The organism is Leptospira sp. GIMC2001 (assembly GCF_028462125.1).
GTDB lineage: Bacteria > Spirochaetota > Leptospiria > Leptospirales > Leptospiraceae.
This window is the reverse complement of record NZ_CP115468.1, coordinates 2,646,573-3,569,318: the sequence shown is the minus strand read 5'-3', so window position 1 is coordinate 3,569,318 and position 922,746 is coordinate 2,646,573. Positions and strand designations below refer to the sequence as shown.

807 protein-coding genes, 3 tRNA genes, 2 rRNA genes, 7 pseudogenes, 1 CRISPR repeat array and 1 riboswitch (1 of these 821 cut by a window edge) are annotated in these 922,746 nt (G+C 36.7%); of the genes and pseudogenes, 475 read left to right on the top strand and 344 right to left on the bottom strand.

Annotation, left to right across the window (positions count from 1 at the left end; translation table 11 throughout):
• Positions 1–109: 109 nt before the first annotated feature.
• From O4O04_RS17830 to O4O04_RS17800, 7 genes are all read right to left on the bottom strand, one after another.
• Entirely contained in the window at positions 110–1,531 is a 1,422-nt protein-coding gene (locus O4O04_RS17830; RefSeq protein ID WP_272533157.1) for an MATE family efflux transporter, read from the bottom strand.
• Positions 1,528–1,926, bottom strand: a complete 399-nt coding sequence (locus O4O04_RS17825) for a DoxX family protein (RefSeq protein WP_272533156.1) — start codon at positions 1,924–1,926, stop codon at positions 1,528–1,530. The genes O4O04_RS17830 and O4O04_RS17825 overlap by 4 nt, the downstream gene beginning before the upstream one ends.
• Before the next feature lie 74 nt (positions 1,927–2,000).
• Entirely contained in the window at positions 2,001–2,597 is a 597-nt protein-coding gene (locus tag O4O04_RS17820) for a hypothetical protein (RefSeq protein WP_272533155.1), read from the bottom strand.
• 93 nt (positions 2,598–2,690) lie between these two features.
• Positions 2,691–3,167 (bottom strand): SRPBCC family protein, encoded by a 477-nt coding sequence (locus O4O04_RS17815; RefSeq protein WP_272533154.1) that lies wholly within the window; start codon positions 3,165–3,167, stop codon positions 2,691–2,693.
• 73 nt (positions 3,168–3,240) lie between these two features.
• Entirely contained in the window at positions 3,241–3,717 is a 477-nt protein-coding gene (locus O4O04_RS17810) for an SRPBCC domain-containing protein (protein ID WP_272533152.1), read from the bottom strand.
• A complete protein-coding gene (locus tag O4O04_RS17805) occupies positions 3,714–4,208 on the bottom strand; it encodes an SRPBCC family protein (protein ID WP_272533151.1) in 495 nt (164 codons plus the stop codon). The genes O4O04_RS17810 and O4O04_RS17805 overlap by 4 nt, the downstream gene beginning before the upstream one ends.
• Positions 4,205–4,597 (bottom strand): ArsR/SmtB family transcription factor, encoded by a 393-nt coding sequence (locus tag O4O04_RS17800; protein ID WP_272533149.1) that lies wholly within the window; start codon positions 4,595–4,597, stop codon positions 4,205–4,207. The genes O4O04_RS17805 and O4O04_RS17800 overlap by 4 nt, the downstream gene beginning before the upstream one ends.
• Before the next feature lie 176 nt (positions 4,598–4,773).
• Between O4O04_RS17800 and O4O04_RS17795 the strand changes: the two genes are divergently transcribed.
• Positions 4,774–5,124 (top strand): hypothetical protein, encoded by a 351-nt coding sequence (locus O4O04_RS17795; protein ID WP_272533148.1) that lies wholly within the window; start codon positions 4,774–4,776, stop codon positions 5,122–5,124.
• On the opposite strand, the gene O4O04_RS17790 is transcribed toward O4O04_RS17795, so the two are convergent.
• The 4 genes from O4O04_RS17790 to O4O04_RS17775 form a co-directional block, all read right to left on the bottom strand.
• Entirely contained in the window at positions 5,121–7,604 is a 2,484-nt protein-coding gene (locus O4O04_RS17790; protein ID WP_272533147.1) for a hybrid sensor histidine kinase/response regulator, read from the bottom strand. The two genes, O4O04_RS17795 and O4O04_RS17790, sit on opposite strands and share 4 nt — an antisense overlap.
• Positions 7,605–7,711: 107 nt before the next feature.
• On the bottom strand, positions 7,712–10,111 hold the full coding sequence (locus O4O04_RS17785; RefSeq protein WP_272533146.1) for a TonB-dependent receptor plug domain-containing protein: 2,400 nt from the start codon (positions 10,109–10,111) through the stop codon (positions 7,712–7,714).
• Between the two features lie 83 nt (positions 10,112–10,194).
• Positions 10,195–10,833: an HmuY family protein gene (locus tag O4O04_RS17780; protein ID WP_272533145.1), complete on the bottom strand. Its 639-nt coding sequence runs from the start codon at positions 10,831–10,833 to the stop codon at positions 10,195–10,197.
• Positions 10,834–10,899: 66 nt separating this feature from the next.
• Positions 10,900–11,724: a hypothetical protein gene (locus tag O4O04_RS17775; protein ID WP_272533144.1), complete on the bottom strand. Its 825-nt coding sequence runs from the start codon at positions 11,722–11,724 to the stop codon at positions 10,900–10,902.
• Positions 11,725–11,871: 147 nt separating this feature from the next.
• Here O4O04_RS17775 and O4O04_RS17770 point away from each other — a divergent pair, with 147 nt between their 5' ends.
• The 6 genes from O4O04_RS17770 (at position 11,872) to O4O04_RS17745 (ending at position 18,117) form a co-directional block, all read left to right on the top strand.
• Positions 11,872–12,756: a heme/hemin ABC transporter substrate-binding protein gene (locus tag O4O04_RS17770; protein ID WP_272533142.1), complete on the top strand. Its 885-nt coding sequence runs from the start codon at positions 11,872–11,874 to the stop codon at positions 12,754–12,756.
• Entirely contained in the window at positions 12,753–13,736 is a 984-nt protein-coding gene (locus tag O4O04_RS17765; RefSeq protein ID WP_272533141.1) for a FecCD family ABC transporter permease, read from the top strand. The genes O4O04_RS17770 and O4O04_RS17765 overlap by 4 nt, the downstream gene beginning before the upstream one ends.
• Positions 13,700–14,569, top strand: coding sequence for a heme ABC transporter ATP-binding protein (locus tag O4O04_RS17760; protein WP_272533140.1), 870 nt, complete (start codon positions 13,700–13,702; stop codon positions 14,567–14,569). Before O4O04_RS17765 ends, O4O04_RS17760 begins: the two co-directional genes overlap by 37 nt.
• Complete coding sequence (locus tag O4O04_RS17755; protein ID WP_272533139.1) at positions 14,556–15,626, top strand: hemin-degrading factor; 1,071 nt, start codon at positions 14,556–14,558, stop codon at positions 15,624–15,626. Before O4O04_RS17760 ends, O4O04_RS17755 begins: the two co-directional genes overlap by 14 nt.
• A gap of 28 nt (positions 15,627–15,654) precedes the next feature.
• Positions 15,655–16,878: a DUF418 domain-containing protein gene (locus O4O04_RS17750; protein WP_272533138.1), complete on the top strand. Its 1,224-nt coding sequence runs from the start codon at positions 15,655–15,657 to the stop codon at positions 16,876–16,878.
• 69 nt (positions 16,879–16,947) lie between these two features.
• Positions 16,948–18,117 (top strand): HEAT repeat domain-containing protein, encoded by a 1,170-nt coding sequence (locus O4O04_RS17745; protein ID WP_272533137.1) that lies wholly within the window; start codon positions 16,948–16,950, stop codon positions 18,115–18,117.
• Positions 18,118–18,153: 36 nt separating this feature from the next.
• Here O4O04_RS17745 and O4O04_RS17740 read toward each other — a convergent pair whose 3' ends face one another.
• The 4 genes from O4O04_RS17740 to O4O04_RS17725 form a co-directional block, all read right to left on the bottom strand.
• Positions 18,154–19,473: a WG repeat-containing protein gene (locus tag O4O04_RS17740; protein WP_272533136.1), complete on the bottom strand. Its 1,320-nt coding sequence runs from the start codon at positions 19,471–19,473 to the stop codon at positions 18,154–18,156.
• Positions 19,474–19,540: 67 nt separating this feature from the next.
• Positions 19,541–20,146 (bottom strand): hypothetical protein, encoded by a 606-nt coding sequence (locus tag O4O04_RS17735; RefSeq protein ID WP_272533135.1) that lies wholly within the window; start codon positions 20,144–20,146, stop codon positions 19,541–19,543.
• Between the two features lie 86 nt (positions 20,147–20,232).
• Positions 20,233–20,994, bottom strand: a complete 762-nt coding sequence (gene trhA, locus O4O04_RS17730; RefSeq protein WP_272533134.1) for a PAQR family membrane homeostasis protein TrhA — start codon at positions 20,992–20,994, stop codon at positions 20,233–20,235.
• A 71-nt stretch (positions 20,995–21,065) separates the two neighbouring features.
• On the bottom strand, positions 21,066–22,298 hold the full coding sequence (locus O4O04_RS17725) for a M14 family metallopeptidase (RefSeq protein ID WP_272533131.1): 1,233 nt from the start codon (positions 22,296–22,298) through the stop codon (positions 21,066–21,068).
• Positions 22,299–22,580: 282 nt separating this feature from the next.
• On the opposite strand from O4O04_RS17725, the gene O4O04_RS17720 reads away from it, so the two are divergent.
• The 7 genes from O4O04_RS17720 to O4O04_RS17690 all read left to right on the top strand — a co-directional run bounded on the left by O4O04_RS17720 (position 22,581) and on the right by O4O04_RS17690 (position 30,798).
• Positions 22,581–24,035 (top strand): high affinity choline transporter 1, encoded by a 1,455-nt coding sequence (locus O4O04_RS17720; RefSeq protein ID WP_272533130.1) that lies wholly within the window; start codon positions 22,581–22,583, stop codon positions 24,033–24,035.
• A gap of 126 nt (positions 24,036–24,161) precedes the next feature.
• Entirely contained in the window at positions 24,162–24,743 is a 582-nt protein-coding gene (locus O4O04_RS17715) for a hypothetical protein (RefSeq protein ID WP_272533129.1), read from the top strand.
• A 62-nt stretch (positions 24,744–24,805) separates the two neighbouring features.
• On the top strand, positions 24,806–26,269 hold the full coding sequence (gene betB, locus O4O04_RS17710; protein ID WP_272533128.1) for a betaine-aldehyde dehydrogenase: 1,464 nt from the start codon (positions 24,806–24,808) through the stop codon (positions 26,267–26,269).
• Positions 26,270–26,365: 96 nt separating this feature from the next.
• A complete protein-coding gene (gene betA, locus O4O04_RS17705; RefSeq protein WP_272533126.1) occupies positions 26,366–28,018 on the top strand; it encodes a choline dehydrogenase in 1,653 nt (550 codons plus the stop codon).
• A 60-nt stretch (positions 28,019–28,078) separates the two neighbouring features.
• Positions 28,079–28,960, top strand: a complete 882-nt coding sequence (locus O4O04_RS17700; RefSeq protein WP_272533125.1) for an alpha/beta fold hydrolase — start codon at positions 28,079–28,081, stop codon at positions 28,958–28,960.
• Positions 28,961–29,031: 71 nt separating this feature from the next.
• Positions 29,032–30,291, top strand: a complete 1,260-nt coding sequence (locus tag O4O04_RS17695; protein WP_272533123.1) for a DEAD/DEAH box helicase — start codon at positions 29,032–29,034, stop codon at positions 30,289–30,291.
• A 36-nt stretch (positions 30,292–30,327) separates the two neighbouring features.
• Positions 30,328–30,798, top strand: coding sequence for an ankyrin repeat domain-containing protein (locus O4O04_RS17690; protein WP_272533121.1), 471 nt, complete (start codon positions 30,328–30,330; stop codon positions 30,796–30,798).
• A 96-nt stretch (positions 30,799–30,894) separates the two neighbouring features.
• On the opposite strand, the gene O4O04_RS17685 is transcribed toward O4O04_RS17690, so the two are convergent.
• Together O4O04_RS17685 and O4O04_RS17680 are read right to left on the bottom strand one after the other, a co-directional pair.
• On the bottom strand, positions 30,895–31,551 hold the full coding sequence (locus tag O4O04_RS17685) for a response regulator transcription factor (RefSeq protein WP_272533120.1): 657 nt from the start codon (positions 31,549–31,551) through the stop codon (positions 30,895–30,897).
• 5 nt (positions 31,552–31,556) lie between these two features.
• Entirely contained in the window at positions 31,557–32,762 is a 1,206-nt protein-coding gene (locus O4O04_RS17680; protein ID WP_272533119.1) for a sensor histidine kinase, read from the bottom strand.
• Positions 32,763–33,202: 440 nt separating this feature from the next.
• Between O4O04_RS17680 and O4O04_RS17675 the strand changes: the two genes are divergently transcribed.
• Positions 33,203–33,988 carry a mechanosensitive ion channel family protein gene (locus O4O04_RS17675; RefSeq protein ID WP_272533118.1) on the top strand — a complete coding sequence of 262 codons (786 nt, stop codon included), beginning with the start codon at positions 33,203–33,205 and terminating at the stop codon, positions 33,986–33,988.
• On the opposite strand, the gene O4O04_RS17670 is transcribed toward O4O04_RS17675, so the two are convergent.
• The 6 genes from O4O04_RS17670 to cas9 all read right to left on the bottom strand — a co-directional run bounded on the left by O4O04_RS17670 (position 33,985) and on the right by cas9 (position 45,237).
• Positions 33,985–34,236, bottom strand: a complete 252-nt coding sequence (locus tag O4O04_RS17670) for a hypothetical protein (protein WP_272533116.1) — start codon at positions 34,234–34,236, stop codon at positions 33,985–33,987. The two genes, O4O04_RS17675 and O4O04_RS17670, sit on opposite strands and share 4 nt — an antisense overlap.
• A 130-nt stretch (positions 34,237–34,366) precedes the next feature.
• Positions 34,367–37,431: a CRISPR direct-repeat array (repeat unit 37 nt; unit sequence GTTTCAGTTGATCGAATCTCAAGACTGAATATGATTG).
• Between the two features lie 195 nt (positions 37,432–37,626).
• Positions 37,627–38,004, bottom strand: coding sequence for a CRISPR-associated protein Cas4 (cas4, locus tag O4O04_RS20495; RefSeq protein WP_442915911.1), 378 nt, complete (start codon positions 38,002–38,004; stop codon positions 37,627–37,629).
• A gap of 73 nt (positions 38,005–38,077) precedes the next feature.
• A complete protein-coding gene (locus O4O04_RS17665; RefSeq protein ID WP_272532316.1) occupies positions 38,078–39,334 on the bottom strand; it encodes an IS256 family transposase in 1,257 nt (418 codons plus the stop codon).
• Positions 39,335–39,584: 250 nt separating this feature from the next.
• Positions 39,585–39,881 (bottom strand): CRISPR-associated endonuclease Cas2, encoded by a 297-nt coding sequence (cas2, locus tag O4O04_RS17660; RefSeq protein ID WP_272533115.1) that lies wholly within the window; start codon positions 39,879–39,881, stop codon positions 39,585–39,587.
• Between the two features lie 6 nt (positions 39,882–39,887).
• Positions 39,888–40,880, bottom strand: coding sequence for a CRISPR-associated endonuclease Cas1 (cas1, locus tag O4O04_RS17655; RefSeq protein WP_272533113.1), 993 nt, complete (start codon positions 40,878–40,880; stop codon positions 39,888–39,890).
• A complete protein-coding gene (cas9, locus tag O4O04_RS17650; RefSeq protein WP_272533111.1) occupies positions 40,858–45,237 on the bottom strand; it encodes a type II-B CRISPR-associated RNA-guided endonuclease Cas9/Csx12 in 4,380 nt (1,459 codons plus the stop codon). The genes cas1 and cas9 overlap by 23 nt, the downstream gene beginning before the upstream one ends.
• A gap of 491 nt (positions 45,238–45,728) precedes the next feature.
• Here cas9 and O4O04_RS17645 point away from each other — a divergent pair, with 491 nt between their 5' ends.
• Positions 45,729–45,989: a hypothetical protein gene (locus tag O4O04_RS17645; RefSeq protein WP_272533110.1), complete on the top strand. Its 261-nt coding sequence runs from the start codon at positions 45,729–45,731 to the stop codon at positions 45,987–45,989.
• Positions 45,990–46,117: 128 nt separating this feature from the next.
• Here O4O04_RS17645 and O4O04_RS17640 read toward each other — a convergent pair whose 3' ends face one another.
• Together O4O04_RS17640 and O4O04_RS17635 are read right to left on the bottom strand one after the other, a co-directional pair.
• Positions 46,118–46,579: a hypothetical protein gene (locus O4O04_RS17640; RefSeq protein WP_272533109.1), complete on the bottom strand. Its 462-nt coding sequence runs from the start codon at positions 46,577–46,579 to the stop codon at positions 46,118–46,120.
• 144 nt (positions 46,580–46,723) lie between these two features.
• Positions 46,724–47,212 carry a HEAT repeat domain-containing protein gene (locus O4O04_RS17635; protein WP_272533108.1) on the bottom strand — a complete coding sequence of 163 codons (489 nt, stop codon included), beginning with the start codon at positions 47,210–47,212 and terminating at the stop codon, positions 46,724–46,726.
• A 170-nt stretch (positions 47,213–47,382) separates the two neighbouring features.
• Here O4O04_RS17635 and O4O04_RS17630 point away from each other — a divergent pair, with 170 nt between their 5' ends.
• On the top strand, positions 47,383–48,441 hold the full coding sequence (locus O4O04_RS17630) for an LptF/LptG family permease (RefSeq protein ID WP_272533106.1): 1,059 nt from the start codon (positions 47,383–47,385) through the stop codon (positions 48,439–48,441).
• 13 nt (positions 48,442–48,454) lie between these two features.
• On the opposite strand, the gene O4O04_RS17625 is transcribed toward O4O04_RS17630, so the two are convergent.
• Positions 48,455–49,978, bottom strand: a complete 1,524-nt coding sequence (locus O4O04_RS17625) for an FAD-binding oxidoreductase (RefSeq protein ID WP_272533105.1) — start codon at positions 49,976–49,978, stop codon at positions 48,455–48,457.
• Position 49,979: 1 nt separating this feature from the next.
• On the bottom strand, positions 49,980–50,738 hold the full coding sequence (locus O4O04_RS17620) for an SDR family NAD(P)-dependent oxidoreductase (RefSeq protein WP_272533102.1): 759 nt from the start codon (positions 50,736–50,738) through the stop codon (positions 49,980–49,982).
• 64 nt (positions 50,739–50,802) lie between these two features.
• Between O4O04_RS17620 and O4O04_RS17615 the strand changes: the two genes are divergently transcribed.
• Entirely contained in the window at positions 50,803–51,303 is a 501-nt protein-coding gene (locus O4O04_RS17615) for an NYN domain-containing protein (RefSeq protein WP_272533101.1), read from the top strand.
• 103 nt (positions 51,304–51,406) lie between these two features.
• On the opposite strand, the gene O4O04_RS17610 is transcribed toward O4O04_RS17615, so the two are convergent.
• From O4O04_RS17610 to O4O04_RS17595, 4 genes are all read right to left on the bottom strand, one after another.
• Positions 51,407–52,123, bottom strand: coding sequence for a hypothetical protein (locus O4O04_RS17610; RefSeq protein WP_272533100.1), 717 nt, complete (start codon positions 52,121–52,123; stop codon positions 51,407–51,409).
• Positions 52,124–52,241: 118 nt separating this feature from the next.
• Positions 52,242–52,736 carry a hypothetical protein gene (locus tag O4O04_RS17605; RefSeq protein WP_272533098.1) on the bottom strand — a complete coding sequence of 165 codons (495 nt, stop codon included), beginning with the start codon at positions 52,734–52,736 and terminating at the stop codon, positions 52,242–52,244.
• Positions 52,724–54,052 carry an MATE family efflux transporter gene (locus tag O4O04_RS17600; protein ID WP_272533097.1) on the bottom strand — a complete coding sequence of 443 codons (1,329 nt, stop codon included), beginning with the start codon at positions 54,050–54,052 and terminating at the stop codon, positions 52,724–52,726. Before O4O04_RS17600 ends, O4O04_RS17605 begins: the two co-directional genes overlap by 13 nt.
• Entirely contained in the window at positions 54,030–54,293 is a 264-nt protein-coding gene (locus O4O04_RS17595) for a BPTI/Kunitz-type proteinase inhibitor domain-containing protein (protein ID WP_272533096.1), read from the bottom strand. The genes O4O04_RS17600 and O4O04_RS17595 overlap by 23 nt, the downstream gene beginning before the upstream one ends.
• 91 nt (positions 54,294–54,384) lie before the next feature.
• Here O4O04_RS17595 and O4O04_RS17590 point away from each other — a divergent pair, with 91 nt between their 5' ends.
• Positions 54,385–56,352 (top strand): PP2C family protein-serine/threonine phosphatase, encoded by a 1,968-nt coding sequence (locus O4O04_RS17590; protein WP_272533095.1) that lies wholly within the window; start codon positions 54,385–54,387, stop codon positions 56,350–56,352.
• A gap of 85 nt (positions 56,353–56,437) precedes the next feature.
• Here the strand turns inward: O4O04_RS17590 and O4O04_RS17585 are convergent, their stop codons facing one another.
• Positions 56,438–56,587 carry a hypothetical protein gene (locus O4O04_RS17585; RefSeq protein WP_272533094.1) on the bottom strand — a complete coding sequence of 50 codons (150 nt, stop codon included), beginning with the start codon at positions 56,585–56,587 and terminating at the stop codon, positions 56,438–56,440.
• Between the two features lie 104 nt (positions 56,588–56,691).
• Between O4O04_RS17585 and O4O04_RS17580 the strand changes: the two genes are divergently transcribed.
• The 5 genes from O4O04_RS17580 to O4O04_RS17560 all read left to right on the top strand — a co-directional run bounded on the left by O4O04_RS17580 (position 56,692) and on the right by O4O04_RS17560 (position 63,319).
• Positions 56,692–59,430 carry a valine--tRNA ligase gene (locus O4O04_RS17580; protein WP_272533093.1) on the top strand — a complete coding sequence of 913 codons (2,739 nt, stop codon included), beginning with the start codon at positions 56,692–56,694 and terminating at the stop codon, positions 59,428–59,430.
• A gap of 5 nt (positions 59,431–59,435) precedes the next feature.
• Positions 59,436–60,719 (top strand): phosphoribosylamine--glycine ligase, encoded by a 1,284-nt coding sequence (gene purD / locus O4O04_RS17575; protein ID WP_272533092.1) that lies wholly within the window; start codon positions 59,436–59,438, stop codon positions 60,717–60,719.
• Position 60,720: 1 nt separating this feature from the next.
• Complete coding sequence (locus tag O4O04_RS17570; RefSeq protein WP_272533091.1) at positions 60,721–61,560, top strand: hypothetical protein; 840 nt, start codon at positions 60,721–60,723, stop codon at positions 61,558–61,560.
• A 176-nt stretch (positions 61,561–61,736) separates the two neighbouring features.
• Positions 61,737–62,912, top strand: a complete 1,176-nt coding sequence (locus O4O04_RS17565; RefSeq protein WP_442915910.1) for an acyltransferase family protein — start codon at positions 61,737–61,739, stop codon at positions 62,910–62,912.
• Between the two features lie 188 nt (positions 62,913–63,100).
• Positions 63,101–63,319, top strand: a complete 219-nt coding sequence (locus O4O04_RS17560) for a hypothetical protein (RefSeq protein WP_272533089.1) — start codon at positions 63,101–63,103, stop codon at positions 63,317–63,319.
• A 58-nt stretch (positions 63,320–63,377) separates the two neighbouring features.
• Here O4O04_RS17560 and O4O04_RS17555 read toward each other — a convergent pair whose 3' ends face one another.
• From O4O04_RS17555 to metG, 9 genes are all read right to left on the bottom strand, one after another.
• The gene (locus O4O04_RS17555) at positions 63,378–63,815 is read right to left on the bottom strand and encodes an ATPase (protein ID WP_272533088.1); all 438 of its coding nucleotides are present in this window, start codon (positions 63,813–63,815) and stop codon (positions 63,378–63,380) included.
• An 8-nt stretch (positions 63,816–63,823) separates the two neighbouring features.
• Positions 63,824–65,713 (bottom strand): V-type ATP synthase subunit I, encoded by a 1,890-nt coding sequence (locus O4O04_RS17550; protein WP_272533086.1) that lies wholly within the window; start codon positions 65,711–65,713, stop codon positions 63,824–63,826.
• An 8-nt stretch (positions 65,714–65,721) separates the two neighbouring features.
• Entirely contained in the window at positions 65,722–66,393 is a 672-nt protein-coding gene (locus tag O4O04_RS17545; RefSeq protein WP_272533085.1) for a V-type ATP synthase subunit D, read from the bottom strand.
• Between the two features lies 1 nt (position 66,394).
• Complete coding sequence (locus O4O04_RS17540; protein WP_272533084.1) at positions 66,395–67,714, bottom strand: V-type ATP synthase subunit B; 1,320 nt, start codon at positions 67,712–67,714, stop codon at positions 66,395–66,397.
• Positions 67,711–69,513 (bottom strand): V-type ATP synthase subunit A, encoded by a 1,803-nt coding sequence (locus O4O04_RS17535; RefSeq protein WP_272533083.1) that lies wholly within the window; start codon positions 69,511–69,513, stop codon positions 67,711–67,713. The genes O4O04_RS17540 and O4O04_RS17535 overlap by 4 nt, the downstream gene beginning before the upstream one ends.
• Positions 69,510–70,355 carry a DUF2764 family protein gene (locus O4O04_RS17530; RefSeq protein WP_272533082.1) on the bottom strand — a complete coding sequence of 282 codons (846 nt, stop codon included), beginning with the start codon at positions 70,353–70,355 and terminating at the stop codon, positions 69,510–69,512. The genes O4O04_RS17535 and O4O04_RS17530 overlap by 4 nt, the downstream gene beginning before the upstream one ends.
• Positions 70,356–70,361: 6 nt before the next feature.
• Positions 70,362–70,973, bottom strand: a complete 612-nt coding sequence (locus tag O4O04_RS17525) for a hypothetical protein (protein ID WP_272533081.1) — start codon at positions 70,971–70,973, stop codon at positions 70,362–70,364.
• Between the two features lie 101 nt (positions 70,974–71,074).
• Positions 71,075–72,001: a hypothetical protein gene (locus O4O04_RS17520; protein ID WP_272533080.1), complete on the bottom strand. Its 927-nt coding sequence runs from the start codon at positions 71,999–72,001 to the stop codon at positions 71,075–71,077.
• 15 nt (positions 72,002–72,016) lie between these two features.
• The gene (metG, locus tag O4O04_RS17515; protein WP_272533079.1) at positions 72,017–74,098 is read right to left on the bottom strand and encodes a methionine--tRNA ligase; all 2,082 of its coding nucleotides are present in this window, start codon (positions 74,096–74,098) and stop codon (positions 72,017–72,019) included.
• A gap of 88 nt (positions 74,099–74,186) precedes the next feature.
• Here metG and O4O04_RS17510 point away from each other — a divergent pair, with 88 nt between their 5' ends.
• From O4O04_RS17510 to O4O04_RS17480, 7 genes are all read left to right on the top strand, one after another.
• Positions 74,187–74,687, top strand: a complete 501-nt coding sequence (locus O4O04_RS17510; RefSeq protein ID WP_272533077.1) for a tellurite resistance TerB family protein — start codon at positions 74,187–74,189, stop codon at positions 74,685–74,687.
• 23 nt (positions 74,688–74,710) lie between these two features.
• On the top strand, positions 74,711–75,703 hold the full coding sequence (locus O4O04_RS17505; RefSeq protein ID WP_272533076.1) for a hypothetical protein: 993 nt from the start codon (positions 74,711–74,713) through the stop codon (positions 75,701–75,703).
• A 166-nt stretch (positions 75,704–75,869) separates the two neighbouring features.
• On the top strand, positions 75,870–79,025 hold the full coding sequence (locus O4O04_RS17500) for a choice-of-anchor D domain-containing protein (protein WP_272533075.1): 3,156 nt from the start codon (positions 75,870–75,872) through the stop codon (positions 79,023–79,025).
• A 209-nt stretch (positions 79,026–79,234) separates the two neighbouring features.
• Complete coding sequence (locus O4O04_RS17495) at positions 79,235–79,441, top strand: hypothetical protein (RefSeq protein ID WP_272533073.1); 207 nt, start codon at positions 79,235–79,237, stop codon at positions 79,439–79,441.
• Positions 79,442–79,511: 70 nt separating this feature from the next.
• The gene (locus O4O04_RS17490; RefSeq protein WP_272533072.1) at positions 79,512–81,116 is read left to right on the top strand and encodes a hypothetical protein; all 1,605 of its coding nucleotides are present in this window, start codon (positions 79,512–79,514) and stop codon (positions 81,114–81,116) included.
• Between the two features lie 154 nt (positions 81,117–81,270).
• Complete coding sequence (locus O4O04_RS17485) at positions 81,271–82,761, top strand: lactonase family protein (protein ID WP_272533071.1); 1,491 nt, start codon at positions 81,271–81,273, stop codon at positions 82,759–82,761.
• A gap of 195 nt (positions 82,762–82,956) precedes the next feature.
• Positions 82,957–84,285 (top strand): hypothetical protein, encoded by a 1,329-nt coding sequence (locus tag O4O04_RS17480; RefSeq protein ID WP_272533069.1) that lies wholly within the window; start codon positions 82,957–82,959, stop codon positions 84,283–84,285.
• On the opposite strand, the gene O4O04_RS17475 is transcribed toward O4O04_RS17480, so the two are convergent.
• Positions 84,230–86,476 carry a hypothetical protein gene (locus O4O04_RS17475; RefSeq protein ID WP_272533068.1) on the bottom strand — a complete coding sequence of 749 codons (2,247 nt, stop codon included), beginning with the start codon at positions 86,474–86,476 and terminating at the stop codon, positions 84,230–84,232. The two genes, O4O04_RS17480 and O4O04_RS17475, sit on opposite strands and share 56 nt — an antisense overlap.
• A gap of 186 nt (positions 86,477–86,662) precedes the next feature.
• Between O4O04_RS17475 and O4O04_RS17470 the strand changes: the two genes are divergently transcribed.
• The 3 genes from O4O04_RS17470 (at position 86,663) to O4O04_RS17460 (ending at position 90,682) form a co-directional block, all read left to right on the top strand.
• Positions 86,663–88,231, top strand: a complete 1,569-nt coding sequence (locus O4O04_RS17470; protein WP_272533067.1) for a SpoIIE family protein phosphatase — start codon at positions 86,663–86,665, stop codon at positions 88,229–88,231.
• Positions 88,232–88,325: 94 nt separating this feature from the next.
• Positions 88,326–90,287 carry an ATP-binding protein gene (locus O4O04_RS17465; RefSeq protein WP_272533066.1) on the top strand — a complete coding sequence of 654 codons (1,962 nt, stop codon included), beginning with the start codon at positions 88,326–88,328 and terminating at the stop codon, positions 90,285–90,287.
• Entirely contained in the window at positions 90,284–90,682 is a 399-nt protein-coding gene (locus O4O04_RS17460; protein WP_272533065.1) for a response regulator, read from the top strand. The genes O4O04_RS17465 and O4O04_RS17460 overlap by 4 nt, the downstream gene beginning before the upstream one ends.
• 353 nt (positions 90,683–91,035) lie before the next feature.
• Here O4O04_RS17460 and O4O04_RS17455 read toward each other — a convergent pair.
• Positions 91,036–92,643, bottom strand: a pseudogene (locus O4O04_RS17455) (acyl-CoA dehydrogenase family protein); the annotation flags it as partial.
• Between the two features lie 194 nt (positions 92,644–92,837).
• Here O4O04_RS17455 and O4O04_RS17450 point away from each other — a divergent pair.
• Complete coding sequence (locus O4O04_RS17450) at positions 92,838–92,978, top strand: hypothetical protein (protein ID WP_272533062.1); 141 nt, start codon at positions 92,838–92,840, stop codon at positions 92,976–92,978.
• Positions 92,979–94,107: 1,129 nt separating this feature from the next.
• On the opposite strand, the gene O4O04_RS17445 is transcribed toward O4O04_RS17450, so the two are convergent.
• From O4O04_RS17445 to O4O04_RS17425, 5 genes are all read right to left on the bottom strand, one after another.
• The gene (locus O4O04_RS17445) at positions 94,108–95,028 is read right to left on the bottom strand and encodes an NAD(P)/FAD-dependent oxidoreductase (RefSeq protein ID WP_272533061.1); all 921 of its coding nucleotides are present in this window, start codon (positions 95,026–95,028) and stop codon (positions 94,108–94,110) included.
• 172 nt (positions 95,029–95,200) lie between these two features.
• A complete protein-coding gene (locus O4O04_RS17440) occupies positions 95,201–96,580 on the bottom strand; it encodes an adenylate/guanylate cyclase domain-containing protein (RefSeq protein ID WP_272533060.1) in 1,380 nt (459 codons plus the stop codon).
• 76 nt (positions 96,581–96,656) lie between these two features.
• The gene (locus tag O4O04_RS17435; RefSeq protein WP_272533059.1) at positions 96,657–97,826 is read right to left on the bottom strand and encodes a PilZ domain-containing protein; all 1,170 of its coding nucleotides are present in this window, start codon (positions 97,824–97,826) and stop codon (positions 96,657–96,659) included.
• Positions 97,813–99,009, bottom strand: coding sequence for an MFS transporter (locus O4O04_RS17430; protein WP_272533058.1), 1,197 nt, complete (start codon positions 99,007–99,009; stop codon positions 97,813–97,815). Before O4O04_RS17430 ends, O4O04_RS17435 begins: the two co-directional genes overlap by 14 nt.
• A 63-nt stretch (positions 99,010–99,072) precedes the next feature.
• Entirely contained in the window at positions 99,073–100,560 is a 1,488-nt protein-coding gene (locus O4O04_RS17425; RefSeq protein ID WP_272536142.1) for a RecQ family ATP-dependent DNA helicase, read from the bottom strand.
• Between the two features lie 250 nt (positions 100,561–100,810).
• Here O4O04_RS17425 and O4O04_RS17420 point away from each other — a divergent pair, with 250 nt between their 5' ends.
• The gene (locus O4O04_RS17420) at positions 100,811–101,770 is read left to right on the top strand and encodes a hypothetical protein (RefSeq protein WP_272533057.1); all 960 of its coding nucleotides are present in this window, start codon (positions 100,811–100,813) and stop codon (positions 101,768–101,770) included.
• A 5-nt stretch (positions 101,771–101,775) separates the two neighbouring features.
• On the opposite strand, the gene O4O04_RS17415 is transcribed toward O4O04_RS17420, so the two are convergent.
• Positions 101,776–103,935, bottom strand: a complete 2,160-nt coding sequence (locus O4O04_RS17415; protein WP_336297486.1) for a PAS domain S-box protein — start codon at positions 103,933–103,935, stop codon at positions 101,776–101,778.
• Positions 103,936–104,290: 355 nt separating this feature from the next.
• Here O4O04_RS17415 and O4O04_RS17410 point away from each other — a divergent pair, with 355 nt between their 5' ends.
• Positions 104,291–105,100 (top strand): hypothetical protein, encoded by an 810-nt coding sequence (locus O4O04_RS17410; RefSeq protein WP_272533054.1) that lies wholly within the window; start codon positions 104,291–104,293, stop codon positions 105,098–105,100.
• A gap of 155 nt (positions 105,101–105,255) precedes the next feature.
• On the top strand, positions 105,256–107,466 hold the full coding sequence (locus O4O04_RS17405) for a hypothetical protein (RefSeq protein ID WP_272533053.1): 2,211 nt from the start codon (positions 105,256–105,258) through the stop codon (positions 107,464–107,466).
• 86 nt (positions 107,467–107,552) lie between these two features.
• Here the strand turns inward: O4O04_RS17405 and O4O04_RS17400 are convergent, their stop codons facing one another.
• The 3 genes from O4O04_RS17400 to O4O04_RS17390 all read right to left on the bottom strand — a co-directional run bounded on the left by O4O04_RS17400 (position 107,553) and on the right by O4O04_RS17390 (position 109,675).
• Positions 107,553–107,822, bottom strand: coding sequence for a hypothetical protein (locus O4O04_RS17400; protein ID WP_272533051.1), 270 nt, complete (start codon positions 107,820–107,822; stop codon positions 107,553–107,555).
• A 125-nt stretch (positions 107,823–107,947) separates the two neighbouring features.
• Positions 107,948–108,994, bottom strand: a complete 1,047-nt coding sequence (mltG, locus tag O4O04_RS17395) for an endolytic transglycosylase MltG (protein ID WP_442915909.1) — start codon at positions 108,992–108,994, stop codon at positions 107,948–107,950.
• 21 nt (positions 108,995–109,015) lie between these two features.
• Positions 109,016–109,675, bottom strand: a complete 660-nt coding sequence (locus tag O4O04_RS17390) for a DUF6989 domain-containing protein (RefSeq protein ID WP_272533050.1) — start codon at positions 109,673–109,675, stop codon at positions 109,016–109,018.
• Positions 109,676–109,766: 91 nt separating this feature from the next.
• On the opposite strand from O4O04_RS17390, the gene O4O04_RS17385 reads away from it, so the two are divergent.
• The 3 genes from O4O04_RS17385 (at position 109,767) to O4O04_RS17375 (ending at position 111,526) form a co-directional block, all read left to right on the top strand.
• Positions 109,767–110,246: a MarR family winged helix-turn-helix transcriptional regulator gene (locus tag O4O04_RS17385; RefSeq protein WP_272536140.1), complete on the top strand. Its 480-nt coding sequence runs from the start codon at positions 109,767–109,769 to the stop codon at positions 110,244–110,246.
• A 59-nt stretch (positions 110,247–110,305) separates the two neighbouring features.
• Positions 110,306–110,665, top strand: a complete 360-nt coding sequence (locus O4O04_RS17380) for a DoxX family protein (RefSeq protein ID WP_272533049.1) — start codon at positions 110,306–110,308, stop codon at positions 110,663–110,665.
• A 99-nt stretch (positions 110,666–110,764) separates the two neighbouring features.
• A complete protein-coding gene (locus O4O04_RS17375; RefSeq protein ID WP_272533048.1) occupies positions 110,765–111,526 on the top strand; it encodes a helix-turn-helix transcriptional regulator in 762 nt (253 codons plus the stop codon).
• Positions 111,527–111,584: 58 nt separating this feature from the next.
• Here O4O04_RS17375 and O4O04_RS17370 read toward each other — a convergent pair whose 3' ends face one another.
• Entirely contained in the window at positions 111,585–112,541 is a 957-nt protein-coding gene (locus tag O4O04_RS17370; RefSeq protein WP_272533047.1) for an MBL fold metallo-hydrolase, read from the bottom strand.
• Positions 112,542–112,791: 250 nt separating this feature from the next.
• Here O4O04_RS17370 and O4O04_RS17365 point away from each other — a divergent pair, with 250 nt between their 5' ends.
• Both O4O04_RS17365 and O4O04_RS17360 read left to right on the top strand, forming a co-directional pair.
• On the top strand, positions 112,792–114,582 hold the full coding sequence (locus tag O4O04_RS17365) for a putative bifunctional diguanylate cyclase/phosphodiesterase (protein ID WP_272533046.1): 1,791 nt from the start codon (positions 112,792–112,794) through the stop codon (positions 114,580–114,582).
• 19 nt (positions 114,583–114,601) lie between these two features.
• The gene (locus O4O04_RS17360; protein WP_272533044.1) at positions 114,602–114,931 is read left to right on the top strand and encodes an STAS domain-containing protein; all 330 of its coding nucleotides are present in this window, start codon (positions 114,602–114,604) and stop codon (positions 114,929–114,931) included.
• A 30-nt stretch (positions 114,932–114,961) separates the two neighbouring features.
• Here the strand turns inward: O4O04_RS17360 and O4O04_RS17355 are convergent, their stop codons facing one another.
• Complete coding sequence (locus O4O04_RS17355) at positions 114,962–116,014, bottom strand: helix-turn-helix transcriptional regulator (protein WP_272533043.1); 1,053 nt, start codon at positions 116,012–116,014, stop codon at positions 114,962–114,964.
• Positions 116,015–116,384: 370 nt separating this feature from the next.
• On the opposite strand from O4O04_RS17355, the gene O4O04_RS17350 reads away from it, so the two are divergent.
• The 5 genes from O4O04_RS17350 to O4O04_RS17330 all read left to right on the top strand — a co-directional run bounded on the left by O4O04_RS17350 (position 116,385) and on the right by O4O04_RS17330 (position 123,484).
• Positions 116,385–117,920, top strand: coding sequence for a SpoIIE family protein phosphatase (locus O4O04_RS17350; protein WP_272533042.1), 1,536 nt, complete (start codon positions 116,385–116,387; stop codon positions 117,918–117,920).
• Positions 117,910–119,436, top strand: coding sequence for a tetratricopeptide repeat protein (locus tag O4O04_RS17345; RefSeq protein ID WP_272533041.1), 1,527 nt, complete (start codon positions 117,910–117,912; stop codon positions 119,434–119,436). The genes O4O04_RS17350 and O4O04_RS17345 overlap by 11 nt, the downstream gene beginning before the upstream one ends.
• Positions 119,433–120,587 carry an LSm family protein gene (locus O4O04_RS17340; RefSeq protein ID WP_272533040.1) on the top strand — a complete coding sequence of 385 codons (1,155 nt, stop codon included), beginning with the start codon at positions 119,433–119,435 and terminating at the stop codon, positions 120,585–120,587. The genes O4O04_RS17345 and O4O04_RS17340 overlap by 4 nt, the downstream gene beginning before the upstream one ends.
• Before the next feature lie 8 nt (positions 120,588–120,595).
• The gene (locus tag O4O04_RS17335; protein ID WP_272533039.1) at positions 120,596–121,213 is read left to right on the top strand and encodes a hypothetical protein; all 618 of its coding nucleotides are present in this window, start codon (positions 120,596–120,598) and stop codon (positions 121,211–121,213) included.
• A 102-nt stretch (positions 121,214–121,315) separates the two neighbouring features.
• Complete coding sequence (locus tag O4O04_RS17330) at positions 121,316–123,484, top strand: cyclic nucleotide-binding domain-containing protein (protein ID WP_272533038.1); 2,169 nt, start codon at positions 121,316–121,318, stop codon at positions 123,482–123,484.
• A gap of 60 nt (positions 123,485–123,544) precedes the next feature.
• Here the strand turns inward: O4O04_RS17330 and O4O04_RS17325 are convergent, their stop codons facing one another.
• A complete protein-coding gene (locus O4O04_RS17325) occupies positions 123,545–125,503 on the bottom strand; it encodes an LTA synthase family protein (RefSeq protein WP_272533037.1) in 1,959 nt (652 codons plus the stop codon).
• Positions 125,504–125,593: 90 nt separating this feature from the next.
• Between O4O04_RS17325 and O4O04_RS17320 the strand changes: the two genes are divergently transcribed.
• A complete protein-coding gene (locus O4O04_RS17320) occupies positions 125,594–127,201 on the top strand; it encodes a mechanosensitive ion channel family protein (protein WP_272533036.1) in 1,608 nt (535 codons plus the stop codon).
• A gap of 119 nt (positions 127,202–127,320) precedes the next feature.
• Positions 127,321–128,073 (top strand): lipoprotein LenA, encoded by a 753-nt coding sequence (gene lenA / locus O4O04_RS17315; protein ID WP_272533035.1) that lies wholly within the window; start codon positions 127,321–127,323, stop codon positions 128,071–128,073.
• 72 nt (positions 128,074–128,145) lie between these two features.
• Here lenA and O4O04_RS17310 read toward each other — a convergent pair whose 3' ends face one another.
• Complete coding sequence (locus tag O4O04_RS17310) at positions 128,146–129,678, bottom strand: hypothetical protein (RefSeq protein ID WP_272533033.1); 1,533 nt, start codon at positions 129,676–129,678, stop codon at positions 128,146–128,148.
• Between the two features lie 37 nt (positions 129,679–129,715).
• Between O4O04_RS17310 and O4O04_RS17305 the strand changes: the two genes are divergently transcribed.
• From O4O04_RS17305 to O4O04_RS17285, 5 genes are all read left to right on the top strand, one after another.
• The gene (locus tag O4O04_RS17305) at positions 129,716–131,188 is read left to right on the top strand and encodes an acetyl-CoA carboxylase biotin carboxylase subunit (protein WP_272533031.1); all 1,473 of its coding nucleotides are present in this window, start codon (positions 129,716–129,718) and stop codon (positions 131,186–131,188) included.
• A complete protein-coding gene (locus O4O04_RS17300) occupies positions 131,172–131,675 on the top strand; it encodes an acyl-CoA carboxylase biotin carboxyl carrier protein subunit (RefSeq protein ID WP_272533029.1) in 504 nt (167 codons plus the stop codon). The genes O4O04_RS17305 and O4O04_RS17300 overlap by 17 nt, the downstream gene beginning before the upstream one ends.
• A 114-nt stretch (positions 131,676–131,789) precedes the next feature.
• Positions 131,790–133,259 (top strand): Omp85 family outer membrane protein, encoded by a 1,470-nt coding sequence (omp85, locus tag O4O04_RS17295; protein ID WP_272536139.1) that lies wholly within the window; start codon positions 131,790–131,792, stop codon positions 133,257–133,259.
• Positions 133,260–133,273: 14 nt separating this feature from the next.
• The gene (locus tag O4O04_RS17290; RefSeq protein ID WP_272533027.1) at positions 133,274–133,999 is read left to right on the top strand and encodes an Lcl domain-containing protein; all 726 of its coding nucleotides are present in this window, start codon (positions 133,274–133,276) and stop codon (positions 133,997–133,999) included.
• 162 nt (positions 134,000–134,161) lie between these two features.
• Positions 134,162–134,941: a hypothetical protein gene (locus O4O04_RS17285; RefSeq protein WP_272533025.1), complete on the top strand. Its 780-nt coding sequence runs from the start codon at positions 134,162–134,164 to the stop codon at positions 134,939–134,941.
• On the opposite strand, the gene yihA is transcribed toward O4O04_RS17285, so the two are convergent.
• The 3 genes from yihA to O4O04_RS17270 are packed head-to-tail and all read right to left on the bottom strand — an operon-like array spanning position 134,921 to position 138,693.
• A complete protein-coding gene (yihA, locus tag O4O04_RS17280) occupies positions 134,921–135,520 on the bottom strand; it encodes a ribosome biogenesis GTP-binding protein YihA/YsxC (protein ID WP_272533023.1) in 600 nt (199 codons plus the stop codon). The genes O4O04_RS17285 and yihA overlap by 21 nt on opposite strands.
• Before the next feature lie 10 nt (positions 135,521–135,530).
• Positions 135,531–136,817 carry a tRNA lysidine(34) synthetase TilS gene (gene tilS / locus O4O04_RS17275; protein ID WP_272533022.1) on the bottom strand — a complete coding sequence of 429 codons (1,287 nt, stop codon included), beginning with the start codon at positions 136,815–136,817 and terminating at the stop codon, positions 135,531–135,533.
• Positions 136,801–138,693 carry a GAF domain-containing SpoIIE family protein phosphatase gene (locus O4O04_RS17270; RefSeq protein ID WP_272533021.1) on the bottom strand — a complete coding sequence of 631 codons (1,893 nt, stop codon included), beginning with the start codon at positions 138,691–138,693 and terminating at the stop codon, positions 136,801–136,803. Before O4O04_RS17270 ends, tilS begins: the two co-directional genes overlap by 17 nt.
• 269 nt (positions 138,694–138,962) lie before the next feature.
• Between O4O04_RS17270 and O4O04_RS17265 the strand changes: the two genes are divergently transcribed.
• The gene (locus O4O04_RS17265; RefSeq protein ID WP_272536138.1) at positions 138,963–141,011 is read left to right on the top strand and encodes a sigma-54-dependent Fis family transcriptional regulator; all 2,049 of its coding nucleotides are present in this window, start codon (positions 138,963–138,965) and stop codon (positions 141,009–141,011) included.
• A 168-nt stretch (positions 141,012–141,179) separates the two neighbouring features.
• On the opposite strand, the gene O4O04_RS17260 is transcribed toward O4O04_RS17265, so the two are convergent.
• The 10 genes from O4O04_RS17260 to O4O04_RS17215 all read right to left on the bottom strand — a co-directional run bounded on the left by O4O04_RS17260 (position 141,180) and on the right by O4O04_RS17215 (position 153,006).
• Positions 141,180–141,377, bottom strand: coding sequence for a DoxX family protein (locus O4O04_RS17260; RefSeq protein ID WP_272533019.1), 198 nt, complete (start codon positions 141,375–141,377; stop codon positions 141,180–141,182).
• Between the two features lie 15 nt (positions 141,378–141,392).
• Positions 141,393–142,682 carry an adenylate/guanylate cyclase domain-containing protein gene (locus O4O04_RS17255; protein ID WP_272533018.1) on the bottom strand — a complete coding sequence of 430 codons (1,290 nt, stop codon included), beginning with the start codon at positions 142,680–142,682 and terminating at the stop codon, positions 141,393–141,395.
• Between the two features lie 40 nt (positions 142,683–142,722).
• Positions 142,723–143,055, bottom strand: coding sequence for a hypothetical protein (locus O4O04_RS17250; RefSeq protein ID WP_272533016.1), 333 nt, complete (start codon positions 143,053–143,055; stop codon positions 142,723–142,725).
• 94 nt (positions 143,056–143,149) lie between these two features.
• Positions 143,150–143,581, bottom strand: a complete 432-nt coding sequence (locus O4O04_RS17245) for a c-type cytochrome (protein WP_272533015.1) — start codon at positions 143,579–143,581, stop codon at positions 143,150–143,152.
• Between the two features lie 52 nt (positions 143,582–143,633).
• The gene (locus tag O4O04_RS17240; RefSeq protein WP_272533014.1) at positions 143,634–145,634 is read right to left on the bottom strand and encodes an ABC transporter permease; all 2,001 of its coding nucleotides are present in this window, start codon (positions 145,632–145,634) and stop codon (positions 143,634–143,636) included.
• 11 nt (positions 145,635–145,645) lie between these two features.
• Complete coding sequence (locus O4O04_RS17235) at positions 145,646–146,620, bottom strand: efflux RND transporter periplasmic adaptor subunit (RefSeq protein ID WP_272533013.1); 975 nt, start codon at positions 146,618–146,620, stop codon at positions 145,646–145,648.
• Positions 146,617–148,005 carry a TolC family protein gene (locus O4O04_RS17230; protein WP_272533011.1) on the bottom strand — a complete coding sequence of 463 codons (1,389 nt, stop codon included), beginning with the start codon at positions 148,003–148,005 and terminating at the stop codon, positions 146,617–146,619. The genes O4O04_RS17235 and O4O04_RS17230 overlap by 4 nt, the downstream gene beginning before the upstream one ends.
• A 138-nt stretch (positions 148,006–148,143) precedes the next feature.
• Entirely contained in the window at positions 148,144–149,394 is a 1,251-nt protein-coding gene (locus O4O04_RS17225) for a hypothetical protein (protein ID WP_272533010.1), read from the bottom strand.
• Between the two features lie 34 nt (positions 149,395–149,428).
• Positions 149,429–151,216: a hypothetical protein gene (locus O4O04_RS17220; protein WP_272533009.1), complete on the bottom strand. Its 1,788-nt coding sequence runs from the start codon at positions 151,214–151,216 to the stop codon at positions 149,429–149,431.
• 50 nt (positions 151,217–151,266) lie between these two features.
• Positions 151,267–153,006 carry a hypothetical protein gene (locus tag O4O04_RS17215; RefSeq protein WP_272533008.1) on the bottom strand — a complete coding sequence of 580 codons (1,740 nt, stop codon included), beginning with the start codon at positions 153,004–153,006 and terminating at the stop codon, positions 151,267–151,269.
• Between the two features lie 323 nt (positions 153,007–153,329).
• Here O4O04_RS17215 and rpmH point away from each other — a divergent pair, with 323 nt between their 5' ends.
• From rpmH to mnmE, 6 genes are read left to right on the top strand one after another with little or no spacing between them, the layout of a single operon-like run.
• Positions 153,330–153,491, top strand: coding sequence for a 50S ribosomal protein L34 (gene rpmH, locus O4O04_RS17210; RefSeq protein WP_272533006.1), 162 nt, complete (start codon positions 153,330–153,332; stop codon positions 153,489–153,491).
• Between the two features lie 21 nt (positions 153,492–153,512).
• Positions 153,513–153,842 (top strand): ribonuclease P protein component, encoded by a 330-nt coding sequence (gene rnpA / locus O4O04_RS17205; RefSeq protein ID WP_336297511.1) that lies wholly within the window; start codon positions 153,513–153,515, stop codon positions 153,840–153,842.
• Complete coding sequence (gene yidD, locus O4O04_RS17200; protein WP_272533005.1) at positions 153,839–154,066, top strand: membrane protein insertion efficiency factor YidD; 228 nt, start codon at positions 153,839–153,841, stop codon at positions 154,064–154,066. The genes rnpA and yidD overlap by 4 nt, the downstream gene beginning before the upstream one ends.
• 3 nt (positions 154,067–154,069) lie before the next feature.
• Positions 154,070–156,034, top strand: coding sequence for a membrane protein insertase YidC (yidC, locus tag O4O04_RS17195; protein ID WP_272533004.1), 1,965 nt, complete (start codon positions 154,070–154,072; stop codon positions 156,032–156,034).
• Between the two features lie 17 nt (positions 156,035–156,051).
• Entirely contained in the window at positions 156,052–156,774 is a 723-nt protein-coding gene (jag, locus tag O4O04_RS17190; protein WP_272533003.1) for an RNA-binding cell elongation regulator Jag/EloR, read from the top strand.
• A gap of 2 nt (positions 156,775–156,776) precedes the next feature.
• Complete coding sequence (mnmE, locus tag O4O04_RS17185; RefSeq protein ID WP_272536136.1) at positions 156,777–158,180, top strand: tRNA uridine-5-carboxymethylaminomethyl(34) synthesis GTPase MnmE; 1,404 nt, start codon at positions 156,777–156,779, stop codon at positions 158,178–158,180.
• 88 nt (positions 158,181–158,268) lie between these two features.
• Here the strand turns inward: mnmE and O4O04_RS17180 are convergent, their stop codons facing one another.
• Genes O4O04_RS17180 through O4O04_RS17170 form a run of 3 tightly spaced genes read right to left on the bottom strand, consistent with a single transcriptional unit; the run spans position 158,269 to position 161,807 of the window.
• Complete coding sequence (locus O4O04_RS17180) at positions 158,269–160,077, bottom strand: PP2C family protein-serine/threonine phosphatase (RefSeq protein WP_272533002.1); 1,809 nt, start codon at positions 160,075–160,077, stop codon at positions 158,269–158,271.
• Positions 160,078–160,089: 12 nt separating this feature from the next.
• On the bottom strand, positions 160,090–161,004 hold the full coding sequence (locus tag O4O04_RS17175; protein WP_272533001.1) for an LBF_2017 N-terminal domain-containing protein: 915 nt from the start codon (positions 161,002–161,004) through the stop codon (positions 160,090–160,092).
• The gene (locus O4O04_RS17170; protein ID WP_272533000.1) at positions 161,004–161,807 is read right to left on the bottom strand and encodes a FecR family protein; all 804 of its coding nucleotides are present in this window, start codon (positions 161,805–161,807) and stop codon (positions 161,004–161,006) included. The genes O4O04_RS17175 and O4O04_RS17170 overlap by 1 nt, the downstream gene beginning before the upstream one ends.
• A 102-nt stretch (positions 161,808–161,909) precedes the next feature.
• On the opposite strand from O4O04_RS17170, the gene O4O04_RS17165 reads away from it, so the two are divergent.
• Genes O4O04_RS17165 through O4O04_RS17155 form a run of 3 tightly spaced genes read left to right on the top strand, consistent with a single transcriptional unit; the run spans position 161,910 to position 164,911 of the window.
• Positions 161,910–163,391 carry an MBOAT family O-acyltransferase gene (locus tag O4O04_RS17165; protein ID WP_272532999.1) on the top strand — a complete coding sequence of 494 codons (1,482 nt, stop codon included), beginning with the start codon at positions 161,910–161,912 and terminating at the stop codon, positions 163,389–163,391.
• A 2-nt stretch (positions 163,392–163,393) separates the two neighbouring features.
• Positions 163,394–164,488, top strand: a complete 1,095-nt coding sequence (locus O4O04_RS17160; RefSeq protein ID WP_272532998.1) for a DUF1574 domain-containing protein — start codon at positions 163,394–163,396, stop codon at positions 164,486–164,488.
• A 24-nt stretch (positions 164,489–164,512) separates the two neighbouring features.
• Positions 164,513–164,911 carry a rhodanese-like domain-containing protein gene (locus O4O04_RS17155; RefSeq protein WP_272532997.1) on the top strand — a complete coding sequence of 133 codons (399 nt, stop codon included), beginning with the start codon at positions 164,513–164,515 and terminating at the stop codon, positions 164,909–164,911.
• A 6-nt stretch (positions 164,912–164,917) separates the two neighbouring features.
• Here O4O04_RS17155 and O4O04_RS17150 read toward each other — a convergent pair whose 3' ends face one another.
• Positions 164,918–165,286 carry a cupin domain-containing protein gene (locus O4O04_RS17150; RefSeq protein ID WP_272532996.1) on the bottom strand — a complete coding sequence of 123 codons (369 nt, stop codon included), beginning with the start codon at positions 165,284–165,286 and terminating at the stop codon, positions 164,918–164,920.
• Positions 165,287–165,316: 30 nt separating this feature from the next.
• Here O4O04_RS17150 and eat point away from each other — a divergent pair, with 30 nt between their 5' ends.
• Positions 165,317–166,735, top strand: coding sequence for an ethanolamine permease (gene eat, locus O4O04_RS17145; protein WP_272532995.1), 1,419 nt, complete (start codon positions 165,317–165,319; stop codon positions 166,733–166,735).
• Positions 166,736–166,828: 93 nt separating this feature from the next.
• Here eat and O4O04_RS17140 read toward each other — a convergent pair whose 3' ends face one another.
• The gene (locus O4O04_RS17140) at positions 166,829–168,829 is read right to left on the bottom strand and encodes a methyltransferase domain-containing protein (protein WP_272532994.1); all 2,001 of its coding nucleotides are present in this window, start codon (positions 168,827–168,829) and stop codon (positions 166,829–166,831) included.
• 139 nt (positions 168,830–168,968) lie between these two features.
• On the opposite strand from O4O04_RS17140, the gene O4O04_RS17135 reads away from it, so the two are divergent.
• Positions 168,969–170,504, top strand: a complete 1,536-nt coding sequence (locus tag O4O04_RS17135) for a PP2C family protein-serine/threonine phosphatase (protein ID WP_272532993.1) — start codon at positions 168,969–168,971, stop codon at positions 170,502–170,504.
• On the opposite strand, the gene O4O04_RS17130 is transcribed toward O4O04_RS17135, so the two are convergent.
• From O4O04_RS17130 to O4O04_RS17120, 3 genes are read right to left on the bottom strand one after another with little or no spacing between them, the layout of a single operon-like run.
• Positions 170,501–172,780, bottom strand: coding sequence for an ATP-binding protein (locus O4O04_RS17130; protein ID WP_272532992.1), 2,280 nt, complete (start codon positions 172,778–172,780; stop codon positions 170,501–170,503). The two genes, O4O04_RS17135 and O4O04_RS17130, sit on opposite strands and share 4 nt — an antisense overlap.
• Positions 172,777–173,859, bottom strand: coding sequence for a metallophosphoesterase family protein (locus O4O04_RS17125; RefSeq protein WP_272532991.1), 1,083 nt, complete (start codon positions 173,857–173,859; stop codon positions 172,777–172,779). Before O4O04_RS17125 ends, O4O04_RS17130 begins: the two co-directional genes overlap by 4 nt.
• 51 nt (positions 173,860–173,910) lie before the next feature.
• Positions 173,911–174,663, bottom strand: coding sequence for a pyridoxine 5'-phosphate synthase (locus tag O4O04_RS17120; protein ID WP_272532990.1), 753 nt, complete (start codon positions 174,661–174,663; stop codon positions 173,911–173,913).
• A gap of 162 nt (positions 174,664–174,825) precedes the next feature.
• On the opposite strand from O4O04_RS17120, the gene O4O04_RS17115 reads away from it, so the two are divergent.
• From O4O04_RS17115 to O4O04_RS17080, 8 genes are all read left to right on the top strand, one after another.
• Positions 174,826–175,263: an FYDLN acid domain-containing protein gene (locus O4O04_RS17115; protein WP_272536135.1), complete on the top strand. Its 438-nt coding sequence runs from the start codon at positions 174,826–174,828 to the stop codon at positions 175,261–175,263.
• Positions 175,264–175,273: 10 nt separating this feature from the next.
• Complete coding sequence (miaA, locus tag O4O04_RS17110; protein WP_272532989.1) at positions 175,274–176,203, top strand: tRNA (adenosine(37)-N6)-dimethylallyltransferase MiaA; 930 nt, start codon at positions 175,274–175,276, stop codon at positions 176,201–176,203.
• Between the two features lie 15 nt (positions 176,204–176,218).
• Complete coding sequence (gene hfq, locus O4O04_RS17105) at positions 176,219–176,470, top strand: RNA chaperone Hfq (protein ID WP_272532988.1); 252 nt, start codon at positions 176,219–176,221, stop codon at positions 176,468–176,470.
• Positions 176,471–176,499: 29 nt separating this feature from the next.
• A complete protein-coding gene (locus O4O04_RS17100) occupies positions 176,500–177,531 on the top strand; it encodes a mannose-1-phosphate guanylyltransferase (protein ID WP_272536134.1) in 1,032 nt (343 codons plus the stop codon).
• A 167-nt stretch (positions 177,532–177,698) separates the two neighbouring features.
• Positions 177,699–178,481 carry a hypothetical protein gene (locus tag O4O04_RS17095; protein ID WP_272532987.1) on the top strand — a complete coding sequence of 261 codons (783 nt, stop codon included), beginning with the start codon at positions 177,699–177,701 and terminating at the stop codon, positions 178,479–178,481.
• Between the two features lie 2 nt (positions 178,482–178,483).
• Positions 178,484–178,954, top strand: a complete 471-nt coding sequence (locus O4O04_RS17090; RefSeq protein WP_272532986.1) for a chemotaxis protein CheW — start codon at positions 178,484–178,486, stop codon at positions 178,952–178,954.
• 3 nt (positions 178,955–178,957) lie between these two features.
• On the top strand, positions 178,958–179,668 hold the full coding sequence (locus O4O04_RS17085; protein ID WP_272532985.1) for a phosphate signaling complex PhoU family protein: 711 nt from the start codon (positions 178,958–178,960) through the stop codon (positions 179,666–179,668).
• A 74-nt stretch (positions 179,669–179,742) separates the two neighbouring features.
• Entirely contained in the window at positions 179,743–179,880 is a 138-nt protein-coding gene (locus O4O04_RS17080) for a hypothetical protein (protein WP_272532984.1), read from the top strand.
• 36 nt (positions 179,881–179,916) lie between these two features.
• Here the strand turns inward: O4O04_RS17080 and O4O04_RS17075 are convergent, their stop codons facing one another.
• The 4 genes from O4O04_RS17075 to O4O04_RS17060 form a co-directional block, all read right to left on the bottom strand.
• Positions 179,917–180,969, bottom strand: coding sequence for a CNNM domain-containing protein (locus tag O4O04_RS17075; protein WP_272532983.1), 1,053 nt, complete (start codon positions 180,967–180,969; stop codon positions 179,917–179,919).
• A 116-nt stretch (positions 180,970–181,085) separates the two neighbouring features.
• Complete coding sequence (locus O4O04_RS17070) at positions 181,086–181,589, bottom strand: DUF2147 domain-containing protein (RefSeq protein WP_272532982.1); 504 nt, start codon at positions 181,587–181,589, stop codon at positions 181,086–181,088.
• A gap of 64 nt (positions 181,590–181,653) precedes the next feature.
• Positions 181,654–184,899 carry a SpoIIE family protein phosphatase gene (locus O4O04_RS17065; RefSeq protein ID WP_272532981.1) on the bottom strand — a complete coding sequence of 1,082 codons (3,246 nt, stop codon included), beginning with the start codon at positions 184,897–184,899 and terminating at the stop codon, positions 181,654–181,656.
• Between the two features lie 213 nt (positions 184,900–185,112).
• Positions 185,113–185,994: a septal ring lytic transglycosylase RlpA family protein gene (locus O4O04_RS17060; protein WP_272532980.1), complete on the bottom strand. Its 882-nt coding sequence runs from the start codon at positions 185,992–185,994 to the stop codon at positions 185,113–185,115.
• 98 nt (positions 185,995–186,092) lie between these two features.
• Here O4O04_RS17060 and O4O04_RS17055 point away from each other — a divergent pair, with 98 nt between their 5' ends.
• The 4 genes from O4O04_RS17055 to O4O04_RS17040 are packed head-to-tail and all read left to right on the top strand — an operon-like array spanning position 186,093 to position 190,833.
• The gene (locus O4O04_RS17055; protein WP_272532979.1) at positions 186,093–186,896 is read left to right on the top strand and encodes a tetratricopeptide repeat protein; all 804 of its coding nucleotides are present in this window, start codon (positions 186,093–186,095) and stop codon (positions 186,894–186,896) included.
• Positions 186,893–187,918, top strand: coding sequence for a tetratricopeptide repeat protein (locus tag O4O04_RS17050; RefSeq protein ID WP_272532978.1), 1,026 nt, complete (start codon positions 186,893–186,895; stop codon positions 187,916–187,918). The genes O4O04_RS17055 and O4O04_RS17050 overlap by 4 nt, the downstream gene beginning before the upstream one ends.
• Positions 187,915–189,645 (top strand): acyl-CoA dehydrogenase family protein, encoded by a 1,731-nt coding sequence (locus tag O4O04_RS17045; RefSeq protein WP_272532977.1) that lies wholly within the window; start codon positions 187,915–187,917, stop codon positions 189,643–189,645. The genes O4O04_RS17050 and O4O04_RS17045 overlap by 4 nt, the downstream gene beginning before the upstream one ends.
• 12 nt (positions 189,646–189,657) lie before the next feature.
• A complete protein-coding gene (locus tag O4O04_RS17040) occupies positions 189,658–190,833 on the top strand; it encodes an acyl-CoA dehydrogenase family protein (RefSeq protein WP_272532976.1) in 1,176 nt (391 codons plus the stop codon).
• Here O4O04_RS17040 and O4O04_RS17035 read toward each other — a convergent pair.
• Entirely contained in the window at positions 190,830–191,426 is a 597-nt protein-coding gene (locus tag O4O04_RS17035) for a YceI family protein (RefSeq protein WP_272532975.1), read from the bottom strand. The genes O4O04_RS17040 and O4O04_RS17035 overlap by 4 nt on opposite strands.
• Positions 191,427–191,537: 111 nt before the next feature.
• On the opposite strand from O4O04_RS17035, the gene O4O04_RS17030 reads away from it, so the two are divergent.
• The 4 genes from O4O04_RS17030 (at position 191,538) to O4O04_RS17015 (ending at position 195,261) form a co-directional block, all read left to right on the top strand.
• Positions 191,538–193,028: an adenylate/guanylate cyclase domain-containing protein gene (locus O4O04_RS17030; RefSeq protein WP_272532974.1), complete on the top strand. Its 1,491-nt coding sequence runs from the start codon at positions 191,538–191,540 to the stop codon at positions 193,026–193,028.
• A 99-nt stretch (positions 193,029–193,127) separates the two neighbouring features.
• Positions 193,128–193,628 (top strand): acyl-CoA thioesterase, encoded by a 501-nt coding sequence (locus tag O4O04_RS17025; RefSeq protein ID WP_272532973.1) that lies wholly within the window; start codon positions 193,128–193,130, stop codon positions 193,626–193,628.
• A 116-nt stretch (positions 193,629–193,744) separates the two neighbouring features.
• Complete coding sequence (locus tag O4O04_RS17020; RefSeq protein ID WP_272532972.1) at positions 193,745–194,533, top strand: pirin family protein; 789 nt, start codon at positions 193,745–193,747, stop codon at positions 194,531–194,533.
• A 20-nt stretch (positions 194,534–194,553) separates the two neighbouring features.
• Positions 194,554–195,261: a hypothetical protein gene (locus O4O04_RS17015; protein ID WP_272532971.1), complete on the top strand. Its 708-nt coding sequence runs from the start codon at positions 194,554–194,556 to the stop codon at positions 195,259–195,261.
• A gap of 99 nt (positions 195,262–195,360) precedes the next feature.
• Here O4O04_RS17015 and O4O04_RS17010 read toward each other — a convergent pair.
• Positions 195,361–195,624: pseudogene (locus O4O04_RS17010) on the bottom strand (OmpA family protein); the annotation flags it as partial.
• Between the two features lie 114 nt (positions 195,625–195,738).
• Entirely contained in the window at positions 195,739–196,596 is an 858-nt protein-coding gene (gene folP / locus O4O04_RS17005) for a dihydropteroate synthase (RefSeq protein ID WP_272532970.1), read from the bottom strand.
• A gap of 63 nt (positions 196,597–196,659) precedes the next feature.
• Here folP and O4O04_RS17000 point away from each other — a divergent pair, with 63 nt between their 5' ends.
• From O4O04_RS17000 to O4O04_RS16985, 4 genes are read left to right on the top strand one after another with little or no spacing between them, the layout of a single operon-like run.
• The gene (locus O4O04_RS17000; RefSeq protein WP_272532969.1) at positions 196,660–198,657 is read left to right on the top strand and encodes an OmpA family protein; all 1,998 of its coding nucleotides are present in this window, start codon (positions 196,660–196,662) and stop codon (positions 198,655–198,657) included.
• A gap of 42 nt (positions 198,658–198,699) precedes the next feature.
• Positions 198,700–199,824, top strand: coding sequence for a DUF1577 domain-containing protein (locus O4O04_RS16995; RefSeq protein ID WP_272532968.1), 1,125 nt, complete (start codon positions 198,700–198,702; stop codon positions 199,822–199,824).
• A gap of 45 nt (positions 199,825–199,869) precedes the next feature.
• Entirely contained in the window at positions 199,870–201,192 is a 1,323-nt protein-coding gene (hisS, locus tag O4O04_RS16990; RefSeq protein WP_272532967.1) for a histidine--tRNA ligase, read from the top strand.
• The gene (locus O4O04_RS16985) at positions 201,183–201,710 is read left to right on the top strand and encodes a phosphatase PAP2 family protein (RefSeq protein ID WP_442915973.1); all 528 of its coding nucleotides are present in this window, start codon (positions 201,183–201,185) and stop codon (positions 201,708–201,710) included. The genes hisS and O4O04_RS16985 overlap by 10 nt, the downstream gene beginning before the upstream one ends.
• Positions 201,711–201,932: 222 nt before the next feature.
• On the opposite strand, the gene O4O04_RS16980 is transcribed toward O4O04_RS16985, so the two are convergent.
• Positions 201,933–202,922, bottom strand: a complete 990-nt coding sequence (locus O4O04_RS16980; protein WP_272532966.1) for a polysaccharide deacetylase family protein — start codon at positions 202,920–202,922, stop codon at positions 201,933–201,935.
• Positions 202,923–203,367: 445 nt separating this feature from the next.
• Here O4O04_RS16980 and O4O04_RS16975 point away from each other — a divergent pair, with 445 nt between their 5' ends.
• Positions 203,368–203,583, top strand: a complete 216-nt coding sequence (locus tag O4O04_RS16975) for a hypothetical protein (RefSeq protein WP_272532965.1) — start codon at positions 203,368–203,370, stop codon at positions 203,581–203,583.
• A gap of 80 nt (positions 203,584–203,663) precedes the next feature.
• Here the strand turns inward: O4O04_RS16975 and O4O04_RS16970 are convergent, their stop codons facing one another.
• The 13 genes from O4O04_RS16970 to O4O04_RS16910 all read right to left on the bottom strand — a co-directional run bounded on the left by O4O04_RS16970 (position 203,664) and on the right by O4O04_RS16910 (position 216,473).
• Positions 203,664–204,788, bottom strand: coding sequence for a Re/Si-specific NAD(P)(+) transhydrogenase subunit alpha (locus O4O04_RS16970; RefSeq protein ID WP_272532964.1), 1,125 nt, complete (start codon positions 204,786–204,788; stop codon positions 203,664–203,666).
• 14 nt (positions 204,789–204,802) lie between these two features.
• On the bottom strand, positions 204,803–205,738 hold the full coding sequence (locus tag O4O04_RS16965) for a UDP-glucuronic acid decarboxylase family protein (RefSeq protein ID WP_272532963.1): 936 nt from the start codon (positions 205,736–205,738) through the stop codon (positions 204,803–204,805).
• Positions 205,739–205,743: 5 nt separating this feature from the next.
• Positions 205,744–206,637 (bottom strand): M50 family metallopeptidase, encoded by an 894-nt coding sequence (locus O4O04_RS16960; RefSeq protein ID WP_272532962.1) that lies wholly within the window; start codon positions 206,635–206,637, stop codon positions 205,744–205,746.
• 5 nt (positions 206,638–206,642) lie between these two features.
• On the bottom strand, positions 206,643–209,033 hold the full coding sequence (locus O4O04_RS16955; RefSeq protein ID WP_272532961.1) for a PP2C family protein-serine/threonine phosphatase: 2,391 nt from the start codon (positions 209,031–209,033) through the stop codon (positions 206,643–206,645).
• Positions 209,030–210,295, bottom strand: a complete 1,266-nt coding sequence (locus tag O4O04_RS16950) for a hypothetical protein (RefSeq protein WP_272532960.1) — start codon at positions 210,293–210,295, stop codon at positions 209,030–209,032. The genes O4O04_RS16955 and O4O04_RS16950 overlap by 4 nt, the downstream gene beginning before the upstream one ends.
• Positions 210,292–211,443: a bifunctional glutamate N-acetyltransferase/amino-acid acetyltransferase ArgJ gene (gene argJ, locus O4O04_RS16945; protein ID WP_272532959.1), complete on the bottom strand. Its 1,152-nt coding sequence runs from the start codon at positions 211,441–211,443 to the stop codon at positions 210,292–210,294. The genes O4O04_RS16950 and argJ overlap by 4 nt, the downstream gene beginning before the upstream one ends.
• 46 nt (positions 211,444–211,489) lie before the next feature.
• Positions 211,490–212,851: a HAMP domain-containing sensor histidine kinase gene (locus O4O04_RS16940; RefSeq protein WP_272532958.1), complete on the bottom strand. Its 1,362-nt coding sequence runs from the start codon at positions 212,849–212,851 to the stop codon at positions 211,490–211,492.
• Positions 212,844–213,542: a response regulator gene (locus O4O04_RS16935; RefSeq protein WP_272532957.1), complete on the bottom strand. Its 699-nt coding sequence runs from the start codon at positions 213,540–213,542 to the stop codon at positions 212,844–212,846. The genes O4O04_RS16940 and O4O04_RS16935 overlap by 8 nt, the downstream gene beginning before the upstream one ends.
• 71 nt (positions 213,543–213,613) lie before the next feature.
• Positions 213,614–214,051 carry a hypothetical protein gene (locus O4O04_RS16930; protein WP_272532956.1) on the bottom strand — a complete coding sequence of 146 codons (438 nt, stop codon included), beginning with the start codon at positions 214,049–214,051 and terminating at the stop codon, positions 213,614–213,616.
• Positions 214,048–214,374 carry a hypothetical protein gene (locus tag O4O04_RS16925; protein WP_272532955.1) on the bottom strand — a complete coding sequence of 109 codons (327 nt, stop codon included), beginning with the start codon at positions 214,372–214,374 and terminating at the stop codon, positions 214,048–214,050. Before O4O04_RS16925 ends, O4O04_RS16930 begins: the two co-directional genes overlap by 4 nt.
• Positions 214,361–214,924 (bottom strand): RNA polymerase sigma factor, encoded by a 564-nt coding sequence (locus O4O04_RS16920; RefSeq protein WP_272532954.1) that lies wholly within the window; start codon positions 214,922–214,924, stop codon positions 214,361–214,363. The genes O4O04_RS16925 and O4O04_RS16920 overlap by 14 nt, the downstream gene beginning before the upstream one ends.
• 35 nt (positions 214,925–214,959) lie before the next feature.
• Positions 214,960–215,298 (bottom strand): DUF6249 domain-containing protein, encoded by a 339-nt coding sequence (locus O4O04_RS16915; protein WP_272536132.1) that lies wholly within the window; start codon positions 215,296–215,298, stop codon positions 214,960–214,962.
• A complete protein-coding gene (locus O4O04_RS16910) occupies positions 215,295–216,473 on the bottom strand; it encodes a hypothetical protein (RefSeq protein ID WP_272532953.1) in 1,179 nt (392 codons plus the stop codon). The genes O4O04_RS16915 and O4O04_RS16910 overlap by 4 nt, the downstream gene beginning before the upstream one ends.
• A gap of 70 nt (positions 216,474–216,543) precedes the next feature.
• On the opposite strand from O4O04_RS16910, the gene aat reads away from it, so the two are divergent.
• The gene (aat, locus tag O4O04_RS16905) at positions 216,544–217,218 is read left to right on the top strand and encodes a leucyl/phenylalanyl-tRNA--protein transferase (RefSeq protein ID WP_272532952.1); all 675 of its coding nucleotides are present in this window, start codon (positions 216,544–216,546) and stop codon (positions 217,216–217,218) included.
• On the opposite strand, the gene O4O04_RS16900 is transcribed toward aat, so the two are convergent.
• Together O4O04_RS16900 and O4O04_RS16895 are read right to left on the bottom strand one after the other, a co-directional pair.
• Positions 217,187–217,780, bottom strand: a complete 594-nt coding sequence (locus tag O4O04_RS16900; RefSeq protein ID WP_272532951.1) for a hypothetical protein — start codon at positions 217,778–217,780, stop codon at positions 217,187–217,189. The genes aat and O4O04_RS16900 overlap by 32 nt on opposite strands.
• A gap of 4 nt (positions 217,781–217,784) precedes the next feature.
• Positions 217,785–218,105: an Mpo1-like protein gene (locus O4O04_RS16895; RefSeq protein WP_272532950.1), complete on the bottom strand. Its 321-nt coding sequence runs from the start codon at positions 218,103–218,105 to the stop codon at positions 217,785–217,787.
• A 180-nt stretch (positions 218,106–218,285) separates the two neighbouring features.
• Between O4O04_RS16895 and O4O04_RS16890 the strand changes: the two genes are divergently transcribed.
• Complete coding sequence (locus O4O04_RS16890) at positions 218,286–218,570, top strand: profilin domain protein (RefSeq protein WP_272532949.1); 285 nt, start codon at positions 218,286–218,288, stop codon at positions 218,568–218,570.
• A 57-nt stretch (positions 218,571–218,627) separates the two neighbouring features.
• Here O4O04_RS16890 and O4O04_RS16885 read toward each other — a convergent pair whose 3' ends face one another.
• The 3 genes from O4O04_RS16885 to O4O04_RS16875 are packed head-to-tail and all read right to left on the bottom strand — an operon-like array spanning position 218,628 to position 220,542.
• Positions 218,628–218,810 carry a DUF1289 domain-containing protein gene (locus O4O04_RS16885; RefSeq protein ID WP_272532948.1) on the bottom strand — a complete coding sequence of 61 codons (183 nt, stop codon included), beginning with the start codon at positions 218,808–218,810 and terminating at the stop codon, positions 218,628–218,630.
• Positions 218,811–218,863: 53 nt separating this feature from the next.
• Positions 218,864–219,847: an alpha/beta hydrolase gene (locus O4O04_RS16880; RefSeq protein ID WP_272532947.1), complete on the bottom strand. Its 984-nt coding sequence runs from the start codon at positions 219,845–219,847 to the stop codon at positions 218,864–218,866.
• A complete protein-coding gene (locus O4O04_RS16875; RefSeq protein ID WP_272532946.1) occupies positions 219,844–220,542 on the bottom strand; it encodes a sulfite exporter TauE/SafE family protein in 699 nt (232 codons plus the stop codon). Before O4O04_RS16875 ends, O4O04_RS16880 begins: the two co-directional genes overlap by 4 nt.
• A 56-nt stretch (positions 220,543–220,598) precedes the next feature.
• Between O4O04_RS16875 and O4O04_RS16870 the strand changes: the two genes are divergently transcribed.
• The 5 genes from O4O04_RS16870 to O4O04_RS16850 all read left to right on the top strand — a co-directional run bounded on the left by O4O04_RS16870 (position 220,599) and on the right by O4O04_RS16850 (position 224,841).
• Positions 220,599–221,102, top strand: a complete 504-nt coding sequence (locus tag O4O04_RS16870) for a copper chaperone PCu(A)C (protein ID WP_272532945.1) — start codon at positions 220,599–220,601, stop codon at positions 221,100–221,102.
• Positions 221,099–221,716 (top strand): SCO family protein, encoded by a 618-nt coding sequence (locus tag O4O04_RS16865; protein ID WP_272532944.1) that lies wholly within the window; start codon positions 221,099–221,101, stop codon positions 221,714–221,716. Before O4O04_RS16870 ends, O4O04_RS16865 begins: the two co-directional genes overlap by 4 nt.
• 1 nt (position 221,717) lies before the next feature.
• Positions 221,718–222,656, top strand: a complete 939-nt coding sequence (locus tag O4O04_RS16860; RefSeq protein WP_272532943.1) for a DMT family transporter — start codon at positions 221,718–221,720, stop codon at positions 222,654–222,656.
• A gap of 5 nt (positions 222,657–222,661) precedes the next feature.
• Complete coding sequence (locus O4O04_RS16855; RefSeq protein ID WP_272532942.1) at positions 222,662–223,504, top strand: sulfite exporter TauE/SafE family protein; 843 nt, start codon at positions 222,662–222,664, stop codon at positions 223,502–223,504.
• A 428-nt stretch (positions 223,505–223,932) separates the two neighbouring features.
• Entirely contained in the window at positions 223,933–224,841 is a 909-nt protein-coding gene (locus O4O04_RS16850) for an SH3 domain-containing protein (RefSeq protein ID WP_272532941.1), read from the top strand.
• Between the two features lie 81 nt (positions 224,842–224,922).
• Here O4O04_RS16850 and O4O04_RS16845 read toward each other — a convergent pair whose 3' ends face one another.
• A complete protein-coding gene (locus tag O4O04_RS16845; protein ID WP_272532940.1) occupies positions 224,923–225,291 on the bottom strand; it encodes a hypothetical protein in 369 nt (122 codons plus the stop codon).
• Between the two features lie 13 nt (positions 225,292–225,304).
• Here O4O04_RS16845 and O4O04_RS16840 point away from each other — a divergent pair, with 13 nt between their 5' ends.
• Together O4O04_RS16840 and O4O04_RS16835 are read left to right on the top strand one after the other, a co-directional pair.
• On the top strand, positions 225,305–226,594 hold the full coding sequence (locus tag O4O04_RS16840) for a voltage-gated chloride channel family protein (protein WP_272532939.1): 1,290 nt from the start codon (positions 225,305–225,307) through the stop codon (positions 226,592–226,594).
• The gene (locus O4O04_RS16835; protein WP_272532938.1) at positions 226,591–227,811 is read left to right on the top strand and encodes a BaiN/RdsA family NAD(P)/FAD-dependent oxidoreductase; all 1,221 of its coding nucleotides are present in this window, start codon (positions 226,591–226,593) and stop codon (positions 227,809–227,811) included. The genes O4O04_RS16840 and O4O04_RS16835 overlap by 4 nt, the downstream gene beginning before the upstream one ends.
• 16 nt (positions 227,812–227,827) lie before the next feature.
• Here O4O04_RS16835 and O4O04_RS16830 read toward each other — a convergent pair whose 3' ends face one another.
• From O4O04_RS16830 to O4O04_RS16815, 4 genes are all read right to left on the bottom strand, one after another.
• A complete protein-coding gene (locus O4O04_RS16830) occupies positions 227,828–228,154 on the bottom strand; it encodes an LIC_10421 family protein (protein WP_272532937.1) in 327 nt (108 codons plus the stop codon).
• A 134-nt stretch (positions 228,155–228,288) separates the two neighbouring features.
• Complete coding sequence (locus tag O4O04_RS16825; RefSeq protein ID WP_272532936.1) at positions 228,289–229,020, bottom strand: MIP/aquaporin family protein; 732 nt, start codon at positions 229,018–229,020, stop codon at positions 228,289–228,291.
• 93 nt (positions 229,021–229,113) lie between these two features.
• Positions 229,114–231,945 (bottom strand): TonB-dependent receptor plug domain-containing protein, encoded by a 2,832-nt coding sequence (locus tag O4O04_RS16820; protein ID WP_272532935.1) that lies wholly within the window; start codon positions 231,943–231,945, stop codon positions 229,114–229,116.
• Between the two features lie 2 nt (positions 231,946–231,947).
• A complete protein-coding gene (locus O4O04_RS16815) occupies positions 231,948–232,301 on the bottom strand; it encodes a hypothetical protein (protein WP_272532934.1) in 354 nt (117 codons plus the stop codon).
• Between the two features lie 295 nt (positions 232,302–232,596).
• Between O4O04_RS16815 and O4O04_RS16810 the strand changes: the two genes are divergently transcribed.
• Together O4O04_RS16810 and O4O04_RS16805 are read left to right on the top strand one after the other, a co-directional pair.
• A complete protein-coding gene (locus tag O4O04_RS16810) occupies positions 232,597–233,328 on the top strand; it encodes a LytR/AlgR family response regulator transcription factor (RefSeq protein WP_272532933.1) in 732 nt (243 codons plus the stop codon).
• Between the two features lie 3 nt (positions 233,329–233,331).
• A complete protein-coding gene (locus O4O04_RS16805; protein WP_272532932.1) occupies positions 233,332–235,224 on the top strand; it encodes a sensor histidine kinase in 1,893 nt (630 codons plus the stop codon).
• Positions 235,225–235,247: 23 nt separating this feature from the next.
• Here O4O04_RS16805 and O4O04_RS16800 read toward each other — a convergent pair whose 3' ends face one another.
• Together O4O04_RS16800 and O4O04_RS16795 are read right to left on the bottom strand one after the other, a co-directional pair.
• The gene (locus O4O04_RS16800) at positions 235,248–237,005 is read right to left on the bottom strand and encodes a DUF2079 domain-containing protein (RefSeq protein ID WP_272532931.1); all 1,758 of its coding nucleotides are present in this window, start codon (positions 237,003–237,005) and stop codon (positions 235,248–235,250) included.
• A complete protein-coding gene (locus O4O04_RS16795; RefSeq protein ID WP_272536131.1) occupies positions 237,002–237,769 on the bottom strand; it encodes an aldolase/citrate lyase family protein in 768 nt (255 codons plus the stop codon). The genes O4O04_RS16800 and O4O04_RS16795 overlap by 4 nt, the downstream gene beginning before the upstream one ends.
• 109 nt (positions 237,770–237,878) lie before the next feature.
• Between O4O04_RS16795 and lepB the strand changes: the two genes are divergently transcribed.
• The 15 genes from lepB (at position 237,879) to O4O04_RS16720 (ending at position 253,708) form a co-directional block, all read left to right on the top strand.
• Positions 237,879–238,901: a signal peptidase I gene (gene lepB, locus O4O04_RS16790; RefSeq protein WP_272532930.1), complete on the top strand. Its 1,023-nt coding sequence runs from the start codon at positions 237,879–237,881 to the stop codon at positions 238,899–238,901.
• Complete coding sequence (locus O4O04_RS16785; protein WP_272532929.1) at positions 238,871–239,083, top strand: AtpZ/AtpI family protein; 213 nt, start codon at positions 238,871–238,873, stop codon at positions 239,081–239,083. The genes lepB and O4O04_RS16785 overlap by 31 nt, the downstream gene beginning before the upstream one ends.
• Entirely contained in the window at positions 239,080–239,478 is a 399-nt protein-coding gene (locus O4O04_RS16780; protein WP_272532928.1) for a hypothetical protein, read from the top strand. The genes O4O04_RS16785 and O4O04_RS16780 overlap by 4 nt, the downstream gene beginning before the upstream one ends.
• 32 nt (positions 239,479–239,510) lie before the next feature.
• Positions 239,511–240,533 carry a F0F1 ATP synthase subunit A gene (atpB, locus tag O4O04_RS16775; RefSeq protein WP_442915972.1) on the top strand — a complete coding sequence of 341 codons (1,023 nt, stop codon included), beginning with the start codon at positions 239,511–239,513 and terminating at the stop codon, positions 240,531–240,533.
• A 49-nt stretch (positions 240,534–240,582) separates the two neighbouring features.
• A complete protein-coding gene (atpE, locus tag O4O04_RS16770) occupies positions 240,583–240,867 on the top strand; it encodes an ATP synthase F0 subunit C (protein WP_272532926.1) in 285 nt (94 codons plus the stop codon).
• An 8-nt stretch (positions 240,868–240,875) separates the two neighbouring features.
• Positions 240,876–241,394: a F0F1 ATP synthase subunit B gene (locus O4O04_RS16765; RefSeq protein WP_272532925.1), complete on the top strand. Its 519-nt coding sequence runs from the start codon at positions 240,876–240,878 to the stop codon at positions 241,392–241,394.
• A gap of 9 nt (positions 241,395–241,403) precedes the next feature.
• Positions 241,404–241,973 carry an ATP synthase F1 subunit delta gene (gene atpH, locus O4O04_RS16760; protein WP_272532924.1) on the top strand — a complete coding sequence of 190 codons (570 nt, stop codon included), beginning with the start codon at positions 241,404–241,406 and terminating at the stop codon, positions 241,971–241,973.
• Positions 241,963–243,483, top strand: a complete 1,521-nt coding sequence (gene atpA / locus O4O04_RS16755; protein WP_272532923.1) for a F0F1 ATP synthase subunit alpha — start codon at positions 241,963–241,965, stop codon at positions 243,481–243,483. The genes atpH and atpA overlap by 11 nt, the downstream gene beginning before the upstream one ends.
• An 11-nt stretch (positions 243,484–243,494) precedes the next feature.
• Complete coding sequence (atpG, locus tag O4O04_RS16750; protein WP_272532922.1) at positions 243,495–244,367, top strand: ATP synthase F1 subunit gamma; 873 nt, start codon at positions 243,495–243,497, stop codon at positions 244,365–244,367.
• 16 nt (positions 244,368–244,383) lie between these two features.
• A complete protein-coding gene (atpD, locus tag O4O04_RS16745; RefSeq protein WP_272532921.1) occupies positions 244,384–245,793 on the top strand; it encodes a F0F1 ATP synthase subunit beta in 1,410 nt (469 codons plus the stop codon).
• Between the two features lie 4 nt (positions 245,794–245,797).
• Positions 245,798–246,196: an ATP synthase F1 subunit epsilon gene (atpC, locus tag O4O04_RS16740; protein WP_272532920.1), complete on the top strand. Its 399-nt coding sequence runs from the start codon at positions 245,798–245,800 to the stop codon at positions 246,194–246,196.
• 211 nt (positions 246,197–246,407) lie between these two features.
• A complete protein-coding gene (locus O4O04_RS16735; protein ID WP_272532919.1) occupies positions 246,408–249,389 on the top strand; it encodes a midas domain-containing protein in 2,982 nt (993 codons plus the stop codon).
• Positions 249,390–249,391: 2 nt separating this feature from the next.
• Positions 249,392–251,233 carry a GAF domain-containing protein gene (locus tag O4O04_RS16730; protein ID WP_272532918.1) on the top strand — a complete coding sequence of 614 codons (1,842 nt, stop codon included), beginning with the start codon at positions 249,392–249,394 and terminating at the stop codon, positions 251,231–251,233.
• Positions 251,233–252,639, top strand: coding sequence for an MBOAT family O-acyltransferase (locus O4O04_RS16725; RefSeq protein ID WP_272532917.1), 1,407 nt, complete (start codon positions 251,233–251,235; stop codon positions 252,637–252,639). The genes O4O04_RS16730 and O4O04_RS16725 overlap by 1 nt, the downstream gene beginning before the upstream one ends.
• 19 nt (positions 252,640–252,658) lie before the next feature.
• Positions 252,659–253,708 (top strand): hypothetical protein, encoded by a 1,050-nt coding sequence (locus O4O04_RS16720; RefSeq protein WP_272532916.1) that lies wholly within the window; start codon positions 252,659–252,661, stop codon positions 253,706–253,708.
• Positions 253,709–253,731: 23 nt separating this feature from the next.
• Here O4O04_RS16720 and O4O04_RS16715 read toward each other — a convergent pair whose 3' ends face one another.
• The 6 genes from O4O04_RS16715 to O4O04_RS16690 all read right to left on the bottom strand — a co-directional run bounded on the left by O4O04_RS16715 (position 253,732) and on the right by O4O04_RS16690 (position 261,427).
• Positions 253,732–254,364: an NAD(P)H-dependent oxidoreductase gene (locus O4O04_RS16715; protein ID WP_272532915.1), complete on the bottom strand. Its 633-nt coding sequence runs from the start codon at positions 254,362–254,364 to the stop codon at positions 253,732–253,734.
• Positions 254,365–254,447: 83 nt separating this feature from the next.
• Positions 254,448–257,540, bottom strand: a complete 3,093-nt coding sequence (locus O4O04_RS16710) for an efflux RND transporter permease subunit (RefSeq protein WP_272532914.1) — start codon at positions 257,538–257,540, stop codon at positions 254,448–254,450.
• 50 nt (positions 257,541–257,590) lie between these two features.
• A complete protein-coding gene (locus O4O04_RS16705; protein WP_336297484.1) occupies positions 257,591–259,459 on the bottom strand; it encodes an adenylate/guanylate cyclase domain-containing protein in 1,869 nt (622 codons plus the stop codon).
• 34 nt (positions 259,460–259,493) lie between these two features.
• On the bottom strand, positions 259,494–259,673 hold the full coding sequence (locus O4O04_RS16700) for a hypothetical protein (protein ID WP_272532912.1): 180 nt from the start codon (positions 259,671–259,673) through the stop codon (positions 259,494–259,496).
• Positions 259,674–259,682: 9 nt separating this feature from the next.
• Positions 259,683–260,771, bottom strand: coding sequence for a glutamine-hydrolyzing carbamoyl-phosphate synthase small subunit (carA, locus tag O4O04_RS16695; RefSeq protein ID WP_272532911.1), 1,089 nt, complete (start codon positions 260,769–260,771; stop codon positions 259,683–259,685).
• 32 nt (positions 260,772–260,803) lie between these two features.
• The gene (locus O4O04_RS16690; protein ID WP_272532910.1) at positions 260,804–261,427 is read right to left on the bottom strand and encodes a hypothetical protein; all 624 of its coding nucleotides are present in this window, start codon (positions 261,425–261,427) and stop codon (positions 260,804–260,806) included.
• Between the two features lie 299 nt (positions 261,428–261,726).
• Between O4O04_RS16690 and O4O04_RS16685 the strand changes: the two genes are divergently transcribed.
• A complete protein-coding gene (locus O4O04_RS16685) occupies positions 261,727–263,049 on the top strand; it encodes an ammonium transporter (RefSeq protein WP_272532909.1) in 1,323 nt (440 codons plus the stop codon).
• Between the two features lie 32 nt (positions 263,050–263,081).
• The gene (locus O4O04_RS16680; RefSeq protein WP_272532908.1) at positions 263,082–263,426 is read left to right on the top strand and encodes a P-II family nitrogen regulator; all 345 of its coding nucleotides are present in this window, start codon (positions 263,082–263,084) and stop codon (positions 263,424–263,426) included.
• 171 nt (positions 263,427–263,597) lie between these two features.
• On the opposite strand, the gene O4O04_RS16675 is transcribed toward O4O04_RS16680, so the two are convergent.
• Positions 263,598–265,043: a putative Ig domain-containing protein gene (locus O4O04_RS16675; RefSeq protein ID WP_272532907.1), complete on the bottom strand. Its 1,446-nt coding sequence runs from the start codon at positions 265,041–265,043 to the stop codon at positions 263,598–263,600.
• 326 nt (positions 265,044–265,369) lie between these two features.
• Between O4O04_RS16675 and thrS the strand changes: the two genes are divergently transcribed.
• From thrS to O4O04_RS16585, 17 genes and pseudogenes are all read left to right on the top strand, one after another.
• The gene (thrS, locus tag O4O04_RS16670; protein ID WP_272536130.1) at positions 265,370–267,277 is read left to right on the top strand and encodes a threonine--tRNA ligase; all 1,908 of its coding nucleotides are present in this window, start codon (positions 265,370–265,372) and stop codon (positions 267,275–267,277) included.
• Between the two features lie 59 nt (positions 267,278–267,336).
• Positions 267,337–267,882: a translation initiation factor IF-3 gene (gene infC / locus O4O04_RS16665; RefSeq protein ID WP_272532906.1), complete on the top strand. Its 546-nt coding sequence runs from the start codon at positions 267,337–267,339 to the stop codon at positions 267,880–267,882.
• Between the two features lie 23 nt (positions 267,883–267,905).
• Positions 267,906–268,112 carry a 50S ribosomal protein L35 gene (gene rpmI, locus O4O04_RS16660; protein WP_272536129.1) on the top strand — a complete coding sequence of 69 codons (207 nt, stop codon included), beginning with the start codon at positions 267,906–267,908 and terminating at the stop codon, positions 268,110–268,112.
• Between the two features lie 3 nt (positions 268,113–268,115).
• Entirely contained in the window at positions 268,116–268,469 is a 354-nt protein-coding gene (gene rplT / locus O4O04_RS16655) for a 50S ribosomal protein L20 (protein ID WP_272532905.1), read from the top strand.
• Positions 268,470–268,530: 61 nt separating this feature from the next.
• Positions 268,531–269,217 carry a hypothetical protein gene (locus tag O4O04_RS16650; RefSeq protein ID WP_272532904.1) on the top strand — a complete coding sequence of 229 codons (687 nt, stop codon included), beginning with the start codon at positions 268,531–268,533 and terminating at the stop codon, positions 269,215–269,217.
• A 6-nt stretch (positions 269,218–269,223) separates the two neighbouring features.
• Positions 269,224–269,538, top strand: coding sequence for a cell division protein ZapA (locus O4O04_RS16645; RefSeq protein WP_272532903.1), 315 nt, complete (start codon positions 269,224–269,226; stop codon positions 269,536–269,538).
• A complete protein-coding gene (locus O4O04_RS16640) occupies positions 269,519–270,094 on the top strand; it encodes a 5-formyltetrahydrofolate cyclo-ligase (RefSeq protein WP_272532902.1) in 576 nt (191 codons plus the stop codon). The genes O4O04_RS16645 and O4O04_RS16640 overlap by 20 nt, the downstream gene beginning before the upstream one ends.
• Before the next feature lie 50 nt (positions 270,095–270,144).
• Positions 270,145–270,630, top strand: coding sequence for a chemotaxis protein CheW (locus O4O04_RS16635; RefSeq protein ID WP_272532901.1), 486 nt, complete (start codon positions 270,145–270,147; stop codon positions 270,628–270,630).
• A gap of 9 nt (positions 270,631–270,639) precedes the next feature.
• Positions 270,640–274,075 (top strand): annotated as a pseudogene (locus O4O04_RS16630) (chemotaxis protein CheW).
• A gap of 1 nt (position 274,076) precedes the next feature.
• Positions 274,077–275,183 (top strand): protein-glutamate methylesterase/protein-glutamine glutaminase, encoded by a 1,107-nt coding sequence (locus tag O4O04_RS16620; protein ID WP_272532899.1) that lies wholly within the window; start codon positions 274,077–274,079, stop codon positions 275,181–275,183.
• Between the two features lie 3 nt (positions 275,184–275,186).
• Positions 275,187–275,549: a response regulator gene (locus O4O04_RS16615; RefSeq protein WP_272532898.1), complete on the top strand. Its 363-nt coding sequence runs from the start codon at positions 275,187–275,189 to the stop codon at positions 275,547–275,549.
• On the top strand, positions 275,549–276,322 hold the full coding sequence (locus O4O04_RS16610; protein ID WP_272532897.1) for a segregation and condensation protein A: 774 nt from the start codon (positions 275,549–275,551) through the stop codon (positions 276,320–276,322). Before O4O04_RS16615 ends, O4O04_RS16610 begins: the two co-directional genes overlap by 1 nt.
• Positions 276,298–276,858 (top strand): annotated as a pseudogene (scpB, locus tag O4O04_RS16605) (SMC-Scp complex subunit ScpB); the annotation flags it as partial. The gene O4O04_RS16610 and the pseudogene scpB, both read left to right, overlap by 25 nt.
• Positions 276,859–277,042: 184 nt before the next feature.
• Positions 277,043–278,131 (top strand): prephenate dehydratase, encoded by a 1,089-nt coding sequence (gene pheA / locus O4O04_RS16600; protein ID WP_272532896.1) that lies wholly within the window; start codon positions 277,043–277,045, stop codon positions 278,129–278,131.
• Positions 278,128–279,012 (top strand): prephenate dehydrogenase, encoded by an 885-nt coding sequence (locus O4O04_RS16595; protein ID WP_272532895.1) that lies wholly within the window; start codon positions 278,128–278,130, stop codon positions 279,010–279,012. The genes pheA and O4O04_RS16595 overlap by 4 nt, the downstream gene beginning before the upstream one ends.
• Positions 279,013–279,124: 112 nt before the next feature.
• The gene (locus tag O4O04_RS16590) at positions 279,125–280,303 is read left to right on the top strand and encodes a DUF1343 domain-containing protein (RefSeq protein ID WP_272532894.1); all 1,179 of its coding nucleotides are present in this window, start codon (positions 279,125–279,127) and stop codon (positions 280,301–280,303) included.
• 32 nt (positions 280,304–280,335) lie between these two features.
• Positions 280,336–280,944 (top strand): LemA family protein, encoded by a 609-nt coding sequence (locus O4O04_RS16585; protein ID WP_442915908.1) that lies wholly within the window; start codon positions 280,336–280,338, stop codon positions 280,942–280,944.
• Here the strand turns inward: O4O04_RS16585 and O4O04_RS16580 are convergent.
• Entirely contained in the window at positions 280,931–284,044 is a 3,114-nt protein-coding gene (locus tag O4O04_RS16580) for an adenylate/guanylate cyclase domain-containing protein (protein WP_272532893.1), read from the bottom strand. The two genes, O4O04_RS16585 and O4O04_RS16580, sit on opposite strands and share 14 nt — an antisense overlap.
• 253 nt (positions 284,045–284,297) lie before the next feature.
• On the opposite strand from O4O04_RS16580, the gene O4O04_RS16575 reads away from it, so the two are divergent.
• Complete coding sequence (locus O4O04_RS16575; protein ID WP_272532892.1) at positions 284,298–285,446, top strand: hypothetical protein; 1,149 nt, start codon at positions 284,298–284,300, stop codon at positions 285,444–285,446.
• 65 nt (positions 285,447–285,511) lie between these two features.
• Here O4O04_RS16575 and O4O04_RS16570 read toward each other — a convergent pair whose 3' ends face one another.
• Genes O4O04_RS16570 through O4O04_RS16555 form a run of 4 tightly spaced genes read right to left on the bottom strand, consistent with a single transcriptional unit; the run spans position 285,512 to position 290,095 of the window.
• Positions 285,512–286,939, bottom strand: coding sequence for an MBOAT family O-acyltransferase (locus tag O4O04_RS16570; RefSeq protein ID WP_272532891.1), 1,428 nt, complete (start codon positions 286,937–286,939; stop codon positions 285,512–285,514).
• Entirely contained in the window at positions 286,929–288,227 is a 1,299-nt protein-coding gene (locus O4O04_RS16565; protein ID WP_272532890.1) for an alginate O-acetyltransferase AlgX-related protein, read from the bottom strand. The genes O4O04_RS16570 and O4O04_RS16565 overlap by 11 nt, the downstream gene beginning before the upstream one ends.
• Positions 288,228–288,263: 36 nt before the next feature.
• A complete protein-coding gene (locus O4O04_RS16560) occupies positions 288,264–289,187 on the bottom strand; it encodes a patatin-like phospholipase family protein (RefSeq protein WP_272532889.1) in 924 nt (307 codons plus the stop codon).
• Positions 289,187–290,095, bottom strand: a complete 909-nt coding sequence (locus O4O04_RS16555; RefSeq protein ID WP_272532888.1) for a FecR family protein — start codon at positions 290,093–290,095, stop codon at positions 289,187–289,189. Before O4O04_RS16555 ends, O4O04_RS16560 begins: the two co-directional genes overlap by 1 nt.
• A 279-nt stretch (positions 290,096–290,374) precedes the next feature.
• Here O4O04_RS16555 and O4O04_RS16550 point away from each other — a divergent pair, with 279 nt between their 5' ends.
• From O4O04_RS16550 to ftsZ, 3 genes and pseudogenes are all read left to right on the top strand, one after another.
• Positions 290,375–291,061, top strand: a complete 687-nt coding sequence (locus tag O4O04_RS16550) for a cell division protein FtsQ/DivIB (protein WP_272532887.1) — start codon at positions 290,375–290,377, stop codon at positions 291,059–291,061.
• Positions 291,061–292,293, top strand: a complete 1,233-nt coding sequence (ftsA, locus tag O4O04_RS16545; protein WP_272532886.1) for a cell division protein FtsA — start codon at positions 291,061–291,063, stop codon at positions 292,291–292,293. Before O4O04_RS16550 ends, ftsA begins: the two co-directional genes overlap by 1 nt.
• Before the next feature lie 17 nt (positions 292,294–292,310).
• Positions 292,311–293,271 (top strand): annotated as a pseudogene (gene ftsZ, locus O4O04_RS16540) (cell division protein FtsZ); the annotation flags it as partial.
• 312 nt (positions 293,272–293,583) lie between these two features.
• On the opposite strand, the gene O4O04_RS16535 reads toward ftsZ, so the two are convergent.
• The gene (locus O4O04_RS16535; RefSeq protein WP_272532884.1) at positions 293,584–293,934 is read right to left on the bottom strand and encodes an Hpt domain-containing protein; all 351 of its coding nucleotides are present in this window, start codon (positions 293,932–293,934) and stop codon (positions 293,584–293,586) included.
• Between the two features lie 111 nt (positions 293,935–294,045).
• Here O4O04_RS16535 and lpxA point away from each other — a divergent pair, with 111 nt between their 5' ends.
• Both lpxA and galE read left to right on the top strand, forming a co-directional pair.
• A complete protein-coding gene (gene lpxA / locus O4O04_RS16530) occupies positions 294,046–294,858 on the top strand; it encodes an acyl-ACP--UDP-N-acetylglucosamine O-acyltransferase (protein ID WP_272536127.1) in 813 nt (270 codons plus the stop codon).
• A gap of 1 nt (position 294,859) precedes the next feature.
• Positions 294,860–295,840 carry a UDP-glucose 4-epimerase GalE gene (gene galE, locus O4O04_RS16525; protein WP_272536126.1) on the top strand — a complete coding sequence of 327 codons (981 nt, stop codon included), beginning with the start codon at positions 294,860–294,862 and terminating at the stop codon, positions 295,838–295,840.
• A 25-nt stretch (positions 295,841–295,865) separates the two neighbouring features.
• On the opposite strand, the gene O4O04_RS16520 is transcribed toward galE, so the two are convergent.
• Genes O4O04_RS16520 through O4O04_RS16510 form a run of 3 tightly spaced genes read right to left on the bottom strand, consistent with a single transcriptional unit; the run spans position 295,866 to position 298,892 of the window.
• A complete protein-coding gene (locus tag O4O04_RS16520; protein WP_272532883.1) occupies positions 295,866–296,684 on the bottom strand; it encodes a hypothetical protein in 819 nt (272 codons plus the stop codon).
• 32 nt (positions 296,685–296,716) lie between these two features.
• Positions 296,717–297,643 carry an agmatine deiminase family protein gene (locus tag O4O04_RS16515; RefSeq protein ID WP_272532882.1) on the bottom strand — a complete coding sequence of 309 codons (927 nt, stop codon included), beginning with the start codon at positions 297,641–297,643 and terminating at the stop codon, positions 296,717–296,719.
• Complete coding sequence (locus O4O04_RS16510) at positions 297,633–298,892, bottom strand: MBL fold metallo-hydrolase (protein ID WP_272532881.1); 1,260 nt, start codon at positions 298,890–298,892, stop codon at positions 297,633–297,635. Before O4O04_RS16510 ends, O4O04_RS16515 begins: the two co-directional genes overlap by 11 nt.
• Before the next feature lie 212 nt (positions 298,893–299,104).
• Here O4O04_RS16510 and O4O04_RS16505 point away from each other — a divergent pair, with 212 nt between their 5' ends.
• The 3 genes from O4O04_RS16505 (at position 299,105) to O4O04_RS16495 (ending at position 303,667) form a co-directional block, all read left to right on the top strand.
• On the top strand, positions 299,105–299,839 hold the full coding sequence (locus O4O04_RS16505) for a hypothetical protein (protein WP_272532880.1): 735 nt from the start codon (positions 299,105–299,107) through the stop codon (positions 299,837–299,839).
• Between the two features lie 143 nt (positions 299,840–299,982).
• Positions 299,983–300,336 (top strand): hypothetical protein, encoded by a 354-nt coding sequence (locus tag O4O04_RS16500; protein WP_272532879.1) that lies wholly within the window; start codon positions 299,983–299,985, stop codon positions 300,334–300,336.
• A 1,066-nt stretch (positions 300,337–301,402) separates the two neighbouring features.
• Positions 301,403–303,667, top strand: a complete 2,265-nt coding sequence (locus O4O04_RS16495; protein WP_272532878.1) for a beta strand repeat-containing protein — start codon at positions 301,403–301,405, stop codon at positions 303,665–303,667.
• Between the two features lie 94 nt (positions 303,668–303,761).
• Here O4O04_RS16495 and O4O04_RS16490 read toward each other — a convergent pair whose 3' ends face one another.
• Positions 303,762–304,463, bottom strand: coding sequence for a M15 family metallopeptidase (locus tag O4O04_RS16490; RefSeq protein ID WP_442915971.1), 702 nt, complete (start codon positions 304,461–304,463; stop codon positions 303,762–303,764).
• Positions 304,464–304,660: 197 nt separating this feature from the next.
• On the opposite strand from O4O04_RS16490, the gene O4O04_RS16485 reads away from it, so the two are divergent.
• Positions 304,661–305,020, top strand: a complete 360-nt coding sequence (locus O4O04_RS16485) for a TIGR04452 family lipoprotein (protein WP_272532876.1) — start codon at positions 304,661–304,663, stop codon at positions 305,018–305,020.
• Here O4O04_RS16485 and recG read toward each other — a convergent pair.
• Genes recG through O4O04_RS16465 form a run of 4 tightly spaced genes read right to left on the bottom strand, consistent with a single transcriptional unit; the run spans position 305,017 to position 309,138 of the window.
• Positions 305,017–307,092, bottom strand: a complete 2,076-nt coding sequence (gene recG / locus O4O04_RS16480) for an ATP-dependent DNA helicase RecG (RefSeq protein WP_272532875.1) — start codon at positions 307,090–307,092, stop codon at positions 305,017–305,019. The genes O4O04_RS16485 and recG overlap by 4 nt on opposite strands.
• A gap of 2 nt (positions 307,093–307,094) precedes the next feature.
• A complete protein-coding gene (locus O4O04_RS16475; protein WP_272532874.1) occupies positions 307,095–307,466 on the bottom strand; it encodes a hypothetical protein in 372 nt (123 codons plus the stop codon).
• Positions 307,466–308,467 carry a metallophosphoesterase family protein gene (locus O4O04_RS16470; RefSeq protein ID WP_336297483.1) on the bottom strand — a complete coding sequence of 334 codons (1,002 nt, stop codon included), beginning with the start codon at positions 308,465–308,467 and terminating at the stop codon, positions 307,466–307,468. Before O4O04_RS16470 ends, O4O04_RS16475 begins: the two co-directional genes overlap by 1 nt.
• Positions 308,464–309,138, bottom strand: a complete 675-nt coding sequence (locus tag O4O04_RS16465; protein ID WP_272532873.1) for a hypothetical protein — start codon at positions 309,136–309,138, stop codon at positions 308,464–308,466. Before O4O04_RS16465 ends, O4O04_RS16470 begins: the two co-directional genes overlap by 4 nt.
• A gap of 59 nt (positions 309,139–309,197) precedes the next feature.
• Between O4O04_RS16465 and O4O04_RS16460 the strand changes: the two genes are divergently transcribed.
• The 6 genes from O4O04_RS16460 to O4O04_RS16435 are packed head-to-tail and all read left to right on the top strand — an operon-like array spanning position 309,198 to position 316,241.
• Complete coding sequence (locus O4O04_RS16460) at positions 309,198–310,202, top strand: NAD(P)H-dependent glycerol-3-phosphate dehydrogenase (protein WP_272532872.1); 1,005 nt, start codon at positions 309,198–309,200, stop codon at positions 310,200–310,202.
• A complete protein-coding gene (locus tag O4O04_RS16455) occupies positions 310,199–312,790 on the top strand; it encodes a hypothetical protein (protein ID WP_272532871.1) in 2,592 nt (863 codons plus the stop codon). Before O4O04_RS16460 ends, O4O04_RS16455 begins: the two co-directional genes overlap by 4 nt.
• Positions 312,787–313,635, top strand: coding sequence for a hypothetical protein (locus O4O04_RS16450; protein WP_272532870.1), 849 nt, complete (start codon positions 312,787–312,789; stop codon positions 313,633–313,635). Before O4O04_RS16455 ends, O4O04_RS16450 begins: the two co-directional genes overlap by 4 nt.
• Before the next feature lie 19 nt (positions 313,636–313,654).
• On the top strand, positions 313,655–315,001 hold the full coding sequence (locus O4O04_RS16445; protein ID WP_272532869.1) for a hemolysin family protein: 1,347 nt from the start codon (positions 313,655–313,657) through the stop codon (positions 314,999–315,001).
• Positions 314,998–315,540, top strand: coding sequence for a flavoprotein (locus O4O04_RS16440; protein ID WP_272532868.1), 543 nt, complete (start codon positions 314,998–315,000; stop codon positions 315,538–315,540). The genes O4O04_RS16445 and O4O04_RS16440 overlap by 4 nt, the downstream gene beginning before the upstream one ends.
• Positions 315,541–315,566: 26 nt before the next feature.
• On the top strand, positions 315,567–316,241 hold the full coding sequence (locus O4O04_RS16435) for a phosphopantothenoylcysteine decarboxylase domain-containing protein (protein WP_272536125.1): 675 nt from the start codon (positions 315,567–315,569) through the stop codon (positions 316,239–316,241).
• Here O4O04_RS16435 and O4O04_RS16430 read toward each other — a convergent pair.
• Together O4O04_RS16430 and O4O04_RS16425 are read right to left on the bottom strand one after the other, a co-directional pair.
• The gene (locus tag O4O04_RS16430; protein WP_272532867.1) at positions 316,228–316,581 is read right to left on the bottom strand and encodes a DMT family protein; all 354 of its coding nucleotides are present in this window, start codon (positions 316,579–316,581) and stop codon (positions 316,228–316,230) included. The two genes, O4O04_RS16435 and O4O04_RS16430, sit on opposite strands and share 14 nt — an antisense overlap.
• 16 nt (positions 316,582–316,597) lie before the next feature.
• On the bottom strand, positions 316,598–317,368 hold the full coding sequence (locus O4O04_RS16425) for an SIR2 family NAD-dependent protein deacylase (protein ID WP_442915970.1): 771 nt from the start codon (positions 317,366–317,368) through the stop codon (positions 316,598–316,600).
• 49 nt (positions 317,369–317,417) lie between these two features.
• Here O4O04_RS16425 and O4O04_RS16420 point away from each other — a divergent pair, with 49 nt between their 5' ends.
• Both O4O04_RS16420 and O4O04_RS16415 read left to right on the top strand, forming a co-directional pair.
• Complete coding sequence (locus O4O04_RS16420; RefSeq protein WP_272532866.1) at positions 317,418–318,542, top strand: aminotransferase class I/II-fold pyridoxal phosphate-dependent enzyme; 1,125 nt, start codon at positions 317,418–317,420, stop codon at positions 318,540–318,542.
• A gap of 45 nt (positions 318,543–318,587) precedes the next feature.
• Positions 318,588–319,589, top strand: coding sequence for a type I phosphomannose isomerase catalytic subunit (locus O4O04_RS16415; RefSeq protein WP_272536123.1), 1,002 nt, complete (start codon positions 318,588–318,590; stop codon positions 319,587–319,589).
• On the opposite strand, the gene O4O04_RS16410 is transcribed toward O4O04_RS16415, so the two are convergent.
• The 5 genes from O4O04_RS16410 to O4O04_RS16390 all read right to left on the bottom strand — a co-directional run bounded on the left by O4O04_RS16410 (position 319,586) and on the right by O4O04_RS16390 (position 323,319).
• Positions 319,586–319,993, bottom strand: a complete 408-nt coding sequence (locus O4O04_RS16410) for a hypothetical protein (protein ID WP_272532865.1) — start codon at positions 319,991–319,993, stop codon at positions 319,586–319,588. The genes O4O04_RS16415 and O4O04_RS16410 overlap by 4 nt on opposite strands.
• Complete coding sequence (locus O4O04_RS16405; RefSeq protein WP_272532864.1) at positions 319,983–320,741, bottom strand: class I SAM-dependent methyltransferase; 759 nt, start codon at positions 320,739–320,741, stop codon at positions 319,983–319,985. Before O4O04_RS16405 ends, O4O04_RS16410 begins: the two co-directional genes overlap by 11 nt.
• Entirely contained in the window at positions 320,735–321,529 is a 795-nt protein-coding gene (locus O4O04_RS16400) for a DUF2071 domain-containing protein (protein ID WP_272532863.1), read from the bottom strand. The genes O4O04_RS16405 and O4O04_RS16400 overlap by 7 nt, the downstream gene beginning before the upstream one ends.
• A 3-nt stretch (positions 321,530–321,532) precedes the next feature.
• Positions 321,533–321,868 (bottom strand): DoxX-like family protein, encoded by a 336-nt coding sequence (locus tag O4O04_RS20490; protein ID WP_442915969.1) that lies wholly within the window; start codon positions 321,866–321,868, stop codon positions 321,533–321,535.
• Positions 321,869–321,960: 92 nt separating this feature from the next.
• Positions 321,961–323,319, bottom strand: coding sequence for an MFS transporter (locus O4O04_RS16390; RefSeq protein WP_272532861.1), 1,359 nt, complete (start codon positions 323,317–323,319; stop codon positions 321,961–321,963).
• 93 nt (positions 323,320–323,412) lie between these two features.
• On the opposite strand from O4O04_RS16390, the gene O4O04_RS16385 reads away from it, so the two are divergent.
• Positions 323,413–324,567 carry a tetratricopeptide repeat protein gene (locus O4O04_RS16385; RefSeq protein WP_272532860.1) on the top strand — a complete coding sequence of 385 codons (1,155 nt, stop codon included), beginning with the start codon at positions 323,413–323,415 and terminating at the stop codon, positions 324,565–324,567.
• Between the two features lie 41 nt (positions 324,568–324,608).
• Here O4O04_RS16385 and O4O04_RS16380 read toward each other — a convergent pair whose 3' ends face one another.
• Complete coding sequence (locus tag O4O04_RS16380; protein ID WP_272532859.1) at positions 324,609–325,898, bottom strand: PilZ domain-containing protein; 1,290 nt, start codon at positions 325,896–325,898, stop codon at positions 324,609–324,611.
• 93 nt (positions 325,899–325,991) lie between these two features.
• Between O4O04_RS16380 and O4O04_RS16375 the strand changes: the two genes are divergently transcribed.
• Together O4O04_RS16375 and O4O04_RS16370 are read left to right on the top strand one after the other, a co-directional pair.
• Complete coding sequence (locus tag O4O04_RS16375; protein ID WP_272532858.1) at positions 325,992–326,528, top strand: hypothetical protein; 537 nt, start codon at positions 325,992–325,994, stop codon at positions 326,526–326,528.
• Positions 326,528–327,319: an enoyl-CoA hydratase/isomerase family protein gene (locus tag O4O04_RS16370; RefSeq protein ID WP_272532857.1), complete on the top strand. Its 792-nt coding sequence runs from the start codon at positions 326,528–326,530 to the stop codon at positions 327,317–327,319. Before O4O04_RS16375 ends, O4O04_RS16370 begins: the two co-directional genes overlap by 1 nt.
• A 43-nt stretch (positions 327,320–327,362) precedes the next feature.
• Here O4O04_RS16370 and O4O04_RS16365 read toward each other — a convergent pair whose 3' ends face one another.
• Positions 327,363–327,827, bottom strand: a complete 465-nt coding sequence (locus O4O04_RS16365; protein ID WP_272532856.1) for a hypothetical protein — start codon at positions 327,825–327,827, stop codon at positions 327,363–327,365.
• A gap of 240 nt (positions 327,828–328,067) precedes the next feature.
• Between O4O04_RS16365 and O4O04_RS16360 the strand changes: the two genes are divergently transcribed.
• From O4O04_RS16360 to O4O04_RS16345, 4 genes are all read left to right on the top strand, one after another.
• Positions 328,068–328,790, top strand: coding sequence for a Crp/Fnr family transcriptional regulator (locus tag O4O04_RS16360; protein WP_272532855.1), 723 nt, complete (start codon positions 328,068–328,070; stop codon positions 328,788–328,790).
• Between the two features lie 190 nt (positions 328,791–328,980).
• Positions 328,981–329,985, top strand: a complete 1,005-nt coding sequence (locus O4O04_RS16355) for a rhomboid family intramembrane serine protease (protein WP_272532854.1) — start codon at positions 328,981–328,983, stop codon at positions 329,983–329,985.
• A gap of 43 nt (positions 329,986–330,028) precedes the next feature.
• Positions 330,029–330,505 (top strand): hypothetical protein, encoded by a 477-nt coding sequence (locus O4O04_RS16350; RefSeq protein ID WP_272532853.1) that lies wholly within the window; start codon positions 330,029–330,031, stop codon positions 330,503–330,505.
• A gap of 24 nt (positions 330,506–330,529) precedes the next feature.
• Positions 330,530–330,964 carry an RrF2 family transcriptional regulator gene (locus tag O4O04_RS16345; RefSeq protein ID WP_272532852.1) on the top strand — a complete coding sequence of 145 codons (435 nt, stop codon included), beginning with the start codon at positions 330,530–330,532 and terminating at the stop codon, positions 330,962–330,964.
• Positions 330,965–331,120: 156 nt separating this feature from the next.
• On the opposite strand, the gene O4O04_RS16340 is transcribed toward O4O04_RS16345, so the two are convergent.
• The 5 genes from O4O04_RS16340 to O4O04_RS16320 all read right to left on the bottom strand — a co-directional run bounded on the left by O4O04_RS16340 (position 331,121) and on the right by O4O04_RS16320 (position 336,286).
• Positions 331,121–332,113, bottom strand: coding sequence for an HpcH/HpaI aldolase/citrate lyase family protein (locus O4O04_RS16340; protein WP_272532851.1), 993 nt, complete (start codon positions 332,111–332,113; stop codon positions 331,121–331,123).
• 491 nt (positions 332,114–332,604) lie between these two features.
• Positions 332,605–333,099 (bottom strand): hypothetical protein, encoded by a 495-nt coding sequence (locus tag O4O04_RS16335; RefSeq protein WP_272532850.1) that lies wholly within the window; start codon positions 333,097–333,099, stop codon positions 332,605–332,607.
• A 218-nt stretch (positions 333,100–333,317) separates the two neighbouring features.
• Positions 333,318–334,691, bottom strand: a complete 1,374-nt coding sequence (locus O4O04_RS16330; protein ID WP_272532849.1) for a hypothetical protein — start codon at positions 334,689–334,691, stop codon at positions 333,318–333,320.
• 221 nt (positions 334,692–334,912) lie between these two features.
• Entirely contained in the window at positions 334,913–335,842 is a 930-nt protein-coding gene (locus O4O04_RS16325; protein WP_442915907.1) for an ornithine carbamoyltransferase, read from the bottom strand.
• A 102-nt stretch (positions 335,843–335,944) separates the two neighbouring features.
• Positions 335,945–336,286 carry a PilZ domain-containing protein gene (locus tag O4O04_RS16320; RefSeq protein WP_272532848.1) on the bottom strand — a complete coding sequence of 114 codons (342 nt, stop codon included), beginning with the start codon at positions 336,284–336,286 and terminating at the stop codon, positions 335,945–335,947.
• Between the two features lie 228 nt (positions 336,287–336,514).
• Between O4O04_RS16320 and O4O04_RS16315 the strand changes: the two genes are divergently transcribed.
• From O4O04_RS16315 to O4O04_RS16300, 4 genes are read left to right on the top strand one after another with little or no spacing between them, the layout of a single operon-like run.
• On the top strand, positions 336,515–337,495 hold the full coding sequence (locus O4O04_RS16315; protein WP_272536121.1) for a cytochrome-c peroxidase: 981 nt from the start codon (positions 336,515–336,517) through the stop codon (positions 337,493–337,495).
• Positions 337,496–337,538: 43 nt separating this feature from the next.
• Complete coding sequence (locus tag O4O04_RS16310) at positions 337,539–338,534, top strand: GGDEF domain-containing response regulator (RefSeq protein ID WP_272532847.1); 996 nt, start codon at positions 337,539–337,541, stop codon at positions 338,532–338,534.
• Positions 338,518–339,093: an orotate phosphoribosyltransferase gene (gene pyrE / locus O4O04_RS16305; protein ID WP_272532846.1), complete on the top strand. Its 576-nt coding sequence runs from the start codon at positions 338,518–338,520 to the stop codon at positions 339,091–339,093. Before O4O04_RS16310 ends, pyrE begins: the two co-directional genes overlap by 17 nt.
• A 1-nt stretch (position 339,094) precedes the next feature.
• Positions 339,095–339,850 (top strand): hypothetical protein, encoded by a 756-nt coding sequence (locus tag O4O04_RS16300; RefSeq protein ID WP_272532845.1) that lies wholly within the window; start codon positions 339,095–339,097, stop codon positions 339,848–339,850.
• Here the strand turns inward: O4O04_RS16300 and O4O04_RS16295 are convergent.
• The 3 genes from O4O04_RS16295 to O4O04_RS16285 are packed head-to-tail and all read right to left on the bottom strand — an operon-like array spanning position 339,816 to position 343,880.
• Positions 339,816–340,700 carry a hypothetical protein gene (locus O4O04_RS16295; protein ID WP_272532844.1) on the bottom strand — a complete coding sequence of 295 codons (885 nt, stop codon included), beginning with the start codon at positions 340,698–340,700 and terminating at the stop codon, positions 339,816–339,818. The two genes, O4O04_RS16300 and O4O04_RS16295, sit on opposite strands and share 35 nt — an antisense overlap.
• Positions 340,701–340,744: 44 nt before the next feature.
• A complete protein-coding gene (locus O4O04_RS16290; RefSeq protein ID WP_272532843.1) occupies positions 340,745–343,210 on the bottom strand; it encodes an ABC transporter permease in 2,466 nt (821 codons plus the stop codon).
• Positions 343,203–343,880, bottom strand: coding sequence for an ABC transporter ATP-binding protein (locus O4O04_RS16285; RefSeq protein ID WP_272532842.1), 678 nt, complete (start codon positions 343,878–343,880; stop codon positions 343,203–343,205). The genes O4O04_RS16290 and O4O04_RS16285 overlap by 8 nt, the downstream gene beginning before the upstream one ends.
• Positions 343,881–343,931: 51 nt before the next feature.
• On the opposite strand from O4O04_RS16285, the gene O4O04_RS16280 reads away from it, so the two are divergent.
• From O4O04_RS16280 to O4O04_RS16240, 9 genes are all read left to right on the top strand, one after another.
• Positions 343,932–344,249: a hypothetical protein gene (locus O4O04_RS16280; protein ID WP_272532841.1), complete on the top strand. Its 318-nt coding sequence runs from the start codon at positions 343,932–343,934 to the stop codon at positions 344,247–344,249.
• A 43-nt stretch (positions 344,250–344,292) separates the two neighbouring features.
• A complete protein-coding gene (locus O4O04_RS16275) occupies positions 344,293–345,903 on the top strand; it encodes a proton-conducting transporter transmembrane domain-containing protein (protein ID WP_272532840.1) in 1,611 nt (536 codons plus the stop codon).
• On the top strand, positions 345,900–346,772 hold the full coding sequence (locus tag O4O04_RS16270; protein ID WP_272532839.1) for a respiratory chain complex I subunit 1 family protein: 873 nt from the start codon (positions 345,900–345,902) through the stop codon (positions 346,770–346,772). Before O4O04_RS16275 ends, O4O04_RS16270 begins: the two co-directional genes overlap by 4 nt.
• Positions 346,762–347,370 carry a formate hydrogenase gene (locus O4O04_RS16265; protein ID WP_272532838.1) on the top strand — a complete coding sequence of 203 codons (609 nt, stop codon included), beginning with the start codon at positions 346,762–346,764 and terminating at the stop codon, positions 347,368–347,370. The genes O4O04_RS16270 and O4O04_RS16265 overlap by 11 nt, the downstream gene beginning before the upstream one ends.
• Positions 347,367–348,599 (top strand): proton-conducting transporter transmembrane domain-containing protein, encoded by a 1,233-nt coding sequence (locus O4O04_RS16260; protein WP_272532837.1) that lies wholly within the window; start codon positions 347,367–347,369, stop codon positions 348,597–348,599. Before O4O04_RS16265 ends, O4O04_RS16260 begins: the two co-directional genes overlap by 4 nt.
• A gap of 6 nt (positions 348,600–348,605) precedes the next feature.
• Positions 348,606–350,033 carry a hydrogenase large subunit gene (locus tag O4O04_RS16255; RefSeq protein ID WP_272532836.1) on the top strand — a complete coding sequence of 476 codons (1,428 nt, stop codon included), beginning with the start codon at positions 348,606–348,608 and terminating at the stop codon, positions 350,031–350,033.
• A complete protein-coding gene (locus tag O4O04_RS16250; protein WP_272532835.1) occupies positions 350,030–350,980 on the top strand; it encodes a 4Fe-4S binding protein in 951 nt (316 codons plus the stop codon). The genes O4O04_RS16255 and O4O04_RS16250 overlap by 4 nt, the downstream gene beginning before the upstream one ends.
• Positions 350,977–352,569: a SulP family inorganic anion transporter gene (locus tag O4O04_RS16245; protein ID WP_272532834.1), complete on the top strand. Its 1,593-nt coding sequence runs from the start codon at positions 350,977–350,979 to the stop codon at positions 352,567–352,569. Before O4O04_RS16250 ends, O4O04_RS16245 begins: the two co-directional genes overlap by 4 nt.
• 67 nt (positions 352,570–352,636) lie before the next feature.
• Positions 352,637–353,875, top strand: coding sequence for an adenylate/guanylate cyclase domain-containing protein (locus O4O04_RS16240; RefSeq protein ID WP_272532833.1), 1,239 nt, complete (start codon positions 352,637–352,639; stop codon positions 353,873–353,875).
• A 45-nt stretch (positions 353,876–353,920) separates the two neighbouring features.
• Here the strand turns inward: O4O04_RS16240 and O4O04_RS16235 are convergent, their stop codons facing one another.
• Together O4O04_RS16235 and O4O04_RS16230 are read right to left on the bottom strand one after the other, a co-directional pair.
• Positions 353,921–354,763 carry an HDOD domain-containing protein gene (locus tag O4O04_RS16235; RefSeq protein WP_272532832.1) on the bottom strand — a complete coding sequence of 281 codons (843 nt, stop codon included), beginning with the start codon at positions 354,761–354,763 and terminating at the stop codon, positions 353,921–353,923.
• A 46-nt stretch (positions 354,764–354,809) separates the two neighbouring features.
• On the bottom strand, positions 354,810–355,931 hold the full coding sequence (locus tag O4O04_RS16230) for a SpoIID/LytB domain-containing protein (protein ID WP_272532831.1): 1,122 nt from the start codon (positions 355,929–355,931) through the stop codon (positions 354,810–354,812).
• A gap of 71 nt (positions 355,932–356,002) precedes the next feature.
• On the opposite strand from O4O04_RS16230, the gene O4O04_RS16225 reads away from it, so the two are divergent.
• Positions 356,003–357,457, top strand: coding sequence for an HDOD domain-containing protein (locus O4O04_RS16225; protein WP_272532830.1), 1,455 nt, complete (start codon positions 356,003–356,005; stop codon positions 357,455–357,457).
• Here O4O04_RS16225 and O4O04_RS16220 read toward each other — a convergent pair.
• Both O4O04_RS16220 and O4O04_RS16215 read right to left on the bottom strand, forming a co-directional pair.
• Positions 357,440–359,962 (bottom strand): TonB-dependent receptor family protein, encoded by a 2,523-nt coding sequence (locus tag O4O04_RS16220; protein WP_272532829.1) that lies wholly within the window; start codon positions 359,960–359,962, stop codon positions 357,440–357,442. The genes O4O04_RS16225 and O4O04_RS16220 overlap by 18 nt on opposite strands.
• A 131-nt stretch (positions 359,963–360,093) precedes the next feature.
• Positions 360,094–361,464 carry a class I SAM-dependent RNA methyltransferase gene (locus O4O04_RS16215; protein ID WP_272532828.1) on the bottom strand — a complete coding sequence of 457 codons (1,371 nt, stop codon included), beginning with the start codon at positions 361,462–361,464 and terminating at the stop codon, positions 360,094–360,096.
• Positions 361,465–361,509: 45 nt separating this feature from the next.
• Here O4O04_RS16215 and O4O04_RS16210 point away from each other — a divergent pair, with 45 nt between their 5' ends.
• The 4 genes from O4O04_RS16210 (at position 361,510) to O4O04_RS16195 (ending at position 369,929) form a co-directional block, all read left to right on the top strand.
• Positions 361,510–362,340 (top strand): ABC transporter ATP-binding protein, encoded by an 831-nt coding sequence (locus O4O04_RS16210; protein ID WP_272532827.1) that lies wholly within the window; start codon positions 361,510–361,512, stop codon positions 362,338–362,340.
• A gap of 23 nt (positions 362,341–362,363) precedes the next feature.
• Positions 362,364–363,128 carry an ABC transporter permease gene (locus tag O4O04_RS16205; RefSeq protein WP_272532826.1) on the top strand — a complete coding sequence of 255 codons (765 nt, stop codon included), beginning with the start codon at positions 362,364–362,366 and terminating at the stop codon, positions 363,126–363,128.
• A gap of 81 nt (positions 363,129–363,209) precedes the next feature.
• Positions 363,210–363,326 (top strand): 5S ribosomal RNA (gene rrf, locus O4O04_RS16200).
• A gap of 1,245 nt (positions 363,327–364,571) precedes the next feature.
• Positions 364,572–369,929, top strand: a complete 5,358-nt coding sequence (locus tag O4O04_RS16195; protein WP_272532825.1) for an LA_1737 family protein — start codon at positions 364,572–364,574, stop codon at positions 369,927–369,929.
• Positions 369,930–369,935: 6 nt separating this feature from the next.
• On the opposite strand, the gene O4O04_RS16190 is transcribed toward O4O04_RS16195, so the two are convergent.
• Positions 369,936–370,289, bottom strand: a complete 354-nt coding sequence (locus O4O04_RS16190) for a PilZ domain-containing protein (protein ID WP_272532824.1) — start codon at positions 370,287–370,289, stop codon at positions 369,936–369,938.
• Positions 370,290–370,349: 60 nt separating this feature from the next.
• Positions 370,350–371,807, bottom strand: coding sequence for an MBOAT family O-acyltransferase (locus O4O04_RS16185; RefSeq protein ID WP_272532823.1), 1,458 nt, complete (start codon positions 371,805–371,807; stop codon positions 370,350–370,352).
• Positions 371,808–371,919: 112 nt separating this feature from the next.
• Between O4O04_RS16185 and O4O04_RS16180 the strand changes: the two genes are divergently transcribed.
• The 4 genes from O4O04_RS16180 (at position 371,920) to O4O04_RS16165 (ending at position 376,434) form a co-directional block, all read left to right on the top strand.
• The gene (locus O4O04_RS16180) at positions 371,920–372,519 is read left to right on the top strand and encodes a DUF3332 family protein (RefSeq protein WP_272532822.1); all 600 of its coding nucleotides are present in this window, start codon (positions 371,920–371,922) and stop codon (positions 372,517–372,519) included.
• 114 nt (positions 372,520–372,633) lie between these two features.
• Positions 372,634–373,356 carry a hypothetical protein gene (locus tag O4O04_RS16175; RefSeq protein ID WP_272532821.1) on the top strand — a complete coding sequence of 241 codons (723 nt, stop codon included), beginning with the start codon at positions 372,634–372,636 and terminating at the stop codon, positions 373,354–373,356.
• Positions 373,357–373,634: 278 nt separating this feature from the next.
• The gene (locus O4O04_RS16170; RefSeq protein ID WP_272532820.1) at positions 373,635–374,153 is read left to right on the top strand and encodes a hypothetical protein; all 519 of its coding nucleotides are present in this window, start codon (positions 373,635–373,637) and stop codon (positions 374,151–374,153) included.
• A gap of 301 nt (positions 374,154–374,454) precedes the next feature.
• Positions 374,455–376,434: a response regulator gene (locus O4O04_RS16165; protein WP_272532819.1), complete on the top strand. Its 1,980-nt coding sequence runs from the start codon at positions 374,455–374,457 to the stop codon at positions 376,432–376,434.
• Positions 376,435–376,441: 7 nt separating this feature from the next.
• Here the strand turns inward: O4O04_RS16165 and O4O04_RS16160 are convergent, their stop codons facing one another.
• From O4O04_RS16160 to O4O04_RS16150, 3 genes are read right to left on the bottom strand one after another with little or no spacing between them, the layout of a single operon-like run.
• A complete protein-coding gene (locus O4O04_RS16160) occupies positions 376,442–379,189 on the bottom strand; it encodes a UPF0182 family membrane protein (protein WP_272532818.1) in 2,748 nt (915 codons plus the stop codon).
• Complete coding sequence (locus O4O04_RS16155) at positions 379,186–380,064, bottom strand: cation diffusion facilitator family transporter (RefSeq protein ID WP_272532817.1); 879 nt, start codon at positions 380,062–380,064, stop codon at positions 379,186–379,188. The genes O4O04_RS16160 and O4O04_RS16155 overlap by 4 nt, the downstream gene beginning before the upstream one ends.
• Before the next feature lie 13 nt (positions 380,065–380,077).
• Positions 380,078–381,802: a caspase family protein gene (locus tag O4O04_RS16150; RefSeq protein ID WP_272532816.1), complete on the bottom strand. Its 1,725-nt coding sequence runs from the start codon at positions 381,800–381,802 to the stop codon at positions 380,078–380,080.
• Between the two features lie 67 nt (positions 381,803–381,869).
• Between O4O04_RS16150 and O4O04_RS16145 the strand changes: the two genes are divergently transcribed.
• Positions 381,870–383,468 carry a helicase HerA-like domain-containing protein gene (locus tag O4O04_RS16145; protein ID WP_272532815.1) on the top strand — a complete coding sequence of 533 codons (1,599 nt, stop codon included), beginning with the start codon at positions 381,870–381,872 and terminating at the stop codon, positions 383,466–383,468.
• A 6-nt stretch (positions 383,469–383,474) separates the two neighbouring features.
• The gene (locus O4O04_RS16140; RefSeq protein WP_272532814.1) at positions 383,475–385,298 is read left to right on the top strand and encodes a RecQ family ATP-dependent DNA helicase; all 1,824 of its coding nucleotides are present in this window, start codon (positions 383,475–383,477) and stop codon (positions 385,296–385,298) included.
• A gap of 45 nt (positions 385,299–385,343) precedes the next feature.
• On the opposite strand, the gene O4O04_RS16135 is transcribed toward O4O04_RS16140, so the two are convergent.
• Positions 385,344–386,135 (bottom strand): Lp29 family lipoprotein, encoded by a 792-nt coding sequence (locus O4O04_RS16135; protein ID WP_272532813.1) that lies wholly within the window; start codon positions 386,133–386,135, stop codon positions 385,344–385,346.
• 259 nt (positions 386,136–386,394) lie between these two features.
• On the opposite strand from O4O04_RS16135, the gene O4O04_RS16130 reads away from it, so the two are divergent.
• From O4O04_RS16130 to O4O04_RS16120, 3 genes are read left to right on the top strand one after another with little or no spacing between them, the layout of a single operon-like run.
• The gene (locus O4O04_RS16130; RefSeq protein WP_272532812.1) at positions 386,395–388,479 is read left to right on the top strand and encodes a sensor domain-containing protein; all 2,085 of its coding nucleotides are present in this window, start codon (positions 386,395–386,397) and stop codon (positions 388,477–388,479) included.
• 44 nt (positions 388,480–388,523) lie between these two features.
• Complete coding sequence (pheT, locus tag O4O04_RS16125) at positions 388,524–391,073, top strand: phenylalanine--tRNA ligase subunit beta (RefSeq protein ID WP_272532811.1); 2,550 nt, start codon at positions 388,524–388,526, stop codon at positions 391,071–391,073.
• Positions 391,074–391,132: 59 nt separating this feature from the next.
• Entirely contained in the window at positions 391,133–391,696 is a 564-nt protein-coding gene (locus O4O04_RS16120; RefSeq protein ID WP_272532810.1) for a gamma carbonic anhydrase family protein, read from the top strand.
• 118 nt (positions 391,697–391,814) lie between these two features.
• Here O4O04_RS16120 and O4O04_RS16115 read toward each other — a convergent pair whose 3' ends face one another.
• From O4O04_RS16115 to O4O04_RS16105, 3 genes are read right to left on the bottom strand one after another with little or no spacing between them, the layout of a single operon-like run.
• Positions 391,815–392,816, bottom strand: a complete 1,002-nt coding sequence (locus O4O04_RS16115; RefSeq protein ID WP_272532809.1) for a patatin-like phospholipase family protein — start codon at positions 392,814–392,816, stop codon at positions 391,815–391,817.
• Positions 392,817–392,862: 46 nt separating this feature from the next.
• Positions 392,863–394,560: an acyl-CoA dehydrogenase family protein gene (locus O4O04_RS16110; RefSeq protein WP_442915906.1), complete on the bottom strand. Its 1,698-nt coding sequence runs from the start codon at positions 394,558–394,560 to the stop codon at positions 392,863–392,865.
• Between the two features lie 53 nt (positions 394,561–394,613).
• On the bottom strand, positions 394,614–394,928 hold the full coding sequence (locus O4O04_RS16105) for an MGMT family protein (RefSeq protein WP_272532807.1): 315 nt from the start codon (positions 394,926–394,928) through the stop codon (positions 394,614–394,616).
• Positions 394,929–395,010: 82 nt separating this feature from the next.
• Between O4O04_RS16105 and O4O04_RS16100 the strand changes: the two genes are divergently transcribed.
• Together O4O04_RS16100 and O4O04_RS16095 are read left to right on the top strand one after the other, a co-directional pair.
• Positions 395,011–395,853 carry a DUF455 family protein gene (locus O4O04_RS16100; protein WP_272532806.1) on the top strand — a complete coding sequence of 281 codons (843 nt, stop codon included), beginning with the start codon at positions 395,011–395,013 and terminating at the stop codon, positions 395,851–395,853.
• A gap of 54 nt (positions 395,854–395,907) precedes the next feature.
• Positions 395,908–396,324 carry a hypothetical protein gene (locus O4O04_RS16095; RefSeq protein WP_272532805.1) on the top strand — a complete coding sequence of 139 codons (417 nt, stop codon included), beginning with the start codon at positions 395,908–395,910 and terminating at the stop codon, positions 396,322–396,324.
• Positions 396,325–396,330: 6 nt separating this feature from the next.
• Here O4O04_RS16095 and O4O04_RS16090 read toward each other — a convergent pair whose 3' ends face one another.
• The 6 genes from O4O04_RS16090 to ppk1 form a co-directional block, all read right to left on the bottom strand.
• Positions 396,331–396,765 (bottom strand): response regulator, encoded by a 435-nt coding sequence (locus tag O4O04_RS16090; protein WP_272532804.1) that lies wholly within the window; start codon positions 396,763–396,765, stop codon positions 396,331–396,333.
• A 10-nt stretch (positions 396,766–396,775) separates the two neighbouring features.
• Positions 396,776–398,383, bottom strand: a complete 1,608-nt coding sequence (locus tag O4O04_RS16085; protein ID WP_272532803.1) for an ATP-binding protein — start codon at positions 398,381–398,383, stop codon at positions 396,776–396,778.
• Between the two features lies 1 nt (position 398,384).
• Positions 398,385–403,415 (bottom strand): PAS domain-containing protein, encoded by a 5,031-nt coding sequence (locus O4O04_RS16080; RefSeq protein WP_272532802.1) that lies wholly within the window; start codon positions 403,413–403,415, stop codon positions 398,385–398,387.
• 118 nt (positions 403,416–403,533) lie between these two features.
• Positions 403,534–405,135, bottom strand: coding sequence for a carbon-nitrogen hydrolase family protein (locus O4O04_RS16075; protein ID WP_442915905.1), 1,602 nt, complete (start codon positions 405,133–405,135; stop codon positions 403,534–403,536).
• A 12-nt stretch (positions 405,136–405,147) separates the two neighbouring features.
• On the bottom strand, positions 405,148–406,563 hold the full coding sequence (locus tag O4O04_RS16070) for an FAD-binding oxidoreductase (protein WP_272532801.1): 1,416 nt from the start codon (positions 406,561–406,563) through the stop codon (positions 405,148–405,150).
• Complete coding sequence (gene ppk1, locus O4O04_RS16065; RefSeq protein ID WP_272532800.1) at positions 406,560–408,617, bottom strand: polyphosphate kinase 1; 2,058 nt, start codon at positions 408,615–408,617, stop codon at positions 406,560–406,562. The genes O4O04_RS16070 and ppk1 overlap by 4 nt, the downstream gene beginning before the upstream one ends.
• Positions 408,618–408,713: 96 nt before the next feature.
• On the opposite strand from ppk1, the gene fliD reads away from it, so the two are divergent.
• Positions 408,714–410,633 (top strand): flagellar filament capping protein FliD, encoded by a 1,920-nt coding sequence (gene fliD / locus O4O04_RS16060; protein WP_272532799.1) that lies wholly within the window; start codon positions 408,714–408,716, stop codon positions 410,631–410,633.
• Between the two features lie 22 nt (positions 410,634–410,655).
• A complete protein-coding gene (locus tag O4O04_RS16055; RefSeq protein WP_272532798.1) occupies positions 410,656–411,624 on the top strand; it encodes a hypothetical protein in 969 nt (322 codons plus the stop codon).
• Between the two features lie 34 nt (positions 411,625–411,658).
• Here O4O04_RS16055 and ribF read toward each other — a convergent pair whose 3' ends face one another.
• Positions 411,659–412,534, bottom strand: coding sequence for a riboflavin biosynthesis protein RibF (gene ribF, locus O4O04_RS16050; RefSeq protein ID WP_272532797.1), 876 nt, complete (start codon positions 412,532–412,534; stop codon positions 411,659–411,661).
• Positions 412,535–412,575: 41 nt separating this feature from the next.
• Between ribF and O4O04_RS16045 the strand changes: the two genes are divergently transcribed.
• Entirely contained in the window at positions 412,576–413,121 is a 546-nt protein-coding gene (locus O4O04_RS16045) for an LIC10729 family protein (protein WP_442915904.1), read from the top strand.
• Positions 413,122–413,139: 18 nt separating this feature from the next.
• Here O4O04_RS16045 and O4O04_RS16040 read toward each other — a convergent pair whose 3' ends face one another.
• Positions 413,140–413,481 (bottom strand): STAS domain-containing protein, encoded by a 342-nt coding sequence (locus O4O04_RS16040; RefSeq protein WP_272532795.1) that lies wholly within the window; start codon positions 413,479–413,481, stop codon positions 413,140–413,142.
• Positions 413,482–413,603: 122 nt separating this feature from the next.
• Between O4O04_RS16040 and O4O04_RS16035 the strand changes: the two genes are divergently transcribed.
• Together O4O04_RS16035 and O4O04_RS16030 are read left to right on the top strand one after the other, a co-directional pair.
• Positions 413,604–414,293 (top strand): hypothetical protein, encoded by a 690-nt coding sequence (locus O4O04_RS16035; protein ID WP_272532794.1) that lies wholly within the window; start codon positions 413,604–413,606, stop codon positions 414,291–414,293.
• A complete protein-coding gene (locus O4O04_RS16030; protein WP_272532793.1) occupies positions 414,293–414,979 on the top strand; it encodes a J domain-containing protein in 687 nt (228 codons plus the stop codon). Before O4O04_RS16035 ends, O4O04_RS16030 begins: the two co-directional genes overlap by 1 nt.
• Here O4O04_RS16030 and O4O04_RS16025 read toward each other — a convergent pair.
• The 5 genes from O4O04_RS16025 to O4O04_RS16005 form a co-directional block, all read right to left on the bottom strand.
• Positions 414,962–415,345 (bottom strand): DUF2237 family protein, encoded by a 384-nt coding sequence (locus O4O04_RS16025; protein ID WP_272532792.1) that lies wholly within the window; start codon positions 415,343–415,345, stop codon positions 414,962–414,964. The two genes, O4O04_RS16030 and O4O04_RS16025, sit on opposite strands and share 18 nt — an antisense overlap.
• 9 nt (positions 415,346–415,354) lie before the next feature.
• Positions 415,355–415,921 (bottom strand): cytochrome c-type biogenesis protein, encoded by a 567-nt coding sequence (locus tag O4O04_RS16020; protein WP_272532791.1) that lies wholly within the window; start codon positions 415,919–415,921, stop codon positions 415,355–415,357.
• A gap of 51 nt (positions 415,922–415,972) precedes the next feature.
• Positions 415,973–416,869 (bottom strand): TIGR04452 family lipoprotein, encoded by an 897-nt coding sequence (locus O4O04_RS16015; RefSeq protein WP_272532790.1) that lies wholly within the window; start codon positions 416,867–416,869, stop codon positions 415,973–415,975.
• Between the two features lie 337 nt (positions 416,870–417,206).
• Positions 417,207–418,151 carry a hypothetical protein gene (locus tag O4O04_RS16010; RefSeq protein WP_272532789.1) on the bottom strand — a complete coding sequence of 315 codons (945 nt, stop codon included), beginning with the start codon at positions 418,149–418,151 and terminating at the stop codon, positions 417,207–417,209.
• A 128-nt stretch (positions 418,152–418,279) separates the two neighbouring features.
• Positions 418,280–419,221, bottom strand: a complete 942-nt coding sequence (locus O4O04_RS16005; RefSeq protein WP_272532788.1) for a TPM domain-containing protein — start codon at positions 419,219–419,221, stop codon at positions 418,280–418,282.
• A 169-nt stretch (positions 419,222–419,390) separates the two neighbouring features.
• On the opposite strand from O4O04_RS16005, the gene rrf (O4O04_RS16000) reads away from it, so the two are divergent.
• Positions 419,391–419,507 (top strand): 5S ribosomal RNA (gene rrf, locus O4O04_RS16000).
• A gap of 120 nt (positions 419,508–419,627) precedes the next feature.
• Here the strand turns inward: rrf (O4O04_RS16000) and O4O04_RS15995 are convergent.
• Positions 419,628–420,485 carry an IS3 family transposase gene (locus O4O04_RS15995; RefSeq protein WP_272536045.1) on the bottom strand — a complete coding sequence of 286 codons (858 nt, stop codon included), beginning with the start codon at positions 420,483–420,485 and terminating at the stop codon, positions 419,628–419,630.
• A 14-nt stretch (positions 420,486–420,499) separates the two neighbouring features.
• The gene (locus O4O04_RS15990) at positions 420,500–420,805 is read right to left on the bottom strand and encodes a transposase (RefSeq protein ID WP_272532654.1); all 306 of its coding nucleotides are present in this window, start codon (positions 420,803–420,805) and stop codon (positions 420,500–420,502) included.
• 535 nt (positions 420,806–421,340) lie between these two features.
• On the opposite strand from O4O04_RS15990, the gene O4O04_RS15985 reads away from it, so the two are divergent.
• Together O4O04_RS15985 and O4O04_RS15980 are read left to right on the top strand one after the other, a co-directional pair.
• Positions 421,341–422,033, top strand: a complete 693-nt coding sequence (locus tag O4O04_RS15985) for an LIC_13076 family protein (RefSeq protein WP_272532787.1) — start codon at positions 421,341–421,343, stop codon at positions 422,031–422,033.
• Between the two features lie 3 nt (positions 422,034–422,036).
• Positions 422,037–422,720, top strand: coding sequence for an Ig domain-containing protein (locus tag O4O04_RS15980; RefSeq protein WP_272532786.1), 684 nt, complete (start codon positions 422,037–422,039; stop codon positions 422,718–422,720).
• A gap of 161 nt (positions 422,721–422,881) precedes the next feature.
• Here O4O04_RS15980 and O4O04_RS15975 read toward each other — a convergent pair whose 3' ends face one another.
• Positions 422,882–424,855 (bottom strand): sensor histidine kinase, encoded by a 1,974-nt coding sequence (locus O4O04_RS15975; protein ID WP_272532785.1) that lies wholly within the window; start codon positions 424,853–424,855, stop codon positions 422,882–422,884.
• 261 nt (positions 424,856–425,116) lie between these two features.
• On the opposite strand from O4O04_RS15975, the gene O4O04_RS15970 reads away from it, so the two are divergent.
• Together O4O04_RS15970 and O4O04_RS15965 are read left to right on the top strand one after the other, a co-directional pair.
• On the top strand, positions 425,117–425,914 hold the full coding sequence (locus O4O04_RS15970; protein ID WP_272532784.1) for a hypothetical protein: 798 nt from the start codon (positions 425,117–425,119) through the stop codon (positions 425,912–425,914).
• 113 nt (positions 425,915–426,027) lie between these two features.
• Entirely contained in the window at positions 426,028–426,801 is a 774-nt protein-coding gene (locus tag O4O04_RS15965) for an enoyl-CoA hydratase/isomerase family protein (protein WP_272532783.1), read from the top strand.
• On the opposite strand, the gene O4O04_RS15960 is transcribed toward O4O04_RS15965, so the two are convergent.
• Positions 426,796–427,236: a MarR family winged helix-turn-helix transcriptional regulator gene (locus tag O4O04_RS15960; RefSeq protein WP_272532782.1), complete on the bottom strand. Its 441-nt coding sequence runs from the start codon at positions 427,234–427,236 to the stop codon at positions 426,796–426,798. The two genes, O4O04_RS15965 and O4O04_RS15960, sit on opposite strands and share 6 nt — an antisense overlap.
• Positions 427,237–427,316: 80 nt before the next feature.
• A complete protein-coding gene (locus tag O4O04_RS15955) occupies positions 427,317–428,159 on the bottom strand; it encodes a lysophospholipid acyltransferase family protein (RefSeq protein WP_272532781.1) in 843 nt (280 codons plus the stop codon).
• Positions 428,160–428,254: 95 nt separating this feature from the next.
• On the opposite strand from O4O04_RS15955, the gene O4O04_RS15950 reads away from it, so the two are divergent.
• The 3 genes from O4O04_RS15950 to O4O04_RS15940 are packed head-to-tail and all read left to right on the top strand — an operon-like array spanning position 428,255 to position 432,153.
• Positions 428,255–429,280 carry a phosphatase PAP2 family protein gene (locus tag O4O04_RS15950; protein ID WP_272532780.1) on the top strand — a complete coding sequence of 342 codons (1,026 nt, stop codon included), beginning with the start codon at positions 428,255–428,257 and terminating at the stop codon, positions 429,278–429,280.
• Positions 429,273–430,565 (top strand): oligosaccharide flippase family protein, encoded by a 1,293-nt coding sequence (locus O4O04_RS15945; RefSeq protein ID WP_272532779.1) that lies wholly within the window; start codon positions 429,273–429,275, stop codon positions 430,563–430,565. Before O4O04_RS15950 ends, O4O04_RS15945 begins: the two co-directional genes overlap by 8 nt.
• Positions 430,549–432,153, top strand: a complete 1,605-nt coding sequence (locus O4O04_RS15940; protein WP_272532778.1) for a hypothetical protein — start codon at positions 430,549–430,551, stop codon at positions 432,151–432,153. Before O4O04_RS15945 ends, O4O04_RS15940 begins: the two co-directional genes overlap by 17 nt.
• Positions 432,154–432,161: 8 nt before the next feature.
• Here the strand turns inward: O4O04_RS15940 and O4O04_RS15935 are convergent, their stop codons facing one another.
• The 4 genes from O4O04_RS15935 to O4O04_RS15920 are packed head-to-tail and all read right to left on the bottom strand — an operon-like array spanning position 432,162 to position 436,718.
• On the bottom strand, positions 432,162–433,046 hold the full coding sequence (locus tag O4O04_RS15935) for an ATP-binding response regulator (protein ID WP_272532777.1): 885 nt from the start codon (positions 433,044–433,046) through the stop codon (positions 432,162–432,164).
• Positions 433,047–433,062: 16 nt separating this feature from the next.
• Complete coding sequence (locus tag O4O04_RS15930) at positions 433,063–434,466, bottom strand: PDZ domain-containing protein (RefSeq protein ID WP_272532776.1); 1,404 nt, start codon at positions 434,464–434,466, stop codon at positions 433,063–433,065.
• The gene (locus O4O04_RS15925; RefSeq protein WP_272532775.1) at positions 434,453–435,931 is read right to left on the bottom strand and encodes a S1C family serine protease; all 1,479 of its coding nucleotides are present in this window, start codon (positions 435,929–435,931) and stop codon (positions 434,453–434,455) included. Before O4O04_RS15925 ends, O4O04_RS15930 begins: the two co-directional genes overlap by 14 nt.
• The gene (locus O4O04_RS15920) at positions 435,918–436,718 is read right to left on the bottom strand and encodes a hypothetical protein (RefSeq protein ID WP_272532774.1); all 801 of its coding nucleotides are present in this window, start codon (positions 436,716–436,718) and stop codon (positions 435,918–435,920) included. Before O4O04_RS15920 ends, O4O04_RS15925 begins: the two co-directional genes overlap by 14 nt.
• A gap of 167 nt (positions 436,719–436,885) precedes the next feature.
• Between O4O04_RS15920 and O4O04_RS15915 the strand changes: the two genes are divergently transcribed.
• The 3 genes from O4O04_RS15915 to O4O04_RS15905 all read left to right on the top strand — a co-directional run bounded on the left by O4O04_RS15915 (position 436,886) and on the right by O4O04_RS15905 (position 442,306).
• A complete protein-coding gene (locus O4O04_RS15915) occupies positions 436,886–437,734 on the top strand; it encodes a rhodanese-like domain-containing protein (protein ID WP_272532773.1) in 849 nt (282 codons plus the stop codon).
• Between the two features lie 135 nt (positions 437,735–437,869).
• Positions 437,870–440,125 (top strand): alpha-glucosidase, encoded by a 2,256-nt coding sequence (locus O4O04_RS15910; RefSeq protein ID WP_272532772.1) that lies wholly within the window; start codon positions 437,870–437,872, stop codon positions 440,123–440,125.
• A gap of 24 nt (positions 440,126–440,149) precedes the next feature.
• Positions 440,150–442,306: an AsmA family protein gene (locus O4O04_RS15905; protein ID WP_272532771.1), complete on the top strand. Its 2,157-nt coding sequence runs from the start codon at positions 440,150–440,152 to the stop codon at positions 442,304–442,306.
• A gap of 87 nt (positions 442,307–442,393) precedes the next feature.
• On the opposite strand, the gene O4O04_RS15900 is transcribed toward O4O04_RS15905, so the two are convergent.
• Both O4O04_RS15900 and O4O04_RS15895 read right to left on the bottom strand, forming a co-directional pair.
• Positions 442,394–442,993 carry a hypothetical protein gene (locus O4O04_RS15900; protein ID WP_272532770.1) on the bottom strand — a complete coding sequence of 200 codons (600 nt, stop codon included), beginning with the start codon at positions 442,991–442,993 and terminating at the stop codon, positions 442,394–442,396.
• A gap of 1 nt (position 442,994) precedes the next feature.
• A complete protein-coding gene (locus O4O04_RS15895) occupies positions 442,995–443,870 on the bottom strand; it encodes a molecular chaperone DnaJ (RefSeq protein WP_272532769.1) in 876 nt (291 codons plus the stop codon).
• Positions 443,871–443,942: 72 nt separating this feature from the next.
• Between O4O04_RS15895 and O4O04_RS15890 the strand changes: the two genes are divergently transcribed.
• The 5 genes from O4O04_RS15890 to O4O04_RS15870 all read left to right on the top strand — a co-directional run bounded on the left by O4O04_RS15890 (position 443,943) and on the right by O4O04_RS15870 (position 449,410).
• A complete protein-coding gene (locus tag O4O04_RS15890) occupies positions 443,943–445,676 on the top strand; it encodes an acyl-CoA dehydrogenase family protein (RefSeq protein ID WP_272532768.1) in 1,734 nt (577 codons plus the stop codon).
• Between the two features lie 41 nt (positions 445,677–445,717).
• Positions 445,718–446,614 (top strand): AEC family transporter, encoded by an 897-nt coding sequence (locus tag O4O04_RS15885; RefSeq protein ID WP_272532767.1) that lies wholly within the window; start codon positions 445,718–445,720, stop codon positions 446,612–446,614.
• Positions 446,592–447,509 carry a DMT family transporter gene (locus tag O4O04_RS15880; RefSeq protein ID WP_272532766.1) on the top strand — a complete coding sequence of 306 codons (918 nt, stop codon included), beginning with the start codon at positions 446,592–446,594 and terminating at the stop codon, positions 447,507–447,509. Before O4O04_RS15885 ends, O4O04_RS15880 begins: the two co-directional genes overlap by 23 nt.
• 143 nt (positions 447,510–447,652) lie before the next feature.
• Positions 447,653–448,828 (top strand): outer membrane beta-barrel protein, encoded by a 1,176-nt coding sequence (locus tag O4O04_RS15875; protein ID WP_272532765.1) that lies wholly within the window; start codon positions 447,653–447,655, stop codon positions 448,826–448,828.
• A gap of 159 nt (positions 448,829–448,987) precedes the next feature.
• A complete protein-coding gene (locus O4O04_RS15870; RefSeq protein WP_336297510.1) occupies positions 448,988–449,410 on the top strand; it encodes a PaaI family thioesterase in 423 nt (140 codons plus the stop codon).
• 74 nt (positions 449,411–449,484) lie between these two features.
• On the opposite strand, the gene O4O04_RS15865 is transcribed toward O4O04_RS15870, so the two are convergent.
• From O4O04_RS15865 to O4O04_RS15855, 3 genes are all read right to left on the bottom strand, one after another.
• A complete protein-coding gene (locus tag O4O04_RS15865; RefSeq protein WP_272532763.1) occupies positions 449,485–451,170 on the bottom strand; it encodes a SpoIIE family protein phosphatase in 1,686 nt (561 codons plus the stop codon).
• Positions 451,171–451,240: 70 nt separating this feature from the next.
• Positions 451,241–451,786 (bottom strand): SRPBCC family protein, encoded by a 546-nt coding sequence (locus O4O04_RS15860; RefSeq protein ID WP_272532762.1) that lies wholly within the window; start codon positions 451,784–451,786, stop codon positions 451,241–451,243.
• 73 nt (positions 451,787–451,859) lie between these two features.
• On the bottom strand, positions 451,860–454,280 hold the full coding sequence (locus O4O04_RS15855; RefSeq protein WP_272532761.1) for a 1-acyl-sn-glycerol-3-phosphate acyltransferase: 2,421 nt from the start codon (positions 454,278–454,280) through the stop codon (positions 451,860–451,862).
• Positions 454,281–454,364: 84 nt separating this feature from the next.
• Between O4O04_RS15855 and O4O04_RS15850 the strand changes: the two genes are divergently transcribed.
• The 8 genes from O4O04_RS15850 to O4O04_RS15815 all read left to right on the top strand — a co-directional run bounded on the left by O4O04_RS15850 (position 454,365) and on the right by O4O04_RS15815 (position 464,671).
• Positions 454,365–455,690: an SLC13 family permease gene (locus O4O04_RS15850; RefSeq protein WP_272532760.1), complete on the top strand. Its 1,326-nt coding sequence runs from the start codon at positions 454,365–454,367 to the stop codon at positions 455,688–455,690.
• Entirely contained in the window at positions 455,687–456,268 is a 582-nt protein-coding gene (locus O4O04_RS15845) for a hypothetical protein (protein ID WP_272532759.1), read from the top strand. Before O4O04_RS15850 ends, O4O04_RS15845 begins: the two co-directional genes overlap by 4 nt.
• A gap of 3 nt (positions 456,269–456,271) precedes the next feature.
• Entirely contained in the window at positions 456,272–457,084 is an 813-nt protein-coding gene (locus O4O04_RS15840; protein ID WP_272532758.1) for a CAP domain-containing protein, read from the top strand.
• A gap of 36 nt (positions 457,085–457,120) precedes the next feature.
• Positions 457,121–459,349 carry a histidine kinase dimerization/phosphoacceptor domain -containing protein gene (locus tag O4O04_RS15835; RefSeq protein WP_272532757.1) on the top strand — a complete coding sequence of 743 codons (2,229 nt, stop codon included), beginning with the start codon at positions 457,121–457,123 and terminating at the stop codon, positions 459,347–459,349.
• Positions 459,350–459,430: 81 nt separating this feature from the next.
• Complete coding sequence (gene ilvC / locus O4O04_RS15830; RefSeq protein ID WP_272532756.1) at positions 459,431–460,432, top strand: ketol-acid reductoisomerase; 1,002 nt, start codon at positions 459,431–459,433, stop codon at positions 460,430–460,432.
• 244 nt (positions 460,433–460,676) lie between these two features.
• Positions 460,677–462,449 carry a S8 family serine peptidase gene (locus O4O04_RS15825; protein ID WP_272532755.1) on the top strand — a complete coding sequence of 591 codons (1,773 nt, stop codon included), beginning with the start codon at positions 460,677–460,679 and terminating at the stop codon, positions 462,447–462,449.
• 27 nt (positions 462,450–462,476) lie between these two features.
• The gene (locus O4O04_RS15820) at positions 462,477–463,109 is read left to right on the top strand and encodes a hypothetical protein (protein WP_272532754.1); all 633 of its coding nucleotides are present in this window, start codon (positions 462,477–462,479) and stop codon (positions 463,107–463,109) included.
• Between the two features lie 86 nt (positions 463,110–463,195).
• Positions 463,196–464,671 carry a beta-propeller fold lactonase family protein gene (locus O4O04_RS15815; RefSeq protein ID WP_272532753.1) on the top strand — a complete coding sequence of 492 codons (1,476 nt, stop codon included), beginning with the start codon at positions 463,196–463,198 and terminating at the stop codon, positions 464,669–464,671.
• A 4-nt stretch (positions 464,672–464,675) separates the two neighbouring features.
• Here O4O04_RS15815 and O4O04_RS15810 read toward each other — a convergent pair whose 3' ends face one another.
• Complete coding sequence (locus tag O4O04_RS15810; protein WP_272532752.1) at positions 464,676–466,487, bottom strand: ATP-binding protein; 1,812 nt, start codon at positions 466,485–466,487, stop codon at positions 464,676–464,678.
• A gap of 93 nt (positions 466,488–466,580) precedes the next feature.
• Here O4O04_RS15810 and rsgA point away from each other — a divergent pair, with 93 nt between their 5' ends.
• Complete coding sequence (gene rsgA / locus O4O04_RS15805) at positions 466,581–467,528, top strand: ribosome small subunit-dependent GTPase A (RefSeq protein WP_272532751.1); 948 nt, start codon at positions 466,581–466,583, stop codon at positions 467,526–467,528.
• 108 nt (positions 467,529–467,636) lie between these two features.
• Positions 467,637–468,116, top strand: coding sequence for a nuclear transport factor 2 family protein (locus O4O04_RS15800; protein WP_272532750.1), 480 nt, complete (start codon positions 467,637–467,639; stop codon positions 468,114–468,116).
• A gap of 35 nt (positions 468,117–468,151) precedes the next feature.
• On the opposite strand, the gene O4O04_RS15795 is transcribed toward O4O04_RS15800, so the two are convergent.
• Positions 468,152–470,263 (bottom strand): hypothetical protein, encoded by a 2,112-nt coding sequence (locus O4O04_RS15795; protein ID WP_272532749.1) that lies wholly within the window; start codon positions 470,261–470,263, stop codon positions 468,152–468,154.
• Between the two features lie 205 nt (positions 470,264–470,468).
• Here O4O04_RS15795 and O4O04_RS15790 point away from each other — a divergent pair, with 205 nt between their 5' ends.
• The 29 genes from O4O04_RS15790 to O4O04_RS15645 all read left to right on the top strand — a co-directional run bounded on the left by O4O04_RS15790 (position 470,469) and on the right by O4O04_RS15645 (position 499,127).
• The gene (locus O4O04_RS15790) at positions 470,469–472,016 is read left to right on the top strand and encodes a cellulose synthase family protein (protein ID WP_272532748.1); all 1,548 of its coding nucleotides are present in this window, start codon (positions 470,469–470,471) and stop codon (positions 472,014–472,016) included.
• Positions 472,017–472,072: 56 nt separating this feature from the next.
• On the top strand, positions 472,073–472,354 hold the full coding sequence (locus O4O04_RS15785; protein WP_272532747.1) for a hypothetical protein: 282 nt from the start codon (positions 472,073–472,075) through the stop codon (positions 472,352–472,354).
• Between the two features lie 142 nt (positions 472,355–472,496).
• Positions 472,497–473,525 carry a 4Fe-4S dicluster domain-containing protein gene (locus O4O04_RS15780; RefSeq protein ID WP_272532746.1) on the top strand — a complete coding sequence of 343 codons (1,029 nt, stop codon included), beginning with the start codon at positions 472,497–472,499 and terminating at the stop codon, positions 473,523–473,525.
• On the top strand, positions 473,518–474,393 hold the full coding sequence (locus tag O4O04_RS15775) for a hypothetical protein (protein ID WP_272532745.1): 876 nt from the start codon (positions 473,518–473,520) through the stop codon (positions 474,391–474,393). Before O4O04_RS15780 ends, O4O04_RS15775 begins: the two co-directional genes overlap by 8 nt.
• A gap of 9 nt (positions 474,394–474,402) precedes the next feature.
• Complete coding sequence (locus O4O04_RS15770; RefSeq protein WP_272532744.1) at positions 474,403–474,861, top strand: PTS sugar transporter subunit IIA; 459 nt, start codon at positions 474,403–474,405, stop codon at positions 474,859–474,861.
• 43 nt (positions 474,862–474,904) lie between these two features.
• Entirely contained in the window at positions 474,905–475,753 is an 849-nt protein-coding gene (locus O4O04_RS15765) for an ABC transporter permease subunit (RefSeq protein WP_272532743.1), read from the top strand.
• 5 nt (positions 475,754–475,758) lie between these two features.
• Positions 475,759–476,511, top strand: a complete 753-nt coding sequence (locus O4O04_RS15760) for an ABC transporter permease subunit (protein WP_272536119.1) — start codon at positions 475,759–475,761, stop codon at positions 476,509–476,511.
• Positions 476,508–478,178: a PEGA domain-containing protein gene (locus tag O4O04_RS15755; RefSeq protein WP_272532742.1), complete on the top strand. Its 1,671-nt coding sequence runs from the start codon at positions 476,508–476,510 to the stop codon at positions 478,176–478,178. The genes O4O04_RS15760 and O4O04_RS15755 overlap by 4 nt, the downstream gene beginning before the upstream one ends.
• Before the next feature lie 48 nt (positions 478,179–478,226).
• Positions 478,227–479,111: a 4-hydroxy-tetrahydrodipicolinate synthase gene (dapA, locus tag O4O04_RS15750; RefSeq protein WP_272532741.1), complete on the top strand. Its 885-nt coding sequence runs from the start codon at positions 478,227–478,229 to the stop codon at positions 479,109–479,111.
• Positions 479,104–479,901: a 4-hydroxy-tetrahydrodipicolinate reductase gene (dapB, locus tag O4O04_RS15745; RefSeq protein WP_272532740.1), complete on the top strand. Its 798-nt coding sequence runs from the start codon at positions 479,104–479,106 to the stop codon at positions 479,899–479,901. Before dapA ends, dapB begins: the two co-directional genes overlap by 8 nt.
• 9 nt (positions 479,902–479,910) lie before the next feature.
• Positions 479,911–480,717 (top strand): diadenylate cyclase CdaA, encoded by an 807-nt coding sequence (cdaA, locus tag O4O04_RS15740; RefSeq protein WP_442915903.1) that lies wholly within the window; start codon positions 479,911–479,913, stop codon positions 480,715–480,717.
• Positions 480,714–481,820: a CdaR family protein gene (locus O4O04_RS15735; RefSeq protein WP_272532739.1), complete on the top strand. Its 1,107-nt coding sequence runs from the start codon at positions 480,714–480,716 to the stop codon at positions 481,818–481,820. The genes cdaA and O4O04_RS15735 overlap by 4 nt, the downstream gene beginning before the upstream one ends.
• A complete protein-coding gene (gene acpS, locus O4O04_RS15730; protein WP_272532738.1) occupies positions 481,817–482,191 on the top strand; it encodes a holo-ACP synthase in 375 nt (124 codons plus the stop codon). Before O4O04_RS15735 ends, acpS begins: the two co-directional genes overlap by 4 nt.
• Positions 482,192–482,199: 8 nt before the next feature.
• A complete protein-coding gene (locus tag O4O04_RS15725; RefSeq protein WP_272532737.1) occupies positions 482,200–482,424 on the top strand; it encodes a tetratricopeptide repeat protein in 225 nt (74 codons plus the stop codon).
• A 2-nt stretch (positions 482,425–482,426) separates the two neighbouring features.
• A complete protein-coding gene (locus tag O4O04_RS15720) occupies positions 482,427–482,804 on the top strand; it encodes a bactofilin family protein (protein ID WP_272532736.1) in 378 nt (125 codons plus the stop codon).
• Positions 482,805–483,084: 280 nt separating this feature from the next.
• Positions 483,085–484,041 carry a 30S ribosomal protein S2 gene (gene rpsB, locus O4O04_RS15710; RefSeq protein WP_272532734.1) on the top strand — a complete coding sequence of 319 codons (957 nt, stop codon included), beginning with the start codon at positions 483,085–483,087 and terminating at the stop codon, positions 484,039–484,041.
• Positions 484,042–484,056: 15 nt separating this feature from the next.
• The gene (gene tsf, locus O4O04_RS15705; RefSeq protein ID WP_272532733.1) at positions 484,057–484,644 is read left to right on the top strand and encodes a translation elongation factor Ts; all 588 of its coding nucleotides are present in this window, start codon (positions 484,057–484,059) and stop codon (positions 484,642–484,644) included.
• Positions 484,645–484,678: 34 nt separating this feature from the next.
• On the top strand, positions 484,679–485,392 hold the full coding sequence (gene pyrH / locus O4O04_RS15700) for a UMP kinase (RefSeq protein ID WP_272532732.1): 714 nt from the start codon (positions 484,679–484,681) through the stop codon (positions 485,390–485,392).
• On the top strand, positions 485,385–485,933 hold the full coding sequence (gene frr, locus O4O04_RS15695) for a ribosome recycling factor (RefSeq protein ID WP_272532731.1): 549 nt from the start codon (positions 485,385–485,387) through the stop codon (positions 485,931–485,933). The genes pyrH and frr overlap by 8 nt, the downstream gene beginning before the upstream one ends.
• A gap of 28 nt (positions 485,934–485,961) precedes the next feature.
• On the top strand, positions 485,962–486,666 hold the full coding sequence (locus O4O04_RS15690; protein WP_272536117.1) for an isoprenyl transferase: 705 nt from the start codon (positions 485,962–485,964) through the stop codon (positions 486,664–486,666).
• A complete protein-coding gene (locus tag O4O04_RS15685; RefSeq protein ID WP_272532730.1) occupies positions 486,666–487,580 on the top strand; it encodes a phosphatidate cytidylyltransferase in 915 nt (304 codons plus the stop codon). Before O4O04_RS15690 ends, O4O04_RS15685 begins: the two co-directional genes overlap by 1 nt.
• 12 nt (positions 487,581–487,592) lie before the next feature.
• A complete protein-coding gene (gene dxr / locus O4O04_RS15680) occupies positions 487,593–488,756 on the top strand; it encodes a 1-deoxy-D-xylulose-5-phosphate reductoisomerase (protein ID WP_272532729.1) in 1,164 nt (387 codons plus the stop codon).
• Entirely contained in the window at positions 488,750–490,465 is a 1,716-nt protein-coding gene (locus tag O4O04_RS15675) for a site-2 protease family protein (protein WP_272532728.1), read from the top strand. The genes dxr and O4O04_RS15675 overlap by 7 nt, the downstream gene beginning before the upstream one ends.
• 17 nt (positions 490,466–490,482) lie before the next feature.
• Positions 490,483–492,237: a proline--tRNA ligase gene (locus O4O04_RS15670; protein WP_272532727.1), complete on the top strand. Its 1,755-nt coding sequence runs from the start codon at positions 490,483–490,485 to the stop codon at positions 492,235–492,237.
• Positions 492,230–493,429, top strand: coding sequence for a tryptophan synthase subunit beta (trpB, locus tag O4O04_RS15665; protein WP_272532726.1), 1,200 nt, complete (start codon positions 492,230–492,232; stop codon positions 493,427–493,429). Before O4O04_RS15670 ends, trpB begins: the two co-directional genes overlap by 8 nt.
• A gap of 7 nt (positions 493,430–493,436) precedes the next feature.
• Positions 493,437–494,237, top strand: a complete 801-nt coding sequence (trpA, locus tag O4O04_RS15660) for a tryptophan synthase subunit alpha (protein ID WP_272532725.1) — start codon at positions 493,437–493,439, stop codon at positions 494,235–494,237.
• 109 nt (positions 494,238–494,346) lie between these two features.
• Positions 494,347–496,683: an adenylate/guanylate cyclase domain-containing protein gene (locus O4O04_RS15655; RefSeq protein ID WP_272532724.1), complete on the top strand. Its 2,337-nt coding sequence runs from the start codon at positions 494,347–494,349 to the stop codon at positions 496,681–496,683.
• A gap of 12 nt (positions 496,684–496,695) precedes the next feature.
• Positions 496,696–498,576, top strand: a complete 1,881-nt coding sequence (gene dxs, locus O4O04_RS15650; RefSeq protein WP_272532723.1) for a 1-deoxy-D-xylulose-5-phosphate synthase — start codon at positions 496,696–496,698, stop codon at positions 498,574–498,576.
• Positions 498,577–498,671: 95 nt separating this feature from the next.
• Positions 498,672–499,127, top strand: coding sequence for a tetratricopeptide repeat protein (locus O4O04_RS15645; RefSeq protein WP_272532722.1), 456 nt, complete (start codon positions 498,672–498,674; stop codon positions 499,125–499,127).
• A 68-nt stretch (positions 499,128–499,195) separates the two neighbouring features.
• Here the strand turns inward: O4O04_RS15645 and O4O04_RS15640 are convergent, their stop codons facing one another.
• Complete coding sequence (locus tag O4O04_RS15640) at positions 499,196–499,690, bottom strand: hypothetical protein (protein ID WP_272532721.1); 495 nt, start codon at positions 499,688–499,690, stop codon at positions 499,196–499,198.
• Between the two features lie 2 nt (positions 499,691–499,692).
• Entirely contained in the window at positions 499,693–500,121 is a 429-nt protein-coding gene (locus tag O4O04_RS15635) for a hypothetical protein (protein ID WP_272532720.1), read from the bottom strand.
• Positions 500,122–500,180: 59 nt separating this feature from the next.
• On the opposite strand from O4O04_RS15635, the gene O4O04_RS15630 reads away from it, so the two are divergent.
• Positions 500,181–500,867, top strand: coding sequence for a hypothetical protein (locus tag O4O04_RS15630; protein WP_272532719.1), 687 nt, complete (start codon positions 500,181–500,183; stop codon positions 500,865–500,867).
• Between the two features lie 77 nt (positions 500,868–500,944).
• Here the strand turns inward: O4O04_RS15630 and O4O04_RS15625 are convergent, their stop codons facing one another.
• On the bottom strand, positions 500,945–503,470 hold the full coding sequence (locus O4O04_RS15625; RefSeq protein WP_272536116.1) for a cyclic nucleotide-binding domain-containing protein: 2,526 nt from the start codon (positions 503,468–503,470) through the stop codon (positions 500,945–500,947).
• 72 nt (positions 503,471–503,542) lie between these two features.
• Between O4O04_RS15625 and aroA the strand changes: the two genes are divergently transcribed.
• The 14 genes from aroA (at position 503,543) to O4O04_RS15555 (ending at position 515,088) form a co-directional block, all read left to right on the top strand.
• On the top strand, positions 503,543–504,838 hold the full coding sequence (gene aroA, locus O4O04_RS15620) for a 3-phosphoshikimate 1-carboxyvinyltransferase (protein ID WP_442915968.1): 1,296 nt from the start codon (positions 503,543–503,545) through the stop codon (positions 504,836–504,838).
• Between the two features lie 2 nt (positions 504,839–504,840).
• On the top strand, positions 504,841–505,545 hold the full coding sequence (cmk, locus tag O4O04_RS15615) for a (d)CMP kinase (protein ID WP_272532717.1): 705 nt from the start codon (positions 504,841–504,843) through the stop codon (positions 505,543–505,545).
• Between the two features lie 50 nt (positions 505,546–505,595).
• Positions 505,596–507,275, top strand: a complete 1,680-nt coding sequence (locus tag O4O04_RS15610; RefSeq protein ID WP_272532716.1) for a 30S ribosomal protein S1 — start codon at positions 505,596–505,598, stop codon at positions 507,273–507,275.
• Between the two features lie 2 nt (positions 507,276–507,277).
• Positions 507,278–508,048 carry a tetratricopeptide repeat protein gene (locus O4O04_RS15605; protein ID WP_272532715.1) on the top strand — a complete coding sequence of 257 codons (771 nt, stop codon included), beginning with the start codon at positions 507,278–507,280 and terminating at the stop codon, positions 508,046–508,048.
• A complete protein-coding gene (gene hisG, locus O4O04_RS15600) occupies positions 508,048–508,662 on the top strand; it encodes an ATP phosphoribosyltransferase (protein WP_272532714.1) in 615 nt (204 codons plus the stop codon). The genes O4O04_RS15605 and hisG overlap by 1 nt, the downstream gene beginning before the upstream one ends.
• 71 nt (positions 508,663–508,733) lie before the next feature.
• A complete protein-coding gene (gene rpmF / locus O4O04_RS15595) occupies positions 508,734–508,934 on the top strand; it encodes a 50S ribosomal protein L32 (RefSeq protein ID WP_272532713.1) in 201 nt (66 codons plus the stop codon).
• Positions 508,935–508,940: 6 nt separating this feature from the next.
• A complete protein-coding gene (gene plsX, locus O4O04_RS15590; RefSeq protein WP_272532712.1) occupies positions 508,941–509,948 on the top strand; it encodes a phosphate acyltransferase PlsX in 1,008 nt (335 codons plus the stop codon).
• Positions 509,949–509,983: 35 nt separating this feature from the next.
• On the top strand, positions 509,984–510,742 hold the full coding sequence (gene fabG / locus O4O04_RS15585) for a 3-oxoacyl-[acyl-carrier-protein] reductase (RefSeq protein WP_272532711.1): 759 nt from the start codon (positions 509,984–509,986) through the stop codon (positions 510,740–510,742).
• A 165-nt stretch (positions 510,743–510,907) separates the two neighbouring features.
• A complete protein-coding gene (locus O4O04_RS15580) occupies positions 510,908–511,141 on the top strand; it encodes an acyl carrier protein (protein ID WP_272532710.1) in 234 nt (77 codons plus the stop codon).
• A 61-nt stretch (positions 511,142–511,202) separates the two neighbouring features.
• Positions 511,203–511,946 (top strand): ribonuclease III, encoded by a 744-nt coding sequence (rnc, locus tag O4O04_RS15575; protein WP_272532709.1) that lies wholly within the window; start codon positions 511,203–511,205, stop codon positions 511,944–511,946.
• A complete protein-coding gene (locus tag O4O04_RS15570; RefSeq protein ID WP_272532708.1) occupies positions 511,943–512,413 on the top strand; it encodes an NUDIX domain-containing protein in 471 nt (156 codons plus the stop codon). The genes rnc and O4O04_RS15570 overlap by 4 nt, the downstream gene beginning before the upstream one ends.
• A complete protein-coding gene (gene aroB, locus O4O04_RS15565) occupies positions 512,410–513,498 on the top strand; it encodes a 3-dehydroquinate synthase (protein ID WP_272532707.1) in 1,089 nt (362 codons plus the stop codon). Before O4O04_RS15570 ends, aroB begins: the two co-directional genes overlap by 4 nt.
• 1 nt (position 513,499) lies before the next feature.
• On the top strand, positions 513,500–514,387 hold the full coding sequence (locus tag O4O04_RS15560) for a mechanosensitive ion channel family protein (protein WP_272532706.1): 888 nt from the start codon (positions 513,500–513,502) through the stop codon (positions 514,385–514,387).
• The gene (locus O4O04_RS15555; protein ID WP_272532705.1) at positions 514,384–515,088 is read left to right on the top strand and encodes a toxin-antitoxin system YwqK family antitoxin; all 705 of its coding nucleotides are present in this window, start codon (positions 514,384–514,386) and stop codon (positions 515,086–515,088) included. Before O4O04_RS15560 ends, O4O04_RS15555 begins: the two co-directional genes overlap by 4 nt.
• Positions 515,089–515,310: 222 nt before the next feature.
• Here O4O04_RS15555 and O4O04_RS15550 read toward each other — a convergent pair whose 3' ends face one another.
• Entirely contained in the window at positions 515,311–516,342 is a 1,032-nt protein-coding gene (locus O4O04_RS15550; RefSeq protein WP_272532704.1) for an LIC_10230 family protein, read from the bottom strand.
• Positions 516,343–516,353: 11 nt separating this feature from the next.
• On the bottom strand, positions 516,354–517,325 hold the full coding sequence (locus O4O04_RS15545) for a hypothetical protein (RefSeq protein ID WP_272532703.1): 972 nt from the start codon (positions 517,323–517,325) through the stop codon (positions 516,354–516,356).
• Positions 517,326–517,440: 115 nt separating this feature from the next.
• Between O4O04_RS15545 and O4O04_RS15540 the strand changes: the two genes are divergently transcribed.
• From O4O04_RS15540 to mtaB, 7 genes are all read left to right on the top strand, one after another.
• Complete coding sequence (locus O4O04_RS15540) at positions 517,441–518,793, top strand: ABC transporter permease (protein ID WP_272532702.1); 1,353 nt, start codon at positions 517,441–517,443, stop codon at positions 518,791–518,793.
• Positions 518,786–519,493 carry an ABC transporter ATP-binding protein gene (locus O4O04_RS15535; protein WP_272532701.1) on the top strand — a complete coding sequence of 236 codons (708 nt, stop codon included), beginning with the start codon at positions 518,786–518,788 and terminating at the stop codon, positions 519,491–519,493. Before O4O04_RS15540 ends, O4O04_RS15535 begins: the two co-directional genes overlap by 8 nt.
• Complete coding sequence (locus tag O4O04_RS15530; RefSeq protein ID WP_272532700.1) at positions 519,471–520,400, top strand: ATP--guanido phosphotransferase; 930 nt, start codon at positions 519,471–519,473, stop codon at positions 520,398–520,400. Before O4O04_RS15535 ends, O4O04_RS15530 begins: the two co-directional genes overlap by 23 nt.
• A gap of 66 nt (positions 520,401–520,466) precedes the next feature.
• Positions 520,467–523,016, top strand: a complete 2,550-nt coding sequence (locus O4O04_RS15525) for an ATP-dependent Clp protease ATP-binding subunit (protein ID WP_272532699.1) — start codon at positions 520,467–520,469, stop codon at positions 523,014–523,016.
• Between the two features lies 1 nt (position 523,017).
• Positions 523,018–523,446, top strand: a complete 429-nt coding sequence (locus O4O04_RS15520) for a hypothetical protein (RefSeq protein ID WP_272532698.1) — start codon at positions 523,018–523,020, stop codon at positions 523,444–523,446.
• Between the two features lie 28 nt (positions 523,447–523,474).
• Positions 523,475–524,242 (top strand): tetratricopeptide repeat protein, encoded by a 768-nt coding sequence (locus tag O4O04_RS15515; RefSeq protein ID WP_272532697.1) that lies wholly within the window; start codon positions 523,475–523,477, stop codon positions 524,240–524,242.
• Positions 524,184–525,662: a tRNA (N(6)-L-threonylcarbamoyladenosine(37)-C(2))-methylthiotransferase MtaB gene (mtaB, locus tag O4O04_RS15510; RefSeq protein WP_272532696.1), complete on the top strand. Its 1,479-nt coding sequence runs from the start codon at positions 524,184–524,186 to the stop codon at positions 525,660–525,662. Before O4O04_RS15515 ends, mtaB begins: the two co-directional genes overlap by 59 nt.
• 145 nt (positions 525,663–525,807) lie before the next feature.
• Here the strand turns inward: mtaB and O4O04_RS15505 are convergent, their stop codons facing one another.
• The 3 genes from O4O04_RS15505 to murA all read right to left on the bottom strand — a co-directional run bounded on the left by O4O04_RS15505 (position 525,808) and on the right by murA (position 528,223).
• Positions 525,808–526,131, bottom strand: a complete 324-nt coding sequence (locus O4O04_RS15505; protein ID WP_272532695.1) for an LIC10235 family protein — start codon at positions 526,129–526,131, stop codon at positions 525,808–525,810.
• A 92-nt stretch (positions 526,132–526,223) separates the two neighbouring features.
• Positions 526,224–526,922: a 4Fe-4S dicluster domain-containing protein gene (locus tag O4O04_RS15500; protein ID WP_272532694.1), complete on the bottom strand. Its 699-nt coding sequence runs from the start codon at positions 526,920–526,922 to the stop codon at positions 526,224–526,226.
• The gene (gene murA, locus O4O04_RS15495; protein WP_272532693.1) at positions 526,919–528,223 is read right to left on the bottom strand and encodes a UDP-N-acetylglucosamine 1-carboxyvinyltransferase; all 1,305 of its coding nucleotides are present in this window, start codon (positions 528,221–528,223) and stop codon (positions 526,919–526,921) included. Before murA ends, O4O04_RS15500 begins: the two co-directional genes overlap by 4 nt.
• A gap of 74 nt (positions 528,224–528,297) precedes the next feature.
• On the opposite strand from murA, the gene O4O04_RS15490 reads away from it, so the two are divergent.
• Positions 528,298–529,485: a hypothetical protein gene (locus O4O04_RS15490; RefSeq protein WP_272532692.1), complete on the top strand. Its 1,188-nt coding sequence runs from the start codon at positions 528,298–528,300 to the stop codon at positions 529,483–529,485.
• A 60-nt stretch (positions 529,486–529,545) separates the two neighbouring features.
• Positions 529,546–530,679, top strand: coding sequence for an adenylate/guanylate cyclase domain-containing protein (locus tag O4O04_RS15485; RefSeq protein ID WP_272532691.1), 1,134 nt, complete (start codon positions 529,546–529,548; stop codon positions 530,677–530,679).
• Between the two features lie 12 nt (positions 530,680–530,691).
• On the opposite strand, the gene O4O04_RS15480 is transcribed toward O4O04_RS15485, so the two are convergent.
• Entirely contained in the window at positions 530,692–531,228 is a 537-nt protein-coding gene (locus O4O04_RS15480) for an SET domain-containing protein (RefSeq protein WP_272532690.1), read from the bottom strand.
• Positions 531,229–531,378: 150 nt separating this feature from the next.
• On the opposite strand from O4O04_RS15480, the gene O4O04_RS15475 reads away from it, so the two are divergent.
• Complete coding sequence (locus O4O04_RS15475; protein ID WP_272532689.1) at positions 531,379–532,974, top strand: sodium:solute symporter family protein; 1,596 nt, start codon at positions 531,379–531,381, stop codon at positions 532,972–532,974.
• Here O4O04_RS15475 and creD read toward each other — a convergent pair.
• From creD to O4O04_RS15460, 3 genes are all read right to left on the bottom strand, one after another.
• On the bottom strand, positions 532,955–534,343 hold the full coding sequence (gene creD, locus O4O04_RS15470; protein WP_272532688.1) for a cell envelope integrity protein CreD: 1,389 nt from the start codon (positions 534,341–534,343) through the stop codon (positions 532,955–532,957). The two genes, O4O04_RS15475 and creD, sit on opposite strands and share 20 nt — an antisense overlap.
• A gap of 122 nt (positions 534,344–534,465) precedes the next feature.
• Complete coding sequence (gene creC / locus O4O04_RS15465) at positions 534,466–535,878, bottom strand: two-component system sensor histidine kinase CreC (protein WP_272536115.1); 1,413 nt, start codon at positions 535,876–535,878, stop codon at positions 534,466–534,468.
• A gap of 34 nt (positions 535,879–535,912) precedes the next feature.
• Positions 535,913–536,590, bottom strand: a complete 678-nt coding sequence (locus tag O4O04_RS15460; RefSeq protein ID WP_272532687.1) for a response regulator — start codon at positions 536,588–536,590, stop codon at positions 535,913–535,915.
• A gap of 154 nt (positions 536,591–536,744) precedes the next feature.
• On the opposite strand from O4O04_RS15460, the gene O4O04_RS15455 reads away from it, so the two are divergent.
• From O4O04_RS15455 to O4O04_RS15410, 10 genes are all read left to right on the top strand, one after another.
• Positions 536,745–538,013 (top strand): adenylate/guanylate cyclase domain-containing protein, encoded by a 1,269-nt coding sequence (locus O4O04_RS15455; RefSeq protein ID WP_272532686.1) that lies wholly within the window; start codon positions 536,745–536,747, stop codon positions 538,011–538,013.
• A gap of 137 nt (positions 538,014–538,150) precedes the next feature.
• A complete protein-coding gene (locus O4O04_RS15450; RefSeq protein WP_272532685.1) occupies positions 538,151–538,309 on the top strand; it encodes a hypothetical protein in 159 nt (52 codons plus the stop codon).
• A 10-nt stretch (positions 538,310–538,319) separates the two neighbouring features.
• Positions 538,320–538,697 carry an LIC20211 family lipoprotein gene (locus O4O04_RS15445; RefSeq protein WP_272532684.1) on the top strand — a complete coding sequence of 126 codons (378 nt, stop codon included), beginning with the start codon at positions 538,320–538,322 and terminating at the stop codon, positions 538,695–538,697.
• A 3-nt stretch (positions 538,698–538,700) separates the two neighbouring features.
• Positions 538,701–539,129: a hypothetical protein gene (locus tag O4O04_RS15440; RefSeq protein ID WP_272532683.1), complete on the top strand. Its 429-nt coding sequence runs from the start codon at positions 538,701–538,703 to the stop codon at positions 539,127–539,129.
• Entirely contained in the window at positions 539,126–539,494 is a 369-nt protein-coding gene (locus tag O4O04_RS15435; RefSeq protein WP_272532682.1) for a hypothetical protein, read from the top strand. The genes O4O04_RS15440 and O4O04_RS15435 overlap by 4 nt, the downstream gene beginning before the upstream one ends.
• Positions 539,491–541,986: a TonB-dependent receptor plug domain-containing protein gene (locus O4O04_RS15430; protein ID WP_272532681.1), complete on the top strand. Its 2,496-nt coding sequence runs from the start codon at positions 539,491–539,493 to the stop codon at positions 541,984–541,986. The genes O4O04_RS15435 and O4O04_RS15430 overlap by 4 nt, the downstream gene beginning before the upstream one ends.
• 1 nt (position 541,987) lies before the next feature.
• Positions 541,988–542,566, top strand: a complete 579-nt coding sequence (locus tag O4O04_RS15425) for a hypothetical protein (RefSeq protein ID WP_272532680.1) — start codon at positions 541,988–541,990, stop codon at positions 542,564–542,566.
• 13 nt (positions 542,567–542,579) lie between these two features.
• Positions 542,580–543,191 carry a MotA/TolQ/ExbB proton channel family protein gene (locus O4O04_RS15420; protein ID WP_272532679.1) on the top strand — a complete coding sequence of 204 codons (612 nt, stop codon included), beginning with the start codon at positions 542,580–542,582 and terminating at the stop codon, positions 543,189–543,191.
• 10 nt (positions 543,192–543,201) lie between these two features.
• Positions 543,202–543,603, top strand: a complete 402-nt coding sequence (locus O4O04_RS15415) for an ExbD/TolR family protein (protein WP_272532678.1) — start codon at positions 543,202–543,204, stop codon at positions 543,601–543,603.
• A complete protein-coding gene (locus tag O4O04_RS15410; RefSeq protein WP_272532677.1) occupies positions 543,600–544,199 on the top strand; it encodes an energy transducer TonB in 600 nt (199 codons plus the stop codon). The genes O4O04_RS15415 and O4O04_RS15410 overlap by 4 nt, the downstream gene beginning before the upstream one ends.
• A 55-nt stretch (positions 544,200–544,254) precedes the next feature.
• On the opposite strand, the gene O4O04_RS15405 is transcribed toward O4O04_RS15410, so the two are convergent.
• Together O4O04_RS15405 and O4O04_RS15400 are read right to left on the bottom strand one after the other, a co-directional pair.
• Positions 544,255–545,172 (bottom strand): lipoate--protein ligase family protein, encoded by a 918-nt coding sequence (locus O4O04_RS15405; protein ID WP_272532676.1) that lies wholly within the window; start codon positions 545,170–545,172, stop codon positions 544,255–544,257.
• Between the two features lie 7 nt (positions 545,173–545,179).
• Positions 545,180–545,992, bottom strand: a complete 813-nt coding sequence (locus tag O4O04_RS15400; RefSeq protein WP_272532675.1) for a rhomboid family intramembrane serine protease — start codon at positions 545,990–545,992, stop codon at positions 545,180–545,182.
• An 84-nt stretch (positions 545,993–546,076) separates the two neighbouring features.
• On the opposite strand from O4O04_RS15400, the gene O4O04_RS15395 reads away from it, so the two are divergent.
• The 3 genes from O4O04_RS15395 (at position 546,077) to O4O04_RS15385 (ending at position 550,149) form a co-directional block, all read left to right on the top strand.
• On the top strand, positions 546,077–547,036 hold the full coding sequence (locus O4O04_RS15395; RefSeq protein ID WP_272532674.1) for an MBL fold metallo-hydrolase: 960 nt from the start codon (positions 546,077–546,079) through the stop codon (positions 547,034–547,036).
• 4 nt (positions 547,037–547,040) lie between these two features.
• Entirely contained in the window at positions 547,041–549,470 is a 2,430-nt protein-coding gene (locus O4O04_RS15390; protein ID WP_272532673.1) for a penicillin-binding protein 1A, read from the top strand.
• Positions 549,471–549,687: 217 nt separating this feature from the next.
• On the top strand, positions 549,688–550,149 hold the full coding sequence (locus O4O04_RS15385; protein WP_272532672.1) for a tetratricopeptide repeat protein: 462 nt from the start codon (positions 549,688–549,690) through the stop codon (positions 550,147–550,149).
• A gap of 118 nt (positions 550,150–550,267) precedes the next feature.
• Here O4O04_RS15385 and O4O04_RS15380 read toward each other — a convergent pair whose 3' ends face one another.
• From O4O04_RS15380 to sppA, 3 genes are read right to left on the bottom strand one after another with little or no spacing between them, the layout of a single operon-like run.
• On the bottom strand, positions 550,268–550,969 hold the full coding sequence (locus O4O04_RS15380; protein ID WP_272532671.1) for a hypothetical protein: 702 nt from the start codon (positions 550,967–550,969) through the stop codon (positions 550,268–550,270).
• The gene (locus O4O04_RS15375) at positions 550,944–552,365 is read right to left on the bottom strand and encodes an MBOAT family O-acyltransferase (protein WP_272532670.1); all 1,422 of its coding nucleotides are present in this window, start codon (positions 552,363–552,365) and stop codon (positions 550,944–550,946) included. Before O4O04_RS15375 ends, O4O04_RS15380 begins: the two co-directional genes overlap by 26 nt.
• The gene (sppA, locus tag O4O04_RS15370) at positions 552,366–553,349 is read right to left on the bottom strand and encodes a signal peptide peptidase SppA (RefSeq protein WP_272532669.1); all 984 of its coding nucleotides are present in this window, start codon (positions 553,347–553,349) and stop codon (positions 552,366–552,368) included. It lies immediately after the preceding gene.
• Between the two features lie 94 nt (positions 553,350–553,443).
• On the opposite strand from sppA, the gene O4O04_RS15365 reads away from it, so the two are divergent.
• Positions 553,444–554,571 carry an aldose epimerase family protein gene (locus tag O4O04_RS15365; protein WP_272532668.1) on the top strand — a complete coding sequence of 376 codons (1,128 nt, stop codon included), beginning with the start codon at positions 553,444–553,446 and terminating at the stop codon, positions 554,569–554,571.
• Between the two features lie 34 nt (positions 554,572–554,605).
• A complete protein-coding gene (locus tag O4O04_RS15360) occupies positions 554,606–554,827 on the top strand; it encodes a hypothetical protein (RefSeq protein WP_272532667.1) in 222 nt (73 codons plus the stop codon).
• Here O4O04_RS15360 and O4O04_RS15355 read toward each other — a convergent pair.
• On the bottom strand, positions 554,824–555,627 hold the full coding sequence (locus O4O04_RS15355; RefSeq protein WP_272532666.1) for a hypothetical protein: 804 nt from the start codon (positions 555,625–555,627) through the stop codon (positions 554,824–554,826). The genes O4O04_RS15360 and O4O04_RS15355 overlap by 4 nt on opposite strands.
• A gap of 389 nt (positions 555,628–556,016) precedes the next feature.
• On the opposite strand from O4O04_RS15355, the gene O4O04_RS15350 reads away from it, so the two are divergent.
• From O4O04_RS15350 to O4O04_RS15320, 7 genes are all read left to right on the top strand, one after another.
• Positions 556,017–556,793, top strand: coding sequence for an LOG family protein (locus O4O04_RS15350; RefSeq protein ID WP_272532665.1), 777 nt, complete (start codon positions 556,017–556,019; stop codon positions 556,791–556,793).
• A 46-nt stretch (positions 556,794–556,839) separates the two neighbouring features.
• Positions 556,840–557,124 carry a 50S ribosomal protein L28 gene (rpmB, locus tag O4O04_RS15345; protein WP_272532664.1) on the top strand — a complete coding sequence of 95 codons (285 nt, stop codon included), beginning with the start codon at positions 556,840–556,842 and terminating at the stop codon, positions 557,122–557,124.
• Positions 557,125–557,171: 47 nt separating this feature from the next.
• Positions 557,172–557,834, top strand: coding sequence for an endonuclease III (gene nth / locus O4O04_RS15340; RefSeq protein WP_442915902.1), 663 nt, complete (start codon positions 557,172–557,174; stop codon positions 557,832–557,834).
• Between the two features lie 689 nt (positions 557,835–558,523).
• On the top strand, positions 558,524–559,402 hold the full coding sequence (locus O4O04_RS15335; RefSeq protein WP_272536114.1) for an Rpn family recombination-promoting nuclease/putative transposase: 879 nt from the start codon (positions 558,524–558,526) through the stop codon (positions 559,400–559,402).
• 913 nt (positions 559,403–560,315) lie between these two features.
• On the top strand, positions 560,316–563,780 hold the full coding sequence (locus tag O4O04_RS15330; protein ID WP_272532663.1) for a hypothetical protein: 3,465 nt from the start codon (positions 560,316–560,318) through the stop codon (positions 563,778–563,780).
• Positions 563,781–563,835: 55 nt separating this feature from the next.
• Positions 563,836–564,783, top strand: coding sequence for a patatin-like phospholipase family protein (locus O4O04_RS15325; RefSeq protein ID WP_272532662.1), 948 nt, complete (start codon positions 563,836–563,838; stop codon positions 564,781–564,783).
• Positions 564,784–564,788: 5 nt separating this feature from the next.
• The gene (locus O4O04_RS15320) at positions 564,789–566,393 is read left to right on the top strand and encodes an AarF/UbiB family protein (protein ID WP_272532661.1); all 1,605 of its coding nucleotides are present in this window, start codon (positions 564,789–564,791) and stop codon (positions 566,391–566,393) included.
• Between the two features lie 153 nt (positions 566,394–566,546).
• Here the strand turns inward: O4O04_RS15320 and O4O04_RS15315 are convergent, their stop codons facing one another.
• On the bottom strand, positions 566,547–566,951 hold the full coding sequence (locus O4O04_RS15315; protein ID WP_272532660.1) for an ArsR/SmtB family transcription factor: 405 nt from the start codon (positions 566,949–566,951) through the stop codon (positions 566,547–566,549).
• 83 nt (positions 566,952–567,034) lie between these two features.
• Here O4O04_RS15315 and O4O04_RS15310 point away from each other — a divergent pair, with 83 nt between their 5' ends.
• The gene (locus tag O4O04_RS15310) at positions 567,035–567,994 is read left to right on the top strand and encodes an NAD-dependent epimerase/dehydratase family protein (protein ID WP_272532659.1); all 960 of its coding nucleotides are present in this window, start codon (positions 567,035–567,037) and stop codon (positions 567,992–567,994) included.
• A gap of 576 nt (positions 567,995–568,570) precedes the next feature.
• Positions 568,571–569,023, top strand: coding sequence for a hypothetical protein (locus O4O04_RS15305; protein WP_272532658.1), 453 nt, complete (start codon positions 568,571–568,573; stop codon positions 569,021–569,023).
• Between the two features lie 257 nt (positions 569,024–569,280).
• Here O4O04_RS15305 and O4O04_RS15300 read toward each other — a convergent pair whose 3' ends face one another.
• From O4O04_RS15300 to O4O04_RS15265, 8 genes are all read right to left on the bottom strand, one after another.
• Positions 569,281–569,781: a hypothetical protein gene (locus O4O04_RS15300; RefSeq protein ID WP_272532657.1), complete on the bottom strand. Its 501-nt coding sequence runs from the start codon at positions 569,779–569,781 to the stop codon at positions 569,281–569,283.
• 579 nt (positions 569,782–570,360) lie between these two features.
• Complete coding sequence (locus tag O4O04_RS15295; protein WP_272532656.1) at positions 570,361–570,687, bottom strand: DUF5615 family PIN-like protein; 327 nt, start codon at positions 570,685–570,687, stop codon at positions 570,361–570,363.
• Positions 570,688–570,690: 3 nt separating this feature from the next.
• Positions 570,691–570,912, bottom strand: coding sequence for a DUF433 domain-containing protein (locus O4O04_RS15290; RefSeq protein WP_272532655.1), 222 nt, complete (start codon positions 570,910–570,912; stop codon positions 570,691–570,693).
• 260 nt (positions 570,913–571,172) lie between these two features.
• Positions 571,173–572,030, bottom strand: coding sequence for an IS3 family transposase (locus O4O04_RS15285; protein WP_272536045.1), 858 nt, complete (start codon positions 572,028–572,030; stop codon positions 571,173–571,175).
• A 14-nt stretch (positions 572,031–572,044) separates the two neighbouring features.
• On the bottom strand, positions 572,045–572,350 hold the full coding sequence (locus tag O4O04_RS15280; RefSeq protein WP_272532654.1) for a transposase: 306 nt from the start codon (positions 572,348–572,350) through the stop codon (positions 572,045–572,047).
• A 1,243-nt stretch (positions 572,351–573,593) separates the two neighbouring features.
• The gene (groL, locus tag O4O04_RS15275) at positions 573,594–575,246 is read right to left on the bottom strand and encodes a chaperonin GroEL (RefSeq protein ID WP_272532653.1); all 1,653 of its coding nucleotides are present in this window, start codon (positions 575,244–575,246) and stop codon (positions 573,594–573,596) included.
• Positions 575,247–575,270: 24 nt separating this feature from the next.
• Complete coding sequence (groES, locus tag O4O04_RS15270) at positions 575,271–575,555, bottom strand: co-chaperone GroES (protein WP_272532652.1); 285 nt, start codon at positions 575,553–575,555, stop codon at positions 575,271–575,273.
• 184 nt (positions 575,556–575,739) lie between these two features.
• Positions 575,740–576,531, bottom strand: a complete 792-nt coding sequence (locus O4O04_RS15265) for a sensor histidine kinase (RefSeq protein ID WP_272532651.1) — start codon at positions 576,529–576,531, stop codon at positions 575,740–575,742.
• A 218-nt stretch (positions 576,532–576,749) separates the two neighbouring features.
• Between O4O04_RS15265 and O4O04_RS15260 the strand changes: the two genes are divergently transcribed.
• From O4O04_RS15260 to greA, 4 genes are all read left to right on the top strand, one after another.
• Positions 576,750–576,974 (top strand): DNA-binding protein, encoded by a 225-nt coding sequence (locus tag O4O04_RS15260; protein WP_272532650.1) that lies wholly within the window; start codon positions 576,750–576,752, stop codon positions 576,972–576,974.
• Positions 576,975–576,989: 15 nt separating this feature from the next.
• On the top strand, positions 576,990–577,712 hold the full coding sequence (gene flaA2 / locus O4O04_RS15255; RefSeq protein ID WP_272532649.1) for a flagellar filament outer layer protein FlaA2: 723 nt from the start codon (positions 576,990–576,992) through the stop codon (positions 577,710–577,712).
• Between the two features lie 10 nt (positions 577,713–577,722).
• Positions 577,723–578,724 (top strand): flagellar filament outer layer protein FlaA1, encoded by a 1,002-nt coding sequence (gene flaA1 / locus O4O04_RS15250; RefSeq protein ID WP_272532648.1) that lies wholly within the window; start codon positions 577,723–577,725, stop codon positions 578,722–578,724.
• A gap of 224 nt (positions 578,725–578,948) precedes the next feature.
• Positions 578,949–581,777 carry a transcription elongation factor GreA gene (greA, locus tag O4O04_RS15245; RefSeq protein WP_272532647.1) on the top strand — a complete coding sequence of 943 codons (2,829 nt, stop codon included), beginning with the start codon at positions 578,949–578,951 and terminating at the stop codon, positions 581,775–581,777.
• A 384-nt stretch (positions 581,778–582,161) separates the two neighbouring features.
• Here greA and O4O04_RS15240 read toward each other — a convergent pair whose 3' ends face one another.
• Positions 582,162–583,952: a M23 family metallopeptidase gene (locus O4O04_RS15240; protein ID WP_272532646.1), complete on the bottom strand. Its 1,791-nt coding sequence runs from the start codon at positions 583,950–583,952 to the stop codon at positions 582,162–582,164.
• 100 nt (positions 583,953–584,052) lie between these two features.
• Between O4O04_RS15240 and lptE the strand changes: the two genes are divergently transcribed.
• The 7 genes from lptE (at position 584,053) to O4O04_RS15205 (ending at position 591,316) form a co-directional block, all read left to right on the top strand.
• On the top strand, positions 584,053–584,622 hold the full coding sequence (lptE, locus tag O4O04_RS15235) for an LPS assembly lipoprotein LptE (protein ID WP_272532645.1): 570 nt from the start codon (positions 584,053–584,055) through the stop codon (positions 584,620–584,622).
• Positions 584,623–584,640: 18 nt separating this feature from the next.
• Positions 584,641–585,138 carry a Fur family transcriptional regulator gene (locus O4O04_RS15230; RefSeq protein ID WP_272532644.1) on the top strand — a complete coding sequence of 166 codons (498 nt, stop codon included), beginning with the start codon at positions 584,641–584,643 and terminating at the stop codon, positions 585,136–585,138.
• Complete coding sequence (gene tgt / locus O4O04_RS15225) at positions 585,135–586,250, top strand: tRNA guanosine(34) transglycosylase Tgt (RefSeq protein WP_272532643.1); 1,116 nt, start codon at positions 585,135–585,137, stop codon at positions 586,248–586,250. Before O4O04_RS15230 ends, tgt begins: the two co-directional genes overlap by 4 nt.
• 87 nt (positions 586,251–586,337) lie before the next feature.
• A complete protein-coding gene (locus tag O4O04_RS15220; RefSeq protein WP_272532642.1) occupies positions 586,338–586,673 on the top strand; it encodes an STAS domain-containing protein in 336 nt (111 codons plus the stop codon).
• 50 nt (positions 586,674–586,723) lie between these two features.
• Complete coding sequence (locus O4O04_RS15215; protein WP_272532641.1) at positions 586,724–588,313, top strand: DUF4398 domain-containing protein; 1,590 nt, start codon at positions 586,724–586,726, stop codon at positions 588,311–588,313.
• 49 nt (positions 588,314–588,362) lie between these two features.
• Complete coding sequence (gene nadC, locus O4O04_RS15210; protein WP_272532640.1) at positions 588,363–589,238, top strand: carboxylating nicotinate-nucleotide diphosphorylase; 876 nt, start codon at positions 588,363–588,365, stop codon at positions 589,236–589,238.
• Entirely contained in the window at positions 589,238–591,316 is a 2,079-nt protein-coding gene (locus O4O04_RS15205) for a RelA/SpoT family protein (RefSeq protein WP_272532639.1), read from the top strand. Before nadC ends, O4O04_RS15205 begins: the two co-directional genes overlap by 1 nt.
• 2 nt (positions 591,317–591,318) lie before the next feature.
• Here the strand turns inward: O4O04_RS15205 and O4O04_RS15200 are convergent, their stop codons facing one another.
• Positions 591,319–592,872, bottom strand: coding sequence for an alpha-amylase family glycosyl hydrolase (locus O4O04_RS15200; protein WP_272532638.1), 1,554 nt, complete (start codon positions 592,870–592,872; stop codon positions 591,319–591,321).
• Between O4O04_RS15200 and O4O04_RS15195 the strand changes: the two genes are divergently transcribed.
• Genes O4O04_RS15195 through O4O04_RS15180 form a run of 4 tightly spaced genes read left to right on the top strand, consistent with a single transcriptional unit; the run spans position 592,861 to position 598,125 of the window.
• Positions 592,861–594,711: an extracellular solute-binding protein gene (locus O4O04_RS15195; protein ID WP_272532637.1), complete on the top strand. Its 1,851-nt coding sequence runs from the start codon at positions 592,861–592,863 to the stop codon at positions 594,709–594,711. The genes O4O04_RS15200 and O4O04_RS15195 overlap by 12 nt on opposite strands.
• Before the next feature lie 59 nt (positions 594,712–594,770).
• Positions 594,771–595,865: a hypothetical protein gene (locus tag O4O04_RS15190; RefSeq protein WP_336297482.1), complete on the top strand. Its 1,095-nt coding sequence runs from the start codon at positions 594,771–594,773 to the stop codon at positions 595,863–595,865.
• The gene (locus tag O4O04_RS15185) at positions 595,862–597,412 is read left to right on the top strand and encodes a hypothetical protein (protein WP_272532636.1); all 1,551 of its coding nucleotides are present in this window, start codon (positions 595,862–595,864) and stop codon (positions 597,410–597,412) included. Before O4O04_RS15190 ends, O4O04_RS15185 begins: the two co-directional genes overlap by 4 nt.
• Complete coding sequence (locus O4O04_RS15180) at positions 597,409–598,125, top strand: purine nucleoside phosphorylase YfiH/LACC1 family protein (protein ID WP_272532635.1); 717 nt, start codon at positions 597,409–597,411, stop codon at positions 598,123–598,125. The genes O4O04_RS15185 and O4O04_RS15180 overlap by 4 nt, the downstream gene beginning before the upstream one ends.
• Positions 598,126–598,185: 60 nt before the next feature.
• Here O4O04_RS15180 and O4O04_RS15175 read toward each other — a convergent pair whose 3' ends face one another.
• Genes O4O04_RS15175 through O4O04_RS15160 form a run of 4 tightly spaced genes read right to left on the bottom strand, consistent with a single transcriptional unit; the run spans position 598,186 to position 602,672 of the window.
• Complete coding sequence (locus O4O04_RS15175) at positions 598,186–598,593, bottom strand: response regulator (RefSeq protein WP_272532634.1); 408 nt, start codon at positions 598,591–598,593, stop codon at positions 598,186–598,188.
• Positions 598,594–598,607: 14 nt separating this feature from the next.
• Positions 598,608–599,684, bottom strand: a complete 1,077-nt coding sequence (gene leuB / locus O4O04_RS15170) for a 3-isopropylmalate dehydrogenase (protein ID WP_272532633.1) — start codon at positions 599,682–599,684, stop codon at positions 598,608–598,610.
• Positions 599,685–599,694: 10 nt separating this feature from the next.
• On the bottom strand, positions 599,695–600,909 hold the full coding sequence (locus tag O4O04_RS15165) for an aspartate aminotransferase family protein (protein WP_272532632.1): 1,215 nt from the start codon (positions 600,907–600,909) through the stop codon (positions 599,695–599,697).
• A complete protein-coding gene (locus O4O04_RS15160) occupies positions 600,906–602,672 on the bottom strand; it encodes a phospho-sugar mutase (protein ID WP_272532631.1) in 1,767 nt (588 codons plus the stop codon). Before O4O04_RS15160 ends, O4O04_RS15165 begins: the two co-directional genes overlap by 4 nt.
• An 82-nt stretch (positions 602,673–602,754) precedes the next feature.
• Between O4O04_RS15160 and O4O04_RS15155 the strand changes: the two genes are divergently transcribed.
• The 4 genes from O4O04_RS15155 to O4O04_RS15140 are packed head-to-tail and all read left to right on the top strand — an operon-like array spanning position 602,755 to position 606,525.
• The gene (locus tag O4O04_RS15155) at positions 602,755–603,990 is read left to right on the top strand and encodes a pyridoxal phosphate-dependent aminotransferase (RefSeq protein ID WP_272532630.1); all 1,236 of its coding nucleotides are present in this window, start codon (positions 602,755–602,757) and stop codon (positions 603,988–603,990) included.
• 39 nt (positions 603,991–604,029) lie between these two features.
• Positions 604,030–604,809: a ribonuclease H-like domain-containing protein gene (locus tag O4O04_RS15150; RefSeq protein ID WP_272532629.1), complete on the top strand. Its 780-nt coding sequence runs from the start codon at positions 604,030–604,032 to the stop codon at positions 604,807–604,809.
• 20 nt (positions 604,810–604,829) lie between these two features.
• The gene (locus O4O04_RS15145; RefSeq protein ID WP_272532628.1) at positions 604,830–605,645 is read left to right on the top strand and encodes a hypothetical protein; all 816 of its coding nucleotides are present in this window, start codon (positions 604,830–604,832) and stop codon (positions 605,643–605,645) included.
• Entirely contained in the window at positions 605,635–606,525 is an 891-nt protein-coding gene (locus O4O04_RS15140) for a lysophospholipid acyltransferase family protein (protein WP_272532627.1), read from the top strand. The genes O4O04_RS15145 and O4O04_RS15140 overlap by 11 nt, the downstream gene beginning before the upstream one ends.
• Positions 606,526–606,670: 145 nt before the next feature.
• On the opposite strand, the gene O4O04_RS15135 is transcribed toward O4O04_RS15140, so the two are convergent.
• Both O4O04_RS15135 and O4O04_RS15130 read right to left on the bottom strand, forming a co-directional pair.
• Positions 606,671–607,963, bottom strand: coding sequence for an acetyl-CoA hydrolase/transferase family protein (locus tag O4O04_RS15135; RefSeq protein ID WP_272532626.1), 1,293 nt, complete (start codon positions 607,961–607,963; stop codon positions 606,671–606,673).
• Between the two features lie 21 nt (positions 607,964–607,984).
• A complete protein-coding gene (locus tag O4O04_RS15130) occupies positions 607,985–608,413 on the bottom strand; it encodes a CBS domain-containing protein (RefSeq protein WP_272532625.1) in 429 nt (142 codons plus the stop codon).
• Between the two features lie 192 nt (positions 608,414–608,605).
• Between O4O04_RS15130 and O4O04_RS15125 the strand changes: the two genes are divergently transcribed.
• The 3 genes from O4O04_RS15125 to O4O04_RS15115 are packed head-to-tail and all read left to right on the top strand — an operon-like array spanning position 608,606 to position 613,169.
• Complete coding sequence (locus tag O4O04_RS15125) at positions 608,606–609,508, top strand: LysR substrate-binding domain-containing protein (protein ID WP_272532624.1); 903 nt, start codon at positions 608,606–608,608, stop codon at positions 609,506–609,508.
• A gap of 55 nt (positions 609,509–609,563) precedes the next feature.
• Positions 609,564–609,947, top strand: coding sequence for an HIT family protein (locus O4O04_RS15120; protein ID WP_272532623.1), 384 nt, complete (start codon positions 609,564–609,566; stop codon positions 609,945–609,947).
• Between the two features lie 57 nt (positions 609,948–610,004).
• Positions 610,005–613,169, top strand: coding sequence for a SpoIIE family protein phosphatase (locus O4O04_RS15115; protein ID WP_272532622.1), 3,165 nt, complete (start codon positions 610,005–610,007; stop codon positions 613,167–613,169).
• A 29-nt stretch (positions 613,170–613,198) separates the two neighbouring features.
• Here O4O04_RS15115 and O4O04_RS15110 read toward each other — a convergent pair whose 3' ends face one another.
• On the bottom strand, positions 613,199–615,697 hold the full coding sequence (locus tag O4O04_RS15110; RefSeq protein ID WP_272532621.1) for a SpoIIE family protein phosphatase: 2,499 nt from the start codon (positions 615,695–615,697) through the stop codon (positions 613,199–613,201).
• 254 nt (positions 615,698–615,951) lie between these two features.
• Between O4O04_RS15110 and hisB the strand changes: the two genes are divergently transcribed.
• From hisB to O4O04_RS15090, 4 genes are all read left to right on the top strand, one after another.
• Entirely contained in the window at positions 615,952–616,533 is a 582-nt protein-coding gene (hisB, locus tag O4O04_RS15105) for an imidazoleglycerol-phosphate dehydratase HisB (RefSeq protein WP_272532620.1), read from the top strand.
• Positions 616,530–617,159, top strand: coding sequence for an imidazole glycerol phosphate synthase subunit HisH (gene hisH / locus O4O04_RS15100; protein WP_272532619.1), 630 nt, complete (start codon positions 616,530–616,532; stop codon positions 617,157–617,159). The genes hisB and hisH overlap by 4 nt, the downstream gene beginning before the upstream one ends.
• A gap of 3 nt (positions 617,160–617,162) precedes the next feature.
• Positions 617,163–617,894, top strand: a complete 732-nt coding sequence (gene hisA, locus O4O04_RS15095) for a 1-(5-phosphoribosyl)-5-[(5-phosphoribosylamino)methylideneamino]imidazole-4-carboxamide isomerase (RefSeq protein WP_272532618.1) — start codon at positions 617,163–617,165, stop codon at positions 617,892–617,894.
• 63 nt (positions 617,895–617,957) lie between these two features.
• Complete coding sequence (locus O4O04_RS15090; RefSeq protein WP_272532617.1) at positions 617,958–619,184, top strand: vitamin K epoxide reductase/DsbA family protein; 1,227 nt, start codon at positions 617,958–617,960, stop codon at positions 619,182–619,184.
• 5 nt (positions 619,185–619,189) lie between these two features.
• On the opposite strand, the gene O4O04_RS15085 is transcribed toward O4O04_RS15090, so the two are convergent.
• Genes O4O04_RS15085 through O4O04_RS15065 form a run of 5 tightly spaced genes read right to left on the bottom strand, consistent with a single transcriptional unit; the run spans position 619,190 to position 625,066 of the window.
• Positions 619,190–620,425 carry a M23 family metallopeptidase gene (locus O4O04_RS15085; RefSeq protein ID WP_272532616.1) on the bottom strand — a complete coding sequence of 412 codons (1,236 nt, stop codon included), beginning with the start codon at positions 620,423–620,425 and terminating at the stop codon, positions 619,190–619,192.
• Entirely contained in the window at positions 620,352–621,377 is a 1,026-nt protein-coding gene (locus O4O04_RS15080; protein WP_272532615.1) for an N-acetylneuraminate synthase family protein, read from the bottom strand. Before O4O04_RS15080 ends, O4O04_RS15085 begins: the two co-directional genes overlap by 74 nt.
• 14 nt (positions 621,378–621,391) lie before the next feature.
• The gene (feoB, locus tag O4O04_RS15075; RefSeq protein ID WP_272532614.1) at positions 621,392–623,509 is read right to left on the bottom strand and encodes a ferrous iron transport protein B; all 2,118 of its coding nucleotides are present in this window, start codon (positions 623,507–623,509) and stop codon (positions 621,392–621,394) included.
• Positions 623,493–623,768 carry a FeoA family protein gene (locus tag O4O04_RS15070; protein ID WP_272532613.1) on the bottom strand — a complete coding sequence of 92 codons (276 nt, stop codon included), beginning with the start codon at positions 623,766–623,768 and terminating at the stop codon, positions 623,493–623,495. The genes feoB and O4O04_RS15070 overlap by 17 nt, the downstream gene beginning before the upstream one ends.
• A 14-nt stretch (positions 623,769–623,782) precedes the next feature.
• On the bottom strand, positions 623,783–625,066 hold the full coding sequence (locus O4O04_RS15065; RefSeq protein ID WP_272532612.1) for an ABC1 kinase family protein: 1,284 nt from the start codon (positions 625,064–625,066) through the stop codon (positions 623,783–623,785).
• A 94-nt stretch (positions 625,067–625,160) separates the two neighbouring features.
• Here O4O04_RS15065 and O4O04_RS15060 point away from each other — a divergent pair, with 94 nt between their 5' ends.
• Positions 625,161–627,155: a helicase gene (locus O4O04_RS15060; RefSeq protein ID WP_272532610.1), complete on the top strand. Its 1,995-nt coding sequence runs from the start codon at positions 625,161–625,163 to the stop codon at positions 627,153–627,155.
• A gap of 241 nt (positions 627,156–627,396) precedes the next feature.
• On the opposite strand, the gene O4O04_RS15055 is transcribed toward O4O04_RS15060, so the two are convergent.
• From O4O04_RS15055 to O4O04_RS15045, 3 genes are read right to left on the bottom strand one after another with little or no spacing between them, the layout of a single operon-like run.
• Positions 627,397–627,675 (bottom strand): hypothetical protein, encoded by a 279-nt coding sequence (locus O4O04_RS15055; protein WP_272532609.1) that lies wholly within the window; start codon positions 627,673–627,675, stop codon positions 627,397–627,399.
• A gap of 52 nt (positions 627,676–627,727) precedes the next feature.
• Positions 627,728–628,207: a GNAT family N-acetyltransferase gene (locus O4O04_RS15050; protein WP_272532608.1), complete on the bottom strand. Its 480-nt coding sequence runs from the start codon at positions 628,205–628,207 to the stop codon at positions 627,728–627,730.
• Between the two features lie 45 nt (positions 628,208–628,252).
• Positions 628,253–629,650 (bottom strand): glycine--tRNA ligase, encoded by a 1,398-nt coding sequence (locus O4O04_RS15045; RefSeq protein ID WP_272532607.1) that lies wholly within the window; start codon positions 629,648–629,650, stop codon positions 628,253–628,255.
• Between the two features lie 14 nt (positions 629,651–629,664).
• On the opposite strand from O4O04_RS15045, the gene O4O04_RS15040 reads away from it, so the two are divergent.
• Together O4O04_RS15040 and O4O04_RS15035 are read left to right on the top strand one after the other, a co-directional pair.
• Positions 629,665–631,425, top strand: a complete 1,761-nt coding sequence (locus O4O04_RS15040) for an energy transducer TonB (protein ID WP_272532606.1) — start codon at positions 629,665–629,667, stop codon at positions 631,423–631,425.
• Positions 631,422–632,204: a PrsW family glutamic-type intramembrane protease gene (locus O4O04_RS15035; protein ID WP_272532605.1), complete on the top strand. Its 783-nt coding sequence runs from the start codon at positions 631,422–631,424 to the stop codon at positions 632,202–632,204. The genes O4O04_RS15040 and O4O04_RS15035 overlap by 4 nt, the downstream gene beginning before the upstream one ends.
• Before the next feature lie 145 nt (positions 632,205–632,349).
• Here O4O04_RS15035 and O4O04_RS15030 read toward each other — a convergent pair whose 3' ends face one another.
• The gene (locus O4O04_RS15030) at positions 632,350–633,549 is read right to left on the bottom strand and encodes a FecR family protein (RefSeq protein WP_272532604.1); all 1,200 of its coding nucleotides are present in this window, start codon (positions 633,547–633,549) and stop codon (positions 632,350–632,352) included.
• Between the two features lie 243 nt (positions 633,550–633,792).
• On the bottom strand, positions 633,793–634,149 hold the full coding sequence (locus O4O04_RS15025) for an ArsR/SmtB family transcription factor (protein ID WP_272532603.1): 357 nt from the start codon (positions 634,147–634,149) through the stop codon (positions 633,793–633,795).
• A 121-nt stretch (positions 634,150–634,270) separates the two neighbouring features.
• Between O4O04_RS15025 and O4O04_RS15020 the strand changes: the two genes are divergently transcribed.
• Positions 634,271–634,861 carry a hypothetical protein gene (locus tag O4O04_RS15020; RefSeq protein WP_272532602.1) on the top strand — a complete coding sequence of 197 codons (591 nt, stop codon included), beginning with the start codon at positions 634,271–634,273 and terminating at the stop codon, positions 634,859–634,861.
• Between the two features lie 58 nt (positions 634,862–634,919).
• Here O4O04_RS15020 and O4O04_RS15015 read toward each other — a convergent pair whose 3' ends face one another.
• A complete protein-coding gene (locus O4O04_RS15015; protein WP_272532601.1) occupies positions 634,920–635,489 on the bottom strand; it encodes a TetR/AcrR family transcriptional regulator in 570 nt (189 codons plus the stop codon).
• A gap of 203 nt (positions 635,490–635,692) precedes the next feature.
• On the opposite strand from O4O04_RS15015, the gene O4O04_RS15010 reads away from it, so the two are divergent.
• Together O4O04_RS15010 and O4O04_RS15005 are read left to right on the top strand one after the other, a co-directional pair.
• Positions 635,693–636,715 (top strand): zinc-dependent alcohol dehydrogenase, encoded by a 1,023-nt coding sequence (locus O4O04_RS15010; protein ID WP_272532599.1) that lies wholly within the window; start codon positions 635,693–635,695, stop codon positions 636,713–636,715.
• Positions 636,716–636,866: 151 nt separating this feature from the next.
• Complete coding sequence (locus O4O04_RS15005) at positions 636,867–637,457, top strand: hypothetical protein (protein ID WP_272532598.1); 591 nt, start codon at positions 636,867–636,869, stop codon at positions 637,455–637,457.
• A gap of 148 nt (positions 637,458–637,605) precedes the next feature.
• On the opposite strand, the gene O4O04_RS15000 is transcribed toward O4O04_RS15005, so the two are convergent.
• The gene (locus O4O04_RS15000) at positions 637,606–639,195 is read right to left on the bottom strand and encodes a fibronectin type III domain-containing protein (RefSeq protein ID WP_272532597.1); all 1,590 of its coding nucleotides are present in this window, start codon (positions 639,193–639,195) and stop codon (positions 637,606–637,608) included.
• A gap of 206 nt (positions 639,196–639,401) precedes the next feature.
• On the opposite strand from O4O04_RS15000, the gene O4O04_RS14995 reads away from it, so the two are divergent.
• On the top strand, positions 639,402–639,947 hold the full coding sequence (locus tag O4O04_RS14995; protein WP_272532596.1) for a hypothetical protein: 546 nt from the start codon (positions 639,402–639,404) through the stop codon (positions 639,945–639,947).
• Between the two features lie 29 nt (positions 639,948–639,976).
• Entirely contained in the window at positions 639,977–640,399 is a 423-nt protein-coding gene (locus O4O04_RS14990; RefSeq protein WP_272532595.1) for a hypothetical protein, read from the top strand.
• 2 nt (positions 640,400–640,401) lie between these two features.
• Here the strand turns inward: O4O04_RS14990 and O4O04_RS14985 are convergent, their stop codons facing one another.
• The 4 genes from O4O04_RS14985 to O4O04_RS14970 all read right to left on the bottom strand — a co-directional run bounded on the left by O4O04_RS14985 (position 640,402) and on the right by O4O04_RS14970 (position 645,370).
• Complete coding sequence (locus O4O04_RS14985) at positions 640,402–642,186, bottom strand: AIPR family protein (protein ID WP_272532593.1); 1,785 nt, start codon at positions 642,184–642,186, stop codon at positions 640,402–640,404.
• Between the two features lie 119 nt (positions 642,187–642,305).
• Positions 642,306–642,575: an ATP-dependent Clp protease adaptor ClpS gene (locus O4O04_RS14980; RefSeq protein ID WP_272532592.1), complete on the bottom strand. Its 270-nt coding sequence runs from the start codon at positions 642,573–642,575 to the stop codon at positions 642,306–642,308.
• Positions 642,572–644,080 carry a cryptochrome/DNA photolyase family protein gene (locus tag O4O04_RS14975; protein ID WP_272532591.1) on the bottom strand — a complete coding sequence of 503 codons (1,509 nt, stop codon included), beginning with the start codon at positions 644,078–644,080 and terminating at the stop codon, positions 642,572–642,574. The genes O4O04_RS14980 and O4O04_RS14975 overlap by 4 nt, the downstream gene beginning before the upstream one ends.
• A 42-nt stretch (positions 644,081–644,122) precedes the next feature.
• Entirely contained in the window at positions 644,123–645,370 is a 1,248-nt protein-coding gene (locus O4O04_RS14970; RefSeq protein ID WP_272532589.1) for a lysophospholipid acyltransferase family protein, read from the bottom strand.
• A 322-nt stretch (positions 645,371–645,692) separates the two neighbouring features.
• Between O4O04_RS14970 and O4O04_RS14965 the strand changes: the two genes are divergently transcribed.
• The 4 genes from O4O04_RS14965 (at position 645,693) to O4O04_RS14950 (ending at position 649,864) form a co-directional block, all read left to right on the top strand.
• The gene (locus O4O04_RS14965; RefSeq protein ID WP_272532588.1) at positions 645,693–646,601 is read left to right on the top strand and encodes a lipase family alpha/beta hydrolase; all 909 of its coding nucleotides are present in this window, start codon (positions 645,693–645,695) and stop codon (positions 646,599–646,601) included.
• An 80-nt stretch (positions 646,602–646,681) separates the two neighbouring features.
• A complete protein-coding gene (locus O4O04_RS14960) occupies positions 646,682–647,725 on the top strand; it encodes a lipase secretion chaperone (RefSeq protein WP_272532587.1) in 1,044 nt (347 codons plus the stop codon).
• A 130-nt stretch (positions 647,726–647,855) separates the two neighbouring features.
• Positions 647,856–648,377 carry a hypothetical protein gene (locus tag O4O04_RS14955; protein ID WP_272532586.1) on the top strand — a complete coding sequence of 174 codons (522 nt, stop codon included), beginning with the start codon at positions 647,856–647,858 and terminating at the stop codon, positions 648,375–648,377.
• A 368-nt stretch (positions 648,378–648,745) separates the two neighbouring features.
• Entirely contained in the window at positions 648,746–649,864 is a 1,119-nt protein-coding gene (locus tag O4O04_RS14950) for an MBL fold metallo-hydrolase (protein ID WP_272532585.1), read from the top strand.
• Between the two features lie 13 nt (positions 649,865–649,877).
• On the opposite strand, the gene O4O04_RS14945 is transcribed toward O4O04_RS14950, so the two are convergent.
• On the bottom strand, positions 649,878–652,313 hold the full coding sequence (locus O4O04_RS14945; RefSeq protein ID WP_272532584.1) for a sulfatase family protein: 2,436 nt from the start codon (positions 652,311–652,313) through the stop codon (positions 649,878–649,880).
• A 208-nt stretch (positions 652,314–652,521) separates the two neighbouring features.
• Here O4O04_RS14945 and O4O04_RS14940 point away from each other — a divergent pair, with 208 nt between their 5' ends.
• The 5 genes from O4O04_RS14940 (at position 652,522) to O4O04_RS14920 (ending at position 656,373) form a co-directional block, all read left to right on the top strand.
• Entirely contained in the window at positions 652,522–653,388 is an 867-nt protein-coding gene (locus O4O04_RS14940; RefSeq protein WP_272532583.1) for an alpha/beta hydrolase, read from the top strand.
• Positions 653,389–653,396: 8 nt separating this feature from the next.
• Entirely contained in the window at positions 653,397–653,846 is a 450-nt protein-coding gene (locus tag O4O04_RS14935; RefSeq protein WP_272532582.1) for an FAS1-like dehydratase domain-containing protein, read from the top strand.
• Between the two features lie 10 nt (positions 653,847–653,856).
• Positions 653,857–654,273 carry a MaoC family dehydratase gene (locus O4O04_RS14930; RefSeq protein ID WP_272532581.1) on the top strand — a complete coding sequence of 139 codons (417 nt, stop codon included), beginning with the start codon at positions 653,857–653,859 and terminating at the stop codon, positions 654,271–654,273.
• A gap of 85 nt (positions 654,274–654,358) precedes the next feature.
• On the top strand, positions 654,359–655,399 hold the full coding sequence (locus O4O04_RS14925; protein WP_272532580.1) for a zinc-binding dehydrogenase: 1,041 nt from the start codon (positions 654,359–654,361) through the stop codon (positions 655,397–655,399).
• Positions 655,400–655,737: 338 nt separating this feature from the next.
• A complete protein-coding gene (locus tag O4O04_RS14920) occupies positions 655,738–656,373 on the top strand; it encodes an FMN-binding negative transcriptional regulator (protein ID WP_272532579.1) in 636 nt (211 codons plus the stop codon).
• 39 nt (positions 656,374–656,412) lie between these two features.
• Here O4O04_RS14920 and O4O04_RS14915 read toward each other — a convergent pair whose 3' ends face one another.
• The gene (locus O4O04_RS14915) at positions 656,413–656,994 is read right to left on the bottom strand and encodes a hypothetical protein (RefSeq protein ID WP_272532578.1); all 582 of its coding nucleotides are present in this window, start codon (positions 656,992–656,994) and stop codon (positions 656,413–656,415) included.
• A 79-nt stretch (positions 656,995–657,073) separates the two neighbouring features.
• Here O4O04_RS14915 and O4O04_RS14910 point away from each other — a divergent pair, with 79 nt between their 5' ends.
• The 4 genes from O4O04_RS14910 (at position 657,074) to O4O04_RS14895 (ending at position 660,239) form a co-directional block, all read left to right on the top strand.
• Positions 657,074–657,991 carry a TIGR01777 family oxidoreductase gene (locus tag O4O04_RS14910; RefSeq protein WP_272532577.1) on the top strand — a complete coding sequence of 306 codons (918 nt, stop codon included), beginning with the start codon at positions 657,074–657,076 and terminating at the stop codon, positions 657,989–657,991.
• Between the two features lie 75 nt (positions 657,992–658,066).
• The gene (locus O4O04_RS14905; RefSeq protein WP_272532576.1) at positions 658,067–658,474 is read left to right on the top strand and encodes a c-type cytochrome; all 408 of its coding nucleotides are present in this window, start codon (positions 658,067–658,069) and stop codon (positions 658,472–658,474) included.
• Positions 658,475–658,594: 120 nt separating this feature from the next.
• Entirely contained in the window at positions 658,595–658,939 is a 345-nt protein-coding gene (locus tag O4O04_RS14900; RefSeq protein ID WP_272532574.1) for an STAS domain-containing protein, read from the top strand.
• A gap of 10 nt (positions 658,940–658,949) precedes the next feature.
• Entirely contained in the window at positions 658,950–660,239 is a 1,290-nt protein-coding gene (locus tag O4O04_RS14895; RefSeq protein WP_272532573.1) for a citrate/2-methylcitrate synthase, read from the top strand.
• On the opposite strand, the gene O4O04_RS14890 is transcribed toward O4O04_RS14895, so the two are convergent.
• A complete protein-coding gene (locus O4O04_RS14890) occupies positions 660,236–661,099 on the bottom strand; it encodes a thioredoxin family protein (protein ID WP_272532572.1) in 864 nt (287 codons plus the stop codon). The two genes, O4O04_RS14895 and O4O04_RS14890, sit on opposite strands and share 4 nt — an antisense overlap.
• A 176-nt stretch (positions 661,100–661,275) precedes the next feature.
• Here O4O04_RS14890 and hisE point away from each other — a divergent pair, with 176 nt between their 5' ends.
• Positions 661,276–661,554 carry a phosphoribosyl-ATP diphosphatase gene (gene hisE / locus O4O04_RS14885; RefSeq protein WP_272532571.1) on the top strand — a complete coding sequence of 93 codons (279 nt, stop codon included), beginning with the start codon at positions 661,276–661,278 and terminating at the stop codon, positions 661,552–661,554.
• 6 nt (positions 661,555–661,560) lie between these two features.
• Here hisE and O4O04_RS14880 read toward each other — a convergent pair whose 3' ends face one another.
• Both O4O04_RS14880 and O4O04_RS14875 read right to left on the bottom strand, forming a co-directional pair.
• On the bottom strand, positions 661,561–662,700 hold the full coding sequence (locus O4O04_RS14880; RefSeq protein ID WP_272532570.1) for a multiheme c-type cytochrome: 1,140 nt from the start codon (positions 662,698–662,700) through the stop codon (positions 661,561–661,563).
• The gene (locus O4O04_RS14875; RefSeq protein WP_272532569.1) at positions 662,684–663,316 is read right to left on the bottom strand and encodes a hypothetical protein; all 633 of its coding nucleotides are present in this window, start codon (positions 663,314–663,316) and stop codon (positions 662,684–662,686) included. Before O4O04_RS14875 ends, O4O04_RS14880 begins: the two co-directional genes overlap by 17 nt.
• Position 663,317: 1 nt before the next feature.
• Here O4O04_RS14875 and lpxK point away from each other — a divergent pair, with 1 nt between their 5' ends.
• Positions 663,318–664,451, top strand: a complete 1,134-nt coding sequence (gene lpxK / locus O4O04_RS14870; RefSeq protein ID WP_272532568.1) for a tetraacyldisaccharide 4'-kinase — start codon at positions 663,318–663,320, stop codon at positions 664,449–664,451.
• Here lpxK and mnmD read toward each other — a convergent pair.
• The 6 genes and pseudogenes from mnmD to O4O04_RS14835 form a co-directional block, all read right to left on the bottom strand.
• Entirely contained in the window at positions 664,420–666,387 is a 1,968-nt protein-coding gene (mnmD, locus tag O4O04_RS14865; RefSeq protein ID WP_272532567.1) for a tRNA (5-methylaminomethyl-2-thiouridine)(34)-methyltransferase MnmC2, read from the bottom strand. The genes lpxK and mnmD overlap by 32 nt on opposite strands.
• A 7-nt stretch (positions 666,388–666,394) precedes the next feature.
• A complete protein-coding gene (locus O4O04_RS14860; RefSeq protein WP_272532566.1) occupies positions 666,395–666,634 on the bottom strand; it encodes a hypothetical protein in 240 nt (79 codons plus the stop codon).
• Positions 666,635–666,642: 8 nt separating this feature from the next.
• Entirely contained in the window at positions 666,643–667,809 is a 1,167-nt protein-coding gene (locus O4O04_RS14855; RefSeq protein WP_272532565.1) for an iron-containing alcohol dehydrogenase, read from the bottom strand.
• A 39-nt stretch (positions 667,810–667,848) separates the two neighbouring features.
• Complete coding sequence (locus O4O04_RS14850) at positions 667,849–668,169, bottom strand: flagellar biosynthesis anti-sigma factor FlgM (RefSeq protein WP_272532564.1); 321 nt, start codon at positions 668,167–668,169, stop codon at positions 667,849–667,851.
• A 20-nt stretch (positions 668,170–668,189) separates the two neighbouring features.
• Positions 668,190–668,913 (bottom strand): annotated as a pseudogene (rsmI, locus tag O4O04_RS14840) (16S rRNA (cytidine(1402)-2'-O)-methyltransferase).
• 24 nt (positions 668,914–668,937) lie between these two features.
• Positions 668,938–669,651, bottom strand: a complete 714-nt coding sequence (locus O4O04_RS14835) for an LIC11073 family putative lipoprotein (RefSeq protein ID WP_272532559.1) — start codon at positions 669,649–669,651, stop codon at positions 668,938–668,940.
• Positions 669,652–669,701: 50 nt separating this feature from the next.
• Between O4O04_RS14835 and O4O04_RS14830 the strand changes: the two genes are divergently transcribed.
• The 3 genes from O4O04_RS14830 to O4O04_RS14820 all read left to right on the top strand — a co-directional run bounded on the left by O4O04_RS14830 (position 669,702) and on the right by O4O04_RS14820 (position 672,133).
• Positions 669,702–670,394, top strand: a complete 693-nt coding sequence (locus tag O4O04_RS14830; protein ID WP_272532558.1) for an LIC_20245 family lipoprotein — start codon at positions 669,702–669,704, stop codon at positions 670,392–670,394.
• Positions 670,395–670,484: 90 nt separating this feature from the next.
• A complete protein-coding gene (locus O4O04_RS14825; protein WP_272532557.1) occupies positions 670,485–671,414 on the top strand; it encodes an alpha/beta hydrolase in 930 nt (309 codons plus the stop codon).
• Between the two features lie 5 nt (positions 671,415–671,419).
• Complete coding sequence (locus tag O4O04_RS14820) at positions 671,420–672,133, top strand: hypothetical protein (RefSeq protein ID WP_272532556.1); 714 nt, start codon at positions 671,420–671,422, stop codon at positions 672,131–672,133.
• An 8-nt stretch (positions 672,134–672,141) separates the two neighbouring features.
• On the opposite strand, the gene O4O04_RS14815 is transcribed toward O4O04_RS14820, so the two are convergent.
• From O4O04_RS14815 to O4O04_RS14770, 10 genes are all read right to left on the bottom strand, one after another.
• Positions 672,142–672,903, bottom strand: coding sequence for a slipin family protein (locus tag O4O04_RS14815; RefSeq protein WP_272532554.1), 762 nt, complete (start codon positions 672,901–672,903; stop codon positions 672,142–672,144).
• 18 nt (positions 672,904–672,921) lie between these two features.
• A complete protein-coding gene (locus tag O4O04_RS14810; protein WP_272532553.1) occupies positions 672,922–674,322 on the bottom strand; it encodes an NfeD family protein in 1,401 nt (466 codons plus the stop codon).
• Positions 674,323–674,379: 57 nt separating this feature from the next.
• Complete coding sequence (locus O4O04_RS14805; protein WP_272532552.1) at positions 674,380–675,015, bottom strand: Crp/Fnr family transcriptional regulator; 636 nt, start codon at positions 675,013–675,015, stop codon at positions 674,380–674,382.
• A 78-nt stretch (positions 675,016–675,093) separates the two neighbouring features.
• Entirely contained in the window at positions 675,094–675,414 is a 321-nt protein-coding gene (locus O4O04_RS14800) for an ATP-dependent Clp protease adaptor ClpS (RefSeq protein ID WP_272532551.1), read from the bottom strand.
• 31 nt (positions 675,415–675,445) lie between these two features.
• Positions 675,446–676,417 carry a transketolase family protein gene (locus O4O04_RS14795; protein ID WP_272532550.1) on the bottom strand — a complete coding sequence of 324 codons (972 nt, stop codon included), beginning with the start codon at positions 676,415–676,417 and terminating at the stop codon, positions 675,446–675,448.
• Positions 676,418–676,600: 183 nt separating this feature from the next.
• On the bottom strand, positions 676,601–677,764 hold the full coding sequence (gene metK / locus O4O04_RS14790) for a methionine adenosyltransferase (protein ID WP_272532549.1): 1,164 nt from the start codon (positions 677,762–677,764) through the stop codon (positions 676,601–676,603).
• A gap of 87 nt (positions 677,765–677,851) precedes the next feature.
• Positions 677,852–678,532: a lysophospholipid acyltransferase family protein gene (locus O4O04_RS14785; RefSeq protein ID WP_272532548.1), complete on the bottom strand. Its 681-nt coding sequence runs from the start codon at positions 678,530–678,532 to the stop codon at positions 677,852–677,854.
• 21 nt (positions 678,533–678,553) lie between these two features.
• Entirely contained in the window at positions 678,554–679,252 is a 699-nt protein-coding gene (locus O4O04_RS14780) for a Rossmann-fold NAD(P)-binding domain-containing protein (protein WP_272532546.1), read from the bottom strand.
• Positions 679,249–680,685: a COG3014 family protein gene (locus O4O04_RS14775; protein ID WP_272532545.1), complete on the bottom strand. Its 1,437-nt coding sequence runs from the start codon at positions 680,683–680,685 to the stop codon at positions 679,249–679,251. Before O4O04_RS14775 ends, O4O04_RS14780 begins: the two co-directional genes overlap by 4 nt.
• Entirely contained in the window at positions 680,675–681,256 is a 582-nt protein-coding gene (locus O4O04_RS14770) for a penicillin-binding protein activator LpoB (RefSeq protein ID WP_272532544.1), read from the bottom strand. The genes O4O04_RS14775 and O4O04_RS14770 overlap by 11 nt, the downstream gene beginning before the upstream one ends.
• A 114-nt stretch (positions 681,257–681,370) precedes the next feature.
• On the opposite strand from O4O04_RS14770, the gene O4O04_RS14765 reads away from it, so the two are divergent.
• From O4O04_RS14765 to ispF, 3 genes are read left to right on the top strand one after another with little or no spacing between them, the layout of a single operon-like run.
• Positions 681,371–681,928, top strand: coding sequence for a hypothetical protein (locus O4O04_RS14765; RefSeq protein WP_272532543.1), 558 nt, complete (start codon positions 681,371–681,373; stop codon positions 681,926–681,928).
• A gap of 2 nt (positions 681,929–681,930) precedes the next feature.
• A complete protein-coding gene (gene nadA / locus O4O04_RS14760; RefSeq protein ID WP_272532542.1) occupies positions 681,931–682,920 on the top strand; it encodes a quinolinate synthase NadA in 990 nt (329 codons plus the stop codon).
• A gap of 15 nt (positions 682,921–682,935) precedes the next feature.
• Positions 682,936–683,421 carry a 2-C-methyl-D-erythritol 2,4-cyclodiphosphate synthase gene (gene ispF, locus O4O04_RS14755; RefSeq protein ID WP_272532541.1) on the top strand — a complete coding sequence of 162 codons (486 nt, stop codon included), beginning with the start codon at positions 682,936–682,938 and terminating at the stop codon, positions 683,419–683,421.
• A 1-nt stretch (position 683,422) separates the two neighbouring features.
• Here the strand turns inward: ispF and O4O04_RS14750 are convergent, their stop codons facing one another.
• Both O4O04_RS14750 and O4O04_RS14745 read right to left on the bottom strand, forming a co-directional pair.
• Complete coding sequence (locus tag O4O04_RS14750; protein WP_272532540.1) at positions 683,423–684,826, bottom strand: PP2C family protein-serine/threonine phosphatase; 1,404 nt, start codon at positions 684,824–684,826, stop codon at positions 683,423–683,425.
• A 208-nt stretch (positions 684,827–685,034) separates the two neighbouring features.
• Positions 685,035–686,687, bottom strand: coding sequence for a hypothetical protein (locus O4O04_RS14745; RefSeq protein ID WP_272532539.1), 1,653 nt, complete (start codon positions 686,685–686,687; stop codon positions 685,035–685,037).
• 250 nt (positions 686,688–686,937) lie between these two features.
• Here O4O04_RS14745 and O4O04_RS14740 point away from each other — a divergent pair, with 250 nt between their 5' ends.
• Genes O4O04_RS14740 through O4O04_RS14730 form a run of 3 tightly spaced genes read left to right on the top strand, consistent with a single transcriptional unit; the run spans position 686,938 to position 695,595 of the window.
• Complete coding sequence (locus tag O4O04_RS14740; RefSeq protein WP_272532538.1) at positions 686,938–690,441, top strand: exodeoxyribonuclease V subunit gamma; 3,504 nt, start codon at positions 686,938–686,940, stop codon at positions 690,439–690,441.
• Complete coding sequence (locus O4O04_RS14735) at positions 690,438–693,716, top strand: UvrD-helicase domain-containing protein (protein WP_272532537.1); 3,279 nt, start codon at positions 690,438–690,440, stop codon at positions 693,714–693,716. Before O4O04_RS14740 ends, O4O04_RS14735 begins: the two co-directional genes overlap by 4 nt.
• A complete protein-coding gene (locus tag O4O04_RS14730; RefSeq protein ID WP_272532536.1) occupies positions 693,706–695,595 on the top strand; it encodes an ATP-dependent DNA helicase in 1,890 nt (629 codons plus the stop codon). The genes O4O04_RS14735 and O4O04_RS14730 overlap by 11 nt, the downstream gene beginning before the upstream one ends.
• On the opposite strand, the gene O4O04_RS14725 is transcribed toward O4O04_RS14730, so the two are convergent.
• Complete coding sequence (locus O4O04_RS14725; protein ID WP_272532535.1) at positions 695,587–697,419, bottom strand: hypothetical protein; 1,833 nt, start codon at positions 697,417–697,419, stop codon at positions 695,587–695,589. The two genes, O4O04_RS14730 and O4O04_RS14725, sit on opposite strands and share 9 nt — an antisense overlap.
• Positions 697,382–697,846: a hypothetical protein gene (locus tag O4O04_RS14720; protein WP_272532534.1), complete on the bottom strand. Its 465-nt coding sequence runs from the start codon at positions 697,844–697,846 to the stop codon at positions 697,382–697,384. The genes O4O04_RS14725 and O4O04_RS14720 overlap by 38 nt, the downstream gene beginning before the upstream one ends.
• 34 nt (positions 697,847–697,880) lie before the next feature.
• Here O4O04_RS14720 and O4O04_RS14715 point away from each other — a divergent pair, with 34 nt between their 5' ends.
• Genes O4O04_RS14715 through O4O04_RS14685 form a run of 7 tightly spaced genes read left to right on the top strand, consistent with a single transcriptional unit; the run spans position 697,881 to position 707,103 of the window.
• Positions 697,881–699,944 carry a SpoIIE family protein phosphatase gene (locus O4O04_RS14715; RefSeq protein ID WP_272532533.1) on the top strand — a complete coding sequence of 688 codons (2,064 nt, stop codon included), beginning with the start codon at positions 697,881–697,883 and terminating at the stop codon, positions 699,942–699,944.
• Between the two features lie 12 nt (positions 699,945–699,956).
• Positions 699,957–701,042: a lipocalin-like domain-containing protein gene (locus O4O04_RS14710; RefSeq protein ID WP_272532532.1), complete on the top strand. Its 1,086-nt coding sequence runs from the start codon at positions 699,957–699,959 to the stop codon at positions 701,040–701,042.
• Positions 701,043–702,053, top strand: a complete 1,011-nt coding sequence (locus O4O04_RS14705; RefSeq protein ID WP_272532531.1) for an ABC transporter permease subunit — start codon at positions 701,043–701,045, stop codon at positions 702,051–702,053.
• Positions 702,054–702,064: 11 nt separating this feature from the next.
• The gene (locus tag O4O04_RS14700; RefSeq protein WP_272532530.1) at positions 702,065–703,102 is read left to right on the top strand and encodes an ABC transporter permease; all 1,038 of its coding nucleotides are present in this window, start codon (positions 702,065–702,067) and stop codon (positions 703,100–703,102) included.
• Positions 703,095–704,096 (top strand): ABC transporter ATP-binding protein, encoded by a 1,002-nt coding sequence (locus O4O04_RS14695; protein ID WP_272532529.1) that lies wholly within the window; start codon positions 703,095–703,097, stop codon positions 704,094–704,096. Before O4O04_RS14700 ends, O4O04_RS14695 begins: the two co-directional genes overlap by 8 nt.
• Positions 704,089–705,045 carry an ABC transporter ATP-binding protein gene (locus O4O04_RS14690; RefSeq protein WP_272532527.1) on the top strand — a complete coding sequence of 319 codons (957 nt, stop codon included), beginning with the start codon at positions 704,089–704,091 and terminating at the stop codon, positions 705,043–705,045. The genes O4O04_RS14695 and O4O04_RS14690 overlap by 8 nt, the downstream gene beginning before the upstream one ends.
• A 60-nt stretch (positions 705,046–705,105) precedes the next feature.
• The gene (locus O4O04_RS14685; protein WP_272532525.1) at positions 705,106–707,103 is read left to right on the top strand and encodes an AsmA family protein; all 1,998 of its coding nucleotides are present in this window, start codon (positions 705,106–705,108) and stop codon (positions 707,101–707,103) included.
• Between the two features lies 1 nt (position 707,104).
• Here O4O04_RS14685 and O4O04_RS14680 read toward each other — a convergent pair whose 3' ends face one another.
• A complete protein-coding gene (locus O4O04_RS14680; protein WP_272532524.1) occupies positions 707,105–707,992 on the bottom strand; it encodes a glycogen-binding domain-containing protein in 888 nt (295 codons plus the stop codon).
• A gap of 117 nt (positions 707,993–708,109) precedes the next feature.
• Here O4O04_RS14680 and O4O04_RS14675 point away from each other — a divergent pair, with 117 nt between their 5' ends.
• Positions 708,110–711,898 (top strand): hypothetical protein, encoded by a 3,789-nt coding sequence (locus O4O04_RS14675; RefSeq protein ID WP_272532523.1) that lies wholly within the window; start codon positions 708,110–708,112, stop codon positions 711,896–711,898.
• 23 nt (positions 711,899–711,921) lie between these two features.
• Here the strand turns inward: O4O04_RS14675 and O4O04_RS14670 are convergent, their stop codons facing one another.
• Positions 711,922–712,749, bottom strand: coding sequence for a WecB/TagA/CpsF family glycosyltransferase (locus O4O04_RS14670; RefSeq protein WP_272532522.1), 828 nt, complete (start codon positions 712,747–712,749; stop codon positions 711,922–711,924).
• A gap of 108 nt (positions 712,750–712,857) precedes the next feature.
• On the opposite strand from O4O04_RS14670, the gene O4O04_RS14665 reads away from it, so the two are divergent.
• From O4O04_RS14665 to mtnC, 3 genes are read left to right on the top strand one after another with little or no spacing between them, the layout of a single operon-like run.
• Positions 712,858–713,880, top strand: a complete 1,023-nt coding sequence (locus O4O04_RS14665; RefSeq protein ID WP_272532521.1) for a hypothetical protein — start codon at positions 712,858–712,860, stop codon at positions 713,878–713,880.
• Positions 713,864–715,222: an MFS transporter gene (locus O4O04_RS14660; protein WP_442915967.1), complete on the top strand. Its 1,359-nt coding sequence runs from the start codon at positions 713,864–713,866 to the stop codon at positions 715,220–715,222. Before O4O04_RS14665 ends, O4O04_RS14660 begins: the two co-directional genes overlap by 17 nt.
• Positions 715,215–715,973 (top strand): acireductone synthase, encoded by a 759-nt coding sequence (gene mtnC / locus O4O04_RS14655; protein ID WP_272532519.1) that lies wholly within the window; start codon positions 715,215–715,217, stop codon positions 715,971–715,973. The genes O4O04_RS14660 and mtnC overlap by 8 nt, the downstream gene beginning before the upstream one ends.
• Here the strand turns inward: mtnC and O4O04_RS14650 are convergent.
• The 6 genes from O4O04_RS14650 to O4O04_RS14625 all read right to left on the bottom strand — a co-directional run bounded on the left by O4O04_RS14650 (position 715,944) and on the right by O4O04_RS14625 (position 724,398).
• Positions 715,944–717,890 carry a 7TM diverse intracellular signaling domain-containing protein gene (locus O4O04_RS14650; protein WP_272532518.1) on the bottom strand — a complete coding sequence of 649 codons (1,947 nt, stop codon included), beginning with the start codon at positions 717,888–717,890 and terminating at the stop codon, positions 715,944–715,946. The two genes, mtnC and O4O04_RS14650, sit on opposite strands and share 30 nt — an antisense overlap.
• The gene (locus O4O04_RS14645) at positions 717,887–719,800 is read right to left on the bottom strand and encodes a sensor histidine kinase (protein ID WP_272532517.1); all 1,914 of its coding nucleotides are present in this window, start codon (positions 719,798–719,800) and stop codon (positions 717,887–717,889) included. Before O4O04_RS14645 ends, O4O04_RS14650 begins: the two co-directional genes overlap by 4 nt.
• Positions 719,797–720,720, bottom strand: coding sequence for a flagellar assembly protein FliH (gene fliH / locus O4O04_RS14640; protein ID WP_272532516.1), 924 nt, complete (start codon positions 720,718–720,720; stop codon positions 719,797–719,799). Before fliH ends, O4O04_RS14645 begins: the two co-directional genes overlap by 4 nt.
• A 6-nt stretch (positions 720,721–720,726) precedes the next feature.
• Positions 720,727–721,806 (bottom strand): FliG C-terminal domain-containing protein, encoded by a 1,080-nt coding sequence (locus O4O04_RS14635; RefSeq protein WP_272532515.1) that lies wholly within the window; start codon positions 721,804–721,806, stop codon positions 720,727–720,729.
• The gene (gene fliF / locus O4O04_RS14630) at positions 721,806–723,506 is read right to left on the bottom strand and encodes a flagellar basal-body MS-ring/collar protein FliF (RefSeq protein ID WP_272532514.1); all 1,701 of its coding nucleotides are present in this window, start codon (positions 723,504–723,506) and stop codon (positions 721,806–721,808) included. Before fliF ends, O4O04_RS14635 begins: the two co-directional genes overlap by 1 nt.
• Before the next feature lie 88 nt (positions 723,507–723,594).
• Complete coding sequence (locus tag O4O04_RS14625) at positions 723,595–724,398, bottom strand: SDR family oxidoreductase (RefSeq protein WP_272532513.1); 804 nt, start codon at positions 724,396–724,398, stop codon at positions 723,595–723,597.
• A gap of 106 nt (positions 724,399–724,504) precedes the next feature.
• Here O4O04_RS14625 and O4O04_RS14620 point away from each other — a divergent pair, with 106 nt between their 5' ends.
• From O4O04_RS14620 to O4O04_RS14605, 4 genes are read left to right on the top strand one after another with little or no spacing between them, the layout of a single operon-like run.
• Positions 724,505–725,254 carry a response regulator gene (locus O4O04_RS14620; protein ID WP_272532512.1) on the top strand — a complete coding sequence of 250 codons (750 nt, stop codon included), beginning with the start codon at positions 724,505–724,507 and terminating at the stop codon, positions 725,252–725,254.
• Between the two features lie 28 nt (positions 725,255–725,282).
• Positions 725,283–726,959, top strand: coding sequence for an ATP-binding protein (locus O4O04_RS14615; protein WP_272532511.1), 1,677 nt, complete (start codon positions 725,283–725,285; stop codon positions 726,957–726,959).
• A gap of 37 nt (positions 726,960–726,996) precedes the next feature.
• Complete coding sequence (locus O4O04_RS14610) at positions 726,997–727,383, top strand: response regulator (protein WP_272532510.1); 387 nt, start codon at positions 726,997–726,999, stop codon at positions 727,381–727,383.
• A 7-nt stretch (positions 727,384–727,390) separates the two neighbouring features.
• The gene (locus tag O4O04_RS14605) at positions 727,391–727,723 is read left to right on the top strand and encodes an Hpt domain-containing protein (RefSeq protein WP_272532509.1); all 333 of its coding nucleotides are present in this window, start codon (positions 727,391–727,393) and stop codon (positions 727,721–727,723) included.
• A gap of 44 nt (positions 727,724–727,767) precedes the next feature.
• Here O4O04_RS14605 and O4O04_RS14600 read toward each other — a convergent pair whose 3' ends face one another.
• The 4 genes from O4O04_RS14600 to O4O04_RS14585 all read right to left on the bottom strand — a co-directional run bounded on the left by O4O04_RS14600 (position 727,768) and on the right by O4O04_RS14585 (position 733,382).
• Positions 727,768–728,553: a hypothetical protein gene (locus tag O4O04_RS14600; protein WP_272532508.1), complete on the bottom strand. Its 786-nt coding sequence runs from the start codon at positions 728,551–728,553 to the stop codon at positions 727,768–727,770.
• Positions 728,554–728,585: 32 nt separating this feature from the next.
• Complete coding sequence (locus O4O04_RS14595; RefSeq protein WP_272532506.1) at positions 728,586–730,283, bottom strand: glycoside hydrolase family 3 protein; 1,698 nt, start codon at positions 730,281–730,283, stop codon at positions 728,586–728,588.
• Positions 730,284–730,432: 149 nt separating this feature from the next.
• Positions 730,433–731,122, bottom strand: coding sequence for a fatty acid desaturase CarF family protein (locus O4O04_RS14590; protein WP_272532504.1), 690 nt, complete (start codon positions 731,120–731,122; stop codon positions 730,433–730,435).
• A 49-nt stretch (positions 731,123–731,171) separates the two neighbouring features.
• Entirely contained in the window at positions 731,172–733,382 is a 2,211-nt protein-coding gene (locus tag O4O04_RS14585; protein ID WP_272532503.1) for an adenylate/guanylate cyclase domain-containing protein, read from the bottom strand.
• Between the two features lie 158 nt (positions 733,383–733,540).
• Here O4O04_RS14585 and O4O04_RS14580 point away from each other — a divergent pair, with 158 nt between their 5' ends.
• From O4O04_RS14580 to clpX, 11 genes are all read left to right on the top strand, one after another.
• The gene (locus tag O4O04_RS14580; RefSeq protein ID WP_272532502.1) at positions 733,541–734,695 is read left to right on the top strand and encodes an AraC family transcriptional regulator; all 1,155 of its coding nucleotides are present in this window, start codon (positions 733,541–733,543) and stop codon (positions 734,693–734,695) included.
• A 159-nt stretch (positions 734,696–734,854) separates the two neighbouring features.
• A complete protein-coding gene (locus O4O04_RS14575; protein ID WP_272532501.1) occupies positions 734,855–736,729 on the top strand; it encodes an AMP-dependent synthetase/ligase in 1,875 nt (624 codons plus the stop codon).
• A 519-nt stretch (positions 736,730–737,248) separates the two neighbouring features.
• On the top strand, positions 737,249–739,006 hold the full coding sequence (locus O4O04_RS14570; RefSeq protein WP_272532500.1) for a methyl-accepting chemotaxis protein: 1,758 nt from the start codon (positions 737,249–737,251) through the stop codon (positions 739,004–739,006).
• 180 nt (positions 739,007–739,186) lie between these two features.
• Entirely contained in the window at positions 739,187–740,992 is a 1,806-nt protein-coding gene (locus O4O04_RS14565) for a hypothetical protein (protein WP_272532498.1), read from the top strand.
• Positions 740,993–741,248: 256 nt separating this feature from the next.
• Positions 741,249–743,045, top strand: coding sequence for a methyl-accepting chemotaxis protein (locus tag O4O04_RS14560; protein ID WP_272532497.1), 1,797 nt, complete (start codon positions 741,249–741,251; stop codon positions 743,043–743,045).
• A gap of 135 nt (positions 743,046–743,180) precedes the next feature.
• The gene (gene lsa26, locus O4O04_RS14555; RefSeq protein ID WP_272532496.1) at positions 743,181–743,915 is read left to right on the top strand and encodes a surface adhesion protein Lsa26; all 735 of its coding nucleotides are present in this window, start codon (positions 743,181–743,183) and stop codon (positions 743,913–743,915) included.
• A gap of 225 nt (positions 743,916–744,140) precedes the next feature.
• Positions 744,141–744,746, top strand: coding sequence for an arylesterase (locus O4O04_RS14550; protein WP_442915966.1), 606 nt, complete (start codon positions 744,141–744,143; stop codon positions 744,744–744,746).
• A gap of 80 nt (positions 744,747–744,826) precedes the next feature.
• Positions 744,827–744,898 (top strand) — tRNA-Gly (locus O4O04_RS14545).
• 15 nt (positions 744,899–744,913) lie between these two features.
• Complete coding sequence (gene tig / locus O4O04_RS14540; protein WP_272532495.1) at positions 744,914–746,266, top strand: trigger factor; 1,353 nt, start codon at positions 744,914–744,916, stop codon at positions 746,264–746,266.
• Entirely contained in the window at positions 746,263–746,853 is a 591-nt protein-coding gene (gene clpP / locus O4O04_RS14535) for an ATP-dependent Clp endopeptidase proteolytic subunit ClpP (RefSeq protein ID WP_272532494.1), read from the top strand. The genes tig and clpP overlap by 4 nt, the downstream gene beginning before the upstream one ends.
• A gap of 38 nt (positions 746,854–746,891) precedes the next feature.
• Positions 746,892–748,157, top strand: coding sequence for an ATP-dependent Clp protease ATP-binding subunit ClpX (gene clpX, locus O4O04_RS14530; protein WP_272532493.1), 1,266 nt, complete (start codon positions 746,892–746,894; stop codon positions 748,155–748,157).
• A gap of 68 nt (positions 748,158–748,225) precedes the next feature.
• On the opposite strand, the gene rktP is transcribed toward clpX, so the two are convergent.
• The 4 genes from rktP to O4O04_RS14510 all read right to left on the bottom strand — a co-directional run bounded on the left by rktP (position 748,226) and on the right by O4O04_RS14510 (position 751,960).
• On the bottom strand, positions 748,226–749,347 hold the full coding sequence (rktP, locus tag O4O04_RS14525) for an Arg-Lys translocation region protein phosphatase RktP (RefSeq protein WP_272532492.1): 1,122 nt from the start codon (positions 749,345–749,347) through the stop codon (positions 748,226–748,228).
• Complete coding sequence (gene tatC, locus O4O04_RS14520) at positions 749,344–750,120, bottom strand: twin-arginine translocase subunit TatC (protein WP_272532491.1); 777 nt, start codon at positions 750,118–750,120, stop codon at positions 749,344–749,346. Before tatC ends, rktP begins: the two co-directional genes overlap by 4 nt.
• Positions 750,121–750,249: 129 nt before the next feature.
• On the bottom strand, positions 750,250–750,534 hold the full coding sequence (locus O4O04_RS14515) for a Sec-independent protein translocase subunit TatA/TatB (RefSeq protein ID WP_442915901.1): 285 nt from the start codon (positions 750,532–750,534) through the stop codon (positions 750,250–750,252).
• A gap of 70 nt (positions 750,535–750,604) precedes the next feature.
• Positions 750,605–751,960, bottom strand: a complete 1,356-nt coding sequence (locus tag O4O04_RS14510) for an APC family permease (protein ID WP_272532489.1) — start codon at positions 751,958–751,960, stop codon at positions 750,605–750,607.
• A gap of 61 nt (positions 751,961–752,021) precedes the next feature.
• Between O4O04_RS14510 and nhaA the strand changes: the two genes are divergently transcribed.
• On the top strand, positions 752,022–753,365 hold the full coding sequence (nhaA, locus tag O4O04_RS14505; RefSeq protein ID WP_272532488.1) for a Na+/H+ antiporter NhaA: 1,344 nt from the start codon (positions 752,022–752,024) through the stop codon (positions 753,363–753,365).
• A 96-nt stretch (positions 753,366–753,461) separates the two neighbouring features.
• Here nhaA and O4O04_RS14500 read toward each other — a convergent pair whose 3' ends face one another.
• The 4 genes from O4O04_RS14500 to O4O04_RS14485 form a co-directional block, all read right to left on the bottom strand.
• Entirely contained in the window at positions 753,462–754,619 is a 1,158-nt protein-coding gene (locus O4O04_RS14500) for a P-II family nitrogen regulator (protein WP_272532487.1), read from the bottom strand.
• Positions 754,616–756,577, bottom strand: a complete 1,962-nt coding sequence (locus tag O4O04_RS14495; protein ID WP_272532486.1) for a DUF1538 domain-containing protein — start codon at positions 756,575–756,577, stop codon at positions 754,616–754,618. Before O4O04_RS14495 ends, O4O04_RS14500 begins: the two co-directional genes overlap by 4 nt.
• A 73-nt stretch (positions 756,578–756,650) precedes the next feature.
• Complete coding sequence (cyoE, locus tag O4O04_RS14490; protein WP_272532485.1) at positions 756,651–757,517, bottom strand: heme o synthase; 867 nt, start codon at positions 757,515–757,517, stop codon at positions 756,651–756,653.
• Positions 757,517–758,425, bottom strand: a complete 909-nt coding sequence (locus tag O4O04_RS14485; RefSeq protein ID WP_272532484.1) for a COX15/CtaA family protein — start codon at positions 758,423–758,425, stop codon at positions 757,517–757,519. The genes cyoE and O4O04_RS14485 overlap by 1 nt, the downstream gene beginning before the upstream one ends.
• Positions 758,426–758,564: 139 nt before the next feature.
• Here O4O04_RS14485 and O4O04_RS14480 point away from each other — a divergent pair, with 139 nt between their 5' ends.
• The 6 genes from O4O04_RS14480 (at position 758,565) to O4O04_RS14455 (ending at position 763,362) form a co-directional block, all read left to right on the top strand.
• On the top strand, positions 758,565–758,717 hold the full coding sequence (locus O4O04_RS14480) for a hypothetical protein (protein WP_272532483.1): 153 nt from the start codon (positions 758,565–758,567) through the stop codon (positions 758,715–758,717).
• Between the two features lie 22 nt (positions 758,718–758,739).
• On the top strand, positions 758,740–759,585 hold the full coding sequence (locus tag O4O04_RS14475; protein WP_272532482.1) for an SCO family protein: 846 nt from the start codon (positions 758,740–758,742) through the stop codon (positions 759,583–759,585).
• Positions 759,585–760,550, top strand: a complete 966-nt coding sequence (gene coxB / locus O4O04_RS14470; protein WP_442915900.1) for a cytochrome c oxidase subunit II — start codon at positions 759,585–759,587, stop codon at positions 760,548–760,550. The genes O4O04_RS14475 and coxB overlap by 1 nt, the downstream gene beginning before the upstream one ends.
• 9 nt (positions 760,551–760,559) lie before the next feature.
• Positions 760,560–762,158, top strand: a complete 1,599-nt coding sequence (gene ctaD, locus O4O04_RS14465; RefSeq protein WP_272532481.1) for a cytochrome c oxidase subunit I — start codon at positions 760,560–760,562, stop codon at positions 762,156–762,158.
• Positions 762,159–762,264: 106 nt separating this feature from the next.
• On the top strand, positions 762,265–762,801 hold the full coding sequence (locus O4O04_RS14460) for a cytochrome c oxidase subunit 3 family protein (protein WP_442915965.1): 537 nt from the start codon (positions 762,265–762,267) through the stop codon (positions 762,799–762,801).
• Positions 762,802–762,807: 6 nt separating this feature from the next.
• The gene (locus O4O04_RS14455) at positions 762,808–763,362 is read left to right on the top strand and encodes a cytochrome C oxidase subunit IV family protein (protein WP_272532479.1); all 555 of its coding nucleotides are present in this window, start codon (positions 762,808–762,810) and stop codon (positions 763,360–763,362) included.
• 129 nt (positions 763,363–763,491) lie between these two features.
• On the opposite strand, the gene O4O04_RS14450 is transcribed toward O4O04_RS14455, so the two are convergent.
• From O4O04_RS14450 to O4O04_RS14420, 7 genes are all read right to left on the bottom strand, one after another.
• On the bottom strand, positions 763,492–764,517 hold the full coding sequence (locus O4O04_RS14450) for a hypothetical protein (protein ID WP_272532478.1): 1,026 nt from the start codon (positions 764,515–764,517) through the stop codon (positions 763,492–763,494).
• A gap of 195 nt (positions 764,518–764,712) precedes the next feature.
• Entirely contained in the window at positions 764,713–765,264 is a 552-nt protein-coding gene (locus O4O04_RS14445; RefSeq protein ID WP_272532477.1) for a WG repeat-containing protein, read from the bottom strand.
• Positions 765,265–765,267: 3 nt separating this feature from the next.
• Positions 765,268–765,696, bottom strand: a complete 429-nt coding sequence (locus tag O4O04_RS14440; protein ID WP_272532476.1) for a hypothetical protein — start codon at positions 765,694–765,696, stop codon at positions 765,268–765,270.
• A 177-nt stretch (positions 765,697–765,873) separates the two neighbouring features.
• Positions 765,874–766,779: a 50S ribosomal protein L11 methyltransferase gene (locus O4O04_RS14435; RefSeq protein ID WP_272532475.1), complete on the bottom strand. Its 906-nt coding sequence runs from the start codon at positions 766,777–766,779 to the stop codon at positions 765,874–765,876.
• Between the two features lie 8 nt (positions 766,780–766,787).
• Complete coding sequence (locus O4O04_RS14430) at positions 766,788–767,408, bottom strand: helix-turn-helix domain-containing protein (RefSeq protein WP_272536110.1); 621 nt, start codon at positions 767,406–767,408, stop codon at positions 766,788–766,790.
• A gap of 46 nt (positions 767,409–767,454) precedes the next feature.
• On the bottom strand, positions 767,455–768,291 hold the full coding sequence (locus O4O04_RS14425) for an HAD family hydrolase (protein ID WP_272532474.1): 837 nt from the start codon (positions 768,289–768,291) through the stop codon (positions 767,455–767,457).
• Entirely contained in the window at positions 768,275–769,051 is a 777-nt protein-coding gene (locus tag O4O04_RS14420) for a M23 family metallopeptidase (RefSeq protein WP_272532472.1), read from the bottom strand. The genes O4O04_RS14425 and O4O04_RS14420 overlap by 17 nt, the downstream gene beginning before the upstream one ends.
• Positions 769,052–769,279: 228 nt before the next feature.
• Between O4O04_RS14420 and O4O04_RS14415 the strand changes: the two genes are divergently transcribed.
• Positions 769,280–769,960, top strand: coding sequence for an EAL domain-containing protein (locus O4O04_RS14415; protein ID WP_272532470.1), 681 nt, complete (start codon positions 769,280–769,282; stop codon positions 769,958–769,960).
• Between the two features lie 44 nt (positions 769,961–770,004).
• On the opposite strand, the gene O4O04_RS14410 is transcribed toward O4O04_RS14415, so the two are convergent.
• Positions 770,005–770,484, bottom strand: coding sequence for a hypothetical protein (locus tag O4O04_RS14410; RefSeq protein ID WP_272532469.1), 480 nt, complete (start codon positions 770,482–770,484; stop codon positions 770,005–770,007).
• A 186-nt stretch (positions 770,485–770,670) separates the two neighbouring features.
• Between O4O04_RS14410 and O4O04_RS14405 the strand changes: the two genes are divergently transcribed.
• The 5 genes from O4O04_RS14405 (at position 770,671) to O4O04_RS14385 (ending at position 776,355) form a co-directional block, all read left to right on the top strand.
• On the top strand, positions 770,671–772,362 hold the full coding sequence (locus tag O4O04_RS14405; protein WP_272532468.1) for an Ig-like domain-containing domain: 1,692 nt from the start codon (positions 770,671–770,673) through the stop codon (positions 772,360–772,362).
• Positions 772,362–773,726: a hypothetical protein gene (locus O4O04_RS14400; RefSeq protein WP_272532467.1), complete on the top strand. Its 1,365-nt coding sequence runs from the start codon at positions 772,362–772,364 to the stop codon at positions 773,724–773,726. The genes O4O04_RS14405 and O4O04_RS14400 overlap by 1 nt, the downstream gene beginning before the upstream one ends.
• 22 nt (positions 773,727–773,748) lie before the next feature.
• Positions 773,749–775,095 (top strand): hypothetical protein, encoded by a 1,347-nt coding sequence (locus O4O04_RS14395; protein ID WP_272532466.1) that lies wholly within the window; start codon positions 773,749–773,751, stop codon positions 775,093–775,095.
• A gap of 43 nt (positions 775,096–775,138) precedes the next feature.
• On the top strand, positions 775,139–775,873 hold the full coding sequence (locus O4O04_RS14390; protein ID WP_272532465.1) for an OmpA family protein: 735 nt from the start codon (positions 775,139–775,141) through the stop codon (positions 775,871–775,873).
• A gap of 68 nt (positions 775,874–775,941) precedes the next feature.
• Positions 775,942–776,355 carry a hypothetical protein gene (locus O4O04_RS14385; protein WP_272532464.1) on the top strand — a complete coding sequence of 138 codons (414 nt, stop codon included), beginning with the start codon at positions 775,942–775,944 and terminating at the stop codon, positions 776,353–776,355.
• Between the two features lie 6 nt (positions 776,356–776,361).
• Here O4O04_RS14385 and O4O04_RS14380 read toward each other — a convergent pair whose 3' ends face one another.
• Positions 776,362–777,012 carry a TetR/AcrR family transcriptional regulator gene (locus O4O04_RS14380; RefSeq protein ID WP_272532463.1) on the bottom strand — a complete coding sequence of 217 codons (651 nt, stop codon included), beginning with the start codon at positions 777,010–777,012 and terminating at the stop codon, positions 776,362–776,364.
• A 142-nt stretch (positions 777,013–777,154) separates the two neighbouring features.
• Here O4O04_RS14380 and O4O04_RS14375 point away from each other — a divergent pair, with 142 nt between their 5' ends.
• Both O4O04_RS14375 and O4O04_RS14370 read left to right on the top strand, forming a co-directional pair.
• A complete protein-coding gene (locus O4O04_RS14375) occupies positions 777,155–779,161 on the top strand; it encodes an oxidoreductase (protein ID WP_272532462.1) in 2,007 nt (668 codons plus the stop codon).
• Positions 779,158–780,906, top strand: a complete 1,749-nt coding sequence (locus O4O04_RS14370; protein ID WP_272532461.1) for an acyl-CoA dehydrogenase family protein — start codon at positions 779,158–779,160, stop codon at positions 780,904–780,906. Before O4O04_RS14375 ends, O4O04_RS14370 begins: the two co-directional genes overlap by 4 nt.
• Positions 780,907–781,571: 665 nt before the next feature.
• Here the strand turns inward: O4O04_RS14370 and O4O04_RS14365 are convergent.
• From O4O04_RS14365 to O4O04_RS14355, 3 genes are read right to left on the bottom strand one after another with little or no spacing between them, the layout of a single operon-like run.
• Complete coding sequence (locus O4O04_RS14365; RefSeq protein ID WP_272532460.1) at positions 781,572–781,955, bottom strand: hypothetical protein; 384 nt, start codon at positions 781,953–781,955, stop codon at positions 781,572–781,574.
• Between the two features lie 36 nt (positions 781,956–781,991).
• Positions 781,992–783,983, bottom strand: coding sequence for a S8 family serine peptidase (locus O4O04_RS14360; RefSeq protein ID WP_272532459.1), 1,992 nt, complete (start codon positions 783,981–783,983; stop codon positions 781,992–781,994).
• A gap of 20 nt (positions 783,984–784,003) precedes the next feature.
• Positions 784,004–785,536 carry a choice-of-anchor D domain-containing protein gene (locus tag O4O04_RS14355; RefSeq protein ID WP_272532458.1) on the bottom strand — a complete coding sequence of 511 codons (1,533 nt, stop codon included), beginning with the start codon at positions 785,534–785,536 and terminating at the stop codon, positions 784,004–784,006.
• Positions 785,537–786,064: 528 nt separating this feature from the next.
• Here O4O04_RS14355 and O4O04_RS14350 point away from each other — a divergent pair.
• The 11 genes from O4O04_RS14350 (at position 786,065) to O4O04_RS14300 (ending at position 793,538) form a co-directional block, all read left to right on the top strand.
• Positions 786,065–786,211, top strand: a complete 147-nt coding sequence (locus tag O4O04_RS14350; protein WP_272536157.1) for an IS3 family transposase — start codon at positions 786,065–786,067, stop codon at positions 786,209–786,211.
• 292 nt (positions 786,212–786,503) lie between these two features.
• Positions 786,504–786,635, top strand: a complete 132-nt coding sequence (locus O4O04_RS14345; protein WP_272532457.1) for a hypothetical protein — start codon at positions 786,504–786,506, stop codon at positions 786,633–786,635.
• A gap of 12 nt (positions 786,636–786,647) precedes the next feature.
• Entirely contained in the window at positions 786,648–786,905 is a 258-nt protein-coding gene (locus tag O4O04_RS14340; RefSeq protein ID WP_272532456.1) for an Imm32 family immunity protein, read from the top strand.
• 19 nt (positions 786,906–786,924) lie between these two features.
• Positions 786,925–787,101, top strand: coding sequence for a hypothetical protein (locus O4O04_RS14335; protein WP_272532455.1), 177 nt, complete (start codon positions 786,925–786,927; stop codon positions 787,099–787,101).
• Positions 787,094–787,459 (top strand): hypothetical protein, encoded by a 366-nt coding sequence (locus O4O04_RS14330; protein WP_272532454.1) that lies wholly within the window; start codon positions 787,094–787,096, stop codon positions 787,457–787,459. Before O4O04_RS14335 ends, O4O04_RS14330 begins: the two co-directional genes overlap by 8 nt.
• A 116-nt stretch (positions 787,460–787,575) precedes the next feature.
• Entirely contained in the window at positions 787,576–788,343 is a 768-nt protein-coding gene (locus O4O04_RS14325) for a M23 family metallopeptidase (protein ID WP_272532453.1), read from the top strand.
• 2 nt (positions 788,344–788,345) lie between these two features.
• Complete coding sequence (locus tag O4O04_RS14320) at positions 788,346–789,095, top strand: hypothetical protein (protein WP_272532452.1); 750 nt, start codon at positions 788,346–788,348, stop codon at positions 789,093–789,095.
• Between the two features lie 140 nt (positions 789,096–789,235).
• A complete protein-coding gene (locus O4O04_RS14315) occupies positions 789,236–789,691 on the top strand; it encodes a hypothetical protein (protein ID WP_272532451.1) in 456 nt (151 codons plus the stop codon).
• Between the two features lie 215 nt (positions 789,692–789,906).
• Positions 789,907–790,317, top strand: a complete 411-nt coding sequence (locus O4O04_RS14310) for a hypothetical protein (RefSeq protein ID WP_272532450.1) — start codon at positions 789,907–789,909, stop codon at positions 790,315–790,317.
• A 58-nt stretch (positions 790,318–790,375) separates the two neighbouring features.
• Positions 790,376–791,509 (top strand): hypothetical protein, encoded by a 1,134-nt coding sequence (locus O4O04_RS14305; RefSeq protein WP_272532449.1) that lies wholly within the window; start codon positions 790,376–790,378, stop codon positions 791,507–791,509.
• 448 nt (positions 791,510–791,957) lie between these two features.
• A complete protein-coding gene (locus tag O4O04_RS14300) occupies positions 791,958–793,538 on the top strand; it encodes an adenylate/guanylate cyclase domain-containing protein (protein WP_272532448.1) in 1,581 nt (526 codons plus the stop codon).
• A 133-nt stretch (positions 793,539–793,671) separates the two neighbouring features.
• On the opposite strand, the gene O4O04_RS14295 is transcribed toward O4O04_RS14300, so the two are convergent.
• The gene (locus O4O04_RS14295; protein ID WP_272532447.1) at positions 793,672–794,019 is read right to left on the bottom strand and encodes a MarR family winged helix-turn-helix transcriptional regulator; all 348 of its coding nucleotides are present in this window, start codon (positions 794,017–794,019) and stop codon (positions 793,672–793,674) included.
• A gap of 172 nt (positions 794,020–794,191) precedes the next feature.
• Here O4O04_RS14295 and O4O04_RS14290 point away from each other — a divergent pair, with 172 nt between their 5' ends.
• The 3 genes from O4O04_RS14290 to O4O04_RS14280 all read left to right on the top strand — a co-directional run bounded on the left by O4O04_RS14290 (position 794,192) and on the right by O4O04_RS14280 (position 796,660).
• Positions 794,192–795,310 carry a maleate cis-trans isomerase family protein gene (locus tag O4O04_RS14290; protein ID WP_272532446.1) on the top strand — a complete coding sequence of 373 codons (1,119 nt, stop codon included), beginning with the start codon at positions 794,192–794,194 and terminating at the stop codon, positions 795,308–795,310.
• A 77-nt stretch (positions 795,311–795,387) separates the two neighbouring features.
• Positions 795,388–796,242, top strand: a complete 855-nt coding sequence (locus O4O04_RS14285) for a DMT family transporter (protein WP_272532445.1) — start codon at positions 795,388–795,390, stop codon at positions 796,240–796,242.
• A gap of 19 nt (positions 796,243–796,261) precedes the next feature.
• Positions 796,262–796,660 (top strand): Rid family hydrolase, encoded by a 399-nt coding sequence (locus O4O04_RS14280; RefSeq protein WP_272532444.1) that lies wholly within the window; start codon positions 796,262–796,264, stop codon positions 796,658–796,660.
• Positions 796,661–796,719: 59 nt separating this feature from the next.
• Here the strand turns inward: O4O04_RS14280 and O4O04_RS14275 are convergent, their stop codons facing one another.
• A complete protein-coding gene (locus tag O4O04_RS14275) occupies positions 796,720–797,337 on the bottom strand; it encodes a TetR/AcrR family transcriptional regulator (RefSeq protein WP_272532443.1) in 618 nt (205 codons plus the stop codon).
• A gap of 81 nt (positions 797,338–797,418) precedes the next feature.
• On the opposite strand from O4O04_RS14275, the gene O4O04_RS14270 reads away from it, so the two are divergent.
• On the top strand, positions 797,419–799,005 hold the full coding sequence (locus tag O4O04_RS14270) for a phytoene desaturase family protein (protein ID WP_272532442.1): 1,587 nt from the start codon (positions 797,419–797,421) through the stop codon (positions 799,003–799,005).
• Positions 799,006–799,013: 8 nt separating this feature from the next.
• Here the strand turns inward: O4O04_RS14270 and O4O04_RS14265 are convergent, their stop codons facing one another.
• The gene (locus O4O04_RS14265) at positions 799,014–799,508 is read right to left on the bottom strand and encodes a DUF4442 domain-containing protein (RefSeq protein WP_272532441.1); all 495 of its coding nucleotides are present in this window, start codon (positions 799,506–799,508) and stop codon (positions 799,014–799,016) included.
• Entirely contained in the window at positions 799,505–800,623 is a 1,119-nt protein-coding gene (locus O4O04_RS14260; protein ID WP_272532440.1) for an FAD-dependent oxidoreductase, read from the bottom strand. Before O4O04_RS14260 ends, O4O04_RS14265 begins: the two co-directional genes overlap by 4 nt.
• A 239-nt stretch (positions 800,624–800,862) precedes the next feature.
• Here O4O04_RS14260 and O4O04_RS14255 point away from each other — a divergent pair, with 239 nt between their 5' ends.
• The 8 genes from O4O04_RS14255 (at position 800,863) to O4O04_RS14220 (ending at position 810,184) form a co-directional block, all read left to right on the top strand.
• Positions 800,863–801,375, top strand: a complete 513-nt coding sequence (locus O4O04_RS14255) for a cytochrome c3 family protein (protein ID WP_272532439.1) — start codon at positions 800,863–800,865, stop codon at positions 801,373–801,375.
• Positions 801,376–801,393: 18 nt separating this feature from the next.
• Positions 801,394–804,486, top strand: coding sequence for a TAT-variant-translocated molybdopterin oxidoreductase (locus tag O4O04_RS14250; protein ID WP_272532438.1), 3,093 nt, complete (start codon positions 801,394–801,396; stop codon positions 804,484–804,486).
• Positions 804,487–804,507: 21 nt separating this feature from the next.
• Complete coding sequence (nrfD, locus tag O4O04_RS14245; RefSeq protein WP_442915899.1) at positions 804,508–805,881, top strand: NrfD/PsrC family molybdoenzyme membrane anchor subunit; 1,374 nt, start codon at positions 804,508–804,510, stop codon at positions 805,879–805,881.
• Between the two features lies 1 nt (position 805,882).
• On the top strand, positions 805,883–806,440 hold the full coding sequence (locus O4O04_RS14240; protein WP_272532437.1) for a DUF3341 domain-containing protein: 558 nt from the start codon (positions 805,883–805,885) through the stop codon (positions 806,438–806,440).
• Positions 806,441–806,442: 2 nt separating this feature from the next.
• The gene (locus tag O4O04_RS14235; protein ID WP_272532435.1) at positions 806,443–807,036 is read left to right on the top strand and encodes a c-type cytochrome; all 594 of its coding nucleotides are present in this window, start codon (positions 806,443–806,445) and stop codon (positions 807,034–807,036) included.
• A 9-nt stretch (positions 807,037–807,045) separates the two neighbouring features.
• Positions 807,046–808,284 carry a hypothetical protein gene (locus O4O04_RS14230; RefSeq protein ID WP_272532434.1) on the top strand — a complete coding sequence of 413 codons (1,239 nt, stop codon included), beginning with the start codon at positions 807,046–807,048 and terminating at the stop codon, positions 808,282–808,284.
• Between the two features lie 12 nt (positions 808,285–808,296).
• Positions 808,297–808,773, top strand: coding sequence for an Lsa16 family lipoprotein adhesin (locus tag O4O04_RS14225; protein WP_272532433.1), 477 nt, complete (start codon positions 808,297–808,299; stop codon positions 808,771–808,773).
• Between the two features lie 70 nt (positions 808,774–808,843).
• Entirely contained in the window at positions 808,844–810,184 is a 1,341-nt protein-coding gene (locus O4O04_RS14220) for a C69 family dipeptidase (RefSeq protein ID WP_272532432.1), read from the top strand.
• 153 nt (positions 810,185–810,337) lie between these two features.
• On the opposite strand, the gene O4O04_RS14215 is transcribed toward O4O04_RS14220, so the two are convergent.
• From O4O04_RS14215 to O4O04_RS14200, 4 genes are all read right to left on the bottom strand, one after another.
• The gene (locus tag O4O04_RS14215; RefSeq protein ID WP_272532431.1) at positions 810,338–812,230 is read right to left on the bottom strand and encodes an AAA domain-containing protein; all 1,893 of its coding nucleotides are present in this window, start codon (positions 812,228–812,230) and stop codon (positions 810,338–810,340) included.
• 112 nt (positions 812,231–812,342) lie between these two features.
• Entirely contained in the window at positions 812,343–813,356 is a 1,014-nt protein-coding gene (locus tag O4O04_RS14210; RefSeq protein WP_272532430.1) for an SMP-30/gluconolactonase/LRE family protein, read from the bottom strand.
• A gap of 220 nt (positions 813,357–813,576) precedes the next feature.
• Positions 813,577–818,184, bottom strand: coding sequence for a chitobiase/beta-hexosaminidase C-terminal domain-containing protein (locus O4O04_RS14205; protein WP_272532429.1), 4,608 nt, complete (start codon positions 818,182–818,184; stop codon positions 813,577–813,579).
• 321 nt (positions 818,185–818,505) lie between these two features.
• A complete protein-coding gene (locus O4O04_RS14200) occupies positions 818,506–819,168 on the bottom strand; it encodes a class I SAM-dependent methyltransferase (protein WP_272532428.1) in 663 nt (220 codons plus the stop codon).
• A gap of 94 nt (positions 819,169–819,262) precedes the next feature.
• Between O4O04_RS14200 and O4O04_RS14195 the strand changes: the two genes are divergently transcribed.
• Together O4O04_RS14195 and O4O04_RS14190 are read left to right on the top strand one after the other, a co-directional pair.
• Complete coding sequence (locus O4O04_RS14195) at positions 819,263–820,945, top strand: tetratricopeptide repeat protein (protein WP_272532427.1); 1,683 nt, start codon at positions 819,263–819,265, stop codon at positions 820,943–820,945.
• The gene (locus tag O4O04_RS14190) at positions 820,945–822,087 is read left to right on the top strand and encodes a tetratricopeptide repeat protein (RefSeq protein ID WP_272532426.1); all 1,143 of its coding nucleotides are present in this window, start codon (positions 820,945–820,947) and stop codon (positions 822,085–822,087) included. The genes O4O04_RS14195 and O4O04_RS14190 overlap by 1 nt, the downstream gene beginning before the upstream one ends.
• 48 nt (positions 822,088–822,135) lie before the next feature.
• On the opposite strand, the gene O4O04_RS14185 is transcribed toward O4O04_RS14190, so the two are convergent.
• Entirely contained in the window at positions 822,136–823,098 is a 963-nt protein-coding gene (locus tag O4O04_RS14185) for a metalloenzyme (protein ID WP_272532425.1), read from the bottom strand.
• A 113-nt stretch (positions 823,099–823,211) separates the two neighbouring features.
• Between O4O04_RS14185 and O4O04_RS14180 the strand changes: the two genes are divergently transcribed.
• The 4 genes from O4O04_RS14180 to O4O04_RS14165 are packed head-to-tail and all read left to right on the top strand — an operon-like array spanning position 823,212 to position 825,709.
• A complete protein-coding gene (locus O4O04_RS14180; RefSeq protein WP_272532424.1) occupies positions 823,212–824,519 on the top strand; it encodes a hypothetical protein in 1,308 nt (435 codons plus the stop codon).
• Complete coding sequence (locus tag O4O04_RS14175) at positions 824,491–825,087, top strand: hypothetical protein (RefSeq protein ID WP_272532423.1); 597 nt, start codon at positions 824,491–824,493, stop codon at positions 825,085–825,087. The genes O4O04_RS14180 and O4O04_RS14175 overlap by 29 nt, the downstream gene beginning before the upstream one ends.
• Positions 825,084–825,308 carry a plasmid mobilization protein gene (locus tag O4O04_RS14170; protein ID WP_442915898.1) on the top strand — a complete coding sequence of 75 codons (225 nt, stop codon included), beginning with the start codon at positions 825,084–825,086 and terminating at the stop codon, positions 825,306–825,308. The genes O4O04_RS14175 and O4O04_RS14170 overlap by 4 nt, the downstream gene beginning before the upstream one ends.
• Entirely contained in the window at positions 825,305–825,709 is a 405-nt protein-coding gene (locus tag O4O04_RS14165; protein ID WP_272532421.1) for a hypothetical protein, read from the top strand. Before O4O04_RS14170 ends, O4O04_RS14165 begins: the two co-directional genes overlap by 4 nt.
• On the opposite strand, the gene O4O04_RS14160 is transcribed toward O4O04_RS14165, so the two are convergent.
• From O4O04_RS14160 to serC, 4 genes are all read right to left on the bottom strand, one after another.
• Positions 825,684–827,333: a LamG-like jellyroll fold domain-containing protein gene (locus tag O4O04_RS14160; protein WP_272532420.1), complete on the bottom strand. Its 1,650-nt coding sequence runs from the start codon at positions 827,331–827,333 to the stop codon at positions 825,684–825,686. The genes O4O04_RS14165 and O4O04_RS14160 overlap by 26 nt on opposite strands.
• 76 nt (positions 827,334–827,409) lie before the next feature.
• Positions 827,410–827,853, bottom strand: a complete 444-nt coding sequence (rpiB, locus tag O4O04_RS14155; protein ID WP_272532419.1) for a ribose 5-phosphate isomerase B — start codon at positions 827,851–827,853, stop codon at positions 827,410–827,412.
• Positions 827,854–827,856: 3 nt separating this feature from the next.
• The gene (locus O4O04_RS14150) at positions 827,857–828,582 is read right to left on the bottom strand and encodes a hypothetical protein (protein WP_272532418.1); all 726 of its coding nucleotides are present in this window, start codon (positions 828,580–828,582) and stop codon (positions 827,857–827,859) included.
• Positions 828,573–829,667, bottom strand: coding sequence for a 3-phosphoserine/phosphohydroxythreonine transaminase (serC, locus tag O4O04_RS14145; protein ID WP_272532417.1), 1,095 nt, complete (start codon positions 829,665–829,667; stop codon positions 828,573–828,575). Before serC ends, O4O04_RS14150 begins: the two co-directional genes overlap by 10 nt.
• A gap of 107 nt (positions 829,668–829,774) precedes the next feature.
• Here serC and O4O04_RS14140 point away from each other — a divergent pair, with 107 nt between their 5' ends.
• From O4O04_RS14140 to O4O04_RS14130, 3 genes are all read left to right on the top strand, one after another.
• Complete coding sequence (locus O4O04_RS14140; RefSeq protein ID WP_272532416.1) at positions 829,775–831,499, top strand: P83/100 family protein; 1,725 nt, start codon at positions 829,775–829,777, stop codon at positions 831,497–831,499.
• Between the two features lie 110 nt (positions 831,500–831,609).
• Entirely contained in the window at positions 831,610–832,218 is a 609-nt protein-coding gene (locus O4O04_RS14135) for a rhomboid family intramembrane serine protease (protein WP_272532415.1), read from the top strand.
• 103 nt (positions 832,219–832,321) lie between these two features.
• Positions 832,322–833,890: an NAD(P)/FAD-dependent oxidoreductase gene (locus O4O04_RS14130; protein WP_272532413.1), complete on the top strand. Its 1,569-nt coding sequence runs from the start codon at positions 832,322–832,324 to the stop codon at positions 833,888–833,890.
• A 296-nt stretch (positions 833,891–834,186) separates the two neighbouring features.
• Here the strand turns inward: O4O04_RS14130 and nadE are convergent, their stop codons facing one another.
• The 6 genes from nadE to O4O04_RS14100 form a co-directional block, all read right to left on the bottom strand.
• On the bottom strand, positions 834,187–836,127 hold the full coding sequence (gene nadE / locus O4O04_RS14125; RefSeq protein WP_272532412.1) for an NAD(+) synthase: 1,941 nt from the start codon (positions 836,125–836,127) through the stop codon (positions 834,187–834,189).
• A complete protein-coding gene (locus O4O04_RS14120; RefSeq protein WP_272532411.1) occupies positions 836,124–837,443 on the bottom strand; it encodes a 3-deoxy-D-manno-octulosonic acid transferase in 1,320 nt (439 codons plus the stop codon). Before O4O04_RS14120 ends, nadE begins: the two co-directional genes overlap by 4 nt.
• Before the next feature lie 110 nt (positions 837,444–837,553).
• Entirely contained in the window at positions 837,554–838,144 is a 591-nt protein-coding gene (locus tag O4O04_RS14115; RefSeq protein WP_272532410.1) for an SCO family protein, read from the bottom strand.
• 29 nt (positions 838,145–838,173) lie between these two features.
• Complete coding sequence (gene map, locus O4O04_RS14110; protein ID WP_272532409.1) at positions 838,174–838,932, bottom strand: type I methionyl aminopeptidase; 759 nt, start codon at positions 838,930–838,932, stop codon at positions 838,174–838,176.
• A gap of 39 nt (positions 838,933–838,971) precedes the next feature.
• Positions 838,972–839,175 carry a hypothetical protein gene (locus O4O04_RS14105; RefSeq protein WP_272532408.1) on the bottom strand — a complete coding sequence of 68 codons (204 nt, stop codon included), beginning with the start codon at positions 839,173–839,175 and terminating at the stop codon, positions 838,972–838,974.
• Between the two features lie 63 nt (positions 839,176–839,238).
• Complete coding sequence (locus O4O04_RS14100) at positions 839,239–842,322, bottom strand: SpiroCoCo family coiled-coil protein (protein WP_272532407.1); 3,084 nt, start codon at positions 842,320–842,322, stop codon at positions 839,239–839,241.
• A gap of 73 nt (positions 842,323–842,395) precedes the next feature.
• Here O4O04_RS14100 and O4O04_RS14095 point away from each other — a divergent pair, with 73 nt between their 5' ends.
• From O4O04_RS14095 to O4O04_RS14075, 5 genes are read left to right on the top strand one after another with little or no spacing between them, the layout of a single operon-like run.
• The gene (locus tag O4O04_RS14095) at positions 842,396–843,130 is read left to right on the top strand and encodes a class I SAM-dependent DNA methyltransferase (RefSeq protein WP_272532406.1); all 735 of its coding nucleotides are present in this window, start codon (positions 842,396–842,398) and stop codon (positions 843,128–843,130) included.
• 2 nt (positions 843,131–843,132) lie between these two features.
• A complete protein-coding gene (locus O4O04_RS14090) occupies positions 843,133–844,056 on the top strand; it encodes an ABC transporter ATP-binding protein (RefSeq protein WP_272532405.1) in 924 nt (307 codons plus the stop codon).
• Between the two features lie 3 nt (positions 844,057–844,059).
• A complete protein-coding gene (locus tag O4O04_RS14085; RefSeq protein ID WP_272532404.1) occupies positions 844,060–844,791 on the top strand; it encodes an ABC transporter permease subunit in 732 nt (243 codons plus the stop codon).
• Positions 844,788–846,479, top strand: coding sequence for a GldG family protein (locus tag O4O04_RS14080; RefSeq protein WP_272532403.1), 1,692 nt, complete (start codon positions 844,788–844,790; stop codon positions 846,477–846,479). Before O4O04_RS14085 ends, O4O04_RS14080 begins: the two co-directional genes overlap by 4 nt.
• Before the next feature lies 1 nt (position 846,480).
• Positions 846,481–847,557: a DUF4340 domain-containing protein gene (locus tag O4O04_RS14075; protein ID WP_272532402.1), complete on the top strand. Its 1,077-nt coding sequence runs from the start codon at positions 846,481–846,483 to the stop codon at positions 847,555–847,557.
• Between the two features lie 5 nt (positions 847,558–847,562).
• Here the strand turns inward: O4O04_RS14075 and O4O04_RS14070 are convergent, their stop codons facing one another.
• Positions 847,563–848,180, bottom strand: a complete 618-nt coding sequence (locus O4O04_RS14070) for a hypothetical protein (protein ID WP_272532401.1) — start codon at positions 848,178–848,180, stop codon at positions 847,563–847,565.
• Positions 848,173–849,429, bottom strand: a complete 1,257-nt coding sequence (locus O4O04_RS14065) for a lysophospholipid acyltransferase family protein (RefSeq protein WP_272532400.1) — start codon at positions 849,427–849,429, stop codon at positions 848,173–848,175. The genes O4O04_RS14070 and O4O04_RS14065 overlap by 8 nt, the downstream gene beginning before the upstream one ends.
• Positions 849,430–849,483: 54 nt before the next feature.
• On the opposite strand from O4O04_RS14065, the gene lmtA reads away from it, so the two are divergent.
• Positions 849,484–850,245: a lipid A Kdo2 1-phosphate O-methyltransferase gene (gene lmtA / locus O4O04_RS14060; RefSeq protein WP_272532399.1), complete on the top strand. Its 762-nt coding sequence runs from the start codon at positions 849,484–849,486 to the stop codon at positions 850,243–850,245.
• Positions 850,229–851,176: a DUF1853 family protein gene (locus O4O04_RS14055; RefSeq protein WP_272532397.1), complete on the top strand. Its 948-nt coding sequence runs from the start codon at positions 850,229–850,231 to the stop codon at positions 851,174–851,176. Before lmtA ends, O4O04_RS14055 begins: the two co-directional genes overlap by 17 nt.
• Here O4O04_RS14055 and mtnA read toward each other — a convergent pair.
• Positions 851,127–852,197, bottom strand: a complete 1,071-nt coding sequence (gene mtnA, locus O4O04_RS14050) for an S-methyl-5-thioribose-1-phosphate isomerase (protein ID WP_272532396.1) — start codon at positions 852,195–852,197, stop codon at positions 851,127–851,129. The two genes, O4O04_RS14055 and mtnA, sit on opposite strands and share 50 nt — an antisense overlap.
• Positions 852,198–852,338: 141 nt before the next feature.
• On the opposite strand from mtnA, the gene O4O04_RS14045 reads away from it, so the two are divergent.
• Positions 852,339–852,557, top strand: coding sequence for a phasin-related domain-containing protein (locus tag O4O04_RS14045; protein WP_272532395.1), 219 nt, complete (start codon positions 852,339–852,341; stop codon positions 852,555–852,557).
• A 287-nt stretch (positions 852,558–852,844) separates the two neighbouring features.
• Complete coding sequence (locus O4O04_RS14040) at positions 852,845–853,294, top strand: hypothetical protein (protein WP_272532394.1); 450 nt, start codon at positions 852,845–852,847, stop codon at positions 853,292–853,294.
• 55 nt (positions 853,295–853,349) lie between these two features.
• Here O4O04_RS14040 and O4O04_RS14035 read toward each other — a convergent pair whose 3' ends face one another.
• Genes O4O04_RS14035 through O4O04_RS14020 form a run of 4 tightly spaced genes read right to left on the bottom strand, consistent with a single transcriptional unit; the run spans position 853,350 to position 857,628 of the window.
• Positions 853,350–854,045, bottom strand: coding sequence for a hypothetical protein (locus tag O4O04_RS14035; RefSeq protein ID WP_272532393.1), 696 nt, complete (start codon positions 854,043–854,045; stop codon positions 853,350–853,352).
• A gap of 7 nt (positions 854,046–854,052) precedes the next feature.
• Positions 854,053–855,888 carry a CHAT domain-containing protein gene (locus O4O04_RS14030; protein ID WP_272532392.1) on the bottom strand — a complete coding sequence of 612 codons (1,836 nt, stop codon included), beginning with the start codon at positions 855,886–855,888 and terminating at the stop codon, positions 854,053–854,055.
• Between the two features lie 10 nt (positions 855,889–855,898).
• Positions 855,899–856,657, bottom strand: a complete 759-nt coding sequence (locus O4O04_RS14025; protein ID WP_272532391.1) for a hypothetical protein — start codon at positions 856,655–856,657, stop codon at positions 855,899–855,901.
• Positions 856,658–856,698: 41 nt separating this feature from the next.
• Positions 856,699–857,628 carry an RNA polymerase sigma factor gene (locus O4O04_RS14020; protein ID WP_442915897.1) on the bottom strand — a complete coding sequence of 310 codons (930 nt, stop codon included), beginning with the start codon at positions 857,626–857,628 and terminating at the stop codon, positions 856,699–856,701.
• 71 nt (positions 857,629–857,699) lie between these two features.
• Between O4O04_RS14020 and O4O04_RS14015 the strand changes: the two genes are divergently transcribed.
• On the top strand, positions 857,700–858,572 hold the full coding sequence (locus O4O04_RS14015; protein WP_272536107.1) for a M23 family metallopeptidase: 873 nt from the start codon (positions 857,700–857,702) through the stop codon (positions 858,570–858,572).
• A gap of 1 nt (position 858,573) precedes the next feature.
• On the opposite strand, the gene O4O04_RS14010 is transcribed toward O4O04_RS14015, so the two are convergent.
• The 3 genes and pseudogenes from O4O04_RS14010 to O4O04_RS20485 form a co-directional block, all read right to left on the bottom strand.
• Positions 858,574–858,649 (bottom strand) — tRNA-Ala (locus O4O04_RS14010).
• A 91-nt stretch (positions 858,650–858,740) separates the two neighbouring features.
• Positions 858,741–858,814: transfer RNA gene (locus tag O4O04_RS14005), tRNA-Ile, on the bottom strand.
• Positions 858,815–858,890: 76 nt separating this feature from the next.
• A pseudogene (locus O4O04_RS20485) lies at positions 858,891–859,121 on the bottom strand (SOS response-associated peptidase family protein); the annotation flags it as partial.
• A gap of 274 nt (positions 859,122–859,395) precedes the next feature.
• On the opposite strand from O4O04_RS20485, the gene O4O04_RS14000 reads away from it, so the two are divergent.
• Both O4O04_RS14000 and O4O04_RS13995 read left to right on the top strand, forming a co-directional pair.
• A complete protein-coding gene (locus O4O04_RS14000) occupies positions 859,396–860,181 on the top strand; it encodes an LA_0442/LA_0875 N-terminal domain-containing protein (protein WP_272532390.1) in 786 nt (261 codons plus the stop codon).
• A gap of 14 nt (positions 860,182–860,195) precedes the next feature.
• The gene (locus tag O4O04_RS13995; protein WP_272532389.1) at positions 860,196–861,653 is read left to right on the top strand and encodes a beta-propeller fold lactonase family protein; all 1,458 of its coding nucleotides are present in this window, start codon (positions 860,196–860,198) and stop codon (positions 861,651–861,653) included.
• 256 nt (positions 861,654–861,909) lie between these two features.
• Here O4O04_RS13995 and O4O04_RS13990 read toward each other — a convergent pair whose 3' ends face one another.
• A complete protein-coding gene (locus O4O04_RS13990) occupies positions 861,910–862,611 on the bottom strand; it encodes an SOS response-associated peptidase (protein ID WP_272532388.1) in 702 nt (233 codons plus the stop codon).
• A 247-nt stretch (positions 862,612–862,858) separates the two neighbouring features.
• On the opposite strand from O4O04_RS13990, the gene O4O04_RS13985 reads away from it, so the two are divergent.
• From O4O04_RS13985 to O4O04_RS13970, 4 genes are all read left to right on the top strand, one after another.
• Positions 862,859–863,944: a DegT/DnrJ/EryC1/StrS aminotransferase family protein gene (locus O4O04_RS13985; RefSeq protein WP_272532387.1), complete on the top strand. Its 1,086-nt coding sequence runs from the start codon at positions 862,859–862,861 to the stop codon at positions 863,942–863,944.
• Positions 863,937–864,851 carry a formyltransferase family protein gene (locus tag O4O04_RS13980; protein WP_272532386.1) on the top strand — a complete coding sequence of 305 codons (915 nt, stop codon included), beginning with the start codon at positions 863,937–863,939 and terminating at the stop codon, positions 864,849–864,851. The genes O4O04_RS13985 and O4O04_RS13980 overlap by 8 nt, the downstream gene beginning before the upstream one ends.
• Positions 864,852–865,197: 346 nt before the next feature.
• Complete coding sequence (locus O4O04_RS13975; protein WP_272532385.1) at positions 865,198–866,664, top strand: c-di-GMP phosphodiesterase; 1,467 nt, start codon at positions 865,198–865,200, stop codon at positions 866,662–866,664.
• 176 nt (positions 866,665–866,840) lie between these two features.
• Positions 866,841–868,577, top strand: coding sequence for an acyl-CoA dehydrogenase family protein (locus O4O04_RS13970; RefSeq protein ID WP_272532384.1), 1,737 nt, complete (start codon positions 866,841–866,843; stop codon positions 868,575–868,577).
• A gap of 257 nt (positions 868,578–868,834) precedes the next feature.
• On the opposite strand, the gene O4O04_RS13965 is transcribed toward O4O04_RS13970, so the two are convergent.
• The 6 genes from O4O04_RS13965 to O4O04_RS13940 form a co-directional block, all read right to left on the bottom strand.
• Positions 868,835–869,557, bottom strand: a complete 723-nt coding sequence (locus tag O4O04_RS13965; protein WP_272532383.1) for a hypothetical protein — start codon at positions 869,555–869,557, stop codon at positions 868,835–868,837.
• Positions 869,554–870,261 (bottom strand): hypothetical protein, encoded by a 708-nt coding sequence (locus tag O4O04_RS13960; protein ID WP_272532382.1) that lies wholly within the window; start codon positions 870,259–870,261, stop codon positions 869,554–869,556. Before O4O04_RS13960 ends, O4O04_RS13965 begins: the two co-directional genes overlap by 4 nt.
• A 3-nt stretch (positions 870,262–870,264) precedes the next feature.
• Positions 870,265–870,933: a hypothetical protein gene (locus O4O04_RS13955; RefSeq protein ID WP_272532381.1), complete on the bottom strand. Its 669-nt coding sequence runs from the start codon at positions 870,931–870,933 to the stop codon at positions 870,265–870,267.
• Between the two features lie 108 nt (positions 870,934–871,041).
• The gene (msrA, locus tag O4O04_RS13950) at positions 871,042–871,566 is read right to left on the bottom strand and encodes a peptide-methionine (S)-S-oxide reductase MsrA (protein WP_272532380.1); all 525 of its coding nucleotides are present in this window, start codon (positions 871,564–871,566) and stop codon (positions 871,042–871,044) included.
• A 60-nt stretch (positions 871,567–871,626) separates the two neighbouring features.
• Positions 871,627–872,712, bottom strand: coding sequence for a fatty acid desaturase (locus tag O4O04_RS13945; RefSeq protein WP_272532379.1), 1,086 nt, complete (start codon positions 872,710–872,712; stop codon positions 871,627–871,629).
• 156 nt (positions 872,713–872,868) lie between these two features.
• Positions 872,869–874,272 (bottom strand): hypothetical protein, encoded by a 1,404-nt coding sequence (locus O4O04_RS13940; protein ID WP_272532378.1) that lies wholly within the window; start codon positions 874,270–874,272, stop codon positions 872,869–872,871.
• 96 nt (positions 874,273–874,368) lie between these two features.
• Between O4O04_RS13940 and O4O04_RS13935 the strand changes: the two genes are divergently transcribed.
• From O4O04_RS13935 to O4O04_RS13870, 14 genes are all read left to right on the top strand, one after another.
• A complete protein-coding gene (locus O4O04_RS13935) occupies positions 874,369–875,175 on the top strand; it encodes a hypothetical protein (protein WP_272532377.1) in 807 nt (268 codons plus the stop codon).
• Positions 875,176–875,248: 73 nt separating this feature from the next.
• Positions 875,249–875,740: a YajQ family cyclic di-GMP-binding protein gene (locus O4O04_RS13930; RefSeq protein ID WP_272532376.1), complete on the top strand. Its 492-nt coding sequence runs from the start codon at positions 875,249–875,251 to the stop codon at positions 875,738–875,740.
• Positions 875,741–875,786: 46 nt separating this feature from the next.
• Positions 875,787–878,681, top strand: a complete 2,895-nt coding sequence (locus tag O4O04_RS13925; protein ID WP_272532375.1) for an FtsK/SpoIIIE family DNA translocase — start codon at positions 875,787–875,789, stop codon at positions 878,679–878,681.
• A gap of 6 nt (positions 878,682–878,687) precedes the next feature.
• Positions 878,688–879,482, top strand: coding sequence for a LolA family protein (locus O4O04_RS13920; RefSeq protein WP_442915964.1), 795 nt, complete (start codon positions 878,688–878,690; stop codon positions 879,480–879,482).
• Positions 879,483–879,507: 25 nt separating this feature from the next.
• A complete protein-coding gene (locus O4O04_RS13915; protein WP_272532373.1) occupies positions 879,508–880,614 on the top strand; it encodes a helix-turn-helix domain-containing protein in 1,107 nt (368 codons plus the stop codon).
• Between the two features lie 3 nt (positions 880,615–880,617).
• Positions 880,618–881,949 (top strand): MiaB/RimO family radical SAM methylthiotransferase, encoded by a 1,332-nt coding sequence (locus tag O4O04_RS13910; protein WP_272532372.1) that lies wholly within the window; start codon positions 880,618–880,620, stop codon positions 881,947–881,949.
• Between the two features lies 1 nt (position 881,950).
• Positions 881,951–882,712 carry a CDP-diacylglycerol--glycerol-3-phosphate 3-phosphatidyltransferase gene (pgsA, locus tag O4O04_RS13905; protein WP_272532371.1) on the top strand — a complete coding sequence of 254 codons (762 nt, stop codon included), beginning with the start codon at positions 881,951–881,953 and terminating at the stop codon, positions 882,710–882,712.
• The gene (gene trpD, locus O4O04_RS13900; protein ID WP_272532370.1) at positions 882,687–883,703 is read left to right on the top strand and encodes an anthranilate phosphoribosyltransferase; all 1,017 of its coding nucleotides are present in this window, start codon (positions 882,687–882,689) and stop codon (positions 883,701–883,703) included. The genes pgsA and trpD overlap by 26 nt, the downstream gene beginning before the upstream one ends.
• Before the next feature lie 2 nt (positions 883,704–883,705).
• A complete protein-coding gene (gene yajC, locus O4O04_RS13895) occupies positions 883,706–884,029 on the top strand; it encodes a preprotein translocase subunit YajC (RefSeq protein WP_272532369.1) in 324 nt (107 codons plus the stop codon).
• 6 nt (positions 884,030–884,035) lie between these two features.
• Positions 884,036–884,761 carry an SRP-less Sec system protein gene (locus O4O04_RS13890; protein WP_272532368.1) on the top strand — a complete coding sequence of 242 codons (726 nt, stop codon included), beginning with the start codon at positions 884,036–884,038 and terminating at the stop codon, positions 884,759–884,761.
• 28 nt (positions 884,762–884,789) lie between these two features.
• Positions 884,790–886,721: a protein translocase subunit SecD gene (gene secD, locus O4O04_RS13885; RefSeq protein WP_272532367.1), complete on the top strand. Its 1,932-nt coding sequence runs from the start codon at positions 884,790–884,792 to the stop codon at positions 886,719–886,721.
• Positions 886,721–887,656 carry a protein translocase subunit SecF gene (gene secF, locus O4O04_RS13880; RefSeq protein ID WP_272532366.1) on the top strand — a complete coding sequence of 312 codons (936 nt, stop codon included), beginning with the start codon at positions 886,721–886,723 and terminating at the stop codon, positions 887,654–887,656. Before secD ends, secF begins: the two co-directional genes overlap by 1 nt.
• Positions 887,657–887,667: 11 nt before the next feature.
• Positions 887,668–889,191 (top strand): bifunctional diaminohydroxyphosphoribosylaminopyrimidine deaminase/5-amino-6-(5-phosphoribosylamino)uracil reductase RibD, encoded by a 1,524-nt coding sequence (locus tag O4O04_RS13875; RefSeq protein ID WP_272532365.1) that lies wholly within the window; start codon positions 887,668–887,670, stop codon positions 889,189–889,191.
• 2 nt (positions 889,192–889,193) lie between these two features.
• Positions 889,194–889,799, top strand: a complete 606-nt coding sequence (locus O4O04_RS13870) for a riboflavin synthase (RefSeq protein WP_272532364.1) — start codon at positions 889,194–889,196, stop codon at positions 889,797–889,799.
• Between the two features lie 73 nt (positions 889,800–889,872).
• Here O4O04_RS13870 and O4O04_RS13865 read toward each other — a convergent pair whose 3' ends face one another.
• On the bottom strand, positions 889,873–890,277 hold the full coding sequence (locus O4O04_RS13865; protein ID WP_272532363.1) for an STAS domain-containing protein: 405 nt from the start codon (positions 890,275–890,277) through the stop codon (positions 889,873–889,875).
• 91 nt (positions 890,278–890,368) lie between these two features.
• On the opposite strand from O4O04_RS13865, the gene O4O04_RS13860 reads away from it, so the two are divergent.
• Positions 890,369–891,604: a bifunctional 3,4-dihydroxy-2-butanone-4-phosphate synthase/GTP cyclohydrolase II gene (locus O4O04_RS13860; protein WP_272532362.1), complete on the top strand. Its 1,236-nt coding sequence runs from the start codon at positions 890,369–890,371 to the stop codon at positions 891,602–891,604.
• 26 nt (positions 891,605–891,630) lie between these two features.
• On the opposite strand, the gene pdxH is transcribed toward O4O04_RS13860, so the two are convergent.
• Genes pdxH through O4O04_RS13845 form a run of 3 tightly spaced genes read right to left on the bottom strand, consistent with a single transcriptional unit; the run spans position 891,631 to position 894,189 of the window.
• Positions 891,631–892,278, bottom strand: a complete 648-nt coding sequence (pdxH, locus tag O4O04_RS13855) for a pyridoxamine 5'-phosphate oxidase (protein WP_272532360.1) — start codon at positions 892,276–892,278, stop codon at positions 891,631–891,633.
• Positions 892,271–893,098 carry a prepilin peptidase gene (locus O4O04_RS13850; protein ID WP_272532359.1) on the bottom strand — a complete coding sequence of 276 codons (828 nt, stop codon included), beginning with the start codon at positions 893,096–893,098 and terminating at the stop codon, positions 892,271–892,273. Before O4O04_RS13850 ends, pdxH begins: the two co-directional genes overlap by 8 nt.
• Positions 893,098–894,189 carry a pyridoxal phosphate-dependent aminotransferase gene (locus O4O04_RS13845; RefSeq protein WP_272532358.1) on the bottom strand — a complete coding sequence of 364 codons (1,092 nt, stop codon included), beginning with the start codon at positions 894,187–894,189 and terminating at the stop codon, positions 893,098–893,100. The genes O4O04_RS13850 and O4O04_RS13845 overlap by 1 nt, the downstream gene beginning before the upstream one ends.
• A gap of 78 nt (positions 894,190–894,267) precedes the next feature.
• Between O4O04_RS13845 and O4O04_RS13840 the strand changes: the two genes are divergently transcribed.
• The 5 genes from O4O04_RS13840 to O4O04_RS13820 are packed head-to-tail and all read left to right on the top strand — an operon-like array spanning position 894,268 to position 900,386.
• On the top strand, positions 894,268–897,279 hold the full coding sequence (locus O4O04_RS13840; RefSeq protein WP_272532357.1) for an AAA family ATPase: 3,012 nt from the start codon (positions 894,268–894,270) through the stop codon (positions 897,277–897,279).
• 2 nt (positions 897,280–897,281) lie between these two features.
• Positions 897,282–897,767, top strand: coding sequence for an SsrA-binding protein SmpB (gene smpB / locus O4O04_RS13835; RefSeq protein ID WP_272532356.1), 486 nt, complete (start codon positions 897,282–897,284; stop codon positions 897,765–897,767).
• The gene (der, locus tag O4O04_RS13830) at positions 897,764–899,104 is read left to right on the top strand and encodes a ribosome biogenesis GTPase Der (RefSeq protein ID WP_272532355.1); all 1,341 of its coding nucleotides are present in this window, start codon (positions 897,764–897,766) and stop codon (positions 899,102–899,104) included. Before smpB ends, der begins: the two co-directional genes overlap by 4 nt.
• Positions 899,101–899,760, top strand: a complete 660-nt coding sequence (gene plsY / locus O4O04_RS13825) for a glycerol-3-phosphate 1-O-acyltransferase PlsY (RefSeq protein WP_272532354.1) — start codon at positions 899,101–899,103, stop codon at positions 899,758–899,760. The genes der and plsY overlap by 4 nt, the downstream gene beginning before the upstream one ends.
• A complete protein-coding gene (locus O4O04_RS13820) occupies positions 899,757–900,386 on the top strand; it encodes a hypothetical protein (RefSeq protein ID WP_272532353.1) in 630 nt (209 codons plus the stop codon). Before plsY ends, O4O04_RS13820 begins: the two co-directional genes overlap by 4 nt.
• Here O4O04_RS13820 and O4O04_RS13815 read toward each other — a convergent pair.
• Complete coding sequence (locus O4O04_RS13815) at positions 900,332–902,764, bottom strand: 6-hydroxymethylpterin diphosphokinase MptE-like protein (RefSeq protein WP_272532352.1); 2,433 nt, start codon at positions 902,762–902,764, stop codon at positions 900,332–900,334. The genes O4O04_RS13820 and O4O04_RS13815 overlap by 55 nt on opposite strands.
• An 88-nt stretch (positions 902,765–902,852) precedes the next feature.
• On the opposite strand from O4O04_RS13815, the gene O4O04_RS13810 reads away from it, so the two are divergent.
• On the top strand, positions 902,853–905,630 hold the full coding sequence (locus tag O4O04_RS13810) for a chromosome segregation SMC family protein (protein WP_272532350.1): 2,778 nt from the start codon (positions 902,853–902,855) through the stop codon (positions 905,628–905,630).
• Between the two features lie 104 nt (positions 905,631–905,734).
• Entirely contained in the window at positions 905,735–906,007 is a 273-nt protein-coding gene (locus O4O04_RS13805) for an RNA recognition motif domain-containing protein (protein WP_272532349.1), read from the top strand.
• Positions 906,008–906,264: 257 nt separating this feature from the next.
• On the opposite strand, the gene O4O04_RS13800 is transcribed toward O4O04_RS13805, so the two are convergent.
• Positions 906,265–907,404, bottom strand: a complete 1,140-nt coding sequence (locus tag O4O04_RS13800) for a tetratricopeptide repeat protein (protein ID WP_272532347.1) — start codon at positions 907,402–907,404, stop codon at positions 906,265–906,267.
• A 282-nt stretch (positions 907,405–907,686) separates the two neighbouring features.
• Here O4O04_RS13800 and ilvB point away from each other — a divergent pair, with 282 nt between their 5' ends.
• The 5 genes from ilvB to O4O04_RS13775 all read left to right on the top strand — a co-directional run bounded on the left by ilvB (position 907,687) and on the right by O4O04_RS13775 (position 915,868).
• Positions 907,687–909,387, top strand: a complete 1,701-nt coding sequence (ilvB, locus tag O4O04_RS13795) for a biosynthetic-type acetolactate synthase large subunit (RefSeq protein WP_272536105.1) — start codon at positions 907,687–907,689, stop codon at positions 909,385–909,387.
• Positions 909,384–909,863, top strand: a complete 480-nt coding sequence (gene ilvN, locus O4O04_RS13790; protein WP_272532345.1) for an acetolactate synthase small subunit — start codon at positions 909,384–909,386, stop codon at positions 909,861–909,863. The genes ilvB and ilvN overlap by 4 nt, the downstream gene beginning before the upstream one ends.
• 63 nt (positions 909,864–909,926) lie before the next feature.
• Positions 909,927–911,120, top strand: coding sequence for an outer membrane protein assembly factor BamB family protein (locus tag O4O04_RS13785; protein WP_272532343.1), 1,194 nt, complete (start codon positions 909,927–909,929; stop codon positions 911,118–911,120).
• Positions 911,121–911,132: 12 nt separating this feature from the next.
• Positions 911,133–912,047 carry a hypothetical protein gene (locus O4O04_RS13780; protein ID WP_272532342.1) on the top strand — a complete coding sequence of 305 codons (915 nt, stop codon included), beginning with the start codon at positions 911,133–911,135 and terminating at the stop codon, positions 912,045–912,047.
• On the top strand, positions 912,044–915,868 hold the full coding sequence (locus O4O04_RS13775) for a tubulin-like doman-containing protein (protein ID WP_272532341.1): 3,825 nt from the start codon (positions 912,044–912,046) through the stop codon (positions 915,866–915,868). The genes O4O04_RS13780 and O4O04_RS13775 overlap by 4 nt, the downstream gene beginning before the upstream one ends.
• Before the next feature lie 94 nt (positions 915,869–915,962).
• On the opposite strand, the gene trxB is transcribed toward O4O04_RS13775, so the two are convergent.
• Positions 915,963–916,907 (bottom strand): thioredoxin-disulfide reductase, encoded by a 945-nt coding sequence (trxB, locus tag O4O04_RS13770; protein ID WP_272532340.1) that lies wholly within the window; start codon positions 916,905–916,907, stop codon positions 915,963–915,965.
• Between the two features lie 12 nt (positions 916,908–916,919).
• A complete protein-coding gene (locus O4O04_RS13765) occupies positions 916,920–917,465 on the bottom strand; it encodes a hypothetical protein (protein WP_272532339.1) in 546 nt (181 codons plus the stop codon).
• 69 nt (positions 917,466–917,534) lie between these two features.
• Between O4O04_RS13765 and xerD the strand changes: the two genes are divergently transcribed.
• The 5 genes from xerD (at position 917,535) to tenA (ending at position 922,161) form a co-directional block, all read left to right on the top strand.
• A complete protein-coding gene (gene xerD / locus O4O04_RS13760) occupies positions 917,535–918,443 on the top strand; it encodes a site-specific tyrosine recombinase XerD (RefSeq protein ID WP_442915896.1) in 909 nt (302 codons plus the stop codon).
• On the top strand, positions 918,440–918,877 hold the full coding sequence (locus O4O04_RS13755) for an ATP-binding protein (protein WP_272532337.1): 438 nt from the start codon (positions 918,440–918,442) through the stop codon (positions 918,875–918,877). Before xerD ends, O4O04_RS13755 begins: the two co-directional genes overlap by 4 nt.
• A gap of 121 nt (positions 918,878–918,998) precedes the next feature.
• Complete coding sequence (locus O4O04_RS13750; protein ID WP_272532336.1) at positions 918,999–920,525, top strand: hypothetical protein; 1,527 nt, start codon at positions 918,999–919,001, stop codon at positions 920,523–920,525.
• Positions 920,526–920,541: 16 nt separating this feature from the next.
• On the top strand, positions 920,542–921,270 hold the full coding sequence (locus tag O4O04_RS13745; protein ID WP_272532335.1) for a FecR family protein: 729 nt from the start codon (positions 920,542–920,544) through the stop codon (positions 921,268–921,270).
• A gap of 59 nt (positions 921,271–921,329) precedes the next feature.
• Positions 921,330–921,438, top strand: a riboswitch (TPP riboswitch).
• A 30-nt stretch (positions 921,439–921,468) separates the two neighbouring features.
• A complete protein-coding gene (gene tenA, locus O4O04_RS13740) occupies positions 921,469–922,161 on the top strand; it encodes a thiaminase II (protein WP_272532334.1) in 693 nt (230 codons plus the stop codon).
• Between the two features lie 80 nt (positions 922,162–922,241).
• Here the strand turns inward: tenA and thiL are convergent, their stop codons facing one another.
• Positions 922,242–922,746 carry the final stretch of a thiamine-phosphate kinase gene (gene thiL, locus O4O04_RS13735; protein WP_272532333.1) on the bottom strand. The gene runs 653 nt beyond the window's last position, so 505 of the gene's 1,158 nt are visible here — the last part of the coding sequence; its start codon lies off the right edge, out of view — the gene reads right to left on this strand; it ends in the stop codon at positions 922,242–922,244.

Sequence of the window (922,746 nt, the reverse complement as noted above, 5' to 3'; positions counted from 1 at the left end):
TTAGGAACGACAGTATTTAAAACAACTTGTAGCCTGATTGCTTTTTCAAAATTTTAAAAATAAAAATAGACTAACCTCCCTGCATGGGAGGTTAGATTTCAAAATTTTTCTATACTTTCATAGTTTTCCAGCCACCGCGGGAAAATAGCCATAGAGTAAAAAGCCCAACCGAAGTTTCAGTGGACATCATTGCCCAAAAAACACCCGTATGACCAAAATTAGTATGCTGTGACATATAGTACGCTAGTGGAATCTGAAATATCCAGAAAAAAACGATATTGATTTTGGTTGGTGTCATTGTATCACCTGCGCCATTGAATGCCTGGGTTGCAACCATCCACCAAGCATATACGAAATATGAGTAGGAAACTATTCTGAGCCATGTCATACCAACTTCAATCACCTTTGGATCATCAGTAAAAATGCCTATTAAAGAATCACTATATAAGAAGTAGAAAATTGAAACGCCCACCAAGAATCCCATGTTCCAAAATCCAGTTACCCAAACCGAACGTTCTGCACGATCAGGTTGATTGGCACCTAGATTTTGACCAACGAGAGTGGCTGCTGCATTGGACATTCCCCAGGCTGGCATCATCGTGAACATCATTACTCTCAAAGCTATAGTCGCTCCAGCAACAGTTGCACTTCCAAATTCGGCAAGTATTCGCATTATAAAAATCCAAGATGCCATTGCAACAATCATCTGGGCGATTCCCCCAACAGATGTTTTAAGAATTCCAAAAATTATTTCCCAGTCAATTTTCAAATGTTCTCGCAAGACTCGAATATGTTTTCCACCTTGAAATAGAACCCAAAGTTGGACAATAACACCAATGCCTCTTCCAATATTGGTCGCAATGGCTGCTCCTTCAATTCCCATTGCAGGAATTGGACCCCATCCAAAAATCAGTAAGGGATCTAAAATAAGATTCAAAGCATTCGAAATTGTTAGAACTCGCATCGCGATTGCTGCATCTCCAGCTCCACGAAAAATTGCATTAATAACAAATAATAAAACTATAACAGAATTGCCACCTAACATCCATTGAGCGTATACATAACCATGGTTGATGGTCCATTCATCACCGCCCATTAGTGCCAGAAGTTCTTTTGCAAAGAATAGCCCACCAATAGTAAAGGGAAGAGATGCAGCCATAGCTACAATAATTGACTGCACACCAGACGCACCGGCATTAGATCTATCACCTTCACCTATTCTTCGAGCGACGATGGCAGTTACTGCCATCGACAAGCCCATTGCAATAGAATAAAGAAGAAAGAGATAGGTTTCGGTTAACCCGACAGTTGCAACTGCAGAAGCTCCCAAGTGACCAACGAAATAAATGTCAGCTACTGCGAAAACCGATTCCAAAACGAGTTCAAGGATCATTGGAATAGATAACAAAAAAATCGCCTTACGGATGCTAATTTTTGTATAATCTGCCTCTGATCCTCGTATCGCCTCTTTTAGAGCGCTCCAGATAGATTGTGGAGGTGGCTTAATATCTTTATTCTCTAATTCATTCATTTTGAGTCAAATAAACCTTTGTATTTTTCACGATAAACATATGCTAGAAATAAGTTACCAAGAGTAAGTAGAACTGCAATAGGTAATCCTTCAGTATCAATAAAGATATGAACCATTAGAATATTAACAGTCACAGGAGCTATTACTATCAAAGATAATGGAACGAATCTACCAACTAGCAGTGATATTCCGCAGACTAACTCTGTTATCTTGACTAAAGGCATGAGATAGCCAGAGGCCTTGATACCATCATTGAATGTTTTCATAGTTCCTGTGAGTTCTGGTTGTGGAACAAGATCAAATAATACAACAATTGATGATGCTGTAAATATGAAACCTAGAAGTATTCTCACAACCAAGGTTGCGATTTTGAGGGGTTTTGTAAAATTTTCCATAAATTTTCTCCAATATTATGTGATCATTTCAATCTATATATATATTTGTTAAATCCGATTTACGCTTATATTTTTTAGAGTTCGAAGGCATCTATCAGAGGTTTAAATATTTCTATTGAAACTCCAATAGGCATATAGAAATAAATTGTTTCAATCTGACTTGTTGAGTTGCCATAAACTTCAATAGAGACACTAGTCTCAAGACTTTCATTTTTTATGATTTCTGCGAATTTAGGATAAACCTTTGTCGGCCCAACAAAGAAGGACAAAACGTTCTTAAATGGAAATTCACTTTGTAAAACTTCCATTTTTGGAATCACGAAGGTTTTAAAATGTTTTTTTAGTTCCGATTTCTTTTCCTCACTCAACATTCCTATTTCACAACCCAAAATGGATCTCAATTTTTCATCCTCAGTTCCAGGGGGATCAAGATAAATTCCAAGGCTTGCACATTCTTTTAATCCAGCTTTTTCCCAATCCTTTTGGAATAGATCCCAACTTTCACTTAAGTTTTCGTAGGCGCCTCGATGCAGATAGAAAATGATTTCTTTGGACTCGAAAATTCCTTTGGAAGCGGTTACAGTTTGAAATCCACCCAAATAAGCATAAAAAATTGTACCCAATAGGATAAAAATACCTAGAACCAAACCGAGAATTTTGACAGCTTTCATATAAATCTCCTTATGTGAATCTAATAAAAATTAATCGAACATCTGTATTGGAATGACAGCACAGAATGTACGGATATGTAAATGGAATCACGTTCAGCTTTTACTGTTTTCGGGTACCATCCGAATTTTCAATTCATTTTCTATAAAATGAGATAGGTTATCAAGGGTTTCCAACCAACCTTGTCTATGTCCTTCTTTAGATCCTTCCGATGCGAAATTTTCTTGCAATAGAGTCAATATTGTCCGATCACCGTCTTTTGCAAATGTAACAGTGACAAGAGTCTCGTGTTTATGCTCTTGGCTCTCATCATCCCAAATATGAGTAAATACAATCTTTTTGTTAGCCTCAATTTCTAAGTATTTGCCGCTTAGCCAAAATTCATCATCATGTGGAGATTTCATGCAAGTCCGGTAATTCCCATTTATTACAACTTCGCCTTCAGAAAATGGAATGGAAAATCCTTTCGGGCAACTCCACAATTTAATCTGTTCGGTATCAGTCCAAGCTTTGAATACGAGCTCAATCGGAGCCGCGAATTCTCGCGTAATTAATAATCTATTATCATTCATTTTGAGTATTCTCCTTAAAATTTTGCTTCACTTAGTCGAAATCAATTGAATCTAATGCAAAAATTTAACTTTCTTATGTTTTCAATTCTGAATCGACGAATAGATTCAATTTAGCTAATGTTTGGTTAGCGCCTTCGACTGCTCCGAATTTGACAGCTGTATCTTTTGCTTCCTTGCTTGGTAAAGTCATTGTCATTGAGATGCGAGTTCCCTTTTCAGATTTTTCAAATTTAACTACCACTTGAAAGTCTTCAGGCGATATTTCTTCTTCAGACCCATGATTATATCTGATCAATTGATTGGGAATAATCTCAGTATACGTAATACAGTTAGGATAAATCGTACCATCGGGAGCAAGCATTGTATAGATCCATTTTCCTCCGAGTTTAAAATCCATCGATTTAGTTGAATTTTTGAATCCGTTTGGACCCCACCAAATATCCAGTGATCCTGAATTCGTCCAAGAATTGAATACCATCTCAATTGGAGCATCATATTCTCGAATAACGGATATTTGTCTATCAAATGTTTCCTTAGAATTCTCGTTCATTGATTATTGCTCTTTATAAATTCTACGAGTTGATTCAGAGCTGTTCCCCATCCCTCAACAAATCCCATCTCCGCATGTTTTTTGCAATCTTCGATAGATTTATGTTTGGCGATTGCTGTATATTTTGTACCATTTGTTGTCTTTTCTAGGATTATGATTCCAGTAAAAAACCCTTCAGTCGATGGTCTAAAGCCTGGTTGCAAAGCATCAGTCCAAACTAATAGTTGTTCGTTTATGATTTCTAAATAGCATCCTGAATTATCAAACTTTTCACCTTCTGGAGATTGCATAATCGTTCGAAATTCTCCTCCTGGTCGAAGATCAATAAAGCAATCAGTAGTTTTCCAAGGCTTCGGAGTAAACCATTCCACCAAATGTTTTGGATCGGTCCATGCCTTCCAAACCAATTCGCATGGAACATCAACATTTCTTTCGAACATTAGATCGAGTTCAGGATTAATTTTTAAAAATTCATTTATTATTTTGTTCATATCTTATTTCCTTTTGATAATTTATTCTTAGTAATTTGCTCTTTTTGAAGTTTTTGTAAATAATCATCCAATTGATCCAATCGATCTTCCCACATGTTTCTGTATTGATCCATCCAATTGTCCGCTTTTTGAAGTGGTTCTAGTCTTAATTTGCACGGCCTGTATTGTGCAGATCGTCCGCGTTCAATGAGTCCTGCTTTTTCTAATACTTTGAGATGCTTAGAAATACCAGGTATGCTCATTTCAAACGGTTCAGCTAGTTCAAGGACAGTTGCTTCACCGCTCACCAAATGCATCAATATCTTTCGGCGAGTTGGGTCAGCCAAAGCTGAGAAAGTTGCATTCAATACTGATTCGTTGGTTTTATCTTTGGAATTGTATTTAACCATTTAGTTAATTAACCTTCTGGTTAAACAGAAAACACTGAGCGATTTTTGTCAATGTTTTTTAAGAAAAAAGTCTATTGAAGGGTGAGCTTTTTTTATAGTTGTTTGGGCTTTGCAATAATGCGAATATGTAAAAAAGTTATTAATCCTAGCATATCGCAGGATTCGGAGTAATTATAATGTCAATTATCAATAGAAGCGCACTTTTAGTATTTCACAAAAAACCATTAATTGATTGGCAAAATGAAATTTACCCAACAGATCTTATGGAATATGAAGATACAATGAAATCTCACGATCATGCTCATGTGTATCTAACTCCGGAGTTTGATTTTGAAGATGAGTTCAATAAATGGCTTCAGAAAAATTATAAAATTGTTTTTGAAGATATTCTATCTGACTGGTGTACGGATGATAAATTATGGCCGAAGAATTTGAGTTTCAAATTGTTTGGAGAATGGTTTCATTTTATCTATCAGTCGATGGTTATCGATACCTTAGAAAGTGAGATTGAAAGAGACGAAGATTAATGAGAAGATAAATTCATAAAATCATAGAGAACTTTTTTTATTTCCATTGGGTCCATCGACTTGGATAAAACTAAATCAACTCCGATTTCTTTTGCCTTTAATTCCACTTCTTCGAATCGACCTGGTTCCAGAGATGAATAGGATGTAATCATAGCAATTTTTGGATGATGCACCTTTTCAGAATTCAAGGCTCTGAAGGAAAAATCCAATCCATTCATTCCAGGCATTTGGTAATCTGTGAGTATATAATCGACTTCGATTTTCTCGATTTGCTGAAGAGCTGAATTCCCATCATTCTTTTCAACTATCAAAATATCATTCCAGTATTTTCTAAATATTTCCCTAAGCAATGTTCTATAATTGTGATCATCATCTAATATTAGAATAGTCTTATTGCTTTTCGGAAAAGTAATTCGGAAAACTGATCCTTTGTTTAATCCCGTGTTCACTGAGATTGTTGCATGCAAAGAATCCAGAATCTCCTTTGAAAATGGCAATCCGAATCCGGTGCCTTTCTCGCCAGAAGTTCCTTCTGTTGAGTGGTTCTTGTCATAATCAAATAGCATCGGAGTTTTAGAATTATCCATTCCAATTCCATTGTCTTCTACTTCTAAGAAATAATTATTTTCTGCGATTCCGAAACTTATATTGATTTTGCCATTTACTTTACAATATTTGATAGCATTAGAAATCAAATTTGTAATCACTATTCCAAAAAGTTTTGGATCTGTTATTGTGGATAGTTCCGAATCTCCTTTGATTTCCATTGTCAGTTGTTTCTCTATGAGCAAGCCTTGTAGCTTAATGGAAGATAGATTGATAAGCTGAGAAAAATTGACAGATTCATAATCAGGAAGAATTCGTATCGATTGCTCTTTTGCAAAATTTAAAATATCCGATGTCATAGATAGCAAATTATCCAGTGACTTTTTTGAAGAGTCTAAAATACTTTTTTGCTGATTTGCATCAATATCCGTATCATTAATTAGGATTTTTATTAATCCTATAACACCAGAGAGAGGAGATTTTATGTCATGAGAAACAATAGATAGGAATCTATCTTTTAATTTATTTGTATTGTGCACTTGCTCCATTGCATCTTGTAAAGCTCGAGTTCTCTCATCAACGCGGATCTCTAAATTCTCAGTATTTCTTTGAAGAGTTTCTGTCAAAAGTTCATTCTCAAAATGAATTTTTCTTAACCGAAACACGAGAGCTGATGAGTGAGCAAAAAACATACCCGTAACTCCATAGAGTGCTAAATGTCCAGATTCAATCAATCCTAACTCAACTAGCGAGTCATTAACGAAGCATGCAGTGACAATTCCAAATCCAAATAGCATTAGCTTTGCTTGAGGCCGTTTGCGAATGACAGCCAAAATCATAATAAAATATGTATAAAGATTTAGGACAACATCAGCTAAGATAACATAAGAAATCATATAGAACATAATATCTTTGTTTGAAAAGGAAATGGCAAGTATCGTTATTTTATACAGGCTATAATAATACACAAATGATCGCTTAAGATCCTTTGGAAATATATAGCTTAGAAAAAGAAGATAAAAAGGCATTATACAATAAACACTAAAAATTTCAATTTTGACCAATGTGAAATAATCTAAGTTTGGAAATATATCCCAGATAATGCGATCCGTTGATGAGCTAAAGGGCACATTTATCATCACCATTCCTAAAAGGCAGGTGTAAAGAATGGAACCTTTATCCTTCGTGTTGGACAGATACATTCCAATATTTATTACTACCAAAATCGCCATAAATAGTAGAAGGACTATGTCATGAAATTTATTAGAATAGAAAATATAAGATACATTATTGGATCCACCTAGGATGGGAGCTTCAAGAATTCCTTGTTCTTCAAAAGCAAAATTTGAAATTTGAATCAAGATTCTTAATTTATCACTATATGGAAAAATTCCAATAGCTGGTTTAATTTTTGTTATATGAAATTCTGGATTGTTTGAAACGGATCCTAATTCAAATAACATCCTGTTATTGATAAATATTTTATGAGCAGTCCAAACTTTCTTGGTAGCAAGTCCCAAAAGTTCTGGTACATATTCTGACTTGGGAAAATCTATCTCAGTATAAATTGTAACTGTTCTTCTGTTCTCCAATCCTGCAAACTGCGATCCTGTTGAAGGAATAGAAATTGGGAATGTACTATCTAATTTCTTAAAGAATTCTTCTTGGCTGTGAATTCCTGGAAGGGCAAGCCAAGTACCGGAAAGTGCGACTGCTTCCCCTTTCCAATTCTCGGGCATAACTAATTTACCGTTTTCAATTGCCAATTCCCGTTGGATTGGTGAGCAGTCAGAAACTGCAAATAAAAATACGATAGTAAATAGAAATCTAATAGTAAACTTTATATGTTCAATCGCTTTACAAAGTAAAAAAATTATAAACTGATAAAAGGAAGATAAATTCCAGAAATCCGATGGATTAATATTTTTTATCATATTTAAGTACTAAAGCTCATAGTTAAAAAATCTTAAACTATGTTAACTTTACTAAGATTGAAGTGGAATCTTTATTGTAAATCGATTAAGTTGGTAAAGTTTTAAAATTAATTATTGGAATGCGCAATACTTTCTTCTTGTTTGGATGCAACAAAACTTCCGCTCACACCAAAGTAGAAAAAACGAGGACGTTGCGGATTATAAATCAAATCATATTCCTCGAGTAGATTGTCTATTCCTGCAAACAGTTCTAAATGGTTTCCAATTTTCTTGAATACTCGAAGATTGATATTTGTAAATGAATTGACCATCCGATGTCCATACACAGGCTCATCGTTACAGAAACCGATATTATTTGCCGTACAGTATTTTTGTAAAGGCAATGGAATATTGGATCTCCATTGATTTAACTCCTCGGGATTGGAGATCGCAGCATAGATCTGAGAATTTACACTTCCAACTTCCGGCTTACAATGAAGTCCATCCAACTCACAGTATATTGGTTGTTTGCCGAATGCTATCATGAAAATTGAGAAACCAAATTTATTATTTTCATTATAATATCTTATACTTCCATTGATTCGATTTCTTACAACGGATTCAATGGGAAGATTAGTCAAACGATTTCGTGAATTTGTGAATGTATAGCCAAGAGATGCTGTGAATCGATTGCTCAGTTTATAATTCAAGGATGTTTCTATTCCGTTTGTCTCTACTTTTTCAAAATTTGTTGTTTGATAGATTTGCAATCCAGCAGTATCTCGATTTGGTTGTAGTCTGGTTCCTATTAGGTTGTCGATATTGTTGTAGAATAAATTCCAAGAAAACCAGAATTTTTTATTAGGTTCCCACTCTCCTCCAAGATTATAACTTCGTGAAATTTCGGGCTTGAGATCTGGGTTTCCTGTGACTCTGTAGCCCACACCTGGATTCTGAAAATCATAATAGAGTTCAACAAAGTTTGGTGCTCGATAACCCAACCCAGCACTCGCTCGAAAGATATATTCTTTTGTTGCATCCCATCTAGCCGAAAGTTTCGGCATTGTCTGATTGCCAAATTGGCTATCATTCTCATAACGAATTCCAGGAATTACGGAAAAATTTTTTTTATCAGAAACCTTCCATTCATCTTGAATGAAAACTGCATTTCTTTGCCGAGCTGCACTTCCACTGTCTTCTGCAGGTGGAAGATCAAACAAAGTATTTGGACAGAAGTTGGGAAAGTTTTTGAGACAATCGGCTTCAATTCTGGGTGATCGAATATTTTCTGCCAGAGCTTCAGCGCCAAGTGAGAAAGTGTGATTCTCAATCTGACTAAGATCAAGCCTTGAACGGAATTCATAAACATTGTTCAGTAGACCTTCATTTTTATTCAGTTCATCTGAGTTCCGTTGATCTAAAGTAAAGCGATCCTCGAACCTTGAATAATTCGTATTTAAACTTAGATGTGTCTTTTCATTGATTGCAGATTCTAACCCAACAGCTCCCATGAAGTCATGCGTCTGATTGCGCCTATCAAAGACTCTGCGAGGTTCACTAGAATCAACTCCTTCTTGATCTAAATATCGATATACTCCATTTAATAGGAGATCAGTATTATCTGTTAGGTGAAAGACGGAGCGATTCGATACATTCAAATCTTGAAATTTATTGGATGTGGTATTCTCAAGGGGAGGTTGGTATCGAGTATTGGTTCTCAGAAGGATAAGCTTATTCAGGTCCGACATATTTTCTGGAGTTGGATCGTATCCATCTTTTTGTGATTGGAATCTATTGTTTTTTGACCCAGGACTCGCATCAGGTGTTAAGTCATAACCATTTCCTCGATGCCAGCCTGCCGTAAATTGAGTAGAATAGAAATCTTCTCGGATGCCAACCGATCCTGAATTTCGAAATTCACCACCACTTCCATAGAATAGTTTTCGTCCAGTTCCATATAATGATCGGAAGTCTGCTTGGTAGTCTTCGGTTGCTTCTCTCATGATGATATTGATCACTCCAGCGATTGCATCCGAGCCATACAAAGATGACGATGCACCTTTGACAATTTCTATTCTTTCAATATCTTCTACTTTGAATCTTGTCAAGTCGATAGATCCGTTGAATCTTCCAGTTACACGCTGTCCATCAATTAGGATCAGGACATTTTGTGCGCTAAGACCTTGAAGCCTAACTGACTCACCCCTCTGTCCCGCTTCTGCTGGACGCACTTCGATTCCTGGAACATTGCCCAGAGTGTCCGCAACAGTTCTTGCACCCATTGATTCTATGTCCTTGCGCGTGATCACTTCTGTTTTGACTATACTGTCCTTGAGTAATTTCTTGCGTCTTGTCCCTGTTACTGTTATCTGGCTCTTGTCTAGATTCCATGGATCGGATACTTCCTTTTTTTCTGAATTTTCAGTCTCAATTTTATTTTCTTCGCCATTCAATTTTGAAAAGAAGAGAATTGTGAATATTACTGAAGCATAAATGATAAAGATTACTTTTTTAGAATGAACTAACATATTTTTAGATTTTTTATTTAAATATTGAAGTGATTATATTTATTAATTCATTTATATTTTTTTTACAAAATATATGAATGGTGTCAATTGATCCGTGACCAACGAAATTTTGGATAACCAGATGTTCCTGACGAACTATAATAATCCATCATTTGCAATTTGAAAACTGACGTTCCATTTGTTCCCCTAATGAGATAAACGTTGTTCTTTGCTGTTAGGATTGTATTGTTGTAGCTGTACCAATTGAATAGTGCAGGATTTGCGCTATCATTTACATCTGCAAACCCTCCGCCATCTTGCGACTGCAAGCTGTCTACCTGAATTGTACAATTCAACGAAGACACAGAATTAAAGGCAACAGATCCAGAGTCACATGCTCCCGCACTTCCTGAACCAGACGTTCCACTATTCGTTCCAATCAGAAATCTTCGGATTCGAATATCCCAAGCCCCTGTAGATAATACTTGCGTTCCACCAGACTGAAGGCTAATAAAGACCCAATTTTTTGTAGATGAAGCATTAACATTTGAGACAAATACATTTGAAGATTCTTGAGTTGTAGTTACTTTATCTAAAGCAGTATCTTCTCCCGATTGATTCGAGCTAGTTGATAGAATGTCTAGAGCGACTAGACTTACGAGGGCATCATCCTCTTCCTGTTTTTGTTCAAAAGAACATTGTATAAGCAATAGTATGATAATTGTATTGAATAGAAGTTTCATTTTTCTCTCCTGAAAAATGGGGATAGAATTGAATGCTATCCCCGAATATATTCTCTATAGTCTCTGTTAGTCTGTAATTGCTGTCTCTGATCTTACGACTACTTTATTAAGTGAGGTTCCATCATTGCTACGATAGATAAAATTTCTATCATCGCGTGTCTCAACTAGACTAGGCCAGTCCTTCTTTTCATAGATTGAATTTGTTGAAGTTAAGGTAGAAAGATTTGAACAATCTGCACCATTCAATCCGGTCGCCCAGATTGTGACTCTAGGTGAATTTCCATTCGATCCTTTTGTAACATCTAGACAGATAGTGGAAGGTCCGTGGATTCCTGTTGCTTGGTTTGCTCCACCTGGGCAAGAACCGGCAGAAAAACTTGGTGTCGCTATAGCTTGAGTTGTAAATAGATCTTGGGTTGTGAGATTTGTTGATCCGTTAGTTCCACTGAATGTGGACACGATCCAAGATCTATTACAGCTTGAACTTGTTCCCGCAAAAATTCTCCATCTACCGTCACCAGAGTTCGTAGTAGGAGATTGACTTCCACCAAATCCAGTAGCCACTGGAAAATTACTAGTATCTGTTCTTAGTCCATAACCAATCAAAAGATTGAGATAACCATTATTAGTTGTCATACCGACATTTTCAAATCTAAAATGTCTTCCAGCGCCTGCACTCGGCTTACACAATTCAATTAGATTGTCGAAATCATTTGTCGCATTATTGTTGTAAGTGGTCTCGCATTGCTTAGCTGCTTGCGCTGCTGCTTTACTCTGTTGATCTAAAGCAAGTAAGGTAAAAAGTGTCGACTCTTCATCGGAATCAGATGTTTCATTGCAAGCCCAGACAAGGCTCATGATTAAAAGGCTGAATATTATTTTTTTGTTCAAAGTATGTTTCTCCAAAAAGCTTAGTTGAGAATTAGTCTCAATATGACCATGGAAAAATTATTGTATTTTCGTCAAGAAATAATTGAAAATGAGAGTAAGTCTCAATATAGTTTTGACATTTGGTTCAGGCCTTTGCAGTTTGTCAATATGAAGGAAATTTTTACAAAACAAAGAGTTATTGGCTGTCTGGTCGGCGTCCTTATTGCAGGATTTTGCTCGTCTCTGCTTTCTCAGGCTACCAGTCCGCCTGAACTCAGAGTGGTTTCTCTGAATGGATCCTTGACGGAAATCATTTACGCCTTGGGGCGAGGTGACCATTTGGTCGGTTCTGATACAACTTCTATGTATCCAGAAAAAGCACTCAGTTTGCCAAAAGTAGGATACCAAAGAGCTCTGTCACTGGAAGGAATCATTGGATTGAAACCAACCTTGGTCATTGGAACGGAAGATGCTGGTCCGCCATCCGTAATCGACCAATTATCCAAATTGGGAATCAAAACCAAAATTCTGAGTGGAGAACCAAGTCTTGAGAATTGCTTAGAACGCATAAAATTCGTGGGCAATTTACTCTCAGCTCAGGATGAAGCAAAAATTCTTATAGATCGGATTCGCAATCGAGTTCAGAAATTAACAACTAATTTACCATGGAAAAAAAAGCCCGTTGTGATGATGGTATTTTCTCCTGCTCGAGGCGCGGTTCTTGTGGCTGGCAAAAAAACCAGTGCATCATCGATCATAGAGTTAGCTGGAGCCGAAAATTATATCTCTGAATATGAAGGATACAAACCTTTATCTGCGGAAGTAATTCTACAGAAAAAGGCTGATATAATATTGATTACGGATCATACTCTTCAATCCTTAGGCGGACGAGAAGCGATCTGGAAACTATCAGGTCTGGAAGAGATCAAATTGAATCAGAGACCAAGAATTGTATCAATGGATGATCTTCTCTTACTTGGATTCTCATCTCGCTTAGACGTTGCCATTGAAGAGCTACAATCCAAAATCCAGAATGAAAGTTCTCGAAAATGAGAAATGGTTTAATCTATACATTTCTTTTTATGATATTCGCTGCATTGAGTCCCATTTATTTATTTCAAGGTTCAGTCGATATCAGTTGGCGGGACATTTTGTCCGCCGAAGAAAGTATTGAAAAAACTGTATTTTATAATATTAGAATGCCACGTTTTATTCTTGCGATTGTATCTGGAGCAGGACTTGCAGTTTCTGGTGCGATCATCCAAGGGATATTCCGCAATCCTCTAGTAGAACCTTCCTTGATTGGGATTGCTTCTGGGAGTGCGGTTTTTGCTTCCATTGCGATTGTCTTCTTCACGCAAATAGTCGGAATTCTATTTTTTCTCCAGGGCTTTGCTTTTCTAGGAGCCGTTTCTGTGTCGGCACTTGTATACTTTATGTCTGTGCGAAATGGTCAAGTATCAGTTCTCAAATTACTGCTCATGGGAATTGGAATGAATGCTATCTGTGGATCGATTCTCGGACTGCTTCATTTCTTAGCCTCTGACTCTCAACTAAGAGAGATTACATTTTGGTCTTTGGGTTCTCTTGGTGGAGCCAATTGGTTTGCCGTACTAAGTGTGATGCCTTTTGCTCTATTGCCAGTGTTTAGCATTCCATTTTTTGCCGGACCATTGAATGCTCTAATCATTGGTGACAAGGAAGCTTTGCATATTGGCTATTCCATCGAAAAGTTCAAAATGTTCGCCCTATTGATCATTTGTTTATCTGTCGGAGCGATCGTGTCGATAACAGGAATCATTGGTTTTATAGGATTGGTTGTTCCACATATAATAAGATTATTTGGCCGAGCGAATCACAATTTTCTTTTGCCTGCATCCGCTCTACTCGGAATGATTCTCATGGTAACAAGTGATTGGATATCCCGAATACTTATTCCTCCAACCGAAATTCCAATTGGAATCCTAACCGCAGGAATTGGTGCACCTGTTTTTATATGGATATTATCGAAAAAGGATCAACTAACAAAATGATTCGAGCAGCAAAGATTAATAAGAGATTTGGATCTAGGGAAATTCTCAAAGACATTGATATCCAAATCGAATCCAGCGAGTTAGTTACACTTCTCGGACGCAATGGGGAAGGGAAGTCCACACTTTTTCGAATCTTGACTGGAGAATCGAGACCAGATGGCGGTGAAGTTTTTTTAAATGAACAATCAATAGCTGACTTGAGTTGGAGACAAATGGCTAAAATTCGTTCGGTATTGCCACAAGATTCTCATATTAGTTTTCCAATGCGGGTTTCAGAAATTGTCGAGCTTGGTAGATCTTCATATACGAGTGATCGGGAGAGGACTTTTCGATATGTTGACAAAGCAATGGGTTTGACTGAGGTCGACCATCTTCGAAATCGATTCTATGATGAACTCTCCGGAGGAGAAAAGAAAAGAGTTCAGATAGCAAGAGTTTTGTGTCAATTGGAATCTGATGAACCAACTAAAGGATTGATTCTTCTTGATGAACCTGTCAATTCATTAGATGTTTTGCTTCAGCATCGTATAATGGAAATATTACGGCATCTAGCTAATATAGGATATGCGATATTTGTTATATTGCATGATTGGAATCTTGCTGGGATCTATTCTGATAGGATTTTGATTTTGGATAATGGTAAAATCATCAAGGATGGTAGCCCAAACCAAGTGATTTCGTCCGACCTCTTAGAAAATAATTTTGGAGTATCAGCCCAGATTTATGAATTAGGAAAATCTAGAATTGGTGGTTTCTCAGAATCAGCAATAAAGCCATTGATTAGAAATAATAGTATAAATATAAGGAAAAGTGAACAGAATGAACGAAACTAAAGAATTAAACCCAAGAGAAGAATTGAAATCCAAATGGATTCAATTAAAGAATGAAAATGAAAAATTGAGAATTCGTGACGGTGCCGAAATGTTAAACGTTTCAGAACTTGAACTTTTGCTAACTGATATCGGGAGTGAAAATCCAATAATCACAATTCTCAATATTAGTCCCGCAGATATTTTATCCAGAGTCAAAGATCTTGGCTATGTAATGGCTTTGACTCGTAATGAACATTGTGTCCATGAAAGAAAAGGAATTTATGGAGAATTCCAAAAGAACAATCAAATGGGACTTTTTACCGGTCAAGACATAGACTTAAGAATTTTCTTGAGTCATTGGAAGTATGTAGTTGCAGTTCAAGACGAGAAACAAACTGGAGATATAAGTCGTAGCATACAATTTTTTGATAAATTTGGAACTGCCGTACATAAAATTCATTTGAATCAACAGAGCGATCACGAAGAATTCTCTAAAATCGTTGCTGATTATGGAAATAATGATGCCGATACAATTATCAAACTTGAAACAAAAATCCAGAAAGCTCCAATACAAAAATCGGAATTGGATGATGATCAGAAGAAACTATTTCTAGATGAATGGAGCGGATTGCAAGATACGCATGATTTTTTTGGATTGTTGAATCGATATTCTGTGTCAAGAATCCAAGCGATGTCCATAGCTGAAGGTAAATTCTGTAATAAACTAGATAAAGATTCAGTTAACAAAATGTTAGAAAAAGCATCCGCCAATGAAATACCTATAATGGTTTTTGTATACAATCCAGGTATTGTACAAATACATACAGGGACAGTACAAAATATCAAAAGAATGGGTCCATGGTTGAATGTATTTGACAAAGAATTCAATTTGCATTTGCGAGAAGATCGTATAAGTAATGTTTGGCTAGTTAGAAAACCAACTGCCGATGGTGATGTACAATCTATTGAAGTCTATGATGATCAAGATGAACTCATAGTGCAGTTTTTTGGTGAGAGAAAACCTGGAAAAGCTGAGAGGTCGGATTGGAAAAACTTATGCAAGGATTTTATTGACTAATTTCAGATGATTCGTGCTATATGAATCCATGCATGGTTCAAACAATTTAAATCCAAGAATTTTGTATTTGGATTTTCTGCGTGGCTTTGCTTTGTTTGGAATTTTGATTGCGAATCTTCCTTATTTGGCTGAGCCCATGTATGGCTTCTCAGAATTTAATTCTCAGATTTCGAATTGGGCTCGAGCAATTGTAAGTTTCTTTGTCGTAGGCAAATTTTTTATCATCTTTTCGTTTCTATTCGGATATGGCTTCGGAATCCAAATTGAAACGAAAAACTCGACAAAGGATTCCGATCAATCGTCAAGACGGAAATTCTATAGAAGATTGATTGGTTTATTATTTTTCGGAATTATCCATGCAGCATTTCTATATGACGGAGATATTCTCGTCACCTATGCAATATTAGGTTTTATCCTATATCAATTTAGGAATATTTCCTTTTTTGAATGGAAGTTAGCAGTAGTATTGTTTTGGTTATTATCTCTAGTTTGCTATTTTTTATTGGGTTTATTAACTTATATGGATTCGACCAATGAGACTATCCTGCAAGCTCTTTCTCAAGATTCTATAAAAGCGCATCTTGCTGATTTTCCCACAACTGCAATTCAGAAAATTTATGAACTTTTCTATTCATTTCCCTACTTAGTTCTCTACAATTGGCCTTCTGCATTCATGATGTTTCTTATTGGGATCTGGGCTCACAAAAATAGAATTATCGATAAAGACTTGAGTGAGATTCTAAGCATTCTCCGAATGAACAGAATGCGAGTTTATACAATTGTCATTATTGCAATTGTATCAAATTTATGTTATACGATTAGTTATTTTCTAAATCATGATTTTGTGTATGGAGCGATATTTTCTTCATTTCTTGCTTTCGGAGGATTGAGTCTATCGCTTTTGTATTGCCTAGGTTGGAAATATTTCATCGAGGCAGCTGAATTGAATTCGGAGAAAAATTACACTGTTAACTCGTTAACTTTATTCCTTCGGAAAATTCGATTCGGATTTATAAATTTGGTCGCTGGATCTGGAAGAATGTCGCTAACGAATTATCTATCACAGTCATTTATTTGTAATTTTATTTTTAATGGATGGGGACTAGGGTTCTATGGGCAATTGCCTCCAGAAATTTATTTCTTCCTTTCCGTTCCCATATATATTTTCAATTTGATTTTTAGCAATATTTGGTTAAGATATTTTGCACAAGGACCACTAGAATATGTCCTCAGAAAATGGACAAAAATCTAATTAAATTTTCTAGAAATAGGGGATATTCTCCTATTGACTAATTTATTGAATATTCTATAATTACACGCTATGAGATCGAATAAATTAGTACACAATGCCCGCGCTTTCCTAAATATTTTTACAATCGCAATTATCTTCACAATGGCAGGAATAGATTTCGAGCTTCAAGCGCAAGAATCAGTCTATAATTCAATTTTGAAAACGGGAGGATTGTTCGAAAAGAAAAATCTCGGAGTCAAATTATCAACTTACAAATCGAAATCTCTTCCATTTATCAAGTTATTATTGAATGATAAAAGCTACTGGAATCGAATTTCCGGAATCGAAGCAGCTAAAGGATTCGCAGATGCTGAAGTCGATGAGAAAATTCTCAATATGTTCCGTGATGATCATATGACGACTTCGGAAACTAAGCAATACATCCAAGATCGCTACTCAAAATTCGAATCCAAATTTATTGAACTCTACCGCAATGAATTCGACACTAGAAAAAAGCAAGATTTACTGAGACTCATCATGTATCCAATACCCAGTAAGACTCAAAAAATGTTAAAAGAGGAAATAGAGCAAAAAAATGAAAAAAATCGAGAAATAGCTTTTGGTGTCTTCACAAATAATGCGAACAAAATCAAAAATATAAATCCATATGATTCTTATATTCGAAATTACTTACAGGATCCTACATTAAGAGTTTTGGTGATCGATTATATTCAAGCAAATGGTAGTAAACAAGACCTTCCTATTTTTCTAGAAATTCTTGATTCGGAAAAGAGTTCTTTTAAAGAAAAATCGGTCGCGCTTAGAGCGCTTAGAGATTGGGCTTCAATCAACGAACAAAGAAAATACTATGAAGAAATCCTTACGGAAAATTCTCCGAATGATTCTCTTAAGTATATTGTGATTCAAGTTTTACCATATATTAAATCGGAAAAAATTAGAACAAATTTATGTGAATTATCTCAGCGAAATTCAAGTCAGGAAATTCGAATCACCGCAGCTTTGGCTCTAATCTCCTATGATAATGCATTGAATATTCCTTGCTTAGAAAAAATAGCTATTGAAAAAATTGATCCTAAACCACCCGCTAATCTAGGTGATGCGATAATTGTTATTATGACTTTTGGAATATCTGGGTTTAAAAATGCTAGAGATGAACAAGTTCGAAGACAGAATTTTACATCCAACCAGACCAAAATTCGTGAGCATTTAAACTATCTTAAGAAAACGTTAGAAGAATAAACCCAGAGTTATCTATCGATAACTTGATTTGATCGTCTATTCCGCTTTTGAGATAAGAAGAAATCCAGATTTCATGTAAGGTTTAGAATATGTAAGTTTTTCTTTATCAAAGTAAAAAAGAATTTTTCCTGATCTATCTATGTAGGCAGAATAATTGATGCTTTTTTCTGATTCTGGATCATAAAATCTCACATAACTTACATTCTCCGAGAAAGATTCTGCATCAATGAAAATATATTTACCATCAATTCGATCTAAGACTTTTCGGAAATTGTCATCATAGTAAGCTCCAATACCAATTTTGTTCCCTTTATATTCCTTATATTCAGTCGCAGGAACCCATTTATCATCCCATAGTAAATTTCTAAATGAAACCACAACTGAGAATTCACTTTTTTTATTTGTTCTCCAATTGTATAAATAGCTCTTACCGAAAGATTCACCCGGTGCTGGCATGAATGACAAAATGCCAAGTCCATTTTGTATAGGTGCTTGAATGTTTCTAAAGGTATGATTGGGAAATAAATTATCTCCTTTTGCGTTTATTAAAATATACTGAGAATCAATAATCATTTTGTAGGATTCTACAGTTTGAACAAAGGCTTTGCCAAAATAAAAAGGTTCTACAGAAAAGTATTTTGCCGGAATGACCCATTCACCTTTAAAATTTCGATAGCCCCATTTAATATTTTTTTCTTCATCCAAGCTTGGACAAGGAATCATTCCTTCACGGATCGTTAGCTTGGGATTCTGGCTACTTTCAAGAATTGATGGCTCACGAAAATCTAAGATTTCACCTGATTTGGACAGCCATGCCCATTCATATTTTGGCGTTCGATCGTAGGCTTCACCATTCATTCTTAATGCAACTCTCGCATATCCAAAGTTAAATTTACCTGCTCTTAGGAATTTTTTATCCGTGAAGGCAAATTTGCCAGTTTTGTCAATATATTTATAGCTATAAGTGTTTGGATCGTAAAGAATTGCGAATCCTTCCTGGAAAGCAGAAGGTCTATAAGTCCATTGAGGTGGAATGACCCATTGGAATTTATCATTCTGGAATCCATATTTACAATTTTTATTATTTTCATCACATTTAGCGGACGCACTTAAACCTTCAGAGAAATGATCTCTCCAATTTTCTGATAAATTTTCCACAATCTTACCTTCACGCGAGATCAATCCATAGTATGCAGTTGCTGATGGATAACTGGGAAAGACAATTTTTGAGGCTTCGACAACAATTGTTGCTGCTTCAATTTCCCTGTGGAAAATATTTCCAAATACAAATTGAACAGTACTGCAGCCATATGTAACAAATAGTAGTGGAAATAGATAAAAAAGTTTTCTATGCATTCAATAGATTCCTAGAATAAAAGTATCATCATAAAAGGATTTGGAAAAGTATAGGAAGCTTTTCGTACTAAATGTCCACTTGCTCATACTTATCATTGTATTTGGTTACTTTTTCTTTTGAGTGAATATTGATAGTCACACCTGGATCAATTTGTTTGCCCTTTATTTTGTATGCAACTGGACAATTTACCTGAATTTCGCTCACAGTATATTCTTTCTGATTGCCCATAGTCATAATCATATTCGCTGTAGTTAGTTCGCAACTTGCGGGAATCGTGTGACCAAATATTTTATGCTCTGACATGAGAATTATCTTTTTGGGAATCTCTGGCATTTGTCTTTCTTTGAATAAGCTAGCATAGTAAAAAACGGTTCCTTTCTTCCAAATATGTGGAAACGTTTTAATAAAAGTTTTATCTGTGATAGCTTGGTCAGAACCTAGAATAACTTTTGCAATTTGCCCTTCATCACTTAGGAATATCTCTGTTCCGGATTTAAAGGTTGTTCCTTGAAATATTGCATCCTTCTCAAGAGTAAAATTAGCAACGTAGTTTTCTTCATCTGCAAAGATTCCCATATTCAATAATAATATGGATAGAATTGATATTCTTGCAATTTTTGATACTGTTGTGACTAACGATTTCATCATATTTCCTCGAATTATAGTTTTCATTTAAAATGATTCATTCCAATTCCGAATATATCACATATATAATTTATTGACAATAGGTGATTTTACCCTATGACAGTATAACATGATTATTTAACATAATTATATATTGCGATAAAATGAAAAATGGAACCAGCCATTACAAATAAATGCCAGACCAAATGATGATAAGGCATTCTTTCCATGGAATAAAAAATTGTTCCAAATGTATAGGAGAGTCCACCTGCGACCAATAGCCATAGGCCAGCGGGTTCCATTGCAGAAAGCATTGGTTTAATCGCAAATACGATCATCCATCCCATGAGGATGTACAATGATAGGGAAATATATTCTCTTCCATTGATAAAGAAGCTTTTGTAAAAAATTCCAGCAATTGCTAATAACCAAACAATTCCGAATAGAAGCCAACCTAATGATCCATTTAAGCTAACGAGAGTTATTGGAGAATAGGATCCAGCTATTGCTAAAAATATAGAAGCATGATCAATTCTTCGGAATATTTTTTTAGCATTGGGTGAAGGAAGAGCATGATAGAAAGTTGAAGCCAAATATAAAATTGTTATTGATGATCCGTATAAGATGAATGAAAATATTTTTAGAGAATATGAATCTTCCATTCCTTTCAAGATTAGAAAAATTGTTCCAGCAATTGCCATACCAGCACCTATTCCATGAGATACCAAATTCGCTAGTTCATGGCGAAAACTACGACTGAGTCTTCTGCGATGGTGTGCAACTCTGGTTCTCGATCTTTTCGTCTGCGATGGCAAAGATGTCGGTGCTTGAGATAGTTTTCGCTTTTGTTTGGGTTTTGATTTAGTAGAGACTTTTTTTTTGGCAATTTTTTTCAACTTAGATGAATCCTTAGAAGGGTGCTTTTCACATTATATTATTCTGATCCATTTTTGTTGTAGTAAAATATTCAGAATTCCTTCAATAAATCTTTCCAGATTTTTTCTGTATCTAGTAATATTTTTGTTTTCCATCTTTTGGAAGAAGGGTAAAACATTTCGCGATATTTCTCTTGAATTGATAATTTCTCTTCTTCGTCTTCATATCCATTCCAATAGCCTTGATTTTCCAATATAGTTCGATGAATTGATTCAATTGCACCAGAGGTTGTATGTGAATTTAGAGTTCCGTATTCAAATACCATAGGAACACAAATTTTTATATTAGGAATGAGTTCGCATATATGAGTTGATAGTTCTCCAGTTACCGAATAGAAATCTTCATTGGATGCCCAATCAATCTGATATCCCTGAAAGATTTTTTCTGTTTCTTCCTTAACAGTAACATCTTTGGGATCACTAGGAAACAAATGCAATACCCCCCGTTCTCCGTATCCTGTATGTAAGTCGATAAATAATACTTTATTGGAATTTCCAATTGATTCAATAATAAGTTTATCTAAAGGTTTACGTAAGGGTTCAAAATCCTGTCCACCAAAATAGATTCCGCGTGGAAATTCATACTGACCTTGTAGTATGGACTGTCTGAGAGTTGCCATTCCTTTCATTAGTATATTATAAATGGCTCGAATGGGAAAAAATATATTGGCTATACTTCTTGTATTTGCTTTTCCATCTGGATTCAAAAGGTCGTAGAGAAGTGGATACCCATCATTTTTAGTTTTGAAAAGTGATGTTGAATTGCCAAAGTTTCTATTGAGATCAACATTATTCTCTGTTCCACGGCGAACATTATGAAAGCCCCAAGGATTAATGGAATGTATGATAAGAATTCCAGTGTTCTTAGAATCGACATAAGCAGGGTAAATTTCTTCTAGAAAATGCCTCTGCATTGCAGCACCAACAAACGCTTCCGCTCCATGAATTCCCGAAGATAGTATTAAAGTTTTCTCGTTTTTTAGTCTGGCGGGAATGTAAAGATAATCAATAGTATAATTAAAATTTATATCATCCTTCGTTGGAATCACAATGGAAGAAATTTTACAATCAGGAAATTTATTCTTAATTTTTCGAGCAGAGATTAAGAAAGAGTTTCGACTTGATAAGTAATCTTCTTCAAAATACAATTCAACTCTTGAATCAACCTCATTTGGAAGTGTCTCATCCAATTCGGACTCTGGATTTCCACAAGTTATGAAAAATGAGGCTGCGATAGTGATGATATAAATTAATATATATTTCATTGGCAAAATTTAAGTTGCATAATATTTCTGTCAACGCTTTGAGTTTATCATAAAAAAACCCAATACTATCAATATAATGCAAATTACTAAGTTTCTAAATGTAGGGGAAAATTTAAAAATTAAATAATATACTGATTATCTTATATAAATTGATTTTTTAAATTTTTCACTTGTTCTATTTGCACAACCATTCAAATTGGTACGCATTCTTAGGGGGACGGAATTATCGCTCTTCAATTAAGTGCCATCGCAATATTTTATTTCTCAATCTTCATAGTTGGAATGTATGCATCAAGAAAAGATGAAATCGACAGTTCGAGCGATCTAATTCTTGCTGGAAGAAAAATTCCTTTCTTTGTAGGAATATTCACAATGACGGCTACCTGGGTCGGAGGTGGTTATATCAATGGGACTGCTGAGGCTGTTGCAGATCCTGAGCAAGGATTGGTATGGGTAATCGCTCCCTGGGGATATGCAATCAGCCTCGTGTTAGGTGGAATATTCTTCGCTGGAAAAATGAGGTCGTTGGGCTATACAACTATGCTTGATCCTTTTGAGCAGAGATATGGTAAGAAGATTGCAGCTTTATTGTTTATTCCAGCATTAATCGGGGAAATTTTCTGGAGCTCAGCAATTCTTACGGCATTGGGAACGACCTTTGGAGTTGTACTCGGATATGATTTCCAATCATCAATTTTAATTTCTTCAATCGTTGCAATCGGATATACTGTATTAGGTGGCTTAATGGCAGTCGCTTATACAGATGTTCTTCAACTTTTTTGTATATTAATTGGACTTGCAATTGCTATTCCTTATGTTACCGATTCGCAAGGTGGCTTAATTGCATCTTGGAATTTATATGGAGAAAGAATGGGAGACGCAGGCAAAATATTTCCGGATTGGAAATTTTTCTTCGGTAGTTCGGGTCTTACCTGGATAGATTCTGTTTTTCTTTTAGCGCTAGGAGGAATTCCTTGGCAAGTTTACTTTCAAAGGGTTCTATCTGCACAGTCCCCTAAACAAGCAAGGCAACTATCTTATATTGCAGCAATAGGATGCATTCTGATGGCAATACCATCCATTATAATTGGAATAGCTGGAGCTACTGCAGATTGGGACTCTTTAAATATAGAAGCCCCGCCCAGTTATTCTTTAATTCTTCCTTATGTTTTGCAGCACCTAACGCCTCCACTGATTGCAACCGTTGGGCTCGCAGCCGTTGCAGCAGCAGTGATGTCATCTATTGACTCTTCCATACTTTCTGCGAGTTCTATGTTTTATTGGAATATCTATAAGCCGTTTACGGACTATCGTAAAAAAAATCCTACAGATAAACAGGAGAATCCGAAAGAAGTAAAAAGGGTAGTGCAAATTGGCATCGTAGTGATTGGTGCAATCGCTACTGCGATTTCTCTCCAAGTTCAAAGTGTCTATGCGCTTTGGTTTCTATGTGCTGATCTTGTCTATGTTGTGCTTTTTCCTCAGCTAACTATGGCTTTATTTTATAAAGGTGCGAATCGTATTGGTGCTGTGGCAGGATTCGTAGTATCTTTTTTTCTGAGAATTGGAGGCGGAGAGGAAACTTTTGGATTCGATCCATTCCTTCCTTATCCAGACGAGAATTTTCCATTGCGAAGTTTTTCTATGGTAATGGGATTGTTAACAATTTATTTCGTCTCTTTAATCACTCAGAAATGGTCGAAGTCAATAGATCTAAAGAGCAAATTCAATACTTAATTATGCTTGATCAGTTTTCATGATTTATCAATTTATCGTCCTATGATTCGATTAGAAAAATTTATCCAATACGATGCCTTACTAAGTTCGAAAGAGCTACAATCTGCTAAAAAGGAAATTATATTTATGTATATTTTCTTTAATTTTATGATATTTTTTATGATTTATCTATCTTTTACTTTTGCAATTCCAGAATTAATTGAGAAGAAGAATTATTGGGTAATTCTATATTTTTTAGTATTTACGGTAAACTTATTTGTTCCGTTCATTCTATACGCAAAAATTAAGAAAATGAGAGAAACTATCAATAATAGAAAAGGTTTCCATTGGGAAGGCACAGTGCTTTCTAAATATAAAAAAGGAAAAGATGGATTCAACATAATAATAGTAATGGGAGATCGCGAATTTACTGTCCCTGTATTCTGGAGTGATAAAATAAATTTAGGAGAGCGGATCAATCTCGTGACAATGACTGATATGGAATCCAACAATCCAACTGTTTTAGCTTTCTATCCGGTGAACCAAAATACAAATTTACACAAGACATTTAGCGAAGGCGAGCGCCTAGGCGCGATTTACACAATGGAAGAAGAAAGCAGTGAAGTTCTTACTCATCTTTTGAAGGTAAGTAGTTTTCGATTGAAACAGAAAGGTTTTGATAAGAATCCAAGTTCCGTTCAGGAATTTTTGGAAATTATTAGACAATAGATCGAAAGATTTTTTTTAGAAAAGAAGGTGGATAGTAAATCTTATTATATTATAATGGGGTTATGAATAATAGACCAAAAGTTGCATATTCTTATATTAATGGTAAAAAAGTTCAAGGTAGATCCACTAATGAGTTTGATGTATATTTTCCTGGAAATGGAGAGAAGTTATTTTCAACTTTCGAATCTAGTGTAAACCAAATAGACGAAGCAGTTGATGTTGCAACGATTGCGCAGAAGAGTTGGAAGAATTTTTCGACTAGGGATCGAGGACGCATTTTAATCCAAGCTGCATTTTTAATTCGCAAATACAAACAAGAATTAGCCGAGATGGAAGTTTGGGATACGGGAAAGCCTCTTTCAGAAGCGTTAGAGGTTGATATTATCACAGCCGCTGATGCATTAGAATATTATGGTAATCTTGCAATTACTCTTCATGGAGATTACTACTCTCTGCCTGATGCTGATATCTTCACTAAGGTTGAACCTATTGGTATCTGTGCTGGTATTGGAGCATGGAACTATCCTTTTCAAATTGCTTCCTGGAAGTCCGCTCCAGCACTAGCCTGTGGCAATGCGTTTCTATTCAAACCATCTGAACTAACGCCATTGTCTGCGGTAAGACTTGCAGAAATTTATGAAGAGGCTGGTCTACCTAAGGGTTTGTTCCAAGTTCTGCAAGGTGGTGCTAATGTTGGTCAAGCTCTCACTAAACATCAAGGAATTCAGAAAATTTCTTTTACTGGAGAGGCGGGAACCGGCAGAAAAATTATGTCAGACTCTTCTGGAAATCTCAAGACTTTAACAATGGAGTTAGGTGGTAAATCTCCATTGATACTTTTTAGTGATGTCGATCCCAATGTTGCTGCAAAAGCTGCACTTTCCGCAAATTTCTATACCCAAGGAGAAGTGTGTACGAATGGTACTCGTGTCTTTGTGGAAGAGAGCTTTCTTGCATCTTTCAAAAAATCAATTTTGGAATTTTCAAATTCTATTCGGATTGGAAATCCCTTTGATTTAAAAACAAATGTAGGTGCATTGATAAGCAAACAGCATCTTTCTAAAGTTAGAGACTATGTTAAGTCGGGGATTGATCAAGGTGCTAATCCAATTGAATTTGGCGAGCTTCCAAGTGATCCATGGACAAATGGTTATTTTATGAAACCTGTGATTTTTTATGACTGTCAAGATAGTATGAAAATTGTTCAAGAAGAGATATTCGGACCTGTGATGTCTGTGCTAAGTTTTAAGTCTGAGAATGAAGTGATTGAGAGAGCCAATTCCACAGAATTTGGATTAGGTGCTGGCATCTTCACAAAGGATATAAATCGAATTCAAAAATTTTGTGATGAGATTGAATCAGGTATGATCTGGATCAACAATTATAATTTGACGCCAATGGAGATGCCTTTCGGTGGAACCAAGCAATCGGGTTTTGGAAAGGAAAATGGTTTAGATGCTCTCCAATTTTATACAAAGAGGAAAAGTATATACTACTCGAAGTCCGAAGTATTTAGTCCGTTCTAATAAATTTATGATAATTGGTCTATTTTAATTAGAAGAATATTATTTAATTGGAATAAATATTTTATTGAATTAGGAAAATCATGAGAGGTTAGGGAATTGAAAAAGGAAATATTTGATTTTATAATAATCGGTGGAGGATCAGCAGGTTCTTGTCTAGGAGCTCGTTTGAGCGAAAATCCTGCGAATAAGGTTTTGGTTTTGGAAGCTGGGAGAAATGATTCTATCTGGGATATCTTTATTCATATGCCAGCAGGACTTGCAACTCCAATTGGTAATCGTTTCTATGATTGGAAATATGAATCGGATCCAGAGCCATATATGAATGGAAGAAAAATTTATCATGCAAGAGGTAAGGTGTTAGGTGGATCAAGTAGTATAAATGGAATGATATTTCAAAGAGGCAATCCGCTTGACTATGAGAAATGGGGATCTAATCCAGGAATGGACAATTGGAACTATGCACATTGTCTTCCTTATTTCAAAAGAATGGAAAACTGTCTTGCGTCTACGATTGATGATGACCCATTTCGAGGTCGTTCTGGTCCTTTAAAATTGGAGCGTGGACCAGGAATGACGCCATTGTTCAAAGCATTTTTTGATTCAGTTCAGCAAGCTGGATTCCCTTTAACGGACGATGTGAACGGTTATAAACAAGAAGGATTTGCTTTATTCGATAGAAATATTTATCGGGGAAGAAGACTCAGTGCTGCGCGAGCTTATCTCCATCCTAATAAATCTAGAAAAAATTTACGAATCCGAACTCGAGCTTTTGTATCAAAAATAATTCTTGAAGGTAAGAAAGCAGTCGGTGTTGAATGCTCATTTGGATTCGGAAAACCTGAGATTATATACGGTAAAAATATTATTTCCTGTGGAGGTGCATTTGCATCTCCACAGCTATTGCAATTATCCGGTATAGGCAATCCGGAACACCTGGAATCTGTTGGAGTTCCAGTCTCACATGAACTTGTTGGTGTAGGAGAAAACTTACAAGATCATTTGGAGGTATATATTCAATACGCATGTAAGAAGCCAGTCTCAATGGCTCCAGCTTTAAAATGGTACAACAAACCATGGATTGGATTCCAATGGTTGTTTATGAGAAAAGGTCCTGCAGCAACTAACCATTTCGAGGCGGGAGGATTTATTCGGAGCAATGAAGAGGTTAAATACCCCAATCTCATGTTCCATTTTCTTCCGCTTGCTATACGTTATGATGGGACTTCTATCTCAAACGATCATGGATATCAAGTTCATGTGGGTCCTATGTATGCTGATACAATCGGAAGAGTTCGAATCAAATCGGCTGATCCATATACAAAGCCTTCGATTCAATTCAATTATCTATCAACTCCTCGTGATCGTAAAGAATGGATTGAAGCTGTTCGGTTAGCACGCAAAATTTTGACACAACCTGGTTTCGATGAATTCAACGATTCAGAAATCTCGCCCGGTCCGAATGTCGAGTCAGATTCTGAAATCCTTGATTGGGTTGCAAAAGATGCAGAAACAGCTCTTCACCCTTCTTGCACATGCAAGATGGGAATAGATTCGATGTCGGTGGTTGATCCGAATACAATGAAAGTGCACGGTATGGACGGATTGTACGTTGTAGATGCCTCAACAATGCCATCTATAACGAACGGAAATATCTATGCGCCCGTAATGATGGTAGCAGAAAAAGCAAGCGATATAATTCTGGGCAATAGTTCATTGAAGCCGCTAAACCATGATTTCTATAAATTGTAAAATCTTCAGGCAATAAAACTGACAAAGCGGATAGTTCAGAATGGATTGGAGTTTCACAGAATGTTTCGATCCATTTATTTTATACTATTGATTCTCGCGGTGACTTTCTGCAAAGACCAAACACAAAAATCGAATATGCAAAACAACGCAAGTGAAAGATTGAATTTTGAAAGCGGTTATTCAAATGTGAACGGTCTCAAAATGTATTATGAAATTTATGGGAAAGGAAAACCAATTGTATTAATTCATGGTGGTGGATCTACTATTCAGACAAGTTTTGAAAAAATCATACCATTACTTGCCAAGAACAGAAAGGTAATAGCGGTTGAATTACAGGCTCATGGACGGACAAGTGATCGCGATGCTGATCTTTCATTTGAGCAAGATGCTGTCGATGTATTTACACTTCTCAATAATTTGAAAATTGAAAAATCTGATTTTTTAGGTTTTAGCAATGGAGGAACTACTAGTCTACAAATCGCGATCAAACATCCGAATATAGTTAATAAATTAATTCTATGTTCAGCTCTCGCCAAACGCAATGGTGTTCCAGATTGGTTTTGGGGATTTATGCAAAAAGCAAAGCTAGAAAATATGCCAAAGCAATTGAAAGAAGGCTACGAAAAAGTTGCCCAAGACAAAAGCGGTATGCAAACCATGCATGATAAAGATGCAAAGAGAATGTTGAATTTTAAAGATATTTCAGATGATAAAATTCAGACGATAAAAGTTCCAACCTTAATAATCATTGGCGATAAAGATATCATCACTCCTGAACATGCTATTGAATTACATAGGCAGATTTCTAATTCTCGATTATCAATTATTCCAGGCGGTCATGGTGAATATATTGGAGAAGTTACCACAATATCTTCTGATTTTAAAGAAGAGAATCTAGTTGTTCCCATGATTGAGAAATTTCTAAATGCAGAAATTAATTAACTGCAAATTAGCTCAAAATTTGACTTATTAATCCATTGTCACCAAGGCCAGCTCAGGAATTCTATACCTAGATGACCTCATTTAATGATTTAGAACTTATTGACCCGATCTTGAAAGCACTCCAATCCGAGGGCTACACAACACCCACTCCGATCCAAGCACAAGCTATACCACTTGTCCTCAAGAAAAAAGACATCTTGGGTTGCGCTCAAACAGGCACTGGCAAAACTGCAGCTTTTGCTATCCCAATTATTCAATTTCTGTATGAAGATCGAGCGACCAATCAAGAAAGGAAGAAAATCCGTGCCTTAATCTTAACACCGACGAGAGAACTAGCAATTCAGATTGGTGAGAGTTTTGCAAGTTATGGACAATTTACCAACTTAAAGTATCGAGTGATCTACGGTGGTGTGAAACAACATAAGCAAGTCGAGGCTTTACGTGCAGGAATTGATGTGCTAATTGCAACTCCAGGAAGACTACTTGATCTTATGGATCAAGGTCATGCAGATATAAAACATATCAAATACTTCGTGTTAGATGAAGCAGATAGAATGTTAGATATGGGTTTTGTGCATGATGTCAAAAGAATTATAACAAAGTTACCAACGAATAAGCAATCGCTCTTTTTCTCAGCCACCATGCCACCAATAATCCTAAAGCTTGCAGGATCTATACTAGTGAATCCAGCGAAAGTGGAAGTGACTCCAGTATCGAGCACTGCCAATACAATAAATCAAGTGGTCTACTTTGTTGATAAAGAAAACAAAAATAAATTGTTGATTGATTTACTAAAGAATAAAGAAATAGAACGAGTATTAGTATTTACTCGTACTAAGCATGGGGCTGATAAAGTTACAAAAGCATTAATTCAATCCAAGATACCAACACTCGCAATCCATGGTAATAAATCTCAGAATGCAAGACAAGATGCACTGAACAAATTCAAGTCTAAAACGATTCGAGTTTTGGTAGCGACTGATATTGCTGCACGTGGTATTGATATCGACGAACTATCGCATGTGATCAACTACGAACTACCAAATATTCCGGAATCCTATGTTCATCGCATTGGAAGAACTGGACGAGCTGGTGCAAGTGGCATTGCTATTGGATTTTGTGATGCAGAAGAAAAAGAATATCTAAAAGATATTCAGAAATTAATTGGTAAATCAATTCCAGTCGTTGAAGGACATGCTTATCCTTTGATGAATCATAATGTTGTGAAGGCGTCACCAAGACCTCAGAGACCACCTCGAGCATCTAGACCAGCGTCTAAGAAAAATTCTGGATCTGCATCTGGAAAGAAGTTCTATCCAAGGAAAAAGTGATCGACATTTATAAAAACTTTTTGAACAATCAACCTGATGTTAGCAAGCTTAGTTTCTTCAATCAATCGTTTAAAGATAAATAGTCGAATAAGGGAATTAGTTTCTTCCATTGAGAATCATAACTATAATAAATTCCAAACTCTTCTAGTCAGATTATTAAACGAATCTGATTTTCTAGAATCAAGTCATACTTTACTTAAGATTGCTGCAACCGAACAAAATGACCTAGTTTTTCTTGAGACGCTGCTTTCTAGCGGACTCAATCCAAACCAAAGTGATGAAGATGGAATTTATCCTCTGCATTTTGCTGTTGAATCTGGCAATATCAATGCAGTTAAGCTACTAATCTGGAAAGGTGCAGATCCGAACTGCGCCGATAATAGAGGAATAACTCCAATTCATATTGCGAATAGTTATGACGGACTTGGAGATATTTCGGATTTTCTGTTAAGTGCAGGCGCTGATCCCAATCTTCGTGATAATCTTGGCAAAAGATATTTGATGTAGAATCACCCTGAATTGCAATCGATCAACTCAGAATAAAAAACATTTGATTATTGAAATATAGATTCTTTAAAGTAAATTGCAATCTAGAGGATTCAACTAAAACATTCCAAGGTCACGGGCTTTTCTCATAAGCTCAACTCGTGAATTGACCTGCAATTTTTTGTATATATTCTTTATCTGCTGACGGACTGTCCCATCGGTTGTTCCAAAAAGTTCTGCAATTTTGATCGCAGAAAGACCATTGATGATTTCTTCAAGAATTTGTTTCTCTCGTTTCGAAAGGGTTTCAACACTAACAGGTTCAATCAATTTTTCGGAATTCTCGGTGGATTCATTTTGAATCGGATTTCTAAATTGATGAAGAACACGAGCAGCAATGGATGGAGAAATTGTTGCGCCACCATTTGCCACTGTATCGAGTGTCTCACATAAAGAAGATAGTTCTGATTTTAGAATGTAACCCGAAGTTCCCAATCTGATTGCGCCAAAAATTGTATCATCACCTTGCATCGATGATATGACAATGCTTTTTCGTCCTTCTTTTTCATGGTAGAGTTTCAAAAGCTCTATTCCATCCATGCCAGGCAGTCCGATGTCAACGAGCAGGATATCGATTTCTTCCTTGGTTGGATCTCTCCAGAAAGATTCAGCAGATTTCCAAGTTTTTATTTTATGACTATCATTGCATTTTATGATTTCTTCTATGAGATACTCAGCAAATAATATTTCGTTTTCGACGATTCCAATATTCATATGGATTACTGACTATTGACCGATTCCTTAATATATAAATCACTGCTAAGCGGAAGCGATATTCTAATAGTAAAATCATAATCTGGATTATCTAGATTAGAATCGCTTGTTGTTTTTTTGTTATATGAAGCTTTGTACTTATTCAATCGTGAAATAATATTTTTCTCTCCAATTCCAGAAACTTCTCGAAGCATATTTTCCATAGTCTTGGAAAATACAACAAGATCCACTGAATTTTGATTCGATGCAAAACGCCAAATTGTAGATCCCGAGCCGTATCTAAGGTCATTCGATGAAATTTCATTAACCACGGATTTTAAGTCGTCCACAAATTCTGATATAAATGGTGCCGATAATTTGGACTTCGAATTCTCATCAATTTGGAAACGAACATTTCGTCCACTTTCGGAATACCTTCTCAAAAGGATGATTCGAATTCCATCTAGAAACGACTTTTTAAGAATTTCTTCCTCATCTCGTTCATGAACTTGTCTTCTGAGGTTTGCAAGTGCTTTATCAGCATAAATTTGTATTTTGATTATTTTATCTGAACTGATTCCGTCTTTTTCCTTCAATTGCTTGCAGTATAAACTTAGATCTGTTAGTTGAGATCCAACATTATCATGAATATCCCTAAGAAAATTTAGATTTTTTTCCTCTAGTAGGATTCCTCGGTAAGCCGCAAGGTAACCCATTCCAAACCACCAATTATTTATAAAAAAGAAAAATACAAATAGTGGAAAGATTGTACTCATATCTTTCAGGGTATTTATAGGAAGCGTCATATCATGTTCTATAATGATTCTAATTAGATAATATAATAATATTGCAGTCCAGATAAGAACAAATCTCGAAACTTTACCAGGATACGTGAAACTCCAAACGCCCAAAAGAGCAATGATAGCAAGCCAATTTCTTGCATCATTGAAAGAGAATTCAGGATCATGGAATCCACTTTCGATTTCGAGAAGAGCGATTCCAATCATAACGATATGAATACCAATAATAGATACAGAAAGGTTCTTTTTATAAAAGAAGGAAATACAGACCAGTCCAATGCTTAGAATCAATTGCAGAAGTGAGATAGTAAAATTTGGCGAACTTTGGTTACCCCATTCGAGGAAAACACTTTGAAGATAGGCAAGTATAAAAACCACTCCAGGGTATACGATTCTACTAGCAGAATCATAATATACGGATAGCAAAGCCATTTTATCAAGAGGCTTCGAATTCGAGAGGTTATGAAATAAATTAATTATCAGATAGAACTCCAATGATGGATAATCTATATATGATTTTAAAATTAAGAATCCGTCAAATTAAATAAATTGTTGCATGTATGGGCGAAAGGCGTCAGAATTTATAGTATCGAATTCAATAGGAGGAAAATCCGATAAAACTAATTAATTCTATAGATTGGCTGTATCTACAAAATATTTCATACTTAATTATAGTTGTTTTCTTAGGAGGTTATGTTCTCCCATTAATAATTGCTTATCCAATGCAATGGGCAGGATTGCGAATTACATACTTCTGGACAAATTTCCGAGGGCCAATTCGCTTTTTTATCTCTGTTCTTATCCTCAATTTATCCAAAGTCTATCTAGATATTGCCGATCCCGAAACGGAAAATGTTATAAACCACTTTAGGATGATATTATTAATTTTGGGTGTAACTTGGTTTGTTATCAGATCCGTTTCTGTGGGTCGGGATGTTTTACTTAAGAAATATGATATAGCAGCTGAAGATAATTTGAATGCAAGAAAGATCGTAACGCAGATTCGATTGTTCCGGCAAGTTGTCAATGTCGTGATATTGATTGTTTCGTTTTCTACAATTCTAATGACATTTGATTCCATTCGTCAAATCGGTGTTTCACTACTTGCATCTGCTGGAGTGGCAGGAATCATCATGGGTTTTGCTGCACAGAAAAGTATCGCCAATATATTTGCTGGATTGCAGATTGCTATCACTCAACCGATTCGTTTAGATGATGTTGTGATTATAGAAGGTGAATGGGGTAAGATCGAGGAGATCACTCTTACTTATGTTGTTGTAAAAATATGGGATGAGCGAAGGTTGATCGTTCCCATTGCACAGTTTATCGAGAAGCCATTTCAGAATTGGACCAGAGTATCTTCCGATATTTTAGGAACTGTATTTTTATACTTGGATTATTCTGTGTCAGTTGATGAGATACGAACAGAATTGCAGAAAATCGTAAAAGATCATCCACTCTGGGATGGGCGAGTATGCGGAATCCAGGTTACAAATTGTACCAATACATCCATGGAAATACGAGCACTTGTTAGCGCAAAGAATGCTTCTCATGCTTGGGATCTACGTTGTGATATTCGAGAGAAATTGATTGGATTTTTGCAAAAAAATTATCCTAGTTCTCTACCAAAATTTCGTATTGAAATGGAAAAGATTTAGAGATGAGGATTGTATTGTGGAGGTTGTAGTTTGGATCGGATTTCTTGATCTGTTCTCATTTGATCAAGCTGCGAATTCTCATAGTCGACTATTGCTTTCGCAGTTTTCAAATCGATATTTTTAAATTTCATATAAGAAGCCACAGTAAGATTATAGTCGAAGTCATCTCCAAAAAAATTATAGATATTCGATTCAGCTTCCTCCATTGTAATTGTTTTCAGAATATTTAGTATTTTCTTTTTTTGCATTTTACTGTATATTATAATGGCCCGACTAATAATCAAATTATTTTTTAGAATTATTTTTGTTATAATAAAGATTATGTGCAATTGGTCTAAAAAATGTCTTTTAATTCTGCATCGAGAGTTCGCATCTTTAAATTTAATTGATCGAATCTCAAGACTGAATATGATTGTTCCAGGCAGCAATTAATTCGTAATCTGCTTTACCAGGGTTTCAGTTGATCGAATCTCAAGACTGAATATGATTGATAGAGCATCGGGATTCGGTTTTGAAAATGTTATTTGTTTCAGTTGATCGAATCTCAAGACTGAATATGATTGCCTCTCTCATATCCGTAAAAATGGCTTTCCGCCAGTTTCAGTTGATCGAATCTCAAGACTGAATATGATTGAAAAGAATGACCCTAATTTCAAAACCGATCTAGAAGTTTCAGTTGATCGAATCTCAAGACTGAATATGATTGACTAACTGACGATGAGATTGAGCTTGCGAGAATCGGTTTCAGTTGATCGAATCTCAAGACTGAATATGATTGACAAAGGCGCAAGTAAGCGAGAGTTCGACGGGTTATGTTTCAGTTGATCGAATCTCAAGACTGAATATGATTGAATTTAATTGCCTGGTAAAGGAATATAAAATGATGTTTCAGTTGATCGAATCTCAAGACTGAATATGATTGATTGCGATAGTGATTTATTTTAAATCAACTAAAAGTTTCAGTTGATCGAATCTCAAGACTGAATATGATTGCAGATCTTGGCGGTTATTGGGCTATTCCATCCGTAGAGTTTCAGTTGATCGAATCTCAAGACTGAATATGATTGTCTCAGGACTCTGGTATGACATGGCTTGCAGCCGCGTTTCAGTTGATCGAATCTCAAGACTGAATATGATTGGAAATCAGAGAACGCAAAGAATGAAGACAAAGCCGGTTTCAGTTGATCGAATCTCAAGACTGAATATGATTGTGAAATTTGTCGCAAACGCTTATGAGCTAGAAATCTGTTTCAGTTGATCGAATCTCAAGACTGAATATGATTGAACGCAACCGACTTTTTTGACTTATCCAAGATCCTGTTTCAGTTGATCGAATCTCAAGACTGAATATGATTGTTAGTCGGTTCTATGAAGCATCGGAGACTAAGTTTCAGTTGATCGAATCTCAAGACTGAATATGATTGTTTAAATGTTTGATGCAACCCATCGGGTTATCTTCAGTTTCAGTTGATCGAATCTCAAGACTGAATATGATTGGGATTTCGCCCATTTTCGTCCAAAATCCCCCTTTCGTTTCAGTTGATCGAATCTCAAGACTGAATATGATTGAGAGCATCGTGATTCGGTTTTGAAGCGGTTATTTGTTTCAGTTGATCGAATCTCAAGACTGAATATGATTGTGTAAATAGCTTTGTGATTTCATCAATATAGGTTGTTTCAGTTGATCGAATCTCAAGACTGAATATGATTGTAATGATTTCAGCCAAAATATAATCATCACACCGACGTTTCAGTTGATCGAATCTCAAGACTGAATATGATTGACAAAGCAGCGGATTATTCCGGATGGCTTAATCGAGTTTCAGTTGATCGAATCTCAAGACTGAATATGATTGCCGATTAGCTGGATTCGTGAATGAGTCGGTCGCAACGTTTCAGTTGATCGAATCTCAAGACTGAATATGATTGCGAGAGAGACATTCTCGAGGAGGCAACGAACAATAGTTTCAGTTGATCGAATCTCAAGACTGAATATGATTGTCGATCCGTAGTTGTTAAGAAAGTAATTGATCGGTTTCAGTTGATCGAATCTCAAGACTGAATATGATTGCTAATAAAAGCAGAAGGTGCGATCCTTTGCGATCGTTTCAGTTGATCGAATCTCAAGACTGAATATGATTGGTAATAAGTTCGCCAATCCCATAGGGTAGGTAACAGTTTCAGTTGATCGAATCTCAAGACTGAATATGATTGGTAATAAGTTCGCCAATCCCATAGGGTAGGTAACAGTTTCAGTTGATCGAATCTCAAGACTGAATATGATTGGATAGCCATTTGATTGGATTCAGTAGCTTTGATGTATGTTTCAGTTGATCGAATCTCAAGACTGAATATGATTGGATAGCCATTTGATTGGATTCAGTAGCTTTGATGTATGTTTCAGTTGATCGAATCTCAAGACTGAATATGATTGCACCGAACAGCAGGTTGATGTTCTGATCTTATACTACGTTTCAGTTGATCGAATCTCAAGACTGAATATGATTGGAAATGCCATAAGCGAATATATAGATCGATGATAGTTTCAGTTGATCGAATCTCAAGACTGAATATGATTGTTTTGGTGTAGTCGATGATAAAGGGAAAAAGATGTTTCAGTTGATCGAATCTCAAGACTGAATATGATTGTGAACCTGCCAAAGAAGAAAAACCGAAAAACCCAAAGTTTCAGTTGATCGAATCTCAAGACTGAATATGATTGCCAACAGGAAAAGGAACTCCTCGCGATAAACTTTCGTTTCAGTTGATCGAATCTCAAGACTGAATATGATTGTTCTAGGCTTGGATCTTATGAAAGCGACATTACGGTTTCAGTTGATCGAATCTCAAGACTGAATATGATTGCTATCCGCATCAAAAGGAATTCGTTACGAACTATGGTTTCAGTTGATCGAATCTCAAGACTGAATATGATTGCAATCAAACTTGAAGAACAAAGAAAACTCAAAGGTTTCAGTTGATCGAATCTCAAGACTGAATATGATTGACACCAACCACCAACTATTATCATCAACCCATCTGTTTCAGTTGATCGAATCTCAAGACTGAATATGATTGTCGGCTTAAGGGAGATAAAGAAAAGCTGGTTTTATGGTTTCAGTTGATCGAATCTCAAGACTGAATATGATTGCTTGCTTTAAATCGCTTTGCGGAGCGGAGAGAGATACAGTTTCAGTTGATCGAATCTCAAGACTGAATATGATTGGGTTTGGAAAGTCTTGAAGCTCGATGCCATAGATATTGTTTCAGTTGATCGAATCTCAAGACTGAATATGATTGGCCATTTGTCGCACTCTCAAAGTTTGCGTATGGAAGTTTCAGTTGATCGAATCTCAAGACTGAATATGATTGGGATCTAGAATTCTTATACGAATGCGCTATAAAAGTTTCAGTTGATCGAATCTCAAGACTGAATATGATTGAGCCCTCCCAAAGCCCTCAAACAGCGGATTGGGAGGGTTTTCTTTTTTTCCAATTCGCAAATTGTTATTATGCAAAAAAAGATAGACATTTTGCGAAAACAAGTCATATTGTAATTGAGATTCGTACAACTGAAATCAATCAAATGTAAGATTGGCTGACCCTCTACAGCGCGTATGGTCAGTAAGTTACTTTTTTTAAAAATTCCTATCATTGCAAAGATTTAGAAATTCGCATTGAGAGCATTTTTCAATCGATGCTGCAGAATCTGGCAGCAACATCGTTATTTGATCATTTCTGATTTGACTTACGATTCTTTTAATATCTTTCCTTTTTTCTTCACTCGGAAATACAGAATAAGGCTTTTTGTTATTGCCGAAAAGAAAATACCCCCTTTCAAATTTCAAATTTTTCATTTCCGAAAGAGCATACCCATACGCGAGCAATTGAAGTTCTTGCCCACGAGTAGGTTTATTTCCGGATATTTTAAATTCGATCGGGATTATGTATTCTTCATTATAAAAAGTATAGTCTACTATCCCATGAAGATTCAGTTCAAGGGAAACAACATTCATCCTTTTTTCGAATCTTGGATTAGCTAGGCCGAATTTTGAAGGCGAGATTGTCCCAAAAACCGTTAGAAATCAATTAGGCGGATAAAGATATATTCATCTCTGTAAAGTTTTCTTCAATTACTTTTTTATTGGCTAAATAATTGGATAGAAATTTTTCTATTTCTTTGTATCCTTTTACTTTTCTGAAATGAAGCTCTTGTGCATATAGGAGAGCTGCTGTCCATCGTGTTGTCATGTCTCGATTTTTACGCCACCTTTTTACTCGGTTCATTTGAAATCTTGGATGTGAAAAGGCTGAATCAATGGGATTCGTTGATTGAAATGTTTTTCGAATTTCGATTGGTAATTGGATTCTATGACAAGTCAATAGATTGTCTTGACCTTCTAACAGACTCATCTTAGCTGTTTCACTGATATTCCCTAACCAATGTTCCATTGCTTTCAAAGATTCTTTAGCCTTCGAGTATTCATTCAAATTGAAAATTGCTTTATATTCAATTTGAAATTCATCATGATATTCTTTGGGCAAGCACGCTTTTATATTTCTCATTTTATGTAAAATACACCTTTGGTGATCATAGTTTTCACCAAAGTATTGCTTAATGCCTTTCTCAATTCCTTTTGAACCATCTGAGACAACCAAAACCCGTTCAGTAAGTGAAATTTCACGATCTTGTAGTTTCCTTAAAGCAGATAATACTATTTCAGAATGTTCACTTGAGCCTTGTACCACCGACAAAAAATGCTTGTGTCCTTCTTTATCTACACCTAATACAACTACTATCACTTCATCCGCTACATGAATACCATCAATGAAAATGGAAAAGAATTCTTTGCCTGGAAATTTTCTCGTATTCAGTTTGTTAAAATGTGCTCTAGAAGCATTTACAAATTCTCTGGATATCTTTGATTTTGAAACTCCAAGTTGCTCAGATACATCTTTCAAGCATTCTCTAAATCGCCGTGTCGTTAGACCAGATACCATCAGTTTGAAAACAATTTCTCCAAGATCTGCTTCGGATTTTAAATTTGCATAGCTTTCTAGTAAAACTTCTTGTCCAGATTTTCTGACTCTTGGTTTTTTGATTTTATGTTTCTGACCCAATATTGGAACAAAAACATTCTCTGAACCTGCACGATATGCTAGACTTTCTTCTACTTTACGGCTAAATCTTTTTCCGCATAGGGCTTCGATTTCCTCTTCCATGATCTCTTGGATAAATTCTAAGGATTTTTTTCGGATTTCAGTTTCTATGTTTGATTTTAAAAAAGATCGAAAACTATCAATATTCGATTGACTATTCGATGTGGTTGTGTTTTTATTTTTCATTGGTGGAACCCCTTTATGATTTTGTTGTCCAAAACTATATTATGGACGGGTTCCGCTTTTTTCAATTCCTAACGGTTTTTGAGTCTAGCTCTTTGAAGGCAATCTTCTTTTTATTAGTGATTCAATGTCCGAATGAAATTTTTGCCCTTGCTCAGTCCACAATGGTTCATTTGAATTAAAACCGAGTAGTTCCGAATAGTATGGTATCCTGGGACAAAATATATATTGTCTCAATAAGCTGATTGGTAAGCTATGCAATGTAGTATAGTTCTTCATCGAATTGACTACCATCTCCATAACCGAATCCGGATAACTTAATTTGTGCCGAGAGTCTAGTCTCGAGTATAAATGCCTTATCGGTTTCTTTATCTAAATGTTCTTTGAATAATCTTTGAATTGATCTTTTTTCTGCTTCATTTACTCGTCCCCAGAAAACTGAATTTTGAATATTCTGAAGACCAATATTTTTTAATTCTTTGAATAACTTGGTTCTTGGTTTGTTCTTTGATATGTCATAAATAACAACAATTTCTTTTAATAAATTCAATTTGTATTACCATTTAAAAATGTAAGGTTTGTATTCTTTGTCAAAAAAAGAACCAGCTAAACGATACGCTTGTTTCTGGAGAATCGATTCAAGTTTTAATTTTTGCTTTTTGTAATGATATTTTTTTAGAAATGTTTTGTGGATTTCTTGAATTAGAGATTTTTTTAATGAATCATCGAGCTGCTTTTTTTTATTTAATTCAGCCCTTAATTTCATAACAGATCGATCTACTACCCAAGGTCTATATTCTTCCATAAAATCCACAACCAAGGACGGCTTACCTGGTCTGTCCGTGTGCAAAAATCCAGCATATATTTCCATGCCAGTATTAGAAAGAGCATTCCAAACATAAGACTCAAGGATCGCATATCCCAAGTTCAGTGCTTGATTTGTAATTTCTATAGCTCCTCGTCCTGTTCGAGATTTGAAGCTATTTCCACCGAGATCTGTGTTAGAAATAGTCTTCCAATAAATAGCGGCTCCTCTTCCTTCGTAACCTAGGATCCGATTTCTCCAATCTGGCTCGTTAGAATTTGAGGATTCAATTAATCGATTCGATAGTACTAATAATTCTTCCGAAGTATTTTTTAATTCTTCATACTTCTCAGTTTTTTCAGTTTGGAAATATTTTGAGAAATATGAAAGTACCGCTCTTTGGTTCCTCAACTTTCCGTAAATAATTGAACTCGCAATCGTTTCAGATTTGGATTCTATCATCTCAAATTGCTTCTTGCGAATTGCCACCACTGCATGCTGATGAGTTCCAGAGATACAAGCAGTATGCCTCTTTCTGAAATCCTGAATAAAAAGACGAATCCCCCTATCTGAAAAACTTTGCACTAAATTACTTGTCAGAGAAACTCCTCGATTAAGTACAGTGACAGATTTAACTCGATTGAGAGGGACTTCTTTGATAAGATCAGAGCCTTCCATGATCAACAGAAGACCACCGTCCAATTTTAAATGTGATCCAGCGTTAATTACTGTCAGGTGTCTCATAAGGGGATCCTATCGGTTTGCCAGAATTGTAGAGTTCGCTAATTGTTTTATCTGTGGATTGAATGATAAATTCAATGCCTATAATCCCTTTGGGGGAATCAATTAATTTCGCGCGAATGTCTCCCCTAGGTTCCTTTAAAATTTTAAAATTATCTGATATTTTAATGCCATCTTTAAGTTTTAAAACTTGCGGTATTTTATATATGCTTAGAGAGTCTATGTTTTCACAGACCTTTTTAAAGTCCTTAATATCCACCTCAGCGTAAATCCTAGCACGTGGTAATGAGTTAGGTTGTATGCAGAGTCTCATTACATTTTCAATTCCTGAAACATCAATTTCTCTCCAATCATCCATGAACACAAATTCATCTGAAGGATTATTTTTATTTTGCAATGTTGAAATGCTTTCTACTTTTTCTAAACCTGGTAAAGCTATCCCAATTTTACTATTATGGATTTCCACATTTCCATCAATGGCAGGAAATCCCGCAGCATACCCGTCATCAGCAGTTGCTACTTGATAAATCTCCGTTCCATCATAATTTTTCCTTTTTATTCTAAATCCACCTGACGGATTGTCAATAACTGGAAGACTGAATATCTTTCTCACTTTTTGGTGTTGTTTATTTTGCTTAGATATTTTGAAGTATTCCCGACAAAACTTGTCGTAGATTTCGAGGTTCAGTTTTTCGCCTGTCTTAATTTCCTTGTGTTTATAGAATTCTTTTAGGAAGGCATCCCAATCTTTAATACCTGGATATTCAAATACACCCTTGAGAGATTCACCCGTTAGTTCCAGTTTTGATACTTCGACCTTTATATTTTTTTGTGCATCTTTTAAAATCTCATCTTTATTTTGAATCTTGCTATTCTTATCAACTATTTGTGAAGCTATATCTTTTTTAGAAACTGTATATCTTAAACCTTGTAAAATGTCTGAAACATCGTTCCATATATTTTGTTTTACTGATTCGAAAAGATATCTAACTGCTTTATTTCGATCGATAGGGAATCGAACGGTAGATTTCTTTGATGACTCCAAAGCTTGCTTATAAGAAATATTGTGAATCATAAAATACGGTTTCAATGATTCGAATACTTTTTCGGGATTTTTCTTGATTTCTAATCCTGATTTCATTTGAGAATCGAATCCTATAAATAGCTTTTCATTCTGAAAATACAGAGGAACAAATCTCTCACCAAAGATTCCGTCCTTGAATAGTGACTTACTTCCTAGATTTTTCTTTCTATACTTAGGCAAACTATCAATTTTATGAATTATTATCTGAGTTGGGAGGCAAGCTTCAATCGACTTTGCTTGATCTTCCTTGGACATATCATCCTTTTCTTCAGAAAAAATATCTGTCTTTAATATAGTTTGTATCTTCGGATTACCAAGGCTTCCAACTAGGACTGAGACCGCATCCAAAATATGACTCCCAGGTGCTTGATCTTTGCTTGGTTTCGCAAACTCTGATTTAAATTCTCCTAGTAACTTTCGAATATCTGAGATTTCTTCGGACCTCATATGAAAGATTGAAAATTCCAATTCTTTAAAACCATCTTTTTCTAAAATATTCTTAAGCTTATTTTGTAGACTTCTTGCCAAATAAGCTTGGGTTCCATTCGCCTTTGCCATGATTCCTTCACCTAATAAAGGAATAACTAAGGGAAACAATTCTGGAACAAACAAGCTATGTCTCAAAATTTTTTGTTCTTCTGGTCTATACGACCGAAAGACTTTTCTTTTCATTCTAAGAATAGATTCGATTCCTTCCGTTATTTGTTTTTGAACTTGTTCTTTTTCGTTAGTTCCAAACTGAGCTTGGAGATAATTCGGATGAAGGTCATTAATTGAATAAAACTTTGCTCCCTTTTTAACATTTCCCCCTGTTGAGAGATAAATTAGATTCATTTCTGTATTGAAGATGGTTGCGTTCGACTTCTTTGAGTAGCTTCGCGGAATAATATGATCAATCTGTCCGTTATCTCCAATCGCTCTACCTGTAATTGCGCAAATATTGAGAGATGCTTCTTTGATTCTATCTTTCTTACTTACTTCAAATGATTCTAATCTTTCTAACGCTTGTTCGTTTTTTTGATTTCCCTTTTTCTGCATAGGGGAAGCAATTCTCGCTTCTTGCTTGTAATGACCTAGGTCAAGATTGAATTCAAAACGATTCATTTCTGTGATTATCGGAATCAGGATTTTAGAATTCCGGTTGATATCTTTGAGTTCTTCTTTCTTTTTATAAGCAATTTCGAATGCCAATCGTTCTGTCATTCTTCGAAGAACACCATCAAATTGCCTAATTGTGTCACTATTCAGTCGACTTGCTATCGCACCTTGGTCTAGATTGGAACCTGATCGAACTATTGTCCCTCTCCATTTATTTTCTAACATACATTGATTGCATATTTTTGAAAAACCTCTTGTGTCTCCTTCTAAAATATTGAATATCTGAGCTAGGCTAAATAGGTTAGCAAAAGGAAGATGATTGTAATCTTTATCTTCCCAATCTCTCTCCATTCTTTTGGAGCTTATTTCTTGGATTTCCGGAAATGCTTCACAGATTTTCTTCACTGCAAGATTCAAATTATCCAGAAGACCTGAAACTTTTTTTTCATGGTCATCAGTAATATTTATATTGAGTTTCTTTTTCTTCTTCACGCTCGATACGGTAATTATGAATGCTGTTCCATCTTTTTTACGTAATTCTTCGCATGAATTGCAATAGGATCTGAGAGTCGTGTTTCCATAAAGTCTTTCTTTCCAGACAGTATCTAAAATAGTTTCCAATCTTTCATTGCTTATATTATTTATTCCAATTATTGTTCGAATGCTTTCTGTTTGGTTATTTCCTTTCTTTTTTGTCTTTTCCTCGCAAGTGTGGAATAGAGATAAATCTTCAGATAATTCAATCCCCTGGCGTACGGTTTTTACCTGATCGTAGTAGTCTTTTGCCATTTCAATGAAGGCATCACTATCTTTACCTAGTAGTTTATCCAATCTATCTTTAGCCCCTGCTAATTCAGATTTTTCTTTTTTGGTCAGACCTTTTTTAGTCTCAACAGATTGGGATCGGATACTATATGGATCTACTTTTTTGGAAAGATCCAATACCCTCTGAAGTAATCTAGCTTGTTTCCTATCTTGAATTTCTTTATTCGATTCACCAACTTTTTGCAGAATAATCAGCTCTGAATCCAATCGAAAATCATCAAAACCGGCATCTGCGATCAACTCTTTTCCGTCTGTTAAATCCTTAACTAACTTCTCCGTCCATATCTTCCATTGTGGATAGAGTTGGTTTAGTGCAGGAGTATGGAGATACTGGGTTTGACAAGATGGAATCCTTCGATTGTTCATGTCCTCATACGGGGGTATGGAGAGTTCAGGATTGGTTGATAACAGTATCCCAATTACTTTGGTTTCATTGCCTTTTATTTTTTTTAATAATGTGTTTATTTTTTCTTTATCTTTTTCTTCTGAGGGTCTCAAGGACTTTAGCCATTTTCGAATAATAGTTCCCAATCTTTCTTCGTCCCAATAATCATTTCCTTCAGCCATTTGAGGATCGTTGAAATATTTTCTTAGCGGTTTAAGTTGTAGATTGGAAAGATGTCCTAAAAGATTTGAAAAATCTAAAGGCTTCATTTTAAGATTACTAAATTCCTGAATAGTTTTCCACTTAGCTTCTATGTCTTTAGAAATATTTTTTATATAATCTCTTCGATGTTTATGTCCATCTATATCCGACTTTATTATAGTTTCTAAATAACTTTTCGTAGAATCAATTTGATCCAGAAGATCATCGTTAACTTCAATCTCTTGGGTTTTAAGAAAAGACTTAATATCCTTTTTATTTTTTTGAAATATTTCGCAATCAAGTATGCTTTGAGCATCGTAAAGATTTTGAGAAATATCAAACAACTGATTCAATAAAGACGATTTCTTAGTGATTTTTCCTTGGGTAAATTGTTCGAAAAATTCTAAATCAGCCGATTTTAAAACATCCTCATTTATATTCTCCGCGATATATGAAAAACCTCTTCGTTTTAAAAGTCCTTGCAAAAATTCTGATGTGGATCTCGAAAACTCGTTAATTCCGAATTTCTCCTTCAGAATTAGAAAAAGCAATCTTCGAACTAACTTTTTTCTTCGATTTCCTCTCAATTGGTGCCTTTTAACAGTTCTACCTGCTTGTGAGAGTTGAATGTCCCCCATTTGAAAGAGATATCCATTTTTTTTTACATCAGAGTTTGATATGAAATCGCCTGGAATATAAGTGGAAGTAAACACTCCTGTGTTCTTGGCGCCCAAATCAATGGCAATTGGTGATATTAGTTTATTCATATTTTTATCCATAATCTATTTAATGAATAAAAGATATCAAGCCATTTACTAAAATATTACCTTTGCTAGTTTAAATTAAAATCACCAATTTTTACACTAACTTTATGAGTAGCGGACAAAAATTAATATTTAATTGAAAATTATTTTTAATTTCAGAAAAATTTAAAATTGTATCAAATAAATCAACAAATTGTATCAATTAACGTTGCGATAATTTGAATCATCCAAATAAAAAAGTTCTAATTGATATTAGTACTTCAAATTTTATAGAATATATTATATTCAATTTTAGCCAATTTTTTTAGGATGCTTAGCTCTCCAATTGAATATGTATTTTCTGACCTGTTAAGTATTTACAAGTGGGGATGAAAAGAATAGATAAGGTTTATCAGATTAAAAATTATAATCTAAGGAATCCAAGAAACAAAGTATGCGATTGCAGTTTGGCTTAGGTTTGCACTAGGCGCGACCACTGACATTGGATTACACCAGTGGATGCATCAGAAATAGAGAATTATTTTGCCCCAGCTGCTTTCAATACATCAGCAGTAGAATTGCTTCCAGCAAAATCAAGAGCTGACTTTCCAGCATTGTCTTTCATATTAACATCTGCATTAGCTTTAATCAGGATTTCGACAATCTCAAGAATATTAATATATTTAAATTTTTCATTATCAAATTTCCTTTTAGGAATATTTTATTATATAATACTAAGCCTATATAAAATAAATAATCAGTTTTTAAAGAAATAAAAATAATTTACTGAATCAGGGAAGATTTATAAGATAAGTTGTAGATTGTAAAAATTTTACATTAAAATTGAATGATATAGATCCGTAATTTCCGTACGGATCTATATAAATTTGAATCAAATCCTAAATTACATACCTGGCAATTTAGAAGGGATTTCTTTTGGAATATCCTTAGGAATCTCTTTTTTGATATCAGGAGCAGAAATTTTAGTGTTTGCAGCAGAAGCTACACAAGCAGTTCCTTTTTTAGTTGCTGCGTCAATTTTTGATTTTTGAGCATCAGAAGTTTCTGCTTTCAATTTATCAAGATCCGAAGTCATAGTCTTAAGAGTTGAAGATTGGTTAGCGAAATCTTTAGCAAGTTGAATTGATTCAGTTGCCGATGCAGTTTTCATTTTATCAGTTAGAGCGCAAAGTTTAGTTACGAAATCTTCGTAAGCTTTGATTTTTGCATCATTTCCACCGCCACCGCCAGACTTAGCAGTTTCTTCTGTCATCTCTTCGGTTGTTTCGGTTTCTTCTTTTTTACAATTGGATGAAGTGATAGCGAGAGCTAAAACTAGTGAAATTGTCAGAAATAATTTATTCATTTTCCCTCCAAGGATCGAATTTCGTCAATTTGGATCTTTATTTTGAAATCAGTCAATAAATTTATGGGAAAAAATTGGATCTTTGAGAAGTGGAATCTGCGACCATAGGCCGCAGATCAAAAAATGGGAAAAAGGTAGCGCGAACTACGATTCAGTTGCTGTAATACTGAATTTTGCATCCAATTTCTTGAGAATATCGGCTATGAAAACATCTTTGCTTCGAAATTGGTTCGCAAATGAAAGAGCTTCCTTGGCGACAGGATCAACATCCTCATCTTTTTTATGGATATTGAAAATAGCAAGAATGCAAGCATAATTAACTGCCGGATTTTCGTCGTTTCTAATCTTGTCTTTGAGTGCGATTGTTGAGCCACCTTTTTCCCCGATTCTACCAAGAGTAATTGCAGCCTTTTGTGCAACTTTTGGACTGTCGGTTTCTCTCAAGACTTCAATGATTGCAGGAATCTGAGATTTGTCTTTTTCTTGAGCAAAGAATTCTAGGGCTTCGATTCTTTCCAAATCTGTTCCGGAACCCAATAAGGTTTTGTATTCGTCTGCAGATTTCTTTTCCTGCGCAAAAACTGGGACACTGAATAAAAGGATGGCAATTGCCAGCGCGATGGATTTTTTCATTTTGCTAACTCCTGCTGAAATTTTTCTCCGAGTCGTTCATAACGTCAACCAAAATTGTTCTTTTCGATGATGGCACATTGCATATTTTAGTGATAGTGAATCTTCCACAATTATTCCGTAATCTGAAGCGAGAATATTTCCCTATTCGAATACTAGATCGATATCTATTTATGGAATTTTTCCAAACTTTTATTGGAACACTTCTTATGCTCACCGCAATGATTCTAGTTTATGAAATCACGAACAATATGAAATATTTTGTTGAGAACAAAGAAAATCCAATCTACGCATATCTTTATATTGCTTTCTCGGTTCCAAATATGGTTGTTCAAGTAATTTCTCCGAGCTTGATGTTTAGTGTGTGCTTTGTTGTTGGACAGTTTAGCGCGAATAAAGAATTAGTTTCCATCATGGTAGCCGGCGTTTCTTTTATGAGGATCGTTACGCCCATTTTAGTTTTTGGTTTCTTAATGTGGATATTCGTTGCTTTTTTTACTCAATTTGTTGCAATTCCATCGAATAAAAAAGCACAGGATAACTATTCTTATATGGTAAAAGGTGCCGGTCGTTTAACTGATCTTGTCTATCAATATCATGTCAAAGGCAAAGAAGGATTCTATTATGTATATTGGTATGATGACAAGGCAAGCGCTATCAAAGGTGGATTCAATTACATAAAAGTAGATCCGGGAGGTTTACCAGAATATGTGATCTCTGCACAAAGGGCTGACTATTCGGTAGAAAAGCATGAATGGAAACTTACAGACGTTGAAGAGATAAATTTTACGGAAGAGCTTGGTGTTAAAAAATATGAAAAATTTCCAGAGAAAATTTATATTTTTCCGGAAGCAATTGATTACTTTTCGAAACCAACACGTAATCCTGACGGACTGAATTTTTGGGAGTTAGGTGAAGAGATAGAGAATCGCCAAGCAAAAGGAATTCCATTTCGAGATCTTATAGTGCAAAGGCATGCTGTCTTTGCGATGCCGTTGATGTCATTTATAGTAGTGGCAATTGGGGCCTTGGCTGGAGCTCTGACCAATAAATCTGCTGGAGTTGCATCACTTGGTATTACAATCGCAGTTGTCTTGTTATATTATATTTTCTATTCAACTGGTAAATCGATTGGAGAGAGTGGTGGTATACCAGCTTGGGTTGCCATCTGGTATACTCCTGCACTTTTTATCGGTGGTGCCTATTTCTTATATAAGAAAATGAATGTCTAGCGACAATTAGACTTTAATTCTTAAAAATTCTTCTATATAAATCAGTTTGAAGTATTTCTTTAGGATCGTATTTCTTCTTTAGCGTTCGAAATTTTGCAATATTGGATTTAGGAAAAAATCGATCCGCCATACCAGGACGAAGAGTTGCATCTTTGGCAAAATAGAATCTTCCACCGTATTTTAAAACAATCTCATCCATCTCATAAGACATTTCCCAGACTTTGGATCTTGTTTTATTGGAAACGGGAAAGTCCATCGCCATTGAATAACCATCCACCGCATGCGTTAAAAGAAAGGGGTCCTGTCTATGCTTTTTAAAAACTGCAAGCCAGGTGACAATTTTCCTTTTCTGGCAGAGCTGAAATACTTCCTCGAAAGCAGATTTTGCATTTTCCTTGGGAATAAAGATCTGATATTGGATCATGTATCCTGGTTTGTACATTAATTTCCAATTAGGAACGTAATCTAGAAGAAATGCATATTCAGCATGTCCTTGAAGATAAGGCTTGTTATGTGAGAGATATCCACTTAAGTATTTTGCATAATTGATCAGTCGCATACCTAAAGGAAAGCTGAATGGCTTCATGAGAATCCACATCCAGGATTTAGGAATAATGCCAAATAACCGAGTCGGGAGATTTTGGTTTTCTAGTTTGCAATTGTCAGGATAGTCTTTATCTTCACCTGGTTCTAAGTGAACGGATTTATGAATCTGACCGCGACCTAAAGCTTTGCCACTTCCGAATGCATCGATCCAACCAACAAGGTAGTCGGCATGTTGGTATTCCGCTTCAAAATAATCGAACATTTCTTGGAAATTTTTTGTGAGTACAGGCCAGACTCGCATTTTTCCTGCATGAATGGGTTTCATCTTCAAAGATACTTCTAGAAAGCAACCTAACATTCCGAAGCCGGAAATTGCCGAATAATAAAGATCTGAATTTTTCTTAGGTGAACAGGTCAATAATTTGCCGGAAGCTGTTAAGAATGTAAATTCCTTTACATGTTCTCCAATAGTTCCAACGGCAAAATTGTTCTTCCCGTGAATATTCATGGACAAGGCTCCACCAAGTGTTGGATACATTGTTCCGCTCACAACAGGTGGCCAGAAACCTCGCTCAATTCCAAACTCCCAGAGTTGCTTGATCGTAACTCCAGATTGTGCCCGAATGATTCCTGTTTTCTCATCGAAGGATTGAATCTTATTGAAATTACTAAGATCCATAACAATTCCATTTGTATTGATTGCTGCATCACCGTAGCTGCAACCACCACCTCGCATAGCGATTGTTTTGGATTTTGCATTCGCATAATTGAATATATCAATGATCTCTTTCTCGCTGGTAGGTCGAAAAACAGAACTTATAGATGAAGCATTCATGCCCCATGCTTCAACCTTTTCTGGATGAGGCAATTCTAGGTTTAGAGAATTTGACTTGCTCGCATTGACATTTTTTAAAGACGAAGTCTTCGGCTTTGAAGATTTCTTTTTGACAATTGATTTCTTAGAGATGGTGGATTTTTTTTTGACTGCCATATTAAATATTCAATTTTCTAAATATAAAAGAAGGAATGTTTTTTATAATCAATCCAACCAGCGCCCATTTGGCCGGGACATAGAAATTTTCGCTTCCAGAATTGATCCTTCTTATAATCGTTGCTGCAGCTTCCTCTGCCGTGATTGGCTTGAGGAATCCCTTGTCAGGAACTTTTACTCCCGCTAACATATCTGTTGAAACAAAACCCGGCTTGATTGTTACGATTTGTACACCTTTTACTGCGAGCCTATTACGCAAAGCTTCAAGATAAGTATTGAGTCCAGCTTTGGAAGTGTTATAAACAGGGTTCCCACGTCTTCCACGATCGCCTGCAATCGACGAGATCCCCGCGATAAATCCAGATCCTTTCTTGCCAAAATATTCAGCAGCTGGATTGAGAATCGCAATGGCTCCAAGCAAATTCGTATTCAGCATTTGTAAATCCTTTTCGGTATTGTATTCATCGACTCCGACAGCTGGCATAACTCCGGATGCATAGATGATTCCATCTAAATCACCACCGAGCTCTTTCACAATTTTATTAAAAATAGTTCCTGACTTATCGAATTGGTTGGAGTCATACTTGATTGTGATGGCATTCCTATTTTTAGAATCAGTATTAAACTCATCTGCAAATTGTTTTAGAATTTTATCTCTTCTTGCGAGCAGGGCAACCTGGTTGCCTTCTCTCAAAAGTTGTTCGGCAATCGCTTTGCCGATTCCGCTGGATGCTCCAACGACGATGTATTTTTTTCCCATACTACCTTTTTTTCCTTGGAATGTTGTTTAGCAAGCTGTATTCTTAACGGAAGCGACAGCTTCTATGAAGATTTTAATCGATGCTTTCAATTTAATCTATAAATTTCCTGAATTAGAAATTTGTATGTATGATGACCGGCTGGATGAGGCGAAATTGGGACTCATCAAATTGCTCGCCCAAGTTCAAAATGTACAGAAATTTGATGTTGAGTTTCTCATTTTTGTAGATGGGCAAAAAACAAAAGGTGATTACGATACTTATCAGGAAACCATCGACGGGATGGAAATATTTTATAGCCAAGAGAAAGAGGCCGATGATCTTATCCGGGAATTTATAAAATCAAATCCATTTCCAAATCATCTAATTCTTGTTACATCAGATAAAAAAATTAGACAATTTGCAAGGCAGTTTAAAGTTAAATGTCTTACTTCGGAAGAGTATAGCGATCAAATAAGATTGCTTTTTGATAAACCTGCTGATCCTGATGATAAACCTGTATTGTCAGAAGAAAGCAGGCATGAGTCTGATCCATTATGGGCAATGTTTTTAGAAAAGGAAAAGTGATTTGGTTGATGATCAGGATCTTTGGCTCAAGGCTCCCGCTTCCGCCGCAACACCAGTCAAAGGCTTAAGCTAAATAAATAATATATAAATGGAATTTGAGTTTCTAGTCCTTTAAAATAGATCGATCAACTTGATCTCTAGTTATGAAACGGCGACCAGATGCAGTAATGCTCGGAAAGAATATTGAATCAATTGATGGATGGATCAATTCTTCGTTCAATGAATTCGAATCAAGTTCGGAATGTTCTGCGACCGACAACTCTTTTGAACCCTGATTGAAAATCTCAGATTCCCTTTCACTTGCGAGTTTCTTGGTATCCTGAATCTGCTTGTAGCATGGATCTAGAAAAAGCTGATGCCCGCAACCCAATAGATGATATCCTTCGTGAACTAAAGTAGATTTGGGACTTGTAAAAATCAATTGAAGTAAAGATATATATTTTGCTTTTATATATCCTCGAGTATTGGTTTTGGCTTCTACAGCACCTTGGATTTCTAATTTAATTCCTGCTAAAGCAAAAACTCCTAAACTTGTAATTTCGAAAACGATATCTTTCCAATTCCTTCCCTTCAGGTATAGATATCTATCACAATTTTCGGACATAGGCAATGTATAGAGAAATTCTAATATTGATGCCCCAGTTAGTCCTGGTCTTTCTATTTCTTGTTGATTGATAGCTACAACAGCTAGAGAATACAATTTGAGTTCATCATTCCAATGTACAAAAAGTTCTTGGATCTCTTCAGAACTGATTCCAGGTTCATAGAATGTACAAACTTTTATAGTTCGATTCTTACCCCATTCCATTGAATCTCTCATTTGTGAATTGTGAAATCCAATCGTAGTGCAACCATTTAATAAAAATACTATTACTATATTTAAATGAAATATTTTTTTTATGAAAGGATTTAACATTTCTAATGAATTTTTATTAAAATTACAGTCCAATTTTTTTTAGTGGAGTTGGGAACGAACTATAGCCAAGTTTATTGCCATCAGGATCTGAAAAATAGATTGAATATTCTGATCGTGATTCTTCCAATTCTAGAATCTTATTTGAGGTTTTACTGTCTAGGTCCAATTCTTTCAAAGCAAACACTAAAGCATGACTTCCTTTTTTGAAGTTTTCCTTTTCTATCATAATCAATAGGGGATTGTTTACGAAGGAAAACCATACACTTCGAATTAAGTTTTCGTCCCAATCTATTTTCTGAATTGTTGAAGTAAAATTCTGATCTTGAAATTGATTTTGACTCGGCACGTGTTTTTGATTATCAACTTGTGAATTACCAGGAGCTTGACTGGTTCCTGAAGTCTCATCGCTTATTTCAATTTTTCTTCGATTGATTTGTTTCAATTCTAAACCTGGTAGAACTGAATAAAATTCAAACATAGCTTGGAGATTGTTTGTGGCTATAGCTATATGATGCATAGAATTTTCCTCGAGGCATAATACAATGTGATAGCGCGAGATCCCATATACAAGCTAAGTGAAATCCACAATACAATATTGGATTCTATATAAAGAGCTAAGATTGCGCAAGGTAGAAAAAATAGAAAGCTGCTGATCGCCATGGAATTGCGTAGAATAGAACCTTTTGCAAGTCCAAGAAATAGTCCATCTAAACTAAATGCGTATGCTCCGAGAATTAAAACCGGAAAGAACCAGATAAGTACATCTTGAACGGATTGAATGATCTGAATTTTGGTGATCAGCAATCCAATAATTTGATTGGAAAACAAACTTAGAGTGGCAACAAAAATCAAAGAAATAGCAACTGAAAATGCTATTGCGATTCTCAAAATCGTTTTGAGCTCTCTAATTTTGCCCTGACCGTACAAATCGCCCGCTAAAGTCTCCGTTGCAAATGCAGATCCATCTGCGAGAAATGCATAGACTAACATAAATTGAAAGAGTATAGAATTGATTATTAACACGTCACTCCCTAAAGAGGAAGAAAAATTGCGGAACAAAGTGAAAGTAACAATGAGAAATAAAGTTCTAAGAAATATATCCTTATTGAAAATCAGCAATTGATAGAATTCAAGTTTGCGAAAAATAAGAGAAAATAAATGATTTCCTAAAATACTCAAATATTTTCTCTGCGTATAAAAAATCAGAATTAAACCAATGCAGAATTGAAAAACTTGAGAATAAGCTGTAGCCATTCCAACTCCGCTCGCCCCTTGATTATAAAATACAACAAATACATAATCCAATCCAACATTGAGTAAATTGGATGATAGAGTAAGTATCAAAACTAAACCACTTCTTGACCTACCCAGTAACCAACCTATTATTGCAAAATTCATTAAAGTAAATGGCGCATCCCATATTCGATGATCATAATAATCTCTTCCAATTTTTTTGATTGAATCATCACCCATTAAGAATCCGAAACCAAAATTTCCAATATAATAGGAAAAGGCATAAATCGTACATCCAATGCATGCAGCTAAGATGAGAGATCGAATCAGTACTAAGAACGCACCTTCTTCATCACCTTGGCCTGTTTTGATTGCGGTTGTTCCCGTTGTTCCCATACGAAGGAAACCCATTCCCCAATATAAATAATCAAACATAATAGTTCCGATTGAAACACCAGAAATTGAGATTGGATCAGTATAGTGTCCAAGTACTGCCGTATCAACGATTCCAGTCAATGGAACCGTGATATTAGAAAGGATATTAAGAGATGTAAGAGTTAAAAAACGTTTATATAAATCAGCGGATGCAATTTTGTTCACAGTCTGACTTCATTTTAAAAGGAAGTGAACCTTTGCAACCACCATAATTGAATTCGAGACAAGAATTATTCGCCGCATCATAATAATAGCCAGGTATCAATGCTCGACAAGGACCACCATCTGGTGCCAATGAACAGCGTTCTTTCATGTCAATTGATGTACTGGCTGTATTCCCTTTGGAATTTCCGTTGCAAAGCATTACTGTAAATATAATTAACAAAAGCAAAAGAAAATGTTTCATAACAATATATTTTTTTGTATCTACAATTCGTCTAGTCGCTTTTTCACTTGCCGATTCGTGAGTTCATTGTAATATTTCCCTCTGGTGAAATATGAATCTATCTCGTAGTTTTATAATTTTAGCATTAGGAGTTATGGGTATAGGGATTGTTTTCTCTGCTCAATTTTATATTACACTAGATGAATCGCGTTTTTCCAATTCAAAATCATGGCCGGCTTGGAAGAATTCAATCAATCTGTATGAAACCAAAAATTGGTGGATCAAAAGTTCTGTAGACACCGACTGGAAACCATATACCAAATATGATACTCCAATCAAAATTGATTCACCAGAAACAATAGATTTAAAAGTTATTTTAGAAAAAGATGATTCTAATTTCATGCCGATTGGGAATCGGTATTTATTTCTAACTGGACTCTACGGAGTATTTCGCTGTTATGCGGATGGTGACGAAATTTATCGTTTTGGTGATTGGTCTGTTGAAGCACATAGAAACCTATTTTACGGATTGCCATGGCATATTATTTATTTACCTGGCTCTACTTCGGAAGTTCATTTTGAGATCTATTCCAATCAAGAGAAAATCGGATTATTTGGCAAATCTTACCAAGCAAATCTTGCCTCGCTGTTTTGGTTTATCTTTTCACAAAGTTCAGATCGTTTGATCCTTGGAGTATTGTTTGTTTTTATTGGACTCTTTTCTTCAATTTTTATTCTAGATAAATCTTCGACGAAAAGTTTTTTCTTATTTGGATTATTTTGTTTAGTTACTGGGTTATATACTATCTCAAGATCTCCAGCACGATTATTCTTTTACGACAATCATATAATTTGGACCTGGATTAATTTGCTCAGTGTTTATTCTATTCCATTGTTGATGTATATTTTCTTGGAAAGAATTTTTCCAAGTAACATTATTCAGGTCTATCGATTGATTCGGATTTGTTGGATCAGTCATTTTCTATTCTTAATGTTCTCGATTCTGATTGGATATTTTGGAATGCATGCCTTGTTGAATACTTTGCAAATCTTCCAAGTAATTGTTCTTATAACTGGACCTATCGTAATTTCTTGTTTGATATACACTACTTATAAAACTCCAAATATTGATAATTTTGTTGTAATCGCAGGTCTAAGTATATTTTTCTTATTTGGAATTCATGAATCACTTGTGGCAATCGGACTACTTGTTTTCCAGTTTACCAATGCATATCTAGGCCTCTTAGTTCTAATATTTAGCTTTAGTTATGTGCTAGTTCGAAGATTTATTTTAGTAAATGTAAAATTAGAAGAGAACAATCGAAATTTAGCACAATTGATACATATTCAGCAAGAGCTTGACGCTGCTCGCAAAATACAATTTTCTTTATTACCTGCAACTTTTCCCAAGAGTGAACATTGGGAACTGAGCTCAGTATATATTCCTATGGAGAAAGTTGGCGGAGATTTCTATGATTTACAATGGGAGAATGGCAATTATCTGGGAATATTTCTTGCGGATGTATCTGGGCATGGGTTGTCCACAGCTTTACTTGCCTCTATGGTCAAGATTGCTTTTTCTCAACAAAAATACAATTCTGATTCCCCGAAAAAATTGCTAACAGACATTAATCGAATTATGCATGGCAAATGTGGAAGGCAATTTTTAACAGCTAGTTATATTTATCTTAATTGTGACATGCGAAAATTTAGAATTGCCAATGCGGGTCATCCAAGTTTATTTCACTATTCGAAAGTAGATGATTGCGTGCATTTACATAGGCCTCCAGGACGAATCATTGGGGTTTGGGATGACGCAAGAATCGAAGAAGAAGAATATAGCTTTGATCCTGGCGATGTTTTCTTAGTATATTCGGATGGACTAATGGAAGTTCCTAACTTAGATCGAGAATTTCCAGATGAGGACTATCTTGAGAAAATATTTATGCAGTTTTGTAGATTGGGAGATTCCGTACCAATAGAAACATTTCAAATTCGAGTTTTGGAATATCTAGAACAATGGAAATCAGGTAAAGATTATGAAGACGACATCAGCTTCGTAATTCTTAGATGTAAATAAAAAGTTTTTTTGTAGGATTGTATAAGTAAAAAAGGTTTTGAACGAACTAAAGAAGTTCAAGCTAAGAAACAGGCGAGGCTGCTTCTTAGGCTTTTGTAAGTTCCTTCACCATTTCTTGTTTTTTCTTGTCTTTCTCATTTTGAGATTTGCCAAGCCATTCTCTCTTGATTTGTTTATCAGAGATTCCCTTCAGGGCAGCGTATTTTTTTAGAATTTTTACAGTCTTTGCGTTCATGAAAACAGGGTTTCGAAATAGCTTTTTTACGTCAACGTACTTATACTCACTTGACCCCAGGTTCACTTGGGTTTTCATGTAAGAACAAGAAAACCATCAATTCTATGAAGAAAGAAATCAGCGACCGCTACGAACCCGAATCAGTTGAGAGAAAGTGGAGAGAAAATTGGGAAAAGAACCCGTATTTTGAACCCATTGAAGATTCATCGAATGGAAATTTTTCCATCACAATTCCACCTCCTAATGTTACGGGATTTCTCCATATTGGACACGCGCTAAATCATACGATCCAAGATATTATCATCCGCCTTGAAAGAAAGAAAGGCAAATCTACCGTTTGGGTTCCAGGAATGGACCACGCAGGAATTGCGACTCAGATGGTTGTGGAAAGAGAGCTTGCGAAAGAAGGCAAGAAGCGTACAGATTATACGCGAGAAGAATTTATTGACAAAGTATGGGAATGGAAAGCTCACTCCGGTGGACAGATTACCAATCAACAGAGACTTCTTGGAGAATCAGTAGATTGGAGTCGGTCAAGATTTACGTTTGATGATGGATTATCAAAAGCTGTAATCAAAGTATTTCGCAGTCTCTATGATGAAGGATTGATCTATCGCGGTGCGAGAATCATCAATTGGTGCCCTGTATCCAAGACTGCAATCTCAGATATTGAAGTTGAATACAAAGAGAAACAAGGCAAATTATACCATATCAGATACCCATTTGCTGACCCCAACGATACAGCAGATAACAAGAATTATATTATAGTTGCGACGACTCGTCCAGAAACAATGTTAGGCGACGTTGCTGTCTGTGCCAATCCAGAAGATCCTCGCTATAAGAGCCTGCAAGGCAAGAGCCTAAAACTTCCCCTAACAGATCGGGAGATTCCTCTTCTGTATGATGGATTTGTGGATCAAGGATTTGGATCGGGACTCGTAAAAATCACTCCAGCCCACGACCCCAATGACTTTGAAGCGGGTCAACGTTTAGGACTTACTCCTATTCTGATCATGAATCTAGATGGGACCATGAATGAATTATGTGGTAAGTATGCTGGACTCGATCGGTTTGCGGCTCGTAAACAAATTGTTGATGATCTTGAATCTCAAGGACTTATTGAGAAAATTGAAAATCATACACATTCAGTAGGCCATAACCAACGTGGTGGCGCAGTTATTGAACCCATTCTATCAACTCAATGGTTTGTGAAAATTGAACCACTCGCCAAACCAGCAATTGATGCTGTTCGTACAGGCAAAGTAGAATTTATTCCCAAGATGTGGGAGAAGACCTATTTCGAGTGGATGGAAAATATTCGCGATTGGTGTATTTCGCGTCAATTGTGGTGGGGACATCGAATTCCCGCCTACTACCTGTCAGATGGAACTATGGTTGTTGCCGAATCTATGGAAGAGGCAATTGCACTTTTTGGAAAGCTTGGACGGAATGTATCTGCTTCGGATATCACTCAGGATGAGGATGTTCTGGACACTTGGTTCTCATCTGGCTTGTGGGCTTTCACAGTTCATGGATGGCCAGAGAAGACGATTGATCTAGCAAAATTTTATCCGAATTCGATACTCGTTACAGGTTTTGATATTATTTTCTTCTGGGTTGCTCGAATGATCATGATGGGGCTTAAGTTTATGGGTGATGTTCCTTTCCATAAGGTTCTCATTCATGGATTGGTTCGCGACAAAGACGGCAAGAAATTTAGTAAATCCATGGGCAATGTTGTTGATCCATTGGATATGATGGCGAAATACGGAACAGATTCTTTCCGATTTTTTCTTGCTGCAGTTCTTCCCGAAGGTAAGGACATTTTGTTCGACGAGAGTCGGTTAGATGGTTACCGTTCATTCTGTAACAAAATCTGGAACTCAACACGTTTTATTCTTATGAATCTTCCGGATGATTTCGAAGTTATCGAGCCAAGCCCGTCTAAGCTTGAGGCAAATGACGAATGGATCATGAGTCGATTTGACTTAACTCTAGCTCGATACGAAAAAGCATACTCAAATTATCACTTCTTTGAAATGGCTTCCGTAATCTATGAATTTATCTGGGGTGATCTCTGCGATTGGTACATTGAATTGGTCAAACCAAGGATGTACAGCAAGACTGAGAATGACTCAGCCTTAGTTGCTCGCCAAGTTTTGGTTAGTATTCTCAAGAAATCATTAGGGCTTCTCAATCCAATCATGCCTTTTATAACAGAGGAGATTTATTCTTTGTTTAATGATAAAGCACTTTGCGTTACGGAATTCCCAGAATCTTATGCTGATCAATTTAAGAAAGTGAACACAGACCTTAAATCAGCACAAGAAAAATTGAATATTCTTGAATCTTATTGGAAGACATCGAAGGGTGTTCGCAGAACAGACGTATTGATTGAACTCGTAAATAAAGTTCGTGCCATGCGTGCTGAACTCGGTGTTAAGCCCGACAAAAAATGTAAAATTATCGTTAAGTCCGCAGATTCAATTCTGCAAGATATTGTTAATCTAGAGGGATCTTACATATTGCAAATGGCTCGAGCTGAGTCTTGTGACTTGATTCCCGACTACAATCCAGATAAAACGGATGCGATCGGTGCCTTTTCCCTTGGTGAAATTGCTCTCCCATTATCTGGAATCCTAGATTTAGAAAAAGAAAAGATTCGTCTCGAAAAAGAAGTTCTTCAATTGAGCACGGAGATGGATAAGATTAATAATAAATTGAGTAATCCAGGTTTCATTGAAAAAGCCAAACCTGAAGTTATTGATAAAGAAAAGGAAAAATTTCGAATTCTCTCGGAGAAGAAAGAAATTGTTTCTAAAGCACTAGAAAGATTAGGATAGAATTTATGAACAAGGCTCTAAGAGTTCTTCTTCTTGGAAGTGGAGGAAGAGAACACGCAATCGCAGATTCGCTGTTACAGTCACCATTGTTAGCAGATCTAAAAGTTTATCCAGGGAACGGTGGGTTTGATCCAGAAATCATCTTACCAGCTGGAACTCTTGATTGGAAGGATAAAGAAAAATTCCAGAATGCTTGCCGAGGTAAATATGATTTTGTTTTTGTCGGACCTGAAGATCCACTCGTCGCCGGTGTAAGTGATTGGTTGCAGGAGATTGGAATTCCATGCTTTGGTCCATCCGCTTATTGCGCACAGATTGAAGGCTCCAAAGATTTTGCCAAAAAGCTTATGATGGAAGCAAATGTTCCAACTGCTAAACATAAAACTTTTTATGAACATTTAGAATCAGTAGAATATGTAAGAAGCCACGGTTGCCCAATCGTGATAAAAGCTGACGGACTCGCTGCTGGCAAGGGTGTTACTGTTTGTTTAAAATTGGATGAAGCAGAACAAGCTCTCAATGAAATATTTCTAGACAAGAAATTTGGAGCCAGTGGATCAAAAGTAGTAATTGAAGATTTTCTTGAAGGCGAAGAAGCGAGTATTTTTGCAATCTGTGATGGAAAAGATTTCCTATTACTTCCTGCAGCACAAGATCATAAGCGAGCCTATGATAATGATGAAGGTCCAAACACTGGAGGAATGGGTGCATATTGTCCAGCTCCCATTGCTACATCCAGTGTGATTCAGATTGTAGAAAAAGATATTGTGGCACCGATTTTGCAAGTCTTGAAAGATAAAGGCAAGCCTTATGTTGGAATTCTATATGTTGGATTGATGATCAATGCTAAAGGTTTACCGAGTGTCGTTGAATTCAATTGTAGATTTGGAGATCCAGAAACCCAAGCAGTATTGCAATTATTGGAGGATGATTTGTTAGAGTTAACTTGGAAGGCAGCAAATGGTCAATTGAGCTCACAACAATCTCTGCGTATCAGCGAGGGTTCTTCTAGTATTGTGGTTCTCGCCGCGGAAGGATATCCCAATGATTATAAAAAAGACATAACACTTAATATTCCAATTCCTGAATACTCTGGAACAAAAGTTTTTCATGCCGGTACAAAACGTTCATCCAATGGGAACATAACTTCAACGGGTGGAAGGATACTAGGTATAACAACAAAATCAAAAACTTTAAAGGATTCGATTGACAAAACTTACTCATTTTTAAATACTTTCTCCATCCCATTTACTTTTTATAGAAAAGATATCGGCAGGAGAGCTCTATAATATGCCATTTGCAATCGCAGGGAATGTAGAACGATTTGATCAAGGGTCACTTCGTAAGATAGAAAAATCATTAGGTATAATTCTTTCTAACAATCAGCCTGCTCTTCAGCAAAAGAAAATGATCTATCGTGGTTTGATCCAAAAAGGTGGTGTTCACCATATCCTGGAGACTCTAAGCCGAAAAGAATTATTATCTTTAATTTTTATTATCACTCAGTTTGGTGATACGACATTACATGAAACTCCAAGTGAATATACAGAATTGCAAAACATACCTTATGTAGTGGAATGGAAGAAGCATCATTATACAATCCCGCTTGAGATAATGGAGATGTTTTCATCTGAGAGATTGTTCAAGGAACAAGGATATCTTTTTGCAATGATTCCTAGTTTATCCAAAGATGAGAAGAAGGCTTGGATCAAATGGATGGGAATCGATTTCGAGCCCGGACGCGAGAGAAATCTTGATTTCGAAATTTATTATCAATGTCGTTATTTGCAGAAACCTTTCCAAGGTAAATCATTGATTCAGGATTCTGAATTTTTGGTTCAAGATCTATGGCCCGTCGGTAAATGTGAAGAGCTCGATTGGTTTTATAAAGGATTAACAACATTCTACTACGCTCTTCAAGAACTCTCTCGTCGCGAAAGAGATCCGTTCAAGAAACATGTGTTAGATGTTGTAAAATCCGGTAAATTTGTTCTCAAAAGGCAGGATCGGTATAGACCAGTATCTGAGTCTGCACTGGTTGCAACTGTTGAAGGTTCAACTCCACAACTCCGAGAAACTGTTTTTCAGTGGGAACGCGAAGAAAAAGACGTACGGTCTGGACTTTTCTAAGCAGATTTTGTTTTTCAATTCTTACTCCATGTATTTTTCTTACAAATTTGGATCGTATATTTTTTTCAATCATTGTGTATTGAGGACTGAATCCTAGTTCCAAAATTACTATGACTAGCTTGGATACAAAAAGAAATCTGGGTTTAGATCTATTCCGTGGAATTACTGTTATATGGATGATCATAGTAAATAATCCCGGAAGCTGGAGCGCAATCTATCCATTATTGAAACATCCAGAGTGGAATGGTCTAAGTTCTGCAGATTTAGTTTTTCCTTTTTTTCTGATCGCAGTAGGTATGAGTATTCCTTTTTCGTATGCAAGGCGAAAGGAACAGGATTCTTTGAAGTCTGTAAAAAATTCCAGAAAAGCAATTTTGCTAAGAAAATTTCTCTTGTACCAACATATTTTCGTACGTGGAGCGATTCTTATAGGATCTGGATTGCTTATAAATGCTTTTCCCAGTTTCGAATGGAATGGCTTAAGGATTCCTGGAGTTTTACAAAGAATCGGAGTAGTTTATATTTGTTGTTATATGGTATTTATTCATGTAAATCCTCGAATAATTTTTCTTTTATTTCTATCAATATTGCTTGGTTATTTATATTTAATTGTTTTCATACCCCCACCCGATTGGAATGGATTTCGATCTATCTTGGGTTATAATGCTGGATGGGGTTTGTTTGATTATGAATACTGGAAGAACGCTCTCAGTATTAAAGAATTTAATTTCACTGCTTACTACAATCTTTCCGCATATGTCGATCGATCTCTGTTATATGGACATTTATGGAAATTTACGAAAACTTGGGATCCTGAAGGAATTTTGAGCACGATCCCATCCATCGCAACTTCGATGATTGGGTTGTGGATTGGCTCGATAAAAATTCGCAATAGCGATTCGCAGTCCATTCATGAAAAAAGTATTTCTAAAATTTCGTTGTGGTTAGGTGGATTTGCAATGATTGCAGCTGGTTTAATTCTGGATGAATATTTCCCAATCAATAAATCTATCTGGTCTTCAAGTTTTGTTTTAATCACTGGTGGTATCGCATCTGTCTTTATTGCTGTCTTAGATTCAGTTCCATCTATTTGGAGGCAGCATTTTGAGCCAATTCTACTTTTCGGACGATATGCACTTTTTGTTTTTATTTTCTCCGCAATCTTTTCTAGACTCCTAATTTTGAATATCAATGGAATTGTTCCAAAGTCTTGGTTAGTTACGAAATTTTTTACTTGGGAGAATTCTCATCTTAGCTCTTTAGTATATTCTGTTGCTATGCTTCTATTTATTTGGATCGTCACATATTTTAGATCTAAAATTGTCATTAAGATTCCGCATTTTAATAAATAGCAGCAGAAATCAGCTTCTGAAAATGATCTAGAAATAGACTAAAAAATTGCGATCTTTAGTTCTTCAATGAATCTATAAATTATTGATTGATTTTGTATCAAAAATATTTTTTACGTTTAAAATTAAGTTGATCTTATTTTATTAGAAATAGGATTATTCAATATTCAATTAAAACTATGGAGGATTTTATGAAATACTATCTACTAACTATTATGATCGTGTTATCAATTTCTTGTGCGTCTGCTGAACCCAAAGAGGGCGAAGAAAGTGGTGATGGACTATTTGGTAAAGTGATTGATTTTGCAGAGTCAGAACAAGGACAGAAAGCTATTCAGACAGCAAAAGAGAAGATGCAAGACAAAGAAACACAAGATAAGGTAAAAGGAATCATTAATAAAGATAAGTGAACGGATTTACATTCAATTTGTAATCCGTTCTTTAATTTACGTCTAAACTGTGTTAGGTTTACTGGGAGAGTAAAATCGACCCAGTAAGTGCTAAGATCGCATAGAATTCAGGAAAGGCTGCGAGTATCATAGTCCGACCAAAAGCATCCACTCCATTGCCTATCGCATTGATCCCATTGGCACATACTTTTCCTTGGTGCACGGCGGAGAAGAATCCAGCAATTCCTAGAGCAATTCCTGCTGCCAAAATCGTTCCCGCTTTAAGTGCTGTAAGATCTGCGTTCATTTCACTTGAGAACAAAATGAACCCTACGAAGCCGTATAGCCCTTGAGTCGCAGGAAGTCCCGATAGGACAAGTCCTACTCCGAAAGCTTCGGGTTTCTTTTGTATCATCCCGAGTACTGCTGCTCCACCTGTTGCCAAACCAATTGCTGATCCTGCACCTGCAAGTCCCAACATTAGCGCCAATCCAATTCCTGCGATTAAATGTTCCATATTGATTCCTATTTTTGAAGTGCAAAGGGTTTGAATTCTTTGCCTCCTCCTGTAAAATTCATGCTTTTATAAAACTCAACAAATGTAAGACGAAGTGGATGGACGAAAGAACCGAGAATTCCTAAACCCAAATTTAAGCAATGTCCAAGTATCAATATAATAATTGTTAAAACAAATAAAGGAGTATTTATATCTCCATTAGGCAAGATCATAAAGGCAACTTGGTTAAAGGCATTTCCTAAAAGCCCACTTGCAAGTCCTAAAGCAAATAGTCTTATGTAAGAAAGAAAATCTCCGAGAAAACCAGTTACCAATTGATAAGCTTCCCAGATTCCAAATACAGGTCGTTTGACCCAGGAAAGTCTTGGATCATGGAAAAGAAAAAAACTTATCAGTCCGATCCAGAAAGTGAACATTCCAAATTCTGATGGGATTGAAGTTAACCAACTTCCAATCGCTATATTGCCAATTTTGAATGAACCATTGAATCCAAGATCCAAAATATCATTATGTACAGCCCAGATCATCCCACCCCATAAAATCATTATGACAGAAATTGGCTTCATACCGTAAATGAATCTGTTAGAATCAAGAATGCGATTGACAGACTGCAACATTAAACCTAATGAAAGTTGGATAAATCCTAGCATCAAAGCTAAGCTCATGATAGGATATGTAATACTTGAGCCATTTATGATCGGAGCAAAAATAGCAAATTCAGCCCCTTTATCCAATAAGTAGGAATCGGATCCATTCATTCGAAATAGCATCGCACCGAACACACTGTTCACAAAAACTCCACAGACCATTGTAGATATTGATAGTATGATTGATAAAGCTGCAATTTTTTTCCATTCTAAAGAAGCACGAAAATAAAATAGAACTGAAGCAATAGTTAGTAGAGCTCCATATCCAACATCACCCAGACTCAGTCCAAAGAAAATTGTGAAAAATGGTGCGAAAAAAACGGTTGGATCGATCTCAGTATATTTTGGAAGAGAAAAGATCTTAGTGATAGGCTCGAAGAATCTTGCTATCATATTATTGGAGAGAAGAATAGGGATATCATCGTCTATTGTCGTATCAGTGAAAAGATAGGCAATTTTTTCAGAATTTAAATTAAGAATAAAAACGTCTCGTAGCTTTGTTGGAACCCATCCAGTTACACCAAACAACAAACCATTCGTTGAATTAAACATGCTTGATTTAGCTAATTCAAAATCCATTCGATTTTCAATTGTTATGATTTCATGCTGTAACTTTTCAATGAAAAAATGAAAACTGGAAAGATATTCTTTATCATCAAATATGGATTTTATTATTATATCAATATCAGTTCTCAATTCACTCAATTTATTTCTAGAAAGTTGTATTTCCTCGAAACCATAATCTTCTGGTTCTTTTTTATAATCGAAAGCGATGAGATAAACTTTTTTAGAATCAGAATGAACAATAAAATATGCTTCATCAAGATTCTTCTGCGTTAGTATATTTTGCGTCGTAACTAAAAATCGAATATGAATTCCATGTGCTCTCAATTGATCAATTCGATTCCAATCGATATCACCCCAGGGTTCCATAGTTTTCAAATTCATTTTCATTTCATCTAATGCGAGAATTTTCTCATCGAGTAACGAAATTCTTTTTTCTAAATACAATATTCTTTGATGTTTTGTTGTGACATCGTTAGGGAATGATGATTGCTTTTTGGAAGATTTACTGAGTTCTGAGATCTTGGTAATTATATTCAAAAATCTCTTTTTCTTTCTTTCAAGAATTGATAATTTAGGAGTGTTTTTCAATTCAGATGTTTCGATATGAACCAATCCAAGATTCTGTAATTTTGCTAGATTTCTCTTTTTGTTCCCAGTATGAAGAACAAAATGAATTTTGGACATTGGCTCAATCATGCAATGAACCCACTGCTGGATGTATTCTTCGATCTGTTTTTCGGATTAGAAATATTTGTAAGAGTAAAATTCGTTGCAAAAGATTCTTTTTCTTTTTTGGCTTTAATGATTTTCTGAGCTGATCTTGTTAGATTCTCTTCATCTTCTAAATATCTTTTGATTTTTTGTATAGCTTCATTAAAGCCTGGAATCTGTACTTTTTCGTAAAGGTTTACTTTCTGAGTTGTTTTCTTTCGCGCAATATTGAGGATTTCTAGTTCTTTTTTTATTAAGTCTATTCTTATAGATTCAGTTGATAACTCTTCAAGAATTTTTGTTGCCGATGGAATCCATGCTCGATTACAGAAAAGAGAATAGTCTCGGATATGAAAATCGATATTCGAAAGTCTAGGAACTTTTACTCCTGCTATATTTTTGGTTTCAATATTTATATTCTGAATAGTTAGAACAGAAGGATACTCCATCCAGATTTTCGAATGGGTTTCTTGAGATTTAATCATCTCGTTAAAAGTGGATTGTGATTTCTCCAAAAGATCTTTTACTTTTCCTATCTCTGAACGAAGGGCAGTTTCTTTAGCTTTTAATGTTGGAAGCGCAGTAACTCGAACAGCAAGATCCTTTTTCAATTTCTGCATACTTGTTTTGTTCAATTGATACCGAATAGACATTCTAATTATTCCAGAATTTTTTGACTAAATCTTCTTTGATTCCGATCTCATTCTTTTCGAAATATTTTTTGAATAAATCCCAGCCAGTATTGAGCATTTCCTCAATTCCTGTGTTTACATCTATTGCAAGTAATTTTTCTGAGTAATCACGAGCAAACTCTAATGTTCTCTTGTCATAGTTGGTTAAATCAAATCCATTTTCACGTTTTGTTCTAGAATTTGCAGCATCAGAAAATAATCGAACGAGTGCGTTCATTACTTGCGGATGATCTTCTCTTGTTTTCTTGCCGATAACAATTTGTTTTAGCCTAGATAGAGATCGGAAAGGATCCACAATTACTTTTCCTATATCCGTATCTCTTCTAAGAAAAATCTGACCTTCTGTGATATAACCTGTGTTATCTGGTATTGAATGAGTAATGTCCCCATCGTTCAGCGTTGTAACTGCAATAATTGTAATAGAACCACCACTCGGGAGCTGAGCTGCCTTCTCATAGATTCTAGCAAGATCCGAATAGAGTGAACCGGGCATGGAGTCCTTTGATGGAATCTGATCCATTTTGTTTGAGACAATTGCAAGAGCATCCGCATAGAGAGTCATATCTGTTAGCAGAACAAGGACTTTTTCATTCTTTTCGATTGCAAAATATTCTGCTGCTGTAAGACACATGTCGGGAATAAGAAGTCTCTCAACTGGAGGTGAATCATTCGTATTGATGAAGGACACAATTTTATGCGACGTACCTGCGTTCTCGAATACATTTTTGAAATAGAGATAATCATCATTTGATAAACCCATTCCACCTAGAATAATTTTGTCAGCTTCTGCACGGAGAGCTACCATCGACAAAACTTGGTTATACGGTTGATCAGCGTCCGCAAAGAAAGGAATCTTTTGCCCGCCAACTAAAGTATTGTTTAAATCAATGCCTGCAATTCCCGTTGCAATTAATTCGGAAGGCTGCTTTCTTCGAACCGGATTGATAGTTGGTCCACCAATCTCTACTTCTTGGCCTGTCAATTTTGGGCCGCCATCTATTGGTTCGCCATAAGCATTCAAATATCTGCCAGCCAGATCTTCACCAATTCTCAATGTTGGAGGCTTACCCAGAAAAACTATTTCAGCAGTTGTTGCAATGCCTTCGGTTCCTTCAAATATTTGCAAGGTGACTTCATCATTCATGATACGAACAACTTGTGCGAATCTCCCATTCACCATTGCCATTTCTTCGTTACCAACATTCTCTGCATGAAGCGAAACAGTTGCTTTTGTAATCTTAGTTAACTTTGTATAAATTTTTTGGTAGGATTGCGTTTTCATTGAGCGACCGCATTTTGGATTGATTCAATTTTATGATGTTGGTTGCTTAAGAAAGATTTCTTGTCTAATTCAGTTATTACTTGACTGCGATATGATCTGAATTCTGTTCCTTCATATTCTTGGTAATTCATTTGTTTCAATAAATAAATAATTGATTTAAAAAATCCTGCAATTTCTTCAAAGTCATTGAATTGATAGATTCGGTCACATATTTCCAAGATAAAATCCAACATATACTTTTGTCTTTGAATTGGAGTATTGCTATCTATTGAATCAAATGCATCTTGTTGAAGAATGATAAAGTCAATCAATTCGCTCTTCCAGAAAGATATATGATACTCTATTGGTACAGAATCATCTCCTAATATGTTAATTTGGTCATATGCTTCTTGTCCTTTTCTTAGGATATTTCTTGCCAATTCTACTTTCTCAATCCATCGATTACCCATGGACATTTCAATATCTTCCTGGAATTCCAAATACTCAATATATTTAGAATAGGAATCTAATGGATCAATTGCAGGGTATCTTTTGGAATCCGCTCTTTTCTGTGAAAGAGCATAGAAGCATCGTGCAGCCTTCTTGGTTGATTCTGCAACTGGCTCTTTCAAATTCCCGCCCGCCGGTGATACAGTACCAACAAAAGTTATCGAACCCGTCTGATCATTGTTAAGTGTTACATATCCAGCTCTAGCATAGAAACTTGAAATGATTGAAGATAGATCCATTGGAAATGCATCTTGGCCTGGTAATTCTTCCAATCGATTAGACATTTCCCGAAGAGCTTGAGCCCAACGCGATGTAGAGTCAGCAAGCAAAAGTACGCGCAGACCCATTGATCGATAGTATTCTGCAAGAGTCATTCCTGTATAAACACTGGCTTCTCTTGCAGCAACTGGCATATTAGATGTATTGCATATAATAGTGGTACGTTCCATTAGTTTGCGTCCAGTCCTTGGATCGTCCAGCTCAGGAAATTCTTTGAAGATCTCGACAACTTCATTTGCTCTCTCACCGCATGCAGTAAGTATAATTAAATCCGCCATTGCATTCTTGCTCATTGCATGTTGAAGAACGGTCTTACCGCAGCCAAAAGGGCCTGGTATAAATCCTGTCCCTCCTTCAGGCATCGGATTGAGCGTATCAATTGCACGAATTCCCATTTCCATGATTTTAAATGGACGCATTTTATTCTTATAGGAAGTGATGGGAATTTTAATTGGCCATTTTTGTCTCATGCTAACATTAATTATTTGCCCATCTGAATTTGAAAGAACAGCAATTGTATCATCAACTTTGTATTGACCTGCACTTACAATACTATCTATTTTCCAACGGCCTTCAATCGAGAATGGAACCATGATTTTATGATCTATCCAATTTTCCTTAACATTCCCTAGCCAGTCTCCTGCGACAACATTATCGTTAGCAGAAGAGATTGGGGTAAAATCGAACAAATTGTCCGCATCTAATGGATCAGTTTTGTCGCCACGTTTAAGGAAGACACCACTCAGCTTATCGAGATCGTTCAATAGGCCATCATATTTTTTGGAAAGCAATCCTGGACCAAGATCAATCTCAAGCATTTTACCAGTAAACTCAACTAGGGTTCCCATCTTAATTCCGCGAGTTGATTCAAAAACTTGCGCAGATGCAACATTACCATTGATTTTTATAACTTCTGCCATAAGTTTTAAATCATTATGAAGTATATAACAAATTTCGTTCTGACCTACGGATCCGTTGGCTTCAACATAAACCAAATTGGATACTATCCCGATAATTTTACCCTTAGTCATGTTATACTCTTCATAGAATAATTAGATGGAATCGATGCTGACTTAATAACCCAATCTAAGGATCGTAACATCTCTTCATTCCCCTTTGAAGCATCAAGGTCGCTCCATCTTTTTGATAATGATAATTTCAAAAAATACATATAAACTGCGTCAGCCGAAAAAGTGTTCACCCAAGGATAAGAATCGATAAATTGAATAATTATCTTATCAATAAATTTCTCGAGTTCAGTCAATTTTCCTTCACTAAGCAATCTATCTAAATCTTCTATAAAAGCATAGATTCCACTACCAAGACCAAAATCTCGGCTACTCACATTTCGAAGAGTTTCATTGATTCTTCCGCCGTCCAAAAGATATTTATCAATATCATAGCCGTACTTTCTTGCATTAATGGAGGATATAATATTTTTGAGATCTCGTTTGAAATGAAAATAATCACTTAGAAAACCATTTTGAGTAGAGGTGGCTTCCTTGTAAAATAGATGGATTAGAAGATTTTCCGTTTGACTTCCGTTATATTCATCTTTTGATAACTGTAAAAATTCAAACATATAATTGGGCAATTCAAATAAACCCAAAATTCCTTCCTCTAATTCTTGATAGGTGAATAGGGCAGGTGTATGAAAGGTGAATAAAGGATCTTCTTTGATTTTGAATTTTCGTCTTAAAACATAAAGAAGATTCTTATTATCGTTCTTATAGATTAAATATTTAAAATTCTCCGCATCCTCTATACTTAATTCATTCAGAATTCTATTCTGGATATCATTGATTTGAGATTCTGCAAACTGATCTATACTTCCCACAGAAGGGAGTGAAGAAACTAGATAGAAATATTCCATAAATTATTAACTATCAAACAGCCATTCTTTGGATTTATTGCGTAAATAGTTACGAAAGAAGGATTCCATTGCATCCATTGTAAAATCCAATTGATATCCTTTGTCTTTTCTTTCGATTTTGAATCCAGATTTAATATTAGAGTGAGCAAAAATTTGCATACCTTGTAATTCTCGGTGCAAATCATTCTTCAATGCGGCTTCCAGTTTTATAAGTTGTGATGATGGTAAATGTATATCAATATGATCTGGGTTTGTGCCATCTTCCATCCAATTTTTCGTGATTATAAGAATGATTTCTCGTAAAAAATCAACTTCAACCGATAGAGATTCAATGGGTTTCTCAATAATTTTTATTGAGATTAATTCTAAAATTTCATTCTTTAAGGAGCTTAAGGTTTGATTCTTTGCTTTAATTAAATCTGCAATTGTACTTTCATGGAAGATTTTAGAATCATTCTCGGACTGCGAAAGAATTTTCTTTGCTTTTAATTCAGCTGCTTCAATGATTTGGGATGCTTCGGCTTCAGCTTTCGATATGATATCTGATGCTTCAATTTTCGCTTTCTCAATTCCATCTAGATATATTTTGTCCAATAATCCTTGAATATTTGCTTCCATAGTCAACTCCAACCTAGGTTCAAAGCAAACTTATGCAAGAAAAATATTCACCCTTCAGTTATCCGTGTATAAGAAAACTGGACGGTAGTCTTAAGTAGAACCTAACTAGTTTGTATATCTTTCCAAATATTTTCAAGTTCATCAGCATAAATTGAATTTGTAGCATTTGCTTGAACAATGGCCTTTGCAAATTGTTCAGAAAGAGTCGTTTTAAAGTGATTATAATTATTATCGCTATCGAAAAAGACTTTTGATAGAGGCGAGTCTCCATATTGTTTTATAAGAATTGCATAGAAACTACGATAGAGTTCGTATGATTTTTCTAGCGCTTTTTTATCATTTAGCAAACTCTGAAACGCTTTATATATTGCTTTTCTTGAATTCTCAAGCTCGTTTTCAGGTGGCATTTGGAAATCTTTCAAAGACAATTGCATTGCAATGGCTATTGAATTTTTCATTACAATCAATAGATCTTGATCTGATGTGACGTCTGTTAATTTGCCTAAAATAGATTCTTGAATTTTAGGTAAAAAAGATTTAATCACATTTCTTACTTGTGTATCCACCGTTGAATTTTTCATGAACGAAGATAGTGGATTGAGTTTCTGGTTGATCTCTGCAAATATTTTTTGGAGTGCATCCACAATCCATTCGCTTACTTCATCTTGCATTAAGAATGATTTATATACTTCAATTTTAGGTTGAGGTCCAGGTTGAATCAGAGCTTCAATCCATAGTTTTTTTGTCTCATCGCTTGCAAAGTCTTGGAATGAAATTTCTGTCAAAGTGTTTATAATTTCTTGGGGAACAGAAGGTAAGTTTACAGAATTCAAAAACTTTGCATTCAGATCAAAATGTGGTGGTTCAGATGGAAGAACGTTAGTCCATTTCGTTAAGAATACAATGTCTATTTGTCGATTGATCGTTTTCTGAATCAGAGTAGGGTTCTTAAGATACGAATCAATTTTTACTCTCAGATCTTGAGGTTTTCGGCGAAATAAGTTTTTGATTTTTTGAAAAAATGTCATTAGGTTTCCTGAATATTATTTTAGTAGATCGCCTGGATTGGCATCGCGATGAGGAATGAATAGCGATAGAGTTTCTCCATTCCCAGAAGCAAGCAACATTGCTTCGCTCATACCAAATTTCATTTTTCTAGGTTTGAGATTGGCAACTACTACAACTTTTAGTCCGACTAAGTCTTCAGGTTTATAAGCTGACTTAATTCCAGCAAAAACATTTTTTGATCCATGTTCACCCAAATCTACAGTAACTTGTAACAATTTGTCCGCACCTTCCACGTGATTGGCATCTTTGATATGTCCAACCCGAAGCTCAACTTTTGATAAATCTTCAATCGAGATATATCCATCATTTGTCACTGTATCAGTTGAATTCCCTTTGGATTCAGATTTTCCAGTTTGATCTGGCTGATTGGAAGCTATGCTAGGATTGTTTTTACCTGCCAATAGTTGAGCTTTATCGTATTCATTTTTTGTTTCTTCGATCATGTCTTGAATTCCTTTTTCATTAGCTCTCTGCGTTATATGCTCGTAAGCTGGTAGTTGAATATTTTCGATTTTTTGAGATATTATAGAGAAGTCAGGAACTCCTTCAATACCAAGAAAGTTAATAACTTTCTGAGTCGTCTTGGGAATGACTGGATATAAATAGAGGAACAAAATTTTTGCACAATTTAATGCTGTCGTTACAACCTTTCTCGCTTTCTCAGGATCATTCTTCACTAGAACCCAAGGTGCATTGTCATTCACATATTTATTAACTTGATCTCCAAGAGAAGCAACCTCGCGCATCACTCGATGATAATTTCTTTCTTCATAATTTTTCCGAATATTTTCTTCGGATGCAAGAAGTTTATCGAACAAACTTTTTCCTTCATCTTGTAGTGTTCCAAGTCTTCGATCCAATTTATCAAGAATAGAAGTTGATACTCTGGACACAATGTTCACTAGATTGCCAATAAGATCCGAATTGACTCTAGATAGATAATCATCAAAAGAGATATCAACATCATCCATTCCAGAGCCAAGTCTTGCAGCCATATAGAAGCGAAAATGCTCTGTGTCTAGATGCTTCGCAAAAGTAGAAGCATTTACAAATGTTCCTCTCGACTTAGACATTTTCTCGCCACCTACAGTCATAAATCCATGGACATAGAGTTTGTTAGGCGTCGTGAATTCAGCTCCCATCAACATAGCTGGCCAAAATAGTCCATGAAAATACAAAATGTCCTTTCCAATAAAGTGAACAATCTGTCCTTCACCTTTGCGCCAGATAGAATTAAATTCTTCCTCGTTTGTTTCAAAGAATTTTCTAGACGCTGCCATATAGCCAACAGGAGCATCTAACCAAACATAAAAAAATTTATTGACTTCACCTGGAATCTCAAAACCAAAATACGGTCCGTCTCTTGAAATATCCCATTCTTGCAATCCAGTTTCGAACCATTCTAATAATTTCTTTTTAGCACCTTCTTGCAATCGTCCGGGTGTCGAAAGCCAGTTTTCTAGAGGAGCTTGGTAGTCTTGTAAGCGAAAGAATAAGTGTTTGGATTCTTTTAGAACGGGAACATTACCGCAGATAGCGCAGTGAGGATCCAATAAATCGGTTGGTGAGTAGGTTGCTCCGCATACTTCGCAACTGTCTCCATATTGATCTTTCGCACCACATTTGGGACAAGTTCCTTTGATGAACCGATCGGGAAGAAACATTTTATCATGTTCGCAATAGGTTTGTTGAATATTGCGATCAGAAATATTTCCTTTTTCTTTTAGTCGCAAATAAATCTCTTCTGCTAGTTTTTTATTCTCTTCCGAATTTGTTGTATAATACAAGTCATAAGAAATTCCAAAAGATGTTAGATCTTTATAATGTTCATCATGAACTTTTTTGATATATTCATCAGGTGTCTTGTTTGCTTTCTTTGCTGCAAGCATGATCGGAGTTCCATGCGTATCATCCGCACAGAAGAAATAACATTTATTTCCAATTGCACGATTGTAACGAACCCAAATATCAGCCTGTATACCTTCTAAAACATGACCTAAATGAATAGATCCGTTCGCATACGGGAGAGCTGTGGTAACCAGAATTTTCTCAGACATAGACCTATATTTTTTTCATTCGAAAAGTAAAATACAAAAATTTTCTGGCTTGCTATTCTCAAAGGCTTCTTTATTCTGAAAAGTCAAGATGCCAACCAAAAGGATAATTACAGGACTTTCTTCTAGAAATTTCGGGAACTACCCAGACACTTCACTTACAGATCATCCATATCTTAAGAACGGAAGAGATATTCGATTGGAATATGCAAAGATCCTAGTAAGTCTATGGTCCTATGCTTGTATGGCGGATGGAGCTTTCCACGATAAGGAAGGCAATCTTGTCGGCGAGATGGTGAAGGCATTGTTTGAATCAGGAAGTATACTTGCTGATTATCAGGAGACTCGCTCCGAGATCATAGAAGTTTTGTCCGATACTTTTGACAATCCTCTTCCAATGAAAACAATTTGTAAGGTTGTTGAAGGCAATGATCAATATGCATTGAATTTTTATGAAGATGCGGTGTGCATTGTGTCCGCTGACGGTAAGCTCAAGAAAGATGAAAGAAGTTTTCTCGATGAACTCGCCCTTGAATTTCAATTGAGCAATATGGATAAGCACCAAGTAGAGAAGAGATACGATCTCGTTTGATAGTTTAATTCATAAACCCAGTTATGGTTTTTTTCCTAACTTCTGTTCTTACAATTCTTCTAATTTTAATATTTGTATCTTTTCAATTTTTTCTATCTGGTAAATTTCTACTATGGTTCTTCAATAAAGTATCGAAAGGAAGATATAGAATTCATTGGGAAGGTGGCGGACTACATTTTCCATGGTTGTATTTTCGAATCCATAAATTTAGGATTTTTTTCCCTGGAATAAACAATACCGATATTATTGAGATAACTGCGAAAGAGATTCGAGGTCGTGTATCATTTCGAAATATGATAATGGGTAGAATTCTAGTTCGACAATGTGATATTATAGAACTCAAAAGTTCCTATATCAATAGGCAACCTTCAGAACAAAAGGTGGAACTTCTCCCGAAACGGAAACTTGTCGTTTTGAATAATACCAATATTGAGAAAGGTGAACTCTATATTGAAGATCACAATCTCACACCCATTTATAAAATATTGCTTTCGGAAATTTTTGTTACTAATTTGAATATGGATTGTGGATGTCCTATGTCATTTTTATTCCAATCAGAATATGGAAGATGCAAACTAGGTGAAAAGGGTAGACTTTTCGTTGAAAAATCTAGTGATTCTAAAGGAAATATTACTTTAACTGGCGCTACTTGGACAGATCTTGCAGGACTAAAGGTAATCCCTGTTCCCATTCTCAATGATCGAATTGATCTACAAGCAAAATTTGAAAACGACTACTTAAACGATGTAGTCAATGTTCGGGGAACTCTTAAAAATTCGGAATCGGGTGATCAGTATGCTCAAGAGCTTTTGACGTCTGTCGAAAGTGAAGATACGAAAGCGAAAGCAAGTTCTTTTCAATTGCAGATCAATTGGACAGAATACGCGCTTCCTTTTGATCTAGCCTTAAAGAAGTTGCTTCTGGAAATATTTGATAAATTGAAAATTAAAGGTGTTGTTGGTTTTACAATTCATACTGTTACGAAAGGTATAGTTAATATATTTACTAGAAGTTGATAAATAAGAAAAAAATTTTTTTTGGAATTTGCTAACATTAACAATCTTATTTAAGCTTACTTTCTACTATGAAAAACTAAAGTTTTTTGTCTATTGAGATATTATATTTCCTCTTGACAGATTTGTGTTAAATTCTAGTGTAACGGAAATTGAAAAGGATCCCCAAATGAAAAAATATTTGATTGTTTTATTACTTTCTTTTTTCCAGTTCTGCATTCCAGGAATCGATAATCCTTTAGAAAATAATGATTCTAGTAAAGGTAGTTCAGCCTTCGCAATGCTGGCATTGTTTTTAGGTGGAGCTGTAGCCCAGGCAACAGACCGACCGACAGTCAGTTTACCGAATGGGATGGGTTCGCCTTCTATTGTTCGGTCGGATATGACACCACCTGAGCATTTTGGTGGAGCTTTTCGGGCGATTGGGGACGTGTATGAAATTGGAGATCCGAACAATCCTGTAAAATTTCAAAACGGATTTGCCGAAATAGAGTATAAAATTGACAAAGACAGAATTCTCAGCTCAGGATTAATGTTAGAATTCCAGGTATTTTGGTATGATAGAGCGAGTCAAGAATGGAAACCTGTAGATAAACTTCGTTATGATGAATCAAGGGAAGTTCTGATTGCATATACAAGCCATTTGACTCCCTTTGTTCCAGCTGCGACGATTGCAAGTTCGGGAGACACAACAGCTCCACCAGCTTGTATTGCAGAAGATTATCCGACTAACATCGGTGGAAGCAATGCAAGTAGTGCAGGATTTATGGTTGTAGGTGAAGGCTTTCAATACTACAAAGACAGAACATACACAATAGTTCCAACATCGGTATCTTCAATTAACCAGACTAGCTTTGCAGCTTATGGTTTTAGCAATGCAGTAGGTGTTGCAACGTGTAATGGAAATGGTGTTGGAACAGCAGGTTGCGGACAAAATGCACAGGAAAAGGCATATTCTGGCAATGACTATATAGTATTTACAGCTCAGAGCAATATCGACTTATACTTGATGTATGACACTAGGGGTGGTGTTAATTTAAATGATGCTTCCAAGGATGCTTCTTGGATACAATCGAGCGGATTTGTCAGCACAGGGAATTTCGTTGAGACAACAGATCCCATGAGATTCTACAGAATCTATAAGAAGGCATTTAGTGTCGGGCAGGAGGTTCGGCTCCATGGAAATAAAAATGGAGTGGGTAGCCCAGCCATTGATACAAATTATTGGCTAATCATGAAACCGCAAGGTAATACTACACCAGCACCTTCAACCAGTTTATGTGTCACAGCTGCACCAGCAACCCCAGGATCTGCTTCTATATTAATTAGGCAAGGGGGAACCAACATAGATCATGGGGGCAATTACAATTTTGGAAATGTAACACCTGGCGGTAGCACCGGACCTATCGGTTTCTCAATTCATAATTTCGGTGATAGTAATCTAGAGTTACCGGGAACTCCAGTAGTTTCTATCACTGGAGCAGATGCGGCATACTTCAATGTGGTACAACCGACATTCCCTATTGCTAGTGGTCAATCTGCGAATTTTTCTGTTAGTTTTAATCCAATTACAGCAGGTTTTAAAACAGCTACAATGGTTGTTGAAAGTAATGATCCAAGTAAACCGACATATTCAGTTGGATTGCAGGGTCATGCTGGCTCTTCGAACAAATCAATTACCAGTTTCACCATCAATTCACCAACAACTATTGGAACCATCGTCGGACATGATATATCTTTGAGTGTTCCTTTTGGAACCAATGTCACTAATCTTGTAACAAGCTTTACATTCACTGGAGTCCAGGTCCGCGTAGGAGGAATCACCCAAACGAGTGGAGTGACAATTAACAATTTCACCAATCCTATAGTATATTCAGTGCAAGCACAAGATGGGACGACGCAAAATTATACTGTGAGTGTGACGGTGCTACCTGAACCAACTCCAGAAACTCCACATATATCTCAAGTCTTAGCTAGCGGTACAAAAGCATTTGTAGAATGGTACCCATCGGTTGGAGCCACCACCTACACCGTTTACTATGGAAGCTCGCCAGGAATCACTACGGGCTCTGCATTCAATCCACCAACCTCGCAGCATTTTGCTGAGATCACAGGACTGACCCCCGGAATTCTGTATTATTTTCGAGTAGTTGCGACAAATTCAGGAGGAAATTCTGCTCTTTCACCTGAGTCATCGGCAATAACAACTTCAATTCCATTCGGGACGGCGAGTGCAGGTGCTCATGTTGATATTTCTGCAGGGCAAGGAAATGGTTCAGCTGGTCAGCGCCTTTCACCGCTTTTTGATCTAGTCAACCATAAAATTCTTGTTGTAGCTGAGAATCAGGCCAACGGAAGTCGACCTGGTCTTTTCCATTGCAATATGGACGGAAGTAATTGTTTATACAAAGATATTTCAGCTGACCAAGGTATTGGTTCAGGAATAGAACCATCAGCAGTGATTGATCCATTCAATCATAAAATTCTCGTAGTGGCAAACAATCAATCCAATGGAAACCTTCCTGGTCTTTTTCGTTGCGATCTGGACGGAAATAATTGTACTTACAAAAATATTTCAGAGGGTCAGGGGCTAGCTTCTGCATGGTGGTCAAGATTACTCCTTGATTTGTTCAATAAAAAACTATTGCTCGTTACGGTTGATCATTCAAACAACGATTTCGTCTTGCTTCGTTGCGATTTAGAAGGAAATTCTTGTACAAACTCGAGGATTTCAGCTGGATTATCCGGCGGATGGCTAGCAGCTGTAATAGACTATAGCAACAAGAAACTATTGGTGGCCACAACGAATTATTTAAATGAAGATAAACCGTCTTTATTTCGATGCAATCTTGACGGAAGTGCCTGCTCGCATACGGATATCTCATCCGGGCAGGGTTTTGAATCAGGAGCCTATCCAACTATAGTTTTAGATATTCTTAATGGCAAAATTTTAGTCGTTACGACAAATATTGACAACGGAGCACGGCTCGGTCTTTTTCGATGTAATCTTGATGGAAGTGCCTGCACCCATACTGACATTTCAGCAAATCAAGGCGACAGTAATGGCAATATGAAGTCTACTTTCCTTGACTCAGTTAATGGGAAGCTATTAGTTGTTATTGAACAGTACACCAATGAGTTTAAGCCTTCACTCTTTCGCTGCAATGTAGATGGAACGAATTGTAATCAAACAGATATTTCATCTGGACAAGGATTCAATTCAGGAAGATTCCCATCCGTATTGATAGATCCTGTGAGCGGTAAACTTTTGGTGGTAACAACAAATTATTCAAATAACGGCAAACCTTCCATTTTCCTATGGTGAAGAAATTAATCCGTGTTCATTGGAAGTTCCAGAAAGAATGCATTTGTATTCTTTTGCTAAATGAATAAAAATAGGTAATCCCTGTTCCCATTCTGAATGATCGAATTGATCTACAAGCAAAATTTGAAAACGACTACTTAAACGATGTAGTCAATGTTTGGGGAACTCTTAAAAATTCGGAATCGGGTGATCAGTATGCTCAAGAACTTTTGACTTCAGTCGAAAGTGAAGATACGAAAGCGAAAGCAAGTTCTTTTCAATTGCAGATCAACTGGACAGAATACGCACTTCCTTTTGATCTAGCCTTAAAGAAATTGCTTCTGGAAATATTTGATAAATTGAAAATTAAAGGGGTTGTTGGTTTTACAATTCATACTGTTACGAAAGGTATCGTAAATATATTTACAAGAAGTTGATAAATTGGAAAAAAATTCTTGATAAATCAGGAACAATCCCAGATTATTAGAGAAAGGTCGAATAATCCAAATGAAAAATAAAATAATTTATTTTTTTTTGATTTTATTTGGATTTTCTAGCTGTCAATTTCCATCTCTTGATCAACCGATTACCTACTACGCATTGATAGCGCTAATTCGGGGCAATAATAGTAATAGTTCGGCGGAAGTGGACTATCGACTATCGGTAATTTATAACGGAAGACAATACAACCCTGGCGAAACGATAGATCTTGGAATGGGCGATGCCTTCGAGCCAAGAGTTCTGCCTGCAACAATTAAGAATACAGGAACGAAAGAATTTTCCTTAAGCTCCGAAGCTTCTCCTATCATCACATCGAATTCTGACGGTGTTCTTAGTCTGGAATCTAGTTCCCAAGTGCCAACGATTTGGCAGCCAGGATCAGAGCATCCGATTGAAATTCATGTTAGCCCAGGATCTGATGAGAATAACTCTTGGAGTGTATCCATAGATGCTGTTTCTCCGGTTGCGAATCGATTCAATTTTAATCTTTCCATGCTAGGAATTGTTGTCCGACCTAAAAAGATTTTCTTTGGAGTTCATGACCCAATGGCAGAGAAAGGATTGTATTCTGTGGATTGGGATTCTGAAACAAATACACTTAGCAATGTAGTTCAGAGATCCAATGCTGACCAAGCAACTTTCTCTGGATCAAGATTCACTTCAGCTAACACAAGTAAATTTATCTATTACTATTCTACATCAACAACATTAGATGGATTCCAATTGGACTCCAATAGCAATCTTATTGCTCTCCCGCAATATACCAATGGAACGGCATATTTTAAAATGTATAGTATTGAAGCAGTCAAAAGACTTGCACTTGTTCAGAATGTTGGAGGTTTCTCAACTGCATCATATGATTTAGTCAGTGGTTCGGTCAATGCACCTTCTGCAGCACTAGGAATGCTTTGTAGTTCTAGCTATCTCATTCCTTCTCCAAAAGGAGACTTCATATTTGAGAATTATTATTATTACAATATCGGTCCGGGACAAATTAATGTTAAGAGACTTGCTAGTGATGGCAACCTAACCGAAGTTTATCCTTCTCCATTCTATTATGTTGATACCACCCTCGCTAATAATTTGTCTATGTCATTTAAAACACGGGGCAATAACTATATCTACTCTGTTTCAAGAACTGGATCTCCAGTCCCAAGTAGCTTTAAAGTTGACTCAATTTTGCGTCGGACTGTAGACTCTGATGGAATGATATCATCTGTTGACAAAGAGTATACTTTGAACGCTTACGGTGCTTCCTACGACAGAGTCATTCGTCATCCAAATGATAAATTTATTTATCTGGTTGGACTAAGTGCAGGAACTCAAGGAATCATTCATGTTCTTAATCATGATGCAAGAACAGGTGATATTACTCGAATCAATACTCTAACAAAAGCAAGTGCGCAGAATGCTTACGATGGTGCAGTTAGTCCAGACGGGAAATTTCTTGCGGTTTTGTTCAGAGTGAACACTTCAGGTTGTCCAACCTGTCAAGAGAATATACATATTTATTCCATCGATCCGATTACAGGTGATTTGACAGAAAAGCATTCAATTATTCGAAATCAAAAATTCAATGGAATCTATTGGTTGGGAAAAGTATCCCAGTAAATAAATTATTTTTTTTGCTTTCCATGAGAAAAAAATAACATACAATTGTTTATAGAATTGTATGACGAGGCAGAGAATTACATACTATTTGTTGATGGCTACACTGACAATGATGCTCTTCACTGTTTGTCAACTGCCGGAGAATCAATCTCCATTGAATTATGTCTTATTAAGCCGGCTACTTCGACCTGAACCAATTCCAGACTATCGGCTTTCTCTATTTTATGATGGTCAGGAATATAGACCAGGCGAGAGAATCGAGCTTGGTTCGAGTCGAGCATTTACCAAGAAAACAATTGCCGTAATTGCAAGAAATACTGGAAAATTTGGTTTTGTTTTAAACCCGAACGGTCCGCCGTTGATCACTTCTTCAACATCAGGTCATCTTCAAATCGAAGCTGTTTCAGAACCACCAACTCCTTGGGAACCCGGTGAAGAAATTACCTTACAGATTCAAGTCGCGCCAGATGGAATTGCAGAAAATTTTTGGAAACTAACCATACAAGCAACGGAACCTTCAGCAATTGACTTTAGTTTTGATTTATCCATGCTTAGTTTAACTACAAAACCTCGGAAATTGTTTTTCAGTGCCGGAAGTCCTGTTTCAGGACTTTTTTCTATGGATTGGAATCCTACGACAAGAACATTGGAATCTGAGGTTCAACATATTTCAGGAAGTGCCTACTTAATTGCTCAGGCACAGAGAAATAAATTTATTTACTATAAAGACTCAGCAACGGGAAGTCTTATCGGCAGAACCCTGGACTCATCAGGAAACCTTCAAAATATTCTTAGTGTTGCAGTCCCATCAAATTTCGTACAATTTCAAGAAATAGAAACTAAAAACAGACTGCTTGCTTTAAGCACGAACAGTGATTTGGCAACTATGACTTTTGATCCTGATACCGGCGGTGTAAGCAGCATAGGTCCAACAATTGGAACTTCTTGTTATTCTTCTAATATCTTCGCTTCGCCTAAGGGTGATTTTGTGTTACAGCCTTTTCCAAGTACGGGCGTTGGTCGTGTTCAAGCGAGTCGTGTAGAATCAAATGGGTCTTTGACAAATCCTCAACCTTACTACCAGGATGCCAATCAATCGAATCGTTTGGATAGATGGTTCAAAACTTTCAATAACGACTTTCTGTATGCATTCACAGCAATAAATAATCCGACCCCCCCGGTCAATTTTAAAATTGATAGTGTTCTACGCAGAACTCTAAATTCGGATGGAAGTATTTCGAATGTTAATGCTGAATATACTCTAAATTCTTTTGGTGCTAGGTATATAAAATCTGTTCGCCATCCGAATGATAAATTCATTTATTTACTTGGGTATAGTCCTAACGGTTCTAATCCAGGTTTTATAAAAGTATTAAATCACAATATTGAGACCGGTGAAATAACTGTAGTTCAGGATGTTGAGAAAGGGTCTACTTTCAGTGCGAGCGAAGGTGCAGTAAGCCCAGACGGAACACTTCTGGCAACTATTTTTTGGATCAATAACAATGGAATTTGTCCTGCTACTTGTTTAAGAATGTTTGTCATTTATGAAATCAATCCTTCCAATGGCTCATTGACGGAAATATATTCGTTACAGCAAAGTAGAACTCTTATTGGACTTGAATGGCTTGGATCAAGCAATTGAGCTGAATTTTTATTTACTTTCGGGATAATAAATCAATGCCGATCATCTATTGCATGTCAAATGTCTGATTTTAAATTTTTATTTAAGTCTCCAATAATCCGTTCAATTTTATCTTGTTCGATTATTTCATTTTTCTTCATTTTATTCCTCTTTCAAAATATCGATGGTCTTCTCGACAATGACATCTTCTTCCATTTGGCAGTAGCTAGAGAATACAATAGCTTAGGAGTTGTGTCGCAAATTTCTTGGGCAAATGATTCTATATGGAAAAATGAATATGGTGATACTCATCTCATTTACCATCAGTTATTGCGGATGGTAGACTTTGTTGATGTGGATATTTGGATCTCTTTTTGGATAGCTTTGATACTTTTTACTTATTTAATCTGTTCCAAATTAAAATCGAATCTCGAAGTAGTTTATTTTTCTCTAATATTCTTATTTTCTTCTGTTCCCTTTATTGGTCGACTGATGTTTGGAAAGGGTTTGCTTATATTTCTAGTTATTTTCTTTTTATTTATACATAGATGGAAGAAAAAAGATGGGAAATGGGTTTTTTTATTATCATTCTTGGCGATTTGGACTTACCCACTTGCTCCACTCCTTCTCGTCTTTGCAATGATGGTTTGGATATGTGAAAGATATTTTTTCCCTCGATTTATAACAGAAATGGAATCGCCAGATTTGGGTTGGTCGAAGAAGGGAATAGTTCTCACTCTATCTGGTTTGCTTTTCGGTATTCTTATACATCCCTCCTTTCCAAATCAATTTCTTGCATTCTATCTAGAATGGTGGGCTCAGATAATAAAACCATCAGACATAGAACCCATTGCCGAATGGAATCCACCAGGATTCTTACTATTTCTAAAAACATATTATATTTTAATAATATTATTCTTTCTTACTCGATTCAAAGAGAATATCGCCTTGGGATTGATTGCTATAATAGGAATTTTCGTTTCCTGTTTTAATACAAAAACCTTAGAATGGACGGTCCCCATTCTACTAATTTACTTGAGCACATCGATTGAACTTAGAAAGTTAATCAAAAATAAAATATTTCTAGCGATTAGCTTTTTTGTTTTAGTAATTCAATTGTTGTATTTGGGTTCTGATCTCAGTACTCATTCAAAATTTGTTTCTGCTGATCAAGCTCGCAATATTGCAAAATCATCTTGCATCAATTCTCAGATTCCTAATAAATCTAAAATTTTCATTCGCTGGGACGATTTTCCAGTTTTTTCGTATGAATGCCCAGAACATATTTATCCATTCGGAATGAATCCAATTTATTCATATTACCACAATCGACAAAGGTATTTAATGATTAGGCGGTTTTGGGAAGATAAAACAATAGATCCTTCAGCGATTCCGATTTATTTGGGTTATGATTATCTTGTAATAAATTCAAAGCGTGATGGAGAATTTTTAAGTCAAAATATTTCACAAAGTGGAAAATGGAATTTGCTTATAGAATTCGAGAATTATTTTTTATTTGAAAAAGTAAAGATCGAAGGTAGATAGAAATATTTTGAATAACTAAACCAATCCATAATATAGTTATAAGAATCATAACCATAATCTTGATTCTACCAACCGTTTTTGGAAGGTTGATAACTGAATTCTTCAGCCCTGTACTATTATATAGGATTTGATTGAAATTTGTTCTATACATTTCAACCTTTTCTCCAGAGATATGTATGTCAGAAAAATAAGATTTACTGTGCAATGAAAGCGCTTCAATGTTCGAAGATTCGGAATTGGTCAAGGGAAGTCTTTTTGGATCATAGTCCTTAGGAAGAATAGTTTCAATTACGGAATAATTGGTTGGATCATAGACATAGATCTTGTTTACAAATTTGAATTTGTCTGAAAATTTTTGTGCTTTCCAATTAGGATTCATATCAATATAAATTGGATCTGGATTTTTGATAGACATTAGATATGAAGTTATAAAAAATTCTTTGGGAGAGACAGGCTTTGTTTTCTTAAGGTAGACGTTCTTGGATACCAATCCAATTATTATGGGATTAGAATTTAGATCAACGATGGATTGATTATGACGATAGGCATTTAAATCTTTTGTATCTGTGATTAAATTGTGTATTGGATAAACAAAAATATTAGAGTCTAAAGGAATTGGATCTCCTAAAAATTTAAAGTTCTCATTGAAACTTTCTGTTTTTGCAATTAAATAATCAATTTTTCTAGATTTTAAAAATTGAATCGAAATTTCATTTTTTGCTTGGGGTAGAGAATAAAGTTTTATAGGATCAGAAAATGCCCAAATGAAATCATTTCGGTTTTGGATTGGAAGGTAGAGTCTATGAACATAGCCCGTCCAGCTTGACTCTAACATCAAACCATTGTCTGATGATATTTTATTTTTATATAGCCATGCTAGTGAATGATGGGGTGATAGATTCCAATAATCTGATGCTGTCGTTTCTATAAAAACTTTTGAATTTGATTTTTCATTTCTAAGGAAATTTTCTATCGATTTTTCTTTTGATAACAAATTATTATTTTTATAATCGAATGTAAAATTCGCTGACATAAAGTAAAGAATTGAGATTGCAAAAATTAAATAATGAATGGCTTTATCTTTACAATAATTGGCAAAACCAATAGATCCGAGCAGAAAGAACAATCCCAACATAACATCCCAGGCTCGATAGAAATGAACCTTGGACTCAGGAAACATACGAGTCATAGATATATCCTGAATCATAAATAGGAATAGAAACCAGCTAAAAACTAAGAACCAAATAGTACTTCTAGCTTTTTTTGTATGACGAATTGAAATGACGATTCCAATTAAGAAAAAAATTGGAAGAAGGCTCAAAGGATCTAATAGTATTTTTTGGTTGAGTGAGGTATTTTTTAATCCACCAATGATTGTCTCGATAAAGGGATAGTAGGCAAATTGATTCTCACCTGAACTGTCATTGCTTTGGAATAGAATCCCATAGAATGACGGAATCGCAATTAGAATAGGTAATGTTGTTGATAGAATAAGATTTTTATTTTTAAAAATATTGAATACAGTAAAATTGAATATATAATAGAAGAATATTATAATATAACAAAACAAGAATCCTAAATAGTGGGTATAGGCGAGCAAACTCAATGTAAGGAATAGAAATAGATAGTTTCTTCTGATCATGCTGCCTAAGGCGAAATATATTAATCCTGAACCTAAGATCGAAGGATAATTTCCGCCCCAGAAACCAACGATTGATACTCCAAGTTGAGGAAGACCAGCAAACCCTAAATAAAACAATAAACTAGTCATTGCAAGAGTTGAATTTAAATAAAATCTAATGAAGTAATAATATCCGAAAGTAAATATTATGAAGCAAATTATAATCGCGATTGATAGAGAATTATCAAGACTTATACCAATCCAGACTGGAATTGATCCGAGAAATGCAAAGAAGATAGGATAGAACCGAAATGCAGGGAATCCTCCAAACCAATCATCAACATATCCTTCAGCCAAGAAGTCTCTACCCAGTTCAGAGAAAATGCCAACTAGGACAAGATGTCCGGAACCATCCCAAGTTTTTCCTGGATCAATCGACCAGAGCGGATAAAGTTTTGCACAGATTATCAGTCCGATAAGAGCATAAATCAATATTGATATACTGTAGTTGTAATTACTTAACCGATTGCTTAAGCCTGAAACCCAATAATGAATCTTACCTTTCACCATTTATCCTAACCATCTATTTGCCATTTTTTTATTTCAAATTACTTCAATCTATCAGGAAAATCATCGAATCAAATTGACTGTCACAGCTATCTTGATCATTCTGATTATGTGAGTAAGAATTTGGAACTTGAGAACCAGTTTCTCAGTTTAGCCAGCACCCTACATCGAATTTTAAATTGCAATTGGTTGCAACTTTTAATACCAAACTCAATTACAGAAAAGTCCTTATATTCAGCTAATGATAACTCTAAAGAAGAAATTCCCCAAGGAATCCGGAATTCAATTCAAGAAATTATTTCCAATTCGGGTAATGGCTTTTTTAGAATTGACTCCATTTCATTAGAAATCAGCCAGCAGTTTGACAAAACTCATCCAAGCATAGAGAATCAGAAAATTGTATATGGATTTAAGTTTGGGTCAGAACTACTGAAATCACCGGGACTCATTCTTTTAGATTTTACGAACCAATCTATGGAAAAATCTTTATTGATCTCAGACATAGATTTTATCCAGGACAAAATGGTATTTATAAAAGACCAAGTCCTCTTGTTGCTTTCAAATTTTGTACTTCAAATTCAAAATAGTGAGAAAGATTTTAAAATTCTTAATCAATATATCGAATCAGATGATCTATACAATAATTCTCCTATTGGTTATATAACTGTAAATTCGATCGGTGATATTTTGAAGGCGAACATAACATTTCTTGATTGGATCAAGTTGCCGAAGAAAAAAATCGTCGGACACAATTTGATCGATAATTTCATTCTTCCTGAATATAGAGAAGCAATGCGCGATCTTATCTTGAATGTAATTCAAGGAATCAATGTCAATGAGTTAGAAGTTGAAATTAAAAGTTCCAAATCAAACAAACTATTTTGTCTTGTATCAGGTAGAAATTACTTTGATAAGGAAAAATTTGCTCGACTTTCATTCTTCGATATGACAGAGAAAGCAATTATTAAGAAGATGTTGGATGAAGAAATGGAGAAAGTGATTCACAATAATTCCATTTTGAATCGAGACTTGGAGATGGCGGCTAAGATCCAAACCCGACTTCTTCCATCCAATAACTTATTTCCTTTTGTGGAATATATTTATAAACCATTGGATCAATTGGGTGGAGATTTTTGCGACTTGTTTCGTGTTGGTGAATCAATCGGAATTTTTATTAGTGATGTTGCGGGTCACGGAGTTCCATCTGCTTTTGTTACAGCAATTTTAAAGAGCAGTATAGAAAAATCCTCTGATGAACTAAAAAATGATCCAGCTAAATTTCTAGCTTATCTAAATGAGTCGATAATTGATTTTTGTGATGGACGGTTTGTAACAGCAATCTATTGCCTCTATAATGAGAATACAAAGATGATTAAGTTTTCATGTGCTGGTCATCCAAGTCCTTATTATTTGCGTGATAATTCTGTTTCCAGTCTCAGCCTTAGTTTATCTGGTAGGCCTTTGGGAATTTTTCCAATGATTGAGAGCCATCCTAAATATAAAATGTATCAAAATGAAGAATTGCAGCTTATTTCTGGTGATAGATTGATTTTTTATACGGATGGGCTTTTGGAAGCTGGAATAGTTGATTCCAATCAGGAAGTATTTTTTGAAGATTTATTATTAGATAAATTGATTCTACATTCTAAACTTCCACTTCGCCAATATCTTAATAAAATAATATACGAATTAGATATGTTTCTTGGAGATCACCCTTTGGAGGATGATATATGTATGATAGGGTTAGATATCAGTTGAATTATTTTATTTCATTATAATTGAAATGCGTAATTTTACTATAAACACTTCATTGAATTTTTGAGATAGATTTATCTGACTGCATGGAGAAAACATGAGCATAAGAAAATTGTTTCTAGCTATTTTTATAATCAATGTAATACTTATATTAAGTCTTTTGATTTCGATAATCTATTTGTTGAATGAACAGAAAAGTTTAACAAAAAGTCGGCAGTATAGATTTGAAGCCGTTAAATTAGCAGAAGAGCTACGCCAGAGCTCAGATGATTTGACTCGATTTGCAAGAACTTACGTAGTCACGGGTGATACATTTTTTAAAGATTCTTATTGGGAAATAGTTGGCATTCGAGATGGATTGATAGAAATTCCAATTGGCTACGATGGTGTGTTCTGGGATCTAATTGTCTCATCTAAAGATAAACCAGAATCATCTGGAGTAAAAAAATCTCTGCTTAGCCGAATGGAATATTTGGGATTTGAAGATTACGAAATGTGGGAACTGGCAACTGCCAAAGCAAATTCCGACGGATTGATTAGTACAGAAGAAATTGCAATGAATGCAGTTGAGGGTAGATTCAAAGATTCTGAAGGTGGATTTACCATTCGCAGAAAGCCTAATCCAGATTATGCGAGAAAAATTCTCTATGACAAAAAATATCATAGTGATAAGAAATCTATCATGGCACCAATTGGAAGATTTATTCGCTCAGTTGAGAAACGCAGTTTAAGAGAAATAAGTGCTTTAGAGTCAAGTATTCAGAACATTTTGTACTTTATTTCAGGTCTTTTAGTACTAATGATTATTTCATTCATAATTTCCATTTATTCGATTCAGAAAAAAGTGAATGAGCCAATTAAAATTTTACAAGATTACGCCATCAAAATAGGCAATCAAGAATGGAATTCTTCCATCAATCTTAAATCTAAGGACGAAATGGGGACTCTCGCAAGAGCCTTCACGGAAACAAAGATAAAAATTCTAAAGCTTGTTCGAGAATTGAATCATAACTATACAGAATTAGATTCCAAAAAGATGGAACTTGAGAATACTTTAGAAGAATTGAAATCGACCCAAGCTCAGCTCATTCAGTCCGAGAAAATGTCGACACTTGGTCAACTAGTAGCTGGTATAGCCCACGAAATCAATACTCCATTAGGCGCAATTCGTGGTTCAGCTGAGAATTTAAAACATGAGTCAGAAGCATTGCTTCTGGATGCAGCGGACTATTGGAACGGACTTGACGCAACAAGTAGATTTCAATTTCAAAAATTGATTCAATTGTCTGAGAAAAATAAAATATTAAATTCGCGTGATAAAAGAAAATATCGAGCTTCAATAGAGAATAAACTGCGCGATTTAGGATGTGAAAAGTCAGAATATCTCGCAGACCTTTATACTGATATGGGCGTCCCAGACGAAGAAACTCAGGATGTGTGGGATCAATTCTTATTAAATAATTATCCGGAGAAATCCATTCCAATTATTTACAAATTAACGCGACAGAGAAAGAATACAGAAAATATCTTGCTATCTGTAAATAGAGCTTCCAAAATCGTTTTTGCTTTGAAGAAGTATTCTCATTCAGATGTGCTTGAGGATAAAGTAAAATTTGAACTTACCGATTCGATTGATACAGTTCTAACAATTTATCATAATATTTTAAAATATGGAATTGATGTTAAGAGACATTTGCACGATCAGATTTCTATTCTTGGGTTCCCCGATGAATTGGGACAAGTTTGGACTAACCTTATCTACAACGCAATTCAAGCTATGGATTCAAAAGGAACACTGACTATAACCACAAAGCTTGAGTCCAATCTTAACGGCGATTTTGTAATTGTGGCAATCCGTGACACTGGCAAAGGCATTCCAGAAGAGAATCGAAAAAAAATATTTGATCCTTTCTTTACAACGAAAGGTCGAGGTGAAGGAACTGGATTAGGATTGGATATAGTAAAAAGAATCATTGACAAACATGATGGAAAAATTGACTTTGAAAGTATTGTAGGAGAAGGCACGACATTTTTTGTGACGTTGCCAGTTACCAAATGAAGAAGCCAATTTTTTTATGTGTTGATGATGAAGAAAGTATCTTAGACACTCTCAAAGAACAATTGAGAGCTGGTTTTGGTGAAGAGTTTACTTATGAAACTGCAGAATCTGCTGACGAAGCTCAAGAAATTATTGCCGAAATAGAAAATCCCAATGAGAGAGTGGTATTGATTGTAAGTGATTGGTTGATGCCTGGTATGAAAGGTGATGAATTCCTTGTAAATATACAAAAAGATTACCCCAATATCAAGAAAGTACTTTTGACAGGGCAAGCTGATCCTGCATCCATTGAGCGAGCTAAAACTGAGGGACAGATTCAAGCAGTCATGGCAAAACCTTGGACCAAGGACGGACTCATAAGCTCAATAAAAGAAATCCTTGCTGGTGCCGCTTAATTTTTTTCTTCACTGATTACTGATTTAAACTATTTAGTTTTACGCGTAGTCACACCGTCCCAGTGTCATTTGCCGGAGGGTTTGACAAATATTCATTACACCTTTCGATCAGTAACTCTGCAGATATGTCTTCACATCCTTTCGCCGAAATGGACAAAATTTCAATTTTCAAAACTTTTGATTTCCTATTTTTATAAAAAAGATATGTTTCCCGTACAGAATTGTATCGATTACATAATTCAAAAATTCAGTTATAGATTGCGATAATTGCTTAATGGGAGAGGTTGGGGATTGAGCGAATGAGAACAACACACTAGCCATGGGCTTAAGCCCACGGCTAAATTGTTAATAATCTATCCTTTCAGAGCTTGTTCCAGCAAATCCTTCGCGATAACTCGCAAAGCCATTACTTCTTCAGCACCTTCAAAAATTGAGAAAACTCGTGCATCAACAAAGTATCGAGATACAGCATATTCTTCAGCATATCCCATTCCACCATGAATCTGCATTGCTTCTCTTGTAACCCATTCAGCAATTTTGGATGCGTAAAACTTGATAAGAGTCGCTTCCATTTGACCTTTGTGATCATCGAGAAGTTTCGCAACATAGTTTGTGTATTGACGAGAAGCTTGAATGATCATAGCCATTTTTGCTATCTTATACTTTGTTAGGTTATAGTCATAGATAGGCTTGGAGAAAACTTTTCTTTCTTGAGCATATCGGTAAGCTGCTTCCATCGCTGCTTGCATAACGCCATTCGCACGTGCAGCAGTTTGAATTCTTCCGCCAGCAAAACCTTCCATTTGATAATAGAAACCTTTTCCTCGGCCTTCATCGCCACCCAAAAGATTTTCCTTCGGAACGAAGAAATCTTCAAATGATACTTCGAAAGAGTGCATACCACGATAACCAATTGTTCCGATAGCTTTTCCTTGAATGGTTCCGCCACCATCTTGTTTGAAGGAAAATTCATGACCATCAAAACTAGGTTTCTCAGCAAGTAGAATGGATAGACCTCTATGTTTTAGAGAAGGGTCTGCTTCAGTTCTGCAAAGTATAAGAAGAAGATTTGCATAACCAGCAAATGTACACCATGTCTTTACGCCGTTGATAACAAATCCGCCATCAACTTCCTTCGCAGTAACAGCAACGCCAGCAACATCTGAACCAAAATTCGGTTCAGTTACCATAATTCCACCCATTAACTCGCCTGATGCGATTCGAGGAAGAAAACGATCTTTTTGTTCTTGAGTTCCACCTTTTAACAGTGCTTTAGAAAGAATCTCAGGGCGAGTGATAAGAGATCCTGCTGCTCCTAATGAACCTCGAGACAATTCTTCTGTAACAACTAACATAGATATGTTGTCTGGTTTATCGTTGGGTTGGATCCCACCGAACGATTCTGGTATACAAAGACCAAAACAACCCATATCGCGAAGACCTTGGATAATTTCTTCTGGGATTCGATCATCATGACGATGAACATGCTCTGCATGAGGTGCGACTTGATTTTTTGCAAAATCTTCAAACGCTTCACGGAAAGATTCATGATCTTCCGACAAACCATAGACGCCGAAATGTCCTTTTTCTTGGATTTTATCAGTAATTTCTGAGTAGTTATCGATAGCGATAGCCGACTCAATAAAACCGTTCACTTTGTCCGAGAAAAGATGATTCTCTAGCTCTTCCATTGTGAGTTGGTATTCTTTTGGTCTCTGACTGATTTCGGATCTTATATGAGCAACAGTTTCCGCTGCGAAAACGACAGCCATTTTCTGTTCAAGATCACTTGTTCCGAGTGCATTGTCCCATGCATATTTGACAAAATGTTGAGCAATTTCTTGTTCCGCTTTCATCCAAGCGAGTTGGTAGAAAACGAGTTGATTTTGATCCATTTTCGCAACAGAAACTTTGCCATTGTCAGAGTTTTTATCTGCAAGACGTTTTGTTATTTCTGAAATGAGTTTGGAGGAGGCAGAAAGGACTTCTTCTGCGAGAGATTTATCGAGTCCGATGGTTGCTTGAGTCATGGCCTATCCTTGGATTCTAGTAGTTATTCCCATTTTCTGAAGGCAATTTCCCCTGTCATTTGAAAAATTGACTGATTGCCCAAGGTCAATTGTTGGTTCTTAGACTTAAAAATTGGATTATTCTGATGAAATTTCTGGATGGCAAATTCATCAGAAAAAAGCTAGATGGCGAGGGCAGATTGGCAGATCATAAGTCTAGGGCAGGCACTAAGAGTTTTACCGCAAAGATCACTAAGTTCACACAGAGACACGAAGAGCTGTATTAAGTTTGGAAGCTGGTTGTGCTGATTAGATATTGTTTTGGTAGGTTTAGGTAAAATTTTAGTATAGCGAAACCTTAGTGAGCCATTGCCGTCTCTCGCAGCACCCCAAGGACGGGGTGCGTCGGGATTTTGGATCAGGATGTCCAACTCCCGACGAGAGAAGGTAAGGCGAATATCTCTTAAAACTGTGCGGAGTGCCTACCTCCGCAGCGACTTTGGCACATCCAAACTTGCCAGTGGGCGCGAGGAAGGTAGGTACGAAGAATTTTACCACAAAGATCACTAAGTTCACAAAGAGACACGAAGAGCTGTATTAAGTTAGGAAGCTGGTTGTGCTGATTAGATATTGTTTTGGTAGGTTTTGGTAAAATTTTAGCATAGCGAAACCTTAGTGAGCCATTGCCGTCTCTCGCAGCACCTCAAGGACGGGGTGCTTCGGGATTTTGGATCAGGATGTCCAACTCCCGACGAAAGATGGTAAGGCGAATATCTCTTAAACCTGTACGAAGTGCCTACCTCCGCAGCGACTTTGGCGCATCCAAGCTTGCCACCGGGCGCGAGGAAGGCAGGCACGAAGAATTTTACCACAAAGATCACTAAGTTCACAAAGAGACACGAAGAGCTGTATTAAGTTAGGAAGCTGGTTGTGCTGATTAGATATTGTTTTGGTAGGTTTTGGTAAAATTTTAGCATAGCGAAACCTTAGTGAGCCATTGCCGTCTCTCGCAGCACCTCAAGGACGGGGTGCTTCGGGATTTTGGATCAGGATGTCCAACTCCCGACGAAAGATGGTAAGGCGAATATCTCTTAAACCTGTACGAAGTGCCTACCTCCGCAGCGACTTTGGCGCATCCAAGCTTGCCACCGGGCGCGAGGAAGGCAGGCACGAAGAATTTTACCACAAAGATCACTAAGTTCACACAGAGACACGAAGAGCTGTATTAAGTTTGGAAGCTGGTTGTGTAGATTTGGGTTTTGTTCAAGTTAAGGCTATTTATTTATCTTCTCGTCTTCCTCTGTGTCTTTGTGTGAGCAGTATTTCTTTCTGACGGAAAGTGTTGTCGTTAAAAAATAAGAAGATGCTAATCCGATAACAATGAAATCGTTCCCGTCAGTATTGCTATTGGGTAAATTAAAATTTTTCCCCAGCCAAATCTTTATTTGCCATTGCGCCCGCTAAATTACCCATCGCTACTGCATTGGACACAGATCGCATCATGGTCGTGTTATCACCGCAAGCATAGACACCATCAATACTAGTTTTGGAAAATGCATCGATCTTCAAATAACCCATTTCGCCAAGTTCACATCCTAAGCTTTCTGGGATATTGGTTTTGTGTTCAAAATCTGGTCTAAAATACAAAGCATCGATTGGAATTTTAGAATTGTCAGCAAGTTCAATCAATTGAAGCATACCATCATGGTATTTTAATTCTTTTATTTCACTTTCAAATATTTCTATATTGCGATTCGATAATTTAGATTTTTCTTCAGCAGAGAATAAACTCTCGCCATTTGTAAAAATTCTCAGGTCTTTTGTCAAATTGTATATCATCTTCGTGAATTCAAAAGTGATTCCACCATTTCCAAGAATTCCCGTGGATTGATTTTTAAATTCATAACCGTGACAATAAGGGCAATGGATAATAGACTTGCCCCAGCAATCTGCAAAACCTTGAAGGTCTGGAAGAATATCTTTTACACCTGTGGCAAAAATTAATTTAGAAGCTTGGAAGATTTTGCCAGATTTAGTTTTGATTTCGAATCCTTCTGATTTTTGATCCGAAATTTTTTTCCCACTCACAGCTAAATCCAATTCCATTCGAACCGTATTATATCTTGATAGATCATTCTTTGCTAGTCGCAGAATTTCTCCAGGGCTCTGACCATCATGGGTCAAAAAGTTATGGGAATGAGCAGTAAATCGATTGCAAGGCTCTCCGCCATCCAATATCAGAACTTTGCGTACGGATCGTCCCAATGCCAATCCCGCTGAGAGTCCCGCAAAACTTCCACCTATTATAATAACGTCGTAAGAATCTGATTGGGTCATTTATTAATTTCCTTTTGCTCCAGGTTTTCATGAATGCAACCGAGTTGCAATTAAAAAAAGGAGATTTCAATGAATTTTTCGAAAATAAAGGAGCGGATGACATTGTTCGACGATCGAACAGGTTTGGAATTACTAAATTGGAGTCAGATACTTAGGATTAAATGAAATACTTTTACAACTCGGACATCTTTTGGAAAAAATGCTTATTGGGAACTTCGCCCATTCCGCCTACGCTAAATTCAGGTTCAATCGCCAAAACAAAATACATTTCAATATCACCCTTATTCTTTGCTTTGACAAGTCCCCGGTATTCACATGTAAAAAAATCTTTAACGAGTCTGAAAGTCTCTCCTGAAATATTCACTTTTCCTACAGCTCCAGAAGATTCCAATCGAGATGCAGTGTTAACAGTATCACCCCATATATCGTAAGCAAATTTTTTCTTTCCTGCAACTCCCGCGACAAGCGGCCCTGTGTGAATACCTAGCCTCAGTTCCCAGTAGTCTTCACCTAATGATCGTTTAATGTCTCGAGTTTGTTCCATGAACTTTTGGATTTCTAGGGCTGCAAGAACTGCTTCTACAGGGTTCGAACGATTCGCGATTGGAAGTCCACCTGCGCACATATATGAATCACCGATCGTTTTTATTTTTTCTAGATTGTATCTTCCTATTACTTCATCAAAATACGTGAAGCAACGATCTAGTTCATTGATCAGTTCTTCGGGCTCTAATTTCTCAGCAACATTTGTGAAACCTTTTAGATCTGTAAATAAAACACTAACTTGCTCGTATCGTTTTGGCGGAGAAAATCCTTTTGATTTTAGTTCATCCGCAACTTGAATCGGTAAAATATTTAGAAGCAATTCGTCTGATTTTTTCTTAGCTTCATCTAAATCTCGAGTTCTTTCGATCACTCTGGATTCAAGCAAATCTCTCTCATTTTGAAGTTCTTCATATGCTTTCGCATTTGCTAAAGAGATGCCTGCGAGTGACGCAAAAGCGCCTAACAACTGTTCGTCACCATTTGAGAATTCACTTCCATCTAATTTATTCAGAACCTGAATTGCACCAATGATTTCTGCTTGAGGATTGTAGACTGGGCAGCAGAGAATTGTTTTGGTTTTGTAGCCTGTTTTCTGATCACTAGCTGGATTGAAACGGGGATCATTGTATGCGTCCGGAATGTTAACAACTTCTCCAGTTTCTGCAACAAAACCTGAGATTCCCTCACCCAAACGAATTCGAATTTCTTGGGATCCTTGTGCAACGCGAGACCAGAGTTCTTGAGTGTCATTGTCCAATAAAAACAGAGTGGATCGATCAGCCTCCATGACATTTGTCACGGCAACTAGAATTTTTTCTAGGAGAAGGTCTAAGTTTCGTTCTGCCATTATGGATCGTGAAGAATCCACAAGCATTCCTAGATTTTTAGCTTGGCGAGAAAGAGAATCCAATGTGCTGAATAGAACCGCTTTGGTGCCATCATCTCGCACAATAATTTCTTTATAAATATCGGTTTTTCTTCTACCGTAAGAACTCACTTCACTCATCAAATATATTATCGTCTTTCCAATTTACTAATTTCAGTTTATTTGGAACGAAATTTCTGAATTCAAGAAATTGTTTCTAAACTACATAATTTTTTTCTAGCCATTCGGAGAATTCTTTTTGTTTTGAGGAAATTTCTGCCTCAGCTTTTATAATGTCATTTGCAAAAAATAGATCATAGTTTTTAGAATATGTAAAAAAGTAACTATTCATGTTAAGTTCTATAAATTCATTTAAAATTCTATCAACAGAGATCAGAATCGAATCTCTTTGTGTCATTTTTAGTGTCCAAAATAGCTGGCTCAAAATATCGCCTTGGTAACTCTCTGTAAACTTAGGATCAAATCCTGCGTCCAAATACAATGCCGATGATTGCTTTTCTAATAGTTGGCTTCGCATTCTTAATAGTCGCAATAAAATTTCGGTTGGATTTACAAAAAAACCTACAGCCCCATCAGCATAATTTTTTGTTAATCCAAAAATCACTGGAACGGAAATAGATTTATGAAGCGCATCTACCAAATTAAAATTATTTTTTTGATATAACAGTGATTCATAATTTCCTGTTTTATAATCTCTATATTGAAGACATAAAATATGTTCTGAATTAGGTAAAATACAATCGAATTCTTGATGTATAAACTTTTTCAAAAAAGTCATATTTAAAATTGAATAAAATGGAATTAAATTGAAGAGGATCGGAGTCTTAAGTTTCTCTAATATATTAGAAACGATTTTTAATTCTCGATACTTTAAAAGTAGTGATAGTATTAGTCCGCCTGAAGAAACTCCAACTAAAACGTTAAAGCAATCCAATAATTTTTTACCAAGATGATCTTCTAGTTGGGTAAGCATTTTTAGTTGAGCAAGAATCTTACCTCCTCCTGCACCAACAACCAAAATTCTGCATTGATCTTGTTCAACTATAACATCTCTATCTAATGATATGGGGATTTTCTGATTCAATATCTTATCTAGATTCATTTTACTGGATTTATCCAGACCCAAGATTGATACTCCGATTTCATTATCTAATTGATTAATTACACTTCCAATCAAAGTTAATACCATTCCAAATTCGGAATGAACTATGATGTCAAGTATGAGACCATTCATAGATTTAAATTTATCAAGTTTTATGCGAATACCGCCATCACTTAAAGATACTACTTCGCCGCTTATATGCTTTTTTTGAGCAATTATCTTGCATTTATAATTGACTTTGATTCTGCTATTATCTTTTCTCAAAAGAGTTTCCCGAAATGAAAATTATCGAAACTGGAATGATGCATAGAAGCCAAAATAATGGAATAATTTTAAATGAGAAAGCTATATCGGAATTCGAATAAATCAATCCTCCAACAACCAGTGGTCCAAATCCTTTTCCTATCGATTCAAGAAAATTTTCTATAGAGAATATTTTTTGAACGTCTTCTTTACTCGAATTCAGGAAGAGTAGTCCTTTAATATACGTACCTGGAACTGAAAGAATTAAACCCAATAAAAATAATAATATAATTAAAGTTAGTTCTGAAAAAATAAAATAGAATGCAATAAAATATTCGAAGTAGAAAACACTCAAAAGTAAAAAAAGTATAATTCCCCAAAGCATTGACTTTCTTTTTGCGTTTTTAAATCTGTCGGCAATATAGCCAGCAATCAATGAACCAACCAGCATACCAATAGAGAATATCGTCATATATAAAACAACTAATGAACTCGATGATTTTCTTACTTCATATGAAAAAGGATAAATAAAAACTGTAATTGCTCCCCAGGGGATTGATCCTGGTAGATATTGAATCAATAATAAAAACGTATCCCGATTAATGGAAAAGTTCTCTAAATTTCTTTTTAAAGAGTTTTTCAGATCAATCCTGTAAACTTTATCGATTGAATGAGAAATAAAATAATTTCCAAAAAATAATACTAGTATTACTAGAAAAGCGGAATTCCAAGGAAAAAGCATATCTATGAGAACCGCTGATATGAATTGACCAATTAAAATTCCAAACCCTAACATAATATTTAGAAAAACAACCGATTGCACGGCGATGGATTCATCAGTATTCTCTTTTAGAAATCTAAAAATTGTGGGAATTATAACTCCAATTATAGATCCAATAAAAAAATTTGATATAAAAAAAATATAAATATTGATGTTTAGAAAGATTAGAAAGTTCAATAGTATTAGAAGTAAATTGCATATACGAACAGAAACCTTTCCGGAATAAAAGGAAAATAAGAAAGAGCTTACAGCCATAGAACCGAACAATAGCAGATTATTTAATCCACCAAAAATTAATAGTCCACTATTTAATTCAATATTATAAGCTAATGACACTTCTTTTATTAGTGGCGTTAGAACAGACAAGTTAATTGAAAAAATCAATGCCTGGAAAAGTATTTTGAAAGTATTTATTGAATACATTTTAAGGTAATTGGCTATAAGGTGAATAACCCACCTAAAAAGTAAAGTTATATGTTATTTTCTTTATAGCGATTTGCAATAGTCGCAATTTCCACAAAATACTGAATCTTCACCAAAATAATTGTAAAGGAAATCCCTACGACATTTTTCAGATTTTGTATACATTAGCATTTCATAAAGTCTTTTGAGCGAATTCTTTTTTTTATCTTCGAGTTTAACTTGTGATGTCAATTCATGAGGAAGTTCACCAATAAGTTTTAAGTTATGGTTTTCAACATCTCCCGAAGTAACTCCAAACCGATCGAATAAATTCAGCACTGTCTGTAAGCGATGATCTCCTCGATTTCGATAAACTACTTTTGCTTGAATTTCTTTATAGTCCCAAGATGCGAGATTTTCCCCTGCATGTCGAAATGTATCGTACACTTTTTTGATGAAATAGGAATCAGGATTTTGCCACTCGATAAAATCCATGAGAACAGCAAGATCACTTTCAACATAAAAAAGATAACAATGTGAATCCAATCCATCTCGCCCAGCTCTACCAATTTCTTGATAATAGGATTCGATAGATATTGGCAATTCTGCATGAATGATTTTTCGAATATCCGGTTTGTCAACACCCATACCAAATGCATTTGTCGCTAGCAGGATTTCTGTTTTGTTTTCTAGGAAATTTTTCTGTATTCGATTCCGATCTTTTGCACCCAATCGTCCATGATAGATGGAATGTTCGATTCGATTCGTAGATAAATAGTCAGAAAATTTTTCTAATTTATCGATTAGATTGAAATAGATCAAAGTAGAAGGGTGAGTATTTTTAACCTGATTTTCTTGAGGATTCTGTGAATCCTCTAAGTCTTGATTTACACGAATCAAATCCAATATAGATTTCCATTTCATTGGTTCATCTACATTTTTCTCTACATGCAGGTAGAGATTGGGTCGAGCAATTCCAGAATGGAAAAGTTTGATATCTTGCGAATTAAAACCGAGCTGATGAATGATATCAGTTTGTACATGTTTCGTTGCTGTTGCTGTTAGTGCAATGGTCGTGGGTGTTCCTAAGATAGAACGAATCTCAGCAATTCGAGAATAGTCCGGTCTAAAATCATGACCCCATTGACTGATGCAATGAGCTTCATCGATTGCAAGTAAGGAAATTTTTTGACCTTTAATTACATCTAGGAAAAACTTACTTCTAAATCTTTCAGGTGTGATATAGAGTATTTTATATTTTCCTTTTGAGACTCCTTCAAGTCGATAAATTCTATCTTCTTTGTTTAATGATGAATTGATAAAGGTTACATCGGGAGTTATTTTTTTGAGTGCACTGACTTGATCATACATTAACGCAATCAATGGCGAGATCACAATAGTCATTCCATCTAGAATTAAAGCTGGAATCTGATAACAAAGAGATTTCCCCATACCAGTTGGCATGATTACAAAACAATGTTTATGGTCTAGAATACGTGTTATGATTTCTTCTTGGTTGGATCGAAATTCGGATATTTGGAATAAATTTTTGACGGATTCTAGCGATTGCAAATGATTTTGTCCAAAAATGGGAGCAATCTCAACACTGTAATAGTTGATTTTTTTGTCAATTCGCACTTGAAAGCCTTACGTAATTGAATATCTCAATACTATCACACAGAATATTGAATTGGAGCATATATGTTGATGGATTCGTGTTTAAATCAGAAAAAATATTATTGACTAAGTCTCTGCTATAGTGCTTAATTATAACTATACTTTGCAATTTAGCAAATAATTATAGTTAGGTGAGTAAATAAAGATGGATAAAATGATTATAGTCCTAGGTCGAGTTGTTTTTGCAGTATTGAATTTTATTATCTTATTTGCATTTATAGTTCCGTACATATTGACAGATTCGGAAGAAGGGCAAGGTATTGCTGCTCATTTCTGGCAGCATCCATTTACTTGGATATTGCTTATAATGTTTTTAATCACATTTCCTTTAAAATTCTATATAATACGTAGTATCAGAAAGAAAAATTTACAATTTAGATTTGAATTTGGCTCTCAATGTTTCTGGCTTCTTGTTCGAGGATTCATAACAGGCTTATGGATAACTTGGATTTTGAATGGTGCAATTTACAATAATGACATCCTGGGTGGTACAATATTTAGTGTTAGTTTCTTTGCTCTAATATTCTATTTTTACTGGTTGTATTCAGCTAAAAAAATGAGAACAGAAAATACGAAACGTTTTATGGAAGCTCTAATAAAGATTGTCGAAATTTTCCCAAAGCCAAGTCTAGAGGAAGATTCTCGGCTCAATTCTATGTTGACTAGTAGCGAACTTTATAATGATAAATTTGAACATTATAAAGAAGCAGTTGTCGGTTCACCTGGTCGGAGTTTTACTGTTCGAATAAAAAGGGAGGAGGTTAGTTCAGCAGATTATAAAAGTGGAACGATGGCTGAACCAGATAGGATCTACCAAAGATTTGATTTTATTGAATGGATTTTCTATTTCTGTGTTATAACGGATTCTTTTAGTTCAAGAAAACCAGGAATTTATTCTAAGTCCGAATTCATTACTTTATTCGATAAGAGTAGAGCTGAATTGTATAAAAAAGCTTTGTCAGATTTTAATGTTTCTGCAATTGAAATAACTGAGATTGGTTATATAATTTCAGTGTCGCCTTCGTTCGATATAGCATCTTTAGGAATCGCAGTTCCTTCGGAAAAAGCATTGATGGAATTATTTAGAGCTTTTGAGATGCGCTAGAACAATCATCTTTCTAATGTAAATTCAATAAAGAAATTGGCACCGTCGCTATTCTCATAACGAATGCTTCCATTGATTTGCTCAACTAGCATAGAAATGAGCTGAAGTCCAAAACCTTTTGCTTTATCCATAGAATTTTGTTCTGGAATTCCAACACCATTGTCTCGATATGTGATGAGGACTTTGTCGTTTGTCTGGCTAACTGAAAAATAAATTTTTGATTCTTGATTTGGTTTGAATCCATGCTTAATTGAGTTTGTAATTAACTCGTTGATAATGATTCCAATCGAAGAAAGCAGGCGTGCATTCAAGACGATTGATTTATCGATGTTGAGATCTAACTTAATAGAATTTGGAAAAATACTTAATATTTCTTGAAATAGGGAAGGAAAGTATTCATGAATGGAAACTGTATTATTTGAGTCCGACTCGTAGAGTTTATCATACAATACAATCATACTTTTGACTCTTCCGGCTGCATCATTGAGTAGTGATTTGACAGCCGGATCACTCTGAGAATCAGACTGTAGAGTAAGCAATGTAAAAATAACATTCATATTATTCTTAACGCGATGGTGAATTTCTTTTAGAAAATTGTCTTTCTCCGATAAAAGCTTTTTGATCTTATTCTCTGAGGTATTTCGAATCGTAACATCTCGAAGAATTACCGTGAATATCTTTTCACCATTCAAATTGATCTGAGATATCGAAGCTTCAATTGGAAATTGCTCCCCATTAGCACGCAGACCTTTGATCTGGCCAAGTTCACCCATTGCCCTTCGACTGGTTCCAGTCTTTGCAAAAGTATCTATATGGGTATCATGTTGGTTTCGAAAATCCATTGGAATGAGTAAGTCCAATTTTTTACCGAAAATATCTGCAGATTTATGACCAAACATACGTTCGGCTGCTTCATTGAATAGTATTATTTCTTTGTTTTTATCAATGCTGATGATTGCATCCATAGCTGATTCAATCGTTTCTATCAATCGCATTTCAGAATCTTTTAGAGCCTGAAGGTTATGCATTTTTTCTGTAACATCTCGATTAACGCTAATTATTCCAATGAAATTTCCATTTCGATCATTTTGTTTGATCGCGTTGGTTTCGATATTGATCAATGTTCCATCTTTTCGCTTTTGAATAATGTCTGCAGAGTATCTTCCGTCATTCATGAGATTTTCTATCACTTGATTCCGGTTTGTTCCAATATATTCCGATTCTAGAACGTCCGTGACAACTTTACCAATTACTTCTTCGGATTTCCATCCGTATATTTTTTCTGCTGCCTTGTTCCAAAATTTTATAACAAAATTTTTATCCTTTGCGATGATTGCATCTGCGACATTGTCCAACATCTCAGCTTGCTCTGCGATTTTTGATTGAACTAAATACTCTTGCGTAACATCACGAAATACCAATACAACGCCTTGCGTATTTCCTTTTAGATCTTTGATTGGCGAGCCAGAGTCCGCGATTTGAAAATTACTTCCATTCTTAGCAGTAAGGATTGTATGATTAGCAAGTCCTACGACTTGATCGGTCTCCAATACTTTATCAACAGGATTCAATATTGGACGTCCGGTTTCTGAATCCGTTATTATGAAAAATTCATTTAACTTTCTACCCTGAACTTCAGAAAATTTCCAACCAGTCAGTATTTCTGCAACCACATTCATATGCATAACTTTGCTTTCTTTGTCCGTAGCAATCACAGCATCCCCAATAGAACGCAAAACAATCTCTAGGTGTTCTTTTTTGCTTTTAGTAATTTCGTTTGCTTCAAAAAGCTTAAAAGCCATTTTGATTGATGCATCTAGCACCGTAATGCCGGAGTTTTTGACAACATAACCATAGGAAGTGATGGTTTCGGTTTTTTGGACTACTTCTTTTTCGGTATGAGAGGAGAGAAAAACGATGGGAATTAGATGATTTTTTAGAATTTCAACGGCAGTTTGCGTTCCATCTAATCCTTTACCCAAATCAATATCCATAAGAATTAGATCAAAATTCGGATCACCACTTGTAATAATTGATAAAGCTTTCTCTCCATTCAGGGCATGGTACACTTTGTACCCTTCCTTTTCCAATTGGCCTTTTTGCATCATTGCAAGAATGGCTTCATCTTCAACTAATAGAATGGTTTTTTCTTCTGATGAAATCATTGTCAATCAACCGTTTTACTTATACGGATAAGGAGTATAAATAGATATTTGAGGATATTATTTTAATTAAAAAAGTCAATTCAAAATTTAGAATAATTGTAATTTCGAAAGTCGCTGAAATGGAATAGGAATATCTTCAATTCCAGAAAAAACTCTCCGTCTTGTTTTGTAGTAAACTATGTCATTTTGAAGACCACCAATTCATCAATAATCCTAGATCATTCTAGAAATTGTTCTGTAAACAAAACTGATTCGAAAATGAATTCCTAACTTAGTAGTGACCATACTTTATCAAAAAAAAGGTTTTCAAATTTGCATGAATTTAGCATATTACAAGAATATGGTGGGAGTTTTTATGTGTATTAGCAATCGTATTTTTAAGAATTTTGCTTATTTAATAGTCATTTTCAGTTTGGTTACTGAGTGTTCTGTTCTCAATGATGTACCAATATTAGGTGATATCGCTGGAACGAAGGATGAGGAGCAGCGGGAAGAAGATGAAAGGAATCTATTGATCCTTTTGGCGGCTGCGGCTTCTGGGGGTGGCAGCACAGCGGGTGGGGTGACTTCTTGTGCAAATCTACAACCGGTTTCTCCCGGTGGCACTGTAAATTCTTTGGCATCTGGGGATACCAGTTTTAGAACGGGATATGCACAAGTTACGAGCAACAATCAGGATGCATTCGTTCAAAGATTGGAAGGTGGAAGTCCCATTTGGTGCTATTACTATGATAGGTCAGCTGCCGATACTCGTGGTGAGCGAATTCTATATTCAAATAATGAATTATTTGTAGCATTCACAACAGATGGTGGTAACGCAGATTTTCGCACAACAGCAAATGCCGTTCAGAATAGTTATGGCCGAGGTGGTGGACCGAAAGTAATTTATCTTGCACGATTGAACTTAGAGACGGGAGCCATTGTAAATGCAACTTATTTGGGCGCAAGGTTGAATGACGGTCGAACCAATACGACCAGTCCTCAATTTTTAGAAATTGTCAATTCTAGAATTCGAATCACATTGAATACGGCTTATGATGCAGGAGCTGCAAGTGATAGCTTAGATCCAGGAAAAATTTGCGATTCTGGATCTTCAAGGACGATCGAGTTACCATTCACTTTAGATTCCATCACTTCCATAAACTGTTCTAAGTATATCAATTGATAAAGTAAGAATGGATAGCTAATCTAATATAAGGATTCATTTTCATTGATCTGAATCCTTATACGAACTATTTGCATAAGAGTTAGTAAATTAGGTAAATAGTTTGTTGATTGTGGGCGAATCTATCCGATTTTTATCAATAGAGACCTGATAGAATGATTCCTTCTGAAGAACCCGCGTCCGAACAATTGCAACGAGACACCCAAACCAATTCTCTAGCAAATGAAGATTCTCAAGAATCACATTTTCCTGATTCTACAAAAACTGGTTCAGAGGATGCGAATGAATCATCCTCATCGAAAAATTTTGCCACATTCAATGATGGAAACCAATTTACAGATGAAGATTTAGTAACAGAGCCAGAACTCAAAACTCTGATTCTCCAATACAATCCCAATGTCATGAAAGACATTATCAAAATTGAGAAGGGTGTAGAGAATTTTTTCCTATTCAATGGTGCTGTCTATGCACTCTCTAAAGCAGAAGAGTTGGTTTATCTCAATAACGAGACGCTAGACATCCTTGCATCGAAAAAAGCAATCGTAAGATTTCAATATATTGACTATTCAGACGAGATCCAAGATTTAATTCTCCGCAATGTTGTGATACGACCTGTCGGTCTCAAAGCTGATATGATAAAAAAGGTCAAAATAGCTTGTATGAGAGCAAGTGCTCTGTCTCTTATAATGCATATTTCCAAACGAGATCAAATCATTGCAGACCGGATTAAATCGAATGACTTAAGTCATTGGATTATGAATCAATATTTTATTTCTGAATCGGGAACAGTTATGGATGTGAACAATCCAAAGCAGCTTCCCGCGATAATAAAAAAAATTGATAATCTATCTTTTGAAAGCTTCCTTGAATCTCGATTCAAATTATTTCCTGAATTATTTGTTGGAATACTCAATATTCTTGGTAAAAGATCAGGCGAACCTTATATTGAGACATTTTCCTCTATGGAAGTTAAGGAACCTGCTCATAAAGTAATACAAGCTCGAGGTGGTCTATCTATATTAGTAGAAGCAGCACCTTACTTCAGTTTTATAAGAACTGCTATCCATGAACTCGCATCAACAGAGACGGATTCACATGCACCGAAACCCGTTCGATCCGAATTAGAAACGATCGTTGATCTATTTGGCTTGATCGCTAGAAATATTTTGATCGATATACTTCCACCAGAGCAGAACCAATCCATAGATAGAAATTCTGCGAATAATTTCCCTTCATACTTAGAAGAACTGGAGAAGCATCCTTCATTTTCATCCAGTGGTGGTTGGGATGGTGCTGAGACTTTTCTTACAATTTTTCGTTCAATCATACAGAAATCGACAACTCTGTCTGAGGCAAGAAACGAATATTTGATCGAATTTATTTTGAAAGAAAATTTAAAATCTTTGAATATGAAATTTGAGCCTGTACTAATTCGCTATGATGAATTCAATGTTGACTTGACTCTTCAAGAAATTCTAGGCATAGAAAAGAAGACACTTTTTTCAAAATTTTTGGATCGCTGTAAGACCAATCCCGAACTGATTTATAAATTGGAGAGAAGAGCAAATCATGGGATCTATGGAATTCAACTTCTTTTTCGAGAAAATCTTCCAAACGGTTTTATTGAGAATCGTAAAAAGCGAAACTTATTGCATTCCATGGCTCGCGAGTCTGGAATAAAAAATGGAATCTATGAATTTCTTGCAGAGGTTCCCCTCAATCACCCAGATCGAGTTCGTTTGGTTCAAGAACAACTGAAGTTGTCTAAATCCATTTCTGAATGGGAGAAAGATCAAGAGGAAGAGAGAATCCGAAAGGAGAATGAAGCCAAAGGACTTATCAAAAGATTCTTAGAATGGCTATTATCGCTGTTTGGAATTGCAGCATCAGTATCTGCAAGGCGTGATGATGATCGAAGTGATGACAACTCATCCAATGGATCAAAAGATAAAACATACAATCGAAATCCAAAATCAGATAAATCCAATGAAACTGTCGCACAGAAGAAATCTGTTGGTGTTTATGGCGGCCCGAAAGAAAGAGAGATTTCAATTCCGACCGCAGTGCAGAAAGCCATTGACTTTGTTGATCGAAGCAATCGGGGTATAATATGGCTTGATGATGTAGTCTCCGCTATGCGATCTTCACAGTACACTCTTACTAAAGTAAGTGATATGATGTTTTATGATAAGCAGCGAAGATATATAGAAATTCGAGCTTTAAATGATATCAGACATGTTTTTATCCGTAAGGAACTTGAATCTGATATAGATTGGATAAACAACTCAATTGATTATTTGGACAATTCTACTTCGCGGAATCCAGAATTTCAAGCTCTCAGTCAACAATTGAAGAAATTACTCTAGAGTAATCTATTCATCAAACGATTTCCAGTTTCTTGAATGTTTTCCAGTAAATTTAAAAGATAAACAAATTTACTAAGGCGATATGTTTAGTTAGAATTGCCTTTCATCTTCTGAAGAATTTTCATTAGATTACTCTTAATTTTTCGTTTTTGGTCTTCGGTTAGTGCTAGAGTTCCTTGTTCTGCTCGTTCGATCACCAACTCAGCTTTTGTTACAAAATCTAGAGCCTTCTCATCAATTCTATCTTGATTCTTTCTATACTCATCGAGTGCTTTCTGTACATCTAATAATTCTTTAGAAATGGTTCCGATAGTCACGTTCAGATTGATTATATTTTCGTCATTTGAAGCTTGCATGAATTTCTCCTATTCTGTAAAAATTGAGATTATTGGCAATCTTTAGTATTTGAATATACTTGAATTGGAATGCAATTGATAGATTCAGATTGCATTTATACTTCGCTTGTATTCAAATATTTCAATCAGTTTTTATATAGCACGTCTATGTATTTTTTCTTAGCTTCAAGATGCTCTTTGAAAGTCTCCGAGAAATAATGGGAACCATCTGGCTTCAATAAGAAGAATAATTTATTCGATTTCTGTGGTCTAAAAGCCGCTTCCAATGCGGGAAATCCTGGATTGGAAATCGGACCAGGCGGCCAGCCAGGATTGATATAGGTATTGTAAGGACTATCAATCTTAATGTCCTTTTCAAAAAGTCTTTTCTTGGGTTTGTCAAAAAGATATTGAACTGTTGCACAGCTTTCCAGTGGCATGTCTTTGTCGATTCGAGTTTCAAAAACGCCAGCCATCATCGGTCGTTCATTCGGTCGAACAGCTTCTCTCTCTACAATGGATGCTAGAATAACTTTGGTATGAAGATCTGCAGGACTCAAATTTTTTGATTCTTCAATTTTTTCTAATTTAACATAGAATCTTCGAATCATCATTTCAAGAATACGATCTAAAGGAAAATTGATAGGAACCGAATAAGTCTCAGGAAACAAATATCCTTCTAGACTGTTGCCCGGAATCTTATACTTATCTAATAACTTTTTGTCTTGAGCTGCAAGAAGGAACTCTTGTCTTGTTTTGACCAAATTTTTCTTAACTAGGATATCTCCAATCTGGCGATTGTTGTATCCTTCGGGAATTGTGAAATGAACCAATTTGACTTTGCCATCTACGAGAACCTGCAAGATCTTGCGCGAGGTCATTCCATCATTGATTTCGTAAACTCCCGATTTAATTTTCGATTCACTTCTTGTAAACCGCAATAGATACTTGAAATAGACAGATGATTTGATCAAACCGTTTGTACTCAATTCTTGGGTTACCTTAGAAGAGCTCATTCCCGGATCGATGATTAGATCGTACTTGACTTGTCCGTCTCCTACCGCTCCACCCTTCATCTCATCGATAATCGCAAGACTAGAAATCACTCCCAATACAATGACAATAAATCCAACGATCAGATATCGAAATAATTTAGTTTGAAGAATATTCACTGATTTTATTTTTTTACCCATAATCCCATTGTAAACGAAAATTTATCCCTGGATCATAAGATAAAAGAATGATAGCGCACCTGTATAGAAAATCGATACACTAAAAGCCAGAACAACTCTCGATGTAAATTTCGCAAATTTTGCCTGCTGCAATATATAACTGAAAAATACTCCGAGCATAAATTCAGCCGGTAGAACATAAATAGCTGCACTTCCAATCAATTCAACATCCTTTGCGATCCAAACTGGAATCATATGCATTGTCTCTTCCGAGATCCAAAAAATCGCGAGAGCTATAAATCCTGTAATTATATGGAGATTGCCTCCAAGCTTTTCATGGACATATTGTGCGCTAACTACCGAAATAAAAAGTGGAATCGTCCATAGACCTGCCATATAAGCAGATACAGTTCCAATCTTGGGGAATCCATCATCAGGAAAAATCAAAACTCCGAGGACTTGGGATAAAAACCAATCAGGTAAAACTTGAAATATGCTGACCAAAAGGCTGAATCCAAAAAGAAATCGCCATGAATAAATATTTGCATATTTGATCAGAAGAGGTGTTGAGATAATGAAAACGACTACGAGAAAGAACATTCTGAATCCAGTAGGAACGTCATTTGGTGCAAATAGAACCAAACCACAGAGAATTGAAAAACTAATAAGATAAACGATAAAAATTTTTATTTCTCGAGACATGGGCTAAATCTCTATACCACAAAAAGGCTGTAAAGTCCGAAAACAGGGATTTTTGCTTGCTATAAAATGGTTTGATCTTAAACTAATCTTGATGGGAACTAAATTCAAAGGAACCAAGAGAGAGATTCAATCCCTCAACGCATTCATTAAATTAAAAAGAGCAAGCGAGTCATTATCTGCAAAATTGAATCATAGTATGCAGGAATTCAATCTTACTGAATCACAATTCGGAATCATGGAAGCTTTATATCACTTAGGGCCGCTATGCCAGAAAGAATTAGGTATGAAAATTTTAAAGTCGACAGGGAATATAACTCTTGTTATCGACAATTTAGAAAAAAGAAAACTAGTTCTTCGGAATCGAACTTTTGAAGATCGAAGATATATATCTATAACGCTTACTGAGGAAGGACATGAACTCATAAGTCGTTTTCTACCTCATCATGTAACTGCGATCACATCAGAATTTTCCGTTCTTTCTGTTCAAGAAATGGACACACTTGGTAAGATCTGTAAGAAATTAGGACTTTCGATCACAAATAGTCCTGAATGCATTAAAGCTCATGAATGATATTACCATAGCAAAAGATTTAATTATGTTCAGACAATTTATAACGAAAGGGGTTTAGGATGGAATTAACAACAATCTTAATGTATGTGATGTCAATTTTTTATTTCACAGCTGGTGTTACACATTTTACGCATACTAAATTTTTTCTGCGAATTGTTCCAGCCTTTCTTCCATATCATAAGGCAATTGTCTATATAAGCGGAGTCGCAGAAATCGTTCTTGCGATTGGACTGATTCCTGAGATGACCCGAATCTATGCAGCTTGGGGAATTATACTTCTCTTGATTGCAGTTTTTCCAGCAAATATTTATCAACTCGTTTCTGATAAAGCTCGGATGAAGATTCCGAAGTGGAGTCTTGTTTTGAGACTGCCTATGCAGTTTGTTCTGATCTATTGGGCTTGGATATATACTCATTGATTTTTTCATTTGAAATCCAATTGTTTATACATCAATAAACTGAATTATCTATTTGTACAAGAGATTTGATTTCATTGGGTGAGCAGAAAATTCTAGAAGATGATTCCTACTAGATCCAAATATGCGTTAATTGGTAAGACTTATATCAAGTCTCAAGACTCTGGATTCCACAAACACAATCTCAATCAAATTCTGTTAGTCAAAAAAGGTTTAATTGTTCTTGAGGATGATTGTAGTAAAAAGCCTTTGCATGGCAATCTATCCGCATTTATTCCTAAATCGATTCTACATAGAGTTATCTCTTTAGGTGATGATGTAGAATTTGCTTCTATTTATATATCAGATAGTAAAAATTTGAATGCGAATATTTCTAATATAAAAATATTCAATTCATCTAATCTGTTTAGAGAGTTAATTCTTGAGTCAAGTCGTATAAAAAAGGATAAGGATATTAAAACTAAAATGATAGACTTGGCAACAGAGTTGATCGAGGTCGAAGTTGAAAAAAATTCAATGCCAGGACTTGAACTTCCGTTAACTAAAGATTCTAAAGTAAAACCCTTCATTGATCACATAGAAAAAAAATATCAAGAAAAAACTGTTTTATCAAGTCTGACAGGAACATTGCCTTATTCTTCGCGGCAGATTCATCGACTTTTTACACAAGCACTGAAAATAAGTCCAAGTCAATATCTTAAAATAAAAAGAATTCAAACGGCATGTATCTTACTTGCTACAACAGATCGATCGATTGTTGAAATCTCTGAAGATTGCGGATATGAATCAATTTCGTCGTTCTATTCAAATTTTGAGGAATTGGTCGGAGTCCCACCTAAGAAATTTCGATTGATACAAGGTTAGAATTGCGAGCTAACCTTGTAATTAGATTGATACTCTGAATTTCTTCAGAATCCCATTTCTAAATCTTTGAATTTACAAGACCGTATATTCCGTACCCAATCATGTATTTTAACTCATAGGTTGGAAACTTTTCAGATATCAATTCTTGTAACTTGTCATAGTGGCTTTGAGCCTTATCGGACTTTAGCTCAGATTTTTTAGAACCCAGTGTTTCGATATAATCTTTTGTTATAGAATCCGCAGCTTTCAGATAAGCTATTTGTTCTGGAATCGCGGAGCCTATTGTCGATTCTTTTCCACGACCAGCTAAAACTTTTGATTTAGAATCTGCAATTTCTTGCAACTTAGTCAATGATTGAATCCAAGAATTTATATCGGGTTTCGCATTCCCACCTACAATTCCACCTTCCAGCCAAGCATGAGCATTAGGGTGAATAAGGTCACCAACGACATAGCTATCTGTAGTTGGAATATAAGCAACTGTTTGGTTTGAACTTACACCAGCCGATCCTAACTCTATCAGATTTACTTTGTCTCCACTACCTAGATCTATTTCATATTTATCATTGAAAGTTATATCGATCGGTTCTAGTTTTGGATAATTTTCTTCTGTGAAAGCTTTTGCAATTTTTACCCAGAAATACTTTTTGTATTCATGTACCTCTTTCATAGATTGTGCTGTTTTTTCACTCGCAATGATTTTGGCACCAAGTTTTCTATATTCAGATATCCCATTGAATTTGTCAGGATTCGGATGTGTGATAACTACATAAAGAATAGGAGTTTTGGATTGGGATTGGAAGGCTTCAATGCTTTGCTTCGCATAACTAGGAGTAAACTGAGTATCGAAAGCAACCGCCGCAGATCCATTATCATAGTAATAATTTTTTGTATCAAATCCGTTAGCATCTGTTTTGAATGTAAACATAGTTCCTTTTTTGCTGCAATTAGCAGTAGTTAAAATCGTGAATCCGATCAGTCCGAGCAGGCTTAATTTTTTGAAATTTTCAAGCATAATTTGTCTCCTTTTATCTCATAGAATAAACTAAAATTTAGAATCTGTCTTCCGATTCAGAGACATTGTTTTCCAGAATTCGGACTTTTTATCTGCAAGGTCCCTATCTAAAATTAAAAAATCTGCTTCATTCGCATATTAATTCCTGGTAGGAGTAGATTCTTTTCTAAATAAGATGATAGACTTGGTTCTAGTAGCTTGGGATCTCATTCCATCCTCATATCGTTCTAACCTCGAGGATTATTCATTTATGCTTTTTTCTAATACAAATGATACTATTGCAGAATTCCTTCTTGAGAATTCGAAGAAGAATATTTTTTCATCCGAACAGATTCATGCTTTTTATATTTCATACAATGGACTATGTTTATTGGATTCTTACGGAATTATTATTAACGTTAACAGAAGTTTTTATGATATTATGCAGATCAATATTCATGAGTCCATTGTCGGTAAAAGTTGGAGTGCAGTTTTGACTCAATGCGGCCTAGAATTTCCTTCTTCTATGGAAACCTCAGGCTTTGATAAGATGCAAGGCTTCAAGACTCATCTTATTCATAAGAAAAAATCAAATTCTGGAACACAGCCTATTTTACTTTCCATATATTTTAGACAAGATGGAAGTATATTATTGGTATTGAATGAGATTAGCGATAGAAATTTTGAAGTTGAAAATTTTCTGGAGCCAGCAGAGCTTTCAAGATCTCGAGATTATCAAAGTATTTCCGAAAAAGAAAGAGGTTATCTGAGTCAAGATATTTTGACCAAAATTCCCAATCGACATCAATTCTATTCTTTTATTAAAGAAGAACTAAATCGATTCAGTCACGGCAGGGATATCAATTCAGAGATCGCTGTCATTCTGATTGATATAGATAGATTTTCTTTGATCAATGAATTAAAAGGGATCGAGGAAGGGAATCGAATACTTATTGAATTTGCAGACAAGTTACTCTCAGAGATGGCAATAGATCCCAATTTATTTTGTTCCAGATTAGAGGGAGATGAATTTGGACTTGTGATCCGCGGGCTCTTAACTGAGAAGAGTTTAAATGATCGCTTGGAGAATCTAATTGACAAATTAAGGTTTACTTTAGAATTTTCTGGATCGTCCTCGGTTTATCTTACTTTGAGTGCGGGAGTTAGCTTTCTCAATCGAAAATATACCATAGTCGAAGAGGTGGTTCGAGATGCAGAGATAGCTCTGATGGAAGTAAGAAAAAGGGGAGGAAATGGATACAATATATTTCGAAATGAAATGTATAAGAGAAAGCTTAACAATCATTCTTTAGAGAATGATTTGCACTTTGCTTTAAAGAATCAAGAATTGGAATTGCATTTCCAACCTATTTATTCAGCTCAACAAAAGAAAATTATCAGTTTTGAAAGCTTAATTCGATGGAACCATCCTAGACTAGGATATTTACCGCCTCTAGAATTTATTTATATTGCGGAATCATCAGGTCAGATTTTAAAATTAGGAGAGTTTGTTATAGATCGTGCTGTGCAGGTATTGCACAATTTTAATAAGAATTCAATAGATTGCGAAGTAAGTGTCAATATTTCTCCGATTCAATTTTACAATCAAGATATTCGAGATTTGATTCAAGTGGCTCTAACCAAATATTCTGTGAGTCCGTCTAAACTGCATATTGAGATTACAGAAAGTACGCCTTTTACTGACATCACCTCGAGCTTGAACAAAATCCATGAATTGTCTCAACTCGGAATCAAGATATTTCTGGATGACTTTGGAACTGGTTATAGTTCGCTTAGTTTACTCAATCGTTTTCCAATTCATGCATTGAAAGTGGATAGGTCGTTCATTGTTGGAATGAAAGAAAAGAAGGTAATCGAAATTTTAAAAATTATTCAATTACTTGGCAGTAGAATGAATTTTAAAGTTGTAGTGGAAGGTATTGAGATTCAACAAAATTTCAAGATCTTGAAAGATATAGGTTTTGATCTCATGCAAGGATTTCTGATTAGCAGACCGATGCCTGAGAAAAATATTTACAAATTAAAAAGAATGATAAAATAAAAAGGTAGAAAACAAAAGAATGAAAATCGAGTTCTCAACGAAAGATAATTACGTAATTGCAAAAATTTCCGAGGCTATTACATTGTACAATGCCGAACAAACCAAAAATGATTTAGAACAATCTGTTGAACGAAATGAAAAAAAGAATTTGGTTATAGATTTAAAAGAAACTCCATATCTTGATTCGTCTGGAATCGTTGCTCTGCATAAGCTTCAAAAAACTTTGGAGGCCAAGGACTTAATTCTGTATTTGATTCAAATCAATGCGAGTATTCTCGCTGCTCTAAAGTTATCTGGTCTGAATGTGCAGTTCAATATTCTTGAGAACTATGAACAGTTGCCTGGATAGCAACTGTTTCATATTGGCTATTTGAGTCGGTTATTTTCTAGAAAGTATTTTACTTGGATTGTTACCGAATTTCTTTTTAAACGCTGAACTAAATTTACTAAAATTAGAATATCCGATTGTTATAGCAACTTCTGTAACCGATTTATTGCCTGATTCCAGTAACATTTTTGCAACTTCAAGTTTATGGTCTTGAAGAAATGAATAAGGTGGAACTCCAAAGACTTTTTTGAAACCGACTTTTAGCTTGTATTCATTAAGTCCAGTCAGCTTTGCTAATTCACTCAATGGTGGTGGATTGTCCATCTTTGTTAGAAGAATTTCTTTTGCTTTGTGTAGCTTTTCATAATCGCGCTTCGACAAGCGTAAAAGTTTTTTATCTTTATTTGGTTCATTACTCCATTGCCAAAAACTCACCCATATAACTTCGAGAAATTTTAATTGAATAAATTCTCTACGATGCTTCTTGTCAAATGGCATTCTCTGAATTTGGCTAAGAATAGAAATAATTGTCTGATTGATATGCTTAGTATCTACAAGAATTCCGTCATCGATCTCTGCAAATTTTGCAAGAAAGCTATCTATTTGTTCTTTAGAAAATATACTTTTATCAAGGAAATTCAATAAAACATTTGGATCAAAATTCACAATCATAGAAATTGCATTTTGATTTTCTTGGAAATCTAAAGTAGTTTGTACAGGATACGAAACGTAATAAATGTTACTTGGATTGATCAAGAGATCTGCTTTATCCTTGCTAGACTTCATCAAAATAGTTCCGTTGATCGTATAGTGAAAAGTATGAGAATAATTCAATAGATCTTTCTCTATTGTGAAATTTTGGGTACGATTCGAGTCAAAAAAATACACTTCGAGCCCTTCCATTATTTGAAGATGCCAAGTAAATCTCTCAAATGGTTCCGGTTGGGAAAGTTTGGATTCGAGGCGACTCATCTCATGAAAGAAAAAATCTTTCGCGTTGAAATCATCTTTATAGGTCAGTTCGTATAAAAAGGATTTAATTGTGGATATGCTATCTTTATAATATTCCTGATTTAAGTCTGTTCCTGCTTCAAAAAAATACATATTATTTCCTAAAATTAATTTATAATATCATACTAATGAAAAAAGCAAAAATATTTCATTACTTTTTATTACAAAATTAATTCACTTTAGATTTTTTTTCAATAAACGAATGATAGTGTGCTGAGAATCAAAAAATACATCTTATGGGAGTATTCAGGCATACCAATGGAGCATTAACAGTGATATATCTGCTAAATATATTTAAGTAAAAATTTACTATTCAACAATTTTTTTCTAAAATCAATTGATAAAAGTTTTTGAATGGCTTAGCGCAATACCTATAAATTTAATTGGCAATATAATCTTATTAGTAAAGGTAATTTTTACATTCATTGTTAAGGATTGTGAACTAATTCCAGGAATCATAAATTTGCAGTTTCGATTTATATCTTTTTTTAAAAAAATAAAAAATTCAAATAGCCTACAGATTAAGATAGGTTTACTCTACCTTCTTCTTGCGACGGTCAACACAATCTATTTTTCTGTTATGATTTTTGAGAACCAGATGGATCTCATTGTCAATAATTTCTCTTTTCAATCAGATAAGTTACTGAATTCCTTATCTATAGAATTAGAAAATGTTGGGGAAGTAAAAGATAAAAAAGAGCTTTACCGAAATATCAATGCAATTCTGCGTTCGAATGGTGTTGATCAGTTTGCCATTCTCGATTCAAATGGAAATTCAATTTATGTTCATCCAGATGATTTATCCAGCCATTTAATTCTACCTTCAAATCTCAAAGACAGAATTTCAGACTTGAATTCCAAGGTGATCTATATGCGCTCAAGGTATCATTTTGAATTGGACAAGGATAATTTTGTTGTACAATTTTTATTTCCAATTGAGAAAGCAGAGATTCACGAATCGTATTTGTATGCACAATTGAGTGTTAAAATGATTCAAGACCGCCTAATTCTTTTGTACATTCAAATATTTATGGCAATCGGTTGGGGATTGATTTTTCATACTGCTTTCGGTTATTATGTATATCGTAAATTTTTTAAAAGGATGGATATACTTAGTTATGCAAGTCAAATGATGGCGAGCGGAAGACTTGAAACTAGAGTTAGTTGGGATGAATCCAATGTAGATGAATTGGATCGATTGGGAATGAACTTTAATAGAATGGCAGAAAATATTGAAGATTCAGTTAAGAAAATTCTTCAAATCAATCGAGATATCTACAAAGAATTGTCGATAGGCAAGCAGGTTCAGGCTATGACTCTTCCAGTACATTCATTAATTCAAGAGTACTCCCCTGCTATTCACTATAGAGCAATGCGTGAAGTGAATGGAGATATTTATAATTTTTTTCGAATCAATGATAAGACCCAGATCATTTTTATCGCTGATGCAACTGGTCATGGTATCTCAGCTGGACTTGTCACAATCGCAATACAAATGTCTCTGAATGCGATCATTGACAAAACACACGAACCTAAGGACATTATGGATCATTTGTCCAAAATACTACTGGATGTATTTGATTCATACTTTATGGCTTCGGGAGTATGTATTCTTATTGAAGATTATCGTAGGATAACTTTCGTAAATGCGGCTCACAACCCGCCAATTTTGTACAGTAAGAATGAATCTAAACTTTACGATCTTACACCTAATCGAAATCTATTGGGGATGTCAAAATCATCCTTCACAGAAACTACGATTATGTCAGTGAATTCTGGAGACAAACTTCTTTTGTATACTGATGGTTTGATTGAATCGACGGATAAAAACGGAAAGATGTATGGTTCGGAAAGGCTTCAGGAAATTTTTATGAATAATATTGCAAGTTCAAATGAAGAGATTTCTAATCTTATACAGAAAGATTATAACGAATTTATAAATGTTCAGACCGATGATGTAACATTTATCATTTTGGAGATTCCAGCCAATGTCCAATAGGCAAATTATCATTGGATCTATAATTGTAGTTTTATTATTTCTCATGATTTCGAAGTCAATTATTAGCATAAAGTTGTTCGAGATGAGAACAGAACTTACCCATTCTCAAATGATGAACTATGAATTTTCTTCTCAGGCACTCAGAAAAAGATACAAGGAACTACTGTTTGATTCAGATAATTTCGACAATGAGATTCGAAATACTATCCTAGACTCATTGATTCTAAACGAAGAGTTTACCGATAGTTCTACATTTTTGAATAGAACAGAATGGATTGGTATGGGTTTGGTAAATATAATTCGATTTCTTTCTTTCAAAAAATTTTTAGATATTGAGGTGGATAGATGGCTGATTATGCATTTGCAATATGCATTTCAATTAGAGAAAGATCAAAAATTTAAATCGGCAGCAAAGCACTATGATATACTTGAGAAAGAATCTATTAAATTAAGGAAAGATGATCAATCATTTATCTTGCTTCATAATGCATACTGTTATGCGATGATGGGTCGACTCACGAAGGCTATGGAGAAATTAGAATATATTTTGGAAAATAATCCAGGAACTCATTTTTCCGATAATGCCTTGATTCTAAATAGTATCCTTAAAGAGAAGCATCTGGAATCTTATCGAATCAACTCGAAGTTGCTTAATCACGAGGAAAAAGTAAAATCTCTTTATGAATCTGGACTCTACTCTCAAGTATTAGAAGAATTAAAAAATAGAAACGATTTGAATGATGAGGAAGCCTTCATGCAAGCTCGTTCATTCGAAAAAACTGGCGAAGACCATGAGGCGATCAAGGCTTACTTAAAACTTATAGAAAGAACTGATAATTTGCCAATAGCGAAGAAGTCCAACAGGAGATTGCTTATTATGGGCAATTTCTATTCTGGCGGAAGAACATTAACTAGAATAGCCGAATCAGTCGCTATTAAATTATCTGATGAGAGAATGGTAAACAATATTAAGAGTTGTGTGGCATTGAAGAAAGAGTCTTTACTTTTGAATAATCTTAATTACTTACGAATCAACAATTCCATCACAAAAGAAAATGCCGAAAATATCATTCAATCGATTGAAAATCTGCAAAGTTCGATTTCTCAAGAAAACGAGAGCTTCTTGTTACCGAATGTAAATAAAAAGAAATTTATCAAAAGTTCTACTAAACCGCTACTCCTAAACACTAATAGGAATGGAGCCGAGCAAGTTTTATTTCAGATTCTGCTGATAGATCAAAGAAGCTACAATGGCTATTCTTTGGTTCGAGAATTGGATAATTTTAAAATACTAACAACGAAGTATCCGATTGTATTTCCTATAGATCTACTTGAGTCTATAGAATTGCAAAAAGTGAATTTTGATAAAAATAGAATTATTGAAATCACAACCATTTCCAATCAAAAATTTGCTGCTAAATCGATTAAATTCTTCAGTGGAATTGCAAAGTTTAACCAAAACGGAACTGAGCAGAAATTAGATCAGGAATCAATCCAATCAATTAGAATAAAATGAAAAACTATAGTTTCAAGAATTTACAGGATTGTGTTGATTCATTTCTAGTTATTAGTTTATCAGTTTTTATTTTTGTTTTCCCTAAAAGTATTTATTCAGATAGAATTGCTTTTAAGTCGGGTGCTACTATTGAAGGTGAGATTATCGAAAAAAATGACAATTATCTTATCATTAATGTAAAAAGTGAATTAGATAATTATAATATCGATAATAATGATTATTCAATTGACGATGTAAATTCGGATGGGGAAGGGAACAATTTTGGAAAATATTTAAGAATAGAATCTGAAAAAATATCTTCTGTCCAACTTGCTTTCCGGGGATATTCATTATGTTATAAATCTTGGTCTTCCATAGAAACAAAATGTGGTTACATATTGATTCGATGGAGTAAAGATAGAATTGTTATTGCTTCTCAATTAGACCCATATAAGTCGATTAGCCTAAGCTTAGAAGCTTTGCATTTTATAGAAATTGAAGTAGATAAAAAGCATCCAATGAAAAATTGCATTTCTGAAGGTATTAAGTTGGAAGTTTTAATGAGATCAGGTCAGAAGATTCAAGGAGAATTGATTCAAATTTATGAAGATAAGATCCTAATTGAAATAACAGAAAACCTCGAAAGAGAAATTGGCATCAGTGAAATGAAAAGTTTGATATACACAAACAAGAGTAATACGGGTATATCAATGAGTAATCATGCAGTTGATAGTCATGATTCCAGTACAGATATTTATGATTATCTGCTGCCTGGCTTGAACCAATTCAAAAATCGAGATTCATGGGATCGATATACGTATTTAGGAATACTGTCCCTAACCATTGCAGGTATTGTTTTAGAGTATTCTAGCTCACGCATTGAGCTAAAAAAACAGCAATCTAACATAATACCTGTTCGTGTAGGTGATAATTTTATTCTGTTAGATTATTCGGACTACTCGAAATTTGAAGAACATAAACGAAAAAGTAATTTATTATTTTTAGGACTTGCCACAATCTACGTTTTTAATTTTCACTATGTTTATAATTATAAATATGATGCAAATTTACAATTTGGTTTTGGTTTTCATTTGAATCCTTCAAGTTCAGGATTTTTACGAACCTTGAATGATTTTAATACTTATGAACTGTTTTTAACAATAAGGTTTTAGAGGTCTGTATGCAGCTTGAAAAAGACTTAAAAGAGCGGATTCAATCGGGTGAAATAATACATTTTTCTATCCAAGATATTGGAAGCATGAATTCTATAATTGAGAAATTATCTATCAATTTGAGCGATGTTCCTATTTTCTCGTTATTGAAAACAGCGATCATTGAATTTGTACTCAATGCATTCAAAGCTTCCCAGAAAAGAAGATTTTTTATCGATCATGGTTATAGCATTATCAATGACTATAAAGCGGGACTTGAGGCCTTTCGACGAGCAATTAATGATGGAAAGATCAAAGGGAATATTTTAGACAAAAACATCAAACCAGTTCATATGATATTGAAGCGAGAGAATGAATTTTTCAAATTAACTGTAAGTAACGCAGTTACGATGACAGAAGAAGAATTTCGTATTGTACAAAAAATATTTCTGCAAGGCAGAGAAATTTCTGGTATTGAAGATCATTTAAGCGGAAATAATGAAGCAGAAGGGGCTGGTCTTGGTTTGCTGTTGATCTTTTCCATGCTTAAGAATGCAAATTTGCCACCTTCTTATATTCTTTTTGACACAGATAGAGATGAAACTAAATTCGAATTGTTGATACCTTTGGCCTGTTTTACCAGCTGATATGAGATTTCGCACTAGAGCTCTCTTTGTATAATCACAAAATATTCATATACAGTTATTTTAAAACTTGATGGTATAAAGAGATTGATTTGAATCAGTCTCATGCAAAATATTTCTGTCACTCCCGGCGTATCAGTCGTTATCAGGGAAGAAAGTACAATTCTATTTGGTTGTCCGCCTGAAGTAATTAAACATCTTATCAACAAAGGAATTCCGAGTCCTGATATCATTGTTCTTCCGGATACGCCATATCGATTCGATGTTTTGCAAAATTGTACGGAATTCCCGCTTTATTCATTTTTGTTTGTTGATGGTAATTTTTTTAAAGGCAAGAAATTAACTATCATCGGAACACCGCTTCATCTCAAAGCCAATCGTAAGCTACTTCGTCTGACTTTGCTTGGTCCAACCCCGAAAGAATATCGAGATCTAGGTGATAATCCCTGGTTTGAAGAATTGCACAGAGAATCCAGAGCAATGGCAATCAAAGATAAAAATGGAAAAGAACTTACTATCGATGATTTCATTGATTTTGTACCTTTTGAAAAAGGAAAAGCGAGACTCTCCAATGGCATCGTGATTGAACATATTGGGACTGATCGATTCTCTATTGATAACGAGAAGATAGACATTAGTTTTAATGAACCACAGGAACCTCCTTACGATCTTCGCAATGAATTCGTTAGTATGACTCCCATTCATTTCGGTACCACAGTTCTCGGTGGAGCTTCAGGATTTATTGCAGATAAACCTTGTTCATCTATACTTTTGCACTACAATGCTGAGCATATGCTAGTCGATTGTCCGCCTTATCTTAAGCAGGCTCTTAATGCACGAGGTTTGTCAAATACGGAAATTCGTTCCCTCTATTTAACACATATCCATGATGATCATTGCAATATTTTTCCTCTTCTGAGACTCTCGAATAAGATCAAGCTCCTCTCAACCAAAGAAATATTTTGGATGGCGATGATGAAGCTTTCATTGCAGACATTGATGCCAATAGAAGACATATCCGAAATGTTTGACTTTGTTGAAGTAAAGCCTTATGGGATTACGGAATTTTATGGTCTCTCGATTGAGACTCATTATACAGTGCATTCGATTCCAACCATCGGTGCGACTTTTAGAATGTCTGAGCGAGGTAAATCTCATAGCATAGTTTTTATCGGAGATAATAAATCTTTTCCAGATATCAATGATATGGTGAACAAAGGAATTGTTCGGAAAGAAAAATTTGATATCTTGCGTTCAAAGTATACGGATCAATTCGATTTACTTTTTGCTGATGGAGGAAAAGGAATACTCCATGGTGATCCAAGAGATGCACTTGGATCAAAAGCTGATCGAATTGTATTTATGCATTTGGAAAAATTGCCACCAGAGTTTGATGCGACTTTCTCCCATGCAGTTGCGGGTAAACGATATACCATAATTCCTGCAAATCAAGATTCATATCTGATAAAAACCATGCAGATTCTCAATGATTCTTTTCCTAAGATGTCTCATCATTGGGGATCGGCTCTAATGAATAATTTTCATATAGTTACAGCGAACTCAGGAGATGTTGTTTTTAAACAAAATGAAATATCCAACGGTCAAATTTATATCCTACTTGCTGGAAGCTGTAGTGTCATGTATCACGATGGCGAAAAGTTAACTGAACGCGCGCGAAAAGAGGCAGGAGACTTTGTTGGCGAAATGGCTGTGTTAGACGAGAATAAAGTCAGGTCAGCTTCGATTGTTGCTTCAACTCCAGTTGTTTTATGTGCAATTGATGAGAAATTATTTCATGAATTTATTATTTCAGAGAATCGAACGGAAGAAATGCGCCATCTTTGGAAAGCAAGATCAGAAATAGAAAAATTTCTTCCGTTTAGTGAATTCCATGACAATGTAAATGATAGAATAGCGAGACATTCGAAAAGATTGTTTATACCTGCCGGAGAAACAGTAGTCGCCCAGGGAAGCAAAGATCAAGATTTTTATATAGTTATCTCTGGTGAATTCAGTGTTCGGCATAATGATATAAAAGTAAAAGAATTGAGAACAGGTGATATGTTTGGAGAGTATGCTTCAATCGACGATGCTGTTCGAAATGCAACAGTTACCTCAACACAGACTAGCACTGTCCTTAAGATTGGTAAAGATGATATAAGAAAAATTGTTGAATCAGCTCCGATCTTCCATTTTAGTATTCGAGAAATCATGATTCGCCGCAGTCGTGAATTGAAGAAACTTGCTAAGATGAAAGCCAATGGCTCCGATTGAGGTAGAATCTATTTTAAAATAAAAAACTTGAATGATTGCAATTGGATGTTGAGGAATAAATTATTTTACATCCAGTTTTGGAAATATCTTATCATTATTTAGAAGATCCATTCCAAGATTGAAGAAGGCTCGCGCTTTAGTTTTATGGATTTCGCATTCAACTGGATTGATTTTGCAAATCGGTGAATCGATATGTGGAGGAAGCACTGTGAATTGGAGATTCTGAGGACCATCTGAGAATTGATAATAAAACAAATTGTTCTCAATCCATCCAAAAGTATTTCCATAAGCGAAATATGCGGAATCAACCTTAGAAGTCGGATTCAGAAGGTCCCTACCCATAGCTGAGAAATACACAGACTTCCCAACTAGTCCAAGAATTGTTGGAATCAAATCAAGCTGTCCCGCAATCCGATCATCTATTTTTGGTTTGACGAGCTGTGGTGCATAGATTAAGCAAGGGACATTCCTATCTTCATAATAATTTAAATATCGATGATGCGTATGGTCTCCTACGAATACAAAGATTGTATTGTCGAATGTTGGTAATTTGCGCATCCGCTCCATAAAATGATGAATCGCCCAATCTCCATAGTGATAAGTATTTAGATAGTCAAAGTCTTGATAATCATTGCTGAATATCTCAAATTTCTTATCGGGAACTTTATAGGGGTAGTGCGTTGACATTGTTAAAGCAACAGCTAAGAAAGGTTGCCCAGATTTAGTGCTTTTGATTTCATTCTCTAGAACTTCCAATAGATCCTGATCGTCATAGCCCCATGCTCCAATTTTGTAACGGCCAGTGCTTGCCATAAATTCTTTGCCCAACACGGTTTCGAATCCCCATCTCGGCATTATGCTTTTTACATTATCAAATGATAGATCATCTCCTGTAACAAACATAGTTTTATAACCTAAGGTTTTGGTAATATTCCCTATGGAAGAAAAATTCGATAGTATCTGATGCGTTCTAACAGCTGTTAATCCAGGACGATCAGGAATTCCCGTAAGAACGGATAGCATACCATTCGTAGTTCGTCCACCTGTAGCAAAGAATCTTTTGAAAAAATGTCCTTCCCGAACTAATTTATTAAAATATGGAGTGAGTTCTTTCCCATTCACGATTCCGTCTGAGATTGGATTAATAAATTTGCCAGTCCAACTTTCTAACATAATGATTACCACATTCGGTGGTGCATTTGGATTGGTTTCTTTAGTTTTTCGAAGAATCGGATATGATGGAAGATTTACCCAATCGGCGCCGTTGTATTCAATTTCTTTGCGTACTATGAGCGCAGCTTGGTCGGTATTCATTTTGAGGCTTGCTGGAATTTTTTGACTCTTTATATCCATAATGGATGTGAATACACCATTGAGGGCAATATTGTTGATTAGGTTATCATCTCCAACTATTGAGTCGCTTGAACGAAGCGGACTGTCTTGGACACCGCCGCGAATGAGTATGACCGCTATTGCTATGACAACTGCTATTTGTAATATAGTTTTATACCAAGACTCAAAATGGTATTCGCTTCGCCATTTCTTTCTATACAATTTCAATGAAATGGTGAGATAGGACAGTGTGAAAAAGGCAGCCACAGAAAAAATTATGGGATCATTAATCAATAATGAGAATATTATAAATAGTAGATCTGGACCAATAAATACAAATGCTTCATAACCAATATGTTTATTAGCATTTTCAAAATATATAATATCTCCTATTAGATGTCCAATGATCCAAGCAAACAATGGGATCGGTAAATACGACCAGATAAATTGATAGAATTGAAATCTATTGAGAGGTTGTAGAGTTGATAGAAGCCAGAATATTCCTTGGGTCATAGCAAGGACTGAGAGATCAAATCGGATTCCAATGATGAAGGCTTGAACAAGTTCCCAATAGTTAAGAGATTCAATACGATACGAGTAGTTGAAATAAAAAATAAATCGAAATAATGAAAATACTATTAGAAAAAAACATGAAAAAACTAAAAAATACTTTAATCGATGATTCATATATCTGCTTCTTTACTTTTTCTTGAGATTCACACAATCAGTCAATTCTTTGTTTGACATATATTTTCTATGAGGTCTCATGGAAGCGAAATGTGGAGATATGTTTTATTTATATTGCTCGCTACTCCGATTTTTTCGGAAAATATTCTTGACCATGTAAAGACGGATTCTCCTAGAGAGTCAATCCAATCATTCATGGAAGCAATGGACGATTATCGAATCGGTGTTCTTACGAAAGATTCCCAAAAGCAATTGAGAATTGATGATGCAGTTAGAACTTTAAATTTAAGCGACGTTCCTCTTATTCTACGAAAAGAAAAAGGGCAGGAGACTGCAATTCTTCTAAAGGAAGTATTTGACAGACTATTTGTTTTGGATTATGAAAAATATCCTGATACATCTGAAATCGATGGCAAACGAATTCAAAGGTGGCGAATAGAGAATACTGAAATCACGCTCGTTCGGATCAACGAAGGCGAAAGAGAAGGGGAGTATCTTTTTTCTAAGGAAACCATTGATATGACAATGGAATTCTATGATAAAGTAAAACACCTTCCATACATAAATCCCAAGACAGGGGGAGCATTGTATCAAGAGCCATGGATAGAAAATTATATCTGGCCTTGGATGAGAAAGAAATATCTAAACATTTTTATCTGGCAATGGATAGGTCTATCTATTTCTATCCTACTTGGTCTTACGCTGCGAACCATTGCAAAATTTCTATTAGAAAAATTATTTGTAATTCTCAAGAATCGAAAAACCTATTGGGATCATCGCATTGTAGAAGAAATAAAAAGCCCTTTCACATTACTCCTTGCGACTTTAGTTTGGTATCTTTCATTGCGTATCCTAAGGTTTCATGGAGATGTATTGGGATTCTTTCATTCAATGCTCAAATTAACATTGAGCATAGGTGTAGTCTGGATAATTTACGGACTTATGGAAGTCATTTCGGACTATCTAAAATCTCTGGCAGCAAAAACTGCATCAACATTGGATGATCAATTGGTACCCCTAATCTCTAAATCACTCAAAGTACTTGTTGTGATTTTTGGAACTTTAGTTGCAATCCAGAACCTTGGTGTAAACGTCATGGGAGTGTTAGCTGGATTGGGAATTGGAGGTTTGGCTTTTGCTTTGGCGGCAAAAGACGGAGTTGCTAATTTTTTTGGTTCACTAATGATTTTATTTGATAAACCTTTTCAAGTCGGCGATTGGATTGTTGTGAATGGATCCGAAGGCGTAGTCGAGGAAGTAGGATTCAGATCTACTCGTATTCGAACATTTTACAATTCCGTTGTATCTATCCCAAATGCAGAAATGATGAATGCAAAAATTGACAATATGGGAAGAAGGCAGTATCGTAGGCTTTTCACCAAATTGGGATTAACTTATGATACTCCTCCAGCAAAAATCCAAGAATTTGTTGATGGTATTAAAACGATAATTGGGAATAATCCAACCACATGGAAAGAGAATGTTCATGTGTATTTCAATGACTTCGGTGCTGACAGTTTAGTCATCATGGTTTATTTTTTCTTCGAAGTCTCAATTTGGAAAGAAGAGCTTCAAAATAGAGAAGATATATTGATGAAGATAAAAATATTGGCAAGTGAAATTGGAGTCGAATTTGCTTTTCCTACGCAGACTCTGCATATCGAATCGATTCCAGATTCTTGGAAAAAAATTGATTGATATTTTTAAGTTAGGATAATAAAAATTGTAAAACAAAGATTTCTGGAATTAAACAGATCTAAGTACTAATAAAAATGAATTAATGGAGTTGATGAACTAAAATGAGAAATTTGGAATATATGAATAAAATAGTTATTACGAGCTTAATGTTAGCTTTACTTGTTATATGCAAACCTTCTGAGTCTTTACCAGAACAGATACAAGGTGTTCGTTATGCTTCGTATACGCAATGGATTTATAAAACTCCAGGAACAACGAAAAAAGAAGATCAAGTTGCCTTGGTCTATGGATTCGAAGAGGTTACAGCTCTAGGTGCTGAGACTATTGAAGTAGAAGAAGGAAAAACGAAAAAATCAGTAGATTACTTAAAAGTGAAAACCGTTGATCAAAAAGAAGGTTATGCAGCAGCGTCAGGATTCGCAGAAGGAATTTTCTTTGTATCAGCGCCAGGTTTGGATGCATTTCTAAAACCAACTTTTACTGCAGGAACCAAAGGCAAAGTGTCCCGAGGGTCTTATTGCTTAATGAAAGAAACAATCGGTGAGTTCTCCAAAGTTGATTGTAAAGAAACCATTTTACAACCTGATTCATTGAAATTGGAAGATTTATACAATGTATGGATCACTGCATCTCCTGAATATGTGAATAACGATCCTCTGTTAGGTGAGACAACAAAATTGTTAAGACAGGCATCCACAGATTATATTAAGTTGAAAGACATAGCTCCCGAAGAGGCTGAAAAGTTAAAAAAGAGTATACTAGCAAGTCTCGAAAAAGCTGAAGAAAAAGAAGATTTGTTTTTTGATGACGTTCGAGCACTCAAGCAAAGATTTGAAGCTAGTATGTACTGGAACCAAAACCAAAATCAATAAAATCAATCGTAGATTATCATTAGAAATAATCTATATTTTGCAATCCTCGACTAACAATAAGTCGAGGATCTGCTATTCTTGAATCAAGACAATCCATTGTGCTCGTAAGAAAGATTCATTTTCTATTGCAGAAATGGAATCTATGACTTTAAGATCCAATACATATCTTTTATCTTCTCTGATTCTATCAATCCAATTGAGCACAGTACCATCTTTACGGATGGCGGTTATTCCCAGCTGATTTATTTTTGCTGAATAAAACCTAAGCGGCCTTGCTTGCCAATAGTTTGCAGTAATTTTATAGTCAGGATAGAAATCAATTGTTTCTTCGAGAATGGTTTGTGATTTTATTGGTTTTTTGAAGTCCACATATTCCTTGCTAGATAATAAATAATTGATAAATACAGAATAAAACAATAAACCGAACCATAAAATGGATAGAATTTTCCATCGAAAGACATTTAATAAAAGGATAAATGGAAGAAAAGTAAAAATCGGAAGATATCGAAGTGGTAGAAATAAGCTAAAACAAGAATAGATCAGAGCCACGCACAGGTTAATGATACCGATCATTTTGAAATCAAGCAAAATTGATGAGTTCTGAATCCGATATTTTTCTAAACCAAATTTTGTTAATCGAATTCCAATCGAAGAATTGGTTCGTTTTTTCTGAAGCGAGTATGAATAAAGATAACAAAAAAATATAAAAATATTCCAACCGATATTTTGAAAGAATTGATATTTCCACAACATTATAGTTCTCAGCCATCGCGAATCACTTGAAGTTAGAGAATCAATGGAAATTGAATCCCAAAATTTTGCATAATCGATATCTGAAAGAAATTTAAGATAATACTGTTGTCCAAGATGTATCCAACCAATCCATTGAAGGCAATGGATGAATAATATTCCCAATACACTCATGGATGTAAACGCGATGATCAATTTTCTTTTGAGTGGATATTGAAATACTGCAAAAAAATAAAAAACAATGAGAACGGATGGAACGAAGCTGTCAGAAATCGCTGCCAGAAAATTACAGATCAGTCCAATTGACCAATAATTTCTGAGAAAGCAATAGTAGATCACACAGAATAGTAGAAGAGAACCAGAGTGATTTGTTAATAAAGTTAGATCCAGAAATCGATCTGTGATTAGATTTATAATATTTAAAATTGCAAAGACGAGAAACATTTTTGAAAGTAAAACTTCATTAAATCTATTGATTTTCTTTTTTTGAATATTTTGTTCGAAAATCTTGATGAGCATCCAGACTAGCAATATTTGGTGAATGAAGATTGTAAAAATGAAATGAATATCCGTTCGAAATGTCCAAGAAAAGCATACTTCCAATAATTTGAGAAGAAAAAATGCAATAAAAGAGATGAATAGATCTGGAATCAAATAAATAGCAGGTGGGAAAGTCCAATTAGAGAGTTGCCCACCCTCATAGAGAAAGAGTAAAAAATCATAAGAATACAAAAGGTCTGCATTGCCCAAAACCAACTGCCATCTTTCGACTCTATATAAGCTATGAGCAAAACCAAGAAATGAAAATAAATACAATAAGATCGAAAAAGGAATTCTTAGAAAACCTTTTGACAAAAAATTTCCAATCTTTCTCATAGATCATACTAACCTTATGCCTAAAATAACTAAACTATTAATTGCGAATCGAGGCGAGATAAGCTTAAGAATTCAGAGAACTTGCAACAGGCTCGGAATTGCAACTGTAGCTGTTTATTCGAATGCTGATCAATCATCTCCATTTGTTGAATCAGCTGACGAATCTTTTCTTTTGGGTGAATCCGAACCTCATTTATCCTATTTGAATCAAGAAAAGATAATAGAAATCTGCAAAAAATCTGGAGCTACGGCAGTTCATCCAGGATATGGATTTTTGTCGGAGAACGCTAGTTTTGCGAAGAAATTGAGCGAGAATGGGATAATATTTTTGGGGCCTAGCCCAGAATCGATAGATTTGATGGGTGATAAAATAAGATCTCGAGAGGTTATGGCTAAGGCGGGAGTTCCTGTTGTACCAGGCTTTTCTTCGGATTCGATTGATGTTCAAGTCTATTTAGTGGAAGCGAAGAAAATTGGCTTCCCAATAATGATTAAGGCTACAGCAGGTGGCGGTGGTAAGGGTATGCGCATGGTTGAGAAAGAAGAAGATTTTCAACCTGCATTTGAATCTGCCGTCAGAGAAGCTGAGAAAGCTTTCGGCAATGGCATAGTATTTATCGAGAAATATATTTCTAATCCAAGGCATGTTGAATTCCAGATATTTGGAGATAGGTTCGGACATGTTGTACATTTTCATGAAAGAGATTGTTCGATCCAAAGGCGACATCAAAAGGTTGTAGAAGAAACACCTGCTCCTAATTATCCAAAAGATTTAAAGGATGCAATGGCAGAAACTGCGATTTTGGCTGGATCATCCATCGGATATATGGGTGCCGGGACAGTAGAATTTATATTAGGTGATAAGGGTGAATTCTATTTCCTTGAAATGAATACAAGGCTTCAAGTAGAGCATCCTGTTACAGAAATGGTCACAGGACTCGATCTAGTTGAATTGCAAATAAGAATTGCTGAAGGTGAATCAATTCCAGAGCCATTACTTGAGCAAGGATCAGTTCCGCAAAACGGACATTCAATGGAAGTTAGAATCTATGCCGAAGATCCACAGAATGGGTTTCTGCCGTCGATTGGTAAGATTGAATGGATGAAAGTTCCAATGAAAGCGGGAATTCGTTTTGATACTGGAGTTACATCAGGTTCCGATGTATCAATTTTTTATGATCCAATGATAGGTAAGCTAATAGCGCATGCAGATACTAGAGAGAAGTGTAGATTGAAATTATTGAATGCTCTAGAGTCGCTCGTGATTTTTGGTCCAGTAACAAATATTGGTTTTTTGATTAATATATTGAATGAAGAGGATTTTATTATAGGGAAAGTATCTACTCATTTTTTGAACGGTAAAGATTCGTTGGTGAATACTGATGAATCGTCACGAATGCGGGCGATTGGAGTTATGGCAGATTTAATGAGTGAGTCAATCAAGTCCAATTCAGTATGGGAGGCTGTTTCACATGCGCTTCAAGTTTGACAACAAAGAAGATTTTTATACTGTCTATCCGATCAATTCAACTCAAATAAGAGTGCGTAATCCAAAAGGAATCATTTCAGATTATTATTTAAATGAAATATGTGAAAAAGATTATATACTTCCAGGTCCAATTGTTGAATTCGAAGACGAGGCAGGAACAAAAGGGTACTTCCTTCGAAAAAAGGACAAAATGTATCTTCATCATCAAGGAAAAACATTTATCGCGAAGATTGAGGATGTCACTCTTGGAGATTCAGAACTCATCTCCAATGAGATACGAAGTCCAATGCCTGGTAAATTGATCAAATTGTTCAAAAAAGCCGGTGATAGTTTTCTGAAATCGGATGTCTTGGGCATTCTAGAAGCTATGAAAATGGAAAATCAGCTAAAAGCTGGCTTCGATGGCAAGATCCTTAATGTTCTAAAAAAGGAAGGCGATTTGGTCGGACAAGACGAGATTATCATCTTGTTGGAACCTTTGACATAGTATTGAAATTTTTTTTTTAAAAATTGACAGAAAAATGCCCATCCGTAGGGTAATACTGCTAATTCTATATAAAAACTTTCGATAAGGTATTCCATGAAATTTAGATTCTCCACTCTGACAAAGTTGGTCTTGCTTGTGGTGTTTTTACTCTCACTTCCGTTGTTTGCGCAACCTACGCCAGACGATGATGATGAAGACAAAAGAGCACCTAGAGCGGATCTTCCATTCGAAATAAAGAAAGAAAAACGACTCAGTGAACGCGACTTCAATAATAAGAAGCAGGGCGGATATTTTACTGGTCTACCTCTTATAAACTCTGACCCCAACGTTGGAGTTGGTTATGGAGCTCGGGTTCTATATTTTGAAAATGGAACTAGGGAAGATCCTTTCTTTGAGTATACTCCTTATAGATACAGAGTGTTCGCTCAGTATTTTAACACAACACGTAACGCTCCATACCACTGGTTCAGTGTAGACGCTCCATACATTTTTGATACAGAATGGAGATTGAGATTAGATCTTATATATGGACGAAACCCAAACCTTTTATTCTTTGGAATTGGTGAAGAATCGCTCAGACCTTTAAGTTATAGGGATCGTAATGATCCAAGACAACCATTGATTCGGAATGCAACTTTTTCTGATTATGAAGAGGCTAATTCTTACCGTAGAGCAGGGAATGCTGGAGAAGCTCCTTACGTAACAGATAGAATGCGAAATCGTTACGACAACGAAAACCCGAACATCCAACTTTCTGGTGAGCGTTCTTTCTTTGGCGGAACTGTACGATTGGTTGGTGGAACAAGACTTTCGCGACAAATCATCCGAACATACGATGGACAAGTTTTTAAATCGAAAGACGCTTTCTTCGGTGATACAGATTTCAATTTTGTAAACGTTGATATCCCAACCCCAAATGGACGGACATTGGTTACGGAGCAAGCTGAATCTGGCAAAATCATTGGATTGAATGGTGGATACATCAATACTCTGAGAGCAGGAATTGTTTACGATACGAGAGATTTTGAACCTGACCCTAACAGAGGTTTGTTCCTAGAAGCAACTCATGAAAAGTCTGTAAAAGCTATCGGATCTGATTATGACTTCAATCGTAATCATGCTCAAGCGAGATTTTTCTATTCTCCATTTAGAAAGACTTTTGAAAAACTAGTGCTTGCAGGTCGGGCTTCCGTGATTCAATCAAATGGTAATGTTCCATTTTTTGAATATACGAATTTCTGGGGAACAGAAACCAACCAAGCAGGTCTTGGTGGAAGAACAACTCTTCGTGGATTCAAGCAAGACCGATTCCTTGGTCCTGCAATGGCTTATGCTAACATAGAATTGCGATGGAAATTTGCATCTATTGACATCTGGGGACAGCATTTTGACTTCCAGTTGGTTCCATTCTATGATGTGGGAAGAGTTTGGGACGAAACAAGATTCATGAACTTAAAAGGATACAAACATTCAAGAGGTTTGGGATTTCGAATTCCTTGGAACCAAGCGACCATTATCTATTTTGATTATGGTATTTCGGATGAAGACCGTCAATTGTTTGTAAACTTCAATCATATATTCTAAGGAGGAATGCAGATATGAAAAAACTAAAAAAATTATACACTATCCTCCTCTGCGTATCAGTTCTGATTGTGGTTGGCTGCAAAGCAGAACCAGAGACAGATACATTTGGATTAGGAGATGAGGAATTTTCTACAGTACTAACTGGATTGCTACTCAACACAGGGTTTACCGATTTGCAAGATGGAACCGTTCTTGACAAACCAGCTAACTTAATCTGGCAAAAATGTTCAGCCGGTCAAGTTTATAGATCGGCTGAGAATGATTGTCGCGGCAAGCAATCTCCAAGTTTATTTACAGCTGTTGATGCAACCAAATGGGGAGCAGCACAACTAGCGTATTGTAATAGTAATACTTACGCTTGTAATGCGCTAAGTGCCCCACCAGAGCTAATTCCGAATGGATCGATCAATCCAGGTATTCAGGTTAATGGAACCAGTGAAGCTTATGAGTATTGTAAAAGTTTGAACAATGCTTCTGGTTTTCCAGGATATAGAGTTCCAAATCCTTATGAATTACAAAGGTTAACATTTGGTGGAAGAACGGCAATGCTTGCACTTTTCCCAGATACACAAGAAGCATTGTATTGGTCATCTTGGTCTAGACTCGATGATCTTACGGGAGAAACGGCAGTCGCTGTTGATTTCGATAGATCTGGTCTAGGAGAAGAAAAAGCGATCGTAAAAGTGGATAGAAATTACGTACGATGTGTACGCCCATCTGTGCCAGTTTCGAATCCTTAAAAGAAGTTAATATCCCAATTTGTTGGGACATAATCTAACAAAAAAAGCCGGCTTTGTCCGGCTTTTTTTTATTTCGATGAATTTTTAAATTTTTTATTAATTCCTTCCAAAAAAAACTAATCCATTCTCATAACCGTCCGAATTGTACTATAGGTAAGAAAAATGAGTTCCATTGGATACATAGGACACGGTAAATTAGAAAGCGCACCTGAGAATTTCTCAATTCTTCATGTAGTTTCTCATGAGCTTGGGCATGTACAGGAATTTAAAAACCAAGCCTTCCGAGACAATTCCGATATCACAGAGATACGTGTGAAAATCGATATGGAGATGAAGGAAAATGGCAAACTCGTTGCTGTGAGTGGAGAGACTTCTGCAACAACCAGATCAAAGCCAGAAAAATCCAATTCCGATTCTCTATTCGAACCTTACAAAAATCAAAAGCCTAATATTAATAAAGCTGAGAAGAAAGAAGAATCCGACCTTTCCGAAAAAACAAAAAATGAATCCGATTCCAAAAAAGATATAAAGGAATGGAATCTTATATCAAGAAGAGATTCTTTGGAATCACGATTGAAACAACTGGATACAGAAATTATTTCCTTAGAAGCAGAAAGTCTTCCAAAATTTTCAAATAATTCAAATTATGCGATGAATCTAAGCAATTCCGTGAACGATAGCTATCGGAGTTCTGGATCAACTGAATCTCAATCCTCTAAAGAATCTAATGGCGATGTTCAAGTATCTAGTCATCGTAAAGAAAACTTGATTCGAGAAAGAAGAAGATTGGAAGAAGAAGTTCGACTACTTAAAATGGAAGAAGATACTAAAAAGAATTTTCAACTTCTGATTCAATCTCAAAGAGATAATATTGAGTCAGCTTTTCGGATCGGTGTTTCTAATGGTTATAAGCCTGGAAGCCTATTGGACGCTCAGTCTTAGTATTTCTCTCAATTCAACGATTCCATTTCCAGTCAAAGATGATACATACATATAATTTCTCGTATGTTTTTCTGTGTCTTTGACTGATTGAATTTTCTCTTTTTGGTTTAACTTATCCGCTTTTGTTCGAATCAATGTATAGTTGATCCCTTTCTTCTTAGCAGTTTCTAGCATTATCACTTCTTCTTCTGGAATCTCACGCCTAGCATCAAGAAGAAGAAATAAATGCCGAAGTTGATCAGATTGATTGAGGTAACTTTCCAATAGCTTCATCATCTCCTTGTGTTCTTTATGCGATGTTTTTGAGTATCCAAACCCTGGTAGATCGACCAAACAAAATTGATTCGCTATTGCAAATACATTGATCAATTTAGTTTTACCAGGAGTCCTAGAAGTTTTAGCTAATCCCTTTTTTACTAATATTGAATTGATCAATGTTGATTTACCGGAATTGGATCTACCTATGAAAGCTATCTCAGGAGTGTTAGAATCTTTCTTCCATAAACTAACATCAGCATACGATTTAAAGTAAAAGGCCTTCTGTAATACTTTTAAAAATTCTTGTTCTATGGTTTGCAATATTTCTGCCTTATACAATTTTGGGTTGATTCTTTCTTGAATTTTCAAATAAATCAAATAGAAACTGAATGGGTATGCCCTGGTTTCTTAGAATCGGAAGGAATGGCCTTACTTGTTTTGGAATTCCAAGAGCACGATATATCTCCGCTATTTCCTTATTCATGCCATCGAGAAAGATCTTCTCTCCAGGATTAACACCAGAAATTGAGAAGTTCTCGCTATAAGGGGATTTAGTTTCAATTCTCTTCTGAATTCCATTCCAATTTACAATCAACTCCCCGTCAATGATTTGGTATCTTGGAGATTCCAATACTTTCGATCTAGTAGGAATGATGTATAGATCACCTGAATTGACACTGGACAGAATGAACTCATTAGTTTGCAATTGGCAATTTTTTTGTTCCTGGATATAGAGAAAAGTCTGCTCAATAGATGATTTTTTTGCGGGGTGACAATGGAGAAGACGCAGATGCAAATCCAATAGAATTTTCCAATCAAGAATTGAAGTCAATGAATCCAAAGTTTGCTTGGGAATTTTTAGAAATTGCAAATTATTAGAATTTTCTTTTTTTTTCGATTGGTAGTCTTCATGAAAATTGCAAAAAAATTTATTAAAATTGAAATCTTCATTCTCCAGAAATTGAATCACATGGGAGCGAATTCGATTTCTTAAATAAGTAGTATCGCTATTGCTCTCATCTTCCCAGATTTTGAGGTTAGATAATTTGTTATGGATTGATTCGTCGATAGATTTCCATTCTGAATCTTGAATTTTCATAAGTGGGCGAAAATTTCTTCCGTCCCATATAGGCATTGTGTCTAGAGACTTTTTGCCTCCTCCTCGAATCCAGTGAATCAAAACCGATTCCATATAATCTTTGTTATGATGTCCAGTTGCTATATATCCTCGATGTTTATTCGCGATTCGATTGAGATCTCGATAACGTATGAGTCTTCCAGTTTCTTCCAAACTTTTTTTAATTTTCTTTGCAATTCTCGGGATTTTTTTTGAATAACAAAAAATCCTGATATTTGGATGTATTTTGGTGATTGATTCGAGGAAATTTTTTATTTCTAGTTCTTGCTTGAGATTATCTCTAATTTGGTGATCTAGATGATAGATTATGGGAGGCTTGCAAAAACCGATTTGATATAGATGGATGTAGTAATCCAAGAGAATACTTGAATCCCTGCCACCCGAAAATGCAACGATCGCAGAACCAGATTTTAGTATTTCATGATATGGCGATAGTCTATTCGTGAGATTATTATAAATTTCTCTATTGATTAGAGCCATACCTTTTAATAGATATCATCGTGATATCATCATGTTGTTCTTTTGTTCCAGCAAATTGTTTTAGTTCTTTGTAAATTTCAGTTAGTATAGATTTACAATCTAGATTTATATTCTTAATGAAAGAAGCATAGACTCTCTCATCTTCGAATGATTCGCCTTTTTCATTCATAGATTCAGTGACTCCATCAGTGATCAAAAGCATGGTATCTCCAGGATTCAATAGGATTTCTCCATTGTTTTGAAAGCTTTGGATATCGGGTTGAATACCCAATATTATACCTTTGGTCTCTATAAATTCCAGAGTATTGGTTTTGTTTCTATGAACTAGTATTGAACCATGACCGGCTCCAGAATAGTGGAAGATTCCAGTTTCTGGATCCCAGGAAATGATTGTCATTGTCATGAATCTAGGGGTAGGTGAATCCCTATAATTATAATATAAGTATGTATTAATATTTGTTAATATTTCATCTGGAGATGGTTTCTTGCGAACTAGACTATGAAGAATCGTACGAACAGTTGCCATTACCATTCCTGCTCCGACTCCTTTTCCACTTACATCACCGATACAGATCACGACTTCACTATTGTCTGGTGAGGTGATAAAGTCATAGTAGTCACCGCCGACTCCTCTTGCCGCTTCCATAAATCCACCAAATTCATAACCTGGAAAGTTCGGAGTATTTCTTGGGAGAAGATTCAATTGTATTTCACGTGCAATTTCAATCTCTCTTTCTATTTTTTTCTGGTCACTCATTGAGCGATAGAGTCTTGTATTATCGATCGTTATTTTAGCAAGTGCTACATAAGCATTCAAAACTTCAAAATCATCCATCGAGAAATTCGAATCTTCTCTTGATAGATGGAAATAAAATTCCGTTCCGTCTTCCAAAGTAAATGGCAAATAGAAATCTTGTCCTTGCCTGATTGGTTCCTTGATTTTTAGTATATCGTCAACTTTTTCTCGCGGAATCTCACGGATGGATGTATTCATACCAGGGCTTCCCGCACTGCGGTTCAATTCATAAATTCTCACATGGGATACATCAAAATCATTCTCATACAAAATATTTTTAGTGGTATCGAGAAATCCTGATGCAGTAAGTAGAATCATTCTCATCATTTCATCATGGTTATCCAAATACAATTTACTTAATGTGAGCGCAGAAAGATGCAGATTCTGAAAATGAGTACTTTGTGATTTAGATCTATCATACAGCATTGCATTTCGTAAAGCTACAGCGAACTGTCCAGTGAGAAGTTCCATAATTTCTTGTTCATCTCTTAATTTTGATCCATCGTCATGAGAATAGTCCATTGTAACTAAGCCGATTGGATGATTGCCATATATGATAGGAACAACTAACTGAGATTTGGTGCCTGTAAGATCTGAATAGTATTTATAGAATGGATGTTTCTCTGAATTCATTTCATAGTAGAACGATTTTGCTTCCGTCATGCTTCGAATGAGTATGCCGTAACTTACATCGTAATCCAGATGTATTTTGTGAACCAATCTCTCTAGGGGAGTTTTTTTGGATTTATATCCAGCCAATCGAATTTTGGCACGATCAGTATCGATAAGCAATATTGCTACATTTCTCTCACCCAGTCGTTGATGGATGAAGCTAGAATAGGAAGTTACTAGATCTTGCATTTTTAGAGTAGAGTTAAAAAGGGCGAGGGAATCTAAAAGTAGCGAGATTTTCTGCTCTTGCTGTAGACCAAGTAGAAAATTGCCAAATCGAGTTGATCTTCTCTTCTCTAAGATCCATTCTTTGCCACAACTCATGCAGTAGAAGCGAGCTTTCTTGGTTTCTCCCTCGGGAGTTTTCTCTTCTCCGCATAGCACGCAGATTTTGGATTCGGTCAACATCTTTCTACAAACCTCAGATGGAAAGCAAATCAAGGCAATCCTAATCTGAACTTGCTTAAAGACTAGGCAGAAAATTCTGCATTTGATAAAACTGGAATACTTTTTGCATAACTATTAGGCAGTAGTAAATATGCTTTTAAAATAAGCAAACTTAGATTGACGAAAACTGCCGAATTGCTTATTATGTAAGCAATTCGCCTTTTGCGGGAGCAAATATGTCGGAACGGAAAATTAATCCCATTCAGTCCATTCATGAAGTGGCGACAGCCATGAATTCAACTCACGATCCGGATGGATTGCTAGAACTCATTTTAGATAGATGTATTCAGATTTCTGGGGCGGAATCAGGATCTCTAATGTTGATCAATGAGAAAGAGACCGTCTTGGATGTGATCACTTCTCGGGGAATGGGTCTTCAGAAGATGAACGAAGTTCGTCTCAAGATCGGGCAGGGGATAACGGGAATGGCTGCCTCTACCGGAAAGGGTAAGCTTGTAAATGATGTTCGCAAAGACGCAGACTATATCCAAGTCAAAGAGGACATTTTGTCCGAGTTGGTAGTTCCAATGATCGTAGATGGGCTTGCAATTGGAGTGATCTCACTTGACTCGAATCGATTGAATGCATTCACCAAAGATATGTTTGATATTGTTGCGGTACTGGCTAATCAAGCAGCACAAGTTTTTAAAAATTTACAAACATTTCGTAACTTAGAACAGAAAACTAAAATACAAGCAACTCTCATCGAAATCGCAAAAGTTGTTACTTCGAGTTTGGATGTGACGGAAGTTTTTACATCCATAATGTCACTTCTTGAGAAGTCACTGAAATTGGAAAAGGGAAGTATTATCCTTTATAACAAAGAAGAATCTAGACTCAAAATCGTTGCAGCTGCAGGGCTTACACCAGACGAAATTGAGAGAGGAAGCTATCAAGTAGGTGAAGGAATCACAGGTAAAGTATTTGAATCGGGAGAGCCAGTTATCATTGAATCAGTTGCGAGTGAACCAAATTTTCTGAATCGAGTTGGATACCTTTCTCATTTCAAAAACAATTTGGAAGATCTTGCCTTGATCATGGCTCCCATAAATTCGGATCAATCTCAAATTGGAGTAATATCTGTATTCTTGCTCAATCATAAACATATTGATCTAAAATCTTATTTGGATTTCTTGCTTGTAGTAACGTCCATTATATCACAAACTATAAAAATCAATAAGCTTGTTGAAGAAGCTAAGAAAGAAATTTCCAGAGAGAACATTCAACTCAAACGCGAATTGAAGAATAAATATAAATTTGGATCTCTCATTGGAAGAGCTCCAAATATGGAGAAATTATTCGAAAAAATTCAATTGGTTTCTGATTCAAGAGCTTCGATTCTTATCACTGGAGAATCGGGAACTGGAAAAGAAATGATCGCAAGCTCAATTCACTACAACAGCAGTCGTTCCGAGAATCCATTTATAAAAATCAATTGTGCCGCAATTCCAGAAAACTTACTTGAGAGTGAATTGTTTGGTCATAAAAAAGGTTCTTTTACAGGCGCTGTATCAGATAAAAAAGGAAAATTCGAACTTGCTGATACTGGAACAATATTCTTAGATGAGATTGGTGAGATGGATTTAAATTTACAATCCAAGCTCCTTAGAGTTTTACAAGAACGTGAAATTGAGGCAGTTGGATCAATCAAAACCAAAAAAATCGATGTACGAATCATTGCTGCAACAAATGCGAATCTTGAAACTTTGATTGCTGAGAAAAAATTCCGAGCTGATCTATACTATCGCCTAAATGTTGTTAATATTCATACTCCTGCCCTTCGTGAGAGAACGGAAGATATACCACTTCTTATCAATCATTTCATAGAGAAATATACTAAGGACAACTCCAAAAATATAAGTGGCTTAACTAGAGAAGCAGCCAAGTTATTACTCAAATACCAATGGCCAGGCAATGTTCGAGAATTAGAGAATGTGATTGAACGAGCTATTGTTTTATCACAAGGTGAGTCGTTAGACGTCGAGGATTTCAATGAGATCAGTGATAAATTGGCTATTGTTGACGTGAATTTGGAACCTCAACAACAAATGTCAGAGACTGCGGATACACCAGAGATTGCACCATCCAATTTTTCTCCAAGTCATTTGGATGGACTCGATGGACGTGCGATGGAAGTGATTGTAAATGAAGTGGAAGCAAGAATGATTCAATATGCTATGAAGAAGTTTCGATATACCAAAACTCGAGTCGCGAAATTTCTAGGTATCAATAGAAACACATTGGATAAGAAGATAAAAGAATTGAATATCGAATACTGAATATTCAAATCTTCAAAGTTATCCTACCCATAAATTTTAGATTGAAAAAAGCGGAGAGGTGATTCAAATTCAGCTTCCAGTAGCTATCTATCCGTTTCCTGGTCCGCCTTGCCAAGCATTATGCAGATCGATCTCATTGTGATGAGATATTGTCTTACATTGCAAAACTTATATATTGAATTTTCTATCCAGTGGTCTATAATACCATGAAATGATTGTTAAAAAATACATTGGATAGCCCAAGGCTTGCATTTTTTGCACTTCTTCGTCTAAGCGGATGATTTGAACAATCCCTGTCGATATCATTCCTAAGCTTAGCCATACTGTGGCGACCCAATATATGATTTTGTTTTTGTTTTTTAGCATGTTAGTTTCCTTACGTTACTGAGCTTTTTTATAGCATATTACAGAATTCTTTTTGCCTTTGATTTGAATATCTGAGAGAAGTTCCAGTTGGCTTTTCTGAGATTCTTCGAGATCCAAATATACTTCATTGCTAATGATGAGATCAGAATCTATTTGTTTTGTAAGTCCTTCTAAACGAGATGCAAGGTTTACCGTATCACCGATGATAGTATAATTTTTACGCTTTTTACTTCCAATATTTCCTAAGATTACTCTACCATGATGTAATCCTATCCCGTGTTTCAAAGTTGGTAATTCTTTGTTTAAAAGCTTTTGATTGAGAATTTCTAATTCATTATTCATTTCAATAGCAGCTTTAAATGCATTTCTGGAAGGATGTTGCATAGGTATTGGAGCTCCAAAATATGCCATAAGCGCATCTCCAATGAATTTATCAATCACGCCGCCATGTTTGTGTATAACATCAACCATAGTATCGAAGTAATCATTCAGAAAAGATACAGTATCTTTGGGACTTCGTTCTTCAGATAGAGATGTGAAATTTCTTAAATCAGCAAATAATACGGTTACTTCTTTTTCTTCACCTTCTTCTGCAAGACTTCCTTCTTCCAGAATTTTATCTCGCACTTCTTCGGATACATACTCTCCCAAAATTCCTGTAATATATTCACGATCTTGAATAGATTCATAAATCTTCAAAAGCATATTTCTTGCTTGATTAGCAATCAATCCTCCTAATAATCCAGTGATCAAAATATAAATATTTACTTCCACGAAATAAGACAGACCAGTTGATTGCACGCCAGCTAAGACGGCTTCTGGGAAAGCACTTCTTAACCAGAAATAGCAAATCGAAAATAGGCTAGCTGAAAAGATTCCTGTGATAGACGAAATTCTGAAGGAGAAAGTAAATCCAGTAGACATTGTCATTATTATAAACAGTGAAGGAATCGTATGATTCATAATGGATATTGCAAAATCGGGAGCAAATAACATAGTAATTATGAAAGTGATTAGTGGAGAGATCAAAGGATATGAAATTCCCAGGAAATAGAAAATAATTATAAAGGACGAAGATAAGTTTTTTCTATGAAGGACTTTATATATAAATAGGATGAATACAAAACTAGATACTATATAACTTAATAAAGCGATCGAATGCTTTGGATGAAGATCAGAAGAATAATTTAAAAAAACCACTACAAATACAAAAATCGGAAGAGCATATAGCCAGAACCGAAGTAAAGTTTGGTAAGCTTCTTTCGCTTCTTTCGTAATTAGATTATCAAGATTTTCGAGACGCATAGCTAAGGGAATCAACAGTTATTTTTATAAGCAAGAATAATTACTTGGATAATCCAATGGATTCATTTTTTGGAAGAATTGGGTGATTCTTTATTAGAATTGAAGCAAAGTTTCCACTAACCGGTGACATTTGAAAGCCATCTGCTTGTAGAACATTCATACCAAAAAAATAATAAGCATCATAGATCTTGGGAATTTCATCCCCAACTTTTAGAGTGCAAACATATCGTTCGCCTATCTGTTCTACATTAAGGTGAATTTTTTTGACAAGGGATTTTTTGTCCCAAAATTCTCCACTCCAACTTCCTACAAAATTATCGTTCACGATACTTTCAAATTCTCTTGGATGAATCGTATCCTTTTTTTGGTTCATTCCGCATCCTATACTCAAAAAAATAAAAGCTATAAGAGCTAAGTATATTCGATACAAATTTAAATCAATGTTGTAAAAAAAAGAATTTTTCATTTTAATTTTCCTGCATCTTTTTGATGTATTTGGAAATGGATTGGATTTCATATTCCTTCAATTGCTTATAAGATTTCATGGATGTTCCTGGAATTCCTTTTCGAATGGATTCTTGGATTTTCGTTACAGAATGTCCATATTTATAAGTTTTTGTCGAACGAAAATCAGGAAGTTGATTCGTTTTCGCTCGCTCATAATTGCCGCTACCATCCACGCCATGACAAGCTTCACAACCGTTCTGTCTGTACAAGCTTTCATCAATCGGCACCGTTACGGCTGGTGGTAAAGGCTTCGGAGTGGAAATAGAATTTTCCTCAACCGGCTCATTAGCACATCCTAAGAGTAAGCCAATTAGAAATAGCCTGATCATCATGATTGAATAGTTATATAATTTCATTGTTTCAGTAAATTTTAGGTTATCTACGATTCTCATAATTACAATCTCCATTCATTGATTTGGCAATTTTTATTTTATGTAATTTCAATTATTCATAGCGTAAGGCAGTGATTGGATTCAGGTTTGCCGCAATATTTGCAGGCCATAGACCAAATATAATTCCAGTAATCGAAGAAAAACCTAAAGATAGAAAAATTGAAGATGTTGATATTGATGTATCCCATCCAGAGAAACTACTAAGTAATTCTGTTGAGATTTGCCCACATAAGATTCCAAGAATTCCACCGAATATGCTGATAAAAACCGATTCAATAAGAAATTGAATTAGGATATCTTGCTTTCTTGCACCAATTGCTTTGCGAAGACCAATCTCTCTTGTTCTTTCTTTAACAGAGACTAGCATGATATTCATGATCCCGATTCCGCCCACAATGAGAGAAACCGCTGCAATGGCAATGAGAAGGGCTGACATAGTTTGGTTGGTCTCATTGACGGCAGATTGGATATCTGCCATGTTTTGGATTAGAAATAAATTACCAGGTATGTCGGATGGGTTATGCCTTCTGTTTAGTATAGTTCGTATGGATGCTTCGGCACTAGCCATTTCCTCAGCACTTGAAATTTCCATTTCAATTCCGTCGATAGTATCCCGGTTGAGGAGTCTACGCATAGCGGTCTGAATTGGAATCATGACAACATCATCTTGATCTCTCCAACTGGAACCGCCTCGAATTGGAAGAACTCCAATGACTCGAAAATGAATTCGATTGAGTTTGATGAATTCTCCAACTGGATTTGAATCACCAAAAAGTTCTCGACGTACTGTTTCACCTATTAAACCAACAAGCGCACGCTTACTGTTTTCCTCTTCTGTAAAAAACCTTCCTTGGGTCGGTTCTAAATTTCTCACATAACTATAGTTTGCTTCAGTTCCCATGATTTGCGTATTCCAATTTTTGTTAAGGTAAACGGATTGTGCACGACCATTAACGGTTCCACTGATTTTGTCTATTCGCGGAATATTTTTTTCTAGAAGTCTTACATCTTCCAGAGTCATTCGAGCTACTGCACCTGCTTCCAAAGCAACTCCACCGGATCTTGATGCACCGGACCTGACCATTAGCAAATTTGAGCCCATAGAGGAAAGTTGCTTCTCGATCGAGATTCGTGCTCCTTCACCTAATGCCATAACAACGATAACTGCCGCGACACCGAAAAGGATTCCTAATGCTGAGAGAAGTGTGCGTGCTTTATTTGCTACTAGAGTTTTTGCGGCTGACACAAAATATCCTTTGAAAACATCTAAATTCTTTCTTGCGACTTTTTCAAAATTTAAATCTTCAGCCGTATGATGGAAATCAGCTGTTTCAGTATTTGAATTGATGGATGAATTTAGTTTGGTCTTTTTGAAACTAGGATTTTTTGCATCTCTGATAATTTCTCCATCTCGAAATTGTATGATTCTCGAACAATAAGATGCGATATCTTCTTCATGCGTAACCATAACAATAGTTTTACCTTGATCATTGAGACCTGTAAGTATTTGCATAATTTCAATTTTGCTTTTAGAATCGAGATTCCCAGTAGGTTCATCTGCGAGTAAAATTTTGGGATGGTTCATGAGAGACCTTGCAATTGCTACTCTCTGTTGCTGTCCTCCAGATAATTGATTGGGTTTGTGTTGAGTTCTATCTCCCAATCCAACAGTTTTCAATAGTTGAATTGCGCGAGGTTTAGGATTGGAATCACCTGAATATAAGGAAGGCAATGAAACATTTTCCCAGGCAGCAGTTCTTGGTAATAAATGAAATTGCTGGAAAACAAAACCAATAGTATCGGAACGCAGTTTTGCGAGCTCTTCGTCATTTAAACCAGATGATTCAACACCATTCAATAAATAATTTCCAGAATCAAATCCATCTAATAAACCTAGGATTTGCAATAGAGTTGATTTGCCTGAGCCTGAAGCTCCCATGATTGCAACGAATTCACCTTCTTCTACTTCTAGACTTACAGATTTGAGAACTTGCATTTGTTCTGCACCGGTCGCATAGAATTTAGATAGATTGGTTATTTTGATCAAAGACATAGAATTTATTTTTATCTTTTTGGAATACGAGTTGGAGTGAGTGGATTTGAGCTTTTGGTTTGAGGGTTGTTTGCCTTTATTTTCTCTTCTATGAGAACAATCTCATTTGATTCTAGTCCGTCAATAATCTCAATCATAGTCTCATCCGAGAGTCCAATTGTGATAACTCTTTCTTCAGGAATCCAATTGCTGTTTTTAGAATTTTGGGATGCGACATTCACATAACTGAAGCCTTGCGAATTTTTCTTGATTGCTTCAAAGGGAACCATGATTGTTTTATCTTTTGAAGCTACTTGAAAATCAATTGTTGCAGACATTCCGCTTCTCATAATTTCTGATTTGGATTCGGGTGCTACTTCAACTTCATACACTGTCACATTATTCACTATCAAGGCTTCATAAGCGATATGGCGAACTTTAGCTTTGATTTTTTCTGATTGAAAAGAATCGATAGTTATTGTTGCGATTTGATTTACTCGTATCTTTGCAAGGTCAGTCTCATCAACTTGTGCACGAACTATTAGATAATCTGACAAAACGATGAGTGGATCTTGCTGAGTTACAGTTTGTCCAGGATTTATAAAATTCGCGATGACAAGTCCGCTGAGTGGAGCCATAACAGGTGTCGGTTTATATAAATCTTCCCATTCCTTTACTTCCTCTGGACCTTTTGCTCGCGCCGCATCCAATAAAGCTGCACGTTCCGTTGAACTCATCCAGGCAAGAATCTGCCCTTTGCGAACATTTTGTCCTTCTTGTATAAGTATGGTCTCTATTCGTCCAGCAACCGGTGGCTTGATCTCTAAGCGATTCATTGGACTTACAGTTCCGGATGCTCTAACTGTTATCTCTAAAGGCTCTTCTGATACTTGGTATGGTCTATATTGAATAGATTCTGTTGTTCCACCGTATAGATAGTACGTTATGCCGATACCAATTACGATCATGATCAGCAGAAGTAGTAGTTTTTGTTTTGTAATTTTCATGGTAGAAGGTTTTGTCCACTATTTCGAAGCCAATTGGCTTCTGCTATTTTTGCATCACGTCTTCCTGCGAGCAGACTTCTCTGCCTCTGGATGAGATCACTCTCGATTATATCCCAATTTTCAAAAGGCAATAGTCCGTTAGAATATTGAGCTCTGGCAATTTTTGCCCTTGTCTCTGCTGCTTCAAAAAAATTAGCTAGAACCGCAACATTGTCTGAGGTTGTGATAAAATTTTGAAAGGTCTGCTCAAGAGTTGCTGTGAGTTGATTTTTCGTTTTCTGCAATTGATGCCTTGTTCGTTCCATTTCTTTTCTTGCAATTTTCGAGTTGTAATAGTCGCGACCGCCAGCGAACAGCGGATAGGTGACACTTACACCAATTGAATAAGATCTTGGATTGGGTAGCCACTTCTCATCTTGCTGAGACACAGACGCGTTCCAACCTAGACTTGGATAGAATTGGCTGTCTGCTATATTGATTCCAGCTTGAGCTGCTTTGACCCGTGCCTGTTCTTGCTGAACTTGAGGATGTGTTTCTGCTATTTTTGTCATATTCGGTCTATTAGGTGGAGTTGGAGTTTCTAATGCTCCTATGACTCGAATTGGTTTGTTGTAATCCCTTCCCATGACTCGAAATAGTTCTGCACTATTGGTCTGCCACAACCTCTCAGCTTGCTCCAATTCAAACTTTGCTTGACCTACAGCCGCTTCACTCAAGAGATAAGATCCCTTATGCTCTCGTCCACCTTCATATCGTAGCTTCACCATATTACGATTCATAATTCTGCGATCATAAATAATTTTGGATAGATCCATTAGAGCTTGTGCATATAGCGTCTGCGAAAAAGCACTTGATAGTTCAAAACTTACTCGTAATTTTGTATCTTCCAAAATCTTTTGGTTAACACGAACTATACTGCTAGTTCGATCCAATTCTCCCACATCCTTAAGACCTGCAAATAGATTCTGATCCGCACTGAGCCCAATGGAAAATCTGTCAAATGGACCAGTATTCTCACCGATTCGCAGAACAGAAGGGTCTTGATTATTAAGATTATTCCCACTGTTATTCGTTGAATTTTGATTGTTTCGAATCGCTGCAACTAAGGGATCTGTGTTGTTGCTAGTTGAATTTTGTAATAAATTTTCGGAACGTCGAAAGGATCCAATCGCATTGATTTGCGGTACAAAATTGGCATATGCTTTTCGATTCTCAAAGACTGATTTTTCTAATTCTGCGCGTGCGATGGATAGATCTGGATTTCCAATCGTTGCCTCACGCATACATGTCTCCCAGTCCAAATCTTTGATATCAGATATTGATTGGGCGAATACTGTAAAGTACGCATTACCAATTAGGAATAATAGAAAACATATTGGTCTCACTAGATTTATATACCCGATTTTATAAGTTGAAGTTCCCTCTCAATGATAAAAAAGACAATTTCGCAATCTTCTCATAATCCATAGTACTGGGATTTTTCCAATCATTGATTAGAAAATTATAAATAAATTGAATAGGGACTATTTCAGAAATTCATTTAAATCTCTTCGTGGACTGACAAATGATAGATCTGCTTTGCCAAGTCTACCCGCAAGTTGAATTACAGAGCGAGATTTCAAACCTAGTTTTGATTTGAATTGTTCTTGGAAAACATTGCTTTCCGGACTATCAACAAACGCTTGGTTCATTGTATGAAATGCGACGCCTTCTTTTGCGACAGCCAATGTATAGCGGGCAAAATCTCGTCCGACATCTATCCATGTTTTTTCGTTATCAATTCCATTGGTTACAAAAAATACGAGAGCTTTACTGGATTGAATCGAATTAGCAAAAGATTCAGAAGACTGCTTCAAGGATGATTTACTATTCCAGCCTTCCTTGCTCATATCCATGAAAAAAGTTTTTGCAATCCATAGAATCGGATTGGTCAATCCATTTCCTTCTAAAGTGATGCCATCTCTTTTGGTATAAATTTCTTCCTTAGATAATCTAAACCAGATTCGATTGATCTCATTTTTATCTGGATCAGAAATTTCTTTTACGAAAGCTTCATTGAAAATCGGCAATAAATCATTGATTTTTTCTTCTCCCAATGAATAAACCAGCGAACAAGAGCTAGGTGCTGATATCTCATTGATTCTATTCAGATCTTCTTCCGTTAAGAATTCTCCTTTGTAAGAACCACGATTCATTTGACGGTTCTCAATTGCGGAGAATAAACTTTCAGGATCAAAGTTTTGCTTGGGTTTCGAATTGCCATTGGATTCATTGATCTTTTGTGCTTCGAGCAAAGCTTTGCTTGGTTTGATTTCCATCCTTGCTATCGGAAATTTATCGAATTTTGAAGATTGTACAACTCCTTTGGGAAAATATTGAATTTTACATTCGTACCCAATAACTTTAGAAGCTAAATAGGCAAATTCTAAAAATGTTCCTTGTGTATGATAGAGTTGACGATTGAGCGGGTCAATAGGAAGCAATTGTCTATCTCCATCAGCATAAATTTCAAATGCTGAATCAGAAAGTATCCGAAACTTCCAAGGTTGCGTATTGTGTGAATTAGGTGCAGAGATCCCTGCGATGATGATCTGATGTATGGGATTTGTTATGCCTCTTAGATAGGCATATCCAAGTGGATCTGTTTTGGCATAGCCGAAATCAATTACTGATTTGGCGTTTAAAGTTTTTAAAAAATCTGGAGCGAGAATAAGGCCAGAAGCAAGTAAGCTTGATTTGAGAAAAGTTCTTCTATTGAAAATATTTTTGTCCATCGATAAAAATTCATTTGAATGGAATTTTTATCAATCAATTATTTACGGGCTCGATTTTCTGGTATTGGTTCCAATTCGTGCCATCGGTCGATTCAGTGAAGACATAAAAGGTGGAACGATAAGTTCCGAGGCTTTGATTTGGCGAATACTGAGTTCTGACTTGGTAAACGCATAACAATTTTATTTCACTTAAGGTGCACTGATCCTTAAGTGAATCACTGAATTCGTATTGAAAATTGGGAATGGATTCTTCGATTCGTGCTGTCGGAATTGGAGAAATGTCGGTGAATTGGTTATTGCTATGATTCAATCTAATTAGCGGATAGGGTTCTGTATTATCAACATTGATCGAGATAAAAGATCTGGAAGAGGAAAAGACCATTCCATAAAAACTTATAGCACTAGAATAATTTTTGGGCGAAGTTGCGTTTGCTGCTTCGAATAAAATATTTCCCGATGTTTGATCGGAATTAGATGCTGTTATTCTATATCGTTTATTATTAGTTTCTGATTCGAATAACAAAAATTTGTAGGGATTTCCATATAAATTAAAAGCGGATGATGCATCCATATTTACCTGATGGCTATAGGTTCCGTCTACTGTCGCAAAACTTGAATTTAATGATCTGTATTGAGATCCACCTAGGTCACGAAATAAGCTACCGTTTCGGGAGAATATACTCTCCGCTAGAGTGATCCCAGGAAAATAAGTAAAATCAGGAGTTGAGTTTCCGATCGGAGAATTCGTACTTCCATTTCTTAGAAAATTATTGTCCCGGCGATATTCTTCTGTGCTGGCAACATTGTTTTCATTTTCCACATAAATAAATTCTCCTGAAAATAGAAAAGAATTACTGTCGATCAAAGCATTCTTTCCAAGACCTCGCAAAGAAATATTCTCGATCAGTAGTTCTTTGGAATTGCCCGTCGCAAAGCTTATAAGTCTAATATTTCGAAAATTTTCTGTTGTATTTCCTGCGATATTAATTCTTCTAACTTCTGTTAGGTAAATATGGATTCTTCCATCTTGATAAAATGGTTTTGATAAGGAAATCAGAATTTCATCTGTGGTACTAGTATCAATGGTAATTACTTCTAAACTACTAGCATTAGGAATAGTTACACTTTCCCATATTGAAGTTTGCTCATCAAACCATACAATTTTTGAAAAGTAACCTACAGTGTATCTATTCGAATGAACAGTGAACTTGGATGGATCCAAGAAAGATCCATAAAAATAATGCTTTCCGTCATAGTATCCGATAGACTCTATTCCTTCTGTTCCTGGTAACAATCGTTTATCTGATAATTCATTTCTAACAATTCCTATTAAAGTTATGCTGTGGTCTGAAATTTTTAGTTTGGTTGAAAGAATATTTATATTTGGATTTAAGATATCGGTAATTTCAATTAGTTGCGACCCATGGAAAGTGATTCCGCCACTTATGGTATAGTAGTCCAAGCGATATTTACCGATTGTGGCTAATGTAATGTTAAAATTAGCTTTTTCTGACTGGAAATGCCCGCTGATATGCCTGTAATCAGGAGAGTCGAGTATTCTTTCTTCTATAATTTCAGGCAATTCAAAATTTTCCGATACAGCAGCCACTGTAACAAATGTCTGGTAAGCCATCGGAACTCCAGCATTCCTATAACTCAATTCCAGCGTGACTTCATAGGTTTTTCTGTTTAGATAAGCAAAAAGCTTGAGCAGATTGGAGAAATCGCTATTAGGATCAAATTCTGACTCTTTAAAAACCAAACAATTCGCATTCGATAATAGAACAATAGCTAGAATAAATCTTTTTAGGAAAAGTGGCATCTAGAGCCAAGTTTAGAATTAATTTGACTAAGTCAAGAAATTTCAATCGTTCAATTTTGTCTTGCAGGTTCTAACACGACTGGTTCCCAATTCGTCCAATTGATTCCATCGTCCGAATAACTAAAAGTTAGGTCGTTCGTTCGAAAATTTGTTTCATCAATCGGGTCAGAATATTGAGGTTTATCAAAGCAAAAAATTCGATCATTGATGAAATCGCAGTTTTGAGAAAATGAAAAACTGCCTGTGGTCAAACCAGGTATTACGGTCGGTGAAGCGGGGTAGTTTAGGTTACGAAAGCTATTATCAGTATTACTGAACTCAATGAGCACCCCACTTTCGTCACGTTCATATTCAAAGATCGTTTTGGTTGTATTGTATCTGAATCCGCCTGGCGAAAGATTGGTAGTGTAAGAAGTCGAATAAGATATTGCATTTGTAAATGTTAATGTATTGGGAATGGAATCCGAAGTTGTAGAAATTCGAACAGCCGTTCCAACGGAATCTTGTTCATACAATAAAATTTGATTTGGATGTGCTATCCAATCACAGCTGGGACTGCCACCCAGTGGAGTAATATTCGTGTAAGATTCAGGTGTTGCAAAAGATAGATCTGAATTGAGGATGAAATAACCTCCTGTGGGAGTGCATGACGCATTCGATAATCCAACTAAAGAATTTCCTAGAAAAAATCGTTTACTGATAGCTCCATTTTGAAATGGAGAAAAAGGTCCGTTCCAATCCGTCAATTCTTCATTGACACTTGCAGGATCAAAAAAATTCGAATCAGTTCTAACTTGTGGTTGAGATGTATTGTCTTCTTCTAAATAAATAATTTTACCACCAAAATAATAGAATAGGCCTCCATTTATTTGCGTATTTCCAATTCCCCTTGGCGCTATCGTTGAAACTACAAGATTCTGGAGATCGTCTGCTGGAATTCTGACTAGTTTATAAGATTCTGCATTTCCATTCTCTATCAATTCATACATCAGGACAATTTCATTTCCCGCTACCGTGTAATTGTGTAGATCAAAAGAGGAGAATGTTGGAGTTGCCGATAATACAGCATCAATACTAAAATCATAAATCACTTTGGTGGAAAATTCGATTCCATTCTTAGTAGAAATAATCATTGGATATGCCTTAAGTGATAATGATCCTATTCCCATCTTGAGATCTTTATTAAAGCATATTCGAATATGCGAATAGTTTGTTCCATTAACACTGCCCAAAAATTCAACAGTTCCTTCATATATAAATTGATAGGAATCATAATTTCTCTTTGGAATCTTGGATAGGCTATTTGAATCCCAAGTGAATTCTGTAGGAAAGTTACCCAGCATTGTAAGATTAAGTCCAGACGATTCCTCACTGAGAGTTCCTATGTAGGACGCCAACAAAAATGTGTCCGGGTCTAAGAATTCATAAATATCAAATCTGTAGGTTCCAAGATCTTCTAGATAGATTTTGGTTTGGTTATCCGGATTTTGAAGAAAGGTTCCTATAAAACTCTCAAATTCAAATTGATCAGAAATTGACGTGGGAATTTCTGCGTCCTCGGAAACTTTGTGAACTTGGATATATGCATTAGGTATAGCTGAGCCATTTTGTTTCGGCGTGACTTCTAATAAATAGCCAAATGATTGAATATCCGGTGAACTGGTTCCAAATAAGCGGGAAAGTTGTAGTAAAAGGGAAAGTTCGCTATTGGGATCCAGATCATTTTCGTTGAACAATATGCAATGAGTAGAGCTAAAAATAATCAACAACGCAATAATAAATTTTTTCACTTCTCCATTTCCCTGAATTAAAAAATTTCGATACAATGAAATACTTTAAAATTCTAATATATCAATGTAATTTTTTCCTACATCTAAAAAATTTCAATCATAAAAAATGCTGATTCTTCTTTCAATTCTTCTTCTAATTCGACAATAAAAATCTGGAATTTTCTATATCAATTTTAATGAGACATAATTCATACATCTTCATGAGAATTTTTTGCCGGAATGATTTTCCAAATTGGATGGTTTGAAAAAAATCGCATTGACCCAGCAGAATCTCACAGGAGGATGGAAATTCAGCCTGCATTTATTTATAAATAGGAATTCTCATGAAAAGAACTTTTCAACCATCTAAGATCAGAAGGGCAAGAACCCATGGTTTTCGTGCCAGAATGGCGACTGTAGGAGGACGTAATGTCCTCTCAAGAAGAAGAAAGAAGGGTCGACACAAATTGACCGTTTCTGATGAGAAAGTCGGACGTAAATTCTAAGAGTAACGACTAAAAGAAGCAATTAGGATTACGGACACACTCAGGAATAGGACCAGAATTCGGGATCTTTTCAAGAAATCTAAGAAAATTTCCCAATTTCCGATCACAGTCCTTTATACGAACAACCAGCTTGGACATACCGAGCTCCTCTACTGCTCAGATCGATCATCTCGCAGAGCCGTAGATCGTAACCGAACGAAAAGGATTCTTCGAGCAATCAGCTTCGAAAACGAAAAGAACTTTCCCAACGGTTTCGACATCGCAGTGATCGCCAATAAGGCAATCGAAAAGTTGGAATTTCCTGATCGTGTGCAATTACTTGCTAAGGCTCTTAGGAAAATGGAAAAATGAACCGAATTTTTATATTTCTTATTGGGTTGTACAAAAAGTTCATTTCGCCACTTCTACCAGGTGCCTGTCGCTTCACTCCTACTTGTTCCGATTATAGCATGTTAGCATTTCAAAATTATTCCTTTCCTAAAGCGATGTATCTTAGCATTCATAGGATACTTCGCTGCAATCCTCTGTCCCAAGGGTATGAGGATCCACTACCACTTCCAACTAAAAAGAGTTAAATTATGCAAGATAGACAAGGTCGATTATTTCTAGCGTTATTCTTAAGTTTAGGTATATGGATGGGCATCCAGTATGTCTTTTTCCCACCTGAACCAATCACCAAACAAGATGAATCTGCGCAATCGGATGCATTGACAGAATCACAAGAAGCTGAAAAGGCTGCAGAGAATCCGAAAAAATCTGAAATCAAACCAGTCGTTAGTGCGGATATCAAACCTGTAGATCCAAGTTCTGTCAAAAAATTCTATATTAAGACAGCACCATACTTAATTGAATTAAGTTCACTTGGCGGTAAGATCAATCAATTCTATATAAAGAACCATAAAGAACCAGATGGTACTGAGCTTCAAATTGTTAAAGATCCAGATAAACATACGATCGAATTCGATGGTGAAAAGTACCAAGCAATTGAAATTTCGAGAGGCAATGGATTTGATTTCAATCCGATTTTTGATAAAGAAAATATTCCTAGCTCGGATTTTAACGGAATCAACTTTGCTGGAAGTTTTGATAAAGAAAATCTAACCATCACTTTCGAAGGTTTGTCTCTAGATAAAAGTTATTTACTTCGCAAAATATTTAAATTTTTTCCAGATGAGAATTATTTTTCCTACAAAATGGAAATTGTAAACCGTTCAAACAATGTAATAACTCTTGCTGACAAAAAAAGAAATCTATATTTTCGATCCTTCGGAAGCCTTGGCCCTGTAACTAAGGCTCAAGATGATATGAGTGATCGAGATATGGCAAACTTTTTTCGATACTACTATCTTGATGGATCTTTCAAAGACTATTTGGATGGAACTACAACTGAAGGTTTCTTTTCCAATTTTTTTGGAAGTAAGCCAGAAGATAATCGATTTGAAATCCAGAAAGGAACTGGTGAAGGCTTGGACTTCGCGGGAACCGGAAGTCGATATTTTATTGCCGTATTAGACCCATTAGGTGAGAACAAACCGGATGGTGTTTTGTTGGACAACCGTGCGAAGAACAGAACAGGTGTCTTAATGATTTATGACAGTTTAGTGATTGAGCCTGGAAAGTCCGAGAGTTTTGACTATGCTGCCTATGTTGGAATCAGAGAAGCGGACGGAATGGCTTTTCGGGATCCGAAAATTGATCCTAAACAGAATAAACAATCCATCTTCGTTGGGTTAAGTGATGCATTGGATAAGTCTTTCAATCAAGGACTTACCACTCCATTCAGAAATGGAATTGTATGGATTCTCAAGAAAATCTATACATATGTGATTCCGAATTATGGTTGGGGAATTATTATTTTTGCGATTTTGTTCAAGCTTGCCTTCTTTCCATTGAATCAGAAGCAAGCTGAGAGCATGAAGAAGATGCAAGAGCTCTCACCTCAGATCAAAGAAATCAATGAAAAATACGAAAAAGATCCACAAGTTAAACAACAAAAAATCATGGAGTTGTATAAGAAGAACAAAGTGAACCCAATGGGCGGATGTCTTCCGATGCTGATCCAGATTCCGATCTTTATCGCATTGTATACAGCTTTCTCTGACACAGTGGACTTATGGGAATCTCCTTTTCTCTGGGTGAATGATCTCAGTGAACCAGATACGATCTATCAATTGCCTGCAATGTTTGGTATGGGTGGATTGAATATCAATGCATTGCCACTTGTAATGGTTGGTTCTCAATTCCTACAATCTAGACTCACAGTTTCTACTGCAGATCCTAATCAGAAGATGATGATGTATTTTATGCCAGTCATCATGTTGTATTTTTTCTGGGCTATGCCTGCTGGAGTTACTCTTTATTGGACGATGCAGAACATTTTGTCCATCTTGCAACAGTTATGGACTAATAAATTTGGAAAAGATGCTAAATTGAAAAAATTATCTGATTCAGGTGATGGCAAAGCAAGCAATCTTCCGAGTGCTAATAATCAGAAGCCAGCTGTTCGCAGAACACCGCCACCACGCGGACGAAGAAAGAAATAAATATTTAGAGGATAAATATGAATAATTATATTTTCGAAGCAGAAGGAAAATCTAGATCAGAAGCAGAAGAAATTACGCTTAAAACTCTACGATTGGAACCAGGTGATCTTAGGTTTGAAGTCGTAGAATCTGGTAAATCTGGATTTCTTGGAATCACTCAGAAAAAACCAGCAGTCGTTCGTGCTTACGTCTCGAACAAAGATATACCATCTGAAAAGATCATACATGGTGTGATTCTTACAATTTTGAATAAGATGGATATTGATGCAGAAGTTGTTGGTATGGGTGATGTTGATGGCAAGATCTATGTTGAACTTGCAAGTAAAGAATCAGGGTTGATCATTGGCAAGAGAGGATCCACCCTTGATGCTCTTCAATTCATTCTGAATCTTATGGTTGATTCCAAGATTCGACATGGAAGGAAAATTGTCTTGGACATCGAATCTTACCGAGATAAGAGGGAATTATCGCTCATTCGATTAGGTAAATCTGTTGCATCTCAAGTAGTAAAAACTGGAAAGTCAAGATTGCTTGAACCAATGAATCCTTTTGAAAGAAGAATCATTCATATGGCGCTGCAAGAGGATGAGAAAGTATTTACCAGATCAGAAGGCAATGGAACATTCAAAAAAGTTCGCGTGATCTCAATGAAGGATAAGCACAAATACAAAGATGTCGAACCTGCTAAGAAAGGATTCCCACAAGGACTTCCTGCGGAGGATGAAGAGTTCTTTGAATGAAAATCAGTGATACAATCACTGCCATTTCTACGGCTCCTGGAATGGGAGCCATAGGAATCGTTCGAATCTCAGGTCCTGCAACTCTTACCATTTCATCCCAATTTCTTTACTACAATAACTCTCCACTCACACAAGAACGAATTCGCAAATCATCTAGGCAATCACTGTTTTGTGAATTCCGAAATGATTCAGTTCTCATAGACAAAATTATTTATACATTTTACCCGAATCCTAATTCGTTCACAGGTGAGGATGTAGCTGAGTTCCACTTTCACGGCAATCCAATTCTATTGCGGCAAGTCATTGATCTTTTTGTCACCGAAGGAATTCGTCCTGCTGCACCCGGTGAATTTACGAAAAGGGCTTTTCTAAATGGAAAAATGGATCTGACTGAGGCAGAAGCAATCGGTAGACTTATCCATTCTAGATCAAGATTCGAATTAGAACTATCACAAAAGAATTTATTTGGAGACCTACATAAACTAACATCGAGATTGCGAAGTGAATTGATTGGAATTAAGGCAGAATGTGAAGCGGAAATTGATTTCTCGACCGAAGACCTTACATTTGAATCACTAGAAGAAAGAAGGGAACGAATTGTCAAAATCCAGACACTTTGTTCGAATATTCTAGTCAAGTCATCCAAAGCGGACAACTTGATATCTAAATCAAGAGTCGTTTTGTTCGGTGAACCTAATGTTGGTAAGTCGAGTCTGATGAACCAGCTGCTTGGTCAAGATCGTTCCATTATTTCCGATATTCCAGGTACGACTCGAGATTATATATCTGAGGATATGAGCATTTCTGGAATTCCCATACAGCTCGTAGATACTGCGGGAATTCGTGAAACCAATGATTCTATAGAAAAGTTAGGGATCAATCAAAGTCTCCGCGAAGCAGAAAATGCAAACCTGAAGCTGTTTATTTTGGATTCATCTAAGCCAATGAATCTTGATCAATGGATGGAAACGAATCGTTTGTATCTTACCTCATCTATATTGGTAATCAATAAAGTAGATATTTCTCATACTTCCTGGAAAGAAGAAAATCTCTTTGAACGATTGAAGTTAATATTAGTTGATAATGGCAATCTAAATGGTATCATTGAACTATCTTGTAAAACAGGACAAGGTGTAGACCAGCTGATTCGTTTGATAGAAGAGCGTTTGTCTGATTCAAGTTTAACCGAAGAATATGTGATGCTAGAAGATCGACATAAATACCATTTCCAACAGATAGTATCAGCTCTTAGTCGAGCAAATGATTTAATTATCAATCAGGCACCTGCAGAAATTGTAGTTCAAGAAATTGATGAAGCCGTATTGCAAGTAGGGCAGATCAATGGAATTGTATCCAATGAAGAAGTGTTAGGTCGTATATTTTCAGTTTTCTGTGTTGGTAAATAGGCAAGCAATTCAATATAATTCAATTCAATTGTTCTTGATATTCAATCAATTACAAATCCATCATTTACCAAGCTTTGTTTTGTTTCGGTTATTCTGTATCAATTACGAACCAAGTAATATCATCGGGGAATTTCTCTCCATCAGCAAAATTAATAAGTTCATTTTCAAGCTCTTTAGATAGGACCTCAGGATTTAGGTGACAATTCTCTTTTAGAAATTTTTCGATTCTATTAATTGAGAATGATTCAAAATGAGAATTTCTAACATCCATGAGGCCATCAGTATATAAAAAGAATCTTGATTTGGATTCGTATTTGAAAGAGACAATTTTCGGATTCGTGAATGGCATAAATCCAATTACTGGATTTAGAGTATCATAACTTTCTAATAATTCAGGATTAGAAAATTCCTGATAGATCAAACCTGGATGTCCAGCATTTGCATATTCGATTACCTTTGACGATGTATCAATAATCAAGAAATGGAGAGGGACAATCGCTTTGCCAGGAGGTAGACTTGTTTTGATGCTATGGCTGAGTTGAATCAAAATATCTTTCGGATCATTATGGGTAGCAGTAATCTGCAAAAATAAAACTTTTACAACTGTCATCATCATTGCTGCTTGCAAACCATGTCCAATCACATCTGCCATAACAAACAAATAACGATTCCGATCCAGTTGGATAAAATCATAATAGTCTCCACCAACCTGATAGTATGGCTTATAATATACTTTGAAACTCAATCCTTCAAATGTTTCTTCATCATTGGGTAGATATTCTTCTTGGATTGCTTTCGCCATCTGCATCTCATGTTCGAACATGATTTTTTTTGCAGTTAAATCTCTTAATATAAAAGAATAACCCTCGGCGATATCAAGATCTCCATACCAAGGCGATAGTGTAATCTCCCAAGTTTTCTCATTTTGAATCTCCCATACCTGCTTCAGAATATTGGATTTGGAATTTTGAATTCGAAATTGTGCTTCACGAATCACTTGATTCCAGAAATCTTTTTCATCTCTCTGAATAGATTCTATTATAATATTCGATATTAATGGATTGAGTTCTTTGTCTACAAGAATCGCACCGATAGGTAGATTGTTTACAAATGAATAGAGTTTACGTTGTTCGCTTCTTGTATTGTCAATATTTTTTGCAAAGAAGAAAGAGATTGTTGATACAAGGGTTATTATCAATAAGAAACTCAAGGCAAGTTTTATCAATCCCTGCAAAACAGAATTGGAAATATCATTTCTTGAGCGAAGTAAGATTACATTAAAGGGCAATGTAGGCATCTTGGATGAGACAACGAAAAAACCTTTACTTTCTTTGCTAAATAAAGACATAAGTCCGAATGTATCAGCTGTTAGTATAATTTTCTGCCAATTCGGACTGATTTGAAAGTCCTCTTCTATTAGGCTTGAAATTCCTACAGTATTAAACTGATTCTGAACAAAAACTGTCTCTTGATTGGTTATATGTTCAGAATCCAACAATTTATCGACTAAGAATTCTCCATTGAATCTCCAGATTTCCAATTGACTGTTGTTCTCTCTAAGATACTCGAATTCAATTCTATCGTTGTTTCGAATTAACTGAAATGTTTGCTGATTGAAAATTTTACCTTGCGGTTGGATTTTAACATTGATGAATTCTTTTGCTTTATTGCTCGGGTATACTCTGTCTTTGATCGAGTTCTCAAGGCTTGCTGCAACAGCCTTTGCCTTAGCTAAAAGTAGTTCTTGTGAATTTTCTACTAAAGTAGTATGATAGTTACTGAATAAAAAAAGTGCAAAAATGGAAATTGGAATTGTTAGTAGAGAATTGAATAATATAAAATAGAAGATGAAATCAGATGTTTTCTTTTTAATTTTAATCAATTGACCAAAAACCATTTCTAATACTGCTTACGGCTGGTAGGAAAACAAATAAGTCTTAGCGTCCTCACGATTCCCTACCTTATCCACAGAAAAATATTGAATTTGGAAACCTGATTTGCAGAAATTGATTGGTTCTGTGATCACAAATGCCTTTTCGTATTCTCTATAATCGCTTGATTTTCCACCATTGCATAGAAATTTATAAAATGATTTTTCTATTCCACTTACTTCATCGATTCTATCGATTTGCACTAATGACCTAGCAGATATAAATCCTGTTGCTTCAGCACCAATCGGATCATCATTTACTATTTTGATCTGAGATTCAGGAGGTTTAATATCTACAATAAATGTAACGGATTTAGCTGATTCTCGATTACCAATCCGATCTTCAGAATAATAGTCCATCTGGTATTCACCATCTTGAATAAACCGGAGTCCTTCTTTAGAATAGATATTCCATTCACCACCATTCAATCTGTAATAGGTTTTTGTTTTGCCTTCATCCGTTGAAGAAACCGCAATTCCTACTTTGTCACCATTTAAATAATACAGCTTTTTGCCTTTCTCTTCTATAACAATGAATACATCCTCTCCTTTACTGAATTGCGGCGGAGCGGTTTCTATAATCTTTTTTGCAGATTCTGACCCTATAAAATCCTTGGTAGAATAGATATCCGACCAAAACCCCATAGCATCATATTGACCAACTCTTCTAACTCTAAAGTAAGGATATTCCTTGTTGACTGGAGATTTGAATTGATTGCTTTTGAATTTTAATATTTCAGAATTTTTATCATCGGTTTGTGATTTTAAAAATTCAATTTCATGATGACTGTCAGGTTCAGAATCGGTAGTAATCTGAAATGCAGTCTCAGCGATGACAACTGAGTATAAAGCAAAGAATAGTAATCCAAATACTAATATTCTCGCTCTAGACATTATTTTTCTACCTTCGGAGATTTTGGAATTTGGAACGGCTCGACGGGTGCTTTACCCATCTCGACATAGGTTGCATAACCTTTGGGAACTTCCACTGTCTTATTCTGAGCGGAGACAGTAACCAAGCCATCAAAACATGAAATGGTAGAGCTATCTTTATCACCAATCTCAACGCGAAATTCCGTTCCCCTAACGCCTGCTACAGAACTAGCAGTTACAACTTGTAACCTTTCTGCTGGTTTCTGTGAATCAGTTGTTATTAATTTGCTTATGAAAGAATCAAGGCTACCTTTTCTTAAATAGACAGAAGGTGGGGATTTTTCGTCTTTTAGTGAATTGATCTGCAGAAGACTATTTTCATTCAATCTTACAGTTCCGGTTCCTTCGATACTCAAATCGGCTTTAGCCTTATCGAGCGTACGAACTGTATCCAAAGGAAATAGGCCATGTTCTCGTTTGAGTGGTTTCCATTCTTGAGAACCTTCAGCTGCTCTCCAGTCTACCTTTCCCAGAAGAAAATTGGCAAAAGCGATTGGAGCTTTGCCTAAATGGGCTGGAATGACCAGCTCAAGACCCGGAATGATTAAGTTCGGGTTGGGAATATTGTTGTATTTGAGTAACTCTTTCCAGCGGCTTGGATTCGAAAGATGGGTCTTAGCAATATAAGAAAGTGTCTCACCTTTTTTTACCACAATGGTTTTGGAGCCAGGTGGCTTTTCAATACTGTTGATTGAGAAAACACTAAATAATAATAACAAAATGATGATCAACTTAAGTTGATATTTTACAATTTCTTGCCACATAAAATTGACACTCCAATTCCTCATTTTTTACAAATATTGCATATGTAATTGACAATAATAGCGAAGGCGAAATTGTATTCTAAACAGTTTTTACGGTTTGAAATGCTTTTCAATTCGATTCCTTTCTTATTCTTCTTTGCGTTTGTATATTTAATATACTGGTCGGTTCCATCTACGTTCAGAAAGAAATTTCTTCTAATCGCTGGAATCGTTTTCTATTCGTTATTCTCACTCTCATTTGCCATTCATTTATTGTCAATCGTTGGATTGAATTACATTCTATATCGGGCAATTATTTCTAAACCTGATAGGAAATGGCCAGTAACTATAGCAGTTTTACTGAATATTCTCAATTTAGCCTTTTTCAAATACTTTTACTTTGTGAATCAGATTCTGGCTGATGCAACCGGTTATCCATTCTTTCAAGAAATCCCTAACATAGTACATATTGCACTTCCTATGGCAATTAGTTTTTATTCTTTTCAAATGATTGCTGCAGCTGTGGATACAAAACGTACTCCACCAGAAACAACGATCCCTATTTTAGATTACTATTTATTCGTAGTTTTCTTTCCTGTTTTGATCGCAGGTCCGATTATGAGGATCAAGGAATTTTTCCCCAACTTAGACAAGCTCTCTCCTGATCGAGAAAAAATGTATAGAGCTGGCTATTTGATGATGAGTGGGCTCATCAAAAAAGTTCTAGTCGCAGATCCGATGTCTTCAACAGTATCGCCGATTTTTGCAGATCCTGGTATCTATGATTCTTTCTCTTTATTTATGGCTGGTATATGCTATTCTATTCAAGTGTTCTGTGACTTTTCTGGTTTAACCGATATGGCAAGATCAGTTGCTCTATTCCTCGGTTTTGAAATTCCGGAGAATTTTAAGGCTCCGTTTTTCGCAACATCCGGTCGAGAACTATGGCGTCGTTGGCATATTACTCTATCTTTCTGGCTTCGTGAATACATATATATTCCGTTAGGTGGCTCTCGTGTATCGGAGTGGCGGGGATATTTTAATTTGATTATTACAATGACGATTGGTGGAATCTGGCATGGTGCAGATTATACCTTTGTTGTCTGGGGATTTTATTGGGGAGTTATTCTCGCATCGGAACGTGCATTGGAGGATAAATACGGACTACCTCTTACTCCGCAGAAGAGCTTACCTTTAAAAGTGATAAAGGGTTTTATCGTTTTTATACTCTTTTCAATTAGTGGACTTATGTTTCGATCCAATAGTGCTGAATCAATGGTAGTTTTGTTTAAAGGACTTTTTCTGCATTCGAAGCAATTGCTAGTTGATAAATTATTTCAGCAAAATGCTGGTTGGATGGTTGATCTAGCCGAATTAACTGGTGGCAAAGAAATTTTTCGCATGGAAGAAATTGCCAATTTAGAAAGAGTTTCCTACATGTTTATTGCACTTGTGATTTTTCATGTGATCCAGTATTTTCCCAATCTCTTAGATCGATTTAGAAAGCATGATAGTTATCTCATGCCCACACTTGGAGTGATAACAATTTTTCTTCTAGCGACCTTATCTCAGGATGGAGGGGAATTCATTTATTTCAAATTTTAATTATGGATATTTATAAAAATAAATTTTTGCTAGTTCCATTTCTTGTAATTGCAATAGCTTTTACCATTGATAAGATTCTTTTGTCCGAGAGAATTCAGACTTATTTTTCCAAAACAATGTCTGAGATCAATTATATCCAGAAAGAAGAACTCTATGATGATCTAAAAGTTTATTTATCTAGTAAAGATCGCAATAAAGTATTGGTTTATTTTGGAACATCACGTGCTTTACTTTTTGAGAATAAATATATTGAAGAGAAATACAAAGGTTGGACACTATTTAATTTTTCTGTTCCTGGAGGAACTCCTGACTATGCTTTGTTTTGGCTGGAGCGATTCGAGAAGGAAAATGTAAAACCGGATTTTGTTCTCATGGATCAGTCTGTAGAAGCATATAACAAAGCGGCTGTTATAAGTTTAGATGATGTATTAACGAACGGATTGTCCATATTTTTTGTATTTAGGCATTTTGATCAATACTCGACTTCACAAATTTCCACATTGCTTGCTAAGCGCATGTTCAAAACCTATCACTATCGTCCGAAACTCGCAACTATTTTGGATCGTATAAAAGACGACTTCGCAATTTTATATGCCTTCCGTAATCTAAGGGATGGCCTCAAGCTAAGTTTGCGAGAGGGCAGGGGAAGTGCGCAGACTCCGGGAAGTTTCGGTGGTGTGATGCCCGCAGAAATGCTCAAGAAATCAGCTCGAGGTGATTTTCATTCCTATCTTGTTCCGTTTCAATATACTGAATTTCCTAAGTATTTTCTGGATGGAAGTTACGACATCTTGAAAAGAATGCAAATCCCGCATGCTGCGATATGGGTTAGGCTATCTCGTCCTTATTATGGCCATATAAAAAATGATGTGGTGAACATTGTCGGAGACAAAAAAGGTACAGTTTATGATAAATGGATGCCTGTTGTGATAGAATTTCAAAAAGACAAATCTGTTGATTTTTGGAATATGAATGAAGATCCGAATTATAACTGTGATCTGTTTTCAGATTCTGGACATATGGCTCCTCAATGCTATCGAGACTATACTGATTACATTTTTGAAAATGTAATTCGATCATATAACACAAAGAAATAATTTACAATCATATAGGTTAGGTGGATGAAAAAAATGGGAATTGCAATCATGGTGATCACTCTTGTGGTCTCTACAATTTTTCTTGTAATGAGATTCGGTTCAAGACCAGTCAAGTTGGGTGCAAGTCAAGCAGCATTGGAAGGAATTGAACAAATAAAGAATGGTGCTTTTGTATTGGATGTTCGTACCGTATCAGAATACAACTCAGGATCTTATCCCAATTCGGTAAACATTCCTTTAGACGCAGTCTCAACAAGATTGTCAGAAATTCCCAAGGATAAATGTATTGTAGTCTACTGCGCGTCAGGTGGAAGAAGTGCATCCGCAAGAGATATACTTCTAAGATTCGGTTACAAAGATGTAATCAATGCGGGCGGACTAAAAGATCTTGAAAATGCTGCTAAAGTAATTGTACAAAAATAATTTACTTTAATCTTCGCGATGCACGCGATTAGGATGGAAGGCCGGCGTGCAAATAGCCCAGTATTCTGCTTCCTCTTCAAATGGATTCGAATAGCGAACACGAACTCCTTTTTTGATCAATAGAGATTGTCCAGCTGACAATTCAATTCTCTCTCCATCAATTTCTAGCAATTTCTTGCCTCTCACCATCAAAGTGTATTCATCGAATTCTGGTGTTTGGTGAGGCTCAGACCAACCTGGGGGTGCAATCATATGTGCAATGCTTATTTCAGAATTCGAAGTTGCCACATTGCCAAAATGTTCTTCAATCAATTTTAGATCTGGTACGGGAATTTTAATTGGGTTTTTTTGATGGATGTAATTAGTATTGGTCACAAATGTTAGACATAAGGATTGATTGAATCAATGGCAACGAAACTTAAGAAAACTTTGGGACCGATTCATCTATGGGGAATTTCAGTTGGGTTAGTAATTTCGGGTGATTACTTCGGATGGAACTATGGATGGGTTCATGCAAATTTCTGGGAATTTTTTGCTGCAGTTAGTTTTGTAGCGATATTTTATGCAGTTTTTTCTTTGAGTTTTACAGAGCTTGCAGCTTCTATTCCGCATTCTGGCGGTCCCTCAGCATATGCCTACCATGCGTTTGGTCCTTGGGGTGGGTTCTTTGCCGGATTTTTTACATTGGTAGAATTCGTTCTGGCACCGCCAGCTATCGCATCAGCTTTGGGAGGATACTTTCATTTTCTAATTCCATCAATAAATCCTATGATAGCGAGTTTCGTATTCTTTTTATTATTGATCTCAGTGAACTTACTAGGAGTGAAGCAGACCGCAAGATTTGAGTTAGGTGTAACTCTCATAGCTGTGTGCGGTTTGCTATTCTATTTCATTCTGACAATTCCATTTTTCAAATGGGATAATTTAGGTTTAGATCGAATTGTAATTTCCCTACCTTTTGCCAATAAAGCAACACAGACAGAACTTGATCCTGCAATAAATTATTTCCATTGGAAAGAACTTTTTTCTTCTATTCCCTATGCGATTTGGTTTTTTCTTGCTGTTGAAGGTGTTGCTATGGCAGCCGAAGAAGTAAAAAATCCGACAAGAAATATTCCTATAGGTTACACAGCTGGAATCGGAACACTTATACTACTTGCATTTGGTGTTCTTTTTCTCACTGCTGGTGTATCATCAACGGATTCTGTCAAAAATTTGAGTTACCCATTATCTTTTGTTCTTGGACAGGTTTATGGAATTGGATCTTGGCAAGCGAATCTTTTCACATCAATCGGACTTTTTGGACTGATTGCATCTTTGATGGGAATTATACTTGGCTATTCAAGACAAATTTATGCCTTAGCGAGTGAGGGATTTCTACCAAAGATCTTGGCCAAAATTTCCAAAAAAAATGCGGTTCCAGCCAATGCAGTGTTATGTGGTGGGGCAATTGGACTTGTTGCGTTGGGTCTTGGTGATACAGATCAATTGATAACAATGGCAGCGATGGGTGCCTGTGGAATGTATGTGATCAGCATGGCTTCTTTTTTTGTTCTAAGAAAAATTGACCCTCAGCGGACTCGTCCTTTCAAAGTACCAGGATATCCGCTAGTTCCAGGTATCGCATTGGTTATGGGAATTATATGTTTATTGTCTATGATCACTTTTTATAAAGAGCTTTTCTTTATAATGGCGATTCTCCTAATCATGATTACTCTATTCTTCAAAATAAAAGTAATCAAGAATCTAGGTCGAATACCTCAAGGATCTCTCTCTCCCGAAGAAGATGAATCCCCTCTTTCTCGGGGAGATACTGATTTCTAATGCTTAATAGAAGAAATCTATTTCTATCTCATTTTTGAATCTGCAATCAAAACTTGCCAGTCTTAATTGCAGAAAATAGAGTATTCTAATGAACTAAACAGTTGCGACAGCAAATACAAGCATCAGCGTTCCATAAGCATTTGGATCTTTGACCAATGCAAAGAATTCTTCTTTTGCTTTATTTACTTCAGCATCTGAAGCACCAGATCTTTTGAGGTGATCGAATTTAAATCCGAATCCAGCAAAAATAAACGCTTCCATTCCAACTTTTGTGGAACTTATTGCAAGGTATTTGATTGATATTTTGCTAAAACCTACTTCATTCATAAGAGTATGAAGTTTTCTTCCTATCCGTCTATCTCCACCCAGTTCTTTCTGCATTCTCTCAGATGTACCTTGCACTAAATCATAAGATGCGGGTGGTGGCTCAAGAAACAATAATCCGTCATCAATGTCCTCGATAATTACAGTTCCGCCTGGTTTGATGACTCTTTTCAATTCTTTGATACCTTTAGTTGGATCATCTAAATGTTGAAAAACAAATCTAGAATAAGCTAAATCGTATTGTGCATCCTCCAAAGGTAGATCGTAAACCGTACCTTGAGTAAATCGCATTCCATCAACACCGCCCATTTCACGTTTGGCGATAGAAATAAGATTTGAATCCAATTCGATACCATGCAATTCTTTTGGTTTGTATTCTTGGAAGACTTCATTTGCAAAGAAGGCTGGACCGCAACCTATATCCAAAACTTTAGATTCAGAATTGATGTTAAATAATTTGAACATTTTTTTCTCAAGGCTAAATCCGGCTTTCGCTTGAAATCTCAATCGATCTAATTCTGCCTGGGAATCAGCAAATTCATGAACCACATAGGATCCTTTTGATTTATCTTCACTCATAGTGTTTTCTTTTCCTTCTTCATTTTCAGACTGACCAATGCCAGATATCAAATTATCAAGCATAGATCTTGCTTCCATCAATGCTTCGTGCTTTTCGTTAAATCGATTTACCAATATACTGAATAAATTTGTCAGAAGTTTCAAAGCGAGTGCTGGGTAATTCGATTCTAATTTAACAAATTCTTTTTGATTCAATAAAAGAATTTTCGAATGTTCGCGTACTTTAATAGTTGCAGTTCTCTTGATCTTAGAGACAAAGCCTAGCTCGCCAAAAATTTCTCCTTGGTTTAATATAGCTAGAATTATATCACCTTTTGGACCAGGTATAACAACTTCTACCGATCCTTCCATAATGCAATACATGCCTTCGCTCTCATCACCCCTCTCAAAAACGATATCGCTTACTTCGAATTCAAGAAGATCTAGCTGCCCTAATAATTTTTTTGCTTCTTCTGGATCGAACCCACTAAGAAAGGTTAAAACTTTCAAAGGATCCATGTTCACTTGAGTTGTGAACGTATCCCAGAGGACATCATGTCCCATAGAGAAGAGTGGTTTTACTGTTGAATATTTTGCAAATTTTTCTGCAAATAAATTAGCTTCGTCCCTTGAGTTCGTGAATCTTTTTGCTACACGAATGAACGGAGATCTAACCTCTTTTAGATATTCATAATCATTAAGAATAATAACAAGCGGAATGGCATTCCCGAATTCTGGATGATGGATATTTTCTTTATAGAATCTATATCCGAGTTGTTGGTATAACCTAACTAAATGAGGTCTTGTATCAATAAAATTCAAATTGATACCCCATTCTCTATGCATTTCATAAGCCCGTAAGCACATCATACCCGCTGCCATGGAATTGCGGTAGCTATCTCGAACGAGGAGCCTAGTTGTCATGGATACATCATTTGGATAGAAAGGAGCGAATTTTTCTAGATCGTAGAGCTCTTCATACTCCATTGGCCCATCAATTTTACGATTGGTTCTCATTGTCCCAACCATTTTGTCATCGTCTTGAACGTATAAAATATGTGCTGTGTCGTCCCAAGGTTCCTTGATCAAACGATTCTTATGATCAGCGTGAACTTGAGTTCTCCCGAGTTCCTCAATATAAACTTCGTACCTAAGAGCATATACTCTATACTTTTCTTCTTCAGTTTCAGCGAGTTTAATGGTGAGAGTCATTTAGGAAATTTCTTCTTGAATTAAGTTTATCAATTCCTTCTTATTTTCGGCAAGTGAATTGGGAAAAAAAAATCGTTCTTGCTCCTTTTTGTGAATTCGACAAACTCGTAAATAAATTCTAGAGTCCGGGATCGAATCAATGGCAAACGAGCAAAATACAACAGAAGATGAAGATAAGGGATACCGATTTCAATTAACAGATTATTGGAAGAAGCAATTACATGAAATCCAGGTCGAAGGTGAGATACGGGCTGAGGTTTTCGCTTCGAAGTTTCGATTTTTCTTCATAACCATGCTAGCAGTTTTTACTATTATGTCTCAAATTGGCGGAAGGCCGGTTCACGAAGCATATTTTCAGATGACTGCCATTTCGATACTTTTCTTTTTTAATATATTCGTAACTTTTTTCCTGCGCAAATCTACAAAAGAAAAAGTTTATTACCCAACTATAAAATACACTGCTAGTTTTTTGGAGATCACACTACTTACAACTATTCTATGGTTTCTCGCTGATACATCGAAGAATCCAATGCATATTTACAGTGGTGCAATGGGATTTTTGTATTTTACATTAGTTGCTCTTGCTTCAATTAGAAATCGGAGATCTGTGATATATTTTGCTGGAGCTTTAGCTCTGATTCAATATGGCGGATTGATGATATACTTTTATGCTGATATTACACCAATCATGGCTATGTTAAAAGAATATACTGATGTTCTTGCGCCCGCGATGACTGCAGCCGGAAGTAAATTTATTCTAATCTCTGTTGCACCGATGGGAATTATTCTAAAAACCTTTTATATGGGTGCGACTGTATTTTTGATCATATATTCCATTCAGAACGCAAACGAAACAGCAAAGCGGCAAGCTAATTTGATGTTTGATACAGAAAAGAAAGCAATTCTACAAGAGAACATGCGACTTGGAATGGAACTAGACGTTGCAAGACAACTTCAAGCGATGGTGCTACCAACGGATCTTGAAACCAATTCTTGTCCAGGCTTAGAAGTTGCAGCCATGATGGAAGCAGCGGATGAAGTGGGAGGAGACTACTACGATTGTTATCCGATGAAAGATGGATCAACTTATTTTGCAATTGGCGATGTAACAGGACATGGTCTTCAATCAGGTGTCGTGATGATGATGGCGCAATCATCTTATCGTACTGCACTTGAGCGAGATGGTTCAAGTCTATCCGATATGTTGAATAGCATAAATGGCGTTTTGTATGGCAACATCAACGGCAGGATGAATGACTCAAGAAACCTAACGCTATCTTTGTTTAGATACAATAATGGAAAAATTCACCTAACGGGACAACATGAAGATTTTCTTTTTATGAAATCGGGAAGTAAAAAAGCCGAAGTAGTGGATACAGCAGATCTAGGAATCTATGTAGGTTTAACGGATAATATTGAAGCAATGGTTTCAGAGAAAGAATTCGCTTTCAATGTAGGCGATGCATTCTTAGGTTATACAGATGGTGTAACTGAAGCTGAGAACATGGCTAAGCATTTCTATGGTCATGAAAGATTGGTTAAGAAATTTGAAGAAGTCGCCCATAAACCAGCAACCGAAATCATTAAGGAAATGTATTCGGATCTACGCGAGTTTATGGGTGAACGAGAAATTCTTGATGACATTAGCTTTATCGTTGTTAAACGGACAAGCTAATCTAGAATAATTTCATTTACGGGAATATCGAAATTTTCCCGTAATTGCTTGAGCAAGGATTCTTCCTTGCTCAGTATTACTATTTGCCAGCCTTTTTCTTCTACATAATTTTTCAAAACAAGTAGAGCCTTACCAATTCTTGCCTCATCTAGAGATAAAAATGGCTCATCCATGAGGAAGAATTTGAGTTGAGGATCGTTCTTTTCGCAGAGAGCAAGTTTGGTTGCAACATAGAAAGAATCCCTAGTTCCCAGAGATAGATGGTCAATTCCTCTCATTGCACCACCTTCATCTTCAACTGCAATTGCAGATTCTTTGTTTTTTATAGGTTTTTTGCTTCCTGACAAATTTTGAATCTCAACCCTTCGATCTGCACCAAATAAAATCTTGCTCGATTTAGAGATCTCATCTGATAGAGAAGCAAATACATCGTTGGTTTCTTCTGCAATATCTTGAAATAAATCATGAGCAATTTTTGATGCTTCTCTTTCGATTTCCAATTTTTCCAATTCTGATTTAACAATATGTAGTCGATCAAATTCTTGGGTAAGTCTCAAACTGAGAGGCTCGAGTCCTGCTTCCATTAGGACTTTTTTCTCAAACGACTGTGATTGAAGGGAGTACTCTTCAGATTTGATTTTCTGAATCTGAGATTCTAAATTCAATTTTTGATTTTTCAATTGAATATAGGCAGCTTCATCTAATCCTTGCTGAGCAATGCCTAATTCATCCAGTTTATCCAATTTTCTCTTCGTTTCTAGGAGTATTGAATTTGTATCTTTACCTTGTAATTTAGTTTGTATCTGTTCGTTAATATTCTGATATAAATCTTTTGCGCTTCGGTATTTAGTTCGCTGCAATTCATATTCCTGCTTGGAAGAAACTTGAAGAGACTGGAGAATTTCTTTTTCTTGAGCTTCAATTGATTGAAGTTCTTTTTGTAATGTCGTGAGCGAATCTTCTATAGTTTTCAATTGTTTTTTGAAATCTAGAAATTTCTCACTAAGATTTTTAATTTCCAATTCAAAGCTCTTCCGATCATCCAAAAAAATGAGTATTTGGTTTTGAAGTTCTTCAGGCGTCTGAAATTTTGAATTGGATCGACATGCAATATTCCATTCATTGGAAAGTTGATTGAGCTTCTCTCTTGTAGCTTCAGAATCGGCGATTTGTTCTTTCTTATAGGATAGAATGATAAGAATCACACCCATAAAAAGTAAAACAAGTCCGTAGATCAAAAGATCAGATCTATAGATTACGTGATGTCCAGTTAGTGCGGTTCCGCCCAGTAAGGACAAAATTCCCAAACCAAGCAACCAATAGATCCATCTTATAATGGTTGTTTGAATTGGTTTTAGAATTAGTTCTTGAATTTTATTTCGAATATTTAATGCAATTTGATTTTTGGAATTGTCAGCTTCGAATTGATTCCGTTTTTCTTCTATTTCAATATCGAGTTGTCCAATTCTGTTATTGATATCATTTTTCTGCTTTTCGAATGAATCAATATTTGATTTCAATTTTATTTTTTTGAAATCAATGTCTTGGAATTCCTGAGCTTTATCTATAGAAAATTTTTCGAGGGACTGTAGAGTTGATTTAGATGCGTTCCATTTTTCGATTAGGTGATATATTTCTGTTAATTTGATTCGTTCTCGAATTTTGTCTTGATTATCCAATTCATGAGATATTGATTCCAATTTTTTCTGAGATGATTCTTTCTGAAGGGAAATGGATTCTTTTTTGGATTGGAGCTGTTCCAAATCGGCATTATCGGAAAGAATTGATTTTTTAGAATTTTCTAATTCTCTAATACTTTCTTGAAGTTTTTTACTTTCTTCAATCAATTCATTATATACCCTCATATGTGAGAGACTACCGGTTGTTTGGAAATTTTTACTCAATTTTTGAATGATAGGTGTTGGATCAATTCCTCCTGAGAAGAGCTTTGATTTGAGATTCTCCATCCAACTCTGATCCGTGAAATCCATTCCTATCTCACCTGCCTTAATTGTATGAAGATTCAAAAATTCTACCGAATCCAGTTCTTCATTGGTACTAGCCGATGCAGAACAAATTGGTTTATCGCCATACCTAGCTTTGATTCTTTTGCCTTCTTTACTCGTTCCACTGGGCTTGGTCAGGGCAACAATAAATGCGTCAAATATGGTTGATTTACCTGCTTCATTTTTCCCTAGGAAAAAATTCATCTTACCTAGTTTGAAGGATTTATTGGTGAACTTTCCAAATTTGTCTAAACTGAGTGATTGAATCATTTGGAACCCTCAACTGCATTTGCGATTGCTTCTAGTCCAATCTGTCTTGCGCGTATCCATCTATGTGTTTGGGCTTCATTAGTAGAATCTGGCTTTTTTGATTCCCAAGTTTTTAGAAATTTCTGAACTAAACTAAGATCAGAAATTCCTTCGAGGTATCGAACGTTGCTTGAACTAATTTCGAATTTTCTAAACTTTTTATCCCAAATATTTTTTATCTGATCCATTTGTTGATTGATGTTTGATTCTTTATCAGAAAATCCTAATACATCAACATAAATATAATCTTGAGCTTTATAAGTATTTGCTAGATCTATAACAGGTAGAGTTCCATTCACATCTAAATTCCATTCGAGCGCAATAAATTGACCGGCCTTTTCGACAGTAATTGGTTTCGTATTTATAGAACCAGAATCATCAATATTGATTAGATTGACGGATCTTTCGAACTTTTCACCTTTTCTCCAAACTCTCGGAGAGCCTGGATAGTAAATGGGAAGGTTCTGTAACCTTTCTACTGTTCTACGATGAATATGACCAAGAGCAACATAATCAGGATTGAATCGTGCTAACATATCCAGCTCAATGATATGGTCGCCTTCTTCTTCATCGGGACCTGTATAAGGAAGAATTTCAGGAATCAATCCATGAGCCATAATGATGCGGGGCTTGGATTTGGTTGGAATCTTCCAATCGCGATAGTCAGAATATTTTGTAGAGTAGGGAATCGCAACCAGCTCCCAACTCTTGGATCTTGATTCAAAAATTTGAAATGATTGGGAATGAATCCAATGGATTTTACCCAAGTCATAGGAACCTAAGGATCTATTGTTAAGACCAAGATATTCATGATTTCCAGAAATACAATAGATTGGATAATCAATATTCGAAGTCGCTTGGACAAAAGGTTCTCGTGCCTCAATCAAGTCTTGAAAGGTATTAAAAACATCTCCAGATATTATTAATGCTTCGACATTGTTATTTGTTCCGATGTCAAGAATTTCTTTCCAGACATCAAGACAGTAATCCAAATCATCTTTGGAAAAGTGAAGATCGCTTGTATGTAAAATTTTAGCCATTAATATCCATTATACTTGTAGCCCAGACAAATTCTTAAGATTTTGGACAATTTATTTTCCATTTAGAACTTCTAAGTAAGTCTTGATAGTTTTTTCCAAACCCCATTCCAAGGCTTGAGATATAAGCCTATGCCCTATCGACACTTCTTTGAGTCCAGGAAGAGCACGGAACAATTCTAAGTTCTTGTGATCGAGGTCATGTCCTGCATTGATCTCTAAACCTTTGCTGATTGCCTCTCTTGCTGAATAGTCGAAACGAGTAAACATAGCCTTGCCATCATTGGGATTTCTATCGAATCGCTCCGCAAAAGGTCCTGTATAAAATTCAATCCTATCTACTCCCAAATCTTTTGCTATTTGTAAATTCTGAACTCCAGCTTCTACGAAAATCGAGACACGAATCCCAGCCTTCTTGATCGCAGCTACGATTGGTTGGAGTCTCTCACTATCTTGAGGAAATTGGAAACCGTGATCGGATGTAATCTCACCTGGTTTAACGGGAACCAATGTTGCTTGGTCTGGCTTGTGATCTAGAATGATCTGCAAGAACCGTTCAGACGGTTCTCCTTCAATATTAAATTCACGACTGACAGACGTTTGCTGATTGTAGTGTGTTACCAAGTCTCGCAGTGGTTTTATATCATCTGTTCTGATATGCCTTTCGTCTTCTCTCGGATGGATTGTGATTCCATGAGCTCCATAGTCCAAAATTTTCTGAGATAAGTCGAGAATGTCCGGATGATTGCCACCTCGTGAGTTTCGAAGAGTTGCTATTTTGTTCACATTTACGCTGAGTTTTATCATGCTTGAATTCGATGAAAAGGCTTCGGTAAAAAGAGTCGAATAAAAAACTAAAGTCAGATAAAAGGTTTGATTAAAAACCCATTTAGTAATATATAAACAAAATGGCTTTTTTCCAATTATTTTTTGGAATTAAGCGAAAAAGTGAGTCTAAAAACCAAAACTATGGCAGTTAAAAAGAAAGTAAAAAAGGCAGTCCCGAAAAAGACTTCCCCTGCTAAAAAATCTAAGACCTCGTCCGTCTCCACACCTTCTGCAAAGAAAGCATCAGTTAAGAAAGTTTCTCCGAAAGCAACTGTCAAGAAAGAATCAACGTCCGTCTCTGAATCAAGCAATCCACTTGGCAAGAAATTTGCCTGCTACAATTGCGGAACGAAATTCTATGATCTCAACAAGCCGGATAAAATTTGCCCTAAATGTGGATCCGATCAATTAGCAAAACCCGCAATCAAATCACGACAAGCTGCATTGAAATCATCAGAGTATGATGTCGAAGATGAAGAAGCACCTCCAGTACTTGCGGATGAAGAGGATGCATTAGTTGATGAGGAAGAAGTCGAAGAAACAGCTGAGGAAGAAACAGAAGAGCGCGAGGAAGAATAAAGAAGTTTAGATGGATTATGATAAGGGTGATCCCTTTTCTCATCTAATTCTACTTGCAGGACCGACTGGATCTGGAAAGACGAATCTTGTAACACAACTGGATTCGTCGATATTCGAAGTTGTATCATTTGATTCTAGGCAAGTTTATGCGGAGATGCCAATCGGCACAACGCAACCAACTCAGGAAGAACTGAATTTGATGCCCCATCATTTGGTGGGATATTTATCCCCTAAGATTTCAGTGGATGCCAAATCTTTTTCGAGACTTGCCTCGAATGCTATAGTCGAGATCAGAAAGCGCTCGAAGATTCCTATTCTTGTTGTGGGAACAGGTTTTTACTTAAAAGCTTTTCTCTATGGAATGTATCCTGTTCCAGATATTCCGGATTCTATTCGCAATGAGCTGGAAGGTTATTCAGATTCAGAAGTTGAAGCCAAACTAAAAGCTGTCGATATAGAAGCCTACCAATCCATTCAGCCCAACGACTTCTATAGATATAGGCGAGCATTGGAAGTGAATCTTGCAGGCGGACTCTGGTCGGATCATAAGAAAAATATCCAAGGTGGATTTCTAAAGGAGCATCCGAATACGAAGACCATCGGATACTTTCTTGATTGGGATCGAGCGATCTTATATGACCGTATCAACTATCGTGCGAAGCAATTGATTGATCCAATGATAGAAGAAACAAAATTTATCTTAGAGAAATACGGACGTGATTGTCCTGGTCTAAGATCTATAGGATACAATTTTGCGATTGACTTTCTAGACAGTAAGACCAGCGTAGATTCATTCTACGAAGATATTGCCAAGGCCCATCGTAATTATGCGAAGAAGCAGATCACTTGGTTTCGAAAGGAACCTCTGCTGAACAGTGTAAGTTGGGATTTTGCTATGGAGAGTCTTCGAGAATTTCAGTTGCTAGTAAAAAATAAATAAAATGGAAATAGCACAATGTCCGCAAAAAACAATATTCAAGATCAGCTTCTCAACACAGCTAGAAAAGAAAAAGTAGATCTTACAATTTATTTACTCAATGGTGTACCACTTAAAGGTCGAGTTGTCAGCTTTGATAATTTTACAATTATATTAGAAAATGAAACTAAGCAAAATCTAATATACAAACATGCAATTTCCACAATCATACCTGCGAAACCCATTCGTTTCCATGTGGAAGAACCGCCGAAGGAGTCTGCTGACGCTTGAAAGATTCAGACAAACCCGTTATATTGATTATGGCGGGCGGCAAGGGAGAACGGTTCTGGCCAAGGTCTAGAACGAATACTCCCAAGCAGCTTCGCAAAGTTTACTCCAACAAAACTCTTCTCAGAGAAACCATTGATCGAGCTCTCACTCTCACAAGTTTGGATCGGATTTTTATTGGAACAAATGCTGTTCTTAAGAAAGCAATTTTGGAACAGGAGAAATCTTTTCCTGAGAAGAATTTTATCATTGAGCCTGAAGGCAAAAACACAGCTCCGATCATAGCATTAGCGAGTCTCCATTTCCAAAAGTTGTTCAATGATCCAGTGCAAGTTGTACTTTCCGCTGATGCCTTTATTGAACCAGCTAAGGAATTTACAAAGACAGTCAAGATTGCAATTGGAGAAGCAAGCAACAATCTTGTTCTTCTTGGTATTAAGCCCAACCGTCCAGAGATTGGATATGGATATATTGCCACAGGCAAGGCTCAAGGATCAGCTCTCGAAGTAAAAGAATTTGTTGAGAAGCCTGATATCAAGACTGCAGGCAAATACATCAAGAAACCGAATTTTTATTGGAATCCTGGAATATTTGTTTGGAAAACTTCCATGATTCTAGACGAGTTCCGGAAATATTGTCCAGAAATCATTGGACCTTTAGAGCGGGGTTTTCCTTTTAAGAATCTGGGTGGATTGGGGGAAGCATTTCGACTGATTCCTTCCTTACCTGTTGATATTGCTATTATGGAGAAATCCAAATCGATTGCAATGGTGCCTGCTAGTTTCCAATGGGATGATGTGGGTTCATGGCTTTCTTTGGAGCGAATTCTACCTTCATCTAAAGAAGGCAATCAACACCAAGGTAAAGAGACAGTATATTATAATTCAAAAGGAATTGTTTCATCTGTTCGAAAAGACCTCGTCGCATTTTTGGGAGTTGAAAACCTGGTCGTAGTAGAGGAAGAGGACGTTTTGTTCGTGTCCTCTAAAGATGGGCTAAACGATATAAAATCCATGTTAGCCCAGATGAAGAAAAATCGAAGTTTACAAAAATACCTAGAATAAAATCCTGATCCAACAGGACTAAAGGAGTGTTGAATGCCTTCCGGTAAGAAGAGAAAAAGAAGAAAAATATCCACGCACAAGAGAAAGAAAAAAAGAAGAGCGAACAGACATAAGAAGAAATAATCGAATTCGTTAAGCAATTTTCCACCTTCTCCGATACTCTCTCTATGGAGCTACATGTTTTAGAAACATACAGGAGTTGGTGGAAGAAGCAGAATTCGCAGCTTCCTGGTTTTACTCGCTCAGTTAAGGCGACAACTCCAGACGGTGACGTTTTAGAAGCAGATTTCAATTTTCACGAAAAGCTCGTTCGTATTTCTCTAGAAATTGCCAATGAAAACGGCAAAATCTATTCTGCCACAATCAAAAATGGCAGTATAATCAAAGAAAAAGACATCACAAGTGGCAGGAATTATCCAATATCCCGAAAGGTTAGACCTTTTAAGGATATATTTTCCTGTATCCCAGATGCTGATCTCCTGGACACAATTGGTGGAGCATACGAAATCTCCCTTACACCGCTTGGCAAAGTCATTGAAAGGCGAGTTGGGAGAGGTATATACCAACAAGAAGATTTCGCGGGATACCAGAGTGGACTTCCGCTATCTACCAAGTATGATTCCATTTTTGGAATTCGTAGAGAGTCATGGTTCCAAAAGTGGAAACGCAGAAGAATGGAGAGGCGAATCTACCGCGATCCATTCTGGGTAAGATTTCGAAGAAGATTTTGGGCAGAAACTCACGATATTCTGCTAGGCTTCGGATTGGCATATTTTGTTTACAACTACTGGTTTGATTACGTAATTTTGGGATTGGCTTTGGGTGCATTCGGCTTTTTTTCTGGCGGAATGGATTGGGCCTTAAGAAAAAGAGATCCTCTACTTTTAAAAGTGTTGTCATTTCTATCCCTGGGTTCATTCTTTTTCTATAACGGTTATACCCGTTTTTAAAAATGAGCAAAATCTCGAACAAACAGATGAACGATCAATACATCATCTTTAATTTAGGTGATGAAGAATACGCGATACCTATATCCATTGTTGAAGAAATAGTAAAAATTTCCAACTTGATTCGGGTTCCAAAATCCAAGAGTTTTTTTGCTGGGATCATGGACATTCGTGGCAAAGTTGTTCGGATGATCGATCTCTCCAAAAAATTGAATATTAAATTAGCGGAAGATAAAGCGCCCGATCGTGCGATAGTGATTAAGTTAGGTGGGAAATCTGTCGGTATCATTGTGGACAAAGTGTCCCATGTAGTCCATTTTCCTCAGGCTCAGATTGATCCTCCGCCCCCTTCCGTAAAAGGTATTTCTAGCCGTTACATAATTGGTGTTGGCAAGAAGGACAATCGGTTTATCATTCTCATTGATATTGAAAAGATTCTCACTGCTGAAGAAATTTCTGAGCTGAGCGTTGTATAAATCATGGATGCTACCAACCAAGCTATATCCAAATTCTTTTACCTTCGTAAGAATCTATACAATATGGCGGAACTTGTTCTTGAACAAGTCTTCTTACTGGGCGACGCCTTAGAAGGCGATGACTATAGCTTGGCTGAATCCATCATTGAACGCGATGATCGAATTGATGAATTAGAAAAAGAAAACGACAACCTTTCTCAGAATGCAATCCTCGAAGCGATCGCTTCAAGAAATGTGATGGGCATGGGTAATGTCAGTGATGAGATCATCCTTAAGAAAGATCCACTTCGCTTTGCTCTATCCTGTATCCGTATAACTAGAAATATAGAAAGGCTAGGAGATCAGGTAGTAAACGTTGCTGCTGTATTCAAGAACGGTCATATTCGAAAAACATTATTTACTAAAGATGAAGTGATGTGTAAGATTCTTTCTCGCGTTGTAACACTTGCGGGAATGGCAGTGGAATCCCTGGTTGAAGAGAAAGAAAGATTCATGGGATCGGTCAATACATTAGAAGAAGAACTCAATGGTCTCTGCGACGAAGCTTTTCGTAAATTTGTTGACTATCCTGATATGGATAAAAAAGAATTTGCCGATGTCTATCGTATGATAACCAGTATGGAAAGAATTGGTGACTATGCGGTCAACGTTGCCGAAGAGCTTGTTCGATTGAACACAGGACACGACATACGACATATGGATCTTGTGAAGTAGGTTGGGTGAAACCAGGGAAGGTACCTACTATATTTTTTCATAATGAACCAACCTGTTGATAGAAACCATATGCAATGAATAACTTGTCCGAATACTTCGCTGAACTCTCAGAAGCTTATCTAGGTAAAAATGATTATTTCCCCTTTGCTCGATCAGATTTAAAAAAATTTGACATAGAAGGATTCAAACTTATGGAAGAGGCTTGGCGATGAGCTTTTTGGAAATAAATATCGATGAAGCTTTCTAAATCACTTATCTATATTCAATAGCTCGTATTTCTTTTGTTTTTCCTTCCATCTCTTCAGAGCATATTGTTGCATATCGTCCACTCTGTCTTTCTCATCCACAATCTCAAAACCTAGCAACGACTCGATGATATCTTCCAAAGTTACAATTCCATCCATTCCTCCATATTCATCCATAACTAGGGAAATATGCTCTTTTTTGTGAAGCATTTCTTCCCAAGCATCAAATAAAGTAATATCTTTAGGGAAGGTTACGATATCCCGTTTGATATCTTTCAAAGTATGACTCAGCTGACCTTCCGCCAACTTCTCGAAGACCAGACCACGAAATACATAACCGGTTATATGATCTTTGTTTTCTTGAAAGATTGGAATCCTGGAAAAATGCAGAAATTCTTTGTTTTGTAAAAATTCCTGGAAAGTCATATCTTCATTTGCGGTAACAACAACAATTCTCGGTGTCATGACTTCTTTAATTCGCAAGCTTTTCAGTTGAATTAGATTCTGAATGATTTTATTTTCTTTATCAGCAAATACCCCTTCTTCTGTTCCAATAATTGCAAGTGCTGAAATTTCTTCCCTGCTTGTGGTTAATTCTGATTTCTCTCGAGCAAGCAATTTGGTGAGAATTGATGATAACCAAACTAAGGGATAGGTGAAGAATATCATAGATTTGATTATTTTAGATGATATTCCATATATCTCTTTGCTATAATTGGCACCCATTGTTTTTGGAATTATTTCTGTAAGAACTAATATCAATATTGTTAATACTGCCGAGACAATTCCAAAGTATGCTTCACCAAAAACCTTGGTTGCCTGAGCTCCTACCCCCGCCGCACCAACCGTGTGCGCCACTGTATTCAGAGAGAGAATTGCTGAGAGAGGTTTATCTATATCTACCTTGAATTTGATTAGATCTGCTGCAGATTTGTTACCGCCATCAGATTTGGTTCTTAAAAAAGACATGGGAATGGATAATAGCACAGCTTCCATAACTGAACAAATAGATGAAGTAAAGAGTGAGATGAATAGGTAGATAATCAAAAGAGTCATATAATATTACGATTCTTTAATAATTTAAACTTATGATAAATGAACAAGGAAATTACAAAAAAACCCAACTAGGAAACCTAAGTTGGGTTTTATAAATTCAGTCCAGATTGGATGAATTATTTCATACAATCCCAAGCTTTATCATTGAGATTCAAGCCAGACATTCTATTCCATACGTTGGTTTTACCAAGCCAAGACGAGATACAAAGATGTCCTCTAAGTTCCAATTTGTTGCCTTGAAGTTCCATTTTTGCACAGTAAGTTTTACCATCTCTTGGATTGTAAACTTTACCGTCTGCATATTTGCCTCCGCTCTCAGCTTTGAATCCACTCAAGAATTGCATGCCTAGGTTAGGGCGAGTTTTGAGTTTTGGATCAGGATTGTTGTGATCCAGATATGGTGTTCCTGGTGTTCCATGCTTGGAATCCGCAGGATATGCATTGTCTTTGATACAAAAAGTTCTTCCACATATTTTATCACCACATTTGAAGATTTCGATAACGGAATCTTTTTCTGGAGGAATGTATTTACCTAGAATCGGGTCCGCATCTTGCGCTTGGCTCGTTGCGGTAATTACGAGAAACGATATTCCGAGAATTGCATATCTGATCAATTTCATTTTAACTCCTGTTCATAAAATCTCTTCCATTGGCTACTATCCAACAAAATTTGCAAGCCTGAATTTAGACATTTTTCTCTATAAGTTGAAACAGTTTTTTTACATTTTTGTTATCAGGCTCAATGGATTCTGCTTTCTTAGCAAAATCTCTAGATTCATCCATATTACCGAGCAATCGATTGAGGTCGGCAATATTGATGAGATTGGACAAAAAATCCTGTTGAAAACTATAAGATTTCATTCCAGCATCTAGAGCTCTCTGGTAATCACCCAACTTTTTCTGAGCAACGGACAAATAGTACCAAAACTCACCTGCATCAGGATCTTGCTTGAGATAAACATCAAGAACATCTACAGCTTTATCATAATCACGACCTTTGAATGTAAGTAAGCTCAATAATTTATTAAGCTTGGGGTCGGTATTATCTGCTGAATAAGCTTTATACATAACTTCAATGGCAGATTCAATCTCACCTTGTTTGTATAATTTTCTGCCCTCGTCGTATGCACCTTCAGTAGTATATTTTCGTTCCCATTCTTCAGATTCATCAGGACTGAAGCTATCTCCAGAACTTCCATCGAGTTCTGAATGTTCGGATTCTAGTGCTGCAATCCCATCATTAGAATCTTGTTTGCTATGCCCATCGTGTTGAAAATTTAAACGTAACAACGATAAGTCGTCCGTTAGATCTCCTTTACTTCTTAGGATTTCTTCAATTTTGTAAATATCAGCTTGGGCTTCTTCGACATGTTTCAAGAAGATCTCTTCATCTTCGTTCATAGTGCGGAAATCTTGATCGGGAGTTAAATCAATATCATCCCTTCCATCTGTTCCCATGATGATTGTGTCGCCCGGAAGAAGTTGGAATTTTCTCACTTCAAAAGGTATTTCGGAATCCAATCCTAATTTTCTTAAGAGAAGCTCTTTCTCAATAAAAGAAGCTTTACCATCTCTATACAATACTGTAAAAGGATGCTCTGCATTGAAATACCATACTTCTCCTGTCTCATCATCAACCATGAAGATTGTGGCAGAAATAACCATGGTGCCATTGAACGATTTGAATACGGAGTTGGTTTCTTCGTAAACGTCTGCTAGCCATTCTTCTGGAGTTCTGTTTAGAATTCTTTTGTTACCAGCAGATCTTGCCATGATCGAGTTCATTACAACTCCCATAACTAGAGAACCGCCGGCTCCTTGCATGGATTTGCCCATGGCATCCCCATTGATCGCAACAGTGTATCTACGAAAGTTCTCAGATCCACCTAACTTTAGGTTACCCGTAACTGAAATATCTCCACCAAGATCACCAGTCTTCTTTCTGAACTCAAATGTTTTCTTTTGTTTTACAAAAAAGTCTGTTTGAATGAATTTCGATTTATTTGCGTTGAAATACAATGGTTTCGCAAGAAGAGAAGTAAGGAAATAGTCACCATCTTGTTGAACTTTCAACTTCTGGACTTCTTCCATTTTTTCTTGAACTTCTTTGGTTCTTTCTTGAACTTTTTGTTCTAGATTCTCTGCGTAATCTTCCAATTGACGTCTTGCTTCCTTTATAGAGGAAACCATTTTGTTAAAGGAGTCAGCAAGGAATCCAACTTCATCATTTACATGAATAGGAACTTTCACATCTAGATCACCATCATTTACTTTCTCAACACCTGAGAGTAATTCGTTGAGTGGTGTCACAAGACTGATTTTGAAGAATAAAGGAAAAGCAACCAATAGAACAAGCAATGCAACAAACATTAGCATCATTTCTTTCTGAGCTGAACGATTCATCACTTTTCTATATTCTACATATGGCAAACCTACTTCAACCATAGACTTGTCTTTCGGATTGTAGATCATGAACGCAACATAATGCTCTATAGATGATAAACTCTTTCGATAATGTCGTGTTTCTGCTGATTTAAAGTAGCGAAAATACTTCAGTATTTGGCTTCTTAGTTCTGCCGTTTCTAGTTCAGCGCCTTCCCATTTGCAATCTTGCAATTTCTTATTTATCGCAACTTCGAAAGAATCAAGACCTTGAGTTTTCTCAATAAATGCAACTGCATTCTTACAGAAATTCTCATCTGCTGGCATATCTCCGAGTTTACTTGATGCAACGAATGTCGTTTTGTTGATTTTATTAAAAAATTCAAAAATCGCTGATTTGAGATCTTCATCGCTGAGCGATTGATTATCATCAAGGAATTGAAGCGTTGAAAGTTTGTAACCTTCAAATTCAGCGCCAGTGGATTCCAATAAATATTTCAATCGAGAACGAAAACCCTTAGCATTGAGATTGGAGATATCTTCGAATATTCGACTATTCTCCATATCTGTCTTGACCATTGGAAGATCCAATCGAATCTCTGGATTGTATTTTTTGTAAACAAGTCCTGAGCTGTCTTTTGGATAGGATATAACAAAGCTAATGCTATCGGGAATACTGTCTTCGGCTAATGCTTTCTTGATTGTTGCAATACTAATTTTGTTGTACTGATCTTCTTTCTCTTGATCATAGATTAGAGCGAGCTGTTCGAAGATCAACATCACCGTAACAAGTGAGATTCCCACAATCTTGATCATGAAAGTCGTACGTTCTGTACTAGAATTGATGAAGATGACTGTGATCAGAAAGAATGCAAAATAAAGAAGTAAAACGAGTGCGGTTAGATACGTTGACCTTTCAATAGACCCATCTCGACTTAGCACGTTTAATGTATTCGGAATTCCCGACCCAATTAGAAGTGAAGTCATATAAGCAACTAATGTCCATCGCTTCCTTCCTTGAAGATGGAAGGCTCTCCAAATAGGAAGAATTATAAAATTGACAACGATGGAAAAGGAAATGATAAAGCTTAGATATTTTGAAGGGTTAACGGCATCAAAGTCCCAATGATGCGCTGTGAAGTGATAAATCTTATCACTAGAAGTTGTCGAATAAACAAAATAAACTGTAGCGACAATCGCAATGATCCAGTTTACTATCAGCATGATGTCTGCAAGTTTTTTGTTTTCGTTGCTTGGCCATCTTAGAAGGAACTGACCCAAATGCAAAATCAATGGCAGAATTATACCGACAGTTATCCATCGATGGTATGCGCTGATTGGATGGTAGATAAATGCAGCAAGGAAATATCCCATCTGGAATAGGCACATGAGCACCATACCGATTCCGAGCTGATAAGTTGCCGCAGTTTTACCTTTTAGAGTTAAGAAGAAAAATCCCAGTAAAAAAGTTAAGACTACAACGAGCAAACTACCAAATGAGTAATAATTGAAAAGTATATTGTCTAAAGTAATATTGCTTGGATCCATGTAATAGCCTACCTACTTGCCTTTACTATTATCTATTTATTGAACGAAATTAACCATAAAAATATTCATTTTGACCAAAAATTCAAACCTTTTTGTCGACCTAGGTCAAAAAAAAGGCGGGTAGACCCGCCTCATCCAACATTCCTCTATTATCGGGAAGGTTCTGTCAAAAAATTATCTTGAACTCACATAATAATAGTATTCTAAGAAATTTTACTTTCTAGGTATAAAACACTCAACTCCATTGTATCGCAACTTGGATTTGAGAGCTTCTGCCTTTTCTTTTGAAGCAAAATCACCCATTTGAACAACATATCCATCTTCTCTTGAGAAAACGAATACATCTTGTCCATAATTGTTTTTCATCATATCCTTATACTTGCTTGCTCTGTTCTGATCACGAAAAACACCAACTTGAACTGTATATCCCTTAGGTTTATTAGCGTTTGAAGATGCTATTCCAGATTCTTTCTTTGGAGTTAGTTTTTCGGTACGATTCGTATCATCTACTAATTCTGCCTCATCATCGATATCGCTATCATCTAGTTCTTCAAATTTTTCATTCGAATCCCCTTTTTTAACGACAGTAAGTCCGACTTTCGTGATTCCCTGTTCTTTGAAATTGAGGATTTCCGCAGCTTTTTCCGAAACGTCCAAGATTCTTCCATCTACGAAAGGCCCTCTATCATTGACACGAACCATCGCCTCTTTCTGATTTTCTAAGTTCTGAACTTTTACAATGGAACCCATGGGAAGAGTTCGATGAGCGGCTGTTAGCTTAGTTGAGTCAAATGGTTCACCACTTGCTGTTGGTCGACCTTGATATTTATTGCCATACCATGAAGAATATCCGACTTCGTCAAAATTCCCGGTTGTATCCGGTTTCTTTTCTGGTAGATCAAATTTTGCAATTGATGATGGTTGTAAATCATCCTGAACCGATTTAGCTACCGCATCATTTGAATTCATGGACTTTTCAAAGAAGATATCTTCGGGATCACCCGACGCCGATACCTTTCTTCGCGTACTATCTGTACTCGTACATGCAACTGTCCAAAATAAAATGGCAGGAAGGATCCAAAGTATTTTTTTCATAATTCCCCCTTAAAGCACCTTCACTCTATTCTTATTTTCGGATCGGTTTGTGTTTTTTCCGTTGATTTTTTTTTACGAATTGGGTCGATACTTTTGTTATGGGCGATCTAAATCCCAAAAAAATATTCAACCAGGCTGTTTCTAAGGAATCGGAAGGGAATCGAGATGCGGCAATTCAGCTCTACCAATCTGTCTTAAAACAAGATCCAAACTTTTTGCAAGCATGGTTGAACCTGGGTTCTTTGTTTTTTAAGATGGATCGCCTGGATGAATCGATCAAAGCTCTAAAGGCTGCTCTCAAAATCGATCGTCGATATCTTCAAGGGCATCTTTTACTCGCCCAAATCTATAAAGAACTAGATCAAGAGAAACAAACTGAAATCTATCTCACGAATGCATACAAAATAGATCCGAAAAATAAATTTGCCTTAGGAGCCTTGTCTATGTTTTATTACGACAAAGGACTGTTTGCTGAAAGTCTAAAAATGGTTAATCAATATCTCAATTTTTATCCTGATGATAAGAATTTAAAGATACTAAGAACAGATATTCTTGCAAAGCAAGGAAATTATAAAGAGAGTCTCAATGAACTTACAGAACTTGTACAGAAAGATATGAGTTTTGTTGCTTTTCAAAATACTGTAAAAAAATCTCTCTCAGGTGAAGACGAGATTATGAGAAAGCATGTGGATGATTTGGCTAAGAAAACAAAATCCAAGATTCGGGAATTCCGAGCGAAATTGGATCTTTCTAAAGAAAATCCAGAAGATTTTGCACCGCCTGACCCACAAGATGCAATGGATCTCAGTCTTCTTTATCTATTCCAAGGCGATTCAGAAAAAGCGATGAAATATTTGGTCTATGCAAAAAAAGCCAATGAAGAATCTAAGAAGGAGAGATGATTTTATTTAGCTTTAGATTTATTGCAGGATTTCCATACCGTTTATTAGCTGCGGTCTTTTTTGTCTTTTTCTTGAACCAATGTTCATTTCCCATCAAACACGCAGATGCTTTAGAAGTTGATGATAAATTTATATTTCTAGACAGCCGATCCGTTCCCATTCAGCAAATGAGAAATCCTGACATGGCTCGGAGTAATTTAAAAATATTGATGGCGTTATCCAATCCAGATTTTGCTGAGAAAAACAATTTAGCAGTCCTACACGCAAAGGCTGGGCAATTGGATCTTGCGGAAAAGTCCTTTCGTTCTCTGCTCATCCCTAAACCGAAAGACTATACCCCATTTTTAAATCTCGTTCGCATGTACTATATCATTGAAGAATATTCGGAAGCGAGATCATTTGTATCGGATTGGGTTCGGCGCGAAGGAATTCAACTCGAGGAATTCAAAAGGATTCTAGATTTATTTTATAAATCCTATCGACTCAAAGAACGTGGTATGCTTTTGGAAGCAGTAGAGAAAATTCCTGGATTCGAATTGTATGCTTGGATCGAATTATCTAAATATTTTTTGAATGAAAGAGATTTATCTTCGACTGAATATTATCTACAGAATATTTTAACACTCAGCCCCTTTGATGAAGATGCGTTAATGGGAATGGCTGAGTTAAGTCTGGATATGCGAAGGTGGCAGGAATTGGTGGACTATGGTAAGGCACTGAATCTAACACCCAATGGTAAGAAGAAATCTTTTTTCTATATCGCGAAGGGATATTTTGAGTTGGGCAATTACAAAGAAGCTCTTTCTTGGATTGACAAGACTCCAGAAATGGAGAGAGCCAATTTAGAATTTCTTATTCTCTGGCGAGATACAATATTGGTTTCTAATCCAAGAGCTTCACTTGAGCCAATCCGTAAATTCTTTCGCATAATTCAAGCAAATGGATATGAAGAATCCGAAGAAGCTTTTCTTCCCACTCTGTATCCCAAGGGCCGTGAAGTTATGGAGGGATTGATCAAATGATACAAGCAAACTATTACGAAAAAAACGATGACCTTAAAGAACATTTTGAACACATAATTGATTGGAAAGAAATCGTTGATATATACGAAAACAATTTTGCGGATGCAAAGGAATATTCTAAATCTGGAAATTCTAGATTGGAAATGGCTCCAAATAATCTTGAGGAAGCAATCCAGTTTTATCAAGAAATTCTTCGATCGGCTGGTGAAGTCTCTGGAATGTATGTCTCTCAAGCGGCTCAAGAAATTGATTACAAAGGACTGAATTTTGAAAACGGCGTTGTTACACATCCAGAGATCATGGTGGAGATGATTCGGAAGTACCAAGAAGCTGGTTTGATTCCCGTTGCATTCCAGAGAAAATATGGTGGGCTTGGAGTACCAAATGTTGTCAAAGCTATCATTACTGAGATTATGTATAGATCTGACACTTCGACAACTATTGCCACTTCAAGCATTGGGCTTGCAGTAATCTTAGAAAAGGTCGCAACTGAGGAAATGTGTCAAGAACTCATTCCGAAATTTATTGACGAAAATTATTCTGGAACAATGGGTCTATCAGAACCCGATTTCGGATCTGATTTGCCTGAAGTAAAAACGAAAGCTATTCCCGATCCTAACAATCCAGGAAAATGGCTACTAACGGGAAATAAACGATACCAGACTCTTGCTTGCGGTGTGAATGGCGGTCCAGGTATGACTTTGGTTCTTGCAAGAACAGGAACTCCTGAGTCTGGTGCAAGAGGATTATCATTCTTTATCGCTGAGAACAAGGATTATGAAATCACGGGAATAGAAAAAAAACTCGGTCTCAAAGCCTCAGCAACATGTGAAGTTGCCTATGAAAACACTCCTGCAATTCTCGTAGGCCAACAAAACTATGGGCTAGTGAAATATGTTATGGGAATGTTGAACGGAGCGAGACTGAGCGTATCCAGCCAAGGAACTGGTATCTCGACTGCAGCATTTTGTGAAGCAGAGAAATATGCAAAAGAAAGAATTCAGTTCGGCAAACCAATTATAGAAATTCCAGCAGTTAAGAAGATGTTGGATTACATGGAGCGAGAAATCGCTGCTATGCGATGTTTTATGATAGAAGCCGCTTATTCTGTTGACAAGTATTTATGGATTCAAGACCGAAATCTTCCGAAAGATAGTCCAGAATTTATTGAAGCAAAATTTTGGGAAAAAGTTGCGAACACTTTGACACCCATATCAAAATACTACAATTCGGAGACAGGAATTCAAGTTGTAAATACAGGATTGCAGGTATTGGGTGGGGCAGGCTATACAGAAGACTATGATCTTGCTCGCCTATATCGTGATATCCGAATAACAAATATCTACGATGGTACAACCCAGATTCAAGTCAATGCTGCAATTGGTGGAATTACAGCTGGAATGTCAGCAAGTGGAGTTTTCCGAGAATACATTGAAAGATTAGAAAAACAGGGTAGTGGATCTAAAATGGTTCAATCCATCAAGAAAAGCTTTGAAGAAGTTGTGACTACTTTTAAAAATATTGAATCTCGAGAAACCAAAGAGAAGTATTCATTTGAAGTGGTGGAGTCTGCTGCAAGGTTGCTATTGAGCTTACTTATGGATCGAGCTTATGCAAAATCTAGCGAAGAGAGAAAAGCTGTTAGAGAAAAATGGAATCAAGCTTTTCACATTGATTCTCTTGCGATCTGTCAGAGTAACCTACTCAAATTGAATCATCCGTCTTGAGGTAGAGGTAGTATGGATTTAGAAATTTCACAAGAAGTCAAAGACATCCAGGCTCGTGCTAAGGCCTTTGTTGAGGAAGTTGCTATTCCCGCGGAAGATAAATACGATTATGCGCGTGGACGAATGCCCGAGGATCTTGTACAAGACCTCCGCAAAGAGGCTAAAAAGCGAGGATTGTGGACAGCCCATCTTCCCAAGTCAGAGGGCGGTTTGGGACTTGATCTTGTGGGAACTGCATTGTTTTTCAGTGAACTCGGTAGATCTCCGATAGCTCCTTATTTATGCAATTGCGATGCACCTGATGAAGGCAATATGCATTTACTGCATCTTGCCGCAAGTGAAGAACAAAAAGAAAAATACTATAGACCGTTAGTTGAAGGAAAAATTCGATCTGCTTTTGCTATGACGGAACCACCGCCTGGAGCAGGATCAGATCCAACTAGCCTTGCAACTAACGCAGTAAAAGATGGCGACCATTATGTTATCAACGGTCGCAAATGGTATTGCACAGGTGCCAATGGAGCTGCCTTCTTAATTGTTATGGCAAAAGTGAATGATAGTTTTCGTCGTACAACGATGTTCCTGGTTCCAACCGATGCAAAAGGTTATACAATGGTGCAAGAAATTGACGTGCTTGGATCTCATGGACCGGGTGGACATTGTGAACTGAATTTTGATAATGTACGAGTTCATGAATCTCAGATTTTGGGCAAGGTAGCAGAAGGATTTCGTTTATCTCAAGAGAGACTTGGACCTGCTCGTTTAACGCATTGTATGCGATGGATTGGACTCTCCCGTCGATCAATGGAAATCGCAAGAGAATATGCCATTGGGCGCCATTTATTTGGAGGTAAACTCGCTGATCAACAAGGGATTCAGTGGATGTTTGCCGAAGCTGGTTTGAAAATTGAATCTGGATATTTATTGACTCTAAAAGCTGCCGATCTATTGCGAAAAGGACAAGATGCACGCCAGGCAATCTCTCTTGCCAAATGGCAAGTAAGCGAAACCCTCAATCATTGCGTTGACCTTGCGATTCAAGTTTGCGGATCTCATGGATACAGCCGTTATATGAAGCTTGAGTTGTTCTATAGGGATGCACGTGCTGCAAGAATCGCTGACGGTCCAACCGAAACTCATAAAATGGTGATTGGACGCAATTTAGTTACAGGGAAATTTGGATTTTAAGGATGCCCGTTAATTTTCGTTTTCTGAAACTGGAAAAGCAATTCTATCTCGTCACGCACATCTGCAATTACTCCTCCAGCAACAGTTGGTGGGGTGATCCCAAAGGTAGATAATTTAGTTTTTAAATTTCCTTGATAGAAAATATTGCCATCTTGAGTGAAACCCTTCACGGTAAAAATTACTGGATGTTGTTTTCCATTGATTGTCAATTTTCCAGCAACTGAATCGCTATCATTCATGATTTTCTTGATGCGTTGCGTTGACAAAGGTTCCGATTCGAGAAACATAGTCGGATTTTCTTTACCACCCAGAAGTTCGGTGACTTCCTCGTCTCGAGTTGGTTCGTCGCTATCAAATTTATTTACAGGAAATGTTCCTTTCAGAACTATTCCTCCAGCTAATTTAGTTGCTGAAGTAGTAATCGAGCAATTCTTACCGACCGGTGCTGAATTACTAAGTAAAAACATTTTCTTGCTCGCTCTCCAAGCAATACAGTGCTCTTGTTCCGTGAAAACTTTTTCTTGAGCATGCAGATCACCCTGAATCATAAATGCGCTAAAACCTAGAATTAAAAAGCTGTAAAGTTGTCTCATAGCATAATCTCCAATCACATATATCGAATTGCAATAAATATAAAAGTGAATTCAACCAATAAGTGCAACAAAATGATTTGTAAAAAATTTGAAATAAGTTTTTGTTCAACTATGAAGTATAAAAATGTTTTGTTAACAAATCTTCCATCACTTGTCGTTCTACTTTCCAATTTATTTTCTGTGGTTCTGAACCAGGTTTTATTTCATTTTATTGTTCGCAATGAGGAATCGGCTGTTTTTGATTCATTCCAAAATCAATATTTTCTTTACCTTTTGATTCCCGCATTTATCGTTCCACTTGTTCTCTTTCAAATTTACCTCTACCCGATAACTAAGAATTTCATTGATGGAAAAGAATTTAGTACCTCTCTCAAGAAAAAAGTCTTAAACATTCCCATGTTAGGCTCTCTGATTGGATGTGTTGGATGGGTGATGGGATCAGTAACAGGTTCCATAATTATGGAAGTTCTTCAGATTCCCCTCAGCAATGGAACGAGAATTGCTTTTGTTTTCGTTTCCTTTTGTAATACTGTGTATGCTTTTTCACTTTCTTATTTTACATCTGACTACTTCTGTAAACGATATTTATTTCCGAAAATATTTGGCATTGATGAAATCTTTCATATTCTAAAGTTTACGAGATCTGGATTGGTAACAAGATTTGGTTTCTATTTTTTTTCCGTGACAATTTTCCCTTTAGTAGTTATCTTTTTCGTTTTTCTGTCAATTTCTTCTGAGGATTTAGAACAGAATAATATAATATACTTATTTTCCCTCATGCTTACATTTCTTGTATCTGGTTTGATACTTAGTTTTTTTATTTTGCAGTCCTTTCGTCGTCCACTAGATGAGATCAGAGATTTTGCTCAGTCAGTTCGTAAAGGTGATTATGATAGAACGATTTTTGTTGATTCGACAGATGAGATAGGATCTGTAAAGCATACGTTGAATTCAACGAATCGAGAATTGAGAGATAAAGAAAAGATGAGAGAATTATTTGGTCGCATGGTAGACAAGAGAGTTCGCGATCATCTCCTTAATAATCCAATTGAATTAGGAGGAATTAAGACCAATGTAGCTGTTATGTTTACGGATATTAGAAATTTTACGAAACTAACTGAGACCATGGAACCTGATTCTGTTGTAAGTTTTCTGAATAAGTATTTTGAAGTGATGAATAATTGCATTGAGAAGGAGAATGGCGTGCTCAATAAATTTATTGGTGATGGGATTCTTGCATTCTTTGGTGGAATTATACCTATGGAGAACCCTGCTGAAGCCGCACTTTCCTGTGCAAAAAATATGATAGAATCTTTATCGGATTTAGAAACATCGGATACAAATATAAAAATTGGAATTGGATTGCACAAAGGTGATGTGATTGCAGGAAATGTTGGTTCAACAAATCGAATGGAATTTACAGTGATTGGAAGTGCTGTAAATTTGGCTTCAAGATTGGAAACATTAACCAAGGCTTTAGGATCGCCGATCGCAATGAGTTTAGACTTTGTTCAAAGTCTTCAACATTCTGGTTACGATTCTAAAGGTCATCATTCCATAAAAGGGATAGCGGAAAAGATAGAAGTATTTACTCCAAGATAAAAAATATACTTTAAATTATGGAATTTTTTTGAAACTTATAAATATTTTCGAATGGGAATTTTATCTTGATAGATTGTAGATAAGAAATCTTATTGAGTCATGTCTATTACTGAGAATATAATTTATAAATCTCCTGAAGAAAGTTCTATCGAAACTCGATATGTTGTTATGCCCGATCACGCCAATCATTACGGGACAGCGTTCGGGGGTGTCATAATGTCCTGGATCGATATGGTAGCTGCCATGGTTGCACAGAGGCATTGCGGCAAAGAAGCAGTCACTATTAGTGTTGATCGTCTAACATTCATTCATCCAATCAATATAGGTGATCATGTTATTCTCAAAGCATCAGTTAATTATACAGGTAATACTTCGATGGAAATTGGAGTTCAAGTTTTAAAAGAAAATCCTTACAAACCAGAATTGGTTAGGACGACTACGGCATATTTGACATTTGTTGCCCTAGATGAGAATAAGAAGCCAACGAAAGTTCCAACGATTCAACCAAAAACAGCAGATGAAATTCGCAGATTCGAGAATGCTAAGTTGAGAATTGCGACTATGAAAGAACTTTCCAAGAAAATTAAGTCCAAGCAATAAAAAAATGAATTTTTTCAGAACATCCAATATTAGTTTAATGTCAAACTAATATTGGAACTCCCAAAAATCACCGAAACATTTGTGATTCTCGGAATGCTTTCAATAATGGAGGCGACATGAAAACACAAGAAAACCAAGGATTAAAAACTGAATCTAGAGAATTTACAAAGCTGGATGAATCCAACTCTATCTATTATAAAGCTGATTCGCGAGGGTTTTTTGATTTTGGATGGTTAAAAACCTACCACAGTTTTAGTTTTGGAAGTTATTTCGATCCAGAGAGAATTCGTTTTGGAGCACTGCGCGTTCTGAATGATGACAGTATCGATGCCGCACAAGGTTTCGGAACACATCCGCATGACAATATGGAAATTGTCACAATACCTTTGCTAGGTGCACTTGCTCATAAAGATAGTATGGGCAACACGGAGATCATTCGTAAAGGTGAAGTGCAAATTATGTCAGCAGGAACTGGAATTACTCATTCTGAATTCAATGCTTCCAATGATGAAGACGCTGCCATTTTACAAATTTGGGTATTGCCCAAGAAGAGAGGAATTGCACCACGATACGGCCAGAAAGTTTTTCCAGGAAACGAGAGACAGAACCAATTTCAATTGATTGTTTCACCTACGGGCGACGATGCAGCAGAGAAAGGTCCTGTATGGATCAATCAAGATGCATATTTTTCACTTGGAAATTTTGAATCGGGAACCCATGCAGTCTATACTAAAAATTTAACCTCCAATGGATTGTTTATTTTTGTAATAGAAGGAAAAGTGCAAGTCAATGGTAAGATTTTAGATAGGCGAGATGGACTAGGACTCTATCCAAATGTTCAAACTCAGATTGATGCTGTGGAGAATTCGGAGATTTTGATCATCGAAGTTCCAGGTTTTGATTGAGAATTTGGATTTTTGGATGAATGATAGATTGGATGGAAAAAGTTGGATATATGAGTCACTTAGAACTTCTTCCATCCAAGCAAAATCAACCTATCATTGAACAGACGATCGATAAGGAAGCAATTCGTAAATTTTTATCAACCGTAATTCAGTCGGAAACAACTCATGCAAAATGGTTGAATACTCTGTCCATGATGGAGCACATCGGATCTAGGAAAATTCTAATGTCACAGTCGGGGATAAATATTTCCGAGATGGTACTTAAGCATGCTGCCGAGGAATCACGCCATGCATTATTCTTCAAGAAATTAGCCAATCGTGTCTCTAAAAATTCAATCGATAATTTTGATTCCAAAAATCTACTTGCAGGAAGTAGTGCAATAATTTATTTCCAAAGATTGGATGCACTTGTTTGGAGAAAGTTATCCACTTCTTCAATAGCTGATTCGGATATTCAGTTTGTTGCATATCTTTATGTTACAAAAATTATTGAAGAGCGAGCTGTTGAAGTTTATGAGATTTATGATGACTTACTTGAGAATCACAATTCTGGAATTAGTTTGAAAGGAATTCTGAAGGAAGAAGAAGGTCACATGAATGAAATGCAGGAATGGTTGAATCGCTTGGACAGAGATTATAAAATTGTCTGGAGAGAATTATTGGCTTTGGAAAAAAAATATTTCGCGAAGTTTCTATTGGCACTAAATTCGGAAGTCGCAATAAATTAAACTTCAGCTCGAACTAAAACGCACAGCTGAAGCTATTCAATAAATTGTTAAGTCTTAGTTCGTTGCGAAATTTTAAGACTAAAAAAACTAACTAATTTACTTAGTTGCAGCCCATTTACGAATCTCTGTACGAAACCACTCATCTGCTTCAGGAGTAAATTTATAATTGTCTCGAATATAAGCCATTGTGTCTTTCTCAATGTCTGTATAAGCATTACCATCTTTGACTTCATCCAATAATTTTTTTGCATCAGCCATAGAAATTCTTCCATCTCCTTGACCTTTGACTGCTTCATCTGCAGTTTCTAGTAATTCTCTATCGTATTTTTTCCCATCAATTTCTTTGTAGTAGTTGTCTGACATAATTTATATCCTTGCAATAGTTTTGTTTTTAATATTTTAATTAAATAACTAAGTTCCTAAGTTTATTTAACTACCTGAATACTGTAAAGCAAAATTCCAAATTACTTAGCATATTCATGTTTTCAAATTTTGGATTGCATTTATTATAATTTTGGAATGATTCAGTTGCTTGGGTTCATGAGTTCTAATATAATCAACATTTTGTTGCATGGACCATATTTCGGCCGCAAGAGTTGCATGATTTCTGTCAGCGGGAGCGATGTTTCCAAGTATATTACCTAAAAAAGATTTTCTGGATACACTCACTAAAATTTTTCCAAGTTCTTTTCTTAGCAATGTAAGATTCTTGAGTACTGTGAGGCTAAGCTTTGGATCAGAACCGAGAAAAAACCCCATTCCAGGATCATAAATTATTTTTTCGACAGGTATTCCTAAATTGGTTAATTTATTTCTCTTTTCCTCAAAGAAAAATAAAATGTCATCTATGATAGTTTTTGGATCTAACAACGATTCTTTGCTAGCTTTTTGCCCACGATTCTGTGAGAACATGAGTATTAGTTCGGGAATTTTGGGTGAAAATTCTTGTAAAATTTCCAAACAACTCGGATCATTGAGTGCAGTGATATCATTCCAATAATCCAGTCCTCGTTCCATTGATTTACGAAGGATTTCTGGACGAAAGGAATCGATGGAGATTTTAGCTTTCTCATTCTGAATCGTTCTAATAGAACTCGAACTCTGCAACGCATTCCAAGCATCCCAGACTCTGGAAATTCTTTCCCATTCCATATCAACGGAAATTAAACCTGCATCGACATTTGATGATTGTGCTCCAATATCTAGAATATCTGCACCATCAGCAACAAGGGTTTTGGCATGTGCAATAGCTGCATCTGTCGCGAGATAACGACCTCCATCTGAGAAAGAATCCGTCGTGACATTTAGAATACCTAGTATTCGGCAAGATAACATGTTTCCAGTAAGAAATAATGGACAGGAAAATCCAGATTTTTACGATACTTTTACTAGAAAGCTATGAAAAGTTTCTTATATCCAGTCATTATTCTGTTATCCTTTTTCGTAATCATGGGAATCCACTCTGATCAGAGAGATAGCTATCGATATTTTGGTCCTCCTCTAAATACGCAAAATGTTGAATACAATCCGATCATTAGTCCAAGAAATCATTATCTAGTTTTCCAGTCGAATCGTCCTGGAGGCAAAGGCGGAATGGATATATGGGTTTCGGAGAATCGAAGTTATCCGAATCGTATCAAATTCCCAGAATGGGGATCTCCAGAGAATTTTGAAGAATTAAACACTCCATCATTCGAAGGAATGTTTTCGATTCTATTTGGAACTGAAGATGATAGACCTGAGGAAATTTATTTCACATCTGTAGCTTCAGAATTTAGAGACGGATACAAAGGATTGAATATTTATTTCTCTGAGAGAATAGCTGATTCCAAAAACTGGAAGAAACCAATCCATTTAAACGACATCAATTCTAATTTCAACGATCGTATGCCCGCGATATCGCCCAATGGAAAAGTCATTGTATTCAGTTCTGATAGACCTGGTGGATACGGCGGTTTTGATTTATGGATCGCATTTCGCGAAAGCCGATCTTCAAAATGGTCTGAACCTATCAATATGGGAAGTCGCATCAATTCAAACTTCAATGAGATTGTGCCTAATTTTCATTGGGATGGAGAAACTTTATATTTCAGTTCAGATCGAAACAATGCAAATAAGAAATTTAGATTTTTCTTATCCAATTGGTCTGATCAAAATTTCTGTCGTGGGGAAAATTTTGAGAAAGTTATGAAACCTTATCGATTTGATTGCTGGGATGATGTTAAGGAATTGGGGTATCCATTTAATACTCAGGTTTTTTCTCCTGAGACTTCAGTCGGAACTTTTGATAGATATGATCCATCAATACCGCTCAATGATTTCCGCAATAGCGATAACGAAGGAATAAGCATTAGCTATGATGACTTATGGGTTTATTATAGTTCAAATCGTCCGGGTGGTCAAGGTCAATTTGACATTTATAGATCGATCATGCCGGATGATATGCGTAAATCATATGATTTTATTCTCAATGGTTTGGTGTTAGATGGTTCTGAACAGAAAATGATCGGACTTGATTCCACGCTAAAAATCTTCGACGAAACCAATCCTCCTAAAGTGATAACTTCTTCAAGAATCGGTGGAGATTTGAAGCCAATCAATGCAAGTGATAAAGTCAAGAATTTTGAGACAACCATAAAAACGGGCAAGTTGTACAGAATCGAAGTAAGTTCGCCTGGATTTATTCCAACAGAAATCAAAGTAGATTTACGTGGAAATATTGGAAGAAATAAGAGTCGATATGAGACTATCGTATTAGAAAAAATTAAAAAAGAAATACCTAAGCCGGAAGGAATTCTCTTTTCAGTATATGATAAGAAATCAGGAGATAAGATAACCAATGCAAAGCTTATTCTCTTTACCGAAAAAAGCCGAAAAGGTACAGAAATCGAAAATATTAATGGTGAATTTTTTATAAAGGATTATCCTGAAGAAGATTTCGAGATTTTGGCTCGTGCAAATGGATACAAAGACGATACATTTTTCTATAAATTGTCACAAATTCCAGAAATTGTAGGAGAAGAAAATAAATTATATCTTACAAATTTGAAAGATATTGACAAAATTTACTCGACAATAATTTATTTCCCAACTAATGTTGATGAGATCAATTCAGAAGATAGAATCAAGCTTGATCTATTTGCAGAATATCTTATCAAGAATCCTACTGATAAAATTGAGATTGGTGGACATACAGATAATGTTGCTAGCAGAGAATACAATACTAAATTGAGCCAGTCTCGAGCAGATACTGTTAGAAACTATCTCTTAAAAAAGAGTATCTCTGGGGCTCGAATGACAACTAGAGCGTATTACTATTCTCAACCAGCGGAGGATAACTCTACTGCAGAGGGCAGATCTCTGAATAGAAGGGTTAATTTTAAAAAGTTAGAATAGTGATTAATAATTTTATATTGTTTATCGTCTACTATAATACATATGAATGAAACTATCGAATCGAATTCAAGAGTATGGAAAACTGTCAATGAACAGGAATTTATTGATAAGTTCATATTAGAAAAATTCTCCAAAGAATTGTCCATTATCAAAGGGTACGAAAGTTCCAAACCTCGCGCGAAATTTATTTCTAAAAAACCAAATGGAATGTATGTTTTAAAATTAGAAACGGATATTGACGCCGTTGAGAAAAAAGGAACCATCTACTTGACGAATGAGCGTCAGTTGGAGTTGGACTTTGAAATTGTAGAGACAAAAGAAGATCTAGTGCTGATGAAACCAACACTTTTGAAAGTTGCAGAAGCTGATAGAAAAAGTCCACGGATTGGTGGACTTCTTGGCAAAGTAACGGCTGGTAATTTTCTTATTTCCAAGCAAGATATTGAAGAGAGTAAATTATTTGGTGTTTCATCCGGAGTTTTGATCCAAGACATTCATCGTAAAGTTTTAAAGTCTTTTCCTAATTCCAAAGTGATCGTTGCAAGTCAAGGTTCTGTGACAGAAGAGATGGAACTTTCATTCAAGAAATCAAAAGCGATTTTTGTAACAGATACGAATCAAATGAAATCCTTGGATGCGGATGGAATTCTCGATCTTAGGAAAGAATTTGAAGATGAGTTTCTTCTTGAAGATAAAATCCTTGAATACAAAAAGAAAAAGATTTCTTCATTTGTGATTTTTCCAATTTTAATTCCTTTTGGCCCGCCGAAGCATTTTGCCTATTTGACCGTTTCTCAAGAATTGGGATCAGTGAATCCATCTGTTCTGGATCTTTATAAAGAAGTTGAAAATACCTTCTTCCAGAGAATTATGGATTCCAATACCTATACTGTGGACGTGAGGCAGAACATTGTGAATGCTTCAACTCATGGTGTCGCCATTGAGGTGACAGATCGACGTATCAGGGAAGCATTGGCTGTAAAGCCATCCCTAACTGTTGACTTGAATTTCAAAATGCAAGCACCGATTAGGACTGCTCTTGCGGTTCGTCATATCACCAATTGTGGAGATTACGATTTAGTTGGAACCGAAATTGTTGGTTTCAGCGGTGATCCTGATGGTTTGAGAAAGTATAAATCGTATTTAGAATTTATTCAGAAAATTTAACATTCCGGTAGCTATTGCATCCTCCGGAATGAGAGGATGATTAGCTTGAAAGAAAAGTCGGAAAAATTACCCACCTTAGGCTACAAAGGAACAAGAGATTTCTATCCAGATGATATGAGACTGAGAAACTATTTATTCGCTGTTATGCGGAAGGTAGTTGAGTCATACGGATATGAAGAATACGACGGTCCAATGATTGAATCTTTAGACCTTTACCGTGCCAAGACGGGAGAGGAAATAGTTGGCAAGCAAATCTATGATTTCATTGATAAAGGTGGAAGAGAAGTTGCAATTCGTCCTGAGATGACTCCGACTCTTGCACGTATGGTAGCTGCCAAAGCTCGTGAATTACCAAGACCGATTCGTTGGTTTTCTTTTCCAAATCTCTGGAGATACGAGCAACCGGGTCATGGCAGATTAAGAGAGCATTGGCAACTGAACGTGGATATGTTCGGGGTAGATGGCTTTGAAGCCGAACTAGAAATCTTAAAACTCGCTTGTGATATACTGTTTGCTTTCGGTGCTGATAAAACTATGTTTCGAGTTCGCTTGTCACATCGTAAGATAATGGACGGATTTTTTACAAAAGGATTGAATCTAGATCCGGCTAAAGGTCAAGAGCTATCCAAGGTATTAGACAAAAAAAATAAAATCACAGCTGACGAGTATAATTCGGATGTTAAAAGAATTTTACCAGATGATCCTCAAGCTTTAGAAAAAATCGAAAGATTTCTTACTGCTAGTATCAATGATTTGGAATATATTCCTGGGATTGATCTATCTTTAAGAGATGAAATCTCAATTCTTTTTAAATATTTAGATCAATTGGGTTTGGGTGAAGTAGTTGAATTCGATCCTTCGGTTGTTCGAGGATTTGATTATTATACTGGATTTGTATTTGAGATTTTTGATACATCACCGGCCAATAAAAGATCGTTGTATGGTGGTGGTCGATATGACAATTTAACGAGCCTTTTCTCCAATGAAGCTTTATCCGGTACGGGCTTTGGATTAGGTGATGTAACCTTGAAGAACTTTCTCGAAACACATAATCTATTACCGAAATTAGGACGAGAGGATGTGATATGTATTCCATTGCTCGATGAATCATTGCTAGGTGATATCTGTGCAATCGCGGATGAATTAAGAAAAAACGGAATTCAATGTGAAACATTGTTGAATCCAAGCCAGAAGTTCGGTAAGCAGATTACACTGGCAGAGAAAAAAGGATTCAAATACATTCTAATCTGTGGTGCCGATGAAATTGCGAAATCTATTTATGCACTGAAGAATTTACAAGATAGAACTCAGGTAGATTTACCTCGTGATCAAATGATTGAGATATTGAAGAAGGAACTATTTACTTGAACCTTGATATTAGATTTTCTTTGTGGATTAGAGAAACATTTCCAACTGAAAAAATTCGCAAACACCTATCACGGTGGAATAGGGGTGAAGTCTTTTTGATTTTGATTCTACCTGTGTTGTGGTTTGCGGATGGCTTTAAACCTTTTTTTCTTGCCTTACTATATGTTGCACTGGTTGCTTTTCTCAACGATAGATTTGTTCTCTTTCTCAAGAAACTGGTCTCAAGAAAACGCCCACTGTTAAGCGTCGCAGGCAAAATAGATTCGAATCCTGATATGAAGCATTCTTTTCCTTCAGCTCACTCTGCAAATTCACTAACCGTTGTTATGATACTTGTGTTTGCTTTTGGAGTTCATCCTTGGATCTTTATATTCACAATTCTGTCTGGGGTTGGACGCTTGCTGTCCTTACACCACTTCTTGAGTGATGTTATCGGAGGTTGGGTAGTTGGATTTATATCTGGAAGTTTGGGTGTTCTCGGGTATTTGTATTTTCTGAAACCCCTGCTGGAGTTTTGAGATATGAGGTTTATAATTTGGGAGTCTCTGCCAAATCCAAACCATTAAAGTCATTCGATATAGTTAGTTCCCTAGCGCCCGTGCTTAAGGGCGGGGGCTAGGGAAATCAAACAACCGATTCCATTATTAGAAAATTCAAACTAATTTTGTCTAAAAGAAAATCACAACTCGATTTAGTTTGTTTGAATAAAAAGGCACAGTTCCTCTACTTATAAAAAATCTTCAGTCTTCTACGAATTTTATTCTGTTCTTCCAAGAAGGCTTTATTTTATCTATATCAGATTTTCTTATGGAAACAGTTTCAGGATCGCCATCACTAATGAAAGTCTTGCCAGTGCTTTTAAGCTCCTTAAAGGCTCTTTCGACCCCAGATTTATTACCATGCACTCTTCGAATATGCATAGTATCATAATCATTGGAATATATCGAATGGCTCAATCGATTGGAATAGTCAAATATCAATTCATTATGATATGAGATTCCTTTATATTCCCCTTTTCTCAATCTAGATCTATCAGGTTCCTTTGGATAAATTCCATAAGGCAATGCAAGAGCGTACATTTTGTATCCAGGTAAAATGTCTGTTACGTCCTTTTGACATTTTGCAATCTGTTCTTCTATGAGTTTCGAGTATTGTTTTAAATTCGCATGCCAATGAGTATGGTTGCCAATCTCGTAGCCATTTTGTACTAAGAAATTCAGTTTTTGATTTCTAAATTCATTTTGTCCAAAAAGATTGTTTGGTTGTTTTGAACCTGGAGTTACAAAAAATACAGCTTTAGGAATGAATCCTTTGTATTTGCTTTTCAAATCTTCTAAGATTCCGATTGCAGAGTTCTTTGCAATTTTTCCATCCTTCGTCATTTCGAATTGGTAGATCGAGGAATCATCAAAAGTCAGCAGGACGGGTTTTTTACCAAATGGTGATGTAATCTTACCCGATCGAAATTCTTGAAGGCTAATCAAATGGAAGTCATTCTTGATCAAATAGATTATATCATCTCTAAAACCTGACACTGTTCGAGTATATTCTGTATCTTCATCACCTAGTTTGTGATATGTTAAGATAAGAATTTTGCCCAATTCATTGGGGGTTATTTTAGTCGCTGGATCCGCTTGCTTTTTAGAAGAAGAATCAGCGCTTGAAATCTTGAGAGGACTGAAAATGATAATTCCTGATATAAGAATTAGGAATAGTTTTTTGTTAAGCAATTTATTATCCTTATGGTGATTGATTGGATTCGGTCTTTAAATATTTGGTATAAATACAAAGTCGCGATTTAATTTATGAATTAATTCCTAATTTAAGAATTCGGCAGTTTCTAGAAAAATGTCAATCGAGAAATCTTTCTAGAAGGTTCTTTAGTATAAGGGTAAAGGGAAAAATTTTCCTTTTGTAAAATTATCTTGAGACAGTTTGGCAAAAAAGAATTATTAACTATGGCAGAAAATTTTGTAAGGTCGATCTATACCGTTTGTAATTGTAATACCCTGGACGAATTAAAAATTCGTTTTGATTTAATTCAAAATGGAAGATTCCCCTTTTTTCTTGAAAAAGAAATAACCGGGGGAATATTTTTTTAAACCAAATCAAAGCTATGGTGGCAAAGGATCATATTCCGGTAAGAAAATATCTAGAAAAAAATTTGAAGAGATTATGAATCAGGATTATATCGTCCAGGAATTTATCGAGCCATCTACTCGCAGTTTCCAAGTGGAGGGAGAGGCTATGGATTTTAAGACAGATTTCCGAGCTTATATCTATGATAAGGAAGTTTTTTTATTAACCAGTCGCCTCTACCAAGGTCAAACCACAAATTTCCGAACCGCCGGGGGAGGGTTCTCTCCTGTGATTATGATTCCACAAATTTAACGGGGCTTATATTCTAAAATGAAATCCTAAACATTGTAGAATATAAGCTATATCAAAAAATTCTTAATAAAATTTTGATTCTATTCACCTAGAGCAGCTTTCGTTGGCTTATGTGTAATTTCGCCATTATGAGCAATGCAAGTCCCTGCAATAACTTCATCGTTGAAATCCAAATTCACTTGGTTTTCTTTCATTAGCAGCTTCAGGAAATTCAGAATGTTTTTGGCAAACATCTTGCTCGCATCAGATGGCATGGTGGAAGGAAGATTGGAATTTCCGATTATAGAAACTCCTTTGTGATTGATCGTTTGGTTATCCACAGTAAGTTCACAATTTCCACCCATGATAGAAGCCAAGTCTACTATAACTGATCCAGGACGCATCTCTTCAACGGTTGCTTTTGCAATCAGTTTAGGTGCAGGTTTACCTGGAATTAAGGCTGTAGTAATAATTACATCTGCTTTGGATGCAAATTTATGAATCGCTTCTGCTTGTCTTTGCTTGTATTCATCTGATTGTTCTACCGCATAACCACCAGCTTGCGATGCATCAGCGGCTCCTTCAACCTCGACAAATTTTGCTCCAAGACTCATGACTTGTTCTTTTACTTCTGGTCGAGTATCAAAAACATCGACAACAGCTCCAAGTCTTCTAGCTGTCGCAATAGCTTGAAGTCCAGCGACTCCTGCACCGATAATTAACATTCTGGTTGGAGTGATCGTTCCCGCAGCAGTGGTAAGCATTGGAAAGAAGCGGCTGAGAGAAGTTGCAGCAAGTAGAACAGCTTTGTATCCAGCAACGGTTGCTTGAGAGGACAAAACGTCCATACTTTGTGCGCGAGTAATCCTTGGAATCGTATCTAGACTGTACAAAGTCAGCCCTTGGCTATTCAATTTTGCAATTTTATCTTTGTTGTAAACTGGTTGAAATAGGGACATGAGGCTCTGGCCTTTCTTAAGAGCAGAGCTTACTTCTTCTGTTGGAAATTGAACGCAGGTAATCAAGTCGGATTTCGAAAGAACTTCAGACCTTGAACCAACAGTTGCACCCGCAGCCTTGTACTGATCATCTGAATGAAATGCTCGGTCTCCGGCTCCTGTCTCAATGATTACTTCGATTCCTATTTTTTTTAGAGCATCAATTACATCTGGAGTGATTGAAACGCGATTCTCGAAACTTTCTTCTTTGATTATACCTAGTTGCATATATACCTAATTCTTTAGTTCAGATTTTGTTTAAAATATTCAATTGCTTTTGCGAGACCTTGTTCCAACTTTACTTTTGGTTGAAAGTTTAATTCTTTCTTTGCAAGTGTCAAATCGGGTTTTCTTCTACTTGGATCATCGGAAGGTAAATCCTTGTAAATGATTTTTGATTTGGTTCCAGTAAGGCGTACAACATGTTCGGCAAGCTCTTTAACAGTGAACTCTCCGTCATTACCTAGATTGACTGGTCCTGTGAAATTATCCTTTTCCATCATCGAAATGATTCCATCGACCAGATCATCAACGTAACAGAATGAACGGGTCTGGGATCCATCACCATAGATAGTGATGTCATTGCCCTGAAGAGCTTGCACAATAAAATTACTTACTACTCGACCGTCGTTTGGTAACATTTTTGGACCATATGTATTGAAGATACGAATGACTCTAATATCTACATAATGGTTTCTATGATAGTCGAAGCAAAGAGTTTCTGCAACTCGTTTTCCTTCATCATAACATGATCTGATTCCAATAGTATTTACATTTCCCCAATAAGATTCATTCTGAGGATGTTCTAAAGGATTGCCATAAACTTCACTGGTTGAAGCTTGCAAGATTCTTGCATTAACTCGTTTAGCAAGTCCTAGCATATTCATCATACCTAAAACATTTGTCTTAATTGTTTTTATAGGATTGGATTGATAATGAACTGGAGAGGCTGGACAAGCCATATTATAGATTTGATCTACTTCTATCTTTAGTGGGTCAGTGATGTCGTGGCGAAGAAATTCAAATCCTTGATTATTCAATAAATGGGAAATATTTTTTTTTCTACCCGTATGAAGGTTGTCGAGGCATATTACTTCGTTGCCTTCTGCAATCAATCTTTCGCATAAATGGGAACCTATAAATCCAGCTCCACCAGTGATGAGAATTCGTTTACTCATAGTTCTTAAGTCATTTCAGAATCTTTCTGAAATCCGTCCACCAATTCTCCAGTCAAAGGACGACCGTTCAAATCCAATCCTCTCGCCAAAAACCAGTCCACAACCTCAGGTGTGAGTTCGCCAGGAAACATTTCTTGGAAATTAGGATCGATTCCAGATGGGGACTGACTGGAAGGTTCATGCATAATACCATCACCGTGGCTAATGGATCGCATAACAAAGCTATAAATGGTTCCTATACTGATCAGTGACCAGGTGATCGCAACCAGATATCCAAGGATCAGAACGGAAGCCGGAGGTTTATCGTGTAAGTTTACATTATATCCTGTAAGCCAGTATGCAAGAATTCCAGCATCTGTTTGATGAACATGCCTAGCAAAATCTGAGAGATCATAAATGCTGTATAGAGAAATTGTTGTGCCTAGGAAAACCAATGCGATGGAGGATAAATGTTTTCCAAGAAAGCCAGCAAAGAAAATTCCAAGCGACCAGGCGACACCGACCGTATAAGCAAATTCTCCTACGTTTGAATACTTCATTGTAAGAAGAAAAACAAGAATTGCTAAAAGAATCAAAGTGGTTTTTGTATTTCTTCCCGTGAATCCTTTATAGAGTAAAACTCCACCGATAAGTGAGGTTCCAAGATATCCTGCAGATACCACAAATAGAAAAGAACCGCGAAGTGTTGATGGAAGAGTCACGGTTTCCCCCGATTCATCTCCATGAATGGCTATGTTTTTTACATCTCCACCAGTCAACAATGCTGCAACTGCATGGCAAATCTCATGAATCAATACAACAAATTCTTTTACGCTAGCCATTAGCGGATGATCCCAAAATGAAATCAAGCTGAGGAGTAGCGACAAGAAGAGAATAAATTGAAACGAACGACTAGACATTGCAACTACTTAATACTATCGGAAGATAGTTGTTTGGAAAGTAGCTCAATTGCTACGAAAGTTGAATCGTCAGTAAGTTCTTTACCCTTACGGAATACTTCAAGTCGATCTTGCAAAAGTAGTGGCATCTCATCAGCCGAGAGATGGTAATTTTTGCGAAGCACATCATATAGAGTTTCTTCTCCAAACATAGACTCTCCTTCCCCAAAAGTTTCTGTTACGCCATCTGAATAAATTATTAATTTCTCAGCATTGTTCAGTTGTAAAACTCCAGTCTTATATTCAGTTTCGAGAATTCCTAATACTCTCTGAGTCTTGTTGTATGGCTTCAAATATCCATCTTCTGTAACTACAATAAGTCCAGGATGTCCAGCATTGATATAGGTAAAAGTCTGAGTTTTGGTATTTAGAATTCCACCAAGAAGAGTCATAAATTCGTTGCCACCATACTTTTCTTTTAGGAAATGATTGATGTTCACAAATATTTTTTCTAGATCATCTTCTGTGTTGATCATATCTCTCGTGATTGCTTTAATCGCTGTTACTATATAACCAGTTCCCAATCCATGTCCTGATACATCGCCAAGAAATATTGCTACTTTTTCTGGATTCAAATTGATGATATCCAAATAGTCACCACTTATCTCAACAGCCGGAATGGAAAAGTATCCAATTCGTAAATATTCAGATGGATTGCTATCGATAAGATTGAGTGTGTGATCGAGAACAGATGCAGTATGCAGTTTACGCATGATTTTTTTCTTTTCTATCTCATCAGCAAGTAGTGAGTAATTATCCAGAAGCATGGAAGCGAGTCTTGATACTTCCCGAATATATCGAAGTTCGCCTAAACTAAAATTCTGTTTGTCAACTTTTTCACCGATAAGAAGGATCGCTTTGTTTTTCTTCTTTTCTTTGCTGTCTCGAATAGGAAAGGCGATCTGTATTCCCATCTTGCTTAAGTATTGGAATAGACTTTCTCTTAGTCCAACGCCATATGTTAGGTGAGATGTAACTGTTACTTCTTTGGATCGCAGAAAGTATTTCCAGATTTCTGAATTGGTAGAGATTCGAGTAAAATTTATATTTCTCAAATCGGCATTGGCAAATTGATCCCCAGGAATCAGAAGCATGATCTGATTTACATTTAGCGTCTCCATCATATTTCTATTAATTCCACCAACAATGGATTTCATTGAAATGGGTGATGAGATTTGTGAGGAAATTTTCTCTAAGCTTGCTGCCAGATTTGCATTCTTCTTAAAGCTATAATAATTAACGAGTTCCCTAAATGCCGATCGAATCGGAATCAGATAGATAATTGTAATCAATAGAAAGAAAACATTAAAATACCTGGAATCAATAAGTATTTGAATCGAAAGATATTGCTTTAGAATAAATGCAAGAACGATATAAGTTCCGACAACAGATGATACCAGTAGCAGAGCAACAATCGTAGGATTGAAAAAAACTTGGATAGGAACTAAACTATATCGATATGTTCCATAAATAAATGAAGATAAGAAAACTAGAAAAATAATAAATAAATAGAGTCGATCATATGCCATGATTCCTAATGGATCATAGAAAACAATTGTCACTGGAACAAAACCTAGCAATAAGAGAGAAAATATCAGACTCATTTTGCGAATGAGAATATTCTTTTGTTGGTGATAACTTCCAATATCATAAACAATTGAAGCGACTGATAAGATAATGGATCCCAGTAACAGAATCAATCCACCAAACCCAACTCGAATCACCAAATCAAAATTCTCACTTTCCGTTTCGATTACAAATCCCATAACAGCAGAGACGACTAGTTGAGGGATTATATATTTTGTTGGAATCTCCTTGCCTCGAAATCGAAAAGATAGATTGAGCAAGGAAAAGCTAAACATAAAAAGAAAAAAAGTAAAAAAGAAAAAATATTCATCGAAGGCAATATACAGAAAGTTACAAAGCAATAATGCAGCGGCATTGAGAAAAAATAAAAATATATATGTATCTCGAATATGGTAAAAAAACCAAAAAGCAGTAATAAAAGCAATAAGCGAAGTGAGTATATCTGCAGAAAAATAACGAATAATATCGAATTTCTTTATATTAAAAAAGAAGAACCTTCCTATCTGCTCACTTTGATTTTTATCATAGATTCTAACTTCATGCTCAGCAAAGCTAAATTTTGTATTTAGATCTTTTGCGAAGGCAACATCATCCATGGAAATTTTATTTCCCCAGAATTCTTTGAATTGATCATTGATGTTAAGAACCAATCCATTGGGATAATAATAAACTGGAAGGCGATAGATGTTCTTTTGTAATCCAACTAAGATTGCAATCAAACCAAGAAAAAATATTGCAGTTGATATGAATAATACAACTAGATCTCTCACGCTCGACCAATCCTCATAAATAAACGATTTCTTAAGTCAATGGAAATTGGATATGAGTTAGCGTTGATAAAATTTTTCCATCCTATAGAAGTGATGGAGATATCGGGCTTCTTAACTTCATATACTTTAAAAAGGTTTCCTTCGTGAAGAATTTCAAGATTGCCTCCAGCTTGAAATTTTCCAAGTAGATATCCGTATTTTTCTTTCCATTCTACTTTTTGAAAAGTTTCGCTGATCATAGTCTTGATTTCTATAAAGTTGTTGGCCTTGCCGCGCTTGAGTCTCGAATACAATAATCCTAGAATATAAGAATGAAGTAATCCAGCACTTCTCGGCGGACCACCTGCCGAAAGAATGAGAAAATTCCATCGGTTGTCTTCTGTTTGAAAGAATTCAATTAGAGTAGATGGATCAAGTCCTGTAAATTGAATAGATAGCTCATCAATTTCGGGAACTTTGCCTTTTTGCAAAAGATTCTGAATTCGCTTTGCGGATTCTTCTTCTTGCCTATATTTTAAATTTTCAACAATATGTGCCGAAAGATTTTGGTTATGAATGACAAGCGCGCATTGTCCAGACAGAACGATTAATTGATGTAAGGCTTCTCGATCTGGGATATTCGATACCGCCAAGAAACCAAAGATTTTTTCTCGGAAGAGAAAAGGAACAATGAAATCAGCTCGTAGAGCTATAAAATCAGAATTGATTTCTGGATGAGAAACCGTCTCCGAAATGCTCACGCCATTTTTGAATTTTAATAAGAATTGCATTAGCTGATTCATTGGAGTATTTTCATTTCGAGTGGGAATTTTTTTTTGACGACCACGATTGTATGTGTAGATATCAAAAGTTCCATCTTCTTTTAAAATTCCCAATTTGCCAGATTCCGATCCGGAAATCTTCACCATATCGGGAAATACGGATTTGATTAATGAATTGTTATCAAATCTCTTATAGGCAAAGCGTGAAACAGATGCATCTTCTAGAAGATATTCAGATAAGAATATACCTTTTAGATACAAAGAGAATTTCTCGAATATAGGAAGGAATACAACCGTACAAATTGTAAGTGTAAGTACCATTGCGACTTCTAAATTAAAATGAATATCTTGCGGTAAATTTTTGAGTAGACTCCAATAAATTAGAAAAGAAATCACAAGAAAAAGAAACCTTGTCGCAAATACTATAAGAAATCTTTTTACTTGATAACCTGACGGTAAAATTCGAAACCAATACTTTAAAAGAGAATCAACTGAATTCATGTTGTATAGTATGCGTTTTCTTGAACATAGCCTTCAGTTAGGTCGCAGCCGTAGAATCGCTTGCTAATGTTTCCTTGCCCAAGTTCAACTCGAATCAAAATTTCATCATTTGTTTTTAAATATTCGGATAGAGCTTTTTTCTGATGATTATTTGCTTCTTTTACAGGTAGATCACCAAAGAAGATATTGAATTTATCATATGAAATAGGTTCATCAAAAACCTTTCCCACTGCCATAATCAAGCGACCCCAATTTGGATCAGCTCCATAGACTGCAGTTTTTACTAAAGGTGAATTGAGAATCGATTTCCCGATCTTTCTTGCCTGCTCAACATCTCGAGCTTGATCCACCTGGACTATGATAAGCTTTGTTGCACCTTCACCATCTTTTGCGATTTTCTTAGTTAATTCAATACTAATATCTAGTAAATTTTTTCTAAATACTTCCGTAGGCAACGTTCCGGATAAGCCAGATGTCATGATCACTACTGTGTCACTCGTTGAAGTATCGCTATCAATCGATAGACTGTTGAAACTTTCATCGACAGCGTATTTGAGATCAGAATTGAGATCACCTTCTGTATGGAAATCGGAAAATATATAAGATAACATTGTTGCCATATTTGGCTCAATCATTCCGGCACCTTTCGCAATTCCATAGATAACGCCCGTTTGGTTGTTATGTGTTATATTCCTATAGGCAATTTTTTCTTTCTTATCCGTAGTCATGATCGCGTGTGCGACTTCTTCCAAGTTACCAGGTTTGAGATTTTCTTTTGCGGATCTGCAGGCCTTGAGAATTTTCTCAATAGGTAATGGAACACCAATCACTCCAGTGGAAGAAGGGAGCACATCTTTCGATTCGATACCCAGAGATTCAGCAACTGCGTCACAAATATCACGAGAATCTTGGAGACCCTTGGCTCCCGTTGCGACGTTCGAGTTTTTGGAATTGATTACGATTGCCTGTAGTTTTCCATCTTTTACATTTTCTCGTCCAACCACAACAGGTGCGCCAGGAAAATTGTTTAAAGTAAAAACCGCGGAAGCTTTGCAAACCGTCTCAGAATAAATGACTGCGAAATCGAGTGTATCATCCTTGATACCAATATTTTTTCCAAATGAATGGAATCCTTTAGGAAATGTCATAGCTATATACAATACATAAATCTGGAAAACTGCAAATTAAATTTTCTCAATCTGGGATAGATACTCGGAAAATTGAACCACCTTCAGGATTCGATACTGCAACTACATCGCCTCCATGCAATCTACTGATATGTTTTACAATGGAAAGTCCGAGGCCTGTTCCGCCACCTTTTCTGGATCGGTTGGAGTCTACTCTATAGAATCTCTCAAAAATACGATCAGCATCTTCGCTACCAATTCCAATTCCATTATCAATAACTTCTAATACAGTGGATTCTCCCTTTCTAAGGGCGAGGACCACAATTTCGGAATTTTCATTAGAATAGGCTGAGGCATTGGATACAAGGTTTATGATTAAATGTTCCATGAGCACCAAATCGGCATTGATCATAAAAGGACTTGGAATGGAAATTTTTAGGATCTGGTTTTTTTTGTCAAAAATACTGCTGAGTGAAAGTTTTATATTCTGAACCAATTCATTTAAATCAAATTTTTCTAACATCAATTTAGTTGATAGAGATTCCAGCTTTGATATCTCCATCATATCTTCGATGATTCGAATCATACGATCCGTGTTTCTCAATATTGCATCTAGGAATTTTTTTTCCTGACTGTCGGATGCAAGCTTGAGTGTGTTCTCTAAAGTTTCAGTGAAACCTTTGATCGAAGTTATCGGTGTCTTCAATTCATGTGATGCATTTTGGAAAAATTGTTCTCGAATGATTTGATTTTGTTTTTCTTCCGTGACATCCAGGATCACACCCATATATATAAAAATGGAATTATTCGAACGTAATGGATAAATGCGAATATTATAATAATGATGATTCGAGACTATGGTTTCTCGCTTTTCTTCTTGATCTCGAATGGAATCATCAATCAACTGAAGTAATGTCGGATTCAAAATACAATCTTGGATCAATTGTGATTGGGAATTGGGAGCTATAAAAAGATCTGGAATATTTTTATTCTGGAACAAAACTTTGTTGGTTATATCAACTGCAAAGACTCCCTCTTTTAGATTCTGAAGAAGTGAATTGAATTTTTCTTTTTCGAGTGTGAGGTCTACAAATTGATTCTTAAGTCTACGAGCCATCCCATTGATGGATTCAGTTAATTTTGCAAGTTCTCGAATATCTGGCCTGGTGAGTTCTGTTCCAAAATCACCTGCATTAATTTCATCTGTTTTCTTCTCAACTTTAGCCAAAGGTGCGATGACAATTTTAGCAATTGAATAGGAAATATAGAAAGATCCGAACATCGCTCCCATAAAAAATACGGAGAACAATAAAATCCTCAATTCAGGATTGAGGATTGAATCAAGATAGAGAACTCCAAGAGCAGTAATAAATAGAGATAGTAAATAAGCCCAATTGCTGAGAAGTAAAGTTGAGAAGAAACTACGCATTCCGGAATCGGTAACCAATTCCTCGAATAGTTTCTAATTTATCTTTTTCAGTCAATAATTTATCTCGCAGTCTTTTTATATTTACATCGACTGTTCTATCGGTTACGAATACATCCTTGCCCCAGACACGATCCAATAGTTTATCTCTTGATAGAGCAACTCCAGGATTCGACATGAAGAGATAGAGCAGTTTGTATTCGATAAGGGTAAGTTCGATTTCCTGATTTTCTACATAGACTTTATGGGCGGTTGCATTGAGACTAATCTTACCAATTGCAATATTCTCCATTTTCTCTAGATCTTCTTTATTGGCAGCACGTCGAATAACAGTTCGCACGCGTGCAGTTAGTTCACGTGTGGAGAAAGGTTTCTTGATATAGTCGTCAGCTCCAAGTTCCAGTCCAAGCACGACATCGGTCTCACCAGTCTTCGCTGTCACCATGATTACAGGTATATTCCATTTCTCTTTGATCTTTTTGCAGAGATCCATCCCACCGATTCCAGGGAGCATTAGATCCAGTATTATGATATCAGGTTGGTTTTTTTCTACTCGAGATAGGACTTCTAATCCATTGTGGCAGACATCAATCGAATAACCTTCTGTTTCTAAGTTCACTTTTATGAGGTCTGCGATATCTTCTTCGTCATCGACCACGAGAACCTTGGCTTTTATATTATCATTTTTACCCAAGTGGATTCTCCTTCTTCCTTCATTAGTACCTAATTAGGTTACAGGAAGAATACAAGCTCGTGACAATTCCATTACTTTATAGATCGTTGAATATCTCGAATTGCTTTTCTCTGATTATGCAAAATATATCCAAGAAAGCCAGTGAAAAGTATGAATCCCAAACCATAAACCCAGAGAAGGTTATTCAACCGATTCTGCTCTTTTTCTATAGCTTGGATTTCTTCGAGATGAGAAATAAGAAAATAAAACTTATCTATATTAGAATAGTCTTTCTTCGCTTCATTACGAATCTGAGTGATCAATTCTTTTGCGTCTTCTTTGTTCAATCTTTCAATCAAAGGATAGGCATCGTCTAGTTTCATATCCAAGAACTCTTTGGCTTTGGGCAAATTCGATTCTTGACCGAATACCGACCCAGTTGCAAGAAATACAGTAAGAATAAGTAGTATTAAGAAATGATAGATTTTCTGGGAAAATAGGAATGGAAAAAAGTTTTTTATAAGAATCATCTAAAGCCAAGCTTCTCCTTCCATTCATACATATAAGGATTGCGATGTGAAAAAAGAAAAATCCCCACGATCATAACAAACATACAGAGCATAAAGGTGGAACAAGCAAGAATGATAAGAAATAATAATTTGCTAATTACATTTGTATAAAACAATGCTAAGCAAGAAATTTCTGATATGAAGACAATTGCAAATCCGAACAGCATCCAAGAAAAACTTCCAGAAGGTAATAATACCGCAAGAACGCGATCACGAACTCCACTGATGTCAGGAATCATTTCTAAAGATTCACGATTGATTTTTTCGGATTCAGTCTTTTTCATGGCTCCACATCTCCCGAAGAATCTCACGACCACGAAAAATATAACTTTTTAATGTGTTGGTCTTCAAATTCAATTTCTCTGCGATTTCTTTATAACTGTAATTCTGAAAATAGTACATATGTATTGGATTTTTATATCTCGCCGGAAGAGAATCAACTAACCGACGAATTGTGCTAGCAATTTCTTCCTTGATTACTTGGCCTTCGATCGATGCATGATTGCTTAGTTTTCGGAATGTCTCGGAAGCAGACAGCTTCAGGTTATCAAAAATCGAATGATCATCAACTTGGATCTGATCTTTTGATTGATTCTGGTTTTGTTTCTTAGATGCTAAATTTCTTGCGATTTGGTAAAGCCAAGTTGAGAATTGCGCATCTCCTCTAAAGCTACTTAAAGATTGATAAACTTGCAAGAAGACATCTTGAACAAAATCTTCCTTTTCTTCATTGGTCTCAAATTTTCGATTGGCAACGGCGTAAACCATCTTCTCATATTTGAGCATTAGCGTATTGAATTTCGTTACATTCCCGTTGAGAATGTCTTGGATCATATCCCATTCGACCGAATCTACAATTCTAGATTCAGCTATTTCGTCATTTTGTAGTAGGTCAAAAGACCGAGTCCAATCGCGAATGGTACTAACCCCCCAAGAAGAGCCAAAGATCTTCCTAACACAAGTATAAAAACAATTGAAATCGATAATCCTGTGAATGTCAACAAAAGCCCCAAAAAAAAGGAGTAGGTTCTTAGATCGAACTTTTCTGAGCGAAATTGATTGCTTCGAATCAATTCAATTCGTTGTTTATGCCACCAATAAAACAGAAAAAACAACAAAGTGGTTCCAAAAATGATCCCCACAATCGGAACGGAATACAAAATGATCTCTGTGTAAGTCTCCGAACTACAATTGCAATCCAACGTTATTTAATCTCCTTACTCATAATATTATTTGCATAACTTTGTAAAAGATTTATTCCATTTGGAATATCGCAAGTATGAATTCGTGTTCCGATCAAAGCTTTGGAGTCAGCACCACCAGGTTTCCAGCTTCGCAAATTTCCATAAAAAGAATAGTATTGATTATTGATTTTGATACTGAAAACAATTTTGGAGCCAGTCGGAAATTCTTCTTCTTTTGCAGAACCTGAGAAATAGATTCCAACACCTCTTCCATCCTGACTGAGATCACGAATATCTTCTTTATCACTTATTTTTTTCCATTCTTTAACGTATCCAATCTCCATATTGAAGATGAAATCTTCAGCACTGGATTCAAGAAAGCTCAGGACAGCAGAAATTCCCCCCGGAGATTCAATATCATTTGCGAGTGTATCGTTTCCAAGATTTGGCATATTCGAAGAAATCTCTACATAACCCAGAAGTACATTTCGATTTGTAAAAAGGGGAACGATCAGAGTTGATTTTATATTATTCAACAATTGATTGTTCAACATCTGATCTAATTCTTTATCACTCATCTTAGATGTAGGATTGAAAAATCCCCTTTCGGTATAGAAAATCTTTCTATGCGAGTCGCGAAGAAAATAAGGAGACTTAGACTGAGATAAATACTCTAACAGAGATGAGGTTGCTGCATAGAAAAAACCAACATTGATTTTTTTTATGAAGTATCCATGTTGGATCAGAGAATTCTCCAAATGACTTTGGAATTGATTGATGGTTTGTGTGATGATGGAAGTTTTACCGTAGAGTGAAAGAATAGTTGCGATGTCAACGGTCTCGGATAGATGGATGTTCTCGGCTTGGATATTTCTTAGGTTCGCCCGAGCAGCAGATCTCTCCAATGGCTCAATAAGGATTTCAACGACATCGAATAGATCATTTTGAAATGGATTGACTTGCTTGATTTTGAGTTCTACCCGATTTTCTTTGAGAATTGCCATCAGTCGATCTGGTTTACCCATTTCATCTTGCAAAGGTGTTAGGTTGATATTGGAGTTCTGGCTAAGACCATTTTCCATTCTTACACTTTCGATAATGTATTTAAAATTAGTGCCTGTTTGGGTAACGGGTACACTTTGTAATCTATTCAATACCCCTAAAATCGTTTTGGAATCAGTGAGTCTGTATCTTTTCATTCGAGCTTCCTATTTTTCATAGTATCCAAAAAAGGAAAACAGTTTTCTATGGATTTAGGTCAAAACTACAATGACGGTTCGAGATTTCGGTTCATTTTTCAAAGATCCCCGTAAATGGAATAGGGATATTGTAGCCATTGGTGGGGACTTTTCTTGCGATCGATTGTTCTATGCCTATACCCATGGAATTTTTCCCTGGAGTGAAAACCCTGTACGATGGTATTGTCTTGAGCCTAGAGCTATTTTCGACCTGAATCGCGTTCACTTTTCTCGTACGGTGCATAGAAAAATTCGAAAAAATATATATAAAATTAGTTTCAATCGAAGTTTTGAAGCAGTAGTCCGAGCATGTTCCCATCGTCCGAATGAAGAGACTTGGATTACTCCTGGATTTATTGAAGGATACACTGAGTTCCATAGATTGGGATTTGCACATAGCATTGAAGTATGGAATGATCAGATGCAACTTGTTGGAGGCGCATACGGAGTTGCAATTGGTCAATTTTTTGCTGGTGAGTCTATGTTTTCTTTTGAATCGGATGCAGGCAAAATTGCTCTATACCATCTATTCAATCAGCTTAGACAAGATGGTTTCGAATTATTCGATACACAACAATTGAACCATTTTACTTGGGAACTTGGAGCCTACGAAATTCCTAAGCATAAGTATTTAGATCGGCTAGATGCAGCAGTCGCCAATCCCAAAAAATGGATTATTGAACCTGGACTCTCTTCAATTCATTGAGTTCCACTTTCCATTCCTTCATCAAGATTTCCAGTCTCTCTAAGAATTTCCCAATCGGAATATCATTTTCATCAGTTTCAAAAGGATCAATGGGTTTATCGGAATTTACTTTTGACCAAATCACTGGATCGATTGAGATTCGATAGACTTCAAATTCTTGGATCTCTGTTTCTGGATTGGTTTCGTTCTTCACATAATAAGGTTTAACTAAGCTCACTCGCAATTCAGCTAGACCTTTTTTGCTTCCGGTCGCATAGGTTCGATATGCTTTGCGTGCTAAATCAAGTAGTATGGAAGGGATATACGTTTCCTTAGATGAAAAGGTAAGAGCACTAGCACCTCCGTATTCAACATAAAGAGTATTCTTGTCCGCACCCCATTCGCTCAATCGGTAACTATGTTTAAAGCAGAGTCTGGCAAGTTCATCCATTGAGATAGAATCTGCTTTTTCTGTAACTTGGATCCAATCATCCAAAGACTTTTCTAAAGATTTGGAACAATTCCAAATTAATTGAGAGCATAGTAAGACAATAAGAAAACTCGATCTACAAAAGCTAAACATTGGATTATCCTTTGTTTTTATCTAATTCTTTCTGAATCTGTCCTGTTAAAATATAATAGAACATGATCCAGTCGGAAACCAGAGACTTGAAAGGGTATTTGAAAGTGGCAGGACGATTCTTTTCTATCAAAAAATGACCGACCCAAGCGAAGGCATAGCCTGAAAGTACAGCGCCAATCAGGAAGAAAGCATTCAATGTATAAATGGTACATATTAAAAACCCTATTGCAATCCAAGAGCCGATGAAATGCAGTAAACGATTTGTTGGATTCGAATGCTCCGATAAATAATAAGGCCAGAATTCTTTTAGTGTTTTGTATTCCATCACCAAATCTCCTTTTTATGATCGATAAAAACTATCATTTACTCTAACTATGACATGATAGAGGAAATAAATTATTTTTATTCATGGAAACTTTCATAACTTAAATTTTATTTTAAAAATAAAAAGAATCAACCCTTTTTTTTCCGTCAAATACCGTTAGATAAAATACAAAGGATTTTTATGAAGCCTAAGACACTTAAACCAAATGATGTTGATACTCTCATCGCGACCTTAAAAAAAGGCGAAGATGATTCGATAGGTAGTTATATTGTAAAAGGATATCGCATTCAGATATCCAAACACAACTTAACTGGAGCACAAAGAGTGCAAATGTTGTACAAAAAACGAAGAGATAATGGTCTCTGCATCATTTGTGGAACCAAAGTCACAAAAAAGAACCCTAGATCAGGCAAACTCTATCGGTTATGCGAAACTCATAGAGGATTGATCGATAAACGAAAATAATTTAAAATGATTCTATAAAAGAGAATGGGAGAAACTGAATCCCATTCTCAATTATATCTACGTTAATTCAAGTTTCATTGATTTTTTTCTTAAATTCAGATCGGACAGAATCTCTTCTCTTTTCTCTAAACTATAGCTAGACCAAAGGCCAATTTCTTCCAGACTTCGATAGCAACCTTCACAGAGTCCAGTTGATGGATCAATGAAGCAAACTTTTGTGCATGGAGATGATACTTTCATGTTCTACTTTTCGTTGAGTGAAGATTTAGAAAGTACCATCGTAAACATTTTTACTATTTGATTTTTGTGATGAATTCTTCGATTTCTTTGATGATCAGTTCTTTATCAGATTTAACATATTCTGACATAAGAACGTGTGCACCGTTCTCAATTTGAACTTTTTTGTTCAAAGGATTGGGTTGAGTTGCCTTACCGAATTCGTCGAACACTTCCAACATTCTACTCACATCGGCTGTGGAATCTTGGTCTTCTTCTGATTTATAGTAATAGAACATTAAGACGGGAACAGTAACTTTTTCATATACTTCTGAATTGGCTATGACTCTCTTAAGATTAGAAATATTCTGAACAGCTTCATAGTATTGATCACGATACCAATAATTAAAGGCAGCATCATCTCTATCATTCTTTTTATTTTTTCTTAGGTCACCATAGAGAGTGTTAACCAATTGCTTGCCCCAGATAAAACTATAAACATTTCCAGACTTATCACGGAAGTCGTAGAAGGGAGAAGCGAGAATCAAACCATGAATCTTATCAGGATACTTTGATGCAAGATAAGTGGATAAAAGTCCGCCCATACTAGTTCCGATTACAACAACTTTATCACCCAATCGATCCATCATAAGAAAAGTATCTTCTGCGGTTTTTAGATATTCTTGAAAACCTGTTTCACGATGGTCTTCAATATTTGTGCCATGTCCAGGAAGTCTTAAATAATAGAGATTCGCTTTGAATTTTTCTGCGATTGCATCTCCAACATATTCGCCTTCTCCACGAGATGCACCGAAACCATGAATATACAAAATAGCGATTGGAGTTTTGCCCTTTGAATACCGAACCAATCGTTCGTTGTTTCCAGGTCTTGCGTTCTTTGCTTTACTTTCCGCAAGCTTCATATCGTAAAATTCTTCGAATGTAGCTGGAAGTGTGCTGTGTTCATAACTGTATGAAGGGTAATCAATATAATAAGTTGTTGTGATCACCACGGCGAGGAACCCAATCACTCCTCCGAAAATTTTGCCAGCCTTTTTCATTCTTCTTTGCTCCCGGAATCTGTTTCTGTATGACACTCTTCACCTTCTTCAGGCTTGAGGTTGATTCTGTTAAAAATAGTACTTATCGCAATTATGACAAGCAAAATTCCCAAAAAGACTTTGTATTGGCGATTTTGAAACATTTGCAGAACTTTCTGTCCGCTTAATCCAAGCCCAATAATCATAGGATAGGTTCCAAGACTAAATGCAAACATCACGAGAGCACCCGAGACAGGATGAGATGTTAGAAGCGAAAGTGAATAGGCAGGATAAAGTAGACCGCAAGGCAAAAGCCCCGAAACGATTCCAATGAGGAAGGATAGAATTTTCACATTGTTGATTCTCTTAAGAAATCCACTTACCCATTTAGTTATAAAAGCAGGCGATCCTTGGTTGAAGAATTTTGGGAAAAATGGAAATATATAACCAATCCCTAATATTAAAACTAAACTACTTCCAAGATACAACCCTAGATCTGCATAAAAATATTTATTCGATCCAAAGCCAACCATTCCAAGCAGAAAACCAATCGTTGAATAGGAAATGGATCTTCCAATATTGTAGATCAAATTGGAAATAATTCCTGATCCATTTCTTGAGTGCAAAAGAAGAACAAAGGGTCCACACATTCCGAGACAATGGACTGAACCGAACAATCCTTGGAGAAAAGCTGCACTGATAATGGCAAAGCTCATAGTTCCAATAAACCAAAAAGCCTTGGCAATGCGAGTGATTTTCAGAAGATAGGATTATGAACTTTAACTATAGAATGATTCCAATTGCTTTTATTTTTATCCTAGTGTTGAATGTTGCGAACTGTTCAGAAAAAACAGTAGTCGGTGATGGATTGATTTTTGATCAAGCAGTCATTCGTCCGATTCCTGAAACCAATATTACTACATCAGGATATATTTCTATTACTAACCATGGAGAACCTGATAGATTAGTAAGCGCCAATGTAGATTGGGCTGAAGCCTGTGAAATCCATTCCATGAAAGAAGAGGCTGGGATGATGAAGATGCGCAAAGTGGATGAAGGTTTTCCAATTGCATCTCATTCATCTTTGATTTTGAAGCCTGGTGGCAATCATTTGATGTTTATCAATCTTAAGCGTAAGATAAAGTTAGGCGATTCCCTCAAAGTTCGTTTGAATTTCGAAAAGATGGGAACAAAAGAAATTGATTTCCAAGTTGCGGATCCCAATTCCATGGATTCTCAGACAGGTTCTGAATCACACGAAGGTCATAAGCATTGATCCAAAAACCAATAGTAAAAACCAAATTTAAATCATTCGATAGAAATATAGATTTTATCCAAAGAAATCTCTGGGTTCGAATATCTTACTTGGTTATTGTGGGAATACTTTTTCTCTCAACTGTTGATTGTAAAAAAGAAGATTTCACACCTGTCGGAATTGGAGGAGATTTTAGCTTAATTGGAATGGACGGAAAGAATTGGAAACTATCGGAAAATGCTAAGCCGATCAATCTTATTTTTTTTGGTTACACATCTTGTCCAGACTATTGCCCAATGACTCTGAGTAAACTTTCTAAAGTTAAGAAGCAACTCGGCAATGATGCGGATCAGGTACAAATTGTATTTATCTCGGTTGATTCAAAAAAAGATAATTATAAAAATATTCAATCCTATGTTAGTTTTTATGATCCGAACGCTATTGGACTCGTAGGAGATAAAAATCAAATTGACTCGGTAGTAAAATTATTTGGTGCTCATTATGAGGTGAATGATAGCACAATTGATCATTCAACCTATCTATATCTTCTGGATGACAAAACCACCACAAGATACTTATTCAAACATGCGGATTCTCCTGAAAAGATTGTAGAAATTATCAGGTTGTTGCTTTGATATGAGTTCACATGCAAAAGGAATAATCTATGTTTTACTAGGTGCTGTTTTTTTCTCAGCAAAGGCAGTCTTCGTAAAGCTTGCTTATCTGGAAGGATTGGATAGCATTGAAACTCTCTCTTTACGTGTATCATTTGCACTTCCATTTTATCTCGCATCCGTAATTTGGATATTCTCTAAAAAATCTGATTCAAGACCTCAGCATGACTATAAACTTTATTTTTTGACGATTGTTTATGGCTTCTTAGGTTATTATCTAGCCAGTTATTTTGATTTTCTCGGGTTGCAATATATCACAGCAAGTTTAGAGAGATTGGTACTATTTGTTTATCCAACATTTGTTGTGATTCTCAATTTTATATTTTATAAAAAAAGAATTCGATGGATAGATGTTTTTGCCTTGGTCATCACATACTTCGGTGTTGCTCTTGCTTATATCCATGATGTTCAACTAGGTGGCGACAAAGTAACATTAGGTGCATCGTTAATATTGCTATCTGCAATCACTTATGCAGTCTATCTTATGGGTTCAGGAAATCTTATTCCTAAGCTTGGTTCCAATCTATTCACATCGATCGCGATGATAACTGCTTGTGTTATCATTTTATTCCATTTTTCCATCTTGCGAGATTGGAGTCGATTTTTGGAGTTCTCACCCTATGTCTATTTTCTGGGATTTTTATTGGGTATTTTTACAACTGTAGTTCCAAGCTATCTTGTGTCGGCAGGTATTGGGAAAATTGGATCCAGCGAGGCGTCCATTGTTTCGAGTGCGGGACCTCTATCAACAGTCATATTGGCATATATATTGTTAGGTGAAGATATCGGATTGTATCAAATCCTTGGAACATTTTTCGTTTTATTTGGCGTCTGGATGATTAGCCGGAAGAAAAAAACCGTAATTCCAATTGTGGAATCCAAAAATCAAGGAGATCAATAAATACTATGGAATTTATCTTTTTCTATTTGATAGCTGGGATTTTGGTTGGTTTGCTTGCTGGTCTTTTTGGCGTGGGTGGTGGAATCATCATGGTTCCGATTCTGACATTTAGTTTTGTTCAGATGGGTTTCTCAAGAGAAATTCTTTTTCATTTGGCGATTGGTACTTCACTTGCTACCATACTTTTTACTTCAATTGTATCTCTATTGACTCATCATCGCAATCAAGCTGTTATATGGAAAGTAGTTCTATTCTTGAGTCCAGGTGTGGTTGCTGGAACTTTACTTGGATCCTTATTTGCAGCAAATCTTAAGAGTCAAGAATTGAAATATATTTTTATATTTTTTATTTATTTGTTCTCTTTTAAAATGCTTTTTAGCAAAAAAAAGAAATCCATTCTTGATGATTCTAATATAGAAAAAGCGAATATTGTATCATCAGATTCACCGGAACCAAAGCTTCCGCATTTTGCAGTCCAATCTTTTACCGGTCTTTTGATCGGTATCAGCTCAGCATTGGTAGGTGTTGGAGGAGGAGTTTTTACTTCTAGTTATCTCATTCTTTTTCGAACACCCATCCATTTGGCAATTGGAACAGCAGCCGCAATTGGTTTTCCTATTGCTCTGAGCGGAGGTGTAGGTTTTATCTATAACGGTTGGAACAATCAATTATTGCCGGACGGAAGTTCTGGCTTTGTCTATTGGCCAGCTGTTGCAGGATTGGTTGTTGCGAGTATGCCTTTTGCTTATATTGGTGCAAAGATTTCACATCGTCTACCTAAAGATCGACTGAGACAGATTTTCGCAATTTTTCTAATGAGCATGGCGACAATCATGCTTGTAAGTTAGGTGATTGGACGGAACGAAGGGAAATAGTTTGCCAATTTAACTTTGCTTTATTGGAATTTTAGATCACATAAATTAACAAGAGATTTCGTAAACCCTAGCGGAGTGTTTGCCTTCGTGACGGCTTTGGCCCATCACCAGCCCAACCCCCTGGTGGTGGGTAGACAGACCCAACTGGCCACCGGGCGCGAGGAAGGCAAGCACGAAGGTCACTGAGGTGTTTTTAAAAGAAAATATATTGAATTTATTTTATAATCGACAATATCAAAACTGGATCAAGCCTTACTACAGGGCAGGTGGAAAAAATCTATAGCCAGCAGCTTCGACTAATCCAAAACTTGACCCTGAGAATGCAATGCATAGTAATATTATATCTCAAATCTGGAATCATAGACATCACTTGCATATGCGTGAAGTCGAGGGATTGAGACATGCGGATTAAAATTAAATCCTTAGCCTGTATTGGTTTATTTCTTGTTTTTCCAATAAATTCCGACGAGATACAGACAAAAGAACTCTTTTATAAGAGGAAGGCTGTATTAAATCATTTTAATATATTCCTCGGCGATCATTTATTAGATGTTTTAATGAATTCAACTTCTAATCCGGCTCGTGGGGGTTATGAGAATAAAGAATACTATATGTTCATGAGACCTGAAAAATTCCCAGGAGAGGATATCAATTATTCGATAGGGATCAGAAATACTCGAGTAGAAGGGCTTGATGGAAACTCCTTTCTGGTTTATTATTTCAAGGAAGATGAGTTAAAAATGATTACTTCAACTGCAAGTTTTATTCCTGATAAATTTGACTATAGTTTGACAGGAATTGTGATCAGAGAAGGACTTGCTTATGAATTTGAACACGGAAAATTAAGGATTGTTAGTTGTCTCCATAAACCGTCGAATATAACCAACTTTTCTTTATTGATGAAAAAACAGTACTGCGGCGATAGGATTTTTATAAAAGAAAATTCTGATGTTGAATTAGTCGAACAAACTAAAGAAAAATGTTCAACAACTTGCAATGGGTATATACCTGTCCGCTTTCCTGGTTCATATATTGTGACAGGAAGCAACACCAATCTTCGCAACCAACCATCTACAGAAGGAAAAATACTAGATAAATTACAAAGAAATCAAAAAATAATTCTGCTCGAAGACACAGGCAAGCATCAATATTTTCCTGAGGGCTTAATTTCTGCAACCTGGGTTAAGATAAGAACAGAATCTGGCAAAGAGGGTTTTGTTCATGGCGCATACTTACGAGCGCCAGGTGAACCAGATATATATGAGATTATGCGCAAAGCGGAAGAATGGAAGAAGGCAAATCGAAAGTGAAGAATTGGGACTTCTTTCTTTTTTAAATTATGTGATCTCCGATTTTCTATTTTATTACTTCCACTGGGATGACATAAAAAATTATTCCTTATATTCCTTTGCGTAACCTTTGTGCCCTTTGTGGTTAAAAAAAAGGCTACCACGAAGATCACGGAGGATGGTAGTCGAAAGATGAAGCCTTTTGTGATGGTAGAATGGAAGCGTAGTGAATTCTCCCTGAATATTACAAATTTTAAGGGCTTGGGTAAACATATTAACAGAATATTTATCTTTTGCAGGTTTGCCTTTTTTTAGTGATTCATTAAATTTCTTGTTGGGTGCATATTGAAATTTTTTATAATAGATTAGGCTAAAAGGTCTGATTGCATTTTTGACAAAAATGGAAATTCCAGATTTGTTTCTAAACGATGCATGAAGACCTGTCATGATTATTGGACTAGTTTTTCGCAATTGATCATTTTATATGAAAATTATCAAAAATAAAAATAATAAATATTTCTTGGCTCAATATAAACTCCTCGCTGGTTTCTTTCGATGGAGCTTAATTGCTATCGTCGTTGGAATCTTTGCGGGATCTGCTTCTGCAATATTTTTGGTATCCTTAGATTGGGTCACTGTTTATCGAGAAACTAATCCGCAAATAATTTGGGGTTTGCCAATCTGCGGTTTAATCATTGGTTTTATTTATTACTATCTGGGATCATCTATCGTTCGTGGAAATAATTTGTTGATAGATGAGATCCATGATTCCAAGAAAATCATTCCATTAAGGATGGCGCCACTTGTTTTTTTCGGAACGATAGCCACTCATCTTTTTGGTGGTTCTGCTGGACGTGAAGGTACTGCGGTGCAAATGGGTGCATCACTTGCGGATCAACTCACGCATATTATTCGTTTCAAAAAAACGGAAAGGTCGATTCTGATTGTGATGGGAATTGCAGCTGGATTTTCATCAGTATTTGGAACACCATTGGCGGGAGCTGTATTCGGTATGGAAGTTTTTTTACTTGGTCGAATGCGCTATGATGCAATATACCCCAGTTTTCTTGTAGCAATTATCGCAGATTGGGTTACAACCAGTTGGGGAGTTGGACATCGAATGTATCAAGTAGATTCTATTCCCGGAATTAGTCCAGAATATTTATGTTATGCAATTGCTGCAGGAATTGTGTTTGGGTTCCAAGCTAGGTTCTTCTCAGTGAGTTCACATTGGATGAGTGGACAGTTTTCCAGGTTTATAAAATATCCTCCGTTTCGACCATTTATTGGTGGGTTGGCTTTTGCAGCCTTCGTTTGGCTGACAGATAGTTATCAATATATGGGTCTTGGAATAGATGTGATTGCCGATAGCTTCGAGAATATTCAACCAATTTATTCTTTTATTATCAAATCTATCTACACATCCTTTACATTGGGTGCAGGCTTTAAGGGTGGGGAGGTTACTCCATTATTTTTTATAGGATCTACTTTAGGTAACACAATGTCCAATTTTATGCCGCTTCCAATGGGCTTACTTGCTTGTATGGGTTTTGTTGCTGTCTTTGCTGGTGCCGCCAATACACCGTTAGCCTGCACACTTATGGCAATGGAGATTTTTGGAACAGAAATTGGAATCTATGCAGGTATAGCCTGTGTTGTTTCTTATATAAGTTCTGGTCACACAGGTATCTATTCATCACAAATAATTTATTATCCCAAGCACGGGAAGTCACTTAGATCAATTGGAAAGAGAATCTCAGAGTTAAAAAAATGAAGAATCGTGTTGCTGTATTAGGTGGCGGAGCGGCTGGTTTTTTTTCATCAATAAAGATTGCCGAGAATCCGAATTTTGAAGTAAGCTTGCTAGAAAAGTCAAGAAATTTCTTGAGTAAAGTTCGAATATCTGGCGGTGGACGATGTAACGTAACTCATAATTTGATGGATCCGATTGAATTCAGCAAGAGATATCCGAGAGGATCGAAAGAATTGCAATGGGCATTGCAAGAATTTGGTGCCCTAGAAACAATAGAATGGTTTAAATCACATGGAGTTAAATTAAAAGCCGAATCTGATGGACGAATGTTTCCGGTCACAGATTCTTCCGAAACAATAATCAATTGTTTGTATTCTCAAGCTGAGAAACACAAGGTTCAAATTCTCGGTGATCAAGAAATTATTTCGATTCATAAGAATTCCGAAACTGATATGATTGACCTCACTTGGAAGGATGGTGAAACCAAATCGTATAAATATCTTGTTATCGCTACAGGATCTTCGAAGCGAGTATGGACTTGGCTTGAGGCTATGGGTCATAGAATTATCGATCCTGTTCCTTCCATTTTTACTTTCAAATTTACAGATCACCGCATCCAAGATCTGAGCGGACTTGCTTTTCCGCAGGCAGAAGTTAGTCTTCCTAAATACAAAATATCTGCAATCGGACCTGTATTAATTACTCACGGGGGACTGAGTGGGCCTGCGATTCTAAGACTTTCAGCTTGGGCTGCACGGGAATTATTTGCTTGCGACTATAATGCAGAATTGAAAATCAATTTTTTGCCAGGATGCAATCTGCAAGAAACCAAAAAAATACTAGAGGAACATAAAATAAAATTGAATAGCAAAGGATTGCAGAATTCTCCCTTTGAGATTCCGAAAAGATATTGGAATTCAATTTTGGAATATTGCCAAATTTCCAGCACGAAAATCTGGAATCAAATCTCTTCTAAAGAATTAATGTCTATCGCCGAACAATTGCAAAGTGCTACTTTTCAGATCGTTGGAAAGGGTGAATTCAAAGAAGAATTTGTAACAGCTGGAGGTGTTCATCGCAAGGATGTAAACTTTTCAACAATGGAAAGTCGAATCGTGCCTGGAATTTTCTTCGCCGGAGAAGTTTTGGATGTCGATGGAATCACAGGAGGTTTCAACTTTCAAAATGCATGGACGACCGCTCATATAGCCGCAAAAACAATCAAAAGTAGAATATAAAACTATTTGAATATTATCAAAAATCTTTGTATCTTTTTGCCTCTGATTCTAAACGTTCAGCCTTGCGAATGAGCTCTTTTCTTTCCGCATTTTTATAAGCGACTTTGCCTGCACGAGGACTATTTGCACGTTCCCGAAGCTTTTGAGCTAAGGCTAACTTTTCTTCGGCAATTTTATTCATGTAAGCTGCAACTGCCGATTTTTGTTCAGGCGTTATTGCCGATTCAATCAGGGCTTCTTCCATAAGTCTGAGTTTTGTACTCTGATCGAGCGCAAATAAAAAAGAAAAAGATGATAGGGATTGTATAATCAATAATGATATAAGAATTTTTGTGATTTTCATGATAAACCTCCGAGAATCGTTCTGTATGAATTTTGCGTTTCATTAGAAATGATACGGTCAATCAGAACTTACTCGCTACTTTAATTTTACATTCTTCTGATATGCTTTGCAAGGAAAAAACTACAAAAATTTGGCTAGAGTTTAAGCGAGAGAATCAATATTCCTGCAGAGATCGCACCAAGAATTGGTGCAAGTATTGGAATCCAAGAATATGTCCATCTTGATGATCCTTTGCCCGGAATAGGTAGAAAACTATGAGCAATTCTTGGACCTAAGTCTCTGGCTGGGTTGATCGCATATCCAGTTGTTCCACCTAATGAAAGACCAATCGCCCAGACCAGAAGACCAACTAGAAATGTTCCAAAATGAGGATTGAGATCTGGAATTGACGCATTATAAATTCCGTATATACCAATGATCAAAATAAAAGTTCCAATAAACTCACTGATTAGATTGGAGAAACTATGATTGATTGCAGGCTCAGTTGAAAATATCGCAAGAATTGCTCCGGGGTCATTTTTTTCTTTCCAATGCGGTAAATATTGAAGATAGACTAAATTTGCTCCAACGAAGGCTCCAGCAATTTGACTTGGGATATAAGTAATGAGTTTTGAATAGTCACTGGAAAAAATCGCATAACCTATGCTAACTGCTGGATTCAAATGGGCATCATTGCTTCCGAAAAGCTTCGCTGAGAAAACTCCAAAAATTACACCGAAGGCCCATCCTGCAGTGATCACAATCCAGCCACCGTTCTTGGATTTCGATTTTTCTAAAAGGCAACCAGCTACAACACCGTTACCTAATAAAATAAGAACAAGAGTTCCTACGAATTCGCCTAGCTCAGCACTCAAAAATGGATTCATGATACCTCGACATAAACTTAAATTCCAATCTCTGTCAGTGGAACCTGAAAAATCAAAATGTCAAGAATGATTGTCCATTAATATTGGATTTGTCTAAAAATTCTTACCAAGAGTGATCCAAATATTTCTTCGTTCTAGCGGATGTTGAGTTGGATAATAGCCACCTGCAGCATTTCTAATTCCGGGATCAAAGAACAAATCATTGGTCGCATTGTTTACAAGAACATTGAAATAGAGTCCTTCGAATATGAAATTTTCCCAACGAAAATTCGCCTTCATCATCGTATAGCTTCCAACAGCATTATTAGGGTTAGTGGATATATTTCTTCGCACATCAACATAACTTCCACTCAAGAAGAAGGAGACATTTTTATTGATATGGTAAGTAAATCCCACATTCCATTTATGTGGAGCAATATGTGGAACTGGTCCTTTTGTCGGACTAGTTTTATCTCCAGTCAATTCTTCATAAATTGCCAAGTAGATATCATCACCGTAATTATCTCCTTCGCGACCTCGAGTACTTGGAGAAGTTTGTAGGCTGGATGGAAGATTTATATACTCTCCACGGGTATAGGTATAATTAGCAAAAACATCTAACCAATCTGTGATCTTTGTATTATTAGAAAATTCTAAACCTCTAATCTTAACTTCACCTAAATTTTGATTCTGGTTCCAAGAGCCTGCAGTAGGTTCTACACCATTGATAGCCAAGTCGTCTCTTGTTCTTACTTCAATGATAAGATTTTCAATTTTGTTCTCAAAAGCATGAATGGATCCAGATAATTTTTTGAAAAGAATATAACTCATTCCTAATTCTTTAGTCACCAATGTTTCTGGAATTAAATCAGGGTTTGTTTTTCTTTGCAAAGTCTGCGAGAAAAGCTCAAAAACTGTAGGTTCTCTAAACCCCGTGCTGTACAAAGCCTTAAAAGATAATTCTTTTATTGGTTGATAAACAATACTTGCTCTTGGGTTGGTTGCTCCACCATAAGTTGATGTTTCGTCATGACGTATACCACCTAACAAAGTGACTTTTTCCCAGATTCGGATGCTCTGTTGAATATATCCAGCAAAGTTGTTGATGTTCACTCTCTCGTAGGTTCCATAGCCTTTTGCAACAACAAAATGCCTTGCAACGATACCAACAACTGTAGACATATATTCATTGGGATTATAGAAAAGTTTCTCTTCTAGCTGATAAGCATAATCAGGTCTTGCGTAATTCTCTGCAATTGTGAAATCCCCAGTTCTATACTGTGGGTTGGTCGATGTATCATTTGGATAGGATTCTTTGCTTGATGACATAATCGATGTATGACGAACTGTAGCTTCAGAATCAAGGCTCAACTTATCGGTAAGAGGTAGATCATAGCCCATTGTGACTGCATTGTTTTGGAAATCCCAATTGGAACCAATAAATCCTTCTGGGCTTGCATTTCCATTTAGAATTCCAAGTAACCTAGCAGTATTTCTCTCATCAAATTTGCCTGTTTCAAGGCCTCGCTGTTTGAAATCAATTTGTTGGTTACCATTCGCAAATGTTCCTTCACCTTGATGATATTTCCAATTGATAGTTTGGAATCGGAAATTTTTCATCTTGAACTTGGCGGTAACATTGTATGTTTCTTCTTTCGAATTATTGTAGTTTGGTGACCAATAGTATCCTAAACCATTCCCATCAGAAATACATTGACCACCGCAGAGTTTGTTCTCGACAGGATCATCACCATCAAGTCTTCCTATTCCTCCAAAATTTGGACCTTGCGTTTTGTAATAGTATCCACCTATGCTGTATTGAATCCCGCCAGATTCAGACACACCTCGAGCTGAGAAATTGGCAGAAGCACCTGGATTTTTGAAATTGCTTTCATAACTTCCGTAGGTAAATTCAGCATGATTGCCAGGTGACGTGCTCCCATCTTTCGTGATAATGTTGATGATACCGTTGAAAGCGTTCGCTCCGTAAAGGGCAGATGCCGGTCCAGATACAACTTCGATTCGTTCAACATTCATCAACGGGAATCGAATTGAACCTGCAAGAAAACCATTTTCATTGATATTGTTATCTTGGATACCATCGATATAGATATTGGTTCTGTTATTATTTCCAACTAATCCCCGTTGGTGTATTAACTCTGGAAAAATTCCGTAATTGTGTTGGAAGTCAAATCCAGGTAAATGATGCAAAGCATCCGATAACGTTCTGTAGCCGCGCTCACGAATTTGTTTTGCCGTTACAACATAAACGGCAGCCGGAGCTTCAATGATTTTTACTTTAGTTTTTGTGGCGGAAACAACTTCTATTTCCTCCAAAAGTTTAAAAACTTGACTCGCTTCCTTGGAGATATCTTCTTTTGCAACAGGATATTCTTCTTTATTATTGATCTTAGTTCCAAATACATGTTCGTTGATCTCTTCTCTTCTTTCCTGTTTTTTAGGATTGAGTTTTAGTTTAATATTTAATCTTTTTACAAATTTTTCTATTATTTCTTCATCAGATTGTTTTACGTCAGCATCGTTTATAGCTAGACCTTCAATTTTCAATACCTCATCAGATATACTCAATGCATCAATTAAAGTTTCTGTCTCAGGATTATAAATCTGTGCGAATATTTCAAGGTTTCCGAATCTACTTCTATTATAATATCCTGTTATATAAAATTGGGCTGTCTGCCTTTTTGTATATTCAAGATTATTTTTGACCTGGTTGTAGGGAATTTCTTTGACGGAAAAATTATCCTTTTCAAGCGAATCTGTCACTCGTTTAGTCAATGTAGTCGTAATACTCGGTTCCTGATTCTGAATTCCTTTGAATTCACCAAGAATAATCAAATTTGAATTCGATTGTGCCTGGATTTTCGCGAGAAAATTAGGTAGAATGCATAAACAAATGAAAAAGGAAATAAATAATTTCTGAATCATGACTATTTACCAGGTGTAAATAGAAATTCTTTTGAACAAAACTCGCCCTGATAGAAAATCTTCTCACTCGTCTTTACAGTTGCGCTTTTCCAATCCTTCGGGTCTTGACTTACTTCTTTTAGTTTCTCTCGTGCTAATAGATCAGCTCCTTCACAAGATGATCTCTGCATGATCATGGAATTTCGTCTTTCTAAAGTAGTTTCAGCAGCCTTTGCAGTGGAAATGATCTTATATTGCTCAGGATTTGATGATATTTTCTGAATATTCGCACCCAACGGAATCTGAGATTTCTCAGAAGTGGAATTGCAATTAGCTAATGCCGTTAGGGTTATAGAAACTAGGATTAGAATTTTCATTTAATTGAACTCTTCTTTTTCGAATTTAGAAAAGTATGATGCTGTATTCACTGAGGCTAGTCAATAAAAATTTCTAAAATTCAAAGTTTTGCTATATTTTAAATTCCGATAAAATTTTCTATAATACAACCGATCGATAAAGAAAGGCGGGTAGTCAGATACTTTCACCATATCTGTGAGAGCTATCTGTCAAGGAGTGAACGCTATTGTATATTCTCATCAGTTTTGCGTATACGCTTGCAAATTTGCGTATAAATGGATTTTATAATAAATAGAACAATTTAAGAAATACTTTATGATTGAAAAGACAGCTTATTCCGTATTGATCGTTGAGGACGAATATCCTGCAAGAGAACTTCTGGTTAAATACGTTTTGGATTGTCCCGAACTTGTTCTCGCAGGAGTTGCAGAAGATGGACAGATCGCTGAGAGCTTACTTTCCCACAAAGAATATGATTTAATTTTTATGGATATAAACATCCCAGTCCAATCTGGCTTGGATTTACTAAAAAAATTCCACAACAAGAATAGTTTTTTTATATTTGCAACTGCTTATAGTGAATTCGCAGTGAGTGCATTTGAATATGAAGCTTTGGATTATTTGCTCAAGCCATTTGATTTTTCTAGATTTAGGAAATCGGTCGAAAAGGCTATAAGATTCTGGGGAGACATTCGCAATAGCCAAGATATTCAATCCCAATCTTTGACTTTCACAAGTAATTCTGCAAAATGTTTTCTCCCTTATGATGAGATAGTTTATTTATCTTCGCATAACAAAAACACCGTGATCCATGCTAAAGAAAAAGATTATGAAGTGTCAAAATTATTAAAAGATATTGAAGGAAAACTTTCTGATGAACATTTCTATCGTATCCACAAAGGTTACATGGTGAATAAAAAATATATCTCGTCCATACGCTATGATAAAGGTGGATCATATTTGTTGGAATTAAGAGACGGAGAAGACACTGTACTTCCGGTTGGTCGTGCCTATGCATCTAATTTAAAAGGACGACTTGGTCTATAAATAATGGGTTCATTTTTAGAAAATTTCAAAAGAAAAATCCATCTGATTTTTGAATCGAGTTGGGTCTCGTTATCACTGTTACTATGTATCGGAATAGTCTTCGTATTCTCATCGTTTGAATATTTTTCAGAAAGATCAAATACTAGAAAAAATATTTATAAAATTTATAATAAATTTGAGTTTATCAAAGGTGATATTGGAAAAGATGAGTTCGGTAAGCTTAAGTTTTCCGAATTGAAAACAAGAACTTGGAATAATATGGATCTTTTGATTTCCAATTCTGAATTGCAAAAGGTTGCAGATGAGTCATTTCTATGGATGCGCTTTGATGTGAGTGAAGTGGATAATTGGGATCATACTTCTTCATTATTGCAATATGGTGGAGTTGCTTATCAGATTTTTAATGATTCTGGCGATTTGTTAGGGCAAATGGGAGATTTAGATGTCGAGAATCCTGTATTCAATCAGAAAGAATTTTTTATTTCTTGGGTCAAATTAAACGGTAAATCTGAGAAATATTTATATTTGAGAATTTTGCATCAGAAAGGCTATTTGTATCTAATCACTCCACAAAATTTTTCTATGGGAAGTGTGGATGATATTACAACTCAGTTCCTTAGAGATCAGATACCCTTAATTGCTCTGAGTTCTTTCTTTCTCTTTATTGGATTGGCTGTAATCGTTATATCTCTCATTAATTGGAAGAAAAACTATAAATTGAGTTTAGAATTCGGATCCTTTGCTTTTTTATTTGGTTTAATCGGTTTTCTATCCAATCCAGTCATGAATTTTTTGGTAAAGGATTTAAGTTATTTTTTTACGCTACTAATAATGGCCAATAGTCTATTTCTGATTCCGATGCTTATCGGCTTACGAAGATTATTTGGTTCAAAGCAATGGGGAATATTGAATATTCTAATTTCAATTCATTTAGTTGTATCGATTGTTACGATCACAGCCGCTCTATGTCTAAATATATCCCCTTTAGCTATAACTTATTTTATACACTATCGATTTCTGTATCTTATTTTGGTTTTGTTTACATTTCTGTCTGCGATTTATGTTAGCTTTAGGGCATGGAAAAATGGACATCCAGATGGACTGGGTAATTTTGTAGGACTTGCATTGACTTTTATCTGTATACCAATTGAGGTTTTATTGGAGTTGGGCAATGATCCAAGTTCTTTTTCATTTGTACAATGGGGTGTATTAATCGGTGTTATAGCGCAGGGTTTCAACTTAGAACGAAATATATTTGAAAAAAGAAAAATGTTACAGAAAGCAGAAAACGATCTAAAGGAATCCAAATTTCGTAATCTTCAATCGAAGATGAATCCACATTTTCTATTCAATTCTCTAAATACAATCCATGCTCTCTACCAAGTAAAGCCTGAGCTAATAAGCGATGCCATTTTAAAGCTTGCAAATAACTACAGATTTTTCTTAGATCAGAGCAATCGAGACCTAATTCCATTTGCAGAAGAGTGGGGATTTCTTGATGACTATTTGCATTTGCAGAAATTGCGTTTTTATGATACTCTAACAATCAATCAGCGACTTGATTGCAGTTTTGAAGATGTCCGACTTCCTCCGCTAATTCTTCAACCAATCATTGAAAATTCATTCAAGCATGGATTTCGAACTCAGAGCAAAACAGATCATATTTTGAACATACATGCGCTAAGGGATTCCGAGAAATCAATACGAATCAACATTTCAGATAATGGTAAGGGAATGAAAATTGATGAGAGCATCAATTTGGAAGAACAAATTTTCAGTAGAAGTCTCGGGGAAGTTCGGCAACGTATAAAATGGAAACTGCCAGGTTCGGAACTTTTTGTTCAATCCGAACCAGGTCGTGGTTTTATGGTAACAATGATTTTGGTCATCCCATAGAATTATTGTATCAACGATTAGCTTTATTTCTTCTTCAGTAAACGCAGACTACCCTTTTCTGCAAAAACATTATATGATTGTTCGGTGATCCAACTTTTCTCCCAGTCACGAATGGTGTTTAGTGAAATATAAGGTGAGAATCCCATATCTGTATCGATTAAGATATATTCTGGACTATCCGAACCAAATGCAGAAAAATCCTCTTTGATTGGAATGAGTTTATTCTTAAGCGATACAAAACTCCCGAGATCAAATTCTGTTGCAACTATTGAATAATTTGGAATTAATTTAACGATTTCTTTTGTATTGTATAATTTTTCATCCAAAGCAGATGTTGATTTATAATGATTGGATGCAGTGAAGGGGAAATTTATATCCAGAGAATTTCTATAAAATATTATCCCCAATCCCAAGAAAATAATGGGAACCATATAATGGCCAAGATATTTCCGAATTCTGTTCCAACCTTCAATGGTTCCTATAATCAAAACGGGTAAGATCGGATAGATATAATAATTGTACAATTCGTTATGCCATTCCCTAGAGGATATAAAATGCAAGCAGCTGATCATAAATATGTAGATAAAATGTTTAGGGGATAACCAAAATAGAAAAGCAAATCCCATCGAGATTTCTAGAAGAATATTTTTTTTTGCAAAAATGGAAGTTAGGAAATCAATTGGATGAAAGATAACTGTTGTAACAATTTGTACAGGTGTGGTTCCCCAGTTAGACCATATACTAAGCCAATTTTCGTCGCTATTGACTTCCATTAGATTCCTTAGAAGGGGAGTAAAAATGAAAAATGTCAAAATACAGAAAAGACTTATGCAGAAATCTTTTATAGGTAATATCCATTCTTTCTTTTCAGTTGTACTAATATTTATAGAACCTAACTGAATTGTGTTCTTTGGACTTCCTAAAATAATCTTGAAGCTTGTAATTGATTCAATTGCATAGAACAATCCTAAGTAGATGGCAATATCTTCTTTTATGCTGATCGCAGAAAATAAGCATAAAATTTCTCCGAAGATATTGGATTGATTGCGAAAATAGATAATCCCGAGAAAGAAAATTACATAGAGGATCTCAAAGTGATAAGATAAAGACAATCTGTACAAATAGATATTAGATGCAAAAATCAATATCCAGAAATAATATTCCCAAGATTTCCAATTGTATTTTTTTATATTCAAATAGATTAGAACAATAATTACTAAAGTATAAAAACATTGGGACCAAGCGAGAATAAGCCGATCATTCGTTAGCCAAAAAAACGGAACATAGAAAACAAGTCCCGGAGCGAAATGATGTGCGAGATAGGAAGATTGAAAGTCGCCGTGAAAGCGGGATGTAAAATTACCATCTCTTGCGATGTTGTTGATAATTTCTCCCATAGAAACAAAGTCTAGTTCACCTAAGAAAAATATGGATTGCAGTCCGAATGTTACGAGAACGAAATGAACGATAAAAGTTAAAGAAAGAATGATTCCGATAAATACATAAAATAAATAAATTTTCTTCGAATTGAAGCCTTCCTCAGAAGACGTTTCATAATTGGATTTTATTTTATGAGTTATTGAGTCAGATGAGTTGCTATTATTTGTTATAGCAAGCCGATTTGAATACAGATAATAAAATAGGATAGTTCCAATTAATATTGCAATGTAAGCAAAAATTCTATGAAATATTCTTGGATCAGAATGTGGATACAAAAACAAATTGAAAAAATAGAGAATAACAAAAGCAAAAAAGATGCTTCGAATGAAGTTTGGCTTCATCTAATAAAATAAAGTACTTTCCGTTCTCCGATTCTTTCGCGATTGGTTTCAATTCTATTTTTGTAATGATAGGATTTTTCTGGGAACTCTTTTGCAAATAGCTCATAGATTTCAATCTCAATAGAAAGCATCGCTTCAGCAATCTCTTCTCCTGTGATTGATTTTAGTTTTGACACATCAACCATGATATGTCTTGAATTGATAAAATCAGGTTGGATTTCTTCTCGAATGAGATCAAAATTCTTTTTAGTTATCGTTCCGCCAACGCAAGTATTGAGTCCGCGCTCCTTGGCCATCCTAACAATATTTCTCGTAACTCGCGTTACTTCTGGATCATCTGGCTTTCTATCCATGGATGCAGATAAATCTGATCTAGCGGCTGTTATTTGATCTAACTCATTTATTTCTGGTCTATCCAGAATATCCAAATAGTTTTTGTATCCAGTTATTGTTTCTAGATTTATGGACTTGCGAAGCGATTGATAGTATTTTGGAGCAACGACGTTCTTAAGAGATGAGATAAAATTTCGTAATGCATATTCGGACTCGATCATTGGCGCGGAAATTCCTTCCACTCCAATTTTCTGGCATATCCGCATATCGTTTCTTGCTTCGGGACCGCCAATTTTTACATAAACAGGGAGTAGGTTGGCACAAAGTTTTTTTAGATAGAGAATTTCTTCGGAGCCCATATCCTCTGTTTCCGTTCCAGTTTTAATGGCAAGAATTGGGTAATGTTTAAGATATTCTTTCAGATTGGACATGGCACCCTCTCGTATATCCTCGGTGAAATTCATTTGGTGTACAAGCATTTTTCCCGTTTTTTTTCCCTTTCTTGACAGAAAACGCAACGAAATCATTCTCTACTCGAACATGGCATTTTGGAATAAATCAAAACTCGAAGAAGTTGAAGAAGACAGCCCCTCGTTTGTTTCTTCACTTTCTTCATTTCTAGGTATAATCGTTCTCGTTTTCGCATTCAAATCATCAATTTTGGACGCAAATAACATACCTTCTGGCTCAATGATCCCAACTTTGAAAATAGGGGATTTTCTTTTTGTCAATAAAATGCGATATTCGCTTCGAATCCCGTTTACTGAGAAAGAAATTTACAGGATAGATGATCCCCGCCGTGGTGATATCGTAACTTTTATTCCGCCGGATGATGCCCTCAATTACGGCGAGACTCGTGAGGGAATATTTTCTAAGAGATTTGTCAAAAGGGTAATCGGTATGCCCGGTGATACAATCCGCCTAACAAGAAAATATATGGAAACATCAAAAGGTCGTATTTTATATGCATTTATTGAATACCGTCCAATTGGCTCCGACTCTTTTCTTGACTACGCACCAGAAGAGGTTCCTCAAGGAAAAGAGCTTGCGGACGTCGATGACATTCGAGCTTCCTCAGGAACTTTATTTCGGGAAACGAAAGGAGAATTCCAGCATCTACTATTGGAGACTTCCGATGACATCCGCAATGCTGGAGCTCGTTTCAACTGCGATTTCTCCAATGGATGTTTGATTCCAGATGGTCACTATATGGTTATGGGTGACAATCGTGACAATTCACATGATTCACGAGGTTGGGGTTTTGTTCCGAGAGAAGATATTTTAGGCAAAGCATTGATCATCTATTTCTCTATCAATTGGAAAGATCATACTTGTCAGTTCAAGGATGGACTTGAGCTCTCCGAAAAAGGACCCTATGAGGCTGAGAAATGGGATGCCGCAAATATCTTAAATTATTGCCAACCCAATGAAATTGATTCATACGGGAATTCTAGTAGTTCCGAAGAATTTGAACCTAGAATGGACTGGCTCAAGAGAACGATTTTGTATCGAATTTGGAGAATGGACGTTCGTTGGGACAGGATCGGAAGACTCCTAAAATAAAATCAGCTTGGCATCTTGCTGGACTTGGAACAGAATTTACGGGAATCATCTTGTTTTTTCTGCTCGGTGGATCTTGGCTGGATAAGCAATTGGGTTCAGCTCCTTGGATACTACTCTTAGGAATGATCCTTGGTTTTTCTTTGGGTTTGTTTCATATAGTTCGAAGAACGAGGCAAGATTGAAAACTCCCATTGATTTTGGCAAACTCCCTCCTTTAAAATTCCAAACTTTATTTCTTTTAGGTTTATTAGTTTTTACAATCATTGTCATTTACTTATTTCCTAGCGTACAGAATGGATTTTTTCTTTGCCTTGGATTCCAGACAATTTTGTTTGAAGCCAAATTTATTCTGTTTAGAATCTACGGAGCTAAGTCTGGGCTTGGACAAGCAGGACTCATTTTATTATCTTTTTTTGGAAGTTTAGCAATTTTGGTTATTGGAATGCGCGATGGAGGATCAGAATTTATTTTGGGATTTTTTCTTGCTTATTTTGGCTTTCTTGCAATATTTGTATTTGTAGCTGTCTGGACAAAGGACAACCACTCCCTCATCATACAGAAAGAAGAAGAGCTATGAGGGCACGAATTACTGATCCATTACAGGAATCAATGAACCAATTTATGAATTTTAGACTAAACCAAATATTAGTAACAATTATTTTTTCATTATTTTTATTCACTAACCCAGTGGTTGCTTCATCAACTGAGGGTGAAGAATTTGATCTCAATGGCGTAATCGTTCATCACTTGAGTGACGCTCCAGTTTTCCCTTTGAACTTCGGTGGGGAAAAAGTTTACGAAGGTAGCGCAGGATTTGATCCGAACAACTCAGCTATTTTCCATGACAGTGATCACAAATCCTACCACTATGTTGGTGGATTGGACATGCATATTACCAAACGAGTAACCATGATGTGGATTGGTTGCTTGATTCTTCTATTGATATTTATTCCTGCAGCAAGTAAGATTTCTAAGAATCCAATGAAAGTCAATGGTCGATTTGCAAACGGAGTGGAAGCTTTAGTTGGATTTATCAAGAAAGACGTAGTTGATGGAAGCATGCATGGTCATGGCCACGCATATTATCACTACATGTTGACTCTGTTTTTCTTTATTCTATCAGGTAACTTGATGGGAATCATTCCACCAATCGGTGAGATCTTTACTTTGTTTTCTGATGCTGGGCATCACCATCCGTTAGCATTGGTTTGGAGTGGTATAACAACGACAGGTGACGTAAGTGTCACTGTTTCTTTAGCTATAATGACATTTTTATTGATCATGGGAACTGGTTTTGCTTACCAAGGAATCAAATTCATTCCGCATTCAGTTCCTAATGGTGTTCCTCTTGCACTTTGGCCATTGATGTGGCCTCTTGAGTTCATTGTGTCTCCACTTGCGAAATGCTTTGCTCTTACAGTGCGTCTCTTGGCAAATATGACAGCGGGTCACGTCATCATACTTGCGTTAATTGGATTCATTTTTAAATTTCAGACCTATTATATTGTGCCTGTTGCCATTGTTGGTGCGGGAGCAATTTATGTTTTGGAAATATTTGTAGCTTTTTTGCAAGCTTACATATTTGTTTTGCTCACATCAATCTTCGTTGGTTCTGTGATGCATCGACACTAAAATGAATTTTTTGGAAAATTTTTAAATATCAATAGGAGTTACACTCAATATGGACTTTGGTTTAGGATACATTGGAGTTGGAATTGGAGCTGGTTTAGCTATTCTTGGAGCTGGACTTGGAATTGGAAGAATTGGTGGATCTGCTGTTGAAGGTATGAGCCGTCAGCCAGACGCTGCTGGACCTATTCAAACAGGTATGATTATCGCTGCGGCGTTGATTGAAGGTGCTGCATTGTTCGCACTTGTAATCATGTTCCAAGCTGGATCTCTATTGAATACAGAGCTTCCGAAATCTGTAGCAAAAACCCCAGCTGCTCAAACTGAGCAGAAATAGGTAAAACCTTGGTTTTCCTAGGAGCTGGTGGAGGTTTGAATCTGCTGGATGTGAATCCGGGTCTAGTAATTTGGACCCTGGTTACATTCTTAATCGTTGTCTTCATTTTGAAGAAGTTTGCTTGGGACAAAATCCTAACAGCACTCGATGAGCGTGCAGCTGGAATCGAAAGTGAGATCGAAAAAGCTACATCACTTCGTAGTGATGCAGAGAAAGTACTTAGAGATTACCAAGAAAAGGTCAATCATGCTAAGGATGAGGCTCTTGCGATCATCAACGAAGCTAAATCGGATGCAGTCAATCTCAAAAACAAAATGATCGAAGATGCGAATTCGGATATTCGAAAGTTGAAAGAACAATCTGTACGGGATATCGAACTTGCGAAAGCAAAGGCGGTTCAAGAGTTGCAGATTCAAGTGGCAGAAATGTCAGTTCTGATTGCAAGTGAGATTTTAGAAAAGCAACTTAAGAAAGATGATTACGCAAGTTTTATTGATAAAGAATTAAGTAAGCTGGAAAGGATCTAGACACCTATAATGAATCAGAGCCAGGTATCAACTGTTTACAGCCAAGCACTGTTGGATTTGGTGTCCAGCGGTCCTGCCTTGGAAGAGGTAGAAGGAGAGCTTCGAGATGTCGAGACTATCCTTTTTACCGATCCAGAAATTATGCAATTTATTCTATCACCGGTAGTTAAGCCGGAAGAAAAAGAAACTGTGTTAATGAATTCATTAAAAGGAAAAGTGAGCGAAATCGTTTCTTCTTTTATTGGAGTCCTCAGCAATAAAGGTCGTTTGGAATTTTTCCCCGAGATTTGTTCGGTGTTTTCCGAAGGCGTTGATAAATTAAGAGGACGCAGTCAAGTAACGCTCTATTCTCGGGAGCCTATGCTTGAATCAGAGATATCTAGAATTAAGAAAACACTCGAGGAAAAATTCAAAACATCAGCGGTCATTCGCAATGAAATATCACCTGACATTGTTGGTGGTTTCGTGATTCGGATGAACGATTACCTGGTGGATGCATCTATCCAAAGTAAGTTGAGAACTATAAAAGAGTCTCTTCTCGCTAAGAAAATAACCGTCGGAGCAATTTATGAAAATTAAAACAGACGAAGTAACGTCGGTTCTAAAAAAAGAAATACAAAATTTTAAGAAGAATCTAAACATCGATGAAGTCGGTACCGTTCTAGAAGTAGGGGATGGTATTGCCAGAGTTTACGGACTTTCGAACGTAATGGCTGGGGAATTGATCGAATTCCAGAACGGAGTCAAAGGCCAAGTATTGAACTTGGAAGAGAACTCTGTCGGGGTCGTAATCTTAGGAGACTATACTGCTATTCAAGAAGGATTTACCGTTAAGAGAACGGGAGCTATTCTTCAAGTTCCAGTTGGTCCCGAACTTTTGGGTCGCGTTGTGAATCCGTTAGGTGAACCGATTGATGGAAAAGGTCCAATCCTTTCTAGCAAATCAAGAGCGGTAGAATCTCCGGCACCTGGAATCTCCATGAGACAACCGGTAAGCGAGCCGATGCAAACTGGAATTTTGAGCGTTGACGCAATGATTCCAATTGGTCGTGGACAACGTGAGTTGATCATCGGTGACCGTGGAACTGGTAAGACTGCTATTGCTATAGATACTATCATCAATCAGAAAGACACAGGAGTTATCTGTGTTTATGTTGCGATTGGACAAAAAGCATCCACTATCGCTGGTTTGGTTGAGAAGCTCAAAGCAAAAGGTGCTATGGCATACACAATTGTTGTTGCAGCGAACGCATCTGATCCAGCGCCACTTCAGTTTATCGCTCCTTATTGTGGTGCAAGTATGGCTGAATACTTTATGTATGATGAGAAGAAGCCTACTCTAGTTGTATATGATGACCTTTCTAAGCAAGCTGTTGCTTACCGTCAAATGTCACTATTACTTAAGAGACCTCCAGGTCGTGAAGCGTATCCTGGTGACGTTTTCTATCTCCATTCACGTCTACTCGAAAGAGCCGCTAAATTAGATGATAAATACGGTGCAGGATCAATGACAGCACTACCAATCATCGAAACCCAAGAGGGTGAAGTTTCTGCATATATTCCAACCAACGTAATTTCGATTACTGATGGTCAGATTTATCTTCAATCCAACCTTTTTGCTTCGGGTGTTCGTCCTGCTGTTGATGTTGGAATTTCCGTATCTAGGGTTGGATCTGCAGCTCAGATCAAAGCAATGAAAAAAGTTGCTGGAACCTTGAAGCTAGAACTTGCTCAGTTCCGAGAGTTGGAAGCATTTGCTCAGCTCGGAACAGAATTGGATGCAACAACTCAGTCTCAGTTGGATCGAGGATTTAGAATTGTTGAAGTTTTGAAACAAAATGATAACAACCCTTATCCGATTGAAGAACAAGTAACTATCATTTTTGCTGTAACGAAAGGCTTTATGGATAAGATTCCTGTGCCTCAGATCAAAGCTTTCCGAGATTTCTTGATTTCGAACTTTCATGATCAATATCCTGAATTACTCAAAGAAATCAAAGAAAAACGAGAAATTCAGCACGAAGATAAATTCAAGCAAGCATGCACTGATCTTGCGGAAATGTTCCTAAGAAACAGGAAACAAGGGTAAGGGTTTAGAAGTTGGCTTCTCCAAGAGAAATCAAAAAAAGAATTTCTTCCGTTAAGAACACAAGAAAGATCACAAGAACAATGGAGATGGTATCAACAGCCAAATCCAAAAAAGCTAGTGATCGCGTGAACGCATCCCAACCTTATGCAAATAAGGTTCAGGAGCTCATGTCATCTCTTGCTTCTCTTGCGAAAGTTGTCGAAAGTCCATTTCTTCGTAAACCTGAGAAAGTTCGTAAGGTAGCAATTTTTGCCATTACTGCCAATCGTGGTTTATGCGGTGGTTACAACGGTAACATCAATCGTAAGACACTCGCTCGTCTTCGAGAATGGAAAGAGAAGGGCGCGGAAGTGGAATTGCATATGGTTGGTAAGAAAGGGATCAATTACTTTCGTTACCTAAAGATACCAGTGGAAGGTTCTTATACCAATATTGATGACAAAGCGGGTTATAAGGAAGCTCAAGAATTTGCAACTCTGTTTATGAATAAATTTGCAAAGGAAGAAATAGACGTAGTTGAGATTATATCCACTGTCTATAAATCTTCTGCGAATCAGGTTCCTGAACTAACACCAGTTCTTCCAATCCAACCTCCTGAGACTTCTTCGTCTGAGCCAACTGTAAACGAAACTGTTATATATGAGCCTAATCCTCAGACAATTTTGGAGAACCTTTTGCCTATGGTCGTAAAAATTGCATTCCAAAGAGCAATCTTGGAAGCAGTCTGCTCGGAGCATATCGCAAGAAGGATCGCAATGAAGTCAGCGACGGATGCTGCTGGAGATATGATCAAGGCACTCACTCGTGGTTACAACAGAGTAAGACAGGCTAAGATCACTCAAGAGATCTCAGAAATCGTAGGGGGAGCTTCTTCCATTAATTAATACTTGGAGTAATAATATGAATAAAGGTAAAATAAAACAAATCATCGGATCCGTTATCGACGTTACTTTCGAGGGCGGCAAACTTCCAGAGATCTACAACGCTCTTGAAATCAATACAGTTATCGAAGGGAAACCTGTAAAAATCATCACTGAGGTGCAAATGCATATCGGTGGTAACGCTGTTCGTGCGATCGCTCTTTCTTCATCGGATGGACTGGTTAGAGGTCTTGAAGTTATCGATACAGGAGCTCCCATCAGCGTTCCGGTAGGTGAGAAAACCTTAGGAAGAATTTTCAACGTTTTGGGTGAGCCAGTAGATGAAGCAGGTCCTGTAAGTGTTACAGATCGTCTTCCGATTCATAGATCTGCTCCAGCGTATGAGGATCTTTCTCCAAAAACAGAAGTATTTGAAACAGGTATTAAGGTGATCGATCTACTTGCTCCTTATATCAAAGGTGGTAAGACCGGATTATTCGGTGGTGCGGGTGTTGGTAAAACAGTTCTCATTCAAGAATTGATCAACAATATTGCTAAGCAACATGGTGGATTTTCGGTTTTCGCTGGAGTGGGTGAGAGAACAAGAGAAGGAAATGACCTTTGGAGAGAGATGAAGGAGTCGGGCGTTATCGACAAAACAGTTCTTTGTTATGGTCAGATGAATGAACCTCCAGGTGCTCGTTTAAGAGTTGCTCTTTCTGCTCTTACAATGGCGGAACATTTCCGTGATACCATTGGAACAGACGTACTTTTATTCGTAGATAATATTTTCCGTTTCTCGCAAGCGGGATCTGAAGTATCTGCTCTTTTGGGAAGGATGCCTTCTGCTGTGGGTTACCAACCAACTCTTTCTACTGAGATGGGTGCGCTTCAAGAAAGGATTACATCGACTCAACGTGGATCGATTACATCAGTTCAAGCGATTTACGTTCCTGCGGACGACTTGACTGACCCAGCTCCAGCTACGGCTTTTACTCACTTGGACGCAACAACAGTATTATCAAGAGCGATCTCCGATAAAGGTATCTATCCTGCGGTAGATCCATTGGATTCTACTTCTAGAGTTATGAACCCAGATATTTTGGGTGAAGAGCATTACTCCGTTGCCCGTGAGATCCAAAGAATTCTTCAAAGATACAAAGACCTTCAAGATATCATTGCGATTCTTGGTATGGACGAACTTTCAGAAGACGATAAGATCTTGGTTGCTCGTGCAAGAAAGATAGAGAAATTTTTGTCACAGCCTTTCCATGTTGCAGAAGTTTTCACAGGAGCTCCTGGTAAATATGTGAAGCTTGAAGATACAATTCGTTCTTTCAAAGAATTGATCAGTGGTAAGTACGATGATCTTCCAGAACAAGCTTTCTACATGGTTGGATCGATTGATGATGCGATCGAAAAAGCTAAGAAATTAAGAGCGAATAACTAAAATTATGTCAGAAGAAAGCACTCAAAAATCACTGAAAGTTTCCATCCTTTCACCAGAGAAAAACTTATTCTCTGGTGAGGTTGCATCCGTTGTGGTTCCAGGGGAAGTAGGTTCATTTGGTATCTACCCAAACCATGCTCCCTTGGTTGCTTCTCTGGGAATAGGAATCATTCAGATTCGTAAGATCGATGGTTCCGTTCTGAAAATGGTAGTGGATGGTGGATTCGTAGAAGTCCGTAAATCTGTTGTGAATATCCTCGCAGATGGTGCTGATAGCATGGAATCTATCAATATTGCTGAATCTGAAGCTCGATTGGCTGAGCTTGCTGCTATGCCAGCCTCACTAGACAAAGTGAAGGAAATAAAAAAAGCCAAAACTCGCATTTTACTCAAACAAAATTAACTTTTTCCCCCACTTCTTTCCGAAAATACTAAGAGAGTGGGAGAGTATTTCAAAATCTTTCTTGTATTTCTTTTCGATTGGAATATCTTATTGGAAAGATGGAAGCATACAAGATCGAATTGAGAATTACTCAATCGCCCTTAAATAATATCCAATTATATAGACTTAGATGGTTTATGATTCGTTTGGGAGATAGGTAGAAAGGTAAGGCATGGCTGACAAAGCTAGTAAATTCAACGAAGACGAGTTTTCTGATATGGAACCCGTGTTAGACGAAGACTCCTTTTCATTTGAAATGGAAGGAGAAGATGCCTCCATAGCTAAAAATAATGAACTTATCGATCCAGGTATGGAACCTCCAGACCTGAATGAAATAGGAGCCAGTGAATCAGAAGAAGTATTGCTTGATGCTGATGACGATTTTGGTTTAGATTCAATGGTTGCAAGTTCAGGCGATGACTATCCAGTAGAAGGCGATTCACTGGGTATGGATTTGGATTCTGAGCTCGATTTGATTGGCGAAGAATTTGTCGTGGAAGATCATTTGTCCCACGATTCCGAATCAACTGATTTTGAAGATATAGATTTTAATATAAATGATTCTGATTCAAGCGGTGATTCTTTCGAGAATTTTGGTGATACAGACTCAAGTGCCAAAACATCACATGAGGATACCGTTTTGGAAGACTTTGATGGTTTTGATACCGAGTCGGATTCTAAGATTGAAAATGACTCCGATACAGAGATTGAACTGGATCTGGACGAAGATGATCCGTTGATCGATGAAAAAATTGATGAAATCGTAAATGAAAACCTAACATCAGAAAATGATAGTTCTTTTAATGATGACGATCTTACTTTTGGTGAGTCGGACGAAGAAGATGAACCTATTACACTTTCTATCGATGAATTAGATAATATAACAGGCAACGATTCAAATGATCTAGAGGACGAAGATTTTGCCGATATCAACGAAACCTCAGAAAATATTGACCCGAATGACGATAGCACTGGGACAACAGTATTTTCGGATGATGAACTGGATCAAATTTTAGGCACTGATATTTTTGATGAAGATGAAAGAGAAGCAAGTATGGTCGGTCTTGAATCTGATCATGACCACTTAGTTCCAAATGAAGAAAAGGAAACTGAATCTACTTCTTTGCTTGATGAGAACGAAGACCTATCGGATGAACCTATTGCTCTGTCTATGGATGAGCTTGAAAATATTATGGCATCCGAGGAAGAAGATTCTGATACTAATGAATATCATGTTGTTGATAGCGACGATAATGAATTAGGCCTAGATTTAGATATCAATAATGCGCCACAAACTTCATTCAATGATGATCTTGACTTTGATGGTGTATTAGATTCGGATCCTCCTTCCGCGACTGATTTATTTAGTGAAGAAGATGCGGCAGAAGAACCGATCACACTTTCTCTCGATGAGCTCGAGAACATAGCTGCTTTTGAAGAGAGTGATGAAGAAAAGCATTCACCATCCACAATGGAATTTGGTGATAATGATGATTTTACAATTGATGAATCTAGTTTGGAATCCGAGCAAGAAGCAAATTCCAATTTATTAGAGAGCGATGAAGATCTTTTTGGTGAAGAAGACGCGGCAGATGAACCAATTACACTTTCGATGGATGAGTTGGCAAATATCACAACCGCGGATTCGGAGGAAGATTCTAAGGATGACTTCGATTTCGGAGATTCTGATTCGAGTTTGGATGACGGACTTTTTGATTCTGAAGAAAAGAAATCCGAAGAAGATATCTTTTCTGATAAACCAATCGATGAATTGGATTCAGATATTTTTTCTGATGAACCATTGGAAAGTTTGGATTCTAAGCTAACGACGGCAGACGATGATGAGTCTGGCTTGGGATTTGCTTGGGATGATACCCTTCCTGAAGATTCTAATGATATATCTTTTGATTCAGAAAAAGATGAAAATAAAGATAAAGATAAAGATAAAGATAAAGATGCTATTGATACAACAGATACAGATGAAATTATAAATGGTCTTGAGATCAAGGATGAAGAGGCAGATGAGCCTATAACCTTATCACTCGATGAGCTTTCTGCAATTACCGGTGATGAAGAAGACGCTGAATCTACGCATGATGATGATTCGTTAGCAACAAATTTTGATCCAATGGGTGATGAAGATGAATTCGACCTTGCTGGTCTTCCAGAACCAGATGATACGGTTGATTTCGAAGAATTTACTTTAGAAGATGCTGATGTCTCCTCCGAAGATATAGATCTATTGTCTGAACCATCTGACGCGAATGATTCGACAGAAATTAAAGCTGATGCGGAAGAAGAAGACAACCTAACTCTCTCAGACGAAGAGTTAGGAAATATTTTAGGAGCAGAAGATGAGCTTCCTGCAATCGCAGGTTTCGAGGAGATAGAACCTCTTGAATCTTCTGAAGATAGTCTTGATAATCCAGAAACCTCAAAAGCTGCTTCTGGATCTGGATTCGGAGAAGACGACTTCGGATTGGATTTGATTCCGGTTGAGGATGAAATTACATTAATTGATGATGAAGATGAAGCCGAGTCTCCGATAGTCAGCTCAGATTCTGACGAGTTCTCTGCCGACGAATTTTCGTTAGATGATACTAGTGCGGATGAGCCTATCACACTTTCTAATGAAGAATTGACAAATATTCTTGGAGATTTGCCACCAGGTGAAGATCTCGAAGTTCAGGATCAAATAGTTGAAGAGACTCCTGATGTATCAGATGATTCTGAATTTGACATGGTTGCAACAGATTTAGATTCTTCAGATTCGCAATTTAGTGATTCCTCCGATTTAGATTTCTCTCAAGATGATTCTTCGACTAAATTTTCTTCCCTTGACCTCGATCAAGAAGATGACATTGAAGTCATCGATATGGACGAGTATGCTGAGGACGGATCATTATCTCCTTTGGAAGAACTGCGTGCGACTCCAGCAGCTGAAAGTGATAACAAGATCGAAGAATCAAGGATTACTGACGAAGAAACTAGCAGTGAGAATGCCAAAGATCAATTATCCATTGAAGAGAAGAAGAAAGTTCTTGCTTATTTGGATGGAATGCTTGGGAACTTACCGGATGATCTTATCAGAGAATTCTCCAAGTCCAATTACTTCGATCTTTATAAAAAATTGATGAAAGAAATTGGTCTTTAATCATGAGCCTCTTAGGGAAGGCAGAAGAACTTCAAACAGATTCTAGCAGTCGTACCCATCCAATCGAGAAGGCTGGTGGATTGCTATCAAGAGCGGAAGATTTCTTAGTAGATTCTACTGTTAAAAGTTCGACGGATACTCCATTTGTTGGTCTACTTAAGAAAGCCGAAAAATTAAAAGAAGATGAGACTAAACTAGCTAACGAAAGTTTGGTTCACGATATTGATGTTAATGAATTTGATGTCTGGGAAGACGAAGCTAGAGAATCTTCTGAGCGAACTCCCATTCAGCCTTCATCTAAAGATACAGTTAAAGAGAACGAAGAATTCTTATTCGATGATGAATCTGATTTTACAACTGCTCCGATCGAATACCATCTCGCTTCCAAGAAAAAAATCGAAAACTATAAAGCAATTTTCGAAATAACGAAAGAAATTGCTTCTGCATCAACTTACGATCAATTTTTTGCTAACTTAAATTATTCGATCATAGGTCAAGTTGGCTCTGAGACAATGGCGATTTTCTCATCTGTCACAGGAAATTTTGAACGTCTTGATTTATTGGAATATAGCGGGTTTCAACCCACATCAGATTGGAGCTTTACCAAAGCAGATGAAATCTACAATAAAGTAAAATCTAGTGAATCCGTTATGTATGCTGGAGAATTGCTATCTGGAAATATACCGACTTCAGAAAAGAAAATCCTTGAAGCTATGAATGCAGAAATCATCGCACCGATTCGATTTATGGATCAGTTCTATGGCTTCATAGCACTTGGTCCATTGATCAATGGAGAAGAGTATATTACTGATGATTTGGAATTTATAAAGATTCTCGCCGATATTGCTGGATCTGTTTTCGATCGAGTTGGCGAGTTCGAAGAGAGAGCAGCCCAGATTGAACGAATCAATGAAAAACTGGATGCTAATAATTCGGTTATGGCAGTGGCTCGTGAGATGGCAGCCTTTCGAAAATTGGATGTTGCTTACGATCTTCTTGTAAAAGTCATGAAAGAAAGATTCAAAGTCTCTCTTTTCACATTTCTCATCTTCGATCCAATCCGTAAGGACGAGTATAAAATATTTTCTTCGAATCAACTAACGCCTGCAACAATAGATTCTTTTCGTTTGAAACGAAATTCCGACTTGGTTGGAATGGTTTCCAATGTCAATGGAATCTACACGGTTGATAATTTTGCAAATGACTCTGAATTGTTATCTCTGATTCCTAATGATGAGATCGGAATCATCGAACAATTTACTATGATTCCTATGATTAATTTGAATTGGTTAGTTGGAATTTTTATCATTCATAAACTAGAAGAGCCGTGGAATCCTTTAACTAAAGAAACCGTTCTCGGTTTGTTTGAGTTAATCGCTCCCGTATTTGCGAATATTTTGATATTGGATGAGAAAGATAATTCCTTTAGAAATCCATTCTCTCCAATTGATGAGCGGTTGACTTCCGAAATCCAAAAAGCTAATAGTCTAAACACTTCTTTTACTGTTGCTGTATTCAAAGTTCAGAACTATCCTAGAATGATACAAATCCTGGGTGACAGCTATTTCGCTGTATATTGCGATATGTTGCGTAAAAGTATTCTCGAACATTTAGGTGAGAACGACCATTATGTTAGAGTTGGTCCAGGAAAATTCGTAGCGATTTTTCATTCAAAGGATAAGGAAGAGTCTGATATTCTCGTTCGAAAAATCAAGAACCACTTTAAGCCTCCAGAAGAAAATGCTAAAACGCAATTCAAGGCAAGTTATAGAATTTTGACTCTGGAATATCCTCGTGATTCTAAAATGAAAGAGCAATTTATGGAAATGATTGAAGAGGCGTAATGCTTTTCAATTCACTTCCTTTTCTTTTATTCTTCGCAGTATTTCTTTTCTTTTATTATAATTTTCATAAAACAAAACAAAATCAATTACTTTTAGTTAGTGGGATCTTCTTCTATTCCTTCTGGGATTGGAGGATGACTTTTCTTTTATTGGTAATGATTTTATTTAATTTTAAACTTGGAAAATATATTTTCGAAAATACGAATTCAATTACGAAAAGAAAATATTTTATTTTTGGAATTGTTACTAATCTCTTCGTTCTCGGTTTTTTTAAATATGCGATGTTTCTTTTGGGTAGTGGAAATGATTTGGCAATATTTCTTGGATTTGATTACAAGCTTCCAATTCCTGAGATTATCTTACCTATAGGAATCAGCTTTTATACATTTCATAATATAAGTTATTTATTTGATATTTACAGGCAAGTGATCAAGCCGACTGAATCTTTACTTGAATTTGCAGTTTATGATTTATTTTTTCCACTTTTGCTTGCGGGTCCAATCGAAAGACCGTCTTCTTTGCTTCCTCAGATATCTAATCCAAGGCGAATTGAATCAGTAGAATGGAATCATGGATTTTTGCTTTTCCTATGGGGAATTTTTAAGAAAGTTTTTATCGCAGATAATTTGAGTCCTTTCGTAGATAAAATGTTATCTAACCCATCCTTGATGGAACCGGGAATTGTTTCTTGGGTGGCTCTTTGTTTTGCTTTTCAGGTCTATGCAGACTTCAGCGGATATACGGATGCAGCACGTGGAATGGCAAAAATGCTGGGTTTCCGGTTAATGTTAAATTTCAATTTGCCATTTTTTGCAACGTCTGTGGCTGAGTTTTGGAAAAGGTGGCATATATCTCTTTCTTCTTGGCTTCGTGACTATCTCTATATACCGTTAGGTGGCAATAGAATTGGATTGTTGCGGCAAAATATAAATATCGTGATTGTCTGGACTCTTGGAGGATTATGGCATGGAGCGACGTATGGGTATTTGATCTGGGGAATCTATTGTGGGTTAAATATTGTATTCTACAATGTACTCATGCAGAATCGTTGGTTCAAATTTGATAAAATATCAAACCTTTTATCTGTCGTCGGATGGTTTGTAACCTTCTGGAGTTTTGCATACGGACTGTTATTATTTCGGGTTCCTGATTGGAATGGTTTGATTTATCTATTAGAAGTGAATTTTGGTTTTTATTTTAATTTGGTACTTTTTCTAAAGATACTTTTTTTTATATCACCAATTTTGATAGTTGATGGAATTCAATTTCTTAGAAAAGAATCAGAGCCTCTTGTCTGGTTTCAAGCTCACCCAATATTACTTTATTCAACAATTATGATAGGAATTATATTATTTTTATTTTTTGGAATCTTTGAGAAGATGGAGTTTTTCTATTTTCAATTTTAGGAATAGAATACAAATATAAATGAAAAAAATTTTATTAGCAACATTCATTTCAATATTAGCAATTTCATTCTTATCTCCTCACATAATGAATATTTTTTTGGAAGAGTCTGCATTCTATTGGAATTGGACTAAAGATAGAGATTACAAGGCAAAAAACTACAAACTAATTATTTTGGGAGACAGTCAATGGATTAGTGGTTTGAACCTCGATGAATTTAGTAAAATTTCAAATATCAATCAGGATGATATATTAATCATAGCTAAACCAAGTCAGCAACCAGAAGGTATAGAACTGGATCTAGATGAAATCTGGTCGAAGGGGATTCAATCCGACATCTACTGGATCAATCTTTCTCCAACCAATGTTACGAAATCAGATGTATACCAAGCTCATAAACCACTGCAATTGAATTTTGGACGTAAATCATATAGAATTTTATGGAAAACCGATTTGTGGAAAAGCTATTATACCGATGCGAGTTCTTTCCTATTTCATTTGGTATCCATTGCTTTTCCTATAGTTGTATTCAATTCTCAAGTTTCGGCTCCAGCGCGAATTTTACCTATGGTGGACGGAATTAATTCCGACTCCAATATTTTACAAGATGTTTTAGGAAGAGATCCAATTCAAATTTTGAAAGAAAGAAGAAAAAATAATGAATATTTAATTAGTATTTTGCCCAAACAAGGATTATGGGAATGGAGAAACTACGAGGGAAGTTCGAAAGAATGCAATGGGAAGGATATAAGAGCAAAATTGCCAAAAGAGATGGGTTTAGCTTTTTCAAATATTAGAAAAACTTCAATTGATTCATTGATTAGAATTCAATCCCAAATTCATAGACGAAATGAAAAAACTATTTTTGTTAAGATTCCCTTTTCTCCGGAAATGGAAGAGTTAGAAACAATTTTTCCAATAGTATGGAACGATTTAACTAAACAGGCGACCGATGCAGAATTTATCGAAGTTCCGAATGAAATTTTTGATACAGGAGATTTTACTGACTATACCCATCTCAATAGTTGCGGAAGTACTAAGCTATCAAGATGGCTTGGCAAAAAATTATAAATAGAGCTTTTGAAAGTTATAATTTATAAGATTTGAAATAATTCAGATTTAGGCCTGCGAACTTTCTTTGCTTTGGAAAGTGGATCATTCTCAGCATCTCTGTAACCTAAAGCCATCATTACAACAGATTTCTCTTTTCTTGCAGTAAGTCCGAGAACTTCATCCATTTTTGCTGGATCAAATCCTTCCATAGGAGTTGCATCAATTGACTCAATTGCACAAGCATTCAGTGCAAATCCTAATGCTATATAAGCTTGTCTCGCTGACCATTCTAGCATTTGGTCTGGAGATTTGGACAGCACAGCTGATTCAACGGACTTTCTAAATCCAGCCAAGCTCTCAAGGCTTACACTGCGAGTGGAAGCAATAAGATTGAAGAAATTATCTACTTGTTTTGGATTGGATTCCGACCAGGCGGCAAAGACAATTAAATGTGATCCAGCTTTTACTTGAGATTGTGTACAGGCTCCAGATTCGAAAATTTTATTTTTCATAGAGTCGGATTCAATAACATAGATAGAGTAAGGTTGAAATCCTAAGGATGATGCAGATAGTTGAATTGCTTCAAGGATATTGTCAATTTTTTCTTTAGGAACTTTTGCTCCATTCATCTTTTTTGTTGCGTAGCGCCATTTCAATTGATCTAAATAATTCATTATGTTTATATCCTCTTTCTTGATGATAATTTGTCTATTAGACAATTATAAAATTCAATATAATTTGTGAAACTTCTTAGAAATTATTTTTTTCCAACAACCTTTCCATAGAGAGAAAAAACTGCAGGAATAAACACTAACGATCCAAATGATCCGAAACCAAGTCCCCATGCAAGTGATAGAGTCATAGGAATTAGAATTGGATCCGATCCTCCAATCGCATAAGCAGTAGGAATCATTCCAGCCATAGTCGTAAATGTCGTTACAAGAATTGGACGAAAACGATCACTCGCAGCTTCAATTAAGCAATCATTGAATGGTATTCCCTTTTTCTCATACTCTTGAATTGTATCAACTAGCACAATTGACGCATTCACAATAACGCCCGCTAAACCAATGATTCCGACCATAGCCAAGAACGAAAGAGTCTTACCAGAAAGAATAAAACCGATCACAACTCCGACAAAACCGAGAGGAATACAAGAGAGAATGACTAGAGGTTTGAGTGCACTATTGAAGATGATAGCGAGAATCGCATAAATTGCAAATAACGCAAGTAAGGTTGCCTTTCCTAGAGAAACCATAGATTTGTCCGTGCTTTCCTGCTCACCTCGAAACTTGATTGCGTATCCAGAATACCGTTTGCCAATATCGGAAAAATATTCTAATATTTTTTCGTTCACAGCTCCAGAAGTTATGATTTCCTCATTAACATCGGCTGTAACAGTAATTGCTTTTTCAAAATCATTGTGGAAATATGCTTCGACACCTTTATAAACATTCCTAGTTGTAACTGCTCCGATTGGAGTTAGGAGCCCATATCGGTTTGCAATTTCGATTCTATCCAGATCATTGGTTTGAGATCTAAATTCATCTTGATTGAGGATCATGACTTTGATTTCGTCTTTACCTTTTCTGAGACTTGCAGCTTCAACTCCCTCGATTGCTGTTCGAACGTAACTTGCAACGGTTGAAGTATCAATTCCTGTTAGTGCTGAATTGGCATCTTTGACTCGAATCTGAATTTCTTCTCGTCCGAAATTATAATCATCCCCGATATTGATGACTCCATCCATAGTTCTGAGCATGGATTTCATTTCTTGGGAAATTTCTTCAAGAACTTTATAGTCTCTTCCTTCAATTGCAACAGTGACTGCAGCACCAATGGGTGGACCATTTACAACAAGGTCAACCATGACTGAAGTAGCATCAGGAATTTGTTTTAGTTCTTCATCCAATTCGCCAAATATAACCTGAGCTGTACGCTTACGCTCGGTTTCCGGAACCAAAATAATTTGTGCCATTCCTAGATTCTCGCCTACGCGTGTTAGTGGGTCAGTGGGATCAGTTTGTTGTATTCCAATTTTAAGTATGGATGATTGGATCTCATTTTTTGGAATTTTGGCAATGACTTCGTCAAAATAAGCGAGCTTTCTTGCAGTCTCTTGCGCACTGTAGGAAGCTGGGAATTCTGCTCGTATAAGAACATAATCGATTCCTTCTTTTGGAAATAAATTAAAATTCATGATTCCGAGAACCAACACAGATCCAATTAGTATCGAATAGATTACAGCGAGAGTAGTGATTGGTCTTCGGACTACAACTCGGATTCCGCGAACAAAACTATTTCTCAAGTTATCAAAAGATCTCTCAAGAACATCACGAAAAACTCTGCGAACCCTGTTTTTCGCCTCTTTTTCTTTTGGGTTCTTTCCGAACATCGCATATCTTCCCGGCAGAAGTAAGAAAGATTCAAAAAGGCTGAAAGTGAGCGCAACAATTACCATGAACGGAATCTGCCAGATAAACCTTCCCATAATCCCACTCATCAATGCCAAAGGAAGAAATGCAGCAACTGTAGTTAAATAAGATCCAAAAATAGGAACAATCAATTCGCTTGCACCCTGTACGGATGCATCTCGAGCGTTAATACCAGATTTCTTTAGTTTATAAATATTTTCGGAAATAATTATACTATTATCAACTAACATTCCAAGAGCGATAATTATTCCAAGCATCGAAACTAAATTGAATGAGATGTCAAAAAAAGGAAATGCGATAATAGTTCCAAGTAGTGTCAGAGGTAACGATAAACTGGAAATTATAGCATCCCGAAAAGAGAAAAATACAATTAGAACTAGAACAACCAATATCAAACCCTGCATCGAATTGGTTAATACAACATCTAACCTCTTTGTTGCACGGAGACCCTCATCATTTAAGTCAATAATTTCTATACCCTTGACCAATTGAGGTTTCAGTTCTTCCAATTTTGCATGAATGGCATTTACAGTTTCAATTATATCACCGCTGTCTTTTTTGATTATCTGTAAAGTAACAGCTTCTTTCCCATTGGATTGAGCGAAGGCACGCGGTCTTTCATAAGTCTCATTAAGATTTGCTACTTGAGAGAGTTGGACAGATTGTCCGTTCTCGTTCGAACGAATTGTAATATTTTTGAGTTCATCAATTTTTTCAACTTCACCAGTGACTCGAATATCCTTTGTTATAGGTGATAAAAAAGAGCCACCGGGAATACTTACTATTCTTCGATTGATTGATTCATAAATATCACTGAAATTGATTACATACTTTTTGCGGAGAATCGGATTGACTAAGATTCTCCATTCTTCTTTTCTTTTTCCAAAAAGATCAACCCGCGAAACACCAGGAACTTTTCGCAATTCATCATCAATAAAGCGTACAGATTGTTGCAATTCTTGCTCAGTAATATTTCCTGAGACAGCGATTTCTAAGATTGGGAAATTAGAACTTTTTTGTTCTGTGACAACCGGTCTATCTCGAACTTCTATGGGAAAATTTGTAACACGATCAACCGCACGTCTAAGATCGTTGACTACTTGGTCTGGATCTGGATGCTCTAAATCAATTTTGATATTGATATCGGATTCTGAATTTCGCGAAATCGAACGAACGGAATCCAATCCTTCAACTTCTCGTAATTTTTCTTCAATCGGTATCGTGATTTTCTTTTCAACGTCGATTGGGCTCGCACCTGGAAAAACCGTCAGGATTCTCACTTGGCGTAAGTTTACACGTGGAAAAGCTTCCTGCTTCATTGAGTAAAGAGAAATCAAGCCAGTTAGGAATAGGAAAATTAGAGTAAGGTTTGCTACAAGGGGATTGTAGACGTAGTAGTGTATTATTTTTTTCATAAAAATTTAGCCAGAGGGATCCGAATTAAATACCAACTTTGACTAAATATTCATTCATGGTTTTCTAAGTAAATATCTTTATAGATTTGGAATACTTCAAAATTCTCAAGATGTTTTACTGATGTAATATCTGTTCGAGTCTTCCAATTCGGACAATCTGTACCAACCCAGTATTGAATTTGGCTTTGTGTTGCAGTTGCTGGGGACAGTCCTATCCCACCAGGAAGAGCTGCTGATTCAACTCGATTCGCCATATTTACAGTATTGCCGATAACAGTGACTTCTAACTTTTCCGAACCGATTGCACCAAGAATTGCATCACCCGAATTGATTCCTATACGGAGAAGACAAGAAAGACCGCCTTGATCCTTGAGTTCATGATAGAGTTTTGTATACTCTTCTTGCATCTCGATTCCACAGATGACTGCACGCTTCGCTGTATTTGTTTCACCAGGTTCAGGAATAAAATATACCATCAAGGCATCACCAATATGCTTATCAATGATTCCTTTATGTTTGGTTACGATTTTCTCCATCACAGCAAAGCTTTTATTCAAATATTCAACAACTTGTCTCGGAGCATAAAGGGAAGACTGAGCTGAAAATCCTTTAAAGTCTGTATAGATAACGGAAACATGTTCGTATTTTCCTTCGATCAAGTCTTGTCTATTCGGTCCCATAAGCATCTTCGCAACGGGCGCATACATAAACTGGTAGAAGTCTCGCATGAGATTGAACAATTTTTTATTGAATAAATCGCTGAGCCTTCCCAATTCATCATCGGAAAGAACTTTTACATGATAGTCGAAATCCTGATTCTCAAAAGCTTCAATGCCCTTAATCAATTCGTGAATCGGTCGATTGAAATAAGATGCAAAGAAAATAGAAATCAGCGAGATGATAATCACAGAACCAGAAAGAATAAAAATAATCAAGAATCCAATTGTTTGCTTAGCATTTTGAACATCACGTGCAAGCAAATCCATTGAAATAATAACTGGTGGCTCTTCCCAGACTCCAATCGTTGGAAGCGGTGCCCAAGCCGACAAGATCAATGTCTCTCCGTCGTCATCGAAGTCAAATTCTGGAGCAGTTTGTGCTTTGGTAAAATCTGTTGACCAAGGAGAATTGAATTCAACTGAATCCCAAGTCGATCCAAACTCTGAATGGTTATCACCAATTTCTGCATCAACAAGGTAAACCAATTTCGTTGGCTCAATTGAATCCTTTTTATTTATATAAATATATCGAATGGGAATATTCGCTTCCCTCAATTGCTTTTTCATTTTAATCAATTTATTCTGAATTGATTTGTATTTTGGATCTTCTTCTCCTTTTATAGAAAGAATTTCCTCTGCATTGAATTGCAATGATGCGACAATCACATGACCAAGAAGCGATGAGCGAATATCAGCTTCCTTTAGATTTGTAAAATAATTATAAACATAGAATAACGTCGGAACCAAAATAATCAAAGTCGAAACAAGAAAGGCAAGGAAAATCTTAGTTCTTATCTTAAGATTAGAATATTTCAATAATCGCAATGATTGAGAGATTCTCAAAAATCGGAGCAATCGTAATCCATAAGTTTGTGCTTCCAAATCAAAAGCGATTAATACTATAAATGGAGCAAAAGATAGAAAATCTATAACGCCATTAAAACTGAAAATAAATTCTTTCTTAGAAGGAGCCGAAAACAATCGTAATGAATACTCTGTTGCAAAAACAATCAAAATCGTCCATTCTATCCATTTATGCTCTGCATAGAAGTCTTCGCCAATTGCCATTGAGAAAAAATCCAAAAATGGATAAGCCACAGAAAACATGACAATAAGAATGAGGATAAATCTGTATGTTTTCGCGAGAGTAGTCGCTGGAAACTCGAGAAAATTCCAGATCGAAGTTTTTAGATTTTGCAATTTATTGTGAACCTTTTATAAAAAAAGCCAGCTCTTAGAGCCAGCCTGCTTTCTTTCCAATCGCATACAGATTGATTCCGTATCCAATTCCTATAAATTTCTTAGGTTGAAAAACTTCTTCCGAAGTTGGATCCCAGATATCATGTAGAAATGCTTCCCAGGAAACTTCTGTCGCGTAAGGTACACCCCAAATATTCTTCTCGTTATCTTGCATTTTTTTCTCCTATTGATGCTTTGATTTCTTAACCATATTATAAAATTCTTGAAAAAGATAACCAGAGTCATGCGGACCAGGTGAACTTTCAGGATGATATTGAACTGCCATTACAGGTTTGTCTTTGGATCTAAGTCCAGCGATTGTATTATCAAATAAATTGATATGTGTAATTGGGACATCATCCGATTCATCGCGAACTACCACAAAGCCATGGTTTTGTGCTGTGATTTCCACTTTTCCATTGTCTGTATTTTGCACAGGATGGTTTCCACCACGATGGCCAAATTTTAACTTTGCTGTTTTCTTACCTAGAGCTTGTCCTATAATCTGATGACCTAGGCAGATCCCAAAAAGTGGAGTCCCAGCGTTGATAATGTCTTTTGCAGATTGAATGGCATAGTCCAAAGGCTCTGGATCACCGGGTCCATTGGACATGAAATACGCATCGTATCCTTGATTCATGATGTCTTTAGCTTGAGTTAATGCAGGATATACGGTAACTGAGAATCCATTCGAATCTAGTAATTTTAGAATGTTTTGCTTTACACCATAATCGAAGACGGCAACTTTATATTTTTCTGGACTATGTGTTCCAAAAGTATATGATTTTTCTGTTGTGACTACTCGAGCAAGATCGGCGCCAACCAAGCCAGGAAATTTCTTGACCTCGTCGCGAAAGGATTCAGAGAATTTCTCTGCAATAAAAATCCCGCCATTTGTAGCGCCTTTTGTTCGCAAGATTCGTGTTAACTTTCTTGTATCGATACCTTGAATCCCTGGAATATTGTATTCTTTTAGAAAGTCACCGAGAGTTTTCTCAGATCTATAATTGGATGGATAGTCCACATATTCTTTTACTATAAGTCCCGATACTTGAACACGAGAACTTTCCATATCTTCGGAGTTGATTCCGTAATTCCCGATCATTGGGTAGGTCAAAGTAACAATTTGATTGCGGTAAGATGGGTCAGTTAAGATTTCTTGGTATCCAGACATGGATGTGTTGAATACAACTTCACCAGTCAGATTGGTTTCTGAACCAAAAGAAAATCCTTCAAAAACTTCACCAGATTCTAGAACTAGATAAGCTTTCATTCTTTGCTAGATTCTAGTATGGGATAGAATGGTCAACGGAAAGATTCAGATCTTCCTACAAAATAGCCTCGATTTCGATCATATAAAAATACATCATCAATGTTCTGGACTTCCATTTGGCTGAGTTTCTGATGAATGGCTTCGGCTCGCTCGGGAGATACTTTAAGATAGGTTTTTCTCAATGCAGTCTGTATGGTAAGCAATCCTGAATTAGGGTCAGCTTGCAAAATTTGTCCCATTACCCTTTTCTCAGCGCCTTGAACATTGTTGGAAAGAATTTTCCCGCTGCTCACTCCTCCTCGAACTATGGGTTTGGAGACGCATACGAGCATTGGATTGCCAACTCGAACAATCTGCGCTTTCACATTTATATGAGGTTTTTGAGAATCGCTGGATTGATTCTTCGCCGATTCAATTTCTTGAATCCAAGCATCTTGACAGATGATATGATGAGTTCGTCCTGAAGTGTCTTCTCGAACGGAAAAATATTTTTTACCATAACTTTCTCCAGTATCTACCAATTCCCCAGAGATCCTCATCATTTTATTCTCGGCTCCCAAAGAAGATAGAACGCTGATCGCGAGAAGGATAATTACAGATAAATAGACATTGAATCGGTCTTTTTTCGGAAATATACTCAGATGCAGAATTTTCATAGAGGGATTTTCTCCTGTTTCTATATTCTATCATCGGTATTCTAGAAATACAATCAAGTCGATAAGCAAAACTTCAATTTTGCCTAAACATTCCATGATAACTTCTAGCTCCCAATTTGTACGAAATGTTTAAAAATTAGACAATTCGTACGATTTAGGAGATTTCCCGAAACTCAATTTTCTTTTCTTTTGCATCGATCTGCTTAAGAATACAGCATTTATTTAAAGTTTTTGTGCATTCTTATTAATTGGTACATAAGTTGCACAAAAAAGGAAAGTTTATCTGACAGGAAAAACATATGATAAAAGACCAAATCGTAAAAATAGGAAGACAATCCATTCTAAGGAAAATCTTTCTCACCTTACTCTTTCTTCTTCCAGGACTACTCTTCGCGCAAGATGCTGTAGCCACTGAAGAAGCCGGAGACGTCTTAGACAAAGGCGACACGGCATGGATGATCGTTGCTTCTAGCTTCGTATTTTTCATGATCCCAGGACTCGCACTGTTCTACGGCGGAATCGTTCGTTCCAAAAACGTATTATCAACAATGATGCATAGTTTTATCGCAATACTTGTGTTAACTTTGCAGTGGACCATCATTGGATATAGTTTTGCTACTACTGGAGATAATCCTTATTTCGGTGGTTTTGACAAAATGTTCTTATCTGGTGTAACAGCTGACTCGCTTGAAGGAAGCATTCCAGAATTTGTATTCTTTGTATTCCAAGGAACATTTGCATTGATCACTCCAGCTCTAATTTCAGGAGCACTTGCGGAACGTGTCAAAATGTCCGGATATATAGTATTTATTCTACTATGGGCAACTTTTGTCTATGATCCTGTATGGCACTGGGTATGGAGCGGATCGGGTTGGCTTGCAAGTGATGGTGCAATTGACTTTGCAGGTGGAACTGTAGTGCATTTGATTTCTGGTATTGCTGGACTTGCTGCTGTTCTTGTAATTGGTAAAAGAAAAGGGGATGCTGCCTCCCTTATGAAGCCAAACAATCTCACCTACACTTTGCTTGGTTCTGGATTGTTGTGGTTTGGATGGTTCGGATTTAACGCTGGATCAGGGCTTGCGAGTGATGGAGTTGCAGGACGCGCTCTTGCAGTAACATTGATCGCTCCAGCTGCTGCAGGTTGTGCATGGATGCTAATCGAGTGGCTTCACACCAAGAAGGCAACAGCACTTGGTGCAGCATCAGGAATTGTAGCTGGACTTGTTGTGATTACTCCTGCTGCAGGAACCACAGAGCCGTTAGGTGCTATTATTATGGGATTCATCGTCTCACCTATTTGTTATGGTGCGATCATGATGAAGAACAAACTAGGTTATGATGACAGCTTGGATGCTTTCGGTATTCATGGTGTCGGTGGTGCGCTTGGTGCCATCTTGACTGGTGTTTTCGCTGTTGAGTTAGCGGAAGGAATTGGTGGACGAGGCGAGCAGATTTGGGTGCAAACAGTATCCGTTCTCGCTACTGGTCTATATTCCTTTGGAGTATCGTATATTTTAGCTTTTGCCATAGAAAAAACGATCGGATTCCGAATTTCTGAGGAAAAAGAAATTGCAGGACTAGACTCCGAGATACATGGTGAGAGTGGATACAATATATAAAATTAGGATAAGATAATAAGGAAGGTATTTATATGAAGCTAATCGTTGCAATCATCCAGCCACATAAGTTGGAAGAAGTAAAAGCAGAGTTAACCAAAAATGAGATCTATAGATTGACTGTAAGTGATGTTCAAGGTTACGGACAACAAAAAGGTAAAACAGAAGTTTTCCGTGGTCATGAATATACAGTTAACCTAATCAGAAAAGTTAGATTAGAAATTGCTGTAAATGATGAATTCGTAAAACCAACAGTTGATGCAATCTTGAAAGCTGCCAAGACCGGTGACGGTAAAGTTGGTGATGGAAAGATCATGATCATGCCTCTAGAAGAAGTGATCCGTATCAGAACTGGCGAAAGAGGAAAAGCTGGAATCTAATTTCTAGTTTTTTTCTAAACCGAAAAAGGGCGGAATCTTCCGCCCTTTTTTTATGCCTTACCTCTGCCTGCCCAGCATAATTTTCCGAAGGAAATTGTGCTGTGGTGGTAAAAAAAGATTTAACTACAAAGTTGTACGAAGTAGGCGCATAGCATGCGGAGTGAAAGAAAGTTAAAAATCCTTCTCCCATTGCAGACTAGGATAAGTCGTGCCATCTCCGAAGTTCCAAATAGTTGGATCCCATGTATCAAATATCACGATACCAGCACAACTATCGTTAGGTTCTGTAGGGCATTTTAATTGGTTTGTTGTTCTAGGCTGTCCACGGGTATCATTATCGGCTTGTGTTGTTATATCAGAATCGTAATAGGAATTATTTACAGCTGCGGATATTTCTGAGACTAATCCGCCTTGAATAACTCCAGGGGAAACGACAACTGCAGAATAGGAATTTGTTATACTGGCAGCACCAAATGATGATCTGCCTGATAATCCACCAACATAGGTCGCCCCAGTTACTGAACCTTGAGCATAACTATCTTCAATAAATATTGATACTTGCCTTCCAATCAAACCACCAATGTAATCTCCCCCTGAAACAGTAGCATTAGCAAAGCATTTCTTCATTTGATCTGATCCGAAAGCATAACCAAGGATACCGCCTGCATAATTAGTTACCACCTCCACTGTCCCTGTAAAACCAGAATTATAAATTACAGCGACTCCAGAATTTCTACCGATCAATCCGCCAGCAGCATCAGATTCAGATCGACTATATCCATCGTATGATATAATATTTTCTACTTGATTGGCGGCCGAATTACCAATTAAATTACCAACTCTTGACAAGCCTCTAACCCAAGCATTTCGAAGTCTAAGATTTTGTATTATCGTAGTTAATCCTCCAGATGTTTCACCAAAAAGTCCAACACTCGATATTGCCGGGTAATCTATCTTAAGATTAAATATTGTATGATAATTTCCATTGAAGACTCCATTGAAAGGATTTACAGATGTTCCAATAGGATCGAAATTTGCTATAGAAGAAAGATCCAGATCTTGCTGTAATTCGTAGAATGAATTTGGATTAGCGATATGATGTGCGGTTAAACTCTGTAATTGATCGGGGCTACAGATTTGAAATGGATCTATACTGGTTCCACTTCCTAAAACGATTGTAGTATCTGAACAAGCTGATGGGATCCGTGTAGTAATTGAGATGGTTGCCGATTGAGTTTCAGAAAGTTTACTTGCTGTTATTGTATAAATTTGGTTAGTAATTACTTTATTAGGTGTTCCTGATATTGCTCCAGTTGCAGAATCGAAGTTCAGACCAGAAACCAATTGAGGCGAAATAGAAAATTCCGTTGGTGAGCCTTGAGTTTCCGGAACAATTTCCGATATTTCCTCCCCAGTTAGGAAAGAGTAACTTGATTCGGCATATGAAATGGCAAGATTCGAATTAGGGATGTTCGAATCATTATTAAGAGAATCAATTAAGCGTAATAATGTCTGGATTTCTGTTAAGCCTTGTAATTCTGATTTATTCAAACTTGGAATATTGCATTGGGTGAAACCTAGAATAAAAAAAATCAATGCTATTCTGGAAATTTTCATAGAGCTGACAGACTAAGATCAAAATTTTATTTGTCAATAAATTTTTAAAACATTATTATATGTTAATATGCCCTAATGTAAATTTTGTTTTTGTGGGTTTAGATTTCTAATATTTCTCATAGTGTAGGTTCGTTTTTGCATTTATTTCGAAAGAGTGTTTTTTATTTCCAGAATAATTTTCGAAATCAAGTTGTGCTGTGGTGGTTGAAGAAAAAAGATTTAACCACAATATTTCCTCGGCTTAGGATATTTTTTCTTTTTCTAGTAGAATTTTGTACTATTTCTGAGAAAATTGTAAAAGAATGTCAGTAGCTAGTCCCTCGTCCTTGATAAATATTACTCTGCCGGATGGCTCATCCAAATCCATGAAATCTGGACAGAGTTTTCGCGATTTTATTGCAGAAAATCTTAACTTTCTGAAAAGCAAAGCCCTCGGGGTTATAATAAACAACAATCAAACTGTGGATCTCAGTTTCGTTCCTGTAGAAGACTGCAAAATTCAAATCCTCACATTTGCTGATAAGCAAGGTAAGGAAATCTTTCATCATTCATCGGCTCATCTTCTCGGACAAGCTGTTCAGAGATTGTGGAAAGATGCCAAACTTACCGTGGGTCCGGTCATTGAGACAGGCCCTGGATTTTTTTATTATGATATTGATTTTCCATCGGCGACGATTACTCCCGATGATCTTCCAATCATTGAGAAAGAGATGGAGAAGATTGTAAAAGAAGGATTGGATGTCAATCGCTGGGAATTAAGTCGAGCTGAAGCGATTGAGAAGTTCAAGAAAGAAGGCGAAGTCTATAAAGTAGAATTGATCAGTGGATTTACCGATGACCATGTATCACTGTATGGGCAAGGGGAATGGTATGATCTATGCCGTGGCCCACACGTACCCAATACTTCTTTATTGAAAGCTTTCAAGCTAACTGCGATTAGTGGAGCATATTGGAAAGCGAATAAAGACAACAAGATGCTTACTCGAATCTATGGAGTTTCCTTTCCTAGCAAAAAAGAATTAGATGAATATATCTATCAGATAGAGGAAGCAAAGAAAAGAGATCATAGAAAACTTGGTAAAGAGTTAGATCTTTTTTCCTTTCAGGAAGAAGCACCTGGTTTTCCATTCTGGCATCCAAAAGGTACAGTTCTATGGAATAGTTTAGCGGAGTATATACGATCTGAATGTTTTAAGCGTGGCTATCACGAGATCAAAACTCCAGCAATCTTGAATTCAAGTCTCTGGAAGCGGAGTGGGCATTGGGACAACTTCAAAGAGAATATGTATTTTACGCAAATTGATGAAGATGATTTTGCAGTGAAACCAATGAACTGTCCAGGTTGTTCGCTAGTTTATAAACATCATATGCATTCTTATAAAGAATTGCCGATTCGATATATGGAATTGGGAACAGTTCATCGTCATGAGTTGTCTGGAGTTTTGCATGGTTTGTTTAGAGTGCGTGCTTTTACTCAGGATGATGCTCATATTTTTTGTTCATTCGAATCCTTGTTAGCCGAAGTAAGTGATATTATAGATTTTACATTTGATGTATATCGCAAATTTGGCTTTACTGAATTCCAAACATTTATCGCAACAAGACCTGAGAAAAGTCAAGGTGCCGACGAAGATTGGGAGATGGCGACCAATTCGTTGAAGCAAGCTCTCGATTCTAAGAATTTATCATATGGGATAAAAGAAGGCGAAGGTGCTTTCTATGGTCCAAAAATTGAGTTTAATATAAAAGATAGTCTCGGTCGACTCTGGCAATGCGGAACTATTCAGATAGATTTTTCTATGCCCAATAGATTCGAGTTGGAATATGCAGGAAATGACGGCAAAAAGCACCAACCTGTTATGATCCACCGAGCGATTTACGGATCCTTGGAAAGATTTATTGGAATATTGATCGAGCATTTTGAAGGCAAGTTCCCGCTTTGGATTTCTCCGATTCAAATTCGCGTTTTAACAGTTGCAGAAAGTCACAATGAGTATGCGAAGAAGATTACAAATCTTTTAATGGACAAAGGTCTACGCGTTGAAGCCGATTATAGGAATGAGAAAATCGGAACGAAAATTCGGGAATCTATTCTAAAGAGAAGTAATTTTAACCTCATTATCGGCGACAAAGAAGTAAATGGAGAATTGGTCTCTGTTCGAAAAAGAGGCGAAGAAAACACGGAATCGATGAGTTTCGATGCGTTTTTCGCTATGCTTTCGGCTGAATTGTGAAAAATCGATTGTCACTAGACTTGTTTTTAAAAATATGGGAATTTATAGCTGGAGAATGAATGCAGAAGAGGTCGAATAATCAGAGACAGAATAACGATAGGTTTTCCAATACAAGGATCAATGAGCAGATAAAGGGTGTGGACAATGTTCGTCTTGTGACGGATGAGGGTCCTGTTATCGTTTCCATTGAAGAGGCTCTGCGCCGAGCGCGTGAAGCGGAACTTGATTTAGTTGAAGTTTCAGCGGATCAGGACGTTCACGTTTGTAAGTTAATTGACTACGGTAAATACCGATTTGAGCAACTTAAGAAAGTCAAGGAAGCCAAGAAAAAACAACACGTCGTTACAATCAAAGAGATAAAGATTCGACCTAGAATTGACAGCAATGATTACGAAATTAAGAAGAAACATGCAATAGAATTTCTTCAAAAGGGTGACAAAGTTAAGGTTACTCTTCGTTTTAGGGGTCGTGAAATGCTCCATTCTGATTTAGGAATGAAAGTGGTTCAGAGAATGGTTGAAGACCTTGCAGAAGTTGCAACTGCAGAAAAAAACCCCGCTCAGGACGGAAGAACTATCGTTGTAGTTCTTAATCCGAAAAGTTAACATTTTATAAAGGAAGTTGGATGATGGCTGGTTATAAACTAAAAACCAATCGGGCTGCTAAGAAAAGATTCAAGATTACCAAGAACGGTAAAATTTTGAGAGGTGGTGCTAAGACTCGCCATATTCTTGAGAAGAAAACTCCCAAGCAGAAGAGAAGACTTGGTGGAACACATGTTGTCGATGTAACAGACGAAGGTAGAGTAAGAAAACTTCTACCTTACGGAGGATAGAATATGCCACGCGCAGTAAACGGAACGATACATAAAAACCGTAGAAAAAAAGTCTTAAAAGCCGCAAAAGGTTTTCGCGGTGGAAGATCAAAACTTTTCAGAACAGCTAAATCTGCTGTAATGAAAGCGGGTCAGTGGGCATACCGAGATAGACGTAAGAAGAAATCAGAATTCAGAAAACTTTGGATTGTGAGAATCAACGCTGCAGCTCGTGAAGGTGGATTGTCTTATTCAAAATTCATGCATGGATTGAAGAAATTAGGAATTGCTTTGGATCGAAAAGCATTGGCTGAGCTTGCTTTCAATAACAAAGACGTTTTTAGCGCTATCATCGAAAAGGTCAAGACAGCAAATTAGTCTTGATCTGAGTTTATGGTCAATATATATTGATCAGAGCAATCCAATAGGCGGTTAGAGAATGCTTACAGTACAAACCATAGAAGATTTAGAATCAAAAGTCATTAAAGCTTTAGAGCTTATTGGAGATTTGCGCTCTGAGAATAGTCGCTTAGAGTCAGAGAACGAAACTCTCCGAGCTGAGAATGACCAGATGAAGCTGGCTATGGAGGAGAAAGAGAGAGAACTCAATAGTCTCCGTAAGCAACTTGAATCTTCAGAAAAAGAATTAGAAGAATTGCGAAGTCGTGAAAATCTGCTTGAGAATAAGATCAATAATCTTATGGGTAGATTGGATGGAGTGTCACTTAGCCCATCTTCTTCCAAACCATCATCTGCGGGATCAGCATCCCAACCAGTATCAACCGACAATTCCAATTCATCGAATAGCAGCAACTCAAGTTCTGCACAGGCGGCTACTGCTTCTCCAGCTAAAGAAGTTTCGCCTGCTGACTTGGACGATGAAGATGAAATTATCCTGTTAGATGATGATGAAGATGAAGTTTTGACAGAAGAGGAAGTTAGTTCTTCACCATCCAAAGCTGCAATTTCTTCTGAAAATGTTTCTGTTACTTCTGCATCTGCTCCAGAGATGATTGATCTAGATGATGAAGATGATATAATCATTGAAGATGATGATGAAGCGATCAATGTTTTTGATGCTGATGACGATGATGACTTTTTAATTATAGAAGAAGAGCCTAACTAGACTTTCATGGAACCATCTCCTTCCCGTGTAAGAGTTCGCATACTCGGCGATGAATATACGATTGTTGGAGATGCAGACGACAAAACTATCCTTGCTCTAGCAGAAACTGTAGAAGAACGCATGAGGGAATTGCAAGCTGCGATGCCTCAAGCTTCTAAGACCAAAATTGCAGTCCTCTGTGCGATGAATATTGCTGATGAATTGGCACAATGGAAATTATCAGTTGATATCAACCCAAGCGAACATCCAGAAATCGAAGAAAAAACTAAAAAAATTATTTCCTTATTAGAAGAGGGAATCATTGGAGAAAATTATCTCTGAGTCCAAGGCTATCGCTAGGAAAAAAGCTAAATCCTTAATTGCTAATATGCAATCTTCGGAGAAAATTTCAAAAACCAAAAAAATTACGGATTTATTTACAGAACATATCCAATATTTTTCAAAACAAAACAATCGTGGTAAGTTGAATGTGCTTATGTATCAGGCAGATCAATGGGAGCCTTTATTGGATCCACCAAATGGTATAGAATTTGAAATTTATTACCCTCGTGTTGTAAGCGACAACGAATTGGAATTGGTTAAACCGATTTCTTGGAATATTGGACGTTATGGAATTCGAGAGCCTGCAGGAGATGAATTGATTCAGCCTGGTGAGTTGGATTTTTTGGTGATTCCAGGGCTTGGTTTTGACATAAATGGAGCTCGTTTAGGTCGCGGTAAGGGATATTTTGACAAATGCCTGGAGTCGGTAGATGCTAGGAAAATTCTGGGAATCACTTGGAGTTTTTGCTTTCCATTGAATTTTCAATCAGAAAGCCATGATCTAAGAACGGGTAAAGTGATAACAGATTTGGGGATTTTCTCTTTTTTAGATTGAAGGAAACCATGTCGATAATAGGATTAAGATAAAGGGTGAACAGTTTGGCTTTGAATGAAATAGATACCGATAATCAAGAAGTTGAAGAAGAAATTTTAACTGAAGAAACTCAACAATTTCTTTCCTTTATCATTGAAGGTGAATTCTTCGGACTTGAATTGCTCAGCGTTCATGAAATTCTCAAACCTGTTCCAATAACAAGGATTCCTAATGTAGAAGATTATATTATGGGTGTAATCAATCTACGTGGTGAGATCATTCCCATCATTGATCTCAAGAAAAGATTTGATATTTCCTTCACCGAACTTCAACCTTCGTCAAGATTTGTTGTTGTCATGAAGGATGATAAAAGATTTGGACTTCTCGTGGATGAAGTTCGCCAAGTTGTCAAGATTACTGAATCTAATATTAATTATACGACGGATGATCTCGCTCTAAGCTATGGTAAGCTCATTGAAAGTGTTTCGAGAATCAATGATCATCTAATTCTCAATCTTGGAATCAATCAGCTTGTTGAATTTGTTCAAGATAATTAGGAGTTCTGAATGGCTGGAATATTAGGCGAATACACAGAATTATTCTTAGAGGAATCCGAAGATCAAATTGAAGAATTGAATTCCAATCTTCTACTTCTAGAAAAAGATCATCACAATCAAGAAATTATAAATGATATATTTCGTGCAGCACATTCTCTTAAGAGTTCGGCCGCATTCGTTGGTTTATACAATCTATCTGATCTTTCACATAAGATGGAAAACCTTCTACAAAAAATTCGAGAAGGAACTCTCGAAGTCAATATCACTCTTGTAAATATTTTATTTGAATGCTTCGATCTCATCAAAGGCGTTATTTCTAAAGTTGCAAATGGGGAAAAGTCTGATGAACCATTTACTCATATGATTCAAGCAATTGATGAATATGAGAAAAATCCAAGCACGCGAGCTAGTTCACAGAAAACAGATTCTTCTGACAATCAAAAATCTAACGAAGACTCAACGAAAATGGATGGACAACAAGCGCAGAATAATCAAACCAAAGGCGATGGTAAGAATAAAATGAATCCGAATGCACTTATAATCACAATGGATGATGTTGCTGATATTCAAGAAGAATTAACCGCACGCCCTGGAATGAATCCCTACAAAGTTAGAATCATCTTGAAAGCTGATACGCCAATGAAAGGTTTAAGATTTTCCCTTATTCTTCAAAACTTAAAAAATTATGGGCTTATTGCTAAATCAAAACCTACTGAAGAAGAATTGGAATCAGGCTCAGCCTCTGAGAGTTTATATTTTGTATTTCTAAGTAAGAAACAAGAAGCAGAGATCCATGAAATTGCCAATATGGATATGGTTGAGACTATAAATATCAATCGATTCAAATTGCCCGAAGCAAAAAAAGTAGAAAAGAAAGCTTCGGATTCTAATACCCAAGAAAATAAATCATCTTCAAAACAAACATCCAATAACAAGACTCAGAATACGGTTGCTGAAGCACAAGCCATTCGAGGAAGTTTGGATTCGACTAATTCTGATTTGATGGATCCGAGCTTGGATAAAGCTACAACGGATGCAAAAATCGTTCTAAAAAGTATTAAAGTCTCTTCCGATAAACTGGATCAACTTTTGAATAATGTGGGTGAACTTGTAATTACCAATTCTGGTTTCCAAAAAATCTATGATGATCTTTTGGCACTGTTTGGTGAAGATACACTTTTCAATGAATTGAAGTCTAAGATCGATCAGATCAATCGAATTTCGAAGGATTTACAAACAGGAATCATGAATATTCGAATGGTTCCGATAGGATCGGTATTCAATCGTTTTACGAGGTTGGTTCGTGATCTATCACTTGACACTGGTAAGAAAGTGAACCTTGTTCTCCGTGGTGAGAACACCGAGCTTGATAAAAAAGTTATTGATGCAATTGGCGAACCATTGATCCACTTGATTCGAAATTCTGTCGATCATGGAATCGAGTCTCCACAAGACAGAATTAAGAAAGGCAAACCGGAAGAGGGAACTGTTGAACTCAATGCCTATCAAGGTGGCTCCAACATCATGGTTGAGATTCGCGATGATGGACGTGGTCTCAATAAACAGAAAATTTTAGACAAAGCAATAAAGAGTGGTCTAGTCTCAAAAGATGATGCACAAAATCTTTCGGACAATGATATCTATCAATTTATTTTTGCTGCTGGTTTCTCAACGGCAGAGAAAGTAACCGATATCTCTGGACGTGGAGTGGGGATGAGCGTTGTAAATAAACTCATCCAAGAATTCAAAGGTAAAATAATTATTAACTCCCAAGAAGGAGTTGGCTCAGCTTTTACGCTTAGTTTCCCACAAGCACTTGCTATCATTCCATCTATTCTTGTTATGATGGAAGAAGAAGTGTATGCTTTTCCATTATCTGAAGTAAGTGAGACGATAAAAGTCAATACTGATCAGATCACAACTTTAGAAGGTCATGAGATTATCAATCTTCGTGGCGAAGTATTACCAATCTATAGATTGAATAGAATCATTGGTCTCGCAGAAAAAAGCAACTCGGAAGATCTGCCAGTTGTCATTGTGAACTATAAGAGCAGAAAACTTGGCTTTATCGTCGATGATCTGATTGGTAAACATGAGACAGTAATCAAATCACTCGCTAAGAATTTTCGAAATGTTCCTGGACTGACTGGTGCAACGATCATGGGAGACGGGACGATCATTTTGGTTCTAGACATTCCTGGCTTAGTCGAAATCGCAGCAGAAGACAACGAAACTATGTTATCTCTAAGTGGTGAGATGATGAAACGAGTGAATACCGTTCGTAGTCTAGAGATTACAGATACGGATTATATTTTCAAAACTAAGCTTGCGACGAATACATTCAATTCTAAGTTATTCGATCTTCGAGCAAAAGATAAAACGAAACTAAAGAAAGATCGACAAAAAGTTGCAAAGAATCGGGAAGACCGCAAGATCGTTGTTACGCGAGAAGAGTTGCTTCGGGAGAACGAATTAGAGAACCAAGAGGAATTGGTATTGAACTCGGCTGCACCAGTAGCTTTGGAAGCTCAGACTTCAAGCTTACCGATTCTGGAACCAGCGATATCTCGTAGCAATGGAAATGGGGATTCTAATTCAAGAATCAAAGATGATCAGGATAAATCATCAAGCAGCAATGGATCAAATGGAAAATCTTCTGACAATCATCTTCCGCATAAGATAGAATCAACTTCGGCTAGCGCAAAAAAAAACAGAAGATCTATACTCGCATCTTGAATCCAAAGTTTCGGATGTGGATGATGAACACAAAAAGAAAGCAGCAGAAATCATTCAGGGATTTATTGAGCAGAAAAATCAAAGAATCCAAGCTGTTGAGTCATCTGCATCGAAAGGTATTGACGAACTTCTCAATCGTGAACAGTTGAGAAAATTAGAATCGGTTATGAATACTGGGATGATGAATGCCGGCATGGTATTATCACAGTTAGTTGGCAAAGAAGTGGAACTTTTTGTTCCAGACATTTCGCTCACAGATAAAGAAGGGCTTGCAAAAGATATTCGTTATTCGGACGAGAATTTCTTCGGGATGAAGATCCGAATGAATGGCGATCTAAACGGTAATCTACTTATGATGTTCTCTGAAGAGAATGGACGAAGGATTGCAAGTGAATTGCTTAGAGAGACTCAGGCTAGCTCAGGATCTTCCTTGAATTCTGATTCACAATCTGTTCTTTCCGAGATTTCAAATATCGTCTGTTCTGGTGTGATCAATTCGCTATCGAATAAATCGAAGTCTGAAATTTTGCCATCGGTGCCAGAATTCATGACGGGAAAATTCACAGAAGTCTTAGACATTGTGAAACCAGAACGAACCAAATTCTTAAGTATGCATACTGAATTCAATCATGAGGGAAATAATTTATTAGGAATTCTATTATTTCTTCCTGATTTCGACGAATTAGTGGAGCTCATCACTAAACTCTAATATGTCCAAACGTCCTATAAAAGTACTCATAGTTGATGATTCTCTATTGGTTCGGAATATTATCGCAGATATTCTAACCAATGAAGATGATATCGAAGTAGTCGCAACTGGTAAGACGGGAGTTGATTGTGTTGAGTTATCGAAAAAATTAAATCCTGATCTAATCGTTTTGGATATAGAAATGCCGGTGATGGACGGATTGTCCGCACTGAGTGAACTCAAGAAAAATAGATTAAGAATACCAACAATTATGCTCTCGGTTCTTACTCAACATGGAGCCGATGCAACCTTTCGAGCACTCGAATTGGGAGCGATAGATTTTATCCCAAAACCTTCGAGCCAGATTCAGATGGATACCAAGGAATTAGGAAGAATTCTAATCCAAAGAATCAGAGGATATTTTGATGGAAGTGGCTCAACACCGAATGCAAAAGAATCCACAAAAACTTCTTCCACTGAAAAAATAGTCAGAACTTTTCCAGAAAAAACAGCAGTTGATAAAAAATTAGGAACTACAAGGATAGCGGAATACGAAGTAATTTGTTTCGGGACATCGACGGGTGGACCAAAAGCATTGCAAACTATTGTTCAAGCTTTTCCAGGTGATCTCAAAATTCCGGTTTTTATTGTGCAACATATGCCAGCTGGTTTCACGAAAGCATTTGCTGACAGAATGAACGGATTTTGCAAACTTCATGTTAAAGAAGCGGAAAATGGAGAGCCCGTAGTTCCAGGGACTGTTTATATAGCGCCTGGAGATTTTCACATGAAAATCTCCAATAAATCAGGAGCCAAATTTATAGAGCTCGATAAATCTCCTGTTGTGAATGGACATAGACCTTCCATTGAAATGACTTTTGATAGTCTTCGAGAAGTATACGGCGGTCACAAAATTGTTGCAACAATTATGACTGGAATGGGACGAGATGGTGCCGATGCTATAAAGAGAATCCATGATGCAAAAGGTTTTACCCTTGCTCAGGATGAAAGTTCTTCTGTAATCTACGGAATGAATAAGTATGCGGTGGAAATCGGTGCAATTGACCGAGTGAAACCGTTAGTTGAAATTTTACCAAATGTATTGGATATTGTGAATCAAAGAGGATAGGGTATGGCCAGAATATTAGTAGTTGACGATGCAAAATTTATGAGAACCCTCGTGAAGGATGCACTTACATCAGCAGGTCATGAGATAGTTGGTGAGGCAGAGAATGGGAATATGGCAGTGGAGCAATACAAAGCTCTTAAGCCAGACCTAGTAACAATGGACATCACCATGAGAGAAAAAGATGGAATTGAAGCAACGAAAGAAATTATGAAGATAGACGGTGCAGCAAAAGTCATTATGGTAACTGCTCTTGGACAAGAAGATCTCTTGGCAAAAGCGATTAAGATGGGTGTTAAGGATTTTGTTGTTAAACCTTTTCCTCCAGAAAGACTTCAACAAGCGGCCGCTAAAGCATTAGGCAATTAATGGCTGAACATCCAGACTCCTTTATTGTTCGATGGAACAATTCGGAGGGAGGCGTTTCTGAAGGTCCTCTGAATGTTTTGTGGAGTCTTATTGATAGTTATAGAGTTGATATATTTGATGTATCATTAACACGAATTACAAATGATTTTATAAATTTTATAAAGACGGCAGATTCTATATCACTTGATCTGAGTTCAGAATTTGCCTTAATGGCTGCAAATCTCATCTATTTGAAATCACGTGCTCTTCTTCCAGATCCTGGATTCGAGGAAGAAGATTACAATCCACCACTTCCTAAAGAACTGGTGGAGAAATTACTGGAACACAAAAAATTTCAAATGGCAGCTGGTAAACTTTCTCAGCTTGATAAGATCACATCTGGAATGTTTACTCGTGATTCAAATGTTGTACTTGCTGATGATGATAAGTGGTTGGATCTAAGTCTTGTTGATCTAATCTCAGCGTTCAATTCTATTCTCAACAAAGAACCAGAGAACGAAGAAGAGCCCCTCGTTTATGAAGGATTGAATAAGAATTTCTCTGTTGAAGATAAAATGGAATTGATAGAGAAGTCATTAGCAAGCAAAGGAGAAATTATTTTCTCAGAAATTTTCGAATCAGATAGTCCTGAGAAACAGGAGATCGTTGCAGGTTTCTTGGCAGTACTGGAAGTTGTAAAAATCAGAGTAGCGCGTGTAGTTCAGCACCAAGTCTTTGGAACAATAAAATTAATAGCGGTGAATCAATCTTGGAAGAGGACAGAAAGTATCTAAAAGGTCTATTAGAAGCTTTGGTATTCCTATCTTCTGAACCTATCAAACTATCAAGTCTTGCAAAAACAATCGAGATTGATAAATCTTATGCAAGAGAATTGTTGGACGATTTAGTTCTTGATTATCAAGAACGAGAAGGTGGATTTCTCTTAAGAGAAATTGCAGGACAATATCAATTCATAACCAGCGATGTATATCACGAACGATTGGGTGTGATCTTTAAAGAAAAGAAAAGAGAAACACTTTCTAGAAGTAATTTGGATACACTTGCGATCATAGCCTACAAACAACCTGTCACCTTATCAGAAATAGACGACATTCGCGGTGTGTCATCTCGTGCAATGGTCGCCAATCTAATCTCTAAAAAATTAGTAAAACCGATTGGACAAAAAGAAGTTCCAGGAAGACCGACTCTCTATGGAACAACGCACGATTTCCTAATTCATTTCGGACTGAGCACACTTACAGATCTGCCTTCACCCGTGGAAGTAAAGGAATTAAAATTCGAAGAATTGAATGTGACCCTTGGCGAAGAAACCGAATTCGAAAGACCTGAAGGGTTGGAGCTTCCCGAAGAGTTAGAAGAACCTCAGAATAATTTGGAAGAATCCGAACAATTTGAACAAGTCGAAGTGGATGAAATAGATTCAACATCGGACAACAATTTGGTTGATGAATCTGAAGATTTGCAAGATCCTAGCTTGAAGACAGGACAAGAGAATGAGTAGTACTGAATCTGAACTAAACCAATTGCGAAATAAAATAGATTCTCTTGATTCTGAGATCATTAGATTGATACAAGATCGTGCGAAGGTCGGATCGGAAATTGGAGAGATCAAGAAGAAAACGGGTGATCCAATCTATAGGCCTGATCGAGAGAAAGAAGTTTATAAAAAAGTAAAATCCAGAAATCCTGGACCTTTGCCAGATTCTGTTATGGTTGCTATTTATCGAGAGATCATGTCAGGAACCATAGCGCTCGAGAAGTCAATTCAAGTGGGATTTATGGGTCCTGAAGGATCCTTTTCCCATGAGGCAACGCAGAAAAAATTTGGTTCTATTGTTGATAGTCATGCTTTTCCTTCTATAACAGATGTTTTTCGAGAAGTGGAATCTGGTAAATTGGATTATGGAACAGTTCCGGTCGAGAACTCAACAGAGGGTTCTGTCGGGTCTACACTTGATAATCTTATTCAAGCCGATCTCAATGTTTACTCGGAAATGTATATGCAAATATCTTTTCATTTACTTGGCTTCGAGCAAGACTTAAAAAAAATCAAAAAGGTCTACGGAATTCGTATTGGAAACGAACAGTGCCGTGGATGGATTCATGCAAATCTTCCCAATGTAGAAATTATTGAAACTTCATCAACTGCAATGGCAGCCAAAATTGTATCTGAACAAAAGGACGGTGTCGCAATTGCGTCTAAGTCAGCGGGCGAATTGTACGGACTTGATATTTTGTATCCGTCTATTGAAGATATTCCTGGCAATACGACTAGATTTTTTATTATTGGAAAAGATATCTGTCCGCCAACGGGAAATGATAAAACGTCAATTGTTTTCTCTGTTCCTGATCAACCTGGTTCGCTGATTTCTGCATTACAAATATTCCAAGATTATAAATTAAATCTTTCTAAATTAGAATCTCGACCTTCACGTAGAACTTTGTGGGATTATAATTTTTTTACAGACTTTTCTGGTCATATAAACGATCCGAAGATATCTGAAATGTTGACTAAATTGAAAACTACTTGTCAATTTATAAAAATTCTAGGATCTTATCCGAGTTCTCCAGACAAATTATGAGTTTTAGACCCAATAGAATATTGATCTATGGTGTCGGACTTATGGGCGCATCACTCGCTTATGCAATTCGTAAAAAATATCCAGATTGTTCGATCGATGGAGTGGTACGTTCTAAATCCAGTCTTGAAATCTGTGAAAATAAAAAATTATTGAATCAAGGATTATTGGAATCTGATTTTCTAATGAATCCCAATTGGAATGATTACGATCTGGTTGTGTTCGGAACTCCTGTCGATTCTATTGTATTGCAGATTGATAATATTCCAAAAGATTCTAAGACAATCTATACTGATATGGGTTCCACCAAACAAAGTATTATTGATAAGGTTAATAACTATTTTCCAGAAAAGCATAATTATATTTCTTCTCATCCAATGTGCGGCTCTGAACAGTTAGGAGCGAGCAATGCTATTCCTGATCTTTATGAAAATAAATTATGTATAATCACAACAGCTTCCGGTAGCAATGAGAATGCAAAAAATTCTGTTATAGAATTCTGGCAAACAATTGGAATGAAGATTTATTGTATGCAAGCCAAAGAGCATGATCGAGTACTCGCATATCTATCCCATTCGCCTCATATACTCTCATCTCTTATGGCAATCTGGGCGAATAAAACCGTCGGAGAAGAAAATCAGAAATCACCAATGCCAATCATGGGTGGAGGTTTTCGGGATATGGCAAGAATTGCAGGTTCTAATCCGGAGATGTGGAAAGGGATACTCGCTCAGAATAAATTAGAAATTATCGAATCTTTACGAAATTTTCAAATAGAATTGAATCAATCTATTGAACTATTAGAAAATGGAAATGTTAGCGATTGGGAGAAATTCTTCGAAGATGCGCTAATGCATAAAAATTCTTTATTACGAAAAAGTTAAATTTTTTTAATTCAGATGGTCTATATATGAAAATTATAAAATCAATAATATCTAATTAGTGTATTCGCATGAAGTTACTAATAAAAATAAGATCAATTACTAGTATATAATCATGAAGTTTGTAAAAAAAATAAAAAATTTCGCTCAAGCACGAACAGGAATTCTCACAAATCATACAGGATATGGTTGGAAGGGTGACTATCATTTTAGATCTTTAAGTAAAATCCTTGATGTTAGGCGAATTTTTGTTCCAGAGCATGGACTATTTGCGGAATTGCAAGATCAGGTATCTGGTTCAGATCTAAAATATTTTGACGAAAGTTTAGAATTTTGGAATATATATGGGGATACGGAAGAGAGCCTAGTTCCTCCCGATGATAAATTACTCGACTTAGAAATCATCATCATTGATATACGAGACGTCGGAGCGAGATATTATACATTTCTAACCTCAGCGAATTATATTCTTAATAAACTCTCAGTTTTGCAAAAGTCAGGCAAGCAAGTTCCAAAGATTTTGATTTTTGATTCGGCTAATCCTATTGGAAACAAGGTGGAAGGATCGCCACTGAGAAAAGGCTATTCTTCGTTTGTTGGAGTTGAGGATGTCTTACATCGTCATGGACTGACTCCTGCTGGTCTGCTCAGTTATTATAATGATAGCTTAAGCTACAATTTAGAAATATTCGTAGCACCAGTTGGTTTCTTTCATCCAAAAGAATTCAATATGCTAAATTGGATTCCTCCTTCTCCGAATATTCCTTCGCTTACTTCTTGTTTGGTGTATCCAGGACAGTGTCTGCTTGAAGGAACCAATATCTCGGAAGGAAGGGGAACGACTCGCCCATTTGAGATTTTCGGAGCTGAGTATATTGATCCGTTTGAATCTCCGATCAAGAAACGATTGGAAGAGAATTCACAGGATAGTTTTTATTTGCGTCCTCTTCGTTATGTGCCAACATTTCATAAATTTAAAAATCAAATATGCGGTGGATTCCAAATCCATGTTACAAATCCGAAGAAGTTTCGATCACTCAATTTTACTTTGGACTTGATACGAATTGTTCGGGAAGTTTATCCGAAAAATTTCCAATATCTGGACGGAGTGTACGAATTTCGATCTGATAGGCCAGCCATAGAATTACTAGTGGGCGATCCGATTCTTCTGGACTATATAAATGGAGGTCAAGATCGGAAAGAAATTATGAACTACCTTGAGTTCGAAGAAAGTGAATGGAAACAAAAAATTAAACCTTATCGTTATCTAAAAAATTCAGATTTTTTTGCTTGAAATTGGCATTCTCTAAAACAATGCTGATCTTTATGAAATTCCTTCCTTTCAGTAAAAAACTTTCTATAATATCCATACTGTTCCTTGTCGGTATGGTATCACAAAATTGTGGGTATAACAAAATACAAGCCTTGGATGAACAGGTCAATGCTTCCAAGTCGGAAATTTTGAACCAATACAAAAGACGAGCCGATTTGATTCCTGGTCTTGTTAATATTGTGAAGGCTTATGCTTCTCATGAAAAAGAAGTTTTGCAAGGAGTTGCGGATGCAAGATCTAGAATGGGCTCTATTCAAATGACTCCAGAACTAATGAATGATCCTGCAGCATTTGCCAAATTCCAAAAGTCCCAAGGTGAATTGAGTTCTTGGCTATCCAGACTTATGATGGTTACAGAGAATTATCCAAATCTAAAAGCGGATCAACGATTCGGTGATCTACAAGCACAATTGGAAGGCACAGAAAATCGCATAACAGTTGCTCGCAATCGCTATATCGCAGCAGTTCAAGAATTCAACACAACCATTCGACAGTTCCCGACTGTGCTCACAGCGAAGATGTTTGGTTATGATGTGAAGCCTAATTTTACTGTTGAAAACGAAGCACAAATTACTGAACCTCCAGCGATTAATTTTGAGTAGTTCCTTGTGTGATGTCTAAAATTTTGTGATAAAAATGTTTATTGGGGATCTTGCCCTCTCCTCGAGCGGAGAGATCCTCACGTATCCTTTCTAGAAAATACATTCCCATCTCCCCTTTATTTTTTACATCAATACTTCCGCGTGGAGTGCAGACGAAAAAATCTTTTACAAGTTCATAAGTAGCTTCGGAAATATTTACTTTACCGGGTACTCCTGCTGATTCCATCCTAGATGCAATGTTGACCGCATCACCCCAGATATCATAAGCAAATTTCTTTTTGCCAATTACTCCAGCAATCACAGGACCAGTATGGATTCCAATTCGAATCTCCCAACTAGGTTGCCCGATTTTTTCTCGTATAAATTTTACTTGATCCATAAAAGCGCAGATTTCTAATGCCGCCAAACAAACATCATACGGATGTGTCTGATTGGGAATGGGAAGTCCGCCAGCTGACATGTATGCGTCTCCGATTGTTTTGAGTTTTTCTAAATTGAATCGCTCCGATATCTCATCAAATTGTAAAAAAGCACCATCCAATTGATTGATAAGTTCGTTTGGAGTCATACTCTCAGCGATTTTAGTAAATCCTTTGAAATCAGTGAAAAGTATTGTAGTTGATTCGTATTGAACTGGAACTACAGTTCCCGTATTTTTTAGTTCTTCAGCAACACCATCAGGAAGAATATTCTTAAGGAGTTGATTGGATTTGTTGCGTTCTTTTTCTGCATCGGATAGCAGACCTGTGTTGTATATAGCGCCTGCTATCTGGCTATTGAAGCGGATGATTCTTCGGAGGTCATTCTGGGAGAGTTTCAACTTGTCACCAAAATTGGTCATTGTGAGAATCCCTTCTACTTCATTGTTCACAAGAATTGGCAATTGAATGAAGGATCTTAAATTTAGATCATTGATGATAACTTGATCAAATCCTTCGATTCCTCGATTTGGAATCTTCGGAAGATAGAAATGTTTTTTTCTAGAATAGGTTCCATACAAAGAACCAGATTCTGGTTTTAATGGAATTTTCATTTTTAGATATTTTTCTTTTATAGATTTTTCGGTATGTCCGTCATCATTGAAAATGGATGTGTATAGACAATTCTCCTCTTTATTGACTAGGAGTAACCAATGGTAATTCAGGTTGAAGTTCTCCTTGAGATAGTCAGCAACCTGATCAAAGATTTTCTCCAATGAGCTATTCGAAGAAAGGGCAATTGATAATTGAGCAAGTTTCTCGGCTTCTTTGGACGATTGTTCGGATTCGCGCTTGGCAATCATTGCTCGTTCAAGTAAGATGGAGTTGTTCACGGCACCTGCTATCTGTTCGGCGATAGATGCGAGAACCGAAAGTTCGGCTTTCTTAAGGTTTAGTCCATTCGAATAGGATGTTGCGCACAAAATCGCAACTACTTCACCTTGAACAACGAGGGGAATCTGAATGAAAGAGGATAGATTAAGGAGTTCTACAACGACTCGATCATACCCCTCAACCATTTCCGGTTTTATTCTAGGAAGATAAAATAATTTCTTTCGAGTAAATGTCCTATAAAGAGTTCCACCCGTTTCATTTAGAGGAACGGTGAATTCAGAAAATACTCGTTCTTGATCGGAATTCAAGAAATTGAATCCTACCCATTGTTCCGTTGTCAATATTTTATTGGCGGAATCAACATTAAGCATCCAAATCGATTCAATTCCAAATCCTTCCTTCACATATTCGTAAACTTTTTGCAAGATATGGTTTAGATCAAAGGTAGAATTCACTTCTTTGGAGATTGTATTGAGAAAACGAATATCTTGAGTTCTCTCCTCAACCATATTTTCCAAATTGGTTTTGTATTTGGTGAGTTCGCGAGATAGATCTTCTGCAGCCTTGAATGCACGAGAGAATTTGGATGATAGAATCAATGACTGCGAGAATATAAAAATAATAAAACCATAAGATGCAAAGTAAACAGAACGAATATTCATCATATCAATTACTATATCATAAATTACGGTTGAAGCCATTGCGATCCAACCGATAAGGAAAAGTATCGCACCTTGACGCCCTTTCCAAGTTGCACGAATGATCACTCCAAATACATAAATTACTCCAAGCAATGTTAGAACTTGAAAATAATTGACTGTCTGAGTAAAAATATATACCGGAAGCAAAGTAATTGGGATAAAAGATAAAGTAATGATTATATAGTATTTATTAATATAACGAGACATTAAGGTCCCATACAAACTTTTGACAAAAAGAAAAAATGGGGCAGGTGCCGCATAGAAAGATATATATTCCAATCTATAAAATATATCCCAATTGATACCAGGGAAAAAATCGAGAAAGACTCGATTGCCAGTAACAATAGTTCTAATCGAAATCAGGAAACAGAATATACTGAAATACAAAATTGATTTCTCGGATCTGCGAAAAAAGTAAAAACCAATATGATATAAGCCCATGATCAAAATTGATCCGAATAGAAATATTTCCTTTCCAACGGACAAATTGTAATTTCTTGCCATTGACTCTTCGAGTCCAATCTCAATGTTACTCCAGAATCCACCGTCGTTATATCCAAAATTGGATATATGAAAAATCAGAACTATCTCAGGCTGAGCTTTGATCTTGAGTAATCTTGGTTTGATCCAAGGCTTAGTGAGCTGGAAATCTGAATCAATCTTACCTTGTTCTGCAACTAGATACCCATTGCTGTAAAGCTTGTAAGCACTCGAGATTTCTGGAATTAGCAAAGTAAAATTGCGTCCGTTATAGGCCTCAGAGATTCTGATTGTTACACGATAGCTCGCATATCCATCTCTTGAATAATTAGATCCGTCCGAGTCAAGATTGGTATTCCACGAGCTTGGAACTCTATTGTAGATAGGATTTGGGACAATATGTCCTTCGCTAGGTATGAATTCTTGCCAAAAAAATTCCCATTCACCAGATACTGGAATACCATTATTTCTTTCAAAAATAACTCTTCTTAAATCCAACACGCCTTTCTGTGTTGTTAAGTTGGGATCTTCGAATTCAAAACAATTGGAGAATAACGTGATTGTGAGAAAAACCGCCAATCGGATCATATTGCGTGTCTGTGGCATCCACCAGAATATGAGAGAGTGATCGAAAATGTCAAGTTAAATTTAAGATATTGGAAGGTTACGGTTATCTTTGACTTGAAAAATTGCTAGATAAATCTAAAGAATTTTATTTGAATTTTGCACTAGTCGTGCAAAATTGCTTCCAGTATTTAACATTTATCCGTGTTAGGTGAATGTGCTGGAGATTATTTTTTATTAAGATGTTTAAAAAGGATTTACATTCATTTTATTTATTGAAATAACTTAGATTGTGATGAAAAATCTCAAGCAAATTTTCATTCTAGGTATTGTATTCCTAGTCTTAGTATTTTTAACTTTGGAAATATCTTTACGCTTTTTAGTAGTTGATAAGCTTCCTCTATCTATAAAATATAAAATTGATGAAAAAGAGATTCATTGCTACAATGATGATTTAGATTTGATTCAATTGTGTCCAAATATTCAAATGAGATTGATTAGTCCGTTAGGTTTTAGTTACAATTTAACGACGAATGCGATGGGGGAACGAATTACAAGCAACATGTATGTTGCTAAGAATAACCAAGAAAAAATCGATGAAGGTTCCGGAATAAATACTGGAGTTAGTGATGCAGTCCTCGACCAATCTCAGAAAATAGACAAATTTTCCCATGTTGAAAGTATTCCTAAATTAGGAATTTGGGCGATTGGCGACAGCCTAACAATGGGCTACGGAATCAATGATGATGAAAGTCTACCTTTCTTACTTGCTACAAAAGGTTTTCAAGTTCGCAACCTTGCTTCGGATTCGCTTGGGTCGAATGATATTTATAAAATATTGAAATCGAATCTCGGTAAAAGGATAACAGATCCTTCCGAATCCAATCAGGCAAAGAATCAAAAGAATGGTGCGGACTTTATTGTTTGGGTATTCTCTCGATCCGATTTTTATGATGATCTAAAATCTAATTCTAAATTTCAGAATTTTCTCAGAAAACAATCATTCAAATTATCAAAAAAAATACGCAGTCTGATTGTTGCTCGAGCGATTTTGGAAAATTGGAGAATTCAAAGGTCATCCAATGATTACAACTTTATTCAGAAAGAGCAATTTGTACCGCCTGCAGATAATCATCCTACTCTCGTGGCAATTAAGAATATTCGAAAATTATCATTCGATGCGAATATCGATCCAATTGTTGTTCTTGCTCCTGACTGGGATCATCTCAACGGAGATCCAGAATTGAATACTGAATGTTTCAAATTTATGAAAACATATTTTACGAAATTAGAATTTAATGTCGTGGATATGAGCGAGTTTTTTGATAATCGAAAAGGCTCTGAACTTTATATTCCAAATGATGGTCATCCTTCAGCAAATGCGAATAAGCTGATTGGAATAGAGGTTTCTAGAATTCTTCGAAGTTTACCCAAGCATCAATGAACAAATATTTTTCAATCATTGAAGCCCTGAGATAAGCAAAGATAATTTTTTATAGTACTAAAGTATCAAAATTGAAAGTAGACAAACGGTTGTGAAGTTGTAACTGAATAGATCAGTAAACAAATAACCAATATCAATGCACAAAGCGTGTAAGTTAAAGCTCTATGATTCAGTAATTTCTCAAAATAGTCTTCTTTCTTTTCTTGGAATAGATCTACTGTAAACAAGAATGCCATGCAAACCCAAATTGGAATCGAAAGGTTCAACGTTTCTCCTTGTTCAAAGGAAAATGCTCTCTCAATCATGAAAAGCGCGACTTCAATTCCAGTTTTACCTTCAATTGGCTTAGCTCGAAAGAAAAATAAAGCAAAATTAAATATAAAAAATGGATAGATCCAAATAATATATTGAGGGATGCGATCCATGAAATTTTTGATTCTCTTGAAACTAAATACAAATCTCTCCAAGACAATCAATACTGAATGAAATGTTCCCCAAGCTAGAACTGCCCAGTCTGCACCATGCCACAAGCCGCTTAAGAAAAATGTAATAAAAACATTGAAATATGCTCTAACTTCACTTACTCGATTGCCACCTAAAGAAATGTACACGTAATCTCGGAGCCAGGACGAAAGGGAAATATGCCACCTCGCCCACAAATCGGAAAGATTGATCGCAAAAAATGGTCGGTTGAAGTTTTTGGGAATTCTAAAACCGAGAATCCTTGCTGTTCCAATCGCTATATCACTGTAACCCGAGAAATCACAATACAATTGAATGGCGTGAAGAAAGACGGCAAACCACATCATTGTCCAATCATAGCTTCCCGGATTTCCATAAATCAGATCTACGGCGTTTGCAACTGGATCAGCAAGAATTGTTTTCTTAAAAAATCCCCAAGAAAGTTGACGCATTCCATAGAAAAAATTATTTTTTTGGAATTCCTTCCATCCTTCAAACTGAGGTAGAATATCTTTGGCGCGAAGTATCGGTCCTGCAACTAGTTGCGGAAAGAATGATATGAACAGAGAAAATTCTGAGAGATTCTTGTGAATTGGAATGATACCACGATAGACGTCCACGCTGTAAGAGATTGCTTGCAATGTAAAAAAGGATATTCCCATCGGAAGAATAATTCCCCATTTAGCAAGATAACCAGGATCACAACTATCCAATCCTAAAATTGTATTCCATGCACTAAATGAAAAATCAATATATTTAAAGAAATACAATATACTTAAGTTTCCAATTATTGATGCCCACAACAGAATTCTTTTGATTAGAATATTATTCGCACGAACTTGATATAACGTTGAATAGTAGGTGATTACGATGGAAAAAAGCAACAGTAACAAAAAAGGAACTTTAAAGACTGCATAGAAATAAACGGAGGCAACAAGTAACCAACCTTTTTGCCATGTCTTAGGTAATTTAAAATATAGATAAATTACAAATGGTGCAAACAGAAAGAAGTGGAATGAGTTAAAGAGCATTCGATTCTCCTTTTGGTTTGCTATTATTTATTTCTGGACTCAATGTTTCTTTCGAATTCGGAAGTGAATTCTTAGATTTTTGGTTTGTAAATCTAGGAAGGTTAGTAAGACGTTTTTTTATGGTTTGTGCAAACCAATGGTTTCCTTTTTTCGTTAAATGTCCGTCTCCGGGAATGTAGTATTCATCGATCGGACAAATTTCTTTGGTCTCTTCCAAAAGATCAATGGTTTCAATACCTTGTTCGGTAAACCAAGCTTTAGATCGTATCGCATAATCATAGAGCGGTGAATACTTTCCATGAAAGTTACAACGAATGTCCTCATTTTGAACTGGCATGTAAACAATCAAGAGCCTCAGATTTTTTTGTTTAGCGACTTCGAGCATGATATTGTATGCATAGATAGTTTCTTCGGGGAGAGGATCTAGATTCTTTGCTTCTGGCGTGTTCGATAAACAGTTAATATTTTGAGGTAGAGATTCTGGACAGATTGTTCGCTTAGAACTAGATGAAGATAATTCACCCGAGCATGGAGGATTGGGAGGAAAGCGATAGAAGGAATCCACCAAATATTGAGAAGGCTTCTGAAGCTCATTTACTTCAGCAAGAAATTCCATGGATGCAACATGTCGCTTGATTGAGATTTGTTCAGTTGCAAGTTTTGCTGCTTGAAGAAAGTAGGAATAGTAAGTTAACTCAAACTGCCAATGGAATTTTTGTTTGTAGTCTTCATCAAATTCTCGATTTTTTTCTGTTATGTCATCTGGTTGAACACCTTGTTCGGCAAGTCCTGGTGGAACGGTGAAGTCGTTGGGTGATACAAAAAATAAAACGGTATCTAGTTCTAAAATCTCAGCAGATTCTTTCAGTCTTTTTGCAGATCCGAGAGAACCGTATGCATCGACTGCCAGATTCTGAGTTTGGAACTTTTTGCCAGAGAAGCTAATTCCGTCGAGAAGCGAACAAAATGTATCTTCATCGCTAACTCCAAAACCCATAACCAAACTGTCGCCGAGACAAGCAAGCTTTGGCAGATTAGAGTCTGGTTCTTTGGATCCGCGAAACCCCAATGAATTGGTAGTGAATCTTCCTTCCCAGAGTCCATTAAAATGTCTGATGTAAATATCTAGATTCTTGCCAAGTGATACATAATAGTCAGGATGAAAGCGATGCAATAATTTTATATTTCTATAATAGGAAAGGGAAGGTGGGTCAACAAATCGCAATCCAACTTCAGCGAGAACAACAAGAAGCAAAGTATAGAAAGCAAAAACGATAAGTTTTCTCATGACTGCTGCTTTCCAGTTTTCGGAATGCAGAAAGGCTTACAAGGAGAAAAGTGATAAAAACTGCTCAATGCCTTTTCTTGTTTCTTTGAAAGCTACAGTTCCTCTTTCGATACCGTGATTGATTGCTCTATTTAATTTTTCCTTATTGGTTGTGACAAGACCAAGCAAAGGAAAAGACGGATAGATTGCACGGATCTTTACACCTGCTGGAGGATGAACGATCATTTCTTTAGCGGAAGAGTAACGATAGTAATTTTGCGTGCTCAAAACTTTTGCAAGTTTATTGTAAAGTGGATAAGCTAGATTCGACATAAATCTACTGTAGCCTTTAGTTGATTGTGGAATTGGATTATTCATTACAACAGTAATATCTTTGTAACCTGCTTCAACAACTGCGCGAACGGGTAGCGGATCAAGGACTGCACCATCTGTATATAAATTTCCATTTAGACTAAACTTGCCCTTTGTTGCAATCGGTAAAGAAGTTGCAGCTCTAAGAAGTGAAAAAAGATTTTCTTCTGTTGCTCGAATATATTCGGGCTTCAATTTTTTTATATTGCTTACAACAATATGAAATGGGGGAAGATTCTTAAGATTGAAATTCTTTAAGGGGAGTGGGTATTTGACTTTCATCAAATAGTCTATTAGATAATTTTGATTTAACATCGGTAAGCCGAGAAAAAATTTTAGACGATTGATTAATTTTCTTCCATCGAGTTCATTTCGCCATATTTGGATAATATTTTGAAGATGTTCATCTTTTGCAGACTGAGCGGTTGCATAATAAGCAGCCGAACAGGATCCAGATGATACTGCGAGAATGACATCAAAATTACTAGCAGGACAATACTTAGCCATAACGGACAAGACTCCACCAGAAAATGATCCCTTCATGCCGCCGCCCTCTATGATGAGAGCTTTGGCATTAGAACTGTTAGCTAAAGGAAGAATTCCTTCCATTACATATCCTTAAAGCCGGATTTCAATTTCTCCAATTCAGATTTGGTTCCTTCTTGAAGCTGATCTTTTTCTTGCTTGGTTTTGTCTTTTATCTCAGCTTTTCTATCTTGAGTCTCAGACTTCATGTTATCCATAAGTTCTTGATTTTTATTTTTTTGTTCATCAATGAGTTGTTTGTTTTCTTCTCTTTTTTCTATAACTTCGTTGAGAATTTTTTGTCGCTCTTCTTGAAATTGTTGTAGAATATTTTGGATTTCGGCGCGACCTGATTCAACAATAGATCCAACAGATTGACTTTCTTCTTGGAGCTCTTGCTTTTCCGCATCATCGAGAGCAGAGACTGTAGCTTCTGCATCAACAACATTAAGTTTTTCGCCGGCTTCTATAACTTGGGACTCACCATCAATAGTTCCACCTTCAACTGAACCTTCTCCAACTAACACTTTGCTTTCTTCATTAGATTCAACTACTAAGAATTCTGTCCCACGAACTCCAGCTACAGTTGTTAAAGTTACAACTTTGATATCTCTGTTTTTGGGAAGCTTGCCAGGTGTTTTAACAAACAATTTCCCACTTGCGAGTTTTATCTGAGATTCTGATGCACCTTGCGAATCGAGTAGCAAATCACTGATAGATAATTTCGTATTCTCATATATTCGAATGACTGTTGCGTCATAGAGCAAAACGTCTAAGTGAGAGTTTGCGCCAGTTTCTATTTTATGTTCTGAGTAGAACTTTGTAACTTTTGGCTGCAAAGAAATGGATGCTCCTGTCGCATCGTAGGCCTTTACATCACCCTTGATCATAAAAGCCATTGCACCAATGCCTGGCTCAAGGTTTGCTTTGGTCTCATTAGCTTTCTTGCAAAAAGAAAACGAGAGAATAATTAAGAGTACAATTTGAAACATTTTGTTGCGCATGTGATTAAATTTTGTCAAATTCTAGGAGCGTCAAGTTATTGTTGCAATTCGCTCGGCAATTTTTCTCAAACTGATTCATCAAATCCTAAGTTTTTCGCGTAGAGGAAAAAACTCAGTTCAAATCACAAGACCCAGACAAATTTCCTTGATTTTATTCAAAAATTCCAATAATACAGGTGTTTTTTTTAAAATTTTGGCTGAAAAACTGATATGAGACATAATTCTATTGACTTGAACTGCCCTTCTCGAGATAAAAGAAGATTTAAGATGTTCAAAACTATCATGGCTGGATGCCTAATTTTCATGGGTCTGCTCAATTGGAATTGTTTGAGTGAGACGAAAATCCAGCAAGTTAACGTAGTCGGACAAGAACTTTTGCGGACTCAAGAAATTATTGCCTATTTGGATTTGGATAATAAGGATATTGACTATTCCAAAATTGATCTAGATGCTCTTGAGTTAAAATTGAAAACTCATCCCCGAATCAATTCAGCGAAAATCAATAAAAAGGAAACCATTCTTCATATAGAAGTCGATGAAACCGAACCAGCTTTAATTGTCCAGATCAACGGCAGGTTGCATGAACTAGATAGAAATTTCAATATCCTATCGACGGATGATGTGCGCTTAACAAGAAAATCAGTGTTATCTGGTGCTTTTAAGATTAATGATAATCGAGTGGAAGGGTCAAATTTTTATGCATTGTGGAAGCAGGTGGACAAAATGTTCTCAAACTTCCCATCTATAGAAGAAAGAGTGTCAGAAATTGAATTAGATCGTAATGGCGAAATCATCGCCTATGTGCATCACCCAGTTCGTGCTATCGTTTACCTAGGAAATTATATTTCAAACAAACAGACTCGTCGATTCTACGCAAGTCTTGCTTATATGGAAGCTGAAGATGTTAAAGCTCGAGTTCTTGATCTTAGAGGAGAAGACGCAGTCATCTACTGATGGAAGAAATTCAAACTATAGCAGCATTAGATCTTGGATCTTCACTTATTAAAGTTGTCATTGGACGATTTATTGATGATCATGATTTAGAAATCGTTGGAATGGGTGTCTATCCGTCTTCTGGAGTGAAGAATGGTGGCATAGTAAATATCGAAACAACTAGCAAAGGAATCATAGAAGCAATTAGTGATGCCGAACTGATGGCTGGCTGTGAAGTAAATGCTGTCCTTGTTAACATAACGGGTAAACATATTCGATCCCAGAATGAACGCGGGATCATAGCAATCACTAACAAGAACAGAGAAATTTCTGAATTGGATATCATACGAGTGATTGAAGCAGCTCAGAGCATTCATGTCCCATCGGATATGGAAGTTCTCCATGTGCTCGCACGAGAATTTCGAGTAGACGACCAATCCAATATCCGAGATCCAGTAGGTATGACAGGCGTTAGGTTAGAGTCTGAAGTTCATATAGTTACCGCTAATACAACAAATCTCAATAACATTGAGAGATGTTTGTCGACTTCTAATCTGATGCAAGTGGATCGTGTTCTCTCTTGTCTTGCGAGTTCTGAAGCAGTACTTACACAAGGAGAGAAGGATCTTGGAGTCGCAGTAGTCGATATCGGTGCAGGAATCTGTGACATTGTTGTCTATCATGATGGTGGAATTGCCTATACATCCGTCGTTCCCGTTGGCGGTTCACATATAACCAATGATATATCCATCGGACTTAAGGTTACGATTGAATCAGCAGAAGTAATTAAGAAAAGGTTTGGACATACCCAGGTGAGCATGGTTGATCCTACAGCAAAGATTGATCTACCTGCAATGAGTGGACGAAATGCACGCAGTGTCCACAATCATGAGTTGATTGAAATCATTGAACCGAGAGCAAGGGAAATTTTGGAATTTATTGATACGGAATTGATCCGATCAGGTGTCAAAGATCAGCTCGCAGGCGGAGTGATTCTCACTGGCGGTGGAAGTTTACTAGCTGGAATCGATGTGTTAGCTGAAGAAATATTTTCTTTACCAGTAGGTCGAGCAAAACCTGCAGGATTGACTGGGCTTGCGGACAAAGTGTCCTCGCCTGAATATTCTACATCTGTTGGATTGATTAAGTATGCCGCGAAAGTTCTATCTCTAGAAGAAAGGAGCGGTCGGTCAGGATCGGATAGGGAAGGATGGGCTTCGAAGGTTCGTCGTTGGATGCAAGATAATTTATAAAAAGATCGGAGAATAGAATGTTATACTTAGAAGAAGAAAGAACAAGTCCTGCTATCATTAAGGTTATTGGAGTTGGTGGTGGCGGAATGAATGCCGTTACGAGAATGGCTAATTCCCATCTCAAGGGTGTTGAGTTTATTGTTATGAATACCGATGAACAGGTGTTATTGAAATCTCCGGTCGAGAATAGATTGCAATTAGGATCAAAAGTTACCAGAGGCATGGGCGCTGGTGGAGATCCTGAACTTGGAGAAAAAGCCGCCAAAGAAGATAAAGATCGGGTGATGGCGATTTTAAAAGGTGCAGATATGGTTTTTATCACGGCAGGAATGGGTGGTGGAACTGGAACTGGTGCTGCACCCGTTATAGCTTCCATTGCAAAAGAAATGAAATGTCTAGTTGTTGGTGTTGTTACATTGCCTTTTTCTTTTGAAGGTAAAAGAAGAATGGAAAATGCCAATCAAGGTATGGATGAATTACGCAATCATGTTGATACTTTAATTACGATAAAGAACGATTCTATTTTCCAAGTTGTGGATCGATCGACTCCGATTGATCAAGCATTTCGTGTAATCGATGATATACTATTGAATGGAGTGAGAGGAATCTCCGATATCATTAACAACCCTGGTATTATCAATGTAGACTTTGCGGATGTCAAATCCATAATGAAAGATACGGGTGATGCAGTGTTAGGTGTTGGAGAAGGCACAGGCGAAAACAAAATTGTTCACGCAGTTGAATATGCAATCAATAATGCCTTACTTGAAGATACTTCAATTTCTGGAGCTAAGTCCTTGCTTGTCAATGTTACTGGCGGATCCGATCTAACGATTCATGATTGGAACGAAGTGTCTCAGATTATAACGTCTCAAGTAGATCCAGAAGCAAATATCATTATCGGTCTAAATGAAGACCCAGAATTATCTGAAACAATTCGAGTTACAGTAATCGCTACGGGTTTTCATAATCATGGATATATAAAGAAACCAATTGAAGCACCAATCAAGAAAGTAGTTGGAATGAACGAGCAACAACCCTTGACGAATAAGATGATGACAAATGTATCTTCGGTATTTTCACATAGCGCAAATGATGCGACAGATTCACATTCCAATCGAAATCAACCGAACACATTTTCACAGAATTCGATCGCAGGCAATTCTTCGAATTCAAATTCTGTAAGTTCGCAATCTAGGAATTTAAAATCAACTTCGGCTAGCAGACAGAATAATTGGGAAGAGGATTTAGAGATTCCAGCTTTTATACGTAGAAATCGCGAATAAGAATCTAGTTAATAGGAAATTTTGTATCTAATTCTGTCTGGGTTTCTATCCAGACAAGCTGAATTTTTGATGCCATATCGACACCTTGATCTGTGTTGCCTGACTTGAGGGAATTTTCGGATTCAAGCACTAGGTTGAACAATTTGTCCAGACCGAAATTGGCAGCTACTCCTTTGATTTGATGGAGTTCAAATTGTAACTTTTCATGGTCTTGGATTTGAATGGAATTCTGAATATTGATCATTCGGACTTGCATATTTTCTCGGAGAGTTCCGATCATTTCAGTGATCCAAGCTCTATCCTCTGGTTTATCTCCGTCTATTAATGCTTCTATTCGTGACCAATCAATAACCATTTTCTCTCCAACTTTTCTGACATCACATCTTACAATTGATTGAATCTATTACAAACAAAAAATAAGGAAAAAGTATTGCCTTACCGATTCAAAATTCTTGATTATGTTTCTATGAGTATTCATCCAACAGCAATCGTTCATCCTAGTGCTAAGATTCATGAATCAGCAACCATTGGTCCTTTTTGTATTGTAGAAGCTGATGTTGTAGTCGGCGAAGGAACCATTCTTGATTCAAGTGTTGTTCTTCATTCGGGTACTATTTTAGGCAAAAATAATAGAATTTTTCATGGTGCATCAATGGGTGGACTTCCGCAGGATCTTAGTTTCAAATCGGAAACTAAGACTCAGCTCATTATTGGAGACAATAATTTAATTCGTGAAGGTGCGATCATCCATCGAGGAACCAAACCAGAAACTCCAACAACTATTGGTAATAACAATTATCTAATGGGCAATATGCATCTTGCTCACGATGGTAAGATAGGTAACCACGTCATCGTTGTACAAAATACAATCCTTGCTGGCGTTGTTGATATAGGAAATTATGTATTCATATCTGGCTTGGTTGCGGTTCACCAATTCGGAAGAATAGGAGATTATTCTATGCTTGCGGGTTGCTCTAAAATTGTAAAAGATGTTCCTCCATATGTAACGATTGATGGCAATCCAGCAACGGTCATAGGATTGAATGCTGTTGGAATGAAAAGGGCAGGGATTGCACCAGAAGTTCGAAATGCAATCAAGGCAACTTATAAAGTAATCTACCATTCAGGCCTCAACACAAAACAAGCATTAGCTAAATTAAAATCAGAAAATTCACCAATTCCAGAAGTACAAAATATAATTCGATTTTTTGAAACATCCAAAAGAGGAGTGACCGATCATCGTCAGATCGGTTCAGGTAAGGATTCTTCGGATGAGTAAAATGCGCGTTCTAGTAACTGGCGGTGCTGGTTACATTGGATCCCATATTGTCCTCGAACTCAATCGTCTAAACTACGACGTTTTGATAGTAGACGATATGGAAAAAGGCAATGAGAAAAATCTTTTTCCTCAAAATGAATTTATCAAAGGCGAGATCCAAGATCCGAATGTCCTAAAGAAAGTATTTTCCAAAAAAGTGGATGCAGTATTTCATTTCGCAGCCTGGAAGGCAGCAGGTGAGTCGATGACGGATCCAGAGAAATACACTCTGAACAATCTGAACGGAACTTTCCAGCTATTGACTGCTATGGTAGATTCTGGTTGTAAAAATTTTATATTTTCTTCTTCGGCTGCCGTTTATGGAGCTCCTCAATATCTTCCCATTGATGAGAACCATCCTCTCAATCCAGAGAACTATTACGGCTATACCAAGTTATGCATTGAAGAGAATCTTAAATGGTATGATAAGCTTCGTGGTTTAAAATTTGCAGCCCTACGATATTTCAATGCGGCAGGCTACGATCCACAAGGAAGAATCTTAGGACTGGAACGAACGCCAGCAAATCTTCTTCCGATCATTATGGAAGTTGCAGTCGGCGCTCGCGAGAAACTTTCTATCTACGGCGGAGATTACGATACTCCCGACGGAACTTGCATTCGAGATTATATACATGTATCCGATCTTGCTCGTGCCCATGTACTCGCACTTGATTATATTCTTAAGCAAAAAGAATCCTTGATCGTAAATCTCGGATCAGAATCAGGATATTCTGTGACTGAGATGACAGAGCTTGCAAGAAAAATTACCGGCAAACCTATTCTTTCTGATATAGTAGAACGAAGATTAGGTGATCCAGCAAAACTTCTCGCTTCATCCGCGAAAGCCAGATCCTTGCTGAATTGGGAGCCCGAATATAGCTCTGCAGAATCATTGATCTCATCCATGTGGAAAGTCTACAAAGAAAATTTCCCGAAGTCTTGAGGGTGATCGGATCTATCGGTAAAATTTAAATATCAGATAATTCTAATATAGTTAAATCGTCTAGCTTCTTGTTGGTTTCCACCACTTTCTGGATTTTGAGGTTAAAAAATGGTTTCTTATCCGGAATAGAACGATTGATTAATTCATTGATTTTTTTTATCTTATCAATACTTCCATCTTCTTTCCAATATGTATAGTATACTTCTGGAGCTGCAATTGTTAAATTAATATTATCGAAGTTTACATCCTGTAAATTTTCCATTTCCTTTCTTATGTTTTCTTGACAATGGAAAAGTTGGATTCCATAACATAAGGCTTCAATATAAGCGAAGAAGGGAGAGTCAGTCTGGTTTTTACCTTTTTTTAGCTCGATGATTTCTAAAGCTTTTTCGGATTGATTATATCCGAGGATATCTATCTTTAACTGACCATCACTTTCGGAGGATAAAGGAATTTCATAACCAAGCGGTCGTATTTCCTTTTTGGACTCATTTCCAAGTGAAGAAAATAATCTATAACTTAATGAGTTCTCATCTATGTCAGAAATATTTGAATTCGAAACATTTTTCCTCTGTTCAGAATCTTCACGATCTAACATAAATTTTTCTTTTCGAACATCCCTCATAGGTTTAGAAAATGATTGTTCAGTATAGATTTTTAGAATTTCTTCTTTTCCGGATAGGAAGTCAACCATCTTCATCCAATGAGATTTATTGTTCCAGCCACCATAATTTGAGTTGGTATGTCTAGAATAGTACATGAATTCACCCCAATTCATATCCTTTTCTTTTATATTAACAACTAAATTGCCTTGATCTTCTATCATTAATTTAAACTCACCCATAAATATTTTCCTTTATTATATTCCCTGCTTCCCTAAAAATTTCCCACCAAACAGTTCAAAGATCCACCATACTGTGCGATCGAATCGATTGGTTGTTTGGTCGACAATACTTTTTTACCTAATCTCTGCAAAGCATTTTCATTGATGGCTCGAATCTTTTTTTCGCTTTGCTTGTAATTAGGAAAAATTATATGAGATTTTGTTTGAATAAAATTTATATAATTCCCAATACACGATGGGATTCCTTCTTTCAAATTATTTTCAGGATTATCATTATATAAACAAATAAAATTCAATTCAGTTTTTGATTCCATTATGATTTGCTTACGTATCGAATCTAAATAATTGTTTAAATCTTTTCGAGTTTTATTATATTTAGATATTACCAAGGTATTTTGATTCACGAAACGAATGGTTCCGTCGGTATGCCCTGTAATATCTCCCGGTTCAGTGGGTATGATGATCAGATTTTCAATTCCGATGCTAAGAAACAATTTTCTTATCTCGCGAGAACTAAGTTTGGGATTATCAAATAAGATTCTTTCTGTAACAATACAGGTTTTTCCATTGTGGCATAAATTTCCTCCATCTAAAACAATAGGAATTTTGATAAGAGGTATATTCGCATAGTTCGAATAGGATTTAGAAAAGTCATCACCGAGATTTATATAATCAATCTCAGAATTTCTAATATAGTTTGGTTTATAAATGAATGAAATAAATAATTTATGGAGATTATTTTGAAACGCTGGAATAGGTGCGAAATCGCGAATCCAAATATCCGGAGCCAAAATAAATTGTGGATCATACTCAACTATAGGTATTTCAGTACTTATTTCTTGAAATATAGATTGATAGACATTTTGTATTTTAACCCTCTTATAATTGCAATTAATTGGTGGAGCGATAATAAGACTCGATGATTCGTAATCTGGAATGAGGCGAATATCAAATTTCATGCCATTCTCCCTCTTTGTATGCAATTGTATTTGGGAAATATTCTTTATAACTGCTACTTGCAAAGCTATGGATCGGAATCATTGATTTGGCTGCGAAGGCTTGACCAAATCGTAACCAATCCTTTGGATAAACATGTCCAGACGTGTGTATGGAAATTTTTGTAATATTATTTCTTTCAATCAAGGATTTAAAATATCTATTACTTTCTCTTTCCCAATATCCTTCCCATAAGGAATATATAAATTTAGCATTCACGAATAGACTCTCATTCTTTATAAAGTCCTTAAGCATACTTGGACGAAATATTAGAACTTTATTATTTGGGAAATTGATTAACTGTTCTAAGTAAATTCTATTTTTGGAATGGAGTGTCAGATCTGAAAATAAATTTGCGCTTATTACTTTATATCTTTGATGTCTAGTAAGATACAGTTCTATTCCATCCCAGTGTGATTGTGGGATCGAAGTGGAACCTGTAGCTTTTAGAATCATGGCAGTATACAAATCAATGACGAGCTTTTTGCCTGCTTTTCTGCAAGCTTTATAAATGGTAACAATTCTATCAATGTTCTGCGAGGATGTCTGGATCAGAGTGATCCCTTTCGATGTTTTGATTACATCGTAAAAGGATTCTAGTAAATCATCTTCTGTAGTTTCTCTTCGATCCTTTTTTGACTCCGAAATATTTGTTCCTTCCATGAGAAGTAGATCTATATTAGTTGGTGGTGCTTGAATCAAAGATTCCATCATCTTAGATTTCTTTCCGTGTAGGCGGAAATCTCCGGTGTAAAAGATCCGTTTTCCTTCTGATTCAATCAACAATGAATATGAGTCAAATGCCGAATGGTCAACGAGATATGGTGTAATTTTAAAATTCCCTATTGTAAATTCTTTTCGATGTTCGAATTCAAATTTTATCTTAGGTACTACCCATTGATCGATTTTAAAAAATCTTGCAGAATTTAATATATTCCAAGCATTCTTTCCCATCCCCAAAGGTATTTCTGGATTTACATACTTCAACAATCCATAATGATCAATATGCGGATGAGAAATGAGTATAGCTAATAGATTATGTAATGATCCATTCAATCCATCGATTGCCGGTAAGTAATGTTTATAATCATTGCCAAGTTTTTCGGCTTCTAGCGGTAACCCAATATCTAGAATAATTCTTTCTCCGTTCGATTCTACCTCGATGCAATTTCCTCCAATTTCATTGGCACCTCTATGGATTCGTATTTTCATATTTCTCTCCTAAGGATGACCATTGGTTATAGGTGGAAGAATATGTCAACAAACTATCAACTAATAGTAATTATATTAAAAATATATTATTATAATTAAATATAATCAAGGAATTGAAAAAATTTCTCAAAATTGGAAAAAAAATTCTAAAACCGCTGAATTATTAGGCTCCGTATACGTATATGTATGTAGAGAAAAGGGGAATTAAATCAGTGAAAGAATTTAAAGAAAAGAGCAAATTACGAGATGAGATCTTAGATGCGATTCAAAATGGAAGATTTAGTAGAGCAACCGCTCTGATGATAAATATTAATTATCTATTAATTATTATTAAAAGAAGAGGTGAAAAATTAAGAAGTAAGTCCAATGTTTGCATTCAAATTTCTAGAAAAACTATAAGAGAATTAGAGAAGCTGGAACTATTGACAAATGACCTATCTGATGCTATTCGAATAAAAGAATCCGATTATATGGATAATGGTATGATATTAGATTCTTTGATCGAGGAGGATTTGAACTCTTATAATCAGGACGGAAACTCAATTCTATTCTCAGCATTGAAATCTCAAGATATCACTAGCTGGTTAATATCACTCTATGATCAAAAAATAGCAGAGGGAATGGATTTATTTTTTAATGAGCTCCAGAGAAATATGGTTAATGAGATTTTCCAGTACAAATTGTATCTGCAAGGAAATTCGAAATTAAGAGAATTTTATGTTGGAGAGAATAATTGTAAGCTCATTCTTACAACTTATAAAAATGAAAAATCTCAAACACTAATTCATCTTGCAGCTATGAATCGAGATTTGGAGCTTTTTGAGGATTGTTTAGATTATCTGAATTTGAATCCTCTAGAGGAAGATGATTTTGGAAATACTGCTTTAGACTATCTTACTCCTGAAGATATAGAATTCCATAATGCTCTTAGTAGATTTGGTTTATAATTTTGGAAAATGAAATAGGTTCAATTTATTTTATCTTAATGACTATTGGTTTGTTCATTTCTTTAATAATCTATAGTTGGAATATTTATTTTCTTAATCCTTTCTTGATAATACTCAATTCCTATAGTATGTTGAACTGTATAATGTGGATTAACTTGCTTTCAAAAGATGATATTATTGGACTTCAATATCTAATCCAAGAAACAGAATTAATTGATATTTATAGCTATATATTACACCGAAAATCCAGGAAATCTTTTTATTCAATTTGGAAGAATATCGAAGTTTTTATCATGAAATCAATTAATATCGCGATCAGTGGATTCTTATATATGCCAAAGATTAAATCAGAAATTTTAAATTTCAGTTTTTTTGATAAAAGAATTTGTAAACTAAATAATGAAATTGAGAAACTCCAGTTTCAAAATGCTAAATTGCGATCTGAATTGTTAATTCTTGGAAAAGAAAATTCAGATGATATAGATATAAATTCCTAGTTTTGGAATTTTCGTAAAATATAACAATTAGAGGAAAACGGAGATCAAGAAAATGAATAAGTGTGGAAATTGCAAAACAACTATTAGCCTCGTATATCATAGAGTAAATTGTGAGAAATGCGGATTCTCAGGATGCGAGAGATGCGCTAGCCAAGCTAAGTCAAGTTGAATTTGTCCCAAATGTAAGAAGACTGGTTTGCGATCAATAAAATAGTGAGTGTTAAGGCGTTTGTTTTCCTGATAGATTAATCAATTTAGAAATTTCAAGCGGTGAGATCTACAACTGCCTTAACCGATCCAGTTACCGCCTGTGGTTCAACCCCACATGCGTGGAGAATTCGAGATTTTACTTAAAGGGAATACGTTCACTGGGAGCAATTTTATCAGACCAACTATAAATTCTGGATTGGTTCACTGAAAATGCTGAATTTATAGAAAGAATCGATAAATTTACATCATAAGAATTTGATGAAAACAATAATATTTTAATTTTCCCCTAACTCTTATATAACATCGCCAAACATCTATTAAATTGTGATGTCAATGCTCTATATATTTTTTGCAATTGGAACTTTAAGCCCATTTAGGCATCACTTATTTTCATTTTATTTCTAAAATTTATCTTGTAATCCAATAATAAAGCTTTCGTATCCTTTCAAGTATGTAGCTAAACATAATCCGCTAGTATATATTTTGTAAAAAGTTGAAATTATGAGTTTCAATTTATCTTTCAGCTAAGCTTAATCTCTTAGATTTTTGAATATTTGCTTTTCATTTGTTGAATATTAATCGTAATATTTTATCAATGAACTTCATCCAAAATACTAGAGTTTTTGATGAATTTATTTTAGGATAAATAATCGAAGTATTGTATTCTAATATACGATGTTCTTTCTTATGGAAGTAGAAAATTCCATATTTTTATAAAAATATTGTCGACTTTCTTGACAAGCTACATATATTTTGGGAGATCTTGCAAATATTAGGTTTTCATTTTTTTTATGGAGGCTGGATTTTGAATTGCTCCAAACATTTTCCTATCAAGCCGCAGGTTCAAAAGTAACCGATGAAGCCTAACCTTATTATTTCCGTTTGCGTCGTTTCTGCCTTTTTGCAAATGTTCTCGTGCAAGGCAGAAAATCTCGACAATCCATGTGATCCAAATTCGAAATCCTTTACGGAAACTATTTTACTAAAGGTTCTACTCGGTGATACTCAGTTTTTCTGTGGAATCGGATCTAACTCAAATGCTGAAACTACCACTAATCCTGATTCCAGCTCTGAAGATTCTGAGACGGAAAGCAATTGGTGGATCACAAATGGGACTGTAAATGCAATAGTGAAATCTGACAACATTCTATATATCGGAGGTGAATTCACGGTCGTCGGTCCCAATATCGGCTCGGGCGCAAATATTGATATGACAAGCGGAGAAGTAAAACCTAAATCTAGTTGTCCTTTTACTCAAAGCAATGGAACGATCGAAGCAGTTGCGTCGGATGGAAATGGAGGGTTTTACATTGGCGGGAATTTTACTGTCGTTCAGTCTCAACCGAGGTCAAATATTGCTCGATTGAGACCAGATTGTACATTAGATCCTGCATGGAATGCCAATGCAAATAGCACTGTTTTATCCCTTGTTGTGAGCGGAACTACGGTCTACGCTGGGGGAGCATTTACAACAATCGGAGGATCAGCACGCAATCGTATTGCGGCTCTCGATGCCTCCACGGGGCTCGCTACAGCCTGGAACCCGAATGCGAGTGCAGATGTGAGAGCCCTAGTGGTAAGCGGATCAACAGTCTATGCTGGTGGAGACTTTACCACAATTGGAGGATCGGCTCGGAATCGAATCGCTGCCCTCGATGTTACAACAGGGCTTGCAACTGCTTGGAATCCCGATGCTGATGCCTCCTTAAGAACTCTCGCTGTGAATGGATCTATAGTCTACGCAGGTGGAGACTTTACCATAATTGGCGGAGCAGCGCGAAATAGCATTGCGGCTCTGGATGCTACAACAGGGATTGCAACAGCTTGGAACCCTGACTCGAGCGCAGACGTAAGATCCCTTGCATTAAGCGGATCAGTAGTTTACGCAGGGGGGCGTTTTACCACAATAGGTGGATCTGCTCGAAATTACATTGCGGCTCTGGATGCAACAACGGGGCTTGCGACTGCCTGGAACCCTGATTCGAATAACTATGTATTGTCCTTAGCTATAAGTGGCGTAACAGTCTACGCGGGTGGAATCTTTACAACAATCGGTGGTTCAACGAGAAATCATATCGCCGCTATTGATGCCACTACCGGACTTGCAACTGCTTGGAACCCTAATGCAAGTGATGGAGTTTCGTCCTTGTCTGTGAGCGGCTCGACAATTTATGCAGGAGGTTCCTTTACAACGATGGGAGGTTCCACGAGAAACCGTATTGCCGCCCTCGATGTAACCACCGGGCTTGCAACTGCTTGGAACCCTGATGCGAATATCGCAGTTGATTTCCTTACTGTGAGCGGATCTACGATTTATGCAGGAGGTTCCTTTACCACAATCGGAGGTTCTGTGAGAAATCGTATTGCCGCACTCGATGCGACAACAGGACTCGCTACAGCATGGAACCCCAATTCAAGCAGCAACGTTTATTCCCTTTTTGTCAATGGTTCTACGGTCTATGTGGGGGGAGCATTTACAACAATCGGAGGATCAGCACGCAATCGTATTGCGGCTCTCGATGCCACCACGGGGCTCGCTACAGCCTGGAACCCTGATGCAAGTGGCAACGTTTTTTCCTTAGCTGTGATCGGCTCAACAGTTTACGCTGGTGGAGATTTTGCAACAATCGGAGGATCCGCAAGGAGTCGCATCGCCGCCCTTGATGCGACTACTGGGCTTGCATCTGCCTGGAACCCGAATGCGAGTGCTTCTGTTAGATCCTTAGCTGTGATCGGCTCCACAGTCTACGCAAGCGGAATCTTTACCACAATAGGAGGATCAGCGCGCAATCGTATTGCTGCCCTCGATGCCACCACGGGGCTTGCTACAGCCTGGAACCCCAATGCAAGTGGCAACGTTTTTTCCTTAGCTTTTAGTGGCTCAACAGTCTACGCAGGTGGAGCCTTTACTACAATTGGTGGTTCAACTAGAAATTATATTGCCGCACTTGATGCCACTACCGGACTTGCAACTGTCTGGAATCCGAATGCAAATGCTTCGGTGAAATCCCTTGTTGTGAACGATTCCATTATCTATGCAGGCGGAGAATTTAGCACGATGGGTGGATCTACTCGAAATCGTATTGCCCCTCTTGACATTTCTACTGGAATTGCGAAGTAGGTAGGCTTGGAAAAATAATTTTCTTTTGCTCTAATAGTAAACTAGCGATCAACGCCAGCTCCCGATAAATCTTTTCATATTAGAAATTTATTTCTTACTGGCATTCCAATGCAACGGAGGAAACGTAATCTAATGCGCGATCTCCGAGCACATCGGAACCTTTGTAGTCAGACATTTTGATGTTTCCACTTTTGAATTCTTGAATCCAAAGATTTCTGAGTTCACTTGCTAAGGGTCTATAAGACCAATGCCATTTTTCCTCATGGTATCCAACTCCATTTCTCAAGGAGAGAGAATTGTAAGGCTGGCAGAAACCAAATCTAGATGCATTTTTAGTCATCCACGAATACAATTCGTAACCTTTTCCTCCCTTTTCAAAGTATCCATTATCAAGGGAATTTATATCGAAATCTGTGCCCCAATGATGTCTGGATGTTCCTGGTGCACTGGAAAATTCTAGAATTAAGTCAATAATTTCTTTCGGAGTCTTGCCTTTGATTGGTTCTCGCATGGGTTTAGAGCCTGTGTATTTTGATTCCCAGATCGCTTTCTGGTGCTTATAGTTTCGAAAACTCGAAACAATAAACATCGTCTGTTTGTAGTTAGGGCTTTTTTCTTTCTCAAATGCTGTAAGCATTTCAATCCATTTATTATAAACTTCGGGGATTAGTCCATGAATTCGTGTATCACCTGGATTTTGGAATTCTCGCAAGGTATTTTTGCTTTCAAATTTTCCTTGAAGAAAATTTGTCTTACTGCCTGCCTTTTGGAATAAATTCTGTAATGCAACTGCAATATTTTTTTTGGAATTTTTTTCCTGAAGTGGGTTTGTCTCCACTGAACAGTAATTATTGATTAAGATTAAAAATATGACTAAATATGTTCGCGAATTTTGAGAGCCTTTCATCTAAATAAATCCTAAATGTTTTTTTTGACTTTAAAATATTCGTGGATTATTGACTACTTGTAAAAATAGACGAGGTCAAAATTATTATGAAAAAAATACTAGGTTTTATGTTGGTGATGTTTATCGCAACAAATTGTATACTCTTGGACACAATTAATATCACATATCCATGGGATGGTGTTATCAAAGGAGATGCTGCCAAGGATCAGATTTTTACTAGTGCATTGATTGGTGCTGCAGCTGAGATAGATGGCAACAATGCAGATGATATCATCGTAATTCTAACGGATCAGTTGACTGGAATCAATGACGATCGCTATTACGAGAAAACGGATATCGATGAATGTGCAAATGATGCCTTAATCATCAATCTAGTTACCGCTGATATCGGTGGATATACTTGCAACGCAAGAGAAAGGAAATTAATTATTGATCCAATAATTTAATTTCTAAATAGAATTCTGCCCTCTTGGAAGCGAGATTTAATCTCCTCGCGTTCAAGTGGGCCAGGTTCTCCGAAACGCAGAGCATCAGCTCTCGCATCTTGAAACAATCCTTCATCTGATTGAATATCAGCAATTTTGAATTCAGGCAAACCTGATTGACGAAGCCCCAATAATTCTCCAGGTCCTCGAAGTTTGAGATCCACTTCAGATAATTTAAAACCATCTTCCGTCTCCGTAAGCGCAGTCAATCTTTCTTTGCCGATCATGGATATATGTTTACCTGTCAATAGAATACAGAAACTCTTATGACTTCCTCGACCAACTCGTCCTCTCAATTGGTGCAATTGGCTGAGTCCAAATCTGTCCGCATGTTCGACAACAAGAACGCTCGCATTGGGAACATCCACTCCCACTTCGACAACAGTTGTCGTTACGAGAATATTGATTTTTCCATTCTTGAAATCGTCCATTACTGCGGCCTTTTCTTGATTTTTCATTTTGCCATGAAGTAAACCAATCTCTAGATCAGGAAAAATTTCTTTACGCAGCAATTCATAGGATTGAATGCAAGAATTGAGATCCAATTTTTCTGATTCTTCAACCAAAGGATAGACAATATAACATTGTCTTCCTTGGCTTACATACTTACGAATGGATTTATAAACACCTTCTCTCTTGTCATCGAAAAACCAATGCGTATCAATGGGTTGTCGTCCTGCAGGTTTGTTGGGAATCGTGATCAGATCTAGATCCCCATAAAGAGTGAGTGATAGAGTTCTTGGTATCGGCGTTGCTGTCATCGCTATCACATCTGGATTTTTGCCTTTGGAGCGAATATTCTCTCTCTGTTCTACACCAAATTTATGTTGCTCATCAATAATCACCAAACCCATCTCATGAAAAGTTACATCATCTTGAAAAAGACTATGAGTTCCAACAATGATTAAACTTTCACCCGTTTTGATTCGATACAATTTTTCCGCTCTGGGTTTTTTGGGTTCTCCACCTAATAGTAGTTCGATGCCAAGAAATGGTAAATTGCCCATATATTTGGAAATAGATTGGTAATGTTGTCTTGCAAGTATCTCCGTTGGAGCAAGGAAAACAACTTGAATATTATTATCAGTATAATGTAGAGCTAGACTTAGAGCAGTGAGTGTTTTACCTGAGCCGACATCCCCTTGGAGAAGACAAGCCATTGGAAGATCGAATGAAGTCAGAGATTTGATTTTTTCTATCGCATTCTTCTGGTCTATTGTCAGTTCGAACGGTAGATTGCTTAACAGTGTCTTACTCGACTGCGACGTCGGTAATGGCCAAAGTTGTCGCTTGATTCTTTTGCGAAGCTGCATCTTGTGGATGAGTAGCAATTGGAAATAGAATATCTCTTCGTACTTTAATCTAACGGACGCTATCTGCCACTGCTCATCAGATTCAGGAAAATGAATATTCCTTAAGGCAGATGCGCGATCAATAAGATTTCTCTTCTTGAGTAGAGTAGAATCTAGAATTTCTGGAATCTTGATATCGGATTCAATAACTTGTCCGATTGCACGACGAAATCCTCTAGAATCCATTCCTTCCTTTTTGAGAGACTCCGAAGATGGATAGAGCGGTATAATTCTACCTGTATGCAATAGATGCTTGGTGTCTGCTTCATCTGGATCTGCATCCAATATTTCAAAATCAGGATGCACGATTTGAAATCCTCTGAAGAATTCCAATTTTCCTGTTACGGCAAGATTGCGATCCTTAATCATTTGCTTTTGGAAAAAGTTCGCACCCTTAAAGAAAACCAATTGGATTTTTTCATTGTTCTTCGTGCGAAATCCGACAACCAATCTTGTTTTTTTGCCGTGGGCAAGATAAGAATCGGTTACTGTTCCAAGAAGGGTGACCACTTCACCTTGCTTTAGGATGATATTTTCAGTTATATTACGATCTAAGTATCTTCTAGGAAAATAATATAGTAAATCTTTAATATTCGTAAGTCCGATGCTAGTTAATACATCAGCTTTTTTTGTACCTATTCCCTTAATATAAGTTAAAGGAGAATTGAAATCCAAGGACATGACTATAAATCTTCCATCGGTCGAGGCTGTCTCTGGATTCCTTCTGAATTGGCTTCACCCAAGTAGCAATATTTGCAACCATAGATATGAGCCTGCCTTTTGCCTTCCGAATTCGTATATTCGGATATTGCAGCATACAGATATTCATCTTTTTTGAGAAAAGTTCCGCAAGCTGGACAGATTCGTGGTCTCTGAACATTGGGATCCCATTCTTTGCTATAGATTTTTTTGGGATCGGCTGCTCGGAATTTGTTCTCTTCTGCTTCTCTCTGTGAAGACGAACGATCCATATTTTTATTATCATAGGCTGATAACATATATAGAAAAAAGGCAACAGTAGCTAGAACCGCAGATAGGGTAAGAAATGTAATCACTACTTCCTCACGAAAGCGGCAGGATCTACATCATTCTCATCATAGGTTTTGGTGATCTCCAGACCGTGTTCTTCATTTACAACTTCAATCAATTTGAATGGTTTTTTATCTATAACCCGCATTAGGTTTACATTTTGGACTCTTCGATTTTCAATAAAAATTTCTGCATAGTATCCGCCATGCTGAAAACCAGCAATTGAGTCTACGGCTCCAAAATTAGAAGGATTGACGAACACAGTGTTCTTCTTGCGTTGAACTCCTTGGTCTTCATGAACATGGCCTGAGACAACAAGAATAGGATCATAATCGTCCAGATATCTTCGTATACCTTGAGATCCAACATTTCCTACTCCGGGGATCTTATCAAAATAACCAAATGCAGGATTGTGGATTACGCATATATCTGGTTTCTCTTCTTCGAAAAATTCTTCGGGTTCGCTATAATTTTTTCCATTGCGGATATACTCATGAAATACAACGGCAAGTTTTTCTGGAATTCCCGATGTTGCAATTGGTGCTCCACCATATCCGCTGAGTTTAAATCCTTTGAAGTCAAATGACTTTCTATGTAGATCTCTTTCGTAGAGTGCTGTGTATTGCAAATCAATATCGTAGTTGCCTGGTAAGGCGAAGACTTGTGACTTCCCATATTTCTGAATGAGTGCTTCAATGAGTCCGTATTTTTCTTTCATTGTCTTAGCAGCTAACTGAAATAAGTCTCTATAGAGATAGGCTTTCTTGACTTGCTCAGGAGTGTATTTATTGGGGAATCGAATCACTCGAGTTGCAAAATCATATGGCTTAAGGTCGGCTAAGTTGCCTGTGAGGTATCCATAGAATTCTTCTTGAAGACCACAGAAATCTATAATTCGATCATCCGAAAAAAATGCCTTATATATGATATCACCAGAGAATAAATATAAATCTGCTTCAGTCTCAGTCAGAATTGTCTTGAGACCTTGCAATCCATCGTGGATGTCGGTGAGATAAATGATTTTCACGATATGATATCCATAAATCCGTCACCAGTATATTCAATTTTTATATATTGTGGACCTAGTAAATCCATAAGTGGTTTGAGAATTGTTCCTGAACGCAATTGAAATACCACAGTTCCATCTGTTGGCTGTGCTGATACAACGTTAATTTTTCCTGCAAGACTGGGAACTTGTTCTAGAAAGTAATTAAGGTTAAATAGCACTTCCCATTGAATGGGAGTCAATCTAAGGACATTTGGAAATCCATTTACGATGGTGTTCAAAATTCTCCTTTTATGAATGGGATCGAAGCGAGAAAAGAATCGAACCAGATCCCATTTTTTTCTACCTGGATTGTCCAGCGAATAGGAAGTGAATTTGAATCTTACAACATTTCCATCCAATGAGACTACTTTCAATTTTGCTTGGTAATGAATCAACCGAATCCTTAAGAATTTTGCCCAGAAATAGCTTGTTGGATCGTATTCACCTTCTAATATAACTTCTCCATTATGAGAGCTGAGACGTAGATTGAGTAGATCTTTGCGTTTATCGACGATTTTCTTACGAACAACATGGGAAATATTGTTCAGAAACAAAGTGACCTTGTAATTGCTCTTCATTCCAGGAAGTGAGTTGGTTGTCTCCCAGAGCAATCGAACCGGATTCAATTTCCAGAGGTCATTTAAAATCATTTAAATTAAAATTATTTTCAGTTGCCATTTTGGAAAGCTAAATTAGATTTTATAATCTAATGAAAATCGGCGTAATTGGATCAGGCAGTTTTGGGACGGCACTTGGAAGTCTTTTGGCAGACAAGGGATATGATGTAGTTTTGTGGACACGTAGTCAGGAGCTTGCTCTCTCAATCAACAAAGAGCACCGCAATTTCAGACATCTTAAGGATTTGATTCTTCCAGACAAACTTACTGCAAGCACCGACCTAGAATCCGTTGTTGTTGGCAAGGATATGATAGTCTCTGCTCCTCCATCTCATGCATTATCTGAAATCATTCATAAAATAAAAGATATCATTCCACCCAAGATTCCCATTGTGTCTGCAAGCAAAGGAATTGAGAATGATTCGTTACGCTTGGTATCAGAGATTTTTGAATCAGAACTTCCAGGAAGCTTTCATTCTCAACTATCTTATCTATCTGGTCCATCATTTGCAAAAGAAATCGTAAGCAAAGTTCCAACAATTGTTTCCATTGCATCTAAGAATGAAGCAACGGCAAGACGAGTTCAGGAAATTTTTAGTTTCACATATTTTCGAACCTATTGGACTCCCGATGTTGTTGGTGTTGAAGTTGGTGGTGCGCTTAAGAACGTGATTGCCATCGCAGCAGGTGTTGCGGATGGACTTGGTTTTGGACAGAATACTCGTGCAGCTCTTATCACTCGCGGGCTTACAGAAATTTCTCGCATGGGTCTCAAAATGGGAGCTGATCCTATGACTTTTCTTGGACCATCCGGTATGGGAGATCTAGTTCTTACATGCTGTGGTGAGGCATCCAGAAATAGAACTGTTGGTTTTCGCCTTGGAAAAGGAGAGAAGCTTGCGGCAATTCTTGAATCTATGAATGAAGTCGCCGAAGGCGTGAAGACTACAAAGTCTGCAAAAGAACTTGCCGACAAACTTGGTGTGGAGATGGCGATAACCCAAGAGGTTTACAAAATGCTGTACGAAGACAAAGATCCGCGTATGGTGGTAAAAGATCTTATGAGCAGGGATCTGAAAAGAGAAGGAGTTCATTGATTTACAGGATTTTATTTTTTTGTCTTCTATCGCATTTAGTTCTTAGTCCAGTTTATAGCAGAGAGACTACCGGTTGGTTTCAATCGGGTAAGACAAGCAAACTCTATGTTGACGGGATTTTTGTTTTCGAGACTGATAAAACTGATAAGGTAGAATTACCAACAGGATTATCTGTATCGCAAGAAATTGACTCGTATCTATTTATCTGTGAGTACTTTCTTAAGAAGAAAAGTAAGCAGGGAGTTGCGGCAGTTCTCTACCAACTCAGACTCAAACCTCAAGAATACCGACTAGCCGATGCGCTGATCACAACTCTATGGAAGAAATTCCAGAACGAAGAACAAGCTTCGCAAAAGAGTCTTCAGTCCTATATCCAAAGTGAGAAAAATGCATATAACAAAACCTTGGCGAGAAATATTTATACAAGTCTTTTCTCAAATGGTGAAGATGAGAGAAAATCTCCCGAAAAGCTAACATGCAAATCTGAACTTCCTTACTATTCTCTATGCAGATTATTTCGATTGCAATTCTATCTTGACCAGACATCGGGCAAGGGAATTGCCATGCATAAGAACTATGTAAATATCATTCGTGTAGTCTCACCGTTTTACGAAGAACAGATGCTACACTCTATTCCTTTTCTAGAAGAAATTGATGAAGAATTACCGGCACGTCTTGCTTTCTTGGGATTTGCGAATGAAGCGATCAATTTTCAGCGAATGATTTTGGAAGCTGAGTCTGCCTCACTAGGTGGGTATTCGGAAAATTCTCTAGAACGCTATTCATTCCTCCAAGTAATCGCAGGTCAATTCCTGGAAGCCGAGAAAAGTTTAGTTCAGTTACTGAATATTTCTAAAACCAAAAAAGTCTCTGTTCGCAATCGAATCTATATCAAATTGGGAACCCTTGCTTATCTTCGGGGAAATTTCTTGGATTCCATGAATTATTTTTTTGGTCTCGATTTCTCGGATTGGTCCAGCTTGATATTGCATCCTCTGCTCAATGAACCTCTTTCCATACCTGGAGCAAAAGATCTCGCAGCTGTGGCCGTGTGGAAAGCGAAAGGACGAGACGTTGCAGTCAATGCGATTCGTAGCATTCCGAAAGGAGATAAAGTATATCAAGAGGAAGTCTGGCCGAGGCTTAGAATCTCTCAGATGATTATGGAATCTAATAGCGATCTATCCGGTCGGATTACAGATGAGATCAGCTATCTTGCTCAGAGTCGAGGATGGAAAAGATTAGAATATGCAGCTACTATAATACAAGGCTATAATCATATTCTCAATCAGGAATTTAGAAAGTCTACGGTTGAATTTACCAAATCTAGAGGAATATTGGCTGCGGAAGATCAGGGAATCAGTTCTGATTGGCTTCGTTTTTCTGGACTTGTGATTGCGCATCAATCCTCTGGGCAGAAAGCTCCTGTCTCAAATTTTATACAGATCTCACTCAAGCTTTTAAAAGTTGATCCTCCCAACGAACAACTGCTAACTCTCAAGAACTATAAACCAGATTCATTTACGTTGGATCGATTCATGTCTGTGTCACTTGAGCATTTGAATGAATTGCAGGATGCTCAGACAATTATGGAGCTGATCCATTCCTATAACCTTGCATCTAGTGATCTCCCTGGAATCTACGAGACCGGATTGTTCCAAATCCGTGCAGTCAACAATCGATTCAAAAATTATTCAGGATTTCAGACTCCTAGGGAAAACAATTACCAAGATTCAGTCTACACAACATCGCGAGAATCCGAAGTGGAATATCTTGATAAAGAACGAGAAGACATTGCAGACGGATTCAGCGATGAAGTCAAAAATCCCATTATTGCAGTATTGCCTTGGAAATCAGACTTATACCTTTTCAAAATGAATCCATCCCTTCCCAAAAAATCACAATGGTCATACAAGGTAATTGAAGGAAGCAATCCCACTTCATTCCAAGCCAAAGAAGTTGTGAATCAATTTGTTGCAGAACTTAAGAATCCAGAATCCATCCAGATTTATCTGAATTCAGACGGTCTTGTTTTATATGATTATTTGCGTAACATGTTTCAGAATCAAAATTTCAATCTATTCTATCGCTTTGTTGTTAGCAGCAAATATGATAAGTTGAGAAATTTGGCACCGATCGTTTGGGCTTCACCGAAGAGTGCTGAGTCTAATACAATAAGTAGTGACAGGTCCACTTTTGAAGGAACCAAAATCTTTCGCGAAAAGAATCGATTGCATATTTGGAATTATGATCCAAGTTCTAAAGGAGATCGACTACTGGATATGGATTGGAGCAATGGAGAAGATAAGGAATCAATTTCCATGAAGAAAGTCATTCGTCGAATTGATTATCGAACTGTTCCGACCGCAATGCTTGTCTCAGGTAAAACGATTACCGATTCCAATCTGAAAAATTCCAAAAGGATTTTAGACTTTTGTTCGTTTTGGCTTCGAGCAGGAACGGATGCTATGTATCTTAAGCGAGATATCGATCTAAAAAATTCAGTATCTAGATATAAAGACTTCCCGATCGGGATGTCATCTTCTAAAGACAATGATGTAATTATTGTTACTCGAGACTTGAAATGAAAATTTGGCGGATTATTGGACTCTGGATTGGAATCTTATTTTTAGCTTATCAACCGTTGTCTGCAAAGGATCAAGATTTTCTTAAAATTGATTCCAAATTTTTGTACACTCGAGCTTGGGTTCTCAAATCAGATCAGAAATCTTCCATCATCGTTCTAATTGGAATGATTCATATGGGTGAACCAGAATATTATGATGCAGTTGCGAACATTTTGAACGATTGCCATTCTGTATACTATGAAGGAATCAATATCGATGCGGAATCAAGCGCTACTAAATCATTATCTATTCAACAGATTCATCGATCAACTTCGATATCGATGGAAGGCATTGATCTTTTTCGCTTACAAGAGGCCCAAGCTACTGATGCAAAGGCAATTGGACTCGTTGCTCAATCGAATGCTTTTGTTCCTAAATCAAATTGGCGACGTGCAGATATGAGTTATAAAGAGTTTTCATCCCTTCTAAAAGAATACTACCGAGGCAAAATATCTCTAGACAAAAATTCGGATGATGGGGAGGATTACGAAATAAAGACAATGGATCCAGATTCGAAGACTACGCGGTCCAATATTAAACAAGTTCGCAGACATTTGGCTAAGAAATTATATTCAGAGAGCCAAGAATTGATCAACAATCCCAAAAATGCAAAACTATATGAACTTTTGATTCAAAAAAGAAATACAGTGGCTCTCGGTATAATTAGTAGTGAGACAACAAATCAGCAAATAATTGGGATGATGTATGGTGCTGCCCATATGACGGATTTTTTACAAAAATTAAATAAGGACTGGGGCTATCGAGTGATCAACACTCGTTGGATTCCCGCATGGAGTTTACAATAGGGATTTTTCCCGATAAGAAATGGATATAATTGGCTTAATCATTATTCTCTTTTTGGTTGCTATCAATGGTTTCTTTGTGGCAGCTGAGTTTTCTCTCGTTTCCATTCGTATTTCTAGATTAGACGAATTGATTCAAGAGAACAAACCCCTTGCTCTTCTTACAAGAAAAGCAGTCGTCAATTTGGACAATATGTTATCAGTTTGTCAAGTTGGCATAACGATTGCTAGCTTACTTCTTGGATGGGTCGGTGAAGAATATCTTGCACACGACTTAACTCGTTTGTTCAATTACTTTGGATACGATCCACCTGCAAGTTTTACGGTTCACGGAATAGCTATAGCAGTTGCCTTTTGTTTGATCACTTTTATGCATATTATATTAGGTGAATTGCTACCGAAGACAATTGCAATTCAAAGTACGGAATCTATAGCACTAGGCGTTGCTCTCCCTATGTGGTTCTTCTACTATATTTTCTATCCCGTAACTTATTTCATGAATAAGATTACGTTAGGACTTCTTAAGTTATTGCGATTGCAGAGAACTGGAGACAAGTATGTTCACAGTCCTCAAGAACTGATGATCATCATTGAAGAACAGAGTAAATCGGGTCGTATTGATAAAGAAGAGATGAAGCTTATCAAGAAAACATTTAATTTCTCTGAGCATCTTGCAAAAGACGTGATGACACATAGGCTTTCTGTTATCGGAATTGAATCGGAAGCAACGCTTGATAAACTGTTGCCACTGATTGCCGAACATAACTTTTCTCGATATCCAGTTTATGAAGAAACACTTGATAAAGTGTTAGGCGTTGTTCATGTCCAGAACTATCTACAATGGCTTTCTAAGAATCCGAAGAGCAAAAAGCAAAAAATCACATCTCTTATGCAAGACCCGATTTTTGTTCCAGAATCACTTTCTATAGAAAAGGTTATGCAAAAGTTAAGACTCACTAACCAACATATGGCGATTGTGATCGATGAATATGGTGGAGTAGCAGGGCTTCTTACTTTAGAAGATATCATTGAAGAAATTTTTGGTGAGATTCGCGATGAGACCGATCAAGACGAGAAAGCAGTACCCGATTGGAATCGCAATAAGCCAATATTGATTGATGGCGAAACAGAAATCGATGAGATTCCCGAAATATTAGAAGGTGTTGATCCTAAGGACTTGGAAGAGGTTCGGACAATTGCCGGTTTATTTCTTGAGCAACACGAGGATATGCCGAAAGAAGGATCCATCATTCAAATTCCAAAAGGTGAGCTAAAAATCAAAAAGATGGATGGCAATAAAATATTGAGCATCCAATTTACGAATCAAGCGAATCTGGCAAGTAGGGAGAGGGAGCAAGCAAACTCATGACAGCTCCAACTGGCTCAGCAAATATTCTTATAGCAGTATCTGGTAGTATTGCATCCTATAGAGCCTGCGAGTTAGTACGAAATCTCACAAAACTTGGACATTCTGTTCGGGTCATCATGACTCCAAATGCAACGGAATTCATTAGACCCCTTACATTTGAGGCTCTAACCAGCAAACCAGTATTATATGATGAATATTCATCAGGTATGCCTCATATCGAAGCGAAGTATGGTGCAGATATTATGGCAATTGTTCCCGCAACAGCCAATCTAATTGGTAAAATGGCAAATGGAATCGCTGATGACATTGTTACTTCCACCTATCTTGCAATCCAATGTCCGGTGATCGTTGCACCAGCAATGAATCCTGGGATGTGGAATCATAAGGCAGTTCAGAGAAATATATCGAGATTAATGGAAGATGGAATTCATATAATATCGCCTGAGAACGGAGTGGTTGTCTGCGGAGATGAAGGCCAAGGTAAATTGGCGGACATTTCGTACATCGAATCAGAAATCTTGAGAATTTTAGGAATTTGAGTTATTTTTAACTTCCTATGACTAATTTGCCTATTAGCAAAATCATCATTACGAGTGGTCCTACTAGAGAATGGATAGATCCTGTTCGCTATATATCCAATGCTTCAAGTGGGAAAATGGGATTCAATCTTGCTACCCAAGCAAAAAAAATCTGTAATAACGTCGTATACATTTCCGGTGGAACGGAAGATCGATACAAAGTAGTCGATCAAGTGAAAAATGTTTCAGTGGTAACCACAGTAGATTTGTTAGACGCTGTGAGTTCTGAGATTATGGATGATACTTTATTGATTATGGCAGCTGCTCCAGCCGACTATCGTCCGCGGAATCCAAGTGATCGCAAGCTTAAGAAGAATCCATCAAATGGAGAAATGGTTCTTGAATTGATAGAAAATCCAGATATTCTGAAAACTATAACAAAGCAAAAAATGGAATTGGGTTTGGAAAAATTTTACATGCTAGGTTTCTCGGCAGAGACAGAATCTTTAGAAACCAATGCGGTTCATAAGTTACAATCAAAAGGTCTTGACTGGATCGCTGGTAATTTAGTTGGAAAAGAAATTGGATTTGGTGAAGTCGAGTCTACCATTCACTTATTTAGCAAAGACGGAAGTAAGAAAATAATTGGACCTGGCGATAAAGAATTTCTTGCATTAGAGATAATAAAATTTCTTCAATCCGAGATCTCTAAGAATCTTTAGCAGTATTGAAAGCAAACGCAAAGTATCCAGCAAGCATAAGCAATGCAAAACTCACAATATAATTCCAACGAATCCTCTCTCCTAGAACGAAAATTGCGAATACAATAAACACTGAGATCGTGATCATTTCTTGTAAGATTTTCAATTGGAAGCCTTGGAATTTATAAGTCGTAAAACCAATTCGATTGGCGGGAACCATTAAGCTATATTCGAATAAAGCAATTCCCCAAGAAACTAATATAACAACCCATAACTTGTCATTTTTCATGAACTTGAGATGACCGTACCAAGCAAAGGTCATAAAGATATTGGAAAGCAAAAGTAGAATGATTGTGATCATATTTTCCTATTAGTATTTAGATACTGGATTTGATTTTTTTTAAAATTTCGGGAAGAGCCTCACCTGATTTCGCTCGAATACTTATATCAACTCGTTTTGAAAGAGAAGAAGGTTCTGGATTGATCTCAATTGAATAGGCACCATTATTGATTGCGAGATTCGCCAATTGGACGGGAACACTAACGTTGCCTGATGTTCCAATTACAAATATTATATCTGATTTGGAAAGAAATTCTGCAGCCTGATCCAACATTTGCGTATCGTAACTTTCGCCAAACCATAGTATATGTGGACGAAGCATATTAGAACAGCCATCGCATATAGGTGGACCTTCATTTTCGTTTAAATTCTGAATTGAGTTCTTATTTGAAATTTTATTTGAAATTGGAAGCGGAGTCAATTTATTGCAACCAAGGCAGCGACCGATAAAAATATTTCCATGCAATTCCGTAATTTTCTTGGATCCAGCTCTTGCGTGCAGATTGTCCACATTTTGGGTAAACAAATGAAATTCAGAAAAAATACTCTCCAATTCTGCGATTGCTTCGTGTCCAGGATTGGGTTCAGATTGTCCGCAGATATCTCTGCGCATATTGTACCACTCCCAGACTAGAACTGGGTCTTTCTGGAATGCAGCTGGCGTTGCGAGCTCTTCGAAGGAGAAGTTTCTCCACAGTCCTCCTTCGCCACGAAAGGTAGGAATCCCACTTTCAGCAGAAATTCCAGCACCAGTCAGAACTGCAATGCGACTGTTTGGTTTAAATTTTTCATATTTGATTGCAACCAAGACTTGATATTTGATCCTCACGTCAGATCATGGGGTAGGAGTTAATCCATTGTCTAGTCGAATTTATGAAAATCTTGAAAACGAATTGAATAAACGGAAAGAAAAAAATCTTTTTCGTAGTTTGAAGACATCTTCTGGAATTGACTTTTGTTCCAATGATTATCTTGGGCTATCTCGAGATGTTCGGATTGCTGAGGCTCTGACCGAAGGCATCCATCTCTATGGCAATGGATCGACTGCTTCTCGTTTGGTACGAGGACACTTGCCTGTGTATGAGAATTTTGAAAATTCCTTCAATAGATTGGTTGAGTCCAATGCTAGTCTTTTTGTAGCCAACGGATTTACTGCGAATCTAGGTCTGTTAGATGCGATTGCAAATTTAAAAACTGTAATTTTTACAGATCGTCTCAATCATGCATCTATTCTTGACGGAATAAGATTGTCAGGTGCAAAAAAAGTATATTACAATCATTTAGATCTTGATCATCTGCGCTCTCAGTTGGAAAAGCATAAATCCTCTGATCAGAAAATCATTGTTAGTGAAACAATTTTTAGCATGGATGGAGATCATCCGAATCTTGAGAAATTAGTTGAACTAAAGAAAGAATTTGATGCAATACTTATTTTGGATGAGACCCATGCTTTTGGAGTGTATGGACAATCTGGAGCTGGACTTGCAATGGATCCTCGATTCCTGAGTCCGAGCTTAGTAAAAGAGATAGATTTTCGAATCTTTACAATGGGTAAATCCTTAGGTCTTGAAGGTGGCATCATTGCCTGCAGTAATCCGAACGCTAAAGACTATCTAATCAATTGCATGCGAGGTTTTGTGTTCTCTACTGCCCCGATGCCTTGCCTCCTTCATGCTGGAATCAAGGCTTTAGAAATTGTATCTACAATGGATCTTGAGCGTTCATTGATAGAAGAATATTCCGTTTGTTTAAGAAAAAATTTATCAGATAAAAACTATGATATAGGTGCTTCGTCCTCACAAATCATTCCTGTAATTTTGAATTCAGAAAATGAGACACTGGAAATTTCTTACAAAGCTCAAAACCTAGGTTACGACTTGCGTGCAATTCGTCCACCAACTGTACCTACACCAAGGCTAAGAATTAGCATTCATTCTGATAGAACCTGGGATGAGTTAAAGGGGCTCGCAGACCTATTGTGAAATCTTCTTTGCCATAAATTCCCTATAAAAAAAAATGTCATCATGATCCCAGCAATTCTAAGTTTCGAACCCATATACAAAGATAAAATCTGGGGTGGCAATAAAATCAGCAGTATTCTGGGTCGCAAAACGCCCGAGGGAAATATTGGTGAGTCTTGGGAGATTTCTGACTACGAAGAGGATCGCTCTATCATTCAAACTGGAATTTGGAAAGGAAGAGATTTCCGAAGTATTTATAAAATGTATCCAAGAGAAGTATTGGGAGACGGCTTTGAAGGTTTGCCGTTTCCATTACTGGTAAAAATCATTGATGCCAAGGAGAAACTCTCCGTACAAGTTCACCCGAGCGATGAATATGCACGGAAGAATGATCCTAAGAATGCCGGCAAAAAAGAAGCATGGATCGTAATGCAGGCTGATCCTGATTCAAATTTGGTTGTAGGTTTTGCAAAGGATACTGATAAGAAAACATACAAGGCTCTAGTTGAATCCAATGATGCTGAATCAATTCTTCGTAAAATTCCTGTTAAACCTGGAGATAGTTTTATCCTAGAGCCAGGCACAGTTCATGCTATTGGAGCAGGAGTTTTGTTACTCGAGATCCAGCAATCTTCCGATTCTACTTACCGAGTATATGACTACGGAAGACCTCGAGAGTTACATCTTGAACGCGCTCTAGATGTTCTTAGTTTTAAAGCTTCTAAAGATAAAGAAAGAATGTTGTACAAGGAATCTAGTTTTGCAGGTGCTGGAATTCTTTCTTCGCTAACAGAAAATGATAAATTTCGGATATTTATTTTGGATGTAAAAAAGGATAATGACTATGATCCAGAAGATTATATCTTACCTGTCATCACGAAAAAGCCAAGATTCCATATCTATTCTATGTTAGATGGTTCAATAGAACTTGCTTCTGGAGAAAAATTTCACCGAGGCGATAATTTTCTCGTAACTGCACATGGAACGACAAAGGAACAGATTTTCAAAATCACAAGCAAAGAACCAGTAAAACTAACAATCTCAACCGTAGGAACAGATTGGGATTAAGGCACGTTAGCAAACTTATATATCCATATAAAACTTAAACTGATATACAACCATAGAATGGAAAAAAGTATATGAATGGATGTCTCAAATAGTTTACCATACCACAAATCTTTTGAGTATCCAAAGAATTGAACTAAAAGGCGAATAAACCAAAATATTCCTAAACCAAGAGATATTTGGTTACCAAACTCAGAATAGATCAATTCCGATTGGAAGAAAATACACAAAATACCCATTGCGAATATAACGATTCCAATAAATGCTGTATGCACATACATCATTTCACGATTGATTTGGCTTATGTTTTGTAAATCATCTCTCCATTGAAAATATTTTGGAAAACCCAAATGTATCAAAGAAAGACAAACTAGAATCCATCCAATTATAGTGAGATTAGTTTGCATTTTTACCTAAAATAAAAGTCGAAATAAAAATTGTATTTTTGATTTCTTGAATCAAGGATAGATCGCTAGTTAAAAAATTATTCCTCCAAGTATCTCTTGAATGAAAATGCAAAAATCCAATCGTATATGCAATGAAGTTCGGAATATCGCGAAGATGCTCAGTAAGGTAAATTCTTCCATCACGTTTCAATACTCTTCTCAATTCCATTAGGAAATCAATTCTTTCTTTGTTGTTTCTAATCTCATGAGCCGAAAGAAAAACTAGAATCACATCCATTGATTGATTGGAAAAAGGTATATTTCTTGATGAAATTGAAATAGTTTTTGGATTAGGCGGGTATCTCTTTCTTGCTCTTCGAATGGAAATTTCAGTATGTAGGTTTGGATCATAAAAGTCACATACTTCAACAATAGCTTCCGGAAACTTTTTTTCTATAGATTGGGATATTTCATCCAATCCAGCATGCACAATGAGTATTTTTGAATTTTCTGTAATATTTTTATTTTCTAACCAATTCAATTCATATAGATCTGAGAGATCATAAACATAGAAAGTAACCGCAAGAGATACAACGACAGGAGAAGCTAATATACATGTTAATAAGATTAAATCGGAATTATCGATAAACTGGAAAATGAAATTTGTGATATAAATAGCAATAAGCATTATAATCAATATTAAATAATAATGCCAATTGAAATAGATAACATTGATTAATCCTTGAAAAGGACTTCGATTTTCTACCATGTTTCTACGATTCCTTTTTTCCAATGGTATGATACATCTTCGATAATGAAGGCATTGGCTAGGACTGACGATTTAAATTGTTTTTGGGTTAGAAAATCTATATCATATCGCTCGACATGAATTGGTTTTGGTTTCCAATTTTCACGAACACCTTCAATGATTACAATTTTCCTCGAATTAGGGATCATAGAAAAAGTAAATGGCATGGGACCTGCAAATTTTCTAGCTTCCTGCCAATTGGGAAAAGGCGAATTTTTTGGAAGCTCAACCATATCATCCTTTGTTTTGTATATGATAATATGGAATTGGGACTGAAGAGATCGGATCTCTATACTTTTATCAACTTTCGATCGCAGCTGTAAATCATGATGATGGCTAGTATCAGACCAAGATTTAGTATATTGCGATTCTTGAATATCTCTTGTAGAATAATTGTAATGAGTAAAAATATTTCCCAAAAATTCCATTTTTTTGCGATTGGTTTCTGATTTTAAAATGTATAGTCCGCGTCTATTCTTGGCTTCTAAGTTTTTATATTTTACAAAAATCCGATAACCAATCAAATAGAAATCATTTCCCATAAATCTCGGTAAACCTTTATATCTTAAGTTACGAGTCTTGACCATGGCAATAGCCAGAAATCCATATTTATTTTGATAACTGTCTATCGTAAGTGGTTTTGGGACGAATGGTTCAAGCTCTTCTAGTGGGATTGCAAAAGTTAAAACAATTGAGTGATCAAAATCTGCCGCTATGGGAAATGGATGATTTTTTAAAAAATCTAACATATTCTAATTATATTTTTCTGATTCACGAGATAACAATATATCATAATAAATTAACATTATAATGAAAATAGAAGCAAAAATAAAATTGTATCCGCCAAAAAGAAGTAAGTCTCGAGCTAGTATGAATTCAATCGTATTCATCGTTAACACCAATAGAATCTGCAACCAAATGATCATTCGATGGTGCCATTTGGCAAGAAAACATATAGCCAAGATCATTTCACCGAAACCTATCAGAACAGTAATAGGTCTCGCAACAGTTTCGCCCAAGATTCGAGAAACGATCTCTTGGTGCCTTGGTACAAAATTGCAAATTTTACAATATACACCATTGATCATCCAGACGGAAGCTACAAAGAAATAAATTATATTTACAAGTCGTTCCCGCAATGTTAAGAGAAAGCTTTCAAACATATTCTAGCTTGTATACTTTAGCTTTTTGGTTTGAGTCGCCACGTAAACGAAAGTAATAGAATTGCTCCTATGCAAGAAAAGAAAATAAACCATAGCGCAATAGACCATGAGTAATGTTCCGATAAATAGCCAATTGCTTTCGCTTGAATCGTTCTTCCAAAAACATAACCAAAGAGTCCGATAAAACCGGCTGCAGTCCCCACGGCCTTTTTGGATGTAAAATCTAAAGCAGCAACTCCAAGTAGCATTACTGGAGGATAGATAAAAAATCCAATAACTGCGAACAGTGTAAGATCAATCCATAGAAATCCAGGTGGTGTTACAATAATTCCAACAAAAGCAAATAAAATTGGAATTAAACATAATAAACTTACCATGCCCCGCCTTCCGCCTGTTTTATCAGAGACCCAACCCATAAGAAGTGTGGATCCAATGCCTGCGAATTCATAGATAAAAGTTGAAGCTCCACCGCTAGTAAGTGTTGCTCCTTTGATCTCTTTTAGATAAGTTGGTCCCCAATCAAGTAGGCTATAGCGAACCATGTATACAAATAGATTTGCAATCGCAAAGATCCAAATGATTTTGTTCTTCAAGACGTTTTCTACTATTAGATCATAGGAAGTTAATTCCTTCTCTGCATTAGCTGGATCGACTGGACTAATTTCACCTAACAGAGGATCGTTCTCGGGAGCCGGAAAATCGTTGCGATATTCTTCAATAGAAGGAAGTCCAACTGATTGAGGAGTATCTCTTAGTCGTGCAAATAAATATACCGAAGCAAATACACAAATTATCCCTGGAATAAAAAAAGCATATTGCCATCCAAAAAATGAAGCGGAGTAGGCAGCAATGATTCCGACGAGTCCACCACCAACGTTATGTGAAATATTCCAAAAAGCGAATACTGTTCCTCGTTCTTTGAGGCTGTACCAATGACCTAGAGATCTTCCACAAGGAGGCCATCCCATACCTTGCACTAATCCATTGAGAGTCCAAAGCAAGAGATGCATATGATAGTTCTCAGAAAATCCAAAACAAAAATTCAATCCTGCAGTAAGAAGCAAACCAAATGGCATAAAAATTCTTGGATTGGAGCGATCACTCAAAGCACCCATTAGAAATTTACCGATTCCATAAGCAATTGCTGTAACCGCTAATATATCGCCGATTTGTTCTTTAGAATAGGACAATGCCTGTCCAATTTCTTTGGAAACAAGAGGAAAGTTATTTCTTACTAAATAGAAAACTGAATACCCGATGAAAGTAGATTCTAGAATCTGCCATCGAAACTTCGGATATTTTGCGTCGATCTCGTCTTGGGGAAGGCGTGGAATGGCAGGGGCAGGCTTGAAAAGATTGGCGAACTTCCGAAACATTCTCGTAACCTAAATATCGAAAAATTTATGTCAAGAAAAAAGGCTGAAATTCCACAAAAGATGCCGAAATTCTAAGTAGTGGGTCAGATAATCTTGAAAAGATTAATTCGCATAATTATAGTTATATTATTTTTTGAATCAACCCAGAACTTCGCCCAATCTTACGGTGAAGAATTGGTTTTTGCTTTTCGAAAGCAAGATCGAACCGAAGCAGAGCGAATGGTCGTAGTTGGAGAAGTGGTTTCTATTGAGAAAGCTGAGATCTTAGAGAGCTCAGCTATGACGGACATGAATCTTGATACAAGGCCGGACAATGTGGTCGTTAAAGTCTTGAATTCTAAAGATCTGCGTGTTGGACAGATTCTCTACTTAATTGAAAAAGATCCCGATCATAGAAAATTCCGAAATGGAAATATTGTTGGAGAGATCAAAGTTCGTTCCATTTTCGATACAACCTTTTTCGGTAGGCAATTGAGAGGAGAAGGATATACTCGTTTAATTGAGAACAGACCAATGACTGTCGTTCGACCATTGGAATCTATTCAAACAGAAGATGCTTTGCTTACTAAAAAGCGTGGCGACTCACTTGCCGAGAGAGACCAGATCGCACTCGCTATGCAACAGTACAAAAAGTCCATTAGTCTCGATCATAAACTTGCGGACGGACATTATGCACTCGGTTTGATTCATAGAAAAGAAGGAAAAGATTGGAAGGTCTCAACTCTTGGTGAATACTCCCTTGCTTGGAAATACAAAGAGAACTTTTCTGATCTTCGAGAGAGAATTTCTTTCTACCATAGCTATCTTAGTGTATTGAGAGAATCAATCGAAGATCCGGATACCAATAAGCTGAGAAGATTGGATATGATCAATCGGATCATTGAGATTACTGCTGACAGTGAGAAATTGATTGGGAAAACTTTTGAGACTTATACATATTCTGCTTGGGCAAACTATAAAAAATATTTGGAAACGAATGATAAGACAAGAAACCAATTTTATGAAAAAGCAGTTTCATATATTGCCTTAGCATCTAAGTATTCCAGAGATTCGCTTTTTTATCATGCAACATCCATAGAAATTCTATCTGAGGATCTAAGAGGTTGGACCAGAGGCAAGCCAATCACAAATGATATCGCGACTGCAATGAACAAAATTCGAACACATGGAAGAACTTATCTAACCATCAATCCGCCTGGCAAAGAAGTTCCTATTCAAATCATTGATATATTAGAAATTATTGAATAGCGAATTGATTTTCTTGCGCATGAATTGATTTTTTGTTATTTCTATTCAGACAAAATATTCATGCTTTTTTCATATAAATAATTCTCTAGATGCAACATGTCATCTGGTGCAGAATCAAAAAAGTTCACACCAATATGAAAGCAATCTTCTCTCTCAATAAATCTCACGATTTCTCCCCTAATCATTAGAATTATTTCGGAATTTAGAGGGATGTTCATTTTTATAATATTATGGCGTTTAAGATAATTGAATAATTTACGATTCTGTGTTTCAAACAAAAGTCCGTCCATGGAAATGTCAATAATCTGAGTAGAGTGAGTATAGTTTTCATAAGAACTAACTTGGATTGCAACTTTAGTAAAGGCATAATTTGCAATTTCTGCAAGTTCATGTATAAAAATCGCCTGAGCTGGAGTAATGGAAAATCTATCCATAGCAGTGGCATATACTTTTATATATCCAACTGCTTCATCATAGATGCGAATCGGAGTATAGATATAACTTACTAGAAATTGGCGATTTTCTTTCTTTTGCTTCTGCTTGAAAAATTCTATAGCTTCTTCACTTGATGTCGACATTTCCATTCGAATGAATTCATTATAGTAATTGGTTAAGGATTCATCTTCTAATGGTTCAAAGTAATTTTCTAGTTTATTGCAATCACCAATGTAAATCGATTTTTCAGAATTCTTAAGAATTTCGCGGATAAACTGCTCATCTTCATTTGGTTCATTTGCTTGAGAGTAAATAACAATTTCGAAATCTTTAGAAACTGTTTTGATATAATCGGATAACATAACATTGATGAGCTGAAGATTTGGTTTATCCTTACGAATCTCTTTCATTAAGAATGGAAATCTTCGTTCAGCATATAGGTTTTTACCAACAGCTCGAGTTCCACCAGATAATGAACGAAACAAAATGATAAAATTCATAAACAAATCGTCCACAGGAAGTCTTTTATTCTGCCGAAGTTGCATTGATTGAAGTTCATGTGGAATCTTAATGGTCACGACTGTGCCATGAACATCTTGTATGATCACTTCGAATTGGTACAAAATGTTCATTATTTCGAATCGAATTCGCGCCCGCCTATGTCCTTCCTCTTCGAACTCAGGAATTACAAGATTCATTGAGTCCATAAAGATATCATCAACCATGGCAAGGGATTCCTTATCGCTATAAACGAAATCGAATTCTCTTCCATCTGCTTTTAGATAATAGAATAGATGTTTTACAAGATTTATGTCACTTCCGATGATAGTCTCCGTAAACATTGTCTCCATCAATGTGATGAGTTCTTGTAACGAATCCGATCGACCTATTGCCATACTATATTATCGAGTTTTGAAAAGCGTAAATTAAAGATAACTATTCACGAAAAATTTAAGGGGGAAAATTCAGAGTATCCCGAAAATTTTAGTATGGAACAGAAATCAGAACTCAATCCTGAACTTTTCGAAATGGTGAGAACGGGCAAATTGTCCAGCTCCAAAATCCTTGGTCTCATACACCTTAAATCATTAGTTGATTCATATGCAACTAAGCCTTTCGTAGAAAATGAAAAGCTTGAAGAGATAAAGGCAAAATTTGGTGTCTATCCAGATATCATTTCTTGGGGAGACTATTTCCAAACAGAAATTGCCTCGAGATATTTTGATGAAACTGATGAGAGATTTAAGACAATACTTGAGACGATACGATTTGATCTTGTATCTGCGAACTTAATTTTTGCAGGAAAACCGGATAATTTCAGGGATCGAGTAAGAAGTGAAGCTCTGATTTCTAAATCAATAGATTCTTACTTATGGTCATTTGAAAATGAAGAAAACGTTCACTTAGAAATCTTATTAGATTATTATGAAAATCTTGGATTAGGAGAGAAACCTTTACCTACATCTGAGAGAATATGGTATGAAGGATTTGATCTGAATGAATTGCAACATAGGGCTGTTGTCTAATGGCATTGATTGAAATTGAGACTAAGACCGTTCCTACAGGTGAAATCTTATATTTATTTCTAAACAACCCTCTTACAAAGAACTCAATGACTTGGGAGATGGGTGAGCTTTTTGAAAAAAATATGAAACTTCTTTCGCAATCCAAGAAACCTCCAAGGGCGATTGTAATTTCGGGTCGTAATGAAATCTTTTCTGCTGGTGGTGATTTGAACCTTCTCAAAAGTTTTTCTAAAAAATCTTTCTCTGAGAACCGCAAAGGAATGAGGAAATTCTATAATTTCTTTTTATCAGTACGAAATGTACCAATTCCAATTGTTTGTGCGGCAAATGGACATGCTATCGGTGCAGGGCTTGCAATCACACTCGCTTGTGATCTAAGAGTTTATGCAAATGAAGGCAAATATAGTTTTAATTTTGTAAAGTTAGGTATTCATCCTGGAATGGGAAGTTCCTATACAACTCAAGAATTGATTGGCAAGTCACGTGCCAATCGTTTACTGTTCCTCGCGGAGACTCTTTCAGGAAAAGAAGCCGCAGAATGGGGATTATGTGATTATTCTGTATCCAAGAAAGATGTTCTGTCTAAGGCAGAAGAACTTGCAATCTCACTTTCTGAAGCAGCACCCATGGCGCTTAGAGAATTGAAAGAAAATACGTATTCTGACGATGCTTTGCAAGCAGCCCTAAAAAAAGAATCAGAAGCTCAAGCAAAGAATTTCATTAGCGACGATTTCAAAGAAACCATTCGCTCAATAGAAGAGAAGCGGAAACCTGTGTTTTTAGGAATTTGACTTTATTCGAGAACAAAGCTTTTCATTATAAATAAAGTTTTTATTATTTCAATTTATGGTGGAGACTTTGTTTGACAAGGGCTGAAACTTCGACTGTCGTTTCTAATTTAGAAATCTGCCCAGACTGCTCAATGGAAAATTCTAAACTCCTTGATGATGAACTATCTTTGTCAATAAAAATCCAATTGTTTTTTGGATCAGTTACGGCAAGCCCAGTAGAGTAGGTATATTTTTTGGATTGATTGGGGCTTATGGAAGAATTAAAAATTTCTGTTGAGTTGGTCTTATCTCGCACAATCATCCTAAATGGTTCACTCGTTTTCCAAGTAATTCCGAATATCCAAACTGCACGACCTTCGTTTATTCCCAATCTTAGGGAATCAATTTTCATTATAGAATTCTCATTTGATAAAGAGGTTGAATCGCGAATCACTTCATCTCTGCATCCAATCATAGAAACAAGAATTAGTGCAGAAATAGCAAAGTAAGAATATGTATTTTTTTTCATAATATGTGTTCCATTATCCAATTTCCTTCACAATTTCCAAGGAATTAAATCATTGAATTCATAGTTTTTGAATACAACGATTGTGGATGCGGGCATGATCAATTAGTTTAATATCGAAAAATTGAAATAATTTTGGAATCTACAAAAATTTCATTTGCTGTCTAGTGCATAGGCGATAGAATCATTCTTAGAAGAGTTCTATAGATAGTATTTTTAGATCCATAGAAAAAATTAAATCGTATGAAAAATTCTGAAATCGAAAGTGAATTTCCAGATTGCATAACTTGTGATATTAAGAATCATAGTGTACTACAGAAAGCAACTCCTGAAACCATAAATAAAATCAATTCGATGAAGCGATTCTATGGCTTTCAGAAAGGGGAATATTTATTTCATACAGGAGATCGAGCTTCTGGTTTCTTCTTTATAAGAACGGGTTCCGTTCGCAATTTTAAAGTATCGACTTCTGGCAAAGAGCAAACCTTTCAGATTCTTGGTCCTGGAGATTGGGTCGGATTTCGTGATTCCATGTCGGGTGAGATCTTCAATCATTCTGCGATTTGTTTAGAGGAAACTTCAGCATGCTTTATCAGTCGTGAGCTGGCAGATTTATTGATTCAAGATGATGCGAAGTTTCAGACCGAAGTCTTTGTGCAAATGGCGAAGGAATGGCGAGCTTCTGAAGAACAATGTGTATCTTTAGGAACGAAACAAGTTCATAGCAAATTAGCTGAACTCTTGATCACACTCAAAACAGCTGCGGGTGATGGCAATGAGATTGAGTTAAAAATGACAAGAGATGTTCTTGCATCCATTATTGGAACTACAACAGAAACACTTGTGCGAGCTTTGACAGATTTCAAGAACCGTAATATCATTCAAGTTGAGAAGAACAAATTGATTTTCCAAGATATGAAGACACTTCATACTATGTCGGAAATGGAACAGACTCCGCATTTATAATTGATTTGCGACCCGGTTTGCTTCAGCGCTCATTTTTTTTGTAAAAAAGTTTTCCAGCTATAAAGTAAAAATTCAATCCTCCGATGTATTTAATGATTGATAATCAACATTCCTGGACGGGGATCCTTTTGCCGGAGGATCCCTTTTTTTGCCAGCTTGACAAATAGCTCGCTCATGAAATCCTTTCAATATGCCCAAAAAGACCACTCAATTGTTTGGTTATCCGATTTTACATCCGATCAATATCATTTTATTATTCAATTGTTTTGTGTTTATAATACAAAGTTTTAGTTCACCTTTCAATCCTTTAGAATTTGGTCCTCTAGAAAAATTTTTTGGTCTACAACCTTGGAAAGTCATGCTTGGACAATACTGGCAAGTTTTTACTTATGGATTCCTTCATAGCACAGGAGGATTTCTTCCCATTCATCTATTGTTCAATATGTACGCATTTTATATGTTGGGGTCTATTATGATTCCTTCTATTGGTAAGGTCAAATTTGTATCACTTTACTTTTTATCACAACTAGGCGGAGGATTACTGGTATTTAGTTTTGCTCTAATGAATGAATATTTCTTTGATAATCAGAATCGTTTATTAGATTCTTTTAATTCAATCACGATTGGAGCAAGTGGATCGGTATTTGGTTTGCTTGCTGTATTCGGATTTATGTTTCCTGAGATGGAGATCCTAATTTTCTTTTTTAGAGTCCAAGCGCGAAATGCTGTGATGATCTTACTTGTGTTTGGTTATGGGATCAGTTATTTTTTTGGTGAACAGATTGGAATTAGGATTTCCAATACTGGACATATGGGTGGAGCAATTGCTGGAGTTATTTTCTATTTTTTATTTCTCAAGCAGCAATCAGGCTCATTCAAAATTCCAGCACTATTCAAACCGAGATCGCAGCGAAAACTGGAATCTAGAGAACCTTCTCAACCAAAAGAAGTTGCACCGATTATTCAGAAAATCTCAATTGAAGATGTATTTCAAAGTCAGGTTATAGCCAATGGCAAACTTTTACGATCTGTTGCTGCTCTTCCCAAGAAAGAAAGGGAGCCCTATCTGCTCACGGTTCAGGTAGCAGATGCAAATATTTGCCCACCGATTGCATACAATTCTGAAGATGCAATCTGCCAAAGATGCGAATGGCTTCCAAATTGCGCCTTAAGAAAACATCGTGAACAAGAATAAGAAAATCTTTTGATAAAAGAATAGCAATATTTATTCTTTTGTTGTGGCAGAAGAAAATAGAAGAAGTGTCTTAGCCGACATTTTAAAAAGAGAAAGATTAGATCGTTTTCTGAAGAAAGAGAAGAAAACTGATATCAGCAAAGCTACTGGCTTGATCAAGGAAAAGAGTGGGGATAAACCATTTGATCCAAAAGAAGCTAGTAAGGGGAAACCAGGAAAAATGGATTCAAATTTTGAATTGGCTGTAAAAGAAGTAGCAGTGGATATACGATACTACTTTCTTACTGAAGGAGAATATACAGCTAAATTTCGCGAGCTCTACAATGAGTTAAGAGAGGATTTGAATCGTTATGGAATCACTGCCAAGAAATTTATTGATTATTCTAGAGAATCATTTGATCGATACAAAAATATCCAAAAAATGATGCCGTTGGAACCAATGAAGCTCAAAGGTTTCAAATATGTTGAATCGAGTGTACGGGATCTCGTCAAAATGATGGGTCAGAAGTTTGGTAAGTAATGAGCGCGAGCACTCGATAAAAGAATGCACCTAAGTAAGTATACTGACTATTCCTTTCGGGTTCTCATGTATCTCGGTATACACAATGACCGATTGGTCACAATTGCAGAAGTCTCAGGTGTCTATGATATTTCTAAGAACCACCTTGTCAAAATAGTTCATCACCTCGCTCAATCAGGACTTATCAAATCAGTTCCAGGTAAGAAAGGTGGAATCAAGTTAGGTCGCGAGCCCAAGCAGATCAACCTTTTAGACGTCATTGAAATCACAGAAACTAATTTCGATCTTGCTGAATGCTTTACTGCAGGTGGATATTGTATAATTCAGAATAATTGCAAGCTAACCAAAATTTTGACTGAGGCACTATTTAGTTTTTTTAAAGTGATGGGTAAATATTCTTTAGCGGATCTTATACGTAGTGATGGGCTAAAGTCTCAGATACGTAAAATGGCAGTTTAGTAGTTATTTGCTATTCAAACTGATTTTTTGACGATTTGTTGAGGGAAGTTGAACAAGACCAGAGCTTGAGCCTGGTCTAGTCCGAACAATGATTGATCCTATCAAAAAATGAAAATGATAGGATCTCATATCAAATTTTATAAGAAATTTGAATCTTTACTTTGCAAAAAATCTCTTTTCTGCTTCATCAGGTAGTTTCATTCCAGCAAGTTTTGCATGTTGAATGAGTTCCCAGAAGTATCTGTAAGTTGCTCTATCATGAAGATCTCCATCATGCTGAATTGGACCCCAGTTTGCATCTTGTGCTTTTACGAGGATGTCACAACCAGTTTGCACTTCAGAGAAGTTAGGTTGCATAGCATCAATGATTGATTGGATCTGTGTTGGATAGATCGACCACATTCTCAAGAAACCAAACTCGTCGTGTGCTCTTTTAGCATCTGCATAAGTCTGATATTGGTTCTTGAGGTCTAGTGTAACATTGTGTGCGGGAATCACTCCGTAAGCGAGTGCAGCACCAGCAACTTTTGCTTTAGCTCTTCTTAGTAGTTCATGGTCAAATTGTCCAGGACTCTTCATACAAGATGCTGGGATCGCACCATGATATCCTGAGATAAAGTCCATAAGACCAAAGTCAAGAACTTGCATCCAAGGAAGAGAAGCGATTTTCTCACAATCCATTAATGCGCCATGAGTTTCGATCAGAACATGGATTGGGATTTCTCTTTTGATTCCAGCTTTTTCAACAGCTTTTTGAATGTAGGTGATCATCTCAGCTACTTGCTCATACTTTGTTGGTTTAGGAATTGTGATGTATGCTATGTTTTTGCCAGCGCCGGGAACTATGATGTCAACATCTTGTTTCCAATAAGCATTGGTATAGTCATGGATACGAACTCCAGACATTTTTAGTTGGTTGAGATCTGAGTTTTGGATTCGAACAATCATTTCTGCATGTTCTTTTTCTTTTCCAGTTTCTGCTCCGTCTTCGCAGTCCATGGTTATGTCGAAACGACCGCCCATTTTATTCTGTAGTTCCAATGCCTTGGTTATGAGTTTCTCTGAACCAGCAAAATGCTCACAGTATGGAATGACAGGGAAGGGCTTCTCGCCGCTGAATAGGGCGTCTTGAGGATGGGTTAGTGCCATGTTTTTTAGTCCTTTTTCTAGAAAAATTTCGGTTATTTACCATTTCTAAACGAGAAATCGAGCGGACAATTCAAAAAAATGGGGTATTTGCTCAGTGTCCTAATACAAAAGTTCGATCCAATCTTCATTGGAGAAAATTTAACGATCCATTTTTGATTACGATAGCTAGATTAAAACTTATAGATCCTGGCTTTAAACTAAAAATAGTATTCACATTAACAAATTTTGTTAAAGGGGAAATAATATTATTCATTCTTAGCGAATGGATGTTCCAAGTCTGTCGACAATTTCTTATTAAATTTTTTAAAATAAAAACCAGAAAGCTTCTCAATGAATTATTTTTCAATACTATTTAACTGGTAGCTTCTGACCAATCTAATTTTAGCCAGAAGCTACCTGTCCAATTATACCAGATAATATCTACCAACAAAGAAATTTATATTGGATATATGTTATAGTGGTATTTGGGTTACTGCAGCGAAATCAATCACCTACTTGGTTACTGAAACTTCGCCGCTAACTCCTTTTAGTATCAAAAAATTATAATCACCTGCTGTCGTGATTGTAGCTGTCGTTGGTCCAGCCGAAGAACTGCTGTTAGAAACTGTAACTCCGGTTGGAGTAGTAGTAGCCGTAAATTCTATGTCACAATCAGTTCCTGATTTAGCGCTATATGGACCAACAGAAAAAGTTGATGCAGTTGTTGTAAATCTAAGAACGTCTCCAGCTCTAAGTCCTTTTGCCTGTAAAACTCCGTAGTAGCTAGGTCCGCCTGCAGGATTTGTGGTTCGAATCTCAGTATTCGTACCTGTAAATACAGTTTTAGGAATAGAAAATGTTGCAGAACCTGCTACCAGATTACAACCACTGCTTTGTGTTAAGAATAACAATAATAACAAATTTTGATCATCGTCATTGTCTTCCTTTGCGCAATTTGCAAGAATTATTATCGTCAATGCAAATACATAAATTTTTAATTTTCTCATTTTTATCTCCTTTAGATATATTTAATATAACCGAAATTTGTAATTCGTCAACCTGTCATAAATGTTAGTTTTTTACTTTTCATAACGAAATATTAAATAAATTATTTTTGGAAATAATTACTTTTATCTATAAAAAATTTGAAATTCAGATTATTCTCTTAAAAATGATATTATTATGTGGAATTTTCTTAAATCTTTAACGACTTAAAAGGAAATAACTATCTTTCTATTTCCGATATTTCTTGAATTTTATAGAGAATATATTGATACACTAAAGGATCTAATCCACTTAAGTCAAATGTAAATGTTTCAAAATTATCTTCGTTCTTACCATTTTCTCTTTTAGAAAAGATGATTTTTTGATCAGGAGATCGAATTCTGTTTACTTCGGAGAAATTCATTTCTAGTTCTATATTATTCGATCGACTAAACTCAGCAAGACGGTCCAATATAGCAAAAGGATTGCCCAATAGTAGATCTAGCCAGAAGTCTTTTCCAGTGAGTCTGTTTCTGTCGATGACTTGTTGGTTCTGGTTTAGAATGGAATAGAATAGGCGATTTTTGCTGAGATCAATCTGTATTGTATCCGCTTGGTTAACATACTTTGTGGAGTTGTACATTCCTACAAAAAATGCAAGCATCAACGCGATTCCAATATAAAAAATTTTACTTTTTAAAATGATTTTGTGAAGTTCTTCTTTAGTTTCATACCCCATCAAAAAATGTCGTATCAGTTCAGGCAGAAGACAAAGAATACTTAGAAAAGCTAGATAGAAAGGAGCGAACATAAGTATTGCGATAACACCAGAGAACCAGAATATCCAATCAAAACTTTCCATCTCCTTTTGCTTAGATTGGATCACCCATTGGATTCGGTTTTCTTCTTCGTTTCTATTTTTATTTTCAATGGAAATTTTCTTTTCTATGAGACCTTGAGCGGATAAGTATTGGCGAAATTTATCACTTCGGAATAAATTCGATCTTTCATGATATGATACAAAGACAGCATCCATGGATTTTGCGATATTTTCTGCCCATTCAATAAATTTATCCTCTAGGGTAGGATCCTCACTCCAGCGTAAGATAGCATGATCGGTTCTATGGTCTCTTACGATCCACAATCCACTTCTTCCCTTGGAATTATTACGAATATATGCTAAGTGAGAAATCTTTGAAAATGGTATTGTATACTGGAAAAAATTCTGATCTGCAATATAAATCTGCTTTTTCGTTGGATCTACTTCAAGTTTACGAAGAATGGAAAATGAAGCCAAAGGAGCAAAAACTAACCAATAGATTACCAAATAGCCAAGAAGACTGGACACACTAAGCAAAACCCATAACCCATAGTTTTTACGAATCCCTTGCCAGCCCCCCCAAGAATCTAAATCTTTATAGAATAGATAGACAACCAAGCCAATGATAAAGCTTGTAGCGAGAATTGTTGATATCCATGCCCAGGGTAGAGCATATCCAATTGGCAGAAATTCAACAATACCTTGTGTTACACCATTAGCAGGAGATGGAGGAACTACACCGTAAACATCACCATCTTTAAAAAAATTCAATAAATATTTAATCGAAGATTCCATATTTGCTTTCCCAAAAGTTTGGTGCCTAGATACTCTAATCGTAAATCTGTAAATAAATTATTTCCAGAAGTCGATCCAAATTCTTGCCACTTCAAAATAGTCTATTTTAGAAATATATTTCTATACCTATCCAAAATTACTATCCACTGCCCCTGCGCGAAGTGCTTACCTCCGCACAGACCTGTCGCGAAGCGAGTCGGGAGGAAGGTAGGCACTTCGCATTACTCCGACTTTTCTAGCAATTCCAAAATAATCGCTTTCTGAGCATCGAGTCTGTTCTCTGCTTGTGAGAAAATAATGGATCGTCCGGACTCAACTACTTCTCTCGTAATTTCGAATCCAGCGTGAATGGGCATGTCATGCATAACTTTTGCCCCAGTGTGTTTGAGTAGGTCTGCATTGATCTGATAGGGCATCATGGTTTGGATGCGTTCTTCTTTTGCTTTTGCAAAATTTGGATCATTGAAAAATTCCATATCTACCCAAGTGTCAGTATAGATATAGTCTGCATCTTTTATCGCCTTCTTTATGTCCGGCTCCCAAGTTACTGTGTTTTTGGATTTAGCTCTTGCAATTGCTTGCTCAGAGATACTCTCTTTCTGAGCAATGGGTGTTGTTAGAGTTAAGTGCATTCCCAAAGCAGCTGTGATTTCTACCAATGAATTTGCGACATTGTTATGAACGCCAATATAGGTAAGGCGATTCTCTTCGATTTTTTTTGGAGAGTCGAGTGCGATTGTCAATATATCTGCAAGAGATTGGCATGGATGGTATAGATTACAGCAACCATTGATCAGAGGAACACTTGATCCTTTTTTGAGAATCAGCAAATCTTCGTGCTTCTTGAGTCTTGCCATGATAACGGATACATTTGTGGAAAGGTAAGCAGCTTCGAAATCAATATCGGATAATAGAAAATTGGATGCGATCCAATCTAGGAAAATTGCATGCCCACCGAGTTCTGTCATTCCTGCCTCGAAAGAAACCCGCGTTCTTGTAGATGTTTTCTGGAAAAGCATAGCCATGGTTCGCCCATGCATATGTCCCGCAAAGTATACTCGGTGTTTTTTTACATAGATTGCAAAATCAAGTAGTTCTCGGATCTCGGAGTCTGACCAATCTTGCCAGGATATGAGGTGACGAATAGCCATATGGTTGATTATCGGATTAGAGTTTAAAAAAAGATAGCCCGCCCTTTCGGACGAGCTCAAAAAAGATTCTCGGATGGAGTATTATTGGAGGATACTTTTGCCCTAAGCGACAGCCATAATTCTAGCTATCAAGACATCGGGTAGCATGATCTCATTTGTGAAATTGATTCCGAAACGATAAGATTTAGGATCTGCCTTAATCCAAGAAATGTTACCTTGAAAACGAATTTTCATTTGGAACTCATCTCCCTCGATTACACCGGACACTATATCGCCGTCTTTTAGTTCGAGATGTTCATCTAGAATTCCAGACATGCCACCTTCGGATACATTTTGAATAAAACAGGAGATATACTCAGGCTCACCATTTTTTTGGTAGATCTTGATTGCGAAGTCTCGCATCTCACTGGCTGAAATTCGTTCTTTACTTCTTTCTATCTTCATAAATCTCTCCTTACAAGAGCTATATACTCTTTGCAATAAGCGTGCCAACAGCTAGAGTTGTATTCTAAGCAAAAAGGAACAGCGATCATTTGCAAAATTGTAGCATACTGTATAGAATTTAGGCATATAGTTTTTCTCTATATGTCCATAGTTATTTTCTTCATGGGTGTGGGTGATCACGGTTCAAAAATTCTTGCAATTCGTTATTTCTTAGCCAATACTATGCTTATGAAACAATTAAGTATTCTTTTCATTTTCGTTGCATTAGGTGGCCAATTGCTATTTTGCGGTCCATCCGAGAAAACCTTGGAGTTGCAGAAAAAAGCAAAAGCTAATTTTGGATTGTTACCCGACAAATCGCCAGGTTCGGAGAACGATACTCAAGAAAGGATTGCTCTTGGCAAAAAGTTATATTTTGATACGATCCTCTCTGAGAATAAAACCCAATCTTGCAATAGCTGTCACAATATTGAAGGTAAGGCTGGCGGAGTTGATAATCTTCCAACATCTCCAGGAGCCTTCGGTAAAAATGGAGATAGAAACTCTCCAACTGTATTGAATGCATCTTTGCATTTTGTCCAGTTCTGGGATGGTCGTGCTAAAGATTTGAAAGAGCAAGCGAAAGGTCCAATTCTAAACCCGGTTGAAATGGCGATGCCAAATGAAAAGGAAGTCATTTCCCGATTATCACAGGATGAAGAATATCCAGGTCTTTTTGCCAAAGCATTTCCAAAAGAAAAAAATGCGCTGACTTACGATAATCTAGCAGAATCCATTGCGGCTTTCGAAAGAACTCTCATTACAAAAGACCGTTTGAACGATTTCGTAAGTGGTGATCACCGCGCGATCAATTCAGATGAGCAAGCGGGCCTAGAAGCATTTATTGCAAATGGTTGCACTTCCTGCCATAATGGAGTCGCTTTGGGTGGAAATAGCTTCCGAAAAGTAGGGCAAGTTCATCCTTACAAAACAGACGACATGGGTCGATATGCAGTAACCAAGAAAGAGGATGATAAGTTCCTTTTCAAAGTTCCTTCATTGAGAAACATCGCGATCACTGGACCGTATTTCCATGATGGCTCCGTCAAGACCTTGGAAGAAGCCGTAAAACTTATGGCTTATCATCAACTTGGCAAAGAGCTAGATGACAAAGAAGTTGAAAGTATTGTGAAATTTCTTGGAACACTTACAGACAAAGAAAGACTCTAAGACTTGACCTATCTGTCCCCCGTTTATCTACTGGGGACAGAATATGAAAATTCTCATCATTGATGACTCTGTAGAAAAAGCGATGATTCTGCAGAGGCTTCTGAATAAAAACCTACCTTATAAAGTTGATATAGTTCCCAGTGCCGAAGAAGGTTTGGATCGCTTGGAGTATTCAAGTTCCAATCAAAATGTTCCTTATGATATTGTTTTGATGGATATTCTTTTGCCTGGAATGAACGGTATTCAAGCAACAGAAAAGCTAAAGAAATTAACCAAATACGAAGACATTCCCATACTTATGATTACATCGAGTTCAGATGAAGAATTTATTGACTCGGCCTTTAAGGCAGGAGCGATGGATTATATCAATACAACTCCGATACGCCCACTTGAGTTGCTCGCTCGTGTGAATTCAGCCATTCGGTTAAGAAATGAAATGGATCGAAGGAAAAAGCGTGAAGAAGAACTTCTTGAGACAACCAGAATTCTGAATATGACGAATCGCCTTCTCGAGAAAATCAGTTCCCATGATCCCCTAACCAATTTGTACAATCGTCGTTATTTTGATCAGTTTCTAGAATTTGAATGGAATAAGTTGAGTAATTCTAAGAAACCAATCACCTTGCTTATGTTAGATGTTGACTTTTTTAAATCCTATAATGATGAATATGGTCACCAAGCTGGAGATACTGCATTAAAAAAAGTTGCTGAAGTCCTTTCCGAGTCAGCTACGAGGAATCGAGACACAGCAGCGAGATATGGTGGAGAAGAATTCTGTCTTATTCTCCCCGAAACAGATGCGAGCGGAGGCTTGCTTCTTGCAAAAACAATATGCAATCGAATTTACAATCTCAAAATTCAGCACAAACATTCCGCCTTCAATGAAATTTTGACAATAAGTATTGGAGTAGCTACGGCTCAGCCAGAAGATGTAAATAAAATGAGTATGATAGATCTAATCGAAAAAGCAGATAAAGCTTTGTATGAAGCAAAAAGTAAAGGAAGAAATCAAGTCGTCGCCTATGATTCCAAAAAGTAAAGAAGCACAAGAATTATTTCAATTGATGAAAAGCCATGTCTATCGCTATTCAGAGAAACCATTTCTGCTAGCATCTGGTAGAGAATCCAATCACTATTTCAATTGTAAAGAAATTACTTTACATCCGGATCGTCTGACTCTGCTTGCAAAAGTTTTCGCAATCGACATTATCCCAACAATCCAAGAATTATCTGGGCTCTCTCTAGAATCAGTTGGTGGACTTACATTGGGTGCTGATCCTATCTCATACGCAATCGCATTAGAATATTCTAAATCAGGCAAAATGGTTTACCCTTTAGTTGTTCGAAAGGAAACTAAAGATCATGGAACAAAAAAGAAAATCGAAGGGTTTTTCCAGGCTGTAAAATCTTGCTTAGTTGTTGATGATGTGATTACGACTGGAGGATCTACTCTCAAAGCGGTTGATTCATTGCGAGAAGCTGGACTTACAGTTAATTCTGGAATTTGTATTTTGGATCGTGAAGAGGGTGGACGTGAATTGTTAGAGTCTAACGGAATTCGAATGTATTCGATTTTTCAGAAATCTGATTTCTTCTAATATGGCTCAGAGATTTTATTACGATACAAATCGATTCCGAAACAAATTATTGATTCGTTTCTCGATCGTATTAACTATATTTGTTGGTTTTCTTGTGTGGAATTTTCTCCAAATTCCGTCTTTAGATAGAAAGGAATTTTTATTTTTATTTATCCCAGTTGCTATTTTGATTGGGTTGTTTATCTATAGAAGCTTTCGTGCTCAACTCAATTTACTTACAGCAACCAGTTTTGAACTAGAAGGCAAAGTCCTTATCCAATACGAAAACTCAGTTAAGACCTTAGAGCATAACTTAAAAGGCCTAGAGACAATCCATGTAGATCAATTCAAATCATATCCAAGAATTATATTGGAATGGCAGGAAAATGCTCTTGCATTGACCAATTTACAAGAACCTCAACAATTGATCGAAGCAATTGGGAAAGTTTCTAAAGCAAAAGTCATTAGATCCGAGAAGGCTCCGCTTCAAGAATTCAAGAAATTTTTTATTTATATATCACCAAGTTTATTTTACCTAACTACCGTTTTATTTGTTGGGGAAGGTCGTAGGATTGCATTTATAAACTGGAAGACTTGGTTTCTATTCGTGAATATCAATTTGATAATTATTGCTTTGTATTATTATCGCAATGAATCCGATTCATTTAACGGACAATACCAAACCAAAAGAAAAGTTCTATTTGTTTTATTTCTTTTATTCGCCTACCAAGTGATAACGCAATTTATCCCGTCTTGGAACGGGTTCTTAGAAAATTGAGTTTTGCTTGAGCAAGTCGTCGTAATTCAACCATTTCATTCATATGTCTTTTTAAAATTGGATCTTGAACAGTGCGGCCTTCCATTGTCTGTAGAGTATCGCGAATGTATTTGAGATCATCTTCTGTGCGAATCTTACCTTGCGTGATCAGTTTTTTTACCACTTCGAATTCATATTTTCGAAAATGTATTCGAACTAGAAAGTCAACTGGAAAGTTATTTGTAATTTTCTTCCATTGAGTATTTTCAGGTTCATTTTCTTTGGCTTTAACTTGGTCAACTGCTCGGACATTCTGTACTGTTTGTGCTTCCACATCTGGAATATCATCAGCAGACTCGTCAGAATAAATTTCCTTTAGAGCTGCTAATTTTCGTTCAGGCGTATATTCGAATGCTGAGTTTGTAAGAACACGAATGTATTCATCGATCATGACCGATTCATTGATCGCTTTACCCATCGGTGTATTGTTGAATTCTTTTATTTTAGGGAAAAGCTCACGAGTGATCTGAAAGGGCGATTTGCGTTTATAAAAAGTGGATTCATAAATTTTTTCCAAGCGATTGTCTGCAAATCTTTTGAGGTCATTTAGTATTCCAATTTCTGTGTATACAAAAGAGTTTGCTGCAGGCAGGTATAGATTGGGATCTGGCATCACAATATTAACGACGAATATATATTTTGCTTCTTTGAGATCGTCTAAGATTTTTCGAATGTCTTTCTCATCTCGAGCGAAATGGGAACACCAAATTTTGATATGGGTTTCTGTGTTAGGAATCTTATCTCTGCCGTTGAGATTTTCTTCCTTGATCATGTCCGCAAGTTCTATGGCGGTTTTGATCTTTTGACCCATGACCGAATGATACTATCTTCCTGGCAAGAATCAACAATTTTTTGCTATTCTTCGTTTAATAGTTCGCGAGTAGCAAGACTCTTTAATTTGAAAAAAGGCAACAATGTCGCAAAAAATGCCAAAAAGATCAGAATAGGAAAAAGGTAGATAATCCAAAACCAAGGAAAATCAAACTCCAACACCCAGCCAAATGCATTGCGATTGATTACATACAGTACCAATGGCGACAAACTTAAAGAGGATAGGACTCCTATGAATCCACCAAGCAAAGTTAGAGTTGATGCAGAAAAGAACATGACTTGGAATATTTGTCTAGAACTTGCTCCGAGTATCGAAAGCACGCCGTAGAGTCTCAACTTATCGAAAAGTCCATGCAGAACAGCAGATAAAAGGGATAGTATTGAAATGAAAACCGCTGTCCATTTGAGAGAATCCAAAGTTCCGAACACTTTGTCCAATCCGGAAAGATATATATTTTTTAATCCATCGCTATCCAATAAGATTAATTGCGGATCACCACTAATGATTTCTTCAATTTTTTTTCGAAATAGATTTGTATCTGTATTTTTTTGCTTGGACAATCGTATGGAATTGAATGATTGAATTCCGAAAAATTTGTCATAAACATCCAAATCCATAATAATTGTTCCTCTTTCTGAGAAGAAGTGTTCACGTTCTCCAGTGATTGTAAATTGGATATCCCCGAATTTGGGAGTCGAAAGAGTCATCTTGTCACCAATTTTGTATTGATCTAGATAACCCAGATTCTTGGAGATATAGATTGAATTGGTTTGATTAGACTCAGGTAGAGGTAAAGCGTGCAGAGTGTACATCTTGTTGCCAACTTCTAGATTGGTCACGATGACGAAAGGATCAATATGCGAAATAGATTCTAAATTCCGCAATTGATTTAGTATATCTGCGGATACACCACCTGTAAGACCGTTGTCCAAATGAAATGAATTTACAATAGAGAAGTCAAAAGGGTTCTCGGACTCAACCCAATGAATGAGTGAAGTTTTATAACTACGAGTAAGCGTAGTGAGAGTAAATACCAATGATATCGATAACATTAGAGTTGCGGCCGAAAAAGTATTACCGAGCGGTCTTTCTTTTATTTCTTCTATACCAATTCTAATTGTAGCCCAATAAACAGGGATTATAGAAGATATATAACGAAACAATGGTGGAAAAAGAAATATCTGACCGAGGATAATAATTCCAATCGATATGAATCCTATAAACAGTATTTTGGAAAATCCAAATGCAAACACATAACCAGGTAAAATGGAAATTATTCCAACCCACATAAACCATTTGTAATATTGATTAGGAATTTTCTGTGAATCTCCTTCGCGTATAATTCCTGCAGGAGGAATAAAACCTGCTCGAATTGCAGGGATCATTCCTGCTATAAAAGATCCAAATATTCCGATGAATAGGCTTATGAAAACTAAATCCCAGGGAATATTTGCATAGGAAATAACTTGTTTCGAATCAGTTACTGTTGTCTCACTAATAGACAAAAGTTCTGTAAAATTTATTCCGATCCAGATTCCAATCAACGTTCCAGGAATTCCAATCAGAAGTGATTGTGATAAGAATAAACGAAAAGTCATCCAAAAACTAGCACCTAATGATCGATAAATTGCCAATTCTTTTTTTCGTTGAAAATACAAACCAGAAAGATTCTGGGATACCATAAAAAGGGAAATCAATACTGAAATCAATGATACAACAACGAGATTCATACGAAATGAACGCAAAGCGCCTTGAGCTCGGGAAAGAATATCTTGTCTTGTTTCTAATTTTAAATCTTCATAATTAGATGTGATCTTTTGAATTTCCGCATTATAGCTATAAAGTTCTTCAGGATAATACAAATGAATGGAAGTAATCATTTGCGTTAATCCTAAATTTCTTTGAAGATCAGGTAAATCTTGAACTAAAAAAATTCCACCGTCTCTATGTATAATACCAACTTCGCTCCGCAAATATTCTAATTTTTTGTCGCCGATAAGAATCTGATACTTATCTCTTGAACCAAGAATGTCCATCAATCCTTTCGAAAAATAAATCTCAGGAAGAGTTGAAGTTTGGCTTGAATTCGCAGTTTCAATCGGTGGTTTTCCAGTGAACAATCCGTCCTCAAATAAATCGATTCCGATGATAGGCAATCGCAAATTTTCTCCAGAGTCTTTATAGATCAGGGCATTTTTTCTCAATTGTGGTGAAATCTTTCGAATCGATCTTAAACTTTCCGAATCAAAAATTTCTTGCATTAATTGCTCAGAGAAAACGGTTTTGTTGGTTGTAATTTTGACCTGAAAGTCATCATCCACAAAACCTAATGAAAAATCTATCAAAGATCTTTCTGCACGCATACCATTCCAACTAGTAGAAAAGAATAGCGCAATGCCTAAGGCAACACCACTGATGATAAAAACATGTCTTAGAATATGCTTCGTTGCATATACAATTAGAAAATTGGAATATACTTTTTTATTCATTTATAATTCGGCCATCTTGCATCCGAATTTGCTTTTCACCCATAGCTCCAATTTCTGGATTGTGCGTCACTATAAGAATAGTCAAATTTTTTTCTTTTTTTAAGTTAATTAATATATTTGTAATTTTTTCCGAATTTTCTGTATCCAAATTGCCAGTGGGTTCATCGGCAAGCAGAAGCTTAGGATCATGAACAATAGATCTAGCAATCGCGACTCGTTGTTGTTCACCACCTGATAACTCGTTCGGTTTATGTTTGATTCTTTCTTGCAATCCAACCAATTCTAAGGCTTCCAATGATTTTTTATTAGCAAGTTTTGTGGAGACTCCCGAAAGATAGAGGGGAAGTGCAACATTTTCCTTAGCTGTTAAGTATGGCAATAAATTGAAAAACTGAAAAATGATTCCAACTGTTGTTCGGCGATAAATATCAATTTCATAGCTATTCAGTTCACTTATATTTTGACCAAATACTTCTACTACTCCGCGATCAGGCTTATCAATCGAAGCGAGAATATTCAATAATGAAGATTTACCTGAACCAGATTGACCCATTAATGTTGTAAAACTTCCTTTATGAATCTGAAGTTTGATTCCTCTTAATGCTGGGATCGATGTTGAGCCGAGTAAATAATTTTTCTCTAGATCTTGTATGTTGATTTTTTCGTTCATTGAGATTGGACTTTACAGCGAAACGGTATTAAAATAATCTTGTAATTAGCCATGATGGAATATAAACGTAAGACTTTCCGATTCTTTCAATTGGCGTTGATTTTTTTTGTTGCATCTGTATTTTTGAATCCCATCAATCCGAGATTTCAGTCAATTCAGGTTGATAATGCAGAATCCTGTGAGATAAACTTTGAATCTGAGACCAAATCGGATTCGAATTGTGAATCAAATGTCTTATTTTCTGTCTGGATTCCTAGAAATGACGATCACAATCTACATTCTATAAACCAGATATTACAACCTCAATCATTTACCTGTTCTCTTCTTTCTGATCCCCTTTATTTACCAATTCCCCCTCCAATAGTTTAATCTAAACCTTTTAGTTTTTAGATTTAATTCATAGGAGAATTATATGTCTGCATCCGTGCTGATTGCTTTAGCGGCAGTTACACTTATTGGAATTCTGTTATATCCAGAAATATCTTTCCAAAAGAAAGTTATATTCTTTATTCAATTTAGTTTTTTGGGGATTGCTGCCGTTTTAGGTAAAACATTTTTTCTTGTGCTATTGATTGAGCTGGTAAGCATACTATACTTTTTTCAATACACTTCTCCACATAGATTAAATGGGAAAAGTTACTCAAGCTTCCTCATTTCTGGCGGAATATCTGGAATTTTACTCGCAGCCTGGGTTTTTCTCGGAAGTGAGAATACAGTTGGTCTATATTTTTTGGCATTTGCTTGTTTTCTGAAATCGGGATTGTTCTTTCTCCATTTTTGGATTCCACTGGCATATGAAAATGTTGATGCGGAAATAAATTCTTTCTCATCTGGATTATTTGTCCTTTTTCCTTTTTATATCTTCATTACTTTCGTTTATCCCTATATGTATGAACCTTCAATATTTCTCTGTATAACTGTAGTTGCAGCAATAGGAATTTTTGTTGGTGGCATAACGAGTTTTTTTCAGTTGAAGGTTAGCCAAGTTCTTGCATACAGCTCAATAGAAAAGTTGAACTTTATTTGGCTTTGTATCGGGCTTGCGGGCCTTGCAAAGACTGCGCAAATAGTTGAGTTTCAAGATTTGGAGAATGGATTTATAGCGGTTTTTTATATTAGTTTAATTCAGCATAGTGTAAGCAAAACTTTCCAATTTCTATTGTTTGGTAGAGTGGAAAACAAAGATAATTCCTCAATAGACAAGATACGAGGAAAAGGAAGAAGTCTTGGTTTACCAATCCCACTTACGCTACTCGGCACTTTGAGTTTTATAGGAATTCCAGGTACGACAGGTTTTATTTCTGAGAGTTCCTATCTTCTTTTGAGCAGTAGTTTACTGGAAATTCCCAGTTCTAAATCAATTGTTGTTCTTCCAGTCTTGATTCTTGTATTCACAGGTATTGTGTTTGGTGGAGCATCTCATATTCGTCTTTATCAATCTATTTTTCTTTCTCCGTATAAGAAAGATTTTGTAGACGATTCGATGAAATCAGATGCTGATATCAAAAATAATTTAAATTTTCTAAATAATATTAAAAATAAATTGGATTTAATTTGGCTTGGAATATGGATAGTCCTTCCTTCTTTGTTTCTTCCCGTATACTTCAGAAATTTTTTCCCGATGAATATATCTAGCTATGTATTGGATGCTAGTTTACTATCCTTGTTAACGATTGTAATTGTATGTTCCATCGCATACTTCACAAGAAACCAAAAATTTCGAAAGCTCACTTGGGATACAGGAGCAAACTCTGATCTTCGGAATGTATCCATCAGCGCATCAAGTTATTCAATTCCGCTAATCGAATCACTTGGCAAACATTTTATGAGCTCTAAGGGTAAATCGAAATTGGATGATTGGTTTATGCAATTTTTTGAATGGATCAGTTTGCGAAAATATTACAAACCTAAAAATCAAAATAAACCGGAAGACTTAAGCAATTACCTCGCACTCTCCAGCATAGGAATTCTAAGCATTTTATTTATATTTTTTGCCTTAGAGTTTATCGGAGGCATTCTATGATGATTTTTTTTCAGATTATTAGCTTTCTGATTTTACCGATTTTTGTTGGTGGATTGATCAGGCTAATCCGAGCTAGAGCTCAGAATAGGCGAGGACCCGGAGTTTTGCAAGTTTGGAAAGATATTTTCCGTTTTCTTGGAAAAGACAGTATCGATGCAGCTCTTGGTAATTTTTTTGCAAGGATGTCGCCCTTAGTAGCCTTAGTTAGCATGTTGATTGCTTGGTCGATTGTTTGCTTTGAATGGACATCTTTTGTTTACTTAGTTTTTTTTCTTACACTTGAGCGCTTTAGCACAACGTCTTTTGCTATGGAGACAGGGACTTCGTTTGGAGGAATGGGTGTAAGTCGCGAGATGTTACTTGCAGTATCCGCCGAACCAACTATAATTCTCATGATTCTGATCGCTCAGACTCATATTCAAATGGATGTTAGTCTTGCTGATTTTAGTATGGGATTTTTATTTCTAATAGCTTGCTTCTATGCTATTTTGGCCGAGCTTGCAAAACCTCCTTTTGATGATCCGAGAACTCACTTAGAACTCACAATGGTTCATGAGGCTATGCTTCTTGAGGCTTCGGGTAGAAAAATGGGATTCTTTGAAATATCTTATCAAATCAAAACTGCAACGCTCCTAACCTTACTTGTGAAGCTTGCTCTCGAACATACGAAATTTCATAAGAACGACTACCTGAGTCCTGATTGGATTTCCTTTTGGGTTACACCAGCAGTTTTGTGTTTGGCGGTCACACTTGGAATATGGGAATCGATTTGTGCAAGAAGAAAGTGGACCTGGATTCCCGAACTAATGGGACTTATTTTTCTAATTATTCTTTTCTTGGGAACATTGGTGAAATTAAATGATTTATGATTTTTTCTACTTACTTCTATTCTTAACCGGATTGATGGTTCTCGTTGAAAATCGTATAACAAGAGTAATAACATTGCTCTCGGTTCAAGGTTTTCTTCTGGTTGCAACCGTTTTTAAAGCGCATCTTGCAAATGAGATGCATACTTGGTTACTCGTATCTCTCGTTCTAGTTTTTAAAGCGATTCTCACACCTTGGATTCTATTCTGGACCGCAAGAAATTCTGATCTTGGTGAATCGTCTGAGCCGAGATTTGGTTATGCAGTTACAGCGTTTTTCCTAGTCCTTGGAATTTTACTTTCAATACTATTGACCGAGCAGATTCATATATTTCCGACTGATACGCATAGGATTGGATTAATATATGTTATATTATTGATTTATGTAGGTATAATTGGATTCATCGTTCAGAGAAATTGGATTGCTCTGATTGCAGGTTTTGTTGTATTCGAAAACGGAATATTTGCATTAACAATGATATTGGATCGAGGACTTCCTCTCGGATTAGAATTTGGAACCTTCTTAGATGCAATTTTGGTGATAGTAGCATCTGTTGTTCTCAAATTGAATCCACTAGGCTTGGGAGAGAAAAAAATATGAATATTTTGGATATATTGAATCTAATCCCAAGTATTTCACTTATGATTGCTATCGGGGTAGTCGCTTTTTTTGGAATAACTTTGGTTTGGATTTTCTTTCCTTCACATTACCATGCAAGAAAATATTTACTAATGATTTGTAGCCAATTATTCGTTATAAGCATTATTCTTTCCTGGCTTTCGAATAACCTTGCTTGGAACTGGGTTTTTATTGAAGCATCAACATTGTTTGGAGCTGTGTTGATATCAAGTCCTGGACGCGAACAATCTTTTCGGATCGCTTGGAAATTTCTTTTGATCAATTCTTATGGTTTGGGAATCGCATTTCTCGGGCTCATATTGATCACCTTTGGTAGTGATACTTCTGGAACTTTGAATCTTGATATTTTAAAAAGCGAAAGCCAGATCGTGGGTCCATTGGCGAGATTGGGTTTGACTTTGGCGATTTACGGTTTTACCGCCAAACTTGGATTATTTCCAAATCATTTCTGGGTTGCAGATACTTACGGTGACAGTCCCACTCAAGTATCGTCTCTAATATCCTCATTCATCCCAGTTACGGTTGCTTTAGTTCTTCGCGAATTGGTGCAATTGGATCGTTTGTGGAATACAAGTCCATTACCAGCGAGCTTAATTCTTCCAATCCTTGGCGTTATAACTTGTATGCATGCAACGCTGAAGATGATTCACGTAACAGATATTCGTATGATAGCTGCAAAAATTGCTGTTTTCCATTCGGGTATGCTTGCATGGATCGTTTGGTTGGATCTTAGTTACCAGGAATTTCTTTATATTCTAATCGGAACGATGATGCTTAAGGTCGTTGTCTTTCTATCAATGGGAATTCTAAGAATGGAAGCTGGATCAAAAGATATAGAATTTATTTCAGAAATTAAAAATTTAAATTCTAAAGTAAAATATTTCTATTTTCTTGGATTATTTTTTGCTTTCGGTTTTCCATTGTCCCCCGCATTTATCGGAGATTTTCTAATTTTAAAAGTTTCTCTATCAAGATCAGAATACTCAACTCTTTTCATTCTTCTGTTAAATGTTATTTTTGCTGGATTGTTGTTCCAGAAGACTTATCCGATTTGGATGGTGCCATCTACTAATGATCTATCAGAGAAAAACCGCAAAAAAGTTATCGGCAGGATTTGGATTGTTACAGGGTTTTCAGTCTTACTCGTAAGTTGGGCAATTTATGGAATTATAATATTGAGGTTAATATAAATCAATATGAGCAAACAAGTAATCGTTGGTTTTTTTGAGGATAGAATGTATCGATTTGATTCGATCAAAATTCACGAAGAAGAGAATCTCCTTCCTTGGGAATCATACCTTGCAAATACTATGGCTCCAATTTCTCTGCTTCGTTTCAATTTCGGGATCAATCGAACAGAAGACTTTTCGGGTATCGACCTATCTACTCTAAGATCATATTCTCGAAAGGATCAATTGAAGGTGTTCTATGATAGAGAATTGGGGCTCAAAGATATAAATTATTCTGGAATAAACTTAAATGTTCCTGAAGATCACTATACTCATGAAGTAGGACCAATTCATGCTGGAGTAATTGAACCGGGTCATTTTCGTTTTATAGTAAAAGGGGATCATATTCAGTCTCTGATGATTCGATTGGGTTTTCAGCATCGCAAAATTTTGACAAATTTAAATGGGCTCAATTTTATAAAAGCAATGCCTATTATTTCAGGCATTGCCTTGGATACAACAACGGCTTATAGTATTTGCTTTGCTCGGTGTTTAGAAAATCTTTTGGATTTTAAAATTACTCGAGATGAAGAATTGTACAGACTGATTCTTTTGGAAACCGAACGAATCGCCTGCAATATTGGAGAGATTGGCGGAATTGCTGGAGACATTGGATACTATCCTCTGCTAGCCGTTTGTTCTACTGAGCGAGGATTTCCTCTAGGTTGGATGGAATTCTTGACGGGTTCACGGTTTGGTAGAATGGCTATTCGTCCGTTTCATTCAAGGATACAAAATGTACCTTCAAAGAATGATATAGATTCATGGATTCCCAATTGGTCTCGTTGGTTAGAAAAAGTTTCTAAATCTATGAATCAAGCTGTGAACAACAGTACAATACGTGAACGTATGCAAAATGTGGGAACTGTATCTCACGAGAGCGCTTTAGAATTGGGCTTGAGTGGTATTGTAGCAAGAGCAAGTGGAACCAATATTGATACTAGGTTAGATGATCCATTATATAAAGAACTTGCTCCTCACTATTTTTCTTCGAGTGAATTTCGACTCACAGGTGATGTGTGGTCTCGCTTTCTTTTACGAATTCAAGATGTAGAACGCTCTGTTGCATTAATACAAAATGCGATAGCGAGCATAAATTGGGAGAATATAAAATCAAATGAGAACCAATATGGACAGACCAACAAATCAATTCTCGAAGCAAAAAAAATTCCAGAGTCTGGTTCTATAAGTTATGGTTACGCGGAGTCTTTTCGAGGGAATCTTCTTATGGCTTTTCGCTGGAATCGTCATTACGAAATTCAATCGTCATACATCCGTGACCCTTCTGTTCTAAACTGGCATGCTCTGGAAATTGCAACACAAAATCAGCTAGTTAGTGATTTTCCTTTGATCAATAAATCATTCAATCTTAGTTATGCGGGAGTGGACTTATGAGCTTGTTATTAGAAACTTTTTTGAATTTGATTCGAAAACCTGTAACCAGAGTTGAAAAGGATTTCTTTCTTCCAGCAAATCATAATCTGGAATCAACTCCTCTTGTTCAAGCACCCATAGCCAAATTTGCTAGAGGGATACCGGCTTTTATAGGGAATAATTATAAAGATCTAAAACTGAATGCTGATAAGGAACTGAAGGAAATCATAGGAAATCCAGGGAAGAATAGTTGGGTTAGCTGTAAAGAATGTTCAATCTGTGCCGAAGTTTGTCCAACAAATGCGATTCGATCAGATGAAATTAATTTACAAATTGACTATGGGGCTTGTCTTCAATGCGGACTTTGCGTGGATGAATGTCCTAGCAAGAATCTAGTAAATTCGGGATTCGTGGATGTTTACTCTGACAATCGTTCAGAATTAGTAGTTGATTATAATAAAGAAAAATTTGAGCCGAGTTTTCATTCAGAGAATTCTTCCGATTCCGAATACTTAGAATTTAAGGAAAAGATTGGAAATAAAGGATTTAATTTTCGAGAGGTTTGTGCAGGTTCAAATACAGGAGTAGAATGGGAGTTAGGTGCATGCTATAATAACGTGTTTGATATGGAGAGTATTGGAGTGAGAGCCGTTGCTTCCCCCAAGCATGCAGATGTTCTCCTAATTGCAGGTTCTATGACGGATGCAATGATCAAGCCCAGTAAATTGGCTTGGGATACGATGCCAAGTCCCAAATTAATTGTCGCTATAGGAACTGACGCAGTTCAATCTGCGAGCCAAAATACGGAAATGTATCCACATACACCTGGGTATTGGATAGCAGGTGATCCTCCAAGACCTGATACCATAGTTCGTGCATTTCGAACTCTCATGGGGCGGAGTCATTTTAAATTTCGTTTGGCATGGCATTCGTATTTACAAGAAAAAAATAAGGAATTATCAAAATGAATTTTCAATCTATAATTAATGATCTGAAGAAATATGGCAGAACGGACATTATGTCCGGATTTATTGTTTTCTTGATTGCGTTGCCACTTTGTGTGGGAATCGCTGTTGCAAGCGGTGCACCACCAACTTCTGGTTTAATTGCTGGAATCATAGGAGGAATTGTTGCGTCCATTTTTGGTGGCAGCTATGTTACTATCAATGGTCCGGCAGCGGGACTGATCGTAATTGTGCTTGGCGCAATAGATGGATTAGGTGATGGCAATAATTTATTGGGTTTTAAGAGGATGCTTGCTTGCTTGGTAGTCGTCGGTGTTCTTCAAATATTGATGGGGATCTGGAAGAAGGGATTCTTGGGAAGATTGTTTCCCGCATCCGTAATACACGGAATGATGACAGCAATTGGAATAATCATAATTTCCAAACAAATATATATACTAACTGGAGCGACTCCTCATTCTAAAACTCCTTGGGAATTGATTTTGGAAATACCCAATGGCATAGCATCTCTCAATCCAGAAATTTTCCTCATTGGAGGAAGTGCAATGCTTGTATTGATTTTTTTCCAAATCTCGAAATGGAAATTTATGAAAAAACTTCCAGCTCCTTTATTTGCAGTGTTGATCGGAATTCTTTTGGAAGAGTTTTTCCATCTTAGAACCAATCAAGTTTATACTTTTATGGGAACGGAATATACGGTTGGACCAAAGTTTCTTGTTCAGATTCCAGATTCACTTTCTTCTGCAATCATTTTCCCTGATTTTTCTGTTATCAATCGATTCGAATTCTGGTTTCATACTGGAATGATTTTCTTTATTGCAAGTCTTGAATCCTTGTTGAGTGCTCAGGCAGTTGATCAGTTAGATCCGCTGCAACGCAGAACTGATATGGACAAAGAGTTGATTGGAAAAGGTATCGCAAATACACTATTAGGTGCCATTGGTGGATTTCCAATCATTGCAGAAATTGTAAGAAGTAAAGCCAATATTGAAAATGGTGGAAGATCAATTTGGTCCAATTTTTTTCATGGTATCTTTCTCTTAGTTTTTCTCTTGCTCATTCCAGATTTGTTGAGATTGATTCCCATGGCTTCTCTTGCAGCTATATTGGTATTGATTGGATGGAGACTCGCTTCGCATAAAGAATTCATACATATTTATAAAAAGGGTCCAGAGCAATTGATTGTATTTATAACAACAATTGCTTTTACCTTAGTTGTAGATTTATTGTTTGGAATTCTCATGGGAATTCTAGTAAAAATTTTAATCCAAGTTATTTCTGGTGTTAATGTAAAACAGATTTTTACATTAGATTGGAGCTATTCCAATAAAGAGTCTTGGACGATACGTTCTCCATTGCTTTTTTCCAATTCGTTTGGTTTTTTGAAATCTTTGGAAGAGGAATCTCAGAATGGAAATAATAAATTTACTTTGGATTTCAATCAATGCAATTATATAGATCATACTTCAATGGAAGCGATCTATGCAATAATCAATCGTTGCGAACAGTCAGGAGTAAATTTTGATATTATATGGGGCAATTTGAACCAAAATACGGAATACAAAACGTCCGTGCGTAGACATTCCAAATGATAAGACCTTTGTTGCATAATCTTTAGGACTTGAGAATTTTGTCCAAAAGCTATAAGTAGGCAAGCGGATGGACAATATTGGACTGAGCGAAGAGAAGATCGCGATTTTATTCGGCGAACCCGATGATAAGTTTAGCAAGATTTTACAAGACTTGTTGTCAAAATGGTTTGAAGGATATGCGGAAGTTACTCGAAGAACTCAATATAAAAATTTCCAAGAGGAAATCAATCGACACAATTACGATTTGGTAATTCTCAGTTCTAATTTTGCCAATCAAGATTTAAGTGAGAATGATCTTCTAGAAGAAGTTTTCGAAATCATTGGATCTGGTGGAGAGACACCGCTAGTCTATTTTACGGATACGAAAGATCATTCATTTATTGTTGATGTATTCAAGCAAGGTGTCACTGATGTTTTCTCTATAACAGAAATTATAGAAGATTTGATGGAATTCAGATTTCGAAATATCTTGAGAGATGTTTATAGAAATAAAATTCTAGAAAAACAAATGCGCGAATCTATAACTCGATTTCAGAGTATTTATGGTATGTCTCTTGGCGAGATTGAAGATTTAAATAGTTTAGTTCAGAAAATGAAGATGGAACTAGAAAAAGAATTTCAGAATAAGCTGAATTTAGAAAATGAAAAGAAGAAAATGCAATCAATTTTTGGTATGTATGTTGATCCACAAGTTGTAACATCCATTTTGTCAAATAATTTCAGCTTGGATCAAAAAGGGCAGAGTCAAGAAGTCACCGTACTTTTTACCGATATTCGTGGGTATACTTCTCTTTCTGAGAAACTTGCACCAGAACAAGTGATTTCTTTTCTAAACGAATATTTCACATCACTTACGGAAGTGATATTAGGCTATAACGGAATGGTAGATAAATATATCGGAGATTCCATCATGTGTCTGTTTGGTGCTCCTATTTACAAATCAACACATAGGGAAGATGCCATTGATACGGCAATCGAGATGCAATCTGTTTTTGATTTATGGGTTCCAAAATGGGAAGAAATATATGGATTTAGACCGTCAATTGGAATCGGAATAGCCTCAGGGATCGCTGTGGTTGGAAATGTTGGTTCATTCCAAAAGCTATCGTATACAGCTGTTGGAGATACAGTGAATATGGCTTCTCGACTTGAATCCTTAGCAAAACCTGGTGAAGTTTTGGTGTCAGAAGATTTTTACAATGATTTAAGTGATGAACACAAGAAGAAATATAGTTTTGAATCGTTCGATGACATATCAATCAAAGGAAAAGAAGGTCTTCATAAAATTTATAAGGTAAAAGAATAGGATTAGCAAATAAATAATTTGTTAATCTATTGATCAAACGATTGATTATAAACCCGAACAGAATTTGAAAAGGTCATGATCGTTAAGTCTTGTAGCAAAACTCATAGGATAACCTTTCATTTTATCTTCTGGTAGTGCAAAATGTTTGTAGTATTGCTCATATGATTCTGCGATCTGCGGAGTCTTTTTGCCAAATCCAGCAAGCTTGACGATTGTTCCTGCAAAATTGATGATTTGAATATACAATTCTTGCTCTTGCACAGGAAGGTTCCTTTGGCGAATCACTTCAATAATCGGAGTTGGCAGCTTCCACAATTCGCCAGCAGCAACTCCCATCTCAACATTATCAACGCCAAATAATTCAATTTCAATTTCTTCAATTGATTTCTCGGATTCAATGTAATTGGTTAGAACTTCGATGTAGCGAGTTCGATCAACTGTATTAAGAACAATTTTGCCAAGGTCTTGCATGAGTCCGCCAATCAAAGCAAACTCACCTTCTTTCTTGAGTTTTAGATCTTCGCATAAAAATTGTGCAACAATTCCTTTTGCAACAGAATGTTGCCAGACTTCATCTTTGAATTTTTTATAATTACCTTTTTGAAAAATTGAGTCTGACATAGCCATTGCAATCATCGATCGCACAGTCTTGAATCCAAGACGTGTGATGATTTGTTTCATATTCGTAACTGGATTGCCGCGACTAAAAAACGGAGTGTTAGCGAGCTTGAGAAGACGAGCCGATAGAACCTGATCGGAACCGACCATGTTCTCAAGCTTACCAAAAGACAATTCATTGTTGTCACTCAGTGACAGAACAGAGATTAGAACAGGAGGAATGATCGTCAGATCTTGAATCGATTCTAAATATTTACTTACATTGATCATTAGAAAGTCAATTCTGTAAATGATCTATAAATCGTAAACCAATAACTCACTCGACCATGTTTGCGAGGTCTGCACCTTTATAGTAATGTCTTAGGATATTTCTATAGTTGATATTATCCTTTGCCATTCCATGTGCTCCCCATTGGCTTAATCCAACTCCATGTCCAAATCCTAGACCCTTTATAAAGAAACGATCCGATTCTTTTTTAATTCCAAATTTCAGTGACTTAACTTTATCGTAACCGAGCATTTTACGAAAATCTACACCTTTCACCTTGCGAGAACCTTTCTCACCTATCACTTCTAGCAACTCCACACGCTGTGAAAGATTCCTACCAAGTACATTAATACTTTCGATTCGTCCAAGTCCAATGCTTGCGAGAGATCGGTTCATACTATCAATTGGCACATCTAGTTGCCAAGAGTAATTGGATGCGTACTGATCGTATTCTGATTCTACATGATCAAGGTAGGGAAGATTTTTACCACCCCAAACATTCTCAGGTCTCTCCGTATAACCGCCAGCATTCGAATGAAAGAAAGCGTGAATCGGTTCATCTTTATAAATTAGAATTGTTCCTTGAGTATCTTCAACTGCCTTTGTTGTTCTAGGATGTTCTTTTCCAACACCACCATATACTTGACTAGAGGTTGATGTATCAACATCGTAAGGTTGATTTTTCTTGTTTAACATTTCTCGTATAACAAAAGTTCGCGCACATACTGCTTGTGCTTTTAGAGCTTCTTCTGGCCAAGAGTTTGGCATTTCGGATGGGACTACAGCCAATAAATATTTTTCCAGAGGAACAATATTTAGGACATATGCGTCTCCATCGTTTGGATCAATCCAGATTTCTCCTCTATAAGAAATGTTCTTATAGGTAAAAGTTCCTGATTCTGGTTTGATTCGAATTTTGGCTTTGAGAGACCTTGGATTGATCTGAAGAATGTCGATTGATTTCTTGATCAGAAGATCGTTCACGTCGTACACTTGAATCATTCCTTCGCTTGTGATACGAGTCTCATCTCCTGCCTTGCCAAGAAAAACGCGAACTGAATTAGAACTATCAAATTCCTTTGGGGGTTTCCACGTCTCAGTTACAAAACCGGCACAATTTCCCAAAATGAGTAGTAAGATTAGATTGAAGAATAAAGAGTAAGACCTCATAGTATGAATTTCGGGGCTTTTTCATTTTTCTTTGAATATTTATCTGCTCCGAACGAGGAATCTTTTCTTTTATGAAGACATTGTTGGAACTATCTGGGGATTTATCTCAAAATCAATCGGTTTCCATCCGCTTCACGGCATTTGAACCTATGCACGAAGAGATTATTCTCACTCTACTTGGCCAAACCTTAGCCGAATACCATCTAAACTATCTCGAAAATATTGTAGCTACAGTTCTAAATGAACTCATCAACAATTCATCTAAGGCAAATCTAAAGAGAGTCTATTTCCAACGAGAAACGATGAATATCCATAATAGCGACGACTACGAAAGGTTGATCAATACATTTAAGGAAGAGGCAGTCGTCAAAATCAAGGAATTCAAAAATATCTTAGAAAAAGAAAGTATGTATGTTGAATTCGGATTGGATATCGAGCAAAAAGGAATTCGCCTTCATGTATCCAATAATGTTGAGATGACAGAGGAAGAGAAACTCAGAGCAAGCGAGAGAATTCAAAATGCTTCCAATCTAAGTACAATGGCTGAAGCATTTGAGATATTTGGAAGTGATGAAGAAGGTGCTGGCTTGGGTATAGTTTTGAATATTCAATTATTGAAAAATGCTGGAATTGCCGCGAATAATTTTATTATTGAATCCAAAAATGGAATCACACGGTCGGAATTATTTATACCTTTTTCGATCCGCCGACCAGAAAGTCTAGAGAAGATCCACAATCGTGTCATGGAAGAAGTAACGGTTATGCCAGTTTTTTCTCAGGACATTCAAGCCTTATTATCATATATTCAAAGTAATGATTATAAAAAGGAAAAAGTTATAGAATTTTTGGAACGAGATCCTGGTCTTACAGCTGAGATTCTGAGAGAAGCGAATATTTTTTCTGAGAAGAAAATTCAATTCGATTCATTATCAGTAGCAATTGAATCTCTTGGACAAGATGGTGTTTATCAAGCGATTGCTGCATCATCAACTCGAAAAATTTTAGAAAATAGATATAATGATTTTAAATTATTCTGGGATATCTCAAGAAAATGCGCTTATTATGCAAGACAACTCGGAATTATATTGAGTCCGACTGTTTCTCTGGAACGTTTGTATTTGGCTGGAATGTTTCATAATCTAGGTAAATTAATTATTTATTCTTTGCATCCAGAACTTGTTCAATCCATATCTAACACGACTTTAGAAGAAATTCACATGGGTGTATCGAATGCACAAGTTGGGGCAATGGTCGCTGAGAAGTGGGGATACTCTGTTGAGTTGGTATCCTTAATTAAGAATTATCCTCGTCCACTCTCTAGCCCCATTGAAATTCGTTTAGAAGCTGGAATTCTACATATAAGTGAATATCTAATTAAGAAGGAAAAAGAGCGAGAGAAGTTTATCTACTTGGATGTGAATTGTCTACCGCTGCTAGGTATCAAAGATAAAACTCAGTTGGAATTGATTCACCAAGATTTGATAAACCAATTCCAATCTTTGAACGACTTAGAGATACAAGCTTAAACCAAGATTCACCTGTCTAAAAGGACCTGGTTGAATTCCTTCTGGCAATCTCGAAGATATGTATTTGCGATCCAGAATATTTTTTGCAACCAAGAAAATCGACCAAGTTTCTTTTTGAAGTCCAATCGAAATATGAACCAATTCATGAGCAGGAATGACTCCGTTCAATCCGTTCGCATCGGAGGCATAACCTAGATAGGTTCCTGTTCTTGCTATATCGGAACTAGCTGCAGCATAGCGGTCATAACCATAGAAAGTATTTGTATTTTCTAAATCATGGTATTGCTTGGAAAAGTATTGCCACTCTCCACGAACATAGAATCCGTTAGGTGCTTTAGTTCCAAGAGAAATGGACACAACATCTCTCGAAACATAAGGCAACATATTTCCATTTGTATCTACTTGCTGCCTAGGATCTAGATTTCCATCCAACAAGGCTTTTAAGTTATATGTATACTGATTCGATTTTGCTTCATTTCTTGAATAGATTACTTCAAAAGGAATATCCCATTTGATTCCATTGAATTTTCCAAAATCAAAAACCATATCTACTTCCACACCTTTGTGGATGCTACGACCGGCATTGACAGGTCTGGATCCGAAATTTCCACCTGCAGCTGAAGAGTTTATAATTTGATCATTAAAATCCAGCATATATCCTGTTAGTTGAACTTGATAGTATTTGGTAAGTTTTCCCCGAACGCCAGACTCATAATTCCAAGATGTTTCGGGCTTAAGTGCGATGTCTTCTCCATCTGGACTTATTGCGGATTCGTATCTTGCTGGCGCGAATCCTTTATGGACTCCAGCAAACCAAGTAAAATCACGAGTGATATCGTAAGTGGTTCCGAATCCAGGTATTACGACAGAAGTTTGATTTTTACCTTCTCGGTCAATTTGCGCAACCGTATTCCCAGATACTGCAAAAGTATCAGGATTGAAATTGGCTCTTCTGCGTCGGATCAGTCTTGTCTGCGAAATAGTCTCGTGACGAACACCTGGGATAATTGCAAAGCGATCGGTGATTCCAATTCTATCTTGAATAAACACGGCAAGTGCCTTTGCCTGTCTCACTTCATCATCACGAAGTTCTCCAGATTTTGCTAAGCTATATGGCGAAGAGATTAGAGTTGGAGTCCGACTTAGATCATTATTTGGCCAGATCGCATAATCAGGAGTTAGCGGTCCAGTCAAAAGTTGTGCTTCAGCATAATCGTAGTGGTAACGAGCTCCCATATCAATCTGATGGTTCATGGAGAGCAGATCAAAATCCAATTCCAATTTTGTCTCAAGACCCAAAGATCGATATCTTCGATTACGAAAGGCATTGGCTCCGCGCATCCATACAGTGTCACCGACGCGATCTCCATATGGTTCTGAATCATATTCAGCTACGGTATCGGATGGTTTTCTCTCACCAAGTCTGACATTACGGCTGTAGTTTTGTCTTGCCCAATTTCGTTTTGTTTGATTCGCGTAGAATTTTGTGACAACTCTTGCTTTATCTGATATAGTATATTCATGACCCAAAACAGTTTGGTATCTTTCGATTTCGCGAACATCTTGTTCAGCAGCATTGAATTTTGGGTTGTTCCAAAATTGCGCTGTTGTTTGACCAATATAAGTTATGTTAGCTTCTTGTTGATGCATTCCAATCTTGGTTGTGAATGCATGCTTCTCATTCAATTGCGTGATAGTCTTAAGGTTTACTTCATTGACAAAAAATGATTGATGATCTCTAAATCCGTCTCCTTGTTTTCTAAGAACAGATATGTCGAAACCAGTATTGCCAAATGTTCCACCGTAAGCGAGGTATTGTGAGAAGTATCCATTCTCTCCGCCAATTGTAGTAGATGTCAGAGTGGGTTCAATGGGTGGTCTTCGAGTGACAAAATTCACAACTCCACCAATAGTCGATGGCCCAAATAAAATGGAACCCGAACCTTTAACGACTTCAATCCTTTCCATTCTTTCTATAGAAGGTACGTAATACATTTCAGGCTCGCCATAAGGATTGAGGGAGACAGGGACACCATCTTCAAGAACCAATACTTTTCTGGAAACCTCGCTACTAATTCCTCGAAAGCCTAGGTTCAAAGTTAAACCTGCTGGATCTTGGTATCGGATCGAAGAGCCTGGAATTCTTCGCATAACTTCTGTTGCATCAGTGGGTCGATTCTGATCAAGAAATTCTTTACCAACAATTGTTGCCGATCCAGGTATTCTTTTGAGATCTCCCTTTTTGTTGCCGATCACCTGTATCTCAGTTCGAGACCATTTTTTATTTTCTTCCGAGTCCTCGACTTCACTGGAACTTTCTTCAACTGCAGATTCTTTTCCTTCATTATCTGAAGTTTTTTCTTTTGATGAATTTTCTAAATTTCCATCTTTGCTGGTTTTAGAATCTTCCGAAGGCGCAGTCGTTTGATTGTTGGTTGGTTGAGCGAAAATCGAATAGGATATCACCGAAAAAAGTATGATAGTAATAAATTGTAGTCTTTTCATAAATTTTATTTATACGCAACCATACCTTGGTCGGGGACATTTGAGTCAAACGAAAATGAGAATGATAATCAGTAAAGTTCACTTTCTATCAAGTTTCTATGATTTGAAGCGAACTGTCTCAATTCCTGGGTTTAAAATCGTCCGATTGGGGCTTTTTTCTCCAAGAGAAGTACGGATTCAAGATGCGGAGTATGAGGGTAGGGATCAGTAATCAAGATGGATTTTGGAGAATAATTTTTTCCAAGGCTTGTCATGAGTTCTTCCCATTGGCGAATTGGATTGCAAGAAACATATGCAATCTTTTGAATTCCGGAATCTGCAATCCAATCGAGAACTGTGCTACCAGCTCCATTTCTTGGCGGATCCAAAATGAGAAAACTATCTTCCGCTTTCCATCCGAGATCAACGAATGATTGTTGAAATTTCGCGAGAGATTTTTTTTGGAAAAGGTCCATAGTATCAAAATGGATTTGATTCATAGGAAATTTATTGCTTACCAATTCCCGTGCAATTTGTACGGAATGGTCATTGACTTCCCAGCCACCAATTTTGCTAAAATGCTCTCCAAACAATAATGAGAAAAATCCTCCACCACAGAATAAATCCAAAAGATTGCTAGCCTTAGATTCGATAATCCAATGATCAATCGCATCTATGATCGGTTCAAATTGTACGGGATTCGGCTGAAAAAAAGAATCAAAAGGAACTTGAAAAGTTTTGTTCCGGAGCTTTTCGCGATAAAAACTTTCTCCTTTTATAACTCGGTAACTTCCCGTCGCAGAGACCTCTGATTTTCTTAAGTTATAACAGAAGATAATATGATCTGCAGTTGAATTATCAATTAACCAAGATTCAAGATTTTTCTCAATTGTTGAGTTTCTAAAATCTTGATCTAAAGTAAATATGGACATGGTCTCGGATGAATTGATTCCGTATCGAAGTGTGACGTACTTGAGACAGCCGCTAAGTGACCTTCTATCTAGCGGCAGTTCAGGAGTCTTCTGAATATATTCGCGAATAATTTTCCATTCATTGTCGGCCCATTCCGATTGGATTTCGCAAGAATCAATATCTATCACTTTGCGGAAATTTCCTGCTTCTCGTAATCCGCAAGCATGTGGAAAAACCGAAAAGTCCATTCTATTGCGATATCTATAAATTTCCTTTGCGGGAACAAGGTTTGCCTCTAAGTCCCAATGTTCAAGATAGAGATTTTTTAATTCGGAAGTTTGTAGTGCAAATTGTTCGCTATAAGGAATATGTTGTCCACTGCATCCACCACATTTAGTGAAATACTTACATCTAACAGAGCTATGGTCGGAATTTATTTTATGCTCAATCAACTCAATCCACTTTCGTTTACCACGACCGTGGAATCGAAAGCTAATCTCATCATTTGGTTTGGCATATCGAAATGAATAATTTTTGCCTCGAACATCGGCTTGTCCGGTTAAGTCTGGTGCGATAGATTCAATCGTAGCTAAAAGCGGTGTATTTTCCATAATTCTTTCTTTCCAATATTGGGAAGCGGGATTTAAAGTCAAAACATGATCGAAATGAATTCTGTGACAAAAACATTTCGCGTAAGAGAACGTGAGTCGGGAGTTGCCGCCTCCATAAAGTCCCTGTTCTTCCCGAAATACAGAAGCTTTCAGGCGGTTGATAATATCAGTTTAAAAATTTCCGAAGGCGAACTCGTTGGCTATATTGGCCAAAATGGGGCAGGAAAATCGACAACGATCAAGCTTCTTACAGGGATTCTTACTCCGGATTCGGGCTCAATTAAGATAGCTGGACTGGATCCGTCTCGTGATAGAAAGAAAAATGCATATCAAATAGGTGTGATATTTGGACAGAGAACTCAGCTTTGGTGGGATCTGCCAGTAGAAGAATCTTTTCTTCTTATAAAATCAATATATAAAATTTCTAATCGTGATTATAAGAATAATTTAGATCATTTTATTGAAATATTAGGAATGGATGATATTCTCAAAACTCCAGCACGTAAATTGTCATTGGGTCAGCGTATGAAAGCAGACTTGGCTGCGAGTCTATTGCACAATCCAAAAGTCTTATTCTTAGATGAGCCGACAATTGGACTTGACTTACTTGTGAAAGAAAAAGTGAGACAGTTTATCCGAGAAATCAATGAAAAAAATAAAGTCACAATTTTACTAACTACACATGATGTTGGGGATCTTGAGGCACTTGCTAAAAGAATCATATTGGTTGATCGAGGATCAGTGCGTTATGATGGAGACCAAGATAAATTTTATTCCATACTAAACTCAGAAAATAATTCTAATAATAATGAAGATCATTCCCAAAAGGATCTATCAACCGTGATTAAAACTCTTTATAGCCAGGAATCAATCTGAATCATTATATTCGATTTGCTTCTATGTCTTTCCAGCGTGCACTTGCCTATCGACTGGAATATTTTGTAGGTCTCGCAAATGCATTTTTGTATATTTTTATTTTTACTTCCGTATGGACAACAGTCTCAACAGATTCGCCTGAAGCCCTTGGCAATTGGACAGGTGAGACATTAATTGCATACGCAGTTTTATCAACAGTTATTAAGGTTTCAATGTTTCGAAATGATCAAATGATTCCCACCAAAATCAAAAATGGAGATATTATTTTCGATTTGTTGAAGCCGTATTACTATCCTTTAGCTTATGTATTCGATGGAATCGGTGGATCTTTATTTCAGATTTTTGCAAGATCTGGTCCATTACTGTTAATCTCGATTTTTATCTACGATTTGGATCTCTCAGGATTTCTAGATAATTTAATACTATTCTTTGCGTTTTTTGCTCTCGGTTATATTTTATTTCTTTTGGTTGGATTTGTTTTGGGTGCAATGGGTTTTTTCTTTACTGATGTTTTTGGATTTTATCTTTTGTATTTCGCATGCACAACATTGTTTTCAGGTTCTGTTGTCCCCATAGATTTGTTTCCAGAGATTCTAAAGCAGGTAACTCTCGCCACTCCATTTCCCTATTTCTTCTACTATCCAGTTTCGATCTTGATGGGAAGAATTGGAATAGTGGAATACAATAATTTACTAATGCTTTACTTTTTACAAATCTCTATTTGGGCTGGATTCTGCGTAATCAGCTACAGTTTTGGAAAGAAAAAACTGGAAATTCTGGGCGGTTAATTTTTTATTTTAGTTCAAATTTTTCGAGTAAATTTTCTATTATTGTATTGCCAAAAGGAAGCAGTCTCAGACTATGGAATTCCTGGTGATATTGGAGAGGGGGAAATACCCGTTCCCATCCCGAACACGGAAGTCAAGACCCTCATCGCCGATGGTACTATATGGTTCGCTGTATGGGAGAGTAGGGCGTTGCCAGGACAGTCATTATAAGTAATTAAAAGAAGAAGCCAACGAAAGTTGGCTTTTTTATTTCTTCGAGCGACACGAGAAGAAAATGTCTTCAGTGCTTTCTTGAGAAAGCCTGAAGACACCTCACCCATCCCTAAGCCATAGCCAAAGTACTATATGGTTCGCTGTATGACAGACTTGCGACCCGTAGGGAGCAAGGCTCGGACGTAAGACAAGCTGACAAGCGCAGTCGACGGGGGTGGAAGTTAGGGCGTTGCCAGGACAGTCATTATTTATAAAGTAAGCGCTTCGTTATGAGGCGCTTTTTTTGTGTTCAAATGCTTAGTGCGAATTGGCATCGCCCACGACTTTTCATGATGAAGTTAGGATGCGATCACGAAAGTCGTTTTCTCGCTTCCTCTGGTCGCTGCGAAATGTTGCCAGGACAGTCATTATTTATAAAGCAAGCGCTTCGTTATGAGGCGCTTTTTTTGTGTTCAGATGCTTCGTGCGAGTTGGCATCGCCCACGACTTTTCATGATGAAGTTAGGATGCGATCACGAAAGTCGCTTTCTCGCTTCCTCTGGTCGCTGCGAAATGTTGCCAGGAGATTTGTTCTTAAGAAAGCCTGAAGACACCTCACCCATCCCGAAGCCATAGCCGATCGACCCATTGATGGGTGTTCAAATTTTTTACCGTAGTCTCACCAAAAGTATGCAATTTAGTCCAATCCGCTAGAACTGAAAATTTCCTCCTGATGCTTTTGATCTTTGAATTCTTTTTTAGTATATTTGGAAATTGCTTTGGTGATAGTCCAGAAAATTAAAATTTTAATGGGGGGGCTTAAGCCCCGTCCTAGCAACCCAAGACAGAACCTATCGACTTCCGATACTTTAATTTTTCATAAAGTTATTAGATAGATCAAGTAGAATCCCAAAATTTAATTTATGCAATCTATTCTTTATTGAATCAAGCACATAGAAATTGCTATATAAAGTCTTATTTTTTGGAGCGAAAATCGAATAAGAAAATATTTTTCATAAGCATATCAAAACGAATAAGAAGGAAACTGATGGTGAGGCGAGTATTGGTTTAGGTCTTCTTTTGGTGAAGGAATCTGTAATAAAACACGGTGGAGCAATTGCAGTAGAATCTAAGATAGGCGAAAGTTCTAAGTTCATGATTGGTTAGCCTGTTCTTTAGCCAGACAGTCAAAATGTAATTGTTATAATTGCTAACAGTTAGTCCATGGTATCTGGACTAATGATGTACTTTATGAATTTATCAAATCCATTTACTAAATCGTTATTTTTATTTGCTTTTCTGATATATGCTGTTACCTCTATTGATGCCGTAGATTTCGAGGATTTGGAAGAAACTAGAGTAAAAGTTTATGGAAGTGAAAAGGATAAAAAATACCGTTTAGATGGTTTTTTCGTTGAATGGGAAAATTGGCCACGTGACAACCCGACACATAATCATTTTCATTTCTTATGGTTTGCTAATACAACGGACTATCCAAAATACAAAAAAAATCAGATCTTTCCATTTTATTATGATATTGAAAGCAAAATTGACAAAAGAAAATCCACGAATTATCTAGCACTTGCTGGCTCATCCGTAGATAAAAATGGAGAAGAATTTAAATATTTTTTCCCATTTTATTTCCAGAAAAAGAATGAAGAAAGAGGACTCGATAGTCTCACATTTTTTCCACTTTTTCATACATCTTCTATCATTAAGAATGGCTTGGAATCTTATGATTTGATTCTACCTGGATACATCTATAATTCGAGCGAAGATAAGAATAAAAAGAACAAACAGACATTATCTATTTCTCCGTTCCATATATCTTCTAAGAAGATTAAATCAGAGAATGAAGAGTCAACATTTTGGTTCCCAATCGTTCCAATTTACTATTCTTCGGAAAATTCTATAGACAAGCACAACAATTATTTCTGGTTAATTGATACGAATTTTGACAAATACCAGCAATTGATAAATCGCTTTTGGATAATTCCATTTTATTTCTATAAGCAAGCGGACTATACATATATAGTTCCATTTTACTTTCACAACACAACTACAGAGACTGGACAGTCTACAAATTCATGGTTTGGAATAATTCCTCCAATTTATCGAAGCTATTCACCAAATCATAGTAAGTTCTATCTTTTGAATTTTTACACTTCCGAATTAAATCTGAAATCAAGTAAAAATAGTTTTACAATGTTTTTTCCATTTTGGTTTCGCTCGACGAACGCTGCTGGATATTCCGAAACATTTATTCCATTTCTATTCTATAACGAAACCAATTCTGATTCTTCCTCTCATACAAACTTACTTGTTTTGTATGATCATAAAAATGACAAAGAAGGTGACTTATCAAGACTATGGATAGCGCCATTCTTTTTTTATGAAAAGGAAAATTATAAATATATAGTTCCATTTTACTTTCACAACACAACTACAGAGACTGGACAATCCGCAGACTCATGGTTTGGAATTATTCCTCCAATATATCGAAGCTATTCTCCTAATCATAGTAAATTCTATTTTTTGAATTTTTACACATCTGAATTGAATCTGCAATCAAGCAAAGATAGTTTTACAATGTTTTTTCCATTTTGGTTTCGCTCGACGAACGCAGCTGGATATTCCGAAACATTTATTCCATTTCTATACTATAATGAAACCTATACCGATTCTTCCTCTCATACGAATTTGTTGGTATTGTATGATCAAAAAAATGATAAAAAAGGTGATTTATTCAGTCTATGGATAGCACCTTTCTTTTTTTATGAAAAGGAAAATTATAATTACATAATTCCATTTTATTTTCATAACACAACTTTTGCGACAGATGAGCAATCAAACTCATGGTTTGGAATACTTCCTCCTATTTATCGAAGCTATTCGGAAAAACATAGCCTATTCTATTTACTCAATTTTTATACTTCAGAAAAAAATATTGAGACAACAAAAGATAATTTTACTATGTTTTTCCCATTTTTATTTCGTTCTTCCAATGCAGCTGGCTATTCTGAAACGTTTCTACCATTTTTATATTATAACGAAACAATTCCGAATTCATCCTCGCATACAAATGTCTTGATATTCTATGATCAAGAATTTGATGAAAACGGAGATTTGTCTAGATTATGGCTTGCCCCGATTTGTTTTTATGCAAAGGATGATTATTTTTATTTTATTCCTTTCTACTTTAGAAAAAATAAAAAGGAAGAAAACGATTTTGCCTTAGAGGCATCATTTCTCTATTATAACTATGAATCAAGTGAAGACAGTAGTAAACTTATAGGAATTTATTATGAATCGGAATCTGTTACCTCTGAAGATAAATATTATCGTAATCATATTTTCCCATTTTACTATTCTTGGTTAAATCGTTCTAATATTCCAGGTCCAGTTGAATCAACTCCAGAGTCTGGATTTTTATTTCTACCCTTTATCTATAAAAACACTACAGAAGATAATCGCAGTTTTACCAATGTATTAGGATTCATCAATTATTCAGAAGATGATCAAGATAGAATCCAGACAATAAATGTTTTACCGATTCGATTTTATAAGAGAGACTCATACAATATTTGGTTTCCATTTAGTTTCAAGATTGGTGAAGAAGCTTCAGATTCTGACGAAGGGTTACATTTTGGAACATTCTTTTATAACCGTTGGAATAAAGAATACGATAAAATGTGGATTCTCAATTACTACTCTAATGAAGATAAAGTCAATTCATATGACACTACAGTTCTATTTCCAGTTTATAATAGCTGGAAACGCGAGAAGTCAGAAGGTAAATTGGTTTTTCCTTTATATTTAGATCTGAATTTGTTCAATGAAGAGAGCAAAGTATTTGATAATTACAATATTAATATATTAGGAATTGCTACCCAATCTACCAAGGGAATATTTCAATCTGATATCCAACTGGATATAGGTAAGAAATCTAAATACTATTATCTAGATACGGATATATCGTGGCTTTATTACGCATTTCGAATATCCAATCGAATCAGCACTAAATACATTCAAGATCTATTTCCAACAAAGGAAGATTCGGAATTAGCTAAAGAAGAAATGTCTGTATTACAGTCTTCGAATCCAAGTCCAAGACTGGTTCAAAAGAAGGAATTCACTCGCGAGGATTCATATAACTTTTTCGGTCTGAATGTTTTGTTTGGGGTTTTTGGATATGAAGCCGCAGATACAAAAAGGCATATTCGTTTATTACCTCTAGCTTGGCTTACTTATGATACAATAGCAGATGATAATATTTATGCGGGTCCGTTGCCACTACCCTTTGTTTGGTATACGTCTGCAGATATTGAGTACAGAATAATTTTCCCGATTTATGGATTTCAAAAGTCAGAAGAAGCTGAAAGGCAATCTTATGGATTGTTCCTTTTTCTGCAAGAAGCGGTTTTGGAAGATAGTCGAATTGAGACTTCGATTGTATGGCCGTTAGTAAACTTTCACTCATCCGATTCAAAAAAGGGTTCCAGAATTATTCCCATCTATTGGCAGAGAACTACTTTCTCAGAAAATGAAACTTCCGATTCGACAATCGTACCATTGGGACTGACCTATATTAACCGAACAGTTCGTACCAATGGGGATGAATCAAATAATTTGTTTTCTCCATTTGTTTTTAGAAGTAAAGAGATTGAAAAAAATAAAGTTCAAAATTCTATATTTTCTCCATTCGCTCTCTTTTACTATCGAAGCGAGGCAATAGCTGAACAAGAAAATATAGGATTTTATTCTCCAATCATATTTCTTAATTCATCATATAAATCTGATGAGAATACAAAATCCAATTGGTTTCTTCCAGTTCCTTTTCTATATCATTCGAAGGATGCAAATCTTGAGTCTAGCAATTGGAATTGGTTGTTGATCGCAAATTATTCTTCGACGAAAAATCTAAACACATATTCAATATTTCCATTTGTTAATTTGAGTTTTAGTAATGGGATTGATGATAATAAAACTCTAAAAAGAAATTGGTTGTTTCCATTTTTCTATTCAAAGTCTGAAGAACTTAGAAAAGATAATACAGTTGTAAATTCGTATGACTTTTATTCTCCAATCTATATTTCGCATCAGGAAAATGGAACGGAAACTAACATTTATCCATTGCTCGGTTACTATTCCGAAATAAAACCAAATCAGAAATACTGGAATTGGATGTTTCTTCTGTCCCAGAATGAAGAGGGAAATACTAGTTCATTTTCAATTTTTCCTTTTTATAGTAGAACGAAGAGTGACTATGATCGTTTGGGACATTCTTCTTCCAAACAATGGCTTGCTCCGATATTTTATAATAAAGTTATCACGAACAAAGATGGTAATTCATTGGAGGAAAGTTTTTATAGCATATTGTATGCAAATGAAAAAAGCTATGATGGTAAAACTCAATCGCCCATCTCAAATTATACTCTCTTTCCGATAGTTTTGTTATCTTACTCGAGTTCCCAAGGAATGGAAAAATGGGACTGGTTGTTTTTTATTAGATCAAAAGTTTCCAATTTAGAATCTTCGTTTGATATTCTTCCTATCTTTCATAAAAGTACAAAGACGATTGGTTCCAATAAAGAAAACTCAAAAAATTGGTTGTTTCCTCTATATTATTACGATAAAGAAACTGATTTAAAGAATTCAGAGAATCAATCTTATTCTTTCTATTCTTTGATATACAATTCCATAAATGTAACAAATTCAACCGCACCAGAGAAGAATTCTTCGGTTAGTTTTATACCAATTCTCCCAGTTTATTATCATTCCGAGAAGGGTAATTCTGAATATTCTAATTTTCTCTATTTCATACAATGGGAGACTACTAAGCAGCAATTATCCTATCTTATCTTTTTTCCATTCTATTACAAAAATGATGAATCTTTCTCGGGAAGAGATGAGAAATATTATCATTTTATTCCCTTGTATTTCTCTAAGAAATATCAAGATGATTACGAAGCTTTGATATGTGGGTTGTATGTAGATAAGACAAAAAATTCATCTTACTATAATTTATTATTTCTCGCGGAACATGAGAGCATGCATGAAAATTCGGCTCTGACTTTCAATTTTTTGTTTAGATCAATCCATGTTCGAAGTGCGAAAGAAGCATTTGAATTATCTATACTGTATGGATTTAGCGAAATTGAAATTCTCCCTGAATCAACATCTGCAAACCTCCTTTGGATAGCTCATGAAAAAAGGGAAAAGTCATTATATCAGAACATTCTTCCTATTTATTATTATAATGATACAGAGAAAGAATCAACTTTTTGGTTAACTCCTTTACTCTACTATGTCAATAAGGATGAGAAGTCGAAGCTAGAGCATGCGGTCGCTGGATTGGTTTATTATAATAATGAAGACCTGATTACCAAAAAATCTTTAAGTAATATTCTTTTGGGAATCGTATATTATAAAACTGTAAAGCCAAAAGAAAGAGGATACATTGGTAGAGGTAGTTTATGGGGAGCCTTATGGGAATACAATACTGAAGAAGAAACAAACTATTCCAAATTCTCCATTTTGAAGATTCTCTATTCCAGGCGAGTCGATGAAGATGGGGTTACAAATCGTATTTTGTTTTTCGAGTTTTGAATCTTACTATTCTTGGTGTTCTATGCTTTTGATAAAGAGGGCATGCGTTAACACAATAGATTGATCAAATTCTATTCCAGAATAGACCTCGGTTTCAATATGGTTCGATTGAGATTCTTTGGACCAAACGATTTTGCCAGAAAAATCCAATGATTCACCATTCACTTTGTTAATTATGGCTCCCGTGATTGGTGTACCCACTTCATCATTCAGCGAATCGTCTCGCATCATTATACAGAGTCCTGTCTCGGAAATATTCCCAAGCATTCCTTCCAGAGTCAATTCGTCTAAGTCAATTCGGACTTTATAATCCTTGAATTGCTTGGTTGATATTCTTGTTCCTTTGCGATCTTCCTTCATGAGTTCTAAGTTGGTAACTCCTCCATAAGGGGAGTCCTAGAAAGTCGGGTCAAGGAAAAATTAAAATTGAAAGTATATAAAAGGAATTTCATTGTCAGGTGTAAATAATGAAAATAGGATCACTCCAATCGGATAGAGAGCAAATTCTAACTTTGGCGGGATTTTAAAAATTTTCCCTTTTTCAAAAATCAAATATCCAAGCCAATGTCCAATGATCATAGCTGCGATAGCTGGGATTCCCGTTTTTAACATATATGGTCTAAGTATCCCTTCCGAATATTGGAACATTTTTCCTAAAATAATTATTTCCTTTTCCAGCGACTCTGCCCGAAAACAAGAAGCTGTTGTGAGCGTGATAAACATTGTGAAGAACAATCGAAAAACATTCATATAGGGTCTGTATGCTGAATAGTCAAAGTGGATAAATCGTTCGCGGAAATTTTTCAAGAATATTTCAACTAATAATAGTCCACCTTGAATGGATCCCCAAATTACAAATGTCCAGTTCGCGCCATGCCACACGCCTCCTACGAACATAGTGAACCATAAATTAAATCGATGCCTGATAACTCCCGCTTTGGATCCACCCATACTTATATAAACGTAATCTCTTAGCCAACTAGATAAGGTTAGGTGCCATCTCCTCCAATACTCTGTAATACTCAAGGAAATGAAAGGCATTCTAAAATTTTCAGGTAAGTGGAAACCTAAGAGTAATGCAACCGAATATGCCATATCTGAATATCCACTAAAATCACAATAAATTTGAACCGCAAAAAGTATCGTGGCAAGCCAGATCGCTCCCGTACTATAGGCTTCGGGATTTGCATAAATTAAATCAACAATTGGAGATACATTATCTGACAGAATAACTTTCTTGAAATATCCCATCAAAAAATATCGAATTGCTTTTCGAAATGGAATATCATTTACAGACTTTTCTACTTCTAGCTGAGGTAAAAAAGTTTTTGCCATGACGATCGGACCTGCTACAAGCTGTGGAAAGAATGAAACGAACAAAGCAAATTTTACGAAACTTCTTTCAGCTGGGATCACTCCTCTATAAATATCAATCGTATAGCTTAATGATTGGAATGTATAAAAAGAAACTCCGACTGGAAGAATGATATCCAATATAGGCAGAGATGTTGGGAATCCTAAATAACTCTGCATCATTATATTCAATGATTCTGCTAGAAAATTGTAGTATTTGAAAAAGCCTAGAATGAAAACCAAGTTTACTATTACGCTGACCCAAAGTGCGATTTTTCTTTGAATCAATCTGGACGAATTGAATATTACAGATCCAGCGTAAAAATCAATCCACGTAGAGATTAGAATTAATCCGCCAAATCTCCAATCCCAGCTCATATAAAAAAAATAGCTAACGATTAGTAAAAAAAGGTGAGTACCTTTCAGAAGTGAAGTTGGATTTCGATAAATTAATGGTAAAATATACCAATAAAAGAAGAATACAAATGCAAAAAAAAGAAAAAACTCAAAATTAGAAAAAAGCATAATTCTCCATTGCGAATACTGTCAAATTGAAGGAAAAAAGAATAGTTGCAAGGAATTTCCAATTTCTGGTAATCTATCTAAAATCACAACTCTTAACAAGGAGTAAGCCTTAATGCTTATTACAACAAAATTCAAAAAAGCCGTCACTGTGCTCTGCATTGCCTTAGCCAGTGTATTTTCTTTCGCTAATTGTTTTGGAAGTTTTGGTATCGTGAAAACGGTATACAACGCTCACAAAGGATTGAAGATCGGGAGCGGTATGCTCGCAAAATTCATTCAGACCATTTTGATGTACTTTCCGTTCAGTATCCTTTATGCAATTGGATTTCTTGCTGATGTGATTCTTTTCAATTTGGTAGAATTTTGGACCAATTCCAATCCTGTAGCTATGAGCGAATTTGATATGGATGGTAAATTGGTAAGAAATTATCAACAAGGTTCTGATTCTGTCACACTTACTTATTCCGAATTCGGAAAGAAGATGAATATTTCCATTTCATCTGCTGAGAAAACCGAAGAATTCGTTGTTCTAAAAGAAAAGGAAGGTGTTCTTTTTAAAGAAGTAGATGGCAAATTGGTAGAGATTGATGTGAACGAAAAACAAATTGGTTCAAACACAATTCTCAAAATGGTTGAGAACGGTAAACTGATCTCAACAAAAGTTATAAAAACTGAAGATTTGAAAGCGATATCTGATAAATATTCAATCTAAATCATAGTTTTTAGCAGTAATATGCGGAGAATAGCAATTTCTCCGCATTTCCCTAGTTCTCAAGCCGACCATATTAATGTATCCTCTTTAAAAATTCCTAAGTCAGGTGGCAAAATGCAAAGCGTACAATCAGTTCTAAAAAGAAATAATTTATTTCCAATAATTATACTTTTCCCATTTCTATTTCTTGTTTGCAAAACTATTCCAGATTTTAAACAAAAGCCGGGTATAGATTTGAGTAAGATCTTTTTTACTTCGGCTTTAGGACAAGATATTCAAATATCCAAAACAGCGAAGAATGAATTTTTCATTGCGGTGGATCTTGATTATATGAAATCAGGATTGGATATTCCAATTGAAATGAGCAAAGGTGTGATTCGAAAAGCATTTATCATAGTTCGTAACAGTGATGGAGTAGAAATCGGTCGACAATTATTAGCCATCGAAAATCTTGTTACTGAAACTAGAGTTTTGCAAGAAAATGACAAAAAGGAAAATTCTAAAGTTCAAACTGTTTTATCCAGTCAGAGAGCATCTAGTCAGTCTTTATTAATAAATCCAATTCCAAATCTAGGATCCCACCTTGTTGTTAATTTAGAATTTAATTATTTAGAGCCTTGTGATCCTGTATATTGTGAAAACAATAAGAATATGATACAAAGAGAATGGTTTTTTATATCGAGATCATCCTATTTTAAAGTTTCCAAGATTGATGGATTGTTAGAAAAAAAAGTGATAGAAGACGAGTCCAAGATCAAAGAAGCACCAATCTTAAAAAAGGAAGAAAAAAAGGAAAGAAATTATCCCCAACAGAGGGTAATTAAGCCGATTGGATAAAAATTGAATTCTCTTTCAATATTTTTATTACCAAATAATCAACAATTCAATGAAATTAGATGAATTTATAAAATTTAGCTATTACATTGAATTGTTGGAACCTTCCGATTCAATGATTTACATGAATACAAATATAAAAATACTATAAGATTATCTGTTTATTTTCTTAATTTTATTCCAATTGAGTTGATACCGGATTCTAGTCATTTAAGAAATTTTTTTCTTGAACTATGAGCAAGTTTAAATAAGGTACAAATATAACATGATAAGGAAGGAATATGGCATTATCAAGAAAAGTTGCAAAAGAACTTTGCACATCAGTTGAATTATCATTATATGATGACAGTACACCGAAAGGGATAATTAAGCTATCTTCAAAAGATATTGAATCAAAAATTAAGATAGCGAAGAATTATAGGGACAAGTATTCTGCGCTCTATAAGACTCAAGCGAAAGTTGCTAAATCAAAACAAGGCAATAGAGAAGCAGAACTTACTTCCTATAGAACTTCTAAGAAAGAAAAAATCTTCCAAGATTGCTTAGAACGTTTTGAAAGAGGTTTGGCTAAGGCAAAAATTGATGAAGCAAGATTGAAGAGAAGGGAAGAAAGAGCCAGAGAAAAGGCTAACCGAGTTCCTGGAAAAAAAGGAAGAAAACCCGGTAGTAAAAATAAAAAAGGAACAAAAGCAAGCAGAGCTTTAGCTAAATTGAATCCTAAAAAAAAGGGTAAACCATCTTCAAAAGGTAAACCGTCTAAAAAAAGCAAAGCGTCTGGTAAAGGTCGTCCGAAAAAATAGATTAGGTTTAGAGAATACTTCAATCCTCAATTAGGATTTGTAGAAAGGCGACTGAAAGAAATTTCATTCGCCTTTTTTTATAATCATAAATTAAAATCGTTTTTCCATAAATAGTTCTCAAAAATTCAGATTAACTTAAATGTATATTCATCATACATCAATCATGCTATTGAAACTGTTCTGGTAATAATATATACATTATATATCAATTCGCTGGTAAGTCTTAAGATATTTTTTATATTCTAAGATTCTGATTGCCTAATTAGACCCGTTAGATTATTTTTTGAGTTATAAGATTCAAATGAATAATAGTGAACCTTTATCCCAATTAGTTCTTAATTCTTTACCTACAGGAATTATGCTTTTGCGTTCCGTAAGGAATGAATTCAACTTTATAACAGATTTTCAATGGTCATTGATCAACCCTTCTGCAGAAAAAATTATGCATTGCAGAAGCGAGAATATCATTAACAAGAGTTTTAATGAAACATATACTTCTCAAAGAAGTGATGAACTTTTTAAAGATCTTATCCAAGTTGTAAATACTGGAGATTCTGTCAGAAAAGAAAATCTATACGATTTCCAAGGAATAGATTTGGGAGTCCCTGCGATTATAACAAAATTCGAAGACGGTATCCTTTTCAATTTAATGATCAATACTCAAGTATCTATCCTTTCAAGAAATGAAGATAGTATTGCTGTTAGCGAATATTTGGATTATGAAAGAATCTTTGATGAAACACAAGAAGCTATAGCTTTGATTGGTGTTGTTTCCAATGATTCATTTACCTTGCTTCGAGACAATCTGAGCCATCGCAGGAAAACGGGCATAGATCCAAATACGTTCTTCAATAAATCCATCGAATCTATTTTTGATTCAGATATAGCGACAGACTTAATTCAAAAATACAAAAGATGTCTGAAGGAAGGAGCACTTACCTTTCAAGAGAAGAGAAGTCATAAGGGCATGCAGAGAATATGGCAGACCACCTTGACTACAATAGATGACTCTAGGGGATATCGATTCATCTTATCATGCTCTACGGATATCACTGATAAAAAGAGAATCGAAGAAGAGCTAAGTCGTTATCGAAATGATCTTGAAGATAGCAGTCTTCGGCTCAAAAATGCTTTGAGTCGAACCGCGGATGCAAGTCGAGCCAAAGGTGAATTTCTTTCCAATATGAGTCATGAGATCCGAACTCCACTGAATGGGGTGATCGGAATGAGTGATCTACTAAACGATACAGAATTGGATGCCGAACAAAAGCAGTATGTAGAAGTCATACGTTCATCTAGTAAAATGTTGCTTCGTATAATAAACGATATCTTGGATTTTTCTAATATGGAAACGGGTAGAATTCAATTAGAAAAACAACTTTTTAATTTAGAGAATGTAATTGAATCTTGCATGAATATTTTTAGAAGTAAAGCATCTGACAAAAATATCAATTTGAAATTCTCATTAGAAGAAGATGTTCCTATTAACTTACTCGGCGATCCAGGTAGATTGGTGCAAATTTTTGTTAATCTTATTGGTAATGCTATCAAATTTACAGAAAGCGGACAGATTGAACTAGTTGTTACCAAGGTTTCTGAAAGTAGAGAAGCCAATATAAAATTGCATTTTCTTGTTAGGGATACAGGAATTGGAGTTCCCGAATCCAAAGCTCATCTATTGTTCAAACCTTTTAGTCAGATTGATGGTTCCTTTACCAGAAGATATGAAGGGACTGGGTTAGGATTGAGCATTTGTGATCGATTGGTTCGGATGATGAATGGTATTATTGGTTACAATTCCAATCCACGTGGAGGATCGGAATTCTGGTTCACTGCAATGTTTCAGGTATCTGAATTGGATTATGTTCAACCTATAAAGATTCTTTCGCCAATTATAAAATCCAATATGCCTAAGCTCAAAATTTTGATCGTTGAAGATAATGTAGTCAATCAGAAAGTTGCAAGATCCATATTAAGAAAAATAGGATATGATGCAGATCTAAGTTCCAATGGACAAGATGCAATTGACAAATTAAAAAATGAATATTACAATTTGATTCTGATGGATATTCAAATGCCGGTTTTAGATGGAATTGAAGCAACTAAGCGTATTAGATTGTATGAAAATTCTAATCAAATATCACCATCTGTAATCATTGCTATGACTGCTCAAGCAATGGAAGGCGATAAAAATCTTTGCCTCCAAGTAGGGATGAATGACTATATTTCGAAACCCATCGAAAAATCAGATATAGAAAAAATGATCCTTCGATGGACATAATGAAATTTTATTTATTACTTGCTGTGATCGCCCTATTCAATTCCTGAATTACTTGCTTGAGCTCTTCTTGGTACTCGCCATAACTTTTCCAATCTCCTGATTTTATAGCTGTTTCGGATTTACGTAAGACTTCATCTGCAAGTATACCAAGTTTTCTAATTTTCTCATTAGAGGATTCTAATGTTGTTGAGGTAGAAGGTGTTGACGATTGCGAGGTTGAATCCAGTCTTATTCCTCGAAAAATGGTTCTTAATCCAGCTTCTATCGTGTTCTCCATCACTATATCATTTTTGTATGCAAGAATGACTCGCTTAAGTTCTGGCATTTGCCCGGTCTTTGCTCTTAGATATAAAGGCTCAACATATAAGAGTGAATTCTCAATAGGTATAACCAATAGATTTCCTCGAATTACTTCTGAACCCTGCTGGCTCCAGAGTGTGATCTGTTCGGAAATAATGGGATTCTGATCGATTCGAGATTCGATCTGCATGGGACCGTATATCAATTCTTGTTTCGGAAATTTATAGACTCGAGTTTTTCCATACTTTTCTTTATCATTGCCAGTTGCCATCCATGCAACCATATTGCTTTTGTTAACTGGTGTAAATGGGAGTATAAGAAGGAATTCTTCCTTTTTCTCTTCAGGAAGTTTCATGATCATATAATATGGATCAACTGGCTTTTCGATGCCTGCAACTTTTTCAGTTGGAAATCTCCACATATCTTCACGATTATAAAAAACTGTTGGTTCAATCATATGATACGCTAGATACATCTGTGCTTGAACTTTGAAAAGATCGACAGGATAGCGAAAATGATTTCGTATACTTTCGGGAACTGAATCTATATCTGTGAATAAATCGGGAAATATTGCATTGTAAGTTTCTATCACCGGTTCATTTGGTTCAACATTTACAAATTGCACTTTCCCATTATAGGCATCGATAACTACTTTTATTGGGTTTCGAATATAATTAAAACCGCTTCGGTCAAATGGTTCCGAATAGGGAAAATTTGTCTCTAAGACATATGCATCGATGATCCAATAGATTCTACCGTCAGCGATTACAGGATAAGGGTCTCGGTCGTATCGAAGAAAAGGGGCGATTTTTTTGACACGTTCGAGAATATTGCGATGATAGTGAACTCTCGATTCATCATTGAAATAATTGGATATTTGGATTCTAAAATTTTGAAAAGCCAATGCATAGATCATTCTTTTGATGAATGAATTCATTAGAATTCCGCCATCACCTTGGTAGACACTATCTTGGTTTTTGTCACCAATTGGATAATCGAACTCTTTGCTCTCGGTATTAGTAAAAATATAATCCCGAGTAAGCTCACCATAATAGATCTCAGGTCTTGTGATCTCCATTCCTGAAAGTTGATTGGGGGGGATGTCCTTAATAAATAGATCAGGTAATCCCTCTTCTGTTACTTGGTTTACGGGCGATGCAACTAGACCATAACCATGCGTGTAACGCAATCTCTGATTGACCCAAGTTTGTGCTCGCTCTGGAACTTGCCTATATTCAAATTCTCGAATGGACATCATCATTTGTCTATATTCGCCATCTACAATATAGCGATCTACATCCACATCATTGAATCTATAGTAGAGACGAATCTCTTGAAGTTGTCGGTAAGTGCTAAGTAAAGGTTCCCAGTCCCATAGCCGAATATTATGAATTGTTGATAGATTCGCATTGATCTTATTGTTGTCGAGCTCAGCTGTTCCGCCGTATTCTCGGACATCAATCTCGTTTAGATCATAAGCAAGTCTTGTGTATTCGATGTTGTTTTTTATATAAGGAGTTTCTTTGACCAATTCATTTGGCTCAACAATAAACTTTTGAAATACTCCTGGTATAATTCCTTGAGTAAGAAGTGAGGTTGCAAGAAATACAGCGGCAATCAATGCAAGAAGCTTTGCTCCCTTGAGGAAAAAAGAATAAATGACAAATCCACCAAGAGCAATTGTGAATATACTCATAAACCAGTAGCTATAAAGCCTTGTATGTAAGTCTGTAAATCCAGCTCCGTAAACAACTCCCGTTGAGGACCACAATAGTGAATAACGATCCAAATAAAATTCAAAGGCTATAAGGAAAGTGAGAGCTGCGAGTAGAAAGGATATTTGTATTTTAATTGGTCCATGAAATAATCCACGAAGATGGGATGAGAAAGCATTGAGTCCCATTCGAAGAAAATAGAAACTAAGACAAGTGATTAAGCAGAGAACTACAAGTCCTTCAAGCCATCCAAGAATTGAGTTCCAGAACGGATAACTAAAAAAATAAAAACCAATATCTTGGGAAAAAACTGGGTCAACGACTCCGAAAGATTTCTGATTGATGTATCGAAGAATCAATTCCCAATTATCTTTTGCGAAGCTTGCGGAAATATAACCTAAGAAGGCACTGGAAGCAAATGCAATCCATTTTAGGATTTTATGAGTAAGGTAAACAATTCCAGATAGATTGCCTGCTTCAGAACCAGGCAAGCGAAAATATGCTGTTGGAACAAATCTTGTTAGGCGAAGAGTCAAAGTGAAATTGAGATAGAGGATACTTGTGAACGCTACAAAAACGCCTATCCAAATGAAGATCTGGTATTTCAATCGAAGTTCAAAAACGGATAAAAGACCAAGCGAATCAAACCATAAATAATCTGTGATTAAATCTAAGAAATTGTAAAAAAGATAAATCGCAGTAAAAATTGCGAATATTATAATGAGTCTAAATGATTTCATGAATTCTCCCAAGGTTCAACATGTATATGTGCACTAATGATCTCCGGATGAGTTAATTGCAATTTATCTTTGAAATTATGAGCAATGGTATGACCTTCTTGAACAGTAATTTTTGCATCAACTCGAATCTGAATGTCTATATTATAACTCATACCTGCTTTACGAATCCAGCACTTTTCTGTATTGATGATGCCATCTATACTATGCGCGATCTTTCGAATATTTTCCGCAAGCTCATGGTGAGTGTCCTCGTCCATAACCTCGCCCAGAGCAGGACGAAAAATAAGAAAAGCGTTATAAAGAATAAATCCACCTGCAAACAAAGCAGCTATATCATCTGCGACTTCGTATCCTTCACCCATAATTATAGAAAAAGATATTCCGATAAAAGCGGCTAATGAGGTGATTGCATCTGATCGACTATGCCATGCGTCTGCCTCAAGAGATGAGCTTTTTGTAATTTTGCTTCGTTTATGGATGAATCGATAGAATCCTTCCTTGATGACAATGACTCCAAGAAGAACATACAAAGTGTACGGCTCAGGAGTTGGCCCTGGATTCGAAATATTTTCAATTCCTTCAACAATGATAAGAACTGCAGATGCTATAAGAAATCCTACTATTAGGAATGTAACGAGTGGTTCTGCTTTACCATGTCCATAAGGATGATTGTCATCAGGAGGTTTGCTTGCGTATCGAATTCCGACAAGAACTGCGATGCTTGTGAATACATCGGTTGTTGATTCAATTGCATCAGCAATTAGAGCGAATGAATTCCCAAAGTAGCCAGTTATCCCCTTAGCAAGCGCTAAGAGGATATTGGAAAAAATAGTAATGATTGCTGTTTTTGCAGCAAGTTTGGAGTTATCGTTCAAATACTATTCTATTCTAGTATTTTGTTTTGGTGCTTTTCAATTTCACATTCAAAATGATATCCACTTTTGTTACTTCACCTGGCTTAACAACGATCATAGAATTTTCTAGTTTCATCTCTTCAGCGAAGCTTGCGCGAATTTCATAAGTTCCTGGCTTAAGATTTGTAAACCAAAATTTACCATCTTTATCTGTTGATACCTTTTGTACGCCTCTTGTGGATACAATGGTCGGCATATAAATTGGCTGACTTGAAACGGGATTATCCAATGTCTTGTAGAACACTCTTCCTTCGATTGCTCCGTAACCAGTTATAGAAGATGTTACATCTACAATGTTATCTTGATTGGGTAGAACACCAACCGCTGTCTCAAATTGCGGATATTCATCTGCTTCCACTTTCACTTGATGAATTCCAGTCGCTATATTTTTGACACGAATATGGTAAACTTCTCCAGGAACCAATTTACCGTTCAATGTGCTCGCGCCCCAAATTGGTGATTTAACAGCCATTACTTGGGAAGGATATTCTTCTCCATCAATGGTTACTTTAATATTTCGAAGACTGGATTCCTTAGACCCGTCCTTATTCTTGGAATTTGAAGGGAGTCCTTGTCTTTTCAAGAGATCATAAGGATTCTGACCTTTGTTAGACGATAGTTCTTTTGCTCGAACAATCGTAGTCTTAATCAAAATGTCCCCTTTATTTTTTACAGGAGGAGCTGGGGGCTCAACAGGTGTTACCACTGTAGGTGGCGTAACAGGAGTCGCTACCGGTGGAATAGTTGCAATTGGCGCTGGAGGCGAAACCGGTGGTGGGAGAGGCTGGGCAATGTTAGTTGGTGGCTTGACGGGCGTTGCTGGAACGACAGGTGCAGGTTGTCCAGACAAGAATACTCCAGATGCATTTCCAGAAATCTGTGGGTTCTGGTCATGATTGAATCTCTTCGCCATCTTTGTAGTTTCTTGCTTCGAAACAAAGAAAGCTTCCAAGGCAGTTACGACTTTATCACCATTGAGGTCTGCCGACTCAAGAGCTCGACCAAAGTTATATGTGAAAACTCCGTGATTGATTGAACCACCCACTTCAATGGAAGTTTCATTATCATCTGATGAAGAGATGACTGCTTTATTTTGGAAATAGTAATCTTCTGCATTTTGTTTTACTATACCATCCGAACCTTCAGGAATAGGAATTGCTGCGGCTCCTCTAGTACTCAAACCTTTCTTTGCAATACCACCTGAGTAACAACAGTCTAGGACAAATAAAGTTTTCGGAGATTTGATTTTTTCTAAATAGTTATTCAATTCGTCATCAGAGATATGCGGCCGATCATAGCAGATCAAAAGATTTCTCAATCCATTGGGAGCTTTCGCATCTCGCTGAGTTGTACCATGCCCAGAAAAATATAAGAATACAGTGTCATCCTTTTTTACTTTGTTTGCTAAGGCTTGAAACTCTTTTTGAACATTTTCCTTAGTGACTTGCCTACCTAAAAGAACTCGGATCTCTTTGAATTTGCCCACTTTGTCAATTTGTTTCTTCAAATATTCAGCGTCTCGTTCGCAAAGATCCAATTCTGGAATTTTGCCAGTATTGCCTTTATAATTCGTACCAATTATGAGTCCGTATCTCTCTTGTGAGAATAGCCAACTAGGGCTGAGAAAAAGAATTAGGGTGATGATTAGAATCTGTTTCAATTTATTTCTCCAAATAGTGAAGGTACTCGAATTAGACATTCGAATCAAGGCTTTTTTACTAAAAAGTCTCCTTGACAATTGAGATTGTACAGGAGCGAATCATTTCATGTCAGACAGAAAATCATCATTTATCAAATCCATTGAAGCAGGCTATGAAGCAAAAGGAGAAACAATTCTACTTGGAACGGGAATTTTCGAAGGCAATCCAATTCCCAAATGCTTTGTCCAAGCTCCCCTTAAAACTTTTAATCGACACGGATTGATTGCGGGTGCAACAGGAACTGGTAAAACAAAAACACTTCAAATTATAACCGAGCGATTGTCACATGCTGGAGTATCTTGTCTTGTTATGGACATGAAAGGAGATTTGAGTGGTATAGCGAAACCTGGCGAAGACAACGAGAAAATTGCCGACCGTCACAAAAAAATTGGAGTACCTTTTGTATCCAAAGCAACTCCTGTTGAATTCTTGAGTCTATCCGGTGAGCCTGGAGCAAAACTTCGAGCGACAGTTTCGGAATTCGGACCAATCCTTTTTTCCAAAATTCTTGATTTGAATGAGACGCAAGCCGGCGTGATGACTGTTCTTTTCAAATACTGTGATGATAATAATTGGCCTCTACTGGATCTCAAAGATATTAAGAAAGTTTTGCAGTATTCCACTGAAGAAGGAAAAGAAGAAATCGAATCTTTGTATGGCAAAATTTCAACGGCTTCTACATCAACGATCCTCAGAAAAATTGTCGAACTTGAACACCAAGGAGCAGATAGTTTTTTTGGAGAGCCTTCCTTTGATGTTAATGATTTAGTTCGAACCGATTCCAATGGGTCAGGAATTGTTTCTATTCTTCGTCTAACGGACATTCAAGATAAGCCAAAACTATTTTCAACTTTTATGCTATGCCTACTTGCAGAAATTTATTCTATATTCCCAGAAGTTGGCGACTTGCCGAAACCCAAGCTAGTTGTATTTATTGATGAAGCGCATTTGATTTTTAATGAATCCTCCAAAGCGCTATTGAATCAACTCGAGACAATCATTAAGCTGGTAAGATCAAAAGGTATCGGAGTATTCTTCTGTACACAAAGTCCAGGAGATGTGCCAGATTCAATCTTAGGACAATTGGGAATGAAAGTGCAACATTCATTGCGTGCGTTCACTGCTAAAGATCGAAAAGAGATCAAACTCACGGCACAAAATTATCCAATATCAGAATATTATGATACAGAAGAAGCTCTTACCAATCTTGGAATGGGTGAAGCTCTGATTACAGTTCTAAATGAGAAGGGCAGTCCTACTCCGCTTGCGATGACCTTGCTTGTCGCACCACAGTCCAGGATGGATATTCTTAATCCTCAAGAATTGAATTCTTTGGTATCGGTATCAAAAATTGCTGATAAATACAATGTAACAATTGATAATCAAAGTGCCCATGAAATTCTATCTGCAAAAATTGAAGCTTTAAAAGAAGAACAAGAAGAGCTTCAACAGAAAGAGTCCGGAACCAAGAACCAGAATAAAACGAACTCAACCACAGGAACAAGGGGTCGAACTTCCACGAAAGAAGAGAAGTCTACTTTTGAAAAGGTGACCGAATCTGCTGCAGGTAAAATTGTTATTCGAGAAGTAACTAGAGGTCTTCTAGGAGTTCTCGGATTGAAGGCAACGAATTCTCGTAGCAAGAAAAAGGGATTATTCTTTTGATTCTGAATGCTTGAACATACTCTTCAAAAATATTTTGGTTTTGATAATTTCCGTCCTGGTCAAAAAGATTCGATTGAGGCTCTATTAGAGGGTAAGGATGTCTTTACATTGCTTCCGACCGGAGCTGGTAAATCATTAATCTATCAATTTGTCTCAATCATGAAAGAAAAAGGGATAACAGTTGTTATCTCTCCATTGATTGCGCTCATGAAAGATCAGACAGATTCATTACGGGCAAAAGGAATATCCGCAGAGACTTGCAACTCAAGTCAAGACGAGCTGACTCAGATGAAAACTCTTAGCCTTGCTGTCCAAGGTAAAATCCGTTTGCTTTTTGTATCACCAGAGCGAGCTCTATCTGAGAGTTTTTTACGAATATTTTATAAAATGGATGTGAATTTTCTAGTAGTCGATGAGGCACATTGTGTTTCGCAATGGGGGCATGATTTTCGACCTGAATATAGAATGCTTGCGAAACTCCGGGAATCTCATCCTAAGTCCAATTTTCCCATAGCGGCATTGACAGCTACAGCCACACCGAAAGTCGGTGAAGACATCGTAAGGAGTCTTGGCATGAAGGCTGCTTTGAGAATTCAACAAAGTTTCTTTCGACCGAATCTTCGATTTCGTATTGAATATCCAGAACGAGCTTCAGATAAAGAAGAGATTCTCCTCAAATATTTGGAGCCTTGGAGATCGCGCAATCCGAAAGGAAGAGTCATCATTTACTGTGCGACAAGGGCGCAGGTGGACGATTTGTACAATAATCTAAATCTAAGAAAATTTTCCGTTGGTAAATACCATGCAGGTAGAACGGAAGGAATTCGCGAAAGGACGCATAACGCCTATGCTTCGGGGAAGGTAAAAATTTTGATAGCAACGAATGCATTCGGGATGGGTATCGATCATCCCGATGTGCGTATGGTGCTTCATTATCAAGTTCCAGCTTCTTTGGAATCTTATTATCAAGAAGCAGGACGTGCCGGTCGGGATGGTGACCGTTCAGAATGTATTCTATTCTATCATAATGCGGATCTCGCAATACAGAGTTTTATACTATCGAAGGAAGCGAATCGAAAAAAGGGAGATTCACTGCTAGGAACCATTCGTGAATTCGGTAAATCAGAAGATTGCAGGCAAGTTTTCTTATGTAAATACTTTGGTGAAGACGTGAAGCCGTGTGGAATATGCGATAATTGTGAAAAGAATCATCTAGGTAGAAATGCATATCTCGAAAGAGAAGAAAAAAAAGAAACAGTTCGTCTCAAGAAAAGATCACATGTCTTCAGTGAAGAAGAAGAAAAAATAGTTCTGGATACAGTTCGTACTTTGGACGGAAAATACGGCAAGACATCAGTTGCCGCCATGCTCAAAGGAAGTCGTTCAAAGGACGTTCTTAGGAAAAAATTAGAACGCTATCCTCAATATGGAACTCTATCACATATTCCTGAGTCTTCGATCGTTCGTCTTCTCGAAGATGGTTTAGAAAAAAAACTTTTTGCACAGAAAGGTGATAAATATCCAAAGATTTATTTAGCTTCGAGTCCACCTACAAAAAGAATCAAAAGCCAACCATCCGAATCAGTCAATCGTTCAGTAACAACGAATACATTGATTCTTCGTCAATTGAAATCTTTTCGAGATGCGCAAGCAAGAAAATTGCGTTGGAAAAAGTTCATGGTATTGCAAAATCCCGTCTTAAAAAGAATTGCAGAAGATATGCCAAAGGATCTGGATGAATTAGCATCAATTAAAGGAATGGGTGATGCAAAGATAGATAAGTTTGGAGAACAGATTCTCCAAATTTTGAGTAAATTCCAAAAAGAGTAATAAAATACTTTTCTCTATCTCGACTTATTCGAGCTAGTTCATCAATTATTTTTTTGAAGCAAGAATAGCTGGTAGTTCGTTATAAAAATCTACTAGATCCGGCTCGTAAAGTTTCGGTTTAAAACTAGAAGATTCTTCATTTAGAGAACCTTCTTCTGAGTTTCCCCACCAAGCAGCGAGTAAATTGTAACGGTTTTTATAATTTCTCTCTGCTACCAAGTTTAAGTCTTTATCGTAAATTTTTATATCAGTATCGGCGGCCTTCGTAGTCCAGATTGGAGAAGTTCCTAGTGTAAATAAAAATAGATGTCCAGTTAGCAGAAGTCTTCCTAGATTTCCAATTTTACCATCTTCATCAAATGGCGGACCATGAATTCCTAAAATATAATAATCAACGTCACGATTCTTTAGATGAAATGTAGCTTTATCCCCTTCACCTTTGATTTCTACCAATTTTTCTATTTCTTGCGCTCCAGATCTTTTAACTTTCGTTAAATAGTCCAAAACAAAAGCCTTAACTTTGTCTGGCGGTACTCGAGTGTTAAGTCCGCGAGCTGGGTATTCATCTAATCGTTTCCCAATTTGTACAAGCTTAGTTGTTGGGTGATTATAATTTAACAATGCAGTTGTGGTTTTTGTTTGTCCGGAAACAGAAGTTGTGTATCGGAAAGGATAGAATCCAACAGTTGCAATTTTCTTATTAATAGTAATTGATTGATCAATCGGTGGTAATTCTCGGATGAAATGAATATTACATCCTGGAAGTAAGATACTTGCGAAAATTACTATAATAGCAATTGCAAATGTACGGTTTCGGTTTGAAATTATGTTAATCATAATCAAACAAGATAAGAAAAATTCACAAAAATTGTATAGATATTTTTGTGAATTCGTTACAATATTTTTGGAATTTAATAATTTATGTTCTATCTGGGATTTTTACAATTAATTGAATGCTAATTGCAAATCTTCGTTTCGGGAAAGCGATTAAATGATAAATAATCAATAATTTCTTGCTTAAATTCTATGTGGCAAAACTGTGGAATTAGCGAAAAAATAAAGGCTCGAAAACAGCTGTCAAGGAAGATGGCATTTTATGGATATTAGGAAGTTCAATATAGATTCTGTACTAAGTGATGCAATTAAGAATATCACTGAAAAAAGCGGTGATAATCAGAACTTCGTCATATTCGATTCAATCGGAACTATTTTATGGTCCGGAGACGATTTTAATCAGATTATTGACTACGAATCAAGCGAACTGACTTCCTATAACATAAATGAATTTGTTCACGATGAGGATATATCTAATACAAAAATTGCTTTCGAACATATAAATGCTAAGAATCTGATTACAAATTTTGAGAATCGGATTCGATCTAAGAATGGAAAATATTTATGGTTTTCCTGGGCGATCATTTCAACTCCCAATGAAAAAAAAGTCGTAGGTATTTATCAAAATATCACAATCCAAAAAGAAATTGAAAAAGAGTTTTTCCATCAACAAGTAAAATACAAAAACGTATTCGAGAATCTTCCCATGGGCATCGCGATTACAGATAGCTCGGGACATATATTAGAAACCAATGAAACGGCTAGACAGATATTCGAAATTCCTGCAGGAAAAAAATTAAAAAGATCTTTGAATCATAGAAGATGGCCTGTTGTATCACCTAACGGGTCAACAATATTACCTAGAAATTTTACATTATTACAAGCTTTGAAGAAAAAAGAAAGTCTTAAAGGATTGGAATTTGGACTTCAAAGAGAATCAGATACAGTTTGGTTAGAAGTAATGGCAACTCCAATTCCGATAGAAGGCTATGGACTTGCTGTCGGCTTTCGTGATATCTCGGAGAGAAAAAATGCCGAAGATCGGATATCTTATATGGCATATTATGATGAACTAACAGGACTTCCTAGAAAAAAATTCTTTATAGAAAAAGTAGAAGTAATGTTAGATGAAGCTCTTCGACATGACAATAAAGTTGGAGTTATTGCATTAGATATAGATAATTTCAAATATTTGAATGAGTCTTTTGGGCATAATTTCGGTGATTTATTTCTTAAAGCTGTTGCAGATATAATCAAGGGTTCCATACGCAATTTTGATCTAGTCTCTCGAGAAGGTGGCGATGAGTATATGATTGCTCTTCCTGATCTTGATAATGAAGCGGATGCAGCGATCGTTTGTGAGTCTATTCAATCAGCTCTAGCCAAACCAATTCAAATCGAAAAATATTCTGCATTTACAAGCGTTAGTATGGGAATCGCAATTTTTCCTCAAGATGGAACAGATCCTGAGTCTTTATTGAAAAATGCCGATAACGCGCTTCACCAAGTTAAAAAAGTAGGTAAAAATACCTACGGATATTTTACTCAATCCCTTCAGATACTTGTTAAAGAAAGATTGGAAATTGAAAACAATCTCAGGCTAGCGATCACTCTGAGACAGTTTGAACTGTATTATCAGCCAAAATTTCGAATAGTGGACGGATCTTATTGTGGAATGGAAGCTTTGATTCGATGGAGACACCCGGAAAGGGGAATGGTCTCACCGAATGATTTTATTCCGATCGCTGAGGAGACCGGACTTATCGTACCAATCGGCGAGTGGGTGATGGAGGAATCAATTCATCAATTCTCGGAAATAAAAAATTTAGTCAGCCGTGACTTTCAAGTTAGCTTAAATCTTTCAACCAAACAATTCAAGCATGAATCTCTACTTTCCAATCTAGAAAAATATATGAATATCAATCAGATTGCAGCAAGAAATTTGGAGATTGAAATTACAGAAAGTGCTTTGATGGAAAACGTTACCCAAGCAATTGAGATCTTAGATAAAGTTCGTGCATTAGGAATTTCTATTACAATTGATGATTTTGGAAGTGGTTATTCCTCGCTCGGTTATTTGAAAAAATTACCAGTTCAAACTGTAAAAATCGACAAAAGTTTTATTCAGGATTTGGAAACAAATGAAGATAGTAAAGCGATCGTTCGTGCGGTTACAAGTCTCGGTCACAATCTTGGATTGAAGGTGGTCGCAGAAGGAGCAGAAACTTCTGAACAATGCAGTCTGCTCAGCGATATGGATGTGGATATAATTCAGGGTTTCTATTATGCGAAGCCTATGCCTTTTGATGAAGTTATGAAGTTTCTAAAATCGCATAAATCCGATTGACTTAACAACTCACGCAACTTTCCATTACTCTGTGGGAGAATATTTTGAAATTATCACTTGATTGGATTAAGGAATTCGTGGATCTAGAAGATCTAAGTCTTGAAGAAATAATTGTTAAGATCAATGCATCAATTTGCGAAACAGAAGAGGCAGTCGAATTTCTCCCTCATCTCGAATCAATCGTTCCAGTTAGAATAGAAGAAATCGCAGATCATCCACAAGCAGACAAACTTCGTATATTGCAAGTTAGTGATTCTAAATCAAAGATTCAGATTGTTACAGCTGCAACTAATGTATCTTTAGGTGATGTTGTCCCTCTAGCTTTACCGGGTACCTTATTGGGTGATAAGAAAATCATCGCATCAGAGCTCCGTGGTGTTATGAGTTCTGGGATGTTGTGCTCAGCAAAAGAGTTAGGAATCAGCGATGATGATTCTGGTGTATTGATACTGAATTCGGGAACTAATGCGTCAGTTGATTCAAGCAGCAGTAAATCATCCGATATAGCTCAGAAAAACGCTTCGCAAAAATTTGAGCTTGGAAAATCCATTCGTGAACAACTTGGATTTCAAGACATTATAATAGACATAGATAATAAATCCATTACACATCGTCCGGATCTATGGAGTCATTTTGGTTTTGCAAGAGAGATTGCGGCTCAATATGGAAGACCTCTCAAGTTCAATCCATTGGCTTGGAATGGTGAGTTGGATAAGAGTGTATTGCAAGATGAGAATGATCGCATAGCTGTCAATAAATCTGATACAGCTCATGCATACTTTGCTGTTCCCATTGGCAAAGTTAAAATTCAGGCGTCCATTACCAAATTTAGATCTCGCCTGATTAAATGTGGAATCAAATCTATATCCAATGTGGTAGATGTATCCAACTATTTAATGTTAGAATGTGGTCAGCCAACTCATTTTTTCGATAGAGCTAAATTATCCGATCGGGCAATTGATGTAAGCTTCGCAAAAGAAAACGAAAAATTTCTCTTATTGGATGAATCAGAACCAGTTTTAACTCCCGATGTTTTATTGATAAGGTCTGGTGGCAATCCTGTAGCTATTGCAGGTGTCATGGGTGGAATGGAATCTGCAGTATTTGAGAGCACTGAAGGTTTAGTGCTAGAATCGGCGGTGTTTAAACGAGAAGATGTTAGGCGATCAATTAAGAAAACAGGAATCCGATCAGACGCAGCGGTAAGATATGAAAAGGGTCTTGATAGTTTTACTTGTCTGCCGGTTATCAATCGAGCTATTCAACTATTGCGAGAGAATGGCAATCCAGATCTAGTAGTCGGAATTCCGCAAGGATTCAATAACACAGAAGAGAAGAAAGTTATCATCAACACAGATATTGGTTTCTTAAGAAGAAAACTAGGTAAAGACATTGAAACTAATGCTGTTCTTGATATTTTACATCGACTAGGATTCGAAGTTGAAATTTTAAAGGATGAGAAGATCTCTGTTGTTGTTCCAAGATACAGACATAATTATGATGTTACTTTACCAGAAGATTTGGTGGAAGAAATTGGACGAACCATTGGTTATGCGAATATTGCAACTGTTCCTCTTGCTCTCAATCTTGAGACACCGATCCCCAATCCAATTCGCGATCTAGAAAAAAGATTAAAAACAATTTTTGCATTAAATTTAGCATTTCATGAAGTCTTCAATTATAGTTTTGCTTCATTGGAAGATGCAAATTTCGAAATAGATAATCAGACACACGGAGAGTCGGCAAATCAAGCCTACGAAAATAAGCATATTGTAATGCTAGCGAATGAGATGCCAGCCGAACAATCTGTACTTAGGACATCGATCTACCCGTCCATTTTAAAGTCAGCTGTGTTCAATCAAGATCGCTTCGAAAGTTTTGGGCTGTTTGAGATTGGAAGAACATATGACAATAGCAATCGAGATAAAGACGGCTTGCCTAAGGAAGATCGCTGGCTTGCTTTTCTTTCGATGGGTAGCATAAGAACTTCTGGTTCAAGCACCAAATCTGAAGATGAGAGACTGAATCTCCAAGAACAATTTATTACACTAAGATCACATTTGGAGAATCTGTTAATCGGAATCGGTGTAAGAAATTATTCATGGATTGAAAAATCTAAAGTTTATTTTCATCCTCATGCTTCTTTGATGTTGATCGTTGATGGGGTTGAGATTGGAGAGATGGGAATCTTACACAATCGAATAGCGGATATTAAATATTTAAGAAAGCGTCCAGTTATGGGAAGACTGGATATCAGTGCTTTAGCGAAGGGTATATCCGATTCTTCAAAGATCAATTTTTTTGTCGCGCCATCACTTTTTCCGCAAGGTCAATTAGATATTTCCATTGTGATTGATCAATCATTTGCAACTGAAACCTATGCCGAACTTGTAAAAAACTCAAAAATTCCTGAATTAGACGAAGTATGGGTGCATGATGAATTCCGAGGTGGTAATTTAGAAGTGGGCAAAAGATCCGTGACTTACCGATTTGCCTTGACCCCTAAAGATAAAACATTTACCCAAGAAAGACTTAAAGAGATATCAGATCAACTTTTACAAATTGCAAAAGACAATCAATTTGTAATACGTTAATTATATGATACAATAAATTGGATGGCTAATTCGAGTGATAGTTTAAAGGTATAAGTTCTATGCAAATTCCAAAATTAACCGAACCTTATGTACACAATCAAGCAACGATTATAGGTGATGTGAGTCTGGGTGATTCAGTTTCCATCTGGCCGGGAGCTGTTATTCGTGCCGATATGAATAGAATCAATATTGGAAGTTATGTGAATATTCAAGACAACTCAACTCTACATACTGATTCTAGATCCGGAATAGATATCGGAGAGTGGACGTTAGTTGGTCACAATGCAATGATTCATGGTTGCAAAATAGGGAAGGGAGTTTTGATCGGAATTGGTTGTGTAATTCTAGATTCAGCAGAGATTGGCGACGGAGCACAAATTACAGCTGGATGTATCATTCGAGGTGGCAAGAAAATTCCACCAAGATCTCTGGTCGTCTCAAATGGTGGTGAATTGAAGATCTATCCAAATAAAGCAAAACCTCAGATGACAATAGCTGGAAGCATTGAATATATTTTTCTTGCGGATAGAATGAAGAGAGGCGAGTTTGGTCCGTTCTCGGAAGAAGAAGAGAAACAATTTATTGAGAAAGCCAACCAAATCATTGCTGAATTAAAAATCTAGCACTCAAAGTTTTTAGAATCGTATTGAATCTACAACCTATGATGAGTGAATAGTTTTTCACTGCTTTATTTCAATCATCGACTAATGCTATGATACGAAACAATTATATAATTTATTTTTACTTTGTTTTTATTTTTTTGTATGATACCGATTGCTTTTGTCTGGTAACTTTTTTCTGATTCGCTAATTTTTTCTTTGGATCTGATGGTAGATTTTTTGATTTTGTAGATTTCGATGATGCAAGAATCTTTTCGGCATATTCTAATCCATAGGCTTTTCCAATTTCAACAGATTCTTCGAGTAATCTCTGTTTGGTTGTTACAAGACCTAAAGGAAGCGGCTCTCTTGGTGCAATTGTTAGAATTTTGACACCTTCTGGTGGCTTTTTCGATATTAACCGACTTTGGTTGAAATAAAAATGATGAAATTTCTTCATCATCCTAGAAATTTTACGATCTAGAGGAAAGGAAAGAAATCTAGTAAAACCAGCAAGAGGCGTTGATTGCATTAGTACAGGAGAATTCATTACAACTGTGATATCTTTGTAGCCTGATTCAATCAGATGATTGAGTGGAAGAGGATTTACAATAGCTGCATCGCAATAAAGAGAACCATCAACTAGGTGCTTGCCTTTGGTTGCGATTGGCAATGCCGTTGCAGCCTTGAGTAAGCTAAATATATTATTTTCGTTGGCACGAATATAATCGATTCTTCTTTTTCTCAGATTGTAAACTGCAACTCTAAATTCAGGTAGCCCTTGTTTCTCAAAATTTTCTTTTGATAACGGATACTTATCGCGGAACAATTGATCTACCAGAAAATTTTGATCAAGAAGTGTTCGTCCACGCAGTGGATTTAGAATCCAGATCAATCTGCGTCCTGCAAGTTCGCTTCTCCATATTTCCAGAAGTTCTTCCCCTCGTATTGGATCAGGTTTAGGAGTTGTAGCATAGTAAGCTGCGCTGCAAGCACCCGATGAGACAGCTACGATGAGGTCAAAATACTGAGCAGGCAATAGATTATTCATCGATGTGAGAACTCCGCCAGCGAAGGCGCCCTTCATTCCACCACCTTCAACTAACAGAACTCGACTGTTTGGTTTCGCTGTAGGAAGATTCATAATCTAAGATCTACTTTAAAATTTTTACTGAGAATTTGGTCTACAATTAATTATTCATCTGGTATGAATTGCCTTCTTTCATAAACATTTGGTGAATTTTTTCTGATCGAACTGAATCTATTTTTGGTTTCTTTAAAAGTTTATGACAATATTGAACTTGATTCTCCGTTGTAGAATTTTTTTGACTTAAAGTAAGAGCATGCTTGCCAAAATCTTTTACTTGGAATTCAAAGATTTGATCAATAATTTCTGAAGGTATTGAATCAATTTTAGATTGTTCCAAAATTAAGCTACCATATGCAATCAATGTGAATAGTTCTCCCACAGCTAGCATGAAGTCTAAATCTTTGGATTGATCCGGACTTGGGCCTGCATCTTTTAGCATTTGAACAAAAGTTTCGGATTGCTCAATAAATAATTTTACATTTGGCTCATTGAATCCTTCGTATGCTCTTCGCCAGTCACCAAAAGGAACAGTTTCTAATCCCTTGGTAGTGGATCCTTGATTGAAAAGAAAATCTTGCTGAGATGGATTATTGGAAGATGGAACATTTTGTACTTTCTCATTGCCGAAGAGAAAAGATTCCATAAATTTAATGACCAATACCATATTTACATGTGCAGTTCCTTCAAGCTTAGGCAACATACGAATATCTCGAGTTGCCGATTCAAAATACAAGTCTTTCTCAAAACCTCTAGCTGCAATCACATCCCAGATAAGATTTATCACTTCTTCTCCTTGAAGTGTGACTTTCATCTTGGTCATCGGTGTCCAGAGAAGATATCTACGATCTGTTGCAGAGGCTGTAAGAAGATAGTCCTTCGCACGATAACAAAATAATCGCATAGCACAGAGTCTTGCATAACCTTCAGAAAGCAATTGCCGGATATGAGGAAAATCTGTTACAACATTTCCATACAGCTTTCGATTGGATGCGTGTTGAACGGCTTCATAGAAAGCATGGGTTGCAATACCAGTTGATGCGAGTCCAAGATTGAATTTAGCGAACGCAACTGTACCAAGTGCTGCATCCCACGCATCTCGTCCTCGACATAAGATATCATCATTCTCAATAGGATAATCATCTAACTCAAATTCTGCGACATACTTTTGAGAGAACACAACGTTCTGCAATAATTTGAATTTTGGGTGCTTCGCCGAAGCGGTAAAGAATACAAATTCACGACCTCCATTTACCTTACCAAAAACGGACAGAATGGACGCAATATTTCCGTTTCCTATATAAAACTTTTTACCCTTGGCGGTATATTTTCCATTACCGTTGTCCATAAGTTTCATATCAGTACTTATTAAATCAGCTCCATGCTCTTTCTCGGATAAACCAAAAGCAGAAACTCCTCCAGAAGCAAGTGCATCGGCCGCTCGCTTTTTGACCTTATCATTCTTGCTCATCCAGATTGGTCCTGTTCCTAAAATCGAAACTTGCCAAGGGTACCAATGTGATAATGAATAGAATCCAAGAATTTCACTCATTTGAGTATTTCTTGCGATATCATATCTACAGCCATCATTGCCATATTGTGTAGGTGTTAAAAATTTTGATAAAAATTTGGACTCTCCAATAAAGTCTATAAAATCCTGAGGCCAAGTGGCTGCATGATCTTCAGCTTTCATTTGGCTGCGACCTTTTGATTCGAAGAACTGAATTGTTTTATTAAAGATAGACTGAGTGTCTTCGTCGAAACCCTTCCAAGAAGGAGATTTTGGATTGAAAAGTAACATGAATGTATAACATAGTTTCCGTATATTTTGTCACATCTTTTTTTGGTAAAGATTTATTGAGGCCAGACAAATACTTTTAGATCAACTGTTCCATCCTTTCCAAATTGAATTCCCTCCGAAAGCAAAAGTTCTTTTTGTAATTTTGCACGGATGCTATCACCTTTAAAACTAATACGTCCTTGGCCATTGATTACGCGTTGCCAAGGTATATCTTGGAGTGAGTCCTTCTTGAGAGCGTTCAAAGCGTAACCGACAGCTCTAGCTGCTCGAGGTTTGCCAAGCATGACTGCGACTCTGCCATAACTCGTTACTTTCCCGACAGGGATTTGTTTTACTATTTTGTAAACATCATCATAGAACTGAGCCATTTTCAGATGCTACTATTTTGAACTTCTCTGTCATGACAAAAATTGTTTGCATAACTATGAATTAGAAAAAATCATAATTTATATGAAGACTTATGCGCAGTATGCGGAATGGATATTGCGTTCCCCCAATCTCGAAGATAAATTGCTTCCTCCACCAGAGGATCTATTCGATGACAGAACAGATAAATTCGTAGATTCTCAAATCATCGCATCTGCCCCAGAGCGAGAATATTCAATACGAATGTCGGACGAGAAATCTAAAATACCTCGATTGGAACATTTGAATAATCCTCGTAATATTGCTGTTAGCCTGCATCATTTTGCAAATCATGAATTGATGGCAACTGAATTATTTGCCTGGGCATTATTGAAATTTCCGAAAGCAGGCCCGGGAACACGGAGAGGATTCTTAAAATCATTAATCGAAGAACAGTATCATTTTAAATTGTACCGAGAGAGAATGCAAGAATTAGGATTAGGTTTTGGAGATAAGCCTTTGAATCGATTGTTCTGGAAACAATTGCCCAGGATTCAAACTCTCGAAAAATTCACTGCTGTAATATCAATGTCTTTCGAGGGTGCCAATTTGGATTTTACAAAAATCTATAAGCAAGCCTTTTCATTTCACGGCGATGATAAATCTGCGGACATAATGAACATAGTATATGAAGATGAAATTAAGCATGTCAAAAGGGGACTTGCAGTATTCAATAAAACTAAGCCTGAATCTTTGAGTGATTGGGAATACTACAATTCTCTCATAGAATATCCTTTCACTCCAAGGCGAGCTAAAGCATATCATTTTTATCCAGAGACTCGTAAGCGTGCAGGATTTTCGGATTCCTTTATTGATGATCTTCAGAACTACGAAGATATTTATACTGGACGAGTGAGCAAAAAATCATTGGAAAAAGTCGGGATTTAATATAAATAATTAACCTACCTATCGTCTAAATACCTGGAGAAATTAAAAAATACAATGAACAAAATGAACTATGCTGTCTTCTTCACTATTCTCAGCTTTTGTATACTGCCAGTGTTGGCGCAAGATAACAAAAAACAAAACAAAAAAACGTCTAACAATCGCATTACGAATTTACATGACTTCATGGAAGACTATACCAAACCTGCTATGCAGTATTTTAAAAAAACAGGTGATCGAGTCTACTTAAACAAAATCCTCGTGGAAGTTCCTAGTCTAGGATTGGATGATCAACGTGAAGACTGGAAAAAAATTGTGGATAAATCACTAGATAGCGGTAAGGCAGAAACTTCTTGCAAAAGCTGCCATGATCTATATAAAAAAGATTATAAAAAGAAATTCCGAAAAAGGGAAATTCAAATTCCTGAATCATTGATTGGTTTAGACAAAGAAATTCGAGCAGCTCGAAAGTAAAATAGACTAGGTTGGATTCGTTGGCAATTTCACTAATTGAAACCAATAATTCTCGATTGATCCAACGGCTTCCATAAATTTATCAACTTCGACTGGTTTGGTTATGTAGCAATTTGCAGATTTTTGGTATGCGAGATCGATATCCTTTTTGGATGAAGAAGTGGTTAGCATGATTACAGGAATCTGCCTTGTTCTTTCATCTTTTTTTATCTCATCGAGTATTTCATGTCCACTTTTTAGAGGTAAGTTTACATCTAGTAGAATTAAATCTGGACTAATCGCATTTTCAAATTTTCCTTTTTTGAAAAGATAATCAATTGCCTCTTTCCCATTTCGTATAACAGTTATTTGGTTGGCTATTTTGGCCTCTTCAAATGCTTCAGTTGTCAATAAAATATCGCCTTCATTATCTTCAATTAGAAGTATTTGAACTGTTTCCATATTTATTTTTCTATTTCCGAATCGTGAAATAGAATGTTGAACCTTCACCCTTGTTTGATTTAACCCAAATTCTTCCGCCTAAGTTCTCAACAATCTTCTTCACAATTGAGAGCCCCATTCCTGTCCCACCATATTCATCTTTAGCATGCAATCTTTGAAATATTATAAATATTCTATCGAAGGCATCTTCGTCTATTCCAATTCCATTGTCTTTGATTGAAAATTCCCAGAAATCTTCTAGTTCCGTGCAAGAGATTTCTATGACAGGAGTTCTTTCGGTTGCACTGTATTTTAATGCATTGCTTAACAGATTTTGAAATATCTGTTCAATTGGTGTTTTATGACAAAATATAGATTCAGGAATCGAAATAATATTTATCTCAGCCGATTTTTCTTCGATCGATTTTCGAAGAATAAAACTGACTTGGTCTATTATTCTCCGTAAATCAATTGCTTCTTTTTCTTCGTCAAACTTTCCGACTCTAGAAAAGTCTAGCAAATCGAGAATGATCTGCCTCATTCTCTTAGCTCCATCTACTGCATAGTAGATATAGAGTTTTGCTTTCTCGTCTAAGGATTCGGAATATTTTTTTTCTAATTGTGTAAGAAAGCTTGTAACCATCCTTAATGGTTCTTGCAAATCATGTGACGCTATGTATGCGAACTGTTCCATCTCGCTATTAGTTATTTCAAGATCTCGGGCTTTTTGTTTTAGTGATTCATTTAGTAAATTTAATTCTGCAGTTTTTTGATCAACCAGACTCTGCAATCGTTGAGGCTCATTGGACATTCTGTAACTAAGTATTCCCAATACAACAGATAAGATGACTCCAAGAACACCATAAGGTAGACTGCGGACTAAATGTTTTGGAGATCTTGCTTTGACATAAAGATTCCAATCTCCAAGACTCACTTCTTCTTTATGAAAAATTCCTTTATTGTAATTAGGATCATGGTTAAAAAACTTTCCAATATCGGAACCATCCTCTCCTCGTTTAGTGAGCTCATATACAAAATTGCTGTTTTTACCTTTCGGATCTATGCCAAAAGCACTTAGAAAAGTTTTAGCCCTAAGTACAACTGCAGAAAAGCCCCAAAACTTTTCATTTCTATAAATTGGAAAGCGACCAACTATACCAATCCCACCTTGAATCAATTCAAATGGACCTTCGAAATACAATTCTTGTCGGCTCTTAGCTTTCATAGCTTCATTTATATGAATATCTTCATTTCTTATATCATAACCAATCGTGATTTCATTGCCCGTCAATGGGTAAGTATGAATAATTGTTGAACCTTCAACTAGCTGAATGGCATCAATAAATGGATTCTGTGCTAAAAGTTCCTTACTGATTTTTGCAAATTCTTCAGAGGAAATAAATTTTTTCGCAAAGAATGAAATTACTTTCGTTGCTGTTATGCTATGATTGAGCGAAGACTCTAGTTGTTTTTTGAAAAGAATTGCTTCATGCTCAACTTGTAAAAATTCTCTTTTTTTTTCAATTTCATAGATACGTTCTGTAATAAAAATTGATAGAATTGAAAAAAAAGAAAAAACAAATATCCCTAGTATCTTTGGATTGATTCTAATAATAAATGATTTGTGGTTTTGAGACATTTTATTTAGCTATAGTGAAATGAAAAGTAGATCCATGATCTTTAATCGACTCAACCCAGATCTTGCCACCCAGGTTCTCAACAATTTTTTTCACAATTGAAAGCCCCATTCCTGTCCCACCATATTCTTCTCTTGCATGGAGTCTTTGAAATATTATAAATATTTTTTCAAAATACTCTTCTTCAATTCCTATGCCATTGTCCTTTACTGAAAATTGCCAAAAATTTCCAAGAGATTTGTGACTTATTTCGATTGTTGAAATCACATCTTTTTTTGAATATTTTATCGCATTGCTTATCAAATTTTGAAAAATCTGTAAAACAGGAGTTTTATGATTATTTATTTTAGGCAATTTATTTTTAATTATCTTAATTGAATATTTCTCAACCAATCTCCTCTGAAAGTGACAGGCCTCATCTACAATGTCTGATATATCCATTAATTCCTTTTCTTCATAGAATTCTCCAACACGAGAAAAATCAAGAAGATCCAGAATAATTTGACGCATTCGAAATGCTCCATCGACTGCAAAATTTATATAGGTTTGAGCTTTTTCATCCAATACGTCTTTGTATTTTTTTTCTAACTGTGTAAGAAAACTTGTAACCATTCGAAGAGGTTCTTGCAAGTCATGCGATGCTACATAAGCAAATTGCTCCAACTCTCTATTTGATATTTCCAATTCCCTTGTATGTTTTTCTAGTTCTTCATTGAGTGATTTCAAGGACAGCTCATAGTCTTTGCGATAAGATATATCGGTCATAGCACCAACCATTCGAACTGCTTTACCATTTTTATCTCTAATCAGTATTCCTCGATCTATTATATAAGCAAAGGAATTATCAGATTTTCTAAATCTGTATTCTTGCCTTGTTTTAAAAATATTCGGATTTTCTATGCTTGCCATTATTTCTTTTAAAACTGGATCGAGATCATCGGGATGAACATTTTCAGTCCATTTATTTAAATTAAGCATAATAGTTTGATTGGAATATCCAAACAATTCCGTAAATCCGGCTCCCCAATATAAAGTACCTTTAACAATATCCCAGTCCCAGATTGCATCATTGGTTGCTTGGGTTACATTTTCGAATCTTTCATTTGCGAGCTGAATTTCTTCATCAGCCATCTTTTTAATTGTTATATCCTTGAAATAAACAGATAAACCAGTTGGAGACGGATAGGCGCTAATCCCGAACCAGCGATCTACTGGTTTATAATAATCTTCAAAATGAATAGTCTCACCAGTTCTAAGCGCATGATTGTAGTTAGCATAAGAAGGAAGAGATTTCGCATCACTGAATACTTCCCAAAGATTTTTGCCTAGAATGTCAGACTTTTTTTTATTAAGGACTTTTTCTGCAACATTGTTCCAATAAATGACAACCCAATTATTATCAACTGCGAAGAATGCTTCTGTGATACGTTCGAGTATTGAGTTTTTCTCATCTAACGCTTCTTTGATTTGATTGTTTCGAAATGACCTTTCTATAGCGGATGATAAATTACTTGCGAGTGTTTTGACAAAAGATATTTCTTCATCGTTCCATCGCTTTTCTCTATAACAATCATCAAATCCGATATAGCCGAAAAAATTTCCAAATACCATAACGGGTATATGTAAGATGGATTGAATATTCTGTTCAAGTAATATATCTCTAGTCGCGCCTTCCAATTCAGATGTCAAGTACATAAATTCTTTGCCTTTTAGCGCAAGTTCCAAGAATACAGGATGGTCATCTAGTCGGATAGCTTTGTAGTCGGGATTATCAATTTCGACAGATACTTTTCCATTGGTCCATTCAAAGTCAAGACTCGTATAAAGTTCTTTAGTTGAGGGATTAATGAAATTTTGGAAAAAATAGGATCGATCAGCATCAATAGCGACACCCATTTTTTCTAAACATTCAGGAAGAGCCTTTTTCCAGTCATCATCCTCTAAAAGAAATTCTACAACTTCAGAATTGATTTCTAAAAGTTTCGTTTTATTCAATAGAGAATTTTTGGCATGATTTTTCTCGATTGCAGAAGAAAAATTGGATGCCAATGTTCCGATAAATTCAATTTCTTCTGAGTTCCATAAGAATTCGTTATGACATTCAATAATACTTATGAACCCTGATATTAATTTGCCATCAAATAATGGCGCGATACAGATGGATAATATTTGATTGTCAAGTAGAGTTTGCTTTATTTCAATATCTTCGCATTCATTAACATTTATAACATATACTTTGTTATCTAAGCTGTTATCAATGTTTTGAAAAATTTGTTCCAATGGAAAATCATTGAAAAAAGAAGAATTTAATGTGGAATCTCCTCGATTATTTTCGATTCTCCTTATTAAAGAGTAGGTACCATCTAAATTTCTATTGAAATCAAATAGATAGATTGCTGTGGAATTTAAAATTTCTGAAATTCGATTGATGGATTGATAAATAGCTTCAAGCCAGCCATCCGCAGTAAGAAGTAAAGAATTTATTTCAGAAATGGTTGCAAGAAACAGGGATTTCTTTCTAAGTTGTTTTTCAATGGTTTTCTTCTCATGAATGTCTTGAACACTACCATACATTCTGATTGTTTTCCCATCGTGGACTTCCATTTTAGCCATGGCTCTAATCCATAATTCGTTCCCTTTCGCAGTGATGATCGGCATCTCGAAATCAATTGGCTCTCCAGTAATCTTAGATTCTTCAACGATCTTTCGAATTTCTTCACGCTTGTCTTCTCTATAAAAGTTTATTGAATCTTCAATATTAGGCTCGAAGCTTAGTGGAACCTCATGGATTTGTTTTGTAATATCGGACCAAGTCATTTGATTTGTAATCAAGTCGTATTCCCATGCTCCGATTCTTGCGATTGATGTGGCAGCATCCAACAGTGATTGTAATTTTTTTTCTTTAGTTATATCTCTTCCAAATCCATAGAATAATCGATCTTCACCGAATATTTTTGATGATGACCAAGATATCCAACGCCATTGTCCTGACTTGGTTCGGTAGCGGTTCACGAAACTTTCTGTAACTTTATTCTTATCAAGAGTATCCGAATATTCTGAATTTGTAGCTATTAGATCATCAGGATGTATAAATTCTGTGAAAGGAATACTGGTCATTTCTTCTTGGGTATATCCTAGAAGATTCGCAAAGGCAGGATTTACTTTTCGAAAATGATGTTCGGGTCCGGTAATAACGAGTCCTTCTGGAGAGTACTCAAAAAATTGGCTCAGTTCTTCTTCCAATTGCTTTCGTTTGATTTCAGCTCCGAGAAAAGTTTCCAATCCTGAGAATGCTTTGGTAAAATTTAACATTTCTGTTTTGGATTGGAGGCTTGCTATAACAAGAACTCCTATAACATTGTCATTTGCTACGAGAGGAATTCCAAGGGCAGATTGCAATTTGACATTGGATGCACTTTTTTTGCGAAGAAAATCTTCGTTATTTTGGAGATCATCCCAGATTTCCATTTTTTTGTTTTTCCAGATTTTGCCAGGCAAACCTTCATCATAGTTAAAAGATGTTCGGGAATCTTCTCCCGTATAAAACTCTTCAAAAGATTTGTTTTTGAAAGATTTAGATTTAAGAAGTATGCTATTGTTGTTGGATTTAACTAACCAAACTTCCGCTAATTGAAAATCTCCCATTGATATTAGTTCATCTAAAGCAAAGTTAAGAACGTCTTTTAAAGATTCTTTTATTGTAAAGATCTCTGTAATTTTAGTAAGAAGTTTCTTGTGAAGTTCGATGTTTTTTGTGGAAGTTATATCCCTTAGAACTCCGTACATTGTTTTGGCTTTATTATTCTCATCTCGAATAACATAGCCGTTTTCTTCAACATATGAGTAGATTCCGTCTGCTTTTCTTAATCTGTATTGCTCAGTCCATCGGTTCACATACGGATCATTTAGAAAATTTTGTAGAGACAATTGAACTAAATCATAATCCAAAGGGTGAACTAAATTGTACCACCTGCTTAAAGACAACGGATAATCGCTTGGTGAATATCCAAATAATTTCTCAAAACTTTCTCCCCATTTTAGGTGATCATTCTGAATATCCCATTCGTAAATTGCATCCCTTGTCGCACGATTTATATAATCAAATCTTTCATTGCTTACGTACAATTCGTTTCGTTTTTTGAAATTTTCAATGAGAAGTCCAATTAAGGAAGATGACTTCTCGAATATGTCCAGCTCTAATTGAGATGGCGATTTTTGAACTCTGTAATAATTTGCAAATGTTGCAATTACATCTCCTTGTCTATTGAAAATTGGTTGAGACCAGCAAGCAGCTAATTTATTTTTGAGTGCAAATTCTTTATATTTCTTCCATCTTGAATCAATGCTAATATCGTCAACAATCACTCTTTTACGTGTAAATGCCGCTGTCCCACAGGAACCAGTGTATTCACCAATTTCTTGACCATTAATTGCTTGCAAGTATTCGTCAGGAAGAGAATGAGAAGTTAGATTCCATATTTTATTATCTCGTACGGTAAGTACGGATGTTAGTAAATCAGGAAAAATATTTTCGAGTCCAGTCGTGTAAATTGAAATTAATTCCGCTAAACCCAGATTAGGATTCATGGATTCTTCAATAGTTTTTCGTTCTAAAATATCTAGTTTTTTTATAGTATTGATCTCAATATTATTTTTTGAAATTAATACGAAAAACTGATGATCCTGAATCCAGACTGACTTCCATTCTAGGACAATCTGGGTTTTTCGTCTGCTTTCGTGTGAACAAGAGAATTTTGTGCCTGAGAGTTGATCGATCGAACTGAACAAATCTTCCTTATTTGCCAACCCATCTTCTATTGAGATCGTTGAAGCAAAACTCATCGTGAGAATATCGCTTCGTTCGATTCCCATAAGCTCACAAAAAGATCCATTGCACCAAATAAATTTGCCTTTTAAATCGACGAAGCACACGAAGTCCAAGGATTCATCAAAGATTGTATTTAGAATTGGATCAATTTTCATATCTAAGTGATCAGGCTGGATAAGTATAAATCCAACTTGTAGCTTAGGCAAGTTATTTTTGACAAACTTCTTGCAATTTGAAACCAATTCTAAAAAAAATGATTCAATGTAGGTTATTTTAATTAACTCAAGTGTTTTTTTAATATCGACTGGATAGTAAATAATGGATTTAGCTGGGTTTGCCAAGCCAATCTAAGCGAAACAAATCCAATCTTCTATCACGCATATTTCGAACTGATCCTTGTCGGCGTACTTCTTTCAAAAGATCCAAATCTAAATCTGCGATTAGAGTCATTTCTGTGTTAGGTGTTGCCTCAGCTGCTATGCCTTCAGGTGGAAAGGAAAAATCGCAAGGCGTGAAAACTGCAGATTGGGCGTACTGAATGTCCATATTTTCCACATTCGGTAAGTTGCCTACTGAGCCTGAGATAACAACATAGATTTCATTCTCTACAGCTCGGGCTTGTGCGCAGTGACGGACTCTCAAATATCCATTCTTAGTGTCTGTATAGTAAGGAACAAAAAGCATGTCGATTCCACGTTCTGCAAGAATTCGGGGTAGCTCTGGAAATTCCACATCATAACATACTAATATTCCAATTCTGCCCGCATCTGTTTCAAATACTTTGAGGCTATCTCCGCCAGTTACTCCCCAATAGGAAACTTCATCGGGAGTTGGATGCAATTTATACTGGGAATCAAATGTTCCATCCCGACGGCAGAGATAAGCAACATTTCGCAAAATATGATCTTGGTATTCAAACATGGATCCAGCAATTATATTGATATTATAAGAAACAGCCATGTTAACAAACTCATTTCTCATTTGTTCTGTAAAGTCCGCCAAAGCACGAACAGCAGAAGAAGAATTCATTTTGTTGAATTGGGTGAGTAAGGGAGCATAGAAAAATTCAGGAAAAACAACAAAATCGGCGTTGTATCCCGATACAGTATCGACGAAAAACTCTACTTGTTGTTTCATTTCATCAAAAGATTTCACTGCGCGCATTTGCCATTGAACAACTCCAACACGAATTACGGACTTAGCTCCGCCGATAAGTTTTTCTTCATCCTGATAGTAAATATTTATCCATTCTAGAACAGTTGCAAATGAACTATAACCTTTGTTATCTGGAAAATAGTTTGTAACGATTTTTCGAACATGGAAATCATTTCCCAATTGAAAGCTCAAAACAGGATCGTGTAATTCTTTCTGGCTAACCAATTGGACATATTTCTGAGGATTCATCTCACCCTCATAAGCTTTGTAACCAGGCATCCAACCGCCGATTATGATTCTTCGTAAGTTGAGTTTCTCACAGACTTCTTTTCTTGCATCATAGAGTCTTCTGCCCAGTCTAAGTCCATGTTTTTTGGGATGAACAAACACATCCACACCGTACAAAGTGTCCCCATTTGGATCATGATTTGGAATTTTGCCTCCGCCAGTGATTGATTTATACGTATGTCGGTCTCCGTGTTTGCTATAATCTACAACCATGGAAATCGCAGCTGCAACCACAGTGCCATTGTCTTCGATACAAATCTGTCCTTCTGGAAATAAAGTGATCTGGGTTTCAAATTCTTCCTGAGTCCATGCCCCATCAAAAGCCGAAGAATAAACCGATTCCATAATCTTACGAACATCGTTGTAATCACTGGGTCTAGTATTTCTGAGTTCGAGTCTATGTTGTTCCGGCTTTTTTGGTTTGGGCTCTTTAATTTCGCCGGTTGTTTTTTTCTTTTTCTTAGGTGCAGTTTTCTTAGTCATAAAATTATTTTCTTAAAAAAGTTTCCCTGGATTCATAATTCCTTTTGGATCAAAAATCAATTTGATTCCTTTCATTGCAGCGATTTCTGATTCGCTTCTTGAATAATTGAGGAATTCTTTTTTTAAGAGTCCTATTCCATGCTCGGCAGATATTGAACCATGATATTTCTGAATCAATGTAAACATATCCGGATCTACTGACTTACATTGTTTGTAAAACTCAGCATCATCCATATCATGCGGTTTTAGTATATTCAAATGTAGGTTGCCATCTCCTACATGACCAAATAATGCAATCTGAAAACCAGGATACTTGCTATTTAGCAGGGTCTCCATTTCAGTTATAAATGCTTCCATATTTCGAAGAGGAAGAGAAATATCATTCTTATGAACTGAATGGTGAAGAGATAGACTCTCCGAGATTCCTTCGCGATACTTCCAGAATGTTTCGTTCTGTCTTGAATTCTGAGCTATACTACCATCAAGAATCAATTCTTCGTTTGTAATATTCTCGAGAATTGCGAACAATTTGTCCTCATCTTCTGCTTGATTCATCTCATATTCCATCAAAACATAATAAGGTGATGAATCTCCAAAGGGAGATGGAACACTCAAGTGCTCCTTGACTTTTTCTAAGCAAAACTCAGTAAAGAATTCAAAGGCGAGTAAAGGCAAGGGAGAGTCATGGGTTTTTTTGAAGATCTCCAAAATGGAACGAAAATCAGGAACAGCGACAAGGATCACACGAATATCTTTTGGTGGAGTAGTGAGCTTAAGCGTACAATCTGTTATAATCCCAAGAGTTCCTTCGCTTCCTATAAATAAATGCTTGAGATCATAGCCTGTATTGTTTTTTAGAACTTCACCATTGAAACGCAGTATTTCACCTGTCCCTGTAACGACCGTTAAACCTAAAACCCAGTCTCGAACTAGTCCATACCGAACAACTCGAACGCCACCAGCATTGGTAGCAATATTGCCGCCAATATGGGATGAACCAGTTGCAGCGAAATCGACGGGATAATAGAATCCTCTTTCTTCTGCTTCCTTGTGTAAGGTTTTGGTAACCATTCCCGATTGAACTGTGATTGATCCAAGGAACGGATCAAAATCTACCACTTTGTTCATTTTATTCAGCGAAATAACAATTTCACCATTTTTTGCGACAGCGCCTCCAGCATAACCGGTTCTTCCGCCTGAAGGAACGATCGCTAGATTGTTAGCGTAAGCATAACTTACAATAGATGCAACTTCTTCCGTCGTTTCTGGAAATACCAGAATATCATAATTTGGCTGATAGGTTTTTGTTCTGTCTAATCCAAACGCATTCCATGAGTTGGAATCTATATTCCCATCATTTTTAATAAATACTTTATTATCACCTATTAGTGTGGTCAGTTCTTTCTTTTGTGTATTTAAATCTGTCATAAATTCGCCATGTCCACCTGTGCATTGATTGCTGGTTCATCGTTTACGGGTTCTAGTTTTACATAATTTCCGTCAGCTTGTAATACTCGAGCTGAGGTATTATCGGTAAGTTGAAGTTGTAAAATTTTATCAATCTTTTCTCGATTCTTTTCTTCTAAGATGGGAAACATTACTTCAATCCTTCGCAAAAAATTTCGGGGCATACAATCAGCCGACGCCAAGAAATATTTTGATTTACCATTATTGCCAAAATAGTAAACCCGAGAATGCTCGAGGTATCTTCCAATTATGGATCTTACTCGAATATTCTCCGATATACCAGGTATACCCGGCTTAAGGCAACAAATCCCTCTTATGATTAGATCAATTTGCACGCCCGCTTGACTTGCCTTGTACAAAGAGATGATGATATCTGGATCAACAAGAGAATTCATTTTGAAAATAATATGTGCTTTTTTACCCGACAATGCAAAGCTCGCTTCCTCTTCAATGAGCTCAATAAATTTCTCTTTTAGATAAAGAGGAGCTGCATAGATATGATTCGTTTGCGGCATTTTTGCATTGCTTGTTATCACATTGAAGAGTAGTGCAACTTCTTCTGTTATCTCAGTGTTGTTCGTAAACAAACTCAAATCCGTATAGAATCTTGCTGTTGTAGAATTGTAGTTACCTGTACCAAGATGAACATAGCGATTGAGTTTATCATCTTCTTTGCGTACGATAAGTAACATCTTGCAGTGAATCTTAAGTCCGACTACTCCATACACAACATGCACACCAGAATCTTCTAGTTTTTTCGCCCAGCGAATATTTCTTTCTTCATCAAAGCGAGCCTTTAGTTCAACAAGTACGGTTACTTGCTTACCATTTTCTGCAGCTTCTGATAAATATTGTATGATCGGACTATCGCCACTGGTCCTATAAAGAGTCATCTTGATCGCAAGTACTTTGTTATCAGCACTTGCTTTTTTTAACATATCTTCGATGGACTTAAAACTCTCGTAAGGATGATGCAATAATTTATCACCCTTACGAATGCTTTGGAAGATATTATCAATACTCTTGCCGTAGAATCCAGCTTTCGGTTGAGGAAAGGTGAATTTTAAATTTGCCGTAGATGTTTTATCTAGATTATAAAAATACATTAGATCATTGAGGTTGAGTGGTCCATCTACTTCGTACAATTGGTACTCTTGTAACTCAAGTAACTCTTTTAAGACTTCTCGTATTCTTCCCGATCCTTTCATGAGGTCGAGGCGAATCGCATCACCCCACATTCGATTCTTCAACTCATTCTTCATAGAGGTTAATAAATCGGATGCAGTCTCTTCTTCGTTTATTGATATATCCGCATCTCTTATAATTCGGAAAGGATGAATTTCTTTTACCTTCATACCATGAAATAAATCGGAGAGATGTAACTTGATGATTTCTTCAAGTGGGAAAAATCTTTTTTCTTCACCACGATCGGGCAGAGCAAGAAATCTAGGTAGAACGCTTGGCACTTGCACAACGGCAAAAATTTCTCTTTTGCTCTTGTCATCATCGGAGGTTAGTAGTATGGCAAGATTCAATGTCTTATTTAGAATATGCGGAAATGGATGAGAAGTATCAATTGCTAACGGTGTAAGAATGGATGATACGTCCTTTTTATAATAATCGCGAACTAGCTTGATCTCATCAGCGGTTAATTCTTCGGAGTTTTGGATGATGATGCCTTCATTACGAAGTTGTCCCATAATCTCGCCGAGAGTTGCATACTGAGTGTTCACGAATTCAGATACTTTCTTAGAGAGAGTTTGCAGAATTTCAGATGTGCTATGACCACTTAAGGATCTTTCTTCTGCACCACTCTGCCTAACGTTGAGTAGTCCGGCAACACGAACCATGAAAAATTCATCCAAATTCGTCTCTGTAATACAGAGGAACTTGAGTCTTTCTAGCAAGGGATTGGATTGGTTTTGCGCCTCTTCCAATACCCTGTTGTTGAAATCAACCCAGGACAATTCTCTATCAAAGAAGATTTCCGGGTTTGAAATGTCAATTTGAGTCATGAATACAGTCTTCGAGGTCAAAAAAATCTGTAAATACCTAATATTTTTTCTTGAGCCGACGAAGATTAAAAAGAGATTACAACGGAGGAATACAGAATGCCAGCATTCACTATGCCAGGAATGGCCTCAGGACAGAACACAAACGACATAGTTAAGCAACTCGTAGAGCTGGAGAAAAAACCCATCAAAAGATGGGAGATGGAAAATCTCTATTCCAAAGCGCAAGCTGAAGCTTGGACGGAAATGAAGAACAAAACCAATGATCTCAATTCCAAAACTCGTAATCTTACAACTTTTACATCTCCACTTGCCACCAAAAAAATTGTTCCATCTGAAGAAGGAGTTCTTAGCGGTGAGGCGACCCGTGGCGCAAAAGCTGGAAAAAAATCCATTGAAATCATAGAACTTGCAACCAAGCACCAAGTAACTGGTAAGCAGACAGATTTGGAGACTAAGATCAAGGCTGGGAAATTTGCCATTGTATCTGGAAAAGAAAAAATCGAATTGGAATTCACTGGTGGAAGCTTAAATGATCTAACGAATCTTATCAAGAATTCGGCTGCATCCATTGCAAACACGCACTTGATTCGAGTAAATCCCGAAGAAGGAATTTTAAGTCTTACTGCAACCAAGTCTGGTATCAAATCTAAATTGAAATTTATGGATCCAGATGGTATTTTATTCCAAGGAGGACTGGTTGGTGAATACACTCCGCCTCCGGAAGCAAAAACTCTCGCAGTCAATTTAGATATTACAAAAACAGATGCATTTCAATCTGAAAAATTTGAAAACAATATTCAGCCGGCATACAATCCTATTCAATCGGAAACTGGAATTGAACTCAAAACTCTAACGGCTTATTCTTTTTTAATCACAGAAACCAAACCTCAAGAAGATGATTATTTACGATTTCAATTGAACGGTGAATCTAAGCCACCAAGATTGGATGTTGGGATCTATTATAAAGTTGGAGAGGAAGAGCGTTATAAGAACGCATCGATTTTTCCAACAGACGAAGGATATGTTTGGAAACTTGATGATAGTCTGAAAGGCAAGGCGATTCAGAAAGTAGTAATTACAAATTCAGGGGAAGAATCAATATTTATTTCCAAACTGGAATTGGTTTCTCAACCTGAATGGAAAGGTGCTGAGCCTATTCAAAATATTGCAGAAGCAAAAGATGCAAAGTTTAAGATCGACGGAGTTGAGATCAGTCGAGACAAGAATGAAGGTCTCAATGATGTTTTGGAAAGTGTTTCTTTGAATTTACTCAAAGTTACAGAGAAACCGATTACTTTTGATATCGAACCTGAAACAGACAAAGGAAAAGAGCTGATTAAATCTTTTGTTAAGTCTTACAATGAATTGATTTTATTCTCGAAAGAAATTACAGCAGTTGATCGTGATGGCAAAATATCTGATAAGGATTTTGCAGCAGACAACGATAGAAAAGCCGACATCGGAAAAGATTTCTGGAAGAACAAAGAAAAAACTGGACTTCTTGCTGGAGACAATGCTGTTCTTCGACTTACATCTGGACTTAAAACTATCATCAGTGGTGCCTATCCGAACAAACAAGAGAAAGGATTTCGAACTCTTGCAGAAATTGGTATTTCAACCGGACAGATTGGTACATCGTGGGAGAAAATGCAAGATGGACTTCTTCAGATTGACGAAGATCTGTTGAATCGAGCTCTCAATGAGAATCCGGAAGCTGTAAAAGAACTATTTGCGTCTGATTTGAATTCCGATGCGGTTTCTGATGAAGGAGTTGGTTATCGTATTGTGGAACATTTGAAACCATACAACCAATTCACTGGTGGAATCGTAAATTCAAAGATTCAGTTGCTAGAAGACAATATATCCGATAATAAAAAGAAGATAAAGAACCAAGAAGCACATATCTTAGCATACGAAGGCAAGCTAAAGCAAAGGTTTTTGTATATGGAGCAGGGAGTTGGTCGAAACAAATCAATCGGCAACTACCTCAATAATAATCTTAGAGGGGCGCAATAAGCGCAAATAACAGGAGTAAGCTATGTTAATATTCGTAAACGACCATAAATTGGATATCAATCTTGAAAAAGAAAAAACCGTCGGTGAAGTCTACCAAGGCGTTTCTAAATGGGTAGAAACTAACGGAAAATATGTGGTATCTTGTTTTGCGGATGGCAAAGACTACGGAACTTCTGAAATGGGTGAGCTAGGATTTCATGATGTCAAAAGATTGGATTTTATCATCGGTGAAGAAATCGATGTACTCCAATCAAGCCTAGAAGAGTTGGATCGATATGTGGACTCTATTGGTTCTACTTTGATCGGTAGAGATTCCCTTACCGAGAATGAGACAAGGGATCTTAGCGAAGGAATCATTTGGATTGACTCCATCCTTTCCTCTGCCAAAAAACTTCTCAAGCTAAAGCTCAATACCATTCGCCCGATGGGAAAAGGCAAAAATGTTGAAGAAATTTTGGAAACTCTGCACAAAACTGTAACTCATCTTGAGTCTGTTACAGCTATCGATACATTCTTGGAAGATTTGCGCGATCTTAAATTGTTTATTTTAGATCTACGTAACAGAACGGCTATCCTGGACTTGGATAACGATAAGTTACTTGATATCGTTAAGGAATATACATTTAACCTTGATAAAATCAAATCAGAATTCAGACAAATCAATGAGAATTTTCAATCTGGAAAAGATCATATTGGTTCGGAATTTCTTTCCAACTCAGTGAACAAATTGAACACACTTCTAACAGCTTTGATTAGCTTAAGAAATTCTTATCCTCATCTCAATCTAGAGACAGTGAAAGTCGGAGATCAAGAACTTGCAAGCTTCAATAAAGGAATGAATGAATGTCTCTCACATATCGCACTCGCTCTAGAAAAAGGTGATATCGTACTTGCAGGAGATATTTTGGAGTATGAATTGCCCGAGCTGCTAGATGGCTTTCATCCATTTCTAGAGAGAATTATTGAACTAGTTGAGACTCCTGTATCCTAGTTTTGGGTACAGGTTTGGATAGATAATTTAGATTTTAATTGTCCAGAATTCTATGTGATGTGATTGCATCTTTTGTGAGTTGTGCTTTAAGATCATCAATGCTTGCAAATTTTTGGACATCACGTATTTTCTCAACAAATTCTAGGCGAACGGATTGTCCATACAAATCCCCTGACCAATTCAAAATATGAGATTCTATACTGATTCTGTCATCGCCGAAAGTGGGTTTGCCACCAACATTGGTCATCGAAGGCATTCCGTTAGTAAGAGTTGCATACACACCGAGTCCAGGAAAAACCAAATCCGCTGGGATTAAAATATTCGCAGTTGGGAAGCCAATGGTTCGCCCCTCTTTTCTTCCTTCAACTACCGTACCCGAAATATTAAAAAATTTACCCAAGCATAGATTAGCTGATAATATAATACCTTCTTGTAAAAACCTGCGAATCAGAGAGCTAGAAATTTTGTCATCACCAGAATAAACTGGTTCGACTTCATAGACTTTGTAATCATATACAGTTTCATACTTCTTCAATAACTCAAAATTTCCTCTACGTTCTCGTCCAAAGCAGTGGTTGAAACCTATGATGATATGTTTTGCTTGAAATTTGTTGATTAGAATTGTCTCAAGAAAATCTTCTGCTTCCATCGAAGCCAATTCTTCTGTAAAAGGAAGGACTTCAACTCGGCTCAATCCAGATTTTAGAATATCATTCTTGCGATCTTCAAGACTTTGTAGATAAGTGAAATTGGATTTTTTGCCAAGAACGATTGCAGGATTAGGATGGTAACTAATCGCCATAGAAGGTAAGTCAAATTTGTTAGAAATTTCTAGAGTTTTTGCAAAAAGTGCCTGGTGTCCTTTATGTGCTCCATCAAAATTTCCTAATGTAATAACAAACCCTTTCAAATATACTCCAATCTATTCATATCAAATCCGATAATAAAACTATGTTTCACTGGATTTGTATTTTGATTCTTTTTATCCACACTACTACAAGTTTCGCAGATGAAAAATCAAAATTTCCAGATTTTATAAACTTTGGAGTAGAAAAGGGTTCAGAGAATTTTGCCACCTACTCTGAGCTAGAAGTGTGGGCTAATTACCAAGGCTGGTCCATTGATCAGGATCAAGGTTGGATGGGACTTCGTAATCATATTTGTCGAATGATTCCAGAAGAAGGATATGAATTTCTCATGCAGAAAGATCCTGAATCGAAAACGGGAACCTATCTCTATTTAGAATTTACAAAATACAATCCTGGAGCCCGGCGTCCTCTTCTTCCGCGTGTTCTTAGAATTTATGTGAATGGGAAATTGCGAGAGGTTCTAGAGGTGGGACGTAGTCTAAATTTCCAGAATCCCGTTCGGATATGGCTTGATCCAAGTGAGTATAGTGATAGCAGAATCTTAATACGTTTGGAGCCGGTTGGACCCATTGCAAAAGGTAGGTATTGGGGAATCTGGGACGCTTTTCTTTCTGAAAAACCGATTTAGAATTAAATAATTTCCTGATTAAGAAGAATACTGCGCCTTGAATTCTTCTTCTCCAATTGTGTGGAAATAAGAAGTCAATCCTGCTACCTTGAAAACCTTTTCAATCGCAGGTTTCATATTAGCAATTGAGAATTTACCTTTTAGTTCCTGGACATAATTCAATTGCTTGATTAGCATTCCAATTCCAGAAGAGTCAATATAGTTCAACTTTTCTAAGTTAACCAGGACATGGAGGTTAGAATCGCCTTCTTTCACATTGGCTTCGAGGAAGGTTTTGAAATCAAGAGACGTGTAAATGTCTAGAGATCCAGATATATTGATGATTACAGTATTGCCAGTTTTCTTAAGATCTATTTCCATTGGTGGATGGGAGGTCCTTTCTTTTGCCTAGTATGAAAAAAGGGAAAAAGCTTGACCACCAAAATTTATTTTTCGGTTGCTGGATGTCGAAAATAATGATAAGGTTAGTCACGGAGAAAGTTATGATCTATAGAATATTCCTCACCATCCTCCTATTAGGTAATTCGGGGGTATTCGCGCAAGAGCTGGAGATCGACCCGACGTATGGAGGATTGAAGCCTATCCCAGAGCTGAGTCCAGGTCAGAAAAAGAATATGGAAAGTATCCAAAAGGATATTGATCTCTTGCATAAAGATATAGGCAAGAGACTGACATTTCTGTCCCAAGAGAAAAAATTGAGTGATGGAAAATACGTTCAAGCATCGTATTCCCGAGTTCAGTACGAATATCCAACCAAAAATCGTTATATTGTAAATCATCAGTTCGTCCTAGGTGTGACAGGTGGTGGATCCGAATACAATTTGAACTCAGTTGAACTCCTTACTCGCAAATCTCGAACAACCAAATACATGGAACAACCGTACACTCAGATCATGCAGATCAAAAACAAAGCGGGTGATGCCGATTGGTCTGGGTTTCAGATATCGATTAAGAAAATATCACCTTCCGGTGAAGTTCTGAAAGAATTTCCTTTAAAAGATGTATATGAACCTTTGCAGAGAGTGGGTCTAGCAAAATTGTACAGAACTAAACTTCATGAAATCATAACATCCATTGATCGTTATATTGATGCGAAGGGCAAAGGACTTGTGGAAGATATTCGTTTTATAAAGGACGAAATGAACACATCCGGTCAATACCAGGAATATTAATGAATCCCAGCGAAGGATTCCCAGACTACTACAGTTGTCTAGGCCTTCGCTATGGTGCAAGCTCTGAAGAAATTAAGAAAAGATTTCGTGGGCTTGCGAAAACTTTTCATCCCGACAATCCGGCAACCGGATCAAAATTAGCGTTTCAGAAATTACTTAGAGCGTATCAAGTTTTAACTTCTGACAGGGATCGCAAAATCTACGATTATGCATATGCATCACTAAGCTTTGACAAAGACAATCCTATTCAGAAAGAGATTCAAAAGAGATCGGTCTACGAATTGCCGAGTGCTCGAGTTGTGTTCTCTCATTCCTTAACAGAATATTCTAAAATTGGTTTAATGCGAAAAGGTTATAGGATGAAAGATCGTCGAAAGTGGACGGGAATCAATCATGATGTCGAGTTGAAAATCTTAAATAAAGAAGTGACTCAAGTCATTCGAGCCCAGATTCCATTAACTGTGAGAGTGATGTGTCCAGACTGTATGGGCTCTGATCTACATTGCGGAGCTTGTGGAGGGAGTGGATCCTACAAGAGTTCTAGAAATCTAATCATTGATCTCTTACCCAAACATTGGCAAGACGGACAAGTGCTAGAATTGGATCTAGGTAAATACCGTCCCGACAAGTTAACTTATTTCAAGAAAAGAAAATTAAAAATTAAACTCTCAGTCCTCACCGTCTAAAGCAAATCTTTCTAAAACTTCCAGCGGTACTATTTCTAGTGCTCGCTTGTGAGTTGATTGCAAAACAACCATGGGTGGAAAACCACCTCGGTAAGCTTCGAGCCATCTGGATGCGCATAGACACCATTGGTCGCCGGGCTTAAGTCCAGCGAAACCCCATTCTGGTCTAGGCGTTGACAGATCGTTCCCAGCAGATGCAGAAAAAATAAGAAAGTCTTCTGTAACGCGAGTACAAATTGTATGACTTCCGAAATCTTCATTCGAAGTATCGCAGCATCCATTTCTAAAAAATCCAGTCAGAGGATCTAGAGAACATGGTTCAAGAGGTTTACCCAAAACATTCAGTGACTCATCCATATCTGCCATTAATATTTATTATAGTTCGGATAGATATTTTTTTTCAAGATCAAGCATTTGTTGATCGGTTTTTGCAGTAGAGGACGAGATATTTGATTTAGATTTTTTTCTCTGAACTACATAGAATCCAATGCCAATGAGAGCCAACAGTCCCAATCCAGCTAAGGATAAATTGATCCAAGTGGAATCGGGTTTTGCCTGAATCTTAGCTCCGAAGCCATACAATAAGCCATTGAGCATCCTTTCGTTGCCTTCTTTCTCAAAGTGGATAAAAACCGAATCCGATCGAATATCATCACCAAATCCATTCTCAAATTTAGCAACGATCTCATTCGAAGTTTCACCCAATCGAATTCTATTTTCGATCAATGTTTTGAGATAACTGGACACAATGCACATATTGTAAGAGCAACCTTGAATAGGTAGGGAGGGCAGGCAGATACATCTAATGCGTTCCGTTGAATCCATGAATTCCCGAATTTGGTTTGGTTCAGTTAGAGTTGTGTTGATGGTAGTAGTTTGCGCAGAAACCGATTGCGAAGGGGAGAAAAATAAAAAGAAAGTTAATAAAATAACTAGTGGCATGATCCCAGTTTGTTCAAGACAAACTGGGAATCAAGATCTAAATCGAAAGATTTATATTACACCTAAGAAACCAACTTCTTCAAGTTTGCAAGACTCACCCTGCAGAATTTCAGTTGAGAAAGCAGGAAGATTGATATCTGCAAACGATGGACTATTCGAATTGCATGCTTGTGCTGCAGTTGAATCAGTCGAGAACTGATTTATTCTTGCACTGAGCAGAGCTGAACTTAGAACCGAAATCGAAACGATTGAATTTTTACACTCTTCTACCGATTCTTTTTTGTAATATTTACTTTCATCAATACCCGCAACAGATTTGAAAATTTCTGGTCCGAGAATTAATCCTGTAAAATTGAATGTACTTCCAGACGACGTAGTGCTGGTCGATTGTCTTTTCAACCGAACAGTCGCCGCACCATTGCAATAAATTGCAAGACAAGAATTAGAGCTTGTCGAAGTAATCGATCCCGCAAAGGAGCTAGAGATGGTAGTGCCAGCAGAGACGGAAGTTAGATTGGTAGTTCCACAAAATCCTGTTCCAATTGAGTATCGGCAGGATGCTGTTCCAGTAATTATTTTCGCGCTAATCGGAGATGAGAAAGTAACTGTGTCTGATATTGCCTGCGAACGAAAATAGCCACCTGATGCAGTTGTAGTTAAATCTACTGTAGCTTCATTGATACCTGGTGTCGTAAAATTTGCTGTAGATGTCGTTGTCGCAAGTGGAGAAATCGCATTAGCATCCGCTGTACACGTAACATTTGAACTTGTAGATGTGCTCGTTGAAGAAATGCCAGATAACAAAATAGGAAATGCGAGAAATCCTGCCGATGACTGGGCTTCCTCAATCTCTTTGATGGCATCACTGCCTTTTATTCCGGTTGGTGAATAGATGTTAGCACATCCAATGCTAACTAAAATAGTAAATAGAAATAGAATTTTTTTCACAATAATCTCCATGAAATTGGTGGGTTTTAGCATATCATGATTAGTCGGATAAATGTCGATCCTTTTTTATTGGAAATAATTATTAATTTCTTTGTATAATTCTAAATTGTAACAATCAATTGATACTAATTTGAGCCTTTTTAAAGGCTACTTTTTATTAAAATTATTAAATCAATTCAGTAGAATATGCTTTTTATCGAATGCAGGTTGATGAGCAGTGAACGATCCATACCTAAAAAAGTAAATACCACGAAAGCAGAAGACCAATTCAATTCAAGTTGATCATTCGTAATTGATTTGAATTGCTGAAAAGAAAGAATGAATTTTTACCAAATTATCAAATTACTCCCAGGATTCCCACTTCTTCCATTTCGCATAAAACTCCTTCTAGCACACTTCCAAATAAATTCAAAGTTGAACTATCGAAACTGGGAAGCGGAGTTAAACATTCATTTGCTACAGCATTTTCATTTCGAAATTGCTGCACAGATCCTTGTATACTGGAAAAAGTCAAAATTCCTACAAGTTCAACCGATTCTTTACACTTATTAAATGAATCTAGAGTATAGTATCGATCTTCATTAATCTCTGTTAAGCTATTAAATATTTCGGGTCCAATCAAATAAGTCCTTGGATCAAAGCCAGGATTAGCAACTGGTGTGGTCAGTGAATTGATTGTATTTCTTAATCGCAAAGTTTCCGTATTTGATGTGGTTATCGATTTATCGCAACGAATAGATACACATTGTCCATTTTCAACTAGTATGCTTGCTGTTGTATTTCTAATTAGTTTTGCGTTTGTTAAGTTTGTTGGAAAATTTCCCGAGCAGCCTGATTCATTGGAATAAACACAGGTATAATTGGAATTACTAAGAAGTTTTCCTGTTAAATGCGTTGTTGATACATTCACTCCAGCTGAGCGAAAATAGTAAGTTCCAGAATTTGCTGGTAGGACAAGATCTACAATAGCTTGAGAACCATCTGCAGAAGGTTCCAAAATTGTAAAGGAAGTAGGAGAAGTATTGGAAGAAGACCCGGTGACTGCGATCGAATCGGTCTGTGAGCAAGTTGAGTAATCAAAATTTTCTAACGAAGTACTGCTCACATCAAGTGTGGAAACTGTGATTCCATACGACAGACCTCCAGAATTCGTTCTTGCTTCCTCAAGCTCTGCTAGGGCATCACTTCCGCGTATAGAATTAGGTGCATAGATATAGTTGCAGGTCGTCATCGGTAAGAATAAGCTTGCTAGAGTTACAAATTTTATATAGAATGCTTGCATTAAATCGTTCCTAAAATGTTCAATGATCAATCATAAAACTTCGAATACGAATCAATACGATAGAGTATTCGATTATTTGGTTATGAAGAGATCTATTTATAGAATATCAGACGAAATAAATTATTTATTTACCAACTTCCTGAGGAACCGCCTCCTCCAAAACTACCACCGCCACCACTGAAGCCTCCACTAAATCCTCCGCCTCCTCCAGATGAACTGCCACCAAATCCTCCACTACTTTCATATCCGCCTGAATATCCGGAATTAGCCAATAATCCTGGTCTTTTTCCAGAAAAAATCATCATAAAAATTCCTGTGATAAAACTAATTATGCCAGTAATAAAAGTTGCCATTACCCAGGAATTGAGTAGGCGAGAGAGAATAGAAGTTAATAGTATTGCGATCAATAAAAGGATCAAGGTTCGTCTTTTGGATCCGCCTAAGTTCAATAAAATTCCGAAAGAACCAAATAGTATTCCAACTCCCATAAATATTGCATGAAAAATCCATTGATCATCTTCATTAACACCACGGACTAAGCCTGTGTCTGAACTAGGTTTTGCCGCTGGTAATGATTCACCACGAATTAGTTTTGCAATATACTCGCAACCATTGAGAATGCCTTGTTCGAATTCTCCTTTTCGAAAAGAGGGGAGGATGAATTCATTTAGAATTCTTTTCGCAATCACGTCCGGAATTGCACCTTCTAGCCCATAGCCCACTTCAATACGTACTTTTCTATCTTCTTTGGCAACGATTAGTAAGACTCCATCATCAATACCCTTACGTCCGATTTTCCATTTTTGAGCTACTCGTATAGAAAATTGTTCAATAGTTTCTGGTTGAGTAGATGGAAGAGTCAAAACCACAAGCTGCGAACCTTTCTCTCGTTCCAGAGTAGCTAAGCGATCCTCAAGCAAACTCTTGTTAGCTTGTGATATGATACCTGCATTATCAACAACGCGACTAGTTAGCTGTGGAATGGAAACTAATTCTTGACTCGACAAAAGATTAACAAATCCACTCGCAAGAATTATTATAAGGATACTGAAATGATTTATTCTTTTCATAAAAACAAGTTCACATTTAATTATAATGAGAAGCAATGTCAACCTTAGTATTTATAGCTGTAATGATTCGTTCATTCTGGGCGGTTAATTTTTTATTTTAGTTCAAATTTTTCGAGTAAATTTTCTAATATTGTATTGCCAAAAGGAAGCAGTCTCAGACTATGGAATTCCTGGTGATATTGGAGAGGGGGAAATACCCGTTCCCATCCCGAACACGGAAGTCAAGACCCTCATCGCCGATGGTACTATATGGTTCGCTGTATGGGAGAGTAGGGCGTTGCCAGGACAGTCATTATATATAAAGCAAGCGCTTCGTTATGAGGCGCTTTTTTTGTGTTCAGATGCTTAATGCGAATTGGCATCGCCCACGACTTTTTGGTACTCCCCCTTTTTTTCGGACAGTAAATTAGGCAGTTCGCATTTTATATAGTTTTTTGAATTCGCTAGGTGAAGTAAAGCCTAAAGTAGAATGAATTCTTTTCCTATTGTAAAATATTTCAATATATTCGAATAAACTTTGTTTTGCTTGTTTCATATCATCATACCTTACATGCCTTATCAATTCAGACTTTAATATTTTAAAAAAGGATTCAGCTACAGCATTGTCCCAACAATCGCCTTTTCTACTCATACTTTGCTTCATTTCACTTTCCTGTAATTTTCTTCGAAACTCCCTAGATGCAAACTGTATGCCACGGTCAGAATGGAATATACAACCTGGCTCTGGTTTGTGTAAATTGAAAGCATTATCAAAGCAGGTTATTAGTGAATTAGATTCTAGGCTTTCGCTTAGATCCCAACCAACTATTTCTCGATTAAACAAATCGATTATCGTAGTTAAATAAAACCAACGAGATTTTACTTCTATATAGGTGATATCTGAACACCATACTTCTCCAGGTTTTGAAGCATTAAATTTTCGATTTAATATGTTTGGAGAAATCTCATTAGAATGTTTTGAGTTCGTTGTTACGACTCTAAACTTTTTCTTGATTTTACTGCGAATTTTCGCTAATTTCATTAATCTTTCTACAAGTTTTCTATTACATAAGTATCCCTCTGTAATCAATGTTTCATAGATTTTTGGGCTACCATATATTTCTTCTGATTCTATGTGGATACGTTTTATCTCAGATAGCAATAGCATATTAAATACTTTTCGTTTACTTAATCTTCTATTCTTCCAGTTGTAATAACCAGACCTAGAGACTTCTAAAGTCTTGCACATTTTCACCACTTTAAAATATAATACGTTATCTTTAATGAATTGATACTTATCTATTTTTGTTGTGGGTCTCTTGTGAAAATGCCTATTGACTTTTTTAAAATTAAATTCTCAGCTTCTAATTGCTGGATTCTCTTTTCTTTTTCAATAAGTAAACTTTCATAATCTTTCTTCCCCTTTTTATTGGGCTTAATTTCTTGTTTCACTTCAGCCATATATTTCGTTCTCCAACCTCTAAGGGTAGATTCTGGTATTCCTAATTCTTTGGCAGTAAAATTACACCTACATCCATTTTCCAAATACCGTTTCAGTGATTGGATTTTGAACTCATGAGGGTAGTCTTTGGGTCCTTGATACATTTGTTTCTCCTTAGCGAAGAACCATTTTTTCTGTCCAGTTTTTTGGGGGAGTACCATTTCATGATGAATTTAGGATGCGATCACGAAAGTCGCTTTCTCGCTTCCTCTGGTCGCTGCGAAATGTTGCCAGGACAGTCATTATTTATAAAGCAAGCGCTTCGTTATGAGGCGCTTTTTTTGTGTTCAGATGCTTAATGCGAGTTGGCATCGCCCACGACTTTTCATGATGAACTTGGGATGCGATCACGAAAGTCGCTTTCTCGCTTCCTCTGGTCGCTGCGAAATGTTGCCAAGATATTTGTTTATAAGAAAGCCTGAAGACACCTCAGCTATCCCGAAATAATATATGTTTCGCTGAATGACAGACTCGGCTATCCATAGGGAGCAAGGCTTGGACGTAAGACAAGCTGACAAGCGCGGTCGACGGGGGTGGAAGTAGCCAGTTCCAGGACAGTCACTATTAACTGAATTCCCATGATAAATCATTCTACTGGATTATGAATTTCATAAAAAATTTATTTCGTAATCGGAAAAAATGAAAAATCGAATGACATTATTTTTTGCAGAAAAAAGCATCAATGAAATGAAATATTTTTATATAACATTCATAATATCAACAACACTCTACCGATGTTCTTCTATCCAGGAGATTTCTGCGAACAAAGAGGACGAAATAATCCTTGCATCTTCGTCGCGTTCTTGTAAAGTGATTGGTGAACACGCGCGGTGGAAAATAGGCTATGGAAGTTTTCCGCTCTATATTCGTAATTCTGATAACTTATTCCCATCGTCTACTAAGGCTTACCGAGTTAGAGAATCCTCCAAATGGTATGATGTGTTAATATCTGTTGTCTTGGGTTTTTCCCTAACAATAAGCAAAGATACGTTAGTCGTAGAAGAGTGTCCGTTGCCGATCTCTTTAGAAAACAAGATTGCAAAAAGTTTGGATTCAGATAATGAGCTCTTCCAAAAGTTACTTCAAGAGTCGATAGATAATCAATTGAGTGTTAAACAGAAAGAATTTGATGAAGTTGTAGAAGCTACTCTTTCTCAATATGAACAAAAGTTAAAAATTAGGAATGATTTACCAACAATTTGGTTGAAAGGTGGAAAGATTTTTCAAGGCAAAATTTTACGTCAAGATGCTGAAGGAATCGAAATAGAAGACGCGGCAGGGACTAAAAAGACAATTTCAAAAGATCAAATCTTAAAAATCAAGATGAGGTAGAATATGGGGAAATTATTTATTGTATTGACTTTATCAAGTTTAATCTCTAATTGCCTGTTCTATCATCTAGAACAAGACAAGATTGAAGAAGATGGAATTGGATTGATCGCTAGTCTTGTTGGGCTTATTGCAAGTTCAAATTCATCCAATGCTGCTCCTTCTTCGTTGTTCTATGCAGGCAGCCCTTATTCCTGGACTCGAGATTTAGAAATTTCAACGATTGCTCCAACATTTAATGGATCAGTATCGAGCTGCATATCATCACCAATACTACCAACAGGAATTCTTATTGACAATTTAAACTGCGCAATCAGCGGAACACCTACGGTATCCCAATCTGATTCTAGTTATACGATCACTGCAGCGAATTCTAATGGAAGTACAACAGCAAATATCAATATAAATATCAATGTCGTCTTACCTCCTTCTTCTTTAAGCTATGTAGGCAGTCCTTATACTTTTGGGGTTGGTCAAGCCATCACAACTCTAACGCCGACATTTTCCGGATCGATAACCAGTTGTACATCATCTCCAACATTACCCTCAGGACTAAGTATTGACAATACAACATGCGCAATCAGTGGAACGCCTTCCGGACCACAAGCATCGACAATTCATACCATCACTGCAAGCAATGCGAACGGTAACACAACTACGACTATTGATATAGAGGCCTTGTTTTTGTAGCTCAATTATACTATACTACGACTCCCTAATTAAGGCGTCCTATTGTGTCATAGGATTGATTCTGTATCATAAGTGAGAAGTCAATCTTGTAATTCATAAGCATATGAATGCAACGCAAGTCTGATGCATTGCACTTTGATATCATTCAGTCTACTGTCCGATCAGATTATTTCCAATCCGATAATTGATACATTTGTTCCTTCGCCTAACATTGATTCTACATGAAGGCTTCCGCCATGAGCTTGGATCAATTGTATGCAAATACTCATACCAATACCAAAACCTTTTTCTCCAGCAGTTCCGTATTTGCTCTGCTGTTTATTACCTGCTATTAGATTTTTCTTTGTTTCTTCCGTCATTCCCATACCTTGATCAATAATAGAAAGCGCATAGTTTCCATTTATCTGGCTGAGTTGCACAACAATTGTTGAGGATTCTGGACTAAACTTAACCGCATTTAGTAAGATATTGCGAATCACTTCGCCAATAAGAAAGCGATCTAGGTTTGCTTGGTATTTTTTATCTATTTGAATCTCAACATTTTGAGACTTCGCTTCTGTTTCCGAACGCATTGATTCTACAACAGAATTTATGAGTTCTAAGAGATTGATTTTTTCTTTGGTCAGTGTAAAGTATCCGGTCTGAAATCGATTGAGGTTCAGCAAATGTGATATAGTTGATAGGGAATGTCGAATCATTGCACGTGATGATTTGAAAATTTGTTTCTTCTCGTCTCTGCTCATTTCCTCATCTTCGAGCAATTCAATAGCTCCATAAAATGATGCTAAAGGAGATCTTAAATCATGAGCAACTAATGATATCAGATTGTCTTTCCAGACACCTGCCTCATCTGCTTTCTTCTTTTCGATTTTATATTCATTGGTTCGAATCTCTACTAATTTTTCCAGATTATTGGAAAGGTCTTCTACCCGATCAAATGCTTTTGCAAATCTTCTTGATATAAAAAATGATTGAATCAAAACAAATAAAAAGAATCCGACATGCGCATAATATCCCGTATCAATAAAATTTCTTGTATAAGAAATATCATTCAATACAAATACAAAGAAAACAAAAAATCCAAACAACGCAATCGAACTTCCTTCTGCTTTATCCACAAGAGCCTTCACTAAAACATACATACCAAATATGCCAGTAAAAATTATTAAGTATTCAACATGAGGAGTAAACTTTGTAAATATATTGGCTGGAAATAATATTACTATTAAACAAAGTGTGAGCAATAGTCCAAAGAGTGATACAAAGATGATTTTATTTGTTTGCTTTGGAAAAATCGAATACAAGTATCCGAGTAAAGTTGGAATTCCAAGGTAAAAAGCAAAGAATTCAATTCGCAAACCCCAATCAATTGAAAAGTTATCAACACCCAATAGTTGGTACAAATAATGTTCACCTGTAACTAAGCTACGAAAGCTTAAAATAAATAAAAATAATCCAAAATATAAAGTGGATTTATCTTTTCTGTGAAGAATGTATAAACCAAAATGATAAAGAGACATTATTAAAAAACTACCAAAGATAAAAAAATCTAATGCAACTGCGTTATCATGAAAAGAATTGATTTGAGTATGTTTTCCAATTTTTATAAATCTCCATAAACCAGCTTTTATATGATCATAATTGCTTACTTGAATTAGAATTTCCAATTCCTCTTCTTGAGGTAGTTGGATTACTTGCGGGTGTAGAAATCCGATTGATTCAGAGCGGCTAACACCAACTTTTCCAACACTTAAAATGTAGTCTCCATTGATATAGAAATTATAAGCCGTGGAAATGGTTGGAATATAGAGTGAATAAATTTCAGATTTATTTGTTAGAATCTTAAATCGATACGTACCATATCCATGGGGTTGTAATCTTAAATCAGAATTCTCATTGGCCACATTCCACGCTGTTCCAATTTTTATAAGAGATCCTTCAGAGTTCAATTCAGCTTTGTTCGGATCAATCAATTGATTCCAATAAAATTGGATATCTCCTTCGAGCTTTAATGGCTTACTGAAATTCCAAGATCGAATATCCAGAACACCGTTCTCAAATCTCGGTGTCGGGGACGAGAGCAATTCCCCTGAAATACCTATGATATAAAAAAATATTAACAATCTTCTCAACATTGCTTCTCCATTAATAATCCAAGTTCCTTCTTGAGAAGAAGTTTCCAGGTAAAATGTTACTTAGTCCATTCGATTAAAATACAATGCGATTATTAGGAAAGGATTCTAGAAATTATTTGAAATAAATTGACTGTTATATCTTTTAAGTTTTTCATTTTTTTGTTGGAAATATACCATTTCATTCGTTCTTTTATTTCAATCAAATGTTCTAGTATAAAAGCTTATGATACTATTTTAAAAATCTAATTGATTTGTGTTAAAATGATTACAATTCTGTTCTTTATGTCCGCACAGAAATCAAAACAAGAAGCACTCATATTTGATTCCATAGATAAAGAGAAAATACTCTCGGTAAAAACTTATTTTCTAAGTGATTATGGAGAAAAGTTGATTCATAAAATTATTTCCACTATACTCACAAAATACAATCGTATGGATTTACTCGATATGTCTTATTCTGCTGCAAAAGAATTGGTCATTAATGGAACTAAGGCCAATCTGAAAAGAGTTGTATTTAAGGATTTGGGATTAGATATTTATGATCCGAATGATTACGCAAAGGGCATGCTGGAATTTAAAGACAATCTGGCTGAAGAGAAAGTTATAGCTTATAAACCAAAATTCAAAAAGTACGATCTTCCAGTTATTTGTACAATGTATTTTAATCAGAATGTTTTAAACATTAAAGTAAAAAATAATTTTCCTCTTCTCGCTCAGGAAGAAGAAAAAATTCGAACTAAGTTTGATCGAGCAAAATCTTTTTCGAGTTTGATTGATTTTTTTATGGAACATGGAGATGAGTCCGAAGGTGCTGGACTAGGGCTTACCATGGTTGGAATCATGCTGGATGAGTCCGGTGCGAACAAGCATAGTTTTAGTTTATATTCAAGTCAAGAATTCAATGAAACAGTTGCAAAAATTGAAATTCCACTCAATGACGATTATAAACTCAAGAGGGAAGTCTTCGAAGAGGAATGGTCTAAGTCAGGACTAAGCAAAGAAGAATTTCGTAAAAAATTCAGTTATACATACAAAGAATTTGAATTTGTGAACTCATAGTTCCAATCATAGAATTCGCCAATCTCAACCAGAATAAATGTAAAACATTCCTTGACAGAGAGGGATAGACTTTTTATTTGGTTAGATATCTAACTAAATGGGAGATGGGACTTATGATTGATTTCAAAATCGAAGATGGAATTGGGATTGTAGAACTCAATATCAATGAAGGAAATAGTTTTGATCTTGTGAGTTTTGCAGAGTTGGACAGAATTATCAACCAAATACAAAATAAATCAATGTATGCGTTGATTATTCGCAGCAGTCGTTCGGGTGTATTTTCACAAGGTCTGGATTTGCAAACATTGAAGAACGAATCTGACCCAAAAAAAATTGAAGATTTTCTAAGTTATTTTTTTGGAATATTGAAGAAAATATATGATCTGCCAATTCCAGTATTGTCCGAAATTGGCGGACATGCTTTGGGCTATGGTGCTATGATTGGACTTGCCAGTGATTATCGATTTGGATTAGAGGGTTCAAGATGGGGTTTGCCAGAAGTGAAATTGGGAATTCGAGTTCCAAGTTTTATCACTTTTTTATTGATGAATGTTATTGGACAGAGACTTGCAACACAGCATGTTCTAGAAGGCAATGCTATTAAGACTGCGGACGCTTTTAGAATGGGAATTCTTGATGAAATATATAAAGATACTGAATCTTTGAAGACAGCCAGCTTAAAATTTGCGAAAAAATTCTCGAAAAATTCTCATTCAGCAACTGTTTCCACCAAACAAGGATTTAGATATTTGGATCGTGACTTGAGTTCAATCATTGATCAAGATAAGCGATTGACTTTTGATATTTTGAATTCACCAGATGCTAAGGAAGGAATAGATTCTGCGACATCGGGAAGACGACCAGAATTCAAAAGTTTAATTCTATAAATTTTGATTTTGGCAATGGTTATAAATTTTATTTAAAATAGGATCTAAAGTTGAGGACTCTTCGGGACTGATTCCCCAGCTTTTCAAGGAAAGAAGTTTTGTACTAATTCGATAAGCAATAGGTCGAAATTTTTTTCCTTCATTTGTTAGATAGATTTTTGTTTCTCTTTTATCTGTATCAGAGTAAGTCTTTTTTACTAAACCAAGAGATTCTAGTTTTTGTATTAGGATTGTTACGGTTGGTTTCTTACGTTGTATTTCAGTGGCGATCGATGACATATTGCAGGCATCACCTTTGCGAAACAAGAATGTGAGAATTTCAAAATGAGAAGCCGAAAGACTCGGATAGCCTACCTTGGATAATTCAACTTGAATCCTTTTGTCTAAGAATTCACCAAGCCTACCTATATACTTAATGGATACAAATCTTTTCAATGTAAGAGTGTCTGTATTTGATAAAAACCCATATTAGCAAATTGTTATAAACATAAGCTAGATTCTAGTATCTTGCTTACTTAAAGCTTAGTCACAAATTTTCTTGGCTTACCTCTTCTTTCATGATGATCCTTTAAATAATAAACTCTTTTTTCTAATTCTTCTGTAAGCTCTTTGGCAGCTTTCTTTTCTGGTCCTGTTGGAAAATCTTTTACAGGTATCGGCTGACCAATATTGTATTTAATTTTTGCCCGAAATGCCGCTCCCGAAATAAACGCTTCAGGTTCGGACATTTTGTGCGCACCACTGATACCGGACGGAATGATCGGAACTCCAGCACGAATCGCGATCTTTGCAGCTAAGGCTTTGAAAGGACTCATGATTCCTGTCTCAGATCTTGTTCCTTCGGGATAGATGCTTAGAATCTCCCCAGATTTCAGAATCCCAACCATATAGTCTTCGAGTTGATTGTAATAATCCATTGCCGCTCTTTTGTCCATACTCTCACCGTAATGATTGCGGATGATAGGCATCCCGCCCCAATGTTGCATATTCTTCGAAAATGAACTTCCCATTCGATTGAGTAGTGTGCGAATCAATGGTTTCGTAAAACTCAATGGAGGCATAGAAAATGGTGATTTCGGTGAATCGATATAATTCATTATATCTTCTTGAGGATGAAAGAGTTCATACTTCGCTAAATAGACAATCTTTCTGGAAATATTGGCTCCTTGAACTGGAACATCAAGATAATCAGTATGATTGCAAATGAGAACAGCACCGCCTGTCTTCGGAATAAAATCTAAGCCTGTAATTTCAATGTCATAGACAAGATCAATAAGTTGTTTTAGTAAAAATTTAGGGATCTCACGCGGGATAAGGAGTAAATCTTCAACGCTATCTACAGTTTCTTCGGGGCTCATAGTTTTTTCCTTACCAAGCATAGTTTTAATTTTACTAGGAAAATCAAGGAAAAATCAGTTGATTTCATTCCGTTTGCCTTTTGATTTAGAGGAATATGGAATTTTCCGTTCTTTTTGAAAATGATTTACTTTTTGGTATAGGAATTTTGGAGTCTCTGCATGCTTGGGACAACTATTTGGGGACTTTTTTGTATTGGATTTCTTGGATTGGGCACAAGCTAGGAAGCAATATATTTTTTATGGCTCTTCTCTCTGTCACCTATTTAGTATTCAATCCTAGATTGGGAATAGGCTTAGGTTATGCATTGCTGAGTGCTGGGATCATCAATTCCATTGCAAAATTTATTTTTGAAAGTCCAAGACCGAACGGATTGTCCAGTGAAATTACGAATCTGCAAGCGTCAGCGGAAGAATTCGCTTTTGGATTTCCATCTGGACATGTCCAAGCAACCACTGTTATGTGGGGATTTCTTTTCTTTCGAATCAAAAATATCTGGGTTCGATCATTAGCAATTTATGTTATATTGATCATGCCTTTTGCAAGAATGTATATGGGAGTTCATTATCTGGGAGATTGTTTGGGCGCTCTATTTATGGGCGGTTTGAATCTTTGGTTTATTCTCTGGTTTACAAATCGATTCCCAAATTTCCCTGATTTGGGTGATTCTCAAATTACTACGCGAGTGACTCGGACTGCAGTTCTTGTAACAATTGCAACAACTCTATCACCAGTTCTTCTCTATAACAATCAATTGAGTTCTGGACATATTTTTTCTCTCAACACATTGATCTCTTCGTCTGCTGCACTTGGTGGATTCATTATAGGAACCATGTTATTGAAGATTGGTTCATTTCGAACGGAAATATATTGGAGTTCGTATAAAGAAAGCTTGGCGAATCCAAAAGAGTCTCTGGCAGTACGACTACTGGTTCTTGTTTTCGGATTGATATTTTTCTATCTGATTCCAGGTCAGATTCTCAAATCATTTGATTGGGGAGATGAAGTTTTAATTCGATATTTCCGTTATTTAATAGTAGGACTCTTTTTTGTATGGATAGCACCATCGATTCTATTCTATATCAAAGACGGAAAATATTTCAAAAAGAATTTGAATGCGTAGAATCAAACAAAGAATAGGTGAATTCCGATCTGAAATAGCTCGAGCGGGTGTATTCAAAAACTCAATCTACGTAACTATCTCAAAGGTCTTCTCTTCGCTAACAAATCTTATCTTTATGGTTTATTCAGTAAACCTTCTGACAAAACCTGAAAATGGGCAATTTCAATACTATCTTGGTGCCTTTCCTGTGATCTTGGCGATAGCTGAATTTGGACTTCCATCCGCGTTGGTCAAATACATGGCTCCTGTAACCGACCAACCAAAAAGAATTGGTTCTTTGCTACTTGCATCCTTACTTCTTAAGATTTATGCATTGCTTGTTCTTCTTGCGATTGGGCTAATTACATTGGCTTTCTTAAATGAAAATAGTCTGATTGTCATATTATTAATATTAGGTGGATTTCTAGCTTCTTTTGCATCTTATTTTGAAAGCATACTTGTATCCTTTCGTAATTACCTTGCACTTTCGATTTGGAATCCATTGCCCAATCTTGTTCGATTAGGAATATTGGTTTTGCTTGTTTCAACTGGAGATTCTGATATTGGATACATAGACATTATGGCAGTTTACTGCCTGGGTCCAATATTTGTAATAGGAGCATTTTTCTTTATTGCATGGAAAGAGAATCTAGTTTGGTTTTCTGAATGGAAGCTGATTCGACAGGATCAAAAGCATCTTGCTATTTTTAACTCTTGGGCACTACTTGCTTCTATTTTTGCCATTGTGTCAGATCGTTTGGAGATTTTCTTTCTGAAAATGTATCATGGTCCAGAAGCAGTTGCAGAATACGGAACGACTCTCCAATTATTCAGTGGCTTCGTCATCATACTATCTGTTCTCAACTCCCTTGTTTATCCAAAACTTTCTCGTTTGGTAGATTCACCAGAATTCCGTAGTTTTCTTGTTAAGAGTATGCTTGGTGGAGCCTTGATGGCCATTTTGCTATTCCCAGGCTTTTTTCTTGGTGGATTGATCATGGAACTCTTGTTTCGTGGCAATTATTCCAATTCGGTTCCTGTTTTTCAAATGCTGTATCCAAATTTTCTATTGCAGTTGGTTTTTGCTCCACTCGGAATGGCACTGTATGCATTAGGTTTTCCTAAAATGCTTGCGGGTCTTGCTTTACTTCGTTTGATTTTCGGTTTGGTTCTGGATAACCTATTGATTCCTGATTTTGGAACGACAGGTGCCGCATTATCATTGCTGTTGGGACAAATTGTTTCATGGCTACTTCTAGTTGGTTATTTTCTTGCTCTATTTAGAAATCGTGAACAAGGAAACTGATTGTAATTTGTTTTGCAATTTTCATGGAAATATTTCCAAATTTGCAATATGTCTTGGACTTCTTATTATCACACCCAGTTTATATTCCGAATCTTATTCTGAACATAGATTAGATGATGACTTATACCGTCGGGGTGGTGGTAGACAAATTACTGTAAAATCAAGAGCACATAATTTACAATCGGGTTCTGTAGAATATTCGAAAATACAATCGGATCAAAATACGCAAAGTTTGCCGGACAATAAATTTTCTTATATTTGGAACATTTATTCTACTCCGCGATATCTGAGCCGAAAGGGCGGAAGATCAGAAGATTTACAATCTGGCTATCAGTCACAATTGCAGATAGATCCAGAATTTGCTTTTCTTGCTAAAACTGGATTGTTTAAATTTTACACGGTAATTTCACCGAGCATTTCGTACGAAGAAGAACAGATTGTTCGGAAGCAAAGAGAAACTCTTCGTGATGGTGAAATTATTATTGGTTTAGAAACAAGTTATTTCCAAGATTCAATGAATAGTTTTCTACAAGGTGGAAGGGGTTTTCAAAGATTGGATCGCTATGGATTTATAATGGCCGATCGCATGAATTTTATAGAATTTGGCAATCGGTTCAATCTTGGATTTGGAACTATCGGACTGTCTCTGATAGGTGGGAATTATAATAAATCTCAAATGAATCTATCTCCTCGCGTCTGGAATGAGGATCGTTACAATATACATGGCGGATCTTTTATACTAGAAAATTGGTGGAATCTATTTTCCATTCAGCTTTTTTATTATAATCAATTTCAAGATAAGAATCCTCAGGATTTCGGAACTAGCCTAATGCCAGGAGAAAAATCCGGATATTCTGGATTTGATTTTATAATAAAGAATTTCTATGAAGGATTCTCATTTGGTGGTGGTTTGATCCAATTCGATATAGAAAAAGATTTCTATATGGATTATATATATATCGAGAATCCAAAAATATCCCACTCATCTAGATTGTATTTTGGTAAATTAGAATGGACTAATCGAGATTGGTATATGGATCTTGGATTTTTTCTAAGAACCAATGAATGTTATAAACCAATGAAGGGTTCAATTCAGATGTTGGGAGGAAGTTCTTCTGCTTTAATTGGAATTCATGATTTTTATTCACTTGGACAATTTGCAACAAATGATCAATCCAACTCTTCTTTTAGAAACGGAGAAGTCTCTACTAACAATAATCACAATGCCAATCTAGCAACTCGAAATCTCGATCTCAATAGGTTTCAGAACTTTGGAATAAATTCTGGGGCAATGCAAGTCGCAGGTCTTCATATCTCAAAAAGTTGGGTATGGTTGGGGGAGAACTGGGACACTGGAATCTATCTGAATTCTAGCAATTCTTATCTTGGGCGAGGCTTGGAAGGTATTCTTCGGTTTGGTTGGAGTGGACAGATTCGGGAAGATAAAAATAGTTTTGCATTCGTGAGTGTTGCACAAGCTAGAATCACCGGTGCGAAGGAAGTGTCAGAATTTGTGGAAGGATTGGATGAGAAAAGATTACAATCAGACTTTATTCAATTCTATATATCTTGTGGAATTAAATTGTAACTTACAATCTAGACAGGCTTCAAGTAGCGTACGATTCGTACACTATTCCCAATATCATTGTATTCGATTTCATCTACATTTAATTTTGTAAGAAAAATTCCTCGTCCAGAATATAGATTTGCTGTCGGATTCTTGAGGGGATCTGGAATTGAGCTCGGATTGAATCCATTGCCTTCATCGATAATCTCAACTTGAATTTTGTTGTAATTGTAAGACGTGTTGATGGTAATCTTCTTATCAGTTTCGTCACATTTTTTTTCTACAAGATTGAAATAGTCTCCACTATCTTCGAGAAATTTCTTTTTCTGATTGTAATCAATTCCTGCCGTTCCATGTTCGATCGCATTAGAAATCAGTTCATAAAGGGTTACTTTGAGTGCAAGGATATCATCTTCCTGAATGTTTGACAAAGATCGCATTCTATCTGTTATGATATTTACGAAATAGTTTATCTTCCTAATTTTTGGAGCAAGCACATAGACACTAGTATCGGATTCATGAACTAAATCACCGGCACGGAAAACATCTTTTGGTTCAAGATGAAGCGATTTGAATCTTTCTAGGACTATCCGAAGGCTTTCTATTCTGAAAGGTTTTAGGAAAAAATCTACAGCCCCCATGCGGAACGTATCAATTGCCAGTTCGATATTGCTATCACCAGTGATGATAATAAAGGGAGTAAAGATAGAATCTGCTCGTAATCTACGAATAAATTCAACACCACTCATTTTTGGTAAGCTAATGTCTGTTATTATTAAGTCAAATTTTGAATTCTTAGCAAGGCTTAATGCTTGGATTCCATCTTCTGCAAGTTCTAATTCATATTCAGATCCAAGCGTGATCTGAAAAAGCTCACGAATAGATGGTTCATCATCAACAAATAGAATTCGCATAATTTAAATCAGAATTTCAATCTTCACCCAAATTGTCGAGTGAATTAAGCTTATAGTTTCGTAAAATGTTCTCATCGACTGCATTGAGCGTGCTTCGGCGAAAGACAACTTCCTTGCCCCCGGAAAATTCAATTCTTACAAATTCTTCATTGGAATTTCTTAATATTTTTTTCAATTCTTTAAGATTGAATACATTCATTCCATTTACTCGGTTTACGATAAGATCTTGAAATTCCTGATAGCCTTGGTTCTTATCATCCGGTAAGACTCGCGAAAGTATAACAACTCTTTGTCTATGGGGATGTGTCTTGGTTTGAAAAGATTCCAATATATAGAGTAGCTTTTTTTCCGAATTTCTTCTATAGTCTTCACCGAATTCTTTGAGGTATGCAGATGTTAATTCTGTAAAAAAGAGTCCTCCTGCAATTAAATAAGGAGGCGATGAATAAGGATGGGTTTCAGGAACCAGAAAATCTTTATCATGAAATGGATTCAATTTATAGCTTAATTTCGAATCAACTCCATTTCGGAAATATTTTATTTCCACAGTGGATCCTACCGATCTAAGCGATGAGGATTTTCGAAGTAGGCTATCTAGTGCTCTATCGCCCACCAAATAATCTGGAAATTTATCTAGATTCACTCCATTGATTTGGTAAATTGCATCACCAGGCAATAAATGAAAAGCGGGTCCAACACCCGGATAAACTTTTGAGACAACGATTCCTTTTCTTTTGTTCGGAAAATGATATGTTCTCTCACTTGATGTTAATGCGGATTCAAATTCAAAACCAGGATGTGGAATTTGAAAATTGTCGTTTGAAGCATTTGCAATAAATGATATATATTCTGCTGGAATTAGGTATTTACCGTTCTGAATTCCACAGAGGATATTTTTTTTGACAAGGTAGTCGTCAACCGATTCAGCCATCCTATAGAATCGAAGTGGAACCATAGAAAAAGAAAACTTAAGATATTCGTAATTGCCCAATCCACAGATCTTTGCACTGGTTTGTGGATTGATTATAACTTTCGTCATTCCATAATTTTCTTCCGCTTTCAGAATAATAAAACCTGTGGAAGAATCGTATCGATGAATTACCAATCTTGCATTGGGTTCTCCGCTTCTATCCAATTCAGCAAAAATGGGTTTCTCATTGGGTAGAGTCATCGTGAAGAAAATACCTTCACCTATTCTAATTGCTTGCGAAGTTTTTCTAATGGGTTCTCGTATCTGCCAAGGATTTTGATGGGATACTTTTTTGAAGACAACATCCACTGGAAGAGAGTATGACTGCTCTTCTGAATACAGATTAGTATAAAAACTCGCTAATAAAAGTACAGTTACTGAAAAAGAATGGAATATAAACTTATTTTTCAAGTTGATATGACTTGTTTTTGGAGTTCTATCTAAGTTCATTTTCTACTCCATATCTTTTCATAACTCGAGTATTGATTTTTTTTATATTTTCTGGAGTGAGGACAATTGGAAGATCAATTCCTCGAAATTTTAAAAGTATTGGTTCATTGTGAAATCTTTTCCAAAACATTTGAAATTCTTTGATATCTTTAGGTGCATATCCATTGATTGTCTCTAAGACTTTGTATTTATATCGATTGTTTCTAAAATTTTCTGGATCGTCAAAAACATAACTCAACAAAATGTCTCTCTCACCAAATCTGTACAATTTGTCCTGGATGAAATAGCTAAAATGGTATTTGGCAGAGCTATCCATCAAGGATGGATCAACACCAGAAAAAAATACTCTCGATAGAGGTTGGAATACTAAACCTGCATTCAAATAGAAAATTCCAGAATCTTCACGATATAAATCTAAAGATTCAGTTAAACCTAGATTCGCAGTTGCTTTGAATTTCTGCCCACCTCGGTAAAAATAAAATCTTACTGAATCTCCAACAAATTTATTTTCGATGTAGTCGACTAAGCTCACTCTTTTCTCAGCTAACACTTCGCCTTCATTGTTTATGAAATAGTCATCGACTCGATAAATATAGTCTTGCTCCTTTAAATAATCGAAAAAGGAACTTTTGGGATAGATTGAATTTAGTAAAATACCTTTTGTATCTAGAGGTATTTTGGAATATTCTTTTATTCCACTTGGATATCCAGATTGGTATGTGAATCCTAAATTTGGGAAACCGTCATATTTACCATCTTCAACATCTTTTAGAAAATGTTGAATTACTGTGGTTGGAATTAAGTAGGCAATATCTCTTCCTGTCTTACTAATCTGGAATGCGATTCCTATGATTTTGTCACCTTGAAAAGCGGGGCCTCCAGAATTTCCTGGAAATACCGAGGCTTTGATTTTTATCACATTCCGGAAATCCAATCCACTAAAGGAATACCTTAACTTTTCTAAACTTAGAACATTTCCCTTTTCTACTGTTAGGTTCTCAGTTCCATTGGGATATCCGAGAACCAATAATTCAGAACCTAAGGTTGGCAATTGATCAGCGAAACTAAATATTTTTACCCCTTGGTTGAAATCTTCATCCTCAACTTCGAGCAAGGCGAGATCGCAATCTGTCGCAATATGTTTTATTTTTGCTGTATAGGCTTTCTTTTTATTATAATGACGAATTGTGAGAAATTTGGAATCCATCACAACGTGCGCATTCGTCAATACAAGATTAGGTGCTATAATAATTCCAGAACCAAGTCCGGTTGTAAACGATTCTTTCATCCAAGGTTTAGTTCCGGATTCAGTAAGAAAGCTTTCGTTTTTTACTAGGACAACAGATTGAAAAACCTGATTGAATACAGTGCCTTCATTGGGTTGAGAATTCAAAATAAAAATTGGATAGAAGAATAATAAAAGTATCCAATTTTGATTTATAAATTTTGATCTATTGCTTATCATATGGATATATCCTTTCTTCTTCCCATTGAATTCTATCCCCAGACCAACTGTTCAATCTCATAGATGCTAGAAATTTCGTGCCTACTGGAATATTTTGTCTATAACTATCCCCAACCAAAACTTCACCAAATTTATTGGCTTTGATTTTAACTAAGGAGACGATGGATTCTTTAACGCAAGTTATATTGAATTCGTGATAGATTTGATTGTCCCAATAGAAATCATGATTTGCACCAAGGTATTCAAGTGGACAACTTGAATCAAAAAATATGGAAAGATTGGGTTTTAAGGATTCATTATTTGAGTTTCTAGCAGCAACATTGATAAAATAGTGAAGATTTGGATTAGACTCGGGTGCATTTTGTACTTTTGTCAGTGGTTTTTCTCTCAGATTGGAATCGCTCCAATGCTTCCCATCGAGTATCGAAATAGAAATATATTCTCTATTGCCAATGGATTGTAAGGAATTTATCTTAAAGGATCGAATATTGAGATTGGGTTTTTGTCCAAAACCGATGAATCCGTCGAAGGCTTGACCTCCACATTGGAGAGAATAGTAAGAAACGGAGCGAATACGATCTCTTTCCCACATCCTACATGGGCTTGATTGGAAAATTATTGACTGATTTATCCAATTGAGCAGACTTTTTCTTGATTCTGCATGCTTCATTGTCACAGATTTCTCAAAAATGTCCAAAGACATCTCGATTGATTGAGTTTTCCCTTGGGCATGGCTATAACTCGCCCATGCAAACAAAAGGAAAACTAAAAAGAAGAATCTGAGCATATAGATTACTTATCGGATACTGAATAGGTAAATTTTAGAAACCAATATTTTCTTAATCGATTATGTCATATAGTTTTGGTTTATTTTTTTCGGTTTCATACTTTTAAAATTTTACCTACCTGGAAAATATGGAAATCGTAGACATAATCTGAATTTAGGGCAAATCATTGAACTGGAACTTTTTAACACAAGAAATCAAAGATAACGACTTTTTAATCGATTGCCGTACTTTGAACGCTTATGAAGAAGAAACATTGGTAGGTGCATACTACTATTCATTCATAAAAAAAGCATTCGGTTCTGATCCTGAGTCATATAAAAAACTTGCGAGCCCCGTGCATGCAGTAATGGCTGAGATTCAAAGTAGCGGATCCAATCGAGTCGTCGTTTTTGATGAAGGAATGGGGATGTATGCCGCAAGGATGTTATTTTTTATACGATCCATGGGTTTCAAAGAAGCTTATTTATATGGCGGTAAATGGCCAATAGAAGGCAAGAAATCTCAAGGCCAAAAGAAAATTGAACCGCCTATCGAAGATAAATTGAAGCCAGTAGAAGGCGTCGTTGATAAAGCATTTATGGAAAAGAATTTGACTCGTTTGCAAATTTTTGATACGCGAACTAAAGAAGAATATGATGGTAAGATACCAAGACTTACCAGTCCTGAAGAAGGAACTTTATGCGGAAGATTGCCAGGTTCATTTTTATGGGATTGGAGAAATCTTTTTGACAACGATGGAATGATCATCGATAAATCTATTTTTCGAAGAAGAATGAACGGCTTTCCTTTTATGCCAGAGCGACCGACCGTTTTGTACGATTACAATGGTGCAAGATCTTGTCTGCTTGCTCTCATGTTGCGAGAATTTGGTTACCAAGAAGTTTATACGTATCAGGGATCTTGGTTTGAATACCGCAAGTCCAATCTACCGAAGCAAGCTACTTCAATCTTTGGTGCAAAAAATCCAACTCCAGCACCTCCTCGTGTTGGTGGAATGGACAAGAAAAAAATTTAGACATCGTACTATGATAAACTATCCGTTGATATCGCAGAGAGAAATAGAATATCTTAGAAATCAATTTTAAAAAACGGTTGCTCGGAATAGATTGTAGGCAAAAACTTTGCTTACAGTTTGTTCTCTGGAGTGGCCATGTTCGTAAACTATCGTATTCAAAAAATTATTTATCTCAGTATTTTTTCGATTTCTATATTCATTTCTTGTAATCCTAGCAATCGGCTCAAATGGGAAAATGTCTCCAATCTTGAAATAATTTCCTTAAGCCAAAAAATGGAGGCAATCCTATCGGAGAAAGCTATCCAGATCAAAACTTCGCAATCATCCACTGCAATCATGGAACTTCCATTAACGGAAGCATTTATTACCGCGGGAACAGGAGAGGCAGAAGTTAGTTATAGAATGGCAGCTTTCGGATTCAAAGATTCTATTCCAAAAGTTTGCAATGAGCAATCCATAGATTCAATCAAATCAGTCTCAGGTAACTTGGTAATCGAAGGTAAGCTCTCAGGCAAAGGCTGCGACTCTGCCTATACTGCTAAATTTATTCCTAAAAATCCGAGGGAACTAGAATTCATCATCGAACTTGCAGACAAAAGTCTCAATCGAATCTGGTTTACGCAAATTACATCAAAAGACGAAAGAATTTTTGGATTGGGAGAACAATTTTCGCATTTTGATTTTAAAGGTAAGAAACCATTTCTATTCACGGAAGAGCAAGGAATCGGAAGGGGAGACCAGCCAATTACAGCCGGGGCAAATCTTATCGCTGGAGCAGGCGGAAATGAATACACTACGTACGCTCCCATCCCGCACTATATAACAACGGCTAACCGACAGATATTCTATGAAAATACTGGTTATTCCAAATTTGATTTTACTTCTTACGACCGCACTACTGTAGAATTTTGGGATGCAAACCTAGAATCTGGATTGAGAGGAAGGGCTTGGGTTGGAAGCGATCCAAAGGAGTTGATAGGAGCTTATACCAGTCACACAGGAAGAATGCCAGAAATGCCAGATTGGGCTTACGGAACCATCTTAGGCTTGCAAGGTGGAACCAAAAAAGTTACTGAGATTGTTGATAATTCTTTGCAAAAAGGCAATCCAGTGTCAGCACTTTGGATCCAAGATTGGTGTGGTAGACGCGTTACGAATTTTGGTGATCAGTTACAATGGCGATGGTATGCTGATGAATCTCTCTACCCAGATTTTAAAAAATTCGTATCAGATATGAATCGTAAAAATGTAAAAGTTCTTGGCTATATAAATCCGTTTCTTGCGGACACCGATCCCAAGAAACCAGGTGGCGATAGTTTCACCAATCCTATGTTAGAAGAAGCTAAATCTAAAGGATATTTGGTTCGAGACAAAACAGGCAATCCATACTTGATCACAACGGTTGGGTTTCCGGCTTATCTAATTGATATCACCAATCCAGCAGCTATTCGTTGGACTAAAGATATTATAAAAAAGAATATGATTGGAACAGGACTATCTGGATGGATGGCTGACTTCGGGGAATGGCTTCCTTACGATGCAGTTTTGCATTCGGGTGTATCAGCAAGAAATTATCACAACCAATATCCTGTAGAATGGGCTAAGCTCAATCGAGAAGCAATTCGTGAAGCAGGTAAAGAAGGACAGATTGTATTTTTTACAAGAGCTGGATTTTCTTATTCCAATAAGTATTCAACCTTATTTTGGTTAGGTGACCAAATGGTAAGCTTTCAAACCAATGATGGCTTACCTTCCGCCGTTCTTGGTATGATAACTTCCGGAATTAGCGGGATATCGCTCAATCATTCAGATATTGGCGGATACACAACAATTTCCAATCCATTAAAGAACTATCATAGATCGAAGGAATTGTTGTTGAGATGGGCTGAGATGTCTGCTTTGAGTCCGATCTTTCGAACACACGAGGGCAATCGTCCGCTCAAGAATTGGCAATCGTATCAATATACATCTCCCGAAGCAGTGAGTTCACAATCGGATGAAGATACGGAGCTTAGGTTTGCCGCCCTTGGTAGATTGCATTATATGTTAAAAGATTATTTGAAAATCTATACAAAAGAAGCCAATAAAACAGGACTACCCGTTGTACGAGCACTCTATCTGCACTACCCAAAAGATCCTAATACATTCAATCTCAAATACCAATATCTATTGGGTGAAGACCTACTTGTGGTACCAGTTGTGGATTCTGGGGAAACTTCTGTAAAAGGATACTTTCCAGAAGGAAGTTGGAAGCATATTAGAACTAAAGAAGTTGTAACTGGCAACCAATGGAAAAAGATAGAAGCAAAGTTAGGTGATCCAGCTGCCTTTATTCGGATAGGTAGTAAGAACGAAGCATTGCTAGAAAAATCTTTATCCAATTTGAAGTAGATTGAAAGTTTTGGAATAAGTTTGATGCAGCTACTTAGAAAAAAGCTCGGAATTGTATTGGGAATTACGACTGGCATTATATTGCTACTCGTATCTGCCATTTTTGGAACGATACATTTTCTTCTGGATAAAGATTTTGTAAAAGATATTATTGCTGATCAAGTTACAACCTACTCAAAGTTAGATCTACGTTATCAAAAAGTGGATTCAATTCTTTTCCCGCTTCCTGGAGTGCAGATTTCGGGAATAAAAATATTGGATGAGAAGCTAGCGGATGGACTAGATTCCGATGTATCCCAAAGACAACCGATTGCCGAAATAGAGAAATTGCAAGTATATTGGAATGTTTGGGCACTATTGCAGAGAAAATTTGAATTGCATTCCATGAACCTTGAGGATGGAAAGATTTTTCTTCATAGGACTGATGACGGAGAATTCCCAATTCTATCCAAATTCAAAACCGATTCGAAAGAAATAGATGAATTGAAAGATAAGATAGAAGATGATTCTGCAAATTCACCGGATGATATTTTTTCTCTGCTACCTAGAGGTTTGCATGTCATAAGATTTAATTTTGAGATCCAAGACGATGTTATGCAACGCAAAGATATCATTGATATTGATGAATTTTCTATAGAGCTCAATCGAAATAATCGAATGTTGGCTATAGAATTACTCGGTGGAGTCAATTCCAATCATTTGGAAATTTCATCCAAACTAAATTTTGTAGAGAATAATTGGAGTTATGAATCTGCTAGATTGAAATTGCACTTTGAAAGTTTGGAGATCGAACTCAATAAATTTATTGATTATCTAGTTATATTTCCAAAATCAAATCTAGAAAAATCTAAATTAAGTGTCGATTTCTCAATCAACAAAAATGAAAAAGATGATATAGAATTTGAACTGAAGAAATTAAATTTGAATGAACTACTGACTAATTCTAAGAAAACGATTGAACCAGTAAATTTTAAAACAAAGTTAGTTTTTTCTAAAAGCAAATCAGAAATTAGAATTTTAGATTTTTCTTATATCATGGGGAAGCTATCGCAAGTATCCGTGCAAGCAAACATGGGTTTTGAAAAGCAGAACGTTATCGATGCTAATATCGAATCCAACTCTTTTGATCTTGATTCAACTCTTTCTTGGGTTAATCAATTTTCTAAAGTAGATATATCCAAATTACCGAAACCAAAGATTTCTTCGAGTCGAAATACATTAAATTCCAATATCAGTTCGAAGAACGAATCCTCTAACGAATCAATTAGCAAAACAAAAAATGAAAATAAACCTCCAAAAGAAAATCATATTACCGTAAATTTAAATCTAAAAAATATAAATTTATCTGGAAAATTTATCAATTCTGCGAATGGAAAGATTGGGATTCATAATCAGCTGGTCCAAGTAAAGCCGCTCAATCTGAATTTATACGATGGAAAAGTAAATGTTACCGGTAAGATTGATCTATCAAAACGTGGTCAGAATAGCGATTTCGATATTGGAACTAAGAATCTCAATTTAGCGAAATTACTCAAGCAGCTAGGGCAAGATAAACTTATCACCGGAAATTTGGATTCTGAAACGAAATTGAAATTAGGGTTGGGCAATTCTTCATCGGTCTCGGATACAATTGATGCAAAAAGTAAATTTACTATTCATAAGGGAGAACTATTAGGATACGCAAATTTTATCAAACCAGTTGCAGAAATCGGTAAATTAATCAATTTTGAATCATCGAATCAAGGGAAGAGCACAGCCTTTCATTCAATTAATGGAGATGTTCATTTCTCGAAAGGAAATTTATTTCTAAAAGAATTTACTATGTTAGGAGTCGGAGTCGATGCTGTTGGCTCTGGTGTTTACAAGAAGAATGGAATCGTTGATATGAAATTTCAAGCTAGTCTTTCGGGACGAGTTGGAAAGGCGGTTAAGATTCCTATTATTTATAAAGGAATTTTTGGAAAGAATTTTGCTTATCTTGATCCCGTATGGCTTGCCTCGGTCTATGCTGGCACAATATTTTTTGCTGGACCAGCTGGAACAATCGTCGGTGGACTTGCTGGATCGGCAGCTTCTGACACGGTTAATAAAACGACAGATGCTGTAAAAGGGACATTTAGTTCGGCAAAGAATTTTATTTTTGGTTCTTCTAAAGAAGAAGATCCTAATCCAGAAGAGTAAAAATCAATAATAATTTATTGATAATGGAAGGTTCTTCTTCATTCAGAATGAATTGGTATTCGTTGATCAATGGATCAAAAATTTTGGTTATTTTTTCTGACGCATCAATAGACAGATCTTCATCACATCCAAGAAAAATATAGGAAATACAGCTTGGACATCCAAAGTCGAAGGTAATTTTTCTTCCCATTGAAGTTCATGAAGGATGGAATCGTATCCGAAGCCTACAAGCAGAACAGTTTTATTTCGATCAGACAGAAGTATCCAAGCAAAAGGTTGATTCAAATGAACGCTTCTCTCTTGAGTTTTTATCTCAGAGCAGTTGACTAAGTCTTCATCCATCTTGGACTGATATCCCCAGCGAACTCGAGTATTCGTTCTTTCAAATACTATAGGATTGGATTGATCGTTCGGGATTCGCAAATGGTTATCTTCGAAAATAATCTTTGGCAGTCTTTTGCTGAGAACATAGTCTGATAAGCGAGATTGTCTAATTGTAAGCAAAATTCCTGATACAATTAAAATAAATATTAGGATAGTTATTGTAAACCAATCATTGGTAATGTTGAATATTATCAAACCTATCGGAAGTAAGAAAGCAAGAATCTGTAATCGTATAAAGAATGTTATAAGATATTTTCTCTTTTCTTCCTTTCGTGGAAGCATTTGCCATTCGTTGCTTGCCATATCAGTAACTACCAACTCTGGAATCGTTCATAATTATAACCAGCCGATTGTATTTTTCAATGATTTCTTTTGTTTTCTCGAGTCCAAATTTATTAACATCTGGATGGTATTTTTTTAACAGATCTTTGAATTTCTTTTTTAAAATATCCTTAGTAAAACCTTCTTCTAGTTCAAAATAATTTATTAATTCAGTGAGTTCTTTGTTTTCTCTTTTTAGAACTTTCTTCTTTTTACTTGGTCGTTTTCTGAATTCACCGAATAAATCATAATAGGATCTATCCCGAAATTCACGTGTGATCTCTCGTAGATTTAGAATTTTGGTAGGAATTAAAGCGTTCAAATAGTCCTTGAGGAAAATTTCTGCACCGCCTTCAGTTTGAATTTTTCGCATACTCATAAAATCGAATATACTTCGCTGAACGAAAAAATCTAATTCAAACTTTTCACTAATATAGGAGTCAACAGCATCATCGAAATCTATGGTTGCAGTCGCAAGAAGCATAAGCGTGTCTTTGTCTAAGTTGTGTTTAGAGAGCGAGTCTTGTACTATGAATTTGAAATTTTCTCGTAATTCATACAAAGCTCGTTCATCAAAATACAAACCAGCTTGAGCAAATTTATCTTGAACACCTTGAATATCTAAACAGTAGTGCAGAAATTCGCATAGGTAGTCTCCATCTATTTCACTAAATCCATTTCTGTTTTCGCGATCTGGCTTCGATGTTTTGAAGTTATAAATTTTGCGAAAGAAGTCTTCTTTGCTTATAGTAAGTAGTTCAGATAGTTTTTCGATTCGAATATACCAGCGACAGGCCTCGCTTACATTTTGAATTTCAAAAATTATATCATCAAGAATTTGTTCAGGATTTTTAAACATCGAGTGAAGTAATTTCATCGTGAAAGATAGCGAAAGAGTTGGCAAGTATTTTCCCTGAATTATAATTGCAACATGAATGCAATGCCAAAAGAAAACCCAGCACTTGAAGAATTTGATATTTCGAATTATAAAGGCTGCCAAGGGCAAAATTTCTATCTTAAAGATAAAATATTAAATCGAATTATAGAAAGATATTCAAGCGGATATAGTCGCGAACATAAGGCTGCTATGATTGATCATCTTACTGGTTATGGTGAATTGAGCGGTGGAATACTCAATCAGTTGACAGAAGCTTCACATAAAGAAGGCAAATATGGTGAGATCCAAAAATATGATCGAACCGGTAACCGAGTTGATAATGTTGTATATTCTCCAGAACAATTGGAATCGAGGCAGATTTCCTATGATTACGGAGTTGTGAATCTAGACTTCCATTCTGAGTGGAAGTTCCCTTTTACTTTCTTGCACCGTTATGCGTTAGCCTATCTTGTCAATTTGAATGGCGAAGGAGGAGTAAGTTGTCCTCTTGCTATGACAGATGGAATGATCCTTGCTTTAAAGAAGTTAGGTACAGATTCACAGAAAGAAAAGTATCTAACTTTAGTTGCTGGGGCAGATAGCGATTCACATTTCATGTGCGGACAGTATGTAACAGAGAGGGTAGGTGGCAGTAATGTTGGTGCAAACCGAACAATTGCAAGAAAAAGATCTGATGGGAAGTGGATTTTAACTGGGGAAAAATGGTTTTGCTCGAACCCTGGTGATCTCTGGGTTACTACAGCAAAAATTGAGGGAACGAATACTATCGGAATGTTTTTGGTTCCAAGGTTTCAAGATGATGGAAAATTAAATAATCATCATATACTTAGAAAAAAAGATATCATAGGATCAAGAGGCAAGGTTACAGCAGAAGTTGTATATGATGAAGTAGTTGCAGAAGAACTTGGACGACCCGGCCACGGACTTGCTAATATGATTCAATACATTATCAAGACATCTCGAATTCATGTTGGTTTGGGAGCGTCAGGTAATGCAAGACGTGCGGTTATGGAAGCGATGGAATATTCTAAATGGAGAACTGCATATGGTAAGAAAATTCAAGATTTTCCTGCCTATGCAAGACTTCTTGTAGAAATGTATATTTTGCATAGCTCAAACTTACTTACGAATTTTAGAATGGTTGCACGTAGTGAAGAAGGTAATTCCGTTCAAGATGTTCTGATTCCACTTATGAAATATAAATCGTCATCACTTGCAACCAATCTTTGTCGAACTGCAATACTTTGTCTTGGTGGTAATGGAATCATAGGAGATTTCTCACCAATTCCGCGTTTATTAAATGATTCAATAATCAACGAATCATGGGAAGGAACGCATTTAATTATTTCTGATCATTGTATGCATGCGCTAGGCAAAAGAAAAGTTCGCGATGCCTTCGAAAAGGAATTGGAAACAAATGTCGCTTCTGCACGAAATACGGTAGAATTCGAATCTGCAATAAAATTCTACGATCAATTGTATTCCGAATGGAGTGGGTTGATGAATTTGGATAAATATTGGAAGGAAGCAAATCGAGTTTTTATTACAGACAAGACTTATGATTTGGTTTCACTATCCATCATGATCGAGGAAGCATACTATGACTACAGAACTTTAGACAATAAGTCTGATTTAGGAAATTCTGATATATATCTCATGTTAGATGGTTATATGGAAATTTTGGAGAAGGGAATTGATGGACCACGAAATCCTGATCGATCAATTCTCAATCCAACCAAAGTTAAACTTATTTTAGAATATGCTTAATAGTATTATAGCTAATTTGTCTGATTTAAGATCGGAATGCTATGTCTAATTTAGCTCTGCTTTTGATATGCTTTGTTCTGGGAATCATTCTCCGTAAAAGTTCAAGATTCCCAGAAGGATCTTTTCGTATTCTGAATGGTTTCATAATCAATATTTCACTTCCTTCTTTGATTCTTTTCCATATTCGCAGAATGAATATGGAGATGGATTTGATCTGGGCTGCATTGATGCCTTGGATTATTTTTATCCTTGCGATTTTAATTTTTGGATTCTTCTACTATTTGCAATGGATTGATTCTAGGACAGCGGGCTGTTTGATGCTTACAGCTGGTCTGGGTAATACTTCTTTTGTCGGACTACCGTTGATTGAGGCGTATTATGGAACAGAGCTTTTGGGAGTGGGAATCATTGCAGATCAGTTTGGAAGTTTTCTTGCTCTGGGTACAATTGGTATCTTAGTTGCAACAATTGCTAAGACCGGAACTTTTGATCTAAAAAAAATGGGTGCAATGATCATTGGTTTTCCGCCGAGCATTGCATTGATTTTCGCTTTCATCAGTCTTCCTCTCGAATATCCTAATTGGTTAGAGTCAGTATTAGAAAGGCTCGGAGACAGTTTAACTCCTTTGGCACTTGTATCAGTTGGCATGCAGATCAATCTTCGTGAAACTTCCGGACGAATTGTACCGCTAAGTTTTGGTCTTTTCTATAAATTGATAGCCTGTCCAATTATCATTTATCTGATTTACTATAAGTGGCTAAGGTTGGACGGGAAGGTTATTGATATTTCAATTTTTGAAGCTGGGATGGCTCCAATGGTTACTGGAACAATCGTTGCTATGGAAAATGATTTGAATCCAGAGCTTGCTACCTTGATGCTTGGTATAGGAATACCAATTTCGTTTATAACAACTTATGCAATCTTCACCTTCATTTAAATTCTACCTTCTTTTAATAATTGCGATGATTACTTGGGGATTTGCTTGGCCTTCCGGTAAAGCAGTTGCCGGGCTTGCCCATCCAAATGTCATCATTTTTTGGAGATTTCTTCTAACAGCCTTGTCTCTTATACCAATTGTTATTCTGACTGGAAATTCCTTTCAATTGAGATCCAAAACCCTATGGCTTCAAGTTGGAATTGGAGGAATTCTCTATACTATTTACAATCATTTTTTCTTGTTAGGTCTTGAATTAGGGATGCCTGGAATTGGAGGAGTTTTGGTTACTACTTTGAATCCTTTATTTACTTACTTATTAGTTCACTTACTAAAAGTTGCACTTCCATCAAGGCGAGAGATGTTCGGATTGTTTCTAGGATTAATTGGCGGATGTATACTTCTTAGACTGTGGGATACAAGCTGGTCAATTCTTTTGGTTTCAGGCAATTTATTTTTCTTACTAGGTTCTTTTTCTTGGGCATTACTGAGTATGAATAGCCACTCTACAGGAGAAAAATTATCACCTTTGGTATATGGATTCTATGTTTATACGATTGGTACATTGTTAGATTTTTTCTTTGCTTATCCTAATGAAATTTTTTCTGTATTCCAATTGGATATGAATTTTTGGTTCCATATTGTGTATTTGGCAATCGTATCAACAACCTTTGGAACAACAGTTTATTTCTTTGCATCCACTCGCTTAGGTTCTCGCAATGCAAGTTCATTTATCTTTCTTGTTCCAGTGACTGCAGTTTTTTCAAGTTGGTTGTTTCTCGATGAGATTCCAGCAATATCAACCTTAATCGGCGGGGCTCTTGCGATTGGGGCGGTCTCAATGTTGAATCGTAAGTCTGAGGCGAATCCAAATAAAGTAGAAGATTCCGAAGCTTAGCTGACAACATAAGTATGCTTGTATACAAGAATATTGCAATTTACACTTCTTGTAATGTATCTTTTTGTCCTGATTATTCCAACAAGATATCATTTTATTATTGACCTTTATTTAGTACAAAATGTACTTTCATTTCAACAAAAATGAAACATACCATAAGAATACTAAATAGTCCGAATGCAAAATATCGATTTTTTGCTTTTATTTCAATAATAATTTTAGCATTTACTTCCCAGCTAATTGGAGAAGAAACTTCTGGAGAGAAAGAGATCCTTCTGAATCCAGATATAAAGATCATGGTGGACAGTTATTACGCTGTTACGAATAATCGTTATCCCAATCGAGAAAGACCTTACATAACTCAAGGATTGAATCAAGATGAATTCTCAGTGAATCATGCTCTTGTAAATATTCAGAAAGAGTCTCAAAAATTTCGATACGCGCTCGGAGTCCATACTGGTTCTTATGTTCAAAAAAACTATTCCGAAGAACCAGAAAATATGCAATATATTTACCAAGGATGGGGTGGATTTAAACTTACGGATGGATTGTGGTTAGATGCTGGAATTTTTCCTTCTCATATTGGAGGTGAATCAACAATATCTTTGGAAAATTTTAATTACACTCGTTCACTTGTCGCCGAAAATTCACCATACTATGAGTCAGGAGCTCGGCTTGTATGGGATATGACAGATGATTTACAATTGTCATTTTATGTTCTGAATGGTTGGCAGAGAATCAAAGATAACAATCGAGATAAGGCTGCAGGAATTCAATTCCAATATAAAATTACAGAAAATTGGACATTTAACTATAGTAATTTTATTGGAAATGAAGAATCAGATTCTGCAGTGAGAAAAACTCGATACTTTCAAGATGTTTATCTTAAAGGAAGTATTTTCCCGTGGTGGGATTTGTATATGATCTACGATATTGGGTATCAGAAAGAACAAAAAGTTGATTGGGTCACACGACTTGATTCACCGACACAGTGGCTTGAGTCAGGTAAAACCAAAGGATATAACCAATGGCAGGGATTCGCAATCCAATTCTATTTTCATCTCAGTGATCAATGGAAGATCGGAATGCGTGGAGAAGGCTTTTATGATCAATACAATATAGTGACAATCACTAATACACCTGACGGATATAATGTGGAAGCGGGATCGATCAACATCGATTATCTTCCAGTGGAAAATGCTAAACTCCGGCTGGAGTGTACACAAAAAGTTGCAAACAATCGAATTTATGAGACTGAGAATCATAAATGGACTCGTGTTGAGAATTTGTTAATTGTAAGTCTTGCTTTTATGTTATGATTTATTTTTGCTGAATAAATAAGCATCAATAATGTGTTCACTGTTTACATGACAATTCTTTTCTATTTGACTGCAATGTAAACGACGAAAACATAGGGCAAGGAGCATTAAATGTCAGAGATTTATAACAAGGATGATGCGAATAATATCTTAGTTGAGATGATGGCGAAACTTCCAAAAGGAATCGATATTACCATTCCTCCACCAAGTTTTATGGATATGAGTGCAGAGATTGAAGAATATGAGAGAAATAAACGACTGATAGTATCTTTTCCTGTCACAAAAAACCAAACCAATCCACTAGGGAATATGCAAGGTGGATACATTGCCGCAGCTTTTGACAATACCTTTGGTCCATTGAGTTATCTCGTAGCAAAGAAACCAAGTACAACTATAGATATGAACATACAGTACATTCGGGGAGTAGCTTGCGATCAGAAGGTTGTAGTTGAGGCAAAAGTCGAAGCAAAAGGTTTCTCAACTATTCACATGACAGCAGAAATGAGAACTGAGACTGGCAAATTGCTCGCAACAGCTACTACCAATCTATTGATTCTAAAGATTCCAACTAGAGAGTCATAACTTATTCTAAGATTTATTCTGATCTAGCAATTGCTATCGATTGAGATAAAAATTCGAAGTTCGCAGATTTTTGATTATACTTGGGTGATGAGAATTGTGAGATCATCTTGCACTAATCCCTCACCACCAGAAAAATCTATAACTTTGCGAACAATTTCTTCACATCCCTTCATAGGATCCTTTTTCCGTACACTATGTACGTCTTTTGCTAGTCTATCCAATTCATAGAACTCACCTTTCCCATTTCTTGCTTCGGTAATTCCATCTGTATAGAATACAATCTGATCACCTTTTTTCATGGAGTAAGTTGCGACCTCACATTTAGGAGGAAAATATGAGAATATTATTGTACCTTTTGGATTGATTTCGGTATAGGTTCCATTGCTATGAACAATCAGTAGTGGGTTATGACCTGCAATTGCAATTTCAAGTTCATTTTCCTTTAGATCGATATTGGCAAATGTTGCTGTGATAAAATGTTTTTCTAATTTTTTTGCAACGACCTCATGCATGGAATTGCTCGCCCATACTAAATCTTTTGGATTGTCGTACCATCGACTTAGATTCATCTTCATCATAGTTGCTACAAGAGCCGCTGCTATCCCATGTCCTGACACATCACATATAAATAGACTGAGCCTTTGTGTTTCTGGGAAATATTTTATATCCAAGAAATCGCCACCTACATCCATCATTGGAAAATATTTATATCCGATTTTTATATTTTTTAGAGTTGGGATACTTTCCGGTAATAGAGATGTCTGAATAGATCTTGCCATTCGAATCTGATACTGGAATTCTTGATTCTGCTCTTCTATGATTTTGGTTCTTTCGTGAACTTTTTTTTCTAAATCTAAATTGGCATCAATTTGGATGGTCATTAGAGCTTCATTGCGTTCATCTCGTTCGTTAAGCAGAACTACAAGAAAATAAGCCATTATAATATTCGAGAATATGAATATATCTAAAAAGATTAAAGTATTATTGAGAGAATTGATTCTATGGCTCATCTCAGCAAATGGACCAATCCCTTGAATCGCATGATAAACAGCAATTGTGGAGAGAATTACTGAACCGAAAACCGCACCTAAGTCACGAAACCTGACACTTAGATACACCATAATAGGAATTGGAAGAAATATCAAAGGATCTGGAATTGAGAAAACATGCCAAGCTATGAATCCAATAATAAGCATGGCGACCAATCCTTCCATCCATTTCCAAAGACTAAAACTCTTGAATCGACTAATCTTAATTATGTTATAAAGGAATGGTGCGACAATTATGAATCCCTGCATCTCTCCAGCAAACCATGTGAAAAAGACATTCCAGAATGCATTCGCTGGAACGAAATCGAATAAAAATAAAGATCCAACGCCCAAGCTTGCACTTACTACTGCTCCAGGAATTGTTGCGAAAACAAAAAAATGCAGAAGGCTTCTTGTATTTGATAAAGGATAGTTTGTGCCAGTAAGACGAAGTAGTATATAGAGATTGATGCAACTACTAGCAGTGTTACCTATTGCAATTATGAAAGCTGTGGGAAGGTGCGGGTTATTGATTAGGTTTGCAAGAAACGCACCAGCAAAAACTCCAGGAATGGATGTCCATCCAAATAGAGCTAGGGCGACAAAACCGACCCCTTCTGGTGGCCAGATTGGTGATACTTGAGTATTTAGAAAGGCTAGAAAAAAACCAAGTTTTGCTGCGAGAATATAGGCTCCCGCAACTAGAATATTTGTAACGACTAACTTAAGCATTTAAACTTTGTCTGTATGTATTTTGCAATATTAATCGTTCTGGAATCTAAGATTTAGAATAATTAGAATCCTACCCTTTCAAAACTGTTTTTAGATTATTGAGACCTTGCTCGAAATCCTCACCAAGAATGGATTCAAAATCCATGATCATTAGCATGAGGTTAGCTGGATACGACATTTTGCCATCGAAGCCCCAGATTACTTTTGTGCTGTTATCTTCTGAAGTTTCCAATTTAAAATAAGCTTTGTCTTTTGATTCAAAAGGTTCAAAAAATCTCAGTTCATAATCAATTCGTTCACCTGGAATGATTGCGAGAATTTCTTGTTCGCCTCGACCTACATCTGGATTTTCGCTCGCCCAAGACGAAACGAATCCAACTTTACCATCTTCGCCTTTGTATTCTTTGGTCATTCCTGGATCCATTGACGCCCAAACGCTAAATTGATCTTGGTTCTTTAGTAATTTTAGAAATTCAAAAACCTCAGACTTAGGCTTATTGATAATTATGGAACGTTCAACCGAATATTCTTTTGCCGTAAAAATCGCGACGACGAAAGGTAGAAGTAAAATTGTAACCAGCGAAATTGCCAGAATTTTGATTATGTTGTTTCTCATCTAATATTCTCCGAATTACAATTTGATGAATGTATCTTACAATTTGTAAATAAAAAATATCCTATTTGTTTTTTTAAAATCCACTTGTATCGTTTGCGGGAACCATGGTTCCATAATAAGTGATTAGATCTGGACGTATTGCTTGTACAAAATCATTTTCGATTTGGACAATCTTTCTTTTTCTAATGGATTTGAGACCTTGTCGTACAATCAATTCAGGATCCTCAGTTAAATAATTGCCGGGGTTGTGCGATATAAATTCTTCTATCAAATCATTCAATGTTGATAGATGTATCGCCATCTCATTTTCCATAAGAATTTTACATAACAATTGATTTGGAAGAATTCTATGATAGTTTGCCCAACCTTTTTGAATCTCGTATCCGATCGTAATTGTAGGATCATCGTTGCCCATATGTTCTGATATGGGAATGGGTTCGCAGAAATCCATATACACATTGCTCCTGCGACTAAGAAAATCTTGCATTCCTAACTTCTCATTCTCACCACAGAATTGTGCATCCTCGGGAACGGTTTCATAGGAAAGTGCGACGGGTACAACAATGATCTCAGATCCCGTATTTCGGAAGGCATCAACTGCAGTTTTGAGTATGCCTGTTTTGATAGAGACAATTCCACCCGTCCGAGACCTTGTTCCTTCTGGATAGACTAGGGATGGAATTCCCGATTCCAATAAAACAGTTGAGTAGATCGTTAGACATTCTAGATACAATGAGTTTCTTGTTCGCTCTCGATCCACTGAATATGCCCCTAAAGATTTGAGCATCCATTCCCAGAATGGTGTTGTCATTAAATTGCTTCCCGCTGCATATCTCGGAATCGGTAATTGCAATTTATTGAGTCCGTATGCGAGCTCCACAGAATCCAAATGCGATCTATGAGTGGGAGCATACAAAATATTGTATTTTTTCGACAATTTTTTGATCTGATCTATCTCACCACCCAAATGCGGACTTACGGATCCATATTTCAATCCACCGCTAAAAAATCGAAATGGCGCAATCACTTTGATCAATGACTCACGGACAGAAGGTTTGTAGTGATCAGCAATTTCATTCACATAAAAATCTATCAATTCACGTAATTTAACTATTTCACTTTCGCGATTGGAATTTTGGAAATTGACCCAACGATGCAGTTCTTTGGAAAAATGCGTTACTTCATCTTGGCTCTTCTTGCGAGATAGACGCTGAACCCTTTTTTCAATGGTTGCAACAATCGATGTGGATTGCTTTTTGATTCGGGTCATGAAGCCCGGAGAAGATTGAACTTGTTTTAGAATTCGATTCTCAAGAACATTTTTGAAATCATTCCCAGCCGCATAGTCCATTCCTTTTTTCTTTACACCAACCATCTTCTCAATAGAGAAGTCAGACTTAGCGCCTGTTAGGAGAGATTCAATAGCTTGAGGAGGACTTTTCCTTGACAAAACATCAAATAAAACTTGATAGAGAGGCAATTGAATATTTTTTTCATTGGCAAGTTCCAATATATTTCCAAGGGCAAAAGCACCTTCCACTGTATCAGACCATTTGCTCACTTCTCTTTCAATGAATTCTTCTGGACGAACCCATACTTCAATTTTCTCGAGAATCGATAAATTTTCTGGTCCAACCATTAACTGTCCAACCATCTTACGGCCATAGTTACGATTTCGACTCTTACGACTCACGGCCGTTGTAATCAAATCAGATAGTCCACTACGTCCATAAAAGCTCTCAGTGGATAGATGCATTGCCCGTGCAAATTGTAACATTTCTTGAAACCCAGTTTGAATCAATTCTCCTTGCAAATTGGATCCGCAATTGGGTAGAGCAGATACGATTCCGCAAGCAATCGCAATCGGATTTTTTAAAACACCAGCCATTTCCATCGATTCGATCTCAGTTGTAGTAGATGTTTGAATATAGGAATTCTTATAAATATCTGCAATGAATTCTGCTGTTTTGGTATCTTTGCATCCAACATTGAGAAAAGTATTCTGCTCTTCTAACATTTCTTGAAGAAGACTTGGACCATTCACGACACAGACGGCTGAGTTTTTGATTTTTTTATCTAATAATAGTTTTGATACAAAATCAGAGAATGAATAAACGCCTGTTAGTCTTCGGGATTTATGACTCAACAATCCTTTAGTAAAAATTGAAAATATATAGTCTTGGTCTGGCGTAAGCAAATCTATTAGATTTCTAACGGTCTCTTCTAAGAATCTTGAAGGTACAGCAATATGGAAAACCCAAGAGTTCCTTTCATATTCCGCAAGATCCGATACAATATTGACATTATCCGGAATACGACTTTGGTTTTTTAAAATTTTTACCGTTCTTGAACGTTGCAAATCTTCGACGACTTTTGCATCAGGAATCCATAAACTTACTTCATCCAATTTCTTCGAGAGCAAAGAGGAAATTAGATAACCCATTGGGCCGCTTCCCAGAACTGTATGGTTGAGTTGATTGTAATCGATATTCAATTTTTCTAACTTTTAGGATATATTTTTCTAGAATGAAATCTCTCTAACCATAGAATTGGATCAAAAGGTTTCCCTGTCAATTATATGATTTTATCCCAATGGTTTTCTATCACAATTCCTCAAGAAATAACAATATTTATTCTAATTGTAGCCTGCGTCCTTTGGATTACGGAAGCCATTCCACTCTATGCGACAAGTTTTTTGATATTATTTATTGAGCTGACTTGGCTTCTCCCAAGTTTAAGTGCAACTCATCCCAATTTGAAAGCGGAATTTTTTCTGGCTCCATTTTTCTCCGATACCGTATTACTTTTTTTAGGTGGATTTGTGATTTCATCTGCCGTTGCTTTGTATGGTATAGATAGAATTCTTGCTCAGTCAATAGTTGGGCATTTTGCCAAAACACCGAACAGATTGATGATCGCGATTGTTTTTACAACATCTTTTCTATCGTTGTGGATGAACAATACAGCGACCACATCTCTTATGATAGGATTGGTGATTCCGATACTCGATAGTCTCCCAGAAAAATCTGGCTGGAGAAAGGCGATTTTTCTTGCGATCCCTTTCTCAAGTAATGTCGGAGGAATGGGAACTCCAGTCGGAACATTACCCAATGCGATTGCAGTAGAATATCTGAATGGAATTGGAATGGCTCCAAGTTTTCTAAATTGGATGCTATTTTCCATTCCAGTGATCGTTGTAGTGAATGGATTTTTATGTTTACTTTTACCGTTTTTGTTTTGTCGCAATGAACAGGTTGAACAAATCAAATTGACCACAACATCCGAATCACTTTCCAAATCAGAAATCAAAATTCGAAGTTTTATCGTTTTTATTACTCTACTCACAATTGTTGGATGGCTCACATCGGATCTTCATGGATTTTCCAATGGAACCATAGCTTTGATTCCAGTCCTAGTATTCTTTAGTTTTCGAATATTAAAAATACATGATTTTCGATCCCTTGCTTGGGATGTTTTGATTCTCATGGGTGGTGGTATTTCTATGGGTCGAGCGATCGAAGTGAGTGGTCTTGCCAAATCTCTGCTTGCTTCTTTGAATCTCGGCGATTCAACATTTGTTGCCTTGATGATAGTATTTTCTGCTATAACACTTATTTTGTCATCAGTTATGAGTAATACATCGACAGCTAATTTAATGATTCCTTTAGCTCTTGGATTAACGATTTTGCAAGCACCTGCGATAGTAATCCTGGTTGCCTTGACTGCTTCTGTAGCAATGCCACTACCTGTCTCCACGCCACCCAATGCTATAGCTTTCGGCTATGGATTTGTATCTGCAAGGAACATGCTGGTTGCTGGCATTTCTATGACCTTGACAGGATGGGTAGCCATTATAAGTTTAGGATACTTTTTGATGAAATGGCTAGGAATTGGAAATCTATGAAAAAAAGTATTATTGCGAGAGTTTCTTTTTTATTAACAATCTGTATATTCGCAATTATGCAATTCAATTGCTACAATTATCTGAGCGATGATCTACCCATCATCGCTGCTCCGAAATTGGATAAAAGAATACCTGTCCTTTCTATCACGGTTTCAACACCAGAAAGCGAGAAAAAACGTGAGAAAATTGCAGAAATCTACAGAACTTATCTGGAAGAAACGAAGTATTTCGGACGGGTGATAGAAGGTGGAGTGAGAGCTCCTTATCATATTGATATCTATACAGCAGTTGTTGATGAATATGAGAATACTTGGCTTGCCGTAATCTCGGGATTATTTTCCATACCGACTGCGACATTGCTACCCGCATATTATGGAGAGAGAAGAATTGTTCGAGCTAGGATTTTTCGAGACGATGAATTCTTGGGTGAGAAGTTTTATAGCCAAAAGCACACAACATTGTATAGTTTAATATTTATGTTTATCTGGGAGACCGGAATCGAAGAATCGGCAGTGATTGAAAACAATAAAGAAAAGAATATCATGCACAATTTGGTTCAAGATATGACGGGTTATTAATTAATGTTACGTCTAATTACAATTATGAATTCGAAAAATCTTGTCCTTGCCCTATTGGTTCTTTTTCTTTTTGCTTGCCGAACAACGCAACCTGATCAACCAAAAAAAGAAGCCAGTCCCCAAGCTGTTGATTCTACTGCTAAGGCTTTGGACATCGAAGTTTTGGAAATGCCATTTTCTTCCAAGTGGGATTCCAATAAATATAAGAAATACAATTCTGATGATTTTCGCAAATTTTCTCCCTTTAATGACAAAATAGATTTTAAAAAAATAGATTATCCATTACTCCACGCTGCAGTTTTTTTTGAGACGAACAAAAGACGAGTCGAGATGGATCTTCCTGATTTCGAATATTCGCAAGCACTAGAACAGGTTTCCGTAGAGCATTCTCGTGACATGGTTCGATTGGATTTTAGTTCTCACAACAGTCCAGTTCCTGGTCGTGAGACTCCCAAGAAAAGAATGGAAGCATACGGAATCACCAACGCATATACAGCAGAGAATATCAATATTGGATATGGCGTTGCATATGAAGGTGGTCGGCCGGTATTTACTCCTGACCAAAACAAAGGTGGATATTTTAGCTACGATCTTAACGGCGTTCCACTTCCCGCTCAGACCTATCTTAGTCTAGCAAGGTCAGTTGTTGACTCGTGGATGAATTCTCCTGGACATCGAAGAAATATATTGAATACAAATTTGAAATACCTTGGTGTAGGATCCGCATATTTCAAAGATTCAAAATTTTATAATATGGATAAATTCAAATTTACTCAAAGTTTCTCCAGTGCTCCAGGTCTTGCTAAACAAAAATAAAATATATGGAAGGATTTCTAAACTATTAAATCAGGTATGGATTACGTCTCAGAATACAATATCGATGAAGATAAAGAAGAAGTAAGCCTTACAAATTGTGATAGAGAAAACATTCATATTCCTTCCGCAATTCAATCGCATGGAATTCTTTGGGAGATTAACCTAAACGGACAAGTTATACGCATTTCCCAAAACGTAGAAAAAATTCTTGGCTGGAAAGTGGAGGAAGTTTTCTTCCATAGCATCGTTGAATTTTTTAAAGATGAGGATTGGTCAAAAGAATTTCAAACCAAACTTCAATCTCACTTTAGCTTAACCAAAATCAATCCTGTCAAAATCCTTTTCAAAAAGTCCGATCAGTCCGTGATTGAATTGGATACAGTGTTCTATGCAAATCCGCAATCGATCGTAATGGAAGCAGAAATTTCAGAGTCGATCATCGATCCAATAGAAGACAATCAAACAGCTACTGTACTTAAAATTTTTGATTCGATTCATTCTGTAAAAAATATCTCAACTCTTCATGACTACATTGCAAAACATATTCGAGAGATAACCGACTATGATAGAGTTATGGTTTATAAATTTGATAACAATTGGAATGGAGAAGTTGTCGGAGAAGCCAAGAAACCAGAACTTGCACCTTTTCTAGGTCTGAATTATCCTGCGTCTGATATTCCGCTTCAAGCAAGAAAGCTTTACACAAGAAATCTCATCCGAATCATACCAAATGTAAACTACGAACCAGTTCCGATTATATCCCATCCCATCATGGGGAACACAATTTTAGATCAATCAGATTCCGTACTTCGTGCAGTTTCCCCAATGCATATAGAGTATTTGAAAAATATGGGGGTGACAAGTACACTTACAATCTCCATATTATTGAATGGAAAACTATGGGGACTCATTGCCTGCCACCATTATTCAGAAAGATATATAACATTAAGTAAACGATATACTTGTCGGATGCTTGTTCATTTTTTTGCACTTCAGATTGGATCGCTCACTAAGCAAGAAATGGATTCCAATTTATTATTTAAAGCAAGAATTCAGAATAAACTTATCGATCAAATGGGGGAAGATCAAGATTTTATCAATGGTCTTGTGAATGGAGCCTATACTATTTTGGATTTTATGGACTGTGATGGAGCCGCTATAGTTCTTGGTGATAGGATTGAATTATTGGGAGAGACGCCAGACAAATTCTGGATCAATTTATTAACCAAAGAAATTGATCTCTTTGATATTCATAAACCGTTTTTCTCAACCTCAAGCCTGACTCAGATCAATTCTAAGTGGGAGATCATAAGGCCTCTAGCAAGTGGAGTACTGATTGTTCAAGTCCCGTCCACAATTCAGTTCTCTATCATCTGGTTTAGAAAAGAACATATTTATACAAAAGTTTGGAGCGGGGATCCTCACAAGCCAAAAGAAAGACAAGATGTGATTGCTGATATTCATCCTAGAAAATCATTTGAGGCATGGGAAGAGGAAGTTAAGAATTCAAGCAGACCGTGGAAAGTATTAGAAATTCAAGCTGCGTTAGAACTGAGAAATGCAATTGCAGGGCGTGTAATCAATAGAACAAACGAAATTAGTAAATTATTTGCTGAACTAGATCTTGTGAGAAAGAACGAAGAACGAGCGATCAATGCACTGCATGAGAAAGAAGTTTTGATCAAGGAAGTCCATCACAGGGTCAAAAATAATTTACAAATTATCATCTCACTTCTCTCACTACAATCTCACCATACAAAAGATCCGACAATAATCAATGCATTGCAAGAAAGTCAGAATAGAATAAAATCAATGTCAATCGTACATGAACTTTTGTATATGAATGAGAATTTATCTCTTATCAATATCAATAATTATGTACAGGCTTTGCTTTACAATCTCCGAGAATCGCAGAAAGGTTCTTATACGAATATAACAATGCTCAACGAGATTGGTGATTTTTTGATCTCGGTCGATATGGCAATTCCTTGTGGATTGATTATCAATGAATTGGTTACGAACTCTTATAAATACGCATTTCAAAATGTTAGATCCCCAGTTTTAAAAATTACTTTCAAGGACTCTGAGCAAAATTATATTCTTGAAGTAAAAGATAATGGTGTTGGTTATCCAGCTAATATGACTTTTGATAATTTTACATCCTTGGGGCTTCTACTCGTTCAATCTCTATCCAGGCAGATCGGTGCGAAATTAGATTTTTACAATGAAAATGGAGCTGTGACACTCATTTCTATTCCTAAATAATTTAGAAATTTATGCTTTTACCCTCGCTTTTCTCTCCCAATCTGGTAAAAAAACGCTTTAAAACGAACGAAGGAACTCCCTATGGCTCAACTTTTTTATGATGATTCTTGTGACCTCAATTTGATGAAGGGTAAAACTATCGCAGTGATTGGATACGGTAGTCAAGGGCATGCCCAAGCCCAGAATATGAAAGATACGGGCTTTAATGTAATTATTGGATTGAAAGATGGATCCAAATCTGCAGTGCAAGCGAAGAAAGATGGATTCGAAGTTTACAATGTTGCTGATGCAGCCAAAAAAGCAGATATCATTCAAATACTAACACCCGATACAATCCAAGCGGATATGTATGAGAAGGATATTAAGCCAGGCTTGAGTGCAGGTAAATCAATTGTATTCTCTCATGGATTCAATATCCATTATGATTTAATTGTTCCTCCTAAGGACATCGATGTTTACATGGTTGCGCCAAAAGGTCCTGGACATTTAGTACGCCGAGTCTTTACAGAGGGTGGCGGAGTTCCATGTCTGATCGCAGTTTACCAAGATGCAACGGGTGACGCACGTAAGAAAGCACTTGCTCATGCAGGTGGCGTTGGTGGCGGAAGATCTGGAATATTAGAAACTTCTTTTAGAGAAGAAACAGAAACCGATCTTTTTGGCGAACAAGTTGTACTCTGTGGTGGTGTTGCTAACTTAATTATGGCTGGTTTCGAAACTCTCACTGAAGCAGGCTATGATCCAGAAATCGCATACTTTGAGTGTCTACATGAAGTAAAATTGATCACTGATCTTATCTATGAAGGTGGATTGGATCGTATGAGATTCTCTATCTCTGACACAGCAGAGTATGGTGATTATGTAAGTGGACCTAGAATCATTGATGCTGGTGTCAAAGCTCGCATGAAAGAAGTTTTAAACGATATCCAAAAAGACAAAGGTGCAGCTTTTGCTAAGCGATGGATTGCTGATACCAAAGCTGGTTATCCAGAGTTCCACAAACTTCGTGAAAAGAATGCTGCCCATCCAATTGAGGATGTGGGTCGTAAACTACGCGGAATGATGAAGTGGTTGGCTAAATAATATTTAACAACTAAACCTTGCTATTGGGTGAAATCGTCAATCATCCACTAGCAAGAATCGTACCTGCCCGATATCATAAAAACAGATCTGAATATTCGATTATTTACAATTGATTGTTAAAATTATTCTAGATTCTTCGATTTTATTCATTTTTTTAGAATAAAAAGAATTTTTTCTAGCAAAAACCAGTTTACAAGAATTTTCACCAATTAATTCTCAGGGGATTAGTCTGCGGAGGATTCCCTTGAATTTATATCGTCCATCAATTGTCTTTGCAATCTTGATTTCACTCATTGCTTGTAAACCTGAAAAAAAAGATCCACTAGAAGATCTATTTCTTCTTTTGGTTTTACAGAATTTGTTAGCACCTGCTCCGGCATCTGGTCCTTGTAGCACAACTGGCATCCCGAACGATCCTCTTTTCAGTTCTCAATGGCATCTATCGAATAATGGGTCTACTACGGGTGCTGTCTCTGGCGAAGACGCAAATATTACCTTTGCATCCAATGCTGGTTGCAAAGGAACTGGGGTTAGCATTGTTACTGTTGACGATGGAATGGATATAACACATGAAGACTTGGCACCAAACTATGATAGTTCGCTAGATCTAAGCTTTGGAGGTTCATTTTTTAATACAATCGATTGCTCTACTAACGGCACTCGTGGATGCCATGGAACTTCTGTCTCGGGGATTATGGCTGCAAGAGATTCAAATGATATCGGACTTTCCGGAATTGCTCCTCGGGCTAAGATCGGCGCAAGAAATGTTCTTGTCAACGCGACAGACACCAATGCTGGATCGGCAATGACTACTAATACCAGACTTGTTTCAGTATCTAACAACAGTTGGGGTGCGGCGGATAATACAGGAAGATTAGCTGCTAGCGGTTCAAGTTGGCGATCATCTATTAGTTCTGCATTTAATAACGGTAGAAATCTATTAGGAACTATATTTTTCTGGGCTGCTGGAAACGGCGGAACACTAATTACTAGCGCAAATATTGGAGGAATGACTGGATCTGCACCAAGAGATAATTCCAATCATGATGGACAAGCGAACTTTCATTCAGCGTTTGCAGTTGCAGCTATAGGCAATGATGGCAAGAAGGCTTCGTATTCCGAGGAAGGTGCGAATTTATTAGTATCAGCTCACTCTCAGGGTACTAGTGGAGTTGCTATATCAACAACCGATATCACAGGATCGGGAGGATATAATACAAATGGTGGTGGAACAAATTTTTCTAACTCCAATTATACGAATACATTCAATGGAACTTCAGCGGCAGCCCCTCTGGCAGCTGGTATAGGTGCATTGATTCTTGAGAGAAATCCCAACCTCAAAGCAAGGGATGTTCGAGTGCTACTTGCCCGCCATTCAAGAAAGAATGATCCATCTGATCCAGATTGGGTAACCAATGGAGCTGGGTTGAACTTTAATCATAAATACGGATTCGGAGCTGTGGATGCGAGTCTTGCGATTCCTGCAGCTCAGTCTTGGACAAATATTGGAACGGAAATCGTTACGGGAAGTTTAGCTGGAAGCACAGGTAACCCGACTATAACAAATAATAATACAACGGGTGCAGTAAACACTAGAGTTGTATCCGGCAGTGGAATCGGTAAGATTGAATTTGTTGAGATTACAATTACCGTGGCGACAGGTGGATCGGATGATTCTGGGGATTTGTATATTGAACTTACTTCGCCTTCTGGTACAAAGGCCAGATTAATGGTTCCTCATATTTGTACATCCAATAACGCACTGGCTTTCTGTACTGACCTTTCCAATTGGAGATTAGGGGCGACCATCTTTATGGATGAGCCAGCAGATGGAACTTGGACTTTAAAAGTTGCAGATGTCTGTAATAAACCTGGTTCTAGGACTTGCACATCTTCATCTTTATACAGTTATACGAGAAATGATGCAGACTTTACTCACGCAAGTGGGCTTACAAACAACAATACAAACCATTCACTCACTTCTTGGAGTATGCAAATTCGTGGAAGAGCGAATTGAAGTTTAATATAAAAAAGGAATAAATATATGAATCAATCAATTTTCAATTCAATGAAGCAACATTTACCAACGACAATCGGCTTTGTGGGAATAGTTTTCGCGATTGCAATGGTATCTCCTGCAATTGCTCAAACAGCCGGAAGTATTTACTACTACGACGGTTCAGATAAAGTTTACTTACAAGTTGAACCAGGGATCGTTGCGGAATTTGCTAAACCAAATCAGGGTCAAAAAAATCTAAGCAATTCTATAATAATAAAATCTGATACGTCAGCAACAATGCTTAAGACTTACGGCAATACTACGATATGGAAATCAAATGCTGGTGGAGATTCGATTAGCTACTCGAAGAATTTGAATCAAACTAGTAGTTCTAGCTTTTCGCCTGTGCTTACAACCATTAAAGGTAGCCAGCTTTTGGCGCTTCCTGGAAATATATTGGTTGAATTGGCTCCAAGTTTTACAGCTTCTCAAGCCGATGCTTTTTTTGCAAAGCGTGGACTTCGCAGTTTGCAGAAATTAGATATTCCAGGTAGAAACTATTATGAGGTGGAGACACCTCCTGGATTAGCTTCTTTAGAGGCTGCCAATTCTTTATTTGGCGCAGAAGGTGTGATTGCATCAACTCCCAATTTCTGGAGAGAAATGGTCGCGAAATAAATAATTTCGAAAACGAAGATAACTCTAACTAATTAAGGTCAATAATTTCTTGACAAATTAAAATCAGATATTATGCTCACATTCTTATGAAGATTGCTGGGCATTATTTCTTTTTTCCTATAAATGTCTGGAAAATAATTATTTCAGGCAAGATTTTATTTTTTGTTCTTTTTGCAGTTTTATGCTTATACTGCAATAGTCCGAAATATTCCAATCCATGCGATCCATCTACAGAAACCTTTAGAGATTCAGTTTTTCTGAAGGCGCTATTAGGGGATTTTTCACCTCACTGTAGTAGTGGGAGCAATTCATCTTCAAATTTATCCAATCAAGCAACTCCGAATATTCTCCCGCTTGAGGGAACCTATTACAAAACTCAGAATATATCAATATCTACTGACAATTCAAGTGCCCGTATTTGTTACACCGTTGATCTATCTGATCCGATTTGCTCTGAATCAAATTGTGGTAATGGAATTTCTTATAGTGAAGCATTTTCCATTTCAGAGACGTCCACTGTAAAAGCAATTTCTTGTCGAAGTAATGCCAATCCATCTGGAATATCAACATCCGTTTATACTATAATTCCTCAATATGTTTATACAACGAATGAGACATCTGATAATGTCTCCTTGTTTAAGATCGATTTAACAACAGGTGCATTAACATCCTTAGGTAGTATTGCTGCAGGAGACGGTGCTTTTGGAATTGCCGCAAGCCGAACTCTGGGCTTTGTCTATGTCACAAATGCTAATGCAAACAACCTATCAATGTTTTCCATAAACAAAGGAATTGGAACTCTGAATTCATTAGGTTTGATTGGAATGTCTTCTGGTTCTCTCACAAGAGGACTTGCCGTGGATCCGCAAAATCGATATGTTTATGCTGTAAATAATACTGGCAGTATTGTGAATCATTATTTGGTTGATCAAGCCACTGGCAATTTAACATCGAATAATTTTACAACTTCCGCTGGTGGATTAGGTGGAATTGCAATTGATCCACAGGGCGAATTTGTTTACTCAACTCAATTTTCGGGGAATCAAGTTTCTCAATTTACTATTAATCAAGTAAACGGATTATTAAATTTAAATGGCTCAACTGCCTGTGGTACCGGTCCGCGCGGAATTTCAATCCATCCCAATGGAAACTTTTTATATGTTGCGAATAGTTCAACCAATACTGTATCAATGTATTCCATCAACCGATCCAATGGAGTTTTAATTCCAAATGGTACAGTTATTACGGACAACAGTCCCAGAAGTATTGCCTTTTCGAAAAATGGTGACTTTGCTTTTATAACCAATAATACACCTTCAACGGTTAGCACAGCAACCATAGATTCAACAACGGGGAGTCTAACTGTAGTTAGCTCAGTGTCAACCGGAACTGCACCAACAAGTATTGCAATTGATGAATCGGGAGCTTTTGTTTATACTGTGAATAATGGAAATTCAACAATTTCAGCATTCTCGGTCAATACTACAACCGGCGAATTGAGTCCTATTGGATCATTGCCTACAGGAACTTCACCCAATGGAATTGCCGTAGTAGCATTTTAAAATTTCAATCTGTCTTTGGTTTTTCGATGGGTAAGTAGACTAGAAATTTTGTATTACCTGGTTCCGATTCAACTTTGATTGTTCCTTTGTGCTTTTCAATAATACCTTTTACAATTCCAAGTCCGAGACCAGATCCTTCACCTTGGTCTTTTGTTGTAAAGAATGGATCCCATATACGATCAACAATTTCTTTTGGTATGCCGGATCCATTGTCTTGAATGGACACTACTGCATATGGATTGCCAGCTAGATCAACTGATTGAATGGAAATTGTAATTTTCGGATTCGTGATTTTTTTTAGAGCGTGCATTGAGTTATTGATAAGATTTGTCCAGACCTGGTTCAATTCATCAATATTGCAGTATACTTTTGGAATATTATGATAATCTCTTTCGATTTCAATTCCTTGCTTTATCTGACTGTGAAGAATGATCAAAGTATTCTCAATTCCGTCCGTTAAGTCTGTTTCGCCATAAGAAGATTGATCTAAATGGGAATAGTATTTTAGTGCTTTTACAATTCTCACAATATTTTGAATTGAGTATTTTATATTTTTTATATTTCTTGCAGCACTCACGCCATTCTTTAGTATATTATAAAGATTTCTTGAATTGAGTTGGAACAGAATTGCAAGATCTTCCATGAGTTCAGGAATAGAATTGTCGATTAAGAAATTCGAAGCCTCTGACGAATCTTTCTCATCCAAATTGAATTTTTTTAAGCTGTCTTTGATTTCTCTTTTTAGTTTTAGCTTATTGCGAGGATCAATTTTTGTGGTAGGTTGATCTCTCAATAATTTCACAAGAAGTTTTCTAAAACTTTTGCGTATATCTTTATTCTGCAAAGACTCGAAGAGATCATCGACATGAAGAAATGTAAATAGAACGTTTCCTTCTAGGTTATCTGATGCAGCATTGATAACACCGGCCGGTGTATTGATTTCATGAGCAATGCCTGCAACCATCACTCCGAGAGATGCCATTTTCTCAGACATAACCAATTGCGATTGGGTGTCTTCGAGTTCGCGCGTTCGTTCTTTGACCTTGGCTTCCAATGTTTCTGTCATAGAAATAAGTTGTTTATAGAAAGTTGCATTCGAAAGACTAAGTACCGAAACCTCAACAATTTCTGATAACCTTTCATAGTCGTCAATGGGATAGTCACCATTCTGATATAATTTGGAACCAATCGTTAGAATTCCAAGAAGGCCTTTATTGAGAACAAGTGGTACAACAATTTTGGACTGAGTTCGCTTGAAAAACTCTTTACCTTTCGTTAGAGTCACATAGGAATTATCTAATATTGAATCGAGATCATGTTCAACTACTACTCGAGGATTATCAGATAGCCATAATACAAATGGATCATAAACATGGAAAAAAATATCCAATTCGACTTCGTCGGGTTTTGGCTTAGGATAAAACGCTCCAGAACTCTCGTCCCATAGATAAATATAGACATGACTAGAATTTAACACTTGTTTTATGTAGCTGCAAATTTTGGCAGAGACTTCCTCAGGTTCATTGAGTGATATCAATGCACTTTTGAATTCATCCAATGAAGAAAGATATTCCATTAGATCCGCTTTGCGGTAACTTTTCTTTAGAATCTTATCTACTTGTGCGTTTTTTCTTCTATTGCGGCTTCGTTGATAAGAATAGAGTAGAGTATTTACAATAACAATGCCTATCCAGAGAACAGGCATTGATTGATAAACAAGATAAGTAACCAATACAATCAGATTTGCAAGAATTGTCAGTAGATATACATATTCCAATTCATGTCTATAGGTTAATTTTCTAAGTTTGCTAATCATCGGATACTGAACCTACTGAGTTTTACATCACAGGAAAATTAGGAAACTAATATTCTGATTGATCAATCCTTCAGTCTCGAAAAAATTTCCTCAATGCCTAAAGAACTTTTATTATTTCGAATTTCGAGAATTTTTGGAGCATATTATGAAGTTTATTCTCAAGAGTTAGGCTCGCATCTAGCAGTGCTCAAGGGTAAGATAAGACTTCAAGCTAAGGAAGAACGTCATCCATTTGTTGTAGGTGATATGGTATGGGCAGAAAAGTCGGGTGACAAATGGATGATACACTCGAAACAAGAAAGGAAATCTCTGCTCATGAGAAAATCTAGCCCTCGCGACGGTCATGCTCTATGTTCCAACGCGGACTACGCAATTGTACTCGCTTCACTAAAAGATCCAGAAACAAAATCTGGATTTATAGATCGATTTCTTGCGGCGGTAAGTGTATCCAATATGGAGCCCATGATTGTTTTTACGAAGAGCGATCTTGTGGATGCAGAAGAATTGGAGAGTCGACAAAATTATTACAGAGCAATTGGCTACAAAACGCACGCAATATCTATGACCGATTTGTCTGGAATTGATGAATTGAAATCTATAATCCAAGGGAAAGTCTGTTTTCTTACTGGCAACTCGGGAGTGGGTAAATCAACTTTAGTCAATATTCTTACGGGTAAGATTGTTGCGCCAACTCAAGAAGTGAGCGGTTCCACACATAAAGGAAAACATACTACCACCAATTCATTTGCACTTTTTAATGATGATGGAACTGTAATTATAGATTCTCCTGGGATAAAAGAATGGGGACTTTTGCATCTGACACAAGATGAGATTGAGATGAGTTTTCCTGAACTGCAGAGAGCAAGGCAAAATTGTAAATCGGAATTCTGCTGTGATCTTTCAGAGACTTGTGAAATGCAGAGATCTATGGAGAAGTTACCCGATGAACGAATAAAAAGTTTAGAATCTATGATAGACAGTCTCGCTCAACCATTTCGAACTACGAGGCGAGATCATTGGGATGTTGCTGAAGCCGAGTGATATGATTGTTGAATTGTGACAATATGCACGGATTTTTTTTACAGGATTTTTTAGAGCTGAATTAAAAAAACTTGTCAACCTCATACTTATCCAAGAAAATCAGTCCTCATGCATCCAAATGAAACACTGATTAGAAATTTTTATAAAGCATTCTCCGATCGCAAAGCTGACGCAATGGGAGCATGCTACCACGATGACGTTCAATTCGATGATCCAGCTTTTGTTGGATTAAAGGGAAGAGAAGCTTACGGAATGTGGGCTATGTTAATTGAAGGTATGGATCCACAAGGTACAATCGAATGTACAAATGCTCAAGCAGATGATACAAAAGGTTCTGCAGATTGGGAAGCGGTTTATAAATTTTCCAAGACTGGACGCACAGTATATAATAAAATACATGCTGAATTTGAATTCAAAGATGGAAAGATTATAAAGCACAAGGATAGTTTTCCTTTCTGGAAATGGTCAAGAATGGCATTTGGTACAGCCGGTTTGTTTATTGGATGGACGCCTATGTTCAAGAAAAAAGTTCAAGGTGAAGTAAGAAAAACCTTAACCATGTATATGAAGCGTAGAAAGATAAAATAAATTGTTTTTAGAAATAATTTATTAACCGATCATCGTCAGATTCCTTTCGTCTCTACAGGAGCTTGAGGAATCCACGATCGTCTTTTGTTTTCTCTTTTTGCATCCCACTCATCTTTTAGTCTTTTCCAAAATATGGAGTTTGGATTGTTTCTAAGACCTGGAGCAATCAAAGAGTAGGCATCTTCCAATTTATCCATCTTTATATATATCCTTGCTTTTTCAATTTGCAGCATTTCCAGCTCATAATTATCATCCGAATTTTTATATTGGGATATTAGAAGATCCAATATTTTTAATACTTCGGAATAATTCTCCATCGAATCATACAATGGATAGAGTTTTTTATAAATCGGGATTTTGTATTTTGTTTCTTCGCTAAGATGCACAAGCAATGGAAGTCTTTGCAAATTAGGCGAAGAAAAGCTAAACGATTCGTACGCCATTTCTTTAGATTTCGCATCAAGCGATCCAAATTCTAGACTTGTCAATAGACAATCCAAAACTTCTGAATGCATTGCTTTTGCATAGTAATCATCGCAAAAATTCTTGATGGATTCAGAAAATAAATTCCTATAGATTCGAATCTCTTCCTTCATTTCTCCTGATGAAATGTTTTCCCATTTGTATAATTCTTTTCCGATGGACACAAAATCTTCTTTGGGTTGATTCCAATCTTGTAATTTGGATTGTATGCTTGTAAACTTCCAGTTTTTGGCAAGAGAAGAGTTCCAATCCGGAGTTTCTAGATTGCTAGTGTAGTATATTAGGAATCCCGGATATTCTTTTTTTTCTAAACCTTCATAGAACATAGGAAAACTGTTCGGGTCGAGATTTATTTGAAATTTATTTGATACAACAATATAGGGAATTTTTTCTCGATATAAATATCTCGAATAGTAAACAAGGAATCTATCATCCGGATAATCTCCAAGTACTGGAATTTTGGAATTCAACTTTTCAATGTCTGGGAATTCATCTAAGTTATCAAATGGAAGTCCCGATCTAATGAAAATATATTTCGATGTCTCTTCAAAATAGTTGCTCAGTAGATATGGATAGGGTGAAGATAAAGTAGGTTTAGTTTGCAATTTGGTTGGTTTCGATTTAATGCTCGGGTATTGAAACAAAAATATGGAAAGAAGCATCGTTGCGAGTATTGGAAAATGTCTCGAAATAGGATTCAATAGAACAGAGCTATTCGTGGGAATAAAAACAGCGATCGCGAGCAAGAACTCCAGATGAATGATCAATGAACCTGTTCTTGAAAAATATATTATTGCAATCCCACTGCATAACCCGATTGAACCCAACATAAGGTTGTTGATTTTTTTTGACTTACTTGAGCTTGCAGATTTATAAAAACCCAAAGCCCCACCTAATAAAACAAAAACTGCCGATCCAAACACATTCCAAGAAAAACTCGCAGCAAACAATATAAAGCTAATTACTAGAATGACTCTTCCTTGAATAAAAGCTTGTCTGTAATTTACATCGTGTGCTCGGTATATTGCAAAGCTTCTAAGTGAAATATAGGAAAATAAAAATAAGGAAACATTGAGAGATAGTCCTCCCATATTGCAGTATACTGAAATTCCTGAATGGATTAGAAATAGAATATAAAAAGATCCATATAAACCTTGGAAGGGTGGGTATTCTTTTTTTATTGATCGCCTTGGGAGAAATTGATTTTCTAAATGAATAAAATTTTTCAAAATAGAATTGATAAGAAAAGGAAAACCAACAAAAAGAAATATATGTTTAAGATTGTTTAGTGGAAAACTAAAGAATAAACTTACAAAAGCAAAAATAAATATACCTAAGAAAAATCCACCTTTCTGTGCATCTCTAAACCCCGCGGTTAATATTCCCAAACACAAGAAAAAACCACCAATCACTGACCTGACAGTATTTAAAAAAAATACTGTCTCAAGCAATACAGGTCTAGAAATAGTCATGATTACATAAATTAAAATAGCTAACAAAAATAATGCGGAAAGTATTTCTAAATATTTTTTCGAATTAGAATCTATAATCCAATTCAGAAAAAAACCGATTAGAAAGCTAATCATTGGAATTAGAATAAATTCAGGAAAAGAACCGATCCAGACACCAGTATCCGGAGCTTCCTTGATTAGAATCTCGATCAAATAGTAAAAGAAGGCACCGAGAAATAGCGAATTGAATATTTCAAAAAAAGGTAAATAAATTTCCTTAAGAGTTCGCACAGGACTAGATGTTAATTGCCCTGGCTAAACCTTGCAAAGAATATTTTTTTCCCAACCTAGAATTTTCTTTTTGCATTGCACAAGAAGATCTTGACCTATGATTTCTTTATTTTTTTATGGAAATACTATGACTTTTGCTCTACTAATAGCCTTTTTCTCTATCTACTTCATAGATATTGCCCTGTTGTTTTATTTTGGAATTCATACATATTTTATGGTTTATCTTTATGCCAAAAATAAAGAAAACTGTGACTCTGATCCGGAAAAATATTTTAATCCTAAACTGGTAAAAGACTATCCGATCGTTACAATCCAGCTTCCTGTTTACAATGAATTCTATGTCATAGATAGATTGATCGAATCAACTATTGCCATCAAATATCCTAAGAGCAAATTACAAATCCAAGTGTTGGATGATTCAACCGATGAGAGCAAGGATAAGGCATTCAATCTTGTGAAGCACTATGCGAAGTTGGGTCATTGGATCGAGCATATTCATCGAACCAAAAATCATGGTTACAAAGCAGGTGCTTTGGATGAAGGAATGAATCGAGCACAAGGTGAATATATCGCAATTTTCGATTCCGATTTCGTTCCAGACCCAGAATTTCTATACAAAACACTTGGTTATTTCGAAGATCCGAATATTGGCATGGTCCAAACAAGATGGGGTCATTTGAACCAAACTTTTAACCTGCTAACAAAAGCACAAAGTTATGGTATCGATGGTCATTTCATGATTGAGCAGGTTGCAAGAAATGGTTCAGGGCTTTGGATGAATTTCAATGGAACAGCTGGAATTTGGAGAACATCCTGTATCAAAGATTCGGGTGGATGGGAACATGATACGCTGACAGAAGACTTTGATCTTTCGTATCGCGCTGAGATGAAAGGATGGAAATTCAGATATCTAAAAGATGTTGTATGTAAAGCGGAAATTCCTGCGACTATGAATGCATATAAATCCCAACAATTTCGTTGGTGCAAGGGAAGTATTCAGACTGCTGTCAAATTGCTTCCAAGAATCTGGAAAGCCGATTTACCTAGAGCAACCAAAATGGAAGCGATCACTCACTTGATCAATTACTCAGTTCATCCATTGATGATTGTTAATATTTTATTGACTGCTCCTCTTTTGCTATTGGAATACTGGGCAGGAATTGATTTCTATGCGCTACCTATGGAAGTGCTCGGTGCAACAGCCGTTGTTCTATCAATAGGATCAATTGGACCACTGGTGTTCTATGCCTATTCTCAAAGAGAGCTTTACAAAAATTGGAAAAGAAGATTGGGATTTCTTCCAGTCATGGTAATGATTGGAACAGGAATCGCAGTTGTGAATACAAGAGCTTGGCTTGAAGCAATGCTTGGAATCCAATCTGGTTTTAAGAGAACTCCTAAATTGAAAATTGAATCCAGCAGCGACAATGTTAAAGATAGAATTCTTTATAGTCTTCCATTGGATCGACATGTTGTTTTGGAATTCTTCATGGGAAGTTATTGTTTGTTCTGTATATTTCTATCTATAGTTTTGGGTAAACCATATATATTAGGTTTCCTATCTATGTATACGATAGGTTTCTACTTTGTTGCGATTCAATCGGTTCGTGAATCATTGTGGAAATATAGAAAACGGAATGTCCTACAGACTGAAGTCACAGCCAATCTAGCTTGACAAGGGACATGTTTCATAAAGTCTGGTACTTTCAAACCAAAGGGTAAGGAATTCGAATGAGCGAGAAGGTTTACTGTGCAAATTGTTTGCAATGTGTTGTTGTTAGAAATTATGAATCTGAGCAGGATAAGTACATTCTACGTGTAAAATGCAACAAGAAGAAGTGGTCTAAGCGCTCTGGTGAAGAGAAATTATACAAATATTTTACCGTTGCTCGAAGAATGCAGACTGATTGTGAATTTTACGAAGAAATGGGTGATATTCTTCCTTATATTAAGAATCTTAAGAAAGAATTACCAATCAAAGACGAAATCTATATGGTAAAAACCGCTAGCTAAAACTTTGCGCTTTCCAAGGCAACTACGTTCTTTTTCTCGAAAGTTTCACGAAAAAGGGGAAAGGAACGAATACCTACTAGAAGGTAGTTTTAGAATTTTTGTAGATGGCGAATGCAGACTCGTCGGTGAGTTCCCACGTCGAGTGAGGCTTGGCGACCCCATCGCTTTTGTAGGCAACAGAAAAATCCTATCATCATCCAACGGCATAGCAGAGTTCAATGCTGGAGAAAGAAATTATTTCAAAATCACTCAAGATGGTGGACTAGAAAACAAAAATGAATTCATAGATGAGAATTTCAATTCAAATGGTTTCTTCAATCGTTTAGAAAAAAACGGAATCTATTCCTTAGACTTTCCTGATACTCCATTATGGGATTATCTCTCTCAATTTGCATCCACAGCTAATGCTGAACTGATTTTATCTCCTTACTCAAGAAATCGATCTCCTGATTTTCAAAAGTTGATCCAAAATGATTATTCAAATGAATTAAAGTTAGTTGAGAATTTATTTACTAAACTTTTCCCAGAACGAAAAATTCACAGCTACTTCCATTTAGATCCAAAGAAGTATTCGTATCCTATGGGAATTCCCAATTATTTCATTGAATATATAGCCGGATTCAAAGTCCTGAGTAATCTTAATGATTCGAATCGCATATTTTATTTGGGTAGTGAGACAATTTGGCATTTGATTCGTGCATTATATTTTGATTTAGCATTTACTAAGCGACATCTGGCAGTTTTTTGTATTGATTCCAATGGATCATTGGATGCACGGGAACGAAATTTTCTTCTATCAAACGGACAATCATTTCAATTTACAGAAAAGCTTTTCAAGAAAAAATATAAGTCTTTTTCTATTGGAAATTTTTTTCAACCTACAGAAATCCTAACGAATGTAAAGGATCACTATTTTGATATATATGAAGAAAACAGTTTAACATTCTATCAAAGTAAGCCTCGGGATTTTTTGGAATTGCCTTGTACAGAATGTTTTGATTGCAATACATTCTGTCCGACAGGCGCCAATCCATTGGGACTCATATTAAATAATCGAGAATTCCAGAAAAATCTTTGTGTTGAATGTGGAATTTGCACAGCTTTATGCCCATCAGGTATTGATATTCAGAAGAAAATTCTGGTGTCAAAATTAGGGAATGCAAATGAATAGATTGGTTCTCACAAGTAAGTATTGGGGAATTCGGAATACAGAAATCATTTATGATTTTTTATTTTTTATAACAGTTTTTGTATTTTCCATTTTTTCATTAATTGGATCTCCAACAGCTTTCCTATATTCATTGATTGGATTACTTGTTCTGAGTATTTTGATTCTTGTTTTTCTTAGAAAAAGCAAGCACTACATTTATACAATTGGAGCTCTCAGTCAAACGTTATTCTATTATTTATTGGTACCCGTTGAGTGGATGAATCCAATCTGGGTTATTGCTTCGTTTTTGATTAGTTGGATCGTCATTTATTTCTTAAGAACAAAACGTATTTATATTCCATTATTTTTAATTCCACTTCTATTGTTATTTATCTTATCATTGGCTATGTCAATTTCTGGATTCGCAATCAGTGAAATAACTTTTATATGGATTGAGAAAACAGGATCCATTGTGCAGGATTCCATTGGGATTATGGGATTGAATCGAATTAGTTTATTAGAATCTTTTGGATTCTTTGCCGTCACATCAATTAGCTTGGTAGTTTTTAGAAGACCCATTGTAATCTATTCTATGATTTGGATATTTGCGATTTCGTATTTATTTTTTCAACCCCAAGGATTTGACCTTAACTTGAAGATAGCGCTCGTTTCAGGGACTATCTTTTCTCTCGCTGTGTTGGCTCCAGGAACCAACCGTTATGGAGCAATTTGGATGAATCAAATTGTTTTTATCATTTTGATTGGGATCGTTGTTATGGTAAAATATGCGACTCAATATCAATATCCTTTTTTTCTTGTGATCTTTTTCTATTTTGTGCTGGAAGGATTATTTTTGAAATATATTGTTGATACGGGACCAAATAAGTAGAGTGCAATCATGAATCATCTATTAGATATACTGAATGAGAATAATATTCTGTTCGATTTCCAAGCTACGAGTAAGGACGAAGTCATCCAGAAGATGGTAGATCATATGGTGACCATTGGTCAGCTAGAATCCTCTAAGCGAAGTGATGTGGTGGATGCTTTATTGCATCGTGAGAAGTCTATGTCTACTGGAATTGGTAGTGGAGTTGCGATCCCGCATTGTTCGGTATCAATTGTTGAAGACCTCAAATCTATTATGGCAATTTCGAGGGAAGGAATCGAATTCGAATCCATAGATAGTAAACCAGTTCACATATTTATTCTGTTAGTTGTCCCAAAAGCAAAATTCCAAGAACATATTAAAACACTCGCTATGATAGCGAAGACTCTCAACCAACCAGAGGAAAGAGAAAAAATTGTATCCGCTAAATCTTTAGAGGAAATAAAAAATATACTTGCAATTGGCTAGAGAAGTCGTCCGTTTTCTATTTTTTTTAATACTCATTTGCCTGTTGGCTGTCAGTTTAGTTCGCCTAAGAATAACTGATAGAGCCTATCTGTATGCTGATTCAGGTATTTCACAGGAAAGCATTGAAGAAATCAACAGATCACAGAGTTTCCACCAAGATTTTTTTGATTTATTGCAACGATTATTCTCAACTAGCGGTGGTTTGACGGAAAATGGCGAATCAATTTATAGTCATATTGCGGAGAGAATCATTCCAACTCTGCAGCTTGCTCTATTTGCGATAACTTTCGGAATTCTATTTTCTATTTTTCTCACATTGGAATCGGTCGCCTTCCCGAAAATATTAAACGCCTTGGATTCCATTTCTGGTTTCATACTTTCTACTCCTGTGTTTATTTTTTCGGTCGTTTTATTGATTGTATTTTTCTATAAATTAGAAGTTCTGCCACCGGGAGGCTACGAACCATTTGACATACGCTATTTGGTATTACCTGGAATCAGTCTTGGAATTCGAGTTTATGCAAGATTGCAGCTTTATCTAAGTCGAGAGGCAAGGTCGGAGATGGAATCTCCCTATTTTGTTTTGCTTCTTACTCGTGGAATGCCTAAGCGAATCATTCTATACAAGCATCTTTTCACCAAAATTTTTCCAACTTTTTTGGTTCTGATTGTCCTGGATCTGGGTTCATTGATTTCTGGAGCGATCGTCGTAGAAGAAATATTTTTTTTCCCTGGAATTGGCAGATCATTGTATTATTCCATTCGAGCTATGGATAAGGAATTGTTACAATCCTTGATAATCTATTCGGGAGTTATTTTCTATATACTCAATAGAACGGTTCTTCACTATCAGAAGCGTATGTTGCAATTGGCTGAAGGAAGTAGCAATTGATTTCGATGATCTGGCTCATTCGATTTATTTTGTTTTCTAGCGTATTATTGGGAATTCTATTGAATTCCGCTCCCACTGGAATTGATTTAGACTTGGTCAATAAACCTGCTTTCGAATCTTGGAATAATTTTCTTGGGTGTGATCGATTGGGACGAGATGTTTTTGCTATGTATTCTTATGGAGTTGTATCAACAGTTTTGATCGCCTTACCTGCACGATTAATCACTTTGATTTTTTCTTTATGCGTTACATTATTTGGATATATCCTAGGCAAAAGTTTTGGATTTATAATGGATCAACTCGCATATGTATTTTTGTCGATTCCATCACTACTCATAGCACTGCTAGTAGTTGCAAGTCTTGGGGCTGGATTTTTTTCTTTACCCATTGCAATCGTTCTCTCTGATTGGGCTATGTCTTACGAATCCATGAAAGCTAAATTGCGTGAGATCCAGAACGGAGGTTATGTTCAGGCTTCGTTTGCGATGGGTGCAACTAAGTCACATGTTTTTATTTATCATATAATTCCAGGCCTTAGTTCTATGTTGTGGTATCTTTTTATAACTGGAGTGCCAACCGTGATTATGGCACTTGCAATCTTTAGTTACCTTGGAGTGAATTGGGCGGGCGATTATCTTGGGCCAGGTCTCGGTGAACAAATTGCTTTCTCGGGTGATTATTTTCAATTGAGTCCGACGGCTGTTTTTGTTCCTGTGATTGGAATTATCCTATTAGTAGTTGGACTAGGAAGGAAATGAGAAAACCTATTTCGATTCTTCTAACATTTTGTCTGATTGGAATCTCCATCTCTCCACTGTTAAGTGTAGATGAGCTATACAATCTCACAGAAGTTTATACTCCTAAGCAAGTTGAAGTGGAAGAATCAAGAAAGATATGTTTTTTCCCATTTCGTAATTCGAGTGAAGCAAAAGGTCTCGAGTATCTAAGAACTGGAATCCCTGCAATCCTTGTTACTGAAATTCGAAAGATTGGATATATCTATGATGAGAATATTGTATTCAATGTTATACGACACCAAATGGGTAACAAGAAAGACAAAAGCAAGAACGAAAAGGAATCCAAAACAAAACTCATTCGGGAATTGGAAGGTGGTGGCCTCGAATCCATTCAGAGAAGAAAGTCGGAATATTTGCAAGATGACTTAGATAAATTATTATCTGGTGAATCGAAAGAGCTTCCAAGGAAGGATCCTAGATACGTTCCAATCACAGTTCAATATGAACGCGAATTCGCAGAAATCGCTGATTCAGAAAATGCTATTGCCCTAGGAAGTAAATTCAATTGTTTTTATGTTGTGACTGGAGAATTCACGCAGACAGGCGGAGATTCAATTACAACAAAAGTGGAATTGAATAATCTATGGAATGGTAAGCTAAGAACAGAAAATCATTCAACAAGTTTGAAACGAGCATTCCAAGAAATGTACCCACTTGCAGAAAAGCTCAAGAAATCATTAATCGTTAAACCTCTCTCGCAAATTTCAATCGATTCGGGCTCCGAACCAGGAGCTTTAGTTTTTATTGATGACTATTATGTTGGTAAGACTCCATTGATTTCTCATCCTATTTTAGATGGAAAACATGAAGTATTTATATCCAAAAATGGCTTCCAAGAAATAAAAAAAGAAATCGAAATCGGAGCCCGCCAAAATACCAATTTTCAATTTGCCCTTAAACCTCTTGATAAAACTGCATATATTTCTGTGACATCAGATCCTTCGGGAGCTGATGTCTACTTGGGTATTACAAAAATTGGTGTGACTCCGCTCAATAAAGTGAAAGTGTCAGCTGGTAAAAATCGATTGAGAGTGAGCAAGGATGAATATGTTGATCATTTTACGGGTGTTAATCTAGAATCAGGGAAAGATCAAAAGCTTCAAGTTAAGTTGCGGGTAGGAGATTCGGAAATCTACTATAAAAATAAGGATTTTGTATTTCTAGATTATACTTATAAAGACTTTTCTGTTTATACTTTGTATTCTGGACTATTATTTTATGCGGCTCATGCCTATCTACAGTATGAAGCCAATAGGATCACTGACGGTCTCAGACCGCAGATAACACTGGTTAATGTTTCGACCATAGTTGCATTGAATGAAGCCAATCCTGATCTTGCAGCAGGTGTTTATTTTTACGAAACTTATAAGATAAATGAAGTCGTCGCGAGAGCAGATCGTAACCGAAGATGGGCGGGTGATCTGGGATTGGATCGGCAAGGTGGAAAATTCCGAGGCGGTCCAATGATTTATGGGGCTGCGTTTATGTTCTTTTCTTCGTTTGCACTGCTTTGGATGGGCTTGGATTCCGAAACTCTGGATATTGGATTCGATCCTGGTTTCCGACATGTTGATTTTGGAGGTATGTCCGAGGCAAAAGGGCATATAAAATACAACTTTCGTTTCTAGCACTCGGACTTTCTTGACAAAATCTACCACTTTATCCAGTGTATTCTTATGTTTCAGGGCGTTTATACAGCCATCATCACACCATTTTCTGATAATAAAATCGATTACGATAATTATTTTCGAATTTTGGATAACCAAATCCAATCGGGAATCTCAGGGATTGTACCTTGCGGAACTACAGGAGAATCCCCAACTCTGGATCATGACGAACACAGTGAACTCATCCGTCGAACGGTTGAGTATGTAAAAGGTCGAGTCAAGGTTGTCGCGGGGACTGGATCCAACTCCACTGCCGAGGCAATAGAACTTACAAAAAAAGCCTGCGATGACGGGGTAGACGGAGTTCTATCTGTCAATCCTTACTATAACAAACCAACCCAAGAAGGTCTCTATCGACATTTTTGGGAAATTGCAGAGCAGTCTTCCAAACCAATTATGCTCTACAATATTCCAGGAAGAACGAGTGTCTCTCTGACGGTTGATACTGTCCTCAGACTTTCCCGCCACAAACAGATACGCTGTATCAAAGAAGCAACCGGTGATCTCGGTTTTATGGCAAAATTGACCTCAGTTCTGCCAGGAGATTTTACCTTGCTTTCGGGTGATGATAATTTAACAATTCCTGTTCTTGCGATCGGAGGTAAAGGGGTTGTATCCGTTGTGTCTAATATTTTCCCTGCATCGATTGTCAAAATGGTGAACCTCTGGAATGAAGGAAAGCTTGAGGAATCTAGAAAAATTTATTTCAAGCTAATGCCAGTTTTTCAATCAGCTTTCATGGAAACGAATCCGATCCCAGTAAAGGCAGCCATGAGTTGGTTAGGTTATTGTAAGAATGAACTGAGACTTCCTATGACAAGCTTAACACTGGGTGAGCAAGCAGACCAATTCAAGAAAATCATTCTTTCCCTGAGAGAGGAAGGACTTGAATAAGATAGCTCTTATTGGTGCCGGGGGAAGAATGGGGCGAGCCATAACCCAGGCTATAAGCAATACGCAAGAATCGAGCCTCGCTTATGCAGTCGTTCGTCCAGATTCTTATTCTATAGGTTTTGACTCAGGTTTGCATTGTGGAATCAAAGAGAATGGAGTGAAATTTACATCTGATCTTGAGGAAGCGATTCAAAACAGCGATGGGGTTATAGATTTTAGTAGTGTAGATGGTTTGGAGAAAGTTTTATCTCTTTGCCTCCAATACAATAAGCCTCTCGTAATTGGGCTTACTGGACTTACCTCTGCTCAGAAAAAAAAAATTGAAGACGCATCCAATTCGATTCCCATTGTTCTCTCACCAAATATGTCAGTCGGTGTAAACCTTCTTTTCAAATTGACCGAGATCGCAGCAAAAGTGCTAGGCGATGATTTTGATGTAGAAGTATTGGATATTCATCATCGTCACAAGAAGGATTCTCCATCTGGAACTGCAAACAAAATCAAAGAAGTTTTGGTGCAAGCATTGGAAAGAAAAGAATCAGACGTGATCTATGGAAGGCATGGAATCTATCCAGAACGTTCAACCAAGGAAATTGGAGTCCATACAATGCGAGCGGGTGAAGTTGTCGGCGAACATACCGTTTACTTTTTTTCTCCCGAAGAAAGGATCGAGATCACTCATAAGGCACAAGATCGAAAAACTTTTGGTGTTGGTTCTGTCAAAGCGGTTGAATTTGTTATAAAACAAAAACCTGGATTCTACGATATGTTCAATGTGTTAGGAATATGAGAGTAAATTGTGTTTGATATTTTTAGAGGTATCTACCTTATTTCTTCAACCAAAAGTATATTTTTGGTTGCACTAGATATTTTCATAGTTAGCTTTTTTATTTACAAAATCTACATGTTGCTTAGGCGAACCAGAGGAATCCAACTTCTAATGGGTGTAGTTTTTATATGGATATTGGGTTCAGTTGCAGAGTATATGGAACTGGAACTTTTGGATTGGATAATCACCAATATTCGTCCTGCATTGGTTTTCGCAATTATCGTTCTCTTACAACCAGAACTCCGTCGGATTACGGGAGATCTTACTCGTTTCCGTTTTGTCAATTTATTTCTGATGAAACCAACTTATGATCTTGATCCAATTGTAGACGCAGTAAAGACAATGGCATCTTCCAAAATCGGATCTATCATTGTTCTAACAAAAGAAATTTCACTTAAGAATATTGTAGAAGATTCCATTCAATTGGATGCCTTGGTGTCCTCTCCCTTATTGCAAACAATCTTTATGAAAAATACACCCTTGCATGATGGTGCTGTGATCATTGAGCAGAATCGTGTTGTATCAGCTGCTTCTTATCTACCAATGACTCATAATTTAGAGAATTCTACTTTCGGAGCAAGGCATAGATCCGCTCTGGGTCTTGCTGAAGAAGCTGATGCCGTGATCATCGTCACATCGGAAGAAACTGGCGAAATTTCTGTATGTTTTGATAGCGAAATGATTCATCCTGTTAAACCACTAGAGCTTAAGTCTCTTGTTAACTCTCTATTGTTAGAGAAGAAAAGAGATAAGAAGTATGAGGATGATGAGAAATGATCCAAGTGAGAAACCTTCTTCCCAAGCTAATAGAAGTCTTCACGAAAAACTGGAAAGTCAAATTAGGATCTCTTCTGATCGCTTCGATTTTCTATGTTAATTTACAAAATTCTAAAATCCTAATAAAAACTGTAAATATTCCTATCGAATACCCAAAATTAGAGAACGGAATGTACTATTCCAAGAATCCTGAAAAGTCTTATCCAGTTAGAGTAGAGGGTTTACGAGAAGTTGTAAATTACTATTCTCAATTTATGAAGGCTGTAGTAGATCCGCTAGATTTAAAACCAGGTTCCAATGATGTCGCCATCAAGAGAATTACTGGAGTTCCCAACGGGATCAAGGTTACCAAACTAAAATCTTCCATACCTATCGAAATTGAGGGAACGGCGACCAAGCAAGTGATTTTAGAGGCTACTTTTGAAGGGGATCTTCCATCTAACTTTGAAAAGGTCTCTTTTCTTGTAAGGCCGAACCGTGTCAATATTTCTGGACGTCAATCAGATGTTGAGAAACTCAATAAAATAGTTTTACCACCAATCTCACTCCAAGATCAAAATGAATCCTTTGTGCGAAAAATTCGCCTACCGGATTTGCCTAAAGGAACCTTTATCGTTGGTGGTGTTAAAGAAGCGACCGTCAGTGTTACAATTACATCTCTCGCTTCTAAGACAGGTGAGCAGACTATCACTGGAATTCCTGTTGTATGTATTGATACCAATCAATATCTCGAACCGGAACTATCAGAAGAACAGGTCTCAGTCAAAATTTTCACAAGAACTCCAATCAAGAGCAGCGCAATTATCAATGGAATTCAGGCAACTGTTCCTTGTAACAATTCGTACGATCTTCTTCGCAAGAAAATCATTCCGAGTGATCAACCCGTTGTGACAAAGATAAGGGTTTCAAGATCTAGAGATCTTAAAAATATAGAAATACTTCAAGTGATTCCAGATAAGGTGACTGTTACTTATAAAGTAAAAAATTCATCGATTCAACCTAGCGATGATGAAGAAGACAATTCCAATTCGGATGAGGTAGACCCAAATGATACGCCACCACCTCCTCCAGAAGGTTATAAAGAAGAAGGAAAGCCCAATTGAAAATGACAATTGGCAATGATATCATTGCGAATCATAGGATCAAAGCAGCATGGGATGAATTTGGAGATCGTTTCCTGAACCGTGTTTTTACAGATCAAGAAAAGGAATATTGTCTTAAGAAGAAAGATCCCGTTCCTCATTTAGCAGCAAGATTTGCTTGCAAAGAAGCCTTTATCAAAGCATTAGATTGTGGTAGCGATTTTCGATTCGATATGAGAGAGATTGAGCTTGTCGGCTCCGAGTTCGGCAAAAAAAGACTTTGCATAAACGGTAAATCTATGGAATTGTTTTCTTCTAAGGGATTCTCTGTATCAGAGGCATCCATTAGCCATTGTGATGAATATTCAACGGCAGTTGTATTATTGTATTAGGAGTTATCATGAATCTAAGCGCAGAAATGAAACAAGTTTTCGATTTATACAACGAGGGATTGCATCTATACAAGACTCGAAAATTTCCAGATGCGAAAAGAAAATTCCAAGAAGCACTGCAGATTAAACCAGATGATGGTCCATCGCAACTCTATGTAGAACGATGCGACACCTTCATCCAATCGCCTCCCCCAGAAGATTGGGACGGGGTATATGTGATGACAACCAAGTAAATATGAGTAAGAAGAACAATCAACCTATCGTAACAGAACATGGAGTTATCTCCACGGTTTTAGGCCGCGAAACTGCCTTCAACGGAACTTTAAACTTCAAAAAACCTTTGCAAATCTCTGGCGAATTCAAAGGAGAAATCCTATCAGAAGGATATTTGGTAATTAGCGAAGGGGCAAAAGTCCAAGCCAATATCAAAGCGCATACTGTCATCGTTGGTGGCATGGTAATCGGAAATGTTACAGCAACCAATCGCTTGGAAATGCTAACAACAGGCAAAGTTCAAGGAAATATAAAAACTGCGAAATTGCAAATTGCCGATGGCGTGATTTTTGATGGGAATTGTGAGATGATCCAACCAGAAGATGGCAAATCCTCTTGACCAGTAGCCTTTTTCCTGGAATATGGTAATCTAAGCTCATTGCAATGAATAAGGGGCAGATAGGAAATATCTTCCTAGTCCTAATTCTCGGACTTTTCGTCGGAGCAATTTCTGGGATACTGTTGGATAGAATCTTCGGGATTCAATTTTTCTCGGTTTTCTTATTTGCTGAACCATTCGTGCTGGAGCTTTATATAATTAAGGTCGGGATCCAGCTAACCCCTGCAAGTATCATTGGTCTTGTAGTATCTGGATATCTCGTACTAAAAAGGGGTACATAATGTCCGTAATTTCAATGAAAAGCCTCCTCGAATCCGGAGTGCATTTCGGTCACCAAACTCGTAGATGGAATCCTAAAATGGCTCCCTACGTATTCACAGCTAGAAACGGGATCCATATAATCGATCTCCAAAAAACCGTCCAAAAAACCAAAGAAGCTTATGATGCTCTGCGAAGACTTACTGCCCAAGGCAAAAAAGTTTTATTCGTTGGAACAAAGAAACAAGCTCGTGGTGCAATCGAAAGAGCAGCACAAGACTGTAATATGTATTATGTGTCTAACAGATGGTTAGGCGGACTTCTGACTAACTGGAATACAGTTAAGAAATCCATCGCTCGTCTTAAGAGATTGGAAACAATGGAAGAAGAGAATTCTTTCGAACAAGAAGCAAGAACTAAGAAAGAAGCACTTTCCCTTAAAAGAGAGCTAGAAAAACTAAAAGCAACTCTTGGTGGAATTAAGGATATGGCAACTATTCCTGAGATCTTATTTGTTATCGATCCTAAGAAAGAAGAAATCGCAGTTATGGAAGCCAAAAAACTAGGGCTTACTGTTTTTGCAGTTGTTGATACAAACTGTAACCCAGAACTCATTGATTATCCAATTCCGGGCAATGATGATGCAATTCGTGCTATCACTCTTTTCCTTGATACAATGGCTAATGCAGTAAAAGAAGGAACCGGTGGAGAAGTTGTTCAACCTAACTTCACTGAAGACGAAGATATCGATCCATCTCAACTATACAGCGGTGAGTATGACGAAAGCGGTAAATTCATTCGTGATGAGACATCTCTGGAAAACAAAGCAGCAGCTGCGGGTGAAGAGACTGTTGCAACTATCGAAGTGATTCCTGGTTCAGACGAAACAGTTACATTAGCTTCTGCTAAAACTGAAACAACTGATAAACCAGAAGAGATCAAAGAAGGCCAAGGAATTGTCGAAGTCGACAATCAATAAAGAAAGGATAGAACTTTGTCAAGTACTGATTTAATAAAAGAATTAAGAGAAAGAACGGGTGCTGGAATGCTTGATTGCAAGAAAGCACTTACGGAAAACAACAACGATATCGATAAAGCGGCTGAATATCTTCGCGAGAAAGGTATGGCGAAAGCAGCTAAACGAGTAGGAAGAGAAACTTCTCAAGGAAGAGTGATCTCTTATATTCATGGTGCTGGAAAAGTTGGTGTTCTTGTGCAGTTGAGCTGTGAGACAGACTTCGTTGCAAACAACGAAGACTTCGAAGGATTGGGAAGAGATATCTGCATGCAAATCGCTGCAATGGCTCCTCTCTTTATCAGTGAAGACCAAGTCAACAAAGATGATATGGAAGCTGAATCTAGAGTTATCAAAGCACAACTTGAACAAGAGGGTAAGAAAGCAGAACAAATCGAAAAGATTCTTCCTGGCAAATTGAAGAAATACTACTCGGAAGTCTGCCTTTTGAACCAAGCTTATATCAAAGATAACACCAAAACTATCAATGATATAATCCAAGAATCCATAGCAAAATTTGGCGAGAACATTACAGTCGCTAAATTTTCTCGGTTCCAGGTTGGATAATTCCGCCAAAACAAACTATCCTTACAAAAGGATTATGATCAAACTTTCCGGCGAGGCACTTGCCGGAGAGGGAGAGCTTGGTATTGATACCAACAAAACCTTTTCCCTTGCGGGAGAAATCAAAGAAATACATGCATTAGGAATCCAGGTGGCATTGGTTGTCGGTGGAGGCAACATTGTTCGAGGCAATACTTTAGCTAAATCGGGAATGGATCGTGCGACAGCTGACTATATGGGAATGCTAGGCACAATCATGAACGCTCTCGCCTTACAAGACGCTTGCGAGAAACAAGGATTGTTTACAAGAGTATTGTCTGCTATCGAAATGAAATCAGTTGCTGAACCATATATCCGCAGACGTGCAGTTCGCCATTTGGAAAAAGAAAGAGTTATCATATTTGCTGGTGGAACTGGTAATCCATACTTTACTACAGACACAACTGCTTCACTTAGAGCTGTGGAAGTTGGCTGTGAAGTAATTCTAAAAGCTACAAAAGTGAATGGTGTCTATACGGCAGATCCAAAAAAGGATCCAGCAGCAATTCGTTATAAGAAAATCTCATTTATGGAATCTATAAAAGAACGTCTTAAGGTTATGGATTCAACTGCCTTGAGTCTATGCATGGACAATAATATGCCAATCATTGTATTCGATATTTTTAATAAAGGAAATCTTAGAGATCTTGTCTGTGGTGCAGATATTGGAACTCTTATTTCCAACTCAGAGGAGTTAGTAAAAGATGTCTGAAGAAATTCTCAATCAAATGAAAACAAAAATGGATAAAACCATTGATGCTTTAAAAAAAGATTTTGTACAAATCCGATCCGGCAAGGCGAACCCTGCAATGATCGAAGATATCAAAGCGGAATACTATGGTGCTCCAACACCACTCACTCAATTGGGAAATATTACAACTCCTGAACCTAGGATGATAGTTTTTACTCCTTATGATAAATCTGCGTTCAAAGAAGTCGAGCGTGCGATTCTTAGTTCAGGACTTGGTTTGACGCCAAGCAATGACGGCGTCGTAATTAGAATTATCCTCCCTGAGCTAACGGGCGATAGACGTAAAGAACTTGCAAAAATCGTAAAAACTAAATCCGAAGAGAAGAAAGTTGCTATTCGTAATATTCGAAGAGATTCCAACGATGATCTCAAGAAGGAAGATGGCATATCTCAAGATGAGATGAAAGTTCTTCAGGATAAAGTTCAGAAAACCACCGACTCCTATATCGCAAAGATTGATGAATTAGCGAAGGAGAAGGAAAAAGAAATTCTAACCGTTTAATTAGAATCCCTTGTCCGATCCAGCCAAGATTAAATCGATTCCTAAGCATATAGCGGTAATCATGGATGGAAACGGGAGATGGGCAACCAAACAAGGGTTAAATCGCACCGAGGGCCATAGAGCTGGTGCAAAAGCAATTGATTCTCTTCTCACTTCCAGTTTAGAATTTGGGTTACAAAATGTATCTTTGTACGCATTTTCCACAGAGAATTGGAAGCGACCCATCCTCGAAGTAAAATCTATATTCGAATTACTAATTGAGTTCATCACAGATCGTTTGGATGATATCCATTCGAAAGGAATTCGCATCAAACATTCTGGTTCCAGAAATCGAATTCCCAAATCTGCCTTGAGCTCTATCGATCGAGCAGTAGAAAGAACATCTAAGAACAAGACTCTAACCGTGAACTTTTGTCTGAACTATGGAGCAAAAGACGAGATCATTCACGCGATGAATGGACTTATCCAATCCAGAAAATCTGCCAAAAAAGATTTACTTGGAAAAGTGACTGAGAAGGAATTTGAAAAATATTTATATACATATCCTCTCCCTCCAGTAGATTTACTCATCAGGACAGCAGGAGAGCAGAGAATATCAAATTTTCTACTCTGGCAGATTGCCTATGCTGAAGTATATTTTACAAAAACGTTATGGCCTGATTTTGATCGAAGCGCGTTGGTTGATGCTTTGCAGGACTACGATAAAAGAATAAGAAAATTTGGTGGGTTATAATGGGCGAAACAGCGAAACGAATTTTATCTGCAATAGTTTTAGTTGCACTTTTTTTGGTAGCCTTTCTATATTCGGGCGTTTACTATCTCGATTTGTTTTTTTTCGGTGCCTTGATCATTTATTTAGGACAGAGAGAATTTTACGATTTCGGTCATAGGGAAGAGTCCCAAGCTTTCCGAGGATCGGGTTACGTTTTCGGTTTTGTTATCTTTCTTGTATACTATCTCCAATTCATTGGAATACAGAAAAATATTGCGCCGCCTTCTTGGGTTCTTGAAATATCCAATCAATTGAATTCGCAATCATTCTCGCCCGTAATGGCATTGGTGATTGTTCTTACTATTCTCTCATTCACTCTCCAGATCATTAAGCGACCGTTAGATGGTGCTATGATGTCCGTTATGACAACGGTTTTTGGAGTTTTATATGTTGCGGTTCCAATAGGACATTTCCTTTTACTTCTCAGTTTTCCTTACGGTGAATACTATATTTTCTTAGTTTGTACAATCACATTTATCAGTGATGCGGGTGCTTATTTTGGAGGTCGGTGGTTTGGACGCAATCCTGCAGGTCTCAAAATTTCCCCTAAGAAAACTTGGGAAGGTTATATCACAGGAAATATCTCTGCTGTGATCTGTGTTCAAATTCTCAATTATCTCTGGGTATATTTTGTTGGTGGTGAAATCCCTGTTGGTCTCATAGAATCCATTGCACTGAGTGTTGTGTTGTCACTTGTATCTGTACTCGGTGATCTTGCAGAGTCAGCACTCAAACGTGATGCCAAAATCAAAGATTCAGCTTCAATTATACCAGGTCATGGTGGCGTACTGGATTTAGCTGATGCTTTATTATTTACTATACCAACAATTTATTTCTATTTTAAAATTAAGGGGATTCTTGGTTACACCGTCTAATTAAGAGAATAGATGAAAAACTTAACTATACTCGGTGTCTCAGGATCCGTGGGGGAATCTACTCTTAAAGTTCTTCGGCAATTTCCAAATCACTTCCGTCTTACAGCGATTAGTGTCCATAACAATTGGAAGAAAGCCGAAGAGATTATTCAAGAGTTCCAACCTAGTTTTGTTTGCTTTAGTAATCCAACGCCTGAGATTCGTGCCTTTGGAGCAACAATAGGACATACCAAAATTTTATATGGAAGTGAAGGATTGGATGAGATTTCATCACTTCCAGAAGTTGACATCGTTGTTACTGCAATCGTTGGAGCCATAGGAGTCGCACCGACTATTGCTGCAATTCGTGCGGGCAAAGACATTGCAATCGCGAACAAAGAAACACTAGTAACATTTGGCCCCTTGATAAATGATTTACTAAGTAAATCTAAATCTCGAATGGTGCCGGTTGATTCCGAACACAATGCACTCTTCCAGTTGATTGATCGGACTCCAAAAGAAAATATTAGATCCCTAATTTTAACTGCATCCGGCGGTTCGTTTCGGGATCTTCCGATAGAAAAACTTCCTTATGTATCAGTTAAGGAAGCACTCAACCATCCAACTTGGTCGATGGGACCAAAAATCACTGTTGATTCTGCAGGACTCATCAACAAAGGATTGGAAGTCATAGAAGCGCATTTTTTATTTGGATTCTCGTATGATAATATCGAGGTTGTTATCCATCCAGAATCCATTATTCACGGTTTGGTGGAAAATATCGATGGAGCAGTCATTGCTTATGCATCTCAACCTGATATGATTTTTCCGATTGCTCATTCGCTATTCTATCCGAATCCCGTTCCTGATCTTTTAATTGAGAGAAAACCATATTCATGGAAATCATTGAATTTTCGAAATCCTGATCCTGATCGTTATCCAGGTTTAGCAATCGCTTACAAAGCCGGTAGACTCGGTGGAACTGCTCCAGCAATTTTTAATGCTTCCAATGAAGTAGCTTGCGAACTTTTTTTGCAGGAGAAAATTCCATTTATTGCAATTCCAACTATTATTCAAAACGCATTAGATTCTATTCCTATCGAACATCCGAAAGATCTTGATGGTTATCTGGATGCAGATCTAAGTGCACGAAATTTTGTACGTAATCATATGATTGAAGGAGTCTTACCTTGCTAATATTAATTCTTGGCGCAGTGATGATGCTTGCGGTTTCTATTTTTATCCATGAGTTAGGGCATTTACTTTGTGGGATGCTTGTCGGCGTGAAAGCCCGGATTTTTTCTATGGGATATGGAAGAGGAATTTGGAAGAAAAAAATTGGTGAGACAACTTATCAGATAACAGCCATTCCGTTAGGTGGCTATGTGATGTTTAAGGGAGACGAATACGGCAGAAAATTAAAAGGTGAACCTGGTGAGTTATTGTCAACTCCTCCACTCAAGCGAATGATTCCTGTTTTAGGTGGCCCTTTTGCCAATCTGGTTCTTGGATTTTTGTTGCTGTTTTTATTAGAGATGACCGGTGACAACGCACCTGGAAATAAAATATTTATCGATCCATCTATCGAATCCATCTCTCAAGCATACAAATCTGGTTTGAAATCAGGAGATATAATTACAGCGATTAACGGTGAACCAACTGCAAATTTTGAAGATATATTTACAAATATAGCACTAAGCAAAGGTGATCCGATTGAGATTCAGTACAATCGTAACGGCAAGGAAGCTGTAACGACTGTTATCCCGAATATGGCTTCTTCGGGAGGACGTCCTTCTATCGGTATAGAACCGGCTGGAGAGAGACGCGTAGTTGCGACATTTACTTACTCAGAACAGATAACCGAATGGTTAAATCAAAAGTTGAATGATTCTGGCGAAACTGATCAATTCTATAAAGAGCAAATCCAAGAAAGAATTCGTGAAGGAGAGATCCCCGAAGAAGTAGTCGATAAAATTGAAGCTCAGAATCGTGAGAAGGAATTGAAATCAAGAGCAGTAAAATATCTAAATGACGGTGATGTTTTGATTTCTGTGAATGGAGTTGATGTTCAGACTATCACTGATTTACAAACTGAATTGGGTAAGTATCGGGGAAAGCAAGTTGATCTAAAACTTATCAGAAAAACTCTTCCCCTACTCACTCCTTGGGCTGTAAAAGATGAGACGGTCACGATACCTGTATTAGGTGCTGATGTTATTGAATTAAAAAATCTAAAACATGCGAAATATCCTGAGCTAAACGTAGAAGGTCTCTCAATTGCATCCTATGATCCAGATATAGAAAATAAACTTAAGAATATTCAAATCAATGGGAATATATTCGAGAATATTGATTCTCTAATATCTTATATAAAATCTGCAAAAGAAAACTCAATGAAAGTTTCGTTTTCTGGAAGAGAGTATTTGGCGGATGTTGCAATTCGTCCGATCGGTTTACTTGGATTTCGTCCATCCATGAAATTTGTCGCAGAGACAAGAATCAAAGATCAGAATCTGGGTGAGGCATTTGCAAGTGCGGGAATAAAAGTCTATCAGAATGTTTCGACTACCTTAAAAGGCATTGGCATGTTGTTTAGCGGCTTGCTATCACCCAAAGAAAATCTTTCTGGACCAATCGGGATTGTTCATATTGCAGGACTCAGTTTGGAATATGGATGGAGAACATATCTAGACCTTGTAGCTAAGATATCTATAGCTCTTATGATCATGAATCTTTTACCTATACCCATAGCCGATGGTGGACATATCGTAATGTATGCATACGAAGCCGTGGTCGGACGTCCATTGCCAAAGCGCGTGATGGAAGCGATATTTAGAATTGGATTCTTCTTTTTGATTGGTCTGGGTATTTTTGTTTCCTTCAATGATATACTTCGTTTCTTCTGATATATAGAGTAAATTAGATGAAAGCAAGTTCCTATCTCGTTCCAACTGCCAAAGAAGACCCTCAAGATGCAGTAGTCGCATCTCATAAATTGATGATTCGCGCGGGTCTTGTCCGCAAATCCAGTGCTGGATTGTATTTTTATCTTCCTCTCGGGCTTAAGATCTTAAGAAAAATTGAACAGATTGTCCGTGAAGAAATGGATAGATCTGGTGCACTCGAATTTCAACTTCCTATTCTTACTCCTGCAGATTTTTGGAAAGTATCGGGAAGATGGGACAAAATGGGCAAGGAAATGTTTCGACTCAAGGATCGCCACGACAACGAGAATTGTCTTGGTCCGACTCATGAAGAAAGTTTCTGCAATCTCGTTAAACCTATGTTAAAGTCTTATAAAGACTTGCCGATCAATGTCTATCAGATCCATACAAAATTTAGAGACGAGATTCGACCTAGATTTGGTGTGATTCGTTCTCGTGAATTCACAATGAAGGATGCCTATTCCTATCATATTGATGATGAATCACTTGATAAAACATATCAAGTGATGCGTTCGACCTATCGATCCATTTTTAAAAGAATGGGCTTGTCAACAATTCCAGTTCAAGCCGATTCGGGAAATATGGGAGGATCTGCTTCTGAAGAATTCATGGTCGTGAGTCCCATTGGCGAAGAAACATTGATGATCTGTAAAAGTTGCGGATACAATGGTAATATTGAAAAAACTCCGCTAATTTCTCACAACACGAACGCAAAATCTACATTAGCTGAATTTTCTCAGTCTGATAAAACTTCTACGCCAAACGCTAAATCAATTTCGGAAGTGTCCACTACACTTGGACTGCAAGATAAAGACTGTATCAAAGCACTAGCTCTTGTTTCCGATGATAAGCCGATTTTGGTTTTTTTACTTGGGGATCGTGAACTCAATGAAGCCAAGCTAAGAAACCATTTAAAAACAAATGAGCTGCGTCCAATGGGCAATAAAGAATTGGAAAAATACAATCTGGTTCCGGGATTTATTGGACCTCAGGCGACTTATCATTCCGATCTAACCGTAATTTTGGATGCGAGTATTGATTCGAATCTTGGCTATGTTGCCGGTGCCAACGAATTGGATTATCATTATCGATCTGTTGTAATGGGAAAAAGTCATACTCAATTCGATTCGATTGATTGTAGCCTAACTAGAAAAAATGACCCTTGCCCGAATTGTGGAACTGGACTTGACGAAGAGAAAGGTATCGAGGTCGGACATATATTTAAGCTTGGTCAAAAATATACGGAAGCTTTTGACATCAAAGTATTGGATCAAAATGGTAAGACAAAAATTCTTACTATGGGTTGTTATGGAATTGGAGTCAATCGATGCATGGCTACAATCATTGAGCAATGCAATGATGAAAAAGGAATCCACTGGCCCATTACTGTGGCTCCATTCGAAATAGCACTTGTCAGCATCACTAAGGCAAAGGAAGACACTGCTAAAGTAGAAAAAATCTATCAAGAACTTGTTTCCAAAGGATTGGATGTTTTCTGGGACGATCGTGACTTAGGCCCTGGTTTTAAATTTAAGGATTCCGAGTTGATCGGATTCCCCATTCGAATTACGATTGGTAAAGCATTTCTCGAAAAAGCTGAAATTTCAATTTTGGTTCGCAAGACCGGTGAAGAAATCCTTCATCAATTTACTGATGAGAAATCTCTGTATGATGAAGTACTGAAAATTCGAACTCAATTGTATCAAGAATTGGAGGATAACAACCATGAATAGAACACTCTATAAGCAATTTGATGAAGGTTATTTTGGAGAATTTGGTGGTCGTTATGCGCCAGAAGTTTTGACTGAAGCTCTTGAAGAATTAGAAAGAGTTTATGCAAAATTAAAAGACAATAGAAAATTCAAAAAGCAAGTTGATTATTATTTTAAAAACTATGTCAATCGCCCATCCTTACTTATGTATGCGGAGAATCTTACAAGGCATTGGGGTGGAGCTCGAGTATGGTTGAAGCGAGAAGACCTCAATCATACCGGAGCACATAAAATCAATAATACGATCGGACAAGCACTTATGGCTCGTTATATGGGCAAGAAAAGAATTATAGCCGAGACGGGTGCCGGACAACATGGGCTTGCTACAGCTACAGTTGGTGCGATGTTTGGTTTTGAGACAGTGGTTTATATGGGTGACGTAGATCTCAAGCGCCAAGAACTCAATGCAGTCAAGATGAAGATGATGGGCGCAACGGTTCGTGGAGTCTCTGCTGGAGAAGCAACCTTAAAAGAAGCTACATCAGAAGCAATGAGGGATTGGGCACTCAATGTAAAAACAACTCATTATATAGTCGGATCCGCAATTGGTCCTCATCCTTTTCCAACTATCGTAAGAGATTTTCAATCAATCATTGGGAAGGAATCTCGCAAGCAATTCAAGAAATCGGAAGGCAAATTGCCGGATGCTGTTGTTGCCTGTGTTGGTGGTGGATCGAATGCGATTGGAATGTTCTATGGTTTTATTGGAGATAAAAAAGTAAAATTGTATGGCGTGGAAGCTGGTGGAAGAGATAAGACTCCTGGGAATCATTCTGCAACAATCAGTTTGGGTAAACCTGGATTTCTACATGGCACCAAGACTTTGATTATCCAAGATGAAAACGGACAGATTGTACCCGCCCATTCAGTATCAGCTGGTTTGGATTATCCAGGTGTGGGACCTGAGCATGCTCATTTAGCTTCGACGGGACGAGTTAGCTATGCTAATGTAGATGACGATGATGCTCTATCTAGCTTTTTGGAAGTTTGCAAAATTGAAGGAATCATTCCAGCATTAGAAACAGCTCATGCGTTTTCCTTTGCGAAAAAATTAGCTAAGGATTTAGGTAAGAAAAAAGACATTCTAATCTGCCTATCGGGTCGCGGAGACAAAGACGCTGCAGAAGTCTATCGCTTACTAGGAGATATATAAATTGCAAATGGAATCTGAGATTACCAAGAAGTTCAAGTCTACTGAGGGTTCACTTTTTATTCCCTATATTTCGCTCGGTGATCCAAATTATGAGGATAGCAAAAGATGGGCGGATGCAATCATCAAAGGCGGAGGAGATATTTTAGAATTGGGAATTCCTTTTTCTGATCCTGTCGCAGATGGACCTGTGATCCAAAGAGCTTTCTCTCGTGCTTTCATGAATCCTTTTAGTTTGGAGAAAATTTTTGCAACGACTCGATCTATCAAAGATGCGAATCCTTCGACTCCGTTGGTTTATCTGACTTATTTCAATCCTATCTATCATATGGGGATCGAGAAATTTCTATCTGCTGCGAACAAGGCTGGAGTTTCCGGATTTATCATTCCAGATCTGCCATTTGATTCACCTGAGAGTCACGAACTTTTTTCCAAAGCTTCCAAATATGCAATCGATCTCATACATTTGGTAACTCCGGCAACAGAAAAAAGTCGAATCCACAAAATGAAAAAGAATTCATCTGGTTTTATCTATTACGTAACATCATTCGGAGTTACTGGTGAACGAAAAGACTTCTCTCTGGATTTAGAAGAAAGGATTCAATATGTACGCAAGGACATGGGTTTACCAATCGCTGCAGGTTTTGGAATTTCAACTCCTGACCAAGCTGCCAAAATTTCTAAATTTTCTGATGGCGTCATTATTGGATCTTCCATTCAAAAAATTATTGAGGATCATGGTTCAAATCTGGAAATTTGCGCAGAAAAATTAGAAATCTATTGCAAATCTATTCGATCAGCAATGCGATAAATTGATCTTGTGGTTTTGTTGGCTTAGATAAAAATCTTAGGTTGTTTTTCAATTTTTAATGCAATTTGTTCTTGAGATAGTTTAGGAAAAATCAGAACTTGTATAAGTTATGAGCGAAACAACCACAGATCAGAATAAAAGTTTAAAGATACTTGATATCATCGTAATCTTTGTCGCAATAGCTGGATTTTCGATCCTCACTTATTCCGTATTTGATCCTCATCATGAGAATTTCCATCTTCTCCTATTGATTGGAACTTTACTCATCTTAGCTTCATCCTATTTTGTTTATAAGATTCTAGAGAAAACGACGAGCAACAAACAATACAGTGGATCACTCTGGCTTTCGTTCGTGGTTGGAATTACAATGTTTACTCTGGCTCAGACATTCACTCCACTTTTGAATTTAGAAGAAGATTCAGTTTCTTCTCGATTTTTAATTCTTCGCGGTTCAAAGACAGTTCAAGAATTCGAAAACGAATCTGGAAGAATTGAACTTCGAAAATTTGATCCTCCACCAAAAGCTAGACATGATATTCAAATTATTGGTATTACGACGAACTCACTAGAAAAGCTGGAAGGAACTTGGCCACTTCCTTGGAACTATTATGCTGATATTATAGAAAAATTCACTGGATCTTCGAATACATTGATGTTCGATATTTTTTTCTTAGACTATAAGAAAGGCGAGACTGAGGCTATGGCTTCGGCAATGAAGAAGAACCAGAATGTGCTTTTCGACTATCCGATGGAGACTAGTGCCGAATCCAAAGAGAGCGTTAAGAATTTAGAGTCTAGAATTGAGATTCTTAGAAAATTTAGATTAAAAAATGTGATCGATGAATCTCGATACAATTATGATTGGGTCAAATTTCCTCAGCCTCCAATCGAACCAGTAGCTGAACTATCGTCTGGTCTCGGTTTTGCGAACGTAAAAAAAGATGAAGCTGGCATGAACCGAAAGATGCCTCTTGTCGTGAAGGTTCCCAATTCTGGACCAAATCGTGAGCCAGAATATTATCCTTCAATTGATTTATTGCTTGCGACGAATTATTATGGTGTTGATATCCAACGGGATGTTTATGTGAAGATGGGCGAATCTATCACAATTAAGAACATCCCAGACAAAAAGCTAACAAGCTTTAACCGAAGAATCGCCAAGATGGAGACCAAGGATATCATGGCGATTCCAAATGAGAATCGTGAGATTGTTATCCCAATTGACTGGGAAGGTCAGATGGAGATCAATTTCGTTGGTGGAAGATATTCGTTTAATTCCCATGAAATTTTTGAAGTAGCAACAGAATGGGAAGAAGAGACCGCACAACAATTTTCCAATAACATATTCCTCGTTGCGATGTATTATGCAACGGGACGAGGCGCATCAAAGGATGCCCATTTATCTCCGTTTGGTGATATGTCTGGAATCGAACACCATGCTCAAGCATTGAATACAATTCTCAATCAAGATTTTCTTTTTAATACATCTAAGCTCATCGATTTTATTACATATTTGGCTCTTGCTGTGTTGATTGGATTTCTTCAGCCAAGAGTTTCGACTTTATACGGATTTGGAATTTCTGTTCTAATGCTCGTTCTTTATTCTATACTATCCATGTATTTGTTTGCGGAGCATAATCTTATAACAATTCTTCCGACCGTGCTACTTGAGCAGGTTTTTATATTCATCTCAATTATTGGGTTTAGGATTTTGACGGAAGAAGCAAATGTAAAATACATTCGTAGTACTTTCTCTAAGTTCGTATCAAAAGACGTTGTGGATGAATTACTAAAAAATCCGGACAATCTTGCTCTTGGTGGATCCAAAAGAGAGATTACCATTTTCTTCTCGGATATCCGTGGCTTTACAACTATATCCGAAGCTCTTGGTCCTGAAGAACTAGTTCAATTGCTTAATGAGTATTTATCGGCGATGACAGAGATCATCATTGAATACAAGGGCACAATTGATAAGTATATGGGTGATGCGATCATGGCGTTCTGGGGTGCTCCGGTTCCGCTCGAAGATCACGCCTATTATTCTTGTATTGCTGCACTTGCACAGATGGATTACTTGGATAGAATTCTCAAGCCAAGTTGGATTGCGAGAAAAGTTCCAGTTATAGACATCGGTATCGGTCTCAATTCAGGACCTGCAGTCGTTGGCAATATGGGATCTTCGCATCGTATGGAATACACTTGTATGGGTGATACGATCAATCTTGGATCAAGGCTTGAAGGTTCCAATAAAATGTATGGAACTAACATTATTATATCAGAATATACTTATGAAAAGGTAAAAGATAAGGTAATTGCGCGTGAATTGGACTTGGTAAAAGTGAAAGGAAAAACTCAGCCAGTGCGAATTTACGAATTGCTTGGAATCAGCAACCCAGAAGATATGGAAAAGATGAAGAGACCACTTTCAAAATTGGGAGCTTCTTAATTTCTAGCTTTAATGACTCTATATCCCTATCTAGATAGAATTCGATTCCCATCTGATTTAAGGAATCTCCAGCCAGAAGATTTGCCTTCTGTTTGTAGAGATTTGCGTGAATTCATAATTGATACTTTGGCGGGTATTGGAGGGCATTTTGCCAGCAATTTAGGAGTCGTTGAACTCACAGTCGCCCTTCATTATGTTTTCAAGACACCGGATGACAAACTGATCTGGGATGTAGGCCACCAAACTTATCCTCACAAAATTCTAACAGGTCGCCGAGACGAACTCAAAACGGTTCGAAAATTCGGTGGATTGTCAGGCTTCCCCAAAAGAGAAGAGAGTCCTTATGATTTATACAATACTGGCCATGCAGGAACTTCAATTTCACAGGTGTTAGGTGAAGCTTGTGCGAGAGACTTGTTGGGTCTTAGTCATAAGATAGTCGGTGTGATTGGGGATGCGTCCATTGCTACTGGAATGGCATTGGAAGCAATGAATCATGGTGGGCATATTCGACCCAACTCAATCATCGTATTGAATGACAATTATATGTCCATATCCAAGAATGTCGGTTCCATTTCTTCTTATTTGAATGCTCTTATATCTTCTCAGATTTACAATTCTTGGAAGAAATTTACTTATACTTTTATGCAATGGTTGCCAATCATTGGACCTGCTATATTGAGTTTTATGCGTAAAGCAGAGAAAAGTTTTAAGCATTTTATGACTCCTGGTGGACTTTTTGAAGATCTTGGATTCTCCTATTTTGGTCCAGTGAACGGACATGATGTACTTGGCTTAGTCAAAATTCTCAATAAAGTTCAAAATATTGAAGGACCCGTTGTTTTGCATGTGATCACTCAGAAAGGAAAAGGTTATGATCCAGCAGAAAAAGATCCGATCAAATACCATGGAGTAACTCCTTTTAATAAATTGGATGGGGCTATGGCTCCTGCTGATTCAAATAAAATTTCTTATAGCAAAATTGTTGGAAATACTTTAATTGACCTAACTAAAGTTAATCCAAAAATCGCTGTCATTACTCCAGCAATGATCGAAGGATCTGGATTAAAAGAATATTCAGAAATGTTTCCTAATCATACATTTGATGTTGGAATTGCTGAGCAACACTCAATAGCTTTTGCGGGTGCAATGTCTAGCGGTGGTGCAATACCGTATGTATGCATCTATTCTACTTTTCTAACGCGCGGGATGGATCAGTTAGTCGAGGATGTATCCCTTATGAATCTGCCTGTTCGTTTCGTTATCGATCGTGCCGGAGTCGTCGGACCGGACGGTGAGACACACCAAGGACTATCTGATATAGGTTATCTTCTCGGATTGCCGAATATGGATTTAGTTGTTCCATCGTCTGGTCAAGATATCATTGACTCTTTACATTTTATGAATACTTACGATAGTTCTCCTATCGCTATTCGATTTCCAAAAGATTCCGTGAAACTAGCAGATTTGAATTTTGCCGAGCCGCGTCCTTTGACTCCTGGAAAGTTTAGAATTTTGTCACAAGGCAGTGACCTTGCAATTCTTTCCATTGGTTCTATGCTTGATATATCCCAGAAGACTAGAAAGCTTTTGGAAGAAAAAGATAAATCTGTGAAGTTGATTGATCTTTTTTGGCTAAGACCATTGGATTGGGAGGCATTGGAATCCGAGCTTGGATCTGTTAACAAATTCATAATCATGGATGAGAGCTATCGAGATATGGGTGCAAGTGGATATATCCTCAATCAATTGAATCCCAATACTTTGAATAAATTTCTCAAAACGATTGCACTTCCACCAGAACCAATCTTGCATGGTGATAGAATTGAAATTTTGGATCACTACAATATCAGTCCAGAAAAAATATATTCGTCCATTCTTCCTCTGCTTTAAAATAAACAATCAAGCGTTTTCTTAGCTCATCCGAAAATTGAATTACAGCGACTTTGTAGTAGCTGAACTCAAAATTCTTCGCATCGGGGTGATCTGTGGATTTATTTCTATCTGGCAAAAAGTTTTTTCGTTCTGGGGATTTGGATCGTGCGGAATTTTTCTTTCTATCCTATTTGGAAAATGTTGAATGCGAAGAATCCTATTTCTATCTCGGACTCATTATGGGTCAGCGAAATTTACTCGAAGAAGCACTAGAATTCTACTACAAATCAGTCAGTATCAATTCCGAGTATGGCAATCCCTGCAATGAAATTGGTATTATACTCTTAAGAATGGGCAAGGATAAAGACGCAGTTTTCTGGCTCAAAAAATCCATTCGTTGTGCACAAAACGATGCTCTACATATATCTTTTTTCAATCTAGCAACACTCTATAAAATGTGGAATCGGCCTGAGCGTTCTCTGCAATTTTTGTATCGAGCGATTGAACTAAAACCGGAATTTGAAGAAGCGCATCGCCTCAAAGACCAGCTAACAAAAAATAGTATATAAGCAATCTAATCCGAATTCGAAAGAGATTGATTTGGTCAATTTATAAATCGAGAATTCTTATAAGATTATTAGTTTTCGTAACTTGATGGTAGAGAAATTTCTATTGAATTTTTGAATTCCGGAAGAGGAACAGATCGATTCTGAAACTGAATTTTATATTCATCTCCGTCTTCTTCTAGCCATTCTGACAACTTTGTTGAAGCATTGATGCTAAAGCGAAATAAGATTTTGTCTTCCTCATTTTTATGCCCAACAATATTGCCTTCCTGATTTCTAAATAGCTGTACATCATCAATATTTAGTTTTATTCCTCGATCCGTCTCGAATATCAATTCGTTATTCTCTTCGATGATTGTCGTCACATGATAAGGGTATCCTTGTAAAAGAACATAACCGTTTTCTGCAAGTTCGCCAAACCGATTGTCTATATAGACTCCAATGCTATCTTGTTTTAAGTTCTTTCTAAAATAGTTCAATATATCTTCTTGATGAATTTCATTTCCACGAAATATCCATTTGTCTGAAGAGTTAACCATGATTTCACTGTCAAATTTACGAGTCATACTTATTTGTTCCGGAATGCGTATCCTTGCCAGACTTTGATTTTTGATTCTCCCGCATAACTATGAGTAACATTACCGCGTTGATCCATAGTTTGAAAAATTGCATCATCTACTGAGCTGAATTTGATTGTATCCATCCAGACCCCGTCCATTTTCTTTCGGAACATTTCTTTTTTTAAATAGCTGTGGTAGTCTTGGAAACGACCGGTGCCATCGAAATCTTTAACTTTGATAAGACCCTGAATATTGATTCTTTTGTCAGGTCTAGATAAGTAAATTTCCACTTCATCCCAGCTCGTTTTTTTATATTCTGGATTGGCTAATTGATAATCATGTTCAGGTATAAAGTCAATGGATGCACAATAAGCTCCAGACATCATGATCATTAAGAAAATTTTAAATTTGTTAAGCATCCTTAATAGTTTAGACAAATTTGTGCTTTCCTTTTTCCACTATTTTTTCAATAATAACCTACGGTCGTCATAGGACAATGGAAGAATCAGAAACAGCCAAGAAATCGCGTGAAAACGTATTAAAAATTGGATATTGCAGTTTAGATGAATTGGAAGAAAAGGTAAAAGCTTTTCGTGTAATGAATCAAAATGCTGCAAAGAAAAGATATATCATAACTAGAGAACCCGTTCTGGACACATCCGGTAAACCAATCCTGCAGAAAGCGCAAGAGATTGATGTATCTTCTGCGAAATTGCTCAGGCGATCTTTCAAAGGGGATTATGTTCTTAAGACTTTTCAACCGGATGAAGGAATTGTAATCATTTCTGATATGGATACCCCCGAAGGAATTTCTTTCACAATGGATATTGTAACCCAGATTATGAACTTGGGTGGGGGCGCTTACGAAGGATTTATTGACCGGGTTGATAGTTTCACGGATTTTATTGAATTGCTTAAGAAAAACCTTTTCCCTAAGCTCATCATTGTTGGATACATTCCTAAAGAAAAGTTACAGAATGAAACAATCAACTTCGTACGTGTAAAGAGAATTGATACTTATATACGAGTGATTGAACTGACTCATTCAGGCTACAAACCTCAATCTTATTTCCCGAAAATGAAGCAAGTAAACCTCTCACAAGATGATCCCAAATCTTGGGGAAGATTTGTGATCGAAATCATACGTGAATACACTCGTCCTTACTTCGTAGAAGAAATGTGAAGCATTCTTATAACTTTAGTAGTTATAGAATAGAATTGGAATTTGCAACAAATTACGACTCAATACTTAGCAATATTTTACACTAAATAATAATTTAGATTCTCTTGTAAGACATCGGGTAGCATTCCAGCTTCGTTTGCGTACTTTTTGTAACGATTCTCGTGTTCTTTATGCTGCCGGCTTCTAATATTCTTAAATCTGTTTTGCAATTCCATATAAGCAGGTTGTGTTGAGATCTTATCTCGGATATCTTTATGGAATGGAATATGTCGGTAGAATATTGCTCGGACAACACGATTCAATCTTTGGACACCTTCAGATTCATATTTCATCCAAAGCAGATAATCATTTGCAAATTTATCTCGATCTGTTCTAAATCTTTTAAATTCTGCTGACAACTTTTCTTTTATTTCAATGGATAGGTCTTTATTCTTTTTAAAGAATTGAACGTAGTCCGTATAGTCTGCGGTTATAGAAGGCATACCAACATTGTTCCAATCAGGTCCTAGAATATTTTTGCAGAGTTCCCAACGGAAAGCGGCAATCGTCTCAAGCAACATTGTCTTAAGATCTCCAGTAACAAAATGAGGGACAATGATTCTACCTCTTGATTCTTTAGAACCTGCTCCACGGAAAATAGAGAGGTCTTGCCACATCATTATCTTTGGTCCAATCGATGGTATAACAATGAGATCTGGAATAACACTTTTTTGAATGAATTCAGATCGGATCCCTAGAGGTTCATTTTTATAGATGATCTCGCGATTGAATGCTGTATAATCCACATTCAGGATATCCATAATAGTTTTGTAAACGTTCTCTTTGGTTACAAAACATTTATCCAGAGGAATGGATACATGATAACGAGTAAGAATAGGAAGATGTGTTGCGGGACCGCCCGATGTTAGTCGAGCATTCGGTTCATACATAGCTTGCATTTCGTATGCTAGTCTTGCTTCAGGTGAATCTAAATGCGGAGGAAGGTCACTCTCCTTCTTATAGTTTACATCTTTGGATTCCAATTTTACTTTTTCGAAAAAAGTCTGCCCAAGCTCATCGATGGATGTAGGAACTTGTTTATTGTATACTTGATTGAGCCATTCGGTTCCATAATGAACTGGAACTGGTTCACTATAACGCGGTGACGGATTTAGATTGGATGCGAGAAAACCGATATGTTCATCATCTAACAGACTTTCGTCGAAAAATCCAAATTGCATCATGAGTTGAACGGGTTTCGGGCCATTTGTTCCGGAAGTTAAATTTTTAACAAAGCAACTTCGATAAACGTCCCAATATGTTTTTGTTATATTGCGACGAAGCTTTCTTATATCAGGTTCGGAATCAAGCGGATTCTTGAGACTTTTTAGTTTAATCATCAAAGCAGAGAATTCTTTGACTGCTTCTGCGGGAAGACTTGCATAGTTCAAAATCTGACTTGCTGAGTTTTGCAATTCTGCCTTGACCGCAGAAATATCAATACCTGCACCAATGGAACTGGAAGAAGCCGCTTTCTTAGAAGTCTCAATCTCACCCGAGAATTTCTGTCCAATAGCTTGAGTCTTATCTTTTAATTTTTGAAAACCGTCGGTTACTTGAAGGTAAGGAGAACCAAAAATTGATTTATAACTTGAATAGAATCCTTCACCTTTTCTAATTACTGACTCCATTATTGGAACCACCACAGTAGGTGATAAAGTTGAGTATCCAGTTTCCAAGAGTTCTGTTATTAATAAATATTTTTCTATTAAGCTATATTCATCTCCTCCATACAGATTCAACAGATTTTGTAGGTTTTCTGCTTCAGCTTGGAGAAGATTGTTTAAACCAGTAAATGTATCTGACAATTTTTCCAAGGAATGGATCATTAAGCTTGGATCAGATTCAAATAATGCACCTTGAATCTTAGGATTTACATTCAAGATCTTGCGAATAAAATGAAATTCTTTATCATCTAGATCAATTTCTTCCAAGTAAGTCTTGAAAAGGAATTCGGACATATTGTCCTCAAGAAATTTAGTATTAGGCTCATCAGGAAGTCTTCCGCCTCTTTCTTGAAAATTCGAAAGATTGTCTCTAACCAAACGAATCACTGGATCAATAATATTGGGATCGTCAGGAATTGGTTCGGATAATTTGATATCTGGGAAAACTGAAGGATTGCATAGATAATAAACCAGTGATAAATTATCAGAAAATGCCTCAATGCTGCTGGAAAGTTTGCGTACTTGGTTATTCTTTTTGTAAAATTCTGAAATTTCTTTGAGTGAAGTTCTAGCAATCATCATACCTAAGGATAACTTAGATATAAGAGTCTTCTGAACGGATGATGCATTCATCGCATAAGTTGATAGAATGCAAGTTGACCTTGATCGAATCGTATAATTATAATTGCTATTGGTCAATAATGAATTTGCTCCCAATGTAACATTTGGTCCAGGCAAAATATAGAGAGGAATACTTGATTCTCCTATTTTTTTCTCAAATGAGACATTGCCCTCGTGTAGAATGTTGAGAGAGTTGCAAGGTGAGCCTTCTAGGAAAAGAACTTCTCCCGCTTGAATTTGAAGTTTTTGATTGTTGGTTCTTGTATCTATTGGCATCTTGTTTTTTAGTAATCTTGCATTATGGAAAGGGTTTTTGTAAAATACTTTTAGCTTAGAATATTGGATATGATCATAAAAAATAGACAAAAATTTTCCTCCAACAGAATAACTGTGCCTGGAGACAAGTCGCTTTCACATCGGTTCGTGTTATTTTCATCCTTGATTCAAGGAAAATCAGAATGTACGGGTTTTCTAGAAGCGGAAGACCCATTGAACACCATGAATAGTTTCCGAAGTTTAGGAGTCGAATTTACAAAGATTGCAAATGGATCTTACCAAGTAAATTCACCGGGATTGTCGGGACTACAATCACCATCTAGACCTCTTGACTTCGGTAATGCAGGAACTGGCATTCGATTATCTTGCGGATTTCTCGCTGGAATGGCTGGAATGAATGCAGAATTAACAGGTGATGCTTCACTTTGTAAAAGACCTATGGCAAGAATCATAGATCCTTTAATTGAGATGGGTGCGCAAGTATTCTCAGATTCTGATAAAGGTCTTGCTCCTCTTAAAGTAGTTGGAAATAAATTGCAAGATCATCAATACATTAGCAAAATCGCAAGTGCTCAGATTAAGAGTTGCCTTATGTTCGCTGCAATGACATCCGGAGTAACCTTAGATTACGATGAACCAGAATTATCTAGAGATCATACTGAGAATATTCTAAGATTTCTTGGTGGAGACATCGAACATTTGAGTGAGACTCATTTTATCATGCGACCGCCTTATAACTTTACAGGAACTAAATTTTCTATTCCCGGAGATATATCATCTGCAGCTTTTTTTATTGTATTGGGTCTTATTGCAGATCAAGACAGCGTTTTGATTATTGAAAACGTTGGATTGAATCCATCACGGATTGGAATTTTGGAAGTTTTAAAAGCTATGGGTGGACGAATCGCTATTTTGAATAAGAGAACATCTTGTGGAGAAGAAGCAGGTGATCTTGAAATTCGAGGAAGTGAACTCAAGCGAATTGATATTGCATCAGCATTGATACCATCTATTATTGATGAGATACCTATTCTTACGATTGCAGGTTTATTTGCAGAAGGTGGTTTTGAGATACGGAATGCTGAGGAGTTGAGAGCCAAAGAATCAGATAGAATCGAATCGGTTGTAAGCAACTTGCGAAAGTTAGGCGTGAAAGTAGACGAATTCCCCGATGGTTATTCATTCAATTCCCCAAGTTCCTTGAATCCAGATGTAAAAATTGAAACATTTATGGATCATAGAATCGCAATGAGTTTTTCTATATTGAGTAAGTTACTCAATTTGAATTTACAATTTGATGAAACCAGTTGGGTTGAGACATCCTTTCCTGGTTTCTTTGAAATTTTGAAAAAATTGGACGAGGGTTAAGTTTGGATTATTCAAATGAAGTGATCGCAATCGATGGACCTGCAGGCTCAGGAAAGAGTACAGTTGCAAGAGAAATTGGTAAGATATTGGGAATCGAATATCTGGATTCGGGAGCTTTTTATAGAGCTCTTACTCTTGCCTTATTTAATATATTTGAATTAAGTAATGAATCCCAGAGTTTTCCTGATTGGACAAAAGTTGCTGAGCAAGAATTGGATCTATCGAATATTGATATTCGTCTTCATTTCGGTGAAGGAAAAGAAAATCGAATTTTTCTCAATAATGTTGATGTCTCTCAAGATATCCGAACTCCTCAAATCACTGAAAAGATTAAATTTGTCGCTGATAAAAGAAGATTTCGAGATTTTGTGAACGAACGAATCCGTGATCTTGCCACAAAACACAAGCTAGTGATGGACGGTCGAGACATTGGAACCGAAGTATTTCCCAATTCCCGCTATAAATTTTTCTTAACAGCAAGCCCAAAAGAGAGAGCGAATCGCAGATTTGCCGAATTACAGGCGAAGAATGTTTCAGTAAATTGGGACGATGTCTTTCATGAAATGGTAGAAAGAGACAATTCAGACAAAAATCGAGAAATCGCGCCATTAGTTCAGGCGAAAGATGCAATCTTAATTGACACCGATGAGCGCACAATAAAACTTGTAATAGAAACGATCCTGTCTGGAATCCAGGAAGCCAAATGACAATTTCCTGAAAAAGATCCGGGCAAATTTATAGTAGTATCCGGACGAAATTGAATTCCCAAGAAACCCCCTCAACCGACAAAGCATCCTTCGCTCAAATTTTTGAAGCGTGGGAAACAAACGAATCAGAAAATCAACTGTCCAAAGGACAGATTGCAGAAGGCATAGTAGTTGATACAAGAGACGATACCGTCTTTCTTGATATCGGCGAGAAACAGGAAGGACGAGTTCCTCTCTCTGATTTCAATGGCGACGTGCCACAACGTGGATCTACCTTTTCGGTAGTTTTCCGAAGACGTGTGGATGGTTATGCCATTCTATCCAAAAAAGAAGCAGATATCCGCAAGGGTTGGGACTCCATCCGTGATGCATTTACGAATGGTTATCCAGTTACTGGCAAAGTGGTATCTGAGATCAAAGGCAAAGGTTTCACCCTTGATGTTGAAGATGTAGGATTGTTTCTACCTGCTTCCCATCTCGCAATGAAATACAAAGATCTTGCTGAACTCAAAACAAAAGAGATCGACGTTAAGATCATCGAAATCAATGAAAAAAATAAATCAGGCGTTGTATCCCGTAAAAAACTTCTCGAAGAAACTAACAACGAGAAGTGGGACGGATTGCTTGAGAAAGTAAAAGTTGGCGATAAAGTAACTTCGAAAGTTGTAAAGATCGCAAACTTTGGTGTTTTCTGTGAAGTGCATGAGGTCATCGGACTTCTTCGTCAGAATGATATCAGTTACAAAAAATTTGCACCTTTCAAACATTTTTTCCAAATCGGTCAAGAGTTTGAAGTTGTAATCTTAGAATTAGATAAAGAGAACAATCGTTTATCACTTGGTCTTAAGCAGATGCATGAAGATCCATGGGAATGGGCAAAACGTGAACTAGAAAAAGGAATGATTGTTAGCGGAACAGTAACTTCGCTCACAAGCTTCGGTTCATTTGTTGAGCTTATGGACGGCTTAGAAGGTTTGATTCATACAACAGAATTATCGTGGTCTAGAAAACCTCCTCTTGCAAAAGATCTTTTGAAAAAAGGCCAGCAAGTGGAAGCTGAAGTATTGGATATCGACTTTGAGAACAGGAGACTTTCTCTTAGCACCAAACATTTGCAACCTAACCCTTGGGATTCTCTCAGCTCCAATGTTCGTGTAGGCAATACGATGACTGGAGTGATTACAGGAATCACAAAATACGGAGCATTTGTTGAAGTCGAAAATGGTATCGAAGGTTTGATCCATCTATCTGATATTACATGGGATGAGAAAGAAAAGAATCCTACTGCAACTCTTAAGAAAGGGCAATCTGTAGAATACAAAATCCTTGATGTAAACTTGGATTCACAAAGAATTTCTTGTGGAATCAAGCAACTAACAGAGCATCCATACGAAGCTCTCAAGAAGAAATATCCTCCTGGTAGTTTAGTGGAAGGTAAGATCAAATCGATTGTATCCTTTGGTGTATTCGTTGAAGTTGAGCCTGGCTTTGAAGGTCTTGTTCACATTTCTGAAGTTCCGCCAGACACAACTCAGAACCTAGAAGAGCATTTTCCAATTGGAAGTAGCGTAAGAACTGCTGTTCTTAAGATTGATACCAATGCTAAGAAAATTTCACTTTCAATCAAAGACCATGAGAAGGCTGTTGAAAGAGAAGAAATGGCTAAATACATCAAGGAAGACAATGAGGTATCAAGAGAATCTCTTGGCTCATTTATGAACTTGAAGTAAGTATGAGTAGCAAATTTAAGAAGAAAGACCTTTCAAGGATTAAACAACAAGAAGAGGCAATTCTCGACCGAGACCTGGAAGAATTTCAGGGATCGGCTGTTGAGCTGTTTTTTATTAAACTTGGAAGAAGAATCCAACGAAATAGATTGCAAGTATTCTCAGGAGTACTTGTTTTCTTTATACTTATAGCTTCTGTAATTGGATATTTTGAATATATCACTTATAAAGAAACCAAAGCTACAGAAAAGTTAGAAGTTATCCTAGAGTCTTGGGATCTCAACCCCACTATATCCGTTGATACAAAACTTGAGACCATGAATGCATTTGCTGAGAATGATGCTTCTGGGAATGTTAAGATCCGCGTTGCGAAAGTTTTGTCGGACTTATATGTAGGCAAAGAAGATTACAAAAAAGCAGCGGAACTTCTAGAAAAAGCCGGTCGTGAGATCAGTGAACTTCGCGAAGCAAAAGCCTATTTTTTCTATCTCGCGGGCAACTATCGTGAATTAGCTGATGATAAGGATTTGGCATTAAAAAATTACCAAACCGCATCTGGATTATTAGAAAATTTGCGTGAAATCACTTCTTTTCGAGCTTGGAGTTTGTATCACACTGGTCGCCTTCTTGCAGAAAATGGCGATAAAACTGGTGCCGGTGCTGCTCTTAGAAAAGTTTTACTTATAGAAGCATCCGAGCAATCAGGTGCTGCAGATCTGGAAGAAATTAAGAAACTTTCCAGCTATCTTTTACTGAAAATATCACAGAGCAGCTGATGCTCACGATAGCCCTCCCCAAAGGCAGACTTGCGGATGAATCAATAGAACTATTGGTTTCTAAGGGTCTGCTTTTTTCTAAACCTCCCGAAGAATCAAGAGAACTTACTTATCTCGATACCAAAAGTAATATCCGTTTATTGTTTGTTAGGTCACAAGATGTTCCGACCTATGTTGAAGAGTGTGCAGCTGATGCTGGCATTGTTGGTTGGGACATAATCCAAGAAGGTGGCTACGATCTCATGGTAGTTCATGATTTGGGAATTGGAGCATGTCGTCTTAGTCTTGCTGGTAAACCTGATTTTCATCCTCTAAGCAAATTGTCCAAAGTTAAAGTAGCCACTAAATATACTGAGCTCACTCGAAAATTTTTCTTCGCTAAAGGGATTAGTTGTGAAGTGGTCAAATTGTACGGATCTATTGAACTCGCACCATTGGTTGGACTAGCTGATTGCATTGTCGATCTGGTATCTACTGGACAGACACTAAAAGCAAACGGAATGAAAGAAATTGAAGTAATTTTGGAATCAACTGCGAGATTGGTTTGCAATCGATCCTCTTTTTACAATAAAAGAGAGCAAGTTATGGACTTCGTAAGTCGTATCCAAAAATAATCAGTTGTTTCCCTGGACCTCTCCAGAATCATTGTAAAAAAGTATTCTAGAATGAATTTCCGAGGAATGTTATGGCTGTCCCGAAGCGACGAAAGTCCAAATCGAAGGTAAGAAGTAAAAGATCCCATCAAGCAATTGGGAAACCAAATTTATCATCCTGCAAAAATTGCGGATCATTTGTGCTGTCCCACAGAGTTTGCCCCTACTGCGGTTTCTACAAAGATAGGGTAGTCCTACAACCAAAAGTTAAAGCAGACAAACCGGAAGAATAACCGGCTATGTGGGTCGCTGTTGACGCGATGAGCGGAGATTACGGCCCGGAATGCATCGTAGAAGGTGCCGTAAATGCCTCCAATGAATGGGGTTACAAAGTGGTTCTTGTCGGAAGAGAAGAGGACCTTGTAGAAATTTTGCTCAAATACGAATACGATTCGAATAAAATTCGAGTCGTGCACGCGTCCGAAATCATAGACATGAATGACTCTCCATCTGTTGCTGTTAGAGCAATGGAAGATTCTTCAATTGTTCAAGCAGTTAAATTAGTTGCACAGAAAGAATGTGTAGGCATTTTCTCACCTGGTAATACAGGTGCGACGATGGCTGCAGCTTTGCTTCATATGGGTCGTATAAATAAAGTTATGCGCCCGCCAATTGCTGCTCCCATACCAAGAGAGAATGGAAGTTCGATGGTATTGTTGGATGCTGGAGCAAATGTTGATTGTAAACCCGAATATTTAGTACAATTTGCACTTATGGGCGAGATCTATGCTCGCGATATTCTGGGAATTGAAGAGCCGTTGGTTGGTTTATTATCCAATGGTGAAGAAGACAAAAAAGGTTCTTATGTTAGTCTCAAAGCTTTTGAGAAATTAAAAAAAGTAAAAAATATTAAATTCATCGGGAACGTTGAAGGTCGAGATTTGTATGGATCTGGGCGAAAAGTTGATGTTGTAGTCTGTGATGGATTTATTGGCAATATAGTTCTCAAAGCGACCGAAGGATTATCAAAGTCCATTTTTAACGTTCTCAAAAATAGTATAAAAGAATCAAGCCTCGCACAAACGGGAGCGCTTCTTCTCAAGCCAACATTCACTGCAGTTAAGAAAAGACTCGATTACGCGGAGCATGGTGGAGCTCTATTGCTTGGTGTTGAAGGAATCTGTATGATAGGTCATGGTTCATCCAATGCTGTCGCTGTTAAGAATGCCGTTCGAGTGATCAGTGAATGTGCTGAACATAAGATGAATCAGAAGATTGCAGATAGAATGGCAGAAGTAAGATTATAATCATTTTAAAATAAGCATAAAATAAGAGGTAAAATATGATAGATTTGAAAGGTAAATCAGCAATTGTAACAGGCGGCGCCAGAGGAATTGGTAAAGCAACACTAATGAAATTAGGATCGTTGGGTGCAAAACTTGTTGTAGCTGATATGAATCCAGAAGCAACCAATGCATGCGCTGAAGAATTGAAAAAATTGGGTTATCCAGCACTAGCTTATGTTGGTGATATTTCCAAAGATGAACAAGCTTTAGGATTGATCGAAGCTTGTAACAAAGAATATGGATCGGTTGATATCTTGGTAAATAACGCAGGAATAACACGAGATACTTTGCTTATGAGAATGAAGAAAGAGCAATGGGATTCTGTAATTGCAGTAAACCTTACTGGCACCTATCTATGTACTCAAGCAGCAATCAAATATATGATGAAACAAAGAAGTGGATCTGTAATCAATCTATCTTCTATTGCAGGAGAGAACGGAAACATTGGACAGACTAATTATTCTGCATCCAAAGCAGGAGTGATCGGTTTTACAAAAGCTTGTGCATTAGAACTTGCTTCAAGAAATATTAGAGTGAATGCAATTGCTCCAGGATTTATCGCAACAGAAATGACTGATGCAATCCCTGAAAAAATTAAAAAAAGTATTTCAAATAGTATTCCACTCAAAAGACCAGGACAACCTGAAGATATAGCGAACGCTGTTGCTTTCCTTGCAAGTGATGCATCTTCTTTTATCACAGGTCATATACTTTCTGTAAACGGTGGCGGATTTCTTCCAGGTGGCGGAGAGTAAATTTATTCTAAGGGCTTTTTTTGTTCAGATTAATTAAAAAATCGTTTAAAGGCTTGCCAAATTTTTGGAGGATTTGAACCTAAAAAATCGGTGGATGTTTAAAAGCATTTATCAAGAATAATAAAAATCAATTTTGCCCCACGTAAAAGTGGCTTGGAGGAAAACATGGCAGATTTCGAAAAAATAAAATCTATCATAGTAGAGCAGTTAGGAGTTGATGAGTCTGAGGTAACACCAGAGGCTCACTTTATCGATGACCTAGGAGCTGACTCTCTAGATACAGTTGAGCTAGTAATGGCTCTAGAAGAAGAGTTTGGTATTGAGATTTCTGATGAAGATGCAGAAAAAATCCAAACTGTTGGTGACGTCACAAAGTTTATTGATAAACTAAAGGGCTAATCCGAATGAGGATTCTACCGGGTTTCGCAAGATCCCCGGTAGTTCTTTAAAGCATTTTCACTTGCGCAAAAGAAATTCATCCGAAGGCGATCCCAGGGAATTTCTCACACCTGACAGGATCGATCAACTCACCAAGCTTCAAAAAAAAATCAGAACCCGATTTCTAAACATCGCTGTGCTTGACGAAGCATTTACTCACCGAAGCTTCGCTAATGAATCAGGTTTCCGTGTCTCTGATAATGAGAGACTGGAATTTCTTGGTGATTCTATCCTTGGTTTTATCACAGCAGAGCTTCTGTACAAACAATACGCTAATATTTCTGAAGGCAAACTCGCGAAGTTCAAGAGCAAACTTGTATCTGGACCTGTTCTTTCTCGAATCTGCGAGGATCTTAATCTTTCTGATTTCCTTAGATTTGGTAAAGGGGAAGTCGAAACAGGAAAGTCCAATCTTCGGGTTATGGAGAATTTGGTTGAAGCTTTGTTAGGTGCTATGTATTTAGATCTTGGACTGGAATCTTGCAAAAAGTTTATTATACCGCATCTTTCTCACTATCTTCATCAATTGGAAGATTTGGACTCTGTAAAAGATTATAAATCCATTCTTCAGGAGATCTGTCAGAAAAAATTTAAAAAAGTCCCAAAATATGAACTTGTATCTGCTGAGGGACCTGATCATGATAAAGATTTTATAGTTCGTGTTGAATTGCCTGATGGTTTTATCGTAAAGGGAAATGGTAAAAATAAACGGAGTGCTGAGCATTCTGCAGCAAAGAATTTGCTCGCAACTTGGAAACAAAAATGAATACATATTTTTTTAAAAAGAAAGGATTGAGAGTGAGAGTTGCAGGACTCATTCAAAACTCTAAAGGCGAGATTCTATTTATACAACAGAGTAAGCGGGGTAAAGGACCAGGTTATTGGTTGCTTCCTGGTGGAGGAGTTGAGTTCGGTGAATCGGCTGAGCAAGCTCTTAAGAGAGAATTGCTTGAGGAATTAGGATTGGAATCTATTGGAATGGAGTTTATTGCTTTCAATGAATCTATAGATCCAAAAGGTGAACGACATCTTATTCAATTGGTATTTCTTACAAAAGTAAAAGATTCAATCCCAGTTGTTGATTCGCGAGAGAAAGCGATCACTGGATTTGGTTATTTCTCAAGTCGTGATTTAGTTGGTATGGATATTCGCCCAGATATTAAAGATTTTCTCAAGAAGAAGAAATTTATCGCAAGTGCATATATAAAAAGTAAATGGGTGGAAGAACAGTGAAAATTGCAGAGACCAAAGTAGAGTATGGAAATAGCTCATATCCAATCCGTTTATATAAAAATTTTATAGGATTAAAACAAGAATTAGCTGCAATCGAAAATGTATCCCAGTTTATTATCATAACTGAGCGTACTATTGCTCAAACATATCTCAAGTATGTCGAATCAGAACTGGCTGGCATTCCTCAACCCGTTTATCAAATTTACATAAAAGGCTCTGAGAAAAATAAACATATTGATCGGATGAAGAAAGTATTTCATCAATTGATCGAGCTTGGTGCTGATCGCAGAACAGTTATTATCGCTATGGGTGGTGGAGTAGTAGGAGATTTTGCCGGGTTTATTGCTGCGACCTATCAGAGAGGAATACGTTTTGTACAGATTCCCACAACACTTCTCGCATCTGTAGATTCTTCTGTTGGTGGTAAGGTTGCGGTTAACTTAGATAAAGGTAAAAATATGATTGGTTCATTCCACCAACCTAACCTTGTATATATGCCATTGTTTACTCTTTCCACTTTGCCGGAGAAAGAATGGAAATGTGGACTTGCTGAAATATTGAAGCACAGTCTATTATCCGGTGGGGAAATGTGGCAAGATTTCAAATCTCACAAATATTCTGATATAAATGTTGATTCGGCAATTCTTACAAAATTCATTATGGATTCCGTCAAGTATAAGGCATGGGTTGTATCACAAGATGAGAAAGAATCTGGACTTAGGCAGATTCTAAATCTTGGACATACAACTGCACATGCAATAGAATCACTGACAAACTATAAGAAATATTCTCATGGAGAAGCGGTTTCCATTGGACTTGTAACTGCTTTGATGTTATCATCAAGAGAGGTCGGATTCCCTAATGAAAAGATCCGAGATATCATTCAAGTTATGAAAAATTATAATCTACCTACCTCGGATTCATCTAAACCATCAGATATATTGAAACATATGGATCACGATAAAAAAAAGGAAGGCAATTCGCTATTATTTACTTTATTGGAAGATATAGGTAAATCAAGATTCAAACATGAAATTGCAAGAAAGGAAATCCTTTCTGTTCTAAAAGACCAAAGGAAGCTCTGAGTTGAAAGTATTTGATTTTTATTTAGAACTGAATCCAGTTGAGATATTACATAGTAAAGAAAGAACATTCTCTGAGAATTTAATTCTATTAGTTTATTTATTTTTAATTTCCTTAGTTATTTATAGAATTATACTTTTTGCAGTTGATACAATTAAGCCTGCAGAGAATTCACAAGCCCAATACAATCGCAGAAAAATTGGAAGAACTATTTTTGCTACTGTCTTTACAATTTCATTCTTACCACTTATCTTCTCTAGCTTGAATTTTCTACCAACTGTGATGGGTCTTGCGGCAGCTGGTATCGTTATTTCTCTCAAAGAAGTCTGGCTGAATATTGTTGGCTGGTTTGTAATTCTTGGAAGCAATGGATTCAAAGTTGGAGATCGCATTGAGATAGATCATGTGATGGGTGACGTAGTCAATATAGGTCTAACAAAATTTTCCCTTGTAGAGATCAATCCCGAGCATGGCTTCGAGCAATCTACCAATCGATTGGTGCATTTTCCAAATCATCATGTAATTATTCAAAGATACTATGTTGTATCAGAGAAAATGAATTTTGTATGGGATGAATTTCGATTCAGTCTTAGCGTAGATTCTGATTGGGCGAAAGCTGAAGAAATCTGCAATGGAATACTCAAAACTGAATTGATATTAGCACCGGAAGTAATCGAAGATAAAATCAAAGAATTATCAAAAAATTATTTACTACGTCTTGGAAAAAGAACTCCAATTGTTTATACCGTACTAGATAAAGGGCTAATCGTCTTTAGTTTAAGATATCTTACTCCAATAAGATCTAAAAGAATGAATCGTATTATTATATCGAAAGCTCTTTTGACTGCATTTAAAAATGAACCCGCTATAAAATTTGAGGAACCCAAGTGAAAAGAAAATTAGTTCTTCTATCCATTTTTTCTATAACAATTTCATTTTTTCTATCCTGTCGTTCGGAGGGAATCCCAGCAGGCGTTCCTGAAAATGCCAATTATGATCGAAAGACAAATGTCTTTTCAATTAAAAGAGATGGATATATGTTTCAATACTATAAGACCGGTGAGCTTTATAGTAAATGCAAAGTGAATGAAAATGGAGCACTTGATGGACTATGTGAGAATTTTCTTAAAGACAACCAAATAAGGATTAGTTGGGGAAATTTTCAGAACGGACAGAGGCATGGAACTTGGACATGGACTTTCCCTGATGGAAGCAACTATGTAGTGCAAAATTTTACTTATGGTAAAAAAAGAGAATTCTGGATTCCTGTTGAGATTTGGGGCAATGAAGATGGGGAATATATGCGATTCTACCCAACTGGAAAAATTGAAGAAAAGGGATTTTATGACTCAGGTTATAAATCCGGAAGTTGGCAGAAATTCTACAATGATGGAAAATTAGAATATCGAGGAAGCTATCTAAAAGGCAAAAAAGTAGGTGGCTGGGAATATTTTTACCCACAAGGATCTCAAGAAGCTATGGAAGAATACGATTCTACTGGTAAATTGATCTTACGATATACTTATTATCCAAATGGAAATCTATGGTGCAAGATAAGACCGGAGAAACTACAAGAGTGTTTCGAGCCTTAAGCATTTGGATATTTTTCCTTGTTTTGTTTGGTATGATAGGCTATAACAGCGGATTTTATTATTTAACGGATCCATCGATTTCGAGCTTTTGGAAAATTACATTAGTTTATACAATTCTCTGTATAGGTTTCATAGTTAATTTCTCGAAGCATATAACTAGATGGCATAGTTTGATTATGATTATTGTCTATTTAGGATTTATATTAACTGCAGAATATTTTATTAAAATTCTGCAGTCTTCTCTGTAAGACCAAATCTTGGATCTTTTAGCACATCTGCATTCAGAAGCAGAATAGAAAACAAGAGAGTAACAATAACTACCGCAAGCAATGTTGCAGATATTCCGATTACGGTATTTTTCAAAAATTTAAATTGAAGATAGGATAAAGATGCCAAAATGTTTTTCCACTTGGGAATTGTTCCATCTTGTGAAATTTTATGATAGTTTCTAATATAAAACGCAGAAAGCAATCCAATTAAGAATATTAGTAAAATACCAAATTCATAAGAATAGTGTTTCTGTAATAAGAATAGTGGAATATACATAAGGTTTCCAACAATTAATCCAACCAAAATGATGATGAAAAAATGATACGCAACTCTCCAAGGTTTTAGTTCAACCGTCTGTGTTGGCTTTTTGCCTTCTTCATCTAGCTCACTTGTATGCTTAAGGACTTCAAACTGAATAGATTCTTTTTTGCCTAAATTGATTCCTCTATAGCTGAATATTAAATAGACAAAAAATAGAAAATAGAATAGGGCAAATATTCCAGCTACATTGCCAGCTGATGCAATACCAGCGAGCGATGATATCATGGAAAAGAAAAGAATTATGAGTCCTACCCAATGTAATGTTTTGTTCAAGCTGATGCGAAACCATGCTTGTGTAATCCAAGAAAAATAAGCCGTGATACACAATAAACATAAGAAGAGCAAGCCAACAATCAATAGCTTCAATCCGAAAACATATCTAGACATTTGGTCAAAAGACATATCTGGATAGCCATCTTGAGGAATTTCTTCCGATTTCAATTCCTTGATAAACAAGTTCAAGCTACTCAATTTTAATATGATACCTTTGCCAATACTCCAATTGTTACCAGTTTCTATTTCTGGATCTTCTGATAATATCTCAATTGTTTGCCTTTCAAAACCATCTGTTTTGAATTGAACATCGATGAATAGAATTTGAATGAACAATAAGAGAAGGAGCCAGGGAGTTACTACTGGCAATTTGGCTATAATATTTCTCACAATAAAATCCTTTAAGCAAAAACTGCGATGATCACGACTGCAAGAGCAATCAATCCCGCAATTCCTAGAATGTACATAAATAAGCTACTGTCATTCTTTAAGGCTTCTATGTTTTTTTCAACACTTACATTCGATTTAGTTTTGCGATTTTCGGTTATGCTTGTACGGACACGAACGGTATTGACTTCTTCAGTAATTTTGCCATAGAGTTTATCATTGATTTTTACTACTATATCCGATTCGGTTCCGCGATGACTGATTTTTTGCAATGTGGAAAGAAGTGGTTTGAGCGTTCCATCTTCTTGTTTCAAATTCAAACTCGTAATCGCATCATTGGTTATTGGATCACCAGAAATTAATTTTACAACAACGGGTGAACCTGGGCTGAGATCGACAACTGGTGTTCCTGAGACCGGAGACAACATCAATTTCAATCTTACAACCCGAGCATTGGGAGGAATATCAGAAGTAATATTGGCACCAAGATCTGGCGAACTTACATCTGACGAGTCACTGGAGGAAGAATCATCTCCGGATTCGGAGAGAGTCGTTACATCAATATCCTTCCTGCTAATCGGATCAACTGCGACCGTTATGCGATGGCTGCCAACTCCTGCTGATTTAGTGATGATTTGCTCAAGTAGATAAGTTACTTTTGCCATATCCTGATTTTCGATATAATGCAAAATTTCTTCTAAAAATCCTTCATTTGCTAAAGATGATTTAAAATTATCCTGTAGATCTTTTGTGACATTTTTTATCTGCTGCCCTTTATAAATGATCTGTTGGATTTTGTTTGCAAAGTCTTTATAGGTAGCTTTTGTATTGATAGAAACAGCGCTTGGGTTAGCACTTGATACGGACTCGAGTCCTTCGGATCTGCCTGAGCCAACATCAAATAATATAGTAGCTAATATGTAGACCTTGGTGCTCTCATCAGCGGATGTCATTTTTAAACTGTAGATCTGGTCTTCTTGACCCATTGTTGTATCCTTTGCCTATTATCGGTTCTATTGAACCTTATATTTACTTACTTACTATCATAAATAATCTTGTCAAAAAGGATAAGATTTCTATCTTAGAGACAAACTATTTATAATGAATCTAATCTTACTGATCACATCTCGTTACATTCGCGGATCCCGCGTTGTTGGACTTTTATCCATGAAATCAAGGTTGTCATTCACGGTGATGGCCGTTGGTGTATCCCTTCTAATCGTCGTCCTCTCCATTTTCAATGGATTCCAGAAGCAGGTCAAGGAATCTTTATGGCAAGGTGGTCCTCATATCACAATTGAGAATTCTTATGATACGGGAGCAATATTTCGTTTTCAAGAAATCATAAAGCGTTTAAAAGAAGATCCAACTCTAAAAGATAAGATTGTTTCGATCGAAGGAAACATAACGAGTCACGGATTATTGCAAAATAGCAATAATTTTATTCCAATTATGATCCGTGCAGTTCCTATTCCATCCGAAGAAGACCTTATCGATAATAAATTGCCTAATTTTCCAAGACTCACGCATTATAATCGGGACTATATCACGCAGATTAATTCTGCAAGGCATGTTGTGATCGGCAAAGAGATGGCAGCGTTGTATCATTTTAACTTGGGGCGAAAAATTACTTTAGCAGTTCCAGGTGGAAGATTTTCTGTCGGGCGTGGAGTCGAAGTAAATGTTAAAGACTTTCAAGTAGTTGGCTACTTTAAGACTGGATATTATAATTACGATTCCAGATTTATATTCATGTCCCTTCCGCTTGCACAAGAATTTTTTCGTTTGAATGGAGCCGTCAATCAAATCGCGATCAAAGTGAACGCTTTGGATGATCTCAAAGAAGTAAAAGTTCTGATCTTAAATTCTTTGAACGATGCGTCTTTTGATGAGAAAATTCGCGAGGCCAATTCTTTTTCCGTTCGAACGATTGCAGAAGAGCAAGAGAATTTTCTTGCAGCATTAAAACTTGAGAAAACAATTATTTCTATTATTGTATTTTTATTTATCGTACTTGCAGCATTGGGAATGGTTGCGACTGTCTATTCTCTGGTTCGTGCCAAAAGAAAATCGATTGGAACTCTAAAAGCATTGGGTCTTCCGTCTCGTGATATACTTTTGATTTTTACTTTGAATGCAATGATCGTCGGAATTTTGGCTTCCATTGCTGGTGGAGTCATGGGAATCTTTTTTGCTTCAAACCTTGAAGTTATCGTTGCGGGCTTGGGTGAGGCAATCAATCTAATTGGTTCTGCAATTTATCGAGGGGATTGGAGGAATGTTGAACTTGTTCCAAAAGACATTTACTACTTCGATCATATACCGGTAGATATTGATATCTCTTTTATCTTTATGGTAACAACAGCGGCGACCATTTTGTCCGGTATCGCCGGATATTTTCCAGCCAGATGGGCAGCCTTACTCAATCCAGTGGATACTATAAGAAATGACTGAATCAATTAACAATACAAATATGAAAAATATCGTAAACGTAAGAAACCTTGTAAAAACATATCAGGTGGTTGATAAGAATTTTGAAATCTTACAAGGTTTAAATCTTACAGTTGGACCAAAAGAAATTGTATCGGTCGAAGGTGCTAGTGGTGTAGGTAAATCTACTCTATTGAATATCTTGGGTGCTATGGATGGATTCGACTCTGGCTTAGTTGAGGTTTGCGGAATTGACTTAGGTAAACTAACAGAGCGTCAGAAAGAAATGTATCGTGGCGAGAAAATTTCTATCATTTTCCAGCAGCATATGCTGCTTCCGGATTTTACAGCCATAGAAAATGTTATGATCCCTCTTATGATTTCGGGTGTAAGCAAAATGCAATCTCGCGAAAAGGCAAAATCTATCCTTGATCGAGTAGGTCTGGGTGAACGATTGGATAGTTTTCCCTCACAACTATCAGGTGGTGAGAGCGCAAGAACTGGAGTTGCTCGTGCCCTTGTCGCTGGTAAAGAACTGGTTCTCGCGGATGAGCCAACTGGAAATTTGGATAGAGAAAATTCAAGAATGCTAATGGATTTGATTCGAGAATTGCAAGAGGAATTATCTTTTTCTCTCATCCTTGTAACTCACGATATGGAACTTGCATCGATGGCGCATAAGAGAAATAAAATTCTATCTGGTGTCCTCCAACCTTTTGAATGATTCTTGCCTTTACTGCGGAACCAATATAAATCATTTTCTTTCTACCGGTAAATTTGGTTGTGCAAACTGTTATGTAGTTTTCTGGAATCATCCATTGGCTACAAAAGATCTTGAGTCGAAAAAGAATTGGTGCTTATCGCAAGAAGCAATCCAGAGCTTCGACCTGCATAATCCTTTTCGCTCAACAATCCATGCATTGGATAAAGAACTATTTAGTAATATTAGAGGCGAGGGTTTGCATTTCTCGGCACGCTACAGAGTTGCACGGAATCTAGAAAAAAGTTTTTTCCTACCAAATCGAAGTTTTATTGATCATGCAAGAAACCTTTTATTGTCCAATTTTCCCAATCTAAAGCATATTGAAACGAATGAAGGATCGGGAGACAATACAGAAATATGGTCATTATCCGAACATTTTGTCCAAATTGATCCCAATATTATAAATTTAGAAAATACAAAAATATTAATCAAATACCAATTTCGCCTAGGAGACGAGGATCAGATTCGTTTCGAATTGATCCTTTCTGGTGAAATTCGCAAAAATGAAGTTGCAATAAAATTTTTGCAATCGCTAGAAAAAACAATCGAGAATGACCAAATTTATAAGGAAATTATGGCTTTTATGCAGAAAAGAAGCATATTCATTTTTCGCAAAAATTGGGGATTTCTTACTTCTTGTCCGACAAATGTAGGAAGGGGCGATCGATTTTCTCTGATTTTTTCTCGGGAAAAAGTAGCTTTATCGGAGCCTGGACAGCTAAGAGACTGGATAAAACGGGGTTTTGGAATAGAAATTGCATCTTATTCAAGCGGATTGGGCGGAAAGTTTTACTATTTTTCGATAAAAAATTTCAATCGAAGAAGAAAATATTATTTCCTTCATTCAATCGTTTCTTTAGTTTTCTAAGTAAGGAAACATTCCTGTTTTAAATGTCATCCTTCGTCTAATAAATGTACAAAGGGAAGGGGTTATATGCTAGAGTTTACAAAAAGAGCTAAAAGAGTCATCAACGAGATCGCCCAAGATGAAGCAAAGAGGCTTGGTAGCGACTTTATTGGCCCAGAACATATCCTCTTAGGTCTTCTCAAGGAAGAAGACTCAGTTGCGATAAAAATACTTACTAATCTAAACATCAATCTCAGTGAACTTCGTCGTGAAGTTGAGAAACGGACAAGAGAAAATTCTGGTGCGCTACTTATGGATGTCTCTCAAGGACAAGATAAATATCAGAAAATGATAGATATTTCCAAGGAAGAAGCCAAAAGACTCAAACACAATTATGTTGGAACAGAACATATTTTGCTCGCTCTGTTAAGAGATAATAATAATATCGCTGGCGGTTCTCTATCGTCTTTTAGCGTTAATTATAATGTTATAAAATCAGAAATATTGCGATTGTTAGGTGCACCACCTGCGTCAACTGCTGGGGTTACTGGTTCTGCGAGTCCATCTCCAGCAAACAATCCTCCAAGAACGGAGAAATCTAAGACTCCCATATTGGATGAATTTGCTCGTGATCTAACACAACTTGCTAAAGAAAAGAAACTCGATCCAGTCATTGGAAGATCCAAAGAAATTGAAAGAGTTATCCAGATTCTATCCAGAAAGACCAAGAACAATCCTGTATTGATTGGCGAGTCTGGTGTAGGAAAAACAGCAATCGTTGAAGGTCTTGCTTCGGCTATCATTGATAAATTGGTTCCTGATTTGCTATTTGATAAGAGAGTTCTATCTCTGGATCTTGCAAGTCTCATCGCTGGAACAAAATATCGTGGTGAATTTGAAGAAAGACTCAAGAAAATCATGAAAGAGATTGTCAGTTCTTCGAATATCATTATATTCATAGATGAGTTGCATACTCTAATTGGGGCAGGAGCTGCGGAGGGTGCAGTTGATGCTGCAAATATTCTTAAGCCTGCACTTGCTCGTGGTGAGTTGCAGTGTATCGGAGCTACAACAATTACGGAATACCGCAAGTACATAGAAAAAGACTCAGCTTTAGAAAGAAGATTCCAAACTGTAAAAGTGGAAGAGCCTTCTGTAGATGATGCGATTTTGATACTAGATGGTCTTAAGAAAGCGTACGAAGTGCATCATAAAGTTAAATACTCTCCTAAGGCATTGGAGCAAGCGGTGAGAATGTCTAGTCGTTATATCAATGACAGATACCTCCCAGATAAAGCGATTGATATCATTGATGAAGCAGGCGCTAAAGCAAGACTTGCGAATTGCCAGAGACCAGTCGAGATCAAAGAGATTGAAGAAGAAATCAAGAATCTCTCCGTCAAGAAAGAGGATTTAGTTCGTGCTCAAGAGTATGAAAAAGCTGCTGCAATTCGTGATGAAGTCAACCGCAAGAAACAAGAACTTGAAGATAAGACAAAGCAATGGCAAGAAAGAATGGAAGGCTACGCAGTCAATATCGAAGAAGAGGATATACTTTCCATAGTTTCTTCATGGACTGGCATTCCACTCAATCGTATGGAAGAGACTGAGAACCAGAAATTACTTCATATTGAAAATTCACTCAGAGAACGAGTTGTTGGCCAAGATGATGCTATCGAAAAAATCGCAAGAGCAGTAAGACGTTCGCGAACAGGTCTTAAAAGTGAGAAACGTCCGACAGGATCTTTTATCTTTCTTGGACCAACGGGTGTGGGCAAAACAGAACTTGCCAAGGCATTGACAGAACAACTATTCGGAACCGATGACAAAATGTTGCGAGTGGATATGTCAGAATATATGGAACCGCATTCTGTAAGTCGCTTGATTGGAGCGCCTCCTGGTTATGTTGGATATGATGATGGTGGCCAGCTAACGGAGTTTGTGCGAAGAAGACCTTATTCTGTAATTCTTCTGGATGAGATTGAAAAAGCTCACCATGACATCTTCAATATTCTTTTGCAGATTATGGAAGAGGGCAATCTGACAGATTCAAAAGGAAGAAAGGTTAATTTTCGAGATACGATCATTATTTTGACTTCGAATATTGCTGCAAAAGAAATCACCAAAGGCGGACGCTTGGGGTTTGAAGATTTTGCACATGAGAATGAAAAATACAAAACGGATCAGGCTCGTGATGAATTGAAAAAACATTTCTCACCAGAATTCTTAAACCGTGTGGACGAAATCGTATATTTCCAACCATTGCAAAAAGAGAATATTGTAAGAATTGTGGATATCATGTTGGTTGATTTCAACAAGAGATTGTTCGAAAAGAAAATCAAAGTGGAACTCACTGAATCTGCAAAAGAACATTTTGCAACTATTGGTTACGATCAAGTTTATGGAGCAAGACCTCTTAGAAGAGTTTTCCAAAGAGAATTAGAAGATTATATGGCAACTGAAACTCTCAAAGGAACATACGAGAAACCATCCATTATTCATATGGATTATGTGGAAGGCAAATTTGAGTATAAGAATGGGGATTGGGTTGATTATCAAGAAAAATCTAGACCTAGCTCCGTTAACAATGAAGAGGAAAATGGAAGAGAACCTGAGAAGGAGATAGCTCTGGTCTAAGATGACAGTAATTCTTCCTCTATTGTTCCTACTTAGCTATTTCTTTATTAGAAAAGTATGGTTTCAATTGAGGAAGATTCGAACACTTGCATCCATTGAGAAGATTGACCTTGGCGTAATTGAACCAGATTTAATCCTACCTGAGGTCAAGATCTATTATAAATACTACTTTCAGGGTGGTGTGTATTTTGGTCATGGCTACTTGCTCTTAGCGGAATTTCTTGATGATGATGATTACCTAGCGCATATGAATCTCGACAGAATGCTTGTCTTGGAAGTGGATTCTGAGAAAATCATCTCTTCTGAACATATTGAAACCTATCTTCTAAATCAATACTCTTCAGTTTTTGTATACATTGATCCAATTGAACCATATAGATCAAGATTAGATGGATTGAATAAAACGACCAATATTGGCGTGCCTCATTAAATTAATATTAGGAAATGTGAAATAGCGAATGTTAAATAAAAAAAATATATTAAATTTTGGAATATTATTTATAATATTATCCTTCAGTCTAAGTGCAGAATCAGATTATGCTTCTGCCAAAAGTAAATATCAAGAAAAGAATTGGAAAGCTACTATTGAAGAAATAGCCAAAATCCATGATGCCGGAGGGAATAGTTATGAAACCCATGTCCTCTGTGCATTTGCTTACAATAATTTAAATGATTTTACTTCATCTTCAGCTCATTTTTTTCAAGCAATGAAATTCAAACCAAATGAACCTAGAATGAGAGCGGATCATATACGTTTATTTCTAAATCATGACAAGACGAAAGGAGCATTGGAGTTAGCAACGGAGGCAATTGAAAGATTTAGTGAAGATCCAGAAATACAATTTTTGTATGCATATACATTATTTCGTCGTGGCAAACCAAAGACAGCCCTCAATCGTGTGGAAAAATTGAAATCTATTTCACAAAACGATGCGGAATTATTGAATCTCGAAGGTAAAATTTACTATTCACTTGGTAATTATGATAAAGCAGACGTTAGTTTAAAATGGGCATCAGCAATCAATTCTGATTCTGCAGCAATTTGGAACAATCTCGCTTTAGTCCAAGAAAAGTTGTTTCTTGCAAGTCGTAAATCAGGTAAGAAAAAAGAAGCGAGCCAATATCTTACCGAAGCAAAAGACAGCATTCAAAAAGCAATTTCTCTCAATGCAAAAGAAGTCCCAATCTCCAAAAATGCAGAAAGAATTCTCTCCTATTCCATCTAGATTGGCTGATATACAACAAAATCCGAATATTGGAATTCTCGTTGATTCAAATATTTCTGATTCAGTTGATCCGGGTTCCTTAACAAAAATTGGTTTTGAAGAACCTAAAGGTTTAACTGAAAATAAAAAGGTCGCAGTACATACATTAGGCTGTAGGTTGAATTTTTTTGAAACAGATGGAATTCTCTCTGTTCTGAAAGAGAATGGGTATGCTATGGCGGACGTAGGTGAGCATCCGTCTGATATTATTATCAATACCTGCACTGTTACCAATCGAGCCGATGTCAAAAATAGAAACATCATTCGCTCAGCTATCAAGAAATTTCCTGGAGCAAATGTATGGGTTACAGGTTGTTATGCCCAGACAGATCGAGAAGTGTTGGAATCAATTCCTGGTGTCGCTGGAGTTTTTGGAAATACAGAGAAGTCAGCATTAGCATACAAAATTCTGGGTCACTCGAATCCTGTAAATCTGGATCGATTTTCATATTCAGATGTTTTGCCCGAGGGCCACACTAGAGCCTATTTAAAAGTCCAAGATGGTTGCAATCGAGTCTGTTCCTATTGTAAGATTCCCCAAGCACGTGGTGCTGGTGTGAGCCGTGGACTGACGGATATTTTGGATCAAGTAAAATATATTCAAGATCACGGCGTCGGCGAAATCATTTTAACAGGTGTGAATTTAGGTTGGTATCGTGACGCGAATGGACAGAAATCCTTTATACCTCTATTGGAATCAATCTTAAAGATTTTGGATTATTCCAGGCTTCGATTGTCATCGTTAGAGCCTCCAGACTTGGGACATGATCTTGTAGATTTGATTTCCCATCCGCGTTTTTGCAAATTCTTGCATATTCCAATTCAGTCTGGTTCAAGGAAAATTCTGAAATCTATGCGAAGGACTTACAATCCGGATTCATTTAGAAAGAGAATTGAACTTGCTAAATCCAAATTCCCGAATATTTTTCTGGGCACAGATGTGATTACCGGTTTTCCGGGAGAGTCCGATTTCGAATTCAATGAGACTGTAGACCTTTTACGAGAGCTAGAATTCACTAAGATTCATGCATTTCCATACAGTGTTCGAAAGAATACAGAAGCAGAAAGGCTTGGTGATAGTGTACCGCACGAAATCAAAAAGCAAAGAGTTCTCGAATTGATGCATCTATCTCGGGAATGGACAAAAGATTATATCTTAAAAAGAGTATCTTCTCTGGAAGAAGCAATCTTAGAAAAAGATGGAACTTTAGTCACAGACAGCTATATCAAAGGAAGGTTGGCGGATCAAGAACTCAAGGATAAGCTCTTGGCGGGTCAATTTCTGGATGTTGAGATTGTAGGAATTCTTGATCAATCAAATGCTAACTCCAAATCTTCAGGTAAAGAAGTATTAGCAGAATTGCGAATAAGGACTAAGTAGATTGTAATAATCTAAAATTTGAAGATACTGCTTTAGGCTATGAAAATAAAAATGCCAATCCGTTCTATTCATTCATGATGTATATACTTGGATTGGCCTCGTGCTAGTATGTGATGGCAATAAATTGCCAATCTAATAATTTATTCTATGCTTTCTTAGCTTTTTTAGCCTTAGCACTTTTTTCTTTGTTCTTTTGGTCGATCAAAGATCTGTGATAATCACAAAGTCTGTATAATTTGCCAGTAGCTGGGTTCTTTCTTGAAACTTTTGTTCCACAAACGATACACATACCGTTTTCTCTTCTTCTTTTATAGAGTTGTTGAACTCTCTCAGCACCAGATGCTTTGTATTTGCTTATTTGAATTCTAAATCCTTTGTAAAGGTAGTTTCCTATCGCTGTTTCAGGATCTTTTTTTAGATCAGAAGCTATTTTATCTAGTGATGCTGGATTGACTTTAATTGGTTCCATTTTGCTTTCCCTGTATATTTTTCTCTATCCTAACAGATGGTAGCGATTTGTCAATTTATTTTCAGAAAAAAAATCAATAACGAAAAAAACTGTTAGTTTATCTGAATAGCTTTAGGATATGTTGGGCAAGATTGAACACATATTCCACAACCTACGCAGGATTTTGCGAACGTGGGCTTTTCATTTTTGAATTTTACAACATTATCAATAGGACAAGACTCTTCGCAGGCATTACAAGTCTTCTCGCCTGTCTTCTGATTGATGCAAAATTCAAACTTCCCTTTAGCTTGGCCAAATTTGGGTTTTTCATTGTTTTTAAAGGGTTTTAATGCATCAAAGTTGCATGCATTGATGCAAGGCCAATCTTTGCACATCAAACAAGCGTTCGAATTTACATCCATATACGGTATATTTTTATTCAGTGAATTGTTATACAGTGGGAATAAAACTGTGTATGGACAATTGAAGATACAATCTGAACAACCTGTACAGTTTTTCAGAAATTTGCTCTCTGGTTGAATGGAACCAGGAGGAAATTTTAGTCCGTTTGGTTGGAAATAAATTTCCTGATCCTTATTATTTTTTAATTTTTTCGACTTTCGTTTAGGTGGGTTGAAAATTTCTTGACTAAAATCTTTTATTTGGAGCTCAAGGTTGCTCTCAGAGTTGGAATTATGGGATTTTTGCTGTTTTTCTGCAGGTTTGAAGGCATCTGAGAGCTCTTCACCTGCTTCGATTGTTAGATCAATTGCTTTCGTGAATAGTGTGCGAAAGAGATCTTTTCTTTTCATTCTTCGATTCTTTGGATGTCTGCTCCTAATCCTTGCAATCTTTCATCAATTCGCTCAAAACCGCGATCAATTTGTATAATATTGTGAATTTCGCTTACACCCTCAGCACATAATGCAGCAAGTATCATCGCCATTCCTGCACGAATATCTGGGCTTGCAACACGTTGACCGTACAATTTGTTCGGTCCAATTACGATAGCTCGATGTGGATCGCAGAGAATGATCTGAGCACCCATCGCAATAATATTATCAACGAAAAATAGTCGAGATTCAAAAAGTTTCTCATGAATCATCACAGTTCCTTTGCATTGCGTAGCAGTAACCAATGCGACGGATGTCATATCTGCTGGAAAACCAGGCCAAGGTGCATCGTCGATCTTGGGAGTTACTCCATGATAATCAGGATGTATTTCCATTTTCTGTCCAGATGGCACTATAATTCCATCTTCATGCGGTCTGATTTCAATTCCGAGTCTTGAATATACGATTCGCATCATGCGAATATCTGAAAGGTTTACATCTTTGATAAACAACTCACCTCGAGTCAATGCCGCAAGTGAGATAAAGGATCCAATTTCCAAATAGTCACTTCCAATTCTATGGACAATTGGTTCGCCATTATTGGATTCAAGAGTAGATATGCTATCTATGATCAAAACGTTGGATCCGATGCCAGAGATTTTTGCGCCGCTTGAATTAAGAAATCGGCAAAGTCCTTGCACATGTGGTTCAGACGCTGCATTTCGAATTATCGTTCTACCTTCAGCAAAACAAGCAGCCATCACTGCATTTTCGGTTGCTGTGACGGACGTTTCGTCCAAAAGAATGTCTTTGCCGATCAATTTGTCCGTTTTTATTTCATAGCCATCAGGAAACACTTCGATATGAGCACCAAGTGCTTCGAGCGCAAGAAGATGAGTATCAATTCTTCTCCGACCAATTTTGTCTCCCCCAGGTCTTGGCAAAAATACTCTTCCAGTCATAGCAAGAATAGGGCCCGCTAAGGTGACAGCTCCACGAAGCTTGCTGCAAAGTTCGGGTGGCAAATCAGAATTCAGATTATTGCCTGGTCGAAATGAAAAACGACCTGGTTCCAATTTTTTCACTTCTACACCTAAATGACTAATCACTTCGATTAAGTTCAAAACGTCCGCAATCATTGGAACATTTTCTAAAATCACTTCTGATTTGATCATGCAAACAGCACCCAATAGAGGGAGTGCTTCGTTCTTATTGCCTTGCGGTGTAATTGTACCCGAAATCGGGTTCTTGCCTTTGATACGGAAAAATGACTCTGCCACAAAACTAGGTTATAACAAAGACTTGCAATGACAAGCATTTCTATATATACTTAAAGAATCAGGGGATAAGAAGAATGGTATATATAGCTGATATTATGGTGTGGCCGACAGTTGGTGTAGATTCTTTTGTATGGTTATTTGTTTTTATAATCATGATGCTCTCAGTGTTCGCTGTTATGAATTATTTCTTCAAAAAGCAGAGAACAAAAATTGATGCTCACGGAATTCTCAGAGCTTCAATCATTGGAAGAAGTTTTTCCAAAATTGAAAGCCATTATCTAGGTAAATTTTTAGATACTTTAGAAGATTCTGAAAAAGAAAGATTGGTTCAAGATCAGGATTGGAAATTTGTTCGACGCAGATTATTTGATTTTCTTATGGAATTTGATGGGATCAAGCCTGATGTTGCTGTAAGAATTTATGATCGTCTTTATCGTGATGCGTCAACGAATCAAGAATTTCATATAGATAATTTGGATGCGGGAGAAGTTTGTGCTTTAATCACTGAGGCAGGTGAAGAGCTCACTCGCGTTATGAAATCAACATCAGAGAATGTTCTTTTATCTTCTCCAAAAACAAAATTGCCAACAGGTAAAATTGAAATACCAGCGAAGTTATATGTTTTCCGAATCAAAGAAGGTGGTTATTACATTCCAGGTCTATTAGTTGGTAACCTCAATCAAGCAATTATATTTCAAGTTACAGGCCGGCCTGAATCGGCGGGTCATGCACATTTAATGCTTGATCAAAAGTTCCAAATTGAAATTTCTAACTGGCCACAACTCAAAGAGTCTGGTGATTTAGAGAAAGAAATTATTGATAATATTATAAAAAATCAAGACTTGGATATTCAAGAAGAACTATTTTCTTTAGAAGCAGAGATTCGCAAAAGGTTTGAGGTAAAGCCAAAGCGGAAAGATCCGCAGACTCATGTTACGAATAAAGATACAAACAAGCAAGATGAGAACCTTGTTTCAAAGAATACAAAGTTTTTTACAATTGCGGACAAACTGTCTGATCGTGGACTTACTTTTGAAATTTCTGAAAACATAGATTCCGATTTCTGGAAAATATCAGAATTATGGGAAGTTGAGTGGCATATGGCAACTGGGAGATTGATTAAAACTAGGGGAAAAATATTTCCATTGCCACAGGTTAAACGTCGCTACTTGCTGAAATTTGTTGATATGGATGAATCTGATCGGCTCTCACTGTATGAAGACATAAAAAGTCTCGGTGGTAAGAGAGAGTCTCTGAATTAGTAAATTTTTTTTAAAAAATAGATTGATTCGAAATACAATGACAGTTTTCTTAAATGAACGATGTCCTCATTGAAAATATTAGATTGGCGAAAAGAATCCAATTTGTTGGATTTCAAAGATTTTTTGGAGAAGCTCCATTTTGCACCTGGAGAAGTTATCATCAGGGAAGGTGAGATTGGTGACAGCTATTTCATGCTTGATTCAGGTACAGTTCATGTTTGGAAGAATGTCGACGGTAATGAAGATCTCGATTTCGGAATTTTAAATCCTGGGGAATCTTTCGGAGAGATGGCACTCATTGACAATGAGCCAAGAGCTGCTACCATCAAAGCAGAAACCGAAGCTGTCCTCTATAAAATGACACGCCATAATTTTAAATCAATCCTTGAGCACAGTCCGCATGTTGCAGAATTTATTTTGAGATTGATGAATCAAAGATTTCGCGAAGCGGAAGTGCGAACAGTAAAAGTCCTAAGAAAAAAGAACTTGGAATTAGCGAGAGCCAATCAAGAGCTCGAAGAAAAAGTCAATAATCGCACGAAAGAGTTGGAAGAAACCATCAAGGTCAATGAGAAGTTATTGAGCTCTGTTCTCCCTCCTTATGCAGTTAAGAAATTATTGCAGAGTCAAAAGGAAATGGTTCTGGATACTTATGATCGCGCTGGAGTTTTATTTACTGATATTGTTGGATTTACCGAATTGTCGCAGATGATTACACCTGAGAAATTGATTGATGTTCTTAATCATATTTTCTCAATTTTTGATGTAATTACGACAACTTACTCTCTTGAGAAGATTAAAACAATTGGCGACGCATATATGTTAGTCGGTGGTCTTCCTGGTTGTGGTGACAATTTTGAAGAAGATATGGCTAATTTTGCAATAGATGCGATTGATACAATTCATAGTATGGAATTCGACGTTCCTAAGAAATTGGATGTAAGAGTTGGTTTCCATTTTGGTCGGGCGATCGCGGGCGTAATCGGAATTGATAAATATGCTTATGATATCTGGGGAGACACAGTAAACATTGCCAGTCGAATGGAATCTCATGGTGCGCCAGGACAGATCCACGTTTCTCAAGACGTTTATGAAAAGTTAAAAGATAAATTTACTTTTGAATCGAGAGGAACTATTCCCGTAAAAGGTAAGGGTGATATGAACACTTACTTTCTTACGGGAAGAATTGAATAATCGACTTAGTTCTTACGCAGAAATCTTAGTCGTATTTATAATCTTTTCGATTTCTGGATGCATAAACTTTGGAAAATTAAAACCCAATTCAGAAACTAAATTTCTCCAGTCGTCTTTTGTAATTCTCCCTCTGCAATTATGGGATCCACATCTGCAGATAAAGTTCTGATCAACATTTACAATAAAATTACCGTAATCTATGTTCAGTTCTTCACCAGCCTTGATATGACGTTTGGCTATGATATTGTCATTTGTATCATACATCATATTCGGATCACAAGAATGGTTCATAAAATTGGAATGGTTTCTCGCATTTTCATGTTCAAGAGTTCCAATTATCTTATCAAATTCTATATCGTATCCGTATTTTAGGAAATGATCTCGATCTTCTGGAGGTAGAGCTTCTAATTCTTCTAAACTCAAGGTTACCCAACCGAATTTCTCATCTTCAATCCATTCGTCGTAGCTGAACAAGAGAGTCTGGGCAGGAATATCTACAGCCGCATACAAACCAAAATCACCGTGCGAATTCAAACGCTTATCAATCATGGGAATAACTCATACAATGTATTTCCCTGTTATTCCCTCTATTCCTGGGACCAGTAGATTGATTTATACTCAGAGGAAATATCTTTTAAAAATCAAGTGAAAAATAAAATTTTCTTGCAGCATTCCTTAAAAAAAATAAATCTTTTCCCCATGTCTCTTGGTAAACTAAATTGGATCGATTACTCAATACTCTGCCTCTTCATCGGCTACATGGTTCTGGTTGGTTTTCTTTTAAAAAAGAAAATGAAAGGATCTGGAGACTTTCTCTTAGCAGGTCGCAAAATTCCAGGTTGGGTAACGGGAATCGCATTTATATCCGCCAACATTTCTGCTCTTGAACTGATTGGAATGAGCGCAAGTGGTGCTGAATATGGATTTCTTACTTTCCATTTTTATTACTTAGGTGCGATTCCGGGAATGATTTTTCTCGGAATTTTTATGATGCCATTTTATTATTCAACTAAAATACGAAGTGTACCTGAATACTTAAAATACCGCTTCGATAACAAAGCTCATCTATTCAATAGTTTAACAACGCTTTTAGGGATGGCTCTTGGATCAGGTATTTATCTTTATTCTATGTCATTGATTTTTGAAGTTATGCTTGGTTGGGATCAATTGTTCTCAATATTTTTTACAGCAATTATAGTTCTAATCTATACTTTTTATGGCGGCTTAATTTCGAGCATATATACAGAAGTATTGCAATTTTTCTTAACTATCCTTGGTTTGTTTCCATTATTGTATCTTGGACTTATGAATACTGGTGGTTGGGAAGGCCTTATGGCAAAAGTTCCTGAATCTCACAAGCATATGTGGATTGGACTTCCTGGTGGAGAGAATGCTCTCGGTTGGGATGTTGTGTCTGTTGTCTTTGGACTCGGATTCGTTCTATCTTTTTCTTATTGGACTTGTGGCTTTACAGAAGTTCAACGCGCTATGGCTGCTAAAGACTATCACGCGGCAAGAATGACGCCGTTGATCGGAGCTATGTTCAAAATATTGCTTCCATTCCTTACAATCATTCCAGGACTAATTGCATTGGCTGAACATTCTGATATTATGGGCAAAGAATACAATAAAGCCTTGTTGATCATGATTCGCGAATTCTATCCGAACGGAATGCTGGGTTTAGGAATTACAGCTCTTGTTGCAGCCTTCATGGCAGGGATGTCTAGTTCTATAACGGCTTTAAATACAATTTTTACTTATGATATTTATCAAACTTATATTCGCCCTGGTAGAGATGACAACGAATACCTTAAAGTTGGCAAAATATGTACAGCAGCAAGCGTCACCTTAGCTGTTGCTGGATCTTTTATCGCTATGCGATTTGATAATGTCGCCAATTATATTCAATTGCTTTTTTCATTTTTTAACGCACCATTGATTGGGATTTTTCTTCTAGGAATGTTTTGGAAAAGAGCTTCGACAATCTCTGGATTCTATGGATTGTTATTGGGAACTTCGGCGGGTCTAGGACACTATTTATTAGTTGAATCGAATATACTTTATTACAAAACAGAGATGGTCTCTAATTTCTATGGAGCGATATATTCAGGATTCACATGTATAATTGTTATTTTTTTGGTGAGCTTGGTATCAGCACCCAAACCAATAATTGAGTTAGAAGGTTTATTGTATTCAACTCGCGATAAATCTCTTCCATTCTGGGACAAGAAATTATTGATTTGGGGCTCGGTTCTAATTGTACTTTTGGTTCTTTTTAATCTTTGGTTGGCATAGGACTATTGTACCAGTTCATTTTCCTTGTAACGTGCATTACTATTCCAAGCAAAGCAAAAAGACAGATAGACCCAATGATCAATGCATAGTCTTCTGCACTCAGAATAACAAATAGAAAACTATAAAGAAGAAGGAAAAATCCAGTCGTATAGAAACCCCTCACTCGACTTTTTAGAATATTTCCAGCATAATATCCAATTAATATAGCCACTGATATACTTGCGATCCAGTAAGCCATTGCAAATCCTAAATGCTCTGATAGTGCTAAATTTAAGATATAAAAAATAATTTTTGCAGCACCAATCAAGAGATATTGAATTGGATGCAATTGCAATTTTGTTAATATTTCAATTAGGAAAAAAATTGTAAAACTCATCAATAGAATGAGAATCGCATACTTTAATGAACGATCCACAAACTGATAGTGATCACTAGGTATTATCAAGTTCACTCCAAATGAAGATTCATTCATTTCTTGCTCATTGAAACCTGCGCGGGAATCAATTTTCTGTCCATAGTTCCGGCTTAGAAATGATGTCTCCCATGTTGCATTGAATCCTTTATCATTAACTACTCTGTCAGTCGGTAGAATCGCACCAATGAAAGAAGGATCTGCCCAAGTTGAATCCATTGACAATTTACTGGATTTACCTACAGGAACCACTCGAAAAATAGATGATCCTTTTAGATGGAAATCCATTTCAAATGACAAATTCCCTTTTGATAAAAAATTCGTGTAACCTGACAATCTATTCTTCGTAATTCCATCATCAGAATTGTTTGTTTTTGTTGTTAATTTAGCATGGATACCTTTGTTCAATATCTCAGAATCTGTTCCTGGTGAAAAATTTAATTTATGATTGTTGCATTGAATGATCAATTCAGAGGTGATTCCTTTTGGATCGTCCATGCCAAGTATGATTTTAGCTGAATCCCAATGAATGACGTTTGCATCGGTTGGAAAATCTTTCTCTGATATTGGCTTAAATTTTCCATTTAAGGATATTAGATTATTATAAAGCATAATTTTGTATATACCTCTGTTTCTTATAATAGGATTTAATTTGGATGTAACATTTAGTTCTTCTGGCAAGAAAAGCATCTCGTAATTTCTAGTCTCCCATTCGAATTTTTTCATCTCGGAATCTAGATATTTTCGAGTCGTGATCGAATACGGAATAGCAATAATTGGGCCTCTAATTGTCTGGTTACCACCCCATTTACTACTGACTTCCTCAATTGCAGAATAAAAAGTATTCATCCTTTCATCTACTAAGGAATTAACAAAACTAAGCGGAATTAAAAATCCTAACAATAGAACTCCTAAAACTACTATGCGAAAACCATTTGAATTTCTAAATTTTTCCATAAAATTCTCCTCTTTATAGATAATATAAACTAATTGTGAGGGGAATTTATGTGCGAATTGTGAGGATTATGTGAGCATGGAAAAATATTTCAAAATAATTTGAATGGTTTGTAGAAATTCAATCATGAGATTGGAAAAATAATTTTGGCCTGGACTCCAGAATTTTCATTTTGGATTTCTATTTTGAAGCCATGAATTGAGCAAACTTGCTTAACTAAAGATAGTCCAAGTCCCGAACTCTTTCTACCTGTATCTGGTCTTGGCATAGAATAGAACCTATCAAAAATCTTTTCGAGAGCATAGGGTTCGATTGGTGTCGATTCATTCCAAATTATCAATTCCCAGGTTTTGTTAGATTTTTCTTCTAAACTGATTTGGATTTTTCCATTCTGTTTAGTGAAATCTATAGCATTTTTTAATAAATTCATAATAGTGAGTCTAAAGTAAAAAATATTACCAAGAATAAATTTATTTTCCAATTTAGAAATCACTTGGATTCTTTTTTTCGTCAATTCTGGCTCACAAGAATTAATGCAATCCTCAATTGTATTCTTGATATTGATTTCTTCTTTTAAATTTATATTTTTATTGTTCTCAAGAGATGCTAAATCTAGCAATCGATCGATGATTTCTTGAATACGCTTTCCTTCTGTTTGAATATTTGAAATCAATGATAATTGTTTATTCATTGGTAAGTCCGATTCTAATAATTCGGATGATGCGATAATCGATGAAAGCGGACTTTTTAGTTCGTGAGTTAATGTCTGAGTATAATTTTCTATATATTTCTTCCCATCAAGTTCTTCAATGAGGCGATCCATTTCTTGACCTAGTAATCTAATCTCAGGGATATTGATTTTTGGAAATTGGATTTTTTCTTGGTTTCTAATTCCTTTTACATATCTCGATAATTTTGATATTGGTCGCAGAGTAATCAATACGAGAATTAAGAAAAGTATTGCAATAAAGATTGCAACATAGATCGAAGCTTGATAGAATTTTGCTTTAGCTAAATCGATAAATACTGCTATGTTATCCTTCGGTTTAATTACTGTTATAACACCTACTATTGATTGATTGAATCTTATTGGTGAGGCAATAAATAGTGCGCTGGAATCTTCACCAGCTTTTATTAGACTGGATCTAGCTCCGTATTTATCTTGCAAAGTGAGATGAACATCATTGAATTTTGAATAGTCAAGTCCTTCTCGAAATCCTTCCGAATCGAATATTACAATTCCATTTTTATCGGTCGCATACACTTGGATGTCTACTTGTGTTTTAGTAAATGAGTATATTTTGGCTTGAAATTTTCTAGATTTTGCTTTGGCTAGAACTGGAAATAAATTATCTCGAATAGACTTTTGGAGAACCTTATCTGTTATAGGGGTATTCTTTTTTTGGAGATCTACTTCGATGAGAGACGATAAGACATTGGATGTATCATTGATGGATTCTTCAACAGTTTCTAAATATTGCGGACGTATTGTATCAATTGTTTTATTGATAAGATAGTAAAATCCTAATATTAGGATAAAAAAAAACCGATTACAAGTCTAATCCATAAATTCATATATCATTCTTCAATCCATATCCTATTCCCCTTCTTGTTTCGATTGGGTCAGAATTAGGATCAATCTCCTTTAGTCTTGATCTGATGTTTTTTATAACTGTATCAACTGCACGGTCGAAGCTATCTTCCGGTGTTGTCCAGACTAAGTCCATAATTTCTTCTCGCGTAAAAATAGTACCTTGTCGTTTAATAAAAAGCAAAAGTGTTTTATATTCGTAGGGAGAGAGTGGTAAAGACTTTCCTCTATATAATATAATTTTCTTATTCTCATCTATTTGAAATATTGAACTATTTTCGGTCGTGAAGTTGGAGGATCTACGAAGGACAGCTCGTATTCTCGCCATCAATTCTCTTGGACTAAACGGTTTTACAACGTAATCATCTGCTTCTAATTCGAGACCTACGACTTTGTCTGTCTCAGAATTCCTAGCAGTCAGCAGAATTATGGGAATTTTTGAAGTTTTACGAATATTTTTTAGTAATTCAAAACCATTTTGATCAGGTAAGCCAATGTCCAATATTATAAGATGAATATGTTCGTCTAAGAAGTCTAAGCATTCTTTTGCGGTTGCCGCGATTATTGGAAGATAACCATCCAGTTCCAGGGAGATTTTTAATGTTTCCTGGATACCAGGTTCATCTTCCACAATAAGAATCCTTTCATTTCCTTTCATGATGTTTTTTTAATATGGAAGTGGGTTGAGAACTGAGTCAAGGAAGTTTTAGAATTGAGAGAATAATAGGTTGGATTTCAATTAGAACCCAAAGTTATGTTTTGATGCAAACGGGGAATTTTGATTCAATCAATAAAAATCTGAGGATAGTAATTTGAGACAAGTTGATTTAATTTTAAGAAATAAAGAAAAGCGTGGTCTTGTGTTTAGCATATTGTTTCGACTTGTGATGCTAATTACTCTAGCACTTGCTCATACGATTACCCATCATTCAATTCAAGAAGTTGTGAGTGTTGTATCGATTAGTGTTATATTTATATGTTTTTCTTTATTCTCACTTTATATGATTCGAAAAGAGAATTATTTAGGATTGATTGGTTATTCTGGAATTCTTTTTGACGGTTTTCTTATGGGATTCTTGCTCTACACTTGGTATCTTTCTGTTGGATTTTATGAGAATGTACCTTCGACCTATTTGCTTAAAACATCGCTTCCAACGATGGCAGTTGTATTTATTGGAATCAATGCCCTCGCTATTCGACCAGCATATCCAATTATCGTTGCTATGATCTTCAATTGTATATGGGCTTTCGTTTTCTATATTGTAGTTCAAGATCCACGTACAATTTATACGGATAGTATGATTGAAAATTTCTTTTCTCCCTCAATCATACCGACCTTTTATTTATTATTCTCAATTACAATCACAGCTGAAGGAATTCTCTTTTCAATCATTACTTACTCGTATCGCAAGTCATTATTTGAAGCTGTCAATTATGAAGTTCAGAATAATCAAATGGGTAGGTATTTCTCTCCTGGAATCTTGGAACAGATCAAGCAAGATGATACAATATTTCTTGCTAAGAAATCTAAGGTTGTCGTGATGTTTTCGGATATACGAAGCTTTACTTCTATGAGCGAATCCATGGAAGCAGTGGAAGTTGTTGATTTCTTGAGAGACTACCATTCGCGAATGGTTGAAGTAATATACTCAGAAGGAGGAACCATTGATAAATTTTTAGGAGATGGAATCATGGTTACATTTGGTACGCCAAATCCTAGTCCTGATGATTCTCTTCGCGCAATTCGATGTGCAATGAAAATGCAACAAGCATTGGTTTTATTCAATGAAGCTCGCAAAATTGATAATCTTCATACGATCCATCAAGGCATTGGCATACATTATGGTGATGCGGTCTCTGGAAATATCGGTTCATTAGAAAGATTGGAATACACTGTAATTGGTGATACAGTAAATGTAGCAAGTCGGATCGAATCCTTATGCAAAGAGCATAACGTGGACATTTTGTTCTCAGAACAATTTGCCCAGGAAATTCGCAATGATTACAATGTGGTTAATATTGCAAATGTTCAAATACGTGGGAAAAAGGATCCGATAACTATTTATGGACTAACTAAATAGCGTTAATTCCCAACTAAGTGTCGATGGCTCCTAGTAGCATAATTACACTGACCTCATCTATGTTAATGACTTGACAACCTGGATAAATTTGTAAATTTCTCAAATATAATTATTTTAGATAATTATACGGAGGCTTTATGATTCTTACGATGTTGTCTTGGGAAATAAATAATCATTCGCAATCATCTCAATTGAATATCCTACCAATGGATAGTTTTTCCAAAAAAGTAAAATCAAATAAGAAAGTTAAAACTGAATTGGATGTGAAGAAGAATGAAAATGATAATCAAAAATAGAAAATTAAAAATGAAAAAAAATCTGATTCTATATTTCTCTCTCGTTTGTGTAATTTTGCTGAATAACTGTGCGACAAGCAGTGCAGGACTTGCAACTAGCAATATTCCTTTTGGTGACAGAAAATACACAATCATCGCGCCAGTGACTGACGAGGTTTCATGGTATGGCTTGGACATTGGTATTATGGGTAGCTCTTTTAATAAGCCTCCAATTGAACCTCTAATTGAAAAGATGATTCATTCAGCGGAAGCTGATGCGCTCGTAAACATTCGATATTTCAATGAAAAATCTATATATTTATTTTTTGTTGTTCATCGTTTTGGAATCTCAGCTGACGCGATTAAATGGGATAATGCCCCACCGACTGATCGTAACAAGAGGAAATGAATTGTGGATCCGAATCTCGTTCATAATCTAAAAAGCAATTCACTGAAATCAAAAACTGCTATGAAACTCATTAAAGTTTTCTCTGTTCTTTTGGTTTTTTCTTCCTTTGCTTTCCACTGTGTTGGAGGTGGAATCGTTCGAGACTATACACCTTCTCCCGAAGCAACAAGAATTCTTTCTACTGATTACCAAAAGCTGGGAAGGAGTTCAGGTGAGAGTTCGACGTTCTTCTTGTTTGGAGCAATTCCAATCACAAGTCCGTTAAACATGGATTATGCATTGAGCCAAGCATTGCAGAAAGTAGAGGGTGGGGAAACTATTGTGAATTTAGTAATATGGCATGATACTCTATATTATTTCCCTTTGGGTAGTGTTTCCGTTCTGAGGGTAGAAGGTGATGTCATCGGCAAGAAAAAGGACTTAGGATTATGAATGTTTTCAGTATTATGCTTAAGAAGAAAATGCGATTACTACTGCTAATTGGATTAATCTTCACTCAATATAATTGTGTTCAACAAGATCTCGTTGACCGAGACGAAGCCTATAATGAAATATATTTTGCTCTAAATTATAAATCAAGAGAGTGCGGACGTGAGATTCCACCACTTCCACTTATTCTCTTAGAAGATGTGTCAAGAAGAAACCTGGATCTTTGTACAATCTCTATAACTCGAACCGATTGTTCGGAAGGAGATTATCCAATCACCTGTTTATTGTTGTATATAGAAGATGATGTTCAGGATATTCCGTGGTATTTTAACTTTAATGATCTCTCAAAGCGGAAAATTAGTTTATGAAGATACAATTAATACTATTCTTTTTACTAGGCACAGTATTTCAGTTAGCTGCAGAAACCTTTCGTATCAAACTGTACAGTCGGGTTAATGAGAAAGGGGAAGCCGGATTATCGGTTCTTGTATTTGAGACCAAAAAAATCTATGTTACCGACAGCGAAGGAATCATAACAGGAGATGTTCCAAAGCCAGGTAATTATAAATTACGACTTCTTCGCCCAACTGGAACTCAAGAAATCGAAGCAACCTTAGCTAGTTCTCCAGATACAGTTACAATTTATACGGATAAGAAACAAGTTCCTAAAGGTGCCATTCAGGTGTCGGGAGAAAAAGATAAAACTGTTGTTTCGCGATATAAAGTAAAATACGAAGAAATAAAAAGGATGCCTGGCTCATTTGGTGAAGCTCTACGAGGTTTAGAAACTTTGCCTGGTATTACACCGAATGTGGGATTTGGTGGTGGAGCAAATGGAATCATCATTCGTGGAGCGGATCCCGATTGGAATACATATTTATATGATGACTTACCGATTTTGTATCCTTACCATTTTGACGGATTGACGTCGGTTATTCATAACGATTTGATCAAATCCATCGATATCTACACTGGTGCCTATCCATCTAACTATGCCAATGCTACGGGTGGAGTCATTGAAATAGAAACAGTGGATAGTGTGGAAAAGGATAATGGAACTTTTCAAATATCGCTTTGGAACACTACAGCGATGATTCAGAAAAAGGCGTTTAATGGTAAAGGGTATGTTGCTATCGGTGGCAAAATTGGTTACCTAGATCGAACATTTGGTACGCTTGCGCCTGACGGAATCCGACTTCCTCGGTATACAGACTCGCAGATCAAAGTTGTTTATAATTTCAATACAGAACATCAGATTTCGTTCTACAATATGATGGCAGAAGATAGCTTTGCTGCTGCTGCATCAACCAGACCAGTTAACGATCCAGCACAGGATGTGTTTGGGAACTTAGCCGGTGCAAGCATTGCTGCGGGTCAGAGATTTAGAACGACAGCATTTCGTTATACTTGGACGCCGACCAATGAATTCACCAATCGATTGACAGTGATCAACTATGATCCATTAGGTGATTTTAATGCAAAACTAGGTACTATTGATGGTAAGCAGACAGAAAGAAATGCATACATTGGAATACGTCAAGATGCAGTATGGAATGTTTCAAAATATCTGGACTTAGATATAGGATCTGAATTTAGAGAAATTAGCTTAAGATCTTATGGAAGAGACATCGTTCAGATTGATCCACGCAATCAACAGCCCAATCCGTTTGATACTCAGAATCCCGCTTTCACTACTATACCGATAGACTTGAATACTAAATCTAAATATGCAAATGCATATCTAACTATGCATTTGAAATATGGAAATTTTGCATTTACTCCAGGTGTTCGCTATGACTATCTTGGATTAACCAATCAAGGAGTTCTAGGTCCTCGAGCTACAGTTTCTTATAGTTTTCCAGAGATTGGCAAAGGACTTACTCTATACGGAGGAGCAGGAGATTACTTTCGTTATGCGAATAATCTTGGTTCTTCGGATATATATAATTCCGAAACTGGGAATCCTGATATTCGATTCGAGAAAGCTTTCAAGCAATCTGGTGGAATAGAGCAAAAAATCACAGAAGTGTATTCCATCAAAGTTGAATCCTTCAAGAATGAATTTTCGAGTTTAATCACTCCGGATGGATTCATTTCGGAACCAATTTCTATCAACCCCGATCCTAGACAGAGACTAACCAACCCAATTGTTTACAACAGGGGTAAAGGTTTTTCGAATCGTGGAGATGGTTGGTCTCATGGATATGAATTATTAGTCAAGAAATCGAATCGTCCAGGTCAGAGAGATTGGTTCGGTTGGATTTCTTATACATGGTCACAATCTTTTCGCAATGATAATATCATTCAGCGCTTTGAAGGAGACAATCAGATTCGTTCGGCTGATGAAGAAAGACTTCTATACTCGTTGTATAGCAATTCTAAAGAACAAAATACAAGCTTTGATCGAACTCATATAGCAAACATTGTTTACGGTTGGAGATATGAAGAATCCACTCAAATAGGTTTACGTTGGGCCTATCTAAGTTCAGCACCTGTGACTCCTGTGATCGGAGATGATGGTGGAAGATTCAAAAATGAATTCAACAATCAGCCGTATTTCAATCCAACCTATTCGAACAATCCGTTCACAGCTGAATACGGAAGAACGAAGAGATTGGAAGACTATCACAGATTGGATATCAGGTTAGATAAATTTTACAATTTCGAATGGGGATATATAAATTGGTATATAGAAATTGTGAATATTTATATGAGAAAAAATCCAAATGGCGAGTCATTCAATAACAATCGACCATATTCAATTAACAATCCAAATACGACTGAAGCCTTTGGAACTCTTGTGCTTCCAGGAGGACAGGTAATTCCTTTCTTCAATATAGGTATGGAGGTTAAATTCTAAAATGTTTTTTACAATGAATCAATTTATAGAAAATATACATTTAACAGATTATAAAAAAAGTTTTCTTATTCTCTGTTTAATTTTTATTACTTTCTCCTGTGCAAGCGAGGATGTGGATCCTGATGAAGAATTTAGAGATCAGGCAATTCTTACTTATCTGATGAATTCTGCAACAGACCCTATTGCATCTTGTCAGGAATCATATCAATCAGCGCTAAACTGTCTTTCTGTTGCAAAAGAATTCCCTCTTCCAATTGTAAATGAATCAGTGCTATCCAGTGTATTTACATCAGGTCAAGCAAGCAATTTCAATCAGTTGTGTTCGATTCAACGATCAAACGAGGTATATAAGAATTTTACGGATCGAGCATTTGCCTGTAATTTCAATTGTCAGACTTCCTATTGGAATGCTAAAACATCTGAGTCTAACTGTGGTGAACAGCTGTTTGATGATTTGATCAATGCCTCATTAACAGATCGGAACACTAGGTCTTGTATTGATTCTTGCATTCGAGTGACAGGTAACACTTCTATTCCTGAGGATAGAAAATCATTGTATTTATTATTTCAAATATTATAACTAGGAGTTGGTGATGAATGAATTTGTAGATCTAGGTGAGAAATTAATTTTTGTTGTGATGGGACTTGCAAGCATTCTTGCTGTTGCAGTTTTTCTAGAAAGGTATCTTGTTTATCGAAAGAACACAACTGATGCGGCAAAAGGAACAATGGAAAGTTTTGTTGATTCGATTCGGGATGGTAATCCAACGAATACATTGGAAAATCTCGCGGCACAGCAAGATAGTGTTTACACACGTTTTATACGGTTTGGTCTATTCCGCATTGGTGATAAGAAAGAAAGTTTGCAAGAAATGCTTATGGGTCGTGTAATCTCCGAGAAAATTAAACTGGAAGAAAGGCTTCCGATTTTGAATACACTTGGTAACAATGCACCTTTTATAGGATTGCTTGGGACTGTGTTAGGTGTGATTAAAGCTTTCTATGGGCTTGGAACAATGGGTAACGCTGGAGCTGAAGTTGTGATGAGAAGTATATCAACCGCTCTGCTTGCTACAGCTTGCGGACTTGCGGTTGCAATTCCAGTGGTGATGGCAAATAATTATTTCTCTAGAAAAATGAAAGTGATCATCCAGAATTTAGAAATAATCAGCCACGAATTTCTCGCTTTCAAAGAACGAGGATAGGAGGTAAGTTATGGCTTCAATATCATCCAATGATGAAGAAATTACCGGGATCAATATTACACCGATGGTGGATGTAATTTTGGTGTTGCTCGTAATTTTTATGGTGACTGCAAATTTTCTTCAAAAGGAATCAATCAATATCAATTTGCCAAAAGCCGAGCAAGCTGATCCTAATATTGCAGAATCCGTGCAAGTCGCAATTATGAAGAATGGAGAGATTCTCCATGAAGGAAAAGAAATTACAGGTGAGAATTTATTTAAAATATTGAATCGAGATTCCAAGATCAAACCAAATATGAGATTGACTCTATCAGCCGATTCTGGATTGAATTATGGCAAGGTTACTGAGTTAATGGGAGTTATACGAAAAGCGGGTGTGACAAGGATCGCTCTCTCGGTAAAAAAAGGATGAGATTCAATCTATTCCAAGTCTGTGTAGGTTTCTCAATTCTACTCCATGCCTCGGCTATGGGAGCGTATTATATTGCGACTTTACCTTCTGAAGCAGATTTGGAATACAAAGAATGGGAAGATTTGGAAGTGGATTTTCAAGAAATACCTCCTGAACTGATTGGTGGAACTTCAAGCCCTGCACCTGTTGAAAAAAATGAATGGGTGGAAGGTTCCAATAAGAATGCGGATGATCCGATTGATGATGACATCAACCCAAATGCCCTTTCTGGTGATGGAACAGACAAAGATGGTTTCCTATTTTCGTATAACGGAGATAAGATGCCTGTTCCGATTATAGATTTTGATCTCAAGCAGTATTTTCCTGATCAAGCTAAGGCAGCAAATATCAGTGAGAAAACAGTTATTCTATTGGTGCAGATTGACGAGCGTGGCTCTGTTCAATCGGCAAAGATTGCGTCTGGCAAAGCGGGATTTGGTTTTGATGAAGCTGCAATGAGAATCATAGATCGGATCCGATTTTCTCCTGGATATGTTCAAGGCAAACCTGTAAAGATGAGTCATCGAGTACCCATTCGATTTTCTTTAGATGAATAATGGATCACCTTGAATTCCTTTTGGGAATCTAATGCAGATTAGGTTCCATTTTTTTTTATCCTCGAAAAAGCCAATCCTCTGTGAGATATTTTGACTTAGCGAGAGTGTAAGCGCGCTGAATGCAAGAATTGAGAAAAGATTTCTGAATGGAAAATTTTCGAGCAGTTGATTCAGCATGAGTTGAATGATTCTCGCTATCCATATAATTTGCCAATTCAATCGCGAGATCGGCTCCAAGTTTATCCTCGTCTACACCCATATCCAAATGAGTGAGAAAATCTTTATGGCTTCTTTTGTTTCTATAATTCGGTTCTTCTGGCGGGTGGAGTTGGTATTTCTCAACTTCTTCAAAAAGAGTCGGACTTAAAATCAAAGTTCCATGCTGAACAATTGTATTCTTTTTTCTAAACTGTGCATTCCCGGAAATTTTTTTCAAATTCCCAGAACTGTCTTGGACACTAAGGTCAGATTTTCCTGCCGATACCAATTGATAGCCCTGTTTACCCAAAGCTTTAATTGCAATTCCTAGAAGAATATCATAGGAATTTTGAACTGGATAGAGTTCTTTTTTTACATTTGTATTCACAAAGAGGGAGAAATTTAGATTGCCAGGCCAGTCTTGATAAACGGTTCCACCACCTGAGGCTCGCCTAACGAGAGATAATGTATTCGATTGTTTTGTGTTTTCCTTTCTTAATCTTAGGTTATTTCTTTTTTGGAAATTTGTATTTTTGTTTGTTAAATCTTTGTATAAATCATCTTTGAAGTATTGTCTGAATGTTTCTAAGGTTTCCTTCTTAATTGTAAGGGATTCTTTTTCTGATATTCCAAGAACTATTGATTTTATATTCCTCCAGATTCGAATTCCCGCAGTATAGTCTGAATCAGAAAGATTCAGAGCAATTGCCTCTTCTAGTGCGAGCTGGAAGTAAGGATTCGGAATACTTTTTTGTTGAAAGAGAAAAATGGACAATCCAATTCTACTCTTCGAAATATTCTTTGGATGCGGTATTCAAGAAATTTTTTTCTTTTCGACTGAGGGAATTCATTCCTTGTTTAGAAATTTTTTCCAGAAGCTCATCTACTTTTTCTTTTGCATTGGTTCTCATTTCCATTTCTTCTTGGTATTTTCGCATTCTTCGTCGCTGTAAATAGCGAGACGGAGAGAAACTCCAATTGAAATAATTTCGGAATCTATCAAAAAATTTGACAAATAGAAATCCTCCGGCTAGTCCACCAGCATGCGCCGCATGTGCAATATGTTCGGATTGAGAAAAGAAGATCAGTACCATCGGTATTAGAATAAAATATTTAGCTTTCATTGGAATGATTCCCATCACAAGCAATTCGCGATTTGGCCAGACCATCGCATAAGCTAACATGGCTCCGTAGACTCCACCCGATGCTCCTAGAACAAGAGTCGGTCCTGTGATGAAGCTTCCCACATAGCTAAAGACTCCACCGACGAGACAGCAGAATAAATAGAATTTGAGAAAAATATCCGAATTCCAGAAATTTTCCAATTCTGATCCAAACATCCATAGAAATAACATATTAAATAAGATATGCACGATATCGGCATGCAGAAATGCATAGGTTAACAATTGCCAGACCCAGAGGTTGGAAACCTGAGCTGAGTTGAGTGCAAAAATACTCTCAATCACACCACCAGCCCCAATGGCATTTGTAAAAAACTGCAATACAAATAGAATAGCATTGATGATGATAAGATTGCGAACGACGGGTGTAAGTGATGGACCAAATCTCAGTTGGTATCCGTAGGGTGATGCCATATTTACAAATTAACAATTTTGGTCTTTTCTGCAATCTCATTTTCTGAGTGACTTCTATAGAGCAAGGGAGATCATAGCTGTACAGTGAAAGTCACTTTATTTGGTGTAAGAGGATCGATGCCTGCTCCGTTGAGAAACAAGGAGTATAGGGACAAAATGGTTGAGACTCTATCACTTTTTGCCCAATCTAAACATGCTGCGACTCAAGATGTTGCTGGCTTCTGGAAAACTCTTCCTCCGAGACTGCGTCATACTGCTGGTGGGGATACTACTTGTGTTGGCGTGCAGAGCAATTCCGACACTAATTATGTAATCGATTTCGGGACGGGTGCAAGAACTCTCGGAGACTCGATGGTTTCCAAGATCTTAGCATATAAGGGCGAATATATATTAAATATTTTTATCACCCATACGCATTGGGATCATATCCAAGCATTGCCTTTTTTCAAACCCATGTATTTTCCCAATGTAACTCTTCGATTCCATTCGCCATATCCTGACTTGGATGCACGATTGAGTCGACAGATGGAAAAAGAGTTTTTCCCGATAACATTTCATGCAACTTCATCTAAGAAAGAATTTATTTTATTCGAACCTGGTGATGTTTTGAAATTCGAAGATGATCGAGTTCAAGTGGAAGTTCATCCTCTCAAGCATCCGGGCAATTCTTATGCTTATAAATTTACAGAGGATAAGAAAGTTTTTATTTTCGCAACGGATGCAGAGTTCACGGGTGAAGATTTAGAATACATTCGCGGGATTGCACCGTTTTTTGGAATGGCTGACTTACTCGTCTTAGATTCTCAATATACACTGGATGAGTCTTTTGCCAAATTTGACTGGGGACATACCGCTTACACGATGGCTGTAAACATCGCTCACAATTGGAAAGTTCGAAATCTTGCTTTGACTCATCACGAACCAGCGTATAACGACGAAAAAGTCTACGGAATTTGGGAGGATGCAGTCGAGCATCGAAATGCATTAGGTGCATCTAAATTAAAAATTCATTTAGCTCGGGAAGGAATGACTTTTACATTATAAACGAATGGAAATAGAAGATAAAAAGAAACTTTCGATCACACTTTGGATTTTTTTCACGATGGCGATTCTTGGTGGTCTTTTCTTCGGATACATTGTGTCCGAAGTCTCAGAAGGTAAAGAACTTGCAAGACTTGCTACTTACCAACCGACAACACCAACAAAATTGTATGACGTCAATGGAATTCTATTCTCTGAGTTGTATCGTCATAGACAAGAGCTTTTAAAATTTGATGATATTCCACCTCATGTTGTGAATGCATTTCTATCAGTAGAAGATGATAATTTTTACAATCATTTTGGGATAGACTTCAAGGCTATACTAAGAGCTGCGATTGTAAATACAGTGAATCTAAGAATCGTACAGGGTGGATCAACTCTGACGCAACAGCTTGCGAAAACTGTATTGCAGAATCGCAAAAAAACTTTTGCGCGTAAATTCATTGAGGCACTTCTTACACTTCAAATTGAACAGGAATATTCTAAAGAAGAAATTCTCGAAATCTATTTCAATCTTATTTATTTAGGTCATGGAACGACCGGACTCAGCTCAGCATCTTCTGTGTATTTCCAAAAAGATGTAAGAGACCTGACCATTGCAGAAGCAGCAATACTTGCAAGGCTTCCCAAGGCTCCTGTCAAATATTCCCCATTTAAGAATCCATCGATTGCTAAGGGATCGCATAAAGAAATCTTGAAGATCATGGCAAAGCATGGCCATATCCCAGAAGAGACTGTAGACAAAATCCATGATGAATTCTGGGAACACTATTGGCCTGTAGTGATCACTCAATCTCCGTCTAGAAGCACAGTAGGTGCTAGGTTGAATCGAGCTCCTTACTTTACTGAGTGGGTTAGACAATCTCTAGAAAAAGAACTCGGTGATGAACTACTTTATACAGGTGGGCTTAAGGTTTATACATCCATTGATATTCGTAAGCAAGAAATTGCTGAAGAAGAATTGCGTAAGGCACTGCGAGATCAAGATCGTATTTCATTTGGGATGAACAACAGATATGTTGGTGGAGCTGACAAATCACTGGTAGGTTTGTACAACTTGTTCGGATCAATCTTTCCAGTTGGTGTTCCATATGTCACAAGTCTTGATGAGAAACAGAAATTTAGGCAGGCATTAGAAGGTTCCATTTCAGATAGTCTCGAACTACTTACTATCTTGAGTCCTTCGGAGAATGAGCATTCCGGAATAAAAGAATATAGAAAACTATCAGCTATTTTTGCAAGAAACCTTCATGTCGAAGGAGCTTTTGTAACTCTCGATCATAGAACGGGTTTTATAACCACTATGGTTGGAGGAAGCAAATTCACGCCTAAGAATCAATTCAACCGTGCTATGCAAGCGAGGCGCCAAACTGGATCTGCCTTTAAGCCTTTTGTTTATGCAGCTGGAATTAATGAAAGAGCAGTTGGTTCGGGAACAGGTCTTATGGATGCCCCGCTAACAACGATTACTGAGGAAGGTGAAGGTTGGTCTCCGCAAGATATTTCTGGTGATTTCCGTGGCATGGTTCCTTTGAACCGAGCTCTCAATCTTTCATTGAATATTGTATCCGTTCAAGTTCTATTGAGAGCGGGTGTGGATGCTGTGATTGATTTCGCATCGAAGGCTACAAAAGTTCCTAAGCAAAGATTTCCAACTGGTCCGGCTCTAGCCTTGGGTGTTGCAGAACTCACTCCAATGGAAATGGCACAAGGATATGCAATCATTGCGAATCGTGGACGTAATGTAATTCCTATTACTATTCGCTATGTTCTAGACCAAAGTGGCAATATACTTATGAACCGCGAACAAGAAGTTCGCGCTGAACTCGCTGCTCAATCGGAAGATGGAAGCATACAAGTGATTCCAGAAGGTACAGCTTATATCATCAAGCAGATGTTAATTGGTGTAGCCACTGCTGGAACACCAACTGCAGCATTGAGATCAGACCAATTCGGAGCAAACTATAAGGGTGAATCTGGTGGCAAAACAGGATCCACTTCATCTTATACCAATGCCTGGTATTGCGGATTTGATCCTCACCTAACCAGTGTAGTCTACATGGGCTTCGACAAAAGTTCTATTTCTCTTGGCAAAGGGCAGACTGCTGCTGCTTTATCTGCACCCATTTGGGGAAGGGTCTATCGTAGATTCTATGAAGGCAGTGAATATCCAAGCTTTAAGACAAATCCTGATCCCGTTCCAGAAGATGTTGTTGGCGGATCTGTCTGTGCTTTCAATGGTCTATCTCCGAATGAAAATTGTCCTCGCGCCTCCAATTTATTCCTCAAACCGGATTCAATTGCGGGACGAACAAGAGCTGTTCCTGCAAATCGACAATGCGATGGAGACCGGGATCATTATCGATCCCTGGATCTAGTTAATTTCTTGAAAGATGAATACGGATTTACCGAAGAAGAATTGGGCAAAAAAGAATAAATCTTGGTATCATCTCAATCTCTCGAGATCGAAAGATTGTTGATAAATTAAGCATTTTGTTAAGATAATCAAGGTTTTTCTATAAGAATACCATCCTTTTATACATGTAATTCAATCCAACAAAGCTTCAGACTGCTCAATCGCGTTCATTGGGCAGTTTTGGTAAAATTAGGCATTGGGTACACTTATTGCAATAAATAAGCAGAAGGTTACACCAATGAACAAAATACTAAAAACTATCAATTATTGCTTACTGATTGGATTTTTATCTTTTGGTTTGAATGCCAATGAATCTGACATTGATGAAGTGGAAGATGAAGTGAATTCACTTATGGTGTCTTTTGACAAAGAAAGTCTTGTTGAAATATCCAATCGCCTGATCCGTATGGCATCCAATGAAGAAGAAGGTGGTGACTATTACAATGCGGTCAAGCACTACAGACAGACTCTCGTTCTAAGAGAGAGATTGGGTCTTGCTAATAGCAAAGGTTATGCAAATCTACTATTACTCACATCGAATACAGAACATAATTTTGGAGCATCTTGTGATGCGAAAGATCATGTTGAAAAAGCTCTAGGTCTATATAAAAAATTGCATTTTGACAAGGAAGCAACTATGGCATCTGAAGAATTGAGAGAATACAGTGCAGCATGTATGGTTCAAACTACACAAGGATAAGTAATCCGTTCCGAAGACTTTTATCTTAACTGATTTGTATCTCTACTTTAATAGTTTGATATTGGAATATAAGTCAGGTAGATGACCTTTTCATTGTTTTTGCATTTAGCTAATTGCTTTAGCGATCGTAACTTTCATAAGCATGAGCTTGGAATTCTTTCTTTGTAAAATTCTTACGAGCTCGAAAGAAAAATTCATCTTCCATATAGGCATTCTTGGTTTCATATAGAATGCCAAATTCTTTCTCAACTCCTCCAGTCTCATACAGCATAGGAGCCAGATTGTTCTCTTTGCTATCATAATGGTAGAGCAATTTTGCATCAAATTCTTCTAGTTTATTGGTAAGAACATCTCTTTTTTTTAGAGTTGTGAGAAGTATCCAATTGCCAGATCTTTTGTAGGTTCCGTCGAAGATGAATTCTTCTCTTTTCTTATCAGTTCCATACATATCTTCTTTCCAGTATCGCTTCTGAAATGTTCCCTTATCTATCGATTCTGATTGAAATTCTATGACTTCTCCCCAAGTATTTTTATGATATTGGGAATTCATTGCTGACTTAGGAGGAGTTACTCGAACCCATTTGCCATCAACTTTCCAATTGGGTTGTGAATATTCGGGAGGGAGAGAACGAACCCAATTATCTCTAAAATTATTTATGCAATTGCCCAAAGTAATTGCGATGGTAGCGAAGACGAAAACATTAAGCTGAATTTTGATAAAAAAATGAAAATTTTTTCCAGTATCTTTATAGATTTCCTTAATTCTAAATTTCACTAATTGTAGTGCTAGATTTTTAGAATTGAAAATAGATAAAATCATTTCCTGAATCCCCAAAAACTCCTAATAGCAATAGCATAATCACTCCGCATATGGGTAAGAGGTAATTTTGCAAGGGCTTGAGTTTGTTGTAGATATAATCAGAATATTGGAAAGCATTGAAGATGAAAGCAAGAACCATAAAAGTCCATATCTCATCAACTCGATCCAGTGTCATTGTATTGCCAGGCAATCTAAATAAGCTCGTTGCATATTCCCAAGTTGTTGCAAGACTTTCTGATCCTCGGGATGCGCATCTAAAGAATATTGCAGAAAAGGAAAACAGGGTGAACGCATAGAGAACCTGTAGAACTTTTACAATCTTCCAGTCTGGGATTTTTCTATTGCCCATTAATTTTTCTAACCAAGTCTCCAGAGAAATGAATAGACCTAAGTAAAGTCCCCAGAGAACGAACCCAATATTGGCACCATGCCAAAGTCCACCTAAGACATTGGTTATTACCAAATTGAGATTTGATTTTGCAAGACTTGTTTTGCCTCCACCTAATGGGATGTAGATGTAATCTCTGAGCCAAGTTGATAGCGTAACATGCCATCTTCTAAACAAATCTTTCATGGATGTAGAAAAGAATGGAGCACGAAAATTTTCTGGAATCTCATATCCCAATAGATTGGCAGAGCCACGAGCGATATCTGTATAACCACTGAAATCGCAGTAAATTTGACAAGCAAAGCCAAACAAACCTAATGCAAGAGAATATGGATCGTATGCGGAAGGATTGAGATATAAGGGATTGATGATCGATGATACAGTTTCTGCGATTACAACTTTTTTGAAGAGTCCGCTGATTATGAGAAACAAACCTTTTTTCATCCGATCTGCATCTATGGTCGGGTTATTCAGTTGTGGTAGAAAGTTATCCGTACGCATGATTGGTCCAGCAATCAGTTGTGGAAAGAACAGAATAAAAATGAAATAATCTGGAAAAGAAATTTTTTCTTTATTTAGATTTCTGTGAATATCAACTTGTAATGCAATCAATTGAAAACTATAGAAGCTGATTGCAAGGGGAAGAAAAATATCCCAAGATTTTGCAACTTCTTGAACTCCTTGCGCTCCCGTAAAAAAGTAAATGGAGTCCGTCACGAAATAGAAGTATTTGAAAACCCCTAAATTTATGACGTTTAATGCAACGACCCAGCGTAGTAACCCTGCCGTATCTCTGCCTTGTTCTTTCATTTTCCATAATTGATTGGAAAATAAATAATTGATTACAACTATTCCGATAAAATGGAATAAAAAAGGAATACTGAAGAAACCATAGAACGCAATAGATGCAATTATTAAAGTAATTCTCTTAGCTCGTTGGTTTACATTCCAGTAAACCAAGTAAGTGATGGAGAATAGAAAAAAGTAAGGAAGAGAATTAAATAACAATTATAAACTCCATAGATAGTAAAATCTAGCCGAACGAAAAGTAGGTAAGAATTTCTCAATTAAGCTATCTTTTGGAATTTCTGTTCTCGCTTGATAGATATTTTCTACTTTGTCTCTTCCTCTAGAATAAGTAACGATAAATGGGTCACTGGATCCGACAGAAGCTTTGTATTTTGGATGATTCATGAGAGTTGGAAGGAATTCATCGAAGTAGCCGACTTGGTCAACCAATCCTAATTTTAACGCTTGCTCACCTGTAAAAACCCTTCCATCGCATAGTGGTCTCAATTGATCATCCTTAAGATTGGGTCTTCCTTTCTTAACTATGGAGTAAAATCTATCGTACAAATTGTTCACAATTCCTTGAAGAATTGCTTTATGTTCGGGATTGATTTCTTGAAAAGGAGAAGCAAGAGCTTTGTTCTTACCTGATGTTATCGACTGTTCTTTAACGCCGATTTTATCCAATCCTTCTTTGAAGTTGAATCCACTCATGATTACTCCAATGGATCCTGTAACAGTAGTTGGATGGACCGCTATGATATCTGAACTCATTGCAATATAGTAGGCTCCACTTGCTCCAACATCCATAAAAACTGTCATGATCGGAAGATTTGTTTTCTTCTTAAATCTTTCTATCTCTGAATAAATTATATCGGATGCGGTGACCGTTCCACCTGGAGAATTGATCTTGAGGATTACTCCTTTGACCATTTTGTCCTTTTCGATCATCTTCAAATTTTCTGCGATAATAGAAACGGGAGATTCTGATTCAAAACCGAAAAAGTTCTCTTTCGTATCGTCTGAAATGACCCCATCAATGGTGATCATGGCTATCTTATCTTTGCCTTCACCAGAAATAATCTTTTCTTCCATCTGTGCTTTGTATCCCATACCACTGGGCAAAAGGCTAAAAAAACAATTCTGAGTAAGAAAGGAGACGGTGAAAAGAATCAGAAAAGTAAGAATTTTGGAATAGGTCATACTGCCTTTTTAGAGATTGGTCAGTAGTATTCAATCATTTTTGGAATACGGATTTCAGCCTTGATTTCCAAAGATCGATAAATAATTTCGAGATATGGAAAAATTGGAAGCAGGCAATTCAACTTTTGTTTTGGATCCTAATCGAGGCTGCCAATGGCTAGAATTAAGTCTATGTCCACCAGGCAAGAATGAATCAATTTCTATAATCAAGGGATTCAATTCTTTGGAGAATTTTTTTGGATCTGGTTGCTTCTTGATGTTTCCCTGGGTAAATCGAATGTGGCCAAATCAATTTTGGTATAAAAATGATTCTCCAATATCCACATCAACGCATCCTAAAGAACAACCGGAAAGAGATCTTGAGAAAAATGAGATTTTGGAAGAAGACTCTAGATGGGTGTTTGATGAAAAAGGTTATCCTCTACACGGGCTCGTACATTCTGAATCTTGGAAGAAGACGGAGATTCACGGACAATATGTACTCGATTGCTCTCAGCTTTTGATTTCGAATCCAACCAATCCAAATGAGAATCGGGTAAAACAATTTTATAAAAAATTATGCAATATTCTTTTGTTCCAGACATTTACATTGAGCAGTTCCAAACTTGTTGTTGAGTTAAAAATAAAAAATAACGGAAAGGAGTCATTCGACTTCGGAATGGGTTGGCATCCATATATAAAATTGCCGTTTGGTAGAGTCGATGAATGGGAAATTAATTTCTTAGAAAATTTACAAGAAATTTCCTTGGATGAAAACCTTTTGCCCAATTTTAAAAATTTGAAATATGAAAAATTTGAGAATGATGACAAGGATCTATCAAGAAATTTCAGTTCAAAAAATAATGAATTGTATATGGAGACCTTTACATCTAGTTCGCATTCATCTAATTCTTTTCTATCGAAACATTTCAAACGTCACAACCAATTAGGTGCTGTAAAACTGGACAATCTGTATCAATTTAATAGCAAATCTAGGATACAAATTGCACATCCAAGCGTAACATTTGCACTCGAAATTGAAAGCAATTCTCAACATCCTTTTGAGCCAATGAAATATTGGCAAATCTACACTCCCGATGATAGACAAAGCTTAGCTATTGAGCCTATGTCTGCTCCTGGAAATTTTGAAAATATCCAGGAAATACTAACAAATAGAATAGATTCTCAAGAAGAAAAAAAATTTCAATTTTCTATAAGTCTTCGCATGAAAAATGCACTTTAATTTTTGGAAATAGTCTAAAAGTTAAACAGGGGGAATGATGACAACTGAAAAGATCTCAAAGTCATGTAAGGAAATTAGTAAGAACATTGTGGAAATAAAATATTTCGCAGAGAAGAAAGATACAAGTCGCACATCAGTTTATCGTGCTCTCCAAGATAAAAAATTGAATGAAGTCGTTATTGGTAAAAATTCACGTTTTATAGTATTAGATGATCTCGCCAAAAAATGGCGACCAGGTAGACAACTTACAGCTTAAGTTGAAAATAGAATGGGTGGGAGATCCATTCGTTGAATGTCAAGATCATAGATCCCACCCGTCCAAATTGTACAGGTTATAGGATTCGAATTAGACTGAGTCTGATAGGTCTGTGCAAGTATTGACCCTCTCATTCGAGAATCATTCGTTAAGTGGATGTTTTTTTTCGTTCTATTGAGAGTGATTGTTGGATGGTGATTCCAATTTACTGAACAGCGATCATCGACGAGGTCAATTTTTAATTTCCAATGTATGAGTTTTCTTTTCATTTTAAGATGTAGGCATGCTTGCGTGAGAATTTCATTAGAGTAATTGCTTCCGATATACTGCCAGTAAGGTGCTGAAGGATTCGAATCTTTTATGCTGCGAACATTTAAGAAAAAATCTCTTAGCCATATATCCTTTTTGGTTTCAAAGTTTTCACTCCATAGAGGATAAGATATTCCTTGGATGAGTGATTGTGCAACTATAAGCTTTACATTTCCTTTCTGGAAACTTGCCGGTTGAACTTGGTCTAGAATAACGATCGCTGCATCCTCATACGGAATCGAGAGCTCCAAAATGAAGGATTTTGAAATCTCAAAATGGTCAGCAGGAAGTGGAGTTTTTTTGGTTTCTCGAAAACTCAGATAAGTATTCCAACGTTCTCTTCCTTCAACAAAAAACGAAAATTCCTCAAGAAATGTCAGCATCCATGTTCTCTCAGAATGAAAATACAGAGTAGCAATTCTTAGCAAAATTGAATAAGCATAAGATTGAGCTTTCCATTCTTTCTTCCAATAAATGCGACTTAAACCCATGTTTTCCCAATCGAAAGATATTGATTCCTCCGCTTTAAATAGGGTTCTCAAAAATAAACTGGGTTTCTTGGTATAGGAAGATGTCTCAAATTCTTGCCAAAGGCGTTTCAATTCCTGTGGATGGAATTTCATCAATGGACCGTTTAAACTGATGGAAATATTCGACTTTTTGGTTAAAAAACGAACAATCCTTTGCGGGAATAGAATGAAATTGGTTAAAAATTCAGCAAAGAGTGTATTTTTTGATTGATTTTCATCCATATAGGTGTCTAAATGATTAACAAGGTTCTCAAATTCATTTGAATCTTATCCTCACACTGGCTCAAGGCTTGCGAGCCTTGGGCTTTTTTCCTACTCTAAAAATCCGCATCGGAATTTCTTGGTAAGGCATGACTCAAGTTTCCTTCGAAAATTTGGAATTTATAAATTCTGATCCGGCTTTTCCCATTCGCATTCTAAGTGAATGGATATATCCCAAAATCCAATTGGAAAAACAAAGGATAACGGACACAATCGTTTTATTTGGATCGGCTCGGATTCCCAGTCGAGAGAATTGGCAGAAGGAATTTGCTGAGGCACAAGAATCTGGTAACACAAGCAAAATTCAGAAACTAGAAAATAAAGCTGCTTTAATCCAATCTTATGAAGATGCGAGAGAGTTTGCGAATCAAATCACAAAATGGGGCAATGTTCTAAGCAATGGAAGTGCTGAACACAAGCTCGTTGTGTGCACAGGTGGCGGACCTGGAATCATGGAAGCTGGCAATAGAGGTGCCAAAGAAGCTGGCGGACTGAGTCTTGCTTTTAATATTTCTCTTCCTTATGAACAAGAGACCAACGCGTTTGCGAATCCGGATATGTCTTTTAGCTTTCGATATTTTTTTATGCGCAAATACTGGTTTGTCAAAATGTGCAGGGGGCTTGTTGCTTTTCCAGGTGGTTTTGGAACTTTGGACGAAGTATTTGAGACATTGACTCTGATTCAGACCAAGAAACGAGACAAAATTCCTGTTGTTCTCTACAATTCCGAATTCTGGCGATCGGTTATAAATTTTCCTTATCTTGTAAAAAATGGTCTTATCGAAGAAGAAGATCTGAAGCTATTCCATTTTTCTGATACTGTGGATGACGCAGTGGGTTTCTTGAAGGAAAATATTCAGTTTTAATTGACCCACAAGTTATTACCGAAAAATTGGAGGAACTGAGGAAATTATGGCCAGAAATTGTGTAGTCACTGGGAGAGGAACCCGAGCAGGGAACAATGTATCCCACTCCCATAAGAAAACTAGAAGAAATTGGAAAGTGAATGTTGTGTCCAAGAGAATTTTCTTGGAAGACGAAAACCGTTTTGTTCGAGTGAAATTATCCACTAGAGCTCTAAGAACTCTAAAGAAAAAGGGACTTAAGGCTGCAATCAAGGACCAAGGGGGCGACCTACAAGCGATCGCGCCTAAGAGACATGTTGGCATCCAGACTAAAAGTTCAAATAAGAAATAAAAACTCAACACAATCATAGATCTGCGTCCAAAGTTTCCAAGAATGAATTGGAGCCTTGGGAGCAGATTTCTAATTATCCTTCTCATATAAAAAAAATCTACGAATTCTTATCCAAAGAGTTCGGTTCTGTATCTACGCCCTTAACTTATTCTAAGGACTATGAACTTGCTATCGCGGTTATTCTATCTGCTCAATGTACTGACGAGCGAGTGAATCAAGTAACACCTGCTTTGTTTGAAGCTTTTCCGACCTTACAGTCTTTTGCTTCAGCGAAACCAAAAGATATCGAGCCTTATGTATTCTCTACAGGTTTCTATCGCAATAAAGCAAAGTCCATTCAGGGTTTTGCCCAAATGTTGATTGAAAAGTTTAACAGCAATCTTCCTCGAACGATGGAAGAAATGTTGGAGCTTCCGGGTTTTGGCCGAAAGACAGCTAACGTTGTATTAGGTGAAGTTCATGACATAATTGAAGGTTTTGTTGTTGATACCCATGTAAAAAGGATCGCCTACAAATTGGGTCTTACAAAATACAAAGATCCCATTCGCATCGAAAGAGAAATTCTTGAAAAGGTTCCAAAAAAATATTGGAATCATCTATCCCTCTATCTTATTTTTCACGGAAGGAAAACCTGCATTGCAAGACGACCACTCTGTGATGGCTGCGGACTGCGTAAAATCTGTCCGTCTGCAGCGGGAAAAGTTGAATAGTTAACCTATCTCTTTTAGCTATATTGTAAATTAAAGTCGCATAGATTAACAAGAGATCTATAAAACCCAAGCGGAGCACTTGCATCCGTAAGCGAGCTGTCGCGAAGCGAGTCGCGCGGAATGTAATTGTGCAGCCACCGGGCGCGAGGAAGGCAGGCACGAAGAATTTTTACACCACATCACCATTTCTTTCAGAAAGTGGTGATGGGCAGGCGAAGACACGAAGAGCACGGAGGAAGGTGTTCGAGAGAGAAAGCCACTGTTGTTAGAGGAATATATATAGTTAGCCTGTCCATTTTTGCTATATTATAAATTAAAATCACATAAATTAACAGGGGATCTCTTAAACCCTCGGTCGGAGTGCCTGCCTCCACAGTGACTTTGGTCCATCACCAGCTCCAGCACCATTATCTTTGTTAAATGTATTATTAAAATTTCCTCTATTTTAATTGGAGAATGGTGCTGGATGATGGGTAGACATACCGAGTTTGCCAATGGATGCGAGGAAGACAGGCACGAAGAATTTTGTTTTAGTTTATACGATTCATTCAATAGATGCAGTAAAAATTAAAAATTTTCATTTTAAATTCATTTATCTATGTTTCTTAGAAACAACTTACTGTGGCTAACATCAATCACATTAATATTTATGTTCATATCCTAGTCTCTGGATGGGAAGAGAGGATAGAATTAGTATGAAATTCTTTCCATTAACCAATGATTTAGTATTCAAATCAGTGTTCACGAAAGACCCAAAATTATTAATATCACTGATTAATTGCATACTTTTTCCTGAAAGAAAAAGAGAAATCGAAGAGCTTATCATCCTCAATCCTGAAATTCCAACAAGTTTCTCCAAGGATAAGAGATCCATTCTGGACATCCGTGCTAAGGACACAGAAGGTCGTGAATTTCAGGTTGAAGTCCAAGTTGGTTTTCAAGGCGTATTTATAAAGAGGTCAATATTTTATCTCGCTGGAATGATTCGTGATCAATTAAAAGAGGGAGATGGCTACTCAGAATTAAGAGCCGTTTATCAAATAAATTTGGTTGATTTTGAATTATTTCCATCTTCAGATTACTTCAGTAAGTACAGTCTAAGGGAAGAGAAGAATCCAGAACTTAGATTGACGGATGACTTGGAAATTGTTTTTCTTGAATTGCCGAAGTTTCTCAAGCATTTAGAAGAATTAGAAACTGAGCTAGATTACTGGATTTATTTATTCAAGAATTCAGCTAAGATAGAGGAGAGCGAGATGAAGATCGTTATAGACAAGGCCCCGAATCTAGAGAATGCCTTTAAGATATTAGAATACTACTCTACAGATCCAGAAAAAAGACAGAAGCTTGAAGAGAAGATTAGAACAGACAGAGACTATGCCTATGATCTTGCCGCAACGTATGAAAGGGGAGAAATTAAAGGAAAATTAGAAGGTGAAAGATTGGGAATCGAGAAAGGTAAATTAGAAGATGCCCGATTGATGCGAGAAGAGGGAATCGATCTGTCTGTAATATTAAGAGTAACTGGTCTTTCGGAAAGTCAGCTTAAGGAGAACGGAATTCTTTGATTGAACCCGTTGTATTGTTGGGTTTTTTGAAATTATATTCGGATAGCGGACGCTTTTCACAAACTACATAAATTGAATTTGTAAATACTAATTGTAATGTGATATAAATGTGAACTTCTTGATTTTGCGGTTCGTTGAGATAGTAGATCGGGGAACTGGAGAACAGGGCTTAAGCCCTGGCCATCAACTTGAGTAACTTCCTAATCGATCTGTCCGCGATCTTTGAGAAATTTGTGGGAAAATTTGAATTCTTCATTCAGCCTAATTGGCTTTTATACTATTTATTATTATTATTTAAAGGATTAATGCCCTGCGTTTTCAATTTGCGGAGGTAATCAGCTGTTTCTTTGTAGCCTGCCAGGTCAGAGTTTTCGTATTCTTTTAAAAATTCCCACCACGTCCATGGGCTGCTTTCTCCACTGCCAGCATCATGTCGGTCTCCCAATATAAGACTACCCGCCCATTCTCGTATACTCTGAAACCCTCTTCATACCACTGGTTGGCACTGATATAAAAATTCGCCAATTCCTTAGCCATACCTAATTGGAATCTCAAATTACCAGAAAAAGCAAGTTTATTTAGTCACGACCGACACCGATTGAAGGAAAGAGTTTTCGATTTGAATTTTGCACGAGTCGTGCAAAATTTGAAGAATCAGTTCTGAAACGTTAGGTGATTATGTGAAATAAGTTATTTCTATAAGAACTGAAAGTTGATTTTTTAAAAAAAATGGATTATCTTTCAGTCTCTACCAAATAAAATTTCTGATTCACTTCTAATGAGACAATAATCATTGAAATTTATTGACTTTTCGAACATTTTAATGCAATTGGATCGAAGTACTAATAGTACATATTTATAAAATATTTTAGGCTTGTGTTATATTCGGGTACCGTGCGTCGAATAGAATAACATGTGTTCCCGATTTAGAAAAATTCAAGGCTATCTAAAATTTTTTAGAATTGCTTTATCTATAATCGGTATTCAGGTTTTTCTTCCTGGTTGCATGGCTTGGCCTGGGTTTACAGCTGTTATCAGCGGACTTCAATCCAGTGCAAGTTCTGCTATGATGCTATTTCCATTGCCTGGATCTGGAGAACAGCCTCAAGATAATCCAGTAAGTTCGGATGATCCTAATTCGATATTGGATCCTGAGACGGAAACCATTCCCATTTTTCCCAATACCATAACGCCTCAATTGATAGTCACTGATAGGACTGGAAATTTGGTATCTGAGTCAGGAACGAAAAAGATCATCAAATTACGGTTATCTGCAAAGCCTGAACAATCTGTAACTTTTAGTGATTTAGTTTTGTCGAAAACTGGAGAAATTACGTTATCTCAATCCTTTTTTCTTTTTACACCATCCAATTGGGATATCGATCAGAATCTTGAAGTAACAGGTATTGCGGATGATATTCAAGATGGAAATCAGGAAGTGATTCTGAATCTAGGTGCTTCCATTTCTTTAGATCCCAATTTTCAGGCGATCAATGGTGGAGAAGTTTTTGTCACCAATACAGATATTGATACGGTCGGTATTACGATCTCGCCTGTAAATGGACTCGTTACTTCGGAGTCAGGATCTACGACGATGGTTCAAGTTGTACTCAATAGTAAACCTCTCTCAAATGTCACAATACCTCTTAACAATTCCAATCCGAGTGAAGTTATGGCAGGAGTCGCAAGCGTCAGTTTTACGCCGAGCAATTGGAATACACCTCAGAATATATTGCTGACTGGGCAAGATGATATTAGTCAAGACGGTAACCAATCTTTTACAATTCAACTTGGACCTTCGTCAAGTGGTGATCTCCTTTATCAAGATTTGTATTCTGGGATTGCAAATGGTATCAATACTGACAATGATACTGCATCAATTGTTGTTACTACTTCGGCAACGGCTCCGTACATTCTGTCTGAATCTGGAACTACTATTGATTTTAAAGTTCGTCTATCCTCACAACCTACTCATACCGTTACAATTCCCGTTTTTAGTTTGAATCCAAGCGAAGGTAGACCTTCAATTTCGTCCTTGGTTTTTACATCGGCGAATTGGAATGTTGAACAGAATCTCATCGTTACGGGTTGGGACGAAGATGATATCGATGGCGATAAGTTATTTTCTATTCAATTGGACACGCCAACATCATTGGATTCCAATTATTCATCATTGTTACCAATTAATATAAATTTTACAAATCTAGACAATGATGTAGCTGGACTTGTTTTTCAAAATCATACCGGAATGACAACCAGTGAGGATGGAACAAACCTAATTTTTCGAATGAAGCTTCGTTCTAAACCAACTTCAAATGTAACAATAAATTTGAGTTCGAGTGACATATCAGAAGGAACTTTACCCGTCTCGAGCTTTACATTTACCCCGGCGAATTGGAATAGCTTTCGAAATGTTCCGGTTCTAAGCGTAAATGATTCTCTAATAGATGGAGATATTCTTTATCAAATCCAATTTGATAGCATAACAAGTGCGGATACAAATTATAATAATCTAATTGTCTCATCGCTTGGAATTACGAATTTAGATGATGATACTCCAGGAGTTTTATTTTACGGGGCTAACAGTATTACGACAATCGAGAGTTCGAGTACAGCTGTGAAATTCCAAATCAGATTGAAGACAAAACCAACTTCCAATGTTCGATTCCCATTAATTATCTCGAGTAATTTGGAAGAAGGAACTGTTACTCCTGCAGTTATAGAATTCTCTCCTACAGATTGGAATGTTCCCAGGGATATATCAATTCAATCCGTTCGTGACTATATTCAAGATTCCAATCAATTGTATTCTATTGACTTTTCCAATTTGGAAAGTTTAGATCCGCTATATGACGGTCTTAGTGTTGCAAGCGTTTCAGTTACGAACCAAAATAGTGATACGCGAGGATATATCACCATACCTACATATAACAGTATTAATATGATGGTCACCGATTCGGGAAGAACAGATAGTTTTACAATTCGACTCAATTCTAAGCCAACTGGAAATGTAGTGATTCCAATTTCATCTCTACTTTTGTCGGAAATGACTGTGAGCCCTGCAAGCATAGAATTTACACCCAGTGATTGGAACGTACCACAAGTAATTACTGTTGCAGGAATTGAAGATGGAATTTTGGATTCAACAGCATCAAGGCTTGTTGGGTTGCGGCTAGGTGCATGGAATTCTGGTCTCAATCGATATTACCCATTGGGATCTTCCGATTACTCAGATTTTGCTTTTACTGATAGAAATGGGTCAACTTCTGATAATGGAGTTTTTAATGTTAGGAGCTGGGATACTTTTCGTTTAGTAAATATTATTCATCCAACATCTCCTAGTATTTATGTGACTTCAGAGGCTGGTGGCAAAATATTTTTGGAATTTACATTAGGTAAAGTTCCGACGAGCAATGTAACCATTCATATTTCTTCAACGAACCCATCGGAAGGAATCCCAAATTTTAATTCTATTGTTTTTACACCAAGTGATTGGAATGATTTGAAAGTAGTGGAAATTATTGGACAAGATGACTCGATCATTGATGGTAATGTGAATTACCAACTGGTATTCTCTGTTGAGAGTGCTGATCTAGACTATCATCTACTACCGATCAATCCGTATAATTTTCGAAATAATGATAATGATAATAATGGATATATCGTTAGTCCAAGTAACTCAAGCTCGAATCCATTTATAACTACTAGAAAACCTGGATTAAAAAATTCTGTAAGTTTCAGTCTAAGACTTAGGGCAATTCCTGAACACTCCGTAACTATCCCACTTGTATCCAATAACCCATCTCAATCTACTTTAGATAAATCTGTTTTGGTATTTGACTCAACAAATTGGAATGTTCCACAGGATGTAATGTTGACGGCTTTAGATGATCTAAATACGAATATTGTAAACTACGGAATTGTTGTTGGTGGATCCAATATAAGCGCAGATCCCAAGTTTTCTCCTGGAGCTACACTAACAGTATTTATTCGAAATACGAGTCCAGGGTTTACGGTTGGAACGGCAAGTGGATTGACCGGTGAATGGGGACTTAGAGCTTCTTCAACCATTCGTCTGAATTCGCCACCGGCTAGCACTGTAAACTTTTATTATTATATTGATAATGAATCAGAAGGCAAATCAATCACTGGTAGTGTAAATGGTAGTTTCCCAATCCCTAATGTTGTTCGAACATTTACGAGAACTACATCCAATTGGAATAGCAATCAGACAATTGCAGTGGAAGGTGTGGATGATGAATTGTTGGACGGGAATCAAAATTTCAGGATAGTTTTTCTTCCCACAAGTAGTGCAGACCCTGACTATGATGGATTAGTTCCTAATTCCATCGAATTTACAAACCAAGACAACGACTAAAGTTTTATACTTGATCGTCTGCATCTTCATTTTATAATTTAAATTGGAGAAATCATTGATTTATAATTTTGAAAATTTAGTCTTTCAAGGTGGTGGAGTTTTAGGAATTGCCTATTCTGGTGCTATTCAAGTTCTAGAAGAAGAGTCCATTCTTCCATCGATTCAAAGAGTTGCAGGAACAAGCGCGGGTGCTATCTGTGCATTGGCTCTCGCTCTTCGTTACAATTCGTCTGAGATTCAAACAATCTTAAAAGATACAAATTTTGAGAGTTTTGTATCGGAGGCGAGACCTCTTGAATTCACCAAAATGTATGGATGGTTTCGTACCAATCCATTCTTGTCTTGGACGAAAGAATTGATCATCAAATCTGGATCAAATTTTCATCCTCATGCAGAGTGGACCGGGGATGAAACTTTTATCGACTTACATAATAAAGGTGGACGTGACCTCCACGTTTTTGCGACAGATTTGAATGAAAAGAAATCTGTAGAATTTAGTTACACACATACACCTAACGTTATTGTAGCTGAAGCAGTTTGTGCCTCCATGGCGATTCCTGCCTTTTTTCAAGCATTCAAGTTTTCTAACGAGATACCAAATAATCATATTTATGTTGACGGTGGCGCATTATTGAATTATCCGATCATGACTTTTGATTCCGAAGGCACGAACCCGTTGACACTTGGATTCAAATTTAGAAAATCTGAGATGGTATCCACTTCCAAAGACTTAGATTACGGAAGCGTTCGAGAATGGGTCAAAAGTTTGGTGGACACAATCGCAGATTCTCAATCAGAAATGATTCGCAGAACTCCTGAATATTACAATCGAACTGTAGATATTGACACGGGTGCAGTGTCATTCGTGGATTTTGATTTATCACATGATGTCAAAGAATTCCTGATTGGACAGGGAAGGGAATTTACAATTCAGTTCTTAAGCGAGTATCGTAAGAGTAGAAATATATTTAGAAGAATTTTGAGTTACCTCTATCCGAAATAGAAGCAATGAATCTTAATCTAACGAATCTGGTTCGAGCTGCCAAAACTGGAATTTATTCTTTATCGTCTACATTTGGTACAGAACATTCCAGGCAAAAAGCAATTCAATCTTTGGCAGCTATGCGAGGTTTGCCTACAAAATTTGCTCAGATTAAGGCGAGTTTGATTGGTTCGGAGGGAGCACTTTGGAAAGAGGCAGTCTCTAATCTTCCTGAGCTAGAGAATGATTTAGTTCTCCAAACAATCGATAAACTTTCTCCAATTCTGTATTCAAAAATCAATTTGGATATGAAAATAGAAAAATGTCCTGCAAGTATCGGTCAAGTAAATCGTATAACTTTGAATAATGGATATTCTTTTGCCGTAAAAATTCAGTATCCCAATATAGAAAATCAATTGGATCAAGACACAGGGTTACTTGATCTGGCGGCTTCTATGTTTGCTGGTTTTCAGGAGGGCTTTGATTCGAATGGATATAAAAAATTCATTGGCTCAGCCCTAAGAGAAGAGCTTGATTATTCGACTGAATTGACTAATCAAAATCATTTTAGAGAGTTTTTTGAGAAAAATCGAAATATAGTCATTCCCAACACAATTTTAGAGTATTCTAATGAATCAATTCTTGTACAAGAATGGGAAGATTCTACTCCGATTGAGATTTTTTTACAGACAGCTACTTTAAATGAGCGAGAACAAATTGCGAATTTTTTTAAAGATTTTTATTTTGAATCAATTTTCAGATTAGGAATGGTTCATACAGATCCGAATTCGGGCAATTTCGGTATTCGCAAACGAGCGAATCAATTGCAATTGGTAGTTTATGATTTTGGATCTGTTTATCAATTCAATTTGGATCAGCGTATTGCGTTACTACTTTTGATTAAAAACCAAAATGATCACGAACTAAATGATACCAAATTATTAGAACAAATTGGATTTAGATCTGATACGCTTCTACCAATCCAATCGAGCTTGAAAGCGTATCTCTCGGTTGTATTGGAACCATTTTTGGAGCTATCACCGTATGATCTAAGTAAATGGAAACGAGTAGAAAGATGTTCTGATATTCTTGGAGCCCGTAGATTTCAATTCATGCTTGCAGCCACACCAGAAATATTTCCTGTAATACGCGCTTTTATGGGCTTTTTCCATTGGAGCGCAATGACTTCCGGTAAAGTTTGGGTACGTCCAAGTTTGGAGAGAATGGAACAGGAACTGAGTGAAGAAATCAGAGAATTTAAAATCAAGATCACCGCAAATTTGAAACTAAGAATTGACGCAAATGTTCACGAGAATACTGAAACAAATCATGATACAAACTTTGATTTGATGGAAGAAGAATCGATAGCAAAATTTCTTCGAATCGAAGTTTACAAAAATAAAATACTGACAGTTCAATTGGAATTTCATAGAAATATGATAGAAAGACTCGATGAAATTATGGATACGAACATTTTGTCCAAGATTTCTGGTCGTGGTATTTCTATTCCAGAGATCATTCGAAAGGCTAGAGTGAATTCTTACAAACCGATGATGCTTTTCGAGTGGATAGAAGATGAATTGGATGGAGATTTAGGAGAAAATTTGAGAGTTAGAGTGTATTTGGAATAGTCAATTATTATTAAAAAGTGAGTTCAATTTCCTTCATTATTAAGAATCATTTATTATTAGAGAAAATCTCAATTAATATTTTATTTTTAATCTATTCAACTGTAGACTGTAGACTGTAAGGTTTAACAAATCAAAGCAAGCATTTCAACTTTCCTATTTTCTTTTTTTCACTTCAAGACCTAAAACTTCTCCAATTTCTTGAATTGTTTCCATATTCAACATGCAAACCAATTGTTTTCCATCCCGTTCCGTTGTGATCAAGCCAGCCTGGGATAATTCCCTGACATGGTGTGAGATAGTGGGCGACCCAATTGATATACCACGAACAATATCTGAAAGATAACATTTACCCGTTGCATTAACTTTTCTTTCTTTGTTTCGAAGGATTTCCAAAAATAATTGTAATCGATTTGGATTTGCCAATGCTTGAAAGATCATCGATTGGCGTTTTAGATTTTTAGTTTCATTTGAGGATGTCACATTTCCATAAGACTTAGATATAGATTTCAAATCTACAGATTTTCTATTTGATCGATCTTTTTTACGTAAAGCATTCAATTTATTACAATTCGATAACTATCAAATTATGATATTGACAAAAATAAGACAATTTCTATTAGTGATTGAAAGGAGAAAAGCGAATGAATATATTTATTACAGGAGCATCTGGATTTATTGGAGGTGCAATTGCTGCAAAGTTGCGAGAAAACCACAATTTGCTTGCTATGTCAAGATCCGAAAAAACTGATTTAGCCATTAAAGAATTGGGAGCCGAACCAATTCGATCTGAATTAGGAGAAGTCAAGGCGGAACATCTTCACGGTGTCGACGTTATAATTCATTCCGCTGCATTTGTTTCTCCTTGGGGAAAAAAGGAAGAATACCGCAAGATAACCATAGATGGAACAGCTCAATTACTAAAGGTCGCCAAAGAAGCTGGTGTGAAAAGGTTTATACATATTTCTAGCGAGGCAGCATTATTTGCGGGTCAGGATATGTTAGATATTGATGAAACTTATAACTATCCCAAAAAACATAAATTTTTATACCCTTGGTCTAAAGCGGAATCAGAAAAACTTGTTCGCGATGCAAATCAAACAGGAAAATTCGAAACAATTGTTCTTAGACCACGACTGGTGTGGGGACCAGGTGATCAAACTGTTTTGCCAGCGCTCGTTGAGATGGTAAATAAAGGGCAATTTGCTTGGATGGATGAAGGCAGATATGAAACTTCAACCACTCATATTCAAAATTTTGTTCATGCGGTCAAGCTTGCTCTTACTGCAGGACGCCCAGGTGAAGTATATTTTATTACCGATGGAGAAAAGACAAGTTTCAGAGAATTTTTGACAAAACTTCTTGCAACACGAAATATTGTTCCTCCTTCCAAATCAATTCCTAGTTGGTTTGCGCGAACTCTCGCATTTCTTCTTGAGGGAGTTTACAAAATATTTTTTATTCGAAAAGAGCCACCTTTGACCCGTTTTGCGGCAAATATCATGTCAGCACATTGCACCATTCGTATTGATAAGGCAAGGTTGGAATTGAATTACAGCCCACAAATAAATATTGATCAGGGATTAAAAGCACTTAGCCAATAAGGATAAATTGAAAGAAGAGTTCACCAAATGGATAGTCAGATTTTATTTTTTACGATTTTGGCCCATCACCAGCCCAACCCCCTGGTGGTGGGTAGACATTCCAAACTGGACACTGGACGAAACGAAGGGAAGCACGAAGACTTTTACCACAAAGTTCTCTAAGAGCACAAGGAGTTCACGAAGGACTGTGTTCGACTTGGATGTCGCATGAAATATTTTTTTATTGTTTTATTCTGTATTCGTGCTCTCCATTGTGATCTTTGTCTGTCCAGCTCTTCTTTCCGTAGGATAGGGTGATGTGATGGTAAATCTTTTCAGAATGGAATTGTGATGCAGCAATGTAAATATGCCTAATTTAAATTAAACGTTTTAACTTAGTTGATAAATTATCGCATAATTGGTTTATTTTAAATATTTTTTCAAAAAATTCTTGACTGGATTTTTATATTGTTTGAAATTTAAAACTTAATTAGTATCTAGTTAATTGTTCACTCTAATGAGTTTGATTTATTTAAATTGTATTCATTTCATTAGAATATTTTGGTAGATCTAAGAAAATAATATAAGGGAATATAAATGACAAGAAATATTTATATAAGACAATTTCTTCTCGGTCTCTCCGGGATCGTAATTGGGTTAATGTCCGTTAGCTTGGTTTTCGATTTCGCAATGTATAAAAATCCAAATTCGGAGGATATGGAGAGACTTGCAACTCAATACTATTTCTATGTTCGAACTTCATTTGTACCTTATATCGTGACAGGAACACTACTTAGTCTTGTGGCTAGTTCACTGTATCGAGTTATTTTTATGAGAAATTGGAGAACCTATCTTATTGCAATTGGTGTATTTGCTCTAAGTATTTATTATGTTACGGTCGTTTTTGGGCTTGAGGACAATTTGCCAAAAATCACAGAGCTAAATGCTAGAGTAGATTCTTTGTTACAGATTGGTTTCGCTCACTTTCTCACTTGGTTAGCTGGTTGGTTCACGATGCTATTACTGCTTTTTGAAACCGATAATAATTAATGGGAATTAAAGATTGAGATCCATTGATCATTTTTAATGACAGATGAGAATTTAATTAGACCAATAATTCAAACATAAAGAAATATTGGTCGCTAGTATTTTTGATGTTGATATAACTTCAGTATAAAAAACTCTAATTATTTCTATTTAAATTAAAATTATTTTTATATTCGAAATTAATGCTTCCTCGAAATGAATTTCAATTCCTTATAATTAATTGCAATTTTTTTTGATTTAATTAAAATTCAGGACCCCCTTCAGGAAAACTCCATTTCACCCTCCCCGAAGTGTTGGTTTTGCCATATCGAAGCTCTCTTCGGTTGACATAATTGATCCAAAACAATTATAATCGACAAGAATAAATTTTCATCACAAGGAATCGTTAATATTGAATTAATACAATAGTCTCGATCTTTTGACGTGATGTATTTATAGCCGATGCTTTTGTCGAGCTCTTGAGTCGAGTTGCCCAATGCAGTCGGAAGAAAAATTAAAATATTTACAGAAGTATCTTCTTTTTCAGGTTCAATCCGCAGACAGCGTATTATTGTTAATTGCAATGCATTATCCCTGTCATCCTTAAAATCTTTTAAATCCACAGTATCATTTCCATTTATTCCACCGCAGCCAATTATTAATAGTATATAGATTGAAATAATTGCTGTTGTAATAACGGTTTTTATATTCATCAATTTAAAGAATTTGCTAGCTGTCTCATCATCTTGAAATCTTCCACTACTAGTAAAATAATCAAACATCTATTCTATACTAATAAATGTTATATTTTCTGTCACTAATAATAGTTTTAAAATAATTACATGATTGAGACATCCATTTTCGTCCTTGTGTTGATTTGAGTTTTTCTCTTCTTTGTGAACTCTGTGGCTTTGTGTGAACTGTTTTATTTTCTATAAATAATGTTATTGTTAAAGAATAGGAAGAGTTTTCACACCACATCACCATTTCTTTGTGAAAGTGGTGATGGGTAAACAGAGACACGGAGATTGATGTTCGATTTGAATGTTGGTTGTGTTGACTTGAGTTTTGCTGCAGTTGTATTTATCTAAGTTCTCTAATTACCTTTGCGTGCTTCGTGCTCTCCATTGTGATCTTTGCCTGTCCAGCATTTCTTTCCGTAGGAAAGGGTGCTTTGGTGGTGAATCTTTTCCGAAGTCTATTGTGTCGAGAGCAAGGACGGTACTTAGAAGTTAAGAACATTGATGAAAATCAAAGAATTTTTATGAGTCAATATATTATTTCCTATTGAACCAGTATAATGCACTTCAATAGTTTAGTTATGATCTCCAATTCTGAGGAAAGGAGGTAAGATGAGTAAATTATTTTAAAATTAACAAACCAATATCTTGATCTAATAAAAAATTATGAATCAATGTTTTATTGATTATCAAAAGTTCAAGAATTTCTTTGGTTTGACAATTTCCTCGTTTTATCCAAATGAATTTAGGTGGGTGTCCAAATTCTAAATATAATTGAAAGAAATCTTGGTCTTTTGAAATTATTGTTAGTTTGTTCGATTTAGCATATTCTCGAATCGATACATCATGCTTTTCTAGTCCAATTGAAATTACATGTTGCGAATCTGGAAAATCCTTATTTAATTCCAGGATTAATCGAGGAGAAAGGTTTGCATCAAAAAGCAACATTCGTTATGCAATCAATATCGATTTTTCAAAATCGGCAGCATAAGCTAGAGCAGCGAATATATCATCCTCTTCTAAATATGGAAAATCTCTAAGTATATCAGAATTAGTCATACCTGACGCTAAATAACCTAAAATATCATAGACAGTTACTCTTAAATTTCGAATACAAGGTTTCCCAGTTCTAACTGCATTATTAAAAGTAATTCTATCTTTGTAGTTAACCATAGCTTAAATATTTCAATCAGATTCGTATTGTCAAGTTATAATTCAATCATGTGGTAGTCTTCGAAATTCGAAACTATGACCAAAATCAAAAAAATACTGGAAAATAGTTTCAAATCAAAAAAGCATAAATTTAGAGAAAATCTCTTAAACCCGAGAAAAGTGCCTGCCTTCGTGACAGCTTTGGTATTCCAAACTGGCCACCGGACGGCACGAAGGTAGGCACGAAGAATTGGTACTCCCCCTTTTTTTCGGACAGTAAATTAGGCAGTTCGCATTTTATATAGTTTTTTGAATTCGCTAGGTGAAGTAAAGCCTAAAGTAGAATGAATTCTTTTCCTATTGTAAAATATTTCAATATATTCGAATAAACTTTGTTTTGCTTGTTTCATATCATCATACCTTACATGCCTTATCAATTCAGACTTTAATATTTTAAAAAAGGATTCAGCTACAGCATTGTCCCAACAATCGCCTTTTCTACTCATACTTTGCTTCATTTCACTTTCCTGTAATTTTCTTCGAAACTCCCTAGATGCAAACTGTATGCCACGGTCAGAATGGAATATACAACCTGGCTCTGGTTTGTGTAAATTGAAAGCATTATCAAAGCAGGTTATTAGTGAATTAGATTCTAGGCTTTCGCTTAGATCCCAACCAACTATTTCTCGATTAAACAAATCGATTATCGTAGTTAAATAAAACCAACGAGATTTTACTTCTATATAGGTGATATCTGAACACCATACTTCTCCAGGTTTTGAAGCATTAAATTTTCGATTTAATATGTTTGGAGAAATCTCATTAGAATGTTTTGAGTTCGTTGTTACGACTCTAAACTTTTTCTTGATTTTACTGCGAATTTTCGCTAATTTCATTAATCTTTCTACAAGTTTTCTATTACATAAGTATCCCTCTGTAATCAATGTTTCATAGATTTTTGGGCTACCATATATTTCTTCTGATTCTATGTGGATACGTTTTATCTCAGATAGCAATAGCATATTAAATACTTTTCGTTTACTTAATCTTCTATTCTTCCAGTTGTAATAACCAGACCTAGAGACTTCTAAAGTCTTGCACATTTTCACCACTTTAAAATATAATACGTTATCTTTAATGAATTGATACTTATCTATTTTTGTTGTGGGTCTCTTGTGAAAATGCCTATTGACTTTTTTAAAATTAAATTCTCAGCTTCTAATTGCTGGATTCTCTTTTCTTTTTCAATAAGTAAACTTTCATAATCTTTCTTCCCCTTTTTATTGGGCTTAATTTCTTGTTTCACTTCAGCCATATATTTCGTTCTCCAACCTCTAAGGGTAGATTCTGGTATTCCTAATTCTTTGGCAGTAAAATTACACCTACATCCATTTTCCAAATACCGTTTCAGTGATTGGATTTTGAACTCATGAGGGTAGTCTTTGGGTCCTTGATACATTTGTTTCTCCTTAGCGAAGAACCATTTTTTCTGTCCAGTTTTTTGGGGGAGTACCAAATTTCACCACAAAGTTCGCTAAGTTCACGCAAAGACCACGAAGGATTAGGAGAATACTGAAGGATGTGGAAGTTCCTTACGTGGTTAGGGTCAAGATTTTTTAATTTTAAAAAACAGGGCTTAAGCCCTGTCCTTGCTGTCCCCTGTCTCACAAAAATATTAAAAGTCTCACATGATCAGCACATCACAAGTAAAATTTACAAACCCATTTTATGCAATCTGTGAATAGCGTCCGTTATCCGAATATTTTACCACAAAGTTCGCTAAGTTCACACAAAAACCACGATGGATTGTGTTCGATTTGGATGTTGAAGTAGTTAATTGGATTTCGCTTATCTAAAGTGAATGGTAAATTTTTTTTAACTATTGAAACTCTTCACTTTGTGTGCTCCGTGTTCTTCATTGTGACCTTTGCGGTAAATCTTTGCTTTTCCGAGAGTGCCTCTGTGTGGAAAAAGAATAGCAAGAATTTTACCACAAAGTTCGCTAAGTTCACGCAAAGACCACGAAGGATTCTGTTCGATTCGGATGTTGAAGTATTTAATTGGATATCGCTAATCTAAAGTGAATAGTAAATTTTTTTTAACTATTGAAACTCTTCCCTTTGTTTGCTTTGTGCTCTTCTCTGTGGACTCTGTGGTAAATCTTTTCCTAAGTCTATTGTGTCTCGCGCGAAGTGCCTGCCTTCGTTACGGCTTTGGCGTACCAAACTGGCCACCGGTCGGAACGAAGTTAGGTACGAAGAGTTTTACCACAAAGTTCGCTAAGAGCACACGGAGGTCACGGAGGATGGCAATAGAAATCGGAATTCTAGTTCAGGCGAAAAGATTTAGGAATATAGAAAAAGATAAAGAGTTTTCACACAGAGACACAAAGCTCACGGAGTTTGGTGTACAAATTGAATGCTGGCTGTGTTGGAGGAGGGCCGATTCGGGTTACATTTATTTAGGATCTTAATAAATTAAGTTTTATGTATTTCTACTTTCCTCTGCGTGCTTTGAGCTCTCCATCGTGATCTATGCCTGCCCAGCATTTCTTTCCGTAGGAAAGGGTGCTGTGGTGGTGAATCTTTTCCGAAGTTTATTGTGTCGTGCGGAACGAAGGTAGGCATGTAGCCATCAATAAAAAAGGGCCACGAAAAATCGTGACCCTCTGGTAAATACAGACAAAATGTTATTCTTTCGAATTACATCATTCCGCCCATACCTCCCATTCCGCCCATGCCACCCATACCTGGAGGCATTCCACCACCGCCGCCTTTATCTTCTTCAGGCTTATCAGTGATAGTTACTTCAGTTGTTAGGATCATCGCACCAATAGATGCAGCGTTTTGAAGCGCAGATCTTACAACTTTAGCTGGGTCAACAACACCAGCAGCGATTAGATCTTCCCACACCATTGTAAGTGCGTTGAATCCTTCGTTGCCTTTCTTGCCACGAGCATGTTCAACAATTACAGAACCTTCAAGTCCTGCGTTGTTCGTGATCATACGGATTGGTTCTTCAAGAGCACGGTAGATAATTTTTGCTCCAGTTGACTCGTCGCCTTCTAGTTTAAGAGCTTTCACTCCTTCTTGACAACGAAGTAGTGTTAGACCACCACCTGCAACGATTCCTTCTTCAACAGCAGATCTTGTAGCAGAAAGAGCATCTTCAACACGAGCTTTTTTCTCTTTCATTTCTACTTCTGTTGCTGCACCAACATGAATTACCGCAACCCCACCTGCAAGTTTTGCAAGTCTTTCTTGTAGTTTTTCTCTGTCGTATTCAGAAGTTGTATCTTCAATTTGTTTTTTGATCTGAGCAATTCTACCTTGGATGTCTTTGGTAGATCCGCTTCCTTCAATGATGGTTGTGTTTTCTTTATCGATTACAACTTTCTTAGCTTTACCAAGAGTTTTGATGTCAGCGTTTTCTAGTTTCATTCCGAGGTCTTCAGAAATCACTTGTCCACCTGTTAGAATCGCAATGTCTTCCAACATAGATTTTCTTCTGTCGCCAAAACCTGGAGCTTTTACAGCAACGCATTGAATTGTTTTACGCAAAGTGTTTACAACGATAGTTGCAAGTGCTTCACCTTCTACTTCTTCTGCGATGATAACTAGTGGTCTTCCAGCTTGTGCAACTTTTTCCAGTACTGGAAGCAAGTCTTTCATGCTAGAGATTTTTTTGTCATAGATTAGAATGAATGGATCAGCAAAAGTAGCTGTCATTGTTTCTGGATCAGTTACCATGTAAGGAGAGATATAACCTCTGTCGAATTGCATACCTTCCACAACATCTAAAGTTGTCTCAATGGATTTTGCTTCTTCAACTGTGATCACACCGTCTTTACCAACTTTTTCCATTGCATCAGCAATTAGATTACCGATTTCTGGATCGTTGTTAGCAGATATTGTGGCAACCGCAGCGATATCTTTTTTAGAATCAACTTTTACAGCTTTCTTCTTGATCTCAGCTACTGCAGCAGAAACTGCTTTGTCAATTCCATGCTTAAGAGCCATTGGATTCGCACCAGCTGTTACGTTCTTAAGACCTTCGTTGATGATTGCTTGAGCAAGAATAGTAGCAGTAGTTGTTCCATCACCAGCGATATCGTTGGTTTTGGTAGAAACTTCTTTTACCATTTGCGCGCCCATGTTTTCGATTGCGTCTTCTAGTTCGATTTCTTTAGCAACTGTTACACCGTCTTTGGTGATAGTTGGAGAACCAAATTTTTTATCAATTACTACGTTACGACCCTTTGGTCCAAGCGTTACTTTTACTGCGTTAGCTAGTTTGTTTACACCAGCGAGTAGTTTTCTTCTTGCTGCTTCATCAAATTCTATTTGTTTTGCCATGTTTATTATTCCTCCTAAATTTTCTTAAGACACGATTGCGAGAATGTCGCTTTCACGGATGATCAAGTATTCTTTACCTGATTGTTTGATTTCTGTGCCGGAATATTTTCCATAAAGAATGGAATCTCCGACTTTTACTTCAAGAGGAACAAGTTTCCCGTCTTCGTAGCGTCCGCTTCCGATTGCGATTACTTTACCCTCTTGTGGTTTTTCTTTTGCTGTATCGGGAACATAGATGCTTCCGATTTTTTCTTCTGTATCAACCTTAGGTTCAACGACAACTCTGTCAGCGAGTGGTTTAATATTCATTTTTGTGTAACTCCTTTTTGAATTTTTGCTATAATGAATGGCTAGCACTAAAAAAGAATGAGTGCTAATCTAAATGACAATGTAAAAAAACGAGCCCTTTTGGTCAAGCACTTACAGGACTAGAGTGCTAATTCATGGTTTTAAGAGGTTAGAGGAAAATCGGGTTCGATCTGGCAATAGAATTCTAATTTTCTGGAAATTGAAGGGAAAAATGCAATCCTTCCGTGTCATTGAGTGAGAATTTTCCTTTGATCTGGACTGCGATGGATTCCAGAATTTTCATTCCCAGTCCTTCTTTCCAATCCGTCGGTTGCCTATTGGAGCCATTATCTTGAAACTCGTAGCAGAACTGACCGTCTTTCTTGAAAAGCGAAATGGAAATTACTGCCTTTGGATCTGTTTTGGAGAAAGAATTTTCCAGACTTTGGAGAACTAGTTCGTTTGTTATGATTCCCAAGTTTACACCGAGTCCAAAATCCAAACTCTCAGAAAGGCTATCCGATTTGAAATCAACTTGGCCACTCAATCGATTCAGATAAATGCTACTTGCTCTTTGAATATAACTCCAGTAACCAGACAAGAATTTTCCAAACTTTACTTGCATGGATCCTGGATTTTCGTACAAAATTTCATGCATAATCGACATGGTTTTAATACGATTGATACTCTTATGAAAGGCGCGAAGCCCAGGATCGGATGCATCATTGGAAATATATTCTTTCTGCAATTCCAGAAATGAACAAATGATAGCGAGATTATTTTTGACTCGGTGATGGATTTCGGCGACTAGTATGGATTTTTCTTGAATTGTTGTCTGAATCGACGACTCAAAGTCTTTGATGCTTTCATGAAGTTGTGATTGGCTTTTTTTTTCTCTAGAAAGTAGGAAAAAAATTACTGCTCCCGACAATACAACAAACAAAATACCTTTTGAATTCTGGATATTGTAGTAAAGTTCTGAACTTCTAGGAAACATTATGTCTACTAAATAGTCCGAAATGAGAATCCAAACAAATCCAAAGCCAGAATAGAGCGAAACTATCTTGATAATCACTTTCGAAGGGATTTGCATCAATCGCAGATTGTGCGAATAGGGATAAAAAAGGCAACAGGATTTTATTTTTTCAATTTACCTAATTTTCCCTGAGTTTTCTCCGATATTTACTAGTAAGCAGGGAGAAGAGTGTTTTATTTATGGTAGATCCTGAGATCCAAACGGAAAAAATCGTTACCCATAATAAAACGTTTTTGGTAGACTTAAAAAAAAACCAGAATGGATTTTATATAAAAATCTCAGAATGGTCAAATAGCAAAAAGTCTTCGGTCTTTCTGCCTGCTGAGGGAATTGATCTTATGGTCGGTATCCTGAGCGATTATAAACAGAGAATCGCAAGTGAAAGCGATTCAGGAAATACATAGATGGGAGATAGTCTCATGGGGAAGATTACATCAATTATCGTTGTTCTGTCGTTTGTATTGGCTAGTAATGTATTACTTGCACAAGCAGAAGGCGGTCCAGCTCCGCAACCAGCATCTGGCGCAAATAACCAGGATGAGGGTCCATTAAAGAGAATTATTTTGGACGATTTCGAAGAGTCTGAAGACTGGAGAGTTAAATCAACAACTCCACTCGGCGAAACGAAAACACTGAAGATGGTTCAACGTGGTCTCATCAAAGACGTGTTTGATGACAACACAGTTCCAGAAAACGGTGGAGACAAGATCGATCAGAATCATTTTCTAGGTGTCAAAACTTACTTTAATGTAAGAGGATTTGATAGAGTAGAACTCTCTCCTCCTCACGAATACATTATCAAAGGTAAAGCAAGACAGGTCTCGGTATGGGTTCTTGGCCGAAAGTATCGTCATACACTTTTTGCAAAATTCAGAGACTACAAAGATCGCACACACAATGTTCGATTGGGTAAAGTAGACTTCTTTGGATGGAGAAAAATGACTGCTACGATTCCAGGATTCATTCCTCAAAGTACAAGATTTGCTCTTCTTGACAAAAACCTACATTTCGTATCATTATTTGTAACATCCGATGTTCATGAAGTTGGTGGAGATTTCTACTTCTATGTAGATGATCTTGAGATCAGAACAGATCGTAGCGAAGCCAAATACCCTGGATCGGAAATCAAGGACAACTGGTAAGAGGATGACGATGAAAGAGAACACAAAACTAAATCTCCTTTCCTATGTTACCATTGGAACCATATGCTTAGTTGGTTTTGCTTCGGCAAATTATAAGATTTCTCGAGGAGTCAAGACATCAACTGGTAACGATATTGCTTCTTTAGAATTGCGCGCGATCACAATCGAAAGCTGGGATAATCCAGCGGCTGATGCACCGTACGGCTGGCAAGTTTTCACTGACAAAGATGGTGAGAACGCAGATGGCAATGGTGACATGAAGTATGATGAGAACAATCCGTACCAACCTGTCCTCAATGATCCGAAGAAAGCACCTCAAGTTATTCGTGAAGTGAAATTGGTAGCAGGTAAGCCAGGTGATGTTAAGAGTATCGATGCATCAACTGCGAAAGTTTTGGGAGTCAAATTCCAATTCATGTTTCCAGGATACAATGTTGTTACAGTTCGTCCGCCAAGATCCAAAGAATATGAAGTTGTGCGTTCAAAGCCATACCTCGATATGAACAACGAAAGACAGCAACAAAAACTCTACGGTGTTGAGTTGCCTGGTTCTTCCAAAGCAGTATCTGTATGGGTATGTGGTCGAGGCAATGAATACACATTGGAAGGTTGGTTCGAAGATTGGAAAGGTGATACTCATATCTTGAGTTTTGGATCGTTGGACTTTATTGGATGGAGACCACTTACAACCAATATTCCTTCCAATGTTCCGCAAGATGTGGATTCTTTTCCGCAGATCAAAACTCTTGTTTTCAAGCAGTTTAAGATCCGTTCGAATCCTACAACTTCTCAAGAACTCGTATATTTGTTCTTTGATGAACTTAGAGTTCTATCAGATACTTTCGAAGTTCACTTCGACGGTGCAACTCTCGATTTCGATCAAGAAGATTGTAACAACAAGTTGAAACTTGAGAAAATGTTGGAGAAATCCGGCGCACTCAATACAGGATCGAAAGTTCGTGAATGTGGCGGTGGCAACCAAGGAAATCCAGGAGCGACTGGCGGAAATTAATTTCCCTAGTTTCCTATCCTAGAATTCCGGGACTTCCCCCCCGGAAACTCATCTAAACCCCTGCAATTCGCGGGGGTTTTTTGTGCTTTACAAATCGAACAGATGATTTTCTATAGGAAGAAGAGCTAATATTTAGGCACGCCTTTTAGTTCCTTGGCCTTCTTAGAACAAAATCACTAAAACTTTATCTCGGAAATTGCGAGATTTTATGGGAGACTGACTAAATGTCTGATGCTACTACTATGGAAAACGCTAAACCAGCCACGGAAGCTGATAAGCTTACTTCCTTATTCAATGAAGAAATATACATTCGGATGGACGCAAGCTCTATTCCAGCTTCTAAGTTCAAAATCTATGACGACATACTAGAATCCTATCAAGCTGACAAGAAACTCGATGATGCCAAAGTAAAAATAGAAGAGCATCTCACAGAACACCCTGAAAGTATTTCTGCGAAGTACCTTCTCATGATCATCTCTCTGATTACAGACTCGAATGCGGTACAAGAAACTCCTCAGCTTAAGAATCTTTTGGAACAATTCCGTAGCCATGGCAAATGGGTAATCATAGAATACATTACAGACAATATATTCAAATACGATCCTAATAATAAAATTGCGCTTCGTTACAAAGCAGAAGCTTTGGAAAAACTTAAGAAGAACAAAGAACTCAAACCAGTTTTAGAAAAACTCGCTAAACTTGATCGTAAGAATCCAGAGATCCAAAAGAAATATGGACTTTCGATTCTCGAAGAGAGCAAAGAGGAAGCGATTGGATATCTTAAGAAAGCCGTCGAAGAATTTGCAAAGACCAAGAGTTTTACAGCACTCGATGAGATCTGGCCAATCATCGTAACGAACAATTACGAAGATATAGCATTTATTGAAAAGATAGAAAGACAATTTCTTGCTCATAGAGAAAAGCAAAGATTGGTTACTCTACTTTATCCGATCCTTGAGCCTTACAAAAGTTTAGAAGATTGGGACAAGGTCATTCTATTTCTCAAGAAAATATTAGATCACGAGCCTGCTGCACAGAAAGCAAGAACTGAATTGATTCGAGTCTATCGTAAGAAATATGCCGAACATTCATTGTTAGAGCATTTTCTCAAAATTTCTGATCTTGGCAATAACCGTAAGCCTGTAAAAGTTTGTATCACAAACTTTGAAAGAAATATCGTTTTTGATACAGGCAACTATGTAATGCATAGAAATTGGGGTGTGGGTAAAATTGTATCCATCTCCGAGAATGGTGACTCTATCTTTGTTGATTTCAAAGACAAGAAGAATCATAAGCTTTCTATCCAAATGGCTATCACATCACTAAAGCCTCTCAAGAAAGATCATATCTGGGTTACTTATTATGAAAATAAAGACCAGATTATGGATTTGTTTGAGAATGATCTTGTGAATTTTATTTCTTGGATGGTCAAGTCACATGACAACGCTATGACCACTGGCGATCTCAAAGTTGAGATGGTTGGTGAGTTTTTGAAAGCGGATGAATGGTCTAAATGGTGGCAGAAAGTAAAGCAAGCGTTAAAGCAAGATCCGAATATTGGAATGAATCCCAAGAAAAAGGATGAGTTGGTCTATCATGAACAAAAGATCACGCATTCAGATGGTTTGATTGCGAAATTTGAAGCGACCCAAGATCCATTCAAAAGATTGGATATCGCTCTGCAAGCAGTCAAAGACCAAACCGAATCGGTTCAAGCTGCGGATCATTTCAATGGTAAATACAACCAAGAAGAACTATCTAAAGATACGAATCGTAAGATTATCGCTTATCTTTATTTGGATCAATTGGATGACGCTTTTACGAAACCTTTTGCCAAAGAAAAAGCTAGCAATCCTGATGCGATCCCTCCATTGGAAGTTGTTCGTAAAATTTCACCAGCTGAGATCAGTGATATTATAGCTGGATTGACAAAGGAAGAATGCATTCAATTGTCCGCATCGATTTCCCAGTTAGAAATCAAGAAAGGTTTAGTTGATTTAATAAAACAATATCATCCGAAATATGTTGATATTTTCTTTGAAATCCTTTTCGAAGTTCCACCAAAAGTTACCAAACATGTTTGGACACTTCTTCATGAAGATGGCAAAATCTCAGAACTGAATCTTTTTCTAGAAACCATCTGCAAGAAAGCTAAGAATTTCCCTGAAGTTTTTATATGGATGATGAAAGCGATTCTGAACTCACCTGGATCTTATGATTACTTGAAGTTTGATCAGAATGATTTGGTTTTGCGAACACTTCGTATCCTCAAGCCACTGGGTAAGATTGAACCGAAAGGCAATAAACTCAAGAATCAAGCTCATGGAATCCTCGTTGATAAAGGCGAGCCGCAAGATGTATTGAAGGAAGCAATTGCATCCGGAGATGATGAATATGCTCGTAAGCTCTACGCACTTTACAAAGAAGTATCGTACATCACTGACTCCGAGAAAGAAAAACTTCTATCCCTGATCTCTGAACTCAAACCGAATTTGGAATGGGATGAAGGCAATGTAAGCGAAGACGATGACGAAGATGATATCTTAGCAAAAATCCCAACCAACAGCTTCCTTGTTACAAGAAAGGCTTTCAATAAGAAGAAATCCGAACTTGAGCAAATGATCAATGTTGAGATGGCTGAGAACTCCAGAGATATTGGTGAAGCTCAAGAGAAGGGTGACCTTCGTGAGAACGCGGAATACAAAGCGGCTATGGAGAAACAAACTCAGATTCAAGCAGCTATCAAGAAATTGGATTCCGATCTTAAGAATGCCTTAGTTCTTGAAGATTACACTCAGAACATCAAGACAGAAAAGATTGGAATTGGATGTACAGCAAAACTCAAGAACCAAGCAACTGGAGAGATTCTCAGTTACTCGATTCTTGGAACTTGGGATGCGGATACTAGTAAGAATATCATTTCTTACCAAGCTCCTCTTGCCAAAACTCTGCTTGGTAAATCAGTCGGTGACACAGCCATTCTGATTTTTGGTTCTCAGGAAACTTCCTACACAGTTCTTGAAATCGGAAGATACTCAAGCATCGAACATTAATTAGGCTGCCTCAATCACTGCATTGATGCTTCTAAGAGCGGATCTCATAACTGGGATCCGCTTTTTTTATGCACGGGGTGGAATAGAATTAGTTAGCCAATTGCACTTTGCTATATACCAATCAAAATCGCATAAATGAATTGAGATCTCTTAAACCTTGAGCGGAGCACTTACATCCCCCAGCACCACTCAGTCGCTAACGCTCTTTTGTTGTCGTGGTGCTGGACTTAACGGTAAATTATCTATCGTGACCTGTCCAGCATAACTTTCCGAAGGAAATTGTGCTGGGGGAATGTAAGTGCGTAGCCTTCTTCAGCCCGTGCGGAGTGACTCCTTCTTGACGGCTTTGGCATTCCAAACTGGCCACCGGACGGAACGAAGGAGTCAGGGAGTGAGTATTTCAGTAAAATAATTTCCTTGGTTTCCTGCCCAATCTTTGGGTCGGATTTGCAAGAGTAAGTATTTTTTTTCAAGAAAGGCTTTATCTGGTATCTTGATGCTGATAGCTCGTCTGTCTTTATCATATTCAAAAGGATAGACTTCTCCCTCGAGCAAAACTTCTGGCGTTGTTGTAAAGCCGGATCCGACATCTCCAAGATAATACAATCTCTCGGATATTCCAGGTGTTCTTGCATTCTCAAGATGAATTTCTTTTGCGTAAGAATAAGCATAATGAACGCTAGGTGGTGCTTCGTCTGCAAAAACTCCAAGGATACCTAATTTTTCTGTTTTGAATTGGAATCCGTCTTTGGTTCTAGTCGATGATATACCGTTGAATCTTTTGATGGAAGTATCATAGAAATAGAGGCTCTCTTTGCTTGTGGGTGGATTTTTAGTTTTTATAAATCCAGTCGCTTCTCCTTTCCAATTGAAGTTCATGACGGAAATTTTATAAGGATCACTCACAGGCGTTAGTCCCTTAGCGATTTTTACTCCTTCTTTCTCCCAATCAGTTTTGGATATCAACGGATAGCCATTTCCATAGGTTGAAGTTTTTTTGAAATCAAGACTTACTACTTTATCAGAAGTTGTGTAAATATCTCCGACTTTAGAATTGGGAACTGGTCGGATTGTTGTATCCTTTCTCGGAATCCCAACTTCAATTTGGATTGGTAGTTCGGAGCGATTCCCAGTTGCATCTTCTAAGATTGCAGTAAGAAGGATTTTGTCACCGATTTCATGATCCGTAAGATCTATTGAATAGCCTTTGCTTGGATCAAAAACATTATAAAAATAGACTGGAGGCGATAAAGAAGATCGATTGATATCGTAAAATAGTTGTTTGTTGGATGAATCAGAATAGGGAACATAAAAGAATTCTTTGCGATACAATTTGTCTGTTCCATTGATTAACTCGATTGCATAGACATTGTTTTTATTTCTGGAACGAATAAAATCATATCCTCCAAGCTTGATGCGGATTTTACCTCGAGCGACGATTGGTTCCTGGATTGAATACTGGCCTGGGCCGATTTGTTTGGTTTGCAGTTCTAATACTTGCGAGCGCGCGGAATCTTCCCATAACAATTTGAGAATGGTTGGCGCAATATTGTCTTTCTGATGAAAACTTGTAAAAAAAAGTGGATTGATAAATCCCTTGTCGTCTCGAAATTCAAGATGGAGATGAGAAATCCCTGATCCAGATTCGCCGGTAAGCCCAATCCAATCTCCTTTTTTTACTTCAAACATTCCTTTCGGAAGATTGATGTAAAATTCATCTTTTCCAATGAGCAGACACAATGCTTGCCTGAGTAATTCTAATTTAGAATTTGAGCCTTGAAAAGAATAAAGATGTGCATATTTGGATTTCATAGAAAGCTCATTTGAATATAAGTTGAAAGATGTACCGTATCCTTTCTGTGATTGAGAAATATGATCTATCGATCCATCAAACACTGCTAATACGGGATGTCCGTTAAGCCCATAGGATTTAAAATCAGCACCCATATGCATATTGTGATTGCGGTATTCGCCAAACGTTCCTGAAATCGGACTGAAAAAATCTAAAGGCCAGCCGGGTTCATCTCTATGAATTTGAAATCTTGACTCCTGAGATTTCAATGCAAACGGATTGAGAAATACAGAAAATAAAACCATAAATAAACATAAAAAATTTAGAAATCCAGATTTGTTTGTGGAAAATCGAGGAAATAAACGAAGTTCGAATAATTGCATCCTTTATCAATAAGTTGCCTGCAACAAAAACGTCAAGCGATTCCCTTAACCTTGGTTGACAATGGAGTAGTTCTCTCTAATCTGGAAGGGAATGAATGGCATGAATCGCAGAAAATCCCTAAATCTTTTAGTCTTTGTTTTTGTGATTGGTCTCTCTTCTTGTAGCTACTTCCATCGCGAACCGGGCAATCCTCCCAAGTTTCGAGGAACTCCGCTTCCGGATTCGGTGCGAACTGTTTATATACAAAACTTTCGAAATGCTTCCTATGCACCCCAGCTTCATACAATGGTTACTCAGTATTTGAAATCGGAAGTGGATCGAAGAGGGAGATTCATCCAAGTACGTGACAAATTTAAAGCGGCCTATCGCATCCACGGTGAAGTGACTCACTATCAATTGGTTGGCAATCTTATGGATTTAGGAGATCAACATCTTTCATCAGAAATGTTCTCAATTACAAAAATCGAACTTCATAAAGCCGACACAAACGAAAGAATTGAATTGGAACGAACTGAGATACCAGGTCGTGCCTATTTTTCTCGGCAATTGGGTTATCGGGAATCAGAGATTCAAGCTCAAGATAGAATGGCTAGAGTCATGGCTGTCAAAATTGCCGAAGAATTGGAACGAGCTTGGTATTTTTCGATTGCGAAGAATATTGACGAATGAATAAACTGAGAGCAGGTTATGACAGATTCAACAACACCGCACACTAAAGAAGATACAGCTATGGAGATGTTGACCTTCTCCAATTATTTGAAGAAAAAAGGTCTCAAAATTACATCCCAAAGGATGCTTGTTGCTGAGAAAATTTTTTCAATTCACAATCATTTCACAGCTGAATCTCTCCAAGAAGAGCTAAAAGATAGAAGAGACGAGATTTCCAAAGCAACTATCTATCGTATCCTTTCCATAATGGTGGAAGCTGGTTTGTTGCAAGAGCATAACTTTGGAAAAGATTATAAATACTATGAACATATCATAGGTCATGCCCATCACGATCATATTATCTGTATTGAATGCGGAAGAATTGTAGAATTTATTGATGAGAAAATTGAAGAACTCCAACGCAAAGCCGCAAGAGAGAAAGGATTCTCGATCACAGGACATGACTTGAATATATACGGAGTCTGTGATAGTCCCAAGTCTTGTCAGCACAATCAAAACAAGAATCCAGCTTTGTGATATTTAAAGAATTAAAAAGAGCTCAAGGAAGCTTTGCAAGAACAGGTTTATTGAATGTTGGTGGGAGATCGATTGAGACTCCCATTTTTATGCCTGTTGGAACACAAGGTACAATCAAGGCACTTTCAACAGAAGATATAAATGAATTGGGATATGAACTGATCCTAAGCAATACCTACCATCTCTATCTACGACCAGGCACAGAAGTGTTAGATCATTTTCATGGTGTCAAAAAGTTCATGGGCTATGATAAGGCTATGCTTACCGATAGTGGTGGATACCAAATGTTCTCACTATCAAGCCTATTCAAATTCGAATATGATGGAGTTAAGTTCCAATCACATCTAGATGGATCAAGGCATAAATTTACTCCAGAAAAAGTATTAGAAATCCAACGTTCAATCGGTTCGGATATTTGGATGGTTCTAGATGATTGTGCTCCTTATGATAGCAATTCAAAACGCATACAAGAATCATTGGACCGAACTCATAGATGGGCGGAAAACTCAATCAAACATTGGGAGACAATGGATACACAGTCCTATGTTTTTGGAATTTCACAAGGTGCAATGGATCTTAACGCACGCAAACTTTCATTAGAAAAAATCCAATCCTATCCTTTTGCAGGAATAGCAGTTGGTGGATTATCTGTAGGTGAGCCAAGACCACTATTCATTCAAGTATTAGAACATTTAGCTGAGCATTTGGATCCGAACAGAGCGCACTACTTAATGGGAGTTGGTACTGTTCCAGATATTTTGGATGGAGTGCGGAATGGTATAGATATGTTTGATTGTGTATTGCCAACTCGTAATGCTCGGAATGCACAAGTATTTACAAGAAAAGGTAAACTCAATCTTCGAAATGAAAAATTCAAACTATCTGATAAGCCGATTGATGAAGAATGCAACTGTAAAGTATGCAAGAATTATAGTTTAGGATATCTAAGGCATCTTCATAAGTCGAAAGAAATTTTGGCATTGCAGTTATCTACTTTCCACAATTTGCAATTTATGAGAGATTTCATGCAAATGGTACGAAATTCCATCGAATCAGGGTATTTTCCCGAATTTTACACTGAATGGAAAAATTTATACGATTCTTCAAATTAATTGTTTGACGTTTATCCCTTTCCTGATTGTAATTGTACGGAAAAGGCTTAGTCCATCATTTATTCATACAGGAGTTTCTAGAAACGCATGGAGATCACCAGAAGGGAAAAAAACAACATCATCCTCCTCGATATAAACGGAGAGATAGACCTTTACAACGCTCCCGAAATTAAGGACGTTATAGCCAAGCTAATAGAAGAGCAGAAATACTGTATCATCATCAATCTAGAGAAAGTTTCTTATATCGATTCTTCTGGAATCGGTGCGCTTATTTCCAGCTTATCTAACTTGAAAAAATACCAAGGTGGACTAAAAATCATCAACGTATCTGGATCTGTTAGAAAAGTATTTGAGCTAACTAAACTAACATCTTTCTTCGAGATATTTGATAACGAAGACGACGCAGTAGCTGCTTTTAAATAATCTATCCTATGGGACTCTCCGTTTCGATGGAGAATGACATGGAGTCTGAAATGAAACCAAACCACAAATATAGTAGAATACTTCTCAGTGTTGCTACGCTAGCATTCGCTTATTCTTGCGCAAGTGAACTTCCTATTCAAGAAATGAGCAATGCTAGACAAGCGATTGCACGTGCCGAATCACTCCAAGCAACGGAGTATGCTCCAGACGAATTGAAAGAATCGAAAGATGCACTTTTTGAAGCTCATGAAAATGCTTCTGAAGAGAAAGCGAGCGATGCAAAAAAGAGGGCAGACTATTCTATTTCTAAGGCAAACGACGCACTAGAGAAGACTTTGCCTAGACTTTCTGCGAAAACTCGCGATGAAGCAACTGAAGCTATTGATCAAGCGGACAAAGCGTTCGCAACTGGTCTTGCTCCAGACGATTTTGACAGATCGGTTCAGCTCAGAAAAGAAGGGGATCAGGCAATGGAAGCGGGAGATGCAAGTCTCAGTAGCTTTTTGCAAGAAAAAGATGAAACCAAAAAATCTGAACTCAGAAATAAATCCTTTGATGAATATGAAGATGCTCACAATAAATATTTAGCATCTAAGACTTCTGCCAATAAAGCTCGCGAAGTAGCACTCTCCAATAAAGATGAGCTAAGACAATCAGCACGTTATGTTGAAGAAGACCTGAACACAACAGAAACCTATATCGGCGGAATGAACGACAAAACTCGTGCTGAGCGCGAGAACCTTGCTTCTGCTTATCAAGATATTGATAATGATGAATTGAAATCCGCTAATGATAAAATCTCTGCTTCTAGAAAAAACAGTAGAGCATTACTTGCTGCATCGATCCAAAATTATGCAAGAGAGAGAAATCTTACGGCAACTGAAGTTGTCGAAGATGCTAACTCTCGTTTTGAGGAAATCAAAGAAGATTCAGTATCCAAGGATGCAAATCAGAAATCTAATTACGAAAGCGCTCGCGAAAATTTAGGCGCTGCAAACGAATCCCTTGCTTCAGCTGGAAATCTTTATTCACAAGAAAAGTATGAAGATTCGATCCGCCAATCAGAAGAAGCAATTCGCCTTGGACAAATCGTAACTGAACAGACAGCTAGTCTCTCAGCTACTTCTGTTGCGAATCGTTCAGCTACGAATTCAGATGATAAAATGAAAACGTCTGCAACCGATTCGAAAAATGATGGCAAAGATAGCAATAAAGATGGTAAGCTAAAAGAAGGTTGGAGCAAATACGTAGTTCGAAAGCAACAACCTGAAGATTGTCTTTGGAGAATTGCAGGTAACAAAAATAGTTACGGCAATCCAAAGCTTTGGCCTAGAATTTACCAAGCTAACAAGAATAAGATCAAGAACAAAAACCTAATCTATCCAAACCAAGTTCTTTATATTCCACCAAAAACGGGTGAAATTGGAAGTCCTTACAAAACAGAAACTGATACTCCGGTGAATGGATCAGAAGAAGTTGAAGAAGAGCCAACTGAGATGAAGAAAGAATCAGGCGATTCAACAAGTGGTGACGGTAAGAAAGTTGATTCTATTGTTAAGCCAGTCAATGGTCCAGATGATGAAATGCCATCTGAGGAAACCAATACTGGCAATGAAGAAGAAATATTAGAAGAGGAATAAATTCTAATTTGAATTTTATGGGGGAGGCATTCCCCCAACTTGTCTCCATATGAATACTATAAGGGGCTACACTGACCCCATTTCCCACCTTGAACTTACTGATTATTTCCCGATTTTAGATTTAGCAATCGCAGAAGATGCACCAGAAGGCGACATCACAACGGAATCTATTTTTTCCGAAGACAAAATAATCTCTGGAGTTTTGAATTCCCGAGAGGCAGGAGTCCTCTGCGGAATAGGTGTGTTGGATGCGATCAATGATCGGTTCGGAAAAGTTCTGAGTATGGAAGTTTGGATGAAGGATTCAGAACTCCTTCTCCCCGGAAGCAAAATTGCCAAAATCACCGGATCTGTTAGAATACTTCTGAGAGTAGAGCGAATCCTACTCAATATTTTACAGTATTTGTCAGGAATCGCATCGGTTACCAATAAGATTGTTAATGAATATCCGAATATTCGCATTTTAGATACTCGTAAAACTCTTCCTGGATACCGTAAACTTAGCAAATACGCTGTCTACACAGGTGGCGGTTGGAATCATAGAATCAATTTATCTGATATGGCAATGATAAAAGACAACCATGTGCAAGCAATCGGATCGATAAAACATGCTGTTGAGATGATTAGAGCGAAGCATAAGAATAAGAAAATTGAATTGGAAATTGATAATCTTAACCAATTGGATGAAGCTATTGAATCACAACCAGATATTATTCTATTGGATAATTTTACTATAACAGATACAAAGATCGCTGTTGAGAAATTACGCAGCAGTTCTTCGTCAATTTTCATTGAAGCGTCAGGCGGAATCACTCCCGAGAAATTAAAAGCCCTTTCTGAGATCGGTGATATTGGAGTGAGTATGGGATACCTTACTCATACAACGAAATTTCTTGACATCGGCTTGGACCTGGAAGGTTTCTAATGGGACTTAGACAGAAAACCATAGAAAAAGAAGATCTTTTTGCTTCCGTAGAAAAACGATTAGGCGAAGAAGCCTGCGCCTTAATTCGACGTGCTTATGATGTTTCTGATAAAATGCATACTGGCCAGAAGAGACTTTCTGGTGAGCCATATATCATCCACCCATTGAACGTTGCTGGAATCTTAGACGAACTAGGATTAGATGAGAGGGTTATCTCTGCAGGACTTTTGCATGATGTAGTAGAAGATACTGCTTATACAAAAGCTGATATGATTCGTGACTTTGGAGAAGAAATTGCCAATCTCGTTGAAGGCGTAACCAAAATCTCCGAAATCAAATCTCAGTCCAAAGAAACAGAAGCCGCCGAAAATATCAGAAAAATGTTGGTCGCAACCATTCAGGATGCAAGAGTCATTTTGATTAAGCTCGCAGACAAAACTCATAATATGAGGACTCTTAGATTTCAGCCATCTGATAAAGGCAAAAGAATAGCTCTCGAAACTTTGTCACTGTATGCTCCAATTGCTGGAAGATTGGGGATGTATAGTATAAAAGTGGAACTAGAAGATTTGTCGTTCCAGATTATCCAACCTAAAGAATTCCAGGAGATTAAGTCAAGCGTCGCACTGAAAAAATCTGAACGAGAAGAATATTTAGAAAAACTAAAAATTATACTCAAACAAAGACTAGCTGAAATTCATATCGATGCTAAAGTTGAAGGACGTGCAAAACATTTCTATTCGATATATCGTAAAATGATTACGAAAGATAAATCTATATCAGAAATTTTTGATCTTCGTGCTATAAGAATTATAACAAATGAGATCAAGGATTGCTATGGTGTTCTTGGTATTGTCCATACTCTTTGGACTCCGATCCCAGGTCGTTTTAAAGACTATATTGCAACTCCTAAAACAAATTTCTATCAATCTCTGCATACAACCGTAATCGGGCCTGATGGAAAACCTATGGAAGTTCAAATTCGAACCAAAGACATGAATCGAATTGCAGAAGATGGAGTTGCAGCACATTGGGCTTATAAGGAAGGCGTTGGTAAATGGACAGGTTCGCACCAAGCTCCTACTCCAGGCAAAGAAAATCCTTTCCGACTCAAGTGGCTTGAGATTCTCAACTCTTGGCAAGATGCGAGCTCATCTTCGAAAGAGTTTCTTGAAGATTTGAAATTTGACCTGCATGAAGATGAGGTTTTTGTTTTTACACCCAAGGGTGAAATCATCGAAATTGGAAAAGGGGCAACAGTTCTTGATTTCGCATTTCGCATACATACTGATGTTGGACTCCATGCAAGAGGAGCCAAAGTAAATGGCAAAATGGTTCCACTTAGAACCGAACTCAAATCCGGCGATCAAGTTGAGATTCAAACTGAGAAAAAATCTAAGCCTTCACCAATCTGGCTAAGGATTGTAAAGACTGCTTCCGCCAAACAAAAGTTAAGACAATATTTTAATAAACTTCAAGAAGAATCTGATTCCAAATTTCACCCTGAGGTTGTCGATAATTCCAATCAAAATAATGTATTACAAGATATTCAGAAGAATATTCGGAAAAGACCCATCAAAAAACAACTTCGCCTTGATCAGAAAGAGGCAAGTATTGTTGTTGCGGGGATTAAAGATATTTTAGTTAGGCGAGCATCGTGCTGCGCCCCAATCCCAGGAGACGAGATCATTGGGTTTGTTACTCGCGGTCGCGGTGTCAGTGTCCACAAAAAATCTTGTGAGACAGCTCTCTCTCAAATGGACAAAATGAAAACACTCCCTGTTCGATGGGATGGAATGTCGGAACCTATTCCTGTGCAGATCGAAGTCAAAGCCAAAGACGTACAAGGAATTTATCTGTCTATGGTTGAGACAATTTCCGGTACCCAGACCAATATCATCGAAGCCGGTGCCTCTTCAATGAGTAAGGGACAACTAGTAGCAAAATTTATGTTAGAGGTTGAACATTTGGATCAATTGAAAGAAATTTTAGAAAATTTGAAATTGTTACCAAACGTTATATCTGCTGACAGAATGAAGTTTGTACCGAAATCAGAAGAAAAAGTTGTAAAGAAATAGTTTCACTCCTTTCTTAATGGTACCATCCAGTGAGATTTGTTTTCCTTCAAATTGAAATAGATCCCTTCGCGATGAACTTCCGTTGAATCCTGTCGATACAATTTATCATCCATCACATCCATAAAAGTAAAGCTATCTTTGGAAATGAACGGAGAATAAAAGCTTGGATCTAGATGAATTCTCCCAGAAATCGGATATGAATTTGGATTGTAGATAAGAATTTCGGATTGGTTGTCTTCATATCTCAGTCCAATCGCTACATAGTGGGAGCTTGTATTTTCGTAGATACTTACTCTCGCATTCATGAACAATAGGTTCTTATTTCTTCGAAAGGATAATCTCTGGAAAACTCTTTTGTAAAAATTCAGAATTCCCATATCAATTGGTTCGTCTGGCATACGACCTAGCTGTACTGGAATTCTTTTCTTGAATCCATTCATTTGATTTTCATAGATAAGGATCCCGCCAGGCAGAAAGCATAACAGTGAAAAGTCGAACATTGCATTATTACCGAAAGTTAAAGCTGCTCTAGGCTCGTCATGATTTTCTAGAAATCGCAGAGATTTATTTTGAAAATTCAACTCAGCAGTAAGATGTCCAGTGAGTTCATTTGCATTTTTGGATTTCAATCGATCATAGAGTTCTTTATCATAAGTAAAATCAAATCCCAATTGTTGGAGCTCATATTCTCTTTGCCAATAGACTTCAGCAATAAATATAAAATTTGGATTTTTATTGCGTATATTTTTGATCACAACTTCCCAATAAGGAAGCCCTTTTCGACCGTGTGTTTTCTCAAAGATATCGGCTTGTGGAAGCATTGCCATATCACATCTGAGTCCATCGCAATAATTGCTTATATTGGAAAGAATTTCATTGTGAAGATCTTTGCATACTTCTGAGGAGAAATCGAATTGTACTGTATCAGTCCAACCATCAAAGTATGGATCACGACCGTGAGCGAATATTTTGCCTGAGCTATGCTGGAAATAATTCTTAGGAATTATAATGGAGTTTTCAGGATTTGGATTCTTAGCTAATGAATTGGATTTTATATTTAATTTTAATTCTGAACTCGATCTCGCATAATCATTATTTGTTTGCGGGTGATTCAATTCTAAAAATGCATCAGGAAATTTGTCTATCCAAATGCTGTCTACGGATAGATGATTAGGAACAAAATCCAAAATTAATTTTTTACCGAATTGATTTAGTGTGTTCTTAAATTCAGCGAGAGCTTCCCAGCTTTCGCAGATATCCTTGTTCGGCACATAATCAAAAACAGAATAGGGTGATCCGATGATATCTTCGTTCTGCAAATCATGAAGGCAATTTTGAAATTCATGTCTCAGACCTTCATGTTCTCGAGCAATTTGGATTGACTTGGGAGAAGGCTGCCAGATTCCCATCGTCCATAGACAGTCAGAAGCTTGCACTTCTGGTAGACTTAGATAGATAAGAGCTAATTCTTTTCCAATCTTTCTGTTATGAGTTTTACAAAAAATCCTTGTATTGGACTCGAATAGAATGGTCTGATGGAAGTGATGAACAGACATGCAATCAATAAGCCTAGATTCTCATGGATAAATTGCCAAGTAATTTCTCTATTGCTTGGAATTTTCACGATCGTATTTTTTCTTTCTTGTACGGAAGATGATCCCAATTCAGCACCGATTGGTAAAGTCCAAGATGTCGCTTGGGACGGCGATCCTAAGACAATTCCTTCTGCAATGAACCGAATTAATCAAGCGGCGCATCCTGAGGCGACGAAAGGTGGAAGATTTTTTATCTATAGCCATCAATTTCCAAAATCCTTGAATTATTATTTAGAACAATTTACAACAACCGCAAGAATTTTCACATCGCTTTATGAGCCATTGACATCATACCATCCAATCACTCTCGAGACCATGCCACATCTTGCAAGAGATTGGAAAATTTCTGCTGATAAGAAGAAATTTACTTTTTACATAGATGGTAATGCTAAATGGTCTGATGGAAAGCCTGTCACAGCAGAGGATGTTTTGTTCACATACGATACGATCATGGACAAGAATAACGCTACTGCTGTTTTCCGAATCGGTTTATCTAGATTCAAGAAGCCAAAAATTATAGATAGTCTAACTATAGAATTTGAAGTAACTGATATTCATTGGAATAACTTCAATGAAATTGCATCTTCCTTATTCATTTTACCAAAACACTATTTCGAAGGCAAAGATTTCAATAAAGAGAACTTTGAATTTGATGTAGTTTCAGGTCCTTACAAAATGTTAGAATCCAAGAAGAACCGATATGTAAAACTAGAACGAAGAGGCGATTGGTGGGCTCGCGGATATCCATTCCAGAAAAATCGCTATAACTTCGATCAGATCATCTATAAAGTGTATAGCGAAGAATCCATTGCTTTGCAAGCATTCAAAAAAGGTGATATAGATATGTTTCCAGTGTATACTGCTTCTGTATGGGCTGAGCAAACTAAGGGTGAGTCCTTCGATAATAAATATATTGCAAAGCAAAGAATCTTCAATAAAAAGCCAATTGGCTTTCAAGGTTGGGCGATGAATATGAGGAGAGATATCTTTAAGGATGTCCGAGTTCGTAAGGCAATTGCTCATTTAGTAGATCGTAATATTATGATTGAGAAGTTAGCTTACAATCAATATGCTCCAACGAATAGTTATTTCCCTGACTTTTATCTTCTGGGTACAAAAAATCCTAACCAGCCGGTAGATTTTGATATTGAAGAAGCACGTAGACTTCTCAAAGAAGCTGGTTGGGAGCCAAATTCTAAAGGTCTTTTAGAGAAGGACGGAAAAGAATTTAAATTTACTATTTTGGATCGAGACAAAAGATCTGAAAAATATTTCACAGTTTTCTTAGAAAAAGCACGCTACGTTGGAATTGATGCAAGAATCGATACAACTGATCTTGCGGCTTGGAGTGCCAAAGTTGATAAATACGATTTCGATATGACTTGGGCTTCTTGGGGATCTGGAATATTCAAAGATCCAGAATCGCAATGGTTCAGTAAATACGCGGATGAAGAAGGACAACCCAATCTTGCAGGCTACAAGAATTCTGCTGCCGACGAAATCATTATTAAACAAAAAACAGAATTTGATCTAAATAAAAGAAACGCTATGTTGAAGCAACTGGATCAAATCATTTATAAAGAATATCCATATGTCTTACTATGGCACGTTGATAATACGCGTTTGCTGTATTGGAGAAAATTTGGAATGCCTGAGAATCCACTTGGTAAATACGGAGATGAGAGCTTTGCTTCTGACTACTGGTTCTTGGATGAGAAGAAATCTAAACAATTGCAAGAATCAATTCAGTCTGGAAAGCCAATGGATTCTTATTCAGATTCTATAAAATGGAATGAATAGTATGGAATATTATAATATTATTTACTTTTGCACAAATTCAAATAGATAACGCTAGTTAAATGCCCGAAGAAGAAAGTAAACCAAACGTCGATTGGAAAGACTGGAAGGACAAAATTGTTGGATTCTGGAACAATAGTGTCGGACTCAATAAAATTCCAAACTTTCTTGAGCTTTTGGAAAAAGGTCTTGAGAAAGAACTTCCGATGGAACCTGGTTCTGAAGATAAAGAGCCGATTCCTTTGGGCGAAATTCCAGTCGATGCAAAGCTACGCGACTCAGGTTGGATTCGAAAATTTTATGAAAGAATCTTTCCAACGTCACATATTTTTCGTATCACTCAGAGATACGGCAGGGAATTTTTGGATAATTTCATGCCCATATCGCCAGGTGACTATATCGGTCGAGGTTCTTATAAATTTGTCTATAAGTTGCCTTGGAACCAAGTTGTCAAAGTTGGTAAATCTAAATTCCCATCTGATCCGTTATTTGGTTCTTTATATAAAGAAGTTGCTCGTAATTTAGAAAAATATTTAAAACCGGAGGAACTCAGCTTAAAAGATTTTCTTCAATCCAAAGTCCGAAGCAGATCGGCCAAGGACGATATCGAATTCAAATTTCGCAGACTCGGATTAGAGAGACTACAGTATTGGAAATTAAAAACATTAATTCCAGATCTTGTCTTGCCCACTCGTTTCTACATGGGATGGAGAGTTCGAAAAACTCCTTGGGGCGTGCCTCTGGTATCTCTAACGCCTTGTGATAATCAGAAAATTTTGCCAGGCAAACATATGAAAGAATTTGTTCGCCTTCGTGAAAAGATTCCTCAGAATCCTATCGCTGATGCACTTTTTCCAAAATGGAAATTAAATTTTGACACAGCTCAATTCGGTGTTATCAGTAGACCTCATCTAAAAAGAATTGCGTTTGATTTCCATCGAATCATTGAAGTAACTAAATATTTAGCTGAAGAAGAGAAATTGATTTTCGATGTGCACTCTGAGAATGTTATCATTACTTTTCCTGATTATACACTCAAGCTATTTGATTTTCATTTATTCGATGAACATCTGTATGAGCCAAGCCAAGAAAATCCTAGCCCGGAATTGGATCATATTCGTATGATAGAAGAATTTATTCGTTCCTTTGAGTTATGATTTCTTATATTCAATCATCAGTATTTTCTAATTTTTACTTTCGAACAACGGTTATTGTATTATCTATTGGATACGGACTCTATAATGCGATTAACCTAGCTTGGCTTTGCGATGATTCTTATATTAGTTTCGTATATGCTAGAAATTTATGGTTAGGCAATGGATTAGTTTTCAATCCAAACGATTTGGTAGAAGGGTATTCGAATTTTATATGGACAATATTGCTATCCTTATCTTTCCCAATCGGTATTCGCATTGAAGACTTGGCAATTTGTCTAGGAATATTATTTTATTTAGGAACTCTATTTCTTTTGCCGAATATGTATCTAGTACTTACGTATTCAATTTTCTATCATGGATCAGTCTTTGCTACATCAGGATTAGAGACTTCTCTTTTTACTTTTACGATTCTACTCGGTTATCATTTTTATAAGAATAAAAACTGGAATCAATTTATTATTACTTATTCATTGCTGATTTTGATTCGACCAGAAGGATTTTTCTTTCTTGCGTCTGCGATCCTATTATCTGCATTGAGTTATACTAATACTTATGGTACATATACGTCTGCTACATTAGATTATAAAGAAAAAATCGCTCATATTCGAAAGTATATAGTTTCCAATTATGGAATGAGCATATTATTTGTTGTAACATTTATAGCAATTTATCTCTGCAAGGCAATTTACTATGGTGATATGTTGCCTAATACATATTATGCGAAAGCAGGTGAGGGGCAATACTTTCGTCAAGGATTTGAATATTTTCGTTTATTCTTCAAGGAATACCCAATGATGAGTGTCTTTCTCTTGTTTGGAATCGTGTTCTCGAGATCTCATTTTTCTTGGATTGTTATATTCTATCTGGCTTATATTCTCTATGTGGGTGGAGATTTTATGTTTGCTCGTTTTATAGTTCCCATCGTTCCTGTAGCAATTGTTCTAGTCTGGGATCGTTTGAATGAAGCAAGTGCAGTTTGGATTGAGAGATTTCCGCGCTTTGGTCATGCCTTTTCCATCGCAATTTGTATCCTTTTTGTTTTTTCTTCTTTGTTTCGTGGCAAAATTTACGAAACAAACCCTTGGGAGATTTGGAAGTCAACAGGAATTGGTGAAGAAAGAATGTTCTATAAAAATTTGGGATCACAAGAATTGGTATATTCTAAAGTTTTTGTTGATCAATATGCTTTTGCTTTCTTTGGTGCGCAAGCTCATTTTATCTACCATATGAAGCCCAGATTGGCGATAGAATCATCGACTGGACTCACTGATAAATATATTGCCAAGCAGAAGATAGATAAACGATCGAAAATTGGACACGAGAAGAAATCTCCTCTTAAGTATCTAATCGATCGTAAGATCAATGTAGTAATGGGAGATCACTATCCAGAACTGAGTGCAAGCAATCGAAATATTATTTATAACTGGAATGGAAATTTACTTACTTGGAAGATGCTTACGCATGATCAAGAAATGGTCGATGCAATGCTGCAAGATGGAAATTTTGATCTAAGCCAGTTGAAACCAAATGAATGGACTCAATTATGATTGACTTTACCATTCCAACTGATTACGGCAGAATAGAAATTCTTAGCTTAGGTAAGAGAGATCTAGTAGAAAATGATGGAACAGATTGGAATCTCTATTGTAAGAAAACGATTCGTAATTTTCATAAGGATGAATCGGAAGAAATTTATAGCCTAGACCAAATCCATTCTGATGCTATCTGGAATACTCAAGAAATAAAATCAGATAGCAAGGGAGACGGTTTGTATACTAGTGAGTATAATCAAACGCTAGTAATTCGGACAGCCGATTGTGTTCCAATATTGGTATGGTCATTCGATTATCCTTTTATTGGAGCGATCCATTCGGGATGGAAGGGAACCCAGCTTGGAATCACAGAGAAATTTATTTCCAATACATTCAATAAGACTGTGAAAGGATTGGATAGGCAAAGTAAAATTACAAATCCCAAAATTGGATTCTACATTGGATCACATATCCTAGCAAAGGATTATGAAGTGAGTGAAGATGTCGCGAGTTATTTTCTCGAATCTGGATTCGCAATTGCCAAGGATACCGCAGGTAAATACAATCTGGATCTGTCTGGGTATATTCAATCCAAAATAAAGGATTATTATCCAAAGGCTTTAGTTATAAATGTAAATGAATCAACTCTAGATAGTCCCAATTGGTTTAGTCATCGGAGCGGAGACAAGGGAAGGAATCTTCACTGCATTAGAATATTAAAAGATTGAGCTGCGAGAAAGTCCAGTTGGATTTTCCTTTATGCTCAAATAATATTCTAGAAAAGCATTTTATACTTTTGGAATCTTTTGTATGATCTCTCGAACTTTTTCTAGGATCTTTTCTCTTTTGATTGGCTTGACTATATAGTCCATTGCACCTGCATCAAGAAGGCTCTTGATAACTGCAGGTGTGTTCTCTTCAGATATGAATAATACTCTTGGTATGACACCGAGATCTTTCAGTTCCCAGAATGCCGCATAACCATCCATAACTGGCAGAAAGTTCTCAATTGTTATAAGATCTACCTGCTTGTTTTTCTTATATAAATCGATTAATTCTTTGCCAGTTTCAGCAATTCCCACAACTTGGTATCCTTCTGATTCCAGAATTTGTTGCAATTGCTTGGATTGAAACTTTGAATTCTCCGCGACAATTACTGTGTAAGGTCTTCCAGATGATGAGATACCCGATTGCATAAATTACTCCTGATTTAGAAACATTTTTCGATTTCTTTGCCGATCTCTGCTGTTCCAAGAATCTTGGAGCCTGGCTCCGCAATGTCTCTTGTGCGAAAACCTTTCTGCAATACCGACCTAATGGCATTTTCGATTTTCGTTGCTTCTTCATCCAGCGAAAAAGAGTAACGAAGCATGAGAGCAGCACTTAAAATTTGTGCAATTGGATTCGCAATTCCATGTCCTGCAATATCTGGTGCTGATCCTCCCGAAGGTTCATAAAGTCCGAATCCGGCTTCGTTTATAGATGCCGACGGGAGCATACCGATAGAACCCGTGATTACAGAAGCTTCATCAGATAGAATATCACCGAACATATTTTCGCAGAGAACAACATCAAATTGAGAAGGTCGAACAACCAATTGCATTGCGCCATTGTCGACATACATATGGTTCAATTCGCAGTCGGAAAATTCTTTCTTATGCAATGCTACTACTACCTCTCTCCAGAAAACTGATGTGGTGAGAACATTTGCTTTGTCGATGCTAGTCACTTTTTTATTTCGTTTTCTAGCTGCTTCAAATGCTTTGCGTGCAATTCGTTCAATTTCACGCCTAGAATATTTCATCGTATCATAAGCGAATTCTTCTGCACCATTTCCTTCGCGTCCTTTCGGCTGACCGAAATAAATGCCACTAGTTAGCTCACGCATAATCAAAATATCTAGACCATCACCAACAATATCTGCTCTTAGTGGAGATGCTTTCTTTAACTCAGAGTAGATGATTGCTGGTCTAAGGTTTGCAAATAGATCAAAATGCTTACGCAAAGGCAAAAGGGCGCCTCTCTCAGGTTGTTGAGCTGGCGGCAGATTCTCCCATTTAGGTCCACCAACAGAACCAAATAGAATTGCTTCTGAATTCTCACAGATTTTTAGAGTTTCAGGAGGAAGTGGATGTCCGGTTGCATCAATTGCTGCGCCACCAACCAGTGCCTCTGTGAATTCGAAATCTTTAAATTTATTGCCAAGGGATACTTTCAAAACATCTAAAGTTACTTTCATAACTTCTGGGCCGATACCATCACCGGCAAGTACTGCTACACGATTCATTCTAATTCCTTTATTTAAATTCTTCTAATGTTTTTTCTAAAATGTCTAAACCCTCTTCCATCTTTTCTTGAGTTATATTGATGGGAGGCATAATTCTAAGAACTGTATTTGCTGTCGCATTGATCACAAGTCCATTGATAAGACACTTCTCAGCGACTTGTCTTGAAGGGATTGTGAGTTCCACACCGATATGCAATCCACGACCTCGTATATCTTTGATTAGTTTATTCTTCTGTCCAATGGATTGCAATCTTTGGATACAATACTCTGCAGTCGTCTCTACGTTTGTCAAGATATCACGAGATTGTATTACTCGAAATGTTTCATAAGCAATCGCGCAGGCTAGATGATTGCCACCAAAGGTAGATCCATGATCGCCACGTCCAAGAATGGTTGAGTGCTCATCACTGACAATGAGTGCGCCAATTGGGAATCCGGATCCCAATGCTTTTGCAAGAGTGAAGGCATCAGGTGCAAAGCCAAAATGTTCGAAACAGAACATTTTGCCCGTTCTACCCATGCCTGTTTGAATCTCGTCAAAAATCAGAAGAGCTCCTGTTTCATGAGTTAGTTTTCGAGCAGTTTCAACAAATGAAACTGAGAGCGGATGAATTCCACCTTCACCTAATATTGGCTCCATGATGATGCCAGCAATACGATCACCGTATTGCTCAAAAGCATCGACCAAAGAATCTTCATCGTTTTCTGTTACAAAATGAACTCCTGGAACTAGATCACCAAATCCTTCTCGAATCGATTTCTGCCCAGTCATCGACATTGACGATGTAGTTCTTCCGTGAAAACTACCTTTCAGGGCAAGTATTACAGGATCATTAATAGATGATTGATGTGCATGCTTTCTCATCAATTTGAAAGCTGCTTCATTGGCTTCTGTTCCAGAATTGCAGAAAAATACTTTGCCAGGAAAGCTATGATTGATGATGGTCTCAGCTAGTTTGGCTTGCTGTTCTGAGTAATACAAATTAGAAGTGTGAAATAATTTATCAGCCTGATTTCTTAGGGTTTCAATAATATCGGCTTCGCCATGACCCAAATTGGTGACGGAAATTCCGCATTGAAAATCAATATATGGTTTGTCGTTTAAGTCGAATAAAGTCTCACCAACTCCGTAACGGAATCCAATCGGATAACGATTGTATGTGTCAATAATATATTTTTCTGTAAGATCTTTTACTTCTTTAAAGCTTAGTTCAGTGAGATTCATTCTAATCCAGCCAATTTACAAAACTCGGATTCTGATACTTTCAATTCTTTCTGCAATTCGCTCATACATCCTGGAATCTCCGATCTATTCTTGGGCTGAATTAAGCTCGCAAATGATGAATAAATCTTAACCTTGGGTTCAGTTCCAGATGGACGAATTGTAAGTTTCGCATTCCCTGAGAGTTCAACCTGAATAACATTAGATGGTGGCATTCCTTTAAAAATTGAATCCTTCGCTAATCCTTTAACCAGTTTTTGTTTATAGTCTATGATGGATACAATTTCTCTATTCCCAATCTTGCGTCCAATCAGATCCTGTGTTCTCAATGAATTGATAGAGTTGTTAATTTTTTCTTTACCGCTACTTCCTTCCAAGGTCAAGGATTTGAGTCCTTCAAGATACAATCCGTATTGAAGATAAATCGAATCCAAGTAGTCGAGAATATCTTTTTTTTCAGCTATAACCTCAAGTAACAGTAATGCAGAGGAAAGTGCATCCTTATCTCGAACGAAATCAACTGGCAAATAACCGTATGATTCTTCTCCTCCGAAAAGGAATTTCGCATTTTTCTTAGAATCAATAGATTTCATTACTTCCGCAATATATTTAAAGCCTGTGAGAACATTCTTTAGTTTAATCTTATTTTGCTGAGCTATCTTTTCTTGGAGATCGGTTGTAACGATTGTTTTTACCAAATAGAAATCGGTTTTCTTTTTCTTAGAGGAGAATCGAACTCTCTCGCATAGGTAAGCTGCAAGAATACTTCCAATCTGGTTACCATTTAATAGAGTATAGTTGCCTTCACGATTGAGGACTCCAATCCCAAGTCTATCTGCATCTGGATCAGTCGCAATAAACACCTGGGCATTTCGCTCTCGTGCCCACTTCTCGCATAAGACCATAGCTTCTTTCTCTTCTGGGTTTGGAAAAGCAACCGTTGGAAAGTCCGGATTCGGTTCAGATTGTTCTGGGACAAGAAATACATTGGAATATCCGAACTTTTTTAATGTATTCTTCATGTATTTTGCACCAGTGCCATGTAACGGTGAGTAAACGATGCTTAGTCCAGCGCGATCTTTTTTCTTGACACTATCACTTATGATCCCTGATTTTTCCAGGTCTTTCAGATACGACTTGAAACAATCCTTACTAACTTTCTGAACTCGTTTCTTATATATAGGATCTGATTTGGATAGAAAATTTATTTCATTCCAATCTTGAATAGACTCAATAGCTTTTATGATTTTTGCATCATCAGGAGGTACAAGTTGTCCACCGTCAGATAAATATGCCTTAAATCCGTTATATTCTGGAGGATTGTGCGAAGCAGTTAAAACTATTCCTCCGGTTGCTTTATAGTACCGAACGGCATAAGAAAGTATAGGCGTCGGTGTTACTTCATCAAAGTAATAGACTTTGATTCCGAGGCTTGCAGCAATTCCTGCGGCAACCTCACAGAACCTAACGCTCATATGACGAGAGTCGTAGGCGATGACAAGACTTGGTTTTTTGGATTTTTTGACTAAGTATCTCGCAAATCCAAGTGATGCACGTCCGACTGTATACTCATTCATCCTTCCGATTCCGTTCCCAATTTTGCCTCGGATTCCTCCTGTTCCAAATTCTAGCGGTATAGAAAATGCCTCGATTGAATCACTGGTGAGTCCTTTTTCTGCTTGATCCAGTGCGAGGTTTGCTTCCTTTTTTATAGCGTCAGGGAATGGTTCTTGGGTCCAGGGACGGATGAAATCAGTTGCTTGCATACTTCCAGAGACGATGGAATAAGACTAGGATCAAGCTAAAATTCTCATGGATGCTTTAGGGTTTTTTTAAAAACTAGACTTTGTGAAACCTAGAGAATTCTTTATCGAAGATCGACTGGAAAAATTTCGTTTAGAATCAGTCTGTAATTTGGGAGAGAGCGGTGTTCGAAATTTTGATTTAGATTCTCTTCTGAATGCGCTTGATATTCCTATCTCATCTCTGGGTAAAATTCCTTTGCATGATTCACCCAATTCAGGCCGTCAAGATCTTAGGGAAGAAATAGCTAATCTCTATGATACCAATGTTACGCCAGATAACATTCTTGTAACAACGGGAACGAGTGAAGCTTTGTTTATTTTATTCAATTTGTTGCTAGAAAAAGGCGATCAGGTTTCTCTTTTCTGGCCTGCATTCCAAGCGCTGTATGAGATACCGCTAATGCTTGGTTGTAAGATTGATAAAATATTTCCAAACCAAATGAACTCCGAGTTTGCAATCCAAGCAAAAGGTTTAAGTCATGCAAATTTTGATATTGCATCCAATCTAAATGCATCTATTTCAAATGTATCTAATCCAAATTTTTCAGATCAATCTTCTAAGAAATGGAATCCTAATAAAGCTTCATTAGGTGTTACTCATCTCTTCAAAACTAAGCCTAAACTAGCAATTATCAATCATCCTCACAATCCTACAGGCTATTCCATGAATGATACGGATTGGAAATTTTTGGAAAATTACAATGAAGAGAGCTTTGTCATCTTCGATGAGCACTATCGATTTTTAGATTTTGAAAAGGATCTGACAAGATCAGGTGCATTGATGCATCCGAATTTTTTAGCGACAGGTTCGATAACTAAATGCTTCGGAGTAGTCGGACTAAAAATTGGTTGGATAGTTGCAAAGGAAAATTTAATCGCTCAGGCAAGATCTTTCAAAGACTATCTAACACATACTGTAAATCCAATATCAGAATTCTTGGCATTAGAAATCCTCAAGCAAAGAAAAAAAATCATTGAGCCTATTCGGAATAAAGTTATAGATAACATTCAATATATGCGAAATAATTATCATAAAATTCCAAGTATAGAAGAATATCATGAACCAAGTGCTGGGCTTGTATGCTTTGCAAAATTGCAACCTGGAATTCTTTCCGAGAAATATGCAGATGAACTTTATAATAATACAGGAGTATTTATATTACCTGGAAAAAATTTCGAAGAAGAGGGATATATACGGATTGGTTTTGGAGAAGAACCAGACCGGTTTCGAAAGGGAATTGATTCTTGGATACAATGGGAAAATGAGAGATCAATATAACGTATGTATTCCATGGCAAAATTTTAGGTTCTACTGTAAATGATTCGAAATAGTTTTATTCATCTCACTGGTGTCGATACAAGAATCGAGAAATTTCTATGGAACCAAGGAATTTTCAATTGGGATAATCTTCGAAATAATTTATCAGTTCTAAGATCGGAAATGTCTCCTGTTTTTTTCGAAGAAGAGTTACCAATGGAGATGGATGAAGCGGATAAAGCATTGGATGAACATAATGCACGTTATTTTTTTGATAGGTATCCATATGCAGAATCATGGAGAATCTTTGGCGAACTAAAGAATGAGTTTTTGTATCTGGATATTGAGACGACAGGTCTATATGATCCAAATTTTGTTACGTGCGTATGTATTTATGAAGCAAATCAAATTCACCAATTTACAAGAACAAAAAATTTAGATAATTTTTATGATTTTTGGGAAGGTCGCGAAAATAAAATTTTGGTAACTTATAATGGATTCAAGTTTGACGTTCCATTTCTTGAGAGATCCATGAAATGGAAAAATACAAATCGACATATGGATCTAATGCATGTTCTTCATAAAATGGGAATTAAGGGTGGACTTAAAGGAACTGAAGAACAACTCGGAATCCGAAGAAGCGATGATTTGATCGGGGTGAATGGATATGCAGCAGTTCAGTTGTGGAATAGCTATATCGAAACAGATATTGATGATTACTTACACAAATTGATAAAATACAATCAGGAAGATACGATCAATCTTGCTAAGATTTTGGGAATTGTTTACAATAGGAAACGGGCGGAAATTTTTCCTTTACCTGATGCTGGATTGTTTTAGGGTTTGAAAAGGAATCATTGATGCCTCTTGAAACTACAAGTAGTCTGGGGAAACCCAATAAAAAGGTCAAATTTTTCAAAAGATTGGTCAATTTTTTTAGTCGCATTCCAGGATCAGGAAAGGATCAATTCTTTCTATCGATCGTTCTATTAGATTTAATTTTTTTCCTATTCCAGAATTCATATGGAAATTTCTTTCCTTCTAATGTCCTTTTAGCCTTTCTTATTTTTGATTTATGCGTTGTCACAATTTGGGGATTTGATGTTCTCAAGCGATTCTATCATTACGAAAACAAATGGCAATTTTTTCAAATTTATTGGTATGAGATTTTAGGAGTTCTGCCTTTTAACTTTTTCCGTCCATTTCTACTATTACGGGCATTGAAGATTTGGATCGCCTATGCTAAGTTATTTGGAAATGATAAGGATGTATCAAAACTCACAACGGTAGAATTGAGTTTTCGATTCAAAGACATATTACTCGATTCAATATCCGATGCTGTTTTTTTAAAATCTCTCTCAAGAGTCGAGGAAGTTATGGTTCACTTGAATTATTCTTCACTTTCGAAATCAATTATTGATCGCCACCAATCACAGATCATTGAAGAGTTCAATAAGTCGATAAAAGAAAAGGAATTTGCCGGTGCTCTTTCTCGAATTCCATTTATGGAAAATATTTCCAAGAATATTGGTGAAGACATTGGACAGGTTTTAAAAGAAGTTATGGAGACAGAAGTAATGGGTGAGATCATCAAAGAGTTTACTCAGGCGATTTTGAGCCAAATGGCGCAAAAAGTAAAAAGTTTGGAAGTGGAGAGAATCGTAGGTGAGGATTAATAAACCGTCTGTTGTCATTCCTGAGGCTGCAATCTATGCAGGTGAATTTCATCTCAATCGCAAGGAGATTGCATCACCAATTTCTTATCGAGGCGACGTTAAATTAATCTACCGCACTCCAAAGGAAAGGATTCGATCCTGGCTCGATCTCCTTATGCCTTGGTCTCAATTTGGTTTCGGAGTTGGATACTTAAGAGAATTATTGCGAAATCGTTCCTATGCCGTAAAAGGAATTTATGATGATCAACTATGGATGGAGACAGCCGGTAATTTTTTGGATCTACTGGAATCTTACCGCGGTAAATTTATTATTGAGGGAATTGAAAATATTTTAAAGACAAATGGTCCAGTTGTTTTTGCTGCAAATCATATGTCCGTCTTAGAAACTTTTATCCTGCCATTAGTAATAACTCCGCATAAAGCTAACACATTTGTTGTTAAAGAAAGTCTGACGCGTGGGAATCTATTCGGACCGATTATGCGGTCAAGAAATCCTATCGCACTTAAACGTGAAAATCCAAGAGAAGATCTAACAAAAGTAATGGAAGAAGGTGTTGAGAAATTGCAAAATGGATTGTCTCTTGTGATTTTTCCTCAAAGCACAAGAGACTTGGTTTTTCGTCCAAAAGAATTCAATTCGATCGCAACAAAGTTAGCCAAACGTGCCAATGTTCCAGTGATTCCGATAGCCTTGAAGACTGATTTCTGGGTACCTGGTGGTCTTATAAAAGACTTTGGATATTTATTTCGCGATCGACCCGTATATATTAAGTTTGGCGAGGCTCTCCATCCTACAGTTGATCCACGAAAAAACCAAGAAGACATTGTTGGATTTATTCGAAGCCACTTAGAAGAATGGGGTGGGCAGATAGAAGATTGAAATGTGGATCAATCTATGTCCAAATGTCTAGATAACCTACGTTAATTATGAAGATTTGATTTGCATTCGTGATGTTTGAATCGATATATTGAAAAATGGATTCAAACGAACGGGGCTTAAGCCCCGGGCTCGCGGGAAACTCCATCTAACTCAAGTTCAACCAATGTGCTTCTTTAGTAAGTTGCTCTCGAAAATCAGGGTGAGCTATCGAAATTAAAAGTTCAGCTCTTTGCTTGAGATTTTTGCCGAATAGATCCACGATTCCGTATTCGGTTGCAACAAAATGTACGTCACCACGAGATGTTACAACACCAGCACCTTGTTTTATAAATGGTGTTATGCGAGACTCTTTTCCAGATTTCGCAGTTGATGGAAGGGCGATGATCGGTTTGCCTCCTTCATTTCTTGCTCTTGCTGCACCACGAATAAAATCCAATTGCCCGCCAATTCCGCTATAGATATTCGTTCCGATGGAATCAGCAACAACCTGTCCTGTAAGATCCACTTCAATGGCGGAATTGATCGCAACCATTTTATTGTTCTGAGCAATCATGAATGGATCGTTCGTGAAATGACTAGGTCGGAACTCGAACATGGGATTATTATCAATATAATCATACAATTTCTTACTGCCCATAGCAAATCCAGTAATCGTCTTGCCACGATGGATTCCCTTATTTTGATTATTGATTACTCCCGACTCAAGTAGAGGTAAGACTCCATCTGAGAGCATCTCTGTATGAATCCCTAATCCAGTTTTAGAACCTAATGATTGTAATACGGCATTGGGAATTCCGCCAATACCCATTTGTAGAGTGGAACCATCTTCAATAATTGCGGCAATTCTCTGTCCAATTTCTAATTCTACTGCGCTTGCAGGCTTAGCTGGAAGTTCAACAAGCGGCTCATCCATCTCAACAAAGAAATCTACTTCATTTACATGAAGAAAACTATCTCCTAATGTTCGAGGCATCAAATTATTTACTTGTGCTATGACAATTTTTGCTGCTTCCGCACAAGGCTTGGTTATGGATACTTCCGCTCCATAAGACATGAATCCAAAACGATCTGGTGGGCTAACATTGATTAAAGCTACATTGATATCCCAATTGCCTGAACGAACAAGTGTTGCAATTTCTCTGAGAAAAATAGGAATGTATTGTGATTTGCCTTCATTTACAGCTTTGCGAATACTTGGGCCAAGAAACCAAGCATTATTAAAAACTTGGGGAATATTGATAAAAGGATCTTCACCAAAGGTAAGTAAGTGATTGAGTTCTATATTGGAAAGCGAAGGAGCTCTCTTTGCAAGAGCTTGAACTAGATGGTTGGGTGTAGTGACATTCCCACTTAAGAAAACTCTGTCATTTGGTTTGATGTTTGCAATTGCCTCGTCGGATGTAACTAATCTGTCTTTATAGTAACTCTTCCAATCCACGTATTCTCCCGAATAATTTTGTCAACTTCCATGAATATACTGCTTTAGCATATTCGCTTCTTCGATTGCTTTATTCATTTTATCTTTTATTGCATCGCCGATTGATACAAGTCCAAGAATTTTATCACCTTCCATGACGGGCATATGTCGAAACTTCTTGGCAATCATAGTTCCGATGACATCATCGACAGAATCATCAGCGCTTGCTACTGTCAGATTCTTGGTCATCACATCTTTAAGCAATATCGAATCTAATTTATCATGACTTGTCGCACACAACCTGAGTAGGTCTCGTTCTGTGAAAATTCCAACCATCTCATCTTTTTCAAAAATTAGAATCGATCCAACTGCTGCTTCAGCCATTTTTTTTGCAGCAGCAACAACAGAATCCTTTTCACTTAGATATAGAATCGTGTTCTTTTTGCCTTCTAGGATGGTTTTTACGGACATAATTTTGTCCCCCTGCGATAAATTTCCGAGTGTTTCGATAATGGTTTTAATTCTCTAAAAAGCAACTAGAAAATTAACCCAGTCTCTGAATCTTTTATCTTGACCATAAACCAAGCTTCTCGATGATCTTAGATGGATGCTAGAGTTATTTATATGTACTATATGCAAAAAAAATTCAGGAATATTTTCTAAATGACTCTTACTCAATTGCGCTATATTGTAGCCCTCGATCGACATAAAAGTTTTGCCAGAGCAGCTGAGTCTTGCCTCGTTGCCCAGCCAACTCTAAGTCTTCAGATCCAAAAATTGGAACAAGAGATTGGAGCTGAAATTTTTGATCGAAACAAAAATCCCGTAATCACTACAAAATTTGGCACTGACATAGTCGATCAAGCAAAGATCATATTGAGAGAAGCGGATCGATTGGAAGAAATTTTTCGCGAGAGCAAAGAAGATTTAACTGGCAAAATTAGCATAGGAATTATCCCAACAATATCAGCATATCTGCTTCCACAAATATTCAAAAAACTGAATAAAGATTATGCAAGTATCGACTTTAGATTTTTTGAACTTCCCACAAGCCAGATTATCGAAAAACTAATGAGTGAAGATCTAGAGATCGGTATTCTCGCAACTCCTTTGCATCGTAATGATATCATTGAATCACCTTTGTACTATGAACCTTTTGTTGCATACTATCCGAAAGACTATGAAGGTAAGACGGAAAATATTGATATAGATGATCTGAAATCAAGTGAGATGATTCTTCTTGGCGAAGAACATTGTCTCAGACATCAATCTTTAAAGATCTGTGGACAACGAACTCTTGGCAAAATTGAATGTGGAAGTCTTGAAACAATTCGGAATATGGTAGATTTAGGTGTCGGTATGACTTTGCTTCCACTACTTTCTATGAATGCTGAGAATGATAAATTTGGGCGTTTCAAAGATCCAGAACCTGTAAGAGAAGTAAGTCTCGTTTATAAACATGGATTTTATAAAAAGAAGATTCTGCAAGCAGTACAGAAAACTATCCTTTCTGTGATACCTAAAGAGCTTCAGGATAAAGGCAATCGTAAGCTGATTGGAATTTAATTTAATTTTATTTGAATGCTCTGATGAATGAAAATGGAAAATACGAATAACTCATATGGAAACAAATAATTGTCCAATTTGTCATACTCATAAATCAGAGAATATTGAAAAATTTCTTAGTTCAACTAACCATTGGATACTTAGAGAAGCAGATTCTAATAAAAATATAGAGGGCTATTTATATTTGGAACCTCGATTGCATGTAACGAGTTTTGATCAGATAGATCCACTTGCATATGCAGAATTGGGTGGATTGATCGAAGCTGGAATGCAATTAATTTACAAGAAATACAATCCTCTGAAAGTATATTTAGTAACAATTTCTGAGGCAGTACCACATATCCATTTTCACCTGGTCCCAAGATACCAAGAAGAGATAAAAGGTCTTGATTATTTAGGTCAAGCTCTAAGTGGGAAATGGAAATCATCAAATAAATAAAAAATTTAATAAAAATGAATTTTCAATTTATTTATATTCTTTAACTTGAAACATTCTATGAAGTTCTATGCTTTAATTTTGATTTTTCCTCTGTTTTTCACAAATATCTTAGGGCAATCCGATGAATCCAAGATTGAATGGAATCCAGAAAAAAATCCTGTTATTTCCTTAGATGGAAATTGGGATTTTTATTGGAATGAATGGCTTGAACCATCAAAAACACCAAGCAACATTAGTTGGAAAATGGATATACCTGGAACTTGGAATTCCACTTTGGAAGACCATGGTATTGATTCTGCTCTAGGTTACGGAACTTTTAGAATATTAGTAAATTCAGATACTTTAATTGAGGATGGTGCCATACGTCTGCCAGATGTGGCTTCTGCGGGCATTTTTATCTGGAATGGTCGTGAGCTACATAGAAATGGGAATCCATCAATATCTCCTGACGAACATAGAGCGAAGTTTCAAGTGAGCACTCATCCAATTGTCATTCAGAAAGGAATCAACGAACTCCTTATCCAAGTGTCCAATTACTCCTATCATAAAGGAGGAATATGGGAGCCAATAAAAATCGGCAAAAGAATCGAGCTTTCTCGAAAACAATTTATGGTATCTTCCCGTGAATTGTTTTTATCGGGATCGATTTTCATTATGGCTTTTTATCATTTTGGAATTTTCTTTCTGAGATCAAGAGATAAATCATCTCTATGGTTTGCGCTTTTTTGCCTACTGATCTCATTGAGAATTCTTGTTACGGGAGAGAGAGTTTTATTCCAATTGATTCCAGAATTTTCGTGGTATGGTGGATTGGTGATTGAATATTCTGGATTCTATTTAGCACCTGCATTCTTTTTATTTTTTATATATGAATTGTTTCCCGATTTTGTGCCTAAGAAAATTTTCCAAATCGTTGGTGGAATATTTGTAATTTTTGAATCGTTCATTTTTTTATTGCCTACAACAGTATTCCCATCTTTGAATATATATTTCTACGTGTATCTTGGTCTATCAATTCTACTTGGGATTTATGTGACAGTTCGTGCAGTTCTCAATCGAAAAGATGGATCAATCATATTTGCGTTTGGGTTCATTGTATTGGTTTTATGCACGATCAATGACTCACTTAACGCTGAAGATGTGATCTATACATTTCATAGTTTATCGATTGGACTTTTTCTTTTTATTTTCTCCCAATCATTTCTATTGTCCAAGAAATTTTCACAGGCCTTTGACGAAGTGGAAAAGATGTCAATTAAGCTCATGACACTTGATAAATTAAAAGATGAATTTCTTGCAAACACAACTCACGAACTTAAGACACCGCTAAATGGAATCATTGGACTTGCAGAGTCAGTTTCATTAGGGTCTGCCGGCGCTATTCCACCAGGAGCGCGGGATGATTTAGAGATGATTGTATATTCAGGCAAAAGATTATCCCATCTTGTTGATGATATTTTAGATTTTTCAAAAATGAAAAATTCTGGAATCGAACTCAATACTTCTCCGACAGATCTGCAATCCATGATGGAAATTGTTCTTGCAACCTCTAAGTCGATTCTAGGTCAGAAAGATATTACATTAAGCAATCAGATTCCCAAAGATTTTCCCTTGATTGAAGCCGATGAGAACAGGCTTCAGCAGATACTAACAAACCTTATAGGGAATGCGATTAAATTTACAGAACATGGATCGGTTCTAATGCAAGCCGAATTGGATTCATCCAAATTTGCAAAAATTTCTATTAAGGATACGGGAATTGGCATACCTAAGGATAAACAAAAAGATATATTCATTTCCTTCGAACAAGTTGATTCCTCGATTTCCAGGAGATATGGTGGAACCGGTTTAGGACTCACGATTTCAAAGCAACTAGTAGAACTTCATGGCGGAACCATTGGTGTGGAGAGTGAGCCAACCAAAGGATCTTGTTTTTATTTTACGATTCCAATTTCTGAGAATCAAAATCGTGAAATGTCTATCAACTCAAGCAAGAAAAATATTTGGATGTCTAAGTCGAATGATGAAGTAAATCTTCCAACCTCAATCGAACCAGTTGCTATTGGAAATTCTGGTGCTATCGTTCCAAGTTCTAAGGCTGCAATGATTCTGATTGTTGATGATGAGCCAGTCAATCGTAAAGTGCTTCGAAATTATATGAATCTAGAGAACTATCAGATTCGAGAAGCTCAGAATGGATTGGAAGCTATCCATTCGATCCAAGCAGATGGTCCTCCCGATTTGATTCTATTGGATGTGATGATGCCTGGTATGAGTGGATATGAAGTTGCTCATTTCCTTCGGGAAAAATATTCCCTTCATGAATTACCAATTTTGATTCTGACAGCAAAGAACCAAATATCAGATGTTATAGCAGGACTTGAAGCGGGAGCCAATGACTATCTTTCAAAACCTTTTGACAAAAGAGAGCTTATCACTCGGGTTCGAAATTTATTATTGCTAAAACAAGCTGTCTTAGAGCAGACCAAATTATTTTCTATACAAAATGAACTGAGTGTTGCAAAGAAATTGCAATCATCTATTCTTCCTGCATATTTTCCACAGATTAATGGTCTATCTCTATCATCTTTTTATCTTCCCATGGATGCTGTCGGTGGAGATTTCTATGATTATCACCACCCGAGTGAGACTGAGATTGGAATTCTACTTGCAGATGTATCGGGGCATGGAGTTCCGGCGGCGCTAGTTTCTGCTATGTTAAAAATTGCATTTGGAACTGAGTTAGATAACTGCATGAATCCAATAAAATTGATTCAAGGGATCGATAATAAACTAAAGGGTAAAACTAAAGGAGCCTTCTTAACTGCTTCTTATTTGTATTTTGATATGAAAGTCAAGCAACTTTATCATGTTAGAGCTGGACATCATGCACTTTATATTTATAAAAAATCAACAAATCAAGTGATTGATTCCTTGCCTAAAGGCAAAGTTCTCGGAGTATTTGAGACCAATGAATTCAGTTTGGATTCTATTCAACTGGACAAAGGTGATAAGATCGTTTTATGCACTGACGGAATTTTGGAAGCTTCCAACAATGAGGGAGTTTTATTCGGAGAAGATCGATTGAAGCTCTGCCTATTGGACAATCATGACTTAGATCCAGAAAGTTGGTCCAATCTTTTGATGGAAGAAGTTGGCAAATGGAGCAACCATAAATCAGCAGAGGATGATATTGCGCTTATTGTGATCGATGTTCATTGATTCCATATTCGAAAATCAATTAATTTGGACTATGGATTCGAGATAGTTGCTGTTTTATTAAGAAGAACTCGAAGTTTTTGAATCATAGAATTATTTGGATCTATACTGATTATTTTTTCCAAGAATTTACCTGCACGATTCTTCTCGCCCATCAATCTATAGATATCCGAAAGATTGATCAGATTTTTTATATGGAATGGCTCACGTAGTCGTAATCTCTCGCTCAATTGAATAGCTTTGGTATAATTCTTGGCAATTTTATAACAATATGCTGTAACATAAATATACTGATTGTCGAATGGATTCTCTTCTAAGTATTTTTCGCCATACTCAGCTGCTTTTGCATAGTTTTTGGTTCGGAAATTATCACGAGAAAGTTTCTTCCACATTACGGACTTAGAGTCATCTCGACTGCTCAAGGATTCTTCAACATATTCGATTGACATCAGTGACAAGTCATCGGTTAATTCACCAAAATTGCTAATAGATTTTACAATTCCTTGGATATCTCCTTTTCCATCTCTAACTCTATCAAGAAATAATCTTTCATCTTCATTGATGATTCTTCCTCCTTCTTCGTCTGTTCCAATCTGTAGATCGTCTCGTCCATCCGAACCAATAAGAATCTTATCTCCAGGAAGTAGAGGAAAAGTGCGAACTTGAAAAGCACCATGCATATCCATCATACCAATTTTTCTCATATACAAATCGTCTTCAATAAAGCTTGCACTCTCATCTCTGTACAAGACGCACCAAGGATGTTCTGCGTTCAAGAAATACATCATTCCAGTCTCATCATCAATCAGACCCATAACCACCGATATCAACATAGATCCATTGAAGGATTCGAAAACATTATGCAATTCAATAAAACATTCTTTGAGCCAAACTTCTGGATATTTATTTTGATTTTCTGTAAATATTTTTGTTCTGTTGAGAATAGATTTGAATACAACTCCCAATACCAAGGCACCACCTGCTCCTTGAATGGACTTGCCCATCGCATCTCCATTTACAAAGACTGTATAAGATCGACCGAGAAGTTTTAATTGAGATGTCATACAGATATCTCCACCGATCTCCAAATTCTTCTTTCTGAATTCAAATTGTTTTTTCTGATGAATATAGAAATCAATATTGATATGTTTGCTTTTGGATTCATTGGAGTTGAGTGGCTTGAGTAGTAGTGAAGTAAGGAAATAATCACCGTCTTGCTGTTCTTTGAGAAGCTGAACCTTATCCAAACTATCAGAGAGTTCTTTCGTACGAGCTTCCACTTTTTCTTCGAGAGTTCTATTCAGCTCTTCCACTTCCTTGTGAACACGGAGAAAACGATTGGCAAGAACTACTGCTATCCCAATTATAAATACAAAAAATCCATATTTTGTAAGACCGAGATTTTGCGGTAGAACAGATGCCGCCCCCAAAATATCCAATACAACTGTAACCATCATTACAGCGATTCCCGCTAATAGACGTTTAGCGTCAGGAACCTTTCTTGTGACAGATCTTGTAAATAAATATATTATATAGAAAACGGAAAATAGAACACAAATATGCCAGGTTCTGAGAATAATATTTCCTTGAACATAGTAAGATGAGAAAGGTATTGCGAGCGCAAGAAATTGCACAAAAATAAGATAAGCAATTGTGACTTTTCTTTCTTTTCCCGTGAGAAAGGTTTCAAAGAACAAAATCAATAGCGGCCCCGCTTGGAAAAGTATGATGAGCTCAAACCAACGTAGATGCATGAAAGAAAGTGAATAATCTAATAATTGATAGGAGTTGTCGGTTCTAGAATAGATATATAAAGCAAGGCAAGTTGAGAACAATCCAAAGTAAAGGTTGTAGATTTCTTCTCTTCTCTTAACAAATAAAAGAAGATGGTAGAGTCCTACAAATAAATACAAGAAAAGTAACATCAATGTTACATATTCAGTATTCTCCAATAAGTTATCATTATGAATTGCGATTCGAGCTGGAGTGTTTTCATGGAATGGCAAAATATAGAATGAATCATAATCGTAACCCGCGACCTGAATGACTAGAAGATTCTCACCTTCTCGAATCGACGCACTTGGAATCTCCGCTATAATATTTCTTTGGAAGCCGTATTCAAACTCACCATTTTTATCTAGAGAACCAATTTGGTAGATCAAGATTCCATTCCAATAGATCTCAACTTGGTTGCCTGCTTCCGGCAGGAAAATTGACAAGGATCGATTTGGATAATCTAAGACTGAAGAATCCATTTGAATTTTCTTGACAAGTGAGTAGACTCGAACTTTTCCAGATCGCTCATCTTCTCGAAGATGTTGGAATGGAAGAGATTTAAGATGTGTCCATCCGAGATCTTCTGGTTTGGAATTGTTTGAATCTGAAATTTGCCGTTCAAAGTCCAATCTGTTCTCACTAAATCGACCTTCTTTAACAAACCAGTTTTCTCTAATATCTAATGGTTCAGAAAATAAATTGAATAAAGGAAAAAAGGATAAAATTATAATAAAAACAGGATTTTTAAATTTCATAATTGTATAGGAAAACATAGATAGGATTAAATTACAACAATTTCATCTAAACGAACTTCTAGTATTTTTAAATTATTTGCCCACATTACTGGATCATTTAACGCAGATAAGACTTTTAAGGAATAAATTTCTGTATAGAATTCAAAGAATCTGAATATCCTCTAGAATTTGTTCTTATGCCAAGGATCGACCGAATTTGGAATTCGCTCCAAAATAATTGACAAGGAAGCCCATTTAGAAGACACTACTTTTAAATGGTAGAATCTCGCAAAACACAAGAGACAGATATTCGGCTTTCCCTCAATCCTCGTGGTAAAGGCATATATAAATTTGATACCGAAATTCCATTTTTTGATCATATGCTCTCGCATATTGCGAAGCATGGTATGATGGATCTTGACGTCTGGCTTAGAGGAGATCTTGGTATAGATTGTCACCATAGCGTCGAGGACACTGCAATTTTACTGGGGACAACTCTTCACAAGCAATTGGGTGATAAAGCTGGAATTCGTAGATACGGACATTTTACGATTCCAATGGATGAAGTTTTGACAACAGTTGCAGTTGATTTAGGGGGAAGGTTCTATTTCAAATATACGGGACCAGAATTAATTGGTAAATTTGGAATATATGATGCTGAACTGAGCTTAGAATTTCTGCAAAAATTTGCCCTCAATGCAAAGATGAATCTTCATGTTGTAGTGCATTATGGAGAGAACCGCCATCATATCCACGAATCTATTTTTAAGGGCTTAGGTAAGGCGCTTCGAATGGCATTGAGCTTAGACCCCGATGCAATCGGTGAGATTCCTTCAACCAAAGGCGTTCTTGAGTGATTGCAGTTCTTGATTTTGGAATGGGTAATATCCATTCTTGTCTCAAAGCAATATCTTTATATTCAAAAGATGTAATATATACTCGTGATCATGATATCATAAAGAAAGCAGATAAACTTGTCTTGCCTGGTGATGGTGCATTTGCCAAAGCTATGTCCAATCTAAATGATCAAGGTTTAACAAGTATTATACAGGAACAGGTTGCCGCTGGTAAACCTTTACTCGGAATATGTATTGGTTTTCAGATATTGTTCCAAGATTCTGATGAGGATATGAAGCAACCAGGAAATCTTGTCAAAGGTTTGGGCTTGGTTACAGGGCAGATCAGAAGATTTAGAGAAAAGAAAAATATGAAAGTACCTCATATGGGCTGGAACCGACTTAGAAATACAAATCAGAAAACAACAAAACTTCTTAAGAATGTTGAAGACGGATCCTTTATGTATTTTATCCATTCGTATCGTCCAATAGGCGCAGAGAGAAAAGAAGTCAGTGCTTTTTGTAATTACTATGGAGAATCGTTTCCGGCAGTTGTCGAGAAGGGAAATGTCTATGGAACACAATTTCATCCAGAGAAGTCCGATCAACTTGGATTGAAGATTCTCGAGAATTTCGTGGGGTTATAAATTATGATCGTCATTCCTGCAATAGATTTATTGGAGAACCAAGCAGTTCGTCTCTATCAAGGCGATTATCAGAAAAAGACAATTTATTCTGATGCACCTTGGAACCTTGTGGCAGATTTTACCAGCCAAGGCGCAGAACTAATTCATTTGGTGGATTTGGACGGGGCAAAATTAGGAAAGCCTGGCAATGAAACAGCGATTCGAAAAATCCAAGAAAATTCCAAAGTTAAATTAGAGTTAGGTGGTGGAATCAGGAATCTCGACACTCTCAAATTCTATGACAATTTAGGAATCGATAGATTTATACTGGGAACATCTGCGGTCATAGATCCTAAGTTAGTGGATGATGCTCTAGTGCTTTATGGAGTTGACAGAATTGTCGTCGGAGTTGATGCCAAAGATGGCTTTGTGAAAACCCAAGGTTGGGAAAAAGACGTTGGCTTGCGATTCGAAGATTTTATGGAAAGAATTCATATCCAAGGTGTTCGGCATGTTATATTTACAGATATTTCCTTGGATGGAACCTTGCAAGGTCCGAATTTTTATTCCTATGAATGGATACTTTCCAAATATCCTTTTCAATTGATTGCATCTGGTGGTGTATCATCCATTGAAGATCTAGAAGTTTTATCGAAGATCGGCTCAGGTGAAATGTACGGAGCAATCACAGGTAAGGCAATTTACGAAGGTAAAATTGATCTTCGCGCAGCAGTAGACTTTTGTAAGAAAACATAAACTTTTGTATTTGCCGTAGAATTTCTACGGAGACTCATAGTAGATAAAGAGGTATAGCATTCAATGGATAGAAATCTAAGTAAGTTGGGATTTATTGGGTTAGGAATCGCCGCTCTCGGTGTATTTTTATCATTTTTTTTGATTTTGGAATACTATGGAACAGCAGGGGAAGTGGGTCAAGGATTGTGCGGTATTGTAGGTGAGCCAGGCTCCTGCAAGCAAGTGGCAGAGAGTAAATATTCGGCACTTAGAAGTCTTCCGATATTGGGTGATGTTCCTGTAGCTCTTCTAGGTTTTGCATATTATGGAAGTTTGGCGTTTGGTTTTTTCAAGTTAGGAACAGCCAAATCAACAGAGGAAGTGAGTTCCGTTGTTAGTTTACTTTTTCCTTTTATCTTGCTCGGTATTGGAATAGATATTATCCTTTTTCTGATTTCAACTTTAGCGATCGGAACAGTTTGTTCGATGTGTCTTATGACCTATGCTGTAACAATAGCACTTCTTGCCTTGATTCTATTTATAAAAAAACAAATCGATACCTCTGGCGAATCTAATTTTGTTATCTCTTTAAAGAAAAACTTTATGAATTATGCAATTGCTTTTCTGGCTTTTTTCTCATTAGGTCTTGTTGCAGGCAAAGCTTCTGCCAATGATTCAGGTAAAGTTGGTTCTGTTTCGGAATCTAGTTCTTATGGTTCCAAAATTGCCAAGTTTGAATCTGGAAAGAACCTTGGACTCGTGACCGAAGGTTCTGCAATGGTTGGCGATAAGTCTGCTCCTATCACAATCGTTAAATTTGCAGATTTTAATTGTGGTCATTGCATGCATGCTAGTCATATACTCAATCAGATGTTAGTTGAATACGATGGAATGATAAAAGTTGTCTATATGAATTTTCCATTGGATTCTAATTGCAATCGTTTGGTAGGAAGAGCTGCACCCGGTGCATCTTCTTGCGTTGCGGCAACCGCTTCATTGTGTGGTGAGAAACAAGGCAAATTCCGAGAAGTCTACAACGGACTCTATTCAGATACAGAAAATGGTGTGATGCATACGGCTGCGACTGTGAGCAATGTAGCGTCCAAGTCTGGATTGGATATGAACAAGTTTAGATCGTGTATGAGTTCGCAGTCCGTTCAACAACAATTGCAAAAGGAAATCGATCAAGCAGAAAAGGTCAACATCCAGTCAACTCCTTCAATCTTTATTAATGACAAAGCTATTGAAGCTGGAACACCAGATGTAAATTTTCTAAAGGCGTTATTGAGTCATCTGGTAAAAAAGGCATAAACGATTCAATCTCGAAACAGGTATTCCATAACCTTTCGGGATTGCTTCGCGCTTAGTCCTTTACCGAGATATTCACCATCCACCCATATCTCAAGGTGGAGGTGGATTCCTTCGTTCGTTTTGTCCGCCTCTCCCTTTAGTCCTGAATTTCCTGCTTTGCCTATACGGATTCCTTTTTTTATTGCTTTGCCAACTTGGACATTGGGATCAATGCTCGACAAATGATTGTAAGCTGTTAGAATTCCATTCCCATGATCGATCCAGACTTGTCTACCGCCAAAATCCCGATCCACAAAAGTAACAGGATGTTTGCTTGTGAGTAATTTCTGCTTTTCAAAATCTGCTGGAATCATAGGAATATAATCCCAGTCGGCTCGCAAAACAATGCCATCCGCACAATTCAAAATATCCGTATTCTTATCAAGCGGTTTCTCATCAGTGAATAAACCAGATCGGATCGTCCTTATATCAACACCTTTGTGAAAGCCATTGCGATATGCACGGGGTGCGCCTGGAAGAGAATAGTCATTGTTTGGAAGTATCCCTGAGTCAACCGGAAAGAGGAATCCACCTAATCTTGGATCAATTCCATTCAATAGAGAATTTTCTAAATATATTTTGAAATCGGATACAACTACTGGACTATCATCAACATCTGGAAAAAAAACTCGAATCATCGAAGCATCAATCCCCGGGAACTTATGCTTATTGTATCTTTTGGGATTGGGATTTTCTACTAGCGTTTGCCATTTGCCCCAGACATTGACTTGAATCTGGTAGCCACCAATTTTTCGAAAGAATCCCCAACTTGGAAAATGAACTTCCACAGAATCCATTAGCCTTTTCTCGGAAAAATCAACTAGGATCCACTCAGGTTCGGAATTTTTATCTGACATCCAAGAAGTTTTTATATTGGAATCAAAAAGATTTCGAACTTGGTAGTTACCCAGAGATCCAGATGAGACGGAATAGTGGAAGGGAATTCTTGTATGTCTACCGAAATCAAAAAATCCTGAAGTTGGATCGTCTTCCGTGTTTGCTTCTATGGATTTTTTGGTATCAGAATTTGAATCACTTAGTGTGGACAACTTAGTTTCTGAGGAGACTGGAAGAATAATAAACGTTAGAGCAATGAAAAAAATAATTGCCCTAACTAAAATCACTCGATTATTCAAAATCTCCTCTTCTAAACGGAAGAATTTGCCCTGAATGTTTTGAATTTTTTCGTTTATCTTCTTCAATAAATGTATAATCCCAAGAATCTCCAATATTGTTATCTTCTAAATGGAGGTTCGGGCGCATAGCGCGCACAATTCCATTGGCGTCTGTATAGAGAGATCTTCTTCCAAAGAAATAACTTTCTGCTTCCTTTGGATGAAGGATTTTACTCTTCTTGCCTTTCATACTATAGGCAAGTTTGATATTGTCTGATAGATCCTTGAGGTCTTTTGGATCAGCTGATATTGAATGATCAGGGCCATCTGCTTTTTTGTCTAAGGTGAAATGTTTTTCTATCACAGTTGCATCCATCGAAACTGCAATGCTTGCACCTAAGAAACCGGCACTATGATCAGAAAATCCAAGTGGTCCATCCGTTAGATCTTTATAAATCTGTAATGTATTGAGATTTAAGGATTCGGAAGGAGCAGGATAGAGTGATACACAATGCATTAGGCATAGGCTTTCTACATCTCTATCTTTTAGAAATTCCAAAGCTCGAATTACTTCAGATAGATTGGATGCACCTGTGGAAAGAAAGATTGGTAATTTGCTTGAAGCTACTTTTTCTAATAGTTCTGAGTTTACGATATCACCGGATGCTATTTTGAGAGCCGGAACTTCCAAATTCACAAGCAGATCCACTGATTCAGAATCCAGAGGAGTTGAGAAAAAAATCAGTCCATTATCATTTGCCGTTTTTTGAAATTCACGATGGAATTTTTCGTTCAATTCGTATTTTTTAAAAATATCAAATAGAAATTTTGCACGATCCTGTGTTGAATCAATGAAGTTCTGAGTATTGTAGGTTTGAAATTTGACAGCCTGTGCTCCAGCTTTTGCGGCAGCTTCAATGGTTCGTTTGCCAATTTCCAAATCGTTATTGTGGTTTAACCCAATTTCTGCAATTAGAAAGGGAGGATCTTCACGAGATATAATTAAATCTTCAGTAAGCTCTATACATTCTTGGAACATACTTAATTTATCGGCTAAAAACCTAAAACACTACCGATTTGGTATACTAAAAATGCAGAAACATAAGCAAGTATAGTCATATAAGCAAATTGGAAACTGGGCCAGAAATAAGAGTTTGTTTCTTTTCTCACAACAGCAAGAGTCGACATGCATTGGCTCGCAAATGCGAAGAACACCAAGATACTCATTCCAGTGAGTGGTGTCCATAGAGGTTCCCCTTTTTCGTTGCGGTCATTTAGCATAGCTTCTCTGAGATTCGGATTTTCTTCGTCGGCATCTTCGATCTCGTAGAGTACAGCAAGTGTTGAAACCATCACCTCTCTCGCAGCAAAAGATGTGATCAATGCGATTCCGATTTTCCAATCATAACCAAGTGGTTCAATTACAGGTTCAATCACTTTACCAATTTTTGCAGCATAAGAAGTTTTGATGCCAGAAGCATTTTCAATCTCAGTTGATATAGGCGTTTCTGAATCAGCTTGGATTTGTACATCATCAATTGGATAGTAAGATATAAACCAGAGTAGAATAGAAATATAAAGAATGATCTGTCCTGCATTCTTGAGGAAAGCTTTGATCTTGACCAAAACATTTTGTGCAATACTTAGCATCGAAGGCATCTTATAGCTCGGCAATTCCATTAGGAAATAGGATGCTGATTCTCGAAATAAGGTGCGCTTGAAAATCAATCCGAATATGAGAGAAGTGAGTAGGCCAAGGAAGAACATAAGAAATAGGACAAATCCTTGAAGATTGAATATGCCAAACAATCTTTCAGATGTAAAGACTGCCCCGACAACCAAAATATACACTGGATATCGTGCAGAACACATAACCAAAGGTGATATCATAATAGTTGTCATGCGATCAGATTTGTTTTCGATAGTTCTAGTTCCCATAATTGCGGGAACTGCACAAGCTGCAGACGATAGCAGTGGAATAAAACTTTTTCCTGACAGACCAAATTTGCCCATAAAGCGATCCATGACAAAAGAAACCCTTGCCATATAACCTGACTCTTCCATGATTCCTATAAAAAAGAATAATAAACTTATCTGTGGTATAAATACAAGGACGCTTCCCACTCCACCTAATATTCCATCAACGAACAATGAAGAAAGTGGTCCCTGAGGAAGTAAGCCCTTACTTCCTTCTTGCAAGATTCCAATACCTGATTCTATCCAATCCATCGGATACTCAGCCCAAGTGAAAAGAAATTGGAAAACCAAAGCCATGATTGCAAGGAATATTCCGACTCCAAAATAGGGGTGAAGTAAAACTTTATCAGCTCGATCAATTGATAATTGATTTTGATCCGACAGATGGGTAACTGAAGAAGTTACTAATTTCTTGATATAAATGGATTTGGATACGAGTTCTTCTTGCTCAGAAAAAATACCTTGCTTGGATTCTTCTACAATCAATTCCTTAGTTGCCGGATTGAATAGGTTAGAAAATCTCTTTAGATACTCAGATTGATTTGGATTATTTTCATATTTTAAAGTTTGCAAAATAGCAAACTCTACAAGTCGATTGGAATCGGAGTTAACAGATTGAATAATTTTTTGATAGATTTTCTCTTCTTTCGCAGGAAATTTCCAAATTCTATTTCCCATTTTAAAATTATCCGGATTATTGATTTTATCTTTTAATGCGTTACAATTTTCTCCAGTTTTTGCGTTGATCAGGATAAATTCTAAGCCTGTAATTTTGGATAATTTTTCTATATCGATATTGATTTTTCTTCGGTGGAGGATATCTTTCATTGTTAGCACAACAAGAATTGGTGCACCTGTATCTATTATAGAAATCAGGAATTGAAAGCTCCGTTCCAATTGAACGGAATCCATTACAAAAATGATTTTGTCATTTTGTTTTCTGGATAGAATGATATCGGAAGTGAGTTTTCGATCTTCGCTATTGCCTTCTAAGCTATAAGATCCAGGAAGATCCCAGAGTTCTTTTTCTCCATAGACGGTGTCTACAAAGCCAGTTTTCTTCTCAACGGTTACACCGTGAAAATTACCAGTCTTTTGCCTAAGTCCCGTTAGACGATTGAATAGAGTGGATTTGCCACAATTTGGGTTGCCAACTAGTAAGTATTTAAAGTCATTTTCATGAATGGTTGACATTTATTTTTTCCGATATAGCGATGGGCATAGCAAGTATGATTGAACTATTGATCTGTATAACCATTTTTTTTTGTGATTCATACACTTCAAGAACGGCTATCGAACTACCAGGAAGTAATCCTTGATCCCAACAGTCTCGAAGTAGGTTCTTGTCCATTTCCTGATCGTCAATGGTTAGGATGATTCCCATATTGCCAATTGGCAGATCACTAAGCTTTATAATTTTTTCAGAGGTTATGTTTGTATTAGTTTTTGACAAATTCAGAGTTTTCTTCATTTGCTGATGTATTTTTTCTGATCTCGGATGATATTGATCTCTGGTGCAAGACTCTGAACATAGCGATCAAAATACAAAATCTGCTTGATGAGTAGACCGAACTCTCTGGGAATTTTCAATCCATTGGTCTCTGTAATTTCTTTTATATCAAACATGATTCTATTCAACTGATGGTCATCGATGGCGGCAACATTTCCGGATTGAAGCTTTTCCATAATTGAAAACATTTCTGTAAATACAGAATTTAAATCTTTAACTAATTTCTGTTTGTCGATCTTGGCTTCAGTCGAGTCCATAAGAATCAATCCGTCAGCAACGAGATTGGCTTCTCCAAAACTCATTCCTTGCATGAACATCATCAGACCTTCCCATACTTTCGGTGATATACGTCCCACAATTCCAAAATCTATAAAACCAATCTTGCCATCTTTTAGAATGAGAAGATTCCCTGCATGAACATCTGCATGAAAGAATCCAGACTGCGCAAGAGAGGAAAACCAAACTTCGAGAGCGGTTTCTAAAACTTTTTTTGGATCTTTTGTGAAGGATCTGAGCCCGACTTCATCAGTGATCGGTGATCCATAGAATCGCTCCATAGTTAGAACTCTTTTCGAGCTATAGGCATGATAAACTCTTGGAACAACAGCTCGGTTCTCGCCCACTTTAAGCAAATAATTTTCGAACTCTTCTATGTTAGCTGCTTCTCGGATAAAATCCGTTTCCTCTAAAATTGATTTTCTGAATTCTTCAACCATTCCTGTGAGTCCAGAGCTTTTGAATTTAGGAGCAAATTTCTCAAGTATCCAAGTTAGAACCAAGATAAGATTCATATCAGTTTCGAGAAGGTCTTCGATTCCAGGTCTTTGGATTTTGACTACGACATCCAATCCTTCTTTGGTAATGGCTCCGTGCACTTGGGCAATCGATGCAGACGCGATGGGAACTTCATTGAAGCTGTGGAATACAGAATGTACGTCTTCACCTAATTCCTTAATGATGATCCGACGAATATCGTGAATCGAAACAGGTTTTACTTGATCGAGACATTTCTGCATCTCATCTACGAATTCTGTTGGAAAAATAGAAGGTGCCGAGGCTATGAATTGCCCTAGTTTTATATATGTTGCTCCTAGATCTTCGAAGGCTTCGCGAAGTTTCAAAGCAACAGATCTGAGGGGAGGATTACCTGATAAGATTTCAAATGCTAATCCACCCAACTTAGTGGAAAAGATAGCTCCAGAGTGAATGATTCGAAGACCGCTGCTAAAGAATCCTGACATAGATACATTTTTTCGAGATAAAGAAAATGGGAAAACCATTTTTATTTTGGTTTACTTGAGACCCCTTCGTTTAAAATGAAGCGTAACGATCGCAATGTCCAAAGAAACTGTTCTCTATCAAGAGCTAGAAAAGCTCGATATGACCGAGCTTAAGAAGACCGCTCAATTATGGAACCTACCTAAGTTTCCAGTCAAAGATAAAAAGACCGCAATACAATATTTAATTAGCAGTTTTACTGATGAATTTTATCTGAAATGGGTCTTAGAAAAATTTTCAAGCTTACAAGTTACAATCATTACGCATATTCTTAAGAATAAGAACGTTATGACTCTTGGTGAGATATCACGAAAAGTGAATATTCCACCCATCAATGTTGAGATGGAGCTAAATCTTCTGCGTAAATACTTCATGGTTTACCAGAGGAAGAATCGTGAGAGACTCACCAACAATTTAGATAAATACCATTTCTACGAAGAAATTGCGGGAATTGTAAAGAGCGATCAGAATGCAAAGGGTGAAAAGTTCAAGTATTCCATAGAGAAAGAACTTGCCAAAGTTGAATTATCGTATTTCCACCACGACTGGTTGGAAGCTCAATCTGTAAAGAAAGCAGATTCACATTTTCTCAAAAATGCAATCTCCAATGAAGGAATCCAAAAGACTCTAGACTCATTGGATGAATTCCAACGAGATGTTTTGCATAAGATTTACATCCATGGTGGCGTTATCGAAATGGATGTTCTTCGCAATTATATCATAACGAATCGTGGCAAATTTGAAGTGAGCATTCCGCACTTAACGAATTTGCATTTGATACGAGATGTTTACTTTGTTGAAGATAAATTTATTCGAGTAGCGATCATTCCAAAAGAAATTTTGGAATATATTCAGACCAATCCATTGCTTCCACCAATTAAGAAAGGTACCAAGCAGAGAACTGAGAAGAGGGCGACCAATCAACTAGATTTTTATCTTAACTCTAAGAAGTTGATTTCGTACATTTCTAGAAAAGGTCTAAATCTTGCGAAATCTGGAAAGATCAAACAAGCTGATCACAAGAGAACGGAAACTGAATTACTAAATCCTGATATTGATATATTTCCTGAGAAGAGCCAAGTTTATCAGATTGAATTGATTCTTCCTATATTGCGACTTATGAATTTGGTGGATATCAAAGGTGAGAATGTTGTTCTCACAGGTGATATTGATGAGTTCCAGACTCGTGATATATTCGAATTGATGCGCAATATCATTCACGAAGTGAATGAAGCGAGATCCAGACGACTGAATCCTCCAGAAGTTTTCTTATCTACAGAAGTGCCATTTTATGATAAGCCTATATTAGATAAATGTGTTAAATTGATCATGAATTATGGTTCGATCAATGTTCATGTGATTTTCTCTAATATCATTCGAGAGCATTTGATTTTTGCTCCAGGCTTTCGAATCAAAACTTTCGAAGAAGATCTTGCTGATCTTCGAAAAGAGATTCAATCTGCAATTTTCTATCTTCATCTTTTTGGATTGATTGAAGTCGAATATCCAAATCGTCAATTGTCGCTTGCGGATCTTGGCAAGTTCTATTTCAACCAAGATGAATTGTCACAAGCAACAGAGAAGGGCGGAATTACTATCAATCCTGATATGTCGATTATTGCATTCCCTGATCGAGTTTCGATCTATGGAATCAACTTAATGAAGGCATTTGCAGAGTTGAAGGATTATGATCGTGTTTATACTTTCATTCTCACCAAGGATTCTTTCCAATCAGGGATTTTACTTGGTTACAATCCAAAAGAATTTATTCATTTTCTAAGAGAAAGCAATAAGGGTGAACTCGCACAGAACTTATTGTTCTTACTCGAAGATTGGGGATCTAATCTTCCAATAGTCACCATCACCGAGGATTCTGTTTTAGTTAGAACCAAAGATCCAAACGTGATGGAATTGCTAATGGGTCAGATAAAGGGCAAAAAGTTTGTGATTGAAGAAATCTCTCCGACCGGTATTATCATTGATAAAACCAGAGTCATGGAAGTGATCGCAATTGCTGAGCGTCTAAACCTTATTATACGACTGAATCGATAGTCAGAGAGGGAGGGGCTTAAGCCCCGTTCGTCCACCCAACCCAACCCAACCCATCCCATCCCATCCCATCCTGTTCTAATTCTTTAACCAATCAGCATATTAGAAATTATAGGTATTCCTCTATTCTCAAGGGCAATTGAGTTGATCAGTCCATTAGGGGACAGTTCAAGAAATTTTGGTTGTATTTTAAATATTTGGAAGGATAGACTTCCAAGAAATGGAAGTCTGTTTCAGAATCAGCTTATTTATCAATATCTGTGATTTTGATCTTGGTCTTAAAATTCCATTTGCGGAAGTTGGAGACAGCTTCGAGTCTTTCTTCACTGACGAAGAAAAGTCGATCTCCGTATTTGACTAAGCCACCTTTATAGTAGGCATATTTGGTCTTGTGATCAACCATTCCTAATTCTGTTACCTTGTTCCAATCATCACAAGTCTTCAGTGTAGGAACTTTTCTGAGATGGAGTTCCTTAATTGAATTCCCTTGAACAGCGTCTCTTAATACCTTTTCCCATTCCATATACAACCATGTGAAGGGGTAATAATGAAAAAGAAAACATTTTTTTATTCAATTATTCATTTATCAATTTTTTTCGAAATCGAACATAGAATTCTTGAAACCCTTTAGAACGCCAATAATCCATTGCTTCTTGATTGGCTGCAATAGCTCTAAGTTCCAGAGATTGAATACCATTTGATTTGGCCCAATCTGAGACTGAGTCTATTAGCAAACTCATATATCCATTTTTTTTTCGGCCATTCTTTGTGACCGCAATATCAATATAGAGAGTTTTTTCTTCAACTAGAAAAGGTTTATCTTCTACTCGAGCTATAATTAGCGAGACCAATTCGGAATCCTCTGTTCGGAATCCACGAAAAACAACCTTATCTGTTCCAGCTAACTTCAAGTAAATGTCTACAAATTTGGTTGCAGCTCTTGGTCGAATCTGGAACAGACCGTCCAGATCGAGAGAGTTGATCTTGCGAAAAAACTGACCAACCAATTCAATCGCTTCTTCTCGATCCTCCGCGCTAAGGTCAACTATAGGCATAGATTCAATTTGTCCATTTAACTGAGTTGGTTATTCAGACTCAGTTTACAATTTCTCAATAAAATAAGATTTGAGAGAAGTTACTGGAATCCTGTCTTGATTCATTGTATCTCTTTCTCGAACCGTCACTGTATTGTCTTCCATTGTGTTATAATCAATTGTTATACAGAATGGAGTTCCGATTTCATCTTGCCTTCTGTATCGCTTGCCTATTGCGCCACCTTCATCGTATTCACAATACCAATGTTCTGAAAGAGAGTCATATATTTCTTTGGCCTTTTCCGCTAGTCCATCTTTCTTCATAAGTGGGAAAATCCCTATTTTGACAGGTGCAACTTTTGGATGAAGATGTAACACTGTTCGAATATCACCATCTTCTAATTTTTCTTCTTCATAGGCATCAGCAAGAACTGCAAGAAAAAGTCGATTCAGTCCGAGTGCAGGCTCAACCACATATGGAAGGAACTTCTTTTTATTTTCTTGATCAATATATTTCAAATCTTCTCCAGAGAATTTCTCGTGTTGTGTAAGATCGAAATCGGTTCTTGAAGCAATGCCCCAAAGCTCTCCCCAACCGAATGGGTATTTGAATTCAATATCTGACGTCTTGTCACTGTAATGCGAGAGTTCTTCTGGATCATGGTCACGGATTCGAATGCTATCCGGCTTTAGGCCAACAACATTGATAAGCCATGTCATACAATAATCAACCCAATGGCTGAACCATTTCCCTTGGGTGCCAGGCTCACAGAAAAACTCCATCTCCATCTGTTCGAACTCGCGAGTTCTGAAAATAAATTGACGAGCCATGATTTCATTTCGAAAAGACTTTCCTATCTGAGCGATTCCAAATGGAATTTTCCTGCGAGAAATCTGAGATACATTTTTAAAGTTAATAAAAATTCCCTGTGCAGTTTCTGGTCTCAGATAGATTTCGGTTGCATCTTCTTCAGACGCACCATGAGAAGTCTTGAACATAAGATTGAATTGGCGGGCTGGGGTAAAAGTTTTTTCCGAACCACAGTTTGGACATTTATAATTCTCTTCTAAAATGATCTGTGTCATCTCATCTAAAGATTTTCCTACACAGAAATTTTCCCCTTTCTTATCTTCTAAGAATTTATCAACCCTGAAGCGACTTCTGCAGCTTTTGCAATCCATCAATGGATCATTGAAATTGGAAACGTGACCAGATGCCTCCCAAACTTTTGGGTGAAGCAAAATAGACGAATCTAAGCCAAGAACATCGTCTCGTTTGTGAACAAAATACTGCCACCATAGTTTCTTGAGGTTTAATAAAATTTCGATTCCTTGGGGTCCGTAATCAAAAGTGTTCGAAAGACCTCCGTAGATTTCTGAGCCTCCAAATACAAAACCACGACGTTTTGCGAGGGATACGATTTGTTTGAGTGAAGAATCTTCTTTAATGTTTTCCTTGGCCATACGACTGTCATGATTTGAAGATTCTCCGAAAAGGAAAAGAATTTTCTTGGAATACACTTCCCGTAGCAGATGATGGCATTATGAAACGAGCAGTAAGTATCTTACTTTGGATGAGCCCTTTTCTCCATCTGGGAATTTTTTTTCCGCTCGGCGTATGGGTAATTTTTGGAAAAGATCAGAAATTACGATCTCAAAGTTTTACTTTGATAGTTTTGCATATTTTTATATTTATTCTATTTTATGGTTTGGAACTTTCTTCATTGCTAGGAATGAGTTGGGAGACGCGAATCTTTGGCGATGTAGAGTCTGGTTCAGAATCTTGGATAGGTTTTGCTTATCTTGTTGGTTTGCTTTTTCTACTAATCAATTACTCTTACTCATTGTTTGAGATTAAACGCTCATCTTTAAAAACTCGGATTCGATTGAAGCAGAACAAAATGACTCGAATCAGCTGGGTTCTACTAGTTTGGCTTATTGCTTCCGTATTATCTATGTTATCTACAATCTATGAAAAAGGATTATTCTTTACCAATATTTTTGCACCCATGGGAAGAGAGAAGGAATTGCTTGCAGTCTACATTCTTTCTTTAGGCATGGTGCATTCTTGGTTTTCCGGGGGAAGACCATTTGCTGTACTCACGACCTTGTTTAGAAGACTGTCAGTTGGTTTTTATAAGCGAAGAGTATTCCTCGCAAAAGTTCATAATCTTGATAAGCCCAGTCCGGAACTGACTAAAGAAGTTTATAAATCAGCACGATTGCGTGATTATTTTTTACCAGGTTGGGGACATATCTATGCTGGCGATTTCTGGAAAGGTTTTCCTTTATTATTCATTTTTCTTATTTCCATATTTATTTTTGGAGTTGCGTATTTTGCAAAAGAAAGCCCCATACTTGGAATTCAATTCCTTGCATCATGGGGACTCAAGCCTGGAATTCCAGATAAAGAATTTTTTCTCAAAGCAAGCAGCTATAAGTATATAATTATATTCGCTAGTCTCGTGATTGCGATTTATGTTTTCTCTAAATTTCTACTAATCCAGTATTTTCAAAATTTGAGATTTGATAGGGAGCCTCAGAGAAATTCACTTCGTATTGGATTTATGAATCATCTACCCATATCTCTTTTGGTTCATTTAATCTTTCTTGTGATCCTTGTAATAATACCTTTTACATTGCAGAGGCAGAAGCCATCAGATTCGAAGAAAGACCAGGCAAAACACTTTCAACCGGAAAATCTTGAATTCTATTTTATTGATCCGAATATTCCAGATTCAGTGGAAGACTTGAACGGTGGTGTGATAACGGGAACCGAAACGCCGAACCAAGAGCAAGGTGAGAAAATCTCTGATGAGAAAGTATCCGACAATGGACCCGTTAAAGGTTATGTAAAAAAAATCAAAGGAAAGAAAGTTCCAGCTACATATTCTAATTATATTTCAGCGAAGATGCGTGGACCAGAAAGTTATCTAGACTATTGGAGAAGAGCTCCTAAACCGTATTCGTCCGTTGTTGCATATACTATCACTAGCGATGGTTATGTGGAGGATGTAGAAATTGTCGAAGGTTCGGAATATCCAGATCAAGATTTACTTACAATTGAACTAATTGAAGGACTATCACCCTTGATGTCGCCTCCATCCAAAAACGGAAATGATATTCGTGTAACCGAGCTTTTTTGGAATGGAACATTAGATCCAGATGCTATGCCAACTCCACTTCAAAAAGAAATGGTTACTCATTTCGATGGACGATACATGGAGGAGATCGAATGAAATTTGAAGATCTAACAATAACCGCTTTAGTTTGGGGATTCTTTTCCATATTGCCCTGGGCATATGTACTAATTGCAACTTATCCAAAAAGTTTTGGAAATAGTTTATCAATAGATCAAAATACAACAAAGCAAATTTCATTTTTACGAGTTTTGATGGTCTCTGCTTTATGTTTTCTTGCAGGAATTCTTTCGACCTATCTCATCTTAGAAGTAAATCCTATCATATGGCCACAAGTAGAAATCAAAGCCAAAAAACCAAAATCTCTTCTTACTCAGACTATACATCTAGCATTTATTCAAGCTGGAATGGTTGAAGAAGCATTCAAGATTAGTTTTATTCTGTTGATTGGTTTTTTTCTTTTGAGAAATCCAGATAAAACTTGGAATAAAGGAATTGTTCCGGCGGCAGGATTTACAGCACTTGGTTTTGCTTTTATAGAAAATTCATACTATATATTTAGTGAAGTTCCAGAAAAGAGATTTGAAACCTATATCGGACGAACAATCCATTCTTCCAATATTCATATGCTAATCAATCTATGCTTCGCATTGTTTTTGTTAAAGTCAAATTCCATTCCAAGTATTTCTAGCAGACGCGGGCTTGTAGGCTTTGCTTTTTTCCTTGCTGTTATGCAACACGGCGTAGTGGACTTCTTTCTTATTCCTGCTTCAAATTTAGGAGCATGGATTGCAACTGCAATGTTTATTGGGATCTGGGTCTGGGTTGTGCGAGACTACCGAGTCTATGTTCTTGATAAGAAACTTAATCCGATTTAGGTTCTGAAATTTCTGAATCTAATAAACGTAAGACCCTCGATAAATGTGTTGAGCAATTTTCATGCTCAACGATTCTCTAAAGTAACATTCTCTAAAGTAACGATTTTCAATGAACAAATTCGAATATTAACTAATCACTAAAGTTTTATTTTTTAGTTTTAGTCTGTAGTTTAAAACTTTTGTATTCAACAAATTCGATATCTGATAGCTCGAGTCGAGTTGTTCCTTTGGTTGAATGCAGAATGATTGTATCGCCGATCTGAGTAATAATTGCACCCGATAATTTCTCACCGTTAGACATATTTACTATTTCTAATATACTGTAGTAGTTCTGAATGTCTTTCTCAGATTCAAGTTTCTTTTCATTCGCTCTGGTTTCAATATTCCCAATTGCATTTTCCATTTCTTCTTTATGATTGGCAGCAATTTTGTTTTCTATTTCTTCGGATTTTGATTCGTCTTTTATTTCTTGATTTGCAATTGATTCGGTTATTAATTCTTCTCTGGTTGGAACTAAGGTCTCGACTTCCGCCTGTTTCTGCGGAGTAATTTCAAAATTTGATTTCTGTAACAAGTTGTCGCTATCAGTCACTAACTTATCGATTTTCTCTATACTAGGAAGCTCACCATCTTTTTTATAATTGATTAGATGAAAAATTTCGTGAAAGGTCGGATTGATCTGAGACTCTTCTGTTGCTCCAAGAATCACTTCCTTCGATTCAAGCAATGATATTAATTTCTCATAGCTTTCTTTTTCTAATGGATCTTTTTGAATTTCTTTGAGTTCATCCATTCGAAAAGATATAGCAACGGATCCTTCAAAAACTTTTATTTTCGGGATTTTATCTTTTTCTAGTTCGACGCTAAACGTAGTTCCTCTAACTCCCGCAACAGCGGTTGGAGTTTTTACTTGAAAATCATCGTTTGATTTCAATTTTTTGGTTTTTACTAATAATTCTCCCCAACTGATATTGACGGTAGTTTGTCCAGAATTTGCTGCTCCCAAAGATTCTAGTTTTAGATTGGTATAAGCTTTGATTCGTAATAAATTTCCTTGCGGACTTTGTAGATCAATTGATCCGGAACCTGTCTTGATCTGGTCATTCGCAAAAAGTACCATGCCTTGTTTTGGTGATATACTTTCCGTTTTCTCAGCATGTGTCCGAATAATTTCCACTTCTCCATTTGTAAAAATCACGACTATTCCTGGATTGGACTCAGATCTCGCTCCAAACCATTCACTGGGTTTACAATGAACAAAAAATATTAAAATTGAGAGAGTTGTTAATACAAATATAAATCCATGTTTTTGTGAATTATTTCTTTTCGATTTAAATTTCTGCATTGATTGGTTCCTTAATTCTAAAATCTCGCTAAATAAATAATTCTACCTATTGAGCTTTATGTATACATTCAGTTTTTTGTAAATGATAGGCTATTTGATTTGTTGACTATTAGCAATCACTAATTTATGTAACAGCTAGATTATTTAATATTTCCAAAAAAACAGAAAAATAATCTAAAAAAATGAAATATTGCACTTAAATACAAATAGTTATTGTTTGTAAGCATGTGCCGTTAATGAGACTCAGCAGCATGATCGAATGATTTCTTCCATATTTTCGAGTATCAAACGCAGCTTGCGAATCGCCTCAGTTGGATTGAGGAAGTAGAACATTTGACGACCTTCCTTGATCCGTCCAAGAATTCCCGCTTCGAACAATATGTTCAGGTGACGAGAAATTACCGATCGATCTAGGCTAGATTTCTCACTCAATTGAGATATATCAGCCCGCTCCATTCTAATAACCTGCTTCAATAGATCAACTCGACTTGGTTCAGATAAAGCCGTTAAGAATTTCGCATCTAAGACTTGGCTTAGGCTAGCTAGTGTCTTTTCCTTAAGTTCTTCCTTTGAAAGCTTTATAGCTGATTTTTTCGTCATCCAGACCAGCCTTTATCCTAAAAAAAACTAGTCATCTTTTTTTATTTTAATATTGACAATATATGCATATAGGTGCACATATACATATATTGGGAACAAAGTTTTCTCAAAGGGAGTGAATATGAATAATCTAGAAATTTCTTCAATTTTTATAGGAGCCTACTCGATGCTCGCATTTGTAGACGGGGTATATTTCCATCTCTGGAAATACAGATTGTATGCATTCGAGCAGAGTTTATATGAACACAAATTACATACAGTTCGCGCATTGCTATTTCCCATAATGATATTCGGCCTTTATCTCTATGATATCCGTGGAATAGCATTTATAATAATTTTTGGTCTTGTTATAGCTGATCTTATCGTTCAATTTATTGATATATGGGAAGAGAGGAATGCGCGAAAGAATCTGGGAGGACTTGAACCCATGGAATATTTGGTTCATTGCATTCTAATAACTCTCCACACAATTGCATTATCCTTTTACGTTGTGAGTAAAGATTTTTCGGCTTGGTCATTGACTAGTTCTCCTATTGTGATTCAATCGGGAATTGTTTATTTTATCGCAACAAATTTATTACCAGGTGCAATTGTGATTGCAATAACTCATCTAGCTTTGATCCTTCCCTCATTTCGAAGCAATGAAGCTAACGATTTTTGGTTTCCAGAAATTCTAAATAAAATCTGCTGCTTTCCTAAACGAGCTCAGTAAAAATAAATATTAATATATAAGCATATATTCATATACAACGGCAAACGGATTGGGGATTTTAAGTTATCCTAGCGAGGAAATCAGTCTCAATCCGTTTGATATAGTTTTTGTCATGAGAGATAAGATACATTTGAACATTTCCTTCATAAATAGAAATTAGTTGAGTAGCAAGATCGTAAGGATCCATACTTTCTGGCAATTGTCTATCTTTCTTGCAATCTTCAAAATACTTCCCAATAATTTGTATCCAATCATTCAATGCTGATTTTAAGACTGCATGAAAACTTTCTCTATCTGATAGAGTTTGAGAACTGAAATTAGCAAAGGGGCATCCCATGAATTGATCAGATCTTGTCTGTCTGAGTATCATATTAATCCAAGTTCGAATAAAATCTTTTAAATTCGGATTCTGTTGGGACAATTTTTTTACAAAATCAAGGATAGATATTTTTTGCGATTCCAAATATGCGATTCCTAAATCTTTTTTACTCGGGAAATATTTATACAAACTATTCTTGTGAGTGCCCGATTCTTCTAAGATTTGATTGATCCCAGTTGCATCATAACCTTGAATATAGAATAATCTCTGGGAGGTTTCAAGGATTCTTTCTTTTGGCTTATCGTTCATAATGTATCTATTTTAAATTGATTTCTTAATCAAAATTCTGATCTATTCACATTTTTTAAAAAATGGACTGTTCTGTCTATTTTTTTCTTGCTTTTTTCGTTAAGATATTTTATTGTAATTCCATTGCGAATAGACAGACTTGTCTATTTTTGTTTAAGACTAGATAAGGAATTTTTTGGAATTTCTATTTAGTGAGGAGATTTATGAAGACTTTATATTACAAGAAGAAGAATTTATTGGAATGGGTGGATATCGATGAGCCATCCATATCTGGAAAGAATCAAATGATTGTTGAACCAATCGCAATTGCAAGATGCGATTTGGATTTACCTATAATTCAAGGAGCGACATTGTTTCGACCGAATTTTCCCATAGGTCACGAGTTTATTGGTCGTGTAGTCGAGGTCTCAGAAGATATCCAGGATCAATTTATCATCGGATCATCTGTGGCTGTTAGCTTTCAAGTGTCCTGTGGGATCTGTCCAAGTTGCGTTGATCACCAATCTAAGAATTGTAAAACAAATAAATTTGTAGCAGATTTCGGTATGCCACCTGGAGCGCATGAATTTGGTGGAGCAATTTCCGAAAAAGTCAAAATTCCCTATGCAACTCAAATGGTTCTTCCTATTTCTCAAAATTTAGATCCAATTTCAATTGCAAGTTTAAGTGATAATATATCCGAAGCATGGAAGTTAGCTGGTCGATTTTTTGATCGTAAGCCTAATGGAAAAATATTGGTTGTCGGTGGACTTGCGTCCAGTATAGGATTGTATACTGCTCTTCTTGCACATCAAATGTATTCCGGTGAAATTTTGTATTGGGATACCGATCGCAAGCGAGTTGATCTCGCAGAATCACTTGGAATTCCATCCATATATTCAGATGCTTTTCCAAAATCTGAGGGTCGTTTCGACATTGTTTGTGAAGCAAGCAATACGGAAGAGGGTTGGTCATTTGCCATGAGAAGCATCGAAAAGAATGGAATCTTTTCATCGGGGTCACTGTTCTGGTCGAACAAAATTTCCATTCCCTATTTGGAGCTGTATAATTTTGGAGTCGAAATGCATCTCGGTCGCGTTGATTCCATCGAATCTATGCGAAAGCTTCTTCCCTCGATTGAATCAGGCCAATTTACTCCAGGGAAAATTGTCACATCGATTGCATCTTTTACTGATGCAAAAGATGCATGGCTTGAACCTTCGATCAAACTCGTCATCCGAAATTAAACTTTTCAATTTAACAATTATGATTCAAAAATCCATAAATAAAATCCCAAATCGATTTACGAAAATATTCTCAGTATTCATAATATTATTAATATTGAATATTAACTTAAATATAAATGCTGATGAACAAAATAAAAAGGAAAAAAAGCAAATGAATACAAAATACATAACAATTACTAATGTAAAAGCTAAGTGGTTTTACTTTCCATTTTTGTTGAGAAATGGGTATACGAAATCTATTCCAGAATATAAAAATATTGAAGGCTTAGAATCAAAATACTATCAATATATCTCAAGAGATGACGGTCGATATTTTGGTGGTATCTATGAATGGTCGAATTTATCGTCCGCAAAGAACTGGTTTAACCCTGATTGGTTTCAAAAAGTCAAAGAAACTAGAGGGTATGAAGGTAAAGTAGGATATTATAAAATAATAAGTCGGTATGATCGGGAAAATTTGAAGGCAAATGATCTATTGGCAAATAATACGATTTGTGCGTTATTTGTAAATAAATTATCTCCTAATTTAATTTCAGGAATGGAACAAAGAGATACAAATATTGAAAAAATAGAAAAAGAATTTAATATGGGTTCCTATTCTATTCTTCGTATATATACGATTCAAATCGAATCAAATATCGGTGGAATATTCTTATTAACTAGTTTAGATTCCGCTAAGGAGTTTGCGAATAAAAATTCATTTCAAGAATTTGAAATCTACGAGACACCAGTTATAATTTGATAAGCTTGGTAATTTGTATGTAGTAGGAGATTTTTTGGCAAATGCTTTGTTCAAATATGGAAGCCTATCTGGTTCTATAACAAAGTCTCATACCTATACGAATAACCAGGCTTATATTATTAAAATGCGACCTTAGAAAATCAGTTTACTACCTTTGGAAGTAAATCAATCTCGAAGCACTTGACAGATCAGATTTTGCAGATACAATGACTTTTCCATTTGAAGGATTAATTTCAATATTTGTATCATAACCTGTTTCTTCACCCAATTCAGAAAGAGCAACTGAGAGATCAGAATACTCACAATTGGATCCATCTAGGTTACATCGAAACATAACAGCGCGAAAGTTTAGAACGTTGTTCGTAGATGCAAGCAAAATCTTGTCATGGATATGATCAAGTATAACGGATGGATGGAATCCTGCAGAAGGTCCCGAGCCAGTTCCAAATGATAGATCGGAGAACGTACAATTTGTAATATCTAAATCGCAACGATACAGTCCAGGGTTTGAATTCGGAATCCCAACTCGAGTTACTATCATTAACTTTTTATTCGGAATATCGATTTTTAAATTTGGAGACCAGCCTGAATCATTTCCTTGGGCTACGAGACTTGCTCCATTCGTATGATTGCAATTGGATCCATCAAGATCACATCTAAATATGGAGAGTTTATTATTATCCGCTCCATTTCTAGTTGCTATCAATAATTTCTGATTGATAGGATCAATTACCGCTGATCCTGCTGATCCGGAATTTGCTGGTTGTCCAGCAGACAGATCCTTGTATTCGCAAGTACTAATATCATTAGAACAAAAGAATCCTCTCAACTTATTTTCTGCAATATCCCTTGCTGTTACAATGATATTGCGATTGAAAGGATTAATCACAATGTAAGGATCATACCCAGTTTGGTTGGGAGCTTCTGCAATCGTGGAGAGGTCATAATGATTGCAATTACTACCATCTAAGTTGCATCTGAATAGACTCAATTTGGCTGAGTTCCCATTATTTTGGGCGGCTACTAATAACTTTTGCGAGATCAGATCTAAGGTTATGGATGAATTCGCGCCAGAATCATTTCCCGCATTCCCTGAAATATCTTTATGTATGCATTGTGTAAAATTCTGGTCACAATCGAATAAACTAGGTTTGTAAAAGGTGTTATTGGCATTTTCTGTGATTCCAAGAATTTTCTGGTTCAATGGATTGTAAATAATCGAAGGTGAGAATCCAGATTGATTCCCTTGGCCTGACAATCCAGAAATATCCAACGCATTCACGGGTAATCCTGTCCCGTAAGGAGTTGAACTGGTGATTGCTTGAGTTGTGATACTCGAATTCTGATTGTCTGCTAGAACTTTTGTATAATACATCGTATTTTGTTTGAGATTATTTACTTTAGCAAAAAGTTCATCTGTAACAATTGGCTCTACGTTTGTAAATGAACTCTCATTTTCGGAAATGTAAAGATTATAGGTTGTAGCACCGCTACTCGGTTTCCATTCAACATACAATGTACCAGATCCATTTGGAGTTCCACCTAAAGTTCTTGAATCAAATGTTACTTGGCTTCCTTCGAAGGGATCTGATTTACTATTGATTAATCGTGATAAAAATAAAAATTGTGAAAACTCAGAGTTAGGATCAAAATCATTTTCTCGAAATTGGAGACAATTTGTATTAGAAATAGCAATTATTATAAAAATATAGAAATGTAATAGATTGTTATAGTTCATTTGAGTTTTTTGCATCTTAAACGTCTTATAATAGATAATAACTACAAGTCATTTTTTGATTCTTTGAATAATAATTGATGAATGATGTAACGGACTCATCTAAGTGGGATTTTGTGATTGTCAACTTTCTCAGCATTAAATAAAATGTGGAATATATACTTCGCTCAATGAATAATTCAAAGTTTAAAATTTAAATATATAAATATATGAAAATAGACCCGAAACATATCCATATCATCAGAACGGAAGGTGATCCACCATCCGATGTATTAAACAAATTTCCAATTGTTGATCCATTAAGTTGGAAGGCATTTGCATTTTTCTTAATGATTTATCTAGTTTTCGTAAGTATAGTTCTAGGAATCGTTGGATTTGCATTGTCCAATGGGACAGGAGATTTTCTGAGTGGAGGTTTGATTCTAGCTTTTGTGTTAACTCAGATTATTGCAAGTCCTTTGATCTATATTTTGGTAAAGTTAGGCTTTCAATTGCTGTTAATTGAGAAGAATAATCTTAAAGTAGAAGCTCAAATCATCTATAAGGTTGAGGGAATTTATAGCGCAGGTAAAGGAAAGAAGAGAATTACCACACCGATATCATTGATAGGTTTGGAATTCCAGCCCAGAAATAGAGATCGTCAGATTCTTTTTTATACGACTACAATTCAGAAATATGAAGAGATACGGATTTTAACATCGCATTTAATTGCTTACTTACCGAGCAATCCGAAAATCTGGACTTGGATTAAATGAACACTGATAGAAATATTGTCTAAACTCGGATGGAAAAAGTATCAGGGCAAATCGATCGAATATTAAATAGTTCGTTCAAATGGAACTTGGTTTGGTATGGTTCAACAGATGCGAAACCTAATGGACATTGTTTGAGTCCAGATTCTCGTTGGTTGATAATTTATTTCCAATTTATCCAGTTTCCTGAAGATCGATACGAAAGTGAAATCTTAGATCAAGAATGCATTTTATTTGATTTAAACAATCATCGCAATTCAGAAGAAGTTGGACGATTTAGATACTATTATAATTTCAATAGTTGCGCTGACTATAGCAGTTCCCAAGGTGCAAAATTTGAATTCTTGACGTATCCAGACGGAACATCCTCCCTCCAAATCGGCGAAGAAACTTTACATCTGAATGATTTGGATCATTCAACTATTCAAGAAATCTTAAGCAAATTCAATTGGTAAATTTATAGATCTTTTTTGTCCCAACCATAACGATTTTTTGCGGCTTTCATGCAGTAATCAAATGCTGATTTGGTTTTTAAAAAAGTAAATTTCTCATCTTCAATTGACTTAACATTCTTAGGTTCAGCTGCTAGATCAGCAATCAACGGTTTGATTTTTTTGATTCCTAAGTCCTTGATTATTTCACCGAAATTGGATTCAACTGAAAGTCTAGTTCCGAAATCTTCACAGAAAGAATCCAACTTTTTGTCATTGAGAATACCTTGGATGAGCAATGCCCATACCAAATGCTTTGCTCTTTTGATGTAGTAGTATTTGTTAGGTGCCCATTCGATAATCAATTCCAGTACTTTTCCAAGTCTCTGCTGAACTTTGTAGACAAGCATGATTTTCTTTGCGTTTGCATCCAAATATTTCTTTTTAAACATGGAATGATACAGCAGCTCGTTCTCAAAAACTTCTTTCAATCGACTGATCTTATCAATATCACCTTGAACTGCTAAGAAAGTCTGAGCCAATTTGCGAATGGAAATAAATTTATTCTGTTCATCGATTCCCATCTCTTCTAGATCTTCGTAACTCAAAGATTCAAATGCATTCTCTTGTCTTTCATAGAAAATATTGAGTTCTTCGCGAAATTTATCAGCAAGTTCTAATTGTATCAAATCACTTGCTCTTAAATTCCAAGGCTCTACCGGATTTTGTCGATTGGTGTTGATTGTTACTCGAACGACAAAATCTTTCAAATTTTCTTGAGCATCCGATGTTATCAATTTAGCCAAAACTTCTATGGATTCTAGAGATTTTTTATTGGATTCAAGAGCGGTATTGCCTTCATGTTCTTCGAGAAATCCTGCAAAAGAAGAAATTGTCTGTGCGCCATTTAACACACGAGGCTCTGTCACCATAACATATCCATCTTCCCAATGAATATGTTCTGCAAAAAGTGTAACACCATTATGATGGAAAACAAATTCATCTGATGGGGCTTTTTTCTGGATAACAATTGATTTCAATGCGTGACGAATTGCACGATTAGGATTGTTGTCTAGAGAAAGTGCAGATCGAATATTCCTTTCGAAAAGACGCTGGCCCATTTCTTTGTACATTTTGTACAGATCATTCAATTTTAAAATGCATAAGTTCATTTCTTCTCCGCCAGATGCTTTTTTGCGGATTGGTGGACTGGAAAGTTTCATCTTATATTGATGAGTAGTTGTCGTATGAGATAGACCAGCTCGTTTTCTTGTCTGATTAGATAGAAAATCAATGGTAAGTGAAATATTTTTCTGAAAGAAAGTATCGAGAAGATGTTTTTTGTTTTCTAGATCTTCTCTTAAGCTCGATATTGCTTCACTGCGATCCGCAGCTTCTGGATCTCCGTTGAACACGAAATATACGAAAACTCTTTGTATGATGGATTGATTCTCTAAGCATTCAGAGCGAATTTGATTTAGGAATTTTTTCTCTTGGGATTCGGGTGCTACGTTTCCGAACAATTTGTCCAAGCCTTCATGTGCCATGCGACGAATCGGCTCTTTGAACACAGACGGAGAATTGGACCAAGAATATTTATACAGATAAAGATTTTTTCTCTGAACATCAACATAGTAGGCATTGATTCCTAAGCTATCACCATTATGAAAAATATGGTGGCCTATAGAATTGCTATCTTTTTTCCATTCTCGACTTAAATGTAGAAGGGCAAAACTGGAATCTTTTGATCCCCCGAAATCGGAGCGGACTTTACTGTAGATCTGATCAAGGTCTTTTTGTGTAACCAACATGAACATAAAATGCGGGAAAACACTGCTATATCAAGTAGAAATTGAATAATAATTAGAAAAATCAGGTAGTCGAAACTCTCCTAACAGTCATTTTCGAAGGATTGAAATTCAGCTTCAACCTAATGGACGGAAACGGTCAATCCCTCTTGTGCGAGTTTCTCGCCCACTGTCTCGCACTCTTCAAGACTTCCAGTATAACAAACGGCTTTTCCGGATTCATGGGTTTCCATAGCGATTCGTATGGCTTCTTTTTTGGTTTTTTTGCAGATATTCATAAGGCAATCTTCTACATGTTCGAAGCTATTTACATCGTCATTGAACAAAATGACCTGATGCTTATAGACATTGTCTACAGCTAGAATCATATCTTCGAATATATCTGGATTCAAAATAGACTCTCCTTATGACCACTGAGAGAATTGACGTAATCCAAATATGCTCCCAGCTTGAATTTTTTCTTTGTGGAATCCGATGACATATATCTTAGATTGCCAAGTACATTTCGTTCTGGAAACCAAGGTCTGTCAAATAATCCAAAGCACCACAATATGCCAGTATAGGAATTGGGGTTTCGTCCATCATAAGCATAGAGATTGTTGAATTCTTCCATGAGTTCAAATGCTTCTTCGAAACTTTCGCTCCATTCAATCAATTTTTTGCCCCATAGCATTCTCATATAATTGTGCATTTTACCAGTGTGGATGAGTTCTTTTTGTGCGGCATTCCAGATTGGATCGTGAGTATTGCCAGACTCCCAATCAGACCTTGAGTATTTATAATCTCTTTTGTCTTTTTTATGTTTGTCGAGAATGGATTTTACCCAATCGGGTAAGACATCGAGATCTTTTCGGAATTCTTTTTTCTCCCAGAACAAAAGGTAACCTATATCACGCCAAGTGATGAGTTCATCGAGATAAGAATTGATTTCATCCTTCTTGGAAAAAAATCCTTCTCGCTTACCACGAAAATCCTGATTCAATAGATCGGGTGCCCATTTCTTAGATTCGTCGCTTGTCTCGAGCACCGCTGTAATTACTTCTTCAGCGGAAATAAATCCAAAATGCAAATATGCGGAGAGTCCGCTGGAAGGTACCATATCGGGTGCACCCGGATTGGATCTTTCTTTTCCATAACGCAATAATTTATTTTCTAAAAAATCTTTTAGCAAGCGCAAGGCTTGTTTTCTTCCACCAATCATAGGAGAGTAAGGCTCGATAGAATTTGAGAAATCTATATTCTTTAATGTGGAATCAATGTCCTCTGACTTACATGAAAATTCCCGAAATGGTGCCTTAATCGGTTTACTGATAGCTGATAATTTTGATTTCGAATGGGTTGGGGCACTGCGATGAATATAGGCTTCTGGGAAAATTTTGTGTAAACGAATTCTCAGAACTCTTGCGGCAGATGCAAATCCAGAATAATTTTGAATCGGTATGATTCCGTTTCCGTCAATCGCTACAACTTGACAATCAACTTTGGAGGAAAGTTTACTGATCTGTTCTGGTATGATAAAACAAGGAAAATCATCCGTAACGATTGCACAGGCTTTCTCGGATATTTTCTTAAGAAGTCCTTGTGCTGGCTGTGATTTTGTTTCCACATAACACCAATAGTTGATGCCCAGTTTTTTTGCTTCAACTGCGTTGTCGCACATTCCCTCTAGAATAAATCTATGTAGTCTTGGAGAATTCCATTTGTAATCCGAGCGAAGTCCTTCGTAGACAACCAATGGTTTATTGAGTTTGTTTGCAAGGGCAATCGCATAGTCTAGCGAATGATTCCATGCAAGACGCCGATAAGCTTGCATCCAATAGAGAACGTAATCTTTGGATTCTTGAACAGGCTTATCATTGGTGATTCGAACTCTACTCTGTTTGAATGAACTAGACATATAAAACTTAGACGAAATCTAAAAACTGGGAATCGGTTTCTATTAGATATCTCCCAGATCTTCAGGTGGAACAATAGGTGCAGTTGTAAGACTTGCCTGCTTCATCAATTTCTCTAAAGTACTTCGCAAACGTTCTGTTACAGCAACAACTGTGCCTCTTTTGTCTTTTTTGTATGCATCGTAGTATTCACCCAATGTAAAAAATTCTGGAAAATAAACATGGGCTTCTCTCGCTCGAGTTCCTGTTTTTCCAAAAATCAAGGTTTCGTATCGGGAAAGCCATTCGATAAAGCGCTCAGCAGTTGGCCTAGATACAAGATGATTTGGTTTGGTAACAAGAAATGTATAGGCCTTCTCGACTTCCTTTTTCGCTTGGGTAAAAATTTCCGGAGTTACATGCTCACATCCCTTTCTTGGAAATCCAGCTTCAATACTGTCGAGTGCAGTAAACAATTCACGAATTTTATCAATAGCATTCTCATCTTGAGCAAATTCTACATTCAATAATTTCGCCGCACGATTGAGTGTCTCGTGTCGAATACGTCCCACTCGAAAATCATAATCCTGTCCAGGATCAGGTGTGATTCCATATTCAGATTCGGTTCTCTCCAAGAGAAATCTGCCTACCATAAGAAATCGTCTCAAAAGGTTTCGATTCCCAGAATTTAAATGCAAAGCTGCTTCAATTCGACCGATCGAAATTTTTATATCTTCGAGAATAAAACTTTTGGATCCAACAAGAACATATTTTACAAAGGCGGGAACTACCGTGATATCAGCGTTAGGGTCTAGTTTCTTAGCATCTTCCAATCCCCAGAATCCGATCTGTGCCGTACCGGGAAGAAATGGCAATAGATTATCATTTTCTCCACTGCACATTCCCTCGGGATAGATTGCCAGTTTGCCATCTCGCTCTGTAAGGATTTGTCTGGACATTTTGACCGCATCTCTGTCGGCTCCACCAGCTAATACAGAAAATGCGCCCACACGACGAATCACTTCACCCACAAAACCACCCGCCCAATCAAATACATTCCTCGATGCCATAAAATGGAAACGCGAACCCATTGCATTGGCAACAGCATAGGCAACGGGAGGCTCCATAGTTGTTGGATGGTTGGAAAAATACACGGCTCTTTTCTGAGATAATTCACGAAGTCTTGTTCGATCTTGGTGGGATATAACTACATGATCAAGATTGAACATAGCTTTGGTCATGAGCGGATAGGCAATATCAAATGTCCAAGCCAGTGCAAAATCAAACTTCGGTGGAATAAATAAAGATTTCAAGCGAGCCTCCGGTGGATTCAGAATTCTCAAAAATCCTTCACCTGTCAAACGTATATTCCCAGTTTTATGGCTTGGATATGAATATCGAATGACATAGATGCAAAATTGTGCAATGCAAATAATTTCATTTCTTCATCATTCTGCCCTAATAACTAGGCAATCTGTTCTAAATTTCATGAATAAAAGTGAATTTATGTTCGAAAAAGCCAGAATATGTTTTTTTAACATTTTTTGGAAATTTATTTCACAATTTCTTGACATAAATTTGAAGCTGTTTACATATAATCCTATCAATGAATTTCAAATGAAAAAGGACAACAACATGAAAGCTAAACTTCTCACACTTCTTCTCGCCGTTTTTATCAGCTTCCCAGCAAGCGTATTCGCAGGACCACTTGATGGTACTTGCTTTGCACTCGTTCACGGAATCTTAGGTTTTGATGACAGACAAGGTCTCGCTGGTGGTCTCGTAAAATACTGGGGTGGCCTAGATGGTTATCTAAGATCACAAGGTGCAAAAGTTGTAACTCCTGGTAGTTCAGCTGCAAACAGTCTTCCAGTTCGTGCAAGCCAAATCAAATCAGCACTCAATACTTGGATGCCTGCAAATGGTTGTTCGAAAGTGCATTTGGTTGGTCACTCACAAGGTGGACTTGTAATCAGATACATGGTTTCCAATCTAGGATTCAAGAATCAAACTGCTACTGTAACAACAGTTAACTCTTTGCATAAAGGTGCTCCGATGGCAAATATCGTTCTTGGTGCAATCCCAAGTTGGTTACAACCTTTTGCTAACTCAGCTCTTAGCTTCATGGCCCAACTTTTATATCGTGATGGTCGCCCACAAGATGTAATCGCAATGGGTCAATCTCTAACAACGACATATGTAAATAGCTTCAACTCTTCTAGCCCAAATGTATCTGGAATGAAATACTATTCTTATGGATCTAAAATGGCTTGGGCAGACATCATTCAACATCCTATCATGGCATTGACTCACCCAATTACTTGGGCTGGTGGTTTGTTCTATGGACTTGGTGGTGCTAACGATGGAGTGGTTCCTCTAACTTCTCAGAAATGGGGAACTTGGAAAGGTGAGCCTTCTGATTATTGGTTTGCAACTGGAATTGACCATTTACAAGCAACCAACTTTCAATGGACAGGTCAAAGCTTCTTCAACGTAAATGCGCATTATTTGAATATCGCGAAAAACGCAAAAGCTGGTCTTTAACTTCTAACGAATTCCTTTCGGCTATGTATTATTCTACATAGCCGTTTTTGTTTTAACACTCCTCAATCATCAGGTTTTATATGGAAAAAAAAGTCATCCTCGGAATTGTAATCCTAGCTATTTTAGGATTAGGTATTTATATATTTATAGATCAAACTTCTAGTTCAAAATCTTCATCATCTTATCAAGAAAATTCCGAACAAACTGGATACAGCATTACAAAATCCGATGACAATCTCTATCCTTTAGGGCAGGGCAGTAATATATGGGATGAGGCACTTTCTCCATTTCAAGGAGAAGATAAGAAAAGCTATCTTGAAATCGTTTCTGATCTCAAATCTGGCAAAATCAATTTTGTCTGGGAAGTATGGGCGTTGCGAAGCAATTGTCCTAAAGATTATACTCCTAGCCAATGTGATGGAACCATACTTGCGTACATAGAAGCAAATTACGAGAGTCCCGATCGCGAAAAAATAAAAGATCTATATCTTAGCTATTTTAAATACGAAAGTGATATTCGACAGATGCAAACTCCGGAAGGAATTAGTTTCGAAGATCGTTATGAACTCATAAAAGATAAACGAAGAAAAATGTTAGGTGATGAGAAATCTGAGCTTATCTTTGGAATGGAAGAAGCCCAAGTGAATTTTATGGAAGGCGCACAGAATTTTATACAATCTTCCAAGAATATGAGACCAGATGAACGAGTTAAGAAGTACGAAGAACTTCGTAAAAAAACCTACGGATCTTATTATGACAACGTTATGAACCGAGAGGATAAATTCAATCACTACGAAACAGAGATTCTTCTTCGTGAGAATGAATTAAAAGGTCTTTCTGCAGAAGAAAAAGAGAAAAAGCTCAACACCTTAGAAATCAAATACTTCGGCAAAGAGAAAGCAGCTTTGATCTCAAAGGCACGAAGTGACCAGCAGAAAGAAGAAAAAATTCTTGCTGATCTTTCTAAGCAAGAAGCAGAACTATTGAATAAGTATCCCAATATGTCGGATAAAGAGCGTGATTCAAAGATTCAGGAACTAAGAGTTAAGGCTTTGGGTTCAGAAGAAGCTGAAGCCTATACAAGGCGACTCAAGTTCGAAAAAGAAACCGAAGGCAATCTATAAATTTTAATCCCCTCATCAGACTAGCATAGAAATTTCGATTGTAAAATATTGCATTCGTTATCTTATGCTAGTATGCATTTCATAGAGAAATCAAAACTCCTCTCCATCAATAACCATGGTTAATGGATTCATGAAGAAGTCCATAATCTTGTTGGCAGTTTTTCTAATACATATACAATGTTCAACTTTTGCAAATTATATAGAAAATCGTGCTTTGGATACAGCAGATATTCTCACCTTGTCAGTTGAGAAGAAAGTTGTCGGTGTTAATGCCAAATTTTGTATTGTCTCCTGGGGATTGCAATCTGCCGAGTATGGACAAGGATATGGATTGAGATCTGGAAGTTTTGGAGCTTATCGAACAGGTTCTAAAAAAGACTTTTATAATTCAGGAAATAGTTATCTTTTTCTCAATAGCGTCCAGCACTATCCAGAAAAAAATCATGTCCGCAATAATAAAATCAAAGCATTCAATCATTCGAATAGTTTCGGTTTGGTGATATTTGATTGGGATGGTTATAATTTTGTTACCCAATGCGAAGTATCACTTGGTTTGTATTATGGATTCCGATTTGGATTCAATATTGCCGAGTTCGCAGATTGGTTGGTTGGCTGGACAACTCTCGATTTCTTAGATGATGATCTTAATTAATTAGCCCGGGGCTTAAGCCCCGTCCTATTTTATCCAATCCACACCCACACTTTCAACCCAATCCCTTTCCATCAGAAACCCTAGATATTGATCATTTCCTTCGAATACAACTAGCTTTTTGTCTGTAAGTTTCTGTGATCTGTTCAAATCGGATGTGAATTCAGCAAAAAATGTATTAAATCAATCAACAAAACATCAACTTATAGATTTAGGGAAAAATCATTCTTTTTCAGGTTTGAAGTTTTTTTCTAAATTCCTAGACTTTTTACAATAGTTAAATTTAGAATTAGAATAGAATTTAAAAAATGAATTGCTCAGTATGGTAAAAGGATTAGATTTATTCTTAAGTCCAATTATGGAAAGATATCATGCAAAGCAATTTTTTATTTACAATCCTTTTAATCGTTATGAATTTTACAGTTTTCAATAATTGTTCCGCATTTGGGAAGGATCCATTTGGTGCGCACCAAGAAAAAATCCAAAAATCACCAAACTTTGATTCGACGAAAGAGCAGTTTGTGAATCGTCGTCCTAATATTTTAGATGAGATGCGAGAGAAACAAAATATGCTTTCGCTAACTTGGAAATTTTTCTTTGGAGGAAGTGACTATAAAACTCCAACAGAAAAGTTACCCGAAGTAAAACCTGACATGGTGGAATTTCTAAAACCATCAGATGGAATCAAATTTATTTGGTTCGGACATTCATCATTTCTTGTGAATATTGATGGAAAAATATTATTATTCGATCCAGTATTTTCTGAGTCAGCAGCACCTTTTAGCTTTATTGTTAAGCGTTTTCAGGATGCTGTGATTAAATTAGAAGAGTTGCCAAATATTGATTATATAATCATTTCTCATGATCACTATGACCATCTTGATATGGAGACTATTCAATTTTTTGCAGAAAAACAAACCAAGTTTATCACTCCTTTAGGTGTTACTTCACATATCAAAGATTGGGGAATAGCAGAAGATCGACTCATGGAATTGGATTGGTGGGAGTCATTAAACATTGGCGGTGTTGAAATTGTTTGCACTCCAGCGCAACATTTTTCAGGTCGCAAATGTTCCAATGGAAACAAAACTCTATGGGGATCCTGGGTTATTATTGGGAAGTCAGAAAGATTTTATTTCAGCGGTGACTCAGGTTACGATGTCCATTTCAAAAATATAGGTGATAAATACGGACCCTTCGAGATCGCTTTTATAGAAAATGGGCAATACAATGAATTATGGCGCGAAGTGCATGTGTTACCTGAAGAAACGGGCCAGGCATTTTTGGATCTAAAAGGTAAGCGACTGGTTCCCGTTCATTGGGGGATGTTTGATCTATCCTTGCATAGTTGGTATGAACCAATCGAAGAATTAGAAAAGCAAGCAGAATTGAAAAACATCAATCTTCTCACTCCTAAATTCGGACAGATTGTCTATACAAAACGGGATAACATTTTTGAGAGATGGTGGAAAGCTTTCTTATCTAATTGATTTTTACCTGGAATCATTCGTGAATATAGCCCCATGATTCCAAGATCTTTCGAACTTCGTCAGCCATAGCTGAATCTGTTTCAGAGCTGCTTTCACCCGACAATCTTGCATCGTTATAGACCCAAGGTATTTTGGAATTTTCAAACCCAATCGGATCACTCCCAGATATCATAAAATCAGGTTCGCCAGTGATTCGATAATCTTTAGAAAACAATCCCCATCTACCGAGAAGATAATTCATTGAATATCCATCACGTGAGATTTGTCCAGACCAACTTGCATTTGCGTTTACAGTATGAATTTTGATACGGGCTGATGAGTTTTCAATATTCCCGGAAATCGTTAATGATTTCGAACTTGATCCAACTACGTTGAACTCCGACGGACTTTCCACTTTGTAGATTCCTCCAGGAATATATGCAGATAAATTGTATCTGCAATTTGCATTGTTAGATTGCGTGCAGGCTGGTAAATGAATATGGAATCTATTTTTTCGCAGAAAATTACCTGTATCAAGATTTTTTCGTGCAATTTGTATTTTTGATTCATTCGGATTTTTTGGCTTTGAATGACTGTCCAATGTCAATTCATCTTCTTGAATATACTGATATTGAGCTAGATTATGATATTCTTTTGGATCAGCTTTGAGGTCATAATATTCTTCCGGCATTATGATTCTTTCATCTGATTCACCATTAACGATACTTGTATAGCCCTGATAGCGACGAATGTATTTGTAATCCTCTGTTCGAATAGATTCTGACATTCTACCTTCCGTATAGATTGTATCTTCTTTCGGACATTCTGTATTTTGTATTATACATTTGGAATAGTCAACTCCACGATATTTGTATATTTCTTTATCTAATTTAGCAAGTCCGAGAACTGTTGGAGTTAGCGAGAGTAAGGAAGATTGTCCTGGAATTCTCCTCTGACTAGTCGAGTTTGATCGCCAGTCCTTTTGCATCGACTTAGGAAGTTTTATAATGTAAGGAACATTTATCTCTTCGTCGAAATGGGATTCACCGTGACCATACAGACCTTGCAGGATATACCGACTATGCCTGTCATGCTTTGGATCGAAGAGTTCGCCATGATCACCAGTGATGATGATCATCGTTTCCTCATACTGGCCTAGATTTTTTAATTCTTCCATGAGCCGTCCAATTTCTGAATCCGTATATACTAACTCTCCCATATAGCGTCTGATAGGTGCTTCAAATTTGTAGAGATCGTTATCACTGATTATATTTCGTAGTTCTTGCATAAATTCCAATGGCGGAGCGTAACCACCATGGGGCGTATTTAGATTAAAGTGTAAAAAGTACTGTTTATTTTTATTTTCCCTAACGAACTGAATTGCTGCATTTGTAAGTATGGGAGTGTCTTCTATATCTTTGCCAACTTGGTAGACATCGTGAAATCCTAGATCAACACCCACCGTTGTGTAATCCAGAAAGAACACATTGTTCATAATAGATTTAGTTTCATAACCATTTCTTCGAAAAACTTCACTGATGCTCGGGATTCCCGTTTTATAGAATGTCTTTTTGTTTTCTGGAAGAGTCGCAAACCATAGATTATTAATTCCTAAGTTTGATGCATATTCAGAATGAAAAAAAGATATCATCGAAGGTTTTGTCCAATTCCCATTAGAAAAAGGATTTTCAAATACGATTGATTCTTTAGCAATTGCACTGATATTCGGTGTTATGTGATGAGCAAAGCCATAATCAGGTAGGAAATCTTTTCTTGCTGAATCAATTACGATGAGGATCACATTTGGATTTCGAGATTTGGTTTTTGTATACAATAAAGGTTTGCCGAGAACTAAGTAGCTATTCGTAGATTCCCATTCAAAAATTATATCCTTTGAAGTAATTAGATCTAGGGAAAATTTTTTCCAAGTTTCATGGAAGTTTTGATCCAGTTTTATTTCTCTTAGAAGAAGTTTTCCAGTCGAAATTGTTAGGATTCCGCCAATGTGTGGGTTACTTGAAATTCTGTCCGATAAAATTCCAAGGTTTAGTTCGAGTCTGTAGCTTCCTCTCGGGAATTCTATCTTTAACTTCGATATTTTGGAATTTGATGATGTGGTAGGCGGTATTAAAATTGAATCTTTGGATTCATTCACGAACAATTCGCGATCGGTGTTAAAGGTGATTTGTGAGTTCCACCATCTATCCTTTCTTTCGAGTCCAGAAAATCTCCCCGGGTTTTTTTTCCAATATGACTGTAAAAGAAATTTATCTTGGGGAAATTGTCCAAATTTTTCGGTCTTCTTGTTTGCAAGCTCTCTAGTTAAATCAACTGCGATTTTCTCAAGATCTTGAGAAGTCTCAATGCAATCTAGATGGAAGACAAGGAAAAATAGTACGAGTACTAATTGGATTCGATTTTTTGAATTCTGCTTATTATTGTAAATTTTTTCTCCGACCATACTTTCCATTCATCTTCTGACATGGTTTCTGGGGCGAGCTTTAGGAGTGATAACATTTCAGAATGTTCTCTCAAAATTTTAGCAAGCATTTCGGGAGTAATTTTTGACTTATCCATTGTTTTAACCTCTATTCCTAGTATGCACCGCAAGAATTATGCTCAGGAAAAAGAATTGAAAAAAAATCAAGTCAGATTTTTCCTCACATAAGGGGAAAATCATGCAGGGAATTGAAAATTATCAACTTACTGAATCATCCACACAAACTTCAGACGGCCTACGTTACCACTATAGAGTATATAAGCCGAAATCTGGCAAGGCAAATAAAGTATTAGTAATTCATCATGGATTTGGTGAACACGGTGGAAGATACGACAACATCATAGGAGCTCTAGACGGTAGCGGATTTATCATTTACGTTCCTGATGCGCGAGGTCATGGTAAGTCGGAAGGCAAAAGAGGACATGCTCCGAGCTTTGAAGTCTATGCAGAAGATTTAGATCGATTGGTCGATATCGCAATTCAAGAGAATTCATCTGGTAAAATATATTTACTAGGACATTCAATGGGTGCATTAGTTGTTGTTACATATGCAAAAAAACCTTCAAGGCATGAAAAGTTGATCGCCCTTGTGAGTAGTGCTATTCCCCTTCGCGTGAAGACTGATACAGCTATGGAAGTTAAGAAATTTTTCTCTGGATTTCTATCTTCACTTGCTCCCTCCTTAACACTCCCTGCTGGATTGGATGTAAATTTATTGTCTCACGACAAATCAGTAGTAGACGCCTATGTAAAGGATCCCCTTGTTCATGGCGACATATCAACTACAATTGGTAGTTTTATGTTAGGTGCAGAAGTGAATGTTCTACCTGGTGCAGATTCAATTTCAGTCCCAACTTTGATTTTTCATGGTGAAGAGGACGGAATCGCATCCAAAGATGGTTCGGAATTGCTTTTTGACAAAATCAGTTCTAAAGATAAAACAATTAAAATTTTCCCGGGATTGTATCATGAGACAATGAATGAACTCCCAGCGAAGAAAGAAGAAGTATTAAAACTTGTGACCGATTGGTTGAATAAACATTAGGAGATAAAATGGCTGAGCAAGCATTATCAAAAGATATCGTTGGAAAAAAATTAGATCGTTTCGATTTTACTATCGAACGTGGTAAAATAAAAGAATTCTGCCTTGCAATTGGAGAAAAAAATCCAATTTACTTTAGCGTAGATGAGGCGAAGAAAGCAGGTTACGAAGATATTCCAGCTCCTTTAACTTTCCCAACTGTAATTCAGTTCTGGGGATATCCGAAAATTTGGACAGATATGGCTGATTTAGGAATCGATCTTGCGCGTATTTTGCATCTAAAAGAAGAATATACTTATCATAAAGTTCTCTATCCTGGGGATGTTTGGGCTCAGTCCGAAGTGTCTGATGTAAAAACAGGAAAGATGGACATGGTCTCCTTTCGAACCACAATCCACAATTCCAAAAATGAACCGATCCTTAGTGCAGAAATGGCTATTGTGATCAGACCACAAGGATAAGGAGTTTTAAATGGTAAAAATTGAATTTGATAAATTAGAAGTCGGGCAAACAATCCCATCTATTCCTGTTCCAACAATAACACATGCGCATTTAGTACGTTATGCGGGTGCAAGTGGCGATTTTAATCCCATTCATAATGATCCTGATTTTGCAAAAGCTAATGGTCTTGATGGAACCATATCGCATGGTATGTACGTTATGGCGCAAATCGGAAGATTGTGTACTGCTTGGGTAGATCAGAGACAGATTCGTTTCTTTGGTGTAAAATTCAAAGCAATGACCAAACCAGGTGAGACACTTGTTTGTGAAGGAACTGTAAAACGTAAAAAAGAAGAGAACGGTGAGAAACTTGTTACTCTTACGGTGGAAGCCAAAAACGAAGCTGGTGAAGTGAAAGCTGGTGGTGATTTAATCATCGTTTGTTGATTTGTAGAACTATGCTCTCAGTGAAAAATGCAATTCCTAAGGATTTGATTATAAATATCCAAAATTTTTTAGGAAACAATTTTAAATGAGAGCTGCAATTTTAGAAAATGGGCTTCGTAAAGTTGAAATACGTGAGAAGTCCATTGCAGGCCCTACAGATACGCAAGTTAAGATTCGCATAAAGGCTTGTGGAGTCTGTGGCTCGGACGTTCATCTCATTGCTCATGGAACAATCAAATGTCGCCAATATCCTAGAGTTCCAGGACACGAAGCATCCGGTGTCGTTGAGGAAATTGGACAATCTGTAACCAAATTTAAGAAAGGCGATCGAGTCGTTATAGCTGCGGGAACTTCCTGTGGTATCTGTAAGCATTGTTTAGCTGGGCACGAAAATCTATGCAAAGATATTGGTGTATTTGGATTTGATTGCGATGGGAGTTTTGCAGAATTCTTAATTGCTGAAGAAAGATATTTATATTCTCTACCTGATTCAATACCTTTTGATCAAGGTGCTATTCTTGCTGATGCCGTATCTACTCCCTATCATGCGATTCGCTACCGTGGCAATATTCAAGAATCTGATACAGTGGCCATCATTGGCTGCGGTGGATTGGGAATTCATGGTGTGGCGATCGCACGAGCTCTCACGAAATCTAAGTTAGTCGCTATTGACGTTGATGATGGTGCGTTGGAGAATGCAGTACATTATGGTGCCGATGATGTAATCAATTTAAAGAATGTTAAGAATCCGGGTAAAGCCCTCAAGGAAGTCACAAAGGGCGTTGACCTTTTGGTTGATTTTTCTGGATATATGTCCAATGTTGAAGAGAGTCTTCGTGCTATGAATTCGAATGGCAGAATTGTGCTTGTTGGAATCGGAAGGCAGCCTTTAAAATTTTTAATTCCGTTCATTCTAATTGAGAAAATGATATCTGTTGGTGGATCATACGGTTCTGATAGGCGAGCTATACCAGAATTGATAGATCTATATACTCAAGGAAAAATCAATCTATCTAGATCGATCACATCGCATCACGGACTTGATGAGATCAACGATTGTATTGAAGCATTGGAATCAAGAAAGGGAAATCCAATTCGTTATATAATCGATCCTAGTTTGGATTGATACGAAATCTGGAATAGTGCACTTACTCAGAAAAGCAACTAGCACGGCCTTGATCTTTAAGAACTCTGATAGGGACTCACTTAAGCCCGTGTCCATGTCCGTTCCCGTGTCTTGGTCATCATCACGACTGTATCCAATGAATTCTTCCGGACAGAATTAAATTTTATCAACACAGCCTATGAATGTAAAAAATTCACTCGTTCTAGAAATTCATATAAATTTATGAGAATCATTGTTCTGCAATCTAGGCAAAATTAGTTGCTAGCCGAACATTCTTGAAAAAAAAATCTATATAAAAATAGGAATTCCTAAAAATTTGGATAATCTATGAGGAGATTATGTATATACCCAATCATTTTAAAATTTCGGATTTGGCAATCATTCATAGAATTATTGAAGAGAACTCATTTTCTACAATAGTATCATCTAAAATGAATGATTTGGAAGATGCAAATTCTTCCTTGAGCTGTATTCAAGCCACCCATTCACCATTGATTCTCAATGAAGATCAAACCAAATTAATCGGACATTTTGCACGGCCGAATCCACAATGGAAATCAGCAAGTGAAGAGGAAGTGCTCTGCATATTTGCCGGACCGCATTGTTATATATCCCCATCATGGTATGAAACCGATCGAAGTGTTCCAACCTGGAATTATGTTTCTGTGCATGTTTACGGAATTTTAAAAATTCAAAATGATCCGAATCTAATTATTCAATCCATGAAAAGACTGATTGAAAAATATGAAGCTTCGGATTCAACGTATCAATGGAAAAACTTAGATCCTGAATATTTGAATGGAATGGTGAAAGGAGTTGTAGGTTTTGAGATTGAAATTTTGAGAATGGAAGGAAAAGCGAAACTCAGTCAAAATCATTCCAAAGAAAGGGTTGAATCTGTAATTTCGAATTTAGAAAAATCCAATCTTGATATGGATAAGCAAATTGCTCAATGGATGCGTGAGATACGTTGATCTTCTTAATATTTAGGTTTTCAAATAATATTTAGTTATTCAAAATTCCAAATCAACTAGACTGAGACAGGCTGAATCTTCTTTGTGTTTACCAAGTATCGTTAGAATATAAATTCCATCTGGATAGTTCATAGTCCGTTCTAGTTTTTTGATTCCGTCTAGTTCTACTCTGGAATTTTGGTTTTTTAATAATTGAATATTGATTTTTTTCTGAATAAAATCTTCGGGTAATCTTAAAACTTTATCAACATTGATTGCTTCTCTGTAAAGAATAGTAAGTTCTAGATCAGTATCAGAGCAAGAGGTGATGTCAATAAATTTCCAATTTTTGGGAACAAATTCCGATCCATTCCAATAATGGGTGAGACTCAATTCAATTTCCCAGTCAATTGTAGAAGGGCTTTCTTTTAGTTTATTCCAATGAGTCTCACTGTCATTGTCTAGAAGATTGCTTATGGATGATTCTTGTGATATTTGGTAAGACTTAGTATGGTCGACCATGCGAAAGGGAGGCGAGGATGGATAGATTTCCATTTTATTCAAATTGGATAAAACTATAATCGCATTGCCAAGAAGAACAATAGCTACAACCAAGATGGATAATGAAGTTGATCTAGACACAAACTCTAAGATTTCTTAGATAGATTATCTTCCAACTTATTTTTTTCCTATGTAAGGAATGGAAAATGTCTAAACCAGTATGAAAATAGGAATATCAGGCGGAACTGGCCTCGTCGGTAAGGCTCTCACTCAGGCAATTTTGGAACGCGGTGATGAAGTTGTAATTTTTACAAGAAATCCAGAGAAGGCAACCAAGGAATCCATATTCAAGTCTTACGATCGAAATATAGTCTATAAATCTTCTGCTTTTCCCAAACCTGATGGTTTAGAAGGACTAGACGTTATGATCAATCTCGCTGGGGAAAATTTAGCGGGAGTTCGTTGGACTAAGTCTGCGATCAAGCGTTTTTATGATTCTCGAGTTGGCCATACTCAGCAGATTGTTCAAGCAATGAAATTATGCCAATCTCCACCTAAGATTTTTTTGTCTGCGTCTGCAATCGGATTCTATGGATCGTATCCAATGAGAAGTGAACGATTTTCAGAATCATCCAGTATGGGAGATGGAATTCTTGCAGACCTAAGTTTTCATTGGGAAGAGGCAAGTAAGCTTGCTCAAGATTCGGGAATTCGAGTTATCAATCCGAGAATTGGAATTGTTTTAGATCGCAAAGGTGGAGCTCTAGGTTCATTGATTCCAATTTTTAAATCATTCGCAGGAGGTCCGTTAGGTTCTGGAAAGCAAGGAATGAGCTGGATTCATATAGATGATATAGTTGGTGGATTTCTTTTTTTGATAGATCATAAAAATTTGCAAGGAGCCTTCAATCTAACAGCTCCCAATCCTGTATCAAATGAAGATTTCTCTAATGAATTAGGAAAGGCTCTGCATCGTCCATCAGCTATTTGGACACCTAGTTTTATTCTGAACGCTCTTTTTGGAGAAGGTGCAAAAGTTGTAACAGAAGGTCAAATGGTCTATCCCGATAGATTGATTGAAAATGGATATAAATTCAAATTTTCGAATATTTCTCATGCTTTGGAAAGTCTTCTCTAATTCAAAACTTATTATTCTAGCCAAAAAAAATACCCAGGAAATAATTTGATATATACCGCGGAGGTTAACTTTATTATGAAAACAAAAATTTCTCTAACTCTGTTAGTAATTGCATCCTCGCTCATGTTTCTAGTCGCATGTGGTGACAAGCCCGCAACACAAGAGACTGCAAGTCCAGCTCCTACTGAAGTTGCTGCATTGGATGCTGATACACAAGCTGGGAAAGAAGCTTATGATATGAGCTGTGCTTCTTGCCATGGAGAACTTGGTGCTGGTGATGGAGCTGCAGCGTCAGCACTCAACCCAAAACCAAGAAATTACAAAGCACCTGCAAGTGAGTGGAAAAATGGACCAACTTTAGCTGGAGTTACCAAGACTCTTAATGAAGGAATTAAGGGAACTTCTATGGTTGCTTACAAGCATTTAGGTGATGAAACGATTGGTCAGATCGCGAAATACGTTGTTTATCTGAACCAAAACTAATTCCAATCAAAAACAAAGGAGGATTCCTCCTTTGTTTTATCGTCAGAAAAAAACTAGCTTTATCCAGCTGGGTTTGTAATCTAGCACTGATAATAAGAATTTTCAGGAGATCCCTTTAGAATGGCAGATGATTTTAAAATACGAGTGGATTACGAAGAAGGTGGAGCCCTTCCCATTCTGCATATCTCAGGTGAGATAACATCCGAAGCCGATGATGAGATCATGTCTTCTTACAATTCAATCCCCGAAAATAAAAGAACTAGAGTAATCATTAATTTCACAGAGACGAGCTATATCAACTCAGCTGGAATTGCTACACTAATAAGTTTAATTACCAAAGCATCAGAAAATTCTGGTAAAATTGAATTTGCCGGACTCAACGCACATTTCCGCAAGGTTATGGATATAGTCGGCCTTACTGATTTTGTTATTATACATGATACACTTCAACAAGCTCTAAGCTAAGGAAGCAACAATGAATTACAAGCAAGCCCAACTCAATGTTGATGGCAAATTATACGAAATCCCTTTAATCACTGGAACTGATGGACGTCAAGGCTTAGATATCTCTGAGCTATATAAGAAGACTGGTCTTATCAGCGTAGATCCTGGACTTTTTAATACTGCCATGGGTCATTCCAAAGTATCACGTAGAGTTCCAGAGACTGGTGAGTTGTTCTATCGTGGCTATGATATAGAAGAACTGACAATGAATTCAACCTTTGTTGAGACGGCATACTTACTTATTTATGGGGATCTTCCCAACAAGCAAGAGTTAGCTGATTTCTCGAGAAGACTCTCTAAACATTCCATGATCCATGAGGATATGTTGAATCTTTTTGATGGTTTTCCAGGTAAAGCGAATCCACTTGCGGCTCTATCCGTGATGGTTACTTCTTTATCCAGTTACTATCCTGATAATTATGAAGAGAACCTCGATAAGGGTGTTGATCAGGTTACTCGCTTACTTGCAAAAGTGAGAACCATTGCCGCTTTTACCCATCGACATAGTCAAGGACATCCTTTCGTTTATCCATTAGATAAACTTCCTTATTGCACTAACTTTTTGCATATGCTGCATACGATTCAAGCAGAAGGTGAATACAATGTACCTCCCGAGTTTGATTCCGTTCTCAATAAATTATGGATATTGTACGGTGATCATGAACAAAATGTATCCGCTACAACGGTTCAGATAATTGGTTCAACCAAAGCGAATCTATTTGCATCCATCGCTGCGGGAATTGCTGCTCAATGGGGTTCTCGTGAAGGCGGAAGACCAGTAGCCGCTGTTGAATTATTGGAAGATATTTTAAGAGTAGGAATGGATGCGAAGTCTTATTTTGAGAGATTCAAGACAGGTGAAGTTCCATTGCATTCTAACGGTTTCGGTCAGAAAGCATATGATGCTATTAGTCCTCGAGCTCGTGTTGCGAGAAAGGTGTTTCAAGAGTTTTATAAGAATAGAAAGCTAGATCCTATCGAAAGTCTCGCTGTTGAGATTGATAGCTTTATCTGGGATGAAGATTATTTTGTGAAGAACAATCTGTATCCCAACTTGGAATTTTATAGTGGAATCCTTTTCCATACTTTAGGAATTCCGAAAGAGTTGTTCACGTCAATGCAAGTGATTGGTAGACTTCCTGGTTGGATGGCACATTGGAGAGAACTTCGCAAAATTGGTGAGACTAGTAAAGTTCGACCAAGGCAGATTTTTGTGGGTGATATTTCAAGAAAATACATTCCGATTACTAGCAGAATCTAGAAATTATCAATTTGAGTTTGAATAAATTCTTTTTCTTCGACTTCCGTACTGAGTGTTCGCGCTCGGTACAAGTCTTTCTTCGCTTTGTCTGACTCCTTGAGTGCTTTCCAAGAAAGTCCGCGATGAAGATAGACGCTAGATAGCTGCGGTCCATTCGGATAACTTACTAGATAATTGCTAAATATTTCGACAGACTCTTTGAATCGGTTGGTATTCAGAGAAATCATAGCCAGGTTGTACAAAGCTTGTCTCTTGAGTTCGGGATATTCTTTAGCATTCGAATAAGCTGATGTTTTGAAATACTGAGCTGATTTATTGAAATCTTCATTTTGGAAATAAAAAACTCCCAACTCAAAATTATTTCTTATTGATAAAGGATTCTCCTTCCAACGACTGAGTAAAGGTTCTTCCATATCTGCTTTGCTAAGTGCTGATTTCGCTTCTCTGATTACCATATCTTTGGTTGGCATGCCGGGTAGTTTCGAAATGAAATTGCTGTGCTTGTCTAGAAACAAAAGTGTAGGGAATCCAACAGCATTGTATCGATCCATAAAATTTGGATACTCTTCACCATTGAGTCTTACGGGAATATAACCTGATAAAGCTTGGGTTACTTGCGGATCTGGGAAAATATTTTTTTCTAACGTTTTGCAATACACACACCAATCCGCATAAAGTTCCACAAAAATTGGCTTGTTCTCCTTTTTTGCTTTTTCCATAGCTTTTAGAATGGATGTCTCCCAAATAATCGGTTTCGCGGAGATGGGGGATACAAGGAATAACCAAGAAATTAAGATAAGAAAAGTCGAAATGAAAAAGAATGGAGATCTAAGCTTATAGATTTTTTGGAATCTTTCCATGAAATTATCTTTTTTAGTATTTTTCGTGTAATTGTTCATATGATTTAATGAGGTTCACAATCAAACTTTAGGTCATAATAACTTTGGTTTTCTTGGCTTGCCACTGTATTAGACTTTTTGAGAGAAAGTTTTTTCGCTTTTCCTTAGACTGTGCTCCTGAGATTTTACACCTATACATGGAATTTTTAAAGACCCTCGAATCCACCCTAAAAAAAAGAAAGGCAGAATTGCCTGATAATTCCTATACTGCAAATTTGTTTAGAGACGGCGTTGACCGAATCCTAAAAAAAGTCGGAGAAGAATCTGGAGAAGTATTGATCGCAGCAAAGAACCCTTCCCAAGCGGAGTTGTTGCATGAGATCGCAGATCTTGTTTTCCACCTAGAAGTCCTTCTTGTGGAAAAAGGACTTTCTTTTAGTGACGTAGTCGCTGAATTAGAAAAAAGACATTCCTAATTTTTATTATATTTCACCTGAGTCAAATATCATACGGATCTCATCTTCTTTAAGATTAGATCCGATTCGATTCTGATCACTTATATACTGCATACTCACTTCCCATTTTTTGATTAGCTTCAATTGGTTAACACTGATATCCAAAAATGTAATAAATTTACTATCGGGCGAAAGGATCGGGTAAGGTATAATATTCTTTTTTGCTAATATTTTATAAGAGACTGATGGATCTTTTGGAAATGCTGGATTGGGAGCATATTCATAAGCAAGTTCAGTTCTTGAAATTTCTTGATTCTTTTCATTAAGAAATCGAATGACAATCCTACGAAATAAGTCACCTGTAGGAAAGCCATGCCCTATGCTATGACCAGTAATAGCAATTTGGATGCCGGTTCGATCGGAATCAACTGAAGTTCTCATTTCTTGATTCGGTTCTCGATTCTGTGAGGATTCATTTTTAGGAAATATCTTTACAAAATCAAAATTTATACTTTTTCTTAGATAATCCTTGTTATGCCCACCTGGAAATTTGTGAGACTTGCGACCCTCTTCAGCAGCCATATGACAGTCTTGGCATGTCTCTCGATCTGCGAAGTAACTCTGCGACCAATCTTCGTAGGTATTCTGCATCGGCATATCGCTAAACTTCAACTGAGAATGTGCGACTCGTCCGTTTCCAACTGGAAAATTGAATTGGTGGCAGTTGCCACAAAATTCTGAACGATCCATACCCTTTGCGATACGATATTTATGTTCCGAGATTTTTCTCGGTAATTTAGGAACTAGTATTTTGTCTTCTCGTAGATGACAGACTATACAAGAGACACCGTCTTCTGGATTGAGTCTATGTTCTGCATTATCTGGATCACCGCCTAATTCTACCAAAGGCGAATGACAGTTTTCACACCACTGCAGAGGTTCTCTTGCATGACTCTCTTTATACAATGGATTCGAGAAAGCGACTCTATGCCGAGATTGTTCCCAATCGCTATAAATTTCCTTATGACAAGTTTTACAATCCTTGGATTGAGCCTGCATTCTATCTGCAAAAATAGGGCTTATCCCTTTATCAAAAGAATGTGGATTCTTCTCATCACAATTAAGAAGGAAAACTAATAGAAAAAAATATTTAATTTTTCCATTCAAAATCAATCATTCCTCCCATAGGAGAGACAACTCTTAGAATATGACTGCCAGGTAAAAGTGAATCCTGGGGAATCATGAATAAGAAAAGATAGGAATCTTCTAAATCCAGATCAATGTATGAAGTTGAACTTACCATGGGATAGGCGACGTAAGGTCTCGTATCAATAGGATAGAAATAAAATGAAGAGTTATTCCAAGACATACCTGAACTGATTCTCTGATTGGTCCGACCGGACAAAGTCACTGCATAGGATCTCATAAAAAGTTCAATAGGCTTATTGTCCCAAGTAAAAGTAAAATCCAAAAACTCTGGTATGATTCTATAATCTGTTTTCAAGATAAAAGCAAATAAATTATTGCCTGATAGCTTCTCAATTTCTTCCCAACGTCTTACTCGATCGGTTGGATTGGTGTCGGCTAGGCTATTGTACAATCGAATTTTAAGACGATCGATATCCTCTTTTTCAATATGAATGGCAGATGTCTTGTATTTTGCGCCATATTTTATGCTTTCCTTAGAAGTAAAACCATCCGCAGTTACTCTTAAATTTGATCGATCCGCACAAGATAAAAAGATTAGACCTACAAAGAATATAGCTAAACAATAACGTATCATAATGTTTTTGCTCAAGATTCTACTTTGGCCCCTATCTCTGATCTATCAAGTGATTTTCTATTTTGATCAGAAAAGAAAAAAACCAACCAAGCTTAATGTAACCAAAACTATTAGCGTTGGGAATTTATCAGTCGGTGGAACGGGTAAAACTCCTTTTACAATTCATTTATCTAATCTGATTTGCAATTTATTGCCAGATGCAAAAATCGCTGTACTATCTAGGGGATATGGAGGGCGATCTTCGATAAAAGGAAAATTGGTAAAAATCGATTCTGATCCAAAAGATTCAGGCGACGAACCTTTGTTATTGAAAAGAAATTTACCAAATTGTGAGATAATTGTTGGACGAGATAGAATTCGATCTTTTAATATCTTTAGCAATATTATAAACTATAAATCTTCTTTTGCTATCCTAGATGATGGATTCCAACATAGGCAGATCCATAGAGATTTGGATATTGTTCTAATAGATTCTAAGCGCCTTCTTTCGAATGGATTTACAATACCTGCTGGACACCTTCGAGAAAAATGGACCGCATTGGATCGCGCGCATATTGTTGTTTTCACTAAATGTAGAACAGATGAATTTAATCATGTAAGCGATTCTAATTTCCCAATTAAAGAATCGTCTCAAGAACAACTTAAAGATATTTTAATAAGTAAGAATAATAAAAAAACTTCTGCAATGCAGAAACTAGAGAGTCAAATCCGAAGTAAATTTCCAAAGATCAAGATTTTTCATTCAATTGAGAAATTGGAATGTCTCGTGTCCTATGATGAGCATAGCAAAATGATTACAAAACCTTTAGAATCTATTGAATCGAATCGAGTTTTTGGATTTACTGGTCTTGCAAATCCTGATTCTTTTTTACAATCGATTCAAAAGTTAAAACCTTCTGAATTCCATTCGAAAATCTACCCAGACCACTATTCTTATCCTCCAAGTAGTATAAACTTTCTCGAAACTATGCTTTTCAGAAACGATCTTTTGATCTGTACCGAAAAAGATTTTGTTAAATTCTCATTATCCGATATTTCAAAGTTTGGTGGAAAACTTTTTTATATGAAAATGAGTTCAGAAATTATCGAAAATGATCAATGGGTTAAATATTGGGAAAGCGTTCTGCACCAATAGACTTATAAACTGACCTAGGTATAGGAAGTGGTTCACCCAAAAGAATGCTAACTAAGACTTCTCCACCAAGCATTGAATATACTAGTCCTCTTGACCCAAGACCTGTATAGATCCATTTATCATGAATTTGCCCAACCACAGGCAATCGATCCTTAGATTGACATCGATGAGAAATTCTATAAAGCTCATGATCTATAGAATCTTTATTATGATTTCCTGTGAGATATTGATTTCCTACTTTGCGTTCAGATTCTAATTGATTTCGGTCATCAAGATTTAGTTCTAATTCTGACTGTATGATATTTTCTTTTTTCTCTTTCAAATCGTTTACGATCTGTTTTTTTCTATTTTGTTTGAGTTCAATAAATTCTGAACTATCGGGAATTTTTAGTATTTTCTGAAATTCACTGAATATTTTTTGTTCATCATTTTCTGACCAATCCCGATCTGTTTTGAACTCATCATAGGTAGAACCAATTAGAACTTGGTTATTCTTTGTTGTGGTAATATAGCTGTCTGAGGCTATTGGTTTATCAATATTTTGAATTTCAGGAATAGCGTTTATGATTACGGGGTTTTTCCTATCTAAAATTGTTAATTGACCGCGTACTTTTCGTAAAGGTAGATCTTCAAATCGCGTAAGTGAACTGGTTTTATAGGATATACAATAGATTGATTCTGTATCTTCAGTTCTTGTATTAGAATCGCTTTCAAATTTTTCTTGGATGATTTCTGAATCTCCAATTAAGGTTAGAACGAAATCGCGTGGAGAAATACTTCCACCTTCAGAAAAACAGATAGATGAATGTTTCTTTATTGCTACTCGTTCATCAAGTTTATGTGAATCTAATGAGGTAATATAACGATCAATTTTTACTGGATCTTCAACTTTGAATTCTAACCCTTTACTGATGATGGCATTTCTAAAAACATCTTTCTTAAGAAATTGATTCGCATAATAAAATGCCTGAAGTGAAAATTTGGAATGAGATGTTGGATATTTCGTCAAATAGGGGTAGAAGATTCCCGCTGGATTTCCAGAGGCTTCATTAGCAATTCCATTTGGATCCCATATTTTTGATGGAATACCACGAAGTCTAAGTGCATAGCTTACACTGGCTCCTGCAATTCCTGCTCCCGCAATATTTATAATTTTGGGAATTTTAGAAATAGGTTTGGATTTAATGATTGGGTTGTGGATATATTTTTTTCTATAATTTTTATAAGATGCATCATCGCTGAATTTTATTGCATCAAAAATTCCTATAGACATTTCTCGTTTGCGTCCGAAGCCTTTTTGTTTTGTAATCTTAAAGCCAACTTCACCTAAACCGCGACGAACAAAAGAAGCCGATGTATAAGTAGATAATGTTGTACCCTTAGCTGATAGTCTTGCAATTTCTTGAAATAAGGATTGTGACCACATCGCAGGATTGTTAGCTGGCGAGAATCCATCCAGATACCAAGTATCGACTGAAGCCTCCAATTCTGGTAATGTCTCAGCTACATCTCCATATAGAATCGTCAAACTTACTCGATATTTTGGAAACTGAAACCGATAGAATCCAGGTGATAAAAGATTGTATTCAACTAGGAAACCATCTAGAAGATCCAATAGATCATTTCTATTCATAAAAATATTTGTCAGGTATTTTCGAATTTCTTTTGCAGTGAGTGGATATCCTTCGACAGAGATATAATGAAGCCAATTATTGGTTGAACTTGTTTTATTCCATAGAGCAGTTGTAAGTAAGAAATTCAAGCCTGTTCCGAAACCGGTCTCAGCTATTGTAAAAAAATGTTTATCCCATTCATTTGGGTTGGAAAATCTTTTTTGAAGTTGATTGCCTTCCAGGAAAACATATTCCGTTTCTGCGATTGCGCCATCCTTGGAAAAATAAACATCGTTGAATTCCTTGGAAAATGGAGCATCCATTGGCAGTTTAGAATTGCTTTTTGAGCCTTAATACTATGCTTCTATGAAAATCCTTCCAATCGTAATTTTCATTTAGTTTCTTCATATCCGATTCACAGCCAAATTTAATAAAATCAAAGACTTCTCTTTTTTCCATGCCTACGGAATGAGCGATATCATGAACCGCTCGATCCATCCTTCTTGCATCGCGATCAGAAAGGTCGAATTCATCCCGTAGGAGAATTTCAAAATAATTGAGTTGAATCATCTATAATACTAATATGCGGCAACGAGAATGGTTTCAATCTCATTTTTTGGCAATTCACGAGGAAGACTGTCCAAAAAACTGTAGGTAGAAGCAAGAGTTGCTATACCCGGCAAATCAATTTTTTTTACTTCGTATTCGGAAAGTCTTTGAGGAATTTTTAGTTCAAGGTAAATCTTTCGAATTCCTTCCACAGCTTTAATCGCAGCTTCAATAACCGAAATATTGGAAACATCTTCATCCAAAGCTTTTGCAATATGAACATATTTTCCTGCAGAAGATGTCAGGTTGTATTCCATAACATGGGGAAGTAGAATCGCCATGGATTGATAAATATCTAGATTTGTTATTGTTGACGCAGAGAGAGAGAGCGCATAACATAAACCAAGCGAACTAACGGATTGAGCAATTCCCGTAAGTAGGCTTGCGGAATACAATGCGCTTCTAGATCCCATATTCTTCGATTCACGAATTGCAGGAATGATATTTTTTGAAACCAATTCAATTGCTCTTAGTGCATTGGAATTGGTTAGGTCATTGGAATACTTCGAAAGTAGGGAATCAACAGCAGCAGATAGAATTGCAATTCCAGTTTTTGCAATATCGGATGTCGAAAGTCCAACTGAAATTTTTGGATCACAGATAATCATGGTTGGAAATAACCATTCGTGGGATATGTATTTTCTATTGCGATCCCGATCATCGGTAATGGTTAGGAAAGGACTTGCCTCATTGCCCATGACAGGTCTTGTAGGAATTACTACAAGCGGAAGTGGTGGATTTTTTATTGCTTTTCGTCCACCAAACAATTCTTCTGCGAAACAATCATTTGTTGCCAATAATGCAATTGCTTTGCCTGCATTGATGGATTCAAATCCACCATAGACTACTATACAATTTGCATTTGCAATTCTTGCGAAATAAGATGCACTGTCTAAATCTTTGAAGTTTGCAACTTTTTCAATGTCGTCATAGACGATCACGCCATCTGCATGTTTTTCTAAACTAGTTTTGATAATGGTAAGCTCATCAGGATTTTCCATTTCTGATTGAGTGGATAAGAGAATGATGCGAGAACCAACGTTTTTTACGAGGGTTCCCGACTTGTAGGTACAATCTATTTCAAAGTGGATTTTTGGAGGAAAATTGAAGTTTATCCATTCCGGTAAGACTGGCATGTAGAGGATAGAGTCTTAAGGATAGAGGCTAGGGAAATTTTAACCTAGAAAAACCTCAGTAATCCTTTCAGAAATTTTATTTAAAACTTCAGGGCTCAATTCATCATATTCGCCATTTTTTAATTTCTCTTTAACTGCTTTGATTTTGTCGGTTTTCTCTTGAGTTTCTGGCTCATTCAAAATCTGCTTAGCAATTGTTGTAACTTCCTGACGAACTTTAGCTTCCATTGAAAGCTGTTTCGCTGCATCGGAAATTGTTACGCTGTCTTGTCCAAGACTTGTCTCTGACTTAGGTGTTGTAGATGCTTTTTTTGGTTCGTAGCCTGAGCCACCAACTCTTCCAATTCTATCAATATTCATTTTTTCTACCCTCTATATTATTATATCGGCTCTTCAGGTAAATGCTTGAGTGAAAATTTTCCATGATTATTGATTAAAATCGTAAATTCTCCCTTTAAATTCGGGGGATTTGTTCTCATTTTCTCCGGACTTTCGTAGTACAATACTTCTTCATGCAATTTAGTCAACTCTCTTCCGATGATAATTTCCTGATTCGGAAAGACATCACAGAGTATTTCAATCAATACTGGCATTTTGTGAACAGATTCGTAGCAGACAATGAGTCCATCGATTTGCTTGGATGCTTCTAGCTGAGACCGTTTCTTTCCTTTTTTTTTCGGACAGAAACCCAAGGAAAATTGTGGGATTGGCTTGGAACCCTGAGATGCTTACGATTGCCGCTAGAGCACTCGCACCTGGAATTGGTATGCAGCTGATATTCTTAGAGCGAAGAAAGCGCACAACATTTGATCCAGGGTCAGATAAGCCAGGAGTTCCCGCATCCGACACCAAGCAATAAGATTGACCCTTTCGCAGACCATCGTATATCCATTCAAAATAATTCGGATCGGAAGATCTGTGTAGAGTCTTAGCCTGCGTAGTGATTCCCAAGTCTTTGAGAAGTGGAATGGTTGTTCTTGAGTCTTCACAAAGAATCAAATCGACTTCTTTGAATTTTTCAATTGCTCTTAAAGTAATATCTGCCTTATTCCCAATAGGAGTTGCTACAACATAGAAATTACCGATTTGAATTTTGGCAGACATATTAAAATATTCTAATTTTGCAAATTAACGATTGCAACCAGGAGGATCCACTCCGGCTGGGCATTGGCATCCAAATTCTTCAGTTCCTGGGTAATTGCATGGATTGCAGTTTGTACCAACAGGACAACTGGACGGACTGCTACAATTGGGAACAGAGCAGGCGAGAGAATTGCAACCAGAACCAACTTCACAGAAATTGGGTCTAATGGATGAGCACTTGCTCACAGGAGTTGATTGGTTAGATACTAAACCAGAGTTGAGTAGTGATCGCAAAGTAAAAGTATAAACAAGGCATTGTTGAAATGGTACGAGGCCAGGTGGTGGTGCAAAGTTTTTAATTTTTCTTATGACGACTTTATTGGCTTCGGTGGAATTTTCAATGGGTAAATGTGCGAATGAAGGTGGAATTCCATCTTCTAAATATTCGCCAGCGAGTGTCTCAGCTAATGACGGTGTGGTCGTGGATATGTAGAGATTATAACCTACAAACTGTGGTTCACGATTCGTTACAAAATAATGCAGGAAGTAATCAGGTTTAGCGGACAGGCTAGGACTGCCGACAATGGTTCCGTCTGCATTCACATTGCTAGTTGAAGGTAATACAGTAAAAATTTGAGGAACAGCAACGGGAACCAAGAAAACAAAAGGTGCAACGGGAGTGTCAGTATTCGTGCCACAGGATATAAAAACTACTGACAAAATCGCTATACATATTTGCTTCTTAAGAGAGCTTATCATTAGGGATAGGATTTGTGAAAATCCTCTAGAGTAAAGGAGAAAAAAACAGAATGGGAATTCAGAAAAAACTTACTTATGTGGGTATGTTCTTTGCATTTATAATTTTAATTTATTTTTTGTTTTCAACAAGCGATAGCGATAAAAAGAAAAAAGCCATACGATCAGAAGATCTTTCTTTCTTGCTGGGAGGATCCTCTTCTGGCGGTGCCAATTCCAACCCAAAAGGCAATCCGATGGGCGTGCGAGATGCAGACAGCAAGTCTGTTTTTGATTCTGACTTCTATAATTCCGGTGGGATGACTTATGAAGAAGAGCAGGCAAATAAAGATGGAAAATCTGGCGAGATTCCTATCAACCCGCAAACTGGAAAGCCCTATCCAGAAGAAGCCATGGCTCAATTTGATCGTCTTCGTGAAGCATTTCCAGGAAATGATCTAATACCAAAAAGATTGACCCCTGATGTGAAGGCTCAGCAAGAAGCAAAAGCAGAGAAACTAGCCCAGGCAACTAGAAATGTTTTAGCTAACAATGCAAAGGCGGAAGATATAGAATACTATTATTCGAACATGGAGAAGCAATCGAAAGATCGACTAGAAATTATAGAATACTTGGTTGATACACAGGGTGGAGCCAATGAAGAGATGGACAAAAAGTTCCAAGATGTTATGGAAGGAATCAAAGCTCAAGCAGCCCAGATCACTCGTGAAAAAGAAGAAGCATATAAACGAGCAGGATTACTGTAATTTACTAAATATAAATGAATAATGGGAGCTCAATAAAATATTTTTTTGCGTTTGCAATTGTTTGAATAAATATGCAATCTATCCAAAGCCATGAGTAAAAAAGCAAAAATATACATAAGCATTGGATCGTTAACAGTAATTTTTTCCTTATTGTATTTGGGAATTAGTTATTTCTTTTCGAGTGAAATCGTTGCATTCAAGGTTAGAGCAATGGATGAGGATAGAAACAAGCAAACTGCCAATACACTGGCTGGCTTTTCCCTCCCTGAACCTGAAGAACATAGCTTTCAAAATGGTCCCATCAAATTGAAGGCATGGTATTTCAAAAATCCAAAAGGAAAGAAGTGTGGAACGATTCTTTTGCATGGATTCACTGGAACCAGATGGGGGGTTATGAAGTATGCTCCGATATTTTGGAAAAGAGGATGCAGTATTTTCGCTTTCGATCACAGGCATCATGGAGAATCTTCTGGAGAATTTGGAACATTTGGTTTTTATGAAAAGTTTGATCTAGAAAACGCTTTCGATTATTTCTCAGAAATTTCTGGTATTCCTGAAGAGCGTATTGGTGTGTTAGGTGAGTCCTATGGTGCCGTCACATCTTTATTGATGGCTGGACTTGGTAAAAAAGTTGCCTTTGTAATTGCTGATTCCCCATTCAGTAACCTAAAAACTATTATAGCGAAGAAAGGTGTTGACATATACGGATCATTTGTGTTAGCTTTTGTTCCGACAGCATTCTTACTTGCGGAGAATCGTGCAGATTTCAAAGCCGATGAGGTAGATGCTGTATCCTGCGCCAAAAATATTAAAGTTCCCGTTTTAATTATTCATTCTAGGTCAGATGATTATACTCCTCACGAACATTCTGAACAGATATTTGATGCGATTCCAGGTAATAAAAAAATGATCGCATTGACTGGATGGGGTTCAGCGCATGCTAAGTCGATTAACGATGATTTCAATAGCTACGAATCAATTGTTGTTGAATTCTTGGAGAACTTTGCACCAACGCATTAATTGTCATGGCACATTATTCTCTTGTAGTAGTTGGTTTAAATGTTCATGAACAGATGAATCCTTTTTTGATTCACAAAGATTCTGAACCGTATCCGATGTATCTGCAAGAATTTGAAATTATCAAGATTGAAAAAGAATACAATGTTGATAGAGATAATATTGCTACTTTTATTCAGTGCTTATCAGATTTTATGCGGTTGGATGCAGGATTCAATGATGATGGCTTTTTTTACACTTCCACTCTAAATCCAAATGGTAAATGGAAAAGTTACGAAATCGGTGGACGTTGGCAAGGAATCTTGTCATTAAAAGATCATTTGCTAACCGACGATATTTTAAATCTAAGAAAAATAGAAGAAAGATTGAAGAATGGAATCATCATTAGAAACCCGGAACAAATTTTCGAAGATAGTCAATTGCAGAAACCTGCCGATAATAATAATCTAACAAGATTTAGTTCACTTGCAAGAAAAGTCGATATTGATTTTTCGCGAGTTGAGATGAATTATAGTCCCAAATTTCAAAATTATATATATGGTAATTTTCTTCCTTATGCTTTTTTGCGAGATTATCATTGGTATGACAAGGGAAGATTGGGTGTCCATGCCTATCCTGGCGAAGTGGAGAAAACTGATCTTGCTTGGCTTGAGGAATGGACTTGGCTAATGGACGATGTAGAGAATGAAGAATATCTCACAATCGTCGACTGTGAGATATAGAACTTTTCTTATTTTTTATTATTATCCGCTTTCAATTTATCCATGAAAGGTGACAACAAGTCGAGAGGAATAGGCAACACAATTGTGGAGGTTTTGTCACCCGCAATCTCAACGAGAGTTTGCAAGAATCGAAGTTGAACCGAGATTGGATGCGATTCCAAAACCTGAGCTGCTTCGGATAATTTAGCAGACGCTTGGTGCTCACCTTCTGCCTTGATCACTTTTGCTCTCCTTTCTCTCTCCGCTTCAGCCTGTTTTGCCATAGCTCTCTGCATGTTTTCTGGTAAGTCAATATGCTTGACTTCAACCATGGTAACTTTAACGCCCCAAGCATCGGTTTGCTCATCAATCACAGCTTGTAGTTCTGCATTGATCTTGTCTCTCTGAGCTAAGATCTCATCTAGTTCGGATTGTCCCATAATCGATCGAAGTGTTGTCTGTGACAATTGAAGCGTTGCGTAAAGATAATCTTCTATTTGAATGATTGCTCTCGCAGGATCCACCACTCGGAAATAAATTACTGCATTGACTTTGATGGAAACGTTGTCTTTCGTGATAACATCTTGAGGTGCAACGTCTGTCGTGATTGTTCGAAGGCTAATTTTACTGAGTTTATCAATAAAAGGAATGATAACAATCAGACCTGGACCTTTTACTGCCGAAAATCTTCCGAGTCGAAAGATTACTCCTCTCTCGTATTCTTTCAATATCTTGACAGACATGGAAAGAAAAACTATTCCAATAACAATTAATGGTAAAAATGATTCCATTCGTTTACTCCTATATTTTTATTTTATCTTGACTCTAAGTATAAGTCCGTCGCGCGAATCAACAATGACATGTGATCCTTTTGGAATGGATGAATCTATGGAACGTCCTTGCCATATCTCTCCATTTATGAAAACTTGTCCTGAATCTTTCGTAATATCTGTATTAGCTTTGCCCACAAGAGATTTCATAAAATCATCACCACTTGCCAGCTTTTGCTTCATAGCTTGAAGTGCTTTGAATGCGAGAAATGCAGCTATCGAACCTGTTGCTAAACTTGTTGAAAGTGCTATTCCGATAGATACTCGAGCCATCTCGTTTCCAGAATCCGCGAGCATCATTGCACCGATTACCATGGATATGATCCCAGCAATCGTGAGCATTCCATAACTCATGATGCTAACTTCCAATACAAAACATATCAGCCCAACCATCATGAGTCCTACTCCTGCATAGCTGAGTGAAAGTGTATGCATGGAATACAATCCGAGAATTAAGCATATAACGCCTGCTACGCCAGGAAATATAGCTCCTGGATATTGAATTTCTGCAATCAGTCCGAGTGTGCCGATCATCATCAGAATATAGGCAATATTTGGATCGGCGATTAGCTTTAGGAATTCCTGACGAAAATCTGTCTCAAGATTGATGATCTCAACATTTTGTAGATCAAGTGTAACGGTTCCCGTTACCATACGAATCTTTCTTCCATTTGCTTGTTGCAGTAAATCTTGATCATTCTCTGCAATAATTTCGATAACAGATCTATTTTTTGCTTCGATGGATGTGATATTGTCAGCAAAAGTTATTGATCGTTCAGCAAATTTTGGGTCACGTCCATGATATAAAGCGAGACTTTTAATTTGCGCTACAGCATGATTGATTAGTTTTCTTTTTAGATTGACTTGGTCGTCTGTACCAGCTTTGTCTGGAATGTCATTTGATTGAGGTTTGCTCGGTTCTTTTCCATCAGGAGAGCTTCCACCCATTTGAACAGGAGTCGCAGATCCTATGTTAGATGCAGGAGACATTGCTGCTAAATGTGATGCATAAAGTATAAAAACTCCTGCAGAACCACAGGAAGCACCACTGGGTGAAATGTATGTGATTACAGGAACATTCGAAGATAGTATTCTCCGAATCATCTTATCCATAGAAGTCATAAGTCCACCAGGTGTATCCATTGATACGATCAAAGCTTTTGCGTTAGCTTCTTCAGCTTTGTCCAATGCTTCGGAAAGCAGATCCAAGCTTGATGGTGTAATCGCACCTTCCAAAGTAAGCTTCATTACAATTTTTTTCTCTTGCGATGAATCATGTTGTAATGGTTCTAAATTTTCTGCTTGAAGGTTGGAATAAATAAATCCAAAACCTAGTAAAAAGATGGATAGAAGTATTGTGATTGCGTAGAATTTTTTCATAAATCTAGCTATTAGATCATATGAAACCCAGAAAAAGTCAATTTTAAAAAATATAATTTATGATGCTTCCATATCATATTTTCCTAATGAATCAAGAACGAAAAGTTTTCCTGGATCGTTCGGTAAGCGATTTACCATTCGGTCACGAATCAATTGATTGATTGCTTCTTGTATGTCTTTTAGATCCAGGCCTGCTCTTAGTATTGCCCATTTGAGAAAAGGTTGTAAGCCAACAACATATCCATTATTTAAGGGTTTCCCATGAATATTCGCAAATGTTGCGAGGTTAGATTTTACTATATTTTTCCTATCCCCTTTTAGAAGGGCAGTGATTTGATAATTGGCTTCTCTTAATCGATTGGATAGAATCTTCACCAAACGAAGAGTAAATTCTGAATTGGTTTGGATTAGTTGTTGTAGCAAATTTTCAGTAACTGGAAATAATAAAGATGAACTTATTGCTACGGCTCTTGCACTTCGGGGTTTATTGTCTATTAGCGCCATCTCTCCGAACATATCACCAGCTTTTAGTTCAATAAGTAATTTATAGGCATCATTGATTCTTTTGTGAATTCCAACTGAACCTGAGATCAAGATGTACATTTCATTTGCTGGATCGTTTTCTTCGAAGATGATTTCTCCAGCTTTGAAATTTTTACCTTTTTTCTTGATGAGTTCTTCTGAGAATTTCATATCTAGTAAATATATTTCTAAGCATTAAATAATTCAACAGCTTTAAATGAAAAAAATAAATACTAAATTGGAGTTTTTCTATCTTTCTAGAGTTGCTGTCATAGACCCTTTAGAATTTTGCATACGAATATCGGGTCCATAGTTTAGAATTTGATCTTGAATATGTTCCGCATGCTCGAATTCTCCAGAGAAGACGATGGTTTTTTTCTTATTATCCACTTCTACAGCATGTTCAAATGCTTGTTCAACCGTCATTTGGCAGATTTCAACTAACATTTCAATCACGTATTCATAAGTATGCTCATTGTCGTCCCAAAGTACAACTCGACAAGGCCCTCCTGGTTTAGGAGGTTTTACTTCTGTGGAAATATCTATACCTGGTAGTGCGACCGAGGCCATGATTCAATTGTATAAGATAGAGAACTTTAGATCAAGCAGGATTCTTTTTCTTTTGAATTGCGATCTTGACATGTTCAACAACATTCTTTGCTCTGAGGCCAAAATAGTCCATCAACCCTGACCAAGTTCCCGATTTACCAAAACTGTCTTTCATGCCTAATTTTATTATAGGAACCGGATATTCTTCTGACAAGAATTCAGAAACTGCGGATCCAAGTCCACCGACAACATTATGCTCTTCGCATGTAACAACTGCTCCGCATTTCTTGGCATAGGCTAGGATTTTCTCACGATCAATCGGTTTGATTGTAGCCATATTCAATAGCGTAGCTGATATTCCCTCTTGGGTTAAGAGAGGAAGTGCTTCAATCGCTTCAGACACCATCACACCATTTGCAATGATCAAGACATCCGTCCCTTCAGCTAGGACTTCAGCTTTACCAATTTCAAATTGGTAGTTATCTCTATGAATGAGTGGAATGGGTGGTCTACCTACTCGAACATAAACTGGTCCTTTGAATTCTGCGATCTTTTTAATTACTTGTTTCGTCTCATTAAAATCGGATGGACATATTACTGTCATCTCTGGTATAACTCGCATTATAGCAAAATCTTCAATGCATTGGTGAGATGCTCCGTCTTCTCCAACGGTTATTCCACCATGCGATGCAACAAGCTTCACATTCAATTTAGGATAGACGACTGAGTTTCTAACAACTTCCCAAGCTCTACCTGATAGAAACATTGCAAAAGAGGATGCAAAAGGAGTAAATCCAGCAAGCGCAAGTCCTGCTGCATGACCTACAAGATTTTGTTCTGCTACACCAACGTTGAAGAATCTATCTGGATACTTTTTGCGAAAGTCGGCAGTCTTCGTGGAACCCGATAGATCAGCATCTAATACTACGACGTCTTTTCGTTCGTCACCTAACTCAACTAAGGCTTCCCCATAAGCGTCTCGGGTTGCTTTTTTATCGGTGGTAGATTGGCTAGGTGCTCCCATATGGTCAAATACTTCCTATAATTACTCTATTTACATTCAAATCAATATCAATACAACTATCAATCAATTCTTGAAAAGCTTTTACGGATTCCTTACACGGATATCCATTTCCCTTCACCATACCCAGTTCCAAACGAACGGTTCTGGGTTCATCATTTTAATATTTTGATGAAGGGTTTATTCTTAGCCTTTCTTTAATTCTTCTGCTTTGTCGGTTTTTTCCCAAGAGAAAGTTTTGCCTTCTCGTCCGAAATGACCATAACTTGCAGTGTCTTGGTATCTTCTATCTTTTCCTAAAAGATCCAAACTCTCGACTATACCTTTTGGTGTTAACTTAAAAGTGGATCGAATTCTTTTTTGGATTTCTTCTTCGGATATTTTGTTCGTTCCAAAAGTATCAACGAGAACTGATACGGGTTCCGCTACTCCAATTGCATATGCAAGTTGCACTTCGCATTTTTCCGCAAGTCCAGAAGCTACAACGTTCTTCGCAATATAACGACCGATGTATGCCGCAGATCTGTCCACTTTAGACGGATCCTTTCCAGAGAACGCACCACCACCATGTCGTCCCATACCACCGTAAGTATCGACAATGATTTTACGTCCAGTTAAGCCTGCATCGCCATGAGGACCACCAATTTCAAACTTACCAGTTGGGTTGATGAAGTATCTTGGGTTTCCAAGCAATTCTTTTGGAATCACTTTCTTGATACATTCTTCAATTACTGCTTCTTCAATTTGTTTATGGGTTACACCAGGAGTATGTTGTGTAGAAATTACGACAGTATCCACTTTCTTTGGCTTACCATTCTCGTATTGAATGGTTACTTGAGACTTAGAATCTGGTCGCAGCCAATTGATCTTCCCTGAATGTCTGAGTCCAGCTAGAACTTCAAGCAGTTTGTGCGAGTAATAGATTGGAGCTGGCATAAGTTCTGGAGTATCAGAATTTGCAAAACCAAACATGAGTCCTTGGTCTCCAGCTCCTTGCTCTGTGTGCAATCCTTCTCCCTCATTTACACCTTGTGCAATGTCTGGGCTCTGTCTATGAATATGAGATGATACAACTGCGAAATCTGCATCGAAATACATTGCGATATCATTATATCCGATTTTTCTTATAACATCTCTTGCAATTTCAGATGTATCGACTTTACCTTTACTGGTTATCTCTCCAGCTATAACTACAAGATTTGTTGTAACGAGTGTCTCGCATGCAACACGGGATTTAGGATCTTGGGCTAGATATGCATCTAAAATAGCATCGGAGATCTGATCACAGATTTTGTCCGGGTGACCTTCAGAAACGGATTCAGATGTGAAAATATAGTTGTTGAGTGACATGAAATCTCCTGCTTTTTTCTACTATAGTGGATATTTTTTCTAGTGAGGTCAGTGAGTCAAGGATTTTGGGTCATTTTTTAGAACGAGTCACTGCTGAGGCTGTAGCGCAATCATTCTCGCTTCTAAATCTGTCCATATCTCGTTCATTTTGTCCTGAATCTTTTTTGTATAGAGAATTAGATCATTTTCATTTAATTTTTTCGGTATGTAAATTGGCTCAGAATAAACTAAGTATTGTTTGGCGAAAAATTTAGGAAATCTATGTTTATCCCATGATTTCGAAAATTCATAGAAGCGATCAAAGCTCGTCATAAGAATTACAACAGGAAGCCCAGATAGACTCGCAATTTCTACGATTCCTGGTTTTACAGTATATACTGGACCCTTCGGGCCATCAACAGTGATCAGAGGTATCACTCCAGATTTGGCTGCACGAAGAAGGCCTAGTGCACCGGCCGCGCCACCTTTAGAAGAAGATCCACGGATTGTTTTGAAACCAAATCGCGAAACTGTAAGACTGATAAACTCCCCATCTTTAGAATGCGAGGCTAGGGGACTAACTGGATTTTTCTTTTTTCTTAGGATAAAATTTGCAAAGTAAACAACAAGTGACGCCATATTGCTATGCCAAATTGCAAATATATATCCTTTCTTATTATTGATTAGATCCGCTGTTGAATCAGGTAGAATCACTTCTTTGATTCGTATAAAACTGAACCAAAATCGGAGAATGAGCATCATAAGAAAACTGAGAATGGCTGGTTTCATAAAAAGATCTAATCCTTGTTTTTATGTTTCCGGCTTTGCAAATTTCTGGATTGCATCAGATTCAAAAATTTGAATATTCGGAATATTTGATATTATAGAGGTTTGCAAATTGGCAAGTATTGCCCGGGAAATCACTTCAGCTTGAATTGGCTTTATTTTATCTAGGCCGAACAGAGAGAAGGGAATGATCCCCGCAGCTATTTTGCCTATTTCTTCGCCAATTCTTCTCTCTTTTCTATCTCCCAAAATCAAAGAAGGTTGAAAGATTGAAAGATTTTGAATTTCTAATTTAGCAAGTTCTTCTTCCAATTCACCCTTTACCTGGCTATAGAAAATACCTGATTTACTATTCGAACCCATAGCCGTAACGATGCTCATGCGTTTAAAGGAATGTTTTAGGCTCCACTTAGCAAATGCTAAAGGATAATCATAATCTACTTTTCTAAAGGCTTGTTTGGATCCAGCTTTTTTGATTGTTGTGCCGAGTGTGCAGATTAGAGTTTCAGTATTGGAAAGATATTTTCTATCCCAAGTGCTCTCGTCATCAAAATCCACTTCAACAAATTGTATGTTTTGCGATTGGAAATTTTGGGAGTTAAAAGAACTAGATGCGGATTTTCTAATAAATACAACGAGCTGACCCATCGGGAAATACGTAGGGTACAATTGTATAACCCAAGAACCCACAAGACCTGATCCACCTATTAATAATGAATTCATTCTTCGACGAAAGTTCTATAGTTGAGAAAAGTGACTTTTCCTGATTCAACCATAACTTTAATACTTGAGCTTCCATCCGGTAATTTACTTCCAGGAAGTTCAATTGTGTATTCTCCAGGTTCTAGATGCATACGTTTGACTTGGTAGTTGGACGGCAATAGATGCCAACTTCTGAGGTCTGGTGCAATTGTAGAGGAGGCTGCGTATCCTGCAGCAAGCCCAACACCTAATGAAATAAGGCTTCCTGCAAGTTCGTTCTTCTGATTCTTCTTTATTTCTTTAGATAACGCTTCGGATGCAATTGCAGCTGCAACTAACTTAACTGCGATGGAAGCTACGTTTTTTGCAACGATTGTGTTGTAGTTCTCATTAAAACTCTTCATCGCAGTATCTGAATAATCATTCATGATAGTTGTAGTTCCCACCTGTCTTCCGCCAAGTAGAATGGGTTTTACTGCTGCAGATTTAGGATCGCGTACTTTGTATATTGGAATTGGATTCTCAGCTGACGCCATCATCGCAAGAACTCCCGAAGCTGTAACTCCCGCTGAACTTGCACCACCTTTTGCTCGGATAGAAGAATCCAATGAGACTTTCAAACTACTTGCAAAAAATTGATCATTGAGTAATTTACCTCTGGATTCCTTTACTGCAGCTTTGCCCGCTTGATTGATGATGATTACTTCACCCATTTTCGTATTGTAGGGAACGGGTTGCATATTTCGATTGAATGCAGTAACTAAATTCTGATTGCTTGCTAGTGCGGCTTGTGTTCTTGAATCATTTTCTTTGACTGCAAGAACATATTTATCACCTTTGATTTGACTAAAACTTGGTTCAATTTCTAGAATATTTTTGTATTGAACTCGGGCATCATTGTATCGGCTCAATGTTTCTGAGAGGACGGCATCTAGATATCGAGCAAATAAATTTTGTTTGTATTTGCCTTGGACATATTTCATTTCTCTTAATTCTACATCTAGCCTACGGAAATAGATTTTTGCATTTTCGAATTCCCCGAGAAATATATAGTTTAGAGCAATATAGAACTTGATTAAAACCCTTTCGAAATCTTCACCAGTGAAATTACTTTCGTTATCACTGAGAAGAAAAGATAGACCTTGACGAGTTACACTAACTTTGATATTGTCTGCAACGTTCTCAGCATCCATAAATGCTTTGTTCGAAGATTCATAATCACCTTTGGTATGAAAAATCATACCGGCTTCCATTAAGTAGAGCAGTCTGTCCTTGTTATCGGAATCATTCGCAAGAGATCGAATCTTAGGAATCGCTGCATCATAGTTTCCACTATAATACAGTTTTTCTGTATCTTGGATGATCGCATTGTATCCAGTCGCGCAGGTCCCTAAGGTAAGAAGTGATACCCAGAGACCTAGCTTATGGAGAAAGCTTAGGTTCTTACCAGCCAACTCCCCTGTTCCCTACGACTGCTTGTTTACGGTAAGCAACTCGCTCATTCCAAACTGCGATATTAGTCTCAACTTCCACCAATTCGATATTAACTGTTTGTTCCACGATACGATCGCCTTTAACGGTGAATATATTTTCGTCGATATCACATCGAACGAAAAAGTTCGGTGATTTCATCTTGCCAAGGGACAATCTGTTCCCAGTCATTCCAGAAAGCGAGAAGGTCATCTCATTGATGGATTTCTCGCGAGTGTCTGTTCTAACAGTAAATATTTTATTTCTAATTAGCTGAGAAACAAAACTATTATCGAAAAATTCTGTGGGAATCATTTCGGTTGTATTGTTTCGAGTCGGGAAATGGGCGACAAAAATTCCTTCATCACGAGGGTTTTCTTTGAAATAGGCACCAATTTCTTTTCCGAAACGAGCAGCAGCTTTCTCAAGTTCTTGTCTAGTCAGACCGCCAGAATCAGAAACTAGGTCTGTTTCTAGGTCTAGTCGCTTAGCTCCACTGGAGCATGAGGTTGTCAATAATAATGCGAGTAGTATCAATACGGTAAAGCGAAACATAATCACTCCTAAAATTTTCCTTTATCCCGTTGAATAATCCACTCTCGCCCTAGATGGTGTCAAGACGAAAAAAAAATTTACAGCAATTCAGTTGGGTCTATACTAGAGAAAATCATGAAATTTCGAACTCAAATCCAGCTTTTAATCTTAATCTCAACTTTGGTAGGGTGTTTTACCCTATCATGCAGTAATAAAAAAAATAACGATCAGGAATCGGAGCTAATTACTCTGCTCTTACAGAATCAACCAGGAGTACAATCAGCCTGTGAAAAATTTATCCAGACCGAAAACCTTTGTATAGGCAATCAGACTTCGCCAGTCGTATCTTGTGACAGCAATTTCGTGACAAATTTTAGGAATGGAATTGAGCCTAGCAGTTTGCGAAGCGATGAGATCTTAGAAAAATACATTCGCTGCTTTGATTCATGCAATTTCAATTACAATGCCTTGACCAAATGCAACGAGAATCGGTTCAACAACGCAAGAGACTACAGACTAGCTCAACGCGGACAGAATGCTGCTGTGTCTGGAGGAGTTACAAATTCGAATGTAATTGTTTGGATCGATTGCTTCGAGAAGTGTAGATCGGTGAATGGTAAAACTCCAACTGCTGAATCTGGGCTTGTCAATTCGGGAACTACATATCCTAATGATTGGTTGAAGGTGGATTGATTATGCCGACTGCAAATTTCACAGAAAAAGAAGTTATAAGCAAGCTTTCCAAGCTTTATATCCCTTCGGAAATTGATGAGATGATACCTCTTATTCGAGAAATCAATCAATTGAAAAAAGAGAAAAATGCAGTTCTACTAGGACACAATTATATGACGCCGGATGTGTTTTATGGTGTTTCTGATATAATTGGAGATTCATTATACTTATCTAAAGCTGCGGCAGAAGTGGATGCAGATATTATACTTTTCAATGGTGTTCATTTTATGGCAGAGACTGCAAAGATTCTATCGCCGCATAGAAAGGTATTGATTGCAGATGAAAAAGCAGGATGTTCACTTGCAGAATCAATCACTCGTGATGAAGTGAAAAAAATCAAAGCCCAATATCCAGGTGTACCTGTTGTGACTTACGTCAATTGTTCAGCTGCTGTTAAAGCTGAGACAGATATATGCTGTACATCAGCAAATGCGGCTCAGATCATAGAAGCAATAGATTCCGATACAGTAATTTTTCTTCCAGACGAATATTTAGCGGACAATATGCGAAAATTGACCAAGAAAAAAATTATATCGCATCCGGGTCGCTGCATGGTTCATGAAATGTATACACCTTTGGATATTCAAATCACCAGACAGAGATTAGGTGGGGATGTGACCGTTATATCCCATCCAGAATGTTCGAAAGAAGTTGTTGATTATTCTGATTTTTCTGGATCTACTTCCCAGATGATTGATTTTGTTAAGCAAGCACCATCCAAAAACATTCTCTTGATAACAGAGTGTTCAATGGGTGATAATTTACGAATGGAGTTTCCAGATAAATATTTTGTTTCGACTTGCCAGACTTGTCCGCATATGAAGAAGATCACACTAGAAAAAATTAAAAATAGTTTAATCAATGAAACGTTTGAGATCCTCATTGATGAAGATATCATTGAGAAAGCAAGAAATGCTGTTAATCGCATGTTAGAAATCTCTTTCAAAAAATAAAAATAAGGTTTAAATATGTTTAGAATCGGAAATGGTATAGATTTTCACAAATTGGTTCATGAGCCAATGCGTCCAATGATTTTGGGCGGCCTACATATTGATTCTGAATACGCTTTGATGGGGCATAGTGATGCAGACATCGTGCTACATAGTCTCGCCGATGCAATATTAGGTGCACTGGCACTTGGAGATATCGGAGACCATTTTCCAGACACAGATCCTAAATGGAAGAATATGAATTCCAAATTGATTGTTGAGAAAACTTTAGATTTAATGAGAGAGAAAAAATTTCATATATCCAATATTGATATTACTATTGTTGCTGAAAGACCCAAAATTTCTCCAGTGCGCCGGGAGATGATTGAATCAATCGCTGGAATTCTTGGCTTGGAAGCTGGACTAGTCTCAGTTAAGGCAACAACGATGGAAGGTATGGGCTCTCTGGGGCGGGCTGAAGGTATGATGGTTCTTTCTTCAGTATTATTGGAAAAATCCAAATAGATTAAGAATCCACAATCGAGATCAAAGTTACATCGTCTGTAAAATCATCGGATCCTAAGAATGATTTTGCTTTTTGATAAATGAGATGATTCGTATCCTTAGCATTCAAGTCTCTAGATTCTGAGAATGCATCTTTAAGATTTTTGAGACCATAAATATCTCTACCTCTAATATAAGATTCTGTGAGTCCATCTGTATAAAGAAAGAGTTTAAAGGATTCTTCTAGAGGAAAGCGATTGGTTAAGATCGATATATCATTTCGAAATCCAAGCATTGGTGAAAGAGAATTCAGTTCCATGATCTCTTTTCCATTGAAAAGTAGCTGAGTTGGATGACCAGCCGAACTGTATTGGAATAACTTTTTGTCATAGTCAATATCTATAATAAAGCAAGAGTAAGGTGCTTCCGTATTTTTGAATATAGAAAGAATACTTACATTCAGTCTATTTAGTATCTCTTTGGGATCATCATAAGAATCTTTTATTCTTTCATATTCAGTTTTTATGATCATCGTAATTAGAGCTGCTTGGATTCCATGACCTGTTGCATCTGCTATAAAAATTCTAAACGAATTCTTCGATCGTTGGAAAAAATCATAAAAATCTCCACTGACTTTTTCCAAAGCGAGATACATTAGGTCTATATCAATTTTTAAATCTTTCAATGAATCGATTTTTGGAAGAGTATTTATCTGGATCTCACTTGCCATTTCAATATCATTTTGGATGATCTGGATTTGTTGATTGATTCTATCATTTTGATTCTGTATTGTTGCAAGGGATATATACTCATTCACTTTATAATTAAAATTGACGCGAGCAACTACAATCGATAAAATCATTGCAATTGATGAGTTGGTGAGCACTCCCTCGATTTCAGATATATGAGTTGAATAGTAGAATAGAAGACTAATGAATATTAGATGAAATGCTAATGAAATTCCAACTTGAACAATGCCACGAAACCTAAATAGCAACGGCAAGCCGAAACTTGCAATTATATATATTGAGAAATCTTTAAAATGGAAAAAATCATTTATAGAAAATAATAAAGACCACAGATAGACAAATGAAAAAATAAATAGAGTGAGGATTTGTCCAAATATTCCAAATGATCGATTCTTTAGGCAGTACAGTATGAACGGCAAGATTAATGCTAGAATTCCAATCAATGCTAAGTGAAATAAAAATATTGTTTTATAAGTCGGAACTTCAATCCAACCAACTGTATTATACTTAGAATAATCTATGTAAAATATTGGTATATGAATTGTTATAAGAATCAGAATCATCGTTTTGGCATTTCGATAATTCGATAGAAGCAGTTCATTGAATAGGCGATTCTTATCAATATTACTTAAAAACGAAATTTTGGGACTTAAGTTACCTAAAATAAAATCAATCATGAACTTTTTCCTCAATCTATTCGCAATCTGATTCTTATGCAGTAATAAGACTAAACGAATAGGACAAATCCAGGATTTTAGGTAATTTTTTAAGATTTTTAACGTAAATAGAATTCTAAGAATAATATTTATGTAGAAATTAAAAAATGGGAATCCTGAAGTTTAATAGAAGGCTCCAAACAGGAAAATTTAGTGCAATTCGATGGAATCAATTGATGATTACGTCCTGGTAGGAATCCCAAGTTGGTCCATTGTCTGTCGACTTGACTTGAATGATCGGAGCGCTTCCAGAAATAAATTTAATATTATAATAATATAATTTATTGCCTGATTCAATTAAATTATTTGGTCTGTAATCTTCAATTTTGTCCAATTCTAATTGAGGTAATATCGAAATATATGACCAAGAATTGTTCTCACCTAGAATCAAACCAACTTGGGATAAGGAAAAATCGAAAAGTGGATAGGCAAATTTAGATCCAAATTCCTTTAATGCAGTTCTCTGATTGATAACCAATGGAGTTTTTATTTCAACCGAGTAGCTTACAGTAACTGAGTCACCCACAAAAGCAGAGTTGGAAATTTGAGATATTTGAAGATCATACTGACCAAGTCCATCCGATTTGGATTGAAAGAGAAAGAGTTGGTTCTTGCTTACGACAAATGTGCGGAGGCTCACTCCTGGAAAATCTGGATTGGATTCGTAAGAAAGAGTGTATTCCGCAGTGGGAAAGTTAGCTGAGTATAAATAACTTTGATAAGCGTTCATATCAGAATAAAGCAATCCCCCTTTATGTTCAAAATAATGGCTTGTGCTTACGAATCCAGGATTGACATAGATTAAATCAGGATAAAGATCGCCATTGCTACTACCTGGCTTTAAAAGGTTCGTGTCATAGCGCATTTGAATCAAGCTTGAATTATCTTGCTCTCCATAAACGAGAAAATCAGAAAGATTGAATATTCTAGTATTATCAATTCGAGGATAGGATGAATTCCGAGATGAAACTTCGTAGACGTCTTCTGAATTGATTGTAAATCCATCTGTTTGAATTGCAAATGTCTTCAATTCATTTGTGGAAAAATTAAATCGTCGAACTAGGAAGAAATATTTTGTTCCAAATTTTATAGGATTAGATGGGAAATAAAAAATTGTAGTTGGAGAATCTGCGCTTATGGATTCAGTAAAATTATCATTTGGAATTGGTATAGCATCAAAAGATTTTCCATCTACTCCAACTAAAATTGAAGCTTTTCGACTGGACGCACCATCAGAATTCAATTGTGTCACTCCGATTCCAAAAATTTTAGAATCGATTGAACCAGCAATTTCTATAGAAATTAAAGTCTGTGAGTCAGTTAATTGTGATTGTATGATTGATATTATCTCAACTACTATATCACCACTGACATTTGACGGGATCAAAAGGGCTAGAGAATTATTGTCTAAACCACGAGTGATGTTCAATTCAAAAGATGCTATCTGTACTCCGGTGGGTGATTTTATAATAAATTCGAAGACGCCCAATTCTCTCAGTACTACTCTTACAAATCCATCGGAGCGTATCGTCGTAGTTGAGGCATTTGCAATTGCTCTAGTTTCTTGTGTGGAACGATTAGTTTGACTTGAAGCTTGCACACCTTGCTTGCCATATTCTAATAGATTTCCACCGTAAGTGGAAGAATCTCCTTTTTTGAGTTTCATTTCAATCGTTGTCTGAAGCGATGAATTGGATCTCACCAATCCAAGTAAAAGCCGCAATTGAGAAAGCGCACTATTTGGGTCTAAAGCGCCATCATCAAATTGAATGCAGTTTCCAAAGAGGAATATTGGAATAATAAGAATTCGTATGATTTTCATGGCAGTCTCCAAACTTAGTTTAAATGGAATCTGAAATTTTTGTCAATTGAATTCGATTCTTGTCGACTGGTTTGTTAAAATAAATTTACAAAGTCTAAAAAAAATTTGTTTAAAATTCAATATTTATTCGGTTTATTTGATTCGATATCTTTTTAAAACTTTCGTTTTTTATAAAAAACATCCTTGGTTTGCTCGATTTGTCTGGAGAATATGTAAAATTGTATGAGTTACGAGAAATTAAGGAAGAAAAGTGCCAATTTTTGAAACCGCAAGCTTATCATTGATCGATCTTCTGGACGTTTTGTCCGGAGATCTCAATACTTTTAGACAAAAATCACCCTTATCTCCACCTCAGGTGGTTATTCCCAATTCGAATATGAGGATGTGGATGATTATGAATCTATCCAGGATTCAAGGAATTGCGACAAATATTGATTTTACTTTTATAGAAAAATCTTTGGAATCTTATTTCTATAAAAGAAATGGAGTTAACTATGATTCGGAGAATCGATTTTTTCCTGGAATAGATGCGATCCAAAGGAAGGTTTTTAATTATTTATTGGAAAATAAAAATAAACCTGAATTTGCTTTTTTGAATTCCTTTCTCAATTCTATTTCTCGTTGTTTTGCGCTGAGTTCGAGATTGGCATTATTATTTAAAGATTATGAATTAAATCGATTCGATTGGATAAGTTCTTGGGCAAAAGAGAAAAATATTGACTACCCGCTAATTTGTAGAAAAGAAAGTCCATTTCCAGAAGACAATGACTATTTTAGAATTCAAAAATTGATATATCAAGAATTATTTTTGACTGGTGATTCCGAAAAACAAGATCCGTTGTATAAGACTGAATCTTTGTCCCAGTTTTATGTTCAGGCAGCTCAAGATAAAAATTATGCAAGTTCTTCAGCTAATACGCATTTATATATATTCTCTCTATCTAATTTAGCAGATACGTATATGCATGTATTGGAAAGAATGTCATCAGTTGACTCGGCAAATATTCATTTCTATCAATTTCATACTGGCAATACACGAATTCAATCACAACTAGAGAATAATTTTGCAAGATGGGCTAAACCACAAATTTATATGGCATCTCGATTGGAGAAATTGTCAGATATAAAAATTATTGAGCCAAAATACTCATATCCTAATGCGCTTATGAATCTTAGAATGTTGTTAAATGACAAAAAAATAAGTCAAGAAAAACTACATTCAAGTCTTACCGATCATTCTGTGAGATTTTGGAACTCACCTTCAGTTTTTCGTGAAGTGGAAGCGGTCGCAAATGATATAATACATAAAATGAATATAGATGAAAATTTACAATACACTGATTTTGCAATATTGGTGACGGAAATGAGTTCCTATCGACCTGCAATTGAGTGGGTATTTGATGGTGGAATTTTGATTCAATATCACCCAGGAAAGGAATTAGAAAGTAGGAGTTTACTCAATGATCATGAATCGATTTTGAAAAGGCATAAAATACCTTATTCTCTGACGGATATAAAAGCGAGCGACTCATCTGTGTTATATAGATTTTTGATGGATTTGTATGAATTTTGTTCCAAGGATTTGATTCCCAAAAAGATTGTTTTGCATATTCTTCATAATCCTTTAGTTTACCGAAAATTTATTACAGATGCAGGAGATCTCAGAGAATACGATGAACTGATAGAAAGAATGTCAGTTGTATATGAAAACGATACCAATTCTAATGATCCATTCCAGATATCCAATGGTTTGAAAAGGGCGAGGCTTTCTAAGGTTGTCACAACTGAAGAAATTTGGGAGCATTTTAAATTCGTGGAAATGGAAGACTCCGATGAGAAAGTCATAAAAGATCTCACAATTTTCTGGGAAAAGCTAATTTATGTTCGATCTTTGTTTCGAAATAAACAAATCGATGATCAAATCTCTTGGACCTCTGAATTCCTTGATATTATAAAACACAGTATTGAAGAATTATTAAATTGGTCAGATGATTATAAGCAAGAAAGAGTTCTATTCCAAGAATGGTTTACTTCTCTGCAGGATTGGAAAGATATTCGCATTGAAAATTCAGAGGAAAGCCTTGATCTATTTCGTTTTGTTACTGATCAAGCTTTTGAAAAAATTCCGTATAAAAAAGGAAATTATTTAACTGCTGGAGTAAGTGTTTCGCTTTTACAGCCAATGAGGCCAATTCCTTTTCGACATGTTTATATATTAGGTCTTGGCGAAGGTAAATTTCCAGGATCTGCAGATCATTCTCAGTTGAATTTGCGACGTGATGTTATTCAAGATTGGGATATGTCTAGAAGGGAAATTCAGGAATCACTGCTATGGGAGAGTTTGCATTCACCGACAGATTCTATTACTCTTTCTTATGTTGGAGAGAATCTACTGGAAGATAAAAAATTTGAACCTTGCTCACCTTTGTATGAAATCATGCAAGCCTTTGGAGTGAATAAAGCTACCTCAATGCCATTGACGTCTTATAGCAAATTGTATCAAAATGATTCGAATTCATATAATAATGGTTTGGTTAGTTATGATTTTTCCCGAGTCGCAGCATCAAGCAAAATTCATGATTATAAATTAGAAAAGATATTTCAAAAACCTGAGAATTTAAATTTAAAAAAACCAATTGATATCACCAAAAGAATATCTCTAAAGTCAGTCAGTGATTTTCTATCTGATCCAATGGAATTTTATCTAAGAAAGCGATTGGGAATGTATCATGAGAATGAACTGGATGAAGAAGATGATTCTGATATTTTCCATCTTGATGCAGTTAAGGAATCGGAAATTCTAAAAGAAATTTATAGTTTGATGATCCCAGATTTAGTAAGCACAGAGCCTTGGAAATGGAATGAAGAAAATATTGTCTCAGCGCTTGATTCAATCTTGAGTAGACTGGTTTCGCAAGCCCGATTTCCTCAATTTTCCTTCGGACAATTGCAAAGAAAGATTTTACTAGAATATACAATGTCAGCTTCAGAGCTTTTTTCTGAATGGAAGAATGAATTGGTCGGTGGTCGATATTATCGTTATCTCACATTAGGTGACTTAGGTCATAGAAATTCTGATGTGTTGAAGTTAAAAAATTTGGAACTTGAGGTTCAGAAATCAAGAGAAAAACTTAACCTTACTCTAGAGGCCGAATGGGAACATGTGATAGAAAAACCAAATGGTGATCTCACCTGGATTTTACCAAAAGGATTAGAGAGTAGACTAAGTTTTACTTCAACTGATTTCGGAGGTAGCTTTAAAGATTATTGGAAAGTTATGAGTTTTCCTTTTATTTCAAGCTTAGGACTCGAAGCCATAGGTCGGAAATTAACAATATTTAGTTTTAAATCAAGATTTACTCGAGAAAAGAAACAAAAATCGGATAATTATTTGAAAGTAAGATTTGAATCAGAAGGAGAGCATAAAAGATATCTAGTATCATTGTTGAATTTATATATAAATGATTCTTTAGAATTTTTCCCAAGGAAGGCATTTCTATCTTATTATGTGAATTATATCCAAGCAAAAGAAGATAAGAAGAATCCAGAATCTTCAAAACCTGAACAGATTGAACGGTATTTGGATGAAGATAAATGGCGTTTGTTTCTAAGTGAAAATATTTTCGAACTGGAAAGAGATCTATCAAATGTAATTCGATTATATCCGAATATTCATGATCTAATTCTAAATTCTAAAATAGAATTTGCCAATTCCTTTTACAAACCTTTTCTTGACTGGATGATAAAAGAATGACTATGACTCGCGAAAAATTCCAATTAGCAAATAGTTTTATCGAAGCCTCAGCTGGAACTGGTAAGACTTATACGATCATGGAAATTGTCGGTGACTTAATTACAAACTCGGAAAATCCGATAGCCCTTTCCGAGATCATGATTTTGACTTATACGGAAAAGGCCGCTGGAGAACTCAAAAAAAGATTGAGAGAAAAGATTCTAAGTATGAATCAACCAGATATCCTGCGTGATTTGGATCAAGTAACAATTGCTACAATACATGGATTCTGCAATTCTATTCTAAGAGAATATCCTGTTGAAACTGAAACTTCCGAAGACTGGAACCTAATTGATATTAAAGAATTATGTTCTCAGTATTTATATAAAATCGAAGTGAACCAATGGAGTGAATGGATTGGTTCCCAGGATCTGGATCGGATGCTGCAAGAATCGGAATATTGGAAGAAAGATAAAGGCCGAGATGCAATTCTATCAACTGCATCGAAGTTATTGAGTGGAAAAAAATATTCTTATAAATTGAGAGATTGGACTATTGGCGGGCAGGCTTTTCTGCAAAATACAGCGCTCATAATTGCGGAACGTGTCTATGACGAATTGAATTCGGGTAGCTGGATGTCTTATGACTTCATGATTCAGAAAGTTAAAAGCTCTCTAAGCAATTCAATTTTACTGAAAAGTTTACAAGAAAGATTTCGGGTCGGGATCATCGATGAGTTCCAAGATACTGATAGCAATCAATTTGAAATTTTTGATAATTTGTTTCTTGGAGACAATTTAACGGAAAAAAGGCGAGCCCTTTATTTGATTGGTGATCCAAAGCAATCAATCTATGGTTTTCGAGGAGCAGATATCGCTACTTATCTTAGAGCAAGATCCAAAATGAAAGAACTCGGTGCGGTAGAAATAAATCTCACAAATAACTATCGTTCGGTTCCAGAGATGATCGAAGGATACAATTTGATTTTTACTGATCAAGCTGGTGAAACAAGTTTTTTCCCGATCCACGAGGCTGGTCTAGAAAATGATCCAATCAATTACCTTGAAGTTTCTTATCCTACAGAATCAGGAAAATTGAAGTTATCAGATAAATCAATAGAAGGGCCAATTTTTCTAGTAGAAATGGAAGGGAAGAGAGAATGGAAAGTTGGTGAGATCGGGGATGCTTGGCAAAAATACATTCAACAAGAAATTTTAAAAATCACAGATAATCAGAATTCCATTTACTACTTTGATAAAATCAAAAATCAAGATCAAAAATTAAGCTATAAAGATATCGCAATAATTGTTAGGTCACGTAGAGATGGAGAATATTTGGAAGGATTCTTGAAAAATTCGGGAATACCTTGCTCCTTCTACAAACAAGAAGGAATTTATCAATCCAAAGAAGCAGAACAAATTGAGAATATCTTTCGCTGTTTACTTAATTCGAATGATCCAGCTTCCTATAGAAAGTTATTGATAAGTGATTTGTTTGGAGTATCTCCCGATGCTCTAGAATCTTTTGATGAGCATTCGATCGATTCATACGAAAAGCAAACGTTGGATAAATGGAAATTTCTTGCATCAAATAGAAAATTTCCTGAACTTTTTCGTTCGATTGAAGAAAATTCAAAGATTCTATTATCAAGTAAACAAAAAGATCTATCATGGGAACGAAAAAGAACCAACTATCGACAAATTTTTCGCCAGTTACTACAATATCAAATTTCTCATCGTTCAGGATTGTCCGAGCTTTTGGAAGAATTGGTTTCTTTGAGAAATTATAGATCTGATATCGAAGAAGCGCCACTATTTGAAAAAGAAACTGAAAGAGATGCAGTGCTCATTCTTACACTGCATGCATCCAAAGGATTGGAATGGCCAGTCGTATTTTTATATAATCTATCGACTTTTAGAAATAGTATACATAACTATGATTATCCGTCAATAGATTCGCAAGGTGTCCGAACCAATGATTGGAAGATCGGTTTATGGGATGAGAACATAGAATTGGTAAAGCAGATGGATTATAATGAAGCAAAGAGATTGCTTTATGTCGGAATTACCCGACCGATGGTTCGATTGTATCTTCCATTCTTTATGCCGCAATCACGATCCAAGAACTCACCGTATTACCAAATACTATATCCAAGACTAAAGCATATTATTGATAGCGGTGCCAATAAACAATTTTTTACTCATCATCATTGGAATCCAGAGCAATGGACTTCTCAATCTAAGAAATTGGATGGTTTTGATAATGACTCTACGGTCGAGCCCATGATTTTTAATCGAAGAAAAATTAAAAAAAATATTCCAATATATAGTTATAGCTCTTTGAAATACAATGATATTCTTAATATAGCTGAGGATAAAGAAAATAGTGTTACTCTTGAGTCGAGTTTTATTCAACGCGATGAGAAAGAAACAATCACTTCCGAAGAAGCAGACTCCTCTTTAGAATCCAGTTTAACTGACGGAAATATTCTGCCTTCTTCTGCTGATAGCGGATCTTTTCTACATGCCTTATTAGAACATATGAATTTTTCTGACTTTTTGCCCGAGAACTTGAAAGTTCTTTCGAATGAAGAAAAATTAAATAGGAATTATGAGAAATACTTCCAATATTTTAATATTGGAGATCAATTCAGTAAGCAAGATTCTTACGAAAATTTGTATGAATCCTGCAAAAAATATTGCTTTGAATTATTGAATCATACTGTTACTGCTGCGATTCCCATTCGCACCAATGGTACTCCGAATTCTTTAGATGGCAATTTGCAATCAATCAGACTAGCAGAATTAGAAAACGATAAAATACTTCGTGAATTGGATTTTCATTTATTCTTAAAGGATAGTTTGATTGAGACGGATCATAAGTTTACCAACGATAGAAATATTACAAATATATTAGGTGATTTTTTGAAAGGATCGATTGATTTGGTTTTCGAATTGGAAGGTTTGTATTATATAGCTGACTATAAATCCAATTTATTAAAAAATTATTCTATAGAAGCACTCGAAGCCGTAATAAACGATCCAAAGACTCAATACAACCTACAACGCGATATTTATGCATTTGCCTTGGTTGAATATTTAAAGAGTATTTTTGGTTTAGAAGAAGCTCTAAAAAAATTCGGTGGAGTTTATTATTTGTTTTTACGAGGAATGCAGTCAGGTTCAAGTGAGGGAATCTATTTCGATTTCGACTGGAATGAAGAACGAATAATGAAAATTCGAAATGAAATGTCTCAATTGATTTCTAGAGAAAATGGAGTAGATTATGAATCTTGATCCGGAAATCATTTACAATCGTAAAATTCAAAACGATCTTAGTGAAGGAAAGGATATTCCAGGTTTTGAGGATCTTATACAGTCATTAATATCAGCACAAAATAAAGGCAATTTATGTGTAGAGTGGAAACCTGAATGGAAATCAATTATAGATTATGAACCAATAGGAATTAAAATTCATAAGTTTGGTCAGAAGAAAGTTGTATATTTTTCTAAAACATTTGAATTGAAAACAAAGCTTGAGAATCGATTAATCGATATTATTCGGTCTGCAGAGAAAATAAATCACGAAATGAATGACTCCGACCTAGTGAGTCGCGCGAAATCAATAATAGCAAAGAAAGAAAAGGAGACATTGAGTTTAAGGTTAGGCCAAAAGGACGCATTGATCAATTCTATCATGTCTCCATTTCAGATAATCAGTGGTGGACCAGGAACTGGAAAAACTACAGTTGTTGCATTTCTTCTGGCGGTTCTAAAGGATTTAGGAATGCTTCCCAGATTAGAAGATATAGCTCTGGTTGCACCGACTGGACGAGCAGCTCAGCGACTGACAGAGTCGATTCAAGAGAATCTACTCAGGATGAAAGGACTTTCCAATCTTCAAGAAGAGATTCAATTTCTTCGAGGACGCACATTGCATAGTCTTTTACAATTTCAAAAATACAAATCCAAATTTTTCTATAATGAGAACAGATATCTTCCTCAGAAATTAATTATTTTAGACGAAGTTTCTATGGTAGATTTGGATATGATGCGCGCATTATTTGAGGCACTTCCACCTATAGATCAAATCTACGATGGAGGAAAGTTTGGCTTTCGTTTGATATTAATTGGAGATCCCAATCAACTACCTTCTGTGGATAAAGGTGCTGTATTGAGTGATTTCTTGAAAGGTCTTGAGAAAAAGAAGAAATTTATTTCTAAGCTAACGGAGAGTAATCGACAATCTCCCTCCAAATTGCGTAATGGAAAATCCGCTATAGTTACAATGGCTGAAGATATTCTAAAGCTGGATGACGAGCATGAACAGACATTATTCTCTAGCTCTCTTGCCCGAATCGATTCGCAGTTTCCGGCAACCGATAAAATCGGAGAAGAAATCCAATACAATACTGAATTGGTTTATTTTACACTTCCTAAGCAAATGGAAATTCTATCAACACGCCAATATATATTAAAAGAAATTTGGAAAAAATATTTTTATCCGCAGATTGAAAGAATCTCCCAATGGGAAAACCTTACAAAACAAAATCTGAACGAAGAATCATTTATAGTAAAATTTCATTCAGAAATGAACAAATTCCGTTGTCTAACAATATTTAGAAAAGGATATTGGGGAGTCGAATCTTTGCAGGAAACTCTGATTGAGATGGCTATCGCTGACCTCCGAATCAAAAAGCCACAGAATCAAGATAAGAACATGATTTCAGTAGAGTCTGTCAAAAAAATTGCAGGTAAAATATATTTCTCAGGTATGCCAATTTTAATTACGAAGAACGATCCGAATCGGAAACTATTCAACGGGGATACAGGATATTTATTACGTTTAGCTGATACAGGAGAATTGAGAGCAATCTTTTCCATAGATAATCGAATGGTTGATTTCGCTCTAGATACTTTGCCTGCACATGAACCTGCGTTTATTCTTACAGTTCACAAAAGCCAAGGTTCGGAATATGATAGTGTTTTATTGTATCTACCAGATATTAGAAAAACTCAAAAAGATGATACGAACCACCAATTGGTCAATCGCCAGATATTGTATACTGCTATAACAAGAGCTAAGAATCAAGTGATCATAGCCGGAGATTATAATACATGGAATGAGGGTGTAAGCAATTCTTTGCAGAGGCTTACTGGATTTGAATTAAAGTAATTGCATTCTATAAAGATCCAAGCAAGCACTTGGATTGATACCGTCAGCTTCCAATTTTTTCTGTGCAATTGGAATCAATTTGATTTCTTCATCTTGTTTTTTCGTAAATTCTGAAATATGATTTTTCGAACATTCGTTTCCGAGGATAAGAATATTCGTATATTTATCTATATTTTGCAGATGTCTAGTTTTAGGATTTAGAATATAATTAGTATTAGAATTACTTTTTTTGAAATTGTAAATTTGTATAGAAAGTTCCAGATCACTATCAGGTTTGTTAATATGGTAGCCAGGTAGTTGATTGAAGACAATTGTAGAATCTTGTAGTAAATTTTCTGCTTCCGATTTTACCCAATTGGGAACTGCGCGGACATCTGTTTTATTGCCTGCATAACAGTGGACTCTAGGCATAAAACGGTTAGTAATTAAATTACCATCAGGCATAATCAAATTATTGTATTTAAAATATGAGTTTTTGCCTATAAAGAAGAAAAGGTAAATTACACAAAGTCCTATTATAGAATATTTTAATTTTGCTAAAGGCAAAGATCTTAGAGCAAGTTCTAAGTTCAAAGCAAAGCCCATAATCAACATTGGATAGAGATGGAGAATATGGCGCTCTTGTCTATTCGAGCTCGAGAAGCTCAAGAGAATTAAGATGATCCAAAAAAATGCAATGGTTGTAAAACTTAAAGCTGTGAAATACTTATTTTTGTATTTCCATAGATTGTAGGAGATGCTTATTGCTAACAATACAAGCAATGGATACAGAAAGAACAATTCATTAGTCATCGTCTGTAAATAAAAGAAAATGTTTGAATCACCTTGTTCTAAAAGCACAGTATTGGTAGTCGCTACAAATCGGTCTGGATGAATGATAAGCCAAGCAATTGACGGAAGGTAGATCCATTTTAGAAAATAGAATAAATTAGAAGATCTAAGTTTGAGCTCTACTTGATTTCTGAAAATAAATACGAACACATCCAAAAGCACAAGTAAAAAAACTAAGTAGACTAGATAAGAACTTAGTTTGGGACTCCAATTCAAAAGATCGAACTTACCTAGTAAAAATAATACAAGTGGTATCGGTAGAAATAGTAAGCGGACATTGCGTTGGATATGGATTTTGAAATTCTTAGAAAATATTTCAAATGAATTTTGAATTTCCTTTAGATAAATGAATGGAAGATAAATCGTAAAAGCCATAAGAAACATGAGGACGTAAGGATATTTTGTTTGTAAGAGTAAGAAGACTGAAATTGGAAAAAGTATTTTATTTTTTCTGGTTTCGTACAATTGCATTGAAACAAGGGTTGCAATCATAAAGAGAGCACCTTGGATTTCCAACATTCCTGAATAAGAGAATAGCAATATAGAAGGAATTGAATAATACAATAAGACAAAGACTAAGAAATAAAAAATTGAATCAATCCAATTGGAAAATTTGACAAAGAATACAATCGCGATGGAAAAAATCAGAACAGTTTCCGTTACTTTCGTAAGAAATATTGAGATTATCGGATCTGCTCCATAGCCCAAGATTAGAAGAGATTCCAACAAACTACGAATAGCTGGCCAAGTCGGAGAATCAAAAATATGTGCAAAAGGAACCCATAAATATCCGCTTCGTATTCCAAAGGCGATGTCTAGAGACGCGAGAAAACGAGAGGCAGGATCCCATCCAATTTGTCGGATGTTTGGACATGAATTGGAAAAAAAAATCCAATCGATGTATTGATAAGAAATTATGAATATGCCAACTAAACCAAGAAAAGAGAGCCGAATTCTATTTTGCCACAGCTTTTCTGATAATCTCAATGTCATTCTCTATGGATTTCTTGGTTTCAGGGAGGTAAAAAAGTCGATTCCAGATTTTTGATTGAATGCCTGCTACCGGTTCCCAATGAATCTGCACTTCTAGCATAGATTTGCCATCACCCATGTCTTTTATTTCATAAAATCCGGCATATTTGGAAAATCTGCTTGAATTTTTTCTTTCATAACCGAACTTGAAAGGGATTTCCCAGTTAGTTACTTCAATGATAGATGCTTCACCTTCCCATACGACTTCCGCTGAATTGCCAACTTTTCCCGATGCCATTCTTGGAAAAAAATTTCCACTAATCGCTTTGTGGATAGCCGCTGGACTTGCTTCAATCAGGTATTTGTTTTCAAATTTTTTCGGCGAGTCAAATGCGAATACCAAAACTGATGATAAAATAAATAAAAGAATAAGCCTGATGTACAACATATTACTGAATCCAATGGATTCAGTCTGATACACAATGTCAATAGAGAAATCCAATCCTCAACATAGCTTATCATGGATGAATCGTCCCGAGACCTCTTGCAGGAGAGCATCGGGACTTATGCTTTTTTATATCAATGAAAGAAAGATTCAAGAGAAGAATCCATTTGAAGAAATCATGGATGATAATACTTTTCTTCGAATGATGAAGGATTCCAATCTATGGATTCCTCAAGATCTAGAAGAAAGGATTATTAATTATCTATCTGCAGCTGAAGATATTTCATCTGCTCTATACCAAATCGGAAAAGAAAGTTTTCTTTCCCAGGCATACGATTTATTGCCGACCGATGACTCAAGCATTGGGATTGTAGAACTGATTTCTCGTGTTCCAGTTTTGATTACAAAAATTACCAGAACGGTTTCTTTGGATATTTTGAATCTGGAAGATACATCAGCAACTTTTCTATTTACATATAGGGAACCATTTAAGGAAAAATGGTATGATGTTATCTTCTTTAAAGGAATGTTAGATGGTCTAAGTCTACTCTATCAATTGAGTGGATCTAAAACTATACTGAGAGAAACAAAATTGCTCGGCATTCATACTCACCATAAAGATCTGGGAGACAATATTAAATTTGGTGCAAATTCTAATATTTATCAAATGGAATGGGACGCGAATAAAACCAAAATCGCAAGAACTCAGATCAATCCTGAAGACAATCGTAAAGCTCAGAAAACATTTGTAATTTCACGTGATATTGGTAATTCGGAAGAGGAACTTTCTGTAATCAACCTATCGAGTGTTATATCTAAGTCAAGAGAGCTCGCCTTAGAAAACCGAGATTTAGAGGCTGCCGTCGAAGTTTTGAAAAGCTTTAAAACTGAGCTTGAAATAAAACAAAAGTCAATTGCAAAAGATTTAAAACTTGCAAAGAATATTCAAATGGGGATCATCCCTCAGACAATTCCAGACTGGAAAGGTGTGCAATTTTGGAATCATTTCAATCCTATGCAAGAAGTAAGCGGCGACTATTACGATTACTTTCCTTTCGACGAGAATAGGTTAGGTGTTGCGATTTGTGATGTTTCAGGACATGGTGTTCCAGCTGCTTTTATAACTGCTCTATCCAAAATGCTTTTTACAACATATCGTTACCCACTTCCGAGTACGATTTTCAAAAACGTAAATCGAGATCTTCTGGATCTATTGAAGCAGCAAGGTTATACAACATGTATCTATGCAATCATTGACAAGGACTATAAAGTCACTTATTCTGTCGCTGGACATCCAAGGCCTGTTCTTCTTCGTTACAGAACAGGTGAGACTTCCTATTTAGAAGGTGAGGGAACCTTTCTTGGAATGTTTCCTGAGGCTAGTGATTTCTATGAAGATCAACATGTTTTTCTAGAACCAGGGGACAAAATTTTCCTATACACTGATGGTTTAACAGAAGCAGAAAATGATGACGGAGAACCATTCGGAGATGACAAATTATTAGAATTGGTTTCACAAACTCGTGATATGGATATTGAAGCTGCGGTTGAATTCATCACTGCCAAGCATAAAGATTTTATTATGGGAACGGATCAAAAGGATGATATTACAATATTCGGAATTGGGCTGAGTACAGAAATTCCAGAATTTGAAAGACTTTCCAAAATTGCTCAAGAACATTACGATCGAAAGCAATACAATCAGGCTTCCAATTCATTAAAGAATGCCTATAAAATTTTGCCTCGAGAGTCTAACAATATTTTATTTCTTGCTAAGACATTGGCTAAAGAAGGAAAATATCATGAAGCAATTGATTTTCTCAAGATCTACAATAGATTTCGGCTTCATAATTTTGAATCTCATAATATATTAGGTTTTTGTTTTTTTATGATAAAGGAATATGAGAAGGCGGAATCGGAATTGAGGAAATCCCTTTATATGAGTGATTCCCATCCTTATGTTCATTATAACCTTGCGAGAGTTTATCATAAATTAGGCGATCGAGAGAAATTTAATTCAATCAAACTAAAAATTAGAAAATTATTCCCTGATTTTACTAGGTTGAATGAGTTGAACAATCTTCATCCAGAAGAAATCTAAATTACAAGTATAATGAAATATATAATTCTAATTGTTTTATCCTCAGTATTTCTATTTTCTGATCTTTTTTCTCAGATAAATCTGCCTCAAGATCATAGTCTTCATTCAGATTATAAAATTGAATGGTGTTATTTTGTTAGTATCTTGCAATTACCGAACGATCAAAAAGTTGGTGTAGAGTTGAGTTTTTTTCGATACCAGCTCAATTCTAATGATAAATTAAATTCTGGCAGTCCATCACTAGTTAAGGAAATTTTCCCCGTTCATTTTGCAATTTCTGACATTAACAATGGGAAGCATTACACATCACAAGTAATGGGAAGAAAAATCGGAGGACTATCCGAATATTCTGACAAAGTTTTAAAAGTACATGATTTTAGAATGGAAATATTAGGAGATTCAAAATTTCGCATATTTGCTAATCCCAGATTCAACCAAGAGATCGGTATTGATCTCAATTTAAGCGGGGAGAAGGACAATCTGTTCATTCATGGAGTCAATGGAATCTCCAAAAAATCCAATCTAAGTCCCAAGTTTTTTTCGAAATACTACAGTATGACTCGCCTCAAAACTTCGGGAACTGTCACACTGAATGGAAGTAAGCAAGAGGTTTTGTCAGGTTATACTTGGATGGATCACGAATGGTCTCAAGGCGATTTCAACGAATCTAATAATTCCTGGGATTGGGTTGGGCTAAGTTTAGATGATGGTTCTGATTGGATGGCTTTTCGTTTCAAAGCAAATCAAAATGCTGAAGCTGAGACATTTGGTTCAACAAAATGGAATCAAACTACAAAGACTTTTGAACCAAATCTAGATAGAAATGGAATTCAAGATTTACAATTGGTACCTAACATGGAACTAATTTGGAAAAGTCCTGTTACTGGAAATGTCTATCCTATGGAATGGAGGTTGACTAGTATTACAGAAAAGTTGGATATAATAATTAAGCCATATTTCAAGAATCAAGAATTTGATGGAAGGAAAACAACGGGACTTGCTTATTGGGAAGGAGCTGTTACTGCGACCGGAACTAGAAATGGTCGAATTGTAAATGGGCAAGGATATCTTGAGCTAAAGGGATACGGAAAGAAATAAATGGGTCGCTATTTTATAAAAAGATTTTTATTAATTTTTCCAACACTATTAGGAATCACTTTCCTTGTATATCTACTATCTAATTTTGCACCAGGTGGACCTTTAGATTTAGAAATAGCAAAAATTAAAGGTGCTGCGAATCTCTCTGGTGCAAGTACGAAACATATTTCCCAGGAAGAAGTTGACTTGATTCGCAAGCGGTTGCATCTAGATAAACCTTTCTATGTTGCTTATTTCTATTGGCTACAAGACATCGCTGTATTCAATTTAGGTGAGTCTAGACTACATTCAAAAGAAGTATCAGAATTGATTTTCGAAAAAATGCCCGTATCATTGATATTTGGATTGTCTGGATTTTTCTTATCCTATTTAGTCTGTATTCCTCTTGGCATCAGAAAAGCTATGATGCATGGAGAAAGTTTTGATCTTGGCTCAAGTGTTTTGATATTTTTTGCATATTCTATTCCAGTTTTCGCATTGGCTATGTTACTACTTTATTTGTTTGCTTCTGGAGAAGTTTTTTCTTTTTTCCCATTAGGGCATGAAGTCTCCGATTTCTATGAAGACTTAGGGTTCTGGGGTAAGATAAAAGACAGAGCTGCACATATGTTTCTTCCTGTGATATGTTATGTATCCGGATCTTTTGCTGTTTTGACTTTGCTTATGAAAAATTCCTTATTAGAACAGATTTCTAAGGACTATGTAAGGACTGCTATTTCAAAGGGTGTAGGATATTCGCAAGCAGTGTTTGGTCATGCGTTTCGAAATTCCCTCATACCGATCGCTACTGGATTCGGTGGAAACCTGAGCTTGATTTTTGCTGGATCGCTTTTTATAGAATTGGTTTTCAATATTGATGGTATGGGGCTACTTAGTTTTGAAGCGGTAAAAGAAAGGGATACAGATTTGATGATGGGCTTGCTTTTGGTTCAATCTTTTATTGGATTGCTCGGCAAAATGCTATCTGACTTTTGTTATGTGTGGATTGATCCTAGAATCAATTTCGATTGAGACTTAAAATTATGAATCCAAATACTAAGAAAAGATTATCAAAATTTGTATCCAACAAAAGAGCTTTTTACTCGCTCGTGGTATTGATGTCCGCCTATGCGATATCGATCTTTGCACCTCTCATTGCCAATAACAAACCATTGATTGTTTACTATGATGGCTCGATTTATTTTCCAATCGTTTCATTTTATTCTGAGGCAGATTTTGGAGGTGTGAATCGGACAGCTCCCAATTATAAAAAACTCAAATTGCGTGATGACTTTGTTAGTGGGTCTTCTTTTATGATTTTTCCTCCAATTCCGTACGGAGTGAACGAAGATAACCTGGAAAGTTTAGAAGATAATGTATCGCCTCCGAATGCTCCGAATTGGAAACATTGGTTGGGGACTGATGATCGCGGACGCGATGCTTTCACAAGAATTTTCTATGGATTTAGAATTGCCTTAACATTTAGTTTGCTTTTGGTTTTTATAGAAATGTTTCTCGCAGTTATTATAGGTGGTGTGCAAGGATATTTTGGTGGAGTATTAGATATCACAGTTCAGAGAATTATTGAAGTATTGTCGAGCATCCCGTTTCTGTATTTGATACTCATCATGGGATCTTTTTTTGGAAAAGGGTTTGCCGTTCTGATTGTAACTTATGGTGCATTGAGTTGGATTGGACTTAGTTATTATATGAGAGGAGAATTTCTACGTTTAAGAAATCTTCAATTCATCGACGCTGCCCGTGCTCTTGGTGTCTCAACTTCAACGATTTTATTCCGTCATTTATTACCTAATGCAATTACTCCGTTAATAACTTTTTTACCATTTACATTGATCTCTTCGATCTCAATTCTATCTGCTCTGGATTTCTTGGGATATGGAATACCCGCACCAAATCCTTCCTGGGGAGAAATGATTGGTCAGGGTCGTGAAAGACTCACAGCTTGGTGGCTTATCGCCTTTCCATCGTTCGCTTTGTTTGCAACAATAATGTTAACTGCCTTTGTCGGTGAGGGCTTGCGTGATGCTTTTGATGCTAAGGATAAGGTTGAATATGAGTAAATCTGAAGTTCTATTAGATGTAAAGAACCTATCATTAGATCTGAAGACCAATGGAACCAGATTACCTGTACTTCAGAATTTGAATTTTCAATTATTCAAGGGTGAATTCTTGTCATTGGTTGGTGAGAGTGGCTGTGGCAAATCTCTAACAGCGCTATCACTCACAAAATTATTGCCCAAACAATTAGCAGATTATAAATCAGGGGAAGTTGTATTCGGGAATCGTGATTTATTGAAGTTAGATGGTAAAGAGTTACAAAATGTTCGGGGTCTTGAGATTGCATATATATTTCAAGAGCCGTTTAGCGCATTAAACCCGTTGCATAAGATAAAAGATCAGATCATTGAAGGTTACTTAGTTCATGGCTTGGGTTCAAAAAAAATGGCAATTGAAAAGGCCGAATATCTACTATCTCGAGTTGGAATAACGGATATTAAAGAGAGAATGAATTCCTATCCAAATCAAATGAGTGGCGGGATGTTACAGCGAATCTGTATTGCAATGGCTCTCGTATGTGACCCAAAGTTATTGATTGCAGATGAACCTACATCAGCAATTGACGTAACGATTCAGGCTCAATTGATTGAACTACTTTTTGATATGAAGAAAGAGTTCAATCTGTCCGCTTTATTTATTTCCCATGATATTGCAATGGTCGGAAGAATTGCCGATCGGATTGCGGTTATGTATGCGGGTCAGATCGCAGAAATTGGTTCCGTAGATACTGTAATTGATCATCCATCACATCCTTATACAAAAGCTTTATTGAATGCTTATCCATCTATAAAAAAAGACAGTGATAAACTGACACCAATTCCGGGAATAGTTCCGTCGCCAGATAACTATCCAATCGGATGTCATTTTTCTGATCGTTGTGGTGAGGTGATGGACAAATGCAAGTTAACTAAACCAAAATTATTTGATCTTGAAAAACAAAGCAATATTGAATCCTCCAAAGTTGCTTGTTTTCTTTATGGCGGTGATAATGCTTAGTTTAACTAATTTGAATGTAGTTTATACTTCTGGATCAAGTCTATCTTTTCGAAAGAAAAGAATTGTCGCTTGCGAAGATGTATCTCTGGTTATGAAGAAGGGTAGAACACTTGGACTCGTAGGAGAGAGTGGCTGCGGCAAATCAACACTTGGTAAAGCTGTTCTTGGTTTAGTTTCCATTGAGTCGGGATCTATCGAATTCCAATCTACTTCAATTACGAATCTATCAAAAAGAGAATGGTTACCGTTTAGAAAAAAAATCCAGGTTGTATTTCAAGACCCTTACTCTTCGCTCAATCCTAGACTGACAATAGAAGAAATTATTTCCGAAGGATTAACTGTTCACGAAAAGAATCTTAGTAAAGCAGAAATTGATCTTCGTTGTAAGAATATATTAGAAAGAGTGAATCTATCGACTAATATATTGCAGAGATATCCTCATGAATTTTCCGGTGGACAGAGGCAGAGAATTGCTATTGCTCGTTCTTTGATTCTGAATCCAGAACTATTGATATGTGATGAAGCAGTTTCTGCCTTGGACATTTCAACTCAAGCTCAAGTTATTAATTTATTGATTGAACTCAGAAAAGATCTTCAATTGTCCTATCTTTTTATTTCCCACGACCTAGGAATTATTCGCTATATCTCCGATGATATTGCAGTTATGTATCTAGGCAAAATAGTTGAATGGGGACCCAAATCAGAGATTATAAATAATTGCAAACATCCATATACTAAGGCATTGTTTGCATCCGCCTTCGATATAAGAGATCGGCAAAAAGAAAGAATTGTTCTAAAAGGTGAGATACCTTCAGTACTCCATAAACCGAAAGGTTGCCATTTCCATACCCGTTGCCCGAAAGCGGTAGAAATTTGCAAAAATGTAGAACCTCCAATAGTGCAAGGAAAAGATGGACATTATGCAACTTGTCATTTTTCAGAAGGTTAATCATTAATCACAGGTCACAATTTGATTATTCATTTTTTCAAATACAATTCTCACTGGACTATGCGTCTGATCAGAAATGTATTCTTTGTAATTTCATATTTCTTTTTGATTTTTCTTATCATTTCAATTTTTTTATTCAATTATATAGATCATGAAACGTATAAAAAGTATCTTATATCTGAGATCAAAAACAAAACTGATTTCAGAATAGAGTTTATATATTCCGAGTTGGTAATGTTTCCTTATCCAGGTTTACAGGTCGATTATCTAACTATCTACGATAATGATCTAGAAGTCGCAAGTATCAAATCTGTATTAGTCGAGCTCTCAATTTTGCAGCTCATCTTGGGACAAATTGAAATCAGAAACTTAGATATTGAATCTGGAACAATCAACATCGTACGAAATAAAGATGGTGGGTTCGACGTCCTGGATCAATTTTTGGGGCAGAATATAGATGAAGAAAGTTCACTTACTGCTAACGAACTCTTCAGTTTAATCCCTGAATCAATTAAACTGAACAATATTCATTTGAATTTTCAGGATGATTTCTATTCTAAGAATTATAAAATTTATATTTGGAAGAATAATTTCAAAGTTTCCAAATTCACAAATAGTTTAGATATCAATTTTTATGGAAAATTAAATAATCACAAAATTGAATTTTATTCGCAATTATATTTTTCAGGAGATGAGATCAGCTATGAATCTTTGAGAATGAATTGTGATATTGTTTTGAAAGAATTCAATGTTTCTTTGGCTGAAGATATTTTGGTAATCTTTCCCCAAGCAGACTTCAAGGATACCAAGATATCTGGTCTAGTCAAAGTTGCTAAGAATGATAGTGATCTTGTTCGAATACATCTAACGCAAGCAATCATAGAAGGGTTTATTGGCAAATCTGGTAAGAGTTTTGGAGATATTCGTGGAAGCACATGGATTAGCTACTCTTATAAGGATCAAAAATTATTATTTGATGATATTGAATTGGAATGGGCAGGCAAAATCAAAGCGCGGGGTTATGGTAGTGTTGGCTTTGATTCGCGTCCAGTAATCTATTTCAAAGCAGATGCGGATTATATTCATCTAGATTCCGTGATGAAAATTGTTAATTTATGGCTTTTTCCTAATCTTGATAAATCTCCGTTATTAAGAGATCTCCCCGATACAGATTATGATAAACGGGTAACGGTTACTCTTGATCTTAAGTTAAGAAATGCGAATTTATTTTCTCAGCAATTTGAATATGCGAATACCAAAATAATTTATAGAAATAGAAAAGCATATATTCGCGATATTCAGATGAAAATTTTTAAAGGATTTATTTTTGGTGATGCAGAGGTCTTTTTCAATGAGAAGAACAATGCAATAGCGTTCAAAGGTAAAGTTCTAGATATGGATGTTAAAGAATTGATTGAGAAGATTCAAACCAGAAAGTATTTAACTGGTTTTTTATCTTCCGAGTTGGAATGGAAAACTAACGGATATAGTATTGAGGACTTTGCAAAAAACATTGATATGAAAGGGAATTATCAATTGAATAATGGGGCTTTGATTGACTATTTAAACTTTCTTAGACCCATTGCAAGCATAGGTAAATTGATTAATTTTACTGGGCCCAAAGGCAAAAGTACAGCCTATGAATCAATCATTGGAGAATTTCGATACAAAAAAGAAATCGTTTATATCGATTCTATGAAGATGAAGGGAGTCGGACTAGATGCAGTAGGATCTGGAAGAGTTGGCTTAGATAAAAAGATTTATTTTAGGATCACAGTATCGTTAGGTGGGGTCGCTGGTAAAGCAATTAAGCTCCCGATTATTTATATGGGAAAATTCGGAGAAAACTTACCGTTCATTGATCCAGTTTGGCTTGGCGCAGTTTTTGCTGGATCGATATTTCTTGCGGGACCTGCTGGGGCAGCGGTTGGAGGGATTGCCGGATCAGCTGTTTCTGATTATGTTGATAATGCAGTATCCGGAATAAGAAGTATTTTTTCTTTTACTAAAGATTCGATCTTTGGTAAATCGGATTCGAATTCAGATTCTGACGATTGATCTATTTTTTTCTCTCAAGAGCATAACTTCTTTCTTGAACAATCAACTCACTTACCAATTCTTCGTATGGCTCTCTTACTTTAACGTTCGGATTGTAAAGATCTATCACCACATCACCATCAGCAATGAATTGATAATGATAGGTTCCAGGAAGTAATTTTTTCTTAAGCTCAAAACTTCCATCTGGCTTTTTCTTTAGATAGTCAGCTTCATAATTCCAATTATTGAATGTTCCTGTAACGGAAATAGTTTCCTTATCTGGTAAATAGATGCTAAACAATACAGTTCGCAAATGTGGTTCTTCTATATCTGAATCATCTAAGACTTTTGAATGAGCAAATTTATCTCTGTCTATTCTCTCCAAATAGAAAGTTGATACGAGTGAACCGCTTCCATCGGGCTTGAACTCAGGATTTTCTGGATCTGCTTCATACAATCCATCCACCTTAAATTTATATTCATAAGTCCGCAAAGTTTCATACTTTTCATCTATGGAATCTGTCGGAATCAATGAATAGAAGACACCGAATCGATTTTTTTGAAGTGGTTTACATTTCCAATTTAAAAAATTTCCACATACTAACACTGCTTTGTTCTTTTGTCCACTATATGTAAAGAGGACTCCTCGGTTCAGTAGATTTCCTGATTCTGCATATTTTTGGATTTCCAGCATTCTGATATATCTTGGAGAGACAGCTTTCTTTAAACTATCAATTTGCCACTGGTAGTACATTTTGTTTTCTTCTGTGGAGTCAGTTGCTTGTGAATCCTCCATATCGTCAGAGGAATAGCCACCAATCCAATCTAGGGTTTCTTCGGAGAAAAGAGCTCCCCAGGATAGGAGGAAAAGGGAAAGAAATATTATTGCGATTTTGGATTTGGAAAACATTTACCTTATTAATTTCGTAGTATTTCAAATAAAGGATGAAAAAAAAATATGAATTAGACATAATCGAAATTATCTACTTATTTTTTGATGAGAAACCGATAATTTATTTAACCTGGTATGGCCGAACCTAAGGATAATCTTACAGACGAAGATCTCAATATCTTACAAGGTATTCTTGAACCTCTAAACAAGAATCCCCTAAGCTCAGAAGATCTAAACCCAATGGCGAAAGTCTTTCGTCAGAAAATGGGTTACGCTGAACCTGTGCAATTTTCTGATGAGCCTACGGATTCTGGAAGTTTCGATGATGATTCTGAGACTCCAGCGAGTGATGTATGGGCAGATGAAGATTCAGGATCAGCGTCCACTGCAGACCCCATGGACGATTTGTTCGGTGATAGCGCAAATGATCCAGCCCCTCCTAGTTTTAAAACATTCGACGACGATGATATAGATTTAGATGACTTACTTGCTGAGCCTAAAGCTGAAGCCACTCCTAGTGCAACCGATGGATTGGACGACTTTGCAGAAAAGCCTGCCGATGATGATCCATTTAGTGATATGGGCGTGGATTTTGGAGCTGAGCCAAGTCCAGAAGCGGATGATGATTTTGCTGGAATGGACGATGTTGCCGAAGCGGTTCCTTCTGACGATATCGGATTAGGCAATGATTTCGGTGCAGACGATTTTGGTTCAAATGATTTCGGCAATGATCTGGATAGTTCAGAATCAGGAACAAAAGATTCAGATGATGATATTTTTGGAGATTTAGGACAACCAGAAGCAACACCCAAAGAAGAAACTGAGGATATATCGGAGCCACAACTTGCTGACGATCCTTTTGCTGATCTAGGCGCAGAACCAACGAGTCCTGCTGAAAGTGGTGGAGATGATTTTGGTTTTGATTCAGCGGAAGATCCTTTTGCGGATACTGGAACTGCAACTGCTGATAATACGGACGATCCATTTGGTGATTTAGGTGGAACTGACACAGCGGACTCATTAGGTGATGATCCGTTCTCTGACTTTGGTGCTATGGAGTCTCCTGGAGCTCAAGCAACTGGTATGGATGATGATCCGTTTGGAGACATTGGATCTTCTGATTCAGTTTCGACGGACGATCCGTTCGGAGATCTTGGAGCTACTGCTGATTCAGGTGGAATGGGAGATGACCCTTTCGGCGATTTTGGTGGAATGGATTCCCCTTCAGATTCTGCATCTACCCAAGATTTAGGAAATACAGACGATTCGGATAGCGATCCATTTGGAGATATGGGAACGGACAATTTGTCCGCACCCGATCAAACTTCCATTGATAATGAAGATCCCTTTGGTGATCTAGGTGTAGATCTTTCAACTTCTTCGCCTTCGTCGGAACCAGATTTGGAATCGACCATGGATCCAATGGACGACCTTATGCCTCCAGATCTTGATGAGATCGGAACATTTGGCGGTGATACGGAAGGTGTTTTAGAGGACGAATTGTCCAGTTTGATGGACCAAGAAGAAGGTTCAGTTGATGAAGGTCTTACCGATGAAGACCTAGCAATCATTCAAAGAGAGATTGTCAAATACCCGCCCAAACTTCGAAGGCAAGTTATTGACTCTATTGTCAACAATCGCATAGCTCTAAAGCATCAGAAAGAATTATTAGAACTCATAAAACACCAACAAAAACCAGATGACATTGCAGAATACCTCTCAGGTATTTTGGGTGAAGAGGTAACACTATTTGATCCAAATCGTGCCTTATCATCCGATGGAGTTCCGATCATATCCACCAAACCGATGTATACTCGGGAAGGTGCTCTTCAGAGAAGAAAATTACTTAGAAATACAATTTTTGCTTCAGCGGCTGCGATTCTTTTTGTCCTGAGTTTTGTAAGTTTATATAAATATGTAATCATTCCAGGTCGTGCAGGAAGCCACTATGAAGAAGGATTGCAGGCGATTCGTTTGTATGCAGTCGAGAAAGATGAGAATGAAAAGAAGAGATTGATGCGAGATGCAAAAGAATTTTTTGCAAAAGGAGAAGAGATCAATCCAAACAATCTTCACTATCTAAATGCCTATGGTGTAGAATATATGAAAGCCGGGCGGTATGATGAATCTTTCGAAGTTCTATTTGGAAAAGTGGAACCTAGTTTTACCAATTGGTCGCAGAGAAAAGACGTTCCTTATATTTCCATACATCCGGACTCACGATGGAGTGATGAAGGTGTTGAGATCGCAGGTAGAATTGCGGATACTGAAACCGTAGTGAACTTAACATCACAGGATCGCAAAAAGAGACGAGTGATAAAAGCGGGAGCATACATTGTTGCTCGAGTAAAAGAGGACATCCATGATCCACAAACCTATGTGAATCTAGGAAGATTCCATTCTTTTCATGCAAGAGATTTTCGAGAAGGGGATCGCTCCAAACAATACAAAAATGATGATTTGGCAATCGAATATTTCAAAAGGGTCTTTACTGATGCAGGTAAGCCAGATAGCATCGATGCCCGAGCAGGGATCGCTAAGATATTCTATAACCAAGAAGAATTTCCAAAAGCTGCATCAGAATATAATAAAATTATAGAAATCTATCCTAAAGATCCAATCGGTCATGGTGGCTTGCTGAGTTCGTTTATTGAAATCTGGAGAAGAGATAGAAATCCGCAGTTCGTACTCAATCATCATCGTATTGTCAAGAATCAATTGGATATGGAAGAAGATCTTTCTCTATATATTTTAAGTAAGCTTGCTTCTTTTTATATTGATCTTGATCCGGAAGAAACTCGTATTCGCTACAATGTGAACCCAGAAGATCAAGTATCAGGATTAGATATTGATGACAATGCAGAATCTTTGTTGAATACTATTTTTAACAAAGAAGAGAAAGTCGACGGAATTACTATATCCGGTAATAAATATGCGGAAGGCTACTACCAAAGAGGTAGATTCTTTCTTAAGAAAAATGAAACTCTTCGAGCAATGAAACAATTTGAGCTTGCTGCATCATATGATCCAAGCCATTATCCAGCTGTTATGCGAATGGGTGAATATTTTATTCGTGTTGCGGACTACAACGAAGCAGAAGACCTACTTAAAAATGCGGACAAAAGATACTTAGAATTTCGTGACAACTACGGCAGACGGGACGAAGACGAGACTTTGGTTGATGGCGATCCAGGCAAAATCTATTACAATCGTGGAAAAATCATCTATCTTCTATCCTCAGGTATATTGGAAAATGATGTTATACGTGAATTTCCTGGAAGAAAGATCTATCCAAACCGAGCACTGGTTGCAATTCCAGAACGGGAATTGGATCGCAGAAGAGGACTTTATACTGCTTCGGAATTTTTTAGCAAAGCACAGATGAATCCGCATGCTCTCAAAGATGAGAGAGCAATTCGGAATATGATCTATTATGAAGGCTGGATTGATTATATGTTAGGTAATTTTCCATCCGCAATTAATAAATGGTCGGAATTAGGTGAGGAAGATATCTATTTCAATACAACTTTGATTCTGGGAATGGGTAATGCTTCTTATTATACTGGGCAGTTGAATTCTGCTTTATCGAATTATTTGAAAGTTGCTGAAGAATATGAAGCAAAAGAAGCAATGATTAAGGCAATCGTCGAAGATGACCAAGATCACCAGGAGATTTTCCAGACTTTAGTTGCGGTATACAATAATATCGGAGCAGTCTATGAGAGAAAAGGTGATATGGTTCAATCTCTCAATTATTACTGGAAAGCTATTGAAACAGCAAGAAAGATAGAGCTAGTTAGCGAGATTGCTAATTCGAATAAAGATCTACTTATGAAGAAAGAGCGTTTAGGGCAGCTTCCTCTTCTTGAAGATTGGCTGAGCCCAACTCTTGACTCAATAGCAAGCTTAATCAAACCACAATAGATTATAAGATTATAAATTTCGAATCAATTAGAATTAGATTTTTTCTTTAGAATCTTGCTAATCAATACAAAAATTATGAACTGAGCAATTCGGAACATACGAAAGATCCTGTAGGGTCTCGCTATGATTCTCCATAGCCAAGTATAGCCTTTTAATTTGAAGAAATCAGGTGCTTTGCGATCTTTTCCAGATAGGATATCAAAAGCTCCGCTTACTCCAATCACAACTGAGTTCCCGAAGAAGCCGGTATTGTTTTCAATCCATATTTCTTGCTCAGGAAAATCATTTGCAAAAAGTATAATATTAGGACTAGTTTTGCGAATCGCTTCCTTAACCATAAGTTCTCTATGGCGATTCATATGACCTGCATGTCTTCCTACAATTCTTAGCTTTGGAAAATGCCTAGTAAGATTAAAAAATACCCTCTCAATCACTTCCTCTTTTGCACCTAACATGAAAATAGTGTAACCTTTTAGTTCAGCTAGTCTCACTAGATCCATAAGCAGTGCGATTACAGGAATTCTTGCTTTGAGTTGTCCATTGGAAGCCCAACCAAGACCTGCACCTTCTGCCAAAATCATATCTGCTTTGCTTGTGATTCGATGCAATTTCTTTCCACTGCGCAACTTCATAAGTCGCGGAGGATCCATAAAAAGTACATGGTGAAATCGATCTTTTTTATCAATCCAATATGCAATCTTTGCAATAGCTTCATCCATTGTTGCATTATCGAATTGGATACCAAGAATATCAATTTTCTGAATATTGGATATATCAATTGACTGGTATTCCAATAAATAGTCGCGTTCTTCTTTGGATGAATGGTGAGTTATCGATTCTGGAGAGTTCATAGTATTATGTCGGATATCTCCAGCATGGAGAAAAAAAAGAAACTGTCAAATTGTTTTTGGCATTCTTGGGATTGACCCAACTTAAATTGCCTAAGGATATTGTTATATATGCATTTCTATCGCAGTTTGTTAATTCTTTTTACATTTTTTGTTTTTTGCATGAATGTTTATTCCATTGACTTAAAAGTCCAAATCAAAAACGGAACCAACGGTGGAATCGGTAGTGTAGACAAAATCAAAGTAATCCTTCTGAGGGACGGGATGGTTCCCATTCGTGAGATGGGTGCCCAGACAGGAAATTTTACGATCCAAGGATTGGATGTTCCCGATGGTTCACCTGTTTTGATTCAAGCAACTTATAAGGGAGCCAATTACAATAAAATGGTTCCTCCTGTTCCTGCAATGAGAAGTAAAATCCAAGAAATCGAAGTCTACGAGTCGAGCACGGATATCAAAATATTGAAAACTCGTTCACTTCTTCAAATCGTTCGGGAAAAGGATTCGATACAAGTTTTTAAGATTTATCTTATTCAGAACAATAGCAATCCTCCGAGGTCTTATCAATCTTCTGGACTAGAAGTTTTTATTCCACAGGAAGCTACAGGAATTATGGGTTCATGGACACAAGGTCAATCACAGATGGCAATACCATTGGAATTCAAAGACCAGGGGAATGGAATTCGTCTTCTCGAACGTTCCGTACTTCCCGGAAGCACGGATATTCAAATCAGTTATAGGATTCCAGCCGAATCTGGACAGGATGTAACATTTGAAGACGGGATTTTATTTGAAGAACCATCCAATGAGAAACCTATATTTGCTAAACCATTGGATATGAAATTGGAATTCTCATCCGATTCGAATCCGCAAATTCTAAAAGACGATATTCCAGAAGGCTTGAATGCATTCATGGTCAAATATGAAAATGGTACAAAGAAAACAAAAATTAGTTTAATTGGTGGAACGCCCGTTATACCTAAACTTACGAATGGTCCGAGGCAAGTTGTTAATGGCAATCTGATTCCTGAATGGGACACTTCCTTAGTTGCTATCATAGGGTTTCTTGCATTATTGTTTAGCTTGTCTTATATCGGTGAATATATCAAAAGGAAAAATCAAAAGCATGGATGAGAATAAAAGTTTACTTCGCTTTATCGGATTGCAAGAGTTAAGTCGCCACGGTGCAAGAGGAATTCTTGCATTCTGGATGCTTATGGGAATGAGCTTTTTTCTCTTTGCAGACCAGAACTTGATTGCTCCCAATCTAAAAAATATTGGTGCATCTCTCGGTCTCACAGAACCAGCAGATATAGATTGGTACTTAGGTGGTGTAGTTCCCATCTTCTTTTTTATATTAGGTGGCGCTGTTTCTGTTAGCATGGGATATCTTTCTCAGAAGTATTCTAGAAAACATCTACTGATCGCAACCGTTATCTTGGGTGAAGTGCCTTGCCTATTGACTGGTTATGCAACATCTTATAATGAATTTCTGCTTTTGCGTACCTTATGTGGTTTTGGATTGGGAGGAATATTTCCACTTTTGTTCTCATTGATTGGTGATTATTTTACTGATAAATCTAGAGCAATTGCTACAGGATTTGTTTCTATTTCCATGGGATTGGGTGTCGGTGTCGGGCAGTTAGTTGGTGGAATTCTAGGAGATTCTGATCCGATCAATGGTTGGAGAACTTCCTTTATTGTTCTTGCAATTCCTTCTTTCTTCTTTGCATTCATCTATATGATTTTTTGTTCTGAGCCTAAGCGTGGTGGAATGGAAAAAGAACTTGAGAATCGAAACTTAGATGAACTTTCCCATTTGATTTCTTGGTCAGATTTTGCATTGCTTTTTAAAAATAAAACGAATCTCGGAGTTTTCTTACAAGGAATTCCTGGTTGTGTTCCCTGGGGAGTGTTCTTTGTATTCTTAGCTGACTTCTATGAGAATATGTATTCGCTTACAAAATTGGAGGCGGCCGGACTCGTAACATTCAGTGCAATTGGTGTTTTCGCAGGATTATTGTTTGGTGGTATTATTGGTCAATGGCTCTACAATAAAAATAAAGTATACCAGCCGATTTTTTGTGGAGTTACAACTTTTCTAGGAATTTTCCCATGCATTGGTTTATTGTATGCAAACGACTTTGCTCATTCAGGGCTTCCCTTTATATTGCTGAATGTTTTTGCTGGTTTTCTCATCTCTCTTACAGGTGCAAATGTGCGCGCTGTTCTAATAAATGTAAATGTTCCGAAACGACGTTCTGCGATATTTTCACTGTATAATTTGACTGATGATCTTGGAAAAGGACTCGGTCCCGCAATGTCAGCGATGATTCTTGCTATATCAACAGATCGAGCTCTGGCTTTATCAATTTCGATTCTTTTCTGGATACCGTGTAGCCTATTCTGGATTATCATTGGAATGAATTACAAAAAAGATGTAGAATCAATGCATGAGGAATTGAAGAATGCCTAATGTTTGTTTGTTGGATATTGAAGGAACTGTTGGATCAATAAGTTTTGTACACAATGTTTTATTTCCCTATTCGACAGAAAGACTATTGGGTTTTTTGCGTGAATATCCAATTGAGACAGAGCTACTCCAGGAAATACTATTAGAAAACGAAAGAGATTATTCCAATGGTGAATTTCCAAAGATCGAAAATCCTTCCGATCCAAGAGAGATCAATGCCTATTTGCAATTTCTTACGAGAATAGATCGTAAGTTTTCTCCTCTTAAGATTATCCAGGGAAGAATTTGGAAGCTAGGTTTTGAGATTGGAGATCTCAAAGCTGAACTTTTCGAAGATGTTCCCAAGGTAATTGAGGCATGTTCCAAGAAAAATTGGAAATTCTATATATATTCATCGGGAAGCGTTGAGGCTCAAATTTTATTCTTCCAATATTCAATTTTCGGTGATTTAACTCAGTATATAAGCGGATATTTTGATACGGAAGTGGGTGCCAAACGAGATAAGAATAGTTATCTTACAATTCGTAAACGTATCAATGATGATTTCATAAAACAAGATCTAGTTTCGAAATCGGAGACGGACAACAATAATTCAGAATTTATTTTTCTTACTGATATAAAAGAAGAGGCTTATGCTGCCGAAGAGGCTGGTTGGAATGTTGCTATTTTGAATCGACCTGGAAACTACGATCAAGGTCAGCATAATTTGCAAATATTTGATAATCTATTTCCGCTTCTTGAGAAGACTCGATAGTTTCTCTTGAATCATACGAAGTTCATCTTTCCAATGATTTTTTGGTTTTCTCGATTTATCTTTCTCGATTCCTTCTTGAATCATTTCGAGCTCAGACGAAATCGCAGGAATCGCTTTCAATTCAAGATCGATTCTTAGATACTTTCTTTTGATAATTTTTGTATCTAGTTTTGCATGCAATAGTCTCGCAATCTGTCTTATGATCTGCCACTTGACAGTGTTAGCATCTTGTAGATGAGAAAAATGTTTCCCTGATAATTCATTATAGAGATGGATTGCAATCTTTGGATTAGAATGAAATAATAAGAATCGAAAATGTATATTTCCTTTCAAGTCTTGGGTTACGATTAAGTCATTGTGTGTGAATTCTCTAATCCCGGGAAAATCTATCAACCGGATAACTATAGAATTGATTAACTCTAAACTATTTTCTATCATAGTAGCTGGATCTACTTTTATAGAGTAGGTAATTGCATCTTCTGGAATCACTTCCTTGATAAAATCTACGAAAGGAACTGAAGCTTTAAATGGAACTTCATTCATCACTTCCAATCTCGAAAGTTCAATAATATCATCCATTAATGGCTGTAAGCTGGACTGAATATTTTCTAGTTCTTTTACTTTTTCTTTCTTTGCTTTAGAATCTTTTGTGTCACGTATTTCAGCAAAAATTGAACTCATTGTCTTGAGAGGACTAGAAATCATCAATTCCATATGGCTGAAAACTTTTTCTCTTAATGAATCTGCTTCACGCAATTGATCATATCGGTTCTGAATATTTCGTTTGACAAAAAGAAATTGCATCCGCAGCGCAAGGGTCATAATGAAAAAGTAGAAAAGTACAGAATTCTCAACTGAAGATTCAACATTCAAGAATCCACGTTCAATAAATATTTGTTTGAGAATTGCATAGAAAATATAAATTAAGCCCAACATATGGATATAGGCTCCAATCACATTTTCTTTCATTCTTTTATACGTTAGAAATATCGTATAACTTACAGCGAAAGGAAGGTGAATATCCCAATATCCGACAAATCCAAACCAAAAGCTATGATTTTGAATGATTGCAAATATTAAAGCAAATGATGCAGATAGTAAAAGGTAAACTTTCGAATATTTGAATCTTGGAAATTTTAAAAAATCTTCAACAAATCTAATGAATAGGTAGGGAATAAAAAATAAAGAAGCATATTCTACGAATTTGAATAATAAAAAGTTATCAATTAAATTAAATCTAAACTCATTTCTTGAGTATTCATACAAACAATAAACAATTGCAAATATACTGAAAGATAGATATTCCTTGGATTGCCGAAGGCGAAAATAATTCAATAAATAGAATAAACTAATAAAAAAGAAAAAAGATACATAAATGAATTCTTTAGTAGCAGTATGCCATTCTTTCTCCCAGGCTTGATCCAGTGGGGATATAGATATTGGATCTGACAGTATTCCGGCAGCTCTCGTAAGAGAAGATGATAGTCTAATCGCAATTAGATTTTCCCCAGATACAAGTAGTCCAGTCGGAATAGGGTAGATTCTGTTGCGGCCGAAATTGACACTTCGTCCACCATTATCCCCAACAAGAATTCCGTTTATAAAGACTTGGTCAGTTTCATATATTTTGCCAAGGTAAACGACGGGATTTCCTTTAAATGTTTCTAGATTGTAATCAAAAGTTTTTCTTAGCCAGATAGCGCCATCTGAGTCGTCCATTGCTTTGTAGAGATTGTTCGGTAGGCTAACAATTTCCCATTGACTGTGAGAGATTTCAATTGTTGCATATTCCGATCTATCAGAAAGAGAGAGCGACCAATCTTCTCCGGATAGATCAATACTATCATCTAATTTATGTTGGGTTCCGCAACCGATCAAAGTTGCCAAAAGAATCGGTATAAATAAATTATTTCTCATGATTTACCTTGGGGAATCGTCACGACAAACATTGCACCCATTCCCTCTGAGGATTTTACTCGGATCTCTCCGTTCAAGCAATCGACTGCCGCTTTTACTAGAGTGAGCCCAATTCCTGCACCTGGTATAGAATCGTTCTTTTGGCCTCGAATGAATTTTTTGAATAAATTTTCTTGTTCAAAATGATTCATTCCCAATCCTTCATCAGAAACAGAAAAAGTAAATTTACCTGGGCTAATCTGGAATTCAATATCAACTCGAACAGATTTGTCCGTATAAATATAAGCATTATCAATTAAGTTTCTTGCTATAACGGTCATCAGATGCATATCGCTTTGAATCATTGCAGATTTGGGTTGAACAGAAATATGAGTTGTTTTTCTTTTCTGTTCTAAGCGCTTCTCGGTATAATCTAGACATTGCTGAATTAAAGTAGTAATTTCAAAAGTAGAAAGTTCAGGGAAATACTCTTTGTTTTCGAGCTTTCTTAGCAATACAGCCTCATCAATCATCGCAATTGTGTTGTGAAGATGAGCATCAAGACTTTCCCAAGATTTCTTATCTGATTTAGCCTGAGAAGATGATGTTTTCATTTTTCCAAAAACTGTGGAAATTTTCTCGATTCCGGTTTTGAATTCATTCGAAATATTCAGAAGAAAACCTGTTTTGATTTTCTCCATTCGGATCAATTCGGATTCCATCTCTATGTATTTTTGTAAGCTTGCGACCATCTCTTCGGATAGCTGAACTGAGATCAAAACTAGAAAGAAAAAGAATCCAAAATAAATTGTCCCATCTAAAGATAGAATTTCTAATGCTGTTAGTGAATCAATAAGTATGGTCGGTAGCAATCCAACAAGTCCGATCAAGATGAATCTTAGTTTGGGAAGATTCTGTCTGAAGTCTTTTGATATATAAAAAATACTAATCCCCATCGCTACAGGAAGTGAATAATTGAATAGTGAAATGGATAGATTCCATCCATAAGTTGATTTGATGAAGGGGACAGACAAACATAGAATAGCTAGAAAAACTTCATAGGCAATCACAAATAGATTTCTTTTTGCATCAAGATGGAATATGAGAAAATTGATAAAAAATGCGGGTAGGGGATAAAGAATCATCAGTTCAAATGTATAAGAATTCACGAATGAAGTAAAAAACTCATATCGATATTGTGTTCTTATCAATGTATACAGTCCGATTGATATTGAGAAAAGTCCGAAGAATATATTCTCACCGCGTAATCCTCGAATAAAGGCGCCAGTAAGGAAATATATTCCCATCAATATAAATAAATATCCAAAACCAATTGCTAGATTCTCTGATGAATATTGCTTGCGAATCAAAGTTTCTTCCGCACCAATATGCGGAACTAATTTGAGGCCTTGTTGATATCCAGACGCATATACTCTAATTGCAATTACATTATCACCCATTTGCCAGAGCTGGGATGGAATTGAATAGATTCTTTCTTTATGGAAATCAGGTTCCATATTTGGCACAATTGATCCAGTCTTTCCAATCAGAACACCATTGAAATATGTTTCATCTATATCTCTAACTTTGCCTAGGTGAAGTCCTAAGGGTTTCTTAGGTTGTATGAAATTTTCAGCTAGAACGATCTTGCATCGATACCAATGATAACCGGAAATATTTTCTGTCTTGCTGATTCCGTAATCAGGAATGTTGCGACTGACCCAGAAGCTTTCCTCAACAGAAAGTTCTTTCCAATCTAGATTATCCCCTTTTCTAAATTGCCAAGCATTAGAAAAATGTAGATCGGAATTCAAATCATAAATCAAAGATCCACATGACTCTGCTTTGATATCATTTCCAACTAAGAATAGACTAAAAGCAATAGCGAAAAGAAGGATTGAGTTGAATCGTTTATAAGAAAAGCCTATCATATTGGTTCAGCGTTTCTTATAGCCTCTTCAATCTCCTTCAACTGAGTAGAAATTCTCGCATCAATTGCACCAACGTCGGTTTCGATAATAACACCACCGCGGTCAACACGAGAGTCTTCGTATATATTTACTTTTCTCAGAGATTCCATTAGCTTAATAAGTTCGTCCTTATGTTGGGTCGTGAGTTCCAGATCTTGGAAATTCACTCGAATGTCCACTCTATCACGATCCTTGATTCGCTTCAAGGCTTCTCTGATATTATTTAGAACAATTTCTTTCCTTTCAATGATCTCATCTTTGATTACCTTTCTTGCTATGATGAGAATCATTTCCACCATTTGCTTCTCTGATGCGGCAAGAATCTCTTCACGAATATCAATAGCTTTACCAACAATGGTTCCCAAGCGGTCAATCAGACGTCGAACTTCCCCTTGACCTTTTTTGAAACCAACTTCTCGACCTGCATCATATCCTTTCTGATAAGCTTCATGTTCGATTTCGGCAACCTTCATCTCGGCTTCCTTAATCATACGTTCGACTTCCATTTTGGCTCGATCAAGAATTTGCTCGGCTTTGGCGCGACCGCTGTCTTCCTCGAGTTTAATCTTCTCTTTGGAATCTTGGATCATCTGAAAGGCTTTGCTTCGCCCTTCGTCTTCTATGTCTTTGGATTTATTTCGTGCATCATCAAGAAGAAGTCTTACTTGTTCTTCGGTCTCTTGACGGTATCGATTGAGTTCAGCTTCAATCTCTTCGATAGAAGGACCTTGGTACTGCTCAATTATGTTTCCTTCTTGATCTACTTCAAATTCTTCTGCGTCTTCATCTCTATGGTACTTTTTGTACTTATCTGGAAGATTGATTTCAACATCGTCTTTTATGTCTGCAATCTGTATGGGTTTGAAAACGAGTTTTGCCATGTAGTCTTACCTGAATCTCCATAGTTTCACCCTACCTTCTTCGATTTCTTCTCGAAGTCTATCCAAAATCCCACGATGTGACTCTTCGATTTCTGCAAGGGATACTGCACCAATGGAATCCGATTCAAGACGAATCTCTTTGGCGATCCATGGTTCGATACTTGCTAAAATCTCTTCTTTGAGACTTTTCTCAACTCCCTTCAATGCAGTTGCAAGAACTACGGAGTGAAAACCTTCAAAGAAGCGAGACAAACTTGTTCTACCCAATAGAAGTAAGTCATTGAAACTATAGTAATGTTCTATAATATTTTCGGCAAATTGAGGCCTTTTTTTCTGTATTTTCGATAAGATTTCTCTGGATTCTTTCGGATTTAGAATACTTAAAAGCTCGGCTGCTTTCTGACCTTGTCTCTGTTTTACTTTTCTCGGCGATCCATTCGATTGGATCATACTGTGTTTGAATCGAAGAAGTCGTTCCAGATCATCTTTTAAGCTTACATTGTCAAAATCTAGATTACCAAACTCTTCAAATACTTGACGACGAAATTCCTGAGGCAATCCATTCATAAGTCTTGAGGCTGTTTCTTGCGGACAAAAATACAACACCTGAGCTATGATAACTGGACTCTCATCCAAAATAAGTTTGGAGAGTTCTTCAGGACTTAGATCAACAAGAATTTCAAGAGAGTTTGTATTGCTTGAATTTTCTTCTTCTATGATGGATTGAATTTCACGAATGATTCTTTCTTCTTCAGCGTTCCAAATGTCCGCACGCGAATCATCGGAATCTGCATGAGAATACGCTTGCTGTGGTGCGGTTGCAATTATTGAATTCTTAGAATAAGATGTAGTGTCTTGCTTATTAGGTGAATGAATTTGGGAATTCAAACTATTTTTGAGGCGTGTATTGAATTCTCTGAGAACGGATGCTTCTTCCTTTTTACCTGGAATTTTCGTCTGGTCAAGTTTGGACAAAAGTTTCTCGATCTCATCGGACGAGAAGTGATTGAAGACTTCCATGGGAAGACTCTCACCTAATATTCTATAGATGAGAGCAGCTTTATTGTGACCAATCGCTGTGTTCACTAGTTAGCCTCTTCCTCCGAGAGCCAAGTGCGTAGAAGCTGTGCAACATCTTCTGGCTTCTCTTTCGCAAGGTTGATCGCATTCTCTAGCAATTCACGCCTTAACTTCTCATCAAGAGAGAGCTCGACTTCAGCTCCCCCTTCATCCATTACTCGAAGGGCTGCTTCACGCATCATTTGTTGTTGAGCAGCAAGTTCTTCTTCACGCAATCTTCTTCTTCTCGCAATTTCTTTCTTGATCGCTCTGTAGATTAGAATCGCAATAATTAAGATAATAAGAATGATGAGAGACGCAATGATCATCTGTCGTATTGCGCGTTGTCTTGCAAACTCTTCGTCTTCTAGACGGAATTGTTCGGATCTGTCTTTCGGAATTGTGATAACTGAGATCTGATCACCACGAGCTCGATTGAAACCAATAGCAGCTTCTAGGTTTTTTCGAACCAATCGCATATCATCGTCTGATACTGGTAAATATTTTCTTTCGTATCCTAGCCCATCTTCACGTTCTTTTCGTTCCCATTGTCCATCAACTACAACGGATAACGAGAGTTTTTCGATCTTCCAAGGTTGTTTCTTGACTTCTTTTACTTTTTTATTGAATTCATAGTTGTTGATGTTCTCACCCTTGGTGTATTCAGCTTTTTGATAATCAACATCTTTATAGCCTGGTGGAACATTTGGCTCTGTACCAGCTGGTCCATCTGGAGTGAACCCTTTTCCTTTAAACGATTCGGAGGTTTCCTTAGATGATACTTTTAGTGAATATCCATCAACGAGTTCAAGTTCTGAATAAGGAGTATCAGGGTTATCTGGGATAGCAACTACAGGAGAGACTTCGTTTTCGGTGAATTGTTCTTTATCCCAATTGAGTAAATATTCGAATCTTGTAATATCAACTCTATCTTCTCCGCCAAGAAACCATCTTAGAGTATTACGAATATCGATTAAGCGCTTGATTCGTTGTTCTTCTTCAATTCTTAATTTTTCTTGAACAATTCTGAGTTCCAATCGTTCGGTTTCTAGATCTTCTTCGAAATCACTGATGATTCTTCCATCTGCATTTGCAACGCTAACATTTTCTGGTAACAATTTTGGCACAGCACGAGAAACCAAATTCACAATACCTTTGATTTCTTTTTTGGACAGACTGTCCACTCCAGGAATGAGATGAATGATTACAGATGCTTTTACAGGGCTTGAAGTAGATTCAAAAAGTTCTGCTTCCGGTATGGCAATGTTCACAAAAGCTTTCTCGATAGGCCTGAGAGTCATGAGTGATTTCTCGATTGCCCCTTTGAGCGCTCGGAATTTTTTTATATCTTTATCGAATTGTGTCTCGGTGAATTTCTCAACGTCGAAAAGTTCCCAGCCTTGAACTCCGGCAGGAATCAAATTCTCTTGAGCAAGTTTGGTGATGATCTCTTGTCTCTGATCAGGATCAACAGAGATCATACTTGTGTCGCTACTCGAATAGGAATAGCCGAGAGCATCCAACTTTTTTGTTACTTCGGAGAAATCTTTTGCAGCTAAGTCTTTAAAAAGAGTGATTCGGTTTCTCTGTGAGCTGACATTTGCAAGGACAACTACAGCAATGATGACGACAGCAACTACACCACCTAAGATAGCTTTCTTAGTTGTATCCAGCTTTTGGAATAGTTCCTTTGCTTGGTCTAGGATTTTTTGTAGAAATTCAGGCATAGTTCCGCCTCTCCGAAAAAGTTATGTCTCTTATTTCGGTTTTATCCTGTTTTTGTACAAGTATTTTTATTTGCTGTCGGAAAAAAAGTTATGTCACTTTAGCATTTTTGATCATCTTGGAGAGAATTCCTGGGAAAAATCTCTTCGCATAGACTGCAGCCTTTTCCCGAATCCCAGAAACCATGATTTCCTCTTTTTTGGATCGAATTCCGTCGAGGATTTGCTTGGCGCATTCTCTTGGATCCATTCCTTTAGCTTGTGCATCGTCCATCTTGCCTTGGTTTTTGCCGGATCCAACTAAGGCATTGATAGAAACTTTGGTTTTTATAAATCCTGGGCATACCATGAGTACAGAAAGTCCTGAATCAGAACACTCTGCACGCAAAGAATCGAAAAATCCATGCAATGCATGCTTGGATGCGCTGTATCCAGATCGAAGTGGGGTTCCAATTTTGCCAACAATACTTGTAACAACAACATACAGCCCGTGTCCTTGCTTAAGAAAATGGGGAAGGGTGGATAGTGTGAGAGAAACTGCCCCCATATAGTTGACCTCGTTCAAGCGACGATAGACTTCGAGCTTGGTGTCTGCGACAAGGGACCTTTGGCTGATTCCACCATTGTGGATAATTATATCTATGACACCAATCTTCTTAATTGCGGTTGCCGCTTCTTTATCGAATGAAGAATTCTTTTCCAAATCCAAAGGCAAAATCAAAGATCGTGAATCATCAAGGTTAGATTCTTTCTGAACTCGAATCAGATCCTCTTTTTTGCGCGAAGATAGAATGACCTTGGCTCCTTCTTCGGCAAATGCAAAAACCAATGCCTCACCAATACCAGAAGACGCACCAGTGATCCAGACTACTTTATCTTTGAATGTTGTACTCATGCCCTAATTATGAAAAGAATCTAGGTAAAGTAAATCAAAAAAAATCTAGCCAACATTTGAAATCATGTTATAACTGTTTATTAAGTTCGAGATCAGGAAGCAATTTATGGGTGAGATATTAATTATTGAGGACGATCCAAATATGCAGAGTATTGTGAAGCTCGCAGTGGAAGATTTAGATCTTCATCCAACTATTGTCTCAACTGGTGAAGAAGGACTCTCTTTATTAAAAAAATATTTCTATGATATTGTCATTCTTGATATAAATTTACCGGGAATCAATGGTGTAAATGTCCTTAAGCTGATTCGAGCTGATGCAATGATGAGGCGAGTTTCTGTAATTATGCTAACGGTAAAGCGAGATAAGGATACTTTGCTTGAATGTGCAAGACTTGGAATATCAGATTATATTGCTAAACCATTTCAACTAGACAAACTCATTGCAAAAATCAGCATGTTATGGCGTGGTCTTTCTATCCAACAAGAACATGAAAAAAAATCTGGAGTGAGTCTTGTGCAGATGGATCGATCCATTGGATACGTGATATTCACATTCATTGGCAATCTTCGTGATCATTCAATCACTCAATTCAAAAATTTCTATTCCAAATTATTTCAACTCCAAAGCAAACAAGATACCATTATACTGAATTTTAAAAGTATCCCATTCATAGATAAGGATCAGATTCGAGTGATAGAAACTCTTCTAAAAATAATCGAGCCAAGAATTCCTGTGATGATTGGTGGTAGAAATTATAGCGCTTTGCTTCCGATGGTTCGGGATGTAGAAAAACAGCTCTTCATAATCGAAGAAGATGCGATTCAATTCATTCAACAAAGATCGTCAAATCAATGATGGAATTCATTGCATTGTGTAAACATTTATGAAAATACCAGAAATTCCAGGCAACGAATCGGAAAGATTGCAGGAGCTATTGGATTATGATATCTTAGATAGTAAACCTGAACAAGAGTTCGATGATATTACAGAAATTGCAACTAAACTAACAGGTATGCCAATATGTCTGGTATCACTGGTTGATAAGGATCGTCAATGGTTCAAATCGCATTACGGTTTAGATGCAACCGAGACATCGAGAGATGTTTCATTTTGTGCGCATTCCATTCTCAAGCCAAACGAACCATTGATCGTACCAAATTCATTGTTAGACGAGCGCTTCTCGGACAATCCAATCGTCACGGGCGATCCTTTTGTAAGATTTTATGCTGGATTTCCTTTGATTACACCCAAAGGCAATGCATTGGGTTCACTTTGTTTGATCGACCACAAACCAAACAATATAAATAAGGATCAGATTGATTCAATGCTTGGTCTCGCTCGTCAAGTAATGGCACAATTGGAATTGCGAAAAAAGGTAAAGGAGTTGAGCCGTATTCAAAAAACTTTAAAAAAATCCATAGTAGAAGAAGAAAAAAATTCTCGAGCGATTGCTTCACTATTAGATCTAAAATCAGCAATATTCGATAGCACTGAATATTCATTGATTACAATCGGATTGGATGGAATCATATTAGACTTCAATCGTGGAGCAGAGAAAATGTTAGGTTATAAAAGATCAGAAATGGTTGGGCTACAGACTCCAATGCTTTTTCATGACATCAATGAAGTCACTCAGGTAACGGATCAACTCAATAAAGAATTTGGTACAGATATTGAGCCTGGTCTTCGAACCTTCACATTGAGAGCGGAAATGGGTTTTGCTGAGGAAAGGAATTGGAGTTATATATGCAAAAATGGAAATAGAATTCCTGTTAATTTATCAATTTCTTGCCTTAGAGACTCAGAAGGAACATCAACTGGCTATCTTGGAATAGCTAAGGACATCACCGAGCAGAGAAAAATTGAAATTATGAAAGCCGAATTTATCTCAACAGTCAGTCATGAACTCAGAACTCCACTAACATCTATCAACGGTGCTTTAGGATTATTGATTGGTGGAGTTGCTGGTGAATTGCCATCCAAAGTTCAAAACCTTATAAACGTCGCAAAAAAGAACTCTGATCGGCTGCTTTCCTTGATAAACGATATTTTGGATTTTGAAAAATTGGAATCAGGTAGAATGGATTTTCATTGCGAGCCAAAATCGATTTCTGAAATACTTTCTATAAATATAGAATCTATCAATCCTTATGCTAATAGATTCGATGTGAAAATCCAATACGAAAATCTATTAACCGAAGATATTCATATATTTATCGACGAAAAACGGATCAATCAAGTGATCACAAACCTATTATCCAATGCATGCAAATTCTCTCCAGCCGGAAGTACTGTAACTCTGCGCTTAGAGAAGAGGGTGAGCCGACTATTGATCTCAGTGATCGATGAGGGTTCTGGAATTCCTGAGAATTTTCGCAATAAACTATTTCAACGTTTCTCGCAGATCGATGCATCCAACACAAGAAAAACCGATGGAACCGGGCTAGGTCTTAGCATTAGCAAAACTATGATTGATGCTATGGGTGGTAATCTGAGCTATATTCCAAGAGAAGAATGCGGTTCAATTTTTAGAATTGAACTACCAATAGAAACTAAGTGAAATACATTGCAATATCATGAAAGGATACTTAAATACTATGCCAGTTGAAAAATTAACAAAAATCTTATATGTTGAAGATGATTTAGATATCCAAATGATCGGATCAATGGCTCTCGAAGATGTAGGTGGTTACGAATTGAAAGTATGCTCTTCTGGAAAGGAAGCTTTGGAGTCAATCGAACAATTTGTACCTGATCTAATTCTATTGGATGTGATGATGCCAGAAATGGACGGACCAACGACGTTAGAAAGAATTCGAACGCTAAAGGAATTCGCAAATACTCCGGTCATTTTTATCACTGCAAAAGTTCAATCAAATGAAATACAACATTTTTTAAATCTAGGTGCCATAGCAGTTATCACGAAACCTTTTGATCCTATGAAGCTTGCATCTGAGATTGAAGAAATTTGGAACAAAAAATAATAAAGCAATGAAACCGTCAACATTAGCTAAATTCCAAAAAATGAAAGAGGATTATGCGAAAGCATTGCCCGATAAAATGGCAGAAATCCGAAAGCTGTATGATCAAATATTAGAATATAGAAATATTGATTCACATAATGCAGATCTTTTGCAAGAGATCTATACTCATATTCACAACCTTGCAGGATCAGGGTCGTCCTTTGGATTTCCGGAAATTGGAGATTGGGCTAGAAATTTTGAGATGATAATCAAGAATATTCTAGATAGAAAAGAAATATTGAATTCTGATTTTGAAGGGATGAATGATTCTATTCAACAGATTGATCATTTATTAAAATGAATGAATGAATGAATTCATTCGTTAAATAATTCATGCATTGAAGTTTAAATAGAGAAGCGATATTTTCGCATACAGCGTTCTACTTCCGCATGGTAGTGATGGTTAAAAATCAAATCTTGTAGGGCAGTATCTTGGATATGGATCATCTCAGGTGCATTCCATTTGTAGATATCACCTTTTCCGTTTTTGATTTTATGTGAATGAATGGCAGTAGAAAGTCCGAGCATTCCCAGATATTTAAGATCACGAATTAGACATCGGTATTTGGCTTCCATTTTTGGATCTGGAAAGCGAAATTTTTTGTGAAAGAGAACTGCATCATGAAAGAATTCAGGACGATTCCATGCTGCTTTTACACGAATAGATAAAGTGATATAACCAATAAAATTTACAATTTCTTCAAAGAGGCCGAGACCTGGAACATCTTGTCCGGGATAGAGTTGATTCTCGGATTTTATTTTGCATGGATGTCTAGTTTGTATCCAATCCACTGATAATACATTTTCTTTTATTTTTTTACCATAGGTTGTGAAATCAAATTCTCTTACATGCATACGAATTGTAATGAGATTTTCTTCCTTCCAGAAAACTTGTATGATTTGGTTTGTTGGTTCAGAAAATTCTAGAACCAGCTTCCCATCAGCATAGCCTTTCTTTTCTAGAGCAACAAAGATACCGGACCAATCCATAAGTTGCCATACTTTATCTTCTATTAGGGTTTGAAAAAGAGTGTTTGGATCGTAGGAATCTTCTCTGACAAGACTGTCTTGAGGATTCCAGTCACCTAGATCTCCAATCGAGAAGTCTTTGAAAATTGAGAAGAAACCCATACCAATTAGACTCTATATATCAGGTTTGACTTTTATTTGAGAACCAAATCCATCTTAGGGATCATTTCTTGTGAGAAAATACATTCAATCAAAGCTTTGTATGATTCATCAGTGAGTGAGAAAGAAAACAAAATGTTCACATTATCTCGCTTGGGAAGAACGACAAAAGGGCTTGCTGGGAACAGAACAATAAATTGTTTGTCTGGATAATTGGATGCAAGTGTATCTATCACTTTTAGTTCAGATTCCGACACTGCATCTAGTAAAATAAATTTACTTTCTGATTTTTTCAATTCACTCGAAAGTGATTTCATTGGCAAAATCTTTCCTTGACGTTGCTTCCAATTAGATTGGTTCTTTCCAATTGTAAGAAAAGCCTTTGTATTGGAAACTGTCAGATTTGGATCGGCTTGATATGGATTTGGATAAGAACGAATCGTTTTCTTTGTAAGATTGAAGACATGATCTTTATCTTTTTTGATCAGATTGTAATCATCATCCCTTTTCTTTTTTTGCTCTAACATAAAATTGGCGAGATTCTCATTTTCAATTTCAGGAGTGAAATGGTTATCAGTGTATATTCCATACTCTAATTTCAATCGAATCTGTCTGTAAACGGCTTCTTCAAGTCTATCCTTTCCATCGACCGTGAATTCTCCTTTGCTATCTGCATCGAGAATTGAATTAAAAAGGGAAGTTGCCGTATCTCCCCATGAAGTTAGAAGCAGAATATCAACACCGGCAAGCAGAGCCTTTACACCTGGTCGATCCTTATCGTAGTTCTTCGAAATGGCATGCATCTCCATCGCATCAGTAATAATCACTCCATCAAACCCCAATCGTTCTCGTAAAATATCTGTTAGTATTTTTTTCGATAAAGTGGCTGGATATTTATCATCAATATTAGGAAACAAAATATGAGCAGTCATTACAACAGGTGCACCTGAATGTATCGAATTCTGAAAAGGTATGAGTTCTAATTCTTCTAACTCTGCTAGTGTTTTACGTATGACGGGAAGTCCAAGATGGCTATCAACATCTGTATCGCCATGGCCAGGAAAATGCTTGATAACAGGTATTGCGCCACCTTTTCTTGCTCCTCTTTCATAGGCACCTGCAACAAGATTTACCCGATCGATATCAGACCCAAAACTTCGGGTATTGATCACTGGATTATTCGGATTGTTGTTTATATCAAGAGATGGAGCTAGCAAGAAATTGATTCCTATTTGGTTTAGATCATAGGATGTAACAAATCCAACTTCATAACCTAACTCTGCGTTGTTTGTCTGTCCGACTGCCATCGCTCCGGGATACTGTGCGACTCCATCTCGCGCACGAAATACTCTTCCTCCTTCTTGATCAGTGGAAATCAATAATGGAGGCATTTTTTCCGATTTGGCAAGATTCTGGAGAGATTGATTGAGAGCGGTAACTTCTTCGGATGATCCTAAATTCTTACCGAATAAAATAATTCCACCTGGACGAAGAGATAAAATTTCTTTTCTTGCCGTTGAGTCTAGAGTCTTTTCTGGAATGGTAATATGTATTATCTGTCCAATTTTTTCTCGAGTTGACATTGATTGAACAATTTCTCGTGCTTTGATGTCGAGATATGTTTTTCTTTCGTCTGCTCTGAGTTCATCCAAATACAACATTAGAAAATGGGTTGATACGATAATAAATAAAATGAATAGGATTAAAAGGAAGGCTTTTGCAAGTGTTTTCAAAAATATCTCCTAGATGATATCTCTTCCATGGAATGTAAGTAGCAGCCTCTAGGCAAGGAAATTATTCAACCAATTTCCTCATGCAATTTCGATTTTTGATTTATTAAAATTGAAGATAAAATATTTATTCGAAAACTATTTTTATATCTTCAATATGCTTTTTTATTTTTCTTAAAAAGCAATAGAATGAATTCGAAGAAACGAATGCGATATAAAAAAGGATTCAACCAGCCGCAAGTTATGCAGAAGTAGCGATCAAATGGTGCAGTGTGATGTATCTTATGATGGTCAGGGTTGAGTATGAAACTTCTGTCTTGCAGAAACTTAATAACCACGCCTGGATTCTTTAGATGTGCCCACTTATGAATCTGATTTGTCATAAAAATCCCGAGCATTAACGCAAGAATAAACCAAGCCAACAAGTAGGACAAAACGTCCGTTTTATATGGAAGATAAAAATATACAGCGATCAATACAGGCAGTGATACAATACAATTGTTTCCATTCGTCTCAATAAAATCATGCCTTGTGATTCCTTCTGGATCCGTATGATGATCACGAAATGGTTTTATGAAAGATGCACCAACAATTGGCGTTTCTTCTGTTCCAAAACTATCGCCAAGAAAATGAACCAGTCCTGAAATAAAATCAGCAGAAATATAAGAGAATATAATTACCAAAGTAAGTATAAGTCCAAAAAGTTCAGACTTAGAATGGAATGAATTGTATCCTTGAACTAGATGATACCCAAGTCCAAGAATAATTAAGATAAAAGAAATAATGGAAAAAATTTCTATCGAACGATGTGTTTTTGAATAACTATAGCTTTGTTCTGACACGGTTGTAATTTCCCTATTTTTACAGGATTAGATAAAGATTGGAAAAAAATTATTTAGTATCAAAAGTTGTGATACCATCCCAATTTACATCTACTCCATTTGCTAAATTCAATTCTGATCTTTGCGTATATATTTTGGCAAGAAGATCTCCATTCGATTCGTATATTCTTGCAAAAAAATCACTCGATTCTTTGAATTTTTTAGAATAATAAAGATCTAGTGCCTGCCCAAAATCATTCTTGGATTTTTCTTTTGATTCGATGGTATCTTCACTATCGCCTCCATAGAATTCGTAAATCGCAATCGCTTGTGTTTTGCCCTTCACACGGACTTTATCAACGAACCTATTTTTATAATTCGAAAGATTACTTTGTTGATCAATGGAATTGATGCTGACTTCACTCACAAGGATTGATGCTCCATACATTTTTGTTAAGCTCTCTAGTCTTGACGCAAGATTTACTGTATCAGAAATTACAGTTCCTTCCATTCTTTGAGATTCACCAATCGTACCGAGCATGAGTCCTCCTTTGTGAATTCCAATTCCAATTTGGATTGCTTGATGTCCTCTTTGTATCCTTTCAATGTTGTGTTCTCTTACTTTTATTTGCATGGCGATGCTCGCATCAATTGCATCTTCAACACTTACTGAAAAAAGCGCCATCACAGCATCGCCAATGTATTTATCAATGAATCCATTGTGGTTTCGGATAATCGGACCCATTCGACCCAAATAAGAATTTATAAATTGGAAATTTTCTTGGGGAGTCATCGTCTCGGAAAGATTTGTAAATGCACGAATATCAGAAAACAATACAGTCAAATCCTTCTGAATCTGATCACCTAATTTAACATCTAGAATACTTTTTTTCTCTAATAGATTGAGAAATTCGAATGGCACAAATCTCGATGATGCTTCATTGAAATTCGTTAAATCTACGTTAAGTTTTTCTGTTTCGTCATGAAGCCGAACAAATCTATTCGCAAGTATCAACGCCATGCTGAGAACGAATAGTATGAAACCAAATGTTGCGGTGGAACTTGTTGGCAAGTTGATCATTGCCCTAGCACTTAGAACATCTAAAACGGTGCAAACAATCAAAACAAAAAAGCTTCCTAACATGAGCATCGCATCTCGATTGCTATGTCGAATTTCAATCCCAAGTAAAATCAACGAACCAAAAGTGTAAACAAGCCAAGTTGGTTGTATGATTGTGTTGTTTATATAATCCCAAGTCTCGGTTGAATCAATTGTGTAAATATAAAAAATACAAACTAGATTGATGATATTTGTAACGATTGCAAATCTATCCCACCATTTGAGCCACGTATTGACTTTTAATTTAAAATAATGTCTAAGGAAATAATAGAAAGTGGGGAATAACAACCAAAGAGCAGAATATTGAATTCTCTTTAATGAATGGAAATCGATCGCAAATTCATACTTCCATTGAGTTCGCAGTACAGAATATACTAAAAGTGAAAATATGAAGATTGAAAAATAAAGATTTTCACGATCGTTACGACGACGAATGAAGAATAAAAGAAAATAAGCACCAACAGTTAAGTAAACCATGAGTATAAGAATCTGAAAAGTGTTTTCAAAATAGAAGCTTCGAACTAGAGAACGAGTTGGTCCGATTTCAAGTCTATCTCTATAGATCCCCATTTCATTTTGGAAATAGCCCTTAACTTCAATCAATAAAATATTGGTTTCATTCTGTCGTATTGTATGAATGGGAATATCATAAACTCTTTGTTTATCATATGCTTGAGGTTTGATCGAATCCCAATCTCCAGAGCTTCCGATTAGCTCTCCGTTTAGATAGACGCGATCACGGTCATTGATTTCACCCAATCGAATAGAAAGTGAATTTCTGATTTTATGACTCAGTCTAAATTCTGCCTTATACCAGACAGTAGTTCTGCCATCAGCTACCAATCCTTGCTTCACTAAATCTTCAGGAACATTGACTTTTTGCCAAATGGTTAAGTCCGTATCGTTTTCTTCTTCTAGATTGGATTCTGAATCGGTTTCTGCATCTTCGCTTGGACTGGATTCTCTTTGGATATCAATTTGATTGCTGCTGATTCTCCAGTGATTATCTGATGATGTTGCATTTAAGGAATTTATAATATTAGGATTGATTTCAAAAGGTATGATCGAGTCTGGTTGCTCGAAATCTTGTGACCTGATTCCCTGGATTGGCAAGATAATAAAAATCAGTAAGGGAAGAATTTTTCGAAGTTTGTAAAACATTGCCATCTAAGGTAATATGGAATTTATCTTTAAAAAGAAAAGAAATTATATGAACAATTTCAGGAAAAATTCTCTATTCTTACCTAAGAAAAATTAACTATTCTTATTTACCTATCTTGAGAAAATTGAAACCAAGGAAAGCCTTGAGCGATTGAATTTTGGATAATTTTATTTCAATACCTTTTTTGCAAATGATCCAAGGAGCCTGGTTATTCTTTGGTTCCATTTTTTCATTTGTTTGGGCAATTCAGATTTTTACATCCAAGCCAAGAACAATTTTTATGGGCTGGATTCATGTGATGACAGGGATTTGGCTGGTCTCAGGATTTTATTTTTTTTCCAATCTTCATTTAATCTATCCATATTTTTTCTCACTGCATTTGCCATTTACCTATCTAATCGGTCCCCTTTTTTTTCTATATTATAAAAAGGGAATTCTCGAGGTTGAATTAAATCGATTTGAATTTTTACATTTTATTCCTGCCATATTGGTTGCGTTAGTCGTAGCTCCTTATGCCTTTATGGATACGACATCTCAATTGAGTTTTATCAAAAATCTCCAAAACGGAGATGCTTCATTTTATTCAAGAATGATTCAGATCTCAACTGTCGGACCTAAAATTTCCTTAATAATCTATCTTAGTTATATACTTGTGAGTAATGTTCGAATTTTGAGAAATTCTGCCGATATCAGTTTTCGTTCGATGTCGATTTTTGTCTTAGTGATAGCATTGATTTATATTGATATCGGAATTGGTTTTCTTGGTTTTATGATGGGGAACTTTTTTTTGATAAAACTGAGTGCTCTAATTCTTCCTTTCAATCTAATCATTTTCTTTTTATTATCGAATCGATTTCCTGAAGTTGTCTACGGATTGCAAAAGGAAATAAAGAAAGCTAGATACGAAAAATCCAAAATCAAATCCCTAGATATCGATCTTATTCAATCAACACTTAAACGAATCATGGAAGAAGAAAAAGCATTCTCAGATGAAGATCTTAACATTGCAGGTCTTGCATCTGAACTCAATATTTCTGTTCACCAATTATCTCAGATTCTGAACGAGAAAATGGAAATGACTTTTACTCAGTATATCAATCATCATAGAGTTTCAGAAGCAAAAAAATATCTCCTAGAAGACCAATCGAGAACTATAATTTCAATTGCCTATGCTGTTGGTTTCAATTCAAAATCATCTTTCAATAGAGCATTCAAGCATCATACAGGAATCACTCCCGTGAACTACCGAAAAAATTATTCGACATCTCTTACCCAAACCAAAAACAAAACCCATTCAAAAAACATTTTCTAGACAAATAGGAAATTGTTTCAGTCTACGGCAATTGATCCAGATAATGCAGGTTCAATATATAGAATCGAAACATAATTTAAGTAACATCCTATAGGATAGGTCGAATATTCAGAATTATTCATTTATACTGAAATCTAACTTTTGAAATTAGAGGACAAAATGAACAATTTAGCTGAAATGTTTTATGAATCGAAAATAAAATTTGGTGATAAGCCAGCTTTTGCAACGCGAAATAAAAACAAAGAATTTGAATTCACTACCTACGCTGATTTACTTGAAATGGCGGAAAATCTAGCAATTTCATTGATTGATCTTGGTGTTGGTGCACGCGAGCATCTGGCAGTATTTGCGGACAATCGGTTCGAATGGATTGTAACGGATATGGCAATTCAGTTGATCGGAGCTGTTGATGTTCCACGAGGTTCCGATGTTACTGACGGTGACATCCAATACATTATACCACACGCAGACATAAGGGTTGCATTCGTAGAAAACCTTGCTGTCTTGGAGAAGTTACAAAAAAATAAAAAGTCAATTCCAAATTTAGAAAAAATAATTCTAATGGAGAAGGAATCCAAAGCTCTACTAGGCGTTCTAAATATTTATGATTTAATCGAAAAAGGAAAAATTCTAAGAAGTAAATTGCTTCCTGTAGTTCAGGAAAGAATTAAGCAATGCACTCCCGATGATCTATTTACTTTAATCTATACTTCTGGAACAACTGGGGCACCCAAAGGCGTTATGTTGACGCATGGAAATATATTGTCTCAGATTCAAAACCTTCCTTTCCAAATAGATTCAAATGAGAGAATACTTTCCATTCTTCCAGTTTGGCATATTTTCGAGAGAGTTTTCGAAATGATCGCAATCTCCAGTGGATGCTGTACATACTATTCGAATATTCGAAATCTTAGAGAGGATTTAAATATTGTAAAACCAACTTTTATGGCATCTGCACCGAGATTATGGGAAAGTATCTATCACGGAATTATTGCGAATTTAGAAAAAGCACCCTTTATCAGGAAGTTTTTATTCCAAATTGCTTACGCAACATCCAAAAAATACAATTCTGCCTTGCGCTTTGTCAAAGGTCTCGAATTGGAAATTAACTATCGAAATCCAATTCTATCGTTCTTTCGAGGGATTTACTGTTCTATAATAGTTTTGATTGCATTTTTTCCAAATCTTATTCTGGATGCGATTGTTCTTTCTAAGATAAGAAGCGCAACAGGTGGATCTTTACGAGGATCTGTGTCTGGAGGCGGAGCTCTGCCGTATCATATAGATGAATTCTTCAATAATATTGGTATTCCTGTATTGGAAGGATATGGACTGACGGAAACATGTCCTGTTATATCTGTAAGAAGTTTTGAGAAATTAATTATTGGTACAGTCGGACCAATCTATAAAGACACAGATATCAAAATCATCGATATAAACAATCAAGAGCAAATCTATCCTGGCGCTAATGGAATGGGAAGAAAAGGTGAGGTTCATGTGAAAGGTCCTCAAGTTATGAAAGGCTATTATAAAAATCCGGAAGCAACTGCTAAAGTTCTTAAGGATGGATGGTTTAACACAGGTGATCTGGGTATTATGACATTCAACAATTGTATCAAAATTGTTGGTAGATCCAAGGAGACAATCGTGCTTATGGGCGGAGAAAATGTAGAACCGACGCCAATTGAGAATCGCTTACTCGAATCCGAATATATTGATCAATGCATGTTGGTTGGCCAAGATAAAAAAACATTATCCGCATTGATCGTTTTGAATGAGAAAGCCTTTATTGAGCTTGGAAATAACTTGGATGAATTGAAGTCAAATCCAAGTGTAAATCGAATGCTAAAAGCTTCGATAAAGGAATTGATCAGCACAGAGAACGGATTCAAATCTTTTGAAAAAATTGTAGATTATAGAATATTGCCAAAACCATTTGAAGTTGGTGATGAACTTACAGCAAAACTCTCAATCAAAAGGCATGTGATATCAGAAAAATACCAATCTTTGATTGAAGATATCTATAAATCCTAAGATGCATGGATTCTGAATTTCTGATGAAATCTAAATTAGATTACTAGATACAATCATTTGGAGATTAACCTCACTATGCTCGGACAAAACCTGAGCATAGTTTTTTTTGATCCAGTTCGAAATCACTCGAGTGAGATAAATATTTTGCTTTGGTAGATTAGAATAAATTATTTACTGAAGTATTCTGACAAATGTTTTGTTAATAAAATATTTATAAATTCACTCCAAAAAGATGAATTAAAATCCTGCAAAGTATAACTTGATTCCCAAAAAATGAATTAATTGCATATGATTCAAAATATAAAAAAAGATTCGCCTAATTTTTACACAAATTAATGTTATAAAAAAATATTTATCTAAAATCGGAAAAAATGTTTCCAGTTTATTGGGTATGTTTCGAACTGTGTTAGGTAATGCAAGGTAATTTAATTTTTACAACATTGTGATTGAATTATCGAAACTAGATACTTTGTGATAACTATGCAAATCAATCAAAATAAATTCTTTTGGCTCCTGACCATGAATTTGGAATTATTTTTCTATCTCTTACCACTTCCATGCGTCGCCTATTATATCTGTTTATCTTGTCTTTTTACTTTAGAGCAAGCTATCTTGTTTGTTGCTACTTCAACCGTTGCAACAATCATTGCATTCAATGTAGCAATCATTGCTCGCGTTATATATTTAGTTCCGTTACTGAAATTGTCTAATCGTATTTCAGAATTGAATTCTCAGGAAATAATAACTCTACAAAATAAATTATTACTTTATCCTAAAGTTGAAGCCATAGTTGTCGCTCTAAGGTTGACATTGATGGTTGCTTTTTCTTATTTCTTTGCTTCCTTTCTTATTGATTTCAAAGACTTCGATTTTTTACCTTTTATTCTATCCGAGATTGCAGCATTACCAATATGTATTGTAGTATTTTATTTTATGACAGAAGATAGAATAGCTCCTCTCTTGACGAAGCGACAATTCTCTGACATTGAGGAGAATCGGATTCCGATACAATTTTCGATCTTCCGAAGAGTTCTATCTGTATCTATTTCTGTTGGACTATTACCATTCATACTCCTTTCTACATTTCTTTACCTGTATTCACTCGATTTAATGAAGTTAGAATACCCCATGATTCATATTGCGATCATGGCAGGATTAGGAATCACCAGTATAATATTTGGATCTTTTTATTTTGCCAAATCTGTGCAATCGAATCTAAAATCTCTTGAATTGGTTTCAAATTCAATATTCAATGGGGACTTAACGGTTCGAATCCCCATCATTTCGACCGATGAGAATGCTTTGATCAATCAAGCAGTAAATGGATTTACCATTCGCCTGCAAAATGTTTTACAATCCATCCAATTGGATATTATAAAAATTAGAAAAACAGCAGAAAATTTTAGACTTGGAAGCGCAAAGTTATCCGAAGTAATTTCTCAACAAACTGCTTCTATGGAGGAAATAAGTACGAACTCCGAGGAGTCCAATGCGCTTACTGAAAACATTTCTAACAATGCTTTAGATCAGAGCAAGTTGAGTGAAGAAGCCGAGACCAATTTTCGTAATCTTACGGCGAGGATGAAAGTCATATTTGAGGATTCGATAGCATCAGCTGAGCGAGCTAAAGTAATGGAAGATTCTGGCGAGAAAGCTGGACGAGAATTGCTTGTGACTAAGAATCATATGGATAATATAGAATCTGCTACAGCTAAAATGCGCGAAGCTGTAAACTTTGTAGAAGAAATTGCAGATAAAGTAAATCTACTTTCTTTAAACGCATCCATTGAAGCTGCAAGAGCTGGAGAATATGGTAGAGGATTTGCAGTGGTTGCGAAAGAAATTTCCAGACTCGCTGATAGTACGCAGGAGAATTTGAAAATCATTAAATCGAATATAGTTACTACTACCGACTTAGTAAAATTAGGTGGCAATTCATTAGAAGGGTTGGGAGTAAACTTCAAAAATTTCTTGAATGAAGTTCACCAGCAAACAGAATCAGCCCAATCCATTGCGGAAGGCTCCAAATCTACCTCAGAAATAGCGACAAAACTCAACGAGGGAATTGTCTTTCTCGCTCAGAAATCGCGAGAAATTTCTGGCGCGACTAGAGAACAAAAAGACGCATTTCGAGAATTTGTGAATGCATCCGATGTTGTACTCAATGCCTCGATGGAAGCGATTCAGTTTTCTGATCAAGTTGCAAGTGAGACAGAATTGCTTGTAAATGAAATGTCAAAGTTAGAGAAAGATATACGTTTTTTCAAATTTGACTAGTAGCTACAAAACTTGCCAGAATATCATCTGTCTTTAAAAAGCTATCTCTGAATTTTCGAAATAACGTATCCGTTTATTTTCTGTATTTTAATATTCCAGTCGAAAAAAAGTTCTACAAGCTTGACAAACAATCAGTCTTTTTATGCTTTCCCGTGAGTATTTTATTTATAGGTTGGCTCTATGAAAAAACTAAACAATTTCTTTAGCTTAGTTTGGCTTTCGAAGAGCGATAAACAGACATGGTTTGAAATTGTTTTTTCTTTGGTGTTGTGTTGCACATTCTTAAGATTCACTTTCCAATTAGAATGGTGGGATAATTCTCTGGCTAGATTTGATTGGGATCAACATTTTTTTTACTTAGAGTCAGTTCGGAAAGCATTTTTGGATTTTCACGAGATGCCTTTTTGGAATCCGTATTACGTCGGCGGAATTCCCATCATCGAGAATCCTCAAATTAAATTTTTATCCCCAACCAATTTGTTCTCGCTTGTCTTTGGAAGTATTAAGGCTCTGAAAATTTCTGTGGTTTTTTATAGTTTTATCGGATTTTTTAGTTCTCTCTTTCTCTTTAGAAGGGCACTTGGTTTTGGTTTTTGGGCAAGTCTTTTTGCAAGTACGATTTATTCTTTCTGCGGTTGGCACTCCCAGCATGTATTCGCTGGACATAGTCAATTCTTTTCGACATCAATTGTCCCAATCGTTTTTGGTTGTTTGATTCGTTATTACAGAAAAAATATATTTTTAGATTTAATATTTTCAGCCCTAGGTATGCTTCTATTGATTTCCGAAGGAAATATTTATATATTCTTATTTATATTTTTCTTAACTTTCATTTTTGGAATATTTGCACTCATAACTAAAAATTTAAAATTATTTAGATTAATATTTTATTTTACAACAACCACTTTCGTATTCTGTTCATATAGAATAATTCCAGAAGTTCAATTTTTCCTAGAGAATGGATCTCAATATTTCCCAGATACGCAAAATTTAAGCATCTCAAATATCTGGACTATTTTTACTGGAAGTAGTCAACATCCTTTGCTCGCCCGGAATTTTGAGGCTCAGCAGTATCAATGGTGGGAATATGGAAATTATATTGGATATTTTCCATTTATAATTTTATTTTTGCTTTTGCCCTTTTTTAGAAAAAAAGATTTCTGGATGGTTATATTCCTTTCAATTGCCTTAGTTATGATGCTCGGGGATTTTCACGAATTGAGTCCATTTGCAATTCTTCGTAAAGTTCCTGGTTATTCGAATATGCGAATCCCATCTAGATGGAGTATCGTTTTAGTTTTTTTCATGAGTTTATTGTTAGGTCATTTAATTGATCGATTTCATGTAAAAATGAAATCGCAATATCTTAACTCTAAACCCAAACAAATTCTCTTTTCTCTTTTTTCTTTATTGATTTTCAGTCTGCTATTTTATGATTTAAGCAAGAAAAACGCTAAAAATTATTCAGAGATTTTTATTATTCCAGAAAAGAATTGGATTCATACAATTGAAGATCCTTTTTTTACGGTTTCAAATATACCATCTTACGGAGCAGATTCTTCAATGTTACCGGCAATTATTCAGAATTTTTCTGTTAGGGATGGATATGAGAATTTGAGATCGAATCGTTCTCTTCCAGCTTACGGAGATATAAACTATCGAGGAGAATATTTCCTAGAATCCAAAAATGGGACCGTTTCTGAAACTTCTTGGTCTATGTCAAATCTTGAATATAATCTATCATTGAGTGCTGATGATAGATTGATAATCAATAGAAATTTCTCTCCAAACTGGAGAATCAATGGAGATTATGAAATATTTTCCCATAACGCACTTATAGCAATTTCACTAAAGAAAGGTAATCATATAGTCAGAATCAATTATATGAATACCTATTTTATCATAGGCACATTGATATCAATTCTTGGATTTATAGGCTGCTTTTTATTCCTAAAGTTTCCATCCAAGCATGCTGATAGAAAGTAGTGTTTTGATTTAAAAGATAGATCAATTTTTATTTCGAATCATTGAATCTTACTTGGGCTTTTATGGATCGATCTTTCTTTTATGAAATTTCAATTTAGGAAATACTCGAAATACGCTACTAGTACTAAGATTCTTCCGAAAGTAAAATATTGACAAATCCCATGGTAAATAAATTATTAAACGGATTCTATTGATAAATAGAAGAGTTCTCATTTATTGAATCATTGTTATAAATAAAAAAATTGAATTGGAAATCATGCAAACTCAACAAAAAAAATTCTTCTGGCGTTTGACAGGCTCTCTTGAGCTTTTCGTTTATCTTGTTCCGGTTCCATGCGTTGTCTATTACGTCTGTCTTGCCTGCCTTTTTACTTTAGAAGAATCGCTCATATTTATTGCAGCTGCTACATGCGCGTCATCGATTGCTTTTTCTGCAGCAATACTTGCTCGAATCATTTTTCTAAATCCAATTCTAACTTCTTATGGTAAAATTTCCTCTTTGAGCTCAAATGAGGTTTCTGAACTTCAGAGAAAACTATTAAGATATCCGAAAATCGAAACGATTGTAGTCGCACTTCGTTGGATTGCTGGTCTAACTTTTTCATTTCTGGCTTCATCAATTTTTATTCCTCTGAGCTTCTATCATATTATCCCGTTCATCCTGTCTCTCTTTGCTGCGGTGCCGATTTGTGGAGTTATTTTCTATTTTGTGACAGAAGATAAAATTTCTGAAATGCTCAATAATGATAAATTTTGTAAATTAGATAATACTAATATTTCTATCCAATTTTCCATATTTCAAAGAGTGCTAGCTGTCGCTCTCTCTGTTGGTTTGATGCCATTTATATTGCTCTCTACATTTCTCTTTTTGTATTCAGTGAATTTACTTAAATTAGAATACCCAATGGTGCATATTACTATCATGGCATTGCTTGGATTGATTAGCATTCTATACGGTTCTTATTTTTTTGCTAAATCGGTTCGATCGAATTTGAGAGCACTTGATACTATTTCTAATTCAATATTGGAAGGTAATCTTACGGTAAGAATCCCTATAATATCTAATGATGAGAATGCGAAAATCAATCAATCTGTTAATGGATTTACATCCAGATTACAAAATGTTTTGCAATCAATTCAGCGCGATGTTATCAAGATTCGCAAGACTGCAGACCATTTTAAAACAGGAAGTATAAAACTATCAGAAGTTATATCTCAGCAAACGGCCTCCATGGAAGAGATAAGTACGAACTCAGAAGAGTCCAATGCACTGACTGAAAGTATATCGAATAATGCAATGGATCAAAATCATTTGAGCGACCAAGCAGAAATTAATTTTCGTAATTTGACCGAGCGTATGCAAGTCATATTTGAGGACTCAATTGCATCTGCAGATCGAGCCAAGAGTATGGAAGACTCTGGTGAGAAGGCGGGAAATGAATTGCGTTTAACGAAAAATCATATGGATGATATAGAAATTGCAACTGTTAAGATGAGAGAGGCGGTAAACTTTGTAGAAGATATTGCTGATAAAGTCAATCTCTTGTCCCTGAACGCATCAATTGAGGCGGCTCGGGCGGGGGAATATGGACGAGGATTTGCAGTCGTTGCCAAAGAGATTTCAAGGCTCGCCGACAGTACTCAAGAAAATTTGAAAATAATAAAATTCAATATTGTTACAACAACTGATTTAGTCAAGTTAGGTGGTAAATCCTTGGATGAATTGGGAGTGAATTTCAAAAATTTTCTGGAAGAGGTTCATTTGCAAACTACATCAGCTAAGTCTATTGCGGAAAGCTCCAAATCAACTTCAGAAATTGCAACATCTCTAAATGAAGGAATTGTATTTCTTGCTCAGAAATCTCGAGAAATTTCTTCCGCGACTCGAGAGCAAAAAGAAGCTTTCCGCGAATTTGTTAATGCATCTGATGTAGTATTGAATGCATCTATGGAAGCTATTCAATTCTCCGATCAAGTTGCAAATGAAACGGAACAGCTTGTGAATGAATTATCCAAATTAGAACAAGACATTCAATTTTTTAAATTTACTTGAAGTGATTTAGCTAAAAAAACAAGTAAAGAATAGATTGATATTTTTAATGCTTCAAAAAACAATAGAGATCGTCTAAAATTGAAAGCAGAAAGATCTTGTAGATTGAAAATTACTGCGCATACGGGAGAGAATCTTTTGAAGAAAAATAACTTTTTATCTAAATTATTTATTTTGGCGTTTGTTTTTGCCCCAACCTGGTTATTTGCATTTGGAACATATGCTGAAGGATTTGCCACAGCAAAGATTATTCAGTTCGAGAGTCGCGGAATCATATTCAACTCCTATGAAGGTATTATAGAAGTTACATCTTTTGAGAAGACAGAAGTCTGTGATGAATCCAAAGATGAATTTTTCGCTCCTACAATCATTCGGCATGAGATTAGCGTAAGACCAAGTAACGCTGAATTAGTCAATTTATTATCAAAGAGCGTGAATGATCAACTATTGATCGAATATCGTATACATAGAATTGAAGACTTTTCACTATCTTCAGAGATGGAAATTGTTTCTGCAAGACCACAGGAAAGAACTAAACCTGCAGGGCTTGCTGATAAAAAAGTTGTTAAGAAGACCGGTTCCAAAAGAAATTTCGCAGTGAGTGGAAAGATTTTGCAACTTGATTACCAAGGAACATTCATTGGAACTTATGAAGGATTGTATCTGGATGAAGATAGGGGAAAGGTGCATCCTTTCTCTGTTACTCAAGCTGAAATGGCAAAATTTGCGTGGGAGACTCAAAAGAGTTCTGTCTCATCAAGTCTCGGAATATCTGTATCTTTTGCAAAGGGATTTCGAAAATCTGATTATGATCTATTCGAAATCAATTATCGTGAACCAGCAGGTGGAGTCCATACTGCTGCAAAAGAGTAGAATATTAATAGTTATCTATTTTTGAGAAATCTATCAATGTCTAAAGAGCATATGATGTTTTTTCAATTTAGAACTGTTGTTTTGGATCAGGCTTTTTCCAATATTCGGAATCGAAGTTTCGGTAAATATTTAATTTCGCTAGACCTGCCAAAGTATTTAAGTATTATTTCTTTTGCTTTTTTGGCTCTATTTCTATTGAACTGTGGTGAAGACAATTCTAAAGATGTGCGCGGTAACAATTCCGCTAATGCTGCTGAACACGAGAGTCAAGGCAAGACCAAGAAAACAATCGTTTTCTTTGGAGATAGTTTGACAGCAGGTCTTGGGCTTGCAAGCCAAGATGACGCATGGCCTGCGTTAGTTGGCGAAAAGCTCAATTCCGAAGGCTATGATTACGACATCATCAATGCAGGATTGTCGGGAGATACAACATCGGGTGGCTTGTCTAGATTGGATTGGGCTCTAAGGATTAAACCTGATGTATTTGTTTTGGAACTAGGTGCAAACGATTCGATGCGTGGTGTTCCCATCGCTACCATTCGAAAAAATCTAAATGAGATCATCCAAACTGTGCAGAGTAAGTCGCCCGAAACCAAAATCCTTTTAGCGGGAATGAGAACTTTCCCAAACTTGGGTGCTGTATATCGTAAGCAGTTCGACAATCTGTATCCAGAAATTGCTCGGGAACATTCGCTTCTTTTAGTACCCTTCATTCTAGACGGGATTGCAGGTGATCGTAAGCTCAATCAGAAAGATGGAATTCATCCGACAGAAGATGGTCATAAGATTATGGCAGAGAACATCTACCCATATATAAAAAAGCTTCTCTAGAGAAAAATTTTACCTTTTTGCGATAAAATCCCTTTACACTCGAAGCCCATGGAAAAGCATGTCAATAGCCCAAACCACATGCGGGAATAGCTCAGTGGTAGAGCATCTCCTTGCCAAGGAGAGGGTCGCGGGTTCGAATCCCGTTTCCCGCTTATCCCTTCCTATCTATGGATTATAAAACTAAAAAAAATAACAACGCAACAGTTGATTTAACAATCAACTTCACTTCCGAAGAACTAGAAAAAGGCTTTGTAAAAGCCTATGAGAAAGCTCGTAACAAAGTCAAAGTGCCTGGATTTCGTGTAGGCAAAGCTCCCATCAAAACCGTGGAGAAAATGCTAGGTGATTCCGTTGGAGAAGACGCAATCAATTTTGTTCTTCAAGATGCAATGAGTGACCTCTTCCCGAAATTAGAATTCATTCCGATCCGATTCCCAAGATTTGAAGTGGAAAGTTTTGATCGTGCCAAGGGCTTTACCGCTAAGGCAACCTATGATACCAGACCGGAAGTTACTCTCCCAAAATACAAAAAAGTAAAAATTGAACCTCTAATCGTTGTTCCAACAGATTCTGACATTCAACAAGAAATTGATCGAATTCAGAAGAGTATGGCAAGGAATGTTCTCAAAGAAGAATCGTCTTCTGTAGAAGCTGGTAACTTGATTGAGATGAATTATAAATTCTGCCTTGAATCGGAAGAATTGCCAGCGAAGTCCAATACAGGCAAATATCAGTTAGGTGATTCTAGAAATCCTGCAGGATTTGATGATTTTATTCTTGGAATGAAGTCTGGTGAGACGAAGAAATTTTCATTTACCTATCCAGCCAATTTTGAGCCATCTCCAGAATCTTCTGGCAAAACCTACATTTACGAAGTGACCTGTACTGCAATCTATACTGTAACTCTTCCTTCAATAGATGATGATCTAGCTTCAGAATATGATGGATCAGAGAATTTAGAAGCTCTAAAGAGCAAGCTAAGAGAGGATCTGGGTAAGGCTAAGACAGAAGAGCTCAAGACAAGATCATTCCAAGAAATCTACAATAAATTGGTAGACGAAGCCAAATTCATTATCCCAGAGAGTCTGATCCAAGAAGAAGGCGAGCATGTTTACAAGGCTATGTTCGAGCAATACAAGATTCCATTTGTTTCGATGGAAGAGTATGCTAAGAATACAAATTCTACTCTTGCTGAGACTCAAGAAAAATTTAAAACTATGGGTCTCAAAAGACTCCAAGGATATTTTCTCCGTCACAAAATTGCAGAAGAAGAAAAACTGGAATTATCTGATGAAGACTTGAATACGAAGCTTGGGGAAATAGCCGGAGCTTTCGGAGAATCTGTCGAAACTTTCCGTAAAAGACTGGAAAAAGAAGGCAGAATCGAATCAATTCGAGAGAACTTTATTATGGAAAAGGTCGATAATTTTGTATACGAAGCGGTTGAGAAGAAAAATCCTAAGACTATCAGTCTAGCTGATGCGTCCAAGATTCTGAACGGGGAGAACCAAAATTTATGACCTTAATGCCATATGTAATCGAGCAGACGAGCCGCGGCGAACGCACCTATGATATTTTTTCTCGTCTTCTCAAGGACAGGATTATTTTCTTAGGAAGTGGCATCGATGAAACTTACGCAAATGTGATAACCGCACAGATGCTTTTTCTCGAAGCTGAGAATCCAGATCGCGACATCTATCTCTACATCAACTCACCAGGTGGATATGTCAGTGCAGGTATGGCAATCTATGATACCATGCAGTACATCAAGCCGGAAGTGCGAACACTTTGCATTGGACAAGCGTCTTCCATGGCTGCTCTTCTTCTTGCTGGTGGTGCTAAAGGTAAGAGATCAGCTCTTCCGAATTCTCGCATCATGTTGCACCAACCATTCGGTGGAGCAACTGGACAGGCGAGTGATATTGAAATATCCGCCAAAGAAATTATAAAAACTAAAGAATCACTCATTCAGATTTATGAAAAACATACAGGTAAAACTGGTGATCAGATTCGAAAAGATACAGAGAGAAACTTTTTCATGAGCGCAGAAGAGGCTAAGGCATACGGAATCATTGATAACGTAATTGCCGACAGAAAAAAGGCCTAAATTCTGTTCTATGGGCTTAGGTTTTCTAGGAGGATAACATGAGTAAAAAAGTCTCCACCACCAAAGAGAAGTTGCATTGTTCGTTCTGTGGCAAGGCCCAGGACGAAGTTCGTCGTCTTGTTGCAGGACCAGGCGTGTATATCTGTGATGAATGTATTTCTCTTTGCAATGAAATCATAGCCGAAGAACCTCCATCAACGGATAAACCTGCTGTTGTTGGTGATATTCCAAAGCCCGTAGAAATTAAAAAAATTCTAGATCAGTATGTAATTGGTCAGGATCGAGCCAAAAAAGCTCTAAGCGTTGCTGTATACAATCATTATAAGAGAATCTATTTTAATGACAAAAAGCAAGAAGTAGAATTAGAAAAATCGAATATTCTATTGATTGGGCCAACTGGTTCGGGCAAGACCTTGCTTGCTCAAACTCTCGCAAGAATTCTAAAAGTTCCATTTGCAATTGTTGATGCGACTGCTCTCACGGAAGCCGGTTATGTGGGTGAAGATGTGGAAAATATCATTCTTAAGCTCATTCAAAATGCAGATAATGATGTAAAGAAAGCTGAGCTTGGAATTATCTATATTGACGAGATCGATAAGATCACTCGAAAGTCAGATTCAGCATCCATTACAAGAGATGTCAGTGGAGAGGGTGTGCAACAAGCACTTCTCAAAATCATTGAAGGAACCGTTGCAAATGTTCCACCTCAAGGTGGAAGAAAGCATCCGCACCAAGAATACATCACAATTGACACGAAGAATATTCTTTTTATCTGTGGTGGCGCCTTTGTTGGATTGGAAAATATCATCAAAAGTAGAATTGGTGCCAAAACGATTGGCTTCTCTGATTATGATACCTCTCCAAATAAAAAGAATGCTGATCAAGATGAATCGATAATTCACCAAGGTATTCCAGATGATCTATTGAAGTTTGGATTGATTCCAGAATTTGTTGGTCGACTTCCGATTATGGCTAGTTTGGATGAATTAACTCTGGATTCACTTAAATCCATTTTCTCTGAGCCAAAAAATGCTATCATGAAACAGTATATAAAGATATTCGAATTGGAGAATGTTCGCTTGAAGTTCACTGATGAGGCAATATCTGTAATAGCTGAAGAAGCAATAAAGAGAGAGTCTGGTGCGCGGGGTTTACGTGCAATTGTGGAAGATACAATGATGGATCTAATGTTCCAGATTCCTTCGAGAAAAGATGTTTTAGAAGTTGTGGTAACCGGGGATGTGATTCGTAAGAAAGAGACCCCGATCGTAATTCTAAAAGGCGATATAGAAAAAATCGCCTAATTTCTATTTCTCAGAACACAATTTTTCTCAGAAATATTCCTAGATAATTGATTGGATCGTAAGAAGATTTAAGCTGTTCTACGAACAGCTACAATCTCCAGACTATCTAAAGCATTTCGACCAAATTTTTTCGCGAAATACTTTGCGATTTTAAGAGTTGTTTCTCGACTATTGCTTGCGATTCCATTTTTATTCGGCAATAGTAGATTTGTAATTAGGTTTGTGATTTGTTTTTGAGATTCTTTCGTAACACGAAGAAGTTTATCGGAGACTAGTATGACATCTTCATCTTTTTCTATATTTGTAATCTCAGTATAGATTTCGTTTTCTCTCAGAGGAAATTGGATATCATCTGTTGAACTCAAAGGACGTACTGAGTCTCTCCCAACAATAAAAATAGGTAGATGTTGCCATGTTCCAAATTCCAATTTTCCATCAGAGCTATCGATAGAAAAAATGGACAATTTTAATCCTGGAAGCTGGCTCTTAACTAGATTGGATAAAACATATGTCAACATATGATTGGGAGTTGAATCTTTCATCGCTTCGATTAGAGAGAACATTCCATCTAACCGAGATTTATAAGAATTTTCTAGAATCCCAGAAGTTTCGAAACCTGCGATCACAACTATACAGCCCGAGTCAGTAGTTACAATTTTCATATAATCTGAATCCGGGTTCTTATTAAAATTCGGGAAAACAGATATATCCAAACCTTTGATTCGATTCAAGCGAACCTGAGCATAGCTCGATTGAATTTCCATTAGGATTTTGGTATTTTCCAGTCGGTGAATTTCAAGTGCTCTTGTTTCTGATTTTTCCCTTTCTTGGAAAAGAGTAAGTTGAAGGGATCTCGTCAGTTTGCCAATTTCATCTTCACGAGAAATGGTAATTTCTTCTTCGGAATCATCCTCCATCCAACTGCGAATCAATAGTATCAATCGATTGAGACTCGCATAAAATAGATTAAATGAAATGGCTGTTATTACTGCGGTAAGAATAGAAAAGCAAAAACCAAAAAAGATTCGAATTCCTCTTTTGCTCGCAAAGTTTGAGCCTTGTTGATTGAAAAGCTCATTAAAAATCGCAAAATCTTCAATGAGGATAAAGCCCACGAAGAAGGAAAATGTCATAAAAAAAACAATTAAGGATATCTTATATCTGAAGGAAAGTTGATCAATTTGATTCATACTGCATCTCTCTTTTCTAAGAATTTCATCAATCCTAGAGAAAAAGCAAATAGAAAAACTAATGGGCCAAATAACATCAACATGGACACAACATCCGGTCCGGGAGAAAAAATGGCCGCAAAAACAGCTAAACCGATGATAATCTCTCTCCAGCGATTGATTAGGAATGATGTTTTGACGATTCCCAAACGTCCTAATAACACCAATAATACGGGAAGTTGGAATGAAATTCCAAATATCAAATGCAAATTGAAAAATAGGTCATAGTATTCATCAATTGGCAATTTTGCCTCAACACCTTCTGGCATCCAAGTGATGAGAAATATTTTGAGAAAATTTTCGAATACGGTAAACCAACAAAGGGCAATCCCAGACCAGAATAGAATTGTACTAAATACAATAATAAATATTCCCATCCTTTCGGTCTTTGCGTCGAGGGCAGGTGCGACAAAACCCCAGAGAATGTAGAACAAAAATGGAAAAGCAATCAGTATAGATAGCATAAAAGCTGTTTTGAGATAGATCAGAAACGGTGCCATGAGCTTGATCTGATAGAACGTTGCTTTTGGATCTCCGAGCGCCTTACGATAAGGTTCAATAAAAGAAGTATGGATCTCAGCGCCAAAAACTAGAGCAATTGCTGTAAAAATAAATACAATCCCCATTCCCCAGATCAATCTCTGCCTGAGCTCTTCAAGGTGGTCCCCTAAAGTCATGAACTTTTCTCTGTCGTCTATTGGAACAGATTCTTCGGGCTTCAAGGTTGGGCTCATCAATTTATTTCCGCTTTCATGAGTTTGCAATATTACTAAAATTCCTATGCTTTAAATTGAAAAAATCTTAAAATAGAAAAAGTTGAACTCACTGAGTAACACTTTCTAAATCAAGGCTTGATTTGTTTCTCAAGCTTTTTTCTTAGTTTTAGCGGATGCTTTTTTTGAATTGGATTTTGCTTGAGTCGATATTGCAGATTCTTCAATTTTTGGTTGAGCGATTTCTGTGCGGTGATCGTCGTCAGAATTTCCAGAAAGGGATCTTCGGAATTCTTTGATCCCTTCTCCCAAATCCTTTGCTAGACCTGGAAGTTTTTTACCACCAAATAAAAGCAGTGCAAGGAAAAGTATTAATGCGATCTCCCAAGGTCCGAGGTTTAAGAATCCTAAAGGAAATGTGATTCCATGTATCATTGTTTATCTCCAAAGTCAAGGTAGTAAGAATAGGTTCCTGGAGGCTGGATTTTCCGTCAAAGGGAAAAATCTACGCTTTTCGCTTACCATTCAAATATCTAAATACTAGATAAAAAGGAATTCCCGATAGTGTTATCATAAGTCCCCAGATTGCAGAATCCATTTTGGTTACAAAAAGTTCATAGGCTAGTATACAATTTAGAATAATAAAAAGGATTGGAGTGTAGGGAAATAATGGCAAGTGGATGTCTCGACCTATACCACGAATTCTGTAATAGATTGGGATTGTTGATATAATTACAGTTAGTATGATTATTGTAAAAGTGATAATATAAAGAAGACTTTCTATATCTTGAATGGTCAAGAAAAGGCAGGCATATAAGAATTGGAACCAGATGCTTTTGTAAGGAGATTTGTATTTGGGGTGAAGGTCTGCAAAACTTCGAAAGAACAATCCGTCTCTTGCCATAGCGATATAGATTCTACTTCCTCCTATTAGAATAGCAGACATTGATCCAAGCATGATCCATATGGTAAAGCCCGCAATCCAAGGAATAGAGTTAGCACCCCAAAGTGAATTTGCAGATATCATTACGATCTCATCTTGACCGACTAAATTTGATGCGGGAACTGATGTGAGAAAGAGAAAGTTCAATCCAAAATAAAGAAGTGTTACAAATACACAAGAGATCAGAATTGCTCGACCAATATTTCGATTTGGGTCTTGAATTTCTTCCGCAACGTATGTAATCATATTCCAACCTAAATAGGAATAGGTGACTGTTACAGTAGCAAGAATCAGGGATGCGCCTGAATCAAAGCTGAAATCTGGTAAATTGCCTAGATTAGATATTTCCCAATTCCAACTTAAGAAACCAAAAAATATAAATGCGAAAAGACCAAATAACTTTATTACCGTGATAAAATTTTGAACTCTAATCCCAGAAACCATTCCAAAGTGATTGGTTAAACTAAAGAAAAAAATACATAGTATTCCTGTTAGCTGAGGACTTCCGAAATGAATTTCCATTCCTAGTATAGGAAAGCTATAAATTTCCCAACTTGGAATCCATGGAAGAATACCTATAAGATAGCTATGGATTGCAAGCCCGAGAACAGACACGGATGCGCTAAATGTAATGAGAAGAGACGTCCAACCGCTTATAAAAGCTAGACTCGGATGATAGGCTTCTTTGAGGTAGATATACTCACCGCCTGCAACTGGATAGATTCGAGCAAGAAATCCATAACTCACGGCGCCACTGTAAGCGATCAAGCCTCCGAAAACCCAAGCAAGCAAAACGATCCAAGAATTGGGACTTGCCGTAAGGATATGTCCAGTGGAAAAAAATATTCCTGTACCTACCATCGCAGAAAACATAAGCGAGCTTGAATCCCAAAGGCCGAGTGATTTTTTCAGATGCATAGATTGCTAAACTCATCGAAAAACCTCTAGACGCTATGTCACTCAGTTAAATAATAGAGCCATGAAATTACAAGGAAGAGTTGGCGAGATATTACGGGAGGCACCAATTTATAAGGTGATTTCTCCATTTCGATGGTTTGCGGGATTTGGTGCTGCAGGTGGAGTTTTACTTCTTACTTGTTCTATTGTCGCGATGATATGGGCGAATTCCTCCGCTTATGATTTGTATTTTGAACTTTTGGAAACAAAAATTACCTTTGCAATCGGATCATTTAGCTTATCTAAGGGAATCATACTTTGGATCAATGATGCTCTCATGGCGATCTTCTTTTTTGTCGTAGGATTAGAAATCAAAAGGGAAGTCTTGATCGGAGAATTGTCCAATGTAAGAAAAGCATCCCTTCCTCTTTTTGCAGCTATAGGTGGAATGGTTGTTCCTGCATTAGTTTATTATTATTTTAACCAACAAGGTGCGAAGGCATTTGGATGGGGAATCCCGATGGCAACAGATATTGCTTTTGCTTTAGGATTTCTTGCCTTACTAGGAAATCGGGTTCCATTATCCTTGAAGGTTTTTTTAACTGCTCTTGCGATAGTGGATGATATTGGAGCAGTTCTTGTAATTGGAATTTTCTATACGGATACAATTGTTCTAATGGCTTTGGCACTTGCATTCGGATTCCTAGTCCTACTTGTTATCGGTAATGCTACCGGGATTCGAACTCCTTGGTTTTATCTAATCGTTGGAATTTTTCTATGGATAGCTTTTCTAAAATCCGGAATCCATGCGACTGTTGCAGGTGTTCTTGCTGCATTTACGATCCCTGCAAGAAGTCTTGTTAACCGAGAGGAATTTGTTCGTGAAGGCAAAGAGTTGCTAGATTTTTTTGATAAAAATGATGACCCCGATGAAGCAATTATAACTTCTGAGCAAGAAGCCTCGCTTAATACTTTGGAAGCAGCTTGCAATCATGTGATGCCACCGCTTGTCAGATTGGAGCATGCGATTTTTCCCTGGGTAACATTTGCAATCATGCCAATCTTTGCACTTGCAAATGCTGGTGTCCGATTAGAAAAATCTATTACAAATGCACTGAGTGATTCTGTTACTATAGGAATTATCGGCGGATTGTTAGTTGGTAAGCCAGTTGGAATCGTTTTCTTTTCCTGGCTTGCTGTAAAATTGAAAGTTGCAGATCTTCCTAGTGGAAGCAATTGGATGCAAGTGTTAGGTGCGGGTTTCTTAGGTGGAATCGGATTTACTATGTCCATTTTTGTTGCAGGACTCGCTTTTAAAGGAGAAATGGATTATCTCTCAGATGCAAAGATTGGAATTTTGACCGGATCAATCATCAGTGCGATTGTCGGGATGACACTTCTATATGTTTTTAGAAATAAAAAGTAAAAAATAATATTTACTGGCCGTGATTCTTTCTCGATCTCTCAGAATTTTTCAGACAAGCTATGAATATTCATAGCTTGTCAACTAGTACATATTAGTTTACTTAGTGGTGATCATGGTTTTGAGATTTGCTTTGGATTGATAAGTAAAAGCTTTTGGGATCGCTGTTGTATACAACATTCCTTGGATGTTTGGACCAAACGCACCAAAATCTTCTAATGCCTGTAGAATATCGTCGAGACTACTAGTGGGAACTAGCATATTGCATTCTTCTCTTGCTGGAGAAAGGCGTATGCTTGATTCTGTATCGATCTGAGACTGGCAGACCAATTTTGGATTTCTCATAGTACTTCCCGACACACCTGCCTTTCTCAAAGCTTGGATGATCTCCAAACCATAACCTTCATTGCAACTGAAGTGAATGTCGGTTCCACTGAAAAATTTCCTTTTGCTTGAGCCTGATTTGAGTTGACTGCTTCGTCTTCTCCAGTCCATGCCTCCGTACATTTTGTCCACAGCCGCAATGATCTGATCAATGTTTGCAGCTTGTTTGCTTCCATCCAAACTCACTCGCGTGTTGATAAGGCCTTTTCGAATCGGGAATTCATAGATAAATCCACGGCCTGGACTATCGAGCTTGGCGGCTTCAATAATGAATTCGATGACATGTTCAACGTCTGAAGAATTGACAACCAGCTTGAGAATATCTTTCTCTCGAGGAATTGTAATCTTAAGAAGACCCAGTTTGTCACGAAGTCCAGTTCCAGTTCCATAAGTAATTGTCGGAACTCCAATCCCATTTTCTAAAATGAGTTTCGAAACAGGTTCTCCGAGTCCACGTTGCAGAATACAAAATATACCCGTGAGCCCGTGAAAAAATTTTTCCTTAGGTTCGCTCGAATTGCAAGTATCCGAAACAAACCGAAGTGAATTCTCATGATAGACTGTTATTTCTTCGCTATAAACTGTTCCGTGACCCGGAATATTCAAATCTGCAGCTCGACGAATTAGATCTAACACTTGCAATTCGATATCGGGAAAAATAAGTATCGAAAAAATAGTCATTGGATTGTCTAAGATAGGATCTGAATTCATCAGTGAACTGAAAATTCCTTTTCGAACTCCCAATACTGGATATCTAGCCGATTCATGGTGGACATTGATTATGCCGGATTTTTGAATTGCATTCCATACTCGATTGTAGAATTTTCTATGAAAAATTGCAGTGACTTTGATCGCTTTGTGTTTTGGAATCATTTTGCCTCCATCGGAATCGATATGAGTTCGTCTAACTCTTCGTCGTAATCATTGGACTCATCAATACTGAACTTGCGATTGCGTTCAACCCAGAGTCCAATTGATAGAACGGAAATGATCGGGCATACAGATGCCATCGCGAGAATTCCAAAACCTTCAACTACTCCAATCTGTCCGCCAACTCCTAAACCTAATGCAAGTACAAGTGGTACGGTAATTGGGCCTGTTGTCACTCCAGCACTATCCCAGCCAATATTCACATATTCTTCTGTAGAAAAAAAGGTTATGATTAGTAGGACTGTATAAAACGGAATCAATAGATAAGCAATAGGAATCTCGAATAGAATTTTTAGAACTCCAAACAAAATCCCCAAACCAACGCCAATAGAGACCGATTGCATAAGACTCGATTTTTTGAAGGTCCCGACAGTAATTTCTTCTACAGTTACACCTAGTGCATTTAATGCTGGTTCTGCGAGTGTTGCACCATAACCCATAATAAATGCAAAAATCAATACAACCAAAATCCCCCAGACACCATCTTCCTTACCATAGATAGGTCCATGAATGGGAATGTATTTATAGATACCTGTTGATTCTTCATAATTTTCCTTATGAAATGGAACCGATTGATAGGATTTTTTTTCTTTGAGAACGAAGAATTCTTCTTTTTCCCCAATTTCATTGATGGAAGTTTGAACGATTTCTGGATCAAAATTTTTCAAATATCTTGTTGATTCTGGAATTTCAATAGATCGAAAAGCAGAGGGAAGCTTGCTACCAACTTGTGTTCCCAATTTGCCCAGACCTAGCTCAATACCTAAGTTAAAAATTCCCATACCAATAAAAGCGAGAAAGATTCCCAAGAAAATCTCATCACCATTGCGAATCCTCTCTCGGAGAATCAACAAGAGAAATAGCAATAAAAATGAAACCAATGGAACAATCGCTTGCAAGGCTCCAGAGAAACTTGCTCTAACTGTATTCAAAAATTGGAATGGATCTACAATCATCGAAGGTGCATTCGTTTTTGCAATTGGATTGATTAAATGATCTTTATATTCTAAATAACTTTTTTCATCTCCGAAAATATAATGAATCTTTTCTATATTATTATTTGTATTCAAAAAATCCGATTTAGTCATTGGATCTGGAACATTGCCAAGATAGAAAATTCCCAATGATAGCACTGCGATTATAGGAAACAAAGATGCGAGAGTAACCACACCAAAACCGGATGCTCCGGAATCGGAATCTCCAGTAACTCGAGAAATTCCAAGTCCCAATGCTACAACAAGAGGAACCGTAACTGGACCAGTTGTTACAGCACCGCAATCCCAAGCTAGCCCAGTTAAGCTTTGCATATTGGGATCAAAGAAGGACCAAACTGTAAGCGGTAAAAGAATTCCTAATAAAGAAAAGATCAATGGCTTCAGTGACCAATTGTAAAGAAAGCGAAGCATCCCAAATATTACTGCAATTCCAACACCGATTCCTACTGCATAAACCAAATTTTCTGCTAACCGATTGAGTAAGAGGTAGAGCAGGGGAGCTTCCCATGGTAAAACTTTCGATCCTGCTGTTTTTAAAACACCAATGGCTGGCTCAGCTAAAGTGGTTCCTGCACCTAACATGAATGCGAAGATCAGGATGGTAGGAAGTTTAGATTTCTGCGGAAGGCGAATTCCAAGTGTTTCTCCCAGAGGCATGAGCCCGAGAAAGAGTCCTTCTAAGAAGAAAGCCAAACCAAAAATTACAAGTCCGATTCCACCAGCGATTACTGCCGCTTCCGCGATAGGAATTCTCAAGGCCAGTGTTTGAAATAGAATAAGATAGGTTACTATTATGAAGACAGAGCGAATCTGCTCCATAATTTTCTTGCCTATGAAGGGAAGCAAAAGAGCCATCGCTTCTTTGAAACCGATATTTAGGTTTTCTTCTTTTTGGTTGGTCGCCATACTCCCAGAATCTTCCACTGCAAGCCCAATCTGGCAAGCAATTTTCTAAACTGCTTTTGGCTATCTGAAGTATCTATGCAATCATTCTGGCATCAACAATGATCACAACTGTCATAACAAACATATGCAATAAGCTGAAATAAAAGAATTTTTTGGCGAGGATGGTAGACTGGGATCGAATCAATTGAATGGAAAGAGATACCATTGCAATTGTAAGAATAGCGGTACTTGTGAGGAAGAATACTCCCATTCCGTCATGGCTGAAATAAAAAGCAAAGCAGCTAATTGAATAGAGTATTGTATAAATAAAAATCGAAATTGTTGTTTGTTTGATTCCTTTTACAACTGGTAGCATGGGAATTTCTGCTCGTGCATAATCATCTTTTAGAAAGATTGCGAGTGCCCAGAAATGTGCAGGTGTCCAGAGGAAGATCATGGTAAACATCACCCAAGCCGGAAGCGGCAGAGAATTCGAGACAGCAGCGTAGCCAATCAAAGGTCCAACGCAACCACTAACTCCACCGATTACTATATTTTGTTCCGTGCGTGGTTTGAGAACGATTGTATAAAGCCAAACGTATGCAACCAAAGCACCGAAGGCACAAATCGCTGTAAGCAGATTGACAGTATAAGTTAAAAGAGCAAATGCCAAAATAGTCACGGTTATTCCGAGAGCCAATGCATTGTTTGGAGAAATTTTGCCGCCTGGTATTGGACGCATTTTTGTTCTGTACATCAGAGCGTCTTTTTCTCTTTCTATGTACTGATTGAGGATGAAAGATGCAGAAGACATGAGATAAGTTCCAAACAAAGTAAAAGTTACGAGTATGTAGCTAGGAGTTTCTGTGGAACCTAAGTAAATGCCTGGCATAACAGTCGCTAAAATAAGCAAAGTAACTCTTGGCTTTGTAAGTTGATTCCAAACATTAAAACTTATCATCACAATAATTCCCCTTGGTTTTTGGGCAAAAGATTTCGGTAAACCAATGCCAGATACAAAACGATAAAAGTCAATACTCCTATACCAGTATGAGTAGCAGTTAACAATTTTGGCAAGTGGTATAAAACATTGAAAGCACCCAAAACTATTTGTAAAATGATAAGTCCTGCCGCTGACTGCAAAAGAATCTTGGATCTTCCTTCAAACTGATTTCGAATTCCTATCCACAACGCAGTAAAAATTGACAAGGCAACTATATAACCCAAGATTCTATGTTCCATCTGATAACGAATAGTTCCTATCATCTCAGGAAACCAATCACCATAGCAGGTTGGAAAGTCAGGACATGCGAGACCTGCATAATGAGAACTCACTCTTCCACCCATAAACAACTGAAATCCAGTAATCAAGACGGCTATTGTCAGAAATTTATTTCCAGAGTTCCACAGTGTTGCAAATGACCACTTCTCATAAACGATAGACTTGGCTTTCCAATTAGACAATAGAGTAATCGTAATGGAGATTGTTAGAAGCAATACAGCGTTGAGTAGATGCAAATTTACCGTAGTTGGATCCAATAACTTTGTTACAGTAAGCGCCCCAAGCATAACTTGAGTCCCCAAAAAGAACATTTGAAGAAGAAGCAAGCCTCGAAATGGCTTGAGATTACTTGCGAGAAAGCCCCAAATAAAACCAATTGCTATAATGATTCCAATGGTTCCTGAGTAGAATCTATGTCCAACTTCCATAGCGATCTGAAAACTATATTCAGGAATAAATTTACCGTGGCATAGTGGCCAATCTGGGCAAGCAAGCCCCGAATCTGTAGCTCTAACAAGCGGACCAAAATAAATATTTAGGTAAATGAGAATCGAAATCAAAAAAAACAGACGTGAGAAGTTTTTCATAAAAAATCCTAGAACCTAAGGTCAGTTTCTGACCAACCATTGAGGGATAAATGAAAATTAGAATCTATTTTAAAAAAATGTTTGTTCCAAAGTCTTTCCCTTTTTTCCATGTAATTATAAATCTACACTGGAGATGATTATGAGTTCCAAAGACCTATACAACAGAAAAGGCTATATTACTTTCTTAGTCGTTACTGCTCTTAACATTCTATTTTTCGTATATATCGCAGTTGGTCATCCTGGTGTTGTATCGAACCCTGGTGAGAACTACGGAATCGAATCCAAAAAATAGGACATAGTTGAACAAATATTTGATGCAAGCATCAGTCCGATACATCTTCTTCACTTTCCTTCTTATAGGCAGTCTTAGTCAATTGTGGTCTTACGATCCCAATCATACAATTCTTAAGGACAATAAATTGCCTAAAGAGTTGGAAGGGATCGGTGCGACTGATACTGTTGGGACTTCCATCGATCTAAGACTCACCTTCAATAATGAGAACGGGGAAGAAATTTCTTTATCGGAATTGTTTACTGAGGGCAAGCCTGTTCTATTGAGTCCTGTGTATTACAAATGTCCGACTCTCTGCAATTATCATATGAATGGAATCATGACGGTCCTTAAGAATCTGGACTGGAATGCGGGTAAGCAGTATCAATATGTTGCAATTAGCATCGATCCGAGCGAGAAACCTCCGCTAGCTTCTGAGAAGAAAGCGGCATATATCAAAGAATATGGCAGAGACGGTGCAGAAAATGGCTATCATCTATTGACTGGTTCCACTGCAAATATTCATACTCTTACTGATCAATTGGGTTTTCGATATAAATGGGATGAAGAATCTCATCAATATATCCATGCATCCGTCGCATATATCCTAACTCCTGATGGAAAAATTTCAAGAATACTGCAAGGTATATCTTTTGATGCACGTGACTTGAAGTTATCCTTTATAGAAGCAGGCGAAGGCAAAATTGGAAATTTTATCGACCGGTTTGCTTTATTTTGCTTCCAATTTGACCCGAGTAAGAACAAATATACATTGTATGCTTATAACATAATGCAAATCGGTGCACTTGTTACCTTTTTGGTACTCGCAGCTTTTTTACTGTTATTTTGGATAAAAAATTTGAAAGAAAATGACCAAGGAGTCGCTTGATGGTGGCCTTCACTCTTCACTTAGCCAATTCATTCATGCCAGTGGCCGGGACAGACATTGCGGTAGAGGTAGATACCTTTTACGCATTTTTGCTATGGGCCAGTTTAGTATCGTTCATCATCCTTATCGGTGGGATGACATGGTTTCTTGTTCGATACAAGAGAGTTTCCGAAGACCAGAAGTCAGCATACATTACTCATAACAATTTAGCTGAATTCCTTTGGAGCTTTATCCCACTTGTGATCTTACTTGTGATCTTCTATTGGGGATGGGTACTTTTTGAAAAACTCAGAACTCCACCAGAAATGGTTTCGGAAGAAATTCACGTTACTGCTATGCAATGGGCTTGGGAATACAAATACAAAAATGGTAAAACTATAAACAGTTTATCCAAAGAGTCTCTCAATGTGCCAGTCGGTAAACCAGTCAAAATCATTCTTACTTCTAAAGATGTTATCCATAGCTTTTCCATTCCTGCATTTCGTGTGAAGCAAGATGCGATTCCTGGAAGATTTACCGAAATATGGTTCGAAGCAAAAGAAGTGGGCAATTACATTGTATTCTGTACTGAATACTGTGGAACAAGCCATTCTAATATGATGATTCGTCTCAATGTTATGGAACCTGAAGCCTATGTTGCTTGGTATCATGGCGAGGAATCTGTTGGATCAGAATCTCTTGCGGACGTAGGTAAAAAACTCTATCTGAATAAAGCATGTGCATCTTGCCATTCTGTTGACGGAAGTCGAATCGTTGGACCAACTTTCAAAGGTCTATATGGACAGAACAGAGAATTCGAATCAGGCGCTTCTGTTAAGGCTGATGAGAATTATCTAAAAGAATCCATATTGCAATCTGGTGCCAAAATTGTAAAAGGATACGCTCCAGCTATGCCAGTGTATCAAGGGCAATTGGAAGAAGATGAAGTCGAAGCATTAATTGAATATATTAAATCGGTTCAATAGGAGAACATAATGAGTCAGGTATCAACCCACACCTCAACAACCAACTACCTGAACCACCACAAGGGTATCATGTCTTGGATCTATACATTGGATCACAAGAGAATCGGTTTACTTTATTTTGGAACCGTAACTTTGATGTTCTTAATCGGTGGTATCTTTGCTTTATTGATTCGTTTGCATCTTGCTAAATTCGGTGCAGACTTTATTACAGCGGACACTTACAATAAGTTTATGACCTATCATGGTGCCATTATGGTTTTCATGGTGATCATTCCAGGGATTCCTGCTTTCTTGGGGAATTTTGTTCTACCGATTCAATTGGGTGCCAAAGACGTAGCATTCCCTAGATTGAATATGTTCTCTTACTATCTATTTCTAGCTGGTATGTTGACTGCGGTTACCTCTCTACTTTTCAATAAAGTGGACACAGGCTGGACATTTTACACTCCTTACTCAACTGTAAGCACATCAAACGGTGTAATATTTCTGGTTACTGGTGCTTTTATCATGGGATTTTCTTCAATCCTAACAGGGTTGAATTTTATTGTAACTACTCATAAACTGAGAGCACCAGGAATGGGCATGGATAAGATTCCACTTTTTGTTTGGGCGTTGTATTCAACTTCCATCATTCAGATTTTGGCTACTCCAATCTTAGCGATCACTCTATTGCTTTTAGTTGCAGAGAAAACTCTTGGAGTTGGAATTTTTGATCCAAAATTGGGTGGAGATCCAGTTCTATTTCAACATTTCTTCTGGTTTTATTCGCATCCGGCCGTTTACATCATGATCCTTCCTGCGATGGGAATTATCAGTGAATTGGTAACTGCTTTTTCTAGAAAAACGATATTTGGTTACCGAGCGATTGCTTATTCATCAGTTGCCATTGCAGCAGTGAGTTTCTTAGTTTGGGGACATCATATGTTTATTTCTGGACAGTCAACACTTGCGGGTGTGATTTTCTCCTTTATAACGATGCTTGTTGGAGTTCCCACAGCGATCAAGTTGTTCAACTGGATCGCTACCATGCATAAGGGAACTGTGAGTTTTGAATCTCCAATGCTTTATGCAATTGGTTTCATGTTTCTATTTACAATCGGTGGATTGACTGGGGTATTCCTCGCGGCATCTGGTCTAGATATCCATTTTCACGATACTTACTTCGTCGTTGCCCATTTCCATTATGTGATGGTTGGTGGAACCTTGATGGCGTTAGTTGGTGGAATTTTCTACTGGTTTCCTAAAATGTTCGGTAAGATGATCAATGACAATTTGGGTCGTTGGTCTTGGGTATTTATTTTCTCAGGATTCAACGTAACATTTTTTCCACAGTTTATCTTGGGACATTTTGGAATGCCAAGAAGATACTTTGATTATTTACCAGAATACACTTCCCTCAATCAGATCTCGACTATCGGTTCTTGGTTGATCGGAATCGGTTTTCTAATTGTATTGTTTGCGATAATTCATGCGCTGTTGAAGGGCGAAAAAGCTTCTGCCAATCCTTGGGGTGCAAAAACTCTAGAATGGCAAGCTCTCTCTCCTCCAGTTCATGAGAACTTTGAAAAAACTCCAGTAGTAACAGCAGGACCCTATGACTACCGCTAGTAACACGGAATCAAAATTCCACCATCAGCACCATTTTGACAGTGCTCACCACCAATATACTTCTTCAAAACAAGGTATATGGTTGTTTCTTTGCACTGAGATTCTTATGTTTGGTGGCCTATTTGTAGGCTACCTGATCTACCATTCGATCCACCCAGAAGTGTTTCATAAAGGCAGTGAGATGCTCAATGTTTCATTGGGTGCTTTCAACACAGTGGTTCTACTCTTCAGTTCGTTAACGATGGCTCTAGCTATCAGTTATGTTCAATCCGGCAAAAGAAATGCAGCAACTTGGATGATGGCAATCACTGTTGCTTGTGCTCTAACCTTTATGGTAGTGAAGTATTTTGAATACTCTCACAAGATTCATGATGGCTTATTGCCTGGGCATTTTTTCACGAACCCAGAACTCGCCAATGTTGAATACGCTTCGATGTTTTTTGGCTTCTACTTCGTAATGACAGGACTTCATGGAGTTCACGTTGTTGCCGGAGCAGGTATGATCGTATGGGTAATGATCAAAAACATTCGTGGCAATGTTGGTCCAGAATACTACACTCCTGTTGAAGGTGTTGGTTTGTTCTGGCACGTTGTTGACTTGGTGTGGATTTATTTATTCCCACTATTATATTTGGTAGGGTAACAGTATATGGAATTAGTTATAAATTACGGACTTTATTTTATCGCAATATTTTGTGTGCTTACACCTGTGCTAGCATTCGGAATTTTTGCTCCAGTTATCGCAAAAGTAACGGTCGTTGGATTTGTTGTGAATTGGGTGGCTCAGTTTTTTGATCTTTCTAAAGAAGGAAAAATTAAAGAAAACCCACTATTGAACATATTCAAACAAGACACTCATTCTGATGATGATAGTCCAATGTGGATTGATAATGCTAAACCTGATAGTGAAGAGCATCATATCATATCAGCCAAAACTTATTTAATGGTTTTTGGTGCGTTGATTGTTGGAACAATTATCACTGTCTGGGTTGCAGGTTTTGATTTCGGAGCTTGGAACATGGTGATTGCGATGCTTGTTGCAACTGCTAAGGCAAGCTTGGTTCTATTGTATTTTATGCATTTAAAGTATGATACCAATTTGAACCGAGTAATCTTTCTCTCAGCTTTCTTCTTTCTAGTTCTCTTGTTTGCATTCTCCTTTGGAGATATCATGTCAAGAATCCTTCCTACTTCAAGTTTCTAAGAAACTTAAAAAGGGGTTTCGGAAAGATAGCGAACTAACACTATCTTACTTTAGAAGAATACAAAAAAGCCTGCTCAATATAGCAGGCTTTTTTGTGCGCTTAGAGAATTGCGTTTTTTTAATCAATGCTTATGGGCAACTTGCAGTCATTACTCGGTTAGTCCCACTCTCCGAAACTGCGACGAATTGTCCATTTCCGTAAGCAACAGATCGCCATACATTAGCCTCAGCCGCCAGTCTAGGTGTCCAATTGATTCCATCAGATGAAGTCATGACGCGATTCGTACCTGTGTATGAGACTGCTGCAAAAAGCCCATTTCCAAAACTGACTGAATACCATTGATTTTGTTCCGAAGCTGATCTTGCAGTCCAAGTAGTTCCGTTAGAAGAAGTCATGACTCGATTCGTTCCATCCTCGGAAACAGCAACAAAGAGGGAGCTACCATAGATCACCGATATCCAGAAGTTTTGTTCAGATGCGGATTTGGATGTCCATGTGATTCCATCAGGTGATGTCATCACTCGATTCGTTCCTGAATAGGAGACTGCAACAAAGAGTCCATTTCCATAAGTCACAGATATCCAATCATTCGGTTCCGAAGCAGCCCTTGCTGTCCAGGTAATCCCGTCAGATGAGGTCATTACCCGATTCGTTCCACTATTAGCGACAGCGACAAAAATGCCATTTCCAAAGGTGACTGAATACCACTGATTAGGTTCAGCAGCAGTACGAGGTGTCCAATTAATTCCGTCTGGAGAAGTCATTACTTGGTTGGTTCCATCGAAAGATACAGCGACAAATTGACCGTTTCCGAAGTAAACGGACGCCCAGGAGTTAGGTCCCGAAGCAGAACGAGGTGTCCACGTGATTCCATCTGGTGATGTCATAACGCGGTTCGTTCCATTGATACTGACAGCGACATATATCCCATTACCATATGCTACAGATCTCCAAAAGTTGGGCTCTGATGCAGTCCTTGCAGTCCAGTTTAACAGTGATGAGGCGCAAGTAACGACGGGTGCGGGCGTAGTTGTAGTCTCAGTTGATGTTTCAGTTTCAGTTTCTTCAGTCGTGGCTGTGTCAGTTGAAGATGTTCTCTGAAAAAGCAATCGTAAGGTCGAAAGATCTAGTTGGGTTCGATCTAGTTCGGGCATACTGCAATGAAAAATCGAAAGGATAGTTAAGAAAAAAATACAATATAGAAAACCATTCCTTTTTATAAATTTACTTTTTTCTGGAATGGCTTTCATTAATATATATTATCGGTTGATCAAACCTATAAAGGAACCTTACTTTCCTAATAAATTAGACTCGTGCTAAATTATAGTTGTCAATAAATTCTTATCTACTTATTTTAAAACCTTCCCTTGTTTATTGATCGTTCCCCATGTTCCAGATTTTGGATCCATATAATAGTGTTCGCCTTCCTGAATTGACTTGCATCCATTACAAAATTTTGCTTTGCCCTTTTCGAATGGATAAACAAAATCATATTTTGCTTGGATCACAATTTGTCCTTTTTCATTTACGAAACCCATTTTATCTTTATCAATGTATCGGCTTAGGCCTTCCACGAAAAAGTCGGGACCATTATCATAAATAAATGGAACATAAACTACCTTCAACTTTTTATTGATAACAACCCATCCGTCTTTTGTAAGGATTGATGCAAGGCCATGTTTGTTAAATTCAACATTGTCAAAATTTTCTTTATGATAGGTAGTAATATCCTTCGCTGTAATATTCGTGCTCCAGCTCGAAAGCATGACAATGAAAATGATAATCGAAAATAAATTACGAAATTGAATTTTTGATCCAGAGTATTTCACGAAGGATCTAACAAAACGCAATTTAGATTTTTGGAATATAAACATAGATGCAATTATATTGTTTTGGTTCATAAATTATTTAGTGCAAATCCACTCATCTTCCCAATCATCTGAGTCGCTGTTCTTCCAATGACCCCGAAGATGCGTCGGTTTTGGAGTTTTCCTTTCGATTGAAATCTTCCATTCCATCTCACCTGATGACCCATCTTTTTCCCGCCAAGTTCCTGTTGCAGAATTGCCATTTACAATGCCTTTTACTTTGCCTCCATTCGAGGAGTAGGTTCCGGAAAATTTGGCGCCAGATTGTGTAATTTTCATAGTGCCCAGATCGCCACAATTCCAGGTTCCAGTGATGCTCATATCAAATCCACCATAGGGCTTTTGCATGTAATCGTCGTCGCCACCAGATGGTCTTTGTTCAGCACCTTTCTGTGCAAAAATTCCAATGGAAACTAGAAATATGGATAAATAAATCAAAGCCGTTATATTAAACTTCTGTTTCATAATTCTCCTTATTGAAAAACGATGTGATGTGCTCAGGAAAGACTGAAGATTAAGAAAGTAAAGTATTTTATTCTATTTTATTATAACAGAATATTGGATTTGGTAATAAAAAATTTCTAGAGGATTACGCAAAAAAAAATTAAAACAACAGCTTAATTCAATATTTTTCGAAATGATTTAAGAACGAATCCACTCAATCCTTTCCCATCCATTTTTTTCTTTTGAATCAACAAGCTTTCCTGGAATATGAATTGCGAGTAGCTCTAGGAATTCATCTTTTTTCTCAGTTATGATTCCACTGAATAGAAAAACTGGAGATTGGATTTTTGCAATATGCGAAATATTCTGAGATAGAACAGCAAATGTGATATTGGCAAGTACGATATCGTAATCTCTACCAAATACATCCGGATGATCAAATCCAGATTCAACAGCTTCAAATTTGCAATCATTGGGATAGATATTTTCTTTCCAATTAGATAGTGCTGCTTTGACAGCATTTGGATCAATGTCTAATGAAAAAATAGTAGAAGCTCCAAGAAGTCCACATAACAGAGATAATATTCCAGAGCCTGTGCCGAGATCGAGAATTCGATCTCCTTTCTGGATTAAAGTTTGAAGTCTTTCCACGATCATCTGAGTTGTCTCATGATGTCCAGTTCCAAAAGCTACACCTGGATTTAAAAATAGGGGAATGTCTCCATCGCTTACAATTTTTTTTGTAAGATCGTTGTCTTTCTCCCAGATAGGAATGATCCATACTCGATCAACAGCAAAAGGTTTATAAAATTCTTTGTAAGCTTCCTCGTATTCTCTGGTTTCGATCTCACGAATTTCCAAGCTATGTGAGCTTGGGCACAGAGTAGAAAGGAAAATTCTTAATTTGATTTCGGTTGTGACATCTTCTGAATTGAGGTAAGCTCGAATATTTGTATTCTCAGGAAGTATGATTCCTTCGTCTTTTGGAATACTAGAATCAAAAAGGATCTCGTAGTAACCAGGAATCTGCAATGTCTCTAGAAAATCATTGAGAGATTCTGCAAATTCTTTTGGTAAGTTAACTTTTGCTTCGCGGTATAACAATTAAAAGATCAACCCACTTCTTCGCTATAATCCATCACGAGATACATTAGGGTTTCGGAATCGGTAGGATTGGAATATTCATGCGGGACGTCGGCGCGAAAGTAAACGCTATCTTTCGGTTCGAGCTCTACGACTTGGTCACCAACTCGCAGGCGCAATTTACCAGATACAACTACAATGTTTTCTATAGTGCCTGTTTGGTGGGGATCTGCAACTTCGATCCCACCTGGTTTGAGTATGAGTTCATAGAATTCTGTTTTGCGATTGCCAACAAAAGGAAAAAGCGCTCGGGAAGAAAAAACCTTAGAACTAGAATACAATAACTTAGAATTTTCGTGTTTGAGTACGAAAACTCCTTCTTGTCGTCTCTCTTTTAAAAGATCACTAAAAGGAACATTGAGTCCATTGGCTACTTTCCAGAGAACTGAGATGGTTGGAACGCTTTTGCCTTGTTCAATCTGCGAAAGCATGGCGCGACTCACTCCACATTTGCTCGCAAGCTTGTCGAGAGAGAGTCCTTTTGTATGGCGAATGAGTTTTAAATTGTCTTTTACGACGTCTGTAATATAGTCGCCATCAATTTCTTTAGGAATTTCAGCATCTGCTGGATCTATACTCTGTCCGACCATGGTGACAACATCCAATATAACGGATATTCTCACAAGAAAAAAACAATTAAATCCAAGGATGTATAAATATTCCGTTCTCTTGACATTTTTGGTTCAATGAATTGTCGCCTCGATCGAATAGTAGAGCAAATCTCTTAGAAGCCTTGAGCATGGGAAAGTCATTGATCGTATCTCCAAAAGAAATATCAGGTGTTAGCCCGGTCAAATTATGGATCGCTTGGACTTTTCCCTCGCCGTATGGATAAGGTTCGATAATTGTATAAGTGGATTGGGATTCAGAATTTAGCTCCGTTCGCATTCCGATGACATCGTCTGGCGCAAGACCTAGTTCCGATGTTGTTACTGCAATTGCCCACTGGGGACTTGCAGTAACAATTAAAATTCTCCAAGTTCTGCGCTGGAATTCTTTGACTAATTGCAGAAGAGGTTCTCTTGGATGAACGGCAGTTTTGTCATTTTTGGCCAGATCCAACCCATCAAGCCAGATTTCTCTACAGTATTTCTTGAATTGGATCTCTTCCCAACCCATAAAAATGAAAGCCGACCAACGATAGGACTCTCCCAAACCTCGAGTTTTGCGAACATAGGCATACTCTGCCCAAACTAAATCTTTCCAAGCTTGTCCATCACCTGTCTGGATTGCTTGCTTGTGTGAATTTTCTGCTGTTGCGGCATCACGAAAAAGTGAAGGGTAATTGAGGGATTGTTTTGAATTTTTGGGATAGCCTGATGATAGCAACTTTTCCATCACGGCTTCGCCAAAATCACCGCGAACGAATGTATTATCAAAGTCTAGGCAGAGCAATCCTGGAGCGGAATCTAATAGTTCCCTCCAGATAGATTGCACATCCTCAGTCCAGCTTGTATCAATCCAATTGTGCAATGGCTTCGATAGTATCTGGAAATTCAGGTAAGAAGTGTTCAGGATTTAGGAATATATTTTGATAACGAACTTCAAAATGTAGATGCGGTCCTGTAGATTTTCCTGTAGTTCCTGAGAAAGCAATGATCTGACCTTTTTTGACATGATCACCTTTCTTAACGAGAACATGCGTATTATGGGCATAGATGGTTTCTGTATTGCTGAGTTGCTTGTGGTAGATCTTGACAATTTTGCCATAATGACCCATCCATCCAGCTTCTTGGACTTCTCCATCAGCTGCGGCAACAATGATTGTGTTACGAACGCAAGCGATGTCAATTCCTGTATGAAATTTATTCCATCGTCTTCCAATTCTAGAAGTTATCTTGGAATACTTATCGGCGATTACAGGCCAGACAAGTTTTTCGGGATCGGAGGAAATGGCTTCTCTACCTTTGCCATCCGCTTCCAATTCGGCAAGTTTTGAATCACTGTAAGGAAAGAATATGGGGATTGTTTTGGGAATTTTCTTCTCATTGGGAATATTGTTGACTGTGAGAAGAGTTTCAAGGCTAGATCCTGTCTCTTCGAGAAGATTAGCAATGGCATTTTTATTATTTGATGGAATCATCCAGATTCCATCACGACCTTCATAGGTTTGAACAAATCGATTGTCCAAATAGGTGATCTCTTTTTTTGGAAGAGCAAAGGTATTGTAGGCCATAAGACCCAATCCAGAAATTATCGTACCCAGAATTAATTTTTTTTTCGTGTTTTTCATTTATTGCCTCAATTTTTTATTGTGCACTGCCAAAATATTCGACCATAGCAGAACGTCAATCTCTAAAACTGGAATTTTTCTAGACAAAAAATGGAATTATGTGACAATAAAACCTAGCTCATGTCTCAGATCAATTTATCCTCCATTCCATCCGAATTCCCCCAGCCGTTCCGCCCTCTGTCTTGTTCCGAATGTAGAGAGGGAAAAGCGCTCGGATTCCCCATTTCTATGGCTTTCCAACCAATTTGGGATGCAAAAAAGCAATTTATTTACTCGCATGAAGCTCTCGTTCGGGGTGTTAACGGGGAAGGTGCAGGTTGGGTATTCTCGCAGATCAATTCCCAGAATCGGTATTCTTTTGATCAATCTTGTCGCATCAAAGCAATTGAACTCGCATCAAAACTCAAGATGAAATCCATGCTGAATATCAATTTCTTGCCAAATGCGGTCTACAAACCAGAGACATGCATCGCGGCAACACTTGAGGCGTCCGAACAATTCAATTTTCCAGTCAATCAGATCATATTTGAAGTGACGGAGGCAGAAGAAGTTGTAGATCAGAAGCATCTTTTGGGAATTTTTAATTCATATAAAAAGCAAGGATTTCTAACGGCAATTGATGATTTTGGTGCTGGTTATTCTGGACTCAATCTGCTTGCTAAATTCCAACCTGATTTTCTTAAAATAGATATGGAACTTGTGAGAGACATTGATACTACTCATTCCAAAACTTTGATAGTTGAATCTATTGTGAATCTGTCGGATAAACTTGGAATCAAAGTGGTCGCAGAAGGGATTGAAACTACTGGCGAATACAAAAGGTTGATGGAACTGGGAATTCGATACTATCAGGGTTATTTATTTTCCAAGCCAGTCTTTGAAGGTTTGGGTGAAGTTAAGAATATTTGAATAAGTGAATGTTTGGGTATGATCTCCATGCTGGTGTAATTGGATCATACAGAATTTCTTTTGCTTGACTTGAAATCAGGCGGAAATTTTTGTAAGGCTTCTTTGCGAGTGATTCGCTTGTCCTTAAGAGCTTGGGTAACATAACTGAGATTGTTCATTGCTTCTAAGGAACATCCAATTCGCGTTAGGTTGTAATCGGTTTTGCGGACTTGAGCTACTTTGCAAAATTCATCCATAAAGAACAGTAACATTTGCATGCGGGAATGCGCCATGCTGAGAATATGGTATTCATATTCATCAGATCCACTCTCTAGACTTTCTCTGGGAATCTGGAACTGACTTTCGATTAGAGAATATATATTTACATTCAGACGCTTGGATACAGAAACAATTGACTCAATCGAACATTCTGTCCACTTTTCAGATTCCATCTTATTGATGGTATAGATTGGAATATTTAATTCTATCGAAATATCTTTGCGAGATAATTTTAATTGTGTTCTACGTTTTTCAAATAAATTCATAATTTTAGCCTATATTGTAAGAAATCTGATTTCTTTTGCAATAAAAAAATATCAGATTATTCGAATATCGATGAATGTTTCACCGTTTTGATTCGAAATTCGAATAATTCCGATCACAATAAATTTCTAGTCCATTGACAGATGCCTCAATCTACGGTAAAATAAAGCCTAGTGAATCATTATAAAATGCCAAATCAAGCAATTGGAACTTTCCGAACACTGGATTCCACTTTTCCAGAAATAGTGGGGATCACACCAACCACCCATTCTGTGATTTCGACTGCACCCAGTACAATCTCAATTGCATTTGATGAACCAATGGATCCAGCTTCGTTTAACGCATTGACTATTTCTGGAATGGGAACACCTAGCTTAAATTTTACCGGACTGACAGCGGGGAATACGGTAGCTAACTATACTGTGTCAGGGCTTGAAGAATCATCTACTTATCATTTGAATTTCTGGACATCTGGTATTCAGGATGCAAACGGTAATCCACTTACACTAACCTGGGAGAGCTATTCATTTAGAACTGTTGATACAATGCCGCCAATAGCAATTGCCATAGGAACGCCTACGAATGCTGTCGGACTTGCAACAAATAGTTTCCAAATCTTCTTCAACGAAGAAATCAATGGTGCAAGTCTATCCAATTCAGTATATCTAGATCGTCGAAACCATTTAGGAACTCTGATAAGCTCAGAGATGTTAAACTATATAAGCTTGGATAATTCTAGAAAGATTGCGACATTTACGAGATCATTACCTGGAACCTTATTGCAAAATGCATATTATGAGATTCGATTGGAACCAGGAATCGCTGATACTTCCAACAATGTAACAATTGGAACGCGATCCTTTAAATTCAAAACAGTTGATACTGTCAATCCGACGATTGCGAATTATACACTAGATGGTCCAGTGCCAACTCAATTCGTGGATGGAATCCACTTCACAATTCAGTTCACTGAAGAGATGGATCGCAACACTTTAACCAATGCAGTCAACGCCCAAATTCGTGTAACAAATGTAAACCTACCGGTTCAACTTCAATCTTATGATCCAATAACATTTGTGGCAAGTTATTGGATTCCTAGCTTTGCCTTCCTCGATGGGCAAAATTATGCAACCATTTACGGCAGAACCTTGGATATATTCCGAAACAATGCCGCTCCCCCTCGAGACCTTTCTGGCAGAGCAGTGGGAGCATTTAGCTATCCCGTTTCGCTCACAAATGATCCTCCAGCTGTGCAACCATTGATTGGTTACTTAAGAAGAGCTGATATTACAGACACAACAGCAGTTCTAACCATGAATCGATCTATGGATGCAACTACGTTGTCAACGGTGAGTTTTAGTTTGGGATATAGGTATAGGACATACTATCCTTATGACTGTCGACCCAATAAATATTCTGGAACTAGATTTGAACCTATTTTTAGAAATCCATTGGAATGGGCTGGTTGTATATTTCAATGTGACGTTTCTAATGGTATGGGGTTTGCTTGCGATCGATCCAGCTGCAATTTACCGGTTGGGCATTATCCAGTCTCATTCGACATAGCAGGATGTGCTTATGGAGTAAATACTGGATTAAAGAATTCGATGGCAAAGGTGTTTACATATTCTGGTAATTATTCTGGATTTAACTTTATTGATAGTAATTCTTCGACCGCCACTTTTTCAACATCTACCAGTAATTCCACTCTGGAAGCTCAAATCTATGAAGATCGTAGCTATTGCGGAACTTATAGTAACTGGCAAACTTATTGTCCAAGAGCGTCAAGCATAGATAATTTGCTTTACTACTTTGGCTCAAGCAGTTACTTGGCTAGGGATTTTCTAAACAATCCACTTTCGATCGGGGGTATCCAATAATGAAAATTATATTATTTTTAACTGCTCTTATTAGTTGCTTTTCAAACTGTGCGAATAACGAAGATAATAAAAATAATTTATTTGCACTGTTATTTTTGTTACATAAAACAAATTTGGAATTTCATTTTATAAATGACTCCTCTACTTTTCTCTCTAATGCGAGAAATTTAAATACTGATCAACTCGTCAATATGCAAGGACTACGAAAGGATGAATATGGAGATGGAACAGGTGACGGATTCCAAGATAAATTTGGAAGTGCGAGTTCCGTATCGTTAACAATGGGAGATATTTACTTTTGGAAGAAAGGAAATATACCATTAGGTGAGGAGACTACAGAAAATGCCGATTTGACAATTGCGGGTGTAAAACAGTTTCAAGATCAGCCCGGTAGGGAAGGTTGGCAATATATTCCTCGTCTTACTGTGAGTAAAGCAAATGAATTTATTGGAAAAAACTTACCGGATGAAATTCTAGATGGAACCTATGATCGAATCGGAATACAATTCAGATCAATCATATATACATTTGACTCTAATGTTCTCGAAAATCCCGATGTATTATCAATTGTTGAAACGGAAATGCAAACTCCAAATGAACATATTTATAATGAATATTCCGACTATGGCACTTGGTATTCGAGCTTTTACCAAAAATGTAGAGAAGGAAGCGACTATAATTTAGAGACCTGCGTTGATAGAACCAACGCACCTCGCTACCCAGTAAATCTTGGAGCGTTTTTACCTATCAGTAGATATACGGGGCATTTCACAATTGGGGGTAACGAATTTGACAGGACGGTGTTTCTTGAAAATGAAGGAGCATCTAAGCGCAAATATCTAGGGTTTGGCGGATCTAAGAAAGTAAATAGGAATATTAATTCCATTGGTTACTTTAGAGAATCCAAAGATATTGTTACGCAAACCTTACTGAAAATGTATGTTATGCCAATTAAAATTGAGGAGAATAAAGAAACCTATAACAAGCTAAAAGTAAATGTAAATGCTTCTAATGTTTTACATTGGGATTCTAATTCATCCAATGCGAAATTTAAACCTCACAGATATCCAGATGATTTTGAACTTTTTCCACCTGGTACGACAGATGGACGAAATGAGGGTGATAAAAGTGATTTATCAAATTGGATCAACTGGTCGACTGTAAATAATTTACCAGAGACCTGCGTTCCTGATCCACGACCTGCGTTTAACGGAAATCCTTTGTGTTTTCATGATGACCTCCACTCATCGATAGCGCCTGACTTCAATTCGCCACCTTGGAGCGATAACCAAGAAGCACCAAATCCAGCGATTGGTAAGGATATGAATATCTATCTTCCTGCCATGTATGCAGAGTTAGAGTAGGGGAAGGCAGAGGAATGTACTAATGAAAAATCTATATTCACTGATTCTAATATTCGCTCTTTTTATTGGTTGTCAAAAACCCGACAACGGTGATGACAATCTCTTATTGGGTTTATTTCTCTTGAGCCAGCAAAGTAATTTTGAATTTGTCTTTGTAGCAAATGATTCTTCTGTCAACGGGCGAAGTCGGAATTTAACTGTTAGCGATCAGATCGTCAATATGCAAGGACTACGAAAGGATGAATATGGAGATGGAACGGGTGACGGATTCCAAGATAAATTTGGAAGTGCAAGTTCTGTATCTTTAACCATTTGGAATATTTATTTCTGGAAGAAAGATGGTGTTAAACCAGGGGAAGAGTCAGCGGCAAATGCCGATTTTACCATAGATTGGACTAGACAATTCGGAGCGAATGGTGTTGAGATTCATGATCCAAGTTCGACTGGTATATTCGGAGGAATACCTGCGCTTTCTGTTTCCAATACTAATGGCTATATTGCCAATTCGATTCCACAATCTGTATTGAACGGAGACTATGATAGAGTGGGAATCGAGTTGGAGCATGTTTATTTAACCTTTGATAGAGATTTAATCCCAGATCCTGACTCTTTGGCTATTATAACGACTTGGTTGGGAAACTATAATACCGATATAGAATCTCATGATTTCCAAACATGGAATACTCATGTATACCAAGCTTGTGATGGATCGAATGGGTATTTTCTTCAGAGGTGTACTTATCGAACAAGACCAGATGAATATCCAATTCGACTTGGTCAGTTTGCTCGAATCAAAAGACAAACAGGTTTTTTTGGAGTTGGTGGAAATGAGTATGACTTAACTAGGCGAGCTACCCAACCTGAACAATTGAGTCAATTAACTTTAGGAGGTAATGGCAGGGTAAATCATGCAGTAAATGGAACTGGATACTTTCAATTTACGCGATCATATAAGGAGATTTCGGAGAGCGCAAATGGTAAGATACGAACGTATATAATGCCAATTAAAACCAATTCAAAAAATGATAACTTTTCGAAATTAAAGATTTCAGTGGATGCAAGAAATGTATTCCATTGGGATTCGAATTCACCAGAAACAAAATTTCGACCTCATAAATACCCAGAGGATATTGAATTATGGCCGAGTGGGAGTATCATGTTGGCACCATCTGCTAGCTATCCACTAACATGTCGACCTAATCCTAAAGGAGCGAGCTTCTCTGATGTTTGCTTCCATGATCCGTTCCACCCATCAATAGCGCCTGACTTCAATTCTGCACCTTGGAGTGATAACCAAGAAGCACCCAATCCAGCGATTGGTAAGGATATGAATATCTATCTTCCTGCCATGTATGCGGAGTTAGAGTAGGGGAAGGTAGAGGGTCGTTTTCTACTCTACTCATACGTTTGATATGCAAAGTGTAAAAATTCTATTTTTATTAATTGCTGTAATTTTTCACTTCCAATGCCATACAGATTTATTCACTATTCGAAGTATCAAGACTTCTTCTGAATTATTCTTGAATGGTGATCAGTCGAACTATGATGATTGCAAGATTCTCGATCAGAGATCAGTTGTTAACTTTTTGTTTGTTGTTGCTCTAAATCGTTGGAATAGATCGCCGCTTTCAGAAAAACAAATCAATTTTTCAAATGTAAAATTCCAAGAAACTTTTACCTTTAGAGATTTGGGAATTTCTTTCTTGGGTTTTTTATTTAGTTTTATTAGCACGACTGAGACTTACTTCGGATGTGGATATGCCGGGCAAGAAAATTCCTTAGTTGCGGATATGCCTAAAATAAAAATTATCAAGCAACCAACCGCGCTTACAACTGTGTCATTTGCAAATTCCTCATCAGTCGTCACTCCATCTGAATCCAATCGCCTGAAATTGATTTCTGCGCAATTGCTAAAGTCACAAGTAAAATTACTTTTGGTGGGATCTGCCGATTCAACTGGTGATCGGTCCCAAAATCTCATTCTAGCTCAGAATCGAGCTGAATCCGTTAAGAACGAATTTATAAAATTGGGACTAGATGAAAATAGAATTTATACGATGTCAAATCTTGAATCCGAGAAAGGAATTTTTAAAGATTCAGTATTTAGAGGAGTTATTTTATTTATTTTAGAATTCGAAGAAAATTGATTATTAAAAATGGATGAATAATATTTTTTACAATACTGTAAAACATTGCAATTTATTTTGGAATGATAATGAAGATTTTTTCTGAGTTCAATAAGTTTTTTAATAAAAAGCCAAATTTTATTTTCCTGATCGATGGTCTTGGTGCATTGCTCTCTGCTTCTCTTTTAATCGTTTTATCTTATTGGGTAGATTTATTTGGTATGCCCAAAGATGTTCTATATAAATTATTTCCAATTCCTTTGTTTCTTGCATTTTTTTCAATTTCAAACTATCTAATCCAACCTAAAATATTTAGCTTCCGGCTTTGGATTGTGGCAATGGCAAATCTAATGTATTGCATACTTAGTTTTTCTTTGGTGATATATTTCTATGATATACTGACAGGTCTCGGAGTGTTATATTTTTTCTCGGAGAAATTCATTATATTGGTTCTTGTTTTTATCGAATTGCGAATATGCAAAAATGAATATACATTGAATTAATTTTTTCTAAAGCATCCCAATATAAGTATATTCGGTTACGCTATGAATAAATTTCTCCATTTCTTCTTTATTATTTTTCATTTGTAGTCTTCCTTCCAGGAATAACATTGCAATTCCGTGAATCATCGCCCAAGATGCTAATGTTTTTTCACGAGTTTTGCCTTGTTTAAGATGTCCTGTTTTCTGACCTAATCTTATGATTTCATGTAGCTGCCGATATGTTCTTCTCGATACGGCCGATAGAGTTGGATTGCGTTTAGCATTCTTACCTAAGCCACCGAACATGATTCGTGCGAATTGTTGGTTGTCCATTATAAACTGAAAATAAGTCCAACCAAGAGCTTGGTACCGACCTATAAAATCTTGATTGGTTCGAGCTAATTCTTTTTGGAAGGTATCAAAATATTTCTGAAATCCGATTTCTGCCATAGCTGAAAATAATGCATTCTTATTCTCAAAATGGTGATAGGTTGCCACATGGCTTACTCCTGCTAGTGTGGCTACTTTTCGAAGGGATATTTCTTCAAGAGAAGTAGACTTAAGAAGTTCAGCACCTGCCTGAATCAAAGCTTCTCTAACATTCAATGCATTCTTTTTTCGAGGGCGACCAGCAGTTTTCGCTTTCTTTTGAGAAGCGCTTCGCTTTTTGATTGGCATATTTCTCATTTTAGGCAGCGAAAAAATAAAGCTAGAAATTATTTACCGTTGGTAAATAAAATGTTTGCTTATAAAAATCATTAAGTTACCGTTGGTAAATTAATTCTAGAAAACGGAAACCTATCGTGTCGGAGATAATATCATGTTGAAAGCTTTTGAGCCAATCCAAATTGGAAACTTAACTCTACCTAATCATTTCGTAATGGGATCGATGCACTTGGGGCTCGAAGGTGAAGTCGGAACTGCTGAGCGGATGGCAGCCTTTTATGAAAGAAGATTTGATGGTGGTGTCGGACTCATTGTCACGGGTGGTATAAGCGTCAATGAAGCAGGAAAAGGTTCTAAAACTTTTTTCAACTTTCAAGTTCCAGAACATGCCAATGAGCTTCAAAAGATGAATCAATTATTGAAAGGAAAAGGTACAATGTGTGCGCAACTTTTTCATGCAGGACGTTACGCCAATTCACGAGACTGCGTTGCTCCTTCTCCAATAAGAGCACCTATCAATCGGTTTATTCCGAAAGCGTTGAGCGAAGAAGAATGTTGGAAAACAATTGAAGATTTTGGTATTTCTGCTCGCATCGCAGCCGAAGTTGGTTTCGGAGCAGTTGAAATTATGGGAAGTGAAGGCTATCTTCTAAATCAATTCTTTTCACCCGTAACAAATCAAAGAGATGATTACTTCGGTGGTGATTCCATTCGAAGAATGAATATGTCTGTTGAAGTTCTTCGATCGGTAATAAAAAATTTACCTGAAGGATTCCCTGTAATTTTTCGTATGTCTGGAATTGATTTAATTCCTGGCAATCCAACCTTTGATGATGTTGTTCAACTAGCAAAACTATTACGAGAAGAAAAAGTTTCTGCTTTAAATATTGGAATTGGCTGGCATGAATCGAGAATCCCTACGATCAGTCAGTTGGTTCCCCGTGGTGCTTGGTCAAATATTGCCGGAAAGATTAAAGCAAAAACACCCGGTGTTCCTATCATCGCATCCAATCGTGTCAATGATCCAATCACAATGGAGAAAATATTTGGTAACAATGAAGCGGATATTATTTCTATGGCTCGGCCTTTTCTCGCAGACGCAAATATAATTAATAAAGTAAAATCAGGTGATTATAAGCGGATCAATACTTGTATTGCTTGTAACCAAGCATGTCTTGATCATGCATTCCAAGAACGATCTGTATCTTGTATCGTGAATCCAGAGGCTGTAAACGAATTGCAATTTCCGACCGAAAAAGTGCAAGAACCAAAATCTGTTGTAATCATTGGATCGGGACCTGCTGGATTGGAAGCTGCTCGCGCAAGTGCTTCACTCGGTCACAATGTGGTAGTTTTGGAAAAAGCGAATTCGTTAGGTGGTCAATTCCATTTGGCCTCACATATACCTGGCAAATCAGAATTCAAAGAGACTATGCGATATTTTGAAAATGAGCTAGCAGCGCTTGGAGTTACAATTCGTACGAATACTGTTGCAAATTTGGAATTATTGGAAGATATGAATCCCGATGTTGTGATATTTGCAACTGGAGTAATCCCTCGAGAATTTTCTCTGACAGGTTTAGAAAATCTACCATACGGAAATTATACGGATTATCTGACAGGAAAATTTATACCAGGCAAAAAAGTTGCAGTGATTGGAGGAGGAGGAATTGGTGTCGATGTTGCGCATAAGCTAACAGAAGATAGTGATCCAAGTTATGAATCCTACGATCATAAATACAATATTAGTTCTTATACTCAAGTTGCAATCCAGCCTCATGAATCAGATAGAAAAGTTGCTGTTTTTAGAAGAAACGGCAAGCACGGAGCGGGGCTTGGTCCGACAACATTCTGGGCTTTGAAGCAAGAACTCGATTCCGCTGGAGTAGAATTCTATCACGGACTTGATTATAAAGAGGTCACGAAAGAAGGGTTGAAGGTTGTTTTGAAAAACGGAGAGGAATTTATTTATAAGTGCGATTCTATCGTGTTATGTGTCGGTCAAGAGAAAGAGAGTTCTCTCTACGAAGAGTTTACATCGAAATTTCCAAATAAAGAAGCAATCGTGATCGGTGGTGCAAAAAATTCCAAAGCGGTGGACGCTAAGCGTGCCTTCTTGGAAGGGCTAGAAGCTGCACATTCAATCGGAGTTAAGAAATGATATCTAATAATTATTTTACAGACGATGAAGATCTCAAACTATTTTTTGATGAGATTATAGATTGGAAAGAAATTATTGAAGAGTCGGAAGGATTGGAATTCTTTGCTCACAAAAAATACTTAGAAACAAATGATTCCCGATATGAGATGGCACCTTCTAACATCGAGGAGGCCTACGAGTTATACAAATCAAGTCTTGAGTCTCTCGGTGAGTTCTTTGGTACAGAAGTTTCGCAAGCTTCAAAGGCAATGGATCAAAATGAACTCAAGTATAATGATGGTAAGGTGATTTTTCCCCAAGAGACTATTGATATTTATGAAAAGTTTATCCAAACAGGGTTAATGGGTTATTCAATTTCTCGAGAAGCTGGTGGATTGGAATTTCCTGCTAGCCTTTGTGCTTTCTTTGTTATGATTATGGCACGAGCTGACGTTTCATTTTGCATGACAACGACTCTTTTGAATTTAGCGCAAATCGTTTCTCGATATGGAACAAAAGAACAAATTGAAAAATATGCAGCAGAGGCAGCACAAGGACAGCGTTTGTTTGCTATGGCTCTAACAGAGCCTGATTTTGGCTCCGATCTAAATAGTATACGAACCATTGCAACAAAGCAAGAAGATGGATCATATCGAATAACGGGAACTAAACGATTCATTTCGCAGGGCTGTGGATTGGGAGAATATCCATCTTTGTTATTGACCCTTGCTCGTACGGGAAAAGCGGGCGGTGGAGCTCGAGGACTTTCGGTTTTTATTGTAAAAAGCGAAGACGTTGTGGTTGCAGGAATAGAAAAGAAAATGGGAATCCACGCTTCACCAACCTGCGAGATAGTTTATGACAATACGCCCGCAGAAATTCTGGGAGAAGAAGGACTAGGATTAACCAGATATACAGCTGGTATGACAAATTTTATGCGATTGGGAAGTGCAGCGGGCGGGCCTGGGGGCTCGGCCGGAGTATATTACGAATGTTTCAAGTATGCAAATGAGAGAATCCAATTTGGCAAACCCATAATTGAAATCCCGGCAGTGGCCGAATTGCTTGATAAGATTAAGCGTGAAATGAATGCTATGCGACTTTTTGTATTAGAAACTGCTCGTGTAATTGACAAATACCAACACCACCAAATCCGTTTAGAAAAAGAAGGGTTGGATGATTCTCGAATTCGTAAGGATGAACGAGTGAAGTTTTGGTCAACCATTGCTTCGACTCTTACTCCACTTGCCAAATACTATGGATCTGAAGAAGGGCATAAATGCGCAAGTATTGGCGTTCAGATCTATGGTGGTGCTGGATACACAGAAGACTATGAGGTCTCTCGTATGTTTCGAGACTCAAGGATCAACACTATCTATGAAGGAACTAGCCAAATTCATGTTAGAATTGCAACAGGAGCAATACTTGCAGGAATGAGTGGTGATGGCAATCTTAGAAAGTATATTAACAGTTTACAAGCGAATCTAACATCTCCTTCAAAATACTTAGAAGATCAATATACATTGTTAGAAGAATCCATTCAGGTATTGCGATCAATTAAGGCAGATGAAGTGAAAGAACGACTGGCTGAGAATTTAATCGTACAAATGGTTCGCTATATATCCAGCCTTTTGTATGAACGAGCTTTAGGAAAAATAAAAACACAAGTGCAATTGAATAATTGGAAAGTTGAATGTAAAAATTATGTGATCGATAGCGCTGCCATAGCAAAAGCTTGCAACTACCGGATATTGAATTTTGCTTAATGTATGGATTAGCTAAACAATCAGATCGACTAGCCACTCATACTTGAATTAGATAGAAAAGTCTTGTGCGTAGCCTACTTAAACCTGAGCGGAGCGTCTGCCTTCCCCAGCACCACTCAGTCGCTAACGCTCTTTTGTTGTTCTGGTGCTGGACTTAACGGTAAACAATCTACCGTGACCTGTCCAGCATAACTTTCCGGAGGAAATTGTGCAGGAGGAAGGTGAGCATGTAGTAGTAAATAAAATTATTCCTTATATTCCTCTGCGTAACCTTTGCGCTCTTTGTGGTTAAGAAAAAAAGATTACCACAAAGTTCCCAAAGTTCACACGAAGTGTACGAAGGATACTCATCAAAAGAGGAAGTTTTTTGCGTTGAGGGAATGATTTGGAAATATAGAAAAATTAAAGAAGTTTCGCACATAGACACAAAGATCACTGAGGATTCTGTTAGGCTAGAAAGAAGATTGTGTTGATTTTAATTTTGTAGTTATAGTAATTAGATAAGCTTTCTTTCTATTTCTTCACTCTGTGTTCTCTACCCAGCGTCAGTTTCTGCATGAAATGGTGCTGTGGTAGCTCTGTGTGAGCTGTATTTTCTTCCGAATGAAGCTACTTGGTCGCAAGGAAATTAAAAGTGCAGTTTAGTTATGAGTAGTGAGATTTGGTTAAGGCAATTTATTCAATTTCGGTTTTTGCTTATAGTATAGAAAATTTGGCTCAATATAGAGAATTTTTTTGTTTTTCTTAGCCAATTTTTCAATTTTATCAAAATCATATGAATTTTCGAATGTAATAATGTATGTTATGGGTCTCTGAGAAGATTTTTTAATGGAAGAGATTTGTAATGCAATAAATGTATCTTGAAATTCTTTATCGAGAATTTCTGAATTAGCTCCAACAACAAATTCATTGGATCTGCGATCGGGTTTGTCTATAGGAGTTTCTTCTGGGTTTTTGTTTGGATGCATTGTCATCGAAATCACAGCTTGAATAGAAATTAAATAAACTGGAATCATGAACATGAACCAGTTTATTTTAAGAATTTTCACTTAATTGCCATTTATCCTTTCCTAATTCGGGACATGTTACTGCAAAGTTGCCGTAACATTCGTTACTTGATCTAGATGCTTCATGGAATTATTTGCATTGGCAGCTACTCCGTAACGAGTGATTGCAGTTAGAGTAGATTCAGAAGTTCCTCCAGCTATGATCTTATTCTTAGTATCAAGATAAGAAAAATTAGCATTGTGTGATCGCAGCAATGCAGCGAGTCCTGCAACATGGGGACTAGCCATAGATGTTCCATTTACGAAAGCATAGGCATTGGTTGTCGGCGCCCAGGTTGAGATAGACGTTACTAAAACAAAACCTCCCGGACTATTTACGCTGTCATCTGAATAATATCGGTAACCAATTGTACAAGTTGAACTGCCTACACATTCTGATAGAAATGTTGAAGTTTCCGATACAAATGCATTAGATGATGTTGCGCAGAACCTGTTCATCATTGCTCCACGATTTGAATCCCATAGACTGATCAAGTTATTTCCTGAAAAATTTGGATCGGCAGCCGTGTTGGTGTGTGTTGCTTGCATATAATCATAACATCCTCCACTAGCAGGCTCTCCAATCGATACAATAGCATGATTGAGGGATACATTGGACGCAGCATTATTGATAGAAAAGGATTTATAAGTTCGTCTGTTTACATCAGTTGAAGCATCTGTAAAATTTTGTGAACCACCGAAAAACCAGGTAGCAACAGAGCAATTTACAAACGCAAGCATACTTCTTCCAGAACAAGTTGTTGATATCCAATCATTACTTCCTCCAGTTCCAGCCATAGTCCAGCCTACATAATTGTCAGTAGACTCTTGGGTTTCACCATAAGAGCTTTGGATATTTGTTCCTGGTGCACCAATATCAACTGTCCTTGAGCTAACAGTTGCTCGGTTGTCATAGTTGGAAAAGCTAGCTCTTGCATACTTTTGATCAAGTGCTGCGATACAAAGTATATTTTCTTGAGAAAATTTACAAGGATAAGAATTGCCCGTCGATAGGTTTACATTTTCATTACCTGCGGCAACAACTACTAGCACATCATTGTCTCGAGCAAAATTGATCGCATTGCTAATCTCTGTTGAAGAACCAGCACCTCCCAGACTCATATTGATAACTTTTGCTTGATTGCGAACAGCAAAATAGATTCCATTTGCGACCATGGTATTGCTACCACCTTCAGGACCAAGAACTCTAACAGCCATTAGTTTTGCTTTTTGGCAAACTCCGGAAATTCCTACACCATTGTTACCTACGGCTCCAATAGTCCCAGCAACATGAGTTCCATGACCTTCCTGGTCCATTGGGTTATTGTCACTATCAACAAAATCCCAACCATGATTAGGACATCCACCACCTACGGCAGTTCCATTATGATCAACGCATCCTGCTCCATTCCACATATTTCCTGTGAAATCTTCATGATTATAATTTACACCGGTATCCAAGACAGCAACAACGATATCGTCGCAATCTTTAGTAACATCCCAAGCGCCAAGTATGTTCATATCTTTGCCAGAGGTTCCTGGATTCGATGAATTGGAAGTATACACTGGATCAGCCAGTGTCTGTCCTGTATTCTGAAGTCCCCATAATTTATTCCATTGTGGATCATTAGGTGCCGTTGCCGTTGGGTAGTATAGATAACTGGGCTCTACGTATTCAACTGAAGGATCCTTTTGAATTCTTTGTATTGCACTACCAATGGTTTCGTTCTCAGAAATTATTGCTGTAACGGATCTACTACGATTGCTGATATTGCTCGGAATTACTTTCATGGATGCGGTTTTGCTACCAAGCTCGGAGCTATTTACGGTTTTCTTGTAGCCGATTACCAATTCATCACTGCGAAATATTGGTTTGGAATTTTGATTTGAAAAGCTTGGTCTAATAAAATTTGTAAAATCGGGAACTAGAATATCTTTATTGGGTCCTGAGTAGACTCCAACCGATAAAAGCATAAGTATGAGTATTGTAATTGAGGAAAAAAGTTTTTTATAAATTGATGTTGTTTTCATATTGTTAACCTATTTTAAATTTATTGTGGAACATTTACGGAAACTTGCGTAGAAGGTTCGCTTCCTTGCGATCTATGTTGAGTAAATGAGTAAACTTTAATATACCAATTTCCATAGTTTTTTACAGTAATTACTTTCGAGCTTGGAGTTGTTCCACTCGTCCAATTTAAAGCATCGCAAAAAACAGTTCCATTTCCAGCAAGGCTTGGATCAAAACCAGAAGTCTGACTGTAACAAATATTGTACCCACCACCTGCTGCACTGATGTCTTTTTCTTTTACGGCAGTCCAAGAAACCAAAACATCTTTGCCAGAATGTCCAGTTCCTTCCAAGCTAATTGCTGAATTAGATGCCGATCCATTCGATCCATTAGCGCTTGTTATATTTACGGTCGCAACTTTTGCCCCCTCTGATGTAGGTTCAAAAGCAATTCCAAAAGTCTTACTTGCACCAGGATCAATGGTTGTGCCTGGCGGAGATAGGGCGGAAATTGAAAATAATGAACTATTTGCACCTGATTTACTTACATTTAAGCCTGTAATCTGCAAGGAACCGGTATTGCGAATTGTCACTGTGCGAGTGGAACTCACAGAGTTCGGCCAGATGATACCAAAAGTTGGAAGGGATCCGCCAGCCGTATAGTTCACATTGTTCTGAGTAATTTCAATTGTTGGAACGGGGGTTGGAGTTCCTGTTCCTTCTACATTGAAATGAAAAGTTGGATTGGATGGATCATTCAATCCTTGCAAAGATATGACTGCTGTTTTCGTGCCAGTGGAAGATGGTTGAAAGGTAATGCTGAAATTTCTCGTCGCTCCTGGAACTAGTGGAGTGGTTGAAGGTTGAGAAATACTAAACTGAGCATTGGAAGAATCAACTGCCGGAGAATCAAACGTTAAATCCAAGCTTCCTGTGTTTTTAATGGTTAATAGGAGTGGATCACCATTTAACAGTTCTTGTACGGAGCCCATATTGATTGTGCTATTCTTGGCTTGGATATCTGCTCCTCTCAATATAGATATTCTCGAAGCAGGATTTGAACCCTCGCCTCGAAGATTCAAACGAAATTTTGGTATGCCTTCGTCACTTGTTTGAAATTCAATAAATGCGTTCTTCACGCCCACTGAATTAGGTCGAAAGCTTACTATAAAGCTTGTATTCTCATTAGGTGATAAGTTTGTTTTACTAGGTTGAGTTACAGAAAATTCAGATACATTCTGTCCGCCAATTGTAACGATGGGACTTCCAATGAGATTGAACTGAGTTGTGCCTGTGTTGCTAATTTGAAAAGTCGAAGTTTTGCCTACAGTCACATTTGCAATTTCTAATCCAAAATCCGTGGTTTCACCACTTTCCATTTTGACTGAGCCTTGATGTAGTGCCATTCCAGGTGCGGGTCGATCGGGTTCAGTTGGAGTCGAGCTACCGCTAGAGCCGCCACCTAATAGAAGCAAAAGACCGCTAAAGTCTGCACCAGCACCGCCTGTTGGGCAGTTTGTTAGGCTGATCGAAAGGAATACTAGAGTTAGATAATTTAATATTTTTGTTTTCATTTTAATTTAAGTTCAACTTTGGCTATGATTTTTGATTGATAGAGATAAAAAAAGGATTTTTTGGAGTATAATTGAGAAAAAATATCTTTTATTCTAAAAAAAACATAGATTTAAAACTATATTTTAAAATTCTAATATTAAATGCCCACTAGACGACATATATTCAAGAAATTATTGAAAGATGAGATTTCTTAAAACCTAGCGAAAATAGGCACGAAGCATATTACCACAAAGATCTCTGAGGAGACACAAAGATAACAGAGGACGGTGTTAGGCTAGGAAGTTGTGCGTATTGATTTGAATATTATTGGACTGGGGTTTTGATAAGTTTTCTACTATTAATTACTTTGAGTGCTCTGAGTATACTTTGTGTTTTTTGTGGTTAAGAAAAAAAGGCTACCACAAAGGTCTCAAAGTTCTCGAAGGATGGTAATGAAGTCTTCTGTGTCATGCGGAATGAAATTGCGTAGCCGTTGGATTCCATAAAAACGGACTCCTTTTAAGTCAAGAATGAGCAAGATGTGCAAAATGAAAAAGTTTAGAAAATCGACTCTCGAATATAAAGAAAAAGCAGAATATTTTTTTGATTATTTAGAAATATTTTATCATAGACATAGAATTCATTCTAAATTAGGTTATTTGAGTCCAGTTAAATTTGAAGAGCAGACGGTATAGAAAAGTGTCCGAAAAAACGTACTCAGGCTATAGACTTCCGTTTCTGAAATAGAGGCAGCAGAAATGCGAAGACAAGGACTGGATCCATCGAATGAAGAGGACATAAAGAAATATCAAAATAGTGCCTCTAGAGACGACACGGATGGATTTAAAGCGTAATCAGAATTAGGCTAAAAAGATGGAATGAAAGTTACATCAAGCCTCGCGTTGGAACTAGGTGAGCAATTTTTAGGCAAAGGTTATAAAGAGCTAGTACCTGGCAGTGGTAGATGACGGCAAAAGAGTATTTAGAATGGGGGCAAGTGATATTACTGGAGCGCACGGTATTGGACCTCACGTTAATTTTGAAACCTTAATACCAAATCCAGCTAAACCTGATGGAATGATGGTAGACAAAAATTACCATATCTATCTAACTGATTAATCTAAGTAATATATGGACGTAAAAATTGATGTACCTGCTTTTACAGCAGAAAACGGAATCGAATACAAATGGGAAAATGATTTTGAAATTGAAACCAAGTTTGAAAATGGAGTTATAAATATAATCGCAAATAAAGAAGGTTTGTTTTCATTGGCAAATCATTTATTGAATTTAGCACAAACAGAGGTTCCATCAGGCTACCATTTGCATTTTGACGAATACAATTCTTTAGAAGAAAACTCTTTAGAAATAATTATTCAAAAGAAATAACCTGAGCCTCGCACTCTTTATGAGGCAGGATTTAAACCAGTATCTAACTTCAAGACAAGAAAGAATAGGAAGAGACAACACTCCTCATACATTTTCTTATCAGGTTGATATTGGTGGACATACGCATGTATTTACTTCGGTAGGGGATCGGGATAGATTCTTCAACAACTTTGAGAGGGGTTTGGAAAATGATTAAAAAATTCTTTATTTTAGTTTTTATTCTAGCTGTTATACTCCAGTGCTCAACGAAACCAGAGGATAAGTTGGATTTTTCTTTTGATGAGAAGGCAAAGTATGATGGAAGAATTTCTGTTTTAGCTTTCTCTAATCAAGATATTTATCCTGACATAGCCAAAATTTTTGATAAAAAAAAGAATCTAATTCTTTTAAAAATATTTTATTCACCGAAATTGATAGAATCTATAGAAATTGAAAACGATAAAATTATATATGTAAAGTATCGTACTGAGCGAGGTGATCCACCAATTTCCTATGAAGAAGCTTGTGAAATTGTTCGCGAACACCAATATGATATGCGAGAAAGCATTACTTAAGAGGATTGTTATGGATTTTGGGGAAAGTATGCAAGACGCTTAGGATTGATAAAGACGAGAAAAGAATATTAAATTGAAATTAACTTTTACGCATAAAAATCTTAAGTCGTAGTCAATTGGAAAAAAACATTTTTCTCAGTAAAGCTCAGGAAAGTATTTTACGTGGTGTAAATACGTCTAATTTCAGAGATACAGATTGGGATGCCGTTTACAAGGTGATGCACTCTTCGGATGAATTCACTGTTGCTGCGGCTGCAAATCATATCCATAGACTTGGAATCAATAACATGGGGGCTAGGGTTGAATCGAATACAATTAAATTGACCGAAAAGGAACTGCCAACTCAGAACCCTAATTTGGTTCCTGGTGAGGGATTTGTTCGAACCGATAATATCTATGGAGTTCCCCTGTTAACACCAGGAGATCCAAATGCTAGTGTTACTAGTCCCATGGGATGGAGAAACGACCCAATAACAGGGAAACCGCTTTCATGGCATAGTGGAGTGGATGTAGGATCACCATTAGGAACACCAATAGGCTTTCCAACGGAGGGCAAAGTGGTAAGTATCAAGACAAATGATGAAAAAACGCCATTTAAACCTGGACATGGGAATCAGGTAGTAATTCAAATCCAAAATAGCGACTATGCCTACTCTATATCACATAACAGTACGATATTGGTGAAGGAAGGGGATACTGTCAAGCCAGGACAAGCAATCAGCCTATCGGGCAATTCAGGTAGAACTTCGGGAGGTTCAAATAGAGGTTATCACACTCACGTGGAGATTTATAAATATAATCCCGCTCGCGATGAATGGCGATCCATAACACCCTCACAAGATGATTTGAATAAATTGCAAGGATTAGTGGGGTCAGGTCAATAATTATGAAAAAAGCTATATTAATATTTCTAGCAGTATTAACAGTTCTTTATTGCAAAGATAGCGATAAAGAGCAACAGGAACCTGTAAGCAATTCCAACCCCATTCCTATGGTTGAAGAAAAAAAAGATCCAAAAGAAATTGTTAAACAGATTAAAAAGAATTTCTTCGAAACTAATGAAGATGTGCTCTATTACCTCAACTATGAAGAATTTCCGCAGCTTAGTATTGATAAATTAAAGACTTGGTCAATATTTCGAGATCGAAAAGCTTTTGCTCTCTCGGCATTTGACCCACAATCTCAGAATGATAAGGAAGTGACCCAATCATCACAAAATGTATTTAGTCTTGGATTTGAAGGAGAGAAAGATGAACAAGGGTATCTGAATATTCGCGGAGAAACTCGCTTAGCCGGTGAACTCAAGAAAGTCCACTGTATTGAATTCACAAAAGAATATACAGATTGTAAATTCTTTTTTGACAATATCGTTTTCGATAATTCAGAATACCATCCCTATGACGGTTCAACAAATCAAGTGATAATAAGATCTCGAAATGATATAGTTTTTTATGTTACTGTTCCACAAGAAGGAGAGTATTTTCCTGCTTTTCATTGGACTGGTCCTGCTAAATCACAAGTTCTGAATGAAAGCTTTCGCCGAGCCTACAGGGAATACCGTAAAGATCCGTCGGCACCTCCGCCATCCAAATATGGATATGATGAAGAGAAAATGAAGACTTGGGAACAAGATTGATTTAAACCAGTATCTCACTTCAAGACATGAAAGAATAGGACGAGACAATACTCCTCATACATTTTCCTATCAGATTGAAATTGGCGGACAGTCTCATGTAATCACATCGGTACGTGGTCGAGATCAATTCTTTCAACATCTTGAGCAGGGGCACGGAAGATGAGAATAAATTTAGTACAGATAGCAACAATTTTGCTTTTTTTCTCTTACACTGTTCTAATAGATTTGAAGATAAGATTGATTTCTCATTTGATCAAAGAGCGAAATTTGACGGGGAAGATTTTATCTATAATGACCCAATGACAGTATACCCAAGTAAATTTAAGCTCTATGACAAAGATAGGAGACTTCGAAATTTCTCAATCTTTTTTTCATCTAATTTACAAGAGTTTTATAAGATTGAAACAAATTCCGAAATTATTGTAAAGTATCGTTCAGAACGGGGTGATCCTCCAATTTCCTATGAAGAAGCCTGCGAGATTGTTCGTGAGAATCAATTTGACATGCGTGAGAGCATTACTCTTGAAGATTGTTATGGATTCTGGGGAAAATATGCTAGGCGCTTAGGGTTGATTGAGACTAAGAGAGGTTTTTAGAAGATCGATTATAAAACGGATGTTACTCTTGTTCTGTATTCTAGTTTTATAGAATTTCTCTTTCGATTTAGAAGAGCGAATTGATTTTAATAAAGTAAATATAAGTCGATTAGGGTTGATAAAAACAAGGAGGCACTCGTAAGTTGAGATTAACAATTGAAAGAGTCAATACGATCTGTAAATGGAATTTTTCTAGATCAATGAGGAATTTTTCGATGATCATAGCAGTTATCCTGAGTATACAATGTTCGAATAGACTTGAGGATAGAGTTGACTATACTTTTGATGAAAAGGCACAATTTAACGGGGGTGTTTATATTTTAGACTTTTCTAGAGATGGGACATATCCTGATTACTATAAGGTATTTAATTATGATAAGAAATTACGTCTTATAAATATTTTTTTGGATACAAATATGCTTGAGTCCATTTATTTTGACGGTGAATCAATTCTCCAAATTGATTACGCATCACGAACTCAAACATTCACCTACGAAGAAGCTTGTGAATTTGTGCGAAAGAATCAATTGGATGTTCGTGGAAGCATCTCTCTAGAAGATTGTTATGGATTCTGGGGGAAATATGTCAGGCGTTTGGGGTTGATAAAGACTAAGAAAGGATTTTGAAGTTGAAATTGAGGTCGTTGAGAAATCTCAAGGCTAATAATTTTTTGAAATTATTAGAATGAATACAAGAATTCTATACTTTTTATATATTGGCTTCTTTACTGTTAATCTAGTTAGTTGCCAAATTGGGAAACCCTCAACGACAACACCTTACCAAGAACATTCAACTCTTGCAAACACACCCAAACTCGGAGTTGTAATTCTTCAAAAGGTACAAAAGGAAAAACTTCCTCATTACTTACTGCTAGAAATAGCAGAAATGATTTCCAATTCTCAATTGAATTTACAAATGTCCGATTGGATGCCCAACCAAAATATTGAATGGATTCCAACCTATGTAGATGGCAGCTTTGATGATACACAAGATTACCTTAGCAACACTAAGAAAAATATCTTGGAAATTCATACAAATTTGAAATACAAATCAGGACTTGGGTCGGAAGTCTTTCATATACTTACTTTCTCGTTGTTTCCAAGAGTCTTCGATTACAATTTACAAATGAAATCCTATTTCTATGATTCTGATGGGATTCGTCATGAGCTGATAACTACGGAAAGTTTGACCATAGTCGATAAGCAAGGAAAGCTTGTTGATCACGATGCTGTAGACAATAACGCAGAGCAACAAATTTACGCTAGTCTAGCTGAACTGATTCAGAAATCTCATGCGATGATTTTGGAGAAAAAATATTCATTTACTGATTTTGAACCCATTGAACAAGGTAATATTTCAAATCCTTTTCTTTTTAGTATAGACTATATTTCCTGCAAAGACAATTATTCTATCGAATATGGAGTGGGTGTTCGATCAACTGCGATTTTTGACAATAAAAAATACAACTTCTGCACAACAGAAATTCGTTTTCTAAATAAATCAGAAAGATCTTATTCGATATATTCAAAAGATTTTTCTATTATCTCAAATGGTCAAAGTATAAAATCTCTAGAAACTGTTCCTGGTTATTCAGTTCAATTATTAGCTAATGGTAAATTTTTGAGAAGACATGCGAATTTTGGTCTTGCGAATAGCATTGTATTAAAAACTGAATCAGATCAAAGCTTGGGTGTCCTGGAATTGTATTTCTTGTTTCCCAAGGATTTCGATAGAAGCGATGTTAGGATTCGATGGACAAATCCGCAAAATCCCGACGAGAACGTAGAATCATGGATAGGTGATTTAGAATTGAAGTGAGCGGAGAGGATTTCTTCCCTCAAGCGGAGTGCTTACCTCCGGACCACCACCAAATCGTTTGCGCTATTTGTTGTGTGGTGCTGAACTGAAGGCAGCTAAATCATCGCGACTTGTCCAGCATAACTTTCCGAATTGAAATTTTCGCGAGATAGATGAAAGTGCGAAGCCACCATACTGAAATAAATAAAATTATTCCTCATTTTCCTCTGCGTAACCTTTGCGCTCTTTGTGGTTAAGAAAAAAGGCTACCACAAAGTGCACAAAGTTCCCGAAGGATGACAATCGATATTGAAATTCTTTTTTTTAAGCAATACCATATCGTCTTCCGCGCCATTTTTACCTAAAGTTGGATAATCTTCTCTTGCAAAAAAAAAGAAAAATGATTCTAGATGGTGGGTAGGATTCCAAGTTGACAACAGGAAGCGAGTAAGGAAGAAATAAGGAATCTATGATATTATCTAGAATCAAGAATTTATTTCTAAAACAAACTGGCTGGGTTCTAGTTATTTTTCCAAGCATTATCGTTGAGATAATTGGAATTGTAATCTTTTGGGGAGTCAATACCTTAATAGCAAGCTACTTGCTGGGTAGAGAATCCGTTCCAACCAATGGTTTTGTGATTCTGATTCTCGATTTTTTATTCTTAGTATTTTGTATTGTTTACTTAATTCCAGTTATTCGGCTACAGAAATTGTATTATGACAAGCGAATAAATAACCAATCTACAGAGATTTCGATTGCATCTTTGCAAATTGCGAAAAATCGAATATACAATTATCCGCTAGTATTGGTTCCAGCGATTTACATACTTTGGGCATCTCAATTGGCTTTGCTCGTTTCTTTCGACACAGAAGGCTATCCACTGATACCTGCGATCACGATAAGTTTGATATCTACAGTGCTTGCTGCTGTTATATGTTATTATTCCGTAGATATACTGATTCGATTTCTCTATGTCCCGTATTGGTTTGATAATGGTGATATGCGCGTAACGAGAAAAATATTTTTTAAACCATCACTCATACAGAGATTCTTTGATTTGTTTCTTGTGAATGCGTTATTGCCCGCTATTTCCATATCGGGAACCGTATTTCTTGCTTTAAAATATGGATCAAATGATCCCGGACTTATTGAAAGGCTTTTCTATACAACAATTGGAATCAGTCTCGCTTACTGGACATTCGGCTTTCCTTTTTTGCTTCTAACCGCCGCCACGATCATTAAGCCGATCAATGAGTTATCGAAAGCTGCAAAACAAATTGCTAATGAAGATTATGCGATTAATATGAACGTAAATAGTGACGATCAATTGGGAAAACTTCAGGTGATCATGAATCGGGTTGGCAAAGAGCTTGAGGAAAAGTCTGTTATAAAAACTCTATTTGGTCATTATGTTTCTCCCGTCGTACGTGATTTAATTCTTGGCGGCAAGATCAATACGGAAGGAGAGAAAATCGAAGCTGTTATCCTTTTTTCTGATATAAGGTCATTCACAGCGATCACTGAGAAATTTCCTCCTGAAAAAGTAGTGAACCTTTTGAATATACATTTCTCAAAACTGGTATCCGCAATTTCTGATAATCAAGGGTTTGTTGATAAATTTATTGGTGATGCAATGATGGCTGTGTTTGATGCACAGCTTTGCTCTAACAACCATAAGTTGTATGCATTCAACGCGGTAACACAGATTCTTGAAGGAATGCAAGAAACGAATCGTCTTGTAGAAGCCAGTGGAATGCCAAGATTTGAAATAGGACTTGGTATGGCTTGCGGAGATGTGATCCGAGGAAATGTTGGAGCTGCCGAACGAAAAGAACTCACTGTTATTGGTGATCCTGTCAATACAGCATCAAGATTGGAAACTCTTACAAAATCAGTGGGAAGAACAGTTGTTGCTTCATTAAATAGTTTAGACATTGATATAAGTAAACTGCATACACTTGATGTTTTAAATCTAGATCCAATTTCAGTTCGTGGTAAATCGGAAATGGTAGATGTGATTGCCTTTTCTTTGAAGAAGCCATTCTAATTATTTTTTCATAAATGCATTGTTATATGCTAGATTTGATTTTTACCCACTCTACGGCATAGATCTCTTAGCGTTTTCTGTTCGTCCTTTGATAGAAGTGAGAGGCGAGAAACGACTCGCTGCACATGACTCTTTAAGGCTTTTTTGATTTTTTTTCTCCTTCTTTAGTGAGAGAGACCCAGTAAGATCTTGAATCGTTATCTGAGTATTTTTTGATGATCCATTTTTTAGCCTCAAGTGATTTGAGGTGAAATGTAACATTTCCTTTTGTTCTTAAAATTTTTGCACAAATATCTTTAGGTTGCAAAGAACCAAAATGGAGCAATGAATCCAAAATTCCAAGTTCCGACATAGTCATTCCTTCATCAGCTTGGAGCTTGAGGTCAAATTCGTGAGCGATAGAACTTCCAGCCCTGAGTAAATTTATATAGGCATTTAGTGCAATGACTTCATTCTCGGATCCATCGAATTTAGTTGGCATAATGTAGAATTTTACGTCTGGATCAATCTATAAAGAATAAAAACAAAAAAAATACCTTTTCGAATGGCAAAAATGGAAGTAAAAAAATGTTTAATATTAAACTAAAAAGATTGATAGAAAGTATAGTATTAAACAATATGTAATAAATGTTATACAGTGATGAGGTGATATCTTGAAAATCAATAGAGGAAGGGATTCAAATAAGAAAATTAAACGTTCAGAGGTAATTAAAAAAGGATTAGGAATCAGTGCTGCAGCAATTGCACTTAGAACGATAAATCTTAAATCGGAACCCATAAAACAGGAATTGAATCCAAATGATAATCAAGAGCCTAGCGGCCTACAACCGCATGCTGAAATGAAATATCCGCCCGGGGAATTTCAGATTGGGAAACTATCTAAACGGAAATTTTTTGTTCCTAACCCAAATGCTCCGCCTATGCCAGACATTTCAACTAAAGGTTTTAATTCAAATGGACAAAATGTTCGAATTAATTATCCATTCGACTCTAAAATTGGCTATCCGGATGTTCTCAGTTATCGTAAAAAGTTTGGGTTGTTGATCCCTGCAACCAATACCAGCATGGAATCCGAACTTTGGAAAATTATTCATAGTAATATAGGTAAATTAAAAGGAATTGGAATTCACATATCAAATGTTTTTACACCGAAACCGCAACTAAAGAATTCTGAAGATCTTCGAATTTATAAAGAGAATTTTCTTAAAGGTCTAGCGGATGCTGTTGATAAATCAATATTAGCTCAACCCGAATATTTAATTATGGGGATGAGTTTAGAACATATTTTATTCGGACTCGAATATGTGAAAAGACCAGTGACTGAATTGGAGAAAAAGTTTCCAATTGGAATCGGAACTTGGCATAATTCTATTCAGCTAGCATTGAAAAAATTCCGAGCGAAAAGGATCGGTATTCTAACTCCATTCGACTCGGAAGGTAATGCAAATGCTAGAAGAATGTTTGAAGATTTAGGTTTTGAAGTTGTGGTTGATTTTGGATTTTCCTGCGCTAATGCCTTGCATATTGCTCATATTCCTGATGAGGCTAAAGAGATTGTAATTCAGGAGATACTTGCAAAAAAAGAAAACAGAATAGACGCTATTGTTCAATGCGGAACTAATATGAGTCTATTGAATGTTTCTGAAAAAATGGAACCTAGATTAGGTATCCCAATATTGGGTATTAATACTGTTTTATTCTGGTATGCTCTAAGAGAGAATGGAATCAATGAAAAGTTGGTCAAGGCATCCAGAATTTTCAGTGAGTTCTAAGGTATATTATGTTATTCAGAAAATCTAAAACAAATAAACATTTCTTAACATCGATGGATGAGAAGTCAGGTAAATAAATGAACCAATCAAGTTATGTTGGGATTTTGTTTCTGGTAGCTTTGGCTCCTATCGCTTGGGGAACTACTTATTTGGTAACAAGTGTCTATCTTCCGGAAGGCGTTCCCATTTTTAGTTCTGTAATTCGATGCTTACCTATGGGTATTCTATTTCTCGCCTTGTCAAGAAGATTGCCCAAATCAACCTCAGTTTGGAAAATAATTGTGGTGAGTTTTCTAAATATTTCTTTGTTTCAATATCTTTTGTTCTATTCCGCATATAGATTGCAAGGCGGTGTAGCTGCAATATTAACAGCTACCCAGCCGATATTTGTACTTTTTCTTTCGATTCCTATACTAAAAACGAAAATAAAATTTATATCAATCTTAAGCGGTATTATAGGTTTTCTCGGAGTCTTTGCTTTGCTTTCGAGGGAAGAGCTCATGTTTGAGCTAGGGGGATATATCGCAGCTTTGTTATGTGCTGTCTCAATGGGGCTCGGCACACTGTTTACCAAAAAATGGTTTCAAGATGAAGACCAATTAACGTTAACTTCTTGGCAGCTAAGCATCGGAGGATTGATTTTGCTTCCAGTCGCATTTATTATAGAAGATTTCCCAACCGAAATTACCTGGCATGGAATAGCTGGCTATATTTGGCTTTCCATAATTGGAACTGGTTTTGCATATTTGGTTTGGTTTTATGGTGTTAAGAAAGCTTCTGTTCAAATGATTACTATGCTTGGATTCCTATCTCCTTTAACGGCAACTATATTAGGATTTCTATTATTAGATGAAAGTTTTGGATTCGAAAAAATTCTGGGTTCAATCTTGATTTTTTTTTCCATTTCAATTATGTACAATATTAAAAAATAAAAATAGATAGGAAAAAATAATGGAAAAACAAATTATAAATCCAAACGAACTTCACAACCATCCAGCTTATTCGAGAATTTTCTCGGTTTCCAATCCCAAGAATTTTCATTTTATTGCAGGCATGACCCCAGCAGATGAAAACTACAATTGCATCGCTCCTGGAAATTTATTAGAACAGTATTACAAAGTAATGGAAGATTTGCAGCTATGCTTAACTAAAGTGAAGGCGAGTTGGTCAGATGTGGTCTTTCGTAGAATTTATGTTCGCAATATGGATGATTTTATTCAAATTCAAACTTCTAAAAATACTAGAGAATATTTTAAAAAAGGAGAATACCCACCAAGCACACTTATTGAAGTGACAAGGCTCTCTAATCCTGAATTTTTAATAGAGATTGATCTACTTGCCATCACTTGAATTGGAAATAATTACATTTATTGTTTTAATATAATCTCAGAAAGCACACCAATTTTCATTTAAGAAACCTTCATCCCGGTGTATAAAGTTTCAAGAAGATCCTTTGTAATCGATTTGATTTCTTTTGATTTGAGATTTCGAAACATAACTTGTCTACCTGAAAGCAATACAGCGATTCCATGAACCATCGTCCACGATGCCATTGCAGCAGTACGGATATTCTTAGTTTTTAGAACTCCAGCATTTTTGCAATCTGAGATGATATCTACGAGAACCTGAAATGTTTCAGATTCTGCAGCAACTAAGTTTTCGAATTTCGAATGATCGGGAATTTGGTTACCGTACATAATCTGGAAAAGGTCAGGATTTTGCACTGCAAATTCCACGTATTGCAACCCTGTTTCTCTATATTGAAGCAATGGATGCTTAGCCATTCGTTTTTTAATTTTGAGCAACTGCATAGTCAATAATTTAAATCCTTCAAGTGCGATCTCTGCGATCAAAGATTCAAGATCAGCGAAATGACGATAGGGTGCAGATTGTGAGACAGCAGCATGCTTAGATACTTTTCTTAGGGAAAGAGCTTGGTATCCTTCATTTTTTAAAATTTCCATCGAAGCATCAATGAGGGCTTTCTTGAGATCACCGTGGTGGTAGGGTTTTTTATTTTTAATCATGTTGACATATATTACATTAAATATATTTTGTATTCAGATAATGTGTTCAGTGATAACATATTGGATAAGGAATTAACGTCAATGTCAAAAGAAAATTTAAGTGAAAATTATGATATAATCTTTATTGGTTCCGGAATTGGAAGCCTTACCTCAGCGAGTTTACTTGCACAGTTCGAAGACAAAAAAATATTAATTATCGAAAAGCATTTTCAAGCGGGCGGATACACACATTCTTTTGCAAGAAAGCAAAATAAATACCATTGGGACGTCGGTATTCACTATGTAGGAGACATGCATGATTCAGGTTTTTGTCGATTGCTTATGGATAAGATCACAAGAAATAATGTGCAATGGCAGAAGATGTCAGAGCCCTTCGAGAAATTCGTATATCCCAACAGAACTTTTGAACTTTATGGAAACGAAGAAAAATTCAAATCGGATTTGATTGCACAATTTCCGGAAGAAGAGGAATCCATTATCAGATATTTTTCCGATGTCCACAAAGCTTCAGCATTGTTCGGTAAGTCGATGATGATGAAGTCGAGCACTCCCGATCTCAGCGCATTTACAAAACAAATGCAAGATCCAAGCATCATCACACTAAAAGATTATTTGGACTATCATTTCAAAAATGATGATATCAAAGCGATATTGGCATCTCAATGGGGCGACTACGGACTTCCGCCTTCCAAATGTTTGTTTGCAACTCACGCTGCATTGGTTGTGCATTATTTCAATGGAGGATACTATCCTGTCGGTGGCGGAGGGAAAATTTTTGATTCTATTGAACCAATTCTTGCGGAGAAGGGTGGAGCAGTTGTCACAACAACAGAAGTTTTAGAAATTATTATTGAAGATAGCAAAGCGATTGGCGTAAAAACTAGGTTCCTTCGAGGACAGAAGCAAGAGCGGAATTTTTATGCTCCAGTCATCGTATCATGTGCTGGAGCTTATCCAACTTATACAAAGTTAATTCCGGATTCTGTAGAAATTTCCTTTCGAGATCCATTGAAAGATTTTTACAAAAAAGAAAAAATGGCAACAAGTATTTGCATCTATCTAGGTTTATCTGAGAGTCCTGCAAAATTCGGATTCAAAGGAGAAAACTATTGGATATTTGCATCAAATGATCATGAAGAAAATTTTCAAAAGCGCAATGATTGGTTAAAAGATTTTAGTGAAATTAAAAATATGTATGTATCATTTCCGAGCCTTAAGGATCCAGATGCCAAAAATCATACGGCAGATATCATATCATTTACTGACTATTCGTTATTTGAGAAATGGAAAGACCAACCTTGGAAGAAACGTGGCGAAGAGTATGAAGAGATGAAGAAAAAAATTGCCGAAACGGTGATCTCATCTATCGACACACGATATCCTGGTTTCAAAGATATCATTGATTATATTGAAGTATCAACACCGCTAACCAACGAACATTTTACTTCTCATCCAGATGGCGCAATTTATGGACTTGCTTGTGTGCCAGAAAGATACGACAAAGAAAAGTCGCCATGGTTTGATTGTGTAACTCCCATAGCAGGTCTTTACTTAACAGGCGCAGATGCAGGTGGATCTCCAGGAATAGCTGGTGCTATGATGGGCGGACTTGCTGTCACACAGAAGATTCATGGAAGTCGAGCTCTATTAAAATGGTTGATGAAATAATGAGGTAACTATTTCAATTTTCTAACATATAAAGTTTTCTCAACTTTTGCGACAATTTCATTTTTTTCGTTGGTGACTGTTGTCGTGAATAGACAATTCATCTTTTTTTTAGAAGCAACAGTTTGTTTTATTTCTTCTAATTCTTCTTGAGATATTGTAAATACCGCACGTACTGTTCCTGTGCCCGGTTTCACAAAATCTATCTTAGCTGCTTTGTCCCAGACCATATAATCTTTGCCAAGTTTTCTCATCAAAATAAACATATAAAATGGGTCACACATGGCATAGAGAGAACCTCCAAAATGGACACCTACATAATTTTCATTGAAAAAATTTATATCCAATTTAACTTTTATGCATGAGAAATCCTCGGAGATTTCCTCAACTTGAATTCCTGCAGCTAAATAGGGAACATATACATTGATAACATTCTTAAACCCAATGATTTTTTCTAGATTTTCCCATTTAGGAATTGGGCCAAAAGTTTTCTGATTTTCTCTCATATACTTATCCTTTCTATTTCGCCCATAAAAATTCTTTCGATTCTTGGTCCATATATCCAATCTCCAGTTAATGCAATTCCAGAATTCTTGACAATGGCTTGATAGTCCTTGAAGTTTTTATGTTCCAAATTAAGAATACCGGTTTTACCTAACATCGAATTTTCAGCTTGGGCGTATTTCCATTGATGCGATCGTACTCTATCAGGACTAGGTAAGCCAGTAAAAAATTTATTTATTTGAAGGTTGAATTGTTCATAGCAAGTATCAGTAGGTTCGCCTGAAGAAGATTTCCATCTCCCGAAATAAGATTCTGAAAATTTCTCCGAGAATTGTATCATGATCACAATTCCAGAATCTTTGATTTGTTCTGAATCGAATGGAGAAGCTTTTTGATTACGAATAGAAAATTCACGATTTTGTTGAGACACGTTGTCAATATTTATTAGTTTCGAAGATTCAATCGAAATATATTCTGCATCGTTTCCTTTTCGTAGAAAACTTTTATTTTCCAAGTTTAGTAATTCTAAGTATGTTTTAGAATTTAGGTTTTTCCAGTATCCGCAAGCGACTAGAGTTTTTCGATAATGGTTGTAGGGAGACGTGAATTCTTTCCAAATATTTTGAATTTCCCCTTCCGGAAGCAATTCAATTGCTTGAGGAAGGGGTGCAGTAATCACAACTTCATCATAAAATCCTTGCGAACCGTCAGTGAATTCAAGTTGAAATTTGGATGTTTTGTCATTTTCGGTTTTATAAATTTTTTTCAATTCTTTTCGAAAGTGGACGGTCTTGTTCGAGAGTAAACGTTCTGCGATAGATTGCATTCCTGTTTCACAAAATGACATGGAGGAATTCCCATCTAGGCTATAAGTTTTTGCCTGTATTCCTTTTGATTTTAACCAATCAACCAAGGATCTTTTGTAAATTCTGCCATCTTTTTGTATTTCAACTGAATTTTTAAAGTAGGTTGCACCAATATCTGCAAAAAATTTCCCTTCGAATGGCTTTGAACTCATCCTCCCGCCGGGAAATCTAGCTTTATCATAGAAATCAGCTTCGAGGTTAAGGCTAGCATGGGCGCAAGCAGAGATTCCAGTTCCAATTATTGCTTTCATTTTGCTTCAATATAGAGAACAAGTCCCATACTTCCAGAGTCTGAGCCGAGTTTTGACATGCAATCAGATTTCACTTAGTCGAAAAGTGACTATTAGTAAATTATAATGTACGAATGTCTAGTTGAGAATAGTTCTCAACTTTGAGTTTTTAGTTCCAAAATCTCTTACATACTTGCATTTTTTCGCCTAGCGACTTTCCTTGTCTGTAGAAAGAGAAATTGGGACAGGAATTTCAACGAATGAATCAAAAAATCCTAAAATTATCCGTGCCTCTACTAGTAGTAGCGGCAGTCGCATACCTTATACTATCACCTTCAAGGTATGTAGGCTATACACCGGATCAACCCATCCCCTTTAACCATAAGATCCATGCAGGAGATAATGGGATAGACTGTCGGTATTGTCATACCGGCGTGGACAACTCGGCTCATGCGACTGTCCCTCCATCCTCAACTTGTATGAATTGCCATGGCTTAGGCGGGGTTGCAGCAAAGCAAGAGCATGTTAAATGGCTCACTGAACAATACAATAACAAACGTCCTGTATCATGGGTGAAAGTACATGATACTCCAGACTTTGTTTACTTCAACCACTCTAGGCATATCAACCGAGGCGTAGATTGTTCTCAGTGTCATGGGAACATCGCGGAAGCGGAAGTTGTTGGCCAATCGAAATCTCTTAATATGGGATTTTGTGTAGACTGCCATCGAGAGAACAATGCTCCTAACGATTGTTCTACGTGCCACAGGTAATCGGAGGAATTCCTTATAATGAAAGAAACAAATTTCCAAAAAGATAAAAAATCACATTGGCAATCCTATGAATTGCGTGGCAGTCAGGAAGAAAGAGAATTGCAGAAGCAAGAATTTTTCACATCTCCTGACCCAATTATCGCTAAGATAAAAGCGGGCGATTTCGATAGAAAAACTTTCCTCAAGTTTATGGGGGCAAGTGTTGCAATGGCATCTCTTAACTGTGTGCAAAAACCAGTTGAGAAGATTGTTCCTTATGTTAATCTAAATAAACCAGATGAAGGTGAGAACGCTCAATACGATTTCGTTAAGCACGGTCACTCTTATCATTATGCGTCTGTTTGTGGAGCTTGTTCTGCAGGTTGCGGAACCATCGTTAAAGCAAGAGACGGTCGCCCTCTAAAATTAGAAGGCAATCCCAATCATCCTGTATCACAAGGAGCACTTTGTTCATCGGGACAAGTTGCGATTTTTGATCTTTATGATCCGGACAGAGTTCAAGATCCGCATGAAGTTAAGAATGGTAAATTCTATCCTTCCGATTGGGTAGCTCTCAATAAAGCTATAACTGCTGTTCTTGCGGATAACAAAGGTAAGACTAGAATTCTTTCTAAGTCATTGCCTTCTCCATCTTCTAAGGCGATTACAGAAGACTTCCTCAAGTCTGTTGGCGGCGGCAAAGTATATGAATCTGAACTTACATTCTTAGAAGATGCAATTTCACTTGGTCAAGAACTTTCTTATGGCAAGGCGATTGTTCCTAATTACCATTTTGACAAAGCAAAAGTAATCCTATCTATTGATGCAGACTTCCTAGGAACTTGGCTTTCTCCAGTTGAATTCCAAAAAGATTTTTCCAAGAGAAGAACTTTAGTTCAAGGTAAAGGTGATGTTAATACTTTTATCGCAGCGGAGTCCAATCCAACAACAACTGGTTCTAATGCAGACCAACGTATCGCAATCAAACCAGGTGATCAGAGAAAGCTCGCACTCGCTGTCGCAAAAGCTCTGTCTGATCTTGGACTTAGTGGTGCATCTGGAGTAGGTGGAATCAATGTTGAAGCTACCGCAAAAGAACTCGGCGTAACTGCAGAACTCATTCGCTCGACTGCTCGTGCTCTAAACGGTGCACGAGGTGCATCACTTGTAGTTGCAGGTGGCGCTCAAGCAGGAACAAAAGATGCAGTCGACCTACAGATTGCAGTCAACATGATCAACTCAATGCTTGGCAACGATGGCAAAACCATCGATTCATCAAGCGTAAGATTTGATGGTAAGACAAACTACTACGCAAATCTTCTAGCACTTAAGAAAGAATTGGATGCAGGTCAAGTTGGATTATTGGTTATCAATGATCTCAATTTAATCTACAATCTTCCTAATGCAGAAGAGTGGAAAGCAAGCCTCAAGAAAGCAGCACTAGTTGTTCAGGTAACATCTAGAATTGACGAGACAGCAAGTTCTGTTGGATGGGTTGTTCCAAAATCTCATTTCCTTGAGTCTTGGTCTGATTCCTCTCCAGTAACTGGCTTATTCGCTATCCAACAACCAACAGTTCGTCCACTTTTCAATTCTAAGTCTTTCGAAGACGCGATGATTGATTGGGCTGGTGGAAGCATAGCTGGTTCTAAGAATTTCTACGAATACATTCAGAACAAATGGAAGGGCCGTGGTAACTGGGACGACAATCTACGTTCTGGTTTCTATGTAGGCGGATCTGTTGCATCACTTTCTGCTGATAGAAATGCTCGTTCTTTCAGAGGAACAATCAAACCATTGGAATCAGCACCAGCTGGTTTGACTTTAGCGCTATATCATAGTTTGGCGATCAAAGATGGAGAGCAGGCTAATAGCTCGATTCTCCAAGAATTGCCAGATCCTATTTCCAAAGTTACTTGGGACAACTATCTTGCGATCAGCCCTCAGGCTGCCAAAGAATTGGGAATTGCAACCAATGATCTCGTGAATGTTACAGTCGGCAATAACTCTGTAGAACTTGCAGCTTATGTTACACCTGGACTTCATAAAGATGCAACAGCAATTGCTCTTGGTTACGGCAGATCAAAAGTTGGAACCATCGGCAATGGAGTTGGCAAGAGCGTAGTTCCTTTCTTAATCCCGACATCGAATGGAATCATCAGTTCTGGCTTCGCAGTAAAGATTGAGAAATTGGGCAAGAAATACAAACTTGCTTCTACTCAAGCGCACAACATGATGTCGCCCGGTGTTTTGATGGGATCACAATGGAAAGAAAGACCACTGGTTATTTCTGCCAAGATCCAAGAATTCAAAGCAAATCCTTCGGCTAATATTCCTGAACCAGAAATTCCAAAAATTCTGGTTGATGGCAAGCTTGTTCGTTCAACTGGAGCCAATCCAGGATTTGAATACAAAGGCTATCGATGGGGAATGACAGTTGACCTTACACAATGCACAGGATGCGGCGCTTGCGTTACAGCTTGCAGTATTGAGAACAACGTTCCTTCAGTAGGACGCGATGAAGTTCGAGTAGGTCGTGAAATGTCTTGGATGAGAATCGATCGATATTTTATCGGAGATCCAGAAAACCCAGAAACTCTAGAAATCGCTCACCAACCAGTTATGTGCCAGCATTGCGAGAACGCTCCTTGTGAGACAGTTTGTCCGGTTGCGGCAACTGTTCATGGATCGGAAGGAACCAATGATATGGTTTACAACCGTTGCGTGGGAACTCGTTACTGTTCGAATAACTGTCCTTACAAAGTTCGTCGATTCAACTGGATGGAACATTGGACTGGAACAGACAAAGCAAAAGCGCCACGTCATTTAGGACTGAACCCAGAAGTTACAGTTCGTTCACGTGGGGTTATGGAAAAATGCAATTTCTGTGCATCTAGAGTTGCCGAGAAGAAAATCAATGCGAAGAACCAAGGTAGAAAGTTGCGAGACGGAGAAATCCAATCAGCATGCCAACAAACTTGTCCTTCGGATGCAATTAGCTTCGGGGACATCAATGATCCGAATTCGAAAGTTTACAAAATCATGAAAGATCCTAGATCATATAAGATGTTGGAATACCTAAACGTAGGACCATCTGTGAGTTATCTCTCCAGAGTCCGAAGCACGATTTAACGAGGGGAGAATAGAACCAATATGGCATTGACAGATTCAGTCAGAGAAAAGTTAGACTTGCCTGACCTGGTAACAGGTGGCAAGACTACGAAAGACGTCACAGATGACATCCTTCAACCGACAGAAGCCTTCCCCACATCCTTGTGGTGGAAGATGTTTTCTATCGCGGCAACAATCACAGTAATCGACATTTGTGTGATCGGTTATCTTTTTTACGAAGGTCTCTACATTTTAGGGATCAACAATCCTGTTTCGTGGGGATTCTTTGTTGTAAACTTCGTATTCTGGATAGGTATCGGTCACGCGGGAACTTTGATTTCTGCGGTATTGTATCTTTTTAGACAACAATGGAGAACGGGGATCAACCGTGCTGCTGAGGCGATGACAATTTTTGCAGTAATTGTTGCTGCAAGTAACTTGATACTTCACGTTGGTCGACCTTGGCTTGGATTTTGGTTATTTCCTTATCCAAACGAAAGAGGCCCGCTTTGGGTGAACTTCCGATCTCCTCTGATTTGGGATACTTTTGCGGTATCCACTTATCTTTCCATCTCACTTGTATTCTGGTATCTAGGGTTGATTCCCGATCTAGCTGCACTTCGAGATAGAGCAACGGATCCAATCCGAAGAAAAATGTATGATGTATTATCATTTGGTTGGGTCGGCTCCGCAAAAGCATGGTCTCATATGGAGATCACTGCTATGATTTTGGCAGCACTTTCTACCCCCCTTGTATTGTCCGTGCATACAATCGTATCTTTCGACTTCGCGGTTTCGATTCTTCCAGGATGGCATACAACAATTTTCCCTCCATACTTCGTTGCTGGTGCGATTTTCTCCGGATTTGCAATGGTTGTGACTCTGATGGTAATTGCTCGTGAAGTTTTCAACCTCAAGAACTATATCACCATGAAGCATTTGGAGAACATGAATAAGATTATTCTTGTTACAGGTATGATTGTGGGTCTTGCGTATGCGACTGAATTCTTTATCGCTTGGTATTCTGGTAACGAATACGAAGGATTCGCTTTCGTGAACCGTGCTTTCGGTCCATATTGGTGGGCTTATTGGATCATGGTTTCTTGTAACGTAATTTCTCCGCAGTTCTTCTGGTTTAAGAAAATGAGAACAAGCATCCCAGTGATGTTTACACTTTCTATTTTCGTGAATATAGGAATGTGGTTTGAACGTTTTGTGATCATGATGACTCTTCACAGAGACTTCCTTCCATCCAGTTGGGATATGTATAGCCCAACTATTTTTGACTACACAATGTTAGTTGGAACTTTCGGAATCTTCTTCACTCTCTTTCTACTTTGGTGTAGAATTATGCCAGTGATTGCGGTTGCTGAAGTGAAAACTGTGATGCCAACCAAATCAGGAGGCCACCATTAATATGTATTGGTTTACAAAAGAACAATTTCACAAATATAAAGAAATGGATTCTGGAGTTCTCGGTGTTTTTGACACCGAGGCTGAGATAATGGACGCAGCGAAGAAAACTAAAGAGAAGAATTACTCAGGTTTCGATTGTTTGCTTCCGTATCCAATTCATGGAATCGATGAAGTAATGGGAACTCCTAGATCAGGTCTTCCTTGGGTTACATTTTTTATGGGGATAGTTGGCTGTCTTATGGGTTTTGGTTTCCAATACCTCACTCATCAGCACGATTGGCCTCTTAATATTGGTGGTAAATCCCTCAATGCTTGGTTTGCTTATATTCCCATTACATTTGAGATGACTGTGTTCTGTGCAGGGATGTATACTTTCGGAATGTTTTGTTACCTTGCTGGAATTCCAAAACTAGAAAGAAAAATCCACAATCCTCATTTCACATCCCATAAATTTGGTCTATGGATTCCAACTTCTGCTCAAGGTTATAAACAAGACGAAGTTGTTAATTTTGTCCGAAGCCTTGGCGCTAAACAAGTGGACGTCGTTAAGGAGACATGAGAATGACTGAAACAAAACTCTTCTCTACGAAATTGGTATTCATTGCGGTTGCAATTCTGACCGTAGCCAATTGCAAATACAAAACTCCTCCATTGGAATACTTCAATCAAATGTATGACTCACATGCAAGAGAAGCCCAAGAAGAGGATACTTTCTTTAGCAATAAATCTGCCTCAAGAATTCCGCCGTATGGAGCTATTCCTGTTGGCTACACTCCGTATCCATATATCAGTGTGTTAAATCCAGATGATTTGCCAGCACCTAGTAAAGGTTTGGTGAGCCCTGTTTCCAATCCATCGCTTGATGATTATAGAAAAGGTGAGCAGAAATACCAAACCTATTGCACTCCTTGTCATGGTAATCAAGGTTTAGGAAATGGAAATGTAGTTGGACCTTATCCAAGATTTGCAACTGCACCACCTTCGGTTGTCTCTGACAAAATCAAAGGTTGGTCAGATGGACAACTCTACCATATAGTAACTATGGGTCGTGGAGTTATGGGAAGTTATGCTTACCAGATCGAACCTGAAGACCGATGGAAGCTCGTTGCATACATCAGAAAATTGCAAGAATACGACTCGAGGAAGAAGAACTAAGGAATACCGATGCAAGTAAAACTCGAAGAAAAAACATTGAATTATAAAATGGATGGTGGTTTAAGAAACACCTTCCTAATCATGATCGTAATCGGGATTATCAGTTTAGCCTATGCCTTTATAGGATTTGGCCATGAGAACTCTCGACACCTTGATGCTACAGGACATGCTCATCACACAAATATGGGCTATTCCGTACTTCTCGTTGCGACTTATCTCATCTTTGGTCTGTCTGCAATTGCTCTATTCTTTACAGCAATTCAACATATTACGGGTGCAATGTGGTCTGTGACTCTGAGAAGACTTCTTGAGACGATTGGAACTTTTATTCCATTTTTGATCTTGCCACTTGCGGGCGTGATGCTCGGAATGCATGATCTATATGAGTGGACCCATGAGGGAATTGTTGATACTGACGAATTGATCAAACATAAAAGTGGATACCTTAATGAGAATTTCTTTCGTTTCAGGTTGGTATTTTATGTAGTTGTGTGGTCTATTTTCGCTTATTTGTTCTACTCTAAATCTACAGCTCAAGATACAGACAAAGACGTTGATAAAACAAAATTTATGGCAAAACTTTCGGGTGGAACTATAGTATTTTTTGCTCTATCTTTTTGTTTGGCGGCAATTGACTTGATCATGTCACTCACTCCGCATTGGTTTTCAACAATGTTTGGTGTTTACAATTTTGCGGCAGCACTCCAGACAGGACTTGCTGTATGGGTAATCATCACTGCATTGCTTAAGAAGAAAGGATTTTATGGTGATAGCTTTAACGAGAATCATTTGCATGATATCGGTAAGTTTATGCTTGGAATGACAGTGTTCTGGGCTTATGTTGCGTTCTCACAATTGATGCTCATCATTTATGCTAACATTCCAGAAGAAACATTTTTCTATGAGCAGAGATGGACCGGTGGATGGGCATCCATTTCACTTTTGGTTCCAGCAATCAAATTTGTTGTTCCTTTCTTTTTACTTCTAAATAGACCGAATAAGAGAAGTTTTAGCACTTTAGTTAAGATTTCGGTTATCATTCTGTTCTCTCAGATTCTCGAAATCTATTGGTTGGTTTTCCCAGCTAATTTTGAGAATTTTGCAGTAATCGGATTCATTCTATCCTTGGGTGCAAGCATCGGTGCACTAGGGTTTATGGGTTTTTATGTTTTCAAAAAATTGGAAACCAACAAATTGATTCCGGTCGGAGATCCAAGATTGGACAACTGCCTGAATCACCACCAATAGTAGGGGAAATACATGAAAGAGTTAAAAAAACTAACAATTTGCGCTGCAATCTCCTTTTCCATGATTGGTTGTGCTGCCAATGCAGAAGTTACCTATCATAAACTTTGTGATCCAAGCACAGAAAAAGCTCAATTAGATGAAGTGGTTCCCTTGTATTCCGAAGCATCTATCGAGTCAAAAGTTTTGGAGCAGGTATCTGTTCGCACAGTTGTCAAAGTAATTGATCATAGAAATCACAATGTATGGTCACCGAAAGATTTTGTAAAAGTGCAAACTGAAAGCAATACGGGATTTATGAATCCTAAATGTTTTGTCGCAAACCAAGATCCAGAAAAATCTATCTGGCGCTATTCAAGACGTGAAGTAAAAGATTATAAATATTTTTACGATCCAGAAGATAAAACTCATTATGATAAATCTTATGAATATCCAGCATTAGCCAAACTACCCAAAGAGCGAATCCCTCTCAAAGATTTGCTTGGCAAATGAGATATTTATGCTAACAAGAGCCCGGAAATCCGGGCTTTTTTTTTATTTTCAACCTGATGTTTAATAAATTATGAGTGATACATTTCTTGCGACTAAAACTGCAACTAAGAATCAATCTTTATTGGTTTTTGGTAAGAACTCCAATCGTGAACCGAATGAAGCACAAGAAATCGTTCATTTACCTAAGCGCAAAAATAAAGAGAAAGTATTACAAACAAGTTATATAGAAATCTCCCAAGTCAAAGAATCTTATGAAGTCATTCTCTCCAAACCCATAACATCATGGGGAGCGGAAATGGGTGCCAATGAACATGGGCTAGTTGTTGGTTATGTTCCTGTGTTTACTAAGGCAGCCATGAGCAAGAATAATATGGGCTTAACTGGACTGGATTTGGTTCGAGTTGCATTGGAGCGCTGCAAGACTTCTGCTCAAGCTTTAGATGTAATCACTTCTTTGGTTGAAGAATTTGGACAAGATGCGAATTCTGGATTTTCGGGAATGGAATCTTTTCATCACAATAGTTTTTTATTAGGTGATGCGAACGAAAGTTATATCCTAGAAACTGTGGATCGCCATTGGGTTGCAAAAAAAATCAATGGATTCCAAGCAATTTCCAATATACTATCAATCACAAATGACTTTCAGTTTTCGAGTAAGGGTCTTATGGATTATGCAAAAAAGCTAGGCTTTCATAAATCCGATTCTGATTTCTCGTTTGCAGAAACATTCAATGATTGGTTTCGAACGAAGATGAATAAGGGCAAGCATAGGCTACAGCTCGTCACAAAAATGGGAGAGATGTTTTCGCTCACAGAAGGAGTTGGAGTCAAGGAGAGCATGGATATTCTCCGTTCTCATAATGTTGCAAATTATTCTCCTGAGAACGGCAATAATGGATCCATCTGTCAGCATGCCTCAGGAATGTTAACCCCTTACCAAACAACTGGTTCAATGGTTTTCGAGATTAAGAATAACAAAAAGTTGACTGTATGGCTAACAGGAACTTCAGCTCCTTGCTTATCTCTGTATAAACCTTTTTATTTCGGTAATGATATTCTAGACGAAAACAATCAAATCAAACCTTCTAAAGTATCAGATGATTCCTTATGGTGGAAATCGGAAAAGTTCCATCGCCTAGCGCTCAATGATTATAAGTACGCGCATAATTTGGTTTTTAAAGAAAGACAAGAATCAGAGAGACATTGGAGACGTAAAGATAGAGAACTTCAATCGACTAAAACTTCAACAAAACAACTAAGAGAGTTTTCTGATTTTGCAATCAATCATCACAAAGAAATATTACGAATTTGGACAAGAGATTTATTGTCTAGAAAGAGATCTAGTATTTTCAATCCTTTATTCAATATGTTCTGGAATGCACGTAACAAAGAAGCAGAACTCGAACTGTAATTTGTATATTGCATCTTAGCTTGATTATCACATTTTAACTTTAATATTATAACTTATAATGAATAACTTATAATGAATAACGCAAACTAATTCGAATATTGATCTTGCTTTCGAAATAAAAATTATTTTTGAAATGGAATTTTGAAACTCTGTTTACAATTCTATAAATTCATAAGCACTGTGGTAGTCACCGTGAACTTTAGCATGGTCAATAAATCTATTGTAGAAAGAATCCGTACTTAAAGTACTGCTGTCTCCAATAACAACGAGCAGTCTTCTCGCTCTAGTGAGTGATACATTCATTCTTCGGTAGTCTTTGAGAAATCCAATTTCTGACTCATCGTTAGACCTCGTTAAACTTAGTATAATGACGTCTCTTTCTCTACCTTGAAAAGAATCTACTGTTGATATATCGCATTGAAAATTCGCAGCCTGCGCTTTTTCGTTCAGACAAAAGATTTGTTCTTTGTAAGGTGCGATAATTCCTATTTTTTGAGTATCAATCTCCAATTCTTCTGAGATTTTCTTCGCTATATTGATTGTAAATTCAGCTTCTCCTGGATTTCTTGTGCTTTCCGATTCTTCGGATTTTTCTTCCTCAAATCCAGTTCCTGCTGTATCAATATAAACAAGACTACTAGCAAAAAGCCCTGTAAATATTTTATTTCTGACATGAACGGATTCATGGGTTGCAACTTTTCCTTCATAGAATTCGTGATTGGAAAAGCTAAGAATCTCTTCCTCCATTCGATACTGAGTATCTAAGAATACAAGTCTGTCTGTTCCTTTAAAGTTCTGAATGGTTTTTATAAATAGTGTATTCAGAAGCTTAGAATCATTAGTAAAAACAGTTGGCGGCAATTGATTCTCGTCACCTGCAAGTACAACTCGATTGGCACGCAAGATGGGAATCCAAGCAAGCGGTTCCAGACTCTGTGTAGCTTCATCAAGTATGCATATATCGAAAGTCGCTTTATGAAGGCTGCGATGGCTTGCAGCCACTGTCGTTGCAAGTATTGGATTGCGAGTTCTAATCAATTCATTTTCGATTTGTCGTTCTGTGTTACGAATTGTTTCTCTGATTCCATTGAATTCTCTCCAAGCTTCACGTCTCTCATCTGCATGGGCTTTAGAGAAATTTCGATGAAATCTTGTTGCTTTCCTGTGCAGATTGTCCGCTTGTTTTTTGTATTTGCTGATTTGCTTTGTTATTGGATGATTTTCGATGCTTGCATCCATGCTATATGGAAGTAGTTTGTCGGATACTCTACTTGTCTGTCCGAGTCGAAGCGGATTCATTCCGAGAGCGATGGCTTTTTCTAATATAAGATCTAGCGCAGCATTGGTTGGTGCTGAAATTAAAACTTTCTGTCCGGCAAGCACAAGTTCGTTTATTGCAGCAACAAGCACAGATGTTTTACCAGTTCCAGGTGGACCTTGAACAACCAAATAATCGTCCGTTGTACAAATGGATTGAATTGCTTTTATTTGCGATGGATTAAAATTTTCTGGAATACTGTAAGCATTTTTCCATTTAGAAAAACTTGGCTTCGTATCTATGTATCCTAGAATTTCTCTTCTTTTTTTTATACGATCGGGTTTGTCTTCTAGAAGTCTCGAAAGAGCTTTTTCCCCTTCTTTATAAGTTTTCTCAGAGTAAAATATATCAATTCCGACATTGCCTTCTTCCATCCACTCTGGAATATCTGAGTCGATAATGATTGTTACCTTATTGTCTTGGATTGAAGATATGACTCCAAGTTGATTCTCGGATTCCTTAAATACAGAAATCGGTGTGCCAGCCGAGAAACTATTGTATTTCTGGATTGGATTTTTAGATTTAAGAATCATTTTCCATGAATCACCGACAAAAAAGAAAACTTCCTCAATCTCAAGCGGATACAAGCTAACTCCAAGCTTGATCCGATCAGCTATCGACTGAGATTGCATCTTCGTGAGATAGTCTTGACGTTCAGCTTCGCACTCAGCTCGATAGATTTCTATTAGGTCTTGAATTTCTTCTTCTGCGGAATTGTAATTGGGCATATTCTAATTTATACTATTATTATTATTCAGATTCAATTCAATATAATTTATATTTAATCTAATCTAATTTATATTGAAACTAATTTATATTGAAACTTCAATTTTCTATTCTTCATTCTTGATTCTTGATATCAAGTATTCCTATCCAATTCGAATAGAGACTGCCAAGATAGAGAGTATTTCCTTTTTTTTGCGCATGAGTGATTGCTCTCATGTTTTTACCCGATGGATCTTGATAGGATTCTAAAATTTCTCCTTTCTCCGATAGTCTCAATACAAACCCATATGGTTCAGGCGACGGCCATAGAAATTTAGGAAGAAAACTAGTGAACTTTTTCTTCCAGGGACTTGGGTGCATATTGTCCATCTGAGAATTTCTTTTTGTAAAAAGTGCAAGATAGAATTCTCCATTATCTGACCGAGTGATATTATCAGGAAATCCTGGTAGATTGTCTATAAAGATTTCTGATGTTCCAGATTTAGATCCTTTTAGCCAATACTTAGTTATGCGGTATCGATAGGTTTCGTTAACCAAGACAAAGTCTTCATTCTTAGAAAGTGCAACTCCATTCGCGAAGAACAATTTTTCCAAAAGAGTCGTAGTTGTTTTATTTTTTGGATCATAAACGAGCAATCTCCCATAGGGTCTTGATTCAAGGAGATCGTATAGATATTCCTTCTGAGTAAATTTAAAACTTGCATCACTGAAATATATTTTGCCATCGCGTGCTATGTCCAAGTCATCTGTAAATGCAAATGGTACCCCGTTGGATTCTGTCGTGAGCACTTCGATTTTACCTTCTGTATCAATCGATAGCAATCCTTTGTAGGAGTCACAGACGACTAGATTGCCTTTAGCATCCAATTGGATTCCTAAGGGACGTCCTCCTGTATTCGCAATCCATTCTGGATCGTCGCCTCCCGCCTGTATGCGAACAATATCTCCGTTTGCGGTTCCAGCATAGATATTTCCCAATCGATCGATTTCTAATCCTTCGGGTCCATCAATTTTACCTAAGGCAATTTTGCGTGCACTCTCCAATTTTTGATTGGGTTTTAATTTGCCAATTAGCTCTGGAGGATCAGACGGTTTGTATGCAAGCGGATCGATTGTCACGCATTGCATGTTGCAAATCAACCCAAAAATAAGAAATAGATTGAGAGGGCTTAATTGGCGTAAAGAATTTCTATGACTTGCAAAAAATTGGATTCTGGACATAGCCTATATATTTTTGCATTGAAAAGCTATATCAATACAAAAAATCAGTGCTATCAAATTAATTCCAAATAGTTTTCTAAAGAGAACATCCGAATCTAAATGATTTAGCTACCTAAACTATAGAGGTTCAATAAGAATTGTAAATTGCTAAAACTTCTGCGTCCGTCAATGCCTTCGTGAAATACTGAACATCATCCATATATCCTCTGTAATTGAAATAATCAGCCAGTGTCCCCAATCTAAAACTTTGTGCTCCTGGAATATTTACGGGAAGAGTGTCTGCAGTCGCCAGTGTGAGCGGAAGTCCGTTTTTATAAAGTTTAGCGATTCCGGTAGTATAATCAACTGTTACTGCAATATGAGTCCAGGTATCGTAGCTAATCGCATTTGAATTGGAAACCACAGTTCGCTTCACTATACCTGATCCAAATTGTGCATGAAGAACACGATTCTCATTATTCCATCTATTTACTGTTAACGAAAATCCTAAAGCTTCACCATTGGTATTAAGTTGATTGGATAGAATTGTGTATAACTTTTCATCGTAACTTCCTGCAACATCATCCACTCGAATCCACAAAGTAAAAGAAAATTTAGAACCCAAATTGATTGCACCGTAATCAACTGAGCCACCCACATCATAGGCCATTCCTGCGGGACCCGTAAAACGAATAGAACGTGAACCTTCTTTGTTGTTTGAGTTGAATTCTGGAAATTTTTCAAATATTATATTCCCAAATTTTTTCTCAGTTCCTGTTTTGATATTAGCTGTAGAACTCAGATAATCATTCTCAAATCTCCATCGATAGTAGGGCTCTAACGATGCTTCTCTCTCCACGCAATAGAATGAGCCAAGTGAACTACAAGCTTTATTAGTGCCTGTGGTTGAATCAGTTGATGAAAGCCAAGGATTTCCAGTAGCGCCATTGCTTGCTGTGCTAGACCAACCACTGCAATTATTTGCAGATAAATTCCAAATTGATCCGGTTAGTCCCATTCCAGTCCAAGCAAAATCACTAGCGTTAGCCGGTGTGGGTGAAACAGAATTATTCAGCGGATAGACAAAACCATTATTTGCAGCATTTGTGCTTCCAATGGAAGTGACGCCATCTTCGCGAAAATATTGCTTACTTGCTTTCAAGGGAAAATCATTGGTCAGTGTTCTTGTATCTCCAGCACCTCCCAATCCGATTCGAAGCCCAGCAAATGTGAGTCCACCTGTCCCAAGATAAGGTCTCGCTATATCGCTTCCACATGCTGCATCCATACCCGCTACATTTAGATTCCCAGTATAACTCTGTGTAGTCTTATAGATTCTCAATTTATTCTCATCTAATGTATAATTCCAGCTAACAACTGGCGATCCGATGAAATTCACCTTACATGCAATTGCCTTCAGATTTGTGATACTAGATTCCATATTAAAAGACAAAACTCCACTTGTATTTTGGATGAGGTTCGATCCAGAAGCGCAAGTATTCACAGTAGCTCCACAGGCTGGATCTACAGCTCCTGTTCTTGTGCATATCCAAGAAATTGGGGAATTCGATTTAGGATAAAAGGTAGTCTTGTTGAGAGAACTCATATTTGGAACTGTTGTTCCTATTGGTGTTGTGATATAAGGTATTGAAGTAGTAAAAGTAAAATTTTTCGAAATAGAATTTGAGCTCTGGAAATTCGTTCGACATCCGAGAATTCTAATATCATAATTTGTTGCACTTCCATCAGGAAAAGTTTTGCCTGCCCCAGGAAAAGTGTTGGTTCCAGGCGCAGTCAAGCTCGCACAATTGGGATTTACCCCATCAACTCTATAGTAATTGGTTGCTCCTGCTGTGGGTTGAGTCGCTTGTATAAAAACAACATTGCTATTTGCACCTTCGACCGCAGTCGTCGTGATTACAGGAAGTGCTACCTTCATGACAGAAGTCTTAATTGCTAAGGGAGTTGGGACTTTGAGTTCGGAACAACCAATCGCACGATAAGTGACGGAATCCTGATTTACAAGAATAGGAGCAGTATATTCGATAGAGCCTATGCCAGAACAATCTGGATTCGTTCCATCAATTCGGTAAAATATTTTGCTAGATCCTGCCGAACTCAAGGTCATGTTATAGGTATTGTTTGCTTCAATAGATGGATCGGGATTGAATACAATGGCTCCTAAAGTATTGGTAATTGTGATCGGAAGAGAAGCGATAGGGGAATTGTCCCAACCTGATGAACAGGATCTCACTTGAAAGTTTGAAGTTACCGAAATGGGAACGGAGATGGTGTAAGGAAAAGAGCCTGTCGCACAGAAGCCACCTTTAGAGTTCACGGCTCCATTTGCAACAAGTGAACACTCAGGAGCTCCGTCCAATCTATAGCATGCGGTCTGTAAGCCGATCGCGGGGTTAGGATTTTTCCCGACTGTAACTTGGTTTAGCAATCCCGCGGGGCCTGTAATTGTGGGTTGGGCAACAACACCATTCATTTCATAAACACCAGAAAAAAGATTAGAATTCTCGTAGCCGGGTTTACATCCAATAGCCTGCAAATTTTGAGAACCAGATTCTTGAGCCAAATTTACTGCGCCAGAGGATGATCCACAATTCGGTACCGATCCAAGAGACCAGCGAATGTCTGATCCTGAAGTAGCAGAACCGAAATTGACAGCTTGATTGGAAGTATAAGTTCCAGGTGTAAGACCTGCAATTGGGGTTGCTACTTTCAGAGTGTAGGTGGGAGATACGACAATATTTGAATCGACAAAGCTTGGTTTGCAAGCTATGGCTTTGATCGTATTGTTCGTGTTATTTGAAATCGCAACAGATGAAGATAACACACCAGTCGAGCACGTCGGAGCAGCTTGTGAGCCATTACCAATCGTATAACGAATTACGGAACCTGGAGTTGCTGAGGACATGGTAATTGTCTGATCGTTTGCATAGATTCCTCCAACTAAGCCTGGGCTTGCGGAAAAAGTTGGAGCAATGACTTGTCCATTGATAGTATAACTTTCAACTGTTTCCGCAGATGCATTCCATTCAGGCGATGTTTTGTAAGCAATCGCTCGCAAGGTTAGAGTAGAATTCACGGATAGTGGATTGGGAGTCGATGGGCTTGAGCAATTGGGAGCGGAGCCATCCGTTGTATAGTGAATACTGGAACCCGAAGTGGGAATGGATGGTGGGCTAATTGTAACAATTTGACCTCCAGCATAAGATCCGCTCGCAAGAGAAATGTTAGGAGCTGAGAGAGTTCCAGTGAGTGTATAAGATGCATTCGCGACAAGGGAATTCACATATCCAGGCTTACATCCTATAGCTCTATAACTCGTAGTAATTTCTGTTTCGGAATTCAAAACTATGGGTGTCGTTACGGAAGTGCTACAATTTGGATCTGCTCCTGTGTTGTATCGCAAAGTTGCCCCCACAGTTGTCGAAGAAGCGGTTGGTGTGAGATCCAATTTATATGTTCCGGCTGCCGGTGTTAATGTAGGAGTTGCTACTCGCAGTCCGTATGAGTAAACGATAGTAGGCGGAGAATCCGCCCAACCTGGAAAACATGCAATGGCTCGGATTCTAGTATCATTTGTTGTGATAGGTATACCTGTCGTGTATAAGCTAGAACCGCATGTAGGAACAGCTGGATCAGATCCAATTGATAGATTGTAGTGAATTGTTGCTCCTGGCGTCAAAGTGCTAAGTGTAAGAGTTTGATCATTGGAATAGGTATTGGATGGAAGAGAAAATGTTGGAGGAGCCGTAGTTCCTATGATTTCATATAGTCCTCCAACAGCTGAAGATTTCGAATAAGTCGGAAGACAAGAGATCGCAAGCAAAACCTGAGAGAAATCAATGTTTATTGCACCCGCATAGATTGGATCAGTACAGACTGGAGTCACACCGTTGGTTGTGTAGTGAATAACTACACCTGCCGGTGAACTAGGAGCCGAAATTGTTAAAACCTGTGAGGATCCAAAGCTGCCCGGTGCTATACTCAATGAAGGAGGATCTAACAGACCATTTGTGATTGAGTAAGTAGCTGAAGAAATTGAAGAACTCAATGTTTCTTTACAAGCGATTGCTCGTAGATTGATCGAAGGTAGAGTGGGTTGCGGCAGAGCAATTGCCCCTGTATACAAATTCCCTGCGATGGGTAAGCAATTTGGATTGGTTCCATTATCAGTGTAATAGATCGAAGCACCCGGAGTCGTTGTAGCAATGGTAATATTTTGAGCAATCGGGTATTCTCCTGACGGAAGTGAGAAAGTCGGTTGAGCGATGCCAGTATTGGTATCTGTGCAACTAATCAATACTGAATTCACATCAGCATTGTTAATGATGCCAGATCCTTCACTAGTTTCGCAATTTTGAATGGGATCGGTTGGATTTCTCAATATTTCAACAGCATAGGAATTTTGATTGGAGTAAAAAGAGTTTGATACAAATCTCTGCGTGCCAGAAGCAAGATTCAATTCCTCTATTGGAAGACTGCCAGTAGACCCACTGACGGAAATTGAGATTTTTAGTCCTGTACCTTTTAAATTGAGAATCTCTCCGGAAATTTTAAAATTGGAAGTATTTCGTATTAAGAATAGCATCTCTGAGGGAAATCGTTCCAATCCTGGAAGCTGACAATTGGAAGTAAATAAACCCAATAGGAAAAATGAAAATAAGCTTCGAATCCATACAATTGGGTTTGTCAAATAGATCGTAATCCGTTCTGTAAGGTTTGAAAATTTGCTCATCATATACTTTGTTCTAATTTTATTATTCAAAAATGTATTGATCTGGAAGAACATAAACTAATATACGTTCTTCGATCACAACGTAAACTCATCTTAGTTATGCGTATGGTCAATATTAAAATGACTTAAAAAATTAAATGACTAAAAAAAGATTGAATTTTAACTGATAGGATTGATTGCTTAAACGGACGGATTGGTGATGAGGAGAATGATTCCTATTACTTAGATCATTTCAGAGAGAATAAGATATAACTTTGTGTGGATTAAGTTATGATTGTTTGGTGATAAATACGTATTGGGATATTATGAGAAGTTTATAGGATGCTAACTTTTCTCCCAAATTCCGCCATCTGCCTCTTCTTCTTTTAGGTCATAATAGCCCCATTCGAAATTGGCTCCAGCAACCACTTCCAAAATATAAAAATATTCCTTGATTCGCATATGCTTTGTTATCTTGAGTTTGTAGTCTTCTGCAAGGAACATCATTTTGTCCTGAGAAATCTTATCGTTTATACGCGGACCAATATCGTATTCATGTTTGTTCCAATCTAGAATGATTAGGCGTCCACCTGGTCTCATTGAACGAATCAGTCCGTCCATAGCAAGTCCTGGATTCGGAAAAGTGGATAGGCATAACGAAGAAAATACGAGATCCGGTTGTGGAATCCATTCTGGTAAAAGTGGGTGATCAGACCTTTCGATAAAAAAAGGTGTGAGATTGGGAATATTTTCTTCGATTTTTCTTTTTAGAATATGATCCAGCAACTCTTGTTGGCATTCAGCAGCCCAGATCCAAGCTTCTTTCGATAGAACTTTTCTGAATTCCGGAATGAAGAACCCTTTTCCTGCTCCGAAATCTACCAGGTTTTCTACTCCATTGAATTTGAAGTTGTCAAATATTGCTTCTGGAGGGCAAATCTCTCTTCGTTTGCTTGATAGAAGGAAGTTTTGGTATTCTATATTTTCGTAGTATTCAAGTTCTGCCATTTATGTCTCATTTTATGTAATTTTAATCTAAATCAAGGAAAAGTCATGTTCTAAATTTAATTTCGATAGTTCTCAAAACCGATATTTATAAAGGATGAATGCGATCTCTTCAAAATTTGCCATTGTACTTCTATTCAGTTTCTGCTTAGAAATTCACGCAGAAGGTCTGTTCAATCGAGAACCAGATCGAACAGATATTGGAAATCTGCGGGCAAGTATTCTTCCGGACAAAAAGTCCGCATACTTAGTATGGGATCCACCTGCTAAAGAAGAAGAAATCATTATCGCTAGATCAAATTCCATTATAGATACACCAGAAAAACTTTACGTAGCCGATTCACTTGGGCGCTTTTTTACAGGTGGTAAAAATTCTATAACGAATCTTTATGATTACAATCTGAAACCAGGTTCTTATTATTATGCGATTGTATCTGTGGATGATGTTCGCAAAAGAAAAATTAAATTGCTTGCGAATCAAAATTTTACTACTGATTCAGTTGATATCGATGAATCCTCTCCTGAAAAATCATCTCCCTTAGTAGTCACAAATTCTAATAAAAATGACAAAACCAAATCGATTGGTGCTCTATTTCTAAAAGCAGAAATGAGTAATATACGTCTGAATTGGGTTCCGCCTTGGAATGCTATATCAGGTCAGACTGTTTATTCTATCTATCGATCACAATCTCCAATGTCTACTTTGAATGAAATGAAGAAGGCAGATAAGCTTGCAGAAATTTCTCATCCAGTAACAACCTATCTAGATCAAGATTTAGAAAAGTCACAAACATTGTATTATGGCGTGTCCGTGAAAGAAAGCGGAATGGATGAAGTCTTACCATTAGAAAAGGGAAAATCATTTGTTCGAATATTCTATATCAAAGACAAACGCGGACAGACTGAACTCGTTCAAGACACCAAACCTTCATCGGTCGAAAATACAAATAGCTCATCAGAAATTCCAACTGAAGATATTAACAGATTCCAAGTGCAGGGATTTGGTTATGAAAGAGTAGGTAAGGGAGCTACTTTGAAATGGAATCCACCTGTCAATGCAGATGGGACAACGCAGTATTCTATCTATGCCTCAACTCGCAGTTTTGATTCTGGTGTTAACTCATTTACAGGAGGTTCAGTCTTGAAAGTGGGTGTGGTTTCTCATCCAAAACTGAACTTAGCAATCAAAGAGATCAAGCCAGTTGAGAGTTTGTATTTTGCAATTACAGCAAAGAAGTCAGGTATCGCAGAAGATTTTAATGTAGTTGAGGGATCGTCATATTTTCGTTATATTTTTGATCGTGATATCGATCCAGAACTTCCGAAAGAGAATCAAGTAGCCAATAATTCTTCGAACGGAAACGATAATACAACAAAGACAAATCCAACTGATGTTCCAAAATTTAAGACTGAAGAAGAGCCTGCAACGGTTGAAAAACCTACTGAGACCAACAAGGAAAATCTTGTAAAAAATCCAGATGATTTAACCTCAATTGTTGACTCGGGTGATTTTTCAGAACTTGATAAAATTTTGCGAGAAACCTATGCCAAGAAAAAATACAAACATGCTGTATCGAATCTACATAAATATCTGCAGAACGAAACAGATATAGATCTCAGGGGAAAAGCGTATTTTTATGCGGGAATGTCTTATTTTAGAATGAGCGAATACAATAAAGCTCTATCACTATTCCTCAAAAAGGAAACCCACCATTTCAATCATGATAGGGCAATATTTTGGAAAAATCAGACTCTCTCGAAATTAGGTAGGGGCAATTAATGAATAAATCAATTGTATTATTAACTGGGTTTTTGTTGATCAGTGCTGGACTTCTTACTGGAGTATACCAAACAGTATTCCAGACCGACATGGTGTCGAACGATTCTGTTCTAGAAAAAATTCTCTCAGGAGAAGAATACCTCAAGCAATCTGGGGAGCAATCTAGACTGAAGGCTGTTACCATATTCTCCGAATTGAGTGGCAAACACAATCCGCAATATGATTTTCGAATTCGTTACAATTTGGGTAAGGCATTAGAAAAAAATGGAGATAAATACAGATCTTTAGAAATCTACCAGGAATTGAATCGATCAAGAGACCTTACACTAAATGAGCAAGAGCAATTGGGTGTATCGCTTGGAGATCTCTTATTAAGAATGAATCGTGAGAACGAAGGTAGAGTTCACCTAGATAGCGTTCTGCGAACAAGTACAGATCGTAAAATTCGATCTCAAGTATTTAAATCGCTCGGAGACTATTATTATTCCCAGAAAGTTTGGGAGACATCTCGTAAGAACTACTTGCTTGCAGTTCAAGAAGATAGCAACTTTACGGAAGCTAAAATCGGCTTGGGTCGAGTGCTAAAGAAACAAGGCAAAGACTGGGCTGCATTTGATCTATTCGATGAATACTTAGATGAGTCTTCCAAAATGGATGGCACTGATCCGAAAGTTTCTTCCGAATACAAATCAGATGTCTATGAGCAAGCCAAAAAATATTTTGCTAATAAGCAATATTATAAAGCAATTGAATACTTTCAAAAATCTGTTGAGTTAGGACATAGTCCAACTACAGTGGAAAGCTCTCTGTACTACATTGCTTCTTCATATGATGCGTTAGGTAAGCAGACTGAAGCAATTCAATATATCAATAAAGTTCTAAATAATAGTGTCTATACGCTAGATCAAGAAGCACTTTATAAGAAAGGAACAATTTATTTCAAACAAGGAAAGTTTGCCCAAGCGGCGAACGTTTTCCAAGTTGCTGTTGACAAGTATCCGAAAAATCACGTATCTGAACGAGCTATAGCTTGGAAGAAAGAAGCTCTTGATCAGATACGCGAAAAAGAAGATTTTGCTCCCGGAACTAAAACTACGGATGATCTATCCAAAGACATGGATGATGTGGATCTAGTTTTCTAATAGAATCACGAATCAAAAATTTTGGATCGATAAGGATATACTTTAATCTTAAAGAGATTCGATTCGATAATTATGAAAATTGGATTTATCTAGATCCAATAGCGCTTGATCCAAATTTAAAATTTTATAAATAGATGGTGTAATATCCGTTAGACTATTGATGCTATTTTTTAAGTCTTTGGCCTTGGCACCAGCAAGAATTGTTGGTACAGGATTGGTCGTATGTCTGCTTGTCGTTAAGTCTTCTAGATTGCCGTGATCGGAAGTTACAATCAAAGTATCTCTCTCTGGATCCATTGCATCCAGATATCCACGAAAAAATTCTTCCAATTCATGAATCACTTTGTTCGCGTGATCCCAATTCTGGTCGTGTCCAACCTTATCCGTAATGAAGTATTCGTATATACACAATCCGTAATCTCCAAATCGTGAAGGAATCGAATATCCAACATCATATGCATTTCTAACTTGCATCAAAGGATCCCATTCTGGAATCTCTCCGCGTCCCATTTGGATAAGAATCTCGTGTGTGATATCCATGTAGATTCCTCGTCCTTCTCGTAAATCTTCGAAAGTCTTGAGAGGCCGATTGCTAGCCATTTGAACTAAGGTGGATGCCGAAACGTAGCGTGGGTTTTCTTTTATTTTTTCAAAATATTTTGGAGAGTAGCTATTCAATAGATCAGCTTTGACTCCATTCTGATTTAAAACTTTTACAATCGAATGCTTAGCTATGATTTTTTTGAGAGTGAAACTTGGGAAACCGCTAAGATGTCGGTTGATGGTTTTTGCTCCATTGACTCCTGTCCAGAGTGCAGTTTGTCCGGTTGCACTTTGCGGAAGACCCGTTACTCCGAGACAGGCATCTGTTTCTATATAGGTCAATTGCGGAAGGGATTGTGCTTTCGACGCAAGTGGTAGAAAAAAATTCTGACTGAACCTGGCAAAAGGATTGGTATCAGTATCGTTTCTGCCAAATCCAATCCCATCCAAGAAAACATAAAAAATCATTAGCTTTTAGACCCCATAATATTTGATAAAAATGCAAAAAGACCGAATATAAAAAGTAGAAATTCGCTTGATCATATAAACGATTCTGTTAGTTTTCAGATGTAACCAACTAAATGAAGAAGAGACAACCAGAAATTCTATCTCCAAATCGGATTCGAAACCATTTAATGGGAAAGATCTCTTCTAGGTCGATTCTTTCAATTGAAGGTAATGGTAGCCCGAGCACTCAAACTACCAGTCAATCCTCCGCAAGTCAAGGCAAAAGTAAACCTGACTCAGAGCTGACACAGAGCCAGGCAACTTATCCAGAACCAAGTCTTATTTCGAATAAACCTGCGCATCAAGAACACTCAGCAAATGAAGCAAAGGACTCGGCGACATCTACATCAACCTTACCTATCGAATTAGAAAAAAAACGATCAGCGATTTTCAACACGGAACTAAAAGATTTAGTGGATCGAGTAAAATCACCTGGAAACGCAACAACCCTTCCTGTATCAAAAGATTCTATTTTGCATATTTTTAAGAATCTAGTTGCTCCAGAAAAAAAAGAAGAATTCAAGTGGTTATCCAAAGTCCATATTCCGGAGCGAAGAATTCAAGATTCCGGAATATTAGATTATACTGCTTTTCTATTGGATCGAGTTGGCATTGAATTTTTCTCATGGCATTTTCTCTCATACGACACGGGAGCTTATTTTTGTGAAATGTCGCATGGACTGGACAGTATCACTCGCAAGAATTTTATATTTCTCAAGAACGATCCATTTATCAAACCCAATGAATTTGGATTGTTTGAATTGGAATTTACACCCGAGCTTCTATCGGATCCATTTTTCTCTAAAAAATTCTCTGTGGAATCTCTGTCCTATTGGTCCAAAGTTTATTTCTTTTTTATAACCGAAAATGGAGTCGATGCTTGTCTCGTTGCCTTCCAACAAAAGGTTCATAAAAATGATGTCGATTCCAAGAATCAAGTGAACGATTTAGTGATCACGGATCGTTGGCTGGAAATGCTCAGAAATAAAATTGTTTTAATCGCACCCGCTTTGGCGAGATATCGTAGTGAAAAGTTAGGTGCAATGATCTCAATTGATGACATGTTAACGCGCACGATTCATCTGTTTCGGTCTGCTATTGGTGAAGGACTAGACCAAGCTTATGTTACCAAGCTTAAAATTTTAAAATACAAAGAAACTCCCAATATTTATTATCTCAAAAGACAATTGATTAGCAACTTACTTCATGAACTTGGGGCAAGCGATAAACTGCTAGAGCTCTCACTTGATAGTATTCTACTTTTGTCTGGCAAGAATATGGAACCTAAAATCCGTGAATTGCTCGAAGAAGATCCGATTGGATTTTCGATCTCAACAAAATTGTATCCAGCCAATGGCGAAAATATACTTCTTTATATTTAATTTATTTTTATTTTTATCTTTTTTTGAAATTTCTGCAACAGAGAAAGCAACTCTTACGCGAGATTTAAAAAAGAAATCATATGAACTATTTAAATCAGAAAAGTATTCTGAATCCATTCCCTATCTAGAAAAATACTTGGAAGTGCAGCCAGCAGAGATCTATATGCGATTGGTTTTTGCGCAAGCACTGCTACTCAGAGAAGATCTTCCCATTCCTATGCGTGATGAAGATAGCTACTCTAGAATCCAGAAATGGAAAAAAATCAAAAGCAACTATAGTGAGAGTGCGAAAATTTTTGAAGAAAATGTTACGCATTTTGAAATGGTGCGTCCTCGTGATCCTAGTCTAGGAAAATGGCTGTTCCAATGGGCAACGGCAGAATGGTATGGAGGTAATAAGGAAAAGGCAATTAAGCTATATGAGCGCGCAGTCAAAAAAGATTTTACCTTAACGGATGCCTATTATAATATGGGAGCCATATATGATTCGATGGGTCAATATGCAGATGCTGATCTCCAATGGAGAAAATTCATCCAAGCGGAAAAAGAACTCAATGTTGAGGATTGATATTGGCTAAAGTTGATAAAAGATTTACAATTTTATTCTCAGATGAGGAGTTGCAGCTCTTGAAACATCAAGCAGATGTTAGAGGATTATCTTCAAGTGAATTGGCAAGAGTTGCCATACAAAATGAGATCACCAAAAAGACCAATTATGATCGAATAACTGCACTTCGACGAATCCGATCTCTAGCTTCGAATATGGATATTTCGGAATCTGAATCGTGAATCATCTACTTGCTTACTCAACTCTTACTGCCTTAATGCTTGCTGATGATTCCAGTAAGAAGCTGTTAACTCAACTCGAAGATTATATTCAGAAGAATCATAAATTTTTCGTTACAGCCATATCTATTTTTGAAGTAATCCAAGGTAAAATTTCTGGATCTCCAGAAGATCAGAAAGAGTTTCTCAATCAATCGGGAATATTATGTGACGAGATCTATCCAATCAATAAAGATGATTTGAATCTATACGCAAAACTTTCGGCGCAGCTCAATATGCAAGGTTTGGAAGTATTGGAATTATGCGTTGCTATCAATCGAAATATGGAAACTATCTTATGTTGGAAGTCCAAGATTCCAGAGCAATCTTGGATAAAAATTATTGACCTGTCGTTGGAAAACTAACTACAACAGGTTCAGATAATTTTCCGACTTGGTCTTTACCTGAACCTGTCCAAGACCAGAATCGATTGTATCCAGACACTCTAAAGTATACAGTTTTACCAGCCGAGAAAAAAGGCAGGTTTTGTTCTTGAGCAAAATTTTCTGCCTGAGAACTAATGATTTCATTATTTAAACAAGTTTGCATCGTACTCGGTCTTGTTTCAGTTTTCGAACTGGATTCCTGAGAATTGTTTTCTTGTTTATAGGGAATTGTTGCAACGATCGTATTCTTTTCGAATCCAAAATGTATTAAATATCCGCCGCCATTCCAGACCAAAGGATTATCACTTGCATTCCATTGAAGGCAGACTTGATTTTTTTTCAATTCTGATTTAGAATCAAGAAATTTAACTCCAGTAATCTGCTTTGGTGGTAAACTAAGATTGATGTAAGAATGAATGGCACTCAATTTGGGAGAATTTTCTCCATTAGGATCGGAGCGCATAATTACTTTCCATTGATAGTATCGAAAGCAATTTTCCAATTGATTGTAAGAGCCCAATGCACACGGCTTTTTCTTAAGGAATTCTTCTAAAGGATTCCATTGAAGATTTTTAGTATAACTCGATTCATAAGCTGCAAAGGGTTCTAAAGAAGCTCGAAACCAAATTTCGAGTAGTGAATCTTTTGGAAGTTTCGATTCGATTTGAGATTTTAAAAGGGAGGCATGGCTGAATTCTGTTTTATAAACAGGAGATAGCGCTGTTCCAAATTTTTGATTTGGATTTTTTGAATTCGGATCATAGTCTAATTTCGCATAACTAGAATTTAGGTGATCGATATTCGATTGTCCTCTTGCGATTACAAACTCATCTAGATTGCCATAGAAATTTTTACCGACTAGAAGTGGTGTCTTATCGTCTGGATGGAAACCGAAACCTATGATCTCACCAGAAGTCTTGGAATTTCTTCCGACTTCTCTTCCATTCAAAAAAAGCAAAACAGTGTTGTCGCTCGGTCTAAATTCGACAATAACATGATTCCAAGATCTAGGTTTTAGATTATTATTTGCAATTATTGTTTCGGATTCAGGTTTGAAAGTAGTCGTTTGTAAAAATTTCAATAGATCAATTTCTAATGTTTTGCCTTTGAGCAACAAGCGAAATCCATACTCTAACCCACTTCGGAAAATAGTTCTTTCCATGAGAACCGAATGGTCCTGCATTGCAGAAGGATAGATATAAAAAGAAAAATAAAGATCCTCTCTAATTTCTGGTTCAAGGAAAAGTCCATTCGTTCCTCGAGAAATTTTTAATTGACTTCCAGTACCTGTGAATCTTGCAGAAGAATTGCCCTTGTAAAAAATTGACGAGTCAAGTAGATATCCATCTTGATTTTTTTCAAAATCATTGTGGTATGCTTCGCCCATAATTTTTCTATCTTCAAGTTGAAGGTATTGCAGACCGTGCGTGTCTGCTTCCATTTGCAAACCATCCAATTTAAAATCTTTCCAATTCAATGAGATCGAAGAAATCTTTTGAGCTGGATCTGAGATCAATGCTGAATTGGGAATTAGGGCTAAAATCAAACAAAATGCAAATGTTAGAATTGTATAAATACGAATGAATTTAGATCGAATTTGCATAAATAGGCTCTGATTCTATGATCGTCATCATTTGCAAATTGGAAAAACTTATTTTGGCAAATGATCTAGTAGAAATTCATGATTTGGTGATTTCTTCGATCAGATTGATGCGTTTTTCGTGTCTACCTGCTTCGAAATCGGTTACTAGCCATTTATCAACGATTCGCTTCGCAAGATCTACTCCCAAAACTCTTCCACCCAAAACAATTGCATTCGAATTATTATGCCTTCTTGACATTTCGGCTGTAAACTCATCATGAACTAGCGCCGCTCGAATTCCATGATAGCGATTTGCAGTAATGGACGCACCAATTCCCGTTCCACATAAAAGTATTAGGCGATCAACCTTACCAGCTAAAAGATCTTTGCAAGCATTGCCGATCACAGTTGGATAGTCGACGCTTTCCGTACTAAATGTTCCCAAATCAATTAGGTCAACTTTATCGGTTAGATCTTTTCTTATAACTTCTTTTAGATCAAATCCACCATGGTCAGATGCGATTCCTATTTTTTCTTTCATGTTTTATCCCTTCTTTGCCTGAAAATATCTAGTTCTACTGTAATCGTCTAAGTTATAAATATATTCGAAATAAGTTCTTAGCACTGAGTGATACATTGTCGCAAAATCTGCATTGATTACAGATTGTTCATCAACTGTTACATCAATAATTTTCTCTCTGGTGCTTGATTGAATCAAATTATTCAGTTCATATCTCGATTGTAGGAATTTCCTTACATCACTCAAGTCCAAGCCTGATTGGGACTCAAGCCATCTTCCATAAGTAAACAATAACTGAGATTCAACTTTAAACATTGAATTCAATGCACCATCCATTTGGTTGAATTCAATGTCTGTTAGAACTAAGTTGCGTATACAAGTTATTGACCGTCCTCTTGCTTCACCTTCGATAATGGATCTTGCTCGCATTTTTTTGGTTAGGTTTATGATGTTTTTCTCATCGAAATCAGAAAGTTCGAATCGAAAGGGAGGAAGCGGAGCTATTTCGCATTTTGATAGTTTGGCCTTGAGTTCTGGATTGAATTTGCCTGGAAAAAAAAGTCCACTTGCTTGCAATCCCGGAGCAACCAGTGATATAAGTGAAATCGCTATAACAAGTAATTTACATGAAAAGAACATATTAGAAATACCGATAATATTTCGGCAAAACGAGAGAGTTCTATCGATTTGGTTTTGAAATCTTCTATTAAATTTATTCGATGCAAATGGATGTGAGGTATTTATCCCCATTTTTTTTCAAATCCCTTTAGAAATTCAATCAATTGATCCACGCCTTCAATAGGCATGGCATTGTAGATGGATGCTCTCATTCCGCCTGCATCCCTATGACCTTGCAATCCAAATAAACCAAAATTTTCTGATTCTTCTACAAAGTTTTTTTCCAGATCTTTGTTCTTTAAATGAAAAACAACATTCATAGTAGATCGATAAGGTTGGGTGATCGGAACCTCGTAGAAGCCAGAGCTATCCAAATAAGTGTACAATTTGTTCGCTTTTTCTTCATTGATTTTTTCAATCGCTGCGATCCCTCCGAGTTCTTTTAACCAGGAGAAAACCAATCCCGCAATGTATATAGAATAGGTCGGCGGAGTATTGTACAAAGATTGGTTCTTTGCGAGAATTTTCCAATCAAGTAAGACTGGAATAGGATGCCTCATTTCTCGTAGCAAATCATTGCGTACGATAAGAACGGTTAATCCAGATGGTCCGATGTTTTTCTGAGCACCAGCAAAAATAACACCAAAACGATTGATATCAATTTGGCGGCTAAGCAACTCACTTGTCATATCGGCAACAATCGGGATCGATACATCTGGGAATTTTGCGTAGCGAGTTCCGTAGATCGTATTGTTAGATGTAAGATATAAGAATCGGGAGGCGGGGTGAAGATCCGATTCCTTTATGTCAGGAATTGTTCGGAAGCTGGTTTTCTCACCATCAAAAATATTCGTGACCAAATTTGCAAATTTTTTGGCTTCCTTAAAAGCTTTAACCGACCAAACACCAGTCAAGGAATAACTTGCGGTTTCTTCTGCATTCAATAAATTTAAAGCAACTGCACTGAACTGAAGAGTTGCACCACCTGGACAGAAAACCACTGAGTAATCTTTCGGAATTCCAATCAATTCGCGGAGGTCAGATTCAGCTGTATCAAGTACGTTTTGGAAAACGGAACCACGGTGACTCATTTCCATAATGGACATTCCAGTTCCTTGATAATCTAAGAACTCTTCTTGAGCCTTTTGTATGACCGCTACAGGAAGCATTGCTGGACCTGCGTTGAAATTATAAATTGTGGATGTTTTCATATGCATCTAAAAATACATTTTGGAAAAACACTTAAAAACGCAATAGAATTAGAAGTTTTTTGCTTTCCAGATTCCTTTTCAGATAAAATTGTAATAGTTTGAGGAAATCGATCATGTTTACAAAAATAAGTCACGCAATACTTGCTATTTTCATTTTATGCTCTGTCTCGCCTGTTTTCAGTCAAGGACGAGCGGCTCTCGGAACTAAGGAGATCCAGTCTTCCAAGAAAATCCAATTTCAAAATCGATCGATTCGTAAAGCACCACCGGAAGTGATTCAAGAAAATACAGGAATGGGTAAATCCCTCGCAGATGCAATCCGCAAGGATTCCACAAAACCTGCAACTGTAGAAGGTCTCAAAATTGTTCGAGTTCTACCAGGTGAAGATTCCAAATTTGGAGCTGACATCCTAAGTTTAGATTCAAACCAAAGTTTTGATCATATCAATTCAATCGTTCGTATTGTCGCAGCATACATTGAAAGCGCTTACCAATATCCAGAAACCGATTCCGAAACTTTAGCGCTTTATGTTCTCTACTACAACGCATCGCATAGACAGGATATAAATTTTTTCCAAAAGCGATACACAAGTAAGCTGAGTGACAATATCAATAAAGACAAAGTGGGAATAGATACAAGCTATCGGAATTGGCCAGGCAAGACTCAGCTTGTAATTCCTATCGTTGGTAATATTTTAAAAGACTCGAAACAAGATCTAACAACAGATGAACTAGAAGATGATGTAAACAAGACAGTTCAGAATAAAGAAAAAGATGAAGATACAAAAGCGAAGATGCTTGCCGAAAAAGAAAAAATGGACAAGCTGCAAAATGATAAAATAAAAGCTGAGCAACAACTCGTTCAACAGAAAAAAGAAGAAGCAGCTAAAAAACAGCAAGAACTAGACAAACAGCTACAGGCGAATAAGCAGAAAGAAACTCAAGCTGTTGGAGTTCTACAAGAATTAAATAAAGATCCAGTCAAAAATAAAACTCAGATTGAGCAAAAGAAAGAAGAAATTAAAAAGATTCAAGAAGAAACCAAAAAGGTAGAAGAAGAGAAAAAGCAAGTTACACAAACCAAAGAAGAACTTGATAAGAAAGAGGAAGAACTAGCTAAAAAAGAAGAAGCAAGAAAAGAAAATTCTTCATCATCAACATCGACTTCCTCAACCGATTCTACAAAACAAGATCCTGCAAAAACTACTACAGAAGAAACCAAACCTGCAACTGTAGAAGAAGTTAAGAAGGAACTTGCCCAAGTAAAAGAAGAACTTAAGAAAAAAGAAGAGAAGAGCGAGAATGTCATTGGTAACAAAATCATGTTTATGAAGTTCATAAAATATGATTCGGATGGGCACTACTCCAATGAACTTTGGGCGATTGATCCAGTAAAAGACGATACTCTATTCAAAAGTCCTTATAACAATATTTGTTCTAAGGAATTTATCGATGTTCCCAACCAAGGAATTTTGGTTCTCGGTTACGAAGGTGCAAAAGTCGACGATAGAAAACACAGATTGGTTCTACTGGATACAGAAAGCCTAAAAGTAAAAAAACAATCTGACGAAGCAGATGTATTTTGGAGAACTCCAATGGTATTTACTGATAACAAAATCTATGTTATCGATAAATTCGAAGGAAATTTTCATCTGTCCAGATTCAATCCAGATCTCACTCTAGATAAACGCTCTAGTGCACCAGTAGAAGAAAATTCCGAAATAACTTTTTTCAAGGATAAAATCTATATCACTGGTAAAGGTAAAGGGGAAGGCAAGACAACTATCAAGGTTTTCAAAAGAGACGATTTATCTCTTACAAAAACCCTTTCACCATAAGAATATTGCCATGATCGATGTGGTTAGAGAACCTGGGGCTTTTTGCCCTGGGTTTTTTTATGCCAAGAAAATTGAATTGAGTAAATGCAAGCTCGCAAAAAACTATCATCATGTCTTTATTTAGTGTCACTTTTCTAGTTCTCGCATCCACAATAGGGCTCAGCCTCTATACCTTATACAAAAATCAAAATCTACTGGATCAGTTGATTCTGCACCCATTTAAGATGAACCGGGACAATAGTTACTTTCGTTTGATAACAAGTGGATTTTTGCATGCAGACTTAAGCCATTTGATTTTTAATATGCTGTCATTCTATTTTTTTGCCATTCATTTGGAGAGAATCGTTGGCTCACTTGTGTTTTTGATCTTTTATTTGGCAGCTATTGTTATTGCTAACTTAGATTCTGTGTCCAAAAATAAAAATAACCCAATGTATCGAAGCCTAGGTGCGAGTGGCGGCGTTGCTGCGGTAATTTTTAGCTATATAATTTTTAATCCAGCGACTACTCTGTATTTGTTTTTTGCGATACCTATACCAGGTCCAGTATTTGCTGTAGGATATTTGCTCTATAGCACTTATGCATCCAAAGCAATGAACGACAACATCAATCACGACGCACATATTTGGGGATCGCTTACAGGAATCGCATTCGCATTGATCTATGATCCAAGCACTATCAGCCGAATGATTGAATTTGTTCGTGGATATTTTTCTTAATCATTTTGTGATCTAGAATTATTTGTAAATGGAAAATATTTATTTTATAGATTTGAGTTATCTTTTTGTATTCTTAGAATTTATTTGCCTGAATTATAATTAAATGATCCAAGAAATCACGCTTCGATTGCAACCTCATATTGCCTGTGAGATAGAAAATTTAAAAAAATATATTTCCAAAGAAATATCTGTTCCTATTTCAGAGATATCACATATAGAAATACTCAATCGTTCCATTGATGCGCGAAGCAAGTTCCCGATCTACAATCTTCGCTTGAATGCATACATTGGCGAACCATTCCAAGAAAAACCAATACCCTATCCAAATTTAAAGAATGTAATAAATTCCGAACCAGTGCATATCATTGGAGCCGGGCCTGCAGGATATTTTGCTGCAATTCGTTGCCTCGAACTTGGTCTCAAACCAATCATCATCGAACGCGGTAAGGATGTAAAAGCGCGGGTTGCAGATTTAAAAGGTATCAATGTTCATAATATTGTAAATGAAGATTCTAATTACTGCTTTGGGGAAGGAGGAGCCGGAACATATTCGGACGGTAAGTTATATACAAGATCTAAGAAGCGAGGAAATGTTCGGAGAATCTTAGAGCTACTTGTTGCTTTTGGAGCAGATCGTAATATTCTAATTGAGGCGCATCCACATATAGGGACGAATAAATTACCAGATATCATTCGCAAAATCCGTGAAGCGATTATTAGTCATGGTGGCGAAATACATTTTAACAAAAGGGTAGTGGATTTTGAAATTAGTGGAGATGCCATCGTTGGAATAACAACACTTTCGCAGGATAGAATCGAAGTTAAGAATCTTATTTTGGCTACTGGGCATTCTGCACGAGATATATTCAATTTATTAGATCGCAAGTCAATAAAAATCGAAATGAAACCACTAGCAATCGGAGTGCGTGTTGAACATAGTCAAGAATTAATTGATTCAATTCAGTATCATTGCGCAACGCGAGGTGAGTATCTTCCGCCTTCTCCCTATTCGGTGGTAAAACAAATTGACGGAAGGGGCGTTTATTCTTTTTGTATGTGTCCTGGTGGTGTGATAGCACCCTGTGCAACATCTCAAGATGAGATTGTAACAAATGGTTGGTCGTCTTCGCAGAGATCAAGGCCTACTGCGAATTCGGGGATTGTTGTTGAGCTTCGATTTTCTGATTTTAAGGATTTTGAAAAACAGGGAGCTCTTGCAGCAATGTTCTATCAAAAGAAAATTGAAAATGATTCATGGCTTGCAGCAAACAAAACCCAAAAAGCACCAGCACAAAGACTTGTTGATTTTGTGAATCAGAAATTTTCTGCAGATCTGCCGAAGACTTCTTATCCTCCCGGACTAACTTCCATTGAATTAGGATCTGTCCTCCCGAAGTTGATTCATACTTCCCTGCAAAAAGGCTTTGTCGAAATAGGTAAATCAATGAAGGGATACTTTACCAATGAAGCGGTGGTTCATGCTCCTGAAACCAGGACGTCATCGCCTGTAAATATACCCCGTGATCCAATCACACTTGAGCATATTCAAATTAGCGGATTCTATCCTTGTGGTGAAGGTGCCGGCTATGCAGGTGGTATCGTATCTGCTGCAATGGATGGAATGAAAGTTGCGGATGCGATCTATACAAAACTCTATCCAAATAAAACCTAATTAACCAAATAACATTTAAAATAAGACATTGTAAAAAACAAGGTAGAGTACATACAAAAAGCGACGCACTTAAGTACGCCGCTTTTTAAAATACAGAATTGTAAGATTCTCATGATCACCGGAATAGACAATAGAAACTTTTTTTTAAGATTTATGTGATCTAACCATAATGGGATAAATTAGATAAATTCAATTCAATAAAATTTCTAAATATATGAAAATGATATTTGTGGGTCTTAGAAAGTTCTAAAAAAGATGATCAGGTCTTTTATGTAAATTGCAGAGTGTAGTATATCTCAATCCTTACCACTAAGAATTGGGTAACGAAAACTTGTCTTGGGATCAAGTCCATATTCATCCAAATGAAAAGAAATTGGCAACCTCTCCCTTTTCCATTGGGATGCTTTGAATAAAAATATAAATCGATCTATAAATTTTTGCAATTCATTAGCAGAATAAGTATCGAATTGATTCTGTAAAAATGAAAGAATCTGTTCCTTGGAGCGGCCTTTTTTTACGAAATGGTATTCAATTTCTTGCAAGATTGGATAGGGCATCAAGTCCTTTTCATCTTCTTGCTCATCTTCTAAGGGTTTGAGTTCAGCAGAAGGTTTGGTTGTGAGTAATTCACTCAGCGCATTTGAGGCTTGAATTCTAGAATCACTTCCGGAACCTATATAGTGCAACCATTCGAGTATAAATTTTTTGCTAACTCCTGTGATTGGTGCAATAGATCCCGAACTATCTCCATCCATAGTTGTATAACCGACAGAAGCTTCAGATCGGTTGCCAGTTGATAAAAGAAGATGGTTCTTGGTATTGGCAAGTAACCACACCAATGGCGATCTCACTCGAGCTTGAATATTTTGCAACGCGATCCCATCATCTGTCCAGTTCAGAGTTCGTCCTAGAGTTTTGGAAATAGAATTCACCATTAAGTCCACTTCGGCGTCAATTTCAATTTCATGGTGTTCTGTTGCCAAGGCATCAGCTAATGATTTGGCGATAGATTGAGTAATATCAGTATTGTTTTTTGTTTTCTGATAGATGGTAGTAAGGAGAGGAGTTGTAAAATTCAGACTTTCCCAGAACTTATCACCAAGAGATTTTCTTACTTCCTTTTCCATGACCGAAACTAAGATAGCTATACTGGAACTATCGGCTCCACCAGACAGAGATAAGGTGAATCCCTTAGTCTTAGATTTTCTTAGATAGTCGAACAATCCAAGCGTGACAGCATCAGTAAAAATACTGTAACGATCCTCTTGTGGAATTTTATCATAAGATTGTGAAGGAAATAGATTTTTTCGAAAGGGTGAGCCAGCTAAACTAATTTCCATTGGATATAGATTGTCATCCAATTTGATTTTGCTTCTTCTATGGTTCGCTGATCTATTGTTCTGAATATCATCTAAGTCAATGTTTGCTGTCAAAATCTGGGTTGATTCAAAATTCAGTCGCTTTCCAATTCCTATCGCTTCTCCAGATTTTGCTATGATATTGCCACCATCAAAAATAGCCCGGCCCGATTCATTGCCCACTAGATTGGCAAATGCGAATACATTGGATTGAGCACGTGAACCTTCTAGAAAAATTCTTGATCTAGTATTGTATTTGCCAAATGCAAAATGGGATGCACCCGGACATAAAATTAGATCTGCTCCAACTTCGCTCAATGAATGGGAAGGGCGATTTACAACCCAAGAATCTTCACAAATTTCTAGTCCAAATCTTAAACCATTCCAGAAAAAACTAAGATCACCCATTAGTAAGTTGTCTTCAAATATTTCTTCTTCCGAACCTGAGATATTCTCCCAATCTAAGCTAATATCTGTTATATGGTCTTGCCATTCTGTAAACCATCGTTTTTCATAATGGATTCCCGTGTTAGCAAGATTCTTCTTTGGAACAATTCCGATAATTTTTTGGTTGTAGAGAATAATGGAAGCATTGTATAAATAAGGGCTGTAGAATACTGGAGCTCCAACGACTACTACACGATTCTTGGTGAATGGTAGTAATTTAACTATGGATCGTTGGCACTTTCTCCATAAATCAGGTCGATAGAAAGCATCTTCACATCCATAACCAGACAAGGATAACTCTGGAAACAAAACAATACTTGCCTGATCAATAGAACTGTCTTCCAGAACTTTAGTATGCAATAAAAAATTGCCTTCGAGATCAAGTGCAGTCGTATTCAAGGACACACAAGCTATTTGGAAAACTCTATTCATACGAGCACCTCTTCGTAGATTCTCTGTGAGGCACCTTTATTATCCAGCACAAAGTTTTGATTTATTTTTTGAATCTCCATCAATCTTTTAGGATTGGATAATAAATGATGGATTTGAATTTTTAGATCTTTTGGTGAATCAATTGAGATTAATCCACCTTTTGACTGCATGACGAGGGCTTCAGGAGAATTATAAATTCTTGGACCTGTAAGAATCGGCAATCCGAAATAAGCAGGTTCAATTGTGTTGTGGATTCTATGGTGGAATCCTCCGCCCACATAAGAAATCAGTCCATATTTATAAGCGAAAGCTAATATTCCTAATTCATCAAATAGAATGATTTTTGCTTTTGCGACAGGTTGGGAAAATTTGCAGACGGTCCAACCTAATTTCTTGCAATCTTCATGCAATTTCTCAATCCGATGTATATCAATTTTGTGGGGAAATATCCAGATACATTTTGAATCTTTTATTTCGATAGTTGAGATCCAGTCAATAATTCCAGATTCGCATACCGAGTAAGTGGAAGCAAATATGATTGCTTGATTATTAGAACTAGAAACTTCAATTGTATCCAGAAATTTCGTAAATTTTTCTGGTTCATTTGAGTTTTGAATTTTCTGTATCACAGCGTCAAATCTCGTATCACCCAAATTTTTTAGAAAAATACTTTTTCCATTCAAGAGTATCTTCTCGGTATTGGTATCAACTTTCAATTCGAGTAGTTTTTCGAATTTATCAATAAAAATTGAGTGTGCAGTGTATATGCCAAAAAGCCAAGAAAAAACTTGCATCGTTAATGCACGAGAAAAGAAACCTTTTCTACCTGATTTCTCTCCAAGAGTTGCACAAACTAGTGAGATGGGAATCTTCCTATTGTAAGCAGATCGAATCAACCAAGACCAAGTATCCCAGGTGAACAGTAATAGATGTTTTGGCTTTAATTTATCAAAATACAGATTGTAACTAAATGGAGAATCTAATGGTAAAGGCAAATTGATGTTAGCTGGACTGTCAGATAGATTTTTATCTGTAACACTATCTGAGACCCAAGTGAGCATAATAAAACAATTTGGTTCTCGATTTTTGCATTCCCTTGCAAGAGATTTAGCTTGGTCTAGTTCTCCAACACTTGCGCCATGAAACCAATAGGCTGTGCTGTTCTTAGGGACTTCAATCGTTTTTAGAATTTGGATTGCATCCAGTCTCTGTCTTCGGAAGTTACGTGCTCTTTTTGAAACAAGACTTGCAATCCAGAATAAAAACTTGGCTATGAAAGTTATTGGAGTATAGATTAAAAAAATTAAATAACCCACAATTCGAGAATTTCTCAGCAATATAAACAAGTAAAGGAAAACTTAATATCGATCATTGGTTCCGTGAGTTTTGGATTCTTTTTAATTGCTTTTATCCAATTGAATATCTGTCAGTGTTTAGCCTTCATATGACTTGAGATTTCCATTTTTAATCTTTCCATTCGAATCTGATAGGGATAAGCTCCAAGAATACGAAAGTCTGGAGTGGTTAGATATATCCAGGGACTTACATCGATCGTATATAGCATTTTTGATTGTGGTGTATCGAATTTTTCGAAACGAACTCCAAAAGCTTGCGCAAGTTCCTTTGTTATTTCATGATCTCCAAGAATCGCTCGAACTGAACTTTTTTCGAAATCTAAGAATCTTTTGATCTGAGATTTTTGATCGCGGCTTGGATCTAGACTTACATATAACAATTCAAGTTCTTTCGCAAACTTTGTTTTGTAAGCATCCTCCATCACTTTTAGAGCGATTGGATCTATGGGCGAATTAAGAAATCCAAAATAGATCAATTTATATTTGGTTGAATGATCAATGATTCTGTACGATTCATTGTTTTGATCAACCCAATTGTATTGTAAAATTGTGGGGAAGGGATGTTCTTCTTTTATTTCGCTTTTTTCGACGCTTGGGCCTTTTTTCTGGAAATATCCTGACAGAGCTAGAGATGCAACGAGTGATATTAAAAATACAGCCACCGGCAAAAGATAGCGGTTCTTAGGTGCGATCATTCAGGTAGGGTTAAGATTTCGTAACCTTTATCAGTTACAAGAATGGTATGCTCAAACTGCGCAGACCATTTCCCGTCTTTGGTTGTTACAGTCCATTTATCTTCTTTCGAAAAGTTCACTTCATATGTTCCAAGATTCACCATTGGCTCGATAGTAAAAGTCATGCCAGGTTCTAGTTTTGCCAATTTACGATTCATTTTGAAATGAGGAATCTGAGGATCTTCATGAAAAACTCGACCAATTCCATGACCCATAAGATCACGAACGATTCCATAACCTTGTGGTGTGAGAAAGTCGTCAATTGCGTCACAGATATCATTGATTCTATTGCCTGGTTTGACTTGCTCAATACCAATCCACATAGCTTTCTCTGTATCTTGCACAAGCTTCTCATAAATTGCTTCGGTGCTTCCACCAACAATAAAGGTTTTAGATGTATCACCGTGATATCCATCGACAATGGGTGTGACATCAATATTGAGGATGTCACCATTCTTCAAGATATCTGCAGCCTTCGGAATACCATGGCAGACAACATTATTTATGGATGTGCAGATAGATTTGGGAAAACCTTTGTAGCCTAAGGGTGCCGATTTATTGCCGTGTTTTTTGGTGAAATCTTCACAGATATCATTCAACTCCAAAGTTGACACACCAGGTTTCACGTAATCGCCAATATAGGTGAGGAGTCTGGCTGCAAACTTGCCAGCTTTCCTCATCTTTTCAATTTCTGATCGATTTTTTATATAAATCAAAGCTACAGATTTCTAGTTCAAATACGGAATTCTAAAAACTTAGAAATCGTAAGATCGAACTGTAGTTCTTTTGTTGCTCTGAGTTCTTTCTAGAGCTTCGTCCAGCATTTTATAGATTCTTTCGTTCAAACCATCAACCGCGTCAGAAGATGTCATACATCCTTTTGATTTGATATATGCTTTTACCTTACTTGTTACAATGAGTGAATCCTTTTCAGTGGTTTCGTTTGTTTCTTCAGACATAAATACTCCTATTTATCTTTTTTTTACAGAAAATTCCGACATCGCTGTCAGAGCATTTCTTTTTTATCTAGCTTTTCTGGATGCCAAAATGGTGTCCACCAAGGATTTCTCGATTCCTAGCTTATCCGAAATGGATTCGGGAGTCCAATGGTGTTTGTCATAGAGGCTTAGAACGGTGTTCTTTTTTCTTTCCAGGAGAGGATCAGATCCTTTCCCTTTTGGTATTTTTTTCTGGGTCTCCGAACTGATAGTATTCTGAACAATATCAAGAAAACCCGATAGTTTCTCAAATTTCTCGTCAGCTTCATTGATCAAACTTTCCAATTCTTCTTTGGAAATATTTGCCTCATCACGAAGTTCCTCGACTCGTTTCTGAAGAGTGAGTGCTTGTCTATGCCGATCGGCGAGATCTCCAATTAAGCTTTCTATTTTGTCAAAACGAGATTCAACAGTTAGAATATCTTTTTCTCGATCTATCAAATGCTTCGATCTTGCATCCGCTTGACGAATGGATTCGTTGAGTTCTTGTTCACGAGTTGCAATGAGCTCAATTTCTCTATCAATGGATTCAATTTTATTCTGGAGTTCTTCTGTTGTTGCTTCTTGTTCTTTCTGAATATGCTGAATTCTTTCTAGGGAATTGCGAGTCTCTTGGATCTCATCCAGACTTTCCTTGAGAGTCTCACTGGAATCCAGTGCTTTCTCAATTCGCGATTCCCATTGAACCATTTGGTTTAAACTTTCTCGAAGGCTAAGAGTTTCATTGCCGATTGTTGCGAGATGGTTTTCTAGATTACTAGTTTTCTCTTCCCAACCTGAAATCGCGGCAAGCTCATTCTTTAAGTTGATAACATCTTCTTCGGTTTGGTTTTTCAATTCTGTTAGAGAATCGACAGATGATATGTAGTTTTCCAAAAGATAGGCATTGGAGTCAAAATCTTCCAAAAATTTGGACAATCTGTTCGAAACCGTTTCTGATCTCTCAAATAAAATCTTGGTTTCTTCGATAGAGCGCATTTCATCTTTCGCGTTTTGTATCTTGGACGTGAGGTCTTCTACTTCGTCTTTTACGTGAACAAGGCTACCTGACACAGAACCAAGAATATCTTCTTTGAGTTGCAATGCTTCTTGGATTCCTTCTTCAATATCCGTTCTAAATCTACGGAATTCTTCCTTATTTGATTTGAAAGAATCATCCAAATCTTTCTTAAGGCTTGTGATATGCTTTTGAACTTTTTCTTCGATTTGACCGAGATGAAGATTGCCTTTGTCGACTAACTTCGCGAGCTGTTTGTTGATTCTTGTATCGATATTTTCGTTGAGCTTATCAACTTTCAGTTCTTGCCTGCTAAAGAAATCTTCTGCAGTTTTCTTGAGAATCTGAAATTTGGAAGATAGATCATCTTGAGCTCGTTTACTTTCTTTTTCCAGAGAACCTTCCTGAGCTTGAAGATAATCATCCAATCGCTTGCGATTGTCTTCGTATTCGCTAGAGAATTTGTCTAGAAGATCGCTTCCTTGGATATGGATTCCTTTGATTCGATCTTCTAGACCGTTCAAATTGTCCATCACTCGTTCACGAGCCTTTTTCATTTCTTCGTCCCAATAGGATATCATGGATTCGATTTTCTTTTCCGAATTTTCCATTCCACTAGCGACCATATCTTCAAATCGGTTGGCTTTACTTTCGGCTTCGTCGAGAATTTCGCGAGCAGTATCAGTCAATACGTCCTTAATGTCATCAACATAGGTATCAACTTCACCTAACTTACTTGCAATGGTTGTATCCAAACTGTTGATTCGAGTTTCAATATCACCGAGGTCAGAACGTATTCTTGCTTCCATATCTTGGCGAAGATTGAGCACAGCTTCTTTGGAGTCAGTCTCGGCAAGACTTCTTGTAACTTCCAAATCTTTATGGAAACTTTTTAGTTCACCAAGAGTTTCTTTTCTTATGCTTTCTGCATCTGCCCTAAGTTCTCCACTCACGGAACGGAATTCTTCAGCAAAACTTTCTATTTGGCGCATAAGTTCAGACTTGCGAGAATCAGCCTGCTTCAATAATTTATTTTCTGCTTCTAGATATTTCTCTTGGAATTCCAATATAGAAGTATTGATATTCTCAGCTTGTCTTCTGGTTTCATTGAGGATGTCATCGCGCCTTGTCATTGTCTCAAGTGACAATCCTTCAATTTCTCTTTTTATTGCATCGACTTCGAACTTTATTCCATCAAGAAATGTTTCTTTGGATTGAGAAGCTTGCTCTATGATTCTATCAAATCGTTCGCTTAATTTTCTTTCTAAACCAGATATTTTTTCTTCAATGCGAATCTGAGCTTTAGAAGTTTTTTCTTCGAGTCGTTCTTCAAAACGATCAACTTTTTCTGAAAGTATCGCAGATGTATCTTCAAATTTGCTAATTTTGATTTCTAAATTATTTTCTGTATCAACAACACGATCCATGACATCATCGAGTTCGCGTTTTGCCATATCAATTCGACCGACTGTATCTTTTATCAACGCGTCTGACTCTTGGTTGATTTTAGTTTTCGCAGATTCTGCAATATCTTCTAGAGTTACATCAAGCGCGTCTGACTTTTTCTCCATTAGAGATTCTAGCTCGATCAATTTCTGGGCAAGAGATTGAAGCATATCATCTGATCTTAAGTTCAACTTTTCTTGAAACATGTCCAAGATACCGACAGATTCTTCTCTGAGAGAGTCCATATCTTCTCGTAAATAACCAATTTCGGATCTATGATTGGACACTTCGTCCAGACTTCTCTGCAAATACTCGGATTCTTTCTTCGCATCCGATGCAAGTTCAACAATTGCTGTCATTTCCTGTGAGAGGGAAGAAAGATAGTCCCTACTGGATTTCAAATTTTCAAATAATTCTTTGGATTCTCTTGATAATTTTTGAATGTCTTCGCTGGTTTTTCGAGCTTGCTTTAAATGAATCTCTAAGTCAATTCCTGCGTCTTTTACGGACTGTACTTTTAGTACGGCTGTCTGATTGATTTCTTCAGATAGCTTGGTTGCGTATCTTTTGATTTGACTTAGCTTTGTGTTCGACTTATCTAGCCTGCGGAGTCCAATGGTTACTGCAACGCTTGCTAGAAATGGTATTAAAATTTCGAGACCCATAGATTATGTCACATTACAATAATGGATGAATAATTTTGCAAGTAGAATTTCACAAGAATTTCATTTTTCAAACATGAAAAGCCTCAAACCCTACCAAATTTTCGCTAAAATCTACGATTCAAGCATGATAGATGTGGATTATGAGGAATGGTCGGCTTATATATGGAATTGTTTTCGAAATTTCAAGTTACCGCGACCTCAGAGCTTGCTTGATCTAGGCTGCGGAACGGGAAGGTTGCTCGTTGAGATGAGTCCAAAATTTCCTATCTCAACTGGTGTTGATTCATCCTCGGATATGTTAGAAATCGCTCGAGCTAGAAATCTAAAAAAAACACAATGGATCCAATCTACAATTCAAGATTTTATTCCTGATCGAAGCTACGATCTTGTCCTTGCGACTCATACAACGATCAATTATCTTGCAGATCCTTTAGAATTATTTACAGCAATGTCTAAATCACTTCGTGTTGGCGGAATTTGTTTTTTTGATTATTCAAGTCTGTTTAATCTTCAAATGAATTTCCATGAGAAGAAATTTTCCGAAATTCATGATAATATTAAAATGGAATGGACAACTTTTTTTTCCGAGAAATCTAAGAAGATAGATGTCCACTTGGATTTCTATGATAAAATTAGTAATGAATGGTTTGGAACCGAATCACATCCGCAAATTTACCATACCACAGAAGAATTGGTAGGATTATTAGAGAAAATGAAATTTAGAATATTAGAAATTAGAGGAGATTATAACTCGTATACATCGTTGGATCGAGCCAATCTCTTGCATATTCTAGCAATTAAGGAGTAAGAATGCTCATAGTAGACAATTTAACCAAATATTATGGTAAGAAGAAAGCAATCGATGGAATTAGTTTCCGATTAGAACGAGGAAGAATTACTGGTTTGCTTGGCCCAAATGGTGCTGGCAAAACAACGACTATGCGAATCATGACGGGATTCCTAGATGCTAATGAAGGGTCTGTAACTTACGATTCAGATTCTATATCAGCAAGCCCAATGGAAATTAAGAAAAGGCTTGGTTATCTTCCAGAAAATGCCCCTTTATATCCTGAAATGTTGGTCTGTGAATATTTGAAATTTCTTACAGAGGCAAGATCCATTCCATTAGAGAATAAGAAAGCGGCAATGGATCGAGTTGTTGATCTCTGCGATTTGCGTTCTCATTTCTATCATCCCATTGGTCAGTTGTCAAAAGGATTCAAGCAGAGGGTTTCTATCGCAGGAACTTTAATTCACGATCCAGACTATATCATTCTGGATGAACCGTCCAGTGGACTTGATCCCAATCAAATCAATGAAATTCGAAATCTTATAAAAAAACTTGGTAAAGAAAAAACAGTAATTCTATCTACACATATTTTGCAAGAGGTCGTTGAAGTATGTGATCATGTCCTCATACTGTCTCAAGGCAAAATTGTTTTGGATAGTCCAGTTGCTGGTCTAGGTGAAACGGAATTAGTTTATTTTGTCACCAAGTCTGGGTTAATGCAGATTGCACCATTTTTTACTGATACAGGAATGGATAGCTTAGAGAAAGTAGATGATCTACCTAATGGATACTTTGGGTATGTAGTCAATAGCAATGGCAAAGGTAGCGAAGCTGTATTCGAAGTTCTTAAGAAATCTGGCAAATCTGTCTCCGAACTAAGAACGTATGAGAAATCAATGGAAATGATTTTCTCTGATCTAACAAAAAGCAAAGGAGGATTTTAGATTATGGTATTTGAGAATATAATAATACTTTTTAAAAAGGAAATGCGTTCCTATTTCAATACTCCGATTGGTTATATTTTTTCAGGATTTTTCTTACTTCTACTGAATTTTCTATTCTTCTTTGGTCTAGGTCAGAATTCATTTTGGGATTTGAAATCCGCAAGTATGGAACAATTTTTTTTATGGGTGCCCATACTTTTTATAATTTTCATACCTGCAGTAACAATGCGTCTTTGGTCTGAAGAAGAAAGAAGCGGCACTTTGGAAATTTTGCTTACATTGCCATTTCATGATTTCGAAGTTATATTAGGTAAATTTTTATCTGCGTGGCTTTATATAGGAATCGTGTTGCTCGCAACATTTATGACACCGCTTACCGTTTTTTTGTTGGGCAGTCCTGATCTTGGTTTGATTTTAGCTGGATACATTGGCTGTTTTTTTATTGGAGGAGGATATGTTGCCATAGGAATTTTTATCTCATCTCTTACGCGAGATCAAATATCAGCTTATGTTGTTACTTCTCTTGTCTGTTTACTTTTTTTTCTTATGGGGTATCAGCCTGTTTTGAAATTTTTGGGTGCCGATCTCGGTGGTTTTATTTCTTACCTTTCACTTTCAAGGCATTTTGAATCTATGCGTTTGGGAATTTGGGATCCAAGAAATTTCTATTATTTTATAAGTTTTATGGGATTGCTCCTCACTTTGAATATTTATGTGATTAGAGGTCGAAGATGATTGGTAGATTAAAGTTACAATTGGAGACAAGATTTTTTATACTCGGACAGATTGTTCTCTTTTTCTTCGCATCAAATTATTTAATGAGTAGCTTCAATTGTAGATTGGATATCTCCAAATCGGGTCGATTCCAACTTACTGATAGTACGAAAAAAATTGTTAACGAATTACAAGAAACTGTATATATTGATGCATACTATTCTTCGGACATCCCGGCAGAATACAAAGCAAGAATTACTCTTGCTCAAGAAATCCTAAAAGAAATACAATCAGTCAATTCGAATAAAGTAAAACTCCGTTTCTATGATCCAGATTCATCTGAATCCGATAAAGAAAGAGCCATTGAATTAGGAATTGAACCGCAAACATTGCAAAAAATTGAAATGAGCTCAGCTCAAGTGAAATCTGCTTTTCTTGGGGTGAGTCTGACTATGGGCAAATTGTCCGAGACTATCCCTGTAGTATTTTTTGCAGAAGAAGTTGAATACCAGATCCTATCCAATCTAAAAAAAATGATTCGTAAGCAGAAGAACGCAAGCTCTGGTTTAGGAATCATTGTCGAAGAAGGTTCGTTAGATGCACCGCAACCTGGGCCACGGTCTGGTAAAGATACTTTTGGCGTATTTGTCTACCAAGCTTTTGCACCAGAATATGGATCTGTGTTTTCATTTGGAGTCAATGAAGATCCACTTCCAGAGGATTTGGATACTGTTTTGATAGTTGGATCGCCTGAACTTACTGATTTGGGTCGCTATCATATTGATCAATTTCTTATGAGGGGCGGAAATTTATTGATTTTTGCTAAGTCGATGGATTTCAATTTGCAATCTCCTTCTCAGATGGGTCAACTAACGATGGGAAGTCAGGGATTTGCACAACCAGTTCAAAATATTTCTGGGTATAATGAATTTTTCTCACACTATGGATTCTCTGTGAATACGGATATGGTTTTTGATAAAGTGAATTCAATGCCCATGGGACCCATTGTTCAAACAGAGCAGGGTGGCTTTGGAAGATATCATTATCCTCTTTGGGTTTTGGTTGGCAATGAGGCTGATAATTTTTCTACAAGCAATCCAATAACTCGGGATCAAGAAATTTTACTTTTACCATGGGTTTCTAGTTTAGAAATGCTATCATCCAAGCAACCAAATGTTGTTATAGAACCTGTTATCAAGTCTACAGCTTCGGCATTCAGAAAAGCTGATTATCTTTTTATTGGAGAAAAGGAAGTAGCAAAAATGGATAATCTACCAGATGGCGAAGAATACAATCTTGCTCTTCATCTAAAAGGTAAATTTATTTCATACTTTAAAGACAAAACTTTGCCACAATTTGCAAATCAAACAGATTTTAAAGAATCAAATGATGAAGGAACTGAATCCAATATTTTCGTCATGGGGACCCCTTACCTTGTGTCTGATTTATTGATCCTTCGAGAATTTCGTGAATTGTACCAAGGTGCAAATGTTCCATTTCTTATGAATCTCATCGATATAGTGCAAGGTGATGAAGATTTGGTTCTAGCAAGATCTAAGAAACCAGCCTTTGAGTCGTTAAAAACTTTTAGCCCATCAGAAGAATGGGTTTTTAGTATTTTGAATATCTTTGCGCTTCCATTCCTTATTGGAATTTTTGCAATTGTTCGATTAAAATCAAGAAACCAAGGTAAATGGAGGAACTTCTGAGATGCAAATAATCTATCAAAATATAGGCAAATCTCTGTTAGCTCTGAATTCTGTAATTTTGTTGTTGGCTTTTGTATTCAATGATCCATTTTCTTGGTTTGCAAATGATTATTCCCATGCAAGAAATCTGATTCGTCCAAAAGGAGAAATTCAGAAATTGGTCATCTTAGATTCGCAAGCACAAGACAACAAATCGATATCATCTTCAACCAATGGAAATACAGGAAAATCGATTGAAGATAAGAACATTTCGCGAATAGAAATCAGAAAAGCGCAAGAATGGAAAATTTTTATTGATGGATTGGAGCTTCCGGTTGATTCAACCAAATTCACAGCTCTGATGGAAGCTCTACTTTCGCTTAAGGAATTTACAAACCTTGGATCAGATGGATCAAAGTTTGGATTCGATTTACCATATAAAAAGATTGTAATGTATGATGAGTCAGGAACTGAATTCCAAATCGAAATTAGTCAACAAACTGCTACAGGCGGAGGCAATTATATTCGAAATGCAGATTCTGATATATACCTTATGCCCATAAACATTCTCAATCTCTTAGACAAATCGGATCCTCTGCATTTGGTTGATCGTAAACTTTTTGCAGATCTTACTCAAGAGAATTCATTTGTATTAGAAATTCTTTTATCTAAGAATTCTAAGATAAATTATAAACTTGGTTTGAACGATAAAGAGTGGTTTTTTCTAGAACCTGAGATCATTGCTGCAAATTCTGTCCTTGTAAACGAATTGGTCAATCGACTTGCAAGTATGGAAAGCCGCGCAGTATATTTAAAAGAAATTTCCAATTGGAAGAACATTCCAAGTTTAGAATTAGAGATTAAATATTCAAAGGGAGTCGTTCGTGATGACGAAGTTTTGAATTCTGAAGATTTGAATACTCAATTAATATCTGAAAGAATTACAAAGTCACTTACTTGCTTCGCAAAAGATTCTGACGAAAATACAATTTGTAAGTTATCAGGAATTCCATTGTATTATGCAATGGATACTTACCAATTGTCACAATTTACGGATAGATCGAAAGAGGATTTTAAAGCGGAAATTCCAACACCGTAGAATAGTTAGCGCTTGGAATTATCGAGGCTAGACCAAGGAAGAAAAATCTGGGCGATAGTATATCCGCCCTCGTTGAAAATTTGGAAGTTCTGAAGTTCCACTTGCAAGCTCTTCATAATTATAACGATCAAGGCGATTCCAATCCCTTCGCCTTCAGAATCATCAGCTCTTTCTAAATAGTATTCCATAATATCATCGTAGTTTTGAGCATGCATAAGTGCACTACGAATCTTGAGCATTTCTGCTGCGACCATGGACATATTGTTCGTAACAATGATTTTGAGTCCGTCATCTCTCCAATCTATACTTGCCTCTACCCATAGATCGTTCGTTTCTGCGAGTTTACTGAATTCAGGCAGACTTCCCGATGTGATTCTACTTTTGTACATTCTCACGCCCAATTCGTAGTCGCTTATATGATGAATGTCTAAACCCGCATCCTGAAAAAATAGCCTTTTGTAATTAGCTTTTAGTCCATTCAAAATTAGATCTTTAACCATTGTATAAATCTCGGAAACAATAGTAGGATATCCGCCATCTTTAAGAATTGTACTGAGATATTGGAAAACCCTATCATCTGTTTCTGGATTCCAGAGAAAATATTTGAATTTTCTCTCAGCCATGAAATTTATAATCAGCATCGAATAGAGGATCTATTTTCCTATTTTCATTGCTCATTATTTCTTCCAAGGTTTCTTTGAATTGATTTGTTAGAGATTGAATCATACCTCGTTTATCTTTCTTATAATCTTCATATACTTGATTCAATAACACGGGTTTTGCGACTTTTATTTTAGCAATATGAGGTCGCATTTTTGTTTCGCCAAAAATTTCTTGTTCATATCGATACAACCATTCATAGAGTCGCTCTGCAGTTGGATGCGAGGTTAAATAAGTCGTCTCCATTGTAATATAGTCATATGCTTTTTGCGCTGCCTTTCTTGCCCATTTTGCAACTTCTGGATTTGGTCCTTTTTCCTTTACCGATTCAACTCCAATTGCAGAAAGCTCTAAGTAGGATAAAATTTTTCTCAATTTTAGAATTGCATTTTCTTTCTGGTCAAATTTAGGTAAGTCAATCTTAAGAGATATATTATCAAGTATGGTATGTCTCAATTTGCCCAATCGATAATCAAAATCTTGTCCTTCTTCGGGCACGATTCCATATTCTCTTTCTTCTTTTTCAACAAGTTTTTTACCTATTGAAAGAAAGCGATGAACAATATCCTTACCTAGTTTCGTTAAACCCATTCGATTTTCAAGAACGGATAAAGAACGATCCAAATCTTTCTGTAACCAATCTCTTGTTTGATTCATACGGTATTTTATAAAAATTGGAAGAACATAGAGTTTTGCATCAGGATCTTTTTTTAAAGAATCTTCCAATCCCCAAAACCCCAATTGAGCAACACCAGGTTGGAAAGGAAGGAGTGTATCATTGAGTCCACTTGTTGGTTCGCCCTCTGGAAAAAGTACGAGCTTTCCTCCTTCAGAAGATAGAATCTCTCTTGTCGCTTTGAGAGATTCTTTATCACTTGCTCCGGCAATTACAGAATATGCGCCGATGCTTTGAATGAATTCTCCAACAAATCCAGATCCCCAATCAAAGACTTCACGAGAAGCCATATAATGGAATCGACTAGACATCATATTGGCAAGAGTATATACGACTGGCGGCTCTTGAGTAGTTGGGTGGTTTGACAAGATGATGAGTCTTTCTTTTCGAAGGGATTTGATTACAGATCGATCCTCTTCGGAAATGTCAACGGAGTCAATATTGTGAACGGTTTTTAGTAAAAAAGGTAAAGAAAAATCAGTGAACCATAATAAAGGGTAGTTGAGCTTAGGCGGTATGAAACTATTATTGGACATAGAAAGATTTTTAAAAATACAAGGATTGAAATCAAGTAAGTTTTCGTAATAAATATGGCATTAATTGAAGAATTTGACAAACAAGGTAATTTTCTTTTTCGTTGGAGAACTTATGTTCCAGGAGTTATCTTAATCAGTGCAATAGCTGTTTTACCAACTGTTGAATATTGGGGTGGGAACTATGATACGAATGTTTTGTATACACTAGGCTGCTTTATTGTCAGTTTATTTGGATTGTTCATTCGCTGCTTAACAATCGGAATAACACCAGCAAGAACTTCAGGAAGAAATACGAAAGAACAAGTCGCGGATGTTGTCAATCAGACTGGAATCTATTCAACCGTTCGTCATCCTCTTTATCTTGGGAATTTTTTCATGTATCTGGGCGCGGTTTTTTTGACGCAGTCAATTTTTTTCTCAGCTTTATATGTTCTCTTTTTCTATCTATATTATGAGCGAATTATGTTCGCAGAAGAATTTTTCTTAAGAAATAAATTTACAAAAGGTTACTTGGATTGGGCGAATTCCACTCCAGCATTCATACCAAGTTTCAAAAATTATAAAAAAGCGAGCCTACCATTTTCTTTTCGCAATATTATAAAACGAGAATATCCAGGATTGTTTGGTTTGGTTGTTGTTTTTACGTTGTTTGATATTGCGATCTTGTATTTCAATGAAACTGGAAGATTTGCTGCTGGTTTTTTTGAAGCATTGCGAATCGAACAGATTGTATTTTTCTTGATTGGTTTGGCTTTTTATATTGTTGTAAGATTGATTGTGAAGACTACCAAATGGCTTCATGTCGAAGGAAGATGATTCTAGAATAAGAAAACTTCGCCAGGATCTAGTTTGGATCCTGGACTCTCCTTCACTCATATCTAATCAATATTTTCCATCAGATATCCTACTCTTTCAGAATACAGATTTTCTATTCCAAGAGTTGCGAAGTGAAATATTCAGCAATTTAGATTCAATTCTTTCTAATTCAAAAGCCGTTTTGAAATTTTTCGAAGAACGTAAGACCAAGCGTTTAGGTCGTTACTATGAGACTCTTTGGGAATTTCTTTTCCAAGAATCAGAAAACTGGGATCTATTGGGAAGGGGAATTCCTGTTCGATCGAATGATTCAGAAACCCTCGGTGAATTTGACTTTTTATTGTACCATATAAAATCCAATCAGTACATACATCTTGAAGTGGCGATCAAGTTTTACTTAAGATTGCACAGAGAAATTCTTGCTTCCTCCTACGTTGGACCAAGCTTCAATGATCGCCTAGATCTCAAATTAAAAAAGCTTACAAAACAATCGATACTCACAAGAAATCCCGAGGCCAAAAAATATCTAGATCCGATTTTGGGTTCCTCTAATCAGTATTTTCATCCTTATATATTAGTGCAAGGAATCTTGTTCTATCCTAACAACGATTATAAATTTTATGAAGATTCAAGCAGTGTCCCTGCATGTGTTAACGAAGTTCATTTAAGATCCAAGTATATATTCTTTCGAGAACTAAAGTCTATGCATAGCTTTGGTTCTAAGTATATTTTAGATCCAAGACTCGACTGGTTATCTGATCCGCTTGAATCTGATTGGAAAGATGCAATGAATTTTTCTACTTTGCTCAATCGATTGGATGAGTTTTTTGCAAATAGAAATGAATCAGTATTTGTATCTAAACGGAATCTCTTACACTCTGTTAGTCGATTTTTTGTTCTCCCGGATCAAAAATCCCAATCTCAGTTATGATTTTGGTGATGAATCTTGCGGGTGTAATATCGAAGGATGGGTTTAGAGCTTTGGCAGAAGCTGGTGCTATAATTCCTGCTGGAATGAGATTCTCACCTTGTGAATTTTTCAAAAAATTCAGCTGAGTGACTTCCATTGGATTTCTCATTTCAATTTCTATCTGGCTGCCATCAGATGACTTCTGATCAAAACTATCTTTGGTTCCAGCTACATAAAATGGAACTTTGAATTCTCGTGCAATCATGGCAAGTCCGCAAGTTCCAATTTTGTTCGCGGTATCTCCATTTCTTGCAATACGATCACAACCAACGATCACCGCGTCAATATGTCGATCATTCATAAGCCAAGCGGGCATTCCGTCCGTTATGATATAGCATGGTATACCTTCTTCCATCATTTCAAAAGCAGTAAGTCTTGAACCTTGTAGATAAGGTCTCGTCTCATCCGCATAAACTGTAACTTCGAAACCAGCATCTCTCAGACTACGTATGATTCCAAGAGCAGTTCCATGTCCTGCTGTTGCAAGAGCTCCTGTATTGCAATGAGTGATGATATTGAGTTTTTTATTTTTACCTTCGAAAAGACTGAGTGCATTCTGTCCGATTTGTAAATTGGATTTCAGATCCATATCATATTGTCTCTGAGCAAATTTTTCCATTCCATCAAGAATTTCTTTCCAATCTGAATTCCGTACGTTTTGTTCTGTAAACTCATTTAAGAAATCACTGATCATTCGGCTTAAGTTAACGGCTGTGGGTCTTGAATTTTGTAGCCTTTCGCAGATTGCACGAATCTTAGAGTAAGGCGGAGCAGCTGTGAATTTCTGGAACTCCATAAAAAGACCGAAACTTCCAGAAATTGCAATTGCGGGAGCTCCTCGAACTGCCATTTCTTGGATCGCAGTAATGACATCAGCTAGATCTTTTGTTTGGATATAAGATTTCTGCATAGGAATCAAACGTTGATCTAAAAGTCTGAGTGTTGGATTTTCCCAAAGAATCGGTTTTAGGCTTGAAGGCATAGATTTACCAAATTATGGAATGGCTTGATCTGTCAAAAAAAAGGATCAAATTGTAAAAAAAAGAGTGACATTTCTGAAGGGGTGGGGTAGTTTTGGTTATAGATTTGTGCAACGCACAAATCACTGAAAAGGAGAAAACAAATGGAAAAAGAACTAAAAGACGGGTTGAATTTTATTCTCGGAGCAGTTTCTAAAGTAAAAGAAGAATTTGATGGTGGATTTCAAGGTCTACAATCTAGCCTTCAATCTCTTGTAGAAAAAGGCGCTCAAGACAATAGTGAATTGTCTGTAAATGTTAGAAAATACGCACAAGAAGGTATCAAAACCATCCAGTCCGTAATTCCTACTTCAGCTAAATAATATCCTACCTGCTAAGGATTGTTTGCCCCCTGCAATTGCTGCAGGGGTTTTCTTTTTTTAAATGTTTTACGGTCTTGACCAACTTCAGACCAGCGAGAAAAACATTCTTGATACCTTTTTTGCATTAATTTAAAATTAGTTTACACCTTCTATACAATCCAATTCTTTTGTATTCTATGAAGAAACTTATTATCAGTTTAACTCTTGTATTTTTAATTTTAAACAATTGCACTGAAATGATTATAAAATCTAGGAACACAAAAAAACTACCGTTTTTAGAACCTTCTATGTTGAATAAACAATCTGGGTTAATTGTTCACTCTAATTCAATCAATCTTCATCATATAGGAACAGTCTATTTCACAGACATTGGTAGCTTGACTTTTGCTGGTATGCCCGCATATCTTCCAGATGAAAATGGTAAGATGGATTTGATTTTCAATTTTCAATTGTATAGATCTTATTCTCCTACTTCTGCAATTGTATCTATTTTTTTGCAACCAACGCAAGTTTATGTTATATGCGATAATAAAAATGATAAAAGTTGGAGCCCGACTATAGGTCTGTTAAAATACAGCGCAGAAGTTCTTGCAAATAAATGGAAGACAGACTTATTATTAGAATCAGAAAATTTTTGTTCGCAAAAAGAAAAATACCAGACAGACATAAAACAAGCTCGGGTATTAACTCAAGATGAAAATCGAGAGTTATCCAAATTGTATATACGTAAAAAATAAAGACTTCAAAGAATCAACTCCTCAAAGATTCAAAAGATTCATATTCTCAAATATATCATTTCATTCTATCCAAAGCATTTTCTAGATTTACTATAATTTTATGATCTATTAGCCATTGAATAACATCTTCTTCCGATTCATAGTTATCATAATCTACTTCAAAAGAAGTAAGATTTTTCTGATCACTCAATGAGTTTCTAAGAAACTCAATCGTGAGGTCTTTGTATTTTGTGAAAATTTCAATTGTCGGAATCTTTCGCAAGTTAAAGAAGCTCTCGATTTTTCGAATCAAAATATAATTTGCTGCAAGTTGTGAATACTCAATGGAATCCTTTGCAACAATTGTAAATAAACCTTCCCAATTTGCGGACGAACTGTTCTCCATATTTTTGCATTCATAGCCTAGACAGATACTACTTCCGTAGAATGAATAGTTCTGACTTTTTGGATCGCCTGTCCTTGCCGGATGTATCATACATCCAAATTTTGTCTGAGTCTGAATATCGAGGTATCCAAGAAAAGGGCAATTGTAAGTTGACTCATCTTTTTTGGGAAATTGGTTTTCAATTTTTTCTCTCGCTTGGCGATAAGCTGGAATTGTATGAGCTATGTTAAAATCAACATGTGATTCAAAATAGGTAGTTCTCTCGAAGAGAAGAGTTTTATATTGTTCTCGACTGAGATCCAAATTGAAAAAGCCACAACATGATCCGCAGGAAATATTGCAGCCGTTAGGTTGACAGAGACTCACGGTTGTATTATTTCGCTAGGAGACCACTCGAACCAAGATCGAGATTGCCAAAACCTGGGTAGGAGAGTTCCAATTCCCCTTTTTCTTGATTATCAATGATATTTGCAAAAAGTGGAATTAGAATTTTCTTTTTCTCATTCAAAACCACAAGATTGCCTCTGTATTTTTCTATTTGTTGACCAACATAATCTTGCTTCACCATTGGAGCTGTGATCAGAGAACTTTCTGGACGAACACCGCGGAAAATATAGTGGTGATTGGAATTCTCGGACACAAGAAAGATATTGATCTTCTCAAATTCCTCTAGCTCCACCAATAAATTCTCATAAAAGTATTGGTATGTGATGAGATAGCTTTCCCAAGAGTCTTTATCGATTTTTCCTTCTTGATAAAGAGTTGTCCAATTGAGAATTTTCTGAATGACTTCGCGGTTCGAGTTTAACACGTCAATCACCGATTCTAAGTGAGGTGTGATTTTGAGCTTTCGAAAATCCCATAAACAGGCATAAATGAGATCCCACCATTTCGAAATAGAAATTGAATCATCCGGATTCTCTGGAAATATCTTGCCAAGTGAATGGAATTTATGATCACTAAAAATAATTGTACCAAGAACTTTCGAAAATTCTTCAAAGCATCGAATCAAGTAAACCAATTGTTCTTGTAATGTAAGATTCTCCCGCTGTGAATTCATGAATCGCTGATAGGAATTGGCGATTGGAGTTGGATAGAAATTCATAATAAAAGATGGGTTAATGATTTTCTGAGTTGAAGGATCTTCTTCTGGATCCTGAAGAATAGTAAAATCTGGATTCCCATACAACGAATAGTTAGCCCAAGTTAGGTCACTCGTATCATAATTTCTTCTGGCATATTCACGAGTCATGAATAAGGATTCACCTATTGTTTTATCGCTAAATAAATAGGTATAAAATCGAATCGTAAAATCTAAAGTATTCTCGTTATCCAAAATCTCCCAGTTCGTTCCGATAAAAGTTTTGATACCAGACATTAGAAAAGACCCAGCAAAATTATTCATAATATTGGTATTGATTTTGCCTTGAACAGACTTAGAAGACACGCAAGAATTGCTAAAGACGATATCTGTTGAGATTCCACTATTTTTTATTTCACGAGATTTTAGAATTTTGCCACCAGAGAGAAGCCATCCATTCTCGAGAGGATCATCCGAAAAAATCAAATGACCACAATAATGAATAATATTCTTATCTTTGATGAGAGATAGCAGCTTGAGTTTGTTGACTTGTTTACCGCCAATGAATTCAAGTTCAAGTCTTGACGGAGAAACTTTTTCGGTGAGAATACGAAATAATTCTTCGCCTTCTTTTTGTGCCCAAACCAAATCTTCTGTTGGATCTGCTATGATTAGCATTTTTAATTTTTCTTTGCCAGGATCGGGCTTAGTATGAAATCCACCTCGAATTGTTTTACCGATTCTAAATTTATCAGCGAGAAAGCAGTTCCCATCATGAAAAAGTTCCCAAGGAATGGATGCAAGTTTTGGATCAATATTGAAATGAATACTTTTGTCTGTTGCGAGCTTGAGTCTCTCTACAATTTCTTTTGGAAAAAATTGATAAAAAAATGTCTCACCTAGAACTTTTAATTCATTTAAAATATCGGTATTGAGAACGGCTTTCTTGTTCGAAGTGTTCTGAAGAGCATTGGATACGCGAAACAGATTCTCTATTTCGGAATTGAATTCCATGATGAGATCATCATCAATGACAGACTGAAGATGGGATTCTCCGCTGGGCGTATTTCCATCTAGGACGTTGAATACGTTTACATTTCCGACTCGATCTATGATCAGGTTGATCATAGATAAAATTTTAATCTACAATCAGGTAGAGGTCAACCATTTTATTGGCAGCGTTTCCAAGAAACTCAACGCTATAAGAGCCTTCCATAAGTCCGGAAAAATTTACAATTCCTTCCGTATTGATTTTATTCGAAAGTATAAAACGACCGTCTCTTCTGAGAATCACTTGTCTATAATCATCCAGATCTGGTGTATCAATCTTTATGCTCATAAAAACTTCTTTAGGAGTTTCTCTGACGAGTTGATAGAAAAATTTCTGACCATTTTGTATTTTTTCTTCGAAAACCACATATCCTGCATCATTGCTAGTTGTTGGTGCAACAGCCGATCTCATTCCAGGCGAAATGGCAAGACTCGGAGTGATATCCAATCCTTGCTTGAGAGATTCAAATAAATGAATCCCAGCTTGAGACAATCTTACAACTAAGCTCGTCTTGCGTTCAGGTTGTTCGATATTTTTCTCCATATAACGAAGTAAGTAATCGGGAACAGGAAGGTTTGTTCTGTCACGAAGCTTCATTTCCGCTTTTGCGAAATCTACATCCGCAAGGAAAGAAGAATAGGATTCATTGTTTATGCGATCTAATAATGAATCAGAAGAAGAATAGATTGCATTGATAAGCGTTTCTTCAGCCTGAACCAAAGACTTAAAACTCTGATTGTCATCTAATGCGGAGTGGAGAATTGTCTCATCTGATTCCAGATATTGGGATAAGGGTATATTGTCTATTGGTTGCATATCTTCTTCCGCGTTGCCTTTAGAATTCATAATTCTATCACCCCTTACTTGAATAGATCAGACGAAAAAACCTAAGTAAATTCCTCAAAATTTATTTTTTTTTGTAACTTTTCTATCACTCGGATTAAAGTTACACTTACTCCACCTTCCGAGATTCCAAGTATATTGGAGACTTCTCTATAAGGAGTTTTGGCAAGAAAATGACCTTTTTGCCTTTTATCTATCAATTTCTTACGCTGTTCGTATTTCTTCTTGAGCGATTGACCCAATCGATCGATGTCTGGAAGGTTACTTGTGCTTGCAGCTGTGTTATCGATAAGTTTTTTTTGTTCTTTTAGATCCAAAATGTTTAAATAGATCGAAGTGATTTTGTCTTCCATCTTTTGATTATCATCTTCTTTCTCAGATAGTTCAGAGCGAACTCTCATGATCCACGCTTTTAATTCATCAAGATTCATCCCGGACTTATCTATGATAAATTGGATCTCTTCAGGATCTAACTGAAGATAATAAATATATGACAATTTGAAAACAACTCGATTGTCTAGACGAATCTCTTTTAAAGTATTATAAAAGCTTTCCGAAAAATCTTGTGCATCCCGCTTAAGGTCTATTAGTCGGTCAGGTTCATCTTCAATTGTATTGTATTCTTTGCCTTCTTGGTTGACTTTGTTAATGGATTGAATCTTTACTTCTTTGCGAGTTCTCTTCCAATCGATGAGAAGATTTCGCAATACAGAAAAAAACCAGGTCTTGAATGTTGACTTTCCACTAAAGCTTTGGAGTCTCTTCCCAGTTTTCAATCTTTCAAAAGCATAAATATAGAAATCACCAGCGTCATCTTCTGATAAGTGAAAAACTCGGATCGGAAAATTGTAAATATCTTCGGAATATATATCAAAAAATTCTTTTATTGCTTCTGGATTCCCTTTACCGGCTGAGGCAACTAGAGTCAAAATGTCTTCTTTATTTAAAGTTTTTTGCATTGCAAGTATGGACATACAATTATTCTAGAAGCATGTTGAATGCTCATAGAAATCGTTTCACTCTAATTATCATCCTTTTTATATCTATGTTTGGCAAGGATTTTTTACCAAATTTAAAGGCAGAAGATTCCCAATCTTTTAAATTTATCTGGCCAATTGCCACAGAAAAAATCTCTGAACGCGTAACATCGGTATTTGGTGAATCAAGGTGGGACCATTTTCACAATGGATTAGATATTGCCTCATTTTATGAGCCGGTTATTGCAATAGGTGATGGCAAATTATTGTATTCTCGATATTCAGCCGATGATCCGTTCCGAGAAGAATGGGGATCTGGCGATACAGTTTGGATTGATCATGGAGAAGGTGCCTATTCTGCATATTACCATCTCAATCCAGGTCGCAAGAAATTTATAGACTTGAACATTAAGAAAGGCCAAGAAATTGGAACTACCGGTAATACGGGACATTCTAGCGGTGGTCATTTGCATTTTGTTCTAACTCTCGACTATGGTCAAAAAATTATCAATCCACTGATTTTTTTGCCAAAGATAGAAGACGAAACTCCGCCTTCCATTGGTGGATTATCCATACATGTCGGTGAGAGATATACAAATATCAATTCAGGTGATACCATAAATCTATCCAAGGAATTTCCATTCACTGTGCAAATTATGGATAGTGGAGTTCGGTCAAGCCAGAGATTTGGAGTTGAGTCTGTACAGTTCAAATTGAACGGCAAACTGATTAAGGACAGTAAGTTCAAATTCATCCGATTTGAAAATGGCGTCTGGGTTAACGATGCTTCCTTAACTTTTACGGATCTATTCATGAAAGACCGTTATTTTATTGGAAACCTTGCTCTGCCTTCTGGTGAGCACACAATCGAAGTTACAGCAATCGATTTCCATGGAAATGCTGCCGTCAAAACTTTCTTATTCTATGTTACTCGGATTTAAATGGTGGAGCCAATCGGGATCGAACCGATGACCTTCTGAATGCAAATCAGATGCTCTCCCAGCTGAGCTATGGCCCCATTAAATGAAAGGTTGAAATTGGTTCGAACTCTTCGCAAACTGTTCAGGAAATTGCTGGTATCCTTTACACTTTACATTCTAAAACCAATCTGGGCCTGACAAGACTCGAACTTGTGACCCCTCGCTTATCAAGCGAGTGCTCTAACCAACTGAGCTACAGGCCCGTCAAAACCAATATTTAAAATCATAGACTGAAAGCAAATTATTTTTAGAAGTATTTTGTAAAAGGCGCAGGCTTTATTAAGAAAATAAACTGCCTTGTTTCTCATTCTCAAACGGATTTATGAGTGACGGGGAATCTGTTTGAGTTGAGTTTACGAGCTTGGATACTTCATAGGATTTAAGAATTATATCTTTTTGCGATTCAGCACATCTTTGAATCTCTCGAAGGTTGAGATTTGGATCCAGCCAATCTAAATATAAATTTTCTGGTATAACAAGAGGCATACGATAATGGATATTTGAAAAGGATGCATTTGAGTTCTGCTCTTACGAATTCATTTACTCTTGGTTCAAGTTCTAGATCGACCAATGAATCGAAGAAAATATTCAAAATACCTTGGTTTCTTATTCATTACTTGAGTTTATTTTCCGATTGATTCTAACATTTTTTTTACATACCTAGATTTTGAATTGATTTTTAATCAGGCAAATGTAATCAGATGTAGATTCAGGGTTGACTTGCTTTTTTCGGGAATCCCCTGATCTCGGACTCTGGTTTGCAAATGTATGGAGGATATTGGATATGAAATTTCATTTTCTGATATTCATATCAATTATATCTAGTTTTGCTATTCGGGCAGAAGTAATCCTTCTTAAATCGGGAAAATATTTATCTGGGAAGGTATCCAGTATCGACTCAAATAAAGTAATTTTCCAAAATCAAAAAGGAGAACAATTAACTCTCGAGAAAAGCAATGTTGATAAAATTATCTATAAAGATGGAAGTGATCTATATGAAATTATCGAAATGGAGAAGCAAAAACTCAAGATAGAATTTGAAAATGAAAAATCGAAAATTCGTGAAGAAGAAAAACTAAAGTATGAAAAGAATCTGGAAACCGAATCTGTAAAGACATCCAATGAGACTCAATTGAATGGAGAGTTAGCAAGCCCAGAGAGATCTTTCACTACTTCAAATATTTTTTATTCACCTGGAGGCAATGCAATTCTTCTTGCCGGCCCGAATGGAACCTGCAGTATTGAAGCTGAAAAAAAACAATGGTTTGCTATCTTTGGAAGCATCCCGATCAATCGAATCGATTCGAAAGATCTTTTTCCTTCTAAAGGGGAATACCGTGTTCACCTCAAAGCAACCGCCTTGGACGTCGTAGTCACAATATTTATAGGTTTTTTTACAACAATTACAGTGAGAACAGTTGTAGTTGAAAAATGTAAATCCCTCACTCTTAACTTGTTAGATGTAGAAGAATACATCGCATCACATAAATATAAGTATATGCAGTTTGCAGAATCTGATCAAAAAATTCGAATCTACGATATTCCAATTCAATCCGAGAGTTTTAGGTAGGCTAAGTAGAAGATGTGAAATTTACCGTCCGTTTCGATTCCTTAAAATTTAGTAAAATTATAGTTATATTTTTATTAATTTTCTTTTGCTCTTCTTGTTTTATGCATCCTTTGTGGAAGCCTTACTTTTTTCCTGAAAAAGATGATACATTACAGCCTTATTTATTCGGGCTGATTCCAGGAAATGGAAGTGGAAACGAAGCAAGGATAACTTCACTCTCGAAGTCTTCCGGCGTGGAAGGAGAAACAATTACCATTGAGGGTGCAAATTTTTCCTCCAATTCTCAAGAAAACAAGGTTCGCTTCTCTGGTTCAGTTGAAGCAGAAATTGTCTCTGGAAATGATTCAAGCCTCACAGTGCAAATTCCGCCAGGTGCAAAATCGGGAATCATCTCCGTCGAAACTCCGTTAGGATCTACACAAAGTGAAGGAGCCTTTACAGTTTATCGCTATTTTATAAGCTTTTCCACAAATTCGAATTCGGAAGTCTACGCTCTGAATTTACTGAATGGGGAAATCACTTCAATTCCTGGTTCTCCGTTCTCCTTGGTTATAGAACAAGGGCCAAAGTTTACTTTGAACGGTAAGTTTGCCTTCTCTGGCGGATTTGGTGGATTAACGCAATTAACAAGTTATTCTGTAAATCCTGAAAATGGAAAATTGACAGTACTGAATGCAAATGCAGGTTCGACTACGCAGAATCCCGTTTTTTTCGCTTTCCATCCATCTGGCAAATTTCTTTATGTTTCCAGTAATGCAACGGGAGCTGCTGTAGCGGCATTCGGCTTGGATCAAGAAACAGGATCTCTTGCAAAAATCGCAGATTATACGGGCTGTGGTGGTTGTAATTTAAATCATATAGCCACAACTCCAAACGGGAAATTTCTTTATGTAAATGCTAATAGCGGGGGTGAGCCAATTATTGGCTTTTCAATTGATCAAACTAATGGTGCACTTACACGTTTAGCAGATACAACAGGAGAGCCGAATATGGATGCCTTAATGATTGATTCCACATCTAAATATTTATATTCTGTTGCCGCGGCAAATATTATAATTGGCAAAAATATTGACCAAACAACAGGAGCCCTCGCTAACATTTTGGGTAATCCCTTTGCAGGTACAGCAAATAACTTTCGAGCAGCTATACATCCTTCTGGAAAATATCTTTATACTGTGAACATTGGAAATCGACAATTAGCAAAACACGATATATCATCAGCCGATGGATCTCTTTCGGCGGCAAATTCGATTTTACAATTCGGTGCACCTGGGTCAAGTTTACAATTTGTAAGATTGGATCCTACAGGGTCATACGGGTTTGTGAGCAATCATGACGGAGCTCAAGGTTATTTTTTTCAGTTTAGAGTTGATCCTGATTCAGGTGTACCTAGCTTAATGAATTCTGGTAACGGCATCTCAACTCCAGGTGGTGTTCCCACTGTGCCAGAACCTTTTCGAGTTGCACAATAGTTTTAGAATCAATTCATTTTGATTCTTTCTTTAAAAAACCAAATCGCTTCTACGGTTTTGTCCCTATGACTTGTAGGATAATACAATAATGAATGATCAGTTGAGTCTCATTTCTGAGACTTTAACAATAGTTGTATTGTATGATGTCAGAGTCTCGTCCATCACTAGCTAATCTAGAGACACGAAAAACCAATTTTTAAAATTTTAGGCTGAAAGCAAATTCTTTAGAAGTATTTAGTAAAAGGCGCAGGATTTATTAAGAAAATAAACTACCTTGTTTCTCATTCTCAAACGGATTTATGAGTGACGGGGAATCTGCTTGAGTTGAATTTACGAGCCTGGATACCTCATAGGATTTAAGAAGTATATCTTTTTGCGAATCAGCACATCTTTGAATCTCTCGAAGGTTGAGACTTGGATCCAGCCAATCTAAATATAAATTTTCTGGTATAACAAGAGGCATACGATCATGGATATTTGATACAGATTTATTTGCATTTCGAGTGATAAGGGACAAAGTGAACTCTTCTGATCCATCCTTACCAGCCCAGATATCCCAAATTCCTCCAAGAGCTAAGGACTTGCCATCTGGCTTATGAATGTAAAAAGGAATTTTGTCTTTTCCAATAGTTTGCCATTCATAGTAGCCTTCTGCTTGGATAAGGCAACGTCTTCTGAGATAAGGACCTTTGAAGCTAGGTTTTTCTGCAATGGTTTCTATTCGTGCATTAGAATATCTCTGGCCCAATTGATCCTTACTCCAACTAGGAAGAAGTCCCCAGGTAAAAAATTCTAAATTGGGTGATTTGCCATCGTGATGAAATGCTTCCACAACAGTGCCAGGAGAAATATTGTATCTTGGAGCAAATGGCTTTTGTTTCCAGGCTTGCAAAGTATCTCTAGGCAAATATTCTCCAAATAAACTATCTTGGTCATTTCGAACAAATCTTCCGCACATAGTCGCAATTCTTATATTACCAAATTAAATGCCAATTCAAATATTAGTGCGAAAAACCTTGAGAAAATTGAAAATTGAACAGAGAAAATGTAAATGTTATGATTTTGGATTTGGACAAAAAATACGTCTGGGAGCATTCCAGCAACGAATTAGGAATTCATTATCGGAAATTATCGTATTCCAAAAATTATATTTGTATAACATGCATTTTGTTGGATAGTTTATTGAACTTTAAAAATATTGTAATATGAGTTATACGATAAATTGGTGGAAAACTGGTTTTGGTCAAGAAGAGATTGAAAGAGTTATATCTTCTTTTCGAAATGAGAATATCAGTCAAGGAAAAGTGACTGCAGAATTTGAAGAAAACCTTGCGGAGTATTTACAGGTTAAGCATGTCGTCGCAACTTCTAGCGGAAGTACAGCTTTGCTGCTTTCATTAATTGCATTGGGAATTTCGCCAGGTGACGAAGTTATTGTACCAAATAGAACTTGGATTGCGACTGCACATGCACCCTACTTATTGGGAGCAAAAGTAGTTTTAGTCGATGTAGAAATAGATCGCCCCATAATTGATTATTCAAAAATCGAAGAAAAAATTACGAAGAAAACTAAGGTAATTATGCCAGTGCACATGAATGGTCGCTCGGCAAACATGAAAGCAATAAATGAAATTGCTAAGAGAAATAATCTTTTTGTAATTGAAGATGCAGCTCAAGCATTAGGTTCCAGAAATCAATCAGGTTTTTTAGGCACCCAATCTGATATAGGATGTTTTTCATTATCAGTCGCAAAAACTATAGCTACTGGTCAAGGGGGTTTTGCAATAACGGATAATTCTGAAATCGCTAAGAATTTAAAAGCAATAAGAACTCACGGAGTCGAAAATGTAAAAGATCCTGATAATTGGATTATGCCTGGATTCAATTTTCGATTTACTGATATACTTGCCTCTATTGGAATCGAACAATTGAAAAGATTACCAGATCGTTTAGATAAACTCAAAAATATTTACAGTATTTACTTAGATAAATTAGATGATCTACCAATCAAATGTATTCCTGTTAATCTTTCGTTAGGTGAGATCCCAGTCTATATCGAATATTTGGCTCCAAATCGAGAATTGTTAATAAAAAAATTGGCAGAAAAGGGAATTGATTCAAGACCATTCTATCCTGATCTAAACAAAGCAAATTATTTTTCCCAAGAAATGAATGAATTTCCAAATTCAAAAAAATACAGTGAAAATGGTATCTATCTTCCATGTGGACCAATGCAAGAAATAAAAGATATTGAATATGTTATAGAACAGATTAGAGAATTTTATGTATAAATACATTGTAATAGGTACATCAGAATCAACTTTAGCTTGTCTTGAAGCTTTGGTTGAAGCCGGAGAAGATATTACAGCGATAATTAGTCTTCCAAAGGATTTGCTTCCTAATAATTCTATTAATTTAAAAAACTTCGCAGCGAAATATCAAGTATCATATTATGAAGTTTCGGACATTAATTCAGAAGAATCTGAAGTTCTATTGACTAATCTAAAGCCAGATTATATAATTTCTACCTGGCCAAAAATTCTGAAAAAAAATATATTAAAAATTCCAAAAATGATTATTGGAACCCATCCGACGCCACTTCCTTTTAATAGAGGTCGCCATCCTATCCATTGGCTGATTGTTCTAGGTATAGCATCATCTTGTGTTACATTTTTTAATATGGATGAGAATGTTGATAATGGCAAAATTCTATCACAGGTACCATTTAATATTGGTTCTGGAAATATAAATCAAATTAATATCGAAATGAATCGTGCTTTAAAGGATGGAATCATTTCATTAGTTGCTAATTTTAGAAATTTTTCAGAATTCGAAGGGTTTACACAAAACTCAGATAATTCGAACATTTGGCGAGCTAGAAATGAACATGATATTACATTAGATCCTAGGATGTCAGTATCGATTGTTAAAAGAATTGTAAATTCCTTTTTGGAACCGTATCCGATGGCTCGGCTATTTGTAAAAAAAGGAACTTATATTAAAATCTCTAAAGCAGAAGAATTGAGTTCAGAATCATATCCAGTAAATTGGAGAAATTTTGAGCATGGTCAAATATTGAATCAAAAAGATAACTCAATAATTTTTAGAGTGGATGATGGAATGATTAAGCTTTATTCAAAAAATTTATATGAAATTGAGAATATAAAAAGAATTTATCCACCCAGTTTCTATTTCTAGTCTCGATTAGTTTATCTTACTATTGTTATTCCGGCATTATCTCGTTATTCATGTTGATCCCAAAAAAAACTCCTATTCATGTATCTATTATATATGAATAGGAGAACATTCTGTCCTGTTCCTTGACAATTTTCCATTATGATCAATTAAGGAAATATCCTACCTTTCAGAGTAGGGTAAGGATTTATAGGGCGTTTTCTTGAATTAAGGAAAGGTAGAGCGAGATTTTCTGAAATTTTCGAGATCTAGAGGTCAGAATTCCGAAATTATGGATGGATGCAGTTTGGACAAATTTTACTTGCAGCCTTGATATTTAGAAAGAATTGTGGAGTAGGTCGATCCACTTATGTCATCTAATGATAAGTTAAATAAAAATGCGCTTCAGAAGTTTGATTTTACTCAAGAAATTATTGATTCTTTTCATCAAACTCAATCCATACCTGTAGATTTCTATAATAAAGACGGTCAGATTCTCATTCATAAGAAGCCGAATGCGGCTCCAGAAGACTTTAGTAAACTTTTAAAATTTGAGTTTCAGGGAATATATTTTAGAACCAGTGATTTAGACAAATTATTTACAAAAGAATCTCAGCCAACATCAGTAAATGGAAAGGCAGTATCGTTTGTTAATCTCCTCGATGAAGAAAAAGCTAAAGAGCAGGCAAAACTTGCTAATGACCTTTTGATCGACCTTAAGAAATCGGCGTTCAACTCGGGTCATGTCAGGTCTGTGCAGAAATCGATGGATACGATGCTTAGTGATTTTACATCTGTCCCCGAGTATGAGAACGGACTTATCAATATCATGGAAGTTTTGTCGGGTGCTGGAGTGTCAAGGCAGTCCGAGCTTATGACCAAAAGAACTGTTGTTGCTATGGGTCTTAAGATTCGAAGCAAAAAATCAATATCTAAAGGCGATGAGAAAAAAGATAAGAAAGAACATATGAATCTGATGACTGCTTCTTATCTAGCTGATCTTGGTTATACCAAAATAGAGACCTCATCTTCCGCTGACTTGAAGCCTGCAGAGTATGAAGTTATCAAGACGCACCCAATTATTAGTTACCTAATGGTTGCTAACTCCGGTGATTTGGACCCAATGGTAAAAAAATTGATTTTGCATCATCATAGGCCACATAAAGGCGGTGGAGTCAATAATAATTTTCCAAACGATTCTTTTCTGATTCAGAAATTATTGACATTTAAAGAAAAATATCTCAAAGAAACTGGCAAGGATGTGGCAATCGCTGATATCGATCTACAGATTCAAGAAATTCAGAATCAAAATTTCGGAACCCAAGTTGAAGAAGATATAGCATATCTATCTTTAGCGAGTGAATTTGCATCTCTTACAACAGAGCAATCCTGGCGTGGCGCTAAGGATTCACGCACGGCTCTTAAGATGATTTTAAACAATTCATTCTTCTCATATTCAGATAAAAATATAAGAGATCTGTTTGATTATGTTGGTTTGAGTTTGAACAACAATCAATCTATAATCAATCGCGGTGACCTTGTTATAACTGCTTCGTGGGATTCTAAAAAGAAAATACATTTTGAAATTTGTAAGGTTCAAGACATTGATCGGTTTCAGACAAGGCCATTACTTGAGAGAGTGGGATCGATTACTCCGATCTTCCATAAAGAAAATAAATTTCTATTGAAAAATTTTGATATGAAAACTTTTGTTTTGGATCGCAGGCGTGCTGTTTACAATTTGATGAATGCCGTCGACCCAAGGCGAGTTATCTATCTTATCGATCCAGAACTCAATCCGAAACTCTACGAAGATATCAACCAAAAGTTAGTTTAGAACCTGGGTATATTTACTCAATCTTAGGAGCAAGTTGAACAGTTTGTTCATTTGTATTCCATTGATCATTGCAAATATGAGGTAGTTTTGTATCTAAATCCTAGCTTCTTTTCCTTGACGATTTACTAATCCCGTAACAAATTTAGAGAAACATAAGAATTAGGAGTTTTATATTTATGATTTCAGGTAATTATTTCTCAGAAAATAATGATATTATTGATCAATTTGAGAGCCTTTGTGATTGGAAAGAAATAGTTTCCGCGTTTGAAGGTGATTTTGAAGATGCAAAAGAATACGTTAAAACCAATAAAGATGAATTGGCAATGGCTCCCGATTCCATTGAGTCCGCTTTAGAATATTATAAATCCAGTTTAGAATCCTTAGGAGAATTGGTTGGTAAAGAAATAGCACCAATCGTTAAGGAAATGGATGAGATTGGTCTGAAATTTGATAATGGAAAAGTAATTTTTCCAGATTTGATGATTGAGGCAGTTGATAAAATTACAAAAGCAGGTCTTCTTCCTTACGCAGTGGGTCGCAGATATGGCGGTCTTGGAATTCCAGGCGTTGTGCAAACTATGATGAATGAGATTATAGCTCGCGCGGACGGAGCTCTTGGAATCACACTTGGATGTATGAATCTTGCAGAAACTGTGGAACGATTTGGATCTAAAGAGATGGTAGATGAATATGTTCCCAAGATGGCAAGGGGTGAGCTTTGCGGAGCGATGGCACTGACAGAACCAAACTACGGTTCTGACCTACCAAACCTTCAAACTAAAGCAACAAAAGATGCATCAGGCAAATGGTTACTTACTGGTACAAAACGTTTTATCACTCATGGATGTGGATTCGGAAAAGTTCCATCTATTATACTCACGCTTGCTCGAACTGGAACTCCAACGAACGGTGCAAGAGGACTTTCATTTTTTCTTGTTAAATCAGAAGATGTAGAAATTGCATCCATTGAAAAGAAGATGGGTCTTCACTGTTCTCCAACTTGCGAGGTAGTCTATGAGAACTCTCCAGGAATTCTCATAGGTCAAGAAAATTATGGACTAGTTAAATATTCAATGGCAATGATGAATACTGCAAGACTTTCGATTGGAGCTCAAGCTATGGGAATGGCTCAAGCATCTTATGAAGAAGCTAAGAAGTATGCTTCAGAGCGAGAGCAATTTGGCAAAAAGATTCAAGAAATTGGTGCCGTTAAGAAAATGTTAGATAATATGGAGCGCGAAATCAGTGGTATGCGTTCTGCTCTTTATGAAGCTGCTCGTTCAATAGATCTCTATCACTGGAGAGAAGAAAGAATGAAGCACAATGGTGTCGATGAAAAAGAAATCAAAAAAGACACCGAGATTCGTAAATGGGAAAAGCTTGCTACAATTTTCACACCTGTAACTAAATACTATATTACAGAAGTTGCAAATAAGATCGCTGATGATGCATTGCAGATTCACGGCGGATCAGGATATACAGAAGATTATGATGTATCCAAATTGTATAGAGATATGCGAATTACGAATATCTATGAAGGAACAACTCAATTGCAAGTCGTTGGATCAATAGGTGGAATCGTGAGTGGTATGAGTCAAACAGGGATTCTGAGAGCTTACTTGGAAGACGAAGCAAACAAAATTTCGACTACTGGTGAATGGACAAGAAACTATAAATTATTCCAAGAGATTGTTGAGTCCTACCAAGGACAATCAGATGCAAGCTTCAAGGAATCTATAGCTTTTGAAGTAGTAGAAAGTTTTGCTAGAGTATGGATTGGATTGCTTATGGAGAGAAACGCAAATCGGATGCAAGGTGCAAAAAGAGAAAAAAGAAAAGCACTAGCTTCTGCTTTTAACCATGAGTCTTGGGCGATACTCAGTTCTAACAAAATTCGAGCACTTGCAGCTTAACTCACTTAGAATAAATTGTTTTGCGATCTCTCATTAAGGTCGGTTGCAAAACGTTTTCGTTAGTTGCGTCTTGAAGAAGAAGTGGGACAAAATGAGGCAAGAGGGGGGGGGGCTTAAGCCCCGTCCTGGAGCAATCCTCTCACCCACTCCAATTAGTCCCAATAAATCAAAATCCAGTATTATATCTAGGAATTGATTAATAATCCAATTTCTGGTTTTGTGAAAATTTGTTTAGATAGCAGAAAAAAAATAATTTTTCAATTTGAAAAAATTGAATCACTGGATAGGCGAAATCCATATGTTATAAAATTCGATCCACAAGCAGGATCAGGCTTGCAATACAAACCAAAAATTCCAGAACGATGATGGATACGTATAAAAGCCCTTGGCCAATTGCTGGACGGCCTTCCGACTTCAAATTCAACCATCAAATAATTGAGTAGGTTTCGAGACTCGATTGAATTGAACTGGAGGCTAAAATCATCCAAGTTGATTCCTTTGTCTTTATTCTCTAGCTTAGGATTCTCTGAAGCAAGGGAGAGCCCTTCGCCTATTGCAAAACTAATTGGAAGATCAAATGGCTGATTGATTCTTGCAATATAGAGAGCGTTAGCTTCCATATGAGTCATCAAACCAAAATGTTTGCCAATATTGGCTTCAACTTCAAAATCCAAAAATCGTAATTTGTAATTCAAAGGTCGAGAAATTCCAAAAATCAACAGCCTTGAATCTCTGTAATCGACTCTCCTGCTAAAAACAATTGGTAACAAATCTGTATTGGTAAAGGTTCCTCCGTAAAAAACCAAATCCCAATCGGATAAATCTTTATAAAAAGTTTTGGAAGGTTTTTTCTGAGAGTTAGATCCTAGTTTAATTTCCTCGGGTTTATTGGATGAAGTTGAATTAACTTCATTCGTAAAAATTAACGATGGATAAATGATTATGAATATTAGAATATAGATTAGGAATAATTTTCTCAAAGTATGCTCTCTTTATTTTTCACGCTATCGAATCCTAAAGGTATCTTGAGGCCAACAGTAAAGTAATTCGATCCGCAGGCAGGTGATGGATCACAATACAATCCAAAAACTCCGGATCTATGATGTATTCTTGTGAATAAACGAGGCCATGATGAGTCTCGATCACCAAATTCTAATTCAAACATTAGATAATTCATGATATTTCTTGATTCGATTGAAAATTGATAATTTATTGAATCAGTTACAGGATCATAACCTCGGTTGATGTTTTCTGCTTTAGGATTTTCGGAAGCAACAGATATTCCTTCTCCAACAGCGAAGCTTAAGGGTAGTCCAAACAAATCATTGATTCTTGCCACATACAGGGTATTCCACTCTAGGTGGTGCATGAGGCCAGTATGCTTTCCAATATGAGACTCTAATTCAAAATTTATGAATCTAAACTTAAAATTCAATTCACGATTCAAACCCATCACATAAATATCTGATTTCAAAAAAGGCTCAGGGCCACTCAAGACATAAGTGACATTCCAAATCGAATTGGCAGTCATCGCATAACTATCAACCGATGACATTGAATATCCACCATAGAAAATTAGATCAGTATTTCTATTAGGATTGAAAAAATCTTTCGCATCTACAGGATTGTGGGAATTTAGAAAAGTAATTAGAGTAATGGTAATAAGATGTAATGAATATTTCACGACTTAATGAATCTCTGATAAATCATTTTGAACTTTTTTTTCAATTGAAAGCCAAGCGTGAAATAGAAATGATTTATATTCTTTGCAATATTCAGTATGCGTAGCTTCTAAACTTTCCCTAAGTCTAGAAGGTTTCTCGAAAATACAATAATTTCTTAGATGCTCAGGTTTCCGATATCTATCAAAGCTTGCGAGAATTATAGAAGAAGCAAAACCAATATAAGGTGGCATTGGTGTTCGGAACTTGCGTACGGTTTTAGATTGGAACATTTTTTTTTCTTGTTTGGTATCTTCCAAATATCTAACTACAAATACATAATCCGATTCAATATCATGGAATATTCCTATGGTTAGTGTTGCTAATGAATAGAGTAGAGAACGGTGTGCGGGAATGGAAGAATCAATCGATTCAATTTCAACACTGGCAATTCGTTTGAAATCTATGTCTTTTTCTATTGGGTTTTCTTTCTCATAGCGTTCGGAAAGAATTTCGCGAAGCATAGGATCTTCAGAGATCCAAATCCAATTGTAAAATTCTGGATTTGTATCACTTGATTCTATATCTTTGGATTCTCCATCTTGAAAGCTAACACAGTTTCCAATAAGAATTAGAGAAATCATTGTAAATAAATAGAAGCTTTTTGAACTCAAATGTCTAAATTGTTTATGCATGAAACCAATCGCTGTATTTCGTCAATTTAGAATGAATTCAATTTTTTGAAAATGGGAAATTTTCTAAAATGCAAATTGTCTTGAAAATACCAACATTTCTTGGTTATTTTAATTCCCGCTACCCCATGTAGCATTCTTGAATTCGACTCTACCTGAGCCTACACTATAACGTTTGTAGTGTTCTGGACTTTTTTTGAAGTATTTCTGATGCATTTCTTCTGCTGGAAAGAATTGAGTGGCCTCAGTAATTTCAGTAACTATTGGATTTGCGAATTTTTTTGATGCTTCGAGATTTTTTTTTGATTTCTCTGCTTGAACTTTTTGCTCTGCTGAATGATAGAAAATTCCTGTTCTGTACTGAGTTCCCAGGTCATAAAACTGTCCATTCAATTGTGTTGGGTTTATGTTTTTCCAGAATACATCTAATAGGGCTTCATAGCTTATAATATCTGGATCAAATTCTAATTGCACTGCCTCAGTATGACCTGTCGTTCCCGTGCAGACTTCTTTATAAGTGGGATTGATGGTCTGTCCACCGATATAACCCACAGTAATTTTTTCAACTCCAGGCAATTTATCATAGGGGGGCTCCATACACCAGAAACATCCACCAGCAAACGTTGCTAATTCCATAATTACCCCCTGTCGTATATTAGACAAATATCAGGTCGAGTGGGGAAGTTTTCCAATATTTTATTTATCTGCAGACTCAACTTCACGGAATGTTTGGTATCGATTGGCATCAATATCCCAAAGATGGCAAGTTTTGATTGTAGAAATAAACAATTTCCATGTAAATTTTTCTTCTTTAAGATCATTTTTTATCGCAGATTGTTTCAATTCTTTTTGAGCTTGTACTAAATTATACGATGGAATCCTAATATTCAGATGATGTGGAATATGGATATCGATATGAAAATGCAAAGACGATAGCCAAGCCGGCATGTAACAATTTCTTGTTGATACAATTTGTCCTCTATATTGGTTCCAGTCATTCTCTTTGTAAATTTTGATATCGGGAGAAGTATGATGTAAATAAGTATACAGAGACATCCAGAATTGAAAGCAGAGCGCGGGAATTATCCAGAAATGCAAAACCGGATAAAATGATTCTGTTAGAAGATAACTTGTTGCAGCTACGGAAAGAAAAAACAGTCCAAGAATCCAGTAAGAAAAAAGAACTTTCGGTTTATGAGAATTTTGGTATTTGTTTATCTGATAGTGAAATAAAATATTATGTATTAGTGAACCGATTGGTAACAGAACACGAGTTATTTTGAAAATCACAGCATAAATTTTTGATTGTTTTCGCAAATCGATATATTCTTTTGTAGTAAAGGGAATCCAAGCATTATCGAAATAGACATCCGTTGTGCTAGTCTTTAACAAGTTTGTATTCTGATGGTGAGCAGCGTGAGTATAGCGCCAAGCATGATGAGGATAGAAAGTAGGAAGAAATAGTATATGACCCCAGAAGCTATTCCAGAATTTTGTTTTGAAAAAAGATTCATGTGCACAATCATGCGCAAGAACGAAAAGAGAAGTAAAAACTGTTCCTCCAATAAACCAACCAATTGGATAGAGCCAGTAGATTCTTGCCTGATAGATATAATAGAGAAATCCAATTCCTACTATAAACTGGATCACTCCAGAAATTATATAGATGATTGCCTTATTTAAATTTGGTTCAAATAATTTTGGGTTTAGAAACTTTTTTATCTCTGAAAGAGTTGGGTCTTTTTTAAACGCGGGTTCAATAACTTTCCGAGATAGATGCATTCATATACTCCTAGACCAAGCCTAGGAATATATATCAGATCATCAAGTCGCAATTCAAAGCTAGTTTACAAAGCAAATAATTGAAGAATCATAATGCAATAATTTGAATTTTTATTCAAAACAAGTTAGAGAAAATTCCGAACAGATTGTAACTTGTCAGTGTGCAGCTCCTGTATAATCCACTCCTATTCCATAGAAAAAATGCTTATAAAGTTTGGAAATATCGGCATTTTGATTCACTGTTCTTGCTTTGTATTGCTCTTTGATATTATATTCTTGAATGGTTGTTCCTGAAGTGATGATTGCGGATTCCCATCCTGAAACAAAATCAGCGGAACTTATATTATTGATCTGGCTCGCAAATCTAGAAATTTCTGAACGATTTTCTAAATTGTAAGTTACTATACTGGAATCACTGGCAAGAATGGACGCCGTTTCTCCGAAACGAGTTTCTGTAACTAGATGATTGGACCGGTAGTTGAGTGTTGGAATTGATGTGATCGTTGCTGTCTCAGCATTTATGATAACGATACTGGATTCTGTATCTCCTCCACTATTTGCAACAAATAATGGTTTGGCGGTTTTGCCTCCACGCTCAATATTATTATTCATAATAACTCTTTTGACATTGAACAAGACACTAGAGTTTGGCGTTGTTACGGAAGTATAGGAAGTTGTATTCGTAGAATCATTGTGCTTAACAATATGAATTGTATTTCCACAGGATACAACTACGTAGTGCAATTTATTATAACCAGTATTGAGATTCGAGAAATTGGCATCTGAAGTTGGAGTCTCTGTGAAGGCTAGAGTTTGGTAATTATTGCAAGAGAAGTTTATTGAAGTATTTGGTCCAGGAAGTGTGGTCGTCCAAGCGGTTCCATTGTAGTGTTGCGCTTGGAATTGACTTACCGTTGTTCCATTGGATGCAATTGGAATCAAAGCAAGGTTCTCACGTATCATGACTGCCGCACCGTCCATGTTAGCGGGTAGACCAGCTGGTCCCGCCAATACAGGAATTGTTTCCTCGGTTATGATATTATTTTCCTTAACAAATTTGATTGAGGAGTTAGCTCCACTGGTATAATAGAAAGCAACCCATCCGTCTTTTGATAAGGCAGTTCTCGCGTTGGAACCTGTAAGGTCAATGCGAGTCGTCGAAACGGATCTATAATAGTTTTTTCTTTCGTAATGGAAATGATCACCATGTGGAGAAAGATTGAGCTCTGTATCCAAGATTCGAAATCCACCTGCAACTCTTAGATAAGCAAAACGTCCGCTGCCCGATTCAAATATTTGATTGACACCAGAAATTTCTGAATCCCCATTTCGTATAGACAAGAAGGCTTCTTGATTCCAATCGTAGACTTGAATAGTTCCTCCTTGGTTAAGACCCACAGATCGACCGCGAAAAGGTCTTGGTTCTTCTACTGCCCGCGGTGCATTGAGTGCGGCTGCGGCTAAGAGTAACAAAATACTATCGTCATCATCAGACTTCGTTTCTAAGCAATTGGATAAGGTTATTAAAATGAAAATAGGAAAGATCAGAATCTTTTTCATTCTTCCAGGTTTCGGTTTACACTTTTTTTGTCAATGCAAATGAAACTGAGTTGTATTTGGGAATCTAGGATAAAATTTGGTAAAGAGAGAGAATTTATGCGAAGACTTGTGCCAATTATATTATTATTATTTATCACTGCAAATTGTTCTGAGTATTTCGGAAGAAAACCAGCAGACGTAGATATGCAACTTGCTGAGTTATTGCTTCAATATGCGTCAGGTGGTGGATCTGCATCTTGCGGTCGTGTGAATTTTCCACCGATTCGAGGTGGTGCCGATCAAGCAAACATCCAGACAGGTGGAACCAGACAAGGATTCAATTTAGTCGGATGTACGAGTGATGCAGATCTCTCACGACTTGGTTTTACATCCAATGCAATCAATTTCACTCCAGGTGGAGCCAAAGGTACAGCGACGAACAGTAGAATTGCATCTTCAGTAGACTTTGTTACCCAAGGTGGACGAAAAGATCAAAATGTCGAAGTTACTTTTACTTTAGATCCTGGTGGAAGCTTGGATGTAATTTTGAATGCAAGCGTTGGCTCTAATGCAACAGCTAGTGGACCAGGTTTTCGAATTACAACGGCAACCATAGTTGCGATCGGAACTGCAATCGGAACTACTGGACCTTTTAATCAAGGTGCTGCACCTGCAACACCAGAAGGCACAGAAAAAACCTATTGCTTAGAAGTTCATGACGAGGGAACAGCCCACCTTTTTGGTTGGGATAGACCTTGTGCGTCACTTACACAAAATGATAGGACGAACTACCAATTTGATCTAATAGGTTTTGCAAGTCAGAATCCTGGGAACAGAGTTGGCTTTGTTTTGAATGGAGCAACTATCAAGAGTTTTGTGGTGAGTGAGAGAATTGGTCTATCTGGCAAAGTGGTAGGATTCTAGAAATCGAATTGAATCCAAATTTGTTGGGAAAATTCTAGTTGCCATCATGATATTTTGGAAATAATTTACATCTATGGCAGATCCATCATTTGATATTGTATCCGAAGTAGACCGTTCTGAATTGAAAAATGCTGTAGCGCAAGCAATGGCAGAAATTTCCACCCGTTTTGATTTCAAAGGATCCAAATCCGATATCAAAATCGAAGAAACCCAACTTGTTCTTACGAGTGAGAACGATATAAAAATCAAACAAGTCATTGATGTCTTAATTGCAAAACTTGCCAAAAGAGAAATTGGACTCAAAGCTTTCAATTTTGAAGAAAAGCCCGATCAAGCAACTGGCGGAACCGTCCGACAGAAAGTAAAAATCCAGACCGGTCTAGAAAAAGAGCATACCAAGCAAATCACAAAACTCATTAAAGATTCCAAACTCAAAGTAACTCCTACAATTATGGGAGACAGTGTTCGGGTGACAGGTAAGAAGAAAGATGATCTTCAGGAAGTCATGGCGATGATCAAGTCCAGTGATCTTCCTTTTGATGCGAAATTTACAAATTTCAAATAACTATTTTTCTACATAAAAAGCGAAACTCTTCCGAAATGGAGAGTATATGTCTCCCAAAAAGGAATTTATTCCCTATCTATTTGTATTTGTGGGCGTTTTTTGTCTTTTTTCCATGCTTTCTTTTCAGGAAGCCGATGATTCCGGTGCAATCAATTGGTTTGGAAAGCTTGGATTCTATTTTTCATTTGCCTGCTTCTATCTTTTAGGTAAGGCATCTTATATAATCGGGATTGGACTTCTTGGCTTAGGAGCTCTGCTCTTCAAGAAAAAAGATCTAGATATTCTTGGAAAACTTTTGCTACTCCCTCTATTGATTCTTTCTGTCTCCCTTGCTTTCGGATTTCTATCGGAGCCAAGTGAAGCACTTGGAAGTGGAGGAGGCGTGCTTGGAGCGGGTATCGGGCTTGGTCTTGACTTTGTCATCGGTGCAACTGGCAAAGCGATCCTCACTGCTTTTCTATTTGCCTATTCATTATTTTCTATTTTAAAAGATGATAGCCTTGAAACTTCTAAGGCATGGTTTGGAGATATTTTTTCTTCTCTCCAAAACTTTATACGCAGTGGTGAATTCCGTTTGCAGAAAAAAGAAAATAAATCCCCATCGGATGTTCATTCCGATTCGGAAGCTGGTGCGAGTTCATCAGAAGAAAAAAAAGTTGGTTATTCGCTGGATGATTTTTTGAATCGCACGCAGGTTCAATCCAATTCCAAGTCGATGGAAATGTTTGAGAAGTTTAAGAATTTTTTTGCTTTAGAATCGAGGAATGAAGAAAAATCCGTTCTAGTTCATGCGATGTCTGGAGGAAGTAGCGGATCTCAAGGATCTTTTGCTTCTGCGTCCAAAAATTCAGAATCTTCTTCTTGGAATTCAGCAAGAAACGAAAACAAAATCTATCCTAAGTTCAAAAATACTTCTTTATACGAAGGATTTTTTGAAGAAGAAAGGATCTTTCGATTTCATGACACACCGGTAACTCTTAAGAGAAAATTATCCGAAACTCCCGATTCAAACTATCTAGGCTTTACCGTTTTAGATTATACAACGGATCGAAAGAAAGGATCAGAACAAAGTTTTGGCACTGGCGATTTTAGCATTAGAAATTATGGAACGAATCATGATTCAGATTATTCAAACGAAGATTTTGAAGAATCGAATGAGCTAAGTAAATTTGATTCTCACGAAGAATCAGAAACCGTGAGCGTTGAAGATAGTTTAGGTGATGAATTCGAATCAGACTACGAAAACCAATATTCGGATGAGAATGAGACAGTTTATTCCCAAGAAGATTCACAAGATGACGAGGAATCGCAGGACTCTCCTGAATTACAAAGTTCGGAAGATTCTGAGGACTTGCTTGACTCCGATGAATTGCAAGACGAAGAAGATCTAAGAGCAAATGAGAAAATCGCAGTGAATTTTCCTGAGGCAATATCCCAGATTGCGAATTCCAAAATTCAGACAGAAGTTAGTCCGACTCCAAAAGAACCTATAGAAAGTCCAAAGACTTTTGTGAATCCCGTAAAACTTAAGAAAGGTGGATACTATATTTCACCTAAGCTTCTCGGACTTGCGAAGCCTAAGATTCATCCAAGCGAATCGCGAGCCGAGACCGATGCTGTCGCACGTAAAATTGAACAAATCATCGCGGATTATGGAATCCAATCCAAAGTTGTATCCATGGAGAAAGGTCCAATCATCTCAAGGTATGAGCTTACCATTCCAAACGGAATCAAACTTGCCAAGATCACATCTCTTGCAGACGAATTGAAACTATATATGGCTGTCAAAAGTATACGTATCGTCGCACCGATCCCAGGAAAGTCAACAATTGGAATCGAAGTCCCTAACCAAGTGCGTGACGATGTCCATTTAACGGATATTTTGCGAGATTCAAGTCTAGCAAAATCCAGTGGCGGACTCAGCATTTGCATTGGTAAAGATATTGCTGGGCGATCCATGAATATTGATCTCACAAAACTTCCGCATCTACTTGTTGCCGGAACAACAGGTTCAGGTAAATCGGTTTGTTTGAATTCCATGATTACAAGTTTGATCTTTACTCGGTCACCAAGTGAACTTCGTTTTATCATGATCGATCCGAAGATGGTTGAGATGACTCTGTATGAAGACATTCCCCATCTGCTAATGCCTGTTATAACAGATCCTAAGAAGGCAACCAAGGCTCTCGCTTGGGCAATTCAGGAGATGGAGACTCGTTACCAATCTGTATCAAGTCTCAAATGCCGCGACTTCCAAAGCTACAATCAGAAAGTTGAAGACTGGGCTCACAATAAAGGTTATCAAAAAATGCCTTATATTGTGATATTTATTGATGAGTTGTCTGACCTTATGATGGTATCTGGAAAAGATCTAGAAGAGCAGATCACAAGAATTTCTCAGAAGTCTAGGGCTGTTGGTATCCATCTTGTTATGGCGACTCAGAGACCAAGCGTGGATGTGATCACTGGATTGATTAAGGCGAACTGTCCTGCAAGAATGGCTTTCCAAGTTGCACAACGTACGGATTCACGAACTATTTTGGATGCGAATGGAGCTGAGTCTTTATTGGGTAAAGGAGATTTTCTCTACAGATCACCGACCGCATCAGACTTGGTTCGAGTCCAGGCACCATTTGTCTCCGAAGAAGAAATTGAAAAAATTGTAGAAGAATCCAAGAGATTGGGCTCGCCCAGTTACGTTGAGATCAATTTGGAAGATGATTATTCCGAATCCGGTGACTCATTTGATGAGGATGAAGATTTGATTCAAGACGCATGGAGAATTATTTCCCAGGAGGGCAAGGCATCCGGAAGTTTAGTCCAGAGACATCTGAGAATCGGATACAATAAAGCGGCTAGGGTGATTGAGGCACTGGAGAAAAGAGGAATTATTTCTCCACAGATTGGCACGAAACCAAGAGAAATTCTCAAGTCTTTATAGAGATTAATTATTACTGGTAGGGAACTCGTTTTACCAGACTATAGTCATTTTAGAGGAGTTTTTCTTGTGAAATTTGGCAGATATCGAATCATTTTACCTATTATTGCAATTGGTTTATTCATTCTTCCAATCTTGCTTTATGCTGAAGGCGATAAACCTTCGCACAATTGGCATTCTCCATCCGAAGTTGTCAAAAAAGTAAAAAAGAAATTCTCAGATATCAATTCATACACATCCAATTTCAAAATCACAACTACCGAAGGTAAGACTACGCGTGTCTTAACTGGGACGAGTCTGTATAAGAAGCCTGGCAAAATTCGCTATGACTTCAATCAGCCTGAGGGCGATGCAATCGTAAGCGATGGTAAAACTCTGTGGATTTATATCAAGAGGCTCGGTGCCGTCGGTAAACAAGATTTAGAAATCGATAAGAAGAATTCATCTGGCGCAATTTTTACTAGTTCGTCGCCTGAAGGTCTCAATAGACTTTTTCGAAAATACCATTATAAATTTGATTCGACAACTCAACCAAGGAAAATTGATGAGAAAGATGCGACCGAATACTTCGTGTTAGCTCTAGATCAGAGAGAAAAGATTGGTGGTTTCGAAAAAATGACACTGTATATCGATTCCAATACCTATTTGGTTCGTCGAGCAACAGCATACGACGGACGCGGTAAGGAAACGAATATCAATTTTTCAAATATTGATTTGAATCCAACAATAGAAGACGGGTTATTCAATTTTCATATTAGTGGGAACGCAAAAATCGTAAACAACCCACTTGTCTCAGAAGACTGAGATAGACAAGACTAGGAGAACAACATTGAATCAGAAGAGAGTAGGTCAGATACTAAAAGAAGCACGAGAAGAAAAAAAGCTTACCGTGAAAGATGTATCCAAAGACACAAATATCGCCATTAAATATATAGTTGCTCTAGAAACCGAAGACTATTCCCAGTTTCCTGCAGAAACATTTGCACTTGGCTTTCTTAAGAACTACGGATCTTATCTCAAGTTAGATAATGCAATGCTTATGAACCTCTATCGAGGTGAGCAGATCGAAGAAGCCCAAGCTCCACTAGAAGAGCTTACGAAACCAACCACGACAACATATATTGATAAGAATCAGATTGTTACGGGAATCTCTATAGTTTTGATTCTGATTGCTGCATACATTGCGTACTTAAGCTTTGCTGATAACTCAGGAATCTCGGAAGATCAACTAACGGAAGATATTCCCAAAGTTGATAACACAGAGAACGGAATTCCCAACACTGTACAATTTGTAAATCAGAGTCTTCCAGAAGGAAGCAGTGTTCCTTTTATACTTACTGAAGATCGCGGTGTGAGTTTTTCTGTAAGTAACCAACAGTGTAAGATCTTTATCAAGTCCGTTCAAGAAGGTAGAACAGAAGATAAGAATAAAGCTGAGATTGGATTCAATCTTTTCCCAGAAAAAGGGATCTACTATTTCAAAACTATGGTTGGCGAAGAAGTCATACTCAATCCTAGAATTCCAGAACTCGGCAATCTGAGACGAGACATTCGAATCTATACTCAAGCAGTAACTGAGAAGTCCGCAAAGATTCTTGTGACACTTGGTCAAGAACGTGAAGGTGTCAATGCCAAGCCAGTCGGTGATGTGCCGATTCAAGTTACCCTTTTCTTCAATAAGAATAGCTATGTGGAATTTGTCATAGACGGTCAGTTAGGTGAGAGAGGGATTGTTGCATCAGGTGAGACCAAAGCTTTAGAAGCAAGAGATCGACTCGAAGTTAAAGTTGGCGACGGTGGTGCAGTTGAGATGATACAAAATGGCAAAGAACGAGTTGTATTAGGAAAGCCTGGTAAGCTTGTCAAAAAAATATTTGTCCGAACACAGAATCCTTATGATAGTACTCAATCTGTCATCAAAGAACTAGGAGAATGATTCTTGGACAATTCCAGAAGGTCATTTTATATTACGACTCTGGGTTGTCCAAAAAATACAGCCGATTCGAGTGCAATTCACCAATCCCTACTTGTGGAAGGATTGGTGCCATCAGAGAGTCCGGAATCTAGTGATTTTCATCTCATCAATTCTTGCACTTTTATTCAGTCTGCAACAGAAGAAACCATCCAGACGATTCTTCAAGCAGGCGAAGTAAAAAAACAAAAAGATCAGAAGCTTATCGTTGTAGGATGTTTTTCGCAACGATACCCTGAAGCCATTCGAGAAGATATGCCCGAAGTGGATTTCCTATTCGGGACAGGTCGTTATCATGAAGCAGGTCAAATTCTCAAAGAAGCTTTTCCTCTAGATTTTTCCGATAACAAAGAATTCAATCGTGACCTTTTAGAGCGGATGAAGTATGATCCCTCGATTGAGAATTTCTCTAAACCCTATTCTTATGTCAAAATTTCTGATGGATGCAATCGAGGCTGTGCATTCTGTATCATTCCTAGTCTTCGTGGTAAATTTGTTGATGTGGATGAAGCAAATATTATCTCACAAACAAAACGTGCACTTCTATCCGGTGCCAAAGAAATATGCTTAGTATCTCAAGATACAATCTATTATAAAAAATCCGAACTAGAACTTGCGAATCTTCTAATGAAACTCAATGATATGGAAGGCTTGGAGATTTTACGTCCTTTATATCTTTATCCTGACAAAAAAACCTATCGATTGTTAGATTATTTTTCCAAGATTACTAAATTGGCTCCTTATTTAGAAAGTCCTTTGCAGCATGTTTCGACCAATGTTCTCAAAGCGATGAATAGGTCGGGAGATTATGAATTTTTCAAAGATTTATACAATAAAGCTCGATCTGTTATGCCTGATTTGGAAATCAGAACCTCATTTATCATGGGATTTCCTTCCGAAAAACCAGAAGATGTAGATCTCGTAATGAAATTTATAAGCGAAGTAAAACCCGAGAAAGTCAATTTATTTCCTTATTCACCACAAGAAGGAACTAAAGGACTCGATCTAAAGGGCAAACCGAGCGATAGAGAAATTGCTAAACGAGTCAATATGGTTCGCGACCTTCATCTGGAAAATCTAAAAGATATTCATGCGCAAAGATTGGGTAAGATCTATCCTGCTATTGTTGATGAGAAAGCCGAAGATGGAATATGGGTAGTTCGTCGATACCAAGATGCGCCCGAAATCGATGAAGTTGTGTTTGTCGAAGATGATAATTTGAAAGTGGGCGATATTGGTCATGTGCGAGTGGATTCTTTTCAGGAATACGATATGACCGGAAGTTGGGTTCAGAAATAGAATGGAAGACTTACGTAAGAATTTCAATCTACCAAATATTCTTACTGGGCTACGTGTATTATCACTTCCTGTGTTTATATATTTTTTATTTCGTAGCGAGCTAATTTATCAAGTATGGGCTTTTGTGATTTTTGCCATTGCATCTATTACTGATTTGGTGGATGGATATCTAGCTCGCAAGTGGAACCAAGAGACTGAACTTGGAAAATTCTTAGATCCCTTAGCTGACAAATTTCTAGTGATTGGATCATTTACTGCTTTCCTATTTCTGAATAATCAGATAGAACTTTGGATGGTTCTAGTAATCGTATTTCGTGATATTCTAATAACCTTTCTTCGTTGGCTTGCGATCCGAGAAGGGTTCTCCTTACGCACAACAAGAATGGGTAAGATCAAGACCACCTTTCAAATGGGTACAATCCTAATTATCCTTGTGATTTTTATGCTGATCTCGGGCAAAAGGCGAGCTCTTATCAATGAATTGTATGATATGCAAGGAGCGGAAGGATTAACAACTTTTGAGATTGCTTCGACTAATTTTGCGCAATTTATTGATGATTGGAATAATAAACCAGACTTAAGTCTTCAACAAATTATGAATCGAATTGCGAGCTTTCTTCCTTATTACGGAATGCTACTCACTACGATTATAACTCTATGGTCTGGGATTCGATATCTGATTTCTAATTTTCGACTACTTCGACCGCGCAATATCTATATCGCATTTAGGGGGAGACATGCAGGCAATCGACATACTTCATAAAGTTACAACAGGTCAGAATCTAAATCGAGACGAAGCAAGATCCTTTCTTGGATTTGTTATGAAAGGGGAAGTATCGGAAATTGTTTTGGCCTCTTTTATAACTGCACTCAAGGTAAAGGGTGAAACGGGTGAAGAAATACTCGGGTTTGCACAAGCCATGCGCAAAGCAGCTGTTGCACCCAAATCTGCACCATGGGATTTTCCAGTTTTGGATACATGCGGAACTGGAGGAGATGGTAAGGGTAGTATCAATGTGTCCACTCTGTCCGCTCTCACCTTATCTTCACTTGGTGTAAAAGTTGCAAAGCATGGCAATAGATCCGTATCATCTGTATCCGGCTCTAGTGATTTATTGTCGGCTCTTGGATTGTCTTTAGAGTTGAGTCATTCAGAAGTTGAGGATAGATTTATTTCTGCAGGATTTACATTTTTATTTGCACCTGCTTGGCATCCTGCGATGAAGTTTGCCGCAAATGTCCGAAAGGAACTAGGTTTTAGAAGTTTCTTTAATTTGATTGGACCTCTATCCAATCCTTTTAAACCAACTCATCAGATCATTGGAGTTTTCTCCAAAGATTGGATTGAGCGAGTTGCTTTTGCACTAAAGGAATTGGGAATCGTTGCAGGTGTTGTCTGCCATTCAATTGATGGTTTAGATGAATTTTCTATATTTGCCCCAACAGATTATATGGTGATTCGAAATAATAAATTGATCGAAGGACATTTTGATCCAACAATTTTAAAAATTTCGAAGCCATTGAATCCGGGCGAAGTGTACGTTTCGTCACCTGAGAAAGCACTTGAACTTTCAAAAAATGTAATCAATGGTGAAGATACATCTGGTGCACATTTAGTCGCACTGAATGCGGGAGTCGCTTTATGGATTCTAGACCGGGTGGAATCCATTGAAAACGGTTATAAAATGGCAATTCAGCAGATTTTAAATAAAAAGGTTGCTCAATTCGCAAGAGAGAATTTGCTTTTCAATTAGGTATGCATATATTTGAAACAATCCATTTCACCCTCGCCCAAGCAGGCAAAGAGGGTGGTTCTCCATTCGGCACTTTACTTCTCATTCCCGTTATGCTTGTGGTCATGTACTTTCTAGTCATTCGCCCACAAAGAAACGAAGAAAAGAAAAGAAAAGAAATGATCGCCTCCCTCAATAAGGGTGATAACGTAATTACAACTAGCGGAATTCATGGAAAGGTAACGGAAGTTAGAGAGGCTGACCAGACGGTAGTTCTTGCAATCGCTCCGAACACAAGCGTGACTTTTAGCCTCAATTCTGTTACTTCGAAAAAAGAGAATACTTAGAATTTCATGTCTCGTCTTCTGAATTCAAGTTCAATCATTCTTCCTTTGCTTTTCATCAGTCTATCTGTGTTCGCTCAGGAATCTGTGGATAACTTGGATTTTTTGGATAAGGTTGAGAACATTCAAGTCCCTGTTGAGAAAGCTCCAACAAAAGTGGAGCCTACATCGAAGACAGAACCAACTAAGACATCAACCAAATCCACGCAGAAAACACAAACGAAGTCGACAACTAAGACTGCTACCAAGAAGACAACCGTTACTCCGACCACAACGAAGAAGGCGACAACGGTAGCACCGACGACATCGCTCACAAGCCCAAGTTCTACCACTTCGAAATCTACAACGACTTCTCCTGATCCAAAGCTATCTACGAAATCATCAGAGATAGAGCCACAAGAAGAGGCGGGTTTAGATGAAGGAATTTGGGTAGACGAACCTCTTGCTATGGAGCCCGATTATCTTCCTGGTTTTGCAGCAAACGTAACTCCAGAAAGTCTACCTGTAGATGAAGGTAAGGAAAAGTCCGCTGATGCACAGGTGGTTCATCCTCTTCCAACAGTTACTGGAGATTATAGCATTTTTAAATCTTTTACAGGCTTTCTATCTAAATACCAGAAGGCATTTTACATTTTTGGAATACTTTTGATATTCGCAATCTATCGGCTCAGATCCGGCCGAGTTTCTTCTTCGTCTCGTAGGTCAACACCTACCATTCGAAGAATGAGACGCTAACCTTTTAATTAGAATTTAGGAGTTTAAATTGAAGTCTCGCCAAGCATCCATCATTCCCGTCCTGGCAGTAGTTGCAGCTATTCTTGTCCTCTATCCATCGTTTGGTGAGAGAGAATTGGAATTAGCTGTTCGTCCAGAATTCAAAGAGCAGACCCAAGAACAACAGATCCGAATCTTAAGCGAGTTCGAAGATCGATGGTTCAAAGATTATGATCCTGAAAAGGAATGGACGATCTCGCCGAAACCTACTGAATACAAAGGCGAAGAGATTTTCAAAGTAAGCGGAAGGTTCATCACATCCGCGAAGATCAACCAGATATCTCAAGAAAATTCAGAACTGATTTGGGAATCTAAGAACCATTTGGTGCCAACACTCATTGAGAATTGGATTAAGTCAGGTAAACCTCTTGCAATCAAGTTTGGTTTGGACTTACAAGGTGGAATGAGAGTCGTGCTTAAGGGTGATTTTGATATTTACGTTTCAAAATTAAGAGATATCTATTCTAAAGAAATTTCCGACCTAAATGCAAAAAAGAATGATCTAACACTCACAGAAGATGAGAGAAAAGAAGCAATTGATAAATTGGAAGAGATCGAATCTAGATTTGAACTTACACCTTTTCGTAAGCAGATCGAATTAGAAAAAGCTAAAACGATTATAGACAATAGACTTACGAATCAGAATCTTACCGAGCCACAAGTTCGTATCCAATCTGAATCGGAATCCGTTGAAGTATCACTTCCTGGAGTTACCAATTCCGCTCGGATCTTGGAAATTTTGCAATCTACAGAAACAGTTGAATACAGATTGGAAGAACCGGCATCATCGGATCTCGGAAGCAAAATTGCTGCCGAAGAGAGAAGACTTCTTGAAGCAGGCAAAAAGGAAGAAACCGATATTGTCAAATTACAGAATATTGTTAAGAATCGACTTGGTAAAGATGCCCAAGACCGGTTCATACAAAGTTTGGAAAAGAAATACAATATCCCAACTGATAGATATAAATTATTTACTCTATGGGCAAGGGGTGCGAATTCCACATCACCTCTTTTACCAAGATCTTTTATCGTTCTTGAGAGATCTATTGCTCTATCGGGCAACGATTTAACGAACGCACAACCAGCTTACAATCCAAATAGTTTAGCTTGGACTGTGTCGTTTTCTTTAACTCCACAAGGAGCAGATCGATTTTTTGAATTAACATCGCAGAATCGTGGTCGGAATTTAGCAATTGTATGGGGAGATAAAGTCGTATCGAATCCGACAATCAATGACCCAATTGCTGGTGGACGAGCTGAAATTTCTGGAAGCTTTAATCAAGAAGAGGCAACGCGACTCTCCAATGTGATCAGTGAAGGTTCACTTCCGATCCCATTGTCCGTTCTTGAGATGAGATTCATCGGACCTACTTTAGGTCTTGAGTCAATCAAAGTTGGTATCAAATCGGTAGTTATTGGTTTCATTCTTGTGATGTTCTATATGATATTCTACTACGGATTGGCTGGATTTATCGCAGATGTTACACTATTGGTAAACGTTACTATCCTCATGGCACTTTTGAGCTTGATGGATTTTACACTAACGCTTCCTGGATTTGCTGGTATCATTCTGACGGTCGGTATGGCGGTAGATGCAAACGTGATTATCTACGAAAGAATTCGGGAAGAATTGGATGCAGGCAAACATATCACTCAAGCAGTTTCTCGCGGTTTTGAGAATGCTTTCTGGACAATTATAGATGCAAACGTAACCACATTGATTTCTGGTATTTTGATGATCAGACTTGGTAATGGTCCGATCAAAGGATTTGCGATTACTTTATGTTGGGGTATCATAACTTCCCTTTTCACATCTTTAGTTGTGAGCCGGATACTTATGGAACTCTCAGTCAATGAGTTAGGTGTATCCAAGTTAAGGCTTGGATTCAATCTATTCAATAAAAAGAAAGAGGCAAACTAATGATGGATTTTATCAAATACAAATATTTCACTTTAACCATTTCTCTCGCGTTCATCATTGCTGGTTTTGCAGTAACTTATGGAGTCCATGGAGGATTTGCAAATTCTTTAGATTTCAATGGTGGAATTCGTACGACGATCCAATTTCCTGAATCCATTTCTCGTGACAGATTGAACGCATATTTTACTGAGAAAAAAATTGAGGCTGTTCTTATTCAATTGGATAAGGATAAGAATATCTGGCAGATGGATATGGCTTTGAGTGTGTTAGATGAATTCATAACCAAAAGAAAAATAGCCAAGCAGACGGAAGGATCAGCGCTTCAAGATTTTATGAATCAGGTTATCCTTGATTTCAATCTCAAAAATGGTGATATACTCAGTGCTGATCAAGTGGGTGCTGTAGTTGGTGGTGAGTTAACTGAAACAGGAATTTCTTTGATATTCTGGACATTGATTGTAATGGCAGGTTATCTCACCTTTCGATTTCGATTTATCAAATTTAGCGTGGGCGCATCCCTTGCTCTATTGCATGATCTTGCTATCACATTGGCAATGATAGGTGCTTTTCAGATCAAGCCAAGCGTTCCATTGATTGCAGCAATTTTGACTTTGCTTGGTTATTCAATCAACGATACAATTGTGATTTTTGATAGAATCCGTGAAAATACATTAAACAATCCTGACATGGCAATGGCTCCAGTGATAAACGGATCCATCTACCAGACACTGGGTCGAACGATCAATACATCTTTTGCTACATTGATTTCAGTGGTTGCTTTGATCGTCGGTGGAGCGGTAGAGTTGTATGACTTTGCTTATGTTCTGGTTTTCGGTGTGATTGTCGGAACCTACTCTTCGATTTTTATCGCAGCACCAGTCATGGAAATGTTTGATACATTCATGAAAAATCGAAAAAAACGAGCAACTGCTTAGTTGATATTAGCTTGGACGAGTCGATTCTTGAAGCAATCGTCCGAGCTTCCTACCTTGCATTAGGATTCTCATCTCCCAATCCGCCTGTTGCTTGCGTTATATCAAATTCCAATAATGATATTCTTGCAACAGGATTTACCCAAGTTATTGGTGGCAATCATGCAGAGCGAGAAGCCTACGCTAATTTAGAAAAAAATCTAAAGATTAATCACTATATAGAACAGTTTGCTGATCAAATTGCGGATGACAATGCAGATCCATCTACAATTCAATTTACGAATCAAAAAAATATTTCCAATAGTGATCCCTCGGCTAATACAAACTTAGAGCATGATGTATACGTTACACTTGAGCCTTGTTCGCATACTGGAAGAACTCCTCCTTGCCGAGATCTGATTATTAGCAAGAAACCAAGAAATGTATTTGTGGGATCGCTTGATCCCAATCCAATCGTTGAATCACAACGTGATAACAAGATCTATTCTCAATCAGGAATCGCATTTGCCATCTCCACAGAATTGCAACTTGTCGGGCAGGCTTTCCTAGCTGGATTCTTTAAAAGAATCAGAAAAAATCGGCCGAAAATAATTATAAAATCCGCAATTTCGGCAGACGGTTTTTATTCAACTGAGCCCGCAGAAAGACTTTCAGTTTCCAATCAGTCATCTAATGTATATTTGTCGATGCTACGAGCTAAAGTTGATGCAATCATTGTAGGACCTAAAACTACAGAAATTGACAATCCTTCATTGAATTTTCGAATTCCAGAATATATGAAAGCTGATAATTCGAAATCAAAATTGAACAACGAGAATCCAGATGTTTTGTTCTGGGAGTCAATTATGAATTTTTCACTCGATCAAGATATCCAAACGCATCATAGAGAAAATATCATTGAATACCAACCGATTCGAGCCTTTGTAATAGCTAAGAATCAAATTCTTTCCAAGGATTTTATTCATAAGCAAAAAGTTTTACAAGAACTCTACAATCATAAAACAAAGATAGTATTTTATATTTTACCAGAGAGACAATCCAGCAATCAAGCTACCGTTTTTGATTCAGGCGATCTTAATAAGAACGATCCAGATTTGATAGAATTCGGAGACTCCCACGGAAATTTGATTGAGACCGATCCAAATAACGCAAGTCGGCAGATCGATCAATCATTGCAAGATTCCATATTATCAATTTCTAATGTTAGAATTCAGCACCTTCCTAGTATCCAATGGGCAGATTATATTTGCAAAGATCTTGCGGACCTTGGAGCAAACAATCTTTTGGTTGAAGGTGGGTATTTACTTTATTCGGAATTCGGTAAAATATTAGATGAAGAAGATGAGATTCTCGTAGTTCAGAATAAAAATTTGAGACTGAATAAAGGATCAAAATTTGACTTGGTTTCTGGAATAGAATTGGGTTCTGATACCGAATTGGCAGCCGACCAGAAATCCAATCCGCAAACTGTATCTAGGAAAATGATTTTCCAGAAAAAAATAGATTCGGATGAATGGAAAGTATATAAAGGGAGATGAATATGTTTACTGGATTGGTTGAAGGCAAGGGTATTGTTCGTTCAGTTGAAGACACAGATGGAGGCAAAATTTTGCAAGTAGAATTCGATTGGATAGACAATGATCTTAAGCTTGGGGATAGTATTTCTATTAGTGGAGCCTGTCAGACAGTTACCAAACTTACAGCAAATAGAAACAAATTCGAATTCTATTCATCCTACAAAACTTTAGAATTAACCAATCTCGGCTTATTGAAAATAGGTGATCCGGTAAATCTCGAAAGATCTGTTACTCCAACTACGCGACTTGGCGGCCATTATGTCCAAGGACATGTAGACGGTACAGGAAAAGTGACCTTTGTGGAAACTCGCGATAATGGAAAGGTTTGGATCTACTACATCGAATATCCAGAGGAAATGGATTCCTTTATCGTAACAAGGGGAAGCATTGCTGTCGATGGAATTTCCCTTACGGTTGTGTCATTGCCTTCTAAGAATCATTTTGAGCTGGTTTTGATTCCTGAGACTATACAAAAAACCACCGCATCAACTTGGGTTGTTGGATCGGTGGTGAATTTGGAAATTGATCTAGTCGCAAGATATCTTGAAAAAATGGTTAGAAAATCTTAAATATTCCGAAATGATTGGAGACCCTTTTGAAAAGATTCAGAATCAAAAGGGTGTGATTGCTTACAATAAATTATTATTTCTTGAGAAGGTTGTCGATGTCGCTATCGTCATCGTCCATGTATTTTGCTTCGAAGTCTGGTTTGGAAAGGATTTCAAAAAACATATCCAACTTAGCTAGTTTGAATACATTTTGTATCATTGGCTTCATTCCAATCAGAAGGAGTTTCCCATTTTTGGATTTTAGAGAATTGAGGCATTTGATTAGTGATCCAATTCCAGATGAGTCAATATAATCCAACTTGCTCATATCAACTGCGATATATTTTGGTTTAGATTCAAGCTGCTTGTTAAAGATGTTTTCAAATTCTTCGGTAGATTCTATGTCGTATTTTCCAGAAATTTCAATGATTTTGATATTTCCTAGTTGGCTGAGCTTAAGTTCCATTCTATATCCTTCGTCTGCAATTGTTCGGTTCATATCATTAGAAAGAAACTCGTGTTGGGATCAATGATTTTTCAGTGTCTTTTATATCAATTTTGAAAAATTTGGTATATAGGAGTTCCTACCTATGGTAAAACCCATCGAACAAGCTATCGAAGATATTAAAGCAGGCAAGATGATCATTCTTGTCGACTCGGAGGATCGAGAGAACGAGGGAGATTTGGTTATTGCGGCAGAATTTGCTACCAAGGAGCAGATTAATTTCATGGCAACTCATGGACGCGGGCTGATATGCATTCCTATGACCAAAGATCGGTTGCGAAAGTTGGGTCTTGGCAAGATTCAAACCGGAAGTGGTGATAAACATGGAACTGCATTCACCATTTCCGTAGATGCAAAAGAAGGAACAACAACTGGGATCTCTGCCGCTGATCGTGCCAAAACCATTGAAGTTCTTTTGGATCCGAACTCTACAACAGAATCATTGATTTTTCCTGGACATTTATTTCCCTTGGAAGCCGTTCCTGGTGGAGTGCTTCGTCGTGCGGGTCATACGGAAGCATCCGTGGATCTAAGTATTTTGGCTGGGCTAAAACCTGCTGGTGTGATCTGCGAAATTATGAATGAAGATGGGACGATGGCAAGACTTCCTGATCTTGAATTATTTGCCAAGAAGCATGATTTAAATATTTATACAATTGAAGACTTGATTCGCTATCGTCAGAATCAAGACAAGCTGATTCATCTTGAAGTAGCAACACGATTGCCAACTGACTATGGTGATTTCGAAATTAGAGCCTATTCTACGTTAGTTGACGATAAGATCCATGTAGCATTGGTGAAAGGTGATATAAAAGCCGATGATCCAGTTCTTGTTCGTGTTCACTCGGAATGTCTCACTGGTGATATTTTCTTCAGTAAACGTTGTGACTGTGGATCGCAACTTCATTCGGCTTTGAAGATGATTGAAGATGCTGGTAAAGGAATCCTTCTCTATATGAGGCAAGAGGGTCGTGGAATTGGACTTATCAATAAACTAAAAGCCTATCAGATTCAAGACACAGGAGCTGATACGGTGGAAGCAAATCTTCAATTGGGATTTGCCGCTGACTTAAGAGATTATGGAATTGGCGCGCAGATTCTAAAAGATATAGGCGTTCAGAAAATGAAGCTTATGACTAACAATCCAAGAAAGATTGTTGGACTGGAAGGTTATAACCTAAGTGTTGTCGATAGAGTTCCCATCGAAATCATCGCTGGTGATGAGAACCATCACTATCTCATGACCAAGAAAATGAAAATGGGTCATCTATTAACCATTGATGCAAGTAAGCTTACACCACTTCATAAAGAAAAAAATTAACTGATCTAGTTAGTTCAATGATATACTCATGGAGATAGACGAATCTTTTGCCATGTGGAATTTTCTTTTTTGAAAACAATTCTATCGTGCAACCTCGATGGTCTTCCTTGCCAAAATTCGATTCGATCGGAAACCAAACCATATCCACCCCAATTCTCAGGAATAGGAATCGGATTAATATTGGCAAATTTTTGCAAAAATTCTTCGTATTTTTTTTCTAAACTTTCACGCGAATCAAGTGTTGAAGACTGCAGTGAAGTATGTGCGCCAATCTGGCTTTCTCTCGGTCTCGAATGGAAATAAATAGTTGATTCTTCTCTGGAAAGTTTTTCGACTAGACCATCAATACGAATCTGTCTTTCTAATTCTGGCCAGAAAAACAATAGACTAACATTTGGATTTTGCGCAATTTCTTGTCCTTTATTCGATGAATAATTGGAGTAGAATTTAAAAATCCCATTCTCCACTCCTTTTAGAAGTAGAATCCTAGAAGATGGTCTTCCAGATTTTGAGACGGTTGATACAGACATAGCGGTTGGTTCTGGAATTTTAGCATCCACAGCTTCACTCATCCAAAGATTGAAAAATTGGATTGGGTCATCTCCCACATCTTCTTCATCCAATCTTTCCTTAGAATAATTTTTACGTATGCTAGCTAGATCTATCTCACTCATAAGCTTCTATCTCCATTCCCCATTTCATAAATACCAATTTGGCAATAAAACATATCAACAATCCTAAACAAAAATATACACCCATGGGAATGGGAGTATTTCTGATTCCTTTGCTCCTGTCTCGAAAAATAAATGTGAATAGAACTGCAGGAATATATGATGCGTTGATAAAAAGCATCCACCATGGATGTCCAGTTAGAAAAGCAAAGACTGGAGCGAATAGAACATCTCCGAACCCGATTCCTTGCGGATAGAATAGATACAATATCAAGAAAAAACCAATGAATCCAGCTAGAACATAGTAATCTTCTAATATAGGGAATCCGTCGTTGATCAGATAATTTGCAATAAATCCCCAAATAAAAATCCAGATTAGATTCTCATAGTCCAGAGAGAAATAAGTTATATCTGTATAGATAGAAATCAAAAGATGTCCTTGCAGTAGAATGATTAAAACAGCAATCCAAGGGCTATCACTCAAATAAAAATACAAACATCCGCTAATCGCAAATAGCAACTCTCCGATCGGATAGATCAATGGAATTTGATAACCACATTCTTTGCATTTGCCTCGAGTAAGAAAGTATCCAATAATTGGAATGAGTGCAACTGCTGGAATTTTCGCCTCGCAATTCTCGCAATGGCTCGGATGAATAAACAACTCATAGAGGCGTCTTGCACCCTTATAAATTTTCCTATTCTGAGAATAGTATAAATCCAAAATTCTATAGGCTAGATTGAAGTAGAAGCTTCCCAAGCAAGCTCCGATAAAAAATAGAGCTATATAAATAGGAATCAATTCGATGTTAGTCTCAAGCATCAGGCAAGTCTCTGAAGTGCAGCTATTCCTTTTTTCAAACTATCCCATTCACTTGCAAAAGACAAACGCACATGATTGTGGTCTTCACAGAAAATATATCCCGGAACTAGAATCAATTTTTCTTTCTCTACAGCCTTGTTCACAAAATCTTCATCACGAATGGGAACTTTTAGAAAAAAGTAAAAAGCTCCATCCGATTTTTCAACTTCATAATGGTCTTTTAGATTATCATATACATAATCTCTTTTTTCTCTATAATCTTGAATATAGGAACTCATATCTGTTTTGAGTGCTTCGAGTCCAGCCCATTGAACGGGGGCGGGTGCACATACTACCGTGTATTGCTGCAATGTTGTAAGAGCCGTGATGATTTCTTGCGGTGCCAATATAGTCGATAAACGAAGTCCTGTCATATTATAAGTTTTGGAGAATCCAGACAGAGTGATCGTTTTTTCGTAAAATGAACCAACAGAGATAAATTTATTATCATAGTCGAATAGTTCATAGATCTCGTCGGATATTAAATGAGCTCCAGTTGATTCCGCAAGCTCTGCCAATGCAGTTAATTGAGTTTTCGAAAGAATTTTTCCAGTTGGGTTTGAAGGTGATGAAAAAATAATCAATTTGAATTTTCGATCTTTTAACTTAGATACCATTTCGGGTGTGAAATTTTGATCCAGTGTTGTGACTTTTGCGCCATAGAATCCGAGCATAGAAGGATACATTAGGAAATAAGGACTGATCACCAAACATTCATCATCTGGATCAACTAAGGCATTGAATAACAGAAATAATGATGAACTAATTCCCGAAGTAACTAAGACTCGTTCCGCTGTTGCATAAGATATTGAATTTTCCGTTCTATATTTATTTGCCATTGCCTCTCTGAGTTCGGGAATACCAGCGGTCAATGTGTACGAAGTTTTCCCGTTGTCTAAGGCTTTTTTCATTGCTTCTACAATATTTTGTGGACAAGGGAAATGAGGCTGCCCAATAGAGAAGTTGATTGGATTCTCAATTTTGCTTGCTAATTCAAATGCTCTTCGAATCGGTGAGCTATCTATGCGTGACATTTTTTTGGAGAGAGACATTGGTATAGCGTCTTTTGGACAGATGATGCGTCAATAGAATTTGGTTGTCAAAGTAAGTGTCTGACAGATTCTAAACCTATGAAAAGCGTAACCATCGCAGGCATTCAGATTCCTTTATATGAGAACGGAAATAGGTCTCTGATCTTTCCTTCCGATTTAGTTGAGACAGATTCTACCATCAAGCAATTGCAAAATATTCTTTATCCAATGCTCGAAGGTCGTCCAGTTCTACTTGTTGGTGATGCTGGAGTTGGTAAGAACGCATTGGTTTACTACATCAACTCAAAATTACAGAAACCCACTTTGAGGTTTAGCTTAAATGAAGATACTTTACCAGAAGATTTAATTGGCTCCTACCGAGTTCTAATGGATGGCAAGGGATTTGAATGGGCAAATGGTCCGCTTACAACTTCTCTCATGGAAGGTTATTCATTTGTCGCGGACGAAATGAACTTAGCAACTCCACATATACTCAAGAGATTCTCTTCTGTTTACGAATCGGGATTTTTGGATTTGTTAGAGGGTTCCGGAGATCGAATCTATGGACGTGATGGTTTTCATTTTATTGGGACTCAGAATCCTTCAGAAGGATTTGAAGGAAGAAAACCTTTACCCTTTGATATTACGAAACATTTCTCTGTGGTCTATATTGATCCGCATACTCCTGACGAGATTTTATTTATACTTAGTAAATTGTATCCAGACATTCCAAATGATTTTCTAACTCGTGCAATTCGTACATCCCTGGAAGCAGAACTTGCAGTCAAGCAAGGAGAGATCGGTCGAGGTGATTTAGAAAAATACCATTTCAATATTCGAGTTCTTAAGAAATTTTGTGAAAGGGTTTTATTATTCGGCAAACAAGATGAAGAAATTTATCTAAGAGAAGCGTACAATCTGTTCTATGAACCCTTTCGAAAACCAGACGACCGAGCAAGAATCAGAGAATTGCTAGCTGAGATTTGGAAGGATAAAAATATTCCAAATCTTCCTGTAAAATTTGAAATCAACAAAAATACTTTGTTCTGCAATGATAAAGAATTGAAGATTAATGATGAGTCGGAGATGAAACAAACTCTAAGCTCATTGCCAATGCCAGAACCGATTCTTTCTTTTATGGAAAAGGTTGTAACAATCTTCCAGAATAAGGAAAACCTTCTTATAGAATATAGGCAAGATCAAGATCCGCAGGAATTTTTCCCATTGGTAACTGAACTTATGGGCAATCCGGTAGAACTTGTATCTTTATCCAAGGGTGTGCACACATCAGATATTGTTGGATCACTTAAGCCAGTTGGCAAAAATGAAGTGGGTTGGACGGATGGTCCTCTCACAAGAGGAATTCGAAAAGGTGCAACGATTGTAATCACGGGACTTGAATCAGCAGGTGCAGAACTCGTAGAGAAAATGAACATGCTTACCGATGATGCTAAATCTCTAGCCTTACCACCTGAAAGTGGTGAAGTCATTCCAATAAAACTTACTGATAACTCTAGAGTAATTGCTTTCAAATCCTTCAGAAGTTCGAAATCTCTACCTACAATTTCTCGTGCATTTCGTAACCGTTTTACGCCTGTTTTATTTCCTGAACTAGAAGATATAGGAACGCTTAAGGAAGTGTTGAGTTTTTATTTACCTGAAGGATTTCTTCCAGAGGCAATGGCGAAATACCATTTAAAACTCAAAGAACTATCTCATAAGCGTACAATTGGTTCGGCAAATTTGGTTCCGTACTCATTTGGACTATCGAATCTACTGAAATGGAAAGACCATTTGATTCGATACAACCAGAAAGATCTGAAGGAGATTGCGATTCGAGGTGGAAAAATCGCATACACCAACCAAATCTCAGATCCAAAAGAACGAGCCGAGCTTGAGAAAATTTTGGATTATACAATCCAAGGAATCGAGTTGGAATCAGGACTCTTCGAGAAAATCGAAGAGAAAAAAAAAACTTTTACCCAGGCAACTGATCTAGAAAAGAAAATGTGGTGGGACCCAGAACTACATAAAAGGGAACCACTTACTGGCAAAGCCAAAAAACTCAATTCTGGTGATCCGCTCAAGCGAGGTCTTGAAATCAATACTCCACCTACCGGCGGTAATGTGAAAGAAGGTGCTGATGCTTGGTATGGCAAGGACACCAGAGGCAACATGGGTCAAGGCGAACCTGCTGGTGGAGGTGGTGCTTGGGGATACCGAACGGAAGAATTGTACAAACAATTTCTTAAGAAAAGAAGACTTCTCTGGGACTATAAGATGGCAGTTTCTCAGCAGGAATTTTACGAAGTATTTGGCAAAGAATTAGAAGAAGTTGAATTGAACTTAGAACGTCTATTTGATCCTGAAGTTGATATCACGAGAATGTATCGAAACGAAGGATCTAGAATTGATGCAAGACGATACCTCAATTTTCGAAATGGAAAAGGAGATAGTCGCATTTTTGATAAAACTCTAATTGAGAAAAATGAAGAGAAACTAAAAGGGGTTGAAGTTGCTTTTCTAGTCAGTAAGTGTCGTCGGGTTTTTAACTTCGATTATTCGGTTGCTGTTTTGTCTGCACTTCTCACTTCCACCTACATTCTTCGTGATCATGAAGTTGATTTTAGCGTGCATACTTATAGCGACATCAAGAATACAAAAGAAAAAATTGATATCATTCATGCGAAGAAATACGAAGATGAATTCGATGAGAGAGCAGAGTCGGAATTGTTCAACTTTTTTACCCAAGGTTGGGAAGGGGACTCAATTCCTGAATATCAGATTCTCGAGAACTTGGATAATTTTTTTACTCCTGACTCGCAAACTAGAATTGTTGTGATTGTCTCTGATTTTCGGGGTCAGAGGGCAAAAGCGGAAATAGATGATGAAATTGCAAGCAGAGAGACTCAGTTACTAAAACAAGCTGTCCGTAAGAACGAGTCAAAAAATTATGTATTCTTAGGAGTTGGTTTGGGGAGTCGCTACATAGCGGAGCATATTTTTCATGATTCAATTCAAGTTACTTCTGAGAATTTCTACAATATGCCGAATCTCATTGGATCAGAATTGTCAAGGTTGATTCTGACTCATCATAGCCAAAGGAACTAAGAATGTCTAAGACTGATAATTCAAAATCTAAAGCACCTGATGCTCTCGTTAATAAAAAAGCGAGATTCAATTTTGAATTAGGAGAAATCTTTGAAGCGGGAATGGTTCTTACAGGATCCGAAGTAAAATCGCTAAGAGAAAAAAAGGGAAATCTTACTGATGCTTTTGCAAAGGTAAAGCGGGGCGAAGTGTTCTTAGAAAATCTACAAATCCCGAAATATAAAAACAAAGGTTACTCAGAACATATTGAAATACGCCCAAGAAAATTGCTACTTCATAAGAAAGAAATTTCCTTAATGGAAAAGGCAATAAAAGAAAAAGGTTTGGTGTTAGTTGCAGTAAAATGTTACTTCAAAGATAATAGAAGATTTAAAGTGCAAATCGCAATAGCAAAACCAAAGAAATTATATGATAAACGAGAAGATTTGCAGAAGAAAGATGCAAAAATTGAAATTGAAAGAGCAATGAAGGGAAGATTACGAACATGAAAAAGCCTCCTATAGTAACAATTGTCGGAAGGCAAAATGTCGGTAAATCGACTCTATACAATAGACTTGCAGGCAAAGCTGCACATTCGATTACAAAAAATATTCCCGGTGTAACGAGGGATGTATTAGAGATTTTCGTTGATCGAGATGATTTAACTGGGCCTATACTTTTGAGAGACACACCAGGTCTAGATTTAGATTCACTCGATGAGATGTCTCAGTCAATAATTGAAGTTAGTATGAATCATCTAAGCGAATCTGATCTTATCATTCATGTAATGGATAAGAAAGATATTCAAGAATATGATCATAGGCTTATGGAACTTTTTCGTAAAGATAAAGTTTTACGTAAGATCCCAACTCTGGTTGTTGCAAACAAAGCAGATTCCGAGAAAGAAGAAATGGATCTTGAAGATTTATTTAGAATTGGAGTGAAAGAAGCAATTCCTGTATCGGCTCTAGGCAAGAGAAATCTTGGACTTGTATTCGAGAAAATCAATCTATTACTACCGAACCATCGTGATTCTGGGATGCTTGTTCCTGATCTAAAAATCGCAATTGTTGGTAAACCCAACTCTGGCAAATCTTCCCTTCTCAATGCAATTCTTGGTTATAAGCGAGCGGTTGTAAGTGAGATCGCCGGAACTACAAGAGATTCTTTGAACTCGTATTTTAAATACAAAGATAAATTAGCCGAGCTTACAGATACAGCTGGAATTCGAAAGAAAAGTAAAACGGCCGAGAGTTTAGAATTTTATTCTTATAAGCGTACACTTCGTTCGATCGATGAGTCAGGTTTGGTTGTATTTTTACTGGATGCAACGAAAGGAGTAGGCGATTACGACAAAAGGATATTTGCTTATTTAGAAAAATCAGGTAAACCAGTCGTAATTGGATTCAATAAATGGGATCTGATTCCAGACAAAACAGATAAAACGCTAAATAATTATAAAAAAGATATATTATCTCGCTTTCCCGCGATGACAGATAAACCAATTATAACTTTGAGTGCTATGACAAGGCAGAGAGTGAATTCTTTACTTGATAAAGTATGGGAATTGGATGATCGAACTAAGGTAAAAGTATCTACTTCTGAGCTTAACAAAAAAATCAAAGAATGGCTATCGGATGGTAAGATCGCGATGGCATCCAAAAGACCACCTAAAGTTAAGTATGCGACTCAAGTATCTGCCTTACCATTCCATGTAATTTTCTTTGTCAATAGTAAGGAATTGTTTACACCCAATGTTCTGAGTTATTTTAGAAAAAAAATCAATAGTGAATTTGGATTGGGTGGTGTTCCTGTAAAAATTGAAATTAGGTCGAATGAGAAATGAATGTTGTTGTTTTATTTGGAATAGCTTCCTATATTCTTGGTGCTATTCCTTTTGGATTTATAATTGCGAAATTTTTTACAAACGTTGACATCCGCGAACATGGAAGTAAAAATATTGGAGCTACCAATGTTGGGCGTGTTATAGGTTGGAAATACGGGTTCATAGTCTTGATTTTGGATGTAGCAAAGGGTGCGATTCCAGTTTTATTTGGCAAATTTATTGCCGCGGATCTGCATGATTGGATTCCCCTGAATCTATCGTTATTGCTTGGTTGTCTTGCAATTCTTGGACATGTATATACTCCATTTCTTAAGTTTAAGGGTGGAAAGGGTGTTGCAACAGCCCTTGGAGTTTGCCTTTCTTTAGTCCCCCTAACAACGCTTGCTGCAGTTGGTGTTTTTTTTGTTGTCTATAAATTATCTGGATATGTATCACTCGGATCTATGATAGCGAGCTTGTCTATGCCTATCATTTATTATTTTTTCGATAGCCTTCGTGTAGTTTCGGCTTTATCTTTTCCGCTACTTTATGTTTTATCTGCTGTAGCTTTTGTAATTATCATTAGTCATCGCGAGAATTTGGTTAGAATATATAAAGGTCAAGAGCTTAAAGCAACTTTGAGAAAAGGAAGCTCTGCAAATTTGGACTCAAAATGAAATTAGAAAGAGACTCGGTTCTATCGAAGCAAGCTAAGATATATCTTATGAGTCGATTTTTCGATTTTCACAAAAATATCGAAATTCAAGATCTTTATAAATGGTTGTACTATGGCGAATTTGGTTACGAAGAACAGAATGCATTCTTGCGAGCAAGGAAATCAGTTCCTCAATTGCAACTTTTGCTTGATCAGATCGATACAGAAAAAAGTTTTGAGCAACAGATTGATAGAGTTTGGGAGCCTATGGGTTGTTCGCATCGATTCGTAATGGTCTATATAGCGCCATACTTTCGAAAAGAATGCCCGCTTGTAAGAATGGTCAATTTAATGGAACGATCTCCTGCGTTTCGAGGATCAAGAATGCAATTCAAATTAGATTGGAGTATTCTAAAAGAATATGCAATGCAAAGAGATAAAAAATTTACCAAAGAAGAATTTTATCAATTTGAGGATCGAATAGGATTTCATCAGTTACCGAGTCAAGAATTCTCTGAAGAATTTCAAGAAACCCATCCCTATGCTTATCGAGTTGTTAGTCAGAAATTATTTTTTGAATACTTTCCAGAATTTTATGATGAAGATCGATTGTTTTTGGAAAAGAAATCAGGGTTCATCATCGGATAGATTTTTCTTTTTAACTTCTTAAACTCCCTCTCAATTGTATCCAATGTCAATTTTCTTTTTCGAATAGAATCGAGTTGGTCTCTATGCCGCAATAGATAAACTTCTGTTTTGCGATACAGTCGTCTTAGATACAATCTACTTTTGAACCAAGATTCAATTTCGACATTATAGTTTTCAGAATTCTTCCAAATTTTCACTTTATTGAGTAGGTCTAAAATATCATCATAAATGACATTGGCTGGATCTTGCCGATCAGATTTTTTGATGTGAGTTGGCTGGGCATCTTTAGAACTTTGATCTATCCATGGCTTCCAATTTCTCCAAGGATAATTATGAGATTGCTTCGTTGCTAATATAACTTCGGCTTCATGGGATTGCATATTTTCCATTCCAGAAATATTTGCTCCATTCAATCCAATATTAATTAACCGCATATTCGCCAATGAAGAAGCAGATTCTTCAAACCAACTTCTGTATAAATCTAGAACATAATCGGTTAAAACTTGCGATCCATTAATTGAATCTACGTATCTAGTATCTCGTTTTCGTACTATGATCTCGTTGATTCTTTCTAAACTATTTTTTCGATTTATGAGTCCGAGCCATTTTTCGTTATGATGAGTTCCTGTAGAGTGAATTTCTCTACCAGTATAGGCAAGATCTTGACCAATAAAAAATATTTCTTTACATCCCATAAAGCGCAATGCATCAAAGGCAGTTGTTGCAACCGATCCACCTGATTGAATATCACCGATGTCACCGATCCAATCTTGAGCAAATTCTCCACCTGCAGTTACCTCGCGATTGAGATTGCCCGCAGCATCATTTGTATACTTTGCTGTCATACTAAATACTACGGATCTAGGTTTGATCGTGTCTAGTAGATATGGGGCAGAAACCATGTCAGCAAACAACGGAACTTTTCGAATATCCTCACCAAGAAAATGAAAAATACTATTCATCTGAGCATCCAGGGTATATATTCCATCTGGAATTATATTGTATTTTAATAATACTTTTAGCGATGTATCGCATGACATTATAAAAAATTTGTCTCGAAATTTATGAATAAATTCCAAATTTTTTCTTAAACTTGGACCCGCTGATACGAGTAAAGCCGGAATCGACTGCAATTTATCTCTAAAATCAGATATCAAAAAATTATTACCAGAATGGAAATATCTTATTGTGTTTCTGAGTATATTCGAAGTCCATAAAGTCTCAAATTCAAATTTGGTAAGCAAGTCACTCATCTTTGCACTAAACGTTGCAAGAATTCTTTCCTCCACATGATGATAAAAATTTGGATTGGAATCGATACTCGATTTATTTCGAATGATTTTTACTCCAGAGATTCGTTCAATAGGGAGTCCGTCGAAATAGTTCCATAGCAAACTAATAAAGCTCTCACCGCAAAATATATGTCTTCCAGGAACTTTTGCAAATTCTTGCAAATATTGATTCCATAGCAATGGAACTATTTTTTCACTATCATCAATTGCAATGATTACTTGGTTAGGTGGGATTTTGGAATTGCTGTATCTGATTATTTCTGGGTTTCCGAGTCCTAGTAAAATTACCAAATCCCTGTCAGAAGGTGAGGATGTATCAAAATTTCTCTGCGCTTGTGTATAACTGTCATAAGAACTTGCCAAATTTACTTGATTCTTTGTTACATAGTTACAAAGTATTTTGTTCTCGAACTCTTCTTGAATTATTGATTTACTCAATGGAGTAGAATTTGCTCCACGATCATTCGAATATTCCAATTTTCTATTTGACTTGGATTGGATTGAAGCAATATCCTCTTTTGGAATTTCAGACTCGATGTTTTCTGATTTAGTGAAATCGGGAATATTTTCCGATCGTTGATCAGTTTCGAATGAAACATGATTCTCAGAGTCTCCATCAGGATTAGAATTTTTATCTTCATCAGTAGTCAATGAGACATAATCCACACGAATTAGTTCCGGATTCGAATTCATATCATTTTCCAATGAGACATAATTCAAGTTAGCATCTGCATCAAGAATCGAATCCTTATTTGTATCTAATGTGACATAATCCACAGTGTTTACATTAGGATTTGAGTTTTCTCCTTCATCCAATGTGACATAATCCACAGAGCTAACATCATGATCAGAATCCTTATCTCTATCCAATGAGACATAATCGTCACCAAGATTTGCATTTTCAGATCCAGCGAATTCAGTAGTTTCACTGGATGCTGATAAACTCTCCAGCGAATTCAATTTTTGAATTTTTGTAGGAAGCAATTGCAAGTCAGAAGAGTCATCATCCGACAAAACAAAATAATTTTGCAAATATGGTTTGCGTTTAAAAATTTCACTTTGCAGACGATCTGGAGTTTGAGACATAATACTTACAGGTAAAATTATACCTCAGGAAATTCTGGTCAATAGGGAATTTTCATTCTAAAACAAAAAGAGACATAAAGAGAATAACATGCATTTAAAAAGCTTAAATATTGTTGGATTTAAAACTTTTGCTGATGAGACGGAAATTGTCTTTGATCCAGGATTTACTGCAGTTGTTGGACCGAACGGATGCGGTAAATCGAATATTGTCGACTCGGTAAAATGGGTATTTGGTGAGAAGTCTGCAAAAGGTTTACGTGGTGAGAAGATGGACGATGTAATTTTTCACGGATCCGAAGCTCGCAAATCTGCAGGCTTTGCCGAAGTCTCTATACTTTTTGATAACTCCGACCATTTCTTTCATGTTGATTATCCACATTTTAAAATCGCACGTAGACTATACCCTGATGGAGAAAATGAATATTATATAAACGACGTACGTTCTGCACGCAAAGATGTTGAGAAGACGCTTCTTGATACGGGAATTGGCAAGTCCAGTTATTCGATCATGGAACAGGGTAAAGTTGATCAGCTTCTCAATTCAAAGCCAGAAGAGCGGCGCGCCATTTTCGAAGAAGCTGCCGGCATTTCACGTTTCAAATTAGAAAGAAAAGAAGCTTTAAAAAAACTAGATGATACTGACAAGAATCTCCAACGCATCTCGGACATTTTGCACTCAATGCAAAAGGAAATGGAGACTAAAGAGAGGCAATCTGAGAAAGCTGAAATTTATTTCAAATTAAAGAACGATATGAATGAAGCTGATAAGAATATTCGGTATATGAAGATTCGTGATTTCAAAATCAGACTTCATAAATATGAGTCGGAACTTGCAGAAATAAAAGAAAAAAATCAACTCCTATTGTCTCAAATTTCGGAGGAGACCGGGAGAATCGAAGCACTTGAGCAAGATAAATCCAATGTAGAAAAAGAAATCGTAGAAATTGATAAAAAATTAATGGATCATCTATCTCGAACTCAAGTTCAGAAAGAAAAAATTGCCAAAAATAAAGAAATTATTTTGGACTATGATAACCGAATTTTGGAAATGAACGATTCGATTCGAAAAGAAAATGAAGCATTGGTTCGATTGCAGTCGGAACGAGAATCCATTCTAACTCAGATTCAAAATCTAAGAGAAACCTGTGAAGCTTTGCGTGAAGAATTATCTCTTGTCTCGACTTTAAAAAACGACCTACAGGCAGAGGTTGAGGCCGAACTTGAAGCAATTAAGAAGAGAGAAATTCGCTTAAGTGATAATGAGACGACAAATACGAAATTACGTGAAGAAACAAGGGATGTAATTTTGGAACTCGTGCTTCTTCTTGAGTCTAGAAAGAAAGATGCTCAAGGCAAAGAAGAGGAGAGGTTGGTTCTTAAAGAAGAACTTTTGAATACTTTAGAGAATTATACATCTCAATTCCTAGATGTGAAAAATCAAATCGTCCAAGGGAATTCGAACAATGTTGTCTCCTTGATCGAGCAGATTGATCTATCTGGATTCAAATTGAATTTGCAGAATTATATGGACTTGGATGACCACTTCCGATCTATGTTTTTGGAAAAAGACGGAATCCTCTCTAAGAAAGAAGATCTAGATCGTCGGATGGAAGATTTGATTTTGGATAATGAGAATCTAACACGCGCTAATCGAATTTCACAAGAAAGAATGGATACACTTCGTTCCGATATAGAAATTAAATCACACGAAATCGTTACATTAGAAAAGAAAATTCTAGAGAATACAGCTCGTGAATCCAATCTCCAAGAAAACCAAGAAGGCTTGGTTCTTAGAGAAAAAGAACTTTCTGAACGAATTCAGGGTATTGCAGAGTCGCTTGTGCATTTGCAGGAACGTAAATTTGAATTCGAAGAAGAAGTTCGTAAACTTGAGAAAGAAATTGAAGATTCATACAATGAATTTCTTTCTATGAGTAAGGCTCTTGAATCCCAGAAAGAATCGCTAAAAGCAATTTTGGGAAGTATCCATGAACTTAAGAGCAATATTGCCAAGAATCAAGAAGTATTCCAGGGACTCTTTCCCATTCTTACTGAGAAAGAGAAAAATTGCTCAGCTCTTCGTGTTCAGATCGAATCTGTATCGGAAGAACTCTACAACGATTACTCGATGACTGAATTAGAATTAGAAAACGAGAGATCCCAACTCGAATTGAAAAAAACGGATGAAGAAGCAAGACTACGCAACGCCAAATTTGAAATTCAACAATTAGGATCGATCAATCCTCTTGCAATAGAAGAGTATAGAAATACAAAAGAAATCTACGAACACCATAGAAAGCAAAAGGAAGATATTGAATCATCTAAAAGAGATATTGAAACAGTTCTAGATGCAATCAATAAAGAATCGGAAGTTTTATTTCGTGAGACTTTTGAACGTATACGGGAGAATTTCCAAGAGACTTTCTCCACATTGTTTAGAGGTGGTCGTGCATCGTTGGAACTTACTGAGAAAGAAGATTCATTGAATTCCGGAATTGAGATCTTGGCAGAGCCGCCAGGTAAGCATGTTCAGAACCTACGATTGCTTTCTGGAGGAGAAAAATCTCTTACTGCTATTGCATTGATGTTTGCGATTTATATGGTAAAACCTTCGCCTTTCTGTTTTCTAGATGAGATTGACGCTGCATTGGATGAAGCGAATAAATTGAGATTCTGTGCAATCTTAGATAAATTCAAAGATAAAACTCAGTTTATTGTGATATCACATGCCCAATCCACTATTTCTCGCGCGAATGCAATCTTTGGTGTGACAAATGAAGAAGCAGGTATATCCAAACTTGTCTCTTTGAAACTGGAACAAGCTCGAACATTTGCAGAGCATTTACCTAGGGCTTCGGTTGGATAAGGGCAAAAAAATCTAACGCACTTTAATTTCTTGCTTTTAAATGTTTCAAAAATTCACTTGACGTAGTGTGCATTCTTTGCACAGAGATTTAGGAGAATTTTAAGATGAACATCTATGTAGGAAATTTGTCATATGGTATGACTGACAGCGCTCTTGAGGCACTATTTACTCAATTCGGGTCCGTATCAGACAGCAAAATTATTATCGATCGCGAAACAGGAAGATCCAAAGGATTCGGCTTTGTTGAAATGTCTAACAACCAAGAGGGTGAAGAAGCAATTCGTCAACTCAATGGAAAGGAAATCGAAGGTAGAAGTCTACGTGTAAACGAAGCAAAACCTAATACCGATAAACCAAGACGAGGACCACGTCATTAATAATGGAACAGCTCTACGCCTGAGGCAACTCAGGTGTGGAGTATTTTACTTCAAATTTTAACCTTTTTTAGAATTCTACAAAATCCGCTTCTTTTTCAAATCCCAAAGCTTCAAGAAAACAAAATCGCTTACCAACTTGAACTCGAACTTCAACTTGGACTTTTCGACTTCAATTTCGAACTTCAGAATGATATTTGATAGAAAATGCAGATTTGATTCGAACAAATCAAAATCTTATTTTTTTAGAAATTAGTGATTTAGTCACCTAACTTAAAGTTTTCGAGTCGATCTACAATCTCGGAATTGTTAGGATATTTTTTTATAGCTTCTTCCAAAACTCCAATCGCAGCTTGCGTTCGATCTGTATGATACCATAGATCCGCTAATTCAAGAGAAGGTCTTGGATCCATCGGAAATTTTATTCTTAGTTCTTGGTATATATCTTCCGCTTTGCCAATCTCACCAATGAGTCGAAGGGAAGCAGCCTTTCCAAGTAGGGCATAGTAGTCATCACCTGCTAGGAGAATTTTATTGAAGCACTCGAGAGCCTTATCATACTCACCCATTCCACGTAAGCTATCTGCATAACGATTGATGATGAGCTTATTGTCTGGATCAAATTTTAATATCGCTTCCCAAAATTCAATCGCCTTCTCGAAATTTTTCATACCCCGATAAGATTCTGCAAGACCATAGAGTGCAAAAAAGTTCTTATCATCTAAGCTTCTTGCCTTCTCATAATATATGATCCCCTTTTCAAAATCTTTTATCTTACGATAGCTATTGCCAATCTCGGTCAAAATTTTTATATTTCTTGGTTGTGTGGAAAGTAATTTCTCCCACCATTGAATCGCTTCTTGGTACCTTTGGCAGGCAAAATACAAATGACCCAAGCCAACGATCACATATTGATCATTCGGATTGATCTGTAGAGCTGCCATATAATAGACTTCGGATTCTTTGAAATTCTTTAGCTTACGATGGGCATCAGCAACACGAGAAAGAATACTTGCATCGGTAATCATAATATGGCGAAATTCTTCAGCGACCTCAATTACTTTCTTAAGTTGATTGAGATCCCGATAGCAATTCATAATTCCCATTAGGGAAAATTTATTCGATGAATCTGCATCTAGACATTTTTTATAAAATTCAACAGCGGACTCAGGATTTTTGGTTTTGAAAAGAAGATCCCCCATTCCCACAAGTCCATAAGTATTGGCTGGATCAACCTCAAGTAGATTTTCTAGCTTAGCTTTAGCTTCCGAATATTTTCTCGCGTCGAGATATCTATATGCCTCTTTCGCTAAACTTTTGATTTTTGCAAAATGTTCTTCTTCTTCACTCGTTGGAGTTGTGATTGGGTTGCCGTTTTTGATTTCTGATAGTGGATCCATTTTGCTTAAAACTTTTTCGTTTATCTTTGTTTGCTTCTGATACTAAAAAAAAATATCTCTATATCATTTGACTATTTTAATCATTGGAATCATTCGATTTCATTTCTGTAAAGCCTTTACTGAATTATTTTTTCGTGAGCCAAAATGTATGATTATTTATGTTTTAATGTTGTAAGAATATTACAAAAGCAAGGCGAATGAATGGAAAGCAGTGGAAACTTGGCAGGAAACGAAGTTGACTTCCTCCTATTCTATGGAGTCATGACTTTTAAGAGTAATTTCATGGATAACCCAGACAAAATTTCAGGCGCGAGGCTACTCGTTGAACTTTTAGAAGAAAGAGGAGTTGATATTGCTTTCGGATATCCCGGAGGCGCAATTCTTCCTTTCTATGACGAACTGTATCATAGCAAAATAAAACATATCCTGGTGCGCCATGAGCAAGGTGCAATTCATATGGCTGAAGGTTATGCAAGGGCAACCGGCAAGCTGGGTGTCTGTATCGCAACTTCGGGTCCAGGTGCGACCAATTTGGTTACGGGTTTAGCTGACGCAAAAATGGATTCAGTTCCAGTTCTCGCAATCACCGGACAGGTTGCCACAAATGTGATTGGAACAGATGCTTTCCAAGAAGCTGATATATTTGGAATTACCATCCCTATTACAAAATACAATGCCCTAATGAAGTCAGCGGATGACATCGCTCGTCATTTTGAAGAAGCTACGAAAATTGCAATGGGAGGCAGGCCAGGTCCTGTACTTTTGGATTTTCCAAAAGATGTACAAACTCAACTAACGAATGTTCGCAAAGCAGGTAAGTTGAAAATTGATTCCAGACATTATGAGAGACCAAAAGTTGTCGGTAATGTGGAAGATTTTGCGGAAGCATTGAACCGTGCAAAACGTCCGCTTCTATATGTGGGTGGCGGTGCAATAAATTCTTTTGCTGCAGCTGAAATAAAATTACTCGCTGAAGCGGGAAATATTCCTGTTACTACCACACTTATGGGAATCGGGGCTTTTCCGGGAACCCATGAACTTAGCCTTGGAATGCTCGGTATGCATGGAACTGCATATGCGAATAAAGCAGTAATCGAATGTGATTATATTTTGAATTTGGGTGCACGCTTCGATGACCGCGTTGCAAAAGTGGGCGAATTTGCTGAAACAGCAATTCGTGCCCATATAGATATTGATTCAGCGGAATTTAACAAGCGGATCGATGTGGATTATATTTTACATGGTGATCTAAAAGATTCCATTCGCGAGATTCTACCTTTTGTAAAAAAAGTGGAACGCTCAAGTTGGATTGAACGAATTCAAGAATTAAAGAAAACGCATGTATTGGAATATGATTCATCCAGCAATACAATTAAACCTCAAGATTTTCTTGAAAGAATGTATCGTAAGACAAAAGGCCAAGCAATAGTATCAACAGACGTTGGTCAGCATCAAATGTGGGCAGCTCAGTATTATCTCTTCGATGAACCGAATAATTGGCTCACATCTGGTGGACTTGGAACTATGGGATATGGATTGCCTGCGGCAATCGGTGCAAAATTCGGAAGACCTGATAAAACAGTTATCTGTGTGTCAGGCGATGGTTCTATTCAAATGAATATTCAAGAGCTTGCAACTATTTCGATGTATAAACTTGGAGTGAAGATTGTTATATTCAATAATAATTTTCTTGGAATGGTTCGCCAATGGCAGGAATTGTTTTATGAAGAAAGATTTAGTGAGTCAGAATGGAATTACAATCCTGATTTTGTGAAGCTTGCTCAAGCCTATGATATCCCTAGTCTGAAAATTTCCTCTAAAGACGAGATAGATAAAGGATTGGATTTTTTATTCAAAGATGAAGGCTCAGCTTTGATTGAGGTTATGATTCCAGCAGAGGAAAAAGTTTTCCCTATGATTCCATCTGGACTATCACAAAAACAAATGATCCAATTCAAAGATCATATGAAGTTAAAGAAATGAAGCATACATTAAGTATATTGGTCAATAATCATCCTGGAGTAATGAGTCATGTATCAGGACTTTTTACAAGACGAAGTTATAATATTGATTCGATCGCAGTCGGTGTAACAGCTAATCCAGAAATCAGTTCTATGACGATTGTTGTAAACGGAGACGATGCAACAGTTGGTCAAGTGAAGAAGCAACTTCTGAAGTTACCGGATGTTTTATCAGTTGAAGATCTTGCTTATCATGAATCTATCAATCGGGAATTGGTCTTAGTTCAGGTCAGCTTGACGGATTCAACTCGAGTGGAAGTCCTAAATACTCTGGAAGCTTTCAATGCAAGTATTGCTGAATTGACCTTGGAGTCGGTCTTGGTTGAATTTTCTGGTAACACAAGGCAAGTTACTAATTTTATTCAGATCATGCAGAAGTATGGAATCCTGGATATATCAAGAACGGGTCAGATTTCCTTAAAATACAAAGGTAAGTAACAGCTAAATTTTTTTTTTACTTTCCGAATAGATTGGTTTATATATAATTGAACCAATTTATTTATGGCCTTCACATTTAGAGAACTCAAAGAATTCGATCCCAAAACTAGACTTAGAGTGGATGAAGTTTTTCATCTTTCTAGTGCTGGCTTGCAAGCTGATGATCCACTTGGTGATTTATTAGTTCAAAGCCATAGTCCGGGCGAAGCACCTGGTCAAGCTTTTCAAGATTTTAGAACTAAGGGACATATCACTGCAGGATTGGTTCAAGTAGAATCACCAAAAGGTGGTCAATATTTTCTTTCCTTGAATCATCGTGGAGAAGTCATTCTTTTCGAAGTGAAGGGCGGCAAGGCTGCACCGTCATGGAATATCACAATCCCAGGCGCATTTTATAGAGGAGCTGTAATCGTAGATGGAATTGCTTTTGTTGTAACTAAGCAAGGAACAGTTACAGGTCTTAAGTTGAATTGGGATGCTGAAGGTAAGCCTTTAGAGCCAGAAACTATCTGGCAGAGGGCGATGAATCAGACCGTGTTTTCGAAATTACTATCGACTGGAAAAGTTCTAATTGTCGCTTCAATGAATTCAATCCATGCTTATGACTGTTATGCGGGCGGAGTCGGTGAGACTGGCAAGCTCGGCCGCAAACTTTGGGAGACAAGAATATCAGGGAGTGTTTCCTCGCCGGAAATTGGTCGAGGATCAGTTTTTATTGGATGCGAAGATCGACATATTTACTCGTATTCTTATTCAGCGGATGGACTTAGTAGTGGCTGGAAAGTAAAAACTGACGGACCAATTCGATCCAAACCATATCTCGCTAAGAAAGGTAGCTTTCTTCTTGCGGGTTCAATGGATGGAGTTTTGTATGCAGTTGAACCTAATGCCGGCAAGATTCTTTGGACATTTCCCGCAAGAAATCCTATTCATTCAGATATAATTTCATTTATGGAAGGCAATGATGAATACTTTTTGTTCGGTAATGATTCTGGTACTGTTTTTTGTTTAAATTTTTACGGCAAAGAACAATGGAAATACAATACTGATGGACGTATTCGAAGCGAATTCTTGATTCACGAGAATAACGTGTATTTTGGCTCGGAAGATAACCATTTGTATGGTCTTAACAAAATGACCGGCAAGTTGGTATTGAAGTATGCGACTGAAGGTAATATAAATGGCTCACCAATTATTTTTGATAACCGATTGTTTGTGGGTTCGACCGACTGTTTTATTCATGGGATTTTCGTTTAAGGAGAATTTATTTTGATCTGGTTTCTTGCTCAATATTCAAGTCCCTATTCCCCAGAGTATATAAAAAGAATAGAATCGAAGGCAGAGAACTTCGAAACTTTATTCTATTTCTTGCTTCTGCTTAGTATATTTTTGGTTTTTTTGATAGTTTATCAATTCATTCGTTTAAAAAAGTTAAGCGTGCGGTCTCCGTTAGACAACCGGTACAAAACAAATATTGATTCTCCAAAAACTAAATCAGTAACGCCAGATGAGCAATCCCCTAGAAAGGCTACACCGGTCCCGAAGGAAGTGAAGGTTGTTTCGCCAATCAATCGTGATAATCATCCGAAACAAAGTGATCTTCCCGATCCAGGTTTGATTTATAAATATTCTGTTCATGGGGATAGCCCTGAGAAAATTATAACGATCGGACAGAAAGAAGGAACCATTAAGACCTATTCGACCGAAATCTCCGATCATCATCTAACAATCATGATTCGGTCTATCAACAAAAGCAATAGTCGAGATATCTATGACCTACCAGATAAAATTGTGGAAGAATATATTATAGATTTCCGACGAGGCAACAAAATTATTTATATGCTTCCTGGAGTTACGGCGATTGAAGAAATGGGTGCTCGTATGAGAGTCTATATCAAATCAACTCCTGATGCGAGCGGTGATCCAAGTTACGCAGATATCAATCCGCAACAACCAATTCGATTTCGACTAGGAGATCGGCTGACTCAAGACGGTAAATTCCGTGCTAGTTTTTTTGAATTTCATTTTTATACAAAAGATTTTGAGACTGCAACCAAGTCAGGGATTCCCTGCATAGAGAAACAATTCTTTCTCAAACTTTACAAAATCTATCCAGGCTATGACACTGCCAGTCAAAATGAGGATGGACTATTCCCAATGATCGATCCATTTGCTAAAGCATGAGTACAGTTCATAAATCAATCAAAAGAGTTTTAGAAGGTGATAAACCAGCTGTCCGAAAATCTATTATTTTAGGTGTCGGCGGATCTGGAATGAAAGGGGTATTATCCGTTAAGAAATGGATGGAGTCCAATCTACCTAATGAAGCTTTTCGCTATCTTCGATTTGTTGGAATTGATACAACGGATATCGAAACGAGTATAGAAGCTCAGGGGGGAAAGTATCGTTTTCCATCTAAACAATTTTTCCAAGAAGAAAGTCGCATGTTGTATCTTTCTTCTCCCACACCACCCGAGCTATCATTGGATTTCCTTCGCAAGAAATACCAGTCCGATCCATCCTATGATTGGTTGCCAAATCCAGATGTTTACGACATCTCCACAAGAGCAGGACAAGGTGCGAACCAGACGAGACCACTTGGGCGAATTGCATTTTTTGAGAATCAAGAAAAAATCAGAGAAGCCTTAATTCGTGAAAGAGACAGGCTAGATTCCTTACCGAATACTCCAAAGTATTTCCAACTACTTGATGTTAAAGAAGAAGATCGAAAAGAAGAAATGATTTCTTTTGCGATCAAACCTGGAGTCAATAAATACTATTTTAATGAGTCATTTCCTAAGGGGCGAGAATTGATTGCGTTGGAGCCTGATCCTGCAGCTCGAGCAATACTTGCTCCCCATTCCAAAAATATGATTCAGATTGAATCCTTTCCTCATGATGAGAAGGGCTATCATTTTGCAGTAAACCCAACAAGGTTTGCCGGCCAGACTTTTACTTTCAAAGCTGTTCATGTTAGGCGAGCAGCACAGATTTCTATTTTTATAACCTGCTCTATTGTCGGTGGAACTGGAAACGGTATGATCTTGGATATCGCAGCCATGATCAAAGACATATTCAAAGACCATTGGCCAACTCCTAGAGTGTATTGTATCTTAGTTCTTCCTTCCGCTTTTAAGAAAGTGGTGTATAATAAAAATGCAAGAGCCAATGCCTATGCTGCTCTCAAAGAATTCGATTATTTTATGAGTGGCAATAGTTTTCGTGCAGTTTATCCCGGTGGTCGTGAAGTTGTTGTTAATGATCAGATTTTTGACAATGGAATGCTCTATCTACTCGATATCGACAATATGGCAGGCAATGCTCTTCAAGGAAGAGACCAAGTTCAGGATCTGACAGGTCAATTTATTTCTACTTTTGTTGCTTCAACAATCGGTGGTGCGATCGAAGAGCGTATGGTCAATGATTCCACTCGCGTATCAGTTTATTTTCCCAATGAAGAAGCATCCAAGAGAAAAGCTTGTTACAATTCGTTCGGAATATCTCGAGTTATTTATCCTGTGGAACAGATGGCAGCACTCGGATATAAGATTACAGCTGTCAAATTGATTGAGAATTTTATAAAAGAGATCTCACCTAAATTATTGCTCGAGACTATGGGAGATCTCAATAAAGGACTAGTTCGCGCTCTAAGGCTGAATTGCTTATCACTCTTCGAATCTCTCTATCCAGACTATAAAATGGATATGGATGTTGAATTCAAAACCTGGTATTCGAGACTTGAAGGACAACTTCCCAAGGGCGATGTACGTTCCATTGTTGGGATGCTAGAATCAATCATGGTCGATTACGGGCCGGAAGAATCGGAGAAAATAAAACAAAATTATCTGACTCGAATCCATACTCGCGCTAGATTGGAAATTGATAAATTCAAAACAATCCTAACTACAGAAATTCATAAATATCTAAAGGATCCGAATCGAGGTTTCTTTTTTGCCGAAACTGTCCTCGGACTAATCGTTGAGAAGTTAGATCTCTATCAAAAGAAATACTACCAAGAACGAGTTGCTCTTCAAAGATATTCTAAAGAAGATCTTGTAAAATGCCTGGAAGCGATTGAGGCAGGTGGTTCATCTTTTGATAAAGAATATGCAAGACAATTTATCAAAATGCAAGATCTTAATTTCCGTCAATTGGTCTTCGAATCATTGTTGTCAGCTGGAGAAATTTTTATTCGTGATCTAAAAGCTGCAGTGTTTGAAATCAGAAACAATGAAGTCATCCAGATCAAAGAAAAAGTTTTGGGTCTTCATAAGCTGCTACAAGAAGAAATAACGGAAGGCAAGTTCGAACTTCTTGAGAAGAAAAATCCTCTATTCTTCTATCTTATCAATGGCGACGAGATTGATCAATTTCTACAAAGGTATTTCTACTCCAGGTTATCTGTAGAAGACATGTCCAATGATGTTGATTTTATCGTAATGGATCGGGAAGACAATGCGACTCAGATTCTCACAACGCATTTGATTGCAACTCGTGGGCTTTCTATGTTAGATAAGAAGCCAGCAGAACTTCAAGATATAATCAAGAGAAGTTATCCAGGGTTGATTGATCGACCAGTAGCTGAGATTCGGGAAGCTCTAGCTCTTGAGCTAGAGGCAAGTGATGATAAGTTGGATGTCTCTGAAGCTTCGCGCATGAAGATCGAAGTAGAAAGTATCAGAACCAAAATCTTTCAATTGATTTACAGCAGAATGGAAGGTGTATCTTTTGATTCAATTGGAATCAAGTCAGTATTGGAAGAAAAGAAAATTCCATTGAAAAGACTATTAGAAAGATTGGATAATTTTTCAAGACCCTATATCTCAGTGGATTCAACCGGATTGGAATCCGTTGAATACTATAGAACGGTATCGAATTTTCCATTGAATACATATGAAGAAGGGGATGATATAAACTTTGTTCAAGAAAATGATCTTCCTGCTCGTATGGATCATTATAAAAAAAGAGCAGAAAGTTCACCCAATATTAGCGTTGAGAATTTTGAAGCTCCATCTGTATGCAAACCTTACGAGATGATTTCTCTTGGGATTTTATTGGGGTTTCCTGTATATAAAATTCAGAACCTTGAAGAATGCGTGGTTGACTATCATGACTTGATGTCGGAGAGAAGCCATCCTCTACATTGTTTCAACAGTCCTAAGTTAGATGCTAAGTATTTTCCAGATCCAATGCGAACTCTCAATTATTTGAATCCTGCGAGGCTCTGGGATGGATTGATCGAATTCAAAATTTTGAATCTAAAAGATGGCTTCTATCAATATGAAGATTCCCTTGCAGGAAGATTGAAAGAGATGGAAGCGCGAGAGTCTTACAAGCAGACTATCTTAGATTTGGAAAAGAAAATCATTCAAGCTGGCGGATATGAAAAATTGAATGGTAAATCACTTGCCATGTCCATTCAGACATTGGCTATGCTCGCCAAAACTAAATCCGGACAGATTGTATTTCGAAAAGAAATTTCTGATATTATAGCAGATATAATGGATGGAGATGGAACAGAAGAGCGCGCTAAAGAGAAAAATATTTCCAAAGAAGAATATATTCAAAAATACTTAAAACCACCTAAATTTAGCAGTGCTAGTGATTTAATTAAGTTTTTGGATACATTAGATTCCAAGATAAAAGCATTTTTAGTTGCTGAAATAAAAACTACGATTCAGAGAACCAAGAGCAATACGATTGCTGGGGCAGTGGTAAGTCTTCCACCGGCTCGTATTCAGTCGATTCCGATTCCGAAATTCAAAGATAAAATGGAATTTTACGCTTATTTTGAAAAGCAAGGTTCATTGGAATGGCAAAGATTGCTTAAAGATGAAATGGTTACAAAAATTTCAGCCCATTTGGGATCTTATGATTTTAGGATGGACTACGATCCAACCCTTTTAGATAGAAATAAAATAACAAAATATCTTGAAGAAATGAAAGACAAACTTCCCGACGTTGTTACTTGGGAAGTGGCAGTTGAGAATAAGATAATCAAATAGTTGTAATTTTTCAAGGAAGGAATGCCGCCTTATTTTTGTTAAATGCAGCGGCATAATAAGTTGCACATCACTCTAATAATTAAGAGTGATGGAATCAATGCTGAGATTCAAGCCATCTTTCTGCTTCGAGGGCAGCCATACATCCGCTACCAGCTGCTGTGATTGCTTGACGATATGTTTTGTCTTGAACATCACCGGCGGCAAAAACACCTTCCACACTTGTATAGGTTGTTCCAGGTTTTGTGATTATATATCCTGTCTCATCTAATTCAAGAAATTCTGTAAATATATCTGTATTGGGTTTGTGACCAATCGCATAAAAAAGTCCGCCAACAGCTAATTCTTTCTTGGATCCATCGACTGTATTTTCAAGGACAAGACTTTGCAATCCACCAGCTCCACCCTTAGCTTCCGATACAACGGTATTCCAAACCATTTCAATTTTTGGGTTGTTCAATGCACGATCTTGCATAATTTGTGATGCTCTCAATTTATCTCTTCTATGTATAAGATACACCTTTGAACCAAATTTGGTTAAATGAGAAGCCTCTTCGACTGCTGAGTCACCTCCACCAATTACCGCCAAATCCTTGTTACGAAAAATAGGCAAAGCTCCATCACAGACCGCACAAGCAGAAATTCCTCTTTGCCAATAATCATGTTCCCCTTGGATGTTCATTCTCTTAGCAGTGGCACCTGTTGCAATAATTACAGCTTCTGCTTCAGTAACCTCATCATCACAATAAATTTTGAAAGGTCTTTTGGAGAAGTCTACTTTTGTAACTGTTTGCGTATGAATTGTAGTTCCGTATTTTTTGGATTGCTCTCGAAAAAGATCTGTTAGCTTAGTTCCATCAATTCCATCTGGAAATCCTGGAAAATTCTCAACTTCTGTTGTTGTGGTCAACTGTCCACCGGCTGCGATTCCTCCAGCCATAAAACCTTCAAACATTACTGGATTAAGATTAGCTCTTGCTGCATAAATTGCTGCAGTGTGACCTGCGGGACCCGAACCAATGATTACTATTTTTTCTGCCATTTGTTTTCCTTTTTAATTATTAGACGCACGTTCATTACATCGAGCTTTCCAAAATTCTCGAATCTTACTCGAAGCGTTGACTATTTCTGAATATTGTTTTAATTTAAAGTTTTTGGTCTCACAGAAAAACAAAGATTCAAATTCTTTAGATGTTTCTTCTTGCCCATTTGTATTCCAAAAAGTTAATATTTTATTGATCTCATCTTGTCTATCTGTGGACAAAAAAAGATAGAACAATTCAACTCTGATTTCCTCATCCTTGGGCTGCAAACTCAATGCTTTTTCAAGATGCCATATTGCGACACCCCAACTCTCTGGAATCCGCGAAAGTATGATTCCCATTCTTTTATGTGCAAGAAAATAATCAGGCTTCTCCTTTAAGGCCAATTCATAACCATAAAGTGCCTGTTGAATATTCCCATTTTTCTCATCATCGAAAGCTCTTTCCGCAAGTCCTTTTGCAGGGTTACATGCGCTCGGCAAAAGGACAATAATCAACAGAAAAAAAACATAACTTCTTATCATTTGTTTATAGATTTTTTTATAAGCAATTTTCATCCAACCAAAAAAAGTTACAGGTCTTTTGTCTCATTTGTCCGAATCTTTTAATATCCTAAGAGAGTAGAAATGGAATCCAAATTGTCAAACGCCCAAAGTAGATTACTTCAAAACTTTACAGAATACCTAACCGTTGAAAAAGGTTTATCCGATAACTCTGTCCATTCCTATGGATATGACCTAAATAAGTTTGCGGTTTTTCTTGAGAAAGAACATATCGATTTTCTAGAAGTTAAAGCAAATGATATTATGCGATTTCTTGCCGAAGAAAAGAAAAGAAAAATTTCTTCCAAAACTTTAGCACGTGAAGTAGTTGCTATAAGACAATTTTATAAATTTCTAAAAGAAGAAAATAAGCTCGATTTTAATCCGACTGAGAAAATTGAAACTCCAGAAGTCAATCGTAGCATTCCTGACTATTTGACTCAAGAAGAGATTGAGGAATTATTCAAATCTATTCGTGAAGATAATATCTATGAGCTTAGAGATAAATGCATTTTTGAATTATTGTATTCTTCTGGACTACGAATTTCAGAAGCCTGTAACTTGAAAATTGCTGATATTGATTTATTGGGTATGACTCTAACTGTTGAGGGAAAAGGTGGAAGACAGAGACTCGTTCCATTTGGTGAGAAATCACTTGAGATCATGAAGAAATACCTCGCGGAGTCCAGACCAGAAATACTCAAAAAAAGACTTTGTGATTACATATTTGTTTCCAAGAAAGGTTCTTTTATAAACCGAAAGTCCGTATGGAGACTGTTAAATCATTATATTGAGAGAACTGGAATAAAGAAAAAAGTCACACCACATACTTTGAGACATTCTTTTGCAACTCATTTAATTGAGAACCATGCCGACCTAAAGGCGGTTCAAGAATTATTAGGACATATTGATATATCAACAACTCAGATATATACACATATGGCGAATAAGACTCTAAGGGAAATTCATAAAAAATATCACCCACGCGGATGAAAGAATTTAAGAATTCTAAGAAGCCTAATTATGCAAATACAATTAGGCTGCAGATTCCATCCCATCCAAAATACCTTTCTCTCTCTCGAAGTTTTGTCTTCAACGCAGCGCGCGATAATGGTTTCTCACTTTATGATTCTGCAGATATCAGACTTATCGTTGGTGAAGCGGTTCAGAATATAATAAAGCATGCCTATCTTGAGAACTACGATCGTCCTATATTTATCGATATGGAGTTCTTCAAAGAAAAAGTCGAGATCAGAATTCGAGATTATGGAGTAAAATCGAAACTAGCATCCATGAAGTCTTATGATCTCAGTGATTATAGAGAAGAAGGACTTGGACTTTATTTAATTCGAAAACTCACAGATCATTATTTTCTTGACCAATCCATGGAAGTTGGCAACCAAATGGTATTGATGAAAAAGAAATAATTTTTGTCCTCATAAAAAAATCCTTGTAATTGTAACCTTTATCGAAGCAAATCAGAAAAAACTATAGGTTTCGTTTATTGTGTACAAGATGAACGAAAGTTTTTGGTTTTTAGAGATCTGAATGAGAAATGTCATAAAACTGTCACGGTTACATGGAAAAAAAATATTTGCAATTCGCGATATTTTTTCTATTAATCAAATACTTCTTTTAGTTAAATTTAATTCTAACACTAAATCAAGATCTATATTAGTATATCTTCAGACCCTTATCCTGATTAGCATATTCATTTCTTCGCCAATATTTTCCGAACGGATTGTAACACAAAAGGATGAAGAGCCTGACGATTATTATGGGCTCAAGATTGGTGGTGTTATAACTCCATCTTTTGGTTATAGAACAAGAGATGCATCCAGTGGATATTCAGATACCTCTCCTAACGATCAGACGGGATTCTCACTACCTTGGACTCTTTTGACCATAAATAAGGAATGGGAGGAGTTAGGTCTTGAAGCTGAATTATGGACAGAAGTAATCCGATCAAGTTCCTTCTCTAATGATACGGTGACCAATCAAGGCAATAAAGCCGATCCATATACATTAGGAATTAGGCGAGGAAATATTAAAAAGAAATACAATGCGTTCGGATTCAATCAGAAAATTATTTTCGGAATTCAGGAAATGCCAAGCACCTTCACTCAATGGAATGGAAGTTGGGATTGGCGTTATATGGACAGATCTCCTACTGAGAGCTTAGGATTTTTCAATGCTCCCGCAGACTTAGGTCTTTCTTGGATAGGAGAGATTTCGATTCTCAATCTTCAGTTAGGACTAGCAAATGGTGAAGGTTATCGCAGTGTTCAGAATGTAGAATCTTCGGGTGTTGATGGTTATGCGAGAATATCTGTTTCGCCTACAATTGAGGATTGGAAGTTTGGTCTGCATGCGATAGCAAGATCCAAGAATTTAGTCGGACTCGCCGGCAATGAATGTTTGGAACGCAGATCGAATTGTATGGTAGATGACAACAATCCGAATACATTCTTAGAAAAAGATCTCAGATCGAGAAAGGGAGAAACAGCTGGATTTGAATTGACTGTTGATCACAATCAATATCTACATTTTGGTGCGGGATATATATGGCGTCGGGATTACGAAGGATCAGTAAGAGATCGATTGAATTCTACAAGTCCAGTGATTTACAATCGTGATCGATTTGGGCATGCCATATATTCTTGGTTAGGTTTTGGATTTAATGACTTCTGGATCGTTTTTCGTGGAGAAAAGGGGACTGGAAGAAATGGAATTCTCAATGCTAATTTTTCTGATAAAGATGAAGTCTCCTATCGCTTGAACAATCCGAATGATTTCAATCCAGAAAATATTTACTCATCCAAAGAAGAATTTATCAAAAGATCAATAATAGTAGAGTATAGAATTGCGGAAAATTTTCGCTTCGGACTAGGTGGGAGTATTACGACAAATTTCAATCCTCGTGGAGAGCGAGAACGAATCTATATTGATCCGATCGGAGAGACTAGATCCCAGAATGAATATGAGAGCCAATTTACACGCAATACGAATTTAGGAATCGTTTCTTATTCTAAGAGGGAAGAACGATTGTTTATTAGAGCTAGTTTTATATTTTAATGAGGAGTAAGATAAGATGAAGAATGTAAGAAGAAAAGAAATGAGTGGTTTGTTACTGGCTGTTTTGGTTTTGGTCTTGTCGGTCGCACATGTAATCGGTCAATCCAATAATGATGCAACAGTGAGCTTTGTGATTGGTAAAACTTTTGTTAAACCATCCAAAACTTCAAAGTGGAATCCCTTGAAACTTGGGGATAAAATTCCAGAAGGATCTTTGGTTAAAGCCGGAAACGGATCTCGATTGACAGTTTTGTTCAAGGGATCAGAATTCAAAATTGCTCCCAATACTGAGTTAGAAATATCATCTTTTCCAGATGGTAAAAAAGATGGAAGCGTGGATCTCAAATCAGGTTTTGCTTGGTTCAAATTAAGTAATTTGGGAGATACCAAATTTACAGCTAAAACTCCAACTTCAACTGCTGGTGTTAGGGGAACTGCATTTGCAACCATGTATTCTGCTAAAGAAAAAATGGCAATGAATTGTATCTGCGAAGGAAAGGTTGAGATTGGCAATTCAGCAGGATCCAAAAGCGAACTCGTAAAAGCTGGTTCAGGAACTTCTATTCGACCTAACGGTGATATTGATATTAGTTCTTATAAAGATGATCTCTCAAAGAATGTTGCGAATCCTTCATTTGCAAAAAAAATCAAAGCAGCACCAGTTTTAGCAAATTGTCTATCTTGTCATACTCCAAAGGGATGGGATTACAAAGGCGTTGTTAGGGATGAAACTTACGGAAAGTAGTTTCTTCCAAAAAAAAGACTGTCCACTTAACCATTGATTATCAGTCTTGGGTTGGAGTGGTGAGATGCAAGGGGTGCCAAATTTTGGCTGAGATATCTAGATGAACTAGGTGGACCCTTAGAACCTGATCCTGTTCATACAGGCGTAGGAATGCTGATAACCCGAAATGCTATTTACCCTCCATATTAAGGAGGATCTATGGCAGATCATTTTACAGTTCCCGCATTCGCTAAGCGATGTATGGATATTACAGGCAATTCATGGGGTGCATCATTTGAGCATCCCTTTGTTATTGCTCTCGCAGACGGAAGTCTAAAACCAGAAATTTTTAAATTCTATCAGATGCAAGACGCGAGGTATCTTGAAGCTTTCTCGGATGCTTGTGCTATCATTTCCACAAAAGCAGAAGATCCTGTCGACAAATTATGGTTTGTTGATGCCGCGCGCATGGCGTTGGTGGTCGAAAGTCAATTGCATGCAGGGTATGGTGCAAAGTTAGGATACAACTCAGAAGACATTGCAAAAATTGAATTAACACCAAGCAATCGAGCCTATCAGAATCATATGATTTCGACTGCACTGCGTGGAAGTTTAGTGGAAGCCGTTGCAGCAATTGCACCTTGTCCTTGGTTGTATATTGAATTGGGACAGCATCTACTCAAGAAAATGGGAACGATACCAGATACACATCCTTATGCAGATTGGTTGAAAATGTATTCGGATCCTGGATTCAATGATTACATGAACGAACTTTTGTCTAGATTGCAGAAATATGCCGATCGTTCTGATGGAGAAACCAAAAATCGAGCGCTAAGTGACTTTCACACAAGCGCAAGATACGAATGGATGTTTTGGGATCAAGCATGGACCAACCAAAAATGGCCTGCCTAATTTGATTTTCAAAGATTTATAGAATTCTGAGACAAAATAAATTCGAGAATTTTACAAATTAATTTTTTCAAAATCTGGATTCATTCATTTTCTTGGAAATGGATGAATCCTTTTGATTGAGGCAAATACAACTTACCATCTCTATAAAAATGAACATTAGGCGAATCTGAGTTTTTGTCTTCAGGCAAATCGTTTTTTAGATCGGAATTTAAGTTCAAATTTTTTGATTTGGATTCTGATGAATTTGAGATGTTACTGTATTCCTGCATCCCAACTCTACCAATGCAGGTTATAGGAATTCCGAGGATTGAACTTGGGATTGCATCTCTTGAAGTAAATAGCAATTCTAACTCTTCGCCTGAGGTGATTAATTCATCTACTTCCATATACTGAATGAATTCGGAAAACTCTGGCAGATGATTGATTTCAATTTCTAAACTAACAGAACTTGTTTTTGCAAGTCGTGTTGCATCTTGTACAAGACCATCGGTAATATCCATACATGATGTGATTTTGAATTTTTGCAATTCTGGAATGAGAATATGGCGAGACAACGGAGTGATATGCTTTGTAATTGATTGAAAT

Excerpts from the sequence above, each read along its gene's own strand:
- O4O04_RS17830 (WP_272533157.1), bottom strand. The coding sequence starts at position 1,531 with ATGAATGAATTAGAGAATAAAGATATTAAGCCACCTCCACAATCTATC.
- O4O04_RS17825 (WP_272533156.1), bottom strand. The coding sequence starts at position 1,926 with ATGGAAAATTTTACAAAACCCCTCAAAATCGCAACCTTGGTTGTGAGA.
- O4O04_RS17820 (WP_272533155.1), bottom strand. The coding sequence starts at position 2,597 with ATGAAAGCTGTCAAAATTCTCGGTTTGGTTCTAGGTATTTTTATCCTA.
- O4O04_RS17815 (WP_272533154.1), bottom strand. The coding sequence starts at position 3,167 with ATGAATGATAATAGATTATTAATTACGCGAGAATTCGCGGCTCCGATT.
- O4O04_RS17810 (WP_272533152.1), bottom strand. The coding sequence starts at position 3,717 with ATGAACGAGAATTCTAAGGAAACATTTGATAGACAAATATCCGTTATT.
- O4O04_RS17805 (WP_272533151.1), bottom strand. The coding sequence starts at position 4,208 with ATGAACAAAATAATAAATGAATTTTTAAAAATTAATCCTGAACTCGAT.
- O4O04_RS17800 (WP_272533149.1), bottom strand. The coding sequence starts at position 4,597 with ATGGTTAAATACAATTCCAAAGATAAAACCAACGAATCAGTATTGAAT.
- O4O04_RS17795 (WP_272533148.1), top strand. The coding sequence starts at position 4,774 with ATGTCAATTATCAATAGAAGCGCACTTTTAGTATTTCACAAAAAACCA.
- O4O04_RS17790 (WP_272533147.1), bottom strand. The coding sequence starts at position 7,604 with ATGATAAAAAATATTAATCCATCGGATTTCTGGAATTTATCTTCCTTT.
- O4O04_RS17785 (WP_272533146.1), bottom strand. The coding sequence starts at position 10,111 with ATGTTAGTTCATTCTAAAAAAGTAATCTTTATCATTTATGCTTCAGTA.
- O4O04_RS17780 (WP_272533145.1), bottom strand. The coding sequence starts at position 10,833 with ATGAAACTTCTATTCAATACAATTATCATACTATTGCTTATACAATGT.
- O4O04_RS17770 (WP_272533142.1), top strand. The coding sequence starts at position 11,872 with ATGAAGGAAATTTTTACAAAACAAAGAGTTATTGGCTGTCTGGTCGGC.
- O4O04_RS17765 (WP_272533141.1), top strand. The coding sequence starts at position 12,753 with ATGAGAAATGGTTTAATCTATACATTTCTTTTTATGATATTCGCTGCA.
- O4O04_RS17760 (WP_272533140.1), top strand. The coding sequence starts at position 13,700 with ATGGATATTATCGAAAAAGGATCAACTAACAAAATGATTCGAGCAGCA.
- O4O04_RS17755 (WP_272533139.1), top strand. The coding sequence starts at position 14,556 with ATGAACGAAACTAAAGAATTAAACCCAAGAGAAGAATTGAAATCCAAA.
- O4O04_RS17750 (WP_272533138.1), top strand. The coding sequence starts at position 15,655 with ATGCATGGTTCAAACAATTTAAATCCAAGAATTTTGTATTTGGATTTT.
- O4O04_RS17745 (WP_272533137.1), top strand. The coding sequence starts at position 16,948 with ATGAGATCGAATAAATTAGTACACAATGCCCGCGCTTTCCTAAATATT.
- O4O04_RS17740 (WP_272533136.1), bottom strand. The coding sequence starts at position 19,473 with ATGCATAGAAAACTTTTTTATCTATTTCCACTACTATTTGTTACATAT.
- O4O04_RS17735 (WP_272533135.1), bottom strand. The coding sequence starts at position 20,146 with ATGAAAACTATAATTCGAGGAAATATGATGAAATCGTTAGTCACAACA.
- O4O04_RS17725 (WP_272533131.1), bottom strand. The coding sequence starts at position 22,298 with ATGAAATATATATTAATTTATATCATCACTATCGCAGCCTCATTTTTC.
- O4O04_RS17720 (WP_272533130.1), top strand. The coding sequence starts at position 22,581 with ATGTATGCATCAAGAAAAGATGAAATCGACAGTTCGAGCGATCTAATT.
- O4O04_RS17715 (WP_272533129.1), top strand. The coding sequence starts at position 24,162 with ATGTATATTTTCTTTAATTTTATGATATTTTTTATGATTTATCTATCT.
- betB (WP_272533128.1), top strand. The coding sequence starts at position 24,806 with ATGAATAATAGACCAAAAGTTGCATATTCTTATATTAATGGTAAAAAA.
- O4O04_RS17700 (WP_272533125.1), top strand. The coding sequence starts at position 28,079 with ATGTTTCGATCCATTTATTTTATACTATTGATTCTCGCGGTGACTTTC.
- O4O04_RS17695 (WP_272533123.1), top strand. The coding sequence starts at position 29,032 with ATGACCTCATTTAATGATTTAGAACTTATTGACCCGATCTTGAAAGCA.
- O4O04_RS17690 (WP_272533121.1), top strand. The coding sequence starts at position 30,328 with ATGTTAGCAAGCTTAGTTTCTTCAATCAATCGTTTAAAGATAAATAGT.
- O4O04_RS17685 (WP_272533120.1), bottom strand. The coding sequence starts at position 31,551 with ATGAATATTGGAATCGTCGAAAACGAAATATTATTTGCTGAGTATCTC.
- O4O04_RS17680 (WP_272533119.1), bottom strand. The coding sequence starts at position 32,762 with ATGGCTTTGCTATCCGTATATTATGATTCTGCTAGTAGAATCGTATAC.
- O4O04_RS17675 (WP_272533118.1), top strand. The coding sequence starts at position 33,203 with ATGATATTATTAATTTTGGGTGTAACTTGGTTTGTTATCAGATCCGTT.
- O4O04_RS17670 (WP_272533116.1), bottom strand. The coding sequence starts at position 34,236 with ATGCAAAAAAAGAAAATACTAAATATTCTGAAAACAATTACAATGGAG.
- cas4 (WP_442915911.1), bottom strand. The coding sequence starts at position 38,004 with ATGAATGTTGTTTCCCTTGAACTGAATCTTCATGGGATAGTAGACTAT.
- O4O04_RS17665 (WP_272532316.1), bottom strand. The coding sequence starts at position 39,334 with ATGAAAAATAAAAACACAACCACATCGAATAGTCAATCGAATATTGAT.
- cas1 (WP_272533113.1), bottom strand. The coding sequence starts at position 40,880 with ATGAGACACCTGACAGTAATTAACGCTGGATCACATTTAAAATTGGAC.
- cas9 (WP_272533111.1), bottom strand. The coding sequence starts at position 45,237 with ATGAATAAACTAATATCACCAATTGCCATTGATTTGGGCGCCAAGAAC.
- O4O04_RS17640 (WP_272533109.1), bottom strand. The coding sequence starts at position 46,579 with ATGAATAAATTATTTCTGACAATTTCACTAGTTTTAGCTCTCGCTATC.
- O4O04_RS17635 (WP_272533108.1), bottom strand. The coding sequence starts at position 47,212 with ATGAAAAAATCCATCGCGCTGGCAATTGCCATCCTTTTATTCAGTGTC.
- O4O04_RS17630 (WP_272533106.1), top strand. The coding sequence starts at position 47,383 with ATGGAATTTTTCCAAACTTTTATTGGAACACTTCTTATGCTCACCGCA.
- O4O04_RS17625 (WP_272533105.1), bottom strand. The coding sequence starts at position 49,978 with ATGGCAGTCAAAAAAAAATCCACCATCTCTAAGAAATCAATTGTCAAA.
- O4O04_RS17620 (WP_272533102.1), bottom strand. The coding sequence starts at position 50,738 with ATGGGAAAAAAATACATCGTCGTTGGAGCATCCAGCGGAATCGGCAAA.
- O4O04_RS17615 (WP_272533101.1), top strand. The coding sequence starts at position 50,803 with ATGAAGATTTTAATCGATGCTTTCAATTTAATCTATAAATTTCCTGAA.
- O4O04_RS17610 (WP_272533100.1), bottom strand. The coding sequence starts at position 52,123 with ATGAGAGATTCAATGGAATGGGGTAAGAATCGAACTATAAAAGTTTGT.
- O4O04_RS17605 (WP_272533098.1), bottom strand. The coding sequence starts at position 52,736 with ATGCATCATATAGCTATAGCCACAAACAATCTCCAAGCTATGTTTGAA.
- O4O04_RS17595 (WP_272533096.1), bottom strand. The coding sequence starts at position 54,293 with ATGAAACATTTTCTTTTGCTTTTGTTAATTATATTTACAGTAATGCTT.
- O4O04_RS17590 (WP_272533095.1), top strand. The coding sequence starts at position 54,385 with ATGAATCTATCTCGTAGTTTTATAATTTTAGCATTAGGAGTTATGGGT.
- O4O04_RS17585 (WP_272533094.1), bottom strand. The coding sequence starts at position 56,587 with ATGAACGCAAAGACTGTAAAAATTCTAAAAAAATACGCTGCCCTGAAG.
- O4O04_RS17580 (WP_272533093.1), top strand. The coding sequence starts at position 56,692 with ATGAAGAAAGAAATCAGCGACCGCTACGAACCCGAATCAGTTGAGAGA.
- purD (WP_272533092.1), top strand. The coding sequence starts at position 59,436 with ATGAACAAGGCTCTAAGAGTTCTTCTTCTTGGAAGTGGAGGAAGAGAA.
- O4O04_RS17570 (WP_272533091.1), top strand. The coding sequence starts at position 60,721 with ATGCCATTTGCAATCGCAGGGAATGTAGAACGATTTGATCAAGGGTCA.
- O4O04_RS17565 (WP_442915910.1), top strand. The coding sequence starts at position 61,737 with ATGATCATAGTAAATAATCCCGGAAGCTGGAGCGCAATCTATCCATTA.
- O4O04_RS17560 (WP_272533089.1), top strand. The coding sequence starts at position 63,101 with ATGAAATACTATCTACTAACTATTATGATCGTGTTATCAATTTCTTGT.
- O4O04_RS17555 (WP_272533088.1), bottom strand. The coding sequence starts at position 63,815 with ATGGAACATTTAATCGCAGGAATTGGATTGGCGCTAATGTTGGGACTT.
- O4O04_RS17550 (WP_272533086.1), bottom strand. The coding sequence starts at position 65,713 with ATGTCCAAAATTCATTTTGTTCTTCATACTGGGAACAAAAAGAGAAAT.
- O4O04_RS17545 (WP_272533085.1), bottom strand. The coding sequence starts at position 66,393 with ATGTCTATTCGGTATCAATTGAACAAAACAAGTATGCAGAAATTGAAA.
- O4O04_RS17540 (WP_272533084.1), bottom strand. The coding sequence starts at position 67,714 with ATGAAAACGCAATCCTACCAAAAAATTTATACAAAGTTAACTAAGATT.
- O4O04_RS17535 (WP_272533083.1), bottom strand. The coding sequence starts at position 69,513 with ATGACTAAGGGTAAAATTATCGGGATAGTATCCAATTTGGTTTATGTT.
- O4O04_RS17530 (WP_272533082.1), bottom strand. The coding sequence starts at position 70,355 with ATGGAATATTTCTATCTAGTTTCTTCACTCCCTTCTGTGGGAAGTATA.
- O4O04_RS17525 (WP_272533081.1), bottom strand. The coding sequence starts at position 70,973 with ATGGAAGCAAATATTCAAGGATTATTGGACAAAATATATCTAGATGGA.
- O4O04_RS17520 (WP_272533080.1), bottom strand. The coding sequence starts at position 72,001 with ATGACATTTTTTCAAAAAATCAAAAACTTATTTCGCCGAAAACCTCAA.
- metG (WP_272533079.1), bottom strand. The coding sequence starts at position 74,098 with ATGTCTGAGAAAATTCTGGTTACCACAGCTCTCCCGTATGCGAACGGA.
- O4O04_RS17510 (WP_272533077.1), top strand. The coding sequence starts at position 74,187 with ATGCCAACCAAAAGGATAATTACAGGACTTTCTTCTAGAAATTTCGGG.
- O4O04_RS17505 (WP_272533076.1), top strand. The coding sequence starts at position 74,711 with ATGGTTTTTTTCCTAACTTCTGTTCTTACAATTCTTCTAATTTTAATA.
- O4O04_RS17500 (WP_272533075.1), top strand. The coding sequence starts at position 75,870 with ATGAAAAAATATTTGATTGTTTTATTACTTTCTTTTTTCCAGTTCTGC.
- O4O04_RS17490 (WP_272533072.1), top strand. The coding sequence starts at position 79,512 with ATGAAAAATAAAATAATTTATTTTTTTTTGATTTTATTTGGATTTTCT.
- O4O04_RS17475 (WP_272533068.1), bottom strand. The coding sequence starts at position 86,476 with ATGGTGAAAGGTAAGATTCATTATTGGGTTTCAGGCTTAAGCAATCGG.
- O4O04_RS17465 (WP_272533066.1), top strand. The coding sequence starts at position 88,326 with ATGAGCATAAGAAAATTGTTTCTAGCTATTTTTATAATCAATGTAATA.
- O4O04_RS17460 (WP_272533065.1), top strand. The coding sequence starts at position 90,284 with ATGAAGAAGCCAATTTTTTTATGTGTTGATGATGAAGAAAGTATCTTA.
- O4O04_RS17450 (WP_272533062.1), top strand. The coding sequence starts at position 92,838 with ATGAAATTTCTGGATGGCAAATTCATCAGAAAAAAGCTAGATGGCGAG.
- O4O04_RS17445 (WP_272533061.1), bottom strand. The coding sequence starts at position 95,028 with ATGACCCAATCAGATTCTTACGACGTTATTATAATAGGTGGAAGTTTT.
- O4O04_RS17440 (WP_272533060.1), bottom strand. The coding sequence starts at position 96,580 with ATGAGTGAAGTGAGTTCTTACGGTAGAAGAAAAACCGATATTTATAAA.
- O4O04_RS17430 (WP_272533058.1), bottom strand. The coding sequence starts at position 99,009 with ATGTATTCAATAAATACTTTCAAAATACTTTTCCAGGCATTGATTTTT.
- O4O04_RS17420 (WP_272533057.1), top strand. The coding sequence starts at position 100,811 with ATGGATAAAATGATTATAGTCCTAGGTCGAGTTGTTTTTGCAGTATTG.
- O4O04_RS17415 (WP_336297486.1), bottom strand. The coding sequence starts at position 103,935 with ATGATTTCATCAGAAGAAAAAACCATTCTATTAGTTGAAGATGAAGCC.
- O4O04_RS17410 (WP_272533054.1), top strand. The coding sequence starts at position 104,291 with ATGTGTATTAGCAATCGTATTTTTAAGAATTTTGCTTATTTAATAGTC.
- O4O04_RS17405 (WP_272533053.1), top strand. The coding sequence starts at position 105,256 with ATGATTCCTTCTGAAGAACCCGCGTCCGAACAATTGCAACGAGACACC.
- O4O04_RS17400 (WP_272533051.1), bottom strand. The coding sequence starts at position 107,822 with ATGCAAGCTTCAAATGACGAAAATATAATCAATCTGAACGTGACTATC.
- mltG (WP_442915909.1), bottom strand. The coding sequence starts at position 108,994 with ATGGGTAAAAAAATAAAATCAGTGAATATTCTTCAAACTAAATTATTT.
- O4O04_RS17390 (WP_272533050.1), bottom strand. The coding sequence starts at position 109,675 with ATGTCTCGAGAAATAAAAATTTTTATCGTTTATCTTATTAGTTTTTCA.
- O4O04_RS17385 (WP_272536140.1), top strand. The coding sequence starts at position 109,767 with ATGGGAACTAAATTCAAAGGAACCAAGAGAGAGATTCAATCCCTCAAC.
- O4O04_RS17380 (WP_272533049.1), top strand. The coding sequence starts at position 110,306 with ATGGAATTAACAACAATCTTAATGTATGTGATGTCAATTTTTTATTTC.
- O4O04_RS17375 (WP_272533048.1), top strand. The coding sequence starts at position 110,765 with ATGATTCCTACTAGATCCAAATATGCGTTAATTGGTAAGACTTATATC.
- O4O04_RS17370 (WP_272533047.1), bottom strand. The coding sequence starts at position 112,541 with ATGCTTGAAAATTTCAAAAAATTAAGCCTGCTCGGACTGATCGGATTC.
- O4O04_RS17365 (WP_272533046.1), top strand. The coding sequence starts at position 112,792 with ATGCTTTTTTCTAATACAAATGATACTATTGCAGAATTCCTTCTTGAG.
- O4O04_RS17360 (WP_272533044.1), top strand. The coding sequence starts at position 114,602 with ATGAAAATCGAGTTCTCAACGAAAGATAATTACGTAATTGCAAAAATT.
- O4O04_RS17355 (WP_272533043.1), bottom strand. The coding sequence starts at position 116,014 with ATGTATTTTTTTGAAGCAGGAACAGACTTAAATCAGGAATATTATAAA.
- O4O04_RS17345 (WP_272533041.1), top strand. The coding sequence starts at position 117,910 with ATGTCCAATAGGCAAATTATCATTGGATCTATAATTGTAGTTTTATTA.
- O4O04_RS17340 (WP_272533040.1), top strand. The coding sequence starts at position 119,433 with ATGAAAAACTATAGTTTCAAGAATTTACAGGATTGTGTTGATTCATTT.
- O4O04_RS17335 (WP_272533039.1), top strand. The coding sequence starts at position 120,596 with ATGCAGCTTGAAAAAGACTTAAAAGAGCGGATTCAATCGGGTGAAATA.
- O4O04_RS17330 (WP_272533038.1), top strand. The coding sequence starts at position 121,316 with ATGCAAAATATTTCTGTCACTCCCGGCGTATCAGTCGTTATCAGGGAA.
- O4O04_RS17325 (WP_272533037.1), bottom strand. The coding sequence starts at position 125,503 with ATGAATCATCGATTAAAGTATTTTTTAGTTTTTTCATGTTTTTTTCTA.
- O4O04_RS17320 (WP_272533036.1), top strand. The coding sequence starts at position 125,594 with ATGTGGAGATATGTTTTATTTATATTGCTCGCTACTCCGATTTTTTCG.
- lenA (WP_272533035.1), top strand. The coding sequence starts at position 127,321 with ATGAATAAAATAGTTATTACGAGCTTAATGTTAGCTTTACTTGTTATA.
- O4O04_RS17305 (WP_272533031.1), top strand. The coding sequence starts at position 129,716 with ATGCCTAAAATAACTAAACTATTAATTGCGAATCGAGGCGAGATAAGC.
- O4O04_RS17300 (WP_272533029.1), top strand. The coding sequence starts at position 131,172 with ATGCGCTTCAAGTTTGACAACAAAGAAGATTTTTATACTGTCTATCCG.
- O4O04_RS17290 (WP_272533027.1), top strand. The coding sequence starts at position 133,274 with ATGAAAAAACTAAAAAAATTATACACTATCCTCCTCTGCGTATCAGTT.
- O4O04_RS17285 (WP_272533025.1), top strand. The coding sequence starts at position 134,162 with ATGAGTTCCATTGGATACATAGGACACGGTAAATTAGAAAGCGCACCT.
- tilS (WP_272533022.1), bottom strand. The coding sequence starts at position 136,817 with ATGGCTCTAATCAATAGAGAAATTTATAATAATCTCACGAATAGACTA.
- O4O04_RS17270 (WP_272533021.1), bottom strand. The coding sequence starts at position 138,693 with ATGTTGACCGAATCCAAAATCTGCGTGCTATGCGGAGAAGAGAAAACT.
- O4O04_RS17265 (WP_272536138.1), top strand. The coding sequence starts at position 138,963 with ATGAATTCAACTCACGATCCGGATGGATTGCTAGAACTCATTTTAGAT.
- O4O04_RS17260 (WP_272533019.1), bottom strand. The coding sequence starts at position 141,377 with ATGCTAAAAAACAAAAACAAAATCATATATTGGGTCGCCACAGTATGG.
- O4O04_RS17255 (WP_272533018.1), bottom strand. The coding sequence starts at position 142,682 with ATGCGTCTCGAAAATCTTGATAATCTAATTACGAAAGAAGCGAAAGAA.
- O4O04_RS17250 (WP_272533016.1), bottom strand. The coding sequence starts at position 143,055 with ATGAACCAAAAAAAGGATACGATTCATCCAAGAGAATTTGAAAGTATC.
- O4O04_RS17245 (WP_272533015.1), bottom strand. The coding sequence starts at position 143,581 with ATGAGAATCGTAGATAACCTAAAATTTACTGAAACAATGAAATTATAT.
- O4O04_RS17240 (WP_272533014.1), bottom strand. The coding sequence starts at position 145,634 with ATGTCTTTGATCAAAATAACCAATCTATCTAAATTCTATGCGACCGGT.
- O4O04_RS17235 (WP_272533013.1), bottom strand. The coding sequence starts at position 146,620 with ATGAAAATTACAAAACAAAAACTACTACTTCTGCTGATCATGATCGTA.
- O4O04_RS17225 (WP_272533010.1), bottom strand. The coding sequence starts at position 149,394 with ATGGACAAAAATATTTTCAATAGAAGAACTTTTCTCAAATCAAGCTTA.
- O4O04_RS17220 (WP_272533009.1), bottom strand. The coding sequence starts at position 151,216 with ATGCCACTTTTCCTAAAAAGATTTATTCTAGCTATTGTTCTATTATCG.
- rpmH (WP_272533006.1), top strand. The coding sequence starts at position 153,330 with ATGAAAAGAACTTTTCAACCATCTAAGATCAGAAGGGCAAGAACCCAT.
- yidD (WP_272533005.1), top strand. The coding sequence starts at position 153,839 with ATGAACCGAATTTTTATATTTCTTATTGGGTTGTACAAAAAGTTCATT.
- yidC (WP_272533004.1), top strand. The coding sequence starts at position 154,070 with ATGCAAGATAGACAAGGTCGATTATTTCTAGCGTTATTCTTAAGTTTA.
- jag (WP_272533003.1), top strand. The coding sequence starts at position 156,052 with ATGAATAATTATATTTTCGAAGCAGAAGGAAAATCTAGATCAGAAGCA.
- O4O04_RS17180 (WP_272533002.1), bottom strand. The coding sequence starts at position 160,077 with ATGGTTTTTGGTCAATTGATTAAAATTAAAAAGAAAACATCTGATTTC.
- O4O04_RS17175 (WP_272533001.1), bottom strand. The coding sequence starts at position 161,004 with ATGTCTAGAGCGAGAATATTAGTATTTGGATTACTATTCTTTGCTTTA.
- O4O04_RS17170 (WP_272533000.1), bottom strand. The coding sequence starts at position 161,807 with ATGTGGCAAGAAATTGTAAAATATCAACTTAAGTTGATCATCATTTTG.
- O4O04_RS17165 (WP_272532999.1), top strand. The coding sequence starts at position 161,910 with ATGCTTTTCAATTCGATTCCTTTCTTATTCTTCTTTGCGTTTGTATAT.
- O4O04_RS17160 (WP_272532998.1), top strand. The coding sequence starts at position 163,394 with ATGGATATTTATAAAAATAAATTTTTGCTAGTTCCATTTCTTGTAATT.
- O4O04_RS17155 (WP_272532997.1), top strand. The coding sequence starts at position 164,513 with ATGAAAAAAATGGGAATTGCAATCATGGTGATCACTCTTGTGGTCTCT.
- eat (WP_272532995.1), top strand. The coding sequence starts at position 165,317 with ATGGCAACGAAACTTAAGAAAACTTTGGGACCGATTCATCTATGGGGA.
- O4O04_RS17140 (WP_272532994.1), bottom strand. The coding sequence starts at position 168,829 with ATGACTCTCACCATTAAACTCGCTGAAACTGAAGAAGAAAAGTATAGA.
- O4O04_RS17135 (WP_272532993.1), top strand. The coding sequence starts at position 168,969 with ATGGCAAACGAGCAAAATACAACAGAAGATGAAGATAAGGGATACCGA.
- O4O04_RS17130 (WP_272532992.1), bottom strand. The coding sequence starts at position 172,780 with ATGATTCAATCACTCAGTTTAGACAAATTTGGAAAGTTCACCAATAAA.
- O4O04_RS17125 (WP_272532991.1), bottom strand. The coding sequence starts at position 173,859 with ATGGCTAAAATTTTACATACAAGCGATCTTCACTTTTCCAAAGATGAT.
- O4O04_RS17120 (WP_272532990.1), bottom strand. The coding sequence starts at position 174,663 with ATGATAAAACTCAGCGTAAATGTGAACAAAATAGCAACTCTTCGAAAC.
- O4O04_RS17115 (WP_272536135.1), top strand. The coding sequence starts at position 174,826 with ATGGCAGTTAAAAAGAAAGTAAAAAAGGCAGTCCCGAAAAAGACTTCC.
- miaA (WP_272532989.1), top strand. The coding sequence starts at position 175,274 with ATGGATTATGATAAGGGTGATCCCTTTTCTCATCTAATTCTACTTGCA.
- hfq (WP_272532988.1), top strand. The coding sequence starts at position 176,219 with ATGTCCGCAAAAAACAATATTCAAGATCAGCTTCTCAACACAGCTAGA.
- O4O04_RS17100 (WP_272536134.1), top strand. The coding sequence starts at position 176,500 with ATGGCGGGCGGCAAGGGAGAACGGTTCTGGCCAAGGTCTAGAACGAAT.
- O4O04_RS17095 (WP_272532987.1), top strand. The coding sequence starts at position 177,699 with ATGGAGCTACATGTTTTAGAAACATACAGGAGTTGGTGGAAGAAGCAG.
- O4O04_RS17090 (WP_272532986.1), top strand. The coding sequence starts at position 178,484 with ATGAGCAAAATCTCGAACAAACAGATGAACGATCAATACATCATCTTT.
- O4O04_RS17085 (WP_272532985.1), top strand. The coding sequence starts at position 178,958 with ATGGATGCTACCAACCAAGCTATATCCAAATTCTTTTACCTTCGTAAG.
- O4O04_RS17080 (WP_272532984.1), top strand. The coding sequence starts at position 179,743 with ATGAATAACTTGTCCGAATACTTCGCTGAACTCTCAGAAGCTTATCTA.
- O4O04_RS17075 (WP_272532983.1), bottom strand. The coding sequence starts at position 180,969 with ATGACTCTTTTGATTATCTACCTATTCATCTCACTCTTTACTTCATCT.
- O4O04_RS17070 (WP_272532982.1), bottom strand. The coding sequence starts at position 181,589 with ATGAAATTGATCAGATATGCAATTCTCGGAATATCGTTTCTCGTAATT.
- O4O04_RS17065 (WP_272532981.1), bottom strand. The coding sequence starts at position 184,899 with ATGGATCCAAGCAATATTACTTTAGACAATATACTTTTCAATTATTAC.
- O4O04_RS17060 (WP_272532980.1), bottom strand. The coding sequence starts at position 185,994 with ATGAAAAAAATACTTTGGATCCTTCCTGCCATTTTATTTTGGACAGTT.
- O4O04_RS17055 (WP_272532979.1), top strand. The coding sequence starts at position 186,093 with ATGGGCGATCTAAATCCCAAAAAAATATTCAACCAGGCTGTTTCTAAG.
- O4O04_RS17050 (WP_272532978.1), top strand. The coding sequence starts at position 186,893 with ATGATTTTATTTAGCTTTAGATTTATTGCAGGATTTCCATACCGTTTA.
- O4O04_RS17045 (WP_272532977.1), top strand. The coding sequence starts at position 187,915 with ATGATACAAGCAAACTATTACGAAAAAAACGATGACCTTAAAGAACAT.
- O4O04_RS17040 (WP_272532976.1), top strand. The coding sequence starts at position 189,658 with ATGGATTTAGAAATTTCACAAGAAGTCAAAGACATCCAGGCTCGTGCT.
- O4O04_RS17035 (WP_272532975.1), bottom strand. The coding sequence starts at position 191,426 with ATGAGACAACTTTACAGCTTTTTAATTCTAGGTTTTAGCGCATTTATG.
- O4O04_RS17030 (WP_272532974.1), top strand. The coding sequence starts at position 191,538 with ATGAAGTATAAAAATGTTTTGTTAACAAATCTTCCATCACTTGTCGTT.
- O4O04_RS17025 (WP_272532973.1), top strand. The coding sequence starts at position 193,128 with ATGTCTATTACTGAGAATATAATTTATAAATCTCCTGAAGAAAGTTCT.
- O4O04_RS17020 (WP_272532972.1), top strand. The coding sequence starts at position 193,745 with ATGAAAACACAAGAAAACCAAGGATTAAAAACTGAATCTAGAGAATTT.
- O4O04_RS17015 (WP_272532971.1), top strand. The coding sequence starts at position 194,554 with ATGATAGATTGGATGGAAAAAGTTGGATATATGAGTCACTTAGAACTT.
- folP (WP_272532970.1), bottom strand. The coding sequence starts at position 196,596 with ATGTTATCTTGCCGAATACTAGGTATTCTAAATGTCACGACGGATTCT.
- O4O04_RS17000 (WP_272532969.1), top strand. The coding sequence starts at position 196,660 with ATGAAAAGTTTCTTATATCCAGTCATTATTCTGTTATCCTTTTTCGTA.
- O4O04_RS16995 (WP_272532968.1), top strand. The coding sequence starts at position 198,700 with ATGAATGAAACTATCGAATCGAATTCAAGAGTATGGAAAACTGTCAAT.
- O4O04_RS16975 (WP_272532965.1), top strand. The coding sequence starts at position 203,368 with ATGAATCAGGATTATATCGTCCAGGAATTTATCGAGCCATCTACTCGC.
- O4O04_RS16970 (WP_272532964.1), bottom strand. The coding sequence starts at position 204,788 with ATGCAACTAGGTATAATCAAAGAAGAAAGTTTCGAGAATCGCGTTTCA.
- O4O04_RS16965 (WP_272532963.1), bottom strand. The coding sequence starts at position 205,738 with ATGAGTAAACGAATTCTCATCACTGGTGGAGCTGGATTTATAGGTTCC.
- O4O04_RS16960 (WP_272532962.1), bottom strand. The coding sequence starts at position 206,637 with ATGTCTAGTCGTTCGTTTCAATTTATTCTCTTCTTGTCGCTACTCCTC.
- O4O04_RS16950 (WP_272532960.1), bottom strand. The coding sequence starts at position 210,295 with ATGAATTCAGTTGATTCTCTTTTAAAGTATTGGTTTCGAATTTTACCG.
- argJ (WP_272532959.1), bottom strand. The coding sequence starts at position 211,443 with ATGACATTTCCTAAAGGATTCCATTCATTTGGAAAAAATATTGGTATC.
- O4O04_RS16940 (WP_272532958.1), bottom strand. The coding sequence starts at position 212,851 with ATGCGTAGTTTCTTCTCAACTTTACTTCTCAGCAATTGGGCTTATTTA.
- O4O04_RS16930 (WP_272532956.1), bottom strand. The coding sequence starts at position 214,051 with ATGATTCTTATAAAAAACTTTTTTCCATTCCTATTTTCCCAGAAAATC.
- O4O04_RS16925 (WP_272532955.1), bottom strand. The coding sequence starts at position 214,374 with ATGAAAAAGACTGAATCCGAAAAAATCAATCGTGAATCTTTAGAAATG.
- O4O04_RS16920 (WP_272532954.1), bottom strand. The coding sequence starts at position 214,924 with ATGATCCAAGACATTCTCAACGGGAATGTAACGAAATTCAATACGCTA.
- O4O04_RS16910 (WP_272532953.1), bottom strand. The coding sequence starts at position 216,473 with ATGAAAAGATACAGACTCACTGATTCCAAAACGATTTTAGGGGTATTG.
- aat (WP_272532952.1), top strand. The coding sequence starts at position 216,544 with ATGACGGTTCGAGATTTCGGTTCATTTTTCAAAGATCCCCGTAAATGG.
- O4O04_RS16900 (WP_272532951.1), bottom strand. The coding sequence starts at position 217,780 with ATGTTTAGCTTTTGTAGATCGAGTTTTCTTATTGTCTTACTATGCTCT.
- O4O04_RS16895 (WP_272532950.1), bottom strand. The coding sequence starts at position 218,105 with ATGGAATACAAAACACTAAAAGAATTCTGGCCTTATTATTTATCGGAG.
- O4O04_RS16890 (WP_272532949.1), top strand. The coding sequence starts at position 218,286 with ATGAAGCCTAAGACACTTAAACCAAATGATGTTGATACTCTCATCGCG.
- O4O04_RS16885 (WP_272532948.1), bottom strand. The coding sequence starts at position 218,810 with ATGAAAGTATCATCTCCATGCACAAAAGTTTGCTTCATTGATCCATCA.
- O4O04_RS16880 (WP_272532947.1), bottom strand. The coding sequence starts at position 219,847 with ATGAAAAAGGCTGGCAAAATTTTCGGAGGAGTGATTGGGTTCCTCGCC.
- O4O04_RS16875 (WP_272532946.1), bottom strand. The coding sequence starts at position 220,542 with ATGAGCTTTGCCATTATCAGTGCAGCTTTTCTCCAAGGATTGTTCGGT.
- O4O04_RS16870 (WP_272532945.1), top strand. The coding sequence starts at position 220,599 with ATGAACTTTAACTATAGAATGATTCCAATTGCTTTTATTTTTATCCTA.
- O4O04_RS16860 (WP_272532943.1), top strand. The coding sequence starts at position 221,718 with ATGAGTTCACATGCAAAAGGAATAATCTATGTTTTACTAGGTGCTGTT.
- O4O04_RS16855 (WP_272532942.1), top strand. The coding sequence starts at position 222,662 with ATGGAATTTATCTTTTTCTATTTGATAGCTGGGATTTTGGTTGGTTTG.
- O4O04_RS16850 (WP_272532941.1), top strand. The coding sequence starts at position 223,933 with ATGCGGATTAAAATTAAATCCTTAGCCTGTATTGGTTTATTTCTTGTT.
- O4O04_RS16840 (WP_272532939.1), top strand. The coding sequence starts at position 225,305 with ATGAAAATTATCAAAAATAAAAATAATAAATATTTCTTGGCTCAATAT.
- O4O04_RS16835 (WP_272532938.1), top strand. The coding sequence starts at position 226,591 with ATGAAGAATCGTGTTGCTGTATTAGGTGGCGGAGCGGCTGGTTTTTTT.
- O4O04_RS16830 (WP_272532937.1), bottom strand. The coding sequence starts at position 228,154 with ATGAAAATCACAAAAATTCTTATATCATTATTGATTATACAATCCCTA.
- O4O04_RS16825 (WP_272532936.1), bottom strand. The coding sequence starts at position 229,020 with ATGAATCCATTTTTGAGTGCTGAGCTAGGCGAATTCGTAGGAACTCTT.
- O4O04_RS16820 (WP_272532935.1), bottom strand. The coding sequence starts at position 231,945 with ATGATTCAGAAATTATTTATTTCCTTTTTCATTTGTTTATGCATTCTA.
- O4O04_RS16815 (WP_272532934.1), bottom strand. The coding sequence starts at position 232,301 with ATGAAAATTCTAATCCTAGTTTCTATAACCCTAACGGCATTAGCTAAT.
- O4O04_RS16810 (WP_272532933.1), top strand. The coding sequence starts at position 232,597 with ATGATTGAAAAGACAGCTTATTCCGTATTGATCGTTGAGGACGAATAT.
- O4O04_RS16805 (WP_272532932.1), top strand. The coding sequence starts at position 233,332 with ATGGGTTCATTTTTAGAAAATTTCAAAAGAAAAATCCATCTGATTTTT.
- O4O04_RS16800 (WP_272532931.1), bottom strand. The coding sequence starts at position 237,005 with ATGAAGCCAAACTTCATTCGAAGCATCTTTTTTGCTTTTGTTATTCTC.
- O4O04_RS16795 (WP_272536131.1), bottom strand. The coding sequence starts at position 237,769 with ATGTCCAATCTGAAAGAATATCTTAAACATTACCCAATTCTTGCCATT.
- lepB (WP_272532930.1), top strand. The coding sequence starts at position 237,879 with ATGGCATTTTGGAATAAATCAAAACTCGAAGAAGTTGAAGAAGACAGC.
- atpB (WP_442915972.1), top strand. The coding sequence starts at position 239,511 with ATGAACCAATTTATGAATTTTAGACTAAACCAAATATTAGTAACAATT.
- atpE (WP_272532926.1), top strand. The coding sequence starts at position 240,583 with ATGGACTTTGGTTTAGGATACATTGGAGTTGGAATTGGAGCTGGTTTA.
- atpH (WP_272532924.1), top strand. The coding sequence starts at position 241,404 with ATGAATCAGAGCCAGGTATCAACTGTTTACAGCCAAGCACTGTTGGAT.
- atpA (WP_272532923.1), top strand. The coding sequence starts at position 241,963 with ATGAAAATTAAAACAGACGAAGTAACGTCGGTTCTAAAAAAAGAAATA.
- atpD (WP_272532921.1), top strand. The coding sequence starts at position 244,384 with ATGAATAAAGGTAAAATAAAACAAATCATCGGATCCGTTATCGACGTT.
- atpC (WP_272532920.1), top strand. The coding sequence starts at position 245,798 with ATGTCAGAAGAAAGCACTCAAAAATCACTGAAAGTTTCCATCCTTTCA.
- O4O04_RS16735 (WP_272532919.1), top strand. The coding sequence starts at position 246,408 with ATGGCTGACAAAGCTAGTAAATTCAACGAAGACGAGTTTTCTGATATG.
- O4O04_RS16730 (WP_272532918.1), top strand. The coding sequence starts at position 249,392 with ATGAGCCTCTTAGGGAAGGCAGAAGAACTTCAAACAGATTCTAGCAGT.
- O4O04_RS16725 (WP_272532917.1), top strand. The coding sequence starts at position 251,233 with ATGCTTTTCAATTCACTTCCTTTTCTTTTATTCTTCGCAGTATTTCTT.
- O4O04_RS16720 (WP_272532916.1), top strand. The coding sequence starts at position 252,659 with ATGAAAAAAATTTTATTAGCAACATTCATTTCAATATTAGCAATTTCA.
- O4O04_RS16715 (WP_272532915.1), bottom strand. The coding sequence starts at position 254,364 with ATGAATTATTTAGATCAATTGAAATGGCGCTACGCAACAAAAAAGATG.
- O4O04_RS16710 (WP_272532914.1), bottom strand. The coding sequence starts at position 257,540 with ATGAAAAAAATAATACACTACTACGTCTACAATCCCCTTGTAGCAAAC.
- O4O04_RS16700 (WP_272532912.1), bottom strand. The coding sequence starts at position 259,673 with ATGCAAGATAACGAGAAGAATATTTGGGGTGTACCTTACGCGACAGAA.
- carA (WP_272532911.1), bottom strand. The coding sequence starts at position 260,771 with ATGAAAGCTTATCTAGTTCTAGAATCTGGTGAAGTTTTTGAAGGATTT.
- O4O04_RS16690 (WP_272532910.1), bottom strand. The coding sequence starts at position 261,427 with ATGAAAATTCTGCATCTGAGTATATTTCCGAAAAAAGACCGATTCAAT.
- O4O04_RS16685 (WP_272532909.1), top strand. The coding sequence starts at position 261,727 with ATGATAAAAGACCAAATCGTAAAAATAGGAAGACAATCCATTCTAAGG.
- O4O04_RS16680 (WP_272532908.1), top strand. The coding sequence starts at position 263,082 with ATGAAGCTAATCGTTGCAATCATCCAGCCACATAAGTTGGAAGAAGTA.
- O4O04_RS16675 (WP_272532907.1), bottom strand. The coding sequence starts at position 265,043 with ATGAAAATTTCCAGAATAGCATTGATTTTTTTTATTCTAGGTTTCACC.
- infC (WP_272532906.1), top strand. The coding sequence starts at position 267,337 with ATGCAGAAGAGGTCGAATAATCAGAGACAGAATAACGATAGGTTTTCC.
- rpmI (WP_272536129.1), top strand. The coding sequence starts at position 267,906 with ATGGCTGGTTATAAACTAAAAACCAATCGGGCTGCTAAGAAAAGATTC.
- rplT (WP_272532905.1), top strand. The coding sequence starts at position 268,116 with ATGCCACGCGCAGTAAACGGAACGATACATAAAAACCGTAGAAAAAAA.
- O4O04_RS16650 (WP_272532904.1), top strand. The coding sequence starts at position 268,531 with ATGCTTACAGTACAAACCATAGAAGATTTAGAATCAAAAGTCATTAAA.
- O4O04_RS16645 (WP_272532903.1), top strand. The coding sequence starts at position 269,224 with ATGGAACCATCTCCTTCCCGTGTAAGAGTTCGCATACTCGGCGATGAA.
- O4O04_RS16620 (WP_272532899.1), top strand. The coding sequence starts at position 274,077 with ATGTCCAAACGTCCTATAAAAGTACTCATAGTTGATGATTCTCTATTG.
- O4O04_RS16615 (WP_272532898.1), top strand. The coding sequence starts at position 275,187 with ATGGCCAGAATATTAGTAGTTGACGATGCAAAATTTATGAGAACCCTC.
- O4O04_RS16610 (WP_272532897.1), top strand. The coding sequence starts at position 275,549 with ATGGCTGAACATCCAGACTCCTTTATTGTTCGATGGAACAATTCGGAG.
- pheA (WP_272532896.1), top strand. The coding sequence starts at position 277,043 with ATGAGTAGTACTGAATCTGAACTAAACCAATTGCGAAATAAAATAGAT.
- O4O04_RS16595 (WP_272532895.1), top strand. The coding sequence starts at position 278,128 with ATGAGTTTTAGACCCAATAGAATATTGATCTATGGTGTCGGACTTATG.
- O4O04_RS16590 (WP_272532894.1), top strand. The coding sequence starts at position 279,125 with ATGAAGTTTGTAAAAAAAATAAAAAATTTCGCTCAAGCACGAACAGGA.
- O4O04_RS16585 (WP_442915908.1), top strand. The coding sequence starts at position 280,336 with ATGAAATTCCTTCCTTTCAGTAAAAAACTTTCTATAATATCCATACTG.
- O4O04_RS16580 (WP_272532893.1), bottom strand. The coding sequence starts at position 284,044 with ATGCCACAGACACGCAATATGATCCGATTGGCGGTTTTTCTCACAATC.
- O4O04_RS16575 (WP_272532892.1), top strand. The coding sequence starts at position 284,298 with ATGAAAAATCTCAAGCAAATTTTCATTCTAGGTATTGTATTCCTAGTC.
- O4O04_RS16570 (WP_272532891.1), bottom strand. The coding sequence starts at position 286,939 with ATGCTCTTTAACTCATTCCACTTCTTTCTGTTTGCACCATTTGTAATT.
- O4O04_RS16565 (WP_272532890.1), bottom strand. The coding sequence starts at position 288,227 with ATGAGAAAACTTATCGTTTTTGCTTTCTATACTTTGCTTCTTGTTGTT.
- O4O04_RS16560 (WP_272532889.1), bottom strand. The coding sequence starts at position 289,187 with ATGGAAGGAATTCTTCCTTTAGCTAACAGTTCTAATGCCAAAGCTCTC.
- O4O04_RS16555 (WP_272532888.1), bottom strand. The coding sequence starts at position 290,095 with ATGTTTCAAATTGTACTCTTAATTATTCTCTCGTTTTCTTTTTGCAAG.
- O4O04_RS16550 (WP_272532887.1), top strand. The coding sequence starts at position 290,375 with ATGTTCAAAACTATCATGGCTGGATGCCTAATTTTCATGGGTCTGCTC.
- ftsA (WP_272532886.1), top strand. The coding sequence starts at position 291,061 with ATGGAAGAAATTCAAACTATAGCAGCATTAGATCTTGGATCTTCACTT.
- O4O04_RS16535 (WP_272532884.1), bottom strand. The coding sequence starts at position 293,934 with ATGGTTATTGATTGGTCACGAATAGAAGCATTAATAGACGGAGATAAA.
- lpxA (WP_272536127.1), top strand. The coding sequence starts at position 294,046 with ATGAGTATTCATCCAACAGCAATCGTTCATCCTAGTGCTAAGATTCAT.
- galE (WP_272536126.1), top strand. The coding sequence starts at position 294,860 with ATGCGCGTTCTAGTAACTGGCGGTGCTGGTTACATTGGATCCCATATT.
- O4O04_RS16520 (WP_272532883.1), bottom strand. The coding sequence starts at position 296,684 with ATGGGTGAGTTTAAATTAATGATAGAAGATCAAGGCAATTTAGTTGTT.
- O4O04_RS16515 (WP_272532882.1), bottom strand. The coding sequence starts at position 297,643 with ATGAAATTTGATATTCGCCTCATTCCAGATTACGAATCATCGAGTCTT.
- O4O04_RS16510 (WP_272532881.1), bottom strand. The coding sequence starts at position 298,892 with ATGAAAATACGAATCCATAGAGGTGCCAATGAAATTGGAGGAAATTGC.
- O4O04_RS16500 (WP_272532879.1), top strand. The coding sequence starts at position 299,983 with ATGTGGATTAACTTGCTTTCAAAAGATGATATTATTGGACTTCAATAT.
- O4O04_RS16495 (WP_272532878.1), top strand. The coding sequence starts at position 301,403 with ATGAAGCCTAACCTTATTATTTCCGTTTGCGTCGTTTCTGCCTTTTTG.
- O4O04_RS16485 (WP_272532876.1), top strand. The coding sequence starts at position 304,661 with ATGAAAAAAATACTAGGTTTTATGTTGGTGATGTTTATCGCAACAAAT.
- recG (WP_272532875.1), bottom strand. The coding sequence starts at position 307,092 with ATGTCCTTGGATTTCAATTCTCCTTTAACTTATATTAAGGGAATAGGT.
- O4O04_RS16465 (WP_272532873.1), bottom strand. The coding sequence starts at position 309,138 with ATGATTTTAAATGACCTCTGGAAATTGAATCCGGTTCGATTGCTCTGG.
- O4O04_RS16460 (WP_272532872.1), top strand. The coding sequence starts at position 309,198 with ATGAAAATCGGCGTAATTGGATCAGGCAGTTTTGGGACGGCACTTGGA.
- O4O04_RS16450 (WP_272532870.1), top strand. The coding sequence starts at position 312,787 with ATGAAAATTTGGCGGATTATTGGACTCTGGATTGGAATCTTATTTTTA.
- O4O04_RS16445 (WP_272532869.1), top strand. The coding sequence starts at position 313,655 with ATGGATATAATTGGCTTAATCATTATTCTCTTTTTGGTTGCTATCAAT.
- O4O04_RS16440 (WP_272532868.1), top strand. The coding sequence starts at position 314,998 with ATGACAGCTCCAACTGGCTCAGCAAATATTCTTATAGCAGTATCTGGT.
- O4O04_RS16430 (WP_272532867.1), bottom strand. The coding sequence starts at position 316,581 with ATGATCACAATCATTCTACTTTTGCTTTCCAATATCTTTATGACCTTT.
- O4O04_RS16410 (WP_272532865.1), bottom strand. The coding sequence starts at position 319,993 with ATGCAAACTAATCTCACTATAATTGGATGGATTCTAGTTTGTCTTTCT.
- O4O04_RS16405 (WP_272532864.1), bottom strand. The coding sequence starts at position 320,741 with ATGGTAGAAAATCGAAGTCCTTTTCAAGGATTAATCAATGTTATCTAT.
- O4O04_RS16400 (WP_272532863.1), bottom strand. The coding sequence starts at position 321,529 with ATGTTAGATTTTTTAAAAAATCATCCATTTCCCATAGCGGCAGATTTT.
- O4O04_RS20490 (WP_442915969.1), bottom strand. The coding sequence starts at position 321,868 with ATGATCAATGGTGTATATTGTAAAATTTGCAATTTTGTACCAAGGCAC.
- O4O04_RS16390 (WP_272532861.1), bottom strand. The coding sequence starts at position 323,319 with ATGTTTCGGAAGTTCGCCAATCTTTTCAAGCCTGCCCCTGCCATTCCA.
- O4O04_RS16380 (WP_272532859.1), bottom strand. The coding sequence starts at position 325,898 with ATGGCAATAGGTCGATCGGATTCGTTACAAGAACTCATCACATTGATG.
- O4O04_RS16375 (WP_272532858.1), top strand. The coding sequence starts at position 325,992 with ATGGAACAGAAATCAGAACTCAATCCTGAACTTTTCGAAATGGTGAGA.
- O4O04_RS16370 (WP_272532857.1), top strand. The coding sequence starts at position 326,528 with ATGGCATTGATTGAAATTGAGACTAAGACCGTTCCTACAGGTGAAATC.
- O4O04_RS16365 (WP_272532856.1), bottom strand. The coding sequence starts at position 327,827 with ATGAAAAAAAATACATATTCTTACTTTGCTATTTCTGCACTAATTCTT.
- O4O04_RS16360 (WP_272532855.1), top strand. The coding sequence starts at position 328,068 with ATGAAAAATTCTGAAATCGAAAGTGAATTTCCAGATTGCATAACTTGT.
- O4O04_RS16355 (WP_272532854.1), top strand. The coding sequence starts at position 328,981 with ATGCCCAAAAAGACCACTCAATTGTTTGGTTATCCGATTTTACATCCG.
- O4O04_RS16345 (WP_272532852.1), top strand. The coding sequence starts at position 330,530 with ATGCACCTAAGTAAGTATACTGACTATTCCTTTCGGGTTCTCATGTAT.
- O4O04_RS16340 (WP_272532851.1), bottom strand. The coding sequence starts at position 332,113 with ATGGCACTAACCCATCCTCAAGACGCCCTATTCAGCGGCGAGAAGCCC.
- O4O04_RS16335 (WP_272532850.1), bottom strand. The coding sequence starts at position 333,099 with ATGAGAAAATTAAAAATTTATGTATTTGCATTGACGATAATAATTCTT.
- O4O04_RS16330 (WP_272532849.1), bottom strand. The coding sequence starts at position 334,691 with ATGGAATCTTCGATTAAATATTTATTGAATTTTTTTAAAGATGGTGAT.
- O4O04_RS16325 (WP_442915907.1), bottom strand. The coding sequence starts at position 335,842 with ATGGCTATTCGTCACCTCATATCCTGGCAAGATTGGTCAGACTCCGAG.
- O4O04_RS16320 (WP_272532848.1), bottom strand. The coding sequence starts at position 336,286 with ATGAAGATAGAAAGAAGTAAAGAACGAATTTCAGCCAGTGAGATGCGA.
- O4O04_RS16315 (WP_272536121.1), top strand. The coding sequence starts at position 336,515 with ATGAAACAATTAAGTATTCTTTTCATTTTCGTTGCATTAGGTGGCCAA.
- O4O04_RS16310 (WP_272532847.1), top strand. The coding sequence starts at position 337,539 with ATGAAAATTCTCATCATTGATGACTCTGTAGAAAAAGCGATGATTCTG.
- pyrE (WP_272532846.1), top strand. The coding sequence starts at position 338,518 with ATGATTCCAAAAAGTAAAGAAGCACAAGAATTATTTCAATTGATGAAA.
- O4O04_RS16300 (WP_272532845.1), top strand. The coding sequence starts at position 339,095 with ATGGCTCAGAGATTTTATTACGATACAAATCGATTCCGAAACAAATTA.
- O4O04_RS16295 (WP_272532844.1), bottom strand. The coding sequence starts at position 340,700 with ATGGGTCAAAAGATCAAAACCGCCATAGAACTTGCGGACATGATCAAG.
- O4O04_RS16290 (WP_272532843.1), bottom strand. The coding sequence starts at position 343,210 with ATGAATAAAAAAGTATATTCCAATTTTCTAATTGTATATGCAACGAAG.
- O4O04_RS16285 (WP_272532842.1), bottom strand. The coding sequence starts at position 343,880 with ATGAACGAAAAAATCAACATACAAGATCTAGAGAAAAATTATTTACTC.
- O4O04_RS16280 (WP_272532841.1), top strand. The coding sequence starts at position 343,932 with ATGATGGAATATAAACGTAAGACTTTCCGATTCTTTCAATTGGCGTTG.
- O4O04_RS16275 (WP_272532840.1), top strand. The coding sequence starts at position 344,293 with ATGTCTGCATCCGTGCTGATTGCTTTAGCGGCAGTTACACTTATTGGA.
- O4O04_RS16270 (WP_272532839.1), top strand. The coding sequence starts at position 345,900 with ATGATGATTTTTTTTCAGATTATTAGCTTTCTGATTTTACCGATTTTT.
- O4O04_RS16265 (WP_272532838.1), top strand. The coding sequence starts at position 346,762 with ATGATTTATGATTTTTTCTACTTACTTCTATTCTTAACCGGATTGATG.
- O4O04_RS16260 (WP_272532837.1), top strand. The coding sequence starts at position 347,367 with ATGAATATTTTGGATATATTGAATCTAATCCCAAGTATTTCACTTATG.
- O4O04_RS16255 (WP_272532836.1), top strand. The coding sequence starts at position 348,606 with ATGAGCAAACAAGTAATCGTTGGTTTTTTTGAGGATAGAATGTATCGA.
- O4O04_RS16250 (WP_272532835.1), top strand. The coding sequence starts at position 350,030 with ATGAGCTTGTTATTAGAAACTTTTTTGAATTTGATTCGAAAACCTGTA.
- O4O04_RS16245 (WP_272532834.1), top strand. The coding sequence starts at position 350,977 with ATGAATTTTCAATCTATAATTAATGATCTGAAGAAATATGGCAGAACG.
- O4O04_RS16240 (WP_272532833.1), top strand. The coding sequence starts at position 352,637 with ATGGACAATATTGGACTGAGCGAAGAGAAGATCGCGATTTTATTCGGC.
- O4O04_RS16235 (WP_272532832.1), bottom strand. The coding sequence starts at position 354,763 with ATGATCAATGTAAGTAAATATTTAGAATCGATTCAAGATCTGACGATC.
- O4O04_RS16230 (WP_272532831.1), bottom strand. The coding sequence starts at position 355,931 with ATGAGGTCTTACTCTTTATTCTTCAATCTAATCTTACTACTCATTTTG.
- O4O04_RS16225 (WP_272532830.1), top strand. The coding sequence starts at position 356,003 with ATGAAGACATTGTTGGAACTATCTGGGGATTTATCTCAAAATCAATCG.
- O4O04_RS16220 (WP_272532829.1), bottom strand. The coding sequence starts at position 359,962 with ATGAAAAGACTACAATTTATTACTATCATACTTTTTTCGGTGATATCC.
- O4O04_RS16215 (WP_272532828.1), bottom strand. The coding sequence starts at position 361,464 with ATGGAAAATACACCGCTTTTAGCTACGATTGAATCTATCGCACCAGAC.
- O4O04_RS16210 (WP_272532827.1), top strand. The coding sequence starts at position 361,510 with ATGATCGAAATGAATTCTGTGACAAAAACATTTCGCGTAAGAGAACGT.
- O4O04_RS16205 (WP_272532826.1), top strand. The coding sequence starts at position 362,364 with ATGTCTTTCCAGCGTGCACTTGCCTATCGACTGGAATATTTTGTAGGT.
- O4O04_RS16195 (WP_272532825.1), top strand. The coding sequence starts at position 364,572 with ATGAATTTATCAAATCCATTTACTAAATCGTTATTTTTATTTGCTTTT.
- O4O04_RS16190 (WP_272532824.1), bottom strand. The coding sequence starts at position 370,289 with ATGAAGGAAGATCGCAAAGGAACAAGAATATCAACCAAGCAATTCAAG.
- O4O04_RS16185 (WP_272532823.1), bottom strand. The coding sequence starts at position 371,807 with ATGCTTTTTTCTAATTTTGAGTTTTTTCTTTTTTTTGCATTTGTATTC.
- O4O04_RS16180 (WP_272532822.1), top strand. The coding sequence starts at position 371,920 with ATGCTTATTACAACAAAATTCAAAAAAGCCGTCACTGTGCTCTGCATT.
- O4O04_RS16175 (WP_272532821.1), top strand. The coding sequence starts at position 372,634 with ATGCAAAGCGTACAATCAGTTCTAAAAAGAAATAATTTATTTCCAATA.
- O4O04_RS16170 (WP_272532820.1), top strand. The coding sequence starts at position 373,635 with ATGGCATTATCAAGAAAAGTTGCAAAAGAACTTTGCACATCAGTTGAA.
- O4O04_RS16165 (WP_272532819.1), top strand. The coding sequence starts at position 374,455 with ATGAATAATAGTGAACCTTTATCCCAATTAGTTCTTAATTCTTTACCT.
- O4O04_RS16160 (WP_272532818.1), bottom strand. The coding sequence starts at position 379,189 with ATGAAATCATTTAGACTCATTATAATATTCGCAATTTTTACTGCGATT.
- O4O04_RS16150 (WP_272532816.1), bottom strand. The coding sequence starts at position 381,802 with ATGTCTAATTCGAGTACCTTCACTATTTGGAGAAATAAATTGAAACAG.
- O4O04_RS16145 (WP_272532815.1), top strand. The coding sequence starts at position 381,870 with ATGTCAGACAGAAAATCATCATTTATCAAATCCATTGAAGCAGGCTAT.
- O4O04_RS16140 (WP_272532814.1), top strand. The coding sequence starts at position 383,475 with ATGCTTGAACATACTCTTCAAAAATATTTTGGTTTTGATAATTTCCGT.
- O4O04_RS16135 (WP_272532813.1), bottom strand. The coding sequence starts at position 386,135 with ATGATTAACATAATTTCAAACCGAAACCGTACATTTGCAATTGCTATT.
- O4O04_RS16130 (WP_272532812.1), top strand. The coding sequence starts at position 386,395 with ATGGATATTAGGAAGTTCAATATAGATTCTGTACTAAGTGATGCAATT.
- O4O04_RS16120 (WP_272532810.1), top strand. The coding sequence starts at position 391,133 with ATGCAAATTCCAAAATTAACCGAACCTTATGTACACAATCAAGCAACG.
- O4O04_RS16115 (WP_272532809.1), bottom strand. The coding sequence starts at position 392,816 with ATGAATCTTCCTACAGCGAAACCAAACAGTCGAGTTCTGTTAGTTGAA.
- O4O04_RS16110 (WP_442915906.1), bottom strand. The coding sequence starts at position 394,560 with ATGTTACTTTTCAATCCAAAATCTCCTTCTTGGAAGGGTTTCGACGAA.
- O4O04_RS16105 (WP_272532807.1), bottom strand. The coding sequence starts at position 394,928 with ATGGCTCAGTTCTATGATGATGTTTACAAAATAGTAAAACAAATCCCT.
- O4O04_RS16100 (WP_272532806.1), top strand. The coding sequence starts at position 395,011 with ATGAAGACTTATGCGCAGTATGCGGAATGGATATTGCGTTCCCCCAAT.
- O4O04_RS16095 (WP_272532805.1), top strand. The coding sequence starts at position 395,908 with ATGAACAAAATGAACTATGCTGTCTTCTTCACTATTCTCAGCTTTTGT.
- O4O04_RS16090 (WP_272532804.1), bottom strand. The coding sequence starts at position 396,765 with ATGGAAACAGTTCAAATACTTCTAATTGAAGATAATGAAGGCGATATT.
- O4O04_RS16085 (WP_272532803.1), bottom strand. The coding sequence starts at position 398,383 with ATGTCTCAAAACCACAAATCATTTATTATTAGAATCAATCCAAAGATA.
- O4O04_RS16075 (WP_442915905.1), bottom strand. The coding sequence starts at position 405,135 with ATGACTAAGAAAACTGCACCTAAGAAAAAGAAAAAAACAACCGGCGAA.
- O4O04_RS16070 (WP_272532801.1), bottom strand. The coding sequence starts at position 406,563 with ATGACAGATTTAAATACACAAAAGAAAGAACTGACCACACTAATAGGT.
- ppk1 (WP_272532800.1), bottom strand. The coding sequence starts at position 408,617 with ATGACTCAAATTGACATTTCAAACCCGGAAATCTTCTTTGATAGAGAA.
- fliD (WP_272532799.1), top strand. The coding sequence starts at position 408,714 with ATGCCAGCATTCACTATGCCAGGAATGGCCTCAGGACAGAACACAAAC.
- O4O04_RS16055 (WP_272532798.1), top strand. The coding sequence starts at position 410,656 with ATGTTAATATTCGTAAACGACCATAAATTGGATATCAATCTTGAAAAA.
- O4O04_RS16045 (WP_442915904.1), top strand. The coding sequence starts at position 412,576 with ATGTTTCACTGGATTTGTATTTTGATTCTTTTTATCCACACTACTACA.
- O4O04_RS16040 (WP_272532795.1), bottom strand. The coding sequence starts at position 413,481 with ATGGAAATAGATCTTAAGAAAACTGGCAATACTGTAATCATCAATATA.
- O4O04_RS16035 (WP_272532794.1), top strand. The coding sequence starts at position 413,604 with ATGATCTATAGAATATTCCTCACCATCCTCCTATTAGGTAATTCGGGG.
- O4O04_RS16030 (WP_272532793.1), top strand. The coding sequence starts at position 414,293 with ATGAATCCCAGCGAAGGATTCCCAGACTACTACAGTTGTCTAGGCCTT.
- O4O04_RS16025 (WP_272532792.1), bottom strand. The coding sequence starts at position 415,345 with ATGGCAGATATGGATGAGTCACTGAATGTTTTGGGTAAACCTCTTGAA.
- O4O04_RS16020 (WP_272532791.1), bottom strand. The coding sequence starts at position 415,921 with ATGCCACTAGTTATTTTATTAACTTTCTTTTTATTTTTCTCCCCTTCG.
- O4O04_RS16010 (WP_272532789.1), bottom strand. The coding sequence starts at position 418,151 with ATGCAAGCATTCTATATAAAATTTGTAACTCTAGCAAGCTTATTCTTA.
- O4O04_RS16005 (WP_272532788.1), bottom strand. The coding sequence starts at position 419,221 with ATGAAAAGAATAAATCATTTCAGTATCCTTATAATAATTCTTGCGAGT.
- O4O04_RS15990 (WP_272532654.1), bottom strand. The coding sequence starts at position 420,805 with ATGTATCAAGGACCCAAAGACTACCCTCATGAGTTCAAAATCCAATCA.
- O4O04_RS15985 (WP_272532787.1), top strand. The coding sequence starts at position 421,341 with ATGAAAAATCGAATGACATTATTTTTTGCAGAAAAAAGCATCAATGAA.
- O4O04_RS15980 (WP_272532786.1), top strand. The coding sequence starts at position 422,037 with ATGGGGAAATTATTTATTGTATTGACTTTATCAAGTTTAATCTCTAAT.
- O4O04_RS15975 (WP_272532785.1), bottom strand. The coding sequence starts at position 424,855 with ATGTTGAGAAGATTGTTAATATTTTTTTATATCATAGGTATTTCAGGG.
- O4O04_RS15970 (WP_272532784.1), top strand. The coding sequence starts at position 425,117 with ATGATTACAATTCTGTTCTTTATGTCCGCACAGAAATCAAAACAAGAA.
- O4O04_RS15965 (WP_272532783.1), top strand. The coding sequence starts at position 426,028 with ATGATTGATTTCAAAATCGAAGATGGAATTGGGATTGTAGAACTCAAT.
- O4O04_RS15955 (WP_272532781.1), bottom strand. The coding sequence starts at position 428,159 with ATGAGCCCCGAAGAAACTGTAGATAGCGTTGAAGATTTACTCCTTATC.
- O4O04_RS15950 (WP_272532780.1), top strand. The coding sequence starts at position 428,255 with ATGGAATTTTCCGTTCTTTTTGAAAATGATTTACTTTTTGGTATAGGA.
- O4O04_RS15945 (WP_272532779.1), top strand. The coding sequence starts at position 429,273 with ATGCGTAGAATCAAACAAAGAATAGGTGAATTCCGATCTGAAATAGCT.
- O4O04_RS15935 (WP_272532777.1), bottom strand. The coding sequence starts at position 433,046 with ATGCGAATTCTATTTGTTGATGATGAACCATCTATTCGTGAGCTTTTT.
- O4O04_RS15930 (WP_272532776.1), bottom strand. The coding sequence starts at position 434,466 with ATGAACTTAGATAGAACTCCAAAAACAAGTCATATCAACTTGAAAAAT.
- O4O04_RS15925 (WP_272532775.1), bottom strand. The coding sequence starts at position 435,931 with ATGATAAGCAATAGATCAAAATTTATAAATCAAAATTGGATACTTTTA.
- O4O04_RS15920 (WP_272532774.1), bottom strand. The coding sequence starts at position 436,718 with ATGCTCAGATTCTTCTTTTTAGTTTTCCTTTTGTTTGCATGGGCGAGT.
- O4O04_RS15910 (WP_272532772.1), top strand. The coding sequence starts at position 437,870 with ATGTTCGTAAACTATCGTATTCAAAAAATTATTTATCTCAGTATTTTT.
- O4O04_RS15905 (WP_272532771.1), top strand. The coding sequence starts at position 440,150 with ATGCAGCTACTTAGAAAAAAGCTCGGAATTGTATTGGGAATTACGACT.
- O4O04_RS15900 (WP_272532770.1), bottom strand. The coding sequence starts at position 442,993 with ATGGCAAGCAACGAATGGCAAATGCTTCCACGAAAGGAAGAAAAGAGA.
- O4O04_RS15895 (WP_272532769.1), bottom strand. The coding sequence starts at position 443,870 with ATGTTTAAAAATCCTGAACAAATTCTTGATGATATAATTTTTGAAATT.
- O4O04_RS15890 (WP_272532768.1), top strand. The coding sequence starts at position 443,943 with ATGAATGCAATGCCAAAAGAAAACCCAGCACTTGAAGAATTTGATATT.
- O4O04_RS15885 (WP_272532767.1), top strand. The coding sequence starts at position 445,718 with ATGTCTAATTTAGCTCTGCTTTTGATATGCTTTGTTCTGGGAATCATT.
- O4O04_RS15880 (WP_272532766.1), top strand. The coding sequence starts at position 446,592 with ATGCAATCTTCACCTTCATTTAAATTCTACCTTCTTTTAATAATTGCG.
- O4O04_RS15875 (WP_272532765.1), top strand. The coding sequence starts at position 447,653 with ATGAAACATACCATAAGAATACTAAATAGTCCGAATGCAAAATATCGA.
- O4O04_RS15870 (WP_336297510.1), top strand. The coding sequence starts at position 448,988 with ATGATGGCGAAACTTCCAAAAGGAATCGATATTACCATTCCTCCACCA.
- O4O04_RS15865 (WP_272532763.1), bottom strand. The coding sequence starts at position 451,170 with ATGCTTAAGTTAGTCGTTACAAATATTCTAGTTGCGGGAGCCTATATT.
- O4O04_RS15860 (WP_272532762.1), bottom strand. The coding sequence starts at position 451,786 with ATGAGAAACAACATAATCAAAATTCTGGCAATTTCGCTGGTTACAATT.
- O4O04_RS15850 (WP_272532760.1), top strand. The coding sequence starts at position 454,365 with ATGATTTTATCCCAATGGTTTTCTATCACAATTCCTCAAGAAATAACA.
- O4O04_RS15845 (WP_272532759.1), top strand. The coding sequence starts at position 455,687 with ATGAAAAAAAGTATTATTGCGAGAGTTTCTTTTTTATTAACAATCTGT.
- O4O04_RS15840 (WP_272532758.1), top strand. The coding sequence starts at position 456,272 with ATGTTACGTCTAATTACAATTATGAATTCGAAAAATCTTGTCCTTGCC.
- O4O04_RS15835 (WP_272532757.1), top strand. The coding sequence starts at position 457,121 with ATGGATTACGTCTCAGAATACAATATCGATGAAGATAAAGAAGAAGTA.
- ilvC (WP_272532756.1), top strand. The coding sequence starts at position 459,431 with ATGGCTCAACTTTTTTATGATGATTCTTGTGACCTCAATTTGATGAAG.
- O4O04_RS15820 (WP_272532754.1), top strand. The coding sequence starts at position 462,477 with ATGAATCAATCAATTTTCAATTCAATGAAGCAACATTTACCAACGACA.
- O4O04_RS15815 (WP_272532753.1), top strand. The coding sequence starts at position 463,196 with ATGAAGATTGCTGGGCATTATTTCTTTTTTCCTATAAATGTCTGGAAA.
- O4O04_RS15810 (WP_272532752.1), bottom strand. The coding sequence starts at position 466,487 with ATGATTAGCAAACTTAGAAAATTAACCTATAGACATGAATTGGAATAT.
- rsgA (WP_272532751.1), top strand. The coding sequence starts at position 466,581 with ATGCCTAAAGAACTTTTATTATTTCGAATTTCGAGAATTTTTGGAGCA.
- O4O04_RS15800 (WP_272532750.1), top strand. The coding sequence starts at position 467,637 with ATGCATCCAAATGAAACACTGATTAGAAATTTTTATAAAGCATTCTCC.
- O4O04_RS15790 (WP_272532748.1), top strand. The coding sequence starts at position 470,469 with ATGACTTTTGCTCTACTAATAGCCTTTTTCTCTATCTACTTCATAGAT.
- O4O04_RS15785 (WP_272532747.1), top strand. The coding sequence starts at position 472,073 with ATGAGCGAGAAGGTTTACTGTGCAAATTGTTTGCAATGTGTTGTTGTT.
- O4O04_RS15775 (WP_272532745.1), top strand. The coding sequence starts at position 473,518 with ATGAATAGATTGGTTCTCACAAGTAAGTATTGGGGAATTCGGAATACA.
- O4O04_RS15770 (WP_272532744.1), top strand. The coding sequence starts at position 474,403 with ATGAATCATCTATTAGATATACTGAATGAGAATAATATTCTGTTCGAT.
- O4O04_RS15760 (WP_272536119.1), top strand. The coding sequence starts at position 475,759 with ATGATCTGGCTCATTCGATTTATTTTGTTTTCTAGCGTATTATTGGGA.
- O4O04_RS15755 (WP_272532742.1), top strand. The coding sequence starts at position 476,508 with ATGAGAAAACCTATTTCGATTCTTCTAACATTTTGTCTGATTGGAATC.
- dapA (WP_272532741.1), top strand. The coding sequence starts at position 478,227 with ATGTTTCAGGGCGTTTATACAGCCATCATCACACCATTTTCTGATAAT.
- O4O04_RS15735 (WP_272532739.1), top strand. The coding sequence starts at position 480,714 with ATGATCCAAGTGAGAAACCTTCTTCCCAAGCTAATAGAAGTCTTCACG.
- O4O04_RS15725 (WP_272532737.1), top strand. The coding sequence starts at position 482,200 with ATGAATCTAAGCGCAGAAATGAAACAAGTTTTCGATTTATACAACGAG.
- O4O04_RS15720 (WP_272532736.1), top strand. The coding sequence starts at position 482,427 with ATGAGTAAGAAGAACAATCAACCTATCGTAACAGAACATGGAGTTATC.
- rpsB (WP_272532734.1), top strand. The coding sequence starts at position 483,085 with ATGTCCGTAATTTCAATGAAAAGCCTCCTCGAATCCGGAGTGCATTTC.
- pyrH (WP_272532732.1), top strand. The coding sequence starts at position 484,679 with ATGATCAAACTTTCCGGCGAGGCACTTGCCGGAGAGGGAGAGCTTGGT.
- frr (WP_272532731.1), top strand. The coding sequence starts at position 485,385 with ATGTCTGAAGAAATTCTCAATCAAATGAAAACAAAAATGGATAAAACC.
- O4O04_RS15685 (WP_272532730.1), top strand. The coding sequence starts at position 486,666 with ATGGGCGAAACAGCGAAACGAATTTTATCTGCAATAGTTTTAGTTGCA.
- dxr (WP_272532729.1), top strand. The coding sequence starts at position 487,593 with ATGAAAAACTTAACTATACTCGGTGTCTCAGGATCCGTGGGGGAATCT.
- O4O04_RS15670 (WP_272532727.1), top strand. The coding sequence starts at position 490,483 with ATGAAAGCAAGTTCCTATCTCGTTCCAACTGCCAAAGAAGACCCTCAA.
- trpB (WP_272532726.1), top strand. The coding sequence starts at position 492,230 with ATGAATAGAACACTCTATAAGCAATTTGATGAAGGTTATTTTGGAGAA.
- trpA (WP_272532725.1), top strand. The coding sequence starts at position 493,437 with ATGGAATCTGAGATTACCAAGAAGTTCAAGTCTACTGAGGGTTCACTT.
- O4O04_RS15655 (WP_272532724.1), top strand. The coding sequence starts at position 494,347 with ATGAGCGAAACAACCACAGATCAGAATAAAAGTTTAAAGATACTTGAT.
- dxs (WP_272532723.1), top strand. The coding sequence starts at position 496,696 with ATGACTCTATATCCCTATCTAGATAGAATTCGATTCCCATCTGATTTA.
- O4O04_RS15640 (WP_272532721.1), bottom strand. The coding sequence starts at position 499,690 with ATGACTCGTAAATTTGACAGTGAAATCATGGTTAACTCTTCAGACAAA.
- O4O04_RS15630 (WP_272532719.1), top strand. The coding sequence starts at position 500,181 with ATGGAAGAATCAGAAACAGCCAAGAAATCGCGTGAAAACGTATTAAAA.
- O4O04_RS15625 (WP_272536116.1), bottom strand. The coding sequence starts at position 503,470 with ATGCCAATAGATACAAGAACCAACAATCAAAAACTTCAAATTCAAGCG.
- O4O04_RS15605 (WP_272532715.1), top strand. The coding sequence starts at position 507,278 with ATGAGTAGCAAATTTAAGAAGAAAGACCTTTCAAGGATTAAACAACAA.
- hisG (WP_272532714.1), top strand. The coding sequence starts at position 508,048 with ATGCTCACGATAGCCCTCCCCAAAGGCAGACTTGCGGATGAATCAATA.
- rpmF (WP_272532713.1), top strand. The coding sequence starts at position 508,734 with ATGGCTGTCCCGAAGCGACGAAAGTCCAAATCGAAGGTAAGAAGTAAA.
- plsX (WP_272532712.1), top strand. The coding sequence starts at position 508,941 with ATGTGGGTCGCTGTTGACGCGATGAGCGGAGATTACGGCCCGGAATGC.
- fabG (WP_272532711.1), top strand. The coding sequence starts at position 509,984 with ATGATAGATTTGAAAGGTAAATCAGCAATTGTAACAGGCGGCGCCAGA.
- O4O04_RS15580 (WP_272532710.1), top strand. The coding sequence starts at position 510,908 with ATGGCAGATTTCGAAAAAATAAAATCTATCATAGTAGAGCAGTTAGGA.
- O4O04_RS15570 (WP_272532708.1), top strand. The coding sequence starts at position 511,943 with ATGAATACATATTTTTTTAAAAAGAAAGGATTGAGAGTGAGAGTTGCA.
- O4O04_RS15545 (WP_272532703.1), bottom strand. The coding sequence starts at position 517,325 with ATGGGTCAAGAAGACCAGATCTACAGTTTAAAAATGACATCCGCTGAT.
- O4O04_RS15540 (WP_272532702.1), top strand. The coding sequence starts at position 517,441 with ATGAATCTAATCTTACTGATCACATCTCGTTACATTCGCGGATCCCGC.
- O4O04_RS15535 (WP_272532701.1), top strand. The coding sequence starts at position 518,786 with ATGACTGAATCAATTAACAATACAAATATGAAAAATATCGTAAACGTA.
- O4O04_RS15525 (WP_272532699.1), top strand. The coding sequence starts at position 520,467 with ATGCTAGAGTTTACAAAAAGAGCTAAAAGAGTCATCAACGAGATCGCC.
- O4O04_RS15520 (WP_272532698.1), top strand. The coding sequence starts at position 523,018 with ATGACAGTAATTCTTCCTCTATTGTTCCTACTTAGCTATTTCTTTATT.
- O4O04_RS15515 (WP_272532697.1), top strand. The coding sequence starts at position 523,475 with ATGTTAAATAAAAAAAATATATTAAATTTTGGAATATTATTTATAATA.
- mtaB (WP_272532696.1), top strand. The coding sequence starts at position 524,184 with ATGCAAAAGAAGTCCCAATCTCCAAAAATGCAGAAAGAATTCTCTCCT.
- O4O04_RS15505 (WP_272532695.1), bottom strand. The coding sequence starts at position 526,131 with ATGGAACCAATTAAAGTCAATCCAGCATCACTAGATAAAATAGCTTCT.
- O4O04_RS15500 (WP_272532694.1), bottom strand. The coding sequence starts at position 526,922 with ATGAAAAGAAAAGATCTCTTTCGCACACTATTCACGAAAGCAATTGAT.
- O4O04_RS15490 (WP_272532692.1), top strand. The coding sequence starts at position 528,298 with ATGGTATATATAGCTGATATTATGGTGTGGCCGACAGTTGGTGTAGAT.
- O4O04_RS15485 (WP_272532691.1), top strand. The coding sequence starts at position 529,546 with ATGTCCTCATTGAAAATATTAGATTGGCGAAAAGAATCCAATTTGTTG.
- O4O04_RS15480 (WP_272532690.1), bottom strand. The coding sequence starts at position 531,228 with ATGATTGATAAGCGTTTGAATTCGCACGGTGATTTTGGTTTGTATGCG.
- O4O04_RS15475 (WP_272532689.1), top strand. The coding sequence starts at position 531,379 with ATGTCTCTTGGTAAACTAAATTGGATCGATTACTCAATACTCTGCCTC.
- creD (WP_272532688.1), bottom strand. The coding sequence starts at position 534,343 with ATGGAAAAATTTAGAAATTCAAATGGTTTTCGCATAGTAGTTTTAGGA.
- O4O04_RS15460 (WP_272532687.1), bottom strand. The coding sequence starts at position 536,590 with ATGAAAGGAAATGAAAGGATTCTTATTGTGGAAGATGAACCTGGTATC.
- O4O04_RS15450 (WP_272532685.1), top strand. The coding sequence starts at position 538,151 with ATGATTCTTACGATGTTGTCTTGGGAAATAAATAATCATTCGCAATCA.
- O4O04_RS15445 (WP_272532684.1), top strand. The coding sequence starts at position 538,320 with ATGAAAAAAAATCTGATTCTATATTTCTCTCTCGTTTGTGTAATTTTG.
- O4O04_RS15435 (WP_272532682.1), top strand. The coding sequence starts at position 539,126 with ATGAATGTTTTCAGTATTATGCTTAAGAAGAAAATGCGATTACTACTG.
- O4O04_RS15430 (WP_272532681.1), top strand. The coding sequence starts at position 539,491 with ATGAAGATACAATTAATACTATTCTTTTTACTAGGCACAGTATTTCAG.
- O4O04_RS15425 (WP_272532680.1), top strand. The coding sequence starts at position 541,988 with ATGTTTTTTACAATGAATCAATTTATAGAAAATATACATTTAACAGAT.
- O4O04_RS15420 (WP_272532679.1), top strand. The coding sequence starts at position 542,580 with ATGAATGAATTTGTAGATCTAGGTGAGAAATTAATTTTTGTTGTGATG.
- O4O04_RS15415 (WP_272532678.1), top strand. The coding sequence starts at position 543,202 with ATGGCTTCAATATCATCCAATGATGAAGAAATTACCGGGATCAATATT.
- O4O04_RS15410 (WP_272532677.1), top strand. The coding sequence starts at position 543,600 with ATGAGATTCAATCTATTCCAAGTCTGTGTAGGTTTCTCAATTCTACTC.
- O4O04_RS15400 (WP_272532675.1), bottom strand. The coding sequence starts at position 545,992 with ATGGCATCACCCTACGGATACCAACTGAGATTTGGTCCATCACTTACA.
- O4O04_RS15390 (WP_272532673.1), top strand. The coding sequence starts at position 547,041 with ATGGAAATAGAAGATAAAAAGAAACTTTCGATCACACTTTGGATTTTT.
- O4O04_RS15385 (WP_272532672.1), top strand. The coding sequence starts at position 549,688 with ATGAACAAAATACTAAAAACTATCAATTATTGCTTACTGATTGGATTT.
- O4O04_RS15380 (WP_272532671.1), bottom strand. The coding sequence starts at position 550,969 with ATGATTTTATCTATTTTCAATTCTAAAAATCTAGCACTACAATTAGTG.
- sppA (WP_272532669.1), bottom strand. The coding sequence starts at position 553,349 with ATGACCTATTCCAAAATTCTTACTTTTCTGATTCTTTTCACCGTCTCC.
- O4O04_RS15365 (WP_272532668.1), top strand. The coding sequence starts at position 553,444 with ATGGAAAAATTGGAAGCAGGCAATTCAACTTTTGTTTTGGATCCTAAT.
- O4O04_RS15360 (WP_272532667.1), top strand. The coding sequence starts at position 554,606 with ATGATGACAACTGAAAAGATCTCAAAGTCATGTAAGGAAATTAGTAAG.
- O4O04_RS15355 (WP_272532666.1), bottom strand. The coding sequence starts at position 555,627 with ATGGGTTTAAGTCGCATTTATTGGAAGAAAGAATGGAAAGCTCAATCT.
- O4O04_RS15350 (WP_272532665.1), top strand. The coding sequence starts at position 556,017 with ATGACTCAAGTTTCCTTCGAAAATTTGGAATTTATAAATTCTGATCCG.
- rpmB (WP_272532664.1), top strand. The coding sequence starts at position 556,840 with ATGGCCAGAAATTGTGTAGTCACTGGGAGAGGAACCCGAGCAGGGAAC.
- O4O04_RS15330 (WP_272532663.1), top strand. The coding sequence starts at position 560,316 with ATGTGTTCCCGATTTAGAAAAATTCAAGGCTATCTAAAATTTTTTAGA.
- O4O04_RS15320 (WP_272532661.1), top strand. The coding sequence starts at position 564,789 with ATGAATCTTAATCTAACGAATCTGGTTCGAGCTGCCAAAACTGGAATT.
- O4O04_RS15310 (WP_272532659.1), top strand. The coding sequence starts at position 567,035 with ATGAATATATTTATTACAGGAGCATCTGGATTTATTGGAGGTGCAATT.
- O4O04_RS15305 (WP_272532658.1), top strand. The coding sequence starts at position 568,571 with ATGACAAGAAATATTTATATAAGACAATTTCTTCTCGGTCTCTCCGGG.
- O4O04_RS15300 (WP_272532657.1), bottom strand. The coding sequence starts at position 569,781 with ATGTTTGATTATTTTACTAGTAGTGGAAGATTTCAAGATGATGAGACA.
- O4O04_RS15295 (WP_272532656.1), bottom strand. The coding sequence starts at position 570,687 with ATGTTGCTTTTTGATGCAAACCTTTCTCCTCGATTAATCCTGGAATTA.
- O4O04_RS15290 (WP_272532655.1), bottom strand. The coding sequence starts at position 570,912 with ATGGTTAACTACAAAGATAGAATTACTTTTAATAATGCAGTTAGAACT.
- O4O04_RS15280 (WP_272532654.1), bottom strand. The coding sequence starts at position 572,350 with ATGTATCAAGGACCCAAAGACTACCCTCATGAGTTCAAAATCCAATCA.
- groL (WP_272532653.1), bottom strand. The coding sequence starts at position 575,246 with ATGGCAAAACAAATAGAATTTGATGAAGCAGCAAGAAGAAAACTACTC.
- groES (WP_272532652.1), bottom strand. The coding sequence starts at position 575,555 with ATGAATATTAAACCACTCGCTGACAGAGTTGTCGTTGAACCTAAGGTT.
- O4O04_RS15265 (WP_272532651.1), bottom strand. The coding sequence starts at position 576,531 with ATGTTTCCTAGAAGTTCAGAACTTTACTACAATATCCAGAATTCAAAA.
- O4O04_RS15260 (WP_272532650.1), top strand. The coding sequence starts at position 576,750 with ATGGTAGATCCTGAGATCCAAACGGAAAAAATCGTTACCCATAATAAA.
- flaA2 (WP_272532649.1), top strand. The coding sequence starts at position 576,990 with ATGGGGAAGATTACATCAATTATCGTTGTTCTGTCGTTTGTATTGGCT.
- flaA1 (WP_272532648.1), top strand. The coding sequence starts at position 577,723 with ATGAAAGAGAACACAAAACTAAATCTCCTTTCCTATGTTACCATTGGA.
- greA (WP_272532647.1), top strand. The coding sequence starts at position 578,949 with ATGTCTGATGCTACTACTATGGAAAACGCTAAACCAGCCACGGAAGCT.
- O4O04_RS15240 (WP_272532646.1), bottom strand. The coding sequence starts at position 583,952 with ATGCAATTATTCGAACTTCGTTTATTTCCTCGATTTTCCACAAACAAA.
- lptE (WP_272532645.1), top strand. The coding sequence starts at position 584,053 with ATGAATCGCAGAAAATCCCTAAATCTTTTAGTCTTTGTTTTTGTGATT.
- O4O04_RS15230 (WP_272532644.1), top strand. The coding sequence starts at position 584,641 with ATGACAGATTCAACAACACCGCACACTAAAGAAGATACAGCTATGGAG.
- O4O04_RS15220 (WP_272532642.1), top strand. The coding sequence starts at position 586,338 with ATGGAGATCACCAGAAGGGAAAAAAACAACATCATCCTCCTCGATATA.
- O4O04_RS15215 (WP_272532641.1), top strand. The coding sequence starts at position 586,724 with ATGAAACCAAACCACAAATATAGTAGAATACTTCTCAGTGTTGCTACG.
- nadC (WP_272532640.1), top strand. The coding sequence starts at position 588,363 with ATGAATACTATAAGGGGCTACACTGACCCCATTTCCCACCTTGAACTT.
- O4O04_RS15205 (WP_272532639.1), top strand. The coding sequence starts at position 589,238 with ATGGGACTTAGACAGAAAACCATAGAAAAAGAAGATCTTTTTGCTTCC.
- O4O04_RS15195 (WP_272532637.1), top strand. The coding sequence starts at position 592,861 with ATGAACAGACATGCAATCAATAAGCCTAGATTCTCATGGATAAATTGC.
- O4O04_RS15200 (WP_272532638.1), bottom strand. The coding sequence starts at position 592,872 with ATGTCTGTTCATCACTTCCATCAGACCATTCTATTCGAGTCCAATACA.
- O4O04_RS15190 (WP_336297482.1), top strand. The coding sequence starts at position 594,771 with ATGCCCGAAGAAGAAAGTAAACCAAACGTCGATTGGAAAGACTGGAAG.
- O4O04_RS15185 (WP_272532636.1), top strand. The coding sequence starts at position 595,862 with ATGATTTCTTATATTCAATCATCAGTATTTTCTAATTTTTACTTTCGA.
- O4O04_RS15180 (WP_272532635.1), top strand. The coding sequence starts at position 597,409 with ATGATTGACTTTACCATTCCAACTGATTACGGCAGAATAGAAATTCTT.
- O4O04_RS15175 (WP_272532634.1), bottom strand. The coding sequence starts at position 598,593 with ATGCAATCGGGTATCTCATCATCTGGAAGACCTTACACAGTAATTGTC.
- leuB (WP_272532633.1), bottom strand. The coding sequence starts at position 599,684 with ATGAATCGTGTAGCAGTACTTGCCGGTGATGGTATCGGCCCAGAAGTT.
- O4O04_RS15165 (WP_272532632.1), bottom strand. The coding sequence starts at position 600,909 with ATGAATCTCACTGAACTAAGCTTTAAAGAAGTAAAAGATCTTACAGAA.
- O4O04_RS15160 (WP_272532631.1), bottom strand. The coding sequence starts at position 602,672 with ATGCAAGCAACTGATTTCATCCGTCCCTGGACCCAAGAACCATTCCCT.
- O4O04_RS15150 (WP_272532629.1), top strand. The coding sequence starts at position 604,030 with ATGATTCGAAATAGTTTTATTCATCTCACTGGTGTCGATACAAGAATC.
- O4O04_RS15145 (WP_272532628.1), top strand. The coding sequence starts at position 604,830 with ATGCCTCTTGAAACTACAAGTAGTCTGGGGAAACCCAATAAAAAGGTC.
- O4O04_RS15130 (WP_272532625.1), bottom strand. The coding sequence starts at position 608,413 with ATGTCCGTAAAAACCATCCTAGAAGGCAAAAAGAACACGATTCTATAT.
- O4O04_RS15125 (WP_272532624.1), top strand. The coding sequence starts at position 608,606 with ATGACTCTTACTCAATTGCGCTATATTGTAGCCCTCGATCGACATAAA.
- O4O04_RS15120 (WP_272532623.1), top strand. The coding sequence starts at position 609,564 with ATGGAAACAAATAATTGTCCAATTTGTCATACTCATAAATCAGAGAAT.
- O4O04_RS15115 (WP_272532622.1), top strand. The coding sequence starts at position 610,005 with ATGAAGTTCTATGCTTTAATTTTGATTTTTCCTCTGTTTTTCACAAAT.
- O4O04_RS15110 (WP_272532621.1), bottom strand. The coding sequence starts at position 615,697 with ATGAAATTTAAAAATCCTGTTTTTATTATAATTTTATCCTTTTTTCCT.
- hisB (WP_272532620.1), top strand. The coding sequence starts at position 615,952 with ATGGTAGAATCTCGCAAAACACAAGAGACAGATATTCGGCTTTCCCTC.
- hisA (WP_272532618.1), top strand. The coding sequence starts at position 617,163 with ATGATCGTCATTCCTGCAATAGATTTATTGGAGAACCAAGCAGTTCGT.
- O4O04_RS15090 (WP_272532617.1), top strand. The coding sequence starts at position 617,958 with ATGGATAGAAATCTAAGTAAGTTGGGATTTATTGGGTTAGGAATCGCC.
- O4O04_RS15080 (WP_272532615.1), bottom strand. The coding sequence starts at position 621,377 with ATGTTCCAAGAATGTATAGAGCTTACTGAAGATTTAATTATATCTCGT.
- feoB (WP_272532614.1), bottom strand. The coding sequence starts at position 623,509 with ATGTCAACCATTCATGAAAATGACTTTAAATACTTACTAGTTGGCAAC.
- O4O04_RS15065 (WP_272532612.1), bottom strand. The coding sequence starts at position 625,066 with ATGTCAGGATTCTTTAGCAGCGGTCTTCGAATCATTCACTCTGGAGCT.
- O4O04_RS15060 (WP_272532610.1), top strand. The coding sequence starts at position 625,161 with ATGTCCAAAGAAACTGTTCTCTATCAAGAGCTAGAAAAGCTCGATATG.
- O4O04_RS15055 (WP_272532609.1), bottom strand. The coding sequence starts at position 627,675 with ATGGAATGGGAAAAGGTATTAAGAGACGCTGTTCAAGGGAATTCAATT.
- O4O04_RS15050 (WP_272532608.1), bottom strand. The coding sequence starts at position 628,207 with ATGCCTATAGTTGACCTTAGCGCGGAGGATCGAGAAGAAGCGATTGAA.
- O4O04_RS15045 (WP_272532607.1), bottom strand. The coding sequence starts at position 629,650 with ATGGCCAAGGAAAACATTAAAGAAGATTCTTCACTCAAACAAATCGTA.
- O4O04_RS15035 (WP_272532605.1), top strand. The coding sequence starts at position 631,422 with ATGAAATTTGAAGATCTAACAATAACCGCTTTAGTTTGGGGATTCTTT.
- O4O04_RS15030 (WP_272532604.1), bottom strand. The coding sequence starts at position 633,549 with ATGCAGAAATTTAAATCGAAAAGAAATAATTCACAAAAACATGGATTT.
- O4O04_RS15025 (WP_272532603.1), bottom strand. The coding sequence starts at position 634,149 with ATGACGAAAAAATCAGCTATAAAGCTTTCAAAGGAAGAACTTAAGGAA.
- O4O04_RS15020 (WP_272532602.1), top strand. The coding sequence starts at position 634,271 with ATGAATAATCTAGAAATTTCTTCAATTTTTATAGGAGCCTACTCGATG.
- O4O04_RS15015 (WP_272532601.1), bottom strand. The coding sequence starts at position 635,489 with ATGAACGATAAGCCAAAAGAAAGAATCCTTGAAACCTCCCAGAGATTA.
- O4O04_RS15010 (WP_272532599.1), top strand. The coding sequence starts at position 635,693 with ATGAAGACTTTATATTACAAGAAGAAGAATTTATTGGAATGGGTGGAT.
- O4O04_RS15005 (WP_272532598.1), top strand. The coding sequence starts at position 636,867 with ATGAATACAAAATACATAACAATTACTAATGTAAAAGCTAAGTGGTTT.
- O4O04_RS15000 (WP_272532597.1), bottom strand. The coding sequence starts at position 639,195 with ATGAACTATAACAATCTATTACATTTCTATATTTTTATAATAATTGCT.
- O4O04_RS14995 (WP_272532596.1), top strand. The coding sequence starts at position 639,402 with ATGAAAATAGACCCGAAACATATCCATATCATCAGAACGGAAGGTGAT.
- O4O04_RS14990 (WP_272532595.1), top strand. The coding sequence starts at position 639,977 with ATGGAAAAAGTATCAGGGCAAATCGATCGAATATTAAATAGTTCGTTC.
- O4O04_RS14985 (WP_272532593.1), bottom strand. The coding sequence starts at position 642,186 with ATGTTGGTTACACAAAAAGACCTTGATCAGATCTACAGTAAAGTCCGC.
- O4O04_RS14975 (WP_272532591.1), bottom strand. The coding sequence starts at position 644,080 with ATGTCTAGTTCATTCAAACAGAGTAGAGTTCGAATCACCAATGATAAG.
- O4O04_RS14965 (WP_272532588.1), top strand. The coding sequence starts at position 645,693 with ATGAAAGCTAAACTTCTCACACTTCTTCTCGCCGTTTTTATCAGCTTC.
- O4O04_RS14960 (WP_272532587.1), top strand. The coding sequence starts at position 646,682 with ATGGAAAAAAAAGTCATCCTCGGAATTGTAATCCTAGCTATTTTAGGA.
- O4O04_RS14955 (WP_272532586.1), top strand. The coding sequence starts at position 647,856 with ATGAAGAAGTCCATAATCTTGTTGGCAGTTTTTCTAATACATATACAA.
- O4O04_RS14950 (WP_272532585.1), top strand. The coding sequence starts at position 648,746 with ATGCAAAGCAATTTTTTATTTACAATCCTTTTAATCGTTATGAATTTT.
- O4O04_RS14945 (WP_272532584.1), bottom strand. The coding sequence starts at position 652,313 with ATGGAAAGTATGGTCGGAGAAAAAATTTACAATAATAAGCAGAATTCA.
- O4O04_RS14940 (WP_272532583.1), top strand. The coding sequence starts at position 652,522 with ATGCAGGGAATTGAAAATTATCAACTTACTGAATCATCCACACAAACT.
- O4O04_RS14935 (WP_272532582.1), top strand. The coding sequence starts at position 653,397 with ATGGCTGAGCAAGCATTATCAAAAGATATCGTTGGAAAAAAATTAGAT.
- O4O04_RS14930 (WP_272532581.1), top strand. The coding sequence starts at position 653,857 with ATGGTAAAAATTGAATTTGATAAATTAGAAGTCGGGCAAACAATCCCA.
- O4O04_RS14925 (WP_272532580.1), top strand. The coding sequence starts at position 654,359 with ATGAGAGCTGCAATTTTAGAAAATGGGCTTCGTAAAGTTGAAATACGT.
- O4O04_RS14920 (WP_272532579.1), top strand. The coding sequence starts at position 655,738 with ATGTATATACCCAATCATTTTAAAATTTCGGATTTGGCAATCATTCAT.
- O4O04_RS14910 (WP_272532577.1), top strand. The coding sequence starts at position 657,074 with ATGAAAATAGGAATATCAGGCGGAACTGGCCTCGTCGGTAAGGCTCTC.
- O4O04_RS14905 (WP_272532576.1), top strand. The coding sequence starts at position 658,067 with ATGAAAACAAAAATTTCTCTAACTCTGTTAGTAATTGCATCCTCGCTC.
- O4O04_RS14900 (WP_272532574.1), top strand. The coding sequence starts at position 658,595 with ATGGCAGATGATTTTAAAATACGAGTGGATTACGAAGAAGGTGGAGCC.
- O4O04_RS14895 (WP_272532573.1), top strand. The coding sequence starts at position 658,950 with ATGAATTACAAGCAAGCCCAACTCAATGTTGATGGCAAATTATACGAA.
- O4O04_RS14890 (WP_272532572.1), bottom strand. The coding sequence starts at position 661,099 with ATGGAAAGATTCCAAAAAATCTATAAGCTTAGATCTCCATTCTTTTTC.
- hisE (WP_272532571.1), top strand. The coding sequence starts at position 661,276 with ATGGAATTTTTAAAGACCCTCGAATCCACCCTAAAAAAAAGAAAGGCA.
- O4O04_RS14875 (WP_272532569.1), bottom strand. The coding sequence starts at position 663,316 with ATGATACGTTATTGTTTAGCTATATTCTTTGTAGGTCTAATCTTTTTA.
- lpxK (WP_272532568.1), top strand. The coding sequence starts at position 663,318 with ATGTTTTTGCTCAAGATTCTACTTTGGCCCCTATCTCTGATCTATCAA.
- mnmD (WP_272532567.1), bottom strand. The coding sequence starts at position 666,387 with ATGGATGCTCCATTTTCCAAGGAATTCAACGATGTTTATTTTTCCAAG.
- O4O04_RS14860 (WP_272532566.1), bottom strand. The coding sequence starts at position 666,634 with ATGATTCAACTCAATTATTTTGAAATTCTCCTACGGGATGAATTCGAC.
- O4O04_RS14855 (WP_272532565.1), bottom strand. The coding sequence starts at position 667,809 with ATGCCAGTCTTACCGGAATGGATAAACTTCAATTTTCCTCCAAAAATC.
- O4O04_RS14850 (WP_272532564.1), bottom strand. The coding sequence starts at position 668,169 with ATGAATATTGATAGAATTGGAAGAGTTGGTGGCTCAGGCTACGAACCA.
- O4O04_RS14835 (WP_272532559.1), bottom strand. The coding sequence starts at position 669,651 with ATGATAAGCTCTCTTAAGAAGCAAATATGTATAGCGATTTTGTCAGTA.
- O4O04_RS14830 (WP_272532558.1), top strand. The coding sequence starts at position 669,702 with ATGGGAATTCAGAAAAAACTTACTTATGTGGGTATGTTCTTTGCATTT.
- O4O04_RS14825 (WP_272532557.1), top strand. The coding sequence starts at position 670,485 with ATGAGTAAAAAAGCAAAAATATACATAAGCATTGGATCGTTAACAGTA.
- O4O04_RS14820 (WP_272532556.1), top strand. The coding sequence starts at position 671,420 with ATGGCACATTATTCTCTTGTAGTAGTTGGTTTAAATGTTCATGAACAG.
- O4O04_RS14815 (WP_272532554.1), bottom strand. The coding sequence starts at position 672,903 with ATGGAATCATTTTTACCATTAATTGTTATTGGAATAGTTTTTCTTTCC.
- O4O04_RS14810 (WP_272532553.1), bottom strand. The coding sequence starts at position 674,322 with ATGAAAAAATTCTACGCAATCACAATACTTCTATCCATCTTTTTACTA.
- O4O04_RS14805 (WP_272532552.1), bottom strand. The coding sequence starts at position 675,015 with ATGAAATTCTCAGAAGAACTCATCAAGAAAAAAGGTAAAAATTTCAAA.
- O4O04_RS14800 (WP_272532551.1), bottom strand. The coding sequence starts at position 675,414 with ATGGCCTCGGTCGCACTACCAGGTATAGATATTTCCACAGAAGTAAAA.
- O4O04_RS14795 (WP_272532550.1), bottom strand. The coding sequence starts at position 676,417 with ATGGGAGCACCTAGCCAATCTACCACCGATAAAAAAGCAACCCGAGAC.
- metK (WP_272532549.1), bottom strand. The coding sequence starts at position 677,764 with ATGTCACTCAACAACTATATTTTCACATCTGAATCCGTTTCTGAAGGT.
- O4O04_RS14785 (WP_272532548.1), bottom strand. The coding sequence starts at position 678,532 with ATGAAACCAGCCATTCTCAGTTTTCTTATGATGCTCATTCTCCGATTT.
- O4O04_RS14780 (WP_272532546.1), bottom strand. The coding sequence starts at position 679,252 with ATGAATTCATTATTAATAGGTGGATCAGGTCTTGTGGGTTCTTGGGTT.
- O4O04_RS14770 (WP_272532544.1), bottom strand. The coding sequence starts at position 681,256 with ATGTTTCGCTTTACCGTATTGATACTACTCGCATTATTATTGACAACC.
- O4O04_RS14765 (WP_272532543.1), top strand. The coding sequence starts at position 681,371 with ATGAAATTTCGAACTCAAATCCAGCTTTTAATCTTAATCTCAACTTTG.
- nadA (WP_272532542.1), top strand. The coding sequence starts at position 681,931 with ATGCCGACTGCAAATTTCACAGAAAAAGAAGTTATAAGCAAGCTTTCC.
- ispF (WP_272532541.1), top strand. The coding sequence starts at position 682,936 with ATGTTTAGAATCGGAAATGGTATAGATTTTCACAAATTGGTTCATGAG.
- O4O04_RS14750 (WP_272532540.1), bottom strand. The coding sequence starts at position 684,826 with ATGATTGATTTTATTTTAGGTAACTTAAGTCCCAAAATTTCGTTTTTA.
- O4O04_RS14745 (WP_272532539.1), bottom strand. The coding sequence starts at position 686,687 with ATGAAAATCATACGAATTCTTATTATTCCAATATTCCTCTTTGGAAAC.
- O4O04_RS14735 (WP_272532537.1), top strand. The coding sequence starts at position 690,438 with ATGACTATGACTCGCGAAAAATTCCAATTAGCAAATAGTTTTATCGAA.
- O4O04_RS14730 (WP_272532536.1), top strand. The coding sequence starts at position 693,706 with ATGAATCTTGATCCGGAAATCATTTACAATCGTAAAATTCAAAACGAT.
- O4O04_RS14725 (WP_272532535.1), bottom strand. The coding sequence starts at position 697,419 with ATGACATTGAGATTATCAGAAAAGCTGTGGCAAAATAGAATTCGGCTC.
- O4O04_RS14720 (WP_272532534.1), bottom strand. The coding sequence starts at position 697,846 with ATGTTGTACATCAGGCTTATTCTTTTATTTATTTTATCATCAGTTTTG.
- O4O04_RS14715 (WP_272532533.1), top strand. The coding sequence starts at position 697,881 with ATGTCAATAGAGAAATCCAATCCTCAACATAGCTTATCATGGATGAAT.
- O4O04_RS14710 (WP_272532532.1), top strand. The coding sequence starts at position 699,957 with ATGAAATATATAATTCTAATTGTTTTATCCTCAGTATTTCTATTTTCT.
- O4O04_RS14705 (WP_272532531.1), top strand. The coding sequence starts at position 701,043 with ATGGGTCGCTATTTTATAAAAAGATTTTTATTAATTTTTCCAACACTA.
- O4O04_RS14700 (WP_272532530.1), top strand. The coding sequence starts at position 702,065 with ATGAATCCAAATACTAAGAAAAGATTATCAAAATTTGTATCCAACAAA.
- O4O04_RS14695 (WP_272532529.1), top strand. The coding sequence starts at position 703,095 with ATGAGTAAATCTGAAGTTCTATTAGATGTAAAGAACCTATCATTAGAT.
- O4O04_RS14690 (WP_272532527.1), top strand. The coding sequence starts at position 704,089 with ATGCTTAGTTTAACTAATTTGAATGTAGTTTATACTTCTGGATCAAGT.
- O4O04_RS14685 (WP_272532525.1), top strand. The coding sequence starts at position 705,106 with ATGCGTCTGATCAGAAATGTATTCTTTGTAATTTCATATTTCTTTTTG.
- O4O04_RS14680 (WP_272532524.1), bottom strand. The coding sequence starts at position 707,992 with ATGTTTTCCAAATCCAAAATCGCAATAATATTTCTTTCCCTTTTCCTC.
- O4O04_RS14675 (WP_272532523.1), top strand. The coding sequence starts at position 708,110 with ATGGCCGAACCTAAGGATAATCTTACAGACGAAGATCTCAATATCTTA.
- O4O04_RS14670 (WP_272532522.1), bottom strand. The coding sequence starts at position 712,749 with ATGAACTCTCCAGAATCGATAACTCACCATTCATCCAAAGAAGAACGC.
- O4O04_RS14665 (WP_272532521.1), top strand. The coding sequence starts at position 712,858 with ATGCATTTCTATCGCAGTTTGTTAATTCTTTTTACATTTTTTGTTTTT.
- mtnC (WP_272532519.1), top strand. The coding sequence starts at position 715,215 with ATGCCTAATGTTTGTTTGTTGGATATTGAAGGAACTGTTGGATCAATA.
- O4O04_RS14650 (WP_272532518.1), bottom strand. The coding sequence starts at position 717,890 with ATGAGAAATAATTTATTTATACCGATTCTTTTGGCAACTTTGATCGGT.
- O4O04_RS14645 (WP_272532517.1), bottom strand. The coding sequence starts at position 719,800 with ATGATAGGCTTTTCTTATAAACGATTCAACTCAATCCTTCTTTTCGCT.
- fliH (WP_272532516.1), bottom strand. The coding sequence starts at position 720,720 with ATGGCAAAACTCGTTTTCAAACCCATACAGATTGCAGACATAAAAGAC.
- fliF (WP_272532514.1), bottom strand. The coding sequence starts at position 723,506 with ATGCCTGAATTTCTACAAAAAATCCTAGACCAAGCAAAGGAACTATTC.
- O4O04_RS14625 (WP_272532513.1), bottom strand. The coding sequence starts at position 724,398 with ATGAGTACAACATTCAAAGATAAAGTAGTCTGGATCACTGGTGCGTCT.
- O4O04_RS14620 (WP_272532512.1), top strand. The coding sequence starts at position 724,505 with ATGGGTGAGATATTAATTATTGAGGACGATCCAAATATGCAGAGTATT.
- O4O04_RS14615 (WP_272532511.1), top strand. The coding sequence starts at position 725,283 with ATGAAAATACCAGAAATTCCAGGCAACGAATCGGAAAGATTGCAGGAG.
- O4O04_RS14610 (WP_272532510.1), top strand. The coding sequence starts at position 726,997 with ATGCCAGTTGAAAAATTAACAAAAATCTTATATGTTGAAGATGATTTA.
- O4O04_RS14605 (WP_272532509.1), top strand. The coding sequence starts at position 727,391 with ATGAAACCGTCAACATTAGCTAAATTCCAAAAAATGAAAGAGGATTAT.
- O4O04_RS14600 (WP_272532508.1), bottom strand. The coding sequence starts at position 728,553 with ATGGGTTTCTTCTCAATTTTCAAAGACTTCTCGATTGGAGATCTAGGT.
- O4O04_RS14585 (WP_272532503.1), bottom strand. The coding sequence starts at position 733,382 with ATGTTTTACAAACTTCGAAAAATTCTTCCCTTACTGATTTTTATTATC.
- O4O04_RS14575 (WP_272532501.1), top strand. The coding sequence starts at position 734,855 with ATGAACAATTTAGCTGAAATGTTTTATGAATCGAAAATAAAATTTGGT.
- O4O04_RS14570 (WP_272532500.1), top strand. The coding sequence starts at position 737,249 with ATGAATTTGGAATTATTTTTCTATCTCTTACCACTTCCATGCGTCGCC.
- O4O04_RS14565 (WP_272532498.1), top strand. The coding sequence starts at position 739,187 with ATGAAAAAACTAAACAATTTCTTTAGCTTAGTTTGGCTTTCGAAGAGC.
- O4O04_RS14560 (WP_272532497.1), top strand. The coding sequence starts at position 741,249 with ATGCAAACTCAACAAAAAAAATTCTTCTGGCGTTTGACAGGCTCTCTT.
- tig (WP_272532495.1), top strand. The coding sequence starts at position 744,914 with ATGGATTATAAAACTAAAAAAAATAACAACGCAACAGTTGATTTAACA.
- clpP (WP_272532494.1), top strand. The coding sequence starts at position 746,263 with ATGACCTTAATGCCATATGTAATCGAGCAGACGAGCCGCGGCGAACGC.
- clpX (WP_272532493.1), top strand. The coding sequence starts at position 746,892 with ATGAGTAAAAAAGTCTCCACCACCAAAGAGAAGTTGCATTGTTCGTTC.
- rktP (WP_272532492.1), bottom strand. The coding sequence starts at position 749,347 with ATGAATCAAATTGATCAACTTTCCTTCAGATATAAGATATCCTTAATT.
- tatC (WP_272532491.1), bottom strand. The coding sequence starts at position 750,120 with ATGAGCCCAACCTTGAAGCCCGAAGAATCTGTTCCAATAGACGACAGA.
- O4O04_RS14515 (WP_442915901.1), bottom strand. The coding sequence starts at position 750,534 with ATGATACATGGAATCACATTTCCTTTAGGATTCTTAAACCTCGGACCT.
- O4O04_RS14510 (WP_272532489.1), bottom strand. The coding sequence starts at position 751,960 with ATGCATCTGAAAAAATCACTCGGCCTTTGGGATTCAAGCTCGCTTATG.
- nhaA (WP_272532488.1), top strand. The coding sequence starts at position 752,022 with ATGAAATTACAAGGAAGAGTTGGCGAGATATTACGGGAGGCACCAATT.
- O4O04_RS14500 (WP_272532487.1), bottom strand. The coding sequence starts at position 754,619 with ATGATTCCAAAACACAAAGCGATCAAAGTCACTGCAATTTTTCATAGA.
- O4O04_RS14495 (WP_272532486.1), bottom strand. The coding sequence starts at position 756,577 with ATGGCGACCAACCAAAAAGAAGAAAACCTAAATATCGGTTTCAAAGAA.
- cyoE (WP_272532485.1), bottom strand. The coding sequence starts at position 757,517 with ATGATAAGTTTTAATGTTTGGAATCAACTTACAAAGCCAAGAGTTACT.
- O4O04_RS14485 (WP_272532484.1), bottom strand. The coding sequence starts at position 758,425 with ATGAAAAACTTCTCACGTCTGTTTTTTTTGATTTCGATTCTCATTTAC.
- O4O04_RS14480 (WP_272532483.1), top strand. The coding sequence starts at position 758,565 with ATGAGTTCCAAAGACCTATACAACAGAAAAGGCTATATTACTTTCTTA.
- O4O04_RS14475 (WP_272532482.1), top strand. The coding sequence starts at position 758,740 with ATGCAAGCATCAGTCCGATACATCTTCTTCACTTTCCTTCTTATAGGC.
- coxB (WP_442915900.1), top strand. The coding sequence starts at position 759,585 with ATGGTGGCCTTCACTCTTCACTTAGCCAATTCATTCATGCCAGTGGCC.
- ctaD (WP_272532481.1), top strand. The coding sequence starts at position 760,560 with ATGAGTCAGGTATCAACCCACACCTCAACAACCAACTACCTGAACCAC.
- O4O04_RS14460 (WP_442915965.1), top strand. The coding sequence starts at position 762,265 with ATGTTTGGTGGCCTATTTGTAGGCTACCTGATCTACCATTCGATCCAC.
- O4O04_RS14455 (WP_272532479.1), top strand. The coding sequence starts at position 762,808 with ATGGAATTAGTTATAAATTACGGACTTTATTTTATCGCAATATTTTGT.
- O4O04_RS14450 (WP_272532478.1), bottom strand. The coding sequence starts at position 764,517 with ATGCCCGAACTAGATCGAACCCAACTAGATCTTTCGACCTTACGATTG.
- O4O04_RS14445 (WP_272532477.1), bottom strand. The coding sequence starts at position 765,264 with ATGAACCAAAACAATATAATTGCATCTATGTTTATATTCCAAAAATCT.
- O4O04_RS14440 (WP_272532476.1), bottom strand. The coding sequence starts at position 765,696 with ATGAAACAGAAGTTTAATATAACGGCTTTGATTTATTTATCCATATTT.
- O4O04_RS14430 (WP_272536110.1), bottom strand. The coding sequence starts at position 767,408 with ATGGTCGGACAGAGTATAGATCCAGCAGATGCTGAAATTCCTAAAGAA.
- O4O04_RS14420 (WP_272532472.1), bottom strand. The coding sequence starts at position 769,051 with ATGAAAAACACGAAAAAAAAATTAATTCTGGGTACGATAATTTCTGGA.
- O4O04_RS14415 (WP_272532470.1), top strand. The coding sequence starts at position 769,280 with ATGGCTTTCCAACCAATTTGGGATGCAAAAAAGCAATTTATTTACTCG.
- O4O04_RS14410 (WP_272532469.1), bottom strand. The coding sequence starts at position 770,484 with ATGAATTTATTTGAAAAACGTAGAACACAATTAAAATTATCTCGCAAA.
- O4O04_RS14405 (WP_272532468.1), top strand. The coding sequence starts at position 770,671 with ATGCCAAATCAAGCAATTGGAACTTTCCGAACACTGGATTCCACTTTT.
- O4O04_RS14400 (WP_272532467.1), top strand. The coding sequence starts at position 772,362 with ATGAAAATTATATTATTTTTAACTGCTCTTATTAGTTGCTTTTCAAAC.
- O4O04_RS14395 (WP_272532466.1), top strand. The coding sequence starts at position 773,749 with ATGAAAAATCTATATTCACTGATTCTAATATTCGCTCTTTTTATTGGT.
- O4O04_RS14390 (WP_272532465.1), top strand. The coding sequence starts at position 775,139 with ATGCAAAGTGTAAAAATTCTATTTTTATTAATTGCTGTAATTTTTCAC.
- O4O04_RS14385 (WP_272532464.1), top strand. The coding sequence starts at position 775,942 with ATGAAGATTTTTTCTGAGTTCAATAAGTTTTTTAATAAAAAGCCAAAT.
- O4O04_RS14380 (WP_272532463.1), bottom strand. The coding sequence starts at position 777,012 with ATGCCAATCAAAAAGCGAAGCGCTTCTCAAAAGAAAGCGAAAACTGCT.
- O4O04_RS14375 (WP_272532462.1), top strand. The coding sequence starts at position 777,155 with ATGTTGAAAGCTTTTGAGCCAATCCAAATTGGAAACTTAACTCTACCT.
- O4O04_RS14370 (WP_272532461.1), top strand. The coding sequence starts at position 779,158 with ATGATATCTAATAATTATTTTACAGACGATGAAGATCTCAAACTATTT.
- O4O04_RS14360 (WP_272532459.1), bottom strand. The coding sequence starts at position 783,983 with ATGAAAACAACATCAATTTATAAAAAACTTTTTTCCTCAATTACAATA.
- O4O04_RS14355 (WP_272532458.1), bottom strand. The coding sequence starts at position 785,536 with ATGAAAACAAAAATATTAAATTATCTAACTCTAGTATTCCTTTCGATC.
- O4O04_RS14350 (WP_272536157.1), top strand. The coding sequence starts at position 786,065 with ATGAAAAAGTTTAGAAAATCGACTCTCGAATATAAAGAAAAAGCAGAA.
- O4O04_RS14345 (WP_272532457.1), top strand. The coding sequence starts at position 786,504 with ATGGGGGCAAGTGATATTACTGGAGCGCACGGTATTGGACCTCACGTT.
- O4O04_RS14340 (WP_272532456.1), top strand. The coding sequence starts at position 786,648 with ATGGACGTAAAAATTGATGTACCTGCTTTTACAGCAGAAAACGGAATC.
- O4O04_RS14335 (WP_272532455.1), top strand. The coding sequence starts at position 786,925 with ATGAGGCAGGATTTAAACCAGTATCTAACTTCAAGACAAGAAAGAATA.
- O4O04_RS14330 (WP_272532454.1), top strand. The coding sequence starts at position 787,094 with ATGATTAAAAAATTCTTTATTTTAGTTTTTATTCTAGCTGTTATACTC.
- O4O04_RS14320 (WP_272532452.1), top strand. The coding sequence starts at position 788,346 with ATGAAAAAAGCTATATTAATATTTCTAGCAGTATTAACAGTTCTTTAT.
- O4O04_RS14310 (WP_272532450.1), top strand. The coding sequence starts at position 789,907 with ATGATCATAGCAGTTATCCTGAGTATACAATGTTCGAATAGACTTGAG.
- O4O04_RS14305 (WP_272532449.1), top strand. The coding sequence starts at position 790,376 with ATGAATACAAGAATTCTATACTTTTTATATATTGGCTTCTTTACTGTT.
- O4O04_RS14300 (WP_272532448.1), top strand. The coding sequence starts at position 791,958 with ATGATATTATCTAGAATCAAGAATTTATTTCTAAAACAAACTGGCTGG.
- O4O04_RS14295 (WP_272532447.1), bottom strand. The coding sequence starts at position 794,019 with ATGCCAACTAAATTCGATGGATCCGAGAATGAAGTCATTGCACTAAAT.
- O4O04_RS14285 (WP_272532445.1), top strand. The coding sequence starts at position 795,388 with ATGAACCAATCAAGTTATGTTGGGATTTTGTTTCTGGTAGCTTTGGCT.
- O4O04_RS14280 (WP_272532444.1), top strand. The coding sequence starts at position 796,262 with ATGGAAAAACAAATTATAAATCCAAACGAACTTCACAACCATCCAGCT.
- O4O04_RS14275 (WP_272532443.1), bottom strand. The coding sequence starts at position 797,337 with ATGATTAAAAATAAAAAACCCTACCACCACGGTGATCTCAAGAAAGCC.
- O4O04_RS14270 (WP_272532442.1), top strand. The coding sequence starts at position 797,419 with ATGTCAAAAGAAAATTTAAGTGAAAATTATGATATAATCTTTATTGGT.
- O4O04_RS14265 (WP_272532441.1), bottom strand. The coding sequence starts at position 799,508 with ATGAGAGAAAATCAGAAAACTTTTGGCCCAATTCCTAAATGGGAAAAT.
- O4O04_RS14260 (WP_272532440.1), bottom strand. The coding sequence starts at position 800,623 with ATGAAAGCAATAATTGGAACTGGAATCTCTGCTTGCGCCCATGCTAGC.
- O4O04_RS14255 (WP_272532439.1), top strand. The coding sequence starts at position 800,863 with ATGAATCAAAAAATCCTAAAATTATCCGTGCCTCTACTAGTAGTAGCG.
- O4O04_RS14250 (WP_272532438.1), top strand. The coding sequence starts at position 801,394 with ATGAAAGAAACAAATTTCCAAAAAGATAAAAAATCACATTGGCAATCC.
- nrfD (WP_442915899.1), top strand. The coding sequence starts at position 804,508 with ATGGCATTGACAGATTCAGTCAGAGAAAAGTTAGACTTGCCTGACCTG.
- O4O04_RS14240 (WP_272532437.1), top strand. The coding sequence starts at position 805,883 with ATGTATTGGTTTACAAAAGAACAATTTCACAAATATAAAGAAATGGAT.
- O4O04_RS14235 (WP_272532435.1), top strand. The coding sequence starts at position 806,443 with ATGACTGAAACAAAACTCTTCTCTACGAAATTGGTATTCATTGCGGTT.
- O4O04_RS14230 (WP_272532434.1), top strand. The coding sequence starts at position 807,046 with ATGCAAGTAAAACTCGAAGAAAAAACATTGAATTATAAAATGGATGGT.
- O4O04_RS14225 (WP_272532433.1), top strand. The coding sequence starts at position 808,297 with ATGAAAGAGTTAAAAAAACTAACAATTTGCGCTGCAATCTCCTTTTCC.
- O4O04_RS14220 (WP_272532432.1), top strand. The coding sequence starts at position 808,844 with ATGAGTGATACATTTCTTGCGACTAAAACTGCAACTAAGAATCAATCT.
- O4O04_RS14215 (WP_272532431.1), bottom strand. The coding sequence starts at position 812,230 with ATGCCCAATTACAATTCCGCAGAAGAAGAAATTCAAGACCTAATAGAA.
- O4O04_RS14210 (WP_272532430.1), bottom strand. The coding sequence starts at position 813,356 with ATGCAATGCGTGACAATCGATCCGCTTGCATACAAACCGTCTGATCCT.
- O4O04_RS14205 (WP_272532429.1), bottom strand. The coding sequence starts at position 818,184 with ATGATGAGCAAATTTTCAAACCTTACAGAACGGATTACGATCTATTTG.
- O4O04_RS14200 (WP_272532428.1), bottom strand. The coding sequence starts at position 819,168 with ATGGCAGAACTTGAATACTACGAAAATATAGAATACCAAAACTTCCTT.
- O4O04_RS14195 (WP_272532427.1), top strand. The coding sequence starts at position 819,263 with ATGAATGCGATCTCTTCAAAATTTGCCATTGTACTTCTATTCAGTTTC.
- O4O04_RS14190 (WP_272532426.1), top strand. The coding sequence starts at position 820,945 with ATGAATAAATCAATTGTATTATTAACTGGGTTTTTGTTGATCAGTGCT.
- O4O04_RS14185 (WP_272532425.1), bottom strand. The coding sequence starts at position 823,098 with ATGATTTTTTATGTTTTCTTGGATGGGATTGGATTTGGCAGAAACGAT.
- O4O04_RS14180 (WP_272532424.1), top strand. The coding sequence starts at position 823,212 with ATGAAGAAGAGACAACCAGAAATTCTATCTCCAAATCGGATTCGAAAC.
- O4O04_RS14175 (WP_272532423.1), top strand. The coding sequence starts at position 824,491 with ATGGCGAAAATATACTTCTTTATATTTAATTTATTTTTATTTTTATCT.
- O4O04_RS14160 (WP_272532420.1), bottom strand. The coding sequence starts at position 827,333 with ATGCAAATTCGATCTAAATTCATTCGTATTTATACAATTCTAACATTT.
- rpiB (WP_272532419.1), bottom strand. The coding sequence starts at position 827,853 with ATGAAAGAAAAAATAGGAATCGCATCTGACCATGGTGGATTTGATCTA.
- O4O04_RS14150 (WP_272532418.1), bottom strand. The coding sequence starts at position 828,582 with ATGGGGATAAATACCTCACATCCATTTGCATCGAATAAATTTAATAGA.
- serC (WP_272532417.1), bottom strand. The coding sequence starts at position 829,667 with ATGCATATGAAAACATCCACAATTTATAATTTCAACGCAGGTCCAGCA.
- O4O04_RS14140 (WP_272532416.1), top strand. The coding sequence starts at position 829,775 with ATGTTTACAAAAATAAGTCACGCAATACTTGCTATTTTCATTTTATGC.
- O4O04_RS14135 (WP_272532415.1), top strand. The coding sequence starts at position 831,610 with ATGTCTTTATTTAGTGTCACTTTTCTAGTTCTCGCATCCACAATAGGG.
- O4O04_RS14130 (WP_272532413.1), top strand. The coding sequence starts at position 832,322 with ATGATCCAAGAAATCACGCTTCGATTGCAACCTCATATTGCCTGTGAG.
- nadE (WP_272532412.1), bottom strand. The coding sequence starts at position 836,127 with ATGAATAGAGTTTTCCAAATAGCTTGTGTGTCCTTGAATACGACTGCA.
- O4O04_RS14105 (WP_272532408.1), bottom strand. The coding sequence starts at position 839,175 with ATGTCTGAAGAAACAAACGAAACCACTGAAAAGGATTCACTCATTGTA.
- O4O04_RS14100 (WP_272532407.1), bottom strand. The coding sequence starts at position 842,322 with ATGGGTCTCGAAATTTTAATACCATTTCTAGCAAGCGTTGCAGTAACC.
- O4O04_RS14095 (WP_272532406.1), top strand. The coding sequence starts at position 842,396 with ATGAAAAGCCTCAAACCCTACCAAATTTTCGCTAAAATCTACGATTCA.
- O4O04_RS14090 (WP_272532405.1), top strand. The coding sequence starts at position 843,133 with ATGCTCATAGTAGACAATTTAACCAAATATTATGGTAAGAAGAAAGCA.
- O4O04_RS14085 (WP_272532404.1), top strand. The coding sequence starts at position 844,060 with ATGGTATTTGAGAATATAATAATACTTTTTAAAAAGGAAATGCGTTCC.
- O4O04_RS14080 (WP_272532403.1), top strand. The coding sequence starts at position 844,788 with ATGATTGGTAGATTAAAGTTACAATTGGAGACAAGATTTTTTATACTC.
- O4O04_RS14075 (WP_272532402.1), top strand. The coding sequence starts at position 846,481 with ATGCAAATAATCTATCAAAATATAGGCAAATCTCTGTTAGCTCTGAAT.
- O4O04_RS14070 (WP_272532401.1), bottom strand. The coding sequence starts at position 848,180 with ATGGCTGAGAGAAAATTCAAATATTTTCTCTGGAATCCAGAAACAGAT.
- O4O04_RS14065 (WP_272532400.1), bottom strand. The coding sequence starts at position 849,429 with ATGTCCAATAATAGTTTCATACCGCCTAAGCTCAACTACCCTTTATTA.
- lmtA (WP_272532399.1), top strand. The coding sequence starts at position 849,484 with ATGGCATTAATTGAAGAATTTGACAAACAAGGTAATTTTCTTTTTCGT.
- O4O04_RS14055 (WP_272532397.1), top strand. The coding sequence starts at position 850,229 with ATGTCGAAGGAAGATGATTCTAGAATAAGAAAACTTCGCCAGGATCTA.
- mtnA (WP_272532396.1), bottom strand. The coding sequence starts at position 852,197 with ATGCCTTCAAGCCTAAAACCGATTCTTTGGGAAAATCCAACACTCAGA.
- O4O04_RS14045 (WP_272532395.1), top strand. The coding sequence starts at position 852,339 with ATGGAAAAAGAACTAAAAGACGGGTTGAATTTTATTCTCGGAGCAGTT.
- O4O04_RS14040 (WP_272532394.1), top strand. The coding sequence starts at position 852,845 with ATGTTGAATAAACAATCTGGGTTAATTGTTCACTCTAATTCAATCAAT.
- O4O04_RS14030 (WP_272532392.1), bottom strand. The coding sequence starts at position 855,888 with ATGATCAACCTGATCATAGATCGAGTCGGAAATGTAAACGTATTCAAC.
- O4O04_RS14025 (WP_272532391.1), bottom strand. The coding sequence starts at position 856,657 with ATGAATTCTAAAGGCAACGCGGAAGAAGATATGCAACCAATAGACAAT.
- O4O04_RS14020 (WP_442915897.1), bottom strand. The coding sequence starts at position 857,628 with ATGTCCATACTTGCAATGCAAAAAACTTTAAATAAAGAAGACATTTTG.
- O4O04_RS14015 (WP_272536107.1), top strand. The coding sequence starts at position 857,700 with ATGTTTGGCAAGGATTTTTTACCAAATTTAAAGGCAGAAGATTCCCAA.
- O4O04_RS14000 (WP_272532390.1), top strand. The coding sequence starts at position 859,396 with ATGAAATTTCATTTTCTGATATTCATATCAATTATATCTAGTTTTGCT.
- O4O04_RS13990 (WP_272532388.1), bottom strand. The coding sequence starts at position 862,611 with ATGTGCGGAAGATTTGTTCGAAATGACCAAGATAGTTTATTTGGAGAA.
- O4O04_RS13985 (WP_272532387.1), top strand. The coding sequence starts at position 862,859 with ATGAGTTATACGATAAATTGGTGGAAAACTGGTTTTGGTCAAGAAGAG.
- O4O04_RS13980 (WP_272532386.1), top strand. The coding sequence starts at position 863,937 with ATGTATAAATACATTGTAATAGGTACATCAGAATCAACTTTAGCTTGT.
- O4O04_RS13975 (WP_272532385.1), top strand. The coding sequence starts at position 865,198 with ATGTCATCTAATGATAAGTTAAATAAAAATGCGCTTCAGAAGTTTGAT.
- O4O04_RS13970 (WP_272532384.1), top strand. The coding sequence starts at position 866,841 with ATGATTTCAGGTAATTATTTCTCAGAAAATAATGATATTATTGATCAA.
- O4O04_RS13955 (WP_272532381.1), bottom strand. The coding sequence starts at position 870,933 with ATGCATAAACAATTTAGACATTTGAGTTCAAAAAGCTTCTATTTATTT.
- msrA (WP_272532380.1), bottom strand. The coding sequence starts at position 871,566 with ATGGAATTAGCAACGTTTGCTGGTGGATGTTTCTGGTGTATGGAGCCC.
- O4O04_RS13945 (WP_272532379.1), bottom strand. The coding sequence starts at position 872,712 with ATGCATCTATCTCGGAAAGTTATTGAACCCGCGTTTAAAAAAGACCCA.
- O4O04_RS13940 (WP_272532378.1), bottom strand. The coding sequence starts at position 874,272 with ATGAAAAAGATTCTGATCTTTCCTATTTTCATTTTAATAACCTTATCC.
- O4O04_RS13935 (WP_272532377.1), top strand. The coding sequence starts at position 874,369 with ATGCGAAGACTTGTGCCAATTATATTATTATTATTTATCACTGCAAAT.
- O4O04_RS13930 (WP_272532376.1), top strand. The coding sequence starts at position 875,249 with ATGGCAGATCCATCATTTGATATTGTATCCGAAGTAGACCGTTCTGAA.
- O4O04_RS13925 (WP_272532375.1), top strand. The coding sequence starts at position 875,787 with ATGTCTCCCAAAAAGGAATTTATTCCCTATCTATTTGTATTTGTGGGC.
- pgsA (WP_272532371.1), top strand. The coding sequence starts at position 881,951 with ATGGAAGACTTACGTAAGAATTTCAATCTACCAAATATTCTTACTGGG.
- trpD (WP_272532370.1), top strand. The coding sequence starts at position 882,687 with ATGCAGGCAATCGACATACTTCATAAAGTTACAACAGGTCAGAATCTA.
- yajC (WP_272532369.1), top strand. The coding sequence starts at position 883,706 with ATGCATATATTTGAAACAATCCATTTCACCCTCGCCCAAGCAGGCAAA.
- O4O04_RS13890 (WP_272532368.1), top strand. The coding sequence starts at position 884,036 with ATGTCTCGTCTTCTGAATTCAAGTTCAATCATTCTTCCTTTGCTTTTC.
- secF (WP_272532366.1), top strand. The coding sequence starts at position 886,721 with ATGATGGATTTTATCAAATACAAATATTTCACTTTAACCATTTCTCTC.
- O4O04_RS13870 (WP_272532364.1), top strand. The coding sequence starts at position 889,194 with ATGTTTACTGGATTGGTTGAAGGCAAGGGTATTGTTCGTTCAGTTGAA.
- O4O04_RS13865 (WP_272532363.1), bottom strand. The coding sequence starts at position 890,277 with ATGAACCGAACAATTGCAGACGAAGGATATAGAATGGAACTTAAGCTC.
- O4O04_RS13860 (WP_272532362.1), top strand. The coding sequence starts at position 890,369 with ATGGTAAAACCCATCGAACAAGCTATCGAAGATATTAAAGCAGGCAAG.
- pdxH (WP_272532360.1), bottom strand. The coding sequence starts at position 892,278 with ATGAGTGAGATAGATCTAGCTAGCATACGTAAAAATTATTCTAAGGAA.
- O4O04_RS13850 (WP_272532359.1), bottom strand. The coding sequence starts at position 893,098 with ATGCTTGAGACTAACATCGAATTGATTCCTATTTATATAGCTCTATTT.
- O4O04_RS13845 (WP_272532358.1), bottom strand. The coding sequence starts at position 894,189 with ATGTCTCTCTCCAAAAAAATGTCACGCATAGATAGCTCACCGATTCGA.
- O4O04_RS13840 (WP_272532357.1), top strand. The coding sequence starts at position 894,268 with ATGAAAAGCGTAACCATCGCAGGCATTCAGATTCCTTTATATGAGAAC.
- smpB (WP_272532356.1), top strand. The coding sequence starts at position 897,282 with ATGTCTAAGACTGATAATTCAAAATCTAAAGCACCTGATGCTCTCGTT.
- der (WP_272532355.1), top strand. The coding sequence starts at position 897,764 with ATGAAAAAGCCTCCTATAGTAACAATTGTCGGAAGGCAAAATGTCGGT.
- plsY (WP_272532354.1), top strand. The coding sequence starts at position 899,101 with ATGAATGTTGTTGTTTTATTTGGAATAGCTTCCTATATTCTTGGTGCT.
- O4O04_RS13820 (WP_272532353.1), top strand. The coding sequence starts at position 899,757 with ATGAAATTAGAAAGAGACTCGGTTCTATCGAAGCAAGCTAAGATATAT.
- O4O04_RS13815 (WP_272532352.1), bottom strand. The coding sequence starts at position 902,764 with ATGTCTCAAACTCCAGATCGTCTGCAAAGTGAAATTTTTAAACGCAAA.
- O4O04_RS13810 (WP_272532350.1), top strand. The coding sequence starts at position 902,853 with ATGCATTTAAAAAGCTTAAATATTGTTGGATTTAAAACTTTTGCTGAT.
- O4O04_RS13805 (WP_272532349.1), top strand. The coding sequence starts at position 905,735 with ATGAACATCTATGTAGGAAATTTGTCATATGGTATGACTGACAGCGCT.
- O4O04_RS13800 (WP_272532347.1), bottom strand. The coding sequence starts at position 907,404 with ATGGATCCACTATCAGAAATCAAAAACGGCAACCCAATCACAACTCCA.
- ilvB (WP_272536105.1), top strand. The coding sequence starts at position 907,687 with ATGGATAACCCAGACAAAATTTCAGGCGCGAGGCTACTCGTTGAACTT.
- ilvN (WP_272532345.1), top strand. The coding sequence starts at position 909,384 with ATGAAGCATACATTAAGTATATTGGTCAATAATCATCCTGGAGTAATG.
- O4O04_RS13785 (WP_272532343.1), top strand. The coding sequence starts at position 909,927 with ATGGCCTTCACATTTAGAGAACTCAAAGAATTCGATCCCAAAACTAGA.
- O4O04_RS13775 (WP_272532341.1), top strand. The coding sequence starts at position 912,044 with ATGAGTACAGTTCATAAATCAATCAAAAGAGTTTTAGAAGGTGATAAA.
- trxB (WP_272532340.1), bottom strand. The coding sequence starts at position 916,907 with ATGGCAGAAAAAATAGTAATCATTGGTTCGGGTCCCGCAGGTCACACT.
- O4O04_RS13765 (WP_272532339.1), bottom strand. The coding sequence starts at position 917,465 with ATGAAAATTGCTTATAAAAAAATCTATAAACAAATGATAAGAAGTTAT.
- xerD (WP_442915896.1), top strand. The coding sequence starts at position 917,535 with ATGGAATCCAAATTGTCAAACGCCCAAAGTAGATTACTTCAAAACTTT.
- O4O04_RS13755 (WP_272532337.1), top strand. The coding sequence starts at position 918,440 with ATGAAAGAATTTAAGAATTCTAAGAAGCCTAATTATGCAAATACAATT.
- O4O04_RS13750 (WP_272532336.1), top strand. The coding sequence starts at position 918,999 with ATGAGAAATGTCATAAAACTGTCACGGTTACATGGAAAAAAAATATTT.
- O4O04_RS13745 (WP_272532335.1), top strand. The coding sequence starts at position 920,542 with ATGAAGAATGTAAGAAGAAAAGAAATGAGTGGTTTGTTACTGGCTGTT.
- tenA (WP_272532334.1), top strand. The coding sequence starts at position 921,469 with ATGGCAGATCATTTTACAGTTCCCGCATTCGCTAAGCGATGTATGGAT.